770 protein-coding genes, 21 tRNA genes, 6 rRNA genes, 2 other RNA genes, 4 pseudogenes and 4 riboswitches (1 of these 807 cut by a window edge) are annotated in these 922,746 nt (G+C 72.7%); of the genes and pseudogenes, 319 read left to right on the top strand and 484 right to left on the bottom strand.

From position 1 onward, the window contains the following. The 10 genes from OG764_RS22940 to OG764_RS22895 all read right to left on the bottom strand — a co-directional run. Window positions 1-464: the start of an alkaline phosphatase family protein gene (locus OG764_RS22940; protein ID WP_328970300.1), read on the bottom strand. 1,069 nt of this gene lie to the left of the window's left edge; only the first 464 of its 1,533 coding nucleotides appear in the window; its start codon is at window positions 462-464; its stop codon lies beyond the left edge, outside the window. 145 nt (window positions 465-609) lie between these two features. After that, window positions 610-1,674, bottom strand: a complete 1,065-nt coding sequence (locus OG764_RS22935; RefSeq protein ID WP_328970299.1) for a 2-aminoethylphosphonate ABC transporter substrate-binding protein — start codon at window positions 1,672-1,674, stop codon at window positions 610-612. A 106-nt stretch (window positions 1,675-1,780) separates the two neighbouring features. Further along, window positions 1,781-2,578: an ABC transporter permease gene (locus OG764_RS22930; protein ID WP_328970298.1), complete on the bottom strand. Its 798-nt coding sequence runs from the start codon at window positions 2,576-2,578 to the stop codon at window positions 1,781-1,783. Beyond that, entirely contained in the window at window positions 2,565-3,368 is an 804-nt protein-coding gene (locus OG764_RS22925; RefSeq protein ID WP_328973127.1) for a 2-aminoethylphosphonate ABC transporter permease subunit, read from the bottom strand. Before OG764_RS22925 ends, OG764_RS22930 begins: the two co-directional genes overlap by 14 nt. A gap of 340 nt (window positions 3,369-3,708) precedes the next feature. After that, window positions 3,709-4,764 carry an ABC transporter ATP-binding protein gene (locus OG764_RS22920; protein WP_328970297.1) on the bottom strand — a complete coding sequence of 352 codons (1,056 nt, stop codon included), beginning with the start codon at window positions 4,762-4,764 and terminating at the stop codon, window positions 3,709-3,711. Continuing rightward, window positions 4,761-5,528, bottom strand: coding sequence for a phosphonatase-like hydrolase (locus tag OG764_RS22915; protein WP_328970296.1), 768 nt, complete (start codon window positions 5,526-5,528; stop codon window positions 4,761-4,763). The genes OG764_RS22920 and OG764_RS22915 overlap by 4 nt, the downstream gene beginning before the upstream one ends. 5 nt (window positions 5,529-5,533) lie before the next feature. Then, window positions 5,534-6,655: a TIGR03364 family FAD-dependent oxidoreductase gene (locus OG764_RS22910; protein WP_328970295.1), complete on the bottom strand. Its 1,122-nt coding sequence runs from the start codon at window positions 6,653-6,655 to the stop codon at window positions 5,534-5,536. Window positions 6,656-6,793: 138 nt separating this feature from the next. Next, on the bottom strand, window positions 6,794-7,549 hold the full coding sequence (locus tag OG764_RS22905) for a GntR family transcriptional regulator (protein WP_328970294.1): 756 nt from the start codon (window positions 7,547-7,549) through the stop codon (window positions 6,794-6,796). A 19-nt stretch (window positions 7,550-7,568) separates the two neighbouring features. Further along, a complete protein-coding gene (locus tag OG764_RS22900) occupies window positions 7,569-8,534 on the bottom strand; it encodes a hypothetical protein (protein ID WP_328970293.1) in 966 nt (321 codons plus the stop codon). Between the two features lie 474 nt (window positions 8,535-9,008). Next, entirely contained in the window at window positions 9,009-10,343 is a 1,335-nt protein-coding gene (locus OG764_RS22895) for an ROK family protein (protein ID WP_443056015.1), read from the bottom strand. A gap of 346 nt (window positions 10,344-10,689) precedes the next feature. Here OG764_RS22895 and OG764_RS22890 point away from each other — a divergent pair, with 346 nt between their 5' ends. Continuing rightward, entirely contained in the window at window positions 10,690-11,781 is a 1,092-nt protein-coding gene (locus OG764_RS22890) for a Gfo/Idh/MocA family oxidoreductase (RefSeq protein WP_328970291.1), read from the top strand. 48 nt (window positions 11,782-11,829) lie between these two features. Here the strand turns inward: OG764_RS22890 and OG764_RS22885 are convergent, their stop codons facing one another. From OG764_RS22885 to OG764_RS22870, 4 genes are all read right to left on the bottom strand, one after another. Continuing rightward, window positions 11,830-12,687: a fumarylacetoacetate hydrolase family protein gene (locus OG764_RS22885; protein WP_328970290.1), complete on the bottom strand. Its 858-nt coding sequence runs from the start codon at window positions 12,685-12,687 to the stop codon at window positions 11,830-11,832. A gap of 194 nt (window positions 12,688-12,881) precedes the next feature. Continuing rightward, on the bottom strand, window positions 12,882-13,703 hold the full coding sequence (locus tag OG764_RS22880; protein ID WP_328970289.1) for a YidC/Oxa1 family membrane protein insertase: 822 nt from the start codon (window positions 13,701-13,703) through the stop codon (window positions 12,882-12,884). Window positions 13,704-13,856: 153 nt separating this feature from the next. After that, window positions 13,857-14,219, bottom strand: coding sequence for a DUF6412 domain-containing protein (locus tag OG764_RS22875; RefSeq protein ID WP_328970288.1), 363 nt, complete (start codon window positions 14,217-14,219; stop codon window positions 13,857-13,859). A gap of 155 nt (window positions 14,220-14,374) precedes the next feature. Then, window positions 14,375-15,262, bottom strand: coding sequence for a class E sortase (locus OG764_RS22870; RefSeq protein ID WP_328970287.1), 888 nt, complete (start codon window positions 15,260-15,262; stop codon window positions 14,375-14,377). A 56-nt stretch (window positions 15,263-15,318) separates the two neighbouring features. On the opposite strand from OG764_RS22870, the gene OG764_RS22865 reads away from it, so the two are divergent. The 6 genes from OG764_RS22865 (at window position 15,319) to OG764_RS22840 (ending at window position 24,285) form a co-directional block, all read left to right on the top strand. Beyond that, window positions 15,319-16,338: an SEC-C domain-containing protein gene (locus OG764_RS22865; protein WP_328970286.1), complete on the top strand. Its 1,020-nt coding sequence runs from the start codon at window positions 15,319-15,321 to the stop codon at window positions 16,336-16,338. Between the two features lie 123 nt (window positions 16,339-16,461). Further along, window positions 16,462-17,994, top strand: coding sequence for an ATP-binding protein (locus OG764_RS22860; protein ID WP_328970285.1), 1,533 nt, complete (start codon window positions 16,462-16,464; stop codon window positions 17,992-17,994). Further along, a complete protein-coding gene (locus OG764_RS22855) occupies window positions 17,987-18,964 on the top strand; it encodes a PD-(D/E)XK motif protein (protein WP_328970284.1) in 978 nt (325 codons plus the stop codon). The genes OG764_RS22860 and OG764_RS22855 overlap by 8 nt, the downstream gene beginning before the upstream one ends. A gap of 16 nt (window positions 18,965-18,980) precedes the next feature. Continuing rightward, window positions 18,981-21,938, top strand: a complete 2,958-nt coding sequence (locus OG764_RS22850) for a Z1 domain-containing protein (protein WP_328970283.1) — start codon at window positions 18,981-18,983, stop codon at window positions 21,936-21,938. A gap of 47 nt (window positions 21,939-21,985) precedes the next feature. Then, window positions 21,986-23,017, top strand: coding sequence for a DNA cytosine methyltransferase (locus tag OG764_RS22845; RefSeq protein ID WP_328970282.1), 1,032 nt, complete (start codon window positions 21,986-21,988; stop codon window positions 23,015-23,017). Between the two features lie 53 nt (window positions 23,018-23,070). After that, window positions 23,071-24,285 (top strand): DNA cytosine methyltransferase, encoded by a 1,215-nt coding sequence (locus OG764_RS22840; protein WP_328970281.1) that lies wholly within the window; start codon window positions 23,071-23,073, stop codon window positions 24,283-24,285. 6 nt (window positions 24,286-24,291) lie between these two features. Here OG764_RS22840 and OG764_RS22835 read toward each other — a convergent pair whose 3' ends face one another. The 6 genes from OG764_RS22835 to OG764_RS22810 all read right to left on the bottom strand — a co-directional run bounded on the left by OG764_RS22835 (window position 24,292) and on the right by OG764_RS22810 (window position 30,743). Next, a complete protein-coding gene (locus OG764_RS22835; RefSeq protein WP_328970280.1) occupies window positions 24,292-25,239 on the bottom strand; it encodes a DUF6339 family protein in 948 nt (315 codons plus the stop codon). After that, complete coding sequence (locus OG764_RS22830; protein WP_328970279.1) at window positions 25,236-26,213, bottom strand: hypothetical protein; 978 nt, start codon at window positions 26,211-26,213, stop codon at window positions 25,236-25,238. The genes OG764_RS22835 and OG764_RS22830 overlap by 4 nt, the downstream gene beginning before the upstream one ends. Continuing rightward, window positions 26,210-28,303, bottom strand: coding sequence for a helix-turn-helix domain-containing protein (locus OG764_RS22825; protein ID WP_328970278.1), 2,094 nt, complete (start codon window positions 28,301-28,303; stop codon window positions 26,210-26,212). The genes OG764_RS22830 and OG764_RS22825 overlap by 4 nt, the downstream gene beginning before the upstream one ends. A 78-nt stretch (window positions 28,304-28,381) precedes the next feature. Further along, window positions 28,382-28,837, bottom strand: a complete 456-nt coding sequence (locus OG764_RS22820; protein ID WP_328970277.1) for a very short patch repair endonuclease — start codon at window positions 28,835-28,837, stop codon at window positions 28,382-28,384. Window positions 28,838-28,889: 52 nt separating this feature from the next. Continuing rightward, window positions 28,890-29,957: a hypothetical protein gene (locus OG764_RS22815; protein WP_328970276.1), complete on the bottom strand. Its 1,068-nt coding sequence runs from the start codon at window positions 29,955-29,957 to the stop codon at window positions 28,890-28,892. Between the two features lie 249 nt (window positions 29,958-30,206). Beyond that, on the bottom strand, window positions 30,207-30,743 hold the full coding sequence (locus OG764_RS22810) for a GNAT family N-acetyltransferase (RefSeq protein WP_328970275.1): 537 nt from the start codon (window positions 30,741-30,743) through the stop codon (window positions 30,207-30,209). A 215-nt stretch (window positions 30,744-30,958) separates the two neighbouring features. Between OG764_RS22810 and OG764_RS22805 the strand changes: the two genes are divergently transcribed. Together OG764_RS22805 and OG764_RS22800 are read left to right on the top strand one after the other, a co-directional pair. After that, window positions 30,959-31,135, top strand: coding sequence for a hypothetical protein (locus OG764_RS22805; protein WP_328970274.1), 177 nt, complete (start codon window positions 30,959-30,961; stop codon window positions 31,133-31,135). Between the two features lie 48 nt (window positions 31,136-31,183). Next, window positions 31,184-31,483 carry a hypothetical protein gene (locus tag OG764_RS22800; protein ID WP_328970273.1) on the top strand — a complete coding sequence of 100 codons (300 nt, stop codon included), beginning with the start codon at window positions 31,184-31,186 and terminating at the stop codon, window positions 31,481-31,483. A gap of 250 nt (window positions 31,484-31,733) precedes the next feature. Here OG764_RS22800 and OG764_RS22795 read toward each other — a convergent pair whose 3' ends face one another. After that, window positions 31,734-33,044 carry a DUF445 domain-containing protein gene (locus OG764_RS22795; RefSeq protein ID WP_328970272.1) on the bottom strand — a complete coding sequence of 437 codons (1,311 nt, stop codon included), beginning with the start codon at window positions 33,042-33,044 and terminating at the stop codon, window positions 31,734-31,736. Window positions 33,045-33,175: 131 nt separating this feature from the next. Between OG764_RS22795 and OG764_RS22790 the strand changes: the two genes are divergently transcribed. Then, window positions 33,176-34,543 (top strand): SGNH/GDSL hydrolase family protein, encoded by a 1,368-nt coding sequence (locus OG764_RS22790; protein ID WP_328970271.1) that lies wholly within the window; start codon window positions 33,176-33,178, stop codon window positions 34,541-34,543. 1,225 nt (window positions 34,544-35,768) lie between these two features. On the opposite strand, the gene OG764_RS22785 is transcribed toward OG764_RS22790, so the two are convergent. From OG764_RS22785 to OG764_RS22770, 4 genes are all read right to left on the bottom strand, one after another. Then, window positions 35,769-36,527, bottom strand: coding sequence for a DUF1707 SHOCT-like domain-containing protein (locus OG764_RS22785; RefSeq protein ID WP_328970270.1), 759 nt, complete (start codon window positions 36,525-36,527; stop codon window positions 35,769-35,771). A 58-nt stretch (window positions 36,528-36,585) separates the two neighbouring features. Beyond that, window positions 36,586-37,656, bottom strand: a complete 1,071-nt coding sequence (locus OG764_RS22780; RefSeq protein ID WP_443056014.1) for an ABC transporter ATP-binding protein — start codon at window positions 37,654-37,656, stop codon at window positions 36,586-36,588. A gap of 157 nt (window positions 37,657-37,813) precedes the next feature. Further along, a complete protein-coding gene (locus tag OG764_RS22775; RefSeq protein ID WP_328973126.1) occupies window positions 37,814-38,578 on the bottom strand; it encodes an ABC transporter permease in 765 nt (254 codons plus the stop codon). A 43-nt stretch (window positions 38,579-38,621) separates the two neighbouring features. Then, window positions 38,622-39,425 (bottom strand): ABC transporter permease, encoded by an 804-nt coding sequence (locus tag OG764_RS22770; protein WP_328970268.1) that lies wholly within the window; start codon window positions 39,423-39,425, stop codon window positions 38,622-38,624. A 781-nt stretch (window positions 39,426-40,206) separates the two neighbouring features. On the opposite strand from OG764_RS22770, the gene OG764_RS22765 reads away from it, so the two are divergent. Continuing rightward, entirely contained in the window at window positions 40,207-42,525 is a 2,319-nt protein-coding gene (locus OG764_RS22765) for a transglycosylase domain-containing protein (protein WP_328973125.1), read from the top strand. 103 nt (window positions 42,526-42,628) lie between these two features. Here OG764_RS22765 and OG764_RS22760 read toward each other — a convergent pair whose 3' ends face one another. From OG764_RS22760 to OG764_RS22750, 3 genes are all read right to left on the bottom strand, one after another. Next, complete coding sequence (locus OG764_RS22760; RefSeq protein ID WP_328970267.1) at window positions 42,629-42,949, bottom strand: DMT family transporter; 321 nt, start codon at window positions 42,947-42,949, stop codon at window positions 42,629-42,631. 31 nt (window positions 42,950-42,980) lie between these two features. Further along, window positions 42,981-43,039, bottom strand: a riboswitch (guanidine-III (ykkC-III) riboswitch). A gap of 104 nt (window positions 43,040-43,143) precedes the next feature. Beyond that, window positions 43,144-43,485: a GroES family chaperonin gene (locus OG764_RS22755; protein ID WP_328970266.1), complete on the bottom strand. Its 342-nt coding sequence runs from the start codon at window positions 43,483-43,485 to the stop codon at window positions 43,144-43,146. A gap of 58 nt (window positions 43,486-43,543) precedes the next feature. Continuing rightward, window positions 43,544-43,864, bottom strand: coding sequence for a DUF3618 domain-containing protein (locus tag OG764_RS22750; protein WP_328970265.1), 321 nt, complete (start codon window positions 43,862-43,864; stop codon window positions 43,544-43,546). Between the two features lie 102 nt (window positions 43,865-43,966). Here OG764_RS22750 and bcp point away from each other — a divergent pair, with 102 nt between their 5' ends. The 4 genes from bcp to OG764_RS22730 all read left to right on the top strand — a co-directional run bounded on the left by bcp (window position 43,967) and on the right by OG764_RS22730 (window position 46,026). Beyond that, window positions 43,967-44,434 carry a thioredoxin-dependent thiol peroxidase gene (gene bcp, locus OG764_RS22745; protein WP_328970264.1) on the top strand — a complete coding sequence of 156 codons (468 nt, stop codon included), beginning with the start codon at window positions 43,967-43,969 and terminating at the stop codon, window positions 44,432-44,434. A 150-nt stretch (window positions 44,435-44,584) separates the two neighbouring features. Further along, window positions 44,585-45,223 carry an HNH endonuclease signature motif containing protein gene (locus OG764_RS22740; protein WP_328970263.1) on the top strand — a complete coding sequence of 213 codons (639 nt, stop codon included), beginning with the start codon at window positions 44,585-44,587 and terminating at the stop codon, window positions 45,221-45,223. Then, a complete protein-coding gene (locus tag OG764_RS22735; protein WP_328970262.1) occupies window positions 45,220-45,900 on the top strand; it encodes an HNH endonuclease in 681 nt (226 codons plus the stop codon). Before OG764_RS22740 ends, OG764_RS22735 begins: the two co-directional genes overlap by 4 nt. A gap of 42 nt (window positions 45,901-45,942) precedes the next feature. Then, a tRNA-Leu gene (locus OG764_RS22730) sits at window positions 45,943-46,026 on the top strand. A gap of 58 nt (window positions 46,027-46,084) precedes the next feature. Here OG764_RS22730 and rdgB read toward each other — a convergent pair. From rdgB to OG764_RS22710, 4 genes are all read right to left on the bottom strand, one after another. Next, on the bottom strand, window positions 46,085-46,687 hold the full coding sequence (gene rdgB / locus OG764_RS22725; protein ID WP_328970261.1) for an RdgB/HAM1 family non-canonical purine NTP pyrophosphatase: 603 nt from the start codon (window positions 46,685-46,687) through the stop codon (window positions 46,085-46,087). 18 nt (window positions 46,688-46,705) lie between these two features. Next, window positions 46,706-47,089 (bottom strand): hypothetical protein, encoded by a 384-nt coding sequence (locus tag OG764_RS22720; protein WP_328970260.1) that lies wholly within the window; start codon window positions 47,087-47,089, stop codon window positions 46,706-46,708. A gap of 128 nt (window positions 47,090-47,217) precedes the next feature. Continuing rightward, window positions 47,218-47,943 (bottom strand): ribonuclease PH, encoded by a 726-nt coding sequence (rph, locus tag OG764_RS22715; protein ID WP_328970259.1) that lies wholly within the window; start codon window positions 47,941-47,943, stop codon window positions 47,218-47,220. Window positions 47,944-48,252: 309 nt separating this feature from the next. Then, on the bottom strand, window positions 48,253-48,582 hold the full coding sequence (locus tag OG764_RS22710) for a PTS glucose/sucrose transporter subunit IIB (RefSeq protein WP_328970258.1): 330 nt from the start codon (window positions 48,580-48,582) through the stop codon (window positions 48,253-48,255). 144 nt (window positions 48,583-48,726) lie between these two features. Between OG764_RS22710 and OG764_RS22705 the strand changes: the two genes are divergently transcribed. Together OG764_RS22705 and OG764_RS22700 are read left to right on the top strand one after the other, a co-directional pair. After that, window positions 48,727-50,028, top strand: a complete 1,302-nt coding sequence (locus OG764_RS22705) for a PTS transporter subunit EIIC (protein ID WP_328970257.1) — start codon at window positions 48,727-48,729, stop codon at window positions 50,026-50,028. A 336-nt stretch (window positions 50,029-50,364) separates the two neighbouring features. After that, on the top strand, window positions 50,365-51,639 hold the full coding sequence (locus OG764_RS22700; RefSeq protein WP_328970256.1) for a PTS transporter subunit EIIC: 1,275 nt from the start codon (window positions 50,365-50,367) through the stop codon (window positions 51,637-51,639). 143 nt (window positions 51,640-51,782) lie between these two features. Here OG764_RS22700 and OG764_RS22695 read toward each other — a convergent pair whose 3' ends face one another. Then, a complete protein-coding gene (locus OG764_RS22695) occupies window positions 51,783-52,535 on the bottom strand; it encodes an MBL fold metallo-hydrolase (protein ID WP_328970255.1) in 753 nt (250 codons plus the stop codon). Window positions 52,536-52,771: 236 nt separating this feature from the next. On the opposite strand from OG764_RS22695, the gene OG764_RS22690 reads away from it, so the two are divergent. Beyond that, entirely contained in the window at window positions 52,772-53,227 is a 456-nt protein-coding gene (locus OG764_RS22690) for a type II toxin-antitoxin system PemK/MazF family toxin (protein WP_328970254.1), read from the top strand. 141 nt (window positions 53,228-53,368) lie between these two features. On the opposite strand, the gene OG764_RS22685 is transcribed toward OG764_RS22690, so the two are convergent. The 7 genes from OG764_RS22685 to clpS form a co-directional block, all read right to left on the bottom strand. After that, a complete protein-coding gene (locus OG764_RS22685; RefSeq protein WP_328970253.1) occupies window positions 53,369-54,319 on the bottom strand; it encodes a PLP-dependent cysteine synthase family protein in 951 nt (316 codons plus the stop codon). After that, window positions 54,319-54,606 (bottom strand): MoaD/ThiS family protein, encoded by a 288-nt coding sequence (locus tag OG764_RS22680; protein ID WP_328970252.1) that lies wholly within the window; start codon window positions 54,604-54,606, stop codon window positions 54,319-54,321. Before OG764_RS22680 ends, OG764_RS22685 begins: the two co-directional genes overlap by 1 nt. Before the next feature lie 112 nt (window positions 54,607-54,718). Continuing rightward, window positions 54,719-54,832: a putative leader peptide gene (locus OG764_RS22675; protein ID WP_328970251.1), complete on the bottom strand. Its 114-nt coding sequence runs from the start codon at window positions 54,830-54,832 to the stop codon at window positions 54,719-54,721. Between the two features lie 77 nt (window positions 54,833-54,909). Beyond that, complete coding sequence (locus tag OG764_RS22670; RefSeq protein ID WP_328970250.1) at window positions 54,910-55,332, bottom strand: M67 family metallopeptidase; 423 nt, start codon at window positions 55,330-55,332, stop codon at window positions 54,910-54,912. 104 nt (window positions 55,333-55,436) lie between these two features. Continuing rightward, on the bottom strand, window positions 55,437-56,867 hold the full coding sequence (locus tag OG764_RS22665) for an amino acid permease (RefSeq protein ID WP_328970249.1): 1,431 nt from the start codon (window positions 56,865-56,867) through the stop codon (window positions 55,437-55,439). Window positions 56,868-57,222: 355 nt separating this feature from the next. Beyond that, entirely contained in the window at window positions 57,223-57,825 is a 603-nt protein-coding gene (locus OG764_RS22660) for a DUF2017 domain-containing protein (RefSeq protein WP_328970248.1), read from the bottom strand. After that, window positions 57,825-58,130 (bottom strand): ATP-dependent Clp protease adapter ClpS, encoded by a 306-nt coding sequence (clpS, locus tag OG764_RS22655; RefSeq protein WP_328973124.1) that lies wholly within the window; start codon window positions 58,128-58,130, stop codon window positions 57,825-57,827. The genes OG764_RS22660 and clpS overlap by 1 nt, the downstream gene beginning before the upstream one ends. Before the next feature lie 103 nt (window positions 58,131-58,233). Here clpS and OG764_RS22650 point away from each other — a divergent pair, with 103 nt between their 5' ends. Together OG764_RS22650 and OG764_RS22645 are read left to right on the top strand one after the other, a co-directional pair. Continuing rightward, window positions 58,234-59,562: a nicotinate phosphoribosyltransferase gene (locus OG764_RS22650; protein WP_328970247.1), complete on the top strand. Its 1,329-nt coding sequence runs from the start codon at window positions 58,234-58,236 to the stop codon at window positions 59,560-59,562. A 167-nt stretch (window positions 59,563-59,729) separates the two neighbouring features. Next, entirely contained in the window at window positions 59,730-60,332 is a 603-nt protein-coding gene (locus tag OG764_RS22645) for an isochorismatase family protein (RefSeq protein WP_328970246.1), read from the top strand. An 82-nt stretch (window positions 60,333-60,414) separates the two neighbouring features. Here OG764_RS22645 and OG764_RS22640 read toward each other — a convergent pair whose 3' ends face one another. Continuing rightward, window positions 60,415-60,753 carry a hypothetical protein gene (locus OG764_RS22640; protein ID WP_328970245.1) on the bottom strand — a complete coding sequence of 113 codons (339 nt, stop codon included), beginning with the start codon at window positions 60,751-60,753 and terminating at the stop codon, window positions 60,415-60,417. A 127-nt stretch (window positions 60,754-60,880) separates the two neighbouring features. Beyond that, on the bottom strand, window positions 60,881-63,232 hold the full coding sequence (locus OG764_RS22635; protein WP_328973123.1) for an immune inhibitor A domain-containing protein: 2,352 nt from the start codon (window positions 63,230-63,232) through the stop codon (window positions 60,881-60,883). A gap of 431 nt (window positions 63,233-63,663) precedes the next feature. On the opposite strand from OG764_RS22635, the gene OG764_RS22630 reads away from it, so the two are divergent. After that, the gene (locus OG764_RS22630) at window positions 63,664-63,957 is read left to right on the top strand and encodes a hypothetical protein (protein WP_328970244.1); all 294 of its coding nucleotides are present in this window, start codon (window positions 63,664-63,666) and stop codon (window positions 63,955-63,957) included. Between the two features lie 103 nt (window positions 63,958-64,060). On the opposite strand, the gene OG764_RS22625 is transcribed toward OG764_RS22630, so the two are convergent. Next, window positions 64,061-64,756 (bottom strand): RDD family protein, encoded by a 696-nt coding sequence (locus OG764_RS22625; protein WP_328970243.1) that lies wholly within the window; start codon window positions 64,754-64,756, stop codon window positions 64,061-64,063. Window positions 64,757-64,834: 78 nt separating this feature from the next. After that, on the bottom strand, window positions 64,835-66,193 hold the full coding sequence (locus OG764_RS22620) for an RDD family protein (protein WP_328970242.1): 1,359 nt from the start codon (window positions 66,191-66,193) through the stop codon (window positions 64,835-64,837). Between the two features lie 255 nt (window positions 66,194-66,448). Here OG764_RS22620 and OG764_RS22615 point away from each other — a divergent pair, with 255 nt between their 5' ends. After that, window positions 66,449-66,931, top strand: a complete 483-nt coding sequence (locus OG764_RS22615) for an SsgA family sporulation/cell division regulator (protein WP_328970241.1) — start codon at window positions 66,449-66,451, stop codon at window positions 66,929-66,931. A 38-nt stretch (window positions 66,932-66,969) separates the two neighbouring features. On the opposite strand, the gene OG764_RS22610 is transcribed toward OG764_RS22615, so the two are convergent. Continuing rightward, complete coding sequence (locus OG764_RS22610; RefSeq protein ID WP_328970240.1) at window positions 66,970-70,584, bottom strand: WD40 repeat domain-containing serine/threonine-protein kinase; 3,615 nt, start codon at window positions 70,582-70,584, stop codon at window positions 66,970-66,972. 84 nt (window positions 70,585-70,668) lie between these two features. Next, window positions 70,669-72,060 (bottom strand): FAD-binding oxidoreductase, encoded by a 1,392-nt coding sequence (locus OG764_RS22605; protein ID WP_328973122.1) that lies wholly within the window; start codon window positions 72,058-72,060, stop codon window positions 70,669-70,671. A 105-nt stretch (window positions 72,061-72,165) separates the two neighbouring features. Between OG764_RS22605 and OG764_RS22600 the strand changes: the two genes are divergently transcribed. Further along, window positions 72,166-73,881 carry a tetratricopeptide repeat protein gene (locus OG764_RS22600; protein ID WP_328970239.1) on the top strand — a complete coding sequence of 572 codons (1,716 nt, stop codon included), beginning with the start codon at window positions 72,166-72,168 and terminating at the stop codon, window positions 73,879-73,881. A gap of 340 nt (window positions 73,882-74,221) precedes the next feature. On the opposite strand, the gene hppD is transcribed toward OG764_RS22600, so the two are convergent. Beyond that, window positions 74,222-75,370, bottom strand: a complete 1,149-nt coding sequence (hppD, locus tag OG764_RS22595; RefSeq protein WP_328970238.1) for a 4-hydroxyphenylpyruvate dioxygenase — start codon at window positions 75,368-75,370, stop codon at window positions 74,222-74,224. 122 nt (window positions 75,371-75,492) lie between these two features. Between hppD and OG764_RS22590 the strand changes: the two genes are divergently transcribed. The 3 genes from OG764_RS22590 to OG764_RS22580 all read left to right on the top strand — a co-directional run bounded on the left by OG764_RS22590 (window position 75,493) and on the right by OG764_RS22580 (window position 78,086). Next, window positions 75,493-75,969 carry an Lrp/AsnC family transcriptional regulator gene (locus tag OG764_RS22590; RefSeq protein ID WP_328970237.1) on the top strand — a complete coding sequence of 159 codons (477 nt, stop codon included), beginning with the start codon at window positions 75,493-75,495 and terminating at the stop codon, window positions 75,967-75,969. A 105-nt stretch (window positions 75,970-76,074) separates the two neighbouring features. Beyond that, entirely contained in the window at window positions 76,075-76,689 is a 615-nt protein-coding gene (locus tag OG764_RS22585; protein ID WP_328970236.1) for an ArsR/SmtB family transcription factor, read from the top strand. A gap of 14 nt (window positions 76,690-76,703) precedes the next feature. Continuing rightward, window positions 76,704-78,086 (top strand): MFS transporter, encoded by a 1,383-nt coding sequence (locus OG764_RS22580; protein ID WP_328970235.1) that lies wholly within the window; start codon window positions 76,704-76,706, stop codon window positions 78,084-78,086. On the opposite strand, the gene OG764_RS22575 is transcribed toward OG764_RS22580, so the two are convergent. The 6 genes from OG764_RS22575 to OG764_RS22550 all read right to left on the bottom strand — a co-directional run bounded on the left by OG764_RS22575 (window position 78,083) and on the right by OG764_RS22550 (window position 84,589). Continuing rightward, window positions 78,083-78,880, bottom strand: a complete 798-nt coding sequence (locus tag OG764_RS22575; protein WP_328970234.1) for a S16 family serine protease — start codon at window positions 78,878-78,880, stop codon at window positions 78,083-78,085. The genes OG764_RS22580 and OG764_RS22575 overlap by 4 nt on opposite strands. 477 nt (window positions 78,881-79,357) lie before the next feature. Then, window positions 79,358-79,999: an IclR family transcriptional regulator gene (locus OG764_RS22570; RefSeq protein ID WP_328970233.1), complete on the bottom strand. Its 642-nt coding sequence runs from the start codon at window positions 79,997-79,999 to the stop codon at window positions 79,358-79,360. 496 nt (window positions 80,000-80,495) lie between these two features. Continuing rightward, on the bottom strand, window positions 80,496-82,280 hold the full coding sequence (locus OG764_RS22565) for a DEAD/DEAH box helicase (protein ID WP_328970232.1): 1,785 nt from the start codon (window positions 82,278-82,280) through the stop codon (window positions 80,496-80,498). A gap of 169 nt (window positions 82,281-82,449) precedes the next feature. Beyond that, window positions 82,450-82,818: a type II toxin-antitoxin system death-on-curing family toxin gene (locus tag OG764_RS22560; RefSeq protein WP_328970231.1), complete on the bottom strand. Its 369-nt coding sequence runs from the start codon at window positions 82,816-82,818 to the stop codon at window positions 82,450-82,452. Next, a complete protein-coding gene (locus OG764_RS22555) occupies window positions 82,818-83,015 on the bottom strand; it encodes a plasmid mobilization protein (protein ID WP_328970230.1) in 198 nt (65 codons plus the stop codon). The genes OG764_RS22560 and OG764_RS22555 overlap by 1 nt, the downstream gene beginning before the upstream one ends. A gap of 32 nt (window positions 83,016-83,047) precedes the next feature. Next, window positions 83,048-84,589: an MFS transporter gene (locus OG764_RS22550; RefSeq protein WP_328970229.1), complete on the bottom strand. Its 1,542-nt coding sequence runs from the start codon at window positions 84,587-84,589 to the stop codon at window positions 83,048-83,050. Window positions 84,590-84,882: 293 nt separating this feature from the next. Between OG764_RS22550 and OG764_RS22545 the strand changes: the two genes are divergently transcribed. Further along, window positions 84,883-84,957: transfer RNA gene (locus tag OG764_RS22545), tRNA-Cys, on the top strand. 63 nt (window positions 84,958-85,020) lie between these two features. Here the strand turns inward: OG764_RS22545 and OG764_RS22540 are convergent. From OG764_RS22540 to OG764_RS22485, 12 genes are all read right to left on the bottom strand, one after another. Further along, window positions 85,021-85,476 carry a hypothetical protein gene (locus OG764_RS22540; RefSeq protein WP_328970228.1) on the bottom strand — a complete coding sequence of 152 codons (456 nt, stop codon included), beginning with the start codon at window positions 85,474-85,476 and terminating at the stop codon, window positions 85,021-85,023. Between the two features lie 254 nt (window positions 85,477-85,730). Further along, on the bottom strand, window positions 85,731-88,091 hold the full coding sequence (locus OG764_RS22535; protein ID WP_328970227.1) for a hypothetical protein: 2,361 nt from the start codon (window positions 88,089-88,091) through the stop codon (window positions 85,731-85,733). A 12-nt stretch (window positions 88,092-88,103) separates the two neighbouring features. Beyond that, window positions 88,104-88,496 carry a hypothetical protein gene (locus OG764_RS22530; protein WP_328970226.1) on the bottom strand — a complete coding sequence of 131 codons (393 nt, stop codon included), beginning with the start codon at window positions 88,494-88,496 and terminating at the stop codon, window positions 88,104-88,106. Window positions 88,497-88,524: 28 nt separating this feature from the next. Beyond that, complete coding sequence (gene mycP / locus OG764_RS22525) at window positions 88,525-89,598, bottom strand: type VII secretion-associated serine protease mycosin (protein ID WP_328970225.1); 1,074 nt, start codon at window positions 89,596-89,598, stop codon at window positions 88,525-88,527. Window positions 89,599-89,707: 109 nt separating this feature from the next. Continuing rightward, on the bottom strand, window positions 89,708-91,177 hold the full coding sequence (locus OG764_RS22520) for a WXG100 family type VII secretion target (protein ID WP_328970224.1): 1,470 nt from the start codon (window positions 91,175-91,177) through the stop codon (window positions 89,708-89,710). Further along, window positions 91,177-91,719: a hypothetical protein gene (locus OG764_RS22515; RefSeq protein ID WP_328970223.1), complete on the bottom strand. Its 543-nt coding sequence runs from the start codon at window positions 91,717-91,719 to the stop codon at window positions 91,177-91,179. Before OG764_RS22515 ends, OG764_RS22520 begins: the two co-directional genes overlap by 1 nt. A gap of 150 nt (window positions 91,720-91,869) precedes the next feature. Next, complete coding sequence (locus OG764_RS22510; protein WP_328970222.1) at window positions 91,870-94,215, bottom strand: xanthine dehydrogenase family protein molybdopterin-binding subunit; 2,346 nt, start codon at window positions 94,213-94,215, stop codon at window positions 91,870-91,872. Continuing rightward, window positions 94,212-96,695 carry a 2Fe-2S iron-sulfur cluster-binding protein gene (locus OG764_RS22505; RefSeq protein WP_328970221.1) on the bottom strand — a complete coding sequence of 828 codons (2,484 nt, stop codon included), beginning with the start codon at window positions 96,693-96,695 and terminating at the stop codon, window positions 94,212-94,214. Before OG764_RS22505 ends, OG764_RS22510 begins: the two co-directional genes overlap by 4 nt. Beyond that, window positions 96,692-97,567 carry an FAD binding domain-containing protein gene (locus OG764_RS22500; protein ID WP_328970220.1) on the bottom strand — a complete coding sequence of 292 codons (876 nt, stop codon included), beginning with the start codon at window positions 97,565-97,567 and terminating at the stop codon, window positions 96,692-96,694. Before OG764_RS22500 ends, OG764_RS22505 begins: the two co-directional genes overlap by 4 nt. A gap of 338 nt (window positions 97,568-97,905) precedes the next feature. Then, window positions 97,906-99,615, bottom strand: coding sequence for a beta-N-acetylhexosaminidase (locus OG764_RS22495; RefSeq protein ID WP_328970219.1), 1,710 nt, complete (start codon window positions 99,613-99,615; stop codon window positions 97,906-97,908). A 162-nt stretch (window positions 99,616-99,777) separates the two neighbouring features. Beyond that, a complete protein-coding gene (locus OG764_RS22490) occupies window positions 99,778-100,065 on the bottom strand; it encodes a DUF3039 domain-containing protein (protein WP_328970218.1) in 288 nt (95 codons plus the stop codon). 29 nt (window positions 100,066-100,094) lie between these two features. Continuing rightward, a complete protein-coding gene (locus OG764_RS22485) occupies window positions 100,095-100,655 on the bottom strand; it encodes a YqgE/AlgH family protein (RefSeq protein ID WP_328970217.1) in 561 nt (186 codons plus the stop codon). A 264-nt stretch (window positions 100,656-100,919) separates the two neighbouring features. Between OG764_RS22485 and murA the strand changes: the two genes are divergently transcribed. Beyond that, window positions 100,920-102,266 carry a UDP-N-acetylglucosamine 1-carboxyvinyltransferase gene (gene murA / locus OG764_RS22480; protein ID WP_328970216.1) on the top strand — a complete coding sequence of 449 codons (1,347 nt, stop codon included), beginning with the start codon at window positions 100,920-100,922 and terminating at the stop codon, window positions 102,264-102,266. A gap of 137 nt (window positions 102,267-102,403) precedes the next feature. Here murA and OG764_RS22475 read toward each other — a convergent pair whose 3' ends face one another. From OG764_RS22475 to OG764_RS22445, 7 genes are all read right to left on the bottom strand, one after another. Further along, window positions 102,404-102,685, bottom strand: coding sequence for an HU family DNA-binding protein (locus tag OG764_RS22475; RefSeq protein WP_069811080.1), 282 nt, complete (start codon window positions 102,683-102,685; stop codon window positions 102,404-102,406). Between the two features lie 309 nt (window positions 102,686-102,994). Beyond that, the gene (locus OG764_RS22470; RefSeq protein ID WP_328970215.1) at window positions 102,995-104,425 is read right to left on the bottom strand and encodes an NAD-dependent malic enzyme; all 1,431 of its coding nucleotides are present in this window, start codon (window positions 104,423-104,425) and stop codon (window positions 102,995-102,997) included. Between the two features lie 470 nt (window positions 104,426-104,895). Further along, window positions 104,896-107,223, bottom strand: a complete 2,328-nt coding sequence (locus OG764_RS22465) for a HelD family protein (protein WP_328970214.1) — start codon at window positions 107,221-107,223, stop codon at window positions 104,896-104,898. 81 nt (window positions 107,224-107,304) lie between these two features. Then, window positions 107,305-107,880, bottom strand: coding sequence for a CGNR zinc finger domain-containing protein (locus OG764_RS22460; RefSeq protein ID WP_328970213.1), 576 nt, complete (start codon window positions 107,878-107,880; stop codon window positions 107,305-107,307). 126 nt (window positions 107,881-108,006) lie between these two features. Beyond that, complete coding sequence (locus OG764_RS22455; RefSeq protein WP_328970212.1) at window positions 108,007-109,191, bottom strand: uroporphyrinogen-III synthase; 1,185 nt, start codon at window positions 109,189-109,191, stop codon at window positions 108,007-108,009. 108 nt (window positions 109,192-109,299) lie between these two features. Then, entirely contained in the window at window positions 109,300-110,667 is a 1,368-nt protein-coding gene (locus OG764_RS22450) for a nitrate/nitrite transporter (RefSeq protein WP_328970211.1), read from the bottom strand. Window positions 110,668-110,833: 166 nt separating this feature from the next. Beyond that, entirely contained in the window at window positions 110,834-111,820 is a 987-nt protein-coding gene (locus OG764_RS22445) for a LysR family transcriptional regulator (protein WP_328970210.1), read from the bottom strand. An 84-nt stretch (window positions 111,821-111,904) separates the two neighbouring features. Between OG764_RS22445 and OG764_RS22440 the strand changes: the two genes are divergently transcribed. After that, the gene (locus tag OG764_RS22440; RefSeq protein ID WP_328970209.1) at window positions 111,905-113,173 is read left to right on the top strand and encodes an MFS transporter; all 1,269 of its coding nucleotides are present in this window, start codon (window positions 111,905-111,907) and stop codon (window positions 113,171-113,173) included. A 12-nt stretch (window positions 113,174-113,185) separates the two neighbouring features. Then, window positions 113,186-113,317: pseudogene (locus OG764_RS22435) on the top strand (Txe/YoeB family addiction module toxin); the annotation flags it as partial. A gap of 90 nt (window positions 113,318-113,407) precedes the next feature. On the opposite strand, the gene ssrA reads toward OG764_RS22435, so the two are convergent. The 5 genes from ssrA to ftsE all read right to left on the bottom strand — a co-directional run bounded on the left by ssrA (window position 113,408) and on the right by ftsE (window position 117,293). Next, window positions 113,408-113,800, bottom strand: a transfer-messenger RNA (tmRNA) gene (ssrA, locus tag OG764_RS22430). Window positions 113,801-113,884: 84 nt separating this feature from the next. Further along, a complete protein-coding gene (smpB, locus tag OG764_RS22425) occupies window positions 113,885-114,367 on the bottom strand; it encodes an SsrA-binding protein SmpB (RefSeq protein WP_328970208.1) in 483 nt (160 codons plus the stop codon). An 18-nt stretch (window positions 114,368-114,385) separates the two neighbouring features. Next, the gene (locus tag OG764_RS22420; RefSeq protein WP_328970207.1) at window positions 114,386-115,594 is read right to left on the bottom strand and encodes a S41 family peptidase; all 1,209 of its coding nucleotides are present in this window, start codon (window positions 115,592-115,594) and stop codon (window positions 114,386-114,388) included. A 67-nt stretch (window positions 115,595-115,661) separates the two neighbouring features. Further along, entirely contained in the window at window positions 115,662-116,585 is a 924-nt protein-coding gene (ftsX, locus tag OG764_RS22415; protein ID WP_328970206.1) for a permease-like cell division protein FtsX, read from the bottom strand. An 18-nt stretch (window positions 116,586-116,603) separates the two neighbouring features. After that, window positions 116,604-117,293, bottom strand: coding sequence for a cell division ATP-binding protein FtsE (ftsE, locus tag OG764_RS22410; protein ID WP_328970205.1), 690 nt, complete (start codon window positions 117,291-117,293; stop codon window positions 116,604-116,606). Between the two features lie 212 nt (window positions 117,294-117,505). On the opposite strand from ftsE, the gene OG764_RS22405 reads away from it, so the two are divergent. Beyond that, window positions 117,506-117,697, top strand: coding sequence for a hypothetical protein (locus tag OG764_RS22405; protein WP_328970204.1), 192 nt, complete (start codon window positions 117,506-117,508; stop codon window positions 117,695-117,697). A 99-nt stretch (window positions 117,698-117,796) separates the two neighbouring features. Here the strand turns inward: OG764_RS22405 and prfB are convergent, their stop codons facing one another. Further along, entirely contained in the window at window positions 117,797-118,906 is a 1,110-nt protein-coding gene (gene prfB, locus OG764_RS22400) for a peptide chain release factor 2 (RefSeq protein ID WP_328970203.1), read from the bottom strand. 340 nt (window positions 118,907-119,246) lie between these two features. On the opposite strand from prfB, the gene OG764_RS22395 reads away from it, so the two are divergent. Beyond that, window positions 119,247-120,266: an isopenicillin N synthase family dioxygenase gene (locus OG764_RS22395; protein ID WP_328970202.1), complete on the top strand. Its 1,020-nt coding sequence runs from the start codon at window positions 119,247-119,249 to the stop codon at window positions 120,264-120,266. Between the two features lie 529 nt (window positions 120,267-120,795). Here OG764_RS22395 and OG764_RS22390 read toward each other — a convergent pair. Together OG764_RS22390 and OG764_RS22385 are read right to left on the bottom strand one after the other, a co-directional pair. Next, a complete protein-coding gene (locus tag OG764_RS22390) occupies window positions 120,796-122,058 on the bottom strand; it encodes a serine/threonine-protein kinase (RefSeq protein WP_328970201.1) in 1,263 nt (420 codons plus the stop codon). Window positions 122,059-122,256: 198 nt separating this feature from the next. Next, window positions 122,257-124,041: a serine/threonine-protein kinase gene (locus OG764_RS22385; protein ID WP_328970200.1), complete on the bottom strand. Its 1,785-nt coding sequence runs from the start codon at window positions 124,039-124,041 to the stop codon at window positions 122,257-122,259. A 372-nt stretch (window positions 124,042-124,413) separates the two neighbouring features. On the opposite strand from OG764_RS22385, the gene OG764_RS22380 reads away from it, so the two are divergent. From OG764_RS22380 to OG764_RS22360, 5 genes are all read left to right on the top strand, one after another. Then, window positions 124,414-127,338, top strand: a complete 2,925-nt coding sequence (locus OG764_RS22380) for an FHA domain-containing protein (protein ID WP_328970199.1) — start codon at window positions 124,414-124,416, stop codon at window positions 127,336-127,338. Between the two features lie 127 nt (window positions 127,339-127,465). Next, entirely contained in the window at window positions 127,466-128,842 is a 1,377-nt protein-coding gene (locus OG764_RS22375) for an ABC transporter substrate-binding protein (RefSeq protein WP_328970198.1), read from the top strand. Between the two features lie 22 nt (window positions 128,843-128,864). Further along, a complete protein-coding gene (locus OG764_RS22370; RefSeq protein ID WP_328970197.1) occupies window positions 128,865-130,184 on the top strand; it encodes a carbohydrate ABC transporter permease in 1,320 nt (439 codons plus the stop codon). Continuing rightward, window positions 130,181-131,107, top strand: coding sequence for a carbohydrate ABC transporter permease (locus OG764_RS22365; RefSeq protein ID WP_328970196.1), 927 nt, complete (start codon window positions 130,181-130,183; stop codon window positions 131,105-131,107). Before OG764_RS22370 ends, OG764_RS22365 begins: the two co-directional genes overlap by 4 nt. Window positions 131,108-131,221: 114 nt before the next feature. Next, window positions 131,222-133,495, top strand: a complete 2,274-nt coding sequence (locus OG764_RS22360; RefSeq protein ID WP_328970195.1) for a bifunctional glycosyltransferase/CDP-glycerol:glycerophosphate glycerophosphotransferase — start codon at window positions 131,222-131,224, stop codon at window positions 133,493-133,495. On the opposite strand, the gene OG764_RS22355 is transcribed toward OG764_RS22360, so the two are convergent. Next, complete coding sequence (locus OG764_RS22355; protein ID WP_328970194.1) at window positions 133,482-135,062, bottom strand: hypothetical protein; 1,581 nt, start codon at window positions 135,060-135,062, stop codon at window positions 133,482-133,484. The genes OG764_RS22360 and OG764_RS22355 overlap by 14 nt on opposite strands. A gap of 491 nt (window positions 135,063-135,553) precedes the next feature. Next, window positions 135,554-136,177, bottom strand: a complete 624-nt coding sequence (locus OG764_RS22350; protein ID WP_328970193.1) for a TetR/AcrR family transcriptional regulator — start codon at window positions 136,175-136,177, stop codon at window positions 135,554-135,556. 171 nt (window positions 136,178-136,348) lie between these two features. On the opposite strand from OG764_RS22350, the gene OG764_RS22345 reads away from it, so the two are divergent. After that, complete coding sequence (locus OG764_RS22345) at window positions 136,349-137,335, top strand: ABC transporter permease (protein ID WP_443056013.1); 987 nt, start codon at window positions 136,349-136,351, stop codon at window positions 137,333-137,335. After that, window positions 137,328-138,104, top strand: a complete 777-nt coding sequence (locus OG764_RS22340; RefSeq protein ID WP_328970192.1) for an ABC transporter ATP-binding protein — start codon at window positions 137,328-137,330, stop codon at window positions 138,102-138,104. Before OG764_RS22345 ends, OG764_RS22340 begins: the two co-directional genes overlap by 8 nt. Window positions 138,105-138,215: 111 nt before the next feature. On the opposite strand, the gene OG764_RS22335 is transcribed toward OG764_RS22340, so the two are convergent. The 3 genes from OG764_RS22335 to OG764_RS22325 form a co-directional block, all read right to left on the bottom strand. Next, the gene (locus OG764_RS22335; protein WP_328970191.1) at window positions 138,216-143,162 is read right to left on the bottom strand and encodes an NAD-glutamate dehydrogenase; all 4,947 of its coding nucleotides are present in this window, start codon (window positions 143,160-143,162) and stop codon (window positions 138,216-138,218) included. A 371-nt stretch (window positions 143,163-143,533) separates the two neighbouring features. After that, on the bottom strand, window positions 143,534-144,208 hold the full coding sequence (locus OG764_RS22330) for an HAD family hydrolase (RefSeq protein WP_328970190.1): 675 nt from the start codon (window positions 144,206-144,208) through the stop codon (window positions 143,534-143,536). A 30-nt stretch (window positions 144,209-144,238) separates the two neighbouring features. Then, window positions 144,239-144,742, bottom strand: a complete 504-nt coding sequence (locus tag OG764_RS22325) for a DUF6912 family protein (protein WP_328970189.1) — start codon at window positions 144,740-144,742, stop codon at window positions 144,239-144,241. 271 nt (window positions 144,743-145,013) lie between these two features. Between OG764_RS22325 and OG764_RS22320 the strand changes: the two genes are divergently transcribed. Continuing rightward, window positions 145,014-145,418 carry an Rv3235 family protein gene (locus OG764_RS22320; protein ID WP_328970188.1) on the top strand — a complete coding sequence of 135 codons (405 nt, stop codon included), beginning with the start codon at window positions 145,014-145,016 and terminating at the stop codon, window positions 145,416-145,418. A 206-nt stretch (window positions 145,419-145,624) separates the two neighbouring features. On the opposite strand, the gene secA is transcribed toward OG764_RS22320, so the two are convergent. Beyond that, window positions 145,625-148,405: a preprotein translocase subunit SecA gene (secA, locus tag OG764_RS22315; RefSeq protein ID WP_328970187.1), complete on the bottom strand. Its 2,781-nt coding sequence runs from the start codon at window positions 148,403-148,405 to the stop codon at window positions 145,625-145,627. 307 nt (window positions 148,406-148,712) lie between these two features. On the opposite strand from secA, the gene OG764_RS22310 reads away from it, so the two are divergent. Next, window positions 148,713-149,888, top strand: a complete 1,176-nt coding sequence (locus OG764_RS22310; RefSeq protein ID WP_328970186.1) for a winged helix-turn-helix domain-containing protein — start codon at window positions 148,713-148,715, stop codon at window positions 149,886-149,888. Window positions 149,889-149,958: 70 nt separating this feature from the next. Here the strand turns inward: OG764_RS22310 and OG764_RS22305 are convergent, their stop codons facing one another. The 6 genes from OG764_RS22305 to mtrA all read right to left on the bottom strand — a co-directional run bounded on the left by OG764_RS22305 (window position 149,959) and on the right by mtrA (window position 157,723). After that, the gene (locus OG764_RS22305; RefSeq protein ID WP_328970185.1) at window positions 149,959-150,684 is read right to left on the bottom strand and encodes a response regulator transcription factor; all 726 of its coding nucleotides are present in this window, start codon (window positions 150,682-150,684) and stop codon (window positions 149,959-149,961) included. A gap of 204 nt (window positions 150,685-150,888) precedes the next feature. Then, window positions 150,889-151,581: a ribosome hibernation-promoting factor, HPF/YfiA family gene (gene hpf / locus OG764_RS22300; protein WP_443056012.1), complete on the bottom strand. Its 693-nt coding sequence runs from the start codon at window positions 151,579-151,581 to the stop codon at window positions 150,889-150,891. A 334-nt stretch (window positions 151,582-151,915) separates the two neighbouring features. Then, on the bottom strand, window positions 151,916-152,695 hold the full coding sequence (locus OG764_RS22295) for a ComF family protein (protein ID WP_328970184.1): 780 nt from the start codon (window positions 152,693-152,695) through the stop codon (window positions 151,916-151,918). Window positions 152,696-152,927: 232 nt separating this feature from the next. After that, window positions 152,928-154,670, bottom strand: coding sequence for an LpqB family beta-propeller domain-containing protein (locus OG764_RS22290; protein WP_443056232.1), 1,743 nt, complete (start codon window positions 154,668-154,670; stop codon window positions 152,928-152,930). A gap of 148 nt (window positions 154,671-154,818) precedes the next feature. Then, entirely contained in the window at window positions 154,819-157,032 is a 2,214-nt protein-coding gene (gene mtrB / locus OG764_RS22285; protein ID WP_328970182.1) for an MtrAB system histidine kinase MtrB, read from the bottom strand. 1 nt (window position 157,033) lies between these two features. Continuing rightward, window positions 157,034-157,723 (bottom strand): two-component system response regulator MtrA, encoded by a 690-nt coding sequence (mtrA, locus tag OG764_RS22280; protein ID WP_328970181.1) that lies wholly within the window; start codon window positions 157,721-157,723, stop codon window positions 157,034-157,036. Between the two features lie 242 nt (window positions 157,724-157,965). On the opposite strand from mtrA, the gene OG764_RS22275 reads away from it, so the two are divergent. The 5 genes from OG764_RS22275 to OG764_RS22255 all read left to right on the top strand — a co-directional run bounded on the left by OG764_RS22275 (window position 157,966) and on the right by OG764_RS22255 (window position 164,004). Then, window positions 157,966-159,264: a DUF7544 domain-containing protein gene (locus OG764_RS22275; RefSeq protein ID WP_328970180.1), complete on the top strand. Its 1,299-nt coding sequence runs from the start codon at window positions 157,966-157,968 to the stop codon at window positions 159,262-159,264. 217 nt (window positions 159,265-159,481) lie between these two features. Next, the gene (locus OG764_RS22270) at window positions 159,482-160,162 is read left to right on the top strand and encodes a DUF4129 domain-containing protein (RefSeq protein WP_328973119.1); all 681 of its coding nucleotides are present in this window, start codon (window positions 159,482-159,484) and stop codon (window positions 160,160-160,162) included. Window positions 160,163-160,421: 259 nt separating this feature from the next. After that, a complete protein-coding gene (locus tag OG764_RS22265; RefSeq protein ID WP_328970179.1) occupies window positions 160,422-161,705 on the top strand; it encodes a DUF4350 domain-containing protein in 1,284 nt (427 codons plus the stop codon). Further along, the gene (locus OG764_RS22260) at window positions 161,702-162,694 is read left to right on the top strand and encodes an AAA family ATPase (RefSeq protein WP_328970178.1); all 993 of its coding nucleotides are present in this window, start codon (window positions 161,702-161,704) and stop codon (window positions 162,692-162,694) included. The genes OG764_RS22265 and OG764_RS22260 overlap by 4 nt, the downstream gene beginning before the upstream one ends. Continuing rightward, window positions 162,694-164,004 carry a DUF58 domain-containing protein gene (locus tag OG764_RS22255; protein WP_328970177.1) on the top strand — a complete coding sequence of 437 codons (1,311 nt, stop codon included), beginning with the start codon at window positions 162,694-162,696 and terminating at the stop codon, window positions 164,002-164,004. The genes OG764_RS22260 and OG764_RS22255 overlap by 1 nt, the downstream gene beginning before the upstream one ends. Window positions 164,005-164,122: 118 nt before the next feature. Here OG764_RS22255 and rrf (OG764_RS22250) read toward each other — a convergent pair. From rrf (OG764_RS22250) to OG764_RS22235, 4 genes are all read right to left on the bottom strand, one after another. Continuing rightward, a 5S ribosomal RNA gene (rrf, locus tag OG764_RS22250) occupies window positions 164,123-164,239 on the bottom strand. 74 nt (window positions 164,240-164,313) lie between these two features. Beyond that, a 23S ribosomal RNA gene (locus tag OG764_RS22245) occupies window positions 164,314-167,437 on the bottom strand. A gap of 287 nt (window positions 167,438-167,724) precedes the next feature. Next, window positions 167,725-169,248, bottom strand: a 16S ribosomal RNA gene (locus OG764_RS22240). The 16S, 23S and 5S rRNA genes sit together here, the layout of an rRNA operon. Before the next feature lie 583 nt (window positions 169,249-169,831). Next, the gene (locus OG764_RS22235; RefSeq protein WP_328970176.1) at window positions 169,832-170,839 is read right to left on the bottom strand and encodes a stage II sporulation protein M; all 1,008 of its coding nucleotides are present in this window, start codon (window positions 170,837-170,839) and stop codon (window positions 169,832-169,834) included. 127 nt (window positions 170,840-170,966) lie between these two features. On the opposite strand from OG764_RS22235, the gene OG764_RS22230 reads away from it, so the two are divergent. Beyond that, a complete protein-coding gene (locus tag OG764_RS22230; protein WP_328970175.1) occupies window positions 170,967-171,983 on the top strand; it encodes an RDD family protein in 1,017 nt (338 codons plus the stop codon). A 43-nt stretch (window positions 171,984-172,026) separates the two neighbouring features. Here OG764_RS22230 and OG764_RS22225 read toward each other — a convergent pair whose 3' ends face one another. The 8 genes from OG764_RS22225 to OG764_RS22190 form a co-directional block, all read right to left on the bottom strand. Further along, a complete protein-coding gene (locus OG764_RS22225) occupies window positions 172,027-172,644 on the bottom strand; it encodes a hypothetical protein (RefSeq protein ID WP_328970174.1) in 618 nt (205 codons plus the stop codon). A gap of 114 nt (window positions 172,645-172,758) precedes the next feature. Then, entirely contained in the window at window positions 172,759-174,195 is a 1,437-nt protein-coding gene (ahcY, locus tag OG764_RS22220) for an adenosylhomocysteinase (RefSeq protein ID WP_328970173.1), read from the bottom strand. A gap of 361 nt (window positions 174,196-174,556) precedes the next feature. After that, window positions 174,557-175,522: a cation diffusion facilitator family transporter gene (locus tag OG764_RS22215; RefSeq protein ID WP_328970172.1), complete on the bottom strand. Its 966-nt coding sequence runs from the start codon at window positions 175,520-175,522 to the stop codon at window positions 174,557-174,559. Between the two features lie 92 nt (window positions 175,523-175,614). Beyond that, window positions 175,615-176,775, bottom strand: a complete 1,161-nt coding sequence (gene manA / locus OG764_RS22210; RefSeq protein ID WP_328970171.1) for a mannose-6-phosphate isomerase, class I — start codon at window positions 176,773-176,775, stop codon at window positions 175,615-175,617. Window positions 176,776-176,847: 72 nt separating this feature from the next. Then, a complete protein-coding gene (locus tag OG764_RS22205) occupies window positions 176,848-177,981 on the bottom strand; it encodes an SIS domain-containing protein (RefSeq protein WP_328970170.1) in 1,134 nt (377 codons plus the stop codon). 17 nt (window positions 177,982-177,998) lie between these two features. Beyond that, window positions 177,999-178,181: a Trm112 family protein gene (locus tag OG764_RS22200; protein ID WP_328970169.1), complete on the bottom strand. Its 183-nt coding sequence runs from the start codon at window positions 178,179-178,181 to the stop codon at window positions 177,999-178,001. Window positions 178,182-178,294: 113 nt separating this feature from the next. Next, window positions 178,295-179,659, bottom strand: coding sequence for a phosphomannomutase/phosphoglucomutase (locus tag OG764_RS22195; protein ID WP_328970168.1), 1,365 nt, complete (start codon window positions 179,657-179,659; stop codon window positions 178,295-178,297). A gap of 67 nt (window positions 179,660-179,726) precedes the next feature. After that, the gene (locus tag OG764_RS22190) at window positions 179,727-180,095 is read right to left on the bottom strand and encodes a DUF3499 domain-containing protein (protein ID WP_328970167.1); all 369 of its coding nucleotides are present in this window, start codon (window positions 180,093-180,095) and stop codon (window positions 179,727-179,729) included. 211 nt (window positions 180,096-180,306) lie between these two features. On the opposite strand from OG764_RS22190, the gene OG764_RS22185 reads away from it, so the two are divergent. Beyond that, window positions 180,307-180,789, top strand: a complete 483-nt coding sequence (locus OG764_RS22185; RefSeq protein WP_328970166.1) for a metallopeptidase family protein — start codon at window positions 180,307-180,309, stop codon at window positions 180,787-180,789. Between the two features lie 218 nt (window positions 180,790-181,007). Here the strand turns inward: OG764_RS22185 and OG764_RS22180 are convergent, their stop codons facing one another. From OG764_RS22180 to OG764_RS22170, 3 genes are all read right to left on the bottom strand, one after another. Beyond that, window positions 181,008-182,504: a DUF5719 family protein gene (locus OG764_RS22180; protein WP_328970165.1), complete on the bottom strand. Its 1,497-nt coding sequence runs from the start codon at window positions 182,502-182,504 to the stop codon at window positions 181,008-181,010. After that, complete coding sequence (locus OG764_RS22175; RefSeq protein WP_328970164.1) at window positions 182,501-186,349, bottom strand: glycosyltransferase family 2 protein; 3,849 nt, start codon at window positions 186,347-186,349, stop codon at window positions 182,501-182,503. The genes OG764_RS22180 and OG764_RS22175 overlap by 4 nt, the downstream gene beginning before the upstream one ends. 311 nt (window positions 186,350-186,660) lie before the next feature. Then, complete coding sequence (locus OG764_RS22170; RefSeq protein WP_226734470.1) at window positions 186,661-186,924, bottom strand: WhiB family transcriptional regulator; 264 nt, start codon at window positions 186,922-186,924, stop codon at window positions 186,661-186,663. 657 nt (window positions 186,925-187,581) lie between these two features. Between OG764_RS22170 and OG764_RS22165 the strand changes: the two genes are divergently transcribed. The 3 genes from OG764_RS22165 to OG764_RS22155 all read left to right on the top strand — a co-directional run bounded on the left by OG764_RS22165 (window position 187,582) and on the right by OG764_RS22155 (window position 190,544). Then, the gene (locus tag OG764_RS22165) at window positions 187,582-188,109 is read left to right on the top strand and encodes a cysteine dioxygenase (RefSeq protein ID WP_328970163.1); all 528 of its coding nucleotides are present in this window, start codon (window positions 187,582-187,584) and stop codon (window positions 188,107-188,109) included. 72 nt (window positions 188,110-188,181) lie between these two features. Continuing rightward, the gene (cofD, locus tag OG764_RS22160) at window positions 188,182-189,141 is read left to right on the top strand and encodes a 2-phospho-L-lactate transferase (RefSeq protein WP_328970162.1); all 960 of its coding nucleotides are present in this window, start codon (window positions 188,182-188,184) and stop codon (window positions 189,139-189,141) included. 122 nt (window positions 189,142-189,263) lie between these two features. Then, window positions 189,264-190,544 (top strand): coenzyme F420-0:L-glutamate ligase, encoded by a 1,281-nt coding sequence (locus tag OG764_RS22155; protein WP_328973118.1) that lies wholly within the window; start codon window positions 189,264-189,266, stop codon window positions 190,542-190,544. Window positions 190,545-190,774: 230 nt separating this feature from the next. Here the strand turns inward: OG764_RS22155 and OG764_RS22150 are convergent, their stop codons facing one another. From OG764_RS22150 to OG764_RS22140, 3 genes are all read right to left on the bottom strand, one after another. Next, window positions 190,775-191,782 (bottom strand): DNA-3-methyladenine glycosylase family protein, encoded by a 1,008-nt coding sequence (locus OG764_RS22150; protein ID WP_328970161.1) that lies wholly within the window; start codon window positions 191,780-191,782, stop codon window positions 190,775-190,777. Between the two features lie 259 nt (window positions 191,783-192,041). Continuing rightward, window positions 192,042-193,163, bottom strand: a complete 1,122-nt coding sequence (locus tag OG764_RS22145; RefSeq protein WP_328970160.1) for an NDP-sugar synthase — start codon at window positions 193,161-193,163, stop codon at window positions 192,042-192,044. A 76-nt stretch (window positions 193,164-193,239) separates the two neighbouring features. Then, on the bottom strand, window positions 193,240-194,712 hold the full coding sequence (locus tag OG764_RS22140; RefSeq protein ID WP_328970159.1) for a peptidoglycan recognition protein family protein: 1,473 nt from the start codon (window positions 194,710-194,712) through the stop codon (window positions 193,240-193,242). A gap of 149 nt (window positions 194,713-194,861) precedes the next feature. Between OG764_RS22140 and OG764_RS22135 the strand changes: the two genes are divergently transcribed. The 4 genes from OG764_RS22135 (at window position 194,862) to OG764_RS22120 (ending at window position 201,581) form a co-directional block, all read left to right on the top strand. Next, window positions 194,862-195,611, top strand: a complete 750-nt coding sequence (locus OG764_RS22135) for a TIGR03089 family protein (RefSeq protein ID WP_328970158.1) — start codon at window positions 194,862-194,864, stop codon at window positions 195,609-195,611. An 843-nt stretch (window positions 195,612-196,454) separates the two neighbouring features. After that, window positions 196,455-197,624, top strand: coding sequence for an LCP family protein (locus OG764_RS22130; RefSeq protein WP_328970157.1), 1,170 nt, complete (start codon window positions 196,455-196,457; stop codon window positions 197,622-197,624). A 222-nt stretch (window positions 197,625-197,846) separates the two neighbouring features. Further along, on the top strand, window positions 197,847-199,604 hold the full coding sequence (locus tag OG764_RS22125) for an LCP family protein (RefSeq protein ID WP_328970156.1): 1,758 nt from the start codon (window positions 197,847-197,849) through the stop codon (window positions 199,602-199,604). Window positions 199,605-199,805: 201 nt separating this feature from the next. After that, window positions 199,806-201,581: an LCP family protein gene (locus OG764_RS22120; RefSeq protein WP_328970155.1), complete on the top strand. Its 1,776-nt coding sequence runs from the start codon at window positions 199,806-199,808 to the stop codon at window positions 201,579-201,581. 107 nt (window positions 201,582-201,688) lie between these two features. Here the strand turns inward: OG764_RS22120 and OG764_RS22115 are convergent, their stop codons facing one another. After that, complete coding sequence (locus OG764_RS22115) at window positions 201,689-202,738, bottom strand: glycosyltransferase family 2 protein (RefSeq protein WP_328970154.1); 1,050 nt, start codon at window positions 202,736-202,738, stop codon at window positions 201,689-201,691. Between the two features lie 156 nt (window positions 202,739-202,894). Between OG764_RS22115 and OG764_RS22110 the strand changes: the two genes are divergently transcribed. Next, window positions 202,895-204,361, top strand: a complete 1,467-nt coding sequence (locus tag OG764_RS22110) for an LCP family protein (protein WP_328970153.1) — start codon at window positions 202,895-202,897, stop codon at window positions 204,359-204,361. A gap of 47 nt (window positions 204,362-204,408) precedes the next feature. Here the strand turns inward: OG764_RS22110 and OG764_RS22105 are convergent, their stop codons facing one another. Further along, window positions 204,409-204,945, bottom strand: coding sequence for an acyl-CoA thioesterase (locus tag OG764_RS22105; RefSeq protein ID WP_328970152.1), 537 nt, complete (start codon window positions 204,943-204,945; stop codon window positions 204,409-204,411). Between the two features lie 158 nt (window positions 204,946-205,103). Here OG764_RS22105 and OG764_RS22100 point away from each other — a divergent pair, with 158 nt between their 5' ends. Further along, window positions 205,104-206,420 (top strand): LCP family protein, encoded by a 1,317-nt coding sequence (locus OG764_RS22100; RefSeq protein WP_328970151.1) that lies wholly within the window; start codon window positions 205,104-205,106, stop codon window positions 206,418-206,420. Window positions 206,421-206,575: 155 nt separating this feature from the next. Here OG764_RS22100 and OG764_RS22095 read toward each other — a convergent pair whose 3' ends face one another. Genes OG764_RS22095 through OG764_RS22075 form a run of 5 tightly spaced genes read right to left on the bottom strand, consistent with a single transcriptional unit; the run spans window position 206,576 to window position 212,195 of the window. Further along, complete coding sequence (locus OG764_RS22095) at window positions 206,576-207,523, bottom strand: hypothetical protein (RefSeq protein WP_328970150.1); 948 nt, start codon at window positions 207,521-207,523, stop codon at window positions 206,576-206,578. Continuing rightward, window positions 207,520-209,370, bottom strand: a complete 1,851-nt coding sequence (locus OG764_RS22090; RefSeq protein WP_328970149.1) for a protein phosphatase 2C domain-containing protein — start codon at window positions 209,368-209,370, stop codon at window positions 207,520-207,522. The genes OG764_RS22095 and OG764_RS22090 overlap by 4 nt, the downstream gene beginning before the upstream one ends. Window positions 209,371-209,386: 16 nt before the next feature. Continuing rightward, window positions 209,387-210,052 carry a vWA domain-containing protein gene (locus OG764_RS22085; protein ID WP_328970148.1) on the bottom strand — a complete coding sequence of 222 codons (666 nt, stop codon included), beginning with the start codon at window positions 210,050-210,052 and terminating at the stop codon, window positions 209,387-209,389. 29 nt (window positions 210,053-210,081) lie between these two features. Further along, a complete protein-coding gene (locus OG764_RS22080; RefSeq protein WP_328970147.1) occupies window positions 210,082-210,594 on the bottom strand; it encodes a hypothetical protein in 513 nt (170 codons plus the stop codon). After that, the gene (locus OG764_RS22075; protein WP_328970146.1) at window positions 210,591-212,195 is read right to left on the bottom strand and encodes a methyl-accepting chemotaxis protein; all 1,605 of its coding nucleotides are present in this window, start codon (window positions 212,193-212,195) and stop codon (window positions 210,591-210,593) included. Before OG764_RS22075 ends, OG764_RS22080 begins: the two co-directional genes overlap by 4 nt. An 88-nt stretch (window positions 212,196-212,283) precedes the next feature. On the opposite strand from OG764_RS22075, the gene OG764_RS22070 reads away from it, so the two are divergent. Then, window positions 212,284-212,955: a tellurium resistance protein gene (locus OG764_RS22070; RefSeq protein ID WP_328970145.1), complete on the top strand. Its 672-nt coding sequence runs from the start codon at window positions 212,284-212,286 to the stop codon at window positions 212,953-212,955. A 99-nt stretch (window positions 212,956-213,054) separates the two neighbouring features. Here the strand turns inward: OG764_RS22070 and OG764_RS22065 are convergent, their stop codons facing one another. Continuing rightward, window positions 213,055-214,209, bottom strand: coding sequence for an acyl-CoA dehydrogenase family protein (locus tag OG764_RS22065; RefSeq protein WP_328970144.1), 1,155 nt, complete (start codon window positions 214,207-214,209; stop codon window positions 213,055-213,057). Window positions 214,210-214,363: 154 nt separating this feature from the next. Between OG764_RS22065 and OG764_RS22060 the strand changes: the two genes are divergently transcribed. Continuing rightward, window positions 214,364-215,710, top strand: coding sequence for a UDP-glucose dehydrogenase family protein (locus tag OG764_RS22060; protein WP_328970143.1), 1,347 nt, complete (start codon window positions 214,364-214,366; stop codon window positions 215,708-215,710). Between the two features lie 543 nt (window positions 215,711-216,253). Here OG764_RS22060 and OG764_RS22055 read toward each other — a convergent pair. The 4 genes from OG764_RS22055 to OG764_RS22040 form a co-directional block, all read right to left on the bottom strand. Further along, window positions 216,254-217,444 (bottom strand): dipeptidase, encoded by a 1,191-nt coding sequence (locus OG764_RS22055; protein WP_328970142.1) that lies wholly within the window; start codon window positions 217,442-217,444, stop codon window positions 216,254-216,256. 147 nt (window positions 217,445-217,591) lie between these two features. After that, the gene (locus tag OG764_RS22050) at window positions 217,592-218,788 is read right to left on the bottom strand and encodes a dipeptidase (protein WP_328970141.1); all 1,197 of its coding nucleotides are present in this window, start codon (window positions 218,786-218,788) and stop codon (window positions 217,592-217,594) included. Beyond that, a complete protein-coding gene (gene purE / locus OG764_RS22045) occupies window positions 218,785-219,297 on the bottom strand; it encodes a 5-(carboxyamino)imidazole ribonucleotide mutase (protein WP_328970140.1) in 513 nt (170 codons plus the stop codon). The genes OG764_RS22050 and purE overlap by 4 nt, the downstream gene beginning before the upstream one ends. Beyond that, window positions 219,294-220,433 (bottom strand): 5-(carboxyamino)imidazole ribonucleotide synthase, encoded by a 1,140-nt coding sequence (locus tag OG764_RS22040; protein ID WP_328970139.1) that lies wholly within the window; start codon window positions 220,431-220,433, stop codon window positions 219,294-219,296. Before OG764_RS22040 ends, purE begins: the two co-directional genes overlap by 4 nt. 164 nt (window positions 220,434-220,597) lie before the next feature. Here OG764_RS22040 and OG764_RS22035 point away from each other — a divergent pair, with 164 nt between their 5' ends. Further along, window positions 220,598-221,161, top strand: a complete 564-nt coding sequence (locus OG764_RS22035) for a GtrA family protein (RefSeq protein ID WP_328970138.1) — start codon at window positions 220,598-220,600, stop codon at window positions 221,159-221,161. An 87-nt stretch (window positions 221,162-221,248) separates the two neighbouring features. Here OG764_RS22035 and OG764_RS22030 read toward each other — a convergent pair whose 3' ends face one another. Beyond that, a complete protein-coding gene (locus OG764_RS22030; RefSeq protein WP_328970137.1) occupies window positions 221,249-222,514 on the bottom strand; it encodes an ATP-binding protein in 1,266 nt (421 codons plus the stop codon). A gap of 14 nt (window positions 222,515-222,528) precedes the next feature. Then, the gene (locus tag OG764_RS22025; protein WP_328970136.1) at window positions 222,529-223,206 is read right to left on the bottom strand and encodes a response regulator transcription factor; all 678 of its coding nucleotides are present in this window, start codon (window positions 223,204-223,206) and stop codon (window positions 222,529-222,531) included. Window positions 223,207-223,705: 499 nt separating this feature from the next. Between OG764_RS22025 and OG764_RS22020 the strand changes: the two genes are divergently transcribed. Then, complete coding sequence (locus OG764_RS22020) at window positions 223,706-225,220, top strand: peptide MFS transporter (protein ID WP_328970135.1); 1,515 nt, start codon at window positions 223,706-223,708, stop codon at window positions 225,218-225,220. Window positions 225,221-225,387: 167 nt separating this feature from the next. Here the strand turns inward: OG764_RS22020 and OG764_RS22015 are convergent, their stop codons facing one another. From OG764_RS22015 to hutU, 8 genes are all read right to left on the bottom strand, one after another. Next, a complete protein-coding gene (locus OG764_RS22015) occupies window positions 225,388-226,782 on the bottom strand; it encodes a hypothetical protein (RefSeq protein WP_328970134.1) in 1,395 nt (464 codons plus the stop codon). Continuing rightward, on the bottom strand, window positions 226,779-227,957 hold the full coding sequence (locus OG764_RS22010) for a hypothetical protein (protein ID WP_443056231.1): 1,179 nt from the start codon (window positions 227,955-227,957) through the stop codon (window positions 226,779-226,781). The genes OG764_RS22015 and OG764_RS22010 overlap by 4 nt, the downstream gene beginning before the upstream one ends. Before the next feature lie 212 nt (window positions 227,958-228,169). Continuing rightward, window positions 228,170-229,132 carry a COG1470 family protein gene (locus tag OG764_RS22005; protein ID WP_328970132.1) on the bottom strand — a complete coding sequence of 321 codons (963 nt, stop codon included), beginning with the start codon at window positions 229,130-229,132 and terminating at the stop codon, window positions 228,170-228,172. A 328-nt stretch (window positions 229,133-229,460) separates the two neighbouring features. Further along, the gene (locus OG764_RS22000) at window positions 229,461-230,150 is read right to left on the bottom strand and encodes an LPXTG cell wall anchor domain-containing protein (RefSeq protein ID WP_328970131.1); all 690 of its coding nucleotides are present in this window, start codon (window positions 230,148-230,150) and stop codon (window positions 229,461-229,463) included. Window positions 230,151-230,318: 168 nt separating this feature from the next. Continuing rightward, window positions 230,319-231,488 (bottom strand): imidazolonepropionase, encoded by a 1,170-nt coding sequence (gene hutI / locus OG764_RS21995; protein WP_328970130.1) that lies wholly within the window; start codon window positions 231,486-231,488, stop codon window positions 230,319-230,321. 153 nt (window positions 231,489-231,641) lie between these two features. Next, the gene (locus tag OG764_RS21990; protein ID WP_328970129.1) at window positions 231,642-232,979 is read right to left on the bottom strand and encodes a formimidoylglutamate deiminase; all 1,338 of its coding nucleotides are present in this window, start codon (window positions 232,977-232,979) and stop codon (window positions 231,642-231,644) included. After that, the gene (locus tag OG764_RS21985; RefSeq protein ID WP_328973117.1) at window positions 232,970-234,160 is read right to left on the bottom strand and encodes an allantoate amidohydrolase; all 1,191 of its coding nucleotides are present in this window, start codon (window positions 234,158-234,160) and stop codon (window positions 232,970-232,972) included. Before OG764_RS21985 ends, OG764_RS21990 begins: the two co-directional genes overlap by 10 nt. 140 nt (window positions 234,161-234,300) lie before the next feature. Then, on the bottom strand, window positions 234,301-235,986 hold the full coding sequence (hutU, locus tag OG764_RS21980) for a urocanate hydratase (RefSeq protein WP_328970128.1): 1,686 nt from the start codon (window positions 235,984-235,986) through the stop codon (window positions 234,301-234,303). A gap of 104 nt (window positions 235,987-236,090) precedes the next feature. Between hutU and OG764_RS21975 the strand changes: the two genes are divergently transcribed. Further along, the gene (locus tag OG764_RS21975) at window positions 236,091-237,449 is read left to right on the top strand and encodes a diaminopimelate decarboxylase (protein WP_328970127.1); all 1,359 of its coding nucleotides are present in this window, start codon (window positions 236,091-236,093) and stop codon (window positions 237,447-237,449) included. Between the two features lie 4 nt (window positions 237,450-237,453). Here OG764_RS21975 and OG764_RS21970 read toward each other — a convergent pair whose 3' ends face one another. The 3 genes from OG764_RS21970 to OG764_RS21960 are packed head-to-tail and all read right to left on the bottom strand — an operon-like array spanning window position 237,454 to window position 239,061. Further along, entirely contained in the window at window positions 237,454-237,831 is a 378-nt protein-coding gene (locus tag OG764_RS21970; RefSeq protein ID WP_328973116.1) for a type II toxin-antitoxin system VapC family toxin, read from the bottom strand. 34 nt (window positions 237,832-237,865) lie between these two features. Beyond that, a complete protein-coding gene (locus OG764_RS21965; RefSeq protein ID WP_328973305.1) occupies window positions 237,866-238,126 on the bottom strand; it encodes a hypothetical protein in 261 nt (86 codons plus the stop codon). A 56-nt stretch (window positions 238,127-238,182) separates the two neighbouring features. Continuing rightward, window positions 238,183-239,061 carry a MurR/RpiR family transcriptional regulator gene (locus OG764_RS21960; protein ID WP_328970126.1) on the bottom strand — a complete coding sequence of 293 codons (879 nt, stop codon included), beginning with the start codon at window positions 239,059-239,061 and terminating at the stop codon, window positions 238,183-238,185. Between the two features lie 186 nt (window positions 239,062-239,247). Between OG764_RS21960 and OG764_RS21955 the strand changes: the two genes are divergently transcribed. After that, entirely contained in the window at window positions 239,248-239,685 is a 438-nt protein-coding gene (locus OG764_RS21955; RefSeq protein WP_328970125.1) for a hypothetical protein, read from the top strand. A 481-nt stretch (window positions 239,686-240,166) separates the two neighbouring features. Here OG764_RS21955 and OG764_RS21950 read toward each other — a convergent pair whose 3' ends face one another. Further along, entirely contained in the window at window positions 240,167-241,549 is a 1,383-nt protein-coding gene (locus OG764_RS21950) for a cystathionine beta-synthase (protein ID WP_328973115.1), read from the bottom strand. Window positions 241,550-241,694: 145 nt separating this feature from the next. Here OG764_RS21950 and OG764_RS21945 point away from each other — a divergent pair, with 145 nt between their 5' ends. The 3 genes from OG764_RS21945 (at window position 241,695) to OG764_RS21935 (ending at window position 245,232) form a co-directional block, all read left to right on the top strand. Further along, a complete protein-coding gene (locus OG764_RS21945) occupies window positions 241,695-242,693 on the top strand; it encodes an SGNH/GDSL hydrolase family protein (protein WP_328970124.1) in 999 nt (332 codons plus the stop codon). A gap of 119 nt (window positions 242,694-242,812) precedes the next feature. Then, window positions 242,813-244,033 carry an acetyl-CoA C-acetyltransferase gene (locus tag OG764_RS21940; protein WP_328970123.1) on the top strand — a complete coding sequence of 407 codons (1,221 nt, stop codon included), beginning with the start codon at window positions 242,813-242,815 and terminating at the stop codon, window positions 244,031-244,033. Between the two features lie 368 nt (window positions 244,034-244,401). Continuing rightward, a complete protein-coding gene (locus tag OG764_RS21935) occupies window positions 244,402-245,232 on the top strand; it encodes a hypothetical protein (RefSeq protein WP_328973114.1) in 831 nt (276 codons plus the stop codon). Here the strand turns inward: OG764_RS21935 and OG764_RS21930 are convergent. Next, a complete protein-coding gene (locus tag OG764_RS21930; RefSeq protein WP_328970122.1) occupies window positions 245,216-245,545 on the bottom strand; it encodes a hypothetical protein in 330 nt (109 codons plus the stop codon). The two genes, OG764_RS21935 and OG764_RS21930, sit on opposite strands and share 17 nt — an antisense overlap. A gap of 104 nt (window positions 245,546-245,649) precedes the next feature. Here OG764_RS21930 and OG764_RS21925 point away from each other — a divergent pair, with 104 nt between their 5' ends. Continuing rightward, a complete protein-coding gene (locus OG764_RS21925; RefSeq protein ID WP_328970121.1) occupies window positions 245,650-245,880 on the top strand; it encodes a DUF4287 domain-containing protein in 231 nt (76 codons plus the stop codon). Window positions 245,881-246,003: 123 nt separating this feature from the next. On the opposite strand, the gene OG764_RS21920 is transcribed toward OG764_RS21925, so the two are convergent. The 3 genes from OG764_RS21920 to OG764_RS21910 all read right to left on the bottom strand — a co-directional run bounded on the left by OG764_RS21920 (window position 246,004) and on the right by OG764_RS21910 (window position 249,416). Then, window positions 246,004-246,855, bottom strand: a complete 852-nt coding sequence (locus OG764_RS21920) for a Bax inhibitor-1/YccA family protein (RefSeq protein ID WP_328970120.1) — start codon at window positions 246,853-246,855, stop codon at window positions 246,004-246,006. 134 nt (window positions 246,856-246,989) lie between these two features. Continuing rightward, entirely contained in the window at window positions 246,990-249,251 is a 2,262-nt protein-coding gene (locus tag OG764_RS21915; RefSeq protein WP_328970119.1) for an FG-GAP repeat domain-containing protein, read from the bottom strand. Window positions 249,252-249,334: 83 nt separating this feature from the next. Further along, window positions 249,335-249,416: transfer RNA gene (locus tag OG764_RS21910), tRNA-Leu, on the bottom strand. Window positions 249,417-249,827: 411 nt separating this feature from the next. On the opposite strand from OG764_RS21910, the gene OG764_RS21905 reads away from it, so the two are divergent. After that, window positions 249,828-250,589 carry an ABC transporter ATP-binding protein gene (locus OG764_RS21905; RefSeq protein ID WP_328973113.1) on the top strand — a complete coding sequence of 254 codons (762 nt, stop codon included), beginning with the start codon at window positions 249,828-249,830 and terminating at the stop codon, window positions 250,587-250,589. A 59-nt stretch (window positions 250,590-250,648) separates the two neighbouring features. Further along, window positions 250,649-253,195 (top strand): ABC transporter permease, encoded by a 2,547-nt coding sequence (locus OG764_RS21900; protein WP_328970118.1) that lies wholly within the window; start codon window positions 250,649-250,651, stop codon window positions 253,193-253,195. Window positions 253,196-253,327: 132 nt separating this feature from the next. On the opposite strand, the gene OG764_RS21895 is transcribed toward OG764_RS21900, so the two are convergent. Together OG764_RS21895 and OG764_RS21890 are read right to left on the bottom strand one after the other, a co-directional pair. Continuing rightward, window positions 253,328-254,638, bottom strand: a complete 1,311-nt coding sequence (locus tag OG764_RS21895; protein ID WP_328970117.1) for a cyclopropane-fatty-acyl-phospholipid synthase family protein — start codon at window positions 254,636-254,638, stop codon at window positions 253,328-253,330. Window positions 254,639-254,775: 137 nt separating this feature from the next. Next, window positions 254,776-256,161: an NAD(P)/FAD-dependent oxidoreductase gene (locus tag OG764_RS21890; RefSeq protein WP_328970116.1), complete on the bottom strand. Its 1,386-nt coding sequence runs from the start codon at window positions 256,159-256,161 to the stop codon at window positions 254,776-254,778. A 521-nt stretch (window positions 256,162-256,682) separates the two neighbouring features. Between OG764_RS21890 and OG764_RS21885 the strand changes: the two genes are divergently transcribed. Continuing rightward, entirely contained in the window at window positions 256,683-256,955 is a 273-nt protein-coding gene (locus OG764_RS21885; RefSeq protein ID WP_328970115.1) for a type II toxin-antitoxin system Phd/YefM family antitoxin, read from the top strand. Next, on the top strand, window positions 256,952-257,221 hold the full coding sequence (locus tag OG764_RS21880) for a type II toxin-antitoxin system RelE family toxin (RefSeq protein ID WP_328970114.1): 270 nt from the start codon (window positions 256,952-256,954) through the stop codon (window positions 257,219-257,221). The genes OG764_RS21885 and OG764_RS21880 overlap by 4 nt, the downstream gene beginning before the upstream one ends. 61 nt (window positions 257,222-257,282) lie before the next feature. Here OG764_RS21880 and OG764_RS21875 read toward each other — a convergent pair whose 3' ends face one another. From OG764_RS21875 to OG764_RS21845, 7 genes are all read right to left on the bottom strand, one after another. Then, a complete protein-coding gene (locus OG764_RS21875; protein ID WP_328970113.1) occupies window positions 257,283-258,254 on the bottom strand; it encodes a Ppx/GppA phosphatase family protein in 972 nt (323 codons plus the stop codon). After that, window positions 258,251-258,829 (bottom strand): DUF501 domain-containing protein, encoded by a 579-nt coding sequence (locus tag OG764_RS21870; protein ID WP_328970112.1) that lies wholly within the window; start codon window positions 258,827-258,829, stop codon window positions 258,251-258,253. The genes OG764_RS21875 and OG764_RS21870 overlap by 4 nt, the downstream gene beginning before the upstream one ends. 94 nt (window positions 258,830-258,923) lie before the next feature. Beyond that, window positions 258,924-259,406: an FtsB family cell division protein gene (locus OG764_RS21865; protein ID WP_328970111.1), complete on the bottom strand. Its 483-nt coding sequence runs from the start codon at window positions 259,404-259,406 to the stop codon at window positions 258,924-258,926. Window positions 259,407-259,518: 112 nt separating this feature from the next. Then, a complete protein-coding gene (eno, locus tag OG764_RS21860) occupies window positions 259,519-260,805 on the bottom strand; it encodes a phosphopyruvate hydratase (protein WP_328970110.1) in 1,287 nt (428 codons plus the stop codon). Between the two features lie 331 nt (window positions 260,806-261,136). After that, window positions 261,137-261,847, bottom strand: coding sequence for a transglycosylase family protein (locus tag OG764_RS21855; RefSeq protein ID WP_328970109.1), 711 nt, complete (start codon window positions 261,845-261,847; stop codon window positions 261,137-261,139). A gap of 3 nt (window positions 261,848-261,850) precedes the next feature. Further along, window positions 261,851-262,021, bottom strand: a riboswitch (cyclic di-AMP (ydaO/yuaA leader). Between the two features lie 286 nt (window positions 262,022-262,307). After that, a complete protein-coding gene (locus tag OG764_RS21850; protein WP_328970108.1) occupies window positions 262,308-263,351 on the bottom strand; it encodes a transglycosylase family protein in 1,044 nt (347 codons plus the stop codon). 206 nt (window positions 263,352-263,557) lie between these two features. Beyond that, entirely contained in the window at window positions 263,558-264,841 is a 1,284-nt protein-coding gene (locus OG764_RS21845; RefSeq protein WP_328970107.1) for a cytochrome P450 family protein, read from the bottom strand. Window positions 264,842-264,991: 150 nt separating this feature from the next. On the opposite strand from OG764_RS21845, the gene OG764_RS21840 reads away from it, so the two are divergent. Beyond that, the gene (locus OG764_RS21840) at window positions 264,992-266,209 is read left to right on the top strand and encodes a globin domain-containing protein (protein WP_328973112.1); all 1,218 of its coding nucleotides are present in this window, start codon (window positions 264,992-264,994) and stop codon (window positions 266,207-266,209) included. A 9-nt stretch (window positions 266,210-266,218) separates the two neighbouring features. On the opposite strand, the gene OG764_RS21835 is transcribed toward OG764_RS21840, so the two are convergent. The 5 genes from OG764_RS21835 to OG764_RS21815 all read right to left on the bottom strand — a co-directional run bounded on the left by OG764_RS21835 (window position 266,219) and on the right by OG764_RS21815 (window position 272,309). After that, window positions 266,219-267,205, bottom strand: coding sequence for a nucleoside triphosphate pyrophosphohydrolase (locus OG764_RS21835; RefSeq protein ID WP_328970106.1), 987 nt, complete (start codon window positions 267,203-267,205; stop codon window positions 266,219-266,221). A 28-nt stretch (window positions 267,206-267,233) separates the two neighbouring features. Next, complete coding sequence (locus OG764_RS21830) at window positions 267,234-267,854, bottom strand: SurA N-terminal domain-containing protein (protein WP_328970105.1); 621 nt, start codon at window positions 267,852-267,854, stop codon at window positions 267,234-267,236. 154 nt (window positions 267,855-268,008) lie between these two features. Then, window positions 268,009-269,547 carry a serine/threonine-protein kinase gene (locus tag OG764_RS21825; protein WP_328970104.1) on the bottom strand — a complete coding sequence of 513 codons (1,539 nt, stop codon included), beginning with the start codon at window positions 269,545-269,547 and terminating at the stop codon, window positions 268,009-268,011. Further along, window positions 269,544-270,191, bottom strand: coding sequence for a hypothetical protein (locus OG764_RS21820; RefSeq protein WP_328970103.1), 648 nt, complete (start codon window positions 270,189-270,191; stop codon window positions 269,544-269,546). Before OG764_RS21820 ends, OG764_RS21825 begins: the two co-directional genes overlap by 4 nt. A gap of 99 nt (window positions 270,192-270,290) precedes the next feature. After that, window positions 270,291-272,309, bottom strand: coding sequence for an N-6 DNA methylase (locus OG764_RS21815; RefSeq protein ID WP_328970102.1), 2,019 nt, complete (start codon window positions 272,307-272,309; stop codon window positions 270,291-270,293). Between the two features lie 233 nt (window positions 272,310-272,542). On the opposite strand from OG764_RS21815, the gene OG764_RS21810 reads away from it, so the two are divergent. Then, window positions 272,543-273,325: a hypothetical protein gene (locus tag OG764_RS21810; RefSeq protein ID WP_328970101.1), complete on the top strand. Its 783-nt coding sequence runs from the start codon at window positions 272,543-272,545 to the stop codon at window positions 273,323-273,325. A 103-nt stretch (window positions 273,326-273,428) separates the two neighbouring features. After that, entirely contained in the window at window positions 273,429-274,247 is an 819-nt protein-coding gene (locus tag OG764_RS21805; RefSeq protein ID WP_328970100.1) for a hypothetical protein, read from the top strand. Between the two features lie 84 nt (window positions 274,248-274,331). Here the strand turns inward: OG764_RS21805 and OG764_RS21800 are convergent, their stop codons facing one another. Together OG764_RS21800 and mfd are read right to left on the bottom strand one after the other, a co-directional pair. Then, window positions 274,332-275,054, bottom strand: a complete 723-nt coding sequence (locus OG764_RS21800; protein ID WP_328970099.1) for an HNH endonuclease family protein — start codon at window positions 275,052-275,054, stop codon at window positions 274,332-274,334. Window positions 275,055-275,257: 203 nt separating this feature from the next. Then, on the bottom strand, window positions 275,258-278,788 hold the full coding sequence (gene mfd, locus OG764_RS21795; RefSeq protein WP_328970098.1) for a transcription-repair coupling factor: 3,531 nt from the start codon (window positions 278,786-278,788) through the stop codon (window positions 275,258-275,260). A 228-nt stretch (window positions 278,789-279,016) separates the two neighbouring features. Here mfd and OG764_RS21790 point away from each other — a divergent pair, with 228 nt between their 5' ends. The 5 genes from OG764_RS21790 (at window position 279,017) to OG764_RS21770 (ending at window position 282,487) form a co-directional block, all read left to right on the top strand. Then, a complete protein-coding gene (locus tag OG764_RS21790) occupies window positions 279,017-279,262 on the top strand; it encodes a type II toxin-antitoxin system Phd/YefM family antitoxin (protein ID WP_328970097.1) in 246 nt (81 codons plus the stop codon). Further along, window positions 279,259-279,627, top strand: coding sequence for a type II toxin-antitoxin system VapC family toxin (locus tag OG764_RS21785; RefSeq protein ID WP_328970096.1), 369 nt, complete (start codon window positions 279,259-279,261; stop codon window positions 279,625-279,627). Before OG764_RS21790 ends, OG764_RS21785 begins: the two co-directional genes overlap by 4 nt. 162 nt (window positions 279,628-279,789) lie before the next feature. Continuing rightward, entirely contained in the window at window positions 279,790-280,278 is a 489-nt protein-coding gene (locus tag OG764_RS21780; RefSeq protein ID WP_328970095.1) for a SigE family RNA polymerase sigma factor, read from the top strand. Then, window positions 280,271-280,834, top strand: a complete 564-nt coding sequence (locus OG764_RS21775) for a hypothetical protein (RefSeq protein ID WP_328970094.1) — start codon at window positions 280,271-280,273, stop codon at window positions 280,832-280,834. Before OG764_RS21780 ends, OG764_RS21775 begins: the two co-directional genes overlap by 8 nt. Window positions 280,835-280,849: 15 nt before the next feature. After that, a complete protein-coding gene (locus OG764_RS21770; protein ID WP_328970093.1) occupies window positions 280,850-282,487 on the top strand; it encodes a DUF2079 domain-containing protein in 1,638 nt (545 codons plus the stop codon). 450 nt (window positions 282,488-282,937) lie between these two features. Here OG764_RS21770 and OG764_RS21765 read toward each other — a convergent pair whose 3' ends face one another. Then, entirely contained in the window at window positions 282,938-285,514 is a 2,577-nt protein-coding gene (locus OG764_RS21765) for an ABC transporter permease (protein WP_328970092.1), read from the bottom strand. Further along, on the bottom strand, window positions 285,511-286,299 hold the full coding sequence (locus tag OG764_RS21760) for an ABC transporter ATP-binding protein (protein WP_328970091.1): 789 nt from the start codon (window positions 286,297-286,299) through the stop codon (window positions 285,511-285,513). Before OG764_RS21760 ends, OG764_RS21765 begins: the two co-directional genes overlap by 4 nt. 505 nt (window positions 286,300-286,804) lie before the next feature. Here OG764_RS21760 and OG764_RS21755 point away from each other — a divergent pair. Then, window positions 286,805-288,283, top strand: a complete 1,479-nt coding sequence (locus OG764_RS21755; protein ID WP_328973111.1) for an MFS transporter — start codon at window positions 286,805-286,807, stop codon at window positions 288,281-288,283. A gap of 131 nt (window positions 288,284-288,414) precedes the next feature. Further along, window positions 288,415-289,389, top strand: a complete 975-nt coding sequence (locus tag OG764_RS21750) for a hypothetical protein (protein WP_328970090.1) — start codon at window positions 288,415-288,417, stop codon at window positions 289,387-289,389. Window positions 289,390-289,452: 63 nt separating this feature from the next. Here OG764_RS21750 and OG764_RS21745 read toward each other — a convergent pair whose 3' ends face one another. Next, the gene (locus tag OG764_RS21745; RefSeq protein WP_328970089.1) at window positions 289,453-290,055 is read right to left on the bottom strand and encodes a CGNR zinc finger domain-containing protein; all 603 of its coding nucleotides are present in this window, start codon (window positions 290,053-290,055) and stop codon (window positions 289,453-289,455) included. Window positions 290,056-290,136: 81 nt separating this feature from the next. Here OG764_RS21745 and OG764_RS21740 point away from each other — a divergent pair, with 81 nt between their 5' ends. After that, a complete protein-coding gene (locus OG764_RS21740; RefSeq protein ID WP_328970088.1) occupies window positions 290,137-291,033 on the top strand; it encodes an alpha/beta fold hydrolase in 897 nt (298 codons plus the stop codon). Window positions 291,034-291,494: 461 nt separating this feature from the next. Here the strand turns inward: OG764_RS21740 and OG764_RS21735 are convergent, their stop codons facing one another. From OG764_RS21735 to OG764_RS21725, 3 genes are all read right to left on the bottom strand, one after another. After that, window positions 291,495-292,373, bottom strand: a complete 879-nt coding sequence (locus tag OG764_RS21735; RefSeq protein ID WP_328970087.1) for a cellulose-binding protein — start codon at window positions 292,371-292,373, stop codon at window positions 291,495-291,497. A gap of 195 nt (window positions 292,374-292,568) precedes the next feature. Continuing rightward, window positions 292,569-294,926 (bottom strand): SUKH-4 family immunity protein, encoded by a 2,358-nt coding sequence (locus tag OG764_RS21730; RefSeq protein ID WP_328970086.1) that lies wholly within the window; start codon window positions 294,924-294,926, stop codon window positions 292,569-292,571. A 7-nt stretch (window positions 294,927-294,933) separates the two neighbouring features. Continuing rightward, complete coding sequence (locus OG764_RS21725) at window positions 294,934-295,911, bottom strand: SMI1/KNR4 family protein (protein ID WP_328970085.1); 978 nt, start codon at window positions 295,909-295,911, stop codon at window positions 294,934-294,936. A gap of 240 nt (window positions 295,912-296,151) precedes the next feature. On the opposite strand from OG764_RS21725, the gene OG764_RS21720 reads away from it, so the two are divergent. Together OG764_RS21720 and OG764_RS21715 are read left to right on the top strand one after the other, a co-directional pair. Further along, complete coding sequence (locus OG764_RS21720) at window positions 296,152-296,685, top strand: YwqJ-related putative deaminase (RefSeq protein ID WP_328970084.1); 534 nt, start codon at window positions 296,152-296,154, stop codon at window positions 296,683-296,685. Between the two features lie 8 nt (window positions 296,686-296,693). After that, entirely contained in the window at window positions 296,694-297,224 is a 531-nt protein-coding gene (locus OG764_RS21715) for an SUKH-3 domain-containing protein (RefSeq protein WP_328970083.1), read from the top strand. A gap of 289 nt (window positions 297,225-297,513) precedes the next feature. Here the strand turns inward: OG764_RS21715 and OG764_RS21710 are convergent, their stop codons facing one another. Then, entirely contained in the window at window positions 297,514-298,806 is a 1,293-nt protein-coding gene (locus tag OG764_RS21710; protein ID WP_328970082.1) for a sensor histidine kinase, read from the bottom strand. Between the two features lie 175 nt (window positions 298,807-298,981). On the opposite strand from OG764_RS21710, the gene OG764_RS21705 reads away from it, so the two are divergent. The 5 genes from OG764_RS21705 to pth all read left to right on the top strand — a co-directional run bounded on the left by OG764_RS21705 (window position 298,982) and on the right by pth (window position 303,301). Continuing rightward, a tRNA-Gln gene (locus tag OG764_RS21705) sits at window positions 298,982-299,053 on the top strand. A 217-nt stretch (window positions 299,054-299,270) separates the two neighbouring features. Further along, complete coding sequence (glmU, locus tag OG764_RS21700) at window positions 299,271-300,719, top strand: bifunctional UDP-N-acetylglucosamine diphosphorylase/glucosamine-1-phosphate N-acetyltransferase GlmU (RefSeq protein ID WP_328970081.1); 1,449 nt, start codon at window positions 299,271-299,273, stop codon at window positions 300,717-300,719. A gap of 125 nt (window positions 300,720-300,844) precedes the next feature. Next, on the top strand, window positions 300,845-301,822 hold the full coding sequence (locus tag OG764_RS21695) for a ribose-phosphate diphosphokinase (protein ID WP_328970080.1): 978 nt from the start codon (window positions 300,845-300,847) through the stop codon (window positions 301,820-301,822). Window positions 301,823-302,012: 190 nt separating this feature from the next. After that, complete coding sequence (locus OG764_RS21690; protein ID WP_328970079.1) at window positions 302,013-302,594, top strand: 50S ribosomal protein L25/general stress protein Ctc; 582 nt, start codon at window positions 302,013-302,015, stop codon at window positions 302,592-302,594. Between the two features lie 113 nt (window positions 302,595-302,707). Next, window positions 302,708-303,301, top strand: a complete 594-nt coding sequence (gene pth / locus OG764_RS21685) for an aminoacyl-tRNA hydrolase (protein ID WP_328970078.1) — start codon at window positions 302,708-302,710, stop codon at window positions 303,299-303,301. 99 nt (window positions 303,302-303,400) lie between these two features. On the opposite strand, the gene ppc is transcribed toward pth, so the two are convergent. Next, window positions 303,401-306,163 carry a phosphoenolpyruvate carboxylase gene (gene ppc / locus OG764_RS21680; protein ID WP_443056010.1) on the bottom strand — a complete coding sequence of 921 codons (2,763 nt, stop codon included), beginning with the start codon at window positions 306,161-306,163 and terminating at the stop codon, window positions 303,401-303,403. Window positions 306,164-306,495: 332 nt separating this feature from the next. Here ppc and OG764_RS21675 point away from each other — a divergent pair, with 332 nt between their 5' ends. The 6 genes from OG764_RS21675 to OG764_RS21650 all read left to right on the top strand — a co-directional run bounded on the left by OG764_RS21675 (window position 306,496) and on the right by OG764_RS21650 (window position 315,818). Next, entirely contained in the window at window positions 306,496-307,476 is a 981-nt protein-coding gene (locus OG764_RS21675; RefSeq protein ID WP_328970077.1) for an acyl-CoA desaturase, read from the top strand. Then, on the top strand, window positions 307,473-308,147 hold the full coding sequence (locus tag OG764_RS21670; RefSeq protein ID WP_328970076.1) for a TetR/AcrR family transcriptional regulator: 675 nt from the start codon (window positions 307,473-307,475) through the stop codon (window positions 308,145-308,147). Before OG764_RS21675 ends, OG764_RS21670 begins: the two co-directional genes overlap by 4 nt. Window positions 308,148-308,367: 220 nt before the next feature. Then, window positions 308,368-310,101: an FG-GAP repeat domain-containing protein gene (locus OG764_RS21665; protein ID WP_328970075.1), complete on the top strand. Its 1,734-nt coding sequence runs from the start codon at window positions 308,368-308,370 to the stop codon at window positions 310,099-310,101. Window positions 310,102-310,182: 81 nt separating this feature from the next. After that, window positions 310,183-311,901, top strand: a complete 1,719-nt coding sequence (locus tag OG764_RS21660; RefSeq protein WP_328970074.1) for an FG-GAP repeat domain-containing protein — start codon at window positions 310,183-310,185, stop codon at window positions 311,899-311,901. A 387-nt stretch (window positions 311,902-312,288) separates the two neighbouring features. Next, window positions 312,289-314,022 (top strand): FG-GAP repeat domain-containing protein, encoded by a 1,734-nt coding sequence (locus OG764_RS21655; RefSeq protein WP_328970073.1) that lies wholly within the window; start codon window positions 312,289-312,291, stop codon window positions 314,020-314,022. Between the two features lie 65 nt (window positions 314,023-314,087). Further along, window positions 314,088-315,818 carry a VCBS repeat-containing protein gene (locus tag OG764_RS21650; protein ID WP_328970072.1) on the top strand — a complete coding sequence of 577 codons (1,731 nt, stop codon included), beginning with the start codon at window positions 314,088-314,090 and terminating at the stop codon, window positions 315,816-315,818. A gap of 69 nt (window positions 315,819-315,887) precedes the next feature. Here OG764_RS21650 and OG764_RS21645 read toward each other — a convergent pair whose 3' ends face one another. Then, window positions 315,888-316,250 carry a VOC family protein gene (locus OG764_RS21645; RefSeq protein ID WP_328970071.1) on the bottom strand — a complete coding sequence of 121 codons (363 nt, stop codon included), beginning with the start codon at window positions 316,248-316,250 and terminating at the stop codon, window positions 315,888-315,890. 5 nt (window positions 316,251-316,255) lie between these two features. Beyond that, window positions 316,256-317,200 carry a methyltransferase domain-containing protein gene (locus tag OG764_RS21640; protein WP_328970070.1) on the bottom strand — a complete coding sequence of 315 codons (945 nt, stop codon included), beginning with the start codon at window positions 317,198-317,200 and terminating at the stop codon, window positions 316,256-316,258. Window positions 317,201-317,331: 131 nt separating this feature from the next. On the opposite strand from OG764_RS21640, the gene OG764_RS21635 reads away from it, so the two are divergent. Continuing rightward, entirely contained in the window at window positions 317,332-317,829 is a 498-nt protein-coding gene (locus OG764_RS21635) for a MarR family winged helix-turn-helix transcriptional regulator (protein WP_328970069.1), read from the top strand. Here OG764_RS21635 and OG764_RS21630 read toward each other — a convergent pair. The 12 genes from OG764_RS21630 to rsmI all read right to left on the bottom strand — a co-directional run bounded on the left by OG764_RS21630 (window position 317,788) and on the right by rsmI (window position 333,139). Then, window positions 317,788-318,555, bottom strand: a complete 768-nt coding sequence (locus tag OG764_RS21630; RefSeq protein WP_328973109.1) for a response regulator transcription factor — start codon at window positions 318,553-318,555, stop codon at window positions 317,788-317,790. The two genes, OG764_RS21635 and OG764_RS21630, sit on opposite strands and share 42 nt — an antisense overlap. A gap of 539 nt (window positions 318,556-319,094) precedes the next feature. Beyond that, window positions 319,095-320,081 carry a UDP-glucose 4-epimerase GalE gene (galE, locus tag OG764_RS21625; protein ID WP_328970068.1) on the bottom strand — a complete coding sequence of 329 codons (987 nt, stop codon included), beginning with the start codon at window positions 320,079-320,081 and terminating at the stop codon, window positions 319,095-319,097. Between the two features lie 292 nt (window positions 320,082-320,373). Further along, window positions 320,374-321,063: a response regulator transcription factor gene (locus OG764_RS21620; protein ID WP_328970067.1), complete on the bottom strand. Its 690-nt coding sequence runs from the start codon at window positions 321,061-321,063 to the stop codon at window positions 320,374-320,376. Between the two features lie 164 nt (window positions 321,064-321,227). Continuing rightward, a complete protein-coding gene (locus OG764_RS21615; RefSeq protein WP_328970066.1) occupies window positions 321,228-323,009 on the bottom strand; it encodes a hypothetical protein in 1,782 nt (593 codons plus the stop codon). Window positions 323,010-323,048: 39 nt separating this feature from the next. Next, window positions 323,049-324,782: an outer membrane protein assembly factor BamB family protein gene (locus OG764_RS21610; RefSeq protein WP_328970065.1), complete on the bottom strand. Its 1,734-nt coding sequence runs from the start codon at window positions 324,780-324,782 to the stop codon at window positions 323,049-323,051. Between the two features lie 173 nt (window positions 324,783-324,955). Then, complete coding sequence (locus OG764_RS21605) at window positions 324,956-326,776, bottom strand: ABC-F family ATP-binding cassette domain-containing protein (protein WP_328970064.1); 1,821 nt, start codon at window positions 326,774-326,776, stop codon at window positions 324,956-324,958. Window positions 326,777-326,936: 160 nt separating this feature from the next. Continuing rightward, a complete protein-coding gene (locus OG764_RS21600) occupies window positions 326,937-327,860 on the bottom strand; it encodes a 4-(cytidine 5'-diphospho)-2-C-methyl-D-erythritol kinase (protein ID WP_328970063.1) in 924 nt (307 codons plus the stop codon). Beyond that, on the bottom strand, window positions 327,857-328,750 hold the full coding sequence (rsmA, locus tag OG764_RS21595) for a 16S rRNA (adenine(1518)-N(6)/adenine(1519)-N(6))-dimethyltransferase RsmA (RefSeq protein WP_328970062.1): 894 nt from the start codon (window positions 328,748-328,750) through the stop codon (window positions 327,857-327,859). Before rsmA ends, OG764_RS21600 begins: the two co-directional genes overlap by 4 nt. After that, a complete protein-coding gene (locus tag OG764_RS21590) occupies window positions 328,747-330,342 on the bottom strand; it encodes a ubiquitin-like domain-containing protein (protein WP_328970061.1) in 1,596 nt (531 codons plus the stop codon). Before OG764_RS21590 ends, rsmA begins: the two co-directional genes overlap by 4 nt. A gap of 265 nt (window positions 330,343-330,607) precedes the next feature. Beyond that, the gene (locus OG764_RS21585) at window positions 330,608-331,480 is read right to left on the bottom strand and encodes a TatD family hydrolase (protein WP_328970060.1); all 873 of its coding nucleotides are present in this window, start codon (window positions 331,478-331,480) and stop codon (window positions 330,608-330,610) included. 113 nt (window positions 331,481-331,593) lie between these two features. After that, window positions 331,594-332,082 (bottom strand): hypothetical protein, encoded by a 489-nt coding sequence (locus OG764_RS21580; protein WP_443056009.1) that lies wholly within the window; start codon window positions 332,080-332,082, stop codon window positions 331,594-331,596. Between the two features lie 160 nt (window positions 332,083-332,242). Continuing rightward, window positions 332,243-333,139: a 16S rRNA (cytidine(1402)-2'-O)-methyltransferase gene (rsmI, locus tag OG764_RS21575; protein WP_328970059.1), complete on the bottom strand. Its 897-nt coding sequence runs from the start codon at window positions 333,137-333,139 to the stop codon at window positions 332,243-332,245. Between the two features lie 61 nt (window positions 333,140-333,200). On the opposite strand from rsmI, the gene OG764_RS21570 reads away from it, so the two are divergent. From OG764_RS21570 to OG764_RS21560, 3 genes are all read left to right on the top strand, one after another. Next, window positions 333,201-334,949, top strand: a complete 1,749-nt coding sequence (locus OG764_RS21570) for a dolichyl-phosphate-mannose--protein mannosyltransferase (protein WP_443056008.1) — start codon at window positions 333,201-333,203, stop codon at window positions 334,947-334,949. 100 nt (window positions 334,950-335,049) lie between these two features. Continuing rightward, window positions 335,050-336,669: a penicillin-binding transpeptidase domain-containing protein gene (locus OG764_RS21565; protein ID WP_328970058.1), complete on the top strand. Its 1,620-nt coding sequence runs from the start codon at window positions 335,050-335,052 to the stop codon at window positions 336,667-336,669. 278 nt (window positions 336,670-336,947) lie between these two features. Beyond that, window positions 336,948-338,183: a serine hydrolase domain-containing protein gene (locus OG764_RS21560; RefSeq protein ID WP_328970057.1), complete on the top strand. Its 1,236-nt coding sequence runs from the start codon at window positions 336,948-336,950 to the stop codon at window positions 338,181-338,183. 95 nt (window positions 338,184-338,278) lie between these two features. Here OG764_RS21560 and OG764_RS21555 read toward each other — a convergent pair whose 3' ends face one another. The 3 genes from OG764_RS21555 to OG764_RS21545 are packed head-to-tail and all read right to left on the bottom strand — an operon-like array spanning window position 338,279 to window position 340,939. Beyond that, window positions 338,279-339,094 (bottom strand): energy-coupling factor ABC transporter ATP-binding protein, encoded by an 816-nt coding sequence (locus tag OG764_RS21555; protein ID WP_328970056.1) that lies wholly within the window; start codon window positions 339,092-339,094, stop codon window positions 338,279-338,281. Continuing rightward, entirely contained in the window at window positions 339,082-339,843 is a 762-nt protein-coding gene (cbiQ, locus tag OG764_RS21550) for a cobalt ECF transporter T component CbiQ (RefSeq protein WP_328970055.1), read from the bottom strand. The genes OG764_RS21555 and cbiQ overlap by 13 nt, the downstream gene beginning before the upstream one ends. 1 nt (window position 339,844) lies before the next feature. Beyond that, a complete protein-coding gene (locus OG764_RS21545) occupies window positions 339,845-340,939 on the bottom strand; it encodes an energy-coupling factor ABC transporter permease (protein ID WP_328970054.1) in 1,095 nt (364 codons plus the stop codon). Between the two features lie 173 nt (window positions 340,940-341,112). On the opposite strand from OG764_RS21545, the gene OG764_RS21540 reads away from it, so the two are divergent. Further along, entirely contained in the window at window positions 341,113-341,499 is a 387-nt protein-coding gene (locus OG764_RS21540; protein WP_328970053.1) for an SsgA family sporulation/cell division regulator, read from the top strand. A gap of 100 nt (window positions 341,500-341,599) precedes the next feature. On the opposite strand, the gene OG764_RS21535 is transcribed toward OG764_RS21540, so the two are convergent. Beyond that, the gene (locus OG764_RS21535; protein ID WP_328970052.1) at window positions 341,600-343,831 is read right to left on the bottom strand and encodes an MMPL family transporter; all 2,232 of its coding nucleotides are present in this window, start codon (window positions 343,829-343,831) and stop codon (window positions 341,600-341,602) included. Window positions 343,832-343,927: 96 nt separating this feature from the next. Further along, window positions 343,928-344,518, bottom strand: a complete 591-nt coding sequence (locus OG764_RS21530) for a TetR/AcrR family transcriptional regulator (RefSeq protein ID WP_328970051.1) — start codon at window positions 344,516-344,518, stop codon at window positions 343,928-343,930. 162 nt (window positions 344,519-344,680) lie between these two features. On the opposite strand from OG764_RS21530, the gene OG764_RS21525 reads away from it, so the two are divergent. After that, on the top strand, window positions 344,681-347,962 hold the full coding sequence (locus tag OG764_RS21525) for a S41 family peptidase (protein ID WP_328970050.1): 3,282 nt from the start codon (window positions 344,681-344,683) through the stop codon (window positions 347,960-347,962). 159 nt (window positions 347,963-348,121) lie between these two features. Here OG764_RS21525 and OG764_RS21520 read toward each other — a convergent pair whose 3' ends face one another. From OG764_RS21520 to OG764_RS21505, 4 genes are all read right to left on the bottom strand, one after another. After that, window positions 348,122-348,304, bottom strand: coding sequence for a hypothetical protein (locus OG764_RS21520; protein WP_328970049.1), 183 nt, complete (start codon window positions 348,302-348,304; stop codon window positions 348,122-348,124). Window positions 348,305-348,390: 86 nt separating this feature from the next. Next, on the bottom strand, window positions 348,391-349,287 hold the full coding sequence (locus OG764_RS21515) for an SDR family oxidoreductase (protein WP_328970048.1): 897 nt from the start codon (window positions 349,285-349,287) through the stop codon (window positions 348,391-348,393). Then, window positions 349,284-350,276 carry an alpha/beta fold hydrolase gene (locus tag OG764_RS21510; RefSeq protein WP_328970047.1) on the bottom strand — a complete coding sequence of 331 codons (993 nt, stop codon included), beginning with the start codon at window positions 350,274-350,276 and terminating at the stop codon, window positions 349,284-349,286. Before OG764_RS21510 ends, OG764_RS21515 begins: the two co-directional genes overlap by 4 nt. Then, entirely contained in the window at window positions 350,273-351,889 is a 1,617-nt protein-coding gene (locus OG764_RS21505) for a flavin-containing monooxygenase (RefSeq protein ID WP_328973106.1), read from the bottom strand. The genes OG764_RS21510 and OG764_RS21505 overlap by 4 nt, the downstream gene beginning before the upstream one ends. Window positions 351,890-352,082: 193 nt before the next feature. Here OG764_RS21505 and OG764_RS21500 point away from each other — a divergent pair, with 193 nt between their 5' ends. Beyond that, window positions 352,083-352,805 carry a MerR family transcriptional regulator gene (locus tag OG764_RS21500; protein WP_328970046.1) on the top strand — a complete coding sequence of 241 codons (723 nt, stop codon included), beginning with the start codon at window positions 352,083-352,085 and terminating at the stop codon, window positions 352,803-352,805. Here OG764_RS21500 and OG764_RS21495 read toward each other — a convergent pair. Further along, a complete protein-coding gene (locus OG764_RS21495) occupies window positions 352,793-353,596 on the bottom strand; it encodes an exodeoxyribonuclease III (protein ID WP_328970045.1) in 804 nt (267 codons plus the stop codon). The two genes, OG764_RS21500 and OG764_RS21495, sit on opposite strands and share 13 nt — an antisense overlap. A gap of 46 nt (window positions 353,597-353,642) precedes the next feature. Between OG764_RS21495 and OG764_RS21490 the strand changes: the two genes are divergently transcribed. Continuing rightward, a complete protein-coding gene (locus OG764_RS21490) occupies window positions 353,643-354,134 on the top strand; it encodes a GNAT family N-acetyltransferase (RefSeq protein WP_328970044.1) in 492 nt (163 codons plus the stop codon). Window positions 354,135-354,647: 513 nt separating this feature from the next. On the opposite strand, the gene OG764_RS21485 is transcribed toward OG764_RS21490, so the two are convergent. After that, on the bottom strand, window positions 354,648-355,994 hold the full coding sequence (locus tag OG764_RS21485) for a CoA transferase (protein WP_328970043.1): 1,347 nt from the start codon (window positions 355,992-355,994) through the stop codon (window positions 354,648-354,650). A gap of 204 nt (window positions 355,995-356,198) precedes the next feature. Between OG764_RS21485 and OG764_RS21480 the strand changes: the two genes are divergently transcribed. Beyond that, window positions 356,199-356,477 (top strand): DUF6355 family natural product biosynthesis protein, encoded by a 279-nt coding sequence (locus tag OG764_RS21480; protein ID WP_328970042.1) that lies wholly within the window; start codon window positions 356,199-356,201, stop codon window positions 356,475-356,477. Window positions 356,478-356,498: 21 nt separating this feature from the next. Here the strand turns inward: OG764_RS21480 and OG764_RS21475 are convergent, their stop codons facing one another. Genes OG764_RS21475 through OG764_RS21465 form a run of 3 tightly spaced genes read right to left on the bottom strand, consistent with a single transcriptional unit; the run spans window position 356,499 to window position 357,838 of the window. Next, window positions 356,499-356,714 carry a tautomerase family protein gene (locus OG764_RS21475; protein WP_328970041.1) on the bottom strand — a complete coding sequence of 72 codons (216 nt, stop codon included), beginning with the start codon at window positions 356,712-356,714 and terminating at the stop codon, window positions 356,499-356,501. Between the two features lie 3 nt (window positions 356,715-356,717). After that, entirely contained in the window at window positions 356,718-357,101 is a 384-nt protein-coding gene (locus tag OG764_RS21470) for a nuclear transport factor 2 family protein (RefSeq protein WP_328970040.1), read from the bottom strand. Beyond that, window positions 357,098-357,838, bottom strand: a complete 741-nt coding sequence (locus OG764_RS21465) for an SDR family NAD(P)-dependent oxidoreductase (RefSeq protein ID WP_328970039.1) — start codon at window positions 357,836-357,838, stop codon at window positions 357,098-357,100. Before OG764_RS21465 ends, OG764_RS21470 begins: the two co-directional genes overlap by 4 nt. Before the next feature lie 119 nt (window positions 357,839-357,957). On the opposite strand from OG764_RS21465, the gene OG764_RS21460 reads away from it, so the two are divergent. Beyond that, window positions 357,958-358,863 carry a LysR family transcriptional regulator gene (locus tag OG764_RS21460; RefSeq protein ID WP_328970038.1) on the top strand — a complete coding sequence of 302 codons (906 nt, stop codon included), beginning with the start codon at window positions 357,958-357,960 and terminating at the stop codon, window positions 358,861-358,863. A 130-nt stretch (window positions 358,864-358,993) separates the two neighbouring features. Here the strand turns inward: OG764_RS21460 and OG764_RS21455 are convergent. The 7 genes from OG764_RS21455 to galU form a co-directional block, all read right to left on the bottom strand. After that, a tRNA-Ala gene (locus OG764_RS21455) sits at window positions 358,994-359,067 on the bottom strand. Between the two features lie 67 nt (window positions 359,068-359,134). Next, window positions 359,135-360,184, bottom strand: a complete 1,050-nt coding sequence (gene sepX / locus OG764_RS21450; protein WP_328970037.1) for a divisome protein SepX/GlpR — start codon at window positions 360,182-360,184, stop codon at window positions 359,135-359,137. A gap of 142 nt (window positions 360,185-360,326) precedes the next feature. Beyond that, complete coding sequence (locus OG764_RS21445; protein WP_328973105.1) at window positions 360,327-360,953, bottom strand: GNAT family N-acetyltransferase; 627 nt, start codon at window positions 360,951-360,953, stop codon at window positions 360,327-360,329. After that, window positions 360,950-361,468 (bottom strand): MogA/MoaB family molybdenum cofactor biosynthesis protein, encoded by a 519-nt coding sequence (locus OG764_RS21440; protein ID WP_328973104.1) that lies wholly within the window; start codon window positions 361,466-361,468, stop codon window positions 360,950-360,952. Before OG764_RS21440 ends, OG764_RS21445 begins: the two co-directional genes overlap by 4 nt. Window positions 361,469-361,560: 92 nt before the next feature. Beyond that, window positions 361,561-362,073, bottom strand: a complete 513-nt coding sequence (moaC, locus tag OG764_RS21435) for a cyclic pyranopterin monophosphate synthase MoaC (RefSeq protein ID WP_328970036.1) — start codon at window positions 362,071-362,073, stop codon at window positions 361,561-361,563. Between the two features lie 84 nt (window positions 362,074-362,157). Beyond that, a complete protein-coding gene (glp, locus tag OG764_RS21430) occupies window positions 362,158-363,486 on the bottom strand; it encodes a molybdotransferase-like divisome protein Glp (protein ID WP_328970035.1) in 1,329 nt (442 codons plus the stop codon). 4 nt (window positions 363,487-363,490) lie between these two features. After that, complete coding sequence (gene galU / locus OG764_RS21425; RefSeq protein ID WP_328970034.1) at window positions 363,491-364,393, bottom strand: UTP--glucose-1-phosphate uridylyltransferase GalU; 903 nt, start codon at window positions 364,391-364,393, stop codon at window positions 363,491-363,493. Between the two features lie 83 nt (window positions 364,394-364,476). On the opposite strand from galU, the gene OG764_RS21420 reads away from it, so the two are divergent. Next, on the top strand, window positions 364,477-365,082 hold the full coding sequence (locus tag OG764_RS21420) for a 5-formyltetrahydrofolate cyclo-ligase (RefSeq protein ID WP_328970033.1): 606 nt from the start codon (window positions 364,477-364,479) through the stop codon (window positions 365,080-365,082). Between the two features lie 59 nt (window positions 365,083-365,141). On the opposite strand, the gene OG764_RS21415 is transcribed toward OG764_RS21420, so the two are convergent. Continuing rightward, window positions 365,142-368,006, bottom strand: a complete 2,865-nt coding sequence (locus tag OG764_RS21415) for a penicillin acylase family protein (protein WP_328970032.1) — start codon at window positions 368,004-368,006, stop codon at window positions 365,142-365,144. Between the two features lie 215 nt (window positions 368,007-368,221). On the opposite strand from OG764_RS21415, the gene OG764_RS21410 reads away from it, so the two are divergent. From OG764_RS21410 to mscL, 6 genes and pseudogenes are all read left to right on the top strand, one after another. Further along, on the top strand, window positions 368,222-369,826 hold the full coding sequence (locus OG764_RS21410; RefSeq protein ID WP_328973103.1) for a potassium/proton antiporter: 1,605 nt from the start codon (window positions 368,222-368,224) through the stop codon (window positions 369,824-369,826). A gap of 270 nt (window positions 369,827-370,096) precedes the next feature. Next, window positions 370,097-371,335, top strand: a pseudogene (locus tag OG764_RS21405) (MFS transporter); the annotation flags it as partial. A gap of 355 nt (window positions 371,336-371,690) precedes the next feature. Beyond that, the gene (locus tag OG764_RS21400; RefSeq protein WP_328970031.1) at window positions 371,691-371,978 is read left to right on the top strand and encodes an FmdB family zinc ribbon protein; all 288 of its coding nucleotides are present in this window, start codon (window positions 371,691-371,693) and stop codon (window positions 371,976-371,978) included. A 128-nt stretch (window positions 371,979-372,106) separates the two neighbouring features. Then, window positions 372,107-372,940 (top strand): S-methyl-5'-thioadenosine phosphorylase, encoded by an 834-nt coding sequence (locus OG764_RS21395; RefSeq protein ID WP_328970030.1) that lies wholly within the window; start codon window positions 372,107-372,109, stop codon window positions 372,938-372,940. A 506-nt stretch (window positions 372,941-373,446) separates the two neighbouring features. Beyond that, complete coding sequence (locus tag OG764_RS21390) at window positions 373,447-373,992, top strand: hypothetical protein (RefSeq protein ID WP_328970029.1); 546 nt, start codon at window positions 373,447-373,449, stop codon at window positions 373,990-373,992. A gap of 129 nt (window positions 373,993-374,121) precedes the next feature. Next, window positions 374,122-374,619, top strand: a complete 498-nt coding sequence (gene mscL / locus OG764_RS21385; RefSeq protein ID WP_328970028.1) for a large conductance mechanosensitive channel protein MscL — start codon at window positions 374,122-374,124, stop codon at window positions 374,617-374,619. Window positions 374,620-374,629: 10 nt separating this feature from the next. Here the strand turns inward: mscL and OG764_RS21380 are convergent, their stop codons facing one another. The 10 genes from OG764_RS21380 to OG764_RS21335 form a co-directional block, all read right to left on the bottom strand. Then, a complete protein-coding gene (locus tag OG764_RS21380) occupies window positions 374,630-374,833 on the bottom strand; it encodes a hypothetical protein (RefSeq protein WP_328970027.1) in 204 nt (67 codons plus the stop codon). Window positions 374,834-374,864: 31 nt separating this feature from the next. Beyond that, entirely contained in the window at window positions 374,865-376,304 is a 1,440-nt protein-coding gene (locus OG764_RS21375) for a NarK family nitrate/nitrite MFS transporter (RefSeq protein ID WP_328970026.1), read from the bottom strand. A gap of 2 nt (window positions 376,305-376,306) precedes the next feature. Then, window positions 376,307-376,675, bottom strand: a complete 369-nt coding sequence (locus OG764_RS21370; RefSeq protein WP_328970025.1) for a hypothetical protein — start codon at window positions 376,673-376,675, stop codon at window positions 376,307-376,309. Then, window positions 376,672-377,340: a QcrA and Rieske domain-containing protein gene (locus tag OG764_RS21365; RefSeq protein ID WP_328970024.1), complete on the bottom strand. Its 669-nt coding sequence runs from the start codon at window positions 377,338-377,340 to the stop codon at window positions 376,672-376,674. Before OG764_RS21365 ends, OG764_RS21370 begins: the two co-directional genes overlap by 4 nt. After that, entirely contained in the window at window positions 377,337-377,936 is a 600-nt protein-coding gene (locus OG764_RS21360) for a 4Fe-4S dicluster domain-containing protein (RefSeq protein ID WP_328970023.1), read from the bottom strand. Before OG764_RS21360 ends, OG764_RS21365 begins: the two co-directional genes overlap by 4 nt. A 6-nt stretch (window positions 377,937-377,942) precedes the next feature. Next, the gene (locus OG764_RS21355; RefSeq protein ID WP_328970022.1) at window positions 377,943-380,255 is read right to left on the bottom strand and encodes a molybdopterin oxidoreductase family protein; all 2,313 of its coding nucleotides are present in this window, start codon (window positions 380,253-380,255) and stop codon (window positions 377,943-377,945) included. Then, window positions 380,252-381,343, bottom strand: a complete 1,092-nt coding sequence (locus OG764_RS21350) for an MFS transporter (RefSeq protein WP_328970021.1) — start codon at window positions 381,341-381,343, stop codon at window positions 380,252-380,254. The genes OG764_RS21355 and OG764_RS21350 overlap by 4 nt, the downstream gene beginning before the upstream one ends. Before the next feature lie 70 nt (window positions 381,344-381,413). Continuing rightward, window positions 381,414-382,271, bottom strand: coding sequence for a pyruvate formate-lyase-activating protein (pflA, locus tag OG764_RS21345; protein ID WP_443056006.1), 858 nt, complete (start codon window positions 382,269-382,271; stop codon window positions 381,414-381,416). Window positions 382,272-382,275: 4 nt separating this feature from the next. Continuing rightward, the gene (pflB, locus tag OG764_RS21340) at window positions 382,276-384,546 is read right to left on the bottom strand and encodes a formate C-acetyltransferase (RefSeq protein ID WP_328970020.1); all 2,271 of its coding nucleotides are present in this window, start codon (window positions 384,544-384,546) and stop codon (window positions 382,276-382,278) included. A gap of 223 nt (window positions 384,547-384,769) precedes the next feature. Further along, window positions 384,770-386,203 carry a NarK family nitrate/nitrite MFS transporter gene (locus OG764_RS21335; RefSeq protein ID WP_328970019.1) on the bottom strand — a complete coding sequence of 478 codons (1,434 nt, stop codon included), beginning with the start codon at window positions 386,201-386,203 and terminating at the stop codon, window positions 384,770-384,772. A 236-nt stretch (window positions 386,204-386,439) separates the two neighbouring features. Between OG764_RS21335 and OG764_RS21330 the strand changes: the two genes are divergently transcribed. Further along, the gene (locus OG764_RS21330; protein WP_328970018.1) at window positions 386,440-387,600 is read left to right on the top strand and encodes a low temperature requirement protein A; all 1,161 of its coding nucleotides are present in this window, start codon (window positions 386,440-386,442) and stop codon (window positions 387,598-387,600) included. Between the two features lie 235 nt (window positions 387,601-387,835). Continuing rightward, window positions 387,836-389,218: a cytochrome P450 gene (locus tag OG764_RS21325; RefSeq protein ID WP_328970017.1), complete on the top strand. Its 1,383-nt coding sequence runs from the start codon at window positions 387,836-387,838 to the stop codon at window positions 389,216-389,218. 57 nt (window positions 389,219-389,275) lie between these two features. Here OG764_RS21325 and OG764_RS21320 read toward each other — a convergent pair whose 3' ends face one another. Together OG764_RS21320 and OG764_RS21315 are read right to left on the bottom strand one after the other, a co-directional pair. Continuing rightward, window positions 389,276-389,776, bottom strand: coding sequence for a DUF5949 family protein (locus OG764_RS21320; RefSeq protein WP_328970016.1), 501 nt, complete (start codon window positions 389,774-389,776; stop codon window positions 389,276-389,278). Window positions 389,777-389,843: 67 nt separating this feature from the next. Then, window positions 389,844-390,518 (bottom strand): hypothetical protein, encoded by a 675-nt coding sequence (locus tag OG764_RS21315; protein WP_328970015.1) that lies wholly within the window; start codon window positions 390,516-390,518, stop codon window positions 389,844-389,846. A gap of 158 nt (window positions 390,519-390,676) precedes the next feature. Between OG764_RS21315 and OG764_RS21310 the strand changes: the two genes are divergently transcribed. Further along, entirely contained in the window at window positions 390,677-391,111 is a 435-nt protein-coding gene (locus OG764_RS21310; RefSeq protein ID WP_328970014.1) for a DUF6299 family protein, read from the top strand. Between the two features lie 143 nt (window positions 391,112-391,254). Here OG764_RS21310 and OG764_RS21305 read toward each other — a convergent pair whose 3' ends face one another. From OG764_RS21305 to OG764_RS21285, 5 genes are all read right to left on the bottom strand, one after another. After that, window positions 391,255-391,443: a hypothetical protein gene (locus tag OG764_RS21305; RefSeq protein ID WP_328970013.1), complete on the bottom strand. Its 189-nt coding sequence runs from the start codon at window positions 391,441-391,443 to the stop codon at window positions 391,255-391,257. 141 nt (window positions 391,444-391,584) lie between these two features. After that, a complete protein-coding gene (locus OG764_RS21300; protein WP_328970012.1) occupies window positions 391,585-393,633 on the bottom strand; it encodes a SpoIIE family protein phosphatase in 2,049 nt (682 codons plus the stop codon). Between the two features lie 33 nt (window positions 393,634-393,666). Then, window positions 393,667-393,891, bottom strand: coding sequence for a hypothetical protein (locus OG764_RS21295; RefSeq protein WP_328970011.1), 225 nt, complete (start codon window positions 393,889-393,891; stop codon window positions 393,667-393,669). Between the two features lie 12 nt (window positions 393,892-393,903). Beyond that, window positions 393,904-395,181, bottom strand: coding sequence for an NAD(P)-binding domain-containing protein (locus OG764_RS21290; protein WP_328973101.1), 1,278 nt, complete (start codon window positions 395,179-395,181; stop codon window positions 393,904-393,906). Window positions 395,182-395,221: 40 nt separating this feature from the next. Beyond that, entirely contained in the window at window positions 395,222-396,565 is a 1,344-nt protein-coding gene (locus OG764_RS21285; RefSeq protein ID WP_328970010.1) for a carboxylate--amine ligase, read from the bottom strand. 149 nt (window positions 396,566-396,714) lie between these two features. On the opposite strand from OG764_RS21285, the gene OG764_RS21280 reads away from it, so the two are divergent. After that, entirely contained in the window at window positions 396,715-398,037 is a 1,323-nt protein-coding gene (locus OG764_RS21280) for a glycoside hydrolase family 26 protein (protein WP_328970009.1), read from the top strand. A gap of 26 nt (window positions 398,038-398,063) precedes the next feature. Here OG764_RS21280 and OG764_RS21275 read toward each other — a convergent pair whose 3' ends face one another. Genes OG764_RS21275 through OG764_RS21235 form a run of 9 tightly spaced genes read right to left on the bottom strand, consistent with a single transcriptional unit; the run spans window position 398,064 to window position 408,875 of the window. Further along, window positions 398,064-399,236, bottom strand: coding sequence for a GNAT family N-acetyltransferase (locus OG764_RS21275; RefSeq protein ID WP_328970008.1), 1,173 nt, complete (start codon window positions 399,234-399,236; stop codon window positions 398,064-398,066). After that, window positions 399,233-399,958 carry a lipopolysaccharide biosynthesis protein gene (locus OG764_RS21270; RefSeq protein WP_328970007.1) on the bottom strand — a complete coding sequence of 242 codons (726 nt, stop codon included), beginning with the start codon at window positions 399,956-399,958 and terminating at the stop codon, window positions 399,233-399,235. Before OG764_RS21270 ends, OG764_RS21275 begins: the two co-directional genes overlap by 4 nt. An 8-nt stretch (window positions 399,959-399,966) precedes the next feature. Continuing rightward, on the bottom strand, window positions 399,967-401,115 hold the full coding sequence (locus tag OG764_RS21265) for a glycosyltransferase (RefSeq protein ID WP_328970006.1): 1,149 nt from the start codon (window positions 401,113-401,115) through the stop codon (window positions 399,967-399,969). Beyond that, window positions 401,112-401,885 (bottom strand): polysaccharide deacetylase family protein, encoded by a 774-nt coding sequence (locus OG764_RS21260; protein ID WP_328970005.1) that lies wholly within the window; start codon window positions 401,883-401,885, stop codon window positions 401,112-401,114. The genes OG764_RS21265 and OG764_RS21260 overlap by 4 nt, the downstream gene beginning before the upstream one ends. After that, on the bottom strand, window positions 401,875-403,677 hold the full coding sequence (murJ, locus tag OG764_RS21255; protein WP_328970004.1) for a murein biosynthesis integral membrane protein MurJ: 1,803 nt from the start codon (window positions 403,675-403,677) through the stop codon (window positions 401,875-401,877). Before murJ ends, OG764_RS21260 begins: the two co-directional genes overlap by 11 nt. Then, window positions 403,674-405,062, bottom strand: a complete 1,389-nt coding sequence (locus OG764_RS21250) for an O-antigen ligase family protein (protein WP_328970003.1) — start codon at window positions 405,060-405,062, stop codon at window positions 403,674-403,676. Before OG764_RS21250 ends, murJ begins: the two co-directional genes overlap by 4 nt. Before the next feature lie 2 nt (window positions 405,063-405,064). Beyond that, complete coding sequence (locus OG764_RS21245; protein WP_328970002.1) at window positions 405,065-406,585, bottom strand: sugar transferase; 1,521 nt, start codon at window positions 406,583-406,585, stop codon at window positions 405,065-405,067. Next, window positions 406,582-407,778 (bottom strand): glycosyltransferase family 4 protein, encoded by a 1,197-nt coding sequence (locus OG764_RS21240; protein WP_328970001.1) that lies wholly within the window; start codon window positions 407,776-407,778, stop codon window positions 406,582-406,584. The genes OG764_RS21245 and OG764_RS21240 overlap by 4 nt, the downstream gene beginning before the upstream one ends. 20 nt (window positions 407,779-407,798) lie before the next feature. Next, window positions 407,799-408,875: a DUF3344 domain-containing protein gene (locus OG764_RS21235; RefSeq protein WP_328970000.1), complete on the bottom strand. Its 1,077-nt coding sequence runs from the start codon at window positions 408,873-408,875 to the stop codon at window positions 407,799-407,801. Between the two features lie 250 nt (window positions 408,876-409,125). Between OG764_RS21235 and OG764_RS21230 the strand changes: the two genes are divergently transcribed. The 5 genes from OG764_RS21230 to OG764_RS21210 all read left to right on the top strand — a co-directional run bounded on the left by OG764_RS21230 (window position 409,126) and on the right by OG764_RS21210 (window position 412,373). Continuing rightward, window positions 409,126-409,380 (top strand): chaplin, encoded by a 255-nt coding sequence (locus tag OG764_RS21230; RefSeq protein ID WP_328969999.1) that lies wholly within the window; start codon window positions 409,126-409,128, stop codon window positions 409,378-409,380. Between the two features lie 165 nt (window positions 409,381-409,545). Next, complete coding sequence (locus tag OG764_RS21225; RefSeq protein WP_328969998.1) at window positions 409,546-409,950, top strand: rodlin; 405 nt, start codon at window positions 409,546-409,548, stop codon at window positions 409,948-409,950. Window positions 409,951-410,260: 310 nt separating this feature from the next. Beyond that, on the top strand, window positions 410,261-410,494 hold the full coding sequence (locus OG764_RS21220) for a chaplin (protein WP_328969997.1): 234 nt from the start codon (window positions 410,261-410,263) through the stop codon (window positions 410,492-410,494). A 127-nt stretch (window positions 410,495-410,621) separates the two neighbouring features. Then, window positions 410,622-411,827: a chaplin gene (locus OG764_RS21215; RefSeq protein WP_328969996.1), complete on the top strand. Its 1,206-nt coding sequence runs from the start codon at window positions 410,622-410,624 to the stop codon at window positions 411,825-411,827. Window positions 411,828-412,040: 213 nt separating this feature from the next. Continuing rightward, on the top strand, window positions 412,041-412,373 hold the full coding sequence (locus OG764_RS21210) for a hypothetical protein (protein WP_328969995.1): 333 nt from the start codon (window positions 412,041-412,043) through the stop codon (window positions 412,371-412,373). A gap of 231 nt (window positions 412,374-412,604) precedes the next feature. Here OG764_RS21210 and OG764_RS21205 read toward each other — a convergent pair whose 3' ends face one another. Both OG764_RS21205 and OG764_RS21200 read right to left on the bottom strand, forming a co-directional pair. Continuing rightward, window positions 412,605-412,844 (bottom strand): chaplin, encoded by a 240-nt coding sequence (locus OG764_RS21205; RefSeq protein WP_328969994.1) that lies wholly within the window; start codon window positions 412,842-412,844, stop codon window positions 412,605-412,607. Window positions 412,845-412,987: 143 nt separating this feature from the next. Continuing rightward, on the bottom strand, window positions 412,988-413,485 hold the full coding sequence (locus OG764_RS21200; protein ID WP_328969993.1) for a hypothetical protein: 498 nt from the start codon (window positions 413,483-413,485) through the stop codon (window positions 412,988-412,990). 296 nt (window positions 413,486-413,781) lie between these two features. Between OG764_RS21200 and OG764_RS21195 the strand changes: the two genes are divergently transcribed. After that, window positions 413,782-414,195 carry a rodlin gene (locus tag OG764_RS21195; protein WP_328969992.1) on the top strand — a complete coding sequence of 138 codons (414 nt, stop codon included), beginning with the start codon at window positions 413,782-413,784 and terminating at the stop codon, window positions 414,193-414,195. A 97-nt stretch (window positions 414,196-414,292) separates the two neighbouring features. On the opposite strand, the gene OG764_RS21190 is transcribed toward OG764_RS21195, so the two are convergent. After that, on the bottom strand, window positions 414,293-414,940 hold the full coding sequence (locus OG764_RS21190) for a vitamin K epoxide reductase family protein (protein WP_328969991.1): 648 nt from the start codon (window positions 414,938-414,940) through the stop codon (window positions 414,293-414,295). Between the two features lie 89 nt (window positions 414,941-415,029). On the opposite strand from OG764_RS21190, the gene OG764_RS21185 reads away from it, so the two are divergent. Together OG764_RS21185 and OG764_RS21180 are read left to right on the top strand one after the other, a co-directional pair. After that, on the top strand, window positions 415,030-416,091 hold the full coding sequence (locus OG764_RS21185; protein ID WP_328969990.1) for a P1 family peptidase: 1,062 nt from the start codon (window positions 415,030-415,032) through the stop codon (window positions 416,089-416,091). A 155-nt stretch (window positions 416,092-416,246) separates the two neighbouring features. Continuing rightward, a complete protein-coding gene (locus OG764_RS21180) occupies window positions 416,247-417,026 on the top strand; it encodes a DUF6227 family protein (protein WP_328969989.1) in 780 nt (259 codons plus the stop codon). Between the two features lie 104 nt (window positions 417,027-417,130). Here OG764_RS21180 and pfkB read toward each other — a convergent pair whose 3' ends face one another. The 3 genes from pfkB to OG764_RS21165 all read right to left on the bottom strand — a co-directional run bounded on the left by pfkB (window position 417,131) and on the right by OG764_RS21165 (window position 420,604). Further along, a complete protein-coding gene (gene pfkB / locus OG764_RS21175; RefSeq protein ID WP_328969988.1) occupies window positions 417,131-418,093 on the bottom strand; it encodes a 1-phosphofructokinase in 963 nt (320 codons plus the stop codon). Continuing rightward, complete coding sequence (locus OG764_RS21170) at window positions 418,090-418,851, bottom strand: DeoR/GlpR family DNA-binding transcription regulator (protein WP_328969987.1); 762 nt, start codon at window positions 418,849-418,851, stop codon at window positions 418,090-418,092. The genes pfkB and OG764_RS21170 overlap by 4 nt, the downstream gene beginning before the upstream one ends. A 139-nt stretch (window positions 418,852-418,990) precedes the next feature. Beyond that, window positions 418,991-420,604, bottom strand: a complete 1,614-nt coding sequence (locus OG764_RS21165; protein ID WP_443056004.1) for an MFS transporter — start codon at window positions 420,602-420,604, stop codon at window positions 418,991-418,993. 63 nt (window positions 420,605-420,667) lie between these two features. Here OG764_RS21165 and OG764_RS21160 point away from each other — a divergent pair, with 63 nt between their 5' ends. Next, entirely contained in the window at window positions 420,668-421,621 is a 954-nt protein-coding gene (locus OG764_RS21160) for a helix-turn-helix transcriptional regulator (protein WP_328969986.1), read from the top strand. A 112-nt stretch (window positions 421,622-421,733) separates the two neighbouring features. Here OG764_RS21160 and OG764_RS21155 read toward each other — a convergent pair whose 3' ends face one another. The 3 genes from OG764_RS21155 to OG764_RS21145 form a co-directional block, all read right to left on the bottom strand. Then, window positions 421,734-422,759, bottom strand: a complete 1,026-nt coding sequence (locus OG764_RS21155; protein ID WP_328969985.1) for a sigma-70 family RNA polymerase sigma factor — start codon at window positions 422,757-422,759, stop codon at window positions 421,734-421,736. A 397-nt stretch (window positions 422,760-423,156) separates the two neighbouring features. Further along, window positions 423,157-424,704, bottom strand: a complete 1,548-nt coding sequence (locus OG764_RS21150) for an MFS transporter (protein WP_328969984.1) — start codon at window positions 424,702-424,704, stop codon at window positions 423,157-423,159. 99 nt (window positions 424,705-424,803) lie between these two features. Continuing rightward, entirely contained in the window at window positions 424,804-425,487 is a 684-nt protein-coding gene (locus OG764_RS21145; RefSeq protein ID WP_443056230.1) for a TetR/AcrR family transcriptional regulator, read from the bottom strand. Window positions 425,488-425,820: 333 nt separating this feature from the next. On the opposite strand from OG764_RS21145, the gene OG764_RS21140 reads away from it, so the two are divergent. Together OG764_RS21140 and OG764_RS21135 are read left to right on the top strand one after the other, a co-directional pair. Next, window positions 425,821-427,101 carry a M6 family metalloprotease domain-containing protein gene (locus tag OG764_RS21140; RefSeq protein ID WP_328969982.1) on the top strand — a complete coding sequence of 427 codons (1,281 nt, stop codon included), beginning with the start codon at window positions 425,821-425,823 and terminating at the stop codon, window positions 427,099-427,101. 193 nt (window positions 427,102-427,294) lie between these two features. Beyond that, on the top strand, window positions 427,295-428,047 hold the full coding sequence (locus OG764_RS21135) for a thioesterase II family protein (RefSeq protein ID WP_328969981.1): 753 nt from the start codon (window positions 427,295-427,297) through the stop codon (window positions 428,045-428,047). A gap of 161 nt (window positions 428,048-428,208) precedes the next feature. Here OG764_RS21135 and OG764_RS21130 read toward each other — a convergent pair whose 3' ends face one another. Next, window positions 428,209-429,141, bottom strand: coding sequence for a 3-hydroxyacyl-CoA dehydrogenase family protein (locus OG764_RS21130; RefSeq protein WP_328969980.1), 933 nt, complete (start codon window positions 429,139-429,141; stop codon window positions 428,209-428,211). A 232-nt stretch (window positions 429,142-429,373) separates the two neighbouring features. Here OG764_RS21130 and OG764_RS21125 point away from each other — a divergent pair. Beyond that, a tRNA-Arg gene (locus OG764_RS21125) sits at window positions 429,374-429,446 on the top strand. 248 nt (window positions 429,447-429,694) lie between these two features. Continuing rightward, window positions 429,695-430,045 carry an HNH endonuclease gene (locus tag OG764_RS21120; RefSeq protein WP_328969979.1) on the top strand — a complete coding sequence of 117 codons (351 nt, stop codon included), beginning with the start codon at window positions 429,695-429,697 and terminating at the stop codon, window positions 430,043-430,045. Window positions 430,046-430,058: 13 nt separating this feature from the next. Here the strand turns inward: OG764_RS21120 and OG764_RS21115 are convergent, their stop codons facing one another. The 5 genes from OG764_RS21115 to OG764_RS21095 all read right to left on the bottom strand — a co-directional run bounded on the left by OG764_RS21115 (window position 430,059) and on the right by OG764_RS21095 (window position 436,398). Further along, window positions 430,059-430,691 carry a class F sortase gene (locus OG764_RS21115; protein WP_328969978.1) on the bottom strand — a complete coding sequence of 211 codons (633 nt, stop codon included), beginning with the start codon at window positions 430,689-430,691 and terminating at the stop codon, window positions 430,059-430,061. Then, window positions 430,688-430,912 carry a hypothetical protein gene (locus tag OG764_RS21110; RefSeq protein WP_328969977.1) on the bottom strand — a complete coding sequence of 75 codons (225 nt, stop codon included), beginning with the start codon at window positions 430,910-430,912 and terminating at the stop codon, window positions 430,688-430,690. The genes OG764_RS21115 and OG764_RS21110 overlap by 4 nt, the downstream gene beginning before the upstream one ends. Before the next feature lie 253 nt (window positions 430,913-431,165). Beyond that, window positions 431,166-431,366 carry a hypothetical protein gene (locus OG764_RS21105; RefSeq protein ID WP_328969976.1) on the bottom strand — a complete coding sequence of 67 codons (201 nt, stop codon included), beginning with the start codon at window positions 431,364-431,366 and terminating at the stop codon, window positions 431,166-431,168. 679 nt (window positions 431,367-432,045) lie between these two features. Beyond that, window positions 432,046-433,803, bottom strand: coding sequence for an MFS transporter (locus tag OG764_RS21100; RefSeq protein ID WP_443056003.1), 1,758 nt, complete (start codon window positions 433,801-433,803; stop codon window positions 432,046-432,048). A 417-nt stretch (window positions 433,804-434,220) separates the two neighbouring features. Then, window positions 434,221-436,398, bottom strand: coding sequence for a D-alanyl-D-alanine carboxypeptidase family protein (locus OG764_RS21095; protein ID WP_328969975.1), 2,178 nt, complete (start codon window positions 436,396-436,398; stop codon window positions 434,221-434,223). A 1,191-nt stretch (window positions 436,399-437,589) separates the two neighbouring features. Between OG764_RS21095 and OG764_RS21090 the strand changes: the two genes are divergently transcribed. The 3 genes from OG764_RS21090 to OG764_RS21080 all read left to right on the top strand — a co-directional run bounded on the left by OG764_RS21090 (window position 437,590) and on the right by OG764_RS21080 (window position 440,450). Then, complete coding sequence (locus OG764_RS21090) at window positions 437,590-438,375, top strand: GOLPH3/VPS74 family protein (protein ID WP_328969974.1); 786 nt, start codon at window positions 437,590-437,592, stop codon at window positions 438,373-438,375. 672 nt (window positions 438,376-439,047) lie between these two features. Beyond that, the gene (locus OG764_RS21085; RefSeq protein ID WP_328969973.1) at window positions 439,048-439,938 is read left to right on the top strand and encodes a helix-turn-helix domain-containing protein; all 891 of its coding nucleotides are present in this window, start codon (window positions 439,048-439,050) and stop codon (window positions 439,936-439,938) included. A gap of 299 nt (window positions 439,939-440,237) precedes the next feature. Continuing rightward, window positions 440,238-440,450 carry a DUF397 domain-containing protein gene (locus OG764_RS21080; RefSeq protein WP_328969972.1) on the top strand — a complete coding sequence of 71 codons (213 nt, stop codon included), beginning with the start codon at window positions 440,238-440,240 and terminating at the stop codon, window positions 440,448-440,450. Between the two features lie 189 nt (window positions 440,451-440,639). On the opposite strand, the gene OG764_RS21075 is transcribed toward OG764_RS21080, so the two are convergent. Further along, window positions 440,640-441,536, bottom strand: coding sequence for a hypothetical protein (locus tag OG764_RS21075; protein WP_328969971.1), 897 nt, complete (start codon window positions 441,534-441,536; stop codon window positions 440,640-440,642). A 340-nt stretch (window positions 441,537-441,876) separates the two neighbouring features. Here OG764_RS21075 and OG764_RS21070 point away from each other — a divergent pair, with 340 nt between their 5' ends. The 3 genes from OG764_RS21070 (at window position 441,877) to OG764_RS21060 (ending at window position 445,491) form a co-directional block, all read left to right on the top strand. After that, window positions 441,877-443,112 (top strand): FG-GAP-like repeat-containing protein, encoded by a 1,236-nt coding sequence (locus OG764_RS21070; protein ID WP_328969970.1) that lies wholly within the window; start codon window positions 441,877-441,879, stop codon window positions 443,110-443,112. Between the two features lie 299 nt (window positions 443,113-443,411). Then, window positions 443,412-444,602: an aminotransferase-like domain-containing protein gene (locus OG764_RS21065; RefSeq protein ID WP_328969969.1), complete on the top strand. Its 1,191-nt coding sequence runs from the start codon at window positions 443,412-443,414 to the stop codon at window positions 444,600-444,602. 76 nt (window positions 444,603-444,678) lie between these two features. Further along, entirely contained in the window at window positions 444,679-445,491 is an 813-nt protein-coding gene (locus OG764_RS21060) for an alpha/beta fold hydrolase (protein ID WP_328969968.1), read from the top strand. 35 nt (window positions 445,492-445,526) lie between these two features. Here the strand turns inward: OG764_RS21060 and OG764_RS21055 are convergent, their stop codons facing one another. The 3 genes from OG764_RS21055 to OG764_RS21040 all read right to left on the bottom strand — a co-directional run bounded on the left by OG764_RS21055 (window position 445,527) and on the right by OG764_RS21040 (window position 448,181). Further along, window positions 445,527-446,129 (bottom strand): Uma2 family endonuclease, encoded by a 603-nt coding sequence (locus OG764_RS21055; RefSeq protein ID WP_328969967.1) that lies wholly within the window; start codon window positions 446,127-446,129, stop codon window positions 445,527-445,529. A 49-nt stretch (window positions 446,130-446,178) separates the two neighbouring features. Further along, window positions 446,179-446,412, bottom strand: a complete 234-nt coding sequence (locus tag OG764_RS21050) for a hypothetical protein (RefSeq protein WP_328973304.1) — start codon at window positions 446,410-446,412, stop codon at window positions 446,179-446,181. A 1,352-nt stretch (window positions 446,413-447,764) separates the two neighbouring features. Beyond that, the gene (locus tag OG764_RS21040) at window positions 447,765-448,181 is read right to left on the bottom strand and encodes an ATP-binding protein (RefSeq protein WP_328969966.1); all 417 of its coding nucleotides are present in this window, start codon (window positions 448,179-448,181) and stop codon (window positions 447,765-447,767) included. A gap of 138 nt (window positions 448,182-448,319) precedes the next feature. On the opposite strand from OG764_RS21040, the gene OG764_RS21035 reads away from it, so the two are divergent. From OG764_RS21035 to OG764_RS21015, 5 genes are all read left to right on the top strand, one after another. After that, complete coding sequence (locus tag OG764_RS21035) at window positions 448,320-449,180, top strand: helix-turn-helix domain-containing protein (protein ID WP_328969965.1); 861 nt, start codon at window positions 448,320-448,322, stop codon at window positions 449,178-449,180. Further along, window positions 449,177-449,425, top strand: a complete 249-nt coding sequence (locus tag OG764_RS21030; protein WP_328969964.1) for a DUF397 domain-containing protein — start codon at window positions 449,177-449,179, stop codon at window positions 449,423-449,425. The genes OG764_RS21035 and OG764_RS21030 overlap by 4 nt, the downstream gene beginning before the upstream one ends. A 178-nt stretch (window positions 449,426-449,603) precedes the next feature. Continuing rightward, window positions 449,604-451,298: a hypothetical protein gene (locus OG764_RS21025; protein WP_328969963.1), complete on the top strand. Its 1,695-nt coding sequence runs from the start codon at window positions 449,604-449,606 to the stop codon at window positions 451,296-451,298. A gap of 104 nt (window positions 451,299-451,402) precedes the next feature. Next, window positions 451,403-452,185: an SDR family oxidoreductase gene (locus OG764_RS21020; protein WP_328969962.1), complete on the top strand. Its 783-nt coding sequence runs from the start codon at window positions 451,403-451,405 to the stop codon at window positions 452,183-452,185. Between the two features lie 93 nt (window positions 452,186-452,278). Beyond that, window positions 452,279-454,873 (top strand): bifunctional FO biosynthesis protein CofGH, encoded by a 2,595-nt coding sequence (locus OG764_RS21015; protein ID WP_328969961.1) that lies wholly within the window; start codon window positions 452,279-452,281, stop codon window positions 454,871-454,873. Between the two features lie 329 nt (window positions 454,874-455,202). Here the strand turns inward: OG764_RS21015 and OG764_RS21010 are convergent, their stop codons facing one another. Further along, window positions 455,203-456,375 carry a tyrosine-protein phosphatase gene (locus OG764_RS21010; protein ID WP_328969960.1) on the bottom strand — a complete coding sequence of 391 codons (1,173 nt, stop codon included), beginning with the start codon at window positions 456,373-456,375 and terminating at the stop codon, window positions 455,203-455,205. 292 nt (window positions 456,376-456,667) lie between these two features. On the opposite strand from OG764_RS21010, the gene OG764_RS21005 reads away from it, so the two are divergent. Both OG764_RS21005 and OG764_RS21000 read left to right on the top strand, forming a co-directional pair. Next, window positions 456,668-457,801, top strand: a complete 1,134-nt coding sequence (locus tag OG764_RS21005; protein ID WP_328969959.1) for an ADP-ribosylglycohydrolase family protein — start codon at window positions 456,668-456,670, stop codon at window positions 457,799-457,801. 944 nt (window positions 457,802-458,745) lie between these two features. Beyond that, window positions 458,746-459,540, top strand: coding sequence for an NADase-type glycan-binding domain-containing protein (locus OG764_RS21000; protein ID WP_328969958.1), 795 nt, complete (start codon window positions 458,746-458,748; stop codon window positions 459,538-459,540). Between the two features lie 384 nt (window positions 459,541-459,924). Here the strand turns inward: OG764_RS21000 and OG764_RS20995 are convergent, their stop codons facing one another. After that, entirely contained in the window at window positions 459,925-461,550 is a 1,626-nt protein-coding gene (locus tag OG764_RS20995; protein ID WP_328969957.1) for a BTAD domain-containing putative transcriptional regulator, read from the bottom strand. A gap of 552 nt (window positions 461,551-462,102) precedes the next feature. Here OG764_RS20995 and OG764_RS20990 point away from each other — a divergent pair. Next, on the top strand, window positions 462,103-463,884 hold the full coding sequence (locus tag OG764_RS20990) for an ice-binding family protein (RefSeq protein ID WP_328969956.1): 1,782 nt from the start codon (window positions 462,103-462,105) through the stop codon (window positions 463,882-463,884). A gap of 110 nt (window positions 463,885-463,994) precedes the next feature. Here OG764_RS20990 and OG764_RS20985 read toward each other — a convergent pair whose 3' ends face one another. Next, a complete protein-coding gene (locus OG764_RS20985; RefSeq protein ID WP_328969955.1) occupies window positions 463,995-464,897 on the bottom strand; it encodes a helix-turn-helix domain-containing protein in 903 nt (300 codons plus the stop codon). A 325-nt stretch (window positions 464,898-465,222) separates the two neighbouring features. Here OG764_RS20985 and OG764_RS20980 point away from each other — a divergent pair, with 325 nt between their 5' ends. Together OG764_RS20980 and OG764_RS20975 are read left to right on the top strand one after the other, a co-directional pair. Next, window positions 465,223-466,083, top strand: a complete 861-nt coding sequence (locus tag OG764_RS20980) for a TIGR03619 family F420-dependent LLM class oxidoreductase (RefSeq protein ID WP_328969954.1) — start codon at window positions 465,223-465,225, stop codon at window positions 466,081-466,083. Window positions 466,084-466,266: 183 nt separating this feature from the next. Next, entirely contained in the window at window positions 466,267-467,082 is an 816-nt protein-coding gene (locus OG764_RS20975) for a S1 family peptidase (protein ID WP_328969953.1), read from the top strand. 14 nt (window positions 467,083-467,096) lie between these two features. Here OG764_RS20975 and OG764_RS20970 read toward each other — a convergent pair whose 3' ends face one another. The 12 genes from OG764_RS20970 to OG764_RS20915 form a co-directional block, all read right to left on the bottom strand. Further along, complete coding sequence (locus OG764_RS20970; protein WP_328969952.1) at window positions 467,097-467,630, bottom strand: phage tail protein; 534 nt, start codon at window positions 467,628-467,630, stop codon at window positions 467,097-467,099. After that, window positions 467,627-469,579, bottom strand: a complete 1,953-nt coding sequence (locus tag OG764_RS20965; RefSeq protein WP_328969951.1) for a putative baseplate assembly protein — start codon at window positions 469,577-469,579, stop codon at window positions 467,627-467,629. Before OG764_RS20965 ends, OG764_RS20970 begins: the two co-directional genes overlap by 4 nt. Then, a complete protein-coding gene (locus tag OG764_RS20960) occupies window positions 469,579-470,007 on the bottom strand; it encodes a GPW/gp25 family protein (RefSeq protein WP_328969950.1) in 429 nt (142 codons plus the stop codon). The genes OG764_RS20965 and OG764_RS20960 overlap by 1 nt, the downstream gene beginning before the upstream one ends. A gap of 5 nt (window positions 470,008-470,012) precedes the next feature. Then, window positions 470,013-470,294 (bottom strand): PAAR domain-containing protein, encoded by a 282-nt coding sequence (locus OG764_RS20955; RefSeq protein WP_328969949.1) that lies wholly within the window; start codon window positions 470,292-470,294, stop codon window positions 470,013-470,015. Between the two features lie 42 nt (window positions 470,295-470,336). Then, window positions 470,337-472,211 carry a VgrG-related protein gene (locus OG764_RS20950; RefSeq protein WP_328969948.1) on the bottom strand — a complete coding sequence of 625 codons (1,875 nt, stop codon included), beginning with the start codon at window positions 472,209-472,211 and terminating at the stop codon, window positions 470,337-470,339. Beyond that, the gene (locus tag OG764_RS20945; RefSeq protein WP_443056001.1) at window positions 472,201-472,992 is read right to left on the bottom strand and encodes a CIS tube protein; all 792 of its coding nucleotides are present in this window, start codon (window positions 472,990-472,992) and stop codon (window positions 472,201-472,203) included. Before OG764_RS20945 ends, OG764_RS20950 begins: the two co-directional genes overlap by 11 nt. A gap of 8 nt (window positions 472,993-473,000) precedes the next feature. Further along, window positions 473,001-473,444, bottom strand: coding sequence for a phage tail protein (locus tag OG764_RS20940; protein ID WP_328969947.1), 444 nt, complete (start codon window positions 473,442-473,444; stop codon window positions 473,001-473,003). 273 nt (window positions 473,445-473,717) lie between these two features. Further along, window positions 473,718-474,680, bottom strand: coding sequence for a hypothetical protein (locus OG764_RS20935; protein WP_328969946.1), 963 nt, complete (start codon window positions 474,678-474,680; stop codon window positions 473,718-473,720). Between the two features lie 1,989 nt (window positions 474,681-476,669). Next, window positions 476,670-476,834: a DUF6760 family protein gene (locus OG764_RS20930; protein WP_328969945.1), complete on the bottom strand. Its 165-nt coding sequence runs from the start codon at window positions 476,832-476,834 to the stop codon at window positions 476,670-476,672. After that, window positions 476,831-477,352 (bottom strand): hypothetical protein, encoded by a 522-nt coding sequence (locus OG764_RS20925; protein WP_328969944.1) that lies wholly within the window; start codon window positions 477,350-477,352, stop codon window positions 476,831-476,833. The genes OG764_RS20930 and OG764_RS20925 overlap by 4 nt, the downstream gene beginning before the upstream one ends. A gap of 25 nt (window positions 477,353-477,377) precedes the next feature. Continuing rightward, window positions 477,378-477,821, bottom strand: a complete 444-nt coding sequence (locus OG764_RS20920) for a phage tail protein (RefSeq protein WP_328969943.1) — start codon at window positions 477,819-477,821, stop codon at window positions 477,378-477,380. Window positions 477,822-477,873: 52 nt separating this feature from the next. Next, a complete protein-coding gene (locus tag OG764_RS20915) occupies window positions 477,874-479,466 on the bottom strand; it encodes a phage tail sheath family protein (protein WP_328969942.1) in 1,593 nt (530 codons plus the stop codon). A gap of 134 nt (window positions 479,467-479,600) precedes the next feature. Here OG764_RS20915 and OG764_RS20910 point away from each other — a divergent pair, with 134 nt between their 5' ends. Further along, entirely contained in the window at window positions 479,601-480,248 is a 648-nt protein-coding gene (locus OG764_RS20910; protein WP_328969941.1) for a maleylpyruvate isomerase N-terminal domain-containing protein, read from the top strand. A gap of 633 nt (window positions 480,249-480,881) precedes the next feature. Here the strand turns inward: OG764_RS20910 and OG764_RS20905 are convergent. The 7 genes from OG764_RS20905 to OG764_RS20875 form a co-directional block, all read right to left on the bottom strand. Continuing rightward, window positions 480,882-481,787, bottom strand: a complete 906-nt coding sequence (locus tag OG764_RS20905) for a squalene/phytoene synthase family protein (protein WP_328969940.1) — start codon at window positions 481,785-481,787, stop codon at window positions 480,882-480,884. Window positions 481,788-481,977: 190 nt separating this feature from the next. Next, window positions 481,978-485,958, bottom strand: a complete 3,981-nt coding sequence (locus tag OG764_RS20900; protein WP_328969939.1) for an HPC2 multi-domain protein — start codon at window positions 485,956-485,958, stop codon at window positions 481,978-481,980. A 288-nt stretch (window positions 485,959-486,246) separates the two neighbouring features. Then, window positions 486,247-486,975 carry an eCIS core domain-containing protein gene (locus OG764_RS20895; protein ID WP_328969938.1) on the bottom strand — a complete coding sequence of 243 codons (729 nt, stop codon included), beginning with the start codon at window positions 486,973-486,975 and terminating at the stop codon, window positions 486,247-486,249. Window positions 486,976-487,395: 420 nt separating this feature from the next. Then, the gene (locus OG764_RS20890; RefSeq protein WP_328969937.1) at window positions 487,396-489,417 is read right to left on the bottom strand and encodes an ATP-binding protein; all 2,022 of its coding nucleotides are present in this window, start codon (window positions 489,415-489,417) and stop codon (window positions 487,396-487,398) included. Continuing rightward, complete coding sequence (locus OG764_RS20885; RefSeq protein ID WP_328969936.1) at window positions 489,417-490,211, bottom strand: DUF4255 domain-containing protein; 795 nt, start codon at window positions 490,209-490,211, stop codon at window positions 489,417-489,419. The genes OG764_RS20890 and OG764_RS20885 overlap by 1 nt, the downstream gene beginning before the upstream one ends. A gap of 7 nt (window positions 490,212-490,218) precedes the next feature. Further along, window positions 490,219-494,484 carry a hypothetical protein gene (locus tag OG764_RS20880; protein ID WP_328973097.1) on the bottom strand — a complete coding sequence of 1,422 codons (4,266 nt, stop codon included), beginning with the start codon at window positions 494,482-494,484 and terminating at the stop codon, window positions 490,219-490,221. Window positions 494,485-494,870: 386 nt separating this feature from the next. Further along, a complete protein-coding gene (locus OG764_RS20875) occupies window positions 494,871-495,530 on the bottom strand; it encodes a response regulator transcription factor (RefSeq protein WP_328969935.1) in 660 nt (219 codons plus the stop codon). A gap of 172 nt (window positions 495,531-495,702) precedes the next feature. On the opposite strand from OG764_RS20875, the gene OG764_RS20870 reads away from it, so the two are divergent. From OG764_RS20870 to OG764_RS20860, 3 genes are all read left to right on the top strand, one after another. Next, window positions 495,703-497,007, top strand: a complete 1,305-nt coding sequence (locus OG764_RS20870; protein ID WP_328969934.1) for a COG1470 family protein — start codon at window positions 495,703-495,705, stop codon at window positions 497,005-497,007. A gap of 199 nt (window positions 497,008-497,206) precedes the next feature. Beyond that, complete coding sequence (locus OG764_RS20865; RefSeq protein ID WP_328969933.1) at window positions 497,207-497,539, top strand: Scr1 family TA system antitoxin-like transcriptional regulator; 333 nt, start codon at window positions 497,207-497,209, stop codon at window positions 497,537-497,539. After that, on the top strand, window positions 497,536-497,841 hold the full coding sequence (locus OG764_RS20860) for a DUF397 domain-containing protein (protein ID WP_328969932.1): 306 nt from the start codon (window positions 497,536-497,538) through the stop codon (window positions 497,839-497,841). Before OG764_RS20865 ends, OG764_RS20860 begins: the two co-directional genes overlap by 4 nt. A 50-nt stretch (window positions 497,842-497,891) precedes the next feature. On the opposite strand, the gene OG764_RS20855 is transcribed toward OG764_RS20860, so the two are convergent. Beyond that, window positions 497,892-498,371, bottom strand: coding sequence for an MmpS family transport accessory protein (locus OG764_RS20855; RefSeq protein ID WP_328969931.1), 480 nt, complete (start codon window positions 498,369-498,371; stop codon window positions 497,892-497,894). Window positions 498,372-498,717: 346 nt separating this feature from the next. Between OG764_RS20855 and OG764_RS20850 the strand changes: the two genes are divergently transcribed. Then, window positions 498,718-499,086 carry a cupin domain-containing protein gene (locus OG764_RS20850; RefSeq protein ID WP_328969930.1) on the top strand — a complete coding sequence of 123 codons (369 nt, stop codon included), beginning with the start codon at window positions 498,718-498,720 and terminating at the stop codon, window positions 499,084-499,086. 3 nt (window positions 499,087-499,089) lie between these two features. On the opposite strand, the gene OG764_RS20845 is transcribed toward OG764_RS20850, so the two are convergent. The 4 genes from OG764_RS20845 to OG764_RS20830 form a co-directional block, all read right to left on the bottom strand. Then, a complete protein-coding gene (locus OG764_RS20845; RefSeq protein ID WP_328969929.1) occupies window positions 499,090-499,332 on the bottom strand; it encodes a type II toxin-antitoxin system RelE family toxin in 243 nt (80 codons plus the stop codon). A 34-nt stretch (window positions 499,333-499,366) separates the two neighbouring features. Then, window positions 499,367-500,326, bottom strand: a complete 960-nt coding sequence (locus tag OG764_RS20840; RefSeq protein WP_328969928.1) for an FG-GAP repeat domain-containing protein — start codon at window positions 500,324-500,326, stop codon at window positions 499,367-499,369. A 148-nt stretch (window positions 500,327-500,474) separates the two neighbouring features. After that, complete coding sequence (locus OG764_RS20835; protein ID WP_328969927.1) at window positions 500,475-501,278, bottom strand: bestrophin-like domain; 804 nt, start codon at window positions 501,276-501,278, stop codon at window positions 500,475-500,477. Between the two features lie 208 nt (window positions 501,279-501,486). Next, window positions 501,487-501,915, bottom strand: a complete 429-nt coding sequence (locus OG764_RS20830) for a winged helix-turn-helix transcriptional regulator (protein WP_328969926.1) — start codon at window positions 501,913-501,915, stop codon at window positions 501,487-501,489. A 115-nt stretch (window positions 501,916-502,030) separates the two neighbouring features. On the opposite strand from OG764_RS20830, the gene OG764_RS20825 reads away from it, so the two are divergent. After that, window positions 502,031-502,627 carry an NAD(P)-dependent oxidoreductase gene (locus tag OG764_RS20825; protein ID WP_328969925.1) on the top strand — a complete coding sequence of 199 codons (597 nt, stop codon included), beginning with the start codon at window positions 502,031-502,033 and terminating at the stop codon, window positions 502,625-502,627. A gap of 99 nt (window positions 502,628-502,726) precedes the next feature. On the opposite strand, the gene OG764_RS20820 is transcribed toward OG764_RS20825, so the two are convergent. The 8 genes from OG764_RS20820 to OG764_RS20785 all read right to left on the bottom strand — a co-directional run bounded on the left by OG764_RS20820 (window position 502,727) and on the right by OG764_RS20785 (window position 513,533). Next, window positions 502,727-503,005, bottom strand: coding sequence for a hypothetical protein (locus tag OG764_RS20820; protein WP_328969924.1), 279 nt, complete (start codon window positions 503,003-503,005; stop codon window positions 502,727-502,729). 517 nt (window positions 503,006-503,522) lie between these two features. After that, window positions 503,523-505,085 carry an APC family permease gene (locus OG764_RS20815; RefSeq protein ID WP_328969923.1) on the bottom strand — a complete coding sequence of 521 codons (1,563 nt, stop codon included), beginning with the start codon at window positions 505,083-505,085 and terminating at the stop codon, window positions 503,523-503,525. A 262-nt stretch (window positions 505,086-505,347) separates the two neighbouring features. After that, entirely contained in the window at window positions 505,348-506,832 is a 1,485-nt protein-coding gene (locus OG764_RS20810) for an aldehyde dehydrogenase family protein (RefSeq protein ID WP_328969922.1), read from the bottom strand. Then, window positions 506,829-508,571, bottom strand: coding sequence for an N-acyl-D-amino-acid deacylase family protein (locus tag OG764_RS20805; protein WP_328969921.1), 1,743 nt, complete (start codon window positions 508,569-508,571; stop codon window positions 506,829-506,831). Before OG764_RS20805 ends, OG764_RS20810 begins: the two co-directional genes overlap by 4 nt. Window positions 508,572-509,169: 598 nt before the next feature. After that, complete coding sequence (locus tag OG764_RS20800; protein ID WP_328969920.1) at window positions 509,170-510,297, bottom strand: LLM class flavin-dependent oxidoreductase; 1,128 nt, start codon at window positions 510,295-510,297, stop codon at window positions 509,170-509,172. Window positions 510,298-510,425: 128 nt separating this feature from the next. Next, the gene (locus OG764_RS20795) at window positions 510,426-511,211 is read right to left on the bottom strand and encodes an SDR family NAD(P)-dependent oxidoreductase (RefSeq protein WP_328969919.1); all 786 of its coding nucleotides are present in this window, start codon (window positions 511,209-511,211) and stop codon (window positions 510,426-510,428) included. A 72-nt stretch (window positions 511,212-511,283) separates the two neighbouring features. Beyond that, a complete protein-coding gene (locus OG764_RS20790) occupies window positions 511,284-512,231 on the bottom strand; it encodes an LLM class F420-dependent oxidoreductase (RefSeq protein WP_328969918.1) in 948 nt (315 codons plus the stop codon). A gap of 492 nt (window positions 512,232-512,723) precedes the next feature. After that, complete coding sequence (locus OG764_RS20785) at window positions 512,724-513,533, bottom strand: hypothetical protein (RefSeq protein ID WP_328969917.1); 810 nt, start codon at window positions 513,531-513,533, stop codon at window positions 512,724-512,726. A 78-nt stretch (window positions 513,534-513,611) separates the two neighbouring features. Here OG764_RS20785 and OG764_RS20780 point away from each other — a divergent pair, with 78 nt between their 5' ends. Then, window positions 513,612-514,073 carry an NUDIX hydrolase gene (locus tag OG764_RS20780; protein ID WP_328969916.1) on the top strand — a complete coding sequence of 154 codons (462 nt, stop codon included), beginning with the start codon at window positions 513,612-513,614 and terminating at the stop codon, window positions 514,071-514,073. Window positions 514,074-514,158: 85 nt separating this feature from the next. Here the strand turns inward: OG764_RS20780 and OG764_RS20775 are convergent, their stop codons facing one another. The 3 genes from OG764_RS20775 to OG764_RS20765 all read right to left on the bottom strand — a co-directional run bounded on the left by OG764_RS20775 (window position 514,159) and on the right by OG764_RS20765 (window position 517,566). After that, window positions 514,159-514,641 carry a hypothetical protein gene (locus OG764_RS20775; protein WP_328969915.1) on the bottom strand — a complete coding sequence of 161 codons (483 nt, stop codon included), beginning with the start codon at window positions 514,639-514,641 and terminating at the stop codon, window positions 514,159-514,161. Between the two features lie 64 nt (window positions 514,642-514,705). Beyond that, window positions 514,706-516,133 (bottom strand): S1 family peptidase, encoded by a 1,428-nt coding sequence (locus OG764_RS20770; RefSeq protein WP_328969914.1) that lies wholly within the window; start codon window positions 516,131-516,133, stop codon window positions 514,706-514,708. 215 nt (window positions 516,134-516,348) lie between these two features. Next, a complete protein-coding gene (locus OG764_RS20765; RefSeq protein ID WP_328969913.1) occupies window positions 516,349-517,566 on the bottom strand; it encodes an amidohydrolase family protein in 1,218 nt (405 codons plus the stop codon). Between the two features lie 174 nt (window positions 517,567-517,740). Between OG764_RS20765 and OG764_RS20760 the strand changes: the two genes are divergently transcribed. From OG764_RS20760 to OG764_RS20750, 3 genes are all read left to right on the top strand, one after another. After that, the gene (locus tag OG764_RS20760) at window positions 517,741-520,752 is read left to right on the top strand and encodes an AfsR/SARP family transcriptional regulator (RefSeq protein WP_328969912.1); all 3,012 of its coding nucleotides are present in this window, start codon (window positions 517,741-517,743) and stop codon (window positions 520,750-520,752) included. 134 nt (window positions 520,753-520,886) lie between these two features. After that, complete coding sequence (locus tag OG764_RS20755; protein ID WP_328969911.1) at window positions 520,887-521,111, top strand: hypothetical protein; 225 nt, start codon at window positions 520,887-520,889, stop codon at window positions 521,109-521,111. A 198-nt stretch (window positions 521,112-521,309) separates the two neighbouring features. Beyond that, window positions 521,310-522,020 carry a class I SAM-dependent DNA methyltransferase gene (locus OG764_RS20750; protein ID WP_328969910.1) on the top strand — a complete coding sequence of 237 codons (711 nt, stop codon included), beginning with the start codon at window positions 521,310-521,312 and terminating at the stop codon, window positions 522,018-522,020. Between the two features lie 33 nt (window positions 522,021-522,053). On the opposite strand, the gene OG764_RS20745 is transcribed toward OG764_RS20750, so the two are convergent. Further along, complete coding sequence (locus OG764_RS20745; RefSeq protein ID WP_328969909.1) at window positions 522,054-523,706, bottom strand: FadD3 family acyl-CoA ligase; 1,653 nt, start codon at window positions 523,704-523,706, stop codon at window positions 522,054-522,056. A gap of 133 nt (window positions 523,707-523,839) precedes the next feature. Here OG764_RS20745 and OG764_RS20740 point away from each other — a divergent pair, with 133 nt between their 5' ends. The 3 genes from OG764_RS20740 to OG764_RS20730 all read left to right on the top strand — a co-directional run bounded on the left by OG764_RS20740 (window position 523,840) and on the right by OG764_RS20730 (window position 526,372). Beyond that, the gene (locus OG764_RS20740) at window positions 523,840-524,991 is read left to right on the top strand and encodes a lipid-transfer protein (RefSeq protein ID WP_328969908.1); all 1,152 of its coding nucleotides are present in this window, start codon (window positions 523,840-523,842) and stop codon (window positions 524,989-524,991) included. 173 nt (window positions 524,992-525,164) lie between these two features. Further along, the gene (locus OG764_RS20735; protein ID WP_328973096.1) at window positions 525,165-525,596 is read left to right on the top strand and encodes a Zn-ribbon domain-containing OB-fold protein; all 432 of its coding nucleotides are present in this window, start codon (window positions 525,165-525,167) and stop codon (window positions 525,594-525,596) included. Beyond that, entirely contained in the window at window positions 525,593-526,372 is a 780-nt protein-coding gene (locus tag OG764_RS20730) for an enoyl-CoA hydratase/isomerase family protein (RefSeq protein ID WP_328969907.1), read from the top strand. The genes OG764_RS20735 and OG764_RS20730 overlap by 4 nt, the downstream gene beginning before the upstream one ends. A 67-nt stretch (window positions 526,373-526,439) precedes the next feature. Here the strand turns inward: OG764_RS20730 and OG764_RS20725 are convergent, their stop codons facing one another. Then, a complete protein-coding gene (locus tag OG764_RS20725) occupies window positions 526,440-527,051 on the bottom strand; it encodes a hypothetical protein (protein WP_328969906.1) in 612 nt (203 codons plus the stop codon). A 265-nt stretch (window positions 527,052-527,316) separates the two neighbouring features. On the opposite strand from OG764_RS20725, the gene OG764_RS20720 reads away from it, so the two are divergent. Next, window positions 527,317-527,970, top strand: coding sequence for a hypothetical protein (locus tag OG764_RS20720; protein WP_328969905.1), 654 nt, complete (start codon window positions 527,317-527,319; stop codon window positions 527,968-527,970). A 391-nt stretch (window positions 527,971-528,361) separates the two neighbouring features. On the opposite strand, the gene OG764_RS20715 is transcribed toward OG764_RS20720, so the two are convergent. Both OG764_RS20715 and OG764_RS20710 read right to left on the bottom strand, forming a co-directional pair. Continuing rightward, window positions 528,362-530,800, bottom strand: a complete 2,439-nt coding sequence (locus tag OG764_RS20715; RefSeq protein ID WP_328969904.1) for an outer membrane protein assembly factor BamB family protein — start codon at window positions 530,798-530,800, stop codon at window positions 528,362-528,364. A 263-nt stretch (window positions 530,801-531,063) separates the two neighbouring features. Further along, a complete protein-coding gene (locus tag OG764_RS20710; RefSeq protein WP_328969903.1) occupies window positions 531,064-531,843 on the bottom strand; it encodes a VOC family protein in 780 nt (259 codons plus the stop codon). Window positions 531,844-532,406: 563 nt separating this feature from the next. On the opposite strand from OG764_RS20710, the gene OG764_RS20705 reads away from it, so the two are divergent. Beyond that, window positions 532,407-533,054 carry a TetR family transcriptional regulator gene (locus OG764_RS20705; protein WP_328969902.1) on the top strand — a complete coding sequence of 216 codons (648 nt, stop codon included), beginning with the start codon at window positions 532,407-532,409 and terminating at the stop codon, window positions 533,052-533,054. A gap of 105 nt (window positions 533,055-533,159) precedes the next feature. Here the strand turns inward: OG764_RS20705 and OG764_RS20700 are convergent, their stop codons facing one another. Both OG764_RS20700 and OG764_RS20695 read right to left on the bottom strand, forming a co-directional pair. Beyond that, a complete protein-coding gene (locus OG764_RS20700) occupies window positions 533,160-533,633 on the bottom strand; it encodes a nitroreductase family deazaflavin-dependent oxidoreductase (RefSeq protein ID WP_328969901.1) in 474 nt (157 codons plus the stop codon). Continuing rightward, window positions 533,633-535,087, bottom strand: a complete 1,455-nt coding sequence (locus OG764_RS20695) for an acyl-CoA dehydrogenase family protein (protein WP_328973095.1) — start codon at window positions 535,085-535,087, stop codon at window positions 533,633-533,635. The genes OG764_RS20700 and OG764_RS20695 overlap by 1 nt, the downstream gene beginning before the upstream one ends. A 158-nt stretch (window positions 535,088-535,245) precedes the next feature. On the opposite strand from OG764_RS20695, the gene OG764_RS20690 reads away from it, so the two are divergent. Both OG764_RS20690 and OG764_RS20685 read left to right on the top strand, forming a co-directional pair. Then, the gene (locus tag OG764_RS20690; RefSeq protein WP_328969900.1) at window positions 535,246-536,442 is read left to right on the top strand and encodes a thiolase C-terminal domain-containing protein; all 1,197 of its coding nucleotides are present in this window, start codon (window positions 535,246-535,248) and stop codon (window positions 536,440-536,442) included. A gap of 544 nt (window positions 536,443-536,986) precedes the next feature. Beyond that, on the top strand, window positions 536,987-537,664 hold the full coding sequence (locus OG764_RS20685; protein WP_328969899.1) for a pyridoxine/pyridoxamine 5'-phosphate oxidase: 678 nt from the start codon (window positions 536,987-536,989) through the stop codon (window positions 537,662-537,664). A gap of 1 nt (window position 537,665) precedes the next feature. Here OG764_RS20685 and OG764_RS20680 read toward each other — a convergent pair whose 3' ends face one another. Next, window positions 537,666-538,154: a Zn-ribbon domain-containing OB-fold protein gene (locus OG764_RS20680; RefSeq protein WP_328969898.1), complete on the bottom strand. Its 489-nt coding sequence runs from the start codon at window positions 538,152-538,154 to the stop codon at window positions 537,666-537,668. Next, window positions 538,151-538,603 carry a DoxX family protein gene (locus OG764_RS20675; RefSeq protein WP_328969897.1) on the bottom strand — a complete coding sequence of 151 codons (453 nt, stop codon included), beginning with the start codon at window positions 538,601-538,603 and terminating at the stop codon, window positions 538,151-538,153. Before OG764_RS20675 ends, OG764_RS20680 begins: the two co-directional genes overlap by 4 nt. A 220-nt stretch (window positions 538,604-538,823) precedes the next feature. Between OG764_RS20675 and OG764_RS20670 the strand changes: the two genes are divergently transcribed. From OG764_RS20670 to OG764_RS20650, 5 genes are all read left to right on the top strand, one after another. After that, window positions 538,824-540,065, top strand: a complete 1,242-nt coding sequence (locus OG764_RS20670) for a flavin-containing monooxygenase (RefSeq protein ID WP_328969896.1) — start codon at window positions 538,824-538,826, stop codon at window positions 540,063-540,065. Window positions 540,066-540,343: 278 nt separating this feature from the next. After that, window positions 540,344-541,408, top strand: a complete 1,065-nt coding sequence (locus OG764_RS20665) for a cobalamin-independent methionine synthase II family protein (protein WP_328969895.1) — start codon at window positions 540,344-540,346, stop codon at window positions 541,406-541,408. Between the two features lie 179 nt (window positions 541,409-541,587). Then, complete coding sequence (locus OG764_RS20660) at window positions 541,588-543,822, top strand: acetate--CoA ligase family protein (RefSeq protein ID WP_328969894.1); 2,235 nt, start codon at window positions 541,588-541,590, stop codon at window positions 543,820-543,822. Window positions 543,823-543,834: 12 nt separating this feature from the next. After that, complete coding sequence (locus tag OG764_RS20655; RefSeq protein ID WP_328969893.1) at window positions 543,835-544,647, top strand: enoyl-CoA hydratase/isomerase family protein; 813 nt, start codon at window positions 543,835-543,837, stop codon at window positions 544,645-544,647. A gap of 1,375 nt (window positions 544,648-546,022) precedes the next feature. Beyond that, a complete protein-coding gene (locus OG764_RS20650; protein ID WP_328973094.1) occupies window positions 546,023-546,676 on the top strand; it encodes a flavin reductase family protein in 654 nt (217 codons plus the stop codon). A 109-nt stretch (window positions 546,677-546,785) separates the two neighbouring features. Here OG764_RS20650 and OG764_RS20645 read toward each other — a convergent pair whose 3' ends face one another. The 3 genes from OG764_RS20645 to OG764_RS20635 all read right to left on the bottom strand — a co-directional run bounded on the left by OG764_RS20645 (window position 546,786) and on the right by OG764_RS20635 (window position 550,285). Further along, window positions 546,786-547,853, bottom strand: coding sequence for a Zn-dependent alcohol dehydrogenase (locus OG764_RS20645; protein ID WP_328969892.1), 1,068 nt, complete (start codon window positions 547,851-547,853; stop codon window positions 546,786-546,788). Next, window positions 547,850-549,199 carry an acyl-CoA dehydrogenase family protein gene (locus tag OG764_RS20640; RefSeq protein ID WP_328969891.1) on the bottom strand — a complete coding sequence of 450 codons (1,350 nt, stop codon included), beginning with the start codon at window positions 549,197-549,199 and terminating at the stop codon, window positions 547,850-547,852. Before OG764_RS20640 ends, OG764_RS20645 begins: the two co-directional genes overlap by 4 nt. A 105-nt stretch (window positions 549,200-549,304) precedes the next feature. Beyond that, window positions 549,305-550,285 (bottom strand): SDR family oxidoreductase, encoded by a 981-nt coding sequence (locus OG764_RS20635; RefSeq protein ID WP_328969890.1) that lies wholly within the window; start codon window positions 550,283-550,285, stop codon window positions 549,305-549,307. A 111-nt stretch (window positions 550,286-550,396) separates the two neighbouring features. On the opposite strand from OG764_RS20635, the gene OG764_RS20630 reads away from it, so the two are divergent. Beyond that, a complete protein-coding gene (locus OG764_RS20630; protein ID WP_328969889.1) occupies window positions 550,397-551,323 on the top strand; it encodes a cyclase family protein in 927 nt (308 codons plus the stop codon). A gap of 88 nt (window positions 551,324-551,411) precedes the next feature. After that, window positions 551,412-551,954: a hypothetical protein gene (locus tag OG764_RS20625; protein ID WP_328969888.1), complete on the top strand. Its 543-nt coding sequence runs from the start codon at window positions 551,412-551,414 to the stop codon at window positions 551,952-551,954. Window positions 551,955-551,968: 14 nt separating this feature from the next. Here the strand turns inward: OG764_RS20625 and OG764_RS20620 are convergent, their stop codons facing one another. Continuing rightward, window positions 551,969-553,219, bottom strand: coding sequence for a serine hydrolase domain-containing protein (locus tag OG764_RS20620; protein WP_328969887.1), 1,251 nt, complete (start codon window positions 553,217-553,219; stop codon window positions 551,969-551,971). A gap of 353 nt (window positions 553,220-553,572) precedes the next feature. Between OG764_RS20620 and OG764_RS20615 the strand changes: the two genes are divergently transcribed. The 3 genes from OG764_RS20615 to OG764_RS20605 all read left to right on the top strand — a co-directional run bounded on the left by OG764_RS20615 (window position 553,573) and on the right by OG764_RS20605 (window position 555,570). Further along, entirely contained in the window at window positions 553,573-554,232 is a 660-nt protein-coding gene (locus OG764_RS20615; RefSeq protein WP_328969886.1) for a DUF4360 domain-containing protein, read from the top strand. Window positions 554,233-554,332: 100 nt separating this feature from the next. Continuing rightward, complete coding sequence (locus OG764_RS20610; protein ID WP_328969885.1) at window positions 554,333-555,097, top strand: DUF1838 family protein; 765 nt, start codon at window positions 554,333-554,335, stop codon at window positions 555,095-555,097. Between the two features lie 98 nt (window positions 555,098-555,195). Beyond that, window positions 555,196-555,570, top strand: coding sequence for a hypothetical protein (locus OG764_RS20605; protein WP_328969884.1), 375 nt, complete (start codon window positions 555,196-555,198; stop codon window positions 555,568-555,570). 257 nt (window positions 555,571-555,827) lie between these two features. Here OG764_RS20605 and OG764_RS20600 read toward each other — a convergent pair whose 3' ends face one another. The 4 genes from OG764_RS20600 to OG764_RS20585 form a co-directional block, all read right to left on the bottom strand. After that, window positions 555,828-556,256: an ATP-binding protein gene (locus OG764_RS20600; protein WP_328969883.1), complete on the bottom strand. Its 429-nt coding sequence runs from the start codon at window positions 556,254-556,256 to the stop codon at window positions 555,828-555,830. Window positions 556,257-556,642: 386 nt separating this feature from the next. Further along, window positions 556,643-557,668, bottom strand: coding sequence for an acyl-CoA dehydrogenase family protein (locus tag OG764_RS20595; RefSeq protein WP_328969882.1), 1,026 nt, complete (start codon window positions 557,666-557,668; stop codon window positions 556,643-556,645). A gap of 7 nt (window positions 557,669-557,675) precedes the next feature. Further along, window positions 557,676-558,830, bottom strand: coding sequence for an acyl-CoA dehydrogenase (locus tag OG764_RS20590; protein WP_328969881.1), 1,155 nt, complete (start codon window positions 558,828-558,830; stop codon window positions 557,676-557,678). Then, window positions 558,830-560,038, bottom strand: coding sequence for an amidohydrolase family protein (locus OG764_RS20585; RefSeq protein ID WP_328969880.1), 1,209 nt, complete (start codon window positions 560,036-560,038; stop codon window positions 558,830-558,832). Before OG764_RS20585 ends, OG764_RS20590 begins: the two co-directional genes overlap by 1 nt. A 148-nt stretch (window positions 560,039-560,186) precedes the next feature. On the opposite strand from OG764_RS20585, the gene OG764_RS20580 reads away from it, so the two are divergent. Further along, window positions 560,187-561,842 carry a class I adenylate-forming enzyme family protein gene (locus tag OG764_RS20580; protein ID WP_328969879.1) on the top strand — a complete coding sequence of 552 codons (1,656 nt, stop codon included), beginning with the start codon at window positions 560,187-560,189 and terminating at the stop codon, window positions 561,840-561,842. 59 nt (window positions 561,843-561,901) lie between these two features. Here the strand turns inward: OG764_RS20580 and OG764_RS20575 are convergent, their stop codons facing one another. Beyond that, on the bottom strand, window positions 561,902-562,426 hold the full coding sequence (locus OG764_RS20575; protein ID WP_328969878.1) for an EF-hand domain-containing protein: 525 nt from the start codon (window positions 562,424-562,426) through the stop codon (window positions 561,902-561,904). A gap of 329 nt (window positions 562,427-562,755) precedes the next feature. On the opposite strand from OG764_RS20575, the gene OG764_RS20570 reads away from it, so the two are divergent. Continuing rightward, on the top strand, window positions 562,756-563,319 hold the full coding sequence (locus OG764_RS20570; RefSeq protein WP_328969877.1) for a sigma-70 family RNA polymerase sigma factor: 564 nt from the start codon (window positions 562,756-562,758) through the stop codon (window positions 563,317-563,319). After that, window positions 563,316-564,845: a maleylpyruvate isomerase N-terminal domain-containing protein gene (locus tag OG764_RS20565; RefSeq protein WP_328969876.1), complete on the top strand. Its 1,530-nt coding sequence runs from the start codon at window positions 563,316-563,318 to the stop codon at window positions 564,843-564,845. The genes OG764_RS20570 and OG764_RS20565 overlap by 4 nt, the downstream gene beginning before the upstream one ends. Window positions 564,846-564,935: 90 nt before the next feature. On the opposite strand, the gene purU is transcribed toward OG764_RS20565, so the two are convergent. Together purU and OG764_RS20555 are read right to left on the bottom strand one after the other, a co-directional pair. Continuing rightward, entirely contained in the window at window positions 564,936-565,811 is an 876-nt protein-coding gene (purU, locus tag OG764_RS20560; protein ID WP_328969875.1) for a formyltetrahydrofolate deformylase, read from the bottom strand. Between the two features lie 81 nt (window positions 565,812-565,892). Further along, entirely contained in the window at window positions 565,893-566,339 is a 447-nt protein-coding gene (locus OG764_RS20555; protein WP_328973093.1) for an SCO4402 family protein, read from the bottom strand. Window positions 566,340-566,519: 180 nt separating this feature from the next. Between OG764_RS20555 and OG764_RS20550 the strand changes: the two genes are divergently transcribed. Then, window positions 566,520-567,860: an ABC transporter substrate-binding protein gene (locus tag OG764_RS20550; protein ID WP_328969874.1), complete on the top strand. Its 1,341-nt coding sequence runs from the start codon at window positions 566,520-566,522 to the stop codon at window positions 567,858-567,860. A gap of 93 nt (window positions 567,861-567,953) precedes the next feature. Here OG764_RS20550 and OG764_RS20545 read toward each other — a convergent pair whose 3' ends face one another. Both OG764_RS20545 and OG764_RS20540 read right to left on the bottom strand, forming a co-directional pair. Continuing rightward, on the bottom strand, window positions 567,954-569,759 hold the full coding sequence (locus OG764_RS20545) for a hypothetical protein (RefSeq protein ID WP_328969873.1): 1,806 nt from the start codon (window positions 569,757-569,759) through the stop codon (window positions 567,954-567,956). 140 nt (window positions 569,760-569,899) lie between these two features. After that, window positions 569,900-571,282 carry a transcriptional regulator gene (locus OG764_RS20540; protein WP_328969872.1) on the bottom strand — a complete coding sequence of 461 codons (1,383 nt, stop codon included), beginning with the start codon at window positions 571,280-571,282 and terminating at the stop codon, window positions 569,900-569,902. Window positions 571,283-571,587: 305 nt separating this feature from the next. Here OG764_RS20540 and OG764_RS20535 point away from each other — a divergent pair, with 305 nt between their 5' ends. The 3 genes from OG764_RS20535 to OG764_RS20525 all read left to right on the top strand — a co-directional run bounded on the left by OG764_RS20535 (window position 571,588) and on the right by OG764_RS20525 (window position 574,831). Beyond that, window positions 571,588-572,253: a bifunctional DNA primase/polymerase gene (locus OG764_RS20535; protein ID WP_328969871.1), complete on the top strand. Its 666-nt coding sequence runs from the start codon at window positions 571,588-571,590 to the stop codon at window positions 572,251-572,253. 71 nt (window positions 572,254-572,324) lie between these two features. Beyond that, window positions 572,325-573,179, top strand: coding sequence for an ABC transporter ATP-binding protein (locus OG764_RS20530; RefSeq protein ID WP_328969870.1), 855 nt, complete (start codon window positions 572,325-572,327; stop codon window positions 573,177-573,179). After that, window positions 573,176-574,831: a transporter gene (locus tag OG764_RS20525; RefSeq protein ID WP_443055998.1), complete on the top strand. Its 1,656-nt coding sequence runs from the start codon at window positions 573,176-573,178 to the stop codon at window positions 574,829-574,831. The genes OG764_RS20530 and OG764_RS20525 overlap by 4 nt, the downstream gene beginning before the upstream one ends. A 646-nt stretch (window positions 574,832-575,477) precedes the next feature. On the opposite strand, the gene OG764_RS20520 is transcribed toward OG764_RS20525, so the two are convergent. After that, window positions 575,478-576,362: an alpha/beta fold hydrolase gene (locus OG764_RS20520; protein ID WP_328969869.1), complete on the bottom strand. Its 885-nt coding sequence runs from the start codon at window positions 576,360-576,362 to the stop codon at window positions 575,478-575,480. 671 nt (window positions 576,363-577,033) lie between these two features. Then, window positions 577,034-577,726, bottom strand: a complete 693-nt coding sequence (locus OG764_RS20515) for a metal-dependent transcriptional regulator (RefSeq protein WP_328969868.1) — start codon at window positions 577,724-577,726, stop codon at window positions 577,034-577,036. Window positions 577,727-577,922: 196 nt separating this feature from the next. On the opposite strand from OG764_RS20515, the gene OG764_RS20510 reads away from it, so the two are divergent. Further along, window positions 577,923-578,678, top strand: coding sequence for an SIS domain-containing protein (locus tag OG764_RS20510; RefSeq protein WP_328969867.1), 756 nt, complete (start codon window positions 577,923-577,925; stop codon window positions 578,676-578,678). 52 nt (window positions 578,679-578,730) lie between these two features. Here the strand turns inward: OG764_RS20510 and OG764_RS20505 are convergent, their stop codons facing one another. Further along, window positions 578,731-580,008, bottom strand: a complete 1,278-nt coding sequence (locus OG764_RS20505; protein ID WP_328969866.1) for a PAS domain-containing protein — start codon at window positions 580,006-580,008, stop codon at window positions 578,731-578,733. A gap of 530 nt (window positions 580,009-580,538) precedes the next feature. Beyond that, window positions 580,539-581,174 (bottom strand): pyridoxamine 5'-phosphate oxidase, encoded by a 636-nt coding sequence (gene pdxH, locus OG764_RS20500; protein WP_328973091.1) that lies wholly within the window; start codon window positions 581,172-581,174, stop codon window positions 580,539-580,541. Window positions 581,175-581,487: 313 nt separating this feature from the next. Here pdxH and OG764_RS20495 point away from each other — a divergent pair, with 313 nt between their 5' ends. Further along, the gene (locus OG764_RS20495; RefSeq protein WP_328969865.1) at window positions 581,488-582,594 is read left to right on the top strand and encodes a citrate synthase 2; all 1,107 of its coding nucleotides are present in this window, start codon (window positions 581,488-581,490) and stop codon (window positions 582,592-582,594) included. A 65-nt stretch (window positions 582,595-582,659) separates the two neighbouring features. Here the strand turns inward: OG764_RS20495 and OG764_RS20490 are convergent, their stop codons facing one another. From OG764_RS20490 to OG764_RS20460, 7 genes are all read right to left on the bottom strand, one after another. Next, window positions 582,660-583,334, bottom strand: a complete 675-nt coding sequence (locus OG764_RS20490; RefSeq protein ID WP_328969864.1) for a TetR/AcrR family transcriptional regulator — start codon at window positions 583,332-583,334, stop codon at window positions 582,660-582,662. Beyond that, entirely contained in the window at window positions 583,322-584,059 is a 738-nt protein-coding gene (locus OG764_RS20485) for an enoyl-CoA hydratase family protein (protein ID WP_328969863.1), read from the bottom strand. Before OG764_RS20485 ends, OG764_RS20490 begins: the two co-directional genes overlap by 13 nt. Before the next feature lie 133 nt (window positions 584,060-584,192). Beyond that, the gene (locus OG764_RS20480) at window positions 584,193-585,365 is read right to left on the bottom strand and encodes an acyl-CoA dehydrogenase family protein (protein ID WP_328969862.1); all 1,173 of its coding nucleotides are present in this window, start codon (window positions 585,363-585,365) and stop codon (window positions 584,193-584,195) included. Further along, complete coding sequence (locus OG764_RS20475) at window positions 585,362-587,356, bottom strand: ATP-binding protein (RefSeq protein ID WP_328969861.1); 1,995 nt, start codon at window positions 587,354-587,356, stop codon at window positions 585,362-585,364. Before OG764_RS20475 ends, OG764_RS20480 begins: the two co-directional genes overlap by 4 nt. A 7-nt stretch (window positions 587,357-587,363) precedes the next feature. Then, window positions 587,364-588,962, bottom strand: coding sequence for an acyl-CoA carboxylase subunit beta (locus OG764_RS20470; protein ID WP_328969860.1), 1,599 nt, complete (start codon window positions 588,960-588,962; stop codon window positions 587,364-587,366). After that, a complete protein-coding gene (locus tag OG764_RS20465; protein ID WP_328973090.1) occupies window positions 588,959-590,812 on the bottom strand; it encodes an acyclic terpene utilization AtuA family protein in 1,854 nt (617 codons plus the stop codon). The genes OG764_RS20470 and OG764_RS20465 overlap by 4 nt, the downstream gene beginning before the upstream one ends. A gap of 125 nt (window positions 590,813-590,937) precedes the next feature. Further along, complete coding sequence (locus OG764_RS20460) at window positions 590,938-591,786, bottom strand: TIGR03084 family metal-binding protein (protein ID WP_443056228.1); 849 nt, start codon at window positions 591,784-591,786, stop codon at window positions 590,938-590,940. 505 nt (window positions 591,787-592,291) lie between these two features. Here OG764_RS20460 and OG764_RS20455 point away from each other — a divergent pair. Beyond that, window positions 592,292-593,929, top strand: coding sequence for a CocE/NonD family hydrolase (locus OG764_RS20455; protein WP_328969859.1), 1,638 nt, complete (start codon window positions 592,292-592,294; stop codon window positions 593,927-593,929). Between the two features lie 85 nt (window positions 593,930-594,014). Here the strand turns inward: OG764_RS20455 and OG764_RS20450 are convergent, their stop codons facing one another. After that, entirely contained in the window at window positions 594,015-594,560 is a 546-nt protein-coding gene (locus OG764_RS20450; protein ID WP_328969858.1) for a hypothetical protein, read from the bottom strand. Window positions 594,561-594,701: 141 nt separating this feature from the next. On the opposite strand from OG764_RS20450, the gene OG764_RS20445 reads away from it, so the two are divergent. Further along, window positions 594,702-595,667: a helix-turn-helix transcriptional regulator gene (locus OG764_RS20445; protein ID WP_328969857.1), complete on the top strand. Its 966-nt coding sequence runs from the start codon at window positions 594,702-594,704 to the stop codon at window positions 595,665-595,667. 94 nt (window positions 595,668-595,761) lie between these two features. Here the strand turns inward: OG764_RS20445 and OG764_RS20440 are convergent, their stop codons facing one another. Both OG764_RS20440 and OG764_RS20435 read right to left on the bottom strand, forming a co-directional pair. Further along, on the bottom strand, window positions 595,762-596,712 hold the full coding sequence (locus tag OG764_RS20440) for an EamA family transporter (RefSeq protein ID WP_328969856.1): 951 nt from the start codon (window positions 596,710-596,712) through the stop codon (window positions 595,762-595,764). A gap of 256 nt (window positions 596,713-596,968) precedes the next feature. After that, a complete protein-coding gene (locus OG764_RS20435; RefSeq protein WP_443056227.1) occupies window positions 596,969-600,259 on the bottom strand; it encodes an FAD-binding and (Fe-S)-binding domain-containing protein in 3,291 nt (1,096 codons plus the stop codon). 101 nt (window positions 600,260-600,360) lie between these two features. On the opposite strand from OG764_RS20435, the gene serC reads away from it, so the two are divergent. Next, on the top strand, window positions 600,361-601,479 hold the full coding sequence (serC, locus tag OG764_RS20430; RefSeq protein WP_328969855.1) for a phosphoserine transaminase: 1,119 nt from the start codon (window positions 600,361-600,363) through the stop codon (window positions 601,477-601,479). Between the two features lie 204 nt (window positions 601,480-601,683). Here the strand turns inward: serC and OG764_RS20425 are convergent, their stop codons facing one another. Together OG764_RS20425 and OG764_RS20420 are read right to left on the bottom strand one after the other, a co-directional pair. Continuing rightward, window positions 601,684-602,478, bottom strand: coding sequence for a hypothetical protein (locus OG764_RS20425; RefSeq protein WP_328969854.1), 795 nt, complete (start codon window positions 602,476-602,478; stop codon window positions 601,684-601,686). A gap of 176 nt (window positions 602,479-602,654) precedes the next feature. Then, window positions 602,655-603,704 (bottom strand): WD40 repeat domain-containing protein, encoded by a 1,050-nt coding sequence (locus OG764_RS20420; RefSeq protein ID WP_328969853.1) that lies wholly within the window; start codon window positions 603,702-603,704, stop codon window positions 602,655-602,657. A gap of 337 nt (window positions 603,705-604,041) precedes the next feature. Between OG764_RS20420 and OG764_RS20415 the strand changes: the two genes are divergently transcribed. Continuing rightward, window positions 604,042-604,728 (top strand): GDSL-type esterase/lipase family protein, encoded by a 687-nt coding sequence (locus tag OG764_RS20415; protein WP_328969852.1) that lies wholly within the window; start codon window positions 604,042-604,044, stop codon window positions 604,726-604,728. A 142-nt stretch (window positions 604,729-604,870) separates the two neighbouring features. Then, window positions 604,871-605,860, top strand: coding sequence for an aldo/keto reductase (locus OG764_RS20410; protein WP_328969851.1), 990 nt, complete (start codon window positions 604,871-604,873; stop codon window positions 605,858-605,860). A 209-nt stretch (window positions 605,861-606,069) separates the two neighbouring features. On the opposite strand, the gene thpR is transcribed toward OG764_RS20410, so the two are convergent. From thpR to OG764_RS20395, 3 genes are all read right to left on the bottom strand, one after another. Further along, the gene (gene thpR / locus OG764_RS20405) at window positions 606,070-606,624 is read right to left on the bottom strand and encodes an RNA 2',3'-cyclic phosphodiesterase (protein ID WP_328969850.1); all 555 of its coding nucleotides are present in this window, start codon (window positions 606,622-606,624) and stop codon (window positions 606,070-606,072) included. 173 nt (window positions 606,625-606,797) lie between these two features. Continuing rightward, window positions 606,798-608,126, bottom strand: a complete 1,329-nt coding sequence (locus OG764_RS20400; protein WP_328969849.1) for an MFS transporter — start codon at window positions 608,124-608,126, stop codon at window positions 606,798-606,800. A gap of 25 nt (window positions 608,127-608,151) precedes the next feature. After that, window positions 608,152-608,589 carry a MarR family winged helix-turn-helix transcriptional regulator gene (locus tag OG764_RS20395; RefSeq protein WP_328969848.1) on the bottom strand — a complete coding sequence of 146 codons (438 nt, stop codon included), beginning with the start codon at window positions 608,587-608,589 and terminating at the stop codon, window positions 608,152-608,154. Between the two features lie 161 nt (window positions 608,590-608,750). On the opposite strand from OG764_RS20395, the gene OG764_RS20390 reads away from it, so the two are divergent. Next, window positions 608,751-608,933: a ribbon-helix-helix protein, CopG family gene (locus OG764_RS20390; RefSeq protein ID WP_328969847.1), complete on the top strand. Its 183-nt coding sequence runs from the start codon at window positions 608,751-608,753 to the stop codon at window positions 608,931-608,933. 30 nt (window positions 608,934-608,963) lie between these two features. On the opposite strand, the gene OG764_RS20385 is transcribed toward OG764_RS20390, so the two are convergent. Beyond that, window positions 608,964-610,418, bottom strand: coding sequence for an NCS2 family permease (locus tag OG764_RS20385; protein ID WP_328969846.1), 1,455 nt, complete (start codon window positions 610,416-610,418; stop codon window positions 608,964-608,966). A gap of 205 nt (window positions 610,419-610,623) precedes the next feature. On the opposite strand from OG764_RS20385, the gene OG764_RS20380 reads away from it, so the two are divergent. After that, the gene (locus OG764_RS20380) at window positions 610,624-610,914 is read left to right on the top strand and encodes a DUF2530 domain-containing protein (RefSeq protein ID WP_328969845.1); all 291 of its coding nucleotides are present in this window, start codon (window positions 610,624-610,626) and stop codon (window positions 610,912-610,914) included. A gap of 110 nt (window positions 610,915-611,024) precedes the next feature. Beyond that, on the top strand, window positions 611,025-613,502 hold the full coding sequence (locus OG764_RS20375; RefSeq protein ID WP_328969844.1) for an HAD-IC family P-type ATPase: 2,478 nt from the start codon (window positions 611,025-611,027) through the stop codon (window positions 613,500-613,502). A 264-nt stretch (window positions 613,503-613,766) separates the two neighbouring features. Here the strand turns inward: OG764_RS20375 and OG764_RS20370 are convergent, their stop codons facing one another. Both OG764_RS20370 and OG764_RS20365 read right to left on the bottom strand, forming a co-directional pair. Further along, on the bottom strand, window positions 613,767-616,850 hold the full coding sequence (locus OG764_RS20370; protein WP_328969843.1) for a sacsin N-terminal ATP-binding-like domain-containing protein: 3,084 nt from the start codon (window positions 616,848-616,850) through the stop codon (window positions 613,767-613,769). A 467-nt stretch (window positions 616,851-617,317) separates the two neighbouring features. After that, entirely contained in the window at window positions 617,318-618,226 is a 909-nt protein-coding gene (locus OG764_RS20365; RefSeq protein ID WP_328969842.1) for a DUF3027 domain-containing protein, read from the bottom strand. A gap of 509 nt (window positions 618,227-618,735) precedes the next feature. Here OG764_RS20365 and OG764_RS20360 point away from each other — a divergent pair. From OG764_RS20360 to OG764_RS20345, 4 genes are all read left to right on the top strand, one after another. After that, entirely contained in the window at window positions 618,736-620,097 is a 1,362-nt protein-coding gene (locus OG764_RS20360) for an MFS transporter (protein ID WP_328969841.1), read from the top strand. A gap of 210 nt (window positions 620,098-620,307) precedes the next feature. After that, on the top strand, window positions 620,308-620,805 hold the full coding sequence (locus tag OG764_RS20355) for a DUF2771 domain-containing protein (protein ID WP_328969840.1): 498 nt from the start codon (window positions 620,308-620,310) through the stop codon (window positions 620,803-620,805). 8 nt (window positions 620,806-620,813) lie between these two features. Continuing rightward, window positions 620,814-621,566 (top strand): futalosine hydrolase, encoded by a 753-nt coding sequence (locus OG764_RS20350; RefSeq protein ID WP_328969839.1) that lies wholly within the window; start codon window positions 620,814-620,816, stop codon window positions 621,564-621,566. Next, window positions 621,559-622,485 (top strand): 1,4-dihydroxy-6-naphthoate synthase, encoded by a 927-nt coding sequence (locus OG764_RS20345; RefSeq protein ID WP_443055997.1) that lies wholly within the window; start codon window positions 621,559-621,561, stop codon window positions 622,483-622,485. Before OG764_RS20350 ends, OG764_RS20345 begins: the two co-directional genes overlap by 8 nt. Before the next feature lie 95 nt (window positions 622,486-622,580). Here the strand turns inward: OG764_RS20345 and OG764_RS20340 are convergent, their stop codons facing one another. After that, on the bottom strand, window positions 622,581-622,964 hold the full coding sequence (locus OG764_RS20340; protein WP_328969838.1) for a cold-shock protein: 384 nt from the start codon (window positions 622,962-622,964) through the stop codon (window positions 622,581-622,583). 176 nt (window positions 622,965-623,140) lie between these two features. Between OG764_RS20340 and OG764_RS20335 the strand changes: the two genes are divergently transcribed. After that, window positions 623,141-623,398: a hypothetical protein gene (locus OG764_RS20335; protein WP_328969837.1), complete on the top strand. Its 258-nt coding sequence runs from the start codon at window positions 623,141-623,143 to the stop codon at window positions 623,396-623,398. A 25-nt stretch (window positions 623,399-623,423) separates the two neighbouring features. Here OG764_RS20335 and OG764_RS20330 read toward each other — a convergent pair whose 3' ends face one another. Beyond that, on the bottom strand, window positions 623,424-624,098 hold the full coding sequence (locus tag OG764_RS20330) for an HAD family hydrolase (protein ID WP_443056226.1): 675 nt from the start codon (window positions 624,096-624,098) through the stop codon (window positions 623,424-623,426). A gap of 499 nt (window positions 624,099-624,597) precedes the next feature. Then, entirely contained in the window at window positions 624,598-625,830 is a 1,233-nt protein-coding gene (locus tag OG764_RS20325; RefSeq protein ID WP_328969835.1) for a hypothetical protein, read from the bottom strand. A 74-nt stretch (window positions 625,831-625,904) separates the two neighbouring features. Between OG764_RS20325 and OG764_RS20320 the strand changes: the two genes are divergently transcribed. From OG764_RS20320 to OG764_RS20310, 3 genes are all read left to right on the top strand, one after another. Then, window positions 625,905-628,592, top strand: a complete 2,688-nt coding sequence (locus OG764_RS20320; protein ID WP_328969834.1) for a helicase C-terminal domain-containing protein — start codon at window positions 625,905-625,907, stop codon at window positions 628,590-628,592. 265 nt (window positions 628,593-628,857) lie between these two features. Further along, entirely contained in the window at window positions 628,858-629,451 is a 594-nt protein-coding gene (locus OG764_RS20315; protein WP_328969833.1) for a DUF4291 domain-containing protein, read from the top strand. Between the two features lie 260 nt (window positions 629,452-629,711). After that, window positions 629,712-631,355 (top strand): DNA repair helicase XPB, encoded by a 1,644-nt coding sequence (locus OG764_RS20310; RefSeq protein ID WP_328969832.1) that lies wholly within the window; start codon window positions 629,712-629,714, stop codon window positions 631,353-631,355. On the opposite strand, the gene OG764_RS20305 is transcribed toward OG764_RS20310, so the two are convergent. Together OG764_RS20305 and OG764_RS20300 are read right to left on the bottom strand one after the other, a co-directional pair. After that, a complete protein-coding gene (locus tag OG764_RS20305; RefSeq protein WP_328969831.1) occupies window positions 631,313-632,458 on the bottom strand; it encodes a glycosyltransferase family 87 protein in 1,146 nt (381 codons plus the stop codon). The two genes, OG764_RS20310 and OG764_RS20305, sit on opposite strands and share 43 nt — an antisense overlap. A gap of 39 nt (window positions 632,459-632,497) precedes the next feature. Further along, window positions 632,498-632,683, bottom strand: coding sequence for a hypothetical protein (locus OG764_RS20300; protein WP_328969830.1), 186 nt, complete (start codon window positions 632,681-632,683; stop codon window positions 632,498-632,500). Window positions 632,684-633,365: 682 nt separating this feature from the next. Here OG764_RS20300 and OG764_RS20295 point away from each other — a divergent pair. After that, complete coding sequence (locus tag OG764_RS20295; protein WP_443055996.1) at window positions 633,366-635,468, top strand: HelD family protein; 2,103 nt, start codon at window positions 633,366-633,368, stop codon at window positions 635,466-635,468. Between the two features lie 614 nt (window positions 635,469-636,082). Here OG764_RS20295 and OG764_RS20290 read toward each other — a convergent pair. After that, window positions 636,083-636,778 (bottom strand): copper homeostasis protein CutC, encoded by a 696-nt coding sequence (locus OG764_RS20290; RefSeq protein WP_328969829.1) that lies wholly within the window; start codon window positions 636,776-636,778, stop codon window positions 636,083-636,085. 263 nt (window positions 636,779-637,041) lie between these two features. Between OG764_RS20290 and OG764_RS20285 the strand changes: the two genes are divergently transcribed. Together OG764_RS20285 and OG764_RS20280 are read left to right on the top strand one after the other, a co-directional pair. Continuing rightward, window positions 637,042-637,746 carry an HD domain-containing protein gene (locus OG764_RS20285; RefSeq protein ID WP_328969828.1) on the top strand — a complete coding sequence of 235 codons (705 nt, stop codon included), beginning with the start codon at window positions 637,042-637,044 and terminating at the stop codon, window positions 637,744-637,746. A 162-nt stretch (window positions 637,747-637,908) separates the two neighbouring features. Further along, on the top strand, window positions 637,909-639,123 hold the full coding sequence (locus tag OG764_RS20280) for a Cmx/CmrA family chloramphenicol efflux MFS transporter (RefSeq protein WP_328973085.1): 1,215 nt from the start codon (window positions 637,909-637,911) through the stop codon (window positions 639,121-639,123). A gap of 493 nt (window positions 639,124-639,616) precedes the next feature. Here OG764_RS20280 and OG764_RS20275 read toward each other — a convergent pair whose 3' ends face one another. Continuing rightward, window positions 639,617-639,886, bottom strand: a complete 270-nt coding sequence (locus tag OG764_RS20275) for a DUF4031 domain-containing protein (RefSeq protein ID WP_328969827.1) — start codon at window positions 639,884-639,886, stop codon at window positions 639,617-639,619. 7 nt (window positions 639,887-639,893) lie between these two features. Beyond that, window positions 639,894-640,265, bottom strand: coding sequence for a hypothetical protein (locus OG764_RS20270; RefSeq protein ID WP_328969826.1), 372 nt, complete (start codon window positions 640,263-640,265; stop codon window positions 639,894-639,896). A 283-nt stretch (window positions 640,266-640,548) separates the two neighbouring features. Here OG764_RS20270 and OG764_RS20265 point away from each other — a divergent pair, with 283 nt between their 5' ends. The 3 genes from OG764_RS20265 (at window position 640,549) to OG764_RS20255 (ending at window position 644,028) form a co-directional block, all read left to right on the top strand. Further along, window positions 640,549-641,403, top strand: a complete 855-nt coding sequence (locus tag OG764_RS20265) for a MurR/RpiR family transcriptional regulator (protein ID WP_328973084.1) — start codon at window positions 640,549-640,551, stop codon at window positions 641,401-641,403. Between the two features lie 14 nt (window positions 641,404-641,417). After that, window positions 641,418-642,335 (top strand): N-acetylmuramic acid 6-phosphate etherase, encoded by a 918-nt coding sequence (murQ, locus tag OG764_RS20260; RefSeq protein ID WP_328969825.1) that lies wholly within the window; start codon window positions 641,418-641,420, stop codon window positions 642,333-642,335. A 202-nt stretch (window positions 642,336-642,537) separates the two neighbouring features. Continuing rightward, a complete protein-coding gene (locus OG764_RS20255) occupies window positions 642,538-644,028 on the top strand; it encodes a PTS transporter subunit EIIC (protein ID WP_328969824.1) in 1,491 nt (496 codons plus the stop codon). 456 nt (window positions 644,029-644,484) lie between these two features. On the opposite strand, the gene OG764_RS20250 is transcribed toward OG764_RS20255, so the two are convergent. After that, window positions 644,485-644,712, bottom strand: a complete 228-nt coding sequence (locus tag OG764_RS20250; RefSeq protein ID WP_328969823.1) for a hypothetical protein — start codon at window positions 644,710-644,712, stop codon at window positions 644,485-644,487. 113 nt (window positions 644,713-644,825) lie between these two features. Between OG764_RS20250 and OG764_RS20245 the strand changes: the two genes are divergently transcribed. Continuing rightward, a complete protein-coding gene (locus tag OG764_RS20245) occupies window positions 644,826-645,662 on the top strand; it encodes a helix-turn-helix domain-containing protein (RefSeq protein WP_328969822.1) in 837 nt (278 codons plus the stop codon). After that, window positions 645,646-645,900: a DUF397 domain-containing protein gene (locus OG764_RS20240; protein WP_328969821.1), complete on the top strand. Its 255-nt coding sequence runs from the start codon at window positions 645,646-645,648 to the stop codon at window positions 645,898-645,900. Before OG764_RS20245 ends, OG764_RS20240 begins: the two co-directional genes overlap by 17 nt. A 4-nt stretch (window positions 645,901-645,904) precedes the next feature. Here OG764_RS20240 and OG764_RS20235 read toward each other — a convergent pair whose 3' ends face one another. The 3 genes from OG764_RS20235 to OG764_RS20225 form a co-directional block, all read right to left on the bottom strand. Continuing rightward, window positions 645,905-646,237 carry a thioredoxin family protein gene (locus OG764_RS20235; protein WP_328969820.1) on the bottom strand — a complete coding sequence of 111 codons (333 nt, stop codon included), beginning with the start codon at window positions 646,235-646,237 and terminating at the stop codon, window positions 645,905-645,907. A 126-nt stretch (window positions 646,238-646,363) separates the two neighbouring features. Beyond that, the gene (locus OG764_RS20230; protein ID WP_328969819.1) at window positions 646,364-647,815 is read right to left on the bottom strand and encodes a hypothetical protein; all 1,452 of its coding nucleotides are present in this window, start codon (window positions 647,813-647,815) and stop codon (window positions 646,364-646,366) included. A 186-nt stretch (window positions 647,816-648,001) separates the two neighbouring features. Then, window positions 648,002-648,604: a Uma2 family endonuclease gene (locus OG764_RS20225; protein WP_328969818.1), complete on the bottom strand. Its 603-nt coding sequence runs from the start codon at window positions 648,602-648,604 to the stop codon at window positions 648,002-648,004. A 204-nt stretch (window positions 648,605-648,808) separates the two neighbouring features. On the opposite strand from OG764_RS20225, the gene OG764_RS20220 reads away from it, so the two are divergent. Continuing rightward, window positions 648,809-649,615 carry a LuxR family transcriptional regulator gene (locus OG764_RS20220; protein ID WP_328969817.1) on the top strand — a complete coding sequence of 269 codons (807 nt, stop codon included), beginning with the start codon at window positions 648,809-648,811 and terminating at the stop codon, window positions 649,613-649,615. A gap of 3 nt (window positions 649,616-649,618) precedes the next feature. Here the strand turns inward: OG764_RS20220 and OG764_RS20215 are convergent, their stop codons facing one another. Beyond that, a complete protein-coding gene (locus OG764_RS20215; protein WP_328969816.1) occupies window positions 649,619-650,245 on the bottom strand; it encodes a mycothiol-dependent nitroreductase Rv2466c family protein in 627 nt (208 codons plus the stop codon). Window positions 650,246-650,523: 278 nt separating this feature from the next. On the opposite strand from OG764_RS20215, the gene OG764_RS20210 reads away from it, so the two are divergent. From OG764_RS20210 to OG764_RS20200, 3 genes are all read left to right on the top strand, one after another. Then, the gene (locus tag OG764_RS20210) at window positions 650,524-651,006 is read left to right on the top strand and encodes a GNAT family N-acetyltransferase (protein WP_328969815.1); all 483 of its coding nucleotides are present in this window, start codon (window positions 650,524-650,526) and stop codon (window positions 651,004-651,006) included. A gap of 1,060 nt (window positions 651,007-652,066) precedes the next feature. After that, window positions 652,067-652,510: a hypothetical protein gene (locus OG764_RS20205; RefSeq protein ID WP_328969814.1), complete on the top strand. Its 444-nt coding sequence runs from the start codon at window positions 652,067-652,069 to the stop codon at window positions 652,508-652,510. Between the two features lie 59 nt (window positions 652,511-652,569). After that, window positions 652,570-653,157 (top strand): Uma2 family endonuclease, encoded by a 588-nt coding sequence (locus OG764_RS20200; RefSeq protein ID WP_328969813.1) that lies wholly within the window; start codon window positions 652,570-652,572, stop codon window positions 653,155-653,157. A 97-nt stretch (window positions 653,158-653,254) separates the two neighbouring features. On the opposite strand, the gene groL is transcribed toward OG764_RS20200, so the two are convergent. The 4 genes from groL to thrC form a co-directional block, all read right to left on the bottom strand. Next, window positions 653,255-654,880 carry a chaperonin GroEL gene (groL, locus tag OG764_RS20195; protein WP_328969812.1) on the bottom strand — a complete coding sequence of 542 codons (1,626 nt, stop codon included), beginning with the start codon at window positions 654,878-654,880 and terminating at the stop codon, window positions 653,255-653,257. A 396-nt stretch (window positions 654,881-655,276) separates the two neighbouring features. Next, window positions 655,277-655,486 carry a cold-shock protein gene (locus OG764_RS20190; RefSeq protein ID WP_007265554.1) on the bottom strand — a complete coding sequence of 70 codons (210 nt, stop codon included), beginning with the start codon at window positions 655,484-655,486 and terminating at the stop codon, window positions 655,277-655,279. A 394-nt stretch (window positions 655,487-655,880) separates the two neighbouring features. Further along, window positions 655,881-656,159, bottom strand: coding sequence for a MoaD/ThiS family protein (locus OG764_RS20185; protein ID WP_328969811.1), 279 nt, complete (start codon window positions 656,157-656,159; stop codon window positions 655,881-655,883). A 35-nt stretch (window positions 656,160-656,194) separates the two neighbouring features. Continuing rightward, on the bottom strand, window positions 656,195-657,481 hold the full coding sequence (gene thrC, locus OG764_RS20180; RefSeq protein WP_328969810.1) for a threonine synthase: 1,287 nt from the start codon (window positions 657,479-657,481) through the stop codon (window positions 656,195-656,197). Between the two features lie 17 nt (window positions 657,482-657,498). Continuing rightward, a riboswitch (SAM riboswitch) is annotated at window positions 657,499-657,653 on the bottom strand. A 174-nt stretch (window positions 657,654-657,827) separates the two neighbouring features. Here thrC and OG764_RS20175 point away from each other — a divergent pair. Further along, window positions 657,828-658,799: a glucosyl-3-phosphoglycerate synthase gene (locus tag OG764_RS20175; RefSeq protein ID WP_328969809.1), complete on the top strand. Its 972-nt coding sequence runs from the start codon at window positions 657,828-657,830 to the stop codon at window positions 658,797-658,799. Between the two features lie 71 nt (window positions 658,800-658,870). After that, complete coding sequence (locus OG764_RS20170) at window positions 658,871-660,259, top strand: alpha,alpha-trehalose-phosphate synthase (UDP-forming) (RefSeq protein ID WP_328969808.1); 1,389 nt, start codon at window positions 658,871-658,873, stop codon at window positions 660,257-660,259. Here OG764_RS20170 and otsB read toward each other — a convergent pair. From otsB to OG764_RS20155, 3 genes are all read right to left on the bottom strand, one after another. Further along, the gene (otsB, locus tag OG764_RS20165) at window positions 660,213-661,223 is read right to left on the bottom strand and encodes a trehalose-phosphatase (RefSeq protein WP_328969807.1); all 1,011 of its coding nucleotides are present in this window, start codon (window positions 661,221-661,223) and stop codon (window positions 660,213-660,215) included. The genes OG764_RS20170 and otsB overlap by 47 nt on opposite strands. Before the next feature lie 20 nt (window positions 661,224-661,243). Then, on the bottom strand, window positions 661,244-661,492 hold the full coding sequence (locus OG764_RS20160) for a DUF3263 domain-containing protein (RefSeq protein ID WP_328969806.1): 249 nt from the start codon (window positions 661,490-661,492) through the stop codon (window positions 661,244-661,246). 70 nt (window positions 661,493-661,562) lie between these two features. Continuing rightward, on the bottom strand, window positions 661,563-662,843 hold the full coding sequence (locus OG764_RS20155) for an ABC transporter substrate-binding protein (RefSeq protein WP_328969805.1): 1,281 nt from the start codon (window positions 662,841-662,843) through the stop codon (window positions 661,563-661,565). Between the two features lie 198 nt (window positions 662,844-663,041). Between OG764_RS20155 and OG764_RS20150 the strand changes: the two genes are divergently transcribed. The 3 genes from OG764_RS20150 (at window position 663,042) to OG764_RS20140 (ending at window position 666,530) form a co-directional block, all read left to right on the top strand. Beyond that, entirely contained in the window at window positions 663,042-663,974 is a 933-nt protein-coding gene (locus tag OG764_RS20150) for an ROK family protein (RefSeq protein ID WP_328973083.1), read from the top strand. Continuing rightward, window positions 663,974-665,125 carry an N-acetylglucosamine-6-phosphate deacetylase gene (gene nagA / locus OG764_RS20145; protein ID WP_328969804.1) on the top strand — a complete coding sequence of 384 codons (1,152 nt, stop codon included), beginning with the start codon at window positions 663,974-663,976 and terminating at the stop codon, window positions 665,123-665,125. Before OG764_RS20150 ends, nagA begins: the two co-directional genes overlap by 1 nt. A 472-nt stretch (window positions 665,126-665,597) precedes the next feature. Then, window positions 665,598-666,530 (top strand): 1-phosphofructokinase family hexose kinase, encoded by a 933-nt coding sequence (locus tag OG764_RS20140; protein ID WP_328969803.1) that lies wholly within the window; start codon window positions 665,598-665,600, stop codon window positions 666,528-666,530. Between the two features lie 13 nt (window positions 666,531-666,543). Here the strand turns inward: OG764_RS20140 and OG764_RS20135 are convergent, their stop codons facing one another. Both OG764_RS20135 and cdgB read right to left on the bottom strand, forming a co-directional pair. Beyond that, window positions 666,544-667,572, bottom strand: a complete 1,029-nt coding sequence (locus tag OG764_RS20135) for a CBM35 domain-containing protein (RefSeq protein ID WP_328969802.1) — start codon at window positions 667,570-667,572, stop codon at window positions 666,544-666,546. Between the two features lie 68 nt (window positions 667,573-667,640). Next, entirely contained in the window at window positions 667,641-669,338 is a 1,698-nt protein-coding gene (gene cdgB / locus OG764_RS20130; protein WP_328969801.1) for a diguanylate cyclase CdgB, read from the bottom strand. Between the two features lie 294 nt (window positions 669,339-669,632). On the opposite strand from cdgB, the gene OG764_RS20125 reads away from it, so the two are divergent. After that, window positions 669,633-670,199 (top strand): flavin reductase family protein, encoded by a 567-nt coding sequence (locus tag OG764_RS20125; protein ID WP_328969800.1) that lies wholly within the window; start codon window positions 669,633-669,635, stop codon window positions 670,197-670,199. A gap of 4 nt (window positions 670,200-670,203) precedes the next feature. Here OG764_RS20125 and arfB read toward each other — a convergent pair whose 3' ends face one another. After that, on the bottom strand, window positions 670,204-670,629 hold the full coding sequence (arfB, locus tag OG764_RS20120) for an alternative ribosome rescue aminoacyl-tRNA hydrolase ArfB (RefSeq protein WP_328969799.1): 426 nt from the start codon (window positions 670,627-670,629) through the stop codon (window positions 670,204-670,206). Window positions 670,630-670,784: 155 nt separating this feature from the next. Here arfB and OG764_RS20115 point away from each other — a divergent pair, with 155 nt between their 5' ends. Beyond that, window positions 670,785-671,360 (top strand): TerD family protein, encoded by a 576-nt coding sequence (locus OG764_RS20115; protein ID WP_328969798.1) that lies wholly within the window; start codon window positions 670,785-670,787, stop codon window positions 671,358-671,360. A 701-nt stretch (window positions 671,361-672,061) separates the two neighbouring features. On the opposite strand, the gene OG764_RS20110 is transcribed toward OG764_RS20115, so the two are convergent. Together OG764_RS20110 and OG764_RS20105 are read right to left on the bottom strand one after the other, a co-directional pair. Continuing rightward, window positions 672,062-673,507 (bottom strand): M1 family metallopeptidase, encoded by a 1,446-nt coding sequence (locus OG764_RS20110; protein WP_443055995.1) that lies wholly within the window; start codon window positions 673,505-673,507, stop codon window positions 672,062-672,064. A gap of 38 nt (window positions 673,508-673,545) precedes the next feature. Then, a complete protein-coding gene (locus OG764_RS20105) occupies window positions 673,546-674,100 on the bottom strand; it encodes a GlcG/HbpS family heme-binding protein (protein WP_328969797.1) in 555 nt (184 codons plus the stop codon). Window positions 674,101-674,636: 536 nt separating this feature from the next. Here OG764_RS20105 and OG764_RS20100 point away from each other — a divergent pair. From OG764_RS20100 to OG764_RS20085, 4 genes are all read left to right on the top strand, one after another. Next, window positions 674,637-675,863: a sensor histidine kinase gene (locus OG764_RS20100; protein ID WP_328969796.1), complete on the top strand. Its 1,227-nt coding sequence runs from the start codon at window positions 674,637-674,639 to the stop codon at window positions 675,861-675,863. Then, window positions 675,860-676,495: a response regulator transcription factor gene (locus tag OG764_RS20095; protein WP_328969795.1), complete on the top strand. Its 636-nt coding sequence runs from the start codon at window positions 675,860-675,862 to the stop codon at window positions 676,493-676,495. The genes OG764_RS20100 and OG764_RS20095 overlap by 4 nt, the downstream gene beginning before the upstream one ends. 849 nt (window positions 676,496-677,344) lie before the next feature. Next, a complete protein-coding gene (locus OG764_RS20090; RefSeq protein ID WP_328969794.1) occupies window positions 677,345-678,946 on the top strand; it encodes a M4 family metallopeptidase in 1,602 nt (533 codons plus the stop codon). A 122-nt stretch (window positions 678,947-679,068) separates the two neighbouring features. Continuing rightward, window positions 679,069-679,569 carry a hypothetical protein gene (locus tag OG764_RS20085; RefSeq protein WP_328973081.1) on the top strand — a complete coding sequence of 167 codons (501 nt, stop codon included), beginning with the start codon at window positions 679,069-679,071 and terminating at the stop codon, window positions 679,567-679,569. Window positions 679,570-679,622: 53 nt separating this feature from the next. On the opposite strand, the gene OG764_RS20080 is transcribed toward OG764_RS20085, so the two are convergent. Further along, entirely contained in the window at window positions 679,623-680,297 is a 675-nt protein-coding gene (locus OG764_RS20080; protein ID WP_328969793.1) for a pentapeptide repeat-containing protein, read from the bottom strand. Window positions 680,298-680,436: 139 nt separating this feature from the next. Here OG764_RS20080 and OG764_RS20075 point away from each other — a divergent pair, with 139 nt between their 5' ends. From OG764_RS20075 to OG764_RS20060, 4 genes are all read left to right on the top strand, one after another. After that, a complete protein-coding gene (locus OG764_RS20075; RefSeq protein ID WP_328969792.1) occupies window positions 680,437-681,636 on the top strand; it encodes an NAD(P)-binding protein in 1,200 nt (399 codons plus the stop codon). A gap of 98 nt (window positions 681,637-681,734) precedes the next feature. Next, window positions 681,735-682,730 carry a zinc-binding dehydrogenase gene (locus tag OG764_RS20070; protein ID WP_328969791.1) on the top strand — a complete coding sequence of 332 codons (996 nt, stop codon included), beginning with the start codon at window positions 681,735-681,737 and terminating at the stop codon, window positions 682,728-682,730. Window positions 682,731-682,869: 139 nt separating this feature from the next. Beyond that, entirely contained in the window at window positions 682,870-683,385 is a 516-nt protein-coding gene (locus OG764_RS20065) for a hypothetical protein (RefSeq protein WP_328969790.1), read from the top strand. Between the two features lie 246 nt (window positions 683,386-683,631). Further along, a complete protein-coding gene (locus OG764_RS20060; protein ID WP_328969789.1) occupies window positions 683,632-685,056 on the top strand; it encodes an NAD(P)/FAD-dependent oxidoreductase in 1,425 nt (474 codons plus the stop codon). 88 nt (window positions 685,057-685,144) lie between these two features. Here the strand turns inward: OG764_RS20060 and OG764_RS20055 are convergent, their stop codons facing one another. The 5 genes from OG764_RS20055 to OG764_RS20035 all read right to left on the bottom strand — a co-directional run bounded on the left by OG764_RS20055 (window position 685,145) and on the right by OG764_RS20035 (window position 691,399). Then, entirely contained in the window at window positions 685,145-686,878 is a 1,734-nt protein-coding gene (locus tag OG764_RS20055) for an FG-GAP repeat domain-containing protein (protein ID WP_328969788.1), read from the bottom strand. 160 nt (window positions 686,879-687,038) lie between these two features. Then, window positions 687,039-688,766, bottom strand: a complete 1,728-nt coding sequence (locus tag OG764_RS20050; protein WP_328969787.1) for an FG-GAP repeat domain-containing protein — start codon at window positions 688,764-688,766, stop codon at window positions 687,039-687,041. Between the two features lie 185 nt (window positions 688,767-688,951). After that, window positions 688,952-690,646, bottom strand: a complete 1,695-nt coding sequence (locus tag OG764_RS20045) for an FG-GAP repeat domain-containing protein (protein ID WP_328969786.1) — start codon at window positions 690,644-690,646, stop codon at window positions 688,952-688,954. An 80-nt stretch (window positions 690,647-690,726) separates the two neighbouring features. Next, window positions 690,727-691,140, bottom strand: coding sequence for a GntR family transcriptional regulator (locus tag OG764_RS20040; RefSeq protein ID WP_328969785.1), 414 nt, complete (start codon window positions 691,138-691,140; stop codon window positions 690,727-690,729). A 184-nt stretch (window positions 691,141-691,324) separates the two neighbouring features. Continuing rightward, window positions 691,325-691,399, bottom strand: a tRNA-Thr gene (locus OG764_RS20035). A 257-nt stretch (window positions 691,400-691,656) separates the two neighbouring features. Here OG764_RS20035 and OG764_RS20030 point away from each other — a divergent pair. From OG764_RS20030 to OG764_RS20020, 3 genes are all read left to right on the top strand, one after another. Continuing rightward, complete coding sequence (locus OG764_RS20030) at window positions 691,657-692,745, top strand: ABC transporter ATP-binding protein (protein WP_328969784.1); 1,089 nt, start codon at window positions 691,657-691,659, stop codon at window positions 692,743-692,745. Window positions 692,746-692,932: 187 nt separating this feature from the next. After that, window positions 692,933-693,346, top strand: a complete 414-nt coding sequence (locus OG764_RS20025) for a hypothetical protein (protein ID WP_328969783.1) — start codon at window positions 692,933-692,935, stop codon at window positions 693,344-693,346. Between the two features lie 37 nt (window positions 693,347-693,383). Then, window positions 693,384-694,154 carry a nucleotidyltransferase family protein gene (locus tag OG764_RS20020; RefSeq protein WP_328969782.1) on the top strand — a complete coding sequence of 257 codons (771 nt, stop codon included), beginning with the start codon at window positions 693,384-693,386 and terminating at the stop codon, window positions 694,152-694,154. 549 nt (window positions 694,155-694,703) lie between these two features. On the opposite strand, the gene OG764_RS20015 is transcribed toward OG764_RS20020, so the two are convergent. After that, complete coding sequence (locus OG764_RS20015) at window positions 694,704-696,302, bottom strand: DoxX family protein (RefSeq protein WP_328969781.1); 1,599 nt, start codon at window positions 696,300-696,302, stop codon at window positions 694,704-694,706. Between the two features lie 171 nt (window positions 696,303-696,473). Here OG764_RS20015 and OG764_RS20010 point away from each other — a divergent pair, with 171 nt between their 5' ends. Continuing rightward, window positions 696,474-697,994, top strand: coding sequence for a hypothetical protein (locus OG764_RS20010; RefSeq protein WP_328969780.1), 1,521 nt, complete (start codon window positions 696,474-696,476; stop codon window positions 697,992-697,994). Between the two features lie 60 nt (window positions 697,995-698,054). Then, complete coding sequence (locus OG764_RS20005; RefSeq protein WP_328969779.1) at window positions 698,055-698,708, top strand: NUDIX hydrolase; 654 nt, start codon at window positions 698,055-698,057, stop codon at window positions 698,706-698,708. 140 nt (window positions 698,709-698,848) lie between these two features. Here the strand turns inward: OG764_RS20005 and rlmB are convergent, their stop codons facing one another. The 5 genes from rlmB to OG764_RS19980 all read right to left on the bottom strand — a co-directional run bounded on the left by rlmB (window position 698,849) and on the right by OG764_RS19980 (window position 703,542). After that, on the bottom strand, window positions 698,849-699,805 hold the full coding sequence (gene rlmB / locus OG764_RS20000) for a 23S rRNA (guanosine(2251)-2'-O)-methyltransferase RlmB (protein ID WP_328969778.1): 957 nt from the start codon (window positions 699,803-699,805) through the stop codon (window positions 698,849-698,851). A 101-nt stretch (window positions 699,806-699,906) separates the two neighbouring features. Beyond that, window positions 699,907-701,310: a cysteine--tRNA ligase gene (cysS, locus tag OG764_RS19995; RefSeq protein ID WP_328969777.1), complete on the bottom strand. Its 1,404-nt coding sequence runs from the start codon at window positions 701,308-701,310 to the stop codon at window positions 699,907-699,909. A gap of 140 nt (window positions 701,311-701,450) precedes the next feature. Beyond that, a complete protein-coding gene (ispF, locus tag OG764_RS19990; protein ID WP_328969776.1) occupies window positions 701,451-701,957 on the bottom strand; it encodes a 2-C-methyl-D-erythritol 2,4-cyclodiphosphate synthase in 507 nt (168 codons plus the stop codon). After that, window positions 701,947-702,693: a 2-C-methyl-D-erythritol 4-phosphate cytidylyltransferase gene (ispD, locus tag OG764_RS19985; protein ID WP_328969775.1), complete on the bottom strand. Its 747-nt coding sequence runs from the start codon at window positions 702,691-702,693 to the stop codon at window positions 701,947-701,949. Before ispD ends, ispF begins: the two co-directional genes overlap by 11 nt. A gap of 366 nt (window positions 702,694-703,059) precedes the next feature. Beyond that, entirely contained in the window at window positions 703,060-703,542 is a 483-nt protein-coding gene (locus tag OG764_RS19980) for a CarD family transcriptional regulator (protein WP_003953493.1), read from the bottom strand. A 710-nt stretch (window positions 703,543-704,252) separates the two neighbouring features. Here OG764_RS19980 and OG764_RS19975 point away from each other — a divergent pair. Next, complete coding sequence (locus tag OG764_RS19975; protein ID WP_328969774.1) at window positions 704,253-704,909, top strand: DUF461 domain-containing protein; 657 nt, start codon at window positions 704,253-704,255, stop codon at window positions 704,907-704,909. Between the two features lie 142 nt (window positions 704,910-705,051). Here OG764_RS19975 and OG764_RS19970 read toward each other — a convergent pair whose 3' ends face one another. Together OG764_RS19970 and OG764_RS19965 are read right to left on the bottom strand one after the other, a co-directional pair. After that, window positions 705,052-705,732, bottom strand: coding sequence for a response regulator transcription factor (locus OG764_RS19970; protein WP_226734322.1), 681 nt, complete (start codon window positions 705,730-705,732; stop codon window positions 705,052-705,054). Then, window positions 705,729-707,054 (bottom strand): sensor histidine kinase, encoded by a 1,326-nt coding sequence (locus OG764_RS19965; RefSeq protein ID WP_328969773.1) that lies wholly within the window; start codon window positions 707,052-707,054, stop codon window positions 705,729-705,731. Before OG764_RS19965 ends, OG764_RS19970 begins: the two co-directional genes overlap by 4 nt. 217 nt (window positions 707,055-707,271) lie before the next feature. Between OG764_RS19965 and phoU the strand changes: the two genes are divergently transcribed. Together phoU and OG764_RS19955 are read left to right on the top strand one after the other, a co-directional pair. Then, window positions 707,272-707,943 carry a phosphate signaling complex protein PhoU gene (phoU, locus tag OG764_RS19960; RefSeq protein ID WP_328969772.1) on the top strand — a complete coding sequence of 224 codons (672 nt, stop codon included), beginning with the start codon at window positions 707,272-707,274 and terminating at the stop codon, window positions 707,941-707,943. Window positions 707,944-708,087: 144 nt separating this feature from the next. Continuing rightward, window positions 708,088-708,237, top strand: a complete 150-nt coding sequence (locus OG764_RS19955; RefSeq protein ID WP_328969771.1) for a hypothetical protein — start codon at window positions 708,088-708,090, stop codon at window positions 708,235-708,237. A 120-nt stretch (window positions 708,238-708,357) separates the two neighbouring features. Here the strand turns inward: OG764_RS19955 and OG764_RS19950 are convergent, their stop codons facing one another. Both OG764_RS19950 and OG764_RS19945 read right to left on the bottom strand, forming a co-directional pair. Next, a complete protein-coding gene (locus OG764_RS19950; RefSeq protein ID WP_328969770.1) occupies window positions 708,358-708,837 on the bottom strand; it encodes a GNAT family N-acetyltransferase in 480 nt (159 codons plus the stop codon). 93 nt (window positions 708,838-708,930) lie between these two features. Further along, a complete protein-coding gene (locus OG764_RS19945) occupies window positions 708,931-709,689 on the bottom strand; it encodes a phosphoglyceromutase (protein ID WP_328969769.1) in 759 nt (252 codons plus the stop codon). Between the two features lie 152 nt (window positions 709,690-709,841). On the opposite strand from OG764_RS19945, the gene OG764_RS19940 reads away from it, so the two are divergent. Continuing rightward, entirely contained in the window at window positions 709,842-711,164 is a 1,323-nt protein-coding gene (locus tag OG764_RS19940) for an MDR family MFS transporter (protein WP_328969768.1), read from the top strand. Here OG764_RS19940 and OG764_RS19935 read toward each other — a convergent pair. Together OG764_RS19935 and mshA are read right to left on the bottom strand one after the other, a co-directional pair. Next, window positions 711,136-711,657 (bottom strand): YbjN domain-containing protein, encoded by a 522-nt coding sequence (locus OG764_RS19935; RefSeq protein WP_328969767.1) that lies wholly within the window; start codon window positions 711,655-711,657, stop codon window positions 711,136-711,138. The two genes, OG764_RS19940 and OG764_RS19935, sit on opposite strands and share 29 nt — an antisense overlap. Continuing rightward, the gene (gene mshA / locus OG764_RS19930) at window positions 711,650-713,032 is read right to left on the bottom strand and encodes a D-inositol-3-phosphate glycosyltransferase (RefSeq protein WP_443055992.1); all 1,383 of its coding nucleotides are present in this window, start codon (window positions 713,030-713,032) and stop codon (window positions 711,650-711,652) included. Before mshA ends, OG764_RS19935 begins: the two co-directional genes overlap by 8 nt. Window positions 713,033-713,350: 318 nt before the next feature. Here mshA and OG764_RS19925 point away from each other — a divergent pair, with 318 nt between their 5' ends. The 3 genes from OG764_RS19925 to OG764_RS19915 all read left to right on the top strand — a co-directional run bounded on the left by OG764_RS19925 (window position 713,351) and on the right by OG764_RS19915 (window position 717,249). Further along, window positions 713,351-714,169 (top strand): class I SAM-dependent methyltransferase, encoded by an 819-nt coding sequence (locus OG764_RS19925; protein WP_328969766.1) that lies wholly within the window; start codon window positions 713,351-713,353, stop codon window positions 714,167-714,169. A gap of 188 nt (window positions 714,170-714,357) precedes the next feature. Continuing rightward, window positions 714,358-715,401, top strand: coding sequence for a C40 family peptidase (locus tag OG764_RS19920; protein ID WP_328969765.1), 1,044 nt, complete (start codon window positions 714,358-714,360; stop codon window positions 715,399-715,401). Between the two features lie 585 nt (window positions 715,402-715,986). After that, window positions 715,987-717,249 carry a PP2C family protein-serine/threonine phosphatase gene (locus OG764_RS19915; protein ID WP_328969764.1) on the top strand — a complete coding sequence of 421 codons (1,263 nt, stop codon included), beginning with the start codon at window positions 715,987-715,989 and terminating at the stop codon, window positions 717,247-717,249. Here the strand turns inward: OG764_RS19915 and OG764_RS19910 are convergent. From OG764_RS19910 to OG764_RS19875, 8 genes are all read right to left on the bottom strand, one after another. Then, window positions 717,231-717,569, bottom strand: a complete 339-nt coding sequence (locus OG764_RS19910) for a DUF2516 family protein (RefSeq protein ID WP_328969763.1) — start codon at window positions 717,567-717,569, stop codon at window positions 717,231-717,233. The genes OG764_RS19915 and OG764_RS19910 overlap by 19 nt on opposite strands. Window positions 717,570-717,703: 134 nt before the next feature. After that, window positions 717,704-718,300 (bottom strand): hypothetical protein, encoded by a 597-nt coding sequence (locus OG764_RS19905; protein ID WP_328969762.1) that lies wholly within the window; start codon window positions 718,298-718,300, stop codon window positions 717,704-717,706. 23 nt (window positions 718,301-718,323) lie between these two features. Continuing rightward, entirely contained in the window at window positions 718,324-718,773 is a 450-nt protein-coding gene (locus OG764_RS19900; protein ID WP_328969761.1) for a helix-turn-helix domain-containing protein, read from the bottom strand. A 57-nt stretch (window positions 718,774-718,830) separates the two neighbouring features. Continuing rightward, the gene (locus OG764_RS19895) at window positions 718,831-719,382 is read right to left on the bottom strand and encodes a hypothetical protein (protein WP_328969760.1); all 552 of its coding nucleotides are present in this window, start codon (window positions 719,380-719,382) and stop codon (window positions 718,831-718,833) included. Next, the gene (locus OG764_RS19890) at window positions 719,383-720,162 is read right to left on the bottom strand and encodes a putative protein N(5)-glutamine methyltransferase (protein WP_328969759.1); all 780 of its coding nucleotides are present in this window, start codon (window positions 720,160-720,162) and stop codon (window positions 719,383-719,385) included. It lies immediately after the preceding gene. 121 nt (window positions 720,163-720,283) lie between these two features. Then, window positions 720,284-721,222 carry a sigma-70 family RNA polymerase sigma factor gene (locus OG764_RS19885; protein WP_328969758.1) on the bottom strand — a complete coding sequence of 313 codons (939 nt, stop codon included), beginning with the start codon at window positions 721,220-721,222 and terminating at the stop codon, window positions 720,284-720,286. A gap of 497 nt (window positions 721,223-721,719) precedes the next feature. Beyond that, window positions 721,720-723,075, bottom strand: coding sequence for a GNAT family N-acetyltransferase (locus OG764_RS19880; RefSeq protein WP_328969757.1), 1,356 nt, complete (start codon window positions 723,073-723,075; stop codon window positions 721,720-721,722). 87 nt (window positions 723,076-723,162) lie between these two features. After that, a complete protein-coding gene (locus OG764_RS19875) occupies window positions 723,163-723,831 on the bottom strand; it encodes an RsiG family protein (protein ID WP_328969756.1) in 669 nt (222 codons plus the stop codon). Window positions 723,832-723,957: 126 nt separating this feature from the next. Between OG764_RS19875 and dtd the strand changes: the two genes are divergently transcribed. Beyond that, a complete protein-coding gene (dtd, locus tag OG764_RS19870; protein ID WP_328969755.1) occupies window positions 723,958-724,383 on the top strand; it encodes a D-aminoacyl-tRNA deacylase in 426 nt (141 codons plus the stop codon). A gap of 132 nt (window positions 724,384-724,515) precedes the next feature. Here the strand turns inward: dtd and ygfZ are convergent, their stop codons facing one another. From ygfZ to OG764_RS19825, 10 genes are all read right to left on the bottom strand, one after another. Continuing rightward, complete coding sequence (gene ygfZ / locus OG764_RS19865) at window positions 724,516-725,481, bottom strand: CAF17-like 4Fe-4S cluster assembly/insertion protein YgfZ (RefSeq protein WP_328969754.1); 966 nt, start codon at window positions 725,479-725,481, stop codon at window positions 724,516-724,518. A 19-nt stretch (window positions 725,482-725,500) separates the two neighbouring features. Beyond that, window positions 725,501-725,938 carry a Fur family transcriptional regulator gene (locus OG764_RS19860; protein WP_328969753.1) on the bottom strand — a complete coding sequence of 146 codons (438 nt, stop codon included), beginning with the start codon at window positions 725,936-725,938 and terminating at the stop codon, window positions 725,501-725,503. Window positions 725,939-726,071: 133 nt separating this feature from the next. Further along, window positions 726,072-726,644 (bottom strand): FABP family protein, encoded by a 573-nt coding sequence (locus OG764_RS19855; RefSeq protein WP_328969752.1) that lies wholly within the window; start codon window positions 726,642-726,644, stop codon window positions 726,072-726,074. A 292-nt stretch (window positions 726,645-726,936) separates the two neighbouring features. Then, window positions 726,937-727,212, bottom strand: a complete 276-nt coding sequence (locus tag OG764_RS19850; RefSeq protein ID WP_328969751.1) for a DUF3099 domain-containing protein — start codon at window positions 727,210-727,212, stop codon at window positions 726,937-726,939. A gap of 157 nt (window positions 727,213-727,369) precedes the next feature. Then, on the bottom strand, window positions 727,370-727,660 hold the full coding sequence (locus OG764_RS19845; protein ID WP_328969750.1) for a DUF1416 domain-containing protein: 291 nt from the start codon (window positions 727,658-727,660) through the stop codon (window positions 727,370-727,372). A 94-nt stretch (window positions 727,661-727,754) separates the two neighbouring features. Continuing rightward, window positions 727,755-728,600: a sulfurtransferase gene (locus OG764_RS19840; protein WP_328969749.1), complete on the bottom strand. Its 846-nt coding sequence runs from the start codon at window positions 728,598-728,600 to the stop codon at window positions 727,755-727,757. A gap of 184 nt (window positions 728,601-728,784) precedes the next feature. Beyond that, window positions 728,785-728,868, bottom strand: a complete 84-nt coding sequence (locus OG764_RS41755) for a putative leader peptide (RefSeq protein ID WP_372482430.1) — start codon at window positions 728,866-728,868, stop codon at window positions 728,785-728,787. 255 nt (window positions 728,869-729,123) lie between these two features. Beyond that, window positions 729,124-729,831, bottom strand: coding sequence for an LmeA family phospholipid-binding protein (locus tag OG764_RS19835; RefSeq protein WP_328969748.1), 708 nt, complete (start codon window positions 729,829-729,831; stop codon window positions 729,124-729,126). An 84-nt stretch (window positions 729,832-729,915) separates the two neighbouring features. Then, a complete protein-coding gene (locus tag OG764_RS19830; protein ID WP_328969747.1) occupies window positions 729,916-731,547 on the bottom strand; it encodes a hypothetical protein in 1,632 nt (543 codons plus the stop codon). Window positions 731,548-731,557: 10 nt separating this feature from the next. Beyond that, window positions 731,558-731,812: a MoaD/ThiS family protein gene (locus OG764_RS19825; RefSeq protein ID WP_328969746.1), complete on the bottom strand. Its 255-nt coding sequence runs from the start codon at window positions 731,810-731,812 to the stop codon at window positions 731,558-731,560. Window positions 731,813-732,201: 389 nt separating this feature from the next. Here OG764_RS19825 and OG764_RS19820 point away from each other — a divergent pair, with 389 nt between their 5' ends. The 5 genes from OG764_RS19820 (at window position 732,202) to OG764_RS19800 (ending at window position 737,721) form a co-directional block, all read left to right on the top strand. Further along, on the top strand, window positions 732,202-732,993 hold the full coding sequence (locus OG764_RS19820) for a response regulator transcription factor (RefSeq protein WP_328969745.1): 792 nt from the start codon (window positions 732,202-732,204) through the stop codon (window positions 732,991-732,993). Between the two features lie 24 nt (window positions 732,994-733,017). After that, a complete protein-coding gene (locus tag OG764_RS19815) occupies window positions 733,018-734,055 on the top strand; it encodes a LacI family DNA-binding transcriptional regulator (protein WP_328969744.1) in 1,038 nt (345 codons plus the stop codon). A 98-nt stretch (window positions 734,056-734,153) separates the two neighbouring features. Then, complete coding sequence (locus OG764_RS19810) at window positions 734,154-735,479, top strand: S1C family serine protease (RefSeq protein WP_328969743.1); 1,326 nt, start codon at window positions 734,154-734,156, stop codon at window positions 735,477-735,479. A gap of 86 nt (window positions 735,480-735,565) precedes the next feature. Then, the gene (locus OG764_RS19805) at window positions 735,566-736,300 is read left to right on the top strand and encodes a response regulator transcription factor (protein ID WP_328969742.1); all 735 of its coding nucleotides are present in this window, start codon (window positions 735,566-735,568) and stop codon (window positions 736,298-736,300) included. Then, entirely contained in the window at window positions 736,297-737,721 is a 1,425-nt protein-coding gene (locus OG764_RS19800) for a sensor histidine kinase (protein ID WP_328969741.1), read from the top strand. The genes OG764_RS19805 and OG764_RS19800 overlap by 4 nt, the downstream gene beginning before the upstream one ends. A 22-nt stretch (window positions 737,722-737,743) precedes the next feature. Here the strand turns inward: OG764_RS19800 and OG764_RS19795 are convergent, their stop codons facing one another. Then, window positions 737,744-738,613, bottom strand: coding sequence for a phosphatidylinositol-specific phospholipase C (locus tag OG764_RS19795; protein ID WP_328973079.1), 870 nt, complete (start codon window positions 738,611-738,613; stop codon window positions 737,744-737,746). Window positions 738,614-738,783: 170 nt separating this feature from the next. Further along, entirely contained in the window at window positions 738,784-740,607 is a 1,824-nt protein-coding gene (locus OG764_RS19790) for a bifunctional metallophosphatase/5'-nucleotidase (RefSeq protein WP_328969740.1), read from the bottom strand. 163 nt (window positions 740,608-740,770) lie between these two features. Here OG764_RS19790 and mshD point away from each other — a divergent pair, with 163 nt between their 5' ends. From mshD to pstB, 8 genes are all read left to right on the top strand, one after another. Next, a complete protein-coding gene (gene mshD / locus OG764_RS19785; RefSeq protein WP_328969739.1) occupies window positions 740,771-741,697 on the top strand; it encodes a mycothiol synthase in 927 nt (308 codons plus the stop codon). Between the two features lie 267 nt (window positions 741,698-741,964). Next, the gene (locus OG764_RS19780; RefSeq protein WP_328969738.1) at window positions 741,965-744,196 is read left to right on the top strand and encodes an RNA degradosome polyphosphate kinase; all 2,232 of its coding nucleotides are present in this window, start codon (window positions 741,965-741,967) and stop codon (window positions 744,194-744,196) included. Continuing rightward, complete coding sequence (locus OG764_RS19775) at window positions 744,177-745,136, top strand: CHAD domain-containing protein (protein ID WP_328969737.1); 960 nt, start codon at window positions 744,177-744,179, stop codon at window positions 745,134-745,136. The genes OG764_RS19780 and OG764_RS19775 overlap by 20 nt, the downstream gene beginning before the upstream one ends. A 13-nt stretch (window positions 745,137-745,149) precedes the next feature. Next, window positions 745,150-745,551, top strand: coding sequence for an NUDIX hydrolase (locus OG764_RS19770; RefSeq protein ID WP_328969736.1), 402 nt, complete (start codon window positions 745,150-745,152; stop codon window positions 745,549-745,551). Between the two features lie 427 nt (window positions 745,552-745,978). Continuing rightward, a complete protein-coding gene (pstS, locus tag OG764_RS19765) occupies window positions 745,979-747,121 on the top strand; it encodes a phosphate ABC transporter substrate-binding protein PstS (protein ID WP_328969735.1) in 1,143 nt (380 codons plus the stop codon). A gap of 91 nt (window positions 747,122-747,212) precedes the next feature. Beyond that, entirely contained in the window at window positions 747,213-748,202 is a 990-nt protein-coding gene (pstC, locus tag OG764_RS19760; RefSeq protein WP_328969734.1) for a phosphate ABC transporter permease subunit PstC, read from the top strand. After that, window positions 748,199-749,269, top strand: a complete 1,071-nt coding sequence (gene pstA, locus OG764_RS19755) for a phosphate ABC transporter permease PstA (RefSeq protein ID WP_328969733.1) — start codon at window positions 748,199-748,201, stop codon at window positions 749,267-749,269. The genes pstC and pstA overlap by 4 nt, the downstream gene beginning before the upstream one ends. A 28-nt stretch (window positions 749,270-749,297) precedes the next feature. Further along, the gene (pstB, locus tag OG764_RS19750) at window positions 749,298-750,074 is read left to right on the top strand and encodes a phosphate ABC transporter ATP-binding protein PstB (RefSeq protein WP_328969732.1); all 777 of its coding nucleotides are present in this window, start codon (window positions 749,298-749,300) and stop codon (window positions 750,072-750,074) included. 149 nt (window positions 750,075-750,223) lie between these two features. Here the strand turns inward: pstB and OG764_RS19745 are convergent, their stop codons facing one another. Continuing rightward, window positions 750,224-751,222, bottom strand: a complete 999-nt coding sequence (locus OG764_RS19745; RefSeq protein ID WP_328969731.1) for an inorganic phosphate transporter — start codon at window positions 751,220-751,222, stop codon at window positions 750,224-750,226. 5 nt (window positions 751,223-751,227) lie between these two features. Then, on the bottom strand, window positions 751,228-751,848 hold the full coding sequence (locus OG764_RS19740; protein ID WP_030157116.1) for a DUF47 domain-containing protein: 621 nt from the start codon (window positions 751,846-751,848) through the stop codon (window positions 751,228-751,230). Between the two features lie 191 nt (window positions 751,849-752,039). Between OG764_RS19740 and OG764_RS19735 the strand changes: the two genes are divergently transcribed. Continuing rightward, on the top strand, window positions 752,040-752,384 hold the full coding sequence (locus OG764_RS19735) for a metal-sensitive transcriptional regulator (protein WP_443055989.1): 345 nt from the start codon (window positions 752,040-752,042) through the stop codon (window positions 752,382-752,384). Between the two features lie 84 nt (window positions 752,385-752,468). Here the strand turns inward: OG764_RS19735 and OG764_RS19730 are convergent, their stop codons facing one another. Next, on the bottom strand, window positions 752,469-752,624 hold the full coding sequence (locus OG764_RS19730) for a hypothetical protein (RefSeq protein ID WP_328973303.1): 156 nt from the start codon (window positions 752,622-752,624) through the stop codon (window positions 752,469-752,471). A 152-nt stretch (window positions 752,625-752,776) separates the two neighbouring features. After that, window positions 752,777-753,589 (bottom strand): hypothetical protein, encoded by an 813-nt coding sequence (locus OG764_RS19725; protein ID WP_328969729.1) that lies wholly within the window; start codon window positions 753,587-753,589, stop codon window positions 752,777-752,779. 122 nt (window positions 753,590-753,711) lie between these two features. On the opposite strand from OG764_RS19725, the gene OG764_RS19720 reads away from it, so the two are divergent. Continuing rightward, window positions 753,712-753,996, top strand: a complete 285-nt coding sequence (locus OG764_RS19720; RefSeq protein WP_328973302.1) for a hypothetical protein — start codon at window positions 753,712-753,714, stop codon at window positions 753,994-753,996. A 498-nt stretch (window positions 753,997-754,494) separates the two neighbouring features. Next, on the top strand, window positions 754,495-754,767 hold the full coding sequence (locus OG764_RS19715) for a hypothetical protein (RefSeq protein WP_328969728.1): 273 nt from the start codon (window positions 754,495-754,497) through the stop codon (window positions 754,765-754,767). A gap of 234 nt (window positions 754,768-755,001) precedes the next feature. Here OG764_RS19715 and OG764_RS19710 read toward each other — a convergent pair whose 3' ends face one another. The 4 genes from OG764_RS19710 to OG764_RS19695 all read right to left on the bottom strand — a co-directional run bounded on the left by OG764_RS19710 (window position 755,002) and on the right by OG764_RS19695 (window position 758,870). Beyond that, window positions 755,002-755,712 carry a phosphatase PAP2 family protein gene (locus OG764_RS19710; protein WP_328969727.1) on the bottom strand — a complete coding sequence of 237 codons (711 nt, stop codon included), beginning with the start codon at window positions 755,710-755,712 and terminating at the stop codon, window positions 755,002-755,004. A 188-nt stretch (window positions 755,713-755,900) separates the two neighbouring features. Then, window positions 755,901-756,917, bottom strand: coding sequence for a bifunctional lytic transglycosylase/C40 family peptidase (locus tag OG764_RS19705; protein WP_328969726.1), 1,017 nt, complete (start codon window positions 756,915-756,917; stop codon window positions 755,901-755,903). A 458-nt stretch (window positions 756,918-757,375) separates the two neighbouring features. Continuing rightward, on the bottom strand, window positions 757,376-758,215 hold the full coding sequence (locus OG764_RS19700; protein WP_328969725.1) for a thioesterase family protein: 840 nt from the start codon (window positions 758,213-758,215) through the stop codon (window positions 757,376-757,378). 46 nt (window positions 758,216-758,261) lie between these two features. Continuing rightward, window positions 758,262-758,870 (bottom strand): LysE family translocator, encoded by a 609-nt coding sequence (locus OG764_RS19695; RefSeq protein ID WP_328969724.1) that lies wholly within the window; start codon window positions 758,868-758,870, stop codon window positions 758,262-758,264. A gap of 157 nt (window positions 758,871-759,027) precedes the next feature. Between OG764_RS19695 and OG764_RS19690 the strand changes: the two genes are divergently transcribed. Then, window positions 759,028-759,903 carry a pentapeptide repeat-containing protein gene (locus tag OG764_RS19690; protein WP_443055988.1) on the top strand — a complete coding sequence of 292 codons (876 nt, stop codon included), beginning with the start codon at window positions 759,028-759,030 and terminating at the stop codon, window positions 759,901-759,903. Between the two features lie 111 nt (window positions 759,904-760,014). Here the strand turns inward: OG764_RS19690 and OG764_RS19685 are convergent, their stop codons facing one another. Continuing rightward, the gene (locus OG764_RS19685) at window positions 760,015-760,716 is read right to left on the bottom strand and encodes a hypothetical protein (RefSeq protein WP_328969723.1); all 702 of its coding nucleotides are present in this window, start codon (window positions 760,714-760,716) and stop codon (window positions 760,015-760,017) included. A 526-nt stretch (window positions 760,717-761,242) separates the two neighbouring features. Here OG764_RS19685 and OG764_RS19680 point away from each other — a divergent pair. From OG764_RS19680 to OG764_RS19655, 6 genes are all read left to right on the top strand, one after another. Next, a complete protein-coding gene (locus OG764_RS19680) occupies window positions 761,243-761,551 on the top strand; it encodes a hypothetical protein (RefSeq protein ID WP_266999476.1) in 309 nt (102 codons plus the stop codon). Between the two features lie 134 nt (window positions 761,552-761,685). Beyond that, window positions 761,686-762,528, top strand: coding sequence for a hypothetical protein (locus OG764_RS19675; protein WP_328969722.1), 843 nt, complete (start codon window positions 761,686-761,688; stop codon window positions 762,526-762,528). Further along, window positions 762,518-763,882, top strand: coding sequence for a hypothetical protein (locus OG764_RS19670; RefSeq protein WP_328969721.1), 1,365 nt, complete (start codon window positions 762,518-762,520; stop codon window positions 763,880-763,882). The genes OG764_RS19675 and OG764_RS19670 overlap by 11 nt, the downstream gene beginning before the upstream one ends. 17 nt (window positions 763,883-763,899) lie before the next feature. Beyond that, the gene (locus OG764_RS19665; RefSeq protein ID WP_328973077.1) at window positions 763,900-765,453 is read left to right on the top strand and encodes an SCO6880 family protein; all 1,554 of its coding nucleotides are present in this window, start codon (window positions 763,900-763,902) and stop codon (window positions 765,451-765,453) included. 18 nt (window positions 765,454-765,471) lie between these two features. Continuing rightward, window positions 765,472-766,890: an ATP-binding protein gene (locus tag OG764_RS19660; protein ID WP_328969720.1), complete on the top strand. Its 1,419-nt coding sequence runs from the start codon at window positions 765,472-765,474 to the stop codon at window positions 766,888-766,890. Further along, window positions 766,891-768,624: a type VI secretion protein gene (locus OG764_RS19655; protein WP_328969719.1), complete on the top strand. Its 1,734-nt coding sequence runs from the start codon at window positions 766,891-766,893 to the stop codon at window positions 768,622-768,624. Window positions 768,625-768,736: 112 nt separating this feature from the next. Here OG764_RS19655 and OG764_RS19650 read toward each other — a convergent pair whose 3' ends face one another. The 6 genes from OG764_RS19650 to OG764_RS19625 all read right to left on the bottom strand — a co-directional run bounded on the left by OG764_RS19650 (window position 768,737) and on the right by OG764_RS19625 (window position 776,909). Continuing rightward, complete coding sequence (locus OG764_RS19650) at window positions 768,737-769,786, bottom strand: aldo/keto reductase (protein ID WP_328969718.1); 1,050 nt, start codon at window positions 769,784-769,786, stop codon at window positions 768,737-768,739. A gap of 139 nt (window positions 769,787-769,925) precedes the next feature. Continuing rightward, a complete protein-coding gene (locus OG764_RS19645; RefSeq protein ID WP_328969717.1) occupies window positions 769,926-770,501 on the bottom strand; it encodes a GNAT family N-acetyltransferase in 576 nt (191 codons plus the stop codon). Window positions 770,502-770,585: 84 nt separating this feature from the next. After that, window positions 770,586-770,702 (bottom strand): 5S ribosomal RNA (rrf, locus tag OG764_RS19640). Window positions 770,703-770,776: 74 nt separating this feature from the next. Beyond that, window positions 770,777-773,899 (bottom strand): 23S ribosomal RNA (locus OG764_RS19635). Between the two features lie 285 nt (window positions 773,900-774,184). Continuing rightward, window positions 774,185-775,708 (bottom strand): 16S ribosomal RNA (locus OG764_RS19630). A 658-nt stretch (window positions 775,709-776,366) separates the two neighbouring features. After that, window positions 776,367-776,909, bottom strand: a complete 543-nt coding sequence (locus OG764_RS19625; RefSeq protein WP_328969716.1) for a MarR family winged helix-turn-helix transcriptional regulator — start codon at window positions 776,907-776,909, stop codon at window positions 776,367-776,369. Window positions 776,910-777,015: 106 nt separating this feature from the next. Between OG764_RS19625 and OG764_RS19620 the strand changes: the two genes are divergently transcribed. Further along, window positions 777,016-778,302 (top strand): MFS transporter, encoded by a 1,287-nt coding sequence (locus tag OG764_RS19620; protein WP_328969715.1) that lies wholly within the window; start codon window positions 777,016-777,018, stop codon window positions 778,300-778,302. A gap of 378 nt (window positions 778,303-778,680) precedes the next feature. Here OG764_RS19620 and OG764_RS19615 read toward each other — a convergent pair whose 3' ends face one another. Both OG764_RS19615 and OG764_RS19610 read right to left on the bottom strand, forming a co-directional pair. Beyond that, window positions 778,681-780,420, bottom strand: coding sequence for an ATP-binding SpoIIE family protein phosphatase (locus OG764_RS19615; protein ID WP_328973076.1), 1,740 nt, complete (start codon window positions 780,418-780,420; stop codon window positions 778,681-778,683). 186 nt (window positions 780,421-780,606) lie between these two features. Beyond that, a complete protein-coding gene (locus OG764_RS19610) occupies window positions 780,607-782,043 on the bottom strand; it encodes an NAD(P)/FAD-dependent oxidoreductase (RefSeq protein ID WP_328969714.1) in 1,437 nt (478 codons plus the stop codon). Window positions 782,044-782,384: 341 nt separating this feature from the next. Between OG764_RS19610 and OG764_RS19605 the strand changes: the two genes are divergently transcribed. Together OG764_RS19605 and OG764_RS19600 are read left to right on the top strand one after the other, a co-directional pair. After that, entirely contained in the window at window positions 782,385-783,149 is a 765-nt protein-coding gene (locus OG764_RS19605; protein ID WP_328969713.1) for a TetR/AcrR family transcriptional regulator, read from the top strand. 268 nt (window positions 783,150-783,417) lie between these two features. Then, on the top strand, window positions 783,418-785,409 hold the full coding sequence (locus OG764_RS19600) for a sigma-70 family RNA polymerase sigma factor (RefSeq protein WP_328969712.1): 1,992 nt from the start codon (window positions 783,418-783,420) through the stop codon (window positions 785,407-785,409). Window positions 785,410-785,795: 386 nt separating this feature from the next. On the opposite strand, the gene OG764_RS19595 is transcribed toward OG764_RS19600, so the two are convergent. After that, entirely contained in the window at window positions 785,796-787,931 is a 2,136-nt protein-coding gene (locus OG764_RS19595; protein WP_328969711.1) for an asparagine synthase-related protein, read from the bottom strand. A gap of 667 nt (window positions 787,932-788,598) precedes the next feature. Between OG764_RS19595 and OG764_RS19590 the strand changes: the two genes are divergently transcribed. From OG764_RS19590 to OG764_RS19575, 4 genes and pseudogenes are all read left to right on the top strand, one after another. Then, window positions 788,599-790,221: a sporulation protein gene (locus tag OG764_RS19590; protein ID WP_328969710.1), complete on the top strand. Its 1,623-nt coding sequence runs from the start codon at window positions 788,599-788,601 to the stop codon at window positions 790,219-790,221. Window positions 790,222-790,266: 45 nt separating this feature from the next. Next, a complete protein-coding gene (gene lhgO, locus OG764_RS19585) occupies window positions 790,267-791,454 on the top strand; it encodes an L-2-hydroxyglutarate oxidase (RefSeq protein ID WP_328969709.1) in 1,188 nt (395 codons plus the stop codon). Between the two features lie 72 nt (window positions 791,455-791,526). Continuing rightward, window positions 791,527-792,312, top strand: coding sequence for a tRNA (guanosine(46)-N7)-methyltransferase TrmB (trmB, locus tag OG764_RS19580; RefSeq protein ID WP_328969708.1), 786 nt, complete (start codon window positions 791,527-791,529; stop codon window positions 792,310-792,312). 112 nt (window positions 792,313-792,424) lie between these two features. Next, window positions 792,425-793,369, top strand: a pseudogene (locus OG764_RS19575) (PrsW family intramembrane metalloprotease); the annotation flags it as partial. On the opposite strand, the gene OG764_RS19570 reads toward OG764_RS19575, so the two are convergent. The 3 genes from OG764_RS19570 to OG764_RS19560 all read right to left on the bottom strand — a co-directional run bounded on the left by OG764_RS19570 (window position 793,368) and on the right by OG764_RS19560 (window position 795,563). After that, a complete protein-coding gene (locus OG764_RS19570; protein ID WP_328969707.1) occupies window positions 793,368-794,444 on the bottom strand; it encodes a M23 family metallopeptidase in 1,077 nt (358 codons plus the stop codon). The pseudogene OG764_RS19575 and the gene OG764_RS19570 overlap by 2 nt on opposite strands. A gap of 9 nt (window positions 794,445-794,453) precedes the next feature. Then, window positions 794,454-794,588: riboswitch (cyclic di-AMP (ydaO/yuaA leader) on the bottom strand. A 345-nt stretch (window positions 794,589-794,933) separates the two neighbouring features. After that, a tRNA-Met gene (locus OG764_RS19565) sits at window positions 794,934-795,007 on the bottom strand. A gap of 67 nt (window positions 795,008-795,074) precedes the next feature. Then, entirely contained in the window at window positions 795,075-795,563 is a 489-nt protein-coding gene (locus OG764_RS19560; RefSeq protein ID WP_328969706.1) for an FBP domain-containing protein, read from the bottom strand. Window positions 795,564-795,695: 132 nt separating this feature from the next. Between OG764_RS19560 and OG764_RS19555 the strand changes: the two genes are divergently transcribed. Both OG764_RS19555 and OG764_RS19550 read left to right on the top strand, forming a co-directional pair. Next, window positions 795,696-796,289, top strand: coding sequence for a TetR/AcrR family transcriptional regulator (locus OG764_RS19555; protein WP_328969705.1), 594 nt, complete (start codon window positions 795,696-795,698; stop codon window positions 796,287-796,289). Beyond that, window positions 796,286-796,651: a DUF488 domain-containing protein gene (locus OG764_RS19550; RefSeq protein ID WP_328969704.1), complete on the top strand. Its 366-nt coding sequence runs from the start codon at window positions 796,286-796,288 to the stop codon at window positions 796,649-796,651. The genes OG764_RS19555 and OG764_RS19550 overlap by 4 nt, the downstream gene beginning before the upstream one ends. Before the next feature lie 110 nt (window positions 796,652-796,761). Here OG764_RS19550 and OG764_RS19545 read toward each other — a convergent pair. The 7 genes from OG764_RS19545 to OG764_RS19515 form a co-directional block, all read right to left on the bottom strand. Further along, a tRNA-Lys gene (locus tag OG764_RS19545) sits at window positions 796,762-796,834 on the bottom strand. Window positions 796,835-796,913: 79 nt separating this feature from the next. Continuing rightward, a complete protein-coding gene (locus OG764_RS19540; RefSeq protein ID WP_328969703.1) occupies window positions 796,914-798,485 on the bottom strand; it encodes an FG-GAP repeat domain-containing protein in 1,572 nt (523 codons plus the stop codon). 142 nt (window positions 798,486-798,627) lie between these two features. Further along, window positions 798,628-800,940, bottom strand: coding sequence for a DEAD/DEAH box helicase (locus OG764_RS19535; protein WP_328969702.1), 2,313 nt, complete (start codon window positions 800,938-800,940; stop codon window positions 798,628-798,630). A gap of 198 nt (window positions 800,941-801,138) precedes the next feature. Then, window positions 801,139-801,762 carry a hypothetical protein gene (locus tag OG764_RS19530; protein WP_328969701.1) on the bottom strand — a complete coding sequence of 208 codons (624 nt, stop codon included), beginning with the start codon at window positions 801,760-801,762 and terminating at the stop codon, window positions 801,139-801,141. Between the two features lie 213 nt (window positions 801,763-801,975). After that, the gene (gene crcB / locus OG764_RS19525) at window positions 801,976-802,353 is read right to left on the bottom strand and encodes a fluoride efflux transporter CrcB (RefSeq protein WP_328969700.1); all 378 of its coding nucleotides are present in this window, start codon (window positions 802,351-802,353) and stop codon (window positions 801,976-801,978) included. Then, the gene (locus OG764_RS19520; RefSeq protein ID WP_328969699.1) at window positions 802,350-802,814 is read right to left on the bottom strand and encodes a fluoride efflux transporter FluC; all 465 of its coding nucleotides are present in this window, start codon (window positions 802,812-802,814) and stop codon (window positions 802,350-802,352) included. The genes crcB and OG764_RS19520 overlap by 4 nt, the downstream gene beginning before the upstream one ends. Next, window positions 802,811-803,161: a metallopeptidase family protein gene (locus OG764_RS19515; protein ID WP_328969698.1), complete on the bottom strand. Its 351-nt coding sequence runs from the start codon at window positions 803,159-803,161 to the stop codon at window positions 802,811-802,813. The genes OG764_RS19520 and OG764_RS19515 overlap by 4 nt, the downstream gene beginning before the upstream one ends. Before the next feature lie 127 nt (window positions 803,162-803,288). Between OG764_RS19515 and OG764_RS19510 the strand changes: the two genes are divergently transcribed. The 3 genes from OG764_RS19510 (at window position 803,289) to OG764_RS19500 (ending at window position 803,570) form a co-directional block, all read left to right on the top strand. After that, window positions 803,289-803,361 (top strand) — tRNA-Glu (locus tag OG764_RS19510). A gap of 39 nt (window positions 803,362-803,400) precedes the next feature. After that, window positions 803,401-803,474: transfer RNA gene (locus OG764_RS19505), tRNA-Asp, on the top strand. A 22-nt stretch (window positions 803,475-803,496) separates the two neighbouring features. Beyond that, window positions 803,497-803,570: transfer RNA gene (locus tag OG764_RS19500), tRNA-Phe, on the top strand. A gap of 41 nt (window positions 803,571-803,611) precedes the next feature. On the opposite strand, the gene OG764_RS19495 is transcribed toward OG764_RS19500, so the two are convergent. The 3 genes from OG764_RS19495 to OG764_RS19485 are packed head-to-tail and all read right to left on the bottom strand — an operon-like array spanning window position 803,612 to window position 805,860. Then, window positions 803,612-804,496: a cytochrome c biogenesis CcdA family protein gene (locus tag OG764_RS19495; RefSeq protein WP_328969697.1), complete on the bottom strand. Its 885-nt coding sequence runs from the start codon at window positions 804,494-804,496 to the stop codon at window positions 803,612-803,614. Beyond that, window positions 804,496-805,296 carry a DsbA family protein gene (locus tag OG764_RS19490; RefSeq protein ID WP_328969696.1) on the bottom strand — a complete coding sequence of 267 codons (801 nt, stop codon included), beginning with the start codon at window positions 805,294-805,296 and terminating at the stop codon, window positions 804,496-804,498. Before OG764_RS19490 ends, OG764_RS19495 begins: the two co-directional genes overlap by 1 nt. A 60-nt stretch (window positions 805,297-805,356) precedes the next feature. Then, window positions 805,357-805,860, bottom strand: coding sequence for a hypothetical protein (locus OG764_RS19485; RefSeq protein ID WP_328969695.1), 504 nt, complete (start codon window positions 805,858-805,860; stop codon window positions 805,357-805,359). A gap of 118 nt (window positions 805,861-805,978) precedes the next feature. On the opposite strand from OG764_RS19485, the gene hrpA reads away from it, so the two are divergent. Further along, entirely contained in the window at window positions 805,979-809,902 is a 3,924-nt protein-coding gene (gene hrpA, locus OG764_RS19480) for an ATP-dependent RNA helicase HrpA (RefSeq protein ID WP_328969694.1), read from the top strand. 81 nt (window positions 809,903-809,983) lie between these two features. Continuing rightward, window positions 809,984-810,057 (top strand) — tRNA-Asp (locus tag OG764_RS19475). 662 nt (window positions 810,058-810,719) lie between these two features. Here the strand turns inward: OG764_RS19475 and bldC are convergent. Beyond that, window positions 810,720-810,926: a developmental transcriptional regulator BldC gene (gene bldC / locus OG764_RS19470; protein ID WP_003949541.1), complete on the bottom strand. Its 207-nt coding sequence runs from the start codon at window positions 810,924-810,926 to the stop codon at window positions 810,720-810,722. Window positions 810,927-811,420: 494 nt separating this feature from the next. Next, window positions 811,421-812,260, bottom strand: coding sequence for a hypothetical protein (locus OG764_RS19465; RefSeq protein ID WP_328969693.1), 840 nt, complete (start codon window positions 812,258-812,260; stop codon window positions 811,421-811,423). Window positions 812,261-812,403: 143 nt separating this feature from the next. Between OG764_RS19465 and OG764_RS19460 the strand changes: the two genes are divergently transcribed. Next, entirely contained in the window at window positions 812,404-813,510 is a 1,107-nt protein-coding gene (locus OG764_RS19460; protein WP_328969692.1) for a Leu/Phe/Val dehydrogenase, read from the top strand. 282 nt (window positions 813,511-813,792) lie between these two features. Next, the gene (locus OG764_RS19455; RefSeq protein WP_328969691.1) at window positions 813,793-814,056 is read left to right on the top strand and encodes a DUF3073 domain-containing protein; all 264 of its coding nucleotides are present in this window, start codon (window positions 813,793-813,795) and stop codon (window positions 814,054-814,056) included. A gap of 164 nt (window positions 814,057-814,220) precedes the next feature. On the opposite strand, the gene purM is transcribed toward OG764_RS19455, so the two are convergent. The 7 genes from purM to purS all read right to left on the bottom strand — a co-directional run bounded on the left by purM (window position 814,221) and on the right by purS (window position 822,214). Then, window positions 814,221-815,315: a phosphoribosylformylglycinamidine cyclo-ligase gene (gene purM, locus OG764_RS19450; RefSeq protein ID WP_328969690.1), complete on the bottom strand. Its 1,095-nt coding sequence runs from the start codon at window positions 815,313-815,315 to the stop codon at window positions 814,221-814,223. Window positions 815,316-815,350: 35 nt separating this feature from the next. After that, window positions 815,351-816,868 (bottom strand): amidophosphoribosyltransferase, encoded by a 1,518-nt coding sequence (purF, locus tag OG764_RS19445; protein ID WP_328969689.1) that lies wholly within the window; start codon window positions 816,866-816,868, stop codon window positions 815,351-815,353. 334 nt (window positions 816,869-817,202) lie between these two features. Beyond that, window positions 817,203-817,991 carry an META domain-containing protein gene (locus OG764_RS19440; RefSeq protein WP_328969688.1) on the bottom strand — a complete coding sequence of 263 codons (789 nt, stop codon included), beginning with the start codon at window positions 817,989-817,991 and terminating at the stop codon, window positions 817,203-817,205. Between the two features lie 86 nt (window positions 817,992-818,077). Then, the gene (locus OG764_RS19435) at window positions 818,078-818,872 is read right to left on the bottom strand and encodes a maleylpyruvate isomerase family mycothiol-dependent enzyme (RefSeq protein ID WP_328969687.1); all 795 of its coding nucleotides are present in this window, start codon (window positions 818,870-818,872) and stop codon (window positions 818,078-818,080) included. A gap of 161 nt (window positions 818,873-819,033) precedes the next feature. Then, window positions 819,034-821,283, bottom strand: coding sequence for a phosphoribosylformylglycinamidine synthase subunit PurL (gene purL, locus OG764_RS19430; protein WP_328969686.1), 2,250 nt, complete (start codon window positions 821,281-821,283; stop codon window positions 819,034-819,036). Next, window positions 821,280-821,960, bottom strand: coding sequence for a phosphoribosylformylglycinamidine synthase subunit PurQ (purQ, locus tag OG764_RS19425; protein WP_328969685.1), 681 nt, complete (start codon window positions 821,958-821,960; stop codon window positions 821,280-821,282). The genes purL and purQ overlap by 4 nt, the downstream gene beginning before the upstream one ends. A gap of 2 nt (window positions 821,961-821,962) precedes the next feature. Then, complete coding sequence (purS, locus tag OG764_RS19420; RefSeq protein WP_328969684.1) at window positions 821,963-822,214, bottom strand: phosphoribosylformylglycinamidine synthase subunit PurS; 252 nt, start codon at window positions 822,212-822,214, stop codon at window positions 821,963-821,965. A 343-nt stretch (window positions 822,215-822,557) separates the two neighbouring features. On the opposite strand from purS, the gene OG764_RS19415 reads away from it, so the two are divergent. The 4 genes from OG764_RS19415 (at window position 822,558) to OG764_RS19400 (ending at window position 823,781) form a co-directional block, all read left to right on the top strand. After that, window positions 822,558-822,875, top strand: coding sequence for a histone-like nucleoid-structuring protein Lsr2 (locus OG764_RS19415; protein ID WP_328969683.1), 318 nt, complete (start codon window positions 822,558-822,560; stop codon window positions 822,873-822,875). A gap of 87 nt (window positions 822,876-822,962) precedes the next feature. Beyond that, window positions 822,963-823,034, top strand: a tRNA-Gly gene (locus OG764_RS19410). A gap of 97 nt (window positions 823,035-823,131) precedes the next feature. After that, window positions 823,132-823,204, top strand: a tRNA-Gly gene (locus tag OG764_RS19405). 504 nt (window positions 823,205-823,708) lie between these two features. Further along, window positions 823,709-823,781 (top strand) — tRNA-Gly (locus tag OG764_RS19400). Window positions 823,782-823,828: 47 nt separating this feature from the next. Here the strand turns inward: OG764_RS19400 and OG764_RS19395 are convergent. The 6 genes from OG764_RS19395 to ffs form a co-directional block, all read right to left on the bottom strand. After that, window positions 823,829-824,731: a phosphoribosylaminoimidazolesuccinocarboxamide synthase gene (locus OG764_RS19395; protein WP_328969682.1), complete on the bottom strand. Its 903-nt coding sequence runs from the start codon at window positions 824,729-824,731 to the stop codon at window positions 823,829-823,831. A gap of 87 nt (window positions 824,732-824,818) precedes the next feature. Then, window positions 824,819-826,336 carry a N,N-dimethylformamidase beta subunit family domain-containing protein gene (locus tag OG764_RS19390; RefSeq protein WP_328969681.1) on the bottom strand — a complete coding sequence of 506 codons (1,518 nt, stop codon included), beginning with the start codon at window positions 826,334-826,336 and terminating at the stop codon, window positions 824,819-824,821. A gap of 235 nt (window positions 826,337-826,571) precedes the next feature. Next, entirely contained in the window at window positions 826,572-828,275 is a 1,704-nt protein-coding gene (locus tag OG764_RS19385) for a hypothetical protein (protein WP_328969680.1), read from the bottom strand. Window positions 828,276-828,584: 309 nt separating this feature from the next. Beyond that, entirely contained in the window at window positions 828,585-829,838 is a 1,254-nt protein-coding gene (gene purD, locus OG764_RS19380; RefSeq protein WP_328969679.1) for a phosphoribosylamine--glycine ligase, read from the bottom strand. Window positions 829,839-829,898: 60 nt separating this feature from the next. After that, on the bottom strand, window positions 829,899-832,223 hold the full coding sequence (locus tag OG764_RS19375) for a DNA polymerase III subunit gamma and tau (protein WP_328969678.1): 2,325 nt from the start codon (window positions 832,221-832,223) through the stop codon (window positions 829,899-829,901). A 44-nt stretch (window positions 832,224-832,267) separates the two neighbouring features. Further along, window positions 832,268-832,366: signal recognition particle sRNA small type (gene ffs / locus OG764_RS19370), an RNA gene on the bottom strand. Between the two features lie 129 nt (window positions 832,367-832,495). Here ffs and OG764_RS19365 point away from each other — a divergent pair. Continuing rightward, window positions 832,496-832,583: transfer RNA gene (locus OG764_RS19365), tRNA-Ser, on the top strand. Window positions 832,584-832,678: 95 nt separating this feature from the next. Here OG764_RS19365 and OG764_RS19360 read toward each other — a convergent pair. The 4 genes from OG764_RS19360 to OG764_RS19345 form a co-directional block, all read right to left on the bottom strand. Then, window positions 832,679-833,650, bottom strand: a complete 972-nt coding sequence (locus OG764_RS19360; RefSeq protein ID WP_328969677.1) for an NAD(P)-dependent alcohol dehydrogenase — start codon at window positions 833,648-833,650, stop codon at window positions 832,679-832,681. Next, window positions 833,647-833,922, bottom strand: a complete 276-nt coding sequence (locus OG764_RS19355; protein WP_443055985.1) for a helix-turn-helix transcriptional regulator — start codon at window positions 833,920-833,922, stop codon at window positions 833,647-833,649. Before OG764_RS19355 ends, OG764_RS19360 begins: the two co-directional genes overlap by 4 nt. Beyond that, window positions 833,916-834,431, bottom strand: coding sequence for a hypothetical protein (locus OG764_RS19350; RefSeq protein ID WP_328969676.1), 516 nt, complete (start codon window positions 834,429-834,431; stop codon window positions 833,916-833,918). The genes OG764_RS19355 and OG764_RS19350 overlap by 7 nt, the downstream gene beginning before the upstream one ends. Before the next feature lie 139 nt (window positions 834,432-834,570). Beyond that, window positions 834,571-835,371, bottom strand: a complete 801-nt coding sequence (locus OG764_RS19345; RefSeq protein ID WP_328969675.1) for a VOC family protein — start codon at window positions 835,369-835,371, stop codon at window positions 834,571-834,573. Window positions 835,372-835,470: 99 nt separating this feature from the next. Here OG764_RS19345 and OG764_RS19340 point away from each other — a divergent pair, with 99 nt between their 5' ends. Both OG764_RS19340 and opcA read left to right on the top strand, forming a co-directional pair. Further along, entirely contained in the window at window positions 835,471-836,076 is a 606-nt protein-coding gene (locus OG764_RS19340; RefSeq protein WP_328969674.1) for an HhH-GPD-type base excision DNA repair protein, read from the top strand. A gap of 118 nt (window positions 836,077-836,194) precedes the next feature. Beyond that, window positions 836,195-837,124: a glucose-6-phosphate dehydrogenase assembly protein OpcA gene (opcA, locus tag OG764_RS19335; protein ID WP_328969673.1), complete on the top strand. Its 930-nt coding sequence runs from the start codon at window positions 836,195-836,197 to the stop codon at window positions 837,122-837,124. On the opposite strand, the gene OG764_RS19330 is transcribed toward opcA, so the two are convergent. Together OG764_RS19330 and OG764_RS19325 are read right to left on the bottom strand one after the other, a co-directional pair. Then, a complete protein-coding gene (locus OG764_RS19330; RefSeq protein WP_328969672.1) occupies window positions 837,076-837,582 on the bottom strand; it encodes a cupin domain-containing protein in 507 nt (168 codons plus the stop codon). The genes opcA and OG764_RS19330 overlap by 49 nt on opposite strands. Window positions 837,583-837,715: 133 nt before the next feature. Then, window positions 837,716-839,332: a helicase HerA-like domain-containing protein gene (locus tag OG764_RS19325; protein ID WP_328969671.1), complete on the bottom strand. Its 1,617-nt coding sequence runs from the start codon at window positions 839,330-839,332 to the stop codon at window positions 837,716-837,718. Between the two features lie 88 nt (window positions 839,333-839,420). Between OG764_RS19325 and OG764_RS19320 the strand changes: the two genes are divergently transcribed. Both OG764_RS19320 and OG764_RS19315 read left to right on the top strand, forming a co-directional pair. Further along, window positions 839,421-839,717, top strand: coding sequence for a type II toxin-antitoxin system VapB family antitoxin (locus OG764_RS19320; RefSeq protein ID WP_226738062.1), 297 nt, complete (start codon window positions 839,421-839,423; stop codon window positions 839,715-839,717). A gap of 102 nt (window positions 839,718-839,819) precedes the next feature. Next, window positions 839,820-840,458, top strand: coding sequence for a LytR C-terminal domain-containing protein (locus OG764_RS19315; RefSeq protein ID WP_328969670.1), 639 nt, complete (start codon window positions 839,820-839,822; stop codon window positions 840,456-840,458). Between the two features lie 19 nt (window positions 840,459-840,477). Here OG764_RS19315 and upp read toward each other — a convergent pair whose 3' ends face one another. Beyond that, window positions 840,478-841,113, bottom strand: coding sequence for a uracil phosphoribosyltransferase (gene upp, locus OG764_RS19310; protein ID WP_328969669.1), 636 nt, complete (start codon window positions 841,111-841,113; stop codon window positions 840,478-840,480). 141 nt (window positions 841,114-841,254) lie between these two features. Here upp and OG764_RS19305 point away from each other — a divergent pair, with 141 nt between their 5' ends. From OG764_RS19305 to OG764_RS19265, 9 genes are all read left to right on the top strand, one after another. Continuing rightward, window positions 841,255-841,458 (top strand): hypothetical protein, encoded by a 204-nt coding sequence (locus OG764_RS19305; RefSeq protein ID WP_328969668.1) that lies wholly within the window; start codon window positions 841,255-841,257, stop codon window positions 841,456-841,458. Between the two features lie 209 nt (window positions 841,459-841,667). Further along, window positions 841,668-842,228: a tRNA adenosine deaminase-associated protein gene (locus OG764_RS19300; RefSeq protein ID WP_328973074.1), complete on the top strand. Its 561-nt coding sequence runs from the start codon at window positions 841,668-841,670 to the stop codon at window positions 842,226-842,228. A gap of 56 nt (window positions 842,229-842,284) precedes the next feature. Next, on the top strand, window positions 842,285-842,764 hold the full coding sequence (locus OG764_RS19295; RefSeq protein WP_328973073.1) for a nucleoside deaminase: 480 nt from the start codon (window positions 842,285-842,287) through the stop codon (window positions 842,762-842,764). Window positions 842,765-842,899: 135 nt separating this feature from the next. Further along, window positions 842,900-842,986, top strand: a tRNA-Ser gene (locus OG764_RS19290). An 86-nt stretch (window positions 842,987-843,072) separates the two neighbouring features. Continuing rightward, window positions 843,073-843,354 (top strand): hypothetical protein, encoded by a 282-nt coding sequence (locus OG764_RS19285; RefSeq protein WP_328969667.1) that lies wholly within the window; start codon window positions 843,073-843,075, stop codon window positions 843,352-843,354. Between the two features lie 390 nt (window positions 843,355-843,744). Further along, a complete protein-coding gene (locus tag OG764_RS19280; RefSeq protein WP_328969666.1) occupies window positions 843,745-843,906 on the top strand; it encodes a hypothetical protein in 162 nt (53 codons plus the stop codon). A gap of 197 nt (window positions 843,907-844,103) precedes the next feature. Beyond that, on the top strand, window positions 844,104-844,949 hold the full coding sequence (locus OG764_RS19275) for an RNA polymerase sigma factor SigF (RefSeq protein ID WP_443055984.1): 846 nt from the start codon (window positions 844,104-844,106) through the stop codon (window positions 844,947-844,949). Between the two features lie 221 nt (window positions 844,950-845,170). After that, window positions 845,171-846,010 (top strand): RNA polymerase sigma factor SigF, encoded by an 840-nt coding sequence (locus OG764_RS19270; protein ID WP_328969665.1) that lies wholly within the window; start codon window positions 845,171-845,173, stop codon window positions 846,008-846,010. Window positions 846,011-846,076: 66 nt separating this feature from the next. Continuing rightward, complete coding sequence (locus OG764_RS19265; protein WP_328969664.1) at window positions 846,077-847,057, top strand: hypothetical protein; 981 nt, start codon at window positions 846,077-846,079, stop codon at window positions 847,055-847,057. A gap of 31 nt (window positions 847,058-847,088) precedes the next feature. On the opposite strand, the gene OG764_RS19260 is transcribed toward OG764_RS19265, so the two are convergent. Beyond that, window positions 847,089-847,289: a hypothetical protein gene (locus OG764_RS19260; protein ID WP_328969663.1), complete on the bottom strand. Its 201-nt coding sequence runs from the start codon at window positions 847,287-847,289 to the stop codon at window positions 847,089-847,091. Window positions 847,290-847,441: 152 nt separating this feature from the next. Between OG764_RS19260 and OG764_RS19255 the strand changes: the two genes are divergently transcribed. Together OG764_RS19255 and OG764_RS19250 are read left to right on the top strand one after the other, a co-directional pair. Further along, window positions 847,442-847,846 carry a MarR family winged helix-turn-helix transcriptional regulator gene (locus tag OG764_RS19255; RefSeq protein ID WP_443055983.1) on the top strand — a complete coding sequence of 135 codons (405 nt, stop codon included), beginning with the start codon at window positions 847,442-847,444 and terminating at the stop codon, window positions 847,844-847,846. A 13-nt stretch (window positions 847,847-847,859) separates the two neighbouring features. After that, entirely contained in the window at window positions 847,860-849,458 is a 1,599-nt protein-coding gene (locus OG764_RS19250; RefSeq protein WP_328969662.1) for an MDR family MFS transporter, read from the top strand. Here the strand turns inward: OG764_RS19250 and OG764_RS19245 are convergent. The 12 genes from OG764_RS19245 to OG764_RS19190 form a co-directional block, all read right to left on the bottom strand. Then, window positions 849,455-850,210, bottom strand: coding sequence for a TetR/AcrR family transcriptional regulator (locus OG764_RS19245; RefSeq protein WP_328969661.1), 756 nt, complete (start codon window positions 850,208-850,210; stop codon window positions 849,455-849,457). The two genes, OG764_RS19250 and OG764_RS19245, sit on opposite strands and share 4 nt — an antisense overlap. 288 nt (window positions 850,211-850,498) lie before the next feature. After that, the gene (locus OG764_RS19240; RefSeq protein ID WP_328969660.1) at window positions 850,499-852,676 is read right to left on the bottom strand and encodes a glycosyltransferase family 39 protein; all 2,178 of its coding nucleotides are present in this window, start codon (window positions 852,674-852,676) and stop codon (window positions 850,499-850,501) included. Next, window positions 852,673-853,971, bottom strand: a complete 1,299-nt coding sequence (locus OG764_RS19235) for a glycosyltransferase (RefSeq protein WP_328969659.1) — start codon at window positions 853,969-853,971, stop codon at window positions 852,673-852,675. Before OG764_RS19235 ends, OG764_RS19240 begins: the two co-directional genes overlap by 4 nt. A gap of 25 nt (window positions 853,972-853,996) precedes the next feature. After that, on the bottom strand, window positions 853,997-855,565 hold the full coding sequence (locus OG764_RS19230; protein ID WP_443055982.1) for a sensor histidine kinase: 1,569 nt from the start codon (window positions 855,563-855,565) through the stop codon (window positions 853,997-853,999). A 143-nt stretch (window positions 855,566-855,708) separates the two neighbouring features. Beyond that, on the bottom strand, window positions 855,709-856,470 hold the full coding sequence (locus OG764_RS19225) for a response regulator transcription factor (protein ID WP_328969658.1): 762 nt from the start codon (window positions 856,468-856,470) through the stop codon (window positions 855,709-855,711). 87 nt (window positions 856,471-856,557) lie between these two features. After that, window positions 856,558-857,427, bottom strand: coding sequence for an amidohydrolase family protein (locus OG764_RS19220; RefSeq protein WP_328973069.1), 870 nt, complete (start codon window positions 857,425-857,427; stop codon window positions 856,558-856,560). A 118-nt stretch (window positions 857,428-857,545) separates the two neighbouring features. Next, on the bottom strand, window positions 857,546-857,878 hold the full coding sequence (locus tag OG764_RS19215) for an antibiotic biosynthesis monooxygenase family protein (RefSeq protein WP_328969657.1): 333 nt from the start codon (window positions 857,876-857,878) through the stop codon (window positions 857,546-857,548). Window positions 857,879-857,980: 102 nt separating this feature from the next. Next, window positions 857,981-858,862: a DUF2797 domain-containing protein gene (locus OG764_RS19210; protein ID WP_328969656.1), complete on the bottom strand. Its 882-nt coding sequence runs from the start codon at window positions 858,860-858,862 to the stop codon at window positions 857,981-857,983. 89 nt (window positions 858,863-858,951) lie between these two features. Beyond that, entirely contained in the window at window positions 858,952-860,031 is a 1,080-nt protein-coding gene (locus tag OG764_RS19205; protein WP_328969655.1) for a S1C family serine protease, read from the bottom strand. A gap of 174 nt (window positions 860,032-860,205) precedes the next feature. Further along, window positions 860,206-860,877 carry a histone deacetylase gene (locus OG764_RS19200; RefSeq protein ID WP_443055981.1) on the bottom strand — a complete coding sequence of 224 codons (672 nt, stop codon included), beginning with the start codon at window positions 860,875-860,877 and terminating at the stop codon, window positions 860,206-860,208. Between the two features lie 82 nt (window positions 860,878-860,959). After that, window positions 860,960-861,035 (bottom strand) — tRNA-Arg (locus OG764_RS19195). Between the two features lie 330 nt (window positions 861,036-861,365). Further along, a tRNA-Ser gene (locus tag OG764_RS19190) sits at window positions 861,366-861,456 on the bottom strand. Between the two features lie 144 nt (window positions 861,457-861,600). Between OG764_RS19190 and OG764_RS19185 the strand changes: the two genes are divergently transcribed. The 3 genes from OG764_RS19185 to OG764_RS19175 all read left to right on the top strand — a co-directional run bounded on the left by OG764_RS19185 (window position 861,601) and on the right by OG764_RS19175 (window position 866,645). Next, window positions 861,601-862,029 (top strand): SSI family serine proteinase inhibitor, encoded by a 429-nt coding sequence (locus OG764_RS19185; RefSeq protein ID WP_328969654.1) that lies wholly within the window; start codon window positions 861,601-861,603, stop codon window positions 862,027-862,029. 103 nt (window positions 862,030-862,132) lie between these two features. Beyond that, window positions 862,133-866,056 carry a response regulator gene (locus OG764_RS19180; protein ID WP_328969653.1) on the top strand — a complete coding sequence of 1,308 codons (3,924 nt, stop codon included), beginning with the start codon at window positions 862,133-862,135 and terminating at the stop codon, window positions 866,054-866,056. Window positions 866,057-866,069: 13 nt separating this feature from the next. Next, entirely contained in the window at window positions 866,070-866,645 is a 576-nt protein-coding gene (locus OG764_RS19175) for an antibiotic biosynthesis monooxygenase (RefSeq protein ID WP_328969652.1), read from the top strand. Window positions 866,646-866,779: 134 nt separating this feature from the next. Here OG764_RS19175 and OG764_RS19170 read toward each other — a convergent pair whose 3' ends face one another. The 15 genes from OG764_RS19170 to OG764_RS19100 form a co-directional block, all read right to left on the bottom strand. Further along, on the bottom strand, window positions 866,780-868,429 hold the full coding sequence (locus OG764_RS19170) for a long-chain fatty acid--CoA ligase (RefSeq protein ID WP_328969651.1): 1,650 nt from the start codon (window positions 868,427-868,429) through the stop codon (window positions 866,780-866,782). 173 nt (window positions 868,430-868,602) lie between these two features. Continuing rightward, window positions 868,603-869,148, bottom strand: coding sequence for a SigE family RNA polymerase sigma factor (locus tag OG764_RS19165; RefSeq protein ID WP_328969650.1), 546 nt, complete (start codon window positions 869,146-869,148; stop codon window positions 868,603-868,605). 117 nt (window positions 869,149-869,265) lie between these two features. After that, complete coding sequence (locus tag OG764_RS19160; RefSeq protein WP_328969649.1) at window positions 869,266-870,435, bottom strand: lipid-transfer protein; 1,170 nt, start codon at window positions 870,433-870,435, stop codon at window positions 869,266-869,268. Next, window positions 870,432-870,818 carry a MaoC family dehydratase gene (locus tag OG764_RS19155; protein ID WP_328973067.1) on the bottom strand — a complete coding sequence of 129 codons (387 nt, stop codon included), beginning with the start codon at window positions 870,816-870,818 and terminating at the stop codon, window positions 870,432-870,434. Before OG764_RS19155 ends, OG764_RS19160 begins: the two co-directional genes overlap by 4 nt. 104 nt (window positions 870,819-870,922) lie before the next feature. Next, a complete protein-coding gene (locus tag OG764_RS19150) occupies window positions 870,923-872,176 on the bottom strand; it encodes an acyl-CoA dehydrogenase family protein (protein ID WP_328969648.1) in 1,254 nt (417 codons plus the stop codon). A 1-nt stretch (window position 872,177) separates the two neighbouring features. Beyond that, window positions 872,178-873,146 (bottom strand): bifunctional MaoC family dehydratase N-terminal/OB-fold nucleic acid binding domain-containing protein, encoded by a 969-nt coding sequence (locus tag OG764_RS19145; RefSeq protein ID WP_328973066.1) that lies wholly within the window; start codon window positions 873,144-873,146, stop codon window positions 872,178-872,180. Between the two features lie 119 nt (window positions 873,147-873,265). After that, window positions 873,266-874,423 (bottom strand): acyl-CoA dehydrogenase family protein, encoded by a 1,158-nt coding sequence (locus OG764_RS19140; RefSeq protein WP_328969647.1) that lies wholly within the window; start codon window positions 874,421-874,423, stop codon window positions 873,266-873,268. Between the two features lie 281 nt (window positions 874,424-874,704). After that, window positions 874,705-875,022 (bottom strand): hypothetical protein, encoded by a 318-nt coding sequence (locus OG764_RS19135; RefSeq protein WP_328969646.1) that lies wholly within the window; start codon window positions 875,020-875,022, stop codon window positions 874,705-874,707. A gap of 503 nt (window positions 875,023-875,525) precedes the next feature. Then, window positions 875,526-875,939, bottom strand: coding sequence for a DUF6344 domain-containing protein (locus OG764_RS19130; RefSeq protein WP_328969645.1), 414 nt, complete (start codon window positions 875,937-875,939; stop codon window positions 875,526-875,528). Window positions 875,940-876,277: 338 nt separating this feature from the next. Next, window positions 876,278-876,364 (bottom strand) — tRNA-Ser (locus OG764_RS19125). Between the two features lie 140 nt (window positions 876,365-876,504). Further along, on the bottom strand, window positions 876,505-877,485 hold the full coding sequence (locus OG764_RS19120; RefSeq protein WP_328969644.1) for a trypsin-like serine peptidase: 981 nt from the start codon (window positions 877,483-877,485) through the stop codon (window positions 876,505-876,507). Between the two features lie 334 nt (window positions 877,486-877,819). Further along, window positions 877,820-878,902: a YeiH family protein gene (locus OG764_RS19115; RefSeq protein WP_328969643.1), complete on the bottom strand. Its 1,083-nt coding sequence runs from the start codon at window positions 878,900-878,902 to the stop codon at window positions 877,820-877,822. Continuing rightward, window positions 878,902-879,456, bottom strand: coding sequence for a cysteine dioxygenase family protein (locus OG764_RS19110; RefSeq protein ID WP_328969642.1), 555 nt, complete (start codon window positions 879,454-879,456; stop codon window positions 878,902-878,904). Before OG764_RS19110 ends, OG764_RS19115 begins: the two co-directional genes overlap by 1 nt. 163 nt (window positions 879,457-879,619) lie before the next feature. Further along, the gene (locus OG764_RS19105) at window positions 879,620-880,525 is read right to left on the bottom strand and encodes a LysR family transcriptional regulator (RefSeq protein ID WP_328969641.1); all 906 of its coding nucleotides are present in this window, start codon (window positions 880,523-880,525) and stop codon (window positions 879,620-879,622) included. 164 nt (window positions 880,526-880,689) lie between these two features. Continuing rightward, on the bottom strand, window positions 880,690-882,477 hold the full coding sequence (locus OG764_RS19100; RefSeq protein WP_328969640.1) for a S1C family serine protease: 1,788 nt from the start codon (window positions 882,475-882,477) through the stop codon (window positions 880,690-880,692). 216 nt (window positions 882,478-882,693) lie between these two features. Between OG764_RS19100 and OG764_RS19095 the strand changes: the two genes are divergently transcribed. From OG764_RS19095 to OG764_RS19085, 3 genes and pseudogenes are all read left to right on the top strand, one after another. Beyond that, a complete protein-coding gene (locus tag OG764_RS19095; protein ID WP_328969639.1) occupies window positions 882,694-883,533 on the top strand; it encodes a glycerophosphodiester phosphodiesterase in 840 nt (279 codons plus the stop codon). Window positions 883,534-883,607: 74 nt separating this feature from the next. Further along, window positions 883,608-884,230: pseudogene (locus tag OG764_RS19090) on the top strand (ATP-binding protein). Between the two features lie 256 nt (window positions 884,231-884,486). Further along, the gene (locus OG764_RS19085; RefSeq protein WP_328969638.1) at window positions 884,487-885,476 is read left to right on the top strand and encodes a DUF5926 family protein; all 990 of its coding nucleotides are present in this window, start codon (window positions 884,487-884,489) and stop codon (window positions 885,474-885,476) included. A gap of 225 nt (window positions 885,477-885,701) precedes the next feature. On the opposite strand, the gene OG764_RS19080 is transcribed toward OG764_RS19085, so the two are convergent. Together OG764_RS19080 and OG764_RS19075 are read right to left on the bottom strand one after the other, a co-directional pair. Next, on the bottom strand, window positions 885,702-886,391 hold the full coding sequence (locus OG764_RS19080; RefSeq protein ID WP_328969637.1) for a hypothetical protein: 690 nt from the start codon (window positions 886,389-886,391) through the stop codon (window positions 885,702-885,704). Between the two features lie 108 nt (window positions 886,392-886,499). Then, window positions 886,500-887,210, bottom strand: coding sequence for a bifunctional DNA primase/polymerase (locus tag OG764_RS19075; RefSeq protein ID WP_328969636.1), 711 nt, complete (start codon window positions 887,208-887,210; stop codon window positions 886,500-886,502). A 475-nt stretch (window positions 887,211-887,685) separates the two neighbouring features. On the opposite strand from OG764_RS19075, the gene OG764_RS19070 reads away from it, so the two are divergent. Both OG764_RS19070 and OG764_RS19065 read left to right on the top strand, forming a co-directional pair. Continuing rightward, window positions 887,686-889,230 carry a PP2C family protein-serine/threonine phosphatase gene (locus OG764_RS19070; RefSeq protein WP_328969635.1) on the top strand — a complete coding sequence of 515 codons (1,545 nt, stop codon included), beginning with the start codon at window positions 887,686-887,688 and terminating at the stop codon, window positions 889,228-889,230. A gap of 139 nt (window positions 889,231-889,369) precedes the next feature. Further along, complete coding sequence (locus OG764_RS19065; protein ID WP_328969634.1) at window positions 889,370-890,851, top strand: aminopeptidase P family protein; 1,482 nt, start codon at window positions 889,370-889,372, stop codon at window positions 890,849-890,851. A 76-nt stretch (window positions 890,852-890,927) separates the two neighbouring features. Here OG764_RS19065 and OG764_RS19060 read toward each other — a convergent pair whose 3' ends face one another. Then, window positions 890,928-891,386, bottom strand: coding sequence for an ATP-binding protein (locus tag OG764_RS19060; RefSeq protein WP_328969633.1), 459 nt, complete (start codon window positions 891,384-891,386; stop codon window positions 890,928-890,930). A 211-nt stretch (window positions 891,387-891,597) separates the two neighbouring features. Here OG764_RS19060 and OG764_RS19055 point away from each other — a divergent pair, with 211 nt between their 5' ends. The 9 genes from OG764_RS19055 (at window position 891,598) to OG764_RS19015 (ending at window position 901,482) form a co-directional block, all read left to right on the top strand. Further along, entirely contained in the window at window positions 891,598-892,374 is a 777-nt protein-coding gene (locus OG764_RS19055; protein ID WP_328969632.1) for a hypothetical protein, read from the top strand. A gap of 113 nt (window positions 892,375-892,487) precedes the next feature. Beyond that, window positions 892,488-893,219, top strand: a complete 732-nt coding sequence (locus OG764_RS19050; protein WP_328969631.1) for a YcnI family copper-binding membrane protein — start codon at window positions 892,488-892,490, stop codon at window positions 893,217-893,219. 43 nt (window positions 893,220-893,262) lie between these two features. Continuing rightward, window positions 893,263-893,913, top strand: a complete 651-nt coding sequence (locus OG764_RS19045; protein ID WP_328969630.1) for an SCO family protein — start codon at window positions 893,263-893,265, stop codon at window positions 893,911-893,913. Further along, window positions 893,910-894,377, top strand: coding sequence for a copper chaperone PCu(A)C (locus OG764_RS19040; RefSeq protein WP_328969629.1), 468 nt, complete (start codon window positions 893,910-893,912; stop codon window positions 894,375-894,377). The genes OG764_RS19045 and OG764_RS19040 overlap by 4 nt, the downstream gene beginning before the upstream one ends. 37 nt (window positions 894,378-894,414) lie before the next feature. Further along, the gene (locus tag OG764_RS19035) at window positions 894,415-896,517 is read left to right on the top strand and encodes a copper resistance CopC/CopD family protein (protein WP_328969628.1); all 2,103 of its coding nucleotides are present in this window, start codon (window positions 894,415-894,417) and stop codon (window positions 896,515-896,517) included. A 17-nt stretch (window positions 896,518-896,534) separates the two neighbouring features. Continuing rightward, a complete protein-coding gene (gene efeB / locus OG764_RS19030; protein WP_328973065.1) occupies window positions 896,535-897,794 on the top strand; it encodes an iron uptake transporter deferrochelatase/peroxidase subunit in 1,260 nt (419 codons plus the stop codon). Between the two features lie 43 nt (window positions 897,795-897,837). Continuing rightward, entirely contained in the window at window positions 897,838-898,773 is a 936-nt protein-coding gene (gene pheA / locus OG764_RS19025) for a prephenate dehydratase (RefSeq protein WP_328969627.1), read from the top strand. 619 nt (window positions 898,774-899,392) lie between these two features. Further along, window positions 899,393-900,682, top strand: coding sequence for a serine--tRNA ligase (serS, locus tag OG764_RS19020; protein WP_328969626.1), 1,290 nt, complete (start codon window positions 899,393-899,395; stop codon window positions 900,680-900,682). After that, window positions 900,679-901,482, top strand: coding sequence for an HAD family hydrolase (locus OG764_RS19015; protein ID WP_328969625.1), 804 nt, complete (start codon window positions 900,679-900,681; stop codon window positions 901,480-901,482). Before serS ends, OG764_RS19015 begins: the two co-directional genes overlap by 4 nt. A gap of 211 nt (window positions 901,483-901,693) precedes the next feature. Here OG764_RS19015 and OG764_RS19010 read toward each other — a convergent pair whose 3' ends face one another. From OG764_RS19010 to OG764_RS18990, 5 genes are all read right to left on the bottom strand, one after another. After that, window positions 901,694-902,335 carry a rhomboid-like protein gene (locus OG764_RS19010; protein ID WP_328969624.1) on the bottom strand — a complete coding sequence of 214 codons (642 nt, stop codon included), beginning with the start codon at window positions 902,333-902,335 and terminating at the stop codon, window positions 901,694-901,696. An 82-nt stretch (window positions 902,336-902,417) separates the two neighbouring features. Next, the gene (locus tag OG764_RS19005) at window positions 902,418-903,137 is read right to left on the bottom strand and encodes an ABC transporter permease (protein WP_328969623.1); all 720 of its coding nucleotides are present in this window, start codon (window positions 903,135-903,137) and stop codon (window positions 902,418-902,420) included. Between the two features lie 14 nt (window positions 903,138-903,151). Next, window positions 903,152-904,063 (bottom strand): ABC transporter ATP-binding protein, encoded by a 912-nt coding sequence (locus OG764_RS19000; protein WP_328969622.1) that lies wholly within the window; start codon window positions 904,061-904,063, stop codon window positions 903,152-903,154. After that, window positions 904,060-904,947: an ABC transporter permease gene (locus OG764_RS18995; RefSeq protein WP_328969621.1), complete on the bottom strand. Its 888-nt coding sequence runs from the start codon at window positions 904,945-904,947 to the stop codon at window positions 904,060-904,062. The genes OG764_RS19000 and OG764_RS18995 overlap by 4 nt, the downstream gene beginning before the upstream one ends. Then, a complete protein-coding gene (locus OG764_RS18990) occupies window positions 904,937-905,983 on the bottom strand; it encodes an ABC transporter ATP-binding protein (protein ID WP_328969620.1) in 1,047 nt (348 codons plus the stop codon). The genes OG764_RS18995 and OG764_RS18990 overlap by 11 nt, the downstream gene beginning before the upstream one ends. 233 nt (window positions 905,984-906,216) lie before the next feature. Between OG764_RS18990 and OG764_RS18985 the strand changes: the two genes are divergently transcribed. The 3 genes from OG764_RS18985 (at window position 906,217) to OG764_RS18975 (ending at window position 910,021) form a co-directional block, all read left to right on the top strand. Beyond that, on the top strand, window positions 906,217-907,074 hold the full coding sequence (locus tag OG764_RS18985; protein ID WP_328969619.1) for a M24 family metallopeptidase: 858 nt from the start codon (window positions 906,217-906,219) through the stop codon (window positions 907,072-907,074). Window positions 907,075-907,076: 2 nt separating this feature from the next. After that, window positions 907,077-908,879, top strand: a complete 1,803-nt coding sequence (locus tag OG764_RS18980) for an SDR family oxidoreductase (protein ID WP_328969618.1) — start codon at window positions 907,077-907,079, stop codon at window positions 908,877-908,879. A 197-nt stretch (window positions 908,880-909,076) separates the two neighbouring features. Further along, complete coding sequence (locus OG764_RS18975) at window positions 909,077-910,021, top strand: MerR family transcriptional regulator (RefSeq protein WP_328969617.1); 945 nt, start codon at window positions 909,077-909,079, stop codon at window positions 910,019-910,021. Window positions 910,022-910,113: 92 nt separating this feature from the next. On the opposite strand, the gene OG764_RS18970 is transcribed toward OG764_RS18975, so the two are convergent. After that, window positions 910,114-910,848 (bottom strand): aquaporin, encoded by a 735-nt coding sequence (locus OG764_RS18970; RefSeq protein WP_328969616.1) that lies wholly within the window; start codon window positions 910,846-910,848, stop codon window positions 910,114-910,116. A 144-nt stretch (window positions 910,849-910,992) separates the two neighbouring features. On the opposite strand from OG764_RS18970, the gene OG764_RS18965 reads away from it, so the two are divergent. Further along, entirely contained in the window at window positions 910,993-911,532 is a 540-nt protein-coding gene (locus OG764_RS18965; protein ID WP_328969615.1) for an RNA 2'-phosphotransferase, read from the top strand. A 15-nt stretch (window positions 911,533-911,547) separates the two neighbouring features. Here the strand turns inward: OG764_RS18965 and OG764_RS18960 are convergent, their stop codons facing one another. After that, window positions 911,548-912,474, bottom strand: coding sequence for a class I SAM-dependent methyltransferase (locus tag OG764_RS18960; RefSeq protein ID WP_328969614.1), 927 nt, complete (start codon window positions 912,472-912,474; stop codon window positions 911,548-911,550). A 213-nt stretch (window positions 912,475-912,687) separates the two neighbouring features. Here OG764_RS18960 and OG764_RS18955 point away from each other — a divergent pair, with 213 nt between their 5' ends. Together OG764_RS18955 and OG764_RS18950 are read left to right on the top strand one after the other, a co-directional pair. Next, entirely contained in the window at window positions 912,688-913,599 is a 912-nt protein-coding gene (locus OG764_RS18955) for an LLM class flavin-dependent oxidoreductase (RefSeq protein ID WP_328969613.1), read from the top strand. Between the two features lie 71 nt (window positions 913,600-913,670). Then, window positions 913,671-914,543, top strand: coding sequence for a Cof-type HAD-IIB family hydrolase (locus OG764_RS18950; protein ID WP_328969612.1), 873 nt, complete (start codon window positions 913,671-913,673; stop codon window positions 914,541-914,543). Between the two features lie 70 nt (window positions 914,544-914,613). On the opposite strand, the gene OG764_RS18945 is transcribed toward OG764_RS18950, so the two are convergent. From OG764_RS18945 to OG764_RS18930, 4 genes are all read right to left on the bottom strand, one after another. Then, window positions 914,614-916,326, bottom strand: coding sequence for a sensor histidine kinase (locus tag OG764_RS18945; protein ID WP_328969611.1), 1,713 nt, complete (start codon window positions 916,324-916,326; stop codon window positions 914,614-914,616). 104 nt (window positions 916,327-916,430) lie between these two features. Then, window positions 916,431-920,030, bottom strand: coding sequence for a thiol reductant ABC exporter subunit CydD (cydD, locus tag OG764_RS18940; RefSeq protein WP_328969610.1), 3,600 nt, complete (start codon window positions 920,028-920,030; stop codon window positions 916,431-916,433). Between the two features lie 75 nt (window positions 920,031-920,105). Further along, window positions 920,106-921,110 carry a cytochrome d ubiquinol oxidase subunit II gene (cydB, locus tag OG764_RS18935; protein ID WP_328969609.1) on the bottom strand — a complete coding sequence of 335 codons (1,005 nt, stop codon included), beginning with the start codon at window positions 921,108-921,110 and terminating at the stop codon, window positions 920,106-920,108. 18 nt (window positions 921,111-921,128) lie between these two features. Continuing rightward, entirely contained in the window at window positions 921,129-922,634 is a 1,506-nt protein-coding gene (locus OG764_RS18930; protein ID WP_328969608.1) for a cytochrome ubiquinol oxidase subunit I, read from the bottom strand. Between the last annotated feature and the right edge of the window lie 112 nt (window positions 922,635-922,746).

Raw genomic sequence — 922,746 nt, 5'->3', positions numbered from 1 at the left:
ATCGGGCCGCCGGCGTCGGCGGAGGCGATGGGCTCCCAGTCGGCGGCCGCGTACGTGTTGAGGGTGGGGGCGGCGTTCTCGATGCGGGTCAGGAAGTCGGGGTAGGCCGTGTAGTTCTTGCCGGTGAAGGAGTTGTCCTTCACGCCGTGCCGGTCGGGCCAGGCGCCGGTGGCGATGGTGGACCAGCCGGGGCCGGAGGAGGTGGCGGCCATCGGGTTGGCGTAGAGGGTGCTGCGCGCGGTGAGGCCCTGGGCCATCAGGCCCTTCAGGTAAGGGGCGTTGGCGACTTTCAGCCGGTCCAGCACGACTCCGTCGAGGCCGATGACCAGGACCTTGTCCGTGTTGGCCGCGGCCGGTTCGGCGGTGGCGGCCTGGGTGCCGAGGGTGCCGGCGACGAGGGCCGCGGCGGCGGCCGCCACGGCGAGCGTACGGCGCCGGGGCAACAGGGCGGGGACAGTGGGCACGTTACTCCTCCGGGAGTATTCGTGGGGAAATGCGCAGGGGACGGTCGTGCGGCGGGTCCGGTCCGGGCCCCGAGCGGAGGGCTTTGGACCAGACCCGTTATGCAAGCGTTACTCTGCACGGCCTGGGTGGCCGTGGGGTGACAGGTCAGCTTCCGGTGGCCGACTTCCACGCGTCGACGTACGCGGAGAGGTTCTCGTCGATGTCGGCCCAGTCCGGCTCGAAGATCTCGACGCCCGCCATGAGCTTCGTGAGCGCTACCGCGTTGGCGTCGGTGGGCTTGACGTCGGAGCGGGCGGGGAAGCCGCCGCCGACCTCGCTGACCAGCTTCTGGGCGTCCTCGCTGAGGAGGTGGTCGAGGAGCTTCTTGCCGTTGTCGCCGTGCGGGGCCTTGGCGACGAGGCCGGCGGCGTACGGGAGGGCGAAGGTGGTGGGCTTGCCGCCGTCCTTGGCGGGGAACCAGATGCCCAGGTTCGGCATGGACTTGGACTGGGCGAAGTTCATCTGGACGTCGCCGTTGGCGACCAGGATCTCGCCCTTGTCGGTCTTGGGGGCGAGCTTGCTGGTGGAGGAGGACGGGCCGACGTTGTTCGTCTGGAGCTTCTTCAGGTACTCCAGCGCCGGCGCCTGCCCGCCGAAATCGTGCATGGCCTTGATGAGGACGGCGGTGCCGTCGCCCGCGACGCCGGGGGTCGAGTACTGCAGCTTGCCCTTGAACTTGCCGTCGAGCAGCTCCTCCCAGGTCTTGGGGGCCCGGGCGAGCTCCTTCTTGTTGTAGACGAAACCGAAGTAGTTGTTGACGACGGAGGTCCACTTGCCGTCGGCGGCCTTGTCGCCGCCGTTGACCTGCTCGGAGCCCTGCGGCCGGTAGGCCTCGATCAGGCCCTTGCCGTCGGCCTGCTGGATGAAGGGCGGGAGCGTGATCAGCACGTCGGCCTGGGTGTTGGTCTTCTCGCGGACGGCGCGCTGCACCATCTCGCCGGAACCGCCCTCGACGTACTTGACCTTGATGCCGGTCTTCTTGGTGAAGTCGGCGAAGACCTTGTCGTACCAGCCGTCGCCGTTCTCGCCCTTGAGGCCGTCGGCGCTGTAGACGGTGACGACCTTCTCGCCGTTCGCGGAGTCGGCGGTGGCGCCGCAGGCGGTGAGCCCGGCGGCGAGGGCGAGGCTGCCGGTGACTGCGGCGATCGGGCGGAGCAGGTTGCGGGACATGCGGAGGATCTCCTTGGGGAGGGCAGGGGACTGCGGAGGAGGGGTACGCGGTGGAACGGGCCCGGGGGCGTGGGCCCGTGCGGGTGCGGGGGGGGGCGGCCGGAGGTCAGCGGTAGGAGGCCTTGGTGCGGATCCGGGAGACGGCCAGCAGGACCAGCAGCGTGGTGCCCATGAGCACCACGGCGACGGCGGAGCCGCTGTACAGCGAGCCGCGGTCGGTGGCCGTGAAGATGCGCACGGGCAGCGGCATCCAGTCCGGCGGGTAGAGCATCATCGTGGCGCTCAACTCGCCCATGGACAGGGCGAAGCAGAGCCCTGCGGCCGCGTTGAGCGACGGCAGCAGGAGCGGGAGCCTGACCCGCCACAGCACGTACGCGGGCCGGGCGCCCAGGCTGGCCGCGGCCTGCTCGTACGCGGGGTCGAGCCGTACGATCGCGGCGGAGACCGACTGGTAGGCGAACGCCGTGACAAGAATCGTGTGCGCCAGGATGACGATGCTGCTGGTGCCGTTGAGGAGCAGCGGCGGCCGGCTGAAGGCGACGAGCACGGCGAGGCCGACGACCACCGAGGGCACCGCGACGGGCAGCATGAACAGCGCGTCCAGGGTGCGCTTCCCGTGCTTCTTCAGGGCGGCCGCGGAGAGCGCCGCCCACGTGCCGAAGGTGAGCGCGAGCAGGCTGGCGACCAGGGCGGTGACCAGGCTGGTGGTCAGCGCCTGGAGGGATTCCCCGCGGACGGCCGAGGCGTAGTGGACGGTGGTCGGGCCGGACGGGAAGGCGCCGGACCAGTTCGTGGCGAAGGAGGCGGCCACGACGACCAGCAGGGGCAGCGCGAACAGCGGCAGGAAGAGGACGAGGAAGACGCCCCAGGCGGCCCAGCGGCCCGCCTTGCTATGCACCAGCACGCTTGCTCACCACCCGGTAGAGGCCGAACAGGCCGACGGAGATCGCGATGTTGACGACGGCGACCACGCACGCCGCCGGGTAGTCGGATTCGAGGATCGCCTTGCCGTAGACGAGCATCGGCAGGGTCGTGACGCCCTTGGCCCCGGTGAACAGGACGATGCCGAACTCGTTGAGGCACATGACGAGGACGAGGCTGCCGCCGGCGGCGAGCGCGGGCACGGCCTCGGGCAGGATCACCTGCCGCACGATCCGGGCGGGCCGCGCGCCGAGCGAGGAGGCGACCTCCAACTGCGCGGTGTCGAGCTGTGAGAACGCGGCGAGCAGGGGGCGCATCACGAACGGCGTGAAGTAGGTGATCTCCGCGAGGAGCACGCCCCAGGGGGTGGTCAGGAAGTGGAAGGGCCCCTCGGCGGCCCCGGTGAGGTCCGTCCACACCCCGTTGGCCATCCCGACGGTGCCGTAGATGAACAGCAGCGCGAGGGTGATCAGGAAGGACGGGAAGGAGAGGAAGACGTCGACGAACCGGGCGACGGCCTTCGCTCCGGGGAACGGCACGAAGGCGATGACCAGCGCGAGGACGAAGCCGAGCGCCAGGCAGCCGGCGGTGGCGGCGACGGCCAGCCACACGGTGGTCCACAGCGCTTCGCGGAAGGACGTGGAGCCGAACACGTCGGCGTAGGCGTCGAAGGCACCGCCGCCGCCGTCCGGCGTCAGCGACTGCTGGACGACGAGGCCGATCGGGTAGAGGAAGACCAGCCCGAGGACGGCGACGGGCGGCACCGCCCACAGCCACCGCGTCCCGCCGCGAGCGGCGCCGGGGGTACGGGTCGTACGGGTCGTACGGGGCTTGCCCGCCCGGGCGTCGGGGCCGTTGCCGGGGGTACGGGGCTTGCCCGCCTGGGCGTCGGGGCCGTTGCCGGGGGTACCGGCGGCCTGGCGGGGGCCGGGTGTACGGGCTTCGGTGTCGTCCGCGCCAGGAGCGGCGGCGGGGGCTGCGGCGGGGGCGGCGGAGGCCGCTGCGGCGGGGGCGACAGCGGCGGGGGCGGCCCCGGTTGCCGGGCCGGTTGCCAGGCCGGTCGCGGCGGTCTGCGGGGGGCTGCCCGGCGGTGACAGTTCCGGGCCGGAGGGGCTACGCATCGGCCACGCCCGCCGCGAGCAGCACCGCGTCCTGCGGGGCGAAGTGCAGGGTGACCTCTTCCCCGAGCGCCGGGGTCTCCCGCAGCTCGGGCAGGTCCGCCTTGACCCGGTGGCCGGCCACCTCGACGTACAGCCGGTGGGTGGAGCCGCGCCATTGGACCTCGGAGATCCGGCCGTGCAGGGCGTTGGGGCCGGCGCCGAGTCCGAGCAGGTGCGGGCGCACGCACAGGGTGGCGGTGGCGCCGGGCGCCGCCCGGCCGGTGTCCAGGGTGAGCCGGGTGCCCGCGAACTCCGCGGCGCCGGCCGTGTCCGCCACCGTGACCGGCAGCAGGTTGGCGTTGCCGACGAAGGAGGCGGTGAACTCGTTCCGCGGGGCCCGGTACAGCTGCTGCGGGGTGCCGCAGTCCTGGAGCCGCGCCTTGTCCATGACCGCGATCCGGTCGGCGAGGGTGAGCGCCTCGACCTGGTCGTGGGTGACGTACAGGAGGGAGACGTCGGGCAGTTCGCGGTGCAGGCGGGCGAGTTCCGCGAGCATGCCGGAGCGCAGCTGCGCGTCGAGCGCGGACAGCGGCTCGTCGAGGAGCAGCACCTTGGGGCGGATGGCCAGCGCGCGGGCGATGGCGACGCGCTGCTGCTGGCCGCCGGACAGCTCGCGCGGGTAGCGGCGGGCGTAGGCGGCCATGCCGGTCATCTCCAGGGCCTCCGCGACCCGGGCGGGTATCTCGGCCTTGGGCACCTTCTGGGCGCGCAGCCCGAATTCGACGTTGTCCTGGACGCGCATGTGCGGGAAGAGGGCGTACTGCTGGACGACCATCCCGATGCCGCGCTTGTGCGGCGGCAGGTCCGTGACGTCGCGGTCGCCGATCAGGACGCGGCCGGAGACCGGGCGGACGAAGCCGGCGACGGCCCGCAGTGCGGTGGTCTTGCCCGAGCCGGAGGGCCCGAGCAGGGCCATGACCTCGCCCGGTTGGACGGTCAGGTCCAGCGAGTCGAGGACCGTGTTGCCGTGGTAGGCGACCGAAACGGAGTCGAAGCGGATGCCGCTCACGCCGGCGCCCCTGCTCCGGCTCCGGCTCCGGCGTCGCCACCGGCACCGGCACGGGCACCGGCTCCCGCTTCGGCTTCCGTGCGCGCCAGCAGGTCGGGCAGCTGCGCGATCGACGCGAGGACGTGCGTGGCGCCGTGCCGTTCGAGGGCGTCCCGCCCGTGCGCGCCGGTCAGGACGCCGGCGACGAGGCCGGCGCCGGAGCGGCGGCCGCTGAGCATGTCGTACGAGGTGTCGCCCGCGACGGCAAGCTGCCGTACGTCGTCGGCGGCGCCGGTCCGCAGGAACGCGGCGAGGACCATGTCGGGGAAGGGCCGGCCGCGGCCGCCCGCGTCGGCCGGGCACAACGTGAGGTCGGCCAGGCCCTGCCAGCCGAGCGCATCGAGGATGGCGTCCTGGGTGACCCGGGCGAAGCCGGTGGTCAGGACGACGGTGCGGCCGTCGGCCCGGAGCTTCTCGATGGCTTCGCGGGCGCCGGGCAGCGGGGCGACGAGCCCGCCGTCGACGAGTTCCCCGTACGCCCGCTCGAAGGCGGTGTTGGCCTGCTGCGCGAGGTTCTCTGCGCCGAACAGGTGCCGGAAGACGGAGATCTTCGACTCGCCCATGGTGTCGCGGACGTACTGGAGCTTGGCGGCGTGGTCGGCGGAGCCGGGGGTCACGCCGAGGCGTTCGGCGGCCCGCGAGAAGGCCTGTTCGACGAGGCCGCCGTCGGCGACCGTGGTCCCCGCCATGTCCAGGACGACCAGGGAGTGGGTGCGGTCGGTCATGGTGTTCACCAGCCCAGTTCGTTCGCGGTGGTTTCGGCGATGGCGGGCGAGCAGGTCATGCCGCGGCCGCCGGGCCCGGTCACCAGCCATACGCCGTCGCGTACCTGCTGGCGGTGCACCACCCGGGAGGTGTCGGTGCACTGGGCGTAGACCCCGGCCCAGCGGTGCCGGATCTTCGGCAGCGGTCGGCCGAGGAACCCCTCGACCACCCCGGTGAGGTGGTCGTACGGGTCTTCGAGGGTGTCGAAGGCGAAGGGGTGCTCGTACTCGTGGGTGTCGCCGATGGTCAGTCCGCCGTCGCGGCGCTGCACCATCAGGAGCTGCATCCTGTGCTCGGCGGCGATCGGCGCCTGCGCCTGCGACGCGTTGAGCTCGTCGAGGGCGTCCGACCGGTAGGCCGGGTAGTAGCGGAAGCTGTCGGCGTCGGCGACCGAGGTGGTCAGGGCCTCGCCGAGCGGCTCGGTCTGCATCATCTGCAGGCGCACCCGGCGCACCGGCAGGTCCGGGGCGAGCTCCTTGACGAGGCCGCTCAGCCAGGCGCCGGTGGCCAGCACGACCGCGTCGCCGCGGTGCACGTCGCCGTGGTCGTCGCGGACGGCCGCGGTACCGACCACCTCGCGGACCTCGCGCCCGGTCAGGAAGGTGTACCGGCCCGAGGCCCGCAGGTGGGCGTGGAGGGCGAGCTGCGCGGTGCGCGGCTCGACGGCGGCGTCGCGCTCGCACCACAGGGCGGCTTCGAAGTCGCCGCGCAGCGCCGGGTTGGCGGCGCGCGCCTCGGCGGCGGTCAGCACCTGGTAGCCGCGGGCGGCGGCATCCGGCCGGGCGGCGGCGGCCACGGCCACCGCGTGCTCGCGGGCGTTGCGCACCAGGGTCAGCGAGCCGATGCCGCGGAAGCCCAGCTCGGGGACCTCGGCCCCGAGGGACTCCCACAGTTCGCGAGCCCGCAGTGCGGTGTCGAGTTCTTCACCCCCCGCGCGTCCGCTCACCCATATCTGGCCGAAATTGCGCAGTGATGCACCGCGCGCCTCGGCCTCCCGCTCGATCTGTACGACCTCGTGGCCGCGCTCAACTGCCTGCCAGGCGTGCATGGTGCCGACCACGCCGCCTCCGACGACTATGACTCTCACGTCGGCAACGGTGGTGGCGGGCCGTGACCCGTGAGGATCGGGACGGCAACGGGTCGGTGAACAGGCCCCGACACTTGGACTAGACCCGTTATCGTCTCGTAATCATGGCTCGCCCAGTGCCATCCGTTATGGGGTGGTTCAGCCGGGACTCAGGTGGGTCGTGAAGCTGAACCGGTCGCCACGGTAGAGCGAACGGACCCGTTCCAGCGGCCGGCCGTCCTGGTCGCGCGAGAAGCGGTGGATGAGCAGCATCGGCAGGGCCGGCGGGGTGCCGATCAGCAGCGCCTCGCGCGGGGTCGCGAGCACCGTCTCCAGCTTCTCGTCGGCGTCCCCGAAGGAGATGCCGAGCCGGTCCTTGAGGTAGCCGTAGAAGGAGGAGTCCGGCTGGAAATCGCTGTCGAGGTCCGGCACCCGGGCCACCCGGATGTACGTGCTCTCCAGCCCGACCCTCTCGTCGTCGGCCAGCAGCACCCGCTCCAGGTGCCACACCGGCTCCCCCTCCTCCGCGCCGATGCCGGGGGCGAGCGCGGGCGGACACGGGAACCGCTCCAGGCCGATCAGGTGGCGGCCGGGGCGGCGGCCCTGCCGGCGCACGCCTTCCGTGTAGCTGGCGAGGGACAGCGGCTGCTCGAGTTTGGGGCCGGCCACCACGGTGCCGCGGCCGGAGCGGCGCAGCCGCCCCTCCAGCAGGAGTTCGCGCAGGGCCTGCCGGACCGTCTCGCGGGAGACCTCGTACCGCTCGGCGAGGTCGCGTTCGGTCGGCAGCGGCCCGCCCTCGCCCAGTTCCTCGATCAGGACGGACAGGTGTGCCTTCACGGCGTAGTACTTGGGGATGCGGCCGTGCTCGGGGATCCCCGAGCGGACGGGCGAGCCCGGGCTGTGTGTCGGTTCCACGCTGGGACTTTACGGGCCGTCAGGGCCTGCGCAGGCGCCGGGCCCCCAGCCGCATGGCAGCACCGGCCGCGGCGACCGCACCGGCTGCGGCACCGAGCCCGCACAGCCGCTCGGAACGGCCCGTGTCGGCCAGGGAGCCGGCGGCCCCGGGCTCCGCCGGCTCCTCCGGGCCCGCGACGGCGAAGCGGTAGCCGCCCGTCTCGCCCACCCAGTCGCCGTCGTCGCCCTTGCGCTGGACCAGCGCGGCGTCGGCGACGACCTCGCCGGGCGGGGTGTCGGCGGCGAAGGAGAGACGTACGGCCACGGTCACCGAGCCGTTCGCCGCGACGGTGAAGCCGGGGAAGGCGCCGGCGCCGTCGAACACGGCGATGACCTCGTCCTGGTCGGACTGCTCCAGGGTGACGGGGTAGGCCGTACCGCGGTCCGTGAACTCCAGGTGGAGCTGCGAGGCCTTCAGCGCGTGCGCGCGGTCGGCGAACACGACCACCGGGTGCACGGCCCGGCAGTCGGCGCGGCCGGGGTTGGTGAGGTCGAGGTACCAGGTCTGCGGCCCGCCACCGCTGCGGTACACGGCCGGCCCCCCGCGGATCCGCGCCCCGAGCGGAAACTCGGCGCTCTTGCCGTCCCCGCACTCGCCCCGCACCCGAGCCGGCCGCGCGGGCGCCGGCTTGGCCCCGCCGCCTTCGCCCACGTCGTGCGGGGGCAGCTGCGGGACGGCGGCGGCGGGCGCGGCGACGGCGAGGGGGGTGGGGGCGGAGTGCGCGGGGGCGGAGAGGTCTGCGAGGGAGAGTGCGGGCACGGAGAGCGCGGCGGAGGCGGAGTGCGCGGCTGCGGAGAGCGTGGCGGAGGTGGAGTGCGCGGGCGCGGCGGGCCTGGTGGCGGAGGATGCGGTGACGGCCGGTGCGGCCGCGGCGGGTGCGGTGAGCGCCACTGGCCCCAGGGCGGCCGCGGCCGTGGCGACGGACACGGCCAGTGCTGTGCGCATTCGCATGAAGGGCCTTCGCTGCTCGCCGGACGATGGTCGGACCAGGTGACAATCACCCCGCCGTCCACCGCACCCTCCCACGCGCGTGTTTTCTCCCGGCCCGCACACGCCGCAGCTTGCCCCGGTTTACCCCTGTTTGGGCCATGGAACGGGAGGGTGAGAAGCACCTCAAAGCGGCGGAGCGGCGCCCGCCGCAGGGCGGACAGAGGGAGGCCGAGACGGCGGGGGTCGGTTCAGCAAGGCGGGGCGGTTCGGGTCGGGGCTGTTCAGGCCCGGGCTGTTCAGGCCCGGGCTGTTCAGGCCCGGGGTCGAATTCAGGGGGCGGGGCGAGTCCAGGGGGCGGGGCGAGTCCAGGGGCCGGGGCGAGTTCAGGATGCGGGGCGAGTTCAGGATGCGGGGCGAGTTCAGGATGCGGGGCGAGTTCAGGATGCGGGGCGAGTTCAGGATGCGGGGGTAGTCAGGGTGCGGGGGCGGTCAGGGGGCGGGGGTGGGTTCCGGCGACGGGTACTGCTGCCCGAAGGCCTCGGTCAGCACCAGTTCGGCCGCGCCCGCGACCACCGCGCCTTCCGGAGCGGCCCGCACGCGCACCTCGTACGCGCCCAGCGCCCGCGCGGACAGCACCGCGCCGACCCCCCGCACGAACACCTCCGGGTCCGCCGCCACGGCCCGGCCGCCCAGGACCACCGCGTCGACGTCCAGCAGGGCGACCAGGTTCGCGACCGCCTCGCCGAGCAGTCGCGCCGCCGTACGAGCGTCCCCGCCCGCCAGGGCCTCCAGGCACAACGCCTCCACGCAGCCGCGGGCCCCGCACCGGCAGCGCGGCCCGTCCAGCAGCAGCACCTGGTGCCCGAATTCGCCGGCCCCCGTACGCGACCCCCGGTGCGGGGCCCCGCCGAGGAACAGCCCGGCGCCCAGCCCCGTACCGGCGTGGACGTACGCGAACGACCCGGCTCCGCCCGCTCCGGCCGCCAGGCCCACCGTGGCGGCATTGGTGTCCTTGTCGAGCACGACCGGCAGCCCGAGGCGTTCGGCGAGGGCCGCGCGGAGCGGAAAGCCGTCCCAGTGCGGGAAGCCGGTGACCCGCCCCATCACCCCGTCCCGGTGGTCGAGCGGGCCGGGAACCGCACACCCCACTCCCCACAGACCGCCACCGCCACCGCCACCGCCACCGCCGTCGCCACCGCCCCCGCCACCGCCGAGGCCGTCGCCATCGCCACCGCCATCGGCACCGAGCCCGAGCTCGGGGCCAGTGCCGGAGCCGGGGCCAGCGCCGGGGCCGGGGACGGGGCCGGGGACGGGAACGGGGACGGGAACAGGGACGGACTGCTCGGTGGCTGTGGCGCCCGCCACCGTTCCGCCGGCCCGCAGCCTTGACCCCGACGGCCCCTCCGGGCCCGCCAGCCCCGCGGGCCACGCCAGCCCCGCCTGCGCGGCCGCCGCCTCGACCTCGCGGGCGGCGGCCGCCACCACCTCCTGGGGTCGCAGCCCGAAGTCCAGCGGGCCCCGGCGTGAGGCGACCACCCGGCCGGCCAGGTCCACGACCGCCACCCGTACCTCGTCCCGGTCCAGCTGGAGGCCGACCGCGTGCCCCGCCTCCGGGACCAGCCGCAGCAGGGTCGCCGGCTTGCCGCCGGTCGAGGCCCGCCGACCGGCCGGCGCCGCCAGCCCGGCCGCCCGCAACCGCGCGCCGATCTTGCTGACGGCCTGCGGGGTCAGCCCCGTACCCGCCGCCAGTTCGTGACGGCTCGCCCCCGCCGCCCCGGCCGCCCGCAGCAGCCCGAGCACCAGACCCGCGTTGTGGCTGCGCACGGCCGACAACCCCAGCCCCGGCCCCGACGCAGCCCGCCCCGACCCGGGCGCAGGCTCCATGCCCGACCCCGAGCCGACCCGCCCCGACCCCGACCCGAGCGCAGGCTCCATATCCGACCCCGACGCGGCCCGCCCCGACCCCGACGCCGAGCCCGAGCCCGAGCCCGACGCCGAGCTCGGGCCCGAACCCGAGCCGGGCTCCGAACCCGACCCCGGCCCGAGCGCCGGCTCCGGCTGCGCCCCGGGCGGCCCGCCCGCCGCGTTCCCTGCTGTCTCCCCGTCGTCCTTCACCTCGCCATCATCTCTCTTGCTTGCACTTTCGCAACAGCGTTGCTTAAGTGGTTGCATGTCCCCCTCCTCCCCCCTCCGCGTCGGACTCATCGGCTACGGCCTGGCCGGCTCCGTCTTCCACGCCCCGCTCGTGGCGGCCACCGAGGGGCTGACCCTCGACACGGTGGTCACGGCCAACGAGGAGCGCCGGGCCCGGGCCCGCGCCGAGTTCCCGGACGTCCGCCTCGCACACACCCCCGAGGAACTGTTCGCCCGCGCCGACGAGCTCGACCTCGTCGTCATCGCGTCCCCGAACAAAACGCACGTATCGCTCGCCACCACCGCCCTGGAAGCCGGCCTGGCGACGGTCGTGGACAAGCCGCTCGCCGCCACGGCCGCCGAGGCCCGCGCCCTGGCCGCCCTCGCCGAGCGCCGCGGCACGCTGCTGTCCGTCTTCCAGAACCGCCGCTGGGACAACGACTTCCTCACCCTGCGCCGCCTGATCGCGGACGGCGAGCTCGGCACGGTCCAGCGCTTCGAGTCCCGCTTCGAGCGGTGGCGCCCGCAGCTCAAGGGCGGCTGGCGCGAGTCAGGCGCCCCGGAGGAGATCGGCGGGCTGCTGTACGACCTCGGCAGCCACCTCGTCGACCAGGCGCTGACCCTGTTCGGCCCGGTGGTGCGGGTGTACGCCGAGGCCGACGTACGCCGCTCCGGCGCCGAGACCGACGACGACACCTTCCTCGCACTCACCCACGCGAACGGGGTCCGCTCCCACCTCTACGTCAGCGCGACCACGGCGCAGCTCGGCCCGCGCCTGCGCGTCCTCGGCTCGGCCGCCGGATACGTGAAGTACGGGCTCGACCCGCAGGAGGCCGCACTGCGCGAGGGCCAGCGGCCCCACGACGGGACGCCGTGGGGCCACGAGCCGGAACACCTGTGGGGCCGCATCGGCTCCGGGGAGTCCCCGGCGACCGGCGGCGGCACCCCGGTGCCGACCCTCGCCGGCGACTACCCCGCCTACTACGCGGCGGTGGCCGAGGCCCTGCGCACCGGCGGCGAACCGCCCGTATCGGCGCACGAGGCGGCAGCCTGCCTCGACGTCCTGGAAGCGGCCCGCCGCTCGGCAGCCGAAGGCATCACGGTCGGACTCGCCGAACCCAGGGCGTAACCGCCGCCCCGGCCCGCGAACGGCACGCCCGCGGCGGCGGCGCCGGGGTTACGCGTTCTTGAGCTGCTGGCGCTGGCGGCCCAGCCCGTCGATCTCCAGCTCCACCACGTCACCGGCACGCAGGTACGGCTTGGGCTCCGGCTGGCCCATGGCCACACCGGCGGGCGTGCCGGTGACGATGACGTCGCCCGGGTAGAGGGTCATGAACCGGCTCAGGTACCGCACGACCTCACCGACCGGGAAGATCTGGTCGGACGTCGAGCCGTCCTGCTTCTGCTCCCCGTTGACCCACAGCCGTACGCCCAGGACCTGCGGGTCCGGGATCTCGTCCGCCGTCACCAGCCAGGGGCCGACCGGGGTGAAGGTCTCGCAGTTCTTGCCCTTGTCCCAGGTGCCGCCGCGCTCGATCTGGAACTCGCGCTCCGAGAGGTCGTTGACGAGGACGTACCCGCCGACGTGCGCGAGGCCCTCCTCGGCCGAGCCGAGGTAGCGGGCGGTGCTGCCGATGACGACGCCGAGCTCGGCCTCCCAGTCGGTCTTCACGCTGCCGCGCGGGATGAGCACGGTGTCGTCGGGGCCGACCACGGTGTCCGGGGCCTTGAGGAACATGATCGGCTCCGCGGGCGTGGCCGCGCCGATCTCCGCGGCATGGCCGTGGTAGTTCAGCCCGATGCCCACGACCTTGCCGATGCGGCCCACCGCCGCACCGATCCGCAGCCCCTCGGCGTCGAGCACGGGGAGCTCTCCGGCAGCGGCCGCCTCCCGTACCCGGTCCAGCGCGGTCTCGTCGGCGAGCAGGCCGCCGTCGATGTCGGTGACGAGGCCGGACAGGTCCCGGAGGGTGCCGTCCTGGCCGAGCAGCGCGGGGCGCTCCGCGCCCACCGGTCCGACGCGCAGCAGCTTCATGAATTCTCCCGTGGTCGTGGCTGGTCGGCCCGCGGGCAGGACGTGCCACGGGCCGGCCGATGGGTTGCGGCCATCGGAGGATTGGCTGATCCTCCAAGATGGCCGTCCCATCCGCAAGACCCTGTTCACGGACTGGACCGCGCCCCGGGCCATCCGCAGCGGCGCCCGGGCCCGCGCCCGGGCCGGTACGCCGACTACGCGACCGCAGCCGCCGCGCCCCCGTTCGCTTCCGCCTTCGCCCAGCGGTGCTGCAGCCACGCCCGCTCGGCTGCCGTCCACGCCGTCGTGGTGAGCAGGTACAGCCCGGCCGCCAAGGGTACGAAGGCCGCGGTGACCAGCGTCCCGAAGGCCAGCAGCGGCATCACCTTGACCAGCCGCTGCATCGCCGCCGCCCCCGGCACCTCGGCGCCCGCACGCCCGGCGGTCCCGGCACCGGCGGCGGTGGCGAGCGCCGCCGGACCGTCCCCGGCGGCCGCCGCGCGCCGCGCCCGCAGCACCGTCCAGCCGGCCACCGCCGCGATCGCCGCGAACAGCCCGATGAACACGAGCCCCGGCGCCCCGAACACGCCGCCCTCCCCGACGGCGTCCATCCAGCGGTCGCCGAGCGCGGCGGCGAACAGCCGGTGGCCGAGCAACTCGTTGACCTCGCCGCCGACCCGCGAGGACGAGAACACCTGGTACATCACGAAGAACACCGGCAACTGCACGAGCATCGGCAGGATCCCGGCCAGCGGCCTGACCCCGGCCTCGGCGTGCAGGGCCAGCACCTCCTTCTGCAGCCGCTCCGCCTGGCGCGGCCCGGCATGGCGGCGCTTCAGCTCGGCGAGCCGGGGGGCCAGCGCGGCCCGCGCCCGTTCACCGCGGAACGCGGCGCGGGTGAGCGGGTGCATGGCCACCCGGATCAGCGCGGTGAAGAGCACGATGGCCACGGCGGTCGCCGAAGCGGCGAAGACGGGGTCGATCAGGTCGGCGAGACGGGAAACGAGCAGGGCGAAAACAGACGTGAAGACGGACACGTGGACCTCCGGAGGTCTCGTCCTGCCGTCGTCCCGTGGCGCGTGTACACAACGCCGGGACAGGACGACGGCACCGAAAGATGGCTTCGGCGTGACGAGCCGCGCGGGGCGACCGAGAAGTGCGAGAACGGGAGGGGTGCTGCGGTGACGCCCCTACGCGGCCGTCGGGAACAGACGGCCGGGTGCCCTGGGGCGCGAGCGCCCGGAGGCATCGGGATCCCGCTGCGGAAGGAACGCCGTGCGCTGCTCCCGGTCCCGTATCGCGGTGCGTATTCGATGCGGCGGCACGGGCCGCGCGCTGCGGGCGGCGAGCACCGAGCAGGCCGCCAGCGCGGCGCCGGCGGCAGCGGTCGCCGCATAGGTGACGGCGCTCGCGAGACCGCCCTCACCGAGGGGCTGGCCGGCGGCTCCGAGGATCCCGAGCAGGCCGGCCGTACTCAGCAGGAAGAGGAGCGCCGGCCCCAGCCGCCGCACGACGGCGCGCACATCGGCGACCACTCCCGCGATGCCGGACATCCGTCTCCCCCTCCCCGTACACGAGTTCGTGTGTCGTATCCCGATAGTAGACGGCCCCGCCGACAACGCGCCGCGGAGCCCGGGACCCAGGGGTGTCTGGTGGATCTCCACGGGAACGGAGCGTCGCGGCGTCGCGGAGATCCACCAGACACCCCCTAACGCTCCGCACTCGACACGAGCGTCCCCCACACCACCAGCCGGTACTTGGACGTGTACTCGGGAGTGCAGGTGGTGAGCGTGATGTAGAACCCCGGCTCGTCGTACCCGTACCGCGGATGCACCACGCTCCGCGGCACGCTCGCGATCACCCCGCCGTCCCGGGCCGACGTCTGCTCCAGCCGCCGCCCGACCACATACGTGAACCGCCGCCCCCGCACGTCCACGATCAGCTCGTCGCCCGCCCGCAGCCGATTGATGTACCGGAAGGGCTCGCCGTGCGTGTTCCGGTGCCCGGCCAGCGCGAAGTTCCCCTGGCGACCCGGCTGCGCGGTGCCCGCGTAGTGGCCGACGTATCCCTTGTCGAGCACACCCCTCTTGCTGACGCCCTGCGCGACCGGCGCCACCACCCCGAGCCGCGGGATCCGCAGCACCGCGTACGCCTGGTCCCAGCGCGGCGCGGCCGGCGTACGCCCCTGCGGCCGGGCACTGCGCGGCGGCCCCCCGGAGGCCGCAGGCCCCGGCGACCCGTCCCCCGCCCCATCACCACCGGCACCGGCACCGGCACCGGCACCGGGATCGAAGCCGCCACCCTCGCCGGCACCGGCCGAAGCCTCGGGAGCCTCGGGAACCACCCCACCGGCCCCGGCACCTCCCCCACCACCCGCATCGGCGGCCCACTGCCGCTCCAGCGCCCGCACCTGATCGCGCGCCCCCGCCCGCGCCTCCCGGTTCGTCCACCACAGCTGGTGCACGACCAGCAGCAGGAGCACCAGGCCAGCCGTCACCGCGAGTTCGGCACCCGACCACAGGCCCCGCGCCAGCACACGCCCGCGCGAGGGCCGCCGCCGCTGCCCCTGCACCACCACCGGAATCCGCTCGCGCACGGCCCGCACCTTAAGTCCTGCCCCGCCAACTGACCAGCGGCAGTACGGTGTGGACCATGCGCCCCGACACGCCTGCCGAGCACATCGACGAAGCCGAGCGCCTCATCCGCACGGCGACCCGCTACCCCGAGGACCAGGAGCCGCTGCTCCTCCAGGCCGCGGCCCACCTAGAACTCGCCGAAGAGCGCGAACGGGCCAGCACCCTCTACGACCAACTCCTCGCCGCCGAACCGGCGAACCCCCACCTGATCAAGGCCCTGCAGGCCGCGAACCTGTGGGAGTACGGCCACGAAGCCGAGGCCCGCGCCCTGATCGACGGCATCCGCGCCGCCGCCCCGGCCGACGCGGCCCCGTGGGAGATCGTCTCCGAGACCCTCGAAGCCCACGACGAACTCGACGCCTCCCACGCCTGCTTCACCGAGGCCGCCCGCCTCCTCATTCACGAGGACGCCCCGCTGACCTCCGCCACCGTGGCCCTCCTCACCGGCCGCCACCGGGTCCGCCGCCTGCTGGGCCTCCCGCACGACGACTGGGACATGGTCGCGGACACCCGCCACACCGGCCCCATCCCCCTCGACGAACTCCACGACCCCAAGCGCATCTGGGCCCTGGGCTCCGACGACCCGGCCGAACTGCGCGCCGAGATCGCCCGCCTGCGCGCCGAACTCGGCGACCGCCGGGCCGCCCTCTCCCGCCCCTTCCCGGTCGCCGTCCTGCACTGGCCGGCCGACGAACTCGCCGAGCTCACCGCCGCCTACCCGGCCCTCGCCGCCGAGTACCCCTCCCACGCCGCCCACCTCGCGGACATCGAACGCTCCCTGCGCGCCCTGTCCGCCTCCGGCACCAAGAACCTCGGCATCGTCACCGCCACGGTCCCCTCGTACGAAGCCTTCGCCGCCTCGGAGCACACCACCCCGTCCTCCCCCTCCCTCCTCGCCGAGTACGCCACCACCCTCGCCGCCCGAGGCAAAGCCACCCCCTGGCCCCCCACCCCCCAATCCCCCTGCTGGTGCACGTCAGGCACCCCATACGCGGACTGCCACGGGACCGCGACGCAGGACGCAAAACCGGCGTAAGCGATCGGGCCGAGCCATCGGGTACCGGCGCGGGACGGACCTGCCGGAGTCCGGAGATCGAGCACCCTCGGCCGGTCCCGGCCATTAGGCTCGCCTTCAACCACCCTTGACCCGAGGCAGGCCATGACCACCGACTGGCAGTTCGACGTACCCACGACCGGCAGCAAACACCTCCCGCCGGACGGCCGCTACATGGAGGCTCTCAGCAGCCAGGGGTACGGATTCGAGGTCGCCGTCGCGGACCTGGTCGACAACTCCATCGATGCCGGCGCGAAGGACGTGGTGATCCACTTTCTCCGCGACGGAGACCGGTTGGTCAGTCTGCTGGTCATCGACGACGGCAAGGGCATGACCGAGGAGGGGCTCGACGTGGCCATGACGGTCGGCGGCCGTCGGGACTACGGCGAGCGGGCGCTCGGGATGTTCGGCACCGGCTTGAAGGCCGCGTCACTCAGTCACGCCTCGGCCGTCACCGTGGTGAGCAAGACACGTCGCACGCGGGCCGTGGGGCGCCGGTGGCTCATGGAGCGGGCCGTCTCCGGCTTCCAGTGTGACATCGTCGCGCAGGAATACGCACAAGCACTGATCGACCGGTATGCCGAACGACCGATCGTCTGGCAGGGCACCGTCGTCCGGTGGGACGGGGTGAAGAACTTCCCCCAGAACACGGCCGGCGGTCAGACGGACCGCTACCTTCACCGCACCATCACCCGCCTGGGCCTCCAACTGGGCCTGTCCCTACACCGTTTCCTTGCCCGCGACGACTTCAACATCACGATCGCCGTGGAGGACGTCAGCTCGGGCACCGAGTACATGAACTTCGGGGTCGAGCCGCTGGACCCTTTCGGGTACCCGGCGCCCGGGCATGCGGAGTATCCGCGCCGCTTCACCGTGGACCTGCCGGACATCGGTTCCGTGGGCATGACCGCACACGTCTGGCCTCCGAAGTCGAACCTGGACGGCTACAAGGCCGTCGGATCCGTGCTCGAACGCCAGGGCTTCTACTTCTACCGCCACGATCGGCTGGTGCAGGCAGGCGGTTGGAACAATTTCCGGCAGCCCGACCAGCATCTCTCCCTGTCCCGTGTCGCGATCGACCTCCCGAGCGGCGGCGAACGCGTCTTCCGTCTGACAGTGAAGAAGGACGGCGTTGACGTCTCGCCCGAATTCGTCAGGGCACTCGACGAGGCGGCGGATTCCGCCGGGGTCCCGTTCACCCGGTACATCGCTGATGCGGAAGCCGTCCACAGAGACGCACGGAAGCGTGCGGGGACCACGCGCAAGCCGGTCATCGGACCGGGCAAGGGCTTCGATCCGGCCGTCCGCGAGACCATCGAGGACGAGCTGCCCCTGATCCCCGGCGAGGACCCCATCTCCGTCCTCTGGCAAAAGCTCGACAACAGCGTGTTCTTCGAGATCGACCGGGAGAGCCGGACCATCTCGTTGAACCACCACTATCGCACCGCCATCCTCGGTGGCCGCCGGGGTGGGCTCAACGACGCCCCCACCCTCAAGGCGATGGTGTACCTCCTCCTGCATGAAGTGTTCGAGAAGGAATACAGCGGAAGCCGCGAGAAGGACAACCTTCAGCTCTGGCAGTCCATTCTGGTCACCGCAGCCCGCACCGAACTGGAACGTGTGGCGGACGATGACTGAGCCCGTCGCCCTGCCCGAGCTCGCCTGGTCCACGGTCGAGCACTACCTCGGTCGAAAGCAGGCCGTGTCCTACCGGCTCTCCTCTGCTTCGGCCCGACGGCTCGTCTCGTACGAGGTCGGCGACGGTGGCCAGAGCATCTCGCTGTTCGTGGAACTCGACCGGCACGGCTGGCCTCCCCGTTCGGACCTGCCCGCCGTCGTCATCGACCCCGTTTCACGCAATGGGCTTCGCATGGCGCGTATCAGCACCTCCCAGGTCGCCCTGATGCGCGATTTTCACGATCTCCTGATGGCCGTGGCCGAGCGTGTCCTTCTCGGCGACCGGACACTCGACGAGGCGTTCGGTGAGACCGTCCGGGCCTGGACGGAACTCCTGAACCGTTCGCGTGGGCTGAGCTTGGAACGGCGCCTCGGTCTGCACGGCGAACTGGCGATCCTGCGGGCACTCGCCCGTCGGCACGGGTGGCCCGAGGCCGTCGAGTCATGGCGAGGTCCCCGGGCCGAGGAGCACGACTTCGGGCTGCGCGACGTGGACCTGGAAGTGAAGACCACCTCCTCCGAGGAGCGCCGCCACACAGTGCACGGTCTCGGGCAGCTGCGCGCGACCGCCGGTCGACCCCTGTGGCTCGCCTCGGTGCAACTGACGCGCGGTGGCCTCGGTGGGCGCTCGCTCAAGGAATCGGTCACCGCGGTCCGCGACAAGGTCGCTGCCGACCGGATCGCCGCAGCCCGCCTGGAGATCGCCCTTGCGGCTTCGGGATGGAGCGATTCCGGGCACGACGACGAACGGTGGACGCCCCGCACGGAACCTCTGGTGGTGCCGGCCGAGGAACTTCCCCGCCTGACCGACGCGATGATTCCGGAGCCCATCCGTGACCACATCTCCTTGGTCAGTTACCGGATACACGTGAGCCACCTCGCCCAGGGGCCCGGGTCTCCCCTGGATCTCACCGACTTCCGCCTCCCGTGACGAACAAGGATCACCGATGACCGGCACCATCAGCCTCCGGCTCGACCTGCACAGCGCCGTCCTGACCGACATGGACGGCAGCAGGCCGAAGCGACTCGCCCGCGCCCTCGGCTACCAGGCGGAGGACATGACGACGGAGACCGAGGCGCTCGCCCATGAGGCCGATTTCCAGCAGGCACTCCGGGCTTCCCAGAGCACGTCCCCGCTGGTCGAACTGTGGCGCAAGCAGCTCACCAAATGGGACTACGCCGAAGGACCCGGCTGGGCCACGACCGAGCCCCGCACCGACGAGCGCCGCGCCGAGGTGTACCGCCTGCTCGATCTCAAGGCGGTCACCTGTGAGCAGCTGGACCGTCTCATCCCGGTGTGGAAGGCCGAGGGCACGGTCGTCATCAGCGAGTCGTTCAAACCCTGGTACACCCCGCAGTCCCAGCGAAGCCGACCGCACTACTGGCCCGCCTACCGCAAACTGCTCTCCGACAAGAGCTGGCCGGAGCATGCGGTGGCCGGACTGGACATGGCGACGGACCAGGTGGTGGAGCGGCTGGCCGACCCGACAGACGAAGCCGCCTACCAGTCGAAGGGGCTGGTGGTCGGCTACGTACAGTCGGGCAAGACCGCCAACTTCACAGGCGTGATGGCCAAAGCCGTGGACGCCGGCTACCGCCTGGTGATCGTTCTGGGCGGCACCCTGAACATGCTCCGTGCCCAGACCCAGCGCCGCCTGGACATGGAGTTGGTGGGCCGGGAGAACATCCTGCGCGGCGCCCACGAACTGGAATCCGACTACGCGGACGACCCGGCCTGGATCAAGGGCAAGTTCGCCTCCTTCGGCAACCTCCCGTCGACGGTGGGCGCCTTCGACATCGTGCGCATGACCACGCGCGACGACGACTACAAGAGCCTCCTCCAGGGGATCACCGCCCTGGAGTTCGAGAAGCGCGAACCGGCGCGGCCCCTGTACGACCCCGTGAACCTGCACCGGGCCTCGGCCCGGCTGATGGTCGTCAAGAAGAACAAAACGGTCCTCACCAAACTCGTGAAGGACCTCAACAAAATCAAGACTCCGCTGTCGGAGATTCCTGTACTGATCATCGACGACGAATCCGACGAGGCGTCCGTCAACACCTCGAAGCCCGACACCGAGCGGACCGCGATCAACCTCAAGATCTCGGAACTGCTCCGGATACTCCCGCGGGCCCAGTACGTCGGCTACACCGCGACGCCGTTCGCCAACGTCTTCGTGGACCCCAGCGACGCCGAGGACATCTTCCCGAAGGACTTCATCCTCTCGCTGCCCCGCCCGGACGGCTACATGGGCGCGCGCGACTTCCACGACCTCGACTCCGTCGTCGACGGCGACGAGCGGACCGTCGCGAATTCCAACGAACTCGCCCACGTCCGCGACATCGTGGACGCCGCCGACGACGACACGTGCCTGCAGAAGGCCATGGACATGTTCGTCCTTACGGCGGCCATGAAACTCTATCGGGAGGCCAAGGGCGACCTCCACTTCCAGCACCACACCATGCTGATCCACGAATCCAACCTCACCCTCGTCCACAGGGAACTCCTGGCCCGTGTGACACGGCTGTGGTGGGATTCCGGGTACATGGGCAGCCGAGGTCACGAGCGGCTCCGGGCCCTGTTCGACACTGACCTGGCTCCCGTGTCCGCGGTGCGCGCCGACGGCCAGGCGGTCCCCTCCTCGTACGACGAGCTGATGCCGTACGTCGGTCCGGCCTCGATGCGCATCGGGGGCGACGACCAGCCGATCATCGTCGTCAACGGCGACAAGGACATCGAGACGGGCGAGGCCGACTTCGACAAGCGCTCGATCTGGAAGATCCTCATCGGAGGTCAGAAGCTCGCGCGTGGCTTCACGGTCGAGGGCTTGACCATCTCCTATTTCCGGCGCCGAGCCGGAAACGCCTCCACCCTCATGCAGATGGGTCGCTGGTTCGGCTTCCGCAAGGGATATCGCGACCTCGTACGTCTGTACCTGGGACGCCAGGAGGCGATGGGAAAGGCGGAGGTGGATCTGTACGAGGCGTTCCAGGCGATCTGTCTCGACGAAGAGGCCTTCCGCTCCGAGCTGGCCCGGTATTCCGTGATGGTCGACGGAAGACCCCTGATCACCCCGGCCGAAGTACCGCCACTCGTCTCTCAGCACCTCCCCTGGCTGAGGCCCACCAGCCCGAACAAGATGTACAACGCACAGCTGGTCATTGTGCGCTCGGCCGGCCGGTGGGAGGAGCCGACGGCCTATCCGCGCAAGCGGTTGCGACACAACACCGGCCTTTGGCTTCCGATTCTCGAATCGCTACCGAACGCTCCGACGAGCCTGGCCTATCACTTCACGGATCATACGGATCAGAGGGTCACGCACCGCTTCCCGGCCCTGGCGGGTACGGTCTCGGCTGCGGCCATGCTCTCCGTTTTCGAGCAGTTGCACTGGGAGAGTCCAGCCCCTTTCCTCCCTCACCTGCGCTACCTCACGGAGATCACCGAGAAGACGCCTGCCAAGATCGACGACTGGTTGGTGCTCGCCCCCCAACACGCCTCCAGCACCCACAAGAAGGTGCTGCTCGGCGCGACGGGCCGCAGCTTCTCGTGGTTCGCCCGTGACCGGCGGGTGGATCGCCACCCTCTGTTCGGTGCCATCAGTGACCGCAAGCACCGTGGCGTGGCGCATCGCATCGCAGGCTCACTCCCGGATTCGGGCGACCCCGTGACGGAAAGCCTCGTCGCCGACCGGCGGGGGGCGCTCGTCCTGTACCCGATCATCGAGAGCGAACACCGCGGATCGATCGGCGGCGACGGCAGCATCGATCCCGGCAAGGTGGTCATGGCTTTCACCTTCGTCGCACCGGCTTCGGCTCACAACGCGAATGACCAGGTGATCCAGTTCGCGACGATCGACTCCTCCAGCAAGAGTGCGATCATCGACGTCGCGGAGATCGACCAAGACTGAGGCCGTTCCGGCCGGGCGCATCGTCGGCAACCGAAGGAGGGTCTGTAGTGACGACCACAACACCGCGCTTTCGATCACTCGACATCTGTTCGGGTGCCGGCGGCCTGGCCCTGGGCCTGGAGCAGGCAGGCTTCGACCCGGTGCTGCTCCTGGACAATCGGCCGGTCGCCTGCGAAACGCTGCGGCTGAACCGACCCGACTGGAACGTACTGACAACGGACCTGGCCGAGTTCGACCCTGCCGAACACGAGGAAACGTACGACGTGGACCTCCTCTCGGCCGGCCTGCCCCGGGTCCGGGCGACCGCCGCCGTGGCCAGGCCGGAGAGCATGTCCGAAATCCGGCTGCTGCGAGCCGCCGTGCTCCTGCTCCACGGAGTGCAGCCCCGGGCGCTGCTCCTTGAGAACGTCCCCGAACTCGTCACGAAGCCCGCCTACACATCGATCCGTGCGGAGATCGAGAGCGAACTGGACCACCTCGGATACCGGCATCGGTGGCTCGTCGTGGACGCGGCCGACTTCGGGGTGCCCCAGCAGCGTCGCCAGGGCGTCCTGGTCGCGTTCAAGGGAGCGCTCCTCGACTCCTTCACTCCCCCGTCGGCCACGGTGCCGCGGCCCGTGACCGTGGGTGAGGCCTTGGCCGCCTCCATGGCCGCCAGAGGCTGGCCCGAGGCCCACGCCTGGGCCGACCAGGCCGATCGTCCTGCTCCCACCCTGGTGGGTGGGTCGTGGGATCGGGGTGGAGCGGACCTCGGACCGACCGGCTCGAAAAAGGCCTGGGCCCGGATGGGTGTGGACGGCGGGACGGTGGCCGACACAGTGCCGGACGCCGGGTTCCGGTGGGACCCCTCACTGGGCAGGCCCGGCATGATGCCTCTCACCGTGGAGCAGGCAGCGATCCTGCAGGGGTTTCCCGACGACTGGCTGATTGCCGGGAAGAAGACTGCTCGGTATCGACAGGTGGGCCACGCCTCGCCGCCTCCGGTCGGACGTGCACTGGGCCTGGCCGTCGCCAGGGTCCTGGCGGGCTCGGGAAGCGCTTCGGCGGCGATGACGTCCGTTTCCGGCGACTACAATTGATCCCCATGAACCACGAGCAGTCCCCTCCGCCCCGGTCCGGGCAGATCCGCGTGATGGACCTGTTCGCCGGGGCCGGGGGCTTCTCGGCCGGCTTCAGGGGGTACCGCCCCGCGACTGGCCCGAACCCCTTCGTTTCCGTGGCGGCGGTCGAATTCGACAAGGCGGCGGCGTCCACGTACGCGGCGAACTTCGGCGGCTCCAACGTGCACGACGGGGACATCGCCGAGTTCGACGCAAAGCCTTTCAAAGGGCAGGCCGACATCATCATGGGCGGCCCGCCGTGCCAGGGATTCTCCGGACTCGGCAAGGAAGATCCGAGCGATCCCCGCAACGAGCTGTGGCGCGAGTACGTCAGGGTGGTCGCAGAGGTCAACCCCAGCCTGTTCGTCATCGAAAACGTGGATCGTTTCCTCAGATCCCCCCAGTTCGAGGACCTCCGCACGGCGTCACAGACCCCCGGGCATCCGCTGCACGACTACACGGTCGAACCGGCCGTGCTGAATGCGGCCGATTTCGGGGTCCCGCAGGCACGCCGGCGGGTCATAGTCATCTGCACCCACAAACGGCTCGGTTCAAGCCTCGTGCACCCCCGTCCCACCCACGCTAAGAACGGCCACGACGAGGTCGAGGTCGGCCAGAGTCCGCTGTTCGATTCGCTCCCGCGCTGGGCACCGGTCCGGAAGGTGTTCGAGAAGTCCGCGAAGCGCCCGCTCCTGACGGACATGCCGGCGCCCAGGCCGGGTCGGCCCGCGTTCGTCGAAGGCGTTCCCGGCTACTTCAAGACCACGGACCTGCATTTCGGACGCAGACCCGAAGAACTCTCTCGAGCCCGCTACAAAGCCATTCCGGAGGACGGCAACAGGAAACACCTCCGTGACGTCCACTACCGCATGGACGGAAACGACATCAGGCTCTCCACCGAAGCCGGTTACGACCTGCTCGACGGGCCTGAGATCTACCTGTCCACCGAAAGTTGGGACCGGCACAACAACGGCTCCGGCGACGTCATGGGGCGTTTGCGCTGGAATCACCCGTCCGTGACGATCCGCACCGAGTTCTACAAGCCAGAGAAGGGACGTTACCTCCACCCCGTGGAACATCGCCCCATCACGCACTACGAGGCCGCCCTCATTCAGGGCTTCCCCGAGGACTACCTCTGGTACGGGACGAAGGTCCAGATCGCCCGGCAGATCGGCAACGCCGTGCCCGTGGGTCTCGGCACCGCCCTCGCCAAGGCCATCCACGAGTTCCTCGCCACACGCCTCTGACGAACGTCAGGCCGGATCGGACGCCTTCACCAGGCTGACCCCGATCGGTGCGGCCTTCGGTGCGCCGCCCTGTTGCGCGCCCCGATCCCGTACCGGGGCTTCCGCGAGCAGTTTCTCGAACATCGGCAGGAGGGCTTCCACGGAGTGCCTGCTCACCGCGCCGTCGTCCGGCCCCTCCGGGAGCCGGTCCAACGGGACGGCCGGACTGTGCTGGGCCTCCTCGATCCACTCGCTCAGCGCTTCTAGATCCGGCTCCCGGTCGGGGGCCAGCACGTCGTAGACGAGCGTGCTGGCTGCGGCGTTGACAGCCGATGCGAGGGCATTCACCCGGTCACCGGGACGCGGGACACCCGCGGCCAGCTGCCGCTCGATGACGCCCAACATCGCCTGTGCGGTGGGTCGATGGTCGATGACGTCGAGCCTCAGTACCGTCTGCAGCACGTCCTGGACTCGGCAGGCCGACTCGACCGGTCGGTAGTCGGCACCGTTCCGGAACAGCTCCGCCGCCCACCAGAGTCGGGAGAAGGCCTGCGTGTAGTGCGCTCCACAGAACCGGGCCGCACCGGCGATGCCGTCGGCTCGATCGGTCGGCGCGCCCTTGTGTCGCCACACGACGTAGTCGGGAGCAACGATCATGGCGAGGAAGTTCCACAGCCTGCCGTCGGCTGCCTCGGCCCGCGTCAGCCGCAGGGTTGCGTGCAGGCGAGGGGCCAGCCAGCCGTCAGCCGCGGTCCGCTTGTCGGGAAAACGTCGCATCGCGTGGTCGAGGAGGTCTCGTACCGGAGCGACCCGCCGGCGCGCGGCATCGTCCATGGACTCGGCAGCCCTGAGCAAGGCCACCTGAGGGAGTCGTTCCCGCCCTTCCTGCGCCGCGCGGCTTAGGTGCTTGGCGACCGCGGCGTCGGGCAACAGGCCGAGCACGTCCGGGTGTACGTGGCCGTGCGTGCGGTTCATCGGGGTGTCGTCCTCTCCGCACGGTCGAGCGACCGCAACGCACTGGTCAGGTTCCGCGAGGTCCGGCTGCGCCGCGACGCCGCGAACTGCACTCCCGTCTGGATCTCCGCCCAACCGTAGCCCTGGGTTCGGCGTCGGGTTATCTCGTGGAGGGCTTCGGCGAGCCCGCGGCCCGGCACGACGTCCGGGAGCATCATGCGCAGCACCGCCTCACGCCAACCCGTCGGCATGTGCGGTGTGCCGTCCTCGTCCTCGTCCAGGTCGCTGACGGCCGTATGGAACATCGCGGTCCACGCATCCTGAGCGATCTGTCCGGCCGTCAAGTCGCGGACGATCTTCTCTGCGGGACTGCCGGCGCCCGACAACAACTCTGTGAGGCCTTCGACCGCACCGGTGTTGAGGTAGACCGTGGGGATGTCGCCGACCGTCTCGACGATCCAGGCGGAGTCGCGGTAGGGCCGCAGCCATGCGTGCGGTCCCTCCCTGAAGTCGACTTCGACGATCTCGATCTCGCGCTGCCGGACCGGTGCCGAGGCCTTCAGATCGATGTACCAGTCCTGTACCGCGGAGCCGATGACGCGCCCGGCGACACCTTCCACCGTGGCCACCACCAACAGGGTCAGTGTGGCGCGGCTGCGATGACGCATCCGCGCCAGTTCGACCGTGCCGCGGGCTGTGCCGTCCTCGGCCAGGTGCAACCGGCCGACGGTACGGGCGTTCGTGGCCTTTTCCGACAGGACGGCAAGACACACCACATCCGTCCAGGCCCCGCTGCCCAGCTCCTCCCGCGGCAGAGTCGCCTCCAGCCGTAGCGTGGCACACTCCCAGGCCTGTCGCCCGCTCTGGTGCAAGGCGACGGTCCGGTCCGGCGGCGAGATCATGGTGTACGGCAGTTCCGACTGGTCGACGGACACCGAATGCACTTTCAGATCGATGTCGCCGAAGAGCGTCGGGTAGGGAAAGGACGACTTCACAGCGCACTCCCTCGGGACTTCTGTACATCCACCACGAGCCGGGCATACGCGCCCTGTACGGGGTGGGTGGCCGGGTCGGTGATCCCATGGAAGACCGCCGTCCGCGCACCGGCATCGATCATCAGATCCCCTTGGTCGACACGGCAACTCTCGACAGCCGTGAGTTCGCTCCACCCCACCACCGGACGACCGCCGGAGCGCACGTCGAACTTCGCCACGGGTTTCAGCAGCCAGGGATCCTGCGCGTCCGGAAGCCGCAGCGTGACGGTCGCGTGCCAGGCCCCGTCGGCCGTGACACGGGCGTCGACGCGCCGCACCGAGGGGAAGCCCTGCGCCTTCTTCCCGGAGGTGGGCGGCGCGTCGAGCTTGAGCAGTTCGCGCAGCGCCGCCGGACCGCCGGAGCGACCCGGCTCACGCCGTCCCACGAGCGCACGGACTGCCTCGTCCACGTCGGCACGGAACTCCTTGAGGCGGGTGAGGGCACCACGCTCGTAGAGGGAGGTGAGTTCCTCGGTCCGATCCCATCGGTCGTGTTCCGGGGGCTCTGAAGCGCGCAGAAACGCCTCCGCGAGCGCCACGTCCTCGCCGTCACGCTCGGTCGCATAGCCCGCGAGCAGCACAGCCTGGAAGGGGAGCGCCCCCAGCGGCAGTTCGCGCGGCCGGTGATGGGTGATGGCCATGCGGTTGCCACGCATGAACACGACGCGGCTGTGCGTCGCGTCGCCGTCGGCGGCCGGGGTGAGGAGCAGTACCGCAGGGTGTTCCCGACCCTTGTCACGCGGTCGCCCCGTCCCCTTCAGCGGGGTGACGACCAGCGGCACGTCCACACGCGCCACCTGGCCCCCCGAAGTGAGCTCGGTGACGGTTCCACCGTCCAGGTACGCCTGGAGGGATCGGCTCAGGGCCTGATGACGGGCATGCGGGTCGACCCGCTCCTCCGGGATGACCACTTCGCCATTGCGGAATGTCGTCACACACGCGTCGAGGAGGGCGCCGGCGTCGCGCCCGCCGATCATCGCCGCCCAGAAGTCGTTCGCCAGCGAACCGACCAGTTTGTCGTGCAGGTCCTGCAGGGTTTCGGTGTCACCCGATGCGTCGTGCGCACCGACGACGAGGAATGAAGTGCCGGGATCGGTGCCCTCCCGTTCCAGATGCAGGCCGCGCACCGTCGCTTCGTCCGCCCACCAGGAGCGAGACACCCCTTTGTGTTCAGGCTCGGTCTCGGGTTCACCGAACCACGCCGGCCCGGCATACGACTGGCCGTCCACCTGTCGCCAGGGGAGGTCGAGGCGGCCGATGACCCGCCGCTCCGTACGACCCTCGTGGGGGGCCGAGAGGGTGGAATTGATCAACACCAGGCCGAAGCGGCTGGTCGCCCACAAGGTCGCCTTGCCCAGACCGTACGAGCCGCCGGCCCTCCCACCGTTCTGCTTGTGGCTGTCGAGTTGCCGTCGCACCACGGCGGCGAATCGACCGTCGTGGTATTCGGGACCCGTGAGTCCCGCGGCGTTGTAGTCGTCCACGCGAAGCAGCAACAAGGTGCGAGCGGCTTCCAGTTCATCCAGAGCCGCCCGCAGGCTCCTCGACACCTTCTGCTCGGCCGCGGCCGCCTGCTCGTAGTGACCACGCAGCTCCGCCCAGCGAAGCGTGTCCAGGAAGGAGTCCAGGTGGTCGCCGCTCAACTCGTGCAGCGTGTACCGCACCCGGACGGGCTTGCTCGTGTCATGTCTCTCGTCGAGCGAGTTCTGTGTCGCCTCACGGGCCAGCACGGACATGTCGGCGTCGAAGGCGAAGGCGGCGGCGTTTCCGTACTCACGCCCGCCATCGCTGTGCGCCGGCCGGTGATGCCACTGCAGCGGGAGGTTGGCTGATATGTCGGTGACCCTTTCCAACACCGCTGCCGGATCTGTGCCGAAGACCTCCGCGAGAGCCCGCTTGGTCTCCTCCCGCGGCTCCGAACGGCCCGTGATCCACGCGGACACCGCGGCCCGCGTCAGGCCGAGGCGGTCCGCCAGTTCGGTCTGCGACATGTCCAGACGCCCGAGTTGACGTCCGAGCCACGGACCGAACTCCTCGACCCGCTGCTCCATGCGCCATCCTCCCGGTCGTGATCGTCCACGTGCTCCGAAACCGAGCCTAGCAGCGACCGTTTGACGGAAGGCCTGTTGTCAAATATCGGTGGGGGCCGGACGCGGCCGAGCGCTTTCGGATGCACGACGTCTCTGCACGAGGTCACACACCCGCACCGCGGCCTCGGATGCGCTCTCGTGCTCCCATACGCGCACCGAGAGCCAGCCCTCGGCGGCGAGACGGGCGTCCGTGTCACGGTCGCGGGCGCGGTTGCCCTCGATCTTGGCGCGCCAGAAGTCGGCGTTGCTCTTCGGCCATGTCGCGTGCTCCGGGCATCCATGCCAGAAACAGCCGTCCACGAACACCGCGACCCGAGCCGGACCGAACACGATGTCGGCCTCCCGCCGGACGCCCTTCACGGGCCTGCGGTGAATGCGATAGCGCAGGCCATAGGCATGGAGCAGCTTGCGAATCGCCAGCTCGGCATCCGTGTCACGGCTTCGTTGGCGGCTCATCCGTAGTCGCACGCCCGGTGTCGTCTGCAGCGGTTCCACTCCTCCATTCTCGCCCCTGCCGCATCGGGCCGAACACACAGCGCACGGGCCGCTACAGCGGAAGTTCCAGTTGGGCGTGGCCTCGGGCGTGGGCGGTTGGGGGGTGGGGGCGGGTGGAGGCGAGGGTGAGGAGGGTGCGGAGGGCGTCGACTACTTCTGCCGGGGTGGTGCGGACCATCGAGGGGGTGGCGCTGGCCACCAGGACGCCGTGGGCCTCCAGGCGGAGGCGGCGGTGGAGGGTGGCGTGCCAGGAGTCGCGGGTGTAGTGGTACTCCGCCGAGTCGATCTCCAGGGCGACGCCCTCGTCGGGCCAGTAGGCGTCCGGGGAGGCGAGGAAGGAGCCGTCCGGGGTGTAGAGGCGGGCGTTCCAGAGCGGGGGCGGGAGGTCGGTGCGGGCGAGGGCGTCGCGGGCGTGGCCCTCGGCGATCGAGCGGACCCCGGCGACCAGTTCGGCGGCCGCGGCGCGCGTGGCGGGGCGGTTCAGGACGCGGGCCGCACGGAGTTCGGCGCGGAGGTCCTGGGGGTGGCACCAGCCTGCCTGGACGACGTTGGCGAGGACCGAGCGGACCAGGTAGGGGTCCTGCGCACGGGCGGCGAAGTCGGCCGCGGCGCGGACCGGGCGGGTGCTCGGAATGCCGCAGACGGTGAGCGTGGCCGGCCAGCGGCTGGTGGCGACGGGCCGGACCCCGCGGACGGCGGACACCCGGCGCGGGGCGGGGACCAGGACGTGGTGCGGGTCCGGCGGGGCGTCGCGGACGCCGAGCAGGGCGAGGGCCGCACCGCCGGTGAGGGCCGCGGTCGTACCGGCCAGCGGGTCGGCATCGGGGTCGGCCGCGTACAGGACGGCGGACAGGGCCCGTTGGCGGGCGTCCGGCGGGCCGGTCTGGAGGAGGTAGACGCGGGGCAGCAGCCGCTGCCAGGGGCCACCGGGCCGAGCCCTGCCGACGCGGGTACCGGGCGTGACGCCGGCACGGGTGAGCTGCCGGGCCGTGGCCAGGTTCAGCTGGCGGTGGGCGATCCGGTTGACGCGGTCGGTGCAGTTGGTGCGGTCGAGGGGTTCTTTCCGGCCGAGGGGTCCGGGGTGACCGAGGTGACCGGAGTGTGCGTTGTCTTTGATCATGCCCTCGGTATGCCCCGACGAGGCCCACCGGATCCGGGCCGCGGCGACTCAGAGCACTGGGCTTGGGCCACCGGACGCAGGCGCCCGGAATCCAGACACTGGCCATCACGCAACCCGGACCACCCCCGGCCGCCCCGGCCGCCCCGGACCACCCCGGACCACCCCGGCCGCCCCGAATCATGTGACCACTCGACCACGCGGTCACGCGGTCACGCGGCCACGCGGCCACCCGCCTCAGACCGCCGGACATCAGACCGCGGGATGCCCCGGGGCCAGGAAGACCACGATGCCGTTCTCCGTGCCGGGGAGCGGGGCGAGTTCGTGCCAGCCCAGGCGGCGGTACGTCGCGACGGTGTCGGTGGCCTTGCGGGCGGTCAGGAGCCAGGCGCGGGAGTCGGGGGCGTCGGCGGCCAGTTCGGCGAGCAGCGCGCGGCCGGTGCCGTGCCCGCGGGCGTACGGACGTACGGCGAGCTCGTCTATCTCCAGGGCTCCGACCAGGTATTCGGTGACGCGCGCGCGGCCGAGCTGGGCAGTGACGTGCCCGTACGCGCGGTTGGTGGGGAAGGCCGTGCCGGTGATCCAGGCGGTGGCGAAGCCGTCGATGCCGGTGGCGGACTGGGTGAAGGCGGCACGGAAGCCGGGGCGACGGGTGTCGCTCTGGAGCCGGGAGGCGAACTGACGAATGGTTTCTTCGTCCTCGTTCCACGGCGGCGCGGAGAAGACCTCCGCATAGGCATCGGCCAGCTCGTCCGAGAGGTCGAGAACGGCCTTTCCGTAACAGATCACGTGGGGGGCTCCTGGGGCGAGACGGGTGTTTGGGGCGGATGCGGCGGGGTCGGGCGATTTCTCTCCGGGAGAGCGAATCTACGCCGGGGAGGTTCCTCCAGGGGCTCGTCCGCAGAAGCGGAGGGTGTGCGACAAATCCGACACGCGGGGCCGTGTCGTGGCGCGACCCGGGCGCGTTGAAGGGGTGTTCATGGCCGGTCGGACCTGGAGGCCTCGTGTACAGACTGCTGCTCGGCGCGGGCGGCTGCGCGCTTGCGTTCTTCCTCGTCCTGGGGGTCGTGGCCATGCTGCCGCGGCCGGTCCAGGACGCGGTTCCGGACACCGTGATCGGCGGGGCCGTACTCGTCCTGGGCCTGGCGGGCGCCGCCGGGCTGGCGCGGCGGCCGCGTTAGCCTCGACAGGTAGGACGGATGTACGAACGTACCGCGGAAGGAATGAACATGGCACAGGTGCCGTCGGCGGCCGTGGCCGCTGCTGGACTGGTCGGTGGATATGCCGTCGCGCGCTGGACGCGGAAGCGGCCGCTCGGCGGGGTCGTGCTCGGAGCGGCCGGCGCGGTCGCCGCCCGCGCCTGGCACCAGCGGGCCGGCGCCCCCGCCGCGGCCGCGCTCGGCGGCCTCTACCTGGCGGGCTTCGCCGGAGCTCACCCGCTCGCCAAGAAGATCGGCGCCTGGCCCGCGGTCTTCGGCGCGGCAGGCGTGGTGGCCGCCGCCTCCTGGGCCGTAGCCGACCGCGCCTGACCCCGCCCCCGCCGGGGGGAGGCGCGACGGCCTCCCCCCGCACCAGCCGGGCCGGGCGGCCGGGCCCCCGACAGCCGGGCCGGACGGCGGCCCGGCCTGAGCCGGACGACCCAGGCCGACCAGAAGGAACCAGAACGCCCCAGAACGACCAAGGCCGACCCAGGACGGGCCACGCCAACTACGCCGGGACCACTCCAACCGGGCCGCTCCCCCACCAACCCAGGGGACGACGAAACGGACGGCAGCCGGTTCAGGCCCCCAGTGCCCGCGACACGCTGTAGATCAGCAGGCCCGCCAGGGCGCCGACCACCGTGCCGTTGATCCTGATGAACTGCAGATCCCGCCCGATGTGCGCCTCGATCTTGCGGGACGTGTGCTCGGCGTCCCAGCCGGCCACCGTGTCCGTGATCAGCGAGGTGATCTCGGCGCGGTACCGGGTCACGACATGGACCACCGCGCCCTCGATCCACCCCTCCACCTTCGCCTGCAGCCGCCCGTCCGTGGCCAGTCGGGCGCCCAGCGACATCAGCGACGACCGGACCCGCAGCCGCAGTTCACTGCGCTCGTCCTCCGCCGCCGAAATGATCATCGTGCGGATCGCGGACCACGCCGAGGCGATGACGTCCTGCACCTCGCCGCGCGCCAGGATCTCCGACTTCAGCCGCTCGACGCGCGCCCGGGTCTCCGTATCGGACTGGAGGTCCGCGGCGAAGTCCGCCAGGAAGCGGTCGACGGCGCCGCGCGCCGGATGCTCCGGCATGTCCCGCATCTCGGTGATGAAGCGCAGCAGCTCCTTGTAGACCCGCTCGCCCACCTTCTTGTCCACGAACCGCGGCGTCCATCCGGGCGCCCCGCCCTGCACCGCGTCCATGACCGAATCCCCGTGCGTGACCAGCCAGTCGTGGGCCTTGGCGCACACCAGGTCCACGACCCGCCTGTGGCCGCCGTCCGCGACGATCCTCTCCAGGGTCTTGCCGACGCCGGGGGCGATCTCCGCGGTCTCCGCCCGGCGGGTGATCGCCTCTCCCACCACCGCCTGCACATCGGAGTCGCGGAGCACCGTCAGCGCGCCGCGCAGCGCCGTCGCCAACTCCGCGGTGACCCGGTCGGCGTGCTCGGGTTCGGCCAGCCAGGCCCCCAGCCGACCGCCGATCCCCAACGCCCGCAGCCGGGTGCTCACCACGTCCGACGAGAGGAAGTTCTCCCCGACGAACTCGCCCAGCGAGACGCCGAGCTGGTCCTTCTTGGTCGGGATGATCGCGGTGTGCGGGATGGGCAGGCCGAGCGGCCGCCGGAACAGCGCCGTCACCGCGAACCAGTCGGCGAGCGCACCGACCATGCCCGCCTCGGCGGCCGCGGCCACATAACCGGCCCAGCCGCCCGCACCCGTGTGCTGCGCCCACTTGGCAAGGACGTAGACCAGGGCGACCAGCCCGAGCAGGCCGGTCGCCGTCGTCTTCATCCGGCGCACTCCGCGACGCTTCTCCTCGTCCGCGGCGGAGTACGCGAAGACGCCGATCCGGCCTTCCCGCGCTTCTGTACTGTCCTGTGTACGTCCCACCTGTCCTGCCCTTCCCCCCTGTCACGTACCGTTCGTGCCACTGTCGCCTACTTGACCGACTCCCGGGACGCGCCACGAGTTCCCGGCGTCCCCCATTCCGGCGAACCACCACCGGAGGAGGAACTCCGCACATGACCGCCCCCCGCACCGGCCGAAACCCAGACCGGCGCCGCCGCCACCGGCTGTGCACAGCCCTCGTGACGGCAGCGGCGGTGCTCGTCACCGGCGGGTGCTCCGCGAGCGCCGACTCGGGCCCGGGATCCGGTCCGGACGGCGCCAAGGTCCGGGAATCGACGAGCGGCGGCGTCCTGGACGACGGCGGACCGATCACCCCGCACTGGGTCGGCACGTGGTCGTCCGCCCCGGTCGACGCCGAACCCGACACGTACCTGCGCGGCCACGCGGGCCGTACGTTCCGCAACGTCGTGCACACGAGCATCGGCGGCAGCCGGGTACGGATCACCCTCTCCAACCTGTTCGGCAAGCACCCGCTGCACATCGGGCGGGCCACCGTCGGGCCGGCCGCCGGCACGGACGGCACGGTCTCCGGCGCCGCCACCGGCCCGGGCTTCCGGATGGCCGCCGCGCAGCCCGGCTCGCTGGTCCCGCTCACCTTCGGCGGCGCCGCCGAGGTGACGATCCCGCCGGGCGACGAGGTCACCAGCGACGCCGCCCGCCTGTCCGTCCCCGCGGACGCGGACATGCTGGTCAGCACGTACTCCCCGGACTCGGCGGAGCCCAGCGGCCCCGTCACCCTGCACCCGGGCGCGCGCCAGACCTCGTACGCGGCGGACGGCGACAGCACGGAGGACGAGACCGGCGACGGCTTCACCGAGCAGACGCGGTCCTGGCGGCAACTGGTCGCCATGGACGTCTTCACGGACGAGGCCCGCGGGTCCGTCGTCGCGTTCGGCGCCTCGATCACCGACGGCCTGGCCTCCACCACCGACGCGAACCGCCGCTGGACGGACTTCCTCGCGGAACGGCTCCGCGAGGGCCGCACCCCGCGCCTGGGCGTCCTCAACGCGGGCATCGCCGGCAACCGGCTGCTGCGCGACGGCACCGGGCCGCGGGCCCTCGACCGCTTCGACCGCGACGTCCTGTCCCGCACCGGGGTGCGCGTCGTCGTCGTCCAGCTCGGCACGAACGACATCCTCAAGTCCCCCCGCGAGACGGACCCCGACCGCATCGCCGAAGCCCTCCGCGAACTCCGCAAGCGGGCGCACGCGCGGGGCGTCCGCATGGTCGGTACGACGCTGCCGCCGTTCCGCGGACACAAGGCGTACGCGGCATCCCGCGAATCCGTACGCCGCAGCGTGAACGCCCGCATCCGCGAGGGCGGCGTCTTCGACGAGGTCGTGGACTTCGACCGGGTCCTGCGCGACCCCGACTCCCCCAGCCGCCTCAAGCCGGAATTCGACTCCGGCGACCACCTCCACCCCAACGACGACGGCTACGCGGCGATGGGCCGCACCTTCGACGTAGCGGTCCTCGGCTAACCGGTCCGCTGCGCTTGGCGGGCGGGTCCACGTGTCACGCCCGTGCCGGGCGGGGCGCACATGCCCGGCTCCCCGCCGGTGGGGTCCCCCGCGCGGGTCCGCCCCGCCCGGCGGGTCCGCGTCCCGGCTGTGCCCGGGCCGGGCTGGGCGTTCGTGTCCGGCCGGCCGCCGGTGGGGGTCCCCCGCGCGGGTCCGCCACGCCCGGCGGGTCCGCGTCCCGGCTGTGCCCGTGCCGGGCGGGGCTTTCGTGCACCGGCCGGCCGCCGGTGGGGTGCCCCCGCGCTCCGCGCGGGGGTGTTCTCCCACCCGCTCCGCCCGTACAGCGGCATCGAGATGCTGGGGCTTCCAGTGGGGGGCTGGGCGCCGTCGGCGGCTGCCCCTACCCCGTACGCCGTACGCCAGCCTCGGCCTCGGCCGGGGGATTCGGGGCCGCTGCGCGGCTGGGACGCGATTCGTTTCCGGGGTCCCCCGCCCTCCTCCCCACGAGCGAGCACCTTCCCACAAAACCCCAGTTCAGAGACCTGAGCCTCGGACGAGCCGGCTGCCGCCAAGCCGAGCGGTCGGCCCGCGATCCGATGCGTGCTTATGTCCGGCCGCAGACGGGCCGGCTGCCGCCGGGACGGGAGAAGCGCGTAGCGATCTGGGGCGGGGGTGTTCGCCCGGAGGGCGGGCCCAGCCGACACCCCGCGCGCCTATCCACAAGGGAGCCGAAGAGTGGGCCGTCCCCCATGCCGCTTCCCCCTCCGGTGGGTGGTCGCAAGTCCGTGGACTTCCGGGGCGGGTCGTGGAGTCAAGGGTGGCCCGAAGGGCCATCGCGCAGCGACGCGACCGCAGGGAGCGCCCTTGACGCCACGACCCGCCCCGGACGGACACTCGACTGGCGAGCAGCCACCGGACCCCCGAAACCCCGCACCACCCCGACCCCCGACCCCCGACCCGCCAACCGAATCGGCCCGCACAGCCCTGACCGCTCCCCCAGCCCACACCCCCGCCCCACCCACAACCGGCACAACCCCAGGGGAGGCGGGCAAACACCGCTCAAGCCCCACGAGCGAGGGGGGAAAGTGGCGCACCTCGCGGATACTCACACTCGACCCCGCCACAAGACCGAACCGGGCAAGAACGACGGCCTCCCAAGCCCCCACCCCACCTCAGCCGGGACCGCATAACCGCAAGGGGAGGCGGACGGACACCGCTCAACCCCACGAGCGAGGGCGACGGGTCCCTACCCCCCACCAATCCCCTTCACCCCTTTCACTCCTTTCACCCCTTTCGCCCCCTTGTACTTGATCTCCACGCCGCCCCAGAACGCGAGGCCCGTCACGATGACGCGGGGGGCCGAGGGGTCGGTGGGGGTGTATTGGGGGGAGGTTCGGGTGTCGAAGGCGCCCATGATGCCGATGCCCTGGACCTGGACCTCCAGGCCCGGCGGGACGATGATCTCGATGCCGCCCATGACGGCCACGCAGTTGATGACGACCTCGTGGCTTTCGAACCGGGCCTCGCGCAGGTCGAGTTTGCCGCCGCCCCACACGGCCACCGCGTTCATCCGGCGGGGCACCGTCCACCCGCCCGTGCGCTCGAAGGCTCCCATCACGGCCACCGCGGTGGCCGCCCCGGCCTCGCCCCCGATCCGGGCCGGCCAGTTGACCGCCCGCCCGTCGGCATCCACGCCACCCTGGCCCCGGCCCTTCCGAAGCGACACCGACGGCGCGTGCATCCCCGCAGGCATCCCCGCAGGCATCCCCGCATGCATCCCCGGATACGGCCCCGGATACGGCCCCGCGTGCGGCCCGCCCTCCGCCGGCAGGTCCCGCGTCAGCGGCGCGAGCTCCGCGTACGTACGGGAGGCGAAGGCCGCCTCCATCCGCTCCTCGAACTCGTCCATGTCGAGCCGCCCTTCGGCGACGGCTTCGCGCAAGCGCTCCACCACCCGCTCCCGGTCGGCATCCGACGCCCTCAGCTCGGGCAGCTCGTCGCTCATGGCGTCAGACTATGCAGCAACCACCGGGAGTTGTAGGCCTGCCGATGCACCCGGCCCCTCAGCCCACCCCACCCCCGCCTGCCTCCACATGCCCCCACCCACCCCGCTCCACGCTCTGCTCCACACCCCGCTCCACGCTCTGCTCCACGCTCTGCTCCACACCCCGCTCCCCGCCAGGCTCCCCGCCCCCTCCCGCGTACATCCGCGCGATCACGTCCTCGATGTCCGGCTCCCGTACGGACAGGTCGACCAGCGGGTACCGCGCGGCGACCGCCGCCACCAGCGGGGCCGCCGATTCCGACGCCGGGAAGGCGAGCCACTGCCGCGGGCCCTCCACCTTCACCACCCGCGCGCCCGGCACCTCCACCGCCGGAAGCTCCCGTTCCAGGTCCACCACCAGGGTCCGCTCGCTCTCCCCCACCGAGTGCAGCCCCGCCAGGGCCCCGTCGTACATCAGCCGCCCGTGGTCGATGACCATCACCCGCGCGCAGAGCTGTTCGATGTCCTGGAGGTCGTGGGTCGTCAGCAGGACCGTCGTCCCCTGCTCCGCGTTCATGTCCCGCAGGAACCCCCGCACCTTGGCCTTGCTCACCACATCGAGCCCGATGGTCGGCTCGTCGAGGTACAGCACCTCCGGGTCGTGGAGCAGCGCCGCCGCGATGTCACCGCGCATCCGCTGCCCCAGGGACAGCTGCCGGACCGGCACGTCCAGCAGTTTCTCCAGTTCCAGCAGCTCCACGCACCGGCCGAGGTTCTCCCGGTACCGCGCGTCAGGGATCCGGTACAGCCGCCGCATCAGCCCGTACGAGTCCTTCAGCGGCAGGTCCCACCACAGGGTGGTGCGCTGCCCGAACACGACACCGATCCGCTGCGCGAGCCGGGTCCGGTCGCGCGCCGGGTCGATGCCGGCGACCCGCACCCGGCCGGCGCTGGGGGTCAGGATCCCCGTCAGCATCTTGATCGTGGTCGACTTGCCGGCCCCGTTGGGTCCGATGTAGCCGACCATCTCGCCTCGCGCCACTTCGAAGCTGATCCCGTCGACGGCCCGCACCCGGCGCCGCTCACGCTTGAACCACCCAGTCCGCTTCCGCACGTCGAAGACCTTCTCCACGCCGTCCACCCGAATCAACGCACTGCCTCTCCACGACCCAGCCCACCCGCCAACAGAAGGCCCCCACCGAAGCCCCACCAACAGAAGCCCCCACACCGAAGCCCCACCCACCCCGGCCCACTCCCCTCACCTCCCCCCTCCCCTCCCCCTCCTCTCCGCCCCCCACCCCACCCCGCTAGCTCCCCGTACTCCGGTACGACCGAAGCCCCGCCCGCCACGCCAGCGACGCGGGCGCCAGTGCCGCCAGCGCCACCAGCGGGCTGAGGAAGGCCGTCCACCACGGCAGACCGAACGGCTGCGGCCGCCCCAGCACGTACAGCGCGGGCACCCAGTTGACGAAGGCCAGCGGCACCACGAAGGTCACCCCGCGCACCATCTCCCGCCCGAACACCGTGGGCGGGTACTGGAGCATCGTGCAGCCGCCGTACGTGAAGGAGTTCTGCACTTCCGCCGCGTCTCCGGCGACGAACTGGAAGGCGGCGCCGGCCAGGAGGACGGCCGCGAAGATGGCCGCGCCTGCGACCACCATGACCGGTACGAGCAGCACCCGGCCCGCCGTCCACGACACGTCGGCGGCGGCCACGCCCCAGCCGAGCACCACGAGCCCCTGCATCACCCGCCCGAGCCGTCGCAGCGCGAAGCGGTCGGCCGCGACCTGCGCGAACACGGGTACGGGCCGCACCAGCATGGTGTCGAGCGAGCCGTCGCGGATCCGGGCGCCGACCCGGTCGGTGTTGCCGAGCAGCAGGTCGGTCAGCCCGAGGGAGGCGGCGCAGGCCCCGTACAGCAGGGCGATCTCGGGAAGCGAGAAGCCCCCGAGGACGTCGATGTGGCGGAACATGACGTAGATGCCGATGAAGTCAAGGCCGCTGGTGGCGAGGTTCCCGAAGAAGGCGAGCGCGAAGGACGCCCGGTAGGTCATCGTCGAGCGGATCCACATCCCGACGACGAGCCCGTACCCCCGCACGCCGTGCACCAGTCGCTCACCCACCCTGGACCACCACCTTCCGCGTCGCGGAGGCCTGCATCAGCCGGCCCGCGCCCAGCAGTACGGCCGCCCACCCCAGTTGGAAGGCGAGCGCGGGGCCCGCCGCGCCGGCCCCCGCGTGCTCGCCGAGCAGCACGTCCAGCGGAACCTGGAGCATCGCCGCCCACGGGAGCACCCGTACGACCTCCCCGAACGCCCCCGGGAACACCGTCAGCGGCAGCATCACGCCGGAGCAGAACATCGACACGAGCAGCGCCATCATGTTGACGCCCGAACCGTCGAGCAGCCAGAACGCGGCCAGCCCCACCAGGTAGCGCAGCGCGAACCCGACGACCAGCCCGAGCCAGACCGAGACGAGGAAGAGCAGCCAGCGGCCCGGCCCGGTGGGCAGGGCCAGGTCGAAGAAGAGCGCGCCGACGATGGTCGGCGGCACTCCGCGGCCCAGCAGTTGGAACGCGGCCCGCCCCAGATCGGCCGCGAGCCACCACATCTGGAGGTCGGCGGGCCGGTAGAGGTCGACCGCGATGTCCCCGGTCCGGATGCGTTCCTGGAGCTCCTCCTGGAAGCCCCCGCCGATGAGCGCGCCCGCGGCGAGCAGCGACTGGCTGATCCATACGAAGGTCAGCGCCTGCGCCTGGTCGTAGCCACCGAGCTGCGGCCGCTCGTCCCACAGCGCGAGGTACGTGTACGCCACGATGAAGCCGAAGACGGTGTTGGTGAACACGCCCGCGGCGGTGGCGGTGCCGTACGTCGCGTAGCGCCGGAAGCCGCCGGCGGCCACGGCGACGTAAAGCCTCACCCGATCCAGCCCCACCCGGTCCAGGCCGCCCCGGTCCAACCCCACCCGATCCGGCCCCACCCGGTCCAGGCCGCCCCGGTCCAACCCCACCCGGTCCAGGCCCACCCGGTCCTGCCCGCCCCGACCCCACCCCACCCGGTCCCGCCTCACCCCGCACCCCTCCCCCCACTCGCATGATCACGAATCGGCGACAAATTCACCGTCGTCCGTTCCCGGGGGCAACCAATTCCCCGGGCCGTCCGTCTGAACCCGTGCCGCCACAAGCCGTCGCCCGTGGATGACCACCACGAGCGGCCGCGAGAAGCAGCGAGAGGCCGCAGTCCGCCTCCGCGAGCCAAAGCGATCGAGCTTAGTGCGGCGCGGGGACCTGCGCGACGGATTAGGGCCGGAGTGGCGCGCTACCGTGTTCCATTGGGTACAGATCAACAAAAATCGCCCGCCTGCAACGAGACAGGACACGGCGATGGCCGGCCGAGGAGTCCCTGGAGACATGAGCGACGAGTCACCGAAGCAGGGCTGGACCCCACGGGATCCGGACCAGCCCGCCGCCTCGGCCACCCCTGCCGGCCCGCAGCCGGCGCCGCAGCCCGAGCCGCCCACCGGCCCGCAGCCAGCCCCCCAGCCCGGCCCCCAGCCGAACCCGCAGCCGGCCCCCCAGCCCGGCCCGCAGACGAAGCAGCAGCAGAAGCAGTTGCAGCGACAGCAGAAGCAGCAGAAGAAGGCCATGAAGAAGCAGAAGCGCAAGCGGACCGGCTGGCGCCGCATCCTTCCCACCTGGCGGATGCTCCTCGGCACCTTCCTGCTGCTCGCCCTGCTGCTCGGCGGCGCGCTCGTGGCCGGCTACATGCTGGTCAAGATCCCGGCGGCCAACGAGGCCGCGACCGCGCAGAGCAACGTCTACCTCTACGCGGACGGCTCCCCGCTCGCCCGCGACGGCGAGGTCAACCGCGTGAGCGTGCCGCTCGCCCAGGTCCCGCTGAACATCCAGCAGGCCGTGCTGGCCGCCGAGGACCGGGACTTCCACAAGGAACCGGCCGTCGACCCCAAGGCGATGGTCCGCGCCGCCTGGAACACCCTCACCGGCAAGGGCAAGCAGTCCGGTTCGACGATCACCCAGCAGTACGTGAAGAACTACTACCTGGGCCAGGAGCAGACCGTCGAGCGCAAGGTGAAGGAGTTCTTCATCGCGATCAAGCTGGGCCGCGAGAAGTCCAAGCAGCACATCCTCGAGGGCTACCTCAACACCAGCTACTTCGGTCGCAACGCGTACGGCATCCAGGCGGCCGCGCAGGCCTACTACGGCAAGGACGTCAGCAAGCTGACCACCGCCGAGGGCGCGTACCTGGCCACCCTGCTCAACTCCCCCAGCACCTACGACGTCGTCGCCCACCCGCAGTCCCGGGACCGCGCACTGGGCCGCTGGAACTACGTGCTCAACGGCATGGTCACCAAGAAGTGGCTGGACCCCGCCGAGCGCGCCGCGACCAAGTTCCCCGAGCCGGGCAAGGTGCGCACGCCCGCCGGGATGTCCGGCCAGCGCGGCTACCTGGTCGAGGCGGTCAAGGACTACCTGACCGGCAACAAGATCATCGACGAGAAGACCCTCGCGGCCGGCGGCTACAAGATCACCACCACCATCGACAAGAAGCGCCAGAAGGACTTCGTCGAGGCCGTGCGCGAAGAGGTGACGAGCGAGCTCGACCCGAAGCAGAACAAGAAGGACCGCGTGGTCCGGGTCGGCGGCGCCTCCATCGACCCCAAGACCGGCAAGGTCGTCGCCCTCTACGGCGGCATCGACTACACCAAGCAGTACGTCAACAACGCCACCCGCCGCGACTACCAGGTCGGCTCCACCTTCAAGCCGCTCGTCTTCGCCGCGGCCGTGCAGAACACCTCGCACACCCAGGACGGCCGGGTCATCGCGCCGAACACGATCTACAGCGGCGAGAACGAGCGCGCCGTGACGGGCTGGGACGGCGAGCACTACGCCCCCGAGAACGAGGACCAGGTCAACTACGGCAACATCACCGTCCGCAAGGCCACCGAGCTGTCGGTGAACTCCGTGTACGCGCAGATGGCCGTGGACGTCGGCGCCGACAAGATCAAGGAGACGGCGTACGCCCTGGGCATCCCCAAGGACACCCCGAACATCGGCGACGGCCCGGCCATGGCCCTCGGCACCGCCACGGCCAGCGTGCTCGACATGACCCAGGCGTACGCGACCCTGGCCGCCCACGGCGAGTACACGGCCTACACGCTGGTCGCCAAGATCTCCAAGAACGGCTCCCAGGTGCAGCTGCCGCAGCAGGAGTCGCGCCGCGCGATCAGCCGCGAGGCGGCCGACACCACCACCTCGATGCTGGTCAGCACGGTCGAGAGCGGCACCGCCCGGGCCGCCCTGGCCTCCGACCACCCGGCGGCCGGCAAGACCGGCACCGGCGAGAAGGACAAGTCGGCGCTGTTCGCCGCGTACACCCCCGACCTCGCCACCGTGGTCTCGATCATGGGCCAGGACCCGGACACCGGCAGCCACGAGGAGCTGTACGGGGCGCTCGGCGAGGGCCGGATCAACGGCGGCGGCTACCCGGGCCGGGTCTGGGCCGCGTACACGAAGTCCGCGCTCGAGGGCAGCGACCCGGTCGAGTTCGACCTGGAGACCATGCCCGGCACCTACCAGCCGCCGCCGGTCGAGACGCCCAGCATCCCGCCGTCGGACACGGACGGCGGCACCACCGACGGCGGCCGGACCCAGGGCAACGACAACGGCGGGAAGACCAACGGCGGCAACACGAACGGCGGGAACACCAACGGGGGCAACACCAACGGTGGGAACACGAACGGCGGCGGCAACACCACCGGCGGCACGAACACCGGCGGCAACACCAACGGCGGCACGAACACCGGCGGGAACACGACCGGTGGCACCGACACCGGCGGCAACACCACCGGCGGGAACACCACGGGTGGGGGCGACACCACCGGCGGGAACACCACCGGAGGCGGCACGACCACCGGAGGCACGGACGGCGGCGGAACCACCGGAGGCGCCGACGGGGGCACGGACGGCGGCACCACCGGCGGCCCGGACCCGGCCGGGTGACCCGGTAGCCGTCACGGGATGACATGACGCAAGAGCCCCTGGGGCCGGTCACGGACCGGCCCCAGGGGCTCTTGCGTACAGACGGCCGACCCGGCGGACCGGGTCAGTGACCGGAGGTGGCCTTCAGGCCGACCACGGCCACCAGCAGCAGACAGATGAAGAAGATCCGCGCGGCGGTCACCGGCTCACCGAGCACCACCATGCCGAGCACCGCGGCGCCCGCGGCACCGATGCCGACCCACACGCCGTACGCGGTACCAATGGGCAGCGTCTTGGCGGCGTAGGAGAGCAGCACCATGCTGGCGACGATGCCCGCGCCGGTGAAGACACTGGGCCAGAGCCGGGAGAAGCCTTCGGTGTACTTCATGCCGATCGACCAGCCGACTTCGATCAGACCAGCGACGATGAGCAGGACCCAGGCCATGACAGGCACCTCCGGAACGAGAGCGGTACGGGGTGCGTCGTCTTGTCCAGCCCGGTACGGCGCGTCTCGTCGGGGGTTCCCCACCACCGTAGCAAAGGGCAGCCGAGAGGGCCGGTGACCTCGATCACCGGCCCTCAGGACCACAACTCGGGACGACGGCTCAGAACGACAGCTCAGAACGACAGCTCAGGGGACTACAGGTACAGCCCGGTGGAGTCCTCGGACCCCTCCAGCCGCTCCGCGGCCACCGCGTGCAGGTCCCGCTCGCGCATCAGCACGTACGTCGCGCCCCGCACCTCGACCTCGGCCCGGTCCTCGGGGTCGTACAGGACCCGGTCGCCGGGCTCCACCGTCCGTACGTTCTGCCCGACCGCGACCACCTCGGCCCAGGCCAGCCGCTTGCCGACGGCGGCGGTGGCCGGGATGAGGATGCCGCCGCCGGAGCGGCGCTCGCCCTCGGGGTTGTCGGAGCGGACGAGCACACGGTCGTGCAGCATCCGGATGGGCAGCTTGTCGTGGGTCGGGTTCTGGCTCACGCGAAAAACCTACCTGGCGGCGGGCCCGCCGTACGCCGGAGGGTCACGCGTCCAGGCGTCATCCGCGCTTGCGTCGCGTGGAGAGCGCCAGCAGTCCGACGACGCCGACGGCGAGCAGCACGACGGGGACGATCCGCTCCACGTTGGGCGCGCCGTCCTCGCGCCGGAAGCCGGCCTTGAGGTCGGTGACGGTCCGGTTGACCGCGACGAACGCGCGTCCCGCGGTCTGGTCCACCGTCGAGGCGACCCGGGCCTTCGCGTCACCGATGATCGTCTTGGGGTGCATCCGCACGCCGATCTCGTCGAGCGTCTCCGCGAGCTGATCGCGCCTGCGGATGATGTCCGCCTCGATCTGCGCAGGGGTCCTGACTTCCGACACCGCGCTGCCTCCGTGGGTGGTGTGTGGGCGTAGTCCGACGTGGACAGTCTGTCAGCTTACGCTCGTGAGGGACTGCACCCCCTGTAAAGGAGACTGTGAGACATGAGCGAGCGACTTCAGCCCGGCGACACGGCACCCGCCTTCACCTTGCCCGACGCGGACGGCAACGAGGTCTCGCTCGCCGGCCACAAGGGCCGCAAGGTGATCGTGTACTTCTACCCGACGGCCCTGACCCCCGGCTGCACCAAGCAGGCGTGCGACTTCACCGACAACCTGGACGTCCTGGCCGCCGCCGGCTACGACGTCATCGGCGTCTCCCCGGACAAGCCGGAGAAGCTGGCGAAGTTCCGCGACAAGGAGAACCTCAAGGTCACCCTGGTCAGCGACCCGGAGAAGGCGGTCCTTGAGGCGTACGGCGCGTTCGGTGAGAAGAAGCTGTACGGCAAGACGGTGACGGGCGTCATCCGCTCCACGGTGGTCGTGGACGAGGACGGCAAGATCGAGCACGCCTTCTACAACGTGAAGGCCACCGGCCACGTAGCCAAGATCATCCGCGACCTCGGCATCTGACACCCGAGCCCCACCCCGCCCCACCCCAGCGGCCCGCACCGATCCGGCGCGGGCCGCTCCGGTTATCGGACGAAACAACCCGTAACCGTCCGACTATCGGCCCGTTACTCCGTACGAGGGCCGCACGCGCGGCCGGGAGGGGGAGTCGGGATGGCGGTCAGTCCGTACACGCGGGAACGGCTGGAACAGGCGGCGAGGACGTCGCAGACGCTGAGCGAGGCGCTGGAAAAGCTCGGAGCAGACCCGAAGAGCGGGTCGCGGCGGTATCTGCTCGGCCGCATGCGGAAGCTGGGAGTCGATACCTCTCACTTCCAGCAGGAGGGCGCAAAGTGGACGAGGGAGGTCCTGGAAGAAGCCGTCGGCGCTTCGACGAACATGTGCGAGGTGTTGCGCCGACTCGGCCTGGAGGTCGTAGGCGGCCATCACACCCACATCAGCCGCCGGGTGAAGGCGTTCGGCATCGACACCTCACACTTCAGGCCGCCCTCCCCGGCAGGGCGCCCCAGCCTCCGGCGCACCCGGGAATCGATCCTGGTCGAACAGGATCCCTCCAAGGCCCGTCGGGTGCAGAGCGAGCAGCTGAAACGGGCCCTCTCCTCGCTGGGCGTGCCGGAGCGCTGCCACATGTGCGGCACCGAGCCCACCTGGCAGGGATATCCGCTCACTCTGGAGGTCGACCACATCAACGGCGACTGGCGCGACAACCGGCCGCGGAACCTACGACTGCTCTGCCCCAACTGCCACTCCACCACCGACACATATCGCGGCCGCGCAAAGGGCCGCCGATGAACGGGGGCAACCGCTACTCGAAAGCGGTTCTGGCCGAGGCCGCACGCACGTGCAGTGACATCGACGAGGTCATCGCCCACCTGGGCACGCAGCCGTACCCGCATCTCGGGCGCTATCTGCTGAGGCGCTTCGCGCACCACGGCGTCGACGTCTCCCACTTCCGGCCGACCGGTCGGCGCGACAGACCCTCCCGCGCCGAACTCGATCAGGCGGTGACCGAGTCCTACAGCATCGCCGAGACCCTTCGCCGCCTCGGCCTGCCCGACAACGGCCGTCGGCGCGCGGCGCTGCGCGAGTGGACTGCTGCGGACGGCCTTTCGACGGCTCACTTCCTCGGCCAGGCCCACTACCGCGACAAGACCGGCGTCACCACGACGAGGCCGGCATCGGACATCCTCGTCAAGCACGGGGGCAAGCGGCGCACCCGCACCTCCCTCCTCCGGCGGGCTCTGGCTCAGATCGGGGTTCCGGAGTGCTGTGCCATGTGCGGGACCTCGCCGGAATGGCAGGGGCGACCGATGACGCTGGAGGTCGACCACATCGACGGCGACTGGAGCGACGACCGCCGGGAGAACCTGCGCCTGCTCTGCCCCAACTGCCATGCGGTCACCAGCACCTGGTGCCGGGGAGGCGGGCGCAAGCCAGTCGCCCAGCGAGCCGGAACGGCCTTACACTAGCCGCAGCCAGACAGACCGGATGTCCGAATTGGTCAGGCTTGGGCGGCCGTGGTGGAATTGGCCTACACGCAACTTTTAGGTAGTTGTGGGAGAAATCCCTTGAGGGTTCGAGTCCCTCCGGCCGCACGCGGACGAAGGCCCCGCACGCAGAAGCGTGCGGGGCCTTCGGCACGTCCGGGCCATGTCAGCCCAACAGCTCCCGGACCACCGGGACGAGCGCGCGGAAGGCGTGGCCGCGGTGGGAGATGGCGTTCTTTTCGGCTGCGGACAGTTCGGCGCATGTGCGGGTTTCGCCGTCGGGCTGGAGGATCGGGTCGTAGCCGAAGCCGCCGGTGCCGGCCGGGGTGTGGCGCAGGCGGCCCGTCAGGCGGCCCTCGACGACGCGTTCGGTGCCATCGGGGAGGGCGAGTGCGGCCGCGCACGCGAAGTGGGCGCCGCGGTGGGCGTCGTCGATGTCGGAGAGCTGGGCGAGCAGGAGCGCGAGGTTCGCCGCGTCGTCGCCGTGGCTGCCGGCCCAGCGGGCGGAGAAGATGCCGGGGGCGCCGCCCAGCACGTCCACGCACAGGCCCGAGTCGTCGGCGACGGCCGGGAGCCCGGTGGCCCGGGCGAGGGCGTGCGCCTTGAGGAGCGCGTTCTCCGCGAAGGTGACGCCGGTTTCCTTGACGTCCGGGATCTCGGGGTACGCGTCCGCGCCGACCAGCTCGTGGGGCAGGCCGGCCGCGGACAGGATGGCGTGGAGTTCGGTGACTTTGCCCGCGTTGCGGGTGGCGAGGATGAGGCGGCTCATGCCCCGATTATCGGGGGATCAGGGAGTGCACACCTTGCTGAGTTCGGTGGCGCCGTCCGTGATCGGGGTGAGGTCGGGGGTGGCGTCGCCCTTGTCGATGGCGGTGCGCACGTTGGCGACTCCCTGGCTGATGGAGTCGACGGCCTTGCCGATGTCGGTGTTGTCGCTCTTGTCGCCGACATCGTTGAGGCTCTTCTCGATCTCGTCGAGGGCGGCCTGCGCCTCCTGGGGGCTGTTGCCCGCCTGGGATATGGCCTGCTGGAGGTCGTTGACGGCGTCGCTGATGGCCACTGCGGTCTGGGCACAGTCCAGGGCGGTGTCGATCGCGGAGCAGGCGGTCACTGCGGGCAGGGCGAGCAGTGCGGTGACGGCGAGTGCGGCGGTGCGGCGGTGCATGGCCATGCGGCGGTTTCCCCCCAGGGTCGGATGTGCGGACGGGCGCACAGCGTCGAACTGTGCGCCCGTACAGGACAGGACGCTCGGGGGGCTCCACAAGGTTCCCGGCCGCCCCGGCGGTCGTGGTGTCGGCGTCAGAGTTCGAGGGCCCCGCGCTGGATGGCTTCGAGGTCGGCGCAGCCGCCGGCGGCGAGGTCGAGGAGGGCGTTGAGTTCCTTGCGGTCGAAGGGCTCGCCTTCGGCGGTGCCCTGGACCTCGACGAAGCGGCCGTCGCCGGTGCAGACGACGTTCATGTCGGTCTCGGCGCGGACGTCTTCCTCGTAGCAGAGGTCGAGGAGGGGTTCGCCGTCGACGATGCCGACGCTGACGGCGGCGACGGTGCCGGTGAGGGGCTTGCGGCCGGCCTTGATGAGCTTCTTCTGCTGGCCCCAGGCGACGGCGTCGGCGAGGGCGACGTAGGCGCCGGTGATGGCGGCGGTGCGGGTGCCGCCGTCGGCCTGGAGGACGTCGCAGTCGAGGACGATGGTGTTCTCGCCGAGTGCCTTGTAGTCGATGACGGCGCGCAGTGAGCGGCCGATGAGGCGGGAGATCTCGTGGGTGCGGCCGCCGATCTTTCCTCGGACGGATTCGCGGTCACCGCGGGTGTTGGTGGAGCGGGGCAGCATCGAGTATTCGGAGGTGACCCAGCCTTCGCCGCTGCCCTTGCGCCAGCGCGGTACGCCTTCGGTGAAGGAGGCGGTGCAGAAGACCTTGGTGTCGCCGAAGGAGATGAGGACGGAGCCCTCTGCGTGCTTGCTCCATCCGCGTTCGATGGTGACCGGGCGGAGCTGTTCGGGCGTGCGGCCGTCGATGCGAGACATGGGTGCGAGCCTAGTCGTTCGCGTCCGGCCGTTCGTGCCGGCCGGTTGTGCCCGGCCGTTCGTGCCCGGCCGGTTGTGACGCGGTGCCGGGCCCGGGCGCGCGCCCCCCGGCGCGGGTACGCGTGATCCCCGGCGCGGGTACGCGTGATCCCCGGCGCGGGTACGCGTGATCCCGGGCGCGGGTACGCGTGATCCCCGGCGCGGGTACGCGTGATCCCGGGCCAGGGGGCGAGCCGCCCCCGGTCCGGGTACGCGAGGACCCCGTGCGGGGCGGGCCCGTACGGGGTCTGGTGAGCCGGTGGGCTCAGCTCACATCATGTCTTCGATCTCGGCGGCGATCGGGTCGGCGTCGGTGCCGATGACGACCTGGATCGCGGTGCCCATCTTCACGACGCCGTGGGCGCCGGCGGACTTCAGGGCGGCCTCGTCGACCTTGCTCGGGTCGAGGACCTCGGTGCGCAGGCGCGTGATGCAGCCTTCGACTTCTTCGATGTTCTCGATGCCGCCGAGCCCGGCGACGATCTTCTCAGCCTTGGTGGCCATGTGTCTGTTCTCCCTGTGTTCAAGGAACGAGTCTCGGCGGCCCGCATGGTGGGGTCCCGGGGTCCGCTTTGTCACGTTAACCCACGGTTGGCCCATCTTCGCGAGCGCGGGTCCGCTGGCTGTCGAATGATGACGATCAGCAGCAACCTGCCCTCAGCGGGCCGGTCCTCTGCGACCGCACGTCACTGGTCTACACCACTGTGCGGCCACCGCCAAAACGGACCGTCAGGGAGGACGCCGATGAGCGCGAGCAGCGCGGCAGCAGTGCCACAGCAGAAGTGGTGGAACGGGCTGTTCCAAGGGCTGCAGAAGATGGGCCGCAGCCTTCAGCTGCCGATCGCCGTCCTGCCCGCCGCGGGCATCCTCAACCGCTTCGGCCAGCCCGACATGTTCGGCGCGGAGGGCCTCGGCTGGGACGACGTCGCCAAGGTGATGGCCAGCGCGGGCGGGGCGCTGCTCAATTCCGACCTGGGCCTGCCGCTCCTGTTCTGCATCGGTGTCGCGATCGGCATGGCGAAGAAGGCGGACGGTTCGACGGCCCTGGCGGCGGTGGTCGGCTTCCTCGTCTACCGCGGGGTGCTGCGCGCGTTTCCCGAGAGCTGCCCGTCGGGGACGAAGGACGTGGGGGGCGGCTGCCTGGGGGCGGGTGACTCGCTCGCCGAGTACACGTTCCAGAATCCGGGGGTCTTCGGCGGCATCGTGATGGGCCTGCTGGCGGCGTGGTTCTGGCAGCGCTTCCACCGGGTGAAGCTGGTCGACTGGCTGGGCTTCTTCAACGGGCGCCGGCTGGTGCCGATCATCATGTCGTTCGTGGCGATCGTGTTCGCCGTGGTGTGCCTGGGCATCTGGCCGGCGATCGGTGACGCGCTGGAGAGCTTCTCGGACTGGCTGGTCGGACTGGGCGCCTGGGGTTCGGGCATCTTCGGTCTGGCCAACCGTGCGCTGCTGGTGATCGGCCTGCACCAGTTCCTGAACGTGCCGGTGTGGTTCCAGTTCGGCAGCTACACCAAGCCGGACGGCACGGTGGTGCACGGCGACATCGCGATGTTCCTGAACGGGGACCCGGACGCGGGTCAGTTCATGACCGGCTTCTTCCCGATCATGATGTTCGCCCTGCCGGCCGCCGCCCTGGCGATCACGCACTGCGCGAAGCCCCGGCGCCGCAAGGAGGTGGGCGGTCTGATGCTCTCGGTCGCCCTGACCTCGTTCGTCACGGGCATCACCGAGCCGATCGAGTACTCGTTCCTCTTCATCGCGCCGGCGCTGTACGCGGTCCACGCGGTGCTGACGGGTGTCTCGATGGCGGTGACCTGGGCGCTGGGGGTCAAGGACGGCTTCAGCTTCTCGGCGGGTCTGATCGACTACGTCATCAACTGGGGTCTGGCGACCAAGCCGTGGCTGATCGTTCCGATCGGTCTGGCGTTCGCCGCCGTCTACTACGCGATCTTCCGCTTCGCCATCACGAAGTTCGATCTGAAGACGCCCGGGCGGGAGTCCGACGAGGAGATCGACGAGATGGAACGCGAGAACACCAAGGCGTAGCGGGGCGGGGGCACTCCGCCCCTCCCCCACAGGGCCCTCGGATCCTTTGATCCGGGGGCCTTCGTCATGCCCGGCGACAGATTCCGGATGGGTAACGGGCGGCCCGCCCGGGGCGGTCCGGGCCCGTGGGCTCGGGGCTTTGATCCCGACCCTCCGAGTGTGGTGTAGACCACAGGAAAACGAAGGTTCCTTATCTAACCCTCACCGTGTTACAACTGGTCTACACCACCCATTGGTGTAGACCACGCACCCCGCATCCGGGGCCCGCGTACTCCCTTTCTGAGACGCCGCCGTCCTAGCTGTCCCCCGGCGGCGCCTTGTTCCCCGGAGGAAGTTATGACTACGGCTACTGCCGACAAGGCGCCTCCCGCCAAGAAGTGGGGCTCCGGCCTGATCCAGGGCCTGCAGAAGGTCGGCCGCAGCCTTCAGCTGCCCATCGCGGTGCTGCCCGCGGCCGGTCTGCTGCTGCGCTTCGGCCAGCCGGACGTGTTCGGCGCGGACGGCCTCGGCTGGGGCAAGGTCGCCACGGTGTTCGCCACCGCCGGTGACGCGGTCTTCGCGAACCTGCCGCTGCTCTTCTGCATCGGTGTGGCCATCGGCTTCGCCAAGAAGGCGGACGGCTCCACCGCGCTCGCGGCGCTCGTGGGCTTCCTGGTCTACAAGAACGTCCTCACCGCCTTCCCGGTGACCGAGGCCGTCGTCAACACCACGGCGAACAAGGGCGTCGACGTCGCGGCGACGTACAACAACCCCGGTGTCCTCGGCGGCATCATCATGGGTCTGCTGGCCGCCGTGCTGTGGCAGAAGTTCCACCGCACCAAGCTGGTGGACTGGCTCGGCTTCTTCAACGGCCGCCGCCTGGTCCCGATCATCATGGCCTTCGTCGGCGTGCTGATGGGTGTCTTCTTCGGTCTCGTGTGGGAGCCGATCGGCGAGGTCATCTCCAACTTCGGCGAGTGGATGACGGGCCTCGGCTCCGTCGGCGCGGGCATCTTCGGTGTCATCAACCGCGGTCTGATCCCGATCGGCATGCACCAGTTCGTCAACACCGTCGCCTGGTTCCAGATCGGTGACTTCACCAACGCCGCCGGCGACATCGTCCACGGCGACCTGAACCGCTTCTTCGCCGGCGACTCCAGCGCCGGCCTGTTCATGACCGGCTTCTACCCGATCATGATGTTCGGCCTGCCGGCCGCCGCCCTGGCCATCGCGCACTCCGCCCGCCCGGAGCGCCGCAAGGCCGTCACCGGCATGATGGTCTCCCTCGCGCTCACCTCGTTCGTCACGGGTGTCACCGAGCCGATCGAGTTCTCGTTCATGTTCATCGCCCCGGTGCTGTACGCGATCCACGCCGTGCTGACCGCGCTGTCGATGGCCATCACCTGGGCGCTGGGCGTCCACGGCGGCTTCACCTTCTCGGCCGGTCTCATCGACCTGAGCCTGAGCTGGAGCAAGTCGACCAAGCCCTGGCTGATCATCCCGATCGGCCTCGTGTTCGCGGCGATCTACTACGTGGTCTTCCGCTTCGCGATCACCAAGTTCAACCTCCCGACGCCGGGCCGCGAGTCCGACGAGGAGCTCGCCGAGATGGAGAAGGCCGAAGCCAAGTAAGGCCTCGGCCCCGGCCCCGGCCCCTGCGCACGAAGCCCCCGCACTCCCCGAGGAGTGCGGGGGCTTCGTCGTTGGGTGCGCGGGGCGGGCCGCCCGGTGGGGACTGCCCGTAGGGGATACCCGTAGGGGATGCCCGTACGGGCTCAGATCTCGTAGACGGCGCCCGCGTACGCGAGGTCCGCCGGGCCCGGGTAGACGGCGCGGGCGTCGGCGAGGTTCCGGTCGGCGTCCGTCCACGGCGGGATGTGGGTGAGGACCAGGCGGCCGGCGCGGGCGTCGCGCGCGAACTCGCCGGCCTCGCGGCCGTTGAGGTGCAGGTCCGGGATGTCTTCCTTGCCGTGCGTGAAGGAGGCCTCGCACAGGAAGAGGTCGGTGTCCTCGGCGAGCGCGGCGAGCGCGGCGCAGGTGCCGGTGTCACCCGAGTAGGTGAGGGACTTGCCGCCGTGCTCGACCCGGATGCCGTACGCCTCGACCGGGTGGCAGACGCGTTCGGTGCGCACCTGGAACGGGCCGATCTCGAAACCGCCCGGCTTCAGGGTGCGGAAATCGAAGACCTCGCTCATCGAGCGCTCGTCGGGGACGTCCTCGTACGCGGTGGTCAGGCGCTGTTCGGTGCCCTCCGGCCCGTACACGGGGATCGTGCCGCAGCGGCCGCCCTCGTGGCGGTAGTAGCGGGCGACGAAGTACGCGCACATGTCGATGCAGTGGTCCGCGTGCAGGTGACTCAGGAAGATGGCGTCGAGGTCGTACAGACCGCAGTGGCGCTGCAGCTCGCCCAGGGCGCCGTTGCCCATGTCGAGGAGCAGCCGGAAGCCGTCGGCCTCGACGAGGTAGCTCGAGCAGGCCGATTCCGCGGACGGGAACGAACCCGAGCAGCCGACGACGGTGAGCTTCATGGAGCAGGAACCTCCGTGGGCGGAAACGGGCGGCGGGTGAGCCGTGCGTGGGGGCGTGGGGGGGCCGTGCGTGCGTCGAGCGTAAGGCGCGAAAGCGGCGGTCGCTCCTCCACGGCAGGCCGTTGTGGGGGAACTCACCTGTGCCGTCACCCCCCGGGGCGACGGACCGCACAGGGGTTGCCGCCGCGCGGCGCGGCCGCCGCGCCCGGTGGCGGGCTCGCGGTTACCGTCGAGCCATGGACACGTCCTGGTGGCCCGCGCTGGCCGCGGTCGTGGCGCTGGCCCTGGTGGTGCTGGTGGCCGGGCGCCGCGGACGCGGGCCGGGCGTACGGACGCCACCGCCCGGGCGTCCGGGCCCGCACCGGCCGGGCCCGCCGCCGCGGCCGGCGCCGGGCGAGATCTGGTGGGCCGAAGTGCCGTACGAGGACGGGCCGGGCGGCAAGGACCGGCCCTGTCTGGTGCTGGGGGTGCGCGGGCACGCCACGGTGCGGGTCGCGAAGATCACGAGCAAGTACCGCGACGAGCGGCCGGGGGTGATCCCGCTGCCGCCGGGGGTCGTGGGCGACGCGCACGGCCGGCCGAGCTTCCTGGAGACGGCCGAACTGCGGGACGTCTCGGTGTGGGACTTCCGGCGCCGGGTGGGCGTGGTGGACCCGGTGGTCTGGGATCAGGTCCGCCATCTGGCGGACTGACGCGAAACCCGCGGCCCGCGGTGCCGGCCGGGCGTGGCGCGGCGGGTTCGCGGGCCGCGGGTCGCGGCGCTCGTGGTGCGTCGGCGTCGGCCGTCAGGACGTGGCCCTCGGGCGTCGGCCGTGAGTGCCGGCCGTCGGGCGTCAGGCCCAGAGCTGGCCGTGCAGGGTCTCGATGGCGGCCTCGGTGGTCGGGGCGGTGTAGACGCCCGTCGAGAGGTACTTCCAGCCGCCGTCGGCGACGACGAAGACGATGTCCGCGGTCTCCCCGGCGGCGACGGCCTTGCGGCCCACGCCGATGGCCGCGTGCAGGGCGGCGCCGGTGGAGACGCCCGCGAAGATTCCTTCCTGCTGGAGGAGTTCGCGGGTGCGCGTGACCGCGTCGGCCGAGCCCACCGAGAAGCGGGTGGTGAGCACGGAGGCGTCGTAGAGCTCGGGGACGAAGCCCTCGTCGAGGTTGCGCAGCCCGTAGACCAGGTCGTCGTAGCGCGGCTCGGCGGCCACGATCTTGACGTCCGGCTTGTGCTCGCGCAGGTAGCGGCCGACGCCCATGAGGGTGCCGGTGGTGCCCAGGCCCGCCACGAAGTGCGTGATGGAGGGCAGGTCGGTGAGGATCTCCGGGCCGGTGGTCGCGTAGTGGGCGCCCGCGTTGTCGGGGTTCCCGTACTGGTAGAGCATGATCCAGTCCGGGTGCTCGGCGGCGAGCTCCTTGGCGACGCGGACGGCCGTGTTGGAGCCTCCGGCCGCCGGCGACGGGACGATCTCGGCTCCCCACATGGCCAGCAGGTCGCGGCGCTCCTGGGAGGTGTTCTCCGGCATCACGCACACGATCCGGTAGCCCTTGAGCTTCGCGGCCATGGCCAGCGAGATGCCGGTGTTGCCGGAGGTGGGCTCCAGGATGGTGCAGCCGGGGTGCAGGCGGCCGGCCTTCTCGGCCTGCTCGATCATGTGGAGCGCGGGGCGGTCCTTGATCGAGCCGGTCGGGTTGCGGTCCTCCAGCTTGGCCCAGATGCGGACGTCCTCCGAGGGGGACAGCCGGGGCAGCCGGACCAGCGGGGTGTTGCCGACCGCCGCCAGCGGGGAGTCGTAACGCATCAGACAGCGCCGCCGGCCACGGCCGGGAGGATCGTGACGCTGTCGCCGTCGGAGAGCTCGGTGGCGATGCCGGCGAGGAAGCGGACGTCCTCGTCGTTGAGGTAGACGTTCACGAAGCGGCGCAGCTCGCCGCCCTTGGACTCGTCGATGATCCGCTCGCGGATGCCGGTGTGGCGGGTCTCCAGGTCGGAGAAGAGCTCGCCCAGGGTGGCGCCTTCGCCGCTGACGGCCTTCTGGCCGTCGGTGTAGGTGCGGAGGATGGTCGGGATGCGGACCTCGATGGCCATGGCGGGCTCCAAGTCGTCGGGAAGGGCGTGATGCGTGAGGGGCGCGCGGCTCTTGCCCCCCGCGCGACAGGGGGTGGTACTTCTCGGCAGGCTCGGGCGTGGCCGGCTCCGCTCAGGCGGCAGCGGGACAGATCGCGCTGGCGAGGCGGCACAGGTCGACGTGCAGCCGCGCCACGAGCAGCGGGGCACTGCCGGGCGTATCGATGCTCACGTCGTGGGAAACCATGCGGGCATCGTAACGATTCCCGGGCGGCCGAATGGAGTGTGATCTCGCATACCGGACGCTGCTGGCTCACATCGTGGTCAGTAGGCCGCCACGACCTGCACTTCTTCCTCGGTGATCACTCCGTCGACGATCCGGTACGAGCGGAACTGGAACTCCCCCAGGCCGTCCTTGTCGGCCGTGGAGACCAGGACGTAGTGGGCGGCGGGCTCGTTCGCGTACGTCACGTCGGTGCGCGAGGGGTAGGCCTCGGTCGCGGTGTGCGAGTGGTAGACGATCACGGGCTCCTCGTCCCGGTCGTCCATCTCGCGGTAGAGGGCGAGGAGGTCCTTCGAGTCGAACTCGTAGAACGTGGGCGAGCGTGCGGCGTTGAGCATCGGGATGAACCGCTCGGGGCGGCCGGTGCCGGCCGGTCCGGCGACGACGCCGCACGCTTCGTCGGGGTGGTCCTCGCGGGCGTGCGCGACGATCTGGTCGTACAGGGCCTGGGTGAGGGTCAGCATGAGCGACAGGATAAGCAGACGGGCCCTCCCGTACCGAGATCTGGTACGGGAGGGCCCGGATGCTGGACAGGAGGCGCTCGGCGCCTGCCCTCAGGGGCTTCCTGTCACCGCTTGACGAACGCGGCGCCCTGCGGGTTGCGGCTCTTGAGGACCTGGAACGCGACGGCGAGGACCAGGCCCCACAGCGGCGCGCAGTACAGCGAGACGCGGGCGTCCTTGTCGACGCCCATCATCACGATGACCATGCCGATGAACAGGAGCGCGAACCAGCTGGTCCACGGGGCGCCGGGGGCCCGGAAGGGGGAGGCCGGCAGCTCGCCGCGGTCGGCCTTGGCGCGGTAGCGGAGCTGGCAGACCAGGATCATGATCCAGGCCCACATGCCCGAGATGGTGGCGAAGGAGACGACGTAGTCGAAGGCCTTGCCGGGTGCGACGTAGTTGATCCAGACGCCGACGAGCATCAGGGCGGCGGAGAAGGTGGTGCCGATGAGCGGGGTGCCGCTCTTCGTCAGCTTGGTGAAGAACTTCGGTCCCTGGCCGTTGAGCGCGAGGTCGCGCAGCATCCGGCCGGTGGAGTACATGCCCGAGTTGCAGGAGGACAGGGCCGCGGTGAGGACGACGAAGTTGACGATCGCGGCGCCGACGCCGAGGCCCATCTTCTCGAAGGCCGCGACGAACGGGCTGACGCCCGGCTGGAACTCGGTCCACGGGACGACCGACAGGATCATGATCAGCGCGCCGACGTAGAAGACGGCGATCCGCCACGGCACGGTGTTGATGGCCTTGGGGAGGGTCTTCTCGGGGTCCTTGGACTCGCCGGCGGTGACGCCGACCAGCTCGACCGCGAGGAAGGCGAACATGACGATCTGGAGGGTCATCAGCGTGCCGCCGAGGCCCTTGGGGAAGAAGCCGCCCTCGCTCCACAGGTTGGCGACGGTGGCGGTGTCCGCGGCGTCGGAGAACCCGATGGTGAGGATGCCGGCGCAGATGAGGATCATGCCGACGATGGCGGTGACCTTGACCATCGAGAACCAGAACTCCAGCTCGCCGAAGAGCTTCACGGAGATCAGGTTCGCGCCGTACAGGATGACCGTGAAGATCAGCGCGTACGCCCATTGCGGGAAGCTGTCATGGGTCCAGAAGGACATGTACTGGGCGGCCGCGGTGACTTCGGTGATGCCGGTGACCACCCAGAACAGCCAGTACGTCCAGCCGGTGACGAAGCCCCAGAACGGGCCGACGAACTCGCGGGCGTACTCCGAGAAGGAGCCCGACACCGGGCGGTACATGAGCAGTTCGCCCAGGGCCCGCATGATGAAGAAGATGACCAGCCCCGCGATGGCGTAGGCCAGGATCAGACTCGGGCCGGCCTTGCTGATGGCCTTGCCCGCGCCCAGGAAGAGCCCGGTGCCGATGGCTCCGCCGATCGCGATCATCTGGATCTGGCGGGCGCCGAGCGCCCGGTGGTATCCCTCGCCCGCGGCCTCGTCGGCGGCGGTGCCCTTGTCCTGGTTCTCGACCTGCACAGAGGTCATGTTTGGTGCGCCTTTCTCCACGCCGACCCGCGCCTGCTGAAGAGGCTGCGGATCGGGTCCTCGATCCCCCCGGATACGGATGGAGTTGCACGCCGGCGGTCGGCCGGTTCAAGCACCGCCACGGGGACAGGGGTGTCGTCCCGTCGGCGGTCCGGAAGATTTATCACGGACTTATGGGTCGCCGACGGACGAAAGAGTGACGCACCGCACAGGCAAATCGGGGCAAGTGGCCGATTGCACGTTAAAGCACCGGATCGCAGTGATCTGATCGTTATCCGGATTTGAGCGTCCGCTGAGCGAACGGCGGGTGCCGTCCGGGTGTCATGGGGGCGTCGACCCCGGCGTCAGTCCGCCGTCACTCCGGCAGCAGGGTCTCGACGAGGGTCTCCTGGAGCCCGCCCAGCCACAGGTACGCCATCACCATCGGCTTGCGGGGGTCGGAGTCCGGCAGCTCGAAGAGCTCGCCCGCCTCGTCGTCCTCGGTGAGCTCCAGCCGGGCGGCGATGGTCAGCCGCAGGTCGTTGAGGGCGCCCAGCCAACGCAGCGGCAGCTCGCCGGTCAGTTCCAGCACCGCCCCGCCGTCGCCGGCGGGCGACAGCGCGTTCAGGCTGTGCACGACGGCCAGCGCGTCCTCGCGCTTGCGGGCGCGCAGGTCGGTCTCGGTGAACCGGCGGAACTCGGCGGACCGGGCCCGCAGCTCCTCGGGGTCGGTTCCGCCGCCGTCGCCGGGGCCGCCGTACGCGTCCGGGAAGAGGCGGGCGAGCGCGGGGTCGGAGGGCGGCTCGCTGGGCCCCTCGGCGAACAGCGCCGCCAGCGGGTCGGCGTCCGCGTCGGGCTCGTCGCCCGGCCCGAGCAGCTCCAGCAGCTGGACCGCCAGGGAGCGCAGGATGGAGATCTCGATCTCGTCGAGCGCGACGGCCGCGCCGCCGCCCTTGAGGGCCTCGAACACGCCGCCCATCAGAAGCGGTCCTGCGAGAGCGTCGCCCAGAGGCCGTAGCCGTGCATGGCCTGCACGTCGCGTTCCATCTCCTCGCGGGTGCCGCTGGAGACGACCGCCCGCCCCTTGTGGTGGACGTCCATCATCAGCTTGTGCGCCTTGTCCTTGGAGTAGCCGAAGTACGCCTGGAACACGTACGTCACGTAGCTCATGAGGTTGACCGGGTCGTTGTGCACCAGGGTCACCCAGGGGACGTCCGGTTCGGGGACCGCGTAGGTCTCCTCGGCGGATTCGGTGCGTTCGATCTCGATGGGGGCGACGCTCAGAGCAACACTCACCTACCCCATGCTGCCACTGTGACGGGCCGGTCGCACAAACGGCCCCCTACATCTCGTCAGTCTGACGAGATGTGGAGTAGAGTCCCTGACCATGAACCCTGCGGATTTGGGCCTGCCGGTGGACGTGCCGTCGACAGCGCTCTTCACGGACCACTACGAGCTCACGATGCTGCAGGCCGCCCTGGCGAACGGCACCGCCGACCGCCGCTCGGTCTTCGAGGTCTTCACCCGGCGGCTCCCCGAGGGGCGCCGCTACGGGGTCGTGGCGGGCATCGGCCGGGTGCTGGACGCGGTGGAGAACTTCCGCTTCGACGGCGCCGTGCTGGAGTTCCTGCGGGAGCGGCGGGTCGTGGACGCCCGCACCCTGGACTGGCTGTCCCGCTACCGCTTCTCGGGTGACATCTGGGGCTACCCGGAGGGCGAGGTCTACTTCCCCGGCTCGCCCGTCCTGCGCGTCGAGGGCAGCTTCGCCGAGTGCGTGATGCTGGAGACCGTCATCCTGTCGATCCTCAACCACGACTCGGCGATCGCCGCGGCCGCCTCCCGGATGGCCTCGGCCGCCGGCGACCGGCCGCTGATCGAGATGGGCGCCCGGCGCACCCACGAACTCGCCGCCGTAGCCGCCTCCCGGGCCGCCTACGTGGGCGGCTTCACCTCCACCTCGGACCTCGCGGCCGGCTTCCGGTACGGGATCCCCACGGTCGGCACCAGCGCGCACGCCTTCACCCTGCTGCACGACACCGAGCGGGACGCCTTCACCGCGCAGGTGGCCGCGCTGGGCAGCGACACCACGCTGCTGGTGGACACGTACGACGTCACCGAGGCCGTCCGCACGGCCGTCGAGGTCGCCGGGACCGGGCTCGGGGCGGTCCGCATCGACTCCGGCGACCTGCTGCTCGTCGCCCACCGGGTGCGGCAGCAGCTGGACGAGCTGGGCGCCACCGGCACCAGGATCGTGGTGACCTCCGACCTCGACGAGTACGCGATCGCCTCGCTGGCGGCCGCGCCCGTGGACGCGTACGGGGTGGGCACCCAGCTGGTCACCGGCAGCGGGCACCCGACCTGCTCGATGGTCTACAAGCTGGTGGCCCGCGCCACCTCCGCCGACCCGAAGGCGGCGCTGACGCCGGTGGCGAAGAAGTCGCTGGGCGGCAAGACCTCGATCGGCGGCCGCAAGTGGGCGGCCCGGCGGCCGGACGCCGACGGGATCGCCGAGGCGGAGGTCATCGGCACCGGGCCGGTCCCGGCCGCGCTCGCCGCGCACCAGCTGCCGGTCGAGCTGGTCAAGGGCGGCGAGGTGGTGGCCAGGGAGCCGCTGGAGGCGGCCCGCGAACGGCACCGGGCGGCCCGCGCCGCACTGCCGCTCTCCGCGACGCAGCTCTCGCGCGGTGAGGCCGTCATCCCGACGGAGTACGCGTAAACGGCGGGACCGCGGGCATCCAACACCAGCACCCCCGCCCCGGCGGGGCCGCACGCCGGGGTCACCCGCCCCGACGGCACGCCCCGAGCCCGCCCGAGCCCGCCCCCGCAGCACCGTCCGATCCGCTCCACCGCCCGCTCTGACTCCTCCGAGTAAGGACAGCCGCGATGCACCGCGCCTTGATCGTCGTCGACGTACAGAACGACTTCTGCGAGGGCGGCAGCCTCGCGGTCGCGGGGGGCGCCGATGTCGCCGCCGCCGTCACCGAGCTGATCGGGCAGGCCACGCCCGGGTACCGGCACGTCGTCGCCACCCGCGACCACCACATCGACCCGGGCGCGCACTTCGCGCGGCCGCCGGCCGCGCCGGACTTCGAGACCTCCTGGCCGGTGCACTGCGTGGCCGGGACGGAGGGGGTGGGCTTCCACCCGAACTTCGCGCCCGCCGTCGCGTCCGGCGCGGTCTCGGCGGTCTTCGACAAGGGGGCGTACGCGGCCGCCTACAGCGGGTTCGAAGGCGCGGACGAGAACGGGAGCGGGCTCGCGGAGTGGCTGCGGGAGCGGGGGGTCGGCGAGGTGGACGTGGTCGGGATCGCCACCGATCACTGCGTGCGGGCGACTGCGCTGGATGCGGTGCGGGAGGGGTTCTCCACGCGGGTCCTTCTCGACCTGACGGCCGGGGTGGCCGCGCACACGACGGCCCGGGCCCTGGCCGACCTCCGCTCCGCCGGCATCCACCTCACCGGCACCCCCACGGTCCCCGGCACCTGACGCCGGCGCGGTTCGGGGTTGCCCCGGGGCGGCCGGCGAGGCTGTGCGCCCGCTGGGGGCCGGGGGGCGGGCCGTCGGGGGGTCAGGCGCTGGAGAGGCCGGGGGTGGCCGGGTCGGGGCGGAGGAGGGCGCGTATGGGGTGCCAGAGCTCCGCCACGGGCTGGCAGGGCTCGGCGCCCCGCCACAGCAGCCCGTCCGGATGGTGCAGCACCGCCGTCACCTCGTCCGGCGTGGGCGGCTCCGCGTTCCCCCGCAGATACACGGCCCGCATCCCGAGGTTCCGCAGCCTGGTCAGGGCGCGGGCCCGGTTCGCGGCGTGGACGAGCACACGGACGTGCCGGCCGTCCTCGCGCGGCCTGGGCAGGGTCAGTGCGACCACGACGCTGCCGTTGGGCAGCTTGACGAAACCTCCGCCTGGCATGCGGTTCATCTCCCCCGTGAGATGGAGCGTCAATAAGAATCTCGCTCCCCGCATCTAAACGCGATCGGCCGCCGCCCGCTAGAGGGCGACGGCCGATCATGCTTTGACCTGCGACTTTACCAAGTCATTACTTGGAGGGGGCGACCTTCACCGTGATGTAGGAGCCGTCCTTGGGCTGCTCCACGATCGAGATGCGGGTGTTGGTGTCAGTGGTCTTGACGCTGCCCGTCGGGTTCGACGCGTAGTAGTACGTGCCGGTGCGGTCGTCGAAGAACTTGACGCCCGCCTTCGAGCTGATCTTGCGCGCGACGTCGGCCTTGTGGAGCGTGAAGGCGTCGGTGGCGTACAGGCTGAACGGCGCGTCGAACGGCTGGATCTTGTTGCGCATCAGCGTGCCGTCGGTCCACGTCATCGGCTTGGCGTGGGCGTCGATCGGAAGGATCAGGCCCTGGCCCGGGTGGACGCTGGTGTTGTTGTCCTTCTGGGAGGTGTCCCAGAGCCACATCAGCAGACCGGTCTGGTACGCGTAGTGCTCGACCCAGTCGGGGCGGGTGCCCGCGAAGCCGAAGTTGTACGGGCCGACCTTGAGGGTCTTGTCGTACGAGACGTACTGGCGGTTCTCGGCCAGGTAGTACTGCGCGTAGGACTTGGTGAAGCTCTCACCGATGGCGGAGAAGCCCTTGCCGGTCCAGCCGTTGAGGCCGTTCTCGGCACCGTCGGCGAACAGCGTGGCGCCGTCGGCGGTCACGTTGATCGCGTCGGCGGTGAAGCCCTTGCCGCCCGCGCCGCCGTCCGTCTGGTAGCGGAAGCGGATGTCGACCTTCTTGCCCGCGTAGGCGTCCAGCGGGAAGTTCAGCGACTTCCAGGCGCCGGAGACACCGGTCAGCGACGGGTTGCCGGCGGCGTCGACCGGGATGGCCGTGCCGTTGGCCGTGCCCGCGAGGGCCTTCCAGTTGGCGCCGCCGTCGGTGGACACCTCGGTGTAGAGGTAGTCGTAGTCGGCCTCGATGTCCCACCAGCCCTTGAGGGACAGGGCGGCGGTGGACTTGCCGGTCAGGTCGACGGAGCGGGTCAGGGTGTTCTTGAGGTCGTCACCCATGTTGCTCCACCACTGCTTCGAGCCCTCGGCGGGCTTGACGACGGTGGTGGTGACCTTCTTCTTCGGCAGCGAGACGACGAGCGCCTGCTTGTTCTTGGTGTTGTACTCCGACACACCGAGCTTGTGCGTGGACTTCGTCGCGGCCTTGGCCTTGCCGTAGTTCAGCCAGCCGAGCTGCAGCTTGTCCCAGGCGGTCATGTCGCCGGGCAGGTTGCCTATGGAGTCCTTGCCGGTGCCGAGCCAGGAGCCGGCCGACATCAGGGACCAGAAGCCGACCGAGTTCTCGCCGGCACCGGTGGTGTCGTAGAGGTCCGGCAGACCGAGGTCGTGGCCGTACTCGTGGGCGAAGACACCGAGGCCGCCGTTCTCGGGCTGCATGGTGTAGTCGCCGACCCAGATGCCGGACTTGCCGATCTGGGTGCCACCGGCCTTGTTGTTCTTCGGGCCGGTCTGGCCGGCGTTGGTGCCGTAGGCGTACCAGCGGTGGGCCCAGAGGGCGTTGGTGCCCTCCTTGCCGCCGCCGGCCGACTCGTCCTCGCCCGCGTGCACGACCTGGAAGTGGTCGATGTAGCCGTCGGGCTCGTTGAAGTTGCCGTCGCCGTCGAAGTCGTAACGGTCCCAGAGGTCGTACTTGGCCAGCTGCGCCTTGATCTGCGCGTCGGTCTTGCCGGCCTTCTTCTGGGCCTTGACCCACGCGGTCACGCCGTCGCGGACGGTGTCCCACACGTTGGCGCAGTTGGACTGGCCGCAGTAGTTGGAGCCGTAACGGGCCTCGTTGTACGGGACCTTGACCCAGTCGGAGACCTCGCCGTCGACCGAGTAACGGCCGGAGGAGGTCTTCTCGTAGTAGGTCTTCAGCGAGTGCTTGCCCTCGCCGGTACCGAAGTACAGGTCCTGGAAGTACTTCTGGTTGAAGTCCTTGCGCCAGGCGGTGCTGTTGTCCTTCGTGCGGTCGGGCTGCGCGATGGAGTTCTTCAGCGGGCCGGCTTCGCCGCCGTACTTGACGACCGGGGGCTTGGGGCCCTCGGAGCCGTCCGGGTCGAACATGGTCGTGTTGTCGACCTTGTCGCCGAACTCGACGAGGATCGTGAAGATCTTGTCGGTCTTCTCGCGGCCGAGCTCGACGTACTTCTTGTCGTCGAGCTTGACGACCTTGGAGGCGCCGCGCTGCTGGACGGCCTTCTTGCCCTCCAGCACCTGCTGCAGGGCGGCTTCGCGAGCCTGCGCCTGCTGCTTGCTGAACGGGCCGTCGAGGTCGTGGTCGACCTTGGTCTTGGCCGAGGCCGACGGGTCGACGCGGTCCACTGCGGGAGCGTTCGCGACGGTGTTGCTCGCGCTCGCCATGGTGTAGACCGATGCGGTGGCCGCACACGCAGCCATCGTCACGGTGACGGCTGCGAAGCGGATGGCTCGCCTCTTCGACGAGTTGTTGGTGCTCACTTGATGTTGTTCCCCTCCCGCGGCCGCCAGGACGGACCAGGAGTCAGGGGTTCCGGGGCAGCGCGCGTCTCAAGTGACGACATTTGACCGGAGGAACGCAAGAAAAGACAGACCTTGACTTGCCCCTGCCAATTGCACTATGCGGTCAGCGAGTTCCGCATTTCGGACGCCCCGGGGTCGTATGGGACGAAGGGCGCGTCCGGGACCAGCACCGGCGCGCGGTATGCCCCCGTGCGCCCCCCATGCTCCGGCCGCTCCGGCACCGTGGGTTAGGTCACGCTTACCGGCAGTTCCCTCCGGGAATCCCCCGTCGTAGAGTCATTTCGCAGAGCGAGCGACTCCCCGACCATGCCTTGAGGACGGATACCGCCATGCCGCGTCCCACAGCCGCACAGCTCGCCTACGGGTCCGCCACCGTCATCGTGTCCACGATCGCGATGCTGCTGCTCTCTCAGACGCGGACCGGTGTCGGGGTCGCCGTCATCACCGCGGCGGCGCTCTTCCTCGGCCTCCTGGTCGCCCTCACGGCCGCCATGCCGAAGAGGACGGCCCGCCGGGTCCGTACGAACCCGGCGACCGTCCCCGCCGAACAGGCCGGTGCGCCGGCCGCCCGGGTGCCGGAACCCCGGCCGGCCGAGCAGCCCGCGCACTCCGTGCACCGCTGAGCCCACGCCGGTGTGGCACTGAGCACACGTCCGGGCCGAGCACACCGCCGGGCTGAGCACACCGCCGGGCTGAGCACACCGCCGGTGCGGCGCGGCCGGGCCGCTAGGTGGTGACCACCACCGTCTTGCCGACCTTGTCGTGCAGGCCTTGCCTGTACGGCTTGTCGGCGAAGATCGTGACGATGAGCACGAGCTCCCAGACACACGGGCAGCAGAGCAGTGCGGGCAGCCACAGCACGGCCGCGCGGGACAGCGACGCGTTGCTCGTGGGCACGCTTCCGTCGTTCAGCATGGCGACGCGCAGACCCAGCAGCCGCTTGCCTACCGTCTGGCCGGACTTCTTCGTCATGAACCAGTCGTAGCCGACGAACGCCACGATGCCGATGAGCGTCCACAGCAGCCCGCTGCCGCTGTACGCCTTGGTGAAGACCTCAGTCGCGTCCTCGCCCTCGTCCGTCTCGATGGTCCAGCGGTTGCGGCTGGTGGCCCACTGGAGCAGGCCGAGCGGGATGGCGATGATCAGGACGTCGATGATGCGCGCGAGGAGGCGCTTGCCGAAGTCGGCGAGCGGCGGCATGCCCGCGAGCGGGTCGGGCGGGTTGTAGCCCATGCCGCCGCCGTACGGGTCGGAACCCGACGGGGGTGGCGGCGGAGGCGGGTAGCCGCCGCCCGTGCCGCCGGGGCTCCCGTACGGGGACCCCGAGCCCGGAGGCGGCGTCGTCGGAGGCGGCTCCTGCGGCTTCTTGAGGAACGGGTCGTCCTCGGGGGGCTGGCCCGGCGGCGGCTGATCGGTACTCATGGCCGTAGTCGAACCCGGGCCCCGGCACCCCGCAACGGGACGGACTCCGTTCGGGGGACGCGCCGCCCGCAAACCCGCTCAGCGGGCGACGAACGTACCGGCCGCCTTGTCGTGCCAGCACTGCCGCCACGGCCGGTCCACCAGGCACCACAGGATGTTGACGATCCCGATGCCGAGCGCGCCGAGCACCCCGTACACCAGCCAGCGGCCGAGTGCCGCACCGAAGGAGGGCCGCGATCCGGTCTCCATCCGTACGACGCGCACGCCGAGGAGCTTCTTGCCCAGGGTGCGGCCCCAGCGGGCGGTGGGCAGCACCTCGTAGAGGAGGCCGAAGACGACCAGTGCGCCGAGCACGACGGCGAGGTAGCCGCCGGTGGTGCCGTCGAGGAGCCAGACGGTGACGGTCTCCCCGGAGAGCTTCGCGGCGTCGACCTTCGCCTCGATGTGCTCGGTTGCCTTCGCTACGAACGGAACGGTCACGGCGGTGGCCACGGCGCCGGTCACCAGGGCGTCGACGATCCGGGCGAGCAGGCGTCGGCCGAGGCCGGCCGGGCGCGGGGCGTCCTCCGCGAGCCGCCGGAACAGCTCGTCGGTGGGCGGCTTCCAGGGGGTGACGGTGGTCTTGGGGGTGCCGGCGGCGGGGGCGGGCTTGGCGGCGGACTTGGCGGCGGCTTCGGGCTGGGCGGGGGCGGCGGCCTGGGCGGGTACGGGGGCGGGACTCGGGGCCGGGGCAGGGGCAGGGGTGGGATTCGGGCTCGGGCTCGATGCCGGGCTCGGGGTCGCCGGTTCGGCGTGGGCCGGTTCGGTGTGGGCCGGGGACTTCACCGACAGGATGCCGGCGGAGGAGGCGGCCGAGGCGTGGGAGGCGGCGGGCGCGGAGGCCGCCGCGGCGGCCGGACGGGGCTCCGGGGCGGGGGCGGGGATCACCCGGGCGGGTACGGCGGCGGGGGCCGGAGCCGGATTTTCGCCCCAGGCCACCTTGCGATCGCGATCACCGCCGAACCCGGACTGCTGGGCGGCGTCCGCCTGCCACGCCGCCGCGGGCTCCGCGTACCGGGCGGGCACCGCGTCCTGCACGTCGTCCCGCGCCTCGTCCCGCGCGTCGTCCCGCGCCTCGTCCCGGGGCTGCTCCGGGGCCTGTTCCCGTACGTCGTCCTGCGGGAGTTCGTCGAAGAAGACGGGGCCGGTCTCGTCGGCCACGGCGACCGGAGCGGGCGCGGGCGCAGGCGCCGGAGCGGGCGCGGGGGCAGGCGCCGGAGCGGGCGCGGGGGCGGGCGCGGCGGGCGCCGCCTGCGGCTGGTACCCGGCGGGCGCCGGGCGGCTCGTACCGGGCACCCAGGCCGACCCGTTCCAGTACCGGACGAAGCCGGGAATGGAGGGGTCGGGGTAGTACCCCTCTCGGGCCGCGTGTTCGCCGTCACCAGGAGAGGCCGTCAATGTCCCCAACTCCGATCGTCCGCTTGTGCCCGTTTGTGCAAGGAGGACCATAGCCAAGAACCCGGGCCCCGCAGGACCGGGAACGGCAGAAAGACCGCGTACGAGCGACACGGGAAGAGCAGCGGGTTCCGGTCAGGTGACAGGTTTTGCGCCAACCCTGATTTTTGGCTCCGAAGTCGCGTCATAACCGGACGCGGGCACGCTCTCTGACGGGTGCAAGCACATGTGCACCCCTGCACGTCGAGAGGAACCGCCATGCACCACACCGTCGTCGAACGCGAGCTGGAGCTCAAGCTGGTGCTGTCGCCCGAGCGCAGCATCCCCGTACCCGCCCGGCTGGTCTACCGTGCCGACGACCCGTACGCCGTGCACGTCGTCTTCCACGTCGGCTCCAACACCCCGGTCAACTGGACGTTCGCCAGGGAACTCCTGGTCGAGGGGGTGTTCCGGCCGTGCGGCCACGGCGACGTCCGGGTCTGGCCCACGAAGATCGACTCGCGCGCGGTCATCTGCGTCGCCCTCAGCTCCCCCGACGGCGACGCGCTGCTGGAGGCGCCGTCGGCGGCGGTGTCGGCCTGGCTCGAACGCACCCTCCACGTGGTCCCGCCGGGCTCGGAGACGGACCGGCTGGGCCTGGACGACGCCCTCGCCGCCCTCCTGGCCCCCACCCCGGCCGACGACCTCTGGCTCCGCGACCCGTGGCCCTCCGACGAGTCGTCGGAGGGCGACCACCTGTGAGTGTGACCCGTACGCGTACCCCTACGCGGCGCACCGGGTCAGCTGCACACCTTGCGGTACTCGATCCCGCGCGGGACGTACTGCTTCCACTCGTCCTCGGTGAGCTCCCGACCGGCCACGCGCCGACAGACGGCGTCGATGAGCTTGCCGGGGTCGGTGTCGAGGGAGCGGAGGGGGTTCTGCGTGTCGACGGTGCGCAAAGTGCTTCCATCGAAAGCGAGTCCGCGGATCCCCGCGCTGTTCATGGGAAGCGGCCTGCCCAGAGCAAGCCGGGATTTCATGTCCCAGAACTGCACGGCGTCACCGCCGATGAGGGCGGCCAGCAGGCGGCCATCAGGCGAGAAGGCCAGGTCGCCCACGGACTGACCGTACCGGTCTCCGCCCCTGGCGATCGCCTCACTGGCAAGGACGCCACCGGTCCTGTGGGACACGCTGGCGTCCCACAGTTCGGTCAGACCGTTCTCCTTGGCCACGGCGAGGGTGTTGCCGTCCGGGGCGAAAGCAAGCGCAGTGGTGCCGATCGGGCCGAACGCATTCTGTCGGCGCTTGCCGGTCCGCAAGTCCAAGACGTCGCCGGCAGCAGTAACGAAGCGGGAGTTGTCCGGGCTGAACGCAAACCGCTTCTTTTCGGTTCTAAAGCTGTGCAACTGCTTGCCTGTGGCGGTGTCCCATACGCGGATGGTTCCAAGGCGAACGATGTAGTCACCGTTGCCTTGGTCCGCCTCAAGGCTGCTGAACGCTGCGACCAAGCTGCCGTCCGGCGACAGGGCCACGGGATCGATCCAGTGGTCCGCCGGCTCCTTTCGGAAGACCTCCTTGCGTTCCGAGGTGTCCCACACCACCACGGAGCCACCGTCGACGAATGCGAGCTGCCTGCCGTCCTGCGAGAGGGCGGACCGGCCGGTCTCATTACCGGGGTCCTTGTCCCGCTGGGGCACACGGTCGCCGAGCGCCTTGCCGGTACGCAGGTCGAACAGTTGTGGCCGCTCACCGGTCTGTCGGACCATCCCGATCCGCCCATCCGCTGCGACGATCCCGTCGCTCACCACGCCTCGGAGTCCTTCCGGCAGCCCGCGCGGTGCTACTGGCAAGTCGACAACCTCCACCGTGGTCGTCTCGGAGCGGTGGAAGATCAGCTGCCGTGCATCGTCGTCGAGTCCGACCACGATGCGACTGTCCAAAGCTTTACCGCCGCCACTCCAGGCGGCATACGTGAACGGGGCGGCGTAGGCGCTGTCCACAGGATGCACCCAGATGTTCCCCGTTTCCCGGTCGAACCCAAGGACATGGCGCCCCATACTGCTGAAGACCGGATGAGTCAGGCTGGTCTGGACCGTCCCCTCATACGATCCGGTGGCGGTCTGCCAGAAATACAGGGAGGTACCACCACCTCCGGCCAGCGCCTTGCCATCAGGACTGAACACCAGCCGGTCGGCACCCGATCCGATGCATTCCGGCTGCACAGTTCCCGGCGGGGCACTGAGAGCAGCCGAGGCGAGACCCCCCTGGGGCTCGATACGCCACAGCATGACGGGTCCGCCATGTCGGCAGGTGGCCATCAGCTTCCCGTCTGGCGAGAGGGCCGCAGACGCTTCCACGCCCGATTCTGCCATCACCTTCCCGTCGGATGCCCTCAGCACTTGGGCTCCGTAGCCGCCCATCTGCTGGGACAGCACCATGCCGTTGCTGGTCACCCGCTCCGGATAGCGGTTCCCAGACGTCTCGCGTCGAGGTCCCACCGGCGTCAAAGTGGCGGTCTCGAAGACCTGATAGCTGAACTGGTCCGTGGCGAGCGCCAAGCGGCCGTCCGGACTGAGTGCCTTGAGAGTCAGCCGGTCGAATTCGGGACGACCATCGGTCGAGGCGATCAGGCGCTTTGCGCGGACGTCCCAGAGCTGGGTCTTCGCACCCATCCCCACTCCCAGGATACGGCCATCCGTCGAGAGCACCCGAGGCCCTTCGGCGGCGGCGGCTTCCGCAGGCAACTGGAGTAGGTCCGCCTCGCGCTGGTTGACCGCCCCCAGCAGCGCCGCGCGCGAATCTTCCGTCTCGGCGATGTCCCACGCGGCCACGCCCAGCAGCATCGCGAGTTTCGGGTCCGCCGCGCGGAGGCTGACGGCGGCCTGGGCCGTCGTGCGGGCGGCGGCTCGGGCCTGTTCGCGGGCGGCGGCCCGGGACTGCTGGTAGGCGAGGCCGCCGGCCACCAGGGAGGCGACGAGGAGGACGCCGAGGCCGCCGAGGAGTTGGCGGCGGCGGCGGGCGGTACGGGTGGCGGAGGCCTTGCCGGCTTCGAGGAAGGCGAGTTCGAGGGGGTTGGGCCGGACGTGGGGGGCCGCGGCGGCGGACCAGTCGAGGGCGGCGCGCAGGGCGGTGCCCTGCTGGAGGTCCTCGGGGCGGCGGCCGTGGCGCTGCCATTCGCGGGCGGCGTGCCCCAGCCGGTGGCGCAGGGCGAGCCCGCCGCGGTCGGCTTCGGTCCAGGCGCGCAGCCGGGTCCAGGCGCGGATGAGGGCCGCGCTGACCGGGCGTATGGAGTGGTCCTCGGCGACGATCAGCGCTCCGGCCGCGGCGAGGGCGGTGATCGCGGCGTGGCCGTCGGCGCGTTCGGCGTCGGTGCGGCCGCCGTACAGCTCCTCGTACGCGGCGGTCCGTACGGTGTCCTGGCTGCCGTCGGGGTCGTCGCCGGGTACGACGAGCCGCAGCAGCAGTTCGTGGGCTGCTTGTTGCGCGCCGAACGGCAGTGAGGCGTAGGCCTGTTCGGCGCGTTCGCCCAGGCCGGGGAGTTCCGCTTCGGGGCGGGGGTCGGCGGCGCGCCGGGCGCCGGCTTCGAGGAGGGCGCGGCGGGGGTCGGCGGCTGCGGGAGTGTCGCCGACGAGCCCGAGGAGGAGTTCGGTGGCGGTGGGCCGCAGTGCCGGTTCCTTGGCGAGGGCGGCGGCGACGAGGGGGCGCAGCGGGGCGGGCAGGGCGGAGAGGTCGGGGTCGACGGCGGCGGTGCGGTGGGCGACCTGGCCGATGTTGTCGCCGCGGAAGGGTTCCTCGGCGGAGGCCGCGTAGAGGACGAGGGCGCCCCAGGCGAAGATGTCGGAGGCCTGGGTGGCGCGCTGCCCGCCGAGGACTTCGGGGGCCATGTAGCCGAAGGTGCCCATGATGGCGCCGGTTGCGGTCACGGACATGTCGGAGGCGCGGGCGATGCCGAAGTCGATGACGCGCGGGCCGTCGGGGCCGAGGAGGACGTTGCCGGGCTTGAGGTCGCGGTGGATGACCTTGGCCTGGTGGATGGCGGCGAGTGCGGTGGCGATGCCGGCGGCGAGCCGGGTGACGGCTTCGGCGCCGAGGACGCCCTGTTCGCGGACGGCGGCGGCGAGGGTGGGGCCGGGGATGTACTCGCTGACGATGTACGGGGTGTCGGCGTCGAGGGCGGCGTCGAGGATGCGGGCGGTGCAGAAGGGGGCGACGGCGCGGGCCGCGTCGACCTCCTTGCCGAAGCGGTCGCGTACGAACTGCTGGGCGTCGCGGTGCAGGGCCTTGACGGCGACGCGGGCGCCGGTGCGGTCGTACGCCTCGTAGACGACGCCCTGGCTGCCCGCGCCGAGCCGGGCGGCCAGCCAGTAGCCGCCGAGGCGCTCCGGATCGTCCGGATGCAGCAGCGTCCCCATCGCGTTTCCCCCTGTCAGGCAGTTCTTCGTACCGCGTGAGGGTAGACGAAGGGGTGTGCCGACGGCACGTCAGAAGCCGTACGGTCAGACGACCTTGCCGGGGTTGAGGAGTCCGAGCGGGTCGAAGGCCTGCTTGACGGCGTGGTGCATCTCGACGCCGACCGGGCCGAGTTCGCGGGCGAGCCAGTCCTTTTTGAGGAGGCCGACGCCGTGTTCGCCGGTGATGGTGCCGCCGAGGGCGAGGCCGAGGGCCATGATCTCGTCGAAGGATTCGCGGGCCCGGCGGGTCTCGTCCTCGTCGGCGGGGTCGAAGCAGACGACGGGGTGGGTGTTGCCGTCGCCGGCGTGGGCGCACACGCCGATGGTCAGCCGGTGGCGGCGGGCGATGGCGGTGGTGCCGTCGAGCATGTCGGCGAGGCGGGTGCGGGGGACGCACACGTCGTCGATCATCGTGGCGGGCTTGAGGGTTTCCAGGGCGGTGAGGGACATCCGGCGGGCCTGGAGGAGGAGTTCGGATTCGGCCTCGTCTTCGGCGGGGACCACTTGGGTGGCTCCGGCGGCGGTGCACAGGGCGCCGACGGCGGCGAGGTCGGCGGCCGCGTCGGGGGTGTCGAAGGCTGCGAGGAGCAGGGCCTCGGTGGTTTCGGGCAGGCCCATCTTCCCGAGCCGGTTGACGGCCCGGACGGTGGTGCGGTCCATCAGTTCCAGCAGGGACGGGGTGTGGCCGGCGGCCATGACGGCGCAGACGGCTTCGCAGGCGGCGGCCGCGGAGGGGAATTCGGCGGCGAGGGCGAGCTGGCGGGGCGGCTTCGGGCGGAGGGCGAGGACGGCCCGGACGACGACGCCGAGGCTGCCCTCGGAGCCGACGAAGAGGCGGGTGAGGTCGTATCCGGCGACGCCCTTGGCGGTGCGGCGGCCGGTGCGCAGGAGGCGGCCGTCGGCGAGGACGACGTCGAGGCCGAGTACGTATTCGGCGGTGACGCCGTATTTGACGCAGCACAGGCCGCCGGAGGCGGTGCCGATGTTCCCGCCGATGGTGCACTGCTCCCAGCTGGAGGGGTCGGGCGGGTAGTACAGGCCGTGCTCGGCGACGGCGCGGGAGAGGACGGCGTTGACGACGCCGGGTTCGACGACGGCGATCCGGTCGACGGGGCTGATCTCCAGGATGCGGTCCATGGCGACGAGGGAGAGCACGATGCAGCCGTCGGAGGCGTTGGCGCCGCCGGACAGGCCGGTGCGGGCGCCTTGCGGGACGACCGGGACGCGCAGTGCGGTCGCGGTGCGCAGGACGTGCTGGACCTGGGCGGTGGTGCGGGGCAGCACGACGGCGGCGGGTGTTCCGGCGGCGCAGAAGCCGGCCATGTCGGTGCGGTAGGAGGCGGTGACGTCGGGGTCGGTGAGGACTGCGGCCGGGGGCAGCCCGTCGGGACCGGCGAGCAGGCGGGCGCGCAGTTCCCGCACCTGTGGTTCGTCCATGGGGGCCATGGGGCCAGCCTGGCACTCGGGGCCGTTGGTGTGAACCCGGCCGCGAACCCCATCGGGCACCCGGGAACACTCTTCATATTGACGCACAGTGAGCCCATGGAGATGGAGTCGCAGCAGCCGCCCGTCACGTTCAGCGCGCGGCGTACGGCGATGACCGCCGCCGTGGCCGTGGTGCTGATCGCGGGCGCGCTCGTCATCAGACCTGCCCAGCAGCACGGAGACGACCCGCGGCCGCCGCGGCCCGAACAGCGGGCGATGGCGTCGGTGGGGATGGGGGCGCCGGCGGCCGCGGTGGACGTGAACGCGCTGATCGCGGACCGGGCGCGGTGGGTGAAGGGGCATCCCGCCGACGACGGGGCGTGGGCGGTGCTGGGCGCCGCCTATCTGGAGCAGGCGCGGCGGACGGCGGACGCGGGCCACTATCCGCAGGCGGAGGCGGCGCTGAAGCGGTCGCTGGCGCTGCGGCCCGCCGAGAAGGGCAATTTCGACGCGATGGTGGGGATGGGGGCGCTGGCCAACGCGCGGCACGATTTCGTGACGGCCCGCAAGTGGGGTGAGCTGGTCCGGGCGCAGGCGCCGCGGAACTGGACGGCGTACCCGGTGCTGATCGACGCGTACAGCGGGCTCGGCGCGTACAAGCCGGCCGAGGCGGCCATGGAGAAGCTGGTGGCGCTGCGCGGCGGGCTGCCGGGATTCCTGCGGGCCTCGCAGGTGTACCGGGACCGCGGCTGGCGCGAGGACGCGGCGGCCGCGCTGGAGCGTGCGGCGGGGGCCGCACGGACCCCGGCGGAGAAGGCGTACTGCCTGTACCGGATCGGCGAGCTGGCGTGGGAGCGGGGCGAGGCGGAGGACGCGCTGCGCTCGTACGAGGGGGCGCTGCGCACCGATCCGACGCAGGGGCTGGCGCTGGGCGGCCGGGCCCGGGCGCTGGCGGCGCTGAACCGGACGGGCGAGGCGGTACGGGACTACCGCGCGGCGCTGGAGGAGATGCCGGCGCCGCAGCTCGCGCTGGAACTGGGCGAGCTGCTGGAGGCGGCGGGGCAGGAGGAGGACGCGCAGGAGGCGTACGGGGTGCTGCGGGCGCAGGTCGCGCGGGCCGGCACGTACGGGGTGCAGGAGGACCTTGTGCTCTCGCGGTACGAGGCGGACCACGCGGATCCGCTGGCGGCGGTACGCAGGCTGCGCGCGCAGTGGTCCCGGCACAAGAGCGTGCAGGTGGCGGATGCGCTGGGGTGGGCGCTGTTCCGGTCCGGGGAGCCGCGGGAGGCGCTCTGGTACGCGCGGAAGGCGACGGACCTGGGGATGCGGAACGCGGAGTTCGCGTACCACCGGGGGGTCGTCGAACGGGACCTGGGCGATACGGCGGCGGCGCGGCGGCACCTGCAGGAGGCGCTGCGGACCAATCCGCACTTCTCGCCGCTGCTGGCCCCGAAGGCGAAGCTGGCCCTGGCGGCCCTGGCGGAACCGGCGGCGGGCGGGCCGGAGAACATGCAGCCGGACGAGCCGTGGGTGGCGCCGGTCATGCCGAAGCCGGCCCCGAGGCCGGCCCAGAAACGGCCGGCCGCCGGGGCGGGGGCCGGGCCTGAGGCGGCCACCGGGGCGGGGGCGGGGGCTGAGGCGGCCGCCCGGGCGGAGCGGGCCTCCGGGGCGGGTCTGGACTCCGCCGTGCCGGCGGATCCGAAGCCGGGTGGACGGGCGCGTCCCTGGGCGAAGCCGGAGCTTGCGGCGGGGGCTGTAGGTGGCCCGGCGCGGGCGTCGGCCGCCCCCCTCCGGCGGCCGACCCCCACCCGGCACCGGTCCCACACCCCCTGACGAAGCCGGGACCATGCCCGGGGATATCAGCCCCTCCGGCGCTTGAGGAGCGGGTCCGGGCGGAGCACGGTGCCCGGCGTCAGCCGGGTTGTCCGTTGGGGCTCCGCCCCAAACCCCGCGCCTCAAACGCCGGCGAGGCTGGAATTCGCGCCCGCAGCACCGGCAAGGCCGGGGGTCGCGCCCCAAGGCACCCGCGAGGCTGGAATTGCCGCACGCAGCGCCGACAAGGGCTGGATGTGGCGCCCCAAGGCACCGGCAAGGCTGAGGCGGCCGGGCAGGGGGCGGCCCCGGCCCGCCGGGAGGTGGGTGCGGGGCCGGGGCGCGGGGTGGGGCGGCGGGGTCAGAGGTTGCCGCGCTTGTCCTGCTCGCGCTCGATCGCCTCGAACAGCGCCTTGAAGTTGCCCTTGCCGAAGCCCATCGACCCGTGCCGCTCGATGATCTCGAAGAACACGGTCGGCCGGTCCTGCACCGGCTTGGTGAAGATCTGCAGCAGGTATCCGTCCTCGTCCCGGTCCGCCAGGATCTTCAGCTCGCGCAGCTCGTCGATCGGCACCCGCGTGTCGCCGACCCACTCGCCGAGGGTGTCGTAGTACGTGTCCGGGACGGACAGGAACTGCACGCCCGCCGCTCGCATGGTGCGCACCGTGGCGACGATGTCGTTGGAGGCCAGCGCGATGTGCTGGACGCCGGGGCCGTTGTAGAACTCCAGGTACTCGTCGATCTGCGACTTCTTCTTCGCGATCGCCGGCTCGTTGATCGGGAACTTGACCTTCTTCGTCCCGTCCGCGACCACCTTGGACATGAGCGCCGAGTACTCGGTCGCGATGTCGTCGCCCACGAACTCCTTCATGTTCGTGAAGCCCATGACCTTGTTGTAGAAGCCGACCCACTCGTTCATGCGGCCCAGCTCGACGTTGCCGACGCAGTGGTCGATCGCCTGGAAGGTCCGCTTGGCGGGCGGCGCGACCATCGGGTCGACGGCGACGTAGCCCGGCAGGTAGGGGCCGGTGTAGTCGCCGCGCTCGACGAGCGTGTGGCGGGTCTGGCCGTACGTGGCGATCGAGGCCAGCACGACGGTGCCGTGCTCGTCCTTGACCTCGTGCGGCTCGTCCAGGCCGCGCGCGCCCTGCTCGACCGCGTAGGCGTAGGCCGCGCGGACGTCCGGGACCTCGATGGCGAGGTCGATGACGCCGTCGCCGTGCTCGGCGACGTGCTCGTCGATGAACCGGCCGTGGTCGGTCGTCGCCTTGATGACCGAGGTCAGGACGAAGCGGGCCGAGCCGTTGGTCAGGACGTAGCTCGCGGTCTCGCGGCTGCCGTTCTCCGGGCCGGAGTAGGCGACGAGCTTCATGCCGAAGGCGGTGGAGTAGTAGTGCGCGGCCTGCTTCGCATTGCCGACGGCGAAGACCACCGCGTCCATCCCCTTCACCGGGAACGGGTCGGCTTCACGCGCGGTGGCGGGGGTGGAGTGATGCAGCGTCTCAGTCATAAGCGCAGACTCGCTCCGATCCACAAGGTGCGCAATAGTTTCCTCATTTACTGGTCAACCTGTACAGCACACTGCGAGGATCAAGGGAAGACCTGTACAGGATGACCAGCTCTGGAGGCCTCATGGGCATCGACCCACTGGATGGCAGGCTCATCGTTCTCCTCGCCCGTGAGCCCCGCATCGGCGTGCTGGAGGCCTCGCGCCGGCTCGGGGTGGCGCGCGGCACCGTGCAGGCGCGCCTGGACCGGCTCCAGTCGAGCGGGGTCATCCGCGGTTTCGGCCCGCAGGTGGATCCGGCGGCGCTCGGCTACCCGGTGACCGCGTTCGCGACGCTGGAGATCAAGCAGGGCCAGGGTTCGGACGTACGGGCGCACCTGGCGACCGTGCCCGAGGTGCTGGAGCTGCACACGACGACCGGGCACGGGGACATGCTGTGTCGGCTGGTGGCCCGGTCGAACGCGGACCTGCAGCGGGTGATCGACCGGGTCGTCGGCTTCGAGGGCATCGTGCGCGCGTCCACCGCCATCGTGATGGAGAATCCGGTGCCGCTGCGGGTCATCCCCCTGGTGGAGCAGGCGGCCGCCGACCACGAGGACTGACACCGCCCCTCCCCCTCCTGCCACCCCTCCGGGGGCCGGCCGACTTCCAAAGAACCCTTTGCAAAATACCTTGCAAAGGGTTCTTTGCATGCCTACGGTGACGCCATGACCGAGCAGCAGCCGCAGACGCCCGGCAAGGCCGAGCGCAGCATCCGCACCCTCGATGCCCGCACCCTGCGCGGCCTCGCACACCCGCTGCGCATCCGCCTGCTGGGCGCCCTGCGCCACGACGGCCCCGCCACGGCCTCCCGACTCGCCGAGCGCCTGGGCGAGTCGAGCGGCGCGACCAGCTACCACCTGCGCCAGCTCGCCTCGTACGGGTTCGTCGAGGACGCGCCCGAGCACGGCAAGGGCCGCGAGCGCTGGTGGCGGGCCGCACACGACGGCACGCGCTTCGACGAGAAGCTGACGTCCGACCCGAACCCCGAGGTCCGCGGCGCCGCGGACCTCTTCCTGCACGAGATCGCCACCGTGCACGCGCACGAGCTGGCCACCTGGCTGGGCAACGCCCACGCCTGGCCGCAGGAGTGGCGGCGGGCCTCCGACATGAGCGACTACACGCTCCGGCTGACGCCCGAGCGCAGCCGCGAACTGATCCTGAAGATGCACGCGTTGATCGACAGCTACAAGGACCTGGAGCCCGCCGACCCGGCGGACGAGCCCGCGGGCACCGAATCGGTCCGCTTCCATCTGCACGCCTTCCCGCGTACGACCGGCTGAGGGGCAACGACGTCATGATCCGCCAGGGGGGAACCGCGGCGGCGAGCGGCGCGGCGCGGCGGCCTTTCGCCGCCATTCTGACCGCCAACACCATTTCCATAGCCGGGAGTTCACTCACGCTCATCGGCGTGCCGTGGTTCGTGCTGCAGACCACGGACAGCGCGGGCCGGGCCGGGATCGTCGCCTTCTGCGCGACGCTGCCGGTCGTGGTGGCCGCGCTGGCCGGCGGCCCGGTGATCGACCGGATCGGCCGGCGCCGGGTCTCCGTCCTCTCCGACCTCGTGTGCGGCCTGTCGGTCGGCGCGATCCCGCTCCTGCACTACGCGGGGGTGCTGGAGTTCTGGATGCTGTGCGCCCTCATGGCGGTCGGCGGCCTGGTCCACACGCCCGGGCTGACCGCGCGCAACGTCATGCTGCCGGACCTCGCCGAGCACGCCGGGACCTCTCTGACGCGGGCCGCGAGCCTGTACGACGCGGTGTCGCGCGGCGCGCGGATGATCGGTGCCGCGGTGGCCGGCGTACTCATCGTGGCGCTGGGCGCGGAGGTCGTACTGATCGTGGACGCGGCCAGCTTCGCGGTGTCGGCGGCGCTGGTGGCGCTCGGGGTGCGCGGGATCCGGGCGGCGGAGCCGCGGCCGGGCGCGGGGGCCGTCTCGTTCGCCGCGTACCGCGCCGAACTGCGCGAGGGGTACCTCTTCCTGCTGCGCAACCGGCTGATCCTGGGCTCCACGGTGATGGTGATGGCCACCAACGGCTTGGACCAGGCCTGGAATTCCGTACTGCTGCCGGTGCACGCCCGGGACGCGCTCGGCGGCGCCACCCAACTGGGGCTGCTGGTCGCCCTGTTCGGCGGCTTCGCACTGCTGGGTGCGCTGCTCTACGGGGCCGTCGGCGAGCGCTTCCCGCGGCGGGCGGTGTTCGCCGCGGCCTTCCTGATCTGCGGGCCCCCTCGGTGGGCCGTCGCGGCCTTCACCGACACCACCCTGCCGCTCGCGGTGACCATGGCCCTGGCCGGCCTCGGGGCGGGCATGCTCAACCCGATCCTGTCCACGGTGTTCTACGGGCTGGTGCCGGACGGGCTGCGCAGCCGGGTCGCGGGCGTGACCACGGCGGGCTGCGAGCTCGCCATGCCGCTGGGCGGGCTCGCGGCGGGCCTGCTGGTGGAGAGCGCCGGCCTGACCACCGCCCTGCTGGCACTCGGCGGCTGCTACCTGCTGGCCACGCTCAGCCCGGTCGTCTTCCCGGCCTGGCGGGGCCTCGACGCACCGCTCGCACCGCACGACGGACCCGCCGCGCATGCGCAGCCGGGGCCGGATCCGGGGCCGGGGCCGTCATCCCGGCCGGAGCCCGCGGACGCGGCGCCCGTCAGCAGCCGGCAGCCAGCTGCTGGCAGCTAGCAGCTAGGGACCTTCCCGCCGCGGCTCAGCGCGCGCAGCGAGGAGACCGCGTCCGTCAGCGTGGTCACGGGGATCAGCCGCAGCCCGGCGGGCAGTTCGGATTCAGCGTCCGAGCACTCCGCCTTCGGTACGAGGAACACGCTCGCGCCGTCCCGCTTGGCGGCCTGCGTCTTCAGCGCCACTCCCCCGACGGCGCCGACCTCGCCGTCCGGGGTGATGGTGCCGGTGCCGGCGATGGAGCGGCCGCCGGTGAGGTCGCCGCCGCTGCCGTCGCCGTCGAGCTTGTCGACGATGCCGAGGGAGAACAGCAGTCCGGCACTCGGGCCGCCGACGTCGGCGAGCTCCAGGTCCACCTTCACCGTCTTCGGATCCTTGTGCAGGTATCCGAGCGCGGCCTGGGCGGCAGCCGACTGCGACTTCTCCATTTCCGCCAGATTGTGGTGCTCGATCTCCTTGTCGGAATCGCCCGTCGGATAGACCGATTCCTTGGGCAGGACCGCCCGGTCGCTGCGGAACCAGCTGTCGACCAGCTCGCCCAGGCGTACGTCGGTGGACGGCCCGGTCGCGAGGATCGTGGTCATCCGCAGCTGGCCGGTCGTCTCGCGGACGGGCGCACCGGCGACGGTGATGACGGGCTTGCCCTTCTGTGAGCCGAGCACGTCCGCCGTCAGGCCGGGTCGCGCCAGCGCGAACGGCAGCGGGGCGAGGGCCGCGACGGCGAGCAGCGCGAGCACGGGCACGGCGCAGAGTGCGAGGGCCGTGGGGCGGGGCAGACGTGTGAGGCGTGAGAGCACCCCGCCAATCTAGCCGCCCCCACCCCCTCCGCTTCGCGGACGCCCGAGGCACTGCCGGCCTCGCCGGTGCCCGGGGCATCACCAGCCTCGCCGGCAATCCCGCGCCCCCACTGACGCCCGGGGCGTTACCAGCCTCGCCGGCGTTTGAGGCGCGGGTCCGGGCGGAGCCCGGTGCCCGGCGCCAGCCGGGTTGCTTGGGGCTCCGCCCCAAACCCCGCGCCTCAAACGCCGGCGAGGCTGAGGGTTGCGCAGCATTACCGGGCTCCGCCCGGACCCGCGCCTCAAACGCCGACGAGGCTGGGGGTTGCCGCACGCAGCGCCGACAAGGCTGGACGTTGCCCGGCCAGGGCGTTGTGCCCCCAGGACGCCCAACAAGGCCGGACGTTGCCCGCCAGGGCGTTGTGCCCCCAGGGCGCCGAACAAGGCTGGAGGTTGCCCGCAGGGCGTGGGCAGGGGGCGGGCGTCGCCCGGGGGAGGTCAGCGCAGGGCGTCGGCCACCTCTCGGGCGGCGTCGACGACCCGCGGCCCCACCCGCTCCGGCACGGCGTCCGCGAGCATCACGACACCCACGCTCCCCTCCAGCCCGGTGATGCCGACCAACGGCGCGGCAGCGCCACTGGCCCCCGCCTCCAGTTCGCCGTGCGTGAGCGTGTAACCCGGTTCGGACAGGGCGCCCTGCCGCGCGGCCAGGATGGCCCGGCCGGCCGCACCGCGGTCCAGCGCGTGCCGGAACCCGGCCCGGTAGGCCACGTGGTAGTCGGTCCAGGTCGGTTCGACGACGGCGACCGCGAGGGCCTCCGTACCGTCCACGAGGGTGAGGTGGGCGGTCGCACCTATGTCCTCGGCGAGCGAGCGCAGCGCGGGCAGCGCGGCCTCGCGGACCAGCGGGTGGACCTGCCGGCCCAGCCGCAGTACGCCGAGCCCGACCCTGGCCCGGCCGCCGAGGTCCCGGCGGACGAGCGCGTGCTGCTCCAGCGTGGCAAGCAGTCGGTAGACCACGGTCCTGTTGACGCCGAGCCGGTTCGAGAGCTCGGTGACCGTCAGTCCGTGGTCGGTGTCGGCAAGAAGTTTGAGGACGCGCAGTCCCCGGTCGAGCGTCTGGGAGGTTTCCGCGGTCACGACGCCTCTCCCTCTTTCGGTGAGCGGCGGGGGGCTCTCACGGGGGAAGCGCTGCCGGTCCCATCGGCGACGCACGGAGAGGCCGCCGGTTAGGCCAAATGCCCGGCTGCGCTCCGCGGCGGCGCTGCCACGGGGCGTTTCATTCCGGGGAATGTAGCGAGCGGGTCCCGCTGAGCGGAAGCCCTCGTCCAGAATCCGGGCGTCGGCGAGCAATTTGCGCCGCTTCGGGACCAGTACCGGCGAGGTTCGGACCCATTCCCTCCACCTCGCCTTTACAGCTCCATTACCGCGGACGCGGGCGTTCGAAAGCGAGCGAATCCACTGAATGGAACCGCCCGCCCCACCGGGCCACGGACGGGCGGGGCGGCGGGCGGTGTTCGGAGGACCCTCCAGACCCGCCGGCCCCTCCGGCCGGACGAAACCTCCCGCGAAACCGCGAACCGCGGAGCCGCGCACCACAGACCCGCGGGCCCGCAGGCCCGCAGAACCCGGCAGGTCACCGCATCCGCGTGGCCCACTCCTGCACCTTCTTGATGCGTTCGCGCAGCTGCCCGGCGGTGGCCTCGGCGCTCGGCGGGCCGCCGCACACCCGGCGCAGCTCCGTGTGGATCACCCCGTGCGGCTTGCCGCTCTGGTGGACGTACGCGCCGACCATCGTGTTGAGCGACTTGCGCAGTTCCAGCAGTTCCTTGTGGGAGACGACGGGCCGCCGCTCGGCGGGCAGTTCCAGCAGGTCGGCCTCGGAATCCGGCTTGCGTCGGCTGTGCGCGATCTGCCGGGACTGGCGCTTCTGCAGCAGCATCTGCACCTGGTCCGGCTCCAGCAGACCGGGGATGCCGAGGTAGTCCTGCTCCTCCTCGCTGCCGGGGTGCGCCTGCATGCCGAACTCGGCGCCGTCGTACAGCACCCGGTCGAAGACGGCGTCGGACTCCAGCGCCTCGAAGGACATCTGCTCGTCCTCGCCGGTGTCCTCGTCCTCCTGCTTGTTCGCCTCGTCCATCTCCTTCTCGGACTCGGCGTACGGGTCTTCCTCGCCCTGCTTCTTGGGCTTGTCGAGCACGTGGTCGCGCTCGACTTCCATCTCGTTGGCGAAGCCGAGCAGGTACGGGATGGTCGGCAGGAACACCGAGGCGGTCTCGCCGCGCCTGCGCGAGCGCACGAAACGCCCGACGGCCTGCGCGAAGAAGAGCGGGGTGGAGATGGTCGTGGCGTACACGCCGACCGCGAGCCGGGGCACGTCGACGCCTTCGGACACCATGCGGACGGCGACCATCCAGCGGTCGTTGCTGCCGCTGAAGTCGTCGATCCGCTTCGAGGCGCCCGCATCGTCGGAGAGGACGACGGTGGCCTTGGTGCCGGTGATCTCGCGGATCAGCTTGGCGTACGCGCGGGCCGAGTCCTGGTCCGCGGCGATGACGAGCCCGCCGGCGTCCGGGATGCCCTTCCTGACCTCGGTGAGCCGCTGGTCGGCGGCGCGCAGCACGTTCGGCATCCAGTCGCCGCGCGGGTCGAGCGCGGTGCGCCAGGCCTGCGAGATGGCGTCCTTGGTCATGGGCTCGCCGAGTTTGGCCGCGATTTCGTCTCCGGCCTTCGTCCGCCAGCGCATATTGCCGCTGTAGGACAGAAAAATAACCGGACGAACCACCCCATCGCCGAGAGCATTCCCATAGCCGTAGGTGTAATCGGCGGAGGATCTCCGGATTCCGTCATTCCCTTCCTCGTACGCGACGAAAGGGATCGGATTCGTGTCGGAGCGGAAAGGCGTACCGGTGAGCGCGAGCCGGCGGGTGGCCGGGTCGAAGGCCTCCAGGCAGGCCTCGCCCCAGGACTTGGAGTCGCCCGCGTGGTGGATCTCGTCGAGGATCACCAGCGTCTTGCGCTGCTCGCAGCGGTTGCGGTGCAGCATCGGCCGCACGCCGACACCGGCGTACGTGACGGCGACCCCGTGGTAGTCGCGGCTCAGCGGACCGGCCGAGTACTCGGGGTCCAGCCGGATGCCTATCCGCGCGGCGGCCTCGGCCCACTGCTTCTTCAGGTGCTCGGTGGGCGCGACGACGGTGATCTGCTGCACGACGTGGTGGTGCAGCAGCCACGACGCGAGGGTCAGCGCGAAGGTGGTCTTGCCGGCGCCGGGGGTGGCGACCGCGAGGAAGTCGCGCGGCTGCGTCTCGATGTACCGGTCCAGGGCACCCTGCTGCCAGGCACGCAGCTTGCTGGCGGTACCCCAGGGGGCGCGGCCGGGGAAGGCGGGTGAGAGGTGGTGGGAGGCGGTAGTAGTCACGGTCTCCGGTTCGGTTCTCTCGCCGTACGGTCGTGCAGGGGTACGGGCAGTCGTACGTAGGACAACCGGGCCACCTTACCGGGGCCCGCCCACCCCCGCGGGCGGGACAGGCCCGTGACCTCGGGGCGTGCGGCGAGGGTCACATCCGGGTGTCAGCGAGTTCCGGGTGTCAGCGAGCGAACCTCGGGAGTTTCGTGGCGATCTTGGGGACGTCCAGGGCTCCCTGGCAGACGTCGAGGACGAACTGCTCGGCCTCGTCCACGTCGAAGCCCGCGTCGAGCGGATGTCCATTCATGTGCAGGAACACCCAGGTCGCGTACCACGCGATGCGCTTGTTCCCGTCCACGAGCCCGTGGTTTCTGGCCAGCGACTCCATCAGCGCCGCCGCCTTCTCCCAGATGTCCGGATAGGCGTCCTGGCCGAACACACTCGCCTGCGGGCGCGCGAGGGCCGAGTCGAGCAGCCCGTAGTCGCGAACCTCGTCCGCCCCGAGACGCTTCGCGAGATTCAGGAGCTCGGGAAGCGTGAGGTAGTGCATCAGGCAAGCCTCCGGTTCAGCTCCATGCTTGCCTTCAGGACGTGCTCCGCCGCCTCGTTGAAGAGCCGGGAGTGTTCGTTTATGGCCCTGAGCACCGCATCGTGTGCGAAGGACTGCATGCTGCGACCCTCCGCTTCCGCGCGCTCGCGCAGGGCGTCCAGCTCTTCTTCGGTGAATCTGACATTGAGACCAGCCATGACATGACGGTACCGCGTGGTACCAGGCGGTGTCAGCTCTTTACGCGGGGCAGCACCCGGGTGGACACCCACGCGCCGAGGAGGGCGACCGCGGCCATCGGGAGGAAGACGGCCACGAACGCGGCGGGGTGGGAGGCGCCGGCGGCGCCCTCGGCGGCCTGGTGGGCGGCCCCGCCCACCGCCCCGCCGCCCAGCGCGGCGAAGGCCGCCCCGCCGCCCGCGAGCAGCACGACGTTGGCGAGCGCGTCGGAGATCTGGAGCGCCGCGGAGTTCGCGCCCGCCTCCGCCGGCGGCGACAGCTTCAGCAGCAGCACGCTCGTGGACGTGACGGCCAGGCCCATGCCGAAGCAGCCCAGCGACCAGGCCGCCGCCACCACCCACACCGGCACGGCCTCGATGAGCACGGTCGGCACGACGGCGATGGAGGCCGCCACCAGCACCATGCCGCCCGCCATCATCGGCTCCCGGTGCCGCTCCAGGCGCGGCCGCGCCTGCACCCACGACCCGAAGGCCCAGGTCGCGCCGGCCCCGGCCAGGCACAGGCCGGCCAGCGTGGGGCTCAGCCCGCGCTGGGTCACCAGCATCAGCGGGATGAAGCTCTCGGCGGCGATGAACGCCCCGCCCGCCAGCCCGCGCAGCAGCACCACCGACGGCAGCCCGCGCGCGGCCAGGTACGTGCCCTTCGGCATCAGGCTGTTGGCGCCCGTGACCGCGGGCACCAGCAGCGCCAGCCCTGCCAGGGCCGGCACCAGCGAGAGCCAGCGCAGGTCCTGGGCCCCGTACTGGAGCAGCGCGGCGCCCAGCGAGATCCCCAGCGCCAGCCGGATCCGGCGGCGGTCGAACGGGACGGGCGGGGCCTCGGGGTCGGCCGGCCCCGACGCCGTGCGCCGGATCGCGGGCAGCGCGAGGGCCAGCGGGAAGACGACGAGCACCGGCAGGCCGAGGAACACCCAGCGCCAGCCGATGTGTTCGGTGACCGTCCCGGCGACGAGCGGGCCCACCACCGAGGGGATCACCCAGCTCGCGGCGAAGGCCGCCATGATCGCGGGGCGCAGGCGTTCGTCGTAGGCGCGGCTGACCACGACGTACAGCGCGACGATGACCAGCCCGCCGCCGAACCCCTGGACCGCCCGGCCGAGCACGAACAGCCACATCGTGACCGCCGTCCCGGACAGCAGCAGCCCGGCGGCGAAACTCGCGATGCCGACGGCGAGCGGGCGCAGCGGCCCCTGCCGGTCCGACCACTGGCCGGCCAGCACCATGCCGAAGAGGCTGGTGGTGAAGTAGGCGGAGAAGGCGAAGGCGTACAGCCCGACCCCGTCGAGCTCCCGGGCGGCGACCGGCATGGCGGTGCCGATGGCGGTCGCCTCGAAGGCGATGAGGAAGACGACGGTGATGATCCCGATGCTCAGGGCCCGGTGCGCGGCCCCGAGAATGCCACCGGTGCCGCCCTGCGGCCGTATGTGCACATCGGATACGGCGGAGTCGTCGGCGGCGCGATCGGCGTGATCGGCGTGATCGGCGTGATCGGCGTGATCGGTGTCGGGGCCGTTCGGCTTGAGGGGGGCGGTCATCGCCCCAGAGTAAGGGCCACAGACCAGGAACGCCCCTGTCCTGCGACCGATCTCCCAGCGCCTCCCGCCCTAGGCCGACAGCCCTAGGGCGGGGGCGGGGCGGGGCTTCAGGCTTTCAGACGCGGAGGGGGGAGGCGGGGGCGGGGAGACGGGGGCGGGGAGGCGGAGGCGGGGGGCGCGTCCCAGCGGGGGTGCTTGTGAACGCGGCATGGCAGTCGCATTGCACACCGCCCTTTCCCCTTCCGGCCGTTACCGCCGCCCCCTACCGTCAAGGACATCACCACCACACACCCGGCCGTGTGCCCGAGTGGTTGAGGGACCAGCCTGCAAAGCTGGGCACGCCGGTTCGATTCCGGTCACGGCCTCCACTGAACGGTCTCCTCACCTTTGAGTGAGGAGACCGTTCGTCGTCCGAGGCTGCTCGGCCGCCCTCATTTGCGCGGCGGAACCGCCTTCAGGTCTTCACTCCGGGCGGGGAGTCCGCCGTTGTCGCTGCACTCCAGTTTCCGGGCGACCGAGGTTGCTGCGGAGTGGAGGACGGCTGCAACGTCCTTCGGGTACTCCCGGCCGACAGCTCCCTTGCGAGGGGTCCACTGGTCGGTGAAGCCGACCCTGACCGTGAGTGGAATAGCAGGCGTCGACCTCACTCGCGAACTGACACAGTCGAAGTTGAGCTGGGCATTGCCACCATCGATCCTGAACCTGGTTCCTCGCCTGCTCGACGGCAGTCCTTCGATGTCACCGCGCTTACTGAAGGCACTAAAGCGCAGGCTTGCGGTCGGCCAAGCGCGGTTCGAGCTGATTTCCTGCACAGGGCCGGAAACTTCACACTCCGGCTCCGGACTGTCACGAATCGCCTTGCCGGCACGATAGGCGTTCTGCATCATCTGCGCCACCAGATCCGCGCCCGCGCTCCCCTCCTCGTCTCGGTTCCTGAACTCCGAGGAGTCAAGGATTCGCCCCAAGGCCTTAGCGCCGGCGCCAACGAAAAGACCAGGACATACTTGCTCAGCCGAGACGAAAATCTCGCGAGGTGGCAGGTTAGGAGCCTTATCCGAAGCCGAAGAGCAGGCAGCGAGCCAGAAACAGGATCCCAGCCCAATGACCACGAGCAAGCCAAATTGCCGCACCTGCCCACCCATTAGCGCGACTCCCCGGTCTCCGGCTGATGTCCTTGTTGGACGGCCCTGGAGTTTCCGACCTCATAGCCATCATGCATGGATTCGATCAGGTCGTTGCCGAAGTTGCTGTTCGGATTGATGTCGTGCCTGCGCATGAAGACCCGCATCGGCGCCTCGGCACTGCGCTCACCCGCCTGGTACATCTCCCTATTCGTGGCGTGCACACTGGCCTCGGTCGCATCTTTGTGGTCCTCGACCGCTTTGTCGGACCAGTCTCCGATGACGGACGAGGCTGCCTGTTCCACCGCTCCACTGCCCACGTCCACGGCGAGCGGCACGACGATCGCAGTCGCCCCCGCCGCCGCAGCCGTGACGGGCAGGAACGCCACACCGGCCCCGACGGCCGCGGTGGTGCCGAATTCGATCCACGCGGCGCGCTCCTGGTGCGCCTTTTCGTAGTCCTCGTGCAACTTTTCCCCCTCCGCTCGGACCTGCTCGGCACGGGATGCGTCGAGCAGCCCCTGCACCTCCGCTGTCGTGCGGATGGAGGCTCGCGCCTGCCCTTCGTCGATCTGGCCATCGTGGAAACCCTGAGTTTCGAGCACCGTCGCGGCGTAGACCCGCCCCGCCGTGGACACCGTTGCGTAGGCATCGGGGTGCTGACCGAGCGCAGTGAGCAGGTTCCGCGCGTCTTCCCTTGCAAGCGTCAGGCGTCCAGTCTCGCCCTGCCGGGGGTCGAAAACGCTCCCGTCAGACTCGTAGGCGATCGATCGGTTGATGTCGTCGATGTACCCGGCCGTCATGTTGGCCAGGCTGTCGGACAGCGCCTCATGCCGCTTGAGTAGAGCTACGTCCCCTCCCCACGTGACCACAGCCGCTTCCATGACACGCGCCCCCTCCTCAGTCCGGTGAAGCCCGGAACGCGGGTCGTCCCACGGGTGGCCCAAGGTCGCCGCCTCCAGGGCGTGGCCGAGGGCGTCCGGCATGTAGGTGCGGGCGGTGATCGCGTAGTAGTCGGGGTTCGTGCTCTCCGTGTCCGCGATGGTCGTGTACTTCTCGTTGGCGAAGTAGTCCAGGTAGTGGGTGATGGGCTTGCCGTCCGCGCCCTTCCCGAGGTCCGGCTCTCCGGCGCGCGCCGTGCCGTCCATGGCGTATGCCTGGGGCGGCTCGCTGGGGTCGAAGAACTCCCGTGCCGCCTCCGGGCTGTGCCCCATCGCTTCCAGGAAGCTGTTGACCGGGTCGTAGCCGGAGCCGTTGAGGCCGGAGGGGTTCAGGAGGTTTCGGGGGGTGCCGGTGATGTGGCGGGACTCGGCGAAGAAGGCCGGGTGTTGGGCCTGGATCTGGACGGCGTGTTCCGCAATCGGGACCAGGAACCGGCGGTCGTAGTTCCCGTACCGCATGATGCCGCCGAGGAGCTGGTACCCGAAGGGCGGGTTCGCGTCGTGCCGGCCGAGGGGGATCCGTTCGGCGCCGAGCCGGCGCAGTTCCTGCGCGAACGCGTCCGGCAGGTGCGGCCGGTGGCCCGGGTCGGTGGCCGTGGCGAGGTTCAGGCCGAGGTTGCGCTGCAACTCCTGTACGTCGCCCAGTCGTTGCCGCTTGACCTCGCCGTACGGGTCGTACGTGTCCGTTGCCAGCTGCCCGAAGAACTCCAGCGATCCGCGCGCGCCGAGCGCCTGGTAGAAGCCCGTCGAGAAGGCGGCCGCGCCCTGGTTGTCGCGGAGCAGCTCGTTGAGCTCGACCAGCTCCCGGTGGGTCAGGTCGCGCCCCTTGGCGGCGAGCAGGGCCGCCCGCCGCGCCTCCTGCGCGTCGAGGCTGTCGTACTTCGGCGCGCTGAACTGGTGCTCTTCCTCGGTGATGTTGGCCCGCAGCGCCCGCGACACCGCCTGGTCGGCGTCGTCGCACGTCTCCAGGAGTACGTCGATCCGGCGGCGCAGCTCCGTGACGGCCGCCGCCTCCTTGCGGAGCAGCGTGTCGTACTCGGGGTCGTTGCGCGCTTCGGGGTGAGCGGACAGTGGATCCCTGGCCCGGACCTCGCCGGTCGTGGTGTCCACGACGAGCCGGGCGGCCGGTGCGTCCGTTTCGACGATCTTCTTCAGCCCGTCCTGCGCGGTCTTGAACGCCGCGTGCCCCTGTTCCAGGATCCGCCGGATCCCGAGGGCCGCCGCGGCCGCGTCGTCGAATTCCTTCGCCGTCTTCGCGATGAAGGGCTGCGTGACGTCCGCGTTCACCCCGCGCCAGTCGGCCGTCTTCGCCCGGGCCAGCATGCCGCTGCGGCTGTCGGCGGCCAGCCGTTCCAGCTTGCCCGCCATGGCGGCCCAGTCGGTCACGGCCTCCCGCAGGGTGCCGAGTTTGAGTTCGTAGACGTCGGCGAACTTCAGCATCCGGTGCCTCCCCTAAGTGAAGTGCGTATCGATCTTGGAGGCGGAGAGGGCGGCCACGATGTCCGCCTCCTCCTTGGCGTGGGAGGCCGCCGAGTGGTCCAGGTGGTTGGAGATGTTCGCGCAGGCGTCGAGGAGGGTGCGCAGCTGGGTGTTCCACCGGTCGTGGACCGTGAGCAGCGCGGGCCCGCTCCGGAACCCGGTGTTCGTCAGCGCGAGCGACGCGTCGAAGGTGGCGGGGCGGGCGTGGTCGCCGTCCCGGGTGAGCCGCTGGTACAGGGCGTACGCGGCGCTGCCGATCGCGCCGAGCTCGTCGCCGTCGACGCTCAGGTCCGCGCGTCCGGCCCCCGCCGCCGACCGCGAACCGGCGGCGCTGCGGGCGCTCGACCACTCCTGTTCGAAGGACATCCGGCTCTCCCCCTCCGTCTCTTGCCTGTCAGGTGTTCCGGCGGCTTCGTACGACGGCCACGGCGACGGCCGCGCCGAGGAGTACGGCGGCACCGGCGCCGAGGGCAAGGTACAGCCCGGTGCGGTCGTCGGCCGGGGCCTCGGTGACCGGCCCGGGCGCGGCCGGCGCCGCCGAACCGCCGGCCGGGGACGGCGTGCCACCGGGTTGGGCCGCGGCGAGCTCGGGCAGCGGGAACTCGTCGGCCGGCCCCGGGTCCCCCGGACGGGTGAGCGCGATACGCGGCCGAACCACTCCGTGCCCGACGTAGTCGTTCCGCCCGACGCCGTCGCGCGGCTTGCCGGCCGTGTTCAGCATGACCCGCAGCACCTGGTTGTTGGTCCAGTCGGGATGTTCGGCCCAGATGAGCGCGGCCGAAGCGGAGGCGAGCGCGGTGGCGTCGCTGGTGCCGTGCGTCTTGCAGAGTCCCGTCTTCCCGAGACAGGCCGTCACGATGTCGGTGCCGGGCGCCGCCAGATCCACCTGGGCGCCGTGCTGTGACTCGCTGGTGGCATCGGCCTTCCGGTCGACGGCTGCGACACCGACCACGCCCGGCGACGCGGCCGGGTAGATGACCTCGTTGGTCGTCTCGCCTTCGTTGCCCACGGCCGCAAAGATCAGTTTTCCCTTGTCCACGGCGTACTTGACCGCGGCATCGAGCGTGTCGCTCGCCCCGATGCCACCAAAGGAGATGTTCAGGACCTTGGCGTCCGAGTCCGCCGCGAAACGGATCGCCTCCGCAGTCGACTGGTGCAGTCCTTCACCGGCTCCGCCTTCGGAAACCCTCAGCGGCAGGATCTTGGCTTCCGGCGCCAGGCCGTACGAACCGTCCCCGCCCGTGCTCTTGCCCGTTCCGGCGATCAGCGCGGCGATGCCGGTGCCGTGCCCCCGGTAGTCATCGCGCTCGTCGCCCGATGCCCGTGCGAAGTCCTTCCCGGGCAGTACTTGCCCGGCCAGTTCCGGCAACTCGCCGACTCCGGTGTCGATCACGGCGACCGTGACGCCCCTGCCCCTGCTGGTCTGCCAGATCTCCTCGGCCTGCATGGAGTCGAGATGCCACTGCATCGAGCGAATGCTCTCCGCATGGGCCGGGGCAGCCGCAACCCCGGCCAGCAACAGGCCCGCAAGGGCCGCGGAAGCTCTACGCATACGCATCTCGAACAGTCCGTTCCGCTCAGTCGATCACCGGCGGGACGACCCGTCGGCTTGCCTGCCAGGTCTCTTCGTCCTCGGCGAGGTAGCCGGGGCGGTGGCCCTTGCGGTCCTCGCGCTGCTTCCCGCCGGCAGTCGAGCCGGCGGGCCGCATCCCGGCTCCTCCGGTCACACCCGTCCCACCCGTCACGCCGGTACGACCGGTCCCGCCGATGGCGCCTGCGCCTACGTTCATGCCCCGTACGGCTCCCGGGCCTGCGGACGCGACCGGACGTCCGCCGGAGACCCCTCCCATGCCCGCCCGGCTGCCACCGGCACCGACGCCTGCCCCGGAGGAGAATCCTGCCGCGCCCCGGCCCATGCCGGCGGCCACACCGGACTCGCCGCCGATGACCGTGCCCCGCGGGATCCCCGAAGCGGGGCCCTTGGCCGTCGGCACCTGGCGTCCGCCCACGATGCCGGAGTCCCTGGGCGGCGGGACCGCCCCGCCGACCCGGCCGCCCGGAGCTCCCGGCGTTCCGGGGATTCCCGGGCCGGGCGCCGGAGCCGGTCGGATGCCTCCGGCCGGCGGCATCCCGACGGGTCGTCCCGTACTCGGCGGCAGCAGCACGGGCGGGGTCGAACCACCCGGAGGGGTGCCACCGCCCGGATGCGTCCCGCCACCCGGAGGCGTACCGGTCGCCGGAGGCGCGGTCCGCTCGGGCTTCGTCGCCACATGGTCCAGGTCCACGTCGACATCACGGTCCGGGACCACACCGACAGGCGGCGCGGTGTGACCGGGCTGCAGCGTCGGCGGCTGCATACGTCCGCCCGCTCCACCGTCACTGCCACCGGGTCCGGACCCAGATCCGGACCCAGATCCGCCACCGGTCCCTGGCGCGTACCCGGACCCCGACCCCCAGCCGTCCCCGGAATCGCCACCGGGACGCTGGATGTCCACCGACCCGTACTTGTCGTCGCGCGGTACGAACGTCGCCGGCGGCGGCGGAAACGTAGGGGCCTCCGCCCGGTTCATCTGCGTCGAAGACGCCTCGTACGACTGCGCCAGCTTCGTCATCTGCTGGACGGCCCGCTCGTGGTCGCCGTCGAGTTTCGACGTCGCCTCGCGGGCAGTCGCCGGTGCGTCCGGGTCGTGGTGGGCCTTGCGGGCCGCGTCCAGGTCGGCGGCCGCCGACGCGTCGTACGCCGGCATGTTCGCCTTGACCTCGACGATGGTCTGCGCCGCGCGCTGCATCCAGTCGCCGCCGGTCTGGCTGTAGTCGCCGAGCGCCAGCGTCGCGTTGCCCGTGCGGTTGACCCACTGCTCGTACGCGTCGGCGGCCTCGCCCTCCCAGCCCTCCACCCGGTAGTGCTTCAGCTCGCCGCCGATCTCGCGGATCGTCTTGGCGGCCTCGATCAGCTGGGTGGCGCGGGCCGTGACCGTCTCCGGGTTGACCGAGGCGATCATCGCGAGGAGTTCGCGGTGCGAGTGTCCTTCGAAGTTCGTGGCCATCAGAACGAGCCTCCCGACGTGCTGCCGTGGTCCGGGGCGGGGGTCTGTGCGGGCTGGTGGCTGCCGCCGTCGGCAGCCTTCTCGCGCTCGTACGGGTCGCGCTGCGGGTCGTAGCGCTTCTCGGCGTCCGCGTGCAGGCGCCGCATGCGCTCCTTCACCTCGTCGTCCATGTTCTGGTAGCCGACGCGCGAGGACTCCACGGCGATGCTCAGGGCCTCGATCTGCACCGCGAGGGCCTTCGACAGGCTCTTCAGTTCGGTGTGGACGGTGTCGTACGCCGCCGAGAGGATGTCCGCCTCGCCGAAGCCGCTGCCGAGGTCACCCGAAGGGAGGGTGCCGTCCGCCAGCTTCGCCGGGGCCGCCTGCGAGCCCTCCAGCCGGTCGAGGAGTTCGTCCACGCGCTGCTTGTACTTGGTCATGGACTCGGCTTCGACCGCCAGCGCCTGCGCCTGCGTGCTCACCGCGCCCGCCGGCCCCGCGAGCGGGATGAGGCCGAAGCCGCCGCCCAGGCCGAAGCCGCCCGTCCCGTCTGCCACTGCCATCCTCGGTCCCCGTCCCCGTCTTCCCGCGTCCCCGCGTCCCCGCGTCCCCGCAGACCGTTGGATCACTGCCCCGCGGCCCGTTGGATCACTGTAGCGAGCGCCGCCGACAGTCCCCACTCCGGGGTTGCAGGTGCAATGGACGTCACACGGTCAGGAGTTGGGGGCCGCCACGGCCGCGGAGGGCCTGATCGGGAGCCTGTTGACGGGGCGTCCGGTGGCCGCGCGGACCGCGGAGGCGACCGCCGCCGGGGCCGTCACGACGGGGACCGCGCTCGCCGCCTTCGCGCCGAACGGGGCCACCACGTCCCGCTCTTCGACCAGCTTGACGATCCGGATGTCCGGGGCGTCGAGCGCGGTCGGCAGGGCGTAGCCGGTCAGGTCGGGGTGGCGGATCAGGCCGCCGGCCGTGCGCAGGTTCTCGGTGAGCGCGGCGCCGACGCCCTGGGTGACGCCCGCTTCGATGCGGGCGGCCAGCTGCCGGGGGTTGAGGATCCGGCCGACGTCCTGGGCGACGGCGAGTTCGACCACGCGCACCGAGCCCAGCTCGATGTCGACGTCGACGACCGCGCGGATCGCGCAGAAGGCCAGGCCCACGAACGCGTCGCCCTGCCCGGCGCCGTCGAGCGGCTCGGTCGGGTGCGGGCGGCACTGGGCGGTCGCCCAGAGCTCCTTGCCCTCCATCGCTTCGGCCACGGTGGTCGTGAAGGCCCCGTCGTACGAGGTGATCTTGCCGTCGGCGACCTGGAGGAGCTCCGTGGACATGCCGAGCTTGTGCGCCATCGGCTGGAGCAACTGGGTACGGACCATCTTGGCGGCGCGTTCCACGGCGCCGCCCGAGACCCAGGTGTGGCGGCCGTGCGCGGCGGGTCCGGCGGGCGGCTGGTCGGTGTCGACCGGGGCGACCGCGACCTCGTCGACGCCGAGGACGTCCTGGACGATCTGGCGGGCGAGGGTGCTGAAGCCCTGGCCGGTCTCGACGGCCGCGCAGATGACCGTCGCGATGCCGTCGTGCACCTTGACGGTGGCCGTGGACACCTCGTCGGTACCCTCCGCTCCGAGCATGTGGACCATGCCGACGCCGTAGCCGACGCCGCGCCGCACGGCGCCGGGCTCGCCCGCGCCCTCGGGGCCGCCGGGCAGCAGCCAGTCCGACTCGGGGGTGTCCTTGGGCAGCGACGGGAGTTCGAAGTCGCGGACCGCGCGCAGCAGTTCGGCGACGGGCGCCGGGCAGGTGACGGTCTGGCCGGTGGGCAGCAGGTCGCCGGTGGCCAGGACGTTGCGCAGCCGCAGCTCGGCGCCGTCGAGGCCGAGTGCGGCGGCCAGCTTGTCCATCTGGCCTTCGTACGCGGCGCAGACCTGCATCGCTCCCTCGCCGCGGACGTGGCCGGACGGCGGGTTGTTCGTACGGACCGCCCAGCCCTCCACGAAGGCGTGCGGGACGACGTACGGGCCGCAGGCGAAGGCGACCGCGGCGGCCAGCGACTCCGACGAGGCGTCGGCGTACGCGCCCGCGTCCATCAGGATCTGGGCCTCGACCTTGACCAGCCGTCCGTCGGCGTCGGCGTGGTGGCGGTAGCGCAGCAGGGTGGGGTGCCGGTGGGCGTGGCCGAGGAAGGACTCCTCGCGGGTCGCGGCGAGTTTGACCGGGCAGCCGGTGCGCAGGGCCAGCAGGCCGAGCGGCAGCTGGAAGCCGGGGTCCTCGCGGTCGCCGGTGGCGCCGGGGACCCCGGTGACGACGACCTTGACGCGGTCGGGTTCCAGGCCGAAGCAGGCGGCGGCCACGTCGCGGTCGCCGTGGGGGTCGGTGGAGGCGGTGTAGATCTCCACGCCGCCGTCGGGGCGGGGCACGGCGAGGCCGGCCTCGGCGCCGATGGGCGCGGGGTCCTGGCGGCCGATCCGGTACAGGCCCTCGACGACGACCTCGCCGGTCGCCTCCGGGTCGCCGAAGCTGAGCGGGATGTGCCGGATCAGGTTGCCGTCGGGGTGCAGCGGCGCCGCGCCGAAGGCCTGTTCCGGGTCGGTCACCGCGGCGAGCAGCTCGTACTCGACGGTGATCGCGGCGGCGGCCAGGCGGGCGGTGTCGGGGTGGTCGGCGGCGACCGCGGCGATGGGCTCGCCGTGGTGGCGTACGACGTCGTGGGCGAAGACGGGCCGGTCGGCGATCCGGCGGCCGTGGGTGGGGGCGCCGGGCACGTCGGCGTGGGTGACCACGGCCCGCACGCCGGGCATGGCGGCGGCGGCCGTGGTGTCCACGGAGAGGATCCGGGCGTGCGCGTGCGGGGAGCGCAGTACGGCGGCCCAGAGCAGGCCCTCGGCCCACAGGTCGGCCGCGTACGGGAAGGTGCCCTCGGTCTTGGCGCGGGTGTCGGTGGGCATGACGGATTCGCCGAGGCCCCGGGGCTCGGCGGCGGCCGCGTCCGCGTGTGCTCCGGCCGTGGCCGTCGCGATCGCGGTCGCCGTCGCGTCGGGCGTCGCCGTGGCCGCGTCGTTGCTCACGCCATGCCTCCCATGCCTCCGTGGTCGTGCTCGTGTTCGTGGCCGTGTTCGCGGTGGACGCCGCCCGCGCCGGGCGGTGCCTGGTGCGGGATGCGCGCCTCGGGGGCGTACTCGGGTGCGAGCTCGGGGGCGCCGAAGGCCGATGCCGACGCGGCCGCGGACTCGCCGTCCGGATGCTCGGCGGCGTGCGCGGCCTCGCGGCCGGCGACGACCTCGCGGACGGCTTCGAGCACCCCGCGGTAGCCGGAGCAGCGGCAGAGGTTGCCGCACAGCGCCTGGCGGGTCTCCAGCTCGCTGGGGGCGTGGTTGCCCTCGAGCAGGTCGTGGATGGTCATCGCCATGCCGGGTACGCAGAACCCGCACTGGACGGCGCCGGAGCCGCACAGGGCCCGCTGCACGTCGGAGAGTTCCCCGTCGGTGGCGAGGCCCTCGACGGTACGGACCTCGCTGCCCGCGGCGGTGGCCGCCGGCACCAGGCAGGACGCGACGAGGCGGCCGTCCACCTGTACGGCGCAGGCGCCGCACTCGCCCTGGGAGCAGCCGTCCTTGGCGCCGGCCAGGCCGAGCCGCTCGCGCAGCACGTAGAGCAGCGATTCGCCGATCCAGGCGGCGGTGACGGGCCGGTCGGCGCCGTTGACGCGCAGCACGTACGAGGCGTACGGGTGCTCGCCGTGGCCGTCGGCCGCCGGGCGGGGCTCAGGCGCCGCGTCGGCCTCCCCGGCGCCCGGCACGGCGTCCGCGGCGTCGTCGGTCCCGGTGGCCCCGGTGGTCCCGGTGGTCTCTGCGACCACGTCGGCGGCTTCGGCTCCGGCTGCGGGCACGGGAGCGCCCGCCGGGTCCAACGGCGCGTCGGCCTCGTGCGCCGCGCCGGGCACCGCCACGGCCCCGGCGGCCCCGGCCGCCGCGACCGGCTCGCCGGCGGGCTGGGCGACCGGCTCGGGCTCGTCCGCGATCGGCTCTCCGGGGAGTGCCCCGTCGGCCGGGACGGCCGCGTGCCCCTCGACCCGCGTCCCGCCCGGCTCGGCCGGCTCACCGGCGGGCGCCGGGGACGCGCCGAAGTCCTGCCCGAGCGCCTGCGCCTGCGCGGGTTCGACCTCGACCGCGATGTCAGCCCCGGCCCCGGCTCCGGGCAGCTCGTGGGCCTCGGACGGGTGGGGAAGGTGCTCGGCCCGGAGGTGCTCGGCCTCGGGCCGGGTGGCAGCGGCGGGTGCCGACTCCGGCGCCGGCGCGGAGTACGGGTCCGGCCCGGCGGGCGCCGCGAAGGGCTCCGCCGGGTAGGACTCGGGCGCGGGGTACGAGGCGGCGGCCGGGTAGGACTCCGCGGGCCGGGGCTCGGCCGGGTAGGACTCCGCACCGGGGTGGGACCCGGCGGGGTAGGAATCCGCGGCCGGGCGCGACCCGTCCGGGTAGGACTCGGCGGCGAGGCGGGGCTCGGCCGGGTAGGCCTCGGCGACCGGGCGGGACTCCGCCGGGTAGGACGCCGCGGCCGCGAAGGGTGCCGCCTGCGGCGCAGGGTGTCCTGCGGCGGTGTCGCGCCCCTCTTGGAGGTGCCCCTCCTGGAGGTGGCCCTCCTGGAGGTGGCCCTCCTGCGGGTGGCCCGCCGGAGGGGTGTGGCCGGCGGTGCCCAGGGCCTCGGCGGCCAGGCCGGCGAAGGTGCCGGTCGGGTAGGTGTCGGCGGGGGGGCCGGAGGCCGGGTAGCCGGCGGGTTCGGCCGGGAGGCGGACCGCGGTGCCGGTGTAGTCGGCGGGCGGGGCCACGTAGCCGCGTACGCCGTCGAACTCCTGCGGGGCGGGGTGCCCGTACGCGTCCTCGCCGTCGGCCGGCGGCTGCGCCGCGTACGCGTCCGTGCCGAAGCTGTCAGCGTGCGCCTGCCCCGCCGGAGCCGGAGGCGCGTCGGCCTCGGCCTCCGCCGCGAGCGCAGCCGCCCACGGCGCCGGGGCGCCGCCGGGCAGGGTGGCCGGGGCCTGGCGGGCCCACTCGGGGCTCAGCGAGGTGCGCGCGTACTCTCCGGACTCCTCCGGCAGGTCGCCGTCCGCGACCGGCACCGACCATTCGCCCGTGTGGGCCTGGTCCGGCGCCGACGCCTCGGCGAAGTGCCATTCCGCGGTCGCCCCCGGGTCCCGGTCGGTCCCGTCCCCGGGAGCCGGATCGGCGGCGGCCGCCGCGGGCCACTGCACGGGGTCGCCCACCGGCAGGGTCCAGGTCCCGGTCGCGGCCGGGTCGGTGCTCGCGGCGGAGGTCACCACCGGCACGATCACCGGCGGTACGTAGCCGTGGCCGGGCGCGGCCAGGGGCTCGCCGGTGCCGACGCCGCCGAGCATCTCCGGCGGAAGCTTCACGAAGGCCGTGGCGTCCGAGTCGTACTCGCCGCCGTGCGGGACCGGCTGCCAGCCCCACGCGGCTTCGCCGTGCGCGTCGCCGTGCCCGTTGCCGTGCGCGTCGCCGGTGCCGGCGCCGTGCGTGTTCTCGTTGCCACTCATGAGGTCAGGGCCCTTCCCAGAGCTCGCCGGGCCAGCACGGCCACCGTCCGGCGCAGTTGCAGCACCGCGGGCGGAACCGGATCCCCCTGATCCGGCACGCAGGCCATCGCCACGTACTCGCCGAAGGCCTCCAGCGCCTCCGGGGCCAGGCTGCGCTCGCCGTCCCAGTCGATCAGCGAGGCCACCCACTGCTCGGCCTCCAGGGGCCGCAGCGGCATCGGGGCAACCGCGCCGACCGCGCAGCGCACCCCGCGGCGCGCCGGGTCCAGGACGAGGCCCACGGAGGCGATGGCGCGGCCCGGGCCGGTGCGGCCGGTGGCCTTCAGGAACACCTGCGGGGCGTGCAGCAGCGGCACCCGGACGAAACCGATCAGCTCCCCCGGGCTCAGCATCTCGCGGCCCGCGAGCAGGTGGGAGACGGGGATCTCGCGCCGGGAGCCGCCGGGGCCCACGATGACGAGGACGGCCTCCAGGGCGGCCAGCACGGGCAGGGTGTCACCGGCGGGCGCGGCGGTGGCGATGTTGCCGCCGAGGGTGCCGGCGTTGCGGATCTGCGGGGGCCCGGCCGCGCGCGCTGCGGCGGCGAGCGCCGGGATGAGGGCCGCGAAGTCGGGGCGTCCCATCCGCGCGTGGGTGAGGCCGGCGCCGAGCAGGGCGTGCCCGTCCTGGTACTGCCAGCCGCGGATCTCGCTGATCCGGCCGAGGCCGACGAGCGCGGCGGGGCGCAGCAGCCCGGAGTTGACGGCGGTCATCAGGTCGGTGCCGCCGGCGACCGGCACGGCGGCGGGCATGGCGGCGAGTGCCGCCACGGCCTCGTCGAGCGAGGTCGGCAGCGTCACGGACTGCGCCGCCTGCGGTGCGTGCGTGGTCAACCCAGCTGCCCCTTCCCGATGTCCCGGCGCTCACGCCTGTCCGCCGTACGGTACGTGCTCACCGCCGGGACGTGGCAACTCTGGCACATGTTCCGCGCCGTCCGACGCGAGGGTCCACTAGGGGAACTTCGCCCGTGACCTGGGGGATAGTCCGGTTTCCCCCAGGTTTGCCGCGGAGTTCCGCTTGCCACTCTTCAGCGACTTTCACTGCGGTTGGTGCGACTTGTGTGACTTGCGCACGTCCCGCCCCACGGCCGCCGCACCCGCACCACACCCGCCACAACCGCACCGCATCCGCCCGCATCCGCCGCCGTACCCGTCGCCGGCCCCCCGGCGGTTCACCGCTCCGGGGGCACTCCGTCCATCGGGCGGCCCGGTACGCCGGGGCGCCGCTGCCAGGGCAGGGGTCCGCCGGGCGGCCGGTAGCGGACCCCGAGCGCGTCGAGCCGCGCGTAATGGGCCGTCATGCGGGCCTCGAAGCCGGGCCAGTCGCGGTCGGCGGGCTCCGGCAGGTGCGACCAGACCGTCTCGGCGAAGGCGGCCAGCCGGGGGAACACCTGGTAGTCGATCCGGTCCTGGTTCTCCATCACCTCGGTCCAGACGTTGGCCTGCGCGCCGAGCACGTGGGCCGCGGCCGCCGCGGACAGCTTGGGCGGCACCGGGTCGAACCGGTAGACGTCCTCCAGGGTGCGCACGTAGCCGATCGGCATCGGCTCGTCGGGGCCGCCGTCCTGACGGTGGTCCAGGTAGACCTGCTGCTCGGGGCACATGACCACGTCGTGGCCGGCCTCGGCGGCGGCGATGCCGCCCGCGTAGCCGCGCCAGGAGGAGACCGCGGCGCCGGGCGCGAGGCCGCCCTCCAGGATCTCGTCCCAGCCGATGAGGCGGCGGCCGCGGGCGGCCAGCCAGCCGTCGAAGTGCCGGATGAACCAGGACTGCAGGCCGTCCTCGCCGGCCACGCCCAGTTCGCGTATCCGGGCCTGCGCGGCGGGCGAGGCCTGCCACTGGTCCTTGGGGCATTCGTCGCCGCCGACGTGGACGAAGGGCGAGACCTCGGCGGGAAACAGCTCCAGCAGTTCCTCGAAGACGCCTTCGTAGAACCGCAGGACGGCGTCGGTGGGCGCGAGGACGTGGGGGCTGATCCCCCAGTCGTCCCACACCGCGAGCTTCGCGGTGTCGACGACGTCCGTGTTCCCCAGGTGCGGGTAGGCGGCGATGGCGGCCTGCGAGTGGCCGGGCACGTCGATCTCGGGGACCACCCGGATGTGCCGTTCGGCGGCGTACGCGACGATCTCGCGGATGTCGTCGTGGGTGTAGAACCCGCCGTGCGGGGTGTCGTTCCAGTGCGGGGAGGCCCGGTGGCCCCAGCGGCTGCGGGGCCGCCAGGCGCCGACGGCGGTGAGCCGCGGGTGCCGCTTGATCTCGACGCGCCAGCCCTGATCGTCGGTCAGGTGCAGGTGGAGCACGTTGAGCTTGTGGGCGGCGAGCAGGTCGAGGTGGCGCAGCACCCCGTCCTTGGGCGTGAAGTGCCGGGCCACGTCGAGCATCATGCCGCGCCAGCCGAAGCGCGGGGCGTCCTCGACGGTGCCCTGCGGCAGCGTCCAGGTGCGGCCGGGGCGCAGCGGTGCGCGCCGGTAGGCGTCGGGGCCGAGCATCTGGCGCAGGGTCTGGGCGGCCCAGAACAGCCCGGCCGGGTCGGCGCCTTCGAGCCGGACCCCGTCCGGGCCGACGAGGATCCGGTGGCCCTCGGGCACCGGCCGGCCCGCCGGGCCGGGCACGCCGTGGCGGTCCGACGCGTCCCGGAGGTCCGGCCCGGCCGCGCCGCCGGGCGCGCCCTGGGTGAGGTGGATGGCCCCGCGCCCGGGTTCGAGGGGGGCGTCGAGCGGCCGCTCGGGCAGCGTCCAGCCGGTGGCGGCGCCCAGTTCGCGGCGCAACCAGCGGACCGTGGCCGCGGTGCCGGGTCCGGCGTACAGGTACGGGTCGGCGAGTTCGCAGGAGTGGCCGGGGCCGCGCAGGGCCAGGAGGCGGGGTGCCGGAATCAGATCCATCGGGTCAGCCCTTCACCGGAGGAACGGTGCATCCGTCGTCAGTGTTGCACCCTGTGCAACGGGTGTTTCACAGAGCGCTTTCCGGCAGACCCTATCGGCACGCGAAAGGCCCCCGGGGTGCGCTTGCGCACACTCCGGGGGCCTTTCCGCGGCGGGGCCGGACTACTGCTTGTCCTTGCCGCCCTTGTCCTTGTCGCCGCCGGGTCCCATGGATTCGTAGATCTCCTTGCACATGGGACAGACGGGGTACTTCTTCGGGTCCCGGCCCGGGACCCACACCTTGCCGCAGAGCGCGACGACGGGGGTCCCGTCGAGCGCGCTCGCCATGATCTTGTCCTTCTGGACGTAGTGGGCGAAGCGCTCGTGGTCGCCGTCACCGTTCGACACCTGTGGCGTCGGCTCAACGAGGGTCCCCGTGCCAGTCCCGCGCTCGGGCTCAAGAGTGCTCATGTCTGCCAGGGTACTGGGCCGGGGCGGGCTCAGTTGAGCGACGGGTCGTCCGGATAGGTGGCGACCATCGCGAGCTCGCTGCGCTGGCGCCGCAGAACCGCCCTCCAGAGCCGTTCGGGATCGGGCGAGGAGACGTCGCCGGGTTCGGATTCGACGACGTACCAGGCGCCCTCGGCCAGTTCGTCCTCCAGTTGGCCGGGGCCCCAGCCGGAGTAGCCGGCGAAGATCCGCAGCGAGCCGAGGGCTCTGGCCAGCAGCTCGGGCGGGGTTTCCAGGTCCACGAGGCCGATGGCGCCGAAGACCCGGCGCCAGCCCAGCGGGCCGTCCTCGCCCGGTATGACGGCGACCCCGAGGGCGGAGTCGAGGGAGACCGGCCCGCCCTGGAAGACCACGCCGGGCTCGCCGGTCAGCGCGGCCCAGGGCAGCAGGATGTCGCCGACCCCCACCGGCGTGGGCCGGTTGAGGACCACGCCGAGGGAACCCGCCTCGTCGTGGTCGAGCAGGAGCACCACCGCACGGTCGAAATTCGGGTCCGCGAGTGCGGGGGTGGCCACGAGCAGTCGCCCTGTGAGCGAGGACACCTCGGTCATGCCGACATGATCCCGCATATTCGCCCTCCGGGGGGAGCGGACGGCTGTCCGTGATCGTATGCAGCTCAGGGCGCACGGCAGCAGCGAGGAGCGCGCGGACGCGACGAAGGCGGAAGGCAACACTCCGCTGTTCTTCCGGTACGGAGGGTGCTGTGGCAAATCCATGACACCCCTGTAGCCCCGTGAGCCTTACAAAGTGCGGGCCTCTGCCCCTTACCCTTTTCTCTGGTCCCCCTGCCCACCCCTCTCCGGAACGCGAGATTCATGACCGGCACAGTCAGTGACGATGTACTGCTTGTCCACGGCGGTACCCCGCTAGAGGGCGAGATCCGGGTCCGCGGCGCGAAGAACCTCGTGCCGAAGGCCATGGTCGCCGCGCTGCTCGGCAGCGAACCGAGCCGTCTGCGCAACGTTCCGGACATCCGCGACGTGCGCGTGGTCCGCGGCCTGCTGCAGCTGCACGGCGTGACCGTCCGCCCCGGCGAGGAGCCGGGCGAGCTGGTGCTCGACCCGACCCACGTCGAGAGCGCCAACGTGGCCGACATCGACGCGCACGCGGGGTCCTCGCGGATCCCGATCCTGTTCTGCGGCCCGCTGCTGCACCGTCTGGGCCACGCCTTCATCCCGGGCCTGGGCGGCTGCGACATCGGCGGCCGGCCGATCGACTTCCACTTCGACGTGCTCCGCCAGTTCGGCGCGACCATCGAGAAGCGCGAGGACGGCCAGTACCTGGAGGCCCCGCAGCGCCTTCGCGGTTGCAAGATCCGCCTGCCGTACCCGTCCGTCGGCTCGACCGAACAGGTGCTGCTGACGGCCGTCCTGGCCGAAGGCGTCACCGAGCTGTCGAACGCCGCGGTCGAGCCGGAGATCGAAGACCTCATCTGCGTCCTGCAGAAGATGGGCGCGATCATCTCCATGGACACCGACCGGACCATCCGGATCACCGGTGTCGACCGTCTCGGCGGCTACAACCACAAGGCGCTCCCGGACCGCCTGGAGGCCGCCTCGTGGGCCTCCGCGGCCCTGGCGACCGGCGGCAACATCTACGTGCGCGGCGCCCAGCAGCGCTCGATGATGACCTTCCTGAACACGTACCGGAAGGTCGGCGGCGCCTTCGAGATCGACGACGACGGCATCCGCTTCTGGCACCCGGGCGGCCCGCTCAACGCGATCGCCCTGGAGACGGACGTGCACCCGGGCTTCCAGACCGACTGGCAGCAGCCGCTGGTCGTGGCCCTGACGCAGGCCTCCGGCCTCTCCATCGTCCACGAGACGGTCTACGAGTCCCGGCTGGGATTCACCTCCGCGCTCAACCAGATGGGTGCTCACATCCAGCTGTACCGCGAGTGCCTGGGCGGCAGCGCCTGCCGCTTCGGCCAGCGCAACTTCCTGCACTCGGCGGTCGTCTCCGGCCCCACCAAGCTGCAGGGCGCCGACCTGGTCATCCCCGACCTGCGCGGCGGCTTCTCGTACCTGATCGCGGCCCTGGCCGCCGAGGGCACCTCGCGCGTCCACGGCATCGACCTGATCAACCGCGGCTACGAGAACTTCATGGAGAAGCTCGTGGAGCTCGGCGCCAAGGTCGAGCTGCCGGGCGGCGATCTCGTCTGATCCACCGCGCCGCCGTCCGCCGTGTGCGGCCGGCGGCGCGAGGCAAGCCGAAAGGGCGGCCACCCGGTCCGGGTGGCCGCCCTTTCGCCGTACTGCGTACTGCTTACACGCCAGAGGCCTGCACGCCGTACCAGGGCTTACTTGCCCTTGGCGGCTTCCTTGAGCTTGGAGCCCGCGGAGACCTTCACGCTGTAGCCGGCCGGGATCTGGATGGGGTCGCCGGTCTGCGGGTTACGCGCGGTGCGAGCGGCACGGTGGGTGCGCTCGAAGGTCAGGAAGCCGGGGATGGTGACCTTCTCGTCGCCCTTGGCGACGACCTCACCGACGGTCTCGGCGAGGGCGGCCAGAACGGCGTCGGCGTCCTTGCGGGTCACCTCGGCGCGCTCGGACAGAGCGGCCACCAGCTCACTGCGGTTCATGTTGTACTCCCGTGTTCAACTTGCCTATGAGGCGTGAGATCGAAGCCGATGCTGCCAGGGTCCTCGGACAGTCCCCGGACCCGGGTCTGAACGTCAGACCCTCGCGCCCGGTTACGCATCCTGCCCCCACCAGCGGCGGGAAAGCCAATCCGGCACCCGCCAGGGTCACACGAAAAGCGCCACCGTCACGCCGCGGTGACACTCCGTCCGCATCTGTGGGAACCCTGCGATGCGGACCGCAGACCTCGCGGGCATCCCCGCAACCCTAGAGGCGGTCGGTACGGCCCGCATCCCGCGACGCGCCGTACGTCAGGCCGACGTGGGGCCCGTCACAGCGGCGGCGGACTTGGCGGCGGCGCGGACCGCGCCGGCGACCGCACCCGCGACCTTGTCGTTGAACACCGACGGGATGATGTAGTTCGGGTTCAGCTCGTCCTCGGTGACCACGTCGGCCAGCGCGGTGGCGGCGGCCAGCATCATGTCGGTGTTCACCGTCCGGGACTGGGCGTCCAGGAGGCCGCGGAACACGCCCGGGAAGACCAGCACGTTGTTGATCTGGTTCGGGAAGTCCGAGCGGCCGGTGGCGACGACGGCGGCCGTCTCGCGGGCCACCGCCGGGTCGACCTCCGGGTCGGGGTTCGCGAGCGCGAAGACGATCGCACCGTCGGCCATCGCCGCGACGTCATCGCCGCCCAGCACGTTGGGGGCGGACACGCCGATGAAGACGTCGGCGCCGACCACGGCTTCCTTGAGGGTGCCGGTGTAGCCCTCGGGGTTGGTGTTGTCGGCGATCCAGCGCAGCGGGGACTCACTGTCCGCGTCCACGAGGTCCGCGCGGCCCGCGTGCACGACACCGTGGATGTCGGCGCTGACGGCGTGCTTGACGCCCGCCGCGATGAGCAGCTTCAGGATGGCCGTGCCGGCCGCGCCGGCGCCGGACATGACGACCTTCACGTCGCCAATTGCCTTGCCCACCACGCGAAGTGCGTTGGTGAGGGCGGCGAGGACGACGATCGCGGTGCCGTGCTGGTCGTCGTGGAAGACGGGGATGTCGAGGGCCTCGCGCAGCCGGGCCTCGATCTCGAAGCAGCGCGGCGCGGAGATGTCTTCGAGGTTGATGCCGGCGAAGCCGGGGGCGATCGCCTTGACGATGGCCACGATCTCGTCGCTGTCCTGGGTGTCCAGGCAGATGGGCCACGCGTCGATGCCCGCGAACCGCTTGAAGAGGGCCGCCTTGCCCTCCATGACGGGCAGCGCCGCCATCGGGCCGATGTTGCCCAGTCCGAGCACCGCGGAGCCGTCCGTCACGACTGCGACGGAATTGCGCTTGATGGTCAGGCGGCGGGCGTCCTCGGGATTCTCGGCGATCGCCATGCACACGCGGGCCACGCCCGGGGTGTAGATCATCGAGAGGTCGTCGCGGTTGCGGATGGGGTGCTTGGACGCCATCTCGATCTTGCCGCCGAGGTGCATCAGGAACGTACGGTCGGAGACCTTTCCGAGCACGACGCCCTCGATGCCGCGCAGCTGCTCGACGATCTCGTCGGCGTGCGCGGTGGAGGTCGCGGCGATGGTGACGTCGATACGGAGCTTTTCGTGACCGGATGCGGTCACGTCGAGGCCGGTGACCGAGCCACCGGAGGACTCCACGGCGGTGGTGAGCTGGGATACCGCGGTTCCGCTCGCGGGCACCTCCAGGCGGACCGTCATCGAGTACGAGACGCTGGGCGCCGTTGCCATGGCCGGTTTCCTCTGCTTTCCCTGAAATTGAGCTGTGCGCGCGCACCCGGCGCGCGGCAGGCGCGGCAGGACGCGTTGTCCGATCGTCCCACCTACCAGCCGGTACAAGGTAACCAGCTACAAATTTCGGAAAGACTCTTCCACCATACGAGATTCCCCGGTTGCGGGGAACACCGGGGCACGGGATGCGTCAGGTCGGCGGCCGGGGCGCGCCGGGCACGGCGCCCCGCGCCTCCAACACGAAGAGGTCCGCGTCCCGGAGGACACGGACCTCTTGTGAAGCTATGACACCGACCCGCCATGCTCGCCTCGCGGCAAGTGGTCGCTCTAGGCGACGAAGGTTGGGCCCGGGGGCTTGGATCGAGCCGGTGCCGTACCCAGGCTAACAAAGGATCGCCGGAAGTGGATGACCTCTCTCGACTGCCGGACCCCCGACCAGCCCTTCGGCTCAGTCGGGGCCCGCCGCCGGCTCAGTCGCGCAGCAGCTCCGGCACCCCGTCGGCGTCCGGTGCGTCGCGCTGCGCGGAGACCACCGTGAGCTGCTGCGTCGCGCGCGTCAGGGCCACGTACAGCACCCGCAGGCCGGCCGGGGACTCGTCCGCGATCTCCGCGGGCGACACGACCACCGTGGCGTCGTACTCCAGGCCCTTGGCCTCCAGACTGCCCAGCGCCACGGCCCGGTCCCCGAGGCCGGCCAGCCAGCCGGCGGCCTCCTCGCGGCGGTCCATCGCGACGACCACGCCGACCGTGCCGTCCACCTGTTCCAGCAGCCGCGCCGTCTCGGCCTGCACCGCCGCGCCCAGGTCCTCGCCCGCGGCGGTGAACCGCGGGCGCAGGCCGGTGGAGCGGACCGCGGTCGGGGACTCGGCGCCGGGCATGGCCAGCGCGAGCACCTTGGCCGCCAGCTCGGCGATCTCGGCGGGGTTGCGGTAGTTGACGGTCAGCGTGAAGCGGCGCCGCGGGCGGGTGCCCAGGGCCTCGTCACGGGCCTCGGCGGCCTCCTCCGGCGTGGTCCACGAGGACTGCGCCGGGTCGCCCACCACGGTCCAGGTGGCGTGCCGGCCGCGGCGGCCGACCATCCGCCACTGCATCGGGGTGAGGTCCTGCGCCTCGTCGACGATCACGTGGGCGTACTCGGTACGCTCCGCCGCCAGCCGCTCGGCCCGCTCGCGCTGGGTCTCCTCGCGCTGCGGCATCAGCTCCTCCAGGCCGGTGAGCTGGTCCATCGGGTCCAGCTCGCGCCGCCGCTTGGGCCGCGCCGGCGCGCCCACCAGCAGCTGGAGCTCGTCCAGGAGCGCCACGTCGTGCACGGACAGCGGGCCCTTGCCGTCGGCTCCGACCCGGCGCAGCGAGCGGGCCAGCTGGCGGGTCTCGCGCGGGTTGAGCACCCGGCGCGTCCAGCGGCCCAGCCGCCGCTCGTCGGCCATCGTGGCGAGCACCCCGCGCGGGGTCAGCTCGGGCCACCAGGCGGCCAGGAACTCGATGAAGGAGTCCTCGGTGGAGACGTCCTCGTCGAAGCCGGAGCGCAGCTCGGCGGCCAGCTCGCGGTCGGTGTGGCGGCCCGCGCCGCCGGACTTGGCCCACAGGGCGTCCAGCAGCAGCCGGCGGGCGCGCGGGCGCAGCAGGTTCACCGGGGCGGTGCCGCCGAGCACGGTCTGCCGGATCCGGTTCAGTTCCTGGGCGTCCAGCTCCTGGCGGCGGCCGAAGGCGACCACGCGCAGCAGCTCCGGGGCCCGGCCCTGCGCTCCGCCGAGCTCCAGGGAGCCCTGGACGGCCTTGCGCAGCACCTTGAGCATCCGGGAGGAGCCCTTGATCCGGGCCACGGCCGGGTCGTCGTACGTGGTCGCCTCCGCGCCGTCGACCAGGGAGCCGAGCGCGCGGATGGCGACCTGGCCCTCCTCGCCGAGGGAGGGCAGCACGCCCTCTGTGTACGCGACGAGCAGCGGGGTGGGCGAGACGATCAGGATGCCGCCGGAGTAGCGGCGGCGGTCCTGGTAGAGCAGGTAGGCGGCGCGGTGCAGGGCGACGGCCGTCTTGCCGGTGCCCGGGCCGCCGGAGACCTCGGCGACTGAGGCGGCGGGCGCCCGGATGACGAGGTCCTGTTCGGCCTGGATGGAGGACACGATGTCGCGCATGGTGTGCGTACGGGCCCGGCCGAGGGCCGCCATCAGGGCGCCGTCGCCGATGACGGGGAGTTCCGTGCCGTCGAGGAAGGCGGTCACCTCGGGGCGCATGAGGTCGTCCTCGACGCCGAGCACCTTGCGGCCCTTGGAGCGGATCACGCGGCGGCGGACCACCCGGCCGGGTTCCTTGGGCGTGGAGCGGTAGAACGGCGCGGCGGCCGGTGCCCGCCAGTCGATGACCAGCGGCGCGTAGTCGGAGTCGAGGACGCCGATCCGCCCGATGTGCAGGGTCTCGGCGATGTCGGCCGTGTGGTCGGCGCGGATCGCGTCGTCGGCGGGCTGCACGGAGGTGTAGGCGCCGTCGGGGCCGCGCTCACCGTCCTTGCCGAGCACCAGGTCGATACGGCCGAAGAGGAAGTCCTCGAACTCGTTGTTGAGCCGGTTCAGGTGGATGCCGGCGCGGAACACCTGGGCGTCCCGTTCGGCGAGCGCGCCGGGCGTGCCGACCTGCCCGCGCTTGGCGGCGTCGTTCATCAAAAACTCGGCTTCGTCGATCTTCTCCTCGAGACGCCGGTACACCTGGTCGAGATGCGTCTGCTCGACCGCGATCTCACGATCGCGGACGGAATCTGCCGTGGTACCGACCGTGAGATCGACGGCATCCTGCGCGGCCACCGGGGCCCCCTTCTGACGTGCGTGGGCGACCGTCAACCGTACGCGAAGGCGGACCGTATCTGCACGTGCGTTACGGGAGTCCTACGCGCTGCGGGCCGCCACGGCGCGGCGCCGGTGACGGGCGACGCGCTCGCGGTTGCCGCACAGCTCGCTGGAGCACCAGCGCCGACGGCGGCCGCGGGAAGTGTCGAGGTAGACGCGGGTGCAGCCGTCACCTTCGCAGGCCCGCAGCAGGGACCGGTCACCGGGGTCGGTCAGGAGCTCCACGGCGTCGCGGGCCACGGCGGCCAGCAGCGCCCCGCAGTCGGGCCCGCCGCGCAGCGCGCGCACCAGCTCGCCGTCCTCGCCCCGTACGGCACACAGACCCGGGGGTGCGCCGGCGGCCGTCGCGTTGACCCGGGCCAGCGGGCCGTCGGCGACGGTGTCGGCGAGTTCGGCGCGCACCAGGGCGGCCAGGTCGGCGCGCAGGGCCCGGAACCGGGGCAGCCAGTCGCCGTCGACCGGGTGCAGGGAGGTGCCGGCGGGCACCAGGCCGGCGCCGAGCAGCCAGCAGCGCAACTCGCCGGGCCCGCGCAGCCGTTCCGGCGGCCCGCCGGTGGCCAGCAGGTCCAGGCACGTCCGCCCGGAGTCGAACCACAGCCCGTACGAGCCGCCCATGCCCGTCACCGCCTCGGAAGTGGAGAGTGCCGTAACGCTTCTCCAGAGTGCCTCCGCCGCGCCGCGCCGGGAACCCCGCCGACCGCTTCCGTTCCGGCCCGGTGGGAGGGGAGGGCGCGGCGGGGCTCAGCCGTCCGCGTACTTCGTGTCGGCGGGGGCGTCCAGGGACAGGCGGTAGCCGCGCTTGACGACCGTCTGGATCAGTTTGGGTGCGCCGAGGGCGACCCGCAGGCGGGCCATCGCCGTCTCCACGGCGTGCTCGTCGCGGCCCGCGCCGGGCAGCGCGCGCAGGAGTTCGGCGCGCGGCACCACCCAGCCGGGCCGGCGGGCCAGGGAGCGCAGCAGCGCCATGCCGGCGGGCGGTACGGGCCGCAGGGCGGCGCCGACCAGGACGGCGTGCCCGCGGATCTCCAGCCGGTGGCCGGCCACGGACAGCACCCGGGTGCGGCCGGGCAGTTCGCCGCAGAGCAGGGAGACCAGCGGGCCCAGCCGGAAGCGTTCGGGCTGTACCGTCTCCACGCCGTGCGCCTGGAGCGGCAGCGCGGTGACCGGGCCGACGCACGCGGCGAGGACGTCGCCGCGCAGCGCGTCCAGTACGGAGGGCAGCAGGCCGCGTTCCTCGGCCCGGGACAGCAGGGAGGCGGCGGCGGGCGCCGAGGTGAAGCTGACCGCGTCCACGCCGCGCGCGACGACCGCGTCCAGCAGCCGGTCGAGCGGGGCGGGGTCCTCGGGCGGCAGCCAGCGGTAGACGGGTACGACGACCACGTCGGCGCCGCCCGCCCGCAGCGCCTCGACGAAGCCGGGCAGCGGTTCGCCGTGCAGTTGGAGCGCGATGCGCCGGCCGGCGACGCCGACCGTGAGCAGCCGGTCGAGCACCTCGGCGAGGGATTCGGACTCCGGGGACCAGGATTCGACCAGTCCGGCGGCGCGGATGGCGCCCTTGACCTTGGGGCCGCGGGCCAGCAGTTCGGCGCGGTGCAGCCGGGCCAGCAGGTCCTCGCCGATGCCCCAGCCGTCGGCGGCCTCGATCCAGCCGCGGAAGCCGATGGCGGTGGTGGCGACGACCACGTCCGGGGCGCAGCCGATGAGTTCCTTGGTCGCGTCGAGGAGTTCGCTGTCGTCGGCGAGCGGCACGATGCGCAGGGCGGGCGCGTGCTGGACCGCCGCCCCGCGCCGCCGCAGCAGGGTGGCGAGCTCGTCGGCACGGCGGGCGGCGGTGACCCCGACCGTGAATCCGGAGAGCGGGCCCGTGCCGGGGGATGTGCCGGGGGATGCGGCCGCAGGTGCGCCCGGGGATGCGTTGTCGTCCATCGTGACCTGCCTCGTGCATGGGGGCGGTGCGCCGGAACCGAGCCTGCCAACGGGGCGTGTCAGGCTCGGTTCGGCCACATTTCACGGTCGTAACAGGTCAGGCGCGTATTACACCTCGGCGTAGCCGAGCCTGGCCGTCGCCTCCGGGTGTGCGGCCGCCGCCGGGGCCGCGGCCGGCCGCCGAAGGTATACCGCCCAGGTGACCGCGCAGCACGCGGCGTAGAAGGCGAGGAAGGTGACGAAGGCGGCGGTGCCGGAGCCGGAGCTGCGGAACGCCTCGCGGAAGACGAGGTTGATGCCGAGACCGCCGAGGGCGCCGACCGCCCCGATGAGGCCCATGGAGGCGCCGGACAGCCGCCGCCCGTACGCGGCCGCCGCCTCGCCGGTCATCCCGCGGGCCACGGCCTTCGCGTGGAAGATGCCGGGGATCATCTTGTACGTCGAGCCGTTGCCGAGGCCGCTGAGGACGAACAGGGCGATGAAGCCGACGAGGAAGACCGGCAGGGACTCCCGGGTGGAGGCCGTCACGACCACGCCGGTGGCGGCGGCCATCGCCACGAACGTCCACAGGGTGATCCGCGCGCCGCCGAACCGGTCGGCGAGGCGGCCGCCCACCGGCCGGATCAGCGAGCCGAGCAGCGGCCCGATGAAGGTGAGCGAGGCGGCCTGCAGCGGGGTGCGCCCGAACTGGGTCTGGAGGACCAGCCCGAAGGCGAAGCTGTAGCCGATGAAGGAGCCGAAGGTGCCGATGTACAGGAACGCCATGATCCAGGTGTGGCGTTCGCGCAGGGCCTCCCGGACCGCTCCGGTGTCGTTGCGCACCGGGGCGAGGTTGTCCATCCGGAGCCAGGCCAGCGCCGCCGCGATCACGATCAGCGGGAGGTAGGCGGCGAGCAGCAGCCTGGGGTGGGTGGCGCCCGCGGTGCCGATGACGAGCAGGCCTGCGAGCTGGACCACGGGTACGCCGATGTTGCCGCCGCCGGCGTTGAGGCCGAGCGCCCAGCCCTTGAGGCGCATCGGGAAGAACGCGTTGATGTTGGTCATGGAGGAGGCGAAGTTGCCGCCGCCGACCCCGGTGAGCGCGGCCACCAGCAGGAACGTGCCGTACGAGGTGCCGGGTTCCATCACGACGAGCGCGGCGGTCGTCGGCGCGAGCAGCATCAGCGCGCTGACGACGGTCCAGTTCCGGCCGCCGAAGCGGGCGACGGCGAAGGTGTACGGGACGCGGACGAAGGCCCCGACGAAGGTCGCGGTGGCGATGAGGAAGAACTTGCCGGCCGGGTCGATGCCGTACTGCGGGCCCATGAAGAGGACCATCACGGACCACAGGGACCAGATGGAGAAGCCGATGTGCTCGGAGAGCACGGAGTAGAGCAGGTTGCGGCGGGCGGTCTTCTCCCCGCTCTGTGCCCAGAAGGTCTCGTCCTCGGGGTCCCACCGCTCGATCCAGCGGCCCCCCTTGCGCGGTGCGGTCATCACGCCTCCACAGCTCTCGTGTCCGGTGGGACCGACCGTAGGGATGGCGCGTTTCGGCCCCCGTGCCCGTCCGATGACCGCTGCGGAACGTTGCTCTCACCCGGCGCGCTCCCCGGCTGTGAGCCCCGGGCCCCAGGCCCACACCCCGACCCCCGGCGGTCGGTCCTCAGCGCGCGGTGGTGCGTCCCGCGGCGGCCATCAGGGCGGCGTCCGGCTCGGGCAGCCAGCTGTCGGCGGGCCGCGCCAGCCACCCGTGCCCTGCGGCGAGCTCGGCGGCGGCCCGCCGCAGCGCGTCCAGCCCGGGGTGGACGAGGCCCTTGCGCCACACCATCGACAGCGGGGACAGCGGTACGGGGCCCACGAGCGGCCGCTTCACCGAGCCGGGCATGTCCGCGAAGCTGACGGCCGCGAGGACGGGGGTGCGGGTCTTGGCCATGACCCGCCCGAACTCCTCCTTGCCGACGGCCACCGGCGCGGGCGGCGCGACGGTGATCCCGCGCCCCGCGAACAGCCTCCGCGCCAGGTCGGTCCACTCCGCGGTGCGCGGGTTCCCGGCGCCCGCGTACACGCTCTCGCCGGCGAGCGCGGCCAGCGGCACGGCCGGCTCCGCGGCCAGCGGATGGCCGTCGGGCAGCAGCACCGCGAGCGGCTCGTACCGTACGGGCTGCTGCTCCAGGCGGGCCCGCAGCGCCGGGTCGAGGCCGGCGAACCGGCCGAAGGACACGTCGAGCCGGCCGGCCGCGATCTCGGCCGCGCTGTGCGTGAGCCCGCTCTCGAAGCGGGCCATCAGCTCGCAGCCGGGGGCGAGTTCGCGGGCCCGGTCGAGGACGGTCCGGGCGGTGCCGGGGCCGTCGGTGTTGAGGTCGACGAGCAGCGGCCGGGCCGCGGGCCCGCTGAACGCGGCGGCGAGTTCTTCGTGCGCGGCGAGCACCCGGTGGGCGTGGGGCAGCAGCCGCTCGCCGTCCGGGGTGAGGGCGACCTGCCGGGTGGAGCGGTGGAACAGCTCGGTGCCCAGGGCCTGTTCGAGGCGCCGGATGTCCCGGCTGAGCGCCTGCTGGGCCACGTACAGCCGGGCGGCCGCCCGGGTGAAGTGCAGTTCCTCGGCGACGGCGGTGAAGCCGCGCAGCAGTCGCGGGTCGATGTACTCGCTCACCCGCAGAGATTAACAACATGGACGCGTCAATGGCCGCCGGGCAGGTGTTGGACCGGTCCGGGCGGCCCGGGCGAGGCTTGCGGCATGCCGATCTTCACCGTCTCGGGCAGCACCCTGGTCATCGCCGCTCCCGCCCCGCGCCCCGCCGCGTCCCGCGCCCCGGGCCCGTACCGCCGCCTGTTCGCGGTCCCCGGCGCCCGCGCCTTCACCGCCGGCAACCTGCTCGCCCGGCTCCCCATGGGGATGTTCGGCGTGAGCGCGGTCATGATGATCGCGGGCCAGCGCGGCTCGTACGCGCTGGCCGGCGCGGTCACCGCGACCGGTCTCGCCGCGACGGCCGTGGCCGCGCCGTGGACGGCGCGGCTGATCGACCGGTACGGGCAGGCGCGGATCGCGGTCCCGGCGACCGTCCTGGCGGTGCTCGGCTCGCTCTCGCTGGTGCTGTGCGTACGGACCGGGGCCCCCGACTGGACGCTGTTCGCCTCGTACGCGGCGACCGCGACCACGCCGAACCTCGGCGGCATGTCCCGGGCCCGCTGGGCGCACCTGCTGCGGGACGACCCGGCGGGCCGGCACACCGCGAACTCCTTCGAGCAGGCCGTGGACGAGCTGTGCTTCATGTGCGGCCCGGTGCTGGCGGCCCTGCTGTGCTCGGCCGCGTTCCCGGAGGCGGGCACCCTGACCGGGGCGCTGCTCCTGCTCACCGGCGTCCTGCTGTTCACCGCCCAGCGCGCCACCGAGCCGCCGCCGGCCCCGCCCGGCACGGCCACCGGTCCGGCCCCGCTGCGGGCGCCGGGGATGCGCGGGCTGCTGGCGATGTTCCTGGCCATGGGCGCGGTCTTCGGCTCGATGGAGGTCGCCTCGATCGCGTTCCTGGACGCCCACGGCCTGGCGGGCGGCTCCGGCCCGGTCCTCGCGCTGCAAGCCCTGGGCTCCTGCCTGGCGGGCCTGCTGTACGGGGCCCTGCGCCCGGCGGCCGACCCGCGCCGCCGGCTGGTGCCGTGCGTGGCGGCGATGACGTTCCTGATGTGCCTGCCGTACGCGGCCGCCGCCACGGGCTCGGTCCTGCTGCTGGCCGGCGCCCTGCTCGCGGCGGGCATGGCGACCGCCCCGACGATGGTGACGGCCATGTCCCTGGTCCAGCGCATGACCCCGCCGGCCCGCCTCAACGAGGGCATGACCCTGGCGGTGACGGCCCTCCTGGCCGGCATAGCGGCCGGCGCGGCATCCGCGGGCACCGCCGTGGAAACCCTGGGCCCGGCCCGGGCCTACGCCCTCCCGGCCGCCGCCGCCCTCCTGACCCTCGCCCTGGCCACCGCCCGGAACGGAACCCGTACCACTTTCCGGTACTGATCCTGTACCGCGTTCAGTGGCATCGGCAAGCCCGAGCCCCTGAAGGGCGACCTGTCCGGCTACTGGTCCCGCCGCATCGACGACGAGCACCGTCTGGTGTACCGGGCGAACGAGAAGGAAGTGAAGATCCTCAAGGCCAGGTAGCACTACTGCCGACCCGCCCGGTTCCGGACCCCCGGGCATGACGAAGGCCCCGCAGCCTGACGGCCGCGGGGCCTTCGCCCACATGGGGTGTTGTGGAGATGGCGGGAATCGAACCCGCGTCCAACGGTGCAGAAAGAGGACTTCTCCGAGCGCAGTCCGCTATGAGTTTCTCAGCCCCGGAGATCACGCGGACAAGTCTCCGACGGGCTCAGTCACTGTTTGATTTCCCTCCAGCCCCCGTGACCGGGGCTAGAGGTTTAGATCCCTAAATGACGCCAGGATCCGGGTCGGGACCACCCCCGGGCTGACGCTCCTCACAGAGGCTTCTGTTCGTTACCTAAAATTAGGCAGCGAGGGCGAAGCGGGAGTTATCGCTCTTGGTGTTGGCGATTATTGGTTGCGACACGTGGTTAACGAGATCATTGCCGCTTCCTCGGCTCGCTTCTCCTGTTTCGACAGCCGCTGTCGAAACCGATCATCCCCATGTTTTGTTAACAAACTGCTCCACCCCGGGGGGTGGTGCTGACCACATGGTACGCGAAGCGCACCGCGGGATGCCAAGCCCTTTTAGGCTACGCCCTGCTTGCGCCGGACCGCGGCGATCGCGCGGTTCGTCTCGCGGGTGTCCTGCTTCTCCCGCAGGGTCTGCCGCTTGTCGTACTCCTTCTTGCCCTTCGCCAGCGCGATCTCGACCTTCGCCCGGCCGTCCTTGAAGTACAGGGAGAGGGGCACGATCGTGTGACCCGACTCCTGCGCCTTCGACGCCAGCTTGTCGATCTCGGCCCGGTGCATCAGCAGCTTGCGCTTGCGGCGCGCGCTGTGGTTCGTCCAGGTCCCCTGCGTGTACTCGGGCACGTGGATCTGGTGCAGCCACGCCTCGTGGTCGTCGATCTGCACGAACCCGTCCACCAGCGAGGCCCGGCCCTGCCGCAGCGACTTCACCTCGGTGCCGGTCAGCACCAGCCCGCACTCGTACGTGTCGAGGATCGTGTAGTCGTGCCGCGCCTTCTTGTTCTGCGCGATCAGCTTGCGCCCTGTTTCCTTTGCCATAGTGCGGTCATTTTCGCACTACGACCCCGCCCCGAGGCCACTCAATACCGTACGGGCCCGCTCCTCGGCCCGCTCCCCCACCGCCAGGTCCGGCGCGATGCCCCGGCCGTCCACGCTGTGGCCGCCCGGCGTGCGGTAGTGCCCGACCGTCAGCTCGGCCACCGAACCGTCCGGCAGCTCCGTCGGCATCTGCACCGATCCCTTGCCGAAGGTGCGGGTGCCGACCGTCACGGCACGCCCCCGGTCCTGCAGCGCGCCGGTCACCAGCTCCGCCGCGCTCATCGTGCCGCCGTCGACGAGGGCCACCAGGGGCCGGCCGGTGTCCCCGCCGCGCTGCGCGTACAGGGCCCGCTGGGCGCCCCGTACGTCGTACGTCGCCACCAGCCCGCCGTCCAGGAAGGCCGACGCGGCCACGACGGCCTCGCTGACCAGGCCGCCCCGGTTGCCGCGCAGGTCGAGCATGACCCCGCCGCCGGCCGGGGCCGCCCGCACCGCGTCGCGGACCCGCTCGCCGGAGCCCTTGGTGAAGGCGGCGACCTTGATCACGGTCACCCCGCCGGACAGCCGCCGGACGGTCACCGTCTCGGTGCTGAGGCGCTCGCGCAGCAGGGTCTCCGTGCGGGTCCGGCCGGCCCGCTCCAGCACCAGCACCACCGGGCTGCCGGGGCCCGCGCCCTGCGGGTCGCCGCGCAGCAGCGCCACCACGTCGGCGGGGTCCAGGGCGGCGACCCGGTGACCGTCCACGGTGCGGAGCCGGTCGCCGGCCCTGATGCCGGCCCGGTCGGCGGGCCCGCCGGAGCGGACCTGGGCCACCGCGATCCGGCCGTCGGGGCGCGGCGCCACGCGCAGCCCGACCCCGGTGTAGCTGCCGTCGAGGGCCTGCGCGAACTCGGCGTACTCGGAGGGGGCGTACACCGCGCCCCAGCGGTCCCCGCTGCGGCTGACGACGTCCTGGGCGGCTTCCTTGGCGGATTTGCCGTCGGCCATGGCCTCGGCGGCGGCCCGGGCCACGGCCGAGCGGTCGGCGGTGCCGGCGGTCGGGGCGGACCCGGCGGGACGGTGCTCGACGAGCGCCGCCGCGCCGGCCGGGCCCGAGCCGGCGGGTTCGGCGCGCTGCCAGCAGCCGGTGGCCGCGGCGGTGCCCAGTACCCCGAGGAAGACGAACGTGAGGACGGCCCCGCGACGCAGGTCACGGGGCCGGAGACAGAAGGCTGGGCTGCCCGGCATGGCGCCGAGTCTAGGACAACGCCCCGCGCGGTACGGGAGGTTGCCCGTACCGCCCGCGGGGCGCTTGTCACACCTTCAGGTACTTGCGCAACGCGACGAACGCCGCCAGCGCGGGCATCAGCAGGCCGATGGAGAGGACCAGCGGCAGCTTGGTCACCACCGAGTCCCAGCCGATGAAGTTGATCAGTTCCAGCTTGTCCTTGAGCGCGACGCCGTGGTCGATCACGAAGTACTGGCCGGTGACCAGCATCCCGCAGGCGACGAAAGCGCCGATCAGGCCCGCGAAGGCCGCCTCCATGATGAAGGGCATCTGGATGTAGAAGCTGGAGGCGCCGACCAGCCGCATGATGCCGGTCTCACGCCGACGGCTGAACGCCGAGACCCGTACGGTGTTGACGATCAGCAGCAGCGCGACGATCAGCATGATCAGCATGACGCCGAGCGCGGCCTTGTTGAGCACGTCGAGCAGCCCGAAGAGGTTGTCCAGCACGCTGCGCTGGTCCTGCACGGACTGCACCCCGTCGCGCCCGGCGAACGCGGTGGTGATGACCTTGTACTTCTCGGGGTCCTTGAGCTTGACGCGGAAGGACTCCTGCATCTGGTCGGGCGTGATGGAGGCCGCCAGCGGGGTGTCGCCGAACTGCTCCTTGTAGTGCTTGTACGCCTCGTCGGCCGACTCGTAGGTGACCTTCTCGACGAGGTCCATCTTCTGGAGCTCGGCTTCGATGCTCTTCTTCTGCTCGGCGGTGACCGCGCCCTTGGCGCAGCTGGCCCCGCCGCCGGTCTCGGCCTCGTTCTTGTTGCAGAGGTAGATCGAGACGTTGACCTTGTCGTACCAGTAGCCCTTCATCTGGCTGACCTGGTCGCGCATGAGCAGGGAGCCGCCGAACAGGGCCAGCGACAGGGCGACGGAGATGACCACCGCGAAGGTCATCGTGAGATTTCGGCGGAGACCGACGCCGATCTCAGACAGGACGAACTGGGCGCGCATGGCGTCTCTTCAGGCCTTTCAGTGCTGGTAGCCGTAGACGCCGCGCGACTGGTCGCGTACGAGACGGCCCTGTTCGAGTTCGATGACGCGCTTGCGCATCTGGTCGACGATCTGCTGGTCGTGCGTCGCCATGATGACGGTCGTGCCGGTCCGGTTGATCCGGTCCAGCAGCTTCATGATGCCGACGGAGGTCTGCGGGTCGAGGTTGCCGGTCGGCTCGTCCGCGATCAGCAGGGCGGGCCGGTTGACGAAGGCCCGCGCGATGGCGACGCGTTGCTGCTCACCGCCGGAGAGCTCGCCGGGCATGCGCTCCTCCTTGCCGCCGAGGCCGACCAGGTCGAGGACCTGCGGGACGGCCTTGCGGATCTCGCCGCGCGGTCTGCCGATCACCTCCTGGGCGAAGGCGACGTTCTGCGCGACGGTCTTGTTGGGGAGCAGGCGGAAGTCCTGGAAGACGGTGCCCAGCTGGCGCCGCATCTGCGGGACCTTCCAGTTGGACAGCCGGGCGAGGTCCTTGCCCAGGACGTGCACCTGGCCGTGGCTCGCCCGCTCCTCGCGCAGGAGCAGCCGCAGGAAGGTGGACTTGCCGGAGCCGGAGGAGCCGACCAGGAAGACGAACTCGCCCTTGGTGATCTCCAGGGAGACGTCCCTGAGGGCGGGGCGGTTCTGCTTCGGGTAGGACTTGGAGACGTTGTCGAATCGGATCACGGGTGCACCACGGTCGCCGGGAGTAGGTGTGCGTGACCATACGCGACAGCGCGCGAGGAGGGCAGCCGGCGTCCATACTTGACCGGTATGTCCGCGTTCTCGGACGGATCCTCCGTCGGGCCGCGCCGAATGTCCCCGAAGCTGGCACAGTGGTAGGGGGAACGGACTCGTTCCCCCCGCCGTTGTTCCAGGGGACGAGAGGAGGAGAGCGCATGACATATGACCGGCTCGTGTGCGCGAACTGCGCGGCACCTGTCGCCCAGGGTCGTTGCCCGGTCTGCCGGGCGAACCGGCAGCGCCTCCAGCAGGAGAGCCCCTTCGCCGGTCTGAACCCGATGGCGCTCGTTGCGCTCCTGGTGGTCCTGGTGGCCGCGCTGGCCCTGGTGGCACAGCAGACCGCGTAGCCCTCGGCACTCAACCGATCGTATGAAGCACGGAACGGCAAGACGAAGGGCCCCGGGGCGCGGATCGCGCCCCGGGGCCCTTTTTCGTCACGCGGAGCGTCAGCTCGCGGTCTCCTGCTGCTTGCGCCAGCGGATGCCGGCCTCCAGGAAGCCGTCGATCTCGCCGTCGAGCACGGCCTGCGGGTTGCCGACCTCGAACTCGGTGCGCAGGTCCTTGACCATCTGGTACGGGTGCAGGACGTAGGAGCGCATCTGGTTGCCCCAGGAGCTGCCGCCGTCCTTGAGGGCGTCCATCCTGGCCTGCTCCTCCTGGCGGCGCCGCTCCAGCAGCTTGGCCTGGAGGACGTTCATGGCGCTGGCCTTGTTCTGGATCTGCGAGCGCTCGTTCTGGCAGGAGACGACGATGCCGGTCGGCAGGTGCGTGATGCGCACGGCCGAGTCGGTGGTGTTGACGCCCTGGCCGCCGGGGCCGGAAGCGCGGTACACGTCGATGCGCAGCTCGCCCTCGTCGATCTCGACGTGGTCGCTGGTCTCGACGACCGGGAGCACCTCGACGCCCGCGAAGGAGGTCTGGCGGCGGCCCTGGTTGTCGAAGGGCGAGATCCGCACGAGGCGGTGGGTGCCCTGCTCGACGGAGAGGGTTCCGTAGGCGTACGGAGCCTTGACGACGAAGGTGGTCGACTTGATGCCGGCCTCTTCCGCGTACGAGGTCTCGTACACCTCGGTGGGGTAGCCGTGCCGCTCGGCCCAGCGCAGGTACATGCGCTGGAGGCGCTCGGCGAAGTCGGAGGCGTCGACGCCGCCGGCCTCGGCGCGGATGTTGACCAGCGCCTCGCGCTCGGCGTACTCGCCGGAGAGCAGGGTGCGGACCTCCATCTCGTCCAGCGCCTTGCGGACGGAGACCAGCTCGGCCTCCGCCTCGGCCAGCGTGTCCGCGTCGTCCATCTCCTGGGCGAGCTCGAAGAGGACCGCGAGGTCGTCGATGCGGCCGCGCAGGGTCTCGGTCTTGCGGACCTCCGCCTGGAGGTGCGAAAGCTTGCTCGTGATCTTCTGGGCAGCCTCCGGGTCGTCCCACAGGGACGGCGCCGCGGCCTGCTCCTCGAGCACGGCAATGTCTGCCCTCAGCTTGTCGAGGTCCAGGACGGCCTCGATCGACCCCATGGTCGAGGAGAGGGACTTCAGCTCTTCGGAAACATCGACGACTGCCACGCCCCCAGCGTAGCCGGTCCCCCGGGCCGCCCGACCGTCCAGGCCTGATCACCGCCCGGAGCGGCCGGATCGGCGCCTTCAGGCGGGCGGCCGCTGGGGCGTACCCTCGGGCTATGACTCTTGTACTCGTGAGGCGCCGCCATGTGGACTACATGCGCGCCACCACCACGAGCTGTCTGCCGCCGGACTAGAACCAAGCGCTTCATCCCGCCTGCTTCCACCCGGTCCTGTCCGCGGTACGCACGGCCCTCGGCACCATCCCCCGCCGAGGGGCCCCTTCCGACCGCTGCCCCACCACACCTGGGGATCAGGGCCCCGTGACATCCGAAACGGAGCCGTCATGCCGTCCGCGCACCTCTCTCCCGAGACCCCTCTTCCCGTGCTCGACCTGTCCCGGGCCGACGACCCGGCCCAGCGCGAGGCCTTCCGCAAGGAACTGCACGCCGCCGCCCGGGACTCCGGATTCCTGCACCTGACCGGCCATGGCGTCACCGCCGCCGAGTCCGCCCGGATCCTGGACCTGACCAGGCAGTTCTTCGCCCTGCCGGAAGCCGACCGGCTCGCTGTCAGCAATCTGAACTCGCCGCACTTCCGTGGGTACACCCGGATCGGCCACGAGCTGACCGGCGGCGCTTCGGACTGGCGGGACCAGCTGGACGTGGGCGCGGAGCGGCCGGCTCCGGCGGTGGGGCCGCACGACCCCGCGTACCTGTGGCTGGAGGGCCCCAACCAGTGGCCGGCGGCCCTGCCCGAGCTGCGGCCGGTGGTGCTGGAGTGGCAGGCACGGCTGGCGGCGGTGGCGCACCGGCTGCTGCGCGAGCTGCTCGGCTCGATCGGGGCCCCGGAGGACTTCTTCGACGCGGCCTTCGCGGACCGGCCGCACCTGCACACCAAGCTGATCCGGTACCCGGGGTCGGCGCCCTCGGGGGCGGACCAGGGGGTGGGCGCGCACAAGGACTACGGCTTCCTGACGCTGCTGCTCCAGGACGAGGTGGGCGGGCTCCAGGTGGTGCGGGACGGAGGCTTCCTGGACGTGCCGCCGCTGCCGGGCGCGTTCGTGGTGAACCTGGGCGAGCTGCTGGAGATCGCGACCGAGGGGTACCTGGTGGCCACCGACCACCGGGTGGTGAGCCCGCCCGGTGCGACGGAACGTTTCTCTGTGCCGTTCTTCTACAACCCGCGGCTCGATGCGGTGATCGATACGGTGCCGGGTGACTACCTTGCGGATGCGCCGGGTGTGGCGCACGACGCGTCCAATCCGCTGCACGCGGAGTACGGGCGCAACGAGCTGAAGGGCTGGGTCCGAGCCCACCCCGGCGTGGCCCGCCGCCACCACCCGGAGCTCGTCCCCCACCCCTGACCCGCCGGTCCGGCCCGCCGGGGCGCGACCCTCGGCCTCGCCGGTGCCCTGGGCGCACTCCCGGCCTCGCCGGTGCCCTGGGGCGCACCCCCGGCCTCGCCGGTGCTGGGGCGCGGAAACTCAGCCTCGGCGGCGCCTTGGGGGTGCAACTCCCGGGCTTGCCGGCGTTGCGTGCGGCAAACCCAGCCTCGCCGGCGTTTGAGGCGCGGGGTTTGGGGCGGAGCCCCAAGACCAACCCGGCCGACGCCGGGCACCGGGCTCCGCCCGGACCCGCGCCTCGAACGCCGGAGGGGCTGAAGGGTACGCGGGGCTGCCGGGCCCTGCCCGGACCCGCGCCTCGAACGCCGGAGGGGCTGGAGGTCGCGCCTCAGGTCAGCCGGAGGCTGGAGGTCGCCGCCGAGGCAGGGGTTGCCCTGGGGCATCGGCGAGGCTGAAGGGCGCCACGGTCAGCCTGCCGGACGGGGCCGCTCGGGCCGAGGTCCGCCTCAAAACGTCGGCGAGGCTGGGGGGGGGCCTACCCCGACGGGGGTCAAGGGGTGATCGGGACGGACTGCCTGTTGTCCTGGGCGGGCGGTTCGTCGGGGGAGGTCGCCAGCCAGGCACCGAGGCCGAGGACGCCCGCGAGGGCAACGGCCGCCGCCCCCAGGACGAGGCGCCGCTTGCGGACGGCCTCCGCCCGGTGCCGGGCGGACCCGGGCCGCGGCGCCCCGGTGGGACGCGGCACCCGCGCCGTACCGAGCGCGCCGCCCGCCAGCTCGTCCGGCCCCGGCACCCGCATCGACGTGTGCGTGTCACGGCTGGAGTCCAGCGAACCCCCCGGCACCAGCGGGACCGCCCCCCGGCGCCGGGCCGGCGTGTCCGAGGCGGCCGCCTCGCCCGCGTCCTGCGCCGGGTCGGCGGACTCGGCCGTCTCCAGGTCGTCGGGCTCGTCCACGTCGAGCGGCGGCATCCCGGCCAGCAGCGGCAGCAGCTCGCGCAGCCGTACGGAGAGCTCCGAGGCGCGCAGCCGGGAGGCCGGGGCCTTGGCCAGGCACTGCACGATCAGCTGCCACAGCTCGTCGGGGATGCCGGGCAGCGGGACGACCGTCTCGGTGACGTGGCGGCGCAGCACGGCGCCCGGGTGGCCGCCGCCGAAGGGCGTGAACCCGGCGAGCAGCTCGTACAGCACGGTGGCGAGGGCGTAGATGTCGACGGCGGCGCGGGGCGGCAGGCCCTCGACGATCTCGGGGGCGAGGTAGTCGGGGGTGCCGATGATGCGGGTGCGGGTGCCGGTGGCCGGCGGTCCGGTCCGGCGCGGCGAGTCGATCAGCTTGGCGACGCCGAAGTCGGTGAGGAGCGCGGGGTGCGCGCCGCCGGGGCCGATCGGCCCCTGCATGTCCAGCAGGACGTTCTCCGGCTTGACGTCGCGGTGCACGACGCCGGCCGCGTGCGCGACGGCGAGGCCGTCGGCGATGTCGGCGACGATCGCCACGGCGGCCTCGGGGGCGAGGCGGCGTTCGCGGTCGAGTCGGGTGCGCAGGTCGGTGCCGCGGACGAGGTCCATGACGAGCGCGAGGTCGTTTCCGTCCACGACGAGGTCGCGGACCCCGACCACCTGCGGGTGGTCGAGTCCGAGCAGCGCGCTGCGCTCCTGGACGAACCGCCCCACGAGCTCCTGGTCGGACGCGAGGTCTTCGCGCAGCAGTTTGATCGCGACGGGCCCGTCGGGTCCGTCGCCCAGCCATACCGTGCCGGCGCTGCCGCGTCCAAGGATCTGGTGAGCGGTGTACCGGCTGCCGATCTTCCGTGCCACGACTGCTCCCTCAACCGCTGGCGTACGCACCAAAGCTACGCGGCCGGGAGGTGGTTGCACGCCATTCGGGGGGTCAGTTCGCGGCGACCTTCACTTCTGCGGGGGAAATCACCCCTCAGAAGTCGACAAATCCACGAAGTCGGTGCCGCGCGGGTCCGTGACGGGCCCGCGCGGCGCCTCCTGGTGCCGGTCACAGCACTAGGTCTTGATCTTGCCGATCAGGTCGCCGACGCCGGAGGTCCACGCGCCGATCTGGTCCCACCAGCTCTTGCCGGTGCCGATCCATTCCTGGAGCGGGGTCAGCTCCCAGACCAGCCAGCCGCCCACGAAGAACAGCAGCACCAGGAACAGGCAGCCCTTGAGGCAGCCCAGACCCGGGATCCGCATCGGGTTGGCGCTGCGGGGGCGCGGCTCGCGGGGCGCCCGCGGGGCGGGCGGCTGCGGCCGCTGGGGCTGCTGGTGCTGCGGAGGCGCCGAGTAAGGCTGCGGCTGGTGCTGCTGGGGCCGCTGCATCTGCGGGGGCTGCTGGTACTGCTGGGGCGGCGGCTGCGGCTGCTGGTACTGCGGCTGGTGCTGCGGCTGCTGGTACTGCTGCTGCGGAGGCGGGTACGGGTACCCGCTCTGCTGCGGCGCCGGGCCCTGCTGGTACGGCTGCTGCTGCGGCGGGCGCGGCGGCTGCTGGGGCTGCTGCCGGTACTGCGGCTGCGGGGGCTGCTGCTGCGGCTGCTGGGGCCGGCGCTGCGGGCGGCGGCGCAGCGGGTCCTCGCTGGGGTCCAGGTACTGGACCTGCGTCTGCTCGTTGCGGTCCCGGACGCCCTGGAGCTGGGACTGCCACGGGTGCGGCGCGTCGGGATGCTGCACGGGCGGCATCACGGCGGTCGGATCGGCCGCGCCGGGTCCCGCGTTCGCGGCGTGCGGCAGCACGGAGGTGGCGTCGTCGCCGCCCACCGGCGGCATCACGCTGGTCATGGCGTTCGGGTCGTACGCGCCCATCGGCCCGCCTGCGCCGACGCCCGAGGAGAGGACCTGCGTCGGGTCGGCGGCGCCCGGTGTCTCCGGGACCGGGGCGGGCGACGGGTCGGGCGCGAGCAGGGCGCCGACCCCGAGGGCGGCCTCGACCTCGGCGGCGGAGGAGTGCACCCCGATGCCGGCGGCGACCACCCGCAGCGCGCGGGCGAGGCTGACGGCGCTGGGCCGCTCGCCGGGCTCCTTGCGCAGGCAGCGCTCTATGACGGTCCACAGCGGCTCGGGCGTGGTGGAGGGGCGCTGCGGGTCCTCGCTGAGGTGCCGGTGCAGCACCTCCAGCGCGGTGCCGCCGGCGAACGGCGGGCGCCCGGTGACCAGCTCGTACAGCAGGATGCCGGCGCCGTAGATGTCGACGGCGGAGGTCTGCGGGCGGCCCTCGGCGGACTCGGGCGCCACGTACGCGGGGGTTCCGACGAACTCGTGGGTGCGGGTCAGGCCCGGGGAGTCGGCGAGCCGGGCGATGCCGAAGTCGGTGAGCATCGGGCGCATCTGCCCGTCGCTCTCGTCGAGCAGCACGTTCGCGGGCTTGAGGTCGCGGTGCACGACCCCGTCGGCGTGGCTGGCGGCCAGCGCGTCCGCGATCTGCGCGGTCAGCAGGCTCGCGGCGACGGGCGTGAAGGGGCCGTTCTGCCGGATGTACTTGTGGAGGTCGGGACCGTCGATGAGGTCCATGACCAGGGCGAGGAGGTCGCCCTCGACCACCAGGTCGCGGGTGCGCACGATGTTGGGGTGCGTCAGGCGCAGCAGCACCGAGCGCTCCCGCAGGAAGCGCATCACGATGTCCGCGTCGTTCGCGAGCTCTTCCTTGAGCACCTTGATGGCGACGGTCTCGCCGGGCTGTCCGGCCACGGCCGCCTCGGCGCCGGCGGCCTCACGCTGGCGCGCACGCCAGACGGTGCCCGTGGCGCCGCGCCCGAGCTGCTCTTCGAGCAGGTACTTGCTGCCTACCGGCCGCACGTCATGCGCTCCCTGGTGTCAATTTTCGTGTCCGACCACTCTAGGGGTTGGTCCATCGGAAGACGCGGGTCCGGGACGGAAGGTTGCCGTACGTACGTACGAAGGGTGAGGCGGGTGCCGGCCGGGCCGCGCCCGTGACGTCCTGATTCGCACGGCCCGACGATCATTCAAGATCACTTTCGGGTGGCGCCCGGGCGTGTTGTCGGCGACAGGTGCGAGGATGCACTCAGCACGGAACCGAGGGGTCGGGAGCCCCACGGTCCGGCAGACCTGACCGGGCGACGCGTCCGTGCCGGGTGGGGGGCGGACCGGGCAGCACGCTGCCGCCGTTCCCCTGCCGGGCGCACCGCGCAGAAGGGACCGCTGACGGCGATGCAGATCCGGCTGACCGTCCTCGGGCCGCGCAGCGGCCACCTGAGCGCGAGCGCGCGCTGCGATGTGCTGGTCACGGCGCCGGCCGGCACTCCGCTGGCCGCGGTGGCCTCCGGGCTCGCCTCGACCGTCGCCGGACCCGACACGGGCGGCACCGTCGTGCTGTACGCGGGCCCCGAGCGCCTCGACCCGCAGCGCCACACCCTGGGCGAACCACCCCTCGTCGACGGCGCCGTCCTCGCCCTGCACACCCCCGTGGCCGAGGAGTCCCCCGCGGTCGGCTCGGCCGCCCAGCTGCACGTGGTCGCGGGCCCGGACGCCGGCGGCGTTCACCTGCTGCACGGCGGACAGATCCGGATCGGGCGCTCCGCCGAGGCCGACGTGCCGCTGGACGACCCGGACGTGTCCCGGCTGCACTGCGCGGTGACCGTCGGCGAGGACGGCCGGGTGGCGGTCGCCGACCTCGGCTCCACCAACGGCACCGCCCTCGACGGACAGCCCGTCGGCACGCGCCCGGTGCCGCTCGCCCCGGGCGCCCTGCTGTCGGTGGGCGAGTCCACGCTGCGCCTGGTGTCCGCCGCCCCCGCCGCCACCCGGGCCGTCGCCCCCGACCTGGAGGGCCACCTGCGGGTGGCCCCGCCGGGACCGGCCGAGCGGCCCCCGGTCGCGGCCGGTCCGCAGCACCCGGCACGGCCCGTACACCCCGTACGTCCCGCGGGGGAGCCGCCCGCCCCGGCCCCCGCGTCCCCCGCCGCCGGCCCCGAGGCGTACGAGACCTCCGGCGGACCGCGGCGGCGCGGTCCGGTGGCCTGGGCGCGGCGCGCCTTCGGGCGCGACGAGCTGCCCGGCGGCGAGGCGGAGTACCCCGAGCCGGCCCCCGAGCGGCGGGCGGCCGTGCCGGACGGCCGGCCCGACCCGGCGGCCCTGCTGCTGGCCGCACTCGGCCCCGGCCCGCTGCTGTGGGAGCGCGGCCCCGGCCACCCCGAGGCCCTGCTGGTCCGTCTCGGCAACGGCTGCGCGGTCCCGCTCCGGGAGACCGGCTCCCTGGGGCTGGCCGGGCCGCGGGAGCGGCTGCTGGGCCTGGCCCGCTCGGTGATCGCCCAGCTGGCCGCGCTGCACGGCCCGCAGGATCTGGAGCTCGTCCTCATCAGCACCGACCGGGTGCGCCCGGTCGCCGAGCGGCGGGCCGACTGGGGCTGGCTGGGCTGGCTCCCCCAGGTGCGCCCGGCGCACGGCCAGGACTGCCGGCTGCTGCTCGCGTACGACAAGGACCAGGCGGCCGCCCGGACCGCCGAGCTGACCCGGCGGCTCGACGACGGCCCGCTGGGCCCCGGCTGGGCCTCGGCCGACCGGACCGCGGTCGCCCGGGCCCGCGCGGACTACCGCGGCCCGCACACGGTGGTCGTCCTCGACGGCGACCCCGGCCCGGGCCCGCTGCGCGACACGGTGGCCCGGCTGGCCGGGCACGGACCGGCCGCCGGCATCCATCTGATCTGCCTCGCGGAGGCCCCCGCCGCCTCCCCCGCCTCGCCGGTCTCGGAGACGTACGAGGCGGCCTGCGCCGGCTCGCCCGCCTTCCGCGAGTGCGGTACGGCCGCCGTGCTCAGCGGCGATGTGGCCACCGCCCTGCGGGTGCTGCCGGTGGCCGGCGGCCGGCCGGCCGGGCACGGCGAGACCATCACCGCCGACGCGGTGTCGGCCGCCTGGGCCGAGCGGTTCGCCCGCGCCCTGGCGCCGCTGCGCGCGGAGGGCGCCGAGCCGGGTCCGCGGCGGCCGGCCGCCGCCGCACTGCCGGGCACGGCCCGGCTCCTCGACGAGCTGGGCCTGGCCCGGGCCACCCCGGCCTCGCTGATGGCCCGCTGGGCGGCCGCGACCGACCAGGGGCAGAGCGTGGGCGGGCTGGCCGAGGTGGTCCTCGGCACCGGCCGCGGCGGCCCGGTCGGCGCCGAACTCGTCGCCGACGGCCCGCACCTGCTGATCGAGGGGCCGGCCGGCAGCGGCCGGACCGAGCTGCTGCGCTCGGTCGCGGCCTCGCTGTCCGCGGCGGCCCGGCCGGACCGGCTGGGCCTGGTCCTGCTGGACGGGGCGGGCGGCGAGCGCGGCGAGGGGCTGCTGCCCTGCACGGAGCTGCCGCACGTCTCGGCGCACCTGGTGGCGTCCGATCCGCTGCGGATGCGGGAGTTCGCGCAGGCGCTGGGCGCGGAGCTGAAGCGGCGCGCGGAGCTGCTGGACGGGGTGCCGTTCGCGCAGTGGCACGCGCAGCGCGAGGTGGCCGGGCGGATGATCGCACCGCGGCCGCCCAGTCCGGCGGAGCTGCGCGGCGATCTCGACCCGCAGCGCACCGGCACCCTGCGGCTGCGGGCCGGGACGGTCCGCTCCGATCCGGCCGGCCCGACCCCGCTGCCGCGGCTGGTGGTGCTGGTCGACGACTTCGACGCGCTGGTGGCGCCGGGGCTGGGCAGTACGGGCCGCCCGTCGGCCGGTTCGGTGGTCCGGGCGCTGGAGGCGGTGGCCCGGGACGGCGGCCTGCTGGGCGTGCACCTGGTGGCCACGACGGCCCGCCCGGACCGGACCGCGGACACCGAGCTGGCGCGGCTCGCGACGCTGCGGGTGGAGCTCGCCGCGCCGCCGTCGGGCGCGGCGTCCCCGGACCAGCCGGTGGCGGGCCGCGGCCTGCTGCGGCACGCGGACGGCCGGAGCCTGCCGTTCCAGGGCGGCCGGGTGACCGGCCGGATTCCGCGCACGGCGACGCTCCGGCCCACGGTGGTGCCGATCGAGTGGGAGCGGATGGGAGATCCGCCGGCTCGCCGCCCGGTGCGCGAGCTGGGGAACGGGCCGACCGATCTGGCGCTGCTCGCCAGCGCGCTGGACCGGGCATCGCACCTGGTCGCGGCCGTGCCGGTGCTGTTCCCTCCCACCCCCTGAGGCCCGCCCGGCCGGCCCCGCGGCACCCCGGGCGCCGGCTCACGCCCCGGTAGGCGGTATTGCGGGGCTCGTGAGTGCGGCGTATCCCTGAGGGACCGGACTCGGCCACAGGGATACGGGGGCAGGTATGCGTACGAGCAGGGCAGGGACGTGGACGGCGCTGGGCATGGCCGGCGCGCTGGCGCTCACCGCGTGCGGCGACGGCGGGGACGACGGCGGCGGCGAGCCCACCGGGAGCACCGGCGCCACGGCCGGCGCCACGGTGGTGTTACCCCGGCTCGCCGGGGAGAAGATTTCGGTCGCGGCCGTGTGGACCGGGCCCGAGCAGGAGAACTTCACGAAGGTCCTGAAGGAGTTCGAGAAGCGCACCGGCGCCACGGTCTCCTTCGTGCCCGCCCAGGACCCGATCGTCAACTTCCTCGGTACGAAGATCGCGGGCGGTCAGCCGCCGGACGTGGCCCTGCTGCCGCAGGCCGGGGCGCTCGTACAGGCCGTGAAGAAGAAGTGGGCGCAGCCGCTGGGACCGGAGGCGCGGGCGCAGCTCGACGCCGGGTACGCGGAGGGCTGGAAGCGGCTCGGCTCGGTCGACGGGACCCCGTACGGCGTGTACTTCAAGGCCGCCAACAAGTCGCTGGTCTGGTACAACGCGAAGGCGTTCGAGGACGCGGGAGCCGAGGTCCCGGGGACGTGGAAGGAGTTCCTCGCGACGGCCGACACGATCTCGGCCTCCGGCACCGCCCCGGTCTCGGTGGGCGGCGCGGACGGCTGGACGCTGACGGACTGGTTCGAGAACGTCTACCTCTCGCAGGCCGGCCCGGAGAAGTACGACCGGCTGGCCCGGCACGAGATCAAGTGGACCGATCCGAGCGTGGCGGCGGCCCTCACCGCGCTCGGCGAACTGTTCGGCCGCAAGGACTTCCTGGCGGGCGGTCAGAGCGGTGCGCTGGCGACGGAGTTCCCGAAGTCGGTGACGCAGACCTTCACGGGCGGCGACCGGCCGGCGGCCGCGATGGTCTTCGAGGGGGACTTCGTCGCCGTCAACATCGCGCAGGCCGGAGCGGAGATCGGCAAGGACGCCAAGGTGTTCCCGTTCCCTGCGGTCGGGGCGAAGGCCCCGGTGGTGTCGGGCGGTGACGTGGCCGTGGCGCTGAAGCCGTCCAAGGGCGCGCAGGCCCTGCTGACCTTCCTGGCGTCCCCGGACGCGGCGACGGTCTGGGCCCGGCAGGGCGGTTTCCTCTCGCCGAACAAGAAGGTCGATCCGGCGGCCTATCCCAACGACATCCAGCGCCGCATCGCGCAGGCCCTGATCGCGGCGGGCGACGACTTCCGCTTCGACATGTCGGACCAGGCGCCGGCCGCGTTCGGCGGCACCCCGGGCGCGGGCGAGTGGAAGGCGCTCCAGGACTTCCTGCGGAACCCGAAGGACATCGCGGGCACCCAGCGGCGGCTGGAGGCCGACGCGGCCAAGGCCTGGGGATCCGGGCCCGCCACGGGCGGGCAGTGAGCCGGTGCCGAGGGCGCTGCCGATGCCCACGGTGACGCCGGCGACCCCCGCCGGCCGGGAGCGTCGGCGCCGGAGGGCCGTCGCGGCGGCCTTCCTGCTGCCCTCGCTGGTGCTGCTGGGCGCGCTGGTCGTGCACCCCATCGGCTATTCGGTGTACCGGAGCCTCTACGACCGTTCCGGCGACTCCTTCGCGGGGCTGGCCAACTACGCGGAGCTGTGGCACGACGAGGCCATCCGCACCGCGCTGCGCAACACCGCGCTGTGGGCGGTGCTGGCTCCGTCGGTCGCGACCGCGCTGGGCCTGGTCTTCGCGGTGCTGACGGAACGGGTGCGCTGGGGCACCGCGTTCAAGCTGGTGGTGTTCATGCCGATGGCGATCTCGATGCTGGCCGCCGGGATCGTCTTCCGCCTGGTCTACGAGCAGGACCCGGACCGGGGCGTCGCCAACGCCGTCCTGGTGGGCGTCCACGACACGTTCGCCCCGGCCTCGGCCTTCCCCAAGGCCCGGCCGGGCCGCGACTCGCCGCTGCGCGCGGAGCCGGGCGGCGGCTACATCACGGCGGATCCGGTACGGGCCGGGGTGCCGGCGCTGCTGCCGCTGGTCGGGGTGGCCCCGGACGTGCTGCCGGAGGGCACCCGGCCGGCCCGCCCGGCGGCCGCGGACCCCGGCCGGGTGACGGGCACGGCCTGGCAGGACTTCGCCCGCGGCGGCGGGGGCCGGCCGGGCGCCCTGGACGCGCGCGAACCGGGGTACGCGGGCATGCGGGTGGAGGCCGTGCGCGACGGCCGGGTGGTGGACACCGCGCGGGCCCGCCCGGACGGCACCTTCACCCTGTCGGCGAAGGCGGACGGCGCGCTGCTGCGGCTGCCCGCCTCCAACTTCGCGGAGCCGTACGCGGGCGTGGCCTGGCTGGGCCCGACGCTGGTCACCCCGGCGGTGATCGGCGCGTATGTGTGGATGTGGGCGGGGTTCGCGATGGTGCTGATCGGGGCGGGGCTGGCGGCCGTGCCCCGGGAGCTGCTGGAGGCGGCGCGGGTGGACGGGGCGAACGAGTGGCAGGTGTTCCGCCGGATCACGGTGCCGCTGCTGGCGCCGGTGCTCGCGGTGGTGCTGGTCACGCTGGTCATCAACGTCATGAAGATCTTCGACCTGGTCTTCGTGATCGCGCCCGGTTCGGTGCAGGACGACGCGAACGTGCTGGCGCTCCAGCTGTACCGGACCTCGTTCGGCACGGACGCCGACCAGGGCGTGGGCTCGGCGATCGCGGTCGTGCTGCTGGTGCTGGTGGTGCCGGTGATGCTGATCAACATCCGGCGGATGCGGAAGGAGGCCTCCCGATGAGCGGTTCGCCCACGGCTTCCCGAACGGAGTCGCGCAGGGGGTCGCGTACGGGGCCCGGCACGGCTCCCCGCACGGAGTCGCGCACCGGGCGGCTGGCGGCCCGGGCCGCGGGCGGCGCCCTGCGGGTGTTCCTGGTGGCGGCCGCGCTGTTCTGGCTGCTGCCGACGGTGGGCCTGCTGCTGTCCTCGTTCCTGTCCTCGGCGGACCTGGCGTCCGGCGGCTGGTGGCAGGTGCTGTCCGCGCCCTCCCGGCTGACCACGGAGCACTACGCGGCGCTGCTGTCGAACGACACCATCACCGGATCGCTGCTCTCCACCGTCCTGATCACGGTGCCGGCCACCCTGCTCGTGCTGGTGCTGGGCGCGTTCGCCGGATACGCCTTCGCCTGGCTGGAGTTCCCGGGCCGGGACGCGCTGTTCCTGGTGGTGGTCGCCCTGTTGGTGGTGCCGGTGCAGGTGGCGCTGATCCCGGTGTCCGAACTCTTCGGCACGCTCGGCCTGTTCGAGACGACGGCCGGGGTGGTGCTGTTCCACACCGCGTTCGGGCTGCCGTTCGCGGTGTTCCTGCTGCGGAACTTCTTCGCGGGGATCCCGCGCGAGCTGCTGGAGGCCGCCCGGCTCGACGGCGCGGGCGAACTGCGCCTGTTCGCCCGGGTGGTGCTGCCGCTGGGCGGCCCCGCGCTGGCCTCGCTCGGCATCTTCCAGTTCCTGTGGGTGTGGAACGACATGCTCGTCGCGCTCGTCTTCGCGGACTCGGCGAACCCGCCGGTGACGGTCGCGCTCCAGCAGCAGGTCCGGCAGTTCGGCAACAACATCGACGTGCTCGCCCCCGGCGCGTTCCTGTCGATGGCCGTGCCGCTGATCGTCTTCTTCTCCTTCCAGCGGCAGTTCGTCACGGGGGTGATGGCCGGAGCCGTGAAATGACCTGCTCGCAGACGTCGGTCTGATCGTTAACCCGGATGCCGCATCCTGCGTAACCCGATCACCGCGGCAGGGGTTGCTGGGCAATATGCCCGCGCCCCGACCCCTGGATGTCACGTGCCCCGGTTCAGCGTCATCGTGCCCGCGTACAAGGTCCAGGCGTACCTCCAGGACGGTCTGGATTCCGTTCTGAACCAGTCGTATCCGGATCTCGAACTGATCGCCGTCGACGACTGCTCACCGGACGCCTGCGGTTCGATCATCGACGAGTACGCGGCCCGCGACCCGCGCGTGACGGCCGTGCACCTGCCGCACAACGTCGGCCTGGGCCCGGCCCGCAACGCCGGGCTGGCCCGGGCCACCGGCGACTACGTCCTCTTCCTCGACAGCGACGACGTGCTCGCGCCCGGCGCCCTGATGGCCATCGACGACCGCCTCAAGGCCACCGGCGGGCCCGACGTCCTCGTGTACGACTACGCGCGCACCTACTGGACCGGCGAGATCATCCGCAACCAGCTGGCGCACCGCCTCCACGAGGACGGCCCGGCGACCTTCCGGATCGAGGACCGGCCCGCGCTGCTGGGCGTGCTGATGGTGGTGTGGAACAAGGCGTACCGCCGGGAGTTCCTGGAGCGCGAGGCCTTCGCCTTCCCGCCCGGCTACTACGAGGACACCCCGTGGACCGCGCCGGTGCTGCTGACCGCCGACTCCCTCGCGGTCCTGGACCGGGTGTGCGTGCACTACCGGCAGCGCCGCACCGGCTCCATCATGACCACCACCTCGCGCCGCCACTTCGACGTCTTCGACCAGTACGACCGGCTGTTCGCCTTCCTCGCCGGCCGGCCCGGCCTCGACCGGTGGCGGCCGGTGCTCTACCGGCGGATGGCCGACCACCACACCCGCCTGCTCTCGTCCCGGGGCCGGCTGCCCCGCGGCAGCCGCGCCGAGTACTTCCGCAGGGCCCGCGCCCAGCTGCGCCGCCACCGGGTGCGCGGGGCGGCCCCGGCGCCGGTGGCCCGGCTCCGGCACGGCCTGATGCGGCTCGGCCCGTACCGCCTGTACCGGGCGCTGGCCGGGGTGCGGGCGGTGGCGCTGGGCGCCGGCCGACGGATCCGGGCCGGCCTGCGCGGCCTGCGCAAGGGCCTGCTGCTGCTCCACTACCGGCTCCAGCGGCTGCTGCCGCTGCGCCCCGAACTCGCCGTGTTCAGCGCGTACTGGCACGGCGGGTACGCCTGCAACCCGGCGGCCGTCGAGGAGAAGGTGCGCGAGCTGGTGCCGCGGGTGCGGACGGCGTGGATCTGCGGTCCGGCGCACGACGGCACGCTGCCCCCTCAGACGCTGCGGCTGCGGCCGGGCTCGTGGGCGTACTGGAGCGCGCTGGCCCGGGCCACGTACCTGGTCACCAACGTCAACTTCGACCGCGGGCTGGTCAAGCGGCCCGGGCAGATCATGCTCCAGACCCAGCACGGGACCCCGCTCAAGCGGGTCGGCCTCGACCTGCTGGACCGGCCGGCGGCCACCCCGACCGCCGACTTCGCGGCCCTGCTGCGCGGCGCCGACCAGTGGGACTACCTGCTCTCCGCGAACCGGCACTCCACGCTCGTGTGGGAGAAGGCCCTGCCGTCCTCGTACACGACGCTGGAGTACGGCTACCCGCGCAACGACGTCTTCCAGCGGGCCGGCGCGAGCGAGGTGCTGGAGCTGCGCGAGCGCCTGGGCATCCCGCCCGGCACCACCGCCATCCTGTACGCGCCCACCCACCGCGACTACCGGCGCAGCCGCCCCGAGCACCTGGACTTCGAGCGGGTGCTGCGGGACCTGGGGCCGCGGTTCACGATCCTGACGCGGGCCCACCTGACGTACGGCGGCGGCCCGCTCAGCCCGGACGCGCACCCGCGGCTCATCGACGTCTCGGGCCACCCGTCGGTGGAGGAGCTGTGCCTGGCCTCCGACGCGCTGGTCACGGACTACTCGTCGCTGATGTTCGACTACGCCTCGCTGGACCGGCCGATCGTGATCCACGCGGACGACTGGGAGGCGTACGAGGCGGCCCGCGGCACCTACTTCGACCTGCGCGCGCAGCCGCCCGGGGCGATCGCCCGGACCGCGGACGAGCTGGTCGACATCTTCGTCACGGGCCACTGGCAGGGGTCACGGTCGGCGCAGCTGCGGGCCGCGTTCCGGACCCGGTTCTGCCAGTACGACGACGGGCGGGCGGCAGAGCGGGTGGTGCGGCGGGTGTTCCTCGGCGAGACCGCGGGACTGCCGGAGTTCGTGCCGCTGGCGGACCGCCGGCCGGCCCCGGCGGCCCCCGCGACCGCCCGGCCCGCCGCCGCCCCGACCCAACAGCGCCGCGGCCTCCGGGGCTTCGACCGCCTCACCCTCGACTGACGGGCGCCCGGGCGGACTTGGGGACGGGCCGGCGGTCGGGGTCGGGGTCCGGTGTGCGCCCGGCCTCGCGGCCCGGTGTGCGGTCGGGCTGGGGGCGGGGCCGACGATCGGGGCGGCGGTCCGGCTTGCGTACGTAGAGCTGGAGGACGGCGGCGCCGACCCGGTAGCGGGCGGTGTCCGCGTACTCCTCGCGCAGCAGGGCGGTCTTGGCGCGTTCCGCCGCGGTCACCGGGGTGTAGCCGCGGCGGGTCGCGGGCCCGGTGCGCACGGCCCAGACCCTGCGCTGCCCGGCGAGCCGGCGCGCGAGTTCGGCACGCCCGGTCTCGGTCCCGTAGAGGGTGCCGGAGGCGGCCCCGGTACGGTCCAGCCCGGCGTCGACGGCCGCCGCGAACCGGCGCGGGTAGGCGAGCGCGACCCGGCGGCTGTGATCGGGCAGGTAGAGCACGGCGTCGCCGCGGCCGATCAGGTGCCGGGCGGAACGCGCGACGGCGGCGAGGTCGTCGGCGCGGGAGGCGGGGGTGCGCAGCCGCTCGTGCACCCCCAGCTGGGCGAACAGGCCGAGGGCGGCCAGGGCGGTGCCGACGAGGGCCGCGAAGGGGAGTTCGGCGGGCAGCAGCCGGTCCAGCCCGGCGGCGGCGAGCAGCGGCAGCCCGGCGAGGGAGTAGAGCACGTACCGGTCGAAGTAGAGCGGGTGCAGCTGGGAGACCGCGAGGAGCAACGCCGGCGGCAGCAGGGCGAGGGGCGCGGCGAGGGCGGTCAGCGGGTCCCGGGGCCGGGTGAGGGCGACGGCCGCGAGCAGCAGGGTCACCGCGAGCACGGCCGGGGCGGGCCCGGCGAAGGCCTGGACGAGGGCGCCCGCGTCCCGGGCGTCGGGCCGCGTCAGCCAGCCGATCTGGGCGCTCTGGCCCCGGCAAAGCAGGGCGAGGGGCACGGTGGCGGTGACGGCCGCGGCGGCGCCGGCGGCCCAGCGCAGCAGCACGGCCCGGCCGGCGCCGCGCAGCAACAGGGCCGTCAGGTGGGCGGGGACGACGAGCACGGCGAACAGGTGGAGCACGCAGGCCGCACCGAGCGCGAAGGCGTATCCGGCCCAGCGCCCCCGGGCGAGCAGCAGCGTGGCCAGCGCGACGAGGCAGGCCACCAGCGCGTACGAGCGGCCCTCTTGCGCGTAGCGGGTGACGAACGGGGTGAGGGCGTAGACCAGTCCGGCCCAGAGACCGGTGCGCGGGGCGGGCGGCCGGGTCCGGCGGGAGTCCGCGGGGAGCGGGCTCGTGCCGATGGCGCCGATGAGTGCGGCGGTCACGGCGGTGGCGAGGACGCAGGGCAGCCGCAGGGTGAGTTCGCCGGGGTCCGGGTCGGCGAGGAACAGCAGGTGCATGAGGGCGTAGTAGGCGGTGTGCACGGCGTCCACGGAGTCGGCGAGGCGGGCGATCTCGCCGAGGCTGCGCTGGGCGACCTCCCACGTCACTTCCTCGTCGCGCCACAGGCTCCCGCGACGCGCGCCCCACCAGCCGGCGCCCAGCGCCACCACGAAGGGCCCCGCCATGGCGCCCGACTTGCCCAATCTCATCCCGACACGTTCCCACCACCGCTCGTACACGGAGTGAACGCCCGATCACAAAACACCCATATCCAGCCTGGGCGGCGCCTGGGGCACTGCGGGCGCGAAATCCAGTCTCGCCGGCACGTGGGGCGCAACTCCCGGCCCCGCCGGTGTTCGAGGCGCGGGGTTTGGGCAATCCCGGCCCCGCCGGCGTTTGAGGCTCGGAGTTTGGGCAATCCCAGCCTCGCCGGCGTTCGAGGCGCGGCTCCGGGCAATCCCAGCCTCGGCGGCGTTCGAGGCGCGGCTCCGGGCAATCCCAGCCTCGCCGGCGTTTGAGGCGCGGGGTTTGGGGCGGAGCCCCAACGGACAACCCGGCTGGCGCCGGGCACCGGCGAGGCTGGAGGTTGCCCCTCGGGCAGCCGGGGGCTGAAAGGCGCACCACAGTCAGCCCGCGAGGCTGGGAGTTGAGCTTGCGCGGCGCAGCCGCCGGGGCGGGGCAGCACCCAGCGGGCGAGGGCTCAGGCGCGGGGGCCCGCGAGGGCGGCGGCCACCGCGTGGGCCAGGTCGTCGAGATACCCCGGCGGCAGCGCCCCGCGGACGACGACGAGCCGCCAGTACAACGGCCCGATCGCCAGATCGAGCGCCCGCTCGGGGTCCACCCCCACCGGCAGCTCACCGCGCCCGACGGCCGCCTTCACGATCTCGCCCGCGATCTCCGTCTCGCTGCGCAGCAGCACGTCCCGTACCGCCTCGGCGATCTCCGGATTGCGGGCCGCCTCGACCAGCAGGTCGGGGATGACCTGGGAGGCCACCGGATGGCGCAGCAGGTGCGCCATGACCTCCAGCAGCGCCCGCAGGTCCCCGTACAGGGATCCGGTGGCGGGGGCGGGCAGGCCCTGGACGGCGAAGGCGGAGACCAGGTCGAGGACCAGGTGGAGCTTGGAGCGCCAGCGCCGGTAGACGGCGGTCTTGCCGACGCCGGCCCGGCGGGCGACCGCCTCGATCGACATCCGGGAGAAGCCGACGGCGGCGAGTTCCTCGAAGACGGCCGCACGGATCGCCTCCGTGACGTCCTCCCGCAGCACGGCGGCCCCGGCGGGCGCGCGGCGCGGTCCGGGCGAGGAGGCGGGGGATGTCGTCATGGACAGAGCATACCGGGGGCACACGTCACGACGATACGGTTGCGTTCCGACGTCGATGCGTCATAACCTCGACGTCACGACGATACGGACCCGTCCCGTCGCAAAAGCGTCACCGCCGCGCGCCCCGCGCACCCCGCCCGCCCTCCGCGCCCCCGTCGAAAGCGACCGCCCGTGAGCGTGCCGACCGCACCCGCCCCACCCCGCCCCGGCCCCGCCGCCACCGGTCCCGCGGCCACCGCCCCCGCCGCCCGCGTGCCCACCGCCGCCGAACTCGCGGCCCGGCCCGTCTCCGCGGAAGCGGCCCGGCTCGCCGCGGCCCACGGCCTGCGGGTCAGCGGCGCCCGCCCGTCCCTGGCCGAGTACACCCGGCAGCTGTGGGGGCGGCGGCAGTTCATCACCGCCTTCGCCTCCGCCCGGATGACCGCCACCTACAGCACCGCCCGGCTCGGCCAGGTCTGGCACCTGATGACCCCGCTGCTCAACGCCGCCGTCTACTACTTCATCTTCGGCGTCGTGCTCAACCAGAGCCGGCACACGCCCCAGTTCATCCCGTACCTGGTCATCGGCGTGTTCACCTGGGACTTCTTCAGCAGCGCCCTGAACTCCGGCACCCGCGCCGTCTCCGGAAACCTCGGCCTGGTGCGGGCCCTGCAGTTCCCGCGCGCCTCGCTGCCGATCTCCACGGTGGTCCAGCTCTTCCAGCAGCTGATGGTCACCATGGCCGCGCTGCTGCTGATCCTGCTGGCCTTCGGGCAACGCCCCCGGGCCTCCTGGCTGCTCGCCCTCCCGGCGCTCTTCCTGCTCGCCGTCTTCTGCGCCGGCTGCGCCATGGCCATGGCACGCGTCGGCAGCCGGATCCCGGACATCACCCAGCTGATGCCGTTCGTCCTGCGGACCTGGATGTACTTCTCCGGGGTGATGTGGAACATCGGCTACACCCTGCAGAGCCAGCACCTCCCGCAGGTGGTGACGACGGCCTTCCAGTGGAATCCGGCCGCCCTGTTCATCGACCTGATGCGCTTCGCACTGCTCGACAGCTTCCACCGCGGGCAGCTCCCCCACCACGCCTGGCCGCTCGCCGCCGCCTGGGCCCTGCTCGCCTGCGTCGGCGGGTACGTCTACTTCTGGAAGGCCGAGGAGGTGTACGGCCGTGGCTGATCCCGCACCGGGCCGGATCCCGACCGTCATCGCGGACGACGTCCACATCGTCTACAAGGTCCAGGGCGCGCGGGGCGGCCGGGGCAGCGCCACCTCGGCGCTGAGCCGGATCTTCTCCCGCCGCGCCGCCCCGGGCGTCCGCGAGGTGCACGCCGTACGGGGCGTCAGCTTCACCGCGTACCGCGGCGAGGCCATCGGCCTGATCGGCTCCAACGGGTCCGGCAAGTCCACCCTGCTGAAGGCCGTGGCCGGGCTGCTGCCGACCGCGGCGGGCCGGGTCTACACCGACGGCCAGCCCTCGCTGCTCGGCGTCAACGCGGCGCTGATGAACGACCTGACCGGCGAGCGGAACGTACTCCTCGGCGGCCTCGCCATGGGCATGTCCCGGCAGCAGGTCCGGGAGCGCTACCAGGACATCGTCGACTTCTCCGGGATCAACGAGAAGGGCGACTTCATCGGCCTGCCGATGCGGACGTACTCCTCCGGGATGGCGGCCCGGCTGCGGTTCTCGATCGCCGCGGCGAAGAACCACGAGGTCCTGATGATCGACGAGGCGCTGGCCACCGGCGACGCCCGCTTCCAGCGCCGCAGCCAGAAGCGGATCGAGGAGCTGCGCAAGGAGGCCGGCACGGTCTTCCTCGTCAGCCACGGCATCGGCACCATCCGGGAGACCTGCGACCGGGCGATCTGGCTGGAGTCGGGGGTGCTGCGGATGGACGGGCCGACCAAGGAGGTCTGCGACGCGTACGAGGCCTTCGGCCGCACGTAGCCGGCCCTGCCCAGGGGAAGGGGCAGCCCGAGGCTGGACAGGGCAGCCAAGAAGGGGCCCGCACCTCGAACAGTGCGGGCCCCTTCGGGTGCCGGCCGGGGCCGGCAGTGGCTAGCTGTGCGTCCGCAGCAGGGTGCGCATCGTCCGCATCGCGACCGACAGGTTCGCCAGGTCGAAGTCGTCCGAGCCCTGGATCTCCTCCAGGGTCGTACGGGCCCGCCCGATGATCGCCGCGTTCTTCTCCTCCCACGCCTTGAAGCGCTGCTCGGGAGTGGAGGTGCCGTTGCCCACCGCCAGCACGTCGGAGGTGAGTCCGGCGTGCGCCGCGAAGAGGTCCTCGCGGATCGAGGCGCGGGCCATGGACTGCCACCGGTCGCTGCGCGGCAGCTCGATGATCCGGTCCATCAGCTGGGTGATGTTCAGCCGGTCCGCGAGGTCGTAGTAGACCTCGGCGACGTCGAGCGCGTCCTTGCCGGTGCGGTCGGCGATGGCGACGATGTCCAGGGTCGGGAACGCCGAGGAGAAGCCGGCCACCTTGGCCGCCAGCTCGTCCGGGACGCCTTCGCCGGTGAGCTCGTCGAGGACCTCCTGGTACCACTCCAGGTCCGCGCCGCGCACCAGCTTGGGCAGCTCGGCCCAGACCAGCGCCACCCGCTCGCTGAAGAAACCGATGGTCTCGGTGATCTGGAGCGGCTGCGGGCGGTTGTTGAGCAGCCAGCGGGTGCCGCGCTCGACCAGGCGCCGCGAGTGCAGCCGGATCCGGGTCTGGACGTCGGCCGCGACCTCGTTGTCCAGGGACTCGACGGCGTCCCACACCTCGGCCAGGCCGAAGATCTCGCGGGCTGCGAGCTGCGCGCGCACGATCTCTTCGAGCGAGGCGCCGGTCTCCTCGCGGAGGCGGTGCAGCAGCGTCGAGCCACCGGTGTTGACGGTGTCGTTGACGAGGAGCGTGGTGATGATCTCGCGGCGCAGGGCGTGCGTGTCGATCTGCTCGGCGAACTTGTCCTGGAGCGCCTGCGGGAAGTAGGCGTGCAGCAGGCGGCGCAGGTACGGGTCGTCGGGCAGCCCGGTCGCGATCAGCTCGTCCGCGGTGGTGATCTTCGTGTAGGCGAAGAGGACCGCCAGCTCGGGCTGGGTCAGTCCCTTGCCGTTGTTCAGCAGCTCGCGGATCTGCCGGTCGTTGGGCAGGAACTCCAGGCTGCGGTCCAGCAGGCCGTCGCGGCCCAGGCGGCGCATGAAGCGCTGCTGGGCGTGGAGCAGGCTGGCGGACTGGGCGGCGCCGTTGGCCAGGGCGACGTTCTGCGCGTAGTTGTTGCGCAGGACCAGGCGGCCGACGGTGTCGGTCATGTCGGCGAGCAGCTTGTTGCGCTGCTTGAGGGTCAGGTCGCCGTCGGCGACGACCGCGTTGAGCAGGATCTTGATGTTCACCTCGTGGTCGGAGGTGTCCACGCCCGCGCTGTTGTCGATGGCGTCGGTGTTGACCTTGCCGCCGTGGTGCGCGAACTCGATCCGGCCCAGCTGGGTCAGGCCCAGGTTGCCGCCCTCGCCGACGACCTTGGCGCGCAGGTCGGCGCCGTCGACGCGGATGGCGTCGTTGGCCTTGTCGCCGACGTCGGCGTGCGACTCGGTCGAGGCCTTGACGTAGGTGCCGATGCCGCCGTTCCAGACCAGGTCCACGGAGGCCTTGAGGATGGCCTGCATCAGCTCGGCCGGCGTCATCTTGGCGATGCCGGGCTCGATGCCGAGGGCCTCGCGGATCTGCGCGTTGACCGGGATGGCCTTCGCGGTGCGCGGGTGGATGCCGCCGCCCGCGGAGAGCAGCTCGGTGTTGTAGTCGGCCCACGAGGAGCGCGGCAGCTCGAACAGGCGGCGGCGCTCGGCGTACGAGACGGCCGCGTCCGGGTTCGGGTCGATGAAGATGTGCCGGTGGTCGAAGGCGGCGACCAGGCGGATGTGCTCGGAGAGCAGCATGCCGTTGCCGAAGACGTCGCCGGACATGTCGCCGACGCCGACGACGGTGAAGTCCTGGGTCTGGGTGTCGTGGCCCAGCTCGCGGAAGTGCCGCTTGACGGACTCCCAGGCGCCGCGGGCGGTGATGCCCATGCCCTTGTGGTCGTAGCCGGCCGAGCCGCCGGAGGCGAACGCGTCGCCCAGCCAGAAGCCGTACGACTCGGCGACGCCGTTGGCGATGTCGGAGAAGGTCGCGGTGCCCTTGTCGGCGGCGACGACGAGGTAGGTGTCGTCCTCGTCGTGGCGGACCACGTCCTTCGGCGGCACGACCTCGCCGGCGACCATGTTGTCGGTGATGTCGAGCAGCGCCGAGATGAAGATCTTGTACGAGGCGATGCCCTCGGCGAGCCAGGCGTCGCGGTCGACCGACGGGTCCGGGAGGTTCTTCGCGACGAAGCCGCCCTTGGCGCCGACCGGCACGATGACGGTGTTCTTCACCATCTGCGCCTTGACCAGGCCGAGGATCTCGGTACGGAAGTCCTCGCGGCGGTCGGACCAGCGCAGGCCGCCTCGGGCGACCTTGCCGAAGCGCAGGTGGACGCCCTCGACGCGCGGCGAGTAGACCCAGATCTCGAAGGCCGGGCGGGGCGCCGGCAGGTCCGGGATGGCCTGCGGGTCGAACTTCATCGACACGTAGGAGTGGGCCTCGCCGGCCGTGTCCTTCTGGAAGAAGTTGGTGCGCAGCGTCGCCTTGATGACGGTGAGGAAGGAGCGCAGGATGCGGTCCTCGTCGAGCGAGGCGACCTGGTCCAGGGCCCCGTCCAGCTCCTCCAGCATGGCGTCGATCAGCTCGGAGCCGGCGTGCTGCCGCTCCGGGGACATCCGCGCCTCGAAGAGCGAGACCAGCAGCCGGGTGGTGTGGACGTTGTTGCGGAGGGTGTCCTCCATGTAGTCCTGGCTGAAGGTGGCGCCGGCCTGGCGCAGGTACTTGGCGTACGCGCGCAGCACGACGGCCTGGCGCCAGGTCAGCCCGGCGCCGAGGACCAGGCTGTTGAAGTTGTCGTTCTCCGCCTCGCCCTTCCAGACGGCCGCGAAGGCGTCCTGGAAGCGCTCGCGGGCGTCGTCGCCGAGGTCGCCGTTGCCGGTGCCGGCGGGCATCCGCAGGCCGAAGTCGTAGATCCAGGCGTGCGCGCGGTCGGCGCAGCGCAGCTCGTACGGGCGCTCGTCGGTGACCTCGACGCCCAGGCGGTGCAGCACGGGGAGCACGGCGGAGAGGGAGACCTGCTCGCCCTGCCGGTAGATCTTGAAGCGGCGCTCGCCGGGGCCGGCGTTGACCGGCTCGTAGAGCGAGAGCGCGAAGTCGCGGTCGCTGGCCTTGAGGCGCTCCAGGTGGACCAGGTCGGCGACGGCGGCGCGCGGCGAGTGGTCGGACTTGTAGCCCTCGGAGAAGGCGCCGCCGTACTGGCGCAGCAGTTCGGCGGCGCGCTCCTCGCCGAGTTCGGCGACGAGCGCCTCCTGGAAGCCGTCGGCCCACGAGCGGGCGGCGTCGACGAGGCGGTTCTCGATGCGCTCGACGTCGGCGTCGGTCAGGTCGGGGAGTTCGGTGCCCTGGGCGACGCGGACGACGAAGTGCAGGCGGGAGAGGATCGACTCGGTGTTCCAGGCGGTGAAGTCGACGCTGGTGCCGCCGAGCTCCTCCTTCAGGATGTCGATGATCCGCAACCGGACGCCGGTGGTGTAGCGGTCGCGCGGCAGGTAGACGAGGGCCGAGTAGTAGCGGCCGTACTCGTCCTGGCGCAGGTACAGGCGCAGCCGGCGGCGCTCCTGGAGGTACAGGACGCTGGTGACGATCGAGCGGAGCTGGTCGACCGGGGTCTGGAACAGCTCGTCGCGCGGGTAGGTCTCCAGGATCTGGAGCAGGTCGCGGCCGTCGTGGCTGCTCGGCGCGAAGCCGGCGCCCTCGAGGACCTCGACGACCTTGCGGCGGATGACCGGGACCCGGCGCACGGACTCGGTGTACGCGGCGGAGGAGAACAGGCCGAGGAAGCGGCGCTCGCCGACGACGTTGCCCTCGGCGTCGAACTTCTTGACGCCGACGTAGTCGAGGTAGCTGGGGCGGTGCACGGTGGACCGGCTGTTGGCCTTGGTCAGCACGAGGAGCTTGTGCTCGCGGGCCTTGGCGCGGGCGTCGGCGGGCAGCCGGTTGAAGGACGGCGAGACGGGGTGGCCGTCCTCCTTGCCGCTGTGGTGCGGGTCGGAGCGCAGGATGCCGAGCCCGGTGCCCGGGACGGCCGTGAGGGCGTCGCCGTCGACGAGGTTGTACTCGCGGAAGCCGAGGAAGGTGAAGTGGTCGTCGGCGAGCCAGCGCAGCAGCTCGCGGGCCTCTTCGAGCTCGAACTCGCGCAGGTCGGGCGCGGTGGGCTCGTCGGCGAGGCCCTCGGCGATGCGCAGCGCGGCGTCGCGCATCTTCTCCCAGTCCTCGACGGCCTCGCGGACGTCGGACAGGACGCGCAGGAGGTCGACGGTGATCTGCTTGAGGTCGGCCTTGTCGGTCTCGCGGTCGATCTCGACGTGGATCCACGACTCGACGAGGGAGTCGTGGGGGCGCGCGGTGTCGGGGCCGTGCGCGTCGCAGTCGGGGCCGAGGATCTCGATGAGCTTGCCGGTGACGTCGCGGCGGACGACGACCTGCGGGTGGATGACGACGTGGATGCCGCGGCCCTGGCGGGACAGCTCGTTGGTGACCGAGTCCACGAGGAACGGCATGTCGTCGGTGACCACCTCGACGACCGAGTGGCTGGAGGTCCAGCCGTTCTCCTCGACCGTGGGGGTGTGGACGCGCACGTTCGCGGTGCCCTGCGGGCGGTTCTCGGCGAGCCGGTAGTGCGACAGCGCCGCCCCGAAGACGTCCACCGGATCGCGGTCGGTGAGGTCCTCGGGCGCGGTGTGCAGGTAGTAGCGCTGGAGGTAGGAGAGGAGCGTGCCCTGATCGGGACCACCGGTCTTCCCGGACCCAGCCGGAAGTAGCCCCCCGGCCGGGCTGTTCTCGGCTACCCGGGCAGCACGTGCGAGCAGCTCGGCCTTTGCTTCGTCCAGCTTGGTCTGCATGTCCTCATGGCTCCTGTCGCGCGCCGTTGCGTGACGTAGGTGAAGGAAGGGGGGATGACATGGCGCCGCGACGCGGGATGCCCGCCATCGGGCCCGACGCTATGCCGTAAAAGGAAAACGCCGGAACAGATCCAGCCATGATCGAGTTCATTGGCTGGCGGTCCCGGCGGCGGGAATCAGCGGCGGCCCGGGCACGGAAGTGCGCCGGGCGCAGGCCGGGGGCTTCGGCGCCCCCGATGAATATCGCGCTGATCACGGGTCCAGGCTATCGCCACATCCCCCCGCCCCGTCATGGGCTGCATGTGTACAAAACCAGGGGGGTAACTTTGACACTCTGGACAGCGACGCGGGGCCCAAGTCCACTCCAGTGACTATTGAGCCAGTTCCCGAGCCGTGTGAACGGCCTCCGCCAGACTGTCGACCACCGGCACCCCCGCCGACGCCAGACTGCTCCGGCTGTGTGACCCGCCGGTGTACAGGACGGCCAGGGCGCCCACGTGCGCGGCCGCGTGCGCGTCGTCGACCGCGTCCCCGATGAGGACCGTACGGGCCGCCTGGACGCCCTCCAGGGCCGCCAGGTGACGCACCAGATGGCCCGCCTTCGTCGTGTGCGAGGGCCCGGTCCGCCCGTCGACCCTGACGAAGTGGTGGTCGATCCGGTGCGTGCGCACCAGCGGCACCAGCCGCTCGTGCGGCGCCAGCGAGAGCAGCGACTGGGTGCCGCCCCCGGCCGTCCAGCCGCCGAGCAGCTCCCGGGCCCCCTCCGCCAGCCCGGCGTGCTCGGCGAACGCCCAGTAGTGCCGGTGGAACGCCTCGTCCATGACGACCCACTCGGCGTCCGTGGGCAGCCGGCCCATCAGCCGCTCGTAGAACTTCGGCACGGGTACGCAGTACAGCTCGCGGTAGCGCTCCAGCGTGAGCGGCGCGAGGCCCAGCTCCGCGAAGGAGGCGTTCGTCGCCTCGATGACCGCGTGGATGTCGTGCAGCAGCGTGCCGTTCCAGTCCCACACGATGTGCGGCGCGGCAGTGTCCCGTGTCGTCCCCATACGACGACGGTACCCGGCACCCCGACAGCACTAGCCGATCAGGTTGGGGATCTCCTGCACGCCGAACCACAGCAGCTCGTGGTCCTCGGCGCCGTCCACGGTGGCGCGCGCGTCCTCGTCGCCCGCCTCGGCCGCCGCCAGCGCCGCGGCCGCGGCCGCCACCTCCGGCCCGGCGTCGTCGGCGTCCGCGTGCACGGCGCCCGCGGCGGTCAGGCGCACGGCACCCTCCACCGCGACCTGCCCCAGGCCCGCCTCCTCGTCCGCCCCGGCGAGCGGGGAGACCGCCTTGTCGGCCACGTCCACGGCCACCACGACCCGGCGGGGAGCGGCGGCGGGATCGGCGGCCAGGAGCCGCAGCGAGGCGGCGGCGGCACGGCCCAGCGCGGCGTACTCGAGCTCCTCGACGTCGTCCGAGACGTACCAGTCGCGCAGCGCGGGGGTGACGGCGTAGGCGCGCAGCGGGGCCGGGCCCAGCTCGCCCGCCTGGTGCGCCGCGGCGAGACCGGGGAGGGTCAGAGGGACGTACACGCGCATGGCCGGCTGCTTTCCGTAGTCGGGAACGCCCTCAGGATACGGCCGCCGGTCCCCCATCGGGCTGTTGCCCCCGCGCCCGCGCCCGTCCACCACCGTCCCGGGCGCCCGCGGCCTGACCAGCGCAGGAACCGGCAGCGTCACCCTGATAGGGGAATTCCACGGGCTCTGCGCGGGCCGGTCACAGCCCGTTGCGGGCCCGGTCCCCGCCCCCGTAACAAGATCCCCCACCAAGTTACCGCCCGGTACCCGAGGGGATCCCATGGACAGGACCATGACCAGGAGCACGGACCGCACCCGTCCCGCGGGCCGTCATGACCAGCGGCGTCCGCCGTCCGGGCCGCGGGTGCCGCGCCAGGTCAAGCCGCACTACTGGTTCGCGGAGCGGCTGCTGGCCGTCCTCAGCGGCCAGCGCCCGGTGCACTGGATGCTCGGCCACACCATCGGCGAGACGTACGAACAGCTCGTCTCGCTGGCCCCGGACACCCCGCTGCGCCCCGCGGACCGGATCCGCCCCCTGATCCGCCACTGCGACCTCGCCAACCCCGCGGAAGGCGTCATCGAGGCCTTCGCCCGCATCGGCACCGGCGACCGCGTCACCGCCATGGCCTTCCGCCTGGAACAGGGCCAGGACCTCCGCTGGCGCTGCGCCGCCGTGGAAATCGGCCCCCGCCCATGACCCCGCCACGCAAGCCCCTCCCCGCCCCGCACACGCCCCATCCAGCCCGCCCGGCGCTTGAGGGCAACGGGGTCCGGGGCGGAGCCCCGGGAAACGGCGAAAGGGCGGGTGGGGGACCAGCCCCGCAGGGCACCGGCCCGCACCCGGAAACACGGCCGGGGCCGGCCACCCACTGGATGCCCGGCCCCGGATACCGCGTAACGAAACTACTTCTTGCGACGGCGGCCTCCGGCCGCCTTCTGCGCCTTGCGCCGCTCAGCCCGCGTCATCCCGTCACCCTCGGGCACCGTGTCCCCGAAGTCACCCTCGACGACACCGCCCTCACCGTCGACGGTCGGCGCGGAGAAGTGCAGCCGGTCCGGGCGCTGCGGCGCGTCCAGACCCTTGGCGCGGATCTCCGGGCGCGAGTCCTGCGCCGGCAGCGCGTCGGCCGCGACCGGCAGCTCCTCGACCTGCTGCTCGACCTGGACCTCCAGGTTGAACAGGTAGCCGACGGACTCCTCCTTGATGCCGTCCATCATGGCGTTGAACATGTCGAAGCCCTCGCGCTGGTACTCGACCAGCGGGTCCTTCTGCGCCATGGCACGGAGGCCGATGCCCTCCTGGAGGTAGTCCATCTCGTAGAGGTGCTCGCGCCACTTGCGGTCCAGGACCGACAGGACCACGCGCCTCTCCAGCTCGCGCATGATGTCGGAGCCGAGCTGCTTCTCGCGGGCCTCGTACTGCTCGTGGATGTCTTCCTTGACGGTCTCCGCGATGAACTCGGCGGTGATGCCGGCGCGGTCGCCCGCGGCCTCTTCGAGCTCCTCGACCGTGGCCTTGATCGGGTAGAGCTGCTTGAAGGCGCCCCACAGTCGGTCCAGGTCCCACTCCTCGGCGAAGCCCTCGACCGTCTCGGCGCCGATGTAGGCGTCGATGGTGTCGTCCATGAAGAAGCGCACCTGCTCGTGCAGGTCCTCGCCCTCCAGGACGCGGCGGCGCTCGCCGTAGATGACCTCGCGCTGGCTGTTGAGGACCTCGTCGTACTTCAGGACGTTCTTGCGCGTCTCGAAGTTCTGGGTCTCGACCTGCGACTGGGCCGACGCGATCGCGCGCGTCACCATCTTGTTCTCGATCGGCACGTCGTCCGGCACGTTCGCCATCGCCATGACGCGCTCGACCATCTGGGCCTTGAACAGGCGCATCAGGTCGTCGCCCAGCGAGAGGTAGAAGCGGGACTCGCCCGGGTCGCCCTGACGGCCGGAGCGGCCGCGCAGCTGGTTGTCGATACGGCGCGACTCGTGGCGCTCGGTGCCGAGCACGTACAGCCCGCCGAGCTCCTTGACCTCTTCGAACTCGGCCTTCACGGCCGCCTCGGCCTTGTGGAGCGCCTCGGGCAGGGCGTGCGCCCACTCCTCGATGTGCTCCTCCGGGTCGAGGCCGCGCTGGCGCAGCTCCGCCTCGGCGAGGTCGTCGGGGTTGCCGCCGAGCTTGATGTCCGTACCGCGGCCGGCCATGTTCGTGGCGACGGTGACGGCGCCGCGGCGGCCGGCCTGGGCGACGATCGACGCCTCACGGTCGTGCTGCTTGGCGTTGAGCACCTCGTGCGGGATGCCGCGCTTGGAGAGCTGCTGCGAGAGGTACTCGGACTTCTCGACCGAGGTGGTGCCGACCAGGATCGGCTGGCCCTTCTCGTGCTTCTCCGCGATGTCGTCGACGACGGCGGCGAACTTGGCGACCTCGGTGCGGTAGATGAGGTCGGGCTGGTCCTTGCGGACCATGGCGCGGTTCGTCGGGATCGGGACGACGCCCAGCTTGTAGATCTGGTGGAACTCGGCGGCCTCGGTCATGGCCGTACCGGTCATGCCGGACAGCTTGCCGTAGAGGCGGAAGAAGTTCTGGAGGGTGATCGTGGCGAGGGTCTGGTTCTCGTCCTTGATGTCCACCCCTTCCTTCGCCTCGATCGCCTGGTGCATGCCCTCGTTGTAGCGGCGGCCGGCGAGGATTCGGCCGGTGTGCTCGTCGACGATCATGACTTCGCCGTCGATGACGACGTAGTCCTTGTCCTTCTTGAACAGTTCCTTCGCCTTGATGGCGTTGTTCAGGTAGCCGACGAGCGGGGTGTTCACCGACTCGTAGAGGTTGTCGATGCCGAGCCAGTCCTCGACCTTGGCGACACCGGACTCGTGGATGCCGACGGTGCGCTTCTTCTCGTCGACCTCGTAGTCGCCGGTCTCCTCGATGCCCTTGAGGGGCTGGCCGGGCTCGCCCTTGGTCAGGCGGGTGACCAGCTTGGCGAAGTCGCCGTACCACTTGGTGGCCTGGTCGGCGGGGCCGGAGATGATCAGCGGGGTGCGGGCCTCGTCGACGAGGATCGAGTCGACCTCGTCGACCACGGCGAAGTTGTGGCCGCGCTGCACCAGCTCGTCCTTCGACCACGCCATGTTGTCGCGCAGGTAGTCGAAGCCGAATTCGTTGTTGGTGCCGTACGTGATGTCGCAGGCGTACTGCTCGCGGCGCTGGGCCGGCGACATGTTCGCCAGGATGCAGCCGACCTCGAGGCCGAGGAACTTGTGGACCCGGCCCATCATCTCGGAGTCGCGCTCGGCCAGGTAGTCGTTCACCGTGATCAGGTGGACGCCCTTGCCGGACAGCGCGTTCAGGTACGCGGGCAGGGTGCCGACGAGGGTCTTGCCCTCACCGGTCTTCATCTCGGCCACGTAGCCGAGGTGCAGGGCGGCGCCGCCCATGAGCTGGACGTCGTAGTGGCGCTGTCCCAGGACGCGCTTGGCGGCCTCGCGGACCGTGGCGAACGCCTCGGGCAGCAGGTCGTCCAGGCTCTCGCCGTTCTGGTAGCGCTCCTTGTACTCGTCCGTGAGCGCCCTCAACTCGGCGTCGGAGAGGTTGACGAAGTCCTCTTCGATGGAGTTGACCTGGTCCGCGATGCGGTGCAGTTTGCGCAGGATCTTGCCTTCGCCTGCACGCATGAGCTTGTTGAAGACGGACACTGAGGCTGGTCTCCTTGCCGGTCGGGCCTGGGCACTGGTTCGTACACGGGCACGGCAGGGGTGCCCCACCGCAACGGCCATCGTAAGCGAGGACCCGGCCGGGCCGGGAGGTCTGCCATGGCCCCGGGGCTGCGGCCGCCCCGAATGAGAACGTGCGGGGGCTCCGGAAGGTGCCGGTGTTCCCGAAAACTCCCGCCTCCGGTCCTGCGGCGGCACCGGATCCGGTGCCGTGGAACCCGCCGTCGCGGGGCGCGGGGGCGCCGTCGGGCCCGGGGCGTTGTCAGTGCCGCGATCTAGGGTGCCGGTCATGACGACCGCACCGCCGCCCGCCGTGTCCCTGTCCGCCGCCGAGGCCCGCCGGATCGCCCTGCGCGCGCAGGGCTTCCTCGGGGCGCCCGACCGCCGCGGCGGTGTCCGCGGCATGCTCCGGCACCTGGGCGCCGTCCAGCTGGACACCATCTCGGTCCTGGCCCGCTCGCACGAGCTGGTCCCGTACGCGCGCCTGGGCGCGGTCGGCCGGGACACCGTCGAGCGGGCGTACTGGAGCGACAGCCACGCCTTCGAGTACTGGTCGCACGCGGCCTGCATCCTGCCCGTCGAAGAATGGCCGCATTTCGCCTTCAGGCGCCGGGCCAACCGCGCCCGCGGGCACCGCTGGCACCACCTCGCCGACAAGGAGCAGTCGACGCGGGCGGTCCTGGACCGGCTGGCCGGCGAGGGGCCGCTGACGTCCACCGGGCTGGGCGGCGCGAAGAACGGCGGCGAGTGGTTCGAGTGGTCCGAGACCAAGATCGCCGTGGAGTGGCTGCTCGACACCGGCGTGGTGGTGTGCGCCGAGCGCCGCGGCTGGAAGCGGGTCTACGACCTTGCCGAGCGGGCGGTGCCCGGCGAGCTGTTCCACGACGACCTCGACGACCGCGAGTGCCTGCGCCGCCTGGTGGCGCTGGCCGGGCACTCGCTGGGCGTCGGCACCCGGGCCGACCTCGCCGACTACCACCGGCTCAAGGGCGACCAGGTGGACGCGGTGATCGCGGACTCCGGGCTGGTCCCGGTCGAGGTCGAGGGCTGGGGCCGGCCCGCGTGGGCGGACCCGGCGGCGCTGGCCTCGGAGCCGCGCGGCCGGCACCGCACCACCCTGCTGTCCCCGTTCGACTCGCTGATCTGGGACCGCGCGCGGACCGAGCGGATCTTCGGTTTCACGCACCGGCTGGAGGCGTATGTGCCCAAGCCGAAGCGCGTGCACGGGTACTTCGCGATGCCGCTGCTCTCGGGCGGGCGGCTGCTGGGCCGCGTGGACCCGGCCCGCGAGGGGCGCACCCTGGTGGCCCGGCAGGTCTCGCTGGAGTCGGCGGCCGCCGCCCGGCCGATGGCGCAGGCCCTGCGGGAGGCCGCGCAGTGGGTGGGCTGCGACGCGGTCCGCATCGAGCGGGCCGGCTCGGCGTCCGAGGCGGCCGCCCTGACGAGTGAACTCGCCGCGCTCTAGCAGTGCTTCGTCAGCTGCTGTCGTACGGGAACGCGGCGGGCGGGGGACCGGCGCGAGGGGGCCTGAGGTGCTACCGGATCTCCAGGATCTTCTCGCGCATCGCGTAGACCACGGCTTCCATCCGGGAGTGCAGCTGGAGCTTCTCCAGGATGTTGCGGACGTGGTTCTTCACGGTGTTCTCGGAGATGAAGAGCTGCTTGGCGATGTCCCGGTTGTTCATGCCGGTGGCCACCAGCTTCAGGACTTCCAGCTCACGGTCGGTCAGCCGGGGCGCGGGGACCAGCCGCCGCTCGTCGGTGCGCTGGATCATCGACTTGAACTCGGTGAGCAGCTTCGAGGCCATCGAGGGGCTGATCTGGGACTGCCCGTCCGCCACGGCCCGGATCGCGGTGGCGACCTCGTCCGTGGAGATCTCCTTGAGCAGGTAGCCGGTGGCGCCCGCCTTGATCGCGTCGTAGAGGTCGGCCTCCTCGTCGCTGATCGTCAGCATGATGATCTTCGCGGAGGGGGCCACCTCCTTGATCGAGGTGCAGGCCTCGATGCCGCCGCGCCGGGGCATCCGTACGTCCATCAGGACGATGTCCGGCAGCAGGTCCGCGGCCTTGTCCACCGCTTCCGCGCCGTCCCCGGCCTCGCCGACGACCTGGATGTCCTCCTCCTGGGCGAGGACGATCTCCAGGCCGCGCCGGAAGAGTGCGTGGTCGTCCACGACGAGCACGCGGATCGGTTCGCCGCCCGGTCCCGGGGGGCAGTCCGTCGCATTTCCGTCGTGCACCGGCCCGAAGCTGTCCGCCATCGTTCCTCCCCCTGAAGGCCGTGGCCCCGAAGTTCCGCCTGCTGCGCCAACCGGATTTCCACGCGGGCCGGTTGACTGCCCGCCATGATTCCATGCCCGGGCGGCCCGGCGTCCTGCCCGTGGCTGCATACGAGTGCCCCCGGGGGCGCGCGAGGCGCTCCCGGGGGCACCGTCAGGGTGTGAATTCCACCGCCGGGGCGGCGGTCAGCCGCCGAGTGCTCCGCCGGCGCCCCGGGCCTCTTCCGAGGTGGAGGCGCTGTCCGCGTTCAGGTGAATGACGCCGTAGTCGTAGGCGTGGCGCCGATACACGACGCTGGGCTGCTTGGTGTCGGCGTCGACGAACAGGTAGAAGTCGTGCCCGACCAGTTCCATCTCGTAGAGGGCCTGATCTAGCGTCATCGGTGCGGCCGAGTGGGTCTTCTCGCGGACGATGAGCGGTCCTTCGCCCAGCACTTCCATCGAGCCGATCCTCGTGGTCGGGATCTTGTCCCCGGCCTCTTCCCGAGCGATCTCGCCATTTCCGTTGAGGGTGGCGGCGTCCGGTACGACGTCGGCGACCTCTGCGGCCGAAAGGCGGCCGGTGCCGCGGCGGGTGCCGCGCTTGTCGTGCTGCTTCCGCAGCCGGGCCTCCAGCTTGTCCTGGGCCAGGTCCAGCGCCGCGTACGCGTCGGCGGCGGCTGCCTCCGCCCGGATGACCGGGCCCCGCGAGCGAAGGGTGATCTCCACCCGGTCGGAACGGTCGGCCTGGCGCGGGTTGTGTTCCTTGGACACCTCGACGTCCAGGCTGATCACCTTGGCGTCGAGCTTCTGGATTCTCTCCAGATTCAGCTTCTCGGCCACGTGCTTGCGGAACCGGTCGGGCACCTCGGTCTTGCGGCCCTTGACGACGATGTCCACGCAGAACTCCGTTCCCGGATTGCTCCACCCCAGAGGTGGAGCGTCTCCCTTTCGCACCAGACTCCGGTGGGCACCGGAGCCTCGGACTTGGCGACTTTCACCTCCTCCTCCCCCATCGGCAAGATCAACACCCCACCGACTTCGGAGTCGAGAGACACCTTCCTCATGACGCGAAGATTCCGAAGCGCGCGTTTCGGTGCGTGGGGCCCGAGGATCGCCAATTCCCTACAACCGAACATATCTCGCAACGACGGTTGTCGGCACCCGCTACCGGAACGTACCTCCGTTCAGGTGTGTTTTCCCTCTTACCACCTGCAACGACGCTCGAATCCGATCAGTTCCAATTGTTTTCGAAGGATTCCGAACACGCCGCCACGACCGCGGCAGACATGGCCGGGAATCCCCCGTACGGCGCCCTCCCCGAGCCCGCCGAAGGGGCCCCCGACGGGCCCTCGGAGCGCGCCGGCGGGACCTGCGGCGCCCCGCGAACCGCCCGGGCCGCCTCCACCAGGGATGCACCCGTCGTCATGAGATCGTCCACCAGGACCACAGAACAGCCCGCCAGCAGCCCCGCACCGCCGGGCCGCACCTCCAGTGCCCCCGCGAGGTTCACCAGCCGCTCCCGGGCACCCAGCCCCGCCTGGTCGGCCACCGGCCGGCGCTGCCGCAGTACGGCCGCCACCCGCGCCCGGTGCCCCGACCGGCGCAGCTCCGCGGCGGCCGCCAGGGCGATCCGGCGCGCCGGATCGTGCCCGCGCGCCCGTACGGCCCGCCGAGCCGAGGGCACCGGAACGAGCACCAGCCCGCCCGGCCCCGGCTGCCGGGGCGCAGCCGAGCGCGCCGCACCGGCCAGTGCCCGGCCCAGCGCTCCGGCGAGGGGCAGCGCCCCGCGCTCCTTGTGCGCGAGCAGCACCTCGCGGACCGGCCCGCCGTATCGGGCGGCCGCGTGTACGGCCGGGAGTCCCGGCGGCTCCGGGCACGGCCGCACCCGGCGCGGCCGGCCGCCGTACAGCTCCTGCCCGCACTCCTCGCACAGCACCGTGCGCGGGCTGCCGCAGCCTCCGCAGGCGACCGGCAGCACCAGCCCGGCGAGCTCCTGCCACCAGCCCCGCATGGCCCCATGGTGCCCACGGCCCGGGGCCGCCCGCGACCCCTGTGGACAACCAGGGCGCCGACGGGCCGGAAGGGGCCACCGCGCCCTTACGGAGGAACCCGTAGGCCCCGTAGACCGCGAGTGAAGACCCGTAGCCCCGTACGCAGGCCGAAGGTCGTGGGGCCGAAGGGTCGTGGGGCCGAAGGGTCGTGGGGCCGAAGGGTCGTGGGGCCGAAGGGTCGTGGGGGCCGGGTCAGCCCGGGTAGACCGGGGCGTGGCCCGGGACGGCGACCGTGCGCCACTGGGCGCCCGGCGGCAGCCATACGATGCCGTCCTCGGCGGAGTACGCCACCACCGGCAGCCGCTCGTCCTCGGAGGCCGCGATCGCGCTGACGCCCGTCGCCCCGGAGAGGCCGCCCGAGACCACCACGGACCCGTCGGCCTGCATGTAGCGCGCCTGCACCAGGCCCCCGGCCTCCCGGCCGACCACGAGCAGCCGCCCGCGCGAGGCCCAGGACACCGCGGTGACCTCCTCCATCTGGGGGGCGGCGGGCCGCAGTTCGCGCACGGTGACCTGGCCGCCGTCGCCCTTGCCCTCGGGCCTCTCGATGCGCCCGATGTGCAGGGTCTGCCGGCCGTCCTTGGAGACCAGCAGGGCGATCCGGACCCCGTCCGAGGCCACCCGCAGCGACTCGATCCGGCCGCCGTTCAGCCCGGCCACCTCGACCTTCTGCGGTGTGCCGGTACCGCCGGGCAGCAGCCACAGCGCCGGCTTCGACTGGTCGCGGTCGGCGACCCACAGGTCGCCCAGCGCGTCCCAGCTGGGGGCGGACAGCTTGTTCGCGGCGCTGGTCAGCGCCGGTTCGCCGACCGGCCCTCCGGTGGTCAGCGACAGCACGTACAGCCCGTGCCCGTTCTTCGTGACCACGGCCGCGCGCCGCTCGTCGTGCGCGACCGCCGCCGTGCCGACCTTCAGCCCGGACTCGCCCAGCGGGCCGGGCACCTGCTCGGCCGCCCGCTGAGCGTCCGCACTGTCGGGGCTCAGCTGCATGCGCACGAGCCGGTCGTCGGTGTCGACGTAGTACTGGTGCTGGGCGGTGCCCGAGAAGCGGGTCGTCTGCGCGGAGGTCTCGTCCACGTCGCACAGGTTGGAGCCGTCGGCGCGCAGCAGCTCGACGCGGGCGACCCGGGAGGGGGAGGACGTCAGGTCGCGCGTCGTGAAGAGCAGTTGGGTGCCCATCTTCTCGCACTGCCGGGCCGTGACGTTCTCGGCCTTGTCGTTGAGCGGCACCCGCAGGGTGTTCTTCTCGTCGTACGTCAGCGTCCGGGTGCCCTCCTTGAGGGCCGTGCCGGTCGGGAAGCTCGACGTGACCACCGGGTCCAGCCAGGCCGACGGTCCGGCCAGCAGCGACCGCACCGTCTGGGTCATCGGGTCCATGCGCGACTCGGGGTCCTGGCGCTGACGCACGTAGACGGGGTCGGCGACGAGCATCCCCGAGGCGAAGTAGTACTTGTTGACCGACTTGAAGATGCGCTGGAAGTCGGACTCGCCGAGCACCAGGCCGTCGGGCAGCCCGGCGATCCGCCACTGCCCGTCCTTCTTGACGAGCTGGAGGTGCGCCTCGTAGCGGCCGGCGCCGGTCTCGGGCTGGTAGGCGCTGCGCTCGTCGACCGTGGCGAGCTTCTTGCCGGTGAGCCGGAACTGCTTGCCGATGAGTTCCTTCTCGGGCCCCCGGGGCGGTATGACCTGCGTGCTGCTGAGGCCCGACGAGAGCACGGTGATGCCCGCGCCCGGCTTCCACTTCTTCGCCGCTTCCTTGGTCAGGTACTGGCGGGCGGTGGCCAGCTGCGGGTCGTCGCTGGTCATGGCCTCCAGGAAGCCGTCGACGATGTCATCGGGCTCTGCCTCGTCGGGCGGCGGTACGGCGAACACCCGCACCTGCGAGTCGACTCCGCGGGCGGCGTCCACCGGGCGGATGTCCCCGCTGTCGGGCATCGACGCGCAGCCCGCGAGCAGGGCGGCGCCGCAGCCCAGCGCCGCGGAGGCGCGCAGGGGCCGCCGGGTTCCGGGCAGGCTCCGCCGACCGTCACGGACCGGCCCGCCGCCACTGCCGCTGGGGGCACCGGCACTGCTGGTGTCGAACTCAGCGTCCACTTGCGTAGTCCTCCCGGTCGGTGCGCTCGGCTGCCGCCGCACCCGCCGTCGTTCCGGCCCCGCCGGCCGCGTCGTCCTCGTCCGCAACACCGTCCGCCGCAGCGCGGGCACCCGTAGTACCCGTAGTACCCGTACTACCGGCCGAACCGGTCGGACCCGCGGCACCGCCGGAACCCGTAGTACCCCTAGTACCGGCCGGACCCGCGGCACCCGCCGCGCCCACACCGGCCGCCGGACCCGTAGACCCCCTACGTCCGCCCCCGGCAGGACTCGTCCCCTGCCCCGTCCCCTGCCCCGGCACCGTCTCGCCCGCGGGCCGGGCCACGACCCGCGCCCCGCTGCCGGGCAGCGCCGTCGGGTCGGCCGGCACCGCGGTGCCCGCCACCGTGCGCGGGGGTATCGGGGACCGCGCGGCGCCGCCGCGCTCCCCGTCGTGCTGCGCCGGTACGCCCCCGGCCCGGCCGGCCGCCGCGGTCCGCGCGATCTCCGCCTCCGCCAGCGCGCGGGCCCGGGCGGCCCGGGAGTCCTCCGGCTCCAGCGGTATCGGAGATCCGCGCAGCGGCTCGTCGGCCGTCCGCGGCAGGGTCATGCGGAACTGCGAGCCGCCGCCCGGCTCGCCCCACGCCTGGAGCCAGCCGCCGTGCAGCCGCGCGTCCTCGACGGCGATCGACAGACCGAGCCCGGTGCCGCCGGTGGTCCGGGCGCGCGCCGGATCGGCCCGCCAGAACCGGTTGAAGACCCGCGTCGCCTCGCCGGGCTTGAGGCCCACGCCGTAGTCGCGCACGGCGACCGCGACGGCGCCGCCGGCCGAGGCCAGCCGCACCACGACGTCCCTGCCCTCACCGTGTTCGACGGCGTTGACGACCAGGTTGCGCAGCACGCGCTCGACCCGCCGGGCGTCGGCCTCGGCCACCACCGGCTGGGTGTCGCCGAGCACCCGGATCCGGGTGCCCTTGCGCTCGGCCAGCGGCTCCGCCGCGTCGACGACCCGGCGCACCACGTCCCGCAGGTCGATCGGCTCGGCCTCCAGTGCCGCCGCGCCCGCGTCGAACCGGCTGATCTCCAGCAGGTCGGCGAGGAGCGACTCGAAGCGGTCGAGCTGCCCGGCGAGGAGTTCGGCGGAGCGCGCCGTCACCGGGTCGAAGTCGACCCGGGCGTCGTGGATGACGTCGGCGGCCATCCGTACGGTCGTCAGCGGGGTGCGCAGCTCGTGCGAGACGTCGGAGACGAACCGCCGCTGCATCCGGGACAGGTCCTCCAGCTGCTGGATCTTGAGCTGGAGGTTCTGCGCCATCTTGTTGAAGGCCTCGCCGAGGCGCGCGATGTCGTCCTCGCCGGTGACCTTCATGCGTTCCTGGAGGCGGCCGGCGGAGAGCCGCTCCGCGACTCCGGCGGCCATCCGCACCGGCGTGACGACTTGCCGGACGACGAACCAGGCGATGGCCCCGAGCAGCACGACCACGAACAGCCCGGCGGTCGCGACGGTGCCCTTGACCAGGGTCAGCGACTCCTCCTCCTGCGTCAGCGGGAAGAGGTAGTACAGGTGGTACGGGTCGCCGTTGATGTCGGTGAGCCGCTTGCCGACGACCAGCGCCGGCTCGGCCGCCTTACCCTCGCCCTCGCTGTAGCGGATCTTCGAGAAGGTGTTGTACGCGCCCACGCCGTGGTCGACCTCGCGGCGCAGCGAGGTCGGGATGCTGGCGGTCGGGTCGACCCCGCCGGAAGCACGCGCTCCGCGTACCCCGGAACCGGTGTCGCCGGTGCCGGCGCCGAGCGCGACCACGTTGAAGGCGGTCTGCCCGCCGCTGGAAAGCTGCTCGACCAGGTTGTTCATCCAGGCGGTGGCGTTCCGTCCGGTCGTCCCGTCGGCGGCGCCGGCCTGCCCGTCGACGGTGGGCGGGGTGTTGGCCTTCTCCTGTGCGACCGCGAATCCGCCCGCGGCCTGGCTCTGCGCCGCGCCCTCCTTCGCTTCGAGCAGGCCGTTGCTGACCTGCCCGATGACGACGAAACCGAGCAGCAGGACCACGCCGAGCGACATCAGCAGCGTGCCGGCGACCACCCGGAGCTGGAGGTTACGGCGCCACAGGCGCGCCGCGGGCACCAGTGGCCTGCGCACCCACCGGGCGAAAAGCCGCAGCACGGGGCCGGCGGGCGCTCCCTCCTGGAGCAGCCGGCCGCCCCGCAGGGTCCTGCCGGAAGGCATGTCAGCTCGGTCCGGCCTTGTAACCGACGCCTCGGACGGTCACGACGATCTCCGGGCGCTCGGGGTCCTTCTCGACCTTGGAGCGCAGCCGCTGGACGTGCACGTTGACCAGTCGGGTGTCCGCCGCGTGCCGGTAGCCCCAGACCTGCTCCAGGAGCACCTCTCGCGTGAAGACCTGCCAGGGCTTGCGGGCGAGCGCGACCAGCAGGTCGAACTCCAGCGGGGTCAGCGCGATGGCCGCCCCGTCCCGCTTCACCGAGTGTCCGGCCACGTCGATGACCAGGTCACCGATGGTCAGCTGCTCGGGCGCCGGCTCCTCGGAGCGGCGCAGCCGGGCCCGGATGCGTGCGACCAGCTCCTTCGGCTTGAACGGCTTGACGATGTAGTCGTCGGCCCCGGACTCCAGGCCCACGACCACGTCGACCGTGTCGCTCTTGGCCGTGAGCATGACGATCGGCACCCCGGACTCGGCCCGGATCAGCCGGCAGACCTCTATGCCGTCCCGTCCGGGCAGCATGAGGTCGAGCAGCACGAGGTCGGGCTTGGCCTCGCGGAAAGCCGCCAGTGCCTTGTCGCCGTCCGCGACGAACGACGGTTCAAAACCTTCTCCCCGCAGCACAATGCCGAGCATCTCGGCCAGCGCGGTGTCGTCGTCGACGACAAGGACGCGTCCCTTCATGGTTGACATCATCCCATTAGCTAATCGTTACCTGGCGGTGAGCTGGCACACAGAGGGGCGGCGCACGGTTCCGCTTCCGCCGCCCGAGGTGGTCTGGCCCCCCAGTCTGCCCGGTCCACGGGTGACAAATGAAGGCGCCCGGGAGAACGGGGTGACGAAAGGGGCTGCGGGGGCCGGTCCGCCCGTGGATCCCGCATGGCACGATGGCAGCCGACCAGCGCCTCGCGACCGTGCGGGCACACGAAGGAGCGACGATGAACGACTCTCCGGGCTGGGCTTCGCCCGGATCCTCCCCGTCCGACGGCGAGCGGCCCGACGCGGCCGCATCCGCCGGCTCCGACGGCACTCCTCCCACCGGCCGGGACGGCACGGGCTCCGGCCCCGCGCCCGGCCCGAAGTGGTCGAAGGAACAGCCGCCGCCGGGCCAGTGGAGCGCCCCCGGACCCGGAGGCGCCGCGCCCGGACCCGTCCCCGGAGGTCCCGCCCCGCAGCCCCCGCAGGGCGGCTGGGGCGGCAACCCGCACCCCGGTGGTGCCCCGCAGGCCGGCTGGGGCGGCGGTCCCGCCTGGGGCCGGCCGCCGGCCGCCAAGCCCGGTGTGATCCCGCTGCGGCCGCTGGCCGTCGGCGAGATCCTCGACGGCGCGGTGACCACGATGCGCGAGCACTGGCGCACGGTCCTCGGCATCACGCTCGCCTTCGCCGTGGTCACGCAGCTCGCGATCACCCTGGTGCAGGGCTTCTTCTTCGAGAACGCCGGCATGGGCCCGGCCGAGCCGGGCGACCCGGGCGAGCTCGACGAGGTCTTCGACCAGCTGGGCAGCTCGATCGGCGCGAGCGCCGTCGCCCAGGTGATCACACTGATCGGCACGATCATCGCCACCGCCACTCTCACCATGGTCTTCAGCCGGGCGGTACTCGGCCAGTCCTCGGCGATCGGGCCCGTCTGGCGCGAGGCCCGCCCGCAGCTCCTGAAGCTCACCGGGCTGACCCTGCTGGTCGGCCTGATGGGCGTGGCGATCATCGCGGTGGGCATCCTGCCCGGCGTCCTCGCCGGCAGCTGGCCGCTCGGCGTCCTGGGCGGCCTCGCCGGCGTCCTGGTCACCGTCTGGCTGTGGATCCGCTTCGCACTCGCCTCGCCCGCGCTGATGCTGGAGAAGCAGGGCGTCTTCAAGGCGCTGGGCCGCTCGGCGAAGCTCGTACGCGGCTCCTGGTGGCGGGTCTTCGGCATCACCCTGCTCACCCAGATCCTCACCAGCATCGTGGCGGGCATCATCATCCTGCCGTTCACGTTCGCCGCGATGGCCCTGACGGGCGACGGCATGAACGGGATCCTCGAGGGCACCGCCGAATTCGGCTGGGGCTTCCTGATCATCTCCGCCATCGGCGCGGTCATCGCCCTGACGATCACCATGCCGATCAACGCGGGCGTGACGGTTCTGCTCTACATCGACCAGCGCATCCGCCGCGAGGCCCTGGACCTGGAACTGGCCCGCGCCGCCGGCCTCCAGAACTACGGCGGCCCCGGACCGTCGACCGCCGCCACCGGGGGCTGATGCGGTGACAGCGACGGGGGGACCGCTCGCCCACGCCCTGCTCACCGGGCTGCACGAGCTCACCGCACACACGCTCCGCCCCGGCGGCGCACCCACCGGCCCACCCGGCACACCGGCCACGCCCGACGCACCGCCCGCGCCGGCCACGGCCCTCGCGCCGGACTCATCCGGTTTCACGGCCCTCGGTCCGGACCCGTCCGGTGGCACGGCCTTCGCCCTGGACGCGTCCGGCGGTACGGCGCTCACCCCGGCCGCGTACGCCACGGACGGCCCGCCGGTGACGCTCCCGCGCGTGCCCGCCCAGGAGGCGGCCGAACGCGAGCTGTCCCGGCCCGCCTACCACGAGAACGACCCGGGGCTCCTGGAACGGGCCCTGCGGGCCTTCTGGGACTGGGTGGGCGATCTCCTCGGCGCCGCCTCGGAGGTCTCCCCCGGCGGCACCCCGGGTCTCGTGGCCATCGTGGCCGTGGCCGTCCTGCTCATCGCCGCCCTCTGGTGGCGGCTCGGCACCCCCCGCCGGTCCGCCGCCGCCACGGCGGGCACCCTCTTCACCGAGGGCCCGCGCAGCGCCGCCGACCACCGCACCGCCGCCGAGGCGCACGCGGCCGCCGGCCACTGGACCGAGGCCGTACAGGAACGCATGCGCGCCGTCGTCCGCTCCCTTGAGGAACGCACCCTCCTCGACCCCCGCCCGGGCCGTACGGCCGACGAGGCGGCCGCCGAGGCCGCCCGCACGCTGCCCGCCCACACCGCGGACCTGCGCGCCGCGGCCCGCGAGTTCGACGACGTCACCTACGGCGGCCGCACCGCGACCCCCGACGCGTACGCCCGCCTCCGCGACCTCGACACGGCCCTCGCCCGCACCACCCCCACCCTCCCCCGGGCGGCCCACCGATGAAGACCCCCTCCGCCGAACCCGGCACGCCCCGAAGTCGCACGTCCCGGCACGCCCTCCACCCCCACCCGGCCGGCCCACCGATGACGCCGCCCACCGCCGAACCCGGCACGCCCCCGCGCGGCCACTCCCGGCACCCCCGGCACGCCCTCCCCCGCGCCGCAGGCGCCCACCCGGCCACCCCCGGGCCCCGCACGTTCGAGCGCAACACTCCCCACCCCGGCGGCGACTCCACCCCCGTCCCTACCCCGGCGGCCGGCCGATGACCACTCCCACGACCATCCCCGCCCGGCCCACCGCGCCCCCGGCCCCCGACGGCCCCCGGACGTCCACCGCGCGCAGTCCGCGGCAGATCTGGCTGAGCACCCGCGGGCTGCTGCTCGCTCTCGCCGTGCTGCTGATCGCCGGCTTCGCGATCGCCGCGTTCAACTCCGGTGACGCGCACGGCCGTCTCGACCCCCGCTCGGCCGATCCGCAGGGCAGCCGTGCCGTGGCGGAGCTGCTGGCCGCCCGCGGCGTCGACACCCGTGTCGTGACCACGTCCCAAGAGGCCGCCGCCGCGGCGGCCCCCGGCACGACCCTGCTGGTCACCGCCCCCGACCTGCTCACCGCGGACCAGCGCGCCGCCCTCAAGACCGCGATGGACCTGGCCGGCGGCCGCACCGTCCTGCTCGCCCCCGGCCCCACCGCCCTCGGCTCGCTCACCCCCGGCGTCACCGCCGAGCCCCCGGCCGGCCCCGGCACCGCGGACCCCGCCTGCACCCTGCCCGCCGCGGTGTCCGCCGGCCCCGCCGAGACGGGCGACGGCATCCGCTACGCGACCCGCCTCCCCCGCGCCACCGGCTGCTACCCCGCCGGCGGCACGCCCACCCTGCTCGTCCTCCCCGCCACGGCCCCCGCCGCCGGCGACACCGTCCTCCTCGGCTCCCCCGCCCCCCTCCTCAACGAGCGCCTGGCCGAGGGGGGCAACGCCTCCCTGGCCCTCCACCTCCTCGGCTCCCGCCCGCACCTGGTCTGGTACCTCCCCTCGCTCGCCGACCCGGCTCTCACCGAGGGCACCGGCCCGCAGCGCTCCTTCGCCGACCTGATCCCCGCCGGCTGGTCCTGGGCCGTGCTCCAGCTCGCCGTTGCCGCCGGCCTCGCCGCCCTGTGGCGGGCCCGCCGCCTCGGCCCGCTGGTCGCCGAGCGGCTGCCGGTCGCCATCCGCGCCTCCGAGGCCACCGAGGGCCGCGCCCGCCTCTACCGCAAGGCCGACGCCCGCGACCGCGCCGCCGCCGTCCTGCGCGCGGCGACCCGTACGCGGCTGGCCGGCCTGCTCGGTGTCCCCGCCGGCCGCGCCCACGACCCGGCCACCCTCCTCCCGGCCCTGTCCGCCGTACGCTCCGGCCGCGCCGGCACGCCCGCCCCGGCCCCGACCGCCGCGTCGGCCACGCCCCCGGCCGACGCGGCCGCCCTCCTCTTCGGTACCGCTCCCGCCGACGACGCGGCACTCGTCGCGCTCGCCGACCACCTCGACGCCCTCGAAAGAGAGGTCCGTACTTCATGACGGCCCAGCCCGCCGGCCAGGCGGCCCACCCGGATTCCGCCGACAGCGCCCGCGCCTCCCTGGAGGCGCTCCGCGCCGAGATCGGAAAGGCCGTGGTCGGCCAGGACCCCGCCGTCACCGGTCTCGTGGTCGCCCTGCTCTGCCGCGGCCACGTCCTCCTCGAAGGCGTCCCCGGCGTCGCGAAGACCCTTCTGGTGCGCGCCCTGGCGGCCTCCCTCGCGCTGGACACCAAGCGCGTCCAGTTCACCCCGGACCTGATGCCCAGCGATGTCACCGGCTCCCTCGTCTACGACGCCCGCACCGCCGAGTTCTCCTTCCAGGAGGGCCCGGTCTTCACGAACCTGATGCTCGCCGACGAGATCAACCGGACCCCTCCCAAGACCCAGTCCTCCCTCCTGGAGGCCATGGAGGAACGCCAGGTCACCGTCGACGGCACGCCCAGGATGCTGCCCGACCCGTTCCTCGTCGCGGCCACCCAGAACCCCGTCGAGTACGAGGGCACCTACCCGCTCCCCGAGGCCCAGCTGGACCGCTTCCTCCTGAAGCTGACCGTCCCGCTGCCCGGCCGCCAGGACGAGATCGACGTACTGACCCGGCACGCGGCGGGCTTCAACCCCCGCGACCTGAAGGCCGCCGGCGTCCGCCCGGTCGCCGGCCCCGCCGACCTGGAGGCGGCCCGCCGGGCCGTGGCCGGTACCGCGGTGTCCGCCGAGATCGCCGGCTACGTCGTCGACATCTGCCGCGCCACCCGCGAGTCCCCGTCCCTGACGCTCGGCGTCTCGCCGCGCGGTGCGACCGCCCTGCTCTCCACGGCCCGCGCCTGGGCCTGGCTCACCGGCCGCGACTACGTCATCCCCGATGACGTGAAGGCCCTCGCCCTGCCGACGCTCCGGCACCGCGTCCAGCTGCGCCCCGAGGCCGAGATGGAGGGCGTCACCGCGGATTCGGTCATCACCGCGATCCTCACCCACGTCCCCGTCCCCCGCTGATGGCCCTCACCGGACGCGCCGCCCTGCTGGCGGCACTCGGCACCCTCCCGGTGGGCCTGCTGGAGCCCAGCTGGACCGGCATCCTCGCCGTCAACGGCCCGCTGGCCCTCGCCTGCGCCTGCGACTACGCGCTGGCCGCCCCGGTACGGACCCTGCGCCTGGCCCGCTCCGGCGACACGTCGGTGCGCCTCGGCGAGAGCGCCGAGGTCGGGCTGACCGTCACGAACACCGGCAGCCGCACGCTACGGGCCCGGATCCGGGACGCCTGGCCGCCGAGCTCCTGGCTGCCGGGCACCGAGTCCGCGGCGTCACGGCACCGGCTGACGGTCCCGCCGGGCGAGCGCCGCCGCGTCACGACCGTCCTGCACCCCACCCGCCGCGGCGACCGCCGCGCGGCCCGCGTCACGGTCCGCTCGTACGGCCCGCTGGGCCTGCTGGCCCGTCAGGGCGGCCACGACGTGCCTTGGACGGTCCGGGTGCTGCCCGCGTTCAACAGCCGCAAGCACCTCCCGTCGAAGCTGGCCCGCCTGCGCGAACTGGACGGCCGCACCAGCGTCCTGACCCGCGGTGAGGGAACCGAGTTCGACAGCCTCCGCGATTACGTGCCCGGCGACGACACCCGCTCGATCGACTGGCGGGCGACGGCCCGCCGCCCCCGCGTCGCCGTCCGCACCTGGCGCCCGGAGCGGGACCGCCACATCCTGATCTGCCTGGACACGGGCCGCACGTCGGCCGGCCGGGTCGGGGACGCTCCCCGCCTGGACTCGGCGATGGACGCGGCCCTGCTGCTGGCCGCGCTGGCGGCCCGCGCGGGCGACCGGGTGGACCTGCTGGCGCACGACCGCCGGGTCCGCGCCCTCGTCCAGGGCCGCGCCGCCCGCGACGTACTGCCGGCCCTGGTCAACGCGATGGCCCCGCTGGAGCCCGAGCTGGTCGAGACGGACACCCGCACGATGGTGTCCACCATCCTCAAGAGCGCCCCGCGCCGTTCCCTGGTCGTCCTCCTGACCAGCCTGGACGCGGCTCCCATCGAGGAGGGCCTGCTCCCGGTCCTGCCGCAGCTCACCCAGCGCCACACGGTCCTGGTGGCCTCCGTCGCGGATCCGCACATCGAGCGGATGACGAAGTCCCGCGGAACCACCGAGGCCGTCTACGAGGCCGCTGCCGGCGCCCAGGCCCAGGAACAGCGCCGCCGTACCGCGGACCAGCTGGCCCGGCACGGCGTCACGGTCGTGGACGCCACCCCCGAGGAACTCGCCCCCGCCCTGGCCGACGCCTACCTCGCCCTCAAGGCCGCCGGCCGCCTCTGACGTCCGCCCGTGAACGCAAAAAGGCCCCCGTCAGGGGGCCTTCCAAGGGTCTTCGCTTTCCGACCCTGAACGCAGAAAAGCCCCGCACCATAAGGTGCGGGGCTTTCCCACAATGATTGTTCGGCGGCGTCCTACTCTCCCACAGGGTCCCCCCTGCAGTACCATCGGCGCTGAAAGGCTTAGCTTCCGGGTTCGGAATGTAACCGGGCGTTTCCCTAACGCTATGACCACCGAAACACTATGAAGTTAACCAACCGGGCATGGACACGGTTCGTTACTTCAGAACTAACACAGTGGACGCGAGCAACTGAGGACAAGCCCTCGGCCTATTAGTACCAGTCAGCTCCACCCGTTACCGGGCTTCCACATCTGGCCTATCAACCCAGTCGTCTACTGGGAGCCTTACCCTCTCAAGGAGGTGGGAATACTCATCTTGAAGCAGGCTTCCCGCTTAGATGCTTTCAGCGGTTATCCCTCCCGAACGTAGCCAACCAGCCATGCCCTTGGCAGGACAACTGGCACACCAGAGGTTCGTCCGTCCCGGTCCTCTCGTACTAGGGACAGCCCTTCTCAATATTCCTACGCGCGCAGCGGATAGGGACCGAACTGTCTCACGACGTTCTAAACCCAGCTCGCGTACCGCTTTAATGGGCGAACAGCCCAACCCTTGGGACCGACTCCAGCCCCAGGATGCGACGAGCCGACATCGAGGTGCCAAACCATCCCGTCGATATGGACTCTTGGGGAAGATCAGCCTGTTATCCCCGGGGTACCTTTTATCCGTTGAGCGACGGCGCTTCCACAAGCCACCGCCGGATCACTAGTCCCGACTTTCGTCCCTGCTCGACCCGTCGGTCTCACAGTCAAGCTCCCTTGTGCACTTACACTCAACACCTGATTGCCAACCAGGCTGAGGGAACCTTTGGGCGCCTCCGTTACTCTTTGGGAGGCAACCGCCCCAGTTAAACTACCCATCAGACACTGTCCCTGATCCGGATCACGGACCGAGGTTAGACATCCAGCACGACCAGAGTGGTATTTCAACGGCGACTCCACAACCACTGGCGTGGCTGCTTCAAAGTCTCCCACCTATCCTACACAAGCCGAACCGAACACCAATATCAAACTGTAGTAAAGGTCCCGGGGTCTTTCCGTCCTGCTGCGCGAAACGAGCATCTTTACTCGTAGTGCAATTTCACCGGGCCTATGGTTGAGACAGTCGAGAAGTCGTTACGCCATTCGTGCAGGTCGGAACTTACCCGACAAGGAATTTCGCTACCTTAGGATGGTTATAGTTACCACCGCCGTTTACTGGCGCTTAAGTTCTCAGCTTCGCAACCCCGAAAGGTCACTAACCGGTCCCCTTAACGTTCCAGCACCGGGCAGGCGTCAGTCCGTATACATCGCCTTACGGCTTCGCACGGACCTGTGTTTTTAGTAAACAGTCGCTTCTCGCTGGTCTCTGCGGCCACCCCCAGCTCACGGAGTAAATCCGATCACCAGTGATGGCCCCCCTTCTCCCGAAGTTACGGGGGCATTTTGCCGAGTTCCTTAACCATAGTTCACCCGAACGCCTCGGTATTCTCTACCTGACCACCTGAGTCGGTTTAGGGTACGGGCCGCCATGAAACTCGCTAGAGGCTTTTCTCGACAGCATAGGATCATCCACTTCACCACAATCGGCTCGGCATCAGGTCTCAGCCTTAATGAGGGACGGATTTGCCTACCCCTCGGCCTACACCCTTACCCCGGGACAACCACCGCCCGGGCTGGACTACCTTCCTGCGTCACCCCATCGCTTACCTACTACAAGTCTGGTTCGTCGGCTCCACCACTTTCCTTTCCCCGAAGGGTCCGGAACGGCTTCACGGACTTAGCATCGCCTGATTCGATATTGGGCGTTTCAAAGCGGGTACCGGAATATCAACCGGTTGTCCATCGACTACGCCTGTCGGCCTCGCCTTAGGTCCCGACTTACCCTGGGCAGATCAGCTTGACCCAGGAACCCTTAGTCAATCGGCGCACACGTTTCTCACGTGTGTATCGCTACTCATGCCTGCATTCTCACTCGTGAACCGTCCACAACTAGCTTCCGCTGCTGCTTCACCCGGCACACGACGCTCCCCTACCCATCACAGTCCCCGTTGGGGGTATGTACTGCAATGACACGACTTCGGCGGTACGCTTGAGCCCCGCTACATTGTCGGCGCGGAATCACTTGACCAGTGAGCTATTACGCACTCTTTCAAGGGTGGCTGCTTCTAAGCCAACCTCCTGGTTGTCTCTGCGACTCCACATCCTTTCCCACTTAGCGTACGCTTAGGGGCCTTAGTCGATGCTCTGGGCTGTTTCCCTCTCGACCATGGAGCTTATCCCCCACAGTCTCACTGCCGTGCTCTCACTTACCGGCATTCGGAGTTTGGCTAAGGTCAGTAACCCGGTAGGGCCCATCGCCTATCCAGTGCTCTACCTCCGGCAAGAAACACACGACGCTGCACCTAAATGCATTTCGGGGAGAACCAGCTATCACGGAGTTTGATTGGCCTTTCACCCCTAACCACAGGTCATCCCCCAGGTTTTCAACCCTGGTGGGTTCGGTCCTCCACGAAGTCTTACCTCCGCTTCAACCTGCCCATGGCTAGATCACTCCGCTTCGGGTCTAGAGCGTGCAACTCAATCGCCCTATTCGGACTCGCTTTCGCTACGGCTTCCCCACACGGGTTAACCTCGCTACACACCGCTAACTCGCAGGCTCATTCTTCAAAAGGCACGCAGTCACGACGCATTGAGTAAACTCAATGCGCGACGCTCCCACGGCTTGTAGGCACACGGTTTCAGGTACTATTTCACTCCGCTCCCGCGGTACTTTTCACCATTCCCTCACGGTACTATCCGCTATCGGTCACCAGGGAATATTTAGGCTTAGCGGGTGGTCCCGCCAGATTCACACGGGATTTCTCGGGCCCCGTGCTACTTGGGAGATTCTTAAGCAAGCCGCTGATGTTTCGTCTACGGGGGTCTTACCCTCTACGCCGGACCTTTCGCATGTCCTTCGACTACATCAACGGTTTCTGACTCGCCGACCGGCCGGCAGACCGATCAAAAGAATTCCCACAACCCCGCATGCGCAACCCCTGCCGGGTATCACACGCATACGGTTTGGCCTCATCCGGTTTCGCTCGCCACTACTCCCGGAATCACGGTTGTTTTCTCTTCCTGAGGGTACTGAGATGTTTCACTTCCCCTCGTTCCCTCCACACTGCCTATGTGTTCAGCAGTGGGTGACAGCCCATGACGACTGCCGGGTTTCCCCATTCGGACACCCCCGGATCAAAGCTCAGTTGGCAGCTCCCCGGGGCCTATCGCGGCCTCTCACGTCCTTCATCGGTTCCTGGTGCCAAGGCATCCACCGTGCGCCCTTAAAAACTTGGCCACAGATGCTCGCGTCCACTGTGTAGTTCTCAAGCAACGACCAGCCACCCATCACCCTGCTCTACAAGAGAACAAGTTCACTGGGGCCGGCATCGCGAAGGTTCGACCAAATCGGCCGTACCCTCAGATACCCAACAACGTGCCAAGCACAGTCACTTCATCGAACCCGATTTCCACGCCGAAGCAGTACTCACGGTTTCTCAGACTCTGACTGTGCCAACTAATCAACGTTCCACCCATGAGCAACCGTGCGATTCATTCGATCGCAGTCGGCTATATGCTCCTTAGAAAGGAGGTGATCCAGCCGCACCTTCCGGTACGGCTACCTTGTTACGACTTCGTCCCAATCGCCAGTCCCACCTTCGACAGCTCCCTCCACAAGGGTTGGGCCACCGGCTTCGGGTGTTACCGACTTTCGTGACGTGACGGGCGGTGTGTACAAGGCCCGGGAACGTATTCACCGCAGCAATGCTGATCTGCGATTACTAGCGACTCCGACTTCATGGGGTCGAGTTGCAGACCCCAATCCGAACTGAGACCGGCTTTTTGAGATTCGCTCCACCTCACGGTATCGCAGCTCATTGTACCGGCCATTGTAGCACGTGTGCAGCCCAAGACATAAGGGGCATGATGACTTGACGTCGTCCCCACCTTCCTCCGAGTTGACCCCGGCGGTCTCCTGTGAGTCCCCATCACCCCGAAGGGCATGCTGGCAACACAGGACAAGGGTTGCGCTCGTTGCGGGACTTAACCCAACATCTCACGACACGAGCTGACGACAGCCATGCACCACCTGTATACCGACCACAAGGGGGGCACTATCTCTAATGCTTTCCGGTATATGTCAAGCCTTGGTAAGGTTCTTCGCGTTGCGTCGAATTAAGCCACATGCTCCGCCGCTTGTGCGGGCCCCCGTCAATTCCTTTGAGTTTTAGCCTTGCGGCCGTACTCCCCAGGCGGGGAACTTAATGCGTTAGCTGCGGCACCGACGACGTGGAATGTCGCCAACACCTAGTTCCCAACGTTTACGGCGTGGACTACCAGGGTATCTAATCCTGTTCGCTCCCCACGCTTTCGCTCCTCAGCGTCAGTAATGGCCCAGAGATCCGCCTTCGCCACCGGTGTTCCTCCTGATATCTGCGCATTTCACCGCTACACCAGGAATTCCGATCTCCCCTACCACACTCTAGCCTGCCCGTATCGAATGCAGACCCGGGGTTAAGCCCCGGGCTTTCACATCCGACGCGACAAGCCGCCTACGAGCTCTTTACGCCCAATAATTCCGGACAACGCTTGCGCCCTACGTATTACCGCGGCTGCTGGCACGTAGTTAGCCGGCGCTTCTTCTGCAGGTACCGTCACTTTCGCTTCTTCCCTGCTGAAAGAGGTTTACAACCCGAAGGCCGTCATCCCTCACGCGGCGTCGCTGCATCAGGCTTTCGCCCATTGTGCAATATTCCCCACTGCTGCCTCCCGTAGGAGTCTGGGCCGTGTCTCAGTCCCAGTGTGGCCGGTCGCCCTCTCAGGCCGGCTACCCGTCGTCGCCTTGGTAGGCCATTACCCCACCAACAAGCTGATAGGCCGCGGGCTCATCCTTCACCGCCGGAGCTTTTAACCCCCGCCCATGCAGGCAGGAGTGTTATCCGGTATTAGACCCCGTTTCCAGGGCTTGTCCCAGAGTGAAGGGCAGATTGCCCACGTGTTACTCACCCGTTCGCCACTAATCCACCCCGAAGGGCTTCATCGTTCGACTTGCATGTGTTAAGCACGCCGCCAGCGTTCGTCCTGAGCCAGGATCAAACTCTCCGTGAATGTTTACCCGTAATCGGGTGCACACCACGCAAGAGCGGGACGATCACGCCGGAATAAGGCAGATCGTCCACAGCGTCCTCGCTGTAGTGTTGCCTGCCAGATCCGAAGACCTGCCAGGACTTTTTCAAAGGAACCTCAACTCACCGAAGTGAGTCGGGGTATCAACTTCTGGCGTTGATTTTTGGCACGCTGTTGAGTTCTCAAGGTGCGGACGCTTCCTTTGTACTGACCCTCTCGGGCTTTCCTCCGGGCGCTTCCTTCGTTTCCGACTCTATCAGACTCTTTCGGGCCCGACTTCCTCGGCGCTTTCCAGGTTCTTCGCTTTCGCGTTTTCCCTTTCCGGCGATTCCGACTCTATCAGATGTTCTCACCGGGTTTTTCCGGCTTCGAAATCCAATGGGATTCGGAGAGTGCTCCAACTTGTGGAATTCGATTCCAGACTGGGAGCGAAGTAATTCTAGATGGTCGCGGTCGGACTGTCCAGTCCGAGGCAACCGTTCGAATCTACCTCCCCGCGCGGGCCGTGTCAACGGTCTTTGCGGGACGACGAGGAGACTAGCAGCTCAGCAGGCTTGTACGCACATCAGGCCGCGACGGGCAGCGTGGCGCTCTGGTCCGCGGCATCCACGTCGCCCGTCTCCCCCGCGCGGGCCGCGCGGCCGCCCACCACGTAGACGTAGACGAGGAAGGCGGCCTCGGCGGCGACTCCGATGGCGATGCGGGCCCAGGTGGGCAGGCCGGACGGGGTGACGAAACCTTCGATCAGGCCCGAGACGAACAGGACCGCGGCCAGGCCGATCGCCATGCCCAGGGCGGCGCGGCCTTCCTCGGCGAGGGCGGCGCGGCGTGTGCGCGGGCCCGGGTCGATGACCGTCCAGCCCAGTTTGAGGCCGGTGCCGGCGGCCACGAAGACCGCGGTCAGCTCCAGCAGGCCGTGCGGGAGGATCAGGCCGAGGAAGGTGTCGAGGCGGCCGGCCGAGGCCATGAGTCCGATGCCGATCCCGAGGTTCAGCATGTTCTGGAAGAGGATCCAGAGCACCGGCAGGCCCAGGAAGGCGCCGAGGACCAGGCACATGGCGGCGGCCTGGGCGTTGTTCGTCCACACCTGCGCCGCGAACGACGCGGCCGGGTGGCTGGAGTAGTACGTCTCGTACTGGCCGCCGGGCCGGGTCATCTCGCGCAGGGACGCCGGGGCGCCGATCGAAGCCTGGACCTCGGGGTGTGCGGCGATCCACCAGCCGATCAGTGCGCCGAGCGCGGTGGAGAGCAGAGCGGTGGGGATCCACCAGTGCCGGCTGCGGTACACGGCGGCGGGGAATCCGGCGGTGAAGAAGCGGGCCGCGTCGCGCCAGCTCGCCCGGCGGGCGCCGGTGACGGTGGCCCGCGCCCGGGCCACGAGCTGGGTGAGCCGGCCGGTGAGCATCGGGTCGGGGGCGCTGGACTGGATCAGCGACAGGTGGGTGGCGGTGCGCTGGTAGAGGGTGACGAGTTCGTCGGCCTCGGCGCCGGTCAGCCGGCGGCCGCGGCGCAGGAGCTGTTCCAGGCGTTCCCATTCGGCCCGGTGGGCGGTGACGAAGACGTCGAGATCCATCCGGCTGATGCTCCTGCCCCAGGTGCGCTGTGTGTCCGCTGCTGACGTACTGCGGTCAGCTTGGCAGACTTGATGACCACGGGGCAGGGCAGGGCGCGGCCCGGCACGGCGAGAAGGGCGGGCATCGGTGAGCGGTCTGGTGACGGGGGACGCGGTCGTACTGGGGGTACAGCCGGCCCGGCTGCCCAGCCGGGCGCTGGCGATCGTGATCGACATGGTCGTGCAGTGGACCGTGTTCCTCGTGGTGTCGATGGGGCTGCTGGCGGCGACCGGGTCGCTGGACGGGGCGGCGCAGACGGCCGTGCAGATCACGACGTTCCTGCTGGCGCTGGTCGGGGTGCCGATCGTGATCGAGACGCTGAGCCGCGGGCGGTCGCTGGGCAAGCTCATGTGCGGGCTGCGGGTGGTGCGGGACGACGGCGGTCCGATCCGGTTCCGGCACGCGCTGGTACGCGGGGCGCTCGGGGTGGTGGAGCTGCTGATGACCTTCGGGACGGTGGCGTGCATCGCCTCGCTGGTGTCGGCGCGCGGGCGGCGGCTCGGTGACGTGTTCGCGGGGACGCTGGTGGTGCGGGAGCGGGTGCCGGGCGGCCGGAACGCGTACGTGCCGCCGCCTCCGCCGTGGCTCGCCGGGCAGTTCACGGAGCTCGACCTGTCGGCCGTGCCGGAGGGCCTGTGGCTCGCGGTGCGGCAGTACCTGACGCGGATGGGGCAGCTGGATCCGCACGTGTCCGCCTCGATGGCGGCGCGGCTCGGCGACGACCTGGTGGCGTGTACGGGAACCCCGGCGCCGCCCGGGATACCGGCGGCCGCGTACCTGGCGGCGGTGGTGCACGAGCGGCAGTCCCGTGACGCGCGGCGCGCCTTCGGCCAGGGTGGGCCGTTCCAGCCGTCGCACCAGGCGCCGCACCAGGTCCCGGTGGCGGGACCCGCTCCCGGGTACGGGCACGCTCCCCACGGGCAGCAGGCGTACGGGTACGCGCAGCCGCAGGCTCCGGGGGCGTACGGGATGCAGCAGGTCCCGGGGCAGCCGGCGCCGGCGGCCCCGGCGGTGTCGGATGTGCCCGCTGCCGGGCGGGACGGGCGGGATGCACAGGACACGCCGTCCGGGGCTCCGGCCACCGGGTTCGCGCCGCCCTCGTAGACCCCCGTACGCCGTCGTGGACCCCGTGCGCCTTCGGCCCCGGCTAGTCGGGGAAGGCCGAGGGCGGGGTTTCCAGGTGTTCCAGTTCGATGCCGGGGGCCGAGAGGACCACGTCGCCGGCGATGTGAACGGTGTGCTGTTCCCCGGTGTCCAGGGCGCTGACCTGGTACGCGTCCACCATCAGCGGGCCGCTGTCGGTGCTGTGCGCTTCACTCTTCAGCAGGGCCCAGGCCTGGTCCACGGTGCGGGGGGCGAGGACCGGGTCGGTGAAGTGCACGAGGCGGACGCGGGTCGCGGGGGCTCCGGGGGTGAGGCGGAGCAGCCGGGCGGTCGCCACGAGGAAGGCCGGCGAGGTGCCGGTGAAGGCGTGGGCGGGCACGTTGCCCTCGGTGGCCTCGGTGCCGGTGGGGTCGGTGCGGACCCAGGTGACGCCGTCGATGGCGGCGCCGCGCACCTGCCAGCTCGCGGCGTGCAGTTCGAGGCGGATGGGGCGGCCGAGTTCGTCGACGGCCAGGTCGACGGAGCCCGCGTGGTCGCCGGAGGGGGTGGTGATCTGTGAGACGTAGCGCCAGCCGGAGGGGCCGGGGGCGCAGTGGAAGTGCTCTTCACCGAGGGGGGTGTGGTCGTGCGGGTCGTGGAGCGAATAGCGGCCGCGGGGCATGGGGGTTCCTGACGTCTGCCGTACCCGGCAGGCCCCCGGCAACGGGTGCCGGGGGCCTGCCTGGGTGCTGGTGCTGCCGCGCGCCGGCCGGAGTGCGGCCGGCGCGGGGGCGGATCAGTAGCGGTAGTGGTCGGCCTTGTACGGGCCCTCGACCTTGACGCCGATGTACTCGGCCTGCTCCGGGCGGAGCGTGGTGAGCTTGACGCCCAGCGCGTCGAGGTGGAGGCGGGCGACCTTCTCGTCGAGGTGCTTGGGGAGCACGTAGACGCCGGTCGGGTACTCCTCCGGCTTGGTGAAGAGCTCGATCTGGGCCAGGGTCTGGTCCGCGAAGGAGTTCGACATCACGAAGGACGGGTGGCCGGTCGCGTTGCCGAGGTTCAGCAGGCGGCCCTCGGACAGCACGATCAGGACCTTGCCGTCGGGGAACGTCCAGGTGTGGACCTGCGGCTTGACCTCGTCCTTGACGATGCCCGGGACCTTGGCGAGGCCGGCCATGTCGATCTCGTTGTCGAAGTGGCCGATGTTGCCGACGATGGCCTGGTGCTTCATCTTGGCCATGTCCGTGGCCATGATGATGTCCTTGTTGCCGGTCGTGGTGATGAAGATGTCGGCGATCTCGACGACGTCGTCCAGCGTGGCGACCTGGTAGCCGTCCATGGCGGCCTGCAGGGCGCAGATCGGGTCGATCTCGGTGACGATGACGCGCGCGCCCTGGCCGCGGAGGGACTCGGCACAGCCCTTGCCGACGTCGCCGTAACCGAAGACGACCGCGACCTTGCCGCCGATGAGGACGTCGGTGGCGCGGTTGATGCCGTCGATGAGGGAGTGGCGGCAGCCGTACTTGTTGTCGAACTTCGACTTGGTGACGGCGTCGTTCACGTTGATCGCCGGGAAGAGCAGGTCGCCGGACTGCATCATCTCGTAGAGACGGTGCACGCCGGTGGTGGTCTCCTCGGTGACACCGCGGATCTCGGACGCGAGCTGCGTCCACTTCTGCGGGGACTCCGCCAGGGTGCGGTTGAGCAGCGTGAGGATGTACGCGTACTCCTCGCTGTCCGCGGTCGAGGGGTCCGGAGCCGAGCCGGCCTTCTCGAACTCGACGCCCTTGTGGACCAGGAGGGTGGCGTCACCGCCGTCGTCGAGGATCATGTTCGGGCCGCCGGTGGGCGTGTTCGGCCAGGTCAGGGCCTGCTCCGTGCACCACCAGTACTCCTCCAGGGTCTCGCCCTTCCAGGCGAAGACCGGGACGCCCTGGGGGTTCTCCGGGGTGCCGTTCGGGCCGACGGCGATGGCGGCGGCCGCGTGGTCCTGGGTGGAGAAGATGTTGCAGGAGGCCCAGCGGACGTCGGCGCCGAGGGCGACGAGCGTCTCGATCAGGACGGCGGTCTGCACGGTCATGTGCAGGGAGCCGGTGATGCGGGCGCCGGCCAGCGGCTGCGTGGCGGCGTACTCCTTGCGGATCGACATCAGGCCGGGCATCTCGTGCTCGGCGAGGGTGATCTCCTTGCGGCCGAACGCGGCCAGCGAAAGGTCGGCGACCTTGAAGTCCATGCGTGTGCTCCTCGGTGATGGTGGGTGCGAGAGGGTACGGCTGACTCGTGCACCGTGACCGGCGCACGAAGCGCAGTCCGTCGGAGGCCCTCTCTCCTCTCGGCCGGTCCTGTGGACCGCCCGACCGCCATCAGCAGCGACGCCTGACACTGGGGTCGAATCTACACCGAACGGCCGATCGGCCCCAGCGGATCGTGGTCAAGTCGTGGCGGGTTTCAGGGCCGACAGGAGGGTCCGGTTCGGTCCTTTCGGACCTTTGCTGCGTCCCCTGCCCACGAGGAGAGGGCCCCCGCGGCAGATGCGCTGCGGGGGCCCTCCTCGTACCGTCGTGCGCCGGGCGGTCGTGCGCGCGGGCCGGTCGTCAGGCGCCGGGGCCGCCCGGGGTGACGGCCGGGTTGGTGCCTGCCGCGGCGGCGGCCTCGTTGTAGATGTCCGGCTCGAGGTAGATCACGCGGGCGATGGGGACGGCCGCACGGATCCGGTCCTCGGCGGCGTTGATCGCGTGGGCGACTTCGGTCGCCGTGTCGTCGTGCTGGACGGCGATCTTGGCGGCGACGAGCAGTTCCTCGGGACCGAGGTGCAGGGTGCGCATGTGGATGAGGGCGGTGACGGTCTCGCCGTCGACGAGCGCGGCCTTGATCTTCTCGACCTCTTCGGTGCCGGCGGCCTCGCCGAGCAGCAGCGACTTGGTCTCGGCGGCGAGCACGATCGCGATCACGATGAGCAGGACACCGATGCACAGGGTGCCGATGCCGTCCCAGACGCCGTCGCCGGTGATCAGGGCGATGCCGACGCCGGCCAGGGCGAGGACCAGGCCGACGAGCGCGCCGAGGTCCTCCAGGAGTACTACGGGAAGCTCGGGGGCCTTGGCGCGCTTGACGAACTGGCTCCAGGTCTGCGCGCCGCGGATCTGGTTCGACTCCTTGATCGCGGTGCGGAAGGAGAAGGACTCCGCGATGATCGCGAAGACGAGGACGCCGACCGGCCAGTACCAGGCCTCGATCGCGTGCGGGTCCTTGATCTTCTCGATGCCCTCGTAGATGGCGAACATGCCGCCGACGGTGAAGAGCACGATGGAGACGAGGAAGGCGTAGATGTAGCGCTCGCGTCCGTACCCGAAGGGGTGCTGCGGGGTCGCCTCGCGCTGGGCCTTCTTGCCGCCGAGGAGCAGCAGGCCCTGGTTGCCGGAGTCGGCGAGCGAGTGGACGCTCTCCGCGAGCATCGAGGACGACCCGCTGAAGAGGAACGCCACGAACTTGGCTACCGCGATGGCGAGGTTGGCGGCGAGTGCCGCCACGATCGCCTTGGTTCCGCCTGACGCGCTCATGGTGCGGGTTGTCCCTTCCTCGGTGCGGCGGCTCTTTCCAGCCGGTCGCGGTACGGCCGCACATTGTTGCAGCCGTCGGCACGGACGGTACGTCAGGCCACCACTGTGGCGCGGAAGACCGTGCCGCTGCCGGACAATTCGGCCGTTTCTCCCGCAGGGACGAACACGGACTCGCCCGGGGCCAGGGTCAGTTCGCCGATGGTGGGCGAGCCGGCCGTGCACAGCAGGACCTGCGGGGTGCCGGCCGGGAGGCGGTGGGCGGCGGCGCCTTCGGCGAGGACGAACCGGGAGAGCCGGAACTCGTCGACGGGGGTCTCGTAGACCTCTTCGCCGCCGTCGGCCTCGGGTCGCAGCACGCCGGGGTCGGACGTCTCGAAACGGACGATGTTCAGCAGTTCGGGTACGTCGACGTGCTTGGGGGTGAGACCGCAGCGCAGCACGTTGTCCGAGTTGGCCATGATCTCGATGCCCATGCCGTCCAGGTAGGCGTGCGGGATGCCGGCCCCGAGGAACATGGCCTCGCCGGGCTGGAGTTGTACGTGGTGCAGCAGCATCGCGGCGATGACGCCCGGGTCGCCGGGGTAGTGGTGCGCGATCGAGGCGTACGGGGTGTACGGGCCGCCCAGTCGCTCGGCGGCGGCCGTGGCCTCGGTGACCGTGTGCGCCATCTCCTCGCGGTCGGCGCTCAGTACGGCGGTGAGCATCTCGCGCAGCGCCGCCTCCTCGGGGTGGGCGTGCAGCAGGTCCACGTACGGCTTGAGGGAGTCGACTTCCAGGCCGGAGAGCAGTTCGGCGGCCTCCAGCGGCGGCCGGAAGCCGCACAGCCCCTCGAAGGGGGTGAGCGCGCAGATCAGTTCGGGCTTGTGGTTGGCGTCCTTGTAGTTGCGGTGCGGGGCGTCGACGGGGATGCCGCGGCGCTCCTCGGCCGCGTGGCCTTCGCGTGCCTGGGCGAGGTCCGGGTGGACCTGGAGGGACAGCGGGGCGCCCGCCGCGAGGATCTTGAGGAGGAACGGCAGCCGCGGGCCGAACCGGGCCACGACGGCGGCGCCGAGTTCGCCCTCGGGATCGGCGGCGATGACGTCCGCGAGGGTCGTCGCACCGGATCCGCGGTCCAGCCGGGAGGGCGCCCCGGGGTGGGCGCCCATCCACATCTCGGCCTGCGGCTCTCCCGTCGGCGCCACCCCGAGCAGGCCGGGTAGGGCGGTCGGCGATCCCCAGGCGTAGGGGCGGACGGTGTTCGAGAGGCGGTCCATCGGTCGTCTTCCTGGGAGGAGGGAGGAGGACCGGTGCGTGGTGGGTGCGCCGGCCCTCCGTTCGGTACGCCTCTAGGGACGTCCCCCTGAGGCCAGCGCCAGGTAGGCGGTGGCGAAGTCCGTGACGGCGAGGAGTTCGGCGAGCAGTTCGAGCTCGGTGCCCTCCTCGGGTTCGAGTTCGCTGACGGCCGTGTCGTGGCTGAGGGCGAGCTCGCGGGCGGCGGGCGCGGCGGTGAGTCCGCCGGCCGGCCGGTCGCGCAGCAGGACGACCCGGGCGTGCAGGGCCTGGGGCTCGTCGACCCGGTCGCGGAAGAAGTCGTCGGGGTCGGCGCCGGCGGCGAACGCTCCGGCGAGCAGCACACCGTGGGCGGGCAGGGCCTCGGGCAGCTGGGCGGCGAGTGCCGGGCGGCCGGCGAGTTCCGCGAGGGTGGCGGCGAAGCGCCGGCCGGCGGGCCCGGCGCCGTCGCCTTCCGTCCAGATCAACGGGAGGGAGTCGGCGAGCTCGGCGGCGAGCGTCTTGGCCGGGTTGCCGTACGTCGCGATGGCCGGGCCGCAGCGTTCGGCGGTGCGGTCGAGCCGGTCGGCGACCAACTGGAGGGTGCCGGGTGACGCGGCGATCAGGCCGACCCGGTCGAGGAGGACGAGGAGCGGGGTGAGCAGCGCCCACAGGGCTCCGGGTCCGGCCGCGGCGCTCTCGTCGTACTCCTGGTGCGGGGCCTTGGCCATCGGGACGTGCAGTCCGTGGGCGCCGGCCACCGCCTCGGCGAGCGGCGAACGCTCGGGGGCGACGGCGACGACGGTGCAGCCGCGCCGGTACGCCTGCTCGGCGAGGGCCGCGAGGCCGGGTTCGCTGCCGTCGATGGTGACGAGGAGCAGCAGGTCGACGGGGCCGGCCCAGCCGGGCAGCACCCAGCGCAGTGCTCCGGCGGCGGGGGCCACGCCGCTGGGGCGCAGCCGGGTGACGGGGGCCGAGGCGCCGGCGAGGGCGCCCAGCAGGTCGGCGACGCCGGTGGCGGCGGTGCCGGGTCCGGCGATCAGGACGGCGCGTGGCCGGCCGTCCGGGCGAAGGTCGGCGAGGCCCGCCTCGGTGGCGTGCCGGGCCGCGGTGCGGACCCGGGCCCCGGCCTCGGCGGCGCCGCGGAGCAGTCCGCGGCGGTCCGCCCGGGCGAGGGCCTCGGGGGCGTCGAGCAGCGACTCGTCGAGCATGACGGCCTCCGGTCGGATCAGGCGGGTCGGCGGGCCTCGTCGACGAGGAGTACGGGGATGCCGTCGCGTACCGGGTACGCCAGGCCGCAGTCCTTGCCGGTGCAGATCAGCTCGGGCGTCTCGGCCTTGGACTCGTCCTGGAGCGGCGAGTGGCAGGCGGGGCAGGCGAGGATCTCCAGAAGGCCGGCTTCGAGCGGCATGAGGTGTCCCTTCGGAACGGGCTGTGCGGTGCGGTCAGGGCCAGGTCAGCGTACCGCCGCACGGGCCGGGGTGCGGCCTCGTGGGCGGCTTCCGGCCCGTGGGCGGGCGGGGTTCATGCCCGGATGAGGGCGAGGACCTCGTCGCGCACGTCGGCCAGGGTGGCCTCGTCGCGGGCCTCGACGTTCAGGCGGAGCAGCGGCTCGGTGTTGGAGGGCCGGACGTTGAACCACCAGGAGTCGGTGGTGACGGTGAGGCCGTCCAGCTCGTCCAGCCGGGTGCCCTCGCGGCCGGCGTACTCGGCGCGGATCGCGGCGAGCCGGCCGGCCTGGTCGGCGACGGTGGAGTTGATCTCGCCGGAGCCGCGGTACCGGTCGTAGGAGGAGACCAGCGCGGACAGCGGGGTCTGCTGGCCGCCGAGGGCGGCGAGCACGTGCAGGGCCGCCAGCATGCCGGTGTCGGCGTTCCAGAAGTCCTTGAAGTAGTAGTGCGCCGAGTGCTCGCCGCCGAAGATGGCGCCGGTGCGGGCCATCTCCTCCTTGATGAAGGAGTGGCCGACGCGGGTGCGCACCGGGGTGCCGCCGTGCTCGCGGACCACTTCGGGGACGGACCAGGAGGTGATCAGGTTGTGGATCACGGTGCCGGAGCCGCCGTGGCGGGCCAACTCGCGGGCGGCGACGAGGGCGGTGATGGCCGACGGGGAGACGCCTTCGCCGCGCTCGTCGACGACGAAGCAGCGGTCGGCGTCGCCGTCGAAGGCCAGGCCCAGGTCGGCGCCTTCGGCGAGGACGCGCGCCTGGAGGTCGACGATGTTCTTGGGGTCGAGGGGGTTGGCCTCGTGGTTGGGGAAGGTGCCGTCCAGCTCGAAGTACATCGGGATCACGGTGAGCGGGAGCCCGGCCAGGACGGTGGGCACGGTGTGGCCGCCCATGCCGTTGCCCGCGTCCACGACCACCTTGAGGGGGCGGATCGAGGTGAGGTCGACCAGGGACTTGAGGTGGGCGGCGTAGTCGCCGAGGGTCTCGCGGCGGGTGACCTTGCCGGCGACGGGGGCCGGCGACGGGGCGCCCTTCTCGGACCATGCCTCGACCAGGGAGCGGATCTCGTCGAGGCCGGTGGACTGGCCGACCGGGGCGGCGCCGGCGCGGCACATCTTGATGCCGTTGTACTGGGCCGGGTTGTGCGAGGCGGTGAACATCGCGCCGGGCAGGCCGAGGTCGCCGGAGGCGAAGTACAGCTGGTCGGTGGAGCAGAGGCCGATCTCGGTGACGTCGGCGCCGAGAGCGGCCGCGCCGCGCGCGAAGGCCTGCGAGAGGCCGGGCGACGAGGGGCGCATGTCGTGTCCGACGACGATCGCCGAGGCCTGCGTGACCTGTACGAACGCGGCGCCGAAGAGTTCCGCGAGCGATGCGTCCCACTGGTCGGGGACGATCCCGCGTACGTCGTACGCCTTGACGATCTGCGACAGATCAGCAGTCACGTGGCCTGCCCTCCTGAGGTCCGGTGCGGTCGCCCCAAACCTACCCGCCGGAGGTGAACCCCAGCCCTCAGGAGTCGGGTGAGCGCAGGACCCGCAGGTGGCGGCGGGGTTCTCCGGCGGGGCCGGGCGTGGTGCCGCCGGCCGCTCCGGCGGGGCGGCCGTGCGGACGGGCGGCTTCGCGGACGGCGTTGGCGAGGGCTTCGAGGTCGTCGCCGCTGGGGCGTGACGGCGCGGAGCCGTCGGACAGCCGGACGACGTCCCAGCCGCGCGGGGCGGTCAGGCGCTCGGAGTGCTCGGCGCACAGGTCGTAGCAGTGGGGTTCGGCATAGGTGGCGAGCGGGCCGAGAACTGCGGTCGAGTCGGCGTAGACGTACGTCAGTGTTGCGACGGCAGGGCGGCCGCACGCGGTGCGCGAACAGCGACGTACAGGGCTCACGACGTTGGACGGTACCGCACTCTTGACCGGGCCGCGACGACTCGCCCCCCGCTCACTCCCCCGTGTCGTGCCGTGATCCCGGCCACAGCGGGCCCTCGGGGCCCGGGCGGCGGCCTCGGGCGGGGGCCGCGGGCGGGGTGCCGGCCGGCCGGGGCGGCGGGGGCGCGACCGCCGGGCCGACGGGCCCGCCGAGGGCTACCCTGCGGGGGTGATGGACAGCTCCGTACCTCCCAGCACCGGCGCCGGCGAGCGGCCCGGCGATCCCCGGATCCGCCGCCGCGACCGGCACGGCCGGGGCATGCGCGGCCCGGTGGCGCCCCCTCAGGTGCCGTTGTCGGCGAGCCGGGCCCAGCTCTTCGGTGATCTCGTGCAGGACTCGGTCGAGCGGCTGGAGCGGCGGTTCCCTCAGCTCGCGGACGTGGATTTCCTGGTGGTGGAGGTACCGCGGCCGGGCGGCCCGGACAGCGGCTGGAACGACGAGGCGGTGCCGCTGGGCGGGATGGTCGCGGCGCAGGAGGGCCGGCCGGCCCGGATCGTCGTCTACCGGCGGCCGGTGGAGATCCGCTCGAAGACCCGCGACGACCGGGCGCTGCTGGTGCACGAGATCGTGGTCGAGCAGGTCGCCGAGCTGCTGGGGCTGTCCCCCGAGACGGTGGACCCGCGGTACGGGCAGGACGGGCCGGACGGGGACTGAGCGGGCCCGGGGGTCGCGTAACCCGTACGGGTCCACCCCGTGGGGTGCGCCGGCCCCGGACGGGAGGTTTCACGGCCGGGGTACGGGGGTTCCGTACCCGGGCGGCAGGCGCATCGCCGGGGTACGGGGGTTCCGTACCCGGGTCTCAGACGCACCGCCGGGGTACGGGGTTTCCCTCCCCGGCACCCGAGGGCAGGGGAGGGGGCTGCCCGTACGGGTCAGCGGCGGCCGAGTACCGACAGGTCCTGGGTGGCCCGGGGTACGGCGACGGTGCCGTGGTCGTCCTGCAGGGTCTGCACGGTGAACATCAGGACCCCGTCGTCGTGGGGCAGCATCAGCGTGCGCGCCGCGTGCACGGGCCCGCCCGAGACGGTCTCGACGGTGAGCGCGTACGACCCCTTCAGTCCGGCGGGTACCGGCGGCTTCACGGCCTGCGTGGTGCCGGCCTTGACGGTGTACGTCTTGGTGGCCGCCGAGCCGCCGCCGGTGCCCGGTGAGGCCGTGACCTTGACGGTGGCGTCCGCGGCCGGGGCGGTGAGCGAGAGGGTGACGCCGGCGGCCCGGTTGTCGGCCACCGTGGCGCGGGCGCCGACCGGGGCGGCGGCCGGGATCAGGGCCAGTTCCTGCTTCGCGCCGGTGCCGCGGGTGACGCGCAGGGCGGCCACGACGGGCGTGCGGTGCCGGGCGTCGGCAGGGGCGAGGAGCAGCGAGCCGGGCTCGCCGCGGGTGACGTCCTTGAGGTCCACGGTGGTGGTCATCCCGGACTTGACGTGGAGGGTCTCGTGTCCGGCCGGGGTGATGGAGCCGGTCGGTCCGGCCAGTTTCAGCGTGAGGTCGGCGTCGTCCTCGCCGGGGGCGAAGACGACGAGCTGCACGGAGGTGGCGTCGGCGGGGATGCCCGGGAGCACCAGGGAGGGGGCGGCGTCCGCGGCGGCGGGCAGCCAGTCGGCGCCGGCGCCGTCCTCCTGGACCTGCACGGTGGCGCCGACCCGGCCGCTGCGGGTGGTGACGTGGGCGGTGAGGCCGGCGACGGGCGTCGGGGTGAGCGTGGCGAGCGACACGGAGAGCGAGGTGCGGGGCGGCACCTTGAAGCCGTCGGTGCCGGTGGACTCGGACTTGACCGCGCCGTCCGGGCCGTAGAGCTCGATGTCGACGACGGCGGCGGTGTCCTCGTCGGGGTTGGTGAGGTGCAGGTAGTCCTGCCGGTTCTTGGCCGTGCCGGCGCCGGGGAACCAGAAGTCCGTGTCAGGGGCGGAGCAGCTGGTGCCGAGGAGGCCGCGGGCCGAGCCGACGGGCACGGTCGTGGTCTGCTGGGCGGTCCAGCCGGGGGCGAGGACGCCGTCGGCGGATCCGGTGAGGGCGGGTGCCTCGGCGCCCGAGGCGGTGGCCGCGACGGGCTTGCCGGGCTCCTTGACGGTGAGGAGGGCCCTGGGCTTCTTGACGGCGGTCACCAGGGCCGCGCCGCCGCCCTTCGCGGAGGCGGCCGGGGCTGCCTGGTCCGGGCCGCCGGGGGTGAAGGCGGTGTACGCGGTCTCGGCGACGTCCGAGCCGCTGGGTACGGGGCACACCAGGGTGGAGCGTTCGACGGGCAGCCGGGCGGCCGCCGCCGACCCGGCGCCGTCGGCGGGGGTGCCGGGGGCGGTGAACGCGGCGATGCCGGTGACGGCGGCGAGGGCCGCGGCCACGGCCGCCAGGGTCAGGGGTGGGCGCTTCACTGCTGGTTGCTCCCGTCGGGACGCCGGTCGTCCTGGCCGTAGGGGTCGTCGTCGTACGGGTACGGGTGGGGCTGCTGCGGGTGCGGCTGCCGGAACCCGCCCTGCTCGGGCGGGTAGCCCGCCGCCGACCGGGGATGCGTACCGTCCTCGTAGCCCGGGTCGTACGGGGCGCCGTGCGATTCGTAGCCGGGCTGGTGGCCGCCCTGGGCGTCGTAGTCCTGCGGGGTCGGGTAGCCGGGCCCGGGGGCGTAGCCGGCCTGCGGGTCGTACCCGCCTCCGGTGCCGCCGTCGTACCCGGTGTCCTGGTGGCCGTGGCCGGCGCCCTGCGGGTCGTACCCGCCGGGCTGGGGGCCGGGGTCGCCCTGCTGTCCGTATCCGGGCTGCCCGTAGGGGTCGCCGGCCGGGGCATCGGCGTAGGACGGGGTGTCCCACTGGCCGTAGTCGGGCTGGGCGGGCACCGCGGGGTACGGGGCGTCGGGGCCGCCCCCGTCGTCGGCGGGCACCGCGTACGGGTCGGCCTGCTCGCCGTGCGCGGACTCGGTGCCCGCGCCCGCTGCTGCGGCGGCGGTCTCGGCGGCTTCGGCGCGCAGCCGGCGGGCGCGGCGGCCTTCGCCGTCCACCGGCCGGTCGGGCACCGCGGCCTCCTCGTCGGGCAGGTCGTCGTCGAGTTCGCGGCGGCGGCCGGGCAGGGCCATGACGAGCAGCAGCACGGCGAGGGAGCCCTGGGCCCAGTGCCAGCCGGTGGTGGCCGCCGAGTCCTCGTAGGCGAGGTCCAGGCGTCCGCCGGCGGCGGGGAGTTCGAAGCCCTGCGCCCAGCCGTCGACGGTCTTCTTCGGGAGCGCCTTGCCGTCGAGGGTGGCCCGCCAGCCGTCGGCGGCGGTGTCGGCGATGCGCAGGACGCGGCCGGCCGGGCCCGCGGGGATGTCGGTGTGCGCCTCGACCGCGCCGGCGGCGACGGGGATCGGGTCCTCGCCGGGCTTGCCGGACCGGATGACGGCGCGGGCGACCTGGCCCTTGACCTCCCACAGGGAGATGCCGTCGAGCTTGCTGAGGCGGGTCAGGCCCGGGGTGGCGTTCAGGACGCGGCCCATCTGCTGCGGGGCGCCGTCCTTGAGGAGGACGTAGCGGATCGCGTACGCGCCGAGCTGGTCGCTCTGGTCGGCGCCGGAGCCGGCGACGAGGTTGGCGACCACCTTGTCCAGGCGCGGGTCGGCGCCGTTGGCGGCACTGAGTTCGGCGTCGCCGAGGCGCCCGCCGGAGCCGCGGACCAGGGTGTACGAGACCTGCGCGGGCGAGTCGCCGACGAGGACGAGGGTGCGCGGCTGGTCGCGGGAGCCGCTCATCTCGGCGACGAAGGCGGGTACCTGGACGGGGTCGCGGCGCTCCAGCGGGCCGTCGGCGCCGCTGATCATCCAGCCTGCGGCGCCGATCAGCGGGGCGGCCGCGGCGGCCAGCGCGATGAGGGCGGCCAGCGGCTGCCGCCAGCCGAAGCTCTGGGCGGCGACGCGTTCGCGGGCGCCGTCGGCGCCGAGGACGGCGGCGGCGAGCAGGGCGAGGCCGTAGAGGAGGGTGGCGGGGCCGGCCCAGTGGGAGCGGTTGAGGAGGACGGCGAGGGCCAGCCCGGTGAGGGCGGCGGCCCAGGCGGCCCGGATCGCGAACCGTCGTTCGCCGCGCAGCAGGGCGGCGAGGGCGGCGAGCAGGATCCCGATGAGCAGCAGACCGCCCGCGGTGCGGGGGCCGCCGGGGCTGATGCCGAGCAGGTCGAGCGCGGTCGCGGCGCCTTCGCCGTAGGGCAGGCCGGCTTCGCGCAGGAAGGCGCCGGGGCTGCTCAGCAGGGTGAGCGACCAGGGGGCGAGGACGAGCAGCGGGGTGGCGGTGCTCGCGAGGAAGCGGGAGCCGTAGGTCTTGAGGGCGCTGCGGTGGACGGCGAGCGCGCCGAGCCCGAGCAGCACGGCCGCCGGCCAGACGACGGGGGTGAAGGCCGTCGCGAGGGTGAGCAGCAGGGCGTACGTCCAGGTGGCGCGCCAGCTGCCCTTGGCGTTGTCGGCGCTGCCGAAGCCGTACGCGGCGACGGCCGCGCGGGCCGTCAGCGGGAGCAGGATCGCGAGGACGGCGGTGCCGAGGCGGCCGCCGGCGAGGGCGCCGGTGACGGCGGGCAGGAAGGCGTACGCGACGGCGGCCCAGGCGCGCAGCAGCCGGGACTCGACGAGCGGGCGGGAGGCGAAGTAGGCGGCGAGTCCGGCGAGCGGCACCGAGCAGACCAGGAGCAGGGTCAGGGCGGTCTGGGTGGAGCCGAGGAGCAGCGAGGACAGGGCGGCGAGCACCGCGAGGTAGGGGGGCGCGGTGGCGGTGCCGCCGGTGCCGACGGCGTGCCATTCGCCGAGGTAGGAGCCCCACAGGGTGGCGGCGCCTGCGGGTGCGGGCAGCAGTGCGCCGCCGGTGAGGGAGCCGCCGGAGAGCAGGGCGCGGCAGGCGACGAGGGAGACGGCGAGGAGGAGGCCGAAGAGGACGGGCGCGGGTTTGCGGGCGATCCGCTTGAGGCGCGCGAACTGTTCGATCTCCAGGAAGTCGGCGTCGTCGCCGCCGGGTCCGGATTCGACGGATCCGCCGTGCCGGCCGGCGTTTCCGGCTTCGCCGTCGTCGCCCGCGCCGAGGTATCCGGCGATCTGTTCGACGGTGGCGCGCAGGGTGGCGCCGGGCGGCGGGAACAGCGGCCGCATCTCCTTGGCGGGGACGGCGGCGCGGCCGCGCCGGCGGCGGGCGGCGAGGATCCGGCCGGGCCGCAGCAGGGTCCGGACGAGGCCGCTGACCTCGTCGACGGCCTGGCCGGGCGCCTTGCCGACGAGGTAGGCGAGGGTCCGCAGGACGGTGCCGAGCAGCAGCCGCAGCAGCACGTACGGGAGTCCGGCGGCGGGGGTGTTGACGAGCAGGGTGTGGACGGCGCCGGCCTTGTCGACGCGGTGGGCGCCTGCGACGGATCGGCCGGCGCAGTCGATGGGGCGGCGTTCGCGGGCGGCGGCCTCGGCGTGGCGCAGTACGGCGTCGGGGGCGACGAGGACGGTGTGGCCGGCGGAGTGGGCGCGCCAGCACAGGTCGGTGTCGTCGCGCATGAGGGGCAGCCGGCGGTCGAAGCCGCCGAGCTGCTCGTAGACGTCGCGGCGGACGAGCATGCCGGCGGTGGAGACGGAGAGGACCGGGCGGACCTGGTCGTGCTGGCCCTGGTCCTGTTCGCGGCGGTCGAGGCCGGTCCAGCGGCGGCCGCTGCGGGCGATGGTGACGCCGACTTCGAGGAGCTGTTTGCGGTCGTACCAGCCGCGGAGCTTGGGGCCGACGACGGCGGCCTCGGGGTTCTCGTCGGCGACGCGCAGCAGTTCGGTGAGGGCGTCGGGCTCGGGCGCGCAGTCGTCGTGCAGCAGCCAGAGCCACTGGACGGGCTCGCCGTGCGGGAGTTCGGGGAGGTCGTACGCGTCGTCGCGCCAGGTGCGGCTGACGGGGTCCCAGCCACTGGGCCGCTTCAGGTACGGGAGGTCTTCGGGGGTGAGGACGCCGGTGCTGCGGACGGCCTCGTCGACGGCGGCGCCGAAGCCGGTGCGCCGGGCGAGGTGCAGGACCCGGTCGTCGCCGAGGGATTCGGCGAGCAGCCGGGCGGAGTCGTCGGCGCTGCCGGTGTCGGCGGCGACCCAGTTCTGCACGGGGCGTTCCTGGCCGAGGAGGCCGGCGAGGGCCTGGGGCAGCCAGCGGGCCCCGTCGTGGGCGACGAGTACGGCGGTGACGACATGCCGTGGGAACTCGGGGGCTGCGGCGGCCGGCTCATAGGAGGCCGTCGAGTGGCTGTGCACGGACATCGCGGTACGGGCCCTCCGGCCGGGGATCCGGGGGGAGGTGCCCCGGAGGCTGCTGGACAGCGCCCCACACTAACGGCTGCGAACACAGCGGTCCGCCTCCTGCGGGGAAGGGGCAGGAGGCGGACCGTTTGCTCTCGTATCGCTCTGTCTTGCTCTGGTGCGCTCTGGGCCTGTTGCTCCGCTTGTCGCTCCGTTTGCTGTTCCGCTTGTCGTTCCGCTTGTTGTTCCGATTGTTGTTCTGCCTGTGGCTCCGCTGGTTCCGGTGCCCGGTCCGGCGCCTGGTCCGGTCCCGGCTATCGGCCGGCGGGGCTTCAGACGGCGGCCTTCTTCAGTCGTCGGCGCTCGCGTTCGGACAGGCCGCCCCAGATTCCGAACCGCTCGTCGTTGGCAAGGGCGTACTCAAGGCATTCGGAGCGGACCTCACAGGCGAGGCAGACCTTCTTGGCCTCGCGGGTGGAGCCGCCCTTCTCGGGAAAGAAGGACTCGGGGTCGGTCTGAGCGCACAGTGCGCGCTCCTGCCACCCGGCCTCCTCGTCCGCCTCCTCGACCAGCAGTTCCTGAAACAGCTCGGTCATGTGCGCCCCTCGTCTGTCTTTTGCGTCCCCGTGCTGATGCCGTCACCCAATGCGGTCGAACGACACGAGTGAAATTACAAGTGTGCGGATCCGGGGCAGTCAAGCCGAGATCTGCTATTGGGCCCCTTATTCACTCTGCGGAACCAAGCGTATACAGAAAGTGTTCATATCGCCAAAAATCGTGACACATGCCACGCGCACCCTCCGGCGCGGCAACCTCACCCGTAACGGACGCATCGCGCGGGGAACCTGTTGCGGTATGTCGCGAGAAGCGGCATGGATCACAGTCCGGTCACGACATGACGTGGTGCGCGCAGGCCTGGTGGGGCGCACCTCCCCGGACAAGACGTGCACAAACCTTTCTCCGGACACGGTAACCGGATGAGGTGAAAGTTTTCCCTCAAACCGGACATTGGGTTGACAGTCGTCCCCTCGGGACGGTCTCCTTGTTCACATGTCAGCGACCGCAGCGCACTCCGGAACCCCCGTTCGTGGGTTCCACTGCGCTGCTCAGGTCCGCTGTTGCTGTCACAGCTGTTGATGCCTCCAGAGCTCCAGCACCGATTCCGCACCGCGGAGTCCGCGCCCCGCGCGCAGCAACCGACCTGATCCGCACGCCTGACACACGTCCAGGCATACGTCGAGGACACCCTCCGCATGAACAGCGACAACGACCTCCAGATCGCCGGCGACATCCTCGAGGTGCAGCACCTCCTGCAACCCGCCAAGGAGCACCCCACCACCGTGGCCGAGTTCGTCGGCCTCGCCCGCTCCCTCGCGGAGAACCGCGCGGAGTGGGAGCACCTGGTCGAGTACGACGCCACGACCCGCTGGTACCACCGGCTGCGCACCGGCCCCGGCTACGAGGTCTGGCTGCTCAGCTGGGTCCCCGGCCAGGGCAGCGGCCTGCACGACCACGGGGACTCGGCCGCCGTGATGACCGTCCTCCAGGGCGGCCTGACGGAGCGCAACCAGCGCGGGCGCCTCGCACTGGGCGCGGGATCCGAGCGGGTCCTCGCCCCCGGTCACGTCCACGAGATCGTCAACGACTCCCTCGAACCGGCCGTCAGCCTGCACGTCTACTACCCGGGGCTGACGCAGATGCCGATGCACGCCGGCGCGGCCACCCGTACGGCGTACGGCACGGCCACCGGACTCGCCGCCGCCCCGGCCGTCCGCTCCTGACTCCGACCCCCGTCCCGGGACCCCTGCCCCCGGGCCACCGGAACGTCCGCACCTCCTGACACACTTCGGTGCATGCGCATTGTTGTTCTGGCCGGCGGTATCGGCGGCGCCCGCTTCCTCCGCGGACTCAAGTCCGCCGTGCCCGACGCGGACATCACGGTCATCGGCAACACCGGTGACGACATTCACCTGTTCGGGCTGAAGGTGTGCCCCGATCTGGACACGGTGATGTACACCCTCGGCGGTGGCATCAACGAGGACCAGGGCTGGGGCCGCACCGACGAGTCCTTCACCGTCAAGGAGGAGCTCGCCGCCTACGGGGTCGGGCCGTCCTGGTTCGGCCTCGGCGACCGCGACTTCGCCACCCACATCGTCCGCACCCAGATGCTTTCGGCGGGCTACCCGCTCAGCGCCGTCACCGAGGCCCTGTGCGACCGCTGGCAGCCTGGCGTCCGGCTGCTGCCCATGTCCGACGACCGGGTCGAGACCCACGTCGCGATCGAGGACCCGGACTCGGGTGAGCGGAAGGTCGTCCACTTCCAGGAGTACTGGGTCAAGATGCGCGCCGCGGTGGACGCGCAGGCCGTGGTCCCGGTCGGCGCCGAGCAGGCCAAGCCCGCGCCCGGTGTCCTGGAGGCGATCGCCGCCGCGGACGTCATCCTCTTCCCGCCGTCGAACCCGGTCGTGTCGGTCGGCACCATCCTCGCCGTGCCCGGCATCCGCGAGGCCGTCGCCGAAGCGGCCGCACCGGTGGTGGGCCTGTCCCCCATCGTGGGCGGCGCGCCGGTGCGCGGCATGGCCGACAAGGTGCTGGCGGCGGTGGGCGTCGAGTCCACGGCCGCCGCGGTCGCCCTCCACTACGGCACCGGGCTCCTGGACGGCTGGCTCGTCGACACCTCGGACGCGGCGGCCGTCGAAGCCGTCGAGGCGGCCGGGATCGGCTGCCGCGCGGTGCCGCTGATGATGACGGACACCGAGGCGACGGCCGCGATGGCCCGCGCGGCGCTGGAACTCGCCGAGGCCTCCCGGTGACGGGAACCGACCGGGCGGGGGCCTCGGTACCCACGGGTCCGCCCGTACCGCGGACCCCTACGGGTTCGCCCGTACCGCGGCCCGCCTACGCGCCGTGGGCGGCGCCGGGTCCCTCGTACGAGGTGTGGGCGCTGGCGGGGCTGCCGGAGGTCCGCGCCGGGGACGACCTGGCCGCGCTGATCGCGGCGGCGGCCGCCGGGCCCGGCGGGCTGGCCGACGGCGACATCCTCCTCGTCACCTCGAAGATCGTGTCGAAGGCGGAGGGCCGGATCCTGGCCGCCGCCTCGCGCGAGGAGGCCATAGACGCCGAGACCGTACGCGTCGTCGCCCGGCGCGGCACCCTGCGGATCGTCGAGAACCGGCAGGGCCTGGTGATGGCCGCGGCCGGGGTGGACGCCTCGAACACCGAGCCGGGCACGGTCCTGCTGCTGCCGGAGGACCCGGACGCCTCGGCTCGCGGCATCCGGGACGGCCTGCGGGCACTCCTGGGCGTGGACGTCGGGGTCGTGGTCACGGACACCTTCGGGCGGCCGTGGCGCAACGGGCTCACGGACGTAGCCATCGGCGCGGCCGGCGTACAGGTCCTGGAGGACCTGCGCGGCGGCACCGACGCGCACGGCAACGAACTGAGCGCGACCGTGGTTGCGACGGCCGACGAACTCGCCGCCGCCGGCGACCTGGTGAAGGGCAAGGCGGGCGGCCTGCCGGTCGCGGTGGTCCGCGGCCTGCCGCACGCCATCGGCGAGGGCGCGGCCCGCGACCTGGTGCGCTCCCCCGCCGACGACATGTTCCGGCTGGGCACCTCGGAGGCGGTCCGTGAGGCGGTGACCCTGCGGCGCACGGTCCGCGCCTTCACCGCCGAACCGGTGGACCCGGGCGCGGTCCGCCGCGCGGTGGCCGCGGCGATCACCGCCCCGGCCCCGCACCACACCACCCCGTGGCGCTTCGTCCTCCTGGAATCGGCGGCCGCCCGTACGGAGTTGTTGGACGCGATGCGCGACGCGTGGATCGCCGACCTCGAACGGGACGGCAAGTCTCCCGAGTCCATCGCCAAGCGGGTCCGCCGCGGCGACGTCCTGCGGGGCGCCCCGTACCTGGTGGTCCCCTGCCTGGTCATGGACGGCGCGCACGACTACGGGCACGCGCGCCGGGACGCCGCAGAGCGCGAGATGTTCGTGGTGGCGGCGGGCGCGGGCGTCCAGAACTTCCTGGTCGCCCTGGCCGGGGAGCGCCTGGGCTCGGCCTGGGTCTCCTCGACGATGTTCTGCCGCGACGTGGTCCGCAAGGTCCTGGACCTCCCGGACACGTGGGACCCGATGGGCGCGGTGGCGGTGGGCCACCCGGCGGAGCCGCCCCGCGACCGCCCGGCCCGCCACGCGGACGACTTCATCGAGGTCCGCTGACGGATCGGAACACCACCGAAGCACCGAACGGGCCGGTGCCCCCTGCGGATCCGCAGGGGGCACCGGCCCGTTCCGTACTGCTGGTACCGCCGACCACCGAGCAGGCCGCGCGGGCCGCCGTCGCACAGTCCGGGCGGCAGCACCCGCGGGCCCGTCCGGTTCCTCCGGGACCGTTCGACGCCGATGGCGGCGGCGCTCCTCTGCTGCTTCCGCGCGGTGGACCGGCGGGGTCAGAGGCGGCCGATGTCGCCTCGGGGCATGCGGGGGTGGCGGCGGGGCGGGGTGTGGCCGGCGAGGAGGATGAGGCGGGCGGCGCGGTGGCGCTGGCCCTCGTACGGGGCCAGGAGCGTCAGCATGTCGGCGTCGTCGGCGTCGCGGTTGCCGGTGAGGGCGAAGCCGATGATGCCGGGCAGGTGGAGGTCGCCGGTGGTGACGGCGTCCGGGGCGCCGTTGCTGCGCTGGAGGGTTTCGGCGGAGGTCCAGGGGCCGATGCCGGGGATGAGTTCCAGGCGGGCCGCGGCCTCGGCGAGCGGCAGGTGGGCCGCCTCTTCGAGGCGGGCCGCGACGCGGACGGCGCGCAGGACGGTCGCCGAGCGCTTCGAGTCGACGCCCGCCTTGTGCCAGTCCCAGGACGGGATCGCGGACCAGGTGCGGGGCTCGGGCATGACGTACAGGCCGAGGTGGGCGGGGCCGGGGGCGGGAGCGCCGTACTGGCGGACCAGGCGGCGCCAGGCTCGGTAGGCCTCGTCGGCGGTGACCTTCTGCTCCAGGATCACGGGGATCAGGGATTCGAGCACCAGGCCGGTACGGGTCAGCCGCAGGCCCGGGCGGCGGCGGTGCGAGGCGTGGACGAGGCGGTGGCGGGGGACGAAGGCGGCCGGGTCGTCGGCCGCGCCGAGCAGGGCGGGGAGGGTGTCCAGCAGCCAGTCGGCGCCCGGGCCCCAGGCTTCGGCCTCGATGTCGGCGCCGCCCGCGCCGGTTGCGGCGACCCGTAGGGTGCCGGGGCCCTGCGGGGTGCGGGAGGCGCGCCAGATGGAGCCGTCGGGGGTGGTGCGGAAGGTGGGGTCGGCGGGGCCGCGGCGCAGGGGGCCGAGGACGAGGCCGAGGTCGGTGGGGCCGGGCGGGGTCCAGCGCCGGGTCTTCGACCCGGCGCCCGCCGGGTGGGGGACGCCGTTGGGGACGGCGGTGCGGCCGCCGCGGACCGCGGTGCGGGTGAGGGGATCGAAGCGGGCGGCCATCCTTTGAGGGTAGCGCCGTGGCCCTGCGGGGCCGTAGCCCTGCGGCCGTGGCCCTGCGGGGCCGTTCCCCTCCCCGCCCCTTCCCGAAACCGGGGCTTGCAGCCCCGGGCCCCGCTCCGGGGGCTCCGCCCCCGCTCCCCCGCGCCTCAAACGCCGGCGAGGCTGGAAGGCGGTGGCGCGCGCCGGCGGGCTGGAAGGCGGCGGGGCGCGCCGGCGGGCTGGAAGGCGGCAATGCGCGCCGGCGGGGCCGTTCGGTCTCCTACTGGTCCGACGAGAAGCGGACCGTGCAGGCCGGGAGGCGGGCGTCGCACCAGATGCGGGCGCCTGCCGAGAGTTCGTTGTCGGAGCCGATGTGCGCGCTGTCGCCCACGACCGCCGAGGTCAGGGACGTACGGGCGCCCACGCGTGCCTGCGGGCCCACGTACGAGTCGGTGATCTGCGCGCCGGCCTCTACGACCGCGCCCGCGAGGATCGCGCTGCCGTGGATGCGGGCGCCGGCGCCGATCACCGCTCCGGGGGAGACCACCGTGCCGCCGGACAGCTCGGCGTCGGCGGCGACCGCGGCGCCTTCCAGGACCAGGGACTCGCCGCGCGGGCCCGGTACCGCCGGGGACGGGGCGCGGCCCAGGACCAGGTCGGCGGAGCCGCGGACGAAGGCCTGCGGGGTGCCGAGGTCCAGCCAGTAGGTGGAGTCGACCATCCCCTGGAGGTGCGCGCCGGCCGCCAGCAGGGCGGGGAAGGTCTCGCGTTCCACGGAGACCGGGCGGCCCGCCGGGATGGTGTCGATGACCGAGCGGCGGAACACGTACGCGCCCGCGTTGATCTGGTCGGTGACGATCTCCTCGGGGGTCTGCGGCTTCTCCAGGAAGGCGGTGACCCGGCCCGAGGCGTCCGTCGGCACGAGGCCGAAGGCGCGCGGGTCCTCCACGCGGGACAGGTGCAGGGAGACGTCCGCGCCGGAGGAGCGGTGCACGTCGAGGAGGGCCTCGATGTCCAGGCCGGTGAGGATGTCGCCGTTGAAGATCAGGACCGGGTCGTCGGGGCCGGACCGGAGCCGGGAGGCGACGTTGCGGATGGCGCCTCCCGTGCCGAGGGGCTCCTCCTCGGTGACGTACTCCAGGTGCAGGCCGAGCGCCGAGCCGTCGCCGAAGTGCGGCTCGAAGACCTCGGCCAGGTAGGACGTGGCGAGGACGATGTGTTCGACGCCCGCCGCCCGGGCCCGGGCCAGCTGGTGGGTGAGGAACGGCACGCCCGCCGCCGGGACCATCGGCTTCGGCGTGTTCACCGTGAGCGGGCGCAGCCGCGTCCCTTTGCCGCCCACGAGGAGGATCGCCTCGGTGGGGGCCTTCGGGGTCGGGGTCGTCGGTTCCGTCGAGCTCAAGGTGTTTCTCTGCTTCCTGCCGCGCCACGGATGGATGGTGCGCCAGTCTAGGCAGAGCCTCGGTCGGGCCCGTGCGTCACCTGCCCTGCAAGCGGGCGGAGGTGGTGCGGGTGCTGCCGAGTTTGCCGTAGAGCTTGCGGCCGGGGCATTCGGTGGCGAAGCCGTCGCGGTGTCCGGAGATGACGTTCATGCTGACGTTGCTGCCCTTCGCGTAGAGGTTGCCGCCGCCGGACTTCAGGGTGGTCTTGGCGAGCGGGTTGGCCCCGTACAGGCCCAGCTTCCAGGCGGTGAGCCGGGCGACCGCGTCGACGGCGGCGGCGGGCGGGTTGGTGTTTGTGTACGAGCCGAGGACGGCGACGCCCATGCTGTTGCCGTTGAAGCCCATGGTGTGCGCGCCGAGCACCGCCTTGGCCACGCCGCCCGCGCGGCCCTCGTAGACGTTTCCGCACTTGTCGACGGCGAAGTTGTAGCCGAAGTCACGCCAGCCGCTGCTGACCACGTGGTAGCGGTAGAGGCTGCGGAGCACGGCCGGGGCCTCGCTGCACTCGTAGTTGTTGCCGGAGGCGCTGTGGTGCACGAACGCCGCCTTGATCGTGTTCGTGTACACGAAGCCGGACTCGCGCAGGGACTCGTCGGCGCCCCAGCCGCGGCGGGTGACGATGCGCGGGCGGGGGCCGATGTACGGGCGGGCGCCGGGGCTGAGCTGCTCGTCGAGCAGGACGTTCGCGTCGGCGGTGGAGTCGGCCTTGTTCTGGGCGGTGATCTCGGTGGCGCCGAGGGGGGCCAGCGGCACGTTGGCGTACGAGGCCTCGGCGGCGGCCATGCTCATGCCCGGGAGCAGGGGGGTCGTGCCCTTGTCGTCGCCGTCCCCGTCTCCGTCGTCTCCGTCGTCGCCGTCCCCGTATGCCCAGGAGCCCCAGCCGCCCCCGCCTGCCCAGGTGTCACCGCGGCCCTTGGCGTCCTCGGCGGGCGTACGGGTCCGGTCGCCGGGGTCGACGAGCTCGATGCGCATGCCGGAGGGCAGGTGGTGGACGGTCGTGGGGCCGCCGGCACGGTCGCCGACGCCGGGCTCGGCCTGGACCCGGACCTCGATCCCGTCGGACTCGCCCACCCACAGCGGCGCGGTGCTGCCGCGGACCCGGCCCGAGGCGCGCTCGGCCGCGTCGGGGTCGGCGGCGTGCTCCAAGTTGTGGGTCTCCACGTCCTGCCAGTCGGACCAGGCGGCGGTACGGGCGGAACGGGTACGGACCTGGACCCGGCCGTGGAGCTCGGTGGCCGCGTCGTCCCAGACCACCCCGACCATCGAGAAGGTCTTCACCTCGCGGGCCGCCAGCCCCTGCGCCTCGGGAGCGCGTGGTGCGGCCCACGTGCCGGGCACGCGCGCCGCCCGGCCGGCCACCGGGCCCAGCGGGACCAGCGGCAGCGACTGGGTGGAGCCGGCGGGGGCCACCGGGGCGGCCGCCGCCTGGGACGGAGTGGGGAGCGCGAGCGGGAGGGCCAGTGCGGCCGCGGTCGCGACGCCGATCGAGGAAGCAAGGAATCCACGCATAGACAGGATGCTGGGCACACGCGCGGCGGTCCGCCATCGGAGAACTGACGGGCCGTTTGGTGACACGCCGTCACGGTCCCCCGTACGGCCCACCGGCGCGGCGGCCGTACGGGCGAGGGGCCGGGCGGCGCCCGCGTACGCTGTGCCGGGTGAATGCCAACGACCGCACCCCTGCCGACCTGCTGCGATCCGCGCTCGCCTCGGATCCGGCCCGCCCGCTGGTCACCTTCTACGACGACGCCACGGGCGAGCGCGTGGAATTGTCCGTGGCCACCTTCGCCAATTGGGTGGCCAAGACCGCCAACCTCCTCCAGGGCGACCTGGCCGCCGGACCCGGCGACCGGCTCGCCCTGCTGCTGCCCGCGCACTGGCAGAGCGCGGTGTGGCTGCTGGCCTGCGCGTCGGTCGGCGTGGTCGCCGACGTGGGCGGGGACCCGGCCGACGCGGACCTGGTCGTGAGCGGCCCGGACACGCTGGAGGCGGGGCTGGCCTGCTCCGGCGAGCGGGTGGCGCTGGCGCTGCGGCCACTGGGCGGCCGCTTCCCGCAGCCGCCGGCCGGATACGCGGACTACGCGGTGGAGGTGCCGGGGCAGGGCGACCGGTTCGCGCCGTTCGCGCCGGTGGATCCGGCGCAGCCCGGTCTGACCGTGGCCGGGGCCGCGTTCACCTGGGCGGAGCTGGTGGAGCGGGGGCGGCGGGATGCGGGGGCCCTGGGGCTGGGGGCGGAGGCCCGGGTGCTGACCGGGCAGGGCTGGGACACCTGGGAGGGCCTGTCGGCCGGGCTGTTCGCGCCGCTGGCCGTCGGCGGGTCGGTGGTGCTCTGCCGGAACCTGGACCGGTTGCCGGAGGCGGGGCTTGCGGCGCGGGTCGAGAGCGAACGCGTCACCCACACGGCCTGACCCCTCCCGGGTCGGTCCCCGCCGCCTGACCGGCGCCCCCGGCCGACACCCTGGCGGGCAACCTCCCGCCTTGCCGCGCCCCCGGCACGGCGCGCTGGGGCGCGACCTCCAGCCTTGGCGGCGCCCCCGGCCGACGCCCTCGCGGGCAACCTCTCGCCTTGGCGGCGCCCCCGGCACGGCTCGCTGGGCACGACCTCCAGGCCTGGCGGCGCTGCGGGGCGCGACTTCAGCCTCGCCGGCGTTTGAGGCGGGCCTGGGCGGGGCCCACCGCAGGCTCGCCGACGCCCGGGGGTGGAGTTCCCAGCCTCGCCGGCGTTTGAGGCGCGGGGTTTGGGGCGGAGCCCCAAGACCAACCCGGCTGGCGCCGGGCACCGCGCTCCGCCCGGACCCGCTCCTCAAACGCCGGAGGGGCTGCTATCCCGCAAGGGGTTGCCGGGCCCGCCCGGACCCGCTCCTCAAACGCCGGAGGGGCTGATTTCGCCCCGGGCACCGGCGAGGCTGGGAGTTCCCTCACGGCACCGGCGGGGCCGGAGGTCGACCCCGGGGCGGCCGTCGGGGCTGAAGGATGCGCCACGGTCAGCCCGCGAGGCTGGGGGTGGCCCCTCGGGCACCCACGAGGCCGGACGGGGGCGCTCAGGCCGAGGGCCGACTCAAACGCCGGGGAGGGCGGTTTCGCCCCGGGGGTCGGCGGGGGCACCCTTGTGGTGTAGGGGTGGGTCACTCGCATGGCGGAGTTTGGGGGGGTGCCCCCGAGCCCGCCGGGTAGCTCCGATGGATGATCGACGGAGGTCGCAGTCGGGATCCGGCGGCCGTCGTCGACGCCGTGAAGGGGATGACGCAGCCGTGACGGACAGGGCAGGCGGACAGGACCCGGAAGGGCCGGCCGGCGGCATACCGGAGCCCCCGGCACGGGGGCGGCGGCACCGGGTGCTGCGCTGGATCGGCCTCGGGATGGTGCTGCTGGTGCTGGCCGGCGCCGGCCTCGGCTGGTGGCTGTACCGGAAGCTCGACGGCAACATCAAGGCCGACACCACCGCGGCCACCGAACTGGAGCGGTACGGGACGGATCGCCCGGCGCTGACCGTGCGGGGCGCGCAGAACATCCTGCTGATCGGCTCGGACTCGCGCGCCGGCGAGGGCAACAGCCGCTACGGCCAGGACTCGGGCACCCAGCGCTCGGACACCACGATCCTGCTGCACCTGGCGGCCGACCGGAAGAGCGCGACGGCGGTGTCGATACCGCGGGACCTGATGACCGCGATCCCGCCCTGCCGCCGGACCGGCGGGAGCCGTACGGGCGAGCAGTTCGCGCAGTTCAACTGGGCGTTCCAGTTCGGCGGCGCCGCGTGCACGATCCGTACGGTCGAGAAGATGACCGGGATCCGCGTCGACCACCACATGGTGGTCGACTTCCAGGGCTTCAAGAAGGTGGTCGACGCCGTCGGCGGTGTGGAGGTCTGCCTCGACCGGCCGGTGAACGACCCCGAGGCGAAGCTGCGGCTGCCGGCCGGCCGCCAGACCCTCCGCGGCGAGCAGGCGCTGGGCTTCGTCCGGGCCCGCTACAGCCTCGGCAACGGCAGCGACACCGAACGGATGGCGCGCCAGCAACAGTTCCTCGCCTCGCTGGTGAAGAAGGTGCAGAGCAACGGGGTGCTGCTGAATCCGGCGCGGCTGTACCCGCTGCTTGACGCGGCGACCTCCGCCGTCACGACCGACCCCGGGCTGGCATCCCTGCGCGGCCTGTACGACCTGGTCCGCAGCATGCGCGGCATCCCGGTGGAGAGCGTGCAGTTCCTGACCGCGCCCCGGCAGCCGTACACCGCCAACCCGAACCGGGACCAACTGCTCGAACCGGACGCGGCACGGCTGTTCCAACGGCTGCGCATGGACCGGCCGGTGGCCGTGGTCCAGGCCGCGGCGGACCCGTCCCGACCGGCGGCGACGTCCGCCGGAGCCCCCACGCCGGCCCCCACTTTCACGGGCACCACGGCCGATGCGGCGACCTGCCGGTAAAGCAATCCAAAAAGCGAGACGTCTCACGCAGCGGGATGCGCCGTTTGCCCGGTTATAAGGGCAGTGGAGTTTGTCACCAGCATGGTTTGAAGTCGAAGTAGGCGGATAAGGTGAGCGATCCGGTGCCCCGACCGCCACATCGCGGTCGTGCACTGCCGGACCGATGACCGAGCGCCTGGGGGGAGGCGCTTCGTGTGGCACCGACGGAGGACTCAAGCAACCGTGGATGCGCAAGGCCGTGGGCGGGCGGAAGAAATCGACCCCGCAGACCAGTGGGTCCTCAACCCTCACACCGGCAACTACGAACTGCGACTGGACCACTCCGCAGGGCAGCCAACGGCGCCCCGGGTGACCCAGCAGGCGGCCTCCCGGTCCCGTAGAGCGGCGGCGCCCGCCGACTCCGCTCCCCCCGGCACCGTCCCGGCCGCCCGCCCGTCCCGCACGTCTCCGGGCGTCCCCGGGCCGCGGCGCGGTGACGGTCCGCCGCCCGGCGGCCGCCGCGGTGCGCGCAAGCGCAAGCAGGAGAAGCCGCGCGGCAAGAAGGTCCTCGCCATCGTCGGCGGCTCGGTGGCCTTCGTGCTGGTCGCCGCCTCGGTGGGCGGCTACCTCTACTACCAGCACCTGAACGACAACCTGAAGACCACCGACGTGGCCGGCGCGGGCACCGGCGGCTTCAAGTCGGACCAGGCGTTCAACATCCTGGTCATCGGCACCGACAAGCGCACGGGTACGGGCAACGAGAGCTACGGCGACAAGGAGAGCGTCGGCCACGCCGACACCACGATCCTCTTCCACGTCTCCAAGGACCGGACGAACGCCACCGCGATGTCCATCCCCCGCGACCTGATGACGGACATCCCGGACTGCCCGACCAAGCAGCCCGACGGTTCCGTGAAGACGATCCCGGGCACGACCTACGTGCGCTTCAACACCAGCCTCGGCCAGGCGGGCCGCGACCCGGGCTGCACGATGCGCGCGGTCACCCAGATCACCGGCATCCCGGTCGACCACTTCATGATGGCCGACTTCAACGCGGTCAAGACGCTCAGTTCGGCGGTGGGCGGCGTCCCCGTCTGCCTGGGCAGGGACGTGGACGACGAGAAGTCGAAGCTCAAGCTGACCAAGGGCGACCACCGGCTGGAGGGCGAGCAGGCGCTCGCCTTCGTACGAGCCCGCTACGCCTTCGGCACCGGGAGCGACCTCGACCGGATCAAGACCCAGCAGGCCTTCCTCAGCTCGATGATCCGCCAGATGAAGTCGAAGGACACGCTGACCAACCCCAAGAAGCTCTTCTCCCTGGCCGAGGCGGCCACCGAGGCGCTGACCGTCGACACGGGGATAGGGAAGCTCGACAAGCTGATGAAGCTCGGCACCGAGCTGAAGTCCGTCAACCCCAAGAACATCACCTTCACCACGCTGCCCGTGAAGGACAATCCACGCGAGGGCAAGAAGCACATCACGGTCGTCGTCGACGAGACCAAGGCCCCGCAGCTGTTCGAGATGATCAAGGCGGACACCTCCCTCACCGAGGTGAAGCAGCAGGAGAAGGCGGCCAAGGACGCCAAGGCCGCCGCACAGGAGGCGCTGCTGCAAGGCAACCGAGCCGCCGCATCCGACGTCAGAGTGGATGTGTACAACGGTGGCGGCCCGCAGGGCTCGGCGGGGACCACGCTGATCTGGCTGCAGAACAGCAAGGGCGTCGACAAGGCGAGCAACCTCGGCAACGCGCCGGCGAAGCTGAAGAAGACCACGCTGGAGTTCGCCCCGAACCAGGCCGACCAGGCGCGCGCCCTCGCGGACATGATGGGGCTGCCCGCGACCGCGCTGAAGCAGGGCGCGGCGGACGCGGCCCCGCGGACGCCGATGAAGCTGACCCTGGGCGAGGACTTCAAGCAGGCCGGGGTCTCGCTGACGGCTCCGACGACGGCGCCCGAGGGGATCCAGCGGGTCGCCGCCGACGAGCAGGTCTGCCAGAAGTAGCGGGAACCCGCGCGCGGCGGCGGGGACCGGCGCACAGGAACGGGACGTAGCGTGCGGCGGTACGCAGTCGCGTGCGGGTGCGGGGAAGCGCGGAGCGTCGCGAAGTGGGCGGCCGTGCGAGGCAGTTGGCAGTCAAGGCCGGACCGCGACCGCGGCGACCGGCACAATTCCTGACACAGCAGGACGATCAGGGGGGAACGGGTGAGGCAGAGCAGCGTGCGGGGGGAGGGTGCGTCCACGGAGGCGCCTGACGGCATAGCGGGCGCGGACGCGGGCGCCGACGCGTCCGCGGCGATAGCCGGCGGCCGCGACGGCGGCCGTGGCAAAGCCGCCGGCACGGGCCGTCCCGGTGCCGGCACCCGCCGGCGCTCCCCCGGCCGTACGGGCGGCCCCGGCGGCCCCTCCGGCCCCCGCGGCCGGGCCCGTACCCGCCGCCGCGGCCCGCGCCGGGTGCTGCGCTGGATATCCACCGGCCTCGCCTTCCTGGTGCTGGCCACGGCCGGCGCCGGCTACCTGTACTACCGCCACCTCAACGACGGCATCCAGACGGACGCGCTGAACCTCGGCGACGGCAAGCTGGGCGCCTCGCGGCCGAACGCCTTCGGCCAAGTCCCGCTGAACATCCTGCTGATCGGCTCCGACGCCCGCGACGACAAGGCCAACCAGGACCTCGGCGGCGCCCGCGACACCTTCGGCGGCACCCCGCTGGCCGACGTACAGATGCTGGTGCACGTCTCGGCCGACCGCAGCAACATGTCCGTCATCAGCATGCCGCGCGACACCCTGCTCAAGCTGCCCAAGTGCACCGACACCGACGGCAAGGTGTACGAGGCGACCGCCGGCTACCGCCTGACGAACGAGTCGCTCGGGCGCGGCGGACCCGGCTGCACGGTGGCCACCTGGCAGGAGCTCACCGGCATCCCGATCGACCACTTCATGATGATCGACTTCAAGGGCGTGGTGTCGATGGCCGACGCCATCGGCGGCGTCCCGGTCTGCGTCCAGGACAACGTCTTCTCGCGCGACAGCGAGGGCCACGGCTCGGGCCTCAAGCTCACCAAGGGCGAGACCAAGATCCAGGGGGTGCAGGCCCTCCAGTGGCTGCGGACCCGGTACGGCTTCGAGGACGGCACCGACCTCGCCCGCACCCACGCCCAGCACATGTACATGAACTCGATGGCGCGGGAGTTCCGCGCGAACGCGAACCTGCGCAACCCGCTGAAGCTGCACAGCCTGGCCGAGGCCGCCATCGGCGCCATGGTCGTCGACTCCGGTCTGGACCGGATCGACAAGCTCTTCGACCTCAGCATGGAGCTCAAGAAGGTCCCCACCGGCCGGATCACCATGACCACCATGCCGTGGGTCTACAGCGACCGGCTGGAGGGCAAGGTGGAGCCCAAGGAGGGCGACGCCCAGAAGCTCTTCGCGATGGTCCGCGACGACATCCCGCTCGACGGCAAGGGCCCGGCGAAGGGCGCCACCGCCAAGCCCGCTCCGACGCCGACGCCCACCGCGTCCGCGGTCACCGACCCGGCCGCGTCGCCCGACCGGATCCCCGTGATGGTCCGCAACGCCACCGCCGGCAAGCAGGGCGAGGCGAAGACCCAGGGCCGTGCCGACGCCGTGGCCGCGCTGCTGAACGGCAAGGGCTTCACCAAGGCGCTCGCCGACGGCCAGGAGGCAGCCGAGGACACCACCGTGATCCGTTACGCGGGCCTCGACCAGGCCGGCGACGCGCTGGCCGTGGCCACCGCCCTCGGGCTGCCGGCGACCGCCGTGCAGCGCTCCACGGACGTGTCCGGGGTGACCCTGTTCGTCGGCAAGGACTGGCGCACCGGCGACCGGCCGGCCGCGCCGGGATCCGCGACCGGGGCCGCGGCCGAACCCCCGCCGACCGTGGCGCCCGACTCGGCGCGCCCGCTCAACGGCGACGACAGCGGAGCCTGCATGGAGGTCCAGAAGGGCTTCACCTGGTAGCGGCCGGCCGTGCGTGCACGACGTGTACGGGCCCGACCCCCAGCCTCGCCGAGAACGCGGGCGAGGCTGGGGGGTCGGGCCCTTCGTGTGTCTGCGCACACGGGCGGCTAGCGCGCGTCGGCGGTCGCGTCCGCGGTGCGCACCGACGGCCGCCGGGAGGCGATGACCTTGCGGGCGAGCGAGCGCGGGCTGGTCAGGAAGCCGTAGCCCCAGCACATGTGCATGGTCGCCAGGGCGACCGGGATCTGCAGCCGGGCCTTCAGCGGGAGTCCCTTGCCGGCCGGGACGGAGCCGGCCGTGATGGCCGCGAGGTAGCCGCCGGGCACGAGCAGCGCCCAGGGGGTGACCAGCGCACCGGCGACCAGGCCGGCCGCGATCGCCACCACGGCGGTCGGCGGGGCCAGGTAGCGCAGGTTGATGGAGCCGCGGTGGTAGCGCGCCACCACGTGCCGCCAACGGCCGTAGTCCTTGTACTGCTTGGCCAGGGCGCGCACGCTCGGCCGCGGCCGGTACTGGACCTTCAGCTCGGGCGAGAACCAGATGAGCCCGCCGGCCTCGCGGATCCGGAAGTTCAGCTCCCAGTCCTGGGCGCGGATGAACTCCACGTTGTAGCCGTCCTGCTGCTCCAGCGCCTCGCGCCGGAACACGCCCAGGTAGACGGTCTCGGCGGGGCCGGCCTGGCCGCCGGTGTGGAAGGCCGCGTTGCCGACGCCGATCTTCGAGGTCATGGCCGCGGCGACGGCGTCCTCCCAGGCGTTCTCGCCCTCGGCGTGCATGATGCCGCCGACGTTCTGCGCGCCGGTCTCCTCCAGGAGGCGCACGGCGGTGGCGATGTAGTCCGGGGAGAGCATGCCGTGCCCGTCGACGCGCACCACGATCGGGTGGCGGGACGCCTTGATGGCGGCGTTCAGGGCGGCGGGGGTGCGGCCGGTGGGGTTCGGCACGGTGTGGACGCGCGCGCGTCCGTGCGCCGCGGTCTCGCGCACGAGCTCGGCGGCGATCTCGTCGGTGCGGTCCGTGGAGGGGCCGAGGGCGATCACCACCTCCATCTCGCCGGCGTACTCCTGGGCGAGGATGTGGTGGACGGAGTCGCGCAGGTGGCGCTCCTCGTTGAGCACCGGCATGATCACCGAGACTGCGGGCTGCTGGGTGGGCATGGGGTCCTTCACAAGGTCGGTAGCGGTGTCACGTTACCGCGTACGGGGGACACCGGTGCGCGCCGGAGGAGCGGGACCGGCGGGCCCCGATCGTATGGACCTACTGTTCTGACGAATCTCCCCGCCGTCTCCCTGCCGCCCGCGGAGGTGTCCCCCGTGCCCCACCCGCACCGCTCCCCCACTCCCCGGCCGCCGCGACACCCCCGGCGCGGCGGTCCGGCCCGGCGCGGCGACCGGCCGCGCTGGGGGGTGCGGCTGGCGGCCGGGCTGGCGATGGCCGTGCTCGGCTCGGGGGCGGTCGGCCACGCCGTGATGACGGGCCTGGACACCGGGATCGAACGGGTCGACCCGTTCAAGGACATGAAGAACCGGCCGCAGGCGGGGCACGGCCTGAACTTCCTGCTCGTCGGCACCGACGGCCGCGACAAGATCGACCGGGACGACAAGCGGGAGTACCGGCTCGGCGGCACCCCCTGCCACTGCACCGACACGATCATGCTGGTGCACGTCTCCGCGGACCGGGAGCGGGCCAGCGTGGTCAGCCTGCCGCGGGACAGCTACGCCGAGGTGCCCGCGCACACCGAGCAGTCCAGCGGCAGGCACCACGGGCCGCACCCGGTGAAGCTGAACGCGGCCTACGCGGAGGGCGGGCCCAACCTGACCGTGCGGACCGTCGAGAACATGACCCGGGTGAAGATCGACCACTACCTGGAGGTCGACTTCACCAGCTTCATGAAGACGGTCGACGCGATGGGCGGGGTCGAGATCTGCACGGCCAAGGCGATGCGCGACTCGTACACGGGCCTGGACCTGCTGCCCGGCACCCACAAGCTGACCGGCGGGCAGGCCTTGCAGTACGTACGGTCCCGGCACATCGACGGGGCCGCGGACCTGGGGCGGATGCAGCGCCAGCAGCGCTTCCTGGCGGCGCTGGTCAAGCAGGCGACGACCAGCGGGGTGCTGCTCAACCCGGTCAAGTTCAAGGAGGTCAGCTCGACCCTGCTGGGGTCGGTGCGGGCCGACAAGAACTTCGGGTCGGAGCAGATGCTCGCGCTCGGGCAGGCGATGCGGGAGTTCACCCCGTCGTCGTCGGAGTTCGCGTCGGTGCCGATCGCCGCGGGCGGCTCCCGGGTGCCGCGGCTGGGTTCGGTGGTGCGCTGGGACGGGCCGAAGGCGGCCCGGCTGTTCGAGGCGCTGCGCGACGACAAGCCGCTCGCGCCGGCCCGGCCCAAGCGCACCGAGCCCGCCGTCCTGGTGGACGTGGCACCGCAGCAGATCCGGGTGCACGTCGAGAACGGCACCCGGATCGACGGGCTCGGCGGCCGGGTCGACAAGGCGCTGCGGGCCACCGGCTTCCTCACCTCGCAGGCTCCGAGCGCCGGGGCGAGCCGGGACGTGCGGCGCACGGTGGTGGCGTACGACCCGCGCTGGGACCGCTCGGCGCGGACCCTGGCCGCGGCCCTGCCGGGCTCGGAGCTGCGGGCGGTGGCGGGGCTGGGGCCGACCCTGCGGGTGACGGCCGGCTCGGAGTACCGCAAGGTCGTCCGGGTGCAGGCGGAGGACCCCTACCAGGGCGAATTCGGGGTCGTCACCGGCGACCAGGTGACCTGCGGGGCCGGCTGAGGCCCGGGGCTACGGCCCCGGGGCCGGTGACGCCGCGCCGGTGCGCCCTAGTCGTCGAGGCCCTCGGCCGCGCGGCGCTCGCGGAGGTCCAGGATCGCGCGGCGCTTGGCCAGGCGGTGGGTGCGGCGGATCATCGCCTCCTGGTAGCGGCGCTTGTCCTGGTCGGTCTCCGGGAGGACCGGCGGAACCGTGCGGGGCTTGCCCTCGGCGTCCACGGCCGCGAAGACGAGGTAGGCGCTGCCGACCTGGGTGGCGGGCGTGGACTCGTTCCAGCGCTCGGCGAGCACCCGGACGCCGATCTCCATCGAGGAGCGGCCGGTCCAGTTGCACTGGGCCTTGACGTGCACGAGGTCGCCGACGCGGACCGGTGCCAGGAAGGCCATCTCGTCCATGGAGGCGGTGACGGCGGGCCCGCCCGAGTGCCGCCCGGCCACCGCGCCCGCCGCGTCGTCCACGAGCTTCATGATCACGCCACCGTGCACCGTCCCCAGCAGGTTGGTGTCGTGGCTCGTCATGATGTGGCTCAGCGTGGTCCGGGAAGCCGAGGTCGGCTTGCCCTGGAGGTCACCGGGTATTTCAGTCATGGGGTCACTTTAGGCCGTCTCTTCCGGATCTCGCGGGTCAGGCAAGCTCCGCAGGAGACGCCCTGCGCCGGTGACAAGGCAGCAGCTCTGCAACAGCCCTGGCACGATGTGCCCCCCGGGCTGTCGGACGGCACGCGCGGCCGTGCATGCTGGTCCACATGAATGACTGGCCCGAAGGCTGGAACGAGAACCGCGGCGACCGGCACGGCCGCGGCAGCGCACACCCGCAGCCCGAGGGCGCACGGTCGATGCGGCACGTCCAGCGTCAGCAGCCCCCGCGCCCGCAGCGCCCGGCCGGCCCGCCGCCGTCCGGTTACGGGGTGCCTCCGCAGCAGGCACAGCAGCACGACACCTTCGCCGGGTACGACAGCGGATACAACACGGGCCAGGTCTACGGCACCCCCGGCGGCCAGGGCGGTCCCGGCGGGCCCGGCGGACACCCGGCCGGTCCGCCCGCGCCGCCGTCGGCGCGCCCGGGGCGGCCTCCGCAGCCCGCGCCGGACTGGCGCAAGCGGATCAAGGTCGGCTCGATCGTGCTGGCGTCGGTGCTGGTCGTCACGACCGTCGGCACGTACTTCTGGGCCGACTCGAAGGTCCGGCGCGAGGTGGACCTGTCGAAGGTCATCGAGCGCCCGGAGGACGACGACTGCACGACGTACCTGATCGTCGGCTCGGACAGCCGCGAGGGCATGTCCGCCGAGGAGAAGAAGAAGCTGCACACGGGCTCGGCCGAGGGCAAGCGGACCGACTCGATGATGATCCTCGCCACCTGCTCCGGCGGCACGTCGATGATCTCGCTGCCGCGCGACTCGGACGTGGAGATCCCGTCCTTCGTCGGCTCCGAATCCGGCAAGAAGTACCCGGGCAAGGGGATGCGCACCAAGCTGAACGCCGCGTACGCGATGGACGGCCCCGAGCTGCTGGTCCGCACGGTCGAGTACAACACCGGCCTGCGCATCGACCACTACGCCGAGATCGGCTTCGCGGGCTTCGCGAACATCGTGGACGCGCTCGGCGGCGTCGAGATGGACATCCCGAAGGCCTTCAAGGACAAGAAGTCCGGCGCCGACTTCCAGGCCGGCGAGCAGACCCTCAACGGCGAGCAGGCGCTGGCCTTCGTCCGTACCCGCTACGCCTTCGCGGGCAGCGATCTGGACCGTACGAAGAACCAGCAGAAGTTCCTGGCGGCGCTGGCCCACCAGGCGGCGACGCCGGGCACGATCCTCAACCCCTTCGCGCTGTACCCGACGCTGGGCGCCGGTCTGGACACGCTGATCGTGGACGAGGACATGGGCCTGTTCGACCTGGGCGAGATGTTCTTCGCGATGAAGGGCATCAGCGGCGGCGAGGGCACCTCGATGAACATCCCGATCTCGGGCAGCCGCGGCGGCAACCTGGTCTGGGACAAGGCGAAGGTGCGGCAGCTGGTCAAGCAGATCCAGGACGACGAGAAGGTCACCGTCACCGGCAACTAGCGGGTGCGGGCCCGGACGGGGGCGCGGGAGGGGCGAGGGCCCTTCCCGCGCCCCTTCCCGTGTCCCGGCGCGTTCCCGTGTCCCGGCCGGCTCCCGAGCCCCGGCCGGCTCCCGAGCCCCCGGCGCCGTACGGGCCGGCGGTGCGTTCCGGCGGGTCAGTCGCGCAGGCTGATGCTGCCGCGCTTGCGGATCCCGTCGAATTTCGCCTGGTCGATCTCGGGCCGGGGGGCCGGCTCGGCCGCGGCCAGTCTGATGGTCTCCCGTCCGGAGAGGGCCACCCGCCACTGCCCCAGGTGCGGGCGGGTGCCGTGCGCGCCGGCCGCGTCGGCGTGCAGGGCCCGTACGGCGTTCTCGCGGCGCTCGTCGAGGACCCCCGGCACCAGCGACAGGGGCCGGCCCGGTGCCACGTACGCGTCCTGGGAGAGGATCCGGCCGACCGCGAGGGCCGCCTTGTAGCGGTCGCTGTCCACGGAGACCAGTCCGGGCGGGGCCTTCGGGTCGTTCCAGTCGGGGGTGTCCGCCTGCGCGAGGACGGGCGGGCGGCCGCTGAGCCGCAGCCCGTCGCAGTCCAGCAGGAAGACCCCCGGGCCCGGGCGGAGCGTCCACAGCACGTTGGCCTGCGAGAGGTCGCCCAGGATCAGGCCCATGGCGTGCAGCCGGCCGAGCAGTTCGACCAGGGCCACCGCCAGGGTGTAGCGCTCGGTCGGGCTCGGCTGGGCCACGGCCTTCCAGGCGGCCTTGGCGGGCCGCAGCAGGTAGGCGAGCTCGGTGAGCTTGGTGCCGCCGTCGGCGGTGGTCCAGGACATCGTCGGGGGCGCCTCGTACATCAGGAACCCGGTGGTGCGGGGGCCGTCGACGACCCGGCACAGCGGCCAGGCCGTCTCGGCGTCCAGCTGTTCGCGGTCGCCCCGGCCGAGCGCCTGACGGACCGCCACCAGGTCGGTGAGGGCGGAGCCGTCGACCCGGTGCGGCTCGCGGTAGCTCTTGTAGAGCACCCCCGGCTGCCCGTCGAGGGTGTGCACCTCGCCCTGGCCGCCGTCCCCGATCTTGTGGAGCGGGCGGAGGGCGGCGAGCGGGACGTCGGCGCCGTCCGCGGCGGTCACGGGCCCTCCCACAGACAGACCGCGGTGCGGTCGTCGTCGTACGACTTCACGCGGTACTGGAGCTGCCACAGGTAGTCGACCGGGCCGGGGATGTGGGTGTGCGGGCCCCAGTTGTCGGCCAGGAACTCGCGGATCCCGGGGTCGCCGGCGAGCGGGGTGGACAGCCCGTCGGTGCACAGCACGAACAGGTCGCCGGGGAGCGCCGGCCCGAGGATCCGGGCCTGGGTGTGGCGGGTGGTGGGCAGGGCCGCGGTCCGGGTGTCGATGATCCCGCCGCCGTCGCCGCCCGGGGCGGCGTCCGCGGGGACGTCCACGTCCAGGTACCACCGGCCCTCGCGGAGCAGGGCCACGCCGCCGTCGCCGACCGCGAAGAACCCGCGGCCGCGCACGTGCGGGTCCAGCGGGACCAGGAGCACGCGCAGGGTGGTGGCGTAGTCCTCTGGCCGGTCGCCGGCCGCGGCGGCGCGCTGCGCGAGCCGCTCGCCCACGGTGCCGAGGGCGGAGTTGACCAGCGCGGTGAGCGCCAGCTCGTCGTGGTCCCGTACGCACTGGGCGAGCTCGTCGGCGTGCCGGTCGAGCGCCTCGGCGAGGTCGCGGCAGACCGCCTGGGAGCCCACGTGGGAGCGGCGGGCCGAGCCGACGCCGTCGGCGACGGCGAGCAGCAGCAGGCCGGGGGCGGGATTCCCGGCGCGGGCCGGTTCGGCCTCGCCGAGCAGGGCCACGCAGAGGGAGTCCTGGCGGGGCTCGCCGTGGTAGCGGTGCGAGTCGCCGCGCACGGAGGCGGCCCGGACGGTCAGCGGGCCGTGGGTCGCGCCGTCGACGACCAGGTCGGGGACGAGCGCGGCGTCGGCGTCCCCGCGTACGGACACGGCGGCGCGGGGCTCCGGCGCGTACAGCGGGGGCTTGGGACCGCTGAACCAGGGCGCGCCGAGGAGCGGGGCGGTCTGCACGGCGGGATCGGGCGCGGTGCCGGTGTCCGTGGCGGTGGTGGTGCCGCTGCCGGTGCCGGTGCCGGTGGTGGCGGTGCCGCTGCCGGTGGTGGTGGCGGGCTGCTGTCGGGGGTCCGCCGGGGCGGGGGCGCCGGGTTCGGCGGGGTCGGGATCCCGTGCGGGGTGCTCCTGCTCGGCCGCGGGCCCGGCTGATCCCGCCCGATCGGCCGGGGCGGGCGAGGTGGTCCGGCCGCCCCGGTCGCCCCGGTCCGCCGGGGCGGGGTGCGCGGTCTGGTCGCCGGGGGCGTCATGGCCGTGTGGGGTGCCGGGGCCGTGGGGACCGCCGCGGTCGGCCGGGCCGGCGGGGGCGGGCGGTTCCGGCGCGGGCGGGCGCAGCGGTACGGAACGCCGGACGGGCTCGTCGTACGTCGAGGGCCCGGGGAAGGGCGGCACGTCGTAGTCGGGCACCTCGAAGGGCGCCACCTCGTACGGGGGCGCCGACGCGGGCGGTTCGGCCGACCGCGGGTCGCGCCCGCGGTCGGCGGCCTCCCACAGCGGGGCCGGGGCAGGGGCCGGTACGGGATCCGACGCGGGGTCGTACTCACGGCGGTGGCCGGGCTCCTGCGCGCGGCCGGACTCCGGGCGGTGGCCGGACCCGTGGGCGGGGCCGGACCCGTGGACTGATCCGTGAGCGGGGCCGGACTTCGGGCCGTAGCCGGGCCCCTGCGCGGGGTCGGGCTCCGGGCGGTGGCCGGACCCGTGGGCGGCCCCTGGACCGGACCCGTGGGCGGGGCCGGGGTCCGGGCGGTAGCCGGGGCGGTGTTCGGGGCGGGTGGTGGGGAGGCTGTAGTAGACCTCGTCCAGTGCGTCCGGCGCCGGGGCGCGGTGGGAGCCGTCGGGGCTCATCTCCTGGTGCATGGCTGCTGCCCCTGCCTCAGAGCTTGTCGAGCGATACGGTCGTGAAGCCGGGCACGGTGTCGTCCACGGCCAGGTTGAAGCCCCCGCCGCCGTCCGCCGCCATGCTGTTGGCGGAGCGGACGATGGAGCGGGTGAGGCTCGCGGCGAACTCGCGCAGCGCGGCGGCCGGGGACACGCTCGTGTCCTCCTGCATGAACGCCCGGAAGTTCGCGACGTGCCCGATGGTCGCCCGGTCGGCCTCGCCGATGCCGAACGCGATGATGTTCGGCCGGTAGCGGGCCTCGGTGAGTTCCTTGTGGGCGTCCGCCCAGCCCTCGTCGGTGGGGCCGCCGTCGGAGAGGAAGAAGACGACGGGCCGGTACACCTCGTGGCCCTGCGCCTTGAGCGCGTCCACGTCGGTCTCGATGCTGCGCAGCAGCGTGCGGAAGGCCTCGCCGTACGCGGTGAGGCCGCCGGCCGCGAGGGCGGGCAGCGAGTCGATGTCGCTGAGGTCGACCAGCGACTGGAGCACGGTGGCGGTGTCGGAGAAGCCGATCAGCGCGAACCTGGTCTTGTCGGCGACGGTCGGGTTGGTACTGATCTCTTTGTGGAGTTCGGGGAGCGCACTGTTGATGCTGTCGAGCGGGTCTCCGACCATGGACCCCGACTCGTCGCACACCAGGTAGAAAGGAAGGATCTGCACGGCCGCACGCCTCCGGATTGTGTCGTCGGTCAGTAGGTGTAGAAGTAGATCTCGATGTCCGCGTGGCCGCCCGAGGCGCCCTGGACGAAGAAGTCGCGGGTGGTCGCCCCGGTGAACATGTCCGGGCGGGCCTTCACCAGCAGGGAATTGATCCGCCGGGCGTACTCGACGCCGCCGCCGACGTCCGGACTGCGGCCGAAGGTGAGCACGAAGGCGGCCTTCCGGCCCTGCCACTTGGCGGTCTTCGCCCGCAACTGCCGCACGGCCCGGTCGGTGTCCCCCGCGTCCACGTCGAGCGTGAACTCCTTCGCGGTGCGGACCACCGCCCGCGGGCCCTTCGGCTTGGGCTTGGGCTGCGCCGAGGGGGAGGCCCCCGATTTCACGTGCTTGGCGGCCTCGGCGGCCCGTACGGGATCACCCTGGTCCCCCATCGCGACGAGGGCCAGTACGAGCAGCATGTCGGCGAAGAGCCAGCCCGCCAGGTGCAGCGGGTTGAAGCGCAGGGCGGGCCGGCGGGGCCGGGGGCGGCGGGCCGCCGTCATCGCGCGTCCGACGGCGGCTGCGGGCCGCGGCCGGGCCGACCGTTGCGGGGGTCGGCGCGCGAGGGGCCGCGGGGCGGTACGGCGTCCCGGGGGGCCGCCTTGTCGAGGGCCACGGGCGCGTTGCGCGCCGCGGGCGCCTGCTCCGGCACGGGCGGCCGGTCCTGCGGCTCGGGATGCCGGTCCTCCGGTCCGGACTCGCGGCCGTGGCGGCCGGGCTGGTCGTCGTACGGGTCGTACGGGTCGGGCAGGCGGTCGTACCGGACCGTCCGGTCGTCGTGCGAGCCGGTACCTCCGGGGTACGGGCCGCTGCCTCCGGCGTACGGGCCGGACTCCGGGCCGCCGCCGGCTCGCGGTACGGGCACGGCGGCCAGGGCCCCGGCGAGGGCGTCGGCCAGCGCGGCGAAACGCTCGGCGGCCTCGCGCAGCGCGCCGGTCTGCTCGTCGAGCCGGAGCACGGCCTGCTGCGAGGTGGTCACGGCCTCGGCGGTGCGGTCGGTGACCTCGCCGAGCCGGGACAGGACCTGCACCGAGATGTCGGTGGCGAGTTCGGTGCTGGTGGTGAACGAGCGCTGGGCGGCGGCCAGGACGGACACCGAGTCCTCGACCCGGTCGCCCGCCGAGGACACCGCGTCGCGCACCTCGCCGTTGACGGCGCGCACGTCCTCAAGGGCCTGGCGGACCATCACCCCGCTGTCGCTCACCGCGGATTCGAGCCGCTCGCCGTTCTTCTCCAGCGGGCCGGCGAGCGAGGCCACGGCCTGCTCGATGTCGGAGGCGTTGCCGACGACGGCGGCCTCCACCCGGCCGACGGCCAGTTCCAGCGGGCGGACCGCGGACTCCACGTGCTTGATGCGCTCCTCGGCGCTCTGCACGGCGGTCTCCACGGCGCTCGCCGCCGCGTCCAGCCGCGTGTGCACCTTGAGCGCCTTGTCGCCCAGCTTGCCGAGGGTGACGGCGGCGCCGGCGAGTTCGGCGGCGAACCGCTGCGGGGAGGACAGCCGCCGCTCGTTGAGCAGCAGTTGGGCCCGGGTGAGGACGGGGACCAGCTCGGCGAGCAGGCCGTCGGCGATGCGCTGGACCTCGTCGGCCCGGCGCTCGTTCTTCGCCCGGCGCACCCCGTGCACGGTCACGAGGACGAGCAGCAGGAGGATGGTGAGGCTGGCGAAGAGCGCCACGTGGCCGAAGGTGAAGGCGCCGGTCAGCCGGCCCTCGAAGCCGGACTGCCACAGTTGGAGGAAGGGCCGGGCGGCGGCCTTCGGATCGGCGCCGACCAGGGCTTCGTACGCGCTGGTGGCCCGTGTCAGGCCGAGCCAGGTGACCAGCAGCGGCACGAAGACCAGGGCGCCTATGAAGGTCTCCAGCCGGGACCACCAGGCCGCCTCGGGCGGGGCGGCGTCCAGCGCGCTGAGGCTCTCGGGCCGCGCGTAGGCCTGGAGCAGGTCGAGATCGGTCCAGGGGTCGATGTCCCCGCCGCCGAGTCCCTGGAGTGCGTCCGCGAGTGATGTGAGCTCGTCGCGCCGGGATCCGAGTCCCGGGCGGCCGGCCAGGTTCCTGAGCTGTTGGGCGACCTCGGGTGCTGTCGCCAGTGCCCCTACGGGCATTCCCCACCCCCATGACAGAAAGCCGTCGGATCATAGCCCAGACGAACAGAGCGTCATATGATCATCCATCAGGTCGGAGGCGATACGCATGAGTTCGGACAATCGGGTCCGCGGTGTGATTCCGCTGCGTGCGCAGCAGGACCCCGGGCGACGGCTGCTGACGAGGGATTCACCGCAGGTCCGCGTGGGCGGACGGGGTGTCCTTCAGGCCAATCTCAACTGGCTGCCGGGGGCCCGGGCGGACGTGAACCTCTGCTGCCTGATCAAGTTCCGGGACGGCACCGCCACCTGCGTGCAGTCGCTGGGCGACAACTTCGGCGCGCTCGACGCGTGGCCGTACGTGGCCCTGGACCAGGACGACCGTACGGGCGCCAGTGCCGACGGCGAGACCCTGCGGGTCGGCCTCGGCCACCGCGAACGCTTCGAGAAGCTGCTCTTCTTCGTCTACATCTACGAGGGCTCCGCGGACTTCCGCCGGCTGGGCGCGTCGGTGACGGTGACGGAGCCGTCGGGGCCGGGCTGCCGGATCCTGCTGGACGACTCCCCGGCGGGTTCCGTGGGCTGCGCGATCGCCCTGGTGACGCCGGACGCGGGCGGGCTCACGGTGCGCCGCGAGGTGTCCTGGTTCACCGGCACGGCCACCGCGGGACCGCACGAGAAGATCGACCGGGCGTACGGCTTCGGCCTGGACTACACCGTCACCCTGAAGCCCCCGCGCGACCAGGAGGACCGCCCCGCCCGGGGCGGCCTGCGCTGGTAGCGGGGGCGGCAGCGCGGACCCGCGCCCGTGCCCGCAACGCGCACAGCCCCCGGCATCCGCCAGGGGCTGTACGGGTCGTACGGGTCGTACGGGGTGGCGCTACGGCAGGTTGCGGGCCATGACGATGCGCTGGACCTGGTTCGTGCCCTCGTAGATCTGCGTGATCTTCGCGTCGCGCATCATGCGCTCCACCGGGTAGTCGCGCGTGTAGCCGTAGCCGCCGAGGAGCTGGACGGCGTCGGTGGTGACCTCCATGGCCACGTCCGAGGCGAAGCACTTGGCGGCGGCGCCGAAGAACGTCAGGTCGCCGTCGACGCGCTCCGACTTCGCGGCGGCCGCGTACGTCAGCTGGCGGGCGGCCTCCAGCTTCATGGCCATGTCGGCGAGCATGAACTGCACGCCCTGGAAGTCGGCGATCGGCTTGCCGAACTGCTTGCGCTCCTGGACGTAGCCCTTGGCGTAGTCCAGGGCGCCCTGCGCGATGCCGAGGGCCTGGGCCGCGATGGTGATGCGGGTGTGGTCCAGGGTCTTCATGGCGGTCGCGAAGCCGGTGCCCTCGGCGCCGATCATGCGGTCGGCGGGGATGCGGACGTTGTCGAGGTAGACCTCGCGGGTCGGCGAGCCCTTGATGCCGAGCTTCTTCTCCGGGGCCCCGAAGGAGACGCCCTCGTCGGACTTCTCGACGACGAAGGCGGAGATGCCCTTGGAGCGCTTCTCCGGGTCGGTCACGGCCATGACCGTGTAGTACTCGGAGACGCCGGCGTTGGTGATCCAGCGCTTGACGCCGTTGAGGACCCAGAAGTCGCCGTCGCGGACCGCGCGGGTCTTCATGCCGGCGGCGTCCGAGCCGGCGTCCGGCTCGGAGAGGCAGTACGAGAACATGCCGTCGCCCTTGGCCAGCGGGCCCAGGTACTTCTTCTTCAGCTCCTCGGAGCCGGAGAGGATCACCGGGAGCGAGCCCAGCTTGTTGACGGCCGGGATCAGCGAGGAGGAGGCGCACACGCGGGCGACCTCTTCGATGACGATCACGGTCGCGAGGGCGTCGGCGCCGGCGCCGCCGTAGCTCTCCGGCACGTGGACTGCGTGCAGGTCGTTCGCCACCAGCGCGTCGAGGGCCTCCTGCGGGAAGCGGGCCTCCTCGTCGACGGCGGCCGCGAACGGCGCGATCTTCGCCTCGCACAGCGCACGGACCGACTCGCGGAGCATGTCGTGCTCCTCGGCAGGGCGGTAGAGGTCGAAGTCGGATCCTGCCAAAGCACTCACTCCCCATGTTAACTACCGTTAAGTAGTGCAAGCGTAGGACCCGATACCCCCGGAGGGATACAGGCACAGCGCGTGAGCTTGCCGACAACGCGCACGACTATGCTCGGTGGCCGCACACCGCACCGCCACCCCTTACGGAGTACCCATGGCCCTCAAGATCACCGTGATCGGCACCGGTTACCTCGGTGCCACGCACGCCGCGGCCATGGCCGAGCTGGGATTCGAGGTGCTGGGGCTCGACATCGTCCCGGAGAAGATCGCGATGCTGGCCGAGGGCCGGGTCCCGATGTACGAGCCGGGGCTGGAGGAGCTCCTCAAGGCGCACGTGGCCGGCATCGAGGGATCCACCGGGCGACTGCGCTTCACCACCTCCTACGAGGAGGTGGGCGCGTTCGGCGACGTCCACTTCGTCTGCGTGAACACCCCGCAGAAGCACGGCGAGTACGCGTGCGACATGTCGTACGTGGACGCGGCCGTCGAATCGCTGGCCCCGCACCTGACCCGGGCGGCGCTCGTCGTAGGCAAGTCCACCGTGCCGGTGGGCTCGGCCGACCGGCTCGCCTCGCGGCTGGCGGACCTGGCACCGGCCGGCGACGCGGTCGAGCTGGCCTGGAACCCGGAGTTCCTGCGTGAGGGCTTCGCCGTGCAGGACACCCTGCACCCGGACCGCATCGTGATCGGCGTCCGCGAGACGGGCGGCACCGCGGAGAAGCTGCTGCGCGAGGTGTACGCGACGCCGGTCGGCGAGGGCTCGCCGCTGGTCGTGACCGACTTCCCGACCGCGGAGCTGGTGAAGACCGCCGCGAACTCCTTCCTCGCCACGAAGATCTCCTTCATCAACGCGATGGCGGAGGTCTGCGAGGCGGCCGGCGGCGACGTGGTGAAGCTGGCCGAGGCCATCGGGCACGACGACCGGATCGGCGCGAAGTTCCTGCGCGCCGGCATCGGCTTCGGCGGCGGCTGCCTGCCCAAGGACATCCGCGCCTTCATGGCCCGGGCCGGGGAGCTGGGCGCCGACCAGGCGCTGACCTTCCTGCGCGAGGTCGACTCGATCAACATGCGGCGCCGCGGACACATGGTGGAACTGGCGCGCGACGCGGTCGGCGGTGCGTTCCTCGGCAAGCGGGTGGCGGTGCTGGGTGCCACCTTCAAGCCGGACTCGGACGACGTACGGGACTCGCCGGCGCTGAACGTCGCCGGCCAGATCCACCTCCAGGGCGGGCAGGTCACCGTCTACGACCCCAAGGGCATGGACAACGCCCGGCGGGTCTTCCCGACGCTCGCCTACGCGGATTCCGCGCTGGAGGCGGCCCGGGGGGCGGATGTCGTGCTGCACCTGACGGAGTGGCGAGAGTTCCGTGAGCTGGATCCTGCGGAGCTGGCGGGGGTCGTCTCGCGGCCGCTGATCCTCGACGGGCGCAATGCGCTGGACGCCGGGGCTTGGCGCGAAGCCGGCTGGACCTACCGAGCCATGGGCCGCCCCCGCGCCTGACCCCCTGCGCGGCACGACCTCCGCCTCGGCGGCAACCCCCGCACCCTCCAGCCCTTCCGGCGCTTGACCCCGCGCACGTTTCAGCCCCTCCGGCGCTTGACCCCGCGCACGCTTCAGCCCCTGAGGAGCGGGTCCGGGCGGAGCCCGGCAACCCCGTCGCACCCCTCAGCCCCTCCGGCGCTTGAGGAGCGGGTCCGGGCGGAGCCCGGCTGCCCGGCGTCAGCCGGGTTGTCTTGGGGCTCCGCCCCAAACCCCGCGCCTCAAACGCCGGCGAGGCTGGATGTTGCCCCACAGGGCGCCGACAAGGCTGGGAATTGCGCCCCAGGGCGCCGGCGGGCTGGGAATTACCGCGCGCAGCGCCGGCGGGGTTGGGAATTGCCGCGCGCAGCGTCGACAGCGTCGACAAGGGCTGGGGGTTGCCCCCAGGGCACCGGCCGGGCTGGAGCGGGCCCCGCCCGAGGCCCCGCCTCAAACGCCGGCGAGGCTGAGACGGCCCGCTCAGGCTGGGTGTGCCCCCAGGGCACCGGGTCGGGGGGAAGGGGGTTACGAGGGGCGGCGGTGGTGGGCGGCGCGGGCGGTGAATTCGGCGTCGCGCAACACCCGCTGGGCGTTACCCCAGGTCAGCAGCGCGACGTCACCCTCCGGCCAGCCCCGTTCGAGCAGCTCGGCGATCAGCAGGGGGTAGCCAGCGGGATCCGCGAGCCCCTCGGGCCGGGCCGTGCGCGGCTCCGCGCCGAAGGACCCGCCCAGGCCCACACAGTCCGGCCCGGCGACGGCCCGTACGTGGTCCAGGTGGTCCGCGACGTCGGCGATCCGTCCGCCGACCTGGTCCGCGGCGAAGGTGACCATGCACAGGCCCTTCGCGGCGCGCAGCGCCAGCAGCGTCTCGTCGGAGACGTTGGCCGGGTGCGGCACGAGCGCCCCGGCCGCGGTGTGCGAGAGCAGCGCGGGCGCCTTCGAGGCGTCGATGATCTGGCGGGCGACCGCATCCGGGCAGCCGGTCACGTCCAGCAGCACGGCGAGCCGGTTGGCCTCCCGTACGACCTCGTGGCCGAAGGGGGTCAGGCCGCTGTCGGCCCAGGCCGCGCCGGCGGGGGCCAGGCTGCGGACGCCCAGCGCGTGGAAGGCCCGCAGGGTGCCCAGGGAGTCGGTGAGGGTGCGGCCGCTGACGGGACCGAGGAACGAGGCGATCCGCCCCCGGTTGCGGGCGTCGGCCATGTCGTCGGCGCACAGCGCCAGGCACAGCGCGTCGGGATAGCTGCGGACCAGGTTCCGGCCGACGTCGATCTGTTCGAGGGTTTCGGCGACGATCCGGTCGGAGGCGCCGCCCCCGCCCGTGTCGGCCACGCCGGGTACGAGCAGCGACCAGAACTGGGCGCCGACACCGCCCGCGCGCAGCCGGGGGATGTCGGTGTCCACGCCCGGTTCGGGCGTGGAGATGTCGTGGTAGGGGCTGTGGCGCAGGGTCCACGGGAGGGTGTTGTGCCCGTCGGCGACGGGGTGCACGGCGAGCAGCGAGGCGGCGCGCTCTGAGCTGTGCGGCGCGAGCTGCTCGCTCGGAACGGCGGTGGTGGCGCTCGTGGTGACCGCCGTGGCGCTCGTGGTGACGTCGGTGGCCGCGGTGGCGGCCGTCGTGGCGGTGATGGCGGTCGTGGCTGCGGCAGGGGGGTCGTCGGCTCCGACGGCCCCGGGCTCCGCTCCCACGGGGGACTGTTCGTCCTGCAGGTCGGCCATGGCGTTCGCTCCGGTCTCGGCGGCAGCAGGGAGTAGTTGCCACCGTGACACGTGGGTCGCGGGTGTTCTCGTGGGGTGTGGCGTTCGGGTGCCCCGCCCGTCATGGCAGGGCACCCGGACCACCGGCGGCCGGTCCGGCCGCCGCGGCTACAGCCGCGCGTTCGACGGCGGCAGCGCCGCCTGCGCGGCCGCGACGGCCTCCGCGTCGCGCAGCACCCGTACCGCGTTGGACCAGGTCAGCTTGGCCAGGTCGGCCGTGGACCAGCCGCGGCCCAGCAGCTCCGCGATCAGGTTCGGGTAGCCGGCGACGTCGTCGAGGCCCGCCGGGGTGAAGGCGGTCCCGTCGTAGTCGCCGCCGATGCCGATGTGGTCGATGCCGGCGACCTCGCGCATGTGGTCGAGGTGGTCGGCCACCGTGGCGGCGGTCGCGACCGGCCGCGGGTGGGCGGCCTCGAAGGCGCGGTGCAGCTCCATCGCCGGCGCGGTGGTGTCCAGGTGGTGGAAGCCGTGCGCGCGCAGGTTGTCGTCGGCCGCCGCCGTCCAGGCCACCGCCTCGGGGAGGATGAACTTCGGCACGAACGTGGCCATCGCGACGCCGCCGTTGCCGGGCAGCTGTGCGAGGACGTCGTCCGGGATGTTCCGCGGGTGGTCGCAGACCGCCCGCGCCGATGAGTGCGAGAAGACCACCGGCGCGGTGGTGACCGCCAGCGCGTCCCGCATGGTGTCGGCCGACACGTGCGACAGGTCCACGAGCATGCCGATGCGGTTCATCTCGCGGACGACCTCGCGGCCGAAGTCGGTGAGGCCGCCGTGGCGGGCCTCGTCCGTCGCCGAGTCCGCCCAGTCGATGGTGTCGTTGTGCGTCAGCGTCATGTAGCGGACGCCCAGCCGGTGCAGCGCCCGGAGGGTGGCGAGCGAGTTGTTGATGGAGTGCCCGCCCTCGGCGCCCATCAGCGAGGCGATCCGGCCCTCGGACCGGGCCTTCTCCATGTCGTCCGCCGTCAGGGCCCGTACGAGGTCCCCGGGGTGGCGGTCGATCAGCTGGGCGACGATGTCGATCTGCTCCAGGGTGGCGCTGACCGCCGTGTCCCCCGCGTAGTCGGACCGCACGTACACCGACCAGAACTGCGCCCCGACCCCGCCGGCCCGCATCCGGGGCAGGTCGGTGTGGAGCACGCCGGTCAGGTCGGTGGCGATGTCGCGCTGCGACAGGTCGTACCGCACCTGCTCGCGCAGGGCCCACGGGAGGTCGTTGTGCCCGTCCACGACCGGGTGTCCGGCCAGGAGTTCGCGGGCCTGCGCCAGGCGGTCCGCGCCGCCGGCGCCGGTGGCCGGGTCGGTCATCCCGCGACCTTCGTCCGCAGCCGCTTGCCCTTCTCGGTGGCCTGGTCGTTGAGCTCCTGCTGGAACTCCACCATCCGCGCGAGCAGGTCGGGGTCCTGGGTGGCGAGGATGCGGGCGGCGAGCAGGCCCGCGTTGCGCGCGCCGCCGACGGAGACGGTGGCCACCGGGACGCCGGCCGGCATCTGCACGATCGACAGCAGCGAGTCCATGCCGTCGAGGTACTTCAGCGGCACCGGGACGCCGATCACCGGGAGCGGGGTGACCGAGGCGAGCATGCCCGGCAGGTGGGCGGCGCCGCCGGCGCCCGCGATGATCGCCTTGAGGCCGCGGCCGGCGGCCTCCTCGCCGTACGCGATCATCTCGCGCGGCATCCGGTGGGCGGAGACGACGTCGACCTCGTAGGGGATCTCGAACTCGTCGAGGACCTGCGCGGCGGCCTCCATGACGGGCCAGTCCGAGTCGGAGCCCATCACGATGCCGATGAGGGGGGAGGTGGTGGGGGTGCTCATTCGGTGATTGTTCCTCGGAGGTAGCCGGCAGCGTGGCGGGCGCGCTCCAGCACGTCCTGGAGGTCGTCGCCGTAGGTGTTCACGTGGCCGACCTTGCGGCCCTGCTTCACGTCTTTGCCGTACATGTGGATCTTGAGCTGCGGGTCGCGGGCCATGCAGTGCAGGTACGCCTGGTACATGTCGGGGTAGTCCCCGCCCAGGACGTTCGCCATGACCGTCCAGGGTGCGCGCGGGCGCGGGTCGCCCAGCGGCAGGTCGAGCACGGCCCGCACGTGGTTGGCGAACTGGGAGGTGACCGCGCCGTCCTGGGTCCAGTGCCCGGAGTTGTGCGGGCGCATCGCCAGCTCGTTGACGAGGATCCGCCCGTCCCGGGTCTCGAAGAGCTCGACGGCCAGGTGGCCCGTCACGCCGAGTTCGGCGGCGATCCGCAGGGCGAGGGCCTGGGCCTCGCCCGCGAGCTCTTCGGAGAGGCCCGGGGCCGGGGCGATCACGGTGTCGCAGACGCCGTCCACCTGGACGGACTCCACGACGGGGTAGGCCACGGCCTGGCCGTGGGGGGAGCGGACGATGTTCGCCGCGAGTTCGCGGACGTAGTCCACCTTCTCTTCGGCGAGTACGGGAACCCCGGCCCGGAAGGGGGCCTCGGCCTCTTCGGCCGCACGCACGAACCACACGCCCTTGCCGTCGTAGCCGCCGCGCACGGTCTTGAGGATGACGGGGAAACCGCCCACCTCCGCCGCGAACGCCGCCACGTCGTCCGGATCGCTCACGATCCGGTGGCGGGGGCTGGGCGCGCCGATCTCGTCGAGCTTGGCGCGCATCACCCCCTTGTCCTGGGCGTGCACCAATGCGTCGGGCCCCGGACGGACGGGGATGCCGTCCGCTTCCAGGGCCCGCAGGTGCTCGGTGGGTACGTGCTCGTGATCGAAGGTGATCACGTCGCAGCCGCGCGCGAAGGCGCGCAGCGTGTCCAGGTCGCGATAGTCGCCGATGACGACGTCGCTCACGACCTGGGCCGCCGAGTCCTGTGGGGTGTCACTGAGGAGCTTGAATCTGATGCCGAGGGGGATACCCGCCTCGTGGGTCATGCGGGCGAGCTGACCGCCGCCGACCATGCCGACTACCGGGAACGTCACTCCTCCAGAGTATCCGGCGCCCGATCCGGCCCGGGTCCGGCCGTCCGCGTCACGGCTTCGTCCCAGGTGTCGCATGGCATACCCGGACCCCCGGGCGTACCGATGGGCCGGCGTCTACGATGGCTTGGTTGACGCAATCGACCGACAGGGGCTGAACGATCACCATGAGTGCGTCGAGGACGGCCCTGCTCGACAGGGCGCGCGGCCTCGCCCGGGAGATCGCCAAATTCGGTGCGGTGGGCGGTCTGGGCCTGCTGGTCAATCTGGGCGTCTTCAACCTGCTGCGGCACACCACGGACCTCCAGGTGGTGCGGGCGAGCGTGATAGCGACGGTCGTCGCGATCGCCTTCAACTACGTGGGCTTCCGGTACTTCACGTACCGGGACCGCGACAAGGGCGGGCGCACCCGCGAGATGACCTTGTTCCTGCTGTTCAGCGCGGCGGGCCTGGTGATCGAGAACGGCGTGCTGTACGCGGCGACCTACGGGATGGGCTGGGACAGCCCGCTGCAGAGCAACATCTTCAAGTTCCTGGGCATCGGCATCGCCACCGCCTTCCGGTTCTGGTCGTACCGGACCTGGGTGTTCCGGGCCGCCGCGCCGGTGGCTGCCGCCGTGGAGCCCGTGGCTGCCGGTGTGGAGCCCGTTACCGCCGCCGCGGAGGCGGTCTTCGCCGACCAGCGGGACCGGAGCCCGGCGCGGCCCTCCGCCGACCGGCAGGCCGTCTAGCCGTTCGGCCGTCCGCGCTGTCGCGCGGTGTCCTCGATCGCCGAACGGGATGCATCCAGTCCGGCACGGAGCCGGCCGTCCGGCGCGTCAGCGGACCGTTTTCTCCGGTTCCTCGCGCTGCGGCGCGGTCCGGCTCAGGAAGATCGCGAACACCGGCGGGTGCGTCTGGAGCAGCTCCAGGCGGCCGCCGTCCGCCTCCGCGAGGTCGCGGGCCACGGCCAGGCCGATGCCGGTGGAGTTCCGCCCGCTGATGGTCCGCTCGAAGATCCGGTTGCCCAGGTCGGCCGGCACTCCCGGGCCCTCGTCGGTGACCTCGATGACCGCCTGGTTGCCGGTGACGCGGGTGCGCAGGGCGACCGTGCCGCCACCGTGCATGAGCGAGTTCTCGATCAGGGCGGCGAGCACCTGGGCGACCGCGCCCGGGGTGCCGACGGCCCGCATCCCCTGCTTGCCGGAGCGCACGATGGCGCGGCCGGCGCTGCGGTAGGCCGGTCGCCACTCCTCCACCTGCTGCTTGACGACCTCGTCGAGGTCGAACGGGACCGCGGAGCCGGTCCGGGGGTCCCGGGAGTTCGTCAGGAGCCGCTGGACCACGTCGGTGAGCCGCTCGACCTGGGTGAGCGCGATCGACGCCTCCTCCCGCACGGTCTCCAGGTCGTCCGTGACCGTGATCTCCTCCAGCCGCATGGACAGCGCCGTCAGCGGGGTCCGCAGCTGGTGGGAGGCGTCGGCGGCGAGCCTGCGCTCGGCGGTGAGCATCCGCCCGATCCGTTCCGCGCTGGAGTCCAGGACGTCCGCGACCCGGTCCAGCTCGGGCACCCCGTACCGCTTGTGCCGGGGCCGCGGGTCGCCGGAGCCGAGCCGCTCGGCGGTCTCGGCGAGGTCCGTCAGCGGCGAGGTCAGGCGGTTGGCCTGGCGTACGGCGAGGAGTACGGCGGCCACGACCGCGAGCAGGGCCACCGCGCCGACCACCGCGAGGGTGCGGCCGACCTCCTTGGTGACGGTGTCCCGGGACTCCTCGACGATGACCAGCTCGCCGCGCTCCCCCTCGGCGCTGCCGCGGATCACGCTGCCGCCGATGTGCGGGCCGATGGCGAGCGGCGCCCGGCCGGGCAGCAGGATGCGCGCCGAGCGGCCGGCGGCCAGTTGCTCGGCGAGCGCGTCGGGGTCGACCGGCTCCTTCTCCAGGACGTTCGCCTCGACGATGCCGGCCAGCCGCAGCGCCTCGGAGTCGACGCTCTCCTGGGCGCTGTTGGTGATGGTCCGGGTCTCGACGATGACGAGCGAGACCCCGAACACGGCGATCACGACGAGCACCACGGCGAGCGTGGAGTTGATCAGACGGCGGCGCATGGTGTGGCGGTGACTCAGCTCTTCTCGAAGCGGAAGCCCACTCCGCGCACGGTGGCGATGTACCGCGGGTTCGCGGCGTCGTCACCCAGCTTCTTGCGGAGCCAGGAGATGTGCATGTCGAGCGTCTTGGTCGAGGACCACCAGGTGGTGTCCCAGACCTCGCGCATCAGCTGGTCGCGGGTGACGACCCGGCCGGCGTCCCGGACCAGGACCCGCAGCAGGTCGAACTCCTTCGCGGTGAGCTGGAGCTCCTCGTCGCCCATCCAGGCCCGGTGCGACTCGACGTCGATGCGCACGCCGTGGGTGGCCGGGGGCTGGGCGGGCTCGGTGGCGCCGCGCCGCAGCAGGGCGCGGACCCGGGCGAGCAGTTCGGCCAGGCGGAAGGGCTTGGTGACGTAGTCGTCGGCGCCGGCGTCGAGGCCCACCACCGTGTCGACCTCGTCGGCCCGTGCGGTGAGGACCAGGATCGGGAAGCCGTGGCCTTCGGCACGCAGCCGGCGGGCCACTTCCAGCCCGTCCATGCCGGGCAGGCCGAGGTCGAGGACCACGAGGTCGACGCCGCCCTGCAGCCCGGCATCGAGGGCGGTCGGGCCGTCCTCACGGACCTCGACCTCGTACCCCTCCCTGCGCAGGGCGCGGGCCAGGGGCTCCGAGATGGATGCGTCGTCCTCGGCGAGCAGTACACGCGTCATGTGGGTGATGGTAGTCCGCGGCGGGCAGGGCCTGTTGTGTGATCGAGGAGGCGGGAGGCGCACCTGCGGTTCAGGCGTCCAGATGATCGACTTCCTTCGAAACATGCCGGAACGGTTCCCTCCAACCCTGTGATCCATATCTCAAGTCCTTCCATATCCGGCACTGTCGTGTCGTATGGTGGCGAGACGCCTGATGCACTAACCGAGGACCTTTGCACCGCAAATGCGGTCGAAGGCCTCTCTTTCTGTCCGGACCGGACTGACAGTCTTCCGAGGAGGACACGTCCGGACACCGGGCAGTGAACGACCTATGGGCCGGGCCCCGCGCGCGAAGGTGCACGCGGGGTGTGGATCCCGGTACGGACTTCCCTTCACTCCCCACGACGGAGTGAAGCCCCTGGGCGTGGGGTTCGGGTGTTTCCGTTCCGGTGCCGGCCACCCCCCACCGGGCGCAGTCCGGCTCACGAAGCCGCGCGTCCCGTAGAAGCAAGGAACGACCATGGCGTCAAGCCTGACGAAGGACTCTGCCGAGCTCGGCGAGAAGACCTTCTTCGGCCACCCTCGTGGCCTGGCCACTCTCTTCATGACCGAGATGTGGGAGCGCTTCTCCTACTACGGCATGCGGGCCCTCCTCGTGTACTACCTGGTCTCAGGTGGTGCCGACGCGGCGACGGGCAGCCAGGGCGGCGGCCTTGCGATGACCGCGGCCACGGCCACGGCCATCTACTCCGTGTACGTCTCGATGGTCTACCTCATGGCCATGCCGGGCGGCTGGTTCGGAGACCGCGTCTGGGGCGCGCGCAAGACGGTGACCATCGCCGGCTTCGTGATCATGGCCGGTCACCTCTCCCTGGCCCTGCCCGGCCAGGCGATGTTCTTCGTCGGCCTGATCCTGGTGGCCATGGGCTCCGGTCTGCTGAAGGCCAACATCTCGACGATGGTCGGCCACCTCTACGACGGTCCCGAGGACCCGCGCCGTGACGGTGGCTTCACCCTCTTCTACATCGGCATCAACCTGGGTGCCTTCGTCGCTCCGTTCGTCATCGGCACGATCGGCAAGGAGCACAACTGGCACCTGGGCTTCGCGCTCGCCGCGGTCGGCATGGGTGTGGGCCTCGCCCAGTTCCTCATCGGCACCCGCAACCTGAGCCCGAAGAGCAGCGTCGTCCCGAACCCGCTGAGCGCCGACGAGCGCAAGGCCGTCCTCACCAAGGTCGGCCTGGGCGCCCTGGTCATCGCCGTGTTCTACGGCGGCGTCGTCGCCCTGGGCGTGTACACCCTGAACTGGGCGCTGGTCCCGCTGACGCTGGCCGGCCTGATCATCCCGGTCGCCGTCCTGGTCCGCATCAAGCGCGACAAGGACCTGAGCCCGACCGAGCAGTCGAAGATGACCGGCTACATCTGGTTCTTCGTCGCCGCCGCCGTGTTCTGGATGATCTACGACCAGGGTGGCTCCACCCTGTCGCTGTTCGCCGACTCCAAGACCGCCGACACCGTCTTCGGCCTGGGCTTCTCGGCCACCTGGTACCAGTCGCTGAACCCGCTGTTCGTGATGGCACTGGCCCCGGTCTTCGCCTGGCTGTGGCTGTGGCTGGCGCGCAAGAACCAGGAGCCGAACACCATCGTGAAGTTCGCGATGGGCCTGGTGCTGGTCGGTGCCTCGTTCTTCGTCTTCATCGTCCCGATGAACATGGCCGGCGACGGCAGCAAGGTCTCCCCGATGTGGCTGGTCTCGATCTACATGATCCAGACCATCGGCGAGCTGTGCCTCTCCCCGGTCGGCCTCTCGGTCACCACGAAGATGGCTCCGCAGAAGTACGCCTCCCAGATGATGGGCGTCTGGTTCCTCGCGGTCACCGCGGGTGACTGCACCACCGGTCTGCTCTCGCTGGCGGGCGTGGACCTGAACGGCACCGGGATCATCGCCATGCAGGCCGGTCTCGCGGTGGTCGCGGGCCTGGCGGTCTACATGTACCGCAAGAAGGTCCAGACCCTCATGGGCGGCGTGCACTGACGCGCTCTCCCGTAGCTCGCTGAACCGGAACGGCCCGGCACACCTGGTGTGCCGGGCCGTTCCGCTTTCGTCGTACGGGCCCGGTCGCCCTACGGGCTTACGGGTCGTACGGGCCTACGGGTCGGGTCGGGTCGGGTCGGGTCGTACGGGCTTACGGGTCGTACGGGCTACCGGGTGCCGCGCAGTCGGCGCCACGGGGTGAAGGTGAAGACCGCGGCGCCCAGCAGCAGAACGGTGCCGGCGACCAGCCCGAGGGCCTTGATGCCGCCGTCGTCGGACGCGCCGGTGTCGGCGAGGCCTCCGTCGGTGTTGCCGTCGGTGGTGCCGGTCGTGGTGTTGCCGCTGCCGCCCGGCTGGGCCGCGGTGTCGACGGTGGCGGAGACGGCGGTGGCCGTCGCCTTGCACGGGATCTTGATCCCGAGCGCCGTGATGGTCAGGTCACCCGGGCTGAGCGTGACCTTGCCGGACTTGCCGGGCTTGTAGGTGCCCGTCATGTCGGAGAGGTCCACCGGATCGTTCGCCTTGATCTCCGAGGCGTTCGGCGGGCCCGTGACCTCGACGGTGCCGCTGTCCGCGCCGCCGAGCCTGACCTTCATCGAGGGCTTGAGCTGACCCGCGGCGATCGGTGCGGGGCTCTTCATGACGCCCTTGGCGGTCTTGACCGTGAGGTTCCAGTTGCCGCCGTTCTTCTTGGCGTTGACGGTCACCTTCGACTGGATGTTCGGGGGCCCCGGCGGCTGGCACGCGAAGGTCACCGCGACCTCCTTGCCGGGCACGTCGCTCGGGCCGCCGGTGCCGGCGGTGGTCCCGGACGTCGTGCCGGAGGTGGTCCCGGCGGTGGTCCCGGACGTCGTACCCGTCGTCGTGCCGGAGGTGGTCCCGGACGTCGTGCCGGTGGTGGTGCCGGTGGTGGTCCCGGCAGTCGTTCCGGTGGTCGTGCCCGTCGTCGTACCGGACGTCGTACCGGACGTGGTTCCCGTCGTCGTACCGGACGTCGTACCGGTCGTCGTGCCGCCGCTGGAGCCCCCGGTGACCTTGATGGTCGCCGCCGCCTTCACCGTCTCCAGGGGCGTGCACTTGGTGAGCCAGTCACTGCCGTACAGGCGGACGGAGATCTCGTACTTCGCGGGGGTCAGGGTGATGTCCCCCGCCTTGGTCAGTTTCAGCCGCCCCTTCATCGGGGCGACCGTCATCTCGCCGCCCTTGGGGATCTTCGGGTTCTTGGCCTCGCCCTTCAGCGTCAGCTCGCCCGCGCCGCTTACCGTCAGATGCCCGGTGGGGGTCACCGAGTTCTCCGGGATGTCCGCCAGGTTCGAGTTCTTGGCCGCGAGCTTGGTGAACTCCCACGTCACATCGACCTCGTCGCCGACCTTGGCCGTGGCCGGGGCGGTGACCCGGGCGGTGGTCGTGCCCTCCACCGGTCCACCGCCGGCGGCCGGCGGCACGCACTTGACCTTGAACGGCACGTCGGCCGCCTGGGCGGGCGCAGCCACCATGACGATGCCCGCGCCGCCGAGCAGCAGCGCGACCACGGCCGCACTCACCCTCCGTTGGGTCTTCACGAATGTCCCTTCGTCGTCGAACTCTTCTCAGACGGTGCGGATGTCTGTGTTGTCTGTGCTCCCGGCGCGTTCTCCGGGGTGAACCACGGCAGCGCCGCCGTGGTCGTCTCGGGGGCGGGGGCCGCGGGGGTCCCGGGTGCCCGCTTCGGCGGCCGGGCCGCCCGTACGGGCCGGTCCGGCGGGTGTCCGGGGATCCGCGGCAGCTTCGCGGTGACGGCCGCTGCCGCCTCGGGGATCCGGGAGGCCCCGCGGTGCCGGCCGCCCGCGCCGGTGCGCGGCCGGACCCGGTCCACGACGGCCATGCCGATGCGGAAGACCGCGGCCGGGATGACCAGGCACAGCAGGATCCAGAAGAGCGTGACCCCGTACGGCCGGTCCACGCCCCAGGGCTGTACGGCGAGGACCTTCTCGCCGTACTTGAGCGAGACGGCGTAGTCGCCGTGCGCGCCCGCCGTCAGGCCGACGTCGAGCTCGACGCGGGCCTTCTGGCCGGGCGCGATGGTGCCGCGCCACTGCCGCTCCTCCCAGACCGGGGCGAACACGCCGTGCGCAGTGCCGACCTGGAAGAGCGGGTCCTTGACGGGCGCGGAGCCGAGGTTTCCGACGGTGACCACGAGCGTGCGCGTGGGCGGGGCGCCGAACCAGGTCAGCACCCCGTCCTCACCGTCGAGGCGGGCCGCCGCGAGGACGGCGAGCCGGGCGGTGCCGGTCTGCGACGGCAGCGCCGCCACCGGATGGTCGGTGATCGTCAGCGGGGCCAGCACCTGCGCCTGGTCGCCGGTGACGGTGGCGACCGCCACCACGCAGGGGCAGGGCTTGGGCGGGGCGACCACCGGCAGCTGCTTGCCGAACCGGCCGGTGTCGTCGGTGCTGACGGCCCGGCCGTCGGAGTTGGCGCAGCTGTTGGTGCCGCCGATCATGTTCTGCCCGCAGACGAGCAGGGTGAGCAGCGTGCGGGGCCGCCAGCCGGTGCCCGCGACCGTGATCTCCGTCCCCTTGGCCACCTCCCGGAGCGACAACTCCACCGCGGGCTTCCCCTCGGCGGCGACGGCGGGCGCACCCCCGGCGAGGATCAGCGCGACCACGACGAGGAACAGCGCGGCGAGGCGGGCGGCAGGGACGGGCCGCTGCGGGGCGGCCGCCCGCGCGGCGGGGACGGCCGGTGCGGCGACCAGGGTGCGCCCGGACGGCCGCGGCGCGGGTGCCGTACGGGCTCCCGGTGCCGTACGAGCTCTCGGCGCCGTACGAGCTCTCGGCGCAGCGCGCCCCGGCGCTGCCGGACGGTCCGGCGCAGTGCGCCCGACGGCGGCCCTGAGGTCCGCTGCCGTACGCGGGGCTCTCCCCCGGCCCCTGTCCCGGACCCTGACTTCGCCGCTCACCTGGCCGCTCACCTGGCCGCTCCCGTCAACTCGGCTTCCGGAGCGGGCCGCACGGCCTGCTCCCGGGGCTCCGGCGATGCCGCGCGCCGGTTCCTTCTCGTACGTGCGAACAGCAGCGCGGCCGTGCCGAGGGCCGCCAGAGAGGCCGCGGTGCCGGCCACCGCCGCCCACGGGACGAAGGCGGCGGAGCCCGTGGCGGAGGCGTGCGCGCCGCCGCCCGCGGTGACGGTGAGGGTCAGGTCCACGGAGTCGAGGGCGGGCGCGCCCGGCCAGGGTTCCGTCAGCTCCACCCGGCGGCCGGGCAGCAGCTCGACGCCCAGCGGGCGGGCCCGGTGGCCCGGCAGCTCCCCGAACAGCCCGGCGGCGCGCACCGCGAGCTCCGGGGACAGGGTGGTGTTCCCGCGGTTGACGAGGGCGTACCGCAGGACGGCGGACCGGCCGGAGCCGGTCACGGCCACGTCCTCGACGGTGAGCGCCGACAGGGTGGGGCCCTCGACCCGCAGCCGGACCCGTACCCCGGCCTCGCGGCCGCCCTCGGTGGCGACGACGGCGGCCGGGTGGTCGCCGGGGACTGCGCCGGACGGCACGGTGACGGTGAACGGAACGACCGCACGGGTGCGGGGCGGGATCCGGACGGTGGCGTCGGCGAAGCGGATCCAGGACCCGGCGCCGGTGGTACGGGCCGCCGGGCGTACGGCGAAGGCGCCGCCGGGCCCGTTGTAGGCGTCGGCCCCGTGCAGGGTGACGGTGCGGGTCCTGCCGGACGGGTTGGACAGCGCGAGCCGATCCTCCAGCACGGTGCCGGGGACGCCCTGGAGGTAGAAGTACGGGCGCTCGTCGGCGCTGCCGGGGCGGGTGGCGGCGCCCGCGGCGGGCGCGGCCGTCCACCCGGGCTCGGCGGCGCGGGCCGGGCCGGCGGTGCCCAGCAGCACCACGACGGCGGCGCACGCCGAAACCGCCGCCCGCAGCACACCCAGCCTCGCGGTACCCAGCTTCGCGATATCCAGCCTCGCCGGCGTTTGAGGCGCGGGTCCGGGCAGAGCCCGGTACCCGGCGGAGCCGGGTTGCCTTGGGGCTCCGCCCCAAACCCCGCGCCTCAAACGCCGGCGAGGCTGGATGTTGCCCTCAGGGCGCCGGCAAGGCTCGGGGTTGTCCCCAGTGCACCGGCGAGGCTGGAGGTTGCCCTCAGGGCGCCGGCAGGGCTCGGGGTTGTCCCCGGGGCGCCGGCGGGGCTGGGGGTTGCCGGCGAGGTCGGTCAACGGCATGGCGGTGTCCCTCCCTGTGCCGGCCGTCGGCCGGTCAGGCCCCGGCCCGCCGGCCGCGGCGGGTCAGCCACAGGACCCCCGCGAAGCCGGACAGCAGGACGGTGCCGCCGAGGGTGGCGAGTGCGAGCGCGGAGTCCATCGGGCCGGTCTGGGGCAGGCTGTCGGCGCCCGCGGCCGCCGCCGTGACCCCGCTCCCGGCCTCCTTGCCGCCGCCGGCGGCCACGACGTCCATCTGGAGCGAGGGCTTCGGGTCGTTGCCGGGGGTGCAGGTCGTGGTCGTCATCAGCGCGTTGATGGTGAGCACGCCCGCCGTGAAGGTGACCTTGCCGGACTTCTTCGGGGTGTACGTGCCGGACAGGTCGTTGATCTTGATCGGGGTGTCGGCCGGCGCGGCCACCGCGTTGGGCGGCCCGGACACGGCGACGGTCCCGCTGTCGTCGCCGCCGACCACGATCACGGCGCTCGGCTTCATCGCGCCCTTGCCCAGCTCGATCGGGCTGGAGGAGACGCCCTTGCGGAACGACATCGTCAGCTTGTAGCCCGTACCGGCCGGGACGGCCGTGACGTCGATGGGCGAGACCGCGGACTTCGGGCCGATCGGCGTCTTGCAGTCGTACTTGACGTCGACGACATCGGCGTGGGCTGCGGGGGCGGCCATCAGTACCGCCGGACCGGCCAACGCCGCTGCCAGCGCGAGCGCGGCGGAGCGTTGCTGCTTGGACACCTCTGGGTTCCCCTCGGGCCAAAGTTACTGACGACAAGTCAGATTGGGCGTCAAGGTACGCCTGGGGCCCTGCCGAGGGAAGACAAAGGACGCGGCGGATCGGCCACCGCCGACCCACCGCGCCCGATCCGCCGGAACGGCGCGTCGTCGCGCCACCGCGCCACCGCGTCAGAGCGCGCGCACTCCCCGCTGCCACACGGCGGAGACCAGCGGGACGCCGGGCCGGTAGGCGAGGTGGACGTGGCTGGGGGCGTCGAGGAGCGCCAGGTCCGCGCGGGAACCCGGGGTCAGGACGCCGATGTCGGTGCGCAGCAGCGCGCGGGCGCCGCCGGCGGTGGCGGCCCACAGGGCCTCGTCCGGGGTCATGCCCATGTCCCGGACCGCCAGCGCGATGCAGAACGCCATCGAACTGGTGTAGGAGGAGCCGGGGTTGCAGTCGGTGGACAGGGCGACGGTGGCACCGGCGTCGAGGAGCCGGCGGGCGTCGGGCCATTGCGCACGGGTGGAGAACTCGGCGCCGGGCAGCAGGGTGGCGACGGTCGCGGAGTTCGCGAGGGCGTCCACGTCGGCGTCGGTGAGGTGGGTGCAGTGGTCGGCGGAGGCCGCGCCGAGCTCCACGCCGAGCTGTACGCCGGGGCCGTGGCTCAGCTGGTTGGCGTGGATGCGCGGGATCAGGCCCTTCGCCTTGCCGGCCGTGAGGACGGCCCGGGCCTGGTCGCCGTCGAAGGCGCCCTTCTCGCAGAACACGTCCACCCAGCGGGCGTACGGGGCGCAGGCGTCCAGCATCTCGCCGGTGACCAGCGCCACGTACGCAGCCGGGTCGTCGGCGTGGTCGGGGGAGACGATGTGCGCGCCGAGGTAGGTGACCTCCTCGGTGTGGGCGGCGGCGATCCGCAGCGCACGGGCCTCGTCCTCGACGGTCAGGCCGTAGCCGGACTTGGTCTCGAAGGTGGTGGTGCCCTGGCGCAGCGCCTCGCGGAGGTGGCGCACCAGGTTGGCCTCCAGCGCCTCGTCGGAGGCGGCGCGGGTGGCGGCGACGGTGGTGCGGATGCCGCCGGCGGTGTAGCTGCGGCCGGACATGCGGGCGTTGAACTCTTGGGTGCGGTCGCCGGCGAAGACGAGGTGGCTGTGCGAGTCGACGAAGCCGGGGATCAGCGCCCGGCCCTGCGCGTCGTACGCGGTGTCGGCCTGCGGGGCAGTACCGGTGGGGCCGACCCAGGCGATGCGGTCGCCGTCGATGACCACGGCCGCGTCCTCGACCAGGCCGAGGGGGCCGGTGCCGAGGGCGGGGTCGTTGGTGACGAGGCTGCCGATGTTGTGGATGACGGTGGTGGTCACAGGGTTCCTCTCGTTTCCGGGGCTCCGCCCCGCGCCCCGCGCCTCAAACGCCGACGGGGCTGGATGCTGCCCTGGCTGCGGTCTCGACCCCGCTCAGCGGGAAAATCCAGCCCGCCGGCGTTTGGGGCGCGGGGTCCGGGGCGTAGCCCCAGGTCAGGAACGGACGGCGCTGATCGCGTCGGCCAGGGCTCCCGCCACGTCACCGACGAGGGTGTGGTGACCGTCGCGGACGACGTGGCGACCAGCAACCACCGTGTGGCGGACGTCGGCCGCCGACGCGGCGAAGACGGCGGTCTCGGCACCGAGCCTCGGCACCGGCCCGGCCGTGCGGACCGAGTCCAACGCGACGGTGGTGAAGTCCGCCAGGGCCCCCGCGGACAGCGAGCCCGCATCGGCCCAGCCGAGGGCCGCGTGGCCGTCCGCGGTGGCGGCCCGGAGCAGCGCCGCCGCGGTCCAGTGCCCGCGGGTCCGGCTGGCGAGCCGCTCGTTGAGTTCCATCGCCCGGGCCTCTTCGAACAGGTCGATCACGGCGTGGCTGTCGCTGCCCAGCGAGAGCGGGCTGCCGGCCCGCTGGAGGCGGACGGCAGGCCCGATGCCGTCGGCGAGGTCGCGTTCGGTGGTGGGGCACATGCAGGTGCCGGTGGTCGTCCCGCCGAGCAGGGCGATGTCCTCGTCCGTCAGGTGCGTGTTGTGGACGCCGGTGGTGCGCGGTCCGAGGACGCCGTGGTCGGCGAGCAGCCGGGTGGGCGTGCGGCCGTGCGCCGCCTGGCAGGCGTCGTTCTCGGCGGTCTGCTCGGAGAGGTGGACGTGCAGGGGCGCGCGGCGTTCCTCGGCCCAGCGCGCGACCGTGCCGAGCTGGTCCGCCGGGACGGCCCGTACGGAGTGGATCGCGGCGCCGATCCGGGCGTGGTCGCGCTCCTTGAGGGCGGAGGCCCGCTCTGCCCAGGCCTCGGCGGTGCCGTCGGAGAAGCGCGTCTGGTGCGGCTCGGGGGCCTGCCCGAAGCCGGCGGAGAGGTAGGCGGTGTCGAGGAGGGTGATGCGGATGCCCGCCGCTGCGGCGGCCGCGATCAGGGCCTCGCCCATGGCGTTGGGGTCGGCGTACGCGGTGCCGCCGGGCGCGTGGTGGAGGTAGTGGAACTCGCCGACGGCCGTGACGCCGGCCAGGGCCATCTCCGCGTACACGGCCCGGGCGAGCGCGAAGTACGAGTCGGGGGTGAGGTTCTGGGCGACGGAGTACATGATCTCGCGCCAGGTCCAGAAGGTGCCGGAGCCCACCTGCACGGTGCCGCGCAGGGCCCGGTGGAAGGCGTGGGAGTGCGCGTTGGCCAGGCCCGGGAGGGTCAGGCCGCGGAGCACCTCGGCGCGCGCCGGCGGGGTCTCGACGGCGGTCCGCAGGGCGGTGATCCGCCCGTCCTGTACGTCCAGGGCGACGCCCGGCTCGACATGGGTGCCGAGCCAGGCGTGCTCCAGCCAAAAGGTCTTCACCGGCACGCGAGGCCTTCCAGTACATCGGCGAGGGCGAGGACACCGGCGACGCAGTCGTCCTCCTCGGCGGATTCCGCCGGGGAGTGCGAGACGCCGGTGGGGTTGCGTACGAACAGCATCGCGGTCGGGACGGTCGCGGAGAGGATTCCGGCGTCGTGTCCCGCGCCCGTCCCCAGCACGGGGGTCTTCTCCCCGAGGATGCGGGCGAGCTCGTCGCGCAGTGCGTGCTGGAACTCGACCACGGGGGTGAAGGACTCCCGGACGACGTCGAGTTCGACGCCGTGCCGCTCGGCGTGCTCCCGGGCGGCCCGGCGCACCCCGTCGAGCACCTCGTCCAGCGCCTTCCCGTCGGCGGCGCGGGCGTCGAGCCAGCCCCGCACGAGGGAGGGGATGGCGTTGACGCCGTTCGGCTCGACCGCGATCTTGCCGAAGGTGGCGACGGCGCCCGCGAACTCGGCCTCGCGGCGGGCGGCGAGCACCGTCTCCGCGTACGGGAGCATCGGGTCGCGCCGGTCCGCGAGGCGGGTGGTGCCCGCGTGGTTGGCCTCGCCGCGGAAGTCGAACCGCCAGCGGCCGTGCGGCCAGATCGCGGAGGCGATGCCGACCCGGTCGCCGGACAGGTCCAGTGCGCGGCCCTGTTCGACGTGGAGTTCGACGAAGGCGCCGATGCGGGCGAGGCGCGCGTGGTCGGCCCCGATCGCCTCCGGGTCGTACCCGGCGGCCTCCATGGCCTGCGGCAGGGTCACCCCGTCGGCGTCGCGCAGCTCGTACGCCTTCTCCTTGGTCAGCTGCCCGCTGGCGAGCCGGGAGCCGACGCAGGCCAGCCCGAAGCGGGCGCCCTCCTCGTCACCGAAGTTGGTGATGGCCAGCGGCCGGGTGAACTCCACTCCCCTGTTGCGGAGTTCGTCCAGGGCCGCGAAGGAGGACACCACGCCGAGGGGGCCGTCGAAGGCCCCGCCGTCGGGTACGGAGTCCAGGTGCGAGCCGGTGACCACGGCGTCCCCGGCGAGCGGGTCGCCGAGCCAGGCCCACTGGTTGCCGTTGCGGTCGGTCTCGTACGCGAGCCCGCGCGCCTCGGCCTGGGCCCGGAACCAGGCGCGGCAGTCCGCGTCGGCGCCGGTCCACGCGAAGCGGCGGTAGCCGCCGGAGCCCGTGTGCCGCCCGATGGGCGCCAGGTCCGCCCACATCTCGTGGAACGACCCGGCCCCACCGGGGGCGATCCCGGCCTCGCCTGGGGGTCCCCCCGGGCGGAGTCCGGGGGAGTTCGAGGCGCGGGGTCCGGGGCGGAGCCCCGGCAGCGGCACCGCGCCCGGCACATCGGCCTCGCTCACGCGGTGTCACCCTCGCGCATCGGGACCCGCACGCCACGCTCGTCCGCCACGGACTCCGCGATGTCGTAACCGGCGTCGACGTGCCGGATGACTCCCATGCCCGGGTCGTTCGTCAGCACGCGCCGGATCTTCTCGCCCGCGAGCGCCGTGCCGTCGGCGACGGTGACCTGACCGGCGTGGATCGAGCGGCCCATGCCGACGCCGCCGCCGTGGTGGAGCGAGACCCAGGACGCGCCGGAGGCGACGTTCACCATCGCGTTCAGCAGCGGCCAGTCGGCGATCGCGTCGGAGCCGTCGAGCATGGCCTCGGTCTCGCGGTACGGGGAGGCGACGGAGCCGCAGTCGAGGTGGTCGCGGCCGATGACGAGCGGGGCGGCGAGGGTGCCGTCGGCGACCATCTCGTTGAAGCGCTCGCCGGCCTTGTCGCGCTCGCCGTAGCCGAGCCAGCAGATGCGGGCGGGCAGGCCCTGGAAGTGGACGCGCTCGCCGGCCATCTTGATCCAGCGGTGCAGGGACTCGTTCTCCGGGAAGAGTTCGAGCATCGCCTTGTCGGTCTTGTGGATGTCCGAGGCCTCGCCGGAGAGGGCGGCCCAGCGGAAGGGGCCCTTGCCCTCGCAGAACAGCGGGCGGATGTAGGCGGGGACGAAGCCGGGGAAGGCGAAGGCGCGGTCGTAGCCGGCCAGCTGTGCCTCGCCGCGGATGGAGTTGCCGTAGTCGAAGACCTCGGCGCCGGCGTCCATGAAGCCGACCATGGCCTCGACGTGCTTGGCCATGGACTCGCGGGCGCGGGTGGTGAAGCCCGCCGGGTCCTTGGCCGCGTAGGAGGCCATGTCCTCGAAGTCGACGCCGGTCGGCAGGTAGGCGAGCGGGTCGTGAGCGCTCGTCTGGTCGGTGACGATGTCGATCGGGGCGCCCTCCGCGAGCATCTGCGGGAGGAGGTCGGCGGCGTTGCCGAGCAGGCCGATGGAGAGCGGCTTGCGGGCGTCGCGGGCCTCGACGGCGAGCTGGAGCGCGTGGCGGAGGTTGTCGGCCTTGACGTCCAGGTAGCGGTGCTCGATGCGGCGCTCGATGGCGCGCGGGTCGACGTCGATGCAGATGGCGACGCCGTCGTTCATCGTCACGGCCAGCGGCTGGGCGCCGCCCATGCCGCCGAGGCCGGCGGTGAGGGTGATGGTGCCGGCGAGGGTCCCGTTGACCCCTCCCTTTCCGATCGAATGCAGCTTCGCGGCGACCGCGGCGAAGGTCTCGTAGGTGCCCTGGAGGATGCCCTGGGTGCCGATGTAGATCCACGAACCGGCGGTCATCTGGCCGTACATGGTCAGGCCGAGCTGCTCCAGGCGGCGGAACTCCTCCCAGTTGGCCCAGTCGCCCACCAGGTTGGAGTTGGCGAGCAGGACGCGGGGGGCCCACTCGTGGGTCTGCATCACGCCGACCGGGCGGCCGGACTGGACCAGCATGGTCTCGTCCTGCTTGAGCGTCTGCAGGGTGCGGACCATCGCGTCGTACGAGCGCCAGTCGCGGGCGGCCTTGCCGGTGCCGCCGTAGACGACGAGCTTGTCGGGGTGCTCGGCGACCTCGGGGTCGAGGTTGTTCTGGAGCATCCGGAGGGCGGCTTCCTGCTGCCATCCCAGGGTGCTGAGCTCGGTGCCGCGCGCAGCACGTACGGGGCGGGGTCCTGACATGGCGTTGCCTCCTCCGATGTTGGTCAATCTATTCACATCCTTACCTGCTGAATAGAAGTAGTCAACGGCTGCGGGCGGCCCCGCCGGATGATTGGCTTGCGGACATGGCCGACGACGAACCGACCGCAGGCATCGCAGACCGCCGCGACCTGGCCGTACGGGCCGCCGTCGAGCAGGGCCTGGTGGGCGGCGCGGATGGCGCGGACCCGCTGGTGTGCCTGCTCGACGCCGCCGGAATCGAAGCGTCCGCCGCCGCGCTGCACGCCGCCTTCGCGGCCGCGCTGCCGGCCGGCACCCCGGTCCTGCACACCTTCGCGGTGAAGGCCGCCCCGCTGGTGGCGGTGCTGCGGCTGCTGTCGCGGGCGGGCCTCGGCTGCGAGACGGCCAGCCCCGGCGAGCTGGCACTGGCCCGGGCGGCCGGCGTGGCCCCGGACCGGACGGTGCTGGACTCCCCCGCCAAGACCACGGCCGAACTGCGCGAGGCGCTCGCCCTGGGCATCGCCGTCAACGCCGACAACGCGCAGGAGCTCGCCCGGATCGACGCGCTGATGGCCTCCGCGCAGAGCCGCTCCCCGCTCGGCCTGCGGGTCAATCCGCAGATCGGGGCGGGCTCGATCGGCTCCACCTCCACCGCGACCGCGACCTCGAAGTTCGGCTTCGCGCTGCGCGACGAGGGCGCCCGGGCCCGGGTGGTCGCCGCGTACGCCGAGCGGCCGTGGCTGACCCGGCTGCACACCCACTCCGGCTCCCAGGGGGTGCCGCTCGCGCTGAGCGCGCGGGGGGTGCGGGAGCTGTACGAACTGGCCGAGGAGATCAACGCGGCCGCCGGACGGCAGCAGGTCGACACCCTCGACATCGGCGGCGGACTGCCCGTGAACTTCGGCTCCGACCGCGAGACGCCCACCTTCGCGGAGTACGTCGAGGTGCTCCGGGAGGCCGTCCCGGGCCTCTTCGCGGGGCGGTACGGGCTGGTCACCGAGTTCGGGCGGGCCCTGCTCGCCAAACACGGCCTGCTGGTGGCCCGCGTCGAGTACACCAAGAGCTCCGGGACCCGCCCGATCGCCCTCACCCACGCCGGCGTGCAGGTGGCCACCCGTACGGTCTACGCACCGGGCTCCTGGCCGCTGCGGATCCTCGCGTACGACGCCAAGGGCCGGCCCCGGGCCGGGGAACCGGCCGTCGCCCAGGACGTCGCCGGCCCGGCCTGCTTCGCCGGCGACCTGCTCGCGGAGAACCGCCCGCTGCCGCTCCTGAACCCCGGCGACCTCGTCGTGGCCCCGGACACCGGCGCGTACTTCTTCACGGCCCACTACGGCTACAACAGCCTGCCCCGCCCCGCCGTACACGGCTTCCGGCTCGCTCCGGACGGCGTCCGCTTCACCCTGGTCCGCCCCGCCCAGCGGCTGTCGGACCTGGTGGCAGAGGCGGGCGGCAACCACGCCGACGCCCTGCTGGAGCCTTAGGGCCTCACGGCACCAGTTCGAAGGACGGCCTGTGCTTGGGCTGCACCGCGGAAAAGTGCCGCCGGTCCAACGTCACCAGCCCTGACAGCCCGAGGCTCTCGGCCACTGCGACGACGGAGGCGTCGACCGTGCCGAGCGGGAAGTCGCTGTACTTGCGCACGAGTTCGGCGACCCTCGTGAAGTCGTCGGGGGTGAGGTCGACCAACTCGAGGGTGCGGACCGAGAACAGGTCGAGGAACACCGCCTCGTCATCTGCTCCGAGCCGCCGCTCGATCAGCTGGGCGGCCTCGAAGACCACCGGAGTCGGGACGAGGAGCCTGCCCCGCCACTGGGAGACGAGCTCGACGCACTGGACATGGTCGTCGTCGTCCTCGTCCGCGATCGCGTAAGGACCCCGGTGTCCAGCGGCAGCGGCCTCACCGGGCTTCGTCCTCGTCGGCCCGGTGCTGGATGACCTGACGATGGCGGCGGGCGGTGTCGGTGTGGCCCGACCGGCCCATGCCCACGAAGGCGGCGAAGCCTGGGCGCTCGATCGCGGGCGCGAGGTCCGGCTCTTCGTCCAGATACCGAGCCATTCGCGGCTGGGTCTCGGCAAATGCGCGCAGATCGCGCAGCTGCTCCGGGGGGAGCCGGTCGAGCATCCGGCGGAGGTTCTCGTAGTCCTCGGCTGGGGTCATGCGGCGAGCCTAGGCCCGGCACGGGTACTCCGCCGCCCGTTCACCCGCGGGGGTGATCACTCCACGAACAGGCCCCGGGCGGCCGCCGCAGAGTCGAAGGCCTCGAGCCTGGACTGGGCGTCGGGGAGGGCGTCGGCCATGGATTCGAGGAGGACCCGGCCCAGCAGCATCGGGGCGCAGGCCGTGTCGAAGGCCAGGCCGGTGCCCACCGGGGCGGGGATCAGCAGGTCCGAGTGGCGGGCCACCGGGGCGAAGGCGGAGTCGGCGACCGTGACCACGGTCAGGCCCGCCGAGCGGGAGTACTCGAGCGCCTCCACGACCTCCCGCGGGTGGCGCGGCAGCGCGAAGCAGAGCAGCGCGCTCGCCCCGGCGGAGCGGGCCGCGTCGATCCGGTCGGTGAGCATCGAGCCGCCCTCGTCGAGCAGCCGTACGTCCGGGTGCACCTTCGCCGCGAAGTACGCGAAGCCGCGCGCCTGCGAGGACGCGGCGCGCAGCCCCAGCACGGGCAGCGGCCGGGACGCGGCCAGCAGCCGGCCGGCCTCGGCCACCGGCGCCGGGTCGGCGAGCAGCGCGGACAGGTGGCGCAGGTTGTCGATCTCGGCCTGCACGGCCTGCTGGTAGGAGTTGAACGTGTCGCCCGGGGCGGGACGGGGTCCGGCGGGGGCTACCTCCCGCAGGTGGCGGCGGAGCGCCGGGTACCCGTCGAAGCCGAGGGCGACCGCGAACCGCGTCACCGAGGGCTGGCTCACCCCGGCCAGCTCGGCGAGCTCCACGCTCGACAGGAACGGCACGTCGGCGGCGCCGCGCACCATGCAGTGCGCGATCCGGCGCTGGGTCGGCGTCAGCCGGTGCCCTTCGAAAAGCTTCTGCAGCCGCGCGGCCGGGCTGTCGCTCGTCCCGTCGCTCATCCCGTCCCCCTCCGTCCGTCCGTCCATCCATTCAGTCTGGCAGCAGACTGCATGCATCTATGCAGGACGGCAAGCGGCGACCACTTCCCGGACCGGCGCAGAGCGGGCGGCCGACTTCCGGCGCACCCCCAGGACGGCTCAGGGTCCGGGATGGGGGTTTTCCGGGGGCTAGCCCTACCGTCCCGGCCGCCTTCCGTCCCTACCGTGGAAGGCATGAACGCTCAGACGCCCGCCTCGGGGCTCGTGAACGATCCGGAGCTCCGCAAGGAGCTCGACGCGACGCTGGCGGCCCGCCGCGAGCTCGGGCCGGAGTACGAACCCGCCCTCGTGGAGTCGTTCCTCGCGAAGGTGGAGGCCCGGCTGGACGGCTCCCTCGACACCCACGTGCGGCGGCGGCTGGCCGAGCAGCGCACGGCGGCCGCACGCGGGGCCGGACCCGGGTCCGGGCAGGCCGCGGCGGCGGCCTTCGGCGAGAAGTACGGCTTCGGGCTCGTCAGCCTGGTGCTGGCGATCCCGCTGTCCGCCATCGGCGCCGGCAGCGGCGGGCTGACCGGACTTCTGATCAGCTGGGGCGGCATCCTCGGGGTGAACTTCGCGCACAGCGCCCGCAACCGGCTCGGCCGCGGCCGGACCGCGTCCGAGTGGGACTGACCGGGCTGACGGGGGCTGACGGGGCCCTGACCCGCGGGTTCCTCGGGGCGAGAGGGCGGCGGGCGGGGCGGAGGGGTGGTCGCGGGGACCGCCGCACCCCCGGTTGCCCGGGGGGCGGGACGACGGCGGTCCCCGCGAAGGACACGGGCCGGGTCAGGGCCGGTGGTCCGCGTCCATGGCGTCGCCGGGGTCCGGGAGCCGCTCCGGAGGCACGTGACGCCGTTCGGTGGTGCCGGCCGGGTCCGCCCGGCGCTCTCGCGAGCCCCGGTCCTTCCCTGCCGACGACCACCACTGTGCCGGAGCCTTGTTAAGGCGGTGCTGCCGTCACGTGTCGCGCCCGTACCGATTGCGCGAAGCCCGAACGCCCCGCTCGCCCGCGCGGGGTGGCGGGGCCGCCCGCGGCGGACGCGGCCGGCCCGGCCCGCCGGCCCCCCGCCGCCCGGGCCGGCCCGCGCCCCGCCCTACCTCACTTCGCGGTGCGCTACTTCGCGGTGCGCGCGAGGAACGCCAGCAGGTCCTGGCGGCTGACCACACCGGTCGGCTTGCCCTCGACCAGCACGATCGCCGCGTCGGCCTGGCCCAGCGCGGCCATCAGGTCGGCCACCGGCTCGCCGGAGCCGACCTGCGGCAGCGGCGCGCTCATGTGCTTCTCCAGCGGGTCGCTCAGCGCGGCGCTCTTCGCGAACAGGGCCGCCAGCAGCTCCTTCTCGACGACGGAGCCGATGACCTCGGCCGCCATCACGTCGGGGTGGCCGGCGCCCGGCTTGACGACGGGCATCTGGGAGACGCCGTACTCGCGCAGCACCTCGATGGCCTCGCCGACGGTCTCCTCCGGGTGCATGTGGACGAGGGAGGGCATGGCGCCCGCCTTGTCCGCGAGCACGTCCTTGACGCGCGCCGCGGGGCCCGCCTCCTCCAGGAAGCCGTGCCCGGCCATCCACTCGTCGCTGAAGATCTTGCTGAGGTAGCCGCGGCCGCTGTCCGGGAGCAGCACCACGACCACGTCGTCGGGGCCCAGGCCCTCGGCGGCGCGCAGCGCGGCCACGACGGCCATGCCGCAGGAGCCGCCGACGAGGAGGCCCTCCTCCTTGGCGAGGCGGCGGGTCATCTGGAAGGAGTCCTTGTCGGACACCGCGATGATCTCGTCCGTGACGTTGGGGTCGTAGGCGGTGGGCCAGAAGTCCTCGCCGACGCCCTCGACCAGGTACGGACGGCCGGAGCCGCCGGAGTAGACCGAGCCCTCCGGGTCCGCGCCGATGACCTTGACCGCGCCGCCGGAGACCTCCTTGAGGTAGTTGCCGGTGCCGGAGATGGTGCCGCCGGTGCCGACGCCGGCGACGAAGTGGGTGATCTTCCCCTCCGTCTGCTCCCACAGCTCCGGACCGGTGGTCTCGTAGTGCGAACGGGGGTTGTTCGGGTTGCTGTACTGGTCGGGCTTCCAGGCGCCGGGCTCGCGCGCGAGGCGGTCGGACACGTTGTAGTACGAGTCCGGGTGCTCGGGGTCGACGGCCGTCGGGCAGACCACGACCTCGGCGCCGTACGCGCGCATCACGTTGATCTTGTCCATGGACACCTTGTCAGGGCAGACGAAGATGCACTTGTAGCCCTTCTGCTGGGCCACGATCGCCAGGCCGACACCCGTGTTGCCGCTGGTGGGCTCGACGATCGTGCCGCCGGGCTTGAGCGCACCGCTCTGCTCGGCCGCCTCGATCATGCGCACGGCGATGCGGTCCTTCACGGAGCCGCCCGGGTTGAAGTACTCGACCTTGGCCAGGACGGTCGCCTGGATACCTTCGGTCACGTGGTTGAGCTTCACCAGCGGGGTGTTGCCGACGAGGCTGATCATCGAGTCGTGGAAATGCACCATGTTCTCCAAGGAGGGGACTCCACGGGTTCTCCGGGAGGGACCGCCAGAGTATGCGGAAAGCGATTGACCGACCGGCAGTACGGGGCAGGTACGTGCGTGTGAACCCTTGGACGGCCGGGTCGCGACGAGGAGGTGGCTGAAGGTGTCACGGGCGAGGACGGCGCGCCGGATCGCGGCCGGCGCGGCGTACGGCGGGGGCGGCATCGGTCTGCTCGGCGCGGCGACGGTCGGTCTGGTGCTGGCCGAGGTGCAACTGGCGAAGCGGACCGTGGGCACGGGGCTCGCCCACCCGCCGAGAGCCGACGGCCGGTACGGGACGGAGTTCGCCGGGCCGGACGCGGCCCGCGCGGAGCCGCTGCGGCTGGCCATGCTGGGCGACTCCACGGCCGCCGGGCTGGGCGTGCACCGGGCCCGGCAGACCCCGGCCGCGCTCCTGTCGTCCGGGCTGGCGGCGGTGGCCGAGCGCCCGGTGGAACTGCGCAACGTGGCCCAGTCGGGTGCCATGTCCGACGACCTCGACCGGCAGGTCCGGCTGATCCTCGACGACGCCGGCTTCCTCCCCGACATCTCGGTGATCATGATCGGCGCGAACGACGTGACCCGCCGGATGCCCCCCACCCAGTCGGTGCGGCTGCTGGCGGCAGCCGTACGGCGGCTGCGGGGCGCCGGGTCGGAGGTGGTCGTGGGCACCTGCCCCGACCTGGGCACGATCGAGCCGGTCTACCAGCCGCTGCGGTGGGTGGCCCGGCGGGTCTCCCGGCAGCTGGCGGCCGCCCAGACCATCGGCGTCATCGAGCAGGGCGGCCGTACGGTCTCCATGGGAGACCTGCTGGGGCCGGAGTTCGCGGCGAACCCGCGGGAGATGTTCGGGCCGGACTCCTACCACCCGTCGGCCGAGGGGTACGCGACCGCGGCGATGGCGGTGCTGCCGACGGTGTGCGCGGCGCTGGGACTGTGGCCGGAGGCGGACCGCCTGGACACCGGGCGCAACGAGGACATGCTGCCGGTCGCCAAGGCGGCATCGGCTGCGGCCGGGCAGGCGGGCACCGAAGTCACGGCGGCCCGCGCCCCGTGGGCCCTCCTCAAGTACCGACGCCGCCGCCGGGTCCCCGAGGCAGACCCGGAACAGGCCCACTTGTAGTCCTGCGGGGCCCCGCGGGGGCGATGCGGCAGGCGTCACACCGTCAGGTCGGTGACCTGACCCGTACGGGCCGGTAACTTCACATGGTCCGCTACGAACCGCACACTCCTGGAGCCGTGATGCCCGAAGCCGTCATCGTTTCCGCTGCCCGCTCGCCCATCGGCCGCGCCTTCAAGGGGTCCCTCAAGGACATCCGGCCGGACGACCTGACGGCCACGATCATCCAGGCCGCGCTGGCCAAGGTGCCCGAGCTGGACCCGCGCGACATCGACGACCTGATGCTCGGCTGCGGCCTGCCCGGCGGCGAGCAGGGCCACAACCTGGGCCGGATCGTCTCCGTCCAGATGGGCATGGACCACCTGCCGGGCTGCACCGTCACCCGGTACTGCTCCTCCTCGCTGCAGACCTCCCGGATGGCGCTGCACGCCATCAAGGCGGGCGAGGGCGACGTCTTCATCTCGGCGGGCGTCGAGATGGTCTCCCGGTCGGTGAAGGGCACCAGCGACGGCCTGCCGGACACCCACAACCCGTTCTTCGCGGACGCCGAGGCCCGTACGGGCGCGGTCGCGCAGAGCGAGGGCGCCTCGTGGCACGACCCGCGCGAGGACGGCCTGGTGCCGGACGCGTACATCTCGATGGGCCAGACGGCCGAGAACCTGGCCCGCCTCAAGGGCGTCACCCGCCAGGACATGGACGAGTTCGGCGTCCGCTCCCAGAACCTCGCCGAGGCCGCCATCAAGAACGGCTTCTGGGCGCGCGAGATCACCCCGGTCACCACGCCGGACGGCACGGTCGTCAGCACGGACGACGGCCCGCGCGCCGGCGTCACCCTGGAGGGCGTGCAGGGCCTGAAGCCCGTCTTCCGCCCCGACGGCCTGGTCACCGCCGGCAACTGCTGCCCGCTGAACGACGGCGCCGCCGCGCTCGTCATCATGAGCGACACCAAGGCGCGCGAGCTGGGCCTGACCCCGCTGGCCCGCATCGTCTCCACCGGCGTCTCCGGCCTGTCCCCCGAGATCATGGGACTGGGCCCGGTCGAGGCCAGCAAGCAGGCCCTGAAGCGGGCCGGCCTGACCATCGGCGACATCGACCTGGTCGAGATCAACGAGGCCTTCGCGGCGCAGGTGATCCCGTCCTACCGCGACCTCGGCGTGGACCTCGACAAGCTGAACGTCAACGGCGGCGCCATCGCCATCGGTCACCCGTTCGGGATGACCGGTGCCCGCATCACCGGCACCCTGATCAACAGCCTGCAGTTCCACGACAAGCAGTTCGGCCTGGAGACCATGTGCGTCGGCGGCGGCCAGGGCATGGCGATGGTCATCGAGCGGCTGAGCTGAGCCGGAGCCGAATCGGCAGCGGCGCCGGCGCCCCGCCGGAGCCGTGCGGTAGCGGAGGGTAGCCGCCCCGGGCGGCGCCCGGGGCGTCCGGAACGGTCCCGCCGCAGGTGGGGGGCCACGCCGGCCCTTCCGGTTGACGCGCGGTCTAATCCCGTCGCGGCCGACCCGTGACCGAATCTCCCCCAGGATGTGACCTATGTCCTGGGGGATCGGCATTTCCGCAGGTCAGCAACTGGAGGGGCCGTAGTGCTGTGACGAAAGACCTGTCCAATTCGTGACGTAATGCACTGCACCCCATTCCCAGGTCGATACAAGCTGAGGTAGGAAGTCGGGGGATCGAAACACTCAGGAGTTAGTCAGTGAGCGCCATGTCTCTTGCCCTGCTGCTGACCACGGCCGCTGCCACGGCCGTGGGCGCTGCTGCGCTGCACGCCGTCCACGGTCTGCGCAAGCAGGTCACCGCCCTGCGCGGCGAGCTCGCCGCATCGGTCGCACACCGCGTTACCACCGTCCCCCACGCCCGCAGCGCCGCCGCGGCCGGCGAGCACGCCGTCGACACCGCCGACATACGGGCCGCCGTCGCCGAGGCCCTCGCCGAGGAGCGCGAGCGCGAGCTGGCCGAGGCGCGCGCCTTCTGGGCGGCGCAGGAGGCCCGCGACGCCGCGGACGCTCCCTCGCTGCTGGGCGGCCTGCCCGGGCTGGCCGAGGACAACCCGGTCTTCCTGCCGCGCCAGGCCGACCTGGTGGGCCTGGAGCCGTTCCTCGACGACGAGCCGGCCGCCACCGACTACCCGGAGGACTCCGCGGAGCTCGCCGCGGCCCGCCGCCGGCACCCCTCGCACCCGGACTTCGTCCCGGTCCAGGCCACCGCGCCGCACACCGACCACGAGCGCACCGTGAGCCGCCTCGAGGAGCTGGCGCAGGCCCGTACCGCGCTCGCGGACGTCCGCCCCGGCCCGCTGGGCACGCTCGACGTGTACGTCTTCACGGACGGCACCACGCTGTGCATGACCCCGGGGCACCGGGAGACCGCGGAGCGCCTCGCCGAGGCCCTGCGCACGGGCAGCGCGCCGGTGCTGCTGGGCGGCTCGGGCATCTCGGGCGCGTACGCCCTGACCTTCTCCTGCGGGGACGACGATCCCGAGAACCCCGCGAACAACGTCTACATCCTCGCGGACCGCGTCATCGCATCGCTCTGAGTTCCGCCTGTTCCACCAGCGCCACGGCCTCGTCCAGCAGTTCGGACGGGGCCGTTTCCGCTGTCCGCAGCGCCTCCGCGAGGTCCCGGCCGGTCACCGCCACCTGATCTCCGACGACGAAGAGCCCGGCGTCCGGTACCTGCGGCGGCTGCCGGCCCGGGGCGCCCTCCAGCGCGTGGGCCCGTGCGGCGAGCTCGCGGGCCAGGGCCAGCGCCTCGACGGCGGCGCCGCGCTGGAGGCGGCTCTGCGGGGCGGCCCGGAGCCGGTCGGCGAAACGGTCCACGGCGGCGGTCAGCGGTGAGGTATCGAGCACGCCGGTGACCCTACGCGGCCCCGCGGCACTGTTGCCAACGGGCGAACGGTCGGGCACGGTGACGTGAAGAGAACCAGGTACGTCCCATGCGTCCGGAGGCGCCCATGTCCGTAGAGTTCTCCGAGGAAACCCACCGGAACATGATTTCCCGTATCCCCGAATGCACCGGTCGTGACATGTCCGACTGGCTCCGCGCCGTCGACGAGGGCCCCTCCCTCGTCCGCTTCGAGGAGAAGCTCAGCTGGCTGCGCGGCGAGTACGAGCTCTCGTACGGCCAGGCCAAGGCGATCATCCACGAGTACGACCTCCGCCGCGCCGCCCGCAGGCGGGGTTAGGCACCGTCCCCCGACACAGCCCCAACCCCCCTCACACGGGGAAAGGCCCCGCGGGCGATGCCCGCGGGGCCTTTCTCGTGCGTTCACGTGTCTCACGTGCGTGCGGCGGCTGCCGCTCCGGGACTAGTCGTCGCCGGAGAGGATGGAGAACAGCCGCAGCATCTCCAGGTAGATCCACACCAGGGTCATGGTGAGGCCGAAGGCCGCCAGCCAGGACTCCTCGCGCGGGGCACCGTACGTCACGCCGTCCTCGACCTGCTTGAAGTCGAGGGCGAGGAAGCAGGCGCCGAGGATGACGCCGATGACGCCGAACAGGATGCCGAGGCCGCCACTGCGGAAGCCGAGGCCGTCACCGCCGCCGAAGACGGAGAACAGCAGGTTGGCGACCATCAGCAGCATGAAGCCCATGGCCGCGGCCATCACGAAGCCGTAGAAGCGGCGGGTCACGCGGATCCAGCGCATCTTGTACGCGAACAGCACGCCGGCGAACACGCACAGCGTGCCGAGCACGGCCTGCACGACGACGCTGCTGCCGATCTGCTCGCTGACGGCCGCGCTCAGGACGCCGAGGAAGACGCCCTCGAAGGCCGCGTAGGCGATGATCAGCGCGGGGACCGGGGTGCGCTTGAAGCTCTGCACCATCGCCAGCACGAACGCGACGAGGGCCGCGCCGATGGCGATGCCGAACGACTTGTTGATGTTGGCCGGGTCGACCGGAAGCAGGACCCAGGCCAGCACGGCCGTGAGGATGACCGTGCCGAGCGTCATGGCCGTACGGCTCACCACGTCGTCGATGGTCATCACACTGCCGCGGGCGGGCGCGGCCGGCATGCCGGTCTGCGGGTCCGTGGCGTAAGGATTCGTCGCGTACGGGTTGGTCGCGGTCCCGGCCTGCACCTGCTGCGCGTCAAAGCCCGCGTAGCCGTTGTCGCGGCTGAACCCCCGTCGCGAGAAGACCGGGTTGCTGCTCCTCATCTCACTCCTCCATGGCCACCGTGCGCGGCCTTGCGTTCAAGAGTAATGCGTTAGCAAAGACTCCACCCTACTGCTGAGGGAGGATCTTTTCGGGTACCCGCCCGGCGGGATCCTCCGACCCCCGGGGCGGCCGCTCAGAAGACGGACGTGTAGACCGGGTTGCCCGGGTAGTCCTGGCGGAGGGTGTAGCGCCAGTTGAAGGGCCTGACGGCATCGCCGGTGGAGCGGTACAGGTACTCCGCCCTCGCGTTCGAGGCGAACAGGTCGGGCCGGCCGTCGCGGTCGCCGTCGCCGAGGCCCACCAGGTGCGGGAAGCCGCCCCAGCCGGCCTCGATCTTGACGCGGGGGGCGAAGGTGCCGTCGCCCTTGCCCTGCATGAACCACAGGACCCCGGCCGAGTCCCGGGCGACGAGGTCGCCCGCCTTGGCTCCGCCGATGTCGCCGACGGACAGGATCTTGTTGTAGCCCTGCCAGCCCGCACCGGCCTTCTTGCGCGGCAGGTACGGGGTCTTCCAGGAGCCCGTGCCCCGATAGAGCCACATCACCCCGGCGGCGTCGGTGGCGAGGAGGTCCGCCCTGCCGTCGTTCGTGACGTCGCCGAGGGCCGTGAGCTGCTTGTAGATCTTCCAGCCGGCGCCCACCTTGATGCGGGTGTCGAAGGTGCCGTTGGCCTTGCCGAGGTGGAGCCACAGGACGCCCGCGGAGTCGCGCGAGACGAGGTCGCCCGCGGCCGCGCCCGCCGCGTTGCCCGCCGCGACGATCCGGTCGTACCCCGCCCAGTTGCCGGGGACCTGCTTGCGCTCGCGGAACTCGCCCGTCGGATACATGCGCGGGTTCCAGACGGCGTCGTGGAGCCAGAGCCGGCCCGCGGAGTCGCGGTCCAGGAGGTCCGGGGTGCCGTTGTCGGTGTAGTCGTGGGGGTGGGACTTGCGGGTCACCTTGAAGGCGCCGGTGGCGCTGGTGGCCGGGCCGATGCCGTTGACGGGGGTGAAGGTGGCCTTCCAGGTGTAGTCGCCGTTGGGCGCCGAAAGCGGGCGGCCGGGGGTGGCGAGGTTCCGTGCCCAGTCCAGGTCCACCCAGCCCGCTCCGGCCGGCGGGGCCCACGGGTGCCAGGTGCCCGTCTGCCCGGTGGCGGTGTGGGTGATCGTGACGGTGGCCTTCACGTTCGTCCGGGACAGCTTCCAGCGCATCCGGTGCGAGCGCTCGTCGAGGGCGACGGCCTTCTCGACGTCCGTCTCCAGCACCTCGACCTTGGTGGGCTCACCCGTGCCGGCCGTGAGCGAGACCGCGGGGGCGCCGTTCGCACCGACCGAGATCCGGTAGACGCCCTCGCCCGCGGCGAGGGTGCCCCCCGACGCCAGCAGTCCGCCGTCGGGAGCGGCGGCGAGGCTGGTCGCGTGGTCCAGCAGGGTGCGGGGGGTGCCGCCGGCGATCGGTACGGCCTTGAGGGTGTGGTCGGCCCCGGGGCTGCCGGCCTCGACCGGCGTCCGGTTTCCGTACACGAACCAGTCACCGACGATCCCGAACAGATCGGGCTTCCCGAGCGGGGACGGGGACTCCCTGACCTCCCCCGTGCGCAGGTCGACGACCCGCAGTAGCGGCGCCGGATCGGCCTCGTCCCCGTGGTCGGAGGAGACGACGGCGACATGTGACGCGGAAAGGGCCACCCACGTGGACTCGTACCCGCCGAACGACTGGACCGACAGGACCCGGCCGTCGGCGAGGTCGACCAGCGCGTAGCCCCCGCCCCCCGGCCCCTTGGGGCTGTCGTACCCGTACTGCACGAGCGCGCGGCCGGGAGTGGCGGCGGCCACCTCGTCGAACCAGGCGATGTCGGAGGGCAGGCCGGTGACCTTGCGGGGCGACGACCCACCGTCCGCCCGATCGAGGAGGTAGAGCGCGGTCTCGCCGCCGTCCAGGTCCCTGGACACCAGCACCGTCCCCCCGACGGTTCCGACGTAGTCGTCGGACGCGGACAGCGGGATCGTGGTCGCGCTTCCGGTCGCGGTGTCCGTCAGGGTGACCGGGCCGGCCGGCGTCCCCGGCGGGGTCTTCTCGTGGGTGGCCACGATGTCGGACACCGCTCCGAAGTCACCGGTGCTCGGCCACTGCGAGGCCGGGCCCAGCCGGGTCTGCGAGCCGTCGGCGTACTTCGTCCACACCCGGCCCTCGCCGTCGTAGGTCTGGAGGCCGGTGGGGCCCGCGCTGAGCAGCTGCGAGCCGGGCGCGATCTTCAGGGGCGCGGCCGGAACGGCGGACCCGCCCTGCGCGCCCGGGTGCGCCAGCGCGTGCGCCGGAGCCGCGAGGAACGGGCTCGACAGCGGACTTGCGGTGAGTGCGAGCGCGGTCGCGACAGCCCCGCCGAGCACTGCGGCGGACGTCCGGAACTGCGACATTCTTCCCCCTTGTTGTACGTACACATGCACGACCACCGTCGGGGTCGGATGGTTGTACGCACGGGAGGGAAGGAAGCGGAGCGTGCCCGGAGCCGGACTTGAACCGGCACGGCCCTAAGGCCAGCGAGGTTTAAGCTCGCCGTGTCTGCATTCCACCATCCGGGCAAGGCGGGCGGCTCCGCGCAACGAAGTCAACGCAGGGTGAGCCTATCCGGAAGCGCACACCCGATCGGGGAAGATCGTTCCGATGTTGTCTGATTTTATTGACGCTTGAGGGACCGTCAGACGTCAGAAGGCGCGGTCCGCCCCATCCCCGAGGCCCCCGGGGCCCCCAGGTGATTGACGGGAATTCGACGGCCCCGCGGCGCGCTCGCGCCACCCCGGGCCACCCCCCTCCGCCGGACCCCGTCCTCGGGGCCGCCGTCATACCAGAGGAGGAGAGCCGGCGGCCCGAGTCAGACTCGAGTGGGCCGGAGAACGAGCTCGGCGGCTGATCCGCGGCGGCGAACGGGACGTGAGGATGGAGTAAGTCCCGCAGACCGACCGCCAGCCCGACAGGAGTCCCCCGTGACCACCATGAACCTCGCCCCCCACACCACCGCCGTGGCCGCCCGTGCCACGCAGCTGTCCAAGGTGTACGGGCAGGGCGAGACCCAGGTGGTCGCCCTCGACAACGTCTCCGTGGACTTCGTCCAGGGGCAGTTCACCGCGATCATGGGCCCCTCCGGTTCCGGCAAGTCGACGCTGATGCACTGCGTCGCCGGCCTGGACACCTTCTCCGCCGGCTCGGTCCGCATCGGCGAGACCGAGCTCGGCTCCCTCAAGGACAAGCAGCTCACCCAGCTCCGCCGGGACAAGATCGGCTTCATCTTCCAGGCGTTCAACCTGCTGCCGACCCTGACCGCCCTGGAGAACATCACGCTCCCCATGGACATCGCCGGCCGCAAGCCCGACAAGCAGTGGCTGGACAAGGTCATCGAGATGGTCGGCCTGTCCGGGCGCCTCAGCCACCGGCCGACCCAGCTCTCCGGCGGCCAGCAGCAGCGCGTCGCGGTCGCCCGCGCCCTCGCCTCCAAGCCGGAGATCATCTTCGGTGACGAGCCCACCGGAAACCTGGACTCCCGCTCCGGCGCCGAGGTCCTCGGCTTCCTGCGCAACTCCGTGCGCGAGCTCGGCCAGACCGTCGTCATGGTCACCCACGACCCGGTCGCCGCCTCCTACGCGGACCGCGTCATCTTCCTCGCCGACGGCCGGATCGTCGACGAGATGCTCCGCCCGACCGCCGACGGCGTGCTCGACCGCATGAAGGCCTTCGACGCCAAGGGCCGCACCAGCTGAGGCCTGCCCCGCCCCCGCCTCCTGCTCCGGCCCACCTCGACTTTCTGGACTCCTCCACCATGTTCCGTACCGCGCTGCGCAACGTGCTCGCGCACAAGGCCCGGCTGTTGATGACGGTGCTCGCCGTCGTCCTCGGCGTCGCCTTCGTCTCCGGCACCCTCGTCTTCACCGACACCCTCGGCAAGGCCCTCAGCGGCCAGTCCGCCAAGAGCTACGACGGCGTCGCCGTCTCCGTCACCTCGTACGGCAGCCCCCGCGACGAGAACGGCAAGAAGGGCGAGCCCGGCGTCAGCCAGAAGACGCTCGACAAGGTCGCCGCCCTGAACGGCGTCGACTCCGTCTCCGGCCGGGTGAGCGGCTTCGCCGGCGTCGCCGACGCCAAGGGCAAGCTGATCGGCAACGGCTGGGCCAACAACGGCTCCAACTTCGCCCCCGCCAAGGACGGCAAGGACCCGCGCTACGACTTCACCGACGGCAACGGCCCGACCTCCGCCGACCAGATCGCCCTCGACAAGGACAGCGCCTCCGCGGGTGACTACACGGTCGGCGACAAGGTCCGCGTCGCCACCAACGGCCCGGTGAAGGAGTACACCCTCGCCGGTGTCTTCACCACCGAGGACGGTCAGGTCAACGCCGGCGGCAGCCTGGTGCTGTTCGACACCCCGGTCGCGCAGAAGCTCTACCTGCAGCCCGGCTACTACACCGAGCTCTCCGTCGCCGCCAAGGCCGGCGCGAACGCGGACCGGCTGCTCGCCGAGGTCAAGCCGCTGGTCGGCGAGAACGCCACCGCCGAGACCGGCGCCGCGCTCGCCGAGCGCAACGCGAAGGACATCGAAGAGGGCATGAGCGGCATGAACCAGGTGCTGCTCGCCTTCGCCGCCATCGCGCTCTTCGTCGGCATCTTCCTGATCTACAACACCTTCACCATGCTGGTCGCCCAGCGCACCAAGGAGCTCGCGCTGCTGCGCGCCGTCGGCGCCTCCCGCAGCCAGGTCAAGCGCTCCGTGCTCAGCGAGGCCTTCATCGTCGGCGTCATCTCCTCCGTCGTCGGCTTCCTCGCCGGCCTCGGCCTCGCGATCGGCCTGCGCTCCGCGATGGGCACCTTCGGCGCCAAGATCCCGAACGGCCCGCTGGTCATCGCCCCGACCACGATCGTCACCGCCCTGGTCATCGGCGTCGTCGTCACGATGCTCGCCGCCTGGCTGCCCGCCCGCCGCACCGCGAAGATCGCCCCGGTCGCCGCGATGGGCAGCGCCCACCTGCCGGCCAGCATGAAGTCCCTGGTGCTGCGCAACAGCATCGGCGGGGTCCTGACCCTGCTGGGCCTCGGCGCGGTCGCCGTCGGCGCCGGCCAGGGCTCCGACGGCCGCATGACGATCGGCTTCGGCGCGTTCCTCGCGCTGATCGGCATCATCGTCCTGATCCCGATGCTGTCCCGCCCGTTCATCGCCGCCGTCCGGCCGCTGCTCCAGCGGGTGTTCGGCGTCGCCGGCAAGCTCGCCGCGCAGAACGCCGTGCGCAACCCCCGCCGCACCGGCGTCACCGCCGCCTCGCTGGCCATCGGCCTGACCCTGGTCACCGGCCTCACCGTGCTCGGCGTCACCGTCGGCAAGGCCGTCGACCGGATGACCACCGACGTGATCAAGGCCGACTACATGGTCACCATGGCCAGCGGCGAGAGCCTCGACAAGTCGGTGCTGACCGCACTGGAGAAGGCCCCGGGCGTCAAGGCCGTCAGCGGTCAGCAGCCCGGCTACTTCATGACCGGCAACGACGTCTACCACTCCGCCTCGGGCGTCACCCCGAAGGACATCGACCAGCTGCTCAAGCTGGAGGTCCTCAGCGGCTCCACGGCCTCGCTGGCCGAGGGCAAGGTCGCCGTCGACGACAAGACCGCGAAGAAGGCGGGCCTGACCGTCGGCGAGACCTTCGAGGCGAAGTTCGACGACAAGAAGAAGGAGACGCTGACCGTCGGCGCGGTCTACAAGGGCAACGAGTTCGTCTCCCCGTACGTGATGGACGCCAAGATCCTCGACCGGCACGCCGGCGGCGAGCGCCCCACGGTCCGCGAGGTCTTCGTGAAGATGGACGGCGGCGAGACCTCTGCCAACGAGCAGAAGATCGTCGACGCGCTCGGCAGCAACCCGGCCATCAGCGTCCAGGACCAGACGGACATCCGGAACACCTTCGGCGGCATCATCAACCTGATGCTGAACATCATGTACGGCCTGCTCGGCATGGCCCTGCTGATCGCCGTCCTCGGTGTCGTCAACACCCTCGCGATGTCGGTGTTCGAGCGCCAGCAGGAGATCGGCATGCTGCGGGCGATCGGCCTCGACCGGGCCCGGGTCAAGAACATGATCCGCCTGGAGGCCGTGGCCATCTCGCTGTTCGGCGCGGTCATCGGCGTGGGCCTGGGCACCTTCCTCGCCTGGGCGATCGGCCAGACCATCAAGAACGAGATCCCCGGCTACGCGCTCGTGATCCCCTTCGACCGGATCGGCATCTTCCTGCTGCTGGCCGCGCTGGTGGGCGTGCTCGCCGCCATGTGGCCCGCCCGCAGCGCCGCCCGCCTCAACATGCTGACGGCCATCAAGACCGAGTAGCACGCCGGCGGCGGCCGGACGAGACGACACGACAGAAGGGCCCCGCGGCCGAACGCCGCGGGGCCCTTCCCGTACGCCGGCCACGGGCCGCAGGAACGGCTACAGCCGCAGCCACAGCCACGGCCGCACCGCTCAGGCGGCCGGCCAGTCCCGGGTGCGCAGCGGCAGCCCCGACGTGCCGCCGTCGCCCGGGCGCACCGCGAGCACCTGGTTGACGCCGAGGCGCCCGTGCTCGAAGGCGAGCGCCGAGGCCGCCATGTACAGCTGCCAGACCCGGGCCCGGCCCGCCGAGGTCAGCCGGACCGCCTCGCTCCAGTGCTCCTCCAGCCGGGCCACCCAGGCCCGCAGGGTGAGTGCGTAGTGCTCGCGCAGCGACTCGACGTCCCGGACCTCGAAGCCGGCCCGCTCCAGCTCCCCGACGGTCCGGCCCAGCGGCGACAGCTCGCCGTCCGGGAACACGTACGCGTCGATGAACTCGTCGATGCGGTACGCCGATTCGTCGGGCTCCGGGCGGCGGGCGATCTGGTGGTTCAGCAGCCGCCCGGCGGGCCGCAGCAGCCCGAACAGGGCCGTGGCGTACTCCCGGTACCGGGCGGAGCCCACGTGCTCCGCCATGCCGATCGAGGAAATCGCGTCGTACGGCCCGTCCTTGACGTCCCGGTAGTCCTGGACCCGGATGTCGATCCGATCGGCCAGGCCCTCCTCGGCGACGCGTTTGCGGGCGTACGCGGCCTGCTCGCGGGAGAGCGTGATGCCGGTGACGCGGACCCCGTACGCGCGGGCCGCGTGCAGGGCCATGGAGCCCCAGCCGCAGCCGACGTCGAGCAGCCGGTCGCCCTCGCGCAGCGCCAGCTTGCGGCAGACCAGGTCGAGCTTGTCGTACTGGGCCTCCTCCAGGGAGTACCCGGGCCGCCAGTAGGCGCAGGAGTACACCATCGACGGGCCGAGCACCCGCTCGTAGAAGTCGTTGCCGACGTCGTAGTGGTGGCTGACGGCCTGCCGGTCGCGGGGCCGGGTGTGCGGGCCGCCGGTGCGCCGTACGGCCTCCTCGGGCGGCGGTGCGGGCTGGGGCCAGGGCCCGGCGAGGCGTACGAGTTCCACCGCGGCGGACCGGACCGCCGGGTCGCGCAGCCGGGCCGGCAGCGAGGGCGCGGCCGGGGCGCCGGCGACGGGCTCGCGCTCCCACAGCAGCCCGGCCAGTTCCTCCAGGAGCCCGTAGAGGTCCCCGTCGGCCGTCAGCTCGCCGGCCACCCAGCCGCGGGCCAGGCCCAGCTCGCCGGGCTTCCACAACAGACGGCGCAGCGCGCGGCGGTGACGGACCACCAGCACCGGCGCCCCGGGCGGTCCGGATTCGCTCCCGTCCCAGGCGCGGATCCGGAGCGGCAGGGGGGCGCCGAGCAGGGTCTCGGCGAGTGCGGTCAGCCGCGGAGCGGCGTCGTTCATGGCGAACACCTCCAGAAGGCTCAACCAACCGCTCTACCCCGTTGCCTGCCCGCATAAGCGGCGCCGACACGCCGAAGGGGCCCGCCCGCACCACGGATGGCGGGAAGGCCCCTTCGGGGACGTGCAGGGTGCCGGGGTCAGGAGGCCTTGGCCTTCTCACTCTTCTCGGCGGGGGCGGCGGCGACCGGCGCCGGCTTGGCGGCCTCGTAGAACTCCTCGCGGGGAGTCTCCAGGGCGCCCAGGGAGACGACCTCGCGCTTGAGGAACATGCCGAGGGTCCAGTCGGCGAAGACGCGGATCTTGCGGTTCCAGGTCGGCATGGCCATGCCGTGGTAGCCACGGTGCATGTACCAGGCGAGCCGGCCCTTGAGCTTGATCTTCATCTTGCCCATGACGATCATCGCGACGCCCTTGTGGAGGCCGAGGCCCGCCACCGCACCCTTGTTGGAGTGCGCGTACTCCTTCTGCGGGAAGCCCCGCATGCCGGAGACCACGTTGTCGCCGAGGACCTTGGCCTGGCGCAGCGCGTGCTGGGCGTTCGGCGGGCACCAGGCGTTCTCGACGCCGGCCTTGCGGGCCGCGACGTCGGGGACCTGGGCGTTGTCGCCGGCGGCCCAGATGTAGTCGCTGCCCTGGACCTGGAGGGTCGGGGCGGTGTCGACGTGACCGCGGGGGCCGAGCGGCAGGCCGTAGCGGGCCAGGGCCGGGTTCGGCTTGACGCCGGCGGTCCACACGATGGTGTTGGAGTCGACCTCGAGGCCGTTCTTCAGCACGACGTGGCCGTCGACGCAGGAGTCCATGGAGGTCGAGAGGTAGATCTCGATGCCGCGGGACTCGAGGTGCTCCTTGCCCCAGGTGCCCAGCTTGGGGCCGACCTCGGGAAGGATCTTGTCGGCCGCGTCGACCAGGATGAAGCGCATGTCCTCGCGCTTCACGTTGGTGTAGTACTTCGCGGCGTCGCGGGCCATGTCCTCGACCTCGCCGATGGTCTCCGCGCCGGCGAAGCCGCCGCCCACGAAGACGAAGGTGAGGGCCTTGCGGCGGACGTTCTCGTCCGTCGTGGACTCGGCCTTGTCGAGCTGCTCGAGGACGTGGTTGCGCAGGCCGATGCCCTCTTCGACGCCCTTCATGCCGATGCCCTGCTCGGCGAGGCCGGGGATCGGGAAGGTGCGGGAGATGGCGCCGAGCGCGATCACCAGGTAGTCGAAGGGCAGCTCGTACGCCTCGCCGACGAGCGGCGTGACGACGGCGACCTTGCGGTCCTGGTCGATGGTGGTGACCCGGCCGGTGAGAACCTCAGCCTTGGGCAGCACGCGTCGCAGTGGGACGACGACGTGCCGAGGCGAGATGCTGCCTGCGGCCACTTCAGGGAGGAAGGGCTGGTAGGTCATGTACGACCGCGGGTCGACGACCGTGACGGTCGCCTCGCCGTAGCGCATCTTCTTCATGATGCGCTTGGCTGCGTACAGGCCTACGTACCCACCGCCTACTACGAGGATCCTGGGACGCTCCGTGGTGCTCATGCCATCGAGTATCCAGCACCCGATAGGGGGGCGCTCGTGCGCCCCTTCACAAGGTGCTGGGGGCCTTCTGCTACACTGCGCCGCCCACGTGACCCAGGTCATGGCCCGGAACGGGAACCGCAGCATCCGGCGACTCGTTGTTCACCCGTCCTGAACTGGCCTCCAGGCCTTCCGCGCCGCTGTACCACCCGGGTTCGTCCATACCTCCGACACGGAACCCGCGGCGCGCGACGATCGCACGAAACGGGCACGTCGACCCCGATTCGCCGCCGAAGCGCCCTCCCCCACGACCGTCCGGCCCTTTTTCCTTGTGAAGAACTTCACGAAGTTCGTTCGAGCAGGCCGCCGAAAGTCCCCCCACGAGCCCCCCTTCACCCGGTGAATCGGGCAATTCCACCCGCCCATTCCTCTGAACTCGCCCCCGTACGCGAACGATTCAAAGGGCAGGAGCCGCTACGCCCGGCAGTCGAACCCGTCCGCGGCCGAGGGAAGGTGTACACGCCTGCGCGTACACTCGGGTCATGAGTGAGAACGTTGTGACCGTCCGCGAAGCCCGGGCCCACTTCGCGGATCACATAAACCGCGCCGAACAGGGCGCCGCTACCGTCATCACGCGCAACGGCGCCCCGGTGGCCGCACTGGTCCCCATCGCGGACTTCCAGGCGCTCGAAGAGGCGGCGGACGAACTGCTCGCACGCGAGGCCGAGGCGGTGCTGGCAGAGGGTGGGCCGACCGTGACGATGGCCGAGCTGCTGGCCGACCTGTTCGGCGAACGGGGTGACGGCACGGCGTGAAGTACGCGTTCCGGTTCACCACCGCGGCACAACGGCAGCTCCGGGCCATCGACAAGCCGGCCGCGATGCGCATCCTCGCCGCGCTGACCGCGCTGGGAGACGATCCGTACCGCGAGGACGCCGACATCAAGGAGCTCAGCGGACCCTCCGGCCTGTACCGGCTCCGCGTCGGCAGCTATCGGGTCGCCTACCAAGTACTGGACGGCGAACTCGTCGTCCTCGTCGTCAAGGTCGGCGACCGCCGCGACGGCTACCGGAGCATCTGAGTACGACGACGGCGGCGCTCCGGTGCCGGGACCGGGGCGCCGCCGTTCGGCGGATCGGGGGTCAGGATGGCCGGGGGGCGGATTCGGCCGCTTCTGCGGTGGCGAAGGCGATGCCGTCCAGGATGTCGTGCTCCGAGACGACGACCTCGCGGGCGCCCGTCCGCTCCATGATCGCGAGCAGTACCAGGGAGCCGGCGCCGATCACGTCGACCCGGCCCGGGTGCATCACGCCGAGCGCGGCCCGCTCGGCGTGCGTGGACGTCAGCATCCGGTGGGTGATCTCGCGGACCGTCTCGTACGGGATCCGGGCGTGGTGGATCGCCGCGGAGTCGTACGCGTCCAGGCCGAGCGCGATGCCGGCGACGGTGGTGACCGAGCCGGCCAGGCCGACCAGGGTGCGGGCCTCGGCCAGCGGTACGGTCTCGGCGGCCAGGTCGAGCGCGGCCTCGATGTCGGCGCGGATCGCGGCGATCTGGGCCTCGGTGGGCGGGTCGCTGACCACGCCCTCGACGACCAGGTGCCGCTCGGTCATCCGCACGCAGCCGACGTCCACGGACCGGGCGGCCCGGACGTGTTCCTCGCCGACCACGAACTCGGTGGAGCCGCCGCCGATGTCGACGACCAGGAAGGGCTTTTCCAGGTGATCGGCGCCGGCGAGCTCGCGGGTGGCGCCGGTGAAGGAGAACTCGGCCTCCTGGTCACCGGTGACGACCTCGGGCTCGACGCCCAGGATGTCGAGGACGCCGGCGACGAAGTCGTCCCGGTTCTCCGCGTCGCGGGAGGCGGAGGTGGCCACGAAGCGCAGGTGCTCCGCCCCGAACTCCTTGATCAGCGCGGCGTACTCGCGGCAGGCCGCGAAGGTGCGCTCCAGCGCCTCCGGGGCCAGCCGGCCGGTCTTGTCCACGCCCTGGCCGAGCCGGACGACGGTCATCCGCCGGTCCAGCTCCACCAGCTCGCCGGTGGCCGGGTGGACGTCCGCGACGAGCAGGCGGATCGAGTTCGTACCGCAGTCGATCGCCGCTACCCGGGTCACTCGGACTCCTGCCCGCCGGCGGTCCCGTCCGCGGCCTCGCCGTCCGCGGGCTTCCGCTCCGCGCACGGCGTGACGCAGGCGCCCTTGGCCCACCACTCGGGGAGCAGCGCGAGGGCCTCGTCGCCGAAGGGGTTCACGCCGGGTCCGGCGGCCAGGGAGTGGCCGACGAGCACGTGCAGGCACTTCACGCGGTCCGGCATGCCGCCGGCGCTGGGGAAGCCCTGGAGTACCTCGATGGCGTCGCGGCGGGCGATGTAGTCCTCGTGCGCGGCCCGGTAGGCGGCGGCCAGCTCCGGGTCGGTGGAGAGCCGGTCCTGCATCTCCTTCATCAGCCCCGAGCCTTCCAGGGTGCCGATGGCACCCGAGGCGCGCGGGCAGGTCAGGTAGTACAGGGTCGGGAAGGGGGTGCCGTCCGGGAGCCTCGGGGCCGTCTCGACGACGTCCGGCTGTCCGCAGGGGCAGCGGTGCGCGATGGCCCGCAGGCCGCGCGGCGGGCGGCCCAGCTGCTGCTTGAACGCTTCGATGTCGGCGTCGGTCGGCTCGGACCGGTCGGTCTGGGGCGGGGGCGTTTCCATGCCTGCTGTGAAGTCTCTTCGTTCGGGATCGGACGGGGACGGGTCGGACGGGGATGGGGCGGAGGGCGCGGGACGGACGGCTCCCCCGCGCGGGTCAGTCGTCTTCGGGCCGGTCGGCCTTGTCGACGCCGTCCCACACGTTGGAGTACCAGGGGCGGTCGCTGGCGCCTTCGCCGGCGCGGCGGCGCTCGGCCTCCGCGGCCTCGGGGTCGATCACGGTGTAGCCGATCTCCCCGGGGCGTACGTAGTGCAGGTGCTTGCGCGCCTGCTGTTCCACGTAGGCCGGGTCCTGCCAGCGGGCCTTCTCGTCGCGCAGCTCCTCCAGGCGCTCGCGCGCCTCGTCGGCGGTGCGCTGCTGTTCCGCGATGTCCGAGCGCTGGGACACGTACTGGCGCATCGGGTACGCGAGGGCGACGATCAGGGTGCAGAGGACGAGGGCCAGCAGGGCCGCGCGTCCGGTCAGGCGGCTGCGCCGGACCTGGCGGCGGGACTGCGAGCGGTAGACGTGGGCGGCGGTCCGCTCACCGAGCTGCTTGAGCCTGGTCGCGGTGGAGAACCGGTCGCGGTTCCCGGCCATCTGTCCGCCTCCCCTCTGCAAAGCCGTACGTCCCCGCACACGGTACGGGACCGAGTGCGGGGACGCAGGGAGGCGTGCGCCTCTGACGGGGCGTGCGCCTCTGAAGGGCCGGTCAGCCCTTGAAGCGCGGGAAGGCGCTGCGGCCGGCGTACACCGCGGCGTCGTCGAGGATCTCCTCGATGCGCAGCAGCTGGTTGTACTTGGCGACGCGGTCCGAGCGGGCCGGGGCGCCGGTCTTGATCTGACCGCAGTTCACGGCGACGGCGAGGTCGGCGATGGTGACGTCCTCGGTCTCGCCGGAGCGGTGCGACATCATGCACTTGAAGCCGTTGCGCTGGGCCATCTCGACGGCGTCGAGGGTCTCGGTCAGCGAACCGATCTGGTTCACCTTTACGAGCAGGGCGTTGGCGGAGCCCTCCTCGATACCGCGGGCCAGGCGCTCGGGGTTGGTGACGAAGAGGTCGTCGCCGACGATCTGGACCTTGGTGCCCAGCTTGTCGGTGAGGGTCTTCCAGCCGGCCCAGTCGTCCTCGTACAGCGGGTCCTCGATGGAGACCATCGGGTACGCGGAGACGAGCTCCTCGTAGTACTCGGTCATCTCGGCTGCCGAGCGGGACTGGCCCTCGAACTCGTACTTGCCGTCCTTGTAGAACTCGGACGCGGCGACGTCGAGCGCGAGCGCGATGTCCTTGCCGGGGACGTAGCCGGCCTGCTTGATGGCCTCGACGATGAGGTCGAGCGCGGCGCGGTTGGACTCCAGGTTCGGGGCGAAGCCGCCCTCGTCGCCCAGGCCGGTGGAGAGGCCCTTGGTGTGCAGGACCTTCTTGAGGGTGTGGTAGACCTCGGCACCCCAGCGCAGCGCCTCGGAGAACGTCTCGGCGCCGATCGGCGCGATCATGAACTCCTGGATGTCCACGTTGGAGTCGGCGTGCGACCCACCGTTGAGGATGTTCATCATCGGGACGGGCAGCAGGTGCGCGTTCGGGCCGCCGAGGTAGCGGAACAGCGGCAGGTCCGAGGCCTCGGAGGCCGCGTGGGCCACGGCGAGGGAGACGCCGAGGATGGCGTTGGCGCCGAGGGAGCCCTTGTTCTCGGTGGCGTCCAGGTCGAACATGGCCTGGTCGATCAGGCGCTGCTCGGTGGCGTCGTAGCCGACGAGCTCCGGGCCGATCTGCTCGATGACGGCGAGGACGGCCTTCTCGACACCCTTGCCCATGTAGCGGTTGGGGTCACCGTCACGGAGCTCGATGGCCTCGAATGCACCGGTGGAGGCGCCGGACGGAACAGCAGCACGGCCGGTGCTGCCGTCGTCGAGGCCAACCTCGACCTCGACCGTGGGGTTGCCTCGGGAGTCCAGGATTTCCCGGGCTACGACGACGTCGATGGACGGCACGAGCATCTCCTTCTGGGATGTGACGCTAGGTGTGCGGTGGCGTCAGGCCTTGCGGTGGCCTTGCCGCCTAGAGCCTAACCGGCTCCGGGCGGTCGGCCGGCCGACCGCCCGGGTCCTGGGACGAAAAAGGGCCCGAATACCCCTGTTCCAGGACATAGGTCACCGGATTCGGGGCGTGTGCGGGGGCATTCGCGCGGGCCGGTGACAGGGGTGACCGACGCGGACGCCCCGACGCGGTCACCTCGCGGACGCCTCCGGTGCACACGCCTCCGCCCGGTGCGTTCGCGGACGACGCACCGGGCGGAGGGGAACTTCGGGTGACCGGGGTGGCGGTGCCTCAGGCGAGGTGCAGCTTCTGGCCCGGGTAGATCAGGTTGGCATCGGTGACGATGTCCTTGTTGAGCTCGAAGAGCTTCTCCCAGCCGCCCTTGACGCCGTGTGCGGCGGCGATGGTGCCGAGGGTGTCGCCGGCCTTCACTTCGTACGAGCCGTCACCCTTCTTGTAGCCCGTGGGCGCGGAGGGGGCGGCCGGGCGCTCGGAGCGGGTGGTCGGCGCGCTCTCCTCGCGGGTCTCCTTGCGGGTCTCCTTGCGCTGCTCGGCAGGCTTGGAGGAGGAGCTCTTGCCGGAGCCGGAGCCCGAACCCGAGCCGGAGCCCGCGTCGGAGCCGCCGTTGGCCGTACGGGACAGGCCGACGCCGCAGCTCGGCCAGGCGCCCTTGCCCTGGCCCGCGAGGACCTTCTCGCCGATGGCTATCTGCTGGGACTTGCTGGCCTGGTTGGCCTGCGGGGCGTAGGCGGTGCCGCCGAAGGCCGCCCAGGTGGAGGAAGAGAACTGCAGGCCGCCGTAGTAGCCGTTGCCCGTGTTGATCGACCAGTCGCCGCCGGACTCGCACTGCGCGACGGCGTCCCACTCGGAGGTGGTGGCGGCGCTGGCGGTGCCCGCGGCCATCAGCGGGGCGGCGACGGCGGCACCGGTGACGCCGGCGAGCGTCACGATGCGGGTGGCCTTGGAGGGACGACGGTGCTTGCCCTTGCCCGAAAGCAGCATGGAACTTCTCCTCACCGACGCCTGCGAGGTGAGCTGTCGGATTCGGGCTGATGAGACTGCCCGGCCGCGCGACGAGCGCGCGGCTTCACCCCAAGCCGTTCCCGGCCGTCTCTCAACGGCCGTGTCGGGCGCTTACCTTGGGTCCCCCGCTCCTGCCTTCGGCGCTTGCGCGACGACTGTTCCCTCCGTCCGCCGGCAGGATTCGGCGATGCGGTCGAAGGGGCCCGCGGTGGCGAGCGGTTCAGACCGTAGACAGACGTCTCCCCGATGTTCAAGGTCGGACATCGGGGAGAAAGCGCCCTTACCCGCCCCTCCCGGAGGGGCATTTGCGCAGGTGAGCCCGCGTATTACGGAAGCGTCACGGCCCGGTCGGGCGGGGGGACCGAAGAGACGCATGTCTCACTTGATCAAATTCGGACATTCAACCCTTAACGGGGCATCAGCCCTGCCCGAAGTGCCCCTATTTCTGGCGGAGATCGAGGTTCTGGCCGGGCTGGATCAGGTCCGCGTCCTCGCCGATCAGGCGCTCGTTCGCCTCGTAGAGGGCGTTCCATCCACCCTTCACGCCCTTGACGTTCGCGATCTCGGACAGGCTGTCACCCGGCTGCACGGTGTACGTCGGATCGACCGTCTGGGTCTCGATGCCCGACGGGGTGCCGGTGGAGCCGGCGCCCTCCTCGGCGGCCGCACCGCGGTGCCGGCCGGTGGCCTCGCCCGGGGCGGGCGTCGACGCGGCGGGGCTCTCGGGGGTGGCGCCCGGGGTGCCCGGGACGGCCGGAGCGCCGGGGGTGCCGGGCAGCGCCGGGGTCGCGGGGAGGCCCGGCGTGCCGGGAGTGCCCGGGGTCCCCGGAGTCGCGGGGACGGCCGGAGTGCTCGGGTCCGTCGCACCGGGAGCGGTGGGGGTGCCGGGCGTGCCCGGAGTGGTGGGCGTGGTGGGCGTGGTGGGCAGGCCGGAGGCGGGCGGCGGAGTGGTCGGCGAGCCCGGGGTGACCGGCACCGCCGGGGTGACCGGCTTCGCGGGCGTGGCCGGCTTGGCGGCACTCTCCGGCAGCTCGTCGGGGCGCACCGGTGCGGGCGCGACCGGGCGCGGCGAGGCGGCGGAGCCGGGGTCGACGTCGGCGGCGGGGCCCTTCGCGCCGAGGCCGGCGGTGGTGGCGCACAGCGGCCAGGCGGCGGGGCCCTTGGCGCCGAGGACGCGCTCGGCGACGGCTATCTGCTGCGAGCGGCTGGCGAGGTCGGCGCGGGCGGCGAACTCCAGCCCGCCGCCGCTCTTCCACATCTCCTGGGTGAACTGGAGCCCGCCGTAGGAGCCGTTGCCGAAGTCGGCGCTCCACGTGCCGCCGCTCTCGCACTCGGCCACCTTGTCCCACGTGGACGTGTCCGCTGCCGAGGCGTTCGTGGCGGCGAGCAGCGGCAGCGCGAGGGCGGAGCCGGCGACTCCGGCCGTGACGACGAGCGCGGGGGCCTGACGAGGACGCCTGTGGCGGCCGTTCCCGGAACGCATGTGAGTGGACCTTTCGCGTAAGGGCAAAGGGGCGACGGCGAACGTAGCGGGCTTCGAACGCTTGTCACAAGTCGATGCACCCCAGATCACGTAAAGGTCACACTCCTGATGGTGAGTCAGGAATGTTTGAATCCGGTTCCGTTCCGAAATCGGGCAGGATCGGCTCCGGCGGCACTCCGGCGGCGCTCCGCCGCCGCCGCCCCAGGTCACTTCCCGGGCGGCGTGAACTCCACCGGCAGCGTGCGCAGGCCGCGCATGATGAGCCCGCCCCGCCACCGCAGTTCGGACGGATCGACCGCAAGTCGCAGGTCGGGCAGCCGCGTCAGAAGCGTGGCCAGCGCGGTCTGGCCCTCCAGCCGGGCCAGCGGGGCGCCGAGGCAGTAGTGGATCCCGTGCCCGTATCCCAGGTGCTGGTTGTCGGTACGGGACAGGTCCAGGGTGTCGGGTTCGGCGAAGCGCTCGGGGTCCCGGTCGGCCGCGGCCAGCACCACCAGGACCGGGTCGCCGGCGGCGATCTCCTGACCGCCCAGGGTCAGCGCCCGGGTGGCGAACCGCCAGGTGGCCAGCTCGACCGGGCCGTCGTAGCGCAGCAGCTCCTCCACCCCGGTGGCCAGCAGGTCGCTCTCGCCGGCCGCGAGGGAGGCCTGGAGCCGTTCGCGCTGGTCCGGGTTCATGAAGAGGGAGTGGACGCCGTTTCCGATGAGGTTCACGGTGGTCTCGAAGCCGGCGAAGAGCAGGATGAAGGCCATCGCGGCGGCCTCGTTCTCCGTCAGGTGCTCGCCGTGGTCGCTCGCCCGGATCAGGCCGGAGATCAGGTCGTCGCCCGGTTCGTCCCGCTTCCGGTGGATCAATTCGACCAGGTAGTTCCGCATCTTCTTGACCGAGCGGGCCACTCCCCCGCGCGGGCCGCCGCCGTGCCGGATCATCATCCCGGCCCAGTCGCGGAAGTCGTCCTGGTCCTCCCGCGGTACGCCGAGCATCTCGCAGATGGCGTAGATGGGGAGCGGGAAGGCGAACTCGTGGATGAGGTCCGCCTCCCCCACCGACGCGTCCCCCGCTTTCTCGATGATCTTGTCGATGAGGTGGTCGGTCAGCTCCTGGACGCGCGGGGTGAACTCGGCGACCCGGCCCGGGGTGAACGCCTTCGACACCAGCCGCCGCAGCCGGGTGTGGTCCGGCGGGTCGATGTTGAGCAGATGCGTCATCAGCTCGGCCTTGCGCTCGCCCGGGATGCCCGTCTTGCCCTTCGCGTGCGCGGGCTCCGCGTGGTGGGCCGGGTTCTTGCTCAGCCGCTGGTCGGCGAGGGCCTGGCGGGCGTCGGCGTACCGCGTGACGAGCCAGGCCTCGACGCCGCTGGGCAGCTTGGTGCGGTGGACGGGGGCGTGCTCGCGCAGCCAGGCGTAGGCCGGGTAGGGGTCGGTCGCGAACTCCCAGTCGAACAGGGTCGGGGCCGGCGGCGGGGCGGGGGTGGCTGCGTTCTCTTCGTGCACCACCCGACCGTATCCGCCCCGGAGCACCGGCCCGCCCCCGCCGGACGCCTGCCACTCCCATCCCATATGACCGCTTCGCCACGGCTGTCCGCAGATCGGACAGACCTTGACCTGAGCCGAGGAGACATTCCTACTTTCCGTTTTGTGGATGTGAGGATCTTGAAAAGCAGCTTCGCGGTGGTGGAGAGACGGGCCGAGCACGCGGTCAAGTTCTTCTACTCACACCTGTTCTGGCACAACCCCGGCGTCCGGGCGATGTTCCCGCCGGCGTCCGCGGACATGGAGCGGCAGCGGGACCGGCTCTTCGCCGCACTGACCCACGTCATCGCGCACCTCGGCGACGAGACCGTCGGCCCCTACCTGCGGGACCTGGGACGCGACCACCGGAAGTTCCTCGCCGGGCCCGAGCACTACGCGGCCGTCGGCACCAGCCTGCTCGCCGCCCTCGCGGAATGCTCGGGCGCGGCCTGGACCCCCACCGTGGAGAAGGCCTGGAGCGAGGCCTACTCGCTGATCGCGGACGCGATGATGGCGGGCGCCGCCGGCAGCACCGACCCGCCCTGGTGGGACGCGGAGATCGTCCGCCACCTCCGGTACGGAGACGACATCGCGGTGCTGACGCTGCGCCCGCACGCACCGCTCCCGTACACGCCCGGCCAGTACGTCAGCCTCTCCGACGAGCGGGTCCCCACCACCTGGCGCACCTACTCCATCGGCAACGCGCCGCGCCCGGACCACACCTTGGACCTGCACGTCAGCCGCATCGACCGGGGCCTGGTCAGCACCGCGCTGGTCCGCGAGGCCGGACCCGGCGAATTCGTGCGGCTGGGCGCGGCCGGCGGGCGGATGACCCTGCGGCGCGACGCGGGCCGCCCGCTCACCTTCGTCGCTGCGGGCACCGGCTGGGCCCCGGTCCGGGCCATGCTGGAGGAACTGCTCCTGCGCCCGCCCGATCAGGACGTGCGGCTGTTCGTCGTGGCGCGCGACGGCGCGCACCTCTACGACCGGCCGCTGATCGACGGCTGGCAGCAGGAGCACCCCTGGCTGGCCGTCACCTACATCACGCCGGCGCCGGGCAGGCACCGCCACCAGGCCACCGACCGGCTCGCCACCGCGCTCGGCAACCGCGGCCGGTGGCCCGACCACGACGTCTACGTGAGCGGCCCGCCGATGTTCATCGACGAGACCGCGGGCCTCGTGGCGGAACTGGGCGCGGACCCGGCCCGGATCTTCCACGACGCGGTCCCCTCCACCGGCCGCAGCCGCACCCGCCCGCTGGGCTTCGGCGAGTGGTTCCTGGACCGCCCCGCAACCCACTGGCACAACCCCTCGGACCGGGCGCCCCGCAACCCCCGGTACGGCCGGTAGGCCGGCCGGCTACGCGTCGAGGCCCTCGGCGGCCCGGATGGCGTCCCGGTAGGCCCGGGCGGCCGCCCTCAGCGCCGTCTCCGGATCGATGCCCTCCGTCTCGGCGCGCGCCGCCAGCGCCAGCAGCTCGTACCCGATCCCCTCGCCCTTCGGCAGTTCCACGTCGACCTCGCCGGTGCGGACCCGGCCCGCCAGCTTCGCCGCGAGCGCGAGCCCCGGCTGGCCCAGCGGGATCCCGTCGGTCACCGACTCCCGCTGCTTCTCGACGGCCTTCGTCCGCATCCAGTGCGCCTTGACGTCCTCGGGGGTCTCGGCGACCGCGTCGCCGAAGACGTGCGGGTGGCGGTGGACGAGCTTCTCCACGATGGTCCCCGCGACGTCGTCGATCGAGAACGGCTCCTCGGGGTGCTCCTCGGCGATCCGCGCGTGGAAGACCACTTGCAGCAGGACGTCGCCGAGTTCCTCGCGCAGCGCGTCCCGGTCGCCGTCCTCGATGGCCTCGACGAGTTCGTACGCCTCCTCGATGCCGTACTTGGCCAGGCCCGGGTGGGTCTGCCGGGAGGACCAGGGGCACTCGCGCCGGATCCGGTCCATGACCTGGACCAGGTCGAGGAGCCGGGCTCCGGGCAGGTCGTACGAGCCGGGCAGCAGTTCCAGGTCGGGCATGCTCTGGCGGCCGGAGCCGGCGAGCCGGGCCAGGCCGTCGGTGAGCTGCCGGTCGCCCTCGCCGCCGGGGACCACGACGACGGTGCGCCCGCCGGCGCAGGCCTCGACGAGCTCGCGGGCGTCGGGCCGGGCGCACTCGACGGTGACGCCGGCCTCCCGCAGGTACGGCAGCTGCGGGTGGCCGGGGTCGGCGCACAGCACGAGGTCGGCGGCGCGCAGCGTCTGCCAGGCCGGCCAGGACAGCAGCCCCGGGGCGACCCGGTGGCTCGCGGTCAGCAGGACGATGCGGCCGGTGTCGGCGGGCGGGGCGGAGGGCACGGAAGCAGTCACGCTTCGAACCTACCTCCGGCCCGTCGGCTCATCCCGCCGCGGGGGCCTCCTGCGGCTTGGTGACCTGGCGGATCCACGGGGTGGTGGCCTGCCCCACGGTCAGCTGGGCCGGGTCCCAGGCCCCGTACCGCGGGTTGACCTCGACGCCGAGTTCCTTGGCGGCGGCCGCGGCGGGTCCGGCGATCTTGCCCTCGCCGAACTTCTCGTTGAGCTTCGCGAGGATCAGCTGGTCCCGGATGGCGCGGTCGATCTGGCCGGGGGCGAGGCCGCCCTTCTGCAGGGCCAGCGCCTCGAACTGCTCGACGCCGCCGGACTGGAGGATGCGCTCCTTGCGGGCGTCCTCCAGGTCCTTGGTGGTGATCGTGATCCCGGCGTCCTGTGCCGTTCGGTCCAGCACCCGGCTCTGGATCATGGAGTTGAGCTTGTACTTCTCCAGGCCGGAGGTGTCGGAGATGAGCTGGGCGGCCTGCGGGGAACGGTTCTGCGCGGCGCGTACGTCCCGCATCTGGGCCTGCAGGGCGGACACCGTGATGCGTTCACCGCCCACGACGGCGGCCGTACCGGGCCGGGCCTCGCCCGAGCACGCGGCCAGCAGGGGGGCCGCGGCCAGCAGGGCGGCGGATACGGAGAGCGCTGTGCGGCGGTGCAAAGGAGCCTCCCGGTAACAGGGGTGCGTGCGGCTTGTGCATCGGCGCACAAGGGCCTTGCGGTGATCGATGGTAAGCAGTCGGGGTGGCCCGGGCCACCGATTCGACCAACGATTCCCCGCCGATCCGGGTGCGCCCCCCGATCGGCCGCCGCGGTCAGCCGTGGACCTGGCCCAGCCAGTGCAGGGTGCGCCGGATCTCCCCGGGGAAGGGGTGGTGGGGCCCGTGCAGGCGTTCGGCGTCGAACAGCAGCCGGGCGAGGGTCTCGTGGGCGGCCGGCCGGTCCCCGACGGCGAGCAGCAGCTGGGCGATGCGGCGGCGCACTTCGAGCGGGAGCTCGCGGTCGTCGTTGGCGTACTGGTTCTCGAAGTACGGCAGCAGCGAGCGGTATTCGGCGAGGGCCGCGGCGGGTTCGCCCAACTGCTCCAGGCACTGGGCCGCGTCGTAGCGGAAGCGGAGGGACTGCGGGTCGCCGGCGCCGGAGGCGGCCGCGTACTCGTCGGCGAGGCGGCGCAGTTCGGGCAGGGCCCGGCGGTACTGGCCGTCGTCCATCAGAGTGGCCGCGTACTGCTTGCGCAGGGAGCGGACCACGGGGGACTTCTCGCCGTGCTGGGCGGCGGCGGCCGGCAGGATCCCGCCGAGGATGTCGACGGCCTGGGTGAGCCGGCCCTCGTCGAGGAGCTGCTTGACCTGGTCCACGGCGGCGGCGACGTCGGTGCGCGGGGTGGCGGCCGGCACGGCGGGCGTCCGGCCTGCCGCGGCGGTCCGGTCGGGCCAGGGGGCGTGCGGACGGACGAAGGGCCGGGTGGGGTCGAGGGGGCGGGCGCCGGGGCCGGCGGGGGTCGCGGTCCGGCCGGGCAGCAGCGGGACGAGGGCCTCGTAGACCTCCTGGGCGGAGGCGGGGCGGTGCTGCGGGTCCTTGGCGAGCAGCCGCAGGACCAGGGCTTCGAGCGCGTGCGGCACCTCGGGGCGCAGCTGGCGGACCGGGAGCGGCGCCTCGTACAGGTGGCGGTGGAGGACGCCGAGGGCGGTGGATCCGGCGAAGGGCACGCTGCCGCTGAGGAGTTCGTGGAGGACCACGCCGAGTGCGTAGAGGTCCGTGTACGGGCCGACGGCGCCGCCCATCGCCTGTTCGGGGGCCATGTAGGCGGGGCTGCCGATGGGCGAGCCGGTGTGGGTGAGGCGGGTGGTGTCGGAGTCCATGACGGAGGCGACGCCGAGGTCGAGGACGACCACCGAGCCGTCCGGTCGGACCATCACGTTCCGCGGCTTGAGGTCGCGGTGCACGATCGGCACGGCGTGCACGGCGGCGAGCACCCCGCACAGCTGGGCGGCGACGGAGACGGCCCACTGCCAGGGGTACGGGTCGTGTTCGGCGATGTGGTCGGCGAGGTCGGAGCCCTCGACGTACTGCATGACGAGGTAGAGGTCGGAGGCGTCGCTGCCCGCGTCGTGGACGGTGACGAGCCCGGGGTGGTCGACCTGGGCGGTGACCCGGCACTCGCGGACGAAGCGGCGGCGCATCTCCTCGGACGCGGTGTCGCCGACCGGCCCGGTGACCTTGTCGGGGCGGAGCAGCTTGACCGCGACCCGGCGGTCGAGGCGCTGGTCGTAGGCCGTCCAGACCTGGCCCATGCCGCCCTGCCCGAGGAGGGTGGCGAGCTGGTAGCGGTCCGCGATGACGCGTCCGCTCACCGGTCGCGCTCCTCACGGCGCAGCAGCTCGCTCAGCTCGTCGAGTTCGGCGCGGACCTGCCCGATGCGGTGCGGCGGCGCCGGGGGCTGTGCGGGCTGCTGCGGCACGGGGGTGTGGTGGTGCGGGGGCTGAGCGGGCTGCTGCGGCACGGGGGTGTGGTGGTGCGGGGGCTGAGCGGGCTGCTGCGGGACCGGGGTGTGGTGGGCCTGCGGGTAGCCGTATCCGGCCTGCGGCAGCGGGGGCTGCTGCGGGGCGTGCGGGTGGGGGCCGGGGTGCGGTCCCTGCCGGTCGAGCCGCTCGTAGTGGCGCAGCTCGGCGTAGAAGTAGTACGTGAGGACGCCGACGGTGTTGACCAGCAGCCAGAGCAGGATGGTGATGGCGGCGGGGTCGCTGAGCTCCTTGTCCTCGTCCTCGGGCACGGCGACGCCGGCGTAGACGAGCAGTCCGATGTTCATGGCGACGACCACGCACAGCAGTGCCCAGTGCAGGGGCCGGCGGGTGACGACCGCCAGCCGGATCATCGCGACCCAGCCGAGGAAACCGCAGCTCAGCAGGGTCAGCGCGGCGAAGAGTGCGCGCAGCGCGGCCAGTGTGCTGCCGGCGGGGCGCCCCGGCTGCGGGGGTGCATAGCCTTGGCCGTGCATTGCTGCTCCTGATGAGTGCGCGCGTACATACGAGGGTCAGAGCGTATACACCTGCCCGGACAGCGGCCCCGGGGTTGTGCACAACCGTTGCGCGGTTGATCACCCGGGTGTGACCGTACCGTCCGTCAGACCGTCGTAAAGGCCCTGTACCAACTGTTCACCGAGGCGCCCGGCCAGCCGCAGCGCGTCCTCGAACTCGGCGAGCGCGCGGAAGCGTTCGCCGTAGCGCCGCTGGTCGGCCAGGGGCAGCCGGGGCAGCTGGAGGCGGCGGACGTCCAGCCGGGTGGCGGTGGAGGCGTAGCTGCTGGCCTGCCGGGTGTTGGCGGTGCCGCGCAGGAAGCCGGCGAGGAACCAGGGGTCGAGGGCGGCGGGGTCGGGGCGCAGCAGTTGCAGGTTGCGGCCGAGCGGTTCGCCCGCGGTCGCGGTGTCGACGACGCGGGCGACGGCGGTGGCGCCGACGACGGGGACGATCACGTCGCCGGCGCGGGTGTGTACGGGTTCCTCGGCGGAGCCGGCCGTCTTGAGGACGAGGGCGCCGGCGCGGGCGAGTTCGCCGAGGGTGGTGGCGGTGCGGCGGACCGGGTCGGCCTGGCCGGGGGCGGCCGGGGCGGCGGGCGGGGCGAGCCGGGCGGCCAGCAGGAGGGTCGCGTCGAGGTGCTCGCGGACGGCGGCCAGCTCGTCGGGTCCGCCCGCGGCGGGCGGCGGCAGGTAGCGGGCGGGGGTCAGGTCCACGTCGTCGTCGAGGAGCTCGATCACCGGGACGGAGCGGCTGACTCCGGGGGTTTCCTCGGCGGTGCCGGTGCGGTCGAAGGCCGTCCAGGCGGCCAGGACGGTCTGCTGGAGGGCGGGCCAGGAGGTCTTGTCCCGGCCGTCGGCTCCGAGGTCGGCGGTGTCGACGAGGAGTAGTTCGGGGGCGGGGGCGGCGCCGGGCGCGGGCCGCCGCAGCACCCACAGGTGCAGCGGGATGCCGTACGGGGGCGCCGCTCCGGCGGGCAGCGCGATCACGGCGCGCAGGGCGCCCCGGCGCAGCAGGTCGGCGCGGATGCGGCGGCCGGAGCGGCGGGCGGCGACGGCGGGGGGCATGAGCAGGACGGCGGTGCCGCCGTCGCGGAGCCGGCCGAGGGCGTGCTGGACCCAGGCGAGCTCGGATTCGGTGCGGGCGGGGAAGCCGTACTCCCAGCGGGGGTCGTAGGCGAGTTCGTCGTGGCCCCAGTTGCGCTCGTTGAAGGGCGGGTGGCAGAGCACGGCGTCGGCGGTGAGGCCGGGGAAGGCGTCGGCGCGCAGGCTGTCGGCGGCGGCGGTGCGGACGGCGGCGTCGCCGTGCAGGGCGAGGCGCAGGGCGGTGAGCGCGGCGAGTTCGGGCTGGCTGTCCTGGCCGTGCAGGGCGGTGGCGCGGGGGGCGGCGCGCAGCAGGGTGCCGGTGCCGCAGGCGGGGTCGAGGACGGTGAAGGGCGCGGCGCCGGCCGTCCCCGGGCCGGCGGTTCCGGCGGTGGCGGGGGCGGCGAGGGCGGCCATCAGCTCGGCGGGGCCGGGCGGGGTCAGCGTGTACTGGCGCGGGTTGGCGTCGAGGTGGCGGCCGAGGAGGAACTCGAAGGCCTGGCGGGCGCCGAGTTCGGCGGCGAGGTCGGCGGCGGCGCGCAGCAGCGGCACGGCGGCGGGGCCGATGCCGGCGGCGGCCGGGCCGGTGACGGGGTGGACCGGGCCGAACCGGGCGGTGAGCACCTGGTCGAGTACGGCGGGCAGTCGGGACGCGAGGTCCTCGTCGGAGCGGGCGGACAGCTCCAGCCAGTCGGTGGGCCGGTCGCGTACGACGAGCAGGGCGCAGCCGGTGTGGACGAGGGCGGTGACGGCGCCGGCGGGGTGGCCGCAGAGGTGCTGCCAGACGCGTTCGCGGAGCGGGACCTCGGCGAGCTTGCCCTGGGCGCGCAGCCACTGTTCGACCTCGGGGAGGGCGAACGAGGGGCTGGTCTCGGTGCCTCCGACGGGCTTGGGGAAGTCGGTGTGCCGGCGGCGCCAGTTGCTGACGGCGGCGCGGCCGACGCCCGCGAGCCGCGCGATGTCGGCCGCGGTGACCTCGGCTGCGGTCCCGTCGGCGGTGTGGTCCGGCACTGGCGGCACTGGCTGGCTCCCCTGGTCGGGCGGTACCCCGTGGATGTGCCGCCGAGCATACCCGTACACACGCAAGAGACCGCTTCACGGCGTGAATCAAGAGAGTCTCTGTGAACCGTGTTGACTCGGTTCACAGCTTCTGCTGTGATTGCCATCGTCACACCGCTTCGCCTCCCCGCCTCTCCTCTTCTCCGCCCGTCCTCGTTCTCCGCCCCTCCTCTTCTCTCCGCAGGAGTTTCCTGATGCGCACCACCACCCTGGCCGCCACCGCGCTCGCCTCCGCCGCCCTCCTCGGCCTGACGGCCTGCGGCACCTCCGGATCCGGGTCGGACTCCGGCTCCTCGTCCGCCTCCGGGTCCGCCGCGAAGCCCGCCGCGCAGAAGGCCCCGTACGCCGACCTGTCGGGTCCGCAGCTGCTGGAGAAGTCCCTGGCGGCGACCCGCAAGGCCACCTCGATGACCGTCAAGGGCTCCGTCACCGAGGACAAGAAGCCGATGACGATGGAGCTTTCGCTCTCCACCGGCGACGAGTGCCGCGGCAGCATGGCCACGGCCGGCGAGGGCCGGTTCGAGCTGATCAAGTCGAAGAAGAACGCGTACGTGAAGGCCGACGAGGCCTTCTACCGGGCCGCCGGCAAGGGCGAGCCCAAGGAGCAGACCGACGCGGTGGTGAAGATGCTCGCCGACCGCTGGATGAAGAGCCCCGCCGACTCCCCGGACGCCAAGGACTTCACCGGCATCTGCGATCTGGACGAGCTGCTCAAGGAGTTCGAGGACAACAGCGGCACCGCCCACAAGGGCGCGGTGACCACCGTCGACGGGCAGCAGGCCGTAGCGCTGACGGTGCCCGCGGACGGCGGCACCGGGACCGTGTACGTGGCCGCGAAGGGCGAGCCGTTCCTCCTCAAGGCGGTGCAGAAGGACGGCGACGACCCGGGCGAGATGACCTTCTCGGACTTCAACCGGCCGGTGGACACGACGCCGCCCGCCGACAAGGACGTCGTGGACCTCTCCAAGCTCGGCTGACCCGCCGACCGACCGACGTGCCGCCCGGCTCACCCGCCGACCGGCTGTCAGGGCGGCGGGCTAACCTCACAGGTCTGACAGTCGATCCACAGGGGGGATCCAGATGCGCATCCGCACGCTGGCCGCGGCCACACTCGCCTGCGCCGTGATCGGCGGCCTCACCGCCTGCAGTTCGTCCGGCACCGCGGAGAGCGACGCCAAGCCCGGGACCGGCCCGACGACCGCCAAGCCGGCCGAGCCGGCCAAGTCTGCGGACCCGGCCGACCCGTTCGCCGATCTGTCCGGCCCCGAGATACACGAGAAGGCGTACGCGGCCACGAAGGCGGCGAACTCCCTGCGGCTCACCGGGCAGGTGCGGACCGACGGCAAGGACATCCGCATGGACCTCGCCCTGAACGTGAAGGGCGAGTGCGCCGGAACCGTCACCCTCGGGACCATGGGCACCGCCGAGATCGTCAAGTCGAGCGACTTCATCTACTACAAGGGCGATGCCGAGCTCTACCGCTCGCAGACCAAGGGCAGGCCGAAGCAGCAGGTGGACGCCATGGTCGCGATGCTCGCCGACCGCTGGCTGAAGATGCGCGCGGGGAGCCCCCAGGCCAAGCAGTCCAGCCAGATGTGCGACCTGGACAAGCTGCTGCAGTCGTTCGGCAAGAGCAGCCCGGTGGCCCGCAGGGGCGGCCCGGCCACGGTCGGCGGACAGCCGGCGCTGACGGTGACCGCCCCCGCCAAGGACGGCGGGCTGGAGACGTACTACGTCGCCACGAAGGGCGCGCCGTACCTGCTGCGCGCCACCAAGGGCGGCAAGGAGCCGGGGGACCTGACGTTCTCCGACTACGAGAAGCCGGTGGACGTGACGCCGCCCGCCGACAAGGACGTCATCGACGCCGACAAGCTCCGGGGCCCGGGCAAGGCCGCCTGACGCCCGGCGCCCGGTGTCCGGCGCCCCCGTGTCCGGCGCCGTACGCCCCGCCTCCCCGGCCGGCCCCTGACGCCCGGCTACCGGCTACCGGCTCAGCCGGGCCGGGGCCCTCGTCGGGGTGCCGCCCTGGGGCAGGTTCTGGCCGGGGCAGCGGGACAGCACGCGCTTCATCGCGTCCCGCTCCCCCGCCGTGACCCACAGCCCGTACTTCCGCTTCACCGCGACCTGCGCGGCCACGTACGTACAGCGGTAGGACCTGTTCGCGGGCAGCCAGGTGGCCGCGTCGCCGTCGCTCTTGCGGCGGTTGGCGCTCGCCTCCACGGCCAGCAGGTTCAGCGGGTCGTTGGCGAAGGCGACCCGCTTGGAGCGGTCCCAGCCCTTGGCGCCCTTCTGCCAGGCGTCCGACAGCGCGACCACGTGGTCGATGTCCACGGCGCTGCGCCCGCGCCGGAACTCCAGGCGCCTGCCGGTGTACGGGTCGCTCGCCAGCACCCCAGAGGCCACCTTGCAGCGGCCGCCCTTGAGGCGGGTGTCCGTCAGGTCCCGCCGCAGGATGTCCTCGCGGGTCGCGCACCCGTTGCCGTCGGTGTCGAGCCAGCCCCGCCCGAACTCCTCTCGCCCGTACCCGGTCTTGGGCGCCCGCCCCTTCACGGCCAGCGCGTCCACGGCCCCGGCGGCCGGCCCGCCGCCCGGCCCGTTCCCCGACCCGCCGGCCCCCGAGCCCGCTCCGGACCCGTCCCGCGTACAGCCGGTCAGGGCGAGGGCGGCGGCGAGCAGCAGGGCGGCGGGGGCGGGGAGTCGGCGCATGGGACCAGATCCTAGACACCGGCCGGTCCAGACCATTTCATCCCCTCGGCGAGCGGCACGGGCCCGCAGGGCCGCCCGCGCGCCGCAAGGCGACGTGCGGGCGGCAGCGTCATGGGGTCGGGACCCCGCGACCGACGTCGTGGGGTCACCACCCCGGAACCGTTGCCGGGGGTGTCAGGACCCCAGGACCGGTGCCGCGAGTGTCAGGACCCCAGGATCGTGGTGAGGAACTCCCCGGTCCAGGCCAGCAGTTCCCGCCCGACCAGCGGCTTGCCGCCGATCTTCGCGGTCTTCGGGCGCGGGATCAGCACCTGTGAGGCGGCCGGCTTGAGCACCGACCCCGGGTAGAGCCGCTTGAGCCGCAGCTCCTGGGACTCCCTCAGTTCCACCGGCCCGAAGCGGATGTTGGGCCCCTGGAGGGTGATGTCCCCGACCCCGCAGGCCCGGGCCAGCATCCGCAGGCCGGCGACGAGCAACAGGTTCTCGACGGGCTCGGGCAGCTTGCCGTAGCGGTCGGTGAGTTCCTCGCGTACGGCCTTGATGTCCGCCTCGGAGTTGGCGGCCGCGATCGACCGGTACGCCTGGAGGCGCAGCCGCTCGCCCGGCGCGTAGGCGTGCGGGACGTGCGCGTCGACCGGCAGCTCGATCTTGACCTCCAGCGCCGGCTCCTCCTCCACCCCGCCTTCGACGGCGGCCCGGTAATCCGCCACGGCCTCGCCGACCATACGGATGTACAGGTCGAAGCCGACGCCCGCGATGTGGCCGGACTGCTCGCCGCCGAGCAGGTTGCCGGCGCCGCGGATCTCCAGGTCCTTCATCGCCACGTACATGCCGGCGCCCATCTCGGTGTGCTGGGCGATGGTCGCGAGCCGCTCGTGCGCGGTCTCGGTGAGCGGCTTCTCCGGCGGGTAGAGGAAGTACGCGTACCCGCGGTCGCGGCCCCGGCCCACGCGGCCGCGCAGCTGGTGGAGCTGGGAGAGGCCGAAGTTGTCGCCGCGCTCCACGATGAGGGTGTTCGCGTTGGAGATGTCGATGCCGGACTCGACGATCGTCGTGGAGACCAGCACGTCGAACTTCTTCTCCCAGAAGTCCACGACGACCTGCTCCAGCGCCTGTTCGGACATCTGGCCGTGCGCGGTCGCGATCCGCGCCTCGGGCACGATCTCGCGCAGCTTGGCGGCCGCCCGGTCGATGGACTCGACCCGGTTGTGGATGTAGAAGCACTGGCCCTCGCGCAGGAGTTCACGGCGGATGGCCGCGCCGATCTGCTTCTCCTCGTACGGGCCGACGAAGGTCAGCACCGGGTGCCGTTCCTCGGGCGGGGTGGTGATCGTGGACATCTCGCGGATGCCGGTGACCGCCATCTCCAGGGTGCGGGGGATCGGGGTGGCTGACATCGTCAGTACGTCGACGTTGGCGCGCAGCTTCTTCAGCTGCTCCTTGTGCTCGACGCCGAACCGCTGCTCCTCGTCGACGATGACCAGGCCCAGGTCCTTGAACTTGGTCTCCTGCGAGAACAGCCGGTGGGTGCCGATGACGATGTCGACCGAGCCCTCCTTGAGGCCTTCCAGGGTGGCCTTGGACTCGGTGTCGCTCTGGAAGCGGGACAGCGCGCGGGTGACCACGGGGAACTGGCTGTAGCGCTCGGAGAAGGTGCCGAAGTGCTGCTGCACCAGCAGGGTGGTCGGCACCAGGACGGCGACCTGCTTGCCGTCCTGCACGGCCTTGAAGGCGGCGCGCACGGCGATCTCGGTCTTGCCGTAGCCGACGTCGCCGCAGATCAGGCGGTCCATCGGGACGGACTTCTCCATGTCCTCCTTGACCTCGGCGATGGTGGTGAGCTGGTCGGGCGTCTCCGCGTACGGGAAGGCGTCCTCCAGCTCGCGCTGCCACGGGGTGTCGGGGCCGAAGGTGTGGCCGGGGGCCGCCATCCGCGCGCTGTACAGCTTGATGAGGTCGGCGGCGATCTCCTTGACGGCCTTCTTGGCGCGCGCCTTGGTCTTGGTCCAGTCGGCGCCGCCCAGCCGGTGCAGGGTGGGCGCCTCGCCGCCGACGTACTTGGTGACCTGCTCCAGCTGGTCGGTGGGGATGTACAGGCGGTCGCCGGGCTGGCCCCGCTTGGCGGGCGCGTACTCGACGAGGAGGTACTCGCGGGTGGCGCCCTGGACGGTGCGCTGGACCATCTCGATGTACCGGCCGACGCCGTGCTGCTCGTGGACGATGTAGTCGCCGACCTCCAGGGTCAGCGGGTCGATGGTCTTGCGGCGCCGGGTGGGCATCCGGCCCAGGTCCTTGGTCGCGGTCCGCTGCCCGGTCAGGTCCGTCTCGGTGAGCACGGCCAGCTTGAGGGCCGGGTCGACGAAGCCGTTGTCGAGGGCGCCGCAGGCCACGTGGACCAGGGACGGCTCGATGGCGCCGAGGTCGGCGTCCAGCCGGGCGGCGATGCCCTCGCCGCCGAGCACCTCGACGGTACGGGTGGCCGGGCCGTGGCCCTCGGTGAGGTAGACGGTCCGCCAGCCGTCGGCGATCCAGCCCTTGGTGTCGGCGAGGGCGCGGGCGGTGTCGCCGCGGTAGCTCTCGGGGGCGTGCATGCCGAGCTTCAGGGTGTCCGAGGAGAGTTCCTCGTCGGCGGCGAAGGGAGAAACGGTCCACCACATCATGCCGAGCTCGCGGGCCCGGTCGCGGACGTCCGCGATGCCCCACAGCGAGGCCGCGCCGACGTCGATGGGGGCCTCGCCGCCGCCCGCGGTCGCCGCCCACGAGGCGTGCAGGAACTCCTGGCTGGTGGCCACCAGGTCGGCGGCCCGGGTGCGGACCCGCTCGGGGTCGCAGACCACGGCCATGCTGCCCGCGGGCAGCACGTCCAGCAGCAGCTCCATGTCGTCGACGAGGACCGGGGCCAGGGACTCCATGCCCTCGACGGCGATCCCCTCGGCGATCCTGCCGAGCAGCTCGGCCAGCTCGGGGTGCTGCTCGGCGAGGGCCGCGGCGCGCTCCCGCACCTGCGGGGTCAGCAGCAGCTCGCGGCAGGGCGGGGCCCACAGCCCGTGCTCGGCGACCTCCAGCGACCGCTGGTCGGCGACCTTGAAGTAGCGGATCTCCTCGACGTCGTCGCCCCAGAACTCGACCCGCAGGGGGTGCTCCTCGGTGGGCGGGAAGACGTCCAGGATGCCGCCGCGCACGGCGAACTCGCCGCGCTTCTCGACCAGCTCCACCCGGGCGTACGCAGCGGCGGCCAGCGCCTCGGTGACCTCGCCGAGGTCGGCGCTCTGACCGTGCCGCAGCGATACGGGCACGAGGTCGCCGAGGCCCTGGACCTGCGGCTGGAGCACCGAGCGGATGGGGGCCACGACCACCGAGATCGGCCCGGCGGCCGGGTCGTCCTTGCTGGGGTGGGCGAGCCGGCGCAGCACGGCCAGGCGCCGGCCCACGGTGTCGCTGCGCGGCGAGAGCCGTTCGTGGGGCAGCGTCTCCCAGGACGGGTAGTCCACGACCTCGTCGGCGGGCAGCAGCGAGCGCAGCGCGGCGGCCAGGTCCTCGGCCTCCCGGCCGGTGGCGGTGACGGCGAGCACGGTCCGCTCGGTACGGCGGGCCAGCGCGGCCACCGCGAAGGGCCGGGCGGCGGGCGGGCCGACGAGGTCGACGTGCGGGCGGTTTCCGTCGGCGGCCGCGGCGACGGCCTCCGCGAGCGCGGGGTCCTGAATGACGGCGTCGAGCAGACCGTGCAGGCTCATGAGGGGCTTTCCGTCCGGGGATGGTCCGTACAACAAGGGCCACGCGCAGAGGCAACGCGAAGCGCCCGACACGTGGAACGGGCCGGGGATCCCAGCCTACGGCGCGGGCTGGTCACTCGCGCGAGGGATTGCCGTCACTCCGCCGAGTGACGGATCCGGCGGGCCGAAGGGCGCCCGCTCTAACCTAAGTCCATCACTTAGTCCACCCTGCGCCGATGAGAGGCCGCCGTGGAAGCAGCCCGGCAGTACAACGTGCACGAGGCGAAGACCCACTTCTCGAAGATCCTGGAAATCGTCGCCACCGGCGAAGAGGTGATCATCAGCAAGTCCGGCGAGCCGGTCGCGAAGGTGATTCCGCTGGCCGGCAAGGTCCAGCGGACCGACTACGGCTCCCTCGCGGGCCAGATCGTCATCGCCGACGACTTCGACGAACTCCCCGCCGGCTTCGCCGAGGCGTTCGGAGCCGACGCGTGAAGCTGTTGCTCGACACGCACGTCGTCCTCTGGTGGCTCAACGGCGACCTCCCGGACGGGGCGCGCGACCTGCTCGCCCGCGAGCGCTGGGTGTACATGAGCGCGGTGACACCATGGGAATTGTCGGTCAAGCAGGCCACCGGCAAAGTGAACGCTCCCGAAGACATCGCCCAGTGGGCCGCGGACAGCCAGTTCCTGGCGCTCCCCATCGAGGCGGCGCACGGCGTCTGCGCCGGCCGCCTCCCCCACCACCACCGGGACCCCTTCGACCGGATACTGATCGCCCAGGCACAGACCGAGGGGCTCACCCTGGTGACGCGTGACAAGTTCATCCCGCTGTACGACGTCCCCGTGCTGGCCGTCTGAGCGCTCGGCCACGAGCCCCGGCACCGCCCCCGCTGCGGTCCGGGGCTTTCGTGTGCCCGCTCACGGAGGCGGGGCGGGCGAAAGAACTTTCGGGACGGTGTCAACCGGATCGGGGGCGGCGGGCGTATACCCGGTGAGATCTGTCCACCACCGGGAGCCGTTTTGACCGTCGAGGAGTTCGAGGAGTTCTACGCTCACTCCGCAAAACAGCTGGTGGGGCAGGTCTATCTGATGACCGGCGACCTGCACGAGGCGCAGGACGTGGTCCAGGAGGCCTTCGTACGCGCCTGGGACCGGCGGGGCCGGCTCAGCCGGGACGCGGGGCCCGAGGCGTGGATCCGTACGGTCGCCTGGCGGCTGGCCGTCAGCCGCTGGCGACGGCGCCGGCGCGCGTCCGAGGCGTGGCGGCAGCACGGCGCCGGCGCCGGGACCTCGGTGGCCGCGCCCGAACCCGGCACGGTCGCGATGGTCGCCGCCCTGCGCGAGCTGCCGGACCGGCAGCGGCGGGTGGCCGTCCTGCACTACGTGTGCGACCTGACCGTCGAGCAGGTGGCCGCCGAGACCGGGATCTCCGCCGGCACCGTCAAGACCCATCTGTCCCGCGCGCGTGCCGCGCTCCGGCCCCACCTGGAGGAGGCCCCCGATGCGTGATCCGCTGGCCGATGCGCTCAAGCGCGCCGCCGTCGACGCGGGGCGGCTGGCCGTGCCCCCGGACGTCTCGCACGTCGCGCGGCTCGGCGGCCGCCGCAGGCGCCGGCGGCTGGCCGTGGTGGCGGCGTGCGCCGTCTGCGTCCTGGGGGCGGGCGCGGCGCTGGGCGGGCTGGCGCTCGGCTCGGGGGCCGAACCGGTGCGTCCGGCGGCCCCGACGGGTGCGCCCTCGGGAAGTCCGTCGGGTTCCTCGCCGGAATCCCCGTCGCTGTCGCCGTCGGCGCCGCCCCTGATGACGCCGACGGGCGGCATCGGATCGCAGGGGCAGGTCGGTCCGGGGAGCCCGAGCCCGACGCTCTCGGGGCCGGAGACCGGCACCGGACCTGCGGTGGGACCGAGCGGCTCCGCACTCTCCGGCTCCGCCGCGTACCCTCCCTCAGACCCGGTCACTTCCTTCCCGCCCGACGTCACCGCGACGCCGGGCGGGGCGGCGGACCGGATGTCCGCGTCCGTATCCCCCCGTCCCTCCGCTCGTCTCTCCACGCCGCCGGCCGGCTGACCCGAGGACCCGCCCATGCCTTCCCAAGACCTCGGTCACCCCCGTCCCGCCCCCGCCACCGACCCGGTCATCCCGCACCCGGCACCCCCTGCCGACGCCCCGGCCGCGGCCCCGGCTCCGGCCCCGGCTCCGGCTCCGGCCCCGGCTCCGGCCCCGGCTCCGGCTCCGGCCGATTCCACCGGCTCGGTCCCGGCCTCGGTCCCGGTCCCGGTCCCGGCCGGCCCCCTCGGCCCCGTCGGCCCGGAGCCGTCCGCGGCGAGCGGCCGACGGGGGGCGGTGCTCCGGGGCGGAGCGCGCGGCCTGCGGAACCGCGAGTGGGGGCCGTACGTGCTGGCCGCCGTGCTGTTCGCCGCGTACACCACGCTCAGCGTGCTGCGCTACCGCCGCATGGAGACCCTCTCCTGGGACCTCGGCATCTTCGAGCAGGCCATCCGCGGCTACGCCCACCTCCGGGCGCCCGTCGCCGACCTCAAGGGCCCGGGCACGCACATACTCGGCGACCACTTCAGCCCGATCACGGCCCTGATCGCCCCGGCGTACCGGCTGTTCCCGACGCCCGTCACCCTGCTCGTCGCCCAGTCCGCCCTGTTCGCGCTGGCCGCGATACCCGTCACCCGGGCCGCCACCCGGCTCCTCGGCCGTTGCCGGGGCCTGGCGGTCGGGGTGGCCTTCGGGCTCTCCTGGGGCATCCAGCGGGCCGTCGACTTCGACTTCCACGAGATCTGCTTCGCCGTACCGCTGCTGGCGTTCGCCCTGGAGGCACTGCTCGCGTCCCGCTACCGGGCCGCGCTGCTGTGGGCGCTGCCGCTGGTCCTGGTCAAGGAGGACCTCGGGGTGACGCTGGCCGCGCTCGCGCTGGTCGTCGCGGCGCGGGCGTGGAGAAACGATCCGCGAGCCGCCCGCTGGGCGCTCGCGACGGCCGCGTTCGGGCTGGTCGCCGCGCTCGTCGTGTTCACCGTCGCCATCCCCGCCTTCAACACCGGCGGCGACTACGACTACTGGACCAAGCTCCACGACAGCGGCGGTCCCCTGGACGGCCTCGACACCAAGACCCGCACCCTGCTGTGGGTGCTGCTCCCCACCACCGGCCTGCTGGCGCTGCGCTCGCCGCTGCTGCTGGTGGCGCTGCCGACGCTCGGCTGGCGGATGGTGTCCGCCGACGACCACTACTGGGGCACGGACTGGCACTACAGCGCCGTCCTGATGCCGGTCGTGCTGCTGGCGCTGGCCGACGGGATCGACCGGGCGCGCCGCAGCCCCCGGCCGTGGCTGCGGGCGTACGCGCTCCAGCTGCCCACCGCGGTCGCCGCCGGCGCGCTCGCGCTCACGCCGTCGCTGCCGTTGGCCGCGCTGGTGGAAGGGGGCACGTACGAGAAGAGCGAGCGGGTGTCGCGGGTGGAGGCGCTGCTCGCGCGGATCCCGGACGGGGCGAGCGTGGAGGCGGACGTCGGCCCGATCTCGCGGCTCACGTCGCGGTGCCGGGTGTTCTGGATCGGTGGCACGAAGGGGGTCGTGCCCGACTGGATCGCCATCGACAACTCCTCCGGCTGGGTGCCGGATCCGCTGGAGTACTCGCGGCAACTGCATCCGGACGCGCGCTTCACCGAGGCCGGTGGCACCGACGGCTACGTCCTCCTCCGCCACACCGGCTGACTGTGACGGCCCGAATCAGCCCCGCCGGCTGACCGTGGCGCCCTCCAGCCTCGCCGGCGCCCGAGGCGCAACATCCAGCCTCGCCGGCGTTTGAGGCGCGGGTCCGGGCGGAGCCCGGTGCCCGGCGGAGCCGGGTTGCTCTTGGGGCTCCGCCCCAAACCCCGCGCCTCAAACGCCGGCGAGGCTGGGAATTGCCCCCCAGGGAACCGGCGAGGCTGGGGTGTTGCCCCCGGGCATTGGCGAGGCTGTGGCCCGCTTCGCCCAGGCCCGCCTCAAACGCCGGCGAGGCTGGGAATTGCCCGCCAGGGCACCGACAAGGCTGGGGTGTTGCGCCCCAGGGCACCGGCGAGGCTGGAGCGGGCTCTGCCCGGGGACGCGGCGGGGCCCGGCTGCTGGGTGGCAGCCGGGCCCCGGTTTTGTCCCCGCGTCACCCCCGTCGGCGCGGGAGCGCTAATCGGTGGCGATCGCGTTCAGTACGTTCATCCGACCCGCCCGGAAGGCGGGCACCAGCGCGGCGAACAGGCCCACGAAGGCCGAGCCCACGAACACGGTGAGGATGGTCGGCCAGGGGATCTCCAGCACGGTCAGCCCCTCCAGCGCGAGCAGCTTCTGCGCGGTGGCTCCCCAGCCCATGCCGAGGCCGAGGCCGAGCAGCGCTCCGAAGAGGGCGATGACCACCGACTCCAGCCGGATCATGCGGCGCAGCTGGCGGCGGGAGAGGCCGATGGCGCGCATCAGGCCGATCTCGCGGGTCCGCTCCACCACCGACAGGGCGAGGGTGTTCACGACCCCGAGCACCGCGACGATGATGGCGAGCGCGAGCAGCCCGTAGACCATGTTGAGCAGGGTGCCGACCTGGTCCTTCAGGTTCTCCTTGTAGTCGGCCTGGTTGAGCACCTGGTACTGCGGATAGGCGTCCAGGGCCTTCTTCAGCCCTGCGTACGCGGCGTCGGCCTTGCCGTCCTCCGCCTTGGCCAGCAGCATGAACGGCCGTGCCACCCGGTCGGCCGGCAGGTACTGCCGGGCGGTCTCGGTGCTCACGTACATGACGCCCTTGTCGAGGTTGCCCTCGTCGGAGGCGATGGAGGCGACCTTCAGCCGGGCCGTCTTGCCGCCGGCGAAGGCGACCGTCAGCTCGTCGCCGACCTTGACCTTGTGCTCGTCGGCGTAGAGCGAGCCGATGCCGACGGCGCCCTTCGCGTACGTCGCCGCCCGGTCGCCCGCGATCATCGTGCGCCGCACGTCCTCTGCGTACGTCGGGTCGGTGACGCTGAGTTCCTCCTGCACGGTCTTGCCGTCGGGGCCGGTGACCTTGGCCTCGGCGCCGCGGTAGGCGGTGACGTGGGCCAGGCCGGGGACCTTCTTCATGGCCTGCTCGGCCTGCGGCACGACGGGCTGGCCGGTCTGCGACTGGAGGATGAAGTCGGCGCCGACCGAGCGGTCGAGCTCGTCGGTGGCGGAGGCCACCATCGAGGACCCGACCACCGACAGGCAGGCGACCAGCGCCAGTCCGATCATCAGCGCGGCGCCGGTGGCACCCGTACGGCGCGGGTTGCGCAGCGCGTTGCGCTCGGCGAGCCGTCCGACGGAGCCGAAGGGGCGCAGCACCACACCGGACAGCACCTTGACCACGGCGCCCGCGAGGAGCGGGCCGATCACGATGAAGCCGATGAGGGTGAGGACCACGCCGAGGCCGAGGTACAGCGAGCCGGTGCTCGCCGCGTCCGCGGTCGCGGCCAGGTAGAGGGCGCCCGTGCCGGCGCCGGTGAGGACCAGTCCGAGGACGGCGCGGATGGTGCCGGCCTTGCGGTCCATGGGGCTGCCGGAGTCGCGCAGCGCGGCCATCGGGGAGACCTTGCCGGCCCGGCGGGCCGGTATGTAGGCGGCGACGACGGTGACGACGACGCCGAGGAACATGCCGATGACCGGGGTGGTCCACAGGATGGTGAGGTCGTCCGTGGACAGGTTCATGCCCATCTGGCCCATGAGCTTCATCAGGCCGATGGCCAGGCCCACGCCCGCCCCGACGCCGAGCAGCGAGCCGAAGACGCCGAGCAGCAGCGCCTCGGTGAGCACGGAGCGGTTGATCTGCTCGCGGCCGGCGCCGATGGCGCGCATCAGGCCGATCTCGCGGGTGCGCTGGGCGACCAGCATGGAGAAGGTGTTGAAGATGAGGAAGATGCCGACGAGGAAGGCGATGCCGGCGAAGCCGAGCATCACGTACTTCATGACGTCGAGGAAGGATCCGACGTCCTTGCGGTTGGCGTCGGCGGACTCCGCGGCGGTCTGGAGCTTGTAGCTGCCGGCGCCGAGTTCGGCGGCGACGTTCTTCTTGAGCTGCTCGTCGCTGACGCCGTCCTCGGAGACCACGTTGACGTGGGTGAACGAGCCGGGGGCGCCGAGCAGGGCGCGCTGTGCGGTCGCGGTGTCGAAGTAGACGACGGCCGCACCGGGGTTGGTGACCGTGAAGGCGGTGATGCCGGAGATCTTCGCGCGGACGTCGCCGGTGACGGTGATCGTGCGCAGCTCGTCCCCGAGCTTCAGGTGGTGCTTGTCGGCGGTGTCGGCGTCGACCATGACCTCGGTGGGGCCGCGCGGGGCGTGGCCGGAGGTGATCTTCATCGACTTGAGGTCGTTCTCGGTCCAGTTGCCGGCGAGGGTCGGGGCGCCGGTGGTGGAGCCCATGTTCTCGTTCTCGGCGTTGACCACGGTGACGGACGAGGAGAAGACCACGCCCTCGGTGGACTTGACGCCCTTGGCCTTGGCGACCTGGCCGACGAGCGAGCCGGGCAGCGCCTCGGGCTTGCCGCGGGCCGGGTTGTCGTCCCCGTCGCCGGCCGCCTTGGGGCTGACCGTGACGTCGGCGGAGCTGACCGCGAAGAGCTTGTCGAAGGTCGTGTTCATGGTGTCGGTGAACACGAGGGTGCCGCAGACGAAGGCGACGGACAGCATGACGGCGACGGCGGAGAGCGCCATCCGCCCCTTGTGCGCGAGGACGTTGCGCATCGAGGTCTTGAGGACGGTCATGACGTCCGCCCGCGCGCGTCGAAGTCCTTCATGCGGTCGAGGACCTGGTCGGCCGTCGGGTTGTACATCTCGTCGACGATCTTGCCGTCGGCGAGGTACAGCACCCGGTCCGCGTAGGAGGCGGCGACCGGGTCGTGCGTGACCATGACGATGGTCTGGCCGAGCTCGTCGACCGAGCGGCGCAGGAAGCCGAGGACCTCGGCGCCGGCCCGCGAGTCGAGGTTTCCGGTGGGCTCGTCGCCGAAGATGATCTCGGGGCGGGCGGCCAGCGCCCGGGCCACCGCGACGCGCTGCTGCTGGCCGCCGGAGAGCTGGGTGGGCCGGTGCTTGAGGCGGCCCGCGAGGCCGACGGTCTCCACGACCCGGTCCAGCCACGCGCGGTCCGGCTTCCGGCCCGCGATGTCCATGGGGAGCGTGATGTTCTCCAGGGCGTTGAGCGTCGGCAGCAGGTTGAACGCCTGGAAGATGAAGCCGATCCGGTCGCGGCGCAGCTGGGTGAGCTTCTTGTCCTTGAGGCCGGTGATCTCGGTCTCGTCGAGGTGGATCTGCCCGGAGGTGACCGTGTCGAGGCCGGCCAGGCAGTGCATCAGGGTGGACTTGCCGGAGCCCGACGGCCCCATGATCGCGGTGAACTGGCCGCGGGCGATGTCCACGTCCACGTGGTCGAGGGCGACGACGCGGGTCTCGCCGGAGCCGTACGCCTTCACGACCTGGCGCGCCCGCGCCGCGACGGCCGTCCGCCCTCCCGTACCCCCGTGCCGGGGAATGGTCACAGCCGTAGTCACGGTTCTTCTCCTCGTCGTCCTGGCGTCCTGCGTGTTCCGCCCGAGCGCGTCTGCCTGAGCGTGTTCGAAGTCTCTGCCGAGGCGGCCCCCCTGCGCGCTGGGGCCCAGGGGCCTCTTCGTACGGGGGTTAGCCCCACCCCCCGCCTCGTAGGAACCAGTTAAGGACGTTCGGGCCGCCCGCACGTCCTCCCCCGGGACGACCGGCCCCCGGTCCTCAATGCGGAGTTACCCCTAGGGGTTCTCCACCGTTCGAATGATCCGGCCTGAGGGATACCCGGCCCCGCCCCCGCGGTGAGAAGGTGTTCCGGGCAACTACGTGCACGGTGAAAGGATCTCGGTGGGCATCGGCGCGAACGCGGCGGGCAGCACGGGCGGCAGTGCCGACGGGACTCCGGGCGACCGTACGGAGGACGGCGCGGGCGGCCGTACGGGCACCCGCGCGGGCAGGGCCCACGACGGCGGCGCGCGGCCCGCGGGTCCGGGACGGGCGGTGGTCTGGGCCCTGATGCTCGGCATGGCGCTGGTCGCCCTCGACGGCACCGCCGTCGCCACCGCCGTCCCGCAGATCGTCGGCGACCTGGGCGGCTTCTCGGTCTTCTCGTGGCTCTTCTCCGGCTACCTGCTCGCCGTCACCGTCAGCCTGCCGGTGTACGGAAAGCTCTCCGACACCTTCGGCCGCAAACCCGTCCTGCTCTTCGGCTCGGCCCTCTTCCTGCTCGGCTCGCTGCTGTGCGCGGTCGCCTGGGACATGGGCTCGCTCATCGCCTTCCGGATCCTGCAGGGTCTGGGCGGCGGCGCGATCCAGGGCACCGTGCAGACCCTGGCCGCCGACCTGTACCCGCTGCGCGAACGCCCCCGCATACAGGCCCGGCTGTCCACGGTGTGGGCCACGTTCTCGATCGCCGGCCCCGCCCTGGGCGGCCTGCTCGCCGCGTACGCCGACTGGCGCTGGATCTTCCTGCTGAACCTGCCGGTCGCCGGTCTGGCCATGGCCCTGACCGTCCGCCACCTGACCGAGACGGCCCGCGCCCCCGGCCCGCGCCCGCCCATCGACTGGGCGGGCGCGGCCGGCGTCTTCGCCTGCGGCGGCCTGCTGCTGTTCGCGCTGGTCCAGGGCGGGGTGGCCTGGCCCTGGTGGTCCTGGCCCACCGCGGCCCTGCTGGGCGGCAGCGCCCTGCTCGCGGGAGCCGTGGGCGTCATCGAGCGCCGGGCCGCGGACCCCATCCTGCCGGGCTGGGTGTGGCGCCGGCGGACGATCGCGGCCGTCAACCTGGCCATGGCCGCCCTCGGGTTGCTGATGATCGCGCCGATCGTCTTCCTGCCCACGTACGCGCAGTCCGCCCTGGGCCTCGACCCGGTCGGCGCCGGCTTCGTCATGTCCGCGATGACCCTGAGCTGGCCGATCACCGCCGCGCTCAGCCAGCACGTCTACCGGCGGATCGGGTTCCGCGACACCGCCGTCCTCGGCATCACCCTCGCCACCCTGTGCCTGGCCGCCTTCCCCCTCCTCCCGCACCCCGCCGCGCCCTGGCAGCCGGCCCTGCTGTCGCTGGCGCTCGGCGCCTCGCTCGGGCTCTTCCAGCTGCCGCTGATCATCGGCGTCCAGTCCACCGTCGGCTGGTCCGAGCGCGGCACCACCACCGCGTCCGTGCTGTTCTGCCGGCAGGTCGGCCAGAGCGTGGGCGCGGCCGTGTTCGGGGCAGTCGCCAACGCCACCATCGCCGCCCGGCTCGCGGGGGAGCCCGTATCCGGCCTGCCCGACCACCTCGACGGGGTGTCCCGGGCGCTCGCCGAGCCCGGCGGGCTGACGGAGGCGGCCGCCGCGCACCTGAGGGCCGCGGTGGTCGCCGCCGTCGACCACGTCTACACGGGGGCGGCCGCCGCCGCGGTGGCCGCCCTGCTCGTCCTGCTCCTCCTGGCGCCGCGCCGGTTCCCGGTACTGCCCGAACTCCGCGAAGAACAAACGGAATCCGCGCGTTCGTAGTACCGCACCGGCGGGAGGGATCCATGCTCCCCGCGAGGGAGGGACCCGGCCCTGACAGATCACCCTTGTCATGTCCCCGGACGCGCGGTAAACCGGTGAACGGAGATCAGCAGGCGGGGGCGGGAGCGAAGTTGAGCGTCGAGACATGGGTGACCGGCACGTCCGTGGCGGTGGGCGCGGCCGCCGCGGCGGCGCTGCTGGCCTGGAAGCGGCCGATGCTCGGCAAGGACGGCCGGTACTCCACCTCCCGCACCTTCGCCCTGGCCTGGTCGCTGGTGCTGGCCTGGATGCTGCTGACCCTGCTCGGCTACGCCCTGGCCACCGGCGAGGGACTGTCGTACTTCAAGGGCGAGCACGGCCCGCTGGACCCGCTCGCGCCGCTCTACCTGCTGCTTCTCGGCGGCCCGTACCTCGCCATGTTCGGCGCGAAGGGCATCGTCGGCAGCCGGGTCGAAGCGGGCCGGCTGGTCAAGCCCCGCAACACCGGCGGCGCCAGCCTGCGCGAGCTCGTCGACAACGACGCCGGCCGCACCGACCTCGCCGACTTCCAGTACGTCCTGTTCAACGGCGTCGCCCTCGCCTACGTGGTCATCCCCTTCACCCTCGACGTCAGCCGCGGTCTGCCCGCCCTGCCCGAGGAGATCGCCCTCCTGACCGGCGGTCCGGCCCTGGCCTACCTCACCAACAAGGTGGTCAGCGGCCCGATCCCCGTCATCACCGGCGTACGGTACGAGAACGGCGAACTCGTCGTCACCGGCGCCGGATTCCGGCCCGGCCGGGCCGAACCCGCCGTCCTCCTCGACGGTCACGAGCTGACCGGCGCCCGGACCGGCGACACCTCGGTCACCGTCGCCTTCGAGAAGCCCGACACCTCGGCCGGGCCCGTCACCGCCGCCGTGACCGTGATCACGGCCACCCTGGTCGAGAGCAACACCGCCGAGATCACCTTCCCGCAGGACGAGAACCAGGCCCCCGCCACCGACCCGGCCCCGGCCGCCGAACTGTCCCTGTCCCTGTCCCCGGACCCGTCCCCGGCGGACACCACCGCCCCGGACCCGGCCGCCCACCCCGCCCCGGCCGTACCGGAGCAGCCGCGTACCGCCTAGCGCTGCGGCCGGGAAAGTTCGCCGGGGCGCGGCGTCCGGTGCCGTGACCGTCCGGCGGGGCGCTCAGCCCTTGTGCCGCTGGTAGTAGCGGGCGACGCGGGCCCGGTTGCCGCACGCCGAGGCCACGCACCAGCGGCGCCGCGGATGGGCCGGCAGGAACAGCAGTACGCAGTCGGCGCCTTCGCAGGCCCGCACCTGACCCAGCCGGGGATCGAGCAGCAGCTCGGCGACGGACTCCGCGAGCACCGCGGCGAGCCGGTCGGCCCGCGAGCCCTCCCGCAGCTCCGCCGCCACCGGGCCCGCGTCGTCCCAGCGCAGCTCCCGCCGTGCCGGCGCACCGGCCAGGGCCCCGTTCAGCACCCGCAGCGCCTCCGCGGGCGGCCGCTCCCCCAGCCGGCCCGCGCCGAGAGCCTGCGCGGCGGCCTCCCGTACGGCGTGTACGGCGGCCAACTCGGCGGCGCCGGAAGCGGCTTCCGCGCCGGAACCGGCACCACGGCCGGCATCGCGACGGGGACCGGTACCCGGCGTCGGCAGCGGCGGCAGCCGGTCCGCCTGCGCGCGCAGCCAGTCGTCGAGGGACTCGGGAGTGGCCAGCAGGTCCACCCCGAGCGGCCGGGTGTTCACGAGGTCCAGGGCCAGCGGCTCGCCCAGCAGGGGAAACTCCATGCCCTAATGCTACATCGACCTCTTGACCCATTAAAGGATCTCTGCGCAGACTAATGCCTACCAGCGACCAGGAGGCATGTGATGCATGTGAACGCCGCCCACACCGAACCCACCGCGCCGTCCGTCCCCCGCATCACCCACCGCCATGTCGACGTCGACGGGGTCCGCGTCTTCTACCGCGAGACCGGCCCGGCCGACGCCCCCGTCCTCCTCCTGCTGCACGGTTTCCCCAGCGCCTCCCACCAGTTCCGCCGGCTCATGGACGCCCTCGGCGGCGAGTTCCGCCTGATCGCCCCCGACTACCCCGGCTTCGGCCACACCCAGGCCCCGGACACCTTCACGTACGGCTTCGAGCGGCTCGCCGACGTGGTCGAAGGCTTCACCGAGGCCCTCGGCCTCACCCGGTTCGCGCTCTACGTCTTCGACTTCGGCGGGCCCGTCGGCTTCCGGCTCGCCGAACGCCACCCCGAGCGGATCACCGGCCTGATCGTCCAGAACGCGAACGCCTACGACGAAGGGCTCTCCGACGCCGCCCGCGAACTCGTCGCCCGCGACCGCGAGAACCCCGACGACATCGACGCCATCGCCGGCTTCCTCACCACCGCCGGCACCCGCTTCCAGTACGAGACCGGCACCGGCCGGACCGAGCTCGTCGACCCCGACAGCTGGACCCTCGACCAGCACTTCCTCGACCTGCCCGGCCGCAAGTCCGCCCAGATCGACCTCGCCCTCGACTACCGGTCCAACGTCGAGCGCTACCCCGCCTGGCAGTCCTGGCTGCGCGCCCATAGGCCGCCGGCCCTGATCCTGTGGGGCGAGGGCGACCCCTTCTTCACCCCGCCGGGTGCCCGCGCCTATCTCCGCGACCTCCCCGACGCGGCCCTGCACCTCTTCCCCACCGGCCACTTCGCCCTGGAGGAACACCTCCCCGAAATCGCCCCCCTGATCGCCGACTTCCTCCGCCGAACCGGCCACTGAAACCCGCCGCCGCCCCGAGCGGACCTGGGAGGAGGCCACCGCGGCCTCGCCAGTGCCCTGGGGCGCGATTCCCAGCCTCGCCGGCGTCCGAGGTGGGCGCTGAGGCAACCTCCAGCCTCGCCGGCGCTTGAGGCGGGCGCTGAGGCAACCTCCAGCCTCGCCGGCGCTTGAGGCGGGCGCTGAGGCAACCTCCAGCCTCGCCGGCGCTTGAGGTGCGCGCCGAGGCAACCTCCAGCCTCGCCGGCGCTTGAGGTGCGCGCCGAGGCAACCTCCAGCCTCGCCGGCGCTTGAGGCGGGCGCTGAGGCAACCTCCAGCCTCGCCGGCGCTTGAGGCGCGGGTCCGGGTGGAGCCCGGTGCCCGGCGGAGCCGGGTTGCTCTTGGGGCTCCGCCCCAAACCCCGCGCCTCAAACGCCGGCGAGGCTGGAGTTGGCCCCTCGGGCAGTCCGGCGGGGCCGGGGGGTCAGCCCTCCGCCGGGGCGGCTCGGCCCGTCAGAGCCGCGAGGCTGGAGCGCACGTGATTCATGTGCGCCCGCATCTCCTCCTGCTCCTCCGCGTGCTCGCGCAGCACCCGGTCCGTCTCCCGGACGATCCGCTCCTCCTCCACCCGCGCCTGCGCGATCAGCTCCGCGCCCCGCGCCTCCGCGTCCTCCTGGCCGTGCCGCGCCGCCTCCTCCGCCAGCGCGTACGCCCGCTTCGCCGCCGCCAGCCGGCTCTGCGCGGACGTCTCCATCTCCGCGTGGCGCGCGTCCAGTCCGGCCGCCCGCGCCGCGTACTCCCGTTCCGCGCCGTCCCACCGCTCGACGTGCTCCTGCTCCTGCTCCGCGAGCAGCGCGTCCGTGCGGTGGCCCATCTCCCGCAGGGCCGCCAGCGCCTGCCCGCGCCACTCCTCGGCGTCCTGCCGCGCCGCCAGCCGCAGCGCGTCGGCCTCGCCCTGCGCCCGCAACAGCGCCTGCCGGGAGCGCACCTCGGTCTGCTCCCGCACCGCCGTCGCGTCCTCGCGCGCCAGTTCCGCCGCGCGCTCCGCACGGGCCCGGGCCGCGGACAGCGCGGCCGCCGCGTCGCCGCGCGCCTCGAAGGCGAGCTCCTCCGCCTCCTCCTGCGCCAGCCCAAGGATCCGCCGGGCCCGCTCGCTCAGCAGGTCGTAGGTCTGCGGGGCCAGCTGCGCCACCGCCTCGCGCAGCCCGGCCGCCTCCGCCTCCATCCGCTTGGCCAGGACCGTCAGCCGGGCGGCCCGCTCCCAGGCCTCGTCACGGCTCGCGGACAGCGCGGCGACCCGGCGGTCCACCTCTTGCGGCCGGTAGCCGCGCCCGCGAACGGTCACGAAACCCTGAGGTGACACGGCTGCACTCATCCTGGGGAGCCCCTCTCTCGGACACGCGTCTCAAACGCGGCTTCCGCTCAAGGATGCGCCATTTGCCGCCAGAAGCCGGAATCCGGACACGCGAAACGGCCGGCGCGAGGACCTGTTCGGTCCCGGCACCGGCCGTCCGCTCACTCGTTCAGACCCGCCCGGCGGGCGGCCCGTAAGACGTCCTTACAGCAGGCCGTCCCACATCTGCTCCAGCAGTACCGACCACCAGTTCTCCGGCGACGCCAGCGCGGCCGGATCCAGACCGGCCAGATTCGCCTGGAAATCGACGGTCCAGCGGCCCGCCTGCTCCGGGGTCAGATGCATGCGCAGCCGCCACATGTGGCCCAGCATCGCCAGCGAACGCGCGAACTGCGGCAGGCTCGAGTTCACGAACTGCGGCGGCACCGGAGCACCGCCGGGACCGGCCTCCACCGGCACCGCCACTATGTGCGCCGTCCCGTACTGGACGCACAGCGCCTTGCCGAAGTCGCTGCCGACCACCAGGTACGAACCCGCGTCCGAGGCAGCCGCCACCCCGCGCTGCGCCGCCAGCTCCGCGAGCGTCGGCACCGGCTGGCCGGGCACCGCCTGCGCCCAGAAGAACGGCCCGAAGTCCACCGGCAGACCCGCCCAGACGAGCGTCTGCGCGACGATCTCCGGCACGCCCTGCCGGGACACCGCCCGCTGGTCGTAGCGGAACACGCCCTGCGGGCCGAAGGCGCCCGCCAGCTCCTGCGCGATCCCCTCCATCGGGATCGCCGGCTGGAGCGGCACCTGCGGCAGCGGGGCGCGGACCGGCGCCGGACGCGCCGGACCGTCCGCCACCTGGTGCAGCTCGCCCTGATGGGTCAGCAGGTGACGCATCCCCTGCTGGCGGCCCGCGTGGTCGGTGCCGTACGGGGCCACGCTCGTGATCCGCACCTGCGGCCACGTCTCGCGGATCATCCGCGCGCAGTAGCCGCCGGGCAGTTCGCACGACTCCAGCTCGGTGTGCAGCTCCAGCACCTGCTGCGGCGGCACGTTCATCGCGCGCAGCTCGTGCAGGATCTGCCACTCGGGGTGCGGCGTGCCGGGCGCCGAGCGGCGGATGAGCTGCTGCTCGGAGCCGTCGGGCGCGCGGTAGCGCAGCACGGCCTGGTAGCCGGGGCCGACCGTCGGCACCCCTGGCGCCTGCGGCTGCCCCGCGCCGGGACCGGCCTGCGGCACGGACTGCGGCGCACCGGGCGGACCGGGCGGCGCGGGCGGGCCGCCCGTCACCGGCGGGCCGGCCAGCATCGTCGCCGCATGGTGCGCGTCACCGCCGGGAGCCCCGGGCGGACCCGGCGGTACGGGCGCCCCGGGCGGACCGGGCGGCGCCGGTACGGACGGCCCGGCGAGCATCGTCGCCGCGTGGTGCGCGTCACCACCGGGAGCCCCGGGGGCACCGGGCGGCGCCGGCGGACCGGGCGGCGTCGGCGCACCGGGGGCACCGGGCGGACCGGGCGGCGCCGGTACGGACGGCCCGGCCAGCATCGTCGCCGCGTAGTGCGCGTCACCACCGGGAGCCCCGGGCGCACCAGGAGCACCGGGCGGACCGGGAGGCGCGGGCGGCGCGGGCGGCGCGGGCGGCGCTCCGGCCCCGGGGATCCCGGGCGGACCGGGAGGGCCGGGAGGGCCGGGAGGCGCGGGCGGACCGGGCGGCGCGGGCACGCCCGCACCCGGACCGCCGGGCGCCGACGGGCCGCCCGTGACCGACGGACCGGCCAGCATCGTCGCCGCGTGGTGGGCGTCGCCGCCGGCCGGCGCGGCCGGGCCCCGGACCTCGGCCCGGCTCGTCGTGTCGTCGGCGATGTCCGCGGGTCCCAGCCCGGAGAGCGCCGGGGAGATCGCGGTCTTCGGCAGCCGGCTGCCGCCCGCCATCAGCGTGGTCTTCGCCTCGGGGGCCACACCGGAGCCCGGCGTGTCCTCGATGTCCACACCGGACAGCGGCGGCGCGAACACCGTCGCGGGCAGCGGCACCGAGCCCTCGTCGGACCCGGCCTCCGGGTTGGTGTCCGTACCGGCCCACGGAGTGTGGCCCGACGGGACGCCCTCCGACGCGGTCGGCTCGTACGCCGGGGCCGCAGCGGGGGAGGCGGACGGAACCGGTGGAACCGGCTCCGGCGCCGCGGCCGGCCGGTGGTCCGGGATGCCCGCCCGGTCCGCGGCCTCCTGCAGCCACTCCGGCGGGCTCAGCATGAACGACGTCTGGTCCGAGTCGATCCGCGGCGGCGGCACCGACGAGTCGCCGCCGGTCACCGGCTCCGCCCCGTACTCCTCCTCGTACCGGCGGATGACCTCGCCCACCGGCAGCCCGGGCCACAGCGTGACCTCACCGCTGTCGCGGGCGATCACCAGGCGCTGCCGCCCGCCGCCGGACACCGGCCCGTTGGCACGGTCCTCCGCCCACACCACGAACCCGAGGCCGAACTCCCGGACCCGCACCTCACGGTGCTGGTACGCGGGAACGTCCCCGTTGACCCATTCCTCGGCGCGCTCCTGCGCCTGCGCGAACGTCACCACCGGGACGTCACCCCTCCACCGGGACGACGCGCGCGAAGCCGCCGTCCACCATCAGGCCCGCCACCGTGTCCAGCTCGGGCGGGTTGCCCGCCAGCCGCTCCAGGAAGGCGTCGAAGTCCTCGCCACAGGGCAGCAGCAGACGCTCCACCCGCTCCTGCACCGTCCAGCCGTCCTGGTCCCGAGCATCGTCGTACGGGCAGAACCACACCGAGCCGGCCGACTCCCCGCGCACCTTCACCGCGAGCAGTCCGCCCTGCACGAAGGCCACGCACAGGTAGTCCTTCGTCAGGTGGTCCCGCAGACACTTGTTGACGTACACCAGGTCGTTGACCGCGGCCTCGTCGCGGACCGTCAGGAACGGCTGGTCGACCAGCAGTCCCAGCTCCGCGTCGAGCGCCGCGCCCGACGGCGCGCAGCCGCCCGCCGCCTTGAGGAAGGACCGGTACGCCTCCGGCAGCCGGTAGCCCAGGTCCTCCTCCACGCCCTGGAGCTGCTGCTCCGTCACGGAGACCACCGTCTTGGGCAGCCCGAAGTGCGCCGGGCGCCGCTCCTGGAGCGGCCGGGTGCCCCGCTTGGCGTGGTCGACCGGTGTCGTCACCAGTCCCGCGTGGTGCCGCAGCAGCGCCTTCACCTCGACCGGTACGAGCTCCAGCCGGCGCGAACCCGAGGCGTGGTGCCAGGTCCAGCCGTGCGGAGTCGCCACCGGCGCGACCGTGTCCCAGAGTTCGTGCCCCGAGGCGTGCAGCGCGGCGTTCGCGGACACGTAGTCCGTCAGCCGCAGCTCGTCGACGCCGAAACCCTCGGGCGGCTCGGCGATCTCCACGGCCGCACGTGCGTACGGAGAGAAGTCCGGATGGCCGTTCGCGTCCATCCGGACGCCACGGGGATGCCGGGTGGCACGGACCGGGTCGGGAAACTGCACGACCTGCCCGGCGTACGCGGCGTTGGGTGGCGCGGCCTGCTGCCCGAGCCGACCTGTCGTCATGGCGGTAGCCCCCTGCTGGATCTGGCTGGTTCCGCACAGCCTATGCGCTCCCGCAAGGGCGTCCCCCTCCCCGTACGCCACCCTCCACCCCATGCCTCCCGCGCGGCCGGGAACATCCGAATTGATACGAATATTCGACCCCGCTTCCGCATCACTGGGGACATTTGGCAGGCTGTCCCAACAGCGCGGGGGCGTGCGCGACAGCGGGGACACCGCGAGCCACGGGAGGAAAGCAGCACCATGCAGAAAACGGCACCACGCAGCAGCCGGGAACCGGACACTACGGGCGACCCGCGCCTCCCCTGGAGCCCCCACGAGGGCAACCGGGCCCCGATCCTCAGGTTCCGCCGCGACGGCATCCTCCCCACCGTCGCCGCAGCCCTCTCCGTCCGCGGCGAAACGCTCACCGGCACCGCGGGCAAGGGCGACCAGCCGCCCGCCCTGCACCCCCTCGTGCAGGACTTCCTCGACACGCTCGACACCGGGCGGCGCGAGCGCTTCACCGGCCGATGTCCGGAGGCGATCCTGCTCTCCCGCCACCTCACCGCCGTCGAGGGCGCCCGCAGCAAGCGCGCCTCCCGCAAGCCCCTCACCCACGGCGAGGCCCGCCGCTCGCTGCGCCAGGCCAAGATCACCGCCCGCCGGATCCGCGAGGACGGCGACCCCCTGCACGGCAGTTACGCGCCTCCCTGCCGGTCCTGCGAGGCCATGCTCACGCACTTCGGGGTCCGCCCCGTCGACCTGACCGCCCCCGACGACACCACGAAGGGCTGACCCGCGCGATGGCCGCCTCCCCCTCCTCCTCCGTCTCCGCCGGCGCGTCGTACGACCGCTCCTCGGCGACCCGGTTCCCGGTCTCCGTGGACACCGCCCTGCGGGCCGCGGGCTGGCAGCCCGGCCGCTGGGACATCAAGCAGGCCGAGTACTGGGCCGACGCGCTGCGCGACCACACCACCCCGGCGGGCCACCGGCACACCGTCTTCCCCGCCGCCGTCGAGGCGTGGGCGGAGTTCGGCGGCCTCAGCTACGGTCCGGCCGGCCCCGGCCGCCAGATAGCCCCGGCGCCCGTCCGGCTCGACCCGCTCACCGGGCTGCACCTCGCCCGTACGTTCGCCGACCTGGGGCGCGCCCTCGACACCCACGTCTGCCCGCTCGGCATCGAGACCGACGGCCGCAGCCACCTGGCGATCGACGCGGGCGGCCGGGTCTACGGCATCGACCACACCGGCGACTGGTACCTCGGCGCGGGCATCGACGAAGCCCTCACCACGCTCCTCACCGGCCTCCAGCCGGTCCGCCTCACGACGGCCTGACCACCCCCAACCCCTCCGGCGTTCGCACCCTCCAACCCCTCCGGCGCTTACACCCTCAGCCCCGCTCGCACCCTCCAACCCCTCCGGCGCTTGCCCCGCCAGCCCCTCCGGCGCTTACACCCTCAGCCCCTCCGGCGTTTGAGGAGCGGGTCCGGGCAGAGCCCGGTGCCCGGCGCCAGCCGGGTTGCTTGGGGCTCCGCCCCAAACCCCGCGCCTCAAACGCCGGCGAGGCCGGGAATTGCACCCCAAGGCGTCAGCGAGGCACGGGCGGGCCCCGCACAGGTCCGCCTCAGACGCCGGGGAGGCCGGTGGGCTCCCCTTCGCACCGGTCCGGCAACACCGCCGACACCCGGAAGCCGCCCGCGTCCGTGGGCCCGGACACGAACACCCCGCCGAGCCCCAGCACCCGCTCCCGCATGCCGACCAGCCCGTTGCCCCCGCTGGGCAGCCCGGCGCCGGCCGCCTGCGCGTCCGAGGGCCCGTTCTCCACCTGCATGGCGACCTCGTCGCCGCGGTGGGCCAGGCGCACCGTGACCCGCGCGCCCGGCGCGTGCTTGTGGCAGTTGGTCAGCGCCTCCTGCACCACCCGGTAGGCGGTCTGCTCCACCTCCGGGCGGTACGGCCGCGCGTCCCCGCGCACGTCGAGCTCCACCACCATCCCGGCCGCGCGGGACTGCCCGACCAGCGCCTCGATCTCCACCAGCGCCGGCCCGCCGTCCTCCACCACGTTCCCCGCCAGGGCGAGCACCTGCGCCACCGGCGCCCGCGCCGGCTCGCTGGCCCGCAGCACCCCGAGCATCTCCCGCAGTTCCGTCAACGCCTGCCGGCCCATGTCCCCCAACAGGGCGGCATTGCGCACCGCCTTCGCAGGGTCCTTGACCGCGACCGCCTCCAGCGCCGCCGCGTGCACCACCATCAGGCTCACCCGGTGCGCCACGACGTCGTGCATCTCGCGCGCGATCCGCGTCCGCTCCTCCGTACGGGCCCACTCGGCCCGCTCCTCGGCCCGGTCCGCGAGCAGCGACAGCTCCCTCTCCAGCGAGTCGGCACGCTCCTGGAGGCTCTCCATCAGCCGCCGCCGTGCCCCTATGTACAGGCCGAGCAGGACCGGCGGCGCGGTCAGCGCCACCGCCATGAACACCGAGAGCACCACGACGTACGACCGGTCGGCGGTGCCCACGTCCCCCTGGGTGCGCACGTAGGTGACGACGAAGGTGCCCACCAGCGACATCGAGGCCAGCACGGCGGTGATCCGGCGCGGCACCTCGGAGGCGGCCAGCGTGTACAGGCCGACGATCCCGAGGAGGAAGCCCATCACCGCCGGGGTCACCGCGATGCCCACCAGGACGACGGCCGCCGGCCAGCGCCGCCGCAGCACCAGGGTCGCCCCCACGACCAGCCCGAACACCACTCCCACCGGCAGCGGCAGCGAGGCGTCCCGGGCGAAGCCGACGCCCTCCACCGCGCACTCGACCGCGGACACCCCGGCCAGCGCGACATCGAGCACGGCGGCCCGCCGCCGTTCCCACCACAGGGGCCCGTCCCGTCCGGCCCCGCCCTGCTGTTCCCCCGTACTGGTCATACCGCCCACCCTACGGTCGGCCCCACGGCGCGCCCACGGGAAATAACCCGTGGCGAGATCACCCTCGAGGGCCTCGTTTCCGCACTTTCACCGTCGCATTCGAGGGGGTTGGTGCGGCATAGTAGGTCCGGTCGACGGGACCAGGACGGCACATTGTCCGGTTCAGTCGAATTAATCCCCTGTGGTGTAATTGGCAGCACTGAGGCTTTTGGTGCCTTATGTTCGGGTTCGAGTCCTGACAGGGGAGCCCACACGCGGGGGTCCCGGCCGTATCGGCCGGGACCCCCGCGTCGTTTCCGGACCCGACCGCCGGCGCCCGCGGCCCGCACGCGCCCCCGGCCTGGACCCGTGTCCGTGCAGGCTCCGGACCCGCGCCCGTCCGCGGTCGGGACCCGTGCTCGTTAACGGAGCTAAACGCCCCGGTATCCTTCGGTGGTCCACCCCCGAAGCCGAAGGGCACACCCGTGAGCGCCAACCGCCCGGCAGCCGTCGTCGTCCTCGCAGCGGGTGAGGGCACCCGCATGAAGTCGGCCACCCCCAAGGTCCTCCACGAACTCTGCGGGCGCTCGCTCGTCGGACACGTCGTCGCCGCCTCCCGCGAGCTGGAGCCGCAGCACCTCGTCGTCGTCGTGGGACACGCCCGCGAGCGGGTCGCCGCCCACCTCGCCGCGATCGACACCGAGGTCCGCACCGCCGTCCAGTACGAGCAGAACGGCACCGGCCACGCGGTCCGGATGGCCCTGGAGGAGCTCGGGGGCCCGCTCACCGGGACCGTCGTCGTGGTCTGCGGGGACACCCCGCTGCTGACCGGCACGACCCTGGCGCAGCTCACCGCGACCCACGAGGCCGACGGCAACGCCGTCACCGTGCTCACCGCAGAGGTGCCCGACTCCACCGGCTACGGCCGGATCATCCGGGACGCGGCCACCGGCGCCGTCACCGCGATCGTGGAGCACAAGGACGCCACCGACGCCCAGCGGGCCGTCCGCGAGATCAACTCCGGCGTGTTCGCCTTCGACGGCGCACTGCTCGCCGACGCCCTCGGCAAGGTCCGTACGGACAACAGCCAGGGCGAGGAGTACCTGACCGACGTGCTGGGCATCCTGCGCGAGGCCGGGCACCGGGTGGGCGCCGCGGTCGGCGGGGACCACCGGGAGATCCTGGGCATCAACAACCGGGTGCAGCTGGCCGAGGCCCGGGCGCTGCTGAACGCGCGCCTCCTGGAGCAGGCCATGCTGGCCGGCGTGACGGTGGTGGACCCGGCGTCCACGTTCGTCGACGTGACGGTCGCTTTCGGCCAGGACGCGGTCATCCACCCGGGCACGCAGCTGCTGGGCGCCACCCGGATCGCCGAAGGCGCCGAGGTCGGCCCCAACACGCGCCTGAAGGACACCGTGGTGGGCCCGCGGGCCCGGGTGGACAACTCGGTCGCGGACTCGGCCGTGATCGGCGAGGCGGCGAACGTGGGGCCGTTCGCGTACCTGCGTCCGGGCACCGACCTGGGCGCGAAGTCCAAGGCCGGCGCGTACGTCGAGATGAAGAACGCGACGATCGGCGAGGGCTCGAAGGTGCCCCACCTGTCGTACGTGGGCGACGCCACGATCGGCGAGTACTCGAACATCGGCGCCGCGAGCGTCTTCGTGAACTACGACGGCGAGCACAAGCACCACTCCACGGTCGGCTCGCACTGCCGGACCGGTTCGGACAACATGTTTGTGGCACCCGTCACCATCGGAGACGGCGCCTACACCGCCGCGGGCTCCGTGATCACGAAGGACGTGCCGCCGGGCGCCCTGGCGGTGGCCCGGGGCCAGCAGCGGAATATCGAGGGCTGGGTGGCCCGTAAGCGTCCGGGAAGCGCCGCCGCACAGGCGGCTCAGTCGGCGGAACAGCCTGCCGCCGGCGAAGTCTGACCGGAAACAGGTGCGCCGCTGACGGCGTACCGTGATAGGTGCACGCAATTCGGCTGGCTCACCGTGCGCGGGACGGACGCGCACGGGGGCGCAGCAGCTTTCAACACGTCTGAGGAGACTGTGCTGTGACCGGGATCAAGACGACCGGCGAGAAGAAGCTGATGCTCTTCTCCGGCCGCGCCCACCCCGAGCTGGCCGAGGAGGTCGCGCACCAGCTGGGCGTCGGCCTCGTGCCGACCAAGGCCTTCGACTTCGCCAACGGTGAGATCTACGTCCGCTTCGAGGAGTCGGCGCGCGGCGCGGACTGCTTCCTGATGCAGAGCCACACGGCTCCCATCAACAAGTGGGTCATGGAGCAGCTCATCATGATCGACGCGCTCAAGCGCGCGTCGGCCCGCTCGATCACCGTGATCATCCCGTCCTACGGTTACGCCCGTCAGGACAAGAAGCACAAGGGTCGCGAGCCGATCTCGGCGCGCCTGGTGGCCGACCTGCTGAAGACGGCGGGTGCCGACCGCATCCTCACCGTCGACCTGCACACGGACCAGATCCAGGGCTTCTTCGACGGTCCGGTGGACCACCTGTCGGCGCTGCCGGTGCTCGCGGACTACGTGGGCGCGAAGGTGGACCGCTCGAAGCTGACCATCGTGTCCCCGGACGCCGGCCGCGTGCGCGTCGCCGACCGCTGGTGCGACCGTCTGGACGCGCCGCTGGCGATCGTCCACAAGCGCCGCGACAAGGACGTCGCCAACCAGGTGACCGTCCACGAGGTCGTCGGTGACGTCAAGGGCCGCATCTGCGTCCTGGTCGACGACATGATCGACACCGGTGGCACGATCTGCGCCGCGGCCGAGGCGCTGTTCGCGCACGGCGCCGAGGACGTCATCGTGACGGCGACGCACGGCATCCTGTCGGGGCCGGCCGCGGACCGCCTGAAGAACTCGAAGGTGAGCGAGTTCGTGTTCACGAACACGCTGCCGGACCCGTCCGACCTGGAGCTCGACAAGATCACCGTGCTGTCGATCGCGCCGATGGTGGCGCGTGCGGTGCGCGAGGTCTTCGAGGACGGCTCGGTGACCTCGCTCTTCGAGGAGCAGCAGTAACAGCGCAGTGAGGTAGGGCTCTCGTAGAGATCCTTTTGAAGTGCGGCCTTCCCGCCGGGTAGACTCGTGAAGTTGCTCGGCGAGGGAGGCCGCACTTGCGTGCGGGTGCTCCGTTATCGACGCGCTCTTCGTAGCAGGCCGTAGAGGCCGGGTGACTGTGTCCGTTTCCATCACCCCACGAGGAGTGAGCATGTCCGAGGTCAAGCTTTCCGCCGTTGTCCGTGACACCTTCGGCAAGGGCTCTGCCCGCCAGGCCCGTCGCGCCGCCCAGACCCCCGCGGTCATCTACGGCCACGGCCAGGCCCCCAAGCACGTCAACGTCGAGGCCCACGGCCTGATGATGGCGCTGAAGACCCCGAACGTCCTGATCTCCCTGGACATCGCGGGCGACGGCACCGAGCTGGTCATCCCGAAGGCGATCCAGCGTCACCCGCTGAAGCGCTCCATCTCGCACGTCGACTTCCTGATCGTCCAGAAGGGCGAGAAGGTCACCGTCGACGTCGCGATCGTGACCGAGGGCGACCTGGCCGCCGGTGGCAACATGCTGGAGACCCTCCAGAACACCATCTCGGTCGAGGCCGAGGCCACCCACATCCCGACCGAGGTCACCGTCTCCATCGCGGGCCTCGAGGCCGGCGCGACCATCCACGCCAAGGACCTGGTCCTCCCGAAGGGCACCACCCTGGCCGTCGACGGTGACATCGCCGTCCTCCAGGTCGTCTCCCCGCAGGCCGAGGAGCCGGCCGCCGAGGCCGAGGGCACCGAGGCCTGAGCCTCTGCCTCTCCGGGCTAGGGCTTGAGGGTTTTCCGGCTTTTGCCGAACGACCGCCGTGCTGCTCCACTGGGAGCGGGACGGCGGTCGTCCCATGTTGAGGAGCTTTTCTGATGGCGGATGATGCGACGGTTCCGTGGCTGATCGTGGGTCTGGGCAATCCGGGCGCCGAGTACGCGGGCAATCGCCACAACATCGGTTTCATGGTGGCCGACCTGCTGGCAGAGCGGATCGGCGGCAAGTTCAAGGCGCACAAGGCGCGGGCGCAGGTGCTGGAGGGCCGGATCGGTCCGCCCGGGCCGGCGAACCGCCGGGTGATCCTGGCCAAGCCGATGTCGTTCATGAACCTGTCGGGCGGGCCGGTGACGGCGCTGCGGGACTTCTACAAGGTGCCGGTGGAGCGGATCGTCGCGGTCCACGACGAGCTGGACATCGACTACGCGACGCTGCGGCTGAAGCTCGGCGGCGGGGACAACGGGCACAACGGCCTGAAGTCGATGACGAAGTCGATGGGTGCGGACTACCACCGGGTGCGCTGCGGGATCGGGCGCCCGCCGGGCCGGATGCAGGTCGCCGACTTCGTGCTCAAGGACTTCTCGTCCACGGAGCGCAAGGAGCTGGACTGGTTCGTGGACCGGTCGGCGGACGCGGTGGAGTCGCTGGTCCTGGAGGGCCTGGAGCGGGCCCAGTCCACGTACAACTCCTGACCTTCGCGCGCCGGTGTCCCCCGGGGCGCGGCGCGTACGGGGAAGCCCCCCGGCCCGGTTGCGGGCGCGGGGGGCTTCGTCGTGCCGTGGGGCGGGCCGTCAGCCGGTGTTGCGCAGGCCGGCGGCGACGCCGTTGACGGTGAGGAGCAGCGCCCGGCCGAGCAGCGGGTCCGGGTCCTCGCCGCGGGCGGCGGCGGCGCGCTGGCGGGCGAGCAGGGAGACCTGGAGGTAGGAGATCGGGTCCAGGTAGGCGTCGCGGACGGCGAACGTCTGCTGCAGGACCGGCTGGGAGTCGAGGAGCTTCTCGCCGCCGGTGATGCGCAGGACCTCGCGGACCGTGAGCTCGTGTTCGGCCTCGATGGTGGCGAAGACGTGCTTGAGCTCGTCGGGCACGAGGGTGTCGACGTAGTGGCGGGCGATCCGCAGGTCGGTCTTGGCCAGCGTCATCTCGACGTTGGACAGGAAGTTACGGAAGAAGCCCCAGCGCTCCTGCATTTCGGCGAGCACGTCCTCCTGGCCGGCGTCGCGCAGCGCCTTGAGGCCGGAGCCGACGCCGTACCAGCCGGGGACGATCTGGCGGGACTGGGTCCAGCCGAACACCCACGGGATGGCGCGCAGGCCGTCGAGGCCGGCGCCGGAGTCGGGGCGGCGGGAGGGCCGCGAGCCGAGGTGGAGGTCGGCGAGCTGGTCGACGGGGGTGGCCGCGAAGAAGTACGACGGCAGGTCGGGGTCTTCGACGAGCGCCCGGTAGGCGTCGTGCGCGGCGTCGGAGACGGTGTCCATGGCCGCGTCCCAGCGGGAGAGGGCCTCGTCGGACTGGCGCGGCGCGGTGTGCAGGGCGGAGGCCTGCAGGGTGGCGGCGACGGTCAGTTCGAGGTTCTCGCGGGCCAGCGACGGGACGAGGTACTTGTCGGAGATGACCTCGCCCTGCTCGGTGACCTTGATCTCGCCTTCGAGGGTGCCCCAGGGCTGGGCGAGGATCGCGTCGTGCGAGGGGCCGCCGCCGCGGCCGACGGTGCCGCCGCGGCCGTGGAAGAGGCGCAGCCGGACGCCGTAGCGGTGGGCGACGTCACGCAGTCGGCGCTGGGCGCGGTGGATCTCCCACTGGCTGGTGGTGATGCCGCCGAACTTGGAGGAGTCCGAGTAGCCGAGCATGACCTCCTGGACGTCGCCGCGCAGGGAGACCAGGCGGCGGTAGGAGGGGTCGGCGAGCATCGCGTCGAGGATGACGTCGGCGGCCTTGAGCTCGTCGGTGGTCTCCAGGAGCGGCACGATGCCGATCTTGGCCCAGCCGCCGTGCAGGTCGATGAGGCCGGCCTCGCGGGCGAGGAGGGCCGCGGCGAAGACGTCGTCGGCGCCCTGGCACATCGAGATGATGTACGACTCGATGACCTCGGGGCCGAACTTCTCGAAGGCGTCCTTGATGGTGTCGAAGACGCCGAGGGTCTTCTGGCCGGCCGCGTCGAGCGGGGCCGGGGTGGGTGCGAGGGGGCGGCGCGAGCGCAGCTCCTTCGCGAGGAGCTTCTGCCGGTAGTCGCGCGGCATGTCCGCGTACCGCCAGGACTCCTCGCCGAGCCGGTCGAAGAGCTGCCCGAGCGCGTGGTGGTGCGCGTCGGCGTGCTCGCGCACGTCCATGGTGGCGAGCTGCAGGCCGAAGGCGGCGAGGGTGCGGATGGTGCGGTCCATGCGGCCGTCGGCGAAGAGCGCGCCGCGGTGTTCGCGCAGGGAGGTCTGGATGAGGGTGAGGTCGCTGAGCAGCTCGGCGGTGCCGAGGTAGTCGCGGCCCTCCTCGTGCGGGGTGCCCTTGGCGAGGCGGTCCCGGGTGTTGACCAGCTTCTGGCGGATGCAGGTGGCCTTGAGCCGGTAGGGCTCTTCCGCGTTGAGGCGCTTGTAGCGGGGGCTGATCTCGGGGAGTCGTTCGAGGTCGGCCTGGAGCGAGGTGAGGAGCTCCTCGGTGGCGCCGGCGTAGCGGATGGAGTTCGAGAGCAGTCCGCGCAGGAAGTCGACGAGTTCGAGGGCGTCGGTGATGCCGTGCTCGTGCTGGAGGATCAGCACCTCGCGGGTGACCTCGGGGGTGACGTTGGGGTTGCCGTCGCGGTCACCGCCGATCCACGTGCCGAAGGTGAGCGGGCGGGTGCCCGGCGGCAGCTCGACGCCGACGCGCTGGAGCTCCGCGGCGAGGTCCTCCAGGACGTCGCCGACGGCTCCGGCGTGCAGCTCGTCGAGGTAGTAGATCGCGTTGCGGGCCTCGTCGGAGGGCTCGGGGCGGACCACGCGCAGCTCGTCGGTCTGCCAGATGAGGTCGATGTTCTCGGCGAGCCGCAGGTCGTGGCGGCGGCGGTCGCCGGCGCCGGTGACGGGCTCCTCCAGGAGGGCGGCGATGCGGCGCAGCTTGTTCAGGACGCTGCGGCGGGCGGCCTCGGTGGGGTGGGCCGTGAAGACGGGCCGGACGTTGAGGTTGCGGACCGTCTCGCGCAGGTGCTCGGGGTCGGCGTCCTTGAGCATGTCGGCGGTGCGGGCCAGCAGGCCGCCTTCGGCCGCGCGGTGGGCGCGCAGCTCCTTGCCGCGGTGCACCTGCTCGGTGACGTTGGCGAGGTGGAAGTAGGTGGAGAAGGCGCGTACCAGCCGGGCGGCGGTCTCCAGGTCGGTGTCGCCGAGCAGCTCGGCGGCGGCCTCGCCGTCGGTGCGGGTGAGGGCGCGGACGCGTTCGACGAGGTCGAGGAGGTCCTGGCCTTCCTGGCGTACGAGGGTCTCGCCGAGGAGGTCGCCGAGGCGGCGGATGTCCGCACGCAGCTCTGCGTTGGCGTTGTGGGCCGGGGCGGCGGTGCCCTGGACGGCGGAGGTGTGGTCGGCACTGCTCACAGGTGCGGCTCCTTGCAGTGTTCGAGCGCTACTGGGAGGTGGGGTCCGGGGACGGGCACGCGGCGGTGCTTCCCCGGATGGTGTCCGGAGGGTTCCCCGCGTGGTGCGCAGCCCCGGGCTGCCCGTGCGGACCGCGCTGTCCGACGGGACCAAGGATAGGTGTCGCCGGTATAGGTCCGGTCGCATGTCTCGCGGGGCGGACGGATGCCCTTGGCCGGAGGGGCCCTCGCTGAGATACTTACGTTGCCGTAGGTTACGGGTCCGTAGCCTCGGTGACCGCCGGGGTCCGCAGCCTCGGCGACCGCCGAATGCCTCACCCTCAGGGGAACGTCATGACGATCAGCCCGGATGTGCTCGAAGAGAACCCGGAGGGGCCCGGCGTCGAACCGGAATCCGCCACGCTGGGCGGGGAGAGCAAGCGGTCCGTCGAGCAGATCGCGCTGCTCCTCTTCATCGTCGTGCCGTTCGTGGCGCTGGCCGCGGCGGTGCCGCTGGCGTGGGGCTGGGGGGTGAGCTGGCTGGACCTGGGTCTGATGGTGTTCATGTACTTCCTGGCCTGCCACGGCATCACCATCGGTTTCCACCGTTACTTCACGCACGGTTCCTTCAAGGCGACGCGGCCGCTGCGGATCGCGCTGGCGATCGCGGGCTCGATGGCGGTGGAGGGTCCGCTGGTGCGGTGGGTGGCGGACCACCGCAAGCACCACAAGTTCTCGGACGACGAGGGCGACCCGCATTCGCCCTGGCGGTTCGGCGAGACGCTGCCGGCGCTGATGAAGGGCCTGTGGTGGGCCCACATCGGGTGGCTGTTCGACGAGGAGCAGACGAACCAGCAGAAGTACGCCCCCGACCTGATCAAGGACCCCGCGATCCGGCGGATCAGCCGTGACTTCGTGTTCTGGACGATCCTGTCGCTGGCGATCCCGCCGCTCGTGGGCGGTCTGGTGACGATGTCCTGGTGGGGCGCGTTCACGGCGTTCTTCTGGGGGTCCCTGGTGCGGGTGTCCCTGCTGCACCACGTGACGTGGTCGATCAACTCGATCTGCCACGCAGTGGGGCAGCGCCCGTTCAAGTCCCGCGACCGTTCGGGCAACGTGTGGTGGCTGGCGGTGCTGTCCTGCGGCGAGTCGTGGCACAACCTGCACCACGCCGATCCGACCTCGGCGCGCCACGGCGTGCTGCGCGGGCAGGTCGACTCCAGCGCGCGGCTGATCCGCTGGTTCGAGCTGGCCGGATGGGCCTCCGACGTGCGGTGGCCGTCGGAGGCGCGGATCGACGCCCGGCGCAAGGAGAAGGCTGCGAACGCGGCATGATGGGTGACGTGGCGATCGACGGCAGCAACTCCAGCAACGACAAGCCCCGGCGTGGCCGCCGGGTCCGGATGACGGGCGCCGAACGGCGTCAGCAACTGCTCGACATCGGTCGCACCCTCTTCGCGGAGAAGGGTTTCGAAGGCACCTCGGTGGAGGAGATCGCGGCGAAGGCCGGGGTGTCCAAGCCGGTGGTGTACGAACACTTCGGCGGCAAGGAGGGCCTGTACGCGGTCGTCGTCGACCGGGAGATGCGGCAGCTGCTGGACGGGGTGACGGGCGCGCTGACGGCGGGCCACCCCCGGGAGCTGCTGGAGCAGGCGGCCTTCGCACTGCTGGACTACATCGAGAGCTACACGGACGGCTTCCGGATCCTGGTCCGGGACTCGCCGGTGGCCCAGTCCACGGGCACCTTCGCCTCGCTGATCAGTGACATCGCCACGCAGGTCGAGGACATTCTGGGGCTGGAGTTCAAGGCCCGCGGCTTCGACCCGAAGCTGGCGCCGCTGTACGCGCAGGCGCTGGTGGGCATGGTCGCGCTGACGGGCCAGTGGTGGCTGGAGACCCGCCGCCCGAAGAAGGCGGAGGTCGCGGCGCACCTGGTGAACCTGGCCTGGCACGGGCTGGACGGCCTGGAGGCGAAGCCGCGGCTGGTGGGGCACCGCAAGAGCTGAGCTGAGCTGAGCTGAGCCGCGCCTGATACCCGCATCGCGCTCCCTGTACACCCTTCGCGAGAAAGGTTGTACAGGGAGCGTCTTCTTTTTTCCGGAACCGGCCATATAGCTTTCTCGCAGACTTTCGGGGGATCCCTCTCCGCGCCCACGTGTGCCGCGGAGTCCTGTACACCCGGCCGCACTCCCCCGGCGGCCCGACACCACCGTCCCTGGGGGGACCTTGAACACCTCGCGCCACCAGCGCGCCGGCCGCATCGCGGCCTGCACCGCCCTCGCCCTGTCCGCCGGCACGCTGCTGGCCGCGACCCCGGCGTCCGCCGCCGGCTCCGACGTGCCGCCGCGCGGCGCGGTGGAGCGGGTCGCCCCGAAGCCGGACCGGAAGGTCGACCTGGAACTGCCGGCTTCCGTGCGCCGCGGCACCTTCGCGGCCACCGGCGAGGCCGCCGCGCCGCGCTACGACGCCGACCACGACGGCCGCGCAGACGTGCTCTACCGGGGCATCGACGGCCACTACTACGTGGGCTCGCACGACAGCTCCGCCGACATCCAGGTCACGATCGGCCAGAGCACCGAGACCCTGGCCTACAAGGACGTCATCCCGGTCGGAGACGTGCACGGGGACGCGGCGAGCTACAGCGACCTGCTGGCCCTCGGCGCGGACGGGCGGCTGTCGCTGTTCGAGGGTCACGGGACTCTGGGGTCGGCCTTCACCGCGACCTGGTCCGGCGGTGGCTGGCAGATGTACAACAAGGTCTTCTCGCCCGGCGACCTGACCGGCGACGGCAGGGCCGACCTGCTGGCCCGCACCCACGCCGGCGCGCTCTACCTGTACGAGGCCAGCGGCGTCCTGAGCTCGCCGTTCAAGTCGGCGGTCAAGATCGGCGCGGGCTGGCAGGCCTTCGACCAGCTGGTCGGCGCGAACGACATCAACGGCGACGCGATCGCCGACGTCGTGGCCCGCAACGCCTCCGGCGACCTGTTCTCGTACCTGGGCACCGGCGTCGCCGCCACGCCGTTCAAGCCGGCGGCCAAGATCGGCACCGGCTACCAGATCTACAACCAGCTCGTCGGCGTCGACGACATCGACGGCGACGGCAACGGCGACCTGTTCGCGCGCACCCCCTCCGGCCAGCTGTACCTGTACCCGGCCAACGGCACCGGCGGGGTCGAGGCCCGCGTCGCGCTCGGCACCGGCTTCAACGCCGTCACCCAGTTCGCGGGCCAGGGCGGCGTCCCGGACTTCGACCGTGCGGACCTGTTCGCCCGCGACGCCGCCGGCACCATGTGGTGGTACTACTCCAAGAACAACGGCACGCTGGCCAAGCGTCAGCAGGTGGGTCCGACCGCCGGATGGAAGGGCGCGAAGTTCTCCACCGCGTCCGCCCTCCGCCCCCAGTACGGCTTCGCCGACATGCTGGAGGTCTACAGCGGCAAGCTGTACGTGAACGGCGAGCCGGTGACCTCCGGCTGGCAGATCTACAACCACGTCTTCGGCCCCGGCGACCTGTCCGGCGACGGCAAGGGCGACCTGCTGGCCCGTGACGGCGGCGGCACGCTCTACCTCTACCGCGGCAACGGCGCCGGCACCGGCTTCGCCTCCCGCGTCAAGGTCGGCGCGGGCTGGGGCGGCTTCAACAAGCTGACCGGCGCCGGCGACCTCACCGGTGACGGCCGCGCCGACCTGCTGGCCCGCGCGACCAACGGCGACCTGTACGTCTACCCGGGCACCGGCCAGGCGGCCGTGCCGTTCGCGGCGCGCGTCAAGGTCGGCACCGGCTTCGGCATCTACAAGAACCTGGTGGTCACCGGCGACCTGACCGGCGACGGCCGCGCCGACCTCGTCGCGACCGACTCGGCGGGCACGCTGTGGCGCTACGACTCGTACGGCAACACGAAGCTCACCGCCCGCGCGAAGGTCGGAACGGGTTACCAGATCTACCCGAACCTGTACTAATTTTCTGAGGTGCCCCACCCCTGCGACAGGGGCGGGGCACCTGTTCGTTTGTTTCCGGGGGAAGTTTCCAGGGGGAGTTTCGTGACGCAGAAGAAGCACCTGGGCCGCATCGCGGCCTGCACCACCATCGCGCTGGCCGCCGGCACCCTGCTGGCCGGCCCGGCGACCGCGGCCGACGCGCCCGGCGCCGACCGCCCGTACCGCTCCTCGGGGCACCCGGCCCCGCAGGTCACCGAGCTGCCCGGCGCACTGCCCGCGGCCGCCGCCCCGCGCGACGCCTTCGCCGCCTCGGCCGCGACCCGTACCGCCCCGCGCTTCGACGCGGACGGCGACGGCAAGCCGGACGTGCTCTACCGCTCCATCGACGGCCAGTACCGCGTCAACCCGGGCAGCGGCGGCGCCACGTTCACGTACAAGGTCGGCCGGCCCGCCACGAACTTCGAGTACAAGGACGTCATCCCGGTCGGCCGCCTGTCCTCGACGCGGCTCACCGACGTGATGACGCTGAGCGCCGACGGCGCCCTCAGCCTGTACCCGGGCACGGGCCGCGCGGGCACCTCCACCACCGCCAAGTGGACCGGCCGCGGCTGGCAGGCGTACAACAAGGTCATCGCACCCGGCGACCTGACCGGCGACGGCCGCACCGACCTGCTGGCCCGTACGCCCGCCGGCACGCTGTTCCTGTACCGCAACACCGGCAACCCGCGCGGGCCGTTCCAGGCCCCGGTGAAGGTCGGCGGCGGCTGGCAGGCCTTCGACCAGCTCGTGGGCATGGGCGACACCAACGGCGACGGCAAGGCCGACCTCCTGGTCCGCACGTCCGGCGGCGACGTGTACACCTACCCGGGCACCGGAGTCCTGCGCACCCCGTTCGGGACCCGCAAGAAGTCCGGCTTCGGCTACCAGGTGTACAACCAGCTCGTCGGCGTCGACGACCGCAACGGCGACGGCAAGGGCGACCTGATGGCCCGTACGCCGGGCGGCGCCGCGTACCTCCACGCGTCCACCGGCACGGGCACCTTCAAGCCGCGCGCGTACGCGGGCGACCGCTGGAACGTCTCCACCAACTTCGCGGCGCAGGGCGGCATCCCCGGCTTCGGCCGCAACGACCTGGTCGGCCGGGACGCGGCGGGCACGCTGTGGTGGTACTACTCCAAGAACAACGGCTTCCTGGGCGCCCGCCAGCAGTACAGCAAGCCCGGCGGCTGGGCCGGCGCCAACGTCAGCTACGTGTCCTCGCTGGACAACGACAGCGACGGCGACCTCGTGGAGATCTGGAACGGGCACCTGTTCCTGGAGAACACGGACGCGGGCGCGGGCTGGGGCGTCTACAACGCGATCGCCGGCCCCGGCGACCTCGACGGCGACGGCCGCGGCGACCTGCTCGCGCGGGACCGCTCGGGCAGCCTCTACCTGTACCGCGGCCACGGCAAGACCGTGTCCCCGCGCATCAAGGTCGGTGCGGGCTGGGGCGGTTACAACAAGCTGACCGGCGCCGGCGACATGACCGGCGACGGCCGCGCGGACCTCGTGGCCCGCGACGGCCGCGGCAACCTGTACCTGTACCCGGGCACCGGCAACGCGCGCTCCCCGTTCGCGGGCCGCGTGAAGATCGGCACCGGCTACGGCGCGTACCGCCAGCTCGTCGTGACCGGCGACCTGACCGGCGACGGCCGCGCCGACCTGGTCGCGTCCGACTCCGCGGGCAACCTGTGGCGCTACACCTCGTACGGCACCGGCAAGCTGACCGCCCGCGCCCGGATCGGCACGGGCTACCAGATCTACCGCAACCTGTACTAGACACCACCGAGGATGCCCCGCCCCCGGCATACGCCGCGGGGGGCGGGGCATCTTCGTGTCGCGGGCCGTGCCGCGGGCCGCGACGCGGCGGGAGACCGAGGGCGGGCAACGCCCACGGCACCACCCGAGATGCGCTCAAGCAACTCATCCTGGACATCAGGGACGACACGGCCGACGGGGCCGCCGCAGCGGCCTCCCGGCCCCTGTCCGGTGGGATCTGTCGGGATCGTGACATGAACTGACGGATAAGCACTTCTGCTGATCGCATTGCAGATGTACGCTGCAAAGACATATCCGGGGGGATCACGCCGCTCCGCGCGCCGCTGTCGCGCGCCCGAGCCTGCGGACCCGCGCCACCCCGCGCAGCACTCCGTCCCAGGGGGGACCTTGAACCGCTCGCGCCACCAGCGCCCCGGCCGCCTCGCGGCCTGCACCGCCGTCGCCGCCCTCGCCGCCGGCACCCTGCTCGCGACCCCCGCCGCGGCCGCCCCGGCCACCGACCGGCCGCACGGCCGGGCCGAGCAGGGCGCCCCGCAGCTCACCGGGCGCCCCGGCCCGTTCGTACCGAAGGGCGCCGCCCCGCGCACCGCGCTCGCGGCGGCCGCGACCCTCGCGCCCCGCTTCGACGCGGACCGCGACGGCATCACGGACATGCTCTACCAGGGCCTCAACGGCAGGTACTACGTCAACCCGGGCGGCGCCGAGGACCACTTCGCGTACCAGGTCGGTCAGGCCACCGCGGACGGCAGCTACGCGTACAAGGACGTCATCCCGGTCGGCGACCCGGACCACGACCGCGACACCAACGTGCTGGCCCTGACGGCCGACGGCACCCTCGGGCTGTTCAACGGCATCGGCACGTCCGGCACCGCGTACTCGCCGAGCTGGTCCGGCCGCGGCTGGCAGATCTACGACAAGGTCCTCGCCCCCGGCGACCTGACCGGCGACGGCCGCGTCGACGTGCTGGCGCGCACCTACGCCGGCGAGCTGTACCTGTACCCGGGCAACGGGTCGAGCACCGCGACGCCGTTCCTGTCCCGGGTGAAGGTCGGCAAGGGCTGGCAGGCGTACGACCAGCTGGTCGGCTCCAACGACATCACCGGCGACGGTCTGGCCGACCTGGTGGCCCGGGACGGCGCCGGCAAGCTGTTCACGTACACCGGCACCGGCCGGGCCACGGAGCCGTTCGCGACGCGCAAGCAGATCGGCTTCGGCTACCAGGTCTACAACCAGTTGATCGGCCTCGACGACGTCAACCGCGACGGCAAGGGCGACCTGTACGCCCGCGCCGTCAACGGCCAGGCGTACCTCTACTACGCGGACGGCAACGGCGGCTTCAAGCCCCGTGTCACCTCCTCCAAGGGCTGGAACTACGCCCGCGTGACGGCGGCGCAGGGCGGCCGCCCCGGCTACGACCGCAGCGACCTCGCCGGCCGCGACGCGGCGGGCACCCTGTGGTGGTACGGGGCGAAGAACGACGGCACCCTCACCGCCCGCGAGCGGATCAGCCCGGTCGGCGAGTGGAAGGGCTACCGCTACATCCGGTCGTCCTCCCTCAACACCAACAGCTACGCCGACACCCTGGAGATCTTCCAGAACCACCTCTTCGTCCAGGGCAACGACATCGGCGCCGGCTGGGGCGTCTACAACACCCTGGTCGGCCCCGGCGACCTGTCCGGCGACGGCAAGGGCGACCTGCTGGCCCGCGACGGCAGCGGCACGCTCTACGTGTACCAGGGCAACGGCAAGGCCACCGGCTTCGCCTCCCGCGTCAAGGTCGGCGCGGGCTGGGGCGGCTACAACAAGCTGACCGGCGCCGGTGACTTCACCGGTGACGGCCGCGCCGACCTGATCGCCCGCGCCACCAACGGGGACCTGTACCTCTACGCCGGCACCGGCGTCGCGAGGACCCCCTTCAAGGCCCGCGTCAGGATCGGCACCGGCTACGGCATCTACAAGAACCTGGTCGCCACCGGCGACCTCGACGGCGACAGCCGCGGCGACCTCGTCGCCACCGACTCCGCCGGCACCCTGTGGCGCTACACCTCGTACGGCACCGGCAGGCTGACCGCCCGCGCCAAGATCGGCACGGGCTACCAGATCTACCCGGACCTGTACTGATCCCACCGCCGCACCGCCACCGCACCCACACCAGTACCAGCACAGCACCTGTCCCAGGGGGGACCTTGAACATCACGCGCCACAAGCGCCTGGGCCGCGTCGCGGCCTGCACCGCCCTCGCACTGACCGCCGGCATGGCCCTGGCGGGAACCGCCGCGGCCGACGGCGCCGCGCCCGGCGTTCCGGCCAAGCCGCAGCTGCACCGCTCCGAGCCGGTCGCGCCCCTGCCGGTGGAGTCGCTCCCCGTGCAGCGTCAGGGCCTCGCCGCACGCGACGCCGCCGCGCCCCGGTTCGACGTCAACGGCGACGGCCTGGAGGATCTGCTCTACCGGCAGATCGGCAACACGTACTACATGAAGACACGGGTCGGCGACGACCAGAAGTTCGAACTCCTCGGCGGGAACGAGCAGGAGACGTTCAAGGACGTCATTCCGGTCGGCGATCTGAACCACGCCCTGGGAGACGGCACCAGGCCCGAGCTGCTCACGCTGAGCGTCACCGGCAAGCTGTCGCTCTACGGGGACATCAGCGCCACCGGCGCGGGCTACGCCTCCTGGTCCGGCAGCGGCTGGAACATCTACAACAAGCTCGCCGCGCCCGGCGACCTGACCGGCGACGGCACGCCGGACCTGCTGGCCCGCAAGTACAGCGGCGAGCTGTACCTGTACCCGGCCACCGGGAACATCTCCACCCCGTTCCGCGCCCCCGTCAAGGTCGGCGCGGGCTGGCAGGGCTACGACCAGCTGGTCGGCGCCGGGGACCTCGACGCCGACGGCCACGCCGACGTCCTGGGCCGCACCCCGAGCGGAAACCTGTACTTCTACAAGGGCACCGGCAAGGCGGCCGCGCCGTTCCGCGCCGGCGTCAAGGTCGGCTACGGCTGGGGGGTCTACAACCAGATCCTCCCCGCGGGCGACCGCAACGGCGACGGCGACGTCGACGTCCTCGCCCGGGACGCCGCCGGCACCATCTGGTACTACGGCAGCAACGGCAACGGCACCTTCGCCCCCCGCCAGAAGTCGGGCACGGGCTGGGAGTGGACCGGGCTGTACGCCGGGCAGGGCGGCATCCCCGCCCACGGCAAGTACCAGATCCTCGGCCGCAACAGCGCCGGGACCCTGTTCGAGTACGCGGCCTCCGCGAACGGCAAGCTGTCCGCGCGCGAGCAGGTCAGCGACACGGGCGGCTGGGCCGGACCGGTGACGGTCCACTTCCCCAGCTCGCTCGGCACCCAGGGCTACGCCAGCTTCCTGTGGCGCTACGACGGCCAGCTGTGGCGCGGCGACCAGTTCGTCGGCCACGGCTGGGGGGTCTACAACTCCCTGGCCGGCACCGGCGACCTCAGCGGCGACGGCATCGGCGACCTCCTGGCCCGCGACAAGTCCGGCAACCTGTACCTGTACCGCAGCAACGGCGGTACCGGCTTCTACGGCCGGATCAAGGTCGGCGCCGGCTGGAGCGGCTACAACGCCCTCGTCGGTGCGGGCGACTACACCGGCGACGGCCGGGCGGACCTGCTGGCCCGCACCGGTTCGGGCAGCCTGTACCTGTACCCGGGCACCGGCAACGCCAAGGCCCCCTTCAAGGCCCGCGTCAAGATCGGCACCGGCTACGGCACCTACAACAAGCTGGCCTCCGCCGGTGACATGACCGGTGACGGCCGCGCCGACCTCATCGGTGTGGACAGCCGCGGCAACGCGTACCGCTACGCCGGCACCGGCCTGGGCGGCGCCAAGACGCTGTCCTCGCGCGTGCTGCTCGGCTCGGGCTGGAACACGTACGTCTCCCTGCACTGAGCCGCCTGAACACCACGGCGCCCCGCCACCGGAACTCCGGTGGCAGGGCGCCGCTGTCCTGTCCCCCGATCAGGACAGCGGTTCGAGGAACTCCAGGCGGTTGCCGACGGGGTCCTCGGAGTAGAAGCGGCGGTGGCCGGGGAGGTTGTCGTCCCAGACGACCTTCGCGCCGCGGTCCGCGAGGCGCCGCGCGTACGCCTCGATGTCGCGCACCCGCAGCCCCGGGTGGGCCTTGGCGGCGGGGCGGAAGTCGGGCTCGACGCCCAGGTGGAGCTGGACCGGGCCGGCGGCGAACCAGCAGCCGCCGCGGGCCGCCAGGACCGGCGGCTTGGGCACCTCGGTCATGCCGAGGACGTCCCGGTAGTAGACGCGCAGCAGGTCCTCCGAGCCGGGCGGCGCGGCGAGCTGGACGTGGTCGACGGATACGAGCATCGGGGTCAGGCCTCCTTGACGGCGACGGCGAAGATCCTGCGGAACGGGAAGACGGTGCCGTGCGGGCCCGGCGGGTAGGCCTCGCGGAGCAGGTCGCGGTACTCGGCCAGGAAGGCGTCGGCGGCCTGCGGGTCGTCGGCGAGGGCGGTCAGCACCGGCCGCAGTGCGGTGCCCTTCACCCAGTCGAGCACCGGGTCCGGACCCGGCAGCAGTTGCAGGTACGTGGTCTCCCACACGTCGGCGGCGCAGCCGAGCGCGCCGAGGCGGGCCAGGTAGCCGGCGGGTTCGAGTACCGGCGCCGGGCGCTCGCCGTGGCCGGACAGGCGGGCGCGCCAGCGCGGGCCGTCGCACAGCGCGGCGAGGAGCCGGTGGCTGGGGGCGTCGAAGTTGCCGGGGACCTGGAAGGCGAAGGTGCCGCCGGGGCGCAGGCCCGCCGTCCAGGCGGCGAAGAGCTCCTCGTGCCCGGGAACCCACTGGAGGGCCGCGTTGGACACGATCAGGTCGTACGGCTCCTCGCCCGGGTCGGCGCCGGAGCCGCTGTCAGGGCCGGGGGCCGTGCCGGGACCCGCCCCGGAACCCGCGTCCGTGCCCGCCCCGGGCCGCCAGCCGGTGAGGTCGGCGGGGCGGAAGTCGAGGCTGCCGCCGCCGGGGGTGGGGCCCGCGTACTCCTTGCGGGCCCGGGCCAGCATGTCCTCGGACAGGTCGAAGCCCGTGATGCGGGCGGTGGGCCAGCGGTCCGCGAGCAGCGCGGTGACGTTGCCGGGGCCGCAGCCCAGGTCGGCGATCCGGGGGCCGCCGCCGGGGAGACCGCCGTCCCGGCCGGCCGGGACGGCACCCGGTGCGCCGGCCGGCAGCTCGGGGATCCGGGCGAGGAGTTCGAGGAAGGGGCGGGCCCGGTGGCCCGCGTGACGCAGGTACTGCGCGGGGTCCCAGTGCGGGGTCGCGTGCATGGTGGTGCCTCCCTACAGGAGTGCGCGGGGCGGCGGCGAAGCCGGTCCGGCCCGTCGCATTCCGATGATCACCCCAGATATATCTTGACGTCAAGAGACTTCATGTCGACAGACCCCTTACAATGATCCGCATGGAGGACGAGGTCGACCGACTGGTTGCGGCATGGCGGCGGGAACGCCCTGACCTCGACGTGGAACCGCTCGAAGTGCTCAGCCGGGTCAGCAGGCTCGCGCGCCACCTCGACCGGGCCCGCCGGATCGCCTTCTCCGAGCACAACCTGGAGCCCTGGGAATTCGACGTCCTGACGTCGCTGCGCCGTGCCGGCGACCCGTACCAGCTCTCCCCCGGCCAGCTGCTCACGCAGACGCTCGTCACCTCGGGCACCATGACCAACCGGATCGACCGGCTCGCCAAGAAGGGCCTGGTCGAACGGCTTCCCGACCCCAACGACCGGCGCGGTGTGCTCGTACGGCTGACCGCCGAGGGCCGCGACCGCGCCGACCAGGCGCTGGCCGGGCTGCTCGACCAGGAACGGGCGATCCTGGGCCGGCTGCCGCGCGCCCAGCGCATGGAGCTGGCCGGACTGCTACGCCGGCTGACCGCTCCGTTCGACAACGTCCCCGGGTAGGTCCACCGGCCGGACCCCGGCCCGCCTGGCCAGCGCCACGGCGGCCAGCGTCGAGTGCACGCCCAGCTTCCCCAGCACGTTCTGCATGTGGGTGCGGACGGTGTGCGGGGACAGGAACAGCCGGGCGGCGACGTCCTTGCGGTTCAGCCCGGCGACCATGCAGCGCAGCACCTCGTGCTCGCGCGGGGTCAGCGATTCGACCAGGCGCTCGCTGTCGGTGCGGTTCTTGCGGGCCGCGGTCAGCTCCCGCAGGACCCCGGTGAGCAGCGCGGGCGGCAGGTGGGTCTCCTCGCGCAGCACCCCGCGGATCACCGCGAGCAGCCGGGACAGCGAGCAGTCCTTGGCCACCCAGCCGGAGGCGCCGGCCTGGAGGGCGAGGGCGGCCCGGCGCGGGTCGTCCCGCTCCGCCAGCACCACCGTGCGGACCGCGGGCTGGCCGGCGCGGATGCCGGCGACGAGGGAGATCCCGTCCACGGGCACCACGGCGGGACCGCTCCCGAAGGACGGTTCGGGCAGTCTTGCGCCGGACACGACGCCGAGGTCGGCGTCGACCAGCAGTACGTCATACCTCCGGCCTTCCGCGACGCCGCGCTCGATGCAGCGCAATGCGGCCGGTCCACTGCCGGCAGCGGACACCTCCACATCGGGCTCCGCGGCGAGTGCCGCGGCGAGCGATTCGGCGAAAATGCGGTGATCGTCGACCACGAGAACCCGGATACGAACCACAGACACCCCCAAGGGTCGGGGAACGGACGGCCGGTCTACGGCGCCCGGATCGGAAACGGATCAGCAGCTGCCGCGGCCGCCGCCGCAACTGGACTGCTACCCCGGTCCGGACGCCGTACCCGACTGTCTCGACCCCTGAAACAACACCGGCCCCCACCGGTGTTGAGCATCAGCGTACGGCGAGCGGTGCACGGCAGTTGGCCGAATCTCAGAAGTTTTCCCCGTGGATTTCTCCCGCGACCTCGACAACTCCCGCGTACCGCACGGTATGTGGCCGCAGGCCCCTCCGCCCACCTGTCCACCGGTGGCCGGAAAGCGCCCCCGGCCGGAGCGGCTGAAGGCACCCGGGGGCCCCGGACCGCGCCCCCGACGCCCTTACGGGGGCACCCCGTACGGGTCGTGAGGCGCCGCCCGTCGGCCACTCTGCGGGGTGCCGGGGGCAGTTGCTCCCCGGGCACGCACCGGCAGACCCGCGGCAAGGCGCCGGGCATCCGGCCTCAGGCACCGGGGCATCCGGCCCCAGACGCGGGTGTCAGGCCTCAGGCGCCGTCGCACCGGGCCGCGTCGCGGCGCAGGGCGAACTCCCAGGCGTCGGTGACGATCCCCGCGAGGTCGGACCGGGTGGGGGTCCAGCCGAGCCGCTCGCGGGCGGTGTCGGCGGAGGCGACCAGGACGGCCGGGTCGCCGGCCCGGCGGGGGGCTGCGATCTCGGGGATCTCCCGGCCGGTGACCTTGCGGACGGTCTCGATGACCTCGCGGACCGAGAAGCCGTTGCCGTTGCCGAGGTTGCAGACGAGGTGCTCGCCGGCGGTGGCCGCGTCGAGGGCCGACAGGTGGGCCTCGGCGAGGTCGGCGACGTGGATGTAGTCGCGGACGCAGGTGCCGTCGGGGGTCGGGTAGTCGTCCCCGAAGACGGAGATGGCCGCGCGCTGCCCGAGCGCGACCTGGAGGACCAGCGGGATCAGGTGCGTCTCGGGGTCGTGGCGCTCGCCGAACTCCCCGTACGCGCCGGCCACGTTGAAGTAGCGCAGCGAGACCGCGGCGAGACCGTGGGCCGCGCACTCCCCGGCGATCATGTGGTCGACAGCCAGCTTGGAGGCCCCGTAGGGGTTGGTGGGGGCGGTGACGGAGGTCTCGGTGAGGCGGCCGTCGCCGTCCTGGCGGGGCTCGCCGTACGTCGCGGCGGTGGAGGAGAAGACCAGCTTGCGGACTCCGGCGCCGCGCATCGCGGCGAGCAGCTCCAGGGTGCCGCCGACGTTGTTCGCCCAGTACTTGCCCGGGTCGGCGACGGACTCGCCGACCTGCGAGGAGGCGGCGAAGTGCAGCACCGCGTCGTAGGAGGCGTCGAGGTACCGGGCCGCGTCCTGGATGCGGCCGTCGATGAGGGTGGCGCCGGCCGGCACGCCGGCGCTGAAGCCGGTGGAGAGGTCGTCGAGGACGGTCACCTCGTGGCCGGCCTCCAGAAGGTGCGCCGCCACGACACTGCCGACGTAACCGGCTCCGCCGGTGACCAGGTACTTGTTCACTCGCTCGCCTCTCAAGGGGATTCTCTGATGTCACACGCTCTTACCGGATCCGGAGCCTCCGGGGAACGGCATCTTGCCGGAAGCCCGCGGGCCGGTGAAGAACTCAGGGCGGCGGCCGCGGTACCGGAGTTGACGCGGTCGGGCTCCGGGCAGGAGGCCCCGCGCGGAAGGCCCGTGGGGAAGCCCCGCACGGGCCCCTCCTCGCGGGACCTTACTCCCGAGGTCTCCCTTCCGGGGCCCTAGGGAGCGTCGTCAAAGTAGCGCCGGCCAGGCGGGACTTCGACGGCACGACCTAGTCCCGGGGCCCCGGCTGTGCCGGGATGCTCGCGCGGTCCAGCAGTCCCGTACGGGCCGCCAGGGCGGCGGCCTCCAGCCGGGAGCCGACGCCCAGCTTCATGAGTACCCGCTGGACATGTGTGCGCGCTGTGCTCGGGGCGATGTTCATGCCGGCCGCGATCAGCCGGGTGTCCTCGCCCTCGGCGACCCGGACGAGCACCTCGACCTCGCGCGGGGTGAGCAGCTGGAGCAGCCGGCTGCCCTCGTCGTCGGGCTGCGCGGCCGGGTTGAGGAGCTCGGCGAAGGCGCTCTGGAGCAGTTGCGGGGAGACGGCGGCCTCGCCGGCCCGCGCCTTGGCCAGGGCCCGCTCCACGCCCTCGATGCGCTCGTCGTGCCGTACGTAGCCGGAGGCGCCCGCGGCGAAGGCGGCGGCGATCCCCCGGGGGCTGGGCACCGGGCCGAGCACCACGACGGCGATCTGCGGGCGCTCGCGTTTGATGCGGACGACGGGCTCGAAGACGCCCGGCTCGGCCGGCGACGCGGTCCCCAGCAGGCACACCTCGGGGGCACGGTTGATCACCAGCTCGGCGGCCCCCGCGGCCGGTGCCGCCGCGGCGAGCACGCGGTGCCCGCGCAGCTTGAGTGCCGAGGCGAGCGCCTCGGCCAGCAGCCGGTGCTCGTCGACCACCATGACCCGTACGCCCATCCGGCCCCCAACGCCGACCCCTACTGCCCCGGCAAGCTACACGCTTGTTCGACGCCGTGGGCCGGTTACCGGTGAGATGACCCCCGTTAGGCCGAAGGGGGCCCCATCCGTTGCCGGATGACGCCCCCTCGTTCAGTCCCTTGCGGTCCGGGACCGCTTCCTGATCACTTCGCCAGGAAGCCGGCGAGCAGGAACTCCCGCTTCGCGTCCTCGGGACGGTACGGCTTGTCGATCAGGACCTCGGAGCTGAACAGCATGCCGTTGTGGTAGCGGATCTCCGAGAAGTTCGAGGAGAAGCTGGTCTCCTTGGTCCGGGTCGCCGGGTCGGCCGGGTTGTCCATCAGCAGGGTCTGCTTCATCGTCTTGGTGTCGATGCTGACGACCTGCCCGCCCGCGTCGTAGGGGGGCCACTTGTACGCGATGATGTTCGGCCCGTCCATGCGGAGCGGGAAGATCGTGTAGCGGCTGCCCGCGTCCGCGCGGTCGGTGGTCTGCTTGCCGGTTGCGAGGTCGAAGGAGACGATCTCGTTGGTGCGCGCGTACTTGCCGGAGCTGTCGTCGTGTTCGGCGGTCGGCAGGTAGATCCGGCCGTTGCCGACGACGACCTTCGCGCAGACCTCGACGCCGGTGCCGGTGGAGCAGTTCGGCGCGTAGAGGCCCTTGGCGAGTCCGATGCGGGTCTTGAGGGCGCCGGTCTTGTCGTCGATGGAGAACACGTCGCTGATGTTGCCGCGGTTGTTCAGGTCGGTGGTGACGACGAGCGGCCTGGCGGAGACGATGCTGGCCCACTCGATGCCCGCGGGCAGCTTGTACGTGGCCAGGGGCGCGCCGGTGACCGGGTCGAGGGACTGCGCGACCAGGTAGCGGTTTTCGTAGTCGCCGCACTTGCGGATGACGGCGAGGCCGCTGCCGCCGGCGTAGCCGAGGTCGAAGCAGGATTCGGTGTCGACCTTCGGGGTCCACAGGTTCTTGCCGCTGGTCAGGTTCCAGGCCGCGCCGCCGTGCAGACCGGCCGCCGCCACCGTCTGGCCGGTGAGCGTGATCTCCTTGAAGTCGACCTTCTCGTCACCGCTCGCGCTGCTCTTGACGGAGCCCTGCCACAGCAGCTTGCCCGCGGCCAGGTCGACCACGGCGACCTCGGTGCACGGCTGGTGGCCGTACTTGCCGACGCGCTTGGCGGGCTCGAACACGATCGCGGTCTTGTCGCCGGCGCCGACGTACTTGCTGGCGGCGCAGACCTGACCCGGGAGCGGGATCGTCCACTTCGGCTTCACGGTCGCCGGGTCGTAGCCGACGATCTTGCCCACGTCTGACTTGGCGTAGACGGAGTCGGTCAGCCAGGAGCCGACGACGTTGTGCAGCGTCTCGATCTTGGGCTGCGGAAGTGCGGCCACCAGCCGGGACTTGGGGTTGGCGGGGGCCTTCTCCACGGCCTCGGCGACCGGCTGCTCGTCCTGCGTGCCGCCGCCCGGGGTGCCGTTCTTGTCCTCGGCCACCGGCTTCTTCAGGCCGGGCTCGTCGGCGGGGCGCGAGGCGTACCAGAAGCCGCCGACCACGATGAGCGCGATGGCGACGAGCGCGCTGAGGACGATCAGGAGCTGGTTGCGCCGCTCCTTGCCGCCACCACCGCCCGCGGGCGGCTGCGGGGCGGGTGCGCCGGGCCCGTACATGGGCGCGGTGGGCGGCTGCTGCGGGAAGCCGTAACCGGGCTGCTGGGGCTGCTGCTGCGGGTGCGGGAAGCCGTAGCCCGGCTGCTGCTGCGGGTACCCGTACCCGCCCTGCGCCGGCGGGCCGCCGAAGCCGCCCGGCGGCGGGTCCTGCGGGGCGCCGAAGCCGCCCTGCGAGGGGTCCTGCGGGGCGCCGAAGCCACCGGCCGGGGGGTCGACGGGCGCGCCGAAGCCGCCCTGCGGGGGCTGGTTCGGCGGGGGTGGTGGCGGGGTGCTCATCGGGTGCTGCCTGCCTCTCGGGACGCGCGGATACGGGGATTACTTGCCGAAGACCATGAGGAGCTTCTCCGACGTGCCGTCCTTGCCCAGGAGCTGGGAGGTGCCGAGGAAGAACCGGCCGCCCGAGTAGGCGATCTGCGGGGTGAAGAAGGAACGCTCGACCGCCGCGGCCGGAGTCGGGTGGCGCAGCACGGTGGTGAGGGCGCCGCCGCCGGTGGGCCAGGAGACGATCTCGCCGGGCTTGCCGCCGGAGATGCTCGGGTCCACGTACGCGTAGATCCGGCCGCCCTCGGCCTGGAGCGGGGTCATGTACCGGTCCTTGGGCGCGGCGGTGCGCCGGACGATCTTGCCGGTGTCGAGGGAGAAGGCGACGACCTCGTTGTCGTGCATCGGGGTCTTGCCCTCGGTCATGAGGAGGAAGGTGTTGCCGACGACGAAGGCGCCCCTGCACCCCTGGAGGTCGCGGCCGAGCAGGTCCGTGCCGCAGTTGGCGGTGAACTTGCCCTCGCCCTTGAGCTGGGTGCGCAGGGTGCCGTTGGAGTTCAGGACCACGATGGCGCGCTTCTGCAGGTCCTCGCTGTTGGCGTCGACGATGACCGGGTCCACCGAGTAGACCTTGTTGATCTTCCAGCTCTTGGGGAACTTGTACGACCACTGGGCCTTGCCGGTCTTCGGGTCGATGCCCTCGACCTGCTCGGTCTCGGCCTTGAAGCAGGTGGTCACGGCGATCAGGCGGCTGCCGCCCGCGTACTCCAGGGGCGAGCAGGTGTCGGTCTGCGTGACGAACAGCTTGCCGCCGTCGCTCATCCTCAGGCCGGTGGTGGGACCGGTGCGGGCGACGACGAGGGTGTTCCCGCTGATCGCGAGCCGCAGGTTGGTCATGATGTCGAAGAGGCCCTCCTGGGCCACTTCCTTGGTCCAGCCCACCTTGCCCGACGCGACGTCGATCTGCTTGAGCTGGTCGCACGTGGCCTTGCTGCCGGTGCCCTTCTCGAAGGCGACGACGATCTTGCCGTTCGGGGCGGCCTCGCGGGTCCGGCCGCAGACCTCCCCGTCGAGCGGGACGGTCCACTTCTGCTTGCCGTCGGCGGCGGAGTAGCCGGTGACGTTCTTGTAGCCGACCTTGGCGACGGTGTCGCCGGAGACCCACATGCCGGGGGTCTGCGCGCCGCTGCCGGGGATGTCGGTGTGGTTGAGCTTGAGCCAGAGGACCTTGTCCTCGCCGGGCTTGCGGCCCGCGTTGAGGTCCTCGTTCTCCTTGCCGCCGTCGCCGCTGCCGTCGCCGTCGTCCACGGAGGGCGAGCCGGAGGGCTTGGCGTCGGCGGGGGTGCTGCTCTGCGCGACGGACTTCTTCGGCTCGTCCCCGTCGTCGCCGGCGAGGACGAAGTAGCCGGCGGTGCCGAGCACGAGGGCCGCGGCCACGACGGCCGCGCCGATCGCCAGGGGCTTGTTGCCGCGCTGCTTGCGCGGGCCGCCGCCGGGCGGCGGGGGCGGGAAGCCCTGGCCCTGCTGCGGCTGGTGCTGCGGGTACGGCTGCTGGGGGTGCTGCTGGTACGGCGGCTGCTGCGGGTGCTGCGGGTACGGCGGCTGTTGCGCGTACGGGTTGGGCCCCGGAGCCTGACCCGGCTGCGGCTGCTGCGGCTGCTGCGGCTGCGCGTACGGGTTGGGGACCTGCTGCGGGTACCCGGGCTGTTGCTGCGGCGGGCCGGGCAGGTGTCCGTAACCGGGAGGTACGGGAGGCTGGTTCGGCGGCTCGTGCGGCGGCTGAGTCATCAGCTCGTACCTTCTGCTTCGGCGGGGCGGGGAGGGGTGGGGGGAGGGCAAGGACGTTCTTTCTATCACTCGGCGCGGACGCAAAACGGGCCGGTCCAGCCCCTGTTCCCAAGGGTGGACCGGCCCGTGACACCGTCGTGATCCTGCCGCGGGGCGGCCGGCGCGCGGGACGGCTACGCGTCCTCGGCCAGCTCCAGCCAGCGCATCTCCAACTCGTCGCGCTCCGTGATGAGTTCCCGGAGCTCCGCGTCGAGGGTGGCGACCTTCGCGAAGTCGGTGGCGTGATCGGCGATCTGCGCGTGCAGGTTCGTCTCGCGGTCCGAGATCTTGTTGAGCTGCCGCTCGATCTTCTGGAGTTCCTTCTTCTGGGCGCGCCCGTCCTTCGCGGCGGCGGTGCTCGCGGCCTTCTCCTTCGCGGCGGCGGCCACGGCGGGAGCCGGCGCGGGGGCGGCCTCGTCGGTCATCCGGCGGCGGCGCTCCAGGTACTCGTCCAGGCCGCGCGGCAGCATCCGCAGGCTCTGGTCGCCGAGCAGGGCCATCACCGTGTCGGTGGTGCGCTCGATGAAGAAGCGGTCGTGGCTGATGACGATCATCGAGCCGGGCCAGCCGTCGAGGAGGTCCTCCAGCTGGGTGAGGGTCTCGATGTCGAGGTCGTTGGTGGGCTCGTCGAGGAAGAGCACGTTGGGCTCGTCCATCAGCAGGCGCAGGATCTGCAGCCGGCGCCGCTCACCGCCGGAGAGGTCGCCGACGGGCGTCCACTGCTTCTCCTTGGTGAAGCCGAACTGCTCGCACAGCTGGCCCGCCGTCATCTCGCGGCCCTTGCCGAGGTCGACACGGTCGCGGACCCGCTGGACGGCCTCCAGGACGCGCAGCGACGGGTCGAGCTCGCCGACCTCCTGGGAGAGGTAGGCCAGCTTGACGGTCTTGCCCACGGTGACGGAGCCGGCCGCCGGCTGGGCCTCGCCCTGGGTGCGGGCGGCTTCGGCGAGGGCGCGCAGCAGCGAGGTCTTGCCGGCGCCGTTGACGCCGACCAGGCCGATGCGGTCGCCGGGGCCGAGGTGCCAGGTGAGGTGCTTGAGGAGGGTCTTGGGGCCGGCCTGGACGGTCACGTCCTCCAGCTCGAAGACGGTCTTGCCGAGGCGGGCGTTGGCGAAGCGCATCAGCTCGGAGCGGTCGCGCGGCGGCGGCACGTCGGCGATGAGCTCGTTGGCGGCCTCGATGCGGTAGCGGGGCTTGGAGGTGCGGGCGGGGGCGCCGCGGCGCAGCCACGCCAGCTCCTTGCGCATCAGGTTCTGCCGCTTGGACTCCTCGGTGGCGGCGATCCGCTCGCGCTCGGCGCGGGCGAACACGTAGTCGCTGTAGCCGCCTTCGTACTCGTGCACGTCACCGCGCTGGACGTCCCACATGCGGGTGCAGACCTGGTCGAGGAACCAGCGGTCGTGGGTGACGCAGACGAGCGCGGACCGGCGCTCCTGGAGGTGTCCGGCGAGCCAGGAGATGCCCTCGACGTCCAGGTGGTTGGTGGGCTCGTCGAGGACGAGGAGGTCCTGCTCGGCGATCAGGAGCTTGGCGAGCGCGATGCGCCGGCGCTCGCCGCCGGAGAGCGGGCCGATGACGGTGTCGAGGCCCTGCTCGAAGCCGGGCAGGTGCAGGCCGCCGAAGAGGCCCGTCAGCACGTCGCGGATCTTGGCGTTGCCGGCCCACTCGTGGTCGACCATGTCACGGATGATCTCGTGGCGGATGGTGGCCGCGGGGTCGAGCGAGTCGTGCTGGGTGAGGACACCCATCCGGGCGCCGCCGGTGTGGGTGACCCGGCCGGTGTCGGGCTCCTCCAGCTTGGCCAGCATGCGGATGAGGGTGGTCTTCCCGTCGCCGTTGCGGCCCACGACGCCGATCCGGTCCCCCTCGGATACGCCGAGGGAGATGCCGTCGAGCAGGGTACGGGTGCCGTACACCTTGCTGACTGCCTCGACATTGACCAGATTGACGGCCATCAGACGCGCTCCAGGTTGGGGGTTTCGACCAGCCCCTCAGCCTAACCCTGCGGGGCTGGTCGCCCGGCCCGTACCGGGGCTCCGCCCCGGACCCCGCGCCTCAATCGCCGGCGAGGCTCGGATCTGCCCGGTCGGGCGGCCGGGGCGGGGTGGGGGACGTTCAGAGGACGGTTGCGCCCGGTGCGGGGGCTGTGGCGGTGCGTGCCGTGCGGCAGGTGCCGGAGGCGAGGAGCGCCGCGGCCACCCGGTCGGCAGTCGCCACGTCCGGCACCAGGAACGCGGTGGTGGGTCCGGAGCCGGAGACCAGCGCAGCCAGGGCGCCGGCCGCCCGCCCGGCGGCAAGGGTGTCGGCGAGCTGCGGCCTCAGCGAGACGGCGGCGGCCTGGAGATCGTTGGCCAGTGCGGCTGCCAAGCCCTCGGTGTCGCCCTTGCCCAGGGCGTCGAGCAGTTCCCGGGAAGCGGCGGGCACGGGGATGGCGTGACCCTCGGCCAGCCGGTCGAACTCGCGGAAGACGGCCGGGGTGGACAGGCCCCCGTCGGCCATGGCGAACACCCAGTGGAAGGTGCCGCCGGTCTCCAGCGGGGTCAGCAGCTCGCCGCGGCCGGTGCCGAGGGCGGCGCCGCCGACCAGGCTGAAGGGGACGTCGCTGCCGAGTTCGGCGCAGATCTCCAGCAGTTCCTCCCGGCTCGCGCGGGTGCCCCACAGGGCGTCGCAGGCGAGCAGGGCCGCGGCGCCGTCCGCGCTGCCGCCGGCCATTCCGCCGGCGACCGGGATGTCCTTGTCGATGTGCAGGTGGACGTGCGGTTCGAGGCCGTGCCGGGCGGCGAGGAGTTCGGCGGCGCGGGCGGCCAGGTTGGTGCGGTCCAGCGGGACCTGGGCGGCGTCCGGGCCGGCGCAGGTGACGCGGAGCGCGTCGGCCGGGGTGGCGGTCACCTCGTCGTACAGGGAGACGGCGAGGAAGACGTTCGCGAGGTCGTGGAAGCCGTCGGGGCGGGCGGCGCCGACCGCCAGCTGGACGTTGACCTTGGCGGGGACGCGGACGGTGACGGACGCCGGCGCGGCGGCGGGCACGGCGGAGCTCACAGGGCGGGCCTCTCGGCGGCGGGCTTGTGCTCCGCGATGCGGGCGAACTCCTCGACGGTCAGGGCCTCGCCGCGGGCCTGCGGGGAGATCCCGGCGGCGACCAGGGCGGCCTCGGCGGCGGCCGGGGAGCCCGCCCAGCCGGACAGGGCGGCGCGCAGGGTCTTGCGGCGCTGGGCGAAGGCGGCGTCGACGGCGGCGAAGACCTCGGCCTTGGTGGCGGTGGTCTTGACCGGCTCGGCGCGGCGGACCAGGGCGACGAGTCCGGAGTCGACGTTCGGCGCGGGCCAGAAGACGTTGCGGCCGATGGCGCCGGCCCGCTTGACGTCGGCGTACCAGTTGGCCTTCACGGAGGGCACTCCGTAGACCTTGTTGCCGGGCCGGGCGGCGAGCCGGTCGGCGACCTCGGCCTGGACCATGACGAGGGTCCGCTCGATGGTCGGGAAGCGGTCGAGCATGTGGAGGAGCACCGGGACGGCGACGTTGTACGGGAGGTTGGCGACGAGCGCGGTGGGCGCCGGGCCGGGCAGCTCCTGGACGAGCATCGCGTCGGAGTGGACCAGCGCGAACCGGTCCTTCTTCGCGGGCAGCCGGGCCTCGATGGTGGCCGGCAGCGCGGCGGCCAGGATGTCGTCGATCTCCACGGCGGTGACGTGCGCGGCGGCTTCCAGCAGCGCCAGCGTCAGGGAGCCGAGTCCGGGGCCGACCTCGACGACCACGTCCTCGGGCCGTACGCCTGCGGTGCGCACGATGCGGCGGACCGTGTTGGCGTCGATGACGAAGTTCTGGCCCTTCTGCTTCGTGGGGCGTACGCCGAGGGCGGCCGCCAGTTCTCGGATGTCGGCGGGGCCGAGAAGGGCGTCGGGGGCGTCGTGCTGCTCTGCGGTGCTCACCGGTAAAGCCTACGGCCGCAGTGCGGCCACGGACTCGCCCCCCGCTGCACGTAGAGCTTCTTGGCCCGGAAGGTCTGCTCGCTCGCGCTCGCGTCCTGGGCGCGGCCGCTGCCGCCGAGGCCGCGCCAGGTGCCGACGTCGAACTGGTAGAGGCCGCCGTAGGTGCCCGAGGCGTCGACGGCGCCGGGGCGGCCGCCGGACTCGCAGCGGGCGAGGGCGCCCCAGTCGAGGTGGTCGGCGCCGTCGACGGAGGTCGGCAGCGGCCGGGTGCCGACCTTGACCACCTGGGTGACGGGGTCGCGGACGACTTCCTCGGTGATGCGGCGGGGCTTCTGGCGGACCCCGTTGACGGTCCGCAGGGCGTAGGTGACGCGGCGGGCGCCGGGCCGGCCGGCCTTCTCGACGACCTCGGTCCCGGCGAACAGCTCCGGGTCCTTGATGCGTTCGACGGCGTACGGGATCTGCTCCTCGCGGACCTCACGGGAGCCGGTGATCCGCAGCACGGTGACGGTCTGGCCGTCGCGGGGGAAGGTCTCGGGGGGCACGGAGGTGGTGTCCTGGCCCTGGAGGCCGATCCCGGCCTGTTCGAGGGCCTCGCGGACGGTGGCGGCGTTGGTGCGGATCGTCCGTTCGCGGCCGTCGGCCATGAAGGTGACGGTCCGTTCGGTGCGGACGCTGAGGGTCAGGCCCTTGCGCGAGATGGGCGCGGAACGGGAGGCGGAGAGGTACGCGCCCTCGGCCCGGACGCCGAGCTGGCGCAGGGCCCCGTCGACGGTCCGGGCGGTGGTCCACACCTGGCGGCTCTGGCCGTCGAGGGTGAGCTGCACGGGCCGGCCGTACCGGACGACGATCTCGTCGCCGTCCTCCAGGTCGGTGCCGGGGCCGGGGGCGATCAGGTCGTGGGCGCCGGTGTGGAGGTGCTCGGCGACGAGCAGCTCGCCGACGTCGTCGGCGAAGGTGTGGAAGGTGCGGGGGACGCCGTCGACGGTGAGGCGGACGGCCTTGTCGCTGGCGACGAAGGCGGAGGTGCCGCCGGCCAGGAACGCGACGACGAGCGCCTGCGGGACCAGCCGCCGCCAGTCCGCCCCGGCCGCGCCCCGCTTGCGCCGCCCGCGACGCCCGGCGGCACGACTCCCCGGCACGGCCGCGCCCTCCCGGGGGTACGGGTCGTACGGGTCGTACGGGTCGTACGGGGTGTACGGATCCGGCTGGGCGTACGGATCGGCCGGGGGGTACGGGCCGGCCGGGGCGTACGGGTCGGCCGGGGCGTAGAGGCCGGCCGGGGGGTACGGGCCGTCCGCGGTGTACGGGTCGTAGGGGTCGTAGGGGTCCGCGAGGCCGGGAACGGCGGCGCCACCGGCCGCCCAGTCGCCGCCCGGGGCGCCAAGGGCACCGGGGCCGTCGCGGTGCCGGCCGGGGGCGTCCCGGGGCGGGGCGGGGGGCTCGGCGGTGGCGGCCGCACCGGCCGGGGCCGCGCGGCGGCGGCCGGTGCCGGGGGTGTCCGCGTCGACGGGACCGCCCTGCCCGGGTACCCCCGGGACCGCGCGACGGCGGCCGGAGGCCCGGTGACTGCTGCCCTGTGTTTCGCTCACAACGCCTGCTCCCTGGTCCGGCCGCCCGGCCGCGTGGCTTTCGGGCACGGGAGACTAGCGGAGCAATCGTCACTCACCAAAGTCGAGCGGCTACCCAGCGTGTCGAGCCGGCGGCCGCATCAGGAGACACCCGGCGACGACTTCCAGGCCCGCCTGGGGGTCTCCTCGGACGGAGTCCGGGGAGTGTGGGGCGGGGGGTTCGGGGCGGAGCCCGAGACGACCCGGCTCCGCCGGGCACCGGGCCCCGCCCGGACCCGCGGCCGGGTCAGTAGTCGAACGCGCGGGCCGTGTTGGCGGCCAGCGCCGTCGCCAGCTCGTCCTCGCCGATGCCGCGGGCGGCGGCCATCGCACGCACCGTGATCGGAATGAGGTACGGCGCGTTGGGCCGTCCGCGATACGGGGCCGGGGTCAGGTAGGGCGCGTCCGTCTCGACCAGGACGAGTTCGAGCGGGGCGACGGCGAGCGCGTCCCGCAGACCCTGGGCGTTCTTGAAGGTGACGGTGCCGGCGAACGACATGTAGTAGCCGGCGGCGGCGCACTCGCGGGCCATGTCGGCGTCGCCGGAGTAGCAGTGGAAGACGGTCCGCTCGGGGGCGCCCTCCTCGCGCAGGATGCGCAGCACGTCGGCGTGCGCGTCCCGGTCGTGGATGACGAGCGCCTTGCCCTGGCGCTTGGCGATCTCGATGTGCGCGCGGAAGGAGAGCTCCTGAGCGGCCATGCCCTCGGGGCCGGTGCGGAAGTAGTCGAGGCCGGTCTCGCCTACCGCCTTGACGTGCGGCAGCGCCGCGAGCCGTTCGATCTCGCCGAGGGCCTCGTCGAGCGCGGCCTGCCCGCCGGGCACCCGCGCGCCCTGCCGGGACCACCCGTCGGGATCGCCGTGCACGATGCGGGGTGCCTCGTTCGGGTGCAGGGCGACGGCCGCGTGGACGTTGTCGTACCGCTCGGCCGTCTCGGCGGCCCACAGGGAGCCCTTCACGTCACAGCCCACCTGGACGACGGTGGTCACGCCCACCGAGGCGGCCTTGCGCAGCGCCTCCTCGACGGTGCCGTCCTGCATGTCCAGATGGGTGTGGGAGTCGGCCACCGCCACCCGGAGCGGCTCGGGCAGCGGCGGAAGTGCGTCCTTCGAAGGGCTCATGGATCCGATCTTATGAGGATCGGCGGAGGCTCAGGAGGAGCGGGATCAGGGCTCAGGAGGAGCGGGAGGAGAGGCAGGCGGAGGAGCAGGAGCGGGCGGGCGTCAGGAGGACGTCAGGAGGAGCGGAACAGTCTGCGCAGCCGGGCCAGGAGTCCGCCGCGCCGCTCCTCCGCCGTGATGGCGACCGGTCCGGGCGCGTCGTGCAGGGGTGCGGTGCGCCGGGCGGGCTTGGCGCGGCGGGCTTCGCGGTCGTCGCCGGTGGAGGGCACGGGGCCCGCGATGCCCGGTGCGATCCGGTGGTGGAAGAGCTGGTCCATCATGCCGAGCACCGAGGAGACCTGTCCCTCCCGCATGATCCGCACCACGTGGCCGCCGCAGTTGAGGCAGGTCGGGTTGGACAGCGGGGAGGGCACCCGTTCGCCCTTGGCCGTGTACATGATGAACGGCTGGCCCCTGCCGTCGACGTGGTGCTCGATCTCGTACGACTGTTCCCAGCCGTACCCGCACTTCATGCACGCGAAGGCGTACGCCTCCCGCACGGTGCGCACACCGTCGAGCGGCAGTGCCGGGGCGGGGACGGGATTGTCTGCGATCTCACTCATGCCAGCTCCTTCGGTCCGCTGGTGACACTTGCCAGTGGACGCCTGTTCCGGCGGGAGCGCATCAGGCCCTGTCGAGTATTGAGCCGCCTTTGGACAGTTCATGCCCAAAGCGCCCGGTGCGCGGCCTAATCTTTGCTCTTCAGGTTAGCTCTTTACCGACCTATGGCACCTTTTGCTCCGCATTCTTTGCCGCCACCACGGCGTCGAAGACTTCGCGCTTGGGTAGGCCTGCTTCCGAGGCCACGGCCGCGATGGCCTCCTTGCGGCGCTCGCCGGCCTCCTCCCGGACGCGGACCCGCCGCACCAGCTCCTCGGCGTCCAGTTCCGCGGGCCCGGTCTCGGGGGCGCCCTCCACGACCACCGTGATCTCGCCACGCACGCCGTCGGCGGCCCAGACCGCCAACTCGCCGAGCCCGCCGCGCTTGACCTCCTCGTACGTCTTGGTCAGCTCGCGGCAGACGGCGGCCCGGCGGTCGGCGCCGAAGACCTCGGCCATCGCGGCGAGGGTGTCGTCGAGGCGGTGCGGGGCCTCGAAGTAGACGAGGGTGCGGCGCTCGCCGGCGACCTCGCGCAGCCGTCCGAGCCGCTCGCCCGCCTTGCGGGGCAGGAACCCCTCGAAGCAGAACCGGTCGACGGGGAGCCCCGACAGGGCGAGCGCGGTCAGCACCGCGGAGGGGCCGGGGACGGCCGTGACCTTGATGTCCTTCTCGACGGCGGCGGCGACCAGCCGGTAGCCGGGGTCGGAGACCGACGGCATGCCGGCGTCGGTGACCAGCAGGACGCGCTTGCCGTTCTCCAGGGCCTCGACGAGTTCGGGGGTGCGGGCGGACTCGTTGCCCTCGAAGTAGGACACGACCCGGCCGGTGGTGTGGATGCCCAGGGCCCGGGTCAGGCCGCGCAGCCGGCGGGTGTCCTCGGCCGCGACGACGTCGGCGGTCTCCAGCTCGGCGGCCAGCCGCGGCGGCGCATCGGTGATCTCGCCGATGGGCGTCCCGGCCAGGACGAGGACGCCGGCGGGGGCTGCGCCGGAAGCGGGGGAAGGCTGCTGCTCTGTCACCTCTCCATCCTCGCAGCCCCGATCACCTGTCTCGCACAGATGCGTTCCCTACGATGACCCGGTGACCAGTACCGCGACTCCCCCGACCGGCCCCGCCGGCGCACCGCCCGGGCCGCCGGGCGCCGACGGGCAGCCCTCCTGGCAGGCCCGGCTGCGCCGCTTCGGATACACCCCGTCCGCCGCGGGCCGCGCCGACGTGCGCGAGCGCCTGGTGCCCCCGTACGCGAAGCCCTCGGGGAACCTGTGGGCGGCGGTCGGGGTGCCCGCGGCGGCGGTGGGGCCGCTGCTGCGGTCGCTGGCCTGGGTGGGGCCGCTGCTGATCGCGCTGGTCGCCGGGCTGCTGCGGTTCGTGAACCTGGGCAGCCCCAAGGCGGTGATATTCGACGAGACGTACTACGCGAAGGACGCCTGGGCCACCATCAAGCAGGGCTACGAGGCGAGCTGGCCCAAGGACGTCGACAAGTCGATCATTTCGAACCCCGACGGGGTCGCGCTGCCCCTCGACCCGGGCTACGTCGTGCACCCCCCGGTCGGCAAGTGGGTGATCGGCCTCGGCGAGTGGATGTTCGGCTTCGACCCCTTCGGCTGGCGGTTCATGACCGCGCTGCTCGGGACGCTGTCGGTGCTGATGCTGTGCCGGATCGGCCGGCGGCTGTTCCGCTCGACCTTCCTGGGCTGCCTCGCGGGCGCCCTGCTGGCGGTCGACGGCCTGCACCTGGTGATGAGCCGCACCGCGCTCCTCGACCTGGTCCTGATGTTCTTCATCCTGGCGGCCTTCGGGGCGCTGCTGATCGACCGGGACGAGGCGCGGGCCCGGCTGGCGGCCGCGCTGCCGCTGGACGACGACGGACGGGCCCGCCCGGACGCGCAGGTCGCGGAGACGCTCCGGCTGGGGCTTCGGCCGTGGCGGCTGGTGGCGGGGGTGTGCCTGGGCCTGGCCTTCGGCACGAAGTGGAACGGCCTGGTGGTGCTGGCGTTCTTCGGCGTGCTGACCGTCCTGTGGGACGCCTCGGCGCGCCGGGTGGCGGGCGCGGGCACGCCGTACGCGGCGATGTTCCGGCGGGACGCGCTGCCCGCGTTCCTCTCGACGGTCCCGGTCGCGATCGGCGTGTACGTGGCCTCGTGGACGGGCTGGATCCTCAGCCCCGACAACGGCAAGGGCGGCTACTTCCGCGACTGGTCGGCCAAGCAGGGCGGCGTGTCGTGGCTGCCGGACTGGCTGACCAGCATGTGGCACTACGAGACCGAGGTCTACAAGTTCCACGTGGGCCTGACCTCGGGCCACACCTACGAGTCGAACCCGTGGAGCTGGCTGGTCCTGGGCCGTCCCGTCTCCTACTTCTACGAGTCCCCGGCCCCGGGCACCGACGGCTGCCCGGCCACCGAGTCGGCCAAGTGCGCCCGCGAGGTCCTGGCCCTGGGCACCCCGCTGCTGTGGTGGACGGCCTGCTTCGCCCTCGTGTACGTGCTGTGGCGGTGGGCGTTCCGCCGCGACTGGCGGGCCGGCGCGGTCCTGTGCGCGGTGGCCGCCGGCTACCTGCCCTGGTTCAACTACCAGGAGCGCACCATCTTCTACTTCTACGCGGTCGTCTTCGTCCCGTACCTGTGCCTGGCCGTCGCCATGATGATCGGCGCCCTCCTCGGCCCGGCCGGCTCCTCGGAACGCCGCCGCACGGTGGGCGCCATCGGCGCCGGCGTCCTGGTCCTGCTGATCGTCTGGAACTTCATCTACTTCTATCCGATCTACACCGGCCAGACCCTCCCCATGGAGTCCTGGCGCAACCGGATGTGGTTCGACACCTGGGTCTGAAGCGCCCGTCCCCCGGCGCCCCTTGAGTACCGGTACTCAGGACACGGCTCGGGGGACCCGTTATTTTGAGCGCGTTCAAAATAACGGGGAGGGGTTTGCGGTGCGCGGAGCGGTGAAGGGGGCCATCGTCGGCGGGGTGTTCCTCGCGATGGCCGGCGGGGCGGGGTACGGGCTGTACGGCCTGCTGGAGTCGGAGGTGCCCGGCGGCGGGTCCGCCGGGACGGCCGAGCGCCGCAGCGGCCCGCCGTCCGAGGAGGAAGTGGCGGACACGGCCCGCAAGTTCCTCGCGGCCTGGGCCGCCGGGGACACGGCCGCCGCTGCCGCCCTGACCGACAACCCGTCCGCGGCACGGGACGCGGTGGCGGACTACCGGGGCGCCGCGCACATCGTGAGGGCCGAGATCACCCCGGGTGCCGCGACCGGAGCGACCGTACCGTTCACGGTGCGCGCCGAGGTCGCGTACGGGGGCGCGGCCAAGGAGTTCACGTACCGCTCGCGGCTGTCGGTCGTACGGGGCGTCACCAGCCGGGATCCGCTGGTGGACTGGCAGCCGTCGGTGCTGCACCCGGAGCTGCGCCGGGGCGAGCGGCTGCGCGGCGGGGAGCCCGCCGCGCCGGCCGTCGAGGCGGTGGACCGGCACGGCAAGCCGCTGACCCCCGAGCGGTACCCGTCGCTGCGGCCGCTGCTGGAGCGGCTGCGGGAGACGTACGGGGCGACGGCGGGCGGGCGGCCGGGCGCGGAGCTGTGGATCGAGCCGGCGTCCGCGGAGCTGCCGAAGCGCACCCTGGTCACCCTCGCCAAGGGGGAGCCGGCGCGGATCGCGACCGTGCTGGACGCGAAGGTGCAGGCGGCCGCGGAGGCGGCGGTGGCGAAGTTCCCGGAGTCCTCGGTGGTGGCGGTGAAACCGAGCACGGGCGAGATCCTGGCCGTCGCCAACCACCGCGCGGACGGGTTCAACGCGGCCATGGAGGGGCGGCGGGCGCCCGGCTCCACGATGAAGATCGTGACGGCCGCGATGCTGATGGACCGGGGTGCGGCTTCGGCGAGCGCCCCGGCGCAGTGCGTCAAGGAGGCGGAGTGGGGCGGCCGGACCTTCCACAACCTGGGCAACCGGGAGCTGCCCGGGGTGAATTTCGCGACCGCGTTCGCCCAGTCCTGCAACACGGCCTTCATCAAGCGCATCGACACGGTGGACGAGGACGAGGCCCTGTCGCGAGAGGCCCATGAGGTCTTCGGCATCGGCATGGACTGGAAGACCGGGGTGGTCTCGCAGGACGGCAGTGTCCCGGAGGCGACCGGGGCCGCCGCCGCGGCGGCGTACATAGGCCAGGGCGAGATCACCATGAACCCGCTCAACATGGCCTCGGTCACGGCCACCGCGAAGAGCGGGGTGTTCCGCCAGCCGGTACTGGTCCCGGCCGGCCTGGACGACCGGCCCCTCGCGACCGCGTCCCGCACCATGAAGCCCGCGGTGGCCCGCCAGTTGCGGGACATGATGCGGCTGACCGCGACGAGCGGCACCGGCGCCCGGGCGATGGCCTCGGTCGGCGGGGACAAGGGGGCGAAGACCGGCTCGGCGGAGGTGGACGGCGCGGGCAGCCCGGACAGCTGGTTCACGGGTTTCAGCGACGACGTCGCGGCCGCGGCCATGGTCGAGGGCGGCGGCCACGGCGCCGACGCGGCGGGCCCGGTCGTGGCGGCGGTACTGCGCGCGGGCTGACGGGGGCCGGTTCTCCGGTAGGGGCCGGTGTCCGACCCCTGTCGCTGTCCGGCCCGGTGCCGGGGCCGACCGGGTGCCGGTGGCCAGCCAGGTGCCCCGGTACTCGATGGCGGCCGGCGTCCGCGCGTAGCCCGAGCCCGGGAGCAGGGCCGCGGCAGGAAGGGAACGGGGCCGTACCTCGGGCCCGGCGCGCTGCGGAAGCTGCGCGGGCCGTCCGGCGTTGCACCATGGTGAGCGGGCACCACCGGGGTGTCCGGGCACTACCGGGGAGTACGGACGTGGACGTCCAGGGCATGGTGGCGGCGGGCTTCGAGCCGGTCAGGGACGCGTTCGTGCGGAACTTCGAGGAGCGCGGCGACCGCGGCGCGGCGGTGGCCGTCTACCGCGACGGCCGCAAGGTGGTCGACCTCTGGGCGGGCACCAAGGACGCCGACTCCGGCCCGGCCTCCACGACCTCCACGGACGGCGCGGCCCCCGGGTCCGGGTCCGCGGCCGAGGGCGCCGGGCCCTGGGCCGAGGGCACCGCGCAGATCGTGCGGTCGGCGACGAAGGGCGTGACAGCGGCCGTTCCGCTGCTGCTGCACCAGCGCGGGCTGCTGGACCTGGACGCGCCGGTCGGCGCGTACTGGCCCGAGTTCAAGGCGGGCGGCAAGGAGAAGACCCTGGTGCGGCACCTGCTCGCGCACCGGGCGGGCGTGCCCGCGCTCGACACCGGCCTGACCCCGGCGCAGGCCGCCGACGGGGTCTCGGGGCCGCGGGCGGTCGCCGCGCAGCGGGCCTTCTGGGAGCCCGGCACGGCACACGGCTACCACGCACAGACGTACAGCTGGCTGCTGTCCGAGCTGGTGCTGCGGGTGACCGGGGAGAGCATCGGCCGGTGGTTCGCGCGGGAGATAGCCGAGCCGCTGGGGCTGGCGTTCTGGCTCGGGCTGCCGGAAGCGGAGGCGCACCGGGTGGGCCGGGTGGCGGCCGTGGAGGCGCCGGAGAGCGCGGCGGGGGCGCTGCGCACCCGGCCGAAGCGGAACGTGTCCGATGCCTATGCTGACCCGAACTCCCTGACCCGCCGCGCCTTCGCGGCGATCGACCCGCTGCCCGACGAGAACGACCCCGGCTACCGCGCCGCCGAACTGCCCGCCTCGGCGGGCATCTCGACGGCCCGGGCGCTGGCCCGGTTCTACGCGGCGACCATCGGGGACGTGGAGGACGGCGGGGCCCGGCTGTTCGCCCCCGCGACCACGGCGCTGGCCGCCGCCGAGGAGTCGGCGGGGCCGGACCGGGTGCTGGTGGTGAACACCCGGTTCGGGCTGGGCTACATGCTGCACGGACCGGCCTCGCCGCTGCTCTCGCCCGCGTCGTTCGGCCATCCCGGCCGTGGCGGTTCGCTGGGCTTCGCCGATCCCGAGGCCGGCGTGTCCCTGGGGTACGTCACCAACGCGCTGGCCAGGAGCGTCACCGCCGATCCGCGGGCCCAGGCCCTGGTCCGGGCGGTCCGTACGTCCCTCACGGCGCTCTGAGCCGACCCGGCGCGCCGGCCTGTCGGACCACCACCGGCCCACCGGGGCGCGGGGCCTGTCGGAACACCACCGGCCCGTCAGACGCCGTCGGCCCGTCAGCGCACCGAGACCGACCGCGGGTCGAAGCCGAAGGGCAGCTCCAGGCGGTGCGCCCGCATCAGGTCGTCGTCGCACAGCAGCTCCTGCGTGCGGCCGTCGGCGACGATCACGCCGTCGCTGAGGACCACCGAGCGGGGGCACAGCTCCAGCGCGTACGGCAGGTCGTGGGTGACCATCAGCACGGTGACGTCCAGCGAACGCAGGATGTCCGCGAGCTCGCGGCGCGAGGCGGGGTCGAGGTTGGAGGAGGGCTCGTCCAGGACGAGGATCTCCGGCTCCATCGCGAGGACGGTCGCGACGGCGACCCGCCTGCGCTGTCCGAAGGACAGGTGGTGCGGGGGCCGGTCGGCGAACTCCGCCATGCCGACCCGGTCGAGGGCGGTCCGCACCCGGGCCTCCAGCTCGGCGCCCCGCAGTCCGGCGGCGGCCGGTCCGAAGGCCACGTCCTCGCGCACGGTCGGCATGAAGAGCTGGTCGTCCGGGTCCTGGAAGACGATGCCGACGCGGCGCCGGATCTCGGCGAGGTTGCGCTTGTCGACGGGCAGCCCGGCCACCCGCACGGTGCCGATGCCGCCGCCGAGGATGCCGTTGAGGTGCAGGACCAGGGTGGTCTTGCCGGCGCCGTTCGGGCCGAGCAGCGCGACCCGCTCGCCGCGGCCGACGGTGAGGTCCACCCCGAACAGGGCCTGGTGTCCGTCGGGGTACGCGTAGGCCAGGCCGGACACGTCGAGCGACGGCGGGGCGTCGGGAGAGGGCGAGGCGTCGGGAGAGGGCGGGGCGTCGGGAGAGGGCCGGGTGCTCACAAGATCCATCCCGTCAGGCAGACGGCCAGGGCGGCCGTGGGCAGTGCCGCCGCGTACGTCCACTGCGCACGCGAGGCGGTGACTTCGTCGATGACCGGCATGGTGCCGGTGTAGCCGCGGCTGACCATGGCCAGGTGGACCCGCTCGCCGCGTTCGTACGAGCGGATGAACAGGGCGCCGGCCGTCTTGGCCAGCACGCCCCAGTGCCGGATGCCGCGCGCCTCGAAGCCGCGCGAGCGGCGGGCGATCGACATCCGGCGCAGCTCGTCGGTGATGACGTCGCCGTACCGGATCATGAACGACGCGATCTGGACGAGCTGCGCGGGCAGCCTGAGGCGCTGGAGGCCGAGCAGCAGGGCGCGCAGCTCGGTGGTGGAGGCGAGCAGCACGGAGGCGGCGACTCCGAGGGTGCCCTTGGCCAGGACGTTCCAGGCGCCCCAGAGGCCGTTGACGCTGAGGGACATCCCGAGGACGTCGGTCCGCTGGCCTTCGGCGACGAAGGGCATCAGGACGGCGAAGGCGACGAACGGGATCTCGATGAGGAGCCGGCGCAGCACGAACCCGGCGGGGATCCGGGCGGCCGCGGCCACGCCCGCGAGCAGCAGGGCGTAGAGGCCGAAGGCCCACACCGCCTCGCGCGGGGTGGACACGACGACCACGACGAAGCCGAAGGCCGCGGCCAGCTTGCAGTGCGGCGGCAGCTCGTGGACGGGCGAGTGCCCGTGCCGGTACAGCTTGTGCGCGTGGCCGGCCCCCATGTCAGCGGGCTTCGCCCGCGACGGCGGCGGGTGCGGTCTCGGCGGCGTTCACAGCGGCGGCGGTGCGGCGGCGCACGGCCCAGAACACCCCGGAGCCGACGGCGACGGTCGCGCCGACGCCGATCATGCCGGCGAGGCCGCCGGAGAGGCGGGCGTCCGCGACGTCCTTGATCCCGTAGTCGGCGAGCGGGGAGTCCTTGGCCGCGTGGTCCTCGACCTTGGCGTCGATGCCCTGGTCGGCGGCGACCTTCTCCAGGCCGTCGGGGCTGGCGGAGGCGTAGAAGGAGACGAAGCCGGCGAGGAGCAGCGCGGTGACCAGGCCGGTGGCCCACACCGCACGGGTGGAGCGGGCGGCGGCGGGGACCGGTGCGGCGGCGGGGGCGTCGACCAGTTCGCCGGCGACGCGGAGCTTGAGCGGGGTGGTGAGGCCGCGGGCGCCGTGGACGAGGTCGGGGCGGACGGCGATCACGGCGCCGACGGTGGCGGCGGTGATGGCGGCCTCGCCGATGCCGATCAGGGTGTGGACGCCGACCATCGCGGTGAGGACCTTGCCGACGGAGACGTCGGTGGTCCCTCCGATGGCGTAGAGGCCGGTGAAGGCGACGGCGGCGGCCGGTACGGAGAGCAGCGCGCCGGCGAAGGCGGCGACGGTCACCGAGCGGCGGGTGGCGGGGAGCACCTTGAGCAGGCCGCGGAAGGTCGCGTAGGCGACGACGACGGTGACCACGCCCATGACGGTGATGTTCACGCCGAGTGCGGTGAGGCCGCCGTCCGCGAAGAGGATGCCCTGCATCAGCAGGACCACGGAGACGCAGAGCACGCCGGTGTAGGGGCCGACGAGTATCGCGGCGAGCGCGCCGCCGAGCAGGTGCCCGCTGGTGCCGGCGGCGACCGGGAAGTTGAGCATCTGGACGGCGAAGATGAAGGCGGCGACCAGGCCGGCGAGCGGCGCGGTGCGGTCGGCGCCGGCGGTGCCGTGGGCGGCCCCGGCGAGTTCGCGGCGGGCGCCGCGCAGGCTGAGGGTCACGGCGCCGGCCGCCACCACCGCGGCGGCGACGGAGACGGGGGCGTTGATGAATCCGTCGGGCACATGCATGGGGGCGGCTCCGCTTCCTGCGGTGTTCGGTCCTACAAAATCCTTAACCGCTCAAGAATAGTGCTCACCTGCAAACGATTGGCAAGAGCGTCCACATCACGAAAAGCCTCGACGCAAAACTCTCCGCATATGCGACATTGGTTAGTAAAGATGACAAAACAGAGGAGCGGGCCGTGACTTCTGCGTCGATCGAAGAGCGGGTACGGGCACGCGTGATCAACGACGACCCGCTCTACCGCGCGGTGCCGGTCTCGCTCCGCTTCGCCCCCGCCGAGCCCCTGGCCGTGCGGATCGTCTTCCCGCCCGGCCTCTCCCCCGAGGGCACCGAGAACGAATGGGTCTTCTCCCTGACCCTGCTGGAGACCGGCCTCCAGTCGCCGACCGGCAGCGGGGACGTCCGGGTCTGGCCGGCCGGCCGGGTGCAGACCGTGGTGGAACTTCACTCGCCGGAGGGAGTCGCCGTCATCCAGTTCGACAGCGCGGCCCTGCGTCGCTTCCTGCGCCGTACGTACGCGGCCACCGGCGCGGCGGCCCCCCGCCGCACGCCCGCCGCACGCTGACACCACACCGGAAAAGACGGCGCCGAGGCGCCGGAAAACACGGCGGCCCGCCCGCACCGGAAGGTGCGGACGGGCCGCCGGGCACATCGGGAGCCGCGGATCAGGCGTTGACCAACTGCCGGTCGGTGTCCGGGTCACCCTGGTCGCCCGCGTCGCGGTCGAGGTGCTTGCGCAGTCCCTCGCCCTCGACGTCGACGTTCGGGAGCAGCTTGTCGAGCCAGCCCGGCAGCCACCAGGCCTTGTGGCCGAGCAGCGCCAGCACCGCCGGCACGATCGCCATGCGGACCACGAAGGCGTCGAAGAAGACCGCGATCGCGAGACCGAAGCCGATCATCTTGACCATCTGCTCGCTGGAGCCGATGAAGCCCGAGAACACCGCGATCATGATCACCGCGGCGGCCGTGACCACCCGGGCGCCGTGCTGGAAGCCCGTCACGATCGCCTGGCCGGGCCGCTCGCCGTGGACGTACGCCTCGCGCATCCGGGTGACGAGGAAGACCTCGTAGTCCATGGCCAGGCCGAACACCACGCCGACCATGAAGATCGGCATCATGCTCATGATCGGGCCGGTCTGCTCGACTCCGAGGAGCGAGCCCAGCCAGCCCCACTGGAAGACCGCGACGACCGCGCCGAGGGCAGCGACCACGGAGAGCAGGAAGCCGAGGGCCGCCTTGAGCGGGACCAGGACGGAGCGGAAGACGAGCATCAGCAGCAGGAAGGCGAGGCCGACGACCAGTGCCAGGTAGGGCAGCAGCGCGTCGTTCATCTTCTGCGAGAAGTCGATGTTCATCGCGGTCTGGCCGGTCACCAGCACCTGCGCGCCGGTGTCCGTCTTGATCCCGGGGCCCGCGTCGCGGATCTCGTGGACCAGGGCCTCGGTCTTCTCCGAGGACGGGCGGTCCTTGGGGATGACGGTGACGGTGGAGGTGTCGCCGGCCTTGTTCGGCTGGCCGGGGATCACGGCCGCGACGCCGGGCATGCCCTTGACGGTGTCGGTGATCTTCTCGACCGCGCCGTCCAGGTCCTTGGCGTCCTTGCCGTCGACGATCATCAGCAGCGGGCCGTTGAAGCCCGGTCCGAAGCCGTCCGACAGTATGTCGTACGCCTTGCGCTGGGTCGTGGACACCGGCTGCGAGCCTTCGTCCGGCAGACCCATCTCCAGCTTGGACACGGGGATCGCGGCGGCGCCGAGGCCGATCACCGCGACCAGCAGGACCATGATCGGGCGGCGCAGCACGAAGCGGGCCCAGCGGGTGCCGCCGTTGGCCTTGGCCTCGCCGGCCGCCGGCTTGCCCTTGCCGAAGAGGCGGGACTTGGTGCCGGCCGGCAGGACGCGCTTGCCGGCGAAGCCGATCATCGCCGGGACCAGGGTCAGGGCGACCAGCACCGCGATGACCACGGTGCCGGCGGCCGCGAAGCCCATCTTGCTGAGCATCGGGATGTTGACGACGGCCAGGCCCACCAGGGCGATGACCACGGTCAGGCCGGCGAAGACGACGGCGGATCCGGCGGTTCCGACCGCCCGGCCCGCGGCCTCCTCGCGCTCCCTGCCCTCGGCCAGCTCGGCCCGGTAGCGGGAGACGATGAAGAGCGCGTAGTCGATGCCGACGGCGAGGCCGATCATCATCGCGAGGGTGGAGGTGGTGGTGCCGAGGTCGAGGACGTTGGCCAGGGCGGTGATGGACGAGATGCCGATGCCGACGCCGATCAGCGCGGTGAGCAGCGGCAGTCCGGCCGCGATCAGCGAGCCGAAGGTGATGACGAGGACGATCGCCGCGATCGCCACGCCGATGATCTCGCCGGAGCCCTGCTCCGGCATGGTCATCAGCGCGTCACCGCCGATCTCCACCGTCAGGCCGGCCTTCTGGGCGGCCTCGCCGGAGTCCTTGAGGGCCTCGCGGGTGTCCTCGGTCAGCTCCATGCTGCTGACCTTGTAGGAGACCGAGGCGTAGGCGGTCGTGCCGTCCTGGCTGGTCGCCTTGGCCTCGTAGGGGTCGGCGACGTTCGCGACCTGGTCGGAGCCGTCGCGCAGGTCCGCGACGGTCTTCTCGACCTCGGCCTTGACGGCCGGGTCGGTGACCTTCTTGCCGGCCGGCGCCTTGAAGACGACGCGGGCGGTGGCTCCGTCGGCGCGCTGGCCGGGGAAGCGCTGTTCCATCAGGTCGAAGGCCTTCTGGGCCTCCGTGCCGGGTATCGAGAAGGAGCTCGACGTCGGGGTGGCGGCCGATGCCGCGCCGAACCCGGCGAGCACCAGCAGCGCGACCCAGGCGAGGGCGACGAGGCGGCGGCGCCGGAAGGCGCCCCTGCCGAGCCGGTAGAGGAAGGTGGCCACGGGGTGGTACTCCCGTTCAGGTCGTGGGATGAGTCAGGGCGTGCGGAAGCCGGCCCGACGACGAGAGCGGCGCTGTCAGGTGGTCCTGCTGGGGATTCAGACTCCGAGGGCGGGGAAGACCACGGAGTCGATGAAGTCGGCGAGGAAGGTCCGGTCCACGGGCCTGTCCTCGATCAGCGGGAGCGAGATGAACGCTCCGATGAGCATGTGCGGCACGAAGCGCAGGGCCGGACAGTCCGGGGTGATCTCGCCCCGGTCCACGGCCCGCTGCAGCATCGCCTGGAGACCGTTGATCTCCGGGTCCACCAGGAGTTCCCGCAGCGCCTTGTGGAGCTCCGGACTCTCGTGCACCGCATGGGTCAGGCCCCGCATCAGCGCGGTGTCCTTCGCCATCTGGGCATCGTCGGAATGGTCGACCATCTGACCGAAGTCGCCCCGCAGGCTGCCCGTGTCGATCTCCCGCAAGGAGACCGGCTGGGTGCAGCGAAGCGCCCGGGCGACCAGCTCCGGCTTGCTCCCCCACTGGCGGTAGAGGGTGGCCTTGCTGGACTTGGTGCGAGCGGCGACGGCGTCCATGGTCAGCGCCTCGTAGCCGACCTCCCGCAGGAGGTCGAGGACCGCTTCGTGGAGCTCGGCCTCCCGCTCCGGGGTGATGCGGCTGCGCCGGGACGCGACCGTGTCGGCCATCTCCGGACTCCCATCCGAACGAAACTGTTTCGTACCGTTGAGAGACTACCCCGATGTCAAGCGAAACGAAACCGTTTCGTTTCGACTTTGCCAGATGCCGGACGGTGAGCTGGATCACCTGTACGAGTTGCCGGGGCCCCCTGACGCGGAAAGCATTGGGGGGTGAGTCACGACGTCGCGTACCTCCGGTTCCCGCACCTGCACGACGACCTGCTGTGCTTCGCCGCCGAAGACGACCTGTGGGTGGCGCCCCTCGTTCCCGAGGGCGAAACCCCCGGCCGGGCCTGGCGGATCACCGTCGACCGGACCCGGGTCGGCCACCCCCGGTTCTCCCCCGACGGCCGCCACATCGCCTTCACCACCTGGCGCAGCCTCGACCCCGAGGTCCACCTCGCCCCCGTGGACGGCGGCCCCGCCCGCCGGCTCAGCCACTGGGGCTCCACCGACACCCGGGTCTGCGGCTGGACCCCGCCCGGCGAGGACGGCCGGAGCGACATCCTCGCCGTCTCCTCGCACGGCCAGCCCTTCTCCTATTTCTCCTGGGCCTACAAACTGCCCGTCGACGGCAGCCCCGGCGGCCGCCTCCCCTGGGGGCCCGTCAGCGACATCGCGGAGCGGGACGAGGGCGGCGAACGGCGCACCCTGCTGCTCACCGGCAAGCCCCCGCACGAGCCCGCCGCCTGGAAGCGCTACCGCGGCGGCGCCACCGGCCGGCTGTGGCTGCACGGCGAACGGCTGCTGCCGGACCTCGACGGCCACCTGGACTCCCCCATGTTCGTCGGCGGCCGGATCGCCTTCCTCTCCGACCACGAGGGCATCGGCAACCTGTATTCCTGCCTGCCGGACGGGACCGGCCTGCGCCGGCACACCGACCACGACGCCTTCTACGCCCGGCACGCCTCCAGCGACGGCGCCCGCGTCGTCTACCAGTGCGCCGGAGAGCTCTGGCTGGTCGACTCCCTCGAAGCGGACGCCGTGCCCCGCCGGCTCGCCGTCCGGCTCGGCGGCCCGCGCGCCGGCCGCCGTACGTACTCGGTGCCCGCGGCCAGCCACGTGGACGGGCTGTCGGTGGACTCGACCGGGCGGGCCAGCGCGGTCACCGTGCGCGGCAGCCTGTACTGGCTCACCCACCGCGACGGCCCGGCCCGCACCATCGCCGACACCCCCGGCGTGCGGGTGCGCCTCCCGGAGATGCTCGGCAGCGGCGGCCAGGTCGCGTACGTCACCGACGCCGAGGGCGAGGACGCCGTCGAGATCGCCTACCTGCCCCGGGCCAGCGGCGACCGCGAGCCGCGCCGGCTGGCCTCCGGCCGGCTGGGCCGGGTACTGGAGCTGATCTCCGACCCGGACGGCGAGCGCCTCGCGATCGCCTCCGACGACGGACGGCTGCTGCTCATCGACGCCACCGAGGAGTCCGGAGGAGAGGTCACCGAGCTGATCCGGTCCATCAACGGGCCGGTCAACGACCTCGCGTTCTCCCCCGACGGGGCCTGGCTGACCTGGTCCCACCCGGGCATCGGCCGCTCCCTGCGGCAGATCAAGATGGCCCGGATCGACGGCCCCGGCGCCCGAGTGATCGTCGACGTCACCAACGGCCGCTTCGAGGACGAGAACCCGGTCTTCACCCGGGACGGCCGCTACCTGGCCTTCCTCTCCTGGCGCGGCTTCGACCCGGTGTACGACGTGCACACCGGCGACCTGTCCTTCCCGCTGGGCTGCCGCCCGTACCTGGTGCCGCTGTCCTCGGCCACGCCCTCGCCCTTCGCGCTCTCCCCGGACGGGCGGCCGGCGGCCGGCGGTCTCGATCCGGCCGACGGGGACGCGGGCGACTCCGGCGACGGAACGGTGACCGTCGAAGTGGAGGGCCTGGAGAACCGGGTCACGCCCTTCCCGGTGGCCGCCTCCAAGTACTCGGCGCTGCACCCCGTCAGCGGCGGCGGGCTGGTCTGGCTGCGCTGGCCCATCTCCGGCGCACTCGGCGAGACCTTCGCCAACCCGGCGGACACCTCCGGCAAGCCCACCCTGGAGCACTTCGACATCACCAAGGCCCGCAAGGCGGAACTGGCCTCGGGACTGGACTGGTTCGCGGTCAGCGGCGACGGCAGCCGGCTGGTCGTCAACGACGACGGGGACCTGCGGGCGGTGCCCGCCACCGAGTCGGGCGACGGCGACTCCACCGTCTACCTGGACATGCGGCGGATCCTGCACGAGGTGGACCCGGCGGCGGAGTGGCGCCAGGCGTTCGAGGAGGCCGGGCGGATCATCCGCTCGTACTTCTGGGAGCCGAAGATGTGCGGGATCGACTGGGACGGGGTGCTCGCCCAGTACCGGCCCCTGGTGGAACGGGTCGCCTCCCCCGACGAGTTCGCCGACCTGCTGCGGGAGGTCCTCGGCGAACTCGGCACCTCGCACGCGTACGTCGCACCCGCCCGCCGCAACGAGGGCCCGCCCCACTACCAGCGGGCCATGGGCCTGCTCGGCGCCAACCTCGTCCCCCGGGACGGCTCCTGGGTGGTCAGCCGGATCCTGCCCGGCGACTCCTCCGACTCCAAGGCCCGCTCCCCGCTCGCCGGCACCGGCATCCGCGAGGGCGCGGTGCTCACCCACGTCGACGGGCGGCCGGTCGACCCGGTCACCGGCCCGTACCCGCTGCTGGCGGCGGCCGGCGGCACCACCGTCGAACTCACCTTCACCCCCGCCGAGGGCGAGGGCCGGGCCCGCCGCGTCGCGGTCGTGCCCCTGGTCGACGAACGCCCGCTGCGCTACCAGGACTGGGTGGCCAAACGCCGGGCGGTGGTCCGGGAGATCAGCGGCGGCAAGTGCGGCTACCTGCACATCCCCGACATGGGCGGCTCCGGCTGGGCGCAGTTCAACCGCGACCTGCGCCTGGAGGTGTCCCGCCCGGCCCTGATCGTGGACGTACGCGGCAACGCGGGCGGGCACATCAGCGAGCTGGTCGTCGAGAAGCTCACCCGGCGGATCCTGGGCTGGGACCTCACCCGCAACGCCCAGCCGGTGTCGTACGCGTCGAACGCGCCGCGCGGCCCGGTCGTGGCCCTCGCCGACGAGGCCACCTCCTCCGACGGCGACATGATCACCGCGGCCTTCAAGCTGCTCGGGCTCGGCCCGGTCGTCGGCCAGCGCACCTGGGGCGGGGTGGTCGGCATGACCGGCCGGCACACCCTCGGCGACGGCACGGTCATCACCGTGCCGATGAACGCGGCCTGGTTCCCCGAGTACGGCTGGTCCGTGGAGAACCACGGCGTCGAACCGGACCTCGCGATCCTGCGCACCCCCCTCGACTGGGCCGAGGGACGGCACGCCCAACTGGACGACGCGGTCTTCCTGGCCCTGGAGCTGCTGGGGCGCAACGAGGCCGCGATGCCGCCGGGCTACACCGACGTACCGGACCGGCGCCGCCCGAAGCTCCCGCCGCGAAGCTGAGGGCGCGGGAGCAGGGCGCGGGAGGAGCCCGCGGGAACGAGCCGTCGGGAAGAGGCGCTCACAGGAAGGGGCCCGTTCCACACCGTCCGGTGTGGAACGGGCCCCTCGGCGCTGTGTGCGTACCCGGTAGCAGTCGGGTGCGGCGCCGTGCCCTGCCGCTTACGACCTGTCGTCGAACTCGTCCCGGATGTCGTCCGTGGACTGCCGGCCCTGCCGCTGAGCGCGCTGTCGCGTCTCGTCGGCGGCCTTCGACGCCTTCTCCCGGTCCGTGCCTTCCCTGGCCTTCTGCGCCTGCTCCTTGAGCTGGTTCGCCTTGTCCTGGAACTGGTCCTTGATGCCCATGCTTTTCACTCCTGGAGGGGTGTCGGTGGTAGGGCCTCGATCAGACTTGCACGCAGGGACAAAGCTCGCATTTCGATCATCCCCGGCTACCGCCGGGAGGTGCCCCCAGGCGTGCGCGCCTGCTCGTCCGCGGCCCCGCCCGCACCCACCAGCCCGGTGCCCACGCTGCCGAGCCGGGGCTCGAACCGCTTCATCTCGCGCTGGCCGACGGCGGCGATGATGCCGGGCAGGTAGCCGCGCGTGCCCTGCATGCCCCGCAGCCACCACTGCGCGTACACGTGCGCGGAGCGCCGCTCGATGCCGGCCACGATCCGGTCGACGGCCGGGCCCAGCGGATAGGTGCGGTTGGAGGGCCACGGCAGCCGCTGGCGCAGCTCCCGCATCACGTCGTCCTGGTCGGCCCCGCGGACCATGTCGGTGTCCGTCCACGACAGGTAGCCGACGCCGACCCGGACGCCCTTGTAGCCGACCTCGGCGCGCAGGCTGTGCGCGAAGGCCTCGACCCCCGACTTGGAGGCGCAGTACGCGGTCATCATCGGCGCCGGGGTGATCGCGGCGAGCGAGGCGATCTGGAGGAAGTAGCCGCGGCTCTCCATCAGGACGGGCAGGAAGGCGCGCGCGGTGACGGCGCCGCCGATCAGGTTGACCTCGATGACCCGCCGCCAGGCGACCGGGTCGGAGTCCACGAACGGGCCGCCGGCCGCGACGCCCGCGTTGGCGACGACGATGTCCACCTTGCCGAAGTGCTGCTTGACCTCTTCGGCCACCCGCGCCATCGCCTCGTGGTCGGTGACGTCCGCGTACCAGTGGGCGCTGTCGGTGTGCAGCCGCTCGGAGACCTCCTTGAGGGCCTCGGGCTCCAGGCCGACGAGGGCGACCTTCGCGCCGCGCGCCGAGAGCTTGCGGGCGAGCAGCTCGCCGACCCCACGGGCCGCGCCGGTCACGACGGCGACCTGGCCTTCCAGACTGTTGCGTGCGCTCACGGCGTCTCCTTCTGGGCCTGCCGGCCGGAAACCTGCGGGGATGGCGAAGAGGGCGGGGATGGCGGAGCTGCCTGCGGAGGAACCCGCGCGGGCAGGTGGGTGCGTACGAGATCGGCGATCCGGCCGGTGACGGCCTCGGGCGCCTCGACGGGGGTCATGTGCCCCACCCCGGCCAGTTCGGTGAGCCCGACGCAGTGCGGCAGCTCGGCGGCCAGGCCACGGGCGTGCACGAGCGGGGTGAGCCGGTCCGCGGTGCCGCCGATCACGGCGGTCGGCACCTTCAGGGCCCGCGCCCCGGCCGTCAGGTCGAGCCCGGCCAGCACCGCGGACCAGGCGTGCCGGACCCCGGTCGGGCAGGCGTGCACGATCCGGGCGCAGGCGTCGACCCGGTCCGGGGCCGCGCCGGGGCCCATGGTGGCGTACTTGAGCACCGCGCGGGCCACCGGCGTGACGGGCCCGAGCGGGGCCCGGGCGCCGAGGACGGCGCGGGTCAGCCGGGTCCGCAGGCCGCCCGGGCGCAGTGGCAGCACGAGCGACTCGTCGACGAGGCGGGCGGCGCCGGTGCTGCACAGCAGGACGGCGGCGGCGTGTTCGGCGAACTCGGGGCGCTCGGCGGCGGCCATCACCGTCATGCCGCCCATGGAGTGCCCGGCGATCACGGCGCGCTCGCCGGGCGCCAGGGTGGTCTTCAGCACCGCCACCAGGTCGTCGGCGAGGACGGTGGTGCCGTAGTGGGCGGCGGCCGGGCTGCGGCCGTGACCGCGCTGGTCGTACGCGATGACCCGGTGGCCGGTGGCGAGGGCGCGGATCTGGGCGGCCCAGAAGGCAGTAGAGCAGGTCCAGCCGTGGGCCAGGACGACGGCCGGGGCGTCCTCGGGGCCGTGCTCCTCGACGTGCAGCCGGGCGCCGTCGGCGGAGACGGCCACGTGCTCGCGGCGGGCCGCGGGCGCGTCGTGGGGTCCGGCGGTGTGGTGCGCGAGGCGGCTCACGCGGCGCCCTCCACGCGCTCCGGCGCGCCGCTTCCGGCCGCGGCGGCGGGGGCGCCGGGGGCGGCTGCGGCGGCGGGGGTGGCCGCGGCGGGCACCCGGAGCCGGTCCCGCTTCCGGTCCCGGTCGCGGTCCCGGATCACCTCGTACTCGGTGAGGTCCACGGACCGCGTCTCGCGCCGGAACTCGCCGGTGGTGCCCGGCCACAGCGTCGTGTTGCGCCCGCTCGCGTCGAGGTACCAGCTGGCGCAGCCGCCGTTGCTCCACACCGTGCGGGTCATCCGGTCCTGCACCCGCCGGTTCCAGGCGTGCACCGCCGAGGGCCGCGCCGCCAGCGCCGCGCGGCCGCCCAGCACGCCCAGCTGCCGCATGTAGTCGGCCATGTAGTTCAGCTGGGACTCGATCATGAGGATCATCGAGCTGTTCCCCAGGCCGGTGTTCGGGCCGATGATCGTCATCCAGTTGGGGAAGCCGGCGGCGGTCGCGCCGCGCAGCGACTGCATGCCGTCCTTCCAGGTGTCGGCGAGGGTCTTGCCCTCGGCGCCCACCACCCGGTCGGCGATCGGCAGGTCCGTCACGTGGAAGCCGGTGCCGAAGATGATCGCGTCGACCTCGGTCTCGGTGCCGTCCGACGCGATCAGCCTGTTCCCGCGGACCTCGCTGAGCCCGGCGGCCACCACGTCGACGTTCGGCCGGGCCAGGGCCGGGTAGTACGTGCTGGACAGCAGGATCCGCTTGCATCCGAGCCGGTACGAGGGCGTCAGCTTGGCGCGCAGCGCCGGGTCCTTGATGGAGCGCGCCATGTTGGCCTTGGCCATCGACTCGATCAGGCCGAGCTGGTTGGGGTGCTTGGTGAAGGCGCCGACCTGGAGCTCGCGCAGCCCCCACAGCAGTCCGCGGCGGGCCGCCCGGGTGAAGGGCAGCTGGCGGTGCAGCCAGCGCTCGACGCCGGAGATGGCCCGGTCGGTGCGCGGCAGCACCCACGGCGCGGTCCGCTGGAAGAGGGTGAGGGTCCCGGTCTCGCCGGCGATGGCGGGCACGATCTGGATGGCCGAGGCGCCGGTGCCGATCATCGCCACGCGCTTGCCGCGCAGGTCGTAGTCGTGGTCCCAGCGGGCCGAGTGGAAGACCTTGCCGGGGAAGTCGGCGAGCCCGGGGATCTCGGGCGTCTTCGGGTCGGAGAGCGGTCCGGTCGCGGAGACGACCACGTCGGCGACGAGGCTGCCAGCCGAGGTCTCGATCTCCCAGTACAACTCCTCGGCGTTCCAGCGCATCATCTCGACTTCGGAGTTCAGCCTGATGTGGCGGCGCAGTCCGAAGGTGTCGGCGACCTGCTCCAGGTACTGCCGGATGTGCCGCTGGCCGGAGAAGGTCCGCGGCCAGTCGGGGTTGGGGGCGAAGGAGAAGGAGTAGAGGTGGGAGGGGACGTCGCAGGCGCACCCCGGGTAGCTGTTGTCGCGCCAGGTGCCGCCGACCGAGTCGGCGCGTTCCAGCACGACGAAGTCCGTGATGCCTTCCCGCCGGAGCCGGACCGCCGCCCCCAGCCCGCCGAAACCGGATCCGATCACCGCCACGCGTACGTGTTCGCGCTCCTGCCCGCCCTCACGCTCGGCCATGCCGCCGCCCTCCCGCAGTCCCTGTCCCAGTACCACGACCTTGCCAGCAATCACTGGCACGATGGGGAGAGTAGAGCAGTGCCGTACTCATGGGTAGGGGTTGCGCGCGGAAAGTTACCGACGGTACGACCCCAAGGCGCCGGACCGGCACCGGCCCGGCCCGAAACCCGCCGCCACCCCATAGGCTGCGCCCGTGGTCGAAGACAGGCAGCCGGCAGAGCCCGCCGAGGGCACCGTACGCGAATACCGGGTGGAGGAACTGGCCGAGGCGGCCGGCCTCCCGGTCCGCACCGTGCGCTTCTACCGCGAGCGCAAGCTGCTCCCGCCGCCGCGCCGCGAAGGCCGCATCGCCTGGTACGACGACCACCACCTGGCCCGGCTGCGCACCATCTCCGCCCTCCTGGAGCGCGGCCACACGCTCGGCGGCATCGCGGAACTGACCGCCGCCTTCGAGAGCGGCCGGGACGTGGGCCAGCTCGGCGAGCTGCTCGGCCTCGCCGACGGCGGCGTCCTGGACTGGTCCGAGGAGACCCCGGTCCGACTGACCCCCGAGGCGCTCGCCGACTACTTCGAGGGCGAGGTCACCCCCGAGAACCTCGCCGCCTCGCTGGACCTCGGCTACCTGGCCGTCGACGGCGACGAGATCGTGCACGTCAGCCGCCGGCTGCTGGACGTCTCCTCGGCCCTCGTCCGCGAGGGCGTGCCGCTCGCCGCCGTCCTGGAGGCGGGCCGCCGGGTCCGCGAGCACGCGGACGCGATGGCGGACCTGTTCGCGGAGCTGATCGCCGGGCACCTGCCCGGCGGCCGGGACGACCTGCCCAAGGCCATGGACCGGCTCCGGCCGCTCGCCAAGAGCGTGGTCGAGGCGGAGCTGTCCATGGCGATGGACCGCAGGCTGCGGACTCAGAACCCGTAGGCGACCGTGACCGGCGCGTGGTCCGACCAACGCTCCGGATGCGTCGAGGCCCGCTCGACGACCGCCTTCACGGCCCGTGCGGCCAGCCCCGGGGTCGCGACGTGCAGGTCGATGCGCCAGCCCGCGTCGTTGTCGAAGGCCCGCCCCCGGTAGGACCACCAGGAGTACGGGCCCTCGGTGTCGGGGTTCAGCGCGCGCACCACGTCGACGTAGCCCGCGCCCGCCTCGTCGTAGACCGTGCCGAGCCACTCGCGCTCCTCGGGCAGGAAGCCGGCGTTCTTCCGGTTGGTCTTCCAGTTCTTGAGGTCCGCCTCCTGGTGGCAGATGTTCCAGTCGCCGCAGACCAGCACCTCGCGGCCGTCCGCCGCGGCCCGCACCCGCAGCGCGGCCAGGTACGCCGCGAACTCCGCCATGAAACGGTACTTCTCGTCCTGCTTCTCGGTACCGGCCTCGCCGGACGGCAGGTAGAGGCTGGCCACGGTCACGCCCGGGAGGTCGATCTCCAGGTAGCGCCCGCTGCTGTCGAATTCGTCACTCCCGAAGCCGACCTGGACGCGCTCGGGCGCACGCCGGCTGTAGACCGCCACGCCGGCCCGGCCCTTGGCCGCCGCCGGGGCGAACACGGTGTGCCAGCCCTCGGGCGCCCGGACCTCGTCCGGGATCTGCCCTTCCTCGGCACGGACCTCCTGGAGGCAGATCACATCGGACTCGGTCCCGGCCAGCCAGGGCACGAAGCCCTTCTTGGCGGCGGCGCGGATCCCATTCACGTTCACGGAGGTCACACTGAGCATCCCGGCACCATACCCCCGCGATTTCGCCATTCCGTACGATGCTCACATGCCGAACGGGATCCAGCTCCGCGTCACCACGTACGACCATCCGGACGCGGTCAAGCTCAACGACGAGGTACAGGTCGAGTACCGCGAGCGCTACCAGGGCGAGGGCGACGAGACCCCGCTGGACCCGTCGATGTTCGTTCCGCCGAACGGGATCTACCTCCTCGCCTACGACGCCGACGGCAACCCCGTCGCCAGCGGGGCCTGGCGCGCGCAGGACGAGAACGAAGAGGGCTACTCGGACGGCGACGCCGAGATCAAGCGGATGTACGTCATACCCGAGGCCCGCGGGCTGGGCCTGGCCCGCCGCATCCTCACCGCGCTGGAAGTCGACGCCCGCGCGGCGGGCCGCACCCGGATGGCCCTGGAAACGGGCGACCAGCAGCCGGAAGCGATAGCCCTCTACCTCTCGAGCGGCTACGACTTCTGCCCCAAGTTCGGCCTCTACCGCCACTACAACTCCAGCCGCTGCATGTCCAAACCCCTCGCCTAACCCCCGGCCGACCTCCGGCCCACTTCAGCCTCGCCGGCTGACCGTGGCGCAGGCGCACCTCCAACCCACCGGCCGACCTGGGCGCATATCCAGCCCCGCCGGCGTTTGAGGCGCACCCCCGCCCAGCCGCACGGGCCGACGCTGCACACACTTCAGCCCCTCCGGCGTTTGAGGCGCACCCCCGCCCAGCCGCACGGGCCGACGCTGCACACACTTCAGCCCCTCCGGCGATTGAGGCGCACCCCCGCCCAGCCGCACGGGCCGACGCTGCGCACACTTCAGCCCCTCCGGCGATTGAGGAGCGGGTCCGGGCAGAGCCCGGTGCCCGGCGGAGCCGGGTTGCTTGGGGCTCCGCCCCAAACCCCGCGCCTCAAACGCCGGCGAGGCTGGGATTTGCCCGCCAGGGCACCTACGAGCCCGGGAATTGCCCCTCGGGCAGCCGACAGGGCTGGAGGTCGCGCCCCAGGGCACCGACAAGGCCCGGGGTGATACCCCGGGTGTCGGGCGGCGGGGTTAGTGCCAGGTGGGGGCGTCCGTGCCCCAGCGGGACGGCGTACGGGCCCAGTCCGCCGGCGCCCCGGCCAACGGCGGCGACGCATACCGCAACCGCCCATACGCCGAATCCGCCCCCCGCAACCACTCCCCCGCGTCGTACGCGGCCCCCGCTCCGCCGGACGGTTCGGCCACCGAGTCCACCTCCCGGCACAGCCAGGACGCCGTACCCGCCAGCGAGAACCGCAGCACCCGCCCACCCCCGTCCGCCAGCGCACGCAGCACCCCGGCCGCGACCAGATACCCCGTGCCGTGGTCGAGCGCCTGCGCCGGCAGGACCCCCGGCCGCCCGTCCGGCCCCGCCTCCAGCGCGGCGATCCCGTACCCGGCCTGCACGAGCGAGTCGAAGCCGCGCCGCCCCGCCCACGGCCCGGCCCAGCCCCACGCGCACAGCCGGGCCACCACCAGGCCCGGGCGCCGGGCCGTCAGTTCCTCGGGCGAGAGCCCGAAGCGGTCCAGCGCCCCCGGCCGGTACCCGCAGACGACCACGTCCGCCTCCGCCAGCAGTTCCTCGAACACCGCCCGGTCCCCCGGCCGCCCCAGGTCCAGCCGGGCCGACCGCTTCCCGAAGCCGGTGTCCGCGTGCGCGTCGTCGTCCTCCGGGAGCCCCGGCGAGTCCACCCGCAGGACGTCCGCGCCCAGCAGGCCCAGCGTGCGGGTGGCGACCGGCCCGGCGATGACCCGGGTCAGGTCCAGGACGCGCACCCCCGAGGCGGGCAGCTCGCCCGCCCCGAGGCGACGCCCGCGCCGGTCCCCGTCCACCGCCTCGACCAGCGGTTGCGGCTCCCCGAGCCGCCCGGCGACCGCGACGGCCAGCCCGCCCGCCGCGTACACCTCTTCCTGCACGTCGGCCGCCGCCCGCCCCGCGAGGACCTCGCGCAGCGCCTCGGGGGTCTGCTCCGCCGGCCCCAGCCCCAGCGCGGCGGCGAGGGCGGCCCGGTGGTGCGGATAGTTCGCGTGCGTCCGCAGCCAGCCGTCCGCCGTCTGCCAGAAGCCCGACAGTGGCGCGAACGACACCGGGGTGCGGCCGTCGACCTGAAGGTGCCGCTCGCTCACGAAGGCCGTGGACACCGCCCCTTCGTCCACCGTCAGGGCCGGCACGGGCGTGCCGTTGCGGACCGCCGCCAGCTCGGCGGCGGCCAGCGAACACGCGCCCACCGTGGCCCGCGCCAGCTCCCGGACCGGCAGCCGACCCCCCGTCAGGGCGCCCGCGCCCCGGTACGTCACCCGGCCCGCCAGTTCCGGCGCGCCACCGAGTGCCGCCCATGCCTGCGCGGTTGCCGCGTCCACCTGCTGATTCGTCGTCATGCTGCATTCTCGACCGGTCGGCGCCACGCGCGGGCCGTGGCCTTCGTCACCCGCCTGCCGCCCCAAACCCGACCCCACCGGATCCGGTGAACCGGTTCGCTCGTACGAGCGACTCGGCGTGACTACGCAACGTGATCGACGCAACACTCTGTGCGTACCCACTTTCGCGTAATCGTTCGGCATGTTTCCCAGAGGAGTGCTCCCATGCGCATCACGCGTCCCCTGCTCGCGGCCACCGGCGCCGCCGCCCTGCTGTTCGGACTCGGCACCGTGACCGCGTCCCCCGCCGTCGCCGACCCCTGCGGCTTCTACAAGACCCACTCCGACGCCTACTACAACCACTGCACGAGCGACGGCTCGCGCGTCGTGATCGAGGTGGAGGTCTTCGGCCCGAACTACGAGAAGTGCGTGGGCCCGGGCCTCACCTGGCTGGGCTCGGCGAGCAGGATCGACGGCGCCTGGTACGTCGGCCGCACCTGCTAGGCGTCTCTTCCGGAAGGCGGCCTAGGACGGCGCCTCCGATGCCTGCCGGCGGAACTCCTCCGCCGGCAGGCCGCCGATCCCCCAGTCCTCCAGGGCCACTTCGTCGATGACCACGAAGGTCGTCGCCGGGCTCTTGCCCAGCACCGACACCATCAGGTCGGTGATCCCCGCGATGACCCGCGCCTTCTGCTCGGGCGTCGCGCCCTCGCGGGTGATCCTCACGTTCACGTACGGCACGGCTCATTCCTCCGTCTCGAAGTGGAAGACCTTGGAGATGACCCGCCAGCGGCCGTCCACCCGCAGCAGGGTCAGGAAGTCGGTGTAGCGGCGCGGACCCATCGCGCACTCCACCCGCGCCAGCGCGGTCACCGGGCCCGCGAACTCGACGGAGACGATCCGGTCCCGGCGCTCCTCCCGCCGCGCGGCCGGCGGCTCCCGGCGGGCGACCACCGGGAAGTACTCCGGCATGGTCAGCCGCAGCAGGGGACCCTCGGTGGCGGTGGCGTACACCGCCTCGGGGTGGAAGACCTGCTCCAGCAACCCCGTGTCGCCGTGGTACAGCCCGTCGAAGTAGTGCGCCAGCACCGCCCGGACCTCGGCCTCGGCCGGCAGTACCCCGCTCACAGGGTGCGCCCGGTGACGTGGCCGCCGTCGACCCGCAGCGCGTGGCCGGTGACGAAGCCGGCGCCCGCGAGGTACAGCACCGCCTCGGCGATCTCGTCGACCTCGCCGACCCGGTCCAGGAGGGCGAGCCCGCCGAAGGCGTCCACGTCGGCGCCCTCGTGCAGCGGGCTGCGGACGATGCCGGCCGCGACCAGGTTGACCCGGATGCCGTCGGCGGCGAGTTCCGCGGCCAGGCTCGTGGTCAGGGCGTGCACGCCGCCCTTGCTCACCACCGGGGCGGAGCAGGGGAATCCGGCGAGCCCGTGGTCGACGAGGACGGTGCCGATGTTGACGACGGAGCCGCCGCGGCCCTGCGCGCGCAGCCGCCGCACCACGGCCTGGGTGGTCAGGAAGGTCCCCTTGAGGTTCCCGTCCAGGAATCCGTCGAGCTCGTCCTCCGTGACCTCCGTGAAGGGCTTGGCGGCGAAGGTGCCCGCGTTGTTGACGAGGACGTCGACCCCGCCGAAGCGCTCGACGGCGGCGCGGACCAGCGCCTCGCCGGTCGCGGCGCTCCCGATGCCGCCGGCCACCGCGGCGACCCGCTCGGGGTGCCCGAGGACGGCCGCGGCCTTGGCGAGCCGCTCGCCGTCCCGGCCGTTGAGGACCACGTTGGCGCCCTGCGCCAGGAAGGCCCGGGCGATGTCCAGGCCGATGCCGCTGGAAGAGCCGGTGACGATGGCGGTGCGGGGCTGAGACATGGCGGAACTCCCGTTGCTCGTACGTCGTTCACCCGGCCCGTTGGCCGGCATCAACGAACCTAGGAGCATCCCGCTCATCACACCACGACGAAGATTGGAGCCTGCCATAATCCCTCGTTATGGGAATGGATGTGGACCTGCGTGACCTCGAACTCCTCACCGCCACCGCGGAGTCCGGCAGTCTGACCGCCGCCGCCGAGCGGCTCTTCGTGAGCCAGCCGGCCCTGAGCCAGCGCCTCACCCGCCTGGAGGACCGCCTGGGCCTGCGGCTCTTCGACCGGAACGGCCGCCGGCTGGTGCCCAATGCGGCGGGCCGGCGGATGCTGGTGGCGGCCCGTCACGTGCTGGGCGAACTGGAGTCGGCCACCCGCGACCTGCGGGAGATGCGCGACGGGCACCCGCTGCGGGTGCGGTTCACGGCCCAGTGCAGCACCACCTTCCCCTGGCTGCCCCCGGTGATCCGCGCCTTCCGCACCCAGCACCCGGAGGCGGAGGTCCGCCTGGAGTCGGTGCCGGACGACGCGCCGGTCCCCGCGCTGCTGGCCGACCGGGTGGACGTGGCGCTGGTGACCAAGCCGGACCTGGAGATGGACCGGGTCAGCATGACCCGCCTCTTCGACGACGAGATGGTGGCGGTGGTCCCTTCGGGCCACCCGTGGGCGGCCCGGCCGCACGTCGAGGCGGAGGACTTCGCCGGCACCCACCTGATGGTCTACGACGTCTACGACCCGAACCGGATCCCGTCGGTGCCGCTCCCGCTGCCGCACGGCGCCCGCCCGGCCCGCATCACCACGATGCCGGTGATCACCGACCTGCTGATCGAGATGGTGGCCGGCGGCCAGGGCATCGCCGTGCTCCCCAACTGGGTGGCCGCCCCGTACGTTTCCTCGCACGGCGTGGGACTGGTCCGGCTGGGCCACGGGGGCCACCGCCGGACCTGGTGCGTCGCCACCCGTCCCGGTCCCCGCCCGCCCCACCTGGAGGCGTTCGTCAACGAACTGACCACCCGCCTCGGCACCCTCTGACGCGCCCCCGACCGCAGCCCCCGACCGGTCGTGCCGGTCGGGCACCGCGGCGGCCGACCATCGGGCCGCCCGGCCCGGAACGCAGAAGATCCCGCCCGATCTTGCGATCGGACGGGATCCTCTATGTCTGTGGACCTGTGGGGATTTGAACCCCAGACCCCCTCGATGCGAACGAGGTGCGCTACCAGACTGCGCCACAGGCCCTTGCGACGTGTGAAACATTAGCATCCCCACCGGCGGATCCAAAAATCCGATCCCCGCAGGTCATGCCTCACTCGTTCGCGGCACGCGGACGCTCCTCCGGCTCGTACTGGTCGAACAGCGGCGTGCGGCCGCGTTCGCGCGGCCGGCGGCGGTCGGCGGGGCGCTGCTGACGCTCGTTCGGGGCGGCGGGCTCGGCCTGCCGGGGCTGCTGCGGCTGCGGCTGGGCGCGCAGCCGGGGCTCCGTCGGCTCGGCGGTGCTGGAGCGCGAGGCACTCCAGGACTCGGCCGGCCCGCTGGCCCGCGGGGCGACCGGCGCGGTCACGTAGGTCGGCAGCGGGACGGGTACGGGCTCCCAGCTCTCGCCGCGTGCCGGACCGCGCTCGCGCTCGCGCTGCTGGTCGACCCATTCGGCGTGGTCGGTCTGCTCGACCAGGGCGCGGCGGCCCGCCTCCTGCGGGGAGACCACGGGTGCGGGTTCGGGCTCCGATCCGGTCTCGGTCGCCGACTCGGCCTCCCGGCGGCGCGGCCGGTTCTCGCGCAACTGCCGGGCCGCGGCCTCGGCGCGCCGCCGGTCCATGGTGAACGCGAACCGCCGCTTCTCCTGGACCCGCAGGTGCACGATGTACGCGCTCAGGAGCACGGCCGGCGCGGCCGGCGCCCACAGCAGGCGCAGGCCGCCGACCGCGGCGACGACGGCGCCGAGGGTGAAGGCGAGGAAGAGGAGCCCGGTGGTGCGCCGGCGGCGCGCGAGGACCTGCGAGCGCTGGCGCCGGGCGCGTTCCGCCGCTGCCGCGCCCGCGGCCGCCGCGGCCGCCTGGGAGGGTCTGGGTTCCGCTCGGGTCGGGGGTACGGCGAGGGCCCGGACGTCGACGGAGCTGATCGCTTCCGTCGGGGCTTCCGGGTCCACGGGGGGCTCCGCCTCTGCACCGCGCTCACGCAGTTCCTTGGCATAACGGCGCTCCATGCCCGCCCGGCCCGACAGCAGCCGGATGGCGGTGGAGAAGCGTTCCGTCGGACGAGCCTCGTTCAGCTCGTCCTGCCTCCGGAGCCACATGGGCACCAAGTAGGCGGCCCAGGCCCCGACAATGACTGCGTAGATGAGGCCGCTGCTGCTCACATCTCACACCGTAGAGGGGTCCGGGCGGCGGCATCGGCCAATTGGGCCGGTGTGTCGCACGATCTGGCTGATATCACGGACTTTTTTTGTGATTCTTCGGATCAGTTTATGGGCGAATGAGCAGTTAATTCGAACAAGTTTTTCATTTCTGGGCGGTGCCCGGCCGCAGCCGGTGCCACCGGCGCAGGAGCCCTTCCGGGACTTCCTCGGCCGTCAGCGCGAACACCAGATGGTCCCGCCACGCACCGTCGATGTGGAGATATCGGGGCCGCAGCCCTTCCTCACGGAATCCGAGTTTCTCCACGACCCGCCGGCTCGGCCCGTTCTCGGGTCGAATGCAGACCTCGATGCGGTGCAGACCGACGGAACGGAAGCAGTGGTCGACGGCGAGCGCAACCGCCGTCGGCATGACACCGCGTCCGGCCACTTCGCGGTCCACCCAGTAGCCGACGTGGCCCGCGCACATCGAGCCCCAGGTGATCCCGGCGACCGTCAGCTGCCCGACGAGCCGGCCCTCGTACTCGATGACGAAGGGCAGCATGCGGCCCGCGTTCGCCTCCGCCCGCAGGTGGCGGACCATCTGGCGGTACGTGGGCCGCTGGATCACCGGGCCCCACGGGGCGGGCGGCGGAATGGTGGCCTCCCACGGCCGCAGCCAGTCGCGGTTGCGCCGGTTGACCTCGCGCCAGGCCGCATGGTCGCGCAGCTTTATCGGGCGGAGGACGACCGGTCCGTCCGCCAGCACGACCGGCCAGGAGGGCCCGTTCAGCTCGGGCTCCCGGACGGCCGCGGGTGGTCGCCCCCGCGGATCTGGTCGACGGCGTGCAGCAGGATGCGGTCGAGGACGGCGAGCCCGTCGCGGACCCCGCCCGTCGAGCCGGGCAGGTTCACGATCAGAGTGCGGCCCGCCACTCCGGCCAGGCCCCGGGAGAGCGCCGCGGCAGGCACCTTCGCGAGGCCCTCGGCGCGGACGGACTGCGGGATGCCCGGGATCTCGTAGTCGAGGACGCGGGCGGTGGCGTCGGGCGTCCGGTCGGTGGGCGAGATGCCGGTGCCGCCGGTGGTGAGGATGACGTCGTAGCCGGCCGCCACCCCGTCGCGCAGCGCCTGTTCGACCGGGTCGCCGTCCGGGACCACCCGGGGGCCGTCGACGGCGAATCCGAGCTTCTCCAGGCCCGCGGCGAGCAGCGGGCCGCCCTTGTCGGCGTAGACGCCGGCCGAGGCCCGGTTCGAGGCGGTGACGACCAGCCCGCGCAGGGCGGGGCGGCCCGCGGCGGCTTCCACCGGGGTGCCCTCGGCGCCCGTGCCGTCGGACGTCGTGCCCCCGGCGGCCGGGCCGTGGCTGTGGCTGTGGGCCTCGCCGCCGCGCGGGGCGTTCACGCGCGGTTCCAGTCGCCGGACTTGCCGCCCGTCTTCTCCTCCACGCGCACGTCCGTGATGACCGCGCCCTTGTCGACCGCCTTGACCATGTCGATCACGGTCAGGCCGGCGACGGCGACCGCGGTCAGCGCCTCCATCTCCACGCCCGTGCGGTCGGTGGTCTTGACGGTGGCGAGGATCTCCACGGCGTCATCGGCGACCGACAGGTCCACGGTGACGCCGGAGACCGCCAGCGGATGGCACAGCGGGATCAGGTCCGGGGTCTTCTTGGCGCCCATGATCCCGGCGATCCGCGCGGTGGCGAGGGCGTCGCCCTTGGGGACACCCTCGCCGCGCAGCAGTTCGATCACCCGGGGCGAGACCAGGACCCGGCCGCTCGCGCGGGCCGTACGGGTGGTGACGGCCTTCTCGGAGACGTCGACCATCCGGGCCGCGCCGGCCTCGTCGATGTGCGTCAGCCTGCTCTGCTCAGGGGTTCCGGGGGTTTCCCCCAGGGAAAACGCTGTCATGTGTGCGTGCCGCTCCCGGTCCGGGCCCGCAGACGTTCGCGCGAGGCCTGTGTGGTCCAACACGCTACCCGCACCCGCGCGGGTTCAGCCGAGCAGGACCACTTCCAGCTCTGCGCCCGGTTCCACGGAAGTGACGTCCTCCGGCACCACGATCAGCGAGTCCGCGTGCGCGAGGGCGGCGATCAGGTGCGAGCCGGAACCGCCGACGGTGCTCACGGTGCCGTTCTCCGCGTCGTACGCGCCGCGCAGGAACTGCCGGCGGGCGACCGGGGAGCCGAGCGCCTTGTCGGCCTCCAGGACCGCGCGGACCACCGGCCGGTGCAGGTCCGGCAGGCCCATCAGGGCGCGGATGGCGGGCCGTACGAACAGCTCGAAGGAGACGTACGAGGAGACCGGGTTGCCGGGCAGCGCCAGCAGCGGGGTGTGGTCGGGGCCGATGGAGCCGAAGCCCTGGGGCTTGCCGGGCTGCATGGCGAGCTTGCGGAAGTCGACGCCGCTGCCGGCCTCGTCCTCGTCGCCGACGGCGGACAGCGCCTCCTTGACCACGTCGTACGCGCCGACGCTGACGCCGCCGGTGGTGACGAGGAGGTCGGCGCGGATCAGCTGGTCCTCGATGGCGGCCCGCAGGGTCTCCGCGTCGTCGGCGACGGCGCCGACCCGGTAGGCGATGGCGCCCGCGTCCCGCGCGGCGGCGGCCAGCGCGAAGCTGTTCGAGTCGTAGATCGTGCCCTCGATCAGGGCCTCGCCGGGCTGGACGAGCTCGCTGCCGGTGGACATGACGACCACCCGGGGGCGCGGCCGGACCCGGACGGTGCCGCGGCCGATCGCCGCGAGCAGGGCGATCTGGGGCGGGCCGAGCACCGTGCCGGCGGCCAGGGCGAGGTCGCCGGCCTGGACGTCGGAGCCGCGGGCCCGGACGTGGGCGCGGGCCTCGGCGGCGCGGTGCACGCGGACCTCTCCCCCGGCGCCCTCGGGGGCTTCGCTCGCCGGGGTCATGCCTGCGGCGGCGCCCGCACCGGCGCCGCCGTCGGTCCACTCGACGGGGACGACGGCCTCGGCGCCCGGCGGCAGTGGGGCGCCGGTCATGATGCGGGCGGCCTGGCCGGGTCCGACGGTGGGCAGGTCCCCGCTGCCCGCCGCGACGTCCCCGATCACCGTCAGCACCGCGGGGAACTCCTCGCTCGCCCCCTGGACGTCCGCCACCCGGACGGCGTACCCGTCCATCGAGCTGTTGTCGAAGGGCGGCAGGGCGACGGGCACGGTGACGTCCTCGACGAGGACACAGCCCTGGGCGTCGAGCAGTTGCAGCTCGATCGGCTCCAGCGGGCGGACCGCGGCGAGGATGTCGGCCAGGTGCTCGTCCACCGACCAGAGGCGCTGGTGGCCGGTGTCCTGCGGTGCGGTGCTGCTCAAGGTGCTACATCTCCTCGGTGACGTAACTGCGAAGCCAGGTCCGGAACTCGGGGCCCAGGTCCTCACGTTCGCACGCGAGTCTGACGATGGCCCGCAGGTAGTCGCCGCGGTCGCCGGTGTCATAGCGGCGGCCCGTGAAGACCACGCCGTGCACCGGACCGCCGACGGACTCGTCCTCGGCAAGCTTCTGCAGGGCGTCGGTGAGCTGGATCTCCCCACCGCGGCCCGGCTCGGTCTCACGCAGTATGTCGAACACGGCGGGGTTCAGGACATACCGTCCGATGACCGCGTAATTGCTGGGAGCTTCCGACGGGTCGGGCTTCTCGACGAGTCCGGTGACTCGTACGACACCGTCCTCGTCGGTGGGTGCGACGGCCGCACAGCCGTAGAGGTGCACCTGGGCCGGATCGACCTCCATGAGGGCGACGACGCTGCCGCCGGTCTCCGCCTGGATCTCCACCATCCGCGAGAGCAGCGGGTCGCGCGGGTCGATCAGGTCGTCGCCGAGCAGGACGGCGAAGGGCTCGCGGCCGACGTGCGGGGCGGCGCACAGGACGGCGTGGCCCAGGCCGCGCGGGTCGCCCTGGCGGACGTAGTGCATGGTGGCCAGGTCGCTGGACTCCTGGACCCGCTTCAGGCGGTCGTCGTCACCCTTGGCCGCGAGCGCGGATTCCAGCTCGTAGTTGCGGTCGAAGTGGTCTTCGAGCGGCCGCTTGTTACGTCCAGTGATCATGAGGACATCGGTCAGGCCCGCGGAGACCGCTTCCTCCACGACGTACTGGATCGCCGGCTTGTCCACGACAGGCAGCATTTCCTTGGGGGTGGCCTTGGTGGCCGGCAGGAACCGGGTACCGAGTCCGGCCGCCGGGATGACAGCCTTGGTGATCACTTGGTGCGACATCGTCATGGCGGCACGATAGCCGTTGCGTATGGGCAGAAGGTTAGATTCCGGTAAATAGAAGCTGATTTAGAAGGGTTTGTGAGTCAGCTGTGATAGAGAACCGTTCCGCCAAGGCGGACCTGCGGCGCGAACTGCTCGCCGCGCGCCGCGCCTTGTCCGCCGAGGCCGTGGCGGCCGCGGCCGACGCCCTGGCCGAGCGGGCCCTGAGCCTGCCCGAACTCTCCGCCGCCGACACCGTGGCGGCCTACGTCCCGGTCGGCACCGAACCCGGCACGCTCGCCCTGCTGGACGTGCTGCGCGGCCGCGGCACCCGGGTCCTGCTCCCCGTCCTGCTCCCCGACAACGACCTGGACTGGGCCGTGTACGAAGGTCCCGCGAGCCTCGCCCCGGTCGCCCACGCCGGGAAGATGCAGTTGCTCGAACCGGCCGGACCGCGGCTCGGGCCGGACGCCGTCACCGGCGCCGACACCGTGCTGCTGCCCGGGCTCGCGGTGGACGGGCGCGGGATGCGGCTGGGCCGCGGCGGCGGCTCGTACGACCGGGTGCTGGCCCGGCTGCAACGGGCGGGCGCGCACCCGGCGCTCGTCGTGCTGCTGTACGCGACCGAGGTCGTCGAGCACGTCCCGGCGGAACCGCACGACCACCCCGTCCAGGCCGTGGTGACCCCGACGGGCGTCCGCCGCTTCGGCACCTGATCCGGACGTCGGACACCATTCAGCCTCGCCCGGGGTCCCCCGGGCGAGGCTCGCCTCGCCTACGGCTTCAGCGTCAGCGTGTCCACCGTCGCCTTGTCCACGGCTTCCTTGCCGAAGGCCCAGTCGAGCAGCTCGCCCTTGGCCCACAGCTCGGTCTGGTCCGTGTAGTGCGAGCTGTACGCGTGCCCGGAGGCGCCGGTCAGGTTGATCCAGCGGGACTTGTCGAGGTCCTTCAGGTTGACGACCATCCGCATCGACGGGACCCAGGTGACGGCGTAGCCCGAGGCCGCGTTCCAGCCGGTTGCGTTGACCGTGGCCTCGCCGCCGCCCAGGTTCCACGGGCCGCGGTTGAGGAGCCACTGCATGAAGCCGGGGCCCTCGGTGCCGATCGTCTGGTTGCGCAGGGTCAGCCGGTGCAGGCGGCCCCACGACCAGGCGCCGGTGTCCTTGCCGAGCTTGGCGGTGAGCTCCCAGCGGGCGTCCTCCATGGCCCGGGCGAACAGCTCGTCGCGGGTCTCGGTGGCCTTGTCGAGGCGGCTGCCCGGCGACTTCCACCAGCTGGACTTCTCGTCCTTCATGAGCTTACGGACCACCTCGAACCAGCGGTCGCCGCCGTCCGGCTGCGCCGAGTCCGCGCTGCGCTCGCCGCACTCGCGGACCATCTCGGCCAGGTCGTCGGCCGGACCGCTGCTGCCCACCGGGCGCACGTTCAGGCAGTCGCCCTCGACCCGCAGCTCCTTGGGCAGCTTGTCGCCGAAGGCCAGCTTGAGGATGTTGCGCCAGACGGCGTTGAAGTACGCGGCGGCCGCGGAGTCCGGCTCCTGGGTGTAGTTCCAGCCCTCCAGCAGCTTCTGCGCCTCGCGGACGTCCGGGTCGGAGATCGGCAGCTTCGCCAGGACGGGCGCGAGCAGCGTGGCGATCTCGCTGCTGTTGTCCATCTGCATGGTGCGCATGTCGTCGGTGGAGATCTTGCCGCTGTCCTTGATCTTCGCCTCGATGAGGTCGTTGATCCGCTGGCTGCGGGCGCCGTAGCCCCAGTCCGTGGTCAGCGTGTACGGGTACTTGTCCGTGCCGCTCTGCACCGCGGCCTGGTTGGCGGTGACGATGAAGCCGCGCTTGGGGTTGTACTCCCACGGCAGCTCGTCCTGCGGGATCCACCCCTTGTCCGCGCCCTCGGCCGAGGTCGCGTCCGAGCCGGTGGCGGAGTCGGTGTCGGATTCCGGGGCGTCCTTCGCGGACTTCCAGGCGTACTTCGAGTCCCAGCCGGGGGCGGGCATGCGGCCGTCGCCGGCGCCGCGCAGCGGGATCCGGCCGGGCATCTGGTAGCCGATGTTGCCCTGCGCGCCCTTGCCGTCGGCGTAGATCAGGTTCTGCGAGGGGACCTCGAAGTCGCGGGCCGCGGCGCGGAAGGACGTCCAGTCCTTGGCGCGGTTGATCCGGAAGACGGCGTCCATGGACTTGCCGGGGTCCAGCGCGGTCCAGCGCAGTGCCACCGCGTAGCCGGCGCCGCGGTCGGGAGCGGAGCTGGCGACGGGGGCGCGGGTGCCGACGGTGCCGAGCTCGTCGCTGCGGTCGGAGACCAGCGGGCCGTTGTTGGTGGTCCGGACGGTGATCTTCTTGTCGTCGCCGCCGGCGACCTTGATGACCTCGTCACGGGTGGTGAAGGGGAGGACCTTGCCGTCGTAGCGGTAGCCCTCCGGGGTCACCTGCTCCAGGTAGAGGTCGGTGACGTCGGCGCCGTTGTTGGTCATGCCCCAGGAGATGTCCTGATTGTGTCCGATGATCACACCGGGCATGCCGGAGAAGGTGAAGCCGGAGACGTCGTACTGGCACTGCGAGGAGACGCTGCGGCAGTGCAGGCCCATCTGGTACCAGACCGAGGGCAGCTGCGGGGCCAGGTGCGGGTCGTTCGCCAGCAGCGGCTTGCCGGTGGTCGTGTACGCACCGGAGACGACCCAGGAGTTCGAGCCGATGCCGCTGCCGTTGGGGCCGAGCAGCGCGGGGACCTGGTCGAGGGTCTCGGACAGGGCGGTGAGCCCGGTCTGCAGACCGCGGCCGACGCCGCCCTGGGCGCTGATGCCGTTGAAGCCGCCGCCGCTGTTGCCGCTGCCGTCGGAGGAGCGGCCCGAGCCGTCGGAGCTGCCGGAGCCGGCGCCCTTCGGGTCGTACTTCCCGGTGGCGGAGTCGACCGAGCCGCCCTCGACGATCGGACGGTTCCGGTCGAAGGGGTACGGGGGGTAGAGCTCGTCGATCTGCTTCTTGGAGAGGCGGCTGGTCATCAGCGAGCGGTCGATCTCGTCCTGCATGTTGCCGCGCAGGTCCCAGGCCATGGCCTTGAGCCAGGCCACCGAGTCCACCGGGCTCCAGGGCTCGACCTTGTAGTCGTCGCTGAGCTTGAGGGCCGCGTGCTCGACGGACAGGTCCTTGCCGGACTTGCCGTCGAGGTAGGCGTTGACTCCATCGGCGTACGCCTGGAGGTACTTCTTCGTCTCCGGGGAGAGCTTGGAGTCGTACTCCGCCTGCGCCACCCGGCGCCAGCCGAGGGTCCGCAGGAAGGCGTCGGTCTCGACCTGGCCGCTGCCGAACATCTCCGACAGGCGACCGGAGGTCATGTGACGGCGTACGTCCATCTCCCAGAAGCGGTCCTGCGCCTGGACGTAGCCCTGGGCCCGGAAGAGGTCCTGGTCGTTGTCGGCGTAGATCTGCGGGATGCCGTTCGCGTCGCGCTTGACCTCGACGGTGCCGGACAGGCCCTGGAGCCGAATCGTGCCCGTGGTCTGTGGGAAGGAGGCGCGCACGGCGCTGACGCTCCAGTACGCCCCGTAGCCGACGCCGGCGACGACCGCCAGCACCAGCACAAGGACGATCAGACGGGCGCGTCGTCCCTTCTTCTTGACGGAAGGGGCGGATTCGTTCGCGGGCATCGCTGTCCTTCGAGGGGGCAGGGTGGTCCTGGAGTGCTGGGAGCAACCATAGGCGCAGCGTCCACCCCGTTCGGACGCGGTGTCAGGGACTTCTTCGAACTGGCGTTTCACAATGTGGCAAAGGAGTCAAGAAATCGTCAAAGATTAGGTAAGGTAACGAAGTACTCGCCGCCGGGCCCTCGCCCCCGCGGGTCGTTCGCGACCCGTATTGCGGAATCGTTCCGGCACAGGCAGACCACTTCGAGGGAAAGGGCCGCCCGCTGACTGTCCACCAGCTCAACGAGCTCCTGCTGATCTGCTCGCTCGTGCTGCTCATCGCAGTCGCCGCGGTACGCATCTCGTCCCGCAGCGGCCTCCCCAGCCTGCTCGTCTACCTGGGCATCGGCGTCGCGATCGGGCAGGACGGCATAGGCAACGTCGTCTTCGACAATGCCGAGCTCACGCAGGTCATCGGCTATGCGGCGCTGGTCGTGATCCTCGCCGAGGGCGGCCTGGGCACGAAGTGGAAAGAGATCAGACCGGCTCTTCCCGCGGCGATCATGCTCTCGCTCGTGGGCGTCGCGATCAGCGTCGGCGTGACCGCCGCGGGCGCCCACTACCTGGTCGGGCTCGAATGGCGCCAGGCCCTCCTGATCGGCGCCGTCGTCTCCTCGACCGACGCGGCCGCGGTCTTCTCCGTGCTGCGCAAGGTGCCGCTGCCGACCCGGGTGACCGGCGTCCTGGAGGCCGAGTCCGGCTTCAACGACGCGCCGGTCGTGATCCTCGTCGTGGCGTTCGCCACGGTCGGACCGGTCGACGCGTGGTACGTGCTCCTGGGCAAGATCGCACTGGAGCTGGCGATCGGCGTGGCCATCGGGCTCGCCGTGGGCTGGCTCGGCGCGTACGGACTGCGGCACGTGGCACTGCCCGCCTCCGGCCTCTACCCGATCGCCGTCATGGCCATCGCCGTCGTCGCGTACGCGGCCGGCGCCATGGCGCACGGCTCCGGCTTCCTCGCCGTCTACCTCGCCGCGATGGTGCTGGGGAACGCGAAGCTGCCGCACTGGCCGGCCACCCGCGGCTTCGCGGACGGGCTCGGCTGGATCGCCCAGATCGGCATGTTCGTCCTCCTCGGCCTGCTGGTCACCCCGCACGAGCTGGTCAACGACTTCTGGCCCGCGGTGCTCGTCGGCCTGGTGCTGACGATGGTCGCGCGGCCGCTGGAGGTCTTCATCAGCCTGCTGCCGTTCCGGCTGCCCTGGCGGGAGAAGGCCCTGATGTCGTGGGCGGGCCTGCGCGGCGCCGTACCGATCATCCTGGCCACGATCCCGATGGTCTCCGGGATCGAGGGCAGCGACCGGGTCTTCAACATCGTCTTCGTGCTCGTGGTCGTCTACACCCTGGTCCAGGGGCCGACCCTGCCGTGGCTCGCCCGCACCCTGCGGCTCGGCGACAGCGACCGCAGCCCCACCGACCTCGGGATCGAGTCGGCGCCGCTGGAGAAGCTCCGCGGCCACCTCCTCTCCTTCTCCATCCCGGCCGGCTCCCGGATGCACGGCGTCGAGGTCAGCGAGCTGCGGCTGCCGCCGGGAGCCTCCGTCACCCTGGTCGTACGGGACGAGGAGAGCTTCGTACCGCTGCCCTCGACCGTGCTGCGGCGCGGCGACGACCTGCTGGTGGTGGCCACCGACCCGGTGCGGGACGCGGCCGAGTCCCGGCTGCGGGCCGTGGCGCGGGGCGGAAAGCTCGCCGGATGGCTGGGCACCGGGGAAACAGGGCACACCGGGAGGAGTTCGGGCGGCCCGGGCCCTAGAGGCCCCGGTCGACGAACGGCTCGTTAAACGCAGGTGAAGACAGCCCCTGTCGCTGTAATCACAGGTGCACCTCGCACCTTTCCCTGTACCATGAAGGCACACCAATCGACCAACTCTGTCTGACGCAGAGCTGGCGCGACCGCTCGGCGGCCGTGGCCCCCTCCCGCAGTGGGTGCCCAGGTATCACTCGGTTCGGCGCATGAGGACAGCTCTCGGGGCTCCGTAGTACGGGTGCGGCCCACAAGGCCCGCACCGTCCGCAGACGGGAGCTCTACCAGGCGGCAGAAAGGCCAGGCCGTGGCATCCGCGGTCACGACCGACAAGTCCCGAGCGGGCTACGGGCAGCTTCTTCGCACACCCGGCGCGCTCAGCTTCCTTCTCCCGGGGTTCGCCGCCCGGCAGCCGTTCGCCATGCTGACCATCGGCATCGTGCTGCTGGTCCAGCACACCACCGGCTCCTTCGGCAGCGCCGGCGTCATCGCCGCCGTCACCGGCGTCTCCATGGCCGTCTTCGCCCCCCAGATGGGCAAGCTCGCCGACCGCTTCGGCCAGAGCGCCGTGCTGGTGCCGGTCGTCCTGACCCACACCGCCGCCGTCAGCACGCTCACCGCGCTCGCCCTGCTGGGCGCGCCGCTGTGGGCCCTGGCGCTGGCCGCCGTCCCGGCCGGTGCCTCGGTTCCGCAGGTCGGACCGATGGTCCGGGCCCGCTGGGCCGCCCGCCTGCAGGGCGAGCGCGCGCCGCTGCTGCCCACGGCCGCGGCGTTCGAGTCCGTCACCGACGAGTTCACGTTCGTCGTCGGTCCGGTGCTCGCGACCTTCCTGTGCACCCAGATCCACCCGGCGGCCGGCCTGATCACCGAGGCCACGCTGACCCTGCTCGGCGGCCTGCTGTTCGCCGCGCAGCGCGGCACGCAGCCCAAGCCCGTCGGCCGCACGGCCCTGGCCGGCCAGAAGCACACCTCGGCGCTGTCCGTGCCGGGCGTGCGCGTCCTGATCGTCGCCTTCCTGGGCATCGGCGCCGTCTTCGGCGGCATGCAGGTGTCGCTGGCCGCCTTCTCCGAGGAGATCGGCAACCCGGGCGCCAACGGCCTGCTGTACGGCGTCTTCGCCGCGGGCAACATGATCGCGGGCATCGCCTGCGGTGCCATCGCCTGGAAGATCGGCCCGCGCCGCCGCCTGATCCTCGGGTACGCCGGCCTGACCGCCGCCGCGTCCGTGCTGTGGGCCGTGCACTCCACGCTGCTGCTGGGCGCGCTGGGCCTGGTCGTCGGCCTGTGCATCGCCCCGGCGCTGATCACCGGTTACACGATGGTGGAGCGGCTGGTTCCGGCCGCCTCGCGCACCGAGGCCTTCACCTGGCTGACCGGCGCCGTCGCCTTCGGACAGGCCGCCGCCGTCACCACCGCGGGCCGCCTGACGGACGCCCACGGCTCGCACGCGGGCTTCCTGGTGCCGCTGGCCGCCACGGTGCTGGCGCTGGCCACGGTCGTGGCGCTGCGCTCGCGACTGGCCCCCGCGGCCCCGAGCCGGGTCGTCGGCTCCTCTCAGGACCCGCAGGACGCCGAGGGCTCGAAGGCCTTCCAGGACTCTCAGGACCTCCAGGACTCGCAGGAGCCTCGTGAGCCGCAGGAGCCGCAGACCGCGTCGCGTGACGCGGCGGCCGGCCAGCACGCCCCGCAGGGCGGGCGGAAGGCCCAGGCAGGACAGGCCTCACGGGCCGCTCAGAGCCCGGCCGGACGCGGCCCGAACCGGCCCGCCGGACGTGGTCCGAAGCAGGCCGGCGAGCGTGGGATGGGTCACCGCGTGCCGGTGACGGTGGACTGATCCGGCGGAATGCGTCACCATGAAGCGTCGTTAGCACTCATAGAGCCAGAGTGCCAGGAGGAAATTCGTGCCGACCTACCAGTACCAGTGCACCGAGTGCGGCGAAGGCCTCGAGGCCGTGCAGAAGTTCACCGATGACGCCCTGACCGAGTGCCCGAACTGCAAGGGACGCCTGAAGAAGGTGTTCTCCGCGGTCGGCATCGTCTTCAAGGGTTCCGGCTTCTACCGGAACGACAGCCGCGGCGCGTCGTCCAGCAGCACTCCGGCGTCGAAGCCCGCCTCGACCACGTCGACGGCCGCTTCCACCCCGGCTCCGGCCGCCCCGGCTTCGAGCAGCAGCACCCCCGCTGCCTGACCGGGCCGCGCCCGACCGGGTGCCCGCCGCGCGTCCGCGCGCGGCACCACGCATCGCACGAGGCCCCGCAGCCGACTTCGGCAGCGGGGCCTTCGGCGTGCCCGGAGCCGCCGGTTAGGCTGGCAGTCATGGTCAACGCAGAGATCGGTGTCATCGGCGGTTCGGGCTTCTACTCCTTCCTGGAGGACGTCACCGAGGTGCGGGTGGAGACCCCGTACGGCGCCCCCAGCGACTCGCTGTTCATAGGCGAGCTGGCCGGCCGGCGGATCGCCTTCCTGCCCCGCCACGGACGCAGCCACAAGGTTCCGCCCCACAAGATCAACTACCGCGCCAACCTGTGGGCACTGCGCTCGGTCGGCGTCCGACAGGTCCTGGGCCCGTGCGCGGTCGGCGGCCTGCGCGCCGAGTACGGCCCGGGCACGCTGCTCGTACCGGACCAGCTGGTCGACCGTACGAAGAGCCGCGCGCAGACCTTCTTCGACGGGGAGCCGCTCCCCGACGGCACGGTGCCGAACGTCGTGCACACCACCTTCGCCGACCCGTACTGCCCGGTCGGGCGGGCCGCCGCCATGGGCGCGGCGCGCGGGCGCGGCTGGGAGCCGGTGGACGGGGGCACGATGGTCGTCGTCGAGGGGCCCCGCTTCTCCACCCGCGCCGAATCGCAGTGGCACGCGGCGATGGGCTGGTCGGTGGTCGGCATGACCGGACACCCGGAGGCCGTGCTCGCCCGCGAGCTGGGGCTCTGCTACACGTCCATGGCACTGGTGACGGACCTGGACGCGGGCGCCGAGACCGGTGAGGGCGTCTCGCACACCGAGGTCCTCAAGGTGTTCGGCGAGAACGTGGGCCGGCTGCGCGAGGTCCTCTTCGACGCGGTGGCCGCACTGCCGGCGACCGAGTCCCGGGACTGCCTGTGCACCCACGCCCACGACGGCTGGGACCTGGGCATCGAACTGCCGTAGCCCGGCTTCGGCGAGCCTTGGCGCGCCGCGGCTCAGCCGTAGCCCGGCTTCGGCGAGCCTTGGCGCGCCGCGGCTCAGCCGCGGCGCGGCCTCGGCGGGCAACCCCCGGCTTGTCGCGGCCCGGCTCGGCCTCGACGGGCAACCCCCAGCCTTGTCGCGGCCCGGCTCGGCCCTGGCAGGCAACCCCCGGCTTGTCGCGGCCCGGCTCGGCCTCGACGGGCAACCCCCAGCCTTGTCGCGGCCCGGCTCGGCCCTGGCAGGCAACCCCCAGCCTCGCCGGCGTTTGAGGCGCGGGTCCGGGCGGAGCCCGGTGCCCGGCGGAGCCGGGTTGCCCTCGGCTCCGCCGGGCAACGGACACGGCCCGTCACCGACACGGGTGACGGAGGTATCCACAGGCTGGGGACCGTCCACAGCCCCCAGCGGGACCCGCCACGGTCGTGGATCGTGAGGGACGTCCGGGCAGACGGCCCGGACCCCGAAGTCCCTCACGATGGGCGGTGGTCACCATGTCCGACACCCCGGCTTACCGAATCCCCCCGCACGGCTCCCCCGCCACGTGTCCCCCACCCCGCGGCGTCCCGCCCTTCGCCCCGCTCCGCGTGGGCCGCGGCGGCGACCGGCTCCGCAGGGCCGTGCGGCGCAAGCGGCGCATGACGGCCGCCGGGCTCGCGGTGGCCGCGGCGGCGCTGGCCGTATCGGGCCCCGAGGCGCAGGCCTCCCGCAGCGAACCACCCCCCGCACCGGCATCGCCGCGCCCGGCCGCCGTGCGGCTCGTATCGGCGCCGGTGCGCATCGCGGACGCGGCGACGGTGCGGCTGCTGCGCGCCGGGGACCGGGTCGACGTGGTGGCCGCCGGCGGCCCCGGCCACCCGGGCGCGGAGGCGGGGCGCACCCGCCTGGTCGCCGCGGCGGCCCGGGTGCTCGAGGTACCGCCCCCGGAGCCCGGCACGGCGGAGGCCGGGGCTCTGGTGGTGCTGTCCGTCCCGAGGGGGACCGCCCGGGAGCTGGTGGGCGCGGGCTCGGTGTCCCGACTGGCGGTGACACTGTGCTGATTCGCACCCATGAGCGGTCAAGTCATCTGAACGCGTGCCCCGATTGGACAGTGCGGCACTCGACTGCCGTAGCTTTCGGAACCGTTGGTTCCACGTCCGGTGAAGACGGCACATGCGTAGAGAGGCTCAGTGGTGAGCGAGAAGAAGAAGGTGAGCGTCCTGGCAGGCTTCAAAGCCTTCCTGATGCGCGGCAACGTGGTGGACCTGGCGGTGGCCGTGGTCATCGGCGCCGCGTTCACGAACATCGTGAACTCGGTGGTGAAGGGCCTCATCAGCCCGCTGGTCGGCGCGATGGGCACCCAGAGCCTGGACGCCTATTCCTCGTGCCTCAAGGGACCGTGCTTCGTGGACGCGAAGACCGGAAGCACGGTCGGTGTCGAGCTGCTGTGGGGCACGGTGCTCAATGCCGCGCTCACGTTCCTGATCACCGCGGCCGTCGTCTACTTCCTGATGGTCCTGCCGATGTCGAAGTACCTGGCCAGGCAGGAAGCCCGCCGGAAGGCCAAGGAGGGCGTGCAGGAGACCATGGAGATCACCGAGCTGGAGGTCCTCAAGGAGATCCGCGACGCCCTGGTGGCGCAGCGCTCGGCCGGAGGCGACCAGGACCGCGGGCCCGGGCTGGGCTGACCCGCAGGTTTCAGAGGTGGTGGGGGGGCTTCTCGTCGAGGAAGCGCGCGAGGTCGGCGGCGCTGTCGCTGCTCGCCGCGGGCGGGCGCTCGCCCCATCCCCGGTCCGTGTCGTCCGAGGACTGTTGGTCCAGCGGGTCGTCGAAGACCAGCGCGGGCTTCGGCCGGGAGCCGGGCTTCGACGGGTGCGGGCCGGGGGTGGGGGCGGTGCTCATGACTCCAGGGTACGGCGGGGAGGCGGCGGGCTCAGCTGGGAGCCTCGGCGCCCTTGCGGGCGTAGAACCACCAGCACACCGCCAGGCAGGTCGCGTAGAACCCGATGAACATCCACAGGGCCGTCGTGACCTTGAGGTTCGCGAACATGGCGGGGATGAAGAAGAAGCCGTACGCGGCGATGGCGGAGGAGAAGCCCGTGACGGCGCCCGCCTCCATCTCGGACTGCTTCAGCGCCGCGGCCTCGGCTTCGGGGCCGTTGCCCGCGACGGCCCGGGCGTGCTGGTCGCGGAAGATGACGGGGATCTGGCGGAAGGTCGAGCCGTTGCCCAGGCCCGAGAAGAAGAAGGCGGCCAGGAAGCCGGCGAAGAAGGTCCAGAAGCTGCCCTGGTCGGAGCCGGACGGCAGCGCGAAGATCACGACGACCAGCGAGGCCGCCATGCCGACGAAGGACAGCATCGTGACCCTGGCGCCGCCGATCTTGTCCGAGAACCAGCCGCCCGCCCAGCGCATGAGGGCACCCACGAAGGGGCCGATCCAGGCGTAGGTCGTGGCTTGGTAGCCCTGGGACTCGAAGTTGTCCTTGATCAGCAGGGGCAGGCCGGCGGCGAAGCCGATGAAGGACCCGAAGGTGCCGACGTACAGCCAGGTCATCAGCCAGTTGTGCTTGCGCCGGAAGATGATCTTCTGCTGACTGAAGGGGGCGGCGGCCACCTGCAGGTCGTTCATCAGGAACCAGGCCAGCAGCGCCGTGATCACGAGCAGCGGCACCCACAGGAAGGCGCCGTTCTGCAACCAGATGTCGGTGTTCTCCTTGGCGTCGCGCTGCGGGCCGCCCGCAGGTGCGCCCAGCACGGCGGCGGTGACGACCAGCGGCGCGACCAGCTGCACCACACTGACGCCCAGGTTGCCGAGGCCGCCGTTGAGGCCGTTGGCGCTGCCCTTCTCCCGCTTGGGGAAGAAGAAACCGATGTTCGCCATCGAGGACGCGAAGTTGGCGCCGCCGATGCCGCAGACGGCCGCGATGAGCATCATCTCCCAGTAGGGGGTGTCGGTGTCCTGGAGCGCGAAGCCCAGCCACAGCATCGGCACGACGAGCACGAGCGTGCTGAAGGCGGTGAACTTCCGCTCGCCGAAGATCGGTCCGATGAAGGTGTACAGGATCCGGAAGGTGCCGCCGGTGATGCCGGGGATCGCGGTCAGCCAGAACAGCTGCGACTTGGAGAAGCCGAAGCCGACGTCGCCGAGCTTGACCACGGTCACCGACCAGACCTGCCAGACCACGAAGCCGAGCATCAGCGCGGGGATCGAGATCCACAGGTTGCGCTGGGCGACCCGGTGCCCGGTGGACTGCCAGAAGGCGTCGTCCTCGGGCCGCCAGTCGCCGATCGTGGAGCCGGGGCGATAGGTCTCCGCCCGGTGCGACCGGGGTGTCCTGGTCGTGGGGCCCGGGCTGGGGGTGGGTATGGACATGGTCATCGGTCCTTCGGGTCGAGGAGCCACAGTCCGAGCACGACCAGGAAGGACAGGACCAGGAATCCCGCCCCCCACCAGGCCGTGCCGGTGTTGCCCTTCATCCACTCGTTGACGGTCACCGTCAGCGCCCATAGCTGCCCGACGACGACGGTGAGGGCGAGGGCCAGACGGGCGGACAGCTTCGAGGAGCGCTCCGGCTCCTGTTCGCTGCCGGCGCCGGGGCCGGGGCCGGTGTGCCGGATCCGCGGGTCGCCGTAGCCGCTCGTCGCGCGGATCTGCGGATAGCGCTCGCGTACGGGCTTGTTGAGCTGGGGCTGGGCGCTGCCGGGCCGGTAGTCGGGCCGGGGCGGCAGTGGGTTGTCGCTCATGTCCGCCTGCTTTCGATGGCACCGTCCGCACCGGGGCAGCCGAGCTGGGCGGCCATCTCGGGGCGGGAATCGCCGAACTGCCGGCACAGGGCGTCCCTGCCCTGCTCGCCGGACCGGGCGGTCGCGACGGCCCAGACGCTGCCGTCGGCCTCCTCGGTCAGGAAGATCCTGGGGAGCGGGCGCGGTGGCGGGCCCGCGGTGACCTCTCCGGTGCGGGCGTCGAAGACGCCCTCGTGGCAGGGGCAGTACAGCTCGCCCTCGCTGCCGCGGTCCTCGCGCCACAGCACGGCGCAGGCGAGATGGGTGCAGACCGCCGAGTAGCCGACGAGGGTGCCGTCCTGGAGGCGGACCGCCAAGGCCCGGTCCTCGTCCCCGGGGAACCGGAAGGCCACGGATTCGCCGGGCGCCAGCCGTTCGGTGACCTTCTTGGCCTGGGGGGCCGTCTCGCTGTCGCCGTGCCGGTGGAGGATGCCGGCGGCCACGCCGATGCCGCCGACGGCGAGGCCGCCGGAGACGGTGGCGACGATCCGCAGGTAGTCGCGGCGGGTGGTGAGCGAGTCGGCGCTGATCCGGTCGCGCAGGTGCGCCTGGGCGGCGTCGCCGTTGTCGCCACCGGGATCGGGCTCGCCGGCGGGCGGCGGGGCAGGCGTTTCGGTGACGCTCATCGGACGTCCACTCCGTTCACTTCCACGACGGGCAGCCCGCCCGGCACCGGCCACTGGACCTTGTCGGCGGGGACGACCATCGCCACGCCGGTGCTGACCACGACGTCGCCGAAGGCGAAGGAGTCGGCGACCTGGACACCGGGGCGTTCCGCCTGGAGCTCTTCGAGCGTTCCGTAGAAGAGGGCGCCGGTGGGGCAGACGGTGGCGCACATCGGGGCCAGGCCGTAGGCGGTGCGGTCGTAGCAGAGGTTGCACTTCATCTGGAGCTTCGCCTGGAGGTCGATCTTCGGGACGCCGAAGGGGCAGGCGTTGACGCAGTTGGCGCAGCCGATGCAGCGGGTGGTGTCGGCCTGCTGCACCACACCGTCGGCGGTCACCAGGATCGCGTCGGCGGGGCAGACCTCGGCACAGGGGGCGACCGGGTCCTCGCAGTGCATGCAGACGGTGGGAAGGGAGGCGACGGACCGGCCGGGTTCGGTGTAGTCGAGGTGGATCATCGACTTGCCGCGGTGCGAGTCGCATTCGCGGCAGGCGGAGACACAGGCCTGGCAGCCGATGCAGCGCCCCGGGTCGATGAAGATCGTTTTGCCCATCATGGGGGCTCAGCCCCTCTCTGCCGTGCCGCGCCCCTGCGGGGACGTGGGGGGCAACGGGTCGGCTCGGGAGACCTGTGCTTCCGGGTAGGCCTCTCGGCCGGGCGCGGTGGGCGGGGCCGGCACCTCGTCGACCCGTTCGGCCGGCTCGATCCGGGCGGCGCAGACCTTGTACTCGGGGATCTTCGAGCGGGGGTCGAGGGCGTCGATGGTCAGGGCGTTCGCGGCGGTCGGCACCGGCCAGTGGTAGGGGATGAAGACCGTGTCGGGGCGGATGGCCTCGGTGACCAGGGCGGGGAACACCTCGCTGCCCCGGCGGGTGACGACGCGTACCGGGTCGCCGTTGCGGAAGCCGTGCGAGGGGTGGACCTCCACCCAGGGGCGGGGGGTCTGCTCGACGAGGGCGCCCAGGCGCCGGGTCTGGTTCCCGGAGAGGAAGTGCGCGACGGTGCGACCGGTGGTGAGGGAGAGGGGGTATTCCGAGGTGTAGGGGTCCATGGGCGGGTGCCATTCGACGACCTGCATGTGGATCTTGGCGTCGGGGTGGTAGGTCCGGCCGTCCTCGAACAGCCGGGGGGTGCCCGGGTGGTCGGTGGTGGGGCAGGGCCAGGCGATGCCGCCGGTCTCGTCGAGACGGTCGTAGGTGATGCCGTAGTAGTCGTTGACGGTGCCGGCGGAGGCGATGCGGAGCTCCTCGAACACCTCGCGGGAGCCGGGGAAGTCGAACTTGGCGCCGGCGCCCAGCCGTCTGGCGAGCTCGCAGATCACCCAGGTGTCGGTGCGCACGCCGGCGGGCGGTTCCTGGGCCTTGTTGTGCTTGACCACCCGGGCCTCGGCGTTGGCCATCACGCCCTCGTCCTCGGCCCAGGTGGTGACGGGGAAGACGACGTGCGCGTTGGCCGCGGTCTCGGAGAGGAAGAAGTCGAATTGGGCGTGGAACTCGGTGGCGTCGTAGCCGTCCTTGACCACCGCGTAGTTGGGCAGGGACACGAAGGGGTTGTTGCAGATGCCGATCAGGCCGCGGATCTCGCGGCGCTGCATCTGCCAGACCATTTCCATCATGGAGGTGCCGGCGGGCGGGAGTTCGGATTCCTCGATGCCCCAGATCGCGCAGATCTGCCGTCGGTGCTCCTCGTTCATGATCGAGCGGCCGCCGGGCAGGAGGTCGGACTTCTGGCCGTGCTCGCGGCCGCCCTGGCCGTTGCCCTGGCCGGTGATGGTGCCGTAGCCGGCGCCGGGCTTGCCGATGTTGCCGGTGGCGACACAGAGGTTGATGACGGAGAGGCAGTTCTCGACGCCCTGGGAGTGGTGTTCGATGCCGCGGGCGTGCCAGGCCATCGCCTTGTCGGCCCGGCCGAAGGCACGGGCGACCTGCACGATCTGGTCGGCGGGGATCCCGCAGATCTCGGCGGCCCGCTCCGGCGGGTACTCGGCGACCTTGTCGCGGACCTCCTCCCAGCCGGTGGCGTGGGCGCCGACGAAGGACTCGTCGTCCATCTCCTCCTTGATCACGACGTGCAGTACGGAGTTGAAGAACGCCGAGTCGGTGCCGGGCTTGAGGGCGACGTGGATGTCGGCGGTGCGGGCGATCGCGGTCTCGCGGGGGTCGACGACGATCAGCGTCGCGCCGCGGTCCCGGGCTCCCCACAGGTACTGCGTCATGACGGGGAAGCACTCGCCGACGTTGGACCCGGCGATCAGCAGGCAGTCGGTGAGGAGGATGTCGGAGAAGGGGTTGCCCGCCCGGTCGATGCCGAAGGCGAGCTTGTTGGCGCCGGCGGCGCTGACCATGCACAGCCGGCCGTTGTAGTCGACGTGCCGGGTCTTGAGCGCGACCCGGGCGAACTTGCCGACGAGGTACGTCTTCTCGGAGAACAGGCTCGCGCCGCCGAGCAGGCCGAAGGCGTCGTTGCCGTAGCGATTCTGGATCCGGCGGATCTCGGAGACGGTGAAGTCGAGGGCCTCGTCCCAGGAGGCCTCGCGGAAGGGCTCGTCGCGGGAGTGCCGCAGCAGCGGGGCGGTCAGCCGGTCGGGGTGGTTGACCTGCTGATAGGCGTTGATGCCCTTGGGGCACAGCCGCATCCGGTTGATGTCGTGGTTGCGGGGTTCGACGCCGAAGACCTTGCCGCCGCGGTCCACCCGTAGGTACATGCCGCACTGGACGCCGCAGAAGCAGCAGTGGGTGGGCACGAGGGTCTCGCCGTTCTGGTCGGCGTGCCACTGGTCGGCGGGGATGCCGCCCGCGTCGCGGAAGTTGCGGGTGCCGGGCGGGGCGATGGAGGGGTCGACGGGCAGCGGGCGCGACGGCGGTGCGGCGGTCAATTGAAGCCCTTCTTGACGTGGGTGAGGTAGGCGGTGCCGCGCAGTACCCGCTTGCAGCGCGGGCAGTATTCGACCCAGCCGTCGAAGTCGAGCTTCAGGTCGCGCATGGTGCCGCGCAGGTTCTCCACGTACGGGGCGGTGTCGACGGGCTCGCCGCAGCGCTTGCAGGTGAAGACCTGTTCGTCCTGGCGGGCCGTGTACTTGAAGAGCTGCATGCCGACCGCGGCGGGCCGCTGGACGATGTGGAAGAACTTCCCGAACGGGATGTAGATGAGCGTGAAGACCACCGAGACCATGTGCAGGATCGCCAGGAACTCGTAGCCGCCGCCGTGCAGGAAGATCGACGAGAAGGTGAGGAGGAGGCCCGTCACGGAGATGACGATCAGCATGATCAGCGGGAGCAGGTCGTACGCGAAGCGCTGCCCGGTGATGGCGCCCCGGTCCTTCATGCGCCGCCAAAGGAAGTACGAGGCCCCGGGGATGACCAGCACCGCGGCGACGTCGAGGCCGTGGAACATCAACCAGCCGAGGATGTTCAGGGAGTCGAAGCCGAGGACCTTGAAGCCCCAGACGCGCATCTCGTAGCCGGGTCCGGAACCGCTGCCCGAGGTGAAGGTGAACCAGCCCCAGGTGAGCGGGAAGGTGATCAGCGCGGCCAGGATGCAGCCCCAGAAGATCATCTGGTGGGCGGCCCAGCGGGCGTGCGAGCGGGCGCCGAGGAACTTCTGGAAACCGAGGTAGGTGGCGGTCATCTTCGGCAGGGCGGTTGGGGCCTTGCGGAAGTTCGCCGCCGAGAAGAGGCTGCCGAAGCCCTTCTTGAAGAGCCTGCGCGCGCCCGGGGAGGACACCCACACGGTGTAGCGGTACGCGACGCCGAAGGCCAGGAAGACCGTGGCGACGGCGTACGGCAGCAGCGCCGAGTCGAAGTCCCGCAGGAGCCGGCTGCCGAGCACGATGGCGAGCACGAGCAGGAGGGAGACGACGACGCCGGCCAGGGTGGCCCGTGCGGTGACGGAACGCCCGGCCGGCGGTGGCTGGGGGGCCGCGGGAGGCTGCGCAGCGGCGACTGCTTCTGAGGGCTCGGACACAGCACCACGCTAAGTGGTCTGTACCGATTCGTCCCCCTGTGACGCCTTTACGGGTGTGCCGATCGGGTGATCAAACCGCCCGCAGCCCCTCCGCCGCGAAGGCCGCCTTGGCGGTCTCGATCTGCTGCGGGGTCGGGGACGGCGTGCCGTGCAGGGAGAACTTCATGTCCAGGGCCTCCCACTTGCTCTCCCCCAGCGTGTGGAACGGGAGGACGTCGACGCGGGAGACGTTGCCGAGCGAACCGGCGAAGCGGGCCACGCCCTCGACGTTGTCCGGGGCGTCGGTCAGGCCGGGCACCAGCACGAAGCGCAGGTGGACCTCCTTGCCGAGGGCCGCGAGCCGGCGGGCGAAGTCGAGGGTGGGCCGGAGCGGCCGCCCGGTGACCTTCCGGTAGGTCTCGCGGTCCCAGGACTTGATGTCGAGGAGTACGAGGTCGACGTCGCGCAGCAGGGCGTCGGTGGCGCGGGCTCCGAGGAAGCCGGAGGTGTCGAGGGCGGTGTGCAGTCCCAGTTCGTGCTTCATGCGGTGCAGGAGTTCGCCCGCGAAGACGGGCTGGAGCAGCGGTTCGCCGCCGGAGACGGTGGCGCCGCCACCTGCGGCGGCGATGAACCGCGTGTACTTGGCGGCTTCGGTGATGACGTCGTCGGCCGAGGTGCGCTTGCCGCCCCGCATCCGCCAGGTGTCGGGGTTGTGGCAGTAGAGGCAGGTCAGCGGGCAGCCGGAGAGGAAGGTGACGAAGCGGGTGCCGGGGCCGTCGACGCCGGTCGACAGGTCCCAGGAGTGCACCGAGCCCTCGCTGGGCCGGTGGGTGGCGGCCGCGGCGGGGGTCCGGCAGGCGGCGGCGCCCGCGGGGGCGGGGCGGTCCGCCCCGCCGGAGCGGACGGGGCGGGGGCCGACGGGGATGCTCGTACCGAGGAGGGCTGTCACAGCACTAGAGGGAGCCGTGGAAGGTGCGGTTGAGGACGTCGAGCTGCTGGTCGCGGGTGAGCCGGACGAAGTTGACCGCGTAGCCGCTGACGCGGATGGTCAGCTGCGGGTGGTTCTCCGGGTGTTCCATGGCGTCCTTGAGGACGTCGCGGCTCAGGACGTTGACGTTCATGTGGAAGCCGTCGCCGGCCATGTAGCCGTCGAGGACGCCCGCCAGGTTGGCGATCCGCTCCTCGGGGGTGCGGCCCAGGCCGTCGGGGGTGACGGTGCTGGTCAGCGAGATGCCGTCCTCGGCGTCCTCGTAGGGCAGCTTGGCGACCGACAGGGCCGAAGTGACGTAGCCGTGGGTGTCGCGGCCGTTCATCGGGTTGGCGCCCGGGGAGAAGGGCTCGCCGGCCCGGCGGCCGTCGGGGGTGTTGCCGGTCTTCTTGCCGTAGACGACGTTGGAGGTGATCGTCAGCACCGACTGGGTGTGCTCGGCGCCCCGGTAGGTGGGGTGCTTGCGCACCTTCTTCATGAACTCCTCGACGATCCGGACGGCGATGGAGTCGACCCGGTCGTCGTTGTTCCCGAAGGCCGGGTAGTCGCCGTCCACGGTGTAGTCCGTGACCAGGCCGGTCTCGTCGCGGTGTGCGGTGACCTCGGCGTACTTGATGGCGGCGAGGGAATCGGCGGCGACGGACAGGCCGGCGATGCCGCAGGCCATGGTGCGGCGCACGTCGCGGTCGTGGAGCGCCATCTCGATGCGCTCGTACGCGTACTTGTCGTGCATGTAGTGGATGACGTTCAGGGCGTGCACGTAGGTGCCGGCGAGCCATTCCAGCTGCTCGTCGAACTTCGCCATGACCTCGTCGTAGTCGAGGACGTCGGCGGTGACGGCTCCGGTGGCGGGGCCGACCTGGACGCCGGACTTTTCGTCCCGGCCGCCGTTGACCGCGTAGAGGAGGGTCTTGGCGACGTTCACGCGGGCGCCGAAGTACTGCATCTGCTTTCCGACGGGCATCGCCGAGACGCAGCAGGCGATCGCCGTGTCGTCGCCGAAGCGCGGGCGCATCAGCTCGTCGGACTCGTACTGCACCGAGGAGGTGTCGATCGAGACCCGGGCGCAGAACTCCTTGAAGCCCCGGGGCAGCCGCGGTGACCAGAAGACCGTCATGTTCGGCTCGGGGGCCGGTCCCAGGTTGTACAGCGTCTGGAGGTAGCGGAAGGAGGTCCGGGTGACGAGCGGGCGGCCGTCCTCGCCCATGCCGGCGATGGACTCGGTGACCCAGGTCGGGTCGCCGGAGAAGAGTTCGTCGTAGTCGGGGGTGCGCAGGAAGCGGACGATGCGCAGCTTGATGATGAAGTCGTCGACGAGCTCCTGGGCCTGCTCCTCGGTGAGGAGGCCGGCGTCGATGTCGCGCTGGAGGTAGACGTCGATGAAGGTGGAGGTGCGGCCCAGCGACATGGCGGCGCCGTTCTGCTCCTTCACGGCGGCCAGGTACGCGAAGTACAGCCACTGGACGGCCTCGCGGCCGGTGCGCGCCGGGCCGGAGATGTCGTGGCCGTAGGAGGCGGCCATGGCCTTGAGTTCGCCCAGGGCGCGCATCTGCTCGGAGAGCTCCTCCCGCAGGCGGATGGTTTCTTCCAGCGTGCGGCCGTCGGCCGGGAGGGTGTCGAGCCCGGCCTTCTCCTCCTTCTTGACGGCGATGAGGCGGTCGACGCCGTAGAGGGCCACGCGGCGGTAGTCGCCGATGATGCGGCCGCGGCCGTACGCGTCGGGCAGGCCGGTGACGACGCCGGCCTTGCGGGCGGCGCGGATCTCGGGGGTGTACGCGTCGAAGACGCCGTCGTTGTGGGTCTTGCGGTATTCGGTGAAAACCTTCTCCAGCTCGGCGGAGACCGGGTAGCCGTAGGTCTCCAGGGCGCCGGCGACCATACGCCAGCCGCCGTACGGCATGATCGCGCGCTTGAGAGGGGCGTCCGTCTGGAGGCCGACGATCAGCTCCCTGTCGCGGTCGATGTAGCCGGGGGCGTGCGCGGTGATGGTCGACGGGATGTCGTGGGCGATGTCGTGGACGCCCTTCTCGCGCTCCTGCGGGAACTTGTCCGTGATGGCCTTCCACACGGCGGTGGTGCGCTCGGTGGGGCCGGTGAGGAACGAGTCGTCACCCTCGTACGGCGTGTAGTTCTGCTGGATGAAGTCGCGGACGTCGACTGCGTCGCGCCACAGCCCGCCCTTGAAGCCGTTCCAGGCCTCGCCGTTCACCGTTGCCTCCGCGCGTGTGGCCGTCATCGCCCGCACCTTCTTCGGTCGCCTGATTGCTTGTCTCCATTGCACGCCCTTTGATCGATCATTTGGGGCCGCGATGGTCCTGTGTTGTGGGCCGGAGGTCCTTGTCGACGGGCTGGTGGCGCCGGAAAGGCCCCTCTGACCTGCGGATTCCTTGGGGACTTAAGGCCACGTGCGCTTGTGAACAGATTCACAAGAATGTTCCGCGGGCCACCCGAAGTCGGGACTAGCTGGGTGCTTCGGCACCTTTGCGGGCGTAGAACCACCAGGTCACGACCACGCAGCTGGCATAGAAGCCGACGAAGCCCCACATCGCGCTCGTCACCGCGAAGTTGGCGAACATCGCCGGTATGAAGAAGAAGCCGTACGCCGCGATCGCCGCGGTGAAACCGGTGACGGCGCCCGACTCGATCTCGGCCTGCTTCAGGGCGGCCGCGTACTGCGGGGTGCCCTCGGGGAGGCCCCTCAGGTGCTGGGCGCGGAAGATCACGGGGATCTGCCGGAACGTCGAGCCGTTGCCGATGCCGGAGAAGAAGAACGCGGCCAGGAAGCAGAGGAAGAAGCCGGTGAAGTCACCCGCGGACGAGCCCTGCGGCAGGAAGGTGATGACGCCGATGATCGAGGCCGCCATGCCGACGAAGGACAGGATCGTCACCCGGGCGCCGCCCAGCTTGTCGGCGATCCAGCCGCCCGCCCAGCGAGCCAGCGCACCCAGCGCGGGACCCATCCAGGCATACGTGGCAACCGAATAGTCCGGGAACGTGGTCTTGATGAGCAGGGGGAGAGCCGCAGCGAAGCCGATGAAGGAGCCGAAGGTGCCGACATACAGCCAGGTCATCAGCCAGTTGTGCTTCCGCTTGAAGATGATCTTCTGTTGGCGGAAGGGGGTGGCGGCGACCTTCAGATCGTTCTGGCCGAACCAGGCCACCAGCGCCAGCACCACCAGGACCGGCACCCACACGAAGGCCGCGTTCTGGAGGTGGATCTCCGAGCCGTCGGCCCTCTTCTGGCCCGCGCCGACGGCCAGCACCGAGGTGGTGATCAGGATGGGGGTCAGCAGCTGGACCACGGACACGCCCAGATTGCCCAGGCCGCCGTTGATACCGGTCGCGTTGCCCTTCTCCTGCTTCGGATAGAAGAAGCCGATGTTAGCGAGCGAGGAGGAGAAGTTGGCTCCGCCGATGCCGCAGAGCGCGGCGATCGCGATCAGCGTCCCGTAGGAGGTCTGCGGGTCCTGGACGGCGAAGCCGAGCCAGATCAGCGGCACGATCAGCACGACCGTCGACATCGCCGTGAAGCGCCGCTGCCCGATCATCGGGCCGAGGAAGGTGTAGAAGATCCGGGCGGTACCGCCGGTGATGCCCGGTACGGCGGTGAGCCAGAACAGCTGCGACTGACTGAAGCCGAAGCCGACGTCCTTCAGATTGGTGGCCGTGATGCTCCACACCTGCCAGACCACGAAAGCCACGAGCAGCGCCGGCACCGCGATCCACAGGTTGCGCGTGGCGACCTTCTTGCCGGTGGTCCGCCAGAAGACCGGGTCCTGCGGCGTCCAGTCGGTGATGGTCCGCCCCGGCCGGTACTGCGCCGGATCGGGTGCCGGCGGACGGGTGTCGCGGGCGGGCGTGGCCGTGGGCGAGGCGGGCGAGGCGGAACTCATGGGAGGTTCCTTTGCAGAGAGCTGTCCTGACCTACTCAGTCTTCGCCGCGCCGCCGCCCCGCAGCAGAGGCGAAGGCACCGTCCCGCGCGGGACCAAGTCCCGTGCACGCCGGTGCGTTGGCACACCCGCGCCGGGGTCCTTGGGACCGCCGGCGAGGAGTCCGCCCGGGGCACCCGGCGCACGCGGGCCGCGCGTCCCGCCCGCCACCCCGCTGTCTGCGTGCTGTGCTGGGCGGATGGCGTACCAACCGATGACCGCCCGCAGCCGCCACGAGTCGCACCGCGCGGCGACCCCGCTGGAGCTCTTCTTCGACCTCTGCTTCGTCGTCGCCGTGGCCCAGGCCGGCCGGCAGCTGGTGCACGCGATCGCCGAGGGGCATCCCGGGTCGGGCATCACCGGCTACCTCTTCGTCTTCTTCGGCGTGTGGTGGGCCTGGATGAACTTCACCTGGTTCGCGTCCGCCTACGACGTGGACGACGTGCCGTACAGGATCGCGGCCCTGATCCAGATCGCCGGTGTCCTCGTCTACTCGGCCGGGATCCCCCGGGCCTTCAACGACAACGACTGGGGCGTGGCCGTCCTCGGCTACCTGATCATGCGGATCGCGCTGACCGCGCAGTGGCTGCGGGCCGCGCACGGCGAGAGCGGGCCCGCCCGGGGCTGCGCCCTGAAGTACGCGGCCGGACTGCTGATCTGCCAGGCGGGGTGGGTGGCCCTGCTGGCCGTCCCGGAGGACTCCCGGCGGTGGCTGTTCCCGGTGCTCGTGGTCGCCGAGCTGATGGTGCCGGTGGTGGCGGAGCGCGGGCACCAGACGCCCTGGCACGCACACCACATCGCCGAGCGGTACGGGCTGTTCACCATCATCGTGCTCGGCGAGTCCATCGCCGCGGCCACCGTCGCCGTCCAGTCCGCCCTCGATGAGCACGAGGCGCTGGACCAGCTCCTGCCGATCGCGGCCGGTGGGCTGCTCCTGGTCTTCGCCGCCTGGTGGATCTACTTCGCGGTGCCCGCGCACGAGCGGCTGAGCAGTAACCGCGAAGCCATCCCGTGGGGGTACGGGCATTTCGTGATCCTCGGCTCGGCCGCCGCCATCGGGGCGGGCATCGAGGTGGCGGTGGAGCACGCGATCGGCAAGGCGCACGTCTCCACCGTCACGGCGAACGCGTCCGTGACCGTGCCCGCGGCGCTGTACCTGCTGACGGTCTGGCTGCTGCACTCCCGCCACTTCAAGCGGGGCCGGGCCCAGCAGGCCGTCCTGCCGGTGTCCGCGGTGGCCGTGCTGGCCTGTACGTACACCGGTACGTACGCGGTGCTGTGGACGGGTCTGGTCGCCGCGCTCACCGTCGCCGCGGGCGTGACCCTCGTACAACGGTCCGCCACCCCCACCACCACCTGACGGCCCACCACCCACCCGACCGACCACCCCCCGAACGGTCTTCGCCCGCCCTGCCCACCGGCCCCACCCGAGCACCCGACCCGCCCGCCCGCCCGCCGAACGTCAACCCCAAACCGTCCGGCCCTCACTCGTTGGCGGGAATCTCGGCCCGCCGGGCCCGCCCCTGCGGGCCCGGCGGCGTTCTGGAGCTGAGGATGACGCCCGGCATCGCCCGGCAACAGGAAGAGGTGCGGCCATGACCATCCCGTCGCAGGGCCCGGCACAGGACCCGGATGTCGGCCCGGGAGTCGGCTCGGCAGCCGGCCCGCCAGTCGGCCCGGATCGAGAGAAGCGGAAGGCCGGGGCCGACCGCACCGGGGCCGACCGCTCCGGTGCCGACCCCACCGGTGCCGACCTCGCCGGCGCCGGACTCGCCGACCCCGCCTTCTGGCAGGCGCCGCCCGCCGTGCGCCTTGCCGCCTTCGCCCGGCTGCGCGCCCTCGACTCCCCCGTGTACGTGCCCGAGGGGCGGGGCCGCGGCCACTGGGCACTGGTCCGGCACGCCGACGTCCAGGAGGCCAGCCGGCTGCCCAAGGTGTTCGCGAGCGCCCCGGGCGTGACCACCCCGGAGCCCGCCCGCTGGGTCCGCGCCCTGTTCGGCGACTCGATGGTGAACCTGGACGGCCCCGACCACGCCCAGCTGCGCCGGATCGTGCAGCGCGCCTTCACCCCGCGGCTGCTCGCCGAGACCGAGCGGGACATCGACGCGGTGGCCGCCCGGATCGTCGACGACATGCTGGCCGCCCGGCCCGACGAGTTCGTCACCGCCGTCTCCTCGCGGCTGCCGCTGGAGGTCATCTGCAACATGATGGGGATCCCGGAGCGGTTCCGCGCGGAGATCGCCGACCGCGTCAACCACGCCTCCGAGAACATCGGGGTCGAGCGCGGCATCACCGCCCGGCTGCGGATGCCCGGCCGCGGACTGCGCGCGCTGGCCCGCATGCAGCGGATGGTGGCGGGCATCGGCCGCGACCGCCGCCGCCATCCCACCGGCGACCTGATCTCGGCCCTGGTCTGCGCGAACGTCGACGGGCAGGCCCTGGGCGCCCGCCAGTTGGGCGCGTTCTTCTCACTGCTGATGGTCGCGGGCGTCGAGACCACCCGCAACGCGATCACCCACGGGCTGGCCCTGCTCACCGACCACCCGGACCAACGCGACCTGCTGGTATCCGACTTCGAGGCGTACGCGGACGGCGCGGTCGACGAGATGGTCCGCCACTCGACGCCGATCATCCAGTTCCGCCGCACGGTGGTAGGCGAACACGCCCTGGGCGGGCGGACGTTCCTGCCGGGCGAGAAGGTCGTCCTGTACTACGCGTCCGCCAACCGCGACGAGGAGGTGTTCGGGCCCGACCCGGACGCGTTCGACATCACCCGCAGCCCCAACCCGCACCTGGGCTTCGGCGGCGGCGGTCCGCACTTCTGCCTGGGCGCCCACCTGGCCCGCCAGGAGATGAAGGCGCTCTTCCGGGAGCTGCTCACCCGCCCCCGGGACCTGCGCGCGGTCGGCCTGCCCGACCTGGCGGGCTCCAACTTCGACAACCGGGTCCGCTCGCTGAAGTTCACGTTCACCCAGTGACCGGCCGCCGCCGGGCAGGCTGGGAGCCCGGCGGCGGCCGGCGGTCTCGGACCGCGGTCAGACCCGCAGCTTGGTCACCGGCAGCACGACGTGCGCGCTGCTGGTCAGGTTGGCCTCGTTGCCGGCGAAGGCCTGGAGCATGTCGGCGGTCACCGGCTGTCCCGGCTTCGCCTCGGCCCAGGGGCGGGTGGCGAACAGGAAGTAGACCTGACCGCACTCGTTGGCCGCCGCGGTCCACTCCGGCGGGGCGGTGCACTTGGCGTTCACGCCGGGCATCGTCAGCGCCACCTGCTCGCCCTCGACGAGCACCGTGATCGGGAAGCCGGCGGCTCCGGTGCCGTCGAGCACCTCGTCGCCGATGGGCAGCTTGATCTCGTCGAGGAGCTCACGGACCGCGGCCTCGCCGGCCGCCGGCCCGCCTTCGCCGTCGCCGAGCGAATACGCGAGCAGATACGGGACGTCGTGGTCTTCTTCGGGGTCGCCGATCCACGCGAGAACGGAAAGGGTGCCCAGCCGGGCGCCGCGGGTGGCGGCGGTTTCGGTGTGAGTCGATGTCATGCGCCGCACCCTAGTGCCCTTTCCCCGGACCCTTTCCCGGCCGTTCACCTGGTCGGGTTACGCACGGCTAGATGTGCCAGTAACCCTCTCTGGAATTCGGCAGCATGTTCGCATCCCGGTACTGGAGCTGAACAATGCGCACGTTCTCCGGAATTTCGAAGACGACCCACCCCTCGACCCGCTCTCCGACCTCCAGGGATTCGAAGGCGATCGGCGCGCCGGTGCTCAGCCGGCCGGTCTGGAGGGAGGGGTGCCGGCGCCCTTCGCCGTCGATCGCCCACATCCGCCCGAGCGCCCCGTAGGAGGCGCCGCCCACGTTGACGAACGACATGTCGGCGCCCACCCAGCGGGTCCCCTTGGCCGGGGTGAACCCCTTGTCGACGCTGACCGCCGGGTCCACGAACGCGTCGAGCACGGCCTGCAGGTGGCGCCCGACCCCGCGTCCGTGGACGCGTACGGGCTCTCCGACCCGGGCCGCCTTGGCCGGTGGCGCGTCCGGCGCGGGCGGCTGCCGCTCGCCCTCGTCCACCGCCGCCCGGTCGTCCTGCGCGGGGACCGCCGGCGCGACGGCGGGGGCGCCGGCGGCGCCCTCCGGGGCGCTCTGGCAGCCGGTGGCGCCGAGCAGGAGCAGCGGCAGCAGGGTCAGCGAGACGGGCGCGGCGAGGCGCGGGAGCGGTCCCGGGAGAGGGCGAGCGTGGGGGCGCGGCACGGGTCGCGGGAGAAGGCGCGTGGGGGGTCGCATGGTGGGGTCCCTTCGGGGCGTGGTGCGGCCATCCTCACGCGGTCGCCCCGGCAAATGCCTCCAACGACACGGGTGACTGCGAGTGAGTTCGGGGCGCACGGTCAGCACAATGCGTTCCGACGGTTTTCACCGTCGCCCGCCCCCCACCGGAGGAAATCATGCGCTTTCCCGTATTGGCCGCCGCAGCACTGGCCTCGGCCGCCGCATTCAGCCCCGTAGCAGCCGCCGACTCCTTCACCGGAGATATTTCCGTACAGAAGGAAGCCCACATCTCGCCGGACGGAACCCTCACTCTTTCCGGCACCTACCGGTGCACCGAGCCGTCACCCTCTCGGACGGTTTTCGTCTCCAGCAGCCTGGTCCAGGACGGGAAGCGGCTCGGCTTCGGCGGCACCGAGGCCCGCTGCGACGGGCAGGTGCACGAGTGGCGGAGCAGCGGGCCGGTGGACGGTCTGATGCGCCTCGGCTTCCACGACGGCCCGGCGGCCGTCGACGCGCGCCTGATGACCTTGGAGTCCGAGGGCGGCCTCCCCTCGCCGCGCCCGCTCGCCGGCCGCGAGGAGCCGGTCCTGCTCGTGGACGACCGCACCTGAGGCCGATACCCGCGAGCCACCCCGCCGCGGCCCACCAGGCACCCGGGGGCCACGCCACCAGGGGCCCGATGACACCCGCGGGCCACGCCACCACGAGCCCGACGACACCCGCCGGCCACCCCGTCGCGGCCGGCGGCGGATGCCTACCGGCACTCCGGGGCGACGCTGAGCACCGACAGGTAGGCCACCGAGTGGCAGCCGGGCCCGTCCAGGGCCCGGCCTGCCACGTACGCGGCCAGCGTCGGCACCCCCGCAGCCAGCAACACCAGCACCAGCAGCCCCCTGCGCCCCTTGGTGGAGGCCGCACCGGCCGCCTTGGCGAGCCACCGCATGACCGCTCCCTCGCTTCCTTCACCTACCGCCGCGAGCATCACCCGCACCGTGCACACGCCTTCGAGCCCGATGATCGCCCCACCCCCGCGCCGCCACAACTCGACGTGCCCGCAAGGTCACACCACGTGCAGCCGCGCGCGTCAGCCCTCCGGCACCGGGGCATCGAACTCGCACCACACCGCCTTGCCGTCGCCGCGCGACTCCACGCCCCAGTGCGAGGCCAGCGCGTCCACCAGCAGCAGCCCGCGCCCGGTGGTGGCCGCCTCGCCCGGCGTCCGACGGCGCGGCCACACGCTGGAGCGGTCCTTGACCCACAGCCGGATCCGGCGCACCGGCTCCGGCAGCACCTCCATCGTGAGCACCGCTCCGCCGTCCGTGTGCAGCAGCGCGTTCACCAGGAGCTCCCCGGCCGCCAGCTCCACGTCGTCGGCGAGCTGCGGCACGCCCCAGTCGCGCAGCGCCTGCCGCAGCGCGTACCGGGCCTCGGACAGCCCCTCGGGGTCGGCCTGGTGGACGTACTGGTGGATGCGCGGCGCCCGGTGGGTGCCCGGGTCGGGGGCCCTGCGCAGCACCAGCAGCGCCACGTCGTCCCCGGAACCCCAGCGCTCCCACAGCCGGTCCGAGAGGTGGTCGGCCAGCGCTCCCGCCCCCTGCGGGCCGCTGCGCACCGCGTGCGCGAGCGCGTCCATGCCGACCGTGATGGCCGTGCCGGGTTCCTCGACGAGCCCGTCCGTGCACAGCACCAGCGTCTCGCCGGGCACCAGGTCCAGCCGGGTCTCGGGGAACTCCTCCTGCTCGAACACCGAGGCCAGCCCGAGCGGCAGCCCGCCGCGCAGGTTGGGCCAGCCGGTGCGCCCGTCGTTGTGCCGGATCAGCGGTCCCAGGTGTCCGGCGCGGACCGCCCGCACCCCGCCCGTCTCCAGGTCCACCTGGGCGTACGTGCAGGTCGCGAAGCGCTCGGTGTCGAGCTCGGCCAGGAAGCGGGAGGCCCGGGCCAGCACCGTCGACGGCGGGTGCCCCTCCCCCGCGTACGCCCGCAGCGCGATCCGCAGCTGGCCCATGATCGCGGCGGCGTGCGTGTCGTGGCCCTGGACGTCGCCGACCACGATGCCCACCCGGTCCCGGGGCAGCGAGATCACGTCGTACCAGTCCCCGCCGACCTCCCGCCCGCTCCACGCCGAGTGGTAGCGCACCGCGATCTCACCGCCGGTGATCTCCGGGATCCGGCGCGGCAGCATCGCGGCCTGCAGGCCGGTGGCGAACTCGCGCTCCTGGTCGAAGAGCAGGGCCCGCTGGAGCGACTGGGCGACGATGCCGGCCAGGCCCAGGCACAGGTTGCGCTCCTCCGGGCTGAACTCGGTGCGCCGCCGGTAGAAGAGCACCAGCCCGCCGATCGCCTTGGCCTGCGCGATCAGCGGCAGGTAGGCGGCCGCGTCGAACCGGATCCGCTCGAGGTACGGGCCGATCAGCGGGAACTCCTGGCCGAGCGCGGACAGCGAGGTGACGAAACGTGCCTGCCGTGTCAGCACCACCTGGGACAGCGGCAGCTGTCCGTCCAGCCGGGTGAACCGCCGCTCGCTGAGGATCTCCAGTGACTCCCCGCTCAGCGCGATGATCTTCATGGTGCCGTTCTCGACCAGCCCCAGCGCGAGCCCGTCCGCACCCAGCCGCTCCAGTGCCCCCGCCCCGGTCAGCGCCGCCGTCACGTCGTCCACCGTGACCGCGCGCGACAGCGCCTCCGTGGTCCGCTGCACGATCGTGGTCTGCTTGGCCCGTGCCGACTCCAGCTTCCGCAGCAGCGTCGAGTGCGCCAGCTCCGCGGTCGCGTCCCGGACGATGCCCACGATCCGCTCCGCCGTGCCGTCCGCGGCGCGCAGGATCCGGCCCTGGGTGTGCGTCCACTGCTCCTCGCCGTCGCGCCGCTGCACCGTGAAGTACGAGCCGTACGCCGACTCGCCCGCCGCCAGCGCGGCGGCCACGGCGGCGGCCAGCCGCGCGGCGTCGTCCTCCGGCACCCGCAGCCCGAGACCCTCCGGAGTGCCGTCGAACTCGCCCTCCGCCAGGTCGAAGACCGTCATCCCGCCCGGGTCCAGCTCCAGCGCATCGCGCTCCAGATCCCAGACGAAACTGCCCATCCGGTTCAGGGCGAGCCGGTCCCCCGGGCCGATCCCGGGCTGTGACTCGGTCATGGGACACCTCCGATCCGACGGCCAGGTCGTGCCTCAGGGGCCGGGCCAGCACGGCTGGGAGATCAGCCGCTCCCACTCCTCGTCAGGATGCCCGGGAAGGGTCCGGCCGGCCTCCCGCCAGTGCTTGACGAGGGACAGGTAGATCGCCGGGTGGTCCGGCCGGCCGGGCCGGCCGTACGGCGGCGCCGCGGCGGGCTGCTCCGCACGGCTCGCCGGAATGCGTACCCAGCCCCGGCCCTGCGAGCGCTCCGGGTTCATGACGGACCCCTCTCACCGCGTGAACGACTTCGGGTACCCGGTGCCCAGGTCCGCGGGACCCGCGCCGGCACCGGCGGAGCCCGGCGGCCGGCCCCCCGCGCCCAGGCGGCGGCGGACTCCTCTCACCAGTCTCCCCGCCGAGAAGCCCGCACCGTGTACGAATCGCATGGAAGGGCCGAATGAGGGAGCGGTGAGCAGCCCGGCGAAGAACAGACCCGGGTACGAGCACTCGAATCCGGCGGTCAGCTCCGGCGACCGGCCGCCGGCCACCCGGCGCAGCCCGTCCCGCAGCCCGGCGTCCAGCAGCCGCAGCCGCCCCAGGTCGGGGACGAAGCCGGTGGCCGCGATGACGTGTCCGGTGTCCGACCGGACGCTCTCGCCCCCGGCGGCGGTCAGCCCCAGCCGGATGCGGTCGCCGTCGGGGACCGCCGTGTGCAGCCGGTGTCCGAGCAGCACCGGCACCCGGCCCTCGAACCGCTCCCGCAGCCACCAGGCGCCCGCCGGGCCCAGCGCGGTCGCCGCGATCCGCTCCCGGGTGGCCGCGGGCAGCCGCCGTACCGCCCAGGGCAGCTCGGACCACACCCAGCTGCGCCAGCCGGTGCCCAGCCCCGAGTGCGGGTCGCGCAGCGCGCGCGGCAGCGGCCGCTCCAGCGGCTGCGGCACCGTGTTCCAGCGCAGCCGGCCGGCCCGGGCCACCAGGCGGGGCCGGGCGCCAAGCTCCGCGAGCAGCGCCGCGGTCTCCAGGGCGGCCTGCCCGGCGCCCACCACGGTGACGTCCTGGTCCCGGAACCGGCCGAGGTCGCGGTGGCCGCTGCTGTGCGAGACGTACCCCTCGGGCAGCCCGCGCAGCACCCGCGGCAGGTGCACGAAGGGCATCACCCCGACGGCCAGCGCCACCGTCCGGGACAGCAGGACGTCCCCCTCTGCGGTGGTGATCCGGAACCCGCTCCCCTGCGGGGTGACCGCGGTGACGGTCCGTTCCTCCACCGGGGGCCCGGCGTGTTGCGCGAACCACTGCCCGTAGGCGCTGAAGGTGCCGATCGGCAGCGGATGCCCGTGTTCGGCGGGCACCCCGAGGCCGGTGCAGTACGCGGCGAGGGTGTGCCGCCCGCCCGGATCGGAGAGGTTCGAGGACCAGGGTTCCGATTTGAGGAACATCCCCGCGGGCATGTGGTCGCGCCAGGACGCCATGGGGCGGCCCAGCACCCGCACGGCCAGTCCGGCCGCGGCCGCGTGCGCGCCGATCGACAGCCCGTACGGGCCGGCGCCGATCACCACGAGGTCGTCCATGCCCTTCATGCGCGTCCCTTTCGCGTGGGGGTGGCCCGGGTCACCGGGCGGCCGGGGCCCGCTCGGAGCGCTCCTGGCCGAGGTCGGAGGGGGCCGCCGGAGCCGCCAGGTCCCCGTCCCCGCCCCGCTGCCGGGGCGTCTTGACGACCGCCCGGGCGGTACGGCGGCTCTGCGCGGGGAAACCCCGCAGCGCGCCCCACACCCGGCCCGTCCCCTTGTGGAGGCCGCGGCCGAGGAAGGCCCGGGACATGCTCAGGAACGGCAGCGGGTCGTCCGCCGCGAACCACGCCGGCTCCACCCGGCCGCGGCCGCGCCGGGCCACCGCCCGCGGCGCGCTCAGCGCCGCCAGCAGCGCGTAGTTCTCCGCGACGAAGACCCGTCCGGGCCCCCCGTCGGGCGCCGGCACCTGCTGCCCCGTCAGGTCCATGTACAGGGCCCGTACGAGGTCCAGCCCGGCCGCGTCGGTGAACAGCCGGAACTGCGCGCCGGGCCGCGGGTTGAAGTCGAGCAGCCGCAGCCGGCCCTCCGGGTCCCGGCGGAAGTCCAGGTCGAGGATGCCCCGGTAGTCGAGGCGCTCGGCGAGCCGCAGCCCGGCCCGCTCCACCGCGGGGTCGGGCAGCCAGCGGCCCACCGCGGTCAGCCCGGTGCGCACCGGCCAGGCCAGTTCCTTGCGGCCGGAGCCGGCCAGCAGCGGGCGCCCGCCGCCGGTGAAGCAGCCGTGGAAGAACCAGTCGGTGTCGGGGCCGCCGGGCAGGAACCGCTGGAGCAGCAGCCGGCTGCCGGCCTCCTGGCTGCGCTCGTACAGTCCGCGGGCCCCGGCGGCGGTGTCGATCAGGGTGGTGCTGCGCAGGCCGGTGCCTGCGGGCAGCAGCCAGGGGCGGCTCCACTTCGCGACCACCGGCAGGCCCAGCCGCCAGGCGGCGTCGGCGGCCTCCCGGCCGCTGGAGGGCACCACCGTCTCGGGGTGGCCGATGTCCCAGCGCGCGCAGAGCGCGGCCAGCTCGGCCTTGTCGGCCACGAGCAGCGGCAGTTCGGGGGCCTGACCGGGGCACAGGTACCGGCCCGTCAGACGGTGGGCGATGCGGGCGACGGTGATGGCGCTCAGGTCGTCCATGGCGATCAGGACGGCGGGCCGCCCGATCCGCTCGGAGATCCCGGTCAGGCAGTGCAGGAGCGCGTCGGGCGCCGGGTCGCCCGCCGGCCCGCGGTGGATCGCGCGCAGGTACCTCGACCGGGCCAGCGGCCCGCCCTCGTCCTCGACCACGGCATGGACCTCCACCCCGCTGCGGCCCAGGGATCTGACGGCGCCGAGGGTTCCGTGGTGAAAGGGGTTCCGGTCGAGTCTGAGCAGGAGTACGGGCACATCCGTGGCGAACACGTGCATGAAAACGGTGTCTTTCACCTAGTCGGACGAAGCGGAGGGTGTGCGCAGTCGCGAATGGCCTACCTCAGGGCCACCAGACAGGCCATTATTCGGATCTGATGCCTAACGTCTTTGCTAAGCGCACCGATTCGGGAAGCTCAGGAGACGCCATGTCCAATCCACGCCGCAGACTGGCGAGCACCTGCATCGGCACGGTGACGGCCGGCCTGCTCGCCACGGGAGTCGCACTCGCGGCCCCCGACGACGACGCCACCGGGTCTTCGGACACCGCGCTGGGGGCCTATCTCCACTACGGCGCGCCGGGCGTCTCCCGGATGAAGGAGCTGTCGAGCTGGCTGGGCGGCCGCGAACTGCGCGTCGGGCACACGTACCTGCCCGGCGACAGGTGGTCGAACATCGAGGGCAGGTCGGACTTCCTGACGGACTGGGCGCGCTGGCGCAGGGCCAAGAGCGACCGGCTGTTCGTCCTGAACGTGCCGATGCAGGAGCGCAACGAGGCCGGGGTGCCCGACTACCGGGTGGCGCAGCTGATCAGGGCGGGTGCGGACGGCGAGTACGACCGCCACTTCAAGCGCCTCGCCGAACGGCTGGTCGAGCTCGGGGTCCCGGACACGGTGGTCGTGCTGGGCTGGGAGATGAACGGCGTCACCTACACCCACCGGTGCGGCCCCGACCCGGAGAACTGGAAGGCGTACTGGAAGCGCATCGTCACCACGATGCGCTCGGTGCCCGGCCAGAAGTTCCGGTTCGACTTCGCCCCGAACCGCGGCACGGACGCCATCGGCTGGACCAAGTGCTACCCCGGCGACGACGTGGTCGACATCATCGGGATGGACTCGTACGACCAGGCGCCGGGGCGCACCTTCGACGAGCAGGTGAGCCAGCCGTACGGGCTCCAGCAGCACGTCGACTTCGCGAAGGCGCACGGCAAAAGGATCTCGTTCCCGGAGTGGGGGTTGTTCCGGCACGGCGACAATCCGGAATACATGCGGCGGATGCTCGCGTGGATCGACCGGCACCAGCCGCTCTACCACACCATCACCGACTACTGCCCGCACGGCGTCTGGCAGTGCGACCAGAACCCGCAGTCCTCGAAGGTGTTCCGGGACACGCTCTTCCAGCGGCCCCGGCCGGAGCCCACCCCGCCGGTGCCCACCCCGCCGGTCGTCCCGCCGGTGCCCACGCCGCCGGTCGTCGTCCCGCCGGTGCCCACGCCGCCGGTCGTGGTCCCGCCCGTGCCCACCCCGCCGGTCGTCAGGCCGCCGCTGCCCCCGACGCCCCCGGTCACGCCGACGCCTCCGGTCACCCCGAAGCCCCCGGAGCCGCCGGAGCCCACCACCCCGCCCGTCAACGACAAGGAGTGGTGCCTGCCGCTCGACTTCGGCGACTGGCTGTCCCAGCTCATCGGCGAGCAGGAGGAGGTCTGCGTCTCCTTCGACTGGGACGCAGACGACGATTACTGGCCGTTCTAGCCCGGCCGGCCCGGCCCACCGCAGCATCAGAGCCTCGCACCGTCCGCACGCCACTCGTTGATCCGGTTGCGCCAGTCGCGCGCCGCGGGCATCGCCTCCCGCAGCACGCTGACCGCCCGCTCCCGGCCGGCGACCTGCGATTCGTGCAGCCGCAGCAGCGGCGCGTGCGAGGTCCGGGCCAGCAGGAACCGCCGGTTCACCACGGTCTCCGGCCGCCAGTGGTTCTTGTACGGCTCGTTGCCGCGCAGCAGGCTCAGCACGCCCCGGCCCTCGGCCTGGGCGTGCTGGGCCTCGTGGCGCAGCAGCATCGTGGCCACGTCCACCTTCTTGGCCCGCAGTTCGGGGTCGGCCCCGTACAGGTAGCCGCCGCTGAGGCCGGGCGACATCAGCGTCACGGTCGCCGCGACCACCTGCCCGGCCAGCCGGAACTCGGTCAGCCGGGCGTCCCCGGAGCGCACCATCCGCCGGGTGGCCCGGGTCAGGTGCTCCGCGAACCGCGGTTTCAGGTGCTCGGGCGTCACCCCGCGGCCCCGCCACTGCTTCTCGTGCAGCCGCAGTATCGTCCGCACGGTGTCCGGCACCTCGTGTTCCGAGACCTGGTGCTCCTCGATGCCGAGCGCGTCGATCTTGCGCACCTTGGCCCGGGTGCGCTGGGCGCCCGCCGACGGCATCCGTTTGACGAGCTCGTCGAACGGCACGACGGGGAACTCCGCGCAGGAGGAGTCGGCCAGCGTGTCCACGGTCCCCGGCCAGGCCTCGGCCAGGGCTTCCACCGCGGCCCCCGGCCGCACCTCCCGCAGGTCCACCACCGCGCCGCGCGCGACGCGGTGCAGTCCCTGGGCGAGCGCCGGGACCACGGCGGCGGCGTGCGCCTGGTCGACGAGGACGTCGAAGTAGTCCGTGATCCCGCCACCCAGCGGCACCAGCAGCGGCAGCGGCCGGTGCACCAGCGTCAGGGCGGCGGCCCCGACCAGCACCCCGGCCCGCCGCACCAGCACGATCCGCAGCCGCCCTTCCTTGCCGTACGAGAGCCACCACGAGTGCAGCCAGGCGTGGCTCTGGAAAGGCGTGGCCGTGGGGCAGCGCCGCAGCAGCGCGTTCCACGACTCCTCCAGCGCGGCGAACTGCCGCGGGTCACGGCACAGGGTCACCGCCAGCTCCCGGGACCCGCTGGGGGTCCCCGTGGAGCACGTGGTCATCGCACCGACTCCTTGACCGCTGCGACGGCGGCGGCTTCGGCGGCGTCGCCCTGGGCCGGGGAGGGCAGCGAGGTGTAGGCGGCCGGCTCGGGCACGGCCCCGTCGGTCTGCTCCGGGCGGCGGCGCGGACGGGCCAGCAGCGCGAGGCCGCCGATCAGGCCGCCCGCGCACAGCCCGACGGCGCCGCTGATCGGCGCGGACGGCGAGGCGGGGGCGGCGGGGGCGACGGCCTGGTTGAAGAGGAGCAGCTGCACGCCGGTGTTCTTGGACTGCTGGTTGCTGCTCAGGGTCAGGGCGTCGGCGACGGCGTTGGCGATGTCGGCGGCCGTGGACGCCTTCCGGGCGGTGCCGGTGATCGCGATCATCGGGGATTCCGGCGAGGTCTCGGCGCGGACCTGGGTGCGCAGCTGCTGTGCGGTGATCCCGGCCCGCGGCTGGGCGTAGGCCAGGGTGGCCTGGCTGGTGGCGATGCGCGCGTAGGCCTGGGAGAAGCCGAGGGCGGTGGCCGGTTCGGTGGTGTCGTCGGGCACCGCGATGACGTAGCTGGTGGCCGCGTACTCGGGTGCCTTCAGGACGCCGTACGCGACTCCGGCGCCGAGCCCGAGGGCGGCGCAGGTCGGCAGCACCAGCCAGGCGGGCGGCGGGAGGAGACGGGGACGGCCTCTGCGGCCCCGGCGGGCGGCGGCGGGGGACTCGTTCTTGGGGGTGGCGGACTCGGCCATGTGCGGGCTCACTTCTTCGTGGAGAGGGCGGGGTGGGAGGCGGGTGCCAGGGCGTGCGCGTAGACGTCGAGCAGGCGTTCGGCGCTGCGCGCGATGTCGTAGTGGCGCACCACGGGCGGCGGGGGCAGGCGGCGGGCGCCTGCCTCCTGCCGTGCGCGGAGCGCGGCCACGAGTTCTTCGGTGCCGGCGCCGATCCGCCGGGCCCCGGGGGCCTGGTCGGCGGGCAGGTCGTCGATGGCGGGGCAGGTGACGTGCAGGACGGGCAGCCCGGCGGCGAGGGCCTCGACCACGGCGAGCCCGAAGGCCTCCTCGCGGGACGGCGACACGAAGACGTCCATCGCCGAGAGCAGGGCCGGGATGCCGGGGGTGCGGCCGTCGGCGCTGTCGCCGAGCGGGTCGCGGGCGCCCAGGAGGTGGATGCGGCTCTCGGCGCCGAGTTCGGCGGCGAGCCGGCGCAGCGCGGCCCGTTCGGGTCCGTCGCCGGCGATGACGAGGTGCGTGCCGGGCAGCGCGGCGACGGCCCGTACGAGCACGTCGAAGCGTTTGCCGGGGACCAGCCGGCCGACCCCGCCGACCACGAACGCGTCCTCGGGGAGGCCGGTGCGGGCGCGGGTGGCGGCGCGCGCGGCCGGGTCGAAGCGGAAGCGGACGGCCTCGATGCCGTTGGGGACCACGTGCACCCGGGCGGCGGGCACGCCCCAGCCGTGCAGCCGGGCGGCGACCGTGTCGGACACGGCGACGGTGGCCGCGCCGAGCCGCTCGCTGGCCAGGTAGAGGGCGCGGACCCCGCCGGTCAGCGGCCGGCCCTCGATCTCGGCCTCGCCGAGGGAGTGCTCGGTGGCCACGGTGGTGCCGACACCGGCGAGGCGTGCGGCGAGCCGCCCGTACACGCAGGCCCGGTAGAGGTGGGTGTGGACGAGGTCGTAGCGGCCGCGGCGGATGAAGGACACCAGCCGGGGCAGGGCGCGCAGGTCCCGGTTGCCCCGCATGTCGAGGTGCGCCACCTCGACCCCGTCGGCGCGCAGTCCGTCGGCGACCGGCCCGGGGTTGGTGAGGGTGACCACGTCGCACTGCATCGGCAGGTGTCGCAGCAGCAGCCGCAGCTGCTGTTCGGCACCGCCGATGCCGAGTCCGGTGATGACGTGCAGGGCTTTCACGCGGCGGCTCCGCGGAGGTACTTCACCCGGTGGCGCAGCTGCTTGACGCGCAGCCGGGCGCCGCCGTCGGCCTCGCTGATGTGGGTGCGGGGCATGGCGTACGGGCCGCCGAGCCGGCCGGGGACGATCGCGCAGGCGTACGCGTACCCGGCGGCGCGGGTGGCGTCGACGACCCGGCGGTCGATGGTCCCGTACGGGTAGCAGAAGCCCTCGGGGGCGGTGCCGGTCAGCTCGCGCAGCCGCTCGCGGCTGCCGGCCAGTTCCTGGCGCAGCACGTCGTCGGGGGCGGCGGTGAGGTCCTGGTGGAGCAGGCCGTGGGAGCCGATCTCGTGGCCGGCGGCGGCGACCTCGCGGATGCCGGCGGCGGTGAGGAGCGGCTTGCGGGGGCCCAGCGGGTCCCAGACGTTGTCTTCGCCGAGCCGGCCGGGCAGCACGAAGAGGGTGGCGGTGGCCTCGTGGCGGCGCAACAGCGGCAGTGCCTGCCCGAGGAAGTCGGTGTAGCCGTCGTCGAAGGTGAGGCCGACGAGCCCGGCGCCGCGGCCGGCGGCGCGGGCCGCCCGCAGTTCGCGTACGGAGACCCCGCGCAGCCCGCGCGAGCGCAGCCACACCAGCTGGGCATCCAGGGTCCGGGGCGTGACGGTGATGCCGTACGGATCCTCGGCGGGGTCGGTGAACTCGGCGACCGAGTGGTACATGAGCACCCACGGGGTCCGGGGGGCTCGGGCGGGGTGCGCGGGCGGGGCGCTGGGGGTCGCCGTGTCAGCGGACATGACGGAACCTCTGGGTGATGTGGGCGGGCAGGGAGGTGATTTCGAGTGCCTGTATGGCCATGCCGGCGGCCCCGAACATGGCGGGCACCAGCAGGCAGCCGAGGGCGGCGCTGAGCAGCGGGTTCGGGATCATCGGTCCGGCGATCCAACCGGTGCCGCAGGCCGCTGCGGCGGCGGCGGAGAGCCGGCAGAGGCTGATGGCGACGCGTCGGACCTGGATGGCGATGACGCGGGTGCCGAGGCCGTGCAGGAGCAGGGCGGCGGTGACGCTGATGCCGGCGGCGTTGGCGGCGGCGATCCCGTAGGTGCCCCACCAGCCCACGGCGAAGGCCCCCGCCACGATGTTCACCACGAGTCCCGCGGCCATGGCGCCCATCGGGAACCAGGTGGGCTTCGTGGTGGAGAAGAAGGGCCGGCTGAGCGCTCCGACCAGGCAGTGGCCGAGGAGTCCGATGGCGTAGACCCGCATCACGCCGGCGGTGGCGAGGGTGTCGGCGTGGGTGAACGCGCCGCGCTCGAAGAGGACTTGGATGATCTGGGGGGCGTAGCCGATGACCATGGCGGTGCCGATGAGGACGGCGAGGGAGGCCAGCGCGAGGTCCTGCTCGACGCGGCGGCGGGCCTTCTCGCGCTCGCCGCCGGCCATCGCCTGCGCGACCACCGGGAAGGTGACGGTGCAGATCATCAGGGAGAGCACCATCGGCATCTGCGCGACCTTCTGCGCGTAGTTGAGGTGCGAGATGGCGCCGGGTTCGAGGGAGGCGGCGAGGAAGCGCTCGACGAGGACCTGGGACTGGCGGCAGACGGCGAAGATGATGACGGGCGCGAGCACGCCGAAGGCGAGCAGGGTGGGCCGGTCCCGGTCGCGTTCGTGGCGGCGGGCGGCCCGGTGTCCGGCCGGGTTGCCGAAGCCGACGTGCCGCAGGAAGCCGGGCAGCTGGACGACGATCATCAGCAGGCCCCCGACGGCCACCCCCGCCGCCGCGGCCCGCACCCCCCACACGCTGTGCAGGGTGAGCATCGTCCCGATGATCCCGACGTTGTACGCGACGTAGATCGCGGCGGGCGGCAGGAAGCTGCGGTGGGCGCGCAGCCCGGCGCTGAAGTATCCGGCGATGCCGAACGTCAGGACGGTCAGGGCGGTCAGCCGGGTGCACTGGACGGCGAGCCCGGGGTCGGGCAGTCCGGGCGCGAGGACGGCGACCACCAGCGGCGCGGCGAGCACCAGGACCACGGCGACGCAGGCGAGTACGACGGCCAGCCTGGGCAGCGTCGCGCCGACGAGGAGCCGTACGGGGTCCTGGGCGCGCGCCTCACGGCGGGTCAGCCCGACCCGCCCGGCCGCCCGCCGGGCCAGCGCGTGGCTGAACGCGGGCACCATGAGCAGCGCCATCGCGTCTTCGATCAGCAGCGTGGACGCCATCTCGGGGACGGTCCACGCGATCAGGAAGGCGTCGCTGTCGTGTCCGGCGCCGAAGAGGTGCGCGATGGTCTGGTCGCGGACCAGGCCGAGGACGGCTCCGGCCACGGTCATCACGGCGGTGACGGCGGCCGCCTTCGCGAGGAACCGCCCGAGCGGTGCCGGTGCCTCCGGCTGCCGCCCGGGCGCGGGGCCCACGGGCGTCGGCGCGCCCGGGCCCGGGGGCCGGCCCAGCTCCTTGAAGGGCAGGACCGGGCCACCGGGCCCGGGGGCCGGCGGTCCGGGCACTCCCGGCGGGCGGCCCGCCCCCGGGACGGGGGTGAGCCCCGCGCCGGGAATCCGGCTGCCCATCGCGGGCGTCGTGTCGGTCACCGCGCGGGAGCCCCTTCGAGGGTGTCGCGGGAGCCGATGGCCCACCAGGCGGCGAGGCCGATGATCACACCGGTGAGGACCGTGGAGGGGCCGCCGATGTCGGCGTACAGGAAGTCGGTGAGCTGCCAGACGAGGAGGCCGATGGCGACCAGTCCGCAGTCCCGCATGCGGCGGCCGGCCGGGTCGGGGGCGGCGAGCCGCCGGAGCCCGGCGACGACCACGGCCGCCCAGCCCCCGGCCAGCGCGGTGAGCCCGATCAGCCCCTGCTCGCTGAGGATCAGCAGGTACATGTTGTGCGGGGAGAGCAGCGGCTGGCGGATGTAGGCCTGGCCCGCGCCGGCGGTGTCGCTGCCGGAGGACAGGCCCAGGCCGGAGTGGCCGTCGCGGTGGGCGGGGAAGCCCTTGAGCCCGACCCCGGCGGCGGGCCGCTCCTGCCACATCGACCCGGCGGCGGCCCACATCGTGTACCGGTCGATGACCGACTGGTCGGGGGCGCTGCCCACCTGGGTGATGCTGGTGAGCCGCTCGGCCATCATCGCGGAGCCGACGCCGAGACCGCCGACGAGCACCACGCCCGCGGCGACCAGCGCGGCCGTCACCTTCAGCGCCCGCCGGACGCCGGCGAGCACCATGATCAGCAGGCCGGCCCCGGCGGTGGCGATCCACGCGCCGCGGCTGAAGGACAGCACCAGCGGCACCACCAGCACCAGCGCGCAGGCCGTCGCGGCGGTGCGCAGCCGGCGCGAGACGGTGCCGTCCGGTGCGAGCGCCACCCCGGCCGCGGCCACCAGGCCGTAGGCCACGACGGTCGCCATGCCCATCACGTCGCCGGGCCCGAAGGTGCCGACGGCGCGGATGTTCTCGCCCTGGTAGGAGGCGCCGGTGTGGGTGGCGTACTGCATGACCCCCACCGCGCCCTGCACCACGGCGAGTACGACGAAGCAGCCCGCGGCCAGCCGGAACTCGCGCGGGTCGCGCACCAGCAGCACCACCGCCGCCGGGACCAGCACGAACACCTGGAGGTACCGCACGAAGCCGGGCAGCGCCGCGTACGGGTCCCCGGCGGTGGCGGTGGCCACCGCCAGTCCCACCGCGGGCAGTCCGAGCACCAGGGCGGCGAGCGGGGTCAGCCGCTGCGCCCGCCCGCGCAGCGCCTGCAGGGCGCACACGCCCACCAGGAGCAGCGAGGCCGCGTCCGCCGGGGTGACCTTGCCGGAGGCGGTGGCGTCGCCGGCGGGCAGCGGCAGCAGCAGGAGCAGGACGGTCGCGGCGAGCGGCAGCAGCGGCCAGTGCCGGCGCAGCGGCCCGGCGCCGGCGGGCGGCGCGAGCGGGGCGGCGGCGGCCGGGGTGGCCGCGCGGGGTGCGGGCGCGAGGGTGCTGCTCATGGTCAGCTGCCTCCCAGCCGGAAGCGGAAGAAGGAGGCCGCGGTGCGGGCCAGGATCCACAGGTCCTGCCAGAGCGACCAGGTGTCGATGTAGTGGTTGTCGAAGCGGGCCCGGTCCTCGATGGAGGTGTCGCCGCGCAGGCCGTTGATCTGGGCGAGCCCGGTGATGCCGACGGGCATCCGGTGACGGGCCTCGTAGCCGGGGTGCACGCTGGTGAACTTCGCGACGAAGAAGGGGCGTTCGGGGCGCGGCCCGACCAGGCTCATGTCACCCCGTACGACGTTCCACAGCTGCGGCAGCTCGTCCAGGGACGACTTGCGCAGGAAGCTGCCGACCGGGCTCATCCGGTGGTCGTTGGCCACGGTCCAGCGGGTCGCGGACTCGTGCTCGTTCTCGGGGCGCAGGGTGCGGAACTTCAGCAGGGTGAAGGGCCGACCGTAGAGGCCGACCCGCTCCTGGCGGAAGATCACGCCCGGGCCGTCGGAGAGCCGGACGGCCAGCGCGCACAGACCCATCACGGGCGCGGCGGCGAGCAGGGCGAGCGCGGCGGCAGCGGCGTCGATCAGCCGCTTGCCGCACCGCTCCAGGGGCCGCGCGGACCGCGGCAGCAGCGGCTGTACGGAGAACCCCCACAGGTGGTCGTGGGGCTGGGCCAGCCGCATCCCGGTGACCTTGGCGGTGCCGGCCGGGTCGGCGAGCCAGAGCCGGCAGCCGTGGTCGTGGAAGAGCCGGACCAGGGCCGCGGTCCGCTCGTCGGCCTCGGGCGGCCGGGTGAACACGGCGTCGCGCACGGAGTTCTGGATGACGGCCCGGCGCACGTCCTCGTGGGTGCCGAGCACCGGCAGCGCCCCGCCGGCCTCGCCGTCCGGGGCGGGTCCCGCGTCCGCGATCCCGACCGGCCGCAGCCCGTACTCGGCGCGGCCGTGGAGCGCCGCGGCGACGGTACGGGCGCCTGCTCCGGGGCCGACCACGAGCGCCGACCGGGGGCGGCGGACCGCGCCGCGGCGGCGCAGCTGGTGGACGGACCCGCGGGCCGCGCACGCCAGTACGACCTGGAGGGCGACGGCGGTGGCGAGCGCGCTCCAGCCGAGCGCCCGGCCGGGATCGACCGCGGCGGCGACGGCCGCCGCGGCGCACCACAGCACCAGCGAACGGCCGAGCAGGGCGGGCAGTTCCAGCAGCGCGGACGGGGAGAGCCGGGGCCGGTAGAGCCCGGCCTGCGCGTGCAGCGCGGCGAGCGCCACCGCGAGCGGACCGGCGGCCTCCGTCGGCCATTCCAGCCCGGGCACGGCCGCCGTCGTCAGTACGGCGGCCAGGGCGTCTGCGGTGACCAGCGGGACCACGAGCGAACGGCGGCGGACCCGCTGAGGGCGCACCGCGGAGCGGGCCAGGTCGGCCTGCGGCCCGCGCGGCGGGTGGATCGAGGTCACCGCGGGCCGGACGGCGGTGCCGCCGGCCGGGACCGCGGCGGGTCCGGTGCCCTTCCTGCCGGTGTGCGGCGCGTGGGCGCTCTCCATGGTCATCGGCTGTCGTGCTCCTCGGTCAAGGGCTGGGGCCGGCCCAGCAGTTCGTGGTACAGGCCGGTGACCGCGGCCGTGGTGCGCCGCACGTCGAATTCCGTCCGTGCGTGCTCCTGGGCCTGACGTCCCAGCGTGTCGAGCAGCCGCGGTTCGGCGAGCAGCCGGCCGAGCGCCTTGGCGAGCGCCGTCGGGTCCTCCGGCGGCACCAGGCACAGCGGCGCCTGGCCGGGCGGCAGGCTCTCGCGGGCGCCGCTGACGTCGGAGACCACGACCGGCCGGCCGCAGGCCATGGCTTCGAGCGGGGCGAGTGCCATGCCCTCCCAACGCGACGGCAGTACAACGAGATCGGCGGCCCGAAGCCACGGCCTGATGTCGGTGGCGGCGCCCGCGAAGAGCACACCGGGCGGGGCCGACCGGCGCAGCCGCTCGCCGTCGGGCCCGTCGCCGACCAGCACCAGCCGGGCGGTGGGGGCGTGCGCGGTGACCTCGGGCCAGGCCCGCAGCAACAGGTCCTGGCCCTTCTGCTGGCACAGCCGCCCGACGCACACGGCGAGCGGCCCCTGCGGGGAGGACTGGGACAGCAGCGGCAGGGCGGCCCGGGCCACGGCCCGCTCCTCGCCGCCGCCCGGCCTGAAGTGTTCGAGGTCGACGCCGTTGCGGACCACGGCCCAGCGGGCGGCGATCCCGGCGGATTCGCCCGCCCGGCGTTCGGACTCGCTGACGCAGAGCACCCGGTCGGCCCAGCGCGCGCCGAACCGCTCCCAGCGCAGCGCGAGCGCCGCGGTCGTGCCGCCCACCGCGTCGAAGGACCAGGCGTGCGGCTGGAAGAGGGTGGGCAGGGAGCCGCGTACGGCGAGCCGGCCGGCCAGGCCCGCCTTGGCGCTGTGCGCGTGCAGCAGCTGCGGGCGGACCCGGCGCACCACCCGGGCCGCGCCGAGCACTTCGGCCGCCAGCCCCGGTCCGGGCGCGCGTCCGGCCCGCCAGACGTGCACTTCGGCGCCGGCCGCGCGGACGGCGGCGGCCAGCGGGCCGCCGGGCGGGCAGCCCACGACGGCGCGCAGCCCTTCCGTGGTCTGGGCGCGGACCAGGTCGATGACGACCCGGGCCACGCCGCCGTCCACGGGCTGCACGAGGTGGAGCACGGTCAGCCGGTCTCCGGCGGACGCGGCCTTGCGATTGTGTGAGTCCGACTGCACGAGGAGTGATCTCCGTACGTTCAGCGGCGCGCGTCTGCCTGTACGAAGAGCACGCCGAGGAAATGGCCCTGGCTTTCGGCCTCGAACCCGAAACTCAGGCTGCGGGCACCGCCGGACAGCGCGGGACTGATGTCGAATACGTCCGCGTCATATCCGAGGCTGTTCACATGTTCGGGCCGACGCTTGAAAGCCGATCGGCCGAATTCTGTGATAGTAGAATTCATCACATCATTGAACGGGTTTTCGGCATCGCTCAGGGCGACCCGGCGACCGCGGTCCGCCGTGACGCCGAATGAGTCGCCGAGGGCCCCGCGGTCCCCGTCGTAACCGACGATCCCGACCCGGCCCGAGCCGCCGGCGGGCACGTTCATCCCGTCGAGCTTCACCGTGAGCCCGGCCGGCCCGGCGGCCGCCGCCTTGTCCGCCTCGTCCGCCCCCTTGTCGGCGAGCGCCTCGAAGCCGTCCCACAGCGACAGCTCCCGCAGCGGCTCCTTCTCGTGCTCGTAGGCGGCGACGAGGGTCCAGCCGCCCCAGGCGCCGACCTCCGACTGCCCCATGGCGATGTTCAGCTGGGCGACCGTCCACATCCCCGCACCGCGGGCACTGACCATCTCCGTCACGTCGGCGGAGGCCTGGTAGGCATCGCTGCCGTCGGCCGTACGGTGGCCGATCCGGGTGTCGGCCAGGACCTCCTTGTACTCGCCGCCGGGTTCCGCGATCAGCACCCGCCCGTTGTCCTCCGGCGGCTTCTGCTCCCCCACCCGCAGGTTCCCGCCCCAGTACAGCCGCGCGTACGTCACCCGCGCCCCGGCCGGCACCCGCAGTTCGGCGCCGGTGGAGTTGTACGTGTTCGGGTCGCGGTCGAGGTCGCTGTAGAACATGTCGAAGTCGCTGTTGATCCCCGCCGCGCCCTGCTTGACCTCGCGGCAGGTGCGCGAGTCCTGGTCGGCGCGCCGGCCGCAGCTGATGCCCGAGTTGGAGGCACGGACCAGCCCGCCGTGCTGCACGGCGTGGTAGCGCTGCATGAAGGGAATGCGGGGGAATTCCGTCTGGCCGGCCGCTGCCGGAGCGGCTGCCCCGGCGGTCGGAAGTGCCATCGAAACCCCCAGACACGACACCGCGACAAGAGCACGGAAGGCCGTACGCCCGGTCGACTTCGCAGCCTTCGGCATGACCCGGTCTCCAATTTCGATCAAGGCGTCAAAACAGGAGTGCACTTTGTCAGAAATCGGGGTGGAAATCACGCCGGACTCGCGCGTACGGCCTTTTGGGCGATCGTGCGCACCCTTGCGGATGGAGGGTCGTTATGGGGGTGCACCATTGTTCGAACCGAAAGGAAATACGGAGATGAAGAAGAGGCTCATCCGCGGCACCACGATGGCGGTCGCCAGCGCTGCGGTGCTGATGGGCGGCGCGGGCCTGGCCTCCGCCCACGGCGGAAGCGGCGCCAGCGCCGAGGGCGTCGCCGCGGGTTCTCCGGGCGTCCTGAGCGGCAACCTGCTCCAGGTTCCGGTGCACATCCCCGTGAACGTGTGTGGCAACACCGTCAACGTGATCGGTTTCCTGAACCCCGCGTTCGGCAACACCTGCGTCAACAACTAACCCTGCCGCCAAGGGCAGTTGAGGCGCCCGGCCCGCGTGCTCACACGCGCCGGGCGCCTACCTGTCGGCACGGCCAATCGGGTGAACACGCGCAACCGAAACATGGGCCGGGCAGTTGATCCGGTCGCACCTGTTACCGGGCAATCTTGCAGAAAAGGGACGACAGTGATCAAGAAGATGATGGCCACGGCGGCAGTCGCGGCTTCCGTCGTGGGCATGGGCGCGACGCAGGCCATGGCCATCGGGAACGACAACGGGGTCAACACCGTCAACGGCAACGGCGCCTCCCAGGTCTACGGCAACCAGGCCACGTACGGGAACATGAGCCCGCAGATGGCGCTCATCCAGGGCTCGCTCAACAAGCCCTGCATCGCGCTGCCCGCGAAGGCCAACCTCCAGGGCCTCGTCGGCCTCGCCGCGGTCGGCGTCCTCCAGGACGTCCCGATCCTGTCAGCCCCGCAGAACCAGCAGTGCACCGAGAACTCGACCCAGGCCAAGGGCGACGAGCCGCTCTCGCACATCCTGGACAACATCCCGATCCTCTCGGGCAACGTCTCCGCCGGCAGCTGAGCCACCGGCCCCTCGCACACGAGGCCGCCGCACCCTTCGCGGGTCGCGGCGGCCTCGTCGTCGTCAGAGGCGCGTTCGCAGCCTCTTCAATTCCACTCGCAAAAGATCACGAAAAACCGTTTCGGAACCTCCTGAATTCACGCTTCTGTGCATTGGAGTGAATTCCGGGACACTCCCCGAAAACCTCCGGTTTCTTTTTCCGGACCGACTCGTTACTCATACTGCAGCGGCGTTGACGGACAGGAAACTGTGTGCGCAGCGCGAGGGTCGTGTATGCGGCGTACGCCTCTGCGGGAAGGATTTAAAGAAAATGAAGTACACGAAGGCAGCCGCTGTTACGGCCGGTGTTCTGATGGCGGCCGGCGCGGCCACCCCCGCCATGGCCGACTCCGAGGCCCTCGGCAAGGCCGCCCACTCCCCCGGCGTCCTCTCCGGCAACCTGCTCCAGGTCCCGGTGCACGTCCCGGTGAACATCTGCGGCAACACCGTCAACGTGATCGCGCTGCTGAACCCCACGTTCGGCAACGTCTGCGTCAACGACTGACGCAGCGACGCGTCCGCGCCCGCAAGCGCAAACCTCCTCGGGGTGGCCTCGGAGTGCACGGCGGTGCACTCCGAGGCCACCTTGAATTCCATCGCCGGCCAAGGAGCCGGCAGACAGGGAAGGACCCATGCGACAGGTACTGAGCCGACAGGTGCTGAGCAAGGGGATGCTCACGGCCGCGGCCGCGTCGAGTCTGCTGTCACTCGGGGCGGGCGCCGCGTACGCGCACCCCGGCACCACGGCCGAGGCCTCGCACTCACCGGGCGTCCTGTCCGGCAACAGCGTCTCGGTACCGGTCACGCTGTCTCCGAACGTCTGCGGCAACAGCGTGGACGGCGCCGGGGCGCTGAACCCGGCGATGGGCAACGAGTGCGCGCAGGTGACGTCCCACGCACCGCGCGGCTACGGCCAGGGCTACGACTACGAGCGCTACCTGGAACCGGGCACCGCCCGGGACTACGAGCGCTACCTCGAAGACCGCTACGAGCCCCGGCACGCCCAGCCCCGGCACCACGGTGACGACGAGGACGGGTACGACCGGCCGCGCGGGCACGGACCCGGGCCCGGCTACGGAGCGGAGGAAGAGGAGTGCGACGACCACGCGCCGCCCGCCCCGCGCCCCCGCCCGCAGCACGCCAAGCCCGCTCCCGCGCCGCACGAGGCACCGCCCGCGCCGGTGCACAAGCCCAAGCCCCGGCACGCCAAGCCGGCCCCGAAGCCGCAGCCCCACCCGCACGCCAAGCCGAAGCCGAAGCCGGTACCGGTGGTCCACGAGGCCCCGGCGCCCATCCCGGCCCCGGTCCCCGTCCCGGCCCCCGTCCCCGTCCCCGAGCCGGTCCACGAGGCCACCACCCTTCCGGCGCCGGCACCCGCCCCCGTGCCGCTCCCCGCTCCCGCGCCGGAGGCCGTGGTCCCGGCTCCCGCACCCGCACCGGAGGTGCCCGAGCCGCGTCCCCGCCTCGGCCACGAGGAGGTGGTCCCGGCCGCCCCGGCCGCGCCCGCCCCCGCTCCGGAGGCACCCGCCCCGGTGGCTCCGGCTCCGGCAGCTCCCGCTCCCGCGGCTCCGGCCGGGCCGGAGGCCGACCAGCCCCCGGCCAACCCGATGGACGACCGGCCGGTGGACGTCTCCCTGCCGCCCGCCCCGGCGCCCGTGACCGGCGGCCCGGCCGTCACCCCGCTCCCGGCCCCCGCACCCGCTCCGGCACCCCGGCCGGCGGCGGACGTCCCCGTACTCGCCGAGACCGGTGCGGGCGATCCCCTCACCGCGGCGGCTTTCGGGGCGGCCATGCTGCTCGGCGGGGCGGTCCTGTACCGCCGTTCCCGCGCTTCCTGAAAAGAAATTCGAAACCCGAGTTGACGCTGGACGTTTGATCGGAAGAACGGCCATCCGAAGAACGGCCGGAGAATCCCGTGCGCGGATTCTCCGGCCGTTCGTCATTCCTGGTGCCGCAAGAAAGCCCGGGGCTCGGAGTTTCCGCACCGGAGGGCAATCGTTACCCAGGGCGGAAGCGGCGCGAGGGTCGCCGCCGGGAGAAAGGGATTCGCAATGAAGTTCTCGAAGGCCGCCGCTGTCGTCGCAGGTTCGGTGGCCGTGCTCGGAGCCGCCGCCCCCGCCTTCGCCGTCGACAGCGTGCCCATGAGCCTGAACGGCGGGGCGTTCCAAGTGGTCGACGCCCAGGCCCCGCTCACCCAGAACCTCAGCACGCACCTCGTCAACGCGCTCGACGAGCAGGGCGCGGCCGTGGGCACGGCCGTCGGCACCGTCCAGGACGTCAACCAGGCGAAGAACAACCTGCCGGCCGAGGCCCTCAAGACGGGCAACGCCCTCACCCAGGCCACGCCGCTGCTGGGCGGTGTGCACCTCAACGGCGGTCACTGACCGCCTGTCCGTCCCCCCGCCGGCCGTCCCCCGGCCGAGCCGCCCGCAGCCGTCCGCGCCTCCACCCCCCGGAGGCGCGGACGGCTTTCGCCTGCCGGGCACGGGACGGCCGTACGCGCGAAGGCCCCGTACGAAGGCTCGCACCAGGGGCTCCGCGCAGAGGACCCCGTACACACGACTGTGGCGCCGCCGGCCGGAGCCGACGGCGCCACAGAGTGCGCTGGACCGAGATCAGTCGTTGACGCAGGTGTTGCCGAACGCCGGGTTCAGCGCCGCGATGATGTTGACCGTGTTGCCGCAGACGTTCACCGGGATGTGGACCGGAACCTGGAGCAGGTTGCCGGAGAGGACACCGGGAGAGCCCACGGCAGCGCCCTCGGCCTTGGAGTCGGCGACGGCAGTGCCGGCAGCCGCGCCCGCGGCGAGACCGGCGGTGGCCAGGACCAGGGCGGCCTTCTTGGCAGAGTTCATGGGAAGCGCACCTTCTGTTCGACGTTCCGCCCCTGATCCGGGGCTCACACCGAGCGAAACGCTCCAGTCTGCCGGAACGACACGGGCCCGGCCGCGATCAGACCTGTTCAGCGCAATAGTCGTAACTGTGGCACCGCACCGCGCTACGGAAGAGCCGGCAGCTCCGGGAGCTCCGGCACCTCGGGGAGGGCCGGTGTCTCCGGCACCGCCGCGGCCGGCGGGACCTCGGCGGCGGGCGGCAGCTTCGGCAGCTCCACCGGGGGCAGCGCGGGAAGCTTGGGGAGCTCCGGCAGCGAGGGGACGGCCGGCAGCGCGGGCAGGGACGGCAGGGCGGGCAGTGCGGGCAGGGCCGGCAGCTTGATGCCGCCGAGCAGCCCGCTCAGGGACTTCAGGAGTCCGTCGAGGGTCTGGGTGAGGGTGCCCAGGAGGTCCTCGATCGGCCCGGCCCGCTCGGCGGTCTGCTGCCGGTCGATCTGACGGTCGATCTCCTGCTGGACCGACACGATCCGTTTGGTCAGGGCCGCGGCGCCGGGGGCGGCCCCGTCGCCGTCGAGGGCGCTCGCGGGGGCGGCCGCGCCGAAGAGTATGGCGGCGCAGAGGGCCGACGGAACGAGGACGCGAGACGCCTTCTTGCGGTGCATGGATGTTCCTTCGCGTGGTCGTGCGGGACCGGTCGGCCCCTTACCCACGGTGTGAACTGGTGCTACGGAGCGCAACAGGAGTGGGGGCGCTCCGGGCGCCTCCCGCACCTCTGCGCGAGGCCCGTACGGGCGGGCCCGGTCCGGCGGCGACTGAGGACCGGGGGCGCCCGGCGCTCAATATGAAAAGCTCCGCGCGCGCGGGCCGTTTGAGTGAAGCAGGAGAACCAACCCCCTGACGCGCCAGTTGATCAGGGCGCTCCACTAGCGGGCACTCGTGCGACAAAAGGACCAATCAAATGCTCAAGAAGATCATGGCCACCGCCGCGGTCACCGCTTCCGTGCTCGGCACGGGCGCCGCCATGGCCTCCCCGGCAATGGCGATCGGCAACGACAACGGGGTCAACACCGTCAACGGCAACGGTGCCTCCCAGGTCTACGGCAACCAGAAGACCCACGGCGACATGAGCCCGCAGCTCAGCGTGATCCAGGGCACCCTGAACAAGCCCTGCATCGGTCTCCCCGCGAAGCTCAACCTCCAGGGCCTCGTCGGCGCCGCCGCCGTCGGCCTCGTGCAGGACGTCCCGATCCTGTCCGCGCCGCAGAACCAGCAGTGCACCGAGAACTCGACCCAGGCCAAGGGCGACGAGCCGCTCTCGCACATCCTGAGCAACATCCCGGTCCTCTCGGGCAACCTCTCTTCCGGCAGCTGACCTCCGCCCCTCCTTCCGGTCCGGGCCCGCTGGTGCCCGTGGAGCGATGGAAAGGACCCCGGCAGCTTCCAGCTGCCGGGGTCCCGCGCTGTCCGGGTCACGAGGTCCAGAAGTCCCACCAGCGGGTGAGGATGAGCATCCCGATCACCCCGAGGTGCAGCACCGGCGGCACCCACGGGAACTCGCCCAGGAAGGACCGCAGCCACCGCGGAGCCGGCAGCGTCCCGGCGGCGACGTTGCGCGCGGTGGTCGCCCAGAACATGACGAGGGTCGCCGTCCAGGCCAGGCAGCACCACAGGCACAGGGCGTTGATCTCGTACAGGGACTGCTGCATCAGCCAGGTGCAGAAGCCGACGCCGAAGACCTGACCGGCGTTCAGACCCAGCCAGAACCAGCCCCGGTGGCGGCCGCCCGCCAGCAGGCCGGCGCCGACGCAGACCACGACCGCGTACGCCACCAGCCCGAGCATCGGGTTGGGGAAGCCGAAGGCCTCCGCCTGCTCGCTCTTCATGACGCTGCCGCAGGAGACCACCGGGTTGAGGCTGCACGCCGGCTTGAAGTCCGGGTCCTCCAGCAGGAGGAACTTGTCGAGGGTGATCACCCAGGAGGCGAGCAGGCCCGCCGCGCCGGTGACCACCAGCAGCCAGGCGAAAGCCCGGGAGGCCCCGGCCGGTTCGTTCTCGGGTCGGATGCGGGGGCGGCCCTGTTGCCGGGGGATCGCCTCGCCCGCTGTGTTCGTTGCCATGGCCGCACCATACCCCCGCATAACCGTTGAGAACGGGGCCAATCCCCGTACGCTGGAGCCACGTTGACGCGAAGTGGTACGGATGTGGCATGGACCGAGTAGACGCCCTGACGGACGTGGCAGGACTGCGGGTGGGGCACGCACGGCTGGCCCGTGCGGGCGCGCTCACCGGGACCACGGTGGTGCTGGCCCCCGAGGGCGGGGCGGTCGCGGCCGTCGACGTGCGCGGCGGCGGCCCCGGGACCCGCGAGACCGACGCGCTGGATCCGCGCAACGTCGTACGGCGGATCGACGCCGTGGTGCTGACCGGCGGGAGCGCTTTCGGGCTGGACGCCGCCTCGGGGGTGGCGGCCTGGCTGGAGGAGCAGGGCCGCGGGGTGCGGGTGGGGCCGGACCCGCACCAGGTGGTGCCCGTGGTGCCGGCCGCCTGCCTCTTCGACCTCGGGCGCGGCGGCGACTGGCGGGCCCGGCCGGACGCCGCGCTGGGCCGGGCGGCGGTGCGGGCCGCCGCGGACTCGGCGGCCGGCGCGGCGGTGGCCCAGGGCAACGTGGGCGCGGGCACCGGGGCGGTCGCCGGCGGGCTCCGGGGCGGTCTGGGCACGGCGAGCGTGCTGCTGGAGTCGGGGGCGACGGTCGGCGCGCTGGTGGTGGTCAACGCCGTGGGCTCGGTGCTGGATCCGCTGACGGGCGCGCTGTACGGGAGCCTGTTCGCGGGCCGGCTCCGGCACCCACAGCCCGCCGCGCACGAGGCCGCCGTACGACGCCTGGAACGGGCGCGCGAGCAGACGTCGGGGCGCACGGCCGGGTCGGTGCGCCCACCACTCAACACCACCCTCGCGGTGGTCGCCACGGACGTGCTGCTCGACAAGGCGCAGGCGCAGAAGCTCGCCGGGACGGCGCACGACGGGCTGGCGCGCGCCGTGCGGCCGGTGCACCTGCTGAACGACGGGGACACGGTGTTCGCGCTGTCCGCGGGCCGCCTTCCGATGGCCGGCCTCGACGCCTTCAACGCCGTGCTGGCGGCCGGTGCGGACGCTGTGACCAGGGCGGTGGTGAAGGCGGTACTGGCGGCGCGCGGCGTCGACGGGCCCGGCGGGGTGTTCCCCGCGTACCGGGATCTGTACGGGGAGATGTACGGAGATGTCTACTGATCCGTGCGGCAAGGGAGTCGGGCGGCGGCCACGATTTCCGGCGGGAACCTTCTCCGGACGCGGCACGTTTTTCAGAACCCCGGACGCGATGTCAGACCCAGGGGCTACGTTGAGCTTCCGTGAAGTAACTAGCTGCGACGGCCTGGAGACCCACCTTGAGCGATCCGTACGAGACAACCGAGGCGCACCTCGACCGACTCCTGGGCCGCGCCCTCAACTCCTTCGACCTGCCCGACCGGCTGGTCGAGCGCCTCGGCTCGGCGCTCGCCCACAGTTCTTCGCTGTACTCCTCGCACCACAGCTCGATCACGGGGCTGGAGCGTGAGACCTTCCGGCACACCTACCTGCTCGCCGACGGGGAGGCGGTGTCCCTGTGGGAGCTGGCCTACCGGTCGGCGGGGCCGGACCCGCTGCGGCACGAGGTCTTCGGCGCCAAGGCGGAGCTGTCCCTCGCCCTGAACCGGCTGTTCGGCGACGAATTCGACGCGCCCGCGGCGGAGCTGGAGTTCCACGGCGGGCTGGACGAGGACGACCCCGAGCACGACATAGCGGTGCTCGGCGCGCTGTTCGCCCGCGAGGCGGCGGTGCCCGAGCAGCGGCGGGTGTACGCGGTGGACGACTCGGCGGACCACGCCCGCCGGGTGCTGCGGCGCGCGGAGAACGCGGACCGGCCCGGCGCGGACACGGCGCGGCTGCTGCGGTCGGCGTACGCCCACCAGATCACCCAGGCGTTCGGCGGGCGGCAGTGCCTGGCGGACGGCCGGGGCGCCGGATTCACCCTGTACGAGCACGCGTTCGTCCTGATGGACGGGCGGGAGGTCAGCCTGTGGGAGGTCGAGCACACGGCCACCCCGGACGGCCGCCACATGTGCGAGGTGTACGCGGCCGAGGCGGCCGCCCGCGAGGCGATGGAGCTGCGCGCCCGGGTGCGCTGACGGCGGGCCGGGTCGCCCGGCCCGAACGCCCCGATCGGCTGTGACCGCCCCGGGTCGCCCTGATCGGCCCTGCCGCCCTGGCCGCTGTCCGGGCGGTGGCCGGGTCAGGGGGTGGCCGGGTCGGTCAGGGTGAGGTGCAGGGGCAGGTCGCCGGTGATGCGCACCGCTGCGGGGCGCAGGTCGGCCGGGGCGGGCATGGCGCTGCCCGGCAGCTGGACGGCCGCCGCGCCGTGCGCGAGGGCCGCGGCCAGGGCGTCGGGCCCCACGGCTTCCCCGGAGCGCGCGGCGATCAGGAAGCCGGCCAGTGCCGCGTCCCCCGCGCCGACGTTGCTGCGCACGGCCGGGGCCGGGGCCGTGCCGTAGTAGGTGCCGGCCGGGCCGACCAGGAGCTGGCCGTCGGCGCCGAGGCTCGCCAGGACCGTCCGGGCGCCGCGCTCGCGCAGTTCCCGGGCCGCTTCCAGCACGTCGCCGACCGTGGCCAGGGGGCGGCCCACGGCGGCCGCGAGTTCGGAGGCGTTCGGCTTGACCAGGTCGGGGCGTGCTTCGAGGGCGGCGAGCAGCGCGGGGCCCGAGGTGTCGAGCGCGATCCTGGCGCCCGCCGCGTGGACGGCTTCGGCCACGCCCGCGTACCAGTCCGGGCCGAGGCCGCGCGGCAGGCTGCCGCAGCAGGCGACCCACCGGGCGGCGCCGGCCTGGGTGTGGACGGTGGACAGCAGCAGGGCGGACTCGGCGGGGGTGAGTTCGGGACCGGCCGCGTTGATCTTCGTGAGGGTGCCGTCGGGTTCGGCCACGGCGATGTTGGTGCGGGTGGCGCCGGCGATCGAGACGGCCGTGACGTCGACGCCCAGCCCGCCGAGGAGTTCGGCCATCAGGGCGCCGGCGGCGCCGCCGAGCGGGAGGACCGCGGTGGTGCTGCGGCCCGCGGCGGCGACCGCGCGGGAGACGTTCACGCCCTTGCCGCCGGGGTCGACCCGGTCTGAGGGGGCGCGCAGCACCGCGCCCCGCCGCAGGGCGGGCACCTCGTACGTCCGGTCGAGCGACGGGTTGGGGGTGACGGTGAGGATCATGCGCGCACGACTTCCGTACCGGCGGCCTCGATGGCCGCCTGCTGGGCGCGGGCGAGCCCCGCGTCGGTGATGAGCAGGTCGATCTCGGCGAAGGCGGCGAAGCGGGCGAAGTGTTCCTGCCCGGCCTTCGCGGAGTCGGCGAGGAGGACCACCCGCCGGGCGGCGGCGACCGCGGCCCGTTTGACGGCGGCTTCGGCGAGGTCGGGGGTGGTCAGGCCGCCTTCGGGGGTGAAACCGTTGGTGGCGAGGAAGAGGACGTCCGCGCGGATCTCGGCGTAGGCGCGCAGGGCCCAGGCGTCGACGGCGGCGCGGGTGCGGTGCCGGACGCGGCCGCCGACCAGGTGCAGGTCGATGCCCATGTGGTCGGAGAGGCGGGCGGCCACGGGCAGGGCGTGGGTGACGACGGTGAGCGCGCGGTCCACCGGGATCCGGGCGGCGAGGCGGGCGACGGTGCTGCCGGCGTCGAGGATGACGCTGCCGGCGGCGGGCAGCTCGGCGAGGGCGGCGGCCGCGATGCGGTCCTTCTCGTCGGCGGCGGTGGCCTCGCGCTCGGTGAGGTCCGGTTCGAAGTCGAGGCGGCCGGCCGGTATGGCGCCGCCGTGCACCCGGCGGACGAGTCCGGCGCGGTCGAGGGCCTTCAGGTCGCGGCGTACGGTCTCCGCGGTGACCTGGAACTCCTCGGCGAGGGAGAGCACGTCGACCCGGCCGGCGTCGCGGGCGAGGCGGACGATGTGCTGCTGGCGCTCCGGTGCGTACATGTGGGTTTACGTCCGTTCGGTGCCCGAACTTGTGGTTCCGGCACCACCTTACGTCCGCAATAGTCCGAAAAAGGAAACGGACATACCCGCCCTGGTGGGGCTGGGTATGTCCGTACCGGTGGAGCGGAGGTGCGGGACCTCAGACGGTGACCTTGCGGGGGCTGCCGCCCTCGTCGGCTGCGTCGACGGCGTCCGCCGGGGCGGCGGCCGCGACGTCAGCGTCGTCGGCGTCCGACCAGGCGCCGGCCTCGGCCTCGTGGCCGACGCCCTGCTTCTGCTCGGCGGGGAGGGCGAACATCACCGCGAAGATGACGACCAGGACGCCCGCGACCCACCACAGGGCCTGCTCGAAGCCCTCGACGAAGGCGGGGCCGGGGCCGACCTTGGGCAGCTGGTCGTCGACCACGCTGAAGAAGACGACGGAGACCAGGCCGAGGCCCAGCGCGTTGCCCATCTGGCCGACGGTGTTGATCAGGCCGGAGGCGGAGCCGGCGTGCTCGCGCGGCACCTCGGAGAGGACCGCGTCGGTGAGCGGGGCCACGATCAGGCCCATGCCGACACCCATGACGATCAGCGGGGCGGCCATCTGCCACGGGGCGATGTCCATGCCGTACTCGTGGGACATCCAGATGTAGAGGAGCAGGCCCACGCCCATGACCAGGGCGCCCGCCTGGAGCACCTTGCGGCCGAACTTCGGGACCAGCTTCTGCACGGACATCCCGGCGGCGACCGAGACGGCGATGGAGAACGGGATGCCGGTGGTGCCGGCCTTCAGCGCGCTCCAGCCCAGGCCCATCTGCATGTACAGCGTCCAGACCAGGAAGAAGATGCCGGTCGCGATGCCGAAGGTCAGCTGGACGGCGATGCCCGCCGCGAAGCTCTTGACCTTGAAGAGGGAGAGCTCGACGAGCGGCGAGCCGTCCTTGCGGGTCTTGTGCTTCTCGTAGGCGAGGAAGCCGGCGAAGAGGAACGGCACGGCGCCCATGCAGAGGAAGCCCCACAGCGGCCAGTCGTTCTCGCGGCCCTGGGTGAGCGGGTAGATCAGGCCGACCAGCGAGAGCGTCGCCAGGACCACGCCGACCAGGTCGAGGCGCAGCGCCTTGGGGGCCTTGGACTCGCTGATGAACTTGCTGCCCAGGATCAGGCCGGCGATGCCGACGGGCAGGTTGATCAGGAAGATCGGGCGCCATTCGAGGCCGAAGAGGTTCCACTCGGTGAGCAGCGCGCCGAGGATGGGGCCGGAGACGGCGCCGAGTCCGATGATCGCGCCGAACATGCCGAAGACCTTGCCCCGCTCGTGGGGCGGGAAGGTCACGTGGATGATCGCGAGCACCTGCGGGACCATCAGCGCGGCCATGGAGCCCTGGAGCAGGCGGGAGGCGACGAGCATCTCCTGGTTGGCGGCGAGACCGCAGAGCGCGGAGGCGGCGGTGAAGCCGGCGATGCCGATGAGGAAGACGCGCTTGCGTCCGTAGATGTCGCCGAGGCGGCCGCCGGTGATCAGGCCCGCGGCGAAGGCGAGCGCGTAGCCCGCGGTGATCCACTGGATGGCGCTGGTGGAGGTGCCCAGGTCGTGCTGCATGCTGGGGATCGCGATGTTCACGATCGTCACGTCGACCAGGTCCATGAAGGCTGCGGTCATGACGATGGCCAGGGCCAGCCAACGGCGGCGGTCGGCGGCATCGGTGGCCGGGTCGGCCGCGGGTATGTCGTGCCCGTCCGGTTCGGGCTTCTTGGACAGCTGGGTGCTCATGAGGAGAAACGTAGACCGGATGTAGGACAGTCTGTGGCCTATTTCGCTGGCAGCCTTGGGGGTATGACGGACACACCGGCACGGCTGCTGACCCTGCTGTCCCTGCTCCAGACGCCCCGGGAATGGCCGGGCAGCGAGCTGGCCGGAAGGCTGGGCGTGAGCGCGCGGACGATCCGGCGGGACATCGACAGGCTGCGTGACCTGGGATATCCGGTCGAGGCCACCATGGGGGCCGTGGGCGGCTACCGGCTGGTGGCGGGGGCCGCGCTGCCGCCGCTTGTCCTAGACGACGAGGAGGCGGTGGCGATCGCCGTGGGGCTGCGGGCCGGGGCCGGGCACGCCATCGAAGGGGTCGAGGAGGCCTCCGTACGGGCTCTGGCGAAGCTGGAGCAGGTGCTGCCGTCGCGGCTGCGGCACCGGGTGAGCACCCTGCAGACGGCGACGCTCGCGCTGACCCGCGGGGACGGGGCGAGCATCGACCCGCGGACGCTCACGGCGACGGCTTCGGCGGTGGCCGGGCACGAGCGGCTGCGGTTCTCCTACCGGGCGGGCGACGGCGTGGGCTCGAACCGGCTGGTGGAGCCGTACCGGCTGGTGTCCACCGGGCGGCGCTGGTACCTGCTCGCCTACGACCTGGACCGCGAGGACTGGCGGACCTTCCGGGTGGACCGGCTGTCGGACCCCTTCGCGACGGGCGCCCGCTTCGCACCGCGGGAGCTGCCGATGGGCGGGGACGCTGTGGCGTTCGTGTCGCGGGGGCTGCACGGGCGGCAGGAGGAGTACGAGGCCGAGGTGGCCTTCGGGGTGCCGGTGGAGCAGGCGCCGCACTGGCTGGGGCGGGCCGAGCCGGAGGACGGCGGGTGCCGGGTGCGCTTCACGTCGGCGGACTCGCCGGACTGGCTGGCGATGCGGTTGGCGATGACGGGGCTGCCGTTCGCCGTGCGGGCGCCGGGGGCGTTGGCCGCGAGTGCGGCGGCGTTGGGGGCTCGGCTGACCGAGGCGGCCGGTGGCCGGTAGGCGGTGGCCGGTAGGCGGTGGCCGCGTACCGATCCCGTGACTTCGGCGGAGCTGGAGGTACGGGGCGGCCCCGGCACCTGGGGGGGATAGGTGCCGGGGCCGGTTCGGGGGGTCAGGCTGCCGCGTCGAAGCCTGTGTCGCGGGCCATCTTCTTCAGTTCCAGCAGGGCGTGCTTCTCGATCTGCCGGATCCGCTCGCGGGTCAGGCCGTGCTGCTTCCCGACCTCGGTGAGGGTCCGCTCGCGGCCGTCGTCGATCCCGTACCGCATCTTGATGATCGAGGCGGTGCGCTGGTCGAGCTTGCCGATGAGGTCGTCGAGCTCCTCGCTGCGGAGCAGGGAGAGCACGGACTGCTCGGGCGACACGGCGGAGGTGTCCTCCAGCAGGTCGCCGAACTGGGTCTCGCCCTGGTCGTCCACGGCCATGTTCAGGCTGACCGGGTCGCGCGCCCAGTCGAGCACGTCGCCGACGCGCTGCTCCGTGGAGCCCAGTTCGGCGGCCACCTCGGCGTGCTCGGGCTCGCGGCCGTGCTCGCGGTTGAACTCGCGCTGGACGCGGCGGATCCGTCCGAGCTCCTCGACCAGGTGGACGGGGAGGCGGATGGTGCGCGACTGGTCGGCTATGGACCGGGTGACGGCCTGGCGGATCCACCAGGTCGCGTACGTGGAGAACTTGAAGCCCTTGGCGTAGTCGAACTTCTCGACGGCCCGGACCAGGCCGGCGTTGCCTTCCTGGATCAGGTCGAGGAGCGGGAGTCCGCTGCGCGGGTAGCGGCGGGCCACGGCGACGACCAGGCGGAGGTTGGAGCGGATGAAGACTTCCTTGGCGCGCTCTCCGGCGGCGGCGAGGGCTTCGAGCTCCTCGCGCGTGGCGGAGGCCCCCCACTTCCGGGAGCCGGCGGCCTTGGAGTCGGCGGCGGCAGGGTCCGGCGTCACCGTCTCGTCGAGGATCTGGCGGGCGAACACGCCGGCCTCGATGATCTGGGACAGCTCCACTTCCTTGGCGGCATCGAGCAGCGGGGTGCGCGCGATCTCGTCGAGGTACATGCCGACCAGGTCGCGGTCGGCGATCTCCGCGCGGACGGCGCGGACGCTGCTGGCCGTCTCGGACTGACGACGGGCGACGGCGCGGGTTGCCATGCGTGCTCCCTTGCAATGAGTTCGGTCGCGGTGCGGCGGTACTGCGTGGTGCGTCTGGTTGCGACACTCTCCCGAGTGCCCGCATCCGTAGGAAACAACGACTGGAATCGGGACAGAATTCCCACGCCGCGTCTCTTTTTTTGCGATCTTGCAGTACCCTGCCCCACCGCAAAGCGGTGTCCGCCCTGGCTGCGCCCCACCTGGGGAGACGGACCGCGGCGCCGTGTGGTTGCCTGCGCGGGCGACCGAATTGCCGGATACACGCGTAGAACGCCCGAGAGGTCCCCGGAACGGCGTCGGCCTCCCGGAACGCCCCTCCCGGAACGCCGGCGAGGCCGGACGCGCCCCGGCTGGGGTGCGTCCGGCCTCGCCGGTTCCGTACGGGTCGGGGCCCGGGTCAGTGCGCGATGACCGGGACCTTCGCCACGGCGTCCGCGTCCGCGTCGTCGCCGGAGCCGGCGACCGCACCCGCGTCCGGGCGGCCGGTGGTGATGAAGGTGAGGGCGATCACGGCCGAGGCCGCGAGGATGCCCACCGCCCACCAGATGGCGGCGGCGTAGCCGTGCACCATGCCCTGGGCCTGGAGCGCCTGCCGGGCGGCGGCGCCACCGGCGCCGTCGGAGGCGTGCGCCACCAGGTACGAGGTGGTGGCGGAGGCCGCGATGGTGTTCAGCAGCGCGGTGCCGATGGCGCCGCCGACCTGCTGCGAGGTGTTGACCATCGCGGAGGCGACGCCGGCGTCGGCCGGGTCCACTCCGTGGGTGGCCAGCGACATCGCCGGCATGAAGGCCGTACCCATGCCGAGGCCCAGGAGCAGCTGGGCCGGGAGGATCAGCGCCAGGTAGGAGGAGCCGACCTCCAGCTGGGTCAGCAGCAGCATGCCGGAGGCGGCGACCAGGAAGCCGGGGCCCATCAGCAGGCGCGGCGGGACCCGCGTCATCAGCCGGGCGCCGATCTGCGTGGAGCCCGCGATCATGCCCGCGATCATCGGGAGGAAGGCGAAGCCGGTCTTGACCGGCGAGTACCCCTTGACCACCTGGAGGTAGTAGGTGAGGAAGAGGAACAGTCCGAACATCGAGATGACGGCGAGGCCAAGCGAGAGGTAGACGCCGCCGCGGTTGCGCTCGGTGAGGACGCGCAGCGGGAGCAGCGGGGACTTCACCTTGGCCTCGGTCAGGACGAAGGCGGCGAGCAGCACGGCGGAGCCGATGAACAGGCCCACGGTCACCGGGTCGCTCCAGCCCTGGGACTCGGCTCGGGTGAAGCCGTACACGAGGGCGACGAGGCCGAGCGTGGACAGGATGACGCCGGGGATGTCGAGCGGGGCGCGGTTGCGGCCGCCCTTGGGCTCGCGGACGACCAGGTACGCGCCGACGGCGGCGACGATCGCGAACGGGATGTTGACGAAGAAGGTCCAGCGCCAGTTCAGGTACTCGGTGAGGAAGCCGCCGAGGATCAGGCCCACGGCGCCGCCGCCGCCGGCGATGGCACCGTAGATGCCGAAGGCCTTGGCGCGCTCCTTGGCGTCGGTGAACATGACGGCGAGCAGCGACAGTGCGGCGGGCGCGAGCAGCGCGCCGAAGGCGCCCTGGAGGGCGCGGGCGCCGAGCATCATGGCCTCGCCGGTGGCCGCGCCGCCGAGGGCGGAGGCCGCGGCGAAACCGATCAGGCCGACGACGAAGGCGTTCTTGCGGCCCCACTTGTCGGCTATCCGGCCGCCGAAGAGCAGCAGGCCGCCGAAGGCGAGGGCGTACGCGGTGATGACCCATTGCCGGTTGCCGTCGGAGATGCCCAGGTCCTGCTGGGCGGAGGGCAGTGCGATGTTCACGATCGTCGCGTCGAGGACGACCATGAGCTGGGCGAGGGCGATGAAGACCAGTGCTTTCCAGCGGCTCGGGTCGGCCTGCTGGAGGTCACCGGCCGGTGTCGACGGCGTTTTTGGCATGGGAGTAGCCACCTCGTGGTGCGTTTCAGATGAAATGGGACGTGTACGTGAAGTTGTGGGGCGGCGCGGGGCGCCGCGGGATGCGGCCGGCGGGGGCCGCTAGGGGGTGTTCCTCAGGTCGTAGAGGGTGGCCGGGCTGCCCGGCAGCTCGGAGCGGGCGGGCGCGCGCATGCCGTCGAGGAACAGTTGCAGATGGCGGTGCGTGAAGCGGTCGATGTCGAGGCAGCCGGTGCCCGGCAGCGGGCGGCTGAGCTGGGACAGCGCCACCATCAGGTCGCCGGCGGCGACGTCGGGGCGCAACAGGCCGGACTCCCGGGCCCGCGCCATCAGGATTTCGACGGCGGCCTCCAACTCGTCGCGGGCGGCGAGCAGTTCGTGGTGGTCTCGGTCGAAGTCGCCGGAGAGCATCGGGCACAGGGCGCCGATCCGCTCGTCGGCGGCGGCGTGCACGAAGCGGCACAGGGCCGCGAAGGCGTCGGCTTCCTCGGCGAGGGCGGTCTCGGCCTGCGCGGTCACCCGGTCCATGACGTAGAGGACCACGTGGTGGACGAGGGCGGCGCGGTCGGGGAAGTGCCGGTAGAGGGTGGCGTTGCCGATGCCGGCGCGTCGGGCGATCTCGTCGAGCGGGGCCTGGGAGCCGTACTCGACGAACATCTCGCGGGCCGCGACGAGGATCCGCTCCCGGTTGCGCTGGGCGTCGGCGCGCGGTCGCGGGACGGCGCGCCCGGCGGGCGCGTGCTGCTCGCAGCCGGCCGCCCGGTCCGGGTCGGCCGGGCGACTGATGTCCAGCGCGCCCGGTTCCCGCGGTGCGCGCGGCGCGCGCGGCGCCGGGCCGGAGGTGGTCGCGGTCTCCACGGCTGCACTCCCCCTCGTTCGTAAGGTCTCGTGTTCGCAAGGTCTCGGTCGCTCCCCAAGCGGGGAGCTGGTCCCCGTTTCGAGGACACCTGGGTAAACGGGGAGCGCGTCCCCGGTTATTTCACTCTTCTGTGTGACCTGAGTCACACCCCGATCCACGTTCGGACGATCCCGGCGCGCGGTCCGGTCCGACCCGGCAGAGGGTGGGCGCAGGAGCGCAGCACGGGTCCGGCCGGCTGCCGCGGACCCGAAGGCGACCGCATGCCGCAGACCCGCCACCGGATATGCAGACACCGCCGGACCAGCGCGTACATCGGACTCACCGCGCTGGCGCTGGGCGTGACCGCCACCGCGAGCGGCGGCATGAGCGACCGGCCGCGCGCCGCCGCGGGCCCGGTCGCCACCGCGAACGAATCCGCCCTCGCGCCCTGCCGGATCTCCGGAGCCATGGGCGTCCAGATGTCCGAAGGCCTGCCGACCCCGCCCGGGTACTCCCGCTCCACCGGTGAGGTCCGCGCCCTGAACCTCATGATCGACTTCCCGGACGCCAAGGGCGAGGGCACGGCCAAGGACCGGCTGGCCGAGTTCTTCCCGCAGACCTCCGACTGGTTCCGCACCAGCTCGTACGGGCGGCTGGTATACCGGCCCGAGGCCCCGGTATCGAACTGGCTGCGGATGCCGATGCCGTTCGCCGCGTACGGGATCGAGCGCGGCTCCCCGTACGAGCCCGGCTACCGCCAGCTCGTCGAGCACATCGTCAAGGCCGCCGACGCGGAAGTGGACTTCAGCGCGTACGACCTCGTCAACATCCTGGTCACCCCGAACGCCGGGCCGTCCGCCCTCGACACCGTCCTGTCGGTGACCTTCTCCGGGAACGGGGAAGCGCCGATCGCCGACGGTGTCCCGCTGGCCAACACGTCCTTCGTCTACAGCCGGCAGGACGACGGCTCCGGCTCGTACCGCGAGACCGGCTACCGGGTGCTGCCCCACGAGAACGGGCACGTCTTCGGACTGCCCGACCTCTACACCGCGGACGGCGGCGGCGCGGTCGGACACTGGGACATCATGAGCGAGGACTGGGGCGCCAACAACGACCTGCTCGGCTGGCACAAGTGGAAGCTCGGCTGGCTCGACAGCAGCCAGATCAGCTGCGCCGCCAAACCCGGCACCAGCGACCACGTACTCACCCCGCTGGCGGTCGCCGGCGGCGCCAGGAAACTCGCCTTCGCCCCCACCTCCGACTCGGCCGGCATCGCCGTCGAGGTCCGCACCCCGGCCGGCAACGACGAGGCCGTGTGCAAACCCGGCGTGCTCATCTACAAGGTGGACTCGCAGGTCGACACCGGGCGCGGCCCCGTCGCCATCTCGGACAGCGCCCTCGACAGCGGCGGCTGCACCCGGCGCCCCAACGTCCACTCCGAACTCTCCGACGCACCCTTCGGCCCCGGCGAGACCTACACCGACGACGCCAGCGGCATCAGCGTCTCGGTCGTCGGCGAACTGCCCAACGACAGCTACCAGGTACGCATCACCCGCCCCTGAGGGGCCGCTTCGCGGACCCGCCCGGGAGGCGTCGCGGGATCGGCGGAAGTGGCCCGATCGTCAGGGCGGCGGGGCGGCGGGGCGGGGGGCGGGGGACGACTCGACGGACGGTCGAGGTCCACTCGGCCGTCCGCACACCCGTACGAGCCTGCCCCTAGGGTCGTCATACCGGACGACCACCCAGGGAGACCCGATGACAGCCCTCGTGCACCTGCGCCCCAACTCGACCGCATCGCTGCGCCTGGTCTGCTTCCCGCACGCCGGCGGCTCCGCGAGCTTCTTCCGCGAGTGGGCCGACCACGTGCCCCTCGGCGCGGAACTCATGGCCGTGCAGTACCCCGGCCACGAAGGCCGCTTCCGGGACCCCCTCATCCCCACGATGGGCGGCCTCGCGGACGAGGTCACCGCGGAACTCCTCGCCGCCCCGGTGCGCCGCACCGTGCTGTTCGGCCACAGCATGGGCGCTTCGGTGGCGTACGAGACCCTGCTGCGCCTGGAGGCGGCCGGGGCAACGCACTTCACCCGGCTGTGCGTCTCGGGCCGCGCGGCGAGCGGCTTCCCCGCCGACGTCCCGCAGCAGCCCCTCTCCGACGCCGAACTCGACAGCCGGCTGCGGACCCTGGGCGGCACCGACCCCCAGGTGCTCGAAAGCGCCGCCCTGCGCGAGCTGTTCTTCCCGATCATCCGCAACGACTTCTTCCTGGTGGACCGGTACCGCCCGGACCCGGCCGCGCCCCCGGTGCACGCCGAGATGATCGTGCTGACCGGCGACGCGGACCCGCGCATGTCGGAGGCCAAGGCCGACGACTGGGCGGCCCTCACCACGGGCCCCTCCACCACCCACGTCCTGCCCGGCGACCACTTCTACCTCTCGGCCCACACGGAAACCCTGGCCCGCCTGGCCATGACGGCGGTCCCGGCGGCCGCCCGGCCGGTGGACGCGTAACGAAGTCGGGCGGATACGCCGCAGCCGATCAGCCTCCCGTAGGGAACGGCTGATCGGCTGGTCGTACGGAACGGGCCGGTCGTACGGAACGGGTGATCGGCCGGTCGTACGGAACCGGTGATCGGCCGCTCGTACGGGACCGGCGGGATCGGCGACGGTGGTCAGCCGGTGGGGGCGTACCGGTGGAAGCCCTCGCCGCTCTTGCGCCCGAGCTTGCCCGCGGCCACCAGGTCCGTCAGCTGCTCGCAGGGCGCGAACCGCTCGTCCCCGGTGAGCCGGTGCAGGACGTACAGCGTGTCCGCGACCGTGTCGAGGCCGATCAGGTCCGCCGTCCGCAGCGGCCCCGTCGCGTGCCCGAAGCGCTCCTGGAAGATCCGGTCCACGGTGGCCGCGTCGGCGGCGCCCGCCCGGACCGCGCCGGCCGCGTCGTTGTACGCGACGTGCGCGAGCCGGTCGGAGACGAACCCGGGGGCGTCGTGGACGATCGTCCCCTGCTTGCCCAGGGAGTGCAGCAGCGCGTGGGCGCGGGCGAGGGTCTCCGTGCTCGTGTCCTTGGCGCGGACGACCTCGACGGCGTCGTTCGCGTGGACCGGGTTCACGAACAGCATGCCGAGGAGCCGGTCGGGGGACGGGATCTGCCGGCCGAGGAGTTCGACGGGGACCGCCGACGTACACGTGGCGATCACCGTGCTCGCGGGGACGACGGCGCCCAGCGAGCGGACGAGATCCTCCGTGACGGCAATGCTCCCGCGGGCGCACTCGAAGACGAAGGACGCGCCCGCGAGGTCACCCAGGTCGTCGCTGAAACGAATCCGCGCGACGGTCTCCGCCACGCCGTCGGCGGCCGCCCGGCGCAGCATGACGGCCATCCGGATGCCGGCGCGCAGCCGGTCCGGGGCGCCGGCCAGCACATCGGCCGTCGACTCCACGACGGTCACGTCGTGCCCCGCCGCGGCCAGGCACTGCGCCACGCTCAGCCCCAGGGTCCCGGCTCCGACAACGCCGACGGCAAGCCGCGACACGTCACCTGCGGGAACGGGGACGGGGACGGGGACGGACCGAACGATCCGGGCGGGGTCGGTGGAGTCGGGCACGGGGCTCTCCTGACGCGGCATCTCGGCGTGCGGGCCCCGACCAACGTAGGCCACCACCACGGAGAACCACTCGAGGACCACTCGAGCCCACCCCAAACCGGGCACGAGCCCCCGAACCGGCCTGCCGGGTACCGCCCCGCCCTTCCCACCCATCCCTGCCAACCCACCCCCCTGCCCGCCCCGATACCCCCCAGCGCCACACCCCCGACATCGGCTAACCTGTCCTCGACTCGCCTTCGTAGCTCAGGGGATAGAGCACCGCTCTCCTAAAGCGGGTGTCGCAGGTTCGAATCCTGCCGGGGGCACAGCAGTAGACCTGCTGGTCAGAGTGGGTCCAGGGCCCTCCAGCCGATCACGGCCGGAGGGCCCTCGCCACTCCTCGACACCCACATCGCCGACGCGATCGGCATGTCACCCGCGGACGGGCTGACCGTCCGCCCGATCCGGGCCGTGCTGCGGGTGCTGCTCCCGGCGGATCGCCTTGACGACGTCGGCGTATCGGGGGTCAGAGCACGACCGGTGGCGTGTCAGTCCCCTGTGGCAAGGTCACGCCATGGGAGACAGGCAGAACGCAGCCAGGGCCCGGCTGTTGGAGACGCTTCGTCGCAGATCGAGCGATCACACGGACATCGAGCTGCACGTACACCACCTCGTGCCCTGGCGGATGGCCGGTCCGACTGCCGAGGAAAACCTCGTCACACTCTGCGGCACATGCCACAAGGGCCTGGACCCGGACTTCGAACCGACTCTGCGCGAGCTTGCAGGGCTACCCGGCCCGGCAGCAGGTCTGGACGTGGACAACTCAGAGTTCAACGAAGAGGTCGCGCGCTATCGCGAGCTGGTGGAGGAACTGCTGGCTCGTCAACGTCAGTCCGAGACGAGCACGCAGGCCACCGAGCCGTGATCACGCACTCGGGTCAGGGGCGGACGAGGTCGGCGTAGAAGATGACGTTGTTCGTGCGGTGGCCGTTCTTGATCTCGCCGCCGCAGGTGATCAGGCGCAGTTCGGGGCGGCCGGTGTTCCCGTAGACCTTCCGCGTCGGGAACTTCGCCTTGTCGACGTCCTCGACCTCGCGGATCTTGAACGTGGCCGTCATGCCGTCCGCGCGCGGCACCTCGACCACGTCACCGAGCTTGATCTTCTTGACGTCCTTCATCAGGGCCGGCCCGTGCCTGGTGTCGTAGTGCGCGACGAGCACTGCCGCGCCCACCTCACCGGGGGTCACCCCGCCGGTCCACCAGCCGGGGGTGTCGGCTTCGGTGTCGGCGTCCGGAACGCCCAGCTCGCCGTTGGCGTCGGTGGTGAGGTCGAGCATCTTCTTCGCGTCGACGCCGGCCGAGGGGATCTTCAGCCCGGTGGGCCGGGACTTCGGCAGGGCCTCGGCCGTGGACGCCTCCCTCGCCGGGGCGGCGGCGGTGCTGCCGACCTTGGGGTCGGGGGCCATCCCGCTGCCACAGGCCGACAGCCCCGCGGTGAGCGAGGCGGCCAGCGCGGCCGCGGCGGCGATCCGGACGACACGGGGACGGGCGGCGGTGCTGGTGCAGGTCATCGCAGCACTCCGGACGAGCCGCGGCCGCCGGGCGGGGTGAGCGCGCCGCCCTCCAACACCACCTGGTTCACGAACTGCCGAGCCCCCTGCTCCAGCCCGCCGACGACCGACGAAGCGGTCGGTGAGTCCGCGAACGCGGCGCCCACAGGAAGAGCGAGAACGGTGACGGCACCGCCACCGGCACCGGTGGCGATGGCGGCAGTACGGAAGATGGCACCCATGGGCGGGATTCCCCTCGTCGTCTCTGCGTCGCCCTGTCCTGTAGGGCATCCGCCCCGGCGACGACTACGAAGCTACGAGGAGCATGTTCTGGTAATCCGTCGACAATGTAACGTTTGCCCGAATAGGCGGCAGCAAAGCCGTAAAGGGCGTCCGGGCGGAGGCCGTGACAGGCCTCGGCGGGCCGGTCCGGGGGCGCGAAAGCCCTCCCGACCGCAGGCCGGGAGGGCCGCCACCACACCGGGACCTGTCCTGCTAGCTCAGCCCCCTGCTCCGCTCACCGATGCGATCGCCTTGCGGACTGCCGGCACGCTTCAGCTCCGCCTTCGTGTGCAGCCCGCCCTTCACCTTGCTGCGCACGGGGCCTTCGAACCCGTGCCCCTTCGCCCACGGCGGCTCAGCCGGGCGCTGGCCTTCCGCGGCGGCACGAAGGTCCTTCTTCTGCTCTTTGCCCATCCCGTCGTCACTCCTTCGAGAAACGCCTAATCGGACTATTCGGAGCATATGCCGGTCCGCTGCGCTTGGCATCGCGGGAACCGGTCCGCTGCGCTTGGCGGGCGGGTCCACGTGTCACGCCCGTGCCGGGCGGGGCGCACATGCCCGGCTCCCCGCCGGTGGGGGTCCCGCGCGGGTCCGCCGCGCTTGGCGGGTCCGCGTCCCGGCTGTGCCCCGTGCGGGGCGGGGCGTTCGTGTCCGGCCGGCCGCCGGTGGGGGTCCGCCGCGCTTGGCGGGTCGGCGTCTCGGCTGTGCCCGTGCCGGGCGGGGCGTTCGTGTCCGGCCGGCCGCCGGTGGGGGTCCGCCGCGCTTGGCGGGTCGGCGTCTCGGCTGTGCCCGTGCCGGGCGGGGCGTTCGTGTCCGGCCGGCCGCCGGTGGGGGTGCCCCCGCGCTCCGCGCGGGGGTGTTCTCCCACCCGCTCCGCCCGTACAGCGGCATCGAGATGCTGAGGTTTCCAGTGGGGGCTGGGCGCCGTCGGCGGCTGCCCCTACCCCGTACGCCGTACGCCAGCCTCGGCCTCGGCCGGGGGATTCGGGGCCGCTGCGCGGCTGGGACGCGATCCGTTACCGGGATCCCCCGCCCGCCTCCCCACGAACGAGCGCCTTCCCGCAAAAGCCCAGGTCAGGGCACTCCCCAGCCCCTACTCCCCCTCCCCCACCGCCTCCTCGACCAGCGTGTCCGGGCAGGCCGTGCCGCGTGGGAGTTGGTAGGGGGCGGCGAGGCGGTAGACGCCGGGGGTGGGGGCCAGGAGGGTGGTCCATTCGTCGCCTTCGGCGTCCGGGGCGGAACGGAAGAGGCAGCCGGCGATGTTTTCGTCTTCCGTCGGCGGTTCGACGCTCTTGCCCTGCGCGTCGACGAGGCCGAGCCACGGCGAGTACGGGACGCGGATCCGTACCGCCCCCGCCTCCTTCACGTCCACGACGAGTTCGCCCGCGCCCACGCGCCGCACGGTCGCCGGCAGGTCGGCGAGCGGTGTCGGCCGGCTGACCCGGAACAGGTCCCAGTTCTCGTTGCTCCACACCCGCTGGAGGTACGGCACCCCGCTCCGGATGAGTTCCGCTTCGTGCTTGCCCCCCGAGTCGGGTTCGTCGGCGGACAGTACGACGTAGTGGACGGCCCAGCGGTCGAGCCATTCGCGGTAGTTCTCGGAGTCGAGGGTGTCGTCGTAGAAGAGCGGGTTGCGTTCCAGGTCGGCCTGGCGGTTCCAGCCGCGTGCGAGGTTCACGTAGGGTGACAACGCCGACGACTCGCGGTGGCTCCTGGCCGGGACGACCTCGACCCGCCCGCGGTCCGTGCCGGCCTGCTGGAGCTGGTCGACGAGCGGCGCCAGCTCGCGCGCCCACGACGCCGCCGGCGTGGTGTGCACGATGTCGTTGACGCTGTTGATGGTGATCCAGGTGTTGACGCCGACGAACCCGAGGACCAGCGCGTACCACTTGCGCTTGCCGCGTTCCGTGTACGGCAGGGCGGCGACGAAGACCGCGCCGGCGAACAGCATCGCGAGGCGGGTGACGTTCGAGCCGACCTGCGAGTCGACGAGCCAGGTGAGGAACACGCCCACCGCGTACACCGCGGCGGCGAGCCGTACGGTCTTCCACTTCGGCGGCACGAGCACGAGCGAGAGCACGGCGAAGAGGAACGGCAGGGCCGCGGTTCCGATCGACATCGGCTGCGTCCCGGAGAAGGGGAACAGCCACGCCGACAGCCCGACGATGATCACGGGCGGCAGCCCGAGTGCGTACGCGCCCGGCCGCCGCGCGCTCAGGAACAGCGCGGCCGCGACGACGCCGAGGAAGAGTCCGGCCACCGGCGAGGCGGCGGTCGCGAGCCCGGCCAGCGGCGCGGCGACGGCGGCCTTGCCCCACCGGTTGCGGGCCCATTTCCGGGGCCAGCAGAACACGGCGGCCACGGCGCCCAGCGCGAACATCACGCCGAGCCCGAAGGTCACCCGCCCCGATATCGCGTTGCAGAACAACCCGAAGACCGCGGCCATGGCGGGCGGCACCGGATTGCGGACCGCGCCGCGGCAGCGGAACAGGATCAGCGTGACGAGCCCCGCCGACAGGGTGCCGGCGATCATCATCGTCGTACGGACGCCGAGCACGGACATCAGGTACGGCGACACGACGCTGTACGAGACGGGGTGCATCCCGCCGTACCAGGCGAGGTTGTACGCGGAGTCCGGGTGTCGGCCGACGAACTCGGCCCACGCGTCCTGGGCGGCGAGGTCGCCGCCGCTGTTCGCGAAGACGAAGAACCACACCACGTGCAGCACGCCGGCCAGCGCGGTGACGGCGAGCACGACGGACCCGACGGGGTACCGCTCGCGCAGGGCGGCGAACCGCCCGGGCGCGGGGGGCTCGGGCCGCTCGGGCTCGGCCACCTCGGCCACACGCACCCCAGCGGTCCCAGCGCTCCCAGTGGTCCCAGCGGTCTCAGCGGTCCCAGCCTTCCCGGACGCTCCGGCCCCGGCTGTTTCAGGCACGCCGGCCCCAGCAGTCTCAGCCACCCCAGAAGCTTCCGACACCTCAGTCACCTCGGCCACCTCAGGCACCGGCACCTCGGCCACTTCAGAAGCCCCCGGCGCTCCCGGCAGTCCCGGCACCTCAGCCACCTCAGAAGCCCCCGGCGCTCCCGGCGCCCCCGGCGTCTCCGGCTTAGCGGTCGTCACTCGTCGCACCCCACATCGTCCGCCCCGCCCCCAGCCGTAGACGAGAGCCGGCGCCCCGGGGTTCCCGGAGCGCCGGCGCCGTACATCTTCGGGATTCCGGTCGGAATCCCTACCCCTACAGAATCACGACCCTCGGCCGGGCCGTCACCCGACCCTGGTCAGCTTGCTGCCGAAGCCCGGTTCGACCAGGTCCGTCTGGAGTGCCACCGGCACCTTGACCTGGCTGACGCCCGAGCCGACCGTCAGCGTGCCGATCTCCGTGCCCGCCTTCGCGGTGTGCGGGATCTTGGCGCCGGCGCCTGCGGTCCCGTCGCCGAGCTTCACGTCGATCTTGAGCGAGGCCCAGCCCACCGCCTCCACGTCACCGGTGGCGACGACCGCGGTCTTGCCGCCGAGCCCGTCGTCGACGTATCCGACGACGTCGCCCTTCTTGATCACCTTCGCGCCGGTGAGCGCGTCCTGGGTCTCCAGCATCATCTTCTTGCTTGCGGCGATGGCGGTGTCGAGGATCGGCGTCCCGTGCTGGCCGAGCACCGCGCCGACGATGAACTGGTCCGTCTTCCCGACGATCTTGTGCGCGGCGAAGAGCAGGTTGCCGCCGGCGGCCGTGGTGCTGCCCGTCTTGATGCCGAGCGCGCCGTTGTACGGGACCAGGGAGTTCCAGTTGCTCCAGGTCTTGCCCGACGGGTCCTTCCAGCTGGGCAGCTTGGTGATGTCGCGCAGCACCTGGATCTCGATCAGCTTCAGACCCAGCTTGACCTGGTCCTCGGCGGTGCTGACCGTCGTCGCGTCCAGGCCAGAGGGGTCCGTGTACGTGGTGTTGGTCATGCCGAGTTCGCGGGCGGTGTCGTTCATCTTCTTGACGAACGCCTCCTGGGAACCGGCGTCCCAGCGCGCCAGCAGCCGGGCGATGTTGTTCGCGGAGGGGATCATCAGCGCGGCGATGGCGTCGTACTCGCTGATCTTGTGCCCCTCCCGGACGGTGTTGAGGGTGGACTCGTTGTCCGTCTTGTCCTTCTGCCCCTCCAGCTCCGCCGTCTTGTCGACGTCGATCATCGCGCCCTTCTCGCCGCGCTTGAACGGGTGGTCGCGAAGGATGATGTACGCCGTCATGGACTTGGTGACGGAGGCGATCGGGATGGGCTTCTGCTCGCCGTACGACCCGACGGTGCCGAGGCCGGAGGCGGCCATCCAGGCCTGCCCCTCGGTGGGCATGGTCAGGTTCGGCTTGTCACCCGCGAACGTGTACGAGGTGTTCGCGGTCATCGTCAGCTTCGGTTCGGGCAGCGGCCGGACCATCTGCACGACGGCGAAGATCACGGCGAGGAGGACCACCAGCGGGGTCCAGATCTTGAACCGCCGGACCGTGGTACGGATCGCGGTGGGCGGCGGGGGCGGGTTGTTCGTCAGCTCGGCGAGCATGTCGAGCGGCGGCTTCGGCGGCAGCGGCTGCTGCCGGGTCCGCTCGGCCTCGCCGAGGGCACCCTGACCGCCGGAGGCGCCGAAACCCGCGGGCGTCGAGCCGAACGCGCCCGAGCCGGCACCCGGCGCCGACCCGGCAGCCGCGCCGACACCGGCACCAGCCGCCGCACCCGCACCGGCACCGGTACCCGTCCCCGCACCCGACACAGAGCCGTGCGTACGGACCGGGCCGCGGGACGCCGGTCCGGCGGAGGTGCCGGGCGCGCCCTGCTGGGGGGCGGCGGTCTTGGCCTGCGGGGTCCGCGGGCCGGTGTCGTCCTTGCGCAGCGGTACGAAGGTGCTCGTGCGCGAGCCGTCGGACTCGCCGCCGGCGGCGGGCTTCGGCACGCTCGGCGCGGCAGACCCGCCGGACGCTGCAGATCCACCGGATCCGCCGGGCCCACCGGACCCGCCCGGCGCGCTCGGCATGCGGAACACGGCGGTGGGCTGGTCGACGGGCCGGTCCGCCGGAGCCTCGGGACGGGGCCCGGACTCGGGCCCGGTCTTGGGCCCGGCACCGGCCCCAGCCCCGGCACCGGCCCCGCCGATCTTCGGCGCGCGGAAGGCGGTGGTGGGCTGGTCCACGAAGCCGCCCGCGCCCTGGGGCGCGGGTCCCGTCCTCGGGGTCACGGCCTTCAGCACGGTGGTCTCGTCGCTGCGCGGCGGCCGCGGCGTCTTCGGCGTGATGGCCTTGAGCACGGTCGTCTGATCGGCCGGAGCCTCGGGCTCCGCCTTCGCGCCGGCGCTCTCGCCGACCTTGTCGCCGCCGCCGGCCTTGTCGCCGGCCCTGTCCTCGGGCTTCCCGGCCGTGGGCTTGCCGGTCGCAGGCTTGCCGGCCGTGGGCTTCACGGCACGGAACACGGCCGTCTCGTCGCCCGCACCCGTACCGGCCTTCGCACCTGCACCGCCTCCACCAGCGGCACCACCAGCACCTCTGGCACCACCTCGCCCACCGTCGGCACTCTCCGCGCCATCCCCGCCGTCGGCGCCGCCGCCACTCTCGGCACCGTCCGCCGTGGCGACCCAAGCGGCCACGGCCGCACGCAGGTTGTCGCCGTCACCGGCGGCGGCCGGACGCGGCGCACCACCCCGCGGGTCTACGGGCTTTGCATCCGCACGCGGGTCGGAAGAGGAATCGGAGTCGCTCGCTCCGGAGTTGCGGGCAGGCGCGTCGGCAGCACTCGGCGCGCTCTTCGCGGCCGGACGTCGTACGGCGAACCAGTCCACCGGCTCATCGGCCTCGGCCGCATCGGGCCCGGCGGCGGAGGCGCGCTCGCCCCCGGCACCCGTACCGCCCGACGGGGTCCCGGCAGAGCCGGCCGCGCCGGATTCCCCGGCCGCCGCACCCCCGTCGGCAGCCTTCTCGCCCTCCGCACCGGCCCCGGACCGGCCCTGGGCCCGCGACGGCCCGTCGGTGCCGCTCCCGGCCCCGGACGAGCCCTCGGGCGCGTCGGCGGCTCCAGACGGGCGCTCAGGCGCCGCAACGGCCCCGGAAGGGCCCTCAATCGCAGGCGAGTCCTCAGCGGACGGCGACGGCGACGGGGACAGCGACGGCGACGCGGGCGCTGACGCGGACGCGGACGCGGAATCCGCTTCGGACCCGGCGGCGACATCCGGCCCGGACGCCGCTTCGGCCTCCGGCTCCGGCTCCGGCTCCGGCTCCGGCTCCGGCTCCGGCTCCGGCTCCGGCTCCGGCTCCGGCTCCGCCGCAGACGCGGCGTCCGGCACGGAGTCCCGTTCCGGCGTGCGGGGCACCGAGAGGCGGAGACGGGGGTCGCGCTCCTCCGTGGATTCCGCTGTGGAGTCCGCCGCCCCCGACGAACCTTGCTTCACCGACTTGTCGGGGGACTCGCCCGCCACCAGTTCCTCCTCGCTCGCTGTCCAGCTTGTCCAGCTGTCCGAACCGTCTAACAGTGTCCCGTCTCGGGGGCATCGCCCCCGTGGTAGACGAGAACGACATAGCTGCTGGTTCCCCCACAAAGCGGCCAGGCACTCTCGACAGATGAATGTGAGAGGGGTCACCCTGTCACTCATCCACGCGGGGAGGCATGGATGGGCAGGAGCCGCAGAACAATTCCGGAGGAGCTTCTGCTGCTCGCCTTGGACCCGGCCACGGGAACCACGGCGCAGCCGCAGTCGCTCGACCTCGGCCTGGCCGGGGCACAGCTAGTAGAGCTGGCTCTGGCAGGACGGATAGCCCCAGACGGGGATCGTATCGCCGTGGTGATGCCACGGCCGACAGGAGATCCGACCTTGGACTCCGCACTGGAACTGCTGCGCAGGCGCGGCAGTCCGGTTCGGGCCGTCCACTGGATCGGTGGGCCCCGGTTGGGTCTCCGCCAGATTTACCTCGCTCACCTGGAGCGTTGCGGCATGGTGCATGCCGTGGCGGGCCAGATGTGCGGGGTGCTGCCGACGACTCGCTACCAGGCGACCGACACGGCGATCAGCCGGGAGATCCGAGCCCGGCTGGACAGTGCGATCCGCACCGGCGTACCGCCGGACCCGCGGACCGCGGCGCTTGCCGCGCTGGCCCACGCGGTCGGGCTCGGCAAGCACCTGTACCCGGGCAACGAAGGACGGTCGTCCCGCTCCAGGCTGCGGGACCTCATCCGGCACGACCCCATGGGCGGACTCGTGGCGCACGCCGTGATGGACGTCCAGAACGGTGCCGCCGCGCAGCCGCGGCGCGCTCCGGCACCGGGTGCCGGGCACCAGCCCGTCGGGGCGACGGCTTCGGCCGCGTCCGCGGCCGGGTCGGCGTCCGCCCGTGCGGCGACCGGCGGTGTTCCGCTGCAGCCGCGGCGGGGGGTCATGGCCCGCGCCGTCGCGCACTGACGCGCGTACGGGTATTGCAGGCAGGCACGAATACGTTCGGAACCGCCGGCGCGCGGGGAGGACGGGACCGGAACCACCCGGCCCCGCCACCCCGCGCGTCCGCCGTTTCCCCCACCCCGACGCCCGGGGGTGCAATCCCAGTCTCACCGGCTGACCGTGACGCGCATCTCCAGCCTCACCGAGGCCCTGGGGGCAACTCCCAGCCTCGCCGGCGTTGGAGGCGCGGGTCCGGGCGGAGCCCGGCTGACCCCGCACACCCTCCAGCCCCTCCGGCGCACATCCCAGCCCCTCCGGCGCACATCCCAGCCCCTCCGGCGTTTGAGGAGCGGGTCCGGGCGGAGCCCGGTGCCCGGCGTCAGCCGGGTTGCAGTCTTGGGGCTCCGCCCCAAACCCCGCGCCTCAAACGCCGGCGAGGCTGGATATGCCGCACGCAGCACCGGCAAGCCCGGGAGTTGCGCCCCCGGGCACCGGCGAGGCTGGAGGTTGCCCGCCAGTGCGCCAACGTGGCGGTTGACGCGCTTGTGGTGGCGCGGGTTTTCGATCGCTTTCCTGTCACTTTCCCAGCGCCACCCGGCCGTTCGGTGGCAATCTGCACATCAGCAGATACGCAGAGATACACCCAGCGGGCAGTCAGCCAGACGCTCGCAGCCGGAAAGCGGAGGTGCCGTTCCCGTGGCGTCCAATGTCAACCCCACCGTCCGACGCCGCCGACTGGGCATGGAGCTCCGCAAGCTCCGTGAGGACAAGGGCATGACGGCCGAGCAGGTCGCCGAGCGGCTCCTCGTCTCCCAGTCGAAGATCAGCCGACTCGAGAACGGCCGTCGCTCGATCAGCCAGCGCGACGTCCGCGACCTGTGCGACGTCTACGAGGTGGAGGACCGCCGGTTGGTCGACTCGCTGATGCAGATGGCCAAGGACTCGCGCCAGCAGGGCTGGTGGCACGCGTTCGGGGACATTCCGTACAGCGTCTACATCGGCCTGGAGACGGACGCGGCCTCGCTGCGCGTCTACGAGCCGCAGATCATCCCCGGACTGCTCCAGACCCCCGAGTACGCGGCGGCCATCGTGCGCGGCGCGCTTCCCGAGACGGCGCAGCTGGACATCGAGAAGCGGGTGCAGGTGCGGATGCGCCGGCAGGACCGGATCGTCGCGGACGAGTCCGCCCCGGAGCGCGGTCCGCTGCGCCTGTGGGCGGTCATCGACGAGGCCGCGCTGCGCCGCCGGGTCGGTGACGGAGCGGTCATGATCCGTCAGCTGGAGCACCTGATGCAGCAGTCGGAGCTTCCGCATGTGACCGTTCAGGTCATGCCGTTCAGCATGGGCGCGCACCCGGGTGTGAACGGTCAGTACGCGATTCTGGAATTTCCGGACGCTTCGGATTCGACTGTTGTCTACATCGAAGGCGTCACGAGCGACTTGTACCTGGAGAAGGCGAACGACGTTCAGAAGTACAGCGTCATGTACGAGCACTTGCGGGCACAGGCGCTGAATGTCGAGCAGACCCGGGACTTCATCGCGGACATCATCGACGATCACGCCGTTCATGCCGATAAGGGCGCCTAAGCGTCCGCATCTGCCCGCCTGCCGGTAAATCCGGCGGAAAGCCCGAAACGCGGACAGGTCGCGGCAGATACCCGCAGGTCACGGGCTGGCGGCGAGGCGAGCCGGTACGGTACACCGTCAACGCCCGGCCGCGGAAGACCCTACTGGAATATGCCATCCAGTCGAGTGAACGCCCTCTTCAGACTCGGACTTCGGCGAGTAGCGTCGATCACGCCAATCAGGAAAAGGTTGGCGCGAGATCAGCTCGACAGATCTCGAAGCAACTCGACAGCAACTCGACTTCTCAAACCGGAGTGAAAATGGCGATTCACCAGGGTGCCACGATGAACTGGACGAAGTCCTCGTATTCTGCCGGAAACGGTGCATGCGTGGAGGTCAAGTCCCCCGTCGTGGCCGAGATCGCGGTGCAGGACTCGAAGGTGCAGGGCGGTCCGTCCCTCACCTTCGCGCCCGGCTCGTGGACTTCCTTCGTCTCCGGCGTGACCCGGGGCCCGCTGGGGCACCTCGCCTGAACGCAGGGGAGAACACGCCATCCGCAACCGACGCACTACTGACATGAGCCCTCTCGACCGGCACGCCGTCCTGGCCGAGGGGGCTCGGCCATGCCCGGGCCCCCTCCAGAACCGGGACCGGGACCGCGCCGGGACACGGGCGCGGACGCGGGCCGTTCGTACGTACGCCCGGCACGGCGGGTCCGGGGATCAGCGCAGCTGGTCCACGTACCGGTCGGTGCCCGGCACGGTCGGGATGAACGGCGCGACCAGCTCCACCCGCCCCAGCCCGCTCTCCGCGACCTCCGCGTCCAGCCCGCGGAACCGGTCCCAGCACTCCCGCGGGTCGGCCTCCAGGAACCACAGCAGCGTCAGCCGGGTGTCGACGCCCTCGACCTGCTTGACGTAGGTCATGCGGTCGCCCGGCAGCGGGGTCGGCCGGAAGACCGTGACCATGGCCGCCGGCCCGCCGGCCAGCCGCTTCGGCAGGGCCCGCGACCGCAGCCACTCCAGCAGTTCGGCGCGCTGCTCCGGCCCGTCGGCGTCGACGGCCTGGAGGACCAGCCCGCGGTACGGGTGGTCGAGGGCGTGGAAGTCGCGGGGGCCCGCGGCCCCGTCCCGGTAGACGCTCGCCACGTGGTCCTGGAAGGCGGTGAACACGTGCGTGCGGTCCTGGTAGACGCGTCCGTCGCGGTTGAGGCGCTTGTTGATGCCGACGGTCCACTTCATGTGCTCGTCGTACCGGCCGGCCGTCACCCAGTACGTGGAGAGGTAGCAGCCGGCGGTGACGGGCTGGGCGACGGCCGACTTCTCCGGGTACCGCAGCTCTTGCAGCTCCCGGGTCGCCACCCAGCGCCGGCCCGCGTACATCCAGGGCATGGCCATCGCCCCGGCGTAGTAGTGGTCGTCCTCGTACCAGCGGTTGTACGCGAACTCGTGCCCGGGATGCGGCTCGACCATGGTGATCAGCGCGTGGCCGGGCCGCACCCCGTACGGACCGACGGCGGCCAGCTCCGCGTACGCCTCGGGCCGGGTGTCCTGCGCCCGCGAGTCTTCGGTTCGGGGGTCTTCGGTTCGGGAGCCTTCTGCTCCGGATTCTCGGGTCATGCGACCGGTCTAACTGATGCTGTATCAGATTACGAGAGTCCGGCACCGCCGGGGGGCGGGGGGCAACCGCCGTGGGGAGGCGGGGCAGTCGCCGGGAGGCGGGCAGTCGCCGGGAGGCGGGCAGTCGCCGGGAGGCGGGGCAAGCCCGCACTGCCGCCGGCGGCGGGCCGTCCGGCCGGCAGCACTACGCGGACACCGCGGGAACCGGACGCGGACATTGCCCCGGTCCGGCCACAAGGCGGGAGCGCCGGGAACCCGGGCCGCTCCCGCCCGCATCCGTCCTCTCCGAGAGCACGGCGCGAGCACCGCGCCGCACACCCACTCGGAAGGGACCCGGCTCATGCTCAAGGGACGTAAGGGACTTCTGCGCGGCGCGACCGCGGGCATCGCACTCGGACTGGGCACACTCCTACTCGGCGCCCTGGGACTTGCCACCGCACCTGCCGCGCGGGCCGACGCGGCCGGGTTCGGGGACTGTGCCGCCGGGCGCTTCTGCGCCTGGACGAACACCACGGCCACCGGGTCCCGCCTCCAGACGGACACCGACACCCCCTGGCTGGGGAGCACGTACGACAACCGGATCCGGTCCTTCACCAACCGGACCTCGTGGGTCGCCTGCCTGTACTCGGGCCGCAACTACGAGGTGGAGACCGGGCCGGCGGGCAGCTGGACGGCGGTCAGACCGCACACCGCCGGTACGGGCTACAGCGGCACCGCGCACCTGGACAAGAGCTCGCTGAAGTTCGTCCGCACCGCCCGTGAGTGCGTCCTTCCGGCCTTCCCCTTCTGGTGGGACGAGCCCGGCACCACCGCCACCGGCTTCGGCGACCTGAACGGCGACCGGCGTTCCGACGTCCTCGTGCGCGACGAGACGGGCGCGCTGTGGTTCGTCTCGGGCGACGGCGACGCGTGGCTGGCCGGGGTGAGCGGCTGGAACGGCATGAGCGCGATCACCCGGCACGGCGACTTCAGCCGGGACGGCCGGGAGGACCTGATCGCCCGCGAGCGCGCCACCGGGAAGCTGTGGCTGTACCCGGGCACCGGCGACGGGGACTTCCTCCCGCGGCGCGTGATCGGCAGCGTCGGCTGGAACTCCATGTCCCTGATCACCGCGTTCGGCGACCTGACCGGCGACCGCCGGGGCGATCTCGTCGCCCGCGAGACCGCCACCGGGAAGCTGTGGCTGTACCCGGGGACGGCCACCGGCGGCCTCGGCGCCCGCCGGCTGATCGGCGGCAGCGGCTGGGGTGCGATGAACGCGCTGGTCGGCGCGGGTGACCTGACGCGCGACGGCCGCCCGGACCTGCTGGCCCGCGAGACCGCCACCGGCCGGCTGTGGCTGTACCCGGGCACGGCCGCCGGCGGCCTGGCGCCGCGCCGCCTGATCGGCAGCGGCGGCTGGAACTCCATGACGTCGATCGTCGCCAACGGCGACATCACCGGCGACGGGCGCCTCGACATCGCGACGGTCACGAGCAGCGGCAAGCTGATGCGCTACCCGGGCCGCGGCGACGGCACCCTCGCCGCCGGGTTCGTGTCGGACTCCGAGTGGTGGGGGCTCAACGGGGCCTTCTGACCCGGCCCTCCGGCGCCACCGCCCGCCACGGGCAGGAACGGGTATGCACGGGCGGGCACAGGGGGGGGCTGGGGCTGGGCGGCCGGCGCTGGGGCTGGGGCCGGGGCTCGCGCCGGGGCTGGGGTCGGCGCCGAAGCCGGCGCTGAGGCCGGGCCGCCCAACTCCCCTTGCTGGAGCGGGAGTAGAGCAACGCGAAGGGGAGGTACCAACTCCGGAAAGATAGGTGTCGGCTGCACGTAATCCCGGCTAGGGTGGCCGGAATCGCATGCACGTCCGCCGCCGCCGTTCCGGGAGCCCCCATGCCTGCCGCCGCCCAGCCCCCCGCGTTTGCCGCCCGCGCGACCTCGGTCGGCGGCTCGCCCGTACGGGAGATCCTCGCGCTCACCGAGCGGCCCGGGGTGATCTCGTTCGCGGGCGGGCTGCCGGCGCCCGAGCTGTTCGACACGACCGGGCTGCGGGCCGCGTACGACGCCGCGTTCGCGGACAGCGGGGCCCGCGCGCTCCAGTACTCGACCACCGAGGGCGCGCCCGAGCTGCGCGCGACCGTCGCGGCCCGGGCGAGCGCCCGCGGGCTGGCCACCGACCCCGACGACGTGCTGATCACCACCGGTTCGCAGCAGGCCCTGACGCTGATCACGGCGACCCTCGTCGAGCCCGGCGACGTGGTCCTCGTCGAGAACCCCACCTACCTCGCCGCCCTCCAGTGCTTCGGCCTCGCGGGCGCCCGGGTCGTCGCCGTCCCGTGCGACGAGGACGGGATCATCCCCGAGGCCTTGGAGGAGCTGGTGCTGCGCGAGCGCCCCAAGCTCCTGTACTCGGTGCCCACCTTCCAGAACCCCACCGGCCGCACCCTGCCCGCGGCCCGCCGCGCCGCCGTCGCGGAGACCGCCGGCCGGCTCGGCCTGTGGCTGATCGAGGACGACCCGTACGGCGAACTCCGTTACGAGGGCGCCGAGGTGCCGTGGCTGGCCGCGCACCCGGGCGCCGAGGACCGTACGGCGCTCCTCGGCAGCTTCTCCAAGATCATGGCGCCGGGCCTGCGGCTGGGCTGGCTGCGCGCGCCCGCGGCCCTGCGCCGGGCCGCCGCCGTCGCCAAGCAGGCCGCCGACCTGCACACCTCGACCGTGGACCAGATAGCCGCCGCCCGCTACCTCGCCGCCAACGACCTCGACGCGCACGTGGCGAAGATCCGTACCGCCTACGGTGCGCGCCGCGACGCGCTGCTCGCCGGGCTCGGCGACGCGCTGCCGGCCGGGTCGCGGTGGAACCGGCCCGAGGGCGGCATGTTCGTGTGGGCCCGGCTGCCCGAGGGCCTCGACGCGACGGCCCTCCTCAAGCAGGCCATCGCCCACGACGTCGCCTTCGTCCCGGGCGCCCCCTTCTACACCGGCGAACCCGACACCCGCACCCTGCGCCTCTCCTTCACCACCCACACCCCGGAGGAGATCAAGGAGGGCCTGCGCCGCCTGGAACGGGCGTTTTCGGCCTGACCGATGAGTTGCCCTCAGTTCGGGGGTCTACCTTCCTGCGGAACGAGTCGGCACGCGGAGGGCGGGGACGATGAGGATGGCACGCAGGACGGGCTACGCACCGCTACCCGGGGCCGGCCCGTCCCTGTACTACGAGGACCACGGCTCGGGCGAGCCGCTCGTCCTGCTGCACGGCGGCCTCGGCGCGGGCGAGATGTACGAGCCGCTGCTGCGCGCCCTGACCGCGCACCGCAGGGTGATCGTCGCGGACCTGCAGGGCCACGGCCGCACCCCGGACGTTCCGGGCCGGCCGCTGCGCCCGGAGCTCCTCGCGGACGACGTCGCCGCGCTGCTGCACCACCTGGGCGTCGGGCAGGCGGACGTACTGGGCTACTCGCTCGGCGGCATGGCCGCGTTGTGGACCGCGGTCCGGCACCCCGCCCTGGTCCGGCGGCTGGTGCTGGTCTCCATCCCGTACCGGCACGACGGCTGGCACCCGGAGGTGCTGGCCGGCTTCCAGGTCCTCAGCGAGGCCGCCGCCGAACCGATGCGCCAGTCACCGCAGTACGAGCTGTACGCGCGGCTGGCGCCGCGGCCCGGGGACTGGCCGGCGCTGGTCGCCAAGTGCGGGGAGCTGATGCGCCGCCCGTACGACTGGTCCGCCGAGATCCGCGCCCTGACGTCCCCGACCCTGCTCGTGTACGGCGACACGGACTCGATCCGCCCGGCGCACATGGTGGAGTTCTACGCCCTGCTGGGCGGCGGCCTCAGCGACCCGGGCCCCTCCGGGCCGCCCCCCGCCGCGGACGGCCCCCGCCACCGCCTCGCGATCCTCCCGTCCGCCACCCACTACGACATCCTGTCGTCCCCGTCACTGCCGCCCGCCCTGATCCCGTTCCTGTACTTCTGACGTCGTGAGGAGCGCGACGGGGCGGTTCAGAGGGATCACGTCTGCCGCTTGGGCCCGTAGAGGGGGAGGTCGGTGGTCGAGATCGTCCAGTCGGCGATGGTGACGTCCTCGCCGTAGAGGAAGTCGGTGCGGGTGGCGTACCGGGGGCCCGCGGGGGTGGGGTGGATGTCGGTCAGTACGGCGCCCGTCCCGGTGCGGGGGTCGAACAGGGCGTAGACGGGGACGCCCAGGAGGGGGTAGTCACGCACCTTGCCCACCCAGTCGTTCTCCGGATTGGACTCGGACACCACCTCGATGGCCGCGATGACCGTGCGCGGGTCGAACGCCCCCTCACCCGCCATGTCGCTCCGCGCGATCACCATGACGTCCGGGTGCCTGAGGATGCCGTGGGGCTCGTCCTCGACGTCGGGCGTACCCGTGTGCGCCCAGATGTCGTCCGGCATGACCTTCTCCAGGCGCCGGCTGACCAGGCCCGCGGTCAGTTCGTGCGGACGTCCGGGGGACATCATGTCGTGCACGATCCCTTCCTTGGTGATCTCGAACTTTCCGGGAACGGCGTCGTCCAGCGCTTCCAGAGCGTCCCGCATCGCCTTGTACGGCGCGGTGGCACGGCGTGATGCGTCCGATGCGACGGTCATGGCGGCGGCTCCTCGTCTGTGGCCCGGGGCCCGAGTCATCACCTTCATGCTAGGCACCGGTTTCGGGATCGGGGTGGCAGGCGGGGCAGTGGCCGCGGGTCGGTGCGCGGTAGGCGCGGTCGCAGGACTCGCAGTTCTGCAGGGGGTGGACGATCCGGTCCGGGGCGGGGGCTGCCGGGGGCAGCCGGTGGAGCGGGATTTCGGGCGGCAGCTGCTCCCTGAGGCGGTGTTCGACGAAGGCGGCCGGGTGCCAGATGTCGTCGGGAACGTCCGCGGACAACACGCGCGCTGCCACCTCGGGCAAGGCCCCGCGTACGAGCCATACCTCCAGGAGGGGGGCCAGGCGATGTACGTCCCGCTCGGCGAGCAGCAGGCGGGGGTTGCGCTCCCTCAGCCCGCCCAGCACCCGGCGGGCCGCGGCGCTCAGCGGGTCCGCGGGGGCCAGTCCTTGCTGCCCGGCCTCGGACCGGACGCCCTCCGCCTCGTCGGCGCCCGTGGCAACACCCCGCCCCTCGCCGAGGCCCGTGGGGCAACTCCCAGCCCCGCCGATACCCGGAGCAACACCCCCAGCCTCGCCGACGCCCGTGGGGCAACCTCCAGCCTCGCCGGCACCCGGAGCAACACCCCCAGCCTCGCCGACGCCCGTGGGGCAACCTCCAGCCTCGCCGGCACCCGGAGCAACACCCCCAGCCTCGCCGACGCCCGTGGGGCAACTTCCAGCCTCGCCGGCGTTTGAGGCGCGGGTCCGGGCGGAGCCCGGTGCCCGGCGGAGCCGGGTTGTCTTGGGGCTCCGCCCCAAACCCCGCGCCTCAAACGCCGGCGAGGCTGGGAGTTGCCGGTCCGGGGCCGGGTCCGCTGACGGAGGCGGCCGGTCCGGGCCCGGGTCCGCTGACGGAGGCGGCTGGTCCGGGGCCGGGTCCGGTGCCGGGGCCAGGCCGGGGCCGGGTCCGGGTCCGGGGGGACGGTTGCGGTGCGCACCGGGCTGGTTGTACGAGACGGTTCGCGTCACGACGCGGCCACTCGGGAGCCGTTCCCGAGTGCGGGTGAGGTACCCGTACTCCTCCAGCTCGCGCAAAGCCCCCGCGATCCGGTGCTCGCCCTCCGGGAACACGGCGCACAGCGTCTTGATGCCGATCGGGGCGCCCGGCGGCAGCGACTGGATGTACAGGGCCAGCCCACGGGCGGTCAGCGACAGTTGGCGGTGCTGGGCGAGGTGGTTGCCCACCACCGTGAAGTGACTGCGGTGCCGGACGTTGACGTGGACGACACCGGATCGGGCGGTCCCGGCACGAACACGGGACTCTGCGCGCACGGGCGCGTTAGGCTGCGTGAAAGCCATCGGGAAGCTGTTCTCTTCCTCGTGGTCAGGCCCTCGCCCGGGATTGCCGTCCCGGCGGGGGCCGACGTATTTCCATTGTCGGTCGCCGCGAGCATATGCCGGACAACCCTCCCGAAATCCAATCCAGTTGGCCAGGTTCACTCGTGTGAGCTACGGGAGGCAGGGAGGGTCTGGTGAGGTCCTTTCCCCAGTTCCTTTGATTGGTTGACGTCGCCCGCCGCCGGGTCGCGGTCGGCCGGATCCCGGGCCACCGGGTCGCGGTAACCCCGACCCGGCGAGTACCGCATCACCCCAGGTCACAGCCCCACCGGGACGGAGACCTCCGCCCAGACGGTCTTGCGCGGCGCCGGGCCCGGGGTGACACCCCACCGCTCGGCCAGCGCCTCCACGATCACCAGCCCCCGACCCGACTCCGCATCCGGCACCCGGACCACGGGCAGGTCCGCCCCTCGCGTGTCCGTCACCTCGATCCGGAGGATCCCCGCCGCGACGGACATCCCGACCCGGAAGTCCCGCCCGGGCACGCGGCCGTGCGTGACGGCGTTGGCGGTCAACTCGGCGACGACATGCGCCCCCACGGTCAGCGGCAGCCCCCAGGCCCGCAGTTGCTCGACAGCAAGCAACCGCGCGAGCCGCGCACTGCGCGGCGTGGCGGACAGCTGGACCACGAACTGACGTACGGGCGACTCGATTGCGCCGAGTTGTTCATTCATGTGACTCAGCGTGGCCGTGCGTCCCTACGCTGAACAGCGATGACGCCTGTGCGTACGGAGACTGTCCGGACCTTGTCCACTGCTGTCCGGGCTGTCCGAAGCGCGCGTCGGGTACCGGGCGTTGAGGAGGTGGGGCGCATGAGCGCGGACAACAGCGACAGCACGGACGAGCCCGGCTGGGAGGTCGACCCGGAAGACGAACAGGGCGCGGCGGTGATCGCCGCCGTCGGCCGCCAGCTCAGGGCCTGGCGCGAAGGCGCCGGCTTGCGGGCCGGCGCCTTCGGAACGGCGATCGGCTACGGCGAAGACCTCGTCTACAAGGTGGAGGCGGGCAAACGGATCCCCCGCCCCGAGTACCTGGACAGGGCGGACGAGGTCCTGAACGCGAACGGCAAGATCCGCGCGATGCGGCAGGACGTGGAACAGGTCCGCTACCCGAAGCAGGTCCGCGACCTGGCCAAGACAGAGGCTCGGGCGGTCGAGTTGCTGTCCTACGGAAACCACAACTTTCATGGGTTGCTCCAGACGGAGCCGTACGCACGTGCCCTGCTGGAGACCTGGCGACCCGCGTACGACGCAAGCGAGGTCGACCGTCTGCTGGCCGCACGCATGGCGCGACGATCCATCTTCGAGCGCTCCCCCGCCCCTACCTTGAGCTTCGTGCAGGAAGAGGCGACCCTCCGCCGCCCCATCGGGGGCAAGATGGTGCTACGCCAACAGCTGGAGCACCTTCTGGAGGTCGGCCGTCTTCGGAACGTCGAGATTCAAGTGATGCCGATGAACATCGAAGACCACGCCGGGATGGGGGGCTTGATCCAGATGCTGAAGTTCGGCGACGGGACAGCGGTCGGTCGCGACGAGGGCGAGTTCAATGGTCGCCCAGTCTCGGACCCCAAGCAGCTCAGGGTCCTTGAGCTGCGTTATGGGATCATCCGGGCCCAGGCTCTCACGCCACGGGAGTCGATGGCCTTCATCGAGCAAGTGCTGGGAGAGACATGAACGGCAAGACGGAGATGACGTGGTTCAAGAGCAGCTACAGCGACAGCAGTAACGGCAACGACTGCGTCGAGGTGGCCTGGCGCAAGAGCACCTACAGCAGCAGCAGCGACATCAATGACTGCGTGGAGGTCGCCACCACCCCCGCCACCGTCCTCGTCCGCGACTCCAAGAACACCGCCGGCCCCCGCCTCGCCTTCGGCCCCGCCGCCTGGGCCGGGTTCGTCGCGCACGCCTCCGCGCGCTGAGCCTCACGTACACGTACACGTACGCACGCGGCCGCGGTACGGCGTAAAGGTGGCGGCGGAGCTGCCGGTGTGGGGGCGGTGAGCTGCCCCTCGGGCTGCCGGTCGGCGGGGTGTGGCGCTTCTAGCGTTCCCGGTGAACGCAGTTGCCGCACGCACCTCAGCCGTCTGGAGTCAGTCGATGCCCGCGTACCGTGCCCGTCGCCGTCCCGCGCTCGGATTCGTCCTCGCCGGTGCCCTCTCGCTGGGTGTCGTCCTTCCGGCCGCCGTGCCCGCCGCCGCGCAGCCCACGGCCCAGAAGCCGAAGGCCGGGGTCAAGAAGGCCACGCCGCGCCCCGACAAGGGCAGCCCGGGGCAGGGCGCCCCGGCGCCGGTCGCACGCACGACGGGAGCCGGGCAGTTCGCGATGGCCGCGACGGCGACGCCGATCAGCCGCAGCCAGGTGATCGCGCGGGCCAGGACGTGGGTGGGGCTGGGGCTCGACTACAACCAGGGCGGCACCTACCAGGGCTACCGCCGGGACTGCTCCGGTTACGTCTCCATGGCCTGGCAGCTCGCCACCCCCGGGCAGACCACCAACTCCTTCGGCCCGGCCGGGATATCGCGGGTCATCGGCAAGGGCGAGCTGAAGCCGGGCGACGCGCTGAACAACGACAAGATCGGCAACTACGGCCACGTCGTCCTCTTCGAGGGGTGGGCGGATGCGTCGCAGTCCAGCTACTGGGGCTACGAGTTCAGCGGGTCGGGCGTGCACCACCGCAAGATCCCGTACCCGTACTTCGCGGGGAACGACACGGCGAGCTACCGCCCGATCCGCAACCTCGCGGTCACCGACGACACGGCTCCGGTCCCGGCGGGCGGCGACTTCGCGACGGCAGCCGACACCGTGTTCAACCCGGACTCCGGGTCCTTCGACGTGTTCGCCACCGGCACCGACGGCGCCCTGAACCACACCTGGTGGGAGCCGGCCACCGGCTTCGGCACCTGGGCCACGGCGGGCGGCAGCCTGCGCGGGCGGCCGACGGCGGTCTACAACCCGGACTCGAAGTCCTTCGACGTCTTCGCCATCGGCAAGGACGGCCTGCTCCGGCACACCTGGTGGACCCCGGCCACCGGCTTCGGCACCTGGGCCACGGCTCCCGGCTGGCAGGTGGCCGGGGCGCCGACCGCGGTCTACAACCCGGACTCGAAGTCCTTCGACGTCTTCGCCATCGGCACCGACGGCTCCCTCAACCACACGTGGTGGAACCCCGCGACGGGCTTCGGCACCTGGGCGGCCGCGGGCGGCAACGTCACCGGCGCACCGAGCGCCGTCTACAACCCGGTCAGCAAGAGCTTCGACGTCTTCGCCATCGGCAAGGACAGCCTCCTCCGCCACACCTGGTGGAACCCGGCCACCGGCTTCGGCAGCTGGGCCACATCACCGGGCTGGAACCTCGCCGGCGCCCCCTCGGCCGTCTACAACCCCGACTCGAACAGCTTCGACGTCTTCGCCGTCGGCACCGACGGCTCGCTGAGCCACACCTGGTGGGCCCCCGCCACCGGCTTCGGCTCGTGGGCGGCCGCGGGCGGCAACGTCAGCGGTGCGCCGAGCGCCGTCTACAACCCCGCGAGCAAGTCCTTCGACGTCTTCGCCATCGGCAAGGACGGCAGCCAGAAGCACACGTGGTGGACCCCCGCCACCGGCTTCGGAAGCTGGGCGACGGGCCCCGGCACGGTCCTGACCGGATCGCCGAGCGCGGCCTACAACCCGCTCTCGCAGTCCTTCGACGTGTTCTCCATCGGCACCGACCGCGTCCTCAACCACACCTGGTGGACTCCCGCCGCCGGCTTCGGCGACTGGGGCTTCGCCGAGCCCTGGAAGCTCGGCGGCTGACCCGCGCGGTCCCGTGGGGTTCCCTCCTCCCGGCGCGGGCCCTAATCTGACGCTTCGTCAGGCGAAGTGCCGGACAAGGATTCCCGTGCCGGGAGGCGACTCGCATGCTGCTGCAAGGGAAGACCGTCATCGTGTCCGGGGTCGGGGCCGGGCTCGGGCATCAGGTGGCCGCGGCCGTGGTGCGGGACGGGGGGAACGCCGTGCTCGGGGCGCGGACCGAGGCCAATCTCGCCAAATCCGCCGCGGAGATCGACCCCGACGGCACGCACACCGCGTACCGGACCACCGACATCGGGGACGAGGAGCAGTGCCGGGCGCTGGCCGCGCTCGCGCAGGAGCGGTTCGGCGGGGTCGACGCCGTCGTGCACGTCGCGGCCTGGGACTCGTACTTCGGCGGACTGGAGGACGCCGACTTCGGGACCTGGCAGCAGATCCTCGACGTGAACCTGCTGGGCACCCTGCGCATGACCCGGGCGTGCCTGCCCGCGCTCAAGGAGCGCGGCGGGGCCGTCGTCCTCATCGGGACGCAGTCCGCGATCGCCGCGCCCAACGAGGTGCAGCAGGCCGCGTACGCCGCCTCCAAGGGGGCGCTGACCTCCGCGATGTACTCGATGGCCCGCGAGCTCGGCCCGTACCGGATCCGCGTGAACACCGTCCTGCCGGGCTGGATGTGGGGGCCGCCGGTGCAGGCCTTCGTCACCTTCACCGCGCACAGCGAGGGGATACCGGAGGCCGAGGTGCTGGCCCGCCTCGCCGGCCGGATGGCGCTGCCGGAGCTGGCCACGGACGGGGACGTGGCGGACGCGGCCGCGTTCCTCGCCTCCGACCGGGCCCGAGCCATCACCGGGCAGCAGCTTCTGGTCAACGCCGGCGAAGTGATGCGCTGAAGTGGGGCCGAAATGGGGCCGGGGCGGCCGTGAAGTGGCCGTGAGCAGCACCAAACCGCTCACGGTCGGATCATCGGATCGTATGCTCCAGAGATGACCACCACCCCTCCGCAGCCGCCCACCGCCAATGCCATGCGGCGAGCGCTGAAAAGGGCCCGCGACGGCGTCGCACTCGACGTGACCGAGGCCGCCGTCCTCCTCCAGGCGCGCGGCGAAGACCTCACCGACCTCGCCGCCTCCGCCGCCCGGATCCGCGACGCGGGCCTGGCGGCAGCGGGCCGCCCGGGCGTCATCACCTACTCCAAGAGCGTCTTCATCCCGCTCACCCGGCTGTGCCGGGACAAGTGCCACTACTGCACCTTCGTCACCGTCCCCGGCAAGCTGCGCCGGGCCGGCCACGGCATGTTCATGTCCCCCGACGAAGTCCTCGACATCGCCCGCCGGGGCGCCGCGCTCGGCTGCAAGGAAGCCCTGATCACCCTCGGGGACAAGCCCGAGGACCGGTGGCCCGAGGCCCGCGAGTGGCTCGACGCGCACGGCTACGACGACACGCTCGCCTATGTCCGCGCCATGTCGATCCGCATCCTGGAGGAGACCGGACTCCTCCCCCACCTCAACCCCGGCGTGATGTCGTGGTCCGACTTCCAGCGCCTCAAGCCCGTCGCGCCCAGCATGGGCATGATGCTGGAGACCACCGCCACCCGCCTGTGGTCCGAGCCCGGCGGCCCGCACCACGGCTCCCCGGACAAGGAACCCGCAGTACGGCTGCGGGTCCTGGAAGACGCGGGACGCTCCTCCGTGCCCTTCACCTCAGGGCTGCTCATCGGCATCGGGGAGACGCACGAGGAGCGCGCGGACGCGCTGTTCGCGCTGCGCCGCGTGGCGCGCTCGTACCACTCCATCCAGGAGCTGATCATCCAGAACTTCCGCGCCAAGCCGGACACGGCGATGCGCGGAATGCCGGACGCGGAGATCGACGACCTGGTCGCGACGGTCGCGGTGGCCCGGCACATCATGGGCCCGTCCGCCTGCCTGCAGGCCCCGCCGAACCTCGTCGACGGCGAGTACGCACGCCTCCTCGGCGCCGGCATCGACGACTGGGGCGGGGTGTCCCCGCTGACCCCCGACCACGTCAACCCCGAGCGCCCCTGGCCCCAGATCGACGTGCTCGCGGAACGGTCCGCCGCGGCCGGCTTCGAGCTGCGCGAGCGGCTGTGCGTGTACCCGGAGTTCGTGCAGCGCGGCGAACCCTGGCTGGACCCCCGGCTGCTGCCGCACGTACGGGCGCTCGCCGACCCGGCCACCGGGCTGGCCCGGCCGGACGCGGTCGTCGAGGGGCACCCGTGGCAGGAGCCCGACGAGGGCTTCGGCGGCTTCGGGGCGCGCGCGGGCGGCCGCACCGACCTGCACCGCACCATCGACACCGAGGGCCGCACCGGCGACCGACGCGAGGACTTCGACCACGTCTACGGGGACTGGGAGGCGCTGCGCGAGGCGGCCGCGCCCGGGATGGTGCCGGAGCGGATCGACACCGACGTACGGGAGGCCCTCGCGCAGGCCGCCGACGACCCGGAGAAGCTGACCGACGGGCAGGCGCTGGCGCTGCTGCACGCGGACGGGCCGGCGCTGGACGCCCTGTGCCGGGTCGCGGACGACCTGCGCAAGTCGGTCGTCGGCGAGGACGTCACGTACATCGTCACGCGGAACATCAACTTCACGAACGTCTGCTACACCGGCTGCCGGTTCTGTGCGTTCGCACAGCGGCGCACGGACGCCGACGCCTACACGCTGTCGATGGAGCAGGTCGCCGACCGGGCCGCGCAGGCGTGGGACGTCGGGGCGGTCGAGGTCTGCATGCAGGGCGGCATCCACCCCGACCTGCCGGGGACGGCGTACTTCGACATCGCGCGGGCGGTGAAGCAGCGGGTGCCCGGCATGCACGTGCACGCCTTCTCCCCGATGGAGGTCGTGAACGGCGCGACCCGTACGGGGATGTCCGTACGGGACTGGCTGACGGCCGCGAAGGAAGCCGGGCTCGACTCGATCCCGGGGACGGCCGCGGAGATCCTCGACGACGAGGTCCGCTGGATCCTCACCAAGGGCAAACTGCCGGCCGCCGACTGGATCGACGTCGTCAGCACCGCGCACGAACTGGGCCTGCGGTCCTCGTCCACGATGATGTACGGGCACGTGGACCAGCCGCGGCACTGGCTCGGGCACTTCCGCACGCTCGTCGACATCCAGAAGCGGACCGGTGGCTTCACGGAGTTCGTGACGCTGCCCTTCATCCACACCAACGCGCCGGTGTACCTGGCGGGGATATCCCGGCCGGGCCCCACGGACCGCGACAACCGCGCGGTCACGGCCATGGCCCGGCTGCTGCTGCACCCGCACATCACCAACATCCAGACCAGCTGGGTGAAGCTGGGCGCGGAGGGCGCGGCCGAGATGCTGCGGTCCGGGGCGAACGACCTGGGCGGCACGCTGATGGAGGAGACGATCTCCCGGATGGCCGGGTCGGGCTACGGCTCGTACAAGGCGGTCAAGGACCTGGTCGCCATCGCGGAGGCGGCGGGGCGGCCGGCGCGGGCGCGGACCACGCTGTACGGGGAGGTTCCGGAAGAACGGATGCGGGTGGCTGCCGCCTCGGACGGGCATCTGCCGGAACTCCTGCCGGTCCTGGACTGAACCGGCGCGGCGGGGGCAGAAGCCATGTGCCCGGCCGGGGGTCAGCCCGGCCGGGCACCTCCGCCCGCACGCGATCCCCTGGCGCCCCGGGGCGCAGCCCCCGCCTCGCCGGTGCCCGAGCGGCAACCCCTGCCTCGCCGATGCCCTGGGGCCCAACCCCCAGCCTTGTCGGCGCTGCGTGCGGCAATTCCAGCCTCGCCGGCGTTTGAGGCGCGGGGTTTGGGGCGGAGCCCCAAGAGCAACCCGGCTCCGCCGGGCACCGGGCTCCGCCCGGACCCGCTCCTCAAACGCCGGAGGGGCTGGATGTCGCCCCTCGGGCAGCCGGCAGGTCAGTCGGTCAGGAGGTTGTGTTTGAGGTGGGTGAGGGCTCGGGGGGTCAGGCCGAGGGCGTCCGCGAGGTAGCGGTCGAAGGACCCGAACTTCGCCCGGACCTCGTCGTAACCGGCGTCGAGGTACTCGGCCCGGACATCGAGCATCGGCTTGTACACGGCGGCCTGCTGCGCCGGCAGATGCCCGAGGATCGCGTCGTTGGCCGCCTTGCGGTAGTCGTTGCTGGCGAGGTAATCGGCCATGACGGTGTCGGCGGGCACGCCGAGGGCCGTCAGCAGGGCCGCGTTCGCCCAGCCCGTGCGGTCCTTCCCGGCCGTGCAGTGGAAGAGGACGGCGCGCGCGTCTTCGTTGCGCACGCCGTCGAAGACCTGCGCGTAGGCCTTCTTGCCGCCGTCCGTGGACACCATCGCCCTCTCGGCGTCGACCATGGCCCTGACCGCCTCTTCGGGGGTGCGCGGCATCGTCTGGAAGGAACCGGACCCCGCGAAGACGTCGGCGACGACGTACGACGCGCCGGCCGGCACCCGGTCGGGCGCCTTGTCCCGCTCGTCCTGCATGCGCAGGTCGTACACGGTCTTGATGCCGAGGCGCTGGAGTTTGGCCTGGTCGTTCGGGGTGAGCTTGTCGAGGGCGTCGGAGCGGTAGACCGCGCCCATCTTGACCCACTGGCCGGTGGTCGTGCGGTAGCCGCCCGCGTCACGGAAGTTGACCGCGCCTTCGAGGCGGATCTGGCGGTCGGCCAGGCGCAGGGTGGCGCCGCGGCCGGCGTCGAAGGTGAACCACTGGCGGTCGGCCGCGGGCAGGCCGGTGACGACGGCCTCGCCGCTCGCGCCGCCGCGGGCGACGACCTTGCCGCCCGTACGGATCTCCACGCGGCGCACGCCGCGCTCGCCACGGGCGTCCCACTTCAGGGTGTAGGAGCCGTCGGCGGCCGCGGTGACGGTGGCCCGGGTGAACGGGACGGCCTGCCGCGAGTGGCCGTGACCGTGTCCGTGCCCGCGCTCGTGTCCGTGTCCGGGGCCCCAGGAGGTGGTGGCGGTCTCCGCGGTGACGTTCGCGGTCGCGGACGGGGCGACCGCGAGGGAGAGGGTGAGGGCGGCGGCGACGGCGGTCGCGGCGAGGAGGGCCTTCTGGGGTGCCCTCTGGGGTGCCTTCTGGGGTGCCTTCTTCATGGCCACGACACTCCGGGCGGCGGGCGAACGGGCGCTGAACGCGGAGTGGCCGAAACCGACCGACCCGAAGACAAGTGGCAAAACGTGCCACCTTTGGAATCCGGCCGTTCTGCGGTGGTTCTTCGCTCACTTGAGGTCCACTTGCCGGACTCCCTCCGGTTTCGGCCGAAGGCGTCCATTACAGTGCTGCGCCAGGGCCAGTTGGGGGGTTCCATTGAGCTCATCGAGTTCAGCCGTTTCCGCGGTTTCGGCCGTTTCCGCGGCTTCTGCCGCCGCTGCGGTTTCGGCGGGCGTGCCCGACCAGAGGTCCGCCGGCGCGGCCGGCATATGGGGCCGGACCGAACAGCAGGACTTCCGCAGCCGGGTCCGCGGGGCGCTGCTGGGCGCCGCCATCGGGGACTCGTTCGGCGCACCCGTGGCCGGGCTCTCCCTCGAAGACATCCGTGACACGCACGGCGTGGAGGGTTTGGCCGAACCGGCACCCGCGTACGGACGCCGCGGCTCGGTGACGGCCTCCACCCAGCTCACCCTGTTCACCGTGGACGGCCTGATACGGGCCCACGTACGCAGGGACACCGGCGCCTGGCACCCGCCGACCGACGTCCACCGCGCGTACCTGCGCTGGATGGCGACCCAGCACGACTGGGGGCCGGACGAGCGGCGCACGGACAACGGCTGGCTGGCGCAGGAGGAGTGGCTGTACGCGCGACGCGGGCCGGACCGGGCCGCCATGACCGGGTTCGGGGACGAGATCCTCGGCACCCTCGCCAGGCCGAAGAACCCGACCGCGCGGGACGCGGGCGCCGCCGTCCGCTCGGCGCCGTTCGGGCTGCTCGTCGGCTGGGAGCCGTCGCTGGTGCTCCAACTGGCGGTGGAGTGCGCGGCGCAGAGCCACGGCCACCCGGCGGCCTACCTGTCGGCCGGCGCGTTCGCGGTGATCGTGCACGGGCTGACCCGCGGCGACTCCCTCGACTCGTCGGTGCAGCGGGCCCTGGGCCTGCTCGGCTCCAGACCGGGCCAGCAGCCGGTCACCGACGCGCTGCAACGGGCGCTGGGCGCGGTCCGCCAGGGCATGCCGTCCCCCAAGCTCGTCGAATCCCTCTCCCCGGGCGACGGCGGCCACGCCGAGGACGCGCTCGCCGTCGCCGTGTACTGCGCGCTGGTGGCGGAAGACCTCCGGCACGGGCTGCGGCTCGCGGTCAACCACGGCGGCGACTCCACCGCGACCGGCGCCCTGTGCGGCGCCCTGCTGGGCGCCCTGCACGGCGAGACCGCGCTGCCGGCGGCCTGGCTGGCCGGGCTGGAGGGCCGCGCCACGATCCTCGAACTCGCCGATGACTTCGCCATGGAGATGACCCAGGGCCCCTCCCTCCACGGCCCCACCGCCCCCTCCCCCACCTGGCTCACCCGCTACCCCCGCCCCTGACCCTGACCCCGGCCCTGACCCTGACCCCGGCCCTGGCCCTGGCCCCGCCCCCGGGCCTGACCCTGGCCCTGACCCGGGCCTGGCCCTGACCCTGGCCCCGACCCGGGCCTGGCCCCGGGCCTGACCCTGACCCCGGTCCTGACCCCGGGCCTGCCCCTGACCCTGACCCCGGGCCTGGCCCCAGGCCTGCCCTCCAGGCCCGACCCCGGGGCGGCGGCCTCCGGGGACGGGCTGGCGGGGAGGCCTGGCGGGCGGGTTGCCCTTAAGGGCAGGCGGGGGTCGGGTGGGTGCCCTGGGGGGCATGGCCCGGCCCGGTGGGGGACCGGAGCATGGGGAGCATGGTCGACTGCGCCGTGTGCGGGAACCGGTGTGATCCAGGGGAGCAGTTCTGCGGGTCCTGCGGAGCGTTCCTGTCGGACGACACCCCAACCGCCCGCCCGGGCCCGAACGCCGGGGCCGCCGGGACGGGCGGCCCGGGGGCGGGCCCGCCCCAGGGTCCGGCCGCGGGTCAGGGGGCGGGCCCGACCCAAGGTCCGGCTGCCGGTCAGGGGGCGGGCCCGAGCCAGGGTCCGGCTGCGGGTCAGGCCCCGGCTTCCGGTCAGGGGCATGGGCCGGCCTCCAGGCCGGGGCACGGGCCGGGGCAGCGCCCGGGGCCTGCTTCAGGCGCGGGTTCTGCCGGGGGTGCGGGGGCGGGTGATGCGTCGCGCCCGGGGGCGGGAGCCGCTCCGGTGGAGGCGGCCGCGCCGAGTACCGTGCCGCGGCCCGCGTACCCGCCCGCACCCACAGGCGTACCCGCACCCACGGGCGTACCCGCGCCGCCGGTCGGCGGCGGGCCCGGATCCGGGGCCGGGGCCGGGCATCGCCGGGCCGTCGTGCCGCCGCCGCGACCGGCCGGGGCGCCGGCCGAGGTCGTACAGCCTCGGGTGGGGGTGGAGCGGCCCCGGATGCAGCCGCCCCGACCGGTGCGGGAGCCGCAGCACGAGCCGCCGCGACCCGGGGAGTTGATCTGCGGGCAGTGCGGCACCGGGAACGCGCCCGACCGGCGGTTCTGCCGGCGCTGCGGATCCTCCCTCGCGGAGTCGCCCATCGCGCCCCGACCTCCCTGGTGGCGAAGGCTGTTCGGGCGGGGGCGTACGCCCAAGCCGCAGCCGGTCGCCGGGGAACGGCCCACGCGCAGGCAGTGGCGGCGGCCGCGGTTCGTGCTGCCGCTGCTCCTGCTGCTCGTGCTCGCCGCCGCCGGCTACGCGCTGCGCGGGCAGGTGGGGCGGGCCGTGGAGTCCGTACGCGACCGGACCGGCAAGACCGAGCAGGTGCACGCCGTGCGGGTGACCGCCTCCGGGGCGCGGGCGGGGCATCCTGCCGCGCTCGCGGTCGACGGCACCACCGATCGGTACTGGTCGCCGCCCGGCGCGGCCGGTTCCGGTGAGGGGGAGTTCCTGGAGGCCGTGCTCGCCGGGCCGGTCCGGCTCCTCGACATCGTCGTGCATCCGGGGAGTTCGCCGGTGGCCGAGAAGTTCCTCACCCAGGCGCGGCCTGCGGTACTGCGGGTGACGGTCACCGCCGTCGACGGTCGGGAGACCGTCGAGGACGTGCGGCTTGCGGATGCTCCCGGGAAGCAGACGTTTCACGTGGCCGTGAGTGACGCGGTGCGGATCCGGCTCACGGTGCGGGCCGTCTACGGTGCCGGGGGCGGTCGCCATCTCGCCCTCGCGGAGGTCGAGTTCTTCAAACGCCGCTGACCCTGCGGGGCCTGCCCCACCTCACCGGCTGCCCGAGGGGCAACAACCAGCCTCACCGGCTGCCCGAGGGGCAACGCCCAGCCCTCGCCGGCTGCCCGAGGGGCACTACCAGCCTCGCCGGCGTTTGAGGCGCGGGTCCGGGCGGAGCCCGGTGCCCGGCGGAGCCGGGTTGCAGTCTTGGGGCTCCGCCCCAAACCCCGCGCCTCAAACGCCGGCAAGGCTGGATTGGGCGCTGCTCAAAGCCCGCGCCTCAAACGCCGGCGAGGCTGGAAGTTGCACCCCGGGGCGCTGGAGAGGCTGGGGGGTTGCGCCGCAGGGCACGGGCGGGGGTGGGGATCGGCGCGCGGAGCGTCGGCGAGGCTGGGGGTGCCGACCGGGCGGCGGCTATGGGGTGGTGGGGGTGCCGGGGTGGAGGTCCAGGGAGTCGAGCATGCGGGCGTGGCGGCGTTCCGCCTGGCGGGCCGCGACGGGATCGCCGGCCCGCCGGTGGGCGGCGATCAGGAGCCGCCAGACCGCGTCCTGGAAGGGGTCCACGGACAGCGCGTGGGTGGCGGCGGTCACCGCCGCCTCCGTGTGGCCGCGCCCGAGTTCGACCGCGGCCAGCGTGTGCGCCGCCTGCACCGCCTGGTTCCGGTACCGCTCACGGATCGGCACCACCCACTCCGCCGGCCCGTCCTCCGGCAGCAGCTCGCCCGTGTACAGCCGCAGCGCCCGTTCCAGCGCGGCGACCGCCCGCACCGGGTCCCGCCGGCCGGCCGCCCGCAGGCCCTCCTCGACGGCCGCCTCGAAACGCTGTACGTCGCAGCTCCCGCCGGGCTCCAGCACCAGCATGTACGCCTCGCCGGAGCGGACCAGCACCTGCGCCCGCCCCCGGTCCAGGCCGGGTTCGAGGAAGGTCCGCAGCGCGGACACCGCCACCTGGAGCCCGCGGCCCGCCGAGTGCGCCGGGCTTTCCGGCCACAGCGCGGCCATCAGCTCCTCCCGGTGCACGGGCCGCCCCGCGTGTACGGACAGCAGCCGGGCCAGCGCCCGCACCCGCGGCCGGGTCCGGCCCCAGTCCAGCGGCTCGCCCGCCAGGGTGGCCTCGTACCGGCGGAAGCAGCGCAGGGTCAGCGGGGCCGCGGGGGCGGGCCGGGCCGTGGGGAGCGCCGTCGGCGGTACGGCCGGGCGCGGGGCGGGTGGTCGGCCGCGGCGGGCGAGGTACGAGCGCAGCAGCGGAACCTCCGCGGCCAGCCCGTACTCCGCTGCCTCCTCGGCGAGTTCGGCAGGCGGGACGGGGCGTTCCAGCAGGCGCACGAGGCGGGGCGGCAGGGCGCCCAGCACCTCCCGTTCCAGGTAGGTGCGCAGGGCGGCCGCGTCCAGCGGGTCCCGGCCGGCCAGTATCGCGGGTCCGGCGAGCCTCAGGACCCCCGGCCAGCCGCCGGTCAACTCGGCCAGTTCGCCGGGGGCGTCGGGGAACACGGCGGTGATCTCGGCCCCGCTCAGGCGGAGTTCGCGGGCGGTGAGCACGGCGGTCTGGGACAGTTCGGCCCGGTTGAGGTTCAGCGCGGGCATCCGGCGGCCCGCGAGAACCAGCCGTAACTGTGGCGGGGCCAGCAGGGCCAGCTCCTCCAGGACCGCCTCGGCGGGACTGCCGTGCACGAGGTGGACGTCGTCGACGAGCAGCAGCACGCGCTGGGGGCTCCGTTCGACGGCCAGCAACAGGGCTTCCACGGTGGCCGGTTCGGGCAGTCCGAGGCGGCGGGCCAGCAGGCCGAGGAGGGCGGGGGCGCCGCGGGTGTCCCGGCAGGGGTGCCAGTGCAGCACGAGCCGGGGCTCCTTGCCGTTCGGCGCGCCGAAGGCGGCCGCGGTCTGGGTGAGCAGGGTCGTCTTGCCGTAGCCGGCGGGCGCGACGAGCACGGTCAGGGGGGCCGTGCCCTTGGCCAGTGCCGGCACCAGGCGGTCGCGGACCGTTGGCGGGCGCGTCTCCCCTGCCGGGGGGCAGGTGGAGGACCGGTGCTCACTCTCCATCCGGACACAGACGGTAGTCGTAGCGGAGCTGCACGCGCATGACCGTACTAGGGCTACTCGGCCAATGCCAGAGCAGGAACACGGACGTGGCAGCGCACCGGTACCGGCGCGCGCCCCCACCACTCGTCGGCCCCGGCCGGACCTCGGCCACGACGCCCCGGCCCCGCCGTGCGCCTGGCGACAACTCCCTGTCCGGGCGGCAGCGTCCGACCTCGCCGACGCCCCTGGGCAACCGTGCGGACCCGCCGGTCCTCCTCCCCTCGTTGGCGCTGCGGCGGGCGCACGAGGTGGCCATTTGTGGTGATTACTGACGTTATGTCACTCATTCAGACTCTTTTGCCCGTTTGCGGCCTATTGCTGTGCAATATGCGGGAAGAGTGCTGCGTGACGACGCATCACCACCTCTGGCAGGGCCCTGCACGGATCGCGGCGCGGGGTGCACCTGTACGGGGGCGCAGGCGGGGCTCGTGGCCCTGGCCCGTCATCGTCGTGGGCGCTCGGAAGCCTCCTCCGGGGAGGGGCCGGGCTCGAAGTACCAAGAAAGGTCCTGCTATGGCATCGCATGTCATCCCGTCGGCTCCACCCGACAGAAGGCCTCAGCGCAACCTGCTCAAACAGGGGGCCCTCGTCCTGTTCCCCTCGGCCCTCCTGGCCGCGGCCACCCTGATCCCTGGCCTCGCTCACGCCGCCGAAGCGCCCGTGGGCCTGGGGACCGCCACCAACTACGCGGTCCTGGCCGGTTCGACCATCACCAATACGAACGACACGATCATCAATGGAGACCTGGGACTCCACCCGGGCACATCGGTGACCGGCTTTCCGCCCGGCGTGGTCAACGGCACCCAGCACGTGACCGACGCCGCCGCCGCTCAGGCGAAGTCCGACCTGGTCATCGCCTACAACGACGCGGCGAGCCGGGGGCCCGGCGCGTCCACGTCGGCCGACATCGGCGGACAGACGCTGGCACCGGGCGTCTACACGGCCTCGTCTTCACTGGCCATCACCGGAACGGTCACTCTCGACGGTGAGAACAACCCCGACGCCGTCTTCATCTTCCGGATCCCCTCGACCCTGATCACGGCTCCTGCGGGCACCGTGGCGCTCATTCGCGGTGCAAATGCCTGCAACGTGTTCTGGCAGGTGGGCAGTTCCGCCACCCTCGACACGACCACCCAGTTCAAGGGCAACATCCTCGCGCTGGAGTCCATCACGCTGAACAACAGCGCGGTGCTCGAAGGCCGGGCCCTGGCGCGCAACGGCGCGGTCACCCTGGACAACAACACGATCACGAGGGCGGCTTGCGCCGTCGGCCCGCCCGGACCTCCGGGACCGACGGGCTCTCCCGGCCCCACCGGGCCTGCCGGACCGTCGGGCTCTCCCGGCCCTGCCGGCCCCTCGGGGCCTGCCGGGCCTGCCGGACCGTCGGGTTCGCCCGGCGCTCCCGGCGTTCCCGGCCCTGCCGGCCCCTCGGGTTCCCCCGGCGCACCCGGTGCCCCCGGCCCTGCCGGCCCCTCGGGTTCCCCCGGCGCACCCGGTGCCCCCGGCCCTGCCGGCCCCTCGGGTTCCCCCGGCGCACCCGGTGCCCCCGGCGCACCCGGCCCTGCCGGCCCCTCGGGTTCCCCCGGCGCACCCGGTGCCCCCGGCGCACCCGGCCCTGCCGGCCCCTCGGGGCCTGCCGGGCCTGCCGGACCGTCGGGTTCGCCCGGCGCTCCCGGCGTTCCCGGCCCTGCCGGGCCTTCGGGTCCTGCCGGGCCTGCCGGACCCGTCGGACCTGCCGGACCCGCCGGACCTGCGGGTCCTGCCGGACCCGCCGGACCTGCCGGACCTCAGGGACCTCGCGGCGAGAAGGGCGAGAAGGGAGACAAGGGAGACAAGGGCAAGCACGGTCACGACGGCCACGGCAACGGGGAACCGGGCCACGGCCGCGACGACCACGACAAGCCCGACCACCACGAGCACGGCAAGGGCGAGCACGGGCACGACGACCACGGCAAGCCCGGAGACGACGAGGAGCACGACGAGGGCGAGCCCGGTCACGACGGGGGCGAGCCCGGTCACGACGAGGGCAAGCCGCCGTGGGCCGACTTCCTTCCCGGCAGCCGCAGCCTGGGAGATGAAGGTGCGGGCCCTACCGCGAAGAGCGTCAACTTCGCCCATGTGAGCGCCGCGTCCGATCAGCAGGCGGAGCAGGGGTCGACCGACCTCGCCACGGACGGCGCAGGCAGCGAGACCGGTGTCATGGTCGCGTTTGCCGCCGCGTTGGCATTCATCGGAGGCTCGGCCCTCTTCGCCATGAAGAGGACCCGTCGGGGTACGACGACCCGACAGGACTAGCCCCACCGCGACAGCAGGGCCGGTCCGCCGGTCGCCAGCCGAGCCCCTGGACACCTCGCCCGGGGGCTCGGTGGCACGCGCGGGTGATCGGCCCGGAGATCTCGCTGCCCTCACGCGTCCGGAAGGGGCGACGGGCCCGCCTCCGGCCGGAATTCCGTGTCGTAGCCCTTGACGACGTCGGTGAGGAGATGCCCGGTGCCGTCCGGGCTCAGCGCCTGGGCCTGCAAGTGCGCATACATATCGCTGTACAGCCGCACGTCGGATCGTTTCTCCAGATAGACGTCACTGGTGAACCGCTCCAGGTACACCACGCTCACATCGGTGGAGTCGGCGAACTCGAGCAGCGAGAACTGTCCCGAGACACCCGGGTGCGCGCCGGCGTCGTGCGGCAGGACCTGCACGGTGATGTGCGGCTGGGTGGCACCGACGTGAATCAGGTGCTCCAGCTGCTCGCGCATGACCTCTCGGCTGCCCACGACCCGCCGCAGTACCGATTCGTCCAGTACGGCCCATAAGCGCAGCGGATTGACCGGCGCGTTGAGCCTGTCCTGGCGCCGCAGCCGCACCCGAAGACGACTGGCGGCCTGTTCGGCAGTGGCGTGAGGGATCGTTCCGGCAATGACCTCGCGGGCGTAGGCAGGGGTCTGTAAGAGGCCGGGGATCACCAGGGGCTCATAGGAGCGAACCGCGGCGGCTGCGGCCTCCAGCCCGATGTAGGGGCCGTAGGGGACGTCGCCGTAGGCGTTCCACCAGCCCTGCCGGCCGGATTCCCGGGCCATCTGCATCAGCTGGTCGACGAGCAGTCGGTCCGTGACTCCGTACAGCCCGCAGAGGTCACGCACGTCGCGCGGCTTGATGACTCGGCGGCCGTTCTCCAGGAGACTGATCTTGGGCTGGGAGATCAGCAGGCGCGCAGCCACCTGTTGCGTTGTCATACCGCCGGCCTCCCGGAGCCGACGAAGCTCCGCCCCCAGCCGGCGCCTGGTGACCGTGGGATTGACATGGGCACCCACCGGGCGCTTCCCTCCACTCCAAAAAATCTTGTAATGGCGAGCAGATTGACATGATTCAGGGCCAAATGGCCCCTTAATGGCGTCGTGTCGCGCAGCCGAACACGCCTTCGCTCCGTACGCCCCCCTGACATGTCCGGGATGAAGTTGCACAGGGTTGCCGGGCTCCGCCCCGGACCCCGAGCGCCGGCGAGGCCGAGACCACCCACCCGTGCTCGGATCGCCACTCACCGCCAGTGCGGTCGAGGGCCTCAACGGACCGTGCGCACTCAACATTTGGGCGCGCAGCTCGTAGGTTGGGGCCCCCACGTGACGGAGGTGTCAGTACATGCGGATCGCCACCACCATCTTCCTGACGGACCTGACCATCACTCCCGTCCGGCTCGCCCGCGAGCTGGAGGAACGCGGTTTCCACGGGGTCTACCTCCCCGAGCACACGCACATCCCGGTCAGCCGGGACTCGGCCGCGCCGATGGGCGGCGAGCTGCCCGAGCAGTACGGCCGCACCCTCGACCCGTTCGTGGCGCTCGGCCAGATCGCCGCCGTCACCCAACGCCTCGCGCTCGGCACCGGCATCACCCTGGTCGGCCAGCACGACGCGATCGCCCTCGCCAAGCAGATCGCCACCCTCGACCACCTCAGCGGCGGCCGGTTCACCCTCGGCCTGGGCTACGGCTGGAACGTCGAGGAAGCCGCCGACCACGGCGTGGAGTGGCGCACCCGACGCGACCTCGTCGAGGACCGCACGGCCCTGATGCGTGCCCTGTGGGCGCCGGAACCCACCGCGTACGACGGCGAGTTCGGCTCGGTTCGGGCGAGCGCGGCCCACCCGAAGCCGGTGCAGCCGCCCCGCACCCTCGGCGGCGGCGCCCCGCTGTACGGCCCGCGGACCCTGCTGGGCGGCGCCGCCGGTCCCAAGCTGTTCGGGCAGATCGCGCGGTACACGGACGGCTGGATGCCGATCGGCGGCCGCGGCCTGAGCGAGTCGCTGCCGGTGCTGCGCACCGCCTGGGAGGAGGCAGGCCGCGACCCGAAGGACCTCCAGGTGGTCCCGTACGCGGTGCACCCGACCGCGGGGAAGCTCGCGCACTACGCGGAGCTGGGCGTCGAGGAGACCGTCGTCCAGCTGCCCTCGGCACCGGAACGGGAAGTCCTGCGCGCCCTGGACGCCTTCGCCGAGTTCCTCTAGCCGCGCGTAACGGCCCCCGTCCCGGCGCCAGGAGCCGAGGGCCACGGACGACGGGATGCGGGCCACAGGATGCGACGGGGGCTACCCCCACCCCGCCTGGGCCCGCTGCCCGGATGGTCCGATGGATCTCGAACGCGGAGGCTGAACACGTCCGTCCGCTTTTTCGAGGAAAGAGAACCCCCTGTGTTCAGCCTGAAGCCGGTGCGCCGCCGCGCGGCACGCACCACTGCCGTCGCCGCTCTCGCCGCCGCGGTGTGCGCCACCCTGATGACCGGCAGCGCCGGAGCGATCGTCAACGGGAACGACGCCACCGAGCGGTATCCCTTCATGGCGACGATCCCGGAGTCGGCCCCGGACGCGGGCCTGTACGACGGCACCTGCGGGGCGTCGCTGATCGATCCCCAGTGGGTGCTCACGGCCGCCCACTGCGTGCGCGGCGAGGGCCTCGAACTGGACGGGACGGTCCGGATCGGCAGCGCGCACCGGAAGTCCGGGGGCACCGTACGGGCCATCGAGCGGATCGTCGTCCACCCCGGTTTCGTGAGCGGCGACGGGAAGGCGGCCAACACGCACGACATCGCGCTGGTCCGCCTCGACCGCCCGGTCGCCGAGAAGCCCGTCCGCATCGCGGAGCGGGCCGGGCGGCCGGGCACCCCGACCCGGATCCTGGGGTTCGGCACCACCGTCGACACCGAGCTGAAGTTCGCGGAGCGCCTGCAGGAGCTCGACACGCGCCGGGGCGCCCGCGCCGAGTGCGCCCCCGGCTACGCGGACCGGAACCGGCTGTGCACGATCAGCCGTACGCCCAAGGCCATGGCGTGCTTCGGGGACTCCGGCGGACCGCAGCTCCAGAAGGGGCGCCACGGCCGGTGGGAACTGATCGGCGCCACCTCGGGTCCCGGCGCGCCGGGGGTCGCGTGCTCGGACGGTCCGGGCCTGTACGTCAACGTGCCGGCCTACGCGCACTGGATCCGGGACAGCATGAAGCGCAACGGCTGATCCGAACGAAACGCCTAGGGCGGATCCCCGAGAGCGGGGGCCTGTACGACCGTGAACGGGAGGTGGGCCGGGCGGTTGCGGGCGACGAAGGCCTCGACGGCCGGGAGGTCCACGGCCGTCGGGTCGGCAGTTCGCAGCCGGACGGTCAGCAGGGGTTCGGGCGAGCCGGGGAGCGGCGTGCCGGGCGTGGTGGACCACACGGTGGCGCCGCTCTCCTCGACCTCCGCGGCCACCCCGAACGCCTGCCGCACGGCGTCCGCGAGGCCGGCCGCGGTGCCGCGCGCCGCGTACCCGCGTACCGCGCCCGGCACGGCGGCCGGCCCGTCCGCGCCCACCCAGGCGGCGAGGAGCTCCCCGAAGTCCTCGGGGGCCAGCCTCGGGTCGAAGTAGGCGGGCAGGCTGTCGAGGACCGCGAGGACGGGGGCGAGGACCTCGTCGAGGGCCTCGGTGATCCGCTGCGCGGTGTCGTCCTCGGCGTAGACGGCGGGCAGCTGCGGGCCCAGCGGGTGCGGGGTGGGCAACCCGGGGACCAGCCGGCGCCGGGTCATGCCCCCGCCCCCGGAAAGCGGATCTGGTGGTCGTACGAGAACGCCAGGGAGCCCGCGCCGAGGGTGATGCGTTCGGTGAGTTCGCCGCGGCGTCCCGTCTCCGGGTTGGCGGGGAAGAGGCGGACGTGCCGGACCGCCTCGACCCCCGGCACCCGCTGGAGCAGCGCGAACACCTCCCCGCTGTGCACGGCCCGCCCGAAGGGCCAGCCGTCGCCCCCGGGGCCGCCGCGCAGCGGGTTCAGGTACCCGTACAGGGCGGCCAGCGCGGCACGTTCCACCCGCGCCCGGGCGATCCCGGGCTCCGCCTGGAGGTCGGCCACCACCGTCACTCCCTGGTAGTACGGGGGCTCCACGACCAGCCGGGCGCCCAGCACGCGGCGGGCGTCGAGGTGCTCGGCGACCCCCTCCAGGAGGGCGGGCGGGCAGGCCAGCCGGCCGAATTCCAGGCGGCCCTCGCCGTCGTCCTCGGCGGCCGGCACCAGGAGGACCCGTACCCCTCCGGCCCCGGCGTCCACGCACCGCACCCGCGCCACTTCGGGGGCCGCCTGCCGGGTCAGGTACTCGTAGTCCTCGGCGGTCACCGCGCGTTCCCGGGTGCGCAGGGCGAGGGCTCCGCGCAGGCGGGCGTTGGCCACGTCCTCGCCGTCGACGCCGCCGCCCGCCGCGCGCCGGTTCTCGACCCGCGCGATGTACGGGATCGAGCTGCGGAGCACGGCCAGGGACCTGCGGGCGACGTTGCCCCGCCGGCCGCCGCCCGCGAGGTAGGTGCGCACCCGGACCGGGACGCCCTTGGCGGGCACCGCCCCGTACTGGCGCAGGGTGCCGTCGGATTCCCGTACGGCGGGCCCGAAGGCGACCTCGCCGGTGCTGCGGTCGAGCCGTACGTGCCGGTCCAGCGGTCCCGATTCGGCGAAGTGTCCGACCTCCGTCCACGGCAGCCACGCGCCGTCCGGGGCGGCGGTCTCGACGGTGAAGGGCCGGCTGTCGGCGACGACGGGCGTCCGGTCCAGCCGGAAGGTCTGGGCGGGCACGCCCTCGGACACGCCGAGGAGTTCGCCGCCGGCCCGTTCGGCGTGCACGGCCGGGGCGGTGCCGCCGATGGTGAACGCCTCGGCGGCGAGCAGTTCGGGGGTCGCAGAATAGGGCCGCTGCCCCCGGTACGGCTCGGTGACCACGCAGCGCAGCCAGCCCGCGCGCTGCCGGGCCTCGACGGACGCCAGGTGTCCGGCGGGCAGTTGGACGAGGACGTCGCCGGGCCGGTTGAAGCCGCCGGTGCCGTCGCGGTCCACCTCGCAAGGCGTCCAGCCCTCGGCGGTCCATGCCTCCCAGGCCAGCGGCGGCTGCGCCGGGTCGATGCCGTGACCGGCGACGGGGAAGTCCAGGCGCAGCGCGACCACGCAGCGCGGCGCGGCCTGCGACAGCCCGAAGAGCAGGGCGTCACCGGGCCTCGGCACGGGCGAGAAGCAGGGCACCGGGCGGCCGTCGGCCAGCTCGGGCCGCCGGTCGGCGGCGACCGCGCCCGGCTCGGCGCCCTGCACGGCGAGCGCAGTCAACTCGACGGGTACGAGGGTGAGTTCGCCGAGCGTGGAGAAGACGACGGCCTCTTCGGTCTCGGTGCGGTGGGTGGCGATCTCGGTGCCCTCGCGGACCTGCACGGCCTGCGCCTGCGGCGCGGACAGCCAGAAGGTGACGTCGGTGCGGGCGGCGGTGGGCGGGTTGAGCCGCATCCCGATCAGGTCGAGGAAGGCGACGTGGTTCTTCTCGGGCACCCGGTTGAGCCGGTAGATCAGCTGGTCCGTCATGTGCGCGAACGCCTCGATGAGGGTGACCCCGGGGTCGGAGACGTTGTGGTCGCTCCATTCGGGGCAGCGCTGCTGGACCATCCGCTTGGCCTCGTCGACGAGGTCCTGGAAGCGGCGGTCGTCCAGGTGCGGTTCGGGCAGTGCCACTACTCCCCCGCCCCCGTCCCGCCGCCGGCGCCCTCGTGGGCGGGGATCACGTAGAACGGGAAGACCAGGTTGCGCGGGTCGTTGGTGCCGCGCAGCGCGTACCGGATGTCGATGTAGAGGGTGCCCTCGTCGCGGGCGTCGAAGCTGACGACGACGTCGGCGAGTTCGATGCGCGGCTCCCACCGCTCCAGCGACCAGCGCACCTCGTAGGCGAGTTGCGCGGCGGTCGCCGCGTCCGCGGGCGCGAAGACGTGGTCGTGGATGGCGCATCCGAACTGGGGGCGCATGGGCCGCTCGCCGGGCGCGGTGCCCAGGATCAGCCGCATGCTCTCCTCGATCTCCCGTTCGCCGCCGACCAGCGCCATCCCGCCGGTGGCGTCCGTACGGACGGGGAACGCCCAGCCCGACCCGATGAACTGCTCGGCCACCGCGCTCACCCGCCGATCAGGACGGTGGGCGCCCCCATGACGATCGGCGCGCCGCAGGCCGCCATGTCGCCCATCCGGGCCGCGGGCATGCCGCCGATGAGGACGGTGGGGCAGCCGGGCGGGGCGATCACCGACGGCGGGTGGACGGCCGGCGGGGGGAACGAGCAGAGGTGCGGGGTGGACACCACGGCCGCGGGCAGGCCCGCGATGAGCACGGTGGGCACTCCGGGCGGGCCGATCACCCCCGGGTGCCCGGTGGGGTCCCCGACGCGTGCGGCAGGCGGCATGTGTCTACTCTCTTCCCGTCTCGTCCTGTCGCCCTGGACAGGTCAGTTGATGCGGACGAGCGCGGCGCTGATCGAGCAGCTGGCCCCGCCCTTGATCTCGGTGCTGGCCTGGCCGTTGACGCCGACGGTGGTGCCCTTGACGTCCACGGCGCCGTTCGTCTTGAGGCCGATCGCGCCCGCGCCGCCGTCCACGTCGACGCCGGCCTGCGCCTTGACCTGCACGGACTGCCCGGTCAGCGCCAGCTTTCCGGTGCCCGCATCCAAGCTGATCCCGCGGTCGGCCTTGACGGTGACCTGCTCCTTGGCGGTGATCTCCACGGCGCCGTCGCTGTGCACGGTGATGCTGGTGGCCTGCCGGTCGAGGTGCAGGGTGAGCTTCCCGTCGCCGGTGGCCAGCCGGACGCCCTGCGGGCCGCCGCGCGCGTCGAGGAGTTCCAGCCGGTTGCCCGAACGGGTCACCAGGGAACGACGGTTGGTGGCGCCGCTCGTCGAGTCGACGAGCGGGCCCTCGTGCCCGGACGGCTTGTCCTGCCCGTTGTAGAGCCCGCCCAGCACGTACGGGCGGTCCACCCGGCCCTGCTCGAAGCCGACGAGCACCTCGTCGCCGACCTCCGGCCCGAACACCCCGCCGCCACCCTTGCCGCCCGCCTGCACGGTCCGCGCCCAGTCGCTGACGTAGTCGGCGTCCAGCCACGGGAACGCCAGCTTCACCCGGCCGCGGTCCTCCGGGTCGCGGGTGTCGGTGACGGTCGCGTTGACGAGCCCGCCGATCCGGTCCTGGGCGCCGCCCCCGCCGCCGCCTCCGCCCGCGCCCGCGCCGCCGGAGGCGAGCCCGTACAGGGAGCGGTTGGAGCGCCCGCCGACGGTCAGCCAGGTCTGGTAGCCGGTGTCCGGGTCGAAGACGTGACGGCTCGCGGACACCGTGTACTTGCCCTCGAAGGGCTGGCCGACGTTGGCGAGGGTGACCGCCGTGCCGGCGCGCAGCTGCGGGATGCCCATGGCGACCGCGTCGAGTTCGGCGAAGGACCCGGCGAGGTCCGCGGCGAGCGCCTTCGCCGCCTGGTCGGCTTCGGCCTGCGTCCCGTACGGGGTGTCGGTGGCGAGGAAGACGGCCTTCCCGAAAGGTTCGGCGGCCTGCCCGGGCGTGATCCCGAGCCGCAGCCGCTCGCTGCGGTCCGCCGGGGCCCGCCCCACGACCGCCGCCTTCGCCTGCACGTCCCAGCCCCGCACCTCCACCTGCTGCACCTGGTCGGCGGCCGTCACGGCGGCCTGGCAGCGCAGCAGGTTCCGGCCGAATTCGAGCACGTACGGGCTGGCCTGCGGCCGCGTCGACGGGGCCGGCGCGCCCTCCGCGCGGGCGGGCTTGCGGAAAACGAACTTCCCGTCGAGCACGGCCACTTCGGCGCCCGCGAGGTCGGCGAGCCGGTGCAGGAACTCCCAGTCGGTGATGCCGGGCTGCGCCAGGTGCCCGTACACGGTGGTGGTGGCGTCGACGGTGCCGACGGGCAGGCCGGCCCGCTGGGCGACCTTGACGGCGATGTCGGAGGCGGTCATCTGGCGGTAGCCGGCGACCCGGCGGCCGCGGAAGAAGCGGTGCGCGTGGTCGAGCCCGCGGACCACGGTGAAGGTGCCCGTCGTGTCGAGGTCGATCTCCACGGCGGTGACCTCGCCCGACACCAGCAGCTCGCGCCGGGGGCTGTCCCCGGCCCGCGCGAACAGCTTCACCGGGGTACCGATGGTGATTCCCGCCCGGTCCAGCACCTGGTGGTGCGGGTCGCGGAAGCGCAGGACGAACAGGTCGGGCAACTGGGTGCTGTCGTCGACGTACGCGGAGACCAGCAGCTCGGCCAGGGGCGCGGGCAGGGCCTGCCCGCGGACCTCGACGGCCAGGCTGTTCGCGAAGCTCTCACCGGCCATGGCCGTCTCCCAGTTCCTCGGCGGCGGGCAGCAGCAGTTCGGTGCCCGGGGGCAGCCGCATCGGGTCGTCGATGCCGTTGGCGCGGGCGATGTCGCGCCAGGCGGCCGGGTCGCCGTACTCCCGCCAGGCCAGCAGGGCGAGGGTGTCGCCGGTGACGACCCGGTGGACGCGGCGTGCGGCGAGCGCGCCGGAGGTCGGGTTCTGGCCTGGGACCGGGCCGCTGATCTCCTCCAGAGTGACCTGGCAGGTCGCCCGGATGGGCAGCCCGCCGGGCGTGAACAGCGTGTATTTCGCCTGCACTTGGCTGACGTAGCCGACGAATCCGGTGAGCCCGCCCCAGTGGAAGATCACCCACGGCGGTACGCCCTGCTGCCGCTGGTGGGTCTGGTCGGTGGGCACGCAGCAGGCGAGCAGCGACTCCACGGCCTGCACCACGGCGTCGTCGTGCTTGGCGGAGGCGTCGAAGAACATCTCCAGGGTCAGTTTGGACGGGCCGGCGCCCTTGAACTCGGCGGGCCCGGCCTTCTTCGCCCCCTTCGCCGTCTTCCGCTCCCACTTGGCGGTCTTGGCGAGCGTCAGCTCCTTCGGGTTGAACTGGAAGTCGATCTGCCCCATCCGCGGGCCGGGCGTGGTCGTACCGCCGTCGGCGGGCGGCTGGCGCAGCTCCAGGTAGGCCCGCTCCAGCTTGGGCCGGGACCCCTTGGCGGCGCCCGCCCCGGAACTTCCGGGGGCGGCGGCCGGCGGGGCGGACGCGATGAAGGCGACGGGCTGTCCGGCCACGGCGGCGCTCAGCTCCCGCCGTGCAGGAAGCCGTGGTGGGCGATCTCCAGCGTCTCGGTCGCCACCTTGACCGTCTCGGGGGAGAGCGAGGGCCCGGTCCAGCGCACCGGCACCACGTCCATGAGGCTCCACCGGGCCACGACCGTGCCGTCCACGGTCATCGCGCTGATGTGGGCGGTCTTGCGGGGGACCCCGTTGATCATCCCTGAGAGCCAGGCGGTGACCTTCTCCGTGTCCTTGGTGACGGGCCGCGCCAGCTTGATGTTGGAGTACTTGATCCGGGACGGCAACTGCCACACGTACCCGTTGTTCCCGCCCTCCTCCCGCTGCTCCATAACCACCTCACAGCCCAGCCCCTCACAACTGTTGAACGCCCCGAGGCTGATGTCGTCGATCTCGACCATGAAGCACACGCTGACGGCGGGGTCCGACTGCTGCTGCGACTGAGCCATGCGGTGTCCCTTCGGGGAGGCGGGGTGGGTGTGCGGGTTGTACGGGGTGTACGGCTGTACGGGCTGGCTGGGTTACGGGGCCTGCGGGCTGGACGGGCTGGACGAGGACTTGCTGGGGCTACGGGTTGTACGGGTCTTAGGCGGCTGCGGGCCGGCGGGGTCTGCGGGTTGTACGGGTCTCAGGCGGCTGCGGGCTGGCGGTGTCTGCGGGTTGTACGGGGTCTACGGGTCCTTGGCGGCTGCGGGCTGGCCGGTGTGCGGGTTGTACGGGGTTCAGTGGCGGGGGTCCAGGCGGACTCCGGCGCGCTCGCGGTCGAGGCGCAGCTCGGCCCGTAGCAACCGGCTGAGCGGACCGGCCAGCCGGCGCACGAGTTCGTCGGTCGACTCGGCGGGGGCGGCGGCCGGTCCGGGGGCCGGGGCCGCGGACGGGGGCGCGGCCGTCTGCGCCGGGACGCGCGTCCCGTCCGGGGGGTCCGGAGGGTCCGGCGGGTCGGGAGCCCGCTGTACGGCCGGCGTCCACTCCACCGGGACGACCACGGACGTGCTGCCGGCGGCGGGGGCCGGTCCCGCCGGCCCGGCGGACTCCGGGGCGCGCTGTACGAACGCCATGGGCATGGTCGCGGCGGTGGGTGCGGCCGGGGGTGAGGTTGCGGTCGCCGTTGCGGTTGCGGTTGCCGACGCGGACCTCGGCCGCCAGGGCGCCTCGGACCCGCCCCCGCTCCCTCCCCCGCTCCCGGGCGGGAGTTCCCGTACGTCCCGCTGGACGGCCGGGGAGGGGGCGGTGGCGGGTGGCCGGGCCTCCGGGAGTCCCGGAACGCCCGGGGCCCCGGCCCCTCCCGGCGGCCCCGGCGACCGCTGTACGAAGGCCCCGGGCGGGCGGGCCGGCACCCAGGTCACCGGTACGGCGGCCGGGGGCAGGGCCTCGGGGAGCGCGCCCGGCAGCCCGGGGCCGTGGGCGCCGTCGGCCGCGGCCCGTTCCGGTACGGCGCTCAGTTCCAGCGGCCGCTCCCCGACCAGCCCGGCCACCGGCTGGTCTCCGTCCGCGGGCAGGTCGAAGTACGGGACCACCCCGACGGCCCGCTGCACCACGACGTCGGGCGCGTCGAACATCGGGACCGGCACCGCGGGTGCGGGGCCGGGATCCGGGGCGGGTCGCGGCGCGGCGGCGGGCTCGGGAACCCGTACGGGTGCGGGTACGGGTACGGATACGGATACGGCGGGGGGCGTCACCGGCACGGCAGGCAGGGGTGCCCCCAGCCCGACCGGCCGCGTCTGCCGTTGCACCGGGGTGGCGGGGATCCCGGCCGGGCGCGCCGGGGGCAGTGCGGGCAGGGGCGCGCCCAGTCCGGCCCGGCGCGGCTTCGGCGGCCCGGGAGCCGGCGGATCCTCCCCCGCCAAGGACCCGTCCGCAGGCCGGGGGACCGTCCGTTGCACGGGCACCGGGGGTTGCGCGGGCGGCGGCCCGCCGGGCGTCCACTCTTCGGGAGCCGGTGGGGGAAGGAGCGGTTCCGAACCCACCAGTGGGCGTACGTCCGGCACTTCGGCGGGTTGCGGCTCCGGGGGCCGGGGCGTGGGCTCCGTCGGTGACAGGGTCCGGAAGGGGGGCAGGTCCACGGTCCGGGCCGCGGTCAGGGCGTGGCCGGGTGCCGACGGCACCACCGCGTGCGCGGCCGACCCCGCGGGCCCCTCACCGGCTGCTCCGACACCGGCCCGCTGCACCACGGGCATGGCCACCGCAGGCACGCCCGCCTGCGCCACCCGCGCAACCGCCAACCCGCCAGGGGCGACCCCCTCCACCCCCACCGCTTGAGCTACCGCTCCAGTCACCTCCAGCCCCGTATCAAGCCCCGCCGGCGTTTGAGGCGCGGGTCCGGGCGGAGCCCGGTGCCCGGCGGAGCCGGGTTGCTCAGGGCTCCGCCCCGAACCCCGCGCCTCAAACTCCCCCAGACTCCGTCCGGGGGTACCCCCAGGCGAGGCTGGATTTTCCGCGCGCAGCGCCGACAAGGCTGCGGTGGGCTCCGCCCCGGGCACAGGCGAGGCCGGAGTCGTCGCACGCAGCACCGACAACGCAGGGGGTAGCGCCCCGGGCACAGGCGAGGCTGGAGTCGTCGGGCTCGGCGACAGGTCCGACGGGGACCCGGGCAGGGGCGGGGATCCGGGCGGGGGTGTGGGTGTGTGGCGTTGCAGGTTGATGGGCGGCATGTCCGCCGGTGCCGGAGGTTCCGGGGGCTCCGGGACCACCCCGGGGAACGGCCGTCCGGGCCCCGACGGCGACACGGACTCGTCCGGTACGGGCGACGGCGCGAGCCGGTCCGGGACCGGCAAGGGCTCGCCCGCAGTGGGCGGCGACGCGGGGTCGTGCGGGGCGGGCGCCGCCCGGCCCGGCTCGGCCGGACCCCCCTCGGGCCCGGCGGCCGGCTCCGTCCCCGCCGGAACGAACGGCCCCGGCGCGGGCGGCGACCCGGCATCCGGGACCGACTGTCGCTGCGCGACCGCATCCGGCGGCAGCCCGCCGGTGCCCTGGGGCGCGACTCCCAGCCCCGCCGGCGATTGAGGCGCGGGTCCGGGCAGAGCCCGGCGCCCGGCGGAGCCGGGTTGCTCAGGGCTCCGCCCCGAACCCCGCGCCTCAAACTCCCCCAGACTCCGTCCGGGGGTACCCCCAGGCGAGGCCGGATCTCCCGCACGCAGCGCCGACAAGGCTGCGGTGGGCTCCGCCCCGGGCACAGGCGAGGCCGGCGGTTGCGCCCCGGCCATCGGCTCCGGCAAGGGGGGCGCGGACCGCTGTACGGACGCGCTCGGGTCCGGCAAGGGGGACGTCGACCGCTGTACGGACGCGCTCGGCTCCGGCTGGGCGGTCGGGACCAGTACGCCGTGTACGACTCCCGCCGGCGCCTGCGCGGCGACCGCGTGGCCCAGGGGGCGGGACAGCGACGGGTCCTGCCAGGAGACCAGCGCGCTCTCGAACGCCTTCGAGGAGGAGACGAGTCCCGGTGGCCCGATGGTCAGCCGCTGCACCGGCAGGTCGGCCCACTCCGGCCGCCGCGGCCCGGAGGCGACAGCAACGTCACGGGACGGGCCGCTCGAGCCAGGCGCGCCGGGCGCGCCCGGCGCGCCAGCCGTACCGCTCCCGTCGAGCGCACCGGCCGCCCCGCCCACGGCCCCCGCGCCCTCACCCGCCGGCCCCCGCCCGCGGAGCCAGTCCCGCAGCCCGTCGAACACCCGCCCTCACCGCCCCCCGCCGCCCGCGGCGGCCCGGTTCAGCCGGGCGATCTGCTCGACGTACCGGCGTCGTTCCCCGTGTTCCAGGTCCAGGATCGAATCCATCGGCCAGTGGAAGTGGTAGGCGATGTACGCGACTTCGCCGTACAGGTCGTCGGTCGCGTACGTCACGATTCCCCCAGGCGGCCACCACCCGCCAGGTCCACCGCGAACGGCGTGGCGCACGACGGGCAGGTGACCTGCGCGCGGGTGTGGCCCTCGGCGTTGATCCGCCGGTAGAAGTCCTGGAGGAAGGCCAGGTCGGACGCGAACAGGTCCTCGATGACGCCCGCGTGCACGTCCGTCACGGACCCGATCCGTTCCACCACCCGCCCCAGCAGCACCACCGACAGGTAGGCCGGGTTCTCGCGTACGCGGTCGTCCCGCAGCGGGACGAGTTCGTCGCGGGCCGTCGCCAGCCGCATCACGCCCGTCCGGTGCACCCGGCCGGCCCCGTCCACGTACCCGCGCGGCAGTTCGAAGGCGAACTCCGTCCGCATCGAGCCCTCGTGGCCGTCCCGGCCCGCCCACGGATCGTTCGCCGGCGAGTGTGACGACGACGGCGCCTGCGGGGGCCGCCCCGCCGTCTCCTGCCCCGCCAACGCGTCCTGCCCCGCCGCGTCCCGACCGGCCGCATGCTGTCTGCGCATCAGATGACCCAGCCGTTCGTTCCGGTCACGCCACGTCCATCTGCTCGTACGTGATGACGAGCTTCTCGGTCAGGACGCTCGTGTCGCCCGCCTTCAGCGAGCTGATCTCCAGGCTCTTGGGCCACGCGTTGACCAGCGTGTACCGCTTGATCGCGACGCCCTCGTAGTCGAAGACGATGATCGCGCCGCCCTTGCGGGCCGAGGCCATCTTCCCGAAGCGCGCGTCCTTGATCCATTTCTCGAAGCTCTGGTCGGCGGTCAGGCCGCGGGTCAGCGTGACCTCGCCCGCCTTCGCCCGACCCGGCAGCTTCTTGACGACGTACTTGCCGTCGGCCGTGTTCTGCTTCAGCTCGATGACGTCCTGTTCCATCTTCAGGCCCGACACCTCGTTGATCTGCTTGATGATCACGCCGTCGATCTCCAGCCCGAAGGAGTGGCCGACCGAGGTGTCCATGTCGGGAAGTGCCATGCGTCAAAACCCCCTGGTGTCCGCGTACGCGCTCGTCTCCACGTACCGCGCGCTACTCGTTGACGAGACTCGTGCCGCCCGAGAACTGGGCGAGCCGGAAGATCACGAACTCGGCTGGCTTGACCGGTGCGATGCCGATCTCGCAGATCACCTGGCCGGCGTCGATGCCCTCGGCGGGATTCGTCTCGCGGTCGCACTTCACGTAGAAGGCCTCGTCCGGGGTCAGGCCGAACAGCGCGCCCTTGCGCCACTCGTTGACCAGGAACGCCGAGATGGTGCGCCGGATCCGGGCCCACAGCGCGTCGTCGTTCGGCTCGAAGACCACCCACTGGGTGCCGATGAGGATGGAGTCCTCGATGTAGTTGAAGAGCCGCCGCACGTTGAGGTAGCGCCAGGACGGGTCCGAGGACAGGGTGCGCGCGCCCCACACGCGGATGCCGCGGCCGGGGAAGGTGCGGATGCAGTTGACGCCGATCGGGTTGAGGAGGTCCTGCTCGCCCTTGGTCAGGTGGACGGCCAGGTCCACCGCCCCGCGGACGACCTCGTTCGCGGGCGCCTTGTGCACGCCGCGGGTCTCGTCGTTGCGCGCCCACACGCCGGCCATCGCGCCGCTCGGCGGCACGAACCGCATCTGGTTCGGCACCGCGGGATCGGCCACCTTCACCCAGGGGTAGTACAGCGCCGCGTACTTGGAGTCGTAGCCGGCGCCCGTCATCCGCCATTCCTTCACCCGCTGCGGGGACAGGCCGGGCAGCGGGTCGATGATCGCGACCCGGTTCCCCATCAGCTCGCAGTGGGCGATCATCGCGAGCTGGACGGCCTTGACGCCCTCCGCGTCCAGCGCGCCCTGCTCGTACGCGCTCATCAGGTCCGGGACGGCCAGCATCGTGATCTCGTCCACGGTCTCCAGGCCGGCGAAGCCGGTCCGGTCGTCCGCGCTGCCGACGTAGTCCTGCGCGCCGACGGTCACCGGGACGGGCGCCGCGGGGACGGGCGCGGGGGCGAGCGCGACGGTCTGGTTCTCGGGACGGGCCATCGGCTGGGCGGGGCCCGCGTCCTCCAGGGTGATCAGCCGGGAGCGGTCCCGGACCACCGTCACCGCGTACGTGCGCTGGCTGCGCTTGGCCGAGACCTCCCAGGTCTCCTCCGTACGGTCGCCGCGCTTGACGCTCAGGGTGAAGGCGTCCTCGGCCGGGGAGTCGCCGGGCGCGTCGGAGACCTCCACGCTCAGGCCCTCGCCGGTGCCCTCCAGGGCCGCGACCTGGAAGCCGCCGAGGGTGGTGCGGGGGCCCGCGGGCAGGGCCGCCCGGCCGCCGCCGCGCTTCCCGCCGGCGGCCGGGCGCGGTTCCGCGGGGGCGCCTTCCCCGGCCGTGTCGCCGGTGTCGCCGCCCACCCTGACCACGTAGCAGGTGCCGCCGCCGTTGAGGAAGTACGCGTAGACCGCGTGCGCGAGGTACGAGCCCTCGGTGAAGTCGCCGAACGTGCTCGTGAACTGGCTCCAGTTCGTCACCAGGGTCGGCGCGTTGCAGGGCCCCTCCGCCGCCAGCCCGACGAAGGCGGCCACCGCCGTCCCCACCCCTTCGATCGGGCGTGAGCCGGCTTCGACCTCTTCGACGTAGACGCCTGGTGACAGGTACTGAGGCATCCTGGCCCTCCCCTGGGACGTGACGGTCGCCCCCAGCCTCGGGCCGCGCCCGCCTCAAGGTCATGACCTCTCGTACGGCCCGGAGGGAAACCCGGCCTGCCCCTTCGGGCATCACCCGCGCTAACGTCCCGATGATGACGACGAACGACACCACCGCGCAGATGACGGCCGCGGACGATCTCGACCGGTCCGTACGGCTGGCCCTGGACGTGCTCGGCGGGGCGCCGGCCGACGCGTGGGACGGGCGGGCCGGCACGCTGGAGTGGGACTGCTGGGAGACGGTCGAGCACCTCGCCGACGACCTCTTCGCGTACGCCGCGCAACTCGGGCCCGCCGCACCGCCGACGGACCGCGAGGTCCCCTTCGTATACGCGGCCCGCCGCCCCGGCGGCCCCCGCAACACGATCCACGCCGAACGCGCGGCGGGCGTGGCCGGACTGCTCCAGGTGCTGGAGTCCTGCGGCGCGCTGCTCTCGGCGATGGTCCGTACGAAGGGGCCGGAGGTCCGCGCGCACCACGTCTTCGGGGCGTCCGACCCGGCCGGGTTCGCGGCGATGGGCGTGGTCGAGACGCTGGTCCACACGTACGACCTGACGCGGGGGCTGGGCCTGCCCTGGGCTCCGCCGGAGGACGTCTGCGGCCGTGCGCTGGCCCGGCTCTTCCCGGACGCGCCGGCCGGCGTTCCGGCGTGGACCGCGCTCCTCTGGTGCACGGGCCGCACCGACCTCCCGGCCCTCCCCCGCCCCACCCGCTGGCGCTGGCACGGCGAACCCCGCCCCTGACCGCCCGCGGGCGACCCCCGGCCTCGCCCGCTGCCCGAGGGACTCCCAGCCCTGCCGGCTGCCCGAACTGCCAGCCTCGCCGGCGTTTGAGGCGCGGGTCCGGGCAGAGCCCGGCAACCCCGTCGCACCCCCCAGCCCCTCCGGCGCTTGAGGAGCGGGTCCGGGCGGAGCCCGGCAACCCCGTCGCACCCTCCAGCCCCTCCGGCGCTTGAGGAGCGGGCCCGGGCGGAGCCCGGCAACCCCGTCGCACCCCCCAGCCCCTCCGGCGCTTGAGGAGCGGGTCCGGGCGGAGCCCGGTGCCCGGCGTCAGCCGGGTTGTTCTTGGGGCTCCGCCCCAAACCCCGCGCCTCAAACGCCGGCGAGGCTGAGGTGTTGCACCCCAGGGCGCTGGCGAGGCCGGCCGGTCTCCGCCCAGGACCGCCTCAAACGCCGGCGAGGCTGGAGGTTGCACCCCAGGGCGCCGACAAGGCAGAAGGGTGCGCCAAAGTCAGCCGGAGGCTGGGAGCGGGCGGGGTCAGCCGGCCGGGGCTGGAAGCACGCCCGGTCAGCCGGTCGGGGCCGGGAACGGGCGGGGTCAGCCGGGCAGGGCTGGAAGCACGCGGGGTCGGCCCGCCGGGGTCGGGGCCGGCGGGGTCATGTGGTGGGGGTTGGGGTGGGGCGGCGGGCTTGGGTGAGGATGCGGAGGGGGGCCAGGAGGCCGTAGCCGATGTCGCGTCGCAACGCCCGCACCCCGGCGTCCTCGACCTGCGTGAGCTGGTGCGCCATGAGTTCCCGCATCGTGCGCCCGACCGCCCGCAGCCCCGGATCCGCCAGGTCCACGATCCCCGCGGACGCGTCGAGCGCCTCGCGCGCCAGTCCGCACTCCGCCGCCAGGAGGGCACGTACGCCTTCGGTGTCCCGCGCCTGTTCGAGGTCCTCGCGGGTCACGCCGTGCTCGGCGAGCCGGTCGCGGGGGATGCACAGCCGACCGCCGGCGAGGTCGCCCGCCAGGTCGGCGAGGAAGTCGACGCGCTGGGCCGCGTCCACGAACCGGCGCCAGCCCGCCGCCTGCTCCTCGTCCGGCCCGCCCCGGTACTGCAGGCCGGTGAAGACGACGATGCCGGGCCAGGCGTACGCGTCGAGGTAGTCCTGGAAGTCCGCCTCGGCGGCGAACCCGTCGAATTCCGCCTCCGCGCTCGCCGCCCCCGCCAGGAAGTCGTACACCCAGTGTTCGGGCAGCCCGCGCGCGGCGACCGCGTGCGCGTACGCCCGCAGCACCGGGTCCTCGCTGTCGCCGGACTCCAGCGCGTCGCCGACGCGTTCGGTGAGCAGCTTCAGGCCGATCTGTGGGTCCGGGCCCTCCGCGGTGTCGTCGACGAGGTTCATGAAGGCGAGCCCGGCCGTGAGGTACGGGACCAACGGCGGGGCGGCCAGCAGCCGCAGGGCCAGGTAAGGGGCCTGTTCGCGGCGCAGGACCCGGCGGGCGGCTGCCGTGTAGTCCTCCCGTACGTCGGATTCGGTGATCTCGGCGGCGGTGAGGGTGGCGCGCCAGCTGGGCACGGTCGGCGTCTCCTTGGGCGGTGGGCGTGTCCCTGTCGGGCGACCGGGCCTCGCCCACCGTACCCACCGTTTGCCGGAACGTTTCCCCCGTCCCGGCGAAACACGCCCGCACCCCGCCGCCGGAGCCCTACCCTGGAAGGCTCGCCCCGCGCCCGGGGCGCCCCTGCGGCTCCCGGCCGCCACACACGCGTCAGTTGGTGAAGCGGATGCTGACCGGGGTCTTGTCCTTGATGCCGGCGGGGGCCGCCGTGATGACCTCGTCCCACGCGCCGTGCGCGTCCGCGCGGTCGCGCCGGCCCGCCTCGCCGTCCTTCCAGCCGAGCATGTGGCCCACCTCCTCCTCCCGGTAGAGCCGCCTGACCTCGCTGAAGTCGAGGACCGCGCGCACCGTGCGGCCGTTCTCCCGGGCGGCCGTCAGCATGCCCTTCATCGATCCGGAGCAGCCCTTGCACGGCTCGAAGGTGCCGGTGACCTTGAGGTAGATCTCGGTCATGACGGCCCCGTTGGTGCCGCCGGTCACCGTCGCGAGCCAGTTGGTGATCTGCCGTTCCGCGTGCGTGGCGTGGTCGTTGGCGTTGTCGCCCTTGCCGATGTTCCAGGACCTGATCATCACTTCCTTCTTGTCGAACCCGCCCGCCCCCGAGCCGACTTCGCCGCGGGCGACCGAGCCTTCCTGGGCGTCCCCCCGTCCGACCCGGAACGACGTGCCCTTGTGCTGCGCCGCGTCGATGCCGAGCGTGGCGTCCTGGTGCGAGTCGCGGTTGTGGACGAAGGCGTTCTGGAACTTGATCCTGGCCCGGGCGTTGACCATGGCCTTCGCGTCGCCCTTGTCCTTGGTGCGGCGCAGGCCCGCCGCGTCGGCGCTCGCCTGGCCGGGCCCGGCGGTGCTGAGCACGCACCGGAAGTCGAGGTTCTTCACACTGGTGCCGAGCTTGAGCTCGACCCACCGCTTCTCGCCCTCCCGCTGGACCACGACCGTGTCCAGCCCGTGCGCCTGCTTGATGGCCGGCATCATGCCCTTCAGGTCGCCGACCGACGGGGCCGTGGCCCCCTGCGTACGCACGTCCTTCGCGGCGGCGTCGACGGTGGCGGCGTTGCTCTTGGTGCCCTTGTTGCTCTTCTTCCGCACGCCCGGGTTGACCTGGCCGTCGATGGCCCACACGTCGCCGTCCGGCACGGCCTCCAGCTTCGTCATCCCGTACCGGACCCGGATCGCGGCGAGGACCGGGGTGATGGCGGCCCGCGCGACGCCCTTGCCGGGCAGGGCGTTGACCGCGCGCAGGGCGGCGGCCATGCCCTTGTCGAGGCGGGCCTGCTTGCCCTCCGGGGAGTCGTCGCCGCCGCGGACCTTCGCCTTCAGCTTGGAGAGGACCTTCTGGCCGGCGCCCACGATCTTGCCGATGACCCAGTCCACGACCTTCATGACGGGTGCCTGGACCTTCTCCAGGATCGACTTGATCTTCGCAGAGATGCCGCCGAGGCCGAGCAGGCTGGCGAGGAAGTCGAGGACGACCGGGATCGCCTTGGCCAGGCTCTGCTCGATGAGGCCGGTGACGGCGCCGCCTCCGCCGCCCGCGATGGATTCGATGGAGTCGAGGACCGAGTCGACGAAGCTCTTGATCTGTGCCGCCCGGTTCACGAAGAACATCACGACGTCGTAGATCGCCTTGCAGGCCCGTACGAAGGCGGAGGCCGGGTTGAGCAGGGACACGATCCAGGTGATGCCGGCCGTGACGATCTTCTCGATCACGAAGTCCTTGATCGCGCCGATCACGGTGTCCTTGAGGTCGGACAGCTTCTCGACGATCCACTTCCACAGTCCGCCGATGCCCTCGGTGACGAGCACCTGGACCATCTCGAAGCCGCTCTCCAGGGACTTCATGGCCCGCTCGCCGATCCGGGCCACCACCCGGGCGCGGATGTTCGTCCAGGTCAGGCCGAGGATCGACAGGATCAGTTTGACGATGCCCTTGGCGTCGAAGGTCTCCGGGATCTCGATGCCGCCCGCCGACAGCTGACCGAACAGCCACTGCTTGAGGCCGTTCTTGAGGTGTTCGCCGATCCGCGCGCCGAAGGCCAGTACGCCGCCCTTGACGGCGTTGACGAGGTTGCCGAGGAAGCCGATCGGATTCGCGATGATCTTGTCGATGGCGCCGGCGGCCCGCGCCAGCACCCCCAGCAGCATGTCCTTCAGCTTCAGGACGGTCTCGATCGTGCCGGCGACGGCGTCCTTGGCCTTGCCCAGCAGCCCCTTGTTCTCCTCCTGGAGCTTCTTGATCTCGTCGTCGAGTTCGTTGCGCGCCGCCACGTACTTCTCGGCGAGGCCGTCCACCAGGCCCTGCGACTTCTCGGAGACGGCGGACTCAAGCGCCGTGAACTCGCCGCCGATCCCGTCGGCCGCCTGCTGCGCGAACCTCCGCAGTGACGCGGGCTGTTCGGCGACCTTCGCCGCGATCTTCGCCTTGGCGTCCGCGATCCGGGCGGTGGCGTCGCCGAGCCGCTTGCCGATCAGGTCGGCGATGTTCGAGATGCACGCCTTCATCTCGCGCTCGTAGACCACGCGGGCCTCGGCGAAGATCTGGTTGGCGCGCGGCGGCGGGTCGAGGACGGCGTCCGCCAGCCAGCGGGCGGCCCCCGTCACGCCCGAGTACCGCTCGTCCTTCCAGGCCTTCATCTTGGTCTGGTGGTCGGTGTCGAAGGCCGCCTTGGCCGCCTTCTGGCCCGCGTCGAAGGCCTTGTCGACCTCGTCGTCCAGCCCGCCGAGGATCCCCTCGACGTCCTTCTTCGCCGCGTCGAAGATCCCCTTGATCTCCCCCGCGACCCGGGCCCGTTCCTGCTCCTCCTTGGACTGGGCCGCGCCCTGGCCGGCCGCCACCTGCCGGCCCGCGCCGGCCCGCGCCGCCGTCATCGCCTGGAGGCCGGCGGGGCCCGCTGCGGCGGCGCCGCCCTGCTCGGCGGCCACCCGGGCGTCCTCGGCCGCCCGGAACTGCGCCGGCGCGGCCGCCGCGTGCGCGTCGGACTCCTTCTTCGCGGACAGGGCCTGCGCGAACTGCGGCTCGTTGGAGTGCGCCAGTTGCTCCGGGGTCACCTTGGCCTCCGCCATCATGGCGTCGGTCTCCTTGGGACCCGTACTCAGATCGGTCTGCTCCGGCGGGGCCTTGGCGACGGCCGCCGCCTTGGGGTCGGGCGGGGCGAGGGCCGGCGGCGCGGGCTGGCCCGGCAGCGGGGTGACCGGCTTCTCCACGGCCTTCGACTCGTCGGGAGCCTTCGCCGTCTTCTCGGCGACGTCCTTGGCGGAGCCGTCCTTGCCGGCCTTGACCTGACCGGACACCTCGCCCTTGACCTCGTCGGCCTTCCCCGACTGGGTGAACTTGTCCGCCTCGTCGAGGGTCTTCGGCGCCTTGGCGGCTATCGCCGCCGACACCGCCGCGACGAACGCCGCCTTGTCGAAGGCGGCGGGGCGCGCCGTGCCCATCTCCGCGGCCTGGGCGGCCTTGGCCTGCGCCTCCTTGTCGTCGCCGGGGGCCTTGGCCGCGGCTTGCGCGGCCTTCGCCTGTGAGGGGGCGCTCGGGTGCTTGGCGAGGGCGTTCTTCTTGGCCCGCAGATCCTGCGCGACCTTCCTGAACCGCGGGTCGGTCGCTGGCGTCAGCCCGGCCGGCGGGGCCGGCAGCGTGCCGGCGTCCAGCCGCTGTACGGGCATCCGCCGCGCGGCCCCGCCGTCCGGCACGCCCCGCTCCGGCGCGACGGGTCCGTCGCGCAGTTCCCCGCGCCCCTGGGGCGGGCCGACCCGTCGCTCGGCGTGCGCCTGGTCGGTGGCGGCCTGGACGGTCGGCTGCGGACCGTCCGCGGCCGGTCGCGCAGTTCCCCGCGCCCCTGGAGTGGACTCGGCCCGTCGCTCGGCGTGCGCCCCGTCGGGGGTGGCCTGGACGGTCGGCTGCGGACCGTCCGCGGCCGGTCGCGCAGTTCCGCGCGTCGCTGGGGTGGTTGGGCGGGCTACCAGGGCGGCCACCGCCGCGTTGCCCGCGCGGCTCTGCAAGCGCTGGACGGCTCGTACGTCCAGCGCCCGGGTCCGTACCGCCGGGGCCGCGGGCGCGTCGGAGGTCCGCCGGGCCGGCGCCTTCGCCTCCCCGGCGGTGTCCCGGCCCCCGGCCCGGTCCGCCCCGGCCTTCACCGCCGCCGCACCCTCACCGACACCGAACCTCCGCCCGCACCACCCGATCCACCCGATCCACCCCGCCCATCTCCCCGTTCCCGCGCCGGCACCCCGCGCCCGCCACCGGTCCCCTCCGGTCCGCCAGGACCGCCTGGATCGGCCGGTCCAACCAGCCCACCGTCTCGTTCCCGCATCGCGCGCCCGCCGCCGGATCCGCCCGGTTCGCCGAGTCGACCCGGACCACCGCCCCGTCGCCGCGCCGGTTGGCGGCCGGGCCGGGTCTCGGCGGGCTCGGCCCGGCTCCGGCTACTCGGCCGGGGCTTCTTCCTCTTCGGCTTCCTCGGCTCGTTGTACGGAGGCTCCGGTGCCGGGGAGCTCGGGTGCGGGTTCCGGTCCTGGACCGTCTTCGGCGGCGCGTTGCACCGGGGCGACGGGGGCGGGGGCGGACATCGCGCGGTCGGCGGTGGCGACCGCCTCGCGCTCGAAGCGGTCGCCCGGGTCGCTGACCTTGATCCCGCCCTCCGTCTCCGTCCCGTCCACCGGTCCGGACCGCTGCTGCACCACGTGCGTCAGCTCGTGCGCGAGGGTGGTCCGGCCCTGGTGGGAGCCGGGGTCGTAGGCGTCCCGCTGGAAGACGATGTGCGAACCGACCGTGTAGGCGTGCGCGTTGACGGACTTCGCCGAGTCGTGCGCGGCGCCGTCGGTGTGGACCCGTACGTCGCCGAAGTCGTGGCCGAGCCGGCCCTCCATGTCCTCGCGGACCTCCGGGTCGAGCGCCCGTCCGCCGCCCGAGCCGACCACGTCGTGCACCGACGACCGCTGGAGGGCCGCCGCGGCCCCGGCGTTCCCGAGCGACCGCTGGAGCCGCAGCATCCCTCCGGCCCCGAGCACCTCGGGCCGCCCCTCGACCGCCGCCCGCATCAGCAGCGCGTCCGGCGCACCCTCGGGCCCCGCCTTGCCGCGCGCCGCGTTCCCGGACTCGGCTTCCGTCCCGTGCTCGTGGTCATGTCCGTGGCCGTGACCGTGTCCCTGCATGTGCGTCCCCCTGCGATCCCCAGCGGACAGCCCTCCCCACCACCATCCCGCCCCCGCCCCCGATCCCCCAGCCCCCCGAGCACCCCCACCGGGCACCCACCCCTGCCCAATCGAGCACCCTCCCCGCCCCCAGGGACACGAAAGACCACGCGCCCAGCCCCAGACGCCCCACCCCCAACCACCCCCCACAGCCACCCCAGGGGCGCGGGGAACTGCGCGACCAGCCCCAGACGACCCGCACCCAACCACCCGCCACAGCACCCCCAGGGGCGCGGGGAACTGCGCGACCGGCCACGGACGGCCCGCACCCGACCGACCAGCCCCGCCCCGTCCCTCCCCGCCCAGGCAACCCGGCCGGGCCCGGCGGCGCCAAACGGCCACGCCAGGCCAGGCCCGATGACCCCCCACCCCCGCGGAGCGCTACCGCACGGCCCCCACCCACACCCCGAACTCGCTCTCCAGGCAGAGCCGCCCCAGCTTCCGGTACTCCCGCCCCACCGCCACCACCAGGTCCGTCATCGACACCGCCCGCCCCGCGTCGGCCGCCAGGTACGCCGCCGTCACCGCCGCCGACCGGATGTCGCCGCCCGCCAGTTCGAAGGACCGGGCGCAGAAGCCGAGGTCGAGGTCCTCCCCCCGCGGCAGCGCCGCGCCCAGGCACCGGTCCCACAGCGCGAGCCGCTGCTCCGCGTCGGGCAGCGGGAAGTCGACCACCAGGTCGAGCCGCCGCGTGAACGCCTCGTCGAGGTTGGCCCGCAGGTTCGTGGCGAGCACCGCCAGCCCGTCGAACGTCTCCATCCGCTGGAGCAGGTACGCGCTCTCCACGTTCGCGTAGCGGTCATGCGCGTCCTTGACCTCCGACCGCTTCCCGAAGACCGCGTCCGCCTCGTCGAAGAGCAGCACGCCGTTGACCCCGGCGGCCTCGGTGAAGATCCGTTCGAGGTTCTTCTCGGTCTCGCCGACGTACTTGTCCACGACCGTCGCCAGGTCCACCGTGTACAGGTCGAGGCCGAGCGCGCCCGCGACGACCTCCGCCGACATCGTCTTGCCGGTGCCCGAGTCGCCCGCGAACAGTGCCATCACGCCGCGCCCGCGCCCGCCGCCCGGCCGCATCCCCCAGTCGCCGAGCACCCGGTCCCGGTGGCGGGCCCGCGCGGCCAGTTCGCGCAGCTGCCCCAGTACGCCCGCCGGCAGCACCAGGTCCTCCCAGCCCACGGTCGGCCGGATCCGCCGGGCCAGCCGTTCCAGCCCGGACGTGTTCTGGGCGCGCGCCCCGCGCAGCAGTTCCCGTTCCCCCACCGGCCCGTCCGCGAGGACCGCCTGCTGCCGGGCCGCGCCGGCCGCGCGCCGCATCTGTTCGGGCGTGAGGACGAAGGCGGCGACCGAGGGGCCGACGCCGCCGCCCAGCACCGACCGCCACAGTTCGGCGCGGGCCGCCGCGCCGATCCGTTCGGTCTCGACCAACAGCGGCGTACGGTCGGCCCATTGCGGGTCCCAGCCCACCTGCCCGGTCAGCAGAACGGGCGTCCGCAGACCGGCCAGCGCCCGCAGCACCTCCACCGATTCGCGCAGCGCCTCCACGGGTCCGGCGACCAGTCCGGCTCCGGCGAGGGCCGCCTCCCGACCGGCTGCCGCGACCAGCGCCGCCGCTTCCGTACCCGTACGGGCCGCCAGCCGGGTCAGGTCGAGCAGCAGCGCGTCCCGCCCGGCCCCGGCGAGCGCGTCGACAGCCACCTCGCGGGCGGTGCCGCCCGCCGCTTCCCGCAGGTAGACGGGCAGTTGGGCGTGGGTGACGCAGTGCGCGAGGCGCTGCGGCAGGTCGCCGGCGACCGCGGCCGGCAGCGCGCCGGCGGGCGCCGGACGCAGTACGTCGGCGAGGTCCGGGTCGATCGCGTCGTGGCCGAGCAGGTGGGCTGCGACCCGGTCCGGCACCCGCAACGACCGTCCGAGGAACGGCCGTTCGGCTTCCTCCACGAGCAGCAGGCCGCCCCGTAGGAGCGGCCCGTCGGGGGACAGCCGGGCGCGGGCGGCCGCCGACACGGCGGGCACCCCGCACAGGCCCAGTGCCAGCCCGATGGTGGGGCGGCGCCGCGTGACGTCGTCGTTGAGGTACCCGTAGAGCTGCTCGAACCGCCGGTCGAGGTCGGGGGCGAGCGCGATCAGCAGCAGCTCGGTGTCCAGCTCCTGGAGCCCGAAGGAGCACTGCACCGCGTACAGCCGGGAGCCTTCGGCCGCCGTGGCGAGCGCCTCCCGGTCCGGTACGTCCACGGGTTCGGGCCAGGGGACGGTCTGCGGTGCGTCCAGGATCCGCTGGACGGTCTCGTCGGACAGGTACAGCCCGCGGAACGGGTCGTCCGCCTCCGGGTCGGCGGCTCGCCGGGCCGCCACCGCCTGCCGCACCCGCGCCTCGACCAGTTCCAGCCGCCCCAGCAGGTAGTCCATCAGCCCGCGCCCCCGTTCCCGCCCTCGCCCGCGCCCTCGCCCCGCCGGCGCGCCCGCGGCCCCCGGGGCCGCGGCACCCGCCCCCCGCCCCGCGGGGCGCCGCCACCCGCCCCCGGATCCGCTTCGGCACCGGCACCGGCACCGGCACCGGCATCCACACCGGCACCGGCACCGGCACCAGCACCAGCACCAGCACCAGCCGCCGACTCGGCATCCGGTTCCATGTCCGAGAGCCCCACCACCAGCCCGTCCTCCACCGGCGGTCCCGCCTCGTACACCGGGGCCGTCGCCACCGGCGCGCTCACCACCACGTCCAGCGACGGTTTCAGCTCGCCGCCGAGCGCCGACCACACATCCGCGAACGCCCGGTCCTCCGGCGGCGGCAGTGCGATCGACACCGGCACCGGCAGCCCGGTGGCGGTGAGTTCTGGCCCGAGCCGGGTGGCGGGCAGCGCGTCGTGGCGCAGGAAGCACGCCAACAGCGCGGCCAGCAGCCGGTGTTCGTCCTCCGGCCGCTGCGTCCAGGCGCTGATCAGGTACGACAGTTTGAAGTAGCGGGGCGGCAGGGTCCGTGCCGTGATCCGGCCGGTCTCGTCGTAGATGTTCTGGCGTCCCCGCGAGCGGCGCCGCAGGTCCTCCCGGATGTCGTACAGGTACAGGTTGACCGTGGGCGTGTTGCGCCGGGCCGCCCAGTCCCGGGTCGGCGCGTCGAACACCACGTCGATCTCCGAGCCCTCCCCCACCGCCTCGGCCCGCACCAGCTCCCGCAGCGCCTCGTCGACTTCGTGGATCACGCGGCCGTCACCTCCGCCACTGGAAGTCGGAGGGCTGGAGCACCCCGGGCACCACCAGATACGGCGCGCGCACCGGCCGGAACAGCGCCGCCCGGGCGACCGCGTGCGTGGCCGTCAGTTTCCGTTCGCCCAGCGCGTCCTGGACGAGGACCAGCACCGGCGCCGTGAAGGTCCCGTCCGCCCGCACCACGACCGGCGCGGACGCCACGGTGACGCCCTTGCTCCACCGCAGCCGTACGGTCGCCCCCGGCGGGAAGGCGCTGCCGTGCGCCTGGGTCACCGACCCCGGCGGCCCCAGCGGCGGGGTGAGCACGAGCAGCGGCGCCCGTACGGTCACGGCCGCGCTCGCCGTGTTGTTCGCCGGGTTGCGGTCGGTGCCGGTGGTGGTGACGGTCGCCGTGACGGCCCCGGTCAGGGCCGTTTCCGCCGCCAGCACGAGCCGTACGGCGAACCGGCCGCGCGGCGCCATGTCCGGCACCGGGCAGCCGGCCGCGGTCAGGCAGCCCGGCCGGGTCGCCGACACCAGCCGCATCCCGGCCGGCACGGTCACCGTCAGCCGCAGTCCGGTGGCCTTGACCGGGCCGCCGTTGCGCACCACCGCCTCGGCCGTGACCCGGCCGCCCGTGTAGGCGGTACGGGGGCCCGCGGTCACCGCCGCGTTGGGGTCGGCGGAGCGGGTCGCGGGCGGGGGCGGCTGCCGGTCCACGGTCAGCGGGGTGGCCGCGGTGTTGTTGGTCGGGTTGGAGTCGGCTTCGGCGGTCACCACGCCGACGACGGCCCCGCGCAGCGGCGCGCCCGCGGTGACCACCCGGGTCAGGGTGACCGCCGCGCCCGGCGCGAGGTCGCCGAGCACGCAGCCGGTCGGCGCGGGCGGCCCGGGGGGCGCGGGCGGCACCGGCGGTTCGGGCACGCAGGCCGGGGACTCGGACACGACGGTGACGCCGTCGGGCAGCAGCGGTACGAGCACCACGCCCTCGGCGGCGGCGTCGCCGAGGTTGCGGACCGTCCACACCACGGTGGACTGCTCGCCGGTGAGGATCCGTGCGGGGGTCGCGGTGACGCCGACGGCCGGGTCGGGCAGCCGCGGGTCGACCACGGTGAGGTCCACCTGGGCCGTGTCGTTCTCGGAGTCGGGGTCGACGGTGGCGGTCGAGGCGGTGCCCTCGATGGTGCCGGTGAAGGCGTTGGGCGCGGTGAGCCCGAGGACGACGGTCCCGCTCTCGCCGGGTTTGAGGCTGCCGAGCGGGCAGCCGGTGTCCGGGCAGGGCGTGCCGGTGACGACGGTGAGCCCGGGCGGCAGGGTCGCTTTCAGCAGCACCCCGGCGGCTTCGGCGGTCCCGGTGTTCTTCACGGTGAAGGTGACCGTCGAGGGCTGGTTGATCCGGACGACGGGCGGGACGGCGGTGGCGGTGACGGCGAGGTCGGCGGCGACGACGGTGATGACGAGCCGTGCCTCGTTGTCGCCGGGCACGTGGTCGGGCAGGGTGCCGGTGGCGGTCGCGGTCACCGGCTGGTCGCCGAGGGCCGCGCCCTTCAGGGCGAGTGGGATCTCGATGTTCGACTCGGCCGCCAGCGGGCCGACCGTGCAGGTCAGCACGCCTTCCGCGCCGGGGGCGGGGTCGGCGGCGCAGCCCGCGGGCAGCGGGTCCACCGGCGTCAGCCCCGGCGGCAGCTGGACGCGGACGGTGGCGCCGGGGGAAGTGGCGATGCCCCAGTTCTCCAGCAGGATCCCGACCTGGGCGGTGGCGCCGAGGAGCAGCGGCGAGTCGTCGGTGGTGACGTACAGGCGCAGGTCGGCGCTGGCCTGCCAGGTGGGCTGCGACTGGCTGTTGCGGATCTTGCCGGGGAGGATCGCCGTGTCCGTGCCGGCGGGGTCGAGGACCATCAGGCGGTTGACGTGGCCGCCGTCGCCGTAGTCCTGGCGCACGTCGACGGCGAGGCGGTTGCCGGACGGGGACCAGGCCGGATTGTCGGGCCGGTCGAAGTCCAGCCCGGCCGGCCAGTCCCCGACGCGCAGCGGGCAGGTCGCCGCCGCGGGGATCACGGACCGGCAGCCGGAGCCGTCCTCACGCACGGCGAGCACCATCCGGGCCCCGTCGTAACCGGAGTTCACCCGGCTGATGCGCGGCGGCACGTAGGTGGTGGTCTGGCGGACGTACGCGATCTCGTTCCCCCCGGGCCGGTACGCGGGCCGCAGGTCGACGACCCGGCAGGGGTCGTTGGGCCCGTTGCACTGCTTCTGCGATAGGTCGGTCTGCGCCCCGGAGGCAGCGGCCGGCGCCGTCCAGATGTGCCGATCCCGAAGGTCCTGAGCAGCGACCAAGGCCGCACCCTCGGCCTCGCCGGCGTTCGACGCCCGGCGCCGGGCAGTATCGACCCCCGCCGGCGTTCGAGGCGCGGGGTCCGGGGCGGAGCCCCGTGCAACCCCGTTCAGCCCCGGATCGATGGGCCCCGGCAGACACGTGTAGTAGCGCGAGAACGCCAGCCGCGCCCCGTCAGGCGACCACGCCGGGTCCCGGTCGTCGGTGAGACACCGCCCCGACCCGCCAGGCGGCACCACCCCCGGCACGGTGTACAGCAGCCGCCCCGCCCCCGGCCCCGCCGCGAGGTCGACGACGGCGATCTGCCCGTCCGGCTGCGGCCGGTCAGGATCGGGCGCGGCCCACCGCGCGAAGGCGAGCTTCGTGCCGTCGGGCGACCACGCCGGCCGCCCGTGGTGCTCTCCCGGGTCCATCCCGGTGTACTGGAGCGGCACGGCGGCCGCGAGCTGCCCGTCGCCGCCGATCAGGATCCGCTCGGTGGCCGGCAGGTCGGCCGGCCCGGTGGTCGCCACGAAGGCCAGCCGCCGCCCGTCCGGCGCGTACGCGGGATCGGACAGGACGCTCTCCTCCCCCTGGGCGGCCCGGAGTTGGAGTCGGTCCAGGGGGGCTTGCGACCGCGAGCTCTCGATGTTGAAGGCCTCCGGGTCGGTGCCGGACAGCAGGATCTGTGGGGCGCCTCCCGCCGCGGTGTACCAGCTCACCCCCTCCGTCTCGTACAGCTGCACGTCGTCGTCGGCGAAGACCGGCTCGCCCCGGCACAGGCCGCAGGGCCGCGGCTCGGGGTCGACGAGGTACGGCTCGCCGGACAGGAACAGGAGCCGGGAGCCGTCCGGCGCCCACGCCACCTGTCGGTGGTCGTCCTCGTAGCCGCCGCGCGCGAGGGGGACGGGCGCGACGGCGCCGCCGGCCGCGGCGGGCACGGTCGCGAGCACCTGGTCGGTGACGGTGCCGTCGCCGGTGTCCCGCTCCACGGTGGTCACGTACGCGATGCGGTCCTTGGAACGCGGCGCGTCGGGCGCGGCCGGCTCCCACACGGGCTTGGACGCGTCGACGCCGGCCGGGGTGACCGGGCGCGGGGTGCCGCCGGCGGCGACCGTCGTGCGCCAGGCCCGCCCGGCGCGCGTGAACACCAGCTCGGCGCCGTCCGGGGACCAGTCCGCCCAGTCGGCGTCCGGCACGGCCTCGCGCAGCCCGGTCCCGTCCGTGCGGACCACGTACACCCCGGGTTTCGCGTCCGTGCCGGCTCCGATCGACTCCTCGTCGCAGCGCCGGCCGGAGGCGGAGGTGAGGTCCGGGCCGTCGCCCTCCCACGACACGAAGGCGATCCACTCGCGGTCGGGGGAGAGCACGGGGTCCGCGATCCGCCAGCCCGTACGGGCCAGCACGCGGGTCACCGGTCCGTCGCCGGTGCGCCGGAACAGCCCCTCGCCGGTGCCGTCGCGGTCGCTGACCCACACCAGGTCGTCGCCGCGGGCGCGCGCCTGACAGTCGTTGCCCGCCCGGCCGACGGGCAGCAGCGGGGTCAGCGGCCCGCCGACAGCCACGGTGACCACGCTCCGGTGCGGGCCGTCCCCGATGTACGCGATCCGCCCGGGGTCGGGCGCGGGCGGATCGAGCGGCGCGGGGGCCGCGACCGCGGCGAGCGCGGCCGTACCGGCCCGGTCCTCCTGGTCCGCCCGTACGGGCCCCCCGGCGGGCACGGCCGCCACCAGCGCCACCGCGAGCCCCGCGACCAGCCCCCGCCGCACCGCCCCTGCCGCCCCCGCCGCACGGGCCGGGCGCACGCCGGCGGCGGGCCTTGTGCCGGTAGGCGGCCGTACGCCCCGCCGCACGCGGGACGGCCCTACACCCTGCCCCGCGTACGGCAGCCGCACGCCCTGCCCCACGCGCGGCACCCGCCCGTCCCGCACCACGCGCGGCACCGGCACGTCCCGCACCACGACCCACAGCATTCGGCGCACCCGTCGCACTGTTCGCACGCTCCCCCGCCGGACGGGTCCCCCGCGCCACCGGGCGCGCACCTACGCGTACCGGGGTGGCGCCGACGGCGTCCGGACAGCCCTCCTCAGGAAGACCCTGTTCCCTCGCGCGTCCCGCGAACAGCCGGACCAAGGGCAGCCACCCGGGTACCACCCAATGCCCCATAGGGCACCCCCGCCCTCCGACAACCCCAGCCGTGGCGGCGCCGCGGGGCGCAACTTCCAGCCTCGCCGGGCTGGAAGTTGCGCGGGGGTTGCCGGGCTCCGCCCGGACCCGCTCCCTCGAACGCCGGAGGGGCTGAAGCGGGCGCGGGGTCAGCCGGGCGCCGGTCGGGCGCGGGCGTTGACCGGCGCGGGGGTCAGATGAAGCCCTGGCGCATCGCGTAAGCCACGGCGTGCGACCGGTTCCGCAGCTGCAAGCGCGTCGTCACGTCGTGAAGGATGTTCTTCACCGTGCGCTCGGAAAACGACAGCGTCCGCGCGATCTCCGCCGTGTCGCTCCCCTCCGCGACCAGCCGCAACACGTCGACCTCCCGCGGCGCGAGCCCCGTGAAGGCCAGCCCCCGCGGATCCAGCACCTGCCGCTGCAAGCGCCCCACCTGGTCCAGCAGCCGCCCCAGCAGGTCCGCCGGCACGCTGCCCTCGCCGCGCGCCGCCGCGGAGATGACCTGCACGAGCCGCGCAGCGGACGCCTCGGCCCGCCGCACCACGCCCACCACCCCGCATTCGACGGCCGCCACCAGCCCGCCGTCGTCGATCTCGGTGGCGACCAGCACGATCCGGATGTCACCGGTCCGCTGGTACCTCCGCAACGTCTGGAGTTCCGTGTCGCCGACCCGGTCTGCTGACACCACCGCGACCAGCGGCCGCCCCTTGCCCTCGTAGTCCTCCTCGTCGCCCAGCAGTTGGAGTTCCGGGCAGTTCCGCAGCTGCCCCGCCAGCCCCGCCTGCGAGATCGGGTCCTGGGCGGTCAGCCGCACCGGAATCCGCTCCGCACCGCTCTCACCGTGGTAACGCATCGCACACCCCCTGTCCGGCGGAGAGCCCCACCTCTCCGCACACAACCGGTGTCAGTGAACACCCGGGCAGTCAGCAGGCACTCCACATGGACTCAACGGGCAGCGCAGCGTGCCCCCGGGTCTGTCCGTACGGGAGCGGCGGGCCTCCGACCAGGCTCCCTACCGTCGCCTCATGACCACTTCCGCTCATCTCGACGCCGCGCCTGCCTCCGTGCTTCCGGGCGAAGAGGCCCGGATCCCGCTGGAGCTGCGCAACAGCGGAAACGTCGTGGAGCACTACGCCTTCGAGGTGCTGGGCCCGGCCGCCCGCTGGAGCACCGTCGAACCCGCGACGCTGTCCCTCTATCCGGATACCGCGGGCCAGGTGGAGCTGGTGGTCACACCCCCGCGCGACACCACCGTCCCGCCGGGCGAACTCACGTACGGGGTACGGGTGCTGCCGCAGGAGCAGCCGCAGCACGCCACCGTCCCGGAAGGCGTCCTGCACATCCGCCCGTACGCCGATTTCACCGCCGAGCTGACCCCCCGGATGGGTCAGGGCCGCACCGGGGCCGCCTTCCAGGTCGCCCTCGACAACCGCGGCAACTACCCGCTGGCGGTTGCCCTTTCGGGCAAGGACGCGGGCGAGCTGCTCACGTTCACGTTCCCGGCCGCCGCGACCGTCGTCGAACCCGGCCGGGCCGCCTTCGTCAAGCTCCCTGTGAAGCCCAAGCGCCTGATCTGGCGGGGCATGGCCGTCCCGCACGTCTTCCAGGTCACCGCTGCCCCGGCCCCCGGCCCCGACGGCGCCCCGGACGTCCCGCCGGCCCCCCTCGACGGTTCGCTCCTCCAGCGCCCGGTGATCTCGGCCGGGCTGATCAGGATCCTCGTCGCGCTGCTGATCCTCCTCGCCGTGCTGGCCGGCCTGTGGTTCGGGCTGCTGCGCCCGGTCGTGCGCAGCGCGGCCAAGGAAGCGGTGAAGGGACCCGTGCAGACCGCCGCCTCCAAGGCCGCCGAAGCGCAGAAGGCGGCCGAGGACGCCAAGAAGGCCGCGTCGGGCGGGTCCGACGGCAAACCGGGCGACGACAAGCCGAGCCCGTCCCCGGGCGTATCCGTCAAGCCGGGCGAGGGCCCGCAGCCGCTGCCGCAGGCCGCCCTGTTCTCGCACCGCCTGACGGCGAGCGCCTCCGCCAACGGCACGGACTCCGCGACCTACAAGGTCCCCGAGGACAAGGTCCTGCGCCTGACCGACCTCGTCCTGGAGAACCCGCAGGGCGACACCGGTACGGTCACCCTCTCGGTCGCCGGCAAGCCGCTGCTCGCGCCCGCCCTGGAGAACTTCCGCGAGCAGGACTTCCACTGGGCCTCGGCCATCCTGGTCGGCGCCAAGCAGGAGATCACGGTCACGGTCACCTGCCGTACGGTCGGCCGCCCGCCGTCCGGCCCGAACCCGACGAAGTGCGCGACGGCCGCGCTCTTCAGCGGAACCCTGGAGTGACGAAGGAGCAATAGGCCGGCATCCCGACCTCCGCCCACACGGTCTTCCCGACACACCGCTCGGCGACCCCCAGGCCCGCGCGAACTCCGCCACGAGCACCAGCCCGTACCCACCCTCGGCCCCGGCCCGCGCCTCCTCGGAGCGCGGCCGGGGCCGTCGGTCCGCCCGGGCGTCGGACACCTCGACCCGCAGTGTCCGCGTGACAGGCAGCAACGCCATCCGCAGCTCGAAGGCAGAAGCTGCTGACTCGCACCCCACCCATCGACTTCAGCTTCATCGTCGAACGAACGTCGATCTGCAGATCATTCCGCTCAAGCAGGAAGACCACTCGGGCTTCGACGGCCCCATCCGGCTCCTGGAAACCGAAGACAACAAGTGGCTGGGGTACAGCGAAGGCCAGCAGTCGGGACTGCTCATCTCGGAGGCCAAGGACGTCAGCATCCTGCACCAGCGGTATGCCAAACTGCGCTCGCAGGCCCTCAACCCGGCCGAGTTCCGGGGCCTGTTGGAGCGAATGCGAGGAACGCTATGAGCAACGTCGAGTTGCGCTGGTTCAAGAGCAGTTACAGCGGCAGCCAAGGAGACGCCTGCGTCGAGGTGGCCCTCTCCTGGCACAAGTCCACGTACAGCAGCGGCGACGGCGACAACTGCGTAGAGGTCGCCCTCTCCTGGCACAAGTCGTCCCACAGCGGCAGCCAGGGCGACGACTGCGTAGAGGTCGCCACCTGCGCCTGCGAGACCGTCCACGTCCGTGACTCCAAGGTCCAGAACGGGCCAGAGCTGGCGGTCGCCTCCGCCGCCTGGACCGCCTTCCTCGGCTACGCCACCGCGTAAGCGCGTAAGTACGTAAGGACGCAGCCGAACAGGCCCCGCCGGGCCGGGCGTTACTTCACGGCGATGCCCGGGTCCGCGATGCAGCTCGCCATGCCGAACGCACCGTTCGCGGTCGCGCGCTTCGCCTCCTTGCCGTTGACGAGGATGACGCAGTCGGCGGTGCCGCCCTTCTCGCCGAGGATCACGTTGACCGACGGGATCGACGTGACGCCCTTCATCGTGAGCTTCTTCTCCCAGGGGACCGTCTGGTCCTTGAGCGTCTTGGACGAGGTCTGGCCGCCGGAGCCCTCCAGCCAGCCGATCTCGGAGACCTTGCCGGAGCCGGTGACGATGTAGACGACCTCGAAGGTGCCGTTGACCATCTGGTCCGTCTCCTTCTCGATCCTGTCGGCCTCGGCTTCGAGCTTCTTCGTCTCCTCTTCCAGCGCCTTCTGCGCGCCGCACCCGCCGACGGCGGCCATCACGAGGCCGACACCCACCAGAGCGGCCGTTCCCCGACCGAACACCGCACGCACGACCCGCACCGCCATTAAAGAGAACGTAAAGAACACCCCATGGATACCCCATGCGTCCGGTCCGGGGCAAAAGGATCACCGGGCGGGGCGGGGTGGCCGGATACCGCCCACCCGCGCAAGGCCACGTCAGCGGGGCGCCAGCCGGACGTCAGCACCGGTCGCGAGGATGACGGCCGCGGGCCGGCCCGCTTCCCTCCCTCCCGCCCGTACGGGGTGCCCCCAGGGGTACGGCCCACGGGGGTGGTCGTACGCACGGCGACGGCGGGAGGGGGCGGGGCGCGGCCCCGGCGGGCGGCCCACCGGTTCCGGCGGGAAACTGGAACTGATCCTCGCGGACGGCCGCACACCAGCGGAGGAAGCCATGACGGGCATCTCACGGGAGCAGGCTCCCGTGGCCATGCAGACCGAAGGCGCCGAACTGCGCACCGCCGAGATCGGGGGCGGATTCAGCGTCGCCTTCGTGCGGTTCGCGGACGGCACGGACATGACCCCGGCCTTCCAGGGCCTCACCGACGACCTGTGCCCCTGCCCGCACTGGGGCTACGTCACCAAGGGCACCGTCCGGATGCACACCAAGGACGGCGACACCGACTACGCGACGGGCGAGGCCTTCTACTGGGCCCCGGGCCACGCCCCCGAAGCGGTGGGCGAAACCGAATTCCTGGACTTCTCCCCCACCGAGGAGTTCAACAAGGTCGTCTCCCACGTCACCGCCGCCGTCTCCGGCTGACGGTCAGCAGGTCCTGTGGACCTCGCGACGATGGGCGACCCTCAGCACCCAGACGACCAGAAGGCCGTCCTCGACGGTGTAGACGATGCGGTAGTCGCCGACTCGAAGGCGCCAACGGGAGTCACGGCCTCGCAGAGGCTTGATGTCGAGCGCCGACGCGTCCCCGGCAGACAGCGCTTTCTGAAGCTCGGTGAGCCGGTAGAGGATCCGGAGGGCATCCGCTAGCGCTCTGTACCAGATGTACATCTGGTACAGAGCGGCTGATGGGCCCCTGGTCGCGTTACAGCAGGTTGAGGCCGCCGTAGCCGAAGCCGATCTTGACGGCCTTCTTGAAGGGGGTGGTGGCGTTGCCGGTGCCGGAGTAGCGGTACAGGTCGCCGGTCTTCGTGCGGGCCAGGAGGTCGGTGCGGCCGTCCGAGTCGAGGTCGCCGATGCTCAGCACGCGGTTGTACGTGTTCCAGCCGGCGCCGACCTTCTTGCGGGCGCCGAAGGGGGCTTTGTAGCTGCCGGTGCCGGGGTACAGCCACAGGGCGCCGGCCTTGTCGCGGGCGACGATGTCGGCCTTGCCGTCGCCGGTCAGGTCGTCCTGCCCGGCGATCTCCGTGAAGTCGCCCCAGCCGGCGCCGATGCGCACGCGCGGGGACACCCGGCCGTCCGCGTACGCGGTGTACAGCCAGAGCACGCCCGCCTTGTCGACGGCGATGAGGTCGGACGCCGCGCCGCCGCCGATGTTCCCCGGGGAGAGCACCTTGCGGTAGGTCTGCCAGCCCTTGCCGATGTCCCTGCTCTGGGACTCGCCCGCGGCGTCCTTGTCGGTGAAGAGCAGCCGGCCGTCGTTGACGACGGTCCAGAAGCCGTCGCGGACACCGTCCTTGTCGTTGTCGACCTGGGCGACGGCGGTCGCGAAGCCGTAGTTGACGAACGTGTCGAGACGGGGGCGCAGGCCGCCGTTGCCGTCCGGGGCGTAGAAGGAGAGGTACCCGGTGCGGGCGTCCGTGGCCCACAGCAGGAAGCTGGGCGCCGTGGCGGGGGCCGCCGCGCGCGGGGCGGCGAACGCGCCCTGCGGGGCGCCGGCGGCCTGCGCCGCCCGGTCACCGGCGCGGGTCGCGGCGGAACCGGCGTCGGCCGGGTTCCCGGCGGCGGCCGCGGTGCCGACCGTGCCGGCGGTGGCCATGGCGACGGCGGTCGCCGTGACGCCGAGCGCGGTCCTGAACGCGCGGGCGCGCGTGAAGAAGGTCATGAGGGGTCCCCCTGCTGTGAAACCGATGGTCTGGTGCGGCCCGTCGGCAGGATCGGTCCGGAACGAACCGACGGGTAACCGGACACTTTCACACCGCTCGGCCGGCCGGGGAGCCGGGTCCGGCCCGAAAGGACCCGAAAGGAACTGCCTAGCCGCGCGCTCCCGGGATCCAGAACTTGACGAGGGCGCCCTCGCGGAACGGGGACGGGTCCACGCTCAGCTCGCCCGCGAAGGGGCGGTCGAGGACCAGGACCAGGAGCAGGCTGAAGCCGATGAGGGCGGCCACCGAGGTCACGAACAGCAGTTGCATGCGCAGGCTGCGCAGCCCGTAGATGAAGGTCAGCGGGATGATCACGAGCGCGCCGCCGAACACCAGGACCTGGAGGAGGGTGGGCAGCTCGGTGGTGGCGAGGTCGATGCGTTCGCGGCGCTGGCCCGCCGCGTCGTTGAGGCCGGCCGCGGCCTCCTCGTAGAACGTCTGGGTCCGCGCGTCGGTCGGCTCGTACGCCTGCAGGGCCCGGTACATGCCCTCGATGTGCCGCGCCGTCGCCGCGTGGCTCGGCTCGCCCGCGCGCATCTTCGGCCACTGGACCTCGACGACGGCGTGCGCGTAGGCGCCGACGGCCGCCTGCACCCGGTCCCGGTCGGCCGGCGGGAAGACCTCGGCGCTGCGGACCACCAGGGCGAGGTCGGTGGCCTCCTTGGAGACGACCGCCTGCGTGTGGTCCAGCTGGGTCCACAGGGTGACGACGACGAACGCGAGGATGATCCCGTAGATCGCGCCGAACATCCCGAGGACGACGCCGACCATCTCGTTGTGCTCGCCGTCGGCGAGGCGCGGGTGGACGCGCCGGGCGGTCAGGCTGCCGATCACGGCGGCGATCACGATCGCGCCGACGAGCAGCACGGACAGCGTGAACGTGCCGAATTGGTTGAGCAGCCAGAGCGACACGGTCGCCCTCCCCGGGGTGTGCGGGCCGTCGGTCGGTCCGCTGCTCAACGATCACCGGCGGGGGCGGTCACCGGCCGGCCGACTCGGACGGCGGCGCGGACGGCGGGCACAGCCGTCAGCGCCCGGTCCGGCCGGCCGGCGCAGCCGTCGGCGAGCGGTCCGGCCGGCCGGCCCCGAGTCAGCAGACACCGAGTCGGCCGGCCCCGAGTCAGCCGGCGACCTGTTCCGCCGTCCCGGCCGTCCCGAACATCCGCTCCCGCGCGTCGATCAGCTCGTCCCAGTGCTCGGCGGTCCACGCGCAGGCCGCGTCGAGGGGGCCGAGCAGGCCGCGGCCCAGCGGGGACAGCTCGTACGCGACCCGGCGCGGGCCGGGCGCCCCGGTCTCCTCCCGCCGTACGACGAACCCGTCCCGCTCCAGCGCGCGGAGCGACTGCGTCAGCACCTTGGCCGTGATGCCGCGCAACGGGATCCGCAGCTCCGAGAAGCGGCGCGGGCCGCCCTCCAGGCAGCGCAGGATCATCCCCGCCCACTTGTCGCCGACCCGGAAGGGGACCAGGTCGGAGGGGCAGACCTCGTCGAACATCTCCGGGTCGAGGGGGGAGGGTGCGGGCTTGGCTGCGGGTGCGGACGGGCTCATGTGATCAACGTATCCGCGGTACCCCGGAGGTAACCAGGCCGCTGGCTAACGTGCGGACAGAAAGCAGAGCACAGCACGGCACGACAGAGCACGACACGACGAACGGGGTGGATCGATGGGCAGCATTGTGGTGTTCGGGGCGAACGGGCGAGTGGGACGGGCCGTGGCCGCCGAGGCGCGGCGGCGCGGACACGAGGTGACGGCGGCGGGACGGGCCGACGGCGACGTCACCGACGCGGCGGCGGTGGCCCGCCTGGCGGCCGGCCACGACGCGGTGGTGGCCGCCGTGTACGACCCGGGCGCGGACCCCGGGGTCTTCTTCCCGGCGGCGGCGCGGGCACTGGCCGACGGCACCGCGCGGGCCGGGGCCGGACGGCTGGTCGTGGCCGGACTGGCGTCCGTGCTCCCGACCGCCGACGGCACGCTCCTGATGGACACCCCGGACTACCCCCAGGCGTACCGGGCCTTCTACGAGGGCCACGCGGCGGGCGTCGACGCGCTGCGGGGGCCCGCCGGGGGTGGGGTCGACTGGCTGGTCCTGAGCCCGGCCGGGGACTTCGACCACGAGGGCGAGGCGGGTGGGGGGTACGTGGTGGCCCCCGCGGCGGCGGAAGCGCGCATCACCCACGCCGACTTCGCCGCGGCCCTCCTCGACGAAGTCGAGCGCCCCACCCACCACGGCGTCCACGTGGGCGTCACGTCCACCCCCTGACCGGACCCCTCGGGGATCACGGCGGTCACCCGCGGACCGGGGCCCCTCGGGGATCACAGCGGTCAACCCCGGACGCGGGTACGCCGACGGGGCGGCGGGTCAGGCGAGGCCGGCGGAGTCGGCTACGGCGGTGAGCGGGCCGGCCAGGGCGGGGGCGGAGCCGGTGACGGCCGTGCCGATGGCTTCGTCGCCGGCGGCGGTGGCGAGTTGCGCCTGCTCGAGGGTTTCGGCCGGGTTGTCGGTCAGCTCCATGACCTGGCCCACGGCGTCGGCGCCGGGGGTGTCGGCCGCCTGGGCGGCGGTGGGGGCGAGGGCCATTGCCGCGCCGGCCAGGCCGAGGATGGTGAGCGTGCGCTTGATGTTGCTCAAGGTCGTCATGCCAACCCCAACGACCCGCCCCGCCCCTGGTCACCCCACCCCGCCGATGCCCCGAGCGATACCGCGGGCAATCCCCTGCCTCGCCGGGGCAGAGCCCACCCCCGCCTCGCCGATGCCCGGGGGCAACATCCAGCCCCTCCGGCGCTTGAGGAGCGGGTCCGGGCGGAGCCCGTTACCCGGCGCCGGCCTGGTTGCCTTGGGGCTCCGCCCCGAACCCCGCGCCTCAAACGCCGGCGAGGCTGGGATTTGCCGCACGCAGCGCCGGCGAGGCTGGGGGTTGCGCCTCAAGGCGCCGGCGGGGCTGGGGGTTGCGCCCCAAGGCGCCGGCGAGGCTGGGGGTTGCGCCCCAAGGCGCCGGCGGGGCTGGAAGTTGCCCGCCAGGGCGTCACGCCGGGCAGCGGGCAAGGCTGGAGGTGGGGGCGGGTGCGCGAGTGCCCGGTGGCGGTCCGGAGGAACGGAACGGCACCGGGCACTCGGCAGCTCAGCGGGGCACCCGCGACGGGTCACGCCCAGCGGGTCAGTCTTCGACCACCAGGGCGGGGGTTTCCTTGGTGAGGACTTCGCCCCGGAAGAAGGCAGGGCTGCGGCGTTCCGTGATGATCATGATGATCAGGCCGAGGGCCAGCAGGCCCACGCCGATGATGAAGACGCTGCCGACCCCGAGCACCGTGGAGCCCGACCCGTACGCCGGGTCCCACATGTCGAAGAGGGTCTTGAAGAAGACGGCGGCGAGGAGCAGGCCGCCCAGGACCGGGAAGACGCCCTTGAAGAGCAGGTCTCGGCCGGAGCGGGTCAGCTCCTTGCGGAAGTACCACGCGCAGGCGAAGGCCGTCAGCGAGTAGTAGAAGCAGATCATCAGGCCGAGCGCGAAGATCGTGTCCGTGAGGACGTTCTCGCTGACCAGCGTCATGACCGTGTAGAAGAGACCGGTCGCGACACCCGCCATCACCGTGGCCCGCCCCGGCGTCTTGAAGCGCGGGTGGACCTTCGCGTACGACGGCGGCAGCGCCTCGTACGTGGACATCGCCAGCACCGTACGGGCCACCGGGATGAAGGTCGTCTGGAGCGAGGCGGTCGCGGAGGCCAGCACGGCCACGAAGAGCGTGATGCCGAGCACCGGGCCCATCACGGGTCCGGCCAGCGCCGCGAAGACGTTGTCGGAGGTGTCGGGGTTGGCGAGGCCCAGGCCCTTGCCGCCGGAGCCGACGGCCATCTGCGCGGCGACACCGGTGGCCAGGTACGAGCCGACCAGGACGACCATCGCGATGAGCGAGGCGCGGCCGGGGGTCTTCGCCGAGCCGGTGGTCTCCTCGTTGGTGGCCAGGCACGCGTCCCAGCCCCAGTACATGAAGATCGAGAGCGAGAGTCCGGCGGTGAAGGCCGCCATGGACTCGACCGCGAAGGGGTTCATCCAGGACCAGGAGAAGTCCAGGCCGGTGTCGAAGGAACCGGCCGACGCCTTCTGGAAGGCCATCGCGACGAAGATGGCGAGGACCGCGAGCTGGAGGCCGACCAGCGCGTACTGGACGCCCTTGGTGGCGGTCATTCCGCGGTAGCTGATCGCGGTGGCGGCGGCGATCAGGGTGAGGCAGGTCGCGATGTGGACGAGTTTGTTGTCGTCCAGGGCCGCGATCGACGGATTGTTCGTGATCTCGCCGAGCAGCAGCCAGAAGTACGAGGTGGCGACGCCCGCCAGGTTCGAGAGCACGATGATCGTCGCGATCACCAGGCCCCAGCCGCACATCCAGCCGAGGCGGGGGCCGAAGGCCTTGACCGTCCAGGTGAAGGAGGTGCCGCAGTCCGGCATGGCCTTGTTGAGCTCGCGGTAGGCGAAGGCCACCAGCAGCATCGGGAGGAAGCCCGCGAGGAAGACGGCGGGCATCTGGACGCCGACCTCGCCGGCGGTGGACCCGAGGGTCGAGGTGAGGCAGTAGACGGGGGCGACGGTGGAGATGCCGATGACGGCACTGCCCACGAGGCCCACGGAGCCCTTGCCGAGGCCCTTGCCGCGGATGTCGCCGCCCTCGGCGACGCCGCTTACCGTGTCTCCGGCCGGGGGCCGGACGTCCAGCTGAGTCATGGAACAGGACGGTAGGTGCTGCGCATTCAGCATCCGGAGGTCTGAAGTCCGGATATCGGACTCGCGAAATCCCTTCGAATCCTGAGGGCAAGAGACTTAACTCACTCGCAATGCAAGGTTCACGAGCCCGCCGATCATCGTTTCGGCGGGCCCGGAGCCGACATTCCACCTTGCGGAAACCGCATGCATGCCCGTTTTGCCCGTTTCAAATCTTTCCCGCGCAACATTTCAAAGGCACGGGCCGAACCGTCGGATCCCTTGCTCAGCCCGGCCAGACGATCGACTGGATCTCGCTGTACGCGTGCAGCGCGTACGAGCCCACGTCCCGTCCGACCCCGCTGCGCTTGAATCCGCCGAACGGCGCCTCCATGTTCCGGCCGATCGTGTTCACGCCGACCCCGCCGGACCGCAGCCGCCGCGCCACCCGGAAGGCCCGCGCCACGTCCCCCGACCACACGTAGCTGAGCAGCCCGTAGTCGCTGTCGTTGGCCAGCGCCACGGCCTGCTCCTCGTCGTCGAAGGGCACCACCACGACCACCGGCCCGAAGATCTCCTCCCGGACCACCCGCATGTCGTTGGTGCAGTCCGCGAGCAGCGTCGGCGCCACGTAGAAGCCGCGGCCGTCGCCGACGACCGGGCGCTCGCCGCCCGCCACCACCCGGGCGCCCTCCTTCCGCCCCAGCTCGACGTACGACTCGACGCGGTCCCGGTGCGCGGCCGAGATCACCGGCCCGACCACCGTGCCCTGCACCGTCGGATCGCCGACCTTCATGAAGCCGAGGTAGCCGGTGAGCTTCTCCAGCAGCTGTTCGTAGATCCCGCGCTGGGCGAGCACCCGGGTGGGGGCCGTGCAGATCTGCCCGGAGTAGAAGGAGAAGGTCGTGCCGATGCCCATCATGGCCGCGTCGAGATCGGCGTCGTCGAAGACGACGGCCGCGCCCTTGCCGCCCAGCTCCATCAGCTGCCGCTTCATCGAGCGGCCGCAGACCTCCGCGATCCGCTGCCCGACCCCGGTCGAGCCGGTGAAGCTGACCATGTCCACGTCCGGGGAGTCGACCGCGGCCTCGCCGACCGCCACGTCCCGCCCCGACACCACGTTGACCACGCCCGCCGGGACGCCCGCCTCCGCCAGGGCCGCCGCCATCCTGAACACCGACAGCGGATCCTGCGGCGCCGGCTTCACCACCACCGTGTTCCCCATCGCCAACGCCGGCGCCACCTTGCCCGCCGGATTCGCCCACGGGTTGTTGTACGAGGTGATGCAGGTGACCACGCCGACCGGCTGGCGCACCTCCAGCGCGCCCAGCACGCTCGCCCGCCCCATCGGGCCGGCCTCGGTGACCTGCGGCGGCAGCCCGCGCTCGACCGGCTCCAGGGCGCCCTTCGCGTACCGCCGGAACCGGGTCACCCCCACGTTGACCTGCATGCCGCGGGCGATGGCGGTGGTAGCGCCGCTCTCCGCCTGCGCGAGCCGCGCCCACGGCTCGAACTCGCGCTGCATGATGTCCGCGGCCCGGTCCAGGATCGCGGCCCGCTCCTCCGGCCTCGTACGCGACCAGCCCTCGAAGGCGTCACGGGCCGCGGCCGCCGCCTCGTACACCTGCTCGCGGGAGGCCTCCGGGGCGAGCCCCACCACCGACTCGTCGGCCGGATTGACCACCTCGTAGTGGCCGCGGGCCGGGGCGGCCCACTCCCCGCCGATGTAGAGGCGCTGCTCGCCGGTGCCGGCGTCGCTGCCGTCGTTCATCGCGTGCTCACCGTCCTCGTGTCGCGGCCCGACCGCAGCACCGTCCCCGGCACCGCGCCCGTCACCCGGTCGTCGCGGATCGTCTCCACGCCGTTGACGCGGACCGAGACGATCCCGATCGCCTTCGCGTCCAGCCGCGGGCTGTCCCCCGGCAGGTCGTGCACGAGGGTCGCGGGCCCGGCCTCGATCCGCTCCGGATCGAAGAGCACCAGGTCCGCGTGCCAGCCCTCGGCGATCCGGCCGCGCTCGCGCAGCCCGAAGAGCCGCGCCGGGTCGTCGGTGAGCATCTGCACCGCCCGCTCCAGCGGCACCAGCTTGCGGCCGCGCAGACAGTCCCCGAGGAACCGGGTCGTGTACGGGGCGCCGCACATCCGGTCCAGGTGCGCGCCGGCGTCCGAGCCGCCGAGCATGACGTCCTCGTGCTGCCAGGTCTCGGCGCGCAGCGCCCAGCTGTCCGTGTCGTTGTCGGTGGGCATCGGCCACAGCACGGTGCGCAGCTCGTCGTTGGCGCAGATCTCGACCAGGCACTGGAAGGGGTCCTGGCCGCGCTCGGCCGCGATGTCGTTGACGACCCGGCCGGACAGGCCCTCGTTCGCCGCGCTGTACGTGTCGCCGATGACGTACCGGCCGAAGTTCGCGAGGCGGCGGAAGACGCCCGCCTCCTTGCTGTCGGCGCGGCGCAGCAGTTCCGCCCGTACGGACGGGTCGCGGAGCCGGGCGATCCGCTCCGGCACGGGCAGGCCGAGGACCTCGCCCCAGCCGGGGATGAGGTTGAGGGCGCAGAAGGTGCCGAGCGACATGTTCATGGGGGTGAGGATCGGCATGGTCAGGGCGACGATCCGGCCGCCGGCCTTGCGGGCCCGCTCGCTCGGCACGAGCTGGCGCGGTACGCGTTCGGGGACGGCGGCGTCGATGGTGAGGACGTTCCAGTTCAGGGGGCGGCCGGCGGCCGCGCTCATCTCCACGAACAGGTCGATCTCGTCGTCCGAGAACTGGTCCAGGCAGCCCGCGACGATCGCCTCCAGCTGGGTGCCCTCGTGCTCGCCGACCGCGCGGGACAGCGCGAGGAGCTCGGCGGGCTCGGCGTGCCGGGAGGCGACGGGGGCGCCGGCGCCGTCGGAGTGCGTCGAGGACTGGGTGGTGGACAGCCCCCACGCGCCGGCCGCCATCGCGTCGTGGAGCAGGGCGAGCATCTGCTCCATCTGCTCGGCGGTCGGCCGACCGCCGGTCGCGGCCTCGCCCATGACGTGGCGGCGCAGGGCGCAGTGGCCGACCATGAAGCCGGCGTTGACGGCGATCCGCCCCTCCAGGGCGTCGAGGTACTCGCCGAAGGTGTGCCAGGACCAGTCGACGCCCTCTTCCAGCGCGGCGAGGGCCATGCCCTCGACCTTGCTCATCATGCGGCGGGTGTAGTCGGCGTCCTCGGGGCGGGCCGGGTTGAGGGGCGCCAGGGTGAAACCGCAGTTGCCGCCGGCGACGGTGGTCACGCCGTGGTTCATGGACGGGGTGGCGTACGGGTCCCAGAACAGCTGGGCGTCGTAGTGCGTGTGGGGGTCGACGAAGCCGGGGCACACGACCAGGCCGGTGGCGTCCTCGGCGGTCACGGCGTCCTCGGGGGTGAGGGTGCCGGGTGCCGCTATCGCGGCTATTCGGCCGTCGCGCAGGCCGATGTCTGCGACGCGGGCGGGGGCGCCGGTGCCGTCCACGACGGTGGCCCCCACGATCAGGTGGTCAAGCATGACGTCCCTTCATACGACTGTCTGTTTCCCCGCCGGCCCCGACCCCGCGGCCGATCGCAGCGCACCCTCTGCCTCGCGGGCTGGCCGTGGGCACCTTCTGCCCGTCGCGCACCTCCAGCCTCGCGGGCTGCCCGAGGCGCACCTCAGCCTCACCGGCTGCCCGAGGCGCACCTCCAGCTCGCCGACTGCCCGTGGCGCACCTCCAGCTCGCCGGTGCCCTGGGGCGCAACCTCCAGCCTCGCCGGTGCCCTGGGGCGCAACCTCCAGCCTCGCCGGTGCCCTGGGGCGCAACCTCCAGCCTCGCCGGTGCCCTGGGGCGCGGGGTTTGGGGCGGAGCCCCAAGCAACCCGGCTGGCGCCGGGCAGCGGGCCCTGCCCGGACCCGCTCCTCAAACGCCGGAGGGGCTGGCGTGTTGCACCCGAGGGCACCGGCAAGGCTGGAACTGCCACACGCAGCGCACACGGTCCGGGGCGTCGGTGGGGGGCGGGGGTTGCGGCCCCCGGGGAGGTCGGGGCGTGGCCCGGGTGGGGGCAGGCCGCTGCCGCACCCGGGCCGGTCGGGACGGCGGTCCGGGAAGGCGCCGCCCCGGTCAAGGGGGTCAGGACCCCGCGGCCTCGCGGAAGCGCGTCGTCCGGTGGACCGGATCCGTGTCGATCTCAGGGATCACGTGCTCACCGATCAGCTTGATCGTGGTCATCGTGTCCTCGTACGAGACCCCGGTCGGCAGTCCGAAGGACAGCTGGTCGGCACCGGCCTGCTCCCACCGCTTGCACTGCGCCCGCACCTCCGACGGGTCACCGCAGATCAGCAGTTCCTCGGCGATGAGGAGTTCGATGATCTCCGCGTTGTACTCGGGCAGCGTCTCGGGCCACTGCGGAATCGCCTCGGGCCGCGGGAACGTGTCGTGGTAGCGGAAGACCAGCGACTGGAAGCGGTTCATGTTCGCGTTGACCGCGATCTCCACCGCCTTGTCGTGCGTCTCGGCACAGATCGCGGTCGAGGTGACCATGACGTTGTCGTTGACGAAGGCCCCGATCGCCTTCGCCTCCTGGATCGCCGTCTTGTACTGCTCCAGCACCCACTCCATGTCGGAGACCTTCTGGACGCTGAAGCCGAGGACGCCGAGGCCCTTCTTCGCGGCCATGGCGTACGAGGAGGGGGACCCGGCGGCGTACCACATGGCCGGGTGGGCCTTCCCGTACGGCTTGGGGAAGATCTTGCGCGGCGGCAGCGACCAGTGCTTGCCCTGGAACCCCTCGTACTCCTCCTGGAGGAACATCTTGGGGAACTCGGCGATGGTCTCCTCCCAGATCTCCTTGGTGGCGTTCATGTCCGTGATGCCGGGCAGGAAGCCGAGGATCTCGTGGCTGCCCGCGCCGCGGCCGGTGCCGAACTCGAAGCGGCCCTTGGAGAGGTGGTCGAGCATGGTGACCTTCTCGGCCACCTTGACCGGGTGGTTCACCGGGGCGAGCGGGTTGAAGATGCCGGAGCCGAGGTGGATGCGCTCGGTGGCGTGCGCGAGGTAGGCGAGGAAGACCTCGTTCGCCGAGAGGTGCGAGTACTCCTCCAGGAAGTGGTGCTCGGAGGCCCAGGCGTATTTGAAGCCGGACTTGTCGGCCTGGATGACGTACTCGGTCTCCTCGACCAGCGCCTTGTGCTCTGCCTCGGGGTCGACCTTGGACCGCGCCTCAGGCACGTATCCCTGCACGAAGAGCCCGAATTCCAAGGGAGTTCACCGTCCTTTGATTTCTGACGCATCGTCAGATTTGATGAGTCGACTGTTCCATCGGGCGTGCGCGACGTCAATACCTGATGAGTCGTCAGAAACCCGTCGGTGCAGCGTCGGGGATCCCGTCAGAGGATGCTCACGCCGGCCATCCAGCCGCCGTCGATCACGAAGGGCTGGCCGGTGATGTACGAGGAGTCCGCGCTGCTCAGGAACAGGGCCAGCCGGGCCACCTCCACGGCCTCGCCCGCCCGCCCCATCGGCACCACCCGCCCGTACAGCTCCGCCATCGCCTCCGTCGCCTCGGCGGACGGCCCGTCGGGGTCCAGCAGCGCCGGGTTCGCCATCGGGGTGTCCACGGCCCCCGGGCACATGGCGTTGACCCGGATCCCCTTCGCGGCCAGTTCCAGCGCCGCCACCCGCGTCAGGCCCACGATGGCCGCCTTGGTCGCCGCGTACGCGCCCACGAACGCCATGCCGGTCAGGCCGGTGTAGGAGGAGGTGTTGACGATCGTGCCGCCGCCGGCCGCCTCGATCTCGGGGGCCACGGTCTTGATCCCGAGGAAGGAACCCACCTGGTTGACCTGGATCAGCTGCTGGAACTCCGCCAGCGGGGTCGAGACCAGCTCGTTGAAGCGCAGGATCCCGGCGTTGTTGACCAGCCCGTCGACCTTCCCGAAGGACTCCTTGGCCGCGGCGACGGCCGCCGCCCAGTCCGCTTCGCTGCTCACGTCCAGGTGCACGTACCGGGCCCGGTCCTCGCCCAGCTCCTTGGCGACCGCCGCGCCCTGCTCGTCCAGTACGTCACCGAGCAGCACCCTGGCGCCCTCGGCGGCGAAGAGCCGGGCCTCCTGCTCGCCCTGACCGCGCGCCGCCCCGGTGATGACCACGACGCGTCCGTCCAGCTTGCCCATGTCGTTGTCCCCTACTCGTACGTCGCCCGCCGACCGTCGGCCGGTGGTCGGTGGTCGGTGGTCGGTGGTCGTCTAGTCGTTGAGGTGGGGGGCCACTTCGACCCCGAACGCGGTGATCTGATCGACGAGTTCGGCCCGGTCGCGGCTGCGGAAGCGGACCTGGATCTGGTCCACGCCCAGCGCCGCGTACCCGCGCAGCGACTCGGCGAGCGCCTCCGGCTTGCCGGTCAGGGTGCGGCGGCCGGTGTCCCAGCCGGGCTCCCCCACGTACAGCGCCTCGGTGATCGCGCCGATCTCGACGGGCTCCTCGATGCCGGCCTCGGCGCGCAACTGCCGGATCCGGGCGATCTGGGCGGGCAGCTTGTCGCGCGGGTCGCCCTGCGGGAGCCAGCCGTCGCCGCGTACGGCGGCCCGGCGCACGGCGGCCGGCGACGAGCCGCCCACCCACACCGGTACGCGCTGCTGCGCGGGGCGCGGGAGCTGCCCCAGGTCCTTGAAGGCGAACCGGGCGCCCTCGAACTCCGGGAACTCCTCCGGTCCGAGCGCGGCCCGCAGCGCGTCGAGGCACTCGTCGAGCACCGCGCCGCGCCGCTCGAAGTCCACGCCGAGCACCTCGAACTCCTCCTGCACGTGCCCGGCGCCGACCCCGAGGATCAGCCGGCCGCCGCTGAGGTGGTCGAGGGTCGCGTACTGCTTGGCGCTGAGCAGCGGGTGGCGCAGCGCCACGATCGCGACGTGGCTGAGCAGGCGGACGCGGTCGGTGACCGCGGCCAGGTAGGCGAGGGTGGCCACCGGGTCGTACCAGACGGTGCTCATCGCCCCGGCGAGGCGTCGCGGGATCGCGACGTGGTCACAGGAGGCGAGGTAGCCGAAGCCGGCGCGGTCGGCGGCCTGCGCGATGGCCGACAGGTCGGCCGGTGAGGCGGCGGCCTCCCAGGGTTCGGCGTAGATGGAACTCTGCGACTGGACCGGGAGCTGCATCCCGTAGACCAGTCGTCCTTCCGGAAACACGCGCGCCATGGGGCTCCCACCTGACGATTAGTCATACGCCATCCGAGACGACCCATCGTCATACCTGACGCCCCATCAGACAACCCCCACGCACGGCCCGCCGGCCGCCCGAGGCCCGGGCCCGGGCGAAGCCCGGCAAACCCCGCGCGCCTTCCAGCCCCTCCGGCGCTTGAGGAGCAGGTCCGGGCGGAGCCCGGTGCCCGGCGCCAGCCGGGTTGTCTTGGGGCTCCGCCTCAACCCCCGCGCCTCAAACGCCGGCGAGGCTGGAAGTTGCCCCCAAGGCGCCGGCCAGGCTGGAGGTTGCCGGCCAGGGGGTGCGCGCCCGGGCGTTGGCGAGGCTGGAAGTCGCCGACCAGGCGGGGTGTGCCGTCCGGGCACCGGCGAGGCTGGGGGTTGCGCCTCAAGGCGTTGGCGAGGCTGGGGCGCGGCCTCGGACAGCGGCAAGGAGGGCGGCTGCCGCACAGCCGGCCAAGAGCGTGGCGGGTCGGTGGACGCTGCGGGTCAGTGGCCGGCGGGGCCCATGACGATGACCGGGTGTTGGGAGGGGTCGAGGGTTTGCAGGAGGGTCTTCATGCCGGCCGCCGGGATGCCGACACAGCCCTGGGAGGGCCCGTCGTGGTCGACGTGCAGCCAGATGTTCCCCCCCTTGGCCTCACCCTCCGGCTTCGTGGGGTCCAGCGGCGACGCCCCGGTCGCCCGGTTGAAGTTGATCGCGACGACGTAGTCGAAGGACCCCGCCAGGGACTCGCCCTCGACCCCCCGCCCGGTGGCCGTGAACGCGTCGCTGCGGTCGTACGGCAGCCGCGTCCCCGGCGGCTCCGGCAGCAGCCCGCCCGCGTCGGTCAGCGAGAACACCCCGACGGGCGACTGGAGGCCACCGTAATCGCGCGCCTCGGACCAGCCCTTGGCCCCGTTGCGGGCGGGCCAGCTCGGCCCCGGCTCCCAGTCCTGCGAGCCCTCGGCGCGCGTGTACAGGGTCACGGTCGCGTGCGAGGAGTGCGCGGACTCCCCCGTCACGAGGACGACCTGCCGGGAGTCGGCGGGGACGGCGGCCCGGGTGGCGTCGCTGACGTCCGGCAGGGCCTGCGGGCGGTGGGCGCCGCGGTCGGTGCGCCCGGACGGGCCGCCGTGCACCGCCGCACCCTTGTTCGCGTCCGTCCCCAACTGCGCGGAGAGCTGCGGCCGGGCGCCGTCGTGGGAGGCGTACGCCCAGCCCGCGGCGACCACGATGGCCGCGCCGGCGGCGGCCGTGTAGACCAGGCGGCCGCGGCGGGTGATACGCGTACGGTTCCGGGAGGCGTGCTTGCTCATCACCACAAACCGTACACATAGCGCTTTCTTGTCAATTTAGCGTTGAACCATACGCCGCCCGGACCCTACCCTGCCCTGATGCGCACCCAACGGACTCCACGGACCGCAGCCCGCCTCGTCGTCGTGTCGCCGCAGGACACCGTCTTCCTCTTCCGGGACCACAACAGGGAAACGGGCCTGCACTGGCTGCCTCCGGGCGGCGGGATAGACCCGGGCGAGACCCCCGAACAGGCCGTCCTGCGCGAGCTCCGCGAGGAGACCGGCTGGACCGATCTCGCCCCCGAACGGCTGTTGTGCACGTGGGAGCACGATTTCACCCATCAGGGCGTGCCCACCCGGCAGTACGAGCACATCTACGTCACTTCCGGCCCGCTCCGCGACCCCGTCCCGGAGTCCCCGGACGCGCACTGGCGCTGGTGGGACCTGGACGCCCTGGCCGCCACCCGCGACCCCCTCTGGCCCCCCACCCTCCCCGCCCTCCTCCGCGCCCCCTCCCGCGAACCGGTCCACCTGGGCCTGATCCCAAGCCCGACCTCCTGAGGCACGGCGACGCGGACCGGCCGGCCCCGCAGACAACCAGGAGGCACGTGCGCCGCCCTGCGCGACGGGGCCGGCCATCCCCGTCTCAGCGCTTGAACGAATCGGCGTTGAAGACGATGAACCCGCCCATCGGCCGACAGGCCGAGTCGATGCCGGCCGCCGCCACCCGCTTGTCATCGGATTTCCAGAAGCTCCCCGCCGCGACGATCGAGTCACCGGCGAGAAGGCGGCCGAACCCGGGCACCTCGACACCACGCCGATCGCCATCGGCCAGCGGCTGGACCCCCTTCGGCCAGATGGCCGCGGCCGTGTACTCCTCCTCCGCCCGCTTGCCGTGGACGATGAGGCATTGACCTTGCTCGGCGTAGTCGAGCTTCCCCTTGAGGATCATTCCCGGCGCCACCGGCAGCTCGTGGACAAGGATCCTCGGATCGTCCCCGACGACGGAAACACCATCCGATGTACCGGAGGGCGACCCTCCCGCGCCGTCGGTACCGCCCGATTCGCTGCACGCGGAAAGAAGCACCACGCCGAGAGCAAGCGCGAGCGAATTCCTCAGAGGCTTCATACCGTGACCCTTCCAGATGACCGGCTGGACGAGCTGACGCCCACCCGATCGTTCAACCGATCGGCTAGCGCGTCCAGACGTCATAACTGCGATTCTGGAAGAGATAGGCCGGAGTGAAGACACAACGGTTCGTACCGTCGTAGTTGGTCAGGCCCGTGTGGATACCGTAGGCGGTTCCGCCGAAGTACCAAGGTCCGCCGCTGTCACCACCCTGGCATGCGCTCCCGTTCACAACGACCATGTGCTTCAACGAACCGAGGGACACGTTGCGGTACTTGACCGTGCTGCACGTCTTCCCTGAAGTCCGGCCGAACTTGCAAACCGATGTGCCGACAGCGGGCATTGCTGCCCGGTCGTCCGCGTACCGCGCGTTGTTGTAGTCCTGGTAGAAGGTCCGCGAGCTGGCCATGGCACCCGTGGTCACGTACCCGAGGTCACCCGAGGCACCCTGATGGCTCCACACGGTCTTCACCGTCGTCGACCCACCCTGTGCGGCATGGTTGGAGTAGGTCTGCGCGGAGACGGTCGTGCAGTGCCCGGCCGTGCCAATCCTCTTGGTGGCGCTCGTGATGTATTTCAGGTTGAAGCCTGCCGTACAGCCGATCGACAGCGCGCCTCCGCCGCGGGTGTACCCGTCCTGCTTGTCGTAGGACGCATCGTCCGACACCTGGACCCTGACCGGAATGCCTCTCGCGGAGCCCTGAAGGGAGGGAGTCAACTCCTGCGCCACGGCTGCCCGGGCCGCCTTGCCTGCGGGCGCGTTGTGCAGTTCGACGTCGACCACGACTTCGCCCGCCTGGACGTCGTAGGCCGTGATCGCGTTACTGACGTCGCTCCGGCTCAATGCCTGAGCGTGCGCCTGCTCCTGGGCCTCCGCAAGGTCGGCCTCGGAGAATCCGCGATTGCTGACCACTTCGACGGGAACGGGAAGGCCGCCGGCCAGTGCCAGTGCCTCCACAGGCGCTGCGCCCTTGAACGCGAACCATGCACCGTTCTCCGACTTCACCGCACCGGAGAACTGATCGGGATAGGACGCTTCCAGTTTGGCGGCGACTTCAGTGAAGCGGTCTTGCCACCCGACCTGCTCGATGGCTTTGGCAAGCGGGATTCCCTCACCCTTGGCCATGGTTCGGATATCCTCGAGTTCCCCTGCCGTGAGATCGTCAATCACGACGTCAGGAGTGTCAGCCGGACCATCCGGCTGACTTGCCGGAGAGCTTTCAGAATTCGATTTCGCTTGCTCGATGTATGCATTCAATGCGCCCTCGAGCGGCATCCCCCGGTCTTCCGCCGCCTTCCTGATGCCATCGAGGACGGGGCGCTGAACCCCCACTGCACCGTCAGCGTTCAGGAACACCGAAGACTCGGGCACCGGATCGATACCCGCCGCGGCCTCCTGAGGAGCGAGAACTAGCGCTCCGGCTAACGCCGCGATCGCGAACGAGACACTGATCCGCCGTCCGCTGTTCCGTTTGGCACTGTCACTCGACAAAGCCCAATCCCCCAGTTGTCAGTCACCCACCCGGCAGGTCGGCGAAAAATAGATTCCAGGATTCCAGAATCCGGCTCGACGCTATCAGGCATAGCGGGCGAATCAGCGAGGGTTTTCGGCCTTCCGAGGGCAGTGGGTGCGGCGAAGGGCCGGTCGGCGGCGGGCAAAGGGGCGCTCCGCGCGCCGAACGGCATTTCCGCCGGACCACGCCCCGGTCAGCCCGCCCAGAGGCCGTCGGGGGTGAGGCCCAGGAGGTCGATGGCGTTGCCGCGGACGATGCGGTCGACGACGTCGGCGGGCAGGTGGCCCATCTGGGATTCGCCGACCTCGCGGGACTTGGGCCAGGTCGAGTCGGAGTGCGGGTAGTCCGTCTCGTAGAGGACGTTGCCGACGCCGATCGCGTCGAGGTTCTTGAGGCCGAAGGCGTCGTCGAAGAAGCAGCCGTAGACGTGCTCGGCGAAGAGTTCGGCCGGCGGGCGCAGCACCTTGTCGGCGACGCCGCCCCAGCCGCGGTTCTCCTCCCAGACCACGTTCGCGCGCTCCAGGATGTACGGGATCCAGCCGATCTGACCCTCCGCGTACATGATCTTCAGCCGGGGGAAGCGCTCGAACTTGCCGCTCATCAGCCAGTCGACCATCGAGAAGCAGCAGTTGGCGAAGGTGATGGTGGAACCCACGGCGGGCGGCGCGTCCGCGGAGGTCGACGGCATGCGCGAGGAGGAGCCGATGTGCATGGCGATGACCGTGCCGGTCTCGTCGCACGCCTCCAGGAAGGGGTCCCACTCGTCCGTGTGGATGGACGGCAGGCCCAGGTGCGGGGGGATCTCGGAGAAGGCGACGGCGCGGACCCCGCGCGCCGCGTTCCGGCGGACCTCCGCGGCGGCGAGCCGGGCGTCCCAGAGGGGGATCAGGGTGAGGGGGATGAGGCGGCCGTGCGCGTCGGGGCCGCACCACTCCTCCACCATCCAGTCGTTGTAGGCGCGCACCCCCAGCAGCCCGAGCTCGCGGTCCTTGGCCTCGGTGAAGGTCTGGCCGCAGAAGCGCGGGAAGGTCGGGAAGCACAGGGCCGACTGCACGTGGTTGACGTCCATGTCGGCGAGCCGGTCCGGGACGCTGAAGGAGCCGGGGCGCATCTGCTCGTACGTGATGACTTCCAGGCGGATCTCGTCGCGGTCGTAGCCGACGGCCGTGTCGAGGCGGGTCAGCGGCCGGTGCAGGTCCTCGTACACCCACCAGTCGCCGATCGGGCCGTCGTCGCCCTTGGCGCCCATGACGGGCGCGAACTTGCCGCCCAGGAAAGTCATTTCCTTCAGGGGGGCGCGCACGATCCGCGGGCCGGTGTCGCGGTAGCGGGACGGGAGCCGGTCCCGCCAGACGTGAGGAGGTTCAACCGTGTGGTCGTCCACCGAGATTATCTTCGGGAAGGTCTCCATGGGCTCCACGGTAGCGTCGATCTGACGAACCGTCAGCTATTCTGACGGCCGGAACCGGGCACTCCCCGACACCGTGCCCCCGTGTGCCCCGCGCCTCCCGGGCTGACGCGCCCGCCCGCGACAGGGCAGACTGACCAGTGCGCACGCCGCAACGGAAGGCAAAGGGGGAGACAGATGGACGGCATACCCGCCGCCATTCCGCACCAGCGGAAACACCCCGAGGCTCAGACCGGCACGCCCGTCCCCACCGGTGAACCCACCCCCACCGGTGACGCCGGGGCCGCCGGAGCCCGGTTCGCCGTACTCGGAACAGTCCGCGCCTGGCACGGCAGCGAGCCGCTCGCATCCGGCTCGCCCCAGCAACGGGCCCTGCTCGCCGCCCTCCTGCTGCGCGACGGACGCACCGCCACCGCACCCGAACTCATCGACGGCATCTGGGGCGAGGACCCGCCCTCCCAGGCCCTCGCCGCGATCCGCACCTACGCCTCCCGGCTGCGCAAGATCCTCGCGCCGGGAGTCCTCGTCAGCGACGCCGGCGGCTACGCGATCCGCACCACCCCCGCCGCCCTCGACCTCGGCGTGGCCCGCGAACTCGCCGCCGAGGCCGACCGGGCCCGCACCAAGGGCAACCCCGCCCAGGCCCGCACCCTCCTCAACCGGGCCCTTGACCTGTGGGACGGCGAACCCCTCGCCGGGGTCCCCGGCCCGTACGCCGACACCGAACGCACCCGGCTCGCCGAATGGCACCTCCAGCTCCTGGAGACCCGCCTCGACCTCGACCTCGACCTCGGCAGCCACGCCGAAGCCGTCTCCGAGCTCACCGCGCTGACCGCCGCCCACCCACTGCGCGAGCGGCTGCGCGAACTCCTCATGCTCGCCCTGTACCGCAGCGGCCGGCAGGCCGAGGCGCTCGCCGTGTACGCCGACACCCGCCGGCTCCTCGACGAGGAACTCGGCGTCGACCCGCGCCCCGAACTCGCCGAACTCCAGCAGCGGATCCTGCGCGCCGACGCCGAACTCGCCGCCACCCCCGCCTCCTCGGCCGCGCCCGTACTCCGGCGCCCGGCCCAGCTCCCCGCCACCGTCCCCGACTTCACCGGCCGGTCCGCCTTCGTCGCCGAACTCACCGGCATCCTCACCGCGGACGGCGCCGACGGCCAGGTCATGGCCGTCTCCGCGCTCGCCGGCATCGGCGGCGTCGGCAAGACCACCCTCGCCGTGCACGTCGCCCACGCCGCCCGCCCGCACTTCCCCGACGGCCAGCTGTACGTCGACCTCCAGGGCACCGGCCCCAACTGCATGGAACCCGAAGCCGTGCTCGGCGGCTTCCTGCGCGCCCTCGGCATCCCCGCGCACGCCATCCCCGACTCGCAGGCCGAACGCTCCGCCCTCTACCGATCCACCCTCGACGGCCGCCAGGTCCTCGTCCTCCTCGACAACGCCCGCGACGCCGCCCAGGTCCGGCCGCTGCTGCCCGGCACCGCCGGCTGCGCCGCCCTGGTCACCAGCCGGGTCCGGATGGCCGGCCTGGCCGGCGCGCACCTGGTCGACCTCGACGTGATGAGCCCCGACGAGGCCCTCCAGCTGTTCACCCGGATCGTCGGCGAGGAACGCGTCCAGGCCGAACGCCAGGCCGCGCTCGCCGTGGTCGGCGCCTGCGGCTTCCTGCCGCTCGCCATCCGCATCGCCGCCTCCCGGCTCGCCGCCCGCCGCACCTGGACGGTCTCCGTCCTCGCCGACAAGCTCGCCGACGAGCGGCGCCGCCTCGACGAGCTCCAGGCCGGCGACCTGGCCGTCAAGGCCACCTTCGAACTCGGCTACGGCCAGCTCGAACCCGCCCAGGCGCGGGCCTTCCGGCTGCTCGGCCTCGCCGACGGCCCCGACATCTCGCTCTCCGCGGCCGCCGCCGTGCTCGACCTGCCCGTCCACGACGCCGAGGACCTCCTGGAGGCCCTCGTGGACTGCTCGCTGCTGGAATCCGCCGCACCCGGCCGCTACCGCTTCCACGACCTCGTACGGCTCTACGCGCGTGCGTGCGCCGAACGCGACGAGCAGCCGCCAGCCGAGCGGGACGCCGCGCTCTCCCGGCTCCTCGACTTCTACCTGGCCACCGCCGCCGGCGTGTACGCACTGGAGCGCCCCGGCGACCGGCTCGTCGCCCACCTCGCCCCGACCCGCTACCCCGGGCTGGTGCTGCGCGACCGGCACGCCGCCATGGACTGGCTGTACACGGAGGCCAACCCGCTGCTGGCCTGCGTCCGGCAGGCCGCCGCCCGCACCGACCTCCCGGTGAGCGTGCTGCGCCGGGCCGTCGACCTGCTGTGGGCCGCCAAGGACCTGCTGGAGTCCGGCGCCAACTCCCGCCAGTACGAGTCCGCCGCGCTCGCCCTGCGCGACGCCGCGCTCGCCGCCCGCGACCCGCACGCCGAGGGCCGGGTCCGCACCACCCTCACCAACGTGCACCTGGTCGCCGGCCGGTTCGCCGCAGCCGACGACGAGGCCCGGCAGGCCACCGCGCTCGCCCGGGCCGCCGGCGACCCGCTGCCCGGCTGCTGGTCCCCCAACGACCGCGGGATCATCGCGCTCTACGAGGGCCGGCACGCCGAGGGCGAGCGCTACCTCCGCGAGGCCATCGCGAACTTCCACGCCGACGGCAACAACGTCGGCGAGGCCAGCGCGCTGTGCAACCTGTCCCGGATCGAGGCCGCCCTCGGCCGGCTCCCCAGCGCCATCGAACTGGTCGAGCGGGGCATCGCCATCTATGACCGGATGGGCCTGACCCTGCGCCTGGCCAACGGCCGGTACGCCCTCGGCACCGTGCTCACCCAGGCCGGCCGCCTCAAGGAGGCCCAGGCCCAGCTCCTGGAGGCCCTCGCCCTCTTCCACGACAACCGGCAGCCGCTGTGGGAGGGCATCACCCACTACCGGCTGGCCGAGAACCAGCTGGCCGCCGGCCAGGCCACCGCCGCCGCCTCGCACGCCGAACAGGCCATCGCACTGCGCGTGATGGGCGGCGAGTGGCGGCGGGCGTGCGTGGTGATGGTGCTGGGCCGGGCGCTGTTCCGGCTCGGACAGACCGACCGGGCACGGGCCTGCTGGCTGGACGCGGAGGCGGTGTTCGCGCAGCTCGGATCGCCCGAGCTGGCTTCCGTACGGGCCCTGCTGGCCTCGGAGCTCGCTGCCTGAACCGGCCTTTGACACCATGCTGAACGGGGCGTTCATCGTACGTTTATCGCCCCGCGCAACCATGTAATCACTGACCCGCTCGGCGGTCCTCGGGGGAATCGCCGAACGGGCCCGATCCATCATCAGGAGTGACGATGACGACGACCGACAGCGCGACGCCGGTACCCGGCGACGGCGACATCAAGCCGCTCGACAATCACGCCACCGGCGTCGAGATCAAGCCCCTGGGCGACATCAAGCCGATGGACAACCACGCCACGGGCGCCCCGCTGACCGCGCCCGCTGCCGGTCCCGCGAGCGAGGACGTCAAGGCGGAGATCAAGGCCATGGACAACCACGCGACGGGTCCGCGGCCGTAATCGCACCTGCCTGCGCCGGTCACGGGGGTACGGGGGTGCCGACCGGCGCAGGCGTGAGGCCCGTGGGCCGGACCCGGGGGGGGATCCGGCCGACGGGAGCACAAGGTACGGGGGAGCGGCGAGCGCGGTGGCCCGGAGGGGGAGCCACCGCGCTCGCCGCATGCCCGCGCCCGTGCCGGGCGTCGCTAGGGTGGAGACGTGTTCACCTCTGAGGGACCCACCGTGCGGGAGCTGGCCGTTCAGGCGCTGTCGTCCGTCGAGCACGGCTACGACCTGCTCGCGCCGAAGTTCGACCACACCCCCTTCCGGACTCCGGAGCGGTTCCTGACCGCGACCACCCGCGCACTCCGCCCGTACGGCCCGTTCGACGCGGCCCTGGACGTGTGCTGCGGCACCGGCGCCGGCATCGGCGTGCTGCGCGACCTCGGCGCGCCCCGCCGCATCGGGGCCGACCTCAGCGCCGGCATGCTGGCGCAGGCCGAGGCCGCCCACCCGGACGCCGGCTTCGTACGGGCGGACGCACTCGCCCTGCCCTTCGAGGCGGAATTCGACCTGGCGGTGTCCTTCGGCGCGTTCGGGCACTTCCTGCCCGCCGAGCGGCCCCCGCTCTTCGCCTCGGTGTACCGGACCCTGCGCCCGGGCGGGCTGTTCGCCTTCCCGATCGGCGCCCCGCTGCCGGTGACCTCGGCCCTGTACTGGATCACGCTCGGCTTCGACACGGCGATGCGCGTGCGCAACGCCGTCTGGCGGCCGCCGTTCGTCATGTACTACCGGACCTTCCCGCTCGGCGGCGTCCGCACCGACCTCCGGGCCGCCGGCTTCGACGTGTCCCTGACCCCCCTCCCGGAGTTCGGCACCCGCCCGGACGGCACCCCGCGCTGGCGCCTCGTCCTGGCCCGCAAACCCTGACGCGCCAAGAGCGTCAGGGCGTAGGCGCGTGCCTCAGCCGCGGGCCCGGAGTTCCGTCTTGAGGACCTTGCCGCCGGCGTTGCGCGGGAGTTCGGCGACGAATTCGACCTCGCGCGGCACCTTGTAGTTGGCCATCTCCCGGCGTGACCAGGCGATCAGGTCGTCGGCGGTGAGGGTGGCGCCGCGGCGGCGGACCGCGTACGCCTTGCCGACCTCGCCGAGGCGGGCGTCGGGGATGCCGATGACGGCCACGTCGGCGATGTCCGGGTGCAGGCCGATGAGCTGCTCTATCTCCGCCGGGTAGGCGTTGAAGCCGCCGACGATGAACATGTCCTTGATCCGGTCGGTGATGCGGAGGTTGCCGGCGTCGTCCATGACGCCGACGTCGCCGGTGCGCAGCCAGCCGTCGGGGGTGACGGCCCGCGCGGTCTCCTCGGGGTCCTCGTAGTAGCCGCGCATGACGTGGTGACCGCGGACCCACACCTCGCCGTCGACGAGCTTGACCTCGGTGCCCGGGATGGCCCTCCCGGACGTCTCGGCGATCACCCGGGCGGGGTCGCCGCGGCGGCACATGGTGACGATGCCGCTGGCCTCGGAGAGCCCGTACGCGGTCAGGACGGTGGCGATCCGCAGCTCGTCGCGGAGCCGCTCGACCAGTCGCAGCGGGACCACGGCCGCGCCCGTGACCACCAGCCGCAGCGCGGACAGGTCGTACTGGTCGCGGTGCGGGTGGTCCAGGAGGGACTGGTGCAGGGTGGGCGGGCCGGGGAGTACGGAGATCCGCTCGGCGGTGATGTTGGCGAGCGCGGTGTCCACGTTGAAGACGGACTGCGGGACCATCGTGGCGCCGCGCATCAGGCAGGCGATGATCCCCGCCTTGTAGCCGAAGGTGTGGAAGAAGGGGTTCACGATCAGGTAGCGGTCGCCCTCGCGCAGCCCGGCCAGCTCGCTCCACACCGCGTAGCAGCGCAGCGTCTGCGCGTGGGTGATCACGGCGCCCTTGGGCTGCCCGGTGGTGCCGGAGGTGAAGACGATGTCGGAGGCGGTGTCCGGGCCGATGGCGGCGGCACGTTCGCGCACCGCCGAGGCAGGGACGGTGTCGCCGCCGGCGAGGAAGTCCTTCCAGGTCCGGAAGGACTCGGGGGCGTCCTCGGCGAGGACCACGACGTCCTCCAGGTGCGGCAGGCCCGGCAGCGGGCCGCCGCCGGGTCCGACGGCCGCGGCGCGACGCAGCGAGGCCACGTACGAGGTGCCGAGGAAGGTGCCGGTGACGAAGAGCAGGCGGGCCCGGCTGCGCCCGAGCACGTAGGCGGCCTCGGCGCCCTTGAAGCGGGTGTTGAGCGGGACGAGGACGGCGCCGGCCGAGACGGCGCCGAGCGCGCTGACGATCCAGTCGAGGCTGTTGGGGGCCCAGACGGCGACCCGGTCGCCGGCTTCGACGCCGGCGGCGATGCAGGCGGCCGCGGCGCGGGCCACCCGCTCGCCGAGTTCGGCGTACGAGACGCGGGTCCGGCCGTCGACGACGGCCTCGCGGCCGGCGAAGCGGGTGGCGGCGTCGGCCACCAGCCCCGGGACGCTGCCCCACCGCAGGTCCCCGCGCTCGTCCTCGCCGGCGTACTCGTGCCCGTCCCCCCGCCCGTCCCCACACTCGGCCCCGCGCCCGCTCTCGCGCTCGTCCTCGCCCATGGAGATCCTCCCCGCACTCTCGGCGCGCTCCCGGAACGGCCCCGGCACGCTCTCCGCAACGCAGTAGCTGACTATCCGTCAGATTAGCTGTAGCCTTCGCGGCTGTCAGTACCGGTGCATCTCGGAGGTGGCGATGGCGGCAACGCTCAAGGACGCTGCGGCGATAGCGGGGATCGGCCAGACCGCCTTCGCCAAGCAGCTTCCGCAGTCGGAGAAGGAACTGGCCTGCCGGGCCATCCTGGCCGCGCTCGACGACGCGGGCATCGAACCTTCCGAGGTCGACGCCTTCGCCTCCTACACGATGGAGGAGACCGACGAGGTCGAGGTGGCCAAGGCGATCGGCGCCGGTGACGTCACCTTCTTCTCCAAGGTCGGCTACGGCGGCGGCGGTTCGTGCGCCACCGTCGGCCACCTCGCCGCGGCCGTCGCCACCGGGCAGGCGAGCGTGGGCGTGGCCTGGCGCTCGCGCAAGCGCGGCTCCGGCCCGCGGCCCTGGAAGAACACCGCCGTGCAACTGCCCACCCCCGGCCAGTGGACCCGCCCCTTCGGCCTGCTGCGGCCCGCCGACGAGATCGGCATGCTGGCCCGCCGCTACATGCACGAGTACGGCGCCACCCGCGACCACCTCTTCAACGTCGCCCTGGCCTGCCGCAACCGGGCCAACCAGAACCCGGCCGCGATGATGTACGAGCGCCCGCTGACCCGCGAGATGTACATGACGGCCCGCTGGATCAGCGAGCCGCTGTGCCTCTTCGACAACTGCCTGGAGACCGACGGCGCGCTCGCCTGCGTCATCGTGAGCGCCGCACGCGCCCGGGACTGCCGGCAGAAGCCCGTGTACGTGCACTCCGTCGCCCAGGGCCTGCCCGCCCAGCACCACGGGATGGTCAACTACTGGAACGACGACCCGCTGACCGGCCCCGCCTGGACCGCCGCCCGGCACCTGTGGAAGCAGGCCGACTTCGGTCCCCAGGACGTCGACGTCGCCCAGATCTACGACGCCTTCACCCCGCTGATCCCGCTCTCCCTGGAGGGCTACGGCTTCTGCGGGCGCGGCGAGGGCGCGGCCTTCACCGAGGGCGGCGCCCTGGAGATCGGCGGCCGGCTGCCCCTGAACACGGGCGGCGGCGGGCTCTCCGAGGCGTACGTCCACGGCTTCAACCTGATCAACGAGGGCGTCAAGCAGCTGCGCGGCAGCTCCACCGCCCAGGTACCGGACGCCGCGACCTGCCTGGTCACGGCGGGCGAGGGCGTACCGACGTCCGCGATCCTGCTGCGCGCGTGAGGAGCCGCACGATGACCGAGACGACCGACACGACCGCGACGGCCGGCACGGCCGACACGGCCGACACGTCTGGCACGGCCGGCACGGCCGGCACGGCCGGCACCGGCGCGACCGATACGACGGTCCCGGCGACGGCGCCCGCCCCCGCCCCCGCGGCCGCGCCGGACGGGGGCCTGCTGGTGCCCGTCCCCGACGGGGACGGCGCCCCCTTCTGGGAGTACGCGGCCCGCGGCGAGCTGCGCGTCCAGGCCTGCGCGGCCGCGGCCTGCGGGGAGCTCCGCTTCCCGCCCCGCCCGTGCTGCCCGCACTGCGGTTCGTTCGACAGCGAATGGCGCCTGATGAGCGGGCGCGGGCGGATCTGGTCGTACGTGCGCCCGCACCCGCCCCTGCTGCCCGCGTACGCCGCCCAGGCCCCGTACAACGTCATCCTGGTCGAGCTGGCGGACGCCCCGCGAATCAGGCTGGCCGGGAACCTGGTGGCGGCCGCCGGGGCGCCGCTGAACTCGGTGGACCCGGCGCGGCTGCGGATCGGCGCGAAGGTGCAGGTGGCGTTCGCCGACGTGGACGGCACGATCGTGCCGCGTTGGCTGCTGGAGCGCACATGACCGTACGGGTGGACCGGGACGGGACGACGGGCGTGGCCGTGGTGACACTGGACCGCCCGGCGAAGCACAACGCGATCGACCTGGAGACCGCCGCGGAACTGACCGCGACCTGGAGGGAGTTCAGGTCCGACACCGCGGTGCGCGCGGTGGTGGTGACCGGCGCCGGCTCAAAGGCATTCTGCACCGGCATCGACCGGTCCGTGGAGGTGCCGCAGCCGCCGTCCCCGTACACGATCGACGACCCGCTGATCGCGATCGGGCCGAAGGCCAACGACCTGTGGACGCCGGTGGTCGCCGCCGTCAACGGGATGGCCTGCGGCGGGGCCTTCTACCTGCTGGGCGAGGCCGAGTTCCTGATCGCCTCGGACACGGCCACCTTCTTCGACCCGCACACCGGATACGGCATGGTCAGCGCGTACGAGGCCATCTACATGGCCATGCGGATGCCGTTCGGCGAGGTGGCCCGGATGTCGCTGATGGGGACGGCGGAACGGCTCTCGGCGCGGCGCGCCCACGAGATCGGGCTGGTGTCCGAGCTGACCCCGCCCGGGGAGGAGCTGGCGGCGGCCGTCCGGTGCGCCGAGACCATGGCCGGCTTCCCGGCGGCGGCCGTCCAGGGCACGGTCCGCGCACTGTGGTCGGCCAAGGAGGCGGCCCGCACCCAGGCCCTGGCCCACGCCCCGCACCTGATCGCGCTGGGCAACCTGCCGGCGGACCGGCAGGCCGCGCTCTTCGCCGACCGGCGCGCGACCGCCACTGAGGTCCGCACCCGCTGACCGCCCGCCGACGGGCGGAGGCCGGTGGCCAGGGGGCGGTGGCGGAGGGCGGCGGGGGGCGGTGCGGCTAGCTGACGAGCGTGATGCCGTCGATCTCGCAGCGCTTGACGTCCTTGGCGCGCTTGACGGCGGTCATCGGGACGCGGATCTCCCTGGTCTCGTAGGGGTCCAGGGTGATCCGCCCGGTGTTGTCGTCGATCTCGGCCTTCGCGTCGGTGCCCATGAAGTCGACCTCGATGGTGAAGGTGTGCCGCACGGACGAGGTGGACGTGACCTTCAGGGTCGAGTTCGTCTCCGGGGAGCCGGACGAGGTGCGCTTGCGCTTCTTGCCGGTGGCCTTGGACCTGCGGTCGGCCGGGCCCGCGCAGTCCACGATCTCGACCGTGACGAGGTCGCTCGCGGCGGCCGTCGCGGCGGCCGTGGCGGTGCCGGCGCTGCCGCCGGTGCCGGCGACGGTCTGCGCGCCGTTGTCGTCGTCCCAGTCGCTGTCGCTGTGGGTGCCGTTCTTCTTCTTGGAGCTGGAGCAGCCGCCACCGCCCGAGCCGGAAGAATCGTGGCCGCCCGAGCTGGAGCTGCGGCTCTTGCCGCTGCCCGACTTGCTGCCGCCGCCCTTGCTGCCCCCGGACGAGAACCCGGTCAGCGCAAGCACGACCGCGACGAGTACGGCAGCGAGCCTCACATTTCGGCCAGGCACCATCGTTTACCTCCCCCTCGGACCCCGATCCCCCTGGATCGGACCGCCGCGCACGCTATCAGGATCCAGCCACCGCGCCAGACCCGGCGGCGGGGGCGGGGGGCGGGGGGGACGGGGGGGGACGGGGGGGGACGGGGGGGGGACGGGGGGGACGGGGGGACGGCCGGTGGCGGGCGGGTGCTCCCGAGGTGCCGAGCGGGTGGCCCGGGCGTAGCGTCGTCAGCGAGAGCCCGACTGCTGGAGGCCGAGCATGATCCGCAACGTACTCGGCTCCCTGATGGGGCTCGTGGGAGCGACGGCCGCCGTCTGGAGCCCCTTCCGTGCCTGGTACGACGGCCGTCACGGACGCGACTACCGCATCGAAGAGCTGTTCGCGGGCAGCGGGATCACCGCGGACAAGGCCAACCTGGCGGCGTCCATCCTGCTGCCCTTCGTCGTCGCCGCCGTACTCACCCTGCTGGCCGTCCTGCGGCGCTCGCGCTTCCTCATGGCCGCCGCCGGGGTCATCGTGCTCGGGTTCACCGTGCTGTGGATGGTCCGGCAGGGGCAGGCGGCGGGCAGCCTCAGCGTCGGCGGCGAGGGTACGGGCCTGGGCGTGGGCGTCGCGAACGCGTTCTTCGGCGGCGTCCTGCTGCTGCTCGCGGCCGTCGTGATGACCGGGCGGGGGCGGCGCGGCCGGCTCTCCCGGAGCGAGCCGGAGCCCGTGCCGTACGCGCCGGTGGGCGCGCCTGTCCCGCCGGACCGTGGTGGCTGGGCCGACGAGCCGCAGGGTCCGACCCAGACGATGCCGCAGCCGTGGCCCGGGCATGGCCCCGCGCTCGGCGCGCCCCTGGACGGCCCCGACGAAGGCCCGCCCCCGCCTCCGCACGGCCCACCCCTGGGCCCCCCACTGAACAAGCCGTAACCGCAACCTCCAGCCTCGCCCGTGCCCTGGGGGCGCTACCAGCGGGCAACCTCCAGCCTCGCCCATGCCCTGGGGGGCGCTACCAGCGGGCAATTCCCAGCCTCGCCGGCGTTTGAGGCGCGGGGTTTGGGGCGGAGCCCCAAGACACCCGGCTGACGCCGGGCACCGGGCTCCGCCCGGACCCGCTCCTCAAGCGCCGGAGGGGCTGAAGGTGCGCGGGGTCGCCGGGCCCTGCCCGGACCCGCTCCTCAAACGCCGGAGGGGCTGAAGGTGCGCGGGGTCGCCGGGCCCTGCCCGGACCCGCTCCTCAAACGCCGGAGAGGCTGAAGGGGTGCGCGGGGTCGCCGGGCACCGCCCGGGCCCGGGTCGGAGGGGCTGAGACGGGCGGGGGTTACGTCGTGCGGGTGCCTGTGCCCTTGGCTGCGTCGAGGGCGTAGACGCAGCGGTCCTTGCTGCACGCGAAGACGACGCCCGCCTTGGCGACCGGCGAGCCGGCGATCTCACCGCCCGTCTTGAGCTTCCAGCGCAGCTGGCCCCCCGCCGCGTCCAGCGTGTACAGGCAGTGGTCCGCCGACCCGAAGTGCACCCGGCCCTCGGCGACCGCGGGCGACCCCGTGATCTCGCCCCCCGCCGCGAAGCGCCACTTCGGCGTGCCGGTCACCGCGTCCAGCGTGTACAGCGCGCTGCCCGCGCCCAGGTGCACGTTCCCGTTGGCGACCACGACCGGTTCGGACGACTGGCGCGGCTCGGTGGCGATCCGCCACCGGTCCCGGCCGGTCGCGGCGTCGAGCGCGTACACCGTGCCCAGGTGGTCGGCGAGGTACACGCCCCCGCCGGCGACCGCCGGCCCCGGCGCGAAGGCCGGCGGGCAGAGGAACACCGCGGGGGCCTCGAAGTGCCAGCGGACCCGGCCCGAGGCCCGGTCCACGGACAGCACCCGGGTGCCGGCGGAGACGTACGTGTTCCCGTCGGGGGCCGGCAGCACCCGGATCGGCACGTTCCCGCAGGAGGCCGCGTCGCCCACCGGGTACGACCACTGCTCGATGCCGGTACGGGCGTCCAGGGAGCGCAGCCGGGCGTCCTGCCAGATGTAGACGGATCCGTCGTGGACGACCGGGGCGGCCTCGGGGGTCTCGAAGTCCGTCTGCGCGCCGGTGGTCTCCCACAGCTTCTGGCCGGACGCGGCCTCCCAGGCCTGCACCCCGCCGCCGCGGGTCGCGGTGACGACCGTGCCCCGGTCGGCCTTGAGCGCGTACACCCAGGCGTCGGTCTGGAGCCGCCACCGCTCGCCGCCGTCGGTGGCGTCCAGCGCGTACAGCGAGGGCCCGTCGGAGGCGTGGATGCGGCCGTCGGCGACCGCCATCGACCAGGCGACGTCGCGGGTCTTGAACTGGCGGCGGCCGGTGGCCACGTCCAGGGCGTGCACCTCGAAGGAGGTGACGTAGAGCAGGTCGCCGGCGACGGTGGGCGTGCCCCACACCTCGTTCGACATCCGGAACCGCCACGGCCGCCAGCGGCCGCTGTCCGGGGCCGGGCCGGGGCTCGGCACGGACACCGGGGCCGGCGCGGCGGCCACCGAGCCGCCGGGCGGGCGGATCCAGCCGGTGGCCGCGACGGCCCCGGCCTCGACGACGGCGGCGGACCGGCCGGCCCGCGGGCCGGGACCGATCGGCACCGGCGCGTCGGCCAGCCGGACCGGCTCACCGGGCGGGGCGGTCGGGGCGGACCCGGGACGCTGGGCGTGCACGGGCCCGGCGGGCGGGTGCGGCGGCATGGGCGGCGCGGCCTGCCCGGTGCGCGGGTCGGCCCACGGCTCGGAACCGCGCGGCGGGGTCGGCCGGCCGTTGTTGTTGCGGCGGTGCGTGGGGGCGCCCGCGCCGGGGCCGGCGCCGGGGCCGGGGCCGCGTGCGGCACCCGCCTGGGCCGGGGTGCGCGAGCCCCCCGCGCGGCGCTGCTCGATCATGGCGGTGGCCCGCGGGGGCAGCCAGGCCGAGGCGGTGCCGCTGTCGTCGCCGGCGTCGAAGAGGTGCGGGGAGAGCTGGGCCTGCAGGTCGGCCGGGGTGGGCCGGTGTGCCGCGTCCATCTGCATGCAGGACTCGATGAGGGGCCGCAGGTCGTCGGGCAGGCCCTCCAGGTTCGGGCCTTCGCGCAGCAGCATGAAGACGGTCTCGACCGGGTTCGCGCCGTGGAAGGGCGGGTGTCCGGTCGCGGCGAAGACGAGCGTGGAGCCGAGGGAGAAGACGTCGCTGGCGCCCTTGACGCTGCGGGAGTCCTTCGCCTGTTCGGGGGACATGTAGGCGGGCGTGCCGACGGCCACGTTGGTCATGGTGAGCCGGGTGTTCGAGACGCCGCTGGCGATGCCGAAGTCGATGACCCGCGGGCCGTCCTCGACGACGAGGACGTTCGACGGCTTGAGGTCGCGGTGGACCAGGCCGGCGCCGTGGATGGACTGCAGGGCCTCGGCGATGCCCGCGGCGAGCCACCGTACGGCCTGGACGGGCATCGGCCCGCACTCGTTGACGATCTCCTCCAGGGAGGGCGCCGGTACGTACGCGGTGGCCAGCCACGGCACGGCGGCCCGCGGGTCGGCGTCCACGACGGCCGCGGTGTAGAAGCCGCTGACCGCGCGCGCCGCCTCCACCTCGCGGGTGAACCTGACCCGGAAGAGCTGGTCCTCGGCGAGCTCCGTGCGCACCGTTTTGATCGCCACCCGCCGGCCGGACGCCGAGCGCGCGAGATAGACCAGGCCCATGCCGCCGGCGCCGAGCCGGCCGAGCACCTCGAACGGGCCGATCCGTCTCGGGTCGTGCTGCGTCAGCTGCTCCACCACTCGCCTGCCACCTCCCCGTACGGGCTGTCGAAGGGCCCGTTTCTCCAACCCGTGCAGCGTCTCACCACTGGGCACCGAATGGCGGTGCGCACCCTGATTCTGTCGGTCCGGGGCGCCCCGGTCGAACCCGGGGGCGGATCGGGGTGTCTCACCGCGATCCGGACACCTCGGACACTCCCCCCTCAGCGGACACCGCGTCGGGCACCGCGGCGGGCGGCTCGCGGCCGGTTCCCGGACGGCTGTGCGATCGACTCTCGGACTGACTAGTCGAGTTCGGAGAGGAGCGCGAAGGACGCGCCCTGGTTGTCGCTGACGACGGCGATCCGGCCGTGCGGGGTGTCGAAGGGGTGGGCGGTGACCCGGCCGCCGAGCCGCTGGACGGTGCCCACGGAGGTGTCGCAGTCGGGTACGGCGAAGTAGACGAGGAAGTGCGCGGGCATCTCGGCGGGGAAAGCGCCGGTGATCACGCTGCGGCCGGCGATGGCGGTGTCGGAGCCGGGTTCGGTGCCGGGCGGGGACCAGGCCCGGTAGTCGATGCCGGCGTCGTCGCGGTCCTCGGGTACGTAGCCGAAGACGCGGGCGTAGAAGGTGTCGACCGCGTCGCGGGCCCGGGTGTAGACCTCGGTCCAGCAGTACGAGAAGGGCGCGTTCAGCCTCTCGAAGCCGTGGTGGGTGCCGGGCTGCCAGAGGCCGAAGACGGCGCCGCCGGGGTCGGCGGCCATGGCGGAGGTGCCGAACGGGCCGACCGGCATCGGATCCATGATCACCTGGCCGCCGGCGTCGCGGATGCGGGCCGCGGTGGCGCGGACGTCGTGCGAGGCGAGGTAGACGTTCCAGACGGTGGGCATCCGGCCGTCGGGCTTGGGGACCAGCGCGGCCACGTTGCGGCCCTCGCTGTACGCCTGCGTGTAGTGCCCGTACTCGGCGCCCGCGGGCTCCGAGAACGTCCACTCGAAGAGTTCACCGTAGAACCTCTTGCCCGCCTCGAGGTCGGGGAGCGCGGCATCGACCCAGCAGGGCGTGCCCTCTGCGAATGCGGCCATGAGGTCCGGCTCCTTCCCTTGCGCGCGGTTGCGTCCCCGGCGGGCGGTCGCGTCCCCGGTGGGCGGTTGCGTCCTGCCGCCGCGGGCGGTTGCGTCCTGCCGCCGGAGGCGGTTGCGTCCTGCCGCTGCCGTGCTGTCAAGCTAAGCCCCCGCGTTCAGGCGCGCAGCGCGATCCGGCGGTGGCGGGGGGCGGGCGGGCTTGCGATGCCCGGGCCGCGCGGGCCGTCCGGCCTCCGACCACGGATGTTGTCCACAGGCTGTTGATAAGACTGTTCGGGTGGTGGGGCGGGCCCTGCGGGGCTGTTCCCCCACCCGTCCTTTCGCCGTTTCCCGGGGCTCCACCCCGGACCCCCGGTTCTCAAAAGCCGGACGGGCCGGAGGTTGCGCCGGACGGGATGGACGTCGCGCCGGACCGGCCGGACGCCGGTGGCGCCCGTACGCCCGCGGCCGCGCGCAGGCCTGCGACCAGGCACGGACCCGCTCGCGCCCCCGTACGCGGAGCCCGTAACCCCATTTGCAGGCGGCCGAATCGCGCGCCGATCACCCGTCGGTAAGCTGACGGCATGACAGGACAAGTACGCACCGTCGACGGCCGCGTGGCCGGTCGGCGCGGACAGGCGACGCGGCAGAAGCTGCTCGACTGCCTCAGCGAGATGCTCAGCTCCTCGCCATACCGCGACGTCAAGGTGATCGACGTCGCCCGTAAGGCCGGCACCTCCCCCGCGACCTTCTACCAGTACTTCCCCGACGTGGAGGGCGCGGTACTGGAGATCGCCGAGGAAATGGCCACCGAAGGCGCCCAGTTGACGGCTCTCGTCGAGGGCCGCTCCTGGGTCGGCAAGGCCGGCTGGCAGGCCGCGGAGGAACTGGTCGAGGGCTTCCTGGACTTCTGGCGGGCCAACGACGCGATCCTGCGCGTGGTCGACCTCGGCGCGGCGGAAGGCGACAAACGCTTCTACAAGATCCGCATGAAGATCCTGAACTCCGTCACCAACTCCCTCACGGAGTCGGTGAAGGAACTCCAGGCCAAGGGGAAGCTCGACAAGGACATCAGCCCCGCCGCGATGGCCGGCTCCCTCGTCGCCATGCTCGCCGCCGTGGCCTCGCACCAGAAGGGCTTCCAGACCTGGGGCGTGAAGCAGACGGAACTCAAGCCCAACCTGGCGCTCCTCGTCCACCTCGGCATCACGGGCAAGAAGCCGACCAAGTAGCCGGGCGTCCGCGGGGGGCGAGTCCTCGGACGACCACCCGGCACATCCTGTCTGCGCGGCGGCGGACCACTTGGGGGTCCGCCGCCGCCGTGCGTCCGCGGAAGGTCAGCGGCGCTCCAGACGGAACAACCGGATCTCGCGCTCGATCCGCGCCTGGTACGTGGCGTACGGCGGCCAGAACTTCAGCACCGCCCGCCACGCCTCGGCGCGCTCCTCCCCGGCCAGCAGCCGGGCCCGCACGGCGATGTCCCGGCCCTGCCAACTCACCTCCGCGTCGGGGTTCTTCAGCAGGTTCGCGGTCCAGGCGGGATGCCCGGGACGGCCGAAGTTCGAGCCGATCAGCAGCCAGGTCCCGGCCCCCTCCTCCGGCATGCACGCGAGCGGGGTGGTGCGCGGCCGGCCGCTCTTGGCGCCCTTGGCGGTCAGGATGACCCCGGGCAGCATCTGCGCGCTCAGCATCACCTTGCCCCGGGTCAGCTTGTGCACCGTACGGTCCATCGCCGGGATCACGTGCGGCGCGATCTTGGCGAACAGCAGGGTCGAGGACACCTTCTGCATCAGGCGGACACCGGGAGCCATCAGACGGCCACCCTTCCTTCGCTCGCATCGGTCGGGGACGTACGGGGGGCGGCGGGGCCGGGGGCGCTGCTGAGGCCGGTGGGGGTGACGGGACCGGCCGGGGCCGGGGCCGGGGCCGGGGCGGCGAACAGGCCCGCCCGCTGCGCCGCGTGCTCGCGCAGCCGGTGCACGGGCCCGAACAGCAGCTCGTCCGCCGCCGCCCGCTTGAAGTACAGGTGCGCCTCGTGCTCCCACGTGAAGCCGATCCCGCCGTGCAGCTGGACGGCCTCGGCGGCCGTGCTGCGCAGCGCCTCCAGCGCCTGGGCCAGCGCCAGCGGGCCCTGCTCCGGGTCCCAGGCCGCGTAGTAGGCCGCCGAGCGGGCCGCCTGGAGCTGTACGTACAGGTCGGCGAGACGGTGTTTGACCGCCTGGAAGGACCCGACGGGCCGCCCGAACTGCTCGCGACCCTGGACGTACTCCACGGTCCGCGCGAGCGCGGCGCCCGCCGCACCGGCCGCCTCGGCGGCGAGCGCGGCGGCCGCTGCACGGCCGGTGGCGGCGAGCGCCCCGCACACGTCGGCGGTGTCGGCGGCCGCCTCGGTGTCCTCCCCCAGCAGCTCCGCCGGGGTGTCCCGCAGCTGTACGCGGCCCTGCGCGCGGGTCTCGTCCAGGGTGGCCTGCCGGGTCCGGACCAGCCCGGGGGCGTCGGCGTGCACCAGGAACAGCAGGGTGCGGCTGCGCGCGAAGCCACCCGTATGGGCGGCGACCACGAGCAGACCCGCGCTGTGCCCGTCGAGCACCTGGGCGGCCTCCCCGTAGAGCCGCCAGCCGCCGGCGCCACGCCGGTCCGCCGCCGCGGGCCCGTCCGCCGGGCTGCGCACGTCCGCCCCGCTGTGCGCGTCCGCCGCACCGTGCGCGCCTGCCGCGCCGCTCCCCTCTGCCGCAACACTCCCGTCCGCCGGTCCGCTCCCGTCCGCCGGGCTGCCGGTGGCGGGCGCGCGGCGGGCCTGGATGCCGCCCGCACGACCGTCGCCGGCCCAGTCGCCGGGCCGGTTGTCGCCGGTCAGGGCCAGGGCGGTGGCCAGCGCGGTGCCGGGCACGGCCAGCGCGGCCGTCAGGCTGCCGTCGGCGATCCGAGGCAGCAGCGCGGCCCGCTGCGCCTCGGTGCCGAGGGCCGCCACGAGCGGCGCGGCGAGCACGGAGGTGCCGATCAGGGGCCCGGGCAACAGGCTGCGGCCGGTCTCCTCGCAGGCGAGGACGAGCTCGGCGGTACCGCAGCCCACCCCTCCGTACGCCTCGGGGATCGCCAGTCCCGGCAGCCCGAGCTGCGCGGCGAGCTGCTGCCAGAGGTCCTGGTCGTAGCCGGGGCCGGTGCGCACGGCGGCCTTGACCGCGTCCGGCCCGCAGCGTTTGCCCAGCAGTTCCCGCAGAGTGCGGCGGATCTCGTCCTGCTCCGCGGTGAAGGCGGCATCCATCATCGGGCTCCTCCCCGTATCTGACGGGCCGTCATGTTAGGCCGCCCCGAAGCAGATGCACAGAGCCGGGGCGGGCCCGATGCGCCCCTCGACCGGCCCGCCCGCCCCCGCCCCACGCTCCGTGTACGGGTACGGCAATCTGATGTACCGTCAGATTCATGCCTTCAGCTGCCCCCTCCACCCACACCTCCGGCGGCCGGCGCAGGGTCGCCGTCGTCGGCGTCGCCCTCTCCGACTGCGGACGGGTCGACGAGGCCACCCCGTACGCCCTGCACGCCCAGGCCGCCCGCCGCGCCCTCGCCGACTCCGGCCTGGACCGCTCGGTCGTCGACGGCCTCGCCTCCGCGGGCCTGGGCACCCTCGCGCCGGTGGAGGTCGCCGAATACCTGGGCCTGCGCCCCACCTGGGTGGACTCGACCGCGGTCGGCGGCGCCACCTGGGAGGTCATGGCCGCCCACGCCGCGGACGCGATAGCCGCCGGCCACGCCAACGCCGTCCTGCTGGTCTACGGCTCCACGGCCCGCGCCGACATCAAGGCCCGGCGCCGCACCTCCAACCTCTCCTTCGGCGCGCGCGGCCCCCTCCAGTTCGAGGTGCCGTACGGCCACACGCTCGTCTCGAAGTACGCGATGGCGGCCCGCCGGCACATGCACGAGTACGGCACCACCCTGGAGCAGCTCGCCGCCGTGGCCGTACAGGCCCGCGCGAACGCCGCCACCAACCCGGACGCGATGTTCCGCACGCCCATCACGGTGGACGAGATCCTCGGCGGCGACATGATCGCGGACCCCTTCACCAAGCTGCACTGCTGCATCCGCTCGGACGGCGGCTGCGCGGTGCTGCTCGCCGCCGAGGAGTACGTGCCGGACACCGCGAAGGAACCGGTCTGGATCCTGGGCTCCGGCACCGCCGTCTCGCACACCACGATGTCGGAATGGGACGACTTCACGGTCTCCCCCGCCGCCGTCTCCGGCCGCCTCGCCTTCGCCCGCGCCGGCCTCACCCCGGCGGACGTGGACCTCGCCCAGATCTACGACGCCTTCACGTACATGACGCTGGTGACGCTGGAGGACCTCGGGTTCTGCCCGAAGGGCGAGGGCGGTGCCTTCGTCGAGAAGGGCCGACTGCTGCGGGACGGCGAACTCCCCGTCAACACGGACGGCGGCGGCCTGTCCGCCTGCCATCCCGGCATGCGCGGCCTGTTCCTCCTCGTCGAGGCGGTCCGTCAACTGCGCGGCGAGGCGGGGGCCGGCCAGGTCCGCAAACGGGGCGGCCACCTCCCCGAGGTCGCCGTCGCCTCGGGCACGGGCGGCTGGTTCTGCTCCTCGGCAACGATCGTCCTCGGGCGGGGCTGAGCGCTTCCCCCGCGGGGCGGACAACCCCCGCCCGGCAGGGCGTGCACCCCTCCGACCCTGCTGGGCGGACAACGCAGCCTCGCCGGGCGGGCACCCCCAGCCCCCGCCGGGCGGGCTCCAACCCCGCTGGGCGGACAATTCCCAGCCTCGCCGGCGTTTGAGGCGCGGGTCCGGGCGGAGCCCGGCAACCCGTCGCACCCCTCAGCCCCTCCGGCGCTTGAGGAGCGGGTCCGGGCGGAGCCCGGCGACCCCGTCGCACTCTTCAGCCCCTCCGGCGCTTGAGGAGCGGGTCCGGGCGGAGCCCGGTGCCCGGCGCCAGCCGGGTTGTTCGTTGGGGCTCCGCCCCAAACCCCGCGCCTCAAACGCCGGCGAGGCTGGATGTTGCCCCTCAGGGCGTCGGCGAGGCTGGGAATTGCGCCCCAGGGCGTCGGCGAGGCTGGAGGTGCGCCCCAGGGCATCGGCGAGGTCGCAGGGTGGCGGGGTCGCGCGGTCGCGCGGTCGCAGGGTCGCAGGGTCGCAGGGTCGCAGGGCTAGGGTGGCCGGCATGGAGGCCACCGCCACTCACGAAGACTTCGTCAAGGCCCTGCACGCGCAGCGCGTGTGGGACGCCGAGCTGCCCGGCTTCGACCCCGGGAGCGCGACCGCCGACCCGGTCGCACTGTTCCACGCCTGGTTCCTGGACGCCGTACGGGCCGGACAGCCCGAGCCGCACACCATGACGCTCGCGACCGCCGACGCCGACGGCCGACCCGACCTGCGGACGCTGATGCTGCACGACGCCGACGCCCGCGGCTGGCACTTCGCCTCGCACGCCACCAGCGCCAAGGGCCGCCAGCTCGCCGCCCGCCCCGACGCGGCGCTCGGCTTCTACTGGCCCGCCGTGGGCCGGCAGGTCCGTATCCGCGGGGCCGTATCGGCCGGATCCGCGGAGGAGGGCCGGGCCGACCTGGCCGCCCGCACCCGCGGAGCGCTCGCGGCGGCCCTCACCGGGCACCAGAGCGAGGTGCTGGGCAGCGCCGAGGAGCTCGCGCGGGCCGCCGACGCCGCCTGGGAGCGGGCCGGCGCCGAACCGGACGCCGTCAGCGCCACCTGGACCCGGTACGTGCTGCACCCGCGCGAGGTGGAGTTCTTCCAGGGCGACCCGGCCCGCCGCCACGTCCGCCTGCGCTACACCCGCTCGGCCGACGGCGAGCACTGGGCGCGGGAGCTGCTCTGGCCCTGATTCACGCCGGGCGGAAGACGGGCACGGCGATCGCCGCACCGGCCCCGCCGTCCCCGTCCGCCACGTCCGCCCCGTCCGCCGCGTTCGCCGCGTTCCCGGTGCCTTCCGTCCGGAAGGCCACCACCAGCTCCATCCCGACCGCCGGCCCGCCCTCCGGGCAGTCCACCAGCTCGGTCATCATCCGCGGGCCCTCCGCCAGGTCCACGACGGCGGCCACGTACGGCACCCGCCCGCCGAAGGGCGGCAGGTCGTTGCGGTGGACCACCGACCACGTGTAGAGGGTCGCCCGGCCGCTCGCCCGCTCCCAGGTCACGTCCTCGCTCCAGCAGTACGGGCAGAACTCGCGCGGGTAGTGGTGCGCCCGCCCGCAGCCGCCGCAGCGCCGCACCAGCAGCCGCCCGGCGGCGGCGGCCTCCCAATAGGTCCGCGTGAAGGCGTCCGCCTCGGGCAGGTCGAAGCGCGCCGCGGGGCCGCCGGAAGCCGAAGTCAAAGGAAGAGTCCCATCGTGTGGTCGAGGGACCAGGCCTGCCAGCTCATGGCGAAGAGCGCGACGAACGAGATGAGCGCCATCATCGCGTTCTGCCCCTGCTCGGCCCAGTCGTGGATCATCAGCACCAGGTACAGCAGATTCAGCAGCAGGCCGCCGACGAGGGCGACCGGGGTCAGGAACCCGGCTACCAGGCCGAGACCCAGGGCGAGTTCGGCGTACACGACGACGTACGCCATCAGGCGCGGGCGCGGCTCCACGATCTTCGCGAAGCCGGACTTCACGAACGGCCAGCGGTGCTTGCCGGCCACGTCCGCCGCCCACGCGATGCCGGTCCCGCGCTCGAACCAGCCCTTCTTGTCCTTGTGCCGCCAGCTCTCCAGCCACCACAGGCCGAGGCCGATCCGGAGCACGGCGAGCCACTCGGCCCCACTGAGCCAGACGGTCTGCATCAGGCACCCACCCTCCCACCCCAACCGCCACGATCTGACGGTACGTCAGTTCAGCGGATCCGCCGCGGCAGCGCAAGGGGTCGGACGCCGACCGGACCCCCCGCACCGCCGCCCGGGGCGTGTCCCGGGCGGCGGTGCGGGGGCGCTCGTGATCGATTCGCAACCGGATCCCGCCTTGACCGAGACCCATCAACTCTCTGTGCCGATACGCTCACCCTCCATGGCCGAAACCACGGGAACCCCGCACATACGCGACGCCGACGGATCCGCCGCGCCTCCCGTGTACGTGATCGGCGCCGGGCCCGGCGGCCTCGCCGCGGCAGCCGCCCTGCGCGCGCACGGCGTCCGCGCCGTCGTCGTCGAGAAGGCCCCGGACGTCGCCGCCTCCTGGCGCGGCCACTACGACCGGCTGCGCCTGCACACCACCCGCCGGCTCTCCGCCCTGCCCGGCCTCCGGATCCCCCGCCGCTTCGGCCGCTGGGTCGCCCGCGACAACGTGGTCCGCTACCTGGAGAAGTACGCCGAGCACCACGAGATCGAACTCATCACCGGCGTCGAGGTCCACCGCGTCGAACGCGCCGCCGGCGCCGACGGCTCCGGCAGCCCTGACGACGCCGGCAGCCCTGACAGCCCCGGCGGCTCCGAGGGAGTCGAGGGAGCCCGCTGGATGCTGCTCGCGGACGGCGGAAGACGGCTCGCCGCCCGCGCCGTCATCGTCGCCACCGGCTACAACCACACCCCCCGGATGCCCGACTGGCCCGGCCGCGACACGTACTCCGGCGACCTCCGGCACGCGAGCTGCTACCGCAACCCCGGCCCGTACGAGGGCCGCGACGTGCTCGTGGTCGGCGCGGGCAACACCGGCGCCGAGATAGCCGCCGACCTCGCCGCGGGCGGCGCCGCCCGGGTCCGCCTCGCCGTCCGCACCACCCCGCACATCGTGCGCCGCGCCACCGCCGGCTGGCCCGCCCAGCGCACCGGCATCCTGGTCCGCCGGCTGCCCGTGCCGCTCGTGGACCGGCTCGGCCGGATCGTCGCCCGGCTGTCCGTGCCGGACCTCTCTGCTCACGGCCTGCCCCGCCCGGACACCGGCCTGTACAGCCGGGTCAAGGAGGGCGCGATCCCGGTCCAGGACGTCGGCCTGATCGACGCGGTCCGTACCGGCAAGGTCGAACCGGTGGCCGCGGTCGAGTCCTTCGACGGCGCCGAGGTCGTACTCGCCGACGGCAGCCGCATCACGCCGGACGCGGTCCTCGCCGCGACCGGCTACCGGCGCTCCCTCGAAGGCCTCCTCGGCCACCTCGGCGTACTCGACGAACGCGGGCACCCGCGGGCCCACGGAGCCCACACCGTGCCGGGGGCGCCCGGTCTCTACTTCACCGGCTTCACCAACCCCATCAGCGGCAACTTCCGCGAAATGGCCCTGGACGCCCGCCGCATAGCCAAATCCCTCAGCGGCTGACCCCGACGGCCGCATCCAGCCTCGGGCGGCTATAGCAGGTGCAGCCGCCCCCGCGCAGGGATACGCCTGATTTTGGCGAAGTATCCGGCCGATCCCCGCCGTTCACACCGCGCACGCCCACCCGCCACGCAGCCCCCTCCGCACTCCACCCACCCCCTCTGACCTGCACCGACGGAGTCCCCCCGCACGCCCCACCACCCCCACACCCGCCACACCCCGGCCGACGTCGCTCCATCGCAGCCTTGCCCGCCGATTCGGCGCTTACCTAGGGTCCGGCCATGAGCATCCCCACCGAGCCCATCGGCAGCATTCCGCGCCCCGCCTCACTCCAGCAGGCCCTGGCCCTCCAGGCCGAAGGACGGCTTTCCGACGGCGAGTTGACTGCGCTCCAGGCGCAGGCCACCGCCGACACCCTGGCCCAGCTGGCGAAGCTGGGCTGCCCCGTCCTGGTGGACGGCGAGCAGGCCAAGCCGAGCTTCGCCACGTACCCGCTCGCGGGCCTGACCGGGCTCAGCCCGGACGGGGCGGTCATCCCCTTCGCCGACGGCCACACCCGGCAGCTGCCGGCGCTGACCGAGGGCCCGTTCCGCTACGCGACCCGCGCCGTGAGCTACCTGCGCGACGCCCAGCGGCAGGCGGACCTGCCGGTCAAGCAGGCCGTGATCGCGCCGTCCGCCCTCAGCCTGCTCTACCCGGCCACCCCGATCGCCGGGTACTCCCGCGAGCAGTTCCTCGCGGACCTCGCCGACGAGGCCGAGGCCGACATCCGCGAGTGCCTCGACGCGGGCGCGCACTCCGTGCAGCTCGACTTCACCGAAGGCCGGCTGTCCCTGAAGCTGGACCCGAGCGGCGGGGTGCTCGACCAGTTCATCGCCCTCAACAACGAGGTGCTGGGCCGCTTCACCGAGGCCGAGCGGGCCCGGATCGGCGTCCACACCTGCCCCGGCGGCGACCAGGACTCCACCCACAGCGCCGACGTGGACTACGCCGAGCTTCTCCCGAAGCTCTTCGAGCTGAAGGCCGGCAACTTCTACGTGCAGCTCGCCAGCGAGGCGGACCCGGACCGCGTCCTGGCCGTCATCGCCCAGCACCTGCCGGCGAACGCACGGGTGTTCGTCGGCGTGACCGACCCCATCGACCCCCGCGTGGAGACGCCGGAGGAGGTCCGCGACCGGGTACTGGCCGCGGCCCGGCACATTCCGGTGGACCGGCTCGGCACCTGCGACGACTGCGGCTTCTCGCCGTTCGCCGACGACGCGTCCACCTCCCGCGAGGTGGCGTTCGCCAAGATCGACGCCCGCGTCCGCGGCACCGCGCTGGCCGCGGAGGCGCTCGGCCTCTGACCGGCCGACCGGCGCCGGGCCGCCGCCCCCGAGGGAAGGTCGGGGGCGGCGGTCCGGCGCGCTTCCGGCCCGGCTCGATCTCAGCTCGTTCCGTCCGCACTGTTCCTGACACAACGTCAGTTGAGTAATCTGACTACGCGTCAGTTTACCGAGTTCATCGAGCAGGAGCGGGCGGAACGATGCTTGGATCTACTCACGGCACCCTCACCACCGACTTCCGCGCACGCGTCGAGGCCTGCGGGGAGCACCCGCGCATGGCGGTCCACTCCACGGCCGACCCTTCGGCCGGCCGGGACACCGACCTCGACGTCAGCGGCCGGCCGCTGCACGCCGACGTGCCCGACCTGGACCGCTTCTTCCGGCCCGAGTCGGTGGCCGTCATCGGCGCCTCCGACGCCGACGGCAGACCCAATACCGGGATCACGCGCCAGCTGATGGCCTGGGCCGAACGCGTCGGCGCCCGCCTGCACCCCGTGCACCCCACCCGGGAGACCGTCTTCGGGCTGCCCTGCGCCGCCTCCGTCACGGACCTCCCCGAGGACGTGGACCTCGCCGTCCTCCTCGTCTCGGACCCGCTCCCGGTGATCGAGCAGCTCGCCGACACCAAGATCAAATTCGCGGTGGCGTTCGCCTCGGGCTTCGCCGAGACCGGCGAAGAGGGCGCCGCCGCCCAGGCCCGCCTGGCGACCGCCGTGCAGCGTTCCGGCCTGCGCCTGCTGGGCCCGAACACCAACCTCAACGCCTTCGAGGCGTTCCGCGAGGACCTCGACGGCCCGGCGATCGCCCTGATCACCCAGTCCGGCCATCAGGGGCGGCCCGTGTACACCCTCCAGGAGATCGGCATCCGCCTCTCCCACTGGGCGCCCACCGGCAACGAGGCCGACCTCGAAACCTCCGACTTCATCTCGTACTTCGCCGACCAGCCGGAGATCGGGGCGATCGCCTGCTACGTCGAGGGCCTCAAGGACGGCCGGTCCTTCCTCCTCGCCGCCGACCACGCCGCCCGCAAGGGCGTCCCGGTCGTCGCCGTCAAGGTGGGCCGCACCGAGACCGGCGCCCGGATGGCCGCCTCCCACACCGGCAAGCTCACCGGCGCGGACACGGTCGTCGACGCCGCCATGCGGCAGTTCGGCGTGATCCGCGTCGACGGCCTGGACGAACTCCAGGACACCGCGGCCCTCCTCGCCCGCGCCCGCACCCCGCAGGCCGAAGGCGTGGTCGTCTACTCCATATCCGGCGGCACCGGCGCCCACTTCTCCGACCTGGCCACCGAGGCCGGCCTGGTGCTGCCCACCCTCTCCGAGGCCAAGCAGCAGGAACTCCACGAGTGGATCCCCCCGTACCTCAACGTCGCCAACCCGGTCGACAACGGCGGCCACCCGGTCGGCGACTGGCGCGGCCGCAAGATCATCGACGCGATCCTCGCGGACCCCTCGGTCGGCGTGCTGATCTGCCCGATCACCGGCCCGTTCCCCCCGATGAGCGACAAGCTGGCCCAGGACCTCGTGGACGCCGCCGAGGCCACCGACAAGCTGATCTGCGTCGTGTGGGGCTCCCCGGTCGGCACCGAGGACGCCTACCGCACCACCCTCCTCGGCTCCTCCCGCGTCGCGACGTTCCGCACCTTCGGCAACTGCATCACCGCCGTCCGCGCGTACCTCGACCACCACCGCTTCACTACCCAGTACCGCTCCCCCTTCGACGACGCACCCCGCACGCCCTCCCCCTCGTACCGCAAGGCGCAGGCCCTGATGCGGCCCGGCCAGCAGCTCAGCGAGCACGCCGCCAAGCAGCTGTTGCGCGCGTACGGCATCCGGGTCCCGCGCGAGCAGCTCGTCACCAGCGCCGCCGCCGCGGTCCGCGCCGCCGGCCTGATCGGCTACCCCGTGGTCATGAAGGCGTCCGGCCCGCAGCTCGCCCACAAGACGGAACTCGGCCTGGTGAAAGTGGGCCTGACCTCCGCCAGCCAGATCCGCGACGCGTACCGCGAACTCACCGACATCGCCCGCTTCGAGAACGTCCCCCTCGACGGCATCCTCGTCTGCCAGATGGTCGAGCGCGGCGTGGAGATGGTCGTCGGCGTCACCCAGGACCCGCTGTTCGGCCCGACCGTCACCGTCGGTCTCGGCGGTGTCCTCGTCGAGGTCCTGCACGACGCCGCGGTCCGCGTCCCGCCCTTCGGCGAGAACCAGGCCCGCGCGATGCTCACCGAACTCCGCGGCCACGCCCTCCTGGAAGGCGTACGGGGCGCCCCGCCCGCCGACGTCGACGCGCTCGTCGAGGTCGTCCTGCGCATCCAGCGCATGGCCCTGGAACTCGACGGCTCCCTCTCCGAACTCGACATCAACCCCCTGATGGTCCTCCCCCGCGGCCAGGGCGCGGTCGCCCTCGACGCGCTCGCCATCTGCCGCTGAACGGAGCGCACCGTGAAGGACGTCCCGAGCACCCCGGACGAAGTCCGGCACCACACCACGAACTCCGTCTCGTGGATCACCCTCAACCGCCCCGAGGCGATGAACGCGGTCACCTGGGAGCAGCGCGAACGCGTCATCGCACTGCTCGCCGAGGCGAGCGCCGACCCCGCCGTCCGCGCGGTCGTCCTGACCGCCACCGGCAAAGGCTTCTGCACCGGCGCCGACCTGCGCGGCTCGACCTCCTCCGGCACCGGCGACCGCATCACGGGCGACGTGTCCCGCATGATCCGCCAGGGCGCCCAGCGCCTGATCACCGCGGTCCTCGACTGCGAGAAACCGGTGATCGCCGCGGTCAACGGCACCGCCGCCGGCCTCGGCGCACACCTGGCCCTCGCCTGCGACCTGGTCCTCGCCGCGGAGTCCGCGAGGTTCATCGAGGTCTTCGTCCGCCGCGGCCTGATCCCCGACGGCGGCGGCGCCTACCTCCTCCCCCGCCTGATCGGCCCCCACAGAACCAAGGAACTGATGTTCTTCGGCGACGCGGTGCCGGCGGCGGACGCCCTCGCCATGGGCCTGGTCAACCGCGTCGTCCCGGACGACGCCCTCACCGACACGGCCCGCGCCTGGGCCGAACGCCTCGCCCAGGGCCCGACCCGAGCCCTCGCCCTCACCAAGGCCCTCGTCAACGCGTCCCTCTCCACCGACCGCGCCGCCGCCCTCGCCGCCGAGGCCGCCGCCGTCGAACTCAACATGGCCACCACCGACGCCGCCGAGGGCCTGGCGGCCTTCCGCGACCGCCGCCCCCCGAAATACCTCGGCCTTTAGGGGGTCCCCTGCACTCGGCGGGGGCGGCGGCTGGGGCAGTGGTACGGGTGCGGCCAGTGGTACGGGTGCGGGCCGCGCGGGTTCGCTGTCGGTGGGGGCGGGGTTGGTCGTGGGGGCGGGGGCGGGGGCGGGGGTTGTCGGCGGGCGGGGTTGTGAAGGTTCCGGTGGCTGCCCGCCAGTCCAGTGTCCGTCCGGGTCGGGTCGTGGCGTCAAGGGCGCTCCCTTCGGTCGCGTCGCTGCGCGATGACCCTTCGGGCCACCCTTGACACCACGCCCCGCCCCGGAAGGCCCCAGGCCTTGCGACCACCCCCCGGGGGAAGAAGCGGCATGGGGGACGGCCCACCCTTCGACTCCCTTGTGGATAGGCGCGCGGGGTACCGGCTGGGCCCGCCCTCCGGGCGAAGGACCCGCATCAGATCGCTACTCCCACCACTCGTCTCGGCGGCAGCCGGACCGTCCGCGCCTGGACATAAGCACGCACCAATTCGCTGCACAGTCGCACTTGTCCGGCGGCAGCCGGACCGTCAGTGGCTGGGCGACTCCAATGATGTTCGCGGGGGCCCAGATCCTGCTGATCTGGCTTGCCTTGCCTATCTCGTCTGTCTGCCTGCCTGCCTGCCTGCCTGCCTGCAAGGGATCGTGGCGAGACCGTCTTCCGGCACGGATTCGCCTCCGAAAGCGTCTTTTCCGGGGGCGCTGAGCCTCGAATCAGGGCCGGTGAGCGGCTGAGACACGATTCGTTTCCGAGATCCCCACCCTCCTCGCCCAGAGCCTTCCACCCTCCACAAAACCCCAGGTCAGGGGCCTGAGCCTCAGACGGTCCGGCTCCCGCCAAGCCGGGTGGTCGAACCAGCCATCCGACGCGTGCCTATGTCCAGGCACGGACGGGCCGGCTGTCGCCGAGACGGGTGGTCGGCCCGCGATCCGGTGCGTGCCTATGTCCGGGCACAGACGGGCCGGCTGTCGCCGAGACGGGTGGAGCGCGTAGCGATCTGGGGCGGGTCTTTCGCCCGGAGGGCGGGGCCCGGCGGCAATGCCGCGCGCCTATCCGGAAGGGAGTCGATCGGCTGCTCGTCCCCATGCCGCTTCCTCCCCCCCGGGGGGTGGTCGCAAGGCCTGGGGCCTTCCGGGGCGGGGCGTGGTGTCAAGGGTGGCCCGAAGGGTCATCGCGAAGCGACGCGACCGAAGGGAGCGCCCTTGACGCCACGACCCGACCCGGACGGACACTGGACTGGCGGGCAGCCACCGGAACCTTCACAACCCCGCCCGCCGACAACCCCCGCCCCCGCCCCCACGACCAACCCCGCCCCCACCCCGCCCCCTTCCAATCTGACGCTCCGTCAGCTTCAATGCCCGTGTGATGGGACACGCAGGGATGGCGGCCACCGTCGTCCGATACCTCAGGTCAGTCGGCTCCCCGACCTCCGCGGGGCCCGTGGAAGCGCTGCCGCGCCCCGACCTCCGGGCCGTGGGCGAAGACGAACGCGCGCCGGTCTCACCGGCCGAATTCCGCGCCGTCCTCGGCAACTTCGCGAGCGGCGTCACCATCATCACCGCCCCCGCTCCCGACGCCGACCCCGACGCCGCCGACCCCGGCCCCGCAGGCCCCGCCGACCCCGCCGGCCCCGCCGGCCCCGCCGGCTTCGCCTGCCAGTCCTTCGCCTCGCTCTCCCTCGCCCCGCCCCTGGTGACCTTCATGGTCGCCCGCACCTCGACCACCTGGCCGCGGATCGCCCGCGCAGGCGTCTTCTGCGTCAACATCCTCGGCGCCGAACAGGGCGAGTTGTGCCGTTCGTTCGCCGTGAGCGGGGCCGACAAGTTCGCCGGGGTGTCCTACACCCCGGCCCCGGTCACCGGCTCACCACAGCTCGCCGCGGTCCCGGCCTGGATCGACTGCCGCATCCACGCCGTCCACACGGGCGGCGACCACCTCATCGTCGTAGGCCGCGTAGAGGCCATGGGCGCCGCCGGCGAGGGCGCGCCCCTCCTCTTCCACCGAGGCACGTTCGGGCGCTTCCAACAGACCTAGGGCCTCGGACCCGAGCCAGCACCCACCGCACCCGCCGAGGGGCCCGCCAGGGGGCGCGAGGGGGCCCGCCAAGCCCTCGGGCTCCCTGGCGGCCCCCCTCCCCCACCCCCTAGAACGTCAGCACCCCCCGGGCCACCCGCCCCTGGTGCGCGTCGTCGGCCGCCTTCGCGAAGTCCTCCACCGGGTAGGTCTCCGTCACCAGCTCGTCCAGGAGCAGCTTCCCCTCCCGGTACAGCTCCGCGTACAGCGCGATGTCCCGCTGCGGCCGTGAGGACCCGTACCGGCAGCCGAGGATCGACTTGTCCAGGTACATGGACGACACGAGGAACGACGCCTCCTCCGTGAAGCCCGGCACGCCCAGCAGCACCGCCTGCCCGTGCCGGTCCAGCAGGTCGATCGCCTGCCGGATCAGCTTCACGTTCCCCACGCACTCGAACGCGTGGTCCGCCCCGCCCGGCAGGATCTCCTTCACGGCCGCCACCGTGTCCGGCACGGCCGACGCGTCGACGAAGTGCGTGGCCCCGAACTGCCGGGCCACGCCCTCCTTCGCCGGGTTCGCGTCCACGGCCACGATCCGGGTGGCGCCCGCGATCCGCGCGCCCTGGAGGACGTTCAGCCCGATTCCGCCGGTCCCGATGACGACCACCGACTCGCCGCGGTCGACCTTGGCCCGGTTCAGTACGGCGCCCACGCCCGTCAGCACTCCGCAGCCGATCAGCGCGGCGCTCGTGAACGGGATGTCCGCGGGTATCTTCACCGCCTGCACGGCCTTGACGATGGTCTTCTCCGCGAAGGCCGAGTTCGACGCGAACTGGAACAGCGGCTTCCCGCCCCGGGAGAACGGCTGCCCCGGCATCCCGATGGCCTTCCGGCACATCGTCGGCCGCCCCCGGTCGCACTCCCCGCACGCCCCGCAGTTGGCGAGCGTGGACAGCGCCACGTGATCCCCGGGGGCCACATGCGCCACACCCGCCCCCACGGCCTCCACCACACCGGCACCCTCGTGCCCCAGCACCACCGGCGGCGGGAACGGGATCGTCCCGTCGATCACCGAAAGGTCGCTGTGGCACAGCCCGGCCGCGGCGATCGCGACCAGCACCTCACCCGGTCCCGGCTCGCGGATCTCCAGATCGTCGACCACCTGGGCCTGCTTGCCGTCGAATACGACGCCTCTCACCGCGACTCCTTAGGGAGGCCGAGCACCCGCTCGGCGATGATGTTGCGCTGGATCTCGTCCGAACCGCCGTAGATGGTGTCGGCCCGGGTGAACAGGAACAGCCGCTGTGCCTCGTCGAGCCCGAGCTCGTACGGCAGCCCGGGCGCCCAGTCCCGCCCGCCGGCGGCCGCGGCCGCGCCCCGGACCTCCACCGCCAGTTCCCCGAGCCGCCGGTGCCACCCGCCCCACAGCAGCTTCGCCACGCTCGGCGCGCCGGGGTCCTCGGCGTGGGAACGGGAAGCCGCACCAGAACCGGCCCCGCCCGCCCCCTCCGAGCCGGCCCCGCCCAACGTACGCAGCGCGTTCCACCGCATGGTCTGCAACTCCGCCCACTGCCGCACGAGCCGGGCCCGCAACACGGGATCCCCGCCCTGCGCAGACGGGGACTGGGACGGGGACGCGGACGGCAACATGGACCCAGACGGGGTCGGAGTCGGAGTCGGAGTCGCAGACCGCACGAAGCTCTCCACGACACGCTCCAGCTCCGCCGCGAACCCGATCTGCTGGACCAGCGTGGACACGCCCCGCTCCAGTGCGAGCAGCCCCATCGCCACCGCCCAGCCGTTGCCCTCCCCGCCGACGGCCTCCTGCGCCACCGCCCCGTCGAAGAAGACCTCGTTGAACTCGCTCGTCCCCGACATCTGCCGGATCGGCCGCACGTCGACCCGGCCGCCGGGCTGGTCCATGGGGACCAGCAGGAACGACAGCCCGTGGTGCCGGCGCGAGCCGGGCTCGGTCCGGGCGAGGACGAAACACCAGTCGGCGTCCCGCGCCAACGAGGTCCAGATCTTCTGCCCGGTCACGCGGTAACGGCACCCGGAACCAGACCCGGCCCTCCCCACCTCCCGCACCCCGACCGTCCGTATCCCCGCCAGGTCCGAGCCCGCGCCCGGTTCGCTGTAGCCCTGGCACCACAGCTCCTCGCCGCGCGCGATGCCCGGCAGGAAGCGGTCGCGCTGCTCCTGGGTGCCGTACGCGAGGAGGGTGGGCGCGAGGAGGTTCTCGCCGATGTGCCCGACCCGGCCGGGCGCGCGCAGCCGCGCGTACTCCTCGGCCCAGACCACCTGCTGGGTGAGCGTGCCGGCGCGCTGCCCGTACGCGCCCTCCGGCGCCTGCCAGCCCAGCCCGATCCAGCCGCCCCGCCCCAGTTCGCGCTCCCACGCCCGCCGCTCGGCGACGCCCTCGTGTTCGCTGCCGGGCCCTCCGAGGCCCGCGGCCGCCGCGTACGGGCCGGTCAGGTGTTCCTCAAGCCACTCCCGCGCCACCGCCCGGAACTCGTCGTCCGCCGCCCCAAACCCGAAGTCCACGCGCCCTCCCACTCCCCACCACGAGCCGACGTTCCTGACCACGAGCCGCCGTCCTGACGGTCCCGCCGGGTCGGCGCGCTCCGGGCGGCCGTCCCGCTCCGCCGCCTACGCGCCTGGACGTTCGTTCGGGCGTTCGTTCGGGCGCTCCTTCGCGGCCGCTGCCTTGGCCATCGCCTCCAGCTGGACGAGCATCGGCATCGGGTCGGTCCCGACGGTCCCCGGCAGGAAGTCCGCGATCTTCTCGGGCGTCCACGCCCCCTCCGCGTACCCGGCGCGCAGCTCGCGCGGCTGCGCCCAGACGGCGATCTTGGGGCCGGCGATCGTGTAGACCTGCCCGGTGATCCGCTCGCCGTCGACGCCCTTGGCCCGGTCGCTGAGCAGGTACGTGACGAGCGCGGCCACGTCCTCGGGCTCGCCGATCTCCTTGAGCTCCATGGGCACGTTCGCCGACATCCGGGTCCGCGCGACCGGCGCGACGGCGTTGGCCGTCACCCCGTACTTGTGCAGGCCGAGTGCCGCGCTGCGCACCAGCGAGATGATCCCGCCCTTGGCCGCGCTGTAGTTGGCCTGGGCGACGGAGCCCTGGTGGTTGCCGCTCGTGAAGCCGATGAGCGTGCCGCCGCCCTGCTTGCGCATCACGGCCGAGGCGGCCCGGAAGACGGTGAAGGTGCCCTTGAGGTGGGTGGCGACGACGGGGTCCCACTCCTCCTCGGACATGTTGAAGAGCATCCGCTCGCGCAGGATCCCGGCGACGCACACGACTCCGTCGATGCGCCCGAAGTTGGCCAGTGCCGCGTCGACGATGCGTTGGCCGCCGGCCATGGTGGAGATGTCGTCCGCGACGGCGACGGCCTCGCCGCCCGCCGCGACGATCTCCTTGACCACCGATTCGGCGATCTCGCTCGTCGGCTCGCCGCCTTCGATCGAGACGCCGTAGTCGTTGACGACGACCCTGGCGCCCTCGGCCGCGGCGGCGAGCGCGACGGCCCGGCCGATGCCCCGCCCCGCGCCGGTGACGGCCACGACCTTGCCGGCCAAGAAGTTCCCCGCGGCGCCGGCGGTCCTCGCGGTACTCGCGGTCCCCACGGTCCTCTCGTTCCCGACGTTCCCCACGTCCGACCCCTTCCCGCAGTTTCTGACGGACCGTTAGATTCTAGAGCCCATCGGGTCCGAGAGCACAAGACCTCAGGAGGTCTCATGTCACTGCCGGCGGAGTTCCACGAGATGGCCAAGCGCGTGAACAACTGGGGCCGTTGGGGCGCTGACGACGAGATCGGCACGCTCAACCTGATCACCGCCGAGGTGGTACGGGCCGCCGCCGCGGAGGTCCGTACCGGCCGCCGGGTCCCGCTCGCGCTCCCCCTCAAGGAGGACGGGGTGCAGGTCGGCATGATCCCCGGCCGGGTCAACCCGCTCCACACCATGGTGCAGATCAACCAGGAGCTCTTCGGTCCGGGCACGGTGGCCTGCAGCGACGACGCCGTGACCATGGGCCTCCAGGCCGCGACCCACTGGGACGCCCTCACCCACGCCTCCCACTCGGGGAAGATCTACAACGGCCGCCCGGCCGCCTCCATCACCCCGCACGCCCGCGCCCGGTACAGCGGCATCGACAAGGCCACCCCGATCGTCTCGCGCGGGGTCCTGCTGGACGTGGCCCGCGCCAAGGGCGTGGACCGGCTGCCCGGCGGTCACGCGGTGACCCCGGCGGACCTGGCGGAGGCGGAGGAGTTCGGCGGGGTGACCGTCCGCGCGGGCGACATCGTGCTGGTCCGCACCGGCCAGATCCAGGTCTACCTGGCGGGCGACAGGCACGGCTACGGCTTCCCGTCCCCCGGCCTGTCGGTCCACACGCCGCAGTGGTTCCACGCCCGCGACGTGGCCGCCGTCGCCAACGACACGCTCACGTTTGAGATCTTCCCGCCGGAGATCGACAATCTGTGGCTGCCGGTCCACGCCCTCGACCTGGTCGAAATGGGCATGCACCAGGGCCAGAACTGGAACCTGGAAAACTTGTCCACAGCCTGTGCAGAAGTTTCCCGCTACAGCTTCTTCCTCTCCGCCATGCCCGAACCCTTCGTGGGCGGCACCGGCACCCCGGTCGCCCCGGTCGCGATCTTGTAGCCGGGGCACGGTCCGGGTACCGGGAAGCGGGTTGTCCAGGGTCCCGGCGTTTGACCTTCCCCTTGGGTCAGGCCTCACGATGCCGGGCATGGAGGAAGCCACGGGCACCACGGAAGCCGACGCACTGCCGGACGGCGAAGGCGAAGGGATCCTGGACATGTACGAGATCGAACTGCGCGAGGTGCCCGAGCACTTGGTGCTGACGGACCGGCGCCACGTCACCCCGGAGGAGCTCACGGACTGGATCCGGACCGCCTGGGACCGGCTGTCCGCGGTGGCCGACGCGCACGGCGGCCCGTACGGACACCCGTACGTCGTCTACCACGGCCAGGTCGACGAGGACGGCGACGGCCCGGTGGAGATGTGCCTGCCGATCGATCCGGCCCGCGCGTCCGAGGTCCCGGCCCCCACCCGCACCGAACCGGCCCACACCCAGGCGTGCACCCGCATCACCCGCGCCCAGGCCGAATACCCGCAGATCATCTCCGCCTACGACGCGCTCTACAGATGGGCCAGAACCCACCACCGCACCCCGTCCGCGGCCCCCCGCGAGATCTACTTCACCCCGTGGCCCCCCGCCTCCACGCCCACCGCACCGGCCGTCGACATCGCCCTCCCGCTCGCGCGGTAGCGGTCTGCCGCGGGTCAGCGCCCGCGGCAGAGGGCGCTGTCCACGAGCTCGTCGACGTGCTTCATGACCGCCGGGTCGGACGGCTGGGTGGTGACGGCGATGTTGACGGCGCGGCCGTCGTCGGTGGCGCCGCCGCGGGTCTCGTACCCGGTCGTACTGCCGCCGTGGCCCCAGTAGACGCCCCGGCACGACGACAGCGGCGTGCTCACGAGCCCCAGGCCGTAGCCGGTGCCGGGCGCGAAGGGGGCTCCGGCCGGGACGGTGGTGCGCATCTCGGCGAGCTGGGCCGCCGGGAGGAGGCGGCCGGGAGAAAGGAGCGCCCCGAAGAACCGGTTGAGGTCGGAGTTGGTGGAGACCATCTGGCCCGCCGCCCAACCCCACGAGGGGTCCAGCTCCGTGCCGTCGCGCAGGGGCGCGCCCGCCGCCTCCTGGTAGTAGCCCTTGGGGTGGGCCTCCCGGATCGTCAGCTCGCCGGGGGCGGGGAAATAGGTGTGGCGCAGCCCGAGGGGCTTGATGATCCGTCGCTCCAGCTCCTCCGCGAAGGGGCGGCGGGTGACCTCCTCGACGATCAGCCCGGCGAGTACGTAGTTGGTGTTGCTGTACTCCCACTTCTCGCCGGGGTCGGCGGTGGCCTTCTGCCGCAGGGCGATGTCGAGCAGTTGGCGCGGGGAGTAGTACCGCACCTCGTCGCCCAGGTACTTGACGTAGTTGGGCAGCCCGCTGGTGTGCTGGAGGAGCTCGCGGACGGAGATGCGGCGGCCGTCGATGCCGTCGCCCCGGACCAGGCCCGGCAGGTACGTGTCGACGTTGGCGTCGAGGTCGATCCTGCCCTCGCCGACGAGTTGCAGGACGAGCACCGCCGTGAACGTCTTGGTGTTGCTGCCGATCCGCACCTGGCCGTCCCGGGGCACGCCCGCGCCGGTGGCCAGGTCCCCGACACCGGCCGTGTACGTACGGGTGGGCCCGACGCGGCCGTCGCGGCCGTCGCGTCCCCTGACGCTCGCCAGCGCGGCGGGCACGCCGTCCGCACGCACGAGCTCCCGCAGTCCCTGCCGGACGGCATCCGGACCGACGTGCGCGGGTGCGTGGGAGGCGGAGCCCGACTGGGCGAACGCGGCGGCCGGCGCCGCTCCGGCCACCGCCGGCACACCCACGGCCACCGCCATCGCCGCCCCCGCGGCCACCGCGCCGCGGCGCCACCCTCCGCGCCACGCGCCACTGCGCCGACCTGCCGGACTCCACGTCTGTCGTGCCTGCTCACGCATGTGCCAACTCCTGGGGATTGATCAGAAACCTGCCGCGATCTGCGCCTTGCCCACCTTGTCCGGATGCGCTCACCCGCCGCGATCCTGCTACCGCCCGCCCCCGCGGGGGGCTAACCCCCGTCCGGGCGCCCCTTCCGCATCCCCCGGCGCCGCCCCGACCCGCCCTCGGCCTCCCCCACTCCCTCGACCAACCGGCCGCACCCCGTGTCACCCGTCGGGTCGCCGCAGGCCCGCCTACGGGCGCGTCCTCGTGACCTGCGGGCGGCCTGCTCGTGTATGCCTCCGGGTGAGCCCCCGGCCCCCGGACCGAACGGTTCGGGCGGGCCGGGTCCCTCGGACCGGAAGGCATTCCCATGATCAAGACGCTCCTCGTCAGCAGTGCCGCCGCCGCGCTCGCCGCATCCGCGCTGGCCGCGCCGTCCGCCGGGGCGGCCCCCCGGGCCGCCGCCGCACCGGCCGGGCAGATCACCATCGACGTGGTCTCGGTGAACGGCTCCGGCTGTCGGCCCGGCAGCGCGACCGTCGCCGTATCGGAGGACAACACCGCGTTCACCGTGACGTACAGCGAGTACCTGTCCCAGATCGGCATGGGCGCCAAGCCCACCGACTTCCGCAAGAACTGCCAGCTCGGCCTGCGGGTGAACGTCCCGCAGGGCTACACGTACGCCGTCTCCCAGACCGACTACCGCGGCTTCGCGAGCCTGGCCCCCGGCGCCAGGGCCACCCAGAGCGCCGGCTACTACTTCCAGGGCATGTCCGCCACGGCGCGCCGCAGCCACTCCGTCCAGGGCCCGTTCCAGGGCGACTGGCAGGCCACCGACACGGTCGGCATCGAGGCCCTGGTGTTCAAGCCGTGCGGCACGCAGCGCGACTTCAACATCAACACCGAGCTGCTCGTGAGCGCCGGCACCTCGGACACCGCCGCCACCAACAGCTTCATGGCCATGGACTCGACCGACGGCAACATCGCCACCAAGTACCACTTCGCCTGGAAGCAGTGCCCGACCCGCTGACCGCCGGGACGCGGACCCGCCCGGCGGGCCTGAACGAGCCGTTCGGGGACGGCTCGTGCGGTGCTTGCCGGGCTGCCGGGCGGGCGGCCACAGTGGCCCCATGACACCGGCAGACAGCCCCACCACGGCAGACCCGACACCGGCGGAACTGCTCACGGCCCTGGCCCGTACGCGCGCCTCGCTCGACGGGCGGGAGGTGACGTACTGGTGGACCGGGGACGTCCACTCCTGGGCCCCCGGTGAGCCCTACCGGCGCGTGTTCGGGTTCGAAGGGGTCAACGTGGCCCGGCTGGTCGAGGACGGGCCGGGCTACCGACTGCTCACCCGGGAAGCCGCCTTCTACCTCGACCCGCTGAGCGGGGACGTCCTGGAGAGCTGGGAGGGGAAGCCGGTCGTGCACGTCTGGAACGACCCCGCCCACCAGCAGTGGCGGCCCTTCCCGGTGCCCTTCACCCGCCTCGGCGACCAGGTCTGCCTCAGCCTGGAGGTCCCGCTCGCCTACCCCTCGCCGCTGCCCGTCGCCGACTACCCGGAGAACTCCGCCGACGACACGTACCGGGCGCTGGAGATGTTCCAGTTCTTCGCCCCCGCCGACGTGTTCACCACCGACGCGCCCAGCGTGCCCGCCACCATGTCCTGGACCCGGATGTCCCCGTACCTGCCGTGGATGGCCCAGGGGCAGCGCCCCGGCGGGCTCACCTTCCACTGCCGCGGCCGCAAGCTCGGCTCGTACGGGGAGGTCCCCGAGCGGACCCGCGCGTACATCGCCGCCCACCACCCCGAGTACGCGTCCGCCCCCGAGGAGTGGACCGAGCCGAACGAAACCAGCTGGACGTACTTCCGCCGCCTCCACCCGCCCCGCTGACCCGTCTCCGGCCCCGGCCTCCGTTCCGGTGGAACCGCCGGCCGGGGTCCGGCGTTCCTGTTGTCAGTGCGGGGAGGCAACGGGAGGGCGGTCCGGACATGACGCAGGGCGGGAAGATCGCGGTCGTCGTGGCGGCGGTGGCGGGCATCGCGTCCACCCCGCTGATCTGGCTCTTGGACGGCCCGGACGCCGGCCAGCTGGTCGGCGCGACCGTGCAGGGGGCCACCGGCATAGCCGCCCTGGTCTGGGCCCTCCTCCAGCAGCCCGCCCCGGCCGCGCCGGCACCCGCCGGGCCGGTCGACACCGCCGAGGACACCGGCCGGGCGGCTGCCTCCGGCACCGGCAGCAGGGCCAACACCGGCATCCGCCGTCCCGGCGGCACCGGCCCCGGATCCGCCGCCGCGAAGAACACCGGGGAGGCCTCCGCCGAGAACGGCGGCTACTCCAACACCGGCATCGACTACGGCAATTGACGACACGCGGTGGGAGCGACCGCGAGCACCGGCCCAGCGAGGGGCATCGACTCGCCCCGATGGCGCGCCGCTCCCTGCACGCCCTGCGCGGCCGCGACCGATCTGTGGGTGGCGGCACGCGTCCATGCGCGCCCCGAGCGCGGCACGGCAGCCGCCACCCCACGACCCGCACTCGTCAAGGTCAACCCTTGGCGTCCCCTCGCGACGCGTCGCTCACCTCAAGGGTGATCAACGCATGACAGTCCGTCAACTCCTCGTTAGAGGTACATGTGAGGCTGAGGGGTAGGTTCGGGCGTTTTGTCCGCATGGTCGATTTCGCACCAGATCCGCTTGCCGGTGGCCTCGCGCTGCCACCCCCAGCGGTCCGCCAGGCCGTCCACCAGCTCCAGTCCGCGGCCGCTCGTCTCCGAGTCCTCCGCGTGCCGCCGGGCCGGCGGGCAGTCGCTCGTGTCCATGACCTCGACCCGTACGCCGGGCCCGCCGAACAGCATCCGCAGCACCGCCGGGCAGCCGGTGTGCACCACGGCATTGGTGACCAGTTCGGAGATCAGGAGGACCAGCGTGTCGGCGAGCGGCTCGTCCACCCCCACGCCGCATCCCGCCAGGCGGGAACGCGCCCATCTGCGCGCCCGGCCCACTTCGGCGGGGTCCGGACCGACCTCCAGCTGAACCTGAAGCACCTGCACCGCTCACACCATCCGAACCGGCGGACACTTCGCCTCACGACGGAACGGGATCACGGTCCGTGATCCCCTTGCGGAGCAGCATGGTTGACATACAGTCACCACAACAAGCGCTTCGGGCATATTCCAGCGCGAAGGCAGGGGCGTGGTGCATACTGTGCGACGCCCGCGCCGCTCAACCGCTCGCATTCGTCGGAGCGTACCGGAGCGCGCCCTCGACTCCGGTACGTAACGAGTCGGGCGAAGGACACAAACCGATATCAACTCTCCGTAATCGGACATGCGTCCCGCCACGTCCCACCCGTTTCTCAGGCCTCACGGCATCCCGGCACCACTGCGTCACGGGCCTCCCGGCCTCACGACACCGCTGCGTCACGGGCACCCCGCCCTCACGGCATCGCGGCCGCATCCAGCAGCTCCGCCGCGAGGAGCTCCTCCGCCTCCGCCGCCGTGGCCCACTGCTCCGCCCGCACCCAGGCCCGCTTCAGGTGCAGGTGCACGTCCGCCTCCCAGGTGAAGCCCATGCCGCCGTGCACCTGGAGGCAGTCCCGGGCGTTGCGCACCGCCGCCTCGTCGGCGAGCAGCTTCGCGCCCGCGATCTCGGCCGGGTCGGCCGTCACCGCCGCCGCGTAGACCGCCACCCGCGCCACCTCGGCCCGTACCAGCATCTGCGCGCACAGGTGCTTGACCGCCTGGAAGGCTCCGACGGGCTGCCCGAACTGCTCGCGCTCCTTCGCGTACCGCACCGCCAGCTCGCAGGTCCGCAGCGCGCTGCCGGTCTGCAGGGCGGCCGTCAGCAGGGCCCCCTCCGCCCGGTGCCCGGCCGCCGCCACCGGCGGGTGCGGTACGCGCACCAGCGGCGTCAGCGGGTCCACCGAGGCGACCGCCACCGCCTCCGCCGCCGCATCCCCGGCCGCGACCGCCACCGCAGGCTCCGCCCCCGCCACCACCTCCGCCGGCTCCCCCGCCGCGCCCAGCACCGCGTCCGACTCCGCGAGGTACGCGATCAGCCCGCCGCCCAGGTCCGCGGCCGTCACGACCGCCTCGCCGGCCGCCGCGCCCGGCACCGTGCCCGCCGCCAGGTGCGTGGCCACGAGAGGCCCGGGGAGCAGCGCCCGCCCCGCCTCCTCGAAGACCAGGGCCGCCTCCGGCAGGCCCAGTCCGACCCCGCCGGCCGCCTCCGGCAGCCGCAGCGCGAAGAACCCGGCCGCGCCCAGCTCCCGCCACAGCCCCCGGTCCACGACCCCGCCGCCGCGCGCCCCGGGATCGACCCCGCCGGTCGCCGCCGCGCCGGCTCCCCCGGCCTCCGCCCGGTCCACGGCCGCCCGCAGCGCCTCCCGCCCGTACCGCCCCGCCAGCAGTTCCCGTACGCCCGCCCGCAGGTCGCGCTGGTCCTCGGTCAGCTGGAAGTCCACGCCATCCTCACCGGCCCTTCGGAAGGCCGAGTATCCGCTCGGCCACGATGTTCTGCTGGATCTGCGAGGTGCCCGCGGCGATCGTGTACGACAGCGAGGACAGCCGGTCGGCGACCCACTCGCGGTCCGCCTCCAGCGCGCCCGCCCCCAGCACCTCCGCCGCCGTGTCGTACAGCTCCTGCCGGGCGTGCGAGTAGCGCAGCTTGAAGACCGAGCCGCCGGTGCCGGGGACCCCGCCCGTGCGCTGCGCGTCGCTGACGTTCCACTGGGTCAGCCGCCACAGCGCGCCGAACTCCCCGTACAGCCGCCCGAGCCTGCGCCGCAGCACCGGGTCGTCCCAGCGGCCGGTGCTCCGGGCCTCGCGGGCCAGTGCGGCCAGCACCCGGCGGCAGGCGACGACCTCGCCGACGAAGGCGGTGCCGCGCTCGAAGGAGAGGGTGACCATGGTGACCCGCCAGCCGTCGTTCTCCTCGCCCACCCGGTTGGCGGCCGGCACCCGCACCTCGTCGAGGAACATCTCCGCGAACTCGGCGGACCCGGCGAGCGTCCGCAGCGGCCGTACGGTCACCCCGGGCGCGTCCATCGGCATGGCGAGCCAGCTGATGCCCCGGTGCTTGGCGGCGTGCGGGTCGGTGCGCACCAGCAGTTCACACCAGTCGGCGACCTCCGCGTGCGAGGTCCAGATCTTCGAGCCGGTGACCACGTAGTCGTCGCCGTCGCGGACCGCGCGCGTGCGCAGCGACGCGAGGTCGGAGCCGGCGTCGGGCTCGCTGAAGCCCTGGCACCACACCTCGTCGCCGCGCAGCACGGGCGGCAGCCAGCGGGCCCGCTGCTCCGCGGTGCCCTCGGCGGCGATGGTGGGTCCGGCGTGCAGCAGTCCGACGAAGTTGGCGCCCACGTACGGCGCGCCGGCCCGCTCGGTCTCCTCCAGGAAGATCAGGTGCTGGGTGGGGGTGGCCCCGCGGCCGCCGGCGTCCGCGGGCCAGTGCAGGCCCGCGTATCCGGCGTCGTACAGCCGGCGCTGCCAGCCCAGGTCGTGGGCGCGGCGGCCCGGCCAGTCGTCCGGGGAGGGCTTGGGGGGCAGCTCGGGCAGCACCTTGCCGAGCCATTCGCGCAGCCGCGCCCGGAACTCCTGCTCCTCGTCGGTGTACGTGAGGTCCACTAGCCCACCCGGCGGCGGTCGCGGTCGAGGTCCAGGCCCAGCATGCGGATCGCGTTGCCGCGCATCAGCTTGTAGACGGTCTCGTCGTCGAGGCCCTTCACGTGGTCGAGGGCGACGTCCTTGGTGTGCGGGAAGGTCGAGTCGACGTGCGGGTAGTCGGTCTCGAAGGTGGCGTTGTCCCGGCCGACGACGTCGATCGAGGCGATGCCGTGCTTGTCGCGGAAGAAGCAGCAGAAGATCTGCCGGTAGTAGTACGTGGACGGCGGCTCGGGGATCAGGTCCCTGACCCCGCCCCAGGCGCGGTGCTCCTGCCAGACGTCGTCGGCGCGCTCCAGGGCGTACGGGATCCACCCCATCTGGCCCTCGCTGTACGCCAGCTTCAGCGTCGGGAACTTCACCAGCACCCCGCTGAAGAGGAAGTCCATCATCGAGGCCATGGCGTTGTTGAAGCTCAGCGAGGCCTGGACGGCGGGCGGCGCGTCCGGGGAGGCGGCGGGCATCTGCGACGAGGACCCGATGTGCATGTTGACGACGGTGCCGGTCTCCTGGCAGACGGCGAAGAAGGGGTCCCAGTAGCCGGAGTGGATCGAGGGCAGGCCGAGGTGGGTGGGGATCTCGGAGAAGGTCACCGCGCGCACGCCGCGGGCCGCGTTGCGCCGGATCTCCGCCACCGCGAGGTCGAGGTCCCACAGCGGGATGATGCACAGCGGGATCAGGCGGCCGCCGCTGTCGCCGCACCACTCCTCGACCATCCAGTCGTTGTAGGCGCGCACGCAGGCGAGGGCGACCTCCTTGTCCTTGGCCTCGGCGAAGGTCTGGCCGCAGAAGCGCGGGAAGGTCGGGAAGCAGAGCGAGGCCTCGACGTGGTTGAGGTCCATGTCGGCGAGGCGCGCCTTCGGGTCCCAGCAGCCGCGGCGCATCTCCTCGCGGGTGATGCCCTCCAGGGTCATGTCGTCGCGGTCGAAGCCGACGGCGGCGATGTTGCGCTTGTACGGGAACTTCAGGTCCTCGTAGATCCACCAGTCGGTGGGCGGGCCGTCGGGGTCCATGGAGATGACGTACTTGCCGCCCGTGTAGACGAGCTCGCCGATGCCCGCGGTGAGCGGCTGGGGACCCCGGTCGCGGTACTTGGCGGGCAGCCACCTCTCGAAGAGATGGGCGGGCTCGATCACGTGGTCGTCCACGCTGATGATCCGGGGCAGTTCCATGGGGTTCCCCTCGCCGTTTCTCGCCGTTTCTGATGGATCGTCAGAAACAAGCTAGCCCCGCCACCCCTGGACCGACAAGCGCCCGCGCCCTACGCTTCGCAGTCGATCTGACGAGACGTCAGCTGTCGCCGCTCACGGAGGTCAGGGCATGACGGACACCGAAACGGAAACGGGCGCGGGCAGGGGCGCGGCGGCGCACCCGGACAAGGACACGGACGCCACCGCCGGCTCCGCCACCTCGGCCGCCGCCCCCGCGGCCGGCTCGGCCACCTCTGCCACCGCACACCGGCTGGCCGCCGCCCCCACCCTGTGGGAGCTGATCGCACGACGGGCCGCGCTCACCCCCGCCGCTCCCGTCCTCATCGAGGCCGACGGCGGCCGCCGCCTCACCTTCGGCGAACTGCGCGACCGTGCCGAGCGCGCCGCCGCCGGCCTGTACGCGCGCGGGGTGCGCCCCGGCACGGTCGTCGCCTGGCAGCTGCCCACCCGGATCGAGACCGTGCTCCTGTCGGCCGCCCTCGCCCGGCTCGGCGCCGTCCAGTCCCCGGTGATCCCCTTCTACCGGGACCGCGAGACCGGCTTCGCGCTGCGCGAGTCCAAGGCCGCGTTCTTCGCCGTCCCCGGCACCTGGCGCGGCTTCGACCACACCGCGATGGCGCGGCGGCTCGGCGCCCGCGGCGTCTTCGAGGCGTACGAGGACCTGCCCGAGGGCGACCCCGAGCTGCTGCCCCCGCCGCCCGCCTCCGGCACCGAGGTCCGCTGGATCTACTGGACCTCGGGCACCACCTCCGACCCCAAGGGCGTCCTGCACACCGACCGCTCGCTCATCGCCGGCGGCTCCTGCCTCGCGCACGCCCTGCACCTGAGCCCCGCCGACGTCGGCTCGATCGCCTTCCCCTACGCGCACATAGGCGGGCCCGACTACCTGGTGATGCTGCTGCTGTACGGCTTCCCGGCGGTCCTCTTCGAGAAGTTCGCCCTGCCCGAGGCCCTCGACGGCTACCGGCGGCACGGGGTCACCGTCGCGGGCGGCTCCACCGCCTTCTACTCGATGTTCCTCGCCGAGCAGCGCAAGGATCCGGCCACCCCGCTCATCCCCACCCTGCGGCTGCTCGCGGGCGGCGGCGCGCCCAAACCGCCGGAGATCTATCACGCGGTGGTCCGCGAACTGGGCTGCGCCCTCACCCACGGCTACGGCATGACCGAGGTCCCCATGATCACCATGGGGTCGCCCGACGACTCGCCGGAGCAGCTCGCCCACACCGAGGGCCGGCCGCCCGCCGGGATGTCCGTACGCATCACCGGCCCGGACGGCAGCCCGCTGCCCGCCGGCACCGACGGCGAGGTCCGGCTGCGCGGCGAGGCCGTCTGCCGGGGCTACCTCGACCCCGCCCAGAGCGCGGAGGCCTTCGACGCCGACGGCTACCTGATCACCGGCGACCTCGGCCACCTCACCGACGGCGGCCACCTCGTCCTCACCGGCCGCAGCAAGGACGTCATCATCCGCAAGGGCGAGAACATCTCCGCCAAGGAGATCGAGGACCTGCTGCACGGGCTGCCCGGCGTCGGCGACGCCGCCGTCGTCGGACTGCCCGACCCCGAGCGCGGGGAACGGGTCTGCGCGGTCGTCGAACAGCCCCCGGGGGCCGACCCCCTGACCCTCGCCACGGTCACGGCGTACCTCCGCGCCGAAGGCCTCGCCACCCACAAGCTCCCGGAACAGCTCGAACTGGTCGAGGCCCTCCCGCGCAACGACACCCTGCGCAAGGTGCTCAAGTACAAACTCCGCGAACGGTACGCGTGACCGGGCGGGGGCGGAGGCGGGTGGGCGCCCGCCCGCGTCCTCGGCCCCGCCGTCGGCCGCTATCCGGCGTCGGGCGGCTCGACTCCGCAGTAGCCGGCGAAGGCGGTCAGGATCTCGTCCTCGGAGATCCGGCCGTCGCCGTCGGCGTCCAGCGCGGCGGCCACCCCCTCGGCCAGCGCCTGCGGCGTGCCCAGCACCCGCAGCACCCGGGCCGCGGCCTGCGGGGTGGTGATGCCGGTACCGGCCTCGTCGGCCACGGCGACCACGGCGCGCAGGAAGGGGCGGGCGATCTCCGCGAACCGGGCGGGGCTGTCCCGCAGCCGCTTCGCGGCGCCGGTCACGAACTCCTCGCGGGTCACCCGCTGGTCCCCGTCGACGTCCGCGATCCCGGCCATGCCCTGCCAGAAGGCCTCCGCGCCGATGAACACGGCCTGCCCCTTGTCGGAGCGCGCGGTGGTACCGAATTCGGCCAGCACGGCCTTGGCCGCCGCGCTGAAGTCCTCCCGGTCGATATAGCCGTTGCCGTCCTGGTCGAAGGTGGCGAATCGGGCGGCGATCTTGCGCTCGTACTCTGCGCTGTCCATATTCGGCGTTCCGCCTTCACATGTGCGGTGGGTGCAGTTCAAGACAGGCGGCAGCGTACGGCCTGGATGGCCTGGACGTTAAGCGAAGCGGACAACCAAGTGGCCGCACCGCCCCCGCGCACAGGGGCGCGCACCGGGGCGCGCCCTTCAACTCCACCGACGCCCCGAGGGGCAACCTCCGGCCCCGCCGACCCCCTGGGGGCGATGTCAGCCTCGCCGGGACGCCACTAGCACGGACGGCCCGCCCCCGCGGGGATTTTGGGGAAGCTCGGCACCAAAAGGCAGTTGGCCATTACATTCGAGTGGACGACTCAGGGCTGGGGGCTGCCATGGCGAAGGACGCACCACCGCGCTGGGACCGCCGCATGCAGCAACGCCTCGCCCGCGGCGAAGCAGCCGCCCTCGGCGAGCTCTACGACCGCTTCGCCTCACTCGTCCACGGCCTGGCCTACCGCGTTCTGGGCGACGAACGCGCCGCCGACCGGATCACCCGCGAAGTCTTCGGGTACATCTGGGAGAACCCCGACGCCTACGACCCCAAGCAGGGCTCCATGCGGTCCTGGGTCGCCCGGATCACCCAGGGCCAGGCAGTGGCCCGGCTGCGGCAGACCGAATTCGGCCGCGGATCGCGCGAGGAACTGGAGCAGAAGGTGCGCATGGCCTCGGCCGCCGCCCGAGCGGACTACATCGTCACCTCGATGCCCGCACCCCTGCGGGCCGCCCTCGAACTCGCCTACTTCCAGCGCCGCGACTACCGGCAGGCCGCCGCCGACCTCGGAGTCACCGAGGACGAGGCCCGGCGCCGGCTGCGGCTCGGCCTCCAGCTGCTGTCGACCGCCAACGTCCTGACCACCGAGGGCGGTTCCCCGCCCGGCTACGGAACCGTCCGATGAGCGGCTCGGGCAACGCGCACCGCCCCGGCGACGGCGAGGACCGCGGGCCGGTCGCCCCGCGCATCCCCGGCCCCCGCGGAGCCGCCGACGACCTCGACCCCCGCCGCGCCCCCACCCTGCTCCCCGCACCCCCACCGGACCCCGAACCCGACCCCGAACCCGATTCCGGCCCCGGCTCCGACCCCGATTCCGGCTCCGGCTCCGGCTCCGGCTCCGGCTCCGGCTCCGGCTCCGGAGCCAACCCCGACGTCGGCGCCGTCACCGACCCCGGCCCCGGTCCCGGCTCGACAGACACGGAGGAGCCGTCCGAGCCGTCCGCGCTGCTGGAACCGCCCGAGACGTCCGAGCTGCCCGAGCCGCCCGAGGCACAGACCGCCGCCCCCGCGCGGAAGCCGGCTCCCGCGCCGGCCCCCGCACCCGTCGGCCCGCCGACCCACCGCGTGCTGAAGTCGCTGCTGGGCGCGTGGGCGCTCGCCGCGTGCTCGGTGGAGGAGACGCAGGCCGTCGAGGACCACCTCACGGAGTGCGCGCCGTGTGCCGAGGAGGCCCTGCGGCTGCGCGACGCGGTCGCCCTGCTGCACCCCGACGAGACCCTGGACCTGGACCCGCTGCTGCGCTCGCGGGTCCTGGAGGGCTGCCTGGGCCGGCGGCCCGCCCGGATACCGGTACCCGGCTGGGCGGCGCCGTACGACGCCGAGACCGCGCGGCTCGACGCGCTGCTGCGGGACTTCGGCGACGCCGAATGGCACGCGCCGGTACGGCTCAAGTGGTTCGCGCACGAGCGGCAGCAGAGCCGCCGCACCACGGTCGCCGGGGTGATCGGCCACCTGCTGACGGTGGACGGCCTCGTCGCGACCGCCCTCGGGCTCGACGACCCGCTGGGCCCGGACGCGCCCGCGGGCGGACCCGACGTGCGCACCGAGCAGTTCTGGGCGGCCGCGCCGCACCCGGCCACCCGGAAGGTCCGCGAGCCGTGGCGGGAGCAGGGCCACACCCTGGTCCGCACGGTGTCCTTCGCGGGCAGCGGCGCGGACGGGCTGGGCGTGGACTACGGCGGCTTCGCGCTGCCGCTCGCCGACGCGTTCCTGGAGCGGGCCTTCGAGTGCTGGGTGCACGCCGCCGACATCGCGGAGGCCGTGGACTACCCGTACGACCAGCCCGCGGGGCCGCACCTGCACCGCATGGTCGACCTGGCGGCCCGGCTGCTGCCGGGGGTGCTCGCCGAGCGCCGCCGGGCGGGGCTGGCCTCGCCGTCGCGCGGGCTGGTCGCGGCGGGCGCCCCGGGCCGCACCCTGCACCTGGAGATCGAGGGCGCGGGCGGCGGCTCCTGGGACATCGCCCTGGACTCGCCGGGCGCGGCCACCTCGGCGGACCACACGGTGGCCGAGATCGCCCTCGACGGGGCCGAGTTCTGCCGGCTGGCCGCCGGGCACGTCCCGCCGGAGGAGGCCGCGGCCGGGCAGCACGGCGACGCCGAGGCGATCCGTGACGTGCTGTTCGCGGCCGCCTCGCTCAGCAGGCTCTGAGACCGGCCCGTCCACGCCCGCCCACGCCCGATCATCCGAGCCCGTACTCCGCGCCCCGGCACCCGCCCGGACGCGGAGAAGCGGCCCGGATCAGGCGAAGACGACCGTGCGGGAGCCGTTGAGCAGCACCCGGTGCTCGCTGTGCCACTTCACGGCGCGGGCCAGGGCCTGGCACTCGACGTCCCGGCCGATGGCGACCAGCTGGTCGGGGGTGACGCCGTGGCTCACCCGCTCGACCTCCTGCTCGATGATCGGGCCCTCGTCGAGGTCGGCGGTCACGTAGTGCGCGGTGGCGCCGATCAGCTTCACGCCGCGGGCGTGCGCCTGGTGGTACGGCTTGGCGCCCTTGAAGCTCGGCAGGAAGGAGTGGTGGATGTTGATGATCCGGCCGCTCAGCGCCTTGCACAGGTCGTCGGAGAGCACCTGCATGTAGCGGGCGAGGACGACCAGCTCGACGTTCTCCGCGCGCACCAGCTCCAACAGCTGCGCCTCGGCCTCCGCCTTGTTGTCCCGGGTCACCGGGATGTGGTGGAAGGGGACGTCGTACGAGGCGGAGAGCTCGGCGAAGTCGGTGTGGTTGGAGACGACCGCGGCGATCTCCACCGGCAGGGCGCCGATCCGGGACCGGAACAGCAGGTCGTTGAGGCAGTGCCCGAACTTCGAGACCATCAGCACGATCCGCATGCGCTCGTCGGAGCGGTGGATCTGCCAGTCCATCCGGAAGGTGTCGCCGATCGCGGCGAAGCTGGCCCGCAGCTTCTCGACCGTCACCGGGGACTCCGCCTCGAAGTGCACCCGCATGAAGAAGAGACCGGTGTCGCGGTCTCCGAACTGCTGGCTGTCCTCGATGTTGCATCCGGTCATGAACAGATAACTCGACACGGCGTGCACAATGCCCTGCTTGTCCGGACAGGACAGCGTGAGGACGTACTGCTGGGGCGCGCTGGTTTCATGCGGGTCGCTCATGACGCCACAGACTTTCACATTTCGCGGCCCCGCCCGCAGCCTGTCCGACCAGAGGACACGCGGCTTCCCGCGGACCGGTCCTCAGGCCCCCGTGGTCATGATCCGCAGCGCTTCCAGCGAGCACGGCACCATGTCCGGGTCGTCGCCGTCGGCCGCCGCGAGGCGCACGTGGGCGTCGCGGGCGGCGCGGACCGCCTCGGGCCAGCCGTGGTGCTCCAGATACCCGGAGACGGGCGCGTCCGGGCCGACCTGGTGCAGGATCCGCAGGACCCGCAGCACGGCCACGTCGACGAGCGCGGCCTCCTGCGAGTCGCGGAATATCGTGCCGACGTACTTCTCGGCGGACCAGCTGTCGAGCCAGGTGTCCTCGACCAGGCGGTACACCGCGTCGGTGACGTCGCCGTAGCCGTCGAGGCCGGCCAGCCAGTACTTCTCGTGGAAGTCCGGGTCGGAGAGCATGTGCAGCGCCGAGCGCACGTTGCTGCGCCAGCGCCACCACGGCATGTCGTTGAGCGGCATGCCGCCCATGGTGGTGGAGCGGTGGCCGCGGCGGGAAGGGTTCTTCGAAGCTTGGACGAATGTCACGGTCGTCGATCGTACGTTCCTCCCTTCCCGCGATCTTTACGCCCCCGTAGTTCACCTGGATGTCACCGAACGTTGAGTGGACATCACTCGGCCGTTACCCGCGACGCGGAAGTGTGCATGCACATGACCGATAGGCGGCGCACCTTCTCCACTCGCTCGATCGCATCCGCGGCCCGCACGGCCCTGTGTACGGCGTTGGGTGCCTCCCTCATCGGCGGCTGTGGGGTGCTCCCCGGGGACGCGGGGGGATCCGGGGAGCCCCTGACCGTGATGACCTGGGCGCCCGAGGGCACCAAGGCCACCAACATGCCCGGCATGCCCGCGATGGCGAAGGCGTACGAGCGCTGGGTGAACTCCCGCGGCGGCATCAACGGCCACAAGCTGCGCGTGATCACCTGCAACGAGCACAACACGCCGAGCGGCGCCGCCGACTGCGCCCGCATGGCCGTCGACGAGAACGCCGTCGCGGTCGTCGGCTCGTACAGCCAGCACGGGCGCGCCTTCATGGTGCCGCTGGAGACCGCGGGCGTCCCCTTCATCGGCGGGTACGGAGTCTCCGCGGAGGAGTTCCAGAGCAGCCTGTCCTACCCCGTCAACGGCGGGCAGCCGGTGCTGCTCGCCGGCACCGGCCGCCAGCTCGGACGCATCTGCAAGAAGATCGCGCTGGTGCGCCCCGACACCCTCGCCGGCGACAGCATGCCGCTGCTGCTGAACGCCGGCCTCAAGTCCGCCCCGGGCGGGGCCGGCGTGAAGGCGGCCGACATCCGGGCCGCCGAGGACGCCACCAACTACGGCGATGTGGCCGGCGCGGCCCTCACGGAAGCGGGCGCGGGCAGCCGGATGGCGGACACGATCGGCTCCGCCGCGGCCCGCGACAAGGCCGCCGAAGGCTGCGTGACGGCCGCGCTCGGCGAGCGCACCGAGACGTTCTTCGACTCGTTCCGGCGCGTCGAGGGCGAGGACCAGAAGGTGAAGATCGCCTCGGTGCTCGGCAGCGTCAGCCAGGGCCTGGTCAACCGTACGGGCGGCAAGGACGGCCCCTTCGAGGGCGCGTACGTCACCGGCTGGTACCCCGTCGCCTCGGACCCGCTGTGGGAGCCGATGCGCAAGGTGATCAACAAGCAGGCCTTCGCCGACGCCCGCGTCGACCCCGCGGACACCGGCACCCAGACCACCTGGATCGCGTACACGGTCTTCTCGGAGATCATCAGGGGGCTCGGCGACGGCGAGATCACCTCCCGCCGGGTCGCCCGCGCCCTGGACCGCGCCGACGGCGTGAAGACCGGCGGCCTCACCCCCGACCTGCGCTGGCGCTACGAGGACATGCGGGCGGTGGGCGGCTTCCCGCGCATCGTCAACGGCCGGGTGACCTTCCAGCGGGTGCAGGGCGGCGTGCTGACCGCGCAGGGCGAACGCGTGATGGACATGACCGACACCCTGGAATCCGCCCCGACCACCAGCTGACCGACGCCCCGGGGCCGCGCGACCCGCCCCCGGGAGCCGTACGGCCGGCCGGGGCGGTGCGCCCCGGCCGCCGCCGGCCCGGCCCGGCCCCGGTCAGAGCTGGGTGCGGTCGCGGGTCGGCAGGTCGTACTTGCCGGCGATCCGGTTCCACAGCGCCGAGGCGGACTGCTTCGCCTGGGTCGCCTCGCCGCTCGCCTTGTTGCCCGCCTGCGCGTGGCTCGTGTTCCTGGCCTTGCCGCCCTTGCAGAGCTTCTTGCTGCCGTCGACCTGCTCGGCCCACTCCGCGTAGTGGTTGTCGGCCTCGGCGGAAGCCTGCCAGGCCTTCTTCAGCGCGGCGGACAGCCGGGCGTGGTCCGGCAGCTTGTCGACCTGGAGCTCCTGGAGCCGGGTGACCAGCTCCTCGCGCTGCCGGGCGGCGTCGCGCAGGTCGTCGGCGGCCTGGTCCAGGTTGTCGCAGCCCTTGATGTCCTCGACCGAGCGGATGACCGCGGCCCGGCTGTCGTTGCTGTCCTCGAGCAGCTTGTCCAGCTGTATCGCCTGGCCCTTCGCCGGGTCCACGGGCTCCTCCGCGGCCGGCGCGCTGCTGCCGCCCGCCCTGGGGCTGGAGGACTCCGACACCTGCGAGGACTCGGTGGGGCTGTTCGACCCCTTCTCGCCGCCCATCAGGGCGCCCACGCCGAGCCCGACCACGGCCAGGCCCACCACGCCGGCGACGATCAGCGCGACGGGCGTCCGGCGCGGCTCGGGTTCGCCGCCGGGGCCGCCGTACGGCGGCCGGCCGTAGCCGGGCGGCGGGGGCGGCTGCGGGTGGTAGCCGCCGGGGCCGGGCTGCGGCGGGTAGCCGTAGCCGGCGGGCGGCTGCGGCGGCTGCTGGCGGCCGCGGGCGGGCGGCTGCGGGCGCCGCGGCGCCACCGGCTCCTCGATCTTGGGCAGCTGGGCGGTGGACCCGGCCGCGTCGTCGTTGCGGAACAGCCCGTCGAACTCCGGGGGCGGCCCGGACTGCGCGGGCGCGGCGGGCACCGGCGGGATGAACTGCGTCGGATCGCTGTCCGCGGGCGAGGCCGGTCCCCCGGGGGACCCGGCGCCGGCCGGCACCGGCGGCAGGAAGGCCGTCGCCTCGGCGTCCGCACCGGCGGCCTGCGGCCGGTACGGCGGGATCAGCGAGGTCGCCTCGGCGTCCGAGCCCATGGCCTGCGCCTGGTACGGCGGGATGAAGGCGGTCGCCTCGGCGTCCGTCCCCATCGGGGGCTGCGCCCGGTACGGCGGGATGAGCGAGGTCGCCTCCGCGTCCGCCGCCGCCTGCGCCTGCGCCTGGTACGGCGGGATCAGCGAGGTGGCCTCGGCGTCCGTGCCCATGGTCTGGTACGGCTGCTGCGGGGGCGGCTGCTGCTCGTAGCCGGCCGGCTGCCAGTACGGCTGCTGCCCGTGCGGCTCGCTCTCCCCCTGCTGCCCGTACGCCTGCTGCGGCGGCTCGGGCTGTCGGGGCTGCTCCGGCTGCTGCCCGTAGGCCTGAGGCTGCTGCTGCCCGTAGTCATGCTGCGGCTGCTGCTGCGCGTACGGGTCCTGGTACGGCGGCGGTGCCTGCTGCTGCCCGTACGACTCGTGGGAGTACTCCTGGTGCGGGTACCCGTAACCCTGCGGGGGCGGATACCCGTAACCCGGCTGGGGCGGGAGCGGGGATGGCGGGGTCTGCGGCGGTGCCGGTGGCGGAGGGGTCTGCGGAGGGGCGCCCGGACCCCACTCGGCGTCCCACGGCCGGCCGCCGACCGGCGCCGCGGGCGGCGCCTCGGGGGTGCCGGGGACCCAGGGCCCGGAACCGTCGGCGGGCAGCACGATGCCCTCGCGCGGGGGCTGCGCCGCCGGGTACTGCGGTTCGCCCCCCTGGCCGCTCTGCGTCACCGGGACTCCTTCTCCACCTACGGAATCGTCGGCTCACGCTACCGGGTCCTCCTGACGGACTGCCACGCACCCGTGATCAAACTCAAGCAGGCACGCCGGAGTACGGCCGCCGACTTCTCCGTGCCGGCCCGCGGGACGGCTCAGACCGGCTGCATCTCCAGACGCGCGGTGAACTCCCGGACGGCGGCCTCGTCGCGGTACGGCACCAGCCGCCGGCGGAAGTCCTCCAGGTACTCCGCCCCGCGGTTCGTCCGCAGCGTCCCGAGCAGCTCCACCGCCCGCGCGCCGGTCTGGCAGGCCTCTTCCACCTCCCGCTTCTCCACCTGCGCGGCCGCCAGCAGCAGCAGGCCGATGGCCCGTCTGCGGGCCTTGGTCTCGGGCAGCGCCCGCAAGGCCTCCTCGGCCCGCCGCCCGGCCGCGTCCGCCTGCCCGAGGTCGCGGTGGCAGTGCGCGAGCTCGTCGGCCAGGTACGCCGTGTCGAAGTGCCTGATCCACACCGGGTCGTCCCCGGACTCCGGCTCGGCCCGCTCCAGCGCCGACACCGCCCGCCCGGCCAGCACCTGGGTGGCCCGGGCGTCGCCCAGCAGGGCGTGCCCACGCGCCTCGGCCGCGAAGAACATCGCCTGCACCCGCGGGGTCACCTGCCCCCGGGCCCCCTCCTGGGCGGCCCGCGCCAGCTGCGAGATCTCGCGCGGGTTGCCGAGCTCGGCGGCCAGGTGGCTCATCGACGCGGCGAGCACGTAGCCGCCGTACGCGCGGTCGCCGGCGGCCTGGGCCAGCCGCAGGGCCTGGATGTAGTAGCGCTGCGCCAGCCCCGGCTGGCCGGTGTCCACGGCCATGTAGCCGGCCAGCTCGGTGAGCCGGGCGACCGCCGCGAACAGGGACCGTCCGACCGGCTCCCGGTACGAGCCGCCCAGCAGCCCCGACACCACGCTGTTGAGGTAGTGGACGACGACCGGGCGGACGTGCCCGCTGCCGAACCGGTGGTCGAGGTCGGTCAGGGCCTCGGTGGTGGCGCGTACGGCCTCGACGTCGCTGAGGCCGACCCGGGCGCCCGCGGTCCGGGCGACCTGGGCGTCGGCCTGTGTGATCAGCCAGTCGCGGCTGGGTTCCACGAGGGCGGAGGCGGCGACGGTGGAGCCGGCCAGGAAGTCGCGGCGGCCGACGTCGGACCGCCACAGCTCGCAGACCTGCTCGATCGCGCCGAGCACGGTCGGGGAGAACTGCAGGCCGACCCCGGAGGCGAGGTTCTTGCCGTTGGCCATGCCGATCTCGTCGATGGTGACGGTGCGGCCCAGTTTGCGGCCGAGGGCCTCGGCGATGATGCCGGGGGCCCGGCCGCGGGGCTGCTGGCCGCGAAGCCAGCGGGCCACGGACGTCTTGTCGTAGCGGAGATCCAGTCCGTGCTCGGAGCCGCACATGTTCACGCGGCGGGCGAGTCCGGCGTTGGAGCACCCGGCTTCCTGGATGAGCGCCTGCAGCCGTTCGTTCGGCTGGCGGGCTACGAGAGGCCTGGCTGCCATGGAAGAAACCCCCTGAGGCCACGGGTGATCGTTCGACTGATCACTGCCCTGTTGGGATGCGGAGAATGCGTAACTTGCCCGGAACCTGGCACTCTTGCGCTCGCTTGCCGGGGGTTGTCGGATTTCAGGCGTGCGTTCACGGAGGTCGTTACCCAGTCCCCGGTTCCCGGCCTCGTGCGCGCCCCCGCCCATGCACCCGTGCGCCCCGCGTGCAGGATCGATGCGGCACCGGTCGCGCACGCCGCCTGGCTCCGCCCCCGTAACCCCAGGTGACGGGGGGAGTTGTGAAGGACGTGGAAGAGACCATGGGAGTCACGGAAGCCGCACCCATCCCCAAGCAGCGTGGCGAGCAGCTGCTGGACCAAGCCGTGCGGTACGCGGAAGAGCGGCACTGGGACGTGTTCCCCGGTACCTGGCTGGAGCCCGGCGACGGCAAGGAGGTGTGCTCCTGCGGGGCGGCGGAGTGCGCGGCCCCCGGCGCCCACCCGGCGCGCGACGACTGGGCGGCCCAGGCCACCGGCAGCGCCGTCCAGGTCCGCCGGTCCTGGCAGCGGCAGCCCCAGGCCTCGGTCCTGCTGCCCACCGGCCGCACCTTCGACGCGATCGACGTGCCGGAGACCGCCGGATTCCTGGCGCTGGCCCGGATGGAGCGGATGGAACTCACCCTGGGACCGGTCGCGCTGACCCCCGACCGCCGCATGCTGTTCTTCGTCCTGCCCGGCGCCGGCGCCAAGGTCCCGGACCTGGTGCGCAAGCTGGGCTGGTCACCGTCCGCCATCGACCTGAAGGCGCGCGGCGAGGGCGACTGGGTGCCGGCTCCGCCGACCCGGTACGGCGGCCGCGGCGCGGTCCAGTGGGCCCGCCGGCCCACCCCCGCGAACCGCTGGCTGCCCGACGCGGAGGAACTGATCAACCCCCTTGCCTACGCGTGCGGTCGCGAGGCCGCGGATGCCCGCGCCAGGCACGCCTGACACCTTCCGGCCGACGGCTTCGCGCCTCGTATGGTGGTCCGACCAACGGGGAACGAAGAAAGGTGCGGCACATGCCTGACCAGGTGGCTGCGGCTGAGACGGGCGGAGCGGGTGAAGCGGGCGGGGCGCGACCGGCGCCGCCCGCCGCCGTGCGGATAGAAGGCCTGTGGAAGCGCTTCGGTGAACAAGTGGCCGTCTCGGGCATCGACCTGGAACTGCCGGCCGGCAAGTTCATCGGCCTGGTCGGCCCGAACGGCGCGGGCAAGACCACCACGCTGTCGATGGTGACGGGCCTGCTGCGCCCCGACCACGGCCGGATCGAAGTCGCCGGGTGCGACGTGTGGGGGACCGGCCCGGGCGCCGGGCCGGTGGACGTCAAGGCGCGGATCGGAGTGCTGCCGGAGGGGCTGCGGCTCTTCGAGCGGCTGTCCGGCCGTGAACTGCTCGGCTACATGGGCCGGTTGCGCGGACTGCCGGGCGAGGAGACCGACAAGCGGGCCACCCAGCTGCTCGACGTCCTCGACCTCGCGGGATCCCAGCACAAGCTGGTCGTGGACTACTCGACCGGCATGCGGAAGAAGATCGGCCTCGCCGCCGCACTGCTGCACAACCCCGAAGTCCTCTTCCTGGACGAGCCGTTCGAAGGCGTCGACCCGGTGTCCGCGCAGACCATCCGCGGAGTGCTGGAACGTTACACCGCGTCCGGCGCCACGGTCGTCTTCTCCTCGCACGTGATGGAGCTCGTCGAGTCGCTCTGCGACTGGGTCGCCGTCATGGCCGCCGGCCGGATCCGCGCCGCGGGCCCGCTCGCCGACGTCCGGGGCGGGGCCTCCTCCCTCCAGAACGCCTTCCTCGAACTCGTCGGCGCCCACGGCCGCGACGCGGGCGAGTCGCTGGACTGGCTCGGCGGCGGAGCGGCCCGGTGAGCTCCACGACCGGCCTGACCGCACCGAGCGCCACGCCCTTCCCGGCCGCGCCCGCACCCGCCACCGCGGCGGAGCTGGCCCCGGTCTTCGTCCGCCTGAAGCTGTCCCTGCTGCGCAACGGCCTCAAGCAGTCCTCGAAGCGCCGGGCCGCCTTCGTCATCACCCTCGTCTTCGTGGTGTTCTTCGCGCTGCTCCAGCTGCTCGGGCTGATCATGCTGCGCGGCCACGAGCACGCGGCCACCGTCACCGTGGTCCTCGCCGGCGTGCTCGCCCTCGGCTGGACCGTGATGCCGCTGTTCTTCTCCGGCGGCGACGAGACCCTCGACCCCTCGCGCCTGGTGATGCTGCCGCTGCGGCCGGGCCCGCTGGTCGGCGCGCTGCTCGTCTCCTCCCTGATCGGCATCGGCCCCTTCTTCACCCTCTGCCTGGCGGTGGGTTCGGTGGTGGCCGTGGCCCAGGGCCCGGCGGGCATCGCCGTCGGCGTGCTCGCCGTGCCGCTGCTGATGGCCGGCTGCGTGGCCCTGTCCCGCGCGGTGGCCACCGCCAACGTGCAACTGCTGTCCAGCCGCAAGGGCCGTGACCTCGCGGTGCTGAGCGGGCTGGTGATCGCGGTCGGCGCGCAGGTCGTCAACTTCGGCGGCCAGCACCTGTTCAAGGCGGGCGGGATGGACGCGCTCGACCCGGTCGAGGCCGTGGTGCGCTGGTTGCCGCCGGCGACCGCGATCGGCGCCGTCGACTCGGCGGCCCGGGGCGCGTACGGGACCGCGGCCGCGCAACTGCTGCTGACCGCGCTGGGCGTGGCCGGGCTGCTGTGGGCGTGGCAGCGCTCCCTCACCAAGCTGATGGTGACGCCCGACGGCTCGACCATCGCCGCCGCCGGGCCGGCCCGGGACCGCTCCGGCGGCGGACTCGTCCGGCTGCTGCCCGGCGGCCGCACCGGTGCGGCCATGCACCGCTCGCTGCGCTACATGTGGCGGGACCCGAAGACGAAGGCGGCGTGGGTGACCTCGCTGGCCGTCGGCCTGATCGTGCCGGTCTTCAACGCGCTGCAGGGCACCGGGTCGATCTACCTCGCCTGCATGGGCGCGGCCATGCTCGGCGTGCAGATGTACAACCAGTTCGGCCAGGACACCTCGGCGTTCTGGATGGTCGCCCAGACCGTGTCCGGGCCGCGGGACGCGTACGTGGAACTGCGCGCGCGGGCCTACGCGCTGGCGCTGGTCACGGTGCCGTACTCGGTCGTGGTGACGGCGGTGACGGCGGCGCTGGTGGGCAACTGGGCGGCGCTGCCCGAGGCGCTGGGGCTGTCGCTGGGCGTCCTCGGCGGGATGCTGTGCACGGGGGCGGTCAGCTCGGCCCGGTTCCCGTACTCGATCCCGCAGGACGGGGCGTTCAAGAACGTGGCCGCCGGGCAGGGGGCACTGGCCTGGATGAGCATCTTCGCCGGGGCGCTGGCCTCGGCGGCGCTGTGCGCGCCGCTGATCGTGCTGACGGTGTGGCTGCACGTGGCGGGGCAGCACGCGCTGCTGTGGCTGGTGCTGCCGGTGGGGATCGCCTGGGGCGCGCTGTGCGCGTGGGCCGGACTGCGCCTGTCCGCCCCCTGGGTGGCGCGTCGCCTCCCCGAAATCCTGGAGGCCGTAAGCAAGGGCTGACCCCGCCCTCCCGGCCACCCCGGCCCCGCCGGTGCCTGGCGCCGCACCCAGCCTCGCCGGTGCCCTGGCGGCGCACCCCGCCGGCCAACCCCCAGCGTCGCCGGTGCCCTGGCGGCGCACCCCGCCTGGCCGGCAATCCCCAGCCTCGCCGGTGCCCTGGCGGCACATCCCGCCTGGCGGGCAACTCCCAGCCTCGCCGACGCCTTGGGGCGCAACATCCAGCCTCGCCGGCGTTTGAGGCGCGGGGTTTGGGGCGGAGCCCCAAGACTGCAACCCGGCTGGCGCCGGGCACCGGGCTCCGCCCGGACCCGCTCCTCAAGCGCCGGAGGGGCTGAAGGGTGCACGGGGTCACCGGGCCCCGCCCGGACCATCCTCAAACGCCGGAGGGGCTGAAGGGTGCACGGGGTCGCCGGGCCCCGCCCGGACCATCCTCAAACGCCGGAGGGGCTGAAGGGTGCACGGGGTCGCCGGGCCCCGCCCGGACCCGCTCCTCAAGCGCCGGAGGGGCGGGAGGGCGCGCGGGGTTGCCGGGCCCCGCCCGGACCCGCTCCTCCGGCGAGGCTGGGAGTTGGTCAGCCGGCGGGCTGGAGGGTGCCACGGGTAGCCGGCCGGCTGGAGGGTGGCACGGGTAGCCGGCAGGGGTGGGTCAGGGGGCGGGGACGCCGGTCAGGAAGGGTTCCAGGGCGGCTCGCCAGGCGGCGGGTTGGTCGTAGTGGAGGTAGTGGCCGGCGTCGGGGACCTCCGCGTACTCACCGCGCGGCAGCACCCGGACCATCTCCTGCGCCTCGGCCCGCCCGAGCTCGCCGTCCAGCCCCCGCACCACCAGCGTCGGGCACCGCACCTGCGCCAGTTCCTCCCAGTGCGCGTCGTACACCCACGTCTCGCGCGCCTTGAGCATCTGCGCGCGGGAGAACACCGGCCGCCAGCCGTCCGGCCCCTGCGCCATCATGTCGGCGAAGTACGCGCCGCGGGCCGGGCTGGGCCGCTCCACCCACGGGTCGTCCTCGCCGAACCACTGGCGGACGGCCTCGGGGGACGCGAAGGGCAGCGGCCAGCTGTTGAACCAGTCCTCCCACTCGCGCTGGGAGGCCGCACCCAGGGCGGAGGCGCGCATGTCGCAGATGACGAGCGCCTGTACGAGGTCCGGCCGGCGCGCGGCGAGCTGCCAGGCGGTGAGCGCGCCCATGGAGTGGCCGATCACCGTGACGGGCGCGAGGCCGAGCTGCTCGATGGCGGCCTCCGCGTCCGCGACGAACGCCTCACGGCTGTACGGGCCGTCGGCGGGGTGCTCGCTGTGGCCGTGTCCGCGCTGGTCCAACGCGACCGTGCGGCGGCCGCCGGCCAGCCAGTGCGCGGCGTCGGCCCAGTGGGCCGCGCTGCCCATCAGCCCGTGCAGCAGGAGCACCGCGGGGCCCGCCCCGGCTCCGTCGTCGTCCTCGGGGGCCTGCCGGCCCTCGCCGGCCGCCGCGGCGAACTCCCAGGCGGCGAGACGAACGCCGCCGGCTCCCGTCACATCGAAGCGCCGTACCAAGGTCGATGCACCTCCCTTCGCTCCCGCCCAGAGTATCGAACTCGCATTCGAAAACCGGTCTCCGCTCGCCAACACCGCTCTTTCGAGTGACCTTGCTCAAGGATTGGCGGCCGCTGCCGAGGGGAGATCTTCAACGGGAGGCGGGCCGCTCGGGGAAGACGGTCCGAGGGGATTGACCCTGGGAGCTCGGGGCTCCGGGTCAGCCAAGGGGAGGACGGGTCCCGGCGCCGCAAGGCGCCGGGACCTTCCCTTGGAAGCCGTGGGTACGGCGAGGGCCGCGCGGCCCGGGAGAAACGTACGAAAGCCCATTCCGCCCAGACTGGCACGACGGCCGCGCGCAGGCGCCCGGTTCGGCCAGATTGGCACCCCGCCCGGTCGTTCCCCGCACAGGAGCGCACCCGCTGTCCGCTGTGCGGGAGCCTGAGTCCGCGGAGCGGGACGCACGAGGGGTGTGTACGGCCGGCGGCCCGCCGTGCGCGGACCCGCCGCGATGCGGCGTCCCGCGGCGGCAGCCCGCCGTACGGCGACACGGATACGCCGTCCGGGCCCGAGGGTGGCGGGCGGGACGGCGTACGGGTCCGGACCGGGCGCCCGGGGTGCGGCGCCCCGGTCCGGGTGGTCTGCGGCTGCTCGGCGGTCGGCGCCCCGCGGCCGCGGTGGGTGCTCGACGGTCAGCGCTTGGCGACGAACACGTGGGAGGCGATGTCCGCCTCCAGCTCGGCGGCCTCGCCGCCGGAGCCGACCAGCACACCGCCGGGCGACTCCGTCACGCTCACCACGGAGCCGGGCTGCACGCCCGCGCGCCGCAGCGTGTACATCAGCTGCGCGTCCGTCTGGATCGGCTCACCGATCCGGCGGACCACGACGGTCTTGCCCTCGGTGCCGGGGTCCAGCTCGGACAGGCTGACCATGTTGTCGTCGAGGAACGGGTCGGCCTCGGCCTTCTCGCCCAGCTCCTCCAGGCCCGGGATCGGGTTCCCGTACGGAGATTCCGTCGGGTGGCGCAGCAGCTCCAGCACCCGCCGCTCCACCGCCTCGCTCATCACGTGCTCCCAGCGGCAGGCCTCGGCGTGGACCTGCTCCCACTCCAGGCCGATGACGTCGACGAGCAGGCACTCGGCCAGCCGGTGCTTGCGCATGACGCGCGTCGCCAGCCGGCGGCCCTCCTCGGTCAGTTCCAGGTGCCGGTCACTGGCGACGGCCACCAGGCCGTCGCGCTCCATCCGCGCCACCGTCTGGCTGACCGTCGGACCGCTCTGATCGAGCCGTTCGGCGATCCGGGCGCGCATGGGGACCACGCCTTCCTCTTCCAGCTCGAGGATGGTGCGGAGATACATCTCCGTGGTATCGATCAGTCCGGACATACGTGCCCCTCAGTATCGTGCGCTGGCCCTGCCCCCAATTCTGACGCATACCGCCGACAACCGTCCCGCGCCGGGGAAACCGGGCACCCGCCGTTGCCCGGCCACCGGGTTGACCCGCGTATTGACAGGCCGCTGGTCCAGACCGCACCGTGATCGGCGACACGGAAGCACCCCACCCCGGAAGGGTCCTCGGCGCATGAGCGAGAGCAAGCTGGCCGGTCAGTTCTTCGACGCCGCGATCGGGCTGCTGCAGCAGGTCAGGGACGAGGAGTCCGGGCACATCGCCGCGGCCGGCGAACTGATCGCCGAGGCCGTCGCGTCCGGCAACCGGCTCTTCGCCTTCGGCGCCGGGCACTCCTCACTCCCGGCGCAGGACGTGGTCTACCGGGCCGGCGGCCTCGCACTGATGAACTTCCTCTCCGTCCCCGGCACCGCGGGCGTCGACGTCATGCCCGCCACCCTCGGCAGCGCCCTGGAGCGGGTCGACGGCCTGGCCGGGGCGGTCCTCGACAGCAGCCCCGCCGCCGCCGGCGACGTCCTGGCGATCATCTCCCTGTCGGGCCGCAACGCGCTGCCCGTGGAAATGGCCATGAACGCCCGGGCGCTGGGCCTGAAGGTCATCGGCGTCACCTCGGTGGCGTACACGACCGGCACCCGGTCCCGGCACGCCTCCGGCACCTTCCTCAAGGACCACTGCGACATCGTGCTCGACAGCAAGATCGCCGTCGGTGACGCCGAGCTCAGCCTCGACGGCATCGAGGCGCCGTTCGCGCCGGCGTCCACGGTGGTCACCAGCGCGATCATGCAGTCCGTGATGGCCGCCGCCGCGGAGCAGCTGGTCGCGCGGGGCATCGAGCCGCCGCTGCTGCGCTCGGGCAACGTGGACGGCGGCCACGAGTGGAACGGCCGCGTGCTCGCCGAGTACGGCGACCGGATCTTCTTCCGCCACTGACCCGCGCGGTACCCCGCCGTCCCCCGCCGACACCCCGTGCCGTCCGGTCGGCTCAGCGGTTGGCGGTGAGGGCCTCGGCGAGGTCCAGGTCGGCCGCGACACGGGCCGCGACCTCCTCCGCGTAGACCGCGTCGGGGCGCTCGAACGCGGGCCGGGTGGCCGACCGCAGGAAGGTCAGGACGCCCAGGGTCCGGCCCCGGCTGCGCAGCACCGTGCACAGCCCGTGGACGACGCCCTCCGGCCAGCCCTCGGGGTTGCGCACCGGGCTGCTGATCCGGACCGAGCCGACCCGGTCCATTGCCTGGAGCACCGGATGGCCTGGCTCGTACCGGACCGGGATCCGGGCCGCGCTGACCAGCGGCGGCGGCGAGGCCGTGGACCGCAGCAGCCGGTCGCCGACGCTGAGGTCGACCAGCGCGTGGTCCGCGAACCCGGCGAGCGCGAAGTCCAGCCGTACGCCCACCGCCTCGGCCGGGTTCTCGCACTCGGCGGCCGCGCGGGCCGCCCGGTGCATCTGGTTGGTGCGGAACTTCAGCTGCGCGGTGTCCAGCTCGGCCTGGCGGGCCTCGGTGACGTCCTGGAACAGCCAGCCCACCCCGAGCGGCACCGGCTCCTCCGCGAGCGGCGAGGCCAGCAGCAGGAACCCGCACCGCCAGCAGCGCCGCCGCAGCCCCTCCGGAGTGCGCACGGACACCCACAGCTCCACCGGCGCGGGCGGCGCGCCCTCCGCCAGTACGTGCTGGAGCGCGCCCTCGAGCTGCTCCACGCCCTGCACCAGCAGGTCGCCGAGGGGCCGCCCGAGCAGGGCGGTGCGGGTGCTGCCGAAGGCCCGGGCCGCGTGCGTGTTCACGACGGCCGGGCGCAGGTCGACGTCGACGAGGACCACGCCCCACGAGGCGTCGTCGAGGAGGGCCTCGCTGAGGGCGATCGAGCGTTCCAGGTCGATCTGGGTGTGGACCTCGCTGAAGGCGCAGTACACCCCGGCCGGTTTCCCGGCCGCGCCCGGCACCCGGGCGGACTGGGTGCGTACGAGGACCCGTCCGCCGTCCTTGGTCAGCAGGGCGAACTCGTGGACCTGGCGGCCGGGCGTGTCCTGCGCGGCCATCAGGCGTTTCGCCACGTCCTCGGCGTCGGCCGGTCTGGCCGCCCAGCCGGCGAACCCGCGCCGGCCGACGGCCTCGGCCGCCGACCAGCCCAGGATCCGCTCGGCCTCGCGGTTCCAGTGGGTGACGACACCGTCGGCGTCGAACGCGCACAGGGCGGCGTCCATGCCGTCCAGCAGCGCGGCGAGCAGATCGTCGGTGGTCTCACTACGTCCGGAAGCACTCACCTGGAACCCCCTGCAGGTGTTCGTGTGCGGCACGTCAGATCATTCAACTGCAACGTGACGCAGCCCACACCGGGTTCCCGGAAATCGGTGCGCACGCGGTTGCGTACGGGGTCGCGCATCGGCTCACGTGCGGTTCGTCCGCGGGCGCGTGCGCCGGTTCGCGACCCCGGACCGCCCCGGCACCGACCCGGCGGACGGGCTTCGGACCCCCGTCGAAAAAAGGGGTTGAGGGGTCCGCGAAGGCGTTTTAGATTGGCTTCACACCGAAAGGAGGTGATCCGGAGAATGTATGCAAACCGGACGCGTGAGGTGACTGCGGGCTAACGCTCGCTGTCAGCGCGCACCCAGTGCGTTGCCGGCGTGATCGCCGGCCAATCCCAAGCAGTCACCCGACCCGCGGGCTCGCCGGTACGTCCGGCCGGCTCCTCTCACTGCAGGAGAGGAACCCGAGCCCGCGGGTCGTCTGCGTTCCCGGGCGCGCCGCGCGCCGGGGCCGCCCGTACATCCCTGCGGTCCGCTTCCGGGCCGGGTCAGGGGCAGAGGCGCTCGACGCGCCAGGCGCCGCCGGCGGGGCCGGCCTCGCGCACGTAGCGCAGGCGGTCGTGCAGCCGGTTCGCGTGGCCCTGCCAGAACTCCACCTCGTCGGGCGTGACCCGGTAGCCGCCCCACTCGGTCGGCACGGGCACCTGCTCGCCCTCGGGGTAGCGGGCCGCGAGCTCGGCGTACCGCCGGTCGAGGTCGGCGCGCGAGGCGATCACCGAGGACTGCTCGCTGGCCCAGGCACCGAGCTGCGAGCCGTGCGGCCGGGAGCGGAAGTAGGCGGCCGTCTCGTCCCGGCCGGTGCGGACCGCCTTGCCCGTCACGATGACCTGCCGGGCGATCGGGTGCCAGGGGAAGAGCAGCGAGACGTACGGGTTGTCGGCGATCTCGCGGCCCTTGCGGGAGCCGTAGTTGGTGAAGAACACGAAGCCCCGGGCGTCGAACTGCTTGAGCAGCACGGTGCGCGAGCTGGGGCGGCCGTCGGGCGTGGCGGTGGCGACGACCATCGCGTTGGGCTCGAAGAGGTTCGCGTCCGCGGCCTGCTGGAACCACGCGGCGAACTGGTCCATGGGGTCCGCGGCGAGGCCGGACTCGGCCACGATCTCGGATCGGTACTGCTTGCGCATGACGGCGGGGTCAAGGTCCTGGTTCGGCACACCGCCATCCTGCCGCAGGCCGCCCCCGCGCCGGACGGGTGGGCCGGGCAGCGCCGGACAGGTGTGCCGGACGTCACGCTTCCGCGCGGGTGCGGAAGCCGACAAAATCTGGAGGCTGGGCAGCGGTGGCCGCTGTATTTCGCGTCCGCACGGGGCATGACGGGATTGACCCCGCTCGGCCGGGCCGAACCGCGAAGCGCGTGGAAGCGTACAAAGATGTGCGTACCCGCCCATCCTGACGCATGGTCATAGCCGTACCTCGCACTACCTGAGGAGCCGCCTCATGTCCGACTTCGTACCCGGACTCGAAGGAGTCGTCGCGTTCGAGACGGAGATCGCCGAGCCCGACAAGGAAGGCGGCTCGCTGCGCTACCGGGGGGTGGACATCGAAGACCTGGTCGGACACGTCTCCTTCGGGAACGTGTGGGGCCTGCTCGTCGACGGTGCGTTCAACCCCGGTCTGCCCGCGGCCGAGCCCTTCCCGATCCCGGTGCACTCCGGTGACATCCGGGTCGACGTCCAGTCCGCGCTCGCGATGCTCGCCCCCGTGTGGGGTCTGAAACCCCTCCTCGACATCGACGAGCGGACCGCCCGTGACGACCTGGCCCGGGCCGCCGTCATGGCGCTGTCGTACGTCGCCCAGTCCGCCCGCGGGCAGGGCCGGCCGATGGTCCCGCAGAAGGAGATCGACAAGGCCGAGTCGGTCGTCGAGCGCTTCATGATCCGATGGCGCGGCGAGCCCGACCCCAAGCACGTCAAGGCCGTCGACGCGTACTGGACCTCCGCGGCCGAGCACGGCATGAACGCCTCCACGTTCACCGCGCGGGTGATCGCCTCGACCGGCGCGGACGTGGCGGCCGCCCTGTCGGGCGCGGTCGGCGCGATGTCCGGCCCGCTGCACGGCGGCGCGCCGTCCCGCGTCCTCGGCATGATCGAGGAGATCGAGCGCACCGGCGACGCGGTGGCGTACGTCAAGAAGGCCCTGGACAAGGGCGAGCGGCTGATGGGCTTCGGGCACCGCGTGTACCGCGCCGAGGACCCGCGGGCCCGCGTGCTGCGCCGTACGGCCAAGGAGCTCGGCGCGCCGCGCTACGAGGTCGCCGAGGCGCTGGAGAAGGCGGCCCTGGAAGAGCTGCACGCGCGCCGCCCCGACCGGGTGCTCGCCACCAACGTCGAGTTCTGGGCCGCGATCACGCTGGACTTCGCGGAGGTCCCGGCGCACATGTTCACCTCGATGTTCACGTGCGCCCGCACCGCCGGCTGGTCGGCGCACATCCTGGAGCAGAAGCGCACCGGCCGCCTGGTGCGCCCGTCCGCCCGCTACGTGGGTCCGGCCGGCCGCAACCCGCAGGAGATCGCCGGGTACGAGGACATCGCCGCGACCGCCTGAGCGGCACGGGCACGCGGGTGAGGGCGCCGCATCCCCGCGGGGGTGCGGCGCCCCTCGCGTGTCCGTCAGGTGTCGAGGGCGGCGTCGAGGAGGCGGGACCACTGGGCGACGACGCGGGCGCGGCGGGCGGTGTCGTCGGTGAGGACGTTGGCCAGGCCCAGGCCGCGGGCCATGTCGAGCAGGCCCTGGACGGTTTCGCGCACGCCCGGGGCGGATTCGTCGGCGCCGAGCAGGTCGACGGCGATCCGGTGGGTCTCGCGGCCGACCCGCGCTTCGAGTTCGGTGACGCGGGGGCGCAGCTGCTCCTCGTTGGAGGCGGCCACCCACAGCTGGAGGGCGGCGCGGAAGAGCGTGCCGGTGTAGAGGTCCACGAGGGCCTCGACGACGGCGGGGCGGGCGGCCGGGCCGCCGTCGAACAGGCTCCGCAGCGCGGCGGAGCGTTCCTCGGCGACGTACTCGACCGCGGCCGTGAACAGGTCCTCGCGGGTGGGGAAATGGTGCTGGGCGGCGCCGCGGGAGACGCCGGCGCGCTCGGCGACGACGGCCACGGTGGAGCCGGCCCAGCCGTGCTCGGCCAGGCAGGACAGGGCGGCTTCCAGGAGGCGCTGCCGGGTGGCGCGGCTGCGGTCCTGCTTGGGCTCCTTGAGCTCCTTCGGTTCCTTGTGCTCCTTCTGCTCCTTCGGCTCCTTGGCCTCGCCGGGTTCCCGGGGTTCGCGGGCCGGGCGGGTCACGACAGCCATGACGGGTTCCGGCGTTCGAAGCGGGCGGTGATGCCTTCGCGGGCCTCGGCGGAGCCGAAGATCTCGGCCGAGAGGGTGGCGAGGGCCGCGCCGTCGCGGTCGAGTGCCTCCCTGACGGCGCGGGTGACCAGGCGTTTGGTCGTGGCGAGGGCCAGCGGGCCGGCCTTGCGCAGGCCGTCGAGTACGGGCGCGAGGGCCGCGTCGACGTCGTCGGCGTGCAGGGTGAGCAGGCCGATGCGGGCGGCTTCGGCCGCGTCGAAGGTCTCGGCGGTCAGGAAGTAGCGGGAGATCGCCCGCGGGTCGAGCAGGGGCAGCAGCGGGCCGGAGATGACGGCCGGGACGATGCCGAGGTGCACCTCGGTGAAGGCGTACGTGGATCCCGGGCCGGCGGCGGCGAGGTCGCAGACGCCGAGCAGGCCGAGGCCGCCGGCCCGGACGTGTCCGGTGACCCGGGCGACGACGGGCTTGGCCAGCGCCGCGATCTCCCGCAGCAGGGCGAGGAAGTCCGCCGGGTCGCAGGGCGACTTGAGGTCGGCGCCCGCGCAGAAGGTGGTGCCGGCGTGGGTGAGGACGACCGCCCGGACCGCCGGGTCGGCGCCCGCCGCGGCGAGCGCGGTGCGCAGTTCGCCGACGAGGGCGGCGGAGAGCGCGTTGCGGTTGGCCGGGGAGTCGAGCGTGAGGGTGGTGATGCCGTGCGCGTGCGCGGCTTTGACGACCGGTTCCACTGCGGCTCCTCTCGTGCGGGTCTGGCGCCGGGGCCGGGCCGGGGACGCCCGCCCGGCCCCGGCGGGGCGGACGGCGCGCCCCGGCCTGGCGGGGCTCGTTCTGGTACTCGGGTACTGCGGTGTTGCGGTGCTGCTAGTACGACTTGGGCAGGCCGAGGGTCTGGTGCGAGACGAAGTTGAGGATCATCTCGCGGCTGACCGGGGCGATCCGGGCCACCCGGGCAGCCGTGATCAGGGAGGCGAGGCCGTACTCGCGGGTGAGGCCGTTGCCGCCGAGGGTGTGGACGGACTGGTCCACCGCCTTGACGCAGGCCTCGCCGGCAGCGTACTTGGCCATGTTCGCGGCCTCTCCGGCGGCCATGTCGTCGCCGCTGTCGTAGAGGTGCGCGGCCTTCTGCATCATCAGGCGGGCGAGTTCGAGCTCGATGTGGGCCTGGGCGAGGGGGTGTGCGACGGCCTGGTGGGCGCCGATGGGCTCCTTCCACACCTGGCGGGTCCGGGCGTAGTCGACGGCGCGGCCGAGGGCGTAGCGGCCCATGCCGATGGCGAAGGCGGCCGTCATGATGCGCTCGGGGTTGAGCCCGGCGAACAGCTGGAGCAGCCCGCCGTCCTCGTCGCCCACGAGGGCCTCGGCGGGCAGCCGTACCTCGTCCAGGACGAGTTCGAACTGCTTCTCGGCGGACTGGAGCTCCATGTCGATCATGGTGCGGCCGAAGCCGGGGGTGTCGCGGGGGACGATGAACAGGCAGGGCTTGAGGCCGCCGGTCCGGGCGTCCTCGGTGCGGCCGACGATGAGGGTGGCGTCGGCGATGTCCACGCCGGAGATGAAGACCTTGCGGCCGGTGAGCACCCAGGCGTCGCCGTCGCGGCGCGCGGTGGTGGTGATGCGGTGGGAGTTGGAGCCGGCGTCGGGCTCGGTGATGCCGAAGGCCATCGTGCGGCTGCCGTCGGCGAGACCGGGCAGCCAGGCCTGCTTCTGCTGCTCGGTGCCGAAGCGGGCGATGACCGTGCCGCAGATGGCGGGCGAGACGACCATCATCAGGAGCGGACAGCCCGCGGCGCCCAGTTCCTCCAGGACCAGGGAGAGTTCGGCGATGCCGCCGCCTCCGCCGCCGTACTCCTCGGGGAGGTTCACGCCGAGGTAGCCGAGCTTGGCGGCTTCCGCCCACAGCTCCTCAGGGTGGCCGCCCTCGCGGGCGGTCTTGGCCAGGTACTCGCGGCCGTAGCGCTTCCCGAGGGCGGCGACCGCGGCGCGCAGGGCCTGGTGCTCTTCGGATTCGACGGTGGTGCCGGCGGTGGGGCTCATGGTTGCGGTTCCTCCTGGACTACGGCGAGCAGGGCGCCGACCTCGACCTGGTGGCCGGGGACGGCGTGGAGCGCGGCGAGCGTGCCGGAGGCGGGCGAGAGGATGCGGTGCTCCATCTTCATCGCCTCCAGCCAGATCAGGGGCTGCCCGGCGGTGACGGCGGCGCCGGAGACGAGGCCGTCGGCGACGCGGACGACGGTGCCGGGCATGGGGGCGAGCAGGGAGCCGGGTTCGGTGCGGTCCTGGGGGTCCGTGAACCGGGGCAGGGCCGTGAACGTGTGGGCGCCCAGCGGCGAGTCGACGTACACGGTGCCGCCTGCGATGCCGGTGCCGGTGTCGGTGCCGTCCCGGCCGCCCTCGCTGTTCGATTTGTGTTTCACGTGGAACATCCGCTGGACGCCCTCGACTTCGAGGGTGACGCGGTCGCGCGTGACCTCGACCACCGAGACGCCGGGGTGGTCAGGGTGGCTGAGGGGACGCACTCCCTCGCGGGTGCGGTCGTAGCGGACCTCGTGCTCGGCGCCGTCGGGCTCGGAACGGTAGCGGCGCAGCTGCGGCTGGGAGCGTACGTTGCGCCAGGCGCCGAGGCGGGCGGCGGGCGGCGCCCCGGGGGCCGGGGCCGCGGCGGCGAGCCCCGCGGCCAGCGCGGCGAGCCCGGCGCCCGGGGCTCCCACGGTGAGTTCCGGCAGGTGGCGGTCGTAGAAGCCGGTGTCGAGGCGGGCGGCCGCGAACTCCGGGTGCCGCAGGGACCGTACGAGCAGGTCGCGGTTGGTGGCCAGGCCGTGGATCCGGGCCCGGGACAGCGCGTGGGCGAGGGTGCGGACCGCCTCGGCGCGGGTGGGCGCGTGCGCGATCACCTTGGCGAGCATCGGGTCGTAGTGCACGCCCACCGTGTCGCCGGCCCCGAACCCGGTGTCGACGCGGACCTCGCCGGGCACGTCGAGGGCGTCGAGGGTGCCGGTCTGCGGGCGCCAGCCGCGCGCGGGATCCTCGGCGTAGAGGCGGGCCTCGACGGCGTGTCCGGTGGGCTGCGGGGGGTCGACGGGGAGCGGGGCGCCCTCGGCGATCCGCAGCTGGAGGGCGACCAGGTCGATGCCGAAGACCGCTTCGGTGACGGGGTGTTCCACCTGGAGGCGGGTGTTCATCTCCAGGAAGCAGACCCGGCCGTCGGCGGTGACCAGGAACTCCACCGTGCCGGCGCCCTCGTACGAGACGGCCCGCGCGGCGGCGACCGCCGCGGAGTGCAGGGTGGTGCGCACGGCGGCGGGCAGCCCGGGGGCGGGGGCCTCCTCGATGACCTTCTGGTGGCGGCGCTGGAGGGAGCAGTCCCGGGTGCCCAGCGCCCAGACGGTGCCGTGGGCGTCGGCGAGGATCTGCACCTCGACGTGGCGGCCGCGCTCCACGTACGGCTCGGCGAAGACCTCGCCGTCGCCGAAGGCCGAGCGGGCCTCGGCGGCGGCCGCGTCGAGCTCGGACTTCAGCTGATCGAGGTCGCGGACCACCCGCATGCCGCGGCCGCCGCCGCCCGCGGCGGCCTTCAGCAGCAGCGGGAGGTCGGCCTCGGTGGCGCGGGCCGGGTCCACGGGGTCGAGCAGGGGCACGCCGGCGGCGCGCATCAGCTCCTTGGCGCGCGTCTTGGAGGCCATGGCGTCGATGGCGGCGGGCGGCGGTCCGATCCACACCAGGCCGGCGTCCTGGACGGCCCGGGCGAACGCGGCGTTCTCGGAGAGGAATCCGTAGCCCGGGTGGACGGCGTCGGCGCCGGCCGCGAGGGCCGCGTCCACGATCAGGTCGGCGCGCAGGTAGGTGTCGGCGGGCGCGGCGCCCGGCAGCCGCACGGCGGCGTCCGCGGCCCGCACGTGGGCGGCCCCGGCGTCGGGGTCCGCGTACACGGCGACGGTGTCGAGGCCGAGGGCGCGGGCGGTACGGAAGATCCGCACGGCGATCTCGCCGCGGTTCGCGACGAGCACGGAGGTGATCTGCTGGGTCATCTGGGGCTCACATCCGGAAGACGCCGAAGCCGCCGCGGGCGCCCTCGACGGGGGCGTTGTGGACGGCCGACAGGCACAGGCCGAGGATCGTGCGGGTGTCGCGCGGGTCGATGATCCCGTCGTCGTAGAGCCGCCCGGACAGGAAGACGGGCAGCGACTCGGACTCGATCTGCGCCTCGACGAAGGCGCGCATCCCGGCGTCGGCCTCCTCGTCGTACGGGCGGCCCTTCGCGGCGGCCGACTGGCGGGCCACGATGGACAGCACCCCGGCGAGCTGCTGCGGGCCCATGACGGCGGACTTGGCGCTGGGCCAGGCGAACAGGAAGCGGGGGTCGTAGGCCCGGCCGCACATGCCGTAGTGCCCGGCGCCGTACGAGGCGCCGATCAGGACGGACAGGTGCGGGACCCGGGAGTTCGACACCGCGTTGATCATCATCGAGCCGTGCTTGACGATGCCGCCCTGCTCGTACTCCTTGCCGACCATGTAGCCGGTGGTGTTGTGGAGGAACAGCAGGGGGATGTCGCGCTGGTTGGCGAGCTGGATGAACTGGGCGGCCTTCTGCGACTCCTCGCTGAACAGCACGCCCTGGGCGTTGGCGAGGATGCCGACCGGATAGCCGTGCAGCGCGGCCCAGCCGGTGACCAGGCTGGTCCCGTACAGCGGCTTGAACTCGTCGAAGTCGGAGCCGTCGACGATCCGGGCGATGACCTCGCGCGGGTCGAAGGGGGTCTTGAGGTCGCCGGGCACGATGCCGAGGAGCTCCTCGGCGTCGTACAGCGGCTCCTCGGCGGCCGCGGGAACCGGGGTGGACCGGCGGTGGTTGAGGCGGGCGACGACCCGGCGGGCCTGCCGGATCGCGTCCTCCTCGTCGGCGGCGAGGTGGTCGGCGAGACCGGAGGTGCGGGCGTGCATGTCGGCGCCGCCGAGGGACTCGTCGTCGCTCTCCTCACCGGTGGCCATCTTGACCAGCGGCGGACCCCCCAGGAACACCTTGGAGCGGTCCTTCACCATGATCGTGTGGTCGGACATGCCGGGGACGTACGCGCCGCCGGCGGTGGAGTTGCCGAACACGACGGCGATGGTCGGGATCCCCGCGGCGGACAGCCGGGTCAGGTCCCGGAAGATCGCCCCGCCCGGGATGAAGATCTCCTTCTGGGAGGGGAGGTCGGCGCCGCCGGACTCCACGAGGCTGATGCAGGGCAGCCGGTTGGCGCGGGCGATCTCGTTGGCCCGCAGCGCCTTCTTCAGGGTCCACGGGTTGGAGGCGCCGCCGCGCACGGTCGGGTCGTTGGCGGTGATCAGGCACTCGGTGCCCTCGACCGTGCCGATCCCGGTGACCATCGAGGCGCCGACCGGGTAGTCGCTGCCCCAGGCAGCGAGCGGGGACAGCTCCAGGAACGGCGTGTCCGGGTCGAGGAGCAGCTCGATGCGCTCGCGGGCCAGCAGCTTGCCGCGCCCGCGGTGGCGTTCGGTGTACTTCTCGCCGCCGCCGGCGAGCGCCTTGGCGTGCTCGTCGTCGAGCGCGGCGAGCCGCTCCAGGGCGGTGGCCCGGTGCGCCCCGTACTCGGGGCCGGCGGGGTCGATACGGGTACCGAGCCGGGTCACCGGCTCACCTCCGGGGGTGTCGGGTCGGGGTCCTCGGTCAAGAGCTCGGCGGGCAGGTCGGCGAGGCGGGAGCGGAACCACTCGCCGAGCGCCTTGGCCTGCGGGTCGAAACGGTGCTGGGCCGCTACCCCCTCGCCGAGCAGGCCGCGGATCTCGAAGTTGAGGGCGCGCAGCCCCGGCAGCCGGTGGCGGGTGACGTCGAGGCCGTGCAGTTCCGGGAGCAGGGTGCGCAGGGCGTCGGTGGTCAGGGCGGCGTCCAGCCACTCCCAGGCGGGGGCGGATTCCGCCCACACCCCGAGGTTGGCGTCGCCGCCCTTGTCACCGCTCCGGGCGCCGAACACGCGGCCCAGGGGTGTGCGACGGGTGTCGGCGGGTCGTGCGGGGCCGGAAGCCGTCTCGGTGTCGGGGGCCGAGGTCCAAGGCGACCCGGCTCCGCCGGGTACCGGGCTCTGCCCGGACCCGCTCCTCGAACGCCGGAGGGGCCGAGTGGGCGGTGGCTCCGCGGGCTGGGACGGCTCCGGGGGCAGCGGGGGCACGCGGGGCGGCACCGGGACGGCGAGGCGTTCGCCCGTGGGGAGCACCGCCGTGTGCGGGACCTCCGCCGCCGGCACGTACTCCGCCGCGAACACCCCGTACGGCTGGGCCGGTCCCGGCGGGGCCGTGACGTGGAAGCCCGGGTAGCTGCCCAGCGCGAGTTCGACGGCGGCCGACGAGAACGCGCGCCCCACCGGGTCCGGCGACGGGTCGCGGACCACCAGCCGCAGCAGCGCGCTCGCCGTCTCCTGGGTGCCGGCGTCGGGGTGGTCCGTGCGGGCCAGCGTCCAGGTCGCCTCGGCGGTCCCGGCCAGCGCGCCGGCCAGCTGGTCCCGTACCAGCGCGGCCTTCTCCTCGATGTCGAGGCCGGTCAGGACGAACACGGTCTCGTTGCGCCAGCCGCCGATCCGGGTCACGCCCACCTTGAGGGTGTCCGGCGGGGCCTCTCCGCGGGTGCCGGAGATCCGCACGCGGTCGGGGCCGTCGGCGGCCAGCCGTACGGTGTCCAGACGGGCCGTGACGTCCGGGCCGGCGTAGCGGGCGCCCTGGGTCTCGTACAGCAGTTGCGCGGTGACCGTGCCCGGGGTGACGGCGCCGCCGGTGCCGGGGTGCTTGGTGACGACCGCCGAGCCGTCAGCGGCGATCTCGGCCAGCGGGAAGCCGGGGCGGCGCACGTCGTGGCGGCCGAAGAAGGCGTAGTTGCCGCCGGTGGCCTGGGTGCCGCACTCCAGCACGTGGCCCGATACGACCGCCCCGGCGAGGGCGTCGTAGTCCCGCGGCGACCAGTCGAACCACCAGGCCGCCGCGCCGCTGACCAGCGCCGCGTCGGTGACCCGGCCGGTGACGACCACGTCCGCGCCGGCCTTCAGGCAGGCGGTGATGCCGCCGCCGCCGAGGTAGGCGTTCGCGGTCAGCGCGCCGTCCCCCGCGAGCAGGTCGCCCCGCGCGAGCAGGTCGTCGCCCTCGACGTGCGCGACCGCGACCGGGACGCCGGCCTTCGCGGCGAGCGTCCGGACCGCGTCCGCGAGCCCGGCCGGGTTCAGGCCGCCCGCGTTGGCGACGATCCGCACGCCCCGGTCGCGGGCGAGCCCGAGGCCCTCCTCCAGCTGCTTCAGGAAGGTCTTGGCGTACCCGAGGTCCGGGTTCTTCAGCCGGTCCCGGCCCAGGATCAGCATGGTCAGCTCGGCGAGGTAGTCGCCGGTCAGCACGTCCAGCGGCCCGCCGGTCAGCATCTCCCGCACGGCCGAGGCGCGGTCCCCGTAGAAGCCGGAGGCGTTGCCGATGCGGAGTGGTCTCGACGGGTCGGGGCCGTGCAACGGAGCGGCGTCGGAGGTCCGGGGCGCCGGGGCGGAGCCCGAGGACGATCCGGCTCCGCCGGCACCGGGCTCCGTCCTGACCCGCGCCTCGGGCGTCAGCGAGGCCGGATGGTCCGCCGTGCCCGTCACCGGTCGGCCCGCGGGGCGCGGCCCGTGCCGGCCGGGCCGGCGAAGGCCTGGGCGATGTCCAGCCAGCGGTCGGCGTCGGCGCCCTCGGCCCGTACCGCGACATCCGCGCGGTGGGCGCGCTGCGTGACCAGCAGGCAGAAGTCGAGGGCGGGCCCGGTGACCCGCTGCGGGGCGTCCGGCGGCCCGTACGACCACACCTCCGCGGGCCCGCCCTCGGCCGCGGGGGCGGTCAGTTCCACCCGGAACTCGCCGTCCGGGGCCGGGAGTCCGCGGACCAGGTACGCGTAGTCCCGGGCGCGTACGCCGATCCGGGCGACGTGCCGCAGCCGCGCGGTCGGCACCCGTACGACGCCGAGCGCGTCCGCGATGTCCTGGCCGTGCGCCCAGGTCTCCATCAGCCGGGCGCTCGCCATCGAGGCGGCCTTCATCGGCGGCCCGTACCAGGGGAAGCGCGTGTCCTTCGGGGCCGCGGCGAGCACCGCGTCGAGGGCGGCCCGGCCGTCCCGCCACCGCTCCAGGAGTTCGGCGGGCGGCAGCGCGGCCCCTTCGGCGGCGCCCTCGTCCACGAAGCTCTCGGGGGCGGCGGCCGCCGTGCCGAGCATCCAGGCGAAGCCGTCGGGGTCGGTCATCGACAGCAGCGCCGCCCGGTCGGTCCAGGCGAGGTGGGCGATCTGGTGGGCGACGGTCCACCCCGCCGCGGGCGTGTCCCGCTTCCAGTCGCCGTCCGCCAACGCAGCGACCAGCAGGTCCACTTCCCGGCTCTCGTCCCGCAGATCGGCGAAGACGGCGAGCACGGCGAGGGCGGCGGGGGCCGCTGCGAGCACGGCGGGAGCCACGTCGGGCACGGCGTCGGGCGAGGCCCCGGGCACGGCGTCGGCCGCAGCCTCCGGCGTGACGCCGGGGGCGCCGGCGGCGGCGGAAGCGGAGGGGGAAGCAGAGGCGGGCGCGGCAGCCGCGGCCAGGGACGGATCGGCGATCGGTTCGGGCACGCGCACTCCCTCGGAGGGGTTCGGACACGGACGGGCACACCGGTGTGAGGGGAAGCGTGGCAGCGCCCCACAAAACAATCAAGCGTGCTTGCATGATTTTCCGGAACGAACTGCGAACGAACTTCCGGTGAGGGATCCGATCTGGCCACCACTCAACTCGACGCCGCACTCGGCGTGTTGCCGTCCGCCCTGTTGAGCCCCGGCCGAAGCCCGCGCCCCGCCGCTTCCTCACAAGGGGGCAATTCCGGTCTCATCCCCGGAACTCGCGAAACGTCGCTGATGTCTGAGCCCATACTGAGCAGCGCTCCGGGCCCCGAGCACTCACACGTTCATGCCACTCGACGAAGAGAGATGAACTGACGTGACCGAAGCCGCCCTGCCCCCGGTGACTCTCTACCCCGAACTCGACGAGGCCGCGCTCACCGCCTTCGTCGCCGCCCTCGAGAGCGGCGACACCGCCGGACTCCCCGCCGCCCGCGCCGCCGAAGTGTCCACCGCCCTCTCGCTGGTGGTCTTCAGTCGCGTCCGCATCCCGGGCGCGGAAGGCGACGAACTCGACGGCGCCCTGTGGCGGCACGCCGACGACCGGCCGCGCCCGGTCGTGGTGATGCCTTCGCCGTGGGCCAAGCAGGGCTGGGTGCTGTACGCGGTCCAGGCCTCCCTCTTCGCCGCCCAGGGCTACCACGTCCTCGCCTACACGGCCCGCGGCTTCGGCCGCTCCGGCGGCGCGGTCGACGTCGCCGGCCCGCTCGACGTCCGGGACGCCCGGCTGGCCCTCGACTTCGTGACCGAGCGGATCCGCGGCGAGGTCACCAAGGTCGGCTTCCTCGGCGACTCGTACGGCTCCGGCATCAGCCAGCTGGCGGCCGCGCACGACGAGCGGATCGACGCGGTCGTCGCGCTCAGCAGCTGGGGCGACCTGGGCGAGGCGTTCTACGAGAACTCCACCCGGCACGTCGCGGCGGTCCGGGCGCTGCTGGGGGCCGCCGCGACCGCCACGCTCAGCGAGGAGACCGCGCAGGTCTTCGCCGACGTGCTCGGCAACCGCAACATCGAGCGGACGCTGGAATGGGCGCGCCGCCGCTCCCCGTACACGTACCGGGAGGAGCTGATCCGCCGGCAGGTCCCGGTGTTCTTCGCGCACGCCTGGCACGAGACGCTGTTCCCGACCAACCAGACCCTGAAGCTGTTCAACGAACTCACCGGCCCCAAGCGCCTGAACCTCTCCATCGGCGACCACTCGGGCCCCGAGATGAGCGGCATGGTCGGCCTGCCCAACCGGATCTGGACCGACGCCCACCGCTGGTTCGGCCACCACCTGCTCGGAAACCAGAACGGCATCGGCGACGAGGGCGAGGTGCTCAGCCAGGTCATGTGGAACACCCGGCTGGAGCCCCGCGCCGACTGGGACGCGGTCACCGCGCAGCGGCAGCGGCTGCACCTGGCGGGCGGCCCGGAGGGCGGCGACGGCTCGCTCGCCGAGAAGGCCGAGACCGGCTGGACCACCCGGGTGCTGACCGGCGTCGACACCCCGGCGACCGTCGCGGACGCGGTGGTGACCGCTGGCTTCGCGGAGATCGCGGGCCGGCCGAAGGTGTACGAGACGGCGGCGATCGACCGGACCGTCGCCGGGGTGTGGACCTCCGCGCCGCTGGACGGGGAGCTGCGGCTGCGGGGCGTACCGCGACTGCGGGCGACGTACACGACCGGGGCCGAGGGCTCCGCCTTCGTCGCGTACCTCTTCGACGTGGGCCCGGACGGCGACGCGCACATCATCACGCACGCGCCGTTCACCGACCTGGAGACGCCCGCCGGCCGGCCGATCGCGGTCGGCATCGACCTCCAGGCCACCGGGTACGACGTGCCGGCCGGGCACCGTCTGATGCTCGCGATCGACGCCCGCGACCCGTTCTACGGGGACGTCAACCTGCCGCGCGGCGTCCTCACGTTCACGTCCACCGACGACGGCCCGTCCTACCTGGAGCTCCCGCTCGACTGATCCGGGACGCCGGCTGATCCGGGACCGGCCGATCCCGGACCGGCCGATCCCGGACCGGCCGATCCCGGACCGGCCGATCGCGGGCCTACGGGGCCGGGGCCGGGGCCGGCCGGGTCCGGGTCAGCGCCATGGTCCAGTTGGTGAGCCAGGTCGTCCCGCCGTCGACCGAGAAGGCCTGCTCCCACAGCGCGGAGGTCGCCGTGATCCGGGACCAGACGAATCGCACCCGCACCGGGAGGCCGTCGTGCGTGTCCTCGCCGTAGAACACGCCGCGGCCGTCCTCGAACCGCCCGACCACCGGCGGGAAGAGGGTCCCGGTCCGCCTGCTCGCCCAGTGGAGCGACCAGTCCCCGGTCGCGGGGTCGTACAGCCCCAGGGTCAGCCCCGCGAACCCCTTGGTCGGGAATTCGATCTCGTCGAAGTTCGCAGCACCGCCGAAGTGCCCGGACACCCGGGAGACGGCCGGGAACTCCTCCCAGTCGCTCGACCCGTCCAGGAAGTCGGTGCGCCAGCGGTTGGCGACCTCCCAGGTCCCGACGAGGAAGTCGAAGTCCCGGCCGGGGGCGGGGGTGGCCGCGGGGGTGGGGACGGTGACGGGGGCGGGCGTTTCGTACGTCTCGTGAAGTGCCATGTGGGGGAACGTAAGCCGCCTCCACTGACACCATCTGTCAGTGGAGCTGCGACGATCCGCCGAGCGAACCAGCCCGTCAGGACGTTTCAGCGAACCAGCCCATCAGGACGTTTCAGGGAAGTCAGGGACACCGCCGAAGCCATGAGATCCAGCCGCCTGCTCTCCATCCTCCTGCTGCTCCAGAACCGGGGCAGGATGACCGCCGCCCAGCTGGCCCGGGAGCTGGAGGTGTCGGTCCGTACGATCTACCGCGACGCCGAGGCGCTGGCGGCCTCCGGGGTACCGGTGTACGGGGACGCCGGCCACAGCGGCGGCTACCAGCTGCTGGACGGGTACCGGACCCGGCTGACCGGCCTCAGCTCCGGCGAGGCGGAAGCACTGTTCCTCACCGGCCTGCCGGGGCCGGCCGCGGAACTCGGCCTCGGGCAGGCGCTCTCGGCCGCCCAGCTCAAGCTGCGGGCCGCGCTGCCGCCGGAACTGCGCAGCCAGGCCGACCGGATGCGACTGCGCTTCCACCTCGACGCGCCCGGCTGGTACACGGACCACGCCGAGGTGCCGTTCCTTCCACAGGTCGCGGACGCGGTCTGGCGGGGGCGGATCATCGAGGTCCGCTACCGCCGCTGGAAGGATCCGACGGACGTGGACCGCCGGCTGGAACCGTACGGGCTGGTGCTCAAGGCGGGCCGCTGGTACCTCGTGGCCGGGCCGGGGCCGCGTACGTACCGGGTGGACCAGATCCTCGCGCTGACGGAGACCGAGCAGGGGACGGCGCCGCCGGAGGGCTTCGACCTGGCCGCGTACTGGCGTCAGGCGCAGGCGGAGTTCCATGCGGGGCTGTACCGGGGGGAGGCGGAGGTACGGCTCTCCCCGCGCGGGGTCGCGCGGCTCACGGGGGCGCAGGCCCGGGCGGTGGCGGCGTCCGCCGCGCCCTGCGGGGACGGGGGCTGGGTGCGGGCGGTCCTGCCGATCGAGTCGCTCGACCATGCGGAGCGGGAGTTCCTGGCGATGGGGACGGATGCCGAGGTCCTCGCCCCACCGGAACTCCGCGCCCGCCTGGCCGCCACCGCCGCCGCCGTCGCGGCCCGCTACACACCCCCTACGCCGTGACCGGCCGGCCCCTGGCCGGACCACATCCAGCCTCGCCGATGCCCCGGGGCGCAACCCCCGGCCTCGCCGATGCCCCGGGGCGCAACCCCCGGCCTTACGGGGTCGAGACGGAGCGGCGGGTTTGGGCGTGGACGGCGCCCATGCTGGCGGTGATGACGAGGGCTATGGCAGCGGCGTCCGTCCAGGAGAGGGACTGGTGCAGGACCAGCAGCCCCGCAAGCGCCGCAATGGCCGGCTCCAGACTCATCAGCACCGCGAACACCGGCGCCGGAAGCCGCCGCAACGCCAACAGCTCCAGCGTGTACGGCAGGACGGACGACAACAGCGCCACCCCGACGCCGAGCAGCAGCGTGGTCGGAACGACCAGCGCCGCCCCGGCCTGCGCAACACCCAGCGGCAGGCACAGCACCGCCGCCACCGCCATCGCCAGCGCCAGCCCGTCCGCCTGCGGGAACCGCCGCCCGGTCCGGGCGCTGAAGACGATGTACGCCGCCCACATCGCACCGGCCCCGACCGCGCACGCCGCGCCCACCGGGTCCAGCGCGCCGAACCCGCCGCCGTGCCCGCTCAGCAGGACCACGCCGACGAGCGCCAGCCCCGCCCACAGCAGGCTCGACAGCCGCCGGGAGACCAGTACGGACAGCGCCAGCGGGCCGAGGACCTCCAGGGTGACGGCCGGGCCGAGCGGGATCCGGTCGATGGCCTGGTAGAAGAGACCGTTCATGCCCGCCATGGCGATGCCGAAGGCGACGACCGTGCCCCAGTCGGCCCGCGTGTACCCGCGCACCCGCGGCCGGCAGACCGCCAGCAGGACCACCGCGGCGGCGGCCAGGCGCAGCGCGACGACCCCCGCGGCCCCGGCGCGCGGCATCAGCATGACCGCCAGCGCGGCCCCGAACTGCACCGAGATCCCGGCCGCGATCACCAGGCCGACCGGCCCGAGGCGGGACGGTCCTCGACCGCGGTCCGGCAGCGCGACGGAGGGCTGGGCGGCTGCGGCGGAGGACACGGCGGTACCTTGGGAAACAGAGGCGGAACGGGTCATTCCCCCAGACTAAGGCTCCCGTAAGGGGCATGTTGCCGTGCTTTTCCTTACAGGTACGTGAAGAGCACCCCCGCCACGGACCTCCGCAATGCCCGCCGACAGCCCTCGGCCCGGCGAACGTGCCGGGCGGGGCGGGCGGGGCGGGCGGGCGAGCCGGGCGACGGCCGCATTCGCGGGCGAGCCAGACCGGACGGGCCGGGCGGGCCAGGCGGGCGCGTCGAGCCGGTCGGCGTGCACCGCGCCCCCGCCGCTCCGGCTACACCCCGTCCGCCAACGCCTCCGCCAGCACTTCCGCCAGGTGCCGGGCCCGACGGTCGGTCAGCTGGGCGACCTGCGTGCGGCAGGAGAACCCGTCCGCCAGCAGCTCCGTACCCGCTCCCGCGGCCCGTACCGCCGGCAGCAGCTGCTCCTCCGCGCACGCCACCGACACCGCGTACCGCCCGGCCCCGCGCTCGAAGCCGAAGTTGCCCGCCAGTCCGCAGCAGCCGCCGGCCAGCTCGCCGGTCAGCCCGGCGCGTTCCCGCAGCCGCCGTTCCGCCGCGTCGCCGAGGACCGCGTGCTGGTGGCAGTGGGTCTGCCCGGCCACCGTGCGGTCCAGCCGCGGCGGCTGCCAGTGCGGGGCCCGTTCCTCCAGTACCTGGGCGAAGGTCCGCACGGCCGACGCGAGCCGCCGCGCCCGCGGGTCGTCCGGCAGCAGCTCGGGCAGGTCGGTGCGCAGGGCCGCCGCGCAGCTCGGCTCCAGTACGAGGACCGCGGCCCCCTCGTCGGCCGCCTCCCCCACCACGTCCAGGGTGCGGCGGAGCACCTTCCGCGCCCGGTCCAGCCGTCCCGTCGACACGTACGTGAGCCCGCAGCAGACCCGTCCGGCCGGCAGGGCGGCCGCGATCCCCGCCGCGTCCAGCACCCGTACCGCGGCGCGTCCGACCTGCGGCGCGAGGTGCTCCGTGAAGGTGTCCGGCCACAGCAGGACACCCCCGGCGCCCACGGCTCCACGCGCGGCTCCACGCGCGGCTCCGCTCACGGCGGCACTCCCGGCTCCACTCCCGGCTCCACTCGCGGCTCCGCTCACGGCGGCACTCCCGCCGGCGGCCCCCGCCGCCCGGCCGGTCCGCCGCCACCACCGGGTGAAGGTCTCCGGCGCGAGCCGCGGCAGCTCCCGTTCCGGAGTCACCCCGGCGAGCCGCTTCGCGCCCGGCAGCCGCCCCAGCGCGTTCGCCGCCCGCGCCCCGCGGACGGCCGCCACCAGGCGCAGCCAGTCCGGCAGGCCGCCCATCGCGTAGTGCGCGGCGGGGCGGATGCGCCCGGCCCAGTGCCGGTGGAGGAACTCCGCCTTGTACGCGGCCATGTCCACGCCGGCCGGGCAGTCGCTGCGGCACCCCTTGCAACCCAGGCACAGGTCGAGCGCCTCACGGACCTCCGGCGAGCGCCAGCCCTCGGTGACCACCTCACCGGCGAGCATCTCGTGCAGCAGCCGGGCACGGCCGCGCGTGGAGTGCATCTCCTCGCCCGTCACCCGGTACGACGGACACATCACCCCGGCCCCGGCCGGCTCCGCCGCCCGACACTTGGCGACCCCCACGCACCGGGCCACCCCGCGTACGAGATTCTCCGTCGCCACCACGGGCAGCACGGGCCGCACGGGGACGGCCGGTCCCGCCGCGGACTCGGCGGGCTCCGCCACAAGTGGCGGCGGGTCCGCCCGGGGTCGCGTGAGTGGTGCGGCCGGTAGCACGGCGAAGCGGAGGTTTTCGTCGAGGCGGGCCGGGCGGGTCAGGATCGCGGGGTTCATGCCGCCCGGCGGGTCCCACAGGTCCTTGTACGCGGCGAAGACGCGCACCACCTCGGCCCCGTACATCCGCGGGAGCAGCTCCGCGCGCGCCTGCCCGTCGCCGTGCTCCCCGGACAGCGAGCCGCCGTGGGCCGCCACCAGGTCGGCGAGTTCCTCGGAGAAGGTCCGGAACCGGGCCACCCCGGCCGCGCTCGCCAGGTCGAAGTCGATGCGCACGTGGATGCAGCCCTCGCCGAAATGCCCGTACGGGGTGCCCCGGAGCCCGTGCGCCGCCAGCAGGGCGCGGAACTCCCGCAGGTAGCCGCCGAGCCGGGCGGGCGGCACCGCGCAGTCCTCCCAGCCGGGCCAGGCCTCGCCGCCGTCCGGCATCCGGGTCGCCGTGCCCGCCGCGTCCTCCCGGATCCGCCACAGCGCCCGCTGCCGGGCCGGTTCCGTGACCACGGCCGTGTCCACCGCGTCAGCGGTCCGCGCGAGCCGCCGCGCGGCCCCGGCGTCGGGCATCTCCACGAACAGCCACGCCTGCCCGCGCGGCAGCAGCGCCGCCCCGGGAGCGCCCCGTACGAGGTCGGCGGCCATGCCCTCGACGGTCAGCGGCCCGAACGGGAGCAGGCCGGCCGCCGCCTCGGCCGCCGCGCTCTCGTCGGCGTACCCGAGCACGGCGAGCGCCGGCTCGCGCGGGACCTCGACCAGGGCGACCCGCGCCTCGGTGACCACGCCGAGGGTGCCCTCGCTGCCGCAGAAGGCGCGCGCGAGATCGGCGCCGCGCTCGGGCAGCAGCGCGTCGACGGCGTACCCGGAGATCCGCCGGGTCATCCCCGGCCGGGCCATCCCGGTCCGCAGCAGAGCCAGGTTCCCCTCCACCAGCCCCCGCAGCCCGTCCCGCAAGTCCACCGGCAGCCCGCCCGGCACGCCCGCACCCGCACCCGCACCCGATCCGGCAGCCACCCGAGACCCGGCCCCGGCACGGCCCGCAGCCGATCCCGCAGCCGCACCGGCACCCGCACCCACGTCGGCGCCGACACCAGCACCGTCACCAGCACCAGCACCCGCCGCCGACGCAGGCGCAGCCGCAGACGCCGATCCACCCGCCCCACGCCCCGCCCCGTCCCCCGGCCACTCCCACCCCCGCGCCAGCCGGATCGGCGCGCCGCCCCCGTACCGCAGCACCTCCAGCTCCCGCACGTTGTCGGCGGTCGTCCCCCAGGCCACCGAGTGGGCGCCGCACGCGTTGTTGCCGATCATTCCGCCGAGGGTGCAGCGGCTGCGGGTGGACGGGTCGGGGCCGAAGGTCAGGCCGTGCGCGGCCGCCCGGGCGCGCAGCACGTCGAGCACCACCCCCGGCTGGACCACCGCCGTGCGCGCCCCCGGGTCCAGCTCCAGCACGGCCGCCATGTGCCGCGTGAAGTCCAGCACCACCCCTGTGCCGGTGGCCTGGCCCGCGATCGAGGTGCCGCCGCCGCGCGGCACCACCGGCACCCCGGCCTCCGCACACACCCGCAGCGCCGCCGCCACGTCCGCGGTGTCGCGCGGGGCGACCACCCCGAGCGGCACCCGCCGGTAGTTCGACGCGTCCATGGTCGTCAGCGCCCGCGCCGCCGGACCGAAGTCGACGTCGCCGCGCACCGCGCCCCGCAGCGCCCGCGCCAACCGGTCCGCCGCACCCGGCCCGCCCTCGTACCGTCCGCCCGCGCCCTGCCCGCCGCCGCCCGGCCCGCCCGCATCCCGCATGTCCGTGCCTCGCATGTCCGTGCCCCGCATGTCCGTCACCCCGACACCCTCCCACCCCTCCCCCGGGTGACTCCGTCTCACCGGGTGGACGCGCCCGGACGGCGCCGACCCGGACCCGATACGCTCCGCTCGTGGCTGAGATCCAGATTCCCGCTGACATCAAGCCCGCCGACGGCCGTTTCGGCGCGGGCCCCTCCAAGGTGCGGACGGAGGCCCTCGAAGCCCTGGCCGCCACCGGCACTTCACTCCTCGGAACCTCCCACCGGCAGGCACCGGTCAAGAACCTGGTGGGTTCGGTACGGCAGAACCTCCGCGACCTGTTCTCCCTGCCCGAGGGATACGAGGTGATCCTGGGCAACGGCGGCTCCACCGCCTTCTGGGACGTCGCGACCCACGGTCTGATCGAGCGCAAGTCCCAGCACCTCAACTTCGGCGAGTTCTCCTCGAAGTTCGCCAAGGCCGCGAAGCTCGCGCCGTGGCTGGAGGACCCGACCGTCATCGCCTCGGACCCGGGCACCCACCCGGACCCGGTCGCCGAGGCGGGCGTCGACGTGTACGCGTACACCCACAACGAGACGTCCACCGGTGTCGCCGCCCCCGTCAAGCGGGTCGCGGGCGCCGACGAGGGCTCCCTCGTACTGGTCGACGCGACCTCGGGCGCGGGCGGCCTGCCCGTGGACATCACCGAGACGGACGTCTACTACTTCGCCCCGCAGAAGTCCTTCGCGTCGGACGGCGGCCTGTGGCTGGCCGCGTTCTCCCCGGCCGCCCTGGAGCGCGCGCAGCGCATCCACGCGTCCGGCCGGCACGTCCCGGAGTTCTTCTCGCTCCCGACGGCGATCGACAACTCGCTGAAGAACCAGACGTACAACACCCCGGCGCTGGCCACCCTCTTCCTGCTCGACCAGCAGCTGAAGTGGATCAACGGCCAGGGCGGCCTGGACTGGGCCGTGGCCCGTACGTCCGCCTCCGCGCAGGCGCTGTACGGCTGGGCCGAGGAGTCCAAGTACGCCGAGCCGTTCGTCACCGACCCGGCGAAGCGCTCGTCGGTGATCGGCACGATCGACTTCTCCGAGGAAGTGGACGCGGCCGCCGTCGCCAAGGTGCTGCGCGCCAACGGCATCGTGGACACCGAGCCGTACCGCAAGCTCGGCCGCAACCAGCTGCGCGTCGCGATGTTCCCGGCGATCGACCCGGCGGACGTCACCGCGCTGACCGCGTGCATCGACTACGTGATCGAGAAGCTCTGACCGCACGCGCGTCCGAGTAGCCCCGCCGAGTACCAGACCGAGGGCCCCCGGTGACACCACGTCACCGGGGGCCCTCGGCCGTTCGGCCGTGCACGACCGTCTCGCCGTGCACGACCGTCTCGCAGGGTACGACCGTCTCGCCGGGTACGGCCGGCGCACCCGCGGCGGCTATCGCACCCGCGGCTGCTATCGCTCCCGAGCCGCTCATGCGACCGGCAGCGGCGGCACCGGGACGGGGAGCGGCGGCACGCCGTCCACGGGCAGCTTCGGGAGCTCCGGGAGCCCCGGCAGGTTCGGTACGGGCAGCCCGGCGCCGAGCACCAGCGCCACGACCAGGTTGACCAGGCCGGTCACCACGTCGGTGGCCTTGCCCCCGGCGTCGGAGGCGCAGCCACACGGACCGGCCGCCTTGACGAGGCCGTCCACCGCCTTCTTCAGGTTGTCCACCGCGCCGGTGATCAGGTCCAGCGGAGCGGCGGCCTTGGCGGGCCCCGAGGCGGGGGCGGCCTGCGCGGCCACCGGCAGCTTGGGGGCCTCCACCGGGAGCTTGGGTGCGTCGACGGGGAGCTTGGGGGCCTCGACCGGCAGCTTCGGCGCCTCGACGGGGAGCTTGGGGGCCTCGACCGGAAGCTTCGGTGCCTCGACCGGGAGGTCGACCGGCGGCTTGGGCAGGTCCACCGGCGGCTTCGGGAGGCCCGCCTTCAGGCCGTCCAGGGCCGCGGTGATCGCCGCGAGGTGCTTGTCGAGTTCCGCCTGCGGCAGCTTGCCGTCCTCCGCCTTGAGGACCGCGTTGACCAGGTCGGTGACCGGCTTGAGCACCGCTCCGATGTCGCCGAGCGTCTTGACCTGCGCCAGCAGGGCGTCGGCGCCCGGCACCGGCACCGAGGCGGTCACGGCGGGCCGTTGGAGTGCGGTCGCCGCGCCGGCCAGGCCGGGCGACACGCCGAGAAGGGTGAGGGAGAGGGCGACGGGGACGACGAAGCGCGTTGTGGGACGCAACTGCTTCTCCTGTTCCGGGGACATGCATCCGCGCATGCGTCCGGACGGGGATCCGGACGCGGAGCTGGATGCGGATGCGGACGTGGAAGGGGACGGGACTACCCCACCCACTACTGAGCACCCGTCAGCAACTCGCAACCGGAGCCCGGCCCCGCTACTGCACCCGTGAGTCCCCGTCACCCGCCTCGGCGTACGAGCCGCTTCAGGCCGAGCACCAGCGCCGTCGCCACCAGCAGCGCCACCGCGCCGACCGTGAGGCTGCCGCCCTCGTCCGCCCCGGCCGGGTCCGCCGCCTGCGAACCGCCCGGCTTCCCCGACCCCTTCCCGGCGCCCTCGGCCGAGCCCGTGCCCGTACCGGCACCCCCGGACCCGGCGGACTCCTCCACCGGCACCGCCACCACCCGGCTGCCCGCCCCCTCCGAGCCGAACATCAGCGCCGAGCCGTCGGGCGCGTACGCCACCGACTCGGCCTGCATCTGGAACGGGGCCGACACGCGCTGTCCCTCCCCGGCCGTGCGCCCGGCCCGCCAGGCGTACGTCTCGGCGAAGAAATAGCCGCGCACCGCCAGCCGCGTGCCGTCCGGCGAGAAGGCGGCGTCCGTGACCCACGGCAGGTCGCCCACCCGGCGGAACACGTTCGGCCCGCCGGCGTCGAGCCGGGCCGGGCCCTCGTACAGCCCGCCCTTGTCCTCGTTCTTGCTCGCGATGTAGACCCGGCCGGTCACCGGATGCACCATCAGGGCCTCGGCGTTGCGCGGGCCGTCGGCGTAACGGACGGTGAACTGGGTGGCCTTGACCGTGGAGTCGCCCAACCGGTCGGGCTCCGGCAGCCGGTAGATCCAGACGTGGTCCCAGCTGCCGTCCCGGTTGTCGCCGATGTCGCCGACGTACAGCCGGCCGTCCGGGCCCAGCGAGATCGCCTCGATGTCGCGGGGGCTGCCGACCCCGGTCATGGCCACCCGGGCCACCGTCCGGCCGGTCGCCGAGTCCACCCCGTACAGGTACGGCCCGTCGTCGCTGTCGTTGTGCGTCCAGTAGACGCCGGGGTGCTTGCGGCTGGCCACGAGTCCGCTGGACTCCTTGATCCGCGGGTCCTCGATGGTGAAGGTGGAGGCCCCCGGCGACTCCGCGGCCGTGGCGGCGGTGGCGGCCGCCGGGAGCAGGGCGGTCACGGCGACGGCGACGGCGGCGGCAGCGGCAGCGGCGGCACGCAGGACAGGACGCATGCCCCCAAGCGTGCCATCCCGCCGACCGGCGCAACCGGCCGCCGCACGCGCCCCACCCACGGCCCGGGCCGCCGCCGCACGCGCCCCACCCACGGCCCGGGCCGCCGCCGCACGCGCCCCACCCACGGCCCGGGCCGCCGCCGCACGCGCCCCACCCACGGCCCGGGCCGCCGCCGTACGGCCCCACCCGCCGGGACCGGCTGGCCCGCCCCGCCGCCGTACGGGCCGCACCCGCGAGCTGGACCGGCAGGCCCGGCCCCGCCGAACGCGCCCCGCGTGGCCAGGCTCACAGCATCGGGCGGCCGTGGGCCCGGGCCGATTCCAGGATGATGACCGGATGCGTTTCATGTTCGTCGGAGACTCCATGACCATCGGGCGCGCCGGCGACTACACCTGGCGCTACCGCATGTGGCAGCACCTCAACGCGTCCTTCGGCGGCCCGTACAAGATCGTCGGTCCGCGCACCGAGGTGTACGACACGTTCGCCGACGCGCCCGTCTCCCACGAGTACGCCGACCCCGGCTTCCCCGAGAACGCCCGCCGCCACCTGGCCGGCTGGGGCGAGGGCTGGCAGCACATGGCCCCGCTGATCGGCGAGACCGTACGCGCCCACAAGCCGGACGTGCTGCTGATCTCGCTGGGCCTGATCGACCTGGGCTTCTACACCGACGCCGACGCGACCGCGGCCAACGCCCGCCGCTTCGTCGCCGAGGCCCGCGCGGTCCGCCCGAACATCCGGATGGTCATGCTCCCGGTGATCCCGAACGTCCGCGCCGAGTCCGACTCCCCGTTCGCCGCGCAGTGCGCGCGCTTCAACGAGCTGCTGGCCAAAGCGGTCGCCGACCTGTCGGAGCCGGCCTCGCCGCTGCTGCTGGCCGCCCGCCCGCAGGACTACGACATCCACCACGACACGTACGACGGCACCCATCCCAACGCCTCGGGCGAGCACCGCATCGCGGGCGAGTTCGCCGCGGTCCTCCACCAGGCCTGGGACCTCGGCACCCCGTACGACCCGGCGCGCTGACCCTGACGTACCCACGGGGTACGGGGCCTCCCCTACCCCTGCCGTCGTACGGGCAGCCCGTACCACGGCGGTACGGATGGCGGTACGGATGGCGGTACGGGCCCTTGCATCGAGTGGACTCAAGGCAGTTGGCTGGTGGCCCATGGAGTACACACAGCTGGGACGCACCGGGCTCAAGGTCAGCCGCATCGTGCTCGGCACGATGAACTTCGGTCCGCAGACGGACGAACCGACCAGCCACTCGATCATGGACGCCGCGCTCGACGCGGGCATCAACTTCACCGACACGGCCAACGTCTACGGGTGGGGCGAGAACAAGGGCCGCACCGAGCAGATCATCGGGACCTGGTTCGCCCAGGGCGGCGGCCGCCGCGACAAGACCGTACTGGCGACCAAGGTGTTCGGGAACATGGCCGGCGACGGCGACCCGTGGCCCAACCACGACCGGCTCTCGGCGCTCAACATCCGCCGGGCCGTGGAGGCGAGCCTCACCCGCCTCCAGACCGACTACATCGACGTGTACCAGTTCCACCACATCGACCGTCTGACGCCCGTCGACGAGATCTGGCAGGCCGTCGACGTCCTGATCCGGCAGGGCAAGATCCTCTACGCCGGCTCGTCCAACTTCCCGGGATACAAGATCGCCCAGGCGAACGAGGCAGCGGCCCGCCGCGGCGCGGTCGGCCTCGTCAGCGAGCAGTGCCTCTACAACCTCGCCGAGCGGCGCGCCGAGATGGAGGTCATCCCGGCCGCCCAGGAGTACGGCCTCGGGGTCATCCCCTGGTCCCCGCTGCACGGCGGACTCCTCGGCGGCGTGATCAAGAAGGAGGTCGAGGGCGGCCGGCGCGCCTCGGGCCGCTCGGCGGAGGCCCTCGCCAACACGGCCGTACGCACCCAGGTGCAGGCGTACGAGGACCTGTGCGAGAAGAAGGGCCTGGAGCCGGGCGACGTGGCGCTGGCCTGGCTGCTCAGCCGGCCGGGCGTGACCGGGCCGATCGTGGGTCCGCGTACGCCGGAGCAGCTCGCGTCCGCGCTGCGGGCGGTCGAGCTGGAACTGGACGACGAGGTGCTGACCGCGCTCGACGAGATCTTCCCGGGCCCGGGCCCCTCCCCGGAGGCCTTCGCCTGGTAGCGGGCGCGCGGCCCCGGCAGTACGAAGGCGTCCGGCAGCGGGCGGGTGCCCGGCAGCGGGCGCGGGCGATGGCGGTGGCGGCCGCCTGACGGGCTACTGCCCGACGGCGGCCGCCACGGCCACGACGACGAACATCAGTACGAGCACACCGGCCATCACACGGTTTCTGGTCTTCGGATCCACGCGTCGAGCGTAACGAACCCGGCGGCTCATCCGGCCAGCGGCCAGGCCCCCACCACCTCGTAACGGGGCTGCTCGCCGGGCACGCCGGACACCGGGAGGCGGCTGCGGACCAGGCACACCTCGCCGACCTGCCACGACGTGCCCTCGAAGGCGGCGAGCGCCTCCGTGTACGGGGTGAGCGAGATCTCGCCGCGGCTGCGGGCCACGGTGAGGTGCGGGACGTACCGGCGGTGCTGCTCCATCGGGATCCCGGCCCGCCGGGCCGCGGCGTCGGCGCGCTCGGCGAGCAGCCGCATCCGGTCGAGGCCGCCGGCCGCGCCCACCCACAGGGCGCGGTCGCCGAAGTGGCCGGAGCCGTGCAGGCGCAGCGGGAAGGATTCGGTGCGGTGGGCGGCGCGGGCCAGGCGCGCGTGCAGCTCCTCCAGCAGGTGCTCTTCCACCTCGCCCATGAAGGCGAGGGTGAAGTGCCAGCCCTCTTCGGCGGTCCACCGCAGCCGGTCGTCGGCGGGCAGGCCCCCGACGGCGGCCCGCAGTTCGGCGACGGCGGCCGGGGGTGGCAGAACGGCGGCGAACAGTCTCATGGAGCCGAGGGTAGGGCGTACCGCCCCGCGGGCGTGCGCCCCGGGCCGGGGCCCGGCCGGGACACGGCCGGGCCGAACCGCGGCCGAAACGCGGCCGGGACGGGGCGGACCCCGTCCCGGCACGCTCCGGCCGGCCCGCCGGCCGCGGGTCAGGCCGCGGAACGGGCCGCGGGTCAGGCCGCGGTGACGAGTTCCCGGCGGCGCGGCACCAGGGCCACGTGCGGGTGCCCCCGGCGCAGGTCGACGCGCAGCCGCAGGCCGCCCACCCGGGACAGCACCAGGCCGACGGCGACGGCCGCGAGCAGCGACGTCGCGCCGCCGGCGGCCATGCCGACGCGGGCCCCGTACGTGTCCGTGACCCAGCCGATCAGCGGCGCGCCGAGCGGGGTGCCGCCCGCGAAGACCATCATGAACAGCGACATCACGCGGCCCCGCATCTCGGGGTCGGTGGCCATCTGCACGCTGGAGTTCGCCGTGACGTTCACGGTGAGTCCGAACATGCCGATCGGGACGAGCAGCAGCGCGAACAGCCAGAAGCTCGGGGCGAACGGCGTGAGCGTCACCAGCACGCCGAAGGCGACGGCGGCCGCGACCAGCAGCCGCAGCCGGCCGACCCCGCGCCGGGCGGCGAGCAGCGCGCCGGCCAGTGAGCCCGCCGCGAGCAGGCTGTTGAGCAGCCCGTACGTGCCGGCGCCGCTGTGGAAGACGTCGTCGGAGAAGGCGGACAGCCACACCGGGAAGTTGAAGCCGAAGGTGCCGATGAATCCGATGAGGACGATCGGCCAGATCAGCTCCGGGTGCCGCGACACGTACTGCAGGCCTTCGCGCAGCTGGCCCTTGGCGCGGGCCACCTGCTCGACGGGGTGCAGCTCCGCCGTGCGCATCATCAGCAGGCCGGCGATGGGTGCGACGAAGGACAGCCCGTTGAAGAGGAAGGCGTAGCCGCTGCCGACGGCGGCGATGAGGACGCCGGCGACGGCCGGTCCGACCAGCCGGGCGGACTGGAAGTTCGCGGAGTTCAGGGAGACCGCGTTGGCGAGCTGTCCGGGGCCGACCATCTCGTGGACGAAGGCCTGGCGGGCCGGGTTGTCCACGACCGTCACGAGTCCGGCGAGGAAGGCGATCAGGTAGACGTGCCAGACCTGCACCTGCCCGGTGAGGGTGAGCACGGCCAGCGCGAGGCCGGTGAGTCCCATCGCGGACTGGGTGGCGATCAGCAGCGGCCGCTTGGGCAGCCGGTCGGCGAGTACGCCTCCGTAGAGGCCGAACAGCAGCATCGGCAGGAACTGCAGGGCGATCGTGATGCCGACCGCCGAGGCGGACCCGGTCAGCGAGAGGACGAGCCAGTCCTGGGCGATCCGCTGCATCCAGGTACCGGTGTTGGAGACGACCTGTCCGGTCGCGAAGAGCCGGTAGTTCCGGATCCTCAGCGAGCTGAACATGGTGGTCTTGGCGGATATGGACGGTCCGGGTGCGGAGTCTGCTCCGGTTCCCGTACTCAAGGGGCGTTCGCCTCCTAGCGAGTGCTCAAAGGTGGGCGAGCTTCTCCAGGACGGGTGCGGCCTCGCGGAGCTTGGCCCATTCGTCCTCGTCGAGCTCGGCCGCGAGCCGGGCCAGGAAGGCGTTGCGCTTGCGACGGCTCTCTTCGAGCATCGCTTCGGCTTCCTCGGTCTGGCTGACCACCTTCTGGCGGCGGTCGTCCGGGTGCGGCTCCAGCCTGACCAGCCCCTTGGCTTCGAGCAGCGCCACGATGCGAGTCATCGAGGGCGGCTGCACGTGCTCCTTGCGGGCCAGCTCACCGGGGGTGGCCGAGCCGCAGCGGGCAAGGGTGCCGAGCACCGACATCTCGGTCGGGCTCAGCGATTCGTCGACGCGCTGGTGCTTCAGGCGTCGGCCCAGCCGCATGACGGCCGAGCGGAGATCGTTCACGGCGGCAGCGTCGTCGCCATGGGAAAGGTCAGGCATGTTCTTTAGCCTAACTCATTACTCAACCTAAAGACCAGGTGAAGCGGGTCCGGGGGCGGTGATACCCGGCACACCGGCGTTGACTGCACGTGTCACCCATACGGGTGAGACACCACCGGAAAGTGACCCACCGTACGCCTGTCTGCCCCGACCCTGTCCGCATGGGGACACACGTGCTCAGCATGCGGATAGACGGGGAGCTGCTGGACCGGCTCCGGGACCACGCCGCAAAACGCGGAATGAGCGTCCAGGACTACGTGGTCCGGACGCTCATCCGCGATGACTTCGACGAGCGCTTCAAGGCGGCCGTCGACGAGACGGAGAAGTTCTACGGGCTCACCTAGGGGCCCGTACGACTCTCGCGTCGGTGGGGGTTACGTGAGGCCGAGGGCCGGCATCGCGTAGTAGAAGACGAAGACCGCCGAGACGACGTACATCGCCGTGGGGACCTCGCGGCCCCGGCCGGTCGCCAGGCGCAGCACGCAGAAGCTGATGAAGCCGAAGCCGATGCCGTTGGTGATCGAGTACGTGAACGGCATCATCAGCATCGCCAGGAAGGCCGGCACCGCGATGGTGAAGTCGCTCCAGTCGATGTCCTTCACCGAGCCGGCGAGGATCAGGAAGCCGACCGCGACCAGCGCCGGGGTGGCCGCCTGCGACGGGACCATGGTGGCCAGCGGCGTGAGGAAGAGCGCCACGGCGAAGAGGGCACCGGTCACCACGCTGGCGAAGCCCGTACGGGCGCCTTCGCCGACACCGGCCGTGGACTCCACGAAGCAGGTGTTCGCGGAAGCCGAGGTGGCGCCGCCGGCCGCGACGGCGATGCCGTCCACGATCAGCACCTTGTTGATGCCGGGGAAGTTGCCGTCCTCGTCCGTCAGCTTCGCCTCGTCGCCGACACCCAGGATGGTGCCCATCGCGTCGAAGAAGCAGGACAGCAGCACGGTGAAGACGAACAGCAGGCCGGTCAGCAGGCCGACCTTGCCGAAGCCGCCGAACAGGCTCACCTCGCCGACCAGCCCGAAGTCGGGCGCCGCGACCGGGTTGCCCGGCCACTCCGGGACCGTCAGGCCCCAGGCCTGACCCGGCAGGTCCGCGATCAGCTGGACGGCGAGCGCGATCACCGTCATGACGACGATCGAGATCAGGATCGCGCCCGGCACCTTGCGGATGATCAGCGCGAGGGTCAGGAGCACGCCGAGCACGAAGACCAGCACCGGCCAGCCGTGCAGGTGGCCGTTGGCGCCGAGCTGGAGCGGGACGGTGGTGTGCGCGGCGTCCGGGATCCGGGAGACGAAGCCCGAGTCGACCAGGCCGATCAGCAGGATGAAGAGGCCGATGCCGATCGCGATGCCCTTGCGCAGGCCCAGCGGTACGGCGTTCATGACCCGCTCGCGCAGGCCGGTGGCGACCAGCAGCATCACGACGAAACCGGCGAGGACGACCATGCCCATCGCGTCCGCCCAGCTCATCCGGGGGGCGAGCTGGAGGGCCACCACGGTGTTGACGCCCAGGCCCGCCGCGAGCGCGATCGGGACGTTGCCGATCACGCCCATGAGGAGGGTGGAGAAGGCCGCGGTCAGTACGGTCGCGGTGACCAGCTGGCCGCCGTCGAGCTGGTGGCCGTACATGTCCTTCGCGCTGCCCAGGATGATCGGGTTCAGCACGATGATGTAGGCCATCGCGAAGAAGGTGGCGAAGCCGCCGCGGACCTCGCGGGCGAGCGTGGAGCCGCGCTCGGAGATCTTGAAGTAGCGGTCCAGTGCGGACACCGGCCCCTGCGGGGAAGGCTGCGGGGAAGTGGCCGTGGTGGGGGCCGACGTGCTCATGCGGTCCTCGAAGGCGGTGCGGTGGGTCCGTGGCGGGCAGACTGCCGGGTTCGCGGATGCATCGTTGCTTCCTACGAACGCATCGCGCCACGGGCAAACCGTTTCAGTATGAACACATGAGCGAAGGGCCGTCCATCTCCGCGCGTAGACCCCCGGGAGCGCCTCCTCGGGACAGCCGGAAGGGGACCCCGCCTAGACTGGGCGCATGGCGAAGTGGACCCCCCTGCACGAGGCACCCGAGCCCCTGGAGGGGCCCGTCGTCGCCACCATCACCGGCGGCACGATCCTCTGGTTCGCCCTCTTCCTCCTCCAGCTCCCCTTCTACGGCTGGTTCGCCGACCGCGACCTGCTGTGGTGGGTGTGGACCTGCGCCGCGGGCGGCGGCCTCGGCCTCATCGGCATCTGGTACGTCCGGGGCCGCGACGCCGCCCTCAAGCGCCACCGGGCCGCCGCGGCGGCGGACGGGGCGACGGACGGGGCATCCTCCGAAGGGTGACCCCACCCCGCCGCCCGGGGGCGACCACGGGAGGATTCGGATCATCCCGAAGTCGGATGTTCGCCCTGCTCGGCGGGTGAAGCACCCCGACCCCGCTTACCGTCGAAACCATGACGCAGCGGGCGAAGATCGACACCGAAGGACCGGACCCGGGCCCCGGCCACGGCACCGCGGCCCCCGGAGCCGCCATCGACGCGGGCGCCGAACTCGACCCGGTCCACCCGGTCAGCCCTCCGGCCCCCCACTTCCGGCCGGGCGGCCTCCTCGGCGCCGAGGTCGCCGAACGCGTCGCCCGCGGCGCCGTCAACGACGTACCCGTCCGCAGCAGCCGCTCCACCCCGGACATCGTCCGCGCCAACGTCTTCACCCGCTTCAACGCGATCATCGGCGTGCTCTGGGTGATCATGCTCATCGTCGCGCCGATCCAGGACAGCCTCTTCGGCTTCGTGATCATCGCGAACACCGGCATCGGCATCATCCAGGAGCTGCGCGCCAAGAAGACCCTCGACGGACTCGCCGTCATCGGCGAGGCCAAACCCACCGTCCGCCGCGACGGCAGGAGCGCCGAGGTCTCCACCTCCGCGATCGTCCTCGACGACGTCATCGAGCTCGGCCCCGGCGACAAGGTCGTCGTCGACGGCGTCGTCGGCGAGGCCGAGGGCCTGGAGATCGACGAGTCGCTGCTCACCGGCGAAGCCGACCCGGTCCTGAAGAAGCCCGGCGACCAGGTCATGTCCGGCTCCTTCGTGGTCGCCGGCGGCGGCGCCTTCACCGCCACCAAGGTCGGCCGCGAGGCTTACGCCGCCCAGCTCGCCGAAGAGGCCAGCCGCTTCACCCTCGTCCACTCCGAACTGCGCAGCGGCATCTCCACCATCCTCAAGTACGTCACCTGGATGATGGTCCCGACCTCCATCGGCCTGATCATCAGCCAGCTCGTGGTCAAGGACAACAACCTCCGCGAGTCCATCGCCCGCACCGTCGGCGGCATCGTCCCGATGATCCCCGAGGGCCTGGTCCTCCTCACCTCCGTCGCCTTCGCGATCGGCGTCATCCGGCTCGGCCGCAAGCAGTGCCTGGTCCAGGAGCTGCCCGCCATCGAGGGCCTCGCCCGCGTCGACGTCGTCTGCCTCGACAAGACCGGCACCCTCACCGAGGGCGGCATGGACGTCACCGAGCTCCGCACCCTCGGCGGCGCCGACCCCGCGTACGTGAAGAAGGTCCTCGGCGCGCTCGGCGAGTCCGACCCCCGCCCCAACGCCAGCCTCCAGGCCATCATCGACGCCTACCCGGACAGCGAGGAATGGCGCTGCACCGAGTCGCTGCCCTTCTCCTCCGCCCGCAAGTACAGCGGCGCCAGCTTCAGCGAGGGCGACGGCGAGAACTCCACCTGGCTGCTCGGCGCCCCCGACGTGCTGCTGCCCTCCGGCGACCCCGCCCTCGACGAGATCGACCACCTCAACGAGCAGGGCCTGCGCGTCCTGCTCCTCGCCCGCTCGCCGCGCGAACTCGACGACCCCAAGGTGGCGGGCGGCGCCCGGCCCACCGCCCTGATCGTCCTCGAACAGCGGCTGCGCCCCGACGCCGCCGACACCCTGCGCTACTTCGACGAGCAGAACGTCCACACCAAGGTCATCTCCGGTGACAACGCGGTCTCCGTCGGCGCGGTCGCCGGCAAGCTCGGGCTGCCCGGCGCCGAGCACACCGTGGACGCCCGCCGGCTCCCCGCCGACCGGGCCGCCATGGCCGAGCAGCTCGACCGCAACGCCGTCTTCGGCCGGGTCACCCCGCAGCAGAAGCGGGACATGGTCGGCGCCCTCCAGTCCAAGGGCCACACGGTCGCCATGACCGGCGACGGCGTGAACGACGTACTCGCCCTGAAGGACGCCGACATCGGCGTCTCCATGGGGTCCGGCTCCGAGGCCACCCGCGCGGTCGCCCAGATCGTGCTCCTCAACAACAGCTTCGCGACCCTGCCCTCCGTGGTCGCCGAGGGCCGCCGGGTGATCGGCAACATCACCCGCGTCGCCACCCTCTTCCTGACCAAGACGGTCTACTCCGTGCTCCTGGCCGTCCTGGTGGTCTGCTCACAGGTGGAGTACCCCTTCCTGCCCCGCCACCTCACCCTGCTCTCCACCCTCACCATCGGCATCCCCGCCTTCTTCCTGGCGCTCGCGCCCAACAAGGAGCGCGCCAAACCGCACTTCGTCAAACGCGTCATGCGGTACGCGATCCCCGGCGGAGCCATCGCCGCCGTCGCCACCTTCCTGACCTACCTGGTCGCCCGCCACCACTACACCGGCGAGGGCGCCCTGGAAGCCGAGACCAGCGCCGCGACCCTGACCCTGTTCCTGGTGTCGATGTGGGTGCTGGCGATCATCGCCCGGCCGTACACGTGGTGGCGGGTCGCCCTGGTCGGCGCGATGGGCGGGGCGTTCCTGCTGGTCCTGGTCGTGCCGTGGCTCCAGGACTTCTTCCAGCTGAAGCTGGTCGGGGTGACCATGCCGTGGGCGGCCGTCGCCATCGCCGCCGGCGCGTCGGCCCTGCTGGAGTTCGCGTTCCGCTGGGTCGACCGCAAGTTCCCCGCGTAACGGCTCCCCCGCCGGCCCGCCGGCCTCTACCCCGTCCGCCAGTCCGACAAGCGGGCGGGCTCGACCCGAGCGGCCCGCGAGCACCCCGTACGACTGCCGCCGACGTGGCGCCACATTCAGCCTCGCCGGCGTTTGAGGCGCGGGGTTCGGGGCCGAGCCCCAACGAACAACCCGGCTGACGCCGGGCACCGGGCTCCGCCCGGACCCGCTCCCCAAGCGCCGGAGGGGCCGGAGGGTGCGACGGGGTGAACAAGGGTGGCGGGGTCAGTCGAACCAGCGGTCCTGGGCGAGTTCGGCGGTGCGGGACGGGTCTTCCAGGAGCGCGGCCACCTCGAAGCGCCGCGGCCACTGCCCGGCCGCCCAGGCCAGCCCCGCCGCCACACCCTCCAGCGTCGCCGCGTGCAGCACCCCGTCCGGCGTCCGCCGCCAGTCCAGCTCCGTACCGGCGGCGATCAACTCCTCGTGCTCCACGTACGTGACCGGCGTGGCGGGCCCGAGCAGGACCCGTACGGACTCCGGGACCTCGTGCTCCTCACCCGGCGAGGTGACCTCCGCCGGCACGGTCTCCGACAGCCGCCGCACCTGGAGCAGCTCGGCGAGGTCGGCCGCCCGCGCCGGAGCGACCGGCAGCAGCGGCAGCCCACCGGCCAGCGGCAGCAGATCGGGCGCGTCGGCGACGACCGCGTCCGCCGCGTCCACCACCCGCACCTCCCCGTCGACGACGGCACGCAGCTCGTCGGGGAGCGTGACCTGCTCGGGGTCGAGGTCGGCGAGGTACCCGTACAGCGCGTGCAGCTGGCGGCCGGTCACCTCGCGGTCCGGGTCGGCGAGCCGGCCGAGCAGTTCGGCGGCGCCGCCCGGCTCGTCCAGGAGCGCGGTGACGGTGGTGCGGACGCCCAGCGCGCGCAGCACCTGCTCGTCCTCGAACCCGGTGGCGTCGGCCGGTGTGTAGAGCCCTTCGAGGAGCGGGTCGCCGCCGGCGGCCCGCAGCCCGGCGGGGCGGCGGCCGTCGAGCACCGGATGGTCGCGCAGCCACCACGCGGTGTACGGGCGGACGGACTGCGTGGTGCCGTCGGGCATCAGGACCCGTACGGGCTGGGTCAGGGCGTCCCGGAGCGGCGGCTGCGCGAGCAGGGCGAGGGCCTGCGGCCAGGCGTCGTCGTCGACGAGGTCGAGGTCGCGGACGGCGACGATCTCGGTGGCGACGGGCGGCAGCGGGCTGTCGGGGAGCTGGTCGAGCACGTCCTCGCACCACACGTCCACGGCGTCGAGCAGCCCCGCGTCGTCTGGTTCGGCGAAGTCGCCCGAATGGGGCTCCAGTTCGTCGGGATCGAGGACCACGTCGGTGGCGCGCACCAGCTGGAAGTTGGCGAGCACCCCGCAGGCGGTGAGCGGCTGTTCGCCCCAGCGCTCGACGAGTTCGGTCTCGCACAGGGCGAGTTCGCCTTCGCGCATGACCTGCGCGAAGGGGCTGCCGGGCAGGACGAGTTCGCCGGCGGGGGCGAGGTCGCCGTCCTCGTCGGCGAGCGCGAGGGCGGCCAGCCAGGGTTCGTCGCCCGGTTCGAGGCCGGCGTCGCGGGCCAGCCCGAGGACGATCTCGGCGAGCTCGTCGGGGTCGGGAGCGTCCTCGTCCCAGATCTCCCCGGCGTCCAGCGAGGCCGCGACGGCGGCCCGTACCTGGGGGGTGGTCAGGACGGCCCGGGGGGATGCGGGGAGCGCGCCGAGCTTCTCCAGCAGGGGGTGCGCGGCGTCGGGGTGGGCGACCTTGAGGCCGAGGCGGGCCAGCGCGGCGGGGGTGTCGGGGCCGGGCAGCAGCACCTGCCGGGGTCCGATGGCGGTACGGCCGGTGGCCAGGGGTACGGGTAGCCCCGAGAGCCGGTCGGGGTCGACCCCGGCGAGGCTCTCGTACAGCCGGTACCACCACTCGGGGGTGCGTTCGATTCCGGCGATCCGCTCGATGGCGTCGCCGAGCGGGAGCCGCCCGACGCCCAGGGTGCGCAGTTCGGTACGGCGTTCCAGCCCGGCGGGGAGCAGCGTGGGCAGCACCTCGGCGAGGACGCGCACGGTGTCGGCGCCCGCGCCTTCGACGACTTCGGCCTCGAAGGGCCGCAGCGCGGTGAGTTCCTCGCTGGGGGCGGCGGGCGCGAGGAACGCGGTGCGGGGCAGCCGGGCGATGACGGCTGCGCGCAGCGCGCCGTCGAGTTCGCCCTTGCCGAGCGGGCCGGGCACGAGGTCGACGAGAGCGGTGCTCACCGGCCGCCAGTCGCCGAGGAGTTCGGCGTACGCGTCGGCGGCGCGCTCCACGAGGAAGTCGGTGAGCGGACCGGGCGCCGGGTGCCGGCGGGTGGTGTCGAGGGGGAACGTGGCGATCAGCAGGGCCGGCACGCCGAGGGGCGCGTCGGTGGGGGTGGGGGCGTGCACGACGGGCGCGGTGGCGGGCCGTACGGGCGCCCCGTCGGCGTCCACGGGGACCGCCCAGGACACCGTCCACTCGGGCCGCAGCCGCTCCTCCACGGGCCGGTCGGCGAGCAGCGCCGGGTCGACGGGCCCGTGGTGACGGACCGTCCGCCAGCGGGTGGTGGCGCCGGCGCTGTCCTCGACGGCGGTGTACGGCCCGTCTTCGCCTCGGCGCAGGGTGCGGGTGCCGTCGGGGGTTTCCACGACGATCTCGCGCAGGCCCGGCAGGGTGAGCAGGAGGGCGTCGTCGATGCCGGCGAGGAGGCGCTGGACGAGGTCTTCGGCGCCGCCGTCGCGCAGCGGGAGGATGACGACGGTGTCGTAGCCGTCGGGGGCGGTGCCCTCGGCGGGCAGCGGGAGCCGCAGCAGCGGCACGTGGCCGTCGCGGCGGCGCAGTTCGTCGTCGAGGCCGGGGTTGTCGGCGGCGGCCTCGCGGGCGAGTTCGCGGGCCTCTGCGAGGGACCATCGGACGCCGCCGTGCCGGCCGACGACGGCCGGCTCGTCGCTGACGGCGAGTACGGCGGCGAAGCCGACGCCGAAGCGGCCGACGGCGCTGTCCGTGCCGCGCTTGGCGGAGGCGCGCAGGGTGCTGAGCGATTCGGCGCCGGTCGCGTCGAGCGGGGCGCCGGTGTTGGCGACGGCGAGGATGCCGGGGCGCAGGGTGAGCCGGAGGCGGCCGGGTACGTCCGCGCGGGCGGCGGCGTCGGCGGCGTTCTGGGCGAGTTCGACGACGAGGCGGTCCCGGTAGCCGCCGAGTGCGAGGTCCTCCTCGGCGTTGGCGTCCTCACGGAACCGGGCCGGGCTCGCGGTCCACGCGTCGAGCACGCCGCGGCGCAGTCTTGCGGTGCCGAAGGGGTCGACTCCGCTGCCGTCCGCTGCCGTCGCTCTCACGGTGCCTCCCAGGTCTGACCGGTTGTCTACCGGTCCCCGAAGGTACCGCGCCCACGGATCCCCCCTCCCACACCCCCACATCACCCATCCGGGGCACCGGGGCGTGCGAGGCGGGCCTCCACCACCATCCAGCCTCGCCGACGCCCTGGGGTGCAACATCCAGCCTCGCCGACGCCCTGGGGTGCAACATCCAGCCTCGCCGGCGTTTGAGGCGCGGGGTTTGGGGCGGAGCCCCAAGCAACCCGGCTGGCGCCGGGCACCGGGCTCCGCCCGGACCCGCTCCTCAAGCGCCGGAGGGGCTGAAGGGTGCGACGGGTCGCCAGGCCCTGCCCGGACCCGCTCCTCAAACGCCGGAGAGGCTGAAGGGTGCGAGGGGTCGCCGGGCTCCGCCCGGACCCGCTCCTCAAGCGCCGGAGGGGCTGAAGGGTGCGCGGGGGCAAGCGCCGGAGGGGCTGGGGGCGCGGGGGTCAGGAGTGGCCGAGGTCGGCTTCGGGGGGTTCCACGGCGGGGACGGAGCCCGTATCCGGCGCCGGGCGCAACGTGAACTCGTCAGACCCGACGGAGTCGAGCACCGGCGGCGCCGGCCGCGGCGGCGTCGGCATGACGGCCGCCTCGGAGTGCCCACCGCACCCGTACGACAGCGAGACCAGCCGCCCGTCCGCCGGCCCGAACTCGTTCGCACACACACCGAACGCCTGCCCGAGCGACCCGCCGATCTTGACGAGGAAGCCGCAGGACACGCACGCGGCGGGCGCGGCCTGCGCCATCGGCGTCTTCGCGCCGAAGGCCTCGTCCCAGCGGTCCGCCGCGGAGTGCAGCCCGTAGCGGGACAGCACCCGCGCCCGCCGCATGCCGAGCTCCTCGGCGACCGACGTGATGGAGCCGCGCTCCGGCACCACGATCCGGTCGGTGACCTCCGCGTCCTCCGCTTCGACGAGCTCGGCCATCTCCTCGGAGACGACGGAGTTCGGCGGCGGCACGTCCTCGCCGGAGTAGCCGGGCTCCAGGCGCAGGTCCTCGGCATCGGTGGGGAGGAGGTCGCCGGGGCCCATGTCGCCGGGCCGCAGCCGCTCGCTCCACGGCACCCACTCGGGGGCGAGGAGCGCGTCGGGGCCGGGCAGCAGCACCGTTTCGTCGAGGGTGACGTTCTTCGCGCGGGAGGCGCGCGTGACGGTCACCGCCCAGCGCCAGCCCCGGTATCCGGCTTCTTTGCACTCGAAGAAGTGGGTGACCACCCGGTCACCCTCCGCGACGGCGGAGACGTGCTCGCCGACCACTCCCGGGTAGGCGGCTTCCTCGGCCGCCTCGCGGGCGAGGTCGACCGCTTCGGCGCACATGCGGTCGGGGGTACGGCTTCGCGTCGTCGCAGCACTCACTGGTCTCGTTCTCTCCTACGCCGTCTCACGAGTGCGCCGTCCGCTGTCGTCCGTAACGACCCGTCGGTCCTGTCCGTACGAGGCGCGGGCGGAGCGGACCAGAGGGCCGCGTCGACGTCCGCGCCCGATCGGCCTCGGGCGCACCTACTCGCTTCCCATTCTGCGGGATGGCGGAGAGGCGCGCGGCCAAGAGCAACCGCCGGTGGCGCGCTACGCACGCTACCTCCTTCACAGCCCTGGGCCCACCTGCACGTCCGATTCGCGGACAGGCGGAGGCTGTGAATCCGCTCCGATCCGCGGACGATCATGCCCCACACCGCGCCCGATCACGACCCGAGCGGCCCCGATCCGGCCCCCGATCCGCCCCAGAGCGGCCCCGGACCGCGGGCGGACCACGGGCGCGGCCCGTGGGCGGATCGGGGGCGGATCGGGGGCCGGATCGGGGGCGGATCGCAGTCGCCGCCGCGCCGGGGCGCGTCTGCGGGAGCCGCTTGGGGCACTATGGCCACGTGGCAGCCGCACGGTCTTCCGACGACGGCTCGGGCCGCGCCCGGAGGGCCGGACGGGCCTTCGGGCGCGCCCTGCACCTGCCCGTCACCGGCACCGCGCGCCGGATCCGCCGGGCCACGCACGCCCACGGGGCCGGGGAATCGGGCCTCGGAAAACTCATCGAGCTGCACGCCGTGAACGGCGCCGGCGACGTGCTGATCACCGTCGCGCTCGCCTCGACGGTGTTCTTCTCGGTCCCCACCGACGAGGCCCGCGGCCGGGTCGCCCTCTACCTGGCGATCACGATGGCCCCGTTCACCCTCCTCGCCCCCGTGATCGGCCCGCTCCTGGACCGCCTCCCGCACGGCCGCCGGGCCGCGATGGCCGCCGCGATGCTGACCCGGGCCGTCCTCGCGGTGATGATGTCCACCGCCGTGGCCACCGGCGGCATCCAGCTGTACCCGGCGGCCCTCGGCGTGCTCGTCGCGTCCAAGGCGTACGGCGTGGTGCGCAGCGCCGTCGTACCGCGGCTGCTGCCGCCGAACTTCTCCCTCGTGAAGGCGAACTCGCGGGTGACGCTGGCCGGCCTGCTGGCCACGGGAGCCGCCGCGCCCGTAGGGGCCGGCCTGCACGCGATCGGGCCGCAGTGGCCGCTCTACGGGGCCTGCGCGGTGTTCCTGGCCGGGACCTTCCTGGCCTTCTCGATGCCGCCGAAGGTGGACTCGGCCAAGGGCGAGCGGCGGGCCCGGCTGTCCACGCACGAGGAGCACTCGCCGCGGCCCTCGCTGCGCACCCTGAGCAAGTCGGTGCTGTGCGGGCTGTGGGCGAACGCGGCGATGCGCGGACTGTCCGGCTTCCTGATCTTCTTCCTCGCGTTCCTGCTGCGCGAGCACCCGCTCGCCGGCCAGAGCGCGGCGGTCTCGCTGGGCATCGTCGGCGTCTCGGCGGGCGTCGGCAACGCCTGTGGGACGGCCGTCGGGGCCTGGCTGCGGGCCCGCGCCCCGGAGGCGATCGTGGCCGCCGTGCTGTCCGTGACGCTGGGCGCGGCGATCATGGCGGCGCTGCTGTTCAGCGGGGTCTTCATGGCGGTGCTGGGTGCCACGGCCGGCTTCTGCCAGGCGCTGGCCAAGCTGTCCCTGGACGCGATGATCCAGCGGGACATCCCCGAGCAGGTCCGCACCTCGGCCTTCGCGCGTTCCGAGACGCTGCTGCAGATGGCGTGGGTGGTGGGCGGCGGCATCGGGATCGTGCTGCCCCTCAACGGCGTCCTGGGGATGTCGGTCGCCGCGTGCATCGTCGCGGCCGGCACCACGATGGCCCTGCGCGGCCTGCTCGCGGCCCCCCGCCACCCCGGCGACGTCACCCGCACCCGGGTCGCGTAGACCCGCGCACCCCGCTCGCGCGACGGCCCCCGCAGCGGTCTCTCCGCCGCGCCCGCAGGGGCGATACCACCGCATTGGTGGCCGAAAAGGGCCGTACGAGGCTGCCCGTGCGGCCGTTCGCCGCGGTGGGAAAGCCCTGACCGGGACCGGTACGCGGCACGCGGAGACCCCGTGCGCCGGGGAACGGGTACGACCGATAGCCTTCGGCTCATGACCGCACCGCTTATCTCGGGTAGGGGCCGCCGCAGCGTCGCGGCCCTCGGGGCCGTGTCCGCCGGCCTCCTCGTCCTCTCCGCCTGCGACAAGCCGACGCCACTGGCGACGGTGACGGTCGGCACCTCGTCCGTGTCCGCCGAGGCCAAGTGCCAGAAGGCCAAGGGCGCGGCGGAGCTGACCGCGGCAAAGGCCCAGGAGTGCCTCAGCAGCCTCAAGGCCACCAAGACCATCGAGTACTCGCGCGGCGACACGCTGCGTCTGGGTGTCGAGCCGGAGGTCGTCGAGGACGGCAAGAAGTGGCAGGCGCTCCTCGACGGGCAGCCGATCACCGAGCCTTCCGACAAGACGTACCGCAGCTTCCCCGGCGCCGACGTCTTCTCGACGGGCGGCCAGGGCGAGGCCCCGGAGTCCAAGAAGCTCGCCTTCCTCCAGGTCGGCAAGGACGGCAAGCCGCTCTCCATCTGGTCCTTCACCCTGAAGCTCAAGAAGTAAGCAGCGCCTTGCACGCGCTCGTCGTGACCGCGGTGGCGGCGGAGGCCGACTCCGTCGCCGCCGGTCTGAGCCCCGGCTCCGCCCCGGCCCCTCATCCGGACGGACCGGTCACGCCGCCGCGCACGCTTCCCGGTGGCTACCTCCTGAGCCGCCACGACGTACCCGGCCTCGCCCTCGACGTGCTCGTCGGGGGTGTGGGACCGGCCGCCGCGGCGGCGGCCACCGCCACCGCGCTCGCCGTCGCCGCCTCCGGCGACCGGCCCTACCGGCTCGTCGTGTCCGCGGGCATCGGCGGCGGGTTCCGGCCCGCCGCCCCGCCCGGCACCCTCGTCGTCGCCGACGCGATCGTCGCCGCCGACCTGGGGGCCGAAACCCCCGACGGCTTCCTGACGGTCGAGCAGCTCGGCTTCGGCCGGGCCCTGCACCTGCCGCCCGCCGAGCTGGCCGCCCGCGCCGCCGAGGCCACCGGCGCGCTGCTCGCCCCCGTACTGACCGTCTCCACCGTCACCGGCAGCGCCGCCCGCGCCGCCGAGCTGGCCGCCCGCCACCCGTCCGCCAGGGCCGAGGCCATGGAGGGCTTCGGGGTCGCCGAGGCCGCCGCCGCGTACGGCCTGCCCGTGCTGGAGGTACGCGCGGTCTCCAACGCCGTCGGCCCCCGCGACCGCGCCGCCTGGCGGATCGGGGACGCGCTCGCCGCGCTCACCGCCGGCTTCCACCGCCTCGTACCCGTACTCCACGGATGGGGAGAACGCCATGAGTGACGCCACCGGCGCGCAGCCGCCCGCGCACCCGGAGCAGGACCCGGAGCAGGACGCGGAGCAGCACCAGCGGGCGCCCGGGCGCCCGCTGCGGATCGCGTACTCGCCGTGCCCCAACGACACCTTCGTCTTCGACGCGTGGGCGCACGGCCGGGTGCCCGGCGCGCCGCCGCTCGACGTCACCTTCGCGGACATCGACCTCACCAACGGGATGGCCGAGCGCGGCGAGTTCGACGTCCTGAAGGTGAGCTACGCGGTCCTCCCATGGGTGCTCGACGAGTACGCGCTGCTGCCGTGCGGCGGGGCGCTGGGCCGGGGCTGCGGCCCGCTGGTCCTGAGCCGCGAGCCGGGCCTCGACCTGCGCGGGAAGACGGTCGCGGTGCCGAGCGAGCGCTCGACCGCGTACCTGCTGTTCCGGCTGTGGGCGGCCGACGTGCTGCCCGAGGGCGTCGGCAAGGTCGTCGTCCTGCCGTTCCACGAGATCATGCCCGCGGTCCGGGACGGCCGGGTCGACGCCGGCCTGGTCATCCACGAGGCACGGTTCACCTATCAGGACTACGGGCTGCACTGCCTGGCCGACATGGGCGAGCACTGGGAGTCCACGACGGGCCTGCCGATCCCGCTCGGCGCGATCATCGCGAAGCGCTCGCTGGGCGCCGCCGCCCTGCGGGAACTGGCCGCGGCGGCCCGTACGTCGGTGCAGATGGCCTGGGACGACCCGCAGGCCTCGCGGCCGTACGTGCGGGCCCACGCGCAGGAGCTGGACCCGGCGGTCGCCGACCAGCACATCGGGCTCTACGTCAACGAGTTCACGGCGAACCTCGGCGAGTCCGGGTACGCGGCCGTCCGCGGCCTGCTGACCCGCGCAGCGGCCGAGGGCCTGGTACCCGCCCTGCACCCGGACGCGCTCGCCTTCCCCTGACGGGTGCCGGCCCCGGACCGCCGGCCGTTCATCAAACAGATGTGCCCCGCCACTCGTTCGAGTGGCGGGGCACAACCGTGTGGAATGCGGTGCGGCTAGACGTCCAGCTGGTCGGCCACGGCCCGCAGCATGCCGGCGATCTTCCCGCCGTGCGCCTTGTCGGGGTAACGGCCCCGCTCCAGCTGCTGCGTGACGTTCTCCAGCAGGGTCGTGAGGTCCTGCACGATGGATGCCAACTCGTCCGGCTTGCGACGCTGCGCGGCGGCGACCGAGGGCGCCGGCTCCAGGACGATCACGGAAAGGGCCTGGTCACCACGCTGGCCGGCGACGACGCCGAACTCCACGCGCTGGCCGGGCTTGAGGGCATCGACCCCGGCAGGGAGCACCGACGAGTGGACGAAGACGTCGCCGCCGTCGTCGCGGGAGAGAAAGCCGAAGCCCTTCTCGCTGTTGAACCACTTGACCTTGCCGGTAGGCACGTCTGTTCCTCGTCCTTGTGTTCGTCGGGTCCGTTTTGCCGCAAAAACGGCTCTGGACAGCAGTACAGCGGGCCCTTTGGCCCGCCTGTCTCCAGGCTAATGGTCCAGGGCCCGCTGACAAGACGTCTCAGGGTCCTTCATGCGGGCTGTCCAGGACAGGGAACTACCCTGGTCGGGTGACTGCTACTCCTGTTTCCGACGAACCCCGTCCCGGTGACGCGCTGGTCCGGACCGGCGGCATCGTGTTCATCGTGGGCGCGGTGGCCACGCTCGTGACGATGGCGCCGCTGTTCCTGGGCACCGAACCGTTCCCGAGCGTCGCCTACGCCGTGTGCATGCTGATGGGCGCCGGCTTCGCCATCGCCGCCGCCGGCGTGCTCCGCTCGATGGCCGCCCAACGCCGCGAGGCGCGGGCCGCGCAGGCACGGGCGTAGGGCCTACCGCCGTGGCCGGCGGTTCCTAGGCGCTCGCCGCCCGGGACGCGTGGGCCGCGAGCCACTCCGGGAGGGCGGTCAGGTCCGGCAGGACCACGTCGGCGCCCGCCGCGCGCAGCTCCTGCGCGGAGCACGGCCCGGTCGGCACGGCCACCGACAGCGCGCCCGCCTTGCGGGCCCCGCGGACATCGCCCACGTGGTCGCCGACGTACACCGAGGCGCCGTGCTCCTTCAGCGCGTCCGCCTTGGCCTCCGCCCACAGCCAGCCGATCAGCGCGTCCGGACGCAGGCCCAGGTGGTCGAGGTGCAGCTTCGCGTTGGGCTCGTGCTTGGCCGTCACGACGATCGCGCTGCCGCCGAGCGCCTGTACGGCCTCGATCGCCTCGCGCGCGCCCGGCATCGCGGGGGTCGGTGCGATGGCGTGGGTGGGGTACAGCGCGCGGTAGCGGTCGGCCATCTCCGGGATCTGCTCCTCGGGGAACCAGTACGCCAGCTCCTCGTCGAGCGGCGGCCCGAGCCGTGTGATCGCCGCGTCCGCGTCGATGTACGTGCCCGTCAGCGCGGCAAGCTCCACGTACGCGGCCCTGATCCCGGGACGCGAGTCGATCAGCGTCATGTCCAGGTCGAACCCGACCGTCAGCGGGCGGGGGGTGGCGGGCGCGTCATTCACTGCGGTGGCTTCGGGGCTCATACCCGCCATTGTGCCGAGCGCCATGGCGAACACACGAACACCCCCTGACCACCACCCGACCCCCCACCAAAACCTCCAACGCTCCCGGTGCCTGGGGCGCCACACCCAGCCTCGCCGGCGTCTGAGGCGAGCCTGAGCGGGAGCCATCCCAACCTCGCCAAAGCCTTGAGGCGCAACACCCAGCCTCGCCGGTGCCCTGCGGCGCAACACCCAGCCTCGCCGGTGCCCTGCGGCGCAATTCCCCCGCCTCGCCGGTGCCTGGGGCGCAATTCCCAGCCTCGCCGGCGTTTGAGGCGCGGGGTTTGGGGCGGAGCCCCAACGGACAACCCGGCTGACGCCGGGCACCGGGCTCCGCCCGGACCCGCTCCTCAAACGCCGGAGAGGCTGGATGTTGCCCCTCAGGGCATCGGCGAAGCCGAAGGGTGCGCCACGGCCAGCCGGCGACGCTGGAGGTTGCCCCCGGGCGTCGGGAAGGGCGGGGGTTGCGCCCCACGGAACCCCCAGGGGGTCAGTGGCGGCGGGAGCGCCACAGGAGGTAGAGCGCGCACGCACCGGCCGCGACGCGGACCATCAGCGGCCACATGTCACCGAACGCATCCCCCGCCGCCCCTTCCGCGAGACGCTCACCCCACCGCCCCTCGGCCCGCCCCCACAGCCACACCACCGACCCCCCGAGCACCGCCCCCGGCAGCCCGAACAGCGCCCACTTCTTCTCACCCGCACCCAGCACCCGCGACCCGTACGCGACCAGCCAGCCCGCCGCGAGCACCAGCCACGAGCCGCTGACCGCGCCGCCGACCAGCACGACGGCCGCCAGCAGCAGGAAGGCGTGCGGCCGGGGCCGCGCCGCGGCCGCGGGCTCGGCGGCAGCCGGTTCGGACACCGCACCGGCCGCGCCCCCGACGGCGCCCTTGACCTGGCGGCGCCGCTCGCGCAACGCCCGTACGACGGTCCGGGCCCGCCCCACCGGCTCCGCGCCCGCCGCATCCCCCCGGCCCGGGTCCTCGGGCTCGGGCCCCTCCGCGCGTTCGACCCGTTCGTCCTCGTCCGTGCCGGAAGCCGGCTTCCGCAGGAGTTCCGGCAACTCGATGCCGCCTGCGAACCCTGGCGGCACCACCAGCCCGGGCAGCGCCCCGGCCTCCGTACCGAAGGCCCCCGGCGCCACCCGCCACCAGTCGGGTTCCCCCCGTCCGGAGCCCAGCTCGTCCGCGCCCGCGAGATGCGGCGGCAGCGCGGCCGTACTGGGCCGCGGCGCCGGCACCGCGGGCTCTCCCGAGCCTGATCCGGAGCCCGAGCCGGAGCCCGAGCCGGAGCCGGAGCCGGAGCCTGAGCCCGAGCCTGAGCCCGAGCCTGAGCCCGAGCCTGAGCCCGAGCCCGAGCCGGAGCCCGAGCCGCCTTTGAAGAAGCGCCGCGGTCCGCGCTGCACGGGCACCCCCGGCACCCCGTCCGCCCGTCCCGCCCCCGCCGTCGGCGGAACCGGCGGCGCCGGGAGCACCGCACCCGTCCCGCCGGCCGATGCCACGGCCGCGGCGATCAGTTCCTCCGGGCTGCCGAGCCGGTCCAGGATCCGGCGCACCGACGCGGGCGTCTCCGGCTCGTACTTGGCACGCTGCCGGTCGATCTCGTTGCGCAGCCCCGACACGAGCCGCATCCGGTCCCCCGACGACAGCTGCCCGCGTTGCGCCAAGTCCCCGACCCGGCTCAGATAGTCGTAGACCAGCTGGTCGCTCTCGATCCCCACGCCCCGGCTCCTCCCGTACCCGCTGCCCCGAAGGTAGCGCCTGGGGCCCCCGTACAGGGGCTAACGTTGGCCGGATGGACCAAGAGGCGAACGTGTCCGACGGAACCACTGTCCCCCACCCGGCCGGCCGCACCCCCGGCGGCTCCGGCACGCCCGCGGCCGCCGGTGCCGCGCCGCGCTCCCTCGCGGAGGCGCTGCGCGCCCGCGACGACGCCTCGCTCGCCGGTCTGCTGCGGGCCCGCCCCGACCTGCTCGGGCCGGTGCCGGCCGACCTGACCCAGCTGGCCACCCGCGCCGGCACCCGGGCCTCGGTCGTACGCGCCCTGGAACGCCTGAACCGGTTCGCCCTGCAGGCCGCCGAGGCGCTGGCGGTGGCCCCGGACCCGTGCCCGTACGGGACCCTCGAAGACCTGATGACCGGCGACGACGACGGGATGCCGGGGACGGCCGCCATCCGGGCCGCGCTGCCCGACGCCGTCGCCACCCTGCGCGACCAGGCCCTGCTGTGGGGCGACGACCAGCGGTTGCGGCTGGTGCGCACCGCCCGCGAAATCCTCGCGCCGTCCGCCTCCCGGCCCTCGCCCACGGGGCTCGGCCCGACCGTCGCCGAGGCCACGGCGGGCATGTCCCCGGGCCGCGTGCAGGAGATCGTCGCCTCGGCCGGCCTGTCGTCCACTCACGACCCGGTGTCGGCGGTGGCCGCGCTGACCGCGCTGTTCACGGACCACGACCGGATGTCGGCGCTGCTCGACGAGGCGCCCGCCGAGGCGCACGTCCTGCTGGGGCGGCTGGTGTGGGGTCCCCCGTACGGGGAGGTCACCGCGAACCCGGCCCAGCCGGTGCGCTGGCTGCGCGACCGCGGGCTGCTGCTGCCGATCTCGGCGCGCACGGTGGTGCTGCCGCGGGAGGTGGCGCTGTACCTGCGCGGCGGCCGCGCGCACCGCTCGCCCGAGCCGGTGGCCCCGCCCGTACCGGCGGCGCACGAGCACCGTCCACAGCTTGTGGACGCGAACGCGGCCGGCCAGGCGCTGGCCGCCATCGGCACCGTCGAGGACCTGCTCGGCCTGTGGGAGCACGCCGGGCCGCTCGTGCTGCGCGCCGGCGGGCTGAGCGTGCGCGATCTGAAGCGGGCCGCGGTCTCCCTCGACGTCACCGAGCCGGTCGCCGCCTTCTGGATCGAGCTCTGTTACGCGGCCGGCCTGCTCGCCAGCGACGGCGAGGCCGACGAGCGGTACGCGCCGACCCCCGCCTACGACGACTGGCTGGCGCTGCCCCCCGAGGAGCGGTGGGCCGAACTCGCGGTGGCCTGGCTGCCCGCGACCCGCACCGCCGGGCTCGTCGGCGACCAGGACGCGAAGGGCCGCACGCTGTCGGTGCTCGGCCCGGACCTGGACCGCTCGGCGGCCCCCGAGGTACGCCGCCGGGTGCTGGGCATGCTCGCCGCACTGCCCCCGGGCGGCGCCCCCGACCGCGGCGCGGTACTGGAACGCCTCGCATGGGAGCGCCCGGTCCGCAGCATGACCGAACTCCGCACCCGCCTCGCCCACTGGACCCTCGACGAAGCCGAACTCCTCGGCGTCACCGGCCGCGGCGCACTCACCTCCCACGGCCGTGCCCTGCTGGGCGAGCCGGCGGACGGTCCGGGCGCGGCGGCGCGGGCCGGTACGGAAGGTGCGCCGGGCGGAGCCGCGCGGGGCGCCACGGTCGGCACCGTGGGCGGAGCCGTCCACGGTGGCACGAGCGAGATCGGCGACGCGGGCGCGCACGGCAGCCCGGTGGGCGGCGACGCCGACGCCCGGACGCGGGCCGCGGTGGCCGCGTTGCTGGGTCCGCTGCTGCCCGAGCCCGTAGACCACGTACTCCTCCAGGCGGACCTGACGGCGGTGGCCCCCGGGCCCCTGGAGCGGCACCTCGCGGAGACGCTGGCCGTGCTGGCGGACGTGGAGTCGAAGGGCGGGGCGACCGTCTACCGGTTCACGCCCGGGTCGGTCCGGCGCGCCCTGGATTCCGGCCGGACCGCCACCGACCTCCAGGACTTCCTGGTCGAGCACAGCCGTACGCCGGTGCCGCAGCCGCTGTCGTACCTCATCGACGACGTGGCCCGCCGCCACGGCCACCTGCGGGTCGGCGCCGCCTCGTCGTACGTGCGCTGCGACGACGACTCGGTGCTCGGCGAGATCCTCGCCGACAAGCGGTCGGCGGGGCTGGGGCTGCGCCGGCTGGCCCCGACCGTCCTCGCGTCCAGCGCCGAGCCGGGCGCCCTGCTCGACGGGCTGCGCGCCCTCGGCTACCCGCCGGCCGCCGAGTCCGCGACCGGCGACGTGCTGGTGGCGCGGGCCGCCCCCCACCGGACGCCCGAACGTTCCGCCCCGGTCCCCGTCCCCGACGGCCCCACCGTCCCGGACCCGGCCCTGCTGGGCGCGGCGGTACGGGCGATCCGCGCGGGCGACGCGGCGGCGACGGCCGTGCGGAAGGAACCGGCCTTCCCGGACGCGGCGACCGCGGCCGCGGTCGCGGCCGGCGGACTCCCGCGCACCAGCGCGGCCGAGACCCTCGCGACGGTCCAGGCGGCCGCCATGACCGGCACGGCGGTGCTGATCGGATACGTGAACGCGGAGGGCTCGGCCAGCCAGCGGGTGATCGCGCCGGTCCGTGTCGAAGGCGGCTTCGTCACGGGCTACGACCACACGGCCGACGACGTCCGCACGTACGCCCTCCACCGCATCACCGGCGTAGCCGAACTGGCCGACGACCAGGCCTGACCCACCCCCACCCACCCCGCGAACTGACCCCGCGCAACTTCCAGCCCCGCCGGCGTTTGAGGCGCGGGGTTTGGGGCGGAGCCCCAACGAGCAACCCGGCTCCGCCGGGCACCGGGCTCCGCCCGGACCCGCGCCTCAAACGCCGGCGGGGCTGAACTTGCACGCCGGGCAGCCGGCAAGGACGGGGGTCGCGCCGGAGGGGACCGTACCGGTGGCGGCCGTTATTCGGTGGCCGACGACCCGGCCGCGCACACATCCTGACCGCATGTCAGAGCAGCCGTCCCCGACCCCCCGCCACCAGATCCGCGCCGCGCACACGGACACCACCGTCACGGTCTACCAGGCCTACGCCCCCCACCTCGGCCTGCCCGCCGCCCACAACCACCGCTTCCCGCCCGCCTGGAAGCGCGACCGGATGACGTGGATCAAGCCCTCGTTCCTGTGGATGATGTACCGCTGCGGCTGGGGCACCAAGCCCGATCAGGAGATCGTGCTCGCCGTCGAGATCACCCGCGCCGGCTTCGACCACGCCGTGCGAAACGCCTGCCTCTCCCACTACGCACCCGGCGTGCACGCCGACCACGCCGCCTGGCAGCGCGAGCTGCGCGCCACCGAGGCCCGTATCCAGTGGGACCCCGAGCGCGACCTCCACCTCGACCCGCTGCCGCACCGCTCCCTCCAGCTCGGCCTCTCCGGCACCCTCTCCCGCGCCTACGCCGACGCGTGGACGGTCGCCATCCGCGACGTCACCCCCCTGGCCCACGAGATCCACGCCCTGGTCCGCGCCGGCGACGACCAAGCGGCCCGCGCGCTCCTCCCCGCCGAACGCCCTTACACCCCGGGCGACGGCGTGGAGTAAGCCCGGGTACGGGCCCGCCGCCCACCGTGGCGCCGGCTGCATGAGGAAGCCCAGCGTGGTGGTCCACCCACCGGACGGCCTGGGTCTGCGCGCGGTGGCCGCCAACGGTTCCCCCGCCGCCCCCGCACACCCTGACCGCGCCGAGCCGACGTCGAGCCCCCGCCGTGCCCCCGTCGTGCCCCCGTCGTCCCTGCGGATACGGCAGACTGGAGGTTTGGCCGTGCGCACCCGGACGGCCACCCCGTGCCGAAGGGATGCGCGTGAACGGGCCCCTCATCGTGCAGAGCGACAAGACTCTGCTTCTCGAAGTCGACCACGAGCTTGCCGATGCGTGCCGGCGGGCCATCGCTCCGTTCGCGGAGCTGGAGCGCGCGCCCGAGCACATCCACACGTACCGGCTCACGCCGCTCGGCCTGTGGAACGCGCGGGCGGCCGGGCACGACGCCGAGCAGGTCGTCGACGCGCTGGTGGAGTTCTCCCGGTACCCGGTGCCGCACGCGCTGCTCGTGGACGTCGCCGAGACGATGGCCCGGTACGGGCGCCTGACGCTCAGCAAGCACCCGGTGCACGGGCTCGTGCTGACCAGCACCGACCGGCCGGTGCTGGAGGAGATCCTGCGGTCGCGGCGGGTCACCCCGCTGGTCGGCGCCCGCATCGACCCCGACACCGTGGCCGTGCACCCCTCCGAGCGCGGCCAGATCAAGCAGACCCTGCTGAAGCTGGGCTGGCCGGCCGAGGACCTCGCCGGGTACGTGGACGGCGAGGCGCACCCGATCGAGCTGGCCGAGGACGGCTGGAAGCTGCGCCCCTACCAGCGGCAGGCCGTGGACGGCTTCTGGCACGGCGGCTCCGGCGTGGTCGTGCTGCCGTGCGGCGCCGGCAAGACGCTGGTCGGCGCGGGCGCGATGGCGGAGGCCAAGGCCACCACGCTGATCCTGGTCACCAACACCGTCTCGGCCCGGCAGTGGAAGCACGAGCTGGTGAAGCGGACCTCGCTGACCGAGGAGGAGATCGGCGAGTACAGCGGCACCCGCAAGGAGATCCGGCCGGTCACCATCGCCACCTACCAGGTGCTGACGACGAAGCGCAAGGGCGTCTACCCGCACCTGGAGCTCTTCGACTCCCGGGACTGGGGCCTGATCGTCTACGACGAGGTGCACCTGCTGCCCGCACCGGTCTTCAAGTTCACCGCCGACCTCCAGGCCCGCCGCCGCCTCGGCCTGACGGCCACTCTGGTCCGGGAGGACGGCCGCGAGTCGGACGTGTTCTCGCTGATCGGCCCGAAGCGCTTCGACGCGCCGTGGAAGGAGATCGAGGCGCAGGGCTACATCGCGCCCGCCGACTGCGTCGAGGTCCGCGTCAACCTGACCGAGAGCGAGCGGCTCGCGTACGCCACCGCCGAGACCGAGGAGAAGTACCGGTTCTGCGCGACGACCGCGACGAAGCGGAAGGTCACTGAGGCGCTGGTGCGCAAGCACCGGGGTGAGCAGACCCTGGTCATCGGGCAGTACATCGACCAGCTCGACGAGCTGGGCGAGCACCTGGACGCGCCCGTGATCAAGGGTGAGACGTCCAACGCGCAGCGCGAGAAGCTCTTCGACGCGTTCCGCGAGGGCGAGATCAGCGTCCTGGTGGTGTCGAAGGTCGCCAACTTCTCGATCGACCTGCCGGAGGCCACGGTCGCCATCCAGGTCTCGGGCACCTTCGGCTCCCGCCAGGAGGAGGCCCAGCGGCTCGGCCGGGTACTGCGCCCGAAGGCCGACGGTCACGAGGCCCGCTTCTACTCGGTGGTCGCACGCGACACCATCGACCAGGACTTCGCCGCCCACCGGCAGCGGTTCCTGGCCGAACAGGGCTACGCCTACCGGATCATGGACGCGGACGAACTGCTGTCCGACAACTGACCGGCGGAGGCCGGACCGGTGGCGGACCGCTCTGAGGAGGACCGGGCTGCGGAGGACCGGTCTGCGGAGGACCGGGCTGAGGGCGGCTGCCCGGCGGAGGGCCGTCCGGCGGGCGGCCCGCTCGCGGGCTGGTGTCCGGCGGGCGGCGGCTGAGCGGCGGGCGCCGCCGGGCGCCGGGCCGGCAGGGCCGCACCGGGGCTGGCCCCCGGGGCGGACGCCGGTACGACGCACAGCCGCCAGGCCGCCGCCACCAGCAGGGCGAGGGCGATCAGCGGGTACGGCGAGGCCAGCGCGGCCGCCGGCCGGTCGGCGCCGAACTCCCAGGGCCGGGCCGCCCGCAGGGCCTCCGCGAACCGGTCGCTCCAGAACTCCGCGCTGGTGGCGGGGAGTACGAGCGCGCCCAGCGCGACGGTCCCGGCGAGGGCGCCGACTCCGGTCAGCGCGGCCCGGATCCGGCCCGTGCAGAGCAGGTAGACGAGGAACACCGCCGGAGTGAGGGTGATCCCGGCGGCGATACCGAGCGCGAAGCCCTTGCCGAGGGAGCCGTCGGACCGGCTCAGGTCCCACAGCACCAGGCAGGCGAGCGCCAGCCCGGCCTGCCCGGGCAGCAGGGCCGGAAACAGGGTCTCCAGCCCCAGCGCGACACCGGTCGCGGCCAGGATCGGCCCGGGTCGCGCGACCCGGCCCGCGAACAGGACCAGCAGCGCCAGCAGGGCCGCGTTGACCGCGGCGAACACGGCCGGCAGCGCCCCGGCCGGCAGCCAGCTCACCGGCAGGAACAGGATCGCCGCGAACGGCGGGCAGCCGGCACCCGGCCGGCACGCGCCCCCGTGCAGCCCGTACACCTCGGCCCCGTACGCGCCACCGCCGTACGCGCCACCGCCGGGCGGGTCGGCCCCGTGCGCGGCACCGTCGTACGCCCCGCGCCCGTACGACTCGCTCCCGTACACGCCGGCGGTCGGGAGTTCGGTGACCGTCGTGGGGAGGTGGCCGCCGCGGATGGTCCACAGGGCGGTCAGCGCGAGGAGCACCCCTGCCAGCAGCACGCCCAGCACGCCCAGGGCGGACAGCAGTGCGCGAGTGGGGAGGGGGCTCCGGGTCACGCGCGTGACCCTAGTGGATCCGCGGGGTGACCCGCCGGTTCAGCGCCGGACTATGTCAGCGTCCTCGGCGTACTCACCGAGGACGACGACGCTGACGACGGCACCGGCGAAGACCTTCGCGGCGCGCAGGACGCCGCCGAAGCTGTGGCGGTGACGGTGGGAGTCGGTGGCTGTGGCGCCGCTCGGGCGGCCGCCCTGGATCGGGGTGAAGGTTGCGGTGCTCATGTATCCATGGTGCGTTTTCGTCCCGGATATGGCATCGGTCTGCGGAGGGAATCCCCTGGCCCCCCGCGTCATCCTCGGGACCTACGGCACCCCCTACGGGCCCACCGGAAGTCCCACCCCACGTCCTACCCCCACCGAGCGGGGGCTCCCATCACCCCGACGGCCCAACCCACCCCCAGCCACGCCGGAGCCCTGCGGCGCCACCCCCAGCCTCGCCGGTGCCCTGGGGTGCAACTTCCAGCCTCGCCGGCGTTTGAGGCGCGGGGTTTGGGGCGGAGCCCCAAGACAACCCGGCTCCGCCGGGCACCGGGCTCCGCCCGGACCCGCGCCTCAAACGCCGGCGAGGCTGAGAGGTTGCCCCTCAGGGCGTCCGCCGCCCCAGGACGTGCACCCTGAACGCCGGCGAGGCTGGAGGTTGCCCCTCAGGGCGTCCGCTACCCCAAGGGCGTTGCCCCTCGAGGGGCGCTCGAATTGGTTGGCCCCGGTGTGCCCGCGCTGACTAGAATCTCCGCTCTTGCCGCCTCCCACCGCACCACTGGGGAGAGCCGCCGCCCGGACGGAAACCGGCCGGCGCCTGTCACTGACCTGATCCCGAGGCCCGACGTCCGAGGCCCGGCCTCCGGGGAGCCCCCGAAGCCGGTCCCTGCGGGCCTGGCCGTCCCCCAGAGCTGGAGGCAGTACCGTGCCCGCGCACGCCCCCGAAGAGCACACCACCACACCGGACACCGGTGCCGGCACCGGCACCGACCCCCTCGCGGGCGAGCGCGCGCACCTCGCGTCGTCCCGGGCCGCGCTGCGCGCCATGCGCGAGGACGTCGAGTCCCTGGACATCCGCGACGTCACCGCGAACTGGGTGAACGCCATCGTCCTCCAGGCCCAGATCGACGACCGGATCAAGGCGCTCGCGGACCTCGCCCACACCCCGCTCTTCTTCGGCCGCCTCACCTACCTGCACGCGCCGGGCGCCGACCAGGCGGAGGGCGCGGAGGGCGAGCAGTTCTACATCGGCCGCCGCCACGTGCACGACGCCGCGGGCGACCCGATGGTCATCGACTGGCGCGCGCCGGTCTCCCAGCCCTTCTACCGCGCCTCCAAGCAGGACCCGCAGGACATCGGGCTGCGCCGCCGCTTCGGCTACACCGGCGGCGAGCTCACCGCGTACGAGGACGAGCACCTCTCCGACCCGGCCGAGGCCGCCGCGGTCAGCAAGCTGCTCCAGCAGGAGATCGAGCGGCCGCGCGTCGGCCCCATGCGCGACATCGTGGCGACCATCCAACCCGAGCAGGACGAGATCGTCCGCGCCGGACTGTCCGGCTCGGTGTGCGTGCAGGGCGGCCCCGGTACCGGTAAGACCGCCGTCGGCCTGCACCGGGTTGCCTACCTGCTGTACGCGCACCGAGACCGGCTCGCACGCACCGGCACGCTGGTCATCGGGCCGAACCGTTCCTTCCTCCACTACATCGAGCAGGTGCTGCCGGCGCTCGGCGAGCTGGAGGTCAAGCAGGCCACCGTCGACGACCTGGTGGCCCGGCCCGGCACGGAGGTGCGCGGCGCCGACCCCGCCGAGACCGCGGTGGTCAAGGGCGACGCCCGGATGGCGGAGGTCCTGCGGCGGGCCGTCCGCGCGCACGTCACGCTGCCCACCGAGCCGCTGATGGTGGTCCGCGGCTCGCGCCGCTGGCGGATCCCGGCGTACGAGCTGGAGGAGATCGTGGGCGAGCTCCTCGCCCGCGACATGCGGTACGGGGCGGCCCTGGCGGCCCTGCCGCAGCGCATCGCGCACGCCGTGCTGGTCCGCATGGAGCAGGCGGGCGAGGCGCCCGACGACCGCGTGCAGGACACGGTGGCCCGCAACGCGGCCGTGAAGGCGGCCGTCAAGGCCGTCTGGCCGGTCGTGGACCCGGCGAAGCTGGTGCTGCGGCTGCTGTCGGACGCGGAGTTCCTCGCGGAGCACGCGGACGGGGTGCTCGACGCCGACGAGCAGAAGCTGCTGCTGTGGCCGAAGCCGTTCCGGAGCGTGAAGTCGGCGAAGTGGTCGGCGGCCGACCTGGTCCTCATCGACGAGGCCGCCGACCTGGTCGAACGGACCCACTCGCTCGGGCACGTCGTGATCGACGAGGCGCAGGACCTGTCGCCGATGCAGTACCGCGCGGTCGGCCGGCGATGCACGACCGGCTCCGCGACGGTGCTGGGCGACCTGGCGCAGGGCACCACGCCATGGGCGACGCGCAGCTGGTCGGAGGCGCTGACGCACCTCGGGAAGCCGGAGGCGGTGGTGGAGGAGCTGACCGCCGGCTTCCGCGTGCCGCGCGAGGTCATCGCGTACGCGTCGCGGCTGCTGCCCGAGATCTCGCCGGGGCTGGCGCCGGTCTCGTCGGTACGTGAGACCCCCGGCTCGCTGGCCGTCGAGGAGGTCGTCGACGCCGGCGCGCTGACGGCGGCCGTCCTCGCCGCGTGCCGGGACGCGCTGCGGCACGAGGGGTCGATCGGGCTGATCGCCGCCGATGCGCGGGTTCCCGCGCTGGCGGAGGCGCTGCGCGCGGCGGAGCTGCCGTACCTCGCGCCGGGCGAGGAGACAACGGTCGAGGCGCGGTTGACGCTGGTGCCGGCGTCGCTGGCGAAGGGGTTGGAGTACGACTACGTCGTGCTGGACGAGCCGGCGGCGATCGTGGACGGCGAGCCGGATGAGCGGACCGGGTTGCGGCGCCTGTACGTGTGCCTGACCCGAGCCGTCTCAGGCCTCACCACCCTCCACCACGCCCCCCTCCCCCAGGCCCTGGCCTGACCCCGGCCCCAGGTCCCTGGACCACGCCCCCGAGCGGGCCATCTCCAGCCCCTCCGGCGCTTGAGGAGCGGGCCCGGGCAGAGCCCGGCGACCCCGTCGCACCCCCCAGCCCCTCCGGCGCTTGAGGAGCGGGCCCGGGCAGAGCCCGGCGACCCCGTCGCACCTTCAGCCCCTCCGGCGCTTGAGGAGCGGGTCCGGGCAGGGCCCGGCGACCCCGGCGCACCCCCCAGCCCCTCCGGCGCTTGAGGAGCGGGTCCGGGCAGGGCCCGGTGCCCGGCGCCAGCCGGGTTGCTCTTGGGGCTCCGCCCCAAACCCCGCGCCTCAAACGCCGGCGAGGCTGAGGTGTTGCGCCCCAGGGCACCGGCGAGGCTGGGAGTTGCCGCGCGCAGCGCCCACAAGGGCTGGGGGTTGCGCCCCAGGGCACCGGCGAGGCTGGGAGTTGCCGCGCGCAGCGCCCACAAGGGCTGGGGGTTGCGCCCCAGGGCACCGGCGACGCTGGAGGTTGCGGCCCGCGGCGCCGGCGAGGCTGGGAGTTGCCGCGCGCAGCGCCGACAAGGGCTGGGGGTCGCGCCCCAGGGCACCGGCTACGCGGGGTGTCGGTGCGGCTGGGTGGGTCAGGTGAGGGCGGTGCGCCATTCCGCCACGGCGGGGGTGGAGACGGGGTGGGTCCAGCCGTCGGGGCGGGCCGCCCCGCCGATGTGGAACGCGTCGATCCCGGCCGCCCGCAGCCCGGGCAAATGGTCGAGCCGCAGCCCGCCCCCGACCAGGATCCGCGCCCCGTACCCCGGCTCGCCCCGCCGCCCCGCCTCCGCGGCAAGAACCTCCAGCCCGGCGTCGACCCCGGACGCGGACCCCGCCGTCAGGTACGTGTCCAGCCCCGGCAGGTCCGCCAGCGCCTTGCGCAGCTGGTCCCGGTCGGCGGCCCGGTCAATGGCCCGGTGGAAGGTCCACCGGCACCCGTCGAGCTCGGCGGCGAGCGTCTCGATCGCCGCGAGGTCCGGCGCCCCGTCCGCCGTGAGGAAGCCGAGTACGAACTCCGTCGCCCCCTCCGCCCGCAGCCCGCGCGCCGCCTCGACCAGTCGCTCCAGGTCCTCCTCGCTGCCCGCGGAGAAGCCGTCGGTGGCCCGGAGCATCACGCGCAGCGGGATGTCGACGGCGGCTCGGATGGCCGCGAAGGTCTCCCGGGGCGGAGTCAGCCCGTCCGCGGCCATGTCGGTGACCAGTTCCAGACGGTCCGCTCCACCGGCCTGGGCCGCGACCGCGTCCTCGGCGTTGAGGGCGATCACCTCCAGGACTGCACGGTTGCTCATGTGGGGGCCTCATTCCTTCGAAAAGCTCGGATGATCGGGTGGATCGGGTGGATCGGGTGGATCGGATGGGTGGACGGGTCGGACGGGTCGGATCGGACAGACCGATGGCGGGGATACACCGGACGACCCGAAAGTCACCGGTATGAAGAATAGGTCTAGTCCAATTACAGGGTACGGGCGCTCGCCCGCGTTCCACCAGCACATTCACGCCACCGCCACCCGTCCCACACCGGGCCGGACGCACCCCCCAGGACAATGACCGCATGCCTACCGACACCGCGCAGCTTGAGGCCCGCTGGCACGAGACCGTGATCGCCGCCCGCACGACCCCCGCCCCCGCGGAGCTCCCGGCCCCCGACCCGGCCACCGCCCTGCCCGGCTCCCCCACCCCGGCCGGGTTCCCCGACCCCGCCCCGTACGCCGCCCGGCTGCTCTCCGCCTGGGGCGAGCCGCAGCGCCGGTACCACAACACCGCCCACCTCCTCGCGGTCCTCGACCACGTCGACCGGCTCGCCGACCACGCCGCGGACCCGGCCGCCGTCCGGCTGGCGGCCTGGTTCCACGACGCCGTGTACCGACCGGACCGCTCCGAGAACGAGGAGCGCAGCGCCGCCTGGGCCGAGCGCGCCCTCGCGGAACTCGGCGTCCCGGCCGCCCGTACCGCCGAGGTCGCCCGGCTGGTACGGCTCACCGTCACGCACGACCCCGCCCCCGGCGACACCGACGGCGAGGTCCTCTGCGACGCCGACCTGGCGGTCCTGGCGGGCGACCCCGACGCGTACGCGGCCTACGTGGCGGCCGTGCGCGACGAGTACGCGTTCGTCCCCGAGGACGCCTTCCGGGAGGGCCGGGCCGCCGTACTGCGCCGCCTCCTCGACCTGCCGCGGCTCTTCCACACCCCCTACGGGACGGAACGCTGGGAGGCCCTGGCCCGCCGCAACCTCGCCGCGGAGCTGGCCACCCTCTGACCGTCCGCAGTCGACCGGCCCGACCGGCCCGACCGGCCAGACCCGCCAGACCCGCCAGACCGGTCCGGCCGTCCGTACTGCGAGACCGCCCGGCGCCGGGGAATGGGACGGCGTTCGTGTTGGTTGGTCCAGTTCATGCCCGCAGCTGCCGAACGCACCCGTATGCCCGTGGCCGTCTACATCCTCGGCCTGTCCGTCTTCGCACTCGGTACGAGCGAGTTCATGCTCTCCGGGCTGCTGCCGCCGATCGCCGCGGACATGGACGTCACGATCCCGCAGGCGGGGCTGCTCATATCCGCCTTCGCGATCGGCATGGTGATCGGCGCCCCGCTGCTGGCCGTGGCCACCCTCCGGCTGCCCCGCCGGACCACCCTCATCGCGCTGATCTCGCTCTTCGGGCTCGGACAGGTCGCGGGCGCGCTGGCCCCCTCGTACGAGCTGCTGTTCGCGTCGCGCGTGCTGGCCGCGCTCGCCTGCGCCGGGTTCTGGGCGGTCGGCGCGGCCGTGGCCATCGCGATGGTCCCGCAGAGCTCGCGGGCCCGGGCGATGGCCGTCATGATCGGCGGACTGTCGATCGCGAACGTCCTCGGCGTCCCGGCCGGTGCGTTCCTCGGCGAGTACTGGGGCTGGCGCTCGGCCTTCTGGGCGGTGGCGGCCGCGTCCGCGCTCGCCCTGGTGGGCATCCTGCTGCGGATCCCGCACATCCCGCTGCCCGCGCAGAAGCCGTCGCTCGGGCGCGAGCTGCGGATCTACCGGGACCGGCAGGTCTGGCTGTCCGTGGCGGTCACCGCGCTCGCCGCGGGCGGCGTGTTCTGCGCGTTCAGCTACCTGGCGCCGCTGCTCACCGATGTCGCCGGGCTGGACTCGGGCTGGGTGCCGTGGATCCTCGGACTGTTCGGGGTGGGCGCGCTGGTCGGTACGACGGTCGGCGGGCGGGTCGCGGACGCGCACCTCTTCGGGGTGATGCTGGGAGGGATCTCGGCCTCCACGGTGTTCCTGTCGGCGCTGGCGTTGTTCGCGTCCGCGCAGGTGGCGGTGGTCGCGCTGGCGTTCCTGCTCGGCTTCTCGGCGTTCTTCACGGCGCCGGCGCTGAATGCGCGGATGTTCAACGTCGCGGGCGCCGCGCCGACGCTGGCGGGGGCCACGACGACGGCGGCCTTCAACCTGGGCAACACGGGTGGGCCGTGGCTCGGCGGCACCGTCATCGACGCCGGTGCCGGCTTCGCCGCGACGGCCTGGGCCGGCGCCGCCATGACCGTCACGGCGCTCGCCCTCACGGCCCTCGCCCTCCGCGTCCACCGGCGTACGCCGGGCGCCCCGAGCCGCGTCATCGCCGCCTCGGAACCCGCCCCCGATTCCACCCCCGCCGCCGTCTGACCCCCACCTCCGCGCAACCCCGTCGCGCCCTCAGCCCTCCGGCGTCTGAGGAGCGGGTCCGGGCAGGGCCCGGCGACCCCGTCGCACCCTTCAGCCCCCCGGCGTTTGAGGAGCGGGTCCGGGCAGGGCCCGGCGACCCCGTCGCACCCGTCAGCCCCCCGGCGTTTGAGGAGCGGGTCCGGGCAGGACCCGGCGACCCCGTCGCACCCGTCAGCCCCTCCGGCGTTTGAGGAGCGGGTCCGGGCGGAGCCCGGTACCCGGCGCCAGCCGGGTTGCAGTCTTGGGGCTCCGCCCCAAACCCCGCGCCTCAAACGCCGGCGAGGCTGAGGTGTTGCGCCCCAGGGCACCGGCGGGGCTGGGGGTTGCGCCCCGGGCACCGGCGGGGCCGGGGGGGGCCGAGCACCGGCGGGGCCGGGGGTTGCGGCCGGGCGCCAGGGAACACGCCAGCCTCGCCGGCGTTTGAGGCGCGGGGTACGGGGCGGAGCCCCGGGGGTTACGGGGCGGGGCGGTGCTTGGGGCGGCGGAGCCCGGCGGCGGTCAGGCGGCGGACCAGCTCCTTGCTGCCCACCTCCACGGCCCCCGCCGCCACCGCATCCGCGTACCGAGACGCCGGCACGTCGTAATGGTCCCGTTCGAACGCCCGCTCCGGCGCCCCGATCCGCGCCGCAAACGCGTGCAGCTCCTCGTACGAGACGTCACTGACCAGGTGCGACCACATGCGGCCGTGCCCCGGCCAGGTCGGCGGGTCGATGTAGAGCGTCACGCCGCGCTCACCGCCCGAGCACCCCGCCGAGCGTCCCGACCGAGGCCACCTTCACGCCCGCCTTCCCGCACACCCAGTGCGGGTCCGGGCCCAGCTCCGGCTCGACGTCCAGCGCGTGCGGGTCGCCATGCGCGCACACCGGGCACAGCGGCCAGCGGCCGTACTTCTCCAGCAGGGCGTCCTGTACGTCCTGGGCGACCAGCCCGGGCAGGTAGTCGACGCCCTCCGGCCACTGCTCCACCCACCAGCGGCGGTGCGTGACCGAGTCCTCGACGAGCGTGACGACATCGGCGTCGGCGACCTCACCCGCTACGAGGTCGGCGAGTACCAGGGCACGGGCGGCGTGAAGCGCCCTCTCCAGTGGGGTCGCGTGGTCCATGCGGCCATTGTGTCCCCTGCGGCACCCAGGGGAGAAGGTCCCCCTGAGGACCGCTGCAAGGCACCGATTTGTGGTGACTCATGGTGCCTTGACGCCCGACTCGTACTGAAAATACCTTTCAAGAGTGAGCACACCGCCGAAGGAAACTTTCACGGACGCGCCCACGGACGCGCCCAAGAGCACGCCCACGAGCACGCCCAAGGACACGCCCGAGGGCTCTTCCGGCGAGGCGAAGGCCACCGCCCCCGCCACCCCCACCGCCCCCGCGGCCCTCCGCACCCGCATCCGCGCCCTCGCCCCCGCCCTCCCCCGCTCCGTGCAGCGCGTCGCCGAGGCCGTGGCCGCCGATCCGGCGGGCTGTTCCGCGCTCACCGTCACCGCCCTCGCCGAGCACACCGCCACGAGCGAGGCCACCGTCGTCCGTACCGCCCGCGTCCTCGGCTACCCCGGCTACAAGGAGCTGCGCCTCGCGCTCGCCGGGCTGGCCGCCCAGCAGGAGGCCGGCACCGCGCCCGCCGTCACCGCGGACATAGCCGTCGACGACTCCCTCGCGGAGGTCGTCGCCAAGCTCGCGGCGGACGAGCGCCAGACCCTCGCCGACACCGCGGCCGGCCTCGACCTCAGCGCACTCGGCGGCGCCGTCACGGCCCTCGCCACCGCCCGCCGCATCGACGTCTACGGCGTCGGCGCCTCCGCCCTGGTCGGCCAGGACCTCGCGCAGAAGCTCCTGCGCATCGGCCTGATCGCGCACGCCCACACCGACCCGCACCTCGCCCTCACCAGCGCCGTCCAGCTCCGTCCCGGCGATGCGGCCGTGGCGATCACCCACTCCGGCACCACCGTCGACGTGCTCGACCCGCTGCGCACCGCCTTCGAGCGCGGCGCGACCACCGTCGCGATCACCGGCCGCCCGGACGCCCCGGTCGCGCACCACGCCGACCTGCTGCTGGCGACCTCCGGCGCGCGCGAGAGCGAGCTGCGCCCGGCCGCGATGTCCAGCCGCACCGGCCAGCTGCTCGTCGTGGACTGCCTGTTCGTGGGCGTCGCCCAGCGCACGTACGAGACCGCCGCCCCGGCCCTCGCCGCCACCCACGAGGCCCTCGCCCCGCGCCACCCGCCCCGCCACACCGTCCGATAGGAGCTCCCGCCCCCATGTACGCCGAACTCCGCGCCCAGCTCGACACCCTCACCACCGAGGCGTTCCGACCCGAACTCGCCGACATCGACCGGCGGTCCACGCTGGACATCGCCCGTCTGATGAACGCCGAGGACGCCTCCGTCCCGGCCGCCGTCGCCGCGCAGCTCCCGCGGATCGCCGCGGCGATCGACGGGATCGCGGTACGGATGGCCCGCGGCGGCCGGCTGCTGTACGCGGGCGCCGGCACGGCCGGCCGGATGGGCGTCCTGGACGCGAGCGAGTGCCCGCCCACCTTCAACACCGACCCCTCGCAGGTCGTCGGCCTGATCGCGGGCGGCCCGTCGGCGATGGTCAAGGCGGTCGAGGGCGCCGAGGACTCGAAGGAGCTGGCCGCCGCCGACCTGACCGCGCTGGACCTCGCGCCGGACGACACGGTCGTGGGCGTCTCGGCCTCCGGCCGCACCCCGTACGCGATCGGCGCGGTCGAGTTCGCGCGCGGGCGCGGCGCGCTCACCGTCGGCCTGTCCTGCAACGCGGGCAGCGCGCTCGCGGCGGCCGCCGAGCACGGCATCGAGGTCGTCGTCGGCCCCGAACTCCTCACCGGTTCCACCCGCTTGAAGGCGGGCACCGCCCAGAAGCTCGTGCTCAACATGCTCTCGACGATCACGATGATCCGTCTGGGCAAGACGTACGGGAACCTGATGGTCGACGTCCGGGCCTCCAACGAGAAGCTGCGGGCCCGCTCCCGGCGCATCGTCGCGCTGGCCACCGGCGCGCCCGACGAGGACATCGAGGCCGCGCTGACCGCGACCGGCGGCGAGGTGAAGGCAGCCATCCTCGTCGTGCTCGGCGAGGTCGACGGCCCCACGGCCACCCGTCTGCTGGCCGAGTCGCAGGGCCACCTGCGCGCCGCCCTCGCCCGCACCCGCTGACCCGTCATCCTCACCCGTACCCGCTGACCCGCTGACCCGCTGACCCGTCATCCTCACCCGTACCCGCTGACCCGCGGATCCGCCGTCCTCACCCGTACCCGCTGACCCGTGGACCCGCCAACCTCACCCGTACGCGCGGGCCCGCCGACCTCACCCGTACCGCAGCACGCCCCCACCCCACAGCAGCAAGGCACCCCCCCACATGGCCACAGACAAGAACCGCGCCACCGCCGCCGCGATCCTTCCGCTGGTCGGCGGCCCCGACAACATCGCCTCCATCGCCCACTGCATGACCCGCCTGCGCCTCGGCCTGCACGACCGATCCCTGGTCCAGGACGAGGCCCTGAAAGCCCTCCCCGCCGTGCTGGGCGTGGTCGAGGACCCGGGGGCACCTCCCAGCGGTGGCCGGGGGACGTACCAGATCGTGCTGGGCCCGGGCACGGTCGCCCGCGTCACCCCCGAGTTCGAGGCGCTCGTCGCGGAAGGCCGCACCGCCGCCACGACGACCATCACTGCGGAGGAGCTGGCGGACCGCGGCGCCGCCCTCAGGCAGGCCCGGAAGGCGAAGAACGCGACCCCCTTCAAGCTGTTCCTGCGCCGCATCGCGAACATCTTCGTCCCGCTGATCCCCGCCCTCATCGGCTGCGGCATCATCGCCGGACTGAACGGCCTGCTCACCAACCTCGGCTGGGCCCCGGCCGTCGTCCCCGCGCTCGCCGCGACGGCCTCCGGCTTCATGTCCCTGATCGCGGTCTTCGTCGGCTACAACACGGCGAAGGAGTTCGGCGGCACGCCGATCCTGGGCGGCGCGGTCGCCGCCGTCATCGTCTTCCCGGGCGTCGCGAAGATCGACGCGTTCGGCCAGCAGCTCTCGCCCGGCCAGGGCGGTGTCCTCGGCGCGCTCGCCGCCGCGCTGCTCGCCGTGTACGTGGAGAAGTGGTGCCGCCGATGGGTCCCCGAGGCGCTCGACGTCCTGGTCACCCCGACCCTCACGGTCCTCGTCACCGGCCTGGTCACCATCTACGGCCTGATGTTCGTCGCCGGTGAGGTCTCGCAGGCCATCGGCACCGCCGCGAACCGCCTCCTCGGCGACGGCGGCGCCTTCGCCGGGCTGATCCTCGGCGGCCTCTTCCTCCCCCTCGTGATGCTGGGCCTGCACCAGGCCCTCATCCCCATCCACACCACCCTGATCGAGCAGCAGGGCTACACCGTCCTGCTGCCGATCCTCGCGATGGCGGGCGCGGGCCAGGTCGGCGCGGCCGCCGCCGTCTACCTCCGCCTCCCCCGCAACCGCTCGATCCGCGCCACCATCAAGTCCGCCCTCCCGGCCGGTTTCCTGGGCGTCGGCGAACCGCTGATCTACGGCGTCTCGCTGCCGCTGGGCCGCCCGTTCGTGACGGCGTGCATCGGCGGCGCGGCGGGCGGCGCGTTCCTCGGCCTCTCCAACCAGCTCGGCCTGGCCTTCGGCTCCACCGCGATCGGCCCATCCGGCTGGGCGCTCTTCCCCCTCCTCGACGGCTCCCACGGCGTGCTCGCCACGATCGCCGTCTACGCGGCCGGCCTGGGCACCGGCTACGTGACCGGCTTCCTCGCCACGTACTTCTTCGGCTTCACGCCGGACATGCTGACCACGCTGAACGCCGCCGAGCCCGACCCCGCCGACCCCACCCACCAACCAGCCCTGACCCCCTGACCGCACACCCCTCAGCCTCGCCGGCTGACCGTGGCGCGCCTTCAGCCTCGCCGGCGCCCTGAGGGGCAACCTCCAGCCTCGCCGGCGCCCTGAGGGCAACCTCCAGCCCCTCCAGCGCCCTGAGGACAACCTCCAGCCCCTCCAGCGCCCTGAGGGCAACCTCCAGCCCCTCCGGCGTTTGAGGAGCGGGTCCGGGCAGGGCCCGGTGCCCGGCGCCAGCCGGGTTTTCTTGGGGCTCCGCCCCAAACCCCGCGCCTCAAACGCCGGCGAGGCTGGAATTTGCCGCACGCAGCGCCGACAAGGCTGGGGTGGCGCCCCGCAGCGCCGACAAGGGCTGGGGGTTGCCGCACGCAGTGCCGGCGAGGCTGGAAGTTGCCGCACGCAGTGCCGACAAGGGCTGGGGGTTGCCGCACGCAGTGCCGCGCGCCGGGCACCGGAAGGGCTGGGGGTCGGACCTCAGGGCGTCACGGGCCGGGCCCGCTCGTGGAGCACCGCGGTCAGGCGGAGGGCCGTGTCGAGATTGCACCGCCCGAGATCGATCAGCGGCAGCCCGTACGCCCCCGCCGCCGAGACCTGGTCCATGCCCACGGACGGCAGCACCACCCCCACCCCGGCGAGCGCCTCCTTGAGCTGCACCACCGCATCCTGCACCGCCAGGAACCGCTCGTGCGTCGTGAGTCCCATTGTCATGCACCTTCTACTCTGAGTATTCGACTTCTCCACACAGAGTGGCGACGCGCTCGCTAGCCTTCAAGGAGGAAAGCAGTACAACCCCACCTGTTGGCCCTGGAGTTGCCATGGCAGGTAAGAGCCTCGACCCCTCCTCCTCCCCCCGCGCCCTGCTCGGCGCCGAACTGCGCGTCGCGCGCGAGCGTGCCGGCCTCAGTCAGGCCGAACTGGCTGAACTGCTCTTCGTCAGCGGTTCGTTCATCGGCCAGCTCGAAGCGGGCACGCGCCGCATGCACCTCGATTTCGCCCGTCAGATCGACGACATCCTCCACACCGACGGCTTCTTCGTCCGCAACTGCGGCGCGGCGGCCAAGTCCAAGTACCCGGACCACTTCGCGGCCGCCGCCGAGGCGGAGGCGCTGGCGAAGGCCATCCGGGAGTACGCGCCCCTGACGATCCCTGGGCTGTTGCAGACCGGCCCGTACGCCCGGGAGATCTTCCGCGCGTACCAGCCGACGGCCACCGATGCGGAGATCGACGAGTTGGTCGCGAACCGCTTGGAGCGAGCCGTCATCCTCAAAAATCCAACAACCCCGATGTTCTGGTGCGTGCTTGACGAGGCCGTTCTCCACAGGGTGGTCGGTGGACCCGCCGTAATGGGCGAAGCGCTGGCTCATATCGCTTCTCTGGCCCGAGCTCACCGGATCATCGTTCAGGTCGTGCCGTTCAAGGTCGGCGCCCACTCGTCGATGGGCGGCTTTCTTCAGCTCATGTCGTTCAACGATGCGCCGCCGCTCGCGTATGTCCAAGGCAACGGTACGGGGCTGCTGTTTGACGATCCGGCCGAAGTGGCCCGCCACTCTCTGTCCTACGATCTGCTCACGGCCACCGCGCTGTCACCCAGCGAATCCCTGGCCTTGATCGAGTCCATGGCGGAGGATTACGCACATGATCAGGATGCCTGAGTACGACCTCTCGACGGCCGCGTGGCATAAATCCAGCTACAGCGACGGCAGCGGCGGTAGCTGCGTCGAGATGGCCACTTGGCGCAAGTCCACGCACAGCGGAGGCGACGGCGGGAACTGCCTGGAGGTGGCCGACGGCCACCCCGGCGTAGTCCCCGTCCGGGACTCCAAGGTCCCCGACGGCCCCCATCTGGTGTTCCGGGACCACGCCTGGGCGGCGTTCGTCACCGCCCTCTGACGGGCTAGAGGTGGGCGTCCAGGAAGGCCCGGACGCCCGCCCCGTCGGTGGCCTCCGTCGTGGTGGCCACCGCCTCGCCGTCGCGGATCAGCACGAAGGTGGGCGCGCCCAACACCTCGTACCGCTTGGTGGCGGCGGGGCAGCGGACGATGTCGGTCCGTACGACGGCGACCCGGCCCGCGTACTCCCGGGCCACGTCCTTGACCACCGGTTCCAGGTCCTTGCAGGCGGCGGCCCAGACGCCCCAGAAGTAGGCGAGCACCGGGCCGCCGACGTGCGCGAGCACGAAGTCGAATTCCGCGTCTTCCTTGGGGTGGTGCACCCCGACTGCTGCCATGCGGTCTTCTCCTCCGTGTCGCGGCCGGCTCGCCCGTCCGCCGCCCCCATCCTCTCCCGTCGGCCGCGCCCGCCCGCGCGCCGGCGTCGGGACACGGCCATCAGGAACGGGCCACGCGAACCGTACCTACGCGCTCCGGGGATTCACCCGCAGCTTGGCCGTGTTGTTCGCGGGGTTCGGGTCGGTGCTCGCGTCGAGGTTGAACCTCGTCGAGAACGTGCCGGAGACGTTCTCGAGGGTCTTCTCCAGCTTCAGGGTGAAGGTGTACGCGAACTCGTCGCCCGGCTTCACGAAGCCCCGGCCGCCGGGCGGCGTCACCGTGCACAGGTAGTACGACACGGTGCCGTCCGCGCGCTTGCGCGCCGCGCAGGCGGGGTCGGCCTTGACCACCGACACGCCCTGCGGCAGCTTCAGGACGCCCTGCACCTCACGGGCCGAGAGGAAGTAGGCGGCGCCCTTGTTGCGCAGCTTGACCGTGGCCTGCACCTTCGCGCCGGCCTTGCCCCGCACGGTCGTGCCGACCGTCGCGAAGTCCGCGCCGCCCGCCACCGACACCGTGCCGTAGTAGTGGCTGTTGTAGCGGTTCACGTCCCGGCCCGTGTCGCCGAGCCCGGTCGAGGCGGCCGTGGGAACCGTCATGAACGTCAGCTCGGGACCCGTGCCGGTGCGCACCTTGAGACCCTTGCGCCATGCCTTGCGGTTCGCCGCGTTGTCCTCGTCCACGCGGATGAAGAACGTCTCCGAACTCGAGGCGTACTCGGCCACCCGGATCCCGGCGGGGATCGCCAGCCGGTAGCTCTTGCCGGGTGCGAAGGTGCCCTTGATGCGGCACTGGAAGGTGGACCACATGCCGAGCAGCGGGCCGTCGGCGCCGACGATGGCGCCCGGACGGTACGAGCAGTTGCGGTGGTCGCCGCCCAGCTGGAGGCCGTACGAGGCCTCCGCGGTGAACAGGACGTCGGTGACCGGCTCGGTGCCCTCGTTGCTGAGGACGAACGGCAGCGGGAGCTTCGCGCCGGCCTTGGGCCGCTCGTTGTGCTTGGCCATCTTCATGACCAGGTCCGGGCCGCCGACCCCCACCTTCGCGGTGACGGCGTTCACGGTGCGGCCCGGGACGTCGGCCGACACCGTCACGGTCCCCCGGTCCCCGAGCTTCGCTCCGGGAAGGGCCCGGACCGCGATCGTGGCCAGCCGGTCGTGGGCGCCCGCGCGCAGCCCGTCGAATCCCAAGTACCCCGACGGGCAGGTGACCTTGGTGCCGGTCACCGTGCAGTCCTCGTGCTCGGGCTCCACGAATTCGGCCTTGGCGAATCCGGCGATGCCCGCGAAGTCCGCGGTGATGGTGAAGGCGCCCTGGAACTCCGTACCCGGGTTGTCGTAGAAGACCCCCAGGTGCTGCCAGCCGCCGGGAGCCATGCTCACGGGCGGGGCGGAAAGCCGGATCGGCGGCTCGGCGGCGGGGGCGGACAGGGCCGCGGGGACGGCGGCTGAGGCGGGGGTGGAGGCGAGCGCGGCCGGTGCCGACAGCCCGAGGGCCGTGAGGCCGGCCGCGGCCAATACTGCGAGACGAGACTTCATGCCCTGTCCGACCCGGTCCGGTGTACGGGAGTTGTACACCGGATGATCACGAACGGGCCACGCCTGGCGGATCTTTGGGCTCCGGGCCAGAGGCCGCCGGTGAAGAGCAGCGCGGTCGGGCGTCCGGTCCGTGGAACGCGATACCCCGATGTCGATCGACACCCCGATGCCGATCGAGGACCCGGTCTAGACCGGGAACGACCCGGTGTCGATCTTCACCGCGAACGGCTTCGGCAGCTCCACCACATCCCCGAACGCCACCCGGTGGCTGTCCTTGTAGACCCCGTTCTCCGGGTTCGTGAACAGCGTGGTGGTGGGGCCGTGCAGGTCGAACCGGTCGATCAGCAGATAGACGGGCACGGGCGCGTGGGCGTACGCCCACAGCTTTTTCTTCCGGTCGTCGTCGGCGTTGCTCTTGGAAGTGATCTCCACGACGAGCAGCGCCTCGGCCGCGTCGATGGGCAAAGCAACGTCGGGATCCGCACCAGCCACCAGCCTGCGCGGCACCATGGCAAGGTCGGGAACGTACAGCCTGCCGAGCGAGCCGATTCGGATGCCGAGTGTCTGGTACAGGCCGATCTCCAGCGGAAGCACGCCGTACCGGGCGCGCTGGAGGAGCTCTGCGATCTCGTTGTGGAACGGATGGGGCGGCGGTGCCAAGTGGATCTGTCCTGCGTCGATCTCGGCGCGCCAGCCCTCCGGCACGTCCAGCTCACGCCAGCTCTGCAGCAGGTACTCCCACGCACGGCCACCGGCGTTCCGGCCGGGCTCGACCATGGCAGCGGTCATCGCGGGTCCCTTCTCCTGTGGCCCATGGCGTGAACCCAGATCGACGGTTGAGCGGCACGAGGCCGCTTTTCCCCAGCGTCCCACGATCGAAGGACGTACGCAGCCGTCCCCGCCCACGGACACACCAGGGGGCCGAAGGCCCACCCCCGTGGGGCCTTCGGCGATCCTGGTCCCCGGACGTGCCGTACACCGGGGGATGCGCAGATGCCGCAGCAGAAAGACACGAACGCCGCAGATCCGCAACGGGCGCTGAGGGAAGCCGCCCGGTCGTTGAACGAGCTGGCCGACCGGCTCGCCGCCGAGGCGGACGCCCGCCCCGCCCCGCGCCCCGGGCCACCCGCCGACGGCCCCGGCATCCGCTACGTACACGGCAAGGCGGAGATCCTCGCCGCCATGCAGGAGCACATCGACGCCGCCCGCATCGAGATCCTCACCGCCCAGCCCGAGGGCCCCCGCCCCGGACCGGTCCTGCGGGCCGCGCTGGAAGCCGTACGCGGCCGGATCTCCGCCGGTGTCGCCATGCGCACGCTCTACCAGCACAGCACCCGCTTCGACGAGGCGACGAAGGACTACGTCCGGACCGTCACGGAGTACGGAGCCCGCATCCGCACCCTGGACGAGTTCTTCGACCGCCTGATCATCGTCGACCGCACGACGGTGTTCCTGCCCGCCAACGCCGACCGCTCGATCGCCGCGGTCGTCACCGAACCCGCCGTCGTCCGCTTCCTCGCCGACACCTTCGAACGGGCCTGGGACCGCGCGGCCCCCTACCCCTTCGTCCCCGTACGCGCCGCCGACGCCGCCGCCGACGTGGTCCCCGCGATCCGGGAAGCCATCGCCAAACTCCTCGCCGAAGGCCGCTCCGACCGCGAGATAGCCCGCCGCCTGGCCATCAGCCTGCGCTCGCTCCAGTCCCACGTGTCCCACCTGAAGGCGGAGTACGGCGCCGAACACCGCTTCCAGCTGGGCTTCCTCATCGGCCAGAACACCACGGCCAACGACGTCGGCTGAACGTCAGCTGAACCTCAGCGCCCCCTTCCGCGATCGCTTCAGCTCGAAGAAGTCCGGGAACCTGGCCAGCGTCTGCGCCGCGTCGAACAGTTTCGCCGCCTCCTCCCCGCGCGGGATCGAATTGAGCACCGGCCCGAAGAACGCCACCCCGTCGATGTGGATCGTCGGCGTCCCCACGTCCCCGCCGACCGCCTCCATCCCGTCCCGGTGACTGCGCCGCAGCGCGTCGTCGTACGTGTCGCTGTGCGCGGCCTCCACCAGGACGTCGGGCAGGCCGGTCTCGGCGAGGGACTCCTTGGCGACGGCGATGAAGTCCTTGTCGCCGCCGTTGTGGATGCGCGTGCCCATCGCCGTGTACAGCGCGGGCAGCACCTGCTCGCCGTAGCCGAGCGCGACCGCCGTGCAGATCCGCGTGAGCGCGAGCGAGCGGTCGACCAGATCCCGGTACCAGTCCGGGAGCTCCCGGCCCTCGTTGAGCACGTACAGGCTCATCACGCGGAACCGGAGGTCCAGTTCGCGGTGGGCCTCCACTTCGAGGATCCACCGGGAGGTGATCCAGGCGAACGGGCAGGCGGGATCGAAATAGAAGTCGACTTCGGCAGGCTGCGGAATCTCAGGTGCTGTCGTCACACCACGACTCTGTCACCTGCGGCGACACCCCCACCACGCCCCCGATACCTCGGGTCCCCGCATTGCACACATCCCGGGGGTCCCGCGCCAACCCGGCTCCGCCGGGCACCGGGCTCCGCCCGGACCCGCGCCTCAAGCGCCGGCGGGGCTGGATGTTGCCCCCAGGGCGTCGCGCCGGGAACGCCGGCGAGGCCAGGGGCTGTCCGACGGGTCGCCGGTCGGGCAGGGGGCGGGGAAAGGGGATGCGGGCCGGGGCTCAAGCCTCGTAGCGTCGCCGCATGACCAGCGACAACGACACCACCGCCGCCCCCTTCGTCCCGCAGGACTTCGACGTGCCGACCGCCCTGAACACGCCTCACTTCCGGCTGGAGCCGCTCGGCCCCGAGCACAACGCGCGCGACCTCGCCGCATGGACGGGCAGCATCGCCCACATCCGGTCCAGCCCGGGCTGGGAAACACAGACCTGGCCGCCGCTCGACGGCATGTCCGCCGAGCAGAACCTCGGCGACCTCCAAGAGCACGCGGACGACTTCGCGCAGCGCAAGGGCTTCACGTACAGCGTGATCGAGGACCCTGACGAAGTCATCGGCTGCGTGTACATCTACCCGTCCCGCGACCCCGCCCACCACACGGCCGTCCGCTCCTGGGTCCGCGCCGACCGGGCCGAGTTGGACGCCCCGCTGCGGACCGCCGTATCCGCGTGGCTCTCGGACTGGCCCCTCGGCAGTGTGAATTACGCGCCCGCCCGACCGTCCGCCTGACCCCCGCTCCGGGCCCGAAGCTCAAGCCTCGGGGTCCGAGCGCTCTGTGTAGGGAATGGGTGGTGGGCGAAGCCCACCACCACCCCCCACCCTCCCCAACTCCCGCCCATACCAGCCGCTATGACTATTCGTGACCGAGTTGCCACGCAGCGCCATCGGGCTCTAGCTTGCGTCTGAACGCAAAATGGCCCCCGCCGGTGCTGGAACACCATGCGAGGGCCTGACCACCGAGATCGCAGTTCAGAACAGGACCGATCCCATGGCTGTCAGCCAGCTTACTGCTGCCCCGCATCCGCTCGCCAAGCCCGGCTACGGAAAAATCGCCGCATCGGACCAACGGCCGCGCGCCGCACACGACTTCGCGCACCTGCCGGCCCGCGAGGCGGCCGTCGCCGGATACATCGACCGGCTCCCCGACGGCTCCGACATCAGCGTCAAGACGCTGGCCGCCGTCCTGCCCCTGTGGGGCCAGTGCGCGTTGCGCACCGCGCTGAACCGGCTGGCCACGGCCGGTCATCTGCACCGTGTGCGGCGGCAGTTGCCGGGTCCGGACAACCGGTGGGTGACCCACACGTTCTTCTCCCGGACCGCCCGTGACGGCTCCTGGTGGACCCGCTTCACCCTTACGGAGTCCTCCGCCCCGGCCGTCGCCGCCTCACCCCCCGCACGGCAGTCCGGCCCGGCCCCCCTGGCTCCGCCACCGCTCGAGGCGCCGACGCCGCGGGCGCCAACCCCAGCCCCTCCGACGCCCGGGGCGCCAACCCCGGCCTTGCCAACGCCCGGGGGGCAATTCCCAGCCTCGCCGACGCCCGGGGGGCAATTCCCAGCCTCGCCGGCGTTTGAGGCGCGGGTCCGGGCAGAGCCCGGTGCCCGGCGGAGCCGGGTTGCTTGGGGCTCCGCCCCAAACCCCGCGCCTCAAACGCCGGCGAGGCTGGATGTTGCACCCCAGGCCATCGACAAGGCGGGGGTTACGGCCCAGGGCATCGGCGAGGCAGGGATGGCGCCTCCGGGCATCGGCGAGGCAGGGATTGCGGCGCCGGGCATCGGCGAGGCTGATGGGGTGTACTCGTCCGCCTACGGCGTACTGGCCTCGCTGGGCCGGACCGCACCCGCGCTGGCGCTTTCCAAGGGCGACTGCACGGCACTGGCCCCCCTCGTCACCCCCTGGCTCGCCCGCGGCATCTCGCCGGACCGGATCCGCCTCACCCTCACGACCGGACTCCCCACCCCGGTCCACCACCCGGCGGCGTTCGTCCGCAAGCGCCTGGAATCCAAGCTCCCCGCACAAGCGAGCACGGCGGGCGCAGAGGGCCCGGCGGCCCCCGCGTCCCCGCCCCGGGCCGAGTGCTACGAATGCGGCGCGCCCGGCCCGCCCACCGCCTTCACCGAGGGCCGCTGCCGCGCCTGCCGCCCGTACACCGCCGCCCCGGTGCACACCCCCACCCTCACCCCCGCCGAGGTCCACGCCCACGCGGCCCGTATCCGAGAGGAGTCACGCCTATGACGGTTCAACCGGCCCACCGGCCCGGCGCCAGGGCACCATGGTGTCGAGGAGGCGACACCATGACCCCCAGCTCCGCCGGCACCGAGACGCACCAGCAGATGGCCGTCGAGGACTTCGAGCGGCTCGCCCGCACGGCTCCCGAGACGGTCACGCTCGAATTCATCCAGGGAAAGCTGGAGGTCAAGCCCGTGCCGGACGGGGATCACGACGAGATCGTCATGTGGCTGCAAGCCATGTGCATGCAGTACCGGCCCGAGCTGGGCCTGTACGGCGAGCGGGGCCTCAAGATCGAGACGTACCGGAACGGAAGGGCGAAGCCCGATGGGGTGCTCGCACCCCGAGGCCACTTCGCGGGGCACGGCGAATGGTCCGATCCCGACGGCGTCCTCATGACCGTCGAGGTCACGTCCCACGACCACGACACCGACCGCCGCGACCGGCACGAGAAGCGCGACGGCTACGCGGCCGCCGGGATCCCCGTGCACTTCCTGATCAACCGCGACGAGCAGACCCTCGTCGTCTACAGCACCCCCGAGAAGGGCAAGTACGCCCAGCGCACCACCCACCCGTACGGCGCCACCGTCGACCTGCCCGATCCCGTACTCGTCACGTTGGACACGGGGAAACTCAAGGATTACGCCCACTGAGCCCCAAGCACCCGGAAACGCCCGAGGGCGGTACCCCCTCCGGTCGGGAAGGGGTACCGCCCTCGGCAAGAACAGCCGATCAGCCCTCAGGGGTTGATCAGAAGTCCATGTCACCGCCCGGCATGCCGCCACCGGCAGCGCCGGCGCCGGCCTTCTCGGGCTTGTCGGCGATGACGGCCTCGGTGGTGAGGAACAGGGCCGCGATGGACGCCGCGTTCTGCAGGGCAGAGCGGGTGACCTTCGCCGGGTCGATGATGCCCTCGGCGATCATGTCCACGTACTCGCCGGTCGCGGCGTTCAGGCCCCAACCGATCTGCAGGTTGCGGACCTTCTCCACGACGACGCCACCCTCGAGACCACCGTTGACGGCGATCTGCTTGAGCGGGGCCTCGAGGGCCAGGCGCACGGCGTTGGCGCCGGTCGCCTCGTCGCCCGTGAGCTCGAGCTTCTCGAAGACCGCGGAGGCCTGGAGCAGGGCCACGCCGCCACCGGCGACGATGCCCTCTTCGACGGCCGCCTTCGCGTTGCGGACGGCGTCCTCGATGCGGTGCTTGCGCTCCTTGAGCTCGACCTCGGTCGCGGCGCCGGCCTTGATGACCGCAACACCGCCGGCGAGCTTCGCCAGGCGCTCCTGCAGCTTCTCGCGGTCGTAGTCGCTGTCCGAGTTCTCGATCTCGGCGCGGATCTGGTTCACGCGACCGGCAACCTGGTCGCTGTCACCGGCACCGTCGACGATGGTGGTCTCGTCCTTGGTGATGACGACCTTGCGGGCGCGGCCCAGCAGGTCCAGGCCGGCGTTCTCCAGCTTGAGACCGACCTCCTCGGAGATGACCGTGCCACCGGTGAGGATGGCGATGTCGCCGAGCATGGCCTTGCGGCGGTCGCCGAAGCCCGGGGCCTTGACGGCGACGGACTTGAAGGTGCCGCGGATCTTGTTGACGACCAGGGTCGACAGGGCCTCGCCCTCGACGTCCTCGGCGATGATCAGCAGCGGCTTGCCGGACTGCATGACCTTCTCCAGGAGCGGCAGCAGGTCCTTGACCGAGCCGATCTTGGAGTTGACGATCAGGATGTACGGGTCGTCGAGAGCCGACTCCATACGCTCCATGTCGGTGGCGAAGTACGCCGAGATGTAGCCCTTGTCGAAGCGCATGCCCTCGGTGAGCTCGAGCTCCAGACCGAAGGTCTGCGACTCCTCGACGGTGATGACGCCTTCCTTGCCGACCTTGTCCATGGCCTCGGCGATGAGCTCGCCGATCTGGGTGTCGGCGGCGGAGATGGAGGCCGTCGAAGCGATCTGCTCCTTGGTCTCGACATCCTTGGCCTGCTCCAGCAGGGCGCCCGAGACGGCCTCGACGGCCTTCTCGATGCCGCGCTTCAGCGCCATCGGGTTGGCGCCGGCGGCGACGTTGCGAAGACCCTCGCGCACGAGCGCCTGGGCGAGAACGGTCGCGGTGGTCGTACCGTCGCCGGCGACGTCGTCCGTCTTCTTGGCGACTTCCTTGACCAGCTCGGCGCCGATCTTCTCGTACGGGTCCTCCAGCTCGATCTCCTTGGCGATGGAAACACCATCGTTGGTGATCGTGGGGGCGCCCCACTTCTTCTCAAGGACGACGTTGCGACCCTTGGGGCCAAGGGTGACCTTGACGGCGTCGGCGAGCTGGTTCATCCCACGCTCGAGACCGCGCCGGGCCTCCTCGTCGAACGCAATGATCTTGGCCATCTGAAGTGGTCCTCCCGGACGGGGTGGATTGCTCCGGACCGCGTTGGCGCCCGCGACGGACGGCCTGCGTGCCTGACGGTTCCTTCCCGTCAGACGCTGCGGGCCTCACCGACCCGGTCCTCGTCTATGTAGCACTCTCACCTGGAGAGTGCTAACGCCAATGATTAGCACTCGACCCCCCCGAGTGCAAGCGGCTCAAGCAACCCGGCCCGATGGGCGAGACAGACGATCAAGGCCGCCGGCGCGGGCGATCGGGGCCGCGGGCACCGGGCGACCGGGGCCGGACGCGCAGGCGGTCAAGACCGCACGCGCGGGCCCGCACGCACGCGGGGCCCGCATCCCGGGTGGGATGCGGGCCCCGCGTGTGCGTGTGCGTCGGTGGTCGATCGCCCGGGCTCAGCCGGCCGGTGCGAGCTTGACCATGTCCGCCTGCGGACCCTTCTGGCCCTGCGAGATCTCGAACTCGACTCGCTGACCTTCTTCAAGGGTGCGGTACCCGTCCATCTGGATCGCGCTGTAGTGGACGAACACGTCCGCACCACCGTCGACCGCGATGAAGCCGTAGCCCTTCTCCGCGTTGAACCACTTGACGGTGCCCTGAGCCATGGCTAACTCCCCTGTTACTGGCCCTTGCGCAGGACCGCCCTTCGCGGTCCCGGGTCAGATACTTGCGCCGGAACGCGTCGACCGCGGCTGAATGTATCTGCCCGGACGCTGTCTGCAACAGGTCATTCCGACGAGAATTCAGGACACGTCAATACGTCGACATTGGACGAAAACCAGGGAGACTTCCGGGCAACTCGGGCGGGACAAACCCTGCCTCAACACCCATAAGGCACAAGCACATTGGCCCGATGTCGACCCTCGCGGGGCACACTCACGCACGTAGGTCACAAACAACGCCGGGGACTACCCCAACCCTACCGCGCCCAATCAAGCAGAATTGCCCCCTCCGCTTTTGCGGAGAGGGCAATTCAGAAGAAGTGCGGGGATCGGGGAATCAGCAGCCGCCCGCGACCGCCGGAATGATCGACACTCCGGCGCCGTCCGGCGTCACCGTCGCGAGCCCGCCCTCGAAGCGCACGTCGTCGTCGTTCACGTAGACGTTCACGAAGCGGCGCAGCTTGCCCTGGTCGTCCAGCACGCGCGGGCCGATGCCCGGGTGGTTCTGCTCCAGGGAGGCGATGACCTCGGCGAGGGTGGCACCCTCGGCGGGGACCTCGGCCTTCCCGCCCGTGTACGTGCGGAGGATGGTGGGGATGCGGACGTTGACGCTCATGGCACTACTGCCTTTCCGGGTACGGAGGGGGATGGTCAGGCCAGGCCGGCGGCGCGGAAGGCGTCCAGGCTCGGGCGGATCGTGGCCGACAGGCCGGTGTCGGACGCGACCGCGTCCAGGGTCTTGAGACCGTCACCGGTGTTGAGCACGACCGTGGTCAGGGACGGGTCCAGGACGCCGTTCTCGATGAGCTTCTTCGTCACGCCGACGGTCACGCCGCCCGCGGTCTCGGCGAAGATGCCCTCGGTCTGCGCGAGCAGCTTGATGGCGTCGACGACCTGGTCGTCGTCGACGTCCTCGACGAAGCCGCCGGTGCGGCGCGCGATGTCCAGGACGTACGGGCCGTCGGCCGGGTTGCCGATCGCCAGGGACTTGGCGATGGTGTTCGGCTTCTGCGGGCGCACCACGTCGTGGCCGGCCTTGAAGGCGGTGGAGACCGGCGAGCAGCCCTCGGCCTGCGCGCCGAAGATCTTGTACGGCTTGTCCTCGACCAGGCCCAGCTTGATGAGCTCCTGGAGACCCTTGTCGATCTTCGTGAGCTGCGAGCCGGAGGCGATCGGGATGACGATCTGGTCCGGGATCCGCCAGCCGAGCTGCTCGCAGATCTCGTACGCCAGGGTCTTGGAGCCCTCGCCGTAGTACGGGCGCAGGTTGACGTTGACGAAGCCCCAGCCCTCGCCCAGCGGGTCGCCGATGAGCTCGGAGCAGAAGCGGTTGACGTCGTCGTAGTTGCCGTCGATGCCGACCAGGTCGCCGCCGTACACGGCGGCCATGACGACCTTGCCCTGCTCCAGGTCGTGCGGGATGAACACGCAGGAGCGGAAACCGGCGCGGGCGGCGGCGGCGCCGACGGCGCCGGCCAGGTTGCCGGTGGAGGAGCAGGAGAGCGTGGTGTAGCCGAAGGCGCGGGCGGCCTCGACGGCGATGGCGACGACACGGTCCTTGAAGGAGTGCGTCGGGTTGCCGGAGTCGTCCTTGACGTAGAGCTTGCCGGTGACGCCCAGCGCCTTGGCGAGGTTCTCGGCGTCGACGAGCTTGGTGAAGCCCGGGTTCAGGTTCGGCTTGTCGGCCACGTCGGCGGGGACGGGCAGCAGCGGGGCGTAGCGCCAGATGTTCTGGGGGCCGGCCTCGATGCGCTGCCGGAGCGCCTCCGGGTCGCCGAGCGGCAGGTCGTACGCCACTTCGAGGGGGCCGAAACACTCGGCACAGGCGAAGATGGGACCGAGGTCGAACCGCGTACCGCACTCACGGCACGAGAGGGCGGTGGCGGGACCGAGGTCGACGGAATCGACCTGGGCAGAGGTGACAGTCTGTACAGCCATGATGGCGAGGCCCTTTCTCCTCATCTTCCCCATGACGAACATCGCCATGAGACGGAATTGGCACCTTCCCGAGTCGGTGGAGGCCTCGCTGCTGTTGCGTGATCGCGAGTTACCGACTGGAGGGTTGCCGGGGCTTCAACGGGCCGTGTCCCTCTGCCCCTCTGGATGAGCGGTATGGCACCGGTGGCGCGCTCACACGCAACCGGGCGTTTGTCCGCGGGCCGACCCCGACATGCGATGGTCGTCCGCGTTGTTCAAGACTGTAACCGAAGGTGCGGGCCGCCGAGACGGCTGTCCGAACCGCGAGATGGATCATATTTCGGTCAGAAACAGGGGAGTACCGACCGTGCTGGAAGAGGTGGAGCGCTGGCTCGCCGGACGTTCCTGGTCGGCGGCCGACCGTCCGCTCGACCGGCTGATCGCCGCCAAACGGGCGGCCGGGACGACCGTCAGCGTCGTGCTGCCGGCGCTCGACGAGGAGGCGACGGTCGGCGAGATCGTCGAGGTCATCCGCCGCGAACTGGTCGAGGCGGTGCCGCTCGTCGACGAGCTGGTGGTCGTCGACTCGGGGTCCTCGGACCGGACCGCGGAGGTGGCCGCGAAGGCGGGCGCCCGGGTGGTGCACCGGGACGAGATCCTGCCCCGGATCCCGGCCCTGCCGGGCAAGGGCGAGGTGCTGTGGCGCTCGCTCCTCGTCACCACGGGCGACATCGTGTGCTTCGTCGACGCCGACCTGCGCGACTTCTCGGCCGACTTCGTCTCCGGGATAGTCGGCCCGCTGCTGACCGACCCGGACGTCCACTTCGTCAAGGCGATGTACGACCGTCCGCTGGGCGGCGCCCCGGGCGGGGGCCCCGGCCCGGGCGGCGCCGAGCAGGGCGGGCGGGTCACCGAGCTGGTGGCCAGGCCGCTGCTCAACCTGCACTGGCCGCAGCTGGCCGGTTTCGTGCAGCCGCTCGGCGGCGAGTACGCGGTCCGCCGCTCGCTGCTGGAGCGGCTGCCGTTCCCCGTCGGCTACGGGGTGGAGCTGGGGCTGCTGGTGGACGCCCTGCACACGGTGGGGCTGGACGCGCTCGCGCAGGTCGACGTGGGGGTGCGGTTGCACCGCCACCAGGACGGCCGGGCGCTGGGCCGGATGGCCGCCGCGATCTACCGGACCGCGCAGGTGCGGCTGTCGCGCGGGCACCTGGTGCGTCCCGAGCTCGTCCAGTTCGAGCGGGGCCCGGACGGCTTCGTGCCGCGCACGTACCCGGTGGACACCGAGGAGCGGCCGCCGATGGTGGAGATCAAGGAGTACCCGCAGCGGCGCGTGGCCTGACCCGTACGCCCGGCCGTGCCCCCGCGCGCCGGAAACGTTTGAGCGGGAGCGACCCGGGCTAGGTTGGCCGCATGCCTTCTCACGTGCTCGTCGCAGCGAACCGTGGCCCGCTCTCGTACGCCCTCGACGCCGACGGGAGCCTCGCGGCCCGGCGCGGCGGGGGCGGTCTGGTCTCCGGACTCTCGGCGGCGCTCGCACAGCAACCGGACGCCCTGTGGGTGTGCGCGGCTCTGGGCGACGCCGACCGGGAGGCGGTCCGGCAGGGCGTCGCCGAGCCGGGCGTCCGGATGCTGGACATCCCCGCCGACGTCTACGCGGACGCCTACAACGGCATCGCCAACTCGGTGCTGTGGTTCCTCCACCACCACCTGTACGACATTCCGCGCGAGCCGGTCTTCGACGCGGGTTTCCGACGGCAGTGGCAGGCGTACGAGACGTACAACCGGGCGTTCGCCGAGGCTCTGGCCGCGGAGGCGGCGCCCGGCGCGGCGGTGCTGGTGCAGGACTACCAGCTGGCCCTGGTGCCGGGCCTGCTGCGCGAGCTGCGCCCGGACCTGGTGATCGGCCACTTCACGCACACCCCGTGGGCCGACCCCGCGTACTTCGCGATGCTGCCGCAGGACGTACGCGAGCGACTGCTGTGGGGGATGCTCGGCGCGGACCGGCTGGGCTTCCACACGCAGGTCTGGGCGGACGCCTTCCGGGGGTGCGCCGAAGCCGGCCCCGGCGGGCTCGGCGGCACCGAGGTCGCGGTGTACCCGCTGGGCGTGGACGGGGAGGAGCTGCGGCGCCTCGCGTACCGGCCGGAGGTCGAGGACAAGCTGGCCGGGCTGCGGGCGGAGGTCGGCGGGCTGCGCACGATCGTGCGGGTGGACCGCACCGAGCTGTCGAAGAACATCGTCCGCGGGCTGCTCGCGTACCGGGAGCTGCTGGCGACCCGCCCCGAGTGGCGCGGCCGGGTGGTCCACCTGGCGTCGGCGTACCCGTCCCGGCAGGACCTGGCCTCGTACCGCGCCTACACGGCGGACGTGGCCCGGCTGGCCGGGGAGATCAACGAGGAGTTCGGCACGGCGGACTGGCAGCCGGTGCTGGTGTCGGTGCAGGACGACTTCGCCCGCTCGCTGGCCGCGTACCGGCTGGCCGACGTGGCGCTGGTGAATCCGGTGCGCGACGGCATGAACCTGGTGGCCAAGGAGATCCCGGTGGTCTCGGAGGCCGGGTGCGCGCTGGTGCTGTCCCGGGAGGCGGGGGCGTACGCGGAGCTGGCGCAGGACGTGTGCGCGGTGAATCCGTACGACGTCTCGCAGACCGCCGAGGCGCTGCACGAGGCGCTGTCGCTGCCGGAGCCGGAGCGGGCGGAGCGCACCAAGCGGCTGGCGGCCGCGGCGACCGCGCTGCCGCCGGCCCGCTGGTTCACCCGCCAGCTGAAGGACCTGCCGCGGGGCCGCCGCCCGGAGTGACGGCGGCGGCCAGGTCGGCGAGGAAGGCCACGACCGAGGCCGGGCCGTCGAGGATCAGGTCCGCGCGGGCGGCGAGCTCGGGCACCTCGGAGGAGCCGCTGCACACCAGCAGGCCGGGCAGGCCGTCGGCGCGCAGCTTCTCGACGGCGGCGAAGGCGGCGAGGTCGCCGAGGTCGTCGCCGGCGTAGAGGACGGCGCCGGCGCCGGTCTCGGCGAGGTACTCGGCGAGGGCGACGCCCTTGTCCATGCCCGGCGGGCGCAGTTCCAGGACGGCGCGGCCGGGTTCGAGGATCAGGCCGTGGCGGTGCGCGAGGTCGGCGAGCGGGGCGCGCAGCGCCTCGAAGGCGGCGGCGGGGTCGGCGGCGCGCCGGGTGTGGACGGCGACGGCCCGGCCCTTCTCCTCGATCCAGGTGCCGTGCCAGGCGCCGACCGCGTCCAGGCAGCCGGGCAGTTCGGCGCGGGCGGCGGCGACACCGGGGTGTTCGGCGGGGGCGTGGACGAGTCCGGAGACCGCGTCCCAGCGTTCGGCCCCGTAGTGGCCGAGGACGGTGAGGTGTTCCAGGCCGGGGACGCCCGCGAAGCCGCCGTAGCGGACGGCGACGCCGGCGGGCCGGCCGGTGATCACGGCCACCGAGAGGACCTGCGGGGCGAGGGCGGCGAGGGCGGGCACGGCGCGGGGGTGGGCGCGGGCCTGCTCGGGGTCGGGGACGATGTCGGCGAGGGTGCCGTCGAAGTCGAGCGCGACCACGGCGTGCGCGGGGGCGCGCAGCAGGGCGTCGAGGCCCTCGCGGCCGGCGGGGGTGCGGGGTTCGGGCAGCGCGGCCGTTTCGGGGCTCCGCCCCGGACCCCGCGCCTCGACCTCCCCCGGACTCCGTCCGGGGGCACCCCCGGGCGAGGCCGGATTTCGCACCTCCGGCGCGTCGGCGGGCTGGTGCGGATCCGGGATGTGCGGATGGCTCCCCATGGCTCCGACCCTACTGGGCCTCAGCGGCGGGCGCGCCGGTCCTCGCGGATCCGGCGGAGCCGGTGGACGGTGCCGGGGGCGTGGACGAGGGCCCGCGGGTCGTCCATGAGGGCGTTGAGCAGCTGGTAGTAGCGGACCGGGGAGATGCCGAGGCGTTCCCGTATGGCCCGTTCCTTGGCGCCGGGGCCGGGCCAGCTGCGGCCTTCGAAGGCGAGCACGGCGGTCTCGCGCTCGGTGAGCGCCTGCCGCCCGTGTCCGTCGTCCGTCATGCCTCCAACATAACCGGCGCCGCCGACACCCCGGCCGGGGTGTCGGCGGCGTGCGCGGTCACGGGAGGGATCAGTTCCCGTCGGCGCGGCGGGCGGTCGACGCGATCGACTCCAGGGCCTTCTCGGGGCGGCCGCCGGGCTGCATGGTCTTGCCGATGTTCCGCTTGATGTCCTCGCTGACCCCGGCCCAGGACTTCTTGCCGACGGGGTAGAGCCGGGAGCCGGGCAGGGCGCTCAGGAAGGTCTTGAGCTCCGGCGAGGCGCCGCCGCGGCCGGCCAGCATGGCCCGGTAGCCGCTGGTGGTGACGGGCAGCAGGTCGTAGGAGCTGGTGAACTTCGTGACGTTCTTCGCCTCGTAGAGGAAGTCGAGGAACTTGCCGGCCGCCTCGCGGTGGCCGCCGCTCTTGAAGGCCATGACCCAGTCGGCGACGCCCATGGTGGGCTTCTCCTGGCCGTCCACGGTGGGCATCGGGACCATGCCGAACTTCACGCCCTTGGCGGCCGCCTGCTTCATCAGGGTCGGGTGGCCGTTGAGCATGCCGACCTCGCCGCGCGCGAAGGCGTCGAAGGCGTCCTGGCGGTTGAGCTCCCAGGGCGCGGTGGCGCCCGTCAGCCCGGCCTCGTACAGGTGCTCCTTGACCCAGTTCAGGGAGCGGGCGTTCTCCGCCGAGTCGATGGCGTAGCTCTCGTCGTTGTCGGTGTAGCCGCCGCCTCCGGACAGGAGCCACATCATGGTCTCGGCCTGGGCCTCCTCGCGGCCCAGCGGCAGCGCGAAGGGGGTCTTGGCGACGCCCTTGAGCTTCTTGGCGTCGGCTTCGAGGTCGTCCCAGGACTTGGGGGCTTCCTTGATGCCGGCCTTGTCGAAGAGGGCCTCGTTGTAGAAGAGCAGTCGGGTGCTGGAGACGAAGGGCATGCCGTACTGGACGCGGCGGATCTTGCCGGCGTCGGCGAGCGGGCCGAGGAAGTCGGCCTCGGTGGTCACCGAGAGCAGCTGGTCGGTCGAGTACAGCTTGTCGGCGGCGGCGTAGTCCGCGTAGGCGCCGATCTGGGCTATGTCGGGGGCGTTGCCGGCCTTGTCGAGCTCGGCGACCTTGGCGTCGACCTCCTCCCAGGAGTAGACGTCGACCTCGACCTTGATGCCGGGGTTCGCCTCGGTGAAGGCGGCGGCGAGGTCGTTCCAGTACTGCTTGGAGGAATTGGCGGGATTGTCGCCGTAGTCGGCCGCCACGAGCCGGAGGGTCACCTCGTTGTCACCGGTGACGGTTCCGCAGCCGCTCAAGGCCACGGTCATGCACAGTGCCGCGGTGGCGGCGGCCAGGTTCCGGTAGCGCGGCTTCACAGCTGTTCCCACCCTCGTAGTCCCCTTCGATTCCCGTTTGTTTCCCGTTCGTCGTTTGTAAGGTCTACACCACTCTCACGCTCCGTTTACACGCGAGGTCGGTGTCCGGGCAAGGACCGAGGTCCCGATTTTGTATGGCCACTCAACAATCCCTTCCAGTGGACTAGACCTGTGCCTGTCCGACACGCGAGACTGTCCCCCGTGAAACCCGTGAAACACGTCATCGCCCTCGATGTGGGCGGCACCGGGATGAAGGCCGCCCTCGTCGGGGTGGACGGCACGCTGCTGCACGAAGCGCGCCGCGCCACCGGCCGCGAGCGCGGCCCCGAAGCCGTCGTCGAGTCGATCCTGGCCTTCGCCGCCGACCTGCACGCCCTCGGGCGCGAGCGGTACGGGCAGAGCGCCTCCGCCGCCGGAGTCGCCGTGCCCGGCATCGTCGACGCCGAGAACGGGCTGGCCGTGTACGCGGCCAACCTCGGCTGGCGTGACGTGCCGCTGCGCTCGATGCTCAGCGAACGCCTGGACGGCATCCCCGTCGCCCTCGGCCACGACGTCCGCACCGGCGGCCTCGCCGAAGGCCGGATCGGCGCCGGCCGGGGCGCCGACCGCTTCCTCTTCGTCCCCCTGGGCACCGGCATCGCGGGCGCCATCGGCATCGCCGGCCGGATCGAGGCCGGCGCGCACGGCTACGCCGGCGAGATCGGCCACATCGTGGTCCGCCCCGGCGGACCCGCGTGCGGCTGCGGCCAGCACGGCTGCCTGGAGACGCTCGCCTCCGCCTCCGCGGTGTCACGGGCCTGGGCCGCCGCGAACGGCGACCCCGAGGCGGACGCCGCGGACTGCGCCAAGGCCGTCGAATCCGGCAACCCGAAGGCCGTCGCCGTCTGGTCGGAGGCCGTCGGCGCCCTCGCCGACGGGCTGGTCACCGCCCTGACGCTGCTCGACCCGCGGACCCTGATCATCGGTGGCGGGCTCGCCGAGGCCGGGGAAACCTTGTTCACACCACTGCGGTCGGCCGTACGGGAACGCGTGACGTTCCAGCGGCTGCCGAACATCGTGCCGGCGGCCCTCGGGGACACCGCCGGATGCCTGGGCGCAGGCCTGCTCGCCTGGGACCTACTCGCCACGGAGGTATCCGCCTGATGTCCGGAAGCGCACACAGCACCGTTCTCTCCGGCGCCAGGGTGGTGCTGCCCACCGGAATCGTCGAGAACGGCCGCGTCATCGTCGAGGGCTCCCGGATCACGGGCGCCGCCGCCGAGAACGCGCAGGTCACCGACCTGTCCGGGCACTGGATCGTCCCCGGCTTCGTCGACATGCACAACCACGGCGGCGGTGGCGCCTCCTTCACCTCCGGCACCGCCGACGAGGTCCTCGCCGGCGTCCGCACGCACCGCGAGCACGGCACCACCACGCTCGTCGCCTCCACCGTCACCGACGACCTCGACGTACTCGCCCGGCGCGCCGCGCTGCTCGCCGAGCTGGCCCAGCAGGGGGACATCGCGGGCATCCACTTCGAAGGGCCGTTCATCTCCCCGTGCCGCAAGGGCGCGCACATGGAGAACCTGCTCCGGGACCCCGACCCGGCCGAGGTCCGCAAGCTCATCGACGCCGCGCACGGGCAGGCCCGGATGGTCACCCTCGCCACCGAGCTGCCCGGCGGCCTGGACTCCGTACGGCTGCTCGCCGAGCACGGCGTGATCGCCGCGATCGGGCACACGGACGCCACGTACGAGCAGACCGCGCAGGCCATCGACGCGGGCGCCACCGTCGCCACGCACCTGTACAACGCGATGCCGGGCCTCGCTCACCGGGCGCCCGGGCCGATCGCCGCGCTGCTGGAGGACGAGCGGATCACCGTCGAGCTCATCAACGACGGCACGCACCTGCACCCGGCCATGCTGGAACTGGCGTTCCACCACGCGGGGGCGCACCGGGTCGCGCTGATCACCGACGCGATGGACGCGGCCGGATTCGGTGACGGCATCTACCAGCTCGGGCCGATGGAGGTCGAGGTCAAGGACAGCGTCGCCCGGCTCGTCGAGGGCGGGTCGATCGCGGGCTCCACGCTGACGCTGGACACCGCGTTCCGGCGGTCCGTCACCGTCGACAAGCTGCCGGTGGAGTCTGTCGTGCAGGCGATCTCCGCCAATCCGGCGAAGCTGCTGGGTCTGTACGACCAGGTCGGCTCCCTGGAGCCGGGGAAGTACGCGGACCTGGTCGTCCTCGACGCCGACTTCGCCCTCAAGGGCGTGATGCGCCAGGGCACCTGGCTCGTAGACCCCCGCCGTTGACGGCCCCCGCCTCCCCGACCCGCGACCCCCAGCCCCGCCGGCTGACCGGAGCACGCCTTTCGGCTACGCCGACGCCCTCGGGGGCAGCTTCCAGCCTCGCCGGCTGACCGGGGGCCCACCCTTCAGCCTCCCCGACGCCCTCGGGGGCAACCTCCAGCCTCGCCGACTGACCGGGGCACGCCTTTCGGCTACGCCGACGCCCTCGGGGGCAGCTTCCAGCCTCGCCGGCGTTTGAGGCGCGGGTCCGGGCGGAGCCCGGTGCCCGGCGGAGCCGGGTTGTTCGTTGGGGCTCCGCCCCAAACCCCGCGCCTCAAACGCCGGCGAGGCTGGATGTTGCCCTCAGGGCGTCGGCAAGGCTGAGGGTGGGCGTTCGGGTGGGACGGGTACTGACGCGCGAGGGAGGGCAGGTGGCATGATCCCCGCACTGGACACGTACGCCCGAACACCGGATCGGGCCCCCGGGGGTGCACCCATGATCCTGACCGTGACGCTCAACACCGCGCTGGACGTGACGTACCACGTCCCCCGGCTCCGCCCACACGCCTCACACCGCGTCTCCGACATCACCGAACGCCCCGGTGGCAAGGGCGTCAACGTCGCCCGCGTGCTGGCCGCGCTCGGCCATGAGGTCACCGCGACCGGATTCGCGGGCGGCCCGGTCGGCGAGGTGCTGCGCACCGCCCTCGCCCACTCCCCCGGCGTCCGCGACGCGTTCGTGCCGTGCGCCGGCACCACCCGCCGCACCCTGGCCGTCGTCGACGAAACCACCGGCGACACCACGCAGTTCAACGAGGCCGGCCCCGACATCGCCCCCGCCGAGTGGGCCGCCTTCCTCACCCGCTTCGAGGAGCTGGCAGCCGGCGCCCGAGCCGTCGCGCTCTGCGGCAGCCTGCCGCCCGGCGTCCCCGTCGGCGCGTACGCCACCCTCATCCGCGCGGCCCGCGCGGCCGGCGTGCCGGTCCTCCTCGACACCAGCGGCGAGCCGCTGCGCCGCGGGGTCGCCGCCCGCCCCGACATCGTCAAGCCGAACGCGTCCGAGCTGGCCCAACTCACCGGTTCCCGCGAGCCCTTGCCCGCGACCCTGGCCGCCCGCCGGCGCGGCGCGCACGCCGTGGTCACCTCGCTCGGCCCGGCCGGCCTGCTGGCCGCCACCCCGCAGGGCGTCTGGCAGGCCGCCCCGCCCGCACCGCTGGCCGGCAACCCGACGGGCGCGGGCGACTCGGCGGTCGCCGGCCTGCTGGCGGGCCTGGCCCACGACGAGGACTGGCCGACCCGCCTGACCCACGCGGTCGCCCTGTCGGCGGCAACGGTAAAGGCCCCCGCGGCGGGCGAATTCGACGCGGGGACCTATGAACTGCTCCGGCAGACCGTCACCGTGACGGCCGGTCAGCCGGGGTGCCGCTGACGCGGCCCGGCGATCAGTCGGTGACCTGACCCTTGGCCAGCCGGAGCTGGTCGATGACGGCCTCGCACTTGTTCGTGGACTCACAGGAGATCTTCAGGGCGTTGGTGCCCTTGGCGAGGTGGATCCACGAGTAGCTCTTGGTCCAGCCCTTCTCCCAGTCGCCTTCAGGGGCGCGCGAGAAGTTCCTGAGGCTTATCGCGCGGGTCTGCACCACACCGTTGATGGTGAGGGTGCCGTCCGCGTCCTTGCCGGGCACGCCGTAGTTCACGAACAGCGTGTACTCGCCCGTCTCGGGGACGTCCACCGTCCAGGTCACGGCCGCGCCGACCTTGTTGAAGCCGCCGACGTACTGGCCGCCCGCGCCCTTCGCACCGGGGACCGAGCTCTCGACCGTGGCGCCGCCCGACAGGGCCAGGCCGGTGCCGGCCGCGGCGTCCGCCTTCGGCATCTCGGCCTTCTTCGAAGGCTTGCTCTCCGGGGTCTTGCCGCCCGGGGTCCGCGGGGCCTCGCTCACCTTGTCCGCGGGGCCGCCGGACAGGTCCTCGCCCTTGTCCTTGCCCTTGTCGGAGATGAGCGCCACACCGATGCCGATGACGACCGCGCCGACCACGGCCACGGCCGCGATCAGCATGCCCTTGCGGCTGGAGCCGCGGGGCGGCGCCGGCTGGGAGTACTGCGGGGGCTGCTGGCCGTACTGCTGCTGCGGCGGGACCCCGTAGCCGCCCGCCTGGATCGCCTCGGGCGCCTGGTAGTGCGGCTGGGGCTGGTGCGGCTGCTGGTGGGGCGCCTGGTGCGCGGGCTGCTGCGGGACGTGACCGCGCTGGCCGCCGTACGTGCGCTCACCGACCGTGCGCACCTGGTTGTACGAGGTCCTCGGGACGCCCGGCTGGGCGCCGGCCTGACCCGGGTAGCCGTAACCGCCGCCGTGGGTGGGCGGGGTGGCACCGGCCGCCTGGCCGTCCGCGTAGAGGTAGCCGAACGGGTCGTCGTCTTCGGGCGTGTTCGCGCCGTTGTTCGGGCCGTTGTTCGCGGGCGTCGTCATCGCAGGTCACTCCTTTCGACCCGGGCGAGCCTACCTCGAACAGGCGCGCTCCCGGGCTGCGGATGACCTCAGCCCGCCCGCCGGTGGGCCTTGGAGCGCGACCGCTTCTCGATGTACATCCGCTGGTCGGCGGAGCGCAGCACCTCGTCCGCGGACATTCCGCAGCTGGCCCAGCCGATGCCGAAACTGGCCCCCACCCGCACCGCACGGCCGTCCACGCGGATCGGCGGGATGATCGCGTTGCGCAGGCGTACGGCGAGATCGGCGGCGTCGGCCGCGCCGAGCCCGTCGGCGAGAACGACGAATTCGTCACCACCCAGCCGGGCGACGGTGTCACCGTCGCGTACACCGGTCGTCAAGCGGCGCGCGACCTCGATGAGCACCGCGTCGCCGGTGTGGTGCCCGAACCGGTCGTTGATCGACTTGAAGCCGTCGAGATCGCAGAAGAGAACGGCCAGGCCCTTGGTGCCGTCGTCGATGTCCGTGGCGGGCGCGACGGTGTGCACGTGGTGGTCGTACCCCCCGGCCTCCGGTCCGACGCCGCCGCCCGGGCCGCCGGCGGCGAGCTCGAAGGGGTCCCCGAAGCCGTCCGGCGGAAAGCCGTGCTCGCCGCCGACGGCGACGCCGTCCCCCGGCCGCCCTTCGAACGCCGCGTCCAGGGCCTCCACGGCGGTCGCCCGTACGGACTGTGGCCGACGGCACAGCCGCGCGCCGAGCCGGGAGCGCAGCTCGGCGCTGTTGGGCAGGCCGGTCAGGGAGTCGTGGCTGGCCCGGTGCGCGAGTTGCAGCTCGTGCCGCTTGCGCTCCTCGATGTCCTCGACGTGGGTGAGCAGGAAGCGGGGCCCGTCGGCGGCGTCCGCGACGACGGAGTTGCGCAGCGAGACCCATACGTACGTGCCGTCGCGGCGGCCCAGCCGCAGCTCGGCGCGGCCGCCCTCGGCGGAGGTCCGCAGCAGGGTGCCGATGTCCTCGGGGTGCACGAGGTCGGAGAAGGAGTAGCGGCGCAGTACGGAGGCGGGCCGGCCGAGCAGCCGGCACAGGGCGTCGTTGGTGCGCAGCAGCCGGCCGTGCTGGTCGCCGCCCATCTCGGCGATGGCCATGCCGCTGGGCGCGTACTCGAAGGCCTGCCGGAACGACTCCTCGCTGGCGCGCAGGGCCTGCTGCTCGCGCTCCAGGCGGACCAGGGCGCGCTGCATGTTCGCCCGCAGCCGGGCATTGCTGATCGCAATGGCCGCCTGGAACGCGTACATCTGGAGTGCTTCGCGGCCCCAGGCGCCCGGGCGGCGTCCGTTGCGCGGCTTGTCGACCGAGATGACCCCGAGCAGTTCGCCGCCGGAGGCGTACATGGGGGCGTAGAGCCGGTCCTCGGGGTGCCACTCGTCCTCGAACCGCGGATCGGGGCCCTCGGTGTGCCACTGGGGGACGTCGTCCTCCAGCAGGACCCAGCCCTCCGTGTGCGGGATGAAGCGCAGGCCGTCCCAGGACTCGCCCATCGACAGGCGGCGCTCCCAGGAGGTGCGGGAGCCGACGCGGCCGGTGATGAGGGCTTCCGCGGCCGGGTTCCCGGCGAAGGCGGCGACGACGAGATCACCGTCGGGGCGGACCAGGTTGACACAGGCGAGCTCGTAGCCGAGGCCCACGACAATGCCGTCCACGACGGTCTGCAGAGTGTCCGCCAGGCTCCGGGCCGTATTGAGTTCGGCCACCACCTGGTGTAGCTGCCGCAGGGTCGCAAGACGGACGTACGGCTCCGACTCGGTCTCCATTGCTCGCTCTCCCCGAGACCTCGACAGCAACTCCAGGTTTGTCATCGGCGTTTCGTTGCGGTGTCCTTTCCACTGAATCACAGTGAGCTGTGCCGCCGGTACACAGGGTCAACAAATCTTGCCCTCTGTGACTCAAGTCACATGAGATGAATTACGGCCGCCTGAATGGCTGGGAGCGCTCCCCCTCATTCCCGCGAGCAAACGATACGACGGCGGGTACGCCGACAGCCCTAGGTCGCGGCTCGGTCGCGCGCCCGATGCACCGCCCGGGAGGGCGAGACTAGCGTTTCGGACGTGTGGAAGACGAGCCCCCCGAGTGCCCCTGCGACGGTCCCCGCGACGACCGCGACCCCTCATGCTGAAGGGGTGAGCAATGACGAGTTCCGCGCGGCGATGTCCCGGCTCGCGGCGGGCGTGGTCCTGATCACCGCCACGGAGCCGCCGCTGAACGAGGACGTCGGCATGACGGCGACCGCGTTCATGTCGGTGTCGCTGGATCCGCCGCTGGTCCTGGTCAGCCTGCGCGAGGGCTCCCGGATGGACGACCTCCTCGCCGAGCAGCCGCTGTGGGGCGTCTCGGTGCTGTCGGAGAGTCAGCGGCACGTGGCCGGGCGGTTCGCGATGAAGGGCCGGATCAGCGACCGGCTGCTCTTCGAGGACGTGCCGTACGTACGCGGCGAGGTGTGCGGGGCGCCGCTGATCGGCGGGGCGCTGGCCACGCTGGAGTGCCGCACCGAGTCCCGGGTCGAGGCCGGGGACCACACGCTGGTGGTGGGGCGGGTGCTGAGCGCGGCCCTGCCGTCGGGCGAGGGCTCCCCCCTGGCGTACTTCCGCGGGCGCTACCGGCAGCTGGGCGGCTGACGGGTCACCAGTCGCGGCCGGAGCGGCCGCGCTTGGTGTCGGCGCGGGCCTTCTTCTCGCGCAGCCGCCGCTCGTTGATCCCGCGCGGGATCTTCGTGGCGCGGCGCGGCTTGGGCGGCGGCGCGGTCGCCTCCGCGAGCAGCGCGGTCAGCCGGACGGCGGCCATCTCGCGGTTGCGCCACTGGGAGCGGTGCTCGGAGGCCTTCACGGTCACGACCCCGCCGACCAGCCGGCCGGCGAGCCGCTCCAGCGCCCGCTCCTTCCACACGTCCGGCAGCGCCTTCGTGGCGGCCAGGTCGAAGCTCAGCTCCGCCTTCGAATCGGAGGTGTTCACGTGCTGCCCGCCCGGCCCGGAGGAGCGCGAGAAACGCCAGACGAGCTCGGACTCCGGCAGGACGACCGAACCGCGGATGACATAGGGACCAGGCATGCCCCCTATGATCCCGCCCCGCCGGACCCCCGTCACTCCTATTTCGCGTCGCAGGAACCCGTCGGGCCCCTCGCTGCGTTATGACAGACAGCGGTAGCTTGACGGTGGCCGGCACGAACCGACGGCCACGGACGACGAAAGAGGAGACATCTCCAATGGCGGTTAGCCTGTCCAAGGGCGGCAACGTCTCGCTCACGAAGGAGGCCCCGGGCCTCAGCGCCGTCACGGTCGGCCTCGGCTGGGACGTCCGCACGACCACGGGTGTGGACTTCGACCTCGACGCCTCTGCCATCGCGGTGACCGCGCTGGGCAAGGTCGTCTCCGACGGCCACTTCGTCTTCTTCAACAACAAGTCCACCCCGGACCAGACCATCGTGCACACCGGTGACAACCGGACCGGCGAGGGCGCGGGCGACGACGAGGCCATCAACGTCAACCTGGCCGGCCTCCCGGCCGACGTCGACAAGATCGTCTTCCCGGTCTCGATCTACGACGCCGATTCCCGCGGCCAGAACTTCGGCCAGGTCCGCAACGCGTACATCCGCGTCGTGAACCAGGCCGGCGGCGCCGAGATCGCCCGCTACGACCTCTCCGAGGACGCGGCGACCGAGACCGCGATGGTCTTCGGCGAGCTGTACCGCAACGGCGCGGAGTGGAAGTTCCGCGCGGTGGGCCAGGGCTACGCCTCCGGCCTGACCGGCATCGCCCAGGACTTCGGCGTCAACGTCTGACCTCCTGCCCGAGCCCCCCACGGCAACCCGCCGCGGGGGGCTCCGCCGTACCCGGCCCCCGGCGTGCGGGGCCGCCCCCCTACGGACCCCCTGGCGGGCAACATCCAGCCCTTGCCGGTGCCCGGGGGCAATATGCGGCCTTGGCGGTGCCCTGGGGGGCAACACCCAGCCCTTGCCGGTGCCCGGGGGCAATACGCGGCCTTGGCGGTGCCCTGGGGGCAACACCCAGCCCTTGCCTGTGCCCCGGGCGCGATTCCCGGCCTTGCCGGTGCCCTGGGGGGCAACATCCAGCCCTTGTCGGCGCTGCGCGCGGCAATTCCAGCCTCGCCGGCGTTTGAGGCGCGGGGTTTGGGGCGGAGCCCCAAGACAACCCGGCTCCGCCGGGTACCGGGCTCCGCCCGGACCCGCTCCTCAAGCGCCGGAGGGGCTGAAGGGTGCGGGGGGTTGCCGGGCTCCGCCCGGACCGCTCCTCAAGCGCCGGAGAGGCTGGGGGTGCACCGGAGGGGCTGAAGGGTGCGTGGGGTTGCCGGGCTCCGCCCGGACCCGCGCCTCAAGCGCCGGAGGGGCTGGGGGGTGCCCCCAGGGCACTGGCGAGGCTGGGGGCGTCACCGTCAGCCGGCGAGGCTGGGGGCGTCACCGTGAGTCGGCGGGGCGGGGTGTGCCCAGCGGGCCGGGCGGGGGCAGCCCGCCGTACGGGGGCGTCAGGGTGTGGCGGGTTTGGCTTTGCCGTACAGCCACGTGTCCCAGACGTCGTCGAGGTCGTGGCCGGTGCGCGCCTCGGCGTACCCGGTGAAGTCGTCGGTGCTCGCGCTGCCGTGCCGCCGCTCCGCCGCCCAGCCGCGTACGAGCGAGAAGAAGGCCGGGTCGCCGACCTCCTGCCGGATCTTGTGGAGCACCATCGCGGCCCGGTGGTAGACCGGCGGGTCGGAGATGTACTCGGGCCCCGGCGGTTCGGCGGGCGGGAACGCCCAGATGTCGTCGCCGGCCTCGTCGTCGACGTCGGTGTCGCCCTCGTAGAACCCGTCGAACTTCTCCTGCGCGGTGTAGCCGTCGTGGTCCTCGGACCACAGCCACTGCGCATAGGTGGCGAAGCCCTCGTTGAGCCACATGTCCCGCCAGCTCTTCGGCGACACCGAGTTGCCGAACCACTGGTGGGCGATCTCGTGGACGATCAGTTCCTCGTTCGGGGCGCTGGAGTAGACGGGCCGGGTCTGGGTCTCCAGCGCGTACCCGAGGGTGTTGCCGCGTTCGACGATCGCGCCGGCGGAGTTGAAGGGGTACGGGCCGAATTTCTTGTCGCCCCAGGCCAGGACCTTGGGCAGCAGCGCCAGCGCGGGCGCGCTCCGCTTGGCCTCGGAGGGGTCGACGGCCGAGTAGAGCGGCAGGCCGTCGGGGGTGCGGCCGGTGGTGACCTGGTAGCGGCCGACGGCGACCGTCGCGAGGTAGCTCGCCATGGGCGCGCCGCCGCGCCACTGGAAGGTGGTGCCGTCGGCGTCGCTCACGCGTGATTCGAGGACGCCGTTGGACACGGCCTCGTAGCCGGACGGGACGGTGATCCGAACGTCGTGGCGGGCCTTGTCGCTCGGGTGGTGGTTGCCGGGGAACCAGGCCATGGAGCCGACCGGCTCGCCGACCGCGATCGCGCCGTCCTCGGTACGGATCCACCCCTCCTCGGACCCGTCCGGGTCCTGGAACGACCGCGGCTTGCCCGAGTAGCGCACGACCGTGCGGAAGGACGCGCCCTTCTTCAGGTCGTCGGCGGGGCGGATCGTCAGTTCCTGACCGGCCCGGTTGAAGCGGGCGTCCTTGCCGTCGACGGTGACGGACTCGACGTCCATCCCGTCGAGGTCGAGGTTGAAGGCGCTGAGCGACTGGGTGGCGGCCGCGGTGATCTCGGTGGTGCCGGACAGCTCGCCGCTGTCGGGGGCGTAGTCGAGGGTGATCCCGTAGTGGCTCACGTCGTAGCCGCCGTTGCCCGCCCGCGGGAAGTACGGGTCCCGCAGCCCGGACGCGCCCGGCCGCCCCTGCACCGGGCCGCCCGTACACGCGCTCAGCACGGTGAGCGCGAGGACGGCGGCGACGGCGGCAGCGGGGCGGGTGCGGGTCGTACGGGTCGTACGGGTACGGGTGCGGGTGCGGTGGTCCACGCTCTTGATCCTAAACGGGGCCGCACCCGGACAAGAGGTCAGTTCTGGACGGCCTCGACGCCGGCCTTCGCGAACTTCTCGTCCAGGTCGCCGCTGGGCGCGCCGGCCACACCGATGCCGGCCACGGGGGCGCCCTTGGCCTGCACCGGGACGCCGCCGCCGAGGAACAGCGTGCCGGGGATGTCCTTCAGGTTCGGGGCCTGGGCGAGGCGGCCGGCGAGGACGGAGGTCGGGGCGTTCCAGGACACGGCGGTGAACGCCTTGCGCTCGGCGGACTCGTAGGACTGCGGGCCGGCACCGTCGCCGCGCAGGGTGACGATGGTGTTGCCGTTGCGGTCCACGACGGCGACGCTGACGCGCTGGTTCTCGTCCTCGGCGGCGTCCAGCGCGGCCTGGGCCGCCTCGGTCGCGGCGGCGATCGACAGGTGCGTCGAGGTGACGAAGGCGCCGCCGTCGTCCTTCTTCTTGGCCGCGGCCGCGGCGGGCGCGGCGGCGGGGGCGGGGGCGGCGCTGGCGCTGATGGCACCGAAGGTGCCGGCTCCCAGGGCGGCCGCCAGCGCGGCACCGGTCAGGACGCGGGTACGGGTCTTCATGTCGGGCTCCTTGCAGTCGGCGGGCTGTCCGCTCCTCAATCCTGGGTCCGGACCCGGCCCCCACCCGTCGTCGTACCGGCTGCCGGCGACTGCCGGACCGGCTGACCCCCGGGTCAACCGATCGGCCGATGCGAACCCGCCCCGCAGGTGATCCCCTGAAACCCCACCCCGCCCACCACGCCCGAGGCCCAGCCCCGGCCCAGCCCCGGCCCGACGCCGCTCGGCCGGCGCCCTGCGGCGCAACCCCCAGCCTCGCCTGGGGGTGCCCCCGGACGGAGTCTGGGGGAGTTTGAGGGCGGGGTTTGGGGCGGAGCCCCAAGAACAACCCGGCTCCGCCGGGCACCGGTCTCCGCCCGGACCCGCTCCTCAAACGCCGGAGGGGCTGGGGATTGCCGCCGAGGCAGGGGGGTGCCCCTCGGGCAGCCGGAGGGGCTGGGGGCACGGTGGGGACGGCTACCGCGCAGGACATCGGGCGCGGGCGGTGGGTAGGCGCGGGCGGCATCATGGGGGCGGCGGTGAGAGAGGAGAGGCGGGTCATGGCACACGGCACGGCAGACGGCACCCGCGGCCTCGCCACGGTCGCGCACACCGCCTTCTTCCTCCTCCTCGGCGCCTCACTGGCCCGCTTCCTGCTGCGCCACCCCGGCGAACCCCGCACCCCGTGGATCCTCGCGCTCAGCCTCACCCTGGCCCTGCTCTACGTACTCGGCCCGGCCCTCGGCGCCGCCCCCACCCGCGGCCGCCTGGCCTGGCTCGGGCTGGTCATCGCCACCTGGGTGGTGCTCGTCCTGCTCGCGCCGAGCTTCGCCTGGTGCGCGGTACCGCTGTTCTTCACCGCGCTGCGCACCCTGCCGACCCGCGCCGCCGTGGTCCTCGTCGCCCTCCTGACCGCCCTGGTCGTGGCCGCGCAGATCCAGCTGGGCAGCAGCTTCGACCCGAACCTGGTCATCGCGCCGCCCGCGGTCGCCGCCCTCGCCACCGCCGTGTTCGTCCACATGGAACGGCAGGCCCAGGCGCAGCGCGAACTGATCGACGACCTGATCCGCACCCGCCGCGAACTCGCCGCCACCGAGCGCCGCGAAGGCACCCTCGCCGAACGCCAGCGGCTGTCCATGGAGATCCACGACACCGTCGCGCAGGGCCTGTCCAGTCAGCAGATGCTCCTCCAGGCCGCCGAGCGGACCTGGGACTCCGACCCGGTGACCGCCCGCGCGCACGTCCGTACCGCCACCGAGATCGCGGCCCTCGGGCTGGCCGAGGCCCGCCGCCTCGTCCACGACCTCGCGCCGCCGCAGCTCGCCGGGGGCGCCGGGCTGGCCGACGCCCTGCGGGCCCTCGACGCGGGCCCGGACGTCACCGTCCGCTTCCACCTGGAAGGCGCGCCGGTGCCGCTGCCCGAGCGCACCGAGTCCGGACTGCTGCGCATCGCGCAGGGCGCGCTCGCCAACGTGCGCGAGCACGCGGCGGCCCGTACCGCCGGCCTGACCCTCAGCTTCCTCGGCGACCAGGTGGTCCTCGACATCGCCGACGACGGACGCGGCTTCACCACCGGGGCCGGGACGGGGTCGGACCCCGGGGCCGGGACGAGGTCGGACCCACTGGCCGGGGAAGGGGCCGGTTCCCCCGGCCGCGGCCACGGGCTGCCCGCGATCCGGGCGCGGGTCCGCGCCCTCGGTGGCACGCTGACCGTGGAGTCCGCGCCCGGCGAGGGCACCGTACTGTCCGTCTCGATCCCCATCCCCCTTCCGGAGCACCGGCCATGACCACGACGACCACGACGATCCTGCTGTGCGACGACCACGTGGTGGTACGGGCCGGGCTGCTGGCCCTCCTCGGCAGCGAACCCGACATCGAGGTGGTCGGCGAGGCCGGCAGCGGCGAGGAGGCGGTCGCGCTCGCCGCGAAGCTGCGCCCCGACGTGGTCCTCATGGACCTCCAGCTCGGGGAGGGCATCGACGGGGTCGAAGCGACGCGGCGGATCACCGCCGGGCCGGGCGCACCGCACGTGCTCGTGCTGACGACGTACGACACGGACGCCGACATCACGCGGGCGATCGGGGCGGGCGCCACGGGGTACCTGCTGAAGGCGGAACGGCCCGAGGAGCTGTTCACCGCGATCCACGCGGCGGCTCAGGGGCGCACGGCCCTCTCGCCGCCGGTCGCGAGCCGGGTGATGGCCCACATGCGCGGCTCGTCCCGGCCCACCCTGACGGACCGTGAACTCGACATCCTCGGGCAGCTGGCGCACGGGCTCGGGAACCGGGAGATCGCGCGGGCGCTCTTCATCAGCGAGGCGACGGTCAAGACGCATCTGGGGCGTATCTACGACAAGCTCGGCGTCGACACGCGGGCCGGCGCGGTAGCCGTGGCCAAGGAACAACGCCTCCTGCCGTAACCCCCGTGCCACGACCCCCTCGGCGGGCACCCGCAGCGCCATGACCCCACCGGCTCCCCGTGGCACGCCCCCGTCAACTCCGCGACGCCCTGGGCGCAACACCCAGCCCCGCCGCCTGACCCGCCGCCACTTCAAGCCTCGCGGGCTACCCGAGGCGCCCCCTCAGCTCCGCGACGCCCTCGGCGCAACACCCAGCCTCGCCGGCGCGCTGCGGGCATTGCCGGCTGCCCCGGCTGCCCCGGCTGCCCCGGCTGCAACATCCCAGCTTCGCCGACGCCCTGGGGACAATCCCGTCCTTGCCGGCTGCCCGAGGGGCAACACCCAGCCTCGCCGGCGTTTGAGGCGCGGGTCCGGGCGGAGCCCGGTACCCGGCGGAGCCGGGTTGCAGTCTTGGGGCTCCGCCCCAAACCCCGCGCCTCAAACGCCGGCGGGGCTGGGGATTGCGCCGCAGGGCACCGGCGAGGCTGGGAATTGCGCCCCAGCGCACCGGCCAGGCGAGGGCGGGCTGCGGCCCAGGCTCCGCCTCAAACGCCGGCGGGGCTGGGAATTGCGCCGCAGGGCACCGGCGGGGCTGGGGATTGCGCCGCAGGGCGCCGGCCAGGCGGGGTGCGCCGCCCGGGCACGGGCGCGGCTGGATGCGGCCCGCTATGGCGAGGTCCGGCTCGCACGCCGGCAAAGCCGGGAACGGCGCCCCGCGGCGGAAGGGCGCGTACCGGGGCCGGGTTCCGGACATCCATGCCCTGGGTTCGGACAACCCGGGGCCGGCGCCCGCCGCAGGGCTGTCGGAACGCCCACTCCCGCTGGCACGCTCTCAGCCGCCGCCACCCCGGCCCCAGCGAAGGAGCCCGAGTGACCCACCCACAGTCCACTCCCCGCACCCGCGCCACCACCCGCCGTCCCCCGCTGCTGCTCGCGGCCACCGCCGCGGCCGCCATCGCCGCCGTCGCCGGCGCAGCGCTCGGCCCGCAGGCCGCGACGGCCGCGACGGCCACGGGAGCCGCGCCGGGAGCCGTGCGCGCAACCGACACCGGCACCGCCGCCGCGACCGGAGCCGCCCCGCCAGCCGCAGCCGCAGCCGCAGCCGCAGCCACAAGCAAAGGCACGGGCACGGGCACCCCCATCCGCCTCATCCCCCGTTCGACCGTCACCGACCCCGACGGCACCGTGCACACCCGCTACGACCGGACGTACGCCGGACTGCCCGTGCTCGGTGGGGATCTGGTCGTGCACCGGAGTGCGGACGGGACCGCTCGCGGGACCACGGCGGCCGTCGCCGGGCCGCTCGCGCTGCCGACCACGACCGCCTCGTTCGCGGCGCCCGCGCCTGACGCCCGCAAGGTCGTCTGGGCGGGCGGGGCCGGGCCGGCCGTACTCGCGTGGGAGACCGTGCGGCGCGGGCTGCGGCCCGACCGGACGCCGACCGAGCTGCACACCGTCACCGACGCGACGACCGGCCGGCTGCTGAGCGCGTACGACACGGTCGCCACCGGCACCGGGCACAGCCAGTACGCGGGCACGGTCGCGCTCGGCACCGTCTTCAACAGGCCGCTGTACGAGATGCGCGACCCCACCCGCGGCAACCAGAAGACCCTGGACATGCTCAACAGCCCCTCCGGCGGCGGCCTGTTCAAGGACGCGGACGACGTGTGGGGCGACGGCACCCAGCGCAGCCGCCAGACCGCCGGTGTCGACGCCCACTACGCGGCCGCCGCCACCTGGGACTTCTACCGGCAGATGTTCGGCCGCGCCGGCATCCGCAACGACGGCGCCGGCATCGTCTCCCGCGTGCACTACGGCAACAACTACGGAAACGCCTTCTGGGACAACGCCTGCGCCTGCGTCACCTACGGCGATGGCGCCCCCGGCCACGGCCCGCTGACCACCCTCGACGTCGCCGGCCACGAGATCACCCACGGCGTGCTCTCCGCGATCGGCGTCCCCGGCTACACCGGCGAGAGCGCCGCGCTCGGCGAGGCCACCGCCGACGTGATGGGGGCCTCGGTCGAGTTCCACGCCGCCAACAGCACCGACGTGGGCGACTACCTCATCGGCGAGCGCGCCCTCGGCACCCCGCTGCGCAGCATGGACCGGCCCGGCCGCGACGGCGTCTCGCGCGACTACTGGTCGAAGGACATCGGCTCCATCGACCCGCACCACGGCTCCGGGCCGGCCGCGCACTTCTTCTACCTGCTGTCCGAGGGCAGCGGCCCCAAGGTGATCAACGGGGTCGCCTACGACTCCCCGACGTACGACGGCTCGAAGCTGCTGGGCATCGGCCGGGAGCAGGCCGTCCGGATCTGGTACCGGGCGATGAGCATCTACTTCACCTCCCGCACCACGTACGCCACCGCCCGCACGGCGATGCTGGCCTCGGCCGCCGACCTGTACGGGATGAACAGCACCCAGCAGCAGGCGGTCGCCGCCGCCTGGACCGCGGTGAACGTCAAATAGGTCAGTCGGCCGGAGCGCCGCCCACCGGTACGACAGGTGCGACCTGTACGACCTGTACGACCTGTACGACCTGTACGACCGGCGGGCGGCCCTCCGCACCACACCGTGACACCATGAGGAACGTGCTCGACATCGGCTACTCCCTCTCCCGGCGCTTCCCGGACCCTCCGCAGACCGACTACCGGACCGCGGACGTCCACACCCTGCGCCACGACCTGTTCTGCGGCGACGTGTACCTCGCGGACACCAAGGCGGACCGCGAGGTGTCCACAGCCTGGGGATGGGTGCCGGTGCTCGACTTCGCGTGGGCGCTGTGCGACATCGTCGAGCAGATCGACCAGGACCCGCGCGGCAGCCGCTCGCACGAGCGCCAGTACGCCGAACTCGACTTCACCGAGTCCACCGACTGCATCCTGTTCGAGCGCCGCTTCGGCTGGGTGGACATCGAGGCCGACTGGATGGACGCCGAGGAGCCCCCGCTGACCTTCAGCCACCGGCTGCTGCGCCGCGAGGCCCGCGACTTCCTGCACGACCTGATCGCCGACCTCACCGACATGCACGACGGCCTCGCCGACAACCCGGTCGTGTGGACCCTCCAGTCCCGCTTCCCCCGCATCACCTGACCGGCATCACCCGACCGGCGCCGGCCCGACCCGCGCCACTCGACCGCTCGCCGCTACCGGCCTTCCACCCGTACCCCCAGGTGTGCGGCGAAGGCCGGTGCCAGGTCGAGCAGCTGGGCCGGGCTGATCACCGCGCCCGCCAGCCGGTCCAGGCCGCGGGCGACGTCCACCTCGGCGGCCGCGCGCAGGTCGACGTCGGTCATCCGGGCGCCCGTGAAGTCCGCGCGGCGCAACACGCAGTCCCGGAACTCGACCCGCTCCAGGACCGCGCCCCCGAAGTCCGCCTCGTCGAGCACGCAGCCCTCGAAGACCACGTCCCGCAGCCGGGCCGTGCGCAGGTTCGCGTAGTCGATCTTCCCGCCGCGCACCAGGACCCGTTCCAGGACCGCGCCGTGCAGCTGGACCCCGCCCAGCCGGGCGTCGCGCAGCTCCACGTCCCGCAGCTGGGCCCCGGACAGGTCGGTGCCCACCCCGCGGACCCCGTCGAGGACCGCGTCCAGCACCCGCGCCTTCGTCAGCCGGGCCTCGTCGAGCGCGCACCGCTCCAGCAGGCAGTCCATGAACCGGGCGCCGCTGCCGTCCTGCCCCGCGAGGTCCAGGTCCCGGAACTCCAGCCCGTCGTAGTCCCCGTCCGGCTCCAGCGGCTCGCCCCCGTACGCCGCCATGCCGGCCGGAAGCCGTACCTCCGGCCGTCGGGCCGCCTTCACCGCTCGCTCGTTCCGCGCCATCCCCCCATGGTGGCCCCTGCCACTGACAACGCCCCGGAAAAAACTTCGGCCCGGATGTCACATCCGGCACCCCCTCATCCGTCCTGGGACCGTACGCGCCGCTACGCGGGCCACACCACGGCAAGAGGAGACCGGAACCATGGACCAGCTCACCGTCATCGGAGGCGGCTTCGCGGGACTCGTCGCGGCCATCAGCGCGGCCGAGGCGGGCGCCGCGGTCACCCTGTACGAGTCGCACCGCACCCTCGGCGGCCGCGGCCGCACCGCGGACGGCCCGTACCGGATCAACGAGGGCCCGCACGCCCTCTACAACGGCGGCCCGCACTGGAGCTGGCTGGCCGCCCGCGACCTGATCGGCCCGCTCGCCCCCGTCTCGCTGATCGACAGCACCCGGCTGAAGATGCACCAGGGCGGCAAGCTGCGCTCGCTGCCGCCGCTGGCCGTGTTCCGCCTCGCCCGCCGGCCCGTCTCCGACGCGCCCGTGGACCTCGACTTCCACACCTGGGCGGCCGGCATCGTCGGTGACGCGGACGCCCGCACGACGGCGAACTTCCTCGCCGTGGCGCTCTTCCACCACGACGTGGGCGCGCTGTCGGCCGCCTTCGTCCAGGAGCGGCTGCGCCGGGTCGCCAAGCTGCCGCCCGAGGCCCGCTTCCCGCGCGGCGGCTGGCAGTCCGTCATCGACCGGATGGCCGCCCGCGCCCGCGAGCTCGGCGCGGTGATCGAGACCGGCGCCCGGATCACCGAACTCCCGGCGGAAGGCGGCCCGGTGGTCGTCGCCACCTCGCTGGCCGCGGCCCGCACCCTCCTCGACGACCCGTCGCTGACCTGGGAGAGCGGCCGCACCGCCCTCCTCGACCTGGGGCTGCGCCGCCGCCGCGGGGACCTGTACGCGATCTCCGACCTGGACGCGCCGGGCTGGATCGAGCGGTTCACCGCCCAGGACCCGGGGCTGGCCCCGGCCGGCGAGGAGCTGGTCCAGGCGCAGCTGCCGATCGGTCCCGGCGAGTCGAAGGCGGTCGGCATCGCCCGCGCCGAACGGCTCCTGGACCTCGGCTACCGGGGCTGGCGCGAGCGCACCACCTGGCGGCGCGAGGGCGTGGCGGCCGGCCGCACCGGAGCCGTGGACCTGCCCGGCACCACCTGGCGCGACCGGCCCGCGATCGACCGCGGCGACGGCGTCTACCTGGCGGGCGACCAGGTGGCCGCGCCGGGCGTGCTGAGCGAGGTGTCGTTCAACAGCGCCGTCGAGGCGGTGTCGCTGGCCGTCCGCGCGACCGGCCGGCGGGCCGTGCCGGGCGGCGGGCCGCGGCGGAGCCTTGACCTCAAGTCCGCTTGAGGTTGTTGGGTTGGCCGTACCGCCCGACGCGCACCGCACACCGCGCACCGCGCACCGCGCACCGGATACCGAGTACCGCCGACCTGAGGGAGCCCGCCATGCACGCCGTACGCCTCCACGCCTTCGGCCCCGCCGAGAACCTGACGTACGAGCAGACCGACGACCCGGTGCCCGGCCCCGGCCAGGTGCGGATCGCGGTCGCCGCCGCCGGCGTGCACCTCCTCGACACCACCCTGCGGGCCGGCGTGCCGACGGGCCCGCTCGCCCTCCCCGACCTGCCCACCGTGCCCGGCCGCGAGATCGCCGGCACGGTGGACGCCCTCGGGGAGGGCACCGACCCGGCCTGGCTGGGCCGCCGCGTCGTCGCCCACCTGGGCCCGGTCCCCGGCGGCTACGCCGCGCTCGCCGTCACCGACGCCGACCGGCTGCACCCCGTACCGGACGGGCTCGACGAAGCCGCGGCCGTCGCGATGATCGGCACCGGCCGGACCGCGCTGGGCATCCTCCAGTTCGCCGACCTGGGCCCGGACTCGGTCGCCGTCGTCCCGGCCGCGGCCGGCGGCATCGGCACCCTCCTCGTGCAGTACGCCAAGCGGGCCGGCGCCACCGTCGTCGGCCTGGCCGGCGGCCCCGCCAAGACGGCCCGTACCGCCGCCAACGGCGCCGACCTCGCCGTGGACTACACCGAACCCGGCTGGCCCGAGCGGGTCCGCGCCTTCCTCGGCGACCGGACGGCGACCGTCGTCTTCGACTCGGTCGGCGGGGACACCGGCCGGGCCGCCGTGGACCTGCTCGGCCCCGGCGGCCTGCACCTCGTCTTCGGCTGGTCGGGCTCGGCCGACGGCCCGCTCACCTTCACCGAGGCGGAGCTGGCCGCCCGCGGCATCACCTCCGAGGGCGTACTGGGCCCCGTCATGCTGCGGAAGACCGGTGGCGAGAACCCGCTGCGCACCCTGGAGACCCGCGCCCTCGCCGAGGCGGCGGCGGGCCGCCTGACCCCGGCCGTGCAGCGCTTCCCGCTCGCCGGGGCGGCGGCCGCGCACCGGGCCCTGGAGACGCGCGGCACGATGGGCAAGGTCGTCCTGGAGCCGTGACCGCCGCGGACGCCCGCCAACCGGTATGTCTTGATCCGGCAACATCATCCCGACATGCGAACCGATCGGGACGCGGGCCCGTCCTTGAGGTCAGTAACCGCACCGGGCCCTGCCGCCCGCCGTTCCGGGGGATCCACCGATGACCATGCGCCGTTCCGTCCGCTCCGCCCGCACCGCCGCCGTCGCCGGCGCCACCGCCGCGGCCGCGACCCTCGCCCTCCTCGCCGTCGCCACCCAGTCCTCGGCGGGCTCCGCGCCGGACCGGCCGGCCGCGCCGGTCGCCGCGCCGGTCGCCGCCGTGGCCGCCGCGCCGTCCGTCTCGGGCAGCCCGGCCGGGGCCTTCACCCGCATCGCCGACTTCTACGGCGCCTACATCGACGCCGTGCACGACGGCGACATGCGCACCGCGAACCAGCTGCGCAGCTTCTACCTGTCCAAGCCCCTCCAGCGCAGCCTGAAGGCGTGGGAGGAGCGCAACCACGCCAACGGCGTGCTGCGCGCCCAGAACGTCCCGCTCAAGTGGAAGGTCACCTCCACCGGCAACGGCATGGGCAAGGCCAACGCCACCGTCGCCCTGACCTGGGGCGGCTCGACCACCAAGGTCCACGTCCAGGCCGACCTGGCCACCAAGAAGCTCACCGGCATCAAGGGCTGACCGACCGTCGGCCGACCACTGACCGCGGTCACGGACAGACCGCGGTCACGGGCCGACCGCAGTCACCGGGCCACCCGCAGTCACGGGGCCGACCGCGGTCACTGCGCCGGCGCGGGGGCGCGGGCCAAGACCCCGTCAGCCGATGCCCGCCGCCTCGAGGGTCTTCGCACCGGGCCGCACGACCCGCACCCGAACACATTCCGCAACCCTGGACATGCATACGGAGCGGGGTGTACCACTCCCCCCATGACGCGCACGAAGATCACGACCGCACAGACCTCCGGCACGGTCAACGGCGGCATCTCCTTCTGGTACGCCCAGGACGGCACCCCGCCCCCGCGCGAGCCCCTGCCCGGCGACGCCGCCGCCGACGTCTGCATCGTCGGCGGCGGCTACACCGGCCTGTGGACCGCCTACTACCTCAAGCAGGCCGCCCCCTTCCTGCGCGTCACCGTCCTGGAGCAGAAGTTCTGCGGCTACGGCGCCTCCGGCCGCAACGGCGGCTGGCTCTACAACGGCATCGCCGGCCGCGACCGCTACGCCAAACTCCACGGCCACGACGCCGCCGTCCGCCTCCAGCAGGCCATGAACGCCACCGTCACCGAAGTCGTCGACACCGCCGCCAAGGAGGGCATCGACGCCGACATCCACCAGGGCGGCGTCCTCGAAGTCGCCTACACCCCCGCCCAGCTGACCCGCCTCAAGGCCTTCCACGAAGCCGAGACCGCCTTCGGCGAGACCGACCGGGTCCTCCTCGGCGCCCGCGAAGCCGCCGACCGGATCCGCGTGGCCGGCGCCGTCGGCGCCACCTGGAGCCCGCACGGCGCCCGCATCCACCCCGTGAAGCTCACCAAGGGCCTCGCCGACACCTGCGAGGCACTCGGCGTCACCATCCACGAGTCGACCCCCGTCACCGAGATCGCCAAGGGCCGCGCCGTCACCCCGTACGGCACCGTCCGCGCCCCCTACGTACTGCGCTGCACCGAAGGCTTCACCGCGAGCCTCAAGGGCCACCGGCGCGCCTGGCTCCCGATGAACTCCTCGATGATCGTCACCGACCCGATCCCCGCCGCCGTCTGGTCCGAACTCGGCTGGGAAGGCCGCGAAACCCTCGGCGACATGGCCCACGCCTACATGTACGCCCAGCGCACCGCCGACGACCGCATCGCCATCGGCGGCCGCGGCATCCCGTACCGCTTCGGCTCCCGCACCGACAACGACGGCCGCACCCAGCCCGCGACCATCGAGGCCCTGCGCGACATCCTCGTCCGCTTCTTCCCGCAGCTCGCCGGCACCGGCATCGCCCACGCCTGGTCCGGCGTCCTCGGCGTCCCCCGCGACTGGTGCGCCACCGTCACCCTGGACCGCGCCACCGGCCTCGGCTGGGCCGGCGGCTACGTCGGCAGCGGCGTCGCCACCGCCAACCTCGCCGCCCGCACCCTGCGCGACCTCGTCCGCCAGGACTCCGGCCAGGACGGCCCCACCGACCTCACCACCCTCCCGTGGGTCAACCACAAGGTGCGCAGCTGGGAACCCGAGCCGTTCCGCTGGATCGGCGTCCACGCCCTGTACGCCGCCTACCGCGAGGCGGACCGCCGGGAAGCCGCCACCCACACCGCGGCGACCGCGCCCCTCGCCCGGGCCGCCGACCGCATCTCCGGCCGCCACTGACCCGCACCCGCCCCACGGCAGGAGGGCCCCGCCGAAACGAATCGGCGGGGCCCTCCGTCAGCGCGGTGACCGGTCACCGCGGCACGTCCTACAGCAGCACGTCGAAGGACCCGATGCGGCTCTGGTCCCACCAGCGGTCGACGCGGCTCTGCGCCCCGAACGGCGCGGACGGATCGCCCGTGCCCTCGTGCAGCCACAGCACCCCGGCCGTGTCCTGGGTGACCAGGTCCGCCCGGCCGTCGTCCGTCAGGTCACCCGTACCCGACAGCGACCGCAGCCCGGCCCCGTCGAGGTCCGTCTGCACCCGCGGCGCGAACGGCTTGGCCGCCGCGCCCGTGCCCGCGTACAGCCACAGCGCCCCCGCCGCGTCCCGCGCCAGCAGGTCCGCCTTGCGGTCACCCGTCACATCGCCCAGGCCCGTCAGCTCGTTGAAGACCTTCCAGCCCGCACCGATCCTCGTGCGCACCGCGAACGGCGCCGACGCCTTGCCGGTGCCCGCGTACAGCCACAGCACCCCGCCCTTGTCGCGCGCCAGCAGGTCGGCCCGGCCGTCACCGGTCACGTCCGAGACGCCGGCCAGCTCGTCGTAGATCTGCCAGCCCGCACCGACCTTGGTACGGCCGTCCAGCGGGAACAGGTCGTTCTTCGGCGCGTAGTGCCACAGCACGCCCGCCTTGTCCCGGGCCACGATCCCGCCGCCCGTGCCCCGCCCGGTGAGCGGCGCCAGCTTCGTCACCAGACCGTACGCACCCCACTCCCGGCCGGCCGTCGCGGCGTACGAGGCGAACGGCTCGGAAGCACGGCCGGTGCCCTCCAGGAGGGTCAGCGCGCCGTCCTTCTCACGCCCGAACAGCCGGTGCCGGTCCCACACCGGGTACGGGCTCGCCACCTTGAACGCGGCCTTCACGGCCGGGTTCCCGGTGCTGATCGGCGAGGTCCAGACCTGGTACTCGGCCTTCGCGTCCACCTTCCAGGCCTTCATCGACGCGCCCGCCTTCAGCGTGTAGCCGATGGTGACGTCGCCCGGCGCCAGGATGTCGCACACCAGCCCCGGCGAGACGTCCGCCGGCAGGCAGCGCGCCGAGGGCCCGGCCACGACGTCCGCGACCTCCAGGTTCCGCTCGCCGTACTCCCACACCCGCTGGCCCGCCGACGAGGCGAACGACAGCTTCAGCCGCGCCTTGTCCACCGCGTGCACGGTGACCGACTGGGCCGCCGAGGCACCGGCCGCCACCCCCGGCACCGACAGGCTCAGCTTGTTCTCCGCCACCCGAGCCGGCGTCTTGACCGTCACCGTGGCCGCCGTGTGCGTGCCGTCCTGCGGACGCGCGCCCGCCGCCTGGGCCTCCGCGATGCCCGCGGCGACGCTGCCGCCCGGCGGCACGTACGCCACGCCGTAGTACAGCTTCGTACCGTGGACGGCACCCGCCGTCGCCGCGAGCGCCGGCGCGGGCACGTACCGCAGGCCCTTCGCCGAGCAGGTGTACACGCCCGCCACCCCGGCCCGCGCCTTGCACGGGTCACCGCTGTACAGCGTCGCCTTCATCCCGGCCGGCACCCCGCCGGCCGTCCACTCCCCGCCGGTCAGCGCCCGACGGCTGAGCGCGTAGACGAACGTGCCCTCCGCGTCCGGACTGGCCAGCGTCGGCTGCGGCGCCAGGAACGACGACTCCTCCGGCTTGATCGTGCTGTCGGCCGCCGGATGGAAGGCGAAACCTTCCTCCGCCGAGGCCGACCCCGCCGCCGCCGCGACCCCCGCCAGAGCACCGGACGCGAGCAGCGCCACCGACCCGACGAGCGCCACCGAACCACGTATGCGCATCAAAGAAATTCCCCCGTGAAGACAACGATGAGCTGCAACGTACATGCGAGAAGCCCCGGCGCATCCGCCGGGGCTCCCACCTTGATCCAACTACCGCGCCGCCGCCGACGACTTGACGAACGGCGGGCGCTTCACCCCGGCCGGAAGCCGACGAGGCGACTCAGAGCAGCGAGCCGTACTTGTTCCAGCCGCCGCCGATCTTGACGCGCTTCGCGTACGGAGCCGAGGCGTCCCCCGTACCCTTCAGCAGCCACAGCACACCGGCCGCGTCCCGCGCCACCAGGTCCGCCTTGCGGTCCGAGTCCAGGTCACCGGGCGCACTGAAGGCCGTGTAGCCCTTCCAGTCCGCCACCGCACCCAGCTGCACCCGCGGCGCGTACGGAGCGGCGGCCTTGCCGGTGCCCGCGTACAGCCACATCGCGCCGGCCGCGTCCCGCGCCAGCAGGTCCGCCCTGCCGTCACCGCTCACGTCACCGGCACCCGTCAGGTCGGTGAAGGCGTTCCAGCCCGCACCCACCTTCTTGCGCACCTCGAACGGCGTCTTGGCCTTGCCGGTGCCCGCGTACAGCCACTGCGTGCCGTTCGCGTCCTTCGCCAGCAGGTCCGCCTTGCCGTCACCGGTCACATCGCCCACACCGGTCAGCGACTTGTAGATGTTCCAGCCCGCACCGACCTTCACCGGCTCGTACAGGCCGTACTGCCCGAACAGCGGGAAGTTCCAGAGCACGCCCGCCGCATCGCGGACGACCACCGGGCCGCCCTCCATCTGCACCTTCACCGGCGACAACTTGGCCGCGGCCGTGTACTTGGCCCACTCCTCACCGTAGAACTCGGCCTCGCCGAACACCTGCGGCGCCTTCCCGGTGCCACGGAACGCCGTCAACTGGCCCGCCTTGTCCCTGGCCAGCAGCGTGTGCCGCTCCGTCACCGGGATGTCGCTCTTCACGGCGAACTCACTCTCGGCCTCGGGGCCTTCACCCCAGCCCGGCGCGTACACGTTGTACATCGCGGACACCGCGATCCGCCACGCCGCCGCGGTCGCGTCCGCCTTCAGCGTGTACGAGACCGTCACGTCCCTGCCACCGGCCGCCGTCACATCACACGTGACGCCCTCCCAGCCACCGAGCTCACCCGCCCTGAACTCGCAGTTCGAGGCGCCGGCACCCGGCGTCACCGAGACCAGCTCCACCTTCAGCTCGCCCGGATCCCACTCCCGCTGGCCCGAACCCCGACGGAAGCCCAACCGCAGCTGCCCCGAGTCCAGCGCCTTCACCGTCACCGACTGGGTGACCGTGCCACCCGCCGGCAGCGCCGGGGACTTCAGCGTCAGCTTGTTCTTCTTGGCGTGCTCGGCCGTCAGCACCCGCACGAAATGCGGCTCCACCCGCCCCTTGACCGGTGAACTCTGCGCCAGCTGCGCCTTCTTCACCGCGGCCTTGAGGTCCGACCCGCGCGGCGCGTACGCCACCCCGTAGTGCAGCTTCGTATCGTCCTTCACCGAAGCCGCCGCGGTCACCGCCGGCCCCACGAACCCGGTGTCCTCGCCGGTCGGGCACATGTACACGCCCTTGACCGTCGCCGACGCCGTACACGTGTCGTCGATCCGCGCCGCCATCCCGGCCGGCAGACCGCCCTGCGCCCAGGACGCGTCGGTCAACGGCGCCTTGGACATGGCGAACACGAGCGTGCCGTCCGGCATCCCGTCCACCGTGTCGGGCCTCAGCACGGCCATCGACCCCTCACCCGGGGCCACCACCTGGTCCTTGAACGTGAACGCGTAGTCATCGCTCCCGGCGGCGAACGCGGGCACCGAACCTGCGGCCACCAGCGCCGCGGTCCCCCCGAACACCCCGAGACGCGCCGCGCCCCGCCCCATCAATCCACGCATGTCGCATCTCCACCACGTGAAGGCGGCATAGTGCTGCCGCTGCAACGTCACGTTCCCCTCATGACGTGCGCGGACCGTATAACACGGGCTTTTGTTACAGAGTAACGGCCCCCGCCCACAACGGACGGAGGCCGCCAACCAGGCACTTTGCGCCCACCTCGACGACAGGCGGGCGAACAGCCGGACTAGAACAGCAGGTTGTACTTCTGCCAGCCCGAACCGACCTTCACGCGCGCCGCGAAGGGCTTCGCCGCCGCACCCGTGCCCTGGTAGTACCAGAGCGCACCGGAAGCGTCCCGCGCCACCAGGTCCGCCTTGCCGTCCGAGTTCAGATCACCCGGCGCCACCACGGAGTTGTACGTCTGCCAGCCCGTGCCGATCTGCGCACGCACCGCGAACGGCTTCGCCGCCACACCCGTGCCCGCGTACAGCCACTGCACACCGGACGCGTCGCGCACGATCAGGTCCGCCTTGCCGTCACCGGTCACATCGGTGCCGCCGACCAGCTGGTTGTAGATGTGCCAGCCCGCGCCGACCTTCGCCTTCGCGCCGAACGGAGCGGCCGGGTTGCCCGTTCCCTGGTACAGCCACATCGTGCCCGCGGTGTCCCGCGCCAGCAGGTCGGCCTTCTTGTCACCGGTCAGATCGGACACGCCGGTCAGCGAGTTGAAGGCGTTCCAGCCCGCGCCGACCTTCAGCCGGTCCTTGTAGATGCCGCCGTGCCCGGCCATCCGGTAGAACCACAGCACCCCGGACTTGTCCCGCGCCACCGCGCCCGGACCCGTGCTCTGCACCGTCACCGGGCCCAGCCGGGTCAGCGCCGAGTACTGGTTCCAGTTCAGGCTGTAGCCGACCAGCTCCACCGACTGGAACGGCCTCGACGCCTTGCCGGTACCCCGGTAGTCGTACAGCTCACCGTCCGCGGCCCGGCCCACCACCCGGAAGCGCTCGGTCACCGGGATGGGGCTCGCGACGTTGAAGTCACTCGCCTTCTCCGGGTTGCCCGTACCGAAGTCGTACACCTCGTACGTCGCGGTGTTCCGCAGCCGCCAAGCGGGCGCGGCCGCGCCGGCCTTCAGGTTGTACGTCACCGTGTAGTCGCCCGGCTTCTTGACCGTGCAGCGGATGTCCCCGGCCTCGCCCAGCGAGTGGTCGCACTCCAACGCGTCGGCGCCCGCGCTCGCGGTCACCCCGTCGGCCTCGACCTTGAGCTCGCCCTCGTCCCAGTTCCGGAAGCCCGGGGCCGCGGTCACGTACATCTGGAGCTTGCCCTTGTCGACCGCGTGCAGCTTCACCGTGTGCGCCACGGTGCCGCCGGCCGGCAGCGCCGGCGTCGACAGGGTCATGGTGTTCTGCGCGACGTGCGCCTTGGTCTTCGCCGTGACGGTCGCGTGCGCCCGGCGCGGCCCGATCGGCTTGGAGCCGGCCGTCTGCGCTTCCTTCACGCCCGCGTCGACGCTGGCCCCGCGCGGCACGTAGACGAGGCTGTAGTAGGCCTTCGCCAGGTTCGCGGTGGTGCTCGCCGCCGAGATCTCGGGCCCCGGGTTGTTCCACTCCTTGACGTCGCACAGGTAGATCCCGGCGACCCCGGCCTTCGGCTTGCACCCGTCGGTCGGATCGACCTTGAACCCGCTCGGCACGCCACCGGCCCACGTGCCACCGGTCAGCGCCCTGGTGCTCAGCGCGTAGACGTACGTACCGTCCGGCCCCTCACCGGTCTCCCCGCCCGTGCTCGCCGGCGACAGCCACACCCGGCCCTCGCCGGGCATCACGACCTTGTCCGTGACGGGGTCGAAGTAGAAGGACGGATCCCCGGCCGCGACGGCCGTCCCCGCCACACCGGTCGCGAGCAGCACGGCCGCAACCCCGGCACCCAGCATCTTGCGCAAAGTTTCCCCCAAATACGATCTCGATCGGCGGACGCTAACACGCGCCCGCGAAGGAGTCCCGGGGCGGGGGCCTACGCCTCGAAGTCGTACTCCAGGACGTACGACCCCGAGTCCAGCGTCATCTCGTTCACCTCGACCACCCGCCCGTCCGCCGCGAAGGCCGTCCGCACGATCACCACCACCGGCGTCCCGACCCCCAGCACCAGCCGCCCGGCCTCATCCGCCGACGGCATCCGGGACCGGATCTCCTCCCGGAACCGCACGGGCGCCGCCCCCAGCTCCGCCAGCCGCGCGTACGTACCGCCAGGCCCGGTATCGACCTCAGTGATCGCGGACCCCGCGACGAGTTCCCCCGGCAGCCACGACACCGCCACCATCACGGGCTTCCCGTCCAACACGAACCGCCGACTGCGCACCCACACGGCCGCGCCGGGCGCCAACCCGAGCACCCCGGCGATCCGCCCGTCAGCCGTCTCCTCACGCACGTCGACCTGACCGCCGGCACACCCGGGCCCGCGCCCTGATCCACGCCACCGGCTTCCGCCCGGACCCCACCCTCTGGCGCCGATCCACCTGACCCGGGCACGCAAAAAGGGCTCCGGGTGATCACCCGGAGCCCTTCGCTTCGTTCGAATCCCGCAAGTCAACGAGCCGCTGAGCTGGGATTTGGGCCCCCTGTCGGATTCGAACCGACGACCTACGCATTACAAGTGCGTTGCTCTGGCCGGACTGAGCTAAGGAGGCAGATCGCCACGCGCCGGCTACGGCGCGCGGACCGCCTTCACTGTACACAGCCGCCACCGCGGGCAGCGAAGCACTTTGCCACTCCCGCCGCGCCCGCCGCAGCGGCCCGCGTGAGGAAGATCCGGGCCCCGGGCTACTGACAGGAGCGGAATCGCCGGGTAGCGTGCCCGGGAAGTCCACCTTGGTGGACTAGACAACATCTTCCTTCCACTCGGATCGTCCGGCACGTTCCTGCCGGTAGAAGGGGTTCATTCACCATGGCTTCTGTGACCTTTGACGGCGCGACCCGGCTTTACCCGGGCTCCGACAAGCCCGCCGTCGACGCGCTGGACCTGCACATCGAGCACGGCGAGTTCCTCGTACTCGTCGGCCCGTCCGGCTGCGGCAAGTCGACCTCGCTGCGCATGCTCGCCGGCCTGGAGGACGTCAACGGCGGCGCCATCCGCATCGGTGACCGCGACGTCACGCACCTGCCGCCGAAGGACCGGGACATCGCGATGGTGTTCCAGAACTACGCGCTGTACCCGCACATGTCCGTCGCCGACAACATGGGCTTCGCGCTCAAGATCGCCGGCGTCGACAAGGCCACCATCCGCCAGAAGGTGGAGGAGGCGGCCAAGATCCTCGACCTGACCCAGTACCTGGACCGCAAGCCGAAGGCGCTGTCCGGCGGCCAGCGCCAGCGCGTCGCCATGGGCCGCGCGATCGTGCGCCAGCCGCAGGTCTTCCTCATGGACGAGCCGCTGTCCAACCTGGACGCCAAGCTCCGCGTGTCCACCCGTACGCAGATCGCCGGGCTCCAGCGCCGCCTCGGCATCACCACCGTCTACGTCACCCACGACCAGGTCGAGGCCATGACGATGGGCGACCGCGTGGCCGTGCTGAAGGACGGCCTGCTCCAGCAGGTCGACACCCCGCGGAACATGTACGACCGCCCGGCCAACCTCTTCGTCGCCGGCTTCATCGGCTCCCCCGCCATGAACCTGGTCGAGGTCCCGATCGCCGACGGCGGCGTGAAGTTCGGCGACAGCGTCGTCCCGGTGTCCCGCGAGGCGCTGTCGGCCGCCGCCGACAAGGGCGACCGCACGGTCACCGTCGGCGTCCGCCCCGAGCACTTCGACCTCGTCGAGGACGGCGGCCTCGCCGTCACCGTCAACGTCGTGGAGGAACTCGGCGCCGACGGATACGTGTACGGCACCACCGACGTCTCCGGCACCACGCAGGACCTCGTGGTCCGCGTGAACGGCCGCCAGGTCCCGGAGAAGGGCTCCACGCTGCACGTGGTCCCGCGCACCGGCGAGCTCCACGTGTTCTCGACGTCCACCGGCGAGCGCCTCGCCGACTGACGCCGTACCGCCCGCAGTACGCACTGGCCCCCTGCCGTCGGCAGGGGGCCAGTGTGACAAATACCCCGGCACAACGGTCATTTCGAGCGGTGTACGTCAACACCCCATTCGAAAAACCACGTCGAACCGTCCCCCGACAGGGTGACTAAATGTCGCCAAATCTTCACCGAGCGCTACTCTCGCCCTCGTGACCCACACTGCCCGCCGTATCGGCCGATCGCTCGCCCTGGTCCTGCCCGTCGTCCTGGTGCTCTCCGGGACCCTCGCGGTCACCATGGTCCCCTGGGCCGACACCTCCTCGTCCCAGGTCCTCACCGCAGCCGCCGAGGACGTGTCCGTACCCGCCAAGGTCCGCGCCCCGCACGAGCTGCTGCGCGACAAGCTGCTCGGCGAGCTCCAGGAGAAGAAGGACCCCGGGGTCGTCCTGACCCACCTCCAGCAGGAGGTCGACCGCAGGCCCTCCCTGGCCGGCTACTGCGGCCAGATCGCCAAGGCTCTCGGCCGCGCGGCCGCCGACCTGTACGGGCCGACGAAGGCCCAGACGTACGCCCGGCCCGCCTGCGACACGGCCTTCGCCTCCGGGGTGGCCTCCTTCGGCTGACCGCCGCGCGCCGCGCACCGCGCATAGGCTGCGGTGCATGACGCCAGACCACCCCTCCTCGACAGCTCCGGCAAACCCCGCGGCCGCGTTCCCGGCCGCCCCCACCCAGGCCGTGGTCCTGGCGGGCGGCCAGGGTTCGCGGCTGCGCCCGTACACCGACGACCGTCCGAAGCCGATGGTGGAGATCCCCGGCACCGGGGTCCCGATCATCGGCCACCAGCTGGCCTGGCTGGCGGCCGAGGGCGTCACCGACGCCGTCGTCTCCTGCGGCCACCTCGCCGAGGTCCTCCAGGACTGGCTGGCCAAGGCCGACCTGCCGCTGCGCGTCACGACCGTCGTCGAGACCGAGCCGCTCGGCCGCGGCGGCGGCCTGAAGTACGCGGCCGCGCACCTGCCGCACCCCGACCGCCCCTGGTACGCGACGAACGGCGACATCTGGACGCGCTTCTCGCTGCGCGAGATGGCCGCCTTCCACGAGGAGCGCGGTGCGACCGCGACCCTGGCGCTGGCCCGGCCGCGGATCCCCTGGGGGGCCGTGGAGACCAACGAGTTCGGGCACGTCCTGGACTTCATCGAGTCCCCGCCGTCGCCTTATCTGATCAACGCCGGTGTGTACGTGTTCTCCGAGGAGTTCGCGTCGCTGCTGCCCGATCTCGGTGACCACGAGCGCACCACGTTCCCGCGGCTCGCCCGCGAACGCCGCCTGGCCGGCTTCCCGTTGCCCCAGGGGGCCTACTGGCGGGCGATCGACACCGCGAAGGATCTGACCGAGGCGGCGAAGGAACTGGCCGCGCAGAGGGCCGTCTGACGCCGCGGAGCGGGCCCGGGCGGAGCCCGGCAACCCCGCGCACCCTCCAGCCCCTCCGGCGCTAGACCCTGCGCCCCCTCAGCCCTTCCGGCGTTTGACCCCGCGCACCTTTAGCCCTCCGGCGTTTGACCCCGCGCACCTTTAGCCCTCCGGCGCTTGACCCCGCGCACCTTCAGCCCCTCCGGCGCTTGAGGAGCGGGTCCGGGCAGAGCCCGCCAACCCCGCAACCCCTTCAGCCCCTCCGGCGCTTGAGGAGCGGGTCCGGGCAGAGCCCGGTGCCCGGCGCCAGCCGGGTTGTCCGTTGGGGCTCCGCCCCAAACCCCGCGCCTCAAACGCCGGCGAGGCTGGAAGTCGCGCCCCAGGGCACCGGCGAGGCTGGAGGTTGCCGGCGGGGCGGGGTGTGCCGTCCGGGCACCGGCGAGGCTGGAAATTGCCCGCCGGGCGGGATGTGCCGCCAGGGCGCCGGCGAGGCTGGAGCTGGCCGGCCAAGCGGAAGGGCCCGGCGCGCGGGGTGCGCGCCGGGCCCTTCGTACGTTCCCGCCGGACGGCTCAGCCGAGGAGGCCGCCGACCAGACCGGGCTTGCGCTCCGGCTCGGTGGTGCCGCCACCGGTACCGCCACCGCCGGTGGTGCCGCCGGAGGAGGTCGGACCGCCCGAGGTGGACGGCGGCGGCTGCGGGGTGTTCTGGCGGGGGGTGGTCGCCTCGCCGCTGCCGCTGCCACTGCCGCGGGTCGCGGTCGGGGACTCGGCGCCGCCGGTGCCCGTCGACCGGGTCCGGTCGGGGGTGGTGCGCAGCCCGGCGGGCGGGGTGGAGGCCGCCGTGGCGGGCCCTGCGGGCTTCGCGGCGGGCCGTGCGGTCTTCCCGGCCGGCGTGCGGGACGTGGTGGCCCGCTCCTGCGGGAGCGGCTGGCCGGGCAGGTAGTTGCTGGGGGCATCGCCCGGGCCGGGCACGGTGACCACGGTGGTGGAGCGGACCGCGCCGCCGAGCACCGAGCCGAGGAGCAGGGTCAGGCCGACGACGACGGTCGCGACCATCGCGCCGCGCCGCAGCACCCGCCGGCGCAGGGCCCAGATCTCGGAACGGGGGCCCAGCGTGCGCCAGGCCTCGCCCGCGAGCCGGCCGTCGATGGAGTAGACAGGGGCGCCCGCGATGATCAGCGGGCTCCAGGCGGCGAGGTAGATGATGTCGGGCGCGTCGTAGGCGGGGACCGTCTTCCAGCTCACCGTCATCAGGAGCGCGGCGGACAGCAGCGCCCCGAAGCAGGCGGCGAACCGCTGCCACAGGCCGAAGACGGTGAGCACACCGACGATGACCTGGAGGAACGCGACGGTCAGACCGGCGCCGACCGGGTGTGAGAGCGCGAAGTCGCGCAGCGGTTCGGCGAGCGCCCACGGGTGCAGGGTGCGCAGCCAGGTGACCATGGAGCCGCGTTCGCCGCCGTCGAAGTAGACGGGGTCGCAGAGCTTGCCCATGCCGGCGTAGATGGAGATGAAGCCGAGGAAGACGCGCAGCGGGAGCAGCACGACGCCGAGGTTCATGCGGCGGCCGGGGTAGTAGCCCTGGCGGTCTGCGTCCTGGCCGGCGGGTCGGCGGGCGGCGGCCGCGTGGGCGGCGCCCGCCGCGCCGAGCTCGTCGTGCGCCGGCCCGTAGCCGTCGTACCCGCCACGGCCCCCGTATCCGCCGCCGAAGTCCCTTACGGGGGAGATGAGTTGGGTGTCCTCGTCACGTGGGCCGCGCTGCCCGATGACGGTGGGGGTGGGCATGGTGTCCTCGACCAGCCCGATCCGGGGGATGACCTGGGTGCTGCCGCCGTCCGAGGGGTCGGCGCCGTAGGGGGGGTGGCCCTGGCCGGCTTCGCGTACGGCCTGCAGCAGGCCGCCGGTGGCGGCGCCGTCGGGCGACTTGCCGCTCCACACCACGGGGGTCCGGCGGCGGGTCCGGACCGAGGCCCCGGCCACGGCCGCGGCGCCGCTCAGCGCGGGGACCCGGAGCGGACCGGCGGGGGGCGCGGGCCGTCGGGAGGTGGCGGCGAGCTGCACGCGGAAGCTGGCGTGGTTGACGATGACCTGCGCCGGGTCGCACGGCACCTTCACCATGCTCAGCGCGGGCTGGTCGTCGAACCTGGGCGTTCTGGTGTCCACACTCATCTAACCGAGTGACGAGTGTTTAGGACACTGCCTTGACAGCGGCTGTGTGTCCGAGACCCGTCAATTCCGGCCAGCACGGGCGGAGGCTGGACGGGCCGGAACCAATGTTCGTAATGATTCGTCAGGTGATCTGAGTATCAAGGTAGTTCAGTTCCGTCAGGGGGGCCCGACATGAACAGCAGCCCGAGCGATCGGCCGGACCGGGCGCACAACCAGCTCGTGTTCGCCGATCTCACCGACTACCCGGTGATGGCGCAGGCGCTGGACAACCAGTGGCTGCCGGCCGAACTGGCCGCGGACCGGCAGCGGGCGGGCGCGGTCGCCGGCACGCCGCCCGCCGCCGTGGCCGCCGCGAGCGCCGAATTCCGCCGCGCGCTGGTCAACAGCGGCACCCTGGTGGTGAACCGCGCCTTCCTCCTCAACAACGAGGCGATCTACGCGAATTACCTGCCGACCGCGGACGCGGCCGAGTACGCGGCCTTCGCGAAGCTGCTCAACTCGCGGGCGCTGGTGCCGTACCTGTACACGGAGCGGTCCGCTGCCACCGAGTACCAGTGGGGGTACGACCGCTCCGTGCACCAGGCCTGGTCGCGGATGGTCGGCGACGAGTCCGATCCGGGGTTGGTGCGCTTCGACTGGGACGACGAGCGGAACGCCGACGCGGCGGTGAGCGTGTCGCAGTTCTTCTCCAAGGGGCTGCTGCCGCTCCTGCGGCTCCAGGTCCCGCGACTGGCACGGGACCTGGGGATCCCGCAGGAGCAGGCGGCCGCGATGAGGGCGGGCATCCTCAAGGACATCAGCACGTGGGCCCTGCAGCAGGACCCGGACGCGCCGGTGACCCGCAACGCCCTCTACAAGGAGTTCATCACCCGGCCGGGCACCGAGACCCATCAGATGCTGCTGCGCGACGGCGAACACATCGTGCACGCGAAGCAGTTGATCGACCTGCTCTACAACATCGGCGTGCCGATGATCGCCGACAGCCCCACCCCGCTGACCCCGCCCGACTCTCCCCGCCGCACGGCGCTGCAGGAGGAGAAGAGCCGGGAGGGCAGCGGTTCCGACCAGGACCCCGGCACGGTCTCCAGACTGCTGCGCGGCCTGTTCGCGGACGACCTGCACCGGGCGGTCGACGGTCCCAACTCGTACGCCGGGCTGTCCCTCGACGACATCACGCGGCTGCGGCGCACCGAGGAGTGGCGGGCGTACATCGACGCGCTGGACTCCCTCGTCCGCCAGGGCTTCCGGGACGGGCGGACGCCGACCCCCGAGGAGTTCGCCGCCGGCACCTCCGAGATCGCCCGCCGGCACGCGCAGATGCTGCGCGCCGCCCGCAAGGGCAGCTCCTCGCGCACCGGGCTCCAGCGGGAGATCGTGAGCGTGCTGGTGATCGAGTCGGCGGGTGTGTCCCTTCAGCTCGCGGCGGGCGAGGAGGTCTCGTACCTGTCCGGGTCGATCCAGCTGCTGGGGGCGGTGGCCGGGACCCTGACCATGCGGCTGGAGTTCCGCGACCTCAAGGGCCGGCGGCAGCGCGGCGGCCTGGGGCACTCGCTGACATTTCCCACCCGGCGGCTGGGCAGCCTGAAGAGGGACTGGGACGAGATCCTGCGGACGCACGGGCGCCGGGTCGTCGAGACGGGCGCGGCCGCGCCCGGCCGGCAGGCGCAGGCCGACCAGCAGCCGACTGCGTAGACGGCGCCGGGCACGGCGGCACCGACACCACAGGTACGACGGACACGACGGGGGCGGACGATGGACGGCATCGAGCGGTACGAGGCGCTGCGCGCGCAGCGGCCGGAGCTGTTCCGCAACGAGCCGGACGGGATCGAGATCCTGTCCGACCCGGACGCGCTGGCGGCTGCGGGCGGGGTGCTGTACCAGGACCCGTACGTGATCCTGCTGCGCGATCCGGTGCGCTTTCCGGACGGCCGGGAGGGGACGTACATCCGGGCCCTGGGGGCGACGGCGGAGGCCGGGTCGGTGGTGCTGCCGCTGCTGGACGGGCAGGTGGTGCTGATCGAGCACTTCCGGCACGCGACGCGGTCGTGGCACTGGGAGGTTCCGCGGGGGGCCGGTACTCCCGGTGTCGGGGACGCGGCGAATGCGGCGAAGGAGCTGGCCGAGGAGATCGGGGCCCGGGTGCTGGAGCTGGTCCCGCTGGGCGAGCTGTATCCGGATACCGGGATGGCGGGTGACGCAGCCCTGCTGTTCGCCGCACGCATCGACGTGGTGGGGCGGCTCGCGACGGGCGAGGGGATCCGGTCGGCGGTGGCGGTGCCGTTCGCGGAGGCGGAGGCGATGGTCGGCGACGGCCGCATCACGGACGGCTTCACGATCGCGGTGCTGATGCGTGCCCGCCTGGCGGGGCTGGCCAGCCCCGAGGGCAGTCCTGAAGGCGGGTCCTGAGGGCAGGTCCCGAGGAGGGGACCGGCAGGGCCCTGATCCCTCGCCGGCCGGGGGCTGACCGGCCGGCGAGGAGGTCCGTGCGCTCGCACGCGAGCGCGGCAGGCCCGCGCACGGGTGTGCGCGGGGCTGCGGCGGCCGGGTCAGGCGCGGCGGCGGGCGGCTTCGTAGAGGACCACGCCTGCGGCGACGCCGGCGTTGAGGGACTCGGCGCCGCCCGGCATCGGGATGCGGACGAGGTAGTCGCAGGTTTCGCCGACGAGGCGGCCCAGGCCCTTGCCCTCGCTGCCGACGACGATGACGACGGGGCCGCCGAGGGCCTCCAGGTCCTGGACCTCGTGCGTGCCCTCGGCCGCGAGGCCGACGACCGTGATGCCGGCCTTCTTGTAGTCCTGGAGGGCGCGGGTCAGGTTGGTGACGCGGGCCACCGGGGTGCGGGCGGCGGTGCCCGCGGAGGTCTTCCACGCGCCCGCGGTCATGCCGGCGGCGCGGCGCTCGGGGATGACCACGCCGTGCCCGCCGAAGGCGGAGACGGAGCGGACGATGGCGCCCAGGTTGCGCGGGTCGGTGACTCCGTCGAGGGCGACGATCAGCGGGTCCCTGCCCGCGTCGTAGGCCTCGGCGGTGAGGTCCTCGGGGTGCGCGTACTCGTACGGCGGCACCTGGAGGACCATGCCCTGGTGGTTGAGCCCGTTGGTCATGCGGTCGAGCTCGGGGCGCGGGGCTTCCATCAGGTTGATGTTGCCGCGCTCGGCCGCGAGCTGGAGGGCTTCGCGGACGCGCTCGTCGTTGTCGATGAACTGCTGGATGTAGAGCGTGGTGGCGGGCACGCCGTCGCGCAGTGCCTCGAAGACCGAGTTGCGGCCGACGACCATCTCGCTCTGGCCCTTGGGGCCGCCGCGGCGGGGCGCGGGGCGGCGCTTGGCGGCCTGTCGGGCCATGGCGTTCGCGATGCGGTTCGCCTTGTGCTTCTTGCGGTCCTCGGCCTTCGGGGTGGGGCCCTTGCCTTCCAGACCCTTGCGCCGCTGGCCACCGCTGCCGATCGTGGCGCCCTTCTTGTTGGACGTGCGGCGGTTCCTGCGCTGGCTGTTCCCGGCCATGACCTCTACCTGTTTTCGTTGGTGCTGCGATATGTACGTATGAAGAGTGTGCCGCCCGGAACGCCGGGCGGCACAACATGGCTGGTCCGAGCGGGCCCGGATCAGCGGGGGCCGAGCGTCCAGCGCGGTCCGGCCGGGCTGTCCTCGATGACCAGGCCCGACTGCTGCAGCTGGTCGCGGATGGCGTCCGCGGTGGCCCAGTCCTTGCGGGTGCGGGCGGCCTCGCGCTGGTCGAGGACCAGCCGTACGAGGGTGTCGACGGCGCCGTGCAGTTCCTCGCCGCGGTCGCTGTCGGGGCCGGCCCACTGCGGGTCGAACGGGTCGAGGCCGAGGACGCCGAGCATCGCGCGCACCTCGGCGAGGCGGGCGACGGCGGCTTCCTTGTCGTCGGCGGCCAGCGCGCTGTTGCCCTGGCGGACGGTGGTGTGGATGATCGCCAGCGCCTGCGGGACGCCGAGGTCGTCGTCCATGGCCTCGGCGAACGCGAGGGGCACCTCGGCGGCGGGCTCGACCGGCTTGCCGGCCTTCTCCACGACGCGCTGGCAGAAGCCCTCGATGCGGGCGAAGGCGGACTCCGCCTCGCGCAGGGCCTCCGTGCTGTACTCGATCATCGAGCGGTAGTGCGGGGTGCCGAGGTAGTAGCGCAGCACGATGGGGCGCCACTGCTTGACCATCTCGGAGACGAGCACCGAGTTGCCCAGGGACTTGGACATCTTCTCGCCCGAAAGCGTGACCCACGCGTTGTGGACCCAGAAGTTCGCGAAGTCGTCCCCGTAGGCCTTGGCCTGGGCGATCTCGTTCTCGTGGTGCGGGAAGATCAGGTCGAGCCCGCCGCCGTGGATGTCGAAGGCGCTGCCCAGGTACTTGTGGGCCATCGCGGAGCACTCCAGGTGCCAGCCGGGACGGCCGCGGCCCCACGGGGTCTCCCAGTCGGGCTCGCCGGGCTTGCTGGCCTTCCACATGGCGAAGTCGCGGGGGTCGCGCTTGCCGGTGATGCCCTCCTCGGAGGGCTGCTGGAGGTTGTCGAGCTCCTGGTTGGACAGCGCCAGGTACTCGGGGAAGGACCGCACGTCGAAGTAGACGCTGCCGTCGGCCTCGTACGCGTGGCCGCGCTCGATCAGGCCGCGCATCATCTCGATCATCTCGGTGATGTGGCCGGTGGCGCGGGGCTCGTAGGTGGGCGGCAGGCAACCGAGGGCGGTGTAGCCGTCGTTGAAGGCGCGCTCGTTCTCGAAACCGATCGACCACCACGGGCGGCCCTGGTCGACGGCCTTCCGGATGATCTTGTCGTCGATGTCCGTGACGTTGCGGATGAAGGTGACGTCGTAGCCGCGGTACGCGAACCAGCGGCGCATGATGTCGAAGTTCAGGCCGGACCGGATGTGCCCGATGTGCGGGGCGGCCTGCACGGTCGCGCCACAGAGGTAGATCGAGACGCAGCCCGGCGCGAGCGGGGTGAAGTCGCGGATCTGCCGGGCGCTGGTGTCGTACAGGCGAATAGTCACGGCAACTAGGGTAGTGCGCCTGTGGCAGTGCCCCGCGACCCTTTCGGGGACGCGGGGCGCTTTGTTGCCTAAGTGCCGCTTGGCCTGCCGCCGTGAGCGCGGCCGCGCCCGGCACCGGGACGGGCCGCCCGGCGTGCCGGTCAGACGGAGGGGACCCGGTACACCAGCGCGGTGGCGATGGCCGCGAGGCCCTCGGCGCGGCCGGTCAGGCCCAGCCCGTCGGTGGTGGTGCCGGAGACGGACACGGGGGCGCCCGCGGCCTCGCTCAGCGCCTTCTGTGCTTCCTCGCGCCGCTTGCCGACCTTCGGGCGTACGCCGATGACCTGCACGGACACGTTGCCGATCTGGAAGCCGGCGGCGCGCACGATCCGGGCGGCCTCGGCCAGGAGGGTGACGCCGGAGGCGCCGGACCACTCGGGGCGGGAGGTGCCGAAGTGCGCGCCGAGGTCGCCGACGCCCGCCGCGGAGAACAGCGCGTCGCAGGCGGCGTGCGCCGCGACGTCGCCGTCGGAGTGCCCGGCGAGCCCGTAGCCGCCGCTCGCGTCCTCGTCCCACAGCAGGCCCGCGCACCACAGCTCGCGGCCTTCCTCGAAGGCGTGCACGTCGGTGCCGATGCCGACGAGGGGAATGAGCGGCTCAGTAGGCATCGGTGGCCCTCCTGCGGGCGAGTACGGCCTCGGCGAGTACGAGGTCCAGCGGACGGGTGACCTTGAAGGCCTCCTCGTGCCCGGGCACGAGGACGACGGGGACGCCGAGCTGTTCCACCATGCCGGCGTCGTCGGTGGCGCCCTCGCCGTTGACGGCGATGCTCTCGTGGGCGCGTACGAGGGTCGCGAGGTCGAAGCCCTGCGGGGTCTGCACGGCGCGCAGCCGGGCGCGTACGGGGGTGGCGACCACCGGCTCGGGGGCGCCGCCGGGCTGCGGGTCGACCTCCTTGACGGTGTCGGTGACGGGCAGCGCGGGAACCACGGCGGGCGCGCCGTCGCGGACGGCCTCGACGACCGAGTCCACGGTCTCGACGGGGACCAGCGGGCGGGCCGCGTCGTGGATCAGGACGGCGGTGACGCCCTCGGGGAGCGCCGCCAGCCCGGCCCGTACCGACTCCTGGCGGGTCTCGCCGCCGGGGACGACCACGATGTCGGTGCGGTCGGGCAGGGCGTGCTCGTCGAGGAGGTGCCTGACCTCGGCCGCGCCGTCCGGCGGGGCCACCACGACGACCAGCGAGACGGCCCGGGAGCGGGCCATGGCGCGGACGGCGTGGATCAGCATGGGGGTGCCGCCCAGGGTGCGCAGCGCTTTGGGGGCGCCGGGGCCGAGGCGGAGTCCGCGGCCGGCGGCGGGGATCACCGCGGCGGTGCGGAACGGGCGCGATTCGTCAGACATCGGGAGCTCCGGGCAATGACATCGGGGTCGGCCAGGTTTGTGTCTTCGGCCGACGTGGGTATGGCCCCGGGGGTACCTCCGGCCGAAGGCTGGGGGAAGTGCCGGGCACGATGCCGCGACCGGGGCCCTTTCCGTGACGACCGGTCGGGTCGGCTGTCCGGGCCCGGCACGCCGAGGGTGCGGGCTGTGCGCGCACGAGGCGGGTGCGCGCGGGTCGGACAGGAGGCGACAGCGGGCCTGCCGGCGGGGCGGGCGCAGGTACGGGCGTGCTGAAGCCAGACATGCCGCAGCGCCCGGCAACGACGCCTCCCTATGCGGGGAGGCGTGTCATCGGGCACCGCGGCACGACTGTTGAGTGCACTCGCGTCAGGACGCGAGGACCTCGTCGAGGAGGGCCTCGGCCTTGTCCTCGTTGGTGTTCTCGGCGAGCGCGAGTTCGCTCACCAGGATCTGGCGCGCCTTCGCGAGCATGCGCTTCTCGCCCGCGGACAGCCCGCGCTCGCGCTCACGACGCCACAGGTCACGGACGACTTCCGCAACCTTGATGACATCGCCCGACGCGAGCTTTTCCAGATTTGCCTTGTAGCGACGAGACCAGTTCGTCGGCTCCTCGGCGTACGGTGCACGCAGCACCTCGAAGACCCGGTCCAGCCCGTCCTGGCCGACTACATCGCGAACGCCGACGAACTCCGCATTGTCCGCAGGCACACGAACTGTCAGGTCGCCCTGGGCGACCTTGAGCACCAAGTAGGTCTTGTCCACGCCTTTGATCTGGCGAGTTTCGATGGCCTCGATCAGCGCGGCCCCGTGATGGGGATAGACCACGGTGTCGCCAACCTTGAACGTCATGTGACAGGTACCCCTTCCGTGGCTATCCAGGGTAACACGAGAACTGACTGTTATGAATGGCGTTTTCGCAGGTCAGGGCCTATCTCGGGGCTTGACAACCACGACACGGACGTGCTGCGCGGGGCATCCGGAGGGGGGTATTCGCAGGTGGGAGCGGCTGCCGGCACGGGGCGAAACTGCCACGTTACCTCTCCCGGGTGACACCGGCACTGTGACGTACGTCCCGTTTTGCCGGGTTCCAAGAGGAAAAACTGAACTACTCCGTTCGACTGGCGACCGCCCGTACGGATCGCCTTCCGGCCCAATCCTGGAATTGATCTTCGATCCGGGTCCGCCGGAATAGGGACCCGCCCGGAACCGGCGCCGGAACCCGCCTCGGAAGCGCCGGCGGAGCGTTCCGGTGAAGCGGTACGGGAAGCCCCCGGAAGCCGATGCGAAGTGGCGGGAAATTGATCACGGCCGGAATGTGCGCGATATGTGAACGGCCGGGTATCGGCACGCGTAACCACACGGCTAACAGCCGCCGCATTGCAAGATCGCGGGGGCCGGCCGCAGGCGGGCGGCACCGCGCGGAGGGTCGGGTGCGGGGCCGGGGCGGCGGCTCGGTAACCTAAGCCCGCTGACACACCCTTAGGGCGGCTTTACCTCGCCAGGCGGAGCCCCCGAACCGCTTCCGTCCCGTACGTACCGTCCTAGGAGATGCCGCCGCCGTGAGCCGGACCCTTCGACGCGGCGCCGTTGCCGCCGCCGCCATCGTGTTCTCGATCGGATCGCTCGCCGCCTGCGGCGCGGGCAACGACGCGCAGACCCTGGAGATCAAGCCGGACAACGCGGCCGTCACCAAGGGCGACATCAAGATCCAGAACGCGCTGGTCATCACGCAGCCCGAGAAGGAGGCGAAGGGACCGGCCGTGGTCTCCGCGACCCTCTTCAACGCCGGCCTGACGCCCCAGACCCTCGACGCCATCACGCTGCCCGGCGGCAGCGGCACCGTGAAGCTGAAGCCCGCCACGGGCTCGGGCAAGATCACCGTGCCCGCCGGCGGCTCGCTGGTCCTCGGCGGCAAGGGCAACGCCTCCGCCGTCATCGACAACGGCCACGACGCCGTCAAGGACGGCGACGCCCAGGCGGTCGTCTTCCAGCTGAGCAAGACCGGCGACGTCAAGCTCGAAGCGTTCGTCGTGCCGGCCACGAGCTACTTCAAGGAGTTCGGCCCGACCGAGGTCCCGGCCGCCCCGGGCCCGTCGGGCACCCCCTCCGGCAAGCCGTCCGGCACCCCGTCCGGCGACCCCTCGGGCACCCCGTCGGGCCACGCCTCGGGCACCCCGTCCGGCACCGGCTCGCCGTCGCACGGCGCGGGCCACTGACCCGCGGCGCCGTCCACGGCGCCGACACGCGCGGAGGGCCCCACCCGGGATCGGGTGGGGCCCTCCGCGCGTGAGTGCCCTGCGTGGGCACCTCGGGAGAACCGATGCCTCCAGCGGCTCTCCGAGGTGCTCCGGATGCTCTTTACGGCTCGAACTTGTAGCCGAGGCCGCGGACCGTGACCAGGTAGCGCGGGGCGCCCGGGTCCGGCTCGATCTTGGCGCGCAGGCGCTTCACGTGCACGTCGAGGGTCTTGGTGTCGCCGACGTAGTCCGCACCCCACACCCGGTCGATGAGCTGCATGCGGGTCAGCACGCGGCCCGCGTTGCGCAGCAGCATCTCCAGCAGGTCGAACTCCTTCAGCGGGAGGTCGATCTTGGCGCCCGCGACGGTGACCACGTGCCGGTCCACGTCCATGCGGACCGGGCCCGCCTCCAGGGCCGCGGGGGTGACCTCCTCCGGCTCACCGCGGCGGCGCAGCACCGCGCGGATGCGGGCGACCAGCTCCCGCGAGGAGAAGGGCTTCGTCACGTAGTCGTCGGCTCCTATCTCCAGCCCGACGACCTTGTCGATCTCGCTGTCCTTGGCGGTCACCATGATGACCGGCACGTTCGAGCGGCCGCGCAGCTGACGGCACACCTCGGTGCCGGGCAGCCCCGGCAGCATCAGGTCGAGGAGGACGAGGTCGGCGCCGTTGCGCTCGAACTCGTCGAGCCCGTCGGGCCCGGTCGCGGCGATCGCGACCTCGAAGCCTTCCTTGCGGAGCATGTAGGACAGGGCGTCGCTGAAGGATTCCTCATCCTCGACGACGAGCACTCGGGTCACGGAAGGACCTCCGGGGCAGGAATGGCAGGTTCGGTTTCAAGCACGGAGCGAGCGGTGGTGGCCGTTCCGGAATGCGGGCCCGAGGCGCCGTTCGCGCCCGGGCCGTCGGAGCCGTGGATCTCGGTGCCGCGAGGAGTGCCGTACGCGTCGAGGCTACGCCCGCGCGGAGCCGCCGCCTCCGGCAGTCGCAGGGTGAAGGTGGAGCCCTGGCCCTCGGAGCTCCACACCGTGACCTCGCCGCCGTGCGAGGCGGCCACGTGCTTCACGATGGCGAGTCCCAGGCCCGTGCCGCCGGTGGCGCGGGAGCGGGCCGGGTCCACGCGGTAGAAGCGCTCGAAGATGCGCTCGCGGTCCTTCTCCGGGATGCCGATGCCCTGGTCGGTGACGGCTATCTCGATGAAGTCCCCGCCGGGTGCGGCGACCCGGCGGGCGGCGATGCCGACCCTGGTGCGGGCCGGGCTGTAGTTCACGGCGTTCTCCACGAGGTTGCCGAGGGCGGCGGCCAGCTGGCCGCGGTTCCCCCAGACTCGCAGGTCGGCGGTGCCTCCGGCGGCCATGGTGATCTGCTTGGTCGACGCGGTGTGCCGGCAGCGGTCTATGGCCTCGGCGACCAGGGTGTCCACCCGGACCGGCTCGGCGTCCTCCAGCGGGTCGTCGTTCTGCACCCGGGAAAGGTCGATGAGCTCCTGGACCAGATTGGTGAGGCGGGTCGCCTCGATCTGCATGCGGCCGGCGAAGCGGATGACGGCCTCCGGGTCGTCCGAGGCGTCCATGACGGCCTCGGAGAGCAGCGAGAGCGCGCCCACCGGGGTCTTCAGCTCGTGGGACACGTTCGCCACGAAGTCGCGGCGGACGGCCTCGATGCGGCGGGCCTCGGTGAGGTCCTCGACCAGCAGCAGGACCAGCCGGGAGCCGAGCGGGGCGACCCGCGCGGAGACCGCGAGGGCCTCGCCGCGGCCGGTGCCGCGCCGTGGCAGGTCCAGTTCGACCTGCCGTATCTCGCCGTCCCTGCGGGTGTCGCGCGCCATGTGGAGCATGGGCTCCACGGCGAGCTTCCCGCCGCGGACCAGTCCGAGGGCGTAGGCGGCGGAGCTCGCCTTGACGACGCTGTCGCCCTCGTCCAGCACCACCGCCGAGGAGCGGAGCACGGAGAGCACCGTGTCCACGCCGGGCGGCAGGACCGCGTTGATGTCGGGGCGCATGGCGCTCCGCGTGGGGCGGGCCTGGTCGCGCTCGCTCCAGCGGAACGCCAGCATGGCGATGACACCGGTGCACAACCCGGCGATCGCTGCCGCTGCGGCGACCGCCGCGTTCACGTCCATGGATCCAGGTTAAGCAGGCCGGACGCCACTTCCACAGCCGATCGGGTGGCACCTCGAACAGTCGTCGCCCAGAGTTCACCGTGGCGACTGTGTTGATTCACTTGTGGTGCCGGAGTCCGACGCGTGGCCCACGCACCGTGGGAGCGTGGGGGTCCGAGCCCCCCGGCCACCGGCGCGGAACAGGACCGGGCCCCGGCAGAGACAGAGAGGGACACCCATGCGGGACGCGTACCACGAGGAACTTGACTCGATCGGCGATGCCCTGGTCGAGATGGCCCGGCTCGTCGGCTCGGCGATCGGGCGGGCCACGACGGCCATGCTCGACGCCGACCTGAGCCTTGCCGAGAACGTGATCGCCGCGGACCAGAAGGTCGACGATCTGCAGCACGACCTGGAGGCCCGGGCCATCGCCCTGCTGGCCCGCCAGCAGCCCGTCGCCACCGACCTGCGCATCGTCGTGACCTCGCTGCGCATGAGCGCCGACCTGGAGCGCTCCGGCGACCTGGCCCAGCACGTGGCCAAGCTGGCCCGGCTGCGCTTCCCGGACACCGCGGTGCCGCGCGACCTCACCGCCACCATCCTGGAGATGGGCCAGCTCGCGCAGCGCCTGATGGCCAAGGCCGCCGAGGTGATCATCACCAAGGACGTGGACCTGGCGCTCCAGCTGGAGCAGGACGACGACGAGATGGACACGCTGCACCGGGCGCTCTTCCAGCACCTGATGGACGACCGCTGGAAGCACGGCATCGAAACGGCCGTCGACGTGACGCTGCTGGGCCGCTACTACGAGCGCTTCGCCGACCACGCGGTCTCGGTGGCCAAGCGCGTGGTCTACCTGGTGACGGGCGAGCACGCGGACGAGCTGCAGGCGCCGGTCGAGAACGTCTGACCGCCGGCGCGGGCCGGGGCGGGCGGTGCGGGCCGGGCGGCGGTCCTTTCGGGTCTGCCTCCATGCGCCGTTGACGCGCCCGGAAGGCTGGGCATGAATGGGGCAAGGCCGTACGACGACGCGTACGCCTTCCGAGGAGGAACCATGGCCGATTCCCCCGTCCCCATCACCCCCGAGCAGGACCAGCCGCAGCCCGTCGAGGCGCTGCGGCTCCCGCTCCTCGCCGCCTGCGGATGCGGCTCGGGCTGCGGCTGCGGCTGCCAGTCCGGCGCCCCGTGCCAGTGCGGCGGCTGACGGCGCCGCCCGCGCGCACGCGAAGGGCCCGTCCGGAAGTCCGGACGGGCCCTTCGCCGTCGTAAGCGCTGAACGCACCGGACCGCCTCGGCACGAGGGCGCGTTCACCGTCGGGCGCCCTTAGGTGCCGTTCGCCGCGCCGACCTCCAGGACGCCGACGGTCTGGCCGCCGCTGGTCTCGCCGGTCTCCCGGAAGCCGAGCCGGCGGTAGAACTCACCGGGCCCGGTCGGCCCCGGCTCCCAGGTGGTGAACAGCTCGGTGCCGCCGCGCCGGCGCACCTCGTCGGCGACCGCGGCCACCGCGAACCGCCCGTACCCGCGCCCCTGCACGTCGGCGGAGACGTTCAGCCGCCACAGCCCGCTGCGCCGGTCCGCCGGGTCCTTCTCCGGGTTCCACGGGATGTCCATGAACCCCATCAGGAACCCGACGAGCCGCTCCCCGTCGAAGATCAGCCGCGGCCAGGCCGTCTCCCCCCACGCGTACGCCTCGGCCAGCGAGTGCGCGACCGGCGACACGTTCTTCTCCTGCTCCGGCCGCACCCGCAGCGCCAGCGCCGCGTCCACGTTCGCCGGCGTAACGATCTCCACACGCACGCTCATGCCCCCAACCTAACCAACGCCGAAGCCCCCGCCCACGGAATATCCGCAGGCCGGGGGCCTCTTCGTGCGTCAGGCGCGAGGGCTACCCGCCGCTTACTTCTTGCCCTGGTTCTTGACGGCCTCGATGGCGGCCGCCGCGGCGTCCGGGTCGAGGTAGGTGCCGCCCGGGGTGAGGGGCTTGAAGTTCTCGTCCAGCTCGTAGGCGAGCGGGATGCCCGTGGGGATGTTCAGGCCCGCGATGGCCTCGTCGGAGACGCCGTCGAGGTGCTTGACCAGGGCGCGCAGCGAGTTGCCGTGGGCGGCGACCAGGACGGTGCGGCCGGCCAGCAGGTCCGGGACGATGCCGTCGTACCAGTACGGCAGCATGCGGACGACGACGTCCTTGAGGCACTCGGTGTTCGGGCGCAGCTCCGGCGGGATCGACGCGTAGCGCGGGTCCTCGGACTGGGAGAACTCCGTGCCGTCCGCGAGGGCCGGCGGCGGGGTGTCGTACGAGCGGCGCCACAGCATGAACTGCTCCTCGCCGTACTCGGCGAGCGTCTGGGCCTTGTCCTTGCCCTGGAGGGCGCCGTAGTGGCGCTCGTTCAGGCGCCAGGAGCGGTGGACCGGGATCCAGTGGCGGTCGGCGGACTCCAGCGCCAGCTGCGCGGTGCGGATCGCGCGCTTCTGGAGGGAGGTGTGCAGTACATCGGGCAGCAGGCCGGCGTCCTTCAGCAGCTCACCGCCGCGGACCGCCTCCTTCTCGCCCTTCTCGGTGAGGTTGACGTCCACCCAGCCGGTGAACAGGTTCTTCGCGTTCCATTCGCTCTCGCCGTGGCGGAGGAGGATCAGCTTGTACGGTGCGTCGGCCATGTGTCCGAGCCTAATGGACGCGGTCGAGCGGACGCGCGCTGCGTCCACCCCCCGGACCTGGCGTGCACGCGGCAATTCAGTGGCGTGGACAGACCCCCGGGCGTAATGTGCGGACTGCTGCTGCACCACTTACTTCCGCGGGGGGATTCCGTATGTCCGTTGCCAGTCTGCGGCGGGCCGCACGCGAGAGCGTCGCCGGCCTGCCCCGCGAGTTCTGGTGGCTGTGGACCAGCACCCTCGTCAACCGGCTCGGGGCCTTCGTCGCCACCTTCATGGCGTTGTACCTGACCCTGGACCGGGGCTATTCGGCCTCCTTCGCGGGACTCGTGGCCGCCCTGCACGGTCTGGGCGCGGTCATCTCCTCGCTGGTCGCGGGCGTCATGACGGACCGGCTCGGGCGCCGCCCGACGATGATGATCGCCCAGACCTCGACGGCGTTCTCGGTGGCGCTGCTCGGCTTCATGGAGCACCCGGCGGCCATCGCCGGCGTCGCCCTGCTGGTCGGCATGGCCTCGAACGCGTCCCGGCCCGCGGTGCAGGCGATGATGGCCGACATCGTGCGGCCGCAGGACCGGGTCCGGGCGTTCGCGCTGAACTACTGGGCCATCAACCTGGGCTTCGGGATCAGCGCCGCGGGCGCCGGCTTCATCGCCCAGTACAGCTACCTCGCGGGCTTCCTCGGCGAGGCCGCCCTGACGCTGGCGTGCGCGGTCATCGTCTTCGTGAAGCTGCCCGAGTCCCGCCCGCAGAAGACGGCGGGCGCGGCGGCCAAGGAGCCGGACGTCCGGCTCGGCGAGGTGCTGCGCGACGGCCGCTACATGGGTGTCGTCGGACTCTCGTTCCTGATCTCGCTGATCTTCACCCAAGGCTCGGTGGGCCTGCCCGTGGCCATGGGCTCGGCCGGCTTCTCGCCCGCCGACTACGGGCTCGTCATCGCCGTCAACGGCGTGCTGATCGTCGCCCTCCAGATCCCGGTCACCCGCTTCATCGAGCACCGCGACCCGCAGCGGCTGCTGGTGGTGTCCGCCCTGCTCGCCGGGTACGGATTCGGGCTGACGGCCTTCGCGGACTCGCTCGCCGTGTACGCGCTCACGGTGTGCGTGTGGACGCTGGCCGAGATCGTGAACTCCCCCACCCAGATGGGCCTGGTCGTCCGCCTCTCCCCGGTGCACGGACGCGGCCGCTACCAGGGCGTCTACACGATGTCCTGGGCGGTGGCCTCGCTGATCGCACCGCTGATGGCGGGCGGGATGATCGACCGCCTCGGCGCCGGCTGGCTGTGGGGCTCGACGGCCGTCCTCGGCTCGGTCGCGGGCCTGGGCTACTGGCTCCTGATGCGCAACCTGCCGCCGTCGCCCGCCTCCGAGCCGGTGGTCTGCGAGCCGGGGACGGTCGAGCCGGTGGCCGTCGAGACCGCCGGGACGGCGGCCGCCGATGAGGCCCCCGTCAGGACGGGCGCTGCGTCAGGTGTGTGAACGCGTCCAGGTTGCGGGTCGACTCGCCGCGTGAGACCCGCCAGGCGTACTCCTTGCGGATGGCCGTCGCGAAGCCCAGCTCCAGCAGCGAGTTGAAGGCTCCGTCGGCGGCCTCCAGGACCGAGCCCAGCAGCCGGTCCAGCTCCTCCGGCGTGACCACCGACAGCGGCAGCTTGCCCACCAGGTAGACGTCACCGAGCCGGTCGACGGCGTACCCCACCCCGTACAGGCGCAGGTTGCGCTCCAGCAGCCAGCGGTGGACGCCGGCCTCGTTCTCGTCCGGGTGGCGGATCACGAAGGCGTTCAGGGACAGCGAGTGCCGGCCGATCAGCAGCGAGCAGGTCGTCGACAGCTTCCGGGTGCCCGGCAGCTTCACGACGTACGAGCCCGCCTCCGGGCGCTCCCACTCCAGCTCGGCGTCGTCGAGCGTGCTCTCGACGATCCGTGCGATCTGCTCGACGCGTTCGACGTGCGTGACCCCAGCCTCAGCCATGCAGCGAGCGTACGCGACGGCGGTGATCGTGCATCGCCGCGGTGTACACGTCGGCCGTGCCGCTCGCGGCGGTGTCCCAGCCGAAGAACTGCGCGTGCCGGGCCGCCTCCGCGCCCATCCGCCCGGCCAGCGCCGGGTCGTCCGCGAAGCGGCGCAGCACGGTGGCGTAGTCGACCGGGTCGTGCCCGGCGACCAGGAAGCCCGTGACGCCGTCGTTGACCGCCACCGGCAGCCCGCCGACCTCCGCCGCGACCACCGGGGTGCCGGCCGCCTGCGCCTCTATGGCGACCAGCCCGAACGACTCGCTGTACGAGGGCATGACCAGTACGGACGCCGCCCGGAACCAGTCGGCGAGCCGGTCCTGGTCCACCGGCGGCTGGAAGCGCACGAGGTCGGCGATGCCGAGGCGGGCGGCCAGCTTCTGCAGGCCCTCCGGCTTGGCGAGGCCGCTGCCGCTGGGCCCGCCCACCACCGGCACCAGCAGCCGCCTGCGCATCGAGGGATCCTGCGCGACGAGCTCCGCGACGGCCTTCAGCAGTACGTCGGGGGCCTTCAGCGGCTGGATGCGCCCCGCGAACAGCGGGATCAGCGCGTCCTGCGGCAGCCCCAGCCGGGCCCGGGCCGCGGCCCGCCCGTCGCCGACCGTGAACCGGTCCAGGTTGACCCCGGGGTGGACGACCGCGACCTTGCCCGGGTCCGCCTCGTAGTGCCGTACGAGCTCGTCGGCCTCCTCGGACGTGTTGGCGATGAGCCGGTCCGCGGCCGCCACGATCTGGGTCTCGCCGATCACGCGGGCCGCCGGCTCGGGGGTGTCGCCCTCCGCCAGCGCCGCGTTCTTGACCTTCGCCATGGTGTGCATGGCGTGTACGAGGGGCACGCCCCAGCGCTCGGCGGCGAGCCAGCCGACGTGCCCCGACAGCCAGTAGTGGGAGTGGACGAGGTCGTAGTAGCCGGGCCGGTGCCCCGCCCAGGCCTGCATCACGCCGTGCGTGAAAGCGCACAGCTGCGCCGGCAGCTCCTCCTTGGCGAGCCCCTCGTAAGGGCCCGCGTCCACGTGCCGTACGAGGACACCGGGCGCCAGCTCGACCACCGGGGGCAGCCCGCCCGCCGTCGCCCGGGTGAAGATCTCGACCTCGATGCCGATCGCGGCCAGCCGGCGGGCCAGCTCCACGATGTAGACGTTCATCCCGCCCGCGTCGCCGGTGCCCGGCTGGTGCAGGGGAGAGGTGTGCACGCTGAGCATGGCCACCCGGCGCGGTTTGCGGTGGTGGCCCCCGGGGATCCGGAGCCGAGGCGGGTGGGGGGCGGCGAACGTCGAGCGGCCGGCGGCGATCCGGCCGCCGAGGCCGCCGAGCCGGGACACGTACTGACTCACGTGAGCGGTCCTCTCGCTCGGGCGCTCCGGGCACTCCGGGCATGGCGGAAAAGGGACGGTCTCCGTCCTAGATGGTTCCAACCACGACGGACGCCGCCCGCATTCCACTGTGCAGAACTTTTCTGTACACGGCACGGGCATGGCGGAGGCACGGGCCCGTCACCGGCGCGTGCGGGGGCCGCGCGGGGCCGGGCCGGGGGCGAGACGGAGGCGGGCCGGGCGCGAGGCAGGGGCAGGCCGGGGGCGCGAGGCAGGGCGGCCCGGGACAGGGCGGTGGGCGGGCCCGGGGCGGCCCGCGCGGCCGCATACCCTGGCGTCATGGCCCCCCGCAGCACCCCCGCCCCTCCCCCCGGCCGCCCCGTCGGCACGGTCACGCGCGGGACCACCAACCCGAACCGGCTGCGCCGCATGGACCGCTGGATCGCCGCCACCCACGGAGCCGCGCTGCGCCGCGCCGACGCGCCGGTCGCCGTCGACCTCGGTTACGGGGCGGCGCCCTGGACCGCCGTGGAACTGCTGACCCGGCTGCGGGCCGCCGCACCGGCCGTCCGGGTGGTCGGCATCGAGATCGAACCGGCCCGGGTCGCCGGCGCCCGGCCGTACGAGCGGGACGGGCTGTCCTTCCGGCACGGCGGCTTCGAGGTGCCGCTGGACGGCGGCGAGCGGCCGGCCCTGATCCGGGCCGCGAACGTGCTGCGCCAGTACGACGAGGAGCAGGTGGCGGCGGTCTGGGCACGGCTGTGCGCCCGGCTGGCCCCGGGCGGGCTGCTGGTCGAGGGGACCTGCGACGAGATCGGACGCCGCCACGTGTGGGTCGCGTTGGGGCCCGAAGGGGCGCGCACGGTGACGTTCGCGACCCGGCTGGGCTCCCTGGAGCGCCCCTCGGACCTCGCCGAGCGGCTCCCTAAGGCGCTCATCCACCGCAATGTGCCGGGCGAGCCGGTGCACGCCTTCCTGCGCGACTTCGACCGGGCGTGGGCGGCCGCGGCCCCGTACGCCTCGCTCGGCGCGCGGCAGCGGTGGATCCGTACGGCACGTTCCCTGGCGGTCGACTGGCCTCTCGCCGACGGCCCGCGGCGGTGGCGGCAGGGCGAGCTGACGGTCCGCTGGGACGCGCTGCGACCTGCCGACGGATAGCGGAGCAACCCCTTCGGGGGACGAACAGGCGAACCGCTGACGCACGTTGGGGTCGTTGTCCACAAAGCGCCCGGGCGGGGGTGTCGCAATTCGCCGACTCGTGACACCATCCCGAAGGCGACATCAAGTTACTGACGGTAAATCAGCTGTGTCGCCCTCTGACGACCGGAACTTTCGCTGGGGGGACAGTGAACCGAAGGCGCGGCGCCGCCGCACTCACTCTCATCTGCGCCATGGCCGTGCTGTGCAGCCCGGGGCTCGCGCATGCCGCGCCGCTGAAGCCGGAGCCGACCCCGAGTCCCGCCCTTGAGCAGGTGCGCAAGGAGATAGAGGACCTGTACCACCAGGCCGCCGCGGCCACGGACGCGTACAACCTCGCCGAGGAAGAGGCGAAGCGGCAGTCGGACCAGCTGGTCGCCCTCGCCAAGCAGATCGTCGCCGGGCAGGCGCGGATCGCCGACCTGAAGAACCGGGCGGGTGCCGCGGCGCGGGCCCAGTACCGCACCGGCGGGCTGCCGCCGGCCGCGCGGCTGGCGCTCAGCCCCACCCCCAACCAGTTCCTCGACAGCGCGGGCCTGCTCCGCCAGGGCGAGCGCGCCACCAAGGGCATGCTCAGCGAACTGGACCGCACGCAGAACGACTTGAAGCAGTACGCGAGGGACGCCAGCGTCCACTGGCAGACGCTCGAGGCCAACCGGCTGAAGAAGGACGCCGCGAAGAAGCGGGTCGCCGAGAAGATCAAGGCCGCCGAACTGCTGGAGAACCGGCTGGAGGCCGAGGAGAAGGCCCGGCTGCTCCAGTTGGAGCGCGAGGCCCAGTACCGGGCGCAGGACGACTGGCTCAAGACGGGCGCCCTGAAGGACGTCAACGGCAAGGCGACCGACGCCGGGAAGCGGGCCGTGCAGTACGCGACGGCGCAGATCGGCAAGCCGTACGGGTGGGGCGACGAGGGGCCGAACTCGTACGACTGCTCGGGGCTCACCTCGCAGGCGTGGCTGGCCGCGGGGCGGACGATCCCGCGGACCTCGCAGGAGCAGTTGCGGCTGTTGCCGAAGGTGGCGGTCAAGGACATGCGGCCGGGCGATCTGATCATCTACTTCGCCGATGCGAGTCATGTGGCCATGTACATAGGGGACGGCGCGATGGTGCATGCGCCGCGGCCGGGGCGGAACATCACGATCGCCGGCGCGGGCTCCATGCCGATCCGCGCGGTGGTCCGCCCGGACGCCTAACCCCCACGCCCCCGACGCCCCGGGGGCCACCTCGGCCTTGCCGATGCGCTGGGGCGCGACCTCCAGCCTCGCCGATGCCCTGGGGCGCAACCTCCAGCCTCGCCGATGCCCTGGGGCGCAACCTCCAGCCTCGCCGATGCCCTGGGGCGCGACCTCCAGCCTCGCCGGCGTTTGAGGCGCGGGTCCGGGCGGAGCCCGGTGCCCGGCGTCAGCCGGGTTGCCCTTCTGGGGCTCCGCCCCAGACCCCGCGCCTCAAACGCCGGCGAGGCTGGAAGTTGCCCGAGTGCCCGCCTCAAGCACCGGCGGGGCTGGGATGTGGCCCGCGCAGGCCGCGGACCACCTCAGGCGCCGGCGGCATCGGCAACGGCAACGGCGTCGGCACGGGCGGGGGAGGGATCGCCCCGGTGTCCGGCGTGATGTTCGTCATCCCGGTACGCGAGCTTTCCCCCAGGATTTCGGCATATGCCACCGGCCCGGCCCGTCACGCCATTCCGATTCCGCGGCCGGTAACGCTATGGTCCCCGTCTGGCGGGGTGCCGTTCCGCGCACCACCGCACCCTCGGGGGGAGGGAAGGAACCCAGACGATGCCCGTACCCGTACCGCGGCAGAGGGATACCCCGGCCGCGGAGAGCGGTCAGGCCGGTCTGCCCCCGCACTCTCTTACCCTGCTGGTGATCGAGGACGACCCGGCCGGCGGCCTCACCGTCCCCGAGATGCTCGACGGCGAGGGCAACCGCATCCGGATCCGCACCGCGCGCAACCTCACCGAGGCCGCGCGGCTGCTGACGCACGACGTGCACTGCATCCTGCTCGACCTGTCCCTGCCGGCCGGCGCCGCCGCCGACACGGCCGTCGACGAGCTGGCCACGCTGCGCCAGGTGCTCCGGATCGCCCCGCGCCACGCGGTGCTCGTCCTGACCTCCGAGGCCGACGCCGAGCGCGCCGCGGAGGCGGTCCGGGTCGGCGCCCAGGACTACCTCCACCGGGACGAGCTCGACGGCCGGCTGCTGAGCCGCGCCATCCGGTACGCGGTGGAGCGCAAGCGTGCCGACATCGCCCAGTACAAGCTTGCAGAATCGAAACTGCGGGCCCAGGAGAACGCCCGCCTGGAACGCGGCCTGCTGCCCACCCCGCTGCTGGAGGGCTCGGACCTGCGCTTCGCGGCCCGCTACCGCCCCGGCCGCAGCCGCGCGCTGCTCGGCGGGGACTTCTACGACACGGTGCGCACCCCGGACGGCACCGTCCACGCGATGATCGGCGACGTCTGCGGGCACGGCCCGGACGAGGCGGCGCTCGGCGTGGAGCTGCGGATCGCCTGGCGGGCGCTCACCCTGGCCGGGCTGTGCGGCGACGAGCTGCTCGCCACCCTCCAGGAGGTGCTGGAGGTGGAGCGGCCCAACGAGGAGATCTTCGCGACGCTCTGCACGGTGGACATCGCCCCCGACGGCCGCCGCGCCGGACTGTGCCTGGCCGGCCACCCGGCCCCGCTGATCGCCCGTCCCGGCCGACGCGCGCAGCTGCTCCCGTACGAGAACAGCGGCCCGGCGCTCGGCCTGCTGCCGCGGGCCCGCTGGCCGCGCCGCCAGGTCGAGCTGGGCGGCACCTGGAGCCTGATGCTCTACACGGACGGCCTGATCGAGGGCCGGATCGGCAAGGGCCGCGAGCGGCTGGGCCAGGACGGCATGGTCGAGATGATCAACCGGCACCTGGAGCGGGCGCTCAGCGGCGAGGCGCTGCTGGAGGCGGCCGTCACGGAGGCCCGCCGCCTCAACGGCGGCGAGCTCACGGACGACGTGGCCGTGGTCCTGCTGGACCGGGTGGCGGGCGGTCAGCGCCCGCCGTTGTAGGGACCGTACGGGCCGTCGCTGCTGCTGCCGCCGCGGCGCGGGCCGCCGCCCGAGACCTGCCGCAGCGCCGGCCGCACGTCCACGAAGAAGACGATGGTCGCGATCAGCCCGGCGATCTGCAGGAACAGCATCCCGAGGAACATGTCCACCAGGACCGTGATGCCGAGCATGATCAGCCAGAACGGCTTGGTCTGCTTGCCCGCGGCCCGGAACGCGTCCTCGCGGGACGTGGCGGCGAGGACGAGCGCGATGACGGCGGGCACGAGCGTGCCGAAGTACAGCAGCGTCGCGAGGAGCGAGTCGAACTTCTGCATCAACATCCCGGCACCAGCTTCGTCGTCGTGGATCGGACCGTCAGGGCCGTCGCCCGGCCCAGCGGCCAAGTTACCCGCTGACGGGCCAACGAACCGGACCCCCGCCCGGGTGCCCGGTCCGCGTGCCGCATGTCAGCCGGTCAGCTCTGGTCCGCGGGCTCGGCCGGGGCGGCCTTCTTCGCGGCGGGCTTGCGGGTGGCGGTCTTCCGGGCGGCGGGCTTCGCCGGCGCCTCGTCGGAGGCGGCCGCCTCGGACGCCCCGGGCTCGGCGGCGGCCTCGGAGGTCGCGGCCGGGGGCCCGGCGTCGACCGCGTCGGCGATGTCGACGATCTCGTCGGCCATCTCGCCGCGCCACTGCCGCACGGCCTGCTCGCCGTGCTCGGCGACCTTGTCGTACGTCTCCTTGGCGCGCACCGCGTACTCGGCGGCCACGCCGACCGAGCGCAGCGCCAGGTCCTGGGCCTGCTCGCCCAGCTTCTTCAGGTCGGCGTCGAAGGCGCCGATGACCTCGGTGACCTTGGCCGTGACGGCGGCCTGGGCCTCCTTGGCCTTCTCCTGGACCGCCTTGGGGTCGGTGTTGCGCACGGCGTCGATGCGCGCCGGGGCCTCGGCCCGCAGCTGGTCGATCAGCGCCGGCACCTTCTTGGCCCGCTGCACGGCGAGGTCGGCCGTACCGGCGGCGAAGTAGAGGGGAGTGGGGTCGGTGAGGGTCTTGCGCAGGTCATCGGTGATGGCCATGACTGGTCCTCCCGGATCGCAGTTCAGTTCGTTTTCGTGGTGTCCGCGCCATCGGTGTCGCCGTCGGTGCCACCGGGGGTGTCACCGCTGGGGGCTGCGCCGCCGTCGCCGTCGCCGGCAGCGGTCTCCAGGGCGCTCTCCTTGCGGAACGACTCGTAGATCTGCAGGAGCACCTGCTTCTGCCGTTCGTTGATCGACGGGTCGGCGAGGATGGCGGCACGGGTCTCCACCTCGTCCGGCTCGCGCTCGTCGAGTATCCCGGCCCGTACGTACAGCGTCTCGGCGGAGATCCGCAGCGCTTTGGCCAGCTGCTGGAGGATGTCCGCGCTCGGCTTGCGCAGCCCCCGCTCGATCTGGCTGAGGTACGGGTTCGAGACGCCCGCCGCGTCGGCCAGCTGCCGCAGCGAGAGCTGTGCCTGGCGGCGCTGCTCCCGCAGGTACTCGCCGAGATTGCCGACGTTGAGCGTTCCCATGCGCCGATCCTCCCCCACCTTGCTAACTTTTGCAAGCAGACGCTTGCAAAAGGCTTCCTACGCGTCCTCGTCCGGCTCGCGGAGCGCCTCGGCCAGCGGGTCCGACGTCAGCCGGGTCGGGTGCGCGAGGGCCTTCTCGTACGCCGTCCGTTCGAAGACGTACGGCCCGATCGGGAGCTCGCCCCACTCCTCGCGGCGGTACGGCTGCAGGAAGCCCGACCAGGTCACCGTGTCCGCGTCCACCGTGAGCCGCGCGCACAGCGGCCAGCACGCCCACACCCCGCACCGGCAGCCCAGCAGCACCGTCCGGTCGTCGCCCGCCTCGGCGAACCACTCGGCGGACCGGCCCGTGAAGTGGTCGGCCGGCGAGACCAGGTCCTCCTCGGACAGCCCGGCGTGCTGCCCCAGCACGATGCGCTCCCGCGCCGCGTCCGTCAGGTCCGGCTCGCTCTCGGCCAGCTCCGCCGTCCACCGCTCCCGCGTGGCGTCCGCGGCCACCGCCCGCAGGTCGACCCCGTCCACCCGGATCCCCCACAGCCAGTCGCCGACCGGATCCTCCTCCGTCCAGTCCACCCGCTGCGGACAGACGAAGAACTCGATGCTGTGCAACTACTTCTCCTTCGTGCCGATCACCACGTGCGCCGCGTACTCCTCAGATGAGACCACCCGCACCGCCAGCCCGGCGCGCACGAACGCGTCCGCCGTCTGCGGAGCTTGACGGCCGCTCGTCTCGATGAGCAGCCGGCCGCCCGGCGCCAGCCACCCGGGCGCGCCCGCCGCCACCCGCCGCTGCACCGCGAGCCCGTCCGCGCCCCCGTCCAGCGCCACCAGCGGCTCGTACTCGCGCGCCTCCGGCGGGAGCAGCCCGATCTCCCCGGTGGGCACGTACGGCGCGTTGACCACGAGGACGTCCACCCGGCCGCGCAGCCCCGGCGGCAGCGCCGCGTACAGGTCGCCCTCGTGGACCCGGCCGCTCGCCGCCGCGACGTTGCGCCGCGCGTACCGGACGGCCTCCGGCTCGATGTCCGCGGCGTGCAGCTCCACCCCCGGGGTGGCGGCGGCGACCGCGGCGCCGACCGCGCCGACCCCGCAGCACAGGTCCAGGACCACCGACCCGGGGCCGGCCAGCCCGGCCGCCTGCGCGACCAGGAACTCGCTGCGCCGCCGCGGTACGAACACCCCGGGGCCCACCTCGATCCGCAGCCCGCAGAACGCGGCCCAGCCGACCACGTGTTCCAGCGGATGGCCCATGACCCGGCGCGCCACCAGGGCGTCGAGTTCCTCGGATGTCCCGGCGGCCGCAACCAGCAGCTCGGCCTCGTCCTCGGCGAAGACACAGCCGGCGGCGCGCAGGGCCGTCACCACGGGAGAAAGATCGGAAAGCGTCACGTACGGTCACCCTACTCGGAGCGTTGTCGGGCACTGCGGGTACTGCGGGTACTGCGGGTACTGCGGGCACTGCGGAAACAGCAAGGGGGCCCGGGCGGGCCGGGCGGACCGGGCGGCGGGGTCAGGCGTCGAGGAACGTCAGGTCGAGCCGCGCCAGCCGCTCGGGGTCGGCCAGGATGTCGATCTCCACGATGCGGCCGCCGCTGACCGTGAAGCCCAGCACCGCCCCCGGCTTACCGCCGGGCATCGTGACCACCCCGGGCGCGCCGTTGACCATCGCGGGCACCCCGAGGGCGCCCAGCTTCGCGAAGGTGAGGGCCTGCCGGGCCACCGCCGCCGCGCCGCGCAGCAGCTTGGAGGCGCCGCCGGAGCCCGGGCCGAGGTCCACGCGCAGCAGTACGTCCGGGTCCAGGACGGTCAGGAGTCCCTCGAAGTCACCCTCGCGCGAGGCGGCGAGAAAGGCGGAGACGGCCTCCCGCTGGACGGCGAGGTCGGCGTCGGGGGTGGGCGCGCCGCCCCGGACCCGCCGCCGGGCCCGGCTGGCGAGCTGCCGGGTCGCGGCGGGGGTCCGGTCCACGACGGGGGCGATCTCCTCGAAGGGCATCCCGAACATGTCGTGCAGCACGAACGCCAGGCGCTCGGCCGGGGCGAGCTGTTCCAGGACCACCAGCAGGGCGAGGCCCACCGAGTCCGCGATCAGCGCGTCCTGTTCCGGGCCGGGCGGGGGGTCCAGCGGGCCGAGCACCGGCTCGGGCACCCGTACGGGTGCCTCGCCGTAGCCGGTCGGGGAGCCGTCCAGCGGCTCCTCGCGGCGGGAGGCGCGGCGGCGCAGCTGGTCGAGGCAGACGCGACCGACGACGGTCGTCAGCCAGCCACCGAGGTTGTCGACATCGGTGGTGTCGGTGCGGTCCATCCGTAGCCAGGCCTCTTGGACCGCGTCCTCGGCTTCGCTCACCGAGCCGAGCATCCGGTAGGCCACGGCTCGCAGGTGGCCCCGGTTCTCCTCGAACCTGGCCGCCAGGTAGTCGCGCTCGTGCGCCGCCGTCGTCCGCTCCTGCATGGTCCGCTCCCGCGTCGTGTGGTCGATCGCTCCGCCGTACACCCCTCTGACGCACTGGCCCCCACCGATGTGACAACGCCCGCCACCGTCCAAGCCCACCTCGCGGCCAACCCCCAGCCCCGCCGGCGTTCGAGGCGGAGCCTGGGCGCAGCCCGCCCCAGCCTCCCCGGTGCGCTGAGGCGCAATTCCCAGCCCCGCCGGCGTTTGAGGCGCGGGGTTTGGGGCGGAGCCCCAAGACTGCAACCCGGCTCCGCCGGGTACCGGGCTCCGCCCGGACCCGCGCCTCAAACGCCGGCGAGGCTGGGTGTTGCCCCTCGGGCAGCCGGCAAGGACGGGATTGTCCCCAGGGCGTCGGCGAAGCTGGGGGTTACACCCACAGGCGCGGTAAGGCTGGGGTTGCACCCGCAGGGCCGGGCTGGAGGTGGCCGCCCAAGCGGTCGCGCATTGGCAGCCGGTAGCGGCGGCAGCCGGTAGGGGCGGCGGCAGCCGGTAGGGGGTCAGAAGAGGTCGGGGCACCAAGGGCGGCGGGGGGTGTGGAAGAGGGTGTCGGTGCGGGCGGCGGCGCCCGGCACCAGCTCGGACAGGCGCCCGAGCGCGGCCAGGCGCACGGCGGACCCGTCCCCCAGGTACAGCGCCCCCAGCTCGGCAACGCCCAGCCGCAGTTCCGCCGGATCGCCGGTGCGCGTGCACACGGCGGCCCCGTCCGGGCCCACGGCCACCCGGTAGCGCCCCGCGGCCCACCCGTCCGCGTCCTCGACCTCCAACACCAGCGTGCCGGGCACCTCGTACGTACGCGCCTCCAGGGCCCGTACGACGTCCAGCAGCCGCACCCACAGCCAGTCGGCGTGCGTGACGACCGAGGCGGCGCGCGGGTTCGGGAACAGGTCCGGGAGCAGGTCGTCGGGCGCCCGGTAGCCGGTCCGGACGGTCGCGATCCAGTCGATGGAGCACAGGTAGTGCCACAGGGCCCGCTCGGCGGCGGGGGTGAGCGCGATCAGGTCCTTGACGGTGGCGGTGTTCTGCGGGACCTTCGCGTCGCCCCAGCGGTCGTCGGCCGTGTAGACGGCCAGGCCCTCCACCTCGCCCGCGGGCGACCGGTAGACGACGGAGAACGGCTCGGTCCACGGGCGGCCGGGCAGCCGCTCCAGGCCGGTGTTCAGGCTCCACCAGCGGGAGTCCCGGTCGATGACGCCGTGCCGGGCGGCCCGCAGCCGTTCGTGCAGGGCGGGGCCGACGGCCCGTACCTCCGAGGGGTCGGCGAAGTCGATGCGGCCGCCGCACGCGGGGCGGCCGGTGCGGCGCGGGTCGAGGCCGGTGCGCGACACGTCGATCGCCCACTCCGTCAGGGAGGTCGCGGGGCCGAAGCCGTACCGGCCGTAGATCGGGTACTCGGCCGCCACCAGCGTGGCCAGGACGTCGCCGCGCTCGTGCGCGGCCCGCAGGTCGGTCTCCATCATCCGGCGCAGCAGGCCGCGGCGGCGGTGCGTGGGCAGCACGGTCACCCGCGACACGGCGTCCGCGGGCACTTCGGCCCCGCCGGGCACGGTGAGCTTCTGCCGGAACGAGCGGAAGGTGGCGACGCAGCGCCCGCCGTCCGGTTCGAAGGCTCCCTGGATGCGGCTCATGTCGAAGTACTTGGCGCGCTGGACGGCCTCTTCGTCCGTGACCCCGGGCGGGCTGAGGAATCCCACCTGGGCCGCCGTCAGCCACGTACGGAGCTCGGACTCGGCGATCACACGGACGTCGACGGCGGGGGGCGCGGGGTCGGCAGGAGGCGCGGAGTCAGCCGGGGGCACGGAGGCCGCGGCAGGCACGGGGACGGCAGGAGGCAGGGAGGTGCCGGGGGCGCTCATTCGCACCACGCTACGACCGCCCCCGCCGGGCCGTCACCCGAATTTCGCGGCGCCGGGACGGCGGCCCGGCCCCGCCCGTACGGGAGGTCAGGCGAGCAGGTCGTCGACCTGTGCCTCGCCCTCCCGGTACCTGCGGGTGATCTCCGCGCTGCAGTCGTCCGTGGTGTGCTGGAGCTGCTGCCGGCGCCGCGACACCTGGTGCTCGTAGCCCACCAGCCGGGCCATCGCGTCGTGCAGCTCCTCGTCCGTACGGGCCGCCAGGTCGGACAGTTCGACGTCGGAGAGCATCTCGGCGGCCAGCATCCGGTACTCCTCGCTGTGCGGAGTGCCGAGCGTGACGTGCCGGGCCGAGGCGCTGCGCGTGGAGGGGGCGTCGGCGAGGATCTCCGAGAGCCGGTCCACGACGGGCGCCTCCGGGTCGGCCCGCCGGGCCACCTCGGCCCGCAGGATGTCGATGCGGCCCTGCAACAGCCGCCGTACGTAGCTGAGGTCGGCCTCGTCTCGCTGGGCCTCGCGGCGCAGCGTGCGCAGCTCCGGCAGCCGCAGCCCGCCGAGGCCGAGCGCGTGCGCTTGTCCTTGCCCAGGCCCATGCCCGTGCCCGTGCCCGCCGGACCGGCCGCCGACTGTGAGGCCGCCGCCCGGCGTCCCGTCGGGCGCCCGGTCCGCGTCCGCGGTGCGCTGCAGAGGGGGCCGGAGGGCCGTCGGGGCGTTCACGGCAGCCGGTCCCTGAGGCTGCCCGGCACCTGAAGTGTTCATGCGAATCTGTCCCCTCGACCCGTGCGGTACACCGCCTGCGTGCATCGTGCCACTCTCCGTGGTGCCGATGCAGTCGCACTCCACCCGATCGGCCCCGGACGGGTGCACGCCTGCTACACAAGGGGTATGCGAGCAGTGGTTCAGCGAGTGGACGGGGCGGCCGTGACCGTCGCCGGAGAGACCGTCGGCGAGATCGTCGGCGAGGGGCTGTGCGTCCTGGTGGGCGCGACGCACGAGGACACCCCCGAGAAGGCCGCCCAACTGGCCCGGAAGCTGTGGTCGGTGCGGATCCTGGAGGGCGAGAAGTCCTGTAGCGACGTGGCCGCGCCGCTGCTGGTGATCTCCCAGTTCACCCTCTACGGAGACGCCCGCAAGGGCCGCCGGCCCACGTGGAACGCGGCGGCTCCCGGCGAGGTCGCCGAGCCGCTGGTGGACGCGGTCGTGGCGGAACTGCGGGCGCTGGGCGCGACGGTGGAGACGGGCCGGTTCGGTGCGGACATGCGCGTCTCGCTGACGAACAACGGCCCGTTCACGGTCCTGATCGAGGTCTAGGGCGCGGGGTCCCTTCCGGGACCCGTTCGGATACCGGAAGGGTGCCGGAACGGGCCGGCGGCCGCGGCTTCGGGCCGGCGGCCGCGGCTTCGGGCCGGTGGCCGCGGCTTCGGGCCGGTGGCCGCGGCCCGGCTACGGCGCGACCACGACCTCCTGGGCGGCGGCCGTCGTGCCGGCCAGCAGCGGGGCGTCCACCGGGACGTTCCGCTTGACCAGCGCGAGCGCGATCGGCCCGAGCTCGTGGTGGCGGGCCGCGGTGGTGATGAAACCGAGCTGGCGGCCCTCGGCGCCGTCCGCGGCCAGCCGCACCGGCGTGCCGTGGCCGGGCAGCAGCACCTCGCTGCCGTCCAGGTGCAGGAAGACCAGCCGGCGCGGCGGCTTCCCCAGGTTGTGGACGCGCGCGACGGTCTCCTGGCCGCGGTAGCAGCCCTTCTGAAGGTGCACGGCGGTGCCGATCCAGCCCAGCTCGTGCGGGATGGTGCGGTGGTCGGTCTCCAGGCCGAGCCGCGGCCGGTGCCCCTCGACGCGCAGCGCCTCGTACGCGAGGAGTCCGGCGGCGGGGCCGTGCGTACCGGCGAAGGCCGCCAGCTCGCCGCGCGGCAGGAACACGTCGCGCCCGTACGGGGTCTCCCGTACGACCAGGTGCTCGGGCACCTCGGCGATGGAGCCGGCCGGCAGGTGGACCACGGCGAAGTCGTCGGTGCGGTCGGCGACCTCGACGCGGTAGAAGAACTTCATCGCCTCCAGGTAGCCGATGAGGTCCTTCTGGGTGCCGGGCTCCACGTGCGCCCACACCGTCTCGCCGTCGTCAACGAGGTACAGGGCGTGCTCGATGTGGCCGTTGGCGGAGAGGATCAGCGCCTCGGTGGCCTGGCCCGCGGGCAGGTCGGTGACGTGCTGGGTGAGCAGCAGGTGCAGCCAGCTGAGCCGTTCCGGACCGGAGACGGCGACGACACCGCGGTGGGAGAGGTCGACGAAACCCCGGCCGTCGGCGAGAGAGCGCTGCTCTCGGAACAGATCACCGTAATGGGCGGCGACGTCTTCGTCACGGCCTTCGGCCGCCACGGCGCCGGGCAGGGCAAGCAAAGGGCTGGTCATGGACCAAGCGTACGACTGCCTACGACGGGTCCGTCCGGGGCCCGGCAGCGCAGTCCCGGCACTGCCCGAAGATCGCGAAGTGCTTCATGTCGGTGTCGAACCCGAACGTCTCGCGCAGCTTCGCCGTGAAGTCCGCCGCGACCTCGACGTCCGCCTCGATGACCTCGGTGCAGTCCCGGCACACCAGGTGGATGTGGTGGTGCCGGTCGGCGAGGTGGTAGGTGGGAGCGCCGTGCCCGAGGTGCGCGTGCGAGACGAGCCCCAGTTCCTCCAGCAGCTCCAGCGTCCGGTACACGGTGGAGATGTTCACCCCGGAGGCCGTCTTACGGACCTCGACGAGGATCGCGTCCGGCGTCGCGTGCTCCAGTGCGTCGACCGCTTCGAGCACAAGCTGCCGCTGCGGCGTCAGCCGGTAGCCGCGCTGCCGCAGGTCGCTCTTCCAGTCGGTAGTCACCACGCCGCCAGTCTAAGCTCGCCCGTCAATCCCGGGGCGGCCGAACGCGACGGAGCCCCCGGCGGCTGCCGGGGGCTCCGAGGCGTGGTCGCGCGTGCGCGGTGCGGCACGGGCGGTCTGGCGGAACGCAGGCGGTCTAGCGGAAGAAGGCGATGCCGTCGTCCGGCATGTCCGGGAGGTTGCGGGCCATCTCGGCGACCTCTTCGGGGGTGACGACCTTCTTCAGCTGGGCCGACATGTACGGGCGCAGCTCGACCTCGGGGGTGGCCTTCTCGCCCACCCACATCAGGTCGCTCTTGACGTAGCCGTAGAGGCGCTTGCCGCCGCTGTACGGGCCCGAGGCGGCGGTGCGGGCGACCGCGTCCGTGGCCAGGTCGATCTGCGGCTTCTGATCGGCGAGCTGCCCGTACCAGATCTCCACCACGCCCTGGTCGCGCACCATGACGACCTCGACGTTGCGGTCCTTGTCGATGCGCCAGTAGCCGGACTCGGACTCCAGCGGCCGCACCTTGTTGCCGTCGGCGTCGAGGACCCAGCTGCGCGAGGTGTACTCCAGGAAGTCCCGGCCGTCGTGGCTGAAGACGACCTCCTGGCCGAAGTTGCACTTCTCCTCACCGGGGAAGTCGAAGACTCCCGCGCCTTCCCAGGTGCCGAGGAGGAAGGCGAGCGGGACGAGGCCCGGGTTCAGGTCGGACGGGATCTGGATCATGGGTGGCAGCTCTGTCGATCTGTCGGGTGCGGTGGGTGGGCGAGGGGTCCGGGGCGGTCAGACGCTCAGCGCTGGCCCTGGTACAGCTTCTTCACGGCCAGACCGGAGAAGGCGAGAACGCCGACGCAGACCAGGACCAGCAGGGAGGTGAAGACTGCCTCAAGCACGGGGTGCTCCTCGGAGGATTCGTGGGGTCCCCCCGGACGGAGCCGGCGGGAGGTACGGGCCGGTCCCCAAGCCTACTGGTCCGGGGACCGACGCTCTCTGTGAGGTGGGCTGCCAGGGGGTGTCCCTACGGTTCGGCATCCCTGCCGGGGCGGCGCTTGCCGTCGAGTTCGTCCCACCACTCGTCGGACTGCGGGTCGCCCGAGGGGTCGTCCCACCAGCGGTCTTCCGGGCCGCGCCGGTTCGCGATCATCGCCGCGACCGGCGGGATGAGCATCGCCACCACGCACATGGCCACCGCCGCCTCGACCGACCACAGGCGCACGAAGGCCCAGGCGGACACGAAGAGGACGAGGCATCCGCCCATCAGCAGGAAGTAGGCGCGGCGCCGCCGGGCGTACATACCTTCAGGGTAGGCCCGGCCCGCCGGATCCGAACCTCGTGGCGGGCCGCCGTGCGGGCCCCGGACGGCACGAAGGGCCGCACCCCGTTCCAGTGGCGTCCAACCCCCTGGGGTGCGGCCCTTCGGCCGGTCATGCGGTGCTGCCCGAGGGGCGGTCTCAGACGGCGATCGCGACGTCCGTCACGCCGCCGGTCTCCACGACCACGACCTTGCGGTCCGCGGTGCCGCCCGGCACCAGCGCACGCAGGGTCCACTCGCCCTCGGCCGCGTAGAAGCGGAACTGTCCGGTGGCCGAGGTCGGAACCTCGGCGGTGAACTCGCCGCCCTGGTCCAGCAGTCGCACGTAACCGGTGACGGGCTCGCCGTCCTTGGTCACCTGGCCCTGGATGGTGGTCTCACCGGGCTTGATCGTCGATGCGTCCGGGCCGCCGGCCTGCGCTCCACACATGTCTCTGTCCTGTCCTAGAGAAGGTCCTGCGGGTCTTGCCCGCCGCGGCCGCGCAGTGCGTACTGCGTGCCGCGGCGTATCACGGTGCCCGGAATTACTTGTTGGCGCCGAGCTCGATCGGCACGCCGACGAGGGAGCCGTACTCGGTCCACGAGCCGTCGTAGTTCTTGACGTTCTCCTGGCCGAGCAGCTCGTGCAGCACGAACCAGGTCAGCGCGGAGCGCTCGCCGATGCGGCAGTACGCGATGGTGTCCTTCGCCAGGTCGACCTGCTCGGCCTGGTAGAGGGCGACGAGCTCCTCGTCCGACTTGAAGGTGCCGTCGTCGTTGGCGTTCTTCGACCACGGGATGTTGCGGGCGCTGGGCACGTGGCCCGGGCGCTGCGACTGCTCCTGCGGGAGGTGCGCCGGGGCGAGCAGCTTGCCGGAGAACTCGTCGGGCGAGCGGACGTCGACGATGTTCAGGGAGCCGATCGCGGCCACGACGTCGTCGCGGAACGCGCGGATCGAGGTGTCCTGGGCCTGCGCCTTGTACGCGGTGGCCGGGCGCTGCGGGACCTCGGAGCCGTCGACCAGGTCGCGGGAGTCGAGCTCCCACTTCTTGCGGCCGCCGTCGAGGAGCTTCACGCTGCCGTGGCCGTAGAGCTTGAAGTACCAGTAGGCGTACGACGCGAACCAGTTGTTGTTGCCGCCGTAGAGGACGACGGTGTCGTCGTTGGAGATGCCCTTCGCCGAGAGGAGCTTCTCGAAGCCCTCCTGGTCCACGAAGTCGCGGCGGACCGGGTCCTGGAGGTCCTGCTTCCAGTCGATCCGGACGGCGTTCTTGATGTGGTTCTTGTCGTACGCGGACGTGTCTTCGTCGACCTCGACGATGACGACGTTCGCGTCGTCCAGGTGGGCCTCGACCCAGTCGGCGTCTACGAGGACGTCGCTGCGGCTCATGGTGTTCTCCTCCGGGGCAGTGTGCGGCGAGGTGGTGCAGTTGCTGCGGGTGCTGCTGCGTGGGTGCTGCTGCTGCGTGAAGCCGGGGTGCGCTCGATCGTCCTGCGCGGGGAGGCGGAGGGGCGGGAGGCGGGTGCGGTCACGCGGGAAGGGCCGGCGTGCGGCCGAGTGGGAGCGGCTGCGCTCACATCGAGCGACAGAGCATGGCGGCGACGCGGCACAGGTCTACTGCCCGCCGCTTCGTGAGGTCCGCCTGCTGTCGCTTCATAGTCATGGATCGTAGGGACGAATCGGCGGGCCTGTCACCGTTGTGTCATATATCGAGACAGGATCGTCCGAATAGTGGGATGGAATTCGGATTCCGCTGCCGTCCGGGGCCGCCGGGGCCGCCTCGGAGCCCTGTTCATCTACGGTGCGGACCACTCTGTCTCACTATGCGGCCGGAGCCGTTCCGCAGACCTCCGCGAGCCCTCCACCGGGACCCCGGCGGAGCATGCGGGGGCCCGGCGCCGCGGGCCCCGCCTCAGTCGCCGAGGAGGACGTCCCGGCCGGCCAGGGTGGCCCGTACGCCGTCCGCGGACGTGGTCACCCCGGTGAGCCTCAGGCCCGTCGGCAGGCCTTCGATCCTGCGGTCGAAGTCCGTCTTGGAACGGATCAGCCCGGCCAGCCCCGGGAAGCCCTCGCCGGGCACCTCCGCGGCCCGCACGCGGACCGAACTGCCGTCCAGGAGCGTGACCTTGGAGACCACGCTACGCGAGAGGCTGCGGCCGAAGATGCCGATCGAGGCGGTCACCTTCACCGTGCCGGGGGCGCCGCCGTAGCCGACCGTGACCCCGAGGGGCGCGGCCCGCGTCAGGTCCTCGTACGAGAGGAACATCTCGCCGTCGACCCGGGACGCCGTGCCGCCGGACCAGCCGTCGTCCAGGCGGACGTCGTGGAACCGGGCGTCGATCCGGGTGATCCGCACCGGCCGGCCGGAGCTGCTGCGGGTCTCGACCCCGCTCAGCACGGCGTCCACCCGGTCAAGCCGGTCGGACACCGCCTGGGTCAGGAACGGGAACCCGGCGATGTCGACCTCGATGTCACCGGCCCGGGCCCCCCGGTCGAGCCGGACCTGCTCCTCGATCCGGCCCTCGGCCCAGTTCTCCGCGAACCGGTCGGCGCCGACGAGCAGGCCCGCCAGGACCACCCCGATGACGAGCAGGACACGCAGAACACGCGGTATGCGCACGGCTTCCCCCCTGAAATGCCTGAGCGTGATGTGCGCGGGGGGCCGGCCGGTGCGCCCGGCCGGCCCCCCGCCGTTCCGTACGGGTCAGCCGACGACCCGGCCGATGAGCGCGACGGCGGGCGCCGCGACGGCCAGCGGCAGCGCGACCCCGGCCGTCATGTGGACGAACTTCGACGGGTAGTCGTACGCGGCCACCCGCAGGCCGACCAGCGCGCACGCGCCGGCCACGAGGCCCAGCAACGCGCCACCCGCGCCCAGGTCGGTGAACCCGCCGACCGCGATCCCGGCCCCCGTGGCCGCGCCCAGCGCGGCGACGACGGACGCGACCTGCGGCAGCGGCAGGGCCCGCGCTACGGCGGCGACCGCCACGGCCGCCGCCCCCACGGTCACGGCCGCGTGGCCGGCGGCCAGGTAGCCGGTGCAGATGATCGCGAACGCGGCCGAGGCCACGCTCGCCATCAGGCCGTACACGCGCTCGTCGGGCGAGGCGTGGCTGCGCAGCTGGAGCACGAGGGTGAGCACCACCCACACGCCGAGGGTGCCCACGACGGCGCCCGCGGCGTGCTCCTCGGAGACGGCCAGCACGGCGGCGTCGGCCACGAGGGCGCCCGCGAAGGCGAGCACGATGCCCTGGCGGGCCGGCCACATGCCGTTGAGCCGGAACCAGCCGGCCGCGGTGAGCGCCTGCAGCAGCACCAGCGGGCCCAGCAGGACCAGCTCGCCGACCGGGGCCGCGACCGCGATCAGCAGGCCGAGCGCGGCGGTGAGCAGCGCGGACTGCGGGCCGGGGTCGATGATCGGCGACCGGCCCTCGGCACGGGCCTGCTTCGGGTCCCGGATCCGGGTGTTCCCCATCAGGGTCGGCGTGGAGTAGGCGGGCGCCCCGCCCGCTGCCGCCCCGGCCGCTGCCCCTGCCTCTGCCCCTGTCCCTGTCCCCGTACCTGCCCCTGCCTCTGCCTCTGCCTCTGCCTCAAGGCCGGGTTCCATGACGGCTGCCTCCTGCCGGGGCTCGGGGGCGGGCTCGGCGGCCCACTGCTGCTGCGGGGCGTACGCGTACGCCTCCTGGCCGGCCCCCGCGTCGGCGGACGGCTGCCGGTACAGCTCGGCCCCTTCACCACCACCGTGACCGGTGTGACCCATGTGACCGGCGTGACCGGCGTGAGCCGCGTGGTCGGCGTGAGCCGCGTGACGCGCCTGCCCGGTGTGATGCGCCGGACCCGCCTGACCCGTGTGGTCCGGCCGGCCCGCGTGCCGCGCGTGACCCGTGTGGTCAGAGTGACCCACCTGATCCGCGTGACCCGTCTGATCCGCCTGCCCGGGGGCCGCGGGCCACGCCGCGTGCTGCCCGCCGTGGCTCCCTGCGCCCTGCGGGTGCGGCTGGTGCCGGGGCTGCTGGTGTCCGGAGCCGTACGACCAGTCGTCCTGCGCGGCGGGCACCGCGGGCGCGGGCGTCCAGCCGGTCCCCTGCGCGGGCACGCCCGCCTGCGGCCACGCCGGGTCCGCCGGGTACGCCTCGGGCTGCTGGTGCTGCGGGTGCTGCTGCTGGTGCGGTACGGGTGCGGACGGGTCCGGGGCCGGCGGCTGGACCGGCTGGTACGAGGTGTCCCAGGTGTCCGAGGACCAGGTCTGGGTCGCGTACGGGTCGGAAGCCGGGGCCGCCTGCGGGTGCGACTGCGGGTTCGCGTCCGGGTTCGGGTTCGGGTCGTGGCTGCTCATGGGGTCCCGTTCACCCGCCCGCGAACGGCGGGAGGACCTCGACGGTGCCGCCCTCGGTCAGCCGGACCGTGTCGTGCCGGCGCGTGCCCACGGGGTCGCTGTCGACCAGGAAGGAGCAGCGCTTGAGGACCGTGGTCAGCTCCCCCGGGTGCCGGTCGCGGACCGCGTCGAGGGCCTCGGCCAGTGTCTCGGCGGAGTACGGCTCCTCCGCGGTCCCGGCCGCGGCCTTGGCCGCCGCCCAGTAGCGGATGGTTCCCGCTGCCACAGCAGCTCCTTTCGTCCCGCCCGACGGGCGCGCACAGGCCTCCATGATGACGCCTGCCACCCCCGGGACGGTTCAGCGGGCGCCGCCCGGACGGCCGTACGTGACCGAGCCGACAGAAAGAGCCCGCGAACGCCCTCCGCCCCGGAAGCCGAGTGGGCTATTCTGCTGGGCAGAGGATCCGGGCAACGTAGCCCCCGGGTCCTTTTGTGCTTTCAGCACGTTGAACACAGTGCGAACAGTGGTAACCATGCGGACCCCAGGGCGCGGGGAACGCGAAACCGTACGAAGCAGTGCCGCGCAAGTCCTCGACGGGACCGAGGAGGAACCGACGTGATGGGCCAGCGAACCGTTTACGACGAACATCCGACCAGCAGGGCAGGTGGCCGGCGATGAGTTCTCTGCTGCTGCTGACCAACGCCCTCCAGCCGTCGACCGAGGTGCTGCCCGCACTCGGCCTGCTGCTGCACAACGTACGGGTGGCACCCGCCGAGGGCCCGGCCCTGGTGGACACCCCCGGGGCCGACGTGATCCTCGTCGACGGCCGCCGCGACCTCCCGCAGGTCCGCTCCCTGTGCCAGCTGCTGCGCTCCACGGGGCCCGGCTGTCCGCTGATCCTGGTCGTCACCGAGGGCGGCCTCGCCGCCGTCACCGCCGACTGGGGCATCGACGACGTCCTTCTCGACACCGCGGGGCCCGCCGAGGTCGAGGCCCGGCTCCGGCTCGCGACCGGCCGCCAGCAGATCGGCTCGGACGACTCCCCCATGGAGATCCGCAACGGCGACCTGTCGGTCGACGAGGCGACGTACTCCGCCAAGCTGAAGGGGCGGGTCCTGGACCTGACCTTCAAGGAGTTCGAGCTGCTCAAGTACCTCGCCCAGCACCCGGGCCGGGTCTTCACCCGGGCCCAGCTCCTCCAGGAGGTGTGGGGGTACGACTACTTCGGCGGCACCCGCACGGTGGACGTCCACGTACGGCGGCTGCGCGCGAAGCTCGGCCCCGAGCACGAGTCCCTGATCGGCACCGTGCGCAACGTCGGCTACCGCTTCGTCACGCCGGAGAAGGTCGAACGGGCGGCCGAGGAAGCCCGTACGAAGGCCGTCACCCGGGCCGCCGAGGCCATCACCCGCACGGAGGACAAGCCGGTGATCGTCCGAACCGCAGGACGCCCTGCCCAGAGGTAGGTCACCCCGCGTAGACTTTCGCGCGTGGCCAAGGTGACGCGGGACGACGTGGCGCGACTGGCGGGTACCTCTACCGCCGTCGTGAGCTACGTGATCAACAACGGACCCCGGCCGGTTGCCCCGGCCACCCGCGAGCGCGTACTCGGCGCCATCAAGGAACTGGGATACCGGCCCGACCGGGTGGCGCAGGCCATGGCCTCGCGCCGCACCGACCTCATAGGCATGATCGTCCCCGATGCCCGGCAGCCGTTCTTCGCGGAGATGGCACACGCGGTCGAGCAGGCCGCCGCCGAGCGCGGGAAGATGGTCCTGGTCGGGAACTCCGACTACCGGGACGAGCGCGAGGTGCACTACCTGCGCGCGTTCCTCGGCATGCGGGTCTCCGGGCTGATCCTGGTCAGCCAGGGCATGAGCGAACGCGCGGCCAGCGAGATCGAGGCGTGGGACGCGCGGATCGTGCTGCTGCACGAGCGGCCCGAGGCGATCGACGACGTCGCCGTCGTCACCGACGACATCGGCGGCGCCCAGCTCGCCACCCGGCACCTGCTGGAACACGGGCACGAGTACGTGGCCTGCATCGGCGGCGTCGAGAACACCCCGTCGGTCGGCGACCCGGTCGCCGACCACGTCGAGGGCTGGCGGCGGGCCATGCTGGAGTCCGGCCGCTCGGTCGAGGGCCGGCTCTTCGAGGCCCCGTACAACCGGTACGACGCCTACCGGGTCGCGCTGGAGGTGCTGGCCCGCCCCGACCGGCCGCCGGCGATCTTCTGCGCCACCGACGACCAGGCGATCGGCGTCCTGCGCGCGGCCCGCGAGCTGCGCATCGACGTGCCCGGGGAGCTGGCCGTGGCCGGCTTCGACGACGTGAAGGAAGCGGCCCTCACGGACCCGCCCCTCACCACGATCGCCTCCGACCGGCCGGCGATGGCCCGCGCCGCCGTCGACCTGGTCCTCGACGACGCGCTGCGGGTGGCCGGCTCCCGCCGCGAACGCCTCAAGCAGTTCCCGTCGGCCCTGGTCATCCGCCGCTCCTGCGGCTGCGGTCCCGCCAGCAGTTCCTGACGCCGGACCTCAGCCCTTATTTCGGGCATACGCGGTTCTGTCGGGCTTCTCAGCGGGCACTCAGGAAGCTCTCATGATCGGCCGGCACAGTCGGGTACATGACCGACAACAGCCACCGCCGTGAAGGCGACCCGCAGCACACCGAGCCGACCCAGCCGCAGCCGCAGGCCCCCTGGGGCGAGCAGTGGCAGCGCGGGCGGGAGCGCCTCGCGCAGGACACGCAGGCCGGCGGCTACCCGCCGCCGCCCGCGTACCCGCCGGCCGCGCCCGGCTGGTTCGAGGCCCACGGCGACCGGCCGGCGCCGGTCATCCAGGGGGAGACCGTGCCCCAGCCGGCCACCCTCACCGGCCACTCCGGCCTCTCGAGCCTTCCCGGTCACGGAGACCACGGCGGTCACGGAGACCACGGCGGTCACGGGGGCCACGGCGGCGGGCCCGCGCACGCCGCCCCCGCCGACCGCCCGGCCCGCGCCAAGCGGCCCGTCGCACTGCTCACGGCCGTGGCCCTCGCCGCCGCGGTGATCGGCGGCGCCACGGCGGCCGGCGTCGAGCAGCTGTTCGGCGACAAGAACGGCACCGGCGGCGCCTTCGCCGGCACGAACGTCTCGCAGTCCTCCAACGGCACCGTCCGGGGCGTGGCCGAGCAGGTCAGCCCGTCCGTCGTGCGCATCGACACCAAGAAGGGCGGCGGCCAGGCCGTCGGCTCCGGCATCGTGATCACCGCGGACGGCGAGATCGTCACCAACAACCACGTGGTCGACGGCGCCACCGCCGTCCAGGTCACCCTCAGCAACGGCAAGAAGTACGAGGCCGAGATCGTGGGCACCGACCCCGACAAGGACCTCGCCCTCATCAAGCTGAAGGGCGCCCGAGGACTCAAGGCCGCCACCCTCGGCAACTCCGACCGGGTCAAGGTCGGCGACCAGGTCGTCGCGATCGGCTCCCCCGACAGCCTGACCGGCACCGTCACCAGCGGCATCGTCTCCGCCCTCGACCGCGAGGTCAGCGTCCCCAAGTCGGAGGACGGCCAGAACCAGCAGCAGAACCCGTACGGCCAGGGCGGCGGCGACGGCGAGAACTGGCCGTTCTCCTTCGGCGGCCGCCAGTTCAACGGCAACACCGGCTCCGACACCACCTCGTACAAGGCCATCCAGACCGACGCCTCCCTCAACCCGGGCAACTCCGGCGGCGCGCTCATCAACATGAACGGCGAGATCGTCGGCATGCCCTCGGCGATCTACTCGCCCGCCACCGGCGGCTCCGGCGCGGGCAGCGTCGGCCTCGGCTTCGCGATCCCCGTCAACACCATCAAGGCCGACCTCGACCACCTGCGCGACGGCGGCTCGGGCACCGGCGGCTCGAACGGCACCGGGAACTCAGCCGACTCCGGTTCCGACGGCGGCACCTTCGGCACCGGCTTCTGACCCCACCGTGCGAGGCTGGGAACACCACGGGCAGCACGGGCGCCGAGGGCCCGGGCGCCCCCCGACCAAGGAAGACGAGCCGGCCGATGACACCCCCCGAAGGCGACCCCCAGCGCATCCTCATCGTCGACGACGAGCCCGCCGTCCGTGAGGCGCTCCGGCGCAGCCTCGCCTTCGAGGGCTACGGCACCGAGACCGCCGTGGACGGACTCGACGCGCTCGACAAGGCGGCCGCGTACGAGCCGGACCTGATCGTGCTGGACGTCCAGATGCCCCGGATGGACGGGCTGACGGCCGCCCGCCGGCTGCGCGCGGGCGGGTCGGTCACCCCTGTCCTCATGCTCACGGCCCGCGACACGGTCGGCGACCGGGTCACCGGGCTCGACGCGGGCGCCGACGACTACCTGGTCAAACCCTTCGAGCTGGACGAGCTGTTCGCACGGATCCGGGCGCTGCTGCGCCGCAGCCGGTACACCGCACCCACCGCGGACGGCGCCGCGCAGGACGACGTGCTGACCTTCGCAGACCTGCGGATGGACCTGGCCACCCGCGAGGTCACCCGGGGCGGCCGGCCGGTGGAGCTGACCCGTACCGAGTTCACCCTGCTGGAGATGTTCCTCGCGCACCCCCGCCAGGTCCTCACCCGCGAGCAGATCCTCAAGACCGTATGGGGCTTCGACTTCGAGCCGAGCTCCAACTCCCTGGACGTGTACGTGATGTACCTGCGCCGCAAGACCGAGGCGAACGGCGAGCCGCGCCTGGTCCACACCGTCCGCGGCGTCGGCTACGCGCTGCGCGCCGGCGACGGCGGCGCCGAGTGAGCCCGCTCAGACGCTTCCGCGCACTGCCGCTGCGCTCCCGGCTCGCCCTGCTCGTGGCCACCGCGGTGGCCGTCGCGGTGGCGGCCGTCGCCGCGGTCTGCTGGTTCATGGTCCGCACCCAGCTGCGCGACCAGCTGGACGCCTCGCTGGTCGCGACCAACCCGACCGACCAGGTGAAGACGGCCCTCCAGGAGGGCTGCGTGGTGCGGCCGGACCCGCCGGAGCCGCAGATCGCCGGCGAGCTGAACGCCACCGTGCAGATCGTCTCCGCCGACGGCAGGCACTGCTGGGTCAGCGGCAAGACCACGCTGCCCGTCACCGGGACCGACCAGGAGGTCGCGGCCGGCGAACGCCCCGCGCTGCTGCACGACGTGACCACCACCGACGGCGTCGCCATGCGCGTGTACACACTGCCCGCGCGCACCGGGCCGCCCGGCCAGCAGCAGCTGTTCGCCATCTCCGTGGCCAAGCCGCTCACCGACATCGACAAGCCGCTGTCCACCCTCGCCTGGGTGCTGCTCCTCGTCTCCGGCATCGGCGTGGTCGGCGCCGGCGCCGCCGGCCTGTGGGTGGCCCGCACCGGGCTGCGGCCCGTCGACGAACTCACCGGCGCCGTCGAGCACATCGCCCGCACCGAGGACCTCACCGTACGGATCCCCGACGAGGGCGAGGACGAGATCGCCCGCCTGTCCCGGTCCTTCAACCAGATGACGGCCGCCCTCGCCTCCTCCCGGGACCGGCAGGCCCAGCTGATCGCCGACGCCGGGCACGAGCTGCGCACCCCGCTCACATCGCTGCGCACGAACATCGAGCTGCTCGCCCGCAGCGAGGACACCGGGCGGGCCATCCCGCCGGACGACCGCCGCGAGCTGCTGGCGTCCGTGAAGGCGCAGATGACCGAACTGGCCGCGCTGATCGGCGACCTCCAGGAACTGTCCCGGCCGGACGCGGCCGGACCCGGCCCGCTCCAGGTCGTCGCCCTGCACGAGATCACCGGGAGCGCGCTGTCCCGGGCCCGGCTGCGCGGCCCCGAGCTGCGCATCACCGCCGACCTGGATCCCTGGTACGTCCGCGGGGAGGCGGCCGCGCTGGAGCGGGCGGTGGTCAACGTCCTGGACAACGCGGTGAAGTTCAGCCCGCCCGGCGGCGCGGTCGAGGTGACCCTGCGCGCCGGCGAGCTGACCGTACGGGACCGCGGGCCGGGCATCGCGGCCGAGGACCTGCCGCACGTCTTCGACCGGTTCTGGCGCTCGTCCTCGGCGCGCGCCCTGCCCGGCAGCGGGCTCGGGCTGTCCATCGTCGCCCGTACCGTCACCCACGCGGGCGGGTCGGCTGAGCTGCGCCCCGCCGACCCGGGGCCGGGCACCGAGGCGGTGCTGCGCCTGCCGGGCGCGCCGACCCCGCCGCCGGATATCGCGTAGCCGCCCCCGCCCGGACGCCCGCCTAGAACGGGTTGTGGGCGATGAGCGACTCGACGAGGCCGCCGCGGGTGTTCGGGAAGTCCATCGGGACCACGCCCAGGCCCGTCCGGCCGGCCATCTCGCCGCCGGCCACGAAGGAGTGGACCTGCGGGTTGAGGCGGTCGGAGTTCCAGCGCGGCGGCATGTACGCGGACGTGCTGGTGTAGTTCACGAACAGCCGGCCGGGCTGCTGGACGGCCTTGCGGAAGTGGTTCTCGATCTTGCCGCGCTTGGCGAACGGCTCCGCGTTGTAGTCGTCCTGGATGTCGAAGTACGTGCCGTCGCCGTAGCGCAGGCCGGGCAGGCCGCCGTTGTCGCCGAGCAGCACCACCTTGCCGCGGGCCTCGCCGAGCGAGGGCAGGCCGGCGCCGATGCGGAACAGCGGGCGCCAGCCCCGGTTGTCGAGGTAGTCGTCGAAGACGGCCCGGAAGGCGGCGTCGCTCTCGCCGGAGTACTCCTGCTTGACGCGCATCAGGACGGTCTCGCCGGGGTGCGCGGCGAGGAAGTTCCAGCAGGCCGCGAGGACGTCGCCGAACATCAGGTTCTGGTAGAAGGCCGCGTGGTGGATGGCGAAGGAGCCGCCCGTCAGCCGGCAGCGCACGTCGAGGAACCGGATGCCCGCGTTCAGCTGGTCCGCGATGGTGATGTTCTGGCAGGCCACGTACAGCCCGCCGTAGAGCGCCCCGGAGTCGTGCGTGCCGGGGATCGTCAGCCGGGTCAGCGGGGTCGCGGCGGGCAGCGCGCCCATCCAGTCCCGCACTCCGGGAGCGGCCGCCGCGCGCCCCGCCCCCAGTCCGGTGCCCACGGCGGCCGCGGCCGCTCCCACCAGAAACGTGCGCCGGTCCAGGCCCATCGGCTTCCCCTCGTCCGCCCTACTGGTCGGTACGGAGTATGGCGTGCACACGTCACAACTGGAAGCCGTCGGACACGACCGCGTCCGACGCCCCGCGGACGCCGGAGGGGCGGCGGGCCGTGATGGCCCGCCGCCCCTCCCCTCGCGAGCGCGGTGCGTTGCGCTGCGTACTACTTGATGATCGTGATCCGGTCCGCGGCCGGGGGCACGAGCGGGGCGGACTCGGACGAGTGCGCACCCAGGTAGGCGTTGAAGACGTCCAGGTCGGACGCGCCCACCAGCTTGTTCTTGTGCTCCTTCAGGACGGTGAAGCCGTCACCGCCGCCCGCGAGGAACTCGTTCATCGCGACGCGGTAGGTGCGCGCCGGGTCGATGGCCGCGCCGTTCAGCTTCACCGAGTCGACGACGATCCGGTCGGCGCCGGCCTTCGTCAGGTCGAGGGTGTAGGTGAAGCCCTTCGAGACCTGGAGGATCTTCGGGCTCGGGCCGTTGACCGGGCCGCTGACCTGCTGCTGGAGCGCGGTGATCAGCTGCGCGCCGGTGAGGTCCACGATGTTCATCATGTTGGTGAACGGCTGGACCGTGAAGGCCTCGCCGTACGTCACGATGCCGTCGGTCGCCTCGCTGCCCGACTTGGCGTACGCCAGGTCGGAGCGGATCCCGCCCGGGTTCATGATGGCCAGCTGGGCCCCGCCCTTGTCGGCCGGGGACAGCGCCTCCAGCTGGGCGTCGGCGATGACGTCGCCCAGCGGCTTCTCGTACGCCGTCGAGCCGCGGCCCGCGATGTCCGCCGCGATGAAGCCCTGCGGGCGGTCGGCGACCGGCTTGGCCAGCTCGTTCCAGCGACCGATCAGCTCGGTCATGTCCGCGGCCTTCTCCTGGTCGCGGGTGACCACGCGGTTGACGGCCTTCACCGGCTTGACCGCGGTGCGGACGATGTCCTTGGTCTTGCGGTCGTAGGTCAGCGTGGATTCCGTGTACAGGCGGCCCAGCGAGGCCGCCGAGGTGACGGAGCGCGGGTTGCCGGCCGGGTCCGGGATGGTGCACGCGTACGCCTGGTGCGTGTGGCCGGTGACCAGCGCGTCGACCTTCGCGTCCACGTTCTTGGCGATGTCGACGATGGCGCCCGAGATGCCGGCGCCCGCGCCCGGCAGGTCGCAGTCGTAGTTGTACGCGCCCGAGGCCGGCAGGCCGCCCTCGTGGATCAGCGCGACGATCGACTTGACGCCCTGCTTGTTGAGCTCGGCGGCGTACTTGTTGATCGTCTCGACCTCGTCGCCGAACTTCAGGCCCTTGACGCCCTCGGCGGTGACGACGTCCGGGGTGCCCTCGAGGGTCACACCGATGAAGCCGATCTTGACGCCGTCCTTCTTCCACACCCAGTACGGTTTCATCAGCGGGCGCTTCGTCTTCTCGACGACCGCGTTCGCCGCGAGGTACGGGAACTTCGCGCCCTCGAAGGTCTTGCCGTACTCGAAGCAGCCCTCCTTGGGGTGGCAGCCGCCGTACTGCATGCGCAGCAGCTCCTGGCGCCCCTCGTCGAACTCGTGGTTGCCCACGCTCGTCACGTCGAGGTCCAGCTTGTTCAGCGCCTCGATGCTCGGCTCGTCGTGGAACAGACCGGACAGCATCGGGCTGCCGCCGATCATGTCGCCCGCCGCCGCGGTCACCGAGTACGGGTGGCCCTCGCGCGCCTTGCGCAGGCTCGTGGCGAGGTACTCGGCGCCACCGGCGGGGATCGCCTTGGTGGTGCCGTCCGCCTGGCGCTCGGTCACGTTGCCGGAGGAACCCTGCGGGGGCTCCAGCGTGCCGTGGAAGTCGTTGAGGGACAGCAGCTGGACGTCGACCAGGCGGCCGGAGTCCGAGCCGCCGGCCGGGACGACCGCCCCGGCCGGGAGGGCGGCGGCCACAAGAGCACCCGCGCCTGCCGTCACCGCGAGAGCGGCGAAGGTCAACCGCCGGTTCCGACGGTGCCGTTGTGGTGTCGCTGACATTCGTTCCCCTTTGCGGACAGCGATACGACTGGGAGGTTCATACGATCTTCTTTGCCGAAAATCGCTAGCGAAGCCTACGGTCAACGCGCGTAGCACAACAGGGGGTAACGGGTTACGACGAGGTTGCGGCTGAGGTCGGGGGAGCTCGCCGTAGGCTCGATGCATGACTGACGCAGCAGCGGCTCTGGAGCCGGGACGGCAGATCCAGGAACTCGACGAACTGACGCACGAACAGGCCGACGCGGTCCTCGGCCTCATCGAGGAAGCCGCCCGCACCGACGGCACCACCGCCGTCTCCGAGCAGGGCAGGCTCCAGCTCCATGGCGGGCGGCGCGCGGGCATCCGGCACTTCCTCCTCACCGAGCGCGGCCGCCTCGCCGGCTACGCCCAACTGGAGGACACCGACCCGGTCGAGGCCCCCGCCGCCGAGCTGGTCGTCCACCCCGCGATGCGCGGCCGCGGGCACGGCCGGGCCCTGGGCACCGCCCTGCTCGCCGCTTCCGGCAAACGACTTCGAGTCTGGGCACACGGGGGCAAATCGGCCGCCCGCCACCTGGCGCAGGTCCTCGGCCTCACCCTCTTCCGCGAACTGCGCCAGCTGCGCCGCCCCTTGGCCGGCGGCTCCCCGCTCCCCGAGCCCGTGCTGCCGGCCGGGGTCACCGTACGCACCTTCGTGCCCGGCGCCGACGACGAGGCCTGGCTCGCCGCGAACGCCGCCGCCTTCGCCCACCACCCCGAGCAGGGCGCACTCGTCCAGCGCGACCTCGACGACCGCAAGGCCCAGCCGTGGTTCGACCCCAAGGGCTTCTTCCTCGCCGAGCGCGACGGCAAGCTGGTCGGCTTCCACTGGACGAAGGTCCACCCCGAGCAGCAGCTCGGCGAGGTGTACGTGGTCGGCGTCCTGCCCGGCGCCCAGGGCGGCGGACTGGGCAAGGCCCTCACCGCCGTCGGACTGCGCCATCTGGCCGACGCCGGCCTGCCCACCGCGATGCTCTACGTCGACGCCGACAACCCCGCCGCGCTCGCCGTCTACGAGGGCCTCGGCTTCGTCACCCACGAGGTGGACCTCATGTACCGCACGGAGTCCTGACCCGCCCGGCCCTCCCCCGCCCCACCCCCGTCCGCACGCGGCAAAACTCCTGGCCACCGGCACCGCGCCGGCGGCCAGGACACAAGAAGGTCACGGCTTGGGCCGGGCGCTCCCTGGAAGCCACACGCCATTAACCGGGCATTCAGACACGCTTGTCACGCTCGCGCCATGCAGCCCGCCGCCGACCCATCCCTGCGCACAGGACTACGGCTGACGGCCGGAAATTCCGACGCGCCTGTACTGCCGCGTGCGCGGAAGAATGGAGGTATGAGCCAGCAGAGCAGCGCCGAGGTACCGGTCCAGCACGTCCAGCCCTCCGTAGGTTCCATAGCCGCGCACCGTCCGCTTTCGGTTTCCGCCGGGATTTCCGACCTGGAACCCGACCTCGACGCCGATCTCGACGCGTACGACGAGGACGGCTCCGACGGCGAGCTCCCCAGCGGCCGCTTCCTCGACCGCGAACGCAGCTGGCTCGCCTTCAACGAGCGCGTCCTCGAACTCGCCGAGGACCCGACCACCCCACTCCTCGAACGGGCTAACTTCCTCGCGATTTTCGCGAGCAACCTCGACGAGTTCTTCATGGTCCGCGTGGCCGGCCTCAAGCGCCGCATCGCGACCGGCGTCGCCACCCGCTCGGCCTCCGGTCTGCAGCCCCGCGAGGTGCTCGACCAGATCTGGACCCGCTCCCGCGAGCTCATGGCCCGGCACGCCGCCTGCTACCAGCAGGACGTCTCCCCGGCCCTCGCCGAGGAGGGCATCGAGCTGATCCGCTGGCCCGAGCTGACGGAGAAGGAGCAGGCACGCCTGTTCACCCTCTTCCGCAACCGGATCTTCCCGGTGCTCACCCCCCTGGCCGTGGACCCCGCGCACCCCTTCCCGTACATCTCCGGCCTCTCCCTCAACCTGGCCGTCGTCGTGCGCAACCCGGTCAGCGGCCACCGCCACTTCGCCCGGGTCAAGGTCCCGCCGCTGCTCAACCGCTTCCTGGAGGCCTCACCCCAGCGGTACGTGCCCCTTGAGGACGTCATCGCCGCGCACCTCGAAGAGCTGTTCCCCGGCATGGAGGTGCTCGCCCACCACATGTTCCGGGTCACCCGCAACGAGGACCTGGAAGTGGAGGAGGACGACGCCGAGAACCTCCTCCAGGCCCTGGAGAAGGAACTCATGCGGCGCCGCTTCGGCCCCCCGGTCCGCCTGGAGGTCGAGGAGTCCATCGACCCGGGCGTCCTCGACCTGCTGGTGCAGGAGCTGAACGTCACCGCCGCCGAGGTGTACCCGCTGCCCGGCCCGCTCGACCTCACCGGCCTCTTCGGGATAGCGGGCCTGGACCGGCCCGAGCTCAAGTACCAGAAGTTCATCGCCGGCACCCACCGCGACCTCGCCGAGGTCGAGTCCGCCTCCGCGCCCGACATCTTCGCGGCCCTGCGCGAGCGCGACGTCCTGCTGCACCACCCGTACGACAGCTTCTCCACGTCCGTGCAGGCCTTCCTGGAGCAGGCCGCCGCCGACCCCGACGTCCTCGCCATCAAGCAGACGCTGTACCGCACCTCCGGCGACTCCCCGATCGTGGACGCCCTCATCGACGCCGCCGAATCCGGCAAGCAGGTCCTCGTCCTCGTCGAGATCAAGGCCCGCTTCGACGAGCAGGCCAACATCAAGTGGGCGCGCAAGCTCGAAGAGGCCGGCTGCCACGTCGTCTACGGCCTGGTCGGCCTCAAGACGCACTGCAAGCTGTCCCTGGTGGTCCGCCAGGAGGGCGAGACGCTGCGCCGCTACTCCCACGTCGGCACCGGCAACTACCACCCCAAGACCGCCCGGCTGTACGAGGACCTCGGCCTGCTCACCGCCGACCCGCAGGTCGGCGCGGACCTCTCCGACCTCTTCAACCGGCTGTCCGGCTACTCCCGCCGCGAGACCTACCGCCGCCTGCTGGTGGCGCCCAAGTCGCTGCGCGACGGACTGATCTCGCGGATCAACAAGGAAGCGGCCCACCACAAGGCCGGCCGCCCCGCGTACGTCCGCATCAAGGTCAACTCGATCGTCGACGAGGCACTCATCGACGCGCTCTACCGGGCCGCCCAGGCAGGCGTGCCCGTGGACATCTGGGTGCGCGGCATCTGCGCCATCCGCCCCGGAGTGGCCGGACTCTCGGAGAACATCCGCGTCCGGTCCGTGCTCGGCCGCTTCCTGGAGCACTCCCGGCTCTTCGCCTTCGGCAACGGCGGCGAACCCGAGATCTGGCTCGGCAGCGCCGACATGATGCACCGCAACCTCGACCGCCGCATCGAGGCCCTCGTGCGGGTCACCGACCCCGCCCACCGCGCCGCGCTGGACCGGCTGCTGGAGACCGGCATGTCCGACTCCAGCTCCTCCTGGCACCTCGGTCCGGACGGCGAATGGACCCGGCACAGCACGGACGCGGAAGGCCAGCCGCTGCGGCACGTACAGGAGATGCTCATAGACGCCCGGAGGCGCCGGCGTGGCTCAGCAAAACCTTGACACCCGTGCCGGTGACGTCCTGGGCGCGTACCTGCGCGCCCAGGCGACCACCTTCCTACGAGGACTGCGGCTCCACGAGGAGAGCGGAGCCGACGCGGCGGAGGGCACCGAAGCCGCCCGCGTGCTGCGCGGGGCCGCCCGCCGGATCAGCAGCTCGCTCGCCACGTTCCGGCCGGTCACGGACCCGGCCTGGGCGGACGGCCTGCGCACCGAGCTGACCTGGCTCTCGTCGACCCTCGCCGACGAGCACGCCTACGGGGCCCGGCTGGGCCGGCTGCTCGACGCCCTGCACCGGCTGTCGGGCACGCCCGAGCTGCCCTCGCCGCGCGGCGCCGGCCGCTCCTCCCTGACCGTGGGCTCGGCCCGGGCCGGCGCCCTGCTGGAACGCCAGCTGACCCTGGCCCGGACCCGCGCGCACTCCGCGACCCTCCAGGCCCTCGGCTCCGCCCGCTTCCACGCGGTCGCGGACGCCGTGGCGGTGCTGGCCTCGGAGGTGCCGCTGGACCGGATCGCGGCCGCGGGCCGTACGGACGAGGTGCTCGTCCCGCTGTCCGCGCAGGTCGCCGACCGGCTGGCGGCCGCCGCCGCGGACCTGCCGCTGCTGCGCGCCGCGCACCCGTACAACGCGGAGGCGCTGGTCGACGACGAACGCCAGGACGCGCCCTGGCACCGGGTCCGCTCGCTGCTGCGGGTCCACCGGTACGCGCAGGAGACCCTGGCGGCGGACGTCGCCCGGCTCACCGCGGCCGGCGAGGCCCTGGACCGGCACCGGGACGCGGCGGAGGCGGCGACCGCGTCGGCCACGGCGGCCCGCACCCCGCGGATCGCCCCGGCCACGGCGTATGCGCTGGGCGTGCTGCACGCCGACCAGCGGCACGAGGTCGAGGCCGCGCGGTACGACTTCCAGCGCATCTGGCAGCGCTCGGCGGTCCCCACGTGACGGGGGGAGCGGCATGAGCGACCTGGAGGCGGCGGGGTGCGTACTGTGGCGGCGCTCCCCGTGGGACGACTGCCTGGAGATCTGCCTGGTCCACCGCCCCCGGTACGACGACTGGTCGCACCCGAAGGGGAAGCTGAAGAAGTCCGAGACCCCGGACCGTGCCGCGGTCCGGGAGGTGCGCGAGGAGACCGGCCAGAGCTGCGCGCTCGGCACCGCCCTCCCCGCGGCGCACTACTACGTGGGCGGGCTGTCGAAGACGGTGCACTACTGGGCCGCGGAGGCCCTCGGCGGCACCTTCACGCCGTCCAAGGAGGTCGACCGGATCCTCTGGCTCTCCCCGGCCGCCGCCCGCAACCGCGTCAGCCACCCCCGCGACCGCGCCCTCCTGGACAGCGCCCTGAACGCCCTCCACTGACGCCCCGGACCTGCCGGCACGGCGCCGGCACCGCGCGGCGCTGCCCCCCGCGCCCGGCACCCGGCACCCGGCACCCGGCACCCGGCACCCGCTGGTGAACGCCCCCGGGGTCTGTCACGCTGGCCGAAAAGCGATCCCCGTCCGCCCCGCGCTCCCCGGCCCCGCCCGGCCCCGCGGGCCCGTCGGGATCGGCCGTATCAGGCCCAAGTCGCCCGGGGGCGCACCATGCCGTCCGCCATGGTTCACCGTCCGTTCACTCTCTTCGGTCGGTCGCTTCATCTGATCTGCCTAATTTCAATCGTGCACGGCGCACGTCGGACGGGAACGAGTCCACCCGCCGCGCATCGAGACGTAACCCCTTAGTAGTCCTCTTCGCACGCCGCCTGAGATCAACGAGACCGGCGGCTCCTGGAAGGAACACCCGAAAGTGAAGCTTCAGCGCAAGAACCGGCTTCGTGCCTCCGCCCTCGGGGCCCTCGTCGTGTCCGGCGCCCTGGTCCTCACGGCGTGCGGCTCCGACGACAACACCAAGTCCCCGAAGGACGGCAGCACCGCTGCGGCCGCCCCGACCGGTGACGCGAAGGCCTGTGAGGGCGCCAAGGGCCAGCTCCTGGCGGCCGGCTCGACCGCTCAGAAGAACGCCATGGACCTGTGGGTCAAGGGCTTCCAGGCCACCTGCCCCGGCGTGGAGATCAACTACCAGGCCATCGGCTCCGGTGGCGGCATCACCAAGTTCAACCAGGGCCAGGTCTCGTTCGCCGGCTCCGACTCCGCGCTGAAGGAGGAGGAGGTCGCCGAATCGAAGAAGATCTGCAAGACCGGCCAGGGCATCAACCTGCCGATGGTCGGCGGCCCCATCGCCATCGGCTACAACCTGAGCGGTGTGGACAAGCTCGTCCTCGACGCCCCGACCCTCGCCAAGATCTTCGACGACAAGATCAAGAAGTGGGACGACGCGGCGATCGCCAAGCTCAACCCGGGCGTGAAGCTCCCGGGCACCGCCATCCAGGCGTTCCACCGCTCGGACGAGTCCGGCACCACCCAGAACCTGGGCAAGTACCTCTCCGAGGCCGCTCCGGCCGACTGGAAGCACGACCCCAAGTCGAAGTCGTGGCTGGCCCCCGGTGGCCAGGCCGCCAACGGCTCCTCCTCCGTCGCCTCGAACGTCAAGGACACGGACGGCGCGATCGGCTACTTCGAGCTCTCGTACGCGAAGAACAGCTCGATCAAGACCGTCGCCATGAACACGGGCGCCTCCGCCCCGGTCGAGGCCAGCACGGAGAACGCCTCCAAGGCGATCGCCGCCGCCAAGGTCAAGGGCACCGGCAACGACGTCGCCCTGAAGCTCGACTACACCACCAAGGCCGAGGGCGCCTACCCGCTCGTCCTGGTGACGTACGAGATCGCCTGCGACAAGGGCAACAAGGCCGAGACCCTGCCGACGATGAAGGCGTTCCTCAACTACGCCATCAGCGAGGCCGGCCAGAAGGCCCTCGCCGACGCGCACTACGCGCCGATGCCGGCCGAGATCGCGGCCAAGGTCCGCGCGATCGTCCCCACCCTCTCCTGACCCACCGCGGGCGGCTCCGCGACTGCGGAGCCGCCCGCACCATCCGGTGCACCGCCGCCTGGAGCGTTCCGCTCCGCAGACCGGAGAAATCATGGACATATCGACTCGAACCGAAGAGGCACCGCGCTCCGCCGTGTCCCGCAAACGGCGCAGCCCCGGCAGCGCCGGCGACCGGATCTTCCTGGGCCTCTCCCGGGGATCCGGCATCACCCTTCTGGTGATCATGGCCGCCATCGCGGCCTTCCTGACCTACCGCACGGTCCTGGCCATCTCCGAGGACGAGGCGAACTTCCTCACCACCTCGGAGTGGAACCCGGCCGGTGACCCGCCGGTCTTCGGCATCGCCGTCCTCGTGTACGGCACGGTCGTCAGCTCGATCATCGCGATGGTCATCGCCGTGCCGGTCGCCATCGGCATCGCGCTGTTCATCTCGCACTACGCCCCGCGCAAGCTGGCCGGCCCGCTCGGCTACCTGGTCGACCTGCTGGCCGCCGTCCCGAGCATCATCTACGGCCTCTGGGGCGCGGTCTTCCTGGTCCCGTACCTGGGCGGCCTGAACTCCTGGCTCGACCAGTTCCTCGGCTGGACGTACATCTTCGACAAGACCAGCGAAGGCATCGCCCGGAACATGTTCACGGTCGGCATCCTGCTGGCGATCATGATCCTGCCGATCATCACCAACGTCACGCGTGAGGTCTTCCTCCAGGCGCCCCGTGCGAACGAGGAGGCCGCCCTGGCCCTCGGCGCCACGCGCTGGGAAGTCATCCGCATGGCCGTCCTGCCCTTCGGCCGCTCCGGCATCATCAGCGCCTCGATGCTCGGCCTCGGCCGCGCGCTCGGCGAGACGATGGCCGTCGCCGTGGTGCTCTCCCCGAGCTTCCTGATCTCCGGCCACCTGCTGGACCCGGGCGGCGGCACGTTCGCGCAGAACATCGCCGCGAAGTTCAACGAAGCCAACGAGTTCGGCCGTGACGCGCTCATCGCCTCCGGTCTCGTCCTCTTCGTCATCACCCTGCTGGTCAACGGCGCCGCCCGCATGATCATTGCGCGCCGCAAGGAGTACTCGGGGGCCAACGCATGAGCCAGCTCGTCCAGGACACGCGCCCCGCGTCCTCCCTGCACAAGTCCCTCAGCCACGCGCGGCTGCCCCGCTGGGCGCCGGCCGCGATCGCCGCGGGCTCCATCGCCGCGGGCACGGCCATCGGCCTCGGCGCCGGGCTGCACAGCAAGGTCCAGTGGGGCCTGCTCGCCGCCCTGATCTTCGTGGCCGGCACCTACGCGATCACCAGCAAGGTCGAAGGCAGCCGCCAGGGCAAGGACCGCGTCGCGACCAGCCTCGTCTGGGTCTGCTTCGTCCTCGCCGTCATCCCGCTGCTCTCGCTCGCCTGGGTCACGATCTCCAAGGGCATCAAGGTCCTCGACGCGTACTTCCTGAGCCACTCGATGAGCGGCCTGCTCGACGCGGAAGAGGGCGGCGGCGTCTACCACGCCCTGCTCGGCACCCTGGAGCAGGTGGGCATCGCCACGCTGATCGCGGCGCCCATCGGCATGCTCACGGCGGTCTACCTCGTCGAGTACGGCCGCGGGAAGCTGGCCCAGGCGGTCACCTTCTTCGTCGACGTCATGACCGGCATCCCGTCGATCGTCGCGGGCCTGTTCATCCTCGCGACCTGGAATCTGATGCTGGGCTTCGGGCCCTCCGGATTCGCGGGCGCCATGGCGCTGGCCATCCTGATGATGCCGGTCGTCGTCCGGTCCACCGAGGAGATGCTCAAGCTCGTCCCGAACGAACTCCGCGAGGCCTCGCTGGCGCTCGGAGTCCCGAAGTGGCGCACCATTCTGAAGGTGGTCCTCCCCACGGCCATCGGCGGCATCACCACCGGCGTGATGCTCTCCGTAGCCCGCATCACAGGTGAGACCGCCCCGGTGCTGCTGCTCGTCTTCGGCACGAAGCTGATCAACCCGGACCCCTTCGAAGGCGCGCAGTCGTCGCTCCCGCTCTACGTGTACGAGCAGTACTCCGTAGGCACCGACGCCGCGCTCGACCGGGCCTGGGCCGCAGCCCTCGTCCTGATCGCCTTCGTCATGATCCTCAACCTGGTGGCCCGCGGCATCGCCCGCTGGAAGGCCCCGAAGACCGGCCGCTGACGCAGCCGAACGAAAGAAGCTGATTCACATGGCCAAGCGCATCGACGTCTCCGGTCTCTCCGCCTTCTACGGCAACCACAAGGCCATCGACGACATCTCCATGACCGTCGAGCCGCGCTCCGTGACGGCCTTCATCGGCCCGTCCGGCTGCGGCAAGTCCACCTTCCTGCGCACCCTGAACCGCATGCACGAGGTCACCCCCGGCGGCCGCGTCGAGGGCAAGGTGCTCCTGGACGACGAGAACCTGTACGGCCCGGGCATCGACCCGGTCGCCGTCCGCCGCACCGTCGGCATGGTCTTCCAGCGCCCCAACCCCTTCCCCACCATGTCGATCTTCGACAACGTGGCGGCGGGCCTGCGTCTGAACGGCAACTTCCGCAAGAGCGAGCTCCAGGACATCGTCGAGAAGTCCCTCAAGGGCGCCAACCTCTGGAACGAGGTCAAGGACCGCCTGAACAAGCCCGGCTCGGGCCTGTCCGGCGGCCAGCAGCAGCGCCTGTGCATCGCCCGCGCCATCGCGGTCGAGCCCGAGGTCCTGCTGATGGACGAGCCCTGCTCCGCCCTCGACCCGATCTCCACCCTCGCCATCGAGGACCTGATCGGCGAGCTGAAGGAGCGCTTCACGATCGTCATCGTGACGCACAACATGCAGCAAGCCGCCCGCGTCTCCGACCGCACCGCGTTCTTCAACCTCGCGGCGGTCGGCCAGCCCGGCAAGCTCATCGAACTCGACGACACGGACCGGATCTTCTCCAACCCGTCCGTCCAGGCCACCGAGGACTACATCTCGGGCCGCTTCGGCTGAGCCGAATCGGAGCAAGACGTCCTGCGGTGCTGCATGGCGGTGCCACCGCAAGGCGAAGGGCCCGCCCCCTGTGAAGGGGGCGGGCCCACTCATTTGCCCGTGCCCGCGGCCACCCGCGGCCACCCGGGGAACGCTCCCCGGGCCCGGGATCAGACGAACGCGAGGTTGACGATCCAGAAGCTGAGCGCCGCGACCAGGGCCGCGGCCGGCATCGTGATGAACCAGCCGAGGATGATGTTCTTGGCGACGCCCCAGCGGACCGCGTTCACCCGCTTGGTCGCCCCCACACCCATGATCGCCGAGGTGATCACGTGGGTGGTGGAGATCGGCGCGTGGAAGAGGAACGCCGAGCCGAACATGATCGAGGCACCGGTGGTCTCCGCCGCGAAGCCCTGCGGCGGGTCCAGCTCGATGATCTTGCGGCCCAGCGTGCGCATGATGCGCCAGCCACCCGCGTACGTGCCGAGCGACAACATCACGGCGCAGGAGATCTTGACCCACACCGGGATCGGGTCGCCCGGACCCTCGACCTCGGCGATGACCAGGGCCATCACCACGATGCCCATCGTCTTCTGCGCGTCCTGGAGACCGTGGCCGAGCGCCATGCCCGCCGCCGAGACGGTCTGCGCGATACGGAAACCGCGCTTGGCCTTGTGCGGGTTGGCCTTCCGGAACATCCACAGGATCGCGACCATCACCAGGTAGCCGACCACGAGGCCGACCACCGGCGAGACGAACATCGGGATGACGACCTTCTCGATCACGCCCGACCAGATGACGTCCGTGCCGCCGGCCAGCGCCGCGCCGACCATGCCGCCGAAGAGGGCGTGAGAGGAGGACGAGGGCAGCCCGAAGTACCAGGTGACGAGGTTCCAGACGATCGCGCCGACCAGCGCCGCGAAGAGGATCCACATGCCCCGGTTGCCGTGGGGCGTCTCGATCAGGCCCTCGCTGACGGTCTTGGCGACCCCGCTGCCGAGGAAGGCGCCGGCGAGGTTCATCACCGCAGCCATCGCCAGGGCCGCCCGCGGGGTCAGCGCCCGCGTGGAGACCGAGGTCGCGATGGCGTTCGCGGAGTCGTGGAAGCCGTTGGTGTACGTGAAGCCGAGCGCGACACCAATGGTCACGACCAGCGCAAAGGTGTCCACGAGGTTCAGGACTCCTTGACCGCGATGGTCTCCACCGTGTTCGCCACGTGCTCGAACGCGTCCGCGGCCTCTTCGAGGACGTCCACGATCTGCTTGAGCTTGAGGACCTCGATGGCGTCGTACTTGCCGTTGAAGAGCTGGGCGAGGAGCTTGCGGTGGATCTGGTCGGCCTGGTTCTCGAGGCGGTTGACCTCGATCCAGTACTCGGTCAGGTTGTCCATCGTCCGCAGGTGCGGCATGGCCTCGGCGGTCAGCTCGGCCGCGCGCGCCAGGACCTCGATCTGCTGCTCTACACCCTTGGGCAGCTCTTCCACCTGGTAGAGGACGACCAGGTCGACCGCCTCCTCCATGAAGTCCATGATGTCGTCGAGCGACGAGGCCAGGTTGTAGATGTCCTCGCGGTCGAACGGCGTGATGAACGAGGAGTTCAGCTGGTGGAAGATCGCATGCGTGGCGTCGTCCCCCGCGTGCTCCGCCGCCCGCATCCGTTCCGCGATCTCGGCCCGGGCGGACGAGTCCGCTCCGAGCAGTTCCATCAGGAGCTTCGAGCCCGTGACGATGTTGTCCGCGGATGCGGCGAACATGTCGTAGAAGCTCGTCTCCCTGGGGGTCAGACGAAATCGCACGGTGAGGTCCTCGGGGTGCATTGGATTCGGTCAGGCTGATGCTAGGCGCATCCTCCGGCCACGGCTAACCGGCAGTTCCCCAGTGTCCTCCATCAGGCAGAGTGGGGAGCACAAGCCCTGCCCCATCAGGCAAAGCCCGATATCCTATACCCATGAGGGGTATATGCCCTCAGGTGACCACGGGAGGACGCATGACCACCTCAGACACCACCACGGAGCCGGAAGCCGCCGGTCACGCGCTCGACGCGGGCGCCGTGCACGGCTACCACCACCAGAAGGACGAACACCTCAAGCGACTGCGCCGGATCGAGGGGCAGATCCGCGGACTCCAGCGCCTCGTCGACGAGGACGTCTACTGCATCGACATACTCACGCAGGTTTCGGCCAGCACGAAGGCGCTCCAGTCCTTCGCGCTCCAGCTCCTGGAGGAGCACCTGCGGCACTGCGTGGCCGACGCGGCCGTCAAGGGCGGCACCGAGATCGACGCCAAGGTAGAGGAAGCCACAAAGGCCATCGCCCGCCTGCTGCGCACCTGACCGCGCCGGACCCACACGATCGGGGAGCCGGGGGGAGCCGGGGCGCGGCGCACGCCACGCCCCTTTTCTCTTTCCTCTTCCCTGCTACGCGCAGCGGACGAGCAGCACCTCGTCGATGCGGTCCAGGCTGAGACGCTCCTCGTCCACCGCGGAAGCCGCGATGATCAGCTCACCGCACAGCTCGATCTCGGCGAGGGCCACGTGGTCCTGGACAGCCGTCCCGACTGCTGCCGGAGTCACGCGCACCACCTCTTCCTGCCGCCGTCGGCACGGTCACCGGCACGGCATCGGTCACCGGCTTCTCAGCGTAGGGAGACCGCCACCGGCCGCGCATGACACGGATGGACCATTTCCGGATACCCGCCGATGGCCCGTTGGCGCCGTCCGCCGCCCTAGTCGGCGATCTTCCCCGCGAAGATGTCCCTGCTTGGCGGCAATTGCACGGTCACCGGCGTACCGAATCCGAACAGGAGCGTCGTCGATGAGACATCGATCACGCCATTGTTGACATAGCTGAAACGGTGCCGGACCTTCCGCAGCAGCCCGGCCTCGTCGAGATAGACGTCGAAGGGCACCGTGTCCTTGCTGAACCCTTTCGCCGCGGCCAGCAGCGCCGCCCGCGCGTGCGGAGCAGCACTGCGCGCCGCCCGCCCGAGGTCCGTCGTCCCGCGGTAGTGCCGGACCTTGGTCCCCGCGAGCTCGGTCTCCCCCACGTACGTGACGTCCTGCGCGCCGCGCAGCAGCTCCGCCGCGGCCATCGGGTCGGTGGCCCCGCCGGTGACCAGGTTGCCGTCGGCGAGCGAGGCGGTGTCCACCCGTACCCACTTGTCGGCGGGCACGCCCGCGCCCCGGTTCTTCATGTAGAGCGCGCCGGGCGCCAGCAGCTCGGTGATCGGCCGGTGGCCGGCCTTGCCCGTCACGTCGGCGGGCAGCATCACCAGCAGCTGGCCGAGCCGGTTGCGGAAGTCCACCCCGCCCTCGCCGCGGATGGTGACCCGGGTACCGCCCGTGGCCATCTCCATCGCCGTACGCGCCCGTGCGCTGCCCGCGCGGGTCAGCGCGTCGGCGGCGCCGCGCACCGCCTCGCCCGCGTCCGGCGCCGGGGGCTGCTCGGCACCGCATCCGGAGGCCGTACCCACCACCCCCAGCACCGCCGCGACGGCGATCCACGCCCCGCCTGTGCGCCTGTGCCGCTGCACCACCATCGCCTGCCAACCCCCAACGCGTGACCGCTGCTTGCCCGAGGCCCCCACCCGCTCCGGATAACGAGCCCCGGGGTTCCCCGTCACGGGACGGGCCCCTGTCGGCGCCAGGTACCGTGGGTGGTGTGGACACGCACTTCGCAGCGCCCCAAGCCGCTCCGCTCTCCGCCGCCACCCCCCGTCCCACCACCCCCGGGCCCACCCCTCCGGCCACCACGTCGGCCGCCCCTCCCGCGGCCGTCCCCGAGCCGCGCGTGCCGGCCCTGGCGGAGCCCGCGCACCACGCCAGCACCACCGAACGGGGTTCGTTCTGCACGGCCCGGTGCAGCTGCGGCTGGCGCGGCCCGGCCCGCCGCTCCCGCGACCTCGCCCGCAAAGACGCCGCCGCCCACAACACCCACCCCGCCTGACCGGCCGGCAGCGGTACCCCCGGCCTCGTCAACTCCCGGGCTTGTCGGCGTTGCGTGCGGCAACATCCAGCCTCGCCGGCGTTTGAGGCGCGGGGTTTGGGGCGGAGCCCCAAGACAACCCGGCTGACGCCGGGCACCGGGCTCCGCCCGGACCGCTCCTCAAACGCCGGAGGGGCTGGAAGTCGCCCCTCGGGCAGCCAGTGAGACTGGCGGCGGCCACCTCGGGCAGCCAGTGAGACTGGAGGTGGCTCCCCGGGCAGCCAGCGAGACTGGAAGGGGCCCCCGGGCAGCCATTGAGACTGGCGGCGGCCACCTCGGGCAGCCGGTGAGACTGGAGGTGGTCACCCCGGGCGTCGGCGAAGCCAAGGGGTGCGCCACGGCCATCCCGGCGGCCACGGCCGCCCAGGGTCGCCCGGACAGCTCACCCAGGTGGCAACCTCCGCACCGGCCGGGTGCCCTGGACCCAGGAGGGGGGACCTCCTCGACAGGGCGGAGCCCATGCCAGGACCTGCAGCCGCACCCCGGATCGCCGTACTCGCATGGGTCTTCCTGTTCGCCGTCGCCCCGCACCAGGCGTGGGCCGGTCAGCGACCAACGGGCAAGCCCTCGCAGCGGCCCCACCACAAACCGGCGGCCCGCCCGGTCGGCACGGCGGACGGCCCCGCCGACGTCGCGCTGGCCATCGGGACCACGACCGCGGCCGCCACCGCCACGGGCCTGTGGCTGCGCTCGCGCCACCGGCGCGAAGCCCAGCAGGGCGGCGAGCCCTGACCGGCGACGGGGCCCGGCGCCCCGGACCGGCCGCCCGTACCGCGGCGGGCGGCCGCGCGGCGGTACGCGCCTGCTTCGGCGGGGCGGCCCTGTGCCTGCTGGCGGCCGTCGTCCTCTACCTCCGCGGCTGACGGGTCGTCCGGGACCAGAACCCCCGGCAGCGCAAAGGGCACGCGAAGCAACCGCCCAGACGGGGCGTCAGGCACGCCCCGCAACCGCACCCCCGGCGGGGCGTCAGGCAGCCAGGTCCCGTTCGGGGAAGCCCTCGCCCGGCGCGCCGGCATGAGCCTGGTTCAGGTCCACGGCCAGCGGCCGCTCGACCGCCCGCGAGCGTACGAGCCACCGCATGCGGGACGACCGGGCGACGGCCCTGACCACGGGCGCGAGGAGGGCCATCGCGAGCGGCGCGAGGAGCAGGACCACGGCGGTCCCGAGCGCGAAGCCGCCCACCACGTCGGTGGGGTAGTGCACGCCGAGGTAGACCCGGCTGAAGCCCTCGGCGAGGGCGAGCCCGATGCCGATGAGGCCCAGCCGGCGGTGGGCGATGAACAACCCGACGCCGAGCGCCATCGCGAGGGTCGCGTGGTCGCTGACGAAGGAGAAGTCGGTCTTGCCGGGGACCAGCACCTCAAGGCCATCGTGCGCCTTGAACGGCCGCTGCCGCCCCACGAATCCGCGCAGCGGCACGTTGATCAGCAGGGCGATGCCGGCGGCGAGCGGTGCCCACACGAGGGCGACGAAGGAGTCGACGGCGGCGGAGTCGCCCTGGCGGCGCGCGCCGCGCCAGCACCACAGGACGAGCAGGACGAGGGCGAGCAGGATGCCGTACTCGCCGACGAGGGCGACGGCCCGGTCGAACCAGCCGGGGGTGGCCTCCGCAAGGCCGTTGATGCCGTAGAGCAGGCTTACATCGGGGTTCGGCCCGCCCGCCGCGAGTCCAGCCATGGTGGTGTGGCCCCTTGCCCTTGCCTTGTCCCCTGCGGACGCACGCCGGTGTGCGTCCCTTCGCCCCCCGCGATCAAGCCCCCGAGACCATGGAACGCCCGTTCTGGCGCGTACGTTCCACTCTCCACCGAATGATCACCCCAACGTTATCGAAGAGTGACTCATCGTCGCAGCTCAGGGCCTGAGCCTTACGGTGTGTCGCCGGCCGCGGCCCGGACGGGGAGCGCTTCGGCGCCGTCCTTCGTGACCCGCGTCGCACCGAAGTAGTCGGGCGTGTCGATCTTGTCAAAGCGGATCACGGCACCGGTGAACGGGGCATTGATCATGTATCCGCCGCCCACGTAGAGGCCGACGTGCCGGATTTCGCGGGAGTTTGTCAGATCGTCAGAGAAGAACACCAGGTCACCGGGGAGCAGTTCGTCCCGCGAGGGGTGCGGACCCGCGTTGTACTGGTCGTTGGCCACGCGCGGCAGCTCGATGTTCACCGTCCGGTACGCGGCCTGAGTGAGCCCCGAGCAGTCGAACCGGCCGTTCTGGTCGGGCGTTCCGTTGCCGCCCCACAAGTACGGCGTGCCGAGCTTCTTCTGCGCGAAGTAGATGGCGCCGGCGGCCTGCCGCGAGGGCGCCATCCGCCCGACCGGCCGCTCGAAGCTCTCCGCGAGGGTCGTGATGACCTTCACGTAGTTGCGGGTCTCGCGGTACGGCGGCACCCCGCGGTACTTGAGGACCGCGCCCGGGCCCGCGTTGTAGGCGGCGAGCATGTTCTTCACCGGGTCGCCCGGCACGCCCTTCACGTCCGCGGCGAGCGAGCAGTCGTACGAAGCGGCGGACGGGATCGCGTCCTTGGGGTCCCAGATGTCGCGGTCCCCGTCCTTGTCCCCGTCGATGCCGTGGATCCGCCAGGTGTCGGGGATGAACTGCGCGATGCCGCGGGCGTCGGCCGGGCTCACGATGTCCGGGTCCCAGCCGCTCTCCTGGTACAGCTGCGCGGCGAGCAGCGCGGGGTTGAGCGCCGGACAGAGATTGCCCCAGGTCTGCACGAGCGACGTGTACTTGGCCGGCACCGCCCCCTTGGCCAGCCCCGCGAACCGCCCGCCACCGGTCATGATCCCGGCGGCGGCGGAGTACGTGCCGACGACGAGCAGCGCGATGAAGCAGAAGAACACCGCGGTACCGATCCCACTGGCCACCCAGAATCTGCGCATCCGTCAACACTCCCCCATGCCCCGCCCCTTCAAGGCAGTTTGACGCACACCGGCCCGCCCGTCTCCCCCACCCAGCGCACAGGGCGCGCGAACGCCGCGCACATGGCCGGATGACCGCATGGCCATATGGTCTGCCAACCGGCTGACCGTGGCCCGCCAGGCCGGCACCGACGTCAAGGTGACCTCGCGGTTCCTGCGCGCGCTGGAGGGCCAAGGGCCTGGTCGAGCGCGCGGTCGGCCCCGAGGACACCCGCGCCAGGCTGCTGCGCGTCACGGACGCCGGCGCGGCACTGGCCCCGCGCGCGATCGCCGCCGTCGCCGCCGTCGAGGCCGTCGAGGCCGTCGAGGCCGTCGAGGCCGTCGACTCGAGCTTCCTCCGGCCGGTCGCGCGCGAGGAGGCCGTGACCCTGCTCGGCCGGCCGGCCCGGGGGACTCCTCGTAGGCGCGTCCCGCCCGGTTCAGGCCGGGCGGGCGGCCACGAACAGGGACTGGGCGCTGCGGCCGATGGGGCCCTTCTCGTCGTGCAGCTGTGCGTCGGCCAGGCCGAGGCCGGACGGGTCCACGCTGGTGCGGGCCGCCACGCACACCCACTCGCCCACCGGGTGGCGGTGCAGGTGGACGGAGAGGTCGGCGTTGACGAAGACGTGCCGGGAGAAGTCCAGGACGTTGCTGATGCCGTTGCCGGAGTCGGCCGCGACCAGGACCCGGTCCAGGGGCCGGGGTTCGTCGCCTGCCACCAGCGGCACCCGCATGCGCAGCCAGGCCGCGGCCGGCCCCTGTTCCAGGAAGGCGCCGAACGCGAAGCGGGTCTCCGTGGCCGTGTGGTAGCCGACGTCCCACGGCACCGGGAAGAACGGCGCGGCAGGCAGCTCGCCGGGCGCGACGACCAGCGGGCCCTGCGCCACCGCCGGGCCCGGCTCGGCGGTGGTCCGGATCCGCAGGGCGCGGGCCAGCATCACCGGGGCGTCGGCGCCCTCCGGGGTGAGAGCCGCCTCCACCAGCTCCGTGCCGCGGCCCGCGCGCAGCACGGTCGTGGTCACGGACACCGGCGCGATCGGCACCGGGCGCAGGATCTCGTAGGTGATCCGCGCGATCCGCATGTCGGTGCGGGCGTCCGGCCGCTCCTCGACGGCTCGGCCCAGCAGCGCCGCGGGCGGTCCCGCGTGCTGGGAGCCGGCGTCCCACGGCCCTCGCGTGGACTCGGTCGAGCGGTAGCGCCCCTCGTCGGTCCGCTCGTAGAACGCCTCGTGCCCGCCCATGCCGTGCCGCCCTTCCACCCGTACGTCCTGCCCGACCACCGGAACGCTACCGCCGGGTAACCCGGAACGGCCAGGGCTCACGTGGTCAGCGCGCGAAGCCCAGGCCGACGCCCAGTCCCACCAGCACCGAGCCGATGGCCCGGTTCAGCGTCTTCTGCGCCTTGAGCATCCGGTCGCGCAGCCGCGAGTCGGAGAAGAACAGCGCGACCGCGCCGAACCACGCCAGGTGCGCGAAGGCCATGAAGAGCCCGTAGCCCGCCTGCTGCCAGAGCGCCGTGCCCGGGTCGACGACCTGCGTGAACGTCGAGACGACGAACAGGGTGGTCTTGGGATTGAGGACATTGGTGAGGAAGCCGGAGCGCAGCGCGCCCAGCGGGCTCAGCTGCGGCTTCGACTCCAGGTCCACGGTCAGCTCGGCGCGCGCCCGGAAGGTCCGTACGCCGATGTAGACGAGGTACGCGGCGCCGGCCAGCTTGATCGCCGTGAACAGGGCGGTCGAGGACGCGATGAGGAGGCCGACGCCGAGCATCGTGTACGTGACGTGCACGAGGACGCCCGCGGCGACTCCGGCGGCGGCGAACAGGCCGGTGGGACGGCCGTAGAGGTAGCTGTTGCGGACCACCATCGCGAAGTCGGCGCCGGGACTGATGACGGCGAGGACGGTGATGACGGCCACTGCGATCAATTCGGTCATGCCGCGATGCTCGCCGCACCCGCCCGAACGATCAACGGTTTTCCCGGACAGCGCCCGCGGGCAGGGCGCCGCACTCCGGGAACAACCGGGGGAGAATGGCGGCGTACGACGACACGTGCGGCGCGAGCGGTGCCGCACCGGCAGGAGAGCGAACACCGTGTCCGACACCCCCCGGGCCACCCGGCCCGGCAAGACCCCGAAGCACGGCACCGGCGGCCGGGGCGCGGCACCCGAACGGGACCACCTCCGCGCCGACTGCGCGAACTGCTTCGCGCTGTGCTGCGCGGCGCTGCCCTTCGCCGCCTCCGCCGACTTCCCCGTCACCAAGCCCGCCGGCACCGCGTGCGGCAACCTGCGGGAGGACTTCCGCTGCGGCATCCACACCCGGCTGCGCGCCGACGGCTGGCGCGGCTGCACGGTCTTCGACTGCTTCGGGGCCGGGCAGCAGGTCTCGCAGGTGACCTTCGGCGGCGTCGACTGGCGTGCGGCCCCGGAGAGCCGGCAGCGGATGTTCGACGTGTTCCCGGTGATGCGCACGCTCCACGAGCTGCTCTGGTACCTCACCGAGGCGCTCGCCCAGCCCGCCGCCCGCAGCGTCCACCCGGCCGTACGCCGGACCCTCGCCCGTACCGAGGAGCTCACGCGCGCCGACGCGGCCACCCTGGAGGCCGCCGACCCGGGCGCGCTGCGCGCCGCGACCGGCGAGCTGCTCCTCCAGGTGAGCGAGCTGGTACGGGCCGCCCAGGTGCCCGGCCGCCGCAAGAACCACCGCGGCGCCGACCTCATGGGCGCCAAGCTGGCCGGCACCGACCTGCGGGGCGCCAACCTGCGCGGCGCCTACCTGATCGCGGCCGACCTCCAGCGGGCCGACCTGCGCTTCGCCGACCTCATCGGGGCGGACCTGCGCGACGCGGACCTGCGGGGCGCGGACCTGACCGGCGCGCTCTTCCTCACCCAGGCCCAGGTCAACGCCGCCAAGGGGGACAAGACCACCCGCATCCCGGCGGGACTGACCCGCCCGGCGCACTGGTAGCGGCAGCCGTAGCCCGGCCAGGGGCGGACCGCCCGGAACGCCTACTGGCTGCCGCGCCCGGCTCGTGCTCCGGGTGCGGCAGCCAGTCCGGCTATCACCGTTGCCCCGAGATCAGGGCTGCGCCGTGATCTGCGCCCACGGGTTGGGGCAGACGGGGAAGGCGACGCCGTTCGTCGCGCAGACGGTCTGGTAGACAGTCCCGCCCGTCGTCATGACCTTGAGGTACAGGTCATTGCCCTGCGAGGCGAGCGTGCCCGTGCACACGTTCGCCGGGTACGAGGCCGCTTGGACGCCGTCGTTCAGCGGGTTCCACGTGTACGCCGTGAATGCACCCATGCCGCCCGCGCGCGTCCGGTGGCCGAGGGAAGCGACGCCGTTCTTCACGGCGAGGGCGAACTCCTCGGCATTGGACGGCAGGTAGGAGTCGATGCTCTGACAGGGGCCCGGAGGGCCCGCCGGACCGGAGGGACCGATCGGGCCCTGTTCGCCCCGCTCGCCCTGCTCGCCCGGTTCACCGGGGTCTCCCTTGTCACCCTTGGGGCCCCTGGGACCCCGCGGTCCGGGCGGCCCGGGGCAACCGCTGCTGCCCGCCCGCAGGTCGTCACGGTCACGCGGCGGCCGCGGCTTGGGGCACTTGTCCCCGCCGCCGCCACCGCCGGCCGCCGTCTGCTCGGCGACCGCGGCGGTCGTCGCCGCCGCGCCGCCGGTGTCGGCGAACACGGGGGTGCTGAACCCCGCGAGGCCGAGGGCCATCGGCAGCACGAAACCGCCGACGAGCCAATGGCGACGTCCAGTCCTGGTCACAGGACCCATGCGCTTGCTCCTTCGTCGTAACGAACTTGGAGGTGCTTCGGCCGGAAGCGAGATGGAGCATCCCCCGCGCCGCCCTCTCAGATCGAAGGAAAGGCGGAATGTCGGACAAAAGTCAGTGTGATGGCCCAACGCCACGCCCACGGACAGCGGTACGAGCAGCTCGGAGGGGGTCCCCGGCGGCCCGCCGAGCACCGCTCAAACCCCTCCACAACGCGGTCCACCCCCACGGGGACACGGACCCCCGCGAACGGCTCCCCCCGATGGGCCACGCCTTTCCCCCTCCCGCCAGTCATTGCCCGGCGTCAACCCCCGTGGTACACAGAGTGACCATGCAGGCCTTCGCATAGAACCGGCCCACGCCCAGGTCAGGGCCGTGCGACCGCCGGTTCGCAGAAGCGCGCGGAGAGTTCGCGCAAAGAGTGCCGCCAAGTCGACATAATCGGGCGGTTTCATCAGCGAAGATAGTGCGTGACCCCTGCCGCAGGGCATGGGCTACCGGAACTACCCAACTGGGGCGGTGAGTTACATGATCCTGGCAGCCGAAAAGGGCGACATCACCACCATCATCGGCGGAATCGCCCCGAACTGGGGCCCGTTCGGAAGTCTCGGCAGCGAAGCGAAGGTCATGATCGAGGTGGTCATGGCCGTCGCGATCCTGCTCTGCCTCGGCATCGCCATCTGGGGCGCGGCCAAGCAGCGCATCGGGGCCACGGCCCTGCGCGACACCTTCAGCGCCGAACAGGGCAAGGGCCTCATCGTGGCCGGACTCACCGGTGTCTTCATCATCGGATCCCTCGGCACGCTCTTCACGATCGTGTACGGGATGGCCGTCTGACCCTCGCCTGCCCGCCGTCGGCCCCCTGAGGTTGCTTTCCTGATGACGACTCACCAGTCCGCGTCCACGCGGCACCCGGCACGGCTACCGTCGTACTACGCAGGACTGCACACGGCTGAGGGGGCGGACGCGGCATGAGCCACGAGGACGGATACGGCGGGTACGAAGACGAACCCACCAGACGGGTCGGCGGCACCGGCCAGACCCGCACCCGCCTCCCGGAGCCGACCGGCGACCCGTACGGCGGCCCCCGCCGGCCCGCCCGCGCCTCCCGCGGCCTGGTCACGGTGGTCGGCGTCGTCGTACTGCTGATCGCGGCGATCGCGTTCGCGAACCAGGGCGGCGACGAGGAGCCGGGCGGCGAGGCGAAGGGTCCGGCGCCGCGCGCCGAATCCACCACCCCGACCGGCGTCCGCCCGGTGGACGGCAAGAACGCCGGCATCCCCTCCGGCTTCGCCCACGACGAACAGGGCGCGCAGTCGGCCGCCGCGAATTTCGCGGTGGCGCTGGGTTCTGACGGCATGTTCAAAAAGGACTCGCGGCACTTCATCGTCGACACCGTGTACACGCCGGAGGCCGCGAAGCGGTTGAAGGGCCCGCAGGACGAGGCGTACTCCGCCGCTTTCCTCAGCAGGCTCGGGCTGGACGCGAACGGCGACGCACCACAAGGCAGCGCGTTCGTGACCCGGGCCGTCCCGGTCGGGACACGCATCGAGAGCTTCAACGGTACGAGGGCCAAGGTGGCGGTCTGGTACACGGGGCTCATCGGCATGTCCGGTCCCAAGTCCACCGACCCCGTGCGGACCCTGTGGAAGACCTGGACCTTCAACCTGGCCTGGTCGGGCAACGACTGGAAGATCACGGCCGACAACCAGCAGGACGGCCCTGCTCCCGTTCCGGGGGACGTCCCCGCATCGACTTCCGATGACATCAGCAAGGCCGTGCAGGAGTACGGAGGCTTCACCTATGCCCGGTAACTTCCGTACCCGCGCCCGAGCCGTAGCGGGTGTGCTCGTCGGCATGCAGACGGCACTCGTCCTGCTGTCGGCACGTTCCTACGCCGCTCCCACACCCCCGGCCACGACCCCCGGTGCCACGCCGACCCAGCTCCCGGGGACGGCCAACGACCCGTGCGACCTCCTCATCGGCCCCGCGAAGCAATATTGCGAGAACGGCGACAAGGCCGGCGGGTCAGGGCGCAGGGACACCCTCGCGCCCAACCCCACCGACGCCCTCGACCCCCTGACCTCGCTCGCCCGCGGCTGCGCCGACGCCGCCGCGTGGATCGTCGGCAAGCTCAGCGAAGCGGTCAACGGCACCGCCAACGTCGACTTCACCAACGCCGCCTTCCTCCGCCAGTACGCCGTCGTCTTCGCCGCCTCCACGGTCCTCACCCTGGTGCTGTGGCTGCTCGCCGTGGCCAAGCGCGCCATCCGCGGCGTACCCCTGGCCACCGCCCTCTCCGAGGCGATCGGCTTCCTCTGGCTGACCGTCCTCGCCTCCGCCTTCACCCCGCTGATCCTCTACACCGTCGTCTCCGCCACCGACGGCGTCACCGAGGTCATCGCCACCGGCACCGGCGGCCAGACCGACGTGTTCTTCGGCTCCTTCGCCGAGGCCCTCAAGAAGGGCGAGGACATCGGCGGCGGCCCGATCATGCTGATCGTCGTCGCCCTCGTCACCGTCGTCGCCGCCGGCGTCCTGTGGCTGGAGCTCGTCATCCGGGCCGCCCTGCTGTACGTGGGCGCCCTCCTCGGCACCGCCGTGTACGCCGGCCTCGTCGACCGGAACATGTGGGGCCACGTACGCCGCTGGGCGGGCATCATGATCGCCGTCATCCTGATCAAGCCGGTCATCGTGATCGTCCTCGGCCTCGCCGGCGCGCTCTCCGGCGACAAGGGCCCCGACGCCTTCTCCGCCGTGGTCTCAGGACTCGCCATCATCCTCTTGGCGATCTTCGCGTCCGCCATGATCTACCGTTTCGTACCCGGGTTCGGCGACGAGATCGCCTCGGCCCGTACGAACCGCAGCAAGGCCACCGACGGCGCCCAGGCGGCCGCCGTCATCAGCTCACCGGCCTCCCTCGTCTCCCAAGGCATCAAGACCCACAGCAGCCGGGGCGCCCACCGGGGCGGCGGGGGCGGCGAGGCCCGGCCCGCCAACCCGATCTCCGGCGGCGTCGCGGCCCACAGCTCCCGCCCGTCGGGCGGCGGTGGAGGCGGCGGGGTCGGCGGCGGATCTGTCCCCTCCGCCGCACCCCCGCCACGCGGCTCGGGAGTGAACACACCGCACACCAGCAGGACCACAGGCAAGGGAGGTGAAGGGCGTTGACAGCCCAGTCCCACCAGATGTCCCACCAGATCCATCCGGTCGCGCCCCGCCGCACGTATCTGATCGGCCGGGCCCGGCCGAACGCGATCGTCGGCAAGAACCGCGAATCCGGCGAGATCGCCCTGATCATCGCGGGTGCCTTCCTCGGCATGATGAGCGGACTCCTCGTCCCGAACCTCATGCTGCGCATCGTCGCCCTCGCCGGCTTCCCGATGGTCTCCCTCGCCATGGTGTACGTGCCGTACAAGCACCGCACGTTCTACAAGTGGTTCGAGATCAACCGCAGTTACAAGCGCACCCTGCGCCGCGGCACCACGTACCGATCCGCCGCCATGGAGGCCGGGACGAGAGCCTCCGACCGCCGCGAGGTCGAGGTCGGCCCGCCCCCCGGCATCGGCCGGATCAACTGGCTCGCCGCGCCCTTCGGACCCGACGAGATCGCCGTCCTCCTGCACGCCGACCGCCGGACCGTCACCGCGGCCATCGAGATCGAGGGACCCGGCGTCGGCCTGCGCGACAGCGAGGACCAGGAAGCCCTAGTCGACCGCTTCGGCACCCTCCTCAAGCACGTGGCCAACGGCGACGGCTTCGTCACCCGCCTCCAGATGCTGGCCCGTACGCTGCCCGCCGACCCCGACGCGCACGCCAAGGACGTCGCCCAGCGCGGCGACCAGCAGGCGCCCGGCTGGCTCCGCGACTCGTACGACCAGCTCCAGTCGATGGTGTCGACCTCCAGCGAGCAGCACCGCGCGTACCTCGTGGCCTGCATGCACTACACCCGCGAACTCGCCGCCGAGGCCCACACCACCGCCCGCGCCGCCGCCCCGGCCAAGGGCCGCAAGCTCGACAAGGACGCCGGCCTCGCCGTGGTCATGGCCCGCGAGCTCACCGACATCTGCGCCCGCCTCGCCGAGGCCGACATCCGGGTCCGCCAGCCGCTCGGACAGGGCCGCCTGGCCTCCCTCGTGCACTCCATGTACGACCCGGACCACCCCATCGACCACATCCAGGCCATGACCCGGCGCAACGCCTGGCCCGCCGAACTCGACGCGGTCGAACCCACCTACCTCCAGGCCAAGACCCGCGAGTCCTCGACCCGCGCCCCCTGGTGCCACGCCACGGCCTGGGTGAAGGAATGGCCGATGACCCCCGTCGGCGTCAACTTCCTCGCCCCGCTCCTCGTACACACCCCGGACGTGATCCGCACCGTCGCCGTCACCATGGACCTCGAACCCACCGAGGTCGCCATCGAGCGGATGCTCACCGAGAAGACCAACGACGAGGCCGACGCCTCCCGCGCCGCCAAGATGAACCGCACCGTGGACCCGCGGGACATCGCCGCCCACGGCCGGCTCGACCAGAGGGGTGAAGATCTCGCGAGCGGTGCGGCGGGCGTCAACCTGGTCGGGTACATCACGGTGTCCTCGCGGTCACCGGAGGCCCTCGCCCGCGACAAGCGCACCATCCGCGCCTCGGCGGGCAAGTCCTACCTGAAGCTGGAGTGGTGCGACCGCGAACACCACCGCGCCTTCGTGAACACCCTGCCGTTCGCCACCGGCATCCGACGCTAGCTGGAGGGCAGACCCGCCATGCGAGATCCGCTGTCCGCGCTGACGGACGCCTTCACCAGCTTCCTCTTCGGCAAGGTCGAGACGACCCGGCTGCCCGTGCGCACCTCGACCGGCCAAGCCCAGGCCGTCTACCTGCCGACCGCCGCCCCCGGCCTCGGCGACTCCGGCGTCATCATCGGCCGCGAGGTCTACAGCGGGAAGGGCTACATCTACGACCCCTTCCAGCTGTACGGCCAGCAGCTGCCCGCCCCGCACTGGCTGGTCCTCGGCGAGTCCGGCAACGGCAAGTCCGCGCTGGAGAAGACGTACGTCCTGCGCCAGCTGCGCTTCAAGGACCGCCAGGTCGTGGTCCTCGACGCGCAGGGCGAGGACGGCGTCGGCGAGTGGAACCTGATCGCCGAGCAGCTGGGGATAACCCCCATCCGCCTGGACCCGGTCGCAGCGGCCGACGGCGGGATCCGCCTCAACCCGCTCGACCCGGCGATCACCACCACCGGCCAGCTGGCCCTGCTGCGCACCATCATCGAGGTCGCGATGGGGCACGGCCTGGACGAGCGCGCCGGCTTCGCGCTGAAGGTCGCGCACGCCTACGTCAACGAGACCATCCTCGACCGGCAGCCCGTCCTCACCGACATCGTCGAGCAGCTCCGCCACCCGGAGCCGGAGTCGGCCGAGTCCATGAACGTCGACATAGACGACGTGCGCGCCTGGGGCCTGGACGTGGCCCTGGTCCTGGACCGGCTGGTCGACGGCGACCTGCGGGGCATGTTCGACGGCCCGACCACGGTCGGCATCGACCTGGACGCCCCGCTGATCGTCTTCGACCTGTCGCACATCGACCGCAACTCGATCGCCATGCCCATCCTGATGGCGATCGTCGGGGTCTGGCTGGAGCACACCTGGATCCGGCCCGACCGCAAGAAGCGGATCTTCCTGGTCGAAGAGGCCTGGCACATCATCAACTCGCCCTTCGTCGCCCAGCTGTTCCAGCGGCTGCTGAAGTTCGGGCGCCGGCTCGGCCTGTCCTTCGTCGCCGTGGTCCACCACCTCTCCGACGTGGTGGACGGAGCGGCGGCCCGGGAAGCCGCGGCCATCCTCAAGATGGCCTCGACCAGGACGATCTACGCGCAGAAGGCCGACGAGGCACGCGCGACGGGCCGGGTGCTGGGCCTGCCGCGCTGGGCCGTCGAGATCATCCCGACGCTGACCCCGGGCATCGCGGTCTGGGACGTCAACGGCAATGTCCAGGTGGTCAAGCACCTGATCACCGAAGCGGAACGCCCGCTCGTCTACACGGACCGCGCGATGACGGAGTCCTCGACTCCGGAACGGGTGGTACCGGAGGACGTGCTGGCGGCGGAACTGGAGGCGGAGGAACGGGCTCTGCTGATCGAGCGGCAGATGAACGGCGACTCCGCGGAATCCACGGTGGCGTAGATGAGCGGTGAGAAGCCCGCGCAGCGGGGCGAGCGGGGCGGTGTCCCCGACGGGCTGCTGGTGGGCCTGCTGGCCTTCCTGCTGGGACTGACGGTCCTGGTGTGGACGGCCACCGGCCTGGCAGCCCTGTTCGCACGGGGGTCCTGGCCCTCGACGGTGACCTTCCGGAACACTCCGGACGCCCTGAAGTCGCTGATAGCGCAACCGCACGACGTGGCAGCCGCCTGGCCGGCGACCGACCCGGCGGCGCTGTCGAACTGGGGCCTTTTCTGGGGGATCTTCCTCAGCGAGCTGCTGGTGCTGTTCGTGCTGATCGTCTTCGGCATCGGCGTCTTCGCCCGCTCCAAGGCCCGCCGCGCCCGCGCCCGCGCCGCCCGCCTCACCCCGGACCCGGCCCCGGAACCCCGGCCGGAGCCGGTACGGGAGGACCCCACGGCGGCGGCCGCGGCCATGGCGGCGGCCGCCGCGGCCGCGGCGGTACGCGAACTGGCCGCGATGCCGGGGTTCCTGGCGACCCCGGCGGCCGGGGCGGCGAGCGGTACGACGGGCATGGCGGCGCCCGGCACGGCAGGCGCCCTGGCGGGCATCGCGTCGCCCGGTACGGCGCCCGGGGCCGGTCCGTCGCCCGTCCCCCTGCCCGGCCAGGCCCCCGCCCCGGGGCCGGGTCCCGGGCCCGCCCCGCTGCCGGGTCAGTCCCCGCCTCCCACGGCGGGCCACGCGCCGGGCCACGTACCCGTACCGGCCCCCGGCCACGTACCGCTGCGCAAGCTGCCGGCCCCGGTCGGCGGCCTCGGCGCCCCGTATGAGACGGCTCCCGCCCCGGTCCTCCAGTACGGCACCCCCGCCGAACGGCTGGCCGGCGCCGCGCGGCGGATCGCCGAGGCGGAGGGCGCGGTGCTGGTCGTCACGTCCTCCCCCGCCCTGTGGGCGGAGACCAAGGACGCCCGGGCCAAGCTCGGCCCGGTGCTCCTCTACGATCCCTCGCACCTGTGCGACACCCCGGCCCGGATGCACTGGCACCCTGGCAGCGGTTGTACTGACCGGGAGACCGCCGCCGCCCGCGCGGTGGCCCTGCTGGCGCCCGTACGGCCGCAGGCCCGCATCGACGCGGCCGTGGCCGACACCGCGGAAACGCTCCTGCGGAGCTGGCTGCACGCGGCGGCGCTCGACGACCGCCCGTTCAAGCAGGTCCACCGGTGGGCCCAGGGCGGCGGCGCCAACGAACCCGTCCGGATCCTGCGCACCCACCCGAAGGCCGCGCCGGGTCTGGCCGGCGAGTTCGAGAACGCCCTCACCGCCCACCCCGAACGCCGCGAGATCGCCCAGGCGCTGACGGTCCGTGCGCTGTCCTGCCTGTCCTCCATCCACATCCGCGAGGCGTGCACTCCGCATCGAACAGATGCGCTCACGCTGGCATCTTTCATGGACGAAGGGGGGACTCTCTATGTGGTGGGTGAGCCCATCGAGGACCCTCGGACCAACCCCGGGGCGATGCCTCTGCTGACGGCGCTCACCGCGAGCGTGGTCGAGCACGGCCGCCGCATGGCCGCACGGTCATCCGACGGTCGGCTCGACCCACCAGTCACCCTGGTGCTCGACGACATCGCGGCCGTGGCCCCGATCCCGCAGCTCCCCCAGCTCCTCGCCGATCCCCCGCTGCCGATGCTCGCGCTGTGCCGCAGCCCGGAGCAGGCCCGCGCCCGCTGGCCGGAGGCGGCCCTGCCGGCCCTCTGACCGGGCCGGTGACGCCATCCGGCCTCACAACGGTCCGGTCCAAGCGGCGGCCCGGTCCAAGCGGCGGCCCGATTACGCGGTTATACGGCTGCCCGGCTACACGGCTGCCCGGTTACGCGGCTGCGCGGTCGGTGACCGGCCGGCGGCGGGCGGCGGGGTCCCGCAGGGCCGGCAACTGCCAGGCGCCGTCCGGGTGGTAGACGTTCGTGCCGGGCGGCACGATCTCGTCGATCCGGTCGAGCACCACGTCCTCCAGCAGCAGGGAGGCGCCCTTGAGGGAGTTCTCCAGCTGCTCCATGGTGCGCGGTCCGAGGATCACCGAGGTCACGTCGGGGTGCGCGGCGGGGAAGGCCACCGCCAGTTCGGGCAGCGTGCACCCGATCTCCTCGGCGAGCACGACCAGTTCCTCGACGGCCGCGAGCTTGGCCGCGGTCACCGGCAGGGACGGGTCGAAGCGCTCCGGTGCGAGCCGGGCCCGGCCCGCCGTCAGGTCGACCGGCTGCCCCTGACGGAACTTCCCGGTGAGGAAGCCGGACGCGAGCGGGCTCCAGGTCAGCGCGCCCATCCCGTAACGGCGGCACGCCGGCAGCACGTTGGCCTCGATGCCGCGGGCGAGGATCGAGTACGGCGGCTGCTCCGTGCGGAACCGCTGGAGCCCGCGCCGCTCGGCGACGTGGTGCGCGTGCGCGATCTCCTCCGCGGGGAACGTCGAGCACCCGAACGCCCGGATCTTCCCGGCCCGTACGAGGTCGCCCAGCACGCCGAGGGTCTCCTCGATGTCCGTGTCCGGGTCGACCCGGTGCACCTGGTAGAGGTCGATCCAGTCCGTGCCGAGCCGGCGCAGGCTGTCCTCGACGGCGGTGGTGAGCCAGCGCCGCGAATTGCCGCTGCGGTTGCGCCCCTCGCCCATCTGGAAGTGGCCCTTGGTCGCGAGGACGACGTCGTCGCGGCGGCCCTTGAGCGCCTTGCCGGTGATGACCTCGGACTCGCCCGCCGAGTACATGTCGGCGGTGTCCACGAAGTTGATGCCGGCGTCGAGCGCCGCGTGGATGACGCGTACGGATTCCTCGTGGTCGGGGTTGCCGACCGCGCCGAACATCATCGTGCCGAGGCAGTACGCACTCACCTGCATGCCGGTGCCGCCGAGAACGCGATAACGCATGAGAAACCCCCCGTTGAGTCGTTCCGGTGCGGCCGGGACCGGGTCCGGGCCGCACCGACTGTGTTCCGGACTCTAGGAGTTGGAGGGTGCTCTAGATCAAGCCCCGCACCACCGGTCCCGGTTGCCCAAGGGACTCCCGCTATTCGGGCCGGGGGATGGCGAGTTCGAGTTCCATGGCGCCGTCGCCCTCGGGCATCGGGACGACGGTGCCGGTGAAAGTGAAGCCGGCCCGCCGGTAGAAGGCCTGCGCCCGCCCGTTGTCCTCGTGCACGAAGAGCCGTACGCGCTCCAGCGCCGGCGACTCGAGCGACCAGGCCCAATCCAGGGCGGTGTCGAAGAGCGCTTCGGTCAGCCCGGTGCCGCGGTACTCGGGGCGCACGTAGACGCCGACCAGGTGCCCCTGGTCCATGGCGATCTCGCCCTCGAAGAAGTCGGCCGCGCCGGCCTGCTCGACGAGCATGACCACGGAACCGCTCCAGCTGCCGTCAGGCGCCTCGGCGACGAACTGGCGCGCCGCGCCGCCGTGGGAGGATCCCGCGGCCCGGTCCTGCCAGAACGTGTCATCGCGGGCCTCAGCCTGCTCGACGGTCTCCAGGAAGGCTACGGGGGCCGCCGGGTCCTTCAGGGAGGTGATCCGCAGGCCGCGGACCTTCTCCCACTCGTCGGGCCGGATGGCGCGTATCACGTGGTTCGTGTCGTGGTGCACGTTGCTCATGGACCGATCCTAGACAGATCGGCACCTGGCCGTAAACGCAGAAAAGCCCCGCACCATAAGGTGCGGGGCTTTCCCACAATGATTGTTCGGCGGCGTCCTACTCTCCCACAGGGTCCCCCCTGCAGTACCATCGGCGCTGAAAGGCTTAGCTTCCGGGTTCGGAATGTAACCGGGCGTTTCCCTAACGCTATGACCACCGAAACACTATGAAGTTGACCAACCGGGCATAGACACGGTTCGTTACTTCAGAACTAACACAGTGGACGCGAGCAACTGAGGACAAGCCCTCGGCCTATTAGTACCAGTCAGCTCCACCCGTTACCGGGCTTCCACATCTGGCCTATCAACCCAGTCGTCTACTGGGAGCCTTACCCTCTCAAGGAGGTGGGAATACTCATCTTGAAGCAGGCTTCCCGCTTAGATGCTTTCAGCGGTTATCCCTCCCGAACGTAGCCAACCAGCCATGCCCTTGGCAGGACAACTGGCACACCAGAGGTTCGTCCGTCCCGGTCCTCTCGTACTAGGGACAGCCCTTCTCAATATTCCTACGCGCGCAGCGGATAGGGACCGAACTGTCTCACGACGTTCTAAACCCAGCTCGCGTACCGCTTTAATGGGCGAACAGCCCAACCCTTGGGACCGACTCCAGCCCCAGGATGCGACGAGCCGACATCGAGGTGCCAAACCATCCCGTCGATATGGACTCTTGGGGAAGATCAGCCTGTTATCCCCGGGGTACCTTTTATCCGTTGAGCGACGGCGCTTCCACAAGCCACCGCCGGATCACTAGTCCCGACTTTCGTCCCTGCTCGACCCGTCGGTCTCACAGTCAAGCTCCCTTGTGCACTTACACTCAACACCTGATTGCCAACCAGGCTGAGGGAACCTTTGGGCGCCTCCGTTACTCTTTGGGAGGCAACCGCCCCAGTTAAACTACCCATCAGACACTGTCCCTGATCCGGATCACGGACCGAGGTTAGACATCCAGCACGACCAGAGTGGTATTTCAACGGCGACTCCACAACCACTGGCGTGGCTGCTTCAAAGTCTCCCACCTATCCTACACAAGCCGAACCGAACACCAATATCAAACTGTAGTAAAGGTCCCGGGGTCTTTCCGTCCTGCTGCGCGAAACGAGCATCTTTACTCGTAGTGCAATTTCACCGGGCCTATGGTTGAGACAGTCGAGAAGTCGTTACGCCATTCGTGCAGGTCGGAACTTACCCGACAAGGAATTTCGCTACCTTAGGATGGTTATAGTTACCACCGCCGTTTACTGGCGCTTAAGTTCTCAGCTTCGCAACCCCGAAAGGTCACTAACCGGTCCCCTTAACGTTCCAGCACCGGGCAGGCGTCAGTCCGTATACATCGCCTTACGGCTTCGCACGGACCTGTGTTTTTAGTAAACAGTCGCTTCTCGCTGGTCTCTGCGGCCACCCCCAGCTCAGAGTGCAAGACTCATCACCGGTGATGGCCCCCCTTCTCCCGAAGTTACGGGGGCATTTTGCCGAGTTCCTTAACCATAGTTCACCCGAACGCCTCGGTATTCTCTACCTGACCACCTGAGTCGGTTTAGGGTACGGGCCGCCATGAAACTCGCTAGAGGCTTTTCTCGACAGCATAGGATCATCCACTTCACCACAATCGGCTCGGCATCAGGTCTCAGCCTTAATGAGGGACGGATTTGCCTACCCCTCGGCCTACACCCTTACCCCGGGACAACCACCGCCCGGGCTGGACTACCTTCCTGCGTCACCCCATCGCTTACCTACTACAAGTCTGGTTCGTCGGCTCCACCACTTTCCTTTCCCCGAAGGGTCCGGAACGGCTTCACGGACTTAGCATCGCCTGATTCGATATTGGGCGTTTCAAAGCGGGTACCGGAATATCAACCGGTTGTCCATCGACTACGCCTGTCGGCCTCGCCTTAGGTCCCGACTTACCCTGGGCAGATCAGCTTGACCCAGGAACCCTTAGTCAATCGGCGCACACGTTTCTCACGTGTGTATCGCTACTCATGCCTGCATTCTCACTCGTGAACCGTCCACAACTAGCTTCCGCTGCTGCTTCACCCGGCACACGACGCTCCCCTACCCATCACAGCGGGCGTTGGCCCTATTGCTGCAATGACACGACTTCGGCGGTACGCTTGAGCCCCGCTACATTGTCGGCGCGGAATCACTTGACCAGTGAGCTATTACGCACTCTTTCAAGGGTGGCTGCTTCTAAGCCAACCTCCTGGTTGTCTCTGCGACTCCACATCCTTTCCCACTTAGCGTACGCTTAGGGGCCTTAGTCGATGCTCTGGGCTGTTTCCCTCTCGACCATGGAGCTTATCCCCCACAGTCTCACTGCCGTGCTCTCACTTACCGGCATTCGGAGTTTGGCTAAGGTCAGTAACCCGGTAGGGCCCATCGCCTATCCAGTGCTCTACCTCCGGCAAGAAACACACGACGCTGCACCTAAATGCATTTCGGGGAGAACCAGCTATCACGGAGTTTGATTGGCCTTTCACCCCTAACCACAGGTCATCCCCCAGGTTTTCAACCCTGGTGGGTTCGGTCCTCCACGAAGTCTTACCTCCGCTTCAACCTGCCCATGGCTAGATCACTCCGCTTCGGGTCTAGAGCGTGCAACTCAATCGCCCTATTCGGACTCGCTTTCGCTACGGCTTCCCCACACGGGTTAACCTCGCTACACACCGCTAACTCGCAGGCTCATTCTTCAAAAGGCACGCAGTCACGACGCATTGAGTAAACTCAATGCGCGACGCTCCCACGGCTTGTAGGCACACGGTTTCAGGTACTATTTCACTCCGCTCCCGCGGTACTTTTCACCATTCCCTCACGGTACTATCCGCTATCGGTCACCAGGGAATATTTAGGCTTAGCGGGTGGTCCCGCCAGATTCACACGGGATTTCTCGGGCCCCGTGCTACTTGGGAGATTCTTAAGCAAGCCGCTGATGTTTCGTCTACGGGGGTCTTACCCTCTACGCCGGACCTTTCGCATGTCCTTCGACTACATCAACGGTTTCTGACTCGCCGACCGGCCGGCAGACCGATCAAAAGAATTCCCACAACCCCGCATGCGCAACCCCTGCCGGGTATCACACGCATACGGTTTGGCCTCATCCGGTTTCGCTCGCCACTACTCCCGGAATCACGGTTGTTTTCTCTTCCTGAGGGTACTGAGATGTTTCACTTCCCCTCGTTCCCTCCACACTGCCTATGTGTTCAGCAGTGGGTGACAGCCCATGACGACTGCCGGGTTTCCCCATTCGGACACCCCCGGATCAAAGCTCAGTTGGCAGCTCCCCGGGGCCTATCGCGGCCTCTCACGTCCTTCATCGGTTCCTGGTGCCAAGGCATCCACCGTGCGCCCTTAAAAACTTGGCCACAGATGCTCGCGTCCACTGTGTAGTTCTCAAGCAACGACCAGCCACCCATCACCCCACCAGACAAGCTAGTGAGTTCACTGGGGCCGGCATCGCGAAGGTTCGACCAAATCGGCCGTACCCTCAGATACCCAACAACGTGCCAAGCACAATCCCCGCCACTCTTCCGTGTTCCACGCCGAAGCAGTACTTACAGAAGGCTTTGAAGACTGTGCCAACTAATCAACGTTCCACCCATGAGCAACCGTGCGATTCATTCGATCGCAGTCGGCTATATGCTCCTTAGAAAGGAGGTGATCCAGCCGCACCTTCCGGTACGGCTACCTTGTTACGACTTCGTCCCAATCGCCAGTCCCACCTTCGACAGCTCCCTCCACAAGGGTTGGGCCACCGGCTTCGGGTGTTACCGACTTTCGTGACGTGACGGGCGGTGTGTACAAGGCCCGGGAACGTATTCACCGCAGCAATGCTGATCTGCGATTACTAGCGACTCCGACTTCATGGGGTCGAGTTGCAGACCCCAATCCGAACTGAGACCGGCTTTTTGAGATTCGCTCCACCTCACGGTATCGCAGCTCATTGTACCGGCCATTGTAGCACGTGTGCAGCCCAAGACATAAGGGGCATGATGACTTGACGTCGTCCCCACCTTCCTCCGAGTTGACCCCGGCGGTCTCCTGTGAGTCCCCATCACCCCGAAGGGCATGCTGGCAACACAGGACAAGGGTTGCGCTCGTTGCGGGACTTAACCCAACATCTCACGACACGAGCTGACGACAGCCATGCACCACCTGTATACCGACCACAAGGGGGGCACTATCTCTAATGCTTTCCGGTATATGTCAAGCCTTGGTAAGGTTCTTCGCGTTGCGTCGAATTAAGCCACATGCTCCGCCGCTTGTGCGGGCCCCCGTCAATTCCTTTGAGTTTTAGCCTTGCGGCCGTACTCCCCAGGCGGGGAACTTAATGCGTTAGCTGCGGCACCGACGACGTGGAATGTCGCCAACACCTAGTTCCCAACGTTTACGGCGTGGACTACCAGGGTATCTAATCCTGTTCGCTCCCCACGCTTTCGCTCCTCAGCGTCAGTAATGGCCCAGAGATCCGCCTTCGCCACCGGTGTTCCTCCTGATATCTGCGCATTTCACCGCTACACCAGGAATTCCGATCTCCCCTACCACACTCTAGCCTGCCCGTATCGAATGCAGACCCGGGGTTAAGCCCCGGGCTTTCACATCCGACGCGACAAGCCGCCTACGAGCTCTTTACGCCCAATAATTCCGGACAACGCTTGCGCCCTACGTATTACCGCGGCTGCTGGCACGTAGTTAGCCGGCGCTTCTTCTGCAGGTACCGTCACTTTCGCTTCTTCCCTGCTGAAAGAGGTTTACAACCCGAAGGCCGTCATCCCTCACGCGGCGTCGCTGCATCAGGCTTTCGCCCATTGTGCAATATTCCCCACTGCTGCCTCCCGTAGGAGTCTGGGCCGTGTCTCAGTCCCAGTGTGGCCGGTCGCCCTCTCAGGCCGGCTACCCGTCGTCGCCTTGGTAGGCCATTACCCCACCAACAAGCTGATAGGCCGCGGGCTCATCCTTCACCGCCGGAGCTTTTAACCCCCGCCCATGCAGGCAGGAGTGTTATCCGGTATTAGACCCCGTTTCCAGGGCTTGTCCCAGAGTGAAGGGCAGATTGCCCACGTGTTACTCACCCGTTCGCCACTAATCCACCCCGAAGGGCTTCATCGTTCGACTTGCATGTGTTAAGCACGCCGCCAGCGTTCGTCCTGAGCCAGGATCAAACTCTCCGTGAATGTTTACCCGTAATCGGGTGCACACCACGCAAGAGCGGGACGATCACGCCGGAATAAGGCAGATCGTCCACAGCGTCCTCGCTGTAGTGTTGCCTGCCAGATCCGAAGACCTGCCAGGACTTTTTCAAAGGAACCTCAACTCACCGAAGTGAGTCGGGGTATCAACTTCTGGCGTTGATTTTTGGCACGCTGTTGAGTTCTCAAGGTGCGGACGCTTCCTTTGTACTGACCCTCTCGGGCTTTCCTCCGGGCGCTTCCTTCGTTCTTGCGTTTCCGACTCTATCAGACTCTTTCGGGCCCGACTTCCTCGGCGCTTTCCAGGTTCTTCGCTTTCGCGTTTTCCCTTTCCGGCGGTTCCGACTCTATCAGATCCTTTCGGGCCTGACTCCCAGTCAGCGGGGTTTGTCTTCCGGGCTGTTGGGCCCTTCCGACTCCCGAACTCTAGCGGATTTCCCGGACGACCCGAAATCGGGTCTCGGTCGTGAATTCAGGCATGCCGAATTCACTCCCGCTGGGAGATCGTGCTGTGTTGGGTTGCCGCGATGAAGCGGCGGATCGTCATCGCAGAACCGTTCCGGCTCGGGGACAACTCGAAGTACCTTACGGATCCCGCGGGGCCGTGTCAACCTCCGGGGCGGGCCCGGGGATCACCCCCCGATCAGCCCTTCGCCTGGAGGTCCTCCACGCGGTCCAGCAGGCGGGTCAGCATGTCACCGAGGGCGCCGCGCTCCTGCGTGGAGAGGTCCTGGAGGAGGTCCTCCTCGAAGATGGTCGCCGCCCGCATCGCGTCGAGCCACTTGCTGCGGCCCTCGGCGGTGAGCTCCACGATCACGCGGACCCGATTGTTCTCGTCCCGCTCCCGGGTGACCAGACCCTCGGCCGTCATCCGGTCGATGCGGTGGGTCATCGCGGCCGGCGTCAGGCCCAGCTGCTTGGCCAGCTCGCTCGGGCCCATCCGGTAGGGCGCACCGGAGATGACGAGGGCCTTGAGGACCTCCCACTCCGCGTTGCTGATGCCCAGGGCCGCGGTCTGGCGCCCGTACGCGACGTTCATGCGGCGGTTGAGGCGGCTGAGCGCCGAGACCACCTTCTCGACCTGGGGGTCGAGGTCCTGGAATTCGCGCTGGTAGACGGCGATCTGCTCGTCGAGGCTCGGCTCGCTCACGCCTTCGTTGCCCGCTGTGTCGGGGGAGTCACCCATGCCGCGAAGTATGGCACGACCCTGGTTGCCATCTAACTCCTTCGATGTGTACTCTTAACCATCGAACTTTAGTATTGAAGTCTTCAGCTCTAAGGGCAGGTGAAAAATGACCAAGGTGATGGGCGCCGCGATGCGGCGGATCCAGGCGGGCAACGCACTGACCGCGTTCGGGATCGGATTCACGGTTCCGTTCCTCTACATCTACGTGGCTCAGGTGCGCGGTCTGGGTACTGCGACGGCGACCTCCGCGTTCATCGCCTTCGCGCTCGGCGCGCTGGTCGCGCTGCCCTTCACCGGTCGGGTCATCGACCGCCGCGGCCCGGTCCCCGTGGTCATCGGCGCGGCGGTCCTCGCCTCCCTCGGCGCGCTCTCCCTCGGTCTCTCGAACGCCGCGGTGCCGATCCTGCTGTCCGCGCTGGCGCTCGGCGCCGGCCAGGCCGTCATGCAGCCGGCCCTCGCCACGATGATCGTGTGGTGCTCCACCCCGGCCACCCGTACCCGGTCCTTCGCCCTGCAGTTCTTCATGCAGAACCTCGGCCTCGGCATCGGCGGGCTGATCGGCGGCCAGATCGTCGACGTGAACCGGCCGGGCAGCTTCACCCTGCTCTTCGCCATCGAGGCCGTGATGTTCCTGGTGCTGGCCGGCGTCATCGCCAGCGTCCGGATGCCGCACGTCCCGGCCATCAAGGACGCCCGGCCGAAGGACCCGGCCCAGGCGGGCGGCGGCTGGCAGCGGCTGCTGCGCCACAAGGCGATGGTCCAGCTGTGCGTGCTGGGCTTCGTCCTCTTCTTCGCCTGCTACGGACAGTTCGAGTCGGGCCTGGCCGCCTTCGGCACCGAGGCCGCGGGCATCTCCCCCGCCACCCTCGGCTTCGCGCTCGCCGCCAACACCGGCGCGATCGTGATCGCCCAGTTCGTCGTGCTGCGGCTCGTCGAGAAGCGGCGCCGGTCCCGGGTCATCGCCCTGGTCGGTCTGATCTGGACGGTCGCCTGGGTGATCGCCGGGTTCTCCGGCCTCGGCCACGGCAGCGCCGTGATGGCCGCCGGCGCGTTCATCACGACGTACGCGCTCTTCGGGATCGGCGAGGCGATGCTGTCTCCGACCGTGGCGCCGCTGGTCGCCGACCTCGCCCCCGAGGGCTCGGTCGGGCAGTACAACTCGGCGTTCGCGCTGGTCAAGCAGATGGCGCTGGCGCTTGGGCCGCTGGGCGTGCCGGTCGGTGCGGGACTGCCCATGGTCTACATCGGCGTCTTCGTCCTCGTCTCGCTCGGCATCTGCTTCCTCGCGTTGCGGCTGGGGCGGCAGCTGACTGCCGTGCAGGACAACCCGTCGCTGGCCAAGCCGGCCCGCGCGGCAACCACCCCCCACTCCGCCGAGCCCGTCCCCGCGTAACCCCCGCGCCTCCAGCCCCGCCGACTGCCCGAGGGGCAACACACAGCCTTGCCGCCGTGCCGGAGGCGGCTCAGCCGTGGCGGCCGATTCAGCCCCTCCGGCGCTTGAGGAGCGGGTCCGGGCAGAGCCCGGTGCCCGGCGCCAGCCGGGTTGCAGTCTTGGGGCTCCGCCCCAAACCCCGCGCCTCAAACGCCGGCGAGGCTGGGAATTGCGGCCCAGGGCACGGGCGAGGCCGGGGTGGGCCCTGCCCGGGCCCGCGCCTCAAACGCCGGCGAGGCTGGGTTTGCCGCACGCAACGCCGGCAAGCCCGGGAGTTGCACCCCAAGGCGCCGGCGAGGCTGGAAACTGCGCCCCAGGGGTCCGGTCAGGGCGGGCGGGTCAGGGGGCCGGGAGGGCGAATTCGCACCAGACGGCTTTGCCGCCGCCCGGGGTGCGGCGGGAACCCCAGGACGAGGCGATCGTCGCGACGATCGAGATACCGCGCCCCGCCTCGTCCGCCGGCTCCGCCCGCCGCCGCCGCGGCAGGTGGTCGTCGCCGTCGGTGACCTCGATGATCAGGCGGCGGTCGGTGCGCCGCAGGCGCAGCCGCATCGGCGGGGTGCCGTGCTGCAGGGAGTTCGCCACCAGTTCGCTGGCCGCCAGCACCCCGAGGTCGCACAGCTCCACGGGGAACCGCCACGAGGCCAGGACGCCCTGGGCGAAGGCCCGCGCGCGGGGGGCGGCCTCGATGCCGCCGAGGAGCTCCAGGGCCGCGTTGTGGAACAGCTCCGCGTCCGCCCCGCTGCGCGTCGGATGCTGGAGCACCAGCACCGCCACGTCGTCGTCGTGGTCGGCGCCGACGCCCAGGGCCCGCATCAGCCGGTCGCAGATCACCTGCGGGGTGCCCGTCGCCCCGGACAGGGCGCGTTCCAGCGCGGCCACGCCCTCGTCGATGTCCTCGCCGCGCCGCTCGACGAGACCGTCCGTATAGAGGACGGCGGTGGCGCCGGGGCCGATCGCGATGGTGCCCGAGGAGTGCAGCCAGCCGCCGGTGCCGAGCGGCGGACCGGTGGCCCCGTCGGCGCGGCGGACCGTGCCGTCCTCGTCGCGTACGAGGATCGGCAGGTGGCCGGCGGACGCGTACACCAGCCGGCCCTCGTTCGGATCGTGCACCGCGTACACGCAGGTGGCGATCTGGCTGGCGTCGATCTCCGCGGCCAGGCCGTCGAGGAGCTGGAGCACCTCGTGCGGCGGCAGGTCGAGGCGGGCGTACGCGCGGACCGCGGTGCGCAGCTGGCCCATGACGGCGGCGGCGCGGACCCCGCGGCCCATCACGTCGCCGATGACGAGTGCGGTGCGCCCGGCCCCCAGCGTGATCACGTCGTACCAGTCCCCGCCGACGGCGGCCTCGGTGCCGCCCGGCTGGTAGGTGGCGGCGATCCGCAGGTCGTCGGGCTCCTCCAGCTCCTGCGGGAGCAGAGAGCGCTGGAGGGTGACGACGGCCTCGCGCTGGCGGCGCTCGGCGGCGCGGAGCCGGTCGAGGGCCTCGGCGTGATCGGTGACGTCGGCGAGGTGGACGAGGACGCCGTCGCCCTTCGGGTCGGCGGGCGTGCCGATGCCGGTGACCGGGGTGCAGGTGACGGTGTACGAGCTGCCGTCGGGTGCCGTGCGGTTCTTGACCGTACGCGGCTTGCCGCTGCGCAGGACCTGGTCGAGGAGGGGGAGGAGGCCGAGTTCGTCGAGTTCGGGGAGCGCCTCGTGGGCGGGGGCGCCGAGCGGGCGGGGGCCGAACCCGGTGGTGTAGGCCTCGTTGACGTACGCGATGTGGTGGTCGGGGCCGTGGACGAGGGCGACGAGGGCGGGCAGCCGGCCCAGCACCTCGCGGACGGAGAGTTCGTCGAGGGAGGGGACGGTGACGACGGCGCCGCCGGTGCCGCCGCCCGTGCCGGTCCCGCAGACCGTGGGTTCGGCGGGACGGCCGTCCTGGGCGGCGGCGGGTACGGCGGCGTCGGTGTGCTCACCTCGGGCCGCGGGGACGGAGCCCTCGCCGCGCTTGGCCTGGGCCGCGGCGTGCGCGGACCGGGCTGCGGCGCGGCGCTGCGTTCCTGGGAACCGGGCGCTCCAGCGCGTGAAGTTCACTGCGTTCAAGCCTCGTGGTGTCGCTCGTGGTCGCTGTGTCGCTGGCGGGGTGCCCCGGGCGGAGCCGGAGGGTACCGGTGCGGGGCGGGGCCGCCCGAGCCAGGGGTCGCTCGTGCGGGGTCACTCTGTGCAGGTGTCAGCACACCTATGGTCACACGCCCAGTGGGGCCGACCGCACTGACGGCGTCAGTCCGCGGGCTTGGGCGAGGGTGCCTCGGGGGGTTTCTTGGGGCCGCCACCGGCCGCGAGTTCGAATTCGGCCCGCGGGTGTTCGAGGGAGCCGAGGGAGACGATCTCGCGCTTGAACAGGCCGGACAGCGTCCATTCGGCCAGCACCCGCATCTTGCGGTTGAAGGTGGGGACGCGGCTGAGGTGGTAGGCGCGGTGCATCAGCCAGGCGGGGTAGCCCTTGAGTTTGCGGCCGTAGACGTGGGCGACGCCCTTGTGGAGGCCGAGGGAGGCGACGGAGCCGACGTAGCCGTGCGCGTAGTCCGTGAGGGGTTCGCCGCGCAGGGAGGCGATGACGTTGTCGGCGAGGACCTTGGCCTGGCGGACGGCGTGCTGGGCGTTGGGGGCGCATTCGCGGACGGTTTCTCCCCCGGAGCCTTCGGCCTGGGAGGTGCCCCCGGCCGTGGTGTCGGGGACGGCGGCGGCGTCACCGGCGGCCCAGGCGTGCTCGGCGCCGTCGATGCCGAGGCGGGCCGTGCAGCGCAGCCGGCCGCGCTCGTTGAGCGGCAGGTCGGTGGCGGCGAGCAGCGGGTGCGGTTTGACGCCGGCGGTCCACACGACCGTACGGGTCGGGAAGCGCGAGCCGTCGCTGAGGACGGCGACGCGGTCGGCGCAGGACTCCAGGCGGGTCTCCAGCCGGACGTCGATGTTGCGGCCGCGCAGTTCCCGGACGGTGTACTGGCCCATCTCGGGTCCGACTTCGGGGAGGATCCGGTCGCTGGCCTCGACGAGCACCCATTTCATGTCGTCGGCCTTGACGTTGTGGTAGTAGCGGGCGGCGTAGCGGGCCATGTCCTCCAGCTCGCCGAGCGCTTCGACCCCGGCGTAGCCGCCGCCGACGAACACGAAGGTGAGGGCGGCGTCGCGGACGTGCGGATCGCGCGTCGAGGAGGCGATGTCCATCTGCTCGATGACGTGGTTGCGCAGACCGATGGCCTCTTCGACGGTCTTGAAGCCGATGGCGTAGTCGGCGAGGCCCGGGATGGGCAGGGTGCGCGAGATCGAGCCGGGCGCGAGGACGAGTTCGTCGTACTCGATCTCGACGGCGCCGGTGCCCTCCTCCTCGGTGGCGAGGGTGGTGACGGTGGCGGTGCGCTTGGCGTGGTCGATGCTGCGGGCCTCGCCGATGACGATCCGGCACTTGCCGAGGACGCGGCGCAGCGGCACCACGACGTGCCGGGGCGAGATGGAGCCGGCGGCCGCCTCGGGCAGGAAGGGCTGGTACGTCATGTAGGGCTCGGGGGTCACGACGGTGACCTCGGCTTCGTCCGCCCTGAGTCTGCGCTGGAGGCGCAGGGCGGTGTACATCCCGACGTAGCCGCCGCCGACGATGAGGATCCGTGCGCGGGGCGAGGTGCCGGGGGCTGTTCCCCGGGAGTCAGCAGCCTTCACCATCCCATGACGCAACGTGGCCGGGACTTTGTCCACAGGCCCGACAGATTGTGTGACCGAAGGCCACCCCTGCCAGGGGCCCTGAAGGACCCCGAAGTGCGGGGGAATCGTGCAGGTCAGATGGGTCGGACGGGGTGATTCCGGGTGCCCGGACCGGAAAAGTGGGGGCGAATGCTCCGATCGGGCGGTGGTCCATACGGAGCTGCCTCTTCTGAATTGACTCTGGCTCAACTATGTTCGTAGTTCGCCGGGTGCGTCGGCCGGGGCTCAGCTGACCGCGGCCCTCCTGGCGAGAAAGCGGGGATGTCTCCGGGGGGAGACATGAAGATTGACGGGGGATACACATGCATATTTCGGATTTCCATGGATCGGCGACGGCGCTCTCGACCGAGGCGCCCGGCCGTGCGATCGCAGGTGGCGCGGGGATAGGCCGCTCCACTCCGCTGCGCGTGGACGCGCAGCGCAACCTGGAGCACGTCCTGCGCGCCGCGCGTGAGGTGTTCGGCGAGCTCGGCTACGGGGCGCCGATGGAGGACGTGGCCCGTCGGGCGCGCGTCGGCGTCGGGACGGTCTACCGCCGCTTCCCGAGCAAGGACGTGCTGGTCCGCAGGATCGCCGAGGAGGAGACCGCCCGGCTGACCGAGCAGGCGCGGGCCGCACTGGGCCAGGAGGAGGAGCCGTGGCAGGCGCTGTCGCGCTTCCTGCGGACCTCCGTGGCCTCCGGTGCCGGGCGGCTGCTGCCGCCGCAGGTGCTCCGCGTGGGCGCCGACGAGACGGCCGACGAGGCCGGCGAGGCGGTGGACGCACGCGTCCCGCAGCAGCGCCAGTCGCCGGCGGACGGGACCGGGCAGCCGGACCTGCGCGTGGTCGGCCGGCGGCCGGTGGCCGTCGCCGACCCGGACGACTCGGGCGCCGGAGCGCTGCTGGAGGTCGTCGGCCGGCTGGTCGACCGGGCACGGGCCGCGGGCGAACTGCGGACCGACGTGACCGTGGCAGACGTCCTGCTGGTGATCGCCACGGCGGCGCCCGCGCTGCCGGACCCGGCACACCAGGCGGCGGCGTCTTCGCGGCTGCTCGACATCCTGCTCGAAGGCCTGCGCTCCCGCTAGGCCGTCTCTTCCGGAGACGACCTGGGGGCCGTGGCCCTGCCGGTCCCGCCGGGGGCCTGCGGTCATTGGGGCGACAACGACACCGGGCACTGCTCCTCATCCGTTCGGGCGATCCGTTCGCGCGCTCGAACGGATGAGGGGCGACACGGCGATGCGCCGGATCGTGCTCGGATGAGTGGATACCGCGCAGAGGGGTACGTCCGGCGTGCCCTCTATGCCACTCTTTTCCGGTGTACGGGTCCGAGGGTGTCGTGCGGGGGCTTCCGCGATGAGCGTTGACGAGCGGGACGAGTCACTCGGTGGCGCCGCAGCCGAGACCGATGCCGGGACGGGAGCGGTGACCGGAGCCGGGGCCATCGGGCTGCCGGCCCGCCAGGTACCGGCCCAGCGGGAATCGGGCAGCGGCGCCACCACAGCCGAACTCCCGCCCTCCGACGGCGACTTGATCGCACGGATGCGCGCCGGAGACGACGGGGCGTACGAGGAGCTGTTCCGCCGGCACGCCGATGCCGTGCGCCGCTACGCCCGCACCTGCTGCCGGGACGCGCACACCGCCGACGACCTGACCGCCGAGGTGTTCGCGCGGACCCTTCAGGCCGTACGCGGCGGAGCCGGGCCCGACCAGGCGGTCCGCGCGTACCTCCTCACCACCGTGCGGCGGGTCGCCGCCGCCTGGACGAAGACCGCCAAGCGGGAGCAACTCGTCGAGGACTTCGCCGTGTTCGCCGAACAGGCGGCCCGCGGGGCCGAAGCCGGCGCGGCCGCGGCGGCGGACAGCGTCGAACGGGGCGCCGACGTACGGGCGATGGAAGGGGCCGAGCAGACGCTGGCCATGCGGGCGTTCCGCAGCCTGCCCGAGCGGTGGCAGGCCGTGCTGTGGCACACCACCGTCGAGGACTCCTCGCCCAGCGCCATCGCCCCGCTGTTCGGGCTGAGCCCCAACGCCACCGCCGTACTTGCCAGCCGGGCCCGCGAAGGGCTCAAGCAGGCCTACCTCCAGGCCCATGTCAGCGCCGCCCTCAGCCAGGGCGGGGACTGCGCGCAGCACGCCGACCGGCTCGGCGCGTACGCCCGCGGCGGCCTGCGGATGCGGGCGGAGCGCGGGCTGCGCAAGCACCTGGAGGAGTGCGCGAAGTGCCGGCTGGCGGCCGGCGAACTCAAGGACGTCAACGCGGGCATCCCGGCGCTGCTGCCGGTCGCCGTCATCGGCTGGTTCGCCGCCGGGTACGCCGTGAAGGCCGCCGGCGTGGTGGCCGGCGGGGCCGTGGCCGCGGGCGGAGCGGGCGCCGCGGCGGCCGCGACGGGTGCCGGCGGGGCGGCCGGGGCGAGTGCGGGGGGTGCGGCCGGGGCGGGCGCGGCCGCGGGCGGGGCAGGTGCCGGGGGCTCCGGGGCCGGGGCCGCGGCCGCCTCCGAGGGCATCGGGATGCCGGCGAAGGCCGCCGTCGCGGCCGGCCTCGCCGTGGCCACCGCCGCCGGGATCGTCTTCGCCTTCGTCGGCGACGACCAGCCGCAGCCCGTCGCGAAGCCGAAGCCGAGCCTGGCCGCGCCGGTGCTCCCGGCCGAACCCGAGCCGCCCGCGCCCACTCCTCCGCCGGTCCGGCGCAGCGCGCCGGCCGCGCCCGCGGCGCCGCCGGAGACCGAGGCGCCGAGGGCGCCGAAGCCGTCGCTCACCCCGAGGCGGACCGCGGCCGCGCCCCGGCCGAGCCCGCGGCCGTCGTCCCCGCGGCCCGCCCGGCCCGCGCCCAGCCGGCCGCCGGTGGTGGTGTCGCCGCCCTCGCCCAAGCCGCCGAAGCCGACGCCGACGCCGAGCCCGCCGCGGGCGCCGCGCTCGTACCCGCTGTCCTCGCTGGCGTACTCGGTGTTCGGTGACCACACCGGGCCCGAACTGCGCACCGGCCGCACCGGGTGGGTGTGGCAGCGCTGGGGCCTGGTGATCGGCGGGCGCGGCCACGAGCAGGGCCTCACCGTGCGGCCCGGCTCCTCGGTCGCCATCGCGCTCAACCGGCCGTGCCGGGTCTTCTCCGCCCGGGTCGGCGTCGACGACATGTCGCTGGGCGCGCGCGGGGCGTTGCGCTTCGCCGTGTACGCGGACGGGGTACGGCTGTGGCGGTCCCCGGCGCTCGCGTCCGGCGACCAGGCGGTCCCGGTGTCCGTGGGCATCGCCGACCGCGCGAACCTCAGGCTGGTCGTCGAACGCGACGGCCCGCACGGCCACCTGCTGCTCGCCGACTGGGCCGACTCCACCATCACCTGCCCCTGACCCCGCGGCACCCGCCCCCCAGCCTCGCCGGGGCAACCCGCAGCCCCTCCGGCGCCCTGGCGCGCCACGTCCAGCCTCCCCGGCAACCCCCAGCCTCGCCAGGGCACCCCCCAGCCCCTCCGGCGTTTGAGGAGCGGGTCCGGGCAGAGCCCGGTGCCCGGCGCCAGCCGGGTTGCAGTCTTGGGGCTCCGCCCCAAACCCCGCGCCTCAAACGCCGGCGAGGCTGGATATGCCCCAGGGCACCGGCAAGGCCGGGAAGTTAGGCCCAGGCCCAAGAAGCTGGGGGTCGGGGCCCGGGCCCAAGGAGCTGGGGGTGGGGGCCCGGGCCCAAGGAGCTGGGGGTGGGGGCCCGGGCACCGACGAGACCGGGGGGGCGGGGCCGGGGGTTAGAGGGCTCGGCGGTGGGGGGTGACGGTGGGGACGGCTCGGCGGCGGGGGGTGGTGGTGCCGGTCCAGCACGTCCCCCGGCGGGACAACAGGCGGCGCAGCCACAGTTCGGTGGAGACCAGTTCCGCGAGCCCGTCCAGCGGAACGGGATGGCCCTCCGCCGCGTCGACCAGCGCCTGCCGGACCACCCGCGCCTCGATCAGCCCCGCATCCGCCAGCAACGGCGCCGCGAACAGGTCGAGGAGGTCGTCGAGCGCGGCCCGCAGTCCGGCCCGGACCGCGGCGGCGGGCTCGCTCTGGTGGGTGGCCCCCCAGCCGGCCGGCAGTTCGCGCACCCCCGTCGCCGACAGCACGCTGCGCAGGACGGCCGCGCGGGCACCCGGCTGGACCCGCAGGGATTCGGGGAGCGCGCGGGCGGCCCGTACCACCTGGTTGTCGAGGAACGGCGCGTGCAGGCGCTGGCTGCGTACCTCCACGGCCTGTTCGAAGACCCGGTGGTCCCCCGCGTGCCGGGCCAGCGCCGCGCGGGCACGCGCCTCGCCGGGTCGCAGCGACAGCGGCGGCCGGCCCGCCGCCACCTCCAAGCGGATCGATACTTCGGCCAGCGCCTCGCCGGTGAGCCAGCGGGCCGCCGGCCCCGGCCGGGACCAGGTCAGCGCGGCCAGCGAGGCCTCCACCGGGCCGGTGTCCGCCAGGTCGTCGAAGGAGTGCTCGCGCAGCCGCGCGGCCGCCTCCCGGATGCCCGCCATGTAAGAAGTGCGCGAAAGCCTGCGGGCGGCGAGGTACACGGTGAACGGCACCGTCATCGACTGCTCCCCCGAGCGGGCCAGGGCCGCGACGGGGCGGACCAGGTGCCGGCGCCGCCGGTCGAGCAGCAGGTCGGCGAGGCGGGCCGGGTGCGCGTCCAGGACCTGCCGGGCGCCGTGGCCGACGAAGTGGTCGGCGCTGCCCGCGGACAGCCGCCGCCGGTTGCGGGCGGCCACCACCAGCGAAGGGCCGGGCTCGTCGGTGAGCGGGCCGGCCAGGTCGACGTACGGGAGCGCCTCCTCGGCGGCGGCGACCACGACGTGGTGCAGGCGGGGGTTGGCGGCGATGGCCCGGGCGCGTTCTAGTTCGTCCTCGCGGCCGTGCGGGGTGGCCAGGTCGTTGAAGGTGACGGCGAGCAGCCGTTCACCGGCGCCGGTGCCGTGGCCCAGGACCGTGCCGGGGACCCCGGGGAGTCCGGCGGCGAGCAGGGCCAGCGTGGCGGATGCGCTGCCGCCGGAGAGGTCGGCGCCGATGCCGGGGGCCGGCGCGCCGCGGGCCGCGCGCCGTTCGGCGGGACCCATGCCGGGTACCGGTCCGGGGTCGTGGACGAGGGCATCGGGCGCATGCCGCGGGGCCGTGAGCCGGGCGCGCACCGCGTCGACGAGTGCTTCGCGCACGCCCTCCACCGCGCGGTCCGCGTCCAGCTGCGGGGCGGCCACGGCGAGGGAGGCGAGGGGCTCGTAGCCGGTGATCTCGCGGGAGCCCTCGCGCAGGATCAGCGCGTGGCCGGGCGGGATCCGGCGGACCCCCGCGTACGGGGTGCCGTCGCCGAGCGCCTCGGGACTGTCGGGGCAGGCCAGCAGCGCGGCGAGGTGGCCGATGTCGAGCTGGGCCTCGATGAGGTCGGCGAGGGGGAGGGCGGCGGTGGCGTAGGCGGTGCCGTTGGCCCAGGGGGTGTAGAAGACGGGGCGGGCGCCCGCCAGGTCGCCGACGACGGTGATGCGGCGGCCGGCCTGGACGACGACGGTGTAGCTGCCGGGCCACTGGGTGAGGTGGCGCAGCGCGCCCCCGCGGGCGGCGTAGAGGGAGCGGCGCAGTTCGGCGTCGGTGGCGGCGCAGCAGCCGAGGACGGCCAGGCGCGTGAAGGGGTCGGCCGGGTCGGCGGTGACGGTGCGGATCTCGTCGGGGCGCCAGTCGCCGACGGCCCACAGCGGATCGGGGTCGCCCCAGAGCAGCTGGGCGCCCACCGGGTGCACGGTGCGGGCGGCGTCCTCGGCGGGCTCGTCGGGCCCGGAGACGTCGGCGAGACCGCCGTGGGCCTGGTCGGCGAGCCGCCCGGCCGTACCGAAGCTGGCGGCGATACTGCTCCAGCCCACCAACCACCGCATCGCGCCGCCTCCACAGACTGTGGACAAGTTGGGGTCCATGCTGCCACGAGACAGGCGTGCGAGAGGGGTTAAGGGGGGCGCACATGCAAACGAACACGCCCCCGCCATGCGGTATTTGGCGTTCCGTTCCCGGCGTCCCATAGGTCGGATTCAGCCATTCTTTCCGGCGTCCGACGGCGTGCGGGGGGCGCGGTCCGGGAGGCGCGGCCCGCCTCCCGGACCGGTCCGCCACCCGCGGGGATTGAGGCGGCGGCGTCCCCCGGCCCGCCGGATCCGTGCAGCGGGCCGACCCACGCACCCCACATCGAATCGCCGCCCCCCTGAGCGGGCCAGAGCGCACGCGCAGGCGCACGGCCACACGGGCGGAGCACGCGGCCACGGATGCGCCCCGGCCACGACTGTGTGCACGGACAACAATCTCGCCATACGGAAGTCGAGCCCTTAACGCTTGGGATGCGGCGAACTACGCTGGGTTTACGAATGCCGGGCGCCTATGCCCGGCGGCCGTATGTGTTCCGTACCGCCGTTCTGCTGCCGTACTGATGTTCCGTCCGGTACGGCCGTTCCGTACGTCCGTACTGCCGTTCCGCATCGCCGTCCGGGCTGCCGCCCGGTGCGGCTGTTCCGTAATGCTGCGTGCTGCGTTCCGCGTGACGAGGGGTGGCGCATGTCCAGGGAGCTCCGCGAGCCGAACGAGAAGCTCGGCACCGTCCTCGCCCTCGCGGGCATCAGCAACGCCGGGCTCGCCCGGCGCGTCAACGACCTCGGCGCACAGCGCGGGCTGACCCTGCGCTACGACAAGACCTCGGTGGCCCGCTGGGTCTCCAAGGGCATGGTGCCGCAGGGCGCCGCCCCCCATCTGATCGCCGCCGCGATCGGCGCCAAGCTCGGCCGGCCGGTCCCGCTGCACGAGATCGGGCTCGCCGACGCGGACCCGGCGCCCGAGGTGGGGCTCGGCTTCCCGCGCGACGTGGCCGGAGCGGTCCGGTCCGCGACCGACCTCTACCGGCTCGACCTCGCGGGGCGCCGTGGCGGTGGCGGGATCTGGCAGTCGCTGGCCGGTTCCTTCTCGGTGGCGGCGTACGCGACCCCCGCCTCGCGGTGGCTGATATCGCCCGCGGACAGCTCGGTGGCGCGGGAGGCCGCGCCGTTACGCCCGCCCGGCCCCGGCAACGGCGTCGGCACCCGCCCCGGCACCGGCACCGGCACCGGACCCCACGCACCGGCCGCGGGCGCGATCGGCGCGTCCGGATTCCCCGGCGCGTCCGGCGGCGGCGCCCAGCCGGCGGCCCGGCCCGCCCACTCCGCGCTGTCCCCCTACCCCGCTCCGTCCGCGCAGCCCACCGAGCCGCTCCCGCTGGACGCCACCGCCCAGCGCGTCGGCCACAGCGACGTCGCCAAGCTGCGCGAGGCCGCCGAGGACGCCCGGCGCTGGGACTCCAAGTACGGTGGCGGCGACTGGCGTTCCTCCATGGTCCCCGAGTGCCTGCGGGTGGACGCGGCGCCGCTGCTGCTCGGCTCGTACTCCGACGAAGTGGGCCGCGCGCTCTTCGGGGCGACCGCCGAACTCACCCGGCTCGCCGGGTGGATGGCCTTCGACACCGGCCAACAGGAGGCCGCCCAGCGCTACTACATCCAGGCCCTGCGGCTGGCCCGCGCCGCCGCGGACGTCCCGCTCGGCGGCTACGTGCTGGCCTCCATGTCCCTCCAGGCGACCTACCGGGACTTCCCCGACGAAGGCGTCGACCTCGCGCAGGCGGCCGCCGAGCGCAACCGCGGGCTCGCCACCGCCCGCACCATGAGCTTCTTCCGGCTGGTCGAGGCCCGGGCGCACGCGAAGGCCGGCGACTCACAGGCCGCCGGGGCCGCGCTGCGCGCCGCGGAGAGCTGGCTGGAGCGCTCCCGGGACGGCGACTGCGACCCGACCTGGCTGGGTTTCTACTCGTACGACCGGTTCGCGGCGGATGCGGCGGAATGCTACCGGGACCTCAAACTCCCCCGCCAGGTCCGGCGCTTCACCGAACAGGCCCTCTCCCGCCCCACCGAGGAGTACGTGCGCTCCCACGGCCTGCGGCTGGTGGTCAGCGCGGTCGCGGAGCTGGAGTCGGGGAACCTGGACGCGGCCTGCGCCCAGGGCACCCGCGCCGTCGAGGTCGCGGGCCGGATCTCCTCGGCCCGCACCACCGAGTACGTACGGGACCTGCTGCACCGGCTCGAACCGTACGGCGACGAGCCGCGCGTCGCGGAGCTGCGCGAGCGGGCGCGCCCGCTGCTGGTGACCCCCGCCTAACGGGATTGTCAGTGCCGGGGTGCAGACTCGGACGTGGGAGGTGGCATGGACTGCGACGTACTGGTGATCGGTGGCGGGATCGTCGGTCTGTCGACCGCGTACGCCCTGTCGCGCCTGGCCCCGGGGACGCGCGTGGTCGTGCTGGAGAAGGAGGCCGGCCCCGCCCGGCACCAGACCGGCCGCAACAGCGGGGTGATCCACAGCGGGATCTACTACCGGCCGGGTTCGCTGAAGGCGCGTTTCGCGGTGCGGGGCGCGGCGGAGATGGTCAAGTTCTGTGCGGAGCACGACATTCCGCACGAAGTGACCGGCAAGCTGATCGTCGCGACCGAACGCGCGGAGCTGCCCCGGCTGCACGCACTGGTCCAGCGCGGCCGGGAGAACGGCATCCCGGTCCGCGAGCTGGGCCCCGCGCAGATCAGCGAGTACGAACCGGAGGTCGCCGGACTCGCCGCGATCCACGTGGGCACGACGGGCATCGTGGACTACGGCCGGGTCGCCGCCCGCCTCGCCGAGGCCTCGGGCGCGGAGATCGTCTACGGCGCCGAGGCCGCACTGATCTCCCGGCGACCCTCGGCCGTCGCCGTGCGCACCACGTCCGGCCTGGTCGTACGGGCCCGCGCGCTGGTGAACTGCGCCGGTCTCCAGTGCGACCGGGTGGCCCGGCTGGCGGGCGACGACCCGGGCATGCGGATCATGCCGTTCCGCGGCGAGTACCACGACCTGGTCCGTCCCGAGCTGGTGCGCGGACTGGTCTATCCGGTGCCGGACCCGGCCTTCCCGTTCCTCGGCGTCCACCTGACCCGCGGCATCGGCGGCGGGGTCCACGTCGGGCCCAACGCAGTGCCGGCCCTCGCCCGCGAGGGGTACCGCTGGGGCACCGTGCGGCCGCGCGACCTCGCGACCCAGCTGGCCTGGCCCGGCACCTGGCGGGTCGCCGGCCGGCACTGGCGGTACGGGACCGGCGAGATCCACCGCTCGCTGTCGAAGCACGCCTTCACCGAGGCGGTCCGCCGGCTGCTCCCCGCGGTCACCGAGGCCGACCTGCGGCCCGCGACCGCCGGGGTGCGCGCGCAGGCGGTGCTGCGCGACGGCACCCTCGTCGACGACTTCCTGATCCGCGAGGCCCCGCGCACGGTGCACGTCCTGAACGCCCCCTCCCCGGCGGCCACGGCGTCCCTCCCCATCGGCCGCGAAATAGCCCGCCGGGCCCTGACCGCGGCCGCCGGCTGACCCGTACGCGCGCCGCGGCGGGCGGGCCACGGCGTGCCGGGGCGGGGGGTGGACCGTAGAATCGGGGGCACTGTGTCTGAGTCCCTGAACCCCCAGCCCGACGCCTCCTACACCGCCCCCCGCTGGCGCACGGAGCCGCGCTTCCCCGACGGCCCTTCGCCCGACCCCGCCGGTTCGCACCACGAGCGCCGGATCCGCAGCTTCCAGCCGCGGCGCAGCCGGGTGAGCTCGACCCAGGACGACGCCCTGCGGCGGCTCTGGGGCACCTGGGGCTTCGACATCGACGGGCGCGAGGTCCTCGACCTCGGCAAGCTCTTCGACGGCCGCCCCGTGGTCCTGGAGATCGGCTTCGGCATGGGCGAGGCGACCGCCCAGATGGCCGCGGACGACCCGGACACCGGCATCCTCGCCGCCGACGTGCACACCCCCGGCCAGGGCAACCTGCTCGCCCTCGCCGAGCGGGGCGGCCTCACCAACATCCGCGTGGCCAACGGCGACGCGATCATCCTGCTCCGCGAGATGCTGCCGCCGGCCTCGCTCGCCGGGCTGCGCGTGTACTTCCCGGACCCCTGGCCCAAGGCGCGCCACCACAAGCGGCGCCTGATCCAGCCGGAGTTCCTCACGCTGGCCGCCACCCGCCTCGCGCCGGGTGCGCTGCTGCACTGCGCGACGGACTGGGAGGACTACGCCGAGCAGATGCTCGAAGTCCTCACCGCACACCCGGACTTCGAGAACACGCAGGAGGACGGCGGGTACGCGCCCCGGCCCGCGTTCCGGCCGTTCACCCGGTTCGAGGGCCAGGGCATCGACAAGGGGCACGTCGTACACGACCTGCTCTTCCGGCGTCAGCAGAACTGAAAACCCCGCCTCCGCGAGCGACCCCGCTGGCTAGGGTCGTCACGTGTTCCGGGCGTTCTCAGACACTTCGCACACCCCGGCCCGGGTCCGCGTCCCGGCCCGGGGCCACGCCCTGGTCCGGGTCCGCGTCCCGTTCCGGGTCCGCACCCTGGTGCCGGCCTGCGTGCTCGCGACCGCCGGGGTGCTGATCCTCGGGATGGTGCGGGAGCAGACCGGCACCCCGGGCTTCCTGGTGGGGCTCGGGCTCGCGGTCCTGCCGGTGCCGCCGCTGATGGCGGCGTTCCGATGGCTCGGCGTCCGCGCCCGGCCGTGGCCGCAGCTGGTGTTCTGCTTCGCCTGGGGTGCCTGCGCGGCGGCGCTGATCGCCATAGTGGCCAACAGCTTCGCGACCCGCTGGATAGCCGCGGCCACCGCCGACCCCTACGACGCCGACCAGATCGGCTCCATCGCGATCGCGCCGGTGGTGGAGGAGACCGCGAAGGCGGCCGCACTGCTGCTGGTGCACCTCTTCCGCCGGCGCCGCGCCGGCGGCATCGCGGACGGGCTGGCCCTCGCCGGGTTCACCGCGACCGGCTTCGCGTTCACCGAGAACATCCTCTACCTCGGCAACGCCTTCGGGCAGGACCTGGACAGCGGGACGTCGGTCCCCGACTCCCTCACGGCCGCCACCTTCTTCGTGCGGATCGTGATGTCGCCCTTCGCGCACCCGCTGTTCACGGCACTCACCGGCATCGGATTCGCACTGGCGGCCACCGCCGGCCGCCGGGGCGGCGACGACGGCCCCTCGGCGGAACGCCCGGCCGGCCGCCGGGGACGGCGGCTGCTCCCGCTGCTCGGCCTCGCGCTCGCGATGGCCGTCCACGCCCTGTGGAACAGCTCCTCCGAACTCGGCGAGCACGGCTTCCACTTGGTCTACGGGACGGTGATGGTCCCGGCCTTCGCACTGCTGGTCTGGTTCGCCGTCCGCGTGCGCCGCGCCACGGGCCCGCCCGCCGCCGCCCTCGCGGACCCCGGTCAGGCCGCCGACGCCGGGGCCCCCGGCCCGCCCGCCGCCGTCAGACGCTCAGGCCCTTGCCCTGCAGCCACGCCAGCGGATCCTGGGCCACCCCGCCCGTCCGCACCTCCAGGTGCAGGTGCGCGCCCGTGACGTTGCCGGTGGCGCCGACCCGGCCGATGGTCTCGCCCGTGGCCACCGTGCCCGAGGTCGCGGACATCGAGGACAGGTGGCAGTACCAGATCTCCGTACCGTCCTGGAGGCGCAGCACGATCCGGTAGCCGTACGCGCCCGACCAACCGGCCGACACGATCGTGCCGCCGTGCACGGCCTTGACCGGGGTGCCCGTAGGGGCGGCGAAGTCGAGGCCGGTGTGGTGGCCGGAAGACCACATCGAACCGGAGTCGCCGAAGTGCGAGGTGAGCGTGTACGAGCTGGTGGGCAGCGCGTAGGCGCCGGCGAGCTTCGCCAGCCGCGCCTCCTCGGCCTGCTCCTCCGCCTTCCGCTCGGCCTCGGCCGCGGCCCGGGCCTTCTCCTCGGCGGCGGCGCGCGCGGCTTCCTTCGCGGCTTCCTCGGCGGCCTTGCGGGCGGCCTCCCGGTGCTGGGCGGCCTCCTTCGCCGCGGCTTCCTCGGCGGCCTTCGCGGCCGCCTGCTTGGCCTCGGCGGCCGCGGCGTCGGCCTGCGACTCGGCCTGCTGGAGGATGCGGTTGCGCAGCGCCTCACCCGCGTCGGTGCCCGACTCGGCCTGGTCCGGGGCGACTCCGGCGGTGGTCAGCGGGGCGGCGACGGACACGGTGTCCGGCACCTGGCCGGCGGTCCGCTCCCCGTCGACGAAGGAGGTCGCGGAATCCGCGAACTCCCCGATCTCCCCGGACACTCCGGAGAGCATCGAGGGCATGGATATGGAGACCTGCGGGCGGTCCTGCGCGCTGGCGATCCCACCCGCGCCGACGGCGGCGATGACACCGACACCGAGCACGGTCGAGCTGCGGGCGAGGCCGCCGCGCTGCTTGGCCACGCGGTGCCGGCCCCGGGCGGGCCGTACGGAGTCCTCGGTGGGGTTCCACTCGCCCCAGGCACCCGCGTGGGGGCCGTCGAAGCTCTCGGGGGCCTCGGGGGCAGGCGTGTTGGACGCCACGGGGGCGCTCCTTTCCTTCCTTCTCGCCTACCGGGTTAGCTGACGGGTTCGGAGCAGGAAGGTCTCCTACGGGCCCTGTTGGGCCCGATTCACCCCAAATTGGTGGTTCCCCGGTTCCCTTGCGGAATTCGGCGCGTACGCGCACGGTGCCGTCTCTTGCGACGGCTGGGACGACCGCGCTGCGTTATCGAACGGTAATAGACACAGGGGAGTGATTCCAAGCTGTCGCGACTGATCCTTCGCGTGTATCAGCCACGCTCCGACCGGCTCTGGCCTGGACTTTTACGGACAAGATCACTTCAATCCGGGCACTCTGACGGCCCTTTGGGTATCTCCTCGGCCACACGCGTCAACTGACGCCACGTCAACAAGACTGCGGAGTGCGGCGTTTCGACTACGGTCCGTGTCCGAGCGTGCGCCGGAAACGACCGTCCGGTGCCGGAAACGACGAAGGCCCGGATCCAAAAGGATCCGGGCCTCCGTACTGAGTAGCGGGGACAGGATTTGAACCTGCGACCTCTGGGTTATGAGCCCAGCGAGCTACCGAGCTGCTCCACCCCGCGTCGGTAAACCCAACTCTACGCCATCCCGGAGGTCCCCCGCGCCACCTTTTCCCCGGGACCCCCGAGGTCAGAGCGAGGCGAGGAATCCGGCGAGGTTCCGGCGGGCCCGGTCGACCTGCTCGTCCACCGTCAGCGACTCCTCGATCCGCATGCCGCCGTCCGGCTGCTTCTTCCCCCGCGCGTACAGCGAACAGGCCAGGTCGGTGCAGACGTACAGCCCGACCGAGTTCCCCTCCCGCCCTTCCCGGCCCGTCCTGCGGGCGGTCATCAGCGAGACACCGCCGCCCGGATGAGTGGTCAGGCACACGGAGCACATGCTGCGCTGGAGGAGGCTGCGGCGGGCCGTCGGGAAGCGCAGCGTGATGCCGGTCAGCCGGCCCTCGTGCTCGGCGACCAGGTAGCTGCGGTCGGGGGCGGACAGGTCGCGCCAGCCCAGGAAGTCGAGGTCGTCCCACGGCCGGTCGGCCAGGTCGCGCGGCAGCGGCAGCCGCTGCGCCTCGCCCTTCGAGCAGTTCACGAACGAGCCGCGGATGTCGTTCTCGGTCAGTGCCTTCATGGACCGCACGCTAATGTTGCCTAGGACCCCTAGGCAAATGATTAACTCCGTTCGCCGGGCCGGCCCCGGGCCCTCCGGGCACGGGCGGCCGCCGCGACGACACCGACACGGAACGACGGAAGGAGCCCGGACATGCCCCGAGCCGGACTGACCACGGAGCGCGTCGTCGAGGCCGCGGCCGAGCTGGCGGACGAGATCGGCTTCGACCTGATCACCGTCTCCGCCCTGGCCCGCGGCTTCGGAGTGAAGGACGCCAGCCTGTACGCGCACGTCCGGGGCCTCCAGGACCTCCGCACCCGGGTCGCGACCGGCTCGGCCACCGCCTTCGCCGACCGGATCGGCGCCGCACTGGCCGGCCGCTCCGGACGGGACGCGCTGGCCGCCTTCGCCGACGCCTACCGCGACTTCGCCCTCCGGCACCCCGGCCGGTACGCGGCCACCCAGCTCCGGCTGCCCCCCGAGACCCTCGCCGCCTCCCCGGGCCACACCCGCCTCGTCGAGCTCACGTACGCCCTCTTCCTCGGCTACGACCTCGCCGAACCGGACCGCACCGACGCGGTCCGCCTGGTGCGCAGCACCCTGCACGGGTTCACCTCGCTGGAGGCCGCGGGCGGCTTCGGCCACCCCCGCGACCCGCAGGCCTCGTGGGGGCGCGCCATCGAGGCCCTGCACGCGCTCCTCACCCGGTGGCCGTCGGCGCCCCCGTCGGCGACGCTGGCCCCATGAGCTCCCGCATCGGCGTGCGCCGCGTCTACGACCCGCCCGGGCCCGCGGACGGAACCCGCGTCCTCGTCGACCGCCTGTGGCCGCGCGGCATCACCAAGGCGGCCGCCGGCGTCGACTCCTGGCCCAAGGCCCTCACCCCGTCGAACGAGCTGCGCCGCTGGTACCACGCCGCGCAGGACGCCGGTGCGTACGAGGAGTTCCGCCGCCGGTACGAGGCCGAACTCGCCGCCCCCGAAGCCGCCGAGGCCCTCACCGCCCTGCGCGCCCTCGCGGCGGCCGGCCCCGTCACGCTGCTGACCGCCGTCAAGGACCCGGACCACAGCCACGTCACGGTCCTCCTCGCGCACCTCACGCCGACCTGACGCCCCGCCCGGCCGGAGCGCCCCCGGAAACGACCGAGCGCCCCCTGCGGCCGAAACCGGAGGGGGCGCTCAGTGCCAGGCGGGAGGGGACGCCCCCCGCCTGCGAGCTGTAGGCCATGTCGGACTCGAACCGACAACCAACGGATTAAAAGTCCGCTGCTCTGCCAATTGAGCTAATGGCCCGTGACACGCTCACCCCAGAGCATAGCCGGACAGCGCCGGTCAGCCGATCGAGTATCGGCCGACCGGCGGTGCGGTGTCGTCAGGCGATGGCCGCGTAGGCCTTCCAGCCGCTCTTCAGGACCAGCTTGCGGGTGAATCCGCCCCGGTGGTCGGCGTTGTAGAGGTAGACCGCGCCGGCCGGGGTGCGCGCGACGAGGTCCTGGCGGCCGTCGTGGTCCATGTCCCCGCTCGCGACCACGGAGTTGTACGTGTTCCAGCCCGCGCCGACCTTCGCGCGGGGCGCGAAGCCGCCCTTGGCGTTGCCGCGGTAGAGCCACAGCACGCCGGCCCCGTCGCGGGCCACGAGGTCGGTGACGCCGTCACCGGACAGGTCGCCGCGGCCGGTGATGACGGTGTACGCGTTCCAGCCCGCGCCGATCCGGGTGCGCGCGCCGAACTTTCCGTCGGCGGTGCCGCGGTACAGCCACAGCACGCCGGCGCGGTCCCGGCCGAGCAGGTCGCCGTAGCCGTCACCGGTGACGTCGCGGGTGGCCAGCAGCCGGTTGTAGATGCCCCAGCCGGTGCCGATCTGCGCCTTGGACACGTCCCGGTCCAGGGTGGTGTTCTGCCCGGTGGGCGTCAGCCGGTACAGCCGGCCGTCCGCGGTCCGCCCGAGCATGTCGCCGTTGCCGTCGCCGTTCGCGTCGCCCAGCTGCGAGAGGTACGGGAACATCCCGTCCATGTCGATGTAGTTGCCCATGCTGTCGCCGCCCCGGCCGTGGAGGGAGCCGTCGTGCAGCATCGACGGGGTGTCGACGAGGCCGTGGCCGCGCAGGCCCTCCATGGCCACGACCGAGCCGGTGACGCCGGTCTGGCTGCCGGCCTCCACGTCTCGGCCCCACTCCGTGTACAGGCCGCGGTAGCTGCGCACGCTCGTGTAGAGGCGGACGTCGTTGTCGGCGCAGCGTCCGACCCGGGTGGCCGAGACTCCGATCAGCTTGCCGCCGGCGATCAGCGCGCCGCCCGCGTCGCCTTCGCAGTGCCCCTCGGAGGGCACCGCGGGCGCCCCGGGGGCCGGCACGGCGCACAGCGTGCCCGCGGGGAGCGCGCGGCCCACCAGGAGCGCGCAGTCCGCAGCGGACTTCAGGACCTGCTGCTCGGTGTGGCGCCTGGCCTGGCGGCCGCCCTGGGCGAAGGTCCACGACGCGAGGACGGCCTTGGTGCCGGGCGCGTACAGGGCGCTGTCGGCGGCTCCGGCGAGCACCGGGCGGGCCTTGCCGGCCTGCTCGGACCAGATGTGCGCGACGGCCACGCCGGCGCGTCCGGATTCCCGGTCGTACTGCGGGTGCACCCGGTAGTCGGGGCCGCTGCTCCCGCCGGTCTGCGCGCCGGTGCGCAGGTCGTACTGCCAGGCGAAGTCCTTGGAGTTGTCCCGGCCCGTGAAGCAGTCGGGCGCGGCGATCGCGCGGCCGAGGCCCAGCACGATGCCGGTGCAGTTGCGGACGCTGCCGTCGGCGTCGTCCGAGAAGCCGAGCGGCACCACCCAGCCGGGCACGGCCGGTTCGGCGGCCTGGGCGGGCGCGGCGGCGGCGCCCGCGAGCAGGCCCGCCAGAACGGCGCCCGCGGCGGTCACGCCCGCACCCGATCGGGTGAGCTTGCGCAGTGAGTTCATCAATCCATCCCCCTTGATCGGCAGCAGTCTGCCAGCGCGTCGGCCCCCGGACAGCACCGAGCCCCCTGGCACCGGAGTGCCAGGGGGCTCGGATGGGTCAGCCGTCGGTCAGCTGACCGTCTTGGGGGGTTGCGCAGGCTTCTCAGCCGTTGCGCTTCCAGCGCGGCTTGTCGTCACGACGGCCGAAGGAGCTGGAGCCGGAGCCGGAGCTCGAGGGGCGGTGGTCGTCACGACGGCCGTACGGGCGGTCGCCGCCACCGGCGCGGAAGCCACCGGTCGCCGGGCGGTCGTCACGACGGTCGCGGTTGAACGGACGGTCGCCGGCGCCGCGGTGCTCGCGGTTGAAGCCACCGCCGGTGCCGCCACCGCGGTTGTCGCGGTCGTCGCGGCGGAAGCCGCCACCGGTGCCGCCACCACGGTTGTCGTCACGACGCTCGAAGCCACGGCCGCCACGGTCGTCACGGTCGCGGTTGAAGCCGCCACCGCGGTTGTCGCGGTCGTCGCGGCGGAAGCCGCCACCGGTGCCGCCACCACGGTTGTCGTCACGACGCTCGAAGCCACGGCCACCGCGGTCGTCACGGTCGCGGTTGAAGCCGCCACCGCGGTTGTCACGGTCGTCACGGCGGAAGCCGCCACCACGGTTGTCGTCACGACGCTCGAAGCCACGGCCACCGCGGTCGTCACGGTCGCGGTTGAAGCCGCCACCGCGGTTGTCACGGTCGTCACGGCGGAAGCCGCCACCACGGTTGTCGTCACGGCGGAAGCCGCCGCGGTCACCGCCACGGTCGCCACCGCGGTCGTCACGGCGGGCGTAGTTGCCCCGGTCGTCACGACGCTCGTAGGCCGGGCGCTCCTGCGCGGCCTGCTCGGCGACGGCGACGGCCTGGATCTCCGCGGCGACCTCGGCCTCGGCGGCCTCGGTCACCTCGGCGACGGCCGCCTCCGGGTCCTCGCCGCGCTCGCGGGCGGAGCGGGCGACGAGGCGGTCGGCCTCCTCGCGCAGCTCCACGGCACGGCGCGACAGGCGCTCCAGCTGCTTGGTGAGGTCGGCGACCTCACGCTCGGCCTGCTTGGCGGCGTTGTTCGCGGAGTCGGCCTGGACCTCGGTCAGCGAACGGGCGCCGGTGATCTCGGCGACCTCCGGGTCGAAGGCGCCGACGCCCTGGACGATGTGGCGCGTGGCGTCGACGCCCGCGTCCTCCATCAGGCGGAAGATCTGGCGGCGCTGGTGCGGGAGCGCCAGCGACACGACGACACCGGACTTGCCGGCGCGGGCGGTACGGCCCGAGCGGTGCAGGTAGTCCTTGTGGTCGCCGGCCGGGTCCACGTTGAGGACCAGGTCGATGCCGTCGACGTGGATGCCGCGGGCGGCGACGTCGGTGGCGACGAGCGCGTTGACGTAGCCGTCCTTGAAGTCCGCGAGGACGCGGGTGCGGGCACCCTGCGTCATGCCGCCGTGCAGCGCGTCGGCCTTCACGCCGGACTCGACGAGCTGCTCGGCGATGCGGTCGGCGCCCAGCTGGGTGCGGACGAAGATGATGGTGCGGCCCTTGCGGGCGGCGATGGCGGCCGTGACCGGCGCCTTGTCCTTCGGCTTCACGACGAGGACGTGGTGCGTCATGGTCGTGACGTTGCCCTGGGCGCTGTCGACCTCGTGCGTGACGGGGTTGGTCAGGTAGCGCTTGACCAGGGTGCCGATCTCGTTCTCCATGGTGGCGGAGAAGAGCATGCGCTGGCCGCCGCCGGGGATCTGGTCGAGCAGCTCGGTGACCTCGGGCAGGAAGCCCAGGTCGGCCATCTGGTCGGCCTCGTCGAGGACCGCGACCTCGACGTTCTCCAGGGAGCAGGCGCCGCGGTTGATGATGTCGCGCAGACGGCCCGGGGTGGCGACGAGGACGTCGACACCGCGCTCCAGGGCGTAGATCTGGTTGCCCATGGAGGTACCGCCGCAGACGACCTTCATCTTGAGGCCGAGCACGTCGCCGTAGGGCTGGAGGGCGTCCGCGACCTGCATCGCGAGCTCACGCGTCGGCGTCAGGATGATCGCGCGGGGCTTCTTCTTCTCGGTGTGACCACCGGCCAGGCGGGCCAGGGTGGGCAGACCGAAGGAGAGGGTCTTGCCGGAGCCGGTGCGGCCGCGGCCGAGGATGTCCTTGCCGGCCAGGGCGTCCGGGATGGTCGCGGCCTGGATCGGGAAGGGGGAGGTGACGCCGTTCTGCGCGAGCTTGCGCACGACGCCGTCCGGCAGACCGAGGTCGCCGAAGGTGATGGTGGGCTCGGCGTCGGCCTCGTCGGCCTCGTCGAAGGCCTCGACGGCGTCGTCGTCGAGGTCGGTCTGGTCGGTCGTCACGTCGGCCTCAAGAGCCTCGATGGTCTCGTCGACGGCAAGCGTGTCGACGGCCTCGATCGAGTCGTTCTCGGGCATGACGGCACGGTCAGAACTGGAAATGGACATGCGAATGCGAAAACCTTCCGGAGTCTCGGCACGCGCCCATAACTCCGTGAATCGCAAATGCAAGACCGCCTCAATGCGGTCAGCCACGGTAAGGGAGAGTACGCGCCACACGGCGCTCTTCGGTTCGGCGCCGGGCAATGGGATCAAACGATCTATAACCATACGCACCCCTACCCCCTCATGGCAAGTCACCCCCTACTAAACCGTCCCGACCTGCGGTGATTCCTCCGCACCGGCAACCGGAACAGGGTGTTCCGCAGCGGCCTGGGGCTGCGGCTCTGGCACCGTGGAGGGCTCCGGCGGCGAGGGTTCCGGGGTCGGCTCGCCGGTGGGCGGCTCCGACACCGGCGGCTCCACCGGCGGGGTCGGCTCACCGCCGCCGGGACCTCCCGCACCACCCGCGCCACCCGCTCCGCCGGCGCCCCCGGCGTCGCCGCCCGGCTCGGGGTCCTTCGGCCCCGGCCCGGTGCCGCCCGCGCCGCCGCTGCCGGCCGGACCGGAGGGCGAGGGTCCGCCGCCCGGCGCCCCGGCCGCCGCGCCGGGGCTCGGCGAGGCACCGCCCGCGCCGCCCTTCGCCTCCTCGCCGGGCTTGCCGTCCTTGCCCGCCGCCGCGTTCTCGCCCTTCCGGCCCGGGCCGCTGCCGTGCCCGCGCGCGCCCTGCCCGGAGCCGGCCGCGCCGCCGTCGTCGGCGGCCTCCCGCTGCCCCACGGAGGAGGACGGGCCGGGCTTCGCGGCCTCGTCGGTGACGCTCATGCAACCCGCGGACGCCGCGACGGCGAGCGCGGTGACGGCCAGTCGGACGGAAGCGGGGATCTGGCGCACGGGCGGCACCTCCGGAACGGCGTGGGTCCGCGATGAGCGGGTCGATGTGCCCAACTCCCTTTGCCCCGCGAGGGACACGCGTCCGAGGACACAACCTGTCCGCGAACACCCCCACCGGCCCCGCGGGCCCCGCCCCGCAACCGGTCCCGCCGGCCCCGGCCCACCGCCGGCAAGCCCGGGCCCGCCGTCCACGACCTCCGCCCCGGGCCCGGCTCAGCCCCCCGCCAGGCCCTCCGTGACCGCCTGCCCCAGGTGTACGGCGCCCAGCCCGACCAGCACCGACGCCGCCACGTTCGCGGCCGCCAGGAACCCCCGCCCCCGCTCGGCCAGTGCCAGCGTCTCGTACGAGAACGTCGAGTACGTCGTGAGGGCACCGCACAACCCGGTCCCGAGCAGCGCCTGGAGTCCCGCCGGGGCGTCCCCGGCGAGCACCGCACCGGTCAGTGCCCCGAGCAGCAGGCACCCGGCCGCGTTCACCGTGAACGTGCCCCACGGGAAGACCCCGTCATGGCGCGCCTGCACCGCACGGTCCGTCAGGTAGCGCAGCGGCGCCCCGATCGCGGCGCCCACCGCCACCAGCAGCCAGTTCACCGCCCGACCGCCCGCCGCGTCAGCACGGCCGCCGACCAGACCGCGCCGAGCGCCCCGGCGACCGTGAGCCCCGCGTACGCGAGCGCGGTCCCGGCCGCCCCGCGGTCCAGCAGCCGCGCGAAGTCCACCGCGTACGTGGAGAACGTCGTGAAGCCGCCGAGCACCCCGGTACCGAGGAAGGGCCGCACCAGCGGGTGCGCCCACCGGCCGCCCCCGCCCACCAGCACCATCAGCACCCCGATCAGGGCGCAGCCGGCCACGTTGATCCCGAGGGTCGTCCACGGGAAGGCCCCGGGCGCCGCCGGCCACAGCAGCCCGAGCCCGTACCGGGCCAGCGCGCCGAGCACGCCTCCCGCCGACACGGCGGCCAGCACCGGGGCGCGCGGCTCGGCGCGCTGCGCGGGGACGTGCAGGTCGACGTCCGGGTCGACCGCCGCCGCGCCGGGGACCGGGCGGGTCACCCGTACCCCAGGGCGTGCAGCCGGTCGTCGTCGATGCCGAAGTGGTGGGCGATCTCGTGCACGACGGTGATCTCGGTCTCGGCGACCACGTCCTCGCGCGACTCGCACATGCGCAGGGTGGGGTTGCGGTAGATCGTGATCCGGTCCGGCAGCACCCCGGCGTACCACTCGCCGCGGTCGGTGAGCGGGGTCCCCTCGTACAGGCCGAGCAGCTCCGGATCGTCGGGCGCCGGATCGTCCTCGACGAACACCGCGACGTTGTCCATCAGCCGCGTCAGCTCCGGCGGGATCCGGTCCAGGGCTTCCGCGACGAGCCCCTCGAAGTCCTCACGCGTCATCTCCAGCACGCGGCCATTGTCCCCCCGGTGGGGGCCCTTCCCGCGGGTGGGGACCAAACCGTTTTGGCGATAGCCGCCCGGATCCCATATGCTTCTCACGTCCCCGACGCGCTGCAAAGTGCCCGGCGGGCCTTTAGCCCTCATCGTCTAGTGGCCCAGGACGCCGCCCTTTCAAGGCGGTAGCACGGGTTCGAATCCCGTTGGGGGTACGCATTACCGTGTGCAAGACTTGCTCTCGCACACTGCAAGGTCCTGTGGAGCAGTTGGTTAGCTCGCCACCCTGTCAAGGTGGAGGTCGCGGGTTCAAGTCCCGTCAGGATCGCTGAAGCCGGAAACGGTTTCGTGGCTGGGTAGCTCAGTTGGTACGAGCGATCGCCTGAAAAGCGATAGGTCGCCGGTTCGACCCCGGCCCCAGCCACAACCGGAAGGCCCCGTCCATCGGACGGGGCCTTCTTCGTGTCATCCCTCCGTACGGGATCCCTCCGCGCCGGACCGTTCCGCACCGGATCCGTCCGCACCGGACTGCCCGGCGCGGGCCCGGCGGCGGGACTGGACCAGGCCGGTGCCCAGCGCGCCGAAAGCCACCAGCCCGAGCAGCGCCCAGTCCGGCACCGCGTCGGCGAAGCCCCGTACCCACTGCTCCACGGCGAACGAGTCGTCCACGTCGAGCAGCCCGGGCAGCGCGCTCGCGCCGTCGAAGGCCAGGAACATCGCGCCCAGAACGATGAAGAACAGGCCGGACAGCAGCGAGGTCGTGTGCAGTTCGAGGCGGCCCGCCCGCAGGGTCCGGCCGCGCAGCCAGCGCCGCCCGCCCAGCTCGAACCGCTCCCACAGCAGGGCCAGTACGAACAGCGGTACGGCCATCCCCAGCGCGTACACGGCCAGCAGCACGCCGCCGTACGCCGGGCTGCCGCCGACCGCGGCCACCGTGAGCACGCTGCCCAGGATCGGGCCGGCGCAGAAGCCGGCCAGCCCGTAGACCGCGCCCAGGGCGTACACGGACAGCGCGGTGGTCGGACGGATCCGGCCGGAGAGCTCCGCCATCCGCCGGGAGGCGAAGCCCAGGCCCAGGATCTGGGCCAGCCCGAGCGCGATGATCAGCCAGCCGCCGGCGAGCACCAGCTGGTCCCGGTGGCCGTGGAAGAAGCGGCCCGCGAAGGACCCGGCGGCGCCGAGCGGCACCAGGGTGGTCGCCAGCCCCGCGTAGAAGATCCCGGTGCGGGCGAGCAGCCGGGAGGCCGAGTCGATCGAGTACGCGAAGAAGGCCGGGAGCAGCAGGGCGCTGCACGGGGAGAGCAGCGCGAGCAGGCCGCCGAGGAAGGCGGCCAGGTATCCGATCTCCACTACTTCTTCGCCCCCCGGGCCGCCCGGGCCGCGCTCTCGATCGCCTCGGTGAACGCGGAGGCGGGCTGGGCGCCGGCGATGGGCTGGCCGTTGACGAGGAAGGACGGGGTGGAGGTGACGCCGATCCGGTAGGCCTCGTCGGTGTCCTTGGCGAGGGCGGCCTTGGCGGCGGCGCTGTTCATGTCCTTGGTGAAGCGGGCGATGTCGGGGACGCCGGCCTCGGCGGCCAGCCCGGTCAGCCGGTCCTCGCCGAAGCCCTTCTCCTTGGACCCTTCGGCGTAGGCGACGGTGTGGAACCGGTGGAAGCGGCCCTGCTGCCCGGCGGCCCAGGCGGCCCGGGCGGCGGCCTCGGATTCCTTGCCGAAGATCGGGTAGTTGCGCCATTCGATGCGCAGGGTGCCGTCGGCGACGTACTTCTCGACGAGCCCCGGCTCGGTGTCGCGGGCGAACTTTCCGCAGTAGCCGCACCGGTAGTCGGCGTACTCGATCAGGACGACGGGCGCGTCGGCGCGGCCCACCGCCATCGGGTCGGCGGCGTCCCGGCGGGCGAGCGAGACCAGCTGGGCGCGGGCGCCGGCGGGCGGCTCGGCCCCGTTGCCGGCCTGCGGGCCGCCCGGGTCGGCGACGGCGGCCGGGGCGGCCGCGGAATCCTCGGCGGGGGCGGTGGCCTGGTACGAGAGGAGCCCGAGGGCGACGGCGGCGAGCGCGACGCCGGCGGAGATCAGCAGCGGCGTGCGCGCGGAGCCGGCCTTCGGGCGGGCCGGGGCGGACGGGGACGGGGTCTTGGTGGTGCGGGACATGCGGGTGCTCCGGTGGGACGGGATGACGGCGGATGGGCGGTGACCGGGCGGACCGGCCTCCTACACCCGCATCACCGAGAGCTCCACGGGACCCGGCGCGGGCTCGTCGGGGCCGCGTACCGGACACCGTACGGGCCCGGCGTCCGGCCGCCACGGCGGTGCGCCCGGCAGCAGCCGGGCGACGGCGGCCGGCAGGTGGTCGGTCCCGGCCCCGCCGCGCGGCGGCACGGCCGGCCCCCGCTCCGCGCTCCCGCCGTCCCCGGGACCGCACCGGGGACCCGGCCCGGGCGCGGAAGGCACCGCGGACACGGCCACCCATGCGGCCACGGACACGGTCGCGGGCGCAGCGGGCTCGAAGGCACGGCCGGAGACCGAAGCGGAAGCGGCGGCCGCGGCGAAAGCGGAAGCGGAGGCGGAAGTTGCGGAAGCGCCGCTGCCGGCGGCCGTCGGCGCGGCCGGTTGTGGGAGGGCCCAGCCGAGGAGGACCGCCGTGACCAGGGCCGTCACCCGCAGCACGGCCGGCACGGCGGCCCACGGGGACCACAGGCGGCCGGGGCGGGACATGACGGGCCTCTCACTCGCACGGCGGGTCGTTTGGGGGGAACTCGTCCGGAAATGGTACGGGGTGCCACCACAAATGCGTTCGCCACCCGGCGCCCGCGGGTGAGATCCTCGATCAGGTATGTCTACTTCTTTCGCCGCCCTGCAGACGCTCCTCGGTGAGATCCCCCTCCGCGACGCTCACCGGCTCGGCCGACGTCTCGAAGGCGCCCGCCGAATTCGCAAGCCCGAGGCCAAGCAGGCTGTCCTCGACGAGATCGCCGCGGAGGCCGCGAAAGCGGCCGAGCGGCTCGCCGGGCGTGCCGCCCGGATGCCCGAGGTCACCTACCCCGAGGCGCTGCCGGTCAGCCAGAAGAAGGACGACATCGCCGAGGCGATACGCGACCACCAGGTCGTGATCGTCGCGGGCGAGACCGGCTCCGGCAAGACCACGCAGATCCCCAAGATCTGCATGGAGCTGGGCCGCGGCGTCCGGGGCATGATCGGGCACACCCAGCCCCGCCGGATCGCCGCGCGCACCGTCGCGGAGCGGATCGCAGAGGAGTTGAAGTCCGAGATCGGCCAGACCGTCGGCTGGAAGGTCCGCTTCACCGACCAGGTGGACCCGGACGCGACCTTCGTGAAGCTGATGACGGACGGCATCCTGCTCGCCGAGATCCAGACGGACCGCGAGCTGCGCGCCTACGACACGATCATCATCGACGAGGCCCACGAGCGGTCCCTCAACATCGACTTCCTGCTGGGCTACCTCGCCCAGCTGCTGCCGAAGCGTCCCGACCTCAAGGTCGTGATCACCTCGGCGACCATCGACCCCGAGCGGTTCTCCCGGCACTTCGGTGACGCGCCGATCGTCGAGGTCAGCGGCCGTACGTACCCGGTGGAGGTGCGGTACCGGCCGCTCCTGGAGGACGACTCCGAGGACTCCGACCGGGACCAGATCACCGCGATCTGCGATGCGGTCGACGAGCTCCAGGCGGAGGGCCCGGGCGACATCCTGGTCTTCCTCTCCGGCGAGCGCGAGATCCGCGACACCGCGGACGCCCTGGAGAAGCGCAAGCTCCGCCTGACCGAGGTCCTCCCCCTCTACGCGCGCCTCTCGCACGCCGAGCAGCACCGCGTCTTCCAGCAGCACACCGGCCGCCGGATCGTCCTGGCCACCAACGTGGCCGAGACCTCGCTCACCGTCCCGGGCATCAAGTACGTGATCGACCCGGGCACCGCCCGCATCTCCCGGTACAGCCACCGCACCAAGGTGCAGCGGCTGCCGATCGAGCGGATCTCGCAGGCCAGCGCCAACCAGCGCAAGGGCCGCTGCGGCCGTACCTCGGACGGCATCTGCATCCGGCTCTACTCCGAGGACGACTTCGACGCCCGTCCCGAGTTCACGGACGCCGAGATCCTCCGCACCAACCTGGCCTCCGTCATCCTCCAGATGACCGCGGCCGGCCTCGGCGAGATCGAGAAGTTCCCCTTCATCGACCCGCCGGACCACCGCAACATCCGCGACGGCGTGCAGCTCCTCCAGGAGCTGGGCGCGCTGGACCCGTCCGAGAAGGACCCGAAGAAGCGGCTCACCCCGATGGGCCGCCAGCTCTCGCAGCTCCCGGTCGACCCGCGGCTGGCCCGCATGGTCGTGGAGGCGGACAAGAACAACTGCGTGCGCGAGGTCATGGTGATCGCGGCGGCGCTGTCCATCCAGGACCCGCGCGAGCGGCCCTCGGACAAGCAGACCCAGGCCGACCAGAACCACGCCCGCTTCAAGGACGAGACGAGCGACTTCCTCTCGTTCCTCAACATGTGGCGCTACATCCGCGAGCAGCAGAAGGAGCGCGGCTCCTCCGCCTTCCGCCGGATGTGCAAGCAGGAGTACCTGAACTTCCTGCGGATCCGCGAGTGGCAGGACATCTACTCGCAGCTGCGCACGGTCGCCAAGACCATGGGCATCCACGTCAACGAGGCCGACGCCCCCGAGCAGCAGATCCACGTCTCGCTGCTCGCCGGCCTGCTCTCGCACCTGGGCCTGAAGGACACCGACAAGAACGAGTACCTGGGGGCCCGGTCCGCGAAGTTCGCGATCTTCCCGGGTTCGGCGCTGTTCAAGAAGCAGCCCCGGTTCGTGATGTCGGCCGAGCTGGTCGAGACCTCGCGGCTGTGGGCCCGGGTCAACGCCAAGGTCGAGCCGGAGTGGGTGGAGCCGCTCGCCCAGCACCTGATCAAGCGCACGTACAGCGAGCCGCACTGGGAGAAGGACCAGGCGGCCGTGATGGCGTACGAGAAGGTCACCCTGTACGGGGTCCCGATCGTCGCCCAGCGGAAGATCAACTACGGCCGGATCGACCCCGAGGTCTCGCGCGAGCTGTTCATCCGCAACGCGCTGGTCGAGGGCGACTGGCGGACCCACCACAAGTTCTACGCCGACAACCGCAAGCTCCTCACCGAGGTGGAGGAGCTGGAGCACCGGGCCCGGCGCCGGGACATCCTCGTCGACGACGAGACCCTCTTCGACTTCTACGACCAGCGGATCCCCGAGCACGTGGTGTCCGGGGCGCACTTCGACTCCTGGTGGAAGCACAAGAAGCGCGAGGAGCCCGAACTCCTCGACTTCGAGCGGGAGATGCTCCTCACGGAGAAGGCCGCCGGGGTCACGAAGGACGACTATCCGGACTCGTGGCGGCAGGGCGCGCTGAAGTTCCGGGTGACCTACCAGTTCGAGCCGGGCGCGGACGCGGACGGCGTGACCGTGCACATCCCGCTCCAGGTCCTCAACCAGGTCAAGGACGAGGGCTTCGACTGGCAGATCCCGGGCCTGCGCGAGGAGATCGTCACCGAGCTGATCCGGTCCCTGCCCAAGCCGATCCGCCGGCACTACGTGCCCGCACCGAACTTCGCGGGCCGCTTCCTGGACACGGCCGTGCCGTTGCAGGAACCATTGGTCACGACCCTGGCCCGGGAACTGAAGCGGATGGTCGGCGTCCCGGTGAGTGCCGAGGACTTCGACCTGAGCCGGATCGCCGACCACCTGAAGATCACCTTCCGGATCGTCGACGAGCGGCGCAAGAAGATCGCCGAGGACAAGGACCTGGAAGCGCTGCGCCTGCGGCTCAAGCCGAAGGCCCGCCAGGCCCTCTCGCAGGCCGCCGCGGCGACCGCCGAGCGCTCCGGCGGGGAGTCCCTGGAGCGCACCGGCCTGACCGACTGGACCATCGGCACCCTGACGAAGGTCTTCGAGACCCGCCGGGCGGGGCAGCCGGTCAAGGCGTACCCGGCCCTGGTGGACGAGGGGCAGAGCGTCTCCGTACGGCTCTTCGACACCGAGGCCGAGCAACACCAGGCCATGTGGCGCGGCACCCGGAAGCTGATCCTGCTGAACATCCCGGTGAACCCGGCGAAGTTCGCCTCGGACAAGCTCACCAACCAGCAGAAGCTCGCCCTGTCCCGCAATCCGCACGGCTCCATCCAGGCGCTCTTCGACGACTGCGCGACCGCGGCCACCGACAAGCTGATCGCCGACCACGGCGGCCCGGCCTGGGACGAGCAGTCGTTCCGGAAGCTCTACGACAGCGTGCGGGCCGACCTCGTGGACACGACCGTACGCACGGTCGACCAGGTGCAGCAGATCCTGGCCGCCTGGCAGGCCTGTGAGCGCCGCCTGAAGGCCACGAACAGTCTGGCGCTGATGCGCAACGTCCAGGACGTCAGGACGCAGCTGGCGGCCCTCGTGCCGGCCGGGTTCGTCACCCGGACGGGTCTGCGGCGGCTCCCGGACCTGATGCGCTACCTGGTGGCGGTGGACCGGCGGCTCCAGCAGATGCCGGCGGGCGCCCAGCGCGACACCACGCGCATGGAGAAGGTCCACGAGATGCAGGACGAGTACGCGTGGCTGCTGGAGCAGCTGCCGAAGGGCCGGCCGGTGCCGGAGGCGGTCACCGAGATCCGCTGGATGATCGAGGAACTGCGGGTCAGCTACTTCGCGCACGCGCTGGGGACGGCCTATCCGGTCTCCGACAAACGCATCGTGAAGGCGGTGGATGCGGCCGCTCCGTGACCCCCCGCGTGATCGGGTTCGACTACACCCCCTGAGCTGCGGTACAGTCTGATTCGCAGCCGCCCAGCGGCCGCAAATCAAGGACCTGTGGAGCAGTTGGTTAGCTCGCCACCCTGTCAAGGTGGAGGTCGCGGGTTCAAGTCCCGTCAGGTTCGCATAAGAGTCAGGGCCCGCATCTCTCGCAGATGCGGGCCCTGACCCGTTCCCGGCCCCTCCAGGCTCCCGGCTGCTCCCCCCGGCCCCTCCCGCTCCTCTCCAGGGCCCTCCCGGCCCCTCCGTCCGGCCGCAGGCGCACCTCCGGGTCCGAGTCCCGGAGTCGGCCCCGGACCCCTCCCGGAATCACACGGACCTCAGAAGTCTCACCGTCGGAGGTTTCGGCATGCCGTTCGAGCGGAATGATTAATTCCGATTAGCCGATCGGTTCCGGCGGGCCCGAAGTCCCCCGTCCGCATGACCGGTCTCACCCGAGGAGTCCCCTTACGGGTGCAATGCCGGATGTACAAGAGGTATCAGATGTGACGGGTGTCACCACATGAGTTTTTGGAACTCGCACATTTATCGCATGCATACGCCGGCTCAATTTAATATGTGCAATTGCACCTCCCCGGAAGGCTCGGCGCCGGCCCCCTCACCCTCCCCGTGCGGACCCGCCCACGGCCGCCCCACGGGCACAAAAAAATCGCGCTGGACCCGGCGGAGTCCAGCGCGATCGACGACAACGGAGCCTGTTGGGGCAGGTCCGGCCGCATGAAGCTAGGTGGGGTTACCGGATTGGGGGACCCGATAAACGCCCGGCAAAACAGGGGTGCTGCGGTACTCAGGCCTCGCTGCGCTGCTGCGGAATTCCCGCAAGCAGGGCGCGGACCTCAGCCTCGCGGTAACGGCGGTGCCCACCCAGCGTGCGGATGGACGTGAGCTTGCCGGCCTTGGCCCAGCGGGTAACCGTCTTCGGGTCCACGCGGAACATGGTGGCAACCTCAGCCGGGGTCAGCAGCGGCTCGGCATCAGGGGTGCGAGCGGTCATGAGCGGCCTCCTCGGGAGAACCGAACCATCTCGGTTCTTTCCTCTAAATTCTGCACCTTGGCCCGCGTTGCCCGAAATGGACATACGCGGGCCGAGTCGGTTATAGGACGAACGGCTTGTCCTCGGCACTACAACTACACCATCCGTCCAGCCTCGTCGGCCAAACCGATGGAATTGCCCTCTGAGGTGTTCATCCGCGACGGAAGCCGATGGACCAGCCCATAACGGACAGTCACCCCACAGTGACGATCAGTCACACAGCGATCGGGAGCCGCAAAGACCCCCCATAGAGTGCAATACCAAGCATTCCGCCCGAACTTGGGCGGAAGGAACCCTCCCCGGACTCCTTGTCCTATTTTGGCACGAGGGTGGGGTAACGGCGCAAGGGTGAAATTAGTGCGGTCCGTCACGCTTGGGCCAATGGCCCGGATCGGGACGTAGGTCCCGGAACAAAGCCCCGAGTGTTACCTATGGGCGGAATCATGTCATCCGCTTCAGTTGGCGAACAGTCTTTCGCGTACCGCGCGCCAGCGCGCCGCCAGAATCTCGTACACCTCGCCGGCCCCGTCGGCGTCCCCGGCGCCCATCGCCGCCAGCCCGGCGGCCAGCTCCGCCGCCGAGTGGTCCGCCTCCAGACCCGCCGCCGGCAGCGCGTGCACCAGACCGCCGTAGTCCACCTCGACCATCGAGCGCGGGTGGAACTCCTCCAGCCAGGTGCCCACCTCCACCAGCCCGGCCGCCAGCGCCGCTCCGGTGCCGTGCTCCTCGTCCGAGCGCCGCAGCACCCGCAGCGCCCGCGCCAGCCGCCGCCGGGCCTGCACCATCGGCGTCCGGTAGCGCAGCAGTTCCCCAGGCACGTACTCCCGCTCCTCGTCCGCCACCAGGACGAACCAGCGCAGCGGCACCTGCCAGACCGCCGTGCGGATCCACGGCCGGGCGTCCGGGTTCCGCTCCCGCCACCGCTCGTAGTCCGCCTGCGCCTGCAGACGCACCACCGGGGGCAGCGCCAGGTCCAGCACCGGGGCGGGGAACTCCTCCGCCAGCTCGCGCAGCGCCAGCCAGCCGCGCAGCCGGGTCCGCCACGGACAGACGAGCAGCACCCCGTCCACGGTGGCCGTGAAGGCGTCCGCACTCTCGTGCACCGGCACCCCCACCGGCGGCACCGGAACCAAATCCGCCAGCGACCGCCGCAGTTCGTCCTGGTAGCCCGGCGCGGCCCCACGGCGGGCGTAGTCCGACCAGTGGGTGCGCTCGGGCTCCTCAAAGGCCGCCAGGGGCTCGTACACCCGCAGGTAGGAGGCGTACGGGACGGTGAGGGAATCGGTCACCCCCACCTCTTCCCCCACGGCCCCGCCGGCTACGCGTACTCCCGGCGGGGGGTGATCCTCGGCACCCGGCACCTACGGGCGCCCCGCAGGTCTTACGCTGCTCCCACACGCCCTCCCCCACCCGCAGGAGGGCCCCCGCCGCATCTCTTATGGGAGTCACCACCGTGACCGAAATGACCGACGGCGTCCTGCACACCCTGTTCCGCTCGGAGCAGGGAGGCCATGAGCAAGTCGTGCTGTGCCAGGACCGCGCCACCGGCCTGAAGGCCGTCATCGCCATCCACTCGACCGCCCTGGGCCCGGCCCTCGGCGGCACCCGGTTCCACGCGTACGCGTCCGACGAGGAGGCCGTGCTCGACGCCCTCAACCTGTCGCGCGGCATGTCGTACAAGAACGCGCTGGCCGGCCTCGACCACGGCGGCGGCAAGGCCGTGATCATCGGCGACCCGGACGTCCTGAAGTCCGAGGAACTGCTGCTGGCCTACGGCCGGTTCGTGGAGTCCCTCGGCGGCCGCTACGTCACCGCGTGCGACGTCGGCACCTACGTCGCCGACATGGACGTGGTGGCCCGTGAGACGCGCTGGGCGACCGGCCGCTCCCCCGAGAACGGCGGCGCCGGCGACTCCTCCGTGCTCACCGCGTACGGCGTCTTCCAGGGCATGCGCGCCAGCGCCCAGCACCGGTGGGGCGACCCGACGCTGCGCGGCCGCAAGGTCGGCGTCGTGGGCGTCGGCAAGGTCGGCCACTACCTCGTCGAGCACCTCCTGGAGGACGGCGCGGAGGTCGTGATCACGGACGTCCGCCAGGAGTCCGTCGACCGGATCCTCGCCAAGCACCCCCAGGTCACCGCCGTGGCCGACACGGAGACGCTGATCCGCACCGAGGGCCTGGACATCTACGCCCCCTGCGCACTCGGCGGCGCGCTCAACGACGACTCCGTCCCGGTGCTCACCGCGACGATCGTCTGCGGCGCCGCGAACAACCAGCTCGCGCACCCCGGCGTCGAGAAGGACCTCGCGGACCGCGGGATCCTCTACGCGCCCGACTACGTCGTGAACGCCGGCGGTGTCATCCAGGTCGCCGACGAGCTGCACGGCTTCGACTTCGACCGCTGCAAGGTCAAGGCCACGAAGATCTTCGACACCACCCTGGAGATCTTTGCCCGTGCGAAGGCGGATGGCATTCCGCCGGCCGCCGCGGCCGACCGGATCGCCGAGCAGCGGATGTCCGAGGCGCGCGCCGCACGCACCGCGTAGCGACTCCTCCGGGCGACCCGCCGGAGCCGGCGTGGTGAGACTCACCCCGCTTCGGCGGGTCGTCCGTCAATAAGGAGCTAAAATCGCAGCTGACCAGCGAGTACGGGGCGTCTCGCAGGCACTGCGCCGAGGCGCGTCATGCGGGCGGCGTACCGTATGGCCGCGGAAGCAGGTACCGTTGAAGCCCTACGGACCGGTCTCTCTGCGGAGAGTCCGTTCCGAATCATGAACGCGTGTCAAGACTCTGGGGCCGTCGAGCCCCGTCACCGAGGGGGTCGAGCCATGGGGCGCGGCCGGGCAAAGGCCAAGCAGACGAAGGTCGCCCGCCAGCTGAAGTACAGCAGCGGCGGGACTGACTTGTCGCGTCTGGCCAACGAGCTGGGCGCATCTACTCCGGTTCCGGTTTCGAACCAGCCGCCGAATGGCGAGCCGTTCGAAGAGGACGACGAGGAAGACGACCCGTACGCCCGCTATGCGGAGCTGTACAACGAGGACGACGACGAGGACGAAGAGTCCGGTCCGTCCCAGCAGCGTCGCGGTGCTTGATTCCAAGCTGAACAGCTGAAAAACGTCTGAACCCGGTCCGGGGCTTGCCCCGGACCGGGTTCAGTGCTGCTCGAAAACAAAAGGCCGTGAAGCAGGTGAGGGGAGCGGGCCGAAGCCCGCTCCCCTCACCTGGATCAACCGATAGTCGGCTGGAAATCAGCAGGTCAGACGGCGTACGTACCGGTGAGGGTCGCACCCTCGGCGTGGTCGCCGCGGTCGAGGATCTCGCCCGCGACCCACGCGTCGACACCGCGGTCGGCCAGCACGGCGAGCGCCGGCTCGACGGCTTCCTGGGGCACGACGGCCATCATGCCGACACCCATGTTGAGGGTCTTCTCCAGCTCCAGCTGCTCCACCCGGCCGGCCTTGCCGACGAGGTCGAACACCGCACCCGGGGTCCAGGTGGCGCGGTCGACCGTGGCGTGCAGGTGGTCCGGGATCACGCGGGCCAGGTTGGCCGCGAGCCCGCCGCCGGTGATGTGCGAGAACGCGTGCACCTCGGCGGTCCGGGTGAGCGCCAGGCAGTCCAGCGAGTAGATCTTGGTGGGCTCCAGGAGCTCCTCGCCGAGGGTCCGGCCGAACTCCGGGATCTCCTTGTCCAGGGCCAGCCCGGCCCGGTCGAAGAGCACGTGCCGCACCAGCGAGTACCCGTTCGAGTGAAGTCCGGAGGACGCCATCGCGATCACCGCGTCCCCCGTACGGATGCGATCCGCACCGAGCAGGTGGTCGTACTCCACGACACCGGTGCCGGCGCCGGCCACGTCGAAGTCGTCCGGGCCCAGCAGGCCCGGGTGCTCCGCCGTCTCGCCGCCGACCAGCGCGCAGCCGGCCAGCACACAGCCCTCGGCGATGCCCTTGACGATCTGGGCGACGCGCTCGGGGTGGACCTTGCCGACGCAGATGTAGTCGGTCATGAAGAGCGGCTCGGCGCCGCAGACGACGATGTCGTCCATGACCATCGCCACCAGGTCGTGGCCGATCGTGTCGTACACGCCCATCTGCCGGGCGATGTCGACCTTCGTGCCGACGCCGTCGGTGGCCGAGGCGAGCAGCGGACGCTCGTACCTCTTGAGGGCGGAGGCGTCGAAGAGGCCGGCGAAACCGCCGAGGCCGCCGAGGACCTCGGGGCGCTGCGTCTTCTTCACCCACTCCTTCATCAGCTCGACGGCGCGGTCGCCCGCCTCGATGTCGACGCCCGCGGACGCGTAGCTGGCACCGGTGCCAGCCTGCGGAGCAGGAACAAAGGACTCAGCACTCATGGGGTTGAGAACTTTCGTGTCGTACTGCGGGTGTCTTACGGGCGACGGAGCGCGTCGGCGGCATCCGTGCCGCCCGCCAGCTCGTTCTCCAGCAGCTGCTTGCCCAGGAGCTCCGGGTCGGGCAGCTCCATGGGGTACACGCCGTCGAAGCAGGCCCGGCAGAGGTTCGGCTTCTGGATGGTCGTCGCCTCGATCATCGAATCGAGCGAGATGTACGAGAGCGAGTCCGCGCCGAGCGACGTGGCGATCTCGTCGACCGTCATGCCGTTGGCGATCAGCTCCGCCCGGGTGGCGAAGTCGATGCCGAAGAAGCACGGCCACTTCACCGGCGGGGAGGAGATCCGGATGTGGACCTCGGCCGCGCCGGCCTCGCGGAGCATCTTCACGAGCGCGCGCTGGGTGTTGCCGCGGACGATCGAGTCGTCGACGACCACCAGGCGCTTGCCCCGGATGACTTCCTTGAGCGGGTTGAGCTTCAGACGGATGCCGAGCTGGCGGATCGTCTGGGACGGCTGGATGAAGGTCCGGCCCACGTAGGCGTTCTTCACCAGGCCGGAGCCGTAGGGGATGCCGCTGGCCTCGGCGTAGCCGACGGCCGCCGGCGTACCGGACTCGGGCGTCGCTATCACCAGATCGGCGTCGACCGGGGCTTCCTTCGCCAGCCTGCGGCCCATCTCGACACGCGAGAGGTACACGTTGCGGCCGGCGATGTCGGTGTCCGGGCGCGCCAGGTAGACGTACTCGAAAACACAGCCCTTGGGCTTTGCTTCTGCGAATCGGGAGGTGCGCAGGCCGTTCTCGTCGATCGCGATGAGCTCGCCCGGCTCGACCTCGCGGACGAAGCTGGCGCCGCAGATGTCGAGGGCGGCGGTCTCACTCGCGACCACCCAGCCGCGCTCCAGGCGGCCTAGGACCAGCGGGCGGATGCCCTGCGGGTCACGGGCGGTGTAGAGGGTTCCCTCGTCCATGAAGACGAGCGAGAAGGCGCCCTTGACCTGCGGGAGGACCTTGGTGGCCGACTCCTCGATGGTCAGCGGCTTGCCGTCGTCATCGGTCTGGCCGGCCAGCAGGGCCGTCACGAGATCGGTGTCGTTGGTGGCCGCCACCTGGGTGGCACGGCCGTCCTGCCGGGGCAGGTCGGCGACCATCTCGGCGAGTTCGGCGGTGTTCACCAGGTTGCCGTTGTGACCCAGGGCAATGGAGCCGTGGGCCGTGGCACGGAAGGTGGGCTGCGCGTTCTCCCACACCGAGGCACCGGTGGTCGAGTAACGGGCGTGACCGACCGCGATATGGCCCTGGAGGGAGCCGAGGGAGGTTTCGTCGAAGACCTGGGACACGAGGCCCATGTCCTTGAAGACGAGGATCTGGGAACCGTTGCTCACAGCGATGCCCGCGGACTCTTGTCCGCGGTGCTGCAATGCATACAGTCCGAAGTAGGTGAGCTTGGCGACCTCTTCACCCGGAGCCCAGACACCGAAGACGCCGCAAGCGTCCTGGGGGCCCTTCTCACCGGGGAGCAGGTCGTGGTTGAGTCGTCCATCACCACGAGGCACATCTTGAGTGTAGGCGAGATCGACCACTGGTCCGAATTGGGGATACCCGGGAAATGTCACAGCACAGAGGGTGACCGGACACCTCCGTATTTGTAGGCGTTTCTTTTGTCGGGACCTACAAGAGCATGCGTACGCGCTTTCGCTTCGCAGCGACTACCGGGGGCCTTGATCGGCTGCGGTTCCCGGCTCGGACGGGATTGTGGCTTCATCCAAGAAGCGGTTGTCCCGATTCCGTCTCGAAAACACCCCCGAAGCGGCCTTTCCGGCCCGCTGCGCGGGCCTCCCGAAGGGTTCCGCAGGCCCCTCCGGGAGGCGTTTTCAGGCCTCGGCCGGCCTACTTCCGGAGGGCCTTGGCACCCAGACTCTTGCCACTGTCCGCGGTCAGCGTCAGGGCGTTGCCCTCGATCGTGACCTTCAGTGCGCCGGAGCCCAGCAGCTCGGTCATCGCCTTCTCGGCGTCGCCCTCGGGGCCGGTGCAGGCCATCCGGGTCGAGGCGATCGGACCGAAGGTGACCGTGTCACCGGCGATCTTGGCCGTGGTGTTGAAGGAGTTGCAGCCCAGGTTGCCGCGGACCGAACCGTCCTTGCCCACGGTGAAGTACGACTTGCCCTCGGGCACGGAGGAGACGCTGTCCAGCGGGGAGCTGCCCCCGGCCAGCGCGTCCACGGACCACTTGGTCCCGGTGAAGGAGGCGGCCTTCGGCGGGGCGACGGCCTTCGAGGTCAGGTTGATCCGGTCCCCGTCGGCGCCGGTCAGGGTGAGCTTGTCGGCACTCGCATCGGCCTTCAGCGCGCCCTTGAGGACACCGGCGTACAAGGTCTCGAACGCCATGTCGTCGCAGGCCATGGTGGTGGTGGCGCCGGGCTTGAAGGTCAGGGTGGCACCGTCGGTGGTGACGTCGGCGGTGAAGCGGTTGCAGCCGTAGTTGCCGCTGGCTTCCTTCCCCTCGATCACCAGGTCGGCGCCGGCCGGGGCGGCGGTCGTCTTGCCGTCCACGGTCACGCTCTCGACGTTCCACTTGATGCCGGTCAGCGCTTCGCCCTCGGGGGCGCTGCCGGTGGCCGTACCGCTGTCGGTACCGCAGGCGGTCATGGCAAGGGCGGCGACGAGGGCCGCGGGCACAAGGCGGAGGGTTCGCATGCCGCTCTGACGTGCCGCCCCCGGAAGCGGTTCCGTGTCCGGCCGCCCCCGGTCCGACCGTATGCCGATCAGCTCATCACCGGGAGTACGGCGGCCAGGTCGGCCCGCTCGCCACTGGCGCTGACCTGCGCTTCGGCGAGCGCCGCCGCCCAGCCGGTCCGCCCCGTGGCCAGCCGTACCCACGTCAGCGGGTCGGTCTCCACCACGTTGGGCGGCGTACCGCGGGTGTGCCGGGGGCCCTCCACGCACTGGACCACCGCGAACGGCGGGATCCGGACCTCCACCGAGCCACCGGGCGCCTTGGCCGCGAGGGCGTCCGCGAGGAGACGGGTGCACGCGGCCAGCGCCTGCCGCTCGAAGGGGATCGCGAGGCCCGCGGCACGGTTCAAATCATCGGTGTGGACGACGAGTTCGACGGTCCGGGTGACCATGAAGTCGGCCAGGGTCATGGAGCCGATGCGCAGGTCGAGCGGCCGGCTGCCGGGATGCGCGGCGAGCGCCGCGGCCAGACGGGCGACGGCGCGCTCGTACTGGACGTCCAGCGGGTCCTCCAGCGAGAGCTCCTTGGCGACCTCGGCGATCCGGCCGGCCAGAAAGGCAGTGGCGAAGGGCCACTCCACGGCCGTGACCTGGGCCTTCGCCGGGGCGGGCCGCTCGGTGGCGGCCGCCAGGGAGTCGATCACCCAGGCGATGTGCGCGGCCAGCTCCCGTACGGTCCAGCCGCCGAGGTGGGTGGGGCGCGCGAGCTGCTCCGCGGACAGCCCGCCCACCGCCTCGGCGATGTGGCCGAACTGGGCGGTCACGGCCGCGTCGATCTTCGCGGGGTCGTAGCTGCGGGTCTTGGGCTTCCGGGCCGTTGGCATGGTCCGAGCGTAATGCGGCCCGCGGCGGCGGCGCGGGACCGTTCGGCATTCGCACAGCCCCGCGGTCCCGGGCCGCACCCGCCGCCCGGGCGCGCGAACGCCGGTGCCCCGCCCTCCTGTTGGGGAGGACGGGGCACCGGAACGGTCACACCGGGCCGGGACTACGCGAGCAGCCCCGGGATGGTGGCCTCGTGCGCGGCGCGCAGCTCGGCCAGCGGCAGGCTGAACTCGCCCTGGATCTCGATCTCTTCGCCGTCCACGACACCGATGCGGGTGGCCGGGAGGCCCCGGGCGCCGCACATGTCGGTGAAGCGGAGCTCCTCGCTGCGCGGTACGGACACGATGGCCCGGCCCGCCGACTCGGAGAACAGGAAGGTGAAGGCGTCCAGGCCCTCGGGGACGATCACCCGCGCGCCGTTCCCGCCCTTGAGGCAGGACTCGGCGAGCGCCTGGATCACGCCGCCGTCCGACACGTCGTGCGCGGCGTCGACCATGCCGTCACGGGAGGCGGAGATGAGGATCTCGCCGAGCAGCTTCTCGCGGCCCAGGTCCACCTTCGGGGGCAGGCCGCCGAGGTGGTTGTGGACGACCTGGGACCAGGCCGAGCCGCCGAACTCCTCGCGGGTGTCACCGAGCAGGTAGAGCAGCTGGCCCTCTTCGGCGAAGGCCATCGGCGTGCGGCGGTTGACGTCGTCGATCACACCGAGGACCGCCACGACCGGGGTCGGGTGGATCGCGATGTCACCCGTCTGGTTGTAGAGGGAGACGTTGCCGCCGGTGACCGGGGTGCCCAGCTCCAGGCAGCCGTCGGCCAGACCGCGGCAGGCCTCGGCGAACTGCCACATGACGTCCGGGTCCTCGGGCGAGCCGAAGTTCAGGCAGTCGGAGATGGCCAGCGGCTTGGCGCCGGTCGCGGCGACGTTGCGATACGCCTCGGCCAGCGCGAGCTGCGCGCCGGTGTACGGGTCGAGCTTGGCGTACCGGCCGTTGCCGTCGGTCGCCATGGCCACGCCGAGGTTGGTCTCCTCGTCGATGCGGACCATGCCCGCGTCCTCGGGCTGCGAGAGGACGGTGTTGCCCTGCACGAAGCGGTCGTACTGGTCGGTGACCCACGCCTTGGAGGCCTGGTTCGGGGAGGCGACCAGCGCGAGGACCTGCTCGCGCAGCTCCGCGGCGGACTGCGGGCGGGGCAGCCTGCCCGCGTCGTCCGCCTGAAGCGCGTCCTGCCAGGAGGGGCGCGCGTACGGGCGGTGGTACGTCGGGCCCTCGTGGGCGACGGACCGCGGCGGGACGTCGACGATCTGCTCGCCGTGCCAGAAGATCTCCAGCCGCTCGCCCTCGGTGACCTCACCGATCACGGTGGCGATGACGTCCCACTTCTCGCAGATCTCGAGGAAGCGCTCGACCTTCGCCGGCTCGACGATCGCGCACATGCGCTCCTGCGACTCGCTCATGAGGATTTCCTCGGGCGAGAGCGTCGCGTCGCGCAGCGGGACGGTGTCGAGGTCGACCCGCATGCCGCCGGAACCGGCCGAGGCCAGCTCCGAGGTGGCGCAGGAGAGCCCGGCGCCGCCGAGGTCCTGGATGCCCGCGACGAGGTCTTCCTTGAAGATCTCCAGGGTGCACTCGATGAGGAGCTTCTCCTGGAAGGGGTCGCCGACCTGCACGGCGGGGCGCTTGGCCGGGCCGGTGGAGTCGAAGGTCTCCGAGGCCAGGACCGAGACGCCGCCGATGCCGTCGCCGCCGGTGCGGGCACCGTAGAGGATCACCTTGTTGCCGGGGCCCGAGGCCTTGGCGAGGTGGATGTCCTCGTGCTTCATCACGCCGATGCATCCGGCGTTGACCAGCGGGTTGCCCTGGTAGCACTCGTCGAAGACGACCTCGCCGCCGATGTTCGGCAGGCCCAGGCAGTTGCCGTAGCCGCCGATGCCCGCGACGACGCCCGGCAGGACGCGCTTGGTGTCGGGGTGGTCGGCCGCGCCGAAGCGCAGCGGGTCGACGACGGCGACCGGGCGGGCGCCCATGGCGAGGATGTCGCGGACGATGCCGCCGATGCCGGTGGCCGCGCCCTGGTAGGGCTCGATGTAGCTGGGGTGGTTGTGCGACTCCACCTTGAAGGTGACCGCGTAGCCCTGGCCCACGTCGACGACGCCGGCGTTCTCGCCGATGCCGACGAGGAGGGCGGTGTTCTCGGGGGCCTTCTCGCCGAACTGCTTCAGGTGGATCTTGCTGCTCTTGTACGAGCAGTGCTCGGACCACATGACCGAGTACATGGCGAGCTCGGCGCCGGTCGGACGGCGGTCGAGGATCTCCCGGATGCGGGCGTACTCGTCCTCCTTGAGGCCGAGTTCCTTCCACGGCTGGGAGGCGTCCGGGGTCTCGGTGGCGTGCTTGACGGTGTCGAGGCTCATGCGGAGACCAGCTTCTTCAGGACCGACGTGAAGAACGGGAGGCCGTCGGTGGCGCCCGTCCCGATCAGCGGCTCGACCGCGTGCTCGGGGTGCGGCATGAGGCCGACGACGTTCCCGGCGGCGTTGGTGATGCCGGCGATGTCGCGGAGCGACCCGTTCGGGTTCACGTCGAGGTACCGGAAGGCCACGCGGCCCTCGGCCTCGAGCTCGTCGAGCGTGTGCTCGTCGGCGACGTACCGGCCGTCCATGTTCTTGAGCGGGACGGAGATCTCCTGGCCCTGCTCGTAGTCGCCGGTCCAGGCGGTCTCCGCGTTCTCGACGCGGAGCTTCTGGTCGCGGCAGATGAAGTGCAGGTGGTTGTTGCGCAGCATCGCGCCGGGCAGCAGATGGGCCTCGGTGAGGATCTGGAAGCCGTTGCAGATGCCCAGGACGGGCATGCCCGCCTTTGCCTGCTCGATGATCGTCTCCATCACCGGCGAGAAGCGGGAGATCGCGCCCGCACGCAGGTAGTCGCCGTAGGAGAAGCCGCCCGCGAGGACGACCGCGTCGACCTGGTGCAGGTCCTTGTCGCGGTGCCACAGCGAAACCGGCTCGGCGCCCGCGAGGCGGACGGCGCGCAGCGAATCACGGTCGTCGAGCGTTCCGGGGAACGTGACGACTCCGATGCGAGTGGTCACCGTCAGTCCTCGACCTTCACGGTGAAGTCTTCGATGACGGTGTTGGCGAGGAACGTTTCGGCCATCTTGTGGATGCGGTCGAGAGCGGCCTGATCGACCGGCCCCTCGACTTCGAGCTCGAAGCGCTTCCCCTGGCGGACGTCGGCGATCCCCTCGAAGCCAAGGCGCGGCAGTGCACGCTGCACCGCCTGGCCCTGAGGGTCGAGGATCTCCGGCTTGAGCATGACGTCGACTACGACGCGTGCCACTGGCACTCCCGGTGTGGTGGTTGGTGCGAAGGCGGTCTCATCAGCGTACCCGGCCGAAATTTCTACGCGGGTAGATATGCCCCGGGCACGCACGGATCGCGGTTTCGGCTTCACCAACACTCCGCAAAATCACCAGGAAAAACACGCTGTCGGGATTGCGGCGGGACACGCGGGCGGGATTAATTGGTCTTCACAATGCGTCGGTAATCGAGGTACAAAGGAATCCATAGTCGAGGTGACTTTAGCCGCGATCCGGCAGGCCATCTGCAGGCACATTGTTCCGAAACATCCATACAGGCGACATCGCAGCACGTCAGCGCAGCGAGATCGCACGAAGGGACCGATATCCGTGGCGCAGCGCGTAGTAGTCACGATCTCCGACGACATCGAAGGCGGAGAAGCGGCGGAAACGGTGGTCTTCGGGCTCGACGGTAAGTCGTACGAGATCGACCTGAATCTTGCCAACGCAAAGAAACTGCGCAAGAGCCTCGCGCCGTTCGTGGCGGCCGGCCGCCGCCAGGCCCGCTCCGGCAAGACCTTCAAGCACACGGCCCTCGCACCCGACCCGGCGGTCGTCCGCGCCTGGGCCCGCTCCAACAACCTCGACGTGCCGCCCCGCGGCCGCATCCCCAAGAAGGTCTACGAGGCCTACAACGAGGCGCACTGACCGCCGATTTGCCAAGCACCCCACCACATCCGCTAGTGTGTGGATCACGCCGAGGGGCCAGACCGCAGGTCAGAACCCCGAAGTCGTGCGGGTGTAGTTCAGTAGCAGAACATCCCCCTTCCAGGGGGAAGGCGCAGTGTGCGATTCCTGTCACCCGCTCTGCACAACGCTTTACCGACCACTCCGGTGGATCAGGTAGAGTGGTGCTCGCACCGCCCGATGGCCCCGGTTTCCCGAGGTCGGAGGTCGGAAGCATGCGGACGTGGCTCAGTTGGTAGAGCATCACCTTGCCAAGGTGAGGGTCGCGAGTTCGAATCTCGTCGTCCGCTCAGAGAGAAGGCCCCAGTCATCTGACTGGGGCCTTCTGCGTTGCCCGGATTCCGGGAACGGGCGGTGTGACGGTCCCCACAGCATTGCGCCCGGACTCCCCGGCCGCACGATCGTGATCGTGACCGGCCGCGGGCGGGGCCGGGCACCCGGTGCGGACGCTCGCGGCGGGCGCGCGGACCTTCGCACCGAAGACGCTGTCGGGCCGGCGTCGGCGAGGTCATCCGGGCAGCGCGCGGCGGAATCCGTTGCGGGGAAACGGAGTTGGCGGCCGACGCGATCGGCGCGCGGGACCCGCCGCCGGCCGCGCGGAAGGCGGCGGCGCCCGAACCGGCCGCGGAGGGAGCGCCGGTGGCGGAGATCGCGGAGCGGCCCCGGCCGCCCCGGAGACGGCGTGGCACCACCCCTGGCCGGCCGTCCCGGAGCGCGGTGCGGCGACCACCACACGGCGGTGCGTCTCGCACGGGACCGAGGTTGGGTATAGTGGGCTTCGCGCTACGGCGCATGCGGACGTGGCTCAGTTGGTAGAGCATCACCTTGCCAAGGTGAGGGTCGCGAGTTCGAATCTCGTCGTCCGCTCAGATGAAGAAGGCCCCGGTCAGTCGACCGGGGCCTTCTTCGTGCGCTCAGTGGCTCCAGGCGAGGCCCGTGAGCAGCTCGTACGCCTCGATGTACTTGGCGCTGGTCTTCTCGACGATCTCGGCGGGCAGCGGCGGCGGGGGCTGCTCGCTCGTACGGTCCCAGCCCGAGGCGGGCGAGGTCAGCCAGTTCCGGACGATCTGCTTGTCGTACGAGGCCTGCGCGCGGCCCGGCTCCCAGTCGGCGGCCGGCCAGAAGCGCGAGGAGTCGGGGGTCAGCACCTCGTCGGCTGCCACCAGGGTGTCGCCGTCGAAGCCGAACTCGAACTTGGTGTCCGCGAGGATGATGCCCCGCTCGCGCGCGACGTCCCGGGCGCGGCCGTACACGGCGAGGGTGGTCTGGCGGAGCAGGGCCGCCGTCTCGGCGCCGACGGTGCGGGCCACTTCCTCGTAGGAGACGTTCTCGTCGTGCTCGCCGACGGCGGCCTTGGCGGCCGGGGTGAAGATCGGCGCGGGCAGCTCGGAGCCGTCCACCAGGCCCTCGGGCAGGGCGAGTCCGCAGACCGTGCGGGTCTGGTTGTACTCCAGGAGGCCGGAGCCGGTGAGGTAGCCGCGGGCCACGCACTCGACGGGGACCATGTCGAGGTTCTTGCAGATCATGGTGCGGCCGGCCCAGTCGGCGGGGGCGCCGGCCGGCAGCTCGGTGCTGATCACGTGGTTCGGGACCAGGTCGGCGAGCTGGTCGAACCACCAGAGGGAGAGCTGGGTGAGGACCCGGCCCTTGTGGGGGATCTCGGTGGGGAGCACCCAGTCGAAGGCGGACAGGCGGTCGCTGGCGACCATGACGAGCTCGCCGGCCTCGTTGCGGTAGAGCTCGCGCACCTTGCCGGTGTGGAGGTGGACGAGGCCCGGAACCTGAACCGGCTCGGGCTTTTCGACGAATCCGGACACGGTGTCTCCCTGTGGTTCTTTACGAAGCACTCCGATTCTCGCGCACGCGCCGGCGATCGTGGTCAAGGGGGGCGGTTCACCGGCGGGTCAGTCGCGCTTGCAGATCCGGTCGAGGAGGTTGGCGGTGGCCCGCTGGATCCGTCCGTCGACGTGGCCGGGGCGGTCGAGTGCCGGGGACCAGGCGAAGGTGCCGGAGGCGAAGACGAGGGCGCCGCTCGGTGCCCGGTAGAGCGAGGTCTCCTGGTGGCGCCGGGCCCCTTCGCCGTCCCGGTACGGGGAGTGGGCGAGCAGGATCCGGCTCTGGTGCTCGGGGAGCTGGGTGCGCGGGTAGTAGCGGTCGGCCTCGCCCGCGACCAGGCCGTCGAGCTCGTCGCCCTCGGCCGCGCCGGTGGCGTCCCAGAGCCAGTGACCGGCGTTGCGGACGACCAGCGGGGCCGGTTCCGGGACCCGGCCGGCGTACTGGATGCCGAGGAGCTGCTGTTCGGCGCGGTCGACCTCGCGCCACAGGGCCGGGCGGCCGGGACCGCGCCGTTTTCGGCAGGTCAGCAGCCGGTCGGGCACTCCGGCGGGCGCGGGGGACAGCTCCACCTGCCAGTACATGGTGTTCGCGGAGAGGAAGACCAGGGAGGTGCCGCCGTCGCGGGCGGCCTCGACGGCCCGGCGCATGGGCACGGACCAGTACTCGTCGTGGCCGGGGAAGACCAGGCCCCGGTAGCGGGCCGGGTCGACGCGGCCGGCGTGCAGGTCGCGGGCGTCGGCGTACGCGAGGTCGTAGCCGTAGCGCTCGGCCCAGCGGATGAAGTCGTAGGCGTGGCCGACGTGCAGGGGGAGGCCGGCGCCCGCGTACGGGCGGTCGAAGGAGACGGTGATGGCCGCCTCCTGCTCGCCCAGCAGCCGGCCCTGCTCGTCCCAGGCGTGATAGAGGCTCGCGCCGGTGCGGCCGTCCTCGGGGTAGAGGTTGTAGGCCTGCCAGGTGATGTCCGGGAGCAGGAGCAGCAGGTCGGCCGGGCGGTCGTCGCGGACCGTGAAGGGGATGTGCGAGCGGAAGCCGTCGACGGTGGTCAGGACCGCGACGTACGCGCCGGGATTCCAGTACGACGGGACCTGTAGGCGCCAGGAGAGCCACCAGTGGTGGCAGGAGACGGTGCGGTCGGCGGCGAGCGGGGCGGGCTGGACGATGCCGGAGAGCATCGGACTGGAGTGGATCTTCGAGGCGCCGTCGCCGCCGTAGTGGCCGATCCGGTAGATGTCCACGGAGAACTGCTGCGGGGGGTCGACGGTGATGCGGAAGTCGATGGCCTCGCCGGGGGCGACCGCGCCGGTGGAGCTGAAGCCCTTGACCTGGCGGTGCACGTCGTCGGCGGTGCGGGGGCCGCTGCTGCGGGCCGCCCGGGGCGGCGGGATGGGGCGGCCGCCGTCGCCCGCCGCGTCCGCGCCGGTGCCCGCGGCGGCGGCCGGGTCCACGTACCAGGGCACGACCTGGCCGGTGTCGTCGAAGTAGAGCTCGCTGCCGCGGAACCACGGGAGCGGGCCCTGGCCGAACGGGTCCGTCACCGCGTGTGCGAGGGCACCCGACTCCCACCTCCGGATCTGGTCCGCACTCATCCCGCTCCCCTCCCTCGCTCCCCCGAACGCGTGCTGCCGCATGGTGCGCGGTGGTCCGCGACCGATCCCAGCACATCACATAACGCACTCACTCCGTCACCGTTCGTCGCGAATTGGCGAGAGCGGAACATACTGATCCGTTTCTGACGATGCGGGGGCGGACCCGGGTGCGGATCCGGTACGAGGCCTCGGGCACCTTCCGGGTGGCTTCGTACGGGCCCACCCGGAAGGGGTCTCACACCAGCCTGACCGGCTTCTCCGGTCGTACGCCGGTCTCCGCGAGCCAGGCCCGCAGGGGTTCCGGATCGCCGTCCTCGACCAAGGCGAGGACCCGCGGGGCGAGGTCCGAGCGGCGCTCGCCCGCGACGAACAGGACCGGGCCGTCGAGCCAGTCCAGGCCCGGGGCGGCACCCGCCGAATCGACCGCGGCGCAGCAGACCATCGCCGAGACGTGGTCGGCCAGCAGATCGCGGCCGCTGCGGGGCGGCTGGAGGGGGAACAGCGGCACGGTGTCCGCGCCCGTGGCGGCCGGTGCCGCGGGCACGGCGGCCTCGGCGCGGGCCACGTCCCCGCTGAGCCGGCCGGCCAGCGCCTCGGACACCGCGCCGTCCGCACCCGACAGGTGGGCGATGACGCGCTCCAGGGTGGGACCGTCCAGGCCGTCGGGACGGTCCAGGCCGTGGGGGGCGGAGGCGGGCTGCGGGGCGTCCGGGGCGGGTGGTGTCCGGACGTCGGGGGCCTGGGCCGGGTCGTCGGGGCGGGCGGCGCGGTGGCCGGCCGGGACCGCCAACACGTCCAGGGCGCGGTGCAGGCGGGCCGCCTCGGTCCGCCACTTCCGGTCCACGACCTCCTCCGGATACGCCTGCCAGTCCACCGGCGCCCAGTCCGGTCCCGGCTGCGCCGGGCCGCCGTGGAAGAGCCGGGCCGCCAGCAGCGAGGCGGCCTCGTCCACCGCCCCCGGCTCCTCCAGGAGATCGCACGCGGGCCGCTCGCCGAGCCGGGTCGCGAAGCCTTCCGCGAGCCGGTCCCGGCGCGAGAGTTCGGTGAGGGCCGACACCACGCCCGCGTCCAGCCGGGACGGCCAGCGGCCCATCCGCCAGGCGGGCAGCGCGACCCGGGTCAGCAGCCGGTCCCAGCCCGCGTACGCCAGCCCGACCTGCTCCTGCGCGACGATCCGCAGCCCGTAGTCCACAGCCTGTGCACGCTCGGAGGCGGCGGTGGCCACCCCCCGCTCCATTTCGGCCGCGTGCTCCTGGCAACGACCCAGCAGCACGCGGCCCAGCCCGGCCACCCAGCCCAGCCCGGGCCGCCCGCCGACCGCGACCGCGGCGTCGAGGCCGCGGACGAAACGGCGGGCCGCGGCTATGTCGGGCTGGGCGGACGGACCGGTGCCGGCGACCACGGGAGCCAGCACGGCGCGCAGCTCGGCCACCCGCATCCACCACAGGAACGGGGTGCCGATGACGAGGACGGGCGCCCCGTCCGGAGCCGCCGCGGGAGCACCGGAGGCGCCCTTGCGGTGGCTGCGGTGCGTTCGGTCCTCAAGCCAGCTGTCGCAGTCCGGAGTGAGCGCTATCGCCGAGGGAGCGGGCACGTCCATCCGGTCCGCGAGGTCGCGGACCAGGCGGTAGAGGTCGGGCGCGGACCGTTCGGCGAGCGGCACGGTCGGGCTCACCGCGGGACTGGCGTGCCGGACGACCGCGGCGAAGACCCCGGCCACCAGCAGGATCACGGCCGCGACGACGCACACCACGACGGTGACGGCCGGCCACGGGTCCCCGGCCAGCCGGCCGGTGGACCGCGCGGAGACCAGGACGACCCCCAGGGCTGCGGGCAGCACGGCCACGGCCGTCGCCCGACTGCGCAGGCGCAGTACGGCGAGTGCCCTGGCACGCGCGCTCAACGCGCCCACCTCGATACCCAAACCGGTTCCGGACACGGCCGGTCGTCACCCCCTCGGTGCCCTGCGCTGGCTTTGCTCACTCCCCCACTGTGGCACCCGCCACCCACATCGCAATGCCGGTGGGCCAAGTGCCGGAATCCTTGCGCGGCACCCTAGTTGGGAGTTCGGCAGGAGTCAGCCGGACTGCTCAGCGTCACCCGATGGAATGGCTTTGGTCAAAGGTGGGTGCGGTTCGGGGCGGCCGGATGCAGACGTACGGACGGGCCCGGGCGCATCCTGCGCGCTCCGGGCCCGTCCGTACGTGTGTGCTGCTCTGGGGCTGGATTTCGCCGCCGCCGAGCGGATTCAGCTCGCTTCGGCCGCTTTTTCTGCAATGTCCGTGCGGTGCTGCGAGCCGTCGAGGCGGATGCGGGCGACCGCCTTATACGCGCGCTCACGCGCCTGCGCCAGATCGGATCCGGTCGCCGTGACGGAGAGCACCCGGCCGCCCGCGCTGACGACGGCGCCGCCCTCCTGGCGGGTGCCGGCGTGCAGCACGTACGCCTGCGGGGCGTCCTCGGCCGCGATCTCGTCGAGGCCCTCGATCGGGTCGCCCGTGCGCGGCGTGCCGGGGTAGTTGTGGGCGGCCACGACGACGGTGACGGCCGCGTCATCGCGCCAGGCGAGGGGCGGCAGGGTGTCGAGGGTGCCGTTGGCCGAGCCGAGCAGCACGCCCGCGAGGGGGGTCTTCAGACGGGCCAGGACCACTTGGGTCTCGGGGTCGCCGAAGCGCGCGTTGAACTCGATGACCCGGACCCCGCGGCCGGTGATCGCCAGGCCCGCGTAGAGCAGGCCGGAGAAGGGGGTGCCGCGGCGGCGCAGCTCGTCGACGGTGGGCTGGAGCACCGTCTCCATGACCTCGTCGACCAGCTTCGGGTCGGCCCAGGGCAGCGGGGAGTAGGCGCCCATGCCGCCGGTGTTCGGGCCGAGGTCGCCGTCGAGCGCGCGCTTGAAGTCCTGCGCGGGCTGGAGCGGCAGCACGGTGGTGCCGTCGGTGATGGCGAAGAGGGAGACCTCGGGGCCGTCGAGGTACTCCTCGATGACCACCCGGTCGCAGGCCAGGGCGTGCGCCCGGGCCTCGGCGAGGTCGGAGGTGACGACGACGCCCTTGCCGGCCGCGAGGCCGTCGTCCTTGACCACGTACGGGGCGCCGAAGGCGTCGAGCGCCTCGTCGATCTCCGCCGCGGTGGTGCAGACGTAGGAGCGGGCCGTCGGGACGCCGGCCGCGGCCATGACGTCCTTGGCGAAGGCCTTGGAGCCCTCCAGCTGCGCCGCCTCCCCGGAGGGGCCGAAGCAGGGGATGCCGGCGGCGCGGACCGCGTCGGCGACCCCGGCGACCAGCGGTGCCTCCGGGCCGACGACGACCAGTTCGGCACCGAGTTCGGTGGCCAGGCGGGCCACGGCCGCGCCGTCGAGGGCGTCGACCGGGTGCAGCGTGGCCACCTCGGCGATGCCCGCGTTACCGGGTGCGCAGTGCAGACCGGTGACGTCGGGGTCGAGGGACAGAGAGCGGCACAGGGCGTGTTCGCGGGCGCCGCCGCCGATGACGAGGACCTTCACGAGTGCAGCCTAGCCCGCGCGGCGGGGTGCCCTTTGTGCGGGCACCCCAATGACCTGCCCCTACTCGTTCGTATATTCCTCCACGACGGTGGCCCCGAGCTCGCGCACGATCAGGTCGTGACCGGTCAGCGCGCTGTCCACGAGGTCCGGGTCGTCGGCCTCCGCGATGTCGTCCTCGGGGGCGACGGGAGGCGGCTGCGGGGCGGACTGCGGCGGGGCCTGCACGTGCTGACCGCCGGGCTGCTGCCCGTGCTGGGGGCCGCCCTGCGGGCCGTGCTGCCCCTGCTGCTGCCCGGGCTGGTGGGCGGGGGGCTGCGCGGGGGCGCCGGCCGAGGGGGCGGCCGGCGGGGGCGGGTTGTAGGCGGGCGCGGCCGGGGCCCCGTACGAGGACATGGCCGCGGGGGCGGCCGGGCCGCCGCCGCCGACAACGGCGTCGATCTTCCAGTTCACGTGGAACTGCTCGGCGAGCACCGCCTTGAGCACTTCCTCGCTGCCGCTGCTCGCGAAGTTGTCGCGGGCCCCGGCGTTGGGGAAGCCGAGCTGGACGGTCGTCCCGTCGAAGCCGGTGACCTGGGCGTTCTGGCTGAGCAGGATCCAGGTGAAGCGGCGGCGGTTCTTGACTGCCTCCAGGATCCCCGGCCACATCGCCTGCACCTGCCCGGCGCCCTGGGCCATCCCGGGCGACGGGGCGGCGGCGGGCACGGGGGCGGCGGCCGCGGGGGCGGGCGTCGCGGCCGGGGCGGGCGCGGGGGCACCGGCGCCGGGCTGGGCGGCGCCGGGCCAGGCGCCGGGGGCGGGTGCCGCGGGCGCTGCCGGTGCCGCGGCGGGGGCGCCGGATCCCGGCTGGGCGGCGCCCGGCCAGGCCCCGGGGGCCGGAGCGGCGGGTGCGGGCTGGGCCTGCGGCCGGGCCGCCGGGGCGCCCGGGGTGGCGGCGCCGGGCCAGGCGCCAGGCGCCGGGGCGGCGGGTGCGGGTGCCTCGGCCGGTTCGGGCACGGCGGCGGGTGCCGGAGCCGCGGCCTGCGGCTGCGCGGCGGGGGGCTGGGCGGCCGGAGCGGGCGCGCCGGGGCCCCGTACCGCCGCACGTGCGGCGGCCGGACCGGCACCGGGCCCGGCGGGCGCCGGCGCCATGGCGTGCGCCTCGGGCCCGGGTACGTACCCCATGGCCGGAGCCGCGCCGCCGGCCACGAAGGCACCGGCGCCGACGGCCGTCCCCGCACCCGCGGCGGCCGCGCCGCGCTCCAGGCGGTCGAGGCGGGCCTGCACGGACCGCTCGTCGTCGAAGGCCGCGGGCAGCAGCACGCGAGCGCAGATCAGCTCCAGCTGGAGCCGCGGCGAGGTGGCCCCGCGCATCTCCGTCAGACCGGTGTTCACCAGGTCCGCGGCGCGGGAGAGTTCGGCCGCGCCGAAGACCGCGGCCTGCGCCTGCATCCGCTCGACCACGTCCACGGGGGCGTCGATGAGCCCCTTCGCACCGGCGTCCGGCACGGCCGCGAGGATCACCAGGTCGCGCAGCCGCTCCAGCAGGTCGGCGACGAAGCGGCGCGGGTCGTTGCCCCCCTCGATCACCCGGTCCACGACCTCGAAGGCCGCCGCGCCGTCGCCGGCGGCGAAGGCGTCGACCACCGCGTCCAGCAGCGAGCCGTCGGTGTATCCGAGGAGCGAGGTCGCCATGGCGTACGTCACGGTGTCGGTGGCCGCGCCGGCGAGCAGCTGGTCCATGACGGACATGGAGTCACGGACGGAGCCGGCGCCCGCGCGCACGACCAGCGGCAGCACGCCGTCCTCGACGCCCATCTGCTCGCGCCCGCAGACGTCGGCGAGGTAATCGCGGAGCGTGCCGGGCGGCACCAGCCGGAACGGGTAGTGGTGCGTGCGGGACCGGATGGTCCCGATGACCTTCTCCGGCTCCGTCGTGGCGAAGATGAACTTGAGGTGCTCCGGCGGCTCCTCGACCACCTTCAGCAGGGCGTTGAAGCCCGCCGAGGTGACCATGTGCGCCTCGTCGATGATGTAGATCTTGTACCGGCTGGAGGCGGGCCCGAAGAAGGCCTTCTCGCGCAGGTCGCGGGCGTCGTCCACACCACCGTGCGACGCGGCGTCGATCTCGATGACGTCGATGGACCCGGGGCCGTTCCTGGCCAGGTCGCGGCAGGACTGGCACTCGCCGCAGGGCGTGGGAGTGGGACCTTGCTCACAGTTCAGGCAGCGGGCGAGGATGCGCGCGCTGGTGGTCTTGCCGCAGCCGCGCGGGCCGCTGAACAGGTACGCGTGATTGACCCGGTTGTTTCGCAGGGCCTGCATCAGCGGGGCAGTGACATGCTCCTGTCCGATGACCTCGGCGAACGACTCGGGGCGGTAGCGGCGGTACAGCGCAAGGGACGACACGCTTACGAGCGTATCCGGGCCCGCCGACAACGGACGGCCACCAAACGCAAAGCGCCCCCCACGCACCCGCCAGAGCCCACTTACCCTTGCTGCCTTCCGGCCCTGGGGGAGTTGGGTGAGATAGCGCCACGTGAGGGGCTGGCCCCAGCGTAGCGGATGAAGGCCCCCGGAATCGACCCGCTCCCCGCCACGGGACCGCCGAGGGACTCCCCCGAGGCCACCGCGGGGAACGCGTTCGCGAGCACCCCTCAACGTCTTGTATTGTTTGCCGCGGAGGATTCGCCTAGTGGCCTAGGGCGCACGCTTGGAAAGCGTGTTGGGGGCAACCCCTCACGAGTTCGAATCTCGTATCCTCCGCCAGTGCCTCACCGGGCACTTGAAGACCCCGACCGGGAAACCGGCCGGGGTCTTCTGCGTTCCGGAGTTGCCGCGCGTGATCTCCGGGGCTCCAGGGCTCAGGGTGTGACGACCACCTTGCCGTGGGCGGCGCCGGACTGGGCCCGGCGGATGGCTTCGGGTGTCTGGGCCAGGGGGTACGTACGGTCGAGGACCGGGGTGAGGCGGCCCTCGCCGGCCAGTTCCGCGAGTCGGCGGATGTCGTCCGCGCGTTCCGAGGAGACCAGGCCGCGCAGCCGGTGGCGCACGAACGGGGACAGCAGCACGGCCCGGAGCGTGCGGTCCGTGCCGCCCAGCCAGCGGCCGCCGCCCTCGCCGCCGACGATCACGAGCGTGCCGCGCGGGACCAGGGCCCGGCGCAGCGCGGACAGCGGGCGGTTGCCCGCGATGTCGAGGACGAGGTCGTAGCGGCGGGTGCCGTCGGTGACGTCCTCGCGGGTGTAGTCGACGACCTCGTCGGCGCCGAGCGAGCGCACCAGGTCCGCCTTGGCCGTGCTGCACACGCCGGTGACGTGGGCGCCGGCGTCCTTGGCCAGCTGCACCGCGTACGTGCCCACGCCGCCGCCCGCGCCGATGACCAGGACCCGCTGCCCCCGGCGGACCCGGCCGGCGTCGCGCAGGGCCTGGAGGGCGGTGAGGCCTGAGATGGGCAGGGCCGCGGCCTGGGCCGGGGTGAGGGTGTCCGGCCGCGTCACGAACCGGTCCTCGGGGGCGCACGCGTACTCGGCGAAGGACCCCTCGCAGATGCCGAACACCTCGTCGCCCGGCCGGAACCGCGTCACGCCCGCACCGACCGCCTCGACCCGGCCCGCGACGTCGCGGCCCCGGACGGGCACCTTGGGGGCGCGCAGCCCGAAGCCCATCAGCCGCAGCAGGTACGGCAGTCCGGTCATGAGGTGCCAGACTCCGGCGTCGACGGCGGCCGCCTGCACCCGGACGAGCACCTCGCCGGGCCGCGCGGCCGGCCGCGGCACCTCGCGCAGTTCCAGCACGTCCGCGGTCCCGTACACGTCCTGCACGATCGCCTTCATGAGCCCGCCCCTGTGGTGTCGGTGGTGCCTGAAGAGCCGCCGGCGCCGCCGGTCGCGGCGTCCGGGTAGTGGAAGACCTCGTCCAGCGGGACCCGGAACACCCGGGCGATCTGGAAGGCCAGCTCCAGCGAGGGCGAGTAGCGGCCCTTCTCGATGGCGATGACGGTCTGCCGGGTCACCCCGACCCGGTCCGCGAGTTCCGCCTGGGTCATCTCGCCGGCGGCGGCCCGCAGCGCCCTGATCGCGTTCGTGACGCGGGTCGGCCTCACCACGGCCGGAAGCCCCACCGGTAGGCGACGATCTTCGCCGTGGAGCCGAGGAGGGCCGACAGGACGAAGGCCAGGTAGAGGGTGTTGGCGATCCAGAAGGGGGCCGTCTCGGCCATCGCCATGACCAGGGCCGCGATCCCGCCGGTGACGACGAAGGACTGGCCGATGTGCTCGCCGTACCGGTGGATCTCCCGGTCCCGCTGGTCGGTGCGGCCGCCGTCGCCGCGGGAGCCGAGCGCGGCCGCGATGTTCAGCGCGATCGAGACCGCGATGGCGGCGCCGACCGTCCACAGCAGCGCGGCCTCGTACGGGGCCTCGGCGAGCGGGGTGCCGCCGGCCGTGCCCAGTACGGCGACGAGGTAGGCCGCGTAGCCGCAGGCCGAGACCACCGCCATGATCCAGGCGCGCTTCTCCTCGATGCCCATGGTGGCGAGCAGGCCGTCGGCCCCCTCGGCGGCGCCCCCGGAACCGGCGCCCCCGCCCGTGTTCCCTGTTCCGTGTGCCACGCCCATACGGCGCCTCCGGCCCGTGATGTCCCGCAGTGGTGTCAAGAATTCTTGACACCGGTGAACGTAGGACCGCCCCCGCGCCATGTCAAGGATTTTTGACACGACAGCGGGGGCGGAGGGTCCGGCGGCCGGGGCCGCCCGGCTACGCGTCCTTCATCGCGGGCATGTCGCCGACGGTCGTCGACAGGTCGATGACCGAGAAGTTCGCGCCCTGCGGGTCGGTGAGCGCCGCGAACCGCCCGAAGGGGCTGTCCATCGGCCCGAACTGGAGCTTCGCCCCGCGGTCCGTGGCACGCTTCACCGCGCCGTCGCAGTCGCCCACGGCGAAGTACACGCAGATGTACGGCGGCACCTCGGCCGGGAAGTCCTTGTCCATGACCATCCGGCCGAGGACCATGTTGTCCTTGCCCCCGACGTGGAAGACCTTGTAGTCCATCACCTCGTCGTCCATCTTCTGCGCCCCGAACGGGAAGACCGACGCGAGGAACGCGTCCGCCGTCGCCGGGTCCCGCGTGAACAGCTCGGCCCAGGCGAAGGACCCCGGCTCGCCCATCTTCTCGAAGCCCTTGTGGTCACCGGGCTGCCAGATCCCGAACACCGCGCCGCTCGGCTCCTTGCCGAGCATCATCGAGCCGAACGTGCCGACCTCCATCGGCTCCATCAGCACCTCGCCGCCCGCCGCCTTCACCTTCTCCGCCGTCGCCCGGGCATCGGGCGAGGCGAAGTACAGACACCAGGCGGACTGGCCCTCCGCGCCCGGCATCGGGGGCACGACGGCGGCCACCGCCTTGCCGTCCGCGTAGGCCTGCGTGTAGTTGCCGTACTCGCTGGAGCTCTCACCGAAGGTCCAGCCCAGTACGTCGCCGTAGAAGGCCTTGGCGCCCTCCACGTCGCTGAACATGGCGTCCACCCAGCACGGGGCGCCTTCCGGGAATTCAGACATGATCATGACTCCGTCTCGATCGTTTTGTCCCGGATGCACACGCTAGCCACCCGGTGCGCCGACCGCGCGCGGAGCGGCCCTTGTCCGGAACATGGAGTCATGGACAAGAAGGCAGGCATCACCATGCGGCTGGCACAGCAGCCGGACGCCGACGCGCTGCTCGCCCGCAGCCCGCTGGCGGCCCTGGTCGGCATGCTGCTCGACCAGCAGGTCCCCATGGAGTGGGCGTTCTCCGGCCCGTACACCATCGCCACCCGGCTGGGAGCGGACGATCTGGACGCGCACGTGATCGCCGCGTACGACCCGGAGGCCTTCGCGGCGCTGCTCTCGGAGAAGCCGGCCGTGCACCGCTACCCGGGCTCGATGGCCAAGCGCGTCCAGCAGCTGTGCCAGTACCTGGTCGAGCACTACGGCGGCGACGCGGCCGCCGTGTGGGCGGACGCCGCTACGGGTACGGAGCTGCTCGGACGGCTGAAGGACCTGCCGGGCTTCGGGCAGCAGAAGGCCCAGATCTTCCTGGCGCTGCTGGGGAAGCAGTTCGGCGTTCGGCCGCGCGGGTGGCGGACCGCCGCCGGGGCGTACGGCGAGGACGGCTGCTATCGCTCGGCGGCCGACATCACCGGCCCCGAGTCGCTGGCGAAGGTACGGGAGTACAAGCAGGCGGCGAAGCAGGCCGCGAAAGCCGCCAAGGCCGCCGGGGCCTGAGCCGGGGCGGGGCCCGGTCCGGACCGGCCGCCGGTGCCTGAGCCGGACCGGAAGCGGGCCGGAGCCGGGACCTCCCGCCGGTTCACCCGGGCGGCCCGTTTTGGGAGACTCGATCACTATGAAGACCGAACTCACCGACACGACGTCCAGCAAGGTCAACGCGGCCCTGCTCGATGCCCGCCGCGCCATCGGCAGCCCCACCATGGGCATGGTCCTCACCCTGCTCGTGGTCACCGACGAGGAGAACGCCTACGACGCGGTCAAGGCCGCGTCCGAGGCCTCGCGCGAGCACCCGTGCCGGATCATCGCCGTCATCAAGCGGCACGGGCGAGCCCACCGCCGGCTCACGCCCACCCGGCTCGACGCCGAGCTGCGGGTCGGCTCGGACGCCGGCACCGGTGAGATCATCCTGCTGCGCCTGCACGGCGAGCTGACCTCGCACGCCGGCCCGGTGGTCCTGCCGCTGCTGCTGCCCGACGCGCCGGTGGTGGCCTGGTGGCCCGCCGACGCCCCCGCGGGCCTCGGGCGCGACGAGCTCGGCAGTCTGGCCCAGCGCCGGATCACCGACGCGTACGCCTCCCTGGACCCGCTGCGGGAGCTGACCGCGCGGGCCGACTCGTACGCGCCCGGCGACACCGACCTGGCGTGGACCCGGCTGACCCCCTGGCGCTCGCTGCTCGCGGCCGCCCTCGACCAGAAGCCGGCGGCCGTGACCGGCGCCGCCGTCGAGAGCGAGGCGGACAACCCCAGCGCCGAGCTGCTCGCCTCCTGGCTGGCCGAACGGCTCGCCGTGCCCGTGGAGCGGGTGGTCACCGACGGGCCGGTCATCACCCGGGTGCGGCTGCAGACCGCGCAGGGCGAGATCACGGTGGACCGCCCGTCCGGCGCGCTCGCCACCCTCGGGGTCCCGGGCCAGCCGGACCGCCGGGTCGCCCTGAAGATCCGCTCCACCGCGGAACTGATCGCGGAGGAGCTGCGCCGGCTGACGGCCGACGAGACCTACGCGTCGGCGCTGCGGCGCTCGCGCCAGACGACGCTGTCCACGTAGTGGTTGTCGTACTGCTCTGACGAGTCCCGGATGTCCTGGAAGGTGGCCTCGCCCGCGTTCACCCGGCCGAGCAGCCGGTAGTAGTCGAAGCGGTCCATGCCGGGCGTGAAGCCGACGAACACCTCGGCGCCGGTCCCGGGGGCCGGGGCGAAGGCGTGCGGGGTGCCCGGCGGCACCGCCAGGAAGTCGCCCTTGCCCAGGGTCAGGATCTCCTCGCCGAGGAGCACCTCCAGGCGGCCGGAGGTGACGAAGAAGAACTCGGTGGCGCGGGTGTGGAAGTGCGCCGGGGCGCCGGCCGCGCCCTCCTCGAAGTGAGCGGTGTTGCAGGTCAGCGCCCCACCGGTGGTGTCCGAGTCGGCGAGCAGGGTGATCAGGCTGCCGGGGGCGTCGTAGAGGGCCTCCGCGGTGGCGGCGCGGGTCAGGTGCGGGGCGGTCTGCGTGCTGTTCTTCTCGCTCATGAAGATCAATTTACCGGGGGCACTGGCCTCGCACAGGGGTCATTCACGCCTCGGAATCCCCGGTCAATCGCGCGGAGGGCGTGCCCTCGCGAGGACCCCGTCGACGACCGCCCGCCGGGCCGGCGCCCGCCCGTCAGCGCCGCCGCCGCGCCGTGCCGAAGATCGACCGGGAGATCTCCCGCCCCAGCTGCGTGCCGATGGACCGCGCCAGCGAACGGAACACCCCGCTGCCCACCACCTGCTCCGCCAGCGACCGGTCCTCGGGCGCCGCCTTCCCCGCCCGCGTCGCCTTCGCCTCCGCCCGCTCCGCCGCCTCGGCCTGCTTCTCGGCCTCCGCCGCAGCGGCCGCCGCCTCGGCCGCCCGTTCCGCCGCCGCCTGCTCGGCGCTGATCTTCTCGTACGCCGACTCCCGGTCCACCGGCTGCGCGTACCGCAAGTACAGCGGCGAGGCCTTCACCGCCTGCTCCAGCGCGGGCTCTTCGATCGGCCCCATCAGCGATCGCGGGGCCCGCAACCGGGTCGCCGCGACCGGCGTCGGCGCGCCCTTCTCGCTCAGCACCGTGACCACCGCCTCGCCGGTGCCCAGCTGGGTGAGCAGCTCCTCCAGGTCGTAGTCCGAGTGCGGAAAGGTCCGCACGGTGGCCTTGAGGGCCTTCGCGTCGTCCGGGGTGAAGGCGCGCAGCGCGTGCTGCACCCGGTTGCCGAGCTGCGCCAGCACGTCCGCGGGCACGTCCTTCGGGGTCTGCGTCACGAAGAAGATCCCGATGCCCTTCGAGCGGATCAGGCGGACCGTCTGCGTGATGGATTCCAGGAACGCCTTCGACGCACCGTTGAAGAGCAGGTGCGCCTCGTCGAAGAAGAAGACCAGCTTCGGCTGCTCCAGATCGCCGACCTCGGGCAGGTCGTCGAACAGGTCCGCCAGCAGCCACATCAGGAACGTCGAGAACAGCTGCGGCTTGTCCTGCACCGCGGGGAGTTCGAGTATGGACACCAGACCCCGCCCGCCCGGCCCGGTCCGCAGGAATTCGGAGGTGTCGAATTCCGGCTCCCCGAAGAATTCCCCGGCGCCCTGCTGCTCGAATGCGGTGAGCGCGCGCAGGATCACGCCCGCGGTCACCGTGGACAGCCCGCCGATTCCCTTCAGCTCCGCCTTTCCGCGGTCGGACACGAGAAAGGCGACCACCGCCCGCAGGTCCTTGAGGTCGATCAGCTCCAGACCCTTGGCGTCGGCGTAGTGGAAGACCAGCCCGAGCGACTGCTCCTGCGTCTGGTTGAGCTGGAGCACCTTCGACATCAGCACCGGGCCGAAGCCGGTCACGGTCGCCCGCACCGGAATACCGGGGCCGATGCCGCCCAGCGAGTAGAACTCGCAGGGGAAGCCGGCCGGCGTCCACTGCTGCGCCACGTCCCGGGCCCGCTCCGCGATCCGGTCGTTCGACGCGCCGGGCGCCGAGATCCCCGACACATCTCCCTTGATGTCCGCGAGGAAGACCGGAACGCCCTGCTCCGACAGCTGCTCGGCGATCAGCTGGAGGGTCTTCGTCTTGCCGGTGCCGGTCGCGCCCGCCACCAGCCCGTGCCGGTTGAGCATCGCCAGCGGAATGCGGATCTGCAGGTCCGGGAGGCAGACCCCGTCCCACAGCAGCGCACCCAGATCGAGCGCCGGGCCGGTGAAGGCATAACCCTCCGCGATCTTGGCCGTGGCGATCTGTTCGCCCGGGCGGTCGGCTGACGGGGTGGTTCCATTCATCTCTCGCTCCCGGATTGGCGCTGTTTTTCACCTTTGCACCCCTGCAGCAAGGCTGCGCCCGCAGCCACCGGCCCGGTAGGCTTTCCGTGTGATCTTCAAGCGCATCGGAAACGGGCGGCCCTACCCCGACCACGGCCGGGAAAGCGTCCGGCAGTGGGCGGACGTCGCGCCGCGCCCGGTCCGGCTCGACCAGCTCGTGACCACCAAGGGACAGCTGGACCTCGAGACGCTGCTCGCCGAGGACTCCACCTTCTACGGCGACCTCTTCGCGCACGTCGTGAAGTGGCAGGGCGACCTCTACCTGGAGGACGGCCTGCACCGCGCCGTGCGCGCCGCGCTGCAACAGCGCCAGGTGCTGCACGCCCGCGTCCTCGAACTGGGCTGATCCCGTCCCCGAACCGGACCGGTTGCGCCTTTCGGGTCGGCCCTCGGCTATTCATAGATCATTTAGTAGGCATCGTCACCGGGTCGCACTACGCTGCGCCCCATGAGCATGCTCACTCCCCCCGGCATGGGCGGAAAGTACCGCGTCACCGGGACCGCCTATCCCCGCATGCGCCGCCCCCGTCGCCGTCGGATCGTGCTCGCGGTACTCGGCTCGGTCCTCGCACTCGGTCTGCTCGGTTACGGGACGCTGCAGCTCATCGACGTGTTCCGGGGCGATACCGATAAGCACACGGCCGCGGGACACAAAGCGAACTGCGTCCAGGGCGCCAAGGGAAAACCCGCCGCGTCCGCCGTTCCCGTAAAAGCCCTGCCCCGGCCGGGCCAGATCACGGTCAACGTCTACAACGCGACTCCGCGCAGCGGGCTGGCGAAATCCGTGGGCGACGAACTCAGGAAACGCGGCTTCCGCGTCGGCAAGGTCGGCAATGCCCCGGCCGGCTTCGACAAGAAGGTGCCCGGCACCGGCATACTGCTCGGCTCCCCCCGGACCGACCAGGCGCTGTTCGCCGTGCTCGGCACCCAGCTCGCCGGCGCCGGCCGGCAGACCGACGCGCGCGAGGGCGCGGACGTCGACCTGATCCTCGGCACGGCGTTCAAGCAGCTCAACACGAAGGAGGACGCGGACCGGGCCATGGCCGCGCTGGCCAAGCCCGCTCCCGCGCCCTCCTCGAAGTGCTGAGCGGCGGAGAAACCCGCCCCTACTCGGCGGAGCCGTACATCCGGTCGCCGGCGTCGCCGAGGCCCGGGACGATGTAGCCGTTCTCGTTGAGGCGCTCGTCGACGGCGGCCGTCACGACGGTCACCGGCGTGCCCGCGAGCTCGCGCTCCATGACCTCGACGCCCTCCGGCGCGGCCAGCAGCACCACGGCGGTCACGTCGTCCGCGCCGCGCTTGATCAGCTCCTGGATCGCCGCCACGAGGGTGCCGCCGGTCGCCAGCATCGGGTCCACGACGTAGACCTGGCGGCCGGAGAGGTCCTCGGGCATCCGGGTCGCGTACGTGGAGGCCTCCAGGGTCTCCTCGTTGCGCACCATGCCCAGGAAGCCCACCTCGGCGGTCGGCAGCAGCCGGACCATGCCGTCGAGCATGCCCAGGCCGGCCCGCAGGATCGGCACCACGAGCGGACGCGGGTACGACAGCTTCACGCCGGTCGTCGGGCCGACCGGGGTCTCGATGTCGGCCCGCTCGGTGCGCACGTCCCGGGTCGCCTCGTACGCGAGCAGGGTCACCAGCTCGTCCGCGAGCCGACGGAAGGTCGGGGAGTCGGTGCGCTTGTCGCGCAGGGTGGTCAGTTTGTGCGCCACCAGCGGGTGGTCGACGACATGGATCCGCATGGACTCAACAGTAACCGGGGAACCCCGCCCGGATCGCCCTCGGCACTGGCATCAACCGGCACGTCCGGGGGAAGGTGGGTGGCGGGGGCCTGCGCCGCGACGTGGCGCGGGACGACGTAACCAGCCTGGGTGGTGACGCCGATGCCCGACGGGCGACCGGGGAACGGACCGGAAGCGGGACCCGCGCGGGAGGAGCCGGAAACCGCGGCGCAGCGCCGGCAGCGACGCGCCCAGTTCCTGCGCGATCTCAACGAGGCGCGGGAGCTGCGCGAGCGGGTGCAGCCGCGGCGGGCCCGCGCGGCCCGGATGCGCCAGCAGATGCGGATGCGCACGTTCCGCTGGTGATCCCGGACGGCCGGAAAGAGACCCGTGAATCGGCCCGGCGCGCACGGCACGGCACGACGCAAGCGCGGAAGACCTCTCGCAAAGCCCTCGTTTCTGCCACGATGCCGATGGGGCGGGTCACGAACGGGCATGCAGGCCGTTCCACCTCCCCCAACCTCCGGCCGGGGGGACCCCCAACCGGCACGCCTATGACCAGTGGGAGAGTCACGGTGTACTTCGCCGCACTGCTCGCGCGCACCGAAGACGGGTGGGAAGCGAGCGACACGGATCTCGACGACGTCGAGACGCTGTCCGATCTGACCGAACTGGCCCGTGATGCCTCGCCCGACGAGGACACGGTCCTCGTCTTCATCGAGCAGGAGGACGTCTGGTTCGGCATCGTCCGGGTCGACGGTGAGGAGGACCCCCGCATCTTTCTGTCGGACGCCTCCGCCGCGGCCCGCAGTTCCTACGGGGAGATCCTGCTGACCGACGAACTCCTCGGCCGCGACCCCGGCGCCGAGGACGACGAGTTGGAAGAACTCGTCGACCTCGACGGCACGGAGGACGGCGAATCCGAGCCGCCCACCGGGGAAGAGGGCTACGAAGACGAACTCCACGAGGACGCGGACACGGCCGCCGAGGCCGTGCCCACCGGACCGATCGGGGATCTGCAGATCCTCGCCGACCTCGGCATGTCCCAGCGGGACCTGCTGGCACTGAGCTCCGACGCGCTCGGCGAGATCGCCGACGCGCTGGGCGCCTCCGAGGTCCTGGAGACCGTCCGCTAGTGAACACCCCGCACGAACGCGCATCCGATCCGGTGCGCGACCCCTGGCGGCCGGCCATGCGCCGGGCGCTTGACGAGGCCGCGCAGGCGGCGCTGACCGGTGACGTGCCGGTCGGTGCCGTCCTGCTCGCCGAGGACGGCACCGTACTCGCCACCGGGCACAACGAACGCGAGCTGACCGGCGATCCGACGGCCCACGCCGAAGTGCTGGCGATCCGCCGGGCCGCCGCCAGGCTCAACGAGGCGGCGCGCGCCGCCCCCGGCCCGGACGGCGGCGGGCGGCGGGCCGGCGAGTGGCGGCTGACCGGGTGCACCCTCGTGGTGACCTTGGAGCCGTGCGTGATGTGCGCGGGCGCACTCGTACAGTCCCGGGTCGCCCGGGTCGTGTACGGGGCGGTGGACGAGAAGGCGGGCGCCGCGGGATCCCTCTGGGACCTCGTACGGGACCGGCGGCTCAACCACCGGCCCGAAGTGATCCCGGGGGTGCTCGGCGAGGAGTGCGCCGCGCAGCTCACCGACTTCTTCCGGACCCTCTGAACGGGCTCGGCGCGGGTCGGGGGCGGGCCCCGGGGCTGCTTCGGGCGGGCTCCGAGGGGGCCTGGCGGGGGCACGTCGGGGGCTCGGCGCGGGCGGATTTCGGTGCACGGGCTCCCGTGGGCTAAGCTCTCTCTCGGTAGCGTGTCCGAGCGGCCTAAGGAGCACGCCTCGAAAGCGTGTGAGGGGGCAACTCCTCCGTGGGTTCAAATCCCACCGCTACCGCTCTTGACGGGAGCCCCGGTTCGTACGAACCGGGGCTCTCGTGCATGCCCGCCGTGACCGCCCGGGGGCTGGGCCGTTGTCACGGCATGACCAAGACCCAGCGCATCCTCGCGGCCGTCGCCCTCGCCGGTGCGGCAGCGGGCCTCGCCGCCCCCGCCGCCTCCGCGGCCACCACCACCCCGCTGCCGGTGGCGGAACTCGTCCCGGCCGCCGCCCCGGACATGCCGGCGGGCGCCGACACCATGAAGCAGCTCCAGGGGCTCAACGAGCTCAACCAGCTCAACCAGCTGATGGCCCTGCCGGACCAGTTGGACCCGGTGCTCGCCCCCGCCGCCCCGGTCCTGGGCCTGGCCAGCGCGGTCGAGTAGGCACCCGGCCGGGCCGCCGCGCCCCCTCCGCCTCCGCACGCAGAAGGCCCCGACCGGGGGTCGGGGCCTTCATCCGTTCGGGACGGGGGAAGCGGCATCGGGGGGACAAGCCGCTTCCCCCGAAGAGGACGGGACCTGCCAGCCCGAGCCGCAGTCAGGGGGGAAGCCTGCGGCTCGGACCCCGCAGTGAGGTCCTGTCCCTCGCCCTCCGATTTCCTGCCAGAACCGGTGGGCTCGAGAACAATCCTGCGCCCTCCCCCCACCCGAAAGGAGCGGCAAAGGGCCCGGACCGATGGGTCATTGGTCCATAAAGACCTGGTGAGTGCGCCTTCCGGACCGGATAGACTCACGCGACTTGCGTGGACCGGCAGGGGAGGCCGTAAACCGATCATGGACACCAAGAAATTCGTCTCGGGCGCCCTCATCGTGTTCGTGCTCTACACGATCATCACCGAGCCGGCCAAATCCGCCGATTTCGTCCAGATAGGTTTCCAGGGCATCTCGGACGCCGCCCAGGGCATTGGTGAGTTCATGACCGAACTGGTGCGCTAACCCCGTACGCCGAAGCGGTTCCCGGTCCTCCGGCCTCCCATCCGACGGGTGGGGGGCCTTCCGTGTTCCCGGCCCCCTTCCTGTCCAACTTGCCCTCAACACGGCGATATACGGTGCTTGCACACAGTGCACATGTCTTGTGATGCTATGACCGCTTTTGACGGATGGGTTGACCGACATGAAGGGGTGGCGTGACCGTGCCGGCCAGTGCAACGCCTCAGGTGCCGCCCCAGCAGGAGGAGCCTCCCGCCGCGAGCCTCCCGGCCCGCCCGCAGAGCACCAGGGGGGCGGACACCCGTGCCCTGACCCAGGTGCTCTTCGGCCAGCTGAAGGACCTGGAGCCGGGCACCGGAGAGCACCGGCGGGTGCGCAGCGCCCTGATCGAGGCGAACCTCCCGCTCGTCCGGTACGCGGCGGCCCGCTTCCGCAGCCGCAACGAGCCGATGGAGGACGTGGTCCAGGTCGGCACGATCGGGCTGATCAACGCCATCGACCGGTTCGACCCGGACCGCGGGGTGCAGTTCCCGACCTTCGCGATGCCGACCGTGGTCGGCGAGATCAAGCGGTACTTCCGCGACAACGTCCGCACGGTCCACGTACCGCGCCGGCTGCACGAGCTGTGGGTCCAGGTCAACGCGGCCACCGAGGACCTCACCACGGCCCACGGAAGGACCCCCACGACCCCGGAGATCGCCGAGCGGCTGCGGATCTCGGAGGACGAGGTGCTGTCCTGCATCGAGGCCGGCCGCTCGTACCACGCCACCTCGCTGGAGGCGGCCCAGGAGGGCGACGGGCTGCCCGGGCTGCTCGACCGGCTGGGATACGAGGACCCGGAGCTGGCCGGGGTGGAGCACCGCGACCTGGTGCGCCACCTGCTCGTACAACTGCCCGAGCGCGAACAGCGGATCCTCCTGCTGCGCTACTACAACAACCTGACGCAGTCCCAGATCAGCGCGGAGCTCGGGGTCTCGCAGATGCACGTCTCCCGACTGCTCGCCCGGAGCTTCGCTCGGCTCCGATCCGCAAACCGTATCGAGGCGTAGCTGAAACGGGTGGAGATCGCTCCGCCCGTTTCCCGACAGATCCGGCCTATTCCGCCCTGTCGCTGCGGAGATATGTCGACTTGACGCTACAGCGTGTTGCCGACATGTGACATTCTGCTGGAACCGCGTTTGCCGCAGCCCCGCCTCCGGTATTCAGGTGGAGGCTGCGTTCCTCCGACGGGCGCGCCCAACGCGACCGTCCGCGACCACAAGGGGGTGGCATGTCCGCAGAACAGGGCAGCTCCAAGGTGCTCACGCTCGTCAAGAGCGAAGCGCCGGCAGTGCTCGACCGCTCGGAAGCCATCGACACCCGCACCCTCTCCCGCGCGCTGTTCCTGAGGCTCGCCGCCCTTGAGGCCGACAGCCCCGAACGGGCGTACGTACGCGACACCCTGATCGAGCTGAACCTCCCGCTCGTGCGGTACGCGGCGGCCCGCTTCCGCAGCCGCAACGAGCCGATGGAGGACATCGTCCAGGTCGGCACGATCGGCCTGATCAAGGCGATCGACCGGTTCGACTGCGAACGCGGCGTGGAGTTCCCGACCTTCGCGATGCCGACCGTGGTCGGCGAGATCAAGCGCTTCTTCCGGGACACCTCCTGGTCGGTGCGCGTGCCGCGGCGGCTCCAGGAGCTGCGCCTCGCGCTCACCAAGGCGAGCGACGAGCTGGCGCAGAAGCTGGACCGCTCGCCGACGGTCACCGAACTCGCCGTCGTGCTCGGGGTGTCGGAGGAGGAGGTCGTCGACGGCCTCGCGGTCGGCAACGCGTACACGGCCTCCTCGCTCGACTCGCCGTCCCCGGAGGACGAGGGCGGCGAGGGCTCGCTCGCGGACCGGCTCGGGTACGAGGACACCGCGCTCGAAGGCGTCGAGTACCGCGAGTCGTTGAAGCCGCTGCTGGCCAAACTCCCGCCCCGGGAACGGCAGATCATCATGCTGCGCTTCTTCGCCAACATGACCCAGTCGCAGATCGGCGAGGAGGTCGGCATCTCGCAGATGCACGTCTCGCGGCTGCTGACCCGCACGCTGGCCCAGCTCCGCCAGGGCCTGATCGGGGACTGACCCACGCGAATCCCCTTCCGCCGTCGCAGGCTTCACAATTGACGGACCGTCAGTAAAACTGGCGGGATGCGAAGGGGATCCCTGTACGCCGCCGCGGCCGCACTGTCCCTCGGTGCGGCCGCCGCTCTGACCGCCTGCGGGAGCTCCGGCTCCGCGGGCTACGCGGCCGTGGGCGCGGCCGGCCCCGGCCCCGAGCGGGCCGCCGGCGACCTCGCCCGCCCGCACGGCCGGACCGAGCTCCAGCCCCTGCCGGGCGCACCCACGGGCGGCGGCACGGCCTCCGCCACCACGGCCCCCTCAGCCCCCGACGGCCACGGCGCGGCAACCGGCGTGGACGGTTCGAGCGGCTCCGCCGGCGGCGGCACGGGCGGCCCGGGCGGCGGGAGTACGGGCGGGGCCGGCGGAGGCGCCGGGTCCGGCGGGGCGGCCGGGAGTACGGGCACGGGCGGCGGCAGCGGCGGCAGTACGGGCACCACCGGGTCCACCACGGGCGGTACGGGATCCTCCGGCGGCAGCACCACGGGATCGACGGCGGGCGGGTCCGCGGCCGCGGGCGGGGCGGGCGGCTCCGCGAGCACGGGGGGCTCCGGCGGCTCGGGCGGCTCGGCGAGTACGGGCGGCTCGGCGAGCACCGGCGGCTCGGGAAGCACCGGCGGGAGCGGCGGGAGCAGTGGGAGCGGCGGGAGCAGTGGTGCCGGCGGGACGAGTGGCGGCGGCAGTACGCCCACCCCGCGGCCCGACCCGGCGCGGCTCACCCTCGGCACGCCGGAGCGGTCCCCCGCGGACCACCGGTGGTGCGAGAACGTGACGGTCGTCTTCCGCAACACCGGCGGAACCGCGGTGCGCTCGGGGACGGTGGGCTTCGCGACCCACATCATCGGCGCCCTCGGCGTGGACTGGGCGACGATCACCTCGTCACAGCCGCTGCCCGCGCCGATCGGCGCGCAGGCGCGGAAGAAGAAGACCTACTCGGTGTGCGTCGAGGCCTGGCGGGTGCCGCTCGGCATGCACATCGAGACCCGCGAGGTCACCGCCGACTGGAAGTGACCCCGCGGGAGGAAACCCGCGGCGGGGGCCGTCAGGACAGGGCGAGCCAGGCCACGCCCGCCAGCACGGCGGCGATCGCCAGGACGGTCAGGATGAGGCCCACGCGCGGGCCGGACTGGGCTGCCGCCGCCACGGGGCGGTGCGGCTCGCCCTCGTCGACGAAGGCGCGGAACATCTGAGTGCTGCCCGCGGGGTCGTAGTTGCCCTCGGGGCCCGGGGTGTTGTGTGCCATGCACGGGACCCTAGCGAACCCCCGGCGCCGCGCCCAAGCCTGCACCCGGTCATCCTTTCCCCTTCCTTTACCGCGACTCGGCCAGATTCGTTTGCCTGTAGCAACCATCCACTCATATGGTTGCTCTAAGCAACAAGATGGGGAGGCGCCGCGTGTACGAGGAACTGGCCCGGCAGCTCGCCGGGGTGGGCGTGGTCAAGCGAGAGCTGGCCCGGACCCTGCCGGCCGACTGTCCGGCCGGCCCGGCCGCCGTGCTGGCCCTGCTGGGACGGCACGGCGAGATGCGGCTGAGCCCCCTGTCCACGCTGCTGGGCGTCGACCTCTCGGTGACCAGCCGGCACGTCGCCCACGTCGTCGAGCGCGGCTGGATCGAGCGGGCGGCCGACCCCGGCGACGGGCGCTGCCGGATCCTGCGGCTCACCCCGGCCGGCCGCGAGCTGCTGGCCGCCCTCGGCGCGGGCTACTCGGCCGCGCTGGAACGGGCGCTGGCGGGCTGGCCCGCCGAGGACGTCCACGTACTGAACACCCTGCTGGCCCGACTCCGATCGAGCTTCTGACCGAAGGAAACACATGGCTACTGCCACACCCACCGGTGTGCGGGGCGAGAGCCAGTCGGAGACCGTGTCCGACAACGCCCCCATGACGCACCGCCAGATCATGGAAGCCCTGTCCGGGCTCATGCTCGGCATGTTCGTGGCGATCCTGTCCTCGACGATCGTCTCCAACGCCCTGCCGCAGATCATCAGCGACCTCGGCGGCACCCAGGCCTCGTACACGTGGGTGGTCACCGCCGCCCTGCTGTCGATGACCGCGGCCACCCCGCTGTGGGGCAAGCTCTCCGACCTGTTCAGCAAGAAGCTGCTGGTCCAGATATCCCTGGTGATCTACGTCCTCGGCTCGGTGGTGGCCGGGCTCTCGCAGAACACGGGCATGCTCATCGCCTGCCGCGTGGTCCAGGGCATCGGCGTCGGCGGCCTCTCCGCGCTGGCGCAGATCGTGATGGCCGCGATGATCTCCCCGCGCGAGCGCGGCCGGTACAGCGGCTACCTCGGCGCGGTCTTCGCCGTCGCGACCGTCGGGGGGCCGCTGCTCGGCGGGGTCATCACCGACACCGCGTGGCTGGGCTGGCGCTGGTGCTTCTACGTGGGCGTGCCGTTCGCCGTGATCGCCCTGGTCGTGCTCCAGAAGACACTGCGACTGCCGGTGGTCAAACGGGACGTCAAGGTGGACTGGGCGGGCGCCTTCTTCATCAGCGCCGCCGTCTCCCTGCTGCTGATCTGGGTCACGCAGGCCGGTGACTCGTACGACTGGATCTCCTGGCAGACCTGGGCGATGACCGGCGGCGCGGTGCTGCTGGGCCTGGTGTTCGTCCTCGTCGAGTCCCGCGCGAGCGACCCGATCATCCCGCTGCGGCTGTTCCGCAACAAGACGATCAGCCTGGCCTCGGCGGCCTCGCTGTTCGTGGGCATCGCGATGTTCTCCGGGACGGTGTTCTTCAGCCAGTACTTCCAGCTGGCCCGCGGCGAGTCGCCGACCATGTCCGGCGTCCTCACCATCCCGATGATCGGCGGACTCTTCGTCTCCTCGACGGTCTCCGGGCAGGTCATCACCAAGACCGGGCGCTGGAAGGCCTGGCTGGTGTCCGGCGGTGTGCTGCTGACCGCGGGCCTGGGCCTGCTCGGCACCCTGCGGTACGACACGGAGTACTGGCACATCGCGCTGTTCATGGCGCTGACCGGTCTCGGGCTCGGCATGATGATGCAGAACCTGGTCCTCGCCGCCCAGAACCAGGTGGCGCCCGAGGACCTCGGCGCCGCCAGCTCCGTGGTCACCTTCTTCCGCTCGCTGGGCGGTGCGGTGGGCGTCTCGGCGCTCGGCGCGGTGATGGCGACCCGGGTGACCGGCTACGTCGAGGACGGGCTGACCGCGCTCGGCCCGAAGGCCGCGGCGCTGGGCCACGGCGGCACCGGCGGGGGCGGCATCCCCGACCTCGACGCGCTGCCCGCGCCGTTCCGCCAGGTCGTCGAGTCCGCGTACGGGCACGGGGTCGGCGACGTGTTCCTGTACGCCGCCCCGACCGCGCTGGTGGCGTTGGTGCTCGTCGTGTTCATCAAGGAGGTCGCGCTGAAGTCCCGGCCGGCCGCGGACGCCCCGGACGCGTCCTCCTAGGAGCCGGTGGTGCCGGCGGCCGCGGTTGCGGGCGTGGGTGCGGCTGCGGTTGTGGGTGCGGCTGCGGGTGTGGCTGCGGGTGCGGTCGTGGCCGCCTGGGCGTCGATGCCGGAGACCAGGACCTCCAGGGCGAAGTGGAAGTCGCCCTCGGGGGCCTGGCGCAGGGTGCCGCAGCCGTGCAGGAACTGGGCGATCGCGAGATGCGCCCCGGCCCGGCCGGCCGCGGACAGCCCGGTGGCGTGCAGGACGTGCTGGACGGAGGCGTCGAAGGCGCGGGCGTGCGGGCCGATGTTGGGGAACACGGCGGCCAGCGGGGAGACCCAGGGGTGCGCGGCGAGCAGCCTCCGGTGCCCGCAGGCGAGGCTCCGCAGCAGGCCGCGCCAGCCGTCCGGGGCGGGAGCCGGCGCTGTGGCCGGGCCGGTGGCCGGGGTAAGGGCGGGGCCGGTGGCCGGGGTGGGTGGCGGGTACTCGCCGAGGGCCGCGTCCAGGGCGAGTTCCAGCAGGTCGTCCTTGGTGTCGACGTACCAGTAGAGGGACATCGCGGTGACACCGAGTGCGGCGGCGAGGCGGCGCATCGAGAAGCGGGCCAGGCCCTGGGTGTCGAGGAGCCGGACGGCGGCTGCCGTGATCTTGTCCCGGTCCAGCCCCGCGGGCTGCTCGCTGCGGCGTCTGCCGCCGTGGGTGCGGGGCGCGAGCCACACGCTGGTGCGCGGGCAGCCATCGGTCTTCGCGGGGTCGGCAGCAGTCACCATGAGGCACCCTCTGTCATCCGGCGGGGGCGGGCGGGCCCGGAATGCCCGGTCCGCCCCCTTGATGCTAAGCGGTCTCGGGGTGGTGGGGTGCGGTTCCGCGTCGTCCGGTGCGTGCGATCGGCGTGCCGGCCGAAGGCCCTCGTACGGGGCGTACTTGGGTCTTCGGCCGGTGCGGCGTCGGGCCGCCTCCCGTGCCCGAAGGGCTACGGGGGAATGCGTGCCGGGCGGCGCGGGGCCGTGCTTCACCACCCCGAGACCGCTTCGAGAGCGCCTCAGGAGTCGGGGACTTCAGGAGTCGGCTGACTTCGGGGCCGTCAGGTCGTAGAGCGTGGCGCCGCCGACCGTCTTCGCCGTGAAGTTCTGCGCGACCCAGGTGGCGATCGCGGAGCTGGTGCCGCCGCCCGGACCGCCGCCCATGCCGCCGCCACCGCTGCCGACGTAGTAGTGGATCCGGCCCTGCGACACGTACGACTTGAACTGTTCCAGCGTGGGCGAGGGGTCGCTGCCGTTGAAGCCGCCGATCGGCATCACGGCGTGGCCGGTGGCGAGCTGGTAGCTCGCCGCGTTCTGGGCGCCGGTGGCCGCGGCCACCCACGTGTAGCGGTCGGCGTCGGCGGTAAGCGCCTGCTTGAGCGCCGCGCCGACGCTCGTGCCGCCGAGCAGCCCGCCGGGACCGCCGACACGGATCCTGCCGTCGGCGCCGCCGGGTGCGCCCGGTGCGGAGGGTGTGCCCGTACCGGGCGCACCGGGGCCGCCCGTACCGCCCGCGGTGCCGCCCGGAGCGGCGCCGCCGCCCGGGCCCGTGCCGCCCGGAGCGGCGCCGCCCTGCGGCGGGTTCTGGCCGCCGGCGCCGCCGGGGAGGCCGCCCGTACCGCCCTGGCCGCCGGGGAAGCCGCCCTGGCCGCCCTGGGGGAATTCGAAGCCGGGACCCATCCGCACGAGGCGGCCGCCGCCCGGGCCGCGCATGCCGCCGGCGACCGCCGGGCCGGCCGTCACGATCGAGCCGGTGTGGCCCTCCGCGACGGTGGTCAGGCAGTACGCGAACGGGCCGGCCAGCGCCGCCGCGAGGCCCAGCCCGGCCGCCCACAACGCGAGCCGCCGCACCAGCAGTCCGGCCGCCGCGGCCAGCCCGGCCGCGAGGACCAGCCACCGCAGCCACGGCAGGTACCCGTCCGCGCGGCCCAGCAGCACGTACGACCACCAGGCGGTCAGCGCGACCGTGCCGGCCAGGGCCGCCGCCGCGAGCCGCGTCCCCCGCTCCTCCCAGAGGACCACCGCCCCCATGCCCACCAGCGCGGCCGCGTAGGGGGCCAGGGCCACCGTGTAGTACTCGTGGAAGATGCCCTGCATGAAGCTGAACACCGCCAGGGTGATCAGCAGGGCGCCGCCCCAAGCCAGGAACGCCGCCCGGGCCATCGACTCCAGGGAGTCGGTCGCCCGCCGTGCCCGCCAGGTCACCACCAGGCCCGCCGCCAGCAGCACCAGCGCGGCCGGCAGCAGCCAGGCGATCTGGCCGCCTATGTTGTCGGAGAAGAGCCGGCCGATGCCGGTCTCGCCCCAGCCGCCGCCACCGCCGCCCGGGCCGTCCCCGCGGCCGCCGCCGCCCACGCTGCCGGTCTCGTTGCCGTTGATCCGGCCCAGCCCGTTGTAGCCGAAGGTCAGCTCCAGGAAGGAGTTGGTCTGCGAGCCGCCGATGTACGGGCGGGAGGCGGCGGGCCACAGTTCCACGACCGCCACCCACCAGCCGCCCGAGACGACCATCGCGAGCCCGGCCGCCAGCAGTTGGCCCAGCCGGCGGCGCAGCCGTACCGGGGCGCACACGGCGTACAGCAGGGCGAGCGGCGGCAGGATCAGGAAGGCCTGCAGGGTCTTGGTGAGGAAGGCGAGGCCGACCGCGACGCCCGCCCACACGAGCCACCGGGTGCGGCCGCCTTCGAGGGCCCGCAGCACGCAGTACACGGTGACCGTGAGCAGCAGGGTGAGCAGCGCGTCGGGGTTGTTGAAGCGGAACATCAGCGCGGCGACCGGCGTCAGTGCGAACGCCGTGCCCGCGATCAGCCCGGCGGCCGGGCCGAACTGGCGGCGCACGGAGGCGAACAGCACGCCGGTCGTGGCCACGCCCATCAGCGCCTGCGGGGCCAGGATCTGCCAGGAGCCCAGCCCGAAGAGGCGGACCGACAGGGCCATCGGCCACAGCGCGGCCGGCGGCTTGTCCACGGTGATGGAGTTGCCGGCGTCCGAGGAGCCGAAGAAGAAGGCCTTCCAGCTCTCCGAACCGGCCTGTACGGCGGCGGAGTAGAAGGAGTTGGCGTAGCCGGAGGAGCTGAGGTGCCACAGGTAGAGCAGCGCGGTGCCGAGCAGCAGGGCGGCCAGCGCGGGCCGCTCCCAGCGGGGCCGGGCGGCATCGGCGGCTGCGGGCCGTGGCGCGGCGGCGTCGGCGGCGGGTGTGAGTACGGCCGGGGTCATCGGGGGTCCTTCGGGTCGGACGGCTGCCCTGCCGCGCGCCGGTCCGGGAAGACCCAGGCGCGGAAGAGCAGGAAGCGGAGCACGGTCGCGGCGAGGTTCGCGGTGATCAGGACGGCGAGTTCGGTGCTGTGGGCGGGGTGTGCGGTGGCCGCGCCCAGCGAGGCGAGCGAGCCGCTGGTGAGGGCCAGGCCGATCGCGAACACCACCAGGCCCTGTGCCTGGTGGCGGACCGCCCGGTCCCGGCCGCGCACGCCGAAGGTGAGCCGGCGGTTGGCCGCGGTGTTGGCGAGCGCGGAGAGCAGCAGGGCGACCGCGTTGGCGGCCTGGGCGCCGGTGCCGAGCCGCAGCAGGGAGTACAGGCCCAGGTAGCAGAGCGTGGACAGCACCCCGACCACGCAGAATCCGGCGAGCTGGCGGGCCAGTCCGCGCGGCACCCCGGTCAGGGCGCGGTCGCGCGGGTCGTCGCCGAAGGGGCGGGCCAGCCGGTCCAGCGGCAGGGCGCCGACGGACAGGGCGCGGCCGATCCGCCACACCCCCTTGAGGTCTTCGGTGGCGGTCCGTACGAGGTGGACGGTGGAGTCCGGGTCGTCGACCCAGTCGACCGGCACCTCGTGGATGCGCAGTCCGGCGCGCTCGGCGAGCACGAGCATCTCGGTGTCGAAGAACCAGCCGGTGTCCTCGACCAGCGGCAGCAGCCGCTCGGCCACCTCCCGCCGGATGGCCTTGAAGCCGCACTGCGCGTCACTGAATCGGGCCGCGAGCGAGGAGCGCAGGATCAGGTTGTAGGCGCGGGAGATGAACTCGCGCTTCGGTCCGCGTACGACCCGGGAGGAACGGGCCAACCGGGTGCCGATCGCCAGGTCCGAGTGGCCCGATATGAGCGGGGCGACCAGCGGCAGCAGCGCGTTCAGGTCGGTGGAGAGGTCCACGTCCATGTAGGCGAGTACGGGCGCGTCGGACTGCGACCACACCGTGCGCAGGGCCCGGCCGCGGCCCTTCAGCTCCAGCCGGTGGACCCGGACCCCGGGCAGCCCGGCGGCGAGGGCGGCGGCCACCTCGGGCGTACGGTCGGTGCTCGCGTTGTCGGCGACGGTGATCCGGAAGGCGTACGGGAAGGTGCGTGCCAGGTGCGCGTGCAGGCGCCGCACGCACGGCCCGAGGTCCTTCTCCTCGTTGAACACGGGAATGACGACGTCCAGGACGGGTGGCTGCTCACCGGGTGCGGCCGGCGCGGCTGCGGGAACCGCCAGCGGCGCGCGGGCCGGGAGCGTGCCGGGGGAGATGTCGGTTGGCATGCACCGACTCTCGCGAGCCGCGCTGTCACACCTGTGTGGTGCGCCTGTGGCCGTCCTGTGAGCCGGCGGCCGGGACCTCTCCGGAGACCGGCGCGGGCCGGTTCGCGGGCCGGTTCGCGGGGAGGCTCGGCGTCAGGTCCGCGGGGAGGCTCGGCGTCGGGTCCGCAGGGAGATCCGCGGCGGGGTGCGACGCGGGCAGGCTCACCTCGAAGCAGGTGTTTCCCGGGGTGCTGCGTACGGACACCCGGCCGCCGTGCGCCCCGACCACCGCGTGGACGATGGCGAGGCCGAGTCCGGTGGATCCGGCGTTCCGGGAGCGGGAGGCGTCCCCGCGGGCGAACCGCTCGAAAACCCGGGGGAGCAGCGCGGCCGGGATGCCGGGTCCGTCGTCCTCTATCTCCAGGCGGATCCGGTCCGCGGATGTTTCACGTGAAACACGCGCCGTGACGGTGGTCCCGGCGGGGGTGTGAGTGCGGGCATTGGCCAGGAGGTTGACCAGCACCTGGTGCAGCCGGGCCGGGTCCGCCTGCACCGTTTCCGGGGTGGCGGGAAGTTCCAGCCGCCACTGGTGGTCCTGGCCCGCGGCGCGCGCGTCGCTGACGGCGTCGACCACCAGCGGCACCAGGTCGGTGGGCTCGTACGACAACGGGCGGCCCGCGTCGAGCCGCGCCAACAACAGCAGGTCCTCGACGAGTCCGGTCATCCGGGCCGCCTCGGACTCGATCCGGCTCAGCGCGTGCCGGGTGTCGGGGCCGGTCTCCTCACGGCCGCGCCGGGTCAGTTCGGCGTACCCGCGGATCGAGGCGAGCGGGGTGCGCAGCTCGTGACTGGCGTCCGCGACGAACTGCCGGACCCGGGTCTCGCTCTCCTGGCGGGCCGCGAGAGCCGAACCGACGTGCCCCAGCATCCGGTTGAGTGCCGCGCCGACCTGGCCGATCTCGGTCCGCGGATCGGCTTCGGCGACCGGGACCCGTTCGCGCAGGGCCACCTCGCCGCTGTGCAGGCGGAGTTCCGACACCCGGGTGGCGGTCGCGGCGACCCGCCGCAGGGGGCGCAGCGCCACCCCGACCAGCGCCTGCCCGGCCAGTCCGGCCGCGATCAGCCCGGCGGCGGTGACGCACGCCTCCACGAGGATCAGGGTGTTGACCGTCTCGGACACCTCGCGGGTGGGGAAGCCGACCACCGAGCGGCCGTCCGGACCGGTCAGCACCCGGTACGCGCCCAGCCCCGGCAGGTCCGCGTCCACCACCTGCCCGAGGGCTCGCTCCGCGACCGCGGCGAGGGCCTGGTTCTGGGCCGGGGTGAGCGGCGTACGGTGCCCTCCGAGGCGGGCCGCGGCCACGCTGCGGACGCCGTCCACCACCTCGCCGGAGCCGTCCAGCCGGATGCCGACCGTGCCCAGGGGAGTGCCCGGGGCCAGCACCGCGCCCAGCGGCTCCGGGCCGTTGCCCAGGGCGCGGGGCGCGCGTGCGGCCATGTCCACGGCCGTGACGAGCTGGTCGTCCAGCTGGTGCACGAGGTACGAGCGCAGCGCGAGGGTGGTGACGGTGCCGATGGCGATGCCCACGACGGCGATCAGCGCCACGGCGGACACGACGAGGCGGGTACGCAGCGACCAGGGCCGCCGCCGGCCGGGGCGCGGACGGCCGGCGCGCGGACGGCCCGGGCGCCGGCCGGGGCGCGGAGGATCGGCGCGCGGACGATCGGGACGGCGGCCGGGGCGGCGGCCCGGGGCCACTACTCCCCCGGCTTGATCAGGTATCCGGCACCGCGCCGGGTGTGGATCATCGGGCTGCGCCCGTTCTCCAGCTTCTTGCGCAGGTACGAGATGTACAGCTCGACCACGTTGGCCTGGCCGCCGAAGTCGTACGACCACACGCGGTCCAGGATCTGCGCCTTGCTGAGCACCCGGCGCGGGTTGCGCATCAGGTAGCGCAGCAGCTCGAACTCGGTGGCGGTCAGGTGGATCTCCTGGCCGCCGCGCGTCACCTCGTGGCTGTCCTCGTCGAGCGTGAGGTCGCCGACGGCCAGGACCGAGTCCCCGCGGGCGGCCGCGGCCGCGCCGGAGCGGCGGATCAGTCCCCGCAGCCGGGCCACGACCTCCTCCAGGCTGAACGGCTTGGTGACGTAGTCGTCGCCGCCGGCCGTCAAGCCCGCGATGCGGTCCTCGACCGAGTCCTTCGCCGTCAGGAAGAGCACCGGGACGTGCGGCAGCTCCCGGCGGACCCGGCCCAGCACGGACAGCCCGTCCATGTCGGGCAGCATGATGTCGAGCACCACCGCGTCCGGCCGGAACTCACGGGCCGCCCGGATCGCGGCCGCGCCGTCACCGGCGCTGCGCACCTCGCAGCCCTCGTACCGCAGGGCCATCGAGAGCAGCTCGGAGAGGGCGGCCTCGTCGTCGACGACGAGCACCCGGCAGGGCCCGCCGTCGGGCCGCACGAGGGCGGCCTGCGTGCTGGTCGGGACCGGGCGCTGGGATGTGGTCGGAGCGGTCATGGCCCCCAGGCTGCGCACGCCTGCTGAGAGGCCTCTTGTCCTTCTCTGTGAATCTCCTGAGAAAACCCCTGCTGTTGTCCGCCGCCGTCAGCCGCCCGCGGGCGGGTCCGCCGGGTCCGGCGCCAGTCCGAAGAGCGTGGCGGCGTTGTCGTGGCAGACCGCGCGCAGCCAGTCGTCGCCCAGCCCCAGCCGTTCCAGCGCGGCGAGCTGGTGCTCGTACGGGTAGGGGATGTTCGGGAAGTCGGTGCCGAGCAGGATCCGGTCTCCGAGGGCCGCGAGCCGGGGCAGTTCGGCGGGCGGGAAGCCGCCGAGGCGCTCGGCGAAGTCGGTGAACGCCATCGTGGTGTCGAGCCTGACCTGCGGGTACCGCTCGGCGAGCGCGAGGAAGTCGGCGTACTCGGGCATCCCCATGTGGGCGATGACCAGCGGCAGCCGGGGGTGGCGGGCCAGCAGTCGGGCGATCGGCTCGGGTCCGGTGTGCTTGCCGGGCGCGGGCCCGGAACCGCAGTGGATCACGGTGGGGATACCGGCCTCCGCGAGCAGTCCCCACACCGGTTCGAGACGCGCGTCGCCCGGGTCGTACCCGCCGACCTGGAGGTGTGCCTTGAAGACGCGGGCGCCGCCGGCGACGGCCCGGCGGACGTACTCCTCGACCCCGTCCTCGGGGAAGAAGGTCGCCGTGTGCAGGCAGTCGGCGGTACGGGCGGCGAACCCGGCCGACCAGGAGTTCAGCCAGGCGGCCATCGCGGGCTTGTGCGGGTAGAGCATGGCGGTGAAGGCCCGTACGCCGAACTGCCGCAGCAGTGCGACCCGTTCCGCCTCCTCGTGCCGGTAGGTGATGGGCCACTCGGTGCCGGTCAGCGGGCCGGCCGAGTCGAAGTAGTCCCACACTTTGGCGAGGACCCGGCCGGGCATGAAGTGCGTGTGCACGTCCACCAGCCCGGCCCGCAGCCCCAGGCGCTCCCGGAACTCCCGTACCGCCGCGGCCGTCCGCGCGACCGCGACCGCGTCGGGACGCGGTCCCGTGGCGGTGTCGGGGCCGCTGCCGGAGGCCGGGGGCGGGCCCGGTGCGGGGTCAGCGCACAAAGCCGTGGCTGCGCTCGACGGTGCCGACGTGCAGCGTGTAGCTGTCGTACCACTCGTCCCGGCCCTGCTTCTGAGCCGCCCGGTGCTCGCCGTCGGTGCGCCAGGCGGTCAGCGCGGCCTCGTCGCGGAAGTAGGCGACGGTGATGGAGAGTCCGCCGGGGGTGTGCGCGTTCTCGTGGCCGAGGTAGCCGGGGATCTCCTCGACCAGGGCTTTCATACGCGCCGACGTCTCGTCGTAGGCGTCGGCCTGGACGGTGCGCACGGACGTGAAGACCGTCATCAGGTAGGGCGGTTCGAAGGCGGGAAGCGGCTGGATGCTCATGCGCCCACCCTCCGCAAGCCCTCCCGGTCCTGTCCACAGGAAAACCGCCCAGGACGGCAAAGGGATCCAAGATTTGACCTTGGTCGGCAGGGGCGGCCGGGGTCAGAACAAGCCGCTCTGCTCGGCTGCCGGAGCGGCCGGCGGGGCGACCGGCACCACCGGCACGGAGGTGGCCGCGCCGGGATCCGCCGCGACCAGCACCCAGCCCGCCAGCAGCCGGGTGTCGACCACCAGCCCGTCCGCGAGGTGCAGGTCGGGCCCGGCGACGCCCGCCAGCTCGCCGCTGACCACGGCCCCGGCGGTCAGGCCCCCGGCCACCAGCAGCGGCTGCGGGATCCGTTCCAGCCCGAACGCAGCGGTGTGGTCCACGACGTCGCAGGGCAGCCGCTCCAGCGTCTCCGCCCACCCGGCGAGCGCGGCGGCCCGCGCGTGCAGCCCGGCGACCTCGGTCGCGCGCTCCGGCCACGGCGGCAGGGCGGCCCGTACGGCCCGTTTGCGCGCGTACGGGATTCGGTCGGGCACCCCGAGGGCGGCCCGCAGCAGTTCCTCGGTGCGCCGCGCGGCCATCAGCGGCCCCCGGCCCAGCCAGCTGAACGCCACCGCGCCCTGCTCCAGCAGCCGGTCGGCGCCCCGCTCCTCGGCGGTGATCCCGACCTTGACCAGGCCGGGCCCGAACCACGCCAGGTACACGCGGTAGGTGCGCGGGTCGGCCACATTGGTGTCGGCGGCCACCGAGAAGGACCGGTCGAGCCGGGCGCAGTCCGCGCACTGCGCGCTGCCCGCCCGAGGTGCCACCACCGCGGCGCGCGGGCACGGCGTGTGCCGACCGCCCCGCCGCACGCCGAGGCAGCACCGCTCGCCCACGGCGGCGAAGGCGATCCGCTGTCCCGGCCGCAGTGGGCTCTCACGCGGTCCGCGCGCCGCGCCGTCCCACCGGAGCCCGGGCCCCGGCGCCGCCCACCGCACCCCCGTACACCGCCACATGCCCCCACCGTACGAGAGGCCTCCGACAGCGGGCCCCGGCGGCCGGGCAGGACGCGGGGTAGCCGGCACGGACCCGAGGGGAGGCCTGCTCAGGCCGCCGGCTTCCCCTGGAGGATGAGGTCGGTGTACCAGCGCTCCCCGAAGGGGTGTTCCGTACCCCCGTTGTAGGAATAGCGGCCCGCGACGGGCAGCTTCTCGGCCGGTCCGGCGGACTGCAGCACGTCGCAGACGTCCGCCATGCTGGCGACCGGCGTGTCCTTGATGTGGGTGATCACGTCGCCCTCGACGAAACCCGCCTTCCCGGCAGGCGTGTTGGTGGCGGCGTTGAGCACGAACATGCCGCCCTCGACGCCCTTCCCGGACAGCTGGCTGAGCACCTGCTCGCCGGTCGCCGGGTCCTCGAAGTAGTCGGTGAAGGCGGGGTCCGCGAGCGAGATCAGGTTCCAGCCGGCGTTGTTCCGGCTGTCACCCGCCGCCAGCCGGTCCAGGACGGGGCGGGCGTGGTCGCTGCTGATGGCGTAGAACTGGCCCTCCACATTGCTCGCGGCCGTCTGCTTGAGGCTGTTGATGCCGACGATCTCGGCGTTGCCGTTGAGCAGCGGTCCACCGGAGTTTCCTGGGTTGACGGTCGCCGAGTGCTGGATGGTGGAGGGCAGTTCGGGCAGGGAGAGGCTGGGCGCCGCGGCCACGTCGGGCGACTGGACCACACCGCTGGTGAAGACGACCTTCGTGGTCCCCTGGTCGGCGAACGACCTCGGATAGCCGAGCGCCGCCACGACGTCACCGGCCTCGACCTTCCCGCTCTCCCCGAACTCCAGGTCCTTGAGACCGTCCTGGGGCGTCGTGATCTCGAGGACCGCGAGGTCTTCGCAGGGATCGCTGCCGAGCAGCCTGGCGGGCACCGGATCGCCGTCCCCGATCCTGACCTTCAGCGCGCCGGAGCCCTCGATCACGTGCGCGTTGGTGAAGACGAGCGCCTTGCCGGCGTCGTAGACGGCGCCACTGCCGCTGCTCAGGCCCTGCCCGGTGGTGGCCAGCACCTGCACGGTCGCGGGGGCGCCGCGCTCGAAGATCTCCTTGGGCGGGAGGTCGTCCGCCCGGGCGGACCCGCAGGTGGCGATGACGACCGCCACCGCCGCGGGGATCACGATCCTGGTTCTCGCTCGCATGGGGGCGACTCCCCTTCAACGCGGGCCTTCGACGCGGACAGACCCCGTCCCGGCCGGCCTCGGCCCGGAAACGATCATCGGCATTTCCAGCGTAAGCCCACTCCCGCCCACTGTCCTGGCGGCCGCCCGCCCCTCGGTCCCCGCCCCGACGCCCCCGAGACGGCCAACGGCTGCTCAGGCGCGGGGTGGTTCGGCGGCGGTCAGGGCGAGGATCCGGTCCGGTGTCCAGGTGCCGGCGGCGCCCGAACACGCGGACAGGTACCGCGCGGTGTCCGCCGCGTCCCAGGTGCCGGAGGCCAGCAGGCCGCCGACCAGACAGCGCAGGTAGGCCGCGGACGGCGCCGCGGGCGGTACGTCCCCCACGGCCCACGGGGCGGTGAAGGTCAGCACCGGGAGGCCCTCGATCGTGCCGGGGCAGACCAGGGTCTCGTAGCGGCCGGGCCCCATCGTGTGTCGGCCGTCGCGCAGCACGGCGGTCAGGTCCAGGTCGGTCCCCGGGGCCCGGCCCATTTCCTGCGCCGCGATGTCCGACAGCTGCGAGACGGTCACCAGGTGGGCGCGGACGCGTGCGCGGCCGGCCGCCGCCGGGTCGTAGAACCCGCGTCCGCCGGTCCACACCAGGGACTCCGTCGCGAAGTAGAGGCAGCCGCCGAGCTCGACGGAGACCGAGCGCTCCGGCGGCCGCGGATCACGGCAACCCGGGTGGGCGCGCATGCCCCCCGGCGGAGTACCGCCGCCGAGGTACGCGGCCAGCCGGTCCGGGTGCATGTTGGAGCCGTAGGAGGCGTACCAGACCCGCTCGGGGGAGGTCCCGCACGCCGAATCCGGCCCGTCAACACGTCGCACCGCCCGTCACCTCCGCGCCCGTCGGCTTCCCGGATCCCGAATGCCAGAAACCCCCCGGGATGATCCCGGGGGGTTTCTGAGCTGGTGCACTCGGCAGGATTCGAACCTGCAACCTTCTGATCCGTAGTCAGATGCTCTATCCGTTAAGCTACGAGTGCTTGTGCTTCCCGGGGTTTTGCGCCCCGTTGGCCTTGCGAGAACAACAATACATGGACCGCGCCGGGACGCGAAATCCATTGCCCAAACCGCTGCTGACCTGCGGAAACGACTCCATGGCGGGTCGTCGCGAGGCGGCGGCCTCGGCAGCACACTGCCTTCCGCGGGGCCCCGCCCCTTCGCCAGGCCCGCCCGCGCGCGCTCCGCGCAAGGCCCCTGCACCACCCACATGGCCCGCACGGCCCGGATGGCCGGATCGCGTCCACGGGCTCATCCTGGCCGGGAACGACCGAAGCCCCGGTCCGTTCGGACCGGGGCTTCGGTGTTCAGCGCGGAGGCGGAGGGATTTGAACCCTCGATGGGCTTTAAGACCCAAACCGCATTAGCAGTGCGGCGCCATAGACCGGACTAGGCGACGCCTCCAGCACACCCCCGCGTACGTGGGGTGCGTGCAGATGATGACACAGCCCGTGGGCCGGTCACCAATCCACCCCCACGGTACTAGTCACAAGGCGGCCAGGGCAAAGCCTTAGTGACCCCGGCCGCGCCCCGCTCGTTGGGCACGGCATGCTGCGCCGTCTCGTCCTCGCCTCGGCCGTCTCCGCGGCCGTCCTCGCCGCGGGTCCGCTGCCTCCGCTGCCGCTCGGACTGCTCCACGAGCCGGCACCAGACCGGCTCACCGTGACCGTCGCCGGATCCGGCAACCCGCGCGCCGACGGCTCTTACGAGCTGACGTGCGACCCGGTCGGCGGCACCCACCCCGAGGCGAAGCGGGCCTGCGCCCGGCTGCACGCCTTCGCCGAAGAGGGGGCCGACCCCTTCGCCCCGGTGTCGACGCGGAGCACGTGCACCCAGCAGCACGGCGGCCCGGCACGGGCCGAGGTGACCGGGACCTGGCGCGGAAAGCGGGTCCAGGCGGCCTTCGACCGGAAGAACGGGTGTGAGATCAGCCGGTGGAAGGATTTGGAACCCGTGCTTCCGAGTGTGCGCTCCTGACCAGCAACGATGGCAAGACTGCGCCACATCCGCCGCCGGTCGGCGGATCGGTGCACTTAGACTCCTCCCGTGACATGCCGGTAGTCAGGGAGGAAGCGTCGTCGTGAGTAGCAGGCCATCGCGAGGCGCTGCTCGCCTCGCAGCAATACTCGACGCGCTTCCGGACGCGCTTCTCCTCGTGAACGCCAACGGCACCGTGGTGAACGCCAACTCGATCGCGCTCGGCGTCTTCGAGTCCCCCGGTACCGGTCTGGTCGGGCGCGGCCTGCTCTCGCTGCTCCCCGAGTTCGACTCGAAACTGATCCCCGGCTCGATGCGCCGGCCCGGCGACGAGCCCGAGGGCCGCACCAAGCCCAAGCGGATGACGGCCCGCCGCACCGACGGCAGCGAGTTCCCCGCCGAGGTGACCAGCGCCGCCCTCGAGGACGGCCGCGAGGCCTACGCCGACGCCCACCGCTACACCGGCGACGAGCTGCTCATGCTGGTCGTACGGGACCTGTCCGGCACCGTCGACACCGAGGCCGAGCTGGCCCGCTCGCAGCGCCAGACCGAGATGATCCTGCGCGCCGCGGCCGAAGGCGTCGTCGGCACGGACACCGACGGCCGGGTCGTCCTCGTCAATCCGGCCGCCGCCCAGATCCTCGGCTACCGCGCCACCGAACTCGGCAACCGCGAACTGCACGCCCTCGTCGGGCACTCCCGCGCCGACGGCTCGCCCTTCCCCTTCGACGAGTCGCCGCTCGCCGACACCCTGCGCTCCGGACGCAAGCACCGGGTGCGCGGGCAGGTGCTCTGGAACAAGGCCGGCAAGCCCGTCTCCGTGGACCTGACCACCTCGCCCGTACGCGACGGGGAGCAGCTCGTCGGCGCCGTGATGACCTTCACCGACCGCCGCCCGTACGACGCGCTCGCCGCCCGGCACGCCCAGCTGCTCGCCCTCGCCGACGAGGCCCTGCGCGGCCCGCTGGAGGAGCTGCGCGGCGAACTGGCCACGCTGGCCGCGGACGACGCCGGGCAGTTGTGGCCCGAGGCGAACCAGCTGCTGCACCACCTGGCCGCCGGCTATTCACGGATGACCGTGCTCCTCGACAACGTGCTGGGCTTCCAGCGCCTGGACGCGGGCAAGGACCGGCTCGCGAAGGAGAAGGTGCTGCTCGACGACGTCGTGGCGACGGCTGTCGAGGGCGCGGTGGAGCTGATCGGCCCGGGCCGGGCGCAGTTCGCGGTGCACGCGCCGACGATCGAAGCCGAGGTGGACGCGCCGAGGCTGGCGACGGCCCTCGCGCACCTGGTCGCCGACGTGGCCGGGGTCGACGCGACGGGCAAGGCCCCGCTGTCGGCCGCCGGCGGCTACATGGACTCCACGATCGTGCTGGCCGTCGCCCAGCGCGGCGACGTCGTACGGATCGAGGTGCGCGGGCCGTACGCCGGCGGCAACCCGGTCCACGAGCCGATCGTGCGGGGCATCGTGGCCGCGCACGGCGGCGTGCTGCAGACGGTCAAGGTGCCCGGGACCACCGGCAGCGCGTACGTGCTCGAAGTCCCGCTGGGTGCGGGCGCCGGCACGGTGACCCGCCCGGAGCCGGAACCCGAGCCGGAGGCGGCGGGCGGATCCGCGCCCGAGCCCGCGGCTGCCGGAGCCCCCGCGGCTGCCGGAGCCCCCGCGGGCGGCCCGTCGGCACCGGGCGGGAAGCGGGCCCGGCGCGGAGTGGACGCCTTCCTCGACGAGGAGGTGCCGGCCGCCCGGCGACCGGCACCGCAAGGACCCCAGGGCTCTCAGGGCCCGCAGGGAGCGCAGAACGGGCAGGTGCCGCGGGGGCCGGGCGCCGAGGTGGCCGTGCAGGGCGGCGCGGGCGAGGGCGGCGCGCTGGCGCTGCCGTCCGGCCGCCGACGCGCCCGCGGCGCCGACCTGGCACAGGCCCCCGTGAACCCCGCCGGGCTGGCCACCCCGGTGCCCGCCGACGGCACCGGCCGGCGGCGCGGCCGCGCGCTCGAAGAAAGCGCCTCGGCCGCCGCGGCCGGACAGCCGGTGCCCGCTCAGCCGCTGCCCGCGCCGCCGGTGCCGGCACAGGGCCGACCGCCGGTTCCGCCGATGCCCTCCATGCCGCCGATGCCGCCCGTACCTCCCGCCCAGGGCCCGCAGCCCGTGCCGCCGCAGGGGCTGCCCCCGGCCGCGCCCGGCGGTGCCGAGGAAGGCCACGGCCGGCGCCGCGCGCTGGGCCCCGCCCCCGAGAGCCCCGCGCCGCAGGGCGCACCCGAAGCCGTGCCCGCGGCCGGTGGCGGCCGCCGCCGGGCCCTCGGTGCACCCGCCGTGCCCGGCGCCCGCACCGAGACCGGCACCGTCGACCCGTACGGCTCCGACACGCCCGCCCCGGCCCCGGCCGGACCCGTGGCCGCCGCCGGACCCGTGGCGCAGCAGGCCCTGCGGCCGGCCGCGGCCCCGAACACGCCCGGAGCGCCGGGAGCGATCGGCCTTCCCGGCGCTTCCGGTCTTCCCGGCCTTCCTGGAGCTCCCGGCCTTCCTGGACCTGCCGGAGGAGTTCCCGGCGCCCCTGGAGCCCTGAGTGGGCCGCACGCGCCGGACGGGCAGACGCCCAACGGGCAGGCAGTCGGCGGGCAGGCAGCGCCGGGTGCGGCGCCCGAGGCGCAGGGGCGCCGGGCCCGCCGGGTCCTCGGCAGCCCGATCGCGCTGTCCGGCGCCCCCGACGGCGGCACGGCGAACGAGAACCACGCCCCGGCCGCGGCCGCCGACGACCACACGCCCCCGCAGCCGCACCCGCTGACCGCGACGGGACCGGCCGAGGACGGGGCCCCGACCGGCCGCCGTCGCGCGCTGCCGACCACCCCCGCCGCCTGGCCCGTGCCCGCCGCCCGCACCGCGCCCGAAGAAGCTCCGCCCGCCGCCGGGCCGGTCCCGCTGCCCGGCGCCCGCCAGGCCCAGGACTCCCCGGCCGGCCCCATTCCCGTACGGGCGCTCGGCACGCTCGGGCAGGGGGCCGCGCTCGCGCCCCCGTCGGCTCCCGCGCAGCCCGTGACCCCGCCGGCCCCCGGCCGCGCCGGAGCGGGACCGGCCGCCGCCGTACCGCCGCAGTCCGCCGGGGCGCCCGACGGCGGGATCGGGCGCCGGCGGCGGCTCTCCGAGCCCGACAGCGGCGCCGACGGTGCCTCGCTCGGGATCGGCCGCGCCTTCGCCATAGGGGCACCCGCCGCCGACGCCGCCGAGGGCCCCGAGCCGCTCGACGGGCCCGGCGGCGCCGTCGAGGTGCTCCACCGCCCGGTGCCGCAGCCCGTGGACGACGAGCTGCCCCCGGAGCCGCTCGACAACCCGCGCCGGCTCCTGGTGTGGCCCGCGCCCGATGTGACGACCCAGCAGGCGCTCAGCGAACGCGGCTACCGGCCGGTGATCGTGCACTCCCGTGAGGAGGTGGACGCGCAGATCGCCGCGTACCCCGCCGCGCTGTTCGTCGACCCGCTGACCGGGCCGATCACACGCACCGCCCTGCAGTCGCTGCGCCAGGCCGCGGTGGCCGCCGAGGTTCCCGTCCTGGTGACGGCCGGGCTCGGTCAGGCCACCCGGGAGGCCGCGTACGGCGCCGATCCGGCCGTGCTCCTCAAGGCGCTCGCGCCGCGCGACAGCGAGCAGCACCCCTCCCGGGTGCTGCTGCTGGAACAGCACGACGAGATCGCCCAGGCGCTGACCGCGGCCATGGAGCGCCGGGGCATGCAGGTCGCCCGGGCCGACGCGGACACCGACGCCGTGGAGCTCGCCTCCCGGATCCGGCCGAACCTCGTCGTCATGGACCTGATGCAGGTGCGCAGGCGACGGGCCGGGATCGTGGACTGGCTGCGTGCCAACGGGCAGCTGAACCGCACCCCGCTGGTCGTCTACACCTCCGTGGACATCGACAAGTCCGACCTGACCGGCCTGGGGTCCGGAGAGACCGTGCTGTTCCTCGCCGAGCGCGCCACCACCACCGAGGTGCAGGGCCGCATCGTGGACCTGCTGACGAAGATCGGGACCAATTAGCCACCCTGTACGGATGGCCATCACCGACACCCCAGAGCAGAGCGTGCCCGCCGACAACGGCGAGGTGACGCTGCTGATCGCCCGGCAGGTCGAACCCGGGTACGAGGAGTCGTTCGAGGAGTGGGCGCGCGGGATCCTGGACACCGCGGCCCACTTCTCAGGGCACCTGGGCTACGGCCTGTTCCGGCCGGCCGGTGACGGCGCGCCCTGGTTCCTGGTCCACCGGTTCCGGGACAACGCCGCCTTCCAGGCCTGGCAGGACTCCCCGGAGCGGGCCGCATGGTTCGCCAACTGCCAGGGCCACCACCACACCGAGATAGCCCGGCGGGAACTCACCGGCATGGAGACCTGGTTCGCCAAGCCGGGCACGACCCGGCCGGCGCCGCCGCGCTGGAAGATGGCGATCAGCTCGGGGCTGGCCATCTTCCCGATCTCGCTGGCGGGCAACGCGCTGCTCGGGCCGTACCTGGTGGACCTGAACTTCGTCCTGCGCACGGCGGCCTTCGCCGTGGTCTTCAGCACCCTGATGACGTACGTGGCGATGCCGGCCGTCAGCCGGCTGCTGCGGGGCTGGCTCAGCCCCCGCTAGAGCGGGCTCCCGGCCCGGGGTGATGTTTCACGTGAAACACGGCCCCGGCGGTGGTTGTTTCACGTGAAACACCGTCCGGGGCCGTGCGTCGGCTACGGCTACGGCTGCGGCTGCGGCTGCGGCTGCGGCTGCGGCTAGCCGAGCTTGGTGACGTCCAGCTCACCGTCCGCGTACTGCTTGCGGATCACCTTCTTGTCGAACTTGCCCACGCTGGTCTTCGGGACGGCCGGGACGAGCGCCCAGCGCTCCGGGAGCTGCCACTTGGCGATCGTCCGGCCCAGGAAGGCGTGGAGGTCCGTGTAGCCCGTCGTGGCGCCTTCCTTGAGGACGACGGTGGCCAGGGGGCGCTCGCCCCACTTCTCGTCCGGTACGGCGACGACGGCGGCCTCGGCCACGTCCGGGTGGGCCATCAGCGCGTTCTCCAGCTCCACGCTGGAGATCCACTCGCCGCCCGACTTGATGACGTCCTTGGCGCGGTCGGTGAGGGTCAGGTACCCGTTGCCGCTGATCACCCCGACGTCGCCGGTCTTGAGCCAGCCGTCCGCGCTGAACTTGTCCTCGGGGCGCAGCGGTTCTCCGGAGGCCCCGCCGTAGTACGCGGCGGCGATCCAGTTGCCGCGCACCTCCAGCTCGCCCGCCGACTCGCCGTCCCACGGCAGCACGTCACCGCCGGGCCCGACCAGCCGCGCCTCGACCCCGGCCGGGAAGCGCCCCTGTGTGACCCGGTACGGGAACTCCTCCTCGGGGCTCAGACCGGCCGGCGGGTGCGCCATGGTGCCCAGCGGCGAGGTCTCGGTCATGCCCCAGGCGTGGACGACCCTTACGCCGAGCTTGTCGTACGCCTCCATCAGGGAGGGCGGACAGGCCGAGCCGCCGATGGTGACGTGCTTCATGGACGAGATGTCCCGCGGGTTGGCAGAGAGCTCGGCGAGCAGGCCCTGCCAGATCGTGGGGACCGCGGCGGCGTACGTCGGCTTCTCGCGCTCGATCATCTCGGCGAGCGGGCCGGGCTGCAGGAAGCGGTCCGGCATCAGCATGTTGATGCCGGTCATGAAGACGCCGTGCGGCAGGCCCCAGGCGTTGACGTGGAACTGGGGGACCACGATCAGGGCGGTGTCGGCGCCGGTCAGGCCCATCGACTCGGCCATGTTGACCTGCATGGAGTGCAAGTAGATCGAGCGGTGGGAGAACAGCACGCCCTTGGGTTCGCCGGTGGTGCCGGAGGTGTAGCACATGGCGGCGGCCTGGCGCTCGTCCAGCTCGGGCCACGGGTAGTCGGTGGCCCGGCCCGCGAGCAGCTCCTCGTAGTCGTGCACGGTGACGTTCAGGCCGTCGAGGGCCGAGCGGTCGCCGGGGCCGGACACCACGACGTGCTCGATGGTCGGCAGGTGCGGGAGCAGCGGCACCAGAAGCGGCAGCAGGGTGCCGTTGACGAGGACCACCCGGTCGGCGGCGTGGTTGACGATGAACACCAGCTGCTCAGGGGGCAGCCGCAGGTTCAGGGTGTGCAGGATCGACCCCATGGACGGGATCGCGAAGTACGCCTCGACGTGCTCGGCGTTGTTCCACATCAGGGTGGCGACGCGTTCGTCCGGCTGGACGCCGAGTTCGTCCCGCAGGGCGTGGGCGAGCGCTCCGGCGCGGGCGCCTATCTCGGCGAAGCTGCGGCGGTGCGGCTCGGGCTCTCCGGTCCAGGTGGTGACCTGCGACCGGCCGTGGACCGTCATCCCGTGCTGCAGGATGCGAGTGACGGTCAGCGGTACGTCCTGCATGGTGCTCAGCAAAGCGTCCTCCCGGTGGGCGCTGCGCGGCGGCAAAAGAGATGCTGCGATTCTGCGCAGGCCGGAGAGGTCCTGTCACTACCCGGGAGTACGAAAGGGGTGGGCGGGGCCGGGCGGGAACCGTCGGACAGGCGGAAACAGGCCGTTCCGAAGCGGGCCTCCGGGAGAAGGACCGTTCAGAGGCGGACGGGGCTGAGCTCCGGGTCCTCGCGGAGCTTGCCGAGGGCCCGCGAGACGGCGCTCTTGACCGTGCCGACCGACACCCCGAGCAGCTCGGCGGTCTGCGCCTCGCTCATGTCCTCGTAGTACCTCAGGACGACCATGGCCCGCTGCCGGTCCGGCAGCCGGGTGACCGCCCGCCACATCGCGTCGCGCAGCACCTGTGCGTCGGCGGGGTCGGCGTACGGCAGGCCCTCGGGCTCGGGCAGGTCCTCGCAGGCGAACTCGTCGACCTTGCGCTTGCGCCACTGCGAGGTGCGGGTGTTGACCAGCGCCCGCCGGACGTACCCGTCCAGGGCCCGGTGGTCCTCGATGCGGTCCCAGGCCACGTACGTCTTCGTGAGGGCCGTCTGCAGCAGGTCCTCGGCGTCGCACGGGTTCGCGGTGAGCGAGCGCGCGGTACGCATCAGCGACGTACCACGCGTCCGGACGTACGAGGAGAACGACGGATAGGGCGTCGCATACGACGGCTTCGACGGGTACGTGCAGACAGGCGTGGTCATGGCTCCACGCTAGAAGTCCGGACGCCCCCGGCGGATCGCCCCGAAGTGCCGAAGGCGCATCCGTCTCAGGTTGTAGGGGTGGGGCTGGCCCTACCTCCTGAAGAAGGAGGCCGCCCGTCACGCACCGTCCGCACCCAGGATCAGGCCGGACGTGGGGACGCCCGTTCCGGCCGTCACGAGCGTGCGGGCCGCGCCCTCGACCTGGTTGACGGAGGTGCCGCGCAGCTGCCGGACCGCCTCGGCGATCCCGTTCATCCCGTGGAGGTACGCCTCGCCGAGCTGGCCGCCGTGCGTGTTGAGCGGGAGGACGTCCTCGGCCACGAATCCGGCGGCCTCGCCCGGCTTGCAGAAGCCGAACTCCTCCAACTGCATCAGGACGAACGGGGAGAAATGGTCGTAGAGGATGCCCACATCGATGTCGGAGGGACGCAGTCCGCTGGTTCGCCACAGCTGCCGCGCGACCACGTTCATCTCCGGCAGCCCGGTCAGGTCGTCCCGGTAGAAGCTGGTCATCCCCTCCTGGCGGCGGCCGGCGCCCTGGGCCGCGGCGGTGATCACGGCGGGCGCGTGCCGCAGCTGCCGGGCCCGCTCGGTGGTGGTGACGACCAGGGCCTGCCCGCCGTCGGTCTCCTGGCAGCAGTCCAGCAGCCGCAGCGGCTCCACGATCCAGCGCGAGGCGGCGTGGTCGGCGAGGGTGATCGGCTTGCCGTGGAAGTACGCGGCGGGATTGTTCGCGGCGTGCCGCCGGCCGGTGACGGCGACGTGCCCGAAGGCCTCCGGGGTCAGTCCGTACGCGTACAGGTAGCGCTGGGCGGTCATCGCCACCCACGAGGCCGGGGTCAGCAGCCCCCACGGCAGCGACCAGCCGAGCGCGGCACCCTCCGCCGACGGCTCGCGGTGCTGCACGCCCGAGCCGAACCGGCGGCCGGAGCGCTCGTTGAAGGCGCGGTAGCAGACCACCACCTCGGCGACCCCGGTCGCGACGGCCAGGGCGGCCTGCTGGACGGTGGCGCATGCCGCGCCGCCGCCGTAGTGGATGCGGGAGAAGAAGGACAGGTCCCCGATGCCGGACGCCTGCGCGACGGTGATCTCGGGGCTGGTGTCCATGGTGAAGGTGACCATGCCGTCGACGTCGGAGGGGCTCAGCCCGGCGTCGTCCAGGGCGGCGTGCACGGCCTCCACGGCGAGCTTCAGCTCGCTGCGGCCGGAGTCCTTGGAGAACTCGGTGGCGCCGATGCCGGCGATGGCGGCCCGGCCGCCCAGCGAGTCGCGGGTGCGGACGCTCATGCCGGCGCCACCTCCGCGGTGACCGTGCCGGTGACGTGGTGGCCCAGGCCGTTGGCGCCGAGGACGCGGATCTCGACGGTGCGGTCACGGACGGCGATCACGGTGCCGGTGAGGACCATCGTGTCTCCGGGGTAGTTGGGGGCGCCGAGGCGGATGGCCACCTTGCGGAGGACGGCGGCCGGGCCGAGGTGGTCGGTGATGTACCGGCCGACCAGGCCGTTGGTGGTCAGGATGTTCATGAAGACGTCGGGGGAGCCCTTCGCCCGCGCGAGCTCCGCGTCGTGGTGCACGTCCTGGTAGTCGCGGGAGGCGACCGCGCCCGCGACGATCAGGGTGCGGGTCACCGGTATCTCCAGCGGCGGCAGCTCGTCGCCGGCCCGCAGCGCAGCTCCGGGGGCGGGGCGGGCCTCGCGCCCGGGCGCCGGGGCCGGGGCCGGGGGCGTCGCGGCCGGGGTCTGCGGGTGGAGGCTCTGCGGGTGGGGGCTCGTCATGCTTCGTCCTCCGCTGCGATCGATGCGCCGAGTTCGGCGAGGAGCTCGGCTCCGGAACCGAGGTACGCGTCCAGCTGGCGCCCCCACAGGAAGTGCCGGTGGACGGGATGGTCGAGGTCGGCGCCCATGCCGCCGTGCAGGTGCTGGCCGGCGTGGACCACCCGTTTGCCGGCCTCGGCGGCCCACCAGGCGGCGGTCAGCGCGTGCCGGCGGGCGGGCAGGGCCTGGTCGATGCGCCAGGCCGCCTCGTACGCCGTGACCCGGATCGCCTCGGTGTCCATGTGGGCGTCGGCGGCCCGCAGCATGACCCCCTGGTTGGTCGAGAGCGGCCGCCCGAACTGCTCGCGCGTGGAGGTGTGCGCGACCGCCCGGGCGAGCGAGCCCGCACACACTCCGGCCTGGAGCCCGGCGAAGGCGGTACGGGCGGTGGCGAGGACGTCCTCGTACGCCCGGCTGCCGCTGCCGGCGCCGCTGCCGGAGCCGCTGCCGGAGCCGGCGCCGCTGCCGATACGTTCCGCCTCGGCCGCGTCCAGGGTGAGGCGGCCCGCCGACCAGGGCGCGGTGGTCTCGACCGGCTCGATCGTGACGCCCGGGGTGCCGGCGCGCACCAGCCACAGCACCCGGTCCGCGTCGGGGACCAGGACGTGGGTGGCGTCGCGCAGCCAGGGCACGTACGGGACGACGCCGGTGAGGCGGGTGATGCCGGGAGCGGCCGTGGTGGTCATGGGGGCCGGACCGGCCGTGGTGGTCACGGAGGCCGGACCGTTCGTGGCGGGGGTGGGCCCGGCCGTGGCGGTCACGGAGGCCGGACCGTTCGTGGCGGGGGTGGGCCCGGCCGTGGCGGTCACGGGGGCGGGACCGGCCGTGGCGCGGGCGGGACCGGACCGTATGAGTCCGCGGGCCGGGAAGGCGCCGGTGGCGACCGCCGTTCCCTCGTACAGGGCGGGCAGCAGCCGGGCGCACTGTTCCGCGCTGCCGTGCCGGGCGAGGGCGAGGATCCCGTACACGCAGGTCGCCGCGTACGGCACTTGGGCGGTGGTGCGGCCCTGCTCCTCCAGCAGCAGGACGAGGCCGAGCAGGCCGACCTCCTCGACGGCCGCGGTGAGCCCGGCGGTGGTGAGCGCCTTCCACAGCTCGGCGTCGCTGCCGGTGCCGGCCGCGGCCAGCCGCTCGTGGGTCGCCAGGTCGGCGAAGATCTGCGCGGCGAGCCCGGCGGCCGCCGCCTGTTCCTCGGACGGGCGGAAGTCCATGTCAGCGCTCACTCCCCTGCGGCTCGTCCGCCCGGAAGACGGGCAGCTCCAGCTCCTCGTCGCAGCGCAGGAACTCCAGCTGTACGGGCATCCCGATGCGCACCTCGTCGTACGGGACTCCGGTGACGTTGCTGACCATCCGCACCCCCTCGGCGAGCTCGACGAGCGCGACCGCGTACGGCGGGTCGAAGGCCGGGAAGGGCGGGTGGTGCATGACGACGTAACTGAAGACGGTGCCGGAACCGGAGGCCTCGACCGTGTCCCAGTCCGGGCTCGCGCAGGCGTTGCAGCCGGGGAGCCAGGGGAAGCGGAGGGTGCCGCAGCCGGTGCAGCGCTGGATGAGCAGCCGGTGTTCGGCGATCCCGTCCCAGAAACCCCGGTTGTCGCGGTTGACCACCGGGCGCGGCCGGCGGGCCGTCGGCCGGTCCGGAACCCTCTCCCTCGGAACGGCGGCGGGGGAGGTGGAGGCGGAGGCCGCGACGGCGGCGGGGGCGGGGGCGTACTTCAGGATCCGGAAGCGGTGCGTCCCGGCGAGTTCGCCGTCCGCGCCCGCCCGGATGTCCATGCGGGTGGTCACGAAGTGCCCGGTGCCCAGCCTGGTGGTCTTGCGGGGGGACACCGACTCGATGACCGCGTCGAAGGTCACGGCGTCGCCGGGGCGCAGCGGCCGCCGGTACTCCTGCTCGCAGTCGGTGGCGACCACCGAGGTGTACCCGGCGCCGTCGAGGAGGGCGAGGAGCTCGTCGTAGGCGGTGGCGCGGCCGGTGCCGTCCGCGTGGCCGGACAGCCCGCCCATCGTCCAGGCCTGGAGCATCGTGGGCGGCGCGATGGCGTCCGGTCCGCTGTACGCCGGGCTGGTGTCGCCCATCGCCTCGCACCAGTGGCGGATCATGGGCTCGTTGACCGGGTCCTTGCCCCGGCCGCCGACGGCCGCCGCCTTCCCCTCGAAGCCGCACAGCTCGTCGTACAGCGCGTCCTCGCCGGGCTGCGTGCGCTGCGTGGATGATGTGGGCTGCGTGGGTGGTGTGCGTGGTGTGGGCTGCGTGGACTGCGTGGGCTGCGTGCGCTGCGTGGGCCGCTGTTGCTCGCTCACCGCTTCCTCCCCTTCATGCCGAGCCGCATCATGGCGACGATCTCGCGCTGGACCTCGCTCACCCCGCCGCCGAACGTGTTGATCTGGGCGGCCCGGTTGAGGCGTTCCAGCTCCCCGCCGCCGAAGGAACCCGGGCCGGGGCCGCGGACGAGTGCGCTGTCGCCGACCACCTCCTGGCACATCCGGTAGACCTCGACGGCGCTCTCGGTGCCGAGGAACTTCACTCCGCTGGCGTCGCCGGGGGCGAGGGTGCCGGCGCCCACGTCCTGGACGAGCCGCCAGTTGAGCAGGCGTACGGCGGCCAGCCGGGCGTGCGCCTCGGCCAGCCGGGCCTGCACCCAGGGGCGGTCGGCCGGGCGCTCCCCGGTGACCGGGTCGGGGGTGCGGGCGTGGGCGACCGCGGCCTCGAAGAAGTCCTCGGCCTGCATGCCGATCGCGGCGAGGGCGACGCGTTCGTGGTTGAGCTGGTTGGTGATCAGCCCCCAGCCGCCGTGTTCGGGCCCGACCAGATGGCCGGCGGGCACGCGCAGGGAGTCGTAGTACGTGGCCGTGGTGGTGAGGTCGCCGACCGTCTCGATGGGGGTCCAGGAGAAGCCGGGGGCGTCGGTGGGCACCAGGATGATCGAGATCCCGCGGTGCTTGGGGGCCTCGGGATCGGTGCGGCAGGCGAGCCAGATCCAGTCGGCGTTCTGGGCGTTGGAGGTGAAGATCTTCTGCCCGTCGATCAGCCAGTCGTCGCCGTCGCGGACGGCTCGGGTGCGCAGGGAGGCCAGGTCGGTGCCGGCCTCCGGTTCCGAGTAGCCGATGGCGAACACCAGCTCGCCGCGCAGGATCCGGGGGAGGAAGAAGTCCTTCTGTTCCGGGGTCCCGTACTTCATCAGGGTCGGGCCGACCGTGTTCAGCGTGACCATGGAGACGGGGGCGCCCGCCCGGTAGGCCTCGTCGAAGAACACGAACTGCTCGTCCGCGCCGCGGCCTTGGCCGCCATACTCCTGCGGCCAGCCGAGGCCGAGCATTCCGTCGGCACCGATCCGGCGGAGCAGCCGGCGCTGCTCGGCGGGCTCCTCGGGGAGCCCGTCGGGCATCAATGCACGGAAGTACGCGCGCAGTTCCGCGCGCAGCCGCACCTGCGGCTCGGTCGGGGCGAGATGCACGGCGGAATGCCTCCTGGGGAGGTCGGGCACGGAAGGTTTTCTGACTGTCCGTCAGATACATCTGCCGTGTCAAGGGCGACGGGAACACCGGGCCCCGCACGGCGAAGCGCCCGTACGACGGGACCCCAGCCGGTCCGGTCGTACGGGCGCTCACAGGTAGCTCACGGGGCGCTCACGGGGCGTTCGCCGGCGTCACGCCGGCGCCCGGCTCACCCCGGGGCGGGCTCCGGGCCCACCCTCAGGGGGCGGCTGCGGGCTCACCGGGAGGGGTGACCGCCGGCTCACCACCAGGGGTGGAAATTCACCGCCACGTTGGAGTTGGACTGGTCGATGGCGGTGAGGGCGGAGCCGTTGACCTGCGCGGTGTTGTTCTGGTTGGACGCGCCGGATCCGGTGGCCACCTGCTGCGAGGTCGAGGAGTTCCCGTGGTTGTTGCCACCCACGCCGCTGCCGATGATGCTGGCGACGCTCGCGTTCGACCCGTCGTTGGCGAAGGATCCCCACCCGTTGTCGGCCTGGGCGACCCCGGAGAAGAGGGCGGCGGCGAGGGGGAGCGAGGCGACGGCGGCGATGACGCGGGCGGTACGGACGAGTGCCATGCTGAATCCTCCATATGTGAACTGCGGGGGCTTTCAAGGCAGTTGGCCGACCGCCTCGAAGTGGTGCTCATGGTGTTCGTGGTGCTCTCGACGTCGAGACCAGAGTTGCCCACCGAATCCCCGGCAAACCACCCCGCAGACGTCGATTCGCTCGCAAGCATGAGCAACTCCGGATAAACCCCGGTCACGCCCCCAAATCGGCAATCCAGAGCCCTGGAAACGCCGAAGAACGGCTCGCCGCAAGGGCTGAACCGTTCCGCCAAATCCACCTGCCCCGGCCATGCCGCCGGATCCCCGAACTCCCCCGACTCGTCGCCCACCTGCCCCCGAGCCAGCCCCGCTTCGTCCCTCACCTGCCCCGAACCACCCCCGGCCCGTCCCTGGCCTGCCCCTACCCGCCCCGGATCCTCAGCGGACCCACGTGGTCCGCTCCTCCTGTGCGTCGTCCTGTGCGCTCCCTGCACGCCCCCGGCGCTCGCGGGGGCGGAAACTCCGGTCGGCGGCTACGCCGCGAGGTCGAGGTCCTGCGGCGTGACGTGCCCAACGGCCGTGCTGTCAGCGGTGGTCGAGCGGCGTACGGAGGGCGAGGATCCGTGGGCCTCGGCGCGGATACGCTGCGCGATGGTGGGCGGCAGGGCCCCGCCGCGCAGCGCCTCCCGCCGGCTCCTGCGGTCCTGCACCGGCACCGACACCCGGGCGGCGGTTCCCGAAGCGCTGGACGTCGCGGAACGGGGTGCAGCGGCGGCGGCAAGCGGCGGCGCCGTCGGAGCGTCGGTCGCGGCGCCGGAGCTCGCGGTACCGGCGGCCGGTCGGGCGGCGGCCTTGGCCGCGGCGCCGAATCCGAGGACGGTGAAGAACGCGACGAGCGCGGTGACGACGGTGGTCCAGAGCGACGCTACGCGGTTGTTGCCAGCCATGACCGACTCCTGATTCCCGATGTTCCGACGGGCGGATCTGAATACATTCGTCATGATGCAGACGCAAATCGGCCCCTACGAGCAACCACGCCCCGCCCACGCAGTTCTTCTGACAAACACCACCCGGTCGGCCCACCGCCCCCGGTTGCGCCCCATCCCGTTCCGTGCCGCACCGGGCCCGCCCCCGCAGTACCCGCAGTGCACACAGCGGCCCCAGTCGCCCCCAGCCGCCCGAGCGGAGCCGCCATCCGCACCGCTGCGGCCGCGCTCTGACCCTCGAACGCAGAAGGGACGCCCCGAACCCGGGACGTCCCTTCTGACCTGCTGCTTCCACACTGCGGTGGGTGTGGGATTTGAACCCACGGTGACATCGCTGCCACGACGGTTTTCAAGACCGTTCCCTTAGGCCGCTCGGGCAACCCACCCGGCTCCGCCCGTGCTGCTGCGGAGCGGGCTACAGCCTACCGGGATCCTCTCGATCACGGTGCCGGTCCCCCTCCGGGACCGGCCCGGCGAGTGTGCCGGGATGGCCGGGCGGGTGTGCCGCGATGCGCCGCCGGGACGGTCAGGCGGTCTGGGCCTTGTCGTACGCGGCCTTTGCCTCGGGGCCGAAGTACGGGCCGAACATGCGGTTCGGCAGGAAGGTGTAGCCGAAGCTGTTCACCGAGACCTGCAGGCCGGTGCCGGTGGCCTCGCTGAAGCCCTGGAACCAGGGACCGCCGCTGGAGCCGCCGGTCATGTTGCAGCCCAGGCTGTGGTCCTTGGAGAGCAGGAAGTCCTTGCCGGAATTCCCGCTGCAGTGGATCAGCTTGCTGCCGTCGTACGGGGCGGCCGCCGGGAAGCCGAAGGCGTACATCGCCTTGTTGTAGCCGCCGTTGAACAGGATGCCCTGGGCTCCGACGACCGAGCTGAGCTTCTGGCCGTTCAGCGGGGCGACGACCGCCAGACCGACGTCGTAGTTGATGTCCTCACTGGCCACCCACTGGTCGGTCGAGAAGGTCTGGGTGGCGCTCCACTGGCCGTACGGCGCGTTCCCGTTGTCGTACGCCGGCACGAACACCCAGTTGGTGTGCCAGGCGCCCTGGTACTTGACGCAGTGACCCGCGGTGATCACCGTGTTGCCGTTCTGGCCGGTGACGGAGTCGCCGGAGCAGGAGGCCGTGCGGCCCTGGAAGGTGAAGAACACCCGGCCGGAGGTACGCACCACCGCGCCGCCGCCCGTCCACGGGCCGCCGGCCTGCGGGAAGGACATCGGCGAGGCCGTGGTCGGCCGGACCACGGTCGGTGCGACCGGGGCAGCCGGGGCGGCGGGAGCCTTCGCCCAGGCGCCGGGCGCCGCCACCAGGTCGAGGGGCGCCGCGGAACGCATCCGCTCGGCGGTCCAGAAGCCCTTGGTGTGCTGCGGCTTGAACGAGGTGGCCGTGACCCCGGGCGCGGGGGAGACCGGGGCCGGGGTCGCGGCCGAGGGGGTGGCGGCCGTCAGTGCGCCGGCGACGAGGGCGCCCGCTGCCAGCAGGACGGAGACGGCCGTTCGAGGACGGTTCACGCAGGACTCCTTCTGCCGTGCCGGGGCCGGTCGGGGCCCGGGCAGGGTGGGGGTGAAGTGCTGTCGGTGCGGATCGACGAAACGAATGCAGCGGCCGGATCAGCCGGTTCGGCTGCATCGGCTGGATCAGCCGTCAGCTGGTTCGACTGACTCGGCGTGCGGCAGGCAGACTGCCACGGCCGGGCTGGAATGTCAGGAACTCGTCGGAACGTTCGGTCGGCCCCGACGGAAATCCGGCCGGATTCCGACCCCACTCCGTCGCAAACCCGCCCGCCGACCACCCGCTCGCCGACCACCCGCCGACCACCCGCTCGCCGGCCGCGCCCGCCACGCCTCACACCGTGAGCAGCACGCCCGCGTACGAGACGCCGGCCACCACCACCCACGCGCTCAGCCCCAGTACCGCCGCCCGGCCGCCCGTCCGCGCCAGCGTCGGCAGGTGGACGGCGCTGCCCAGCCCGAACAACGCGGCCGCGAGGAGCGCCTCCTGGGCGGTGTGCGCCCACTCCAGGGCCTCCGCCGGCAGCAGCCCCGTCGCCCGTACGCCCGCGGCCATCAGGAAGCCCGCCACGAAGAGCGGCACGGGCGCGGGCCGCTTGCCCGAGCTCGTACGGATCCCCGCCCGCCGGGCACGCAGCGCGAAGGCCACCGCCGCGACCAGCGGCGCGAGCATCGCCACCCGCATCAGCTTCACCAGGACCGCATCGCCCAGGGCTGCCGGTCCGGCCGTCTGTGCGGTGGCCACCACCTGGCCCACGTCGTGCACGCTCGCCCCGACCCACCGGCCGAACTCCGCATCGCCCAGCCCCAGAGGCTGTTGCAGCAGCGGGAGCACCGCGATGGCCAGGGTCCCGCACAGGGTCACCAGGGCCACGGACGACGCCACGTCCTCCTCGTCGCTGCCCGACACCTCGCTCACCGCCCCGATCGCCGAAGCCCCGCAGATCGAGTAGCCGGTCGCGATGAGCAGCGGCTGGTCGCCGGGCAGTCCGAGGCGGCGGCCGAGCCAGAGGGTGCCGAGGAAGGTGGCCGCGACCACGCCGAACACCATCGCCACCGTGCCCCAGCCCAGCCGGACCACCTGGTCCAGCCCGAGCCCCAGTCCCAGCAGCACGATGCCGATCCGCATCAGCCGCCGCCCGGCGAGGGACAGGCCCGGTCGGCCGGCGCCGCGTACGAAGGTCCGTATCCGCGGCAGGTGGGCGACCGTGATGCCGAGGACCACGGAGGCCGTGAGCATCGGAACGGCCGGAACCAGTCGGTGCACCGACCAGGCCACGGCCGCGCCGAGGACGGCCACGAGCAGCCCGGGCCAGCTGCGTGTTTCACGTGAAACATCCGGAGCGGGAGCCGGCCGGCCGGAAGCGTGTCGGTCGGCAGCCGCGGGCCGGGGCTGCGGCCGGTGCAGGAGGGCCATCAGTCGGCCGGCAGGGTGTAGACGCGGCGGACGCTGCTGCCGAGGCGCGCGACGTCGGCGCCGTAGACGTGCAGGGATATCGCGGTCGTACGACAGGAGTTGCGCACCCGGTGGATGTCACCGGGCGGCGCGAACCCGCAGACGTCGCCCTGGCCGTTCACCACGTCCTCGGTGGGCACGAGCCGGGCCCGGCCGGGGCCCGGGGCGAGCCGGTAGCGGCGCTCGCTCTCCTCGCCCTGGTGGACGCCCGCCACGCACCAGGAGACGTGGTCGTGGATGGCCGTCTGCTGGCCGGGCAGCCAGACCAGCGCGACCACGGAGAAGCTGCCGTCCCGCTCGGCGTGCACGATGTGCTGCCGATAGCGTTCCGGATCGCTCTCCTGCTGGGCGAGGGTGAGCAGATCGGGGGCGCCGAGGTGCGGCGCGAGCTTCTCGCCGACCAGGTAGGCGGTGAGGTCCGGAGGCAGGCCGCGGTCCACGACCGCGCGTATCTCGCCGATGAGGTCGGTCATCCGCGCGGTCACAGTCAGCGCTGCGGTCGTCGTCGTGGTCATACGGGCAGCGTCCGACTGTCCGTCCATCACGTCCAACGACAGTTTTCACCTGAAATCCCAAGCCCTGCTTATGGGTTCCCGGAATGCCGCCCGGCCGGCGCCCCGTCGTCATTCCACCGCAGCCCCCTCCGCGGCCCCGCCACTGGCGCGCCGCGGCCCGGCCTCAGCAGCCGACCCGGTTCGCCGCCACCCGGCGCAGCTCGTCGAGCACCGCCGCGGTCGCCGGAATCCGCAGGTGTTCCCGGTAGACGTAGGCGGAGATGTGGCGGCGGGCCGCGGGCTCCAGGCCCCGCCCGCACACCCGGGTCAGGGAGAGCGACGGGAGGAGCAGGGCGGGCATCATCGCCACCCCCAGGCCCTGCCCCACCAGGCTCTGGACCACGAGGTTGTCGTCCGTCGCGAAGACGATCTCGGGGACGAAGCCGAGGCCGGCGCACTCGTGCAGCAAGTTCGCCCGGCACCGCGGACAACCCGCGATCCACCGCTCCTCCGCCAGATCCGCCAGCTGTACGGAGCGCCGCCGGGCCAGCGGATGGCCGTTGGGCAGCAGCACGGTCAGCTGGTCCTCCAGCAGCCGCACCTCGACGACCTCGTCCGGAACCTCCTCGTGCAGCCCCGGGTAGGTGAAAGCCAGGGTGATGTCGCACTCGCCGCGCTGCAGCCGGTGCAGCGAGTCCGGCGGCTCGCCGTCCAGCAGCTCCACCTGGATGCCGGGGTGCTCCTTGGCCAGCCCGCTGAGCGCCTCGGGGACCAGGGTCGCGTTGGCGCTGGGGAAGCCGCACAGCCGCACCCGGCCGGTGCGCAGCCGCGCGTACGCCTTCATCTGCTGCTGGGCGGCGCCGAGGCTGCCCAGGATGGCCACGGCGTGCCGGGCCAGCGACTCCCCGGCCTCGGTCAGCTGCATCCGGCGGCCGACCCGCGTGAACAACGGCGTGCCTACGGCGCGTTCGAGCGCCTTCATCTGCTGGGTTATCGCCGGCTGGGTGTACCCGAGCACACGGGCGGCCGCCGAGTACGACCCGGCGGTGACCACCTCGTGAAAAGTCCTGATGTGCCGGGAGTCGAACACGGTCGAAGCATAAGCGGACGTTGGGAGGGGCCGAAGGCGGAATCCCGCCTACGGCCCCTCCCGATTCAGGTCACTCGGCCGCATCCGCGCGCCCGGCCGCCCGCCGGCCCGCAGGCCCGGAGCACGGAGCCCGCAGCCCGCAGCCCGCAGCCCGCAGCCGATCGCTACTTGTCGCCGACGCGCGAGCCCAGGGTCAGGTCCACCGTCGATGCCTTGCCGCCGCGCAGGTACGTCACCTTGACCACGTCGCCCGGCTTGTACGTCCAGATCTCGCTGATCAGCGTCGGGCCGCTGTCGATCGGCTTGCCGCCGAACTGCGTGATCACGTCACCGGGCTTGAGCCCCGCCTTGCCCGCCGGACCGTTCGGGTCGACGAGCTCGGAGGCGGCCGCGCCTTGCTCGGAGATCTTGGCGCCGTCGCCCTTGGCCTGCATGTCCACGGAGACGCCGATCACCGGGTAGACCGGCTTGCCGCTCTTGATCAGCTGCTCGGCCACGTTCTTGGCCTGGTTGATCGGGATGGCGAAGCCGAGGCCGATGGAGCCCGCCTGCCCGCCGCCGAAGCCGCCGCTGCCCGCGGACTGGATCGCCGAGTTGATCCCGATGACCGCGCCCCGGCCGTCCAGCAGCGGACCGCCCGAGTTGCCCGGGTTGATCGAGGCGTCGGTCTGCAGCGCGCTCATGTACGAGTTCTGCTTGCTCTGCCCGTCACCCGAGGCCACCGGGCGGTTCTTCGCGCTGACGATGCCCGTGGTCACCGTGTTGGACAGGCCGAACGGAGCGCCGATCGCGATCGTCGAGTCGCCGACGGCGACCTTGTCGGAGTCGCCGAGCGGCAGCGGGGCCAGCCCCGCGGGCGGGTTCTTCAGCTTCAGCACGGCCACGTCGTAGCCCTGGGCCCGGCCGATGACCTCGGCCTCGTACCGCTTGCCGTTCGAGAACGTCGCGGAAAGCTTTCCGCCGTCCGCGGCGGAGGCCACCACGTGGTTGTTGGTGAGGATGTGGCCCTGCTGGTCGTAGACGAACCCGGTGCCGGTGCCGCCCTCGCCGTCGCCTCCCTGCGCCTCGATGGTGACGACGCTCGGCAGCGCCTTGGCGGCGAGGCCGGCCACGGAGCCCGGCTCGCGCTGGAGGTCCTTCGGGGTGACGCCGGCGCTGACGGTCGTCGAGCCGTCGACGCTGTCGCCGTTCTTGGCGAGCTGGTAGCCGATGCCGCCACCGATTCCGCCCGCGACCAGGGCGGCCACGAGTGCGGCCGCGATCAGGCCGCCGCGGCCCTTGCGCTTGGGCGCCGGCTCCTGCCCCAGGGGCGCACCCCAGACGGGACCGCCGCCGTGCCCGCCGTGCCCGCCGTCGTACGGACCTCCGTGCCCGCCGCCATCGGCGTACGAGGGCACCGCGGGCGGCGGCGGAGGCCAGCCGCCCGCCTCGGCACCGGCCGGGGCCGCGGCCGGCGGGGCGGCCGGAGCCGCGTACGGACCCGCCGGGGGCTCCGGCGGCGTGGCCGGCAGCTGCTGGGTGGCCTGGCCGGTGGCCGGCAGCTGCTGGGTGGCCTGGCCGGTGGCCGGCAGCTGCTGGGTCACGGGGCCGGTGGGCGGCAACTGCTGAGTCGCCGCCTCGGCGTGCGGCAGCTGCTGGGTCCTCGGGTCGACCGGGGCCGGGGCCTGGGCCGGGGGAGCCGCCGGGGCCGCCGGGGCCGCCGGGGCCGCCGGGGCCGCCGCCGGATAGTCCGCGGCGGCCTGGTCGGCCGGCGGCCGGGCGTCCGCCACCGCGGGCCGGGCCGGCGCGTGGTCCGGGGCCTGGGCCCGTGTCGGGGCCGGTGCCTGCCCCTCGGGGGCCTCGGCCGGCACGGCCTCGGCGTACTCGGGGCTGGGAGCGGCCACCGGCACCGGGGGTACGGACGGGGCCTGCGGGGGCGTCGGGGCCGCGGTGCCCTCGTTCTCGGTGCTCACAGCTCTCTCTCCTCGTCACGCACGGCTGCTTGGATACCGGTCGGGCTGAACGTCCGGCCGGCCGCACAAGTTCCTGGGCAAAGCCTTTCCCATGAACCGTCAGAGCACTGTAAGCCGGACCTGTGCGTCCTCCCGCCATCCTTTACGCCAGGCATTTCGGTCGCATCTCCAGCGCATCCCGCCCGCCCCGCCCACCGCGGATGACACCATGGCCGGGTGACCCACGCACGGCAGCCGATCGGCCTCCAGCACCCGAAGACGATCCAGGTCGTCGCCCACCGCGGCGCCTCGGAGGACGCGCCCGAGCACACGCTGGCCGCGTACCGCAGAGCCATCGAGGACGGCGCGGACGCCCTGGAATGCGACGTGCGCCTGACCGCGGACGGGCACCTCGTCCTCGTCCACGACCGCCGCGTGAACCGGACCTCGAACGGCCGCGGCGCGGTCTCCGCCCTGGAACTGGCCGACCTGGCGGCGCTGGACTTCGGCTCCTGGAAGGACCGCGAGGAATCCCCGGACTGGGACGCGGAGGGCGCCGGCGAGCCGGACCCCGAGCGCACCTCCGTGCTGACCCTGGAACGGCTCCTCGAACTCGTCGCCGACGCGGGCCGCCCGGTGGAGCTGGCCATCGAGACCAAACACCCGACCCGCTGGGCCGGACAGGTGGAAGAGCGGCTGCTCTTCCTGCTCAAGCGCTTCGGCCTGGACTCGCCGCCCGTCGGCGGGCCCTCGCCGGTGCGGATCATGAGCTTCTCCGCGCGCTCCCTGCACCGGGTGCGGGCCTCGGCGCCGACGATCCCCACCGTGTACCTGATGCAGTTCATCTCGCCGCGGATGCGGGACGGGCGGCTGCCGGCCGGCGTGCGCATCGCGGGGCCCGGGATCCGGATCGTGCGCAATCACCCGGGTTTCATCCAGAAGCTCCAGAAAGCCGGCCACTCCGTGCATGTGTGGACCGTAAATGAGCCAGAAGATGTTCAGCTCTGCGCTGATCTGGGCGTCGAAGCGATCATCACCAATCGACCGCGACAGGTCCTGTCCCAACTCGGCCGCTAATCACACCAGTTGCTCTTCTCCCACCCGTGACGGGGTGTGCCCCGGCGCATCCGGTCCGCGTCCGCTCATCATGAATGCGTCAGCCGCGTCCGCTTCGGCGGTTTCCGGTCCAGGCCATTGGGGCATCCAGACCATGCGTGGGGCTAAGGAGGTTCCGGGGGTGGCGTTGGTGGTGGCACAGGAGGTGCCCACGTCGTCGTGCATGGCCGTAGCCCATGGTCCTGCGGGCGTGGGCCAGGCGAGGCACCGGATGCGCGAGCAATTGCGTATCAGCGGGGTGTCCGAATCGGTCGTGGACGATGCCGTTCTGATCCTTTCCGAACTTCTCAGCAATGCCTGCCGACACGGCCGGCCGCTGGGTGCCGGGGAGGTGGGCGAAGGCGACATCCAAGCTGCATGGCGGGTGGACAAAGCCGGCCGGCTGACCGTGGAAGTGACGGACGGAGGCGGCCCGACCCGCCCGGTTCCGGCCACACCCTCGGTCACCGCGCACGGGGGCCGCGGGCTGAACATCATCAGCGCGCTCGCCCAGGACTGGGGCGTACGGGACGGCGCGGGAGGCGAGGTCACCGTGTGGGTCGTCGTTGCCTCCGGGCATCGCCATGACGATTTCGCTACGCGCGTTGCGCCGCCCCTGCTCGACTTCATGACGGCCTTCGACGATCTCGAATCCTGCCCTCTGGGCACCGACCACTGAGGCGGCGCGCCGCCCGCCGCAGCGCGTCCGGCTCCGCAAGCCGCCGGGCGCCCGCCGAAAGGCGGCGGACCCTCATCCGAAAGGCGGCGGACCCTCATCCGGAAGACGGCGGGCCCTCTTCCGGAAGAGGCGCTCTTCCGGAGGACACAGGGCGCCGTTCCGGGGGCGACGCTCGCGGTCCCGGCAGCCGGGGGCGGCCGGGTGCAACGGATAGGCTCGCGCCGTCAGCACGAGCTTCAACCGGGAGACACCCACCATGGCCAAGAAGCGCCCCCAGCCCAAGGGACACCAGCCCAAGGGCGCCCAGCCGCAGGTCACCGACGGCGAAATCCCGGTGGTGGGTGCGCGCGAGCCGTGCCCGTGCGGCTCCGGCCGCCGCTACAAGGCCTGCCACGGCCGGACCGCGGCGCACGCCGTCACCGAGCTGGTGCAGCGCCCCTTCGAGGGCCTGCCGGGCGAGTGCGACTGGGTGGCGCTGCGCGAGCTGGTGCCCGCCGCGACCGTCCCGCTCACCCTCAAGGGCGGACTGCCCGACGGCGTGCCGTCGGTGACGCTGGCGACGGTGCTCCCGATGGCCTGGCCGGCGCTGCGCCGCGAGGACGGCTCCGTCCTGCTCGGCCTGCAGAACGACACGTCGACGGGTGACCTCGGCCGCGACCTCGCCGACACGCTGCAGCGCGCGCTGACCGCCGAGCCCGGAACGCCCGTCGCGGCCCGCCGCGTGGAGGCGGACGGCCCGCGCCTGGTGGACCTCCTCGACACCGACAGCGCTTTCGAGCCTGTTGTGCACACCGGATTCGAATTCTGGATTCCGGAGTCCGAGGACACCGTGAACTCCTCGCCCGAGATCGCGGCCTCTCTGGAGCGCGCGAACGCCGCTGCCATCCCGACCGTGAAACTCACCGGAGTCGACGCCGCGTACTGGTGCGAGACGCCGGAGAAGAACCACCTCCGCTGGGTCATGCCGCACGCCGAGGAGAAGCTCCTCGACGCTCTCGCCCGACTGCACGCGGCCGGCCTCTCCTCGCTCGGTGAAGGCACGCGTCTGGTCGGCTCTTTCCGCGCGCACGGACTGATGGTGCCGGTGTGGGACCTGCCGACCGGGGTCACCGCGGAGGACGTCGAGAAGCCCGCGGCGGAGCTCGCCGAGCGCCTCGCCACGGCTCTGGCCTCGGACGCTCCCCTGACCGCCGAAGAGCGGCGGGCGCGTGGCGGCCTCACCAACCGCCAGGTGACGCTCAGCTGACACCGCCGGGACACCCCCGGCACGCCGTTGCCGGCCAATGATCCGGAATGAGCCATTCAGATTGATGGGCGGGCCTGGTGACTCCGGTCACAACTCCCGCTAATCGTCGGCATATCGGTGTCCGAATATCCGAGATCGAATTTGCGAAGACGCGATCTCTTGTTACCGTTCTTGTAGCCCGGTCGCTGGTGCATCCCCCGTCGCCAGCGACCGGGCGCTTCCATTTCAATCCTCAACCGGATCCCCGGAGTTGCTCCCCGCGCGGAGCAGAAGCGGGCCTTCCTCATCCGGTACGGCGTATTCCGCAACTGCCGTCCAGGCTTCGGACGCCGCATCCGACGGTTCTTTCGGGGTCTCGCACACACCCGGTTCGTCGCCCGCCGGCACCGCACAGTGGATCTGTACGGTCCGCCCGGCCGGACCCATCAGCGACAGCACCGCCCCGAGCGGCCGGCCGGTCGTGTTCCGGTAGTAACTGCGCCCCCGGGCCTGCCCGTCACCCGTCAGCACACAGGTCTGCGCCTCGACGCCCTCGGGGGAGGACAGTTCGGGTCCGCACCGGGCATCCGTACGGGGTCGCGACTGCTGCGGACCGGATGCACCCGCACCACTGGCACCGCCCGCACCACCGGCACCGCCACCATCGCCGGCACCAGCGGCGTGGCGAGCACCACCCGCACCGGCAGCACTCGTTCCGTCGGCAGCGCTCCCGCCGCGGTCCGAAGCGCGCTGCCGGTCCCCGGTGGCGCGCCCGGCGTCCGGGTTCTTCGCGCCGGGCTCCCGCAGGCCCAGCGAGGACAGCAAGCCACCCCCGCCGGGGCGTGCCCCGGCCGACGGTCCGGCGAGCGCACCGGCGAGGGGGACCGACAGGATGATCAGCACACCGGCACCGATACCGATCATGCGGAGATTCATTCGCCGAAGATAGCGACGCGGGAATGGGGCGCAGCGGGCCGCGCGCCCAATTCCCTTGGAACTCGGCCCCGGTCACACCCGTTCGAGTGAAGAGCCGGGGCTACGGGCTCAGTAGGCGAGCCGGCTGCCCCCGTCGGACGCGCCACTGCTCGCCTCGACCAGCGCGTCCACGACCGCCTCGACGTCCGGCAGCCACGGCCGCGCCGAGCCGGCCAGCGGCGCGCGCTCCCAGCGCACCCGTCCGCCGCGGACCCGCGAGGGCGGCAGCGCGAGGTAGCCGCCCTCACCGTGGAAGCGCAGCGAGGAGGGAACGCCGTCCTTGGCGTAGAGGAGTTCGCCGAGCCGCTCCAGCGAGTACGGGGCGACGAGGATCGACATCCGGGTCGGCGTCGCCACCACCGGGCCGAGCCGCACGCCCGTGGCGCCGAGCCTGCGGAGCGCCGACCCGCCGGCCGCGGCCGGCAGGCTGACGGCGCAGGGCGCACGGCCGCCGGTCGCGAGGATCACCGGCGCGGTCGGCCGGTTGGTCCACCACCAGCGGACCATGCGCTCGTCCGTGGTGGCGGCGAGCAGTCCGGGGTCGAAGGGGTGCGCGCCGGGCACCACGCAGTCCGGGTCGGGGCACGCGCAGCGTTCGCCCCCGTCGGCCGCGGGGACCGAGCCGACACCGGGAAGTACGGGCCACTGCCATGCGGTGGCGCAGGTCAGGGCTGCGTCGAGGAGGACGGCCGGGGCGTCGTGCCGGGGACTCCCCCACACCCGTCCCGGGGTCGCCGCTCCCAGGAGCCGCCGAAGACGCCTTCCGAGGATCTCGCGCATGAGCGCTCGTTCCTTTCCGTTGAACGCCGAGGGCCACATCACACCATGTATGCGGTGTTTCACCACATGTGCATGTTTCGGGTCACTATCCGCTTGCTGAGGTTTCATGCGGTTCGTGCGGTTTTACCGGTCCATGAAACGCCTGGCGGGGCCGGCGCGCGACTGGCGCCGGGCAGGGTCCCGGTGGAGCGAATCCGAGAGCCCGTTGAACACGTCCCGCCTGTCCGGGGATGAGGCACGGCCTTCGCCGACAAGGACGAACAGCCTCGCCGAGCGGTTCCCGCCTGGATCCAGAGCGGTGCCAACCGGCTCTGACCATCACCGATTACGTACCCCTCACGCACGATATGACGCTGCGGCGGGCACGTTCAGTCGACCGCAAAAGAGGTCCACTCCCGGCATTTTTCGGCCAAGTTCGAGCCTTGACCGTACGGGGAGTTGTCGTCTCACGGACACCAGGATTCCCACCTGGGCAATGCTGGACATCGCTCCACCTGTGCGTGTAGATGTGGACCCCTTGCAGCCAGTGCAGATTGATCTGGGGGTTTGCGATGCGTTATGGCGAATCACACCAGGTGGAAAGGCGGATGCCATGAGCGCCCCGCATCTGCCGAAAGTGGCTGGAATCGATCCAGCAGTTCCGGCTCCCCCGCACACTGCCGCGCCCGCGCCCGCTCGCCCGGCCCCCGCAGCGGCACCCGGAGCCCCGCATCCGCCCGCCCCCGGCACGGTCATCCAGGACCGCCTCGCCGGCTGGGTCTCCGACCTCACCACCCTGCACGAACTCACCGAACGCCTCGCCCGCACGGCAGGCCTCGACGCGTCCCTCCAGGAGATCCTGAAGGCCGGCGCCGCACTGGTCGGCGCCCGCCGCGCCCTGGCCGTACTCGAACCTGCCGACGGCCTCGGCCCCGCCCTCACCGTCGGCCTCGGCCTCGGCCACGCGGAGCTCGGCCACATCGAGACCATCCCCCGCAGCGCCACCCCGTACGGCCGCATCCTCGACGGACTGCCCGACGCGGAAGGCGGCAGCGAACAGCTGCCCGAACCCGGAGCAGCCGCGGGCACCGGCGGCTACACCGCCCCCGTCGACCCCCGCTACCGCGAGGTCGCCGCCCGCCTCGGATACGCCGCCAGCTACGCCCTGCCGCTGGCCACCGAAACCGCGGGGCGTCTCGGCGCCGCGGTCTGGCTCTACGACGAACACGCCGAGCCCTCGGAACGCCGACGCCACCTCGCCGGCCTCTACTGCCGCTACGCCACCGAGCACCTCGCCCGCGTCCTGGAGGTCGAACGGGCCCGCACCCGGCTCGCCACCGTTTCCGAGGAGCTCCTTCCCAGCAGGCTCCCGCGCGTCTCCGGCGTCCGGCTGGCCGCCCGCCACCGCACCGGTCCCCTGGGCGGCGGCGACTGGTACGACGCCCTCCCGCTGCCCGAAGGCGCCCTCGGCCTCGCCGTCGGCTCCGTCACCGGCTCCGGACCCAGCGCCGTCGCCGCCATGGGCCGACTGCGCGCCTCCCTGCGCGCCTACGCCGTCATGGAGGGCGAGGACCCGGTCGCGGTCCTGTCCGACCTCGAACTCCTGCTGCGCCTGACCGAGCCCGCCCGCTCGGCCACCGCCCTCTTCGCCTACTGCGAACCGGCCCGCCGGAAGATCATCCTGGCCGGCGCCGGACACACCCCGCCGCTGCTCATCGGCGAACGCCGCACCGAGTACGTCGAGACCTCGCTCTCCGCCCCGCTCGGAATGCTCTCGTGCTGGGAGGCGCCCAGCGTGGAGCTCGATCCCGCACCCGGAGAAACGGTGCTGCTGTACACCGACGGGCTGCTCCAGCGCACCGGCGACCCGATGGACCGCGCCTTCGCCCGGCTGCACGCCGCCGCCGCGAGCACACCCAGGTCCGCCCGCGAGGACCCGGCCGCGCTCTGCGACCACATCCTGCGCACCGTGCTCCCGGGAGGCCGGGACGCGGTGGATTCCGACGAGGACATCGTGCTCCTCGCGGCCCGCTTCGACTGACCCGATGGCCGTGGCCGCCCGCCCCGCGGCCCCGGCTGGCACCGCACGATCTTGGTAATAGGTCTTCCGGCCCTGGGCCCCCTTCCGCACGACCGTACGATGGAGACGGTTCAGTGTCGTACCAGGAGGAGACGGACCCGTGGCCGAAGAGCTCAACCCGGAGACGCCGGAGAACCCGGAAACCCCGGAAGAGGCGCAGCCCAAGAAGAAGATCAAGCAGCGGAAGAACGGCCTGTACCCGGCCGTCACCGACGAGCTTGCCGAGAGCATGCGGTCCGGCTGGGCCGACACCGAGCTGCACGGGCTGGAGCCGATCGAGCAGGCGGCGCACACCGCCACCCGCCGCGCCGCGCTGTCGGCCCGCTTCCCCGGTGAGCGCCTCGTCGTCCCCGCGGGCCGCCTCAAGACGCGCTCCAACGACACCGAGTACCCCTTCCGCGCATCGACGGAGTACGCGTACCTCACCGGCGACCAGACCGAGAACGGCGTGCTCGTCCTCGAACCCGCCACCGAGGGGCACACCGCCACGATCTACCTGCTGCCGCGCTCCAACCGCGAGAACGGCGAGTTCTGGCTCTCCGGCACCGGCGAGCTGTGGGTCGGCCGCCGCCACTCGCTGGCCGAGGCCGAGCAGGTCCTCGGGCTGCCCGCCCAGGACGTGCGCGAGCTCCCGGAGGCCCTCAAGGAGGCCACCGGCCCGGTCCGCGTGGTCCGCGGCCACGACTCCGTCATCGAGACCGCGCTGGCCGACAAGGTCACCGCCGAGACCGACGAGGAGCTGCGCGTCTACCTCTCCGAGGCCCGCCTCGTGAAGGACGCCTTCGAGATCGGCGAGCTGCAGAAGGCCTGCGACTCCACCGTCCGCGGCTTCGAGGACGTCGTGAAGGTCCTCGACAAGGCCGAGGCGACCAGCGAGCGCTACATCGAGGGCACCTTCTTCCTGCGCGCCCGCGTCGAGGGCAACGACGTCGGCTACGGCTCGATCTGCGCCGCCGGCGCCCACGCCTGCACCCTGCACTGGGTCCGCAACGACGGCGCGGTCCGCTCCGGCGACCTGCTGCTGCTCGACGCCGGCGTGGAGACCACCACCCTCTACACCGCCGACGTCACCCGCACGCTGCCCATCAACGGCACGTACACCGACATCCAGCGCAAGATCTACGACGCGGTCTACGAGTCCCAGGAAGCCGGCATCGCGGCCGTGCAGCCCGGCGGCAAGTTCCGCGACTTCCACGACGCCTCGCAGCGCGTCCTCGCCGAGAAGCTCGTCGAGTGGGGCCTCCTCGAAGGCCCGGTGGAGCGCGTCCTGGAACTCGGCCTGCAGCGCCGCTGGACCCTGCACGGCACCGGTCACATGCTCGGCATGGACGTCCACGACTGCGCCGTCGCGCGCACCGAGTCCTACGTCGAAGGCACGCTGGAGCCCGGCATGTGCCTCACGGTCGAGCCCGGTCTCTACTTCCAGGCCGACGACCTGACCGTGCCCGAGGAGTACCGCGGCATCGGCGTCCGGATCGAGGACGACATCCTCGTCACCGAGGACGGCAACCGGAACCTCTCCGCCGGCCTGCCCCGGAAGTCCGACGAGGTCGAGGCCTGGATGGCCCGCCTCAAGGGCTGACACCCTTCACGCACCGCCGGCCGGGCCCCGAGGGGCCCGGCCGGCGGTGTTTCACGTGAAACACCGCAACTGCACCTCACGACACCTTCAACAGTGCGCCCTCACGCCACTTCAAGACCTTGTCGAAGCTCACCACCGCACCGCGCCCGGGCCGGTTGCGGAACAGGACGTGATCGGCGAGCTCCTCGATCAGGCACAGGCCCCGCCCGTTCTCCCGCAGAGCCCCGGACGGTTTGCGCCGGGACCCCACGTGCGCCGGAAAGCCCGGCCCCCGGTCCGCCACCTCGATCCGGCAGCAGTCCCCGTCCAGGTACGCGGTGACGTCATACGCCTCGGTGCCGTCGGCCACCACGCGGTCCGCCCCCGCGCCACCGTGCTCCACGGCGTTCGCACAGGCCTCGGTGAGCGCCACCGAGAGGTCATAGGAGATCTCCGGGTCCACCCCCGCGGTCTCCATGGTCCCGAGCAGCAACCGCCTGGCGAGCGGAACGCTCGCTGCTTCGCGCCGCAAGTGGAGAGACCACCAGATGCTCATACCGATACCTATTGCCGCCCACGGCAGCCGGTAAGCCACGGCCGGCCGACAGACCCCCCGAATGGCCGACGCGCGCCCTTCATCCACCGGTGTATGCGCCCGGAAGCCGTTTCCCCGCTGGGCCGTGAGAGGGAAGCGCCGAACGGGACGCATGGGACCTTACGGACCTGCTGTATGGACGCCGTGAGCGCAGTGCGATGATGACCCGGCCATGCCTCACCCCCGCTTGATGCGCGCCGGAGCCGGACCGCGGCTCATCAGGGCCGCGGTGTTCGCCGCGGTCTGCGTCGCGCTGTCCGGGGTGGGCCACGCCGTGGCCTCCTGTGCGACCGTCCCGCTGTGGGCCCTCGCCCTCGGCTTCCTCGGAGTGTTCGCCTGCGCAGCACCGTTCTCCGGCCGCCGCCGCTCACTGCCCGGCATCACCGGCGCACTCGCGGGCGGACAGCTGGTCCTGCACTCCCTGTTCGGCCTCGGCCAGCACACCACCGGACCGGCCGACCCGGCCGCCGGCTCGCTCGCCGACCTGGCCGCACGGCTGATCTGCGGCGGCAACGCCATACCCCTGACACCCGCACGGGCCCGGGAAGTACTCGACGCGGCCGGCATCGACCCCGCCACCGCGCTCGCCCAGACACACGCCCACGCAGGCCACGCCGCCACCGCCGCCGAACCCGCCACGGGCCTGCTCTCCCTGCCCATGCTCCTCGGCCACCTGCTGGCCGCACTGGCCGCGGGCTGGCTGCTCGGCCGCGGCGACCTCGCTCTCGAACGCCTGCTGCGCCTGTCCGCCGACGGCACTCCCGTACGGCCGCTGCGCGCGGCACTGGCCTTCGTACGCGCCCTGCGCGCGGGACTCCTCGCCGCGGACCACCCGGCCCCGGCCCTGCCCCGCGACGAGCGGACGGCATCCGCATCCCCCGGCAGAGAAGCCCTCCAGCACACCGTGATCAGGCGCGGGCCGCCCGCGGCACTCGTCCTCGCAGCCTGACACGGCACCGACTCGACTCCACCGGGCATCCGGCACGGGAGCAGCGGTGCCGGTATGCCCGCGCGCACCCGCGAGCGGCCCACCGTTCCCCGCTTCCAGTGGAGTTTTCCGCCATGAAGATCTCTCGCGTACCCGTCGCCGCCGCCCTGGCCGCCGGATCCGTCCTGCTGCTCGCCGGCCCCGCCTTCGCACACGTCAGCGTGCAGCCGGGCCAGGCCGAGAAGGGCGGCTACGCCACCATCAACTTCAAGGTCCCCAACGAGCGCGACAAGGCGTCGACCACCAAGCTGGAGGTCAGCTTCCCGGCCGACCACCCGCTCGCGTCCGTCATGCCGCAGGACGTGCCCGGCTGGACCGTCGAGGTCACCAAGAGCAAGCTCGCCAAGCCGCTCAACCTCCACGGCAAGCAGATCACCGAAGCCGTCACCAAGGTGACCTGGACCGGCGGAAAGATCGCCCCCGGCCGCTTCCAGCAGTTCCCGCTCTCCGTCGGACAGCTCCCCGAAGACGCCGACCAGATGGTCTTCAAGGCCATCCAGACGTACGACAACAACGAAGTCGTCCGCTGGATCGAGGAGACCAAGGAAGGCGCCGAGGAGCCCCAGAACCCGGCCCCCGTCCTCAAGCTGACCGAAGCCAGCGGCGAGGGCCACCACGGCGGCGCCACCGGCGGCAAGGACGCGGACTCGGCGAAGAACCAGGACGCGAAGAACGACCGCCACGACGACGAGAAGGCGGAGGCCGCGGGCTCCGACACCACCGCCCGCGCGCTCGGCATCACCGGCATCGTCGTCGGCGCCGCCGGCGTGGCCTTCGGGGTGGCCTCCCGCCGCCGCTCCTCCTGATCCGCACTTTTCCGAACCACCGGCACCAGGGACACATCTCTCCATGCGCACCACACGTGTGACAGCCGCCGCCCTCGCGGCGGCGGCTGCACTCACCCTCGCCGCCTGCAGCAGCGACACCGGCAAGGACTCGTCGGTCGCCGTCGTCAGCACCCCGTCCAAGACCACGGGGGGAACCGTCATCGACCGGCCCTTCGCCAAGCCGGACATGGTCCTGACGGACTCCCACGGCAAGAAGTTCAACCTGCGCGAGCAGACCAAGGGCAAGCCGACGCTCCTCTACTTCGGCTACACCCACTGCCCCGACGTCTGCCCGCTGACCATGGGCAACATCGCCTCCGCGAAGAAGGCACTCCCCAAGGCGGACCAGGACCGGCTCCAGGTCGTCTTCGTCACCACCGACCCGGACCGGGACACCCCCGCCTCCCTCGACAAATGGCTCAAGGCCCAGGACCCGTCCTTCATCGGACTGACCGGGGACTTCAAAACCATCCAGGCCGGCGCCCGCACCATGGGCATCGGCATCGAGGCCGCCAAGAAGGAAGCCGACGGCAGCGTCGTCTCCATGCACGGCGCCCAGGTCATCGCGTTCTCCCCGAAAACCGACGAGGGCTACGTCCTGTACGGCGAGGACACCACAGTCGACGACTACGCCAAGGACCTGCCGAAGATCATCAAGGGAGAGAACCCGTGAACCGCCGCACCACCACCCTCATCGCCGCCGCACTCTCCCTGACGGCCGCACTGGCGATATCGGGCTGCTCCTCTGACGCGGACAAGGACGCCAAGCCGGACCTCTCGGTGAGCGGCGCCTTCATGCCCGAGCCCCTCAACACCGACATGGCCGGCGGCTTCCTGGTCGTCAAGAACGACTCCGGCACCGCCGACAAGCTGACGTCGGTGACCAGCCCGCTCTCGGACGACGTACAGGTCCACGAGACGAAGAACCAGAAGATGCAGCACGTCAAGTCCCTCGACGTGCCCGCCAACGGCGAACTCAAGCTGGCTCGGGGCGGCAGCCACATCATGTTCATGGGGCTGAAGAACAAGCCGAAGCTCGGCGACAAGGTCGCCATCGAGCTGCACTTCGAGAAGGCCGGCCCCGTCAAGGTCGAGCTCGACGTGAAGGACCGGACCCACAACCCGAAGAACCACTGACGGAACGACCACTGACGGAACGAGGGACTGACTCGCCATGACGGCCACCGCCCCCGCCCCCGCGCCTGCGGCACCGCTCCTGCGGCTGCTGCTGGTCCTCGCCGCCCTGCTGGGCACGCTGCTCGCCGCGGCCGCACCGGCCTCGGCGCACGCCGCGCTGACCGCGAGCGACCCCAAGGACGGGGCGGTGGTCGCCACGGGCCCCGCCCAGGTCAGCCTCTCGTTCTCCGAACAGGTCGCCCTCGGTGACGATTCGATCCGGGTCATGGACCCGGCCGGAAAGCGTGTCGACACCGGCGAACTGCGCAACCTGTGCGAAGGATCGCTCGTCAAGCACGCGGTCGTGCTCCACTCCGGACTGCCCAACGGCACCTACACGGTGGCCTGGCAGGCCGTGTCCGCGGACAGCCACCCCATCTCGGGCGCCTTCACCTTCTCCATCGGCGCCCCCTCCAAGACCTCCGTCGTCCTGCCCGACCAGGCAGCGGGCGGCGGCCCGGTCGGCCTCGCCTACGGCATCGCGCGCTACGTCGCCTACGCGGGCTTCATCCTCCTGGTCGGCGGCGCCGCCTTCGTCCTGCTCTGCTGGCGGCGCGGCGCCGGCATCCGCGCCGTACAGCGCGTGGTCCTCTACGGCTGGGCCGCACTCACCGCCGCGACCCTGACCATGCTGGTGCTGCGCACCCCGTACACCGGCTCGGGGAAGTTCGCCGACGCCTTCGACCTCACCGGACTCCAGGCCGTCCTCGAAACCAAGACGGGCGCCTCGCTGGTGTCCCGACTGCTGCTGCTCGGGGCGGCCGCACTCTTCGTCGCCGTACTGTTCGGCGCCTACGCCAGGCGCCAGGCGGCCGACGCCGCGGCAGGCACCCCGCACGCCGGAGGCGTGACGGCCACCGTGGACGGAGACTCCCCTACCCGCGACGAAACCAGCGACCTGACCTTCGGGCTCGCCATCGGAGGCACCGTCGTGGCCGGCGGAATCGCCGCCACCTGGGCGCTGTCCGAACACGCCTCCACCGGCATCCAGCCCGGCATCGCCATGCCCGTCGACATCTTCCACCTGCTCGCGGTCGCCGCGTGGCTCGGCGGCCTCGTCACACTCCTCGTCGCCCTCTACCGGGTGCCCGACCTCGAACGGGCCGCGGTCCAGCGGTTCTCCAAGGTCGCTTTCGCGAGCGTGATCGTCCTCGTGGCGACCGGCATCTACCAGTCCTGGCGCCAGCTCGGCACCTGGTCCGCCCTGACGGGCACCGACTACGGCAAGCTCCTGATCGTCAAGGTCGGACTGATCGTCGTGCTCGTGGGCGTCGCGTACGTGTCGAGGCAGTGGACGGCACGGCTGGGGGCGGCCCCCGCCGCGGTCGAGATCGTCACGCAGCGTGTTTCACGTGAAACATCGCCCGAGGCCGAGGCAAAGGCCGAGGCGGAGGCGGAGGCGGAGGCCAAGGCGTCGGCCGAGGCGGAGCCCGCAGCCGCACTCGCAACCGAGCCCGAACCCGCACCCGAGCCCGAACCGGTCACCGTCCCCGAGGACCCGCAGGACCCGCAGGGCCCGCAGGACCCCAAGAGGGCCGCCCAACTGGCCCGGCAGCGCGCCGCCCAGGCCACCGCCCTGGAGAAGAAGACCCGCGACGCCGACCCCGACCGGGCCGGACTGCGCCGCTCGGTCCTCGCCGAGGCCGCCGTCGCCGTCGTACTCCTCGCCGTGGCCACCACCCTGACCAGCACCGAGCCGGGCCGGGCCGCCGAACAGGAGACCGGCAGGGGCAGCGCCGGAGCGCCCGCGGTGCCCAACCGGCCCATCAAGATCACCCTGCCCTTCGACACCGGCGGCGAGGACGGCAAGGGCACCGCCCGACTCCAGCTGGACCCCGGCCGGACCGGGTCCAACACCCTGCACCTGTGGCTGGACCGGCCCAACGGCAAGCCGCTGGACGCCCCGGAAGTGAAGGTCTCCTTCACCCTGCCCGCCAAGGACGTCGGCCCCCTGCCACTCGTCCCCGACCACGCGGGCAGCGGCCACTGGACCTCCTCCGGCGTCCAGCTGCCGCTGGCCGGCACCTGGCGGATCGACGTGACCGTCCGGACCTCCGACATCGACCAGACCACCGTCAACAAGAACGTGAAGATCGGCTGACCCGCGTGACCGAGCATGTGACCGACATCGAGATCTCCAGGCGCCGGCTGCTCGGCACCGTCGGCGCTGCCGGCGCGACCGGGCTCGCGCTCGGCGCCACCGGCGGCGCCCTGGTCCACTCCACCGTTTCCGACAGCGGCGACCCGCAACGCCCGGCCGCCGGTTCCCTCGCCGCCCTCGGGGCGACCGAGGTCGCCTTCCACGGCGACCACCAAGCGGGCATCACCACGCCGCTCCAGCTCAAGGGCCACGTCGTCGCCTTCGACCTGGCCCCCGGGGCCGGCCGCAAGGAGGCCGCGGCCCTGATGCGCCGCTGGTCGCGGACCGCGAGCCGGCTCATGGCCGGGCAGCCCGCCGACACCGCCGACACCGGGATCGCACTCGACGCCGGACCTTGCTCGCTGACCGTCACGTTCGGCTTCGGCCGCACCTTCTTCGACCGCACCGGACTGACGGCCCGCCGCCCGGTGGCACTGGATCCGCTGCCGGACTTCTCCTCCGACCAGCTCGACCCCAAGCGCAGCAACGGAGACCTGTGGGTCCAGATCGGCTCGGACGACGCCCTGGTCGCCTTCCACGCGCTGCGGGCGATCCAGAAGGACGCCGGGGACGCGGCCAGGGTCCGCTGGCAGATGAACGGCTTCAACCGCTCACCCGGCGCCACCGGCACGCCGATGACCGCCCGGAACCTGATGGGCCAGATCGACGGCACGGGCAACCCGAAGCCGCAGGAGCCCGACTTCGACAAGCGGATCTTCGTCCCCGAAACGGGCTCCCCGGACGGGCAGGCGTGGATGGCCGGCGGCTCGTACGCGGTCGTGCGCCGGATCAGGATGCTGCTCGACGACTGGGAGAAGCTGCCGCTCGGCAAGCAGGAGAAGGTCATCGGCCGCACCAAGGCCGACGGCGCACCCTTGACCGGCGGCACCGAGAAAACCGAGATGGATCTCGACAAGATCGGCCCGGACGGCAAGGCGGTCATCCCGGCCAACGCGCACGCCCGGATCTCCGCGCCCGAGCAGAACGGCGGCGCGGCGATGCTGCGCCGGCCGTTCTCGTACCACGACGGGATCGGGCCGGACGGCGTCCCGGACGCCGGTCTGCTCTTCATCTGCTGGCAGGCCGACCCGATGCGCGGCTTCGTGCCGGTCCAGCGCAAGCTCGACCGGGGGGACGCGCTGTCCGCCTTCATCCGGCACGAGGCGAGCGGCCTGTACGCCGTGCCGGGCGGCCCGCGGGCGGGCGAGTTCGTGGGGCAGCGGCTTCTCGAAGCGTGAACGGTCCCGCGGGCGCTCCGGCGGATCGCACTACGCTGATCTCATGTCCGCGACCCGTTTCACGTATCTCGGCCCCGAGGGCACCTTCACCGAGGCCGCCCTCCGCACGCTGCCGGAAGCCGCCACGCGCGAGCTCGTCCCCATGGTGTCGGTGCCGGCGGCACTCGACGCGGTGCGCAACGGGGAAGCCGCCGCGGCGCTCGTGCCGATCGAGAACTCGGTGGAGGGCGGGGTCACCGCGACCCTCGACGAGCTCGCGTCCGGCGAAGCGCTGATGATCTACCGCGAGGTGCTGCTGAAGATCGCGTTCGCGCTGCTGGTGCGGCCGGGCACGAAGCTGTCGGACATCAAAACGGTGACCGGGCACCCGGTGGCACAGCCGCAGGTGCGCAACTGGCTGCGGGCGAACCTCCCGGACGCCGTGTGGGAGTCGGCCGCGTCGAACGCGGACGGCGCCCGGCTGGTCCAGGAGGGCCGCTACGACGCGGCCTTCGCCGGCGAGTTCGCCGCGGCCACCTACGGCCTCGAAGCCCTCGTCACCGAGATCCACGACGCGGAGAACGCGGAGACCCGCTTCGTCCTGGTGGGCCGGCCCGCCCGGCCCGCGGCGCCCACCGGCGCCGACAAGACCTCCGTGGTCATCTGGCTCGGCGAGGACCACCCCGGTGCACTGCTGGAGCTGCTCCAGGAATTCGCGGTCCGCGGGGTGAACCTGATGCTGATCCAGTCCCGGCCGACGGGCGAGGGCATCGGCAACTACTGCTTCGCCGTGGACGCCGAGGGCCACATCTCGGACCGCCGGGTCAGCGAGGCCCTGATGGGCCTCAAGCGCACCTGCCCCAACGTCCGCTTCCTCGGCTCGTACCCGCGGGCGGGCGTGAGCCTTCCCGAGGTGCGCGCGCCGCGGCCGGGCACCTCGGACGGCGACTTCACCGCCGCCTCCGACTGGCTGACCCGCTGCCTGGACGGGCGGGGCTGAGCCACCCCCGGGGCGGGTCACCATCGGTTTCCGCCGGTCCGGGGAGGCGGTCCTGGACCGACGCGAGCTCAGGCCCACACTATCCACAGAGTTATCCACAGGTGGCCTGCTCGACCTGGGGACAAGTCGACACGGAGGGCCGACATGGTCGACAAATCGGCCGTTCGGCGTTGGTGAACTCCCGGGTCCCGCGAGGCGAACGACGTCACCCGCGTGCCGTTGATCAACTCTTTGGGGCGAGGCATTCCCACCCGAATGAGTGTCTGAGCCAGGTTTGAACAAGGAATGCCCCGGCCCGCCACCCGACCCGGAATGATCAATTCCCGCATCCACAGAGCGCCCCCACAGGCTGTGGATAACAAAGCCGGTCACCACAATTCCTGTGGACAACGAGCGGTCCGCGACCCCGCCGCCCCAAGGCGTCCACACCCGACCCCCGTCCACGGGGTCGCCCTATCGTGCCCCTTTTCGGGGAATGAGGTGGGGTTTATTGACTTTCCCGTGAGGGTCGCGATCAGGCCACACGCGTCCAGTTTTCCATTTACCGCAATTAGGACATAGCGACACGCAGCGTGATATCGATGTGAGTCCGCGAACCCCAGGCCGGTAGCCTGGAGGGGTGATTGACCTCCGGCTGCTCCGTGAAGACCCCGACCGTGTTCGCGCCTCCCAGCGTGCTCGTGGAGAGGACGTCGATCTTGTCGACGCCCTGCTCTCCGCCGATGAGCGCCGCAGGTCTTCCGGCGTGCGCTTCGACGAACTGCGCAACGAGCAGAAGTCGCTCGGCAAGCTCATCCCGAAGGCCTCTCCGGAGGAGCGGGCGGAGCTGCTGAAGAAGGCCGAGCAGCTGAAGGCCGACGTGAAGTCCGCCGAGGCCGAGCAGAACGAGGCCGACGAGGTCGCCAAGAAGCTGCTCCTGCAGCTCGGCAACATCGTCCACCCGGACGTGCCGGTCGGCGGCGAGGAGGACTTCACCGTCCTGGAGACGCACGGCACCATCCGCGACTTCGCGGCCGAGGGCTTCGAGCCCAAGGACCACCTCGAACTCGGCGAGGCGCTGGGCGCCATCGACGTCGAGCGCGGCGCCAAGGTCTCCGGCTCCCGCTTCTACTACCTCACCGGTGTCGGCGCGCTGCTGGAGCTCGCGCTCGTCAACGCGGCGATCGCCCAGGCCACCGAGGCCGGCTTCATCCCCATGCTGACCCCGGCGCTGGTCCGCCCGCGCGCCATGGAGGGCACCGGTTTCCTCGGTCAGGCCGCGGAGAACGTGTACCACCTGGAGAAGGACGACTACTACCTGGTCGGCACCTCCGAGGTCCCGCTCGCCGCGTACCACATGGACGAGATCATCGACGCCGACAAGCTGCCCCTGCGGTACGCCGGCTTCTCCCCCTGCTTCCGCCGCGAGGCGGGCACGTACGGCAAGGACACCCGCGGCATCTTCCGCGTCCACCAGTTCGACAAGGTGGAGATGTTCTCCTACGTCGCCCCCGACGACGCCGAGGCCGAGCACCAGCGTCTGCTCGCCTGGGAGAAGCAGTGGCTCAGCTCCCTGGAGCTGCCCTTCCAGGTGATCGACGTCGCCACCGGCGACCTCGGCTCCTCCGCCTCCCGCAAGTTCGACTGCGAGGCGTGGATCCCCACCCAGGGCAAGTACCGAGAGCTGACCTCCGCCTCGAACTGCAACGGCTTCCAGGCCCGCCGCCTGTCGGTGCGCATGCGCGAGAACGTCAACGGCAAGAGCACCGTGCAGCCGCTGGCGACGCTCAACGGCACGCTGTGCGCCGTGCCTCGCACCATCGTGGCCATCCTGGAGAACCACCAGCAGGCCGACGGTTCGGTCCGGGTCCCCGAGGCGCTCCGCCCCTACCTGGGCGGCCGCGAGCTGCTGGAGCCGATCGCCAAGTGAGCTTCCCGTACCGGCTCGTCGCCACGGACCTCGACGGCACGCTCCTGCGTGGCGACGGCACGGTCTCGGAACGCACCCGTGAAGCGCTCGTCGCGGCCACCGCGGCGGGCGCGGCGCACATCATCGTCACCGGCCGGTCCGTGGCCTGGACCCGGCACATCCTCGACGATCTGGAGTACCAGGGACTCGCGGTGTGCGGCCAGGGCGCCCAGCTCTACGACGCCGGTGCGCACAGGCTGCTGACCTCGGTCACGCTGGACCGCCAGCTGGCCGGCCTGGCGCTGGCCAAGATCGAGAGCGAGATGGGTCCGGTGGCGTTGGCCGCCAGCCGTGACGGTCTGGACGGCGAAGTCCTGGTGGGCCCCGGCTACCGGGTGCAGGAAGGCCCGCTGCCGCACGTGTTCCTCAAGGACACGACGCAGGTGTGGGCGGCTCCGCTCAACAAGCTCTACATCCAGCACCCGGAACTCGACGACGACGCGCTCACCCAGGCCGCCCGCCAGGTGGTGGGCAGCCTCGTGGACATCGTGATGGCCGGCCCGGGCGTGGTGGAGATCCTCCCGCTCGGCCTGAGCAAGGCCACGGGTCTCTCGCTGGCGGCGCGGCGGCTGCGGGTGAAGGCGGCCGAGACGATCGCCTTCGGCGACATGCCCAACGACATCCCGATGTTCGCCTGGTCCGCGCACGGCGTGGCCATGGCCAACGCCCACCGTGAACTGAAGGCCGTGGCCGACGAGACCACGACCTCGAACGAAGAGGACGGCATCGCCGTCGTGCTGGAGCGCCTGCTCGGCGCCTGAGCACCACCGGAGGGATCCGTCAGGACAGGATCCGCAGCCCGGACTCAGGGAAGTCCGGGGCAGCCCGCGCCTCTCGGCGCGCTCGAAGTGGCTGCCCCGGACTTCTTGTTTCTCCCCGCGTCATCCACTCTGCCCCTCCCGAAAGCCGCAGACCAATGAATTTCGGCCGGGCGCAGGAGCCGGGGGCGCGGCCGAGCACGGACCGCCATGGCTATGTTTCACGTGAAACAGGCTGCGGGTGCCGGGTGAGGGGCCAGGCCAGCAGACCGATGGCCAGCGAGATCGCGTGGCCGAGGTCGGTGAACGTGCCGCCGGTCAGCAACGGCAGCGCGAAGAACGCGACGGCGCCGCCGAGGTAGAGCCAGCGCCAGGGGCCGGGCAGCCGGTACGTGAGGACGCCGACGGCGGCGGCGAGCCCGTAACTCACCCCGATGTCCACGACATGCGCCATGCTCCGCGGGGCCCGGTGGTCGCGGATCGCCATCAGGACCACGTTCTGGCTGATCAGGGTCGCCGTGACATGGGCCGTCGCGACGATGGTCAGCCACCTCAGGGTGCCGAGCCAGCGTTCGACCGGAGCGTGGAAGAGCTCGAAGAGGACCGCGTACAGCGCGAGTGAGGCTGGGTTCTCGATCCAGAACGCGCTGGTCAGCAGGGACCGCACCGGGTGCTTGACGAGCTCGTGGATGTTGCTGCTGTTGCGGTGCAGCAGGACGTGGTCGAGGTGGTCGGGGGTGAGTGCCACGATGACGCTGGTGACGGCGATGATCAGCAGCCATATGTGCGTACCGGGCGACGAGCGCACCCAGGACCGCAACGGCCTGGAAGGCTCGGGCTCGGGGTGCAGCATCATGTGCCGATCATGACGCGCAACGCCGTGCCCCGCCCGGTATACGTACCAGGCGGGGCACGGGGGTTCGGGGTGCGCGGGAGGCCTACTCCTCGCCCGCCAGGGTCAGGCGGCGCAGCTTCTGGCCGGCGAACACGGTGGCCGCGACGGTGACCACGGCGAGCAGGATCGCCGCGGTGGGGAGGCCGACGGCGGAGTCGATGGAGCCTTCCCCGCTGACCTTCTCGGCGAGGGCCAGAGCCCACTGCTGGACGCTCAGCGTCTTGGCGCCGGGCACCAGGCTGCCGAACAGGGACTCCCACACCAGGGCGTAGACCAGGCCGAAGACCACCGCGTGGCGGCTGACGGTGCCCAGCAGCAGGAACAGCGCGCTGTAGGCGATCGATGCGACGAGGGCCGCGATCGTGTAGGCGACGGCGATCTGCTGTCCGTTGCCGTTGAGGATGTAGCCCGCGATCAGGGTGGGCACCGCGGAGAAGACCATGGTGACGGCGATCGCGACGATCAGCTTGGTCATGATGATCGTGGGGCGCTTCACCGGCTTGGCGAGCAGGTAGACGATCGAGCCGTCGTCGATCTCGGGGCCGATCGCGCCGGTGCCGGCGATGACGCCGATGAGCGGCACCATCGTGGCGAGCGCGAAGCCGCCGAGGAGTCCGGCCGCCACCCGGTCGTCGACGCCGGTGAGGGCGCGGACGGCGATGGCGATGAGCACCAGCAGCGCCGGGAGTGCGAAGAGGATGAGCGCGCGGCGCCGGCCGAGCAGGGCCCGGTAGGTGAGCCGGGCAACCGTGGGGTTGTACATCGATGCCAGCTCCTTCAGGCCGCTACGAGATAGGAGAAGACCGACTCGAGGGACTCGTCGGAGGGCGAGACCGTCAGCAGCCGGATGCCGTGCTCCCGGGCCACCTTGGGGAGGAGCGCGGTGAAGCGCCCGAAGTCGACCGCCTGGATGCGCAGTGCGCCCTCGGTCCGGTCCACCTCGATCCCTGCGGTGGACGGGTCGGCGATCAGGGCCGCGGCGAGTGCGCGGTCGTCGGAGGACCGGACCAGGTAGCGGTGCGGGCGGTCCGTCATCAGGCGGCGGATCTTGCGGAAGTCACCGGAGGCGGCGTGCCGGCCGGCGACGATCACCTCGATGTGGGAGGCGAGCTGCTCGACCTCCTCCAGGATGTGCGAGGAGAACAGGACGGTGCGGCCTTCGTCGCCCATCCGCCGCAGCAGGTCCATCAGCTGCATGCGCTGGCGCGGGTCCATGCCGTTGAACGGCTCGTCGAGCAGCAGCACGGACGGGTCGTGGACGAGCGCCGAGGCCATTTTCACGCGCTGCCGCATGCCCTTGGAGTACGTGGCGATCTTGCGGTCCTGCGCGTACTCCATCTCGACGGTGGCGAGGGCGCGCTGCGCGGCCCGCTCGTCGAGGCCGTGCAGCTCGGCGTTGGCGACGACGAACTCGCGGCCGGTGAGGAAGTCGTACATCGACTCGCGCTCGGGCACGACGCCGATGTGCTTGTACACCTGCTCGTTGCGCCAGATCGGGGCGCCGTCGAGGGTGACGGTTCCGGTCGACGGGGCGAGGAAGCCGCCCATCATGTTGATGAGGGTGGACTTGCCGGCGCCGTTCGGGCCGAGCAGTCCGGTCACTCCGGGGGCGATCCGCATCGTCACGTCGTTGACGGCGACGACATTGCCGAACCAGCGGGAAGCGTGGTCGATGTCGATGATGGTCACAGTCCGGCCTTCCGGTAACGGCTCATCAGGGCGGCGTACGAGCCGGCGATGAGGGCGAACACGACCAGCAGGTAGACGGCGCCGACGCCGGCCGAGGGACCGTCACCGCCGGGGAAGGCCGAGGTGGCGCCGAGGAAGGCGGTCTGCACCCCGTCGATCAGCGTGATCGGGGAGAACAGGCCCATCCACTCGATGGCGCCCGTGTTGCCGGTCTCGTACGCGACTCCCTGGACCGCCGAGACGGCGCCGTACGGGATCACCAGGAGGGCGATCACCGCGGCGACACCGAAGCCGCGCCGCGGCGTGAGCGCGGCCATGACCAGGCCGATTCCACCGAAGAGGAGCGAGAGCAGCAGCACCGAGACCATTCCCTGGGCGAACCCCTTCGTCTGGTCCGCGAAGTCGAATTTGGCCAGCAGCGCACCGATGTACATGACGAGCAGGGGCGCCGCGGTCAGGAGGAAGAGCGCGGACACCATGGCCGCGTACTTGGCGACCACGTAGTCGACGCGCTCGATCGGCCGCGAGAAGTACAGCGGCACGGTCTTGAAGCGCAGGTCGCGGGAGACCGACTGCGGGGCCTGCGAGGCGAGGTACAGGCCGATCACCATCTGCAGGTAGAGGGCGTACGACGTGTACTTCAGCGGCAGGTCCGTCGAGCCGGGCACCGCGATGGCCACCGCGACGATGATCGCAGCGGGCAGGCACATCACCGCGAAGAGCAGCATCGGCAGCACCTTGGACTTGGCCGAGCGGCCGAGTCCGTAGGCGCCGCGCAGGGACTGCGAGTACAGCGAGCGGCGGGCGTAGGCGCGGCCGAGGCGGGTGCCTTCGTACGACCGGTAGCCGATGTTGTGGATCTGGGTGGAGGCCTCAGGCGCCATCGGAACCGGCTCCCTTCCGAGCTGCGTGTGCGGTGGCCGCGGTGTTCGCGGCCCAGGCGGCGGCGCGCTGGGCGGACTGCTGGTCGGGGAGCGCCTGCGCGTCCTCGCGGAAGACCTCCGCGATGTGGTGGCGGCGCTGTTCCATCCGGACCAGGCCGAGGCCGAGGCCCGCGACGGTGTCGCGGACGATGTCGTACGTCTCCTCGCCGGCGGCCTCGACCAGGAGGATGTGGCCGGCGCCGGGCAGGCCCTGCTCCTCACCGGCGTGCAGGGTGACGCCGGCGGCGCCGAGGGCCTCGCGCAGGGCGCGGGTGCCGTCCGGGTGGGTGTCGGAGTCGGTCACCTCGACCGCCAGGGTGGCGGTGGTCTGGGTGAAGTCGCTGGTGGAGCTGGAGCGCAGCAGCTTGCCGCCGTCGACGACCACGACGTGGTCGCAGGTCCGCTCCAGCTCGCCGAGCAGGTGCGAGGTGACGAGCACCGAGATCCCGAAGTCGGTGTAGATGCGGCGGATCAGGCCGAGCATCTCGTCGCGGCCGACCGGGTCGAGGCCGTTGGTCGGCTCGTCGAGCAGCACCAGCTGCGGGTCGTGGACGAGCGCCTGGGCCAGCTTGACCCGCTGCTTCATGCCGGTCGAGTAGCCGCCGATGGGTCGGTACCGCTCCTCGTAGAGGCCGACGTGGCGCAGGGTGTCCGCGGTCCGCTCACGGGCGGCGGTCGGGGGCAGCCCGGACATCCGCGCCATGTGCACGACGAACTCGGTGGCCGAGACGTCGGGCGGCAGGCAGTCGTGCTCGGGCATGTATCCGACCCGCTCACGGATGGCGCTGCCATGAGTGGCGACATCCAGTCCGAGCACGGCGGCGCGGCCCTCGGTGGCGGGGGACAGTCCCAGCAGAATCTTGATCAGCGTGGACTTGCCGGCTCCGTTTGCGCCCACCAGGCCGGTCACACCAGGCCCGATGTCGAGGGAGAGCCGGTCGAGGGCGGTCACCTTGGTGTACCGCTTGCTCAGGCTTTCGGTCGCGATGACAGTCACGTTTCGAAGGTAGTGGCGCGACCGGCGGCGAGCGTCAGACCTGGAGGCCGGACCTTGTCAGCCTTCAGGCGTACGTGCCCGTAAGGGGCCTGCCCGCAAGAGTGACAGGGGAAGGGCGGGCGCCATGAGTTTTCCACAGGTCTGTGCAGGGCTCTTGACGTGATCTCCAGGCATTGTCACATTCATCAGTGGCAAGTTACGGGCGGGTACGGCTACACGGACGGGCGGGTGGCATGGCCGGTAGGGCGTCAGCAGTCGGGGACCGGATCTCCCCGGAACTGCGGGGATTCAAGGAAGTGCAGCGGCTCGCCTACGCGTGCGCCGAAGCGGTCGCCGGGCAGCTCAAGCCCGGTGTGACCGAGCGCGAGGCGGCCCGGATGCAGCGCGACTGGCTGCACGAGCGCGGCGTACGGGACTGGTTCCACCGGCCGTTCGCCTGGTTCGGCGACCGGACGGCGTTCGTGAACTTCCGGATACCCCTGCAGTTCTTCCCCACCGGCCGGCGCCTGGAGCCGGGGATGCCGTTCATCCTCGACATGGCCCCGATCCACCGCGGGTACGCCGCCGACGTCGGCTACTCCGGCAGCCTCGGGCTCAATCCCGTGCAGGACCGGCTCATGGACGACCTCCAGGAGCACCGCGCGCTGATCCTCGCCGAGGTGCGGGAGCGGCGGCCGCTGCGGGAGATCTACGAGGACGTCGAACGCCTCATGACCCGGCAGGGGTACGCGAACCGGCACCGCGCCTATCCGTTCGGCGTGATCGCGCACAAGGTGGGCCGGGTCCCGGAGCGGCGCTGGTCTCCCACCGTGTTCGGATTCGGCACGCAGTCCCTGAAGGGGCTGGCGAGCGACGCGCTGCACGGCCACCGCGAGGGCTGGTCGCCGCTGTGGAGCCCGTACACGTTCTCCGACCACCCGCCGCAGCCGGGCCTGTGGGCGGTCGAACCCCACCTCGGGTTCCGCGGCACCGGCGCCAAGTTCGAGGAACTCCTCGTGGTCACCGATTCCCGGGATCCCGAGGAGAGCGCATTCTGGCTGGACGACGACCTGCCGCACGTGCGGCGCTGGGCAGAGGGGAAGGCGGCGTGAGCATGGCGGCTCTGAAGGATGCGCGGGAGCGCTGGGTGTCGACCGGTGGCGTGGAGCTGTGCGTCGCCGAACTCGGCGACGCGTCCCGGCCGACCGTACTGCTGGTGCACGGCTACCCCGACAGCAAGGAGGTCTGGTCGGGTGTGGCCGAGCGGCTGGCCGACCGCTTCCACGTCGTGCTCTACGACGTCCGCGGGCACGGCCGTTCCAGCGCCCCGCAGCCGCTGCGCGGCGGGTTCACGCTGGAGAAGCTGACCGACGACTTCCTCGCCGTGGCCGACGCCGTCAGCCCGGACCGGCCGGTGCACCTGGTCGGCCACGACTGGGGCTCCGTCCAGGGCTGGGAGTTCGTGACGGTGCGCCGCACCGAGGGCCGGATCGCCTCCTTCACCTCGATGTCCGGGCCGTCCCTCGACCACTTCGGCCACTGGATCAAGAAGCGGATGTCGCGGCCCACCCCGCGACGCACCGCCCAGCTCCTCGGCCAGGGCGCCAAGTCCTGGTACGTGTACATGCTCCACACGCCGGTGCTCCCGGAACTGGCCTGGCGGGGACCGCTCGGCAAGCGGTGGCCGGCGCTCATGCAGCGGGTGGAGAAACTGCCCGCCGACGGCTATCCGACGGCCTCGCTGCCGTCCGACGCGGCCCACGGCGCCTGGCTCTACCGGGACAACATCCGGCCCCGGCTGCGCCGGCCGCGCCCGGACGCGTACGCGCACGCACCCGTCCAGCTGATCACCCCGACCGGGGACGCCTTCCTCTCCGAGCGCCTTTACGACGACCTGGAGCAGTGGGCGCCCCACCTGCGCCGCCGCACCCTGGATGCCAAGCACTGGATCCCGCGCAGCCGTCCCGACCAGGTGGCCGCGTGGATCGCCGGGTTCGTCGACGCGCACGAGGACCGCGGAGCGGGGCAGGCGGCCGGTGTGGTCGCGCCGAGCGGTGTCACGGCCCGCCCGGACAGCGCGGGCGGCCGGTACGCCGACCGCTTCGGCGGGCGGCTGGTGCTGGTGACGGGCGCCGCGAGCGGCATCGGGCGGGCCACGGCCTTCGCCTTCGCCGAGGCGGGCGCCCGGGTGGTGGCCGTCGACCGGGACGCGGAAGGTGCCGCCAGGACGGCCGAGATGGCCCGGCTCCTGGGCGCCCAGGAGGCCTGGGGCGAGGTGACCGACGTCAGCGACGAGCAGGCCATGGAGAAGCTCGCCGCGAAGGTCGCCGCCGAGTACGGAATCGTGGACGTCCTGGTCAACAACGCCGGGATCGGGCTGTCCGGGTCCTTCTTCGACACCACCGCCGAGGACTGGAAGAAGGTCCTCGACGTCAATCTGTGGGGGGTCATCCACGGCTGCCGGATATTCGGCCGCCAGATGGCCGACCGCGGCCAGGGCGGGCACATCGTGAACACCGCGTCCGCCGCCGCCTACCTGCCCTCCCGGTCCCTGCCCGCCTACAGCACCTCCAAGGCGGCGGTGCTGATGCTCAGCGCCTGCCTGCGCGCCGAGCTGGCCGGCAAGTCGATCGGGGTGTCCGCGATCTGCCCCGGGATCGTGAACACCAACATCACCGCCACCACCCGGTTCGCGGGCAGCGACGCGGCCGAGGAGAAGCGCAAGCAGCAGCGGTCCTCGCGGCTGTACGGGCTGCGCAACTTCCCGCCGGAGAAGGTCGCCGACGCGATCCTGCGGGCCGTCGTGCGGAACACCGCGGTGGTCCCGGTGACTCCGGAGTCCCGCGGCGCCCTGCGGATGTCGCGGTTCACGCCCCGCGCGCTGCGCGCCCTCGCCCGGATGGAACCTCGGCTGTGAGGCTGCGGCCGTGAGCCCGTACGGCCGAGCGCGGCACGGGCATACCCGGCTTCTTGCGGCAGTCGTACCATCCCTCGCAGGAGGGTTCGCCGCGCAGGCCCGTGGCGTGCCCGGCCGCCTCGCCGGCCGTCCGGGCCGTGGCGGGCGCACGGTGGGCCGTGCCGCGTTGTCGTAGAGCCGGTGGCTAGGGAGTGGGATTGTCCGATCAGGCGGTAGCCGAGTACCGGATCGAGGATCTGGCGCACCACAGTGGTGCGACGGTGCGGACGATCCGGGCGTACCAGGACCGCGGACTGCTGCCGCGGCCCGAGCGGCGGGGGCGTTCCAACGTGTACGGGGACACCCATCTGGCGCGGCTCCGGCAGATCGCCGATCTGCTGGACCGCGGCTACACCCTGGCGTCCATCAAGGAGCTGCTGGAGGCGTGGGACGCGGGGCGGGGTCTGGGCGGGGTGCTCGGTCTGGTCGCCGAGGTGCACGGGCCGTGGACCGACGAGGAGGCGGCCCGGATCAGCCGGGACGAGCTGGACGAGCGGTTCGGCGGCCGGCCGGACGATCGGGCCGTGGACGAGGCGGTGGAGCTGGGGGTGCTGGAGCGGATCCCGGGGCGGGTGGACGAGTTCCTGGTGCCCAGCCCGCAGGAGCTCGCCGTTGCGGCGGAGCTGCATGCGGCGGGGGTGCCGCTGCATGCGATCACGGGTCATCTGCGGGAGCTGCGGGGGCAGGTGGAGAGCATCGCCTCGCGGTTCCTGGAGTTCACGACCGAGCACGTCTTCGCCCGCTACCTGGGGGTGCACGCCGTCGACGGCTGCGCGGAGGAGGTTCCGCTGACGGATGCGGCGGCCACCGAGGCGGCGGCGATGGTGCGGCGGCTTCGGCCGCTGGCGCAGCAGACCGTGGACGCCGAGCTGGCCCGGGCGATGCGGCTGTTCGCGACGCGGCACCTGCAGCAGCATCTGGGGGCGCCGGGCCGGCCGCCCGCGCCGGCGGGCCCGGCCCCGGTGGCCCTGCCCGCCGAGACGGTTCGGGCGGTGCAGGAGCTGGTGGGCCCGGATCATGTCGCGGCGTTCGTCCGGGCGGCGACCGAGCGTGAGCTCCAGGCCCGCACCATGAACGATCTGGCGCGTCGACGGGACGGGTGACTTACCCACAGGCGGGCCCGCCACCGATCACACAATCGCCGACATTCCCCGGCAAAACGGCTGTGGATAAGATAGTCCGGCTGTGGATTACTTTAACTGACTGCCTTGTAGGCGGCGTTGATCGGAGCCACGTCGACGGCCGGGGTCCGGTGTCCGTAGAGCAGGGCCGACAGGGCCAGGCCGGCTGCGCCGCCGGCGAGCTGGGCCAGGACGAAGCCGGGCAGTGATCCGGGGGCGATTCCGGTGAAGGAGTCGGTGAAGGCGCGTCCGATGGTGCCCGCCGGGTTCGCGAAGGATCCGGAGGAGGTGAACCAGATCGCGGCGGCGATGTAGAGGGCGACGGCGGCGGGGACGAGCCGGGGGCGGCCGATGCGGCCGAGTCCTTCGATGACCAGGACGAGTCCGGCGGTGGCGACGATCTCGCCGATCATCAGGTGTCCGCCGTCGCGGGTCTGGGTGGCGAGGGTGCCGGGGGTGCGGCCGTACATGGTCTCGGCGAGCAGGGCGCCGCTGATGGCGCCGGCGGTCTGGGCAGCGGTGTAGGCGAGGGCTTCGCGGCCGGTGAGGCCGGCGGCGCCGGAGCGGCGGGTCCACCAGGCGGTGAGGGTGACCACCGGGTTGAGGTGGGCGCCGGAGAGCGGCCCGAAGAGGGTGATGATCAGGCCGAGGCCGATGGCGGAGGCGGCCGAGTTGGCGAGCAGGGCGACGCCGGTGTCGTGGGTGAGCGCGGCGGCCTGGATGCCGGATCCGACCACGATGGCGAGCAGGGCAGCGGTGCCGGTGAACTCGGCGGCGGCCCGGCGCGGCAGTGGGGCGGGTGCGGGCATGGGGATTCCCCCTTCGAGGCAGGTCGGTGGGGACGGTCGACTCCGTCAACGGAAAATGTATTCCGTATCTTGGAAGTGCGATAGAGCCTGCCCGCCGCGGAAAAGGCGTGGTGGACCGCGGCCCCGGGCGGGCACGCTGGCCGTATGGACGAACGACGCGCCGTGAAGGTGTCGAAATATGTCTCGAAGCACCTGCGGCACCAGCCGGAACGGATCGGACTGGCGCTCGACCCGCAGGGCTGGGTGGAGATCGACGCGCTGATCGCCGCGGCCGCGGCCCACGGCTTCGCCTTCAGCCGGTCCGAGCTCGACCACGTCGTGGCCGCCAACGACAAGAAGCGGTTCGCCGTCGAGGGGTCCCGGATCCGGGCCAGCCAGGGGCACACCGTCACCGTGGACCTCGCCCTGCCGGCCGCCGAACCGCCCGAGTACCTCTATCACGGCACCGTCGCAGCCGCCCTCGACGCGATCCGCGCCGAGGGCCTGCTGCCGATGCGGCGCCACCACGTGCACCTGTCGCCGGACCGCGACACCGCGACCCGGGTGGGGGCCCGGCGGGGCCGCCCCGTCGTCCTGTCCGTGGCCGCCGGCGCGATGCACCGGGCCGGTCACGTCTTCCGGGTCAGCGCCAACGGCGTGTGGCTGGCGGACGCGGTGCCGCCGGAATTCCTGCGCCTCCCCTGAGTCCCGCCCCGGGTCTCAGCCGGCGCGCAGGAAGGCGCTGGTGGAGACGCGGCCCACCAGCTTCATCCGGGTGTGCCCGGCCAGGTGGGCGTCGGCCGCTTCCTGGACCCCGGGCCAGCGGCCGTCGCCGTAGTCGTCGAGCACCACGATCGCGCCGGTGGCCGCGATCTTCTCGGCCCACTCAAGGTCCCGCGCCACCCCTTCGCTGGAGTGGTCACCGTCGATCACGATCACGCCATAGCGCCGGTCGGAGAGCGCCTCCCGGACGTCAGGATCCTGTGAGAAGCCGCGGTGCAGCCGGAGCCGCTCGGGGTCCACACCCGCGTACCGCAGGTTCGCCCGCACGATGTCCTCCGTGATGGGCGTTCCCGACGGGTCGCGGGTGATCTCCACGCCGGGCTGCAGCTGCACCGGTGCGATCGGGTCGACGATGGTGAGCTGGTACGCGAGCCCGCGCCGCAGGATCTGCCGCGCCATCCCACCCGCGAACAGCCCGTACAGGGTGCCGATCTCCAGGATCTCCCCGTTCGGCGGACCCAGCAGCGGTGTCGTGGTCAGCTTGCCGAGGATGTTGGCCGTGGAGCCGGCGATCCGGCCCACCCCTCGCGACTCCAGCTCCACCAGGGTCCGGAAGGCCTGGGCGGTCTCGGTCCAGGCCCCCGGACGACCGGCCACCGCGGCGATCTCGTCCGAGAGCTTCCGGAACATCTCACGGCTGGGCATCCGGTCGTTCAGCCGGCCGTCCTTGCCGTAGAGCAGGTCGTACGAGAAGGGCCGGCTGTGGTGCTCGGACAGCTGCTCCTGCGTGCGGCGCAGCTCCTGGCGGAGGTTTTCGATCTGCCGGTCGGCCGAGCGCAGCCGACGGTCGATGCGCCGGTCGATCCGGTCGACCACGGGCTGGAGCAGGCGCCGCGCGGGGTGGACGCGGAGGGCGTCGGTCATGGAGTTCTCCTGGATGTGGACCGTTTCACGTGAAACGACGCTAGTGAGTGCGCGGTACCCGCCCAAGGTCCCCGGGCGGATGTTCTCGCGCTGTCACCTCCCCAACCCCCGCTCGTATCAACGCCGTTCACGAGGAATCCACCCGTCCCGCACGCCCGTGCGGAACACCCACGACCCGTCGGCACCCCGCACCCCGGACGTAGGCTCTGTCCCATGAGCAACTCCTTGCGCCTGAGCACCGTGATCCTTCCCGTCGACCGCTGGCACGAGGGAGGTCGCGCCACCTGGCAGCGCGCCGAGGAGCTGGGATTCCACGCCGCGTACACCTACGACCACCTGTCCTGGCGCACGTTCCGCGACGGGCCGTGGTTCGGCGCGATCCCCACCCTGACCGCCGCCGCGACGGCCACCAGCCGCATGCGCCTGGGCACCCTCGTCACCTCCCCGAACTTCCGGCACCCCGTGACCCTCGCCAAGGACCTGATGTCGCTGGACGACGTCTCCGGCGGCCGGATCACCCTCGGCATCGGCGCCGGCGGCAACGGCTTCGACGCCACCGCCCTCGGCCAGGAAGCCTGGACCCCGCGGGAGCGCGCCGACCGCTTCGCCGAGTTCGTCCCGCTGCTCGACCGGCTGCTCACCGAGGGCGCCGTGACCCAGCAGGGCACCTTCTACTCGGCCGACGAAGCCCGCAACCTGCCGGGCTGCGTGCAGCGCCCCCGGCTGCCCTTCGCCGTGGCGGCCAACGGCCCGCGCGGGCTGAAGCTCGCCGCCCGGTACGGCCAGGGCTGGGTCACCACCGGCGACCCGAAGCTCTTCGACGAGGGCACCCCCGAGCAGTCCGTGGCAGCCATCCAGGGCCAGCTGGAGAAGCTCGGCAAGGCCTGCGCGGAGCTGGGCCGCGACGCCGCCGAACTGGACAAGCTCCTCCTCACCGGCTTCACCCCCGACCGCGGGCGCCCCCTGGAGTCCGTCGACGCCTTCGTGGACTTCGCCGGCCGGCACGTCGAGCTCGGCATCACCGAGATCGTGATCCACTGGCCGATCGCCGACTCGGAGTACGCCGCCGACCAGCAGGTGTTCGAGAAGATCGCGACCGAAGCGCTGGCGCAGCTCGGACAGTAACCGGCCGAATTTCGCCGGACCGGCCCCCTCAGCGCCCTGATCTGCGGTCATGGGTCCGGTCCGGCGCCCCCATGAGTGAAGATGGCTGTGTGACCGCAGCTCAGCACCTCCCCGCCCCCCGGCTGATCGCCACCGACCTCGACGGAACGCTGCTGCGTGACGACAAATCGGTCTCGGAACGCACCGTGGCGGCCCTCGCCGCCGCCGAGGAGGCCGGGATCGAGGTCTTCTTCGTGACCGGACGGCCGGCCCGCTGGATGGGCGTGGTCAGCGACCACGTGCACGGACACGGCCTGGCCATCTGCGCGAACGGCGCCGCCGTCGTCGACCTGCACGCCGGACGGAAGTTCATCGAGGTGCGGTCCCTGCCCCGACCGGTCGCGCTGGGCGTCGTACGGGCACTGCGGGAGGCCGCCCCCGGCACCTCCTTCGCGGTCGAGCTGACCACGGGCATCAACTACGAGCCCACGTACCCGCCGTTCTTCCAGGATCCCGGGGCCAACGTCGCCACCGCCGAGAAGCTCCTCGCCGAGGAGGCTCCCGACACCGCCGCCCCCGTGCTCAAGCTGCTCGCACACCACCCGGAACTCGCCCCGGACGCGTTCCTCGCCCTGGCCCGCGCCACCGCCGGCGAATACGCCTCGATCACCCGCTCCAGCCCCACCGCGCTGCTGGAGATCAGCGGGCTCGGCGTCTCCAAGGCGAGCACCCTGGCGCTGTGCTGCGCCGAGCGCGGGATCTCCGCCGACGAGGTCGTCGCGTTCGGCGACATGCCCAACGACGTGGAAATGCTGACCTGGGCCGGCACCTCGTACGCGATGGGCAACGCCCACCCCGACGTGATCGCCGCAGCCTCGGGCCGTACGGTCGCCAACAACGAGGACGGCGTCGCGGTCGTCATCGAGCGCATCCTCGCCGAACGCGCGGCCGCCACCGACGCGTAACGCAGCGCCGGCCCCGGGAACGGACCGGGGCCCGCCGCATCCCGCGCAGGCAGGATCCGAAAGCGACGGCCTAGAGCGGCGCCTCCCAGACCAGGGTGGTGCCGCCGCCGTCCTCGCCGAGCCCGGGGCCGTACCAGCTGGCGCCGCCCAGGGACTCGGCGCGCCGCCGCAGGTTGCGCAGCCCGCTGCGCCGGCCGCCCTCCGGAATGCCGACACCGTCGTCCGCGACCTCCAGCCGGACCGCGGGCCGCCCGTCCGCCAGCGTGGCCGCGGCGTCGAGCACCACCTCGATGCGCGAGGCCTCGGCGTGCCGGAAGGCATTGGACAGCGCTTCTCGGAGCGCGGCGATGAGGTTCTTGCCGACCAGCTCGCCGACCACCGCGTCCACCGCGCCGAGGAACCGGTGCGCAGGCTTGAAGCCGAGCGGCACCGCCGCCATGTTGATCTCCCGCAGCACCCGGGTGCGCAGCCCGGACGGTGCCTCCGCCGGGCCCTGCTGCAGCGCGAAGATCGCCGTGCGGATCTCCTGGATCGTGACGTCGAGTTCGTCCACGGCCTTGCCGACGCCGTCCCGCACCTCGGGCACGATCGACCGGCGCTGGGCGCCCTCCAGCATCATCCCGGTGGCGAACAGCCGCTGGATCACCAGGTCGTGCAGGTCGCGGGCGATCCGGTCCCGGTCCTCGAACACGGCGAGCCGCTCCCGGTCCCGCTGCGCCTCGGCCATCATCAGGGCGAGCGCCGCCTGCGAGGCGAACTGCGTGGCGAGCGTCCGCTCCGACTCGCTGAAGGGCCGCTTGCCGCGGGCCCGCGGGGTCACCAGGGCGCCCAGCACCCGGCCCCCGCTGTGCAGCGGCAGCATCATGCAGGGCCCGTACTGACGGGTCAGGTTGTTGGTCATGCGGGGGTCGCTGGCGGCGTCGTCCACGAAGACCGGCTCGCCGGCCATCAGCCGGGTCACGATGGGGCTCTCCGCCGGGATGAGCACGCCGAGCGAGGACGCGGGGTTGTCCGAGGAGACGGCGACGATCTCCATCGCGCCCTCCTCGGCGGGAAGGAGCACGATGCCCGCGGCCGAGTCCGCGAGATGGCGGGCCTGCTCGGCGACCACGGTCAGCGCGTCGTCCGCGTCGCCGCCCGACAGCAGGGCGGTGGTGACGGCCACCGAGCCGTCGATCCACCGCTCGCGCTGGGTGGCCGCCTCGTACAGGCGGGCGTTCCCGATGGCGATGCCGGCCTCGGTGGCGAGCACGCGGACCATGTGGAGGTCGTAGTCGTTGAACTCGCCGCCGCGCTTCTCGGCGAGGTAGAGGTTGCCGAAGATCTCGCCCTGGACCCGGATCGGGACACCGAGGAAGCTCTTCATGGGCGGGTGGTGCGGCGGGAAGCCGGCCGACCGCGGATCGTCCGTCAGGTCGGCCAGCCGGACCGGCTCCGGGTCGCGGATCAGCGCGCCGAGCAGCCCTCGGTGACCGTCGGGACGGTGTCCGATCAGCCGGGCCCGCTCCGGGTCGATGCCGTACGTGACGAAGTCCGACAGGCCCCGACCCTCGGTGTCGACCACGCCGATCGCCGCGTACCGGGCGTCGGCCAGCTCGGCGGCCGTCTCACAGATCCGGTCCAGCGTGGAGTGCAGCTCAAGCCCGGTGCCGACCGACCGCATCGCCTCCAGCAGCTGCGGGACGCGGGCGGTGAGCTCGGTGGACAGGCCCTGCAGGCTCCGCGTCGCCCGGGTGGCGGCTTCGAGGGGATCCGGCGGTTGCGGCGACTCCTGCAGTGACATGCCCTTGAGAGTAGTTAGTCCCTTTTACTGGGGAAAGTCGGAGGCTTTGCCCCGACGGACGCCGATCCTCACCCGCCCGGCACCGCCCCAGCCGGCACCGCCTCTCACGCCACCGGCACGACGGCCTCGCGTTCCCGTGCCAGCATCCGCCGCAGCGGACCCTCGGCCGCCGCCAGGTCCTCGTACGGCCCGCGCTGCACGATGCGGCCGGCGTCCAGGACGACCACCTCGTCCACCGCTTCCAGACCCGCCATCCGGTGGGTGATCAGCACGGTGGTCCGTCCCTCGGTGGCGGCGAGCAGATCGGCGGTGAGCGCGTCCGCCGTCGCCAGGTCCAGGTGCTCGGCGGGCTCGTCCAGGACCAGCACCGGGAAGTCCGCCAGCAGCGCCCGGGCCAGTGCCAGGCGTTGGCGCTGACCGCCGGAGATCCGCTCGCCGTGTTCCCCGACCAGGGTGTCCAGCCCATCGGGCAGGGCGTCGGCCCAGTCCAGCAGCCGGGCCGAAGCGAGCGCGGCACGCAGCTCCGGCTCGCTCGCTCCCGGGCGGGCCAGGCGCAGGTTCTCCCGTACCGAGCTGTCGAAGAGGTGCGCGTCCTGGGCGCACAGGCCGACGAAGCGCCGTACGTCGTCGCCGTCGAGCGCGGCCGCCTCGGTGCCGCCCAGCCGGTACGAGCCGGCCGCCGGGTCGAGGAAGCGCAGCAGCACCTGGGCGAGCGTGGTCTTCCCCGACCCGGAGGGGCCGACCACCGCGATCCGGCGGCCCGCTTCGAGGGTGAGGCCGACGCCGTCGAGGGCCGGGCGCTCCTGGCCGGGGTGGCGGGCCGTGACGTCCTGGAGCCGCAGCGGGAAGGGGCCGGCGGGCACGGGCGCGGGGGTCTGTGGTTCGGCCACGGGCAGCGGCGCGTCGAGTACCTCGTACACCCGCTCGGCGCTGCGCTTGACCCGCTGGCGGTACTGGACGGCGATCGGCAGGCCGGCCACGGCTTCGAAGGCGGCCAACGGGGTCAGCACCACGACCGCGAGGGACACCCCGCCGAGCCGGCCGTCGGCCACGGCGGCGACCCCGACCACGGCCGCGAACACCACCGTCAGCCCGCAGACGAGGGCGGACAGGCCGCTGCCCAGCCCGGTGGCGGCGGCGCCGCGCGACGCGATCCGGGTGAGCACCCGGTCCGCTTCCCCGGCCCGGTCCCGCCGGTCGCCGAGCGCTCCGGCGACGGTGAGTTCCGCGGTGCCGGCGAGCAGATCGGCCGTACGGGTGGCCAGCTCGCCGCGGGCGGGCGCCAGCCGGCGCTCGGCCTGCCGGGCAACGAACGCGGTCAGCGCGGGTACGCCGATCCCGGCGAGGAGCAGGCCCGCCGCGAGGACCGCGCCGGCCTCGGGCAGCAGCCAGGCGGTGAAGCCGACGGCGCCTACCGACACCAGGAGGCCGGTGCCGGCGGGCAGCAGCCAGCGCAGCCAGTAGTCCTGTAGGGCGTCCACATCGGCGACGAGCCGGGACAGCAGGTCCCCGCGCCGGGTGTGGCGCAGTCCGGCCGGGGCGATCCGCTCCAGCCGCCGGTAGACGGAGACCCTCAGGTCGGCCAGCATCCGCAGGACGGCGTCGTGCGACACGAGCCGCTCGCCGTAGCGGAAGACCGCCCGGCCGATGCCGAAGGCGCGGGTGGCCGTGACGGCCACCATCAGATGGAGGACGGGCGGCTGCTGGGAGGCCCGCGAGATCAGCCAGCCGGAGACGGCCATCAGGCCGACGCTGCTGCCGACGGCAAGGGCTCCGAGCAGCAGCGCCAGGAGGAACCGGCCCCTGCGCGGGCCCGCGGCGGCGCGCACCCGGGCCAGCACGCCGGAGCCGGCCGCGCCGACACCGGGGGCCGCCGCGCCCGGCGGGCCGTCCGCCGCCCCGGTGTCCGCCCCGTCACGAAGCCCGACGACATCCCCGTCGCCGACGGGGCCACCGGCACCGGAGCCCGGTCCGGCGTCCGGCAGCACAACCACAGCCGCACCCGCACGCACGCCGGTGTCCGCGCCCGAACCGACGCTGGATCCCGCTTCGGCAGCCGGGGTCTCGGCCGGAGCCAGCGACAGCATCCGGTCCGCCACCGCCAGCAGGGCCGGCCGGTGCACGACCAACAGCACGGTGCGGCCCACCGCCAGCCGCCGGACCGCGTCCACGATCCCCGCCTCGGTCTCGCCGTCGAGCCCGGCTGTGGGCTCGTCCAGCAGCAGCACGGGCCGGTCCGCCAGGAATGCCCGGGCCAGCGCGAGCCGTTGTCGCTGACCGGCGGACAGCCCGACACCGCCCTCACCGAGCAGGGTCTGCGCGCCCTTCGGCAGCGCCGCGACGAACTCCGTGGCGCCCGCGTCCCGCAGGGCCGCCGCCACCGCCTCGTCCGACGCGTCGGGCCGGGCCAGCCGTACGTTCTCCGCGATGCTCCCGGCGAACAGGCAGGGCCGCTGCGGCACCCACGCGATCCGCTCCCGCCAGGCCTGCGGCGACAGCTCGGCCAGGTCGGCGCCCCCCACGAGCACACGGCCGGCCGTCGCCGGTACGAAGCCCAGGAGCACTTGGAGCAGCGTGGACTTGCCCACCCCGCTCGGCCCGGTCAGGGCCACGCACTCACCGGGCTCCAGCGTCAGCGAGACGGGTGCCAGCGCATCCGCCGCCCGTCCCGGGTAGCGGACGGACAGCTCCTCCACGGTGATCCGCAGCGGGCCGTCCGGCAGCGGCCGGGTCCCCGCCACGACCGCGTCCGGTGTCTCCAGGACCTCGAAGATCTCCTCTGCGGCCGCCAGCCCTTCCGCGGCCGCGTGGTACTGCGCCCCGACCTGCCGCAGCGGCAGGTACGCCTCGGGGGCGAGGATCAGGATGACCAGGCCGGTGTACAGGTCGAGTTCGCCGTGGACCAGCCGCATGCCGATCGTCACGGCCACCAGGGCCACCGAGAGCGTGGCGAGCAGCTCCAGGGCGAAGGAGGACAGGAACGCGATGCGCAGTGTCCGCAGCGTGGCCCGCCGGTAGTCGGCGGTGATCGTGCGGATCGACTCGGCCTGGGCCTTGGCACGGCCGAACACCTTCAGGGTGGGCAGCCCGGCCACCACGTCGAGGAAGTGGCCCGACAGCCGGGACAGCAGCCGCCACTGGCGGTCCATCCGGCTCTGGGTGGCCCAGCCGATGAGGACCATGAACAGCGGGATCAGCGGCAGCGTGACCACGATGATGGCCGCCGACACCCAGTCCTCGGTGACGATCCGGGCCAGCACGGCCACCGGGACGACCACCGCCAGCCCCAGCTGGGGGAGGTACCGCGCGAAGTAGTCGTCGAGCGCGTCCACTCCGCGCGTGGCCAGGGCGACCAGCGATCCGGTCCGCTGCCCGCTCAGCCATCCCGGGCCGAGGTCGCTCGCGCGGGCCAGCAGCCGGCCCCGCAGCTCCGACTTCACGGCCGCGGCGGCCCGGTGCGCGGCGAGTTCCGTGAGCCAGGAGACCAGTGCCCGCCCGACCGCCACCGCCGCGAGCAGGAGCAGCGGCGTCCGCAGACCGCCCTGGTCCAGGCCCTCTTGGAAGGCACCGACCACGATCTCCGCGAGGAGCATGGCCTGGCCGACGACCAGCCCTGCCCCGACGAGGCCGAGTGCCACCACCGCCGCGAGGAAGCGGCGGGTGGAGCGGGCGTACCGGAGCAGGCGCGGGTCGATCGGTTTCACGTGAAACATCCCCCTCGGGAGGACCGGGGGAGGTGTTTCACGTGAAACATCCCCCGCGGCAGGGCGGTGTGCGGATCAGTGAGCGGGTTCGGCGATGTGCTGCGTGCCGATCCGCTTGCGGAACACCCAGTACGTCCAGCCCTGGTAGAGCAGGACGACGGGGGTGGCGATGGCCGCGCACCAGGTCATGATCTTCAGGGTGTACGGGCTGGACGAGGCATTGGTGACCGTGAGGCTCCACGCGTCGTTCAGCGAGGACGGCATGACGTTCGGGAACAGCGTCAGGAAGAGCATCGCGACGGCTGCCGCGATGGTCACGCCGGACAGGGCGAACGCCCAGCCTTCGCGGCCCTTCAGGGTGCAGCCGAGGGCCGCCATCAGTGCGACCACGGCCACCAGCATCGCGCCGAGGCTCTTGCCGTCACCGCGCGAGACCTGGGTCCAGATCAGGAAGACCAGCGCCAGCACGGCGGTGACCGCACCGAGCCGCACGGCCAGACTGCGCGAGCGCTCCCGGATGTCACCGACCGTCTTGAGCGAGGCGAAGACCGCGCCGTGGAAGGTGAACAGGGTGAGGGTGACCAGGCCGCCGAGGATCGAGTAGACGTTCAGCAGGTCCCCGAGGGTGCCGACGTACTCCATCTCCGAGTCGATCTTCACTCCGCGGACGATGTTGGCGAAGGCCACGCCCCACAGGAACGCCGGGATCAGCGAGGTCCAGAAGATCGCGTGCTCCCAGTTGGTCTGCCACTTCTCCTCGGGCCGCTTGGCCCGGTACTCGAAGGCGACGCCGCGGACGATCAGGCAGAGCAGGATGAGCAGCAGCGGCAGGTAGAAGCCGGAGAAGAGCGTGGCGTACCACTCGGGGAAGGCGGCGAAGGTCGCGCCGCCCGCGGTCAGCAGCCACACCTCGTTGCCGTCCCAGACGGGTCCGATGGTGTTGATGAGGACTCGCTTCTCCTTGCGGTCCCGGGCCAGCAGCTTGGTGAGGACGCCGACCCCGAAGTCGAAGCCCTCCAGGAAGAAGTAGCCGATCCAGAGGACCGCGATCAGCACGAACCAGACGTCGTGGAGTTCCATGTCTCGCTCTCCTCAGCCTCAGTACGAGAAGGCCATCGGGCGGTCGGCGTCTTCGTCGTCGCCGCCGATCCGGGTGGGCGGGTTGAGATCGGCCTCCGTGAGTTCGGGCGGGCCGGCCTTGACGTACTTGACGAGCAGCTTGACCTCGATGACCGCCAGCACGGCGTAGAGCAGGGTGAAGCCGATCATCGAGGTGAGGACCTCGCCCTGGGAGACGCCGGGGGAGACCGCGTCACGGGTGCGCAGCACGCCGTAGACGACCCACGGCTGGCGGCCCATCTCTGTGAAGATCCAGCCCCAGGAGTTGGCGATCAGAGGGAAGGCGATCGTCCAGAGGGCGATGATCCAGTACCACTTCGCGAGCCGGGGGCTGAGCGCCTTCTTGAAGAGCACCAGGTGCGGCACTTCGTCGGCTCCGGTCCGCAGGCCGGGCGGCAGCATGAACTTCTTGCGGGTGAGCCAGAGTCCGATCAGGCCCAGCGTGAAGGACGCCATGCCGAAGCCGATCATCCAGCGGAAGCCCCAGTAGGCGACGGGGATGTTGGGCCGGTAGTCACCGGGGCCGAACTTCTCCTGCTCGGCCTTGTTGACGTCGTTGATGCCGGGGACGAAGGAGTCGAAGTCGTCGTTGGCCAGGAAGGACAGCAGGCCGGGGATCTCTATGGCGACCTTGTTGTGGCCCTTGTCGACATCGCCGTAGGCGAAGATCGAGAAGGGTGCGGGCGCCTCGCCGTCCCAGAGGGCCTCCGCGGCGGCCATCTTCATCGGCTGCTGCTTGAACATGACCTTGCCGAGCAGGTCACCGCTGATCGCGGTGAGCAGGCCGGCCACCACGAGGGTGATCAGGCCGAGCCGCAGCGAGGTCCGCATCACCGGGATGTGCTTCCTGCGCGCCAAGTGGAAGGCAGCGATGCCCACCATGAACGCGCCGCCGACGAGGAAGGCCGCGGTGAGGGTGTGGAAGAACTGGGTGAGCGCGGTGTTCTGGGTGAGCACGAGCCAGAAGTCGGTGAGCTCGGCCCGCCCGCGCTCCTCGTTGATGCGGTAGCCGACCGGGTGCTGCATCCACGAGTTGGCCGCGAGGATGAAGTACGCGGAGAGGATGGTGCCGATCGAGACCATCCAGATGCAGGCGAGGTGGATCTTCTGCGGCAGCTTGTCCCAGCCGAAGATCCACAGGCCGATGAACGTGGACTCGAAGAAGAAGGCGATCAGGGCCTCGAAGGCCAGCGGCGCTCCGAAAATGTCGCCGACGAAGCGGGAGTAGTCCGACCAGTTCATGCCGAACTGGAATTCCTGGACGATGCCGGTGACGACACCCATCGCGATGTTGATCAGGAAGAGCTTTCCCCAAAACTTCGTGGCTCTGAGGTACTTCTCGTTGCCCGTCCGCACCCACGCGGTCTGCAGGCCTGCGGTGAGCGCGGCGAGCGAGATCGTCAGGGGCACGAAGAGGAAGTGGTAGACGGTGGTGATGCCGAACTGCCATCGCGCCAGGGTCTCCGGCGCCAAAGCTAGGTCCACGTCGTCTTCTCCTTACACATCGCCGTGGTCACATCGGCAGTTTGCCTGCTTAATACCGGCCAATCCGGTATGAACAGGACACGCTTGTGAACGCGTTCACATTCACAAGCAT

Origin of the sequence: Streptomyces sp. NBC_00239 (assembly GCF_036194065.1) — a bacterium.
Taxonomy (GTDB): Bacteria; Actinomycetota; Actinomycetes; order Streptomycetales; family Streptomycetaceae; genus Streptomyces.
This window is presented reverse-complemented; position numbering and strand designations above follow the sequence as displayed.

Bases quoted from the DNA above. Each gene is read 5' to 3' on its own strand.
- OG764_RS22700 (WP_328970256.1), top strand. From the start codon at position 50,365: ATGACTACGGCTACTGCCGACAAGGCGCCTCCCGCCAAGAAGTGGGGC.
- OG764_RS20070 (WP_328969791.1), top strand. From the start codon at position 681,735: ATGCACGCCGTACGCCTCCACGCCTTCGGCCCCGCCGAGAACCTGACG.
- OG764_RS22875 (WP_328970288.1), bottom strand. From the start codon at position 14,219: ATGTCCGGCATCGCGGGAGTGGTCGCCGATGTGCGCGCCGTCGTGCGG.
- OG764_RS20390 (WP_328969847.1), top strand. From the start codon at position 608,751: ATGGGGACACACGTGCTCAGCATGCGGATAGACGGGGAGCTGCTGGAC.
- OG764_RS21315 (WP_328970015.1), bottom strand. From the start codon at position 390,518: ATGCGACCCCCCACGCGCCTTCTCCCGCGACCCGTGCCGCGCCCCCAC.
- OG764_RS20375 (WP_328969844.1), top strand. From the start codon at position 611,025: ATGACGCAGCGGGCGAAGATCGACACCGAAGGACCGGACCCGGGCCCC.
- OG764_RS21075 (WP_328969971.1), bottom strand. From the start codon at position 441,536: ATGACCCGAGAATCCGGAGCAGAAGGCTCCCGAACCGAAGACCCCCGA.
- thrC (WP_328969810.1), bottom strand. From the start codon at position 657,481: ATGGCTGTACAGACTGTCACCTCTGCCCAGGTCGATTCCGTCGACCTC.
- OG764_RS20135 (WP_328969802.1), bottom strand. From the start codon at position 667,572: ATGACGACGCCCGCGAACAACGGCCCGAACAACGGCGCGAACACGCCC.
- OG764_RS20385 (WP_328969846.1), bottom strand. From the start codon at position 610,418: ATGAGCACGTCGGCCCCCACCACGGCCACTTCCCCGCAGCCTTCCCCG.
- OG764_RS20745 (WP_328969909.1), bottom strand. From the start codon at position 523,706: ATGGGCGAGGACGAGCGCGAGAGCGGGCGCGGGGCCGAGTGTGGGGAC.
- OG764_RS22325 (WP_328970189.1), bottom strand. From the start codon at position 144,742: ATGCGCGTGTACGTCCCTCTGACCCTCCCCGGTCTCGCCGCGGCGCAC.
- OG764_RS20790 (WP_328969918.1), bottom strand. From the start codon at position 512,231: ATGGCGCGCGTGTTTCCGGAAGGACGACTGGTCTACGGGATGCAGCTC.
- OG764_RS22355 (WP_328970194.1), bottom strand. From the start codon at position 135,062: ATGAGATTGGGCAAGTCGGGCGCCATGGCGGGGCCCTTCGTGGTGGCG.
- OG764_RS19115 (WP_328969643.1), bottom strand. From the start codon at position 878,902: ATGGCCCTCCTGCACCGGCCGCAGCCCCGGCCCGCGGCTGCCGACCGA.
- mtrB (WP_328970182.1), bottom strand. From the start codon at position 157,032: ATGCCTTCCGGCAGGACCCTGCGGGGCGGCCGGCTGCTCCAGGAGGGA.
- OG764_RS21505 (WP_328973106.1), bottom strand. From the start codon at position 351,889: ATGGCCGAGCGTGAGGGCGGGCAGGAGCGCGAACACGTACGCGTGGCG.
- OG764_RS21215 (WP_328969996.1), top strand. From the start codon at position 410,622: ATGCGACAGGTACTGAGCCGACAGGTGCTGAGCAAGGGGATGCTCACG.
- OG764_RS19595 (WP_328969711.1), bottom strand. From the start codon at position 787,931: ATGCGGTGGTTGGTGGGCTGGAGCAGTATCGCCGCCAGCTTCGGTACG.
- OG764_RS19610 (WP_328969714.1), bottom strand. From the start codon at position 782,043: ATGGTGAAGGCTGCTGACTCCCGGGGAACAGCCCCCGGCACCTCGCCC.
- OG764_RS20755 (WP_328969911.1), top strand. From the start codon at position 520,887: ATGACGACGACCGACAGCGCGACGCCGGTACCCGGCGACGGCGACATC.
- OG764_RS21325 (WP_328970017.1), top strand. From the start codon at position 387,836: ATGACCATCCCGTCGCAGGGCCCGGCACAGGACCCGGATGTCGGCCCG.
- OG764_RS21105 (WP_328969976.1), bottom strand. From the start codon at position 431,366: ATGGGCAAAGAGCAGAAGAAGGACCTTCGTGCCGCCGCGGAAGGCCAG.
- OG764_RS20045 (WP_328969786.1), bottom strand. From the start codon at position 690,646: ATGCTGGGTGCCGGGGTTGCGGCCGTGCTGCTCGCGACCGGTGTGGCG.
- OG764_RS19650 (WP_328969718.1), bottom strand. From the start codon at position 769,786: ATGCGTTATCGCGTTCTCGGCGGCACCGGCATGCAGGTGAGTGCGTAC.
- OG764_RS21985 (WP_328973117.1), bottom strand. From the start codon at position 234,160: ATGTGGGCGGACCTGGCGCCCATCGGGCGGCACACGGGCTCCGGCGGC.
- ygfZ (WP_328969754.1), bottom strand. From the start codon at position 725,481: ATGACCAGCCCTTTGCTTGCCCTGCCCGGCGCCGTGGCGGCCGAAGGC.
- OG764_RS22850 (WP_328970283.1), top strand. From the start codon at position 18,981: ATGACCGGCACCATCAGCCTCCGGCTCGACCTGCACAGCGCCGTCCTG.
- OG764_RS20970 (WP_328969952.1), bottom strand. From the start codon at position 467,630: ATGACCCGGCGCCGGCTGGTCCCCGGGTTGCCCACCCCGCACCCGCTG.
- OG764_RS20105 (WP_328969797.1), bottom strand. From the start codon at position 674,100: ATGAAGACCCGTACCCGCGTCCTGACCGGTGCCGCGCTGGCGGCCGCC.
- OG764_RS22320 (WP_328970188.1), top strand. From the start codon at position 145,014: ATGACCAGGAGCACGGACCGCACCCGTCCCGCGGGCCGTCATGACCAG.
- OG764_RS19325 (WP_328969671.1), bottom strand. From the start codon at position 839,332: ATGAATGGAACCACCCCGTCAGCCGACCGCCCGGGCGAACAGATCGCC.
- OG764_RS19945 (WP_328969769.1), bottom strand. From the start codon at position 709,689: ATGGCCGACGCACCGTACAAGCTGATCCTCCTCCGCCACGGCGAGAGC.
- OG764_RS21380 (WP_328970027.1), bottom strand. From the start codon at position 374,833: ATGAGCACCGCCCCCACCCCCGGCCCGCACCCGTCGAAGCCCGGCTCC.
- OG764_RS22890 (WP_328970291.1), top strand. From the start codon at position 10,690: ATGTCCCCCTCCTCCCCCCTCCGCGTCGGACTCATCGGCTACGGCCTG.
- OG764_RS21395 (WP_328970030.1), top strand. From the start codon at position 372,107: ATGGTCAACGCAGAGATCGGTGTCATCGGCGGTTCGGGCTTCTACTCC.
- OG764_RS22140 (WP_328970159.1), bottom strand. From the start codon at position 194,712: ATGCGTGGATTCCTTGCTTCCTCGATCGGCGTCGCGACCGCGGCCGCA.
- pheA (WP_328969627.1), top strand. From the start codon at position 897,838: ATGTCCGCGACCCGTTTCACGTATCTCGGCCCCGAGGGCACCTTCACC.
- OG764_RS20740 (WP_328969908.1), top strand. From the start codon at position 523,840: ATGGCGGCAACGCTCAAGGACGCTGCGGCGATAGCGGGGATCGGCCAG.
- OG764_RS19050 (WP_328969631.1), top strand. From the start codon at position 892,488: ATGAAGATCTCTCGCGTACCCGTCGCCGCCGCCCTGGCCGCCGGATCC.
- OG764_RS22625 (WP_328970243.1), bottom strand. From the start codon at position 64,756: ATGAGTACCGATCAGCCGCCGCCGGGCCAGCCCCCCGAGGACGACCCG.
- OG764_RS19330 (WP_328969672.1), bottom strand. From the start codon at position 837,582: ATGAGCGAGAAGAACAGCACGCAGACCGCCCCGCACCTGACCCGCGCC.
- OG764_RS22615 (WP_328970241.1), top strand. From the start codon at position 66,449: ATGCACCACACCGTCGTCGAACGCGAGCTGGAGCTCAAGCTGGTGCTG.
- OG764_RS22035 (WP_328970138.1), top strand. From the start codon at position 220,598: ATGAGTGCGTCGAGGACGGCCCTGCTCGACAGGGCGCGCGGCCTCGCC.
- OG764_RS21710 (WP_328970082.1), bottom strand. From the start codon at position 298,806: ATGACCAGTACGGGGGAACAGCAGGGCGGGGCCGGACGGGACGGGCCC.
- OG764_RS20270 (WP_328969826.1), bottom strand. From the start codon at position 640,265: ATGGACCACGCGACCCCACTGGAGAGGGCGCTTCACGCCGCCCGTGCC.
- OG764_RS21200 (WP_328969993.1), bottom strand. From the start codon at position 413,485: ATGCACCGCAAGAAGGCGTCTCGCGTCCTCGTTCCGTCGGCCCTCTGC.
- OG764_RS19660 (WP_328969720.1), top strand. From the start codon at position 765,472: ATGCGAGATCCGCTGTCCGCGCTGACGGACGCCTTCACCAGCTTCCTC.
- OG764_RS19045 (WP_328969630.1), top strand. From the start codon at position 893,263: ATGCGCACCACACGTGTGACAGCCGCCGCCCTCGCGGCGGCGGCTGCA.
- OG764_RS21360 (WP_328970023.1), bottom strand. From the start codon at position 377,936: ATGATGGGCAAAACGATCTTCATCGACCCGGGGCGCTGCATCGGCTGC.
- OG764_RS22855 (WP_328970284.1), top strand. From the start codon at position 17,987: ATGACTGAGCCCGTCGCCCTGCCCGAGCTCGCCTGGTCCACGGTCGAG.
- OG764_RS19905 (WP_328969762.1), bottom strand. From the start codon at position 718,300: ATGGCCATCACCGATGACCTGCGCAAGACCCTCACCGACCCCACTCCC.
- mshD (WP_328969739.1), top strand. From the start codon at position 740,771: ATGACTGACGCAGCAGCGGCTCTGGAGCCGGGACGGCAGATCCAGGAA.
- OG764_RS19130 (WP_328969645.1), bottom strand. From the start codon at position 875,939: ATGGCTGGCAACAACCGCGTAGCGTCGCTCTGGACCACCGTCGTCACC.
- OG764_RS22115 (WP_328970154.1), bottom strand. From the start codon at position 202,738: ATGCCCACCCAGCAGCCCGCAGTCTCGGTGATCATGCCGGTGCTCAAC.
- bcp (WP_328970264.1), top strand. From the start codon at position 43,967: ATGAGCGAGCGACTTCAGCCCGGCGACACGGCACCCGCCTTCACCTTG.
- OG764_RS21365 (WP_328970024.1), bottom strand. From the start codon at position 377,340: ATGAGCGTCACCGAAACGCCTGCCCCGCCGCCCGCCGGCGAGCCCGAT.
- OG764_RS19460 (WP_328969692.1), top strand. From the start codon at position 812,404: ATGGGAGTCACCACCGTGACCGAAATGACCGACGGCGTCCTGCACACC.
- OG764_RS20915 (WP_328969942.1), bottom strand. From the start codon at position 479,466: ATGCCTCAGTACCTGTCACCAGGCGTCTACGTCGAAGAGGTCGAAGCC.
- OG764_RS22405 (WP_328970204.1), top strand. From the start codon at position 117,506: ATGACATATGACCGGCTCGTGTGCGCGAACTGCGCGGCACCTGTCGCC.
- OG764_RS20705 (WP_328969902.1), top strand. From the start codon at position 532,407: ATGACAGGACAAGTACGCACCGTCGACGGCCGCGTGGCCGGTCGGCGC.
- OG764_RS19735 (WP_443055989.1), top strand. From the start codon at position 752,040: ATGACCACCTCAGACACCACCACGGAGCCGGAAGCCGCCGGTCACGCG.
- OG764_RS20575 (WP_328969878.1), bottom strand. From the start codon at position 562,426: ATGGACAGCGCAGAGTACGAGCGCAAGATCGCCGCCCGATTCGCCACC.
- OG764_RS20255 (WP_328969824.1), top strand. From the start codon at position 642,538: ATGGCCACAGACAAGAACCGCGCCACCGCCGCCGCGATCCTTCCGCTG.
- OG764_RS20730 (WP_328969907.1), top strand. From the start codon at position 525,593: ATGACCGTACGGGTGGACCGGGACGGGACGACGGGCGTGGCCGTGGTG.
- OG764_RS21330 (WP_328970018.1), top strand. From the start codon at position 386,440: ATGGCGTACCAACCGATGACCGCCCGCAGCCGCCACGAGTCGCACCGC.
- OG764_RS19215 (WP_328969657.1), bottom strand. From the start codon at position 857,878: ATGAGCATCCAGCCGCTTCCCGCCTTCGAACCGCCCTACCTGATGACG.
- OG764_RS20685 (WP_328969899.1), top strand. From the start codon at position 536,987: ATGGAGGCCACCGCCACTCACGAAGACTTCGTCAAGGCCCTGCACGCG.
- OG764_RS19820 (WP_328969745.1), top strand. From the start codon at position 732,202: ATGAGTTCTCTGCTGCTGCTGACCAACGCCCTCCAGCCGTCGACCGAG.
- OG764_RS21460 (WP_328970038.1), top strand. From the start codon at position 357,958: ATGGGAATGGATGTGGACCTGCGTGACCTCGAACTCCTCACCGCCACC.
- OG764_RS22540 (WP_328970228.1), bottom strand. From the start codon at position 85,476: ATGATGCAGAACGCCTATCGTGCCGGCAAGGCGATTCGTGACAGTCCG.
- OG764_RS22460 (WP_328970213.1), bottom strand. From the start codon at position 107,880: ATGGGCGGCTCGTACGGGCTGTGGTTCGACTCCGGGCGGACGTGCCTG.
- pth (WP_328970078.1), top strand. From the start codon at position 302,708: ATGGCGGATGATGCGACGGTTCCGTGGCTGATCGTGGGTCTGGGCAAT.
- OG764_RS20880 (WP_328973097.1), bottom strand. From the start codon at position 494,484: ATGCTGTGGGTCGTGGTGCGGGACGTGCCGGTGCCGCGCGTGGTGCGG.
- OG764_RS20565 (WP_328969876.1), top strand. From the start codon at position 563,316: ATGAGCGGCTCGGGCAACGCGCACCGCCCCGGCGACGGCGAGGACCGC.
- OG764_RS19695 (WP_328969724.1), bottom strand. From the start codon at position 758,870: ATGACCGAATTGATCGCAGTGGCCGTCATCACCGTCCTCGCCGTCATC.
- OG764_RS20060 (WP_328969789.1), top strand. From the start codon at position 683,632: ATGACGCGCACGAAGATCACGACCGCACAGACCTCCGGCACGGTCAAC.
- OG764_RS20870 (WP_328969934.1), top strand. From the start codon at position 495,703: ATGACCACTTCCGCTCATCTCGACGCCGCGCCTGCCTCCGTGCTTCCG.
- OG764_RS21810 (WP_328970101.1), top strand. From the start codon at position 272,543: ATGCGCACCACCACCCTGGCCGCCACCGCGCTCGCCTCCGCCGCCCTC.
- OG764_RS20050 (WP_328969787.1), bottom strand. From the start codon at position 688,766: ATGCGTGGATTGATGGGGCGGGGCGCGGCGCGTCTCGGGGTGTTCGGG.
- OG764_RS21055 (WP_328969967.1), bottom strand. From the start codon at position 446,129: ATGACCGTCGCATCGGACGCATCACGCCGTGCCACCGCGCCGTACAAG.
- OG764_RS20995 (WP_328969957.1), bottom strand. From the start codon at position 461,550: ATGGAGAGTGAGCACCGGTCCTCCACCTGCCCCCCGGCAGGGGAGACG.
- OG764_RS21765 (WP_328970092.1), bottom strand. From the start codon at position 285,514: ATGACCGTCCTCAAGACCTCGATGCGCAACGTCCTCGCGCACAAGGGG.
- OG764_RS20445 (WP_328969857.1), top strand. From the start codon at position 594,702: ATGAGATCCAGCCGCCTGCTCTCCATCCTCCTGCTGCTCCAGAACCGG.
- OG764_RS20860 (WP_328969932.1), top strand. From the start codon at position 497,536: ATGAGCAACGTCGAGTTGCGCTGGTTCAAGAGCAGTTACAGCGGCAGC.
- OG764_RS19885 (WP_328969758.1), bottom strand. From the start codon at position 721,222: ATGCAGGAGCGGACGACGGCGGCGCACGAGCGCGACTACCTGGCGGCC.
- OG764_RS21975 (WP_328970127.1), top strand. From the start codon at position 236,091: ATGGCCGACGACGAACCGACCGCAGGCATCGCAGACCGCCGCGACCTG.
- murA (WP_328970216.1), top strand. From the start codon at position 100,920: ATGACCGGCACAGTCAGTGACGATGTACTGCTTGTCCACGGCGGTACC.
- OG764_RS21155 (WP_328969985.1), bottom strand. From the start codon at position 422,759: ATGGCAACCCGCGCCGTCGCCCGTCGTCAGTCCGAGACGGCCAGCAGC.
- OG764_RS20415 (WP_328969852.1), top strand. From the start codon at position 604,042: ATGCGTTTCATGTTCGTCGGAGACTCCATGACCATCGGGCGCGCCGGC.
- OG764_RS21150 (WP_328969984.1), bottom strand. From the start codon at position 424,704: ATGCCAAAAACGCCGTCGACACCGGCCGGTGACCTCCAGCAGGCCGAC.
- OG764_RS19840 (WP_328969749.1), bottom strand. From the start codon at position 728,600: ATGAGCCGCAGCGACGTCCTCGTAGACGCCGACTGGGTCGAGGCCCAC.
- OG764_RS21300 (WP_328970012.1), bottom strand. From the start codon at position 393,633: ATGACCGAGTCACAGCCCGGGATCGGCCCGGGGGACCGGCTCGCCCTG.
- OG764_RS19260 (WP_328969663.1), bottom strand. From the start codon at position 847,289: ATGGCACACAACACCCCGGGCCCCGAGGGCAACTACGACCCCGCGGGC.
- OG764_RS20495 (WP_328969865.1), top strand. From the start codon at position 581,488: ATGTCCGACTTCGTACCCGGACTCGAAGGAGTCGTCGCGTTCGAGACG.
- ispD (WP_328969775.1), bottom strand. From the start codon at position 702,693: ATGTCTGACGAATCGCGCCCGTTCCGCACCGCCGCGGTGATCCCCGCC.
- OG764_RS20570 (WP_328969877.1), top strand. From the start codon at position 562,756: ATGGCGAAGGACGCACCACCGCGCTGGGACCGCCGCATGCAGCAACGC.
- OG764_RS21190 (WP_328969991.1), bottom strand. From the start codon at position 414,940: ATGGCAACGAACACAGCGGGCGAGGCGATCCCCCGGCAACAGGGCCGC.
- OG764_RS21275 (WP_328970008.1), bottom strand. From the start codon at position 399,236: ATGACCACGTGCTCCACGGGGACCCCCAGCGGGTCCCGGGAGCTGGCG.
- pdxH (WP_328973091.1), bottom strand. From the start codon at position 581,174: ATGCGCAAGCAGTACCGATCCGAGATCGTGGCCGAGTCCGGCCTCGCC.
- OG764_RS21645 (WP_328970071.1), bottom strand. From the start codon at position 316,250: ATGCTCGTATCCGTCGACCACGTCCAGCTCGCCGCGCCGCCCGGCTCG.
- OG764_RS20780 (WP_328969916.1), top strand. From the start codon at position 513,612: ATGCGCACCCAACGGACTCCACGGACCGCAGCCCGCCTCGTCGTCGTG.
- thpR (WP_328969850.1), bottom strand. From the start codon at position 606,624: ATGAGACTGTTCGCCGCCGTTCTGCCACCCCCGGCCGCCGTCGCCGAA.
- OG764_RS20620 (WP_328969887.1), bottom strand. From the start codon at position 553,219: ATGCGTGAGCAGGCACGACAGACGTGGAGTCCGGCAGGTCGGCGCAGT.
- OG764_RS21770 (WP_328970093.1), top strand. From the start codon at position 280,850: ATGCCTTCCCAAGACCTCGGTCACCCCCGTCCCGCCCCCGCCACCGAC.
- OG764_RS20630 (WP_328969889.1), top strand. From the start codon at position 550,397: ATGTCACTGCCGGCGGAGTTCCACGAGATGGCCAAGCGCGTGAACAAC.
- OG764_RS22310 (WP_328970186.1), top strand. From the start codon at position 148,713: ATGACGACCGCACCGCCGCCCGCCGTGTCCCTGTCCGCCGCCGAGGCC.
- OG764_RS20675 (WP_328969897.1), bottom strand. From the start codon at position 538,603: ATGCAGACCGTCTGGCTCAGTGGGGCCGAGTGGCTCGCCGTGCTCCGG.
- OG764_RS21170 (WP_328969987.1), bottom strand. From the start codon at position 418,851: ATGTACGCACCGGAGCGCCAGCAGCACATCGTCCGCCTCGCCCGCGAC.
- OG764_RS22705 (WP_328970257.1), top strand. From the start codon at position 48,727: ATGAGCGCGAGCAGCGCGGCAGCAGTGCCACAGCAGAAGTGGTGGAAC.
- OG764_RS19225 (WP_328969658.1), bottom strand. From the start codon at position 856,470: ATGACCGCTCCGACCACATCCCAGCGCCCGGTCCCGACCAGCACGCAG.
- OG764_RS18970 (WP_328969616.1), bottom strand. From the start codon at position 910,848: ATGCCCGCACCCGCCCCACTGCCGCGCCGGGCCGCCGCCGAGTTCACC.
- OG764_RS19010 (WP_328969624.1), bottom strand. From the start codon at position 902,335: ATGATGCTGCACCCCGAGCCCGAGCCTTCCAGGCCGTTGCGGTCCTGG.
- OG764_RS20095 (WP_328969795.1), top strand. From the start codon at position 675,860: ATGACCACGACGACCACGACGATCCTGCTGTGCGACGACCACGTGGTG.
- OG764_RS19150 (WP_328969648.1), bottom strand. From the start codon at position 872,176: ATGGACTTCCGCCCGTCCGAGGAACAGGCGGCGGCCGCCGGGCTCGCC.
- OG764_RS22800 (WP_328970273.1), top strand. From the start codon at position 31,184: ATGGCACAGGTGCCGTCGGCGGCCGTGGCCGCTGCTGGACTGGTCGGT.
- OG764_RS22560 (WP_328970231.1), bottom strand. From the start codon at position 82,818: ATGCACTACCTCACGCTTCCCGAGCTCCTGAATCTCGCGAAGCGTCTC.
- OG764_RS22580 (WP_328970235.1), top strand. From the start codon at position 76,704: ATGATCCGCCAGGGGGGAACCGCGGCGGCGAGCGGCGCGGCGCGGCGG.
- OG764_RS21090 (WP_328969974.1), top strand. From the start codon at position 437,590: ATGGGCAGGAGCCGCAGAACAATTCCGGAGGAGCTTCTGCTGCTCGCC.
- OG764_RS20140 (WP_328969803.1), top strand. From the start codon at position 665,598: ATGATCCTGACCGTGACGCTCAACACCGCGCTGGACGTGACGTACCAC.
- OG764_RS20185 (WP_328969811.1), bottom strand. From the start codon at position 656,159: ATGAGCGTCAACGTCCGCATCCCCACCATCCTCCGCACGTACACGGGC.
- OG764_RS21620 (WP_328970067.1), bottom strand. From the start codon at position 321,063: ATGGGCGTACGGGTCATGGTGGTCGACGAGCACCGGCTGCTGGCCGAG.
- OG764_RS20580 (WP_328969879.1), top strand. From the start codon at position 560,187: ATGACGGACACCGAAACGGAAACGGGCGCGGGCAGGGGCGCGGCGGCG.
- OG764_RS19135 (WP_328969646.1), bottom strand. From the start codon at position 875,022: ATGGCACTCGTCCGTACCGCCCGCGTCATCGCCGCCGTCGCCTCGCTC.
- OG764_RS21320 (WP_328970016.1), bottom strand. From the start codon at position 389,776: ATGACATCGACTCACACCGAAACCGCCGCCACCCGCGGCGCCCGGCTG.
- OG764_RS19340 (WP_328969674.1), top strand. From the start codon at position 835,471: ATGGACAAGAAGGCAGGCATCACCATGCGGCTGGCACAGCAGCCGGAC.
- OG764_RS21375 (WP_328970026.1), bottom strand. From the start codon at position 376,304: ATGTCCATACCCACCCCCAGCCCGGGCCCCACGACCAGGACACCCCGG.
- OG764_RS20440 (WP_328969856.1), bottom strand. From the start codon at position 596,712: ATGACCCGTTCCGCCTCTGTTTCCCAAGGTACCGCCGTGTCCTCCGCC.
- OG764_RS19590 (WP_328969710.1), top strand. From the start codon at position 788,599: ATGTCCAGGGAGCTCCGCGAGCCGAACGAGAAGCTCGGCACCGTCCTC.
- OG764_RS20480 (WP_328969862.1), bottom strand. From the start codon at position 585,365: ATGAGCCCCACCGCCGGCACCACCGTCGAATCCGAAGAGCACCAGGCC.
- OG764_RS20760 (WP_328969912.1), top strand. From the start codon at position 517,741: ATGGACGGCATACCCGCCGCCATTCCGCACCAGCGGAAACACCCCGAG.
- OG764_RS19780 (WP_328969738.1), top strand. From the start codon at position 741,965: ATGAGCCAGCAGAGCAGCGCCGAGGTACCGGTCCAGCACGTCCAGCCC.
- eno (WP_328970110.1), bottom strand. From the start codon at position 260,805: ATGCTCGTGCCGTCCATCGACGTCGTCGTAGCCCGGGAAATCCTGGAC.
- OG764_RS20290 (WP_328969829.1), bottom strand. From the start codon at position 636,778: ATGAGCAACCGTGCAGTCCTGGAGGTGATCGCCCTCAACGCCGAGGAC.
- OG764_RS19705 (WP_328969726.1), bottom strand. From the start codon at position 756,917: ATGCGCAGATTCTGGGTGGCCAGTGGGATCGGTACCGCGGTGTTCTTC.
- OG764_RS19600 (WP_328969712.1), top strand. From the start codon at position 783,418: ATGAGCGTTGACGAGCGGGACGAGTCACTCGGTGGCGCCGCAGCCGAG.
- OG764_RS22025 (WP_328970136.1), bottom strand. From the start codon at position 223,206: ATGACGCGTGTACTGCTCGCCGAGGACGACGCATCCATCTCGGAGCCC.
- OG764_RS22695 (WP_328970255.1), bottom strand. From the start codon at position 52,535: ATGAAGCTCACCGTCGTCGGCTGCTCGGGTTCGTTCCCGTCCGCGGAA.
- OG764_RS20220 (WP_328969817.1), top strand. From the start codon at position 648,809: ATGCCGCAGCAGAAAGACACGAACGCCGCAGATCCGCAACGGGCGCTG.
- OG764_RS20245 (WP_328969822.1), top strand. From the start codon at position 644,826: ATGGCAGGTAAGAGCCTCGACCCCTCCTCCTCCCCCCGCGCCCTGCTC.
- OG764_RS22205 (WP_328970170.1), bottom strand. From the start codon at position 177,981: ATGCTCGACGAGTCGCTGCTCGACGCCCCCGAGGCCCTCGCCCGGGCG.
- OG764_RS20555 (WP_328973093.1), bottom strand. From the start codon at position 566,339: ATGGGCGGCATGCCGCTCAACGACATGCCGTGGTGGCGCTGGCGCAGC.
- OG764_RS21025 (WP_328969963.1), top strand. From the start codon at position 449,604: ATGCCCGCGTACCGTGCCCGTCGCCGTCCCGCGCTCGGATTCGTCCTC.
- OG764_RS21605 (WP_328970064.1), bottom strand. From the start codon at position 326,776: ATGGCCGTCAATCTGGTCAATGTCGAGGCAGTCAGCAAGGTGTACGGC.
- OG764_RS22790 (WP_328970271.1), top strand. From the start codon at position 33,176: ATGACCGCCCCCCGCACCGGCCGAAACCCAGACCGGCGCCGCCGCCAC.
- OG764_RS22395 (WP_328970202.1), top strand. From the start codon at position 119,247: ATGCCGTCCGCGCACCTCTCTCCCGAGACCCCTCTTCCCGTGCTCGAC.
- OG764_RS21610 (WP_328970065.1), bottom strand. From the start codon at position 324,782: ATGACTCAGCCGCCGCACGAGCCGCCGAACCAGCCTCCCGTACCTCCC.
- OG764_RS19240 (WP_328969660.1), bottom strand. From the start codon at position 852,676: ATGACCCCGGCCGTACTCACACCCGCCGCCGACGCCGCCGCGCCACGG.
- OG764_RS19285 (WP_328969667.1), top strand. From the start codon at position 843,073: ATGACCAAGACCCAGCGCATCCTCGCGGCCGTCGCCCTCGCCGGTGCG.
- OG764_RS22660 (WP_328970248.1), bottom strand. From the start codon at position 57,825: ATGGGCGGCGTGTTCGAGGCCCTCAAGGGCGGCGGCGCGGCCGTCGCG.
- OG764_RS21720 (WP_328970084.1), top strand. From the start codon at position 296,152: ATGCAGAAAACGGCACCACGCAGCAGCCGGGAACCGGACACTACGGGC.
- OG764_RS22690 (WP_328970254.1), top strand. From the start codon at position 52,772: ATGGACACGTCCTGGTGGCCCGCGCTGGCCGCGGTCGTGGCGCTGGCC.
- lhgO (WP_328969709.1), top strand. From the start codon at position 790,267: ATGGACTGCGACGTACTGGTGATCGGTGGCGGGATCGTCGGTCTGTCG.
- OG764_RS19900 (WP_328969761.1), bottom strand. From the start codon at position 718,773: ATGGGAACGCTCAACGTCGGCAATCTCGGCGAGTACCTGCGGGAGCAG.
- OG764_RS21530 (WP_328970051.1), bottom strand. From the start codon at position 344,518: ATGGCCGACACGGTCGCGTCCCGGCGCAGCCGCATCACCCCGGAGCGG.
- OG764_RS20065 (WP_328969790.1), top strand. From the start codon at position 682,870: ATGACCATGCGCCGTTCCGTCCGCTCCGCCCGCACCGCCGCCGTCGCC.
- OG764_RS21015 (WP_328969961.1), top strand. From the start codon at position 452,279: ATGACCACCACCCCTCCGCAGCCGCCCACCGCCAATGCCATGCGGCGA.
- OG764_RS22215 (WP_328970172.1), bottom strand. From the start codon at position 175,522: ATGAGCGCGTCAGGCGGAACCAAGGCGATCGTGGCGGCACTCGCCGCC.
- OG764_RS19060 (WP_328969633.1), bottom strand. From the start codon at position 891,386: ATGAGCATCTGGTGGTCTCTCCACTTGCGGCGCGAAGCAGCGAGCGTT.
- OG764_RS22900 (WP_328970293.1), bottom strand. From the start codon at position 8,534: ATGCGCACAGCACTGGCCGTGTCCGTCGCCACGGCCGCGGCCGCCCTG.
- OG764_RS22100 (WP_328970151.1), top strand. From the start codon at position 205,104: ATGAATGACTGGCCCGAAGGCTGGAACGAGAACCGCGGCGACCGGCAC.
- OG764_RS22520 (WP_328970224.1), bottom strand. From the start codon at position 91,177: ATGGCCACGAACTTCGAAGGACACTCGCACCGCGAACTCCTCGCGATG.
- OG764_RS22470 (WP_328970215.1), bottom strand. From the start codon at position 104,425: ATGGCAACGGCGCCCAGCGTCTCGTACTCGATGACGGTCCGCCTGGAG.
- OG764_RS20380 (WP_328969845.1), top strand. From the start codon at position 610,624: ATGGCGAAGTGGACCCCCCTGCACGAGGCACCCGAGCCCCTGGAGGGG.
- OG764_RS19490 (WP_328969696.1), bottom strand. From the start codon at position 805,296: ATGTCCCGCACCACCAAGACCCCGTCCCCGTCCGCCCCGGCCCGCCCG.
- OG764_RS20610 (WP_328969885.1), top strand. From the start codon at position 554,333: ATGACACCGGCAGACAGCCCCACCACGGCAGACCCGACACCGGCGGAA.
- OG764_RS19005 (WP_328969623.1), bottom strand. From the start codon at position 903,137: ATGTACAACCCCACGGTTGCCCGGCTCACCTACCGGGCCCTGCTCGGC.
- OG764_RS21850 (WP_328970108.1), bottom strand. From the start codon at position 263,351: ATGCGTTCCGGGAACGGCCGCCACAGGCGTCCTCGTCAGGCCCCCGCG.
- OG764_RS20845 (WP_328969929.1), bottom strand. From the start codon at position 499,332: ATGTACATCTGGTACAGAGCGCTAGCGGATGCCCTCCGGATCCTCTAC.
- OG764_RS20840 (WP_328969928.1), bottom strand. From the start codon at position 500,326: ATGACCTTCTTCACGCGCGCCCGCGCGTTCAGGACCGCGCTCGGCGTC.
- OG764_RS20240 (WP_328969821.1), top strand. From the start codon at position 645,646: ATGATCAGGATGCCTGAGTACGACCTCTCGACGGCCGCGTGGCATAAA.
- OG764_RS20530 (WP_328969870.1), top strand. From the start codon at position 572,325: ATGCCTGACCAGGTGGCTGCGGCTGAGACGGGCGGAGCGGGTGAAGCG.
- OG764_RS22455 (WP_328970212.1), bottom strand. From the start codon at position 109,191: ATGGACGACAACGCATCCCCGGGCGCACCTGCGGCCGCATCCCCCGGC.
- OG764_RS21520 (WP_328970049.1), bottom strand. From the start codon at position 348,304: ATGGGCATCAAGGACCAGTTCCAGGACAAGGCGAACCAGCTCAAGGAG.
- OG764_RS21290 (WP_328973101.1), bottom strand. From the start codon at position 395,181: ATGGACGACCTCGTGGTGATCGGCGCCGGCCCGTACGGGCTGTCGATC.
- OG764_RS21800 (WP_328970099.1), bottom strand. From the start codon at position 275,054: ATGCGCCGACTCCCCGCCCCCGCCGCCCTGCTGCTCGCCGCCGCCCTC.
- OG764_RS21250 (WP_328970003.1), bottom strand. From the start codon at position 405,062: ATGAGCAGCACCCTCGCGCCCGCACCCCGCGCGGCCACCCCGGCCGCC.
- OG764_RS20690 (WP_328969900.1), top strand. From the start codon at position 535,246: ATGCCTTCAGCTGCCCCCTCCACCCACACCTCCGGCGGCCGGCGCAGG.
- OG764_RS20315 (WP_328969833.1), top strand. From the start codon at position 628,858: ATGTCAGAGCAGCCGTCCCCGACCCCCCGCCACCAGATCCGCGCCGCG.
- OG764_RS19175 (WP_328969652.1), top strand. From the start codon at position 866,070: ATGGCCATCACCGACACCCCAGAGCAGAGCGTGCCCGCCGACAACGGC.
- OG764_RS22075 (WP_328970146.1), bottom strand. From the start codon at position 212,195: ATGCCCGTAGGGGCACTGGCGACAGCACCCGAGGTCGCCCAACAGCTC.
- OG764_RS20925 (WP_328969944.1), bottom strand. From the start codon at position 477,352: ATGCGCAGACAGCATGCGGCCGGTCGGGACGCGGCGGGGCAGGACGCG.
- OG764_RS20355 (WP_328969840.1), top strand. From the start codon at position 620,308: ATGACCGCACCGCTTATCTCGGGTAGGGGCCGCCGCAGCGTCGCGGCC.
- upp (WP_328969669.1), bottom strand. From the start codon at position 841,113: ATGCGGATCCATGTCGTCGACCACCCGCTGGTGGCGCACAAACTGACC.
- OG764_RS21545 (WP_328970054.1), bottom strand. From the start codon at position 340,939: ATGCATGTGCCCGACGGATTCATCAACGCCCCCGTCTCCGTCGCCGCC.
- OG764_RS19560 (WP_328969706.1), bottom strand. From the start codon at position 795,563: ATGAAGGCACTGACCGAGAACGACATCCGCGGCTCGTTCGTGAACTGC.
- OG764_RS22815 (WP_328970276.1), bottom strand. From the start codon at position 29,957: ATGATCAAAGACAACGCACACTCCGGTCACCTCGGTCACCCCGGACCC.
- OG764_RS19235 (WP_328969659.1), bottom strand. From the start codon at position 853,971: ATGCCAACCGACATCTCCCCCGGCACGCTCCCGGCCCGCGCGCCGCTG.
- rlmB (WP_328969778.1), bottom strand. From the start codon at position 699,805: ATGGCCGGGAACAGCCAGCGCAGGAACCGCCGCACGTCCAACAAGAAG.
- OG764_RS20170 (WP_328969808.1), top strand. From the start codon at position 658,871: ATGCCTTCTCACGTGCTCGTCGCAGCGAACCGTGGCCCGCTCTCGTAC.
- OG764_RS21915 (WP_328970119.1), bottom strand. From the start codon at position 249,251: ATGTCGCAGTTCCGGACGTCCGCCGCAGTGCTCGGCGGGGCTGTCGCG.
- OG764_RS20950 (WP_328969948.1), bottom strand. From the start codon at position 472,211: ATGGCCGGTGAGAGCTTCGCGAACAGCCTGGCCGTCGAGGTCCGCGGG.
- OG764_RS20825 (WP_328969925.1), top strand. From the start codon at position 502,031: ATGGGCAGCATTGTGGTGTTCGGGGCGAACGGGCGAGTGGGACGGGCC.
- OG764_RS19845 (WP_328969750.1), bottom strand. From the start codon at position 727,660: ATGTGTGGAGCGCAGGCCGGCGGCCCGGACGCATCGACGATCAAGCCC.
- OG764_RS22330 (WP_328970190.1), bottom strand. From the start codon at position 144,208: ATGGGGACGACACGGGACACTGCCGCGCCGCACATCGTGTGGGACTGG.
- OG764_RS22685 (WP_328970253.1), bottom strand. From the start codon at position 54,319: ATGCGTTACGACTCCCCGCTGGCGGCGGTCGGCAACACCCCGCTGGTC.
- OG764_RS20280 (WP_328973085.1), top strand. From the start codon at position 637,909: ATGCCCGTGGCCGTCTACATCCTCGGCCTGTCCGTCTTCGCACTCGGT.
- nagA (WP_328969804.1), top strand. From the start codon at position 663,974: ATGTCCGGAAGCGCACACAGCACCGTTCTCTCCGGCGCCAGGGTGGTG.
- OG764_RS22885 (WP_328970290.1), bottom strand. From the start codon at position 12,687: ATGAAGCTGCTGCGCGTCGGACCGGTGGGCGCGGAGCGCCCCGCGCTG.
- OG764_RS20920 (WP_328969943.1), bottom strand. From the start codon at position 477,821: ATGGCACTTCCCGACATGGACACCTCGGTCGGCCACTCCTTCGGGCTG.
- OG764_RS19555 (WP_328969705.1), top strand. From the start codon at position 795,696: ATGCCCCGAGCCGGACTGACCACGGAGCGCGTCGTCGAGGCCGCGGCC.
- pstA (WP_328969733.1), top strand. From the start codon at position 748,199: ATGAGCCAGCTCGTCCAGGACACGCGCCCCGCGTCCTCCCTGCACAAG.
- OG764_RS21480 (WP_328970042.1), top strand. From the start codon at position 356,199: ATGCGCATCACGCGTCCCCTGCTCGCGGCCACCGGCGCCGCCGCCCTG.
- OG764_RS20330 (WP_443056226.1), bottom strand. From the start codon at position 624,098: ATGGCGGGTATGAGCCCCGAAGCCACCGCAGTGAATGACGCGCCCGCC.
- OG764_RS22675 (WP_328970251.1), bottom strand. From the start codon at position 54,832: ATGGTTTCCCACGACGTGAGCATCGATACGCCCGGCAGTGCCCCGCTG.
- OG764_RS19070 (WP_328969635.1), top strand. From the start codon at position 887,686: ATGCTGGACATCGCTCCACCTGTGCGTGTAGATGTGGACCCCTTGCAG.
- OG764_RS21160 (WP_328969986.1), top strand. From the start codon at position 420,668: ATGACGGACACACCGGCACGGCTGCTGACCCTGCTGTCCCTGCTCCAG.
- OG764_RS21585 (WP_328970060.1), bottom strand. From the start codon at position 331,480: ATGAGCCCTTCGAAGGACGCACTTCCGCCGCTGCCCGAGCCGCTCCGG.
- OG764_RS18955 (WP_328969613.1), top strand. From the start codon at position 912,688: ATGAGCAACTCCTTGCGCCTGAGCACCGTGATCCTTCCCGTCGACCGC.
- OG764_RS20450 (WP_328969858.1), bottom strand. From the start codon at position 594,560: ATGGCACTTCACGAGACGTACGAAACGCCCGCCCCCGTCACCGTCCCC.
- OG764_RS22290 (WP_443056232.1), bottom strand. From the start codon at position 154,670: ATGCCCGACAGCGGGGACATCCGCCCGGTGGACGCCGCCCGCGGAGTC.
- OG764_RS21280 (WP_328970009.1), top strand. From the start codon at position 396,715: ATGTCCAATCCACGCCGCAGACTGGCGAGCACCTGCATCGGCACGGTG.
- OG764_RS21335 (WP_328970019.1), bottom strand. From the start codon at position 386,203: ATGAGTTCCGCCTCGCCCGCCTCGCCCACGGCCACGCCCGCCCGCGAC.
- OG764_RS21900 (WP_328970118.1), top strand. From the start codon at position 250,649: ATGTTCCGTACCGCGCTGCGCAACGTGCTCGCGCACAAGGCCCGGCTG.
- OG764_RS19245 (WP_328969661.1), bottom strand. From the start codon at position 850,210: ATGGTGACTGCTGCCGACCCCGCGAAGACCGATGGCTGCCCGCGCACC.
- OG764_RS22835 (WP_328970280.1), bottom strand. From the start codon at position 25,239: ATGAACCGCACGCACGGCCACGTACACCCGGACGTGCTCGGCCTGTTG.
- OG764_RS20540 (WP_328969872.1), bottom strand. From the start codon at position 571,282: ATGGCAGCCAGGCCTCTCGTAGCCCGCCAGCCGAACGAACGGCTGCAG.
- OG764_RS19160 (WP_328969649.1), bottom strand. From the start codon at position 870,435: ATGAGCGTCCGCACCCGCGACTCGCTGGGCGGCCGGGCCGCCATCGCC.
- hutU (WP_328970128.1), bottom strand. From the start codon at position 235,986: ATGTCAGGACCCCGCCCCGTACGTGCTGCGCGCGGCACCGAGCTCAGC.
- OG764_RS22090 (WP_328970149.1), bottom strand. From the start codon at position 209,370: ATGCACCAGGAGATGAGCCCCGACGGCTCCCACCGCGCCCCGGCGCCG.
- OG764_RS20210 (WP_328969815.1), top strand. From the start codon at position 650,524: ATGACCAGCGACAACGACACCACCGCCGCCCCCTTCGTCCCGCAGGAC.
- OG764_RS22375 (WP_328970198.1), top strand. From the start codon at position 127,466: ATGCGTACGAGCAGGGCAGGGACGTGGACGGCGCTGGGCATGGCCGGC.
- OG764_RS21210 (WP_328969995.1), top strand. From the start codon at position 412,041: ATGAAGTTCTCGAAGGCCGCCGCTGTCGTCGCAGGTTCGGTGGCCGTG.
- OG764_RS20940 (WP_328969947.1), bottom strand. From the start codon at position 473,444: ATGGCTCAGTCGCAGCAGCAGTCGGACCCCGCCGTCAGCGTGTGCTTC.
- OG764_RS21185 (WP_328969990.1), top strand. From the start codon at position 415,030: ATGGACCGAGTAGACGCCCTGACGGACGTGGCAGGACTGCGGGTGGGG.
- OG764_RS21020 (WP_328969962.1), top strand. From the start codon at position 451,403: ATGCTGCTGCAAGGGAAGACCGTCATCGTGTCCGGGGTCGGGGCCGGG.
- OG764_RS19455 (WP_328969691.1), top strand. From the start codon at position 813,793: ATGGGGCGCGGCCGGGCAAAGGCCAAGCAGACGAAGGTCGCCCGCCAG.
- OG764_RS22080 (WP_328970147.1), bottom strand. From the start codon at position 210,594: ATGACGGCGGCCCGCCGCCCCCGGCCCCGCCGGCCCGCCCTGCGCTTC.
- OG764_RS22420 (WP_328970207.1), bottom strand. From the start codon at position 115,594: ATGCCGGGCAGCCCAGCCTTCTGTCTCCGGCCCCGTGACCTGCGTCGC.
- OG764_RS21820 (WP_328970103.1), bottom strand. From the start codon at position 270,191: ATGCACGGCCAAGGCTATGCACCCCCGCAGCCGGGGCGCCCCGCCGGC.
- OG764_RS19790 (WP_328969740.1), bottom strand. From the start codon at position 740,607: ATGTCAGCGACACCACAACGGCACCGTCGGAACCGGCGGTTGACCTTC.
- OG764_RS19305 (WP_328969668.1), top strand. From the start codon at position 841,255: ATGCCCGACGGGCGACCGGGGAACGGACCGGAAGCGGGACCCGCGCGG.
- OG764_RS20420 (WP_328969853.1), bottom strand. From the start codon at position 603,704: ATGCGTCCTGTCCTGCGTGCCGCCGCTGCCGCTGCCGCCGCCGTCGCC.
- OG764_RS21615 (WP_328970066.1), bottom strand. From the start codon at position 323,009: ATGAGCACCCCGCCACCACCCCCGCCGAACCAGCCCCCGCAGGGCGGC.
- OG764_RS19210 (WP_328969656.1), bottom strand. From the start codon at position 858,862: ATGTGGCGGTGTACGGGGGTGCGGTGGGCGGCGCCGGGGCCCGGGCTC.
- OG764_RS19915 (WP_328969764.1), top strand. From the start codon at position 715,987: ATGCCCGTACCCGTACCGCGGCAGAGGGATACCCCGGCCGCGGAGAGC.
- OG764_RS20890 (WP_328969937.1), bottom strand. From the start codon at position 489,417: ATGGACTACCTGCTGGGGCGGCTGGAACTGGTCGAGGCGCGGGTGCGG.
- OG764_RS21555 (WP_328970056.1), bottom strand. From the start codon at position 339,094: ATGGATCTTGTGAGCACCCGGCCCTCTCCCGACGCCCCGCCCTCTCCC.
- OG764_RS19940 (WP_328969768.1), top strand. From the start codon at position 709,842: ATGTCCGTTGCCAGTCTGCGGCGGGCCGCACGCGAGAGCGTCGCCGGC.
- OG764_RS20475 (WP_328969861.1), bottom strand. From the start codon at position 587,356: ATGACCCAGCAGATCACCTCCGTGCTCGTCGCGAACCGCGGCGAGATC.
- OG764_RS21635 (WP_328970069.1), top strand. From the start codon at position 317,332: ATGGAGGACGAGGTCGACCGACTGGTTGCGGCATGGCGGCGGGAACGC.
- mfd (WP_328970098.1), bottom strand. From the start codon at position 278,788: ATGAGCCTGCACGGTCTGCTCGACGCCGTCATTCAGGACCCCGCGCTC.
- OG764_RS20055 (WP_328969788.1), bottom strand. From the start codon at position 686,878: ATGCGCATACGTGGTTCGGTGGCGCTCGTCGGGTCGGTGGCGCTGCTC.
- OG764_RS20435 (WP_443056227.1), bottom strand. From the start codon at position 600,259: ATGCGGGGCACGGACATGCGAGGCACGGACATGCGGGATGCGGGCGGG.
- OG764_RS22825 (WP_328970278.1), bottom strand. From the start codon at position 28,303: ATGGAGCAGCGGGTCGAGGAGTTCGGTCCGTGGCTCGGACGTCAACTC.
- OG764_RS19055 (WP_328969632.1), top strand. From the start codon at position 891,598: ATGCCTCACCCCCGCTTGATGCGCGCCGGAGCCGGACCGCGGCTCATC.
- OG764_RS20955 (WP_328969949.1), bottom strand. From the start codon at position 470,294: ATGCCGCCTGCCGCACGCGTCGGGGACCCCACCGGGCACCCGGGGGTG.
- OG764_RS21805 (WP_328970100.1), top strand. From the start codon at position 273,429: ATGCGCATCCGCACGCTGGCCGCGGCCACACTCGCCTGCGCCGTGATC.
- OG764_RS20855 (WP_328969931.1), bottom strand. From the start codon at position 498,371: ATGGCGGTGCGGGTCGTGCGTGCGGTGTTCGGTCGGGGAACGGCCGCT.
- OG764_RS22030 (WP_328970137.1), bottom strand. From the start codon at position 222,514: ATGCGCCGCCGTCTGATCAACTCCACGCTCGCCGTGGTGCTCGTCGTG.
- OG764_RS21865 (WP_328970111.1), bottom strand. From the start codon at position 259,406: ATGGCCGGGAACCGCGACCGGTTCTCCACCGCGACCAGGCTCAAGCAG.
- OG764_RS21755 (WP_328973111.1), top strand. From the start codon at position 286,805: ATGCTCGGCATGGCGCTGGTCGCCCTCGACGGCACCGCCGTCGCCACC.
- OG764_RS19830 (WP_328969747.1), bottom strand. From the start codon at position 731,547: ATGAGCAGCCACGACCCGAACCCGAACCCGGACGCGAACCCGCAGTCG.
- OG764_RS21230 (WP_328969999.1), top strand. From the start codon at position 409,126: ATGAAGAAGAGGCTCATCCGCGGCACCACGATGGCGGTCGCCAGCGCT.
- OG764_RS19390 (WP_328969681.1), bottom strand. From the start codon at position 826,336: ATGAGTGCGGACCAGATCCGGAGGTGGGAGTCGGGTGCCCTCGCACAC.
- OG764_RS22485 (WP_328970217.1), bottom strand. From the start codon at position 100,655: ATGACCGAGGTGTCCTCGCTCACAGGGCGACTGCTCGTGGCCACCCCC.
- OG764_RS20285 (WP_328969828.1), top strand. From the start codon at position 637,042: ATGCCTACCGACACCGCGCAGCTTGAGGCCCGCTGGCACGAGACCGTG.
- OG764_RS19205 (WP_328969655.1), bottom strand. From the start codon at position 860,031: ATGCGAGCGAGAACCAGGATCGTGATCCCCGCGGCGGTGGCGGTCGTC.
- OG764_RS20830 (WP_328969926.1), bottom strand. From the start codon at position 501,915: ATGAGCCCGTCCGCACCCGCAGCCAAGCCCGCACCCTCCCCCCTCGAC.
- OG764_RS22495 (WP_328970219.1), bottom strand. From the start codon at position 99,615: ATGGATCTGATTCCGGCACCCCGCCTCCTGGCCCTGCGCGGCCCCGGC.
- OG764_RS21920 (WP_328970120.1), bottom strand. From the start codon at position 246,855: ATGAGGAGCAGCAACCCGGTCTTCTCGCGACGGGGGTTCAGCCGCGAC.
- OG764_RS22505 (WP_328970221.1), bottom strand. From the start codon at position 96,695: ATGAGTGGCAACGAGAACACGCACGGCGCCGGCACCGGCGACGCGCAC.
- OG764_RS21465 (WP_328970039.1), bottom strand. From the start codon at position 357,838: ATGTCTCAGCCCCGCACCGCCATCGTCACCGGCTCTTCCAGCGGCATC.
- OG764_RS18945 (WP_328969611.1), bottom strand. From the start codon at position 916,326: ATGTCACTGCAGGAGTCGCCGCAACCGCCGGATCCCCTCGAAGCCGCC.
- OG764_RS22860 (WP_328970285.1), top strand. From the start codon at position 16,462: ATGACCACCGACTGGCAGTTCGACGTACCCACGACCGGCAGCAAACAC.
- OG764_RS21070 (WP_328969970.1), top strand. From the start codon at position 441,877: ATGCTCAAGGGACGTAAGGGACTTCTGCGCGGCGCGACCGCGGGCATC.
- OG764_RS19955 (WP_328969771.1), top strand. From the start codon at position 708,088: ATGGCCGATTCCCCCGTCCCCATCACCCCCGAGCAGGACCAGCCGCAG.
- arfB (WP_328969799.1), bottom strand. From the start codon at position 670,629: ATGCCTGGTCCCTATGTCATCCGCGGTTCGGTCGTCCTGCCGGAGTCC.
- purU (WP_328969875.1), bottom strand. From the start codon at position 565,811: ATGAGCGACCCGCATGAAACCAGCGCGCCCCAGCAGTACGTCCTCACG.
- OG764_RS22840 (WP_328970281.1), top strand. From the start codon at position 23,071: ATGGACCTGTTCGCCGGGGCCGGGGGCTTCTCGGCCGGCTTCAGGGGG.
- OG764_RS20410 (WP_328969851.1), top strand. From the start codon at position 604,871: ATGGAGTACACACAGCTGGGACGCACCGGGCTCAAGGTCAGCCGCATC.
- purM (WP_328969690.1), bottom strand. From the start codon at position 815,315: ATGAGTGCTGAGTCCTTTGTTCCTGCTCCGCAGGCTGGCACCGGTGCC.
- OG764_RS20320 (WP_328969834.1), top strand. From the start codon at position 625,905: ATGGACCAAGAGGCGAACGTGTCCGACGGAACCACTGTCCCCCACCCG.
- groL (WP_328969812.1), bottom strand. From the start codon at position 654,880: ATGGCCAAGATCATTGCGTTCGACGAGGAGGCCCGGCGCGGTCTCGAG.
- OG764_RS20875 (WP_328969935.1), bottom strand. From the start codon at position 495,530: ATGCGTTACCACGGTGAGAGCGGTGCGGAGCGGATTCCGGTGCGGCTG.
- OG764_RS22590 (WP_328970237.1), top strand. From the start codon at position 75,493: ATGGGCATCGACCCACTGGATGGCAGGCTCATCGTTCTCCTCGCCCGT.
- OG764_RS22640 (WP_328970245.1), bottom strand. From the start codon at position 60,753: ATGCCAGGCGGAGGTTTCGTCAAGCTGCCCAACGGCAGCGTCGTGGTC.
- manA (WP_328970171.1), bottom strand. From the start codon at position 176,775: ATGGACCGCCTCTCGAACACCGTCCGCCCCTACGCCTGGGGATCGCCG.
- OG764_RS20100 (WP_328969796.1), top strand. From the start codon at position 674,637: ATGGCACACGGCACGGCAGACGGCACCCGCGGCCTCGCCACGGTCGCG.
- smpB (WP_328970208.1), bottom strand. From the start codon at position 114,367: ATGGCAAAGGAAACAGGGCGCAAGCTGATCGCGCAGAACAAGAAGGCG.
- OG764_RS20710 (WP_328969903.1), bottom strand. From the start codon at position 531,843: ATGGCCGCATTCGCAGAGGGCACGCCCTGCTGGGTCGATGCCGCGCTC.
- bldC (WP_003949541.1), bottom strand. From the start codon at position 810,926: ATGACCGCTCGCACCCCTGATGCCGAGCCGCTGCTGACCCCGGCTGAG.
- OG764_RS19855 (WP_328969752.1), bottom strand. From the start codon at position 726,644: ATGATCCAGATCCCGTCCGACCTGAACCCGGGCCTCGTCCCGCTCGCC.
- OG764_RS22440 (WP_328970209.1), top strand. From the start codon at position 111,905: ATGCCGATCTTCACCGTCTCGGGCAGCACCCTGGTCATCGCCGCTCCC.
- OG764_RS21775 (WP_328970094.1), top strand. From the start codon at position 280,271: ATGCGTGATCCGCTGGCCGATGCGCTCAAGCGCGCCGCCGTCGACGCG.
- OG764_RS21960 (WP_328970126.1), bottom strand. From the start codon at position 239,061: ATGGACGGACGGACGGAGGGGGACGGGATGAGCGACGGGACGAGCGAC.
- OG764_RS21885 (WP_328970115.1), top strand. From the start codon at position 256,683: ATGAGTGAGAACGTTGTGACCGTCCGCGAAGCCCGGGCCCACTTCGCG.
- OG764_RS20700 (WP_328969901.1), bottom strand. From the start codon at position 533,633: ATGGCTCCCGGTGTCCGCCTGATGCAGAAGGTGTCCTCGACCCTGCTG.
- phoU (WP_328969772.1), top strand. From the start codon at position 707,272: ATGCGGGACGCGTACCACGAGGAACTTGACTCGATCGGCGATGCCCTG.
- OG764_RS21965 (WP_328973305.1), bottom strand. From the start codon at position 238,126: ATGACCCCAGCCGAGGACTACGAGAACCTCCGCCGGATGCTCGACCGG.
- OG764_RS20080 (WP_328969793.1), bottom strand. From the start codon at position 680,297: ATGGCGCGGAACGAGCGAGCGGTGAAGGCGGCCCGACGGCCGGAGGTA.
- OG764_RS22775 (WP_328973126.1), bottom strand. From the start codon at position 38,578: ATGTGGATCCGCTCGACGATGACCTACCGGGCGTCCTTCGCGCTCGCC.
- OG764_RS19165 (WP_328969650.1), bottom strand. From the start codon at position 869,148: ATGACCACGCCTGTCTGCACGTACCCGTCGAAGCCGTCGTATGCGACG.
- OG764_RS20795 (WP_328969919.1), bottom strand. From the start codon at position 511,211: ATGGGCAAGCTGGACGGACGCGTCGTGGTCATCACCGGGGCGGCGCGC.
- OG764_RS18985 (WP_328969619.1), top strand. From the start codon at position 906,217: ATGGCCGGTAGGGCGTCAGCAGTCGGGGACCGGATCTCCCCGGAACTG.
- OG764_RS19880 (WP_328969757.1), bottom strand. From the start codon at position 723,075: ATGAGCGCCCCCGGCACCTCCCTGCCTCCTGCCGTCCCCGTGCCTGCC.
- OG764_RS22490 (WP_328970218.1), bottom strand. From the start codon at position 100,065: ATGAGCACTCTTGAGCCCGAGCGCGGGACTGGCACGGGGACCCTCGTT.
- purL (WP_328969686.1), bottom strand. From the start codon at position 821,283: ATGAGCCTCGACACCGTCAAGCACGCCACCGAGACCCCGGACGCCTCC.
- OG764_RS19910 (WP_328969763.1), bottom strand. From the start codon at position 717,569: ATGTTGATGCAGAAGTTCGACTCGCTCCTCGCGACGCTGCTGTACTTC.
- OG764_RS21060 (WP_328969968.1), top strand. From the start codon at position 444,679: ATGGCACGCAGGACGGGCTACGCACCGCTACCCGGGGCCGGCCCGTCC.
- OG764_RS20200 (WP_328969813.1), top strand. From the start codon at position 652,570: ATGACCCCCAGCTCCGCCGGCACCGAGACGCACCAGCAGATGGCCGTC.
- OG764_RS20785 (WP_328969917.1), bottom strand. From the start codon at position 513,533: ATGAGCAAGCACGCCTCCCGGAACCGTACGCGTATCACCCGCCGCGGC.
- ispF (WP_328969776.1), bottom strand. From the start codon at position 701,957: ATGCCTACTGAGCCGCTCATTCCCCTCGTCGGCATCGGCACCGACGTG.
- OG764_RS21725 (WP_328970085.1), bottom strand. From the start codon at position 295,911: ATGACGACAGGTCGGCTCGGGCAGCAGGCCGCGCCACCCAACGCCGCG.
- OG764_RS19315 (WP_328969670.1), top strand. From the start codon at position 839,820: ATGAGCATGCTCACTCCCCCCGGCATGGGCGGAAAGTACCGCGTCACC.
- OG764_RS19265 (WP_328969664.1), top strand. From the start codon at position 846,077: ATGCGAAGGGGATCCCTGTACGCCGCCGCGGCCGCACTGTCCCTCGGT.
- OG764_RS22235 (WP_328970176.1), bottom strand. From the start codon at position 170,839: ATGGATCTCGACGTCTTCGTCACCGCCCACCGGGCCGAATGGGAACGC.
- OG764_RS22020 (WP_328970135.1), top strand. From the start codon at position 223,706: ATGGCGTCAAGCCTGACGAAGGACTCTGCCGAGCTCGGCGAGAAGACC.
- OG764_RS20005 (WP_328969779.1), top strand. From the start codon at position 698,055: ATGGACGGCATCGAGCGGTACGAGGCGCTGCGCGCGCAGCGGCCGGAG.
- OG764_RS22710 (WP_328970258.1), bottom strand. From the start codon at position 48,582: ATGGGCCAACCGTGGGTTAACGTGACAAAGCGGACCCCGGGACCCCAC.
- otsB (WP_328969807.1), bottom strand. From the start codon at position 661,223: ATGGGGAGCCATCCGCACATCCCGGATCCGCACCAGCCCGCCGACGCG.
- OG764_RS21895 (WP_328970117.1), bottom strand. From the start codon at position 254,638: ATGAACGACGCCGCTCCGCGGCTGACCGCACTCGCCGAGACCCTGCTC.
- OG764_RS19805 (WP_328969742.1), top strand. From the start codon at position 735,566: ATGACACCCCCCGAAGGCGACCCCCAGCGCATCCTCATCGTCGACGAC.
- OG764_RS20030 (WP_328969784.1), top strand. From the start codon at position 691,657: ATGGCTTCTGTGACCTTTGACGGCGCGACCCGGCTTTACCCGGGCTCC.
- OG764_RS19185 (WP_328969654.1), top strand. From the start codon at position 861,601: ATGCTGCGCCGTCTCGTCCTCGCCTCGGCCGTCTCCGCGGCCGTCCTC.
- OG764_RS19655 (WP_328969719.1), top strand. From the start codon at position 766,891: ATGAGCGGTGAGAAGCCCGCGCAGCGGGGCGAGCGGGGCGGTGTCCCC.
- OG764_RS19795 (WP_328973079.1), bottom strand. From the start codon at position 738,613: ATGGGCCTGGACCGGCGCACGTTTCTGGTGGGAGCGGCCGCGGCCGCC.
- OG764_RS22150 (WP_328970161.1), bottom strand. From the start codon at position 191,782: ATGGCCGCCCGCTTCGATCCCCTCACCCGCACCGCGGTCCGCGGCGGC.
- OG764_RS20765 (WP_328969913.1), bottom strand. From the start codon at position 517,566: ATGGAGACCTTCCCGAAGATAATCTCGGTGGACGACCACACGGTTGAA.
- rph (WP_328970259.1), bottom strand. From the start codon at position 47,943: ATGTCTCGCATCGACGGCCGCACGCCCGAACAGCTCCGCCCGGTCACC.
- OG764_RS20550 (WP_328969874.1), top strand. From the start codon at position 566,520: ATGACCGATAGGCGGCGCACCTTCTCCACTCGCTCGATCGCATCCGCG.
- OG764_RS20910 (WP_328969941.1), top strand. From the start codon at position 479,601: ATGACGACGAACGACACCACCGCGCAGATGACGGCCGCGGACGATCTC.
- OG764_RS21390 (WP_328970029.1), top strand. From the start codon at position 373,447: ATGTCCGACACCCCGGCTTACCGAATCCCCCCGCACGGCTCCCCCGCC.
- OG764_RS22350 (WP_328970193.1), bottom strand. From the start codon at position 136,177: ATGACGACATCCCCCGCCTCCTCGCCCGGACCGCGCCGCGCGCCCGCC.
- cydB (WP_328969609.1), bottom strand. From the start codon at position 921,110: ATGGAACTCCACGACGTCTGGTTCGTGCTGATCGCGGTCCTCTGGATC.
- OG764_RS20395 (WP_328969848.1), bottom strand. From the start codon at position 608,589: ATGCCTGACCTTTCCCATGGCGACGACGCTGCCGCCGTGAACGATCTC.
- OG764_RS22265 (WP_328970179.1), top strand. From the start codon at position 160,422: ATGACCACTCCCACGACCATCCCCGCCCGGCCCACCGCGCCCCCGGCC.
- OG764_RS21955 (WP_328970125.1), top strand. From the start codon at position 239,248: ATGAACGCTCAGACGCCCGCCTCGGGGCTCGTGAACGATCCGGAGCTC.
- mycP (WP_328970225.1), bottom strand. From the start codon at position 89,598: ATGCAGTGGCATCTCGACTCCATGCAGGCCGAGGAGATCTGGCAGACC.
- OG764_RS22735 (WP_328970262.1), top strand. From the start codon at position 45,220: ATGAACGGGGGCAACCGCTACTCGAAAGCGGTTCTGGCCGAGGCCGCA.
- OG764_RS19965 (WP_328969773.1), bottom strand. From the start codon at position 707,054: ATGGACGTGAACGCGGCGGTCGCCGCAGCGGCAGCGATCGCCGGGTTG.
- OG764_RS22550 (WP_328970229.1), bottom strand. From the start codon at position 84,589: ATGACCGCCCCCCTCAAGCCGAACGGCCCCGACACCGATCACGCCGAT.
- OG764_RS20235 (WP_328969820.1), bottom strand. From the start codon at position 646,237: ATGGCAGCAGTCGGGGTGCACCACCCCAAGGAAGACGCGGAATTCGAC.
- OG764_RS21905 (WP_328973113.1), top strand. From the start codon at position 249,828: ATGAACCTCGCCCCCCACACCACCGCCGTGGCCGCCCGTGCCACGCAG.
- OG764_RS19295 (WP_328973073.1), top strand. From the start codon at position 842,285: ATGCGCCGGGCGCTTGACGAGGCCGCGCAGGCGGCGCTGACCGGTGAC.
- galU (WP_328970034.1), bottom strand. From the start codon at position 364,393: ATGACGATGTCGCACCAAGTGATCACCAAGGCTGTCATCCCGGCGGCC.
- OG764_RS20190 (WP_007265554.1), bottom strand. From the start codon at position 655,486: ATGGCTCAGGGCACCGTCAAGTGGTTCAACGCGGAGAAGGGCTACGGC.
- OG764_RS19710 (WP_328969727.1), bottom strand. From the start codon at position 755,712: ATGGCTGGACTCGCGGCGGGCGGGCCGAACCCCGATGTAAGCCTGCTC.
- OG764_RS22335 (WP_328970191.1), bottom strand. From the start codon at position 143,162: ATGCAGACCAAGCTGGACGAAGCAAAGGCCGAGCTGCTCGCACGTGCT.
- OG764_RS21080 (WP_328969972.1), top strand. From the start codon at position 440,238: ATGGCGATTCACCAGGGTGCCACGATGAACTGGACGAAGTCCTCGTAT.
- OG764_RS20615 (WP_328969886.1), top strand. From the start codon at position 553,573: ATGATCAAGACGCTCCTCGTCAGCAGTGCCGCCGCCGCGCTCGCCGCA.
- OG764_RS19075 (WP_328969636.1), bottom strand. From the start codon at position 887,210: ATGCGCGAGATCCTCGGAAGGCGTCTTCGGCGGCTCCTGGGAGCGGCG.
- OG764_RS19725 (WP_328969729.1), bottom strand. From the start codon at position 753,589: ATGGTGGTGCAGCGGCACAGGCGCACAGGCGGGGCGTGGATCGCCGTC.
- OG764_RS19485 (WP_328969695.1), bottom strand. From the start codon at position 805,860: ATGTCCCGCCCCGGCCGCCTGTGGTCCCCGTGGGCCGCCGTGCCGGCC.
- OG764_RS20895 (WP_328969938.1), bottom strand. From the start codon at position 486,975: ATGCAGGGACACGGTCACGGCCACGGACATGACCACGAGCACGGGACG.
- OG764_RS19935 (WP_328969767.1), bottom strand. From the start codon at position 711,657: ATGGCTGAGGCTGGGGTCACGCACGTCGAACGCGTCGAGCAGATCGCA.
- OG764_RS21165 (WP_443056004.1), bottom strand. From the start codon at position 420,604: ATGAGCACCCAGCTGTCCAAGAAGCCCGAACCGGACGGGCACGACATA.
- OG764_RS21030 (WP_328969964.1), top strand. From the start codon at position 449,177: ATGAACGGCAAGACGGAGATGACGTGGTTCAAGAGCAGCTACAGCGAC.
- OG764_RS22200 (WP_328970169.1), bottom strand. From the start codon at position 178,181: ATGCCGCTCGAAGCCGGCCTTCTGGAGATCCTCGCCTGCCCCGCCTGC.
- OG764_RS21135 (WP_328969981.1), top strand. From the start codon at position 427,295: ATGACAGCCCTCGTGCACCTGCGCCCCAACTCGACCGCATCGCTGCGC.
- OG764_RS20230 (WP_328969819.1), bottom strand. From the start codon at position 647,815: ATGAAGTCTCGTCTCGCAGTATTGGCCGCGGCCGGCCTCACGGCCCTC.
- OG764_RS22175 (WP_328970164.1), bottom strand. From the start codon at position 186,349: ATGTCCGTGCACAGCCACTCGACGGCCTCCTATGAGCCGGCCGCCGCA.
- OG764_RS19250 (WP_328969662.1), top strand. From the start codon at position 847,860: ATGGCTACTGCCACACCCACCGGTGTGCGGGGCGAGAGCCAGTCGGAG.
- OG764_RS22305 (WP_328970185.1), bottom strand. From the start codon at position 150,684: ATGGCGGACAGCTTCGGGCCGGTGCACGACGGAAATGCGACGGACTGC.
- OG764_RS22865 (WP_328970286.1), top strand. From the start codon at position 15,319: ATGCGCCCCGACACGCCTGCCGAGCACATCGACGAAGCCGAGCGCCTC.
- OG764_RS20665 (WP_328969895.1), top strand. From the start codon at position 540,344: ATGAGCATCCCCACCGAGCCCATCGGCAGCATTCCGCGCCCCGCCTCA.
- OG764_RS19620 (WP_328969715.1), top strand. From the start codon at position 777,016: ATGACCAAGGTGATGGGCGCCGCGATGCGGCGGATCCAGGCGGGCAAC.
- OG764_RS21040 (WP_328969966.1), bottom strand. From the start codon at position 448,181: ATGAATGAACAACTCGGCGCAATCGAGTCGCCCGTACGTCAGTTCGTG.
- OG764_RS20605 (WP_328969884.1), top strand. From the start codon at position 555,196: ATGACGCAGGGCGGGAAGATCGCGGTCGTCGTGGCGGCGGTGGCGGGC.
- OG764_RS19665 (WP_328973077.1), top strand. From the start codon at position 763,900: ATGTCCCACCAGATCCATCCGGTCGCGCCCCGCCGCACGTATCTGATC.
- OG764_RS20820 (WP_328969924.1), bottom strand. From the start codon at position 503,005: ATGACGACCTTGAGCAACATCAAGCGCACGCTCACCATCCTCGGCCTG.
- OG764_RS22380 (WP_328970199.1), top strand. From the start codon at position 124,414: ATGCAGATCCGGCTGACCGTCCTCGGGCCGCGCAGCGGCCACCTGAGC.
- OG764_RS19550 (WP_328969704.1), top strand. From the start codon at position 796,286: ATGAGCTCCCGCATCGGCGTGCGCCGCGTCTACGACCCGCCCGGGCCC.
- OG764_RS22275 (WP_328970180.1), top strand. From the start codon at position 157,966: ATGAACGACTCTCCGGGCTGGGCTTCGCCCGGATCCTCCCCGTCCGAC.
- OG764_RS21270 (WP_328970007.1), bottom strand. From the start codon at position 399,958: ATGGCCGAGTCCGCCACCCCCAAGAACGAGTCCCCCGCCGCCGCCCGC.
- cbiQ (WP_328970055.1), bottom strand. From the start codon at position 339,843: ATGGGGGCCGGCCACGCGCACAAGCTGTACCGGCACGGGCACTCGCCC.
- opcA (WP_328969673.1), top strand. From the start codon at position 836,195: ATGAAGACCGAACTCACCGACACGACGTCCAGCAAGGTCAACGCGGCC.
- OG764_RS20010 (WP_328969780.1), top strand. From the start codon at position 696,474: ATGAACAGCAGCCCGAGCGATCGGCCGGACCGGGCGCACAACCAGCTC.
- OG764_RS22585 (WP_328970236.1), top strand. From the start codon at position 76,075: ATGACCGAGCAGCAGCCGCAGACGCCCGGCAAGGCCGAGCGCAGCATC.
- OG764_RS22555 (WP_328970230.1), bottom strand. From the start codon at position 83,015: ATGGCTGGTCTCAATGTCAGATTCACCGAAGAAGAGCTGGACGCCCTG.
- OG764_RS20850 (WP_328969930.1), top strand. From the start codon at position 498,718: ATGACGGGCATCTCACGGGAGCAGGCTCCCGTGGCCATGCAGACCGAA.
- OG764_RS21035 (WP_328969965.1), top strand. From the start codon at position 448,320: ATGAGCGCGGACAACAGCGACAGCACGGACGAGCCCGGCTGGGAGGTC.
- OG764_RS19925 (WP_328969766.1), top strand. From the start codon at position 713,351: ATGGCCCCCCGCAGCACCCCCGCCCCTCCCCCCGGCCGCCCCGTCGGC.
- OG764_RS19810 (WP_328969743.1), top strand. From the start codon at position 734,154: ATGACCGACAACAGCCACCGCCGTGAAGGCGACCCGCAGCACACCGAG.
- OG764_RS22475 (WP_069811080.1), bottom strand. From the start codon at position 102,685: ATGAACCGCAGTGAGCTGGTGGCCGCTCTGTCCGAGCGCGCCGAGGTG.
- OG764_RS20515 (WP_328969868.1), bottom strand. From the start codon at position 577,726: ATGTCCGGACTGATCGATACCACGGAGATGTATCTCCGCACCATCCTC.
- OG764_RS21115 (WP_328969978.1), bottom strand. From the start codon at position 430,691: ATGACCTGCACCAGCACCGCCGCCCGTCCCCGTGTCGTCCGGATCGCC.
- OG764_RS19715 (WP_328969728.1), top strand. From the start codon at position 754,495: ATGCCAGGACCTGCAGCCGCACCCCGGATCGCCGTACTCGCATGGGTC.
- OG764_RS22785 (WP_328970270.1), bottom strand. From the start codon at position 36,527: ATGAGCGACGAGCTGCCCGAGCTGAGGGCGTCGGATGCCGACCGGGAG.
- OG764_RS22225 (WP_328970174.1), bottom strand. From the start codon at position 172,644: ATGCCCCGCGGCCGCTATTCGCTCCACGACCCGCACGACCACACCCCC.
- OG764_RS19535 (WP_328969702.1), bottom strand. From the start codon at position 800,940: ATGTCCATTTCCAGTTCTGACCGTGCCGTCATGCCCGAGAACGACTCG.
- ftsX (WP_328970206.1), bottom strand. From the start codon at position 116,585: ATGCGCGCCCAGTTCGTCCTGTCTGAGATCGGCGTCGGTCTCCGCCGA.
- OG764_RS19540 (WP_328969703.1), bottom strand. From the start codon at position 798,485: ATGAACTCACTGCGCAAGCTCACCCGATCGGGTGCGGGCGTGACCGCC.
- OG764_RS22630 (WP_328970244.1), top strand. From the start codon at position 63,664: ATGCCGCGTCCCACAGCCGCACAGCTCGCCTACGGGTCCGCCACCGTC.
- OG764_RS20810 (WP_328969922.1), bottom strand. From the start codon at position 506,832: ATGAACGACGGCAGCGACGCCGGCACCGGCGAGCAGCGCCTCTACATC.
- OG764_RS22605 (WP_328973122.1), bottom strand. From the start codon at position 72,060: ATGGACGAACCACAGGTGCGGGAACTGCGCGCCCGCCTGCTCGCCGGT.
- OG764_RS19345 (WP_328969675.1), bottom strand. From the start codon at position 835,371: ATGTCTGAATTCCCGGAAGGCGCCCCGTGCTGGGTGGACGCCATGTTC.
- OG764_RS21235 (WP_328970000.1), bottom strand. From the start codon at position 408,875: ATGGCACTTCCGACCGCCGGGGCAGCCGCTCCGGCAGCGGCCGGCCAG.
- OG764_RS19670 (WP_328969721.1), top strand. From the start codon at position 762,518: ATGCCCGGTAACTTCCGTACCCGCGCCCGAGCCGTAGCGGGTGTGCTC.
- OG764_RS22610 (WP_328970240.1), bottom strand. From the start codon at position 70,584: ATGGGGACGCTGCTGCATCCGGACGATCCGGAGCGCCTCGGCGGCTAC.
- OG764_RS21870 (WP_328970112.1), bottom strand. From the start codon at position 258,829: ATGGAAACGCCCCCGCCCCAGACCGACCGGTCCGAGCCGACCGACGCC.
- OG764_RS21000 (WP_328969958.1), top strand. From the start codon at position 458,746: ATGCAGCCGCCCCGACCGGTGCGGGAGCCGCAGCACGAGCCGCCGCGA.
- OG764_RS20115 (WP_328969798.1), top strand. From the start codon at position 670,785: ATGGCGGTTAGCCTGTCCAAGGGCGGCAACGTCTCGCTCACGAAGGAG.
- OG764_RS22635 (WP_328973123.1), bottom strand. From the start codon at position 63,232: ATGGCTGCGTGTGCGGCCACCGCATCGGTCTACACCATGGCGAGCGCG.
- OG764_RS19950 (WP_328969770.1), bottom strand. From the start codon at position 708,837: ATGAGCGTGCGTGTGGAGATCGTTACGCCGGCGAACGTGGACGCGGCG.
- pfkB (WP_328969988.1), bottom strand. From the start codon at position 418,093: ATGATCCTCACCGTCACCCCCAACCCGTCGCTCGACCGGACGTACGAG.
- OG764_RS21245 (WP_328970002.1), bottom strand. From the start codon at position 406,585: ATGACCATGGAGAGCGCCCACGCGCCGCACACCGGCAGGAAGGGCACC.
- OG764_RS22165 (WP_328970163.1), top strand. From the start codon at position 187,582: ATGAACAGCGACAACGACCTCCAGATCGCCGGCGACATCCTCGAGGTG.
- OG764_RS22935 (WP_328970299.1), bottom strand. From the start codon at position 1,674: ATGTCCCGCAACCTGCTCCGCCCGATCGCCGCAGTCACCGGCAGCCTC.
- OG764_RS20980 (WP_328969954.1), top strand. From the start codon at position 465,223: ATGCGGATCGCCACCACCATCTTCCTGACGGACCTGACCATCACTCCC.
- OG764_RS20650 (WP_328973094.1), top strand. From the start codon at position 546,023: ATGGCGGCCACCGTCGTCCGATACCTCAGGTCAGTCGGCTCCCCGACC.
- OG764_RS21370 (WP_328970025.1), bottom strand. From the start codon at position 376,675: ATGAGCGACAACCCACTGCCGCCCCGGCCCGACTACCGGCCCGGCAGC.
- OG764_RS20490 (WP_328969864.1), bottom strand. From the start codon at position 583,334: ATGGCTGTCGTGACCCGCCCGGCCCGCGAACCCCGGGAACCCGGCGAG.
- OG764_RS20670 (WP_328969896.1), top strand. From the start codon at position 538,824: ATGGCCGAAACCACGGGAACCCCGCACATACGCGACGCCGACGGATCC.
- mtrA (WP_328970181.1), bottom strand. From the start codon at position 157,723: ATGATGTCAACCATGAAGGGACGCGTCCTTGTCGTCGACGACGACACC.
- OG764_RS21010 (WP_328969960.1), bottom strand. From the start codon at position 456,375: ATGAAGAAGGCACCCCAGAAGGCACCCCAGAGGGCACCCCAGAAGGCC.
- OG764_RS19645 (WP_328969717.1), bottom strand. From the start codon at position 770,501: ATGAGCAACGTGCACCACGACACGAACCACGTGATACGCGCCATCCGG.
- OG764_RS19770 (WP_328969736.1), top strand. From the start codon at position 745,150: ATGAGCGACCTGGAGGCGGCGGGGTGCGTACTGTGGCGGCGCTCCCCG.
- OG764_RS19850 (WP_328969751.1), bottom strand. From the start codon at position 727,212: ATGTACGCCCGGCGGCGCCGCGCCTACTTCCTGCTGATGGGCGGATGC.
- cofD (WP_328970162.1), top strand. From the start codon at position 188,182: ATGCGCATTGTTGTTCTGGCCGGCGGTATCGGCGGCGCCCGCTTCCTC.
- OG764_RS21260 (WP_328970005.1), bottom strand. From the start codon at position 401,885: ATGTCCGCTGACACGGCGACCCCCAGCGCCCCGCCCGCGCACCCCGCC.
- OG764_RS19980 (WP_003953493.1), bottom strand. From the start codon at position 703,542: ATGACGTTCAAGGTTGGCGACACCGTGGTCTATCCCCATCACGGGGCC.
- OG764_RS18995 (WP_328969621.1), bottom strand. From the start codon at position 904,947: ATGGCGCCTGAGGCCTCCACCCAGATCCACAACATCGGCTACCGGTCG.
- murQ (WP_328969825.1), top strand. From the start codon at position 641,418: ATGTACGCCGAACTCCGCGCCCAGCTCGACACCCTCACCACCGAGGCG.
- OG764_RS22740 (WP_328970263.1), top strand. From the start codon at position 44,585: ATGGCGGTCAGTCCGTACACGCGGGAACGGCTGGAACAGGCGGCGAGG.
- OG764_RS20815 (WP_328969923.1), bottom strand. From the start codon at position 505,085: ATGACTCAGCTGGACGTCCGGCCCCCGGCCGGAGACACGGTAAGCGGC.
- dtd (WP_328969755.1), top strand. From the start codon at position 723,958: ATGCGAGCAGTGGTTCAGCGAGTGGACGGGGCGGCCGTGACCGTCGCC.
- OG764_RS19360 (WP_328969677.1), bottom strand. From the start codon at position 833,650: ATGAAGGCGATCGTGCAGGACGTGTACGGGACCGCGGACGTGCTGGAA.
- OG764_RS21065 (WP_328969969.1), top strand. From the start codon at position 443,412: ATGCCTGCCGCCGCCCAGCCCCCCGCGTTTGCCGCCCGCGCGACCTCG.
- OG764_RS22450 (WP_328970211.1), bottom strand. From the start codon at position 110,667: ATGACCGCACCGCGCAAGGGGGGCCGCTGGATCGAGCGGTGGGACCCC.
- OG764_RS21110 (WP_328969977.1), bottom strand. From the start codon at position 430,912: ATGGGTGCCATCTTCCGTACTGCCGCCATCGCCACCGGTGCCGGTGGC.
- OG764_RS21890 (WP_328970116.1), bottom strand. From the start codon at position 256,161: ATGAGCACCACGGAGCGTCCCAGGATCCTCGTAGTAGGCGGTGGGTAC.
- OG764_RS21495 (WP_328970045.1), bottom strand. From the start codon at position 353,596: ATGCTCAGTGTGACCTCCGTGAACGTGAATGGGATCCGCGCCGCCGCC.
- OG764_RS22260 (WP_328970178.1), top strand. From the start codon at position 161,702: ATGACGGCCCAGCCCGCCGGCCAGGCGGCCCACCCGGATTCCGCCGAC.
- OG764_RS22665 (WP_328970249.1), bottom strand. From the start codon at position 56,867: ATGACCTCTGTGCAGGTCGAGAACCAGGACAAGGGCACCGCCGCCGAC.
- OG764_RS21745 (WP_328970089.1), bottom strand. From the start codon at position 290,055: ATGGAGTTTCCCCTGCTGGGCGAGCCGCTGGCCCTGGACCTCGTGAAC.
- OG764_RS20585 (WP_328969880.1), bottom strand. From the start codon at position 560,038: ATGGAACTGCCCCGGATCATCAGCGTGGACGACCACGTGATCGAGCCC.
- OG764_RS22760 (WP_328970267.1), bottom strand. From the start codon at position 42,949: ATGGCCTGGGTCCTGCTCATCGTCGCTGGTCTGATCGAAGTCGGCTGG.
- OG764_RS20775 (WP_328969915.1), bottom strand. From the start codon at position 514,641: ATGAAGCCTCTGAGGAATTCGCTCGCGCTTGCTCTCGGCGTGGTGCTT.
- OG764_RS22050 (WP_328970141.1), bottom strand. From the start codon at position 218,788: ATGACCGACCCGGCCACCGGCGCCGGCGGCGCGGACCGCCTGGCGCAG.
- hrpA (WP_328969694.1), top strand. From the start codon at position 805,979: ATGTCTACTTCTTTCGCCGCCCTGCAGACGCTCCTCGGTGAGATCCCC.
- OG764_RS21485 (WP_328970043.1), bottom strand. From the start codon at position 355,994: ATGACGACGAATCAGCAGGTGGACGCGGCAACCGCGCAGGCATGGGCG.
- OG764_RS21285 (WP_328970010.1), bottom strand. From the start codon at position 396,565: ATGCACGTGTTCGCCACGGATGTGCCCGTACTCCTGCTCAGACTCGAC.
- OG764_RS19625 (WP_328969716.1), bottom strand. From the start codon at position 776,909: ATGGGTGACTCCCCCGACACAGCGGGCAACGAAGGCGTGAGCGAGCCG.
- OG764_RS22105 (WP_328970152.1), bottom strand. From the start codon at position 204,945: ATGACTGAAATACCCGGTGACCTCCAGGGCAAGCCGACCTCGGCTTCC.
- OG764_RS18960 (WP_328969614.1), bottom strand. From the start codon at position 912,474: ATGACCGACGCCCTCCGCGTCCACCCCGCGCGGCGCCTGCTCCAGCCC.
- OG764_RS19110 (WP_328969642.1), bottom strand. From the start codon at position 879,456: ATGACCACGACGACGACCGCAGCGCTGACTGTGACCGCGCGGATGACC.
- OG764_RS21935 (WP_328973114.1), top strand. From the start codon at position 244,402: ATGTCTCTTGCCCTGCTGCTGACCACGGCCGCTGCCACGGCCGTGGGC.
- rdgB (WP_328970261.1), bottom strand. From the start codon at position 46,687: ATGAGCCGCCTCATCCTCGCCACCCGCAACGCGGGCAAAGTCACCGAA.
- OG764_RS22060 (WP_328970143.1), top strand. From the start codon at position 214,364: ATGGCCCTCAAGATCACCGTGATCGGCACCGGTTACCTCGGTGCCACG.
- OG764_RS19350 (WP_328969676.1), bottom strand. From the start codon at position 834,431: ATGGGCGTGGCACACGGAACAGGGAACACGGGCGGGGGCGCCGGTTCC.
- OG764_RS22070 (WP_328970145.1), top strand. From the start codon at position 212,284: ATGAGTTCGGACAATCGGGTCCGCGGTGTGATTCCGCTGCGTGCGCAG.
- OG764_RS19685 (WP_328969723.1), bottom strand. From the start codon at position 760,716: ATGGGTCCTGTGACCAGGACTGGACGTCGCCATTGGCTCGTCGGCGGT.
- OG764_RS22530 (WP_328970226.1), bottom strand. From the start codon at position 88,496: ATGTCCTTCGAACAGGAGTGGTCGAGCGCCCGCAGCGCCGCCGGTTCG.
- OG764_RS21415 (WP_328970032.1), bottom strand. From the start codon at position 368,006: ATGCCCGCGAACGAATCCGCCCCTTCCGTCAAGAAGAAGGGACGACGC.
- OG764_RS20300 (WP_328969830.1), bottom strand. From the start codon at position 632,683: ATGAGCACCGCAACCTTCACCCCGATCCAGGGCGGCCGCCCGAGCGGC.
- OG764_RS20160 (WP_328969806.1), bottom strand. From the start codon at position 661,492: ATGACGGACGACGGACACGGGCGGCAGGCGCTCACCGAGCGCGAGACC.
- OG764_RS21940 (WP_328970123.1), top strand. From the start codon at position 242,813: ATGCCCGAAGCCGTCATCGTTTCCGCTGCCCGCTCGCCCATCGGCCGC.
- OG764_RS22370 (WP_328970197.1), top strand. From the start codon at position 128,865: ATGCCCACGGTGACGCCGGCGACCCCCGCCGGCCGGGAGCGTCGGCGC.
- OG764_RS20075 (WP_328969792.1), top strand. From the start codon at position 680,437: ATGGACCAGCTCACCGTCATCGGAGGCGGCTTCGCGGGACTCGTCGCG.
- OG764_RS22650 (WP_328970247.1), top strand. From the start codon at position 58,234: ATGAACCCTGCGGATTTGGGCCTGCCGGTGGACGTGCCGTCGACAGCG.
- OG764_RS22170 (WP_226734470.1), bottom strand. From the start codon at position 186,924: ATGACCGAGCTGTTTCAGGAACTGCTGGTCGAGGAGGCGGACGAGGAG.
- OG764_RS20345 (WP_443055997.1), top strand. From the start codon at position 621,559: ATGAGTGACGCCACCGGCGCGCAGCCGCCCGCGCACCCGGAGCAGGAC.
- OG764_RS19680 (WP_266999476.1), top strand. From the start codon at position 761,243: ATGATCCTGGCAGCCGAAAAGGGCGACATCACCACCATCATCGGCGGA.
- OG764_RS20020 (WP_328969782.1), top strand. From the start codon at position 693,384: ATGACGCCAGACCACCCCTCCTCGACAGCTCCGGCAAACCCCGCGGCC.
- OG764_RS21310 (WP_328970014.1), top strand. From the start codon at position 390,677: ATGCGCTTTCCCGTATTGGCCGCCGCAGCACTGGCCTCGGCCGCCGCA.
- OG764_RS21715 (WP_328970083.1), top strand. From the start codon at position 296,694: ATGGCCGCCTCCCCCTCCTCCTCCGTCTCCGCCGGCGCGTCGTACGAC.
- OG764_RS19675 (WP_328969722.1), top strand. From the start codon at position 761,686: ATGAGCCACGAGGACGGATACGGCGGGTACGAAGACGAACCCACCAGA.
- OG764_RS19080 (WP_328969637.1), bottom strand. From the start codon at position 886,391: ATGAATCTCCGCATGATCGGTATCGGTGCCGGTGTGCTGATCATCCTG.
- OG764_RS20720 (WP_328969905.1), top strand. From the start codon at position 527,317: ATGATCCGCAACGTACTCGGCTCCCTGATGGGGCTCGTGGGAGCGACG.
- OG764_RS22295 (WP_328970184.1), bottom strand. From the start codon at position 152,695: ATGCGGGGCTGGTGGCAGGAGCTCGCCGGGCTGGTGCTGCCGGTCGCC.
- OG764_RS22680 (WP_328970252.1), bottom strand. From the start codon at position 54,606: ATGGCCATCGAGGTCCGCATCCCGACCATCCTCCGCACCTACACCGAC.
- OG764_RS18950 (WP_328969612.1), top strand. From the start codon at position 913,671: ATGAGTGAAGATGGCTGTGTGACCGCAGCTCAGCACCTCCCCGCCCCC.
- pstC (WP_328969734.1), top strand. From the start codon at position 747,213: ATGGACATATCGACTCGAACCGAAGAGGCACCGCGCTCCGCCGTGTCC.
- OG764_RS22915 (WP_328970296.1), bottom strand. From the start codon at position 5,528: ATGACCGACCGCACCCACTCCCTGGTCGTCCTGGACATGGCGGGGACC.
- OG764_RS22720 (WP_328970260.1), bottom strand. From the start codon at position 47,089: ATGGCCATGCACCGCCGCACCGCCGCACTCGCCGTCACCGCACTGCTC.
- OG764_RS20535 (WP_328969871.1), top strand. From the start codon at position 571,588: ATGGGAGTCACGGAAGCCGCACCCATCCCCAAGCAGCGTGGCGAGCAG.
- OG764_RS21195 (WP_328969992.1), top strand. From the start codon at position 413,782: ATGCTCAAGAAGATCATGGCCACCGCCGCGGTCACCGCTTCCGTGCTC.
- OG764_RS41755 (WP_372482430.1), bottom strand. From the start codon at position 728,868: ATGAAGCGACAGCAGGCGGACCTCACGAAGCGGCGGGCAGTAGACCTG.
- moaC (WP_328970036.1), bottom strand. From the start codon at position 362,073: ATGACAGCGTTTTCCCTGGGGGAAACCCCCGGAACCCCTGAGCAGAGC.
- OG764_RS22645 (WP_328970246.1), top strand. From the start codon at position 59,730: ATGCACCGCGCCTTGATCGTCGTCGACGTACAGAACGACTTCTGCGAG.
- OG764_RS20510 (WP_328969867.1), top strand. From the start codon at position 577,923: ATGAGCGAGAGCAAGCTGGCCGGTCAGTTCTTCGACGCCGCGATCGGG.
- OG764_RS22765 (WP_328973125.1), top strand. From the start codon at position 40,207: ATGCTCCTCGGCACCTTCCTGCTGCTCGCCCTGCTGCTCGGCGGCGCG.
- OG764_RS19035 (WP_328969628.1), top strand. From the start codon at position 894,415: ATGACGGCCACCGCCCCCGCCCCCGCGCCTGCGGCACCGCTCCTGCGG.
- OG764_RS20805 (WP_328969921.1), bottom strand. From the start codon at position 508,571: ATGCTTGACCACCTGATCGTGGGGGCCACCGTCGTGGACGGCACCGGC.
- OG764_RS18965 (WP_328969615.1), top strand. From the start codon at position 910,993: ATGGACGAACGACGCGCCGTGAAGGTGTCGAAATATGTCTCGAAGCAC.
- OG764_RS20660 (WP_328969894.1), top strand. From the start codon at position 541,588: ATGCTTGGATCTACTCACGGCACCCTCACCACCGACTTCCGCGCACGC.
- OG764_RS21490 (WP_328970044.1), top strand. From the start codon at position 353,643: ATGCCGAACGGGATCCAGCTCCGCGTCACCACGTACGACCATCCGGAC.
- OG764_RS19875 (WP_328969756.1), bottom strand. From the start codon at position 723,831: ATGAACACTTCAGGTGCCGGGCAGCCTCAGGGACCGGCTGCCGTGAAC.
- OG764_RS21120 (WP_328969979.1), top strand. From the start codon at position 429,695: ATGGGAGACAGGCAGAACGCAGCCAGGGCCCGGCTGTTGGAGACGCTT.
- pstB (WP_328969732.1), top strand. From the start codon at position 749,298: ATGGCCAAGCGCATCGACGTCTCCGGTCTCTCCGCCTTCTACGGCAAC.
- OG764_RS19085 (WP_328969638.1), top strand. From the start codon at position 884,487: ATGGCCAAGAAGCGCCCCCAGCCCAAGGGACACCAGCCCAAGGGCGCC.
- OG764_RS22670 (WP_328970250.1), bottom strand. From the start codon at position 55,332: ATGCTGACCCTCACCCAGGCCCTGTACGACCAGATCGTCGCGCACGCC.
- OG764_RS21640 (WP_328970070.1), bottom strand. From the start codon at position 317,200: ATGCACGCGACCCCGCACTGGGACCCCGCGCAGTACCTGCGTCACGCG.
- purE (WP_328970140.1), bottom strand. From the start codon at position 219,297: ATGAGCACCCCCACCACCTCCCCCCTCATCGGCATCGTGATGGGCTCC.
- OG764_RS21580 (WP_443056009.1), bottom strand. From the start codon at position 332,082: ATGAGTGAGATCGCAGACAATCCCGTCCCCGCCCCGGCACTGCCGCTC.
- OG764_RS20250 (WP_328969823.1), bottom strand. From the start codon at position 644,712: ATGGGACTCACGACGCACGAGCGGTTCCTGGCGGTGCAGGATGCGGTG.
- OG764_RS22055 (WP_328970142.1), bottom strand. From the start codon at position 217,444: ATGGCCGACCTGCAGGACGAACAGTCCCCCGTGGGAGCGGAGCCCGGG.
- OG764_RS21690 (WP_328970079.1), top strand. From the start codon at position 302,013: ATGTCCGAGGTCAAGCTTTCCGCCGTTGTCCGTGACACCTTCGGCAAG.
- OG764_RS21140 (WP_328969982.1), top strand. From the start codon at position 425,821: ATGCCGCAGACCCGCCACCGGATATGCAGACACCGCCGGACCAGCGCG.
- OG764_RS22255 (WP_328970177.1), top strand. From the start codon at position 162,694: ATGGCCCTCACCGGACGCGCCGCCCTGCTGGCGGCACTCGGCACCCTC.
- OG764_RS20225 (WP_328969818.1), bottom strand. From the start codon at position 648,604: ATGACCGCTGCCATGGTCGAGCCCGGCCGGAACGCCGGTGGCCGTGCG.
- OG764_RS19270 (WP_328969665.1), top strand. From the start codon at position 845,171: ATGTCCGCAGAACAGGGCAGCTCCAAGGTGCTCACGCTCGTCAAGAGC.
- OG764_RS22185 (WP_328970166.1), top strand. From the start codon at position 180,307: ATGGACAGCTCCGTACCTCCCAGCACCGGCGCCGGCGAGCGGCCCGGC.
- OG764_RS21295 (WP_328970011.1), bottom strand. From the start codon at position 393,891: ATGAACCCGGAGCGCTCGCAGGGCCGGGGCTGGGTACGCATTCCGGCG.
- OG764_RS21205 (WP_328969994.1), bottom strand. From the start codon at position 412,844: ATGAACTCTGCCAAGAAGGCCGCCCTGGTCCTGGCCACCGCCGGTCTC.
- OG764_RS20625 (WP_328969888.1), top strand. From the start codon at position 551,412: ATGGAGGAAGCCACGGGCACCACGGAAGCCGACGCACTGCCGGACGGC.
- pflB (WP_328970020.1), bottom strand. From the start codon at position 384,546: ATGACGGCCACACGCGCGGAGGCAACGGTGAACGGCGAGGCCTGGAAC.
- OG764_RS21675 (WP_328970077.1), top strand. From the start codon at position 306,496: ATGACGATCAGCCCGGATGTGCTCGAAGAGAACCCGGAGGGGCCCGGC.
- OG764_RS21740 (WP_328970088.1), top strand. From the start codon at position 290,137: ATGCATGTGAACGCCGCCCACACCGAACCCACCGCGCCGTCCGTCCCC.
- OG764_RS21670 (WP_328970076.1), top strand. From the start codon at position 307,473: ATGATGGGTGACGTGGCGATCGACGGCAGCAACTCCAGCAACGACAAG.
- OG764_RS22535 (WP_328970227.1), bottom strand. From the start codon at position 88,091: ATGCTGAAGTTCGCCGACGTCTACGAACTCAAACTCGGCACCCTGCGG.
- OG764_RS20015 (WP_328969781.1), bottom strand. From the start codon at position 696,302: ATGAGTGTGGACACCAGAACGCCCAGGTTCGACGACCAGCCCGCGCTG.
- cdgB (WP_328969801.1), bottom strand. From the start codon at position 669,338: ATGGAGACCGAGTCGGAGCCGTACGTCCGTCTTGCGACCCTGCGGCAG.
- OG764_RS22515 (WP_328970223.1), bottom strand. From the start codon at position 91,719: ATGGCAGTGGCAGACGGGACGGGCGGCTTCGGCCTGGGCGGCGGCTTC.
- ahcY (WP_328970173.1), bottom strand. From the start codon at position 174,195: ATGGACTTCAAGGTCGCCGACCTTTCGCTGGCCGCGTTCGGCCGCAAG.
- OG764_RS21855 (WP_328970109.1), bottom strand. From the start codon at position 261,847: ATGCTGCTTTCGGGCAAGGGCAAGCACCGTCGTCCCTCCAAGGCCACC.
- OG764_RS20695 (WP_328973095.1), bottom strand. From the start codon at position 535,087: ATGGATGCCGCCTTCACCGCGGAGCAGGACGAGATCCGCCGCACTCTG.
- OG764_RS19435 (WP_328969687.1), bottom strand. From the start codon at position 818,872: ATGCCAACGGCCCGGAAGCCCAAGACCCGCAGCTACGACCCCGCGAAG.
- OG764_RS20990 (WP_328969956.1), top strand. From the start codon at position 462,103: ATGGCATCGCATGTCATCCCGTCGGCTCCACCCGACAGAAGGCCTCAG.
- OG764_RS21925 (WP_328970121.1), top strand. From the start codon at position 245,650: ATGTCCGTAGAGTTCTCCGAGGAAACCCACCGGAACATGATTTCCCGT.
- OG764_RS19605 (WP_328969713.1), top strand. From the start codon at position 782,385: ATGCATATTTCGGATTTCCATGGATCGGCGACGGCGCTCTCGACCGAG.
- OG764_RS21220 (WP_328969997.1), top strand. From the start codon at position 410,261: ATGAAGTACACGAAGGCAGCCGCTGTTACGGCCGGTGTTCTGATGGCG.
- hppD (WP_328970238.1), bottom strand. From the start codon at position 75,370: ATGACTGAGACGCTGCATCACTCCACCCCCGCCACCGCGCGTGAAGCC.
- OG764_RS21305 (WP_328970013.1), bottom strand. From the start codon at position 391,443: ATGCGGTGGCTCGCCAAGGCGGCCGGTGCGGCCTCCACCAAGGGGCGC.
- OG764_RS19280 (WP_328969666.1), top strand. From the start codon at position 843,745: ATGGACACCAAGAAATTCGTCTCGGGCGCCCTCATCGTGTTCGTGCTC.
- OG764_RS22365 (WP_328970196.1), top strand. From the start codon at position 130,181: ATGAGCGGTTCGCCCACGGCTTCCCGAACGGAGTCGCGCAGGGGGTCG.
- OG764_RS22600 (WP_328970239.1), top strand. From the start codon at position 72,166: ATGGAGATGGAGTCGCAGCAGCCGCCCGTCACGTTCAGCGCGCGGCGT.
- OG764_RS18980 (WP_328969618.1), top strand. From the start codon at position 907,077: ATGGCGGCTCTGAAGGATGCGCGGGAGCGCTGGGTGTCGACCGGTGGC.